The 917135-nt window shown below is 71.5% G+C and carries 789 protein-coding genes and 38 pseudogenes (2 of these 827 only partly in view); 439 read left to right on the top strand and 388 right to left on the bottom strand.

Going from position 1 to position 917135, the window contains the following annotated elements:
• The 5 genes and pseudogenes from ACMXN5_RS47845 to ACMXN5_RS47825 all read right to left on the bottom strand — a co-directional run.
• Positions 1 to 2024 carry the 5' portion of a tyrosine-type recombinase/integrase gene (locus ACMXN5_RS47845; protein ID WP_439681168.1) on the bottom strand. The gene continues 100 nt to the left of window position 1, outside the view, so 2024 of the gene's 2124 nt are visible here — the first part of the coding sequence; its start codon is at positions 2022 to 2024; its stop codon lies beyond the left edge, outside the window.
• 397 nt (positions 2025 to 2421) lie between these two features.
• Positions 2422 to 2676 (bottom strand): hypothetical protein, encoded by a 255-nt coding sequence (locus ACMXN5_RS47840; protein WP_439681167.1) that lies wholly within the window; start codon positions 2674 to 2676, stop codon positions 2422 to 2424.
• A gap of 267 nt (positions 2677 to 2943) precedes the next feature.
• Positions 2944 to 3753 (bottom strand): hypothetical protein, encoded by an 810-nt coding sequence (locus tag ACMXN5_RS47835; RefSeq protein WP_439681166.1) that lies wholly within the window; start codon positions 3751 to 3753, stop codon positions 2944 to 2946.
• Positions 3754 to 3939: 186 nt separating this feature from the next.
• Positions 3940 to 4065 (bottom strand): annotated as a pseudogene (locus ACMXN5_RS47830) (sigma factor-like helix-turn-helix DNA-binding protein); the annotation flags it as partial.
• 386 nt (positions 4066 to 4451) lie between these two features.
• Positions 4452 to 4886, bottom strand: a complete 435-nt coding sequence (locus tag ACMXN5_RS47825) for an SCO4402 family protein (protein ID WP_439681165.1) — start codon at positions 4884 to 4886, stop codon at positions 4452 to 4454.
• 326 nt (positions 4887 to 5212) lie between these two features.
• Between ACMXN5_RS47825 and ACMXN5_RS47820 the strand changes: the two genes are divergently transcribed.
• The gene (locus ACMXN5_RS47820) at positions 5213 to 5347 is read left to right on the top strand and encodes a helicase associated domain-containing protein (protein WP_439681164.1); all 135 of its coding nucleotides are present in this window, start codon (positions 5213 to 5215) and stop codon (positions 5345 to 5347) included.
• A 353-nt stretch (positions 5348 to 5700) separates the two neighbouring features.
• Here ACMXN5_RS47820 and ACMXN5_RS47815 read toward each other — a convergent pair whose 3' ends face one another.
• Entirely contained in the window at positions 5701 to 6369 is a 669-nt protein-coding gene (locus ACMXN5_RS47815) for a TetR/AcrR family transcriptional regulator (RefSeq protein ID WP_439681163.1), read from the bottom strand.
• A gap of 90 nt (positions 6370 to 6459) precedes the next feature.
• Here ACMXN5_RS47815 and ACMXN5_RS47810 point away from each other — a divergent pair, with 90 nt between their 5' ends.
• The 12 genes from ACMXN5_RS47810 to ACMXN5_RS47755 all read left to right on the top strand — a co-directional run bounded on the left by ACMXN5_RS47810 (position 6460) and on the right by ACMXN5_RS47755 (position 28596).
• Entirely contained in the window at positions 6460 to 8742 is a 2283-nt protein-coding gene (locus ACMXN5_RS47810) for a DPP IV N-terminal domain-containing protein (protein ID WP_439681162.1), read from the top strand.
• 19 nt (positions 8743 to 8761) lie between these two features.
• Positions 8762 to 10102 (top strand): serine hydrolase, encoded by a 1341-nt coding sequence (locus ACMXN5_RS47805; protein ID WP_439681161.1) that lies wholly within the window; start codon positions 8762 to 8764, stop codon positions 10100 to 10102.
• 838 nt (positions 10103 to 10940) lie between these two features.
• Complete coding sequence (locus tag ACMXN5_RS47800; RefSeq protein ID WP_439681160.1) at positions 10941 to 11606, top strand: TetR/AcrR family transcriptional regulator; 666 nt, start codon at positions 10941 to 10943, stop codon at positions 11604 to 11606.
• 749 nt (positions 11607 to 12355) lie between these two features.
• Entirely contained in the window at positions 12356 to 13693 is a 1338-nt protein-coding gene (locus ACMXN5_RS47795; protein ID WP_439681159.1) for a GH1 family beta-glucosidase, read from the top strand.
• A 244-nt stretch (positions 13694 to 13937) separates the two neighbouring features.
• Positions 13938 to 14822, top strand: coding sequence for a carbohydrate ABC transporter permease (locus tag ACMXN5_RS47790; protein WP_439681158.1), 885 nt, complete (start codon positions 13938 to 13940; stop codon positions 14820 to 14822).
• Entirely contained in the window at positions 14819 to 15772 is a 954-nt protein-coding gene (locus ACMXN5_RS47785; RefSeq protein WP_439681157.1) for a carbohydrate ABC transporter permease, read from the top strand. The genes ACMXN5_RS47790 and ACMXN5_RS47785 overlap by 4 nt, the downstream gene beginning before the upstream one ends.
• A gap of 82 nt (positions 15773 to 15854) precedes the next feature.
• Entirely contained in the window at positions 15855 to 17210 is a 1356-nt protein-coding gene (locus tag ACMXN5_RS47780) for an ABC transporter substrate-binding protein (protein WP_439681156.1), read from the top strand.
• A 116-nt stretch (positions 17211 to 17326) separates the two neighbouring features.
• The gene (locus ACMXN5_RS47775) at positions 17327 to 18877 is read left to right on the top strand and encodes a glycoside hydrolase family 31 protein (protein ID WP_439681155.1); all 1551 of its coding nucleotides are present in this window, start codon (positions 17327 to 17329) and stop codon (positions 18875 to 18877) included.
• A 107-nt stretch (positions 18878 to 18984) separates the two neighbouring features.
• On the top strand, positions 18985 to 21207 hold the full coding sequence (locus ACMXN5_RS47770) for a GH92 family glycosyl hydrolase (protein WP_439681154.1): 2223 nt from the start codon (positions 18985 to 18987) through the stop codon (positions 21205 to 21207).
• 185 nt (positions 21208 to 21392) lie between these two features.
• Positions 21393 to 22745: a D-arabinono-1,4-lactone oxidase gene (locus ACMXN5_RS47765; protein ID WP_439681153.1), complete on the top strand. Its 1353-nt coding sequence runs from the start codon at positions 21393 to 21395 to the stop codon at positions 22743 to 22745.
• Between the two features lie 1001 nt (positions 22746 to 23746).
• Positions 23747 to 27184, top strand: a complete 3438-nt coding sequence (locus tag ACMXN5_RS47760; protein WP_439681152.1) for an outer membrane protein assembly factor BamB family protein — start codon at positions 23747 to 23749, stop codon at positions 27182 to 27184.
• A gap of 104 nt (positions 27185 to 27288) precedes the next feature.
• On the top strand, positions 27289 to 28596 hold the full coding sequence (locus tag ACMXN5_RS47755; RefSeq protein WP_439681151.1) for a hypothetical protein: 1308 nt from the start codon (positions 27289 to 27291) through the stop codon (positions 28594 to 28596).
• A 398-nt stretch (positions 28597 to 28994) separates the two neighbouring features.
• Here ACMXN5_RS47755 and ACMXN5_RS47750 read toward each other — a convergent pair whose 3' ends face one another.
• From ACMXN5_RS47750 to ACMXN5_RS47730, 5 genes are all read right to left on the bottom strand, one after another.
• The gene (locus tag ACMXN5_RS47750) at positions 28995 to 31385 is read right to left on the bottom strand and encodes an Ig domain-containing protein (RefSeq protein WP_439681150.1); all 2391 of its coding nucleotides are present in this window, start codon (positions 31383 to 31385) and stop codon (positions 28995 to 28997) included.
• 161 nt (positions 31386 to 31546) lie between these two features.
• Positions 31547 to 32719 (bottom strand): Gfo/Idh/MocA family protein, encoded by a 1173-nt coding sequence (locus ACMXN5_RS47745; protein WP_439681149.1) that lies wholly within the window; start codon positions 32717 to 32719, stop codon positions 31547 to 31549.
• A 70-nt stretch (positions 32720 to 32789) separates the two neighbouring features.
• Entirely contained in the window at positions 32790 to 33641 is an 852-nt protein-coding gene (locus ACMXN5_RS47740; RefSeq protein ID WP_439681148.1) for a carbohydrate ABC transporter permease, read from the bottom strand.
• A complete protein-coding gene (locus ACMXN5_RS47735; protein WP_439681147.1) occupies positions 33634 to 34611 on the bottom strand; it encodes a carbohydrate ABC transporter permease in 978 nt (325 codons plus the stop codon). The genes ACMXN5_RS47740 and ACMXN5_RS47735 overlap by 8 nt, the downstream gene beginning before the upstream one ends.
• Positions 34612 to 34615: 4 nt before the next feature.
• Positions 34616 to 35779, bottom strand: coding sequence for an ABC transporter substrate-binding protein (locus tag ACMXN5_RS47730; RefSeq protein WP_439681146.1), 1164 nt, complete (start codon positions 35777 to 35779; stop codon positions 34616 to 34618).
• Positions 35780 to 36245: 466 nt separating this feature from the next.
• Here ACMXN5_RS47730 and ACMXN5_RS47725 point away from each other — a divergent pair, with 466 nt between their 5' ends.
• From ACMXN5_RS47725 to ACMXN5_RS47710, 4 genes are all read left to right on the top strand, one after another.
• A complete protein-coding gene (locus tag ACMXN5_RS47725; protein ID WP_439681145.1) occupies positions 36246 to 36989 on the top strand; it encodes a FadR/GntR family transcriptional regulator in 744 nt (247 codons plus the stop codon).
• Between the two features lie 30 nt (positions 36990 to 37019).
• Complete coding sequence (locus ACMXN5_RS47720) at positions 37020 to 38063, top strand: enolase C-terminal domain-like protein (protein WP_439681144.1); 1044 nt, start codon at positions 37020 to 37022, stop codon at positions 38061 to 38063.
• 75 nt (positions 38064 to 38138) lie between these two features.
• Entirely contained in the window at positions 38139 to 38468 is a 330-nt protein-coding gene (locus tag ACMXN5_RS47715) for an L-rhamnose mutarotase (RefSeq protein ID WP_439681143.1), read from the top strand.
• A 287-nt stretch (positions 38469 to 38755) separates the two neighbouring features.
• Complete coding sequence (locus ACMXN5_RS47710; protein WP_439681142.1) at positions 38756 to 39517, top strand: FadR/GntR family transcriptional regulator; 762 nt, start codon at positions 38756 to 38758, stop codon at positions 39515 to 39517.
• 99 nt (positions 39518 to 39616) lie between these two features.
• Here the strand turns inward: ACMXN5_RS47710 and ACMXN5_RS47705 are convergent, their stop codons facing one another.
• From ACMXN5_RS47705 to ACMXN5_RS47690, 4 genes are all read right to left on the bottom strand, one after another.
• Positions 39617 to 40459, bottom strand: a complete 843-nt coding sequence (locus ACMXN5_RS47705) for an amidohydrolase family protein (protein ID WP_439681141.1) — start codon at positions 40457 to 40459, stop codon at positions 39617 to 39619.
• Between the two features lie 61 nt (positions 40460 to 40520).
• The gene (locus tag ACMXN5_RS47700; RefSeq protein WP_439681140.1) at positions 40521 to 41540 is read right to left on the bottom strand and encodes an aldo/keto reductase; all 1020 of its coding nucleotides are present in this window, start codon (positions 41538 to 41540) and stop codon (positions 40521 to 40523) included.
• A gap of 82 nt (positions 41541 to 41622) precedes the next feature.
• Positions 41623 to 42378: an SDR family NAD(P)-dependent oxidoreductase gene (locus ACMXN5_RS47695; protein ID WP_439681139.1), complete on the bottom strand. Its 756-nt coding sequence runs from the start codon at positions 42376 to 42378 to the stop codon at positions 41623 to 41625.
• A 10-nt stretch (positions 42379 to 42388) separates the two neighbouring features.
• The gene (locus ACMXN5_RS47690; protein ID WP_439681138.1) at positions 42389 to 43240 is read right to left on the bottom strand and encodes a fumarylacetoacetate hydrolase family protein; all 852 of its coding nucleotides are present in this window, start codon (positions 43238 to 43240) and stop codon (positions 42389 to 42391) included.
• A 432-nt stretch (positions 43241 to 43672) separates the two neighbouring features.
• Between ACMXN5_RS47690 and ACMXN5_RS47685 the strand changes: the two genes are divergently transcribed.
• Both ACMXN5_RS47685 and ACMXN5_RS47680 read left to right on the top strand, forming a co-directional pair.
• The gene (locus tag ACMXN5_RS47685) at positions 43673 to 44935 is read left to right on the top strand and encodes an AGE family epimerase/isomerase (RefSeq protein ID WP_439681137.1); all 1263 of its coding nucleotides are present in this window, start codon (positions 43673 to 43675) and stop codon (positions 44933 to 44935) included.
• Entirely contained in the window at positions 44932 to 45864 is a 933-nt protein-coding gene (locus ACMXN5_RS47680) for a carbohydrate kinase family protein (RefSeq protein WP_439681136.1), read from the top strand. The genes ACMXN5_RS47685 and ACMXN5_RS47680 overlap by 4 nt, the downstream gene beginning before the upstream one ends.
• A gap of 807 nt (positions 45865 to 46671) precedes the next feature.
• On the opposite strand, the gene ACMXN5_RS47675 is transcribed toward ACMXN5_RS47680, so the two are convergent.
• The gene (locus tag ACMXN5_RS47675) at positions 46672 to 47280 is read right to left on the bottom strand and encodes a DUF2255 family protein (RefSeq protein ID WP_439681135.1); all 609 of its coding nucleotides are present in this window, start codon (positions 47278 to 47280) and stop codon (positions 46672 to 46674) included.
• A 335-nt stretch (positions 47281 to 47615) separates the two neighbouring features.
• Here ACMXN5_RS47675 and ACMXN5_RS47670 point away from each other — a divergent pair, with 335 nt between their 5' ends.
• The 13 genes from ACMXN5_RS47670 to ACMXN5_RS47610 all read left to right on the top strand — a co-directional run bounded on the left by ACMXN5_RS47670 (position 47616) and on the right by ACMXN5_RS47610 (position 59012).
• On the top strand, positions 47616 to 48263 hold the full coding sequence (locus ACMXN5_RS47670) for a hydrolase (RefSeq protein WP_439681134.1): 648 nt from the start codon (positions 47616 to 47618) through the stop codon (positions 48261 to 48263).
• Positions 48264 to 48580: 317 nt separating this feature from the next.
• Positions 48581 to 51361 carry a helix-turn-helix transcriptional regulator gene (locus ACMXN5_RS47665; protein ID WP_439681133.1) on the top strand — a complete coding sequence of 927 codons (2781 nt, stop codon included), beginning with the start codon at positions 48581 to 48583 and terminating at the stop codon, positions 51359 to 51361.
• A 110-nt stretch (positions 51362 to 51471) separates the two neighbouring features.
• The gene (locus ACMXN5_RS47660) at positions 51472 to 52407 is read left to right on the top strand and encodes an NADP-dependent oxidoreductase (RefSeq protein ID WP_439681132.1); all 936 of its coding nucleotides are present in this window, start codon (positions 51472 to 51474) and stop codon (positions 52405 to 52407) included.
• A gap of 32 nt (positions 52408 to 52439) precedes the next feature.
• Positions 52440 to 53204, top strand: a complete 765-nt coding sequence (locus ACMXN5_RS47655; protein WP_439681131.1) for an SDR family NAD(P)-dependent oxidoreductase — start codon at positions 52440 to 52442, stop codon at positions 53202 to 53204.
• Positions 53205 to 53248: 44 nt separating this feature from the next.
• Positions 53249 to 54325 (top strand): alpha/beta hydrolase, encoded by a 1077-nt coding sequence (locus ACMXN5_RS47650; protein WP_439681130.1) that lies wholly within the window; start codon positions 53249 to 53251, stop codon positions 54323 to 54325.
• Positions 54322 to 54780, top strand: coding sequence for a MarR family winged helix-turn-helix transcriptional regulator (locus ACMXN5_RS47645; RefSeq protein WP_439681129.1), 459 nt, complete (start codon positions 54322 to 54324; stop codon positions 54778 to 54780). Before ACMXN5_RS47650 ends, ACMXN5_RS47645 begins: the two co-directional genes overlap by 4 nt.
• Before the next feature lie 260 nt (positions 54781 to 55040).
• Positions 55041 to 55589 (top strand): dinucleotide-binding protein, encoded by a 549-nt coding sequence (locus tag ACMXN5_RS47640; RefSeq protein ID WP_439681128.1) that lies wholly within the window; start codon positions 55041 to 55043, stop codon positions 55587 to 55589.
• 34 nt (positions 55590 to 55623) lie between these two features.
• On the top strand, positions 55624 to 56187 hold the full coding sequence (locus tag ACMXN5_RS47635; RefSeq protein WP_439681127.1) for an NADPH-dependent FMN reductase: 564 nt from the start codon (positions 55624 to 55626) through the stop codon (positions 56185 to 56187).
• Positions 56184 to 56954, top strand: coding sequence for an SDR family NAD(P)-dependent oxidoreductase (locus ACMXN5_RS47630; RefSeq protein WP_439681126.1), 771 nt, complete (start codon positions 56184 to 56186; stop codon positions 56952 to 56954). The genes ACMXN5_RS47635 and ACMXN5_RS47630 overlap by 4 nt, the downstream gene beginning before the upstream one ends.
• 58 nt (positions 56955 to 57012) lie before the next feature.
• Positions 57013 to 57450, top strand: a complete 438-nt coding sequence (locus tag ACMXN5_RS47625) for an ester cyclase (protein WP_439681125.1) — start codon at positions 57013 to 57015, stop codon at positions 57448 to 57450.
• A 109-nt stretch (positions 57451 to 57559) separates the two neighbouring features.
• Positions 57560 to 58204 (top strand): hypothetical protein, encoded by a 645-nt coding sequence (locus ACMXN5_RS47620; protein ID WP_439681124.1) that lies wholly within the window; start codon positions 57560 to 57562, stop codon positions 58202 to 58204.
• A complete protein-coding gene (locus tag ACMXN5_RS47615) occupies positions 58204 to 58545 on the top strand; it encodes a GNAT family N-acetyltransferase (RefSeq protein ID WP_439681123.1) in 342 nt (113 codons plus the stop codon). Before ACMXN5_RS47620 ends, ACMXN5_RS47615 begins: the two co-directional genes overlap by 1 nt.
• A gap of 29 nt (positions 58546 to 58574) precedes the next feature.
• Entirely contained in the window at positions 58575 to 59012 is a 438-nt protein-coding gene (locus tag ACMXN5_RS47610) for a (4Fe-4S)-binding protein (protein ID WP_439681122.1), read from the top strand.
• A gap of 150 nt (positions 59013 to 59162) precedes the next feature.
• Here ACMXN5_RS47610 and ACMXN5_RS47605 read toward each other — a convergent pair whose 3' ends face one another.
• Positions 59163 to 59846, bottom strand: coding sequence for an alpha/beta hydrolase (locus ACMXN5_RS47605; RefSeq protein WP_439681121.1), 684 nt, complete (start codon positions 59844 to 59846; stop codon positions 59163 to 59165).
• On the opposite strand from ACMXN5_RS47605, the gene ACMXN5_RS47600 reads away from it, so the two are divergent.
• Positions 59839 to 60066: a hypothetical protein gene (locus ACMXN5_RS47600; RefSeq protein WP_439681120.1), complete on the top strand. Its 228-nt coding sequence runs from the start codon at positions 59839 to 59841 to the stop codon at positions 60064 to 60066. The two genes, ACMXN5_RS47605 and ACMXN5_RS47600, sit on opposite strands and share 8 nt — an antisense overlap.
• 29 nt (positions 60067 to 60095) lie before the next feature.
• Here ACMXN5_RS47600 and ACMXN5_RS47595 read toward each other — a convergent pair whose 3' ends face one another.
• Positions 60096 to 60359 (bottom strand): hypothetical protein, encoded by a 264-nt coding sequence (locus ACMXN5_RS47595; protein ID WP_439681119.1) that lies wholly within the window; start codon positions 60357 to 60359, stop codon positions 60096 to 60098.
• A gap of 48 nt (positions 60360 to 60407) precedes the next feature.
• On the opposite strand from ACMXN5_RS47595, the pseudogene ACMXN5_RS47590 reads away from it, so the two are divergent.
• Together ACMXN5_RS47590 and ACMXN5_RS47585 are read left to right on the top strand one after the other, a co-directional pair.
• Positions 60408 to 60983: pseudogene (locus ACMXN5_RS47590) on the top strand (hypothetical protein); the annotation flags it as partial.
• A gap of 22 nt (positions 60984 to 61005) precedes the next feature.
• Positions 61006 to 61350, top strand: coding sequence for a sigma-70 family RNA polymerase sigma factor (locus ACMXN5_RS47585; protein WP_439681118.1), 345 nt, complete (start codon positions 61006 to 61008; stop codon positions 61348 to 61350).
• Positions 61351 to 62767: 1417 nt separating this feature from the next.
• On the opposite strand, the gene ACMXN5_RS47580 is transcribed toward ACMXN5_RS47585, so the two are convergent.
• The gene (locus ACMXN5_RS47580) at positions 62768 to 63502 is read right to left on the bottom strand and encodes a MarR family transcriptional regulator (RefSeq protein WP_439681117.1); all 735 of its coding nucleotides are present in this window, start codon (positions 63500 to 63502) and stop codon (positions 62768 to 62770) included.
• 209 nt (positions 63503 to 63711) lie between these two features.
• Here ACMXN5_RS47580 and ACMXN5_RS47575 point away from each other — a divergent pair, with 209 nt between their 5' ends.
• The 6 genes from ACMXN5_RS47575 to ACMXN5_RS47550 all read left to right on the top strand — a co-directional run bounded on the left by ACMXN5_RS47575 (position 63712) and on the right by ACMXN5_RS47550 (position 68891).
• Positions 63712 to 64674 carry an ATP-binding cassette domain-containing protein gene (locus ACMXN5_RS47575; RefSeq protein ID WP_439681116.1) on the top strand — a complete coding sequence of 321 codons (963 nt, stop codon included), beginning with the start codon at positions 63712 to 63714 and terminating at the stop codon, positions 64672 to 64674.
• The gene (locus ACMXN5_RS47570; protein WP_439681115.1) at positions 64671 to 65462 is read left to right on the top strand and encodes an ABC transporter permease; all 792 of its coding nucleotides are present in this window, start codon (positions 64671 to 64673) and stop codon (positions 65460 to 65462) included. The genes ACMXN5_RS47575 and ACMXN5_RS47570 overlap by 4 nt, the downstream gene beginning before the upstream one ends.
• Positions 65463 to 66923: 1461 nt before the next feature.
• Entirely contained in the window at positions 66924 to 67091 is a 168-nt protein-coding gene (locus ACMXN5_RS47565; protein ID WP_439681114.1) for a hypothetical protein, read from the top strand.
• Between the two features lie 34 nt (positions 67092 to 67125).
• Positions 67126 to 67560: a methyltransferase domain-containing protein gene (locus ACMXN5_RS47560; protein ID WP_439681113.1), complete on the top strand. Its 435-nt coding sequence runs from the start codon at positions 67126 to 67128 to the stop codon at positions 67558 to 67560.
• Positions 67557 to 68045: a hypothetical protein gene (locus ACMXN5_RS47555; protein WP_439681112.1), complete on the top strand. Its 489-nt coding sequence runs from the start codon at positions 67557 to 67559 to the stop codon at positions 68043 to 68045. Before ACMXN5_RS47560 ends, ACMXN5_RS47555 begins: the two co-directional genes overlap by 4 nt.
• A gap of 495 nt (positions 68046 to 68540) precedes the next feature.
• Complete coding sequence (locus ACMXN5_RS47550; protein ID WP_439681111.1) at positions 68541 to 68891, top strand: hypothetical protein; 351 nt, start codon at positions 68541 to 68543, stop codon at positions 68889 to 68891.
• Between the two features lie 559 nt (positions 68892 to 69450).
• Here ACMXN5_RS47550 and ACMXN5_RS47545 read toward each other — a convergent pair.
• A complete protein-coding gene (locus tag ACMXN5_RS47545; RefSeq protein ID WP_439681110.1) occupies positions 69451 to 70074 on the bottom strand; it encodes a class I SAM-dependent methyltransferase in 624 nt (207 codons plus the stop codon).
• Positions 70071 to 70370 carry a LysR family transcriptional regulator gene (locus ACMXN5_RS47540; RefSeq protein WP_439681109.1) on the bottom strand — a complete coding sequence of 100 codons (300 nt, stop codon included), beginning with the start codon at positions 70368 to 70370 and terminating at the stop codon, positions 70071 to 70073. The genes ACMXN5_RS47545 and ACMXN5_RS47540 overlap by 4 nt, the downstream gene beginning before the upstream one ends.
• Positions 70371 to 70534: 164 nt before the next feature.
• Here ACMXN5_RS47540 and ACMXN5_RS47535 point away from each other — a divergent pair, with 164 nt between their 5' ends.
• Positions 70535 to 70978, top strand: coding sequence for a nuclear transport factor 2 family protein (locus tag ACMXN5_RS47535; RefSeq protein ID WP_439681108.1), 444 nt, complete (start codon positions 70535 to 70537; stop codon positions 70976 to 70978).
• Between the two features lie 412 nt (positions 70979 to 71390).
• Here the strand turns inward: ACMXN5_RS47535 and ACMXN5_RS47530 are convergent, their stop codons facing one another.
• Complete coding sequence (locus ACMXN5_RS47530; RefSeq protein WP_439681107.1) at positions 71391 to 72020, bottom strand: TetR/AcrR family transcriptional regulator; 630 nt, start codon at positions 72018 to 72020, stop codon at positions 71391 to 71393.
• Between the two features lie 82 nt (positions 72021 to 72102).
• Between ACMXN5_RS47530 and ACMXN5_RS47525 the strand changes: the two genes are divergently transcribed.
• Entirely contained in the window at positions 72103 to 73074 is a 972-nt protein-coding gene (locus ACMXN5_RS47525; RefSeq protein WP_439681106.1) for a beta-ketoacyl-ACP synthase III, read from the top strand.
• Positions 73075 to 73179: 105 nt separating this feature from the next.
• Here the strand turns inward: ACMXN5_RS47525 and ACMXN5_RS47520 are convergent.
• The 4 genes and pseudogenes from ACMXN5_RS47520 to ACMXN5_RS47505 form a co-directional block, all read right to left on the bottom strand.
• Positions 73180 to 73560 (bottom strand): annotated as a pseudogene (locus ACMXN5_RS47520) (MFS transporter); the annotation flags it as partial.
• Positions 73561 to 73673: 113 nt separating this feature from the next.
• A pseudogene (locus ACMXN5_RS47515) lies at positions 73674 to 73967 on the bottom strand (MFS transporter); the annotation flags it as partial.
• A gap of 846 nt (positions 73968 to 74813) precedes the next feature.
• The gene (locus ACMXN5_RS47510) at positions 74814 to 75479 is read right to left on the bottom strand and encodes a response regulator (protein WP_439681105.1); all 666 of its coding nucleotides are present in this window, start codon (positions 75477 to 75479) and stop codon (positions 74814 to 74816) included.
• Positions 75476 to 76624 carry a sensor histidine kinase gene (locus ACMXN5_RS47505; protein WP_439681104.1) on the bottom strand — a complete coding sequence of 383 codons (1149 nt, stop codon included), beginning with the start codon at positions 76622 to 76624 and terminating at the stop codon, positions 75476 to 75478. The genes ACMXN5_RS47510 and ACMXN5_RS47505 overlap by 4 nt, the downstream gene beginning before the upstream one ends.
• A gap of 132 nt (positions 76625 to 76756) precedes the next feature.
• On the opposite strand from ACMXN5_RS47505, the gene ACMXN5_RS47500 reads away from it, so the two are divergent.
• The 5 genes from ACMXN5_RS47500 (at position 76757) to ACMXN5_RS47480 (ending at position 79858) form a co-directional block, all read left to right on the top strand.
• The gene (locus tag ACMXN5_RS47500) at positions 76757 to 77485 is read left to right on the top strand and encodes a class I SAM-dependent methyltransferase (RefSeq protein WP_439681103.1); all 729 of its coding nucleotides are present in this window, start codon (positions 76757 to 76759) and stop codon (positions 77483 to 77485) included.
• A complete protein-coding gene (locus ACMXN5_RS47495) occupies positions 77482 to 78141 on the top strand; it encodes a DedA family protein (RefSeq protein ID WP_439681102.1) in 660 nt (219 codons plus the stop codon). The genes ACMXN5_RS47500 and ACMXN5_RS47495 overlap by 4 nt, the downstream gene beginning before the upstream one ends.
• 149 nt (positions 78142 to 78290) lie before the next feature.
• Positions 78291 to 78590, top strand: coding sequence for a zinc finger domain-containing protein (locus tag ACMXN5_RS47490; protein WP_439681101.1), 300 nt, complete (start codon positions 78291 to 78293; stop codon positions 78588 to 78590).
• Positions 78591 to 78626: 36 nt separating this feature from the next.
• Complete coding sequence (locus ACMXN5_RS47485; RefSeq protein WP_439681435.1) at positions 78627 to 79235, top strand: hypothetical protein; 609 nt, start codon at positions 78627 to 78629, stop codon at positions 79233 to 79235.
• Positions 79236 to 79519: 284 nt separating this feature from the next.
• The gene (locus ACMXN5_RS47480; protein ID WP_439681100.1) at positions 79520 to 79858 is read left to right on the top strand and encodes a hypothetical protein; all 339 of its coding nucleotides are present in this window, start codon (positions 79520 to 79522) and stop codon (positions 79856 to 79858) included.
• 303 nt (positions 79859 to 80161) lie between these two features.
• Here ACMXN5_RS47480 and ACMXN5_RS47475 read toward each other — a convergent pair whose 3' ends face one another.
• The 3 genes from ACMXN5_RS47475 to ACMXN5_RS47465 form a co-directional block, all read right to left on the bottom strand.
• Positions 80162 to 80464: a chaplin gene (locus ACMXN5_RS47475; protein ID WP_439681099.1), complete on the bottom strand. Its 303-nt coding sequence runs from the start codon at positions 80462 to 80464 to the stop codon at positions 80162 to 80164.
• Between the two features lie 1507 nt (positions 80465 to 81971).
• Positions 81972 to 82724: a hypothetical protein gene (locus tag ACMXN5_RS47470; RefSeq protein WP_439681098.1), complete on the bottom strand. Its 753-nt coding sequence runs from the start codon at positions 82722 to 82724 to the stop codon at positions 81972 to 81974.
• Between the two features lie 308 nt (positions 82725 to 83032).
• Positions 83033 to 83416 carry a LysR substrate-binding domain-containing protein gene (locus ACMXN5_RS47465; RefSeq protein ID WP_439681097.1) on the bottom strand — a complete coding sequence of 128 codons (384 nt, stop codon included), beginning with the start codon at positions 83414 to 83416 and terminating at the stop codon, positions 83033 to 83035.
• Between the two features lie 557 nt (positions 83417 to 83973).
• Here ACMXN5_RS47465 and ACMXN5_RS47460 point away from each other — a divergent pair.
• Positions 83974 to 84348 (top strand): sigma factor, encoded by a 375-nt coding sequence (locus ACMXN5_RS47460; RefSeq protein ID WP_439681096.1) that lies wholly within the window; start codon positions 83974 to 83976, stop codon positions 84346 to 84348.
• Between the two features lie 46 nt (positions 84349 to 84394).
• The gene (locus tag ACMXN5_RS47455) at positions 84395 to 85192 is read left to right on the top strand and encodes a hypothetical protein (protein ID WP_439681095.1); all 798 of its coding nucleotides are present in this window, start codon (positions 84395 to 84397) and stop codon (positions 85190 to 85192) included.
• Positions 85193 to 85814: 622 nt separating this feature from the next.
• Here the strand turns inward: ACMXN5_RS47455 and ACMXN5_RS47450 are convergent.
• Positions 85815 to 86204, bottom strand: coding sequence for a RidA family protein (locus tag ACMXN5_RS47450; RefSeq protein WP_439681094.1), 390 nt, complete (start codon positions 86202 to 86204; stop codon positions 85815 to 85817).
• A 72-nt stretch (positions 86205 to 86276) separates the two neighbouring features.
• Here ACMXN5_RS47450 and ACMXN5_RS47445 point away from each other — a divergent pair, with 72 nt between their 5' ends.
• On the top strand, positions 86277 to 87185 hold the full coding sequence (locus tag ACMXN5_RS47445) for a LysR family transcriptional regulator (RefSeq protein WP_439681093.1): 909 nt from the start codon (positions 86277 to 86279) through the stop codon (positions 87183 to 87185).
• A 106-nt stretch (positions 87186 to 87291) separates the two neighbouring features.
• Here the strand turns inward: ACMXN5_RS47445 and ACMXN5_RS47440 are convergent, their stop codons facing one another.
• Positions 87292 to 88152: a LysR family transcriptional regulator gene (locus ACMXN5_RS47440; protein WP_439681092.1), complete on the bottom strand. Its 861-nt coding sequence runs from the start codon at positions 88150 to 88152 to the stop codon at positions 87292 to 87294.
• Positions 88153 to 88223: 71 nt separating this feature from the next.
• On the opposite strand from ACMXN5_RS47440, the gene ACMXN5_RS47435 reads away from it, so the two are divergent.
• The 4 genes and pseudogenes from ACMXN5_RS47435 (at position 88224) to ACMXN5_RS47420 (ending at position 90120) form a co-directional block, all read left to right on the top strand.
• Entirely contained in the window at positions 88224 to 88568 is a 345-nt protein-coding gene (locus ACMXN5_RS47435) for a YciI family protein (RefSeq protein WP_439681091.1), read from the top strand.
• 22 nt (positions 88569 to 88590) lie between these two features.
• Positions 88591 to 88932: pseudogene (locus ACMXN5_RS47430) on the top strand (GvpL/GvpF family gas vesicle protein); the annotation flags it as partial.
• A gap of 267 nt (positions 88933 to 89199) precedes the next feature.
• Positions 89200 to 89356, top strand: a pseudogene (locus tag ACMXN5_RS47425) (IS256 family transposase); the annotation flags it as partial.
• A 68-nt stretch (positions 89357 to 89424) separates the two neighbouring features.
• Positions 89425 to 90120 carry a hypothetical protein gene (locus tag ACMXN5_RS47420; RefSeq protein ID WP_439681090.1) on the top strand — a complete coding sequence of 232 codons (696 nt, stop codon included), beginning with the start codon at positions 89425 to 89427 and terminating at the stop codon, positions 90118 to 90120.
• 253 nt (positions 90121 to 90373) lie between these two features.
• Here ACMXN5_RS47420 and ACMXN5_RS47415 read toward each other — a convergent pair whose 3' ends face one another.
• From ACMXN5_RS47415 to istA, 5 genes and pseudogenes are all read right to left on the bottom strand, one after another.
• Entirely contained in the window at positions 90374 to 90958 is a 585-nt protein-coding gene (locus tag ACMXN5_RS47415; protein WP_439681089.1) for a dihydrofolate reductase family protein, read from the bottom strand.
• Positions 90928 to 91794: a MauE/DoxX family redox-associated membrane protein gene (locus ACMXN5_RS47410; RefSeq protein WP_439681434.1), complete on the bottom strand. Its 867-nt coding sequence runs from the start codon at positions 91792 to 91794 to the stop codon at positions 90928 to 90930. Before ACMXN5_RS47410 ends, ACMXN5_RS47415 begins: the two co-directional genes overlap by 31 nt.
• A gap of 51 nt (positions 91795 to 91845) precedes the next feature.
• Positions 91846 to 92157: a hypothetical protein gene (locus ACMXN5_RS47405; RefSeq protein WP_439681088.1), complete on the bottom strand. Its 312-nt coding sequence runs from the start codon at positions 92155 to 92157 to the stop codon at positions 91846 to 91848.
• 81 nt (positions 92158 to 92238) lie between these two features.
• A complete protein-coding gene (istB, locus tag ACMXN5_RS47400; RefSeq protein ID WP_439681087.1) occupies positions 92239 to 93009 on the bottom strand; it encodes an IS21-like element helper ATPase IstB in 771 nt (256 codons plus the stop codon).
• Positions 93006 to 94597: pseudogene (gene istA, locus ACMXN5_RS47395) on the bottom strand (IS21 family transposase). Before istA ends, istB begins: the two are co-directional and overlap by 4 nt.
• Positions 94598 to 95263: 666 nt before the next feature.
• Here istA and ACMXN5_RS47390 point away from each other — a divergent pair.
• Both ACMXN5_RS47390 and ACMXN5_RS47385 read left to right on the top strand, forming a co-directional pair.
• Positions 95264 to 95410, top strand: a pseudogene (locus ACMXN5_RS47390) (cytochrome P450); the annotation flags it as partial.
• 418 nt (positions 95411 to 95828) lie between these two features.
• Complete coding sequence (locus ACMXN5_RS47385; RefSeq protein ID WP_439681086.1) at positions 95829 to 97397, top strand: RICIN domain-containing protein; 1569 nt, start codon at positions 95829 to 95831, stop codon at positions 97395 to 97397.
• 387 nt (positions 97398 to 97784) lie between these two features.
• On the opposite strand, the gene ACMXN5_RS47380 is transcribed toward ACMXN5_RS47385, so the two are convergent.
• The gene (locus ACMXN5_RS47380) at positions 97785 to 98264 is read right to left on the bottom strand and encodes a helix-turn-helix transcriptional regulator (RefSeq protein WP_439681085.1); all 480 of its coding nucleotides are present in this window, start codon (positions 98262 to 98264) and stop codon (positions 97785 to 97787) included.
• A 176-nt stretch (positions 98265 to 98440) separates the two neighbouring features.
• Here ACMXN5_RS47380 and ACMXN5_RS47375 point away from each other — a divergent pair, with 176 nt between their 5' ends.
• From ACMXN5_RS47375 to ACMXN5_RS47340, 8 genes are all read left to right on the top strand, one after another.
• Positions 98441 to 98962 carry a hypothetical protein gene (locus ACMXN5_RS47375; protein ID WP_439681084.1) on the top strand — a complete coding sequence of 174 codons (522 nt, stop codon included), beginning with the start codon at positions 98441 to 98443 and terminating at the stop codon, positions 98960 to 98962.
• Positions 98959 to 99300 (top strand): hypothetical protein, encoded by a 342-nt coding sequence (locus ACMXN5_RS47370; protein ID WP_439681083.1) that lies wholly within the window; start codon positions 98959 to 98961, stop codon positions 99298 to 99300. Before ACMXN5_RS47375 ends, ACMXN5_RS47370 begins: the two co-directional genes overlap by 4 nt.
• A gap of 544 nt (positions 99301 to 99844) precedes the next feature.
• On the top strand, positions 99845 to 101119 hold the full coding sequence (locus ACMXN5_RS47365) for an FAD-dependent oxidoreductase (RefSeq protein WP_439681082.1): 1275 nt from the start codon (positions 99845 to 99847) through the stop codon (positions 101117 to 101119).
• A gap of 302 nt (positions 101120 to 101421) precedes the next feature.
• Complete coding sequence (locus tag ACMXN5_RS47360; RefSeq protein ID WP_439681081.1) at positions 101422 to 104514, top strand: amino acid adenylation domain-containing protein; 3093 nt, start codon at positions 101422 to 101424, stop codon at positions 104512 to 104514.
• A gap of 73 nt (positions 104515 to 104587) precedes the next feature.
• A complete protein-coding gene (locus tag ACMXN5_RS47355) occupies positions 104588 to 105235 on the top strand; it encodes a hypothetical protein (protein WP_439681080.1) in 648 nt (215 codons plus the stop codon).
• A gap of 82 nt (positions 105236 to 105317) precedes the next feature.
• A complete protein-coding gene (locus tag ACMXN5_RS47350) occupies positions 105318 to 106604 on the top strand; it encodes an FAD-dependent oxidoreductase (RefSeq protein WP_439681079.1) in 1287 nt (428 codons plus the stop codon).
• Positions 106601 to 107404 carry a HisA/HisF-related TIM barrel protein gene (locus tag ACMXN5_RS47345; protein WP_439681078.1) on the top strand — a complete coding sequence of 268 codons (804 nt, stop codon included), beginning with the start codon at positions 106601 to 106603 and terminating at the stop codon, positions 107402 to 107404. The genes ACMXN5_RS47350 and ACMXN5_RS47345 overlap by 4 nt, the downstream gene beginning before the upstream one ends.
• Positions 107404 to 108402 (top strand): zinc-dependent alcohol dehydrogenase family protein, encoded by a 999-nt coding sequence (locus ACMXN5_RS47340; protein ID WP_439681077.1) that lies wholly within the window; start codon positions 107404 to 107406, stop codon positions 108400 to 108402. Before ACMXN5_RS47345 ends, ACMXN5_RS47340 begins: the two co-directional genes overlap by 1 nt.
• 479 nt (positions 108403 to 108881) lie before the next feature.
• On the opposite strand, the gene ACMXN5_RS47335 is transcribed toward ACMXN5_RS47340, so the two are convergent.
• Entirely contained in the window at positions 108882 to 109463 is a 582-nt protein-coding gene (locus tag ACMXN5_RS47335; protein ID WP_439681076.1) for a TetR/AcrR family transcriptional regulator, read from the bottom strand.
• Positions 109464 to 110368: 905 nt separating this feature from the next.
• Here ACMXN5_RS47335 and ACMXN5_RS47330 point away from each other — a divergent pair.
• The 5 genes and pseudogenes from ACMXN5_RS47330 to ACMXN5_RS47310 all read left to right on the top strand — a co-directional run bounded on the left by ACMXN5_RS47330 (position 110369) and on the right by ACMXN5_RS47310 (position 115058).
• Complete coding sequence (locus ACMXN5_RS47330; RefSeq protein ID WP_439681075.1) at positions 110369 to 111367, top strand: VOC family protein; 999 nt, start codon at positions 110369 to 110371, stop codon at positions 111365 to 111367.
• A complete protein-coding gene (locus ACMXN5_RS47325) occupies positions 111364 to 112275 on the top strand; it encodes a fumarylacetoacetate hydrolase family protein (RefSeq protein ID WP_439681074.1) in 912 nt (303 codons plus the stop codon). Before ACMXN5_RS47330 ends, ACMXN5_RS47325 begins: the two co-directional genes overlap by 4 nt.
• Positions 112272 to 113888 carry a bifunctional 3-(3-hydroxy-phenyl)propionate/3-hydroxycinnamic acid hydroxylase MhpA gene (gene mhpA, locus ACMXN5_RS47320; RefSeq protein WP_439681073.1) on the top strand — a complete coding sequence of 539 codons (1617 nt, stop codon included), beginning with the start codon at positions 112272 to 112274 and terminating at the stop codon, positions 113886 to 113888. Before ACMXN5_RS47325 ends, mhpA begins: the two co-directional genes overlap by 4 nt.
• Positions 113889 to 114036: 148 nt before the next feature.
• Positions 114037 to 114341: pseudogene (locus ACMXN5_RS47315) on the top strand (CoA-transferase); the annotation flags it as partial.
• A gap of 90 nt (positions 114342 to 114431) precedes the next feature.
• Complete coding sequence (locus tag ACMXN5_RS47310) at positions 114432 to 115058, top strand: CoA transferase subunit B (protein ID WP_439681433.1); 627 nt, start codon at positions 114432 to 114434, stop codon at positions 115056 to 115058.
• 24 nt (positions 115059 to 115082) lie between these two features.
• Here ACMXN5_RS47310 and ACMXN5_RS47305 read toward each other — a convergent pair whose 3' ends face one another.
• On the bottom strand, positions 115083 to 115382 hold the full coding sequence (locus ACMXN5_RS47305) for a hypothetical protein (protein WP_439681072.1): 300 nt from the start codon (positions 115380 to 115382) through the stop codon (positions 115083 to 115085).
• Between the two features lie 119 nt (positions 115383 to 115501).
• Between ACMXN5_RS47305 and ACMXN5_RS47300 the strand changes: the two genes are divergently transcribed.
• Together ACMXN5_RS47300 and ACMXN5_RS47295 are read left to right on the top strand one after the other, a co-directional pair.
• Positions 115502 to 116167 (top strand): hypothetical protein, encoded by a 666-nt coding sequence (locus ACMXN5_RS47300; protein ID WP_439681071.1) that lies wholly within the window; start codon positions 115502 to 115504, stop codon positions 116165 to 116167.
• Between the two features lie 98 nt (positions 116168 to 116265).
• On the top strand, positions 116266 to 116727 hold the full coding sequence (locus ACMXN5_RS47295) for an aquaporin (protein ID WP_439681070.1): 462 nt from the start codon (positions 116266 to 116268) through the stop codon (positions 116725 to 116727).
• Here ACMXN5_RS47295 and ACMXN5_RS47290 read toward each other — a convergent pair.
• Both ACMXN5_RS47290 and ACMXN5_RS47285 read right to left on the bottom strand, forming a co-directional pair.
• Entirely contained in the window at positions 116722 to 116982 is a 261-nt protein-coding gene (locus tag ACMXN5_RS47290) for a LysR family transcriptional regulator (RefSeq protein WP_439681069.1), read from the bottom strand. The genes ACMXN5_RS47295 and ACMXN5_RS47290 overlap by 6 nt on opposite strands.
• Before the next feature lie 90 nt (positions 116983 to 117072).
• A pseudogene (locus tag ACMXN5_RS47285) lies at positions 117073 to 117291 on the bottom strand (transposase); the annotation flags it as partial.
• A 73-nt stretch (positions 117292 to 117364) separates the two neighbouring features.
• Here ACMXN5_RS47285 and ACMXN5_RS47280 point away from each other — a divergent pair.
• Positions 117365 to 117670: a hypothetical protein gene (locus tag ACMXN5_RS47280; protein WP_439681068.1), complete on the top strand. Its 306-nt coding sequence runs from the start codon at positions 117365 to 117367 to the stop codon at positions 117668 to 117670.
• Positions 117671 to 117774: 104 nt separating this feature from the next.
• The gene (locus ACMXN5_RS47275; RefSeq protein ID WP_439681067.1) at positions 117775 to 117987 is read left to right on the top strand and encodes a hypothetical protein; all 213 of its coding nucleotides are present in this window, start codon (positions 117775 to 117777) and stop codon (positions 117985 to 117987) included.
• A 378-nt stretch (positions 117988 to 118365) separates the two neighbouring features.
• Here ACMXN5_RS47275 and ACMXN5_RS47270 read toward each other — a convergent pair whose 3' ends face one another.
• Complete coding sequence (locus ACMXN5_RS47270; protein ID WP_439681066.1) at positions 118366 to 119232, bottom strand: hypothetical protein; 867 nt, start codon at positions 119230 to 119232, stop codon at positions 118366 to 118368.
• Between the two features lie 345 nt (positions 119233 to 119577).
• A complete protein-coding gene (locus ACMXN5_RS47265) occupies positions 119578 to 120123 on the bottom strand; it encodes a DUF2716 domain-containing protein (RefSeq protein ID WP_439681065.1) in 546 nt (181 codons plus the stop codon).
• 109 nt (positions 120124 to 120232) lie between these two features.
• Here ACMXN5_RS47265 and ACMXN5_RS47260 point away from each other — a divergent pair, with 109 nt between their 5' ends.
• From ACMXN5_RS47260 to ACMXN5_RS47235, 6 genes are all read left to right on the top strand, one after another.
• Entirely contained in the window at positions 120233 to 120367 is a 135-nt protein-coding gene (locus tag ACMXN5_RS47260; RefSeq protein ID WP_439681064.1) for a hypothetical protein, read from the top strand.
• Between the two features lie 139 nt (positions 120368 to 120506).
• The gene (locus ACMXN5_RS47255; RefSeq protein WP_439681063.1) at positions 120507 to 120866 is read left to right on the top strand and encodes a hypothetical protein; all 360 of its coding nucleotides are present in this window, start codon (positions 120507 to 120509) and stop codon (positions 120864 to 120866) included.
• A 146-nt stretch (positions 120867 to 121012) separates the two neighbouring features.
• Positions 121013 to 121975, top strand: coding sequence for a class I SAM-dependent methyltransferase (locus tag ACMXN5_RS47250; protein ID WP_439681062.1), 963 nt, complete (start codon positions 121013 to 121015; stop codon positions 121973 to 121975).
• Positions 121972 to 122475 (top strand): hypothetical protein, encoded by a 504-nt coding sequence (locus tag ACMXN5_RS47245; RefSeq protein WP_439681061.1) that lies wholly within the window; start codon positions 121972 to 121974, stop codon positions 122473 to 122475. Before ACMXN5_RS47250 ends, ACMXN5_RS47245 begins: the two co-directional genes overlap by 4 nt.
• Positions 122476 to 123625: 1150 nt before the next feature.
• Positions 123626 to 124102 (top strand): DUF5959 family protein, encoded by a 477-nt coding sequence (locus ACMXN5_RS47240; RefSeq protein ID WP_439681060.1) that lies wholly within the window; start codon positions 123626 to 123628, stop codon positions 124100 to 124102.
• Positions 124103 to 124191: 89 nt separating this feature from the next.
• Entirely contained in the window at positions 124192 to 124446 is a 255-nt protein-coding gene (locus ACMXN5_RS47235; RefSeq protein ID WP_439681059.1) for a hypothetical protein, read from the top strand.
• Positions 124447 to 124633: 187 nt separating this feature from the next.
• On the opposite strand, the gene ACMXN5_RS47230 is transcribed toward ACMXN5_RS47235, so the two are convergent.
• The gene (locus ACMXN5_RS47230) at positions 124634 to 125068 is read right to left on the bottom strand and encodes a hypothetical protein (protein WP_439681058.1); all 435 of its coding nucleotides are present in this window, start codon (positions 125066 to 125068) and stop codon (positions 124634 to 124636) included.
• Between the two features lie 238 nt (positions 125069 to 125306).
• On the opposite strand from ACMXN5_RS47230, the gene ACMXN5_RS47225 reads away from it, so the two are divergent.
• Both ACMXN5_RS47225 and ACMXN5_RS47220 read left to right on the top strand, forming a co-directional pair.
• On the top strand, positions 125307 to 126473 hold the full coding sequence (locus tag ACMXN5_RS47225) for a permease-like cell division protein FtsX (RefSeq protein WP_439681057.1): 1167 nt from the start codon (positions 125307 to 125309) through the stop codon (positions 126471 to 126473).
• Between the two features lie 18 nt (positions 126474 to 126491).
• Positions 126492 to 126710 (top strand): annotated as a pseudogene (locus ACMXN5_RS47220) (DUF4383 domain-containing protein); the annotation flags it as partial.
• 4 nt (positions 126711 to 126714) lie between these two features.
• On the opposite strand, the gene ACMXN5_RS47215 reads toward ACMXN5_RS47220, so the two are convergent.
• Entirely contained in the window at positions 126715 to 127656 is a 942-nt protein-coding gene (locus tag ACMXN5_RS47215; protein ID WP_439681056.1) for a hypothetical protein, read from the bottom strand.
• 85 nt (positions 127657 to 127741) lie between these two features.
• Complete coding sequence (locus tag ACMXN5_RS47210) at positions 127742 to 128080, bottom strand: hypothetical protein (RefSeq protein WP_439681055.1); 339 nt, start codon at positions 128078 to 128080, stop codon at positions 127742 to 127744.
• A 344-nt stretch (positions 128081 to 128424) separates the two neighbouring features.
• Between ACMXN5_RS47210 and ACMXN5_RS47205 the strand changes: the two genes are divergently transcribed.
• A complete protein-coding gene (locus tag ACMXN5_RS47205) occupies positions 128425 to 128715 on the top strand; it encodes a hypothetical protein (RefSeq protein ID WP_439681054.1) in 291 nt (96 codons plus the stop codon).
• Between the two features lie 203 nt (positions 128716 to 128918).
• Here the strand turns inward: ACMXN5_RS47205 and ACMXN5_RS47200 are convergent, their stop codons facing one another.
• Both ACMXN5_RS47200 and ACMXN5_RS47195 read right to left on the bottom strand, forming a co-directional pair.
• The gene (locus ACMXN5_RS47200) at positions 128919 to 129320 is read right to left on the bottom strand and encodes a hypothetical protein (protein WP_439681053.1); all 402 of its coding nucleotides are present in this window, start codon (positions 129318 to 129320) and stop codon (positions 128919 to 128921) included.
• Positions 129321 to 129502: 182 nt separating this feature from the next.
• Positions 129503 to 129886, bottom strand: a complete 384-nt coding sequence (locus ACMXN5_RS47195) for a hypothetical protein (RefSeq protein WP_439681052.1) — start codon at positions 129884 to 129886, stop codon at positions 129503 to 129505.
• 84 nt (positions 129887 to 129970) lie between these two features.
• Between ACMXN5_RS47195 and ACMXN5_RS47190 the strand changes: the two genes are divergently transcribed.
• The 7 genes from ACMXN5_RS47190 (at position 129971) to ACMXN5_RS47160 (ending at position 136964) form a co-directional block, all read left to right on the top strand.
• Entirely contained in the window at positions 129971 to 131512 is a 1542-nt protein-coding gene (locus tag ACMXN5_RS47190) for an IS701 family transposase (RefSeq protein WP_439681432.1), read from the top strand.
• Entirely contained in the window at positions 131458 to 131685 is a 228-nt protein-coding gene (locus tag ACMXN5_RS47185) for a transposase (protein WP_439681051.1), read from the top strand. The genes ACMXN5_RS47190 and ACMXN5_RS47185 overlap by 55 nt, the downstream gene beginning before the upstream one ends.
• 127 nt (positions 131686 to 131812) lie before the next feature.
• Positions 131813 to 132421 carry a helix-turn-helix domain-containing protein gene (locus tag ACMXN5_RS47180; protein WP_439681050.1) on the top strand — a complete coding sequence of 203 codons (609 nt, stop codon included), beginning with the start codon at positions 131813 to 131815 and terminating at the stop codon, positions 132419 to 132421.
• Positions 132394 to 132945 (top strand): transposase, encoded by a 552-nt coding sequence (locus tag ACMXN5_RS47175; RefSeq protein WP_439681049.1) that lies wholly within the window; start codon positions 132394 to 132396, stop codon positions 132943 to 132945. The genes ACMXN5_RS47180 and ACMXN5_RS47175 overlap by 28 nt, the downstream gene beginning before the upstream one ends.
• 135 nt (positions 132946 to 133080) lie before the next feature.
• Positions 133081 to 133341 (top strand): hypothetical protein, encoded by a 261-nt coding sequence (locus ACMXN5_RS47170; protein ID WP_439681048.1) that lies wholly within the window; start codon positions 133081 to 133083, stop codon positions 133339 to 133341.
• A gap of 303 nt (positions 133342 to 133644) precedes the next feature.
• Entirely contained in the window at positions 133645 to 135705 is a 2061-nt protein-coding gene (locus tag ACMXN5_RS47165) for an alpha-galactosidase (protein ID WP_439681047.1), read from the top strand.
• Positions 135702 to 136964: an MFS transporter gene (locus tag ACMXN5_RS47160; RefSeq protein ID WP_439681046.1), complete on the top strand. Its 1263-nt coding sequence runs from the start codon at positions 135702 to 135704 to the stop codon at positions 136962 to 136964. The genes ACMXN5_RS47165 and ACMXN5_RS47160 overlap by 4 nt, the downstream gene beginning before the upstream one ends.
• A 78-nt stretch (positions 136965 to 137042) precedes the next feature.
• Here ACMXN5_RS47160 and ACMXN5_RS47155 read toward each other — a convergent pair whose 3' ends face one another.
• Positions 137043 to 137684, bottom strand: a complete 642-nt coding sequence (locus tag ACMXN5_RS47155; RefSeq protein WP_439681045.1) for a TetR family transcriptional regulator — start codon at positions 137682 to 137684, stop codon at positions 137043 to 137045.
• Positions 137685 to 137746: 62 nt separating this feature from the next.
• On the opposite strand from ACMXN5_RS47155, the gene ACMXN5_RS47150 reads away from it, so the two are divergent.
• Positions 137747 to 139081: a GH1 family beta-glucosidase gene (locus tag ACMXN5_RS47150; RefSeq protein WP_439681044.1), complete on the top strand. Its 1335-nt coding sequence runs from the start codon at positions 137747 to 137749 to the stop codon at positions 139079 to 139081.
• A gap of 188 nt (positions 139082 to 139269) precedes the next feature.
• On the opposite strand, the gene ACMXN5_RS47145 is transcribed toward ACMXN5_RS47150, so the two are convergent.
• The 3 genes from ACMXN5_RS47145 to ACMXN5_RS47135 form a co-directional block, all read right to left on the bottom strand.
• The gene (locus ACMXN5_RS47145; protein ID WP_439681043.1) at positions 139270 to 139443 is read right to left on the bottom strand and encodes an alpha/beta fold hydrolase; all 174 of its coding nucleotides are present in this window, start codon (positions 139441 to 139443) and stop codon (positions 139270 to 139272) included.
• A gap of 60 nt (positions 139444 to 139503) precedes the next feature.
• Positions 139504 to 139980, bottom strand: a complete 477-nt coding sequence (locus ACMXN5_RS47140) for a hypothetical protein (RefSeq protein WP_439681042.1) — start codon at positions 139978 to 139980, stop codon at positions 139504 to 139506.
• Positions 139981 to 140208: 228 nt separating this feature from the next.
• The gene (locus ACMXN5_RS47135; protein WP_439681041.1) at positions 140209 to 140394 is read right to left on the bottom strand and encodes a hypothetical protein; all 186 of its coding nucleotides are present in this window, start codon (positions 140392 to 140394) and stop codon (positions 140209 to 140211) included.
• A 412-nt stretch (positions 140395 to 140806) separates the two neighbouring features.
• Between ACMXN5_RS47135 and ACMXN5_RS47130 the strand changes: the two genes are divergently transcribed.
• Entirely contained in the window at positions 140807 to 141511 is a 705-nt protein-coding gene (locus tag ACMXN5_RS47130; RefSeq protein WP_439681040.1) for a hypothetical protein, read from the top strand.
• A gap of 588 nt (positions 141512 to 142099) precedes the next feature.
• Here the strand turns inward: ACMXN5_RS47130 and ACMXN5_RS47125 are convergent.
• From ACMXN5_RS47125 to ACMXN5_RS47115, 3 genes are all read right to left on the bottom strand, one after another.
• On the bottom strand, positions 142100 to 142621 hold the full coding sequence (locus ACMXN5_RS47125; RefSeq protein WP_439681039.1) for a Scr1 family TA system antitoxin-like transcriptional regulator: 522 nt from the start codon (positions 142619 to 142621) through the stop codon (positions 142100 to 142102).
• Positions 142618 to 142800 carry a YegP family protein gene (locus ACMXN5_RS47120; RefSeq protein WP_439681038.1) on the bottom strand — a complete coding sequence of 61 codons (183 nt, stop codon included), beginning with the start codon at positions 142798 to 142800 and terminating at the stop codon, positions 142618 to 142620. The genes ACMXN5_RS47125 and ACMXN5_RS47120 overlap by 4 nt, the downstream gene beginning before the upstream one ends.
• Positions 142801 to 142976: 176 nt before the next feature.
• Positions 142977 to 143348, bottom strand: a complete 372-nt coding sequence (locus ACMXN5_RS47115; RefSeq protein ID WP_439681431.1) for a PRC-barrel domain containing protein — start codon at positions 143346 to 143348, stop codon at positions 142977 to 142979.
• A gap of 520 nt (positions 143349 to 143868) precedes the next feature.
• On the opposite strand from ACMXN5_RS47115, the gene ACMXN5_RS47110 reads away from it, so the two are divergent.
• Positions 143869 to 145056 (top strand): methyltransferase domain-containing protein, encoded by a 1188-nt coding sequence (locus ACMXN5_RS47110; RefSeq protein ID WP_439681037.1) that lies wholly within the window; start codon positions 143869 to 143871, stop codon positions 145054 to 145056.
• A 542-nt stretch (positions 145057 to 145598) separates the two neighbouring features.
• Here the strand turns inward: ACMXN5_RS47110 and ACMXN5_RS47105 are convergent.
• The gene (locus ACMXN5_RS47105; RefSeq protein WP_439681036.1) at positions 145599 to 146540 is read right to left on the bottom strand and encodes a DUF1838 family protein; all 942 of its coding nucleotides are present in this window, start codon (positions 146538 to 146540) and stop codon (positions 145599 to 145601) included.
• Positions 146541 to 147026: 486 nt separating this feature from the next.
• On the bottom strand, positions 147027 to 147200 hold the full coding sequence (locus ACMXN5_RS47100; RefSeq protein ID WP_439681035.1) for a hypothetical protein: 174 nt from the start codon (positions 147198 to 147200) through the stop codon (positions 147027 to 147029).
• A 136-nt stretch (positions 147201 to 147336) separates the two neighbouring features.
• Here ACMXN5_RS47100 and ACMXN5_RS47095 point away from each other — a divergent pair, with 136 nt between their 5' ends.
• Positions 147337 to 147459, top strand: a complete 123-nt coding sequence (locus ACMXN5_RS47095; RefSeq protein ID WP_439681034.1) for a hypothetical protein — start codon at positions 147337 to 147339, stop codon at positions 147457 to 147459.
• Positions 147460 to 148110: 651 nt separating this feature from the next.
• Here the strand turns inward: ACMXN5_RS47095 and ACMXN5_RS47090 are convergent.
• The 5 genes from ACMXN5_RS47090 to ACMXN5_RS47070 all read right to left on the bottom strand — a co-directional run bounded on the left by ACMXN5_RS47090 (position 148111) and on the right by ACMXN5_RS47070 (position 152641).
• Positions 148111 to 148242 carry a hypothetical protein gene (locus ACMXN5_RS47090; protein WP_439681033.1) on the bottom strand — a complete coding sequence of 44 codons (132 nt, stop codon included), beginning with the start codon at positions 148240 to 148242 and terminating at the stop codon, positions 148111 to 148113.
• Positions 148243 to 148607: 365 nt separating this feature from the next.
• Positions 148608 to 149498: a methyltransferase domain-containing protein gene (locus tag ACMXN5_RS47085; protein ID WP_439681032.1), complete on the bottom strand. Its 891-nt coding sequence runs from the start codon at positions 149496 to 149498 to the stop codon at positions 148608 to 148610.
• Between the two features lie 349 nt (positions 149499 to 149847).
• Entirely contained in the window at positions 149848 to 150243 is a 396-nt protein-coding gene (locus ACMXN5_RS47080; RefSeq protein ID WP_395798021.1) for a DUF2267 domain-containing protein, read from the bottom strand.
• Positions 150244 to 150346: 103 nt separating this feature from the next.
• Positions 150347 to 150781 carry an Hsp20/alpha crystallin family protein gene (locus ACMXN5_RS47075; RefSeq protein WP_439681031.1) on the bottom strand — a complete coding sequence of 145 codons (435 nt, stop codon included), beginning with the start codon at positions 150779 to 150781 and terminating at the stop codon, positions 150347 to 150349.
• Between the two features lie 735 nt (positions 150782 to 151516).
• On the bottom strand, positions 151517 to 152641 hold the full coding sequence (locus ACMXN5_RS47070; RefSeq protein WP_439681030.1) for an NHL repeat-containing protein: 1125 nt from the start codon (positions 152639 to 152641) through the stop codon (positions 151517 to 151519).
• Between the two features lie 457 nt (positions 152642 to 153098).
• Between ACMXN5_RS47070 and ACMXN5_RS47065 the strand changes: the two genes are divergently transcribed.
• The 5 genes from ACMXN5_RS47065 (at position 153099) to ACMXN5_RS47045 (ending at position 155879) form a co-directional block, all read left to right on the top strand.
• A complete protein-coding gene (locus tag ACMXN5_RS47065; RefSeq protein ID WP_439681029.1) occupies positions 153099 to 153449 on the top strand; it encodes an FAD-dependent oxidoreductase in 351 nt (116 codons plus the stop codon).
• Positions 153450 to 153477: 28 nt separating this feature from the next.
• Positions 153478 to 153960, top strand: coding sequence for a phosphopantetheine-binding protein (locus ACMXN5_RS47060; protein WP_439681028.1), 483 nt, complete (start codon positions 153478 to 153480; stop codon positions 153958 to 153960).
• A complete protein-coding gene (locus ACMXN5_RS47055; protein WP_439681027.1) occupies positions 153960 to 154313 on the top strand; it encodes a hypothetical protein in 354 nt (117 codons plus the stop codon). The genes ACMXN5_RS47060 and ACMXN5_RS47055 overlap by 1 nt, the downstream gene beginning before the upstream one ends.
• Positions 154314 to 154800: 487 nt before the next feature.
• The gene (locus tag ACMXN5_RS47050) at positions 154801 to 155196 is read left to right on the top strand and encodes a winged helix-turn-helix transcriptional regulator (RefSeq protein ID WP_439681430.1); all 396 of its coding nucleotides are present in this window, start codon (positions 154801 to 154803) and stop codon (positions 155194 to 155196) included.
• A gap of 314 nt (positions 155197 to 155510) precedes the next feature.
• Positions 155511 to 155879: a hypothetical protein gene (locus tag ACMXN5_RS47045; RefSeq protein WP_439681026.1), complete on the top strand. Its 369-nt coding sequence runs from the start codon at positions 155511 to 155513 to the stop codon at positions 155877 to 155879.
• Between the two features lie 87 nt (positions 155880 to 155966).
• Here ACMXN5_RS47045 and ACMXN5_RS47040 read toward each other — a convergent pair whose 3' ends face one another.
• The 3 genes from ACMXN5_RS47040 to ACMXN5_RS47030 form a co-directional block, all read right to left on the bottom strand.
• Entirely contained in the window at positions 155967 to 157682 is a 1716-nt protein-coding gene (locus tag ACMXN5_RS47040) for a hypothetical protein (protein ID WP_439681025.1), read from the bottom strand.
• Positions 157683 to 158520: 838 nt separating this feature from the next.
• Positions 158521 to 159072: a hypothetical protein gene (locus ACMXN5_RS47035; RefSeq protein WP_439681024.1), complete on the bottom strand. Its 552-nt coding sequence runs from the start codon at positions 159070 to 159072 to the stop codon at positions 158521 to 158523.
• 169 nt (positions 159073 to 159241) lie between these two features.
• Positions 159242 to 159721, bottom strand: a complete 480-nt coding sequence (locus ACMXN5_RS47030) for an RNA recognition motif domain-containing protein (RefSeq protein WP_439681023.1) — start codon at positions 159719 to 159721, stop codon at positions 159242 to 159244.
• A gap of 645 nt (positions 159722 to 160366) precedes the next feature.
• On the opposite strand from ACMXN5_RS47030, the gene ACMXN5_RS47025 reads away from it, so the two are divergent.
• Positions 160367 to 161038, top strand: coding sequence for a helix-turn-helix domain-containing protein (locus ACMXN5_RS47025; protein WP_439681022.1), 672 nt, complete (start codon positions 160367 to 160369; stop codon positions 161036 to 161038).
• Positions 161039 to 161138: 100 nt separating this feature from the next.
• Here ACMXN5_RS47025 and ACMXN5_RS47020 read toward each other — a convergent pair whose 3' ends face one another.
• Together ACMXN5_RS47020 and ACMXN5_RS47015 are read right to left on the bottom strand one after the other, a co-directional pair.
• Positions 161139 to 161663, bottom strand: a complete 525-nt coding sequence (locus ACMXN5_RS47020; RefSeq protein ID WP_439681021.1) for a GNAT family N-acetyltransferase — start codon at positions 161661 to 161663, stop codon at positions 161139 to 161141.
• 393 nt (positions 161664 to 162056) lie between these two features.
• Positions 162057 to 163082: a helix-turn-helix domain-containing protein gene (locus ACMXN5_RS47015; RefSeq protein ID WP_439681020.1), complete on the bottom strand. Its 1026-nt coding sequence runs from the start codon at positions 163080 to 163082 to the stop codon at positions 162057 to 162059.
• A gap of 420 nt (positions 163083 to 163502) precedes the next feature.
• On the opposite strand from ACMXN5_RS47015, the pseudogene ACMXN5_RS47010 reads away from it, so the two are divergent.
• The 4 genes and pseudogenes from ACMXN5_RS47010 to ACMXN5_RS46995 form a co-directional block, all read left to right on the top strand.
• Positions 163503 to 163760 (top strand): annotated as a pseudogene (locus ACMXN5_RS47010) (transposase); the annotation flags it as partial.
• A 729-nt stretch (positions 163761 to 164489) separates the two neighbouring features.
• Positions 164490 to 164774, top strand: coding sequence for a hypothetical protein (locus ACMXN5_RS47005; RefSeq protein WP_439681019.1), 285 nt, complete (start codon positions 164490 to 164492; stop codon positions 164772 to 164774).
• A gap of 892 nt (positions 164775 to 165666) precedes the next feature.
• Positions 165667 to 166578 carry a hypothetical protein gene (locus ACMXN5_RS47000; RefSeq protein WP_439681018.1) on the top strand — a complete coding sequence of 304 codons (912 nt, stop codon included), beginning with the start codon at positions 165667 to 165669 and terminating at the stop codon, positions 166576 to 166578.
• 79 nt (positions 166579 to 166657) lie between these two features.
• Positions 166658 to 169447: an aminotransferase class I/II-fold pyridoxal phosphate-dependent enzyme gene (locus ACMXN5_RS46995; RefSeq protein ID WP_439681017.1), complete on the top strand. Its 2790-nt coding sequence runs from the start codon at positions 166658 to 166660 to the stop codon at positions 169445 to 169447.
• A 76-nt stretch (positions 169448 to 169523) separates the two neighbouring features.
• Here the strand turns inward: ACMXN5_RS46995 and ACMXN5_RS46990 are convergent.
• Positions 169524 to 169679 (bottom strand): annotated as a pseudogene (locus ACMXN5_RS46990) (IS701 family transposase); the annotation flags it as partial.
• 187 nt (positions 169680 to 169866) lie between these two features.
• On the opposite strand from ACMXN5_RS46990, the gene ACMXN5_RS46985 reads away from it, so the two are divergent.
• Positions 169867 to 170160, top strand: a complete 294-nt coding sequence (locus ACMXN5_RS46985; RefSeq protein ID WP_439681016.1) for a hypothetical protein — start codon at positions 169867 to 169869, stop codon at positions 170158 to 170160.
• Positions 170161 to 170482: 322 nt separating this feature from the next.
• On the opposite strand, the gene ACMXN5_RS46980 is transcribed toward ACMXN5_RS46985, so the two are convergent.
• Together ACMXN5_RS46980 and ACMXN5_RS46975 are read right to left on the bottom strand one after the other, a co-directional pair.
• A complete protein-coding gene (locus tag ACMXN5_RS46980; protein WP_439681015.1) occupies positions 170483 to 170767 on the bottom strand; it encodes a hypothetical protein in 285 nt (94 codons plus the stop codon).
• A gap of 3 nt (positions 170768 to 170770) precedes the next feature.
• Positions 170771 to 171508, bottom strand: a complete 738-nt coding sequence (locus tag ACMXN5_RS46975) for a TNT domain-containing protein (protein WP_439681014.1) — start codon at positions 171506 to 171508, stop codon at positions 170771 to 170773.
• A 583-nt stretch (positions 171509 to 172091) separates the two neighbouring features.
• On the opposite strand from ACMXN5_RS46975, the gene ACMXN5_RS46970 reads away from it, so the two are divergent.
• Positions 172092 to 172685 carry an isochorismatase family protein gene (locus ACMXN5_RS46970; RefSeq protein WP_439681013.1) on the top strand — a complete coding sequence of 198 codons (594 nt, stop codon included), beginning with the start codon at positions 172092 to 172094 and terminating at the stop codon, positions 172683 to 172685.
• Between the two features lie 92 nt (positions 172686 to 172777).
• Here ACMXN5_RS46970 and ACMXN5_RS46965 read toward each other — a convergent pair whose 3' ends face one another.
• The 4 genes from ACMXN5_RS46965 to ACMXN5_RS46950 all read right to left on the bottom strand — a co-directional run bounded on the left by ACMXN5_RS46965 (position 172778) and on the right by ACMXN5_RS46950 (position 175763).
• Positions 172778 to 173500 carry a DUF2637 domain-containing protein gene (locus ACMXN5_RS46965; protein ID WP_439681012.1) on the bottom strand — a complete coding sequence of 241 codons (723 nt, stop codon included), beginning with the start codon at positions 173498 to 173500 and terminating at the stop codon, positions 172778 to 172780.
• Between the two features lie 99 nt (positions 173501 to 173599).
• Positions 173600 to 173797, bottom strand: coding sequence for a hypothetical protein (locus ACMXN5_RS46960; protein WP_439681011.1), 198 nt, complete (start codon positions 173795 to 173797; stop codon positions 173600 to 173602).
• Positions 173798 to 174493: 696 nt separating this feature from the next.
• Positions 174494 to 174847 carry a VOC family protein gene (locus tag ACMXN5_RS46955; RefSeq protein WP_439681010.1) on the bottom strand — a complete coding sequence of 118 codons (354 nt, stop codon included), beginning with the start codon at positions 174845 to 174847 and terminating at the stop codon, positions 174494 to 174496.
• Between the two features lie 64 nt (positions 174848 to 174911).
• The gene (locus tag ACMXN5_RS46950; RefSeq protein WP_439681009.1) at positions 174912 to 175763 is read right to left on the bottom strand and encodes a TetR/AcrR family transcriptional regulator; all 852 of its coding nucleotides are present in this window, start codon (positions 175761 to 175763) and stop codon (positions 174912 to 174914) included.
• Between the two features lie 209 nt (positions 175764 to 175972).
• Here ACMXN5_RS46950 and ACMXN5_RS46945 point away from each other — a divergent pair, with 209 nt between their 5' ends.
• The gene (locus ACMXN5_RS46945; RefSeq protein ID WP_439681008.1) at positions 175973 to 177526 is read left to right on the top strand and encodes an MFS transporter; all 1554 of its coding nucleotides are present in this window, start codon (positions 175973 to 175975) and stop codon (positions 177524 to 177526) included.
• Between the two features lie 60 nt (positions 177527 to 177586).
• The gene (locus tag ACMXN5_RS46940) at positions 177587 to 177913 is read left to right on the top strand and encodes a hypothetical protein (protein ID WP_439681007.1); all 327 of its coding nucleotides are present in this window, start codon (positions 177587 to 177589) and stop codon (positions 177911 to 177913) included.
• Positions 177914 to 178095: 182 nt separating this feature from the next.
• Here ACMXN5_RS46940 and ACMXN5_RS46935 read toward each other — a convergent pair whose 3' ends face one another.
• A complete protein-coding gene (locus tag ACMXN5_RS46935; RefSeq protein ID WP_439681006.1) occupies positions 178096 to 179583 on the bottom strand; it encodes a carboxylesterase/lipase family protein in 1488 nt (495 codons plus the stop codon).
• 92 nt (positions 179584 to 179675) lie between these two features.
• Between ACMXN5_RS46935 and ACMXN5_RS46930 the strand changes: the two genes are divergently transcribed.
• Complete coding sequence (locus ACMXN5_RS46930; RefSeq protein WP_439681005.1) at positions 179676 to 180278, top strand: TetR/AcrR family transcriptional regulator; 603 nt, start codon at positions 179676 to 179678, stop codon at positions 180276 to 180278.
• A gap of 570 nt (positions 180279 to 180848) precedes the next feature.
• A complete protein-coding gene (locus ACMXN5_RS46925; protein ID WP_439681004.1) occupies positions 180849 to 181436 on the top strand; it encodes a hypothetical protein in 588 nt (195 codons plus the stop codon).
• A gap of 434 nt (positions 181437 to 181870) precedes the next feature.
• Here the strand turns inward: ACMXN5_RS46925 and ACMXN5_RS46920 are convergent, their stop codons facing one another.
• Together ACMXN5_RS46920 and ACMXN5_RS46915 are read right to left on the bottom strand one after the other, a co-directional pair.
• A complete protein-coding gene (locus ACMXN5_RS46920; protein ID WP_439681003.1) occupies positions 181871 to 182503 on the bottom strand; it encodes a TetR/AcrR family transcriptional regulator in 633 nt (210 codons plus the stop codon).
• A 1007-nt stretch (positions 182504 to 183510) separates the two neighbouring features.
• The gene (locus tag ACMXN5_RS46915; protein ID WP_439681002.1) at positions 183511 to 183954 is read right to left on the bottom strand and encodes a hypothetical protein; all 444 of its coding nucleotides are present in this window, start codon (positions 183952 to 183954) and stop codon (positions 183511 to 183513) included.
• 1142 nt (positions 183955 to 185096) lie between these two features.
• On the opposite strand from ACMXN5_RS46915, the gene ACMXN5_RS46910 reads away from it, so the two are divergent.
• A complete protein-coding gene (locus ACMXN5_RS46910) occupies positions 185097 to 185693 on the top strand; it encodes a hypothetical protein (protein WP_439681001.1) in 597 nt (198 codons plus the stop codon).
• A 426-nt stretch (positions 185694 to 186119) separates the two neighbouring features.
• On the opposite strand, the gene ACMXN5_RS46905 is transcribed toward ACMXN5_RS46910, so the two are convergent.
• A complete protein-coding gene (locus tag ACMXN5_RS46905; protein ID WP_439681000.1) occupies positions 186120 to 186863 on the bottom strand; it encodes a hypothetical protein in 744 nt (247 codons plus the stop codon).
• A 251-nt stretch (positions 186864 to 187114) separates the two neighbouring features.
• Here ACMXN5_RS46905 and ACMXN5_RS46900 point away from each other — a divergent pair, with 251 nt between their 5' ends.
• The 3 genes from ACMXN5_RS46900 (at position 187115) to ACMXN5_RS46890 (ending at position 190438) form a co-directional block, all read left to right on the top strand.
• On the top strand, positions 187115 to 187327 hold the full coding sequence (locus ACMXN5_RS46900) for a hypothetical protein (RefSeq protein ID WP_439680999.1): 213 nt from the start codon (positions 187115 to 187117) through the stop codon (positions 187325 to 187327).
• 489 nt (positions 187328 to 187816) lie between these two features.
• The gene (locus ACMXN5_RS46895; protein WP_439680998.1) at positions 187817 to 188554 is read left to right on the top strand and encodes a hypothetical protein; all 738 of its coding nucleotides are present in this window, start codon (positions 187817 to 187819) and stop codon (positions 188552 to 188554) included.
• A 1182-nt stretch (positions 188555 to 189736) separates the two neighbouring features.
• Positions 189737 to 190438 carry a hypothetical protein gene (locus ACMXN5_RS46890; protein ID WP_439680997.1) on the top strand — a complete coding sequence of 234 codons (702 nt, stop codon included), beginning with the start codon at positions 189737 to 189739 and terminating at the stop codon, positions 190436 to 190438.
• 33 nt (positions 190439 to 190471) lie between these two features.
• Here the strand turns inward: ACMXN5_RS46890 and ACMXN5_RS46885 are convergent, their stop codons facing one another.
• Together ACMXN5_RS46885 and ACMXN5_RS46880 are read right to left on the bottom strand one after the other, a co-directional pair.
• A complete protein-coding gene (locus ACMXN5_RS46885; RefSeq protein WP_439680996.1) occupies positions 190472 to 190630 on the bottom strand; it encodes a hypothetical protein in 159 nt (52 codons plus the stop codon).
• A 211-nt stretch (positions 190631 to 190841) separates the two neighbouring features.
• Complete coding sequence (locus ACMXN5_RS46880; RefSeq protein WP_439681429.1) at positions 190842 to 191711, bottom strand: helix-turn-helix transcriptional regulator; 870 nt, start codon at positions 191709 to 191711, stop codon at positions 190842 to 190844.
• A 78-nt stretch (positions 191712 to 191789) separates the two neighbouring features.
• Here ACMXN5_RS46880 and ACMXN5_RS46875 point away from each other — a divergent pair, with 78 nt between their 5' ends.
• The 3 genes and pseudogenes from ACMXN5_RS46875 to ACMXN5_RS46865 all read left to right on the top strand — a co-directional run bounded on the left by ACMXN5_RS46875 (position 191790) and on the right by ACMXN5_RS46865 (position 193223).
• The gene (locus ACMXN5_RS46875; RefSeq protein ID WP_439680995.1) at positions 191790 to 192611 is read left to right on the top strand and encodes an SDR family oxidoreductase; all 822 of its coding nucleotides are present in this window, start codon (positions 191790 to 191792) and stop codon (positions 192609 to 192611) included.
• A gap of 52 nt (positions 192612 to 192663) precedes the next feature.
• A pseudogene (locus ACMXN5_RS46870) lies at positions 192664 to 192900 on the top strand (oxidoreductase); the annotation flags it as partial.
• A 113-nt stretch (positions 192901 to 193013) separates the two neighbouring features.
• On the top strand, positions 193014 to 193223 hold the full coding sequence (locus ACMXN5_RS46865) for a 4-oxalocrotonate tautomerase family protein (RefSeq protein ID WP_439680994.1): 210 nt from the start codon (positions 193014 to 193016) through the stop codon (positions 193221 to 193223).
• Positions 193224 to 193962: 739 nt separating this feature from the next.
• On the opposite strand, the pseudogene ACMXN5_RS46860 reads toward ACMXN5_RS46865, so the two are convergent.
• The 9 genes and pseudogenes from ACMXN5_RS46860 to ACMXN5_RS46820 all read right to left on the bottom strand — a co-directional run.
• Positions 193963 to 194076, bottom strand: a pseudogene (locus ACMXN5_RS46860) (SDR family oxidoreductase); the annotation flags it as partial.
• Positions 194077 to 194324: 248 nt separating this feature from the next.
• Complete coding sequence (locus ACMXN5_RS46855; RefSeq protein ID WP_439680993.1) at positions 194325 to 194669, bottom strand: hypothetical protein; 345 nt, start codon at positions 194667 to 194669, stop codon at positions 194325 to 194327.
• 640 nt (positions 194670 to 195309) lie between these two features.
• Positions 195310 to 196944 (bottom strand): S41 family peptidase, encoded by a 1635-nt coding sequence (locus ACMXN5_RS46850; RefSeq protein ID WP_439680992.1) that lies wholly within the window; start codon positions 196942 to 196944, stop codon positions 195310 to 195312.
• Positions 196945 to 197041: 97 nt separating this feature from the next.
• Entirely contained in the window at positions 197042 to 198313 is a 1272-nt protein-coding gene (locus ACMXN5_RS46845; RefSeq protein WP_439680991.1) for a sensor histidine kinase, read from the bottom strand.
• 77 nt (positions 198314 to 198390) lie between these two features.
• Positions 198391 to 199068 (bottom strand): response regulator transcription factor, encoded by a 678-nt coding sequence (locus tag ACMXN5_RS46840; protein ID WP_439680990.1) that lies wholly within the window; start codon positions 199066 to 199068, stop codon positions 198391 to 198393.
• 245 nt (positions 199069 to 199313) lie between these two features.
• Entirely contained in the window at positions 199314 to 199781 is a 468-nt protein-coding gene (locus tag ACMXN5_RS46835) for a hypothetical protein (RefSeq protein WP_439680989.1), read from the bottom strand.
• A gap of 516 nt (positions 199782 to 200297) precedes the next feature.
• Positions 200298 to 200684: a hypothetical protein gene (locus ACMXN5_RS46830; RefSeq protein WP_439680988.1), complete on the bottom strand. Its 387-nt coding sequence runs from the start codon at positions 200682 to 200684 to the stop codon at positions 200298 to 200300.
• The gene (locus ACMXN5_RS46825) at positions 200681 to 200887 is read right to left on the bottom strand and encodes a hypothetical protein (RefSeq protein WP_439680987.1); all 207 of its coding nucleotides are present in this window, start codon (positions 200885 to 200887) and stop codon (positions 200681 to 200683) included. Before ACMXN5_RS46825 ends, ACMXN5_RS46830 begins: the two co-directional genes overlap by 4 nt.
• Positions 200875 to 202002, bottom strand: coding sequence for a hypothetical protein (locus ACMXN5_RS46820; protein WP_439680986.1), 1128 nt, complete (start codon positions 202000 to 202002; stop codon positions 200875 to 200877). The genes ACMXN5_RS46825 and ACMXN5_RS46820 overlap by 13 nt, the downstream gene beginning before the upstream one ends.
• Positions 202003 to 202141: 139 nt before the next feature.
• Here ACMXN5_RS46820 and ACMXN5_RS46815 point away from each other — a divergent pair, with 139 nt between their 5' ends.
• Positions 202142 to 202414, top strand: a complete 273-nt coding sequence (locus ACMXN5_RS46815) for a hypothetical protein (protein ID WP_439680985.1) — start codon at positions 202142 to 202144, stop codon at positions 202412 to 202414.
• Positions 202415 to 202465: 51 nt separating this feature from the next.
• On the opposite strand, the gene ACMXN5_RS46810 is transcribed toward ACMXN5_RS46815, so the two are convergent.
• A complete protein-coding gene (locus ACMXN5_RS46810; protein ID WP_439680984.1) occupies positions 202466 to 202918 on the bottom strand; it encodes a VOC family protein in 453 nt (150 codons plus the stop codon).
• A gap of 461 nt (positions 202919 to 203379) precedes the next feature.
• Between ACMXN5_RS46810 and ctaD the strand changes: the two genes are divergently transcribed.
• Both ctaD and ACMXN5_RS46800 read left to right on the top strand, forming a co-directional pair.
• On the top strand, positions 203380 to 205092 hold the full coding sequence (ctaD, locus tag ACMXN5_RS46805) for an aa3-type cytochrome oxidase subunit I (protein ID WP_439681428.1): 1713 nt from the start codon (positions 203380 to 203382) through the stop codon (positions 205090 to 205092).
• A gap of 80 nt (positions 205093 to 205172) precedes the next feature.
• A complete protein-coding gene (locus tag ACMXN5_RS46800) occupies positions 205173 to 205373 on the top strand; it encodes a DUF5988 family protein (RefSeq protein ID WP_395797939.1) in 201 nt (66 codons plus the stop codon).
• A 71-nt stretch (positions 205374 to 205444) separates the two neighbouring features.
• Here ACMXN5_RS46800 and ACMXN5_RS46795 read toward each other — a convergent pair whose 3' ends face one another.
• The 3 genes from ACMXN5_RS46795 to ACMXN5_RS46785 all read right to left on the bottom strand — a co-directional run bounded on the left by ACMXN5_RS46795 (position 205445) and on the right by ACMXN5_RS46785 (position 208784).
• The gene (locus ACMXN5_RS46795) at positions 205445 to 206554 is read right to left on the bottom strand and encodes a CapA family protein (RefSeq protein WP_439680983.1); all 1110 of its coding nucleotides are present in this window, start codon (positions 206552 to 206554) and stop codon (positions 205445 to 205447) included.
• A gap of 131 nt (positions 206555 to 206685) precedes the next feature.
• The gene (locus tag ACMXN5_RS46790) at positions 206686 to 207558 is read right to left on the bottom strand and encodes a geranyl diphosphate 2-C-methyltransferase (RefSeq protein ID WP_439680982.1); all 873 of its coding nucleotides are present in this window, start codon (positions 207556 to 207558) and stop codon (positions 206686 to 206688) included.
• A gap of 17 nt (positions 207559 to 207575) precedes the next feature.
• Positions 207576 to 208784: a family 2 encapsulin nanocompartment cargo protein terpene cyclase gene (locus ACMXN5_RS46785; RefSeq protein WP_439680981.1), complete on the bottom strand. Its 1209-nt coding sequence runs from the start codon at positions 208782 to 208784 to the stop codon at positions 207576 to 207578.
• Between the two features lie 570 nt (positions 208785 to 209354).
• Between ACMXN5_RS46785 and ACMXN5_RS46780 the strand changes: the two genes are divergently transcribed.
• Entirely contained in the window at positions 209355 to 210767 is a 1413-nt protein-coding gene (locus tag ACMXN5_RS46780) for a family 2B encapsulin nanocompartment shell protein (RefSeq protein ID WP_439680980.1), read from the top strand.
• 125 nt (positions 210768 to 210892) lie between these two features.
• Here ACMXN5_RS46780 and ACMXN5_RS46775 read toward each other — a convergent pair whose 3' ends face one another.
• Positions 210893 to 211660, bottom strand: a complete 768-nt coding sequence (locus ACMXN5_RS46775) for a DUF4239 domain-containing protein (RefSeq protein WP_439680979.1) — start codon at positions 211658 to 211660, stop codon at positions 210893 to 210895.
• A gap of 568 nt (positions 211661 to 212228) precedes the next feature.
• Between ACMXN5_RS46775 and ACMXN5_RS46770 the strand changes: the two genes are divergently transcribed.
• The 3 genes from ACMXN5_RS46770 (at position 212229) to ACMXN5_RS46760 (ending at position 217073) form a co-directional block, all read left to right on the top strand.
• Positions 212229 to 214655 (top strand): hypothetical protein, encoded by a 2427-nt coding sequence (locus tag ACMXN5_RS46770; RefSeq protein ID WP_439680978.1) that lies wholly within the window; start codon positions 212229 to 212231, stop codon positions 214653 to 214655.
• 1729 nt (positions 214656 to 216384) lie between these two features.
• Positions 216385 to 216894, top strand: coding sequence for a hypothetical protein (locus ACMXN5_RS46765; protein WP_439680977.1), 510 nt, complete (start codon positions 216385 to 216387; stop codon positions 216892 to 216894).
• 20 nt (positions 216895 to 216914) lie between these two features.
• On the top strand, positions 216915 to 217073 hold the full coding sequence (locus tag ACMXN5_RS46760) for a hypothetical protein (protein ID WP_439680976.1): 159 nt from the start codon (positions 216915 to 216917) through the stop codon (positions 217071 to 217073).
• Between the two features lie 71 nt (positions 217074 to 217144).
• On the opposite strand, the gene ACMXN5_RS46755 is transcribed toward ACMXN5_RS46760, so the two are convergent.
• Together ACMXN5_RS46755 and ACMXN5_RS46750 are read right to left on the bottom strand one after the other, a co-directional pair.
• Complete coding sequence (locus ACMXN5_RS46755) at positions 217145 to 218068, bottom strand: hypothetical protein (RefSeq protein ID WP_439680975.1); 924 nt, start codon at positions 218066 to 218068, stop codon at positions 217145 to 217147.
• On the bottom strand, positions 218065 to 219483 hold the full coding sequence (locus ACMXN5_RS46750) for a phenylacetate--CoA ligase family protein (RefSeq protein WP_439680974.1): 1419 nt from the start codon (positions 219481 to 219483) through the stop codon (positions 218065 to 218067). Before ACMXN5_RS46750 ends, ACMXN5_RS46755 begins: the two co-directional genes overlap by 4 nt.
• 898 nt (positions 219484 to 220381) lie before the next feature.
• Here ACMXN5_RS46750 and ACMXN5_RS46745 point away from each other — a divergent pair.
• Entirely contained in the window at positions 220382 to 221875 is a 1494-nt protein-coding gene (locus ACMXN5_RS46745; protein ID WP_439680973.1) for an MFS transporter, read from the top strand.
• Positions 221876 to 222063: 188 nt separating this feature from the next.
• Complete coding sequence (locus tag ACMXN5_RS46740) at positions 222064 to 222807, top strand: SDR family NAD(P)-dependent oxidoreductase (RefSeq protein WP_439680972.1); 744 nt, start codon at positions 222064 to 222066, stop codon at positions 222805 to 222807.
• A 215-nt stretch (positions 222808 to 223022) separates the two neighbouring features.
• On the opposite strand, the gene ACMXN5_RS46735 is transcribed toward ACMXN5_RS46740, so the two are convergent.
• The gene (locus ACMXN5_RS46735; protein WP_439680971.1) at positions 223023 to 223718 is read right to left on the bottom strand and encodes a hypothetical protein; all 696 of its coding nucleotides are present in this window, start codon (positions 223716 to 223718) and stop codon (positions 223023 to 223025) included.
• A 242-nt stretch (positions 223719 to 223960) separates the two neighbouring features.
• Here ACMXN5_RS46735 and ACMXN5_RS46730 point away from each other — a divergent pair.
• Positions 223961 to 224206 (top strand): annotated as a pseudogene (locus ACMXN5_RS46730) (Scr1 family TA system antitoxin-like transcriptional regulator); the annotation flags it as partial.
• 847 nt (positions 224207 to 225053) lie between these two features.
• On the opposite strand, the gene ACMXN5_RS46725 reads toward ACMXN5_RS46730, so the two are convergent.
• Positions 225054 to 225743 carry an MFS transporter gene (locus tag ACMXN5_RS46725; protein WP_439680970.1) on the bottom strand — a complete coding sequence of 230 codons (690 nt, stop codon included), beginning with the start codon at positions 225741 to 225743 and terminating at the stop codon, positions 225054 to 225056.
• Here ACMXN5_RS46725 and ACMXN5_RS46720 point away from each other — a divergent pair.
• A complete protein-coding gene (locus ACMXN5_RS46720) occupies positions 225634 to 226176 on the top strand; it encodes a hypothetical protein (protein ID WP_439681454.1) in 543 nt (180 codons plus the stop codon). The two genes, ACMXN5_RS46725 and ACMXN5_RS46720, sit on opposite strands and share 110 nt — an antisense overlap.
• Here ACMXN5_RS46720 and ACMXN5_RS46715 read toward each other — a convergent pair.
• Positions 226117 to 227106: a helix-turn-helix transcriptional regulator gene (locus ACMXN5_RS46715; protein WP_439680969.1), complete on the bottom strand. Its 990-nt coding sequence runs from the start codon at positions 227104 to 227106 to the stop codon at positions 226117 to 226119. The genes ACMXN5_RS46720 and ACMXN5_RS46715 overlap by 60 nt on opposite strands.
• 4 nt (positions 227107 to 227110) lie before the next feature.
• Positions 227111 to 227854, bottom strand: coding sequence for an epoxide hydrolase family protein (locus ACMXN5_RS46710; protein ID WP_439680968.1), 744 nt, complete (start codon positions 227852 to 227854; stop codon positions 227111 to 227113).
• Positions 227855 to 227883: 29 nt separating this feature from the next.
• On the opposite strand from ACMXN5_RS46710, the gene ACMXN5_RS46705 reads away from it, so the two are divergent.
• Positions 227884 to 228351, top strand: coding sequence for a VOC family protein (locus tag ACMXN5_RS46705; protein ID WP_439680967.1), 468 nt, complete (start codon positions 227884 to 227886; stop codon positions 228349 to 228351).
• A 58-nt stretch (positions 228352 to 228409) separates the two neighbouring features.
• Positions 228410 to 228517: pseudogene (locus ACMXN5_RS46700) on the top strand (aldo/keto reductase); the annotation flags it as partial.
• Between the two features lie 39 nt (positions 228518 to 228556).
• Here ACMXN5_RS46700 and ACMXN5_RS46695 read toward each other — a convergent pair.
• Entirely contained in the window at positions 228557 to 228913 is a 357-nt protein-coding gene (locus ACMXN5_RS46695) for a hypothetical protein (protein WP_439680966.1), read from the bottom strand.
• A gap of 428 nt (positions 228914 to 229341) precedes the next feature.
• Between ACMXN5_RS46695 and ACMXN5_RS46690 the strand changes: the two genes are divergently transcribed.
• The 9 genes and pseudogenes from ACMXN5_RS46690 (at position 229342) to ACMXN5_RS46650 (ending at position 237782) form a co-directional block, all read left to right on the top strand.
• On the top strand, positions 229342 to 230103 hold the full coding sequence (locus tag ACMXN5_RS46690; RefSeq protein WP_439680965.1) for a serine/threonine protein kinase: 762 nt from the start codon (positions 229342 to 229344) through the stop codon (positions 230101 to 230103).
• A gap of 60 nt (positions 230104 to 230163) precedes the next feature.
• Positions 230164 to 231762, top strand: coding sequence for a protein kinase domain-containing protein (locus ACMXN5_RS46685; protein ID WP_439680964.1), 1599 nt, complete (start codon positions 230164 to 230166; stop codon positions 231760 to 231762).
• Between the two features lie 106 nt (positions 231763 to 231868).
• On the top strand, positions 231869 to 232747 hold the full coding sequence (locus ACMXN5_RS46680) for a hypothetical protein (protein WP_439680963.1): 879 nt from the start codon (positions 231869 to 231871) through the stop codon (positions 232745 to 232747).
• Between the two features lie 40 nt (positions 232748 to 232787).
• Positions 232788 to 233261, top strand: coding sequence for a hypothetical protein (locus ACMXN5_RS46675; RefSeq protein WP_439680962.1), 474 nt, complete (start codon positions 232788 to 232790; stop codon positions 233259 to 233261).
• A gap of 106 nt (positions 233262 to 233367) precedes the next feature.
• Entirely contained in the window at positions 233368 to 234519 is a 1152-nt protein-coding gene (locus tag ACMXN5_RS46670; protein WP_439680961.1) for a hypothetical protein, read from the top strand.
• Positions 234520 to 235068: 549 nt separating this feature from the next.
• Positions 235069 to 235248: pseudogene (locus tag ACMXN5_RS46665) on the top strand (aspartate-alanine antiporter); the annotation flags it as partial.
• 46 nt (positions 235249 to 235294) lie between these two features.
• A pseudogene (locus tag ACMXN5_RS46660) lies at positions 235295 to 235867 on the top strand (aspartate-alanine antiporter); the annotation flags it as partial.
• 56 nt (positions 235868 to 235923) lie between these two features.
• Positions 235924 to 236079: a hypothetical protein gene (locus ACMXN5_RS46655; protein WP_439681427.1), complete on the top strand. Its 156-nt coding sequence runs from the start codon at positions 235924 to 235926 to the stop codon at positions 236077 to 236079.
• Positions 236080 to 236099: 20 nt separating this feature from the next.
• A complete protein-coding gene (locus ACMXN5_RS46650; protein ID WP_439680960.1) occupies positions 236100 to 237782 on the top strand; it encodes a bifunctional aspartate transaminase/aspartate 4-decarboxylase in 1683 nt (560 codons plus the stop codon).
• A 27-nt stretch (positions 237783 to 237809) separates the two neighbouring features.
• Here ACMXN5_RS46650 and ACMXN5_RS46645 read toward each other — a convergent pair whose 3' ends face one another.
• Both ACMXN5_RS46645 and ACMXN5_RS46640 read right to left on the bottom strand, forming a co-directional pair.
• Positions 237810 to 238349, bottom strand: a complete 540-nt coding sequence (locus ACMXN5_RS46645; protein ID WP_439680959.1) for a TlpA family protein disulfide reductase — start codon at positions 238347 to 238349, stop codon at positions 237810 to 237812.
• Between the two features lie 4 nt (positions 238350 to 238353).
• On the bottom strand, positions 238354 to 238899 hold the full coding sequence (locus ACMXN5_RS46640) for a MauE/DoxX family redox-associated membrane protein (protein WP_439680958.1): 546 nt from the start codon (positions 238897 to 238899) through the stop codon (positions 238354 to 238356).
• Positions 238900 to 239196: 297 nt separating this feature from the next.
• On the opposite strand from ACMXN5_RS46640, the gene ACMXN5_RS46635 reads away from it, so the two are divergent.
• From ACMXN5_RS46635 to lepB, 4 genes are read left to right on the top strand one after another with little or no spacing between them, the layout of a single operon-like run.
• Positions 239197 to 239385: a hypothetical protein gene (locus tag ACMXN5_RS46635; protein WP_439680957.1), complete on the top strand. Its 189-nt coding sequence runs from the start codon at positions 239197 to 239199 to the stop codon at positions 239383 to 239385.
• Positions 239382 to 239552 carry a hypothetical protein gene (locus ACMXN5_RS46630; protein ID WP_439680956.1) on the top strand — a complete coding sequence of 57 codons (171 nt, stop codon included), beginning with the start codon at positions 239382 to 239384 and terminating at the stop codon, positions 239550 to 239552. The genes ACMXN5_RS46635 and ACMXN5_RS46630 overlap by 4 nt, the downstream gene beginning before the upstream one ends.
• A gap of 29 nt (positions 239553 to 239581) precedes the next feature.
• Positions 239582 to 241456, top strand: a complete 1875-nt coding sequence (locus tag ACMXN5_RS46625; protein WP_439680955.1) for an ABC transporter ATP-binding protein — start codon at positions 239582 to 239584, stop codon at positions 241454 to 241456.
• The gene (gene lepB, locus ACMXN5_RS46620; RefSeq protein ID WP_439680954.1) at positions 241453 to 242004 is read left to right on the top strand and encodes a signal peptidase I; all 552 of its coding nucleotides are present in this window, start codon (positions 241453 to 241455) and stop codon (positions 242002 to 242004) included. The genes ACMXN5_RS46625 and lepB overlap by 4 nt, the downstream gene beginning before the upstream one ends.
• Here lepB and ACMXN5_RS46615 read toward each other — a convergent pair.
• The 8 genes and pseudogenes from ACMXN5_RS46615 to ACMXN5_RS46580 all read right to left on the bottom strand — a co-directional run bounded on the left by ACMXN5_RS46615 (position 241990) and on the right by ACMXN5_RS46580 (position 250611).
• Positions 241990 to 243177: a pyridoxal phosphate-dependent aminotransferase gene (locus ACMXN5_RS46615; protein ID WP_439680953.1), complete on the bottom strand. Its 1188-nt coding sequence runs from the start codon at positions 243175 to 243177 to the stop codon at positions 241990 to 241992. The genes lepB and ACMXN5_RS46615 overlap by 15 nt on opposite strands.
• A gap of 330 nt (positions 243178 to 243507) precedes the next feature.
• Positions 243508 to 243780 (bottom strand): annotated as a pseudogene (locus tag ACMXN5_RS46610) (aldehyde dehydrogenase family protein); the annotation flags it as partial.
• A 165-nt stretch (positions 243781 to 243945) separates the two neighbouring features.
• Positions 243946 to 244740 carry an SDR family NAD(P)-dependent oxidoreductase gene (locus ACMXN5_RS46605; protein WP_439680952.1) on the bottom strand — a complete coding sequence of 265 codons (795 nt, stop codon included), beginning with the start codon at positions 244738 to 244740 and terminating at the stop codon, positions 243946 to 243948.
• A complete protein-coding gene (locus ACMXN5_RS46600) occupies positions 244737 to 245918 on the bottom strand; it encodes a glycine C-acetyltransferase (protein ID WP_439680951.1) in 1182 nt (393 codons plus the stop codon). The genes ACMXN5_RS46605 and ACMXN5_RS46600 overlap by 4 nt, the downstream gene beginning before the upstream one ends.
• The gene (locus ACMXN5_RS46595) at positions 245915 to 246505 is read right to left on the bottom strand and encodes a cysteine hydrolase family protein (RefSeq protein WP_439680950.1); all 591 of its coding nucleotides are present in this window, start codon (positions 246503 to 246505) and stop codon (positions 245915 to 245917) included. Before ACMXN5_RS46595 ends, ACMXN5_RS46600 begins: the two co-directional genes overlap by 4 nt.
• Positions 246502 to 246747: a hypothetical protein gene (locus ACMXN5_RS46590; protein WP_439680949.1), complete on the bottom strand. Its 246-nt coding sequence runs from the start codon at positions 246745 to 246747 to the stop codon at positions 246502 to 246504. Before ACMXN5_RS46590 ends, ACMXN5_RS46595 begins: the two co-directional genes overlap by 4 nt.
• Positions 246748 to 246820: 73 nt before the next feature.
• Positions 246821 to 248536 carry a hydantoinase B/oxoprolinase family protein gene (locus ACMXN5_RS46585; protein WP_439680948.1) on the bottom strand — a complete coding sequence of 572 codons (1716 nt, stop codon included), beginning with the start codon at positions 248534 to 248536 and terminating at the stop codon, positions 246821 to 246823.
• Positions 248533 to 250611, bottom strand: coding sequence for a hydantoinase/oxoprolinase family protein (locus tag ACMXN5_RS46580; RefSeq protein WP_439680947.1), 2079 nt, complete (start codon positions 250609 to 250611; stop codon positions 248533 to 248535). The genes ACMXN5_RS46585 and ACMXN5_RS46580 overlap by 4 nt, the downstream gene beginning before the upstream one ends.
• Positions 250612 to 251198: 587 nt before the next feature.
• Between ACMXN5_RS46580 and ACMXN5_RS46575 the strand changes: the two genes are divergently transcribed.
• Positions 251199 to 252155, top strand: coding sequence for a WD40 repeat domain-containing protein (locus tag ACMXN5_RS46575; RefSeq protein ID WP_439680946.1), 957 nt, complete (start codon positions 251199 to 251201; stop codon positions 252153 to 252155).
• A 560-nt stretch (positions 252156 to 252715) separates the two neighbouring features.
• Here ACMXN5_RS46575 and ACMXN5_RS46570 read toward each other — a convergent pair.
• Positions 252716 to 254326, bottom strand: coding sequence for a hypothetical protein (locus ACMXN5_RS46570; RefSeq protein WP_439680945.1), 1611 nt, complete (start codon positions 254324 to 254326; stop codon positions 252716 to 252718).
• Positions 254327 to 254666: 340 nt separating this feature from the next.
• On the opposite strand from ACMXN5_RS46570, the gene ACMXN5_RS46565 reads away from it, so the two are divergent.
• Entirely contained in the window at positions 254667 to 255170 is a 504-nt protein-coding gene (locus ACMXN5_RS46565; RefSeq protein WP_439680944.1) for a hypothetical protein, read from the top strand.
• Between the two features lie 287 nt (positions 255171 to 255457).
• Here ACMXN5_RS46565 and ACMXN5_RS46560 read toward each other — a convergent pair whose 3' ends face one another.
• Positions 255458 to 255874 carry a tautomerase family protein gene (locus ACMXN5_RS46560; protein ID WP_439680943.1) on the bottom strand — a complete coding sequence of 139 codons (417 nt, stop codon included), beginning with the start codon at positions 255872 to 255874 and terminating at the stop codon, positions 255458 to 255460.
• 79 nt (positions 255875 to 255953) lie between these two features.
• On the opposite strand from ACMXN5_RS46560, the gene ACMXN5_RS46555 reads away from it, so the two are divergent.
• Positions 255954 to 256280: an ArsR/SmtB family transcription factor gene (locus tag ACMXN5_RS46555; RefSeq protein ID WP_439680942.1), complete on the top strand. Its 327-nt coding sequence runs from the start codon at positions 255954 to 255956 to the stop codon at positions 256278 to 256280.
• A gap of 235 nt (positions 256281 to 256515) precedes the next feature.
• Here ACMXN5_RS46555 and ACMXN5_RS46550 read toward each other — a convergent pair whose 3' ends face one another.
• On the bottom strand, positions 256516 to 257808 hold the full coding sequence (locus tag ACMXN5_RS46550; RefSeq protein ID WP_439680941.1) for a glycosyl hydrolase family 28-related protein: 1293 nt from the start codon (positions 257806 to 257808) through the stop codon (positions 256516 to 256518).
• Positions 257809 to 258430: 622 nt separating this feature from the next.
• Between ACMXN5_RS46550 and ACMXN5_RS46545 the strand changes: the two genes are divergently transcribed.
• Entirely contained in the window at positions 258431 to 258811 is a 381-nt protein-coding gene (locus tag ACMXN5_RS46545; RefSeq protein WP_439680940.1) for a hypothetical protein, read from the top strand.
• A 486-nt stretch (positions 258812 to 259297) separates the two neighbouring features.
• Here ACMXN5_RS46545 and ACMXN5_RS46540 read toward each other — a convergent pair whose 3' ends face one another.
• Positions 259298 to 260632 (bottom strand): erythromycin esterase family protein, encoded by a 1335-nt coding sequence (locus ACMXN5_RS46540; protein ID WP_439680939.1) that lies wholly within the window; start codon positions 260630 to 260632, stop codon positions 259298 to 259300.
• 489 nt (positions 260633 to 261121) lie between these two features.
• Positions 261122 to 261616, bottom strand: coding sequence for a peptidylprolyl isomerase (locus ACMXN5_RS46535; RefSeq protein ID WP_439680938.1), 495 nt, complete (start codon positions 261614 to 261616; stop codon positions 261122 to 261124).
• A gap of 757 nt (positions 261617 to 262373) precedes the next feature.
• Between ACMXN5_RS46535 and ACMXN5_RS46530 the strand changes: the two genes are divergently transcribed.
• Positions 262374 to 262823: a hypothetical protein gene (locus ACMXN5_RS46530; RefSeq protein ID WP_439680937.1), complete on the top strand. Its 450-nt coding sequence runs from the start codon at positions 262374 to 262376 to the stop codon at positions 262821 to 262823.
• 155 nt (positions 262824 to 262978) lie between these two features.
• Here ACMXN5_RS46530 and ACMXN5_RS46525 read toward each other — a convergent pair whose 3' ends face one another.
• Positions 262979 to 263182 (bottom strand): hypothetical protein, encoded by a 204-nt coding sequence (locus ACMXN5_RS46525; RefSeq protein WP_439680936.1) that lies wholly within the window; start codon positions 263180 to 263182, stop codon positions 262979 to 262981.
• A 32-nt stretch (positions 263183 to 263214) separates the two neighbouring features.
• Between ACMXN5_RS46525 and ACMXN5_RS46520 the strand changes: the two genes are divergently transcribed.
• A complete protein-coding gene (locus ACMXN5_RS46520) occupies positions 263215 to 263562 on the top strand; it encodes a serine hydrolase (RefSeq protein ID WP_439680935.1) in 348 nt (115 codons plus the stop codon).
• 126 nt (positions 263563 to 263688) lie between these two features.
• Here ACMXN5_RS46520 and ACMXN5_RS46515 read toward each other — a convergent pair whose 3' ends face one another.
• Positions 263689 to 264219, bottom strand: a complete 531-nt coding sequence (locus tag ACMXN5_RS46515) for an SMI1/KNR4 family protein (RefSeq protein ID WP_439680934.1) — start codon at positions 264217 to 264219, stop codon at positions 263689 to 263691.
• A 366-nt stretch (positions 264220 to 264585) separates the two neighbouring features.
• On the opposite strand from ACMXN5_RS46515, the gene ACMXN5_RS46510 reads away from it, so the two are divergent.
• Positions 264586 to 265767: a M48 family metallopeptidase gene (locus ACMXN5_RS46510; protein WP_439680933.1), complete on the top strand. Its 1182-nt coding sequence runs from the start codon at positions 264586 to 264588 to the stop codon at positions 265765 to 265767.
• 106 nt (positions 265768 to 265873) lie between these two features.
• Here the strand turns inward: ACMXN5_RS46510 and ACMXN5_RS46505 are convergent, their stop codons facing one another.
• The gene (locus ACMXN5_RS46505) at positions 265874 to 266026 is read right to left on the bottom strand and encodes a hypothetical protein (protein WP_439680932.1); all 153 of its coding nucleotides are present in this window, start codon (positions 266024 to 266026) and stop codon (positions 265874 to 265876) included.
• Between the two features lie 417 nt (positions 266027 to 266443).
• Between ACMXN5_RS46505 and ACMXN5_RS46500 the strand changes: the two genes are divergently transcribed.
• From ACMXN5_RS46500 to ACMXN5_RS46490, 3 genes are all read left to right on the top strand, one after another.
• The gene (locus tag ACMXN5_RS46500; protein WP_439680931.1) at positions 266444 to 268084 is read left to right on the top strand and encodes a serine/threonine-protein kinase; all 1641 of its coding nucleotides are present in this window, start codon (positions 266444 to 266446) and stop codon (positions 268082 to 268084) included.
• Between the two features lie 85 nt (positions 268085 to 268169).
• Positions 268170 to 269438, top strand: coding sequence for a serine/threonine-protein kinase (locus ACMXN5_RS46495; protein ID WP_439680930.1), 1269 nt, complete (start codon positions 268170 to 268172; stop codon positions 269436 to 269438).
• Between the two features lie 1208 nt (positions 269439 to 270646).
• A complete protein-coding gene (locus ACMXN5_RS46490) occupies positions 270647 to 271018 on the top strand; it encodes a hypothetical protein (RefSeq protein WP_439680929.1) in 372 nt (123 codons plus the stop codon).
• A gap of 120 nt (positions 271019 to 271138) precedes the next feature.
• Here ACMXN5_RS46490 and ACMXN5_RS46485 read toward each other — a convergent pair whose 3' ends face one another.
• The gene (locus tag ACMXN5_RS46485) at positions 271139 to 272257 is read right to left on the bottom strand and encodes an NUDIX hydrolase (protein WP_439680928.1); all 1119 of its coding nucleotides are present in this window, start codon (positions 272255 to 272257) and stop codon (positions 271139 to 271141) included.
• Between the two features lie 320 nt (positions 272258 to 272577).
• Positions 272578 to 273072, bottom strand: coding sequence for an NUDIX hydrolase (locus ACMXN5_RS46480; RefSeq protein ID WP_439680927.1), 495 nt, complete (start codon positions 273070 to 273072; stop codon positions 272578 to 272580).
• Between the two features lie 1938 nt (positions 273073 to 275010).
• Here ACMXN5_RS46480 and ACMXN5_RS46475 point away from each other — a divergent pair.
• Complete coding sequence (locus ACMXN5_RS46475) at positions 275011 to 275769, top strand: DUF2637 domain-containing protein (RefSeq protein WP_439680926.1); 759 nt, start codon at positions 275011 to 275013, stop codon at positions 275767 to 275769.
• A gap of 490 nt (positions 275770 to 276259) precedes the next feature.
• Here the strand turns inward: ACMXN5_RS46475 and ACMXN5_RS46470 are convergent, their stop codons facing one another.
• The 11 genes from ACMXN5_RS46470 to ACMXN5_RS46420 form a co-directional block, all read right to left on the bottom strand.
• Positions 276260 to 276430, bottom strand: coding sequence for a hypothetical protein (locus ACMXN5_RS46470; protein WP_395797848.1), 171 nt, complete (start codon positions 276428 to 276430; stop codon positions 276260 to 276262).
• Between the two features lie 237 nt (positions 276431 to 276667).
• Complete coding sequence (locus ACMXN5_RS46465; RefSeq protein WP_439680925.1) at positions 276668 to 277519, bottom strand: lasso peptide biosynthesis B2 protein; 852 nt, start codon at positions 277517 to 277519, stop codon at positions 276668 to 276670.
• Positions 277516 to 279474, bottom strand: a complete 1959-nt coding sequence (locus ACMXN5_RS46460; RefSeq protein ID WP_439680924.1) for an asparagine synthase-related protein — start codon at positions 279472 to 279474, stop codon at positions 277516 to 277518. Before ACMXN5_RS46460 ends, ACMXN5_RS46465 begins: the two co-directional genes overlap by 4 nt.
• Positions 279471 to 279728, bottom strand: coding sequence for a lasso RiPP family leader peptide-containing protein (locus ACMXN5_RS46455; RefSeq protein WP_439680923.1), 258 nt, complete (start codon positions 279726 to 279728; stop codon positions 279471 to 279473). The genes ACMXN5_RS46460 and ACMXN5_RS46455 overlap by 4 nt, the downstream gene beginning before the upstream one ends.
• A 225-nt stretch (positions 279729 to 279953) precedes the next feature.
• A complete protein-coding gene (locus ACMXN5_RS46450; RefSeq protein ID WP_439680922.1) occupies positions 279954 to 281210 on the bottom strand; it encodes an ROK family transcriptional regulator in 1257 nt (418 codons plus the stop codon).
• Positions 281211 to 281451: 241 nt separating this feature from the next.
• Entirely contained in the window at positions 281452 to 283416 is a 1965-nt protein-coding gene (locus tag ACMXN5_RS46445) for a DUF2357 domain-containing protein (protein ID WP_439680921.1), read from the bottom strand.
• Positions 283413 to 285791: a hypothetical protein gene (locus ACMXN5_RS46440; protein WP_439680920.1), complete on the bottom strand. Its 2379-nt coding sequence runs from the start codon at positions 285789 to 285791 to the stop codon at positions 283413 to 283415. The genes ACMXN5_RS46445 and ACMXN5_RS46440 overlap by 4 nt, the downstream gene beginning before the upstream one ends.
• A gap of 23 nt (positions 285792 to 285814) precedes the next feature.
• A complete protein-coding gene (locus tag ACMXN5_RS46435) occupies positions 285815 to 287236 on the bottom strand; it encodes a hypothetical protein (protein ID WP_439680919.1) in 1422 nt (473 codons plus the stop codon).
• Positions 287220 to 290552: a DEAD/DEAH box helicase gene (locus tag ACMXN5_RS46430; RefSeq protein ID WP_439680918.1), complete on the bottom strand. Its 3333-nt coding sequence runs from the start codon at positions 290550 to 290552 to the stop codon at positions 287220 to 287222. Before ACMXN5_RS46430 ends, ACMXN5_RS46435 begins: the two co-directional genes overlap by 17 nt.
• Positions 290553 to 290587: 35 nt before the next feature.
• Complete coding sequence (locus ACMXN5_RS46425; protein ID WP_439680917.1) at positions 290588 to 292012, bottom strand: protein kinase domain-containing protein; 1425 nt, start codon at positions 292010 to 292012, stop codon at positions 290588 to 290590.
• Between the two features lie 35 nt (positions 292013 to 292047).
• Positions 292048 to 292722 carry a vWA domain-containing protein gene (locus tag ACMXN5_RS46420; RefSeq protein ID WP_439680916.1) on the bottom strand — a complete coding sequence of 225 codons (675 nt, stop codon included), beginning with the start codon at positions 292720 to 292722 and terminating at the stop codon, positions 292048 to 292050.
• Positions 292723 to 293150: 428 nt separating this feature from the next.
• Between ACMXN5_RS46420 and ACMXN5_RS46415 the strand changes: the two genes are divergently transcribed.
• A complete protein-coding gene (locus tag ACMXN5_RS46415) occupies positions 293151 to 294380 on the top strand; it encodes a serine hydrolase domain-containing protein (protein WP_439680915.1) in 1230 nt (409 codons plus the stop codon).
• 115 nt (positions 294381 to 294495) lie between these two features.
• Here the strand turns inward: ACMXN5_RS46415 and ACMXN5_RS46410 are convergent, their stop codons facing one another.
• The 5 genes from ACMXN5_RS46410 to ACMXN5_RS46390 all read right to left on the bottom strand — a co-directional run bounded on the left by ACMXN5_RS46410 (position 294496) and on the right by ACMXN5_RS46390 (position 299172).
• The gene (locus ACMXN5_RS46410) at positions 294496 to 295431 is read right to left on the bottom strand and encodes a PDR/VanB family oxidoreductase (protein ID WP_439680914.1); all 936 of its coding nucleotides are present in this window, start codon (positions 295429 to 295431) and stop codon (positions 294496 to 294498) included.
• 99 nt (positions 295432 to 295530) lie between these two features.
• Positions 295531 to 296397, bottom strand: a complete 867-nt coding sequence (locus tag ACMXN5_RS46405) for an alpha/beta fold hydrolase (RefSeq protein WP_439680913.1) — start codon at positions 296395 to 296397, stop codon at positions 295531 to 295533.
• Positions 296398 to 296450: 53 nt separating this feature from the next.
• A complete protein-coding gene (locus tag ACMXN5_RS46400; protein WP_439680912.1) occupies positions 296451 to 297326 on the bottom strand; it encodes a VOC family protein in 876 nt (291 codons plus the stop codon).
• A gap of 21 nt (positions 297327 to 297347) precedes the next feature.
• Positions 297348 to 297884, bottom strand: coding sequence for an aromatic-ring-hydroxylating dioxygenase subunit beta (locus tag ACMXN5_RS46395; protein WP_439680911.1), 537 nt, complete (start codon positions 297882 to 297884; stop codon positions 297348 to 297350).
• Entirely contained in the window at positions 297877 to 299172 is a 1296-nt protein-coding gene (locus ACMXN5_RS46390) for an aromatic ring-hydroxylating dioxygenase subunit alpha (protein ID WP_395797828.1), read from the bottom strand. The genes ACMXN5_RS46395 and ACMXN5_RS46390 overlap by 8 nt, the downstream gene beginning before the upstream one ends.
• Positions 299173 to 299540: 368 nt before the next feature.
• Between ACMXN5_RS46390 and ACMXN5_RS46385 the strand changes: the two genes are divergently transcribed.
• Together ACMXN5_RS46385 and ACMXN5_RS46380 are read left to right on the top strand one after the other, a co-directional pair.
• A complete protein-coding gene (locus ACMXN5_RS46385; RefSeq protein ID WP_439680910.1) occupies positions 299541 to 300458 on the top strand; it encodes a helix-turn-helix domain-containing protein in 918 nt (305 codons plus the stop codon).
• 180 nt (positions 300459 to 300638) lie between these two features.
• Positions 300639 to 301202 (top strand): hypothetical protein, encoded by a 564-nt coding sequence (locus ACMXN5_RS46380; protein ID WP_439680909.1) that lies wholly within the window; start codon positions 300639 to 300641, stop codon positions 301200 to 301202.
• A gap of 207 nt (positions 301203 to 301409) precedes the next feature.
• Here the strand turns inward: ACMXN5_RS46380 and ACMXN5_RS46375 are convergent, their stop codons facing one another.
• Complete coding sequence (locus ACMXN5_RS46375; RefSeq protein ID WP_439680908.1) at positions 301410 to 302741, bottom strand: M14 family metallopeptidase; 1332 nt, start codon at positions 302739 to 302741, stop codon at positions 301410 to 301412.
• 832 nt (positions 302742 to 303573) lie between these two features.
• Positions 303574 to 303732 (bottom strand): hypothetical protein, encoded by a 159-nt coding sequence (locus ACMXN5_RS46370; protein ID WP_439680907.1) that lies wholly within the window; start codon positions 303730 to 303732, stop codon positions 303574 to 303576.
• Between the two features lie 207 nt (positions 303733 to 303939).
• On the opposite strand from ACMXN5_RS46370, the gene ACMXN5_RS46365 reads away from it, so the two are divergent.
• On the top strand, positions 303940 to 304506 hold the full coding sequence (locus ACMXN5_RS46365) for a dihydrofolate reductase family protein (RefSeq protein WP_439680906.1): 567 nt from the start codon (positions 303940 to 303942) through the stop codon (positions 304504 to 304506).
• Positions 304507 to 304787: 281 nt separating this feature from the next.
• Here ACMXN5_RS46365 and ACMXN5_RS46360 read toward each other — a convergent pair whose 3' ends face one another.
• Positions 304788 to 305828, bottom strand: a complete 1041-nt coding sequence (locus ACMXN5_RS46360; protein ID WP_439680905.1) for a YihY/virulence factor BrkB family protein — start codon at positions 305826 to 305828, stop codon at positions 304788 to 304790.
• Positions 305829 to 305945: 117 nt separating this feature from the next.
• Here ACMXN5_RS46360 and ACMXN5_RS46355 point away from each other — a divergent pair, with 117 nt between their 5' ends.
• The 3 genes from ACMXN5_RS46355 to ACMXN5_RS46345 all read left to right on the top strand — a co-directional run bounded on the left by ACMXN5_RS46355 (position 305946) and on the right by ACMXN5_RS46345 (position 308951).
• Positions 305946 to 306443 carry a hypothetical protein gene (locus ACMXN5_RS46355; RefSeq protein ID WP_439680904.1) on the top strand — a complete coding sequence of 166 codons (498 nt, stop codon included), beginning with the start codon at positions 305946 to 305948 and terminating at the stop codon, positions 306441 to 306443.
• 145 nt (positions 306444 to 306588) lie between these two features.
• Positions 306589 to 307929, top strand: a complete 1341-nt coding sequence (locus ACMXN5_RS46350; protein WP_439680903.1) for a radical SAM protein — start codon at positions 306589 to 306591, stop codon at positions 307927 to 307929.
• On the top strand, positions 307926 to 308951 hold the full coding sequence (locus ACMXN5_RS46345; protein WP_439680902.1) for an aminotransferase class I/II-fold pyridoxal phosphate-dependent enzyme: 1026 nt from the start codon (positions 307926 to 307928) through the stop codon (positions 308949 to 308951). The genes ACMXN5_RS46350 and ACMXN5_RS46345 overlap by 4 nt, the downstream gene beginning before the upstream one ends.
• Before the next feature lie 346 nt (positions 308952 to 309297).
• On the opposite strand, the gene ACMXN5_RS46340 is transcribed toward ACMXN5_RS46345, so the two are convergent.
• On the bottom strand, positions 309298 to 309441 hold the full coding sequence (locus ACMXN5_RS46340) for a hypothetical protein (RefSeq protein ID WP_439680901.1): 144 nt from the start codon (positions 309439 to 309441) through the stop codon (positions 309298 to 309300).
• 168 nt (positions 309442 to 309609) lie between these two features.
• Here ACMXN5_RS46340 and ACMXN5_RS46335 point away from each other — a divergent pair, with 168 nt between their 5' ends.
• A complete protein-coding gene (locus ACMXN5_RS46335) occupies positions 309610 to 310599 on the top strand; it encodes an ArsR/SmtB family transcription factor (protein ID WP_439680900.1) in 990 nt (329 codons plus the stop codon).
• Between the two features lie 33 nt (positions 310600 to 310632).
• Here the strand turns inward: ACMXN5_RS46335 and ACMXN5_RS46330 are convergent, their stop codons facing one another.
• The gene (locus ACMXN5_RS46330) at positions 310633 to 310851 is read right to left on the bottom strand and encodes a hypothetical protein (RefSeq protein WP_439680899.1); all 219 of its coding nucleotides are present in this window, start codon (positions 310849 to 310851) and stop codon (positions 310633 to 310635) included.
• Positions 310852 to 311024: 173 nt separating this feature from the next.
• Here ACMXN5_RS46330 and ACMXN5_RS46325 point away from each other — a divergent pair, with 173 nt between their 5' ends.
• Positions 311025 to 312122: a hypothetical protein gene (locus tag ACMXN5_RS46325; protein ID WP_439680898.1), complete on the top strand. Its 1098-nt coding sequence runs from the start codon at positions 311025 to 311027 to the stop codon at positions 312120 to 312122.
• A gap of 50 nt (positions 312123 to 312172) precedes the next feature.
• Here ACMXN5_RS46325 and ACMXN5_RS46320 read toward each other — a convergent pair whose 3' ends face one another.
• On the bottom strand, positions 312173 to 312838 hold the full coding sequence (locus tag ACMXN5_RS46320; RefSeq protein WP_439680896.1) for a hypothetical protein: 666 nt from the start codon (positions 312836 to 312838) through the stop codon (positions 312173 to 312175).
• 394 nt (positions 312839 to 313232) lie between these two features.
• Here ACMXN5_RS46320 and ACMXN5_RS46315 point away from each other — a divergent pair, with 394 nt between their 5' ends.
• Positions 313233 to 313427 (top strand): hypothetical protein, encoded by a 195-nt coding sequence (locus ACMXN5_RS46315; protein ID WP_439680895.1) that lies wholly within the window; start codon positions 313233 to 313235, stop codon positions 313425 to 313427.
• Positions 313428 to 313823: 396 nt separating this feature from the next.
• On the opposite strand, the gene ACMXN5_RS46310 is transcribed toward ACMXN5_RS46315, so the two are convergent.
• The 3 genes from ACMXN5_RS46310 to ACMXN5_RS46300 form a co-directional block, all read right to left on the bottom strand.
• Positions 313824 to 314819, bottom strand: a complete 996-nt coding sequence (locus ACMXN5_RS46310; RefSeq protein WP_439680893.1) for a hypothetical protein — start codon at positions 314817 to 314819, stop codon at positions 313824 to 313826.
• Between the two features lie 502 nt (positions 314820 to 315321).
• Complete coding sequence (locus ACMXN5_RS46305) at positions 315322 to 315588, bottom strand: hypothetical protein (RefSeq protein ID WP_439680892.1); 267 nt, start codon at positions 315586 to 315588, stop codon at positions 315322 to 315324.
• Positions 315589 to 315726: 138 nt separating this feature from the next.
• Positions 315727 to 316437 carry a TetR/AcrR family transcriptional regulator gene (locus ACMXN5_RS46300; RefSeq protein ID WP_439680891.1) on the bottom strand — a complete coding sequence of 237 codons (711 nt, stop codon included), beginning with the start codon at positions 316435 to 316437 and terminating at the stop codon, positions 315727 to 315729.
• 122 nt (positions 316438 to 316559) lie between these two features.
• Here ACMXN5_RS46300 and ACMXN5_RS46295 point away from each other — a divergent pair, with 122 nt between their 5' ends.
• From ACMXN5_RS46295 to ACMXN5_RS46280, 4 genes and pseudogenes are all read left to right on the top strand, one after another.
• A complete protein-coding gene (locus tag ACMXN5_RS46295) occupies positions 316560 to 317471 on the top strand; it encodes an NmrA/HSCARG family protein (RefSeq protein WP_439680889.1) in 912 nt (303 codons plus the stop codon).
• Positions 317452 to 317745: a hypothetical protein gene (locus ACMXN5_RS46290; RefSeq protein WP_439680888.1), complete on the top strand. Its 294-nt coding sequence runs from the start codon at positions 317452 to 317454 to the stop codon at positions 317743 to 317745. The genes ACMXN5_RS46295 and ACMXN5_RS46290 overlap by 20 nt, the downstream gene beginning before the upstream one ends.
• A gap of 171 nt (positions 317746 to 317916) precedes the next feature.
• Positions 317917 to 318099: pseudogene (locus ACMXN5_RS46285) on the top strand (LysR family transcriptional regulator); the annotation flags it as partial.
• Between the two features lie 37 nt (positions 318100 to 318136).
• Entirely contained in the window at positions 318137 to 318565 is a 429-nt protein-coding gene (locus ACMXN5_RS46280; RefSeq protein ID WP_439680887.1) for a hypothetical protein, read from the top strand.
• 433 nt (positions 318566 to 318998) lie between these two features.
• Here ACMXN5_RS46280 and ACMXN5_RS46275 read toward each other — a convergent pair whose 3' ends face one another.
• The 6 genes from ACMXN5_RS46275 to ACMXN5_RS46250 form a co-directional block, all read right to left on the bottom strand.
• Complete coding sequence (locus ACMXN5_RS46275; protein ID WP_439680885.1) at positions 318999 to 319412, bottom strand: VOC family protein; 414 nt, start codon at positions 319410 to 319412, stop codon at positions 318999 to 319001.
• Positions 319409 to 319993, bottom strand: a complete 585-nt coding sequence (locus tag ACMXN5_RS46270) for a dihydrofolate reductase family protein (protein ID WP_439680884.1) — start codon at positions 319991 to 319993, stop codon at positions 319409 to 319411. The genes ACMXN5_RS46275 and ACMXN5_RS46270 overlap by 4 nt, the downstream gene beginning before the upstream one ends.
• Positions 319994 to 320159: 166 nt before the next feature.
• A complete protein-coding gene (locus ACMXN5_RS46265; RefSeq protein WP_439680883.1) occupies positions 320160 to 320567 on the bottom strand; it encodes a hypothetical protein in 408 nt (135 codons plus the stop codon).
• A gap of 188 nt (positions 320568 to 320755) precedes the next feature.
• A complete protein-coding gene (locus ACMXN5_RS46260) occupies positions 320756 to 322075 on the bottom strand; it encodes an alpha/beta hydrolase (RefSeq protein WP_439680882.1) in 1320 nt (439 codons plus the stop codon).
• Positions 322076 to 322207: 132 nt separating this feature from the next.
• Entirely contained in the window at positions 322208 to 322570 is a 363-nt protein-coding gene (locus ACMXN5_RS46255) for a peptidase inhibitor family I36 protein (protein ID WP_439680881.1), read from the bottom strand.
• 245 nt (positions 322571 to 322815) lie between these two features.
• On the bottom strand, positions 322816 to 323430 hold the full coding sequence (locus ACMXN5_RS46250) for a cysteine hydrolase (protein ID WP_439680880.1): 615 nt from the start codon (positions 323428 to 323430) through the stop codon (positions 322816 to 322818).
• A gap of 274 nt (positions 323431 to 323704) precedes the next feature.
• On the opposite strand from ACMXN5_RS46250, the gene ACMXN5_RS46245 reads away from it, so the two are divergent.
• Positions 323705 to 324145: a VOC family protein gene (locus ACMXN5_RS46245; RefSeq protein ID WP_439680879.1), complete on the top strand. Its 441-nt coding sequence runs from the start codon at positions 323705 to 323707 to the stop codon at positions 324143 to 324145.
• Between the two features lie 205 nt (positions 324146 to 324350).
• Here ACMXN5_RS46245 and ACMXN5_RS46240 read toward each other — a convergent pair whose 3' ends face one another.
• The 3 genes from ACMXN5_RS46240 to ACMXN5_RS46230 form a co-directional block, all read right to left on the bottom strand.
• Positions 324351 to 324791, bottom strand: a complete 441-nt coding sequence (locus ACMXN5_RS46240) for a hypothetical protein (RefSeq protein ID WP_439680878.1) — start codon at positions 324789 to 324791, stop codon at positions 324351 to 324353.
• Between the two features lie 86 nt (positions 324792 to 324877).
• A complete protein-coding gene (locus ACMXN5_RS46235) occupies positions 324878 to 325216 on the bottom strand; it encodes an NIPSNAP family protein (RefSeq protein ID WP_439680877.1) in 339 nt (112 codons plus the stop codon).
• A gap of 48 nt (positions 325217 to 325264) precedes the next feature.
• Positions 325265 to 325852: a TetR/AcrR family transcriptional regulator gene (locus ACMXN5_RS46230; protein ID WP_439680876.1), complete on the bottom strand. Its 588-nt coding sequence runs from the start codon at positions 325850 to 325852 to the stop codon at positions 325265 to 325267.
• An 84-nt stretch (positions 325853 to 325936) separates the two neighbouring features.
• Here ACMXN5_RS46230 and ACMXN5_RS46225 point away from each other — a divergent pair, with 84 nt between their 5' ends.
• A complete protein-coding gene (locus ACMXN5_RS46225) occupies positions 325937 to 326881 on the top strand; it encodes an NADP-dependent oxidoreductase (protein ID WP_439680875.1) in 945 nt (314 codons plus the stop codon).
• Positions 326882 to 326917: 36 nt separating this feature from the next.
• Here the strand turns inward: ACMXN5_RS46225 and ACMXN5_RS46220 are convergent, their stop codons facing one another.
• Both ACMXN5_RS46220 and ACMXN5_RS46215 read right to left on the bottom strand, forming a co-directional pair.
• Positions 326918 to 327286: a hypothetical protein gene (locus ACMXN5_RS46220; protein ID WP_439680874.1), complete on the bottom strand. Its 369-nt coding sequence runs from the start codon at positions 327284 to 327286 to the stop codon at positions 326918 to 326920.
• Positions 327283 to 328263, bottom strand: coding sequence for a S8 family peptidase (locus tag ACMXN5_RS46215; protein WP_439680873.1), 981 nt, complete (start codon positions 328261 to 328263; stop codon positions 327283 to 327285). The genes ACMXN5_RS46220 and ACMXN5_RS46215 overlap by 4 nt, the downstream gene beginning before the upstream one ends.
• Before the next feature lie 151 nt (positions 328264 to 328414).
• On the opposite strand from ACMXN5_RS46215, the gene ACMXN5_RS46210 reads away from it, so the two are divergent.
• Both ACMXN5_RS46210 and ACMXN5_RS46205 read left to right on the top strand, forming a co-directional pair.
• A complete protein-coding gene (locus ACMXN5_RS46210) occupies positions 328415 to 329590 on the top strand; it encodes a GyrI-like domain-containing protein (protein ID WP_439680871.1) in 1176 nt (391 codons plus the stop codon).
• A gap of 212 nt (positions 329591 to 329802) precedes the next feature.
• Positions 329803 to 330744, top strand: coding sequence for an immunity 49 family protein (locus tag ACMXN5_RS46205; protein WP_439680870.1), 942 nt, complete (start codon positions 329803 to 329805; stop codon positions 330742 to 330744).
• A 147-nt stretch (positions 330745 to 330891) separates the two neighbouring features.
• On the opposite strand, the gene ACMXN5_RS46200 is transcribed toward ACMXN5_RS46205, so the two are convergent.
• Both ACMXN5_RS46200 and ACMXN5_RS46195 read right to left on the bottom strand, forming a co-directional pair.
• Complete coding sequence (locus ACMXN5_RS46200) at positions 330892 to 331248, bottom strand: hypothetical protein (RefSeq protein WP_439680869.1); 357 nt, start codon at positions 331246 to 331248, stop codon at positions 330892 to 330894.
• A 353-nt stretch (positions 331249 to 331601) separates the two neighbouring features.
• Complete coding sequence (locus ACMXN5_RS46195; RefSeq protein WP_439680868.1) at positions 331602 to 332753, bottom strand: cytochrome P450; 1152 nt, start codon at positions 332751 to 332753, stop codon at positions 331602 to 331604.
• A 320-nt stretch (positions 332754 to 333073) separates the two neighbouring features.
• Here ACMXN5_RS46195 and ACMXN5_RS46190 point away from each other — a divergent pair, with 320 nt between their 5' ends.
• From ACMXN5_RS46190 to ACMXN5_RS46175, 4 genes are read left to right on the top strand one after another with little or no spacing between them, the layout of a single operon-like run.
• Complete coding sequence (locus ACMXN5_RS46190; RefSeq protein ID WP_439680867.1) at positions 333074 to 333616, top strand: DUF4303 domain-containing protein; 543 nt, start codon at positions 333074 to 333076, stop codon at positions 333614 to 333616.
• Positions 333617 to 333670: 54 nt separating this feature from the next.
• Complete coding sequence (locus ACMXN5_RS46185; protein ID WP_439681426.1) at positions 333671 to 333910, top strand: P-type ATPase; 240 nt, start codon at positions 333671 to 333673, stop codon at positions 333908 to 333910.
• Positions 333880 to 335103, top strand: a complete 1224-nt coding sequence (locus tag ACMXN5_RS46180) for an HAD-IC family P-type ATPase (RefSeq protein ID WP_439680866.1) — start codon at positions 333880 to 333882, stop codon at positions 335101 to 335103. The genes ACMXN5_RS46185 and ACMXN5_RS46180 overlap by 31 nt, the downstream gene beginning before the upstream one ends.
• A 53-nt stretch (positions 335104 to 335156) precedes the next feature.
• Entirely contained in the window at positions 335157 to 337520 is a 2364-nt protein-coding gene (locus ACMXN5_RS46175; protein WP_439680865.1) for a phosphoketolase family protein, read from the top strand.
• 180 nt (positions 337521 to 337700) lie between these two features.
• Here the strand turns inward: ACMXN5_RS46175 and ACMXN5_RS46170 are convergent, their stop codons facing one another.
• Together ACMXN5_RS46170 and ACMXN5_RS46165 are read right to left on the bottom strand one after the other, a co-directional pair.
• The gene (locus tag ACMXN5_RS46170; RefSeq protein WP_439680864.1) at positions 337701 to 338321 is read right to left on the bottom strand and encodes an Rv1733c family protein; all 621 of its coding nucleotides are present in this window, start codon (positions 338319 to 338321) and stop codon (positions 337701 to 337703) included.
• A 50-nt stretch (positions 338322 to 338371) separates the two neighbouring features.
• Positions 338372 to 339256, bottom strand: a complete 885-nt coding sequence (locus ACMXN5_RS46165) for a universal stress protein (protein WP_439680863.1) — start codon at positions 339254 to 339256, stop codon at positions 338372 to 338374.
• A 306-nt stretch (positions 339257 to 339562) separates the two neighbouring features.
• Here ACMXN5_RS46165 and ACMXN5_RS46160 point away from each other — a divergent pair, with 306 nt between their 5' ends.
• Positions 339563 to 340075: a universal stress protein gene (locus ACMXN5_RS46160; RefSeq protein WP_439680862.1), complete on the top strand. Its 513-nt coding sequence runs from the start codon at positions 339563 to 339565 to the stop codon at positions 340073 to 340075.
• Between the two features lie 174 nt (positions 340076 to 340249).
• Here ACMXN5_RS46160 and ACMXN5_RS46155 read toward each other — a convergent pair whose 3' ends face one another.
• A complete protein-coding gene (locus tag ACMXN5_RS46155) occupies positions 340250 to 340453 on the bottom strand; it encodes a response regulator transcription factor (RefSeq protein ID WP_439680861.1) in 204 nt (67 codons plus the stop codon).
• A 384-nt stretch (positions 340454 to 340837) separates the two neighbouring features.
• Between ACMXN5_RS46155 and ACMXN5_RS46150 the strand changes: the two genes are divergently transcribed.
• Both ACMXN5_RS46150 and ACMXN5_RS46145 read left to right on the top strand, forming a co-directional pair.
• Entirely contained in the window at positions 340838 to 341539 is a 702-nt protein-coding gene (locus ACMXN5_RS46150) for a CBS domain-containing protein (protein WP_439680860.1), read from the top strand.
• Between the two features lie 10 nt (positions 341540 to 341549).
• Positions 341550 to 342020, top strand: coding sequence for a Crp/Fnr family transcriptional regulator (locus tag ACMXN5_RS46145; protein ID WP_439680859.1), 471 nt, complete (start codon positions 341550 to 341552; stop codon positions 342018 to 342020).
• Positions 342021 to 342300: 280 nt separating this feature from the next.
• On the opposite strand, the gene ACMXN5_RS46140 is transcribed toward ACMXN5_RS46145, so the two are convergent.
• From ACMXN5_RS46140 to ACMXN5_RS46115, 6 genes are all read right to left on the bottom strand, one after another.
• Positions 342301 to 343413, bottom strand: a complete 1113-nt coding sequence (locus ACMXN5_RS46140) for an acetate/propionate family kinase (protein WP_439680858.1) — start codon at positions 343411 to 343413, stop codon at positions 342301 to 342303.
• Between the two features lie 95 nt (positions 343414 to 343508).
• Positions 343509 to 343814: a pyridoxamine 5'-phosphate oxidase family protein gene (locus ACMXN5_RS46135; protein ID WP_439680857.1), complete on the bottom strand. Its 306-nt coding sequence runs from the start codon at positions 343812 to 343814 to the stop codon at positions 343509 to 343511.
• Positions 343793 to 344053: a helix-turn-helix domain-containing protein gene (locus ACMXN5_RS46130; RefSeq protein ID WP_439680856.1), complete on the bottom strand. Its 261-nt coding sequence runs from the start codon at positions 344051 to 344053 to the stop codon at positions 343793 to 343795. The genes ACMXN5_RS46135 and ACMXN5_RS46130 overlap by 22 nt, the downstream gene beginning before the upstream one ends.
• A 146-nt stretch (positions 344054 to 344199) precedes the next feature.
• Positions 344200 to 344856: a hypothetical protein gene (locus ACMXN5_RS46125; RefSeq protein WP_439680855.1), complete on the bottom strand. Its 657-nt coding sequence runs from the start codon at positions 344854 to 344856 to the stop codon at positions 344200 to 344202.
• A gap of 393 nt (positions 344857 to 345249) precedes the next feature.
• On the bottom strand, positions 345250 to 345912 hold the full coding sequence (locus tag ACMXN5_RS46120) for a response regulator (RefSeq protein ID WP_439680854.1): 663 nt from the start codon (positions 345910 to 345912) through the stop codon (positions 345250 to 345252).
• 68 nt (positions 345913 to 345980) lie between these two features.
• Entirely contained in the window at positions 345981 to 346196 is a 216-nt protein-coding gene (locus ACMXN5_RS46115; protein WP_439681425.1) for a CBS domain-containing protein, read from the bottom strand.
• A 368-nt stretch (positions 346197 to 346564) separates the two neighbouring features.
• Here ACMXN5_RS46115 and ACMXN5_RS46110 point away from each other — a divergent pair, with 368 nt between their 5' ends.
• From ACMXN5_RS46110 to ACMXN5_RS46090, 5 genes are all read left to right on the top strand, one after another.
• Complete coding sequence (locus ACMXN5_RS46110; protein ID WP_439680853.1) at positions 346565 to 348235, top strand: GAF domain-containing protein; 1671 nt, start codon at positions 346565 to 346567, stop codon at positions 348233 to 348235.
• A gap of 136 nt (positions 348236 to 348371) precedes the next feature.
• Positions 348372 to 349262: a universal stress protein gene (locus ACMXN5_RS46105; protein WP_439680852.1), complete on the top strand. Its 891-nt coding sequence runs from the start codon at positions 348372 to 348374 to the stop codon at positions 349260 to 349262.
• Positions 349263 to 349633: 371 nt separating this feature from the next.
• Positions 349634 to 350281 (top strand): hypothetical protein, encoded by a 648-nt coding sequence (locus ACMXN5_RS46100; protein ID WP_439680851.1) that lies wholly within the window; start codon positions 349634 to 349636, stop codon positions 350279 to 350281.
• 113 nt (positions 350282 to 350394) lie between these two features.
• Positions 350395 to 351141: a DUF6544 family protein gene (locus tag ACMXN5_RS46095; protein WP_439680850.1), complete on the top strand. Its 747-nt coding sequence runs from the start codon at positions 350395 to 350397 to the stop codon at positions 351139 to 351141.
• Between the two features lie 96 nt (positions 351142 to 351237).
• Positions 351238 to 351723, top strand: a complete 486-nt coding sequence (locus ACMXN5_RS46090) for a pyridoxamine 5'-phosphate oxidase family protein (RefSeq protein ID WP_439680849.1) — start codon at positions 351238 to 351240, stop codon at positions 351721 to 351723.
• A 26-nt stretch (positions 351724 to 351749) separates the two neighbouring features.
• Here ACMXN5_RS46090 and ACMXN5_RS46085 read toward each other — a convergent pair whose 3' ends face one another.
• Positions 351750 to 353018: an APC family permease gene (locus ACMXN5_RS46085; protein WP_439680848.1), complete on the bottom strand. Its 1269-nt coding sequence runs from the start codon at positions 353016 to 353018 to the stop codon at positions 351750 to 351752.
• Positions 353019 to 353186: 168 nt separating this feature from the next.
• Positions 353187 to 355931: a bifunctional acetate--CoA ligase family protein/GNAT family N-acetyltransferase gene (locus ACMXN5_RS46080; protein ID WP_439680847.1), complete on the bottom strand. Its 2745-nt coding sequence runs from the start codon at positions 355929 to 355931 to the stop codon at positions 353187 to 353189.
• 193 nt (positions 355932 to 356124) lie between these two features.
• Between ACMXN5_RS46080 and ACMXN5_RS46075 the strand changes: the two genes are divergently transcribed.
• From ACMXN5_RS46075 to ACMXN5_RS46055, 5 genes are all read left to right on the top strand, one after another.
• Complete coding sequence (locus tag ACMXN5_RS46075) at positions 356125 to 357033, top strand: universal stress protein (RefSeq protein ID WP_439680846.1); 909 nt, start codon at positions 356125 to 356127, stop codon at positions 357031 to 357033.
• An 83-nt stretch (positions 357034 to 357116) separates the two neighbouring features.
• Positions 357117 to 358064, top strand: a complete 948-nt coding sequence (locus ACMXN5_RS46070; protein WP_439680845.1) for a universal stress protein — start codon at positions 357117 to 357119, stop codon at positions 358062 to 358064.
• A gap of 129 nt (positions 358065 to 358193) precedes the next feature.
• The gene (locus ACMXN5_RS46065; protein ID WP_439680844.1) at positions 358194 to 358700 is read left to right on the top strand and encodes a hypothetical protein; all 507 of its coding nucleotides are present in this window, start codon (positions 358194 to 358196) and stop codon (positions 358698 to 358700) included.
• Between the two features lie 250 nt (positions 358701 to 358950).
• Positions 358951 to 359550, top strand: a complete 600-nt coding sequence (locus ACMXN5_RS46060; RefSeq protein ID WP_439680843.1) for a DUF4352 domain-containing protein — start codon at positions 358951 to 358953, stop codon at positions 359548 to 359550.
• A 184-nt stretch (positions 359551 to 359734) separates the two neighbouring features.
• A complete protein-coding gene (locus tag ACMXN5_RS46055) occupies positions 359735 to 360115 on the top strand; it encodes a VOC family protein (RefSeq protein WP_439680842.1) in 381 nt (126 codons plus the stop codon).
• Positions 360116 to 360213: 98 nt separating this feature from the next.
• Here ACMXN5_RS46055 and ACMXN5_RS46050 read toward each other — a convergent pair whose 3' ends face one another.
• A complete protein-coding gene (locus ACMXN5_RS46050; RefSeq protein WP_439680841.1) occupies positions 360214 to 362436 on the bottom strand; it encodes a catalase in 2223 nt (740 codons plus the stop codon).
• Between the two features lie 105 nt (positions 362437 to 362541).
• Positions 362542 to 363096 carry an isochorismatase family cysteine hydrolase gene (locus ACMXN5_RS46045; RefSeq protein WP_439680840.1) on the bottom strand — a complete coding sequence of 185 codons (555 nt, stop codon included), beginning with the start codon at positions 363094 to 363096 and terminating at the stop codon, positions 362542 to 362544.
• 229 nt (positions 363097 to 363325) lie between these two features.
• Between ACMXN5_RS46045 and ACMXN5_RS46040 the strand changes: the two genes are divergently transcribed.
• Positions 363326 to 363700 (top strand): STAS domain-containing protein, encoded by a 375-nt coding sequence (locus ACMXN5_RS46040; RefSeq protein ID WP_439680839.1) that lies wholly within the window; start codon positions 363326 to 363328, stop codon positions 363698 to 363700.
• A gap of 28 nt (positions 363701 to 363728) precedes the next feature.
• On the opposite strand, the gene ACMXN5_RS46035 is transcribed toward ACMXN5_RS46040, so the two are convergent.
• On the bottom strand, positions 363729 to 364199 hold the full coding sequence (locus ACMXN5_RS46035; protein ID WP_439680838.1) for an ArsI/CadI family heavy metal resistance metalloenzyme: 471 nt from the start codon (positions 364197 to 364199) through the stop codon (positions 363729 to 363731).
• An 82-nt stretch (positions 364200 to 364281) separates the two neighbouring features.
• Here ACMXN5_RS46035 and ACMXN5_RS46030 point away from each other — a divergent pair, with 82 nt between their 5' ends.
• The 4 genes from ACMXN5_RS46030 (at position 364282) to ACMXN5_RS46015 (ending at position 367402) form a co-directional block, all read left to right on the top strand.
• Positions 364282 to 364686 (top strand): ArsR/SmtB family transcription factor, encoded by a 405-nt coding sequence (locus tag ACMXN5_RS46030; protein WP_439680837.1) that lies wholly within the window; start codon positions 364282 to 364284, stop codon positions 364684 to 364686.
• Positions 364683 to 365786, top strand: coding sequence for an ACR3 family arsenite efflux transporter (arsB, locus tag ACMXN5_RS46025; RefSeq protein ID WP_439680836.1), 1104 nt, complete (start codon positions 364683 to 364685; stop codon positions 365784 to 365786). Before ACMXN5_RS46030 ends, arsB begins: the two co-directional genes overlap by 4 nt.
• Positions 365779 to 366195 (top strand): arsenate reductase ArsC, encoded by a 417-nt coding sequence (locus tag ACMXN5_RS46020; protein ID WP_439680835.1) that lies wholly within the window; start codon positions 365779 to 365781, stop codon positions 366193 to 366195. The genes arsB and ACMXN5_RS46020 overlap by 8 nt, the downstream gene beginning before the upstream one ends.
• A gap of 151 nt (positions 366196 to 366346) precedes the next feature.
• Complete coding sequence (locus tag ACMXN5_RS46015; RefSeq protein WP_439680834.1) at positions 366347 to 367402, top strand: hypothetical protein; 1056 nt, start codon at positions 366347 to 366349, stop codon at positions 367400 to 367402.
• A 36-nt stretch (positions 367403 to 367438) separates the two neighbouring features.
• Here ACMXN5_RS46015 and ACMXN5_RS46010 read toward each other — a convergent pair whose 3' ends face one another.
• Positions 367439 to 367660, bottom strand: coding sequence for a hypothetical protein (locus ACMXN5_RS46010; RefSeq protein ID WP_439680833.1), 222 nt, complete (start codon positions 367658 to 367660; stop codon positions 367439 to 367441).
• Between the two features lie 216 nt (positions 367661 to 367876).
• On the opposite strand from ACMXN5_RS46010, the gene ACMXN5_RS46005 reads away from it, so the two are divergent.
• A complete protein-coding gene (locus tag ACMXN5_RS46005; protein ID WP_439680832.1) occupies positions 367877 to 370609 on the top strand; it encodes a M28 family peptidase in 2733 nt (910 codons plus the stop codon).
• Between the two features lie 105 nt (positions 370610 to 370714).
• On the opposite strand, the gene ACMXN5_RS46000 is transcribed toward ACMXN5_RS46005, so the two are convergent.
• Positions 370715 to 370885, bottom strand: coding sequence for a hypothetical protein (locus tag ACMXN5_RS46000; protein ID WP_380036644.1), 171 nt, complete (start codon positions 370883 to 370885; stop codon positions 370715 to 370717).
• Between the two features lie 587 nt (positions 370886 to 371472).
• Here ACMXN5_RS46000 and ACMXN5_RS45995 point away from each other — a divergent pair.
• Both ACMXN5_RS45995 and ACMXN5_RS45990 read left to right on the top strand, forming a co-directional pair.
• Positions 371473 to 371835: an ArsR/SmtB family transcription factor gene (locus ACMXN5_RS45995; protein ID WP_439680831.1), complete on the top strand. Its 363-nt coding sequence runs from the start codon at positions 371473 to 371475 to the stop codon at positions 371833 to 371835.
• 116 nt (positions 371836 to 371951) lie between these two features.
• Positions 371952 to 372188: pseudogene (locus ACMXN5_RS45990) on the top strand (SulP family inorganic anion transporter); the annotation flags it as partial.
• 373 nt (positions 372189 to 372561) lie between these two features.
• On the opposite strand, the gene ACMXN5_RS45985 reads toward ACMXN5_RS45990, so the two are convergent.
• A complete protein-coding gene (locus ACMXN5_RS45985) occupies positions 372562 to 372864 on the bottom strand; it encodes a hypothetical protein (RefSeq protein ID WP_439680830.1) in 303 nt (100 codons plus the stop codon).
• 209 nt (positions 372865 to 373073) lie between these two features.
• On the opposite strand from ACMXN5_RS45985, the gene ACMXN5_RS45980 reads away from it, so the two are divergent.
• Together ACMXN5_RS45980 and ACMXN5_RS45975 are read left to right on the top strand one after the other, a co-directional pair.
• Complete coding sequence (locus tag ACMXN5_RS45980) at positions 373074 to 374120, top strand: LLM class flavin-dependent oxidoreductase (RefSeq protein WP_439680829.1); 1047 nt, start codon at positions 373074 to 373076, stop codon at positions 374118 to 374120.
• A 281-nt stretch (positions 374121 to 374401) separates the two neighbouring features.
• Positions 374402 to 376450, top strand: coding sequence for an ABC transporter ATP-binding protein (locus tag ACMXN5_RS45975; protein WP_439680828.1), 2049 nt, complete (start codon positions 374402 to 374404; stop codon positions 376448 to 376450).
• A 126-nt stretch (positions 376451 to 376576) separates the two neighbouring features.
• On the opposite strand, the pseudogene ACMXN5_RS45970 reads toward ACMXN5_RS45975, so the two are convergent.
• Both ACMXN5_RS45970 and ACMXN5_RS45965 read right to left on the bottom strand, forming a co-directional pair.
• A pseudogene (locus ACMXN5_RS45970) lies at positions 376577 to 376747 on the bottom strand (HEAT repeat domain-containing protein); the annotation flags it as partial.
• Between the two features lie 136 nt (positions 376748 to 376883).
• Complete coding sequence (locus ACMXN5_RS45965; protein WP_439680827.1) at positions 376884 to 378146, bottom strand: MFS transporter; 1263 nt, start codon at positions 378144 to 378146, stop codon at positions 376884 to 376886.
• 373 nt (positions 378147 to 378519) lie between these two features.
• Between ACMXN5_RS45965 and ACMXN5_RS45960 the strand changes: the two genes are divergently transcribed.
• Complete coding sequence (locus tag ACMXN5_RS45960) at positions 378520 to 379863, top strand: glycoside hydrolase family 18 protein (RefSeq protein ID WP_439680826.1); 1344 nt, start codon at positions 378520 to 378522, stop codon at positions 379861 to 379863.
• A gap of 95 nt (positions 379864 to 379958) precedes the next feature.
• Here the strand turns inward: ACMXN5_RS45960 and ACMXN5_RS45955 are convergent, their stop codons facing one another.
• Positions 379959 to 381983, bottom strand: a complete 2025-nt coding sequence (locus ACMXN5_RS45955) for a WD40/YVTN/BNR-like repeat-containing protein (protein ID WP_439680825.1) — start codon at positions 381981 to 381983, stop codon at positions 379959 to 379961.
• Positions 381984 to 382098: 115 nt separating this feature from the next.
• Between ACMXN5_RS45955 and ACMXN5_RS45950 the strand changes: the two genes are divergently transcribed.
• The gene (locus ACMXN5_RS45950; protein WP_439680824.1) at positions 382099 to 383073 is read left to right on the top strand and encodes a helix-turn-helix domain-containing protein; all 975 of its coding nucleotides are present in this window, start codon (positions 382099 to 382101) and stop codon (positions 383071 to 383073) included.
• 75 nt (positions 383074 to 383148) lie between these two features.
• Here the strand turns inward: ACMXN5_RS45950 and ACMXN5_RS45945 are convergent, their stop codons facing one another.
• Together ACMXN5_RS45945 and ACMXN5_RS45940 are read right to left on the bottom strand one after the other, a co-directional pair.
• Positions 383149 to 384693, bottom strand: a complete 1545-nt coding sequence (locus ACMXN5_RS45945; RefSeq protein WP_439680823.1) for an MFS transporter — start codon at positions 384691 to 384693, stop codon at positions 383149 to 383151.
• A gap of 239 nt (positions 384694 to 384932) precedes the next feature.
• Positions 384933 to 386345: an amidase gene (locus tag ACMXN5_RS45940; protein WP_439680822.1), complete on the bottom strand. Its 1413-nt coding sequence runs from the start codon at positions 386343 to 386345 to the stop codon at positions 384933 to 384935.
• 76 nt (positions 386346 to 386421) lie between these two features.
• On the opposite strand from ACMXN5_RS45940, the gene ACMXN5_RS45935 reads away from it, so the two are divergent.
• Positions 386422 to 387138 (top strand): TetR/AcrR family transcriptional regulator, encoded by a 717-nt coding sequence (locus tag ACMXN5_RS45935; protein ID WP_439680821.1) that lies wholly within the window; start codon positions 386422 to 386424, stop codon positions 387136 to 387138.
• Positions 387135 to 387926, top strand: coding sequence for an alpha/beta fold hydrolase (locus tag ACMXN5_RS45930; protein WP_439680820.1), 792 nt, complete (start codon positions 387135 to 387137; stop codon positions 387924 to 387926). Before ACMXN5_RS45935 ends, ACMXN5_RS45930 begins: the two co-directional genes overlap by 4 nt.
• 494 nt (positions 387927 to 388420) lie before the next feature.
• Here the strand turns inward: ACMXN5_RS45930 and ACMXN5_RS45925 are convergent, their stop codons facing one another.
• Positions 388421 to 389152: a response regulator gene (locus ACMXN5_RS45925; protein ID WP_439680819.1), complete on the bottom strand. Its 732-nt coding sequence runs from the start codon at positions 389150 to 389152 to the stop codon at positions 388421 to 388423.
• A complete protein-coding gene (locus ACMXN5_RS45920; protein ID WP_439680818.1) occupies positions 389149 to 390366 on the bottom strand; it encodes a sensor histidine kinase in 1218 nt (405 codons plus the stop codon). The genes ACMXN5_RS45925 and ACMXN5_RS45920 overlap by 4 nt, the downstream gene beginning before the upstream one ends.
• 384 nt (positions 390367 to 390750) lie before the next feature.
• On the opposite strand from ACMXN5_RS45920, the gene ACMXN5_RS45915 reads away from it, so the two are divergent.
• The 3 genes from ACMXN5_RS45915 to ACMXN5_RS45905 all read left to right on the top strand — a co-directional run bounded on the left by ACMXN5_RS45915 (position 390751) and on the right by ACMXN5_RS45905 (position 394604).
• A complete protein-coding gene (locus ACMXN5_RS45915; protein ID WP_439680817.1) occupies positions 390751 to 393315 on the top strand; it encodes an ABC transporter permease in 2565 nt (854 codons plus the stop codon).
• An 88-nt stretch (positions 393316 to 393403) separates the two neighbouring features.
• A complete protein-coding gene (locus ACMXN5_RS45910) occupies positions 393404 to 394093 on the top strand; it encodes a hypothetical protein (RefSeq protein ID WP_439680816.1) in 690 nt (229 codons plus the stop codon).
• 226 nt (positions 394094 to 394319) lie between these two features.
• Positions 394320 to 394604: a hypothetical protein gene (locus tag ACMXN5_RS45905; RefSeq protein ID WP_439680815.1), complete on the top strand. Its 285-nt coding sequence runs from the start codon at positions 394320 to 394322 to the stop codon at positions 394602 to 394604.
• A 140-nt stretch (positions 394605 to 394744) separates the two neighbouring features.
• Here the strand turns inward: ACMXN5_RS45905 and ACMXN5_RS45900 are convergent, their stop codons facing one another.
• From ACMXN5_RS45900 to ACMXN5_RS45890, 3 genes are all read right to left on the bottom strand, one after another.
• Entirely contained in the window at positions 394745 to 396322 is a 1578-nt protein-coding gene (locus ACMXN5_RS45900) for a PucR family transcriptional regulator (protein WP_439680814.1), read from the bottom strand.
• A 294-nt stretch (positions 396323 to 396616) separates the two neighbouring features.
• Positions 396617 to 397636, bottom strand: a complete 1020-nt coding sequence (locus tag ACMXN5_RS45895) for an ornithine cyclodeaminase family protein (RefSeq protein WP_439680813.1) — start codon at positions 397634 to 397636, stop codon at positions 396617 to 396619.
• Entirely contained in the window at positions 397633 to 398535 is a 903-nt protein-coding gene (locus ACMXN5_RS45890) for a PhzF family phenazine biosynthesis protein (RefSeq protein ID WP_439680812.1), read from the bottom strand. Before ACMXN5_RS45890 ends, ACMXN5_RS45895 begins: the two co-directional genes overlap by 4 nt.
• Positions 398536 to 398605: 70 nt before the next feature.
• On the opposite strand from ACMXN5_RS45890, the gene ACMXN5_RS45885 reads away from it, so the two are divergent.
• Complete coding sequence (locus tag ACMXN5_RS45885; protein ID WP_439680811.1) at positions 398606 to 399475, top strand: LysR family transcriptional regulator; 870 nt, start codon at positions 398606 to 398608, stop codon at positions 399473 to 399475.
• A 33-nt stretch (positions 399476 to 399508) separates the two neighbouring features.
• Here ACMXN5_RS45885 and ACMXN5_RS45880 read toward each other — a convergent pair whose 3' ends face one another.
• From ACMXN5_RS45880 to ACMXN5_RS45865, 4 genes are all read right to left on the bottom strand, one after another.
• Positions 399509 to 401038, bottom strand: a complete 1530-nt coding sequence (locus ACMXN5_RS45880; protein WP_439680810.1) for an FAD-dependent monooxygenase — start codon at positions 401036 to 401038, stop codon at positions 399509 to 399511.
• Positions 401039 to 401073: 35 nt separating this feature from the next.
• Entirely contained in the window at positions 401074 to 401790 is a 717-nt protein-coding gene (locus tag ACMXN5_RS45875; protein ID WP_439680809.1) for a class II aldolase/adducin family protein, read from the bottom strand.
• Entirely contained in the window at positions 401787 to 402740 is a 954-nt protein-coding gene (locus tag ACMXN5_RS45870; RefSeq protein WP_439680808.1) for a TAXI family TRAP transporter solute-binding subunit, read from the bottom strand. The genes ACMXN5_RS45875 and ACMXN5_RS45870 overlap by 4 nt, the downstream gene beginning before the upstream one ends.
• A 138-nt stretch (positions 402741 to 402878) precedes the next feature.
• Positions 402879 to 403598 (bottom strand): FCD domain-containing protein, encoded by a 720-nt coding sequence (locus ACMXN5_RS45865; protein WP_439680807.1) that lies wholly within the window; start codon positions 403596 to 403598, stop codon positions 402879 to 402881.
• 319 nt (positions 403599 to 403917) lie between these two features.
• Here ACMXN5_RS45865 and ACMXN5_RS45860 point away from each other — a divergent pair, with 319 nt between their 5' ends.
• The 8 genes from ACMXN5_RS45860 (at position 403918) to ACMXN5_RS45825 (ending at position 412017) form a co-directional block, all read left to right on the top strand.
• Positions 403918 to 404916, top strand: a complete 999-nt coding sequence (locus ACMXN5_RS45860) for a hypothetical protein (protein ID WP_439680806.1) — start codon at positions 403918 to 403920, stop codon at positions 404914 to 404916.
• A 251-nt stretch (positions 404917 to 405167) separates the two neighbouring features.
• Positions 405168 to 406268, top strand: coding sequence for a zinc-dependent alcohol dehydrogenase (locus ACMXN5_RS45855; RefSeq protein ID WP_439680805.1), 1101 nt, complete (start codon positions 405168 to 405170; stop codon positions 406266 to 406268).
• Positions 406269 to 406390: 122 nt separating this feature from the next.
• The gene (locus ACMXN5_RS45850) at positions 406391 to 407104 is read left to right on the top strand and encodes a dienelactone hydrolase family protein (protein ID WP_439680804.1); all 714 of its coding nucleotides are present in this window, start codon (positions 406391 to 406393) and stop codon (positions 407102 to 407104) included.
• 87 nt (positions 407105 to 407191) lie between these two features.
• A complete protein-coding gene (locus tag ACMXN5_RS45845; protein ID WP_439680803.1) occupies positions 407192 to 407911 on the top strand; it encodes a PIG-L deacetylase family protein in 720 nt (239 codons plus the stop codon).
• Positions 407908 to 408609 (top strand): 4-carboxy-4-hydroxy-2-oxoadipate aldolase/oxaloacetate decarboxylase, encoded by a 702-nt coding sequence (locus ACMXN5_RS45840; protein WP_439680802.1) that lies wholly within the window; start codon positions 407908 to 407910, stop codon positions 408607 to 408609. The genes ACMXN5_RS45845 and ACMXN5_RS45840 overlap by 4 nt, the downstream gene beginning before the upstream one ends.
• A complete protein-coding gene (locus ACMXN5_RS45835; RefSeq protein ID WP_439680801.1) occupies positions 408606 to 409598 on the top strand; it encodes a PrpF domain-containing protein in 993 nt (330 codons plus the stop codon). The genes ACMXN5_RS45840 and ACMXN5_RS45835 overlap by 4 nt, the downstream gene beginning before the upstream one ends.
• A 3-nt stretch (positions 409599 to 409601) precedes the next feature.
• A complete protein-coding gene (locus tag ACMXN5_RS45830; protein WP_439680800.1) occupies positions 409602 to 410564 on the top strand; it encodes a VOC family protein in 963 nt (320 codons plus the stop codon).
• A 193-nt stretch (positions 410565 to 410757) separates the two neighbouring features.
• A complete protein-coding gene (locus ACMXN5_RS45825) occupies positions 410758 to 412017 on the top strand; it encodes an MFS transporter (protein ID WP_439680799.1) in 1260 nt (419 codons plus the stop codon).
• Between the two features lie 20 nt (positions 412018 to 412037).
• On the opposite strand, the gene ACMXN5_RS45820 is transcribed toward ACMXN5_RS45825, so the two are convergent.
• Positions 412038 to 412964 carry a VOC family protein gene (locus ACMXN5_RS45820; RefSeq protein WP_439680798.1) on the bottom strand — a complete coding sequence of 309 codons (927 nt, stop codon included), beginning with the start codon at positions 412962 to 412964 and terminating at the stop codon, positions 412038 to 412040.
• Between the two features lie 40 nt (positions 412965 to 413004).
• A complete protein-coding gene (locus tag ACMXN5_RS45815; protein ID WP_439680797.1) occupies positions 413005 to 413844 on the bottom strand; it encodes a fumarylacetoacetate hydrolase family protein in 840 nt (279 codons plus the stop codon).
• Between the two features lie 164 nt (positions 413845 to 414008).
• On the opposite strand from ACMXN5_RS45815, the gene ACMXN5_RS45810 reads away from it, so the two are divergent.
• The 6 genes and pseudogenes from ACMXN5_RS45810 to ACMXN5_RS45785 form a co-directional block, all read left to right on the top strand.
• A complete protein-coding gene (locus ACMXN5_RS45810) occupies positions 414009 to 414869 on the top strand; it encodes a FadR/GntR family transcriptional regulator (RefSeq protein ID WP_439680796.1) in 861 nt (286 codons plus the stop codon).
• A gap of 234 nt (positions 414870 to 415103) precedes the next feature.
• Positions 415104 to 415748 carry an ankyrin repeat domain-containing protein gene (locus ACMXN5_RS45805; RefSeq protein WP_439680795.1) on the top strand — a complete coding sequence of 215 codons (645 nt, stop codon included), beginning with the start codon at positions 415104 to 415106 and terminating at the stop codon, positions 415746 to 415748.
• Positions 415745 to 416893 carry a YncE family protein gene (locus ACMXN5_RS45800; protein ID WP_439680794.1) on the top strand — a complete coding sequence of 383 codons (1149 nt, stop codon included), beginning with the start codon at positions 415745 to 415747 and terminating at the stop codon, positions 416891 to 416893. The genes ACMXN5_RS45805 and ACMXN5_RS45800 overlap by 4 nt, the downstream gene beginning before the upstream one ends.
• 15 nt (positions 416894 to 416908) lie before the next feature.
• A complete protein-coding gene (locus tag ACMXN5_RS45795; protein WP_439680793.1) occupies positions 416909 to 418360 on the top strand; it encodes an alcohol dehydrogenase catalytic domain-containing protein in 1452 nt (483 codons plus the stop codon).
• A 253-nt stretch (positions 418361 to 418613) separates the two neighbouring features.
• On the top strand, positions 418614 to 419441 hold the full coding sequence (locus tag ACMXN5_RS45790) for an SCO6745 family protein (RefSeq protein WP_439680792.1): 828 nt from the start codon (positions 418614 to 418616) through the stop codon (positions 419439 to 419441).
• A gap of 109 nt (positions 419442 to 419550) precedes the next feature.
• A pseudogene (locus ACMXN5_RS45785) lies at positions 419551 to 420170 on the top strand (alpha/beta fold hydrolase); the annotation flags it as partial.
• Between the two features lie 199 nt (positions 420171 to 420369).
• Here ACMXN5_RS45785 and ACMXN5_RS45780 read toward each other — a convergent pair.
• The gene (locus tag ACMXN5_RS45780; RefSeq protein WP_439681424.1) at positions 420370 to 421308 is read right to left on the bottom strand and encodes an NADP-dependent oxidoreductase; all 939 of its coding nucleotides are present in this window, start codon (positions 421306 to 421308) and stop codon (positions 420370 to 420372) included.
• Between the two features lie 117 nt (positions 421309 to 421425).
• On the opposite strand from ACMXN5_RS45780, the gene ACMXN5_RS45775 reads away from it, so the two are divergent.
• From ACMXN5_RS45775 to secD, 7 genes are all read left to right on the top strand, one after another.
• Positions 421426 to 422484, top strand: a complete 1059-nt coding sequence (locus ACMXN5_RS45775; RefSeq protein WP_439680791.1) for a GlxA family transcriptional regulator — start codon at positions 421426 to 421428, stop codon at positions 422482 to 422484.
• 269 nt (positions 422485 to 422753) lie between these two features.
• Complete coding sequence (locus ACMXN5_RS45770; protein ID WP_439680790.1) at positions 422754 to 423431, top strand: NADPH-dependent F420 reductase; 678 nt, start codon at positions 422754 to 422756, stop codon at positions 423429 to 423431.
• A 357-nt stretch (positions 423432 to 423788) separates the two neighbouring features.
• Entirely contained in the window at positions 423789 to 424376 is a 588-nt protein-coding gene (locus ACMXN5_RS45765) for a helix-turn-helix domain-containing protein (RefSeq protein ID WP_439680789.1), read from the top strand.
• Positions 424377 to 424452: 76 nt separating this feature from the next.
• Entirely contained in the window at positions 424453 to 424863 is a 411-nt protein-coding gene (locus ACMXN5_RS45760; protein ID WP_439680788.1) for a VOC family protein, read from the top strand.
• Positions 424864 to 424947: 84 nt separating this feature from the next.
• Positions 424948 to 426135, top strand: a complete 1188-nt coding sequence (locus ACMXN5_RS45755; protein ID WP_439680787.1) for a low temperature requirement protein A — start codon at positions 424948 to 424950, stop codon at positions 426133 to 426135.
• Positions 426136 to 426268: 133 nt separating this feature from the next.
• The gene (locus ACMXN5_RS45750; protein ID WP_439680786.1) at positions 426269 to 426781 is read left to right on the top strand and encodes a hypothetical protein; all 513 of its coding nucleotides are present in this window, start codon (positions 426269 to 426271) and stop codon (positions 426779 to 426781) included.
• Between the two features lie 53 nt (positions 426782 to 426834).
• Positions 426835 to 429162 (top strand): protein translocase subunit SecD, encoded by a 2328-nt coding sequence (secD, locus tag ACMXN5_RS45745; protein ID WP_439680785.1) that lies wholly within the window; start codon positions 426835 to 426837, stop codon positions 429160 to 429162.
• 98 nt (positions 429163 to 429260) lie between these two features.
• Here secD and ACMXN5_RS45740 read toward each other — a convergent pair whose 3' ends face one another.
• Positions 429261 to 429908 (bottom strand): phosphotransferase, encoded by a 648-nt coding sequence (locus ACMXN5_RS45740; RefSeq protein WP_439680784.1) that lies wholly within the window; start codon positions 429906 to 429908, stop codon positions 429261 to 429263.
• Positions 429909 to 429976: 68 nt separating this feature from the next.
• Positions 429977 to 430900, bottom strand: coding sequence for an alpha/beta fold hydrolase (locus ACMXN5_RS45735; RefSeq protein ID WP_439680783.1), 924 nt, complete (start codon positions 430898 to 430900; stop codon positions 429977 to 429979).
• A 90-nt stretch (positions 430901 to 430990) separates the two neighbouring features.
• On the opposite strand from ACMXN5_RS45735, the gene ACMXN5_RS45730 reads away from it, so the two are divergent.
• Positions 430991 to 431752 (top strand): TetR/AcrR family transcriptional regulator, encoded by a 762-nt coding sequence (locus ACMXN5_RS45730; RefSeq protein WP_439680782.1) that lies wholly within the window; start codon positions 430991 to 430993, stop codon positions 431750 to 431752.
• 20 nt (positions 431753 to 431772) lie between these two features.
• Here ACMXN5_RS45730 and ACMXN5_RS45725 read toward each other — a convergent pair whose 3' ends face one another.
• The 3 genes and pseudogenes from ACMXN5_RS45725 to ACMXN5_RS45715 all read right to left on the bottom strand — a co-directional run.
• On the bottom strand, positions 431773 to 432096 hold the full coding sequence (locus ACMXN5_RS45725; protein WP_439680781.1) for an SCO0607 family lipoprotein: 324 nt from the start codon (positions 432094 to 432096) through the stop codon (positions 431773 to 431775).
• Between the two features lie 30 nt (positions 432097 to 432126).
• On the bottom strand, positions 432127 to 432450 hold the full coding sequence (locus tag ACMXN5_RS45720) for a flavin reductase family protein (RefSeq protein ID WP_439680780.1): 324 nt from the start codon (positions 432448 to 432450) through the stop codon (positions 432127 to 432129).
• Positions 432444 to 432647, bottom strand: a pseudogene (locus ACMXN5_RS45715) (styrene monooxygenase/indole monooxygenase family protein); the annotation flags it as partial. The pseudogene ACMXN5_RS45715 and the gene ACMXN5_RS45720, both read right to left, overlap by 7 nt.
• Between ACMXN5_RS45715 and ACMXN5_RS45710 the strand changes: the two are divergent.
• The 5 genes and pseudogenes from ACMXN5_RS45710 to ACMXN5_RS45690 all read left to right on the top strand — a co-directional run.
• Positions 432562 to 433197, top strand: a complete 636-nt coding sequence (locus tag ACMXN5_RS45710) for a helix-turn-helix transcriptional regulator (RefSeq protein WP_439680779.1) — start codon at positions 432562 to 432564, stop codon at positions 433195 to 433197. The pseudogene ACMXN5_RS45715 and the gene ACMXN5_RS45710 overlap by 86 nt on opposite strands.
• Positions 433198 to 433374: 177 nt before the next feature.
• A complete protein-coding gene (locus ACMXN5_RS45705) occupies positions 433375 to 434976 on the top strand; it encodes a phytoene desaturase family protein (protein ID WP_439680778.1) in 1602 nt (533 codons plus the stop codon).
• Between the two features lie 146 nt (positions 434977 to 435122).
• Entirely contained in the window at positions 435123 to 435941 is an 819-nt protein-coding gene (locus ACMXN5_RS45700; RefSeq protein ID WP_439680777.1) for a hypothetical protein, read from the top strand.
• Positions 435941 to 436126 carry a hypothetical protein gene (locus ACMXN5_RS45695; protein WP_439680776.1) on the top strand — a complete coding sequence of 62 codons (186 nt, stop codon included), beginning with the start codon at positions 435941 to 435943 and terminating at the stop codon, positions 436124 to 436126. The genes ACMXN5_RS45700 and ACMXN5_RS45695 overlap by 1 nt, the downstream gene beginning before the upstream one ends.
• Before the next feature lie 42 nt (positions 436127 to 436168).
• Positions 436169 to 437584 (top strand): annotated as a pseudogene (locus ACMXN5_RS45690) (indolepyruvate oxidoreductase subunit beta family protein); the annotation flags it as partial.
• Positions 437585 to 437691: 107 nt separating this feature from the next.
• On the opposite strand, the gene ACMXN5_RS45685 reads toward ACMXN5_RS45690, so the two are convergent.
• The 3 genes and pseudogenes from ACMXN5_RS45685 to ACMXN5_RS45675 form a co-directional block, all read right to left on the bottom strand.
• On the bottom strand, positions 437692 to 438033 hold the full coding sequence (locus ACMXN5_RS45685) for a hypothetical protein (RefSeq protein ID WP_439680775.1): 342 nt from the start codon (positions 438031 to 438033) through the stop codon (positions 437692 to 437694).
• 122 nt (positions 438034 to 438155) lie between these two features.
• A complete protein-coding gene (locus tag ACMXN5_RS45680) occupies positions 438156 to 438461 on the bottom strand; it encodes a hypothetical protein (RefSeq protein WP_439681453.1) in 306 nt (101 codons plus the stop codon).
• 414 nt (positions 438462 to 438875) lie between these two features.
• Positions 438876 to 439283: pseudogene (locus tag ACMXN5_RS45675) on the bottom strand (hypothetical protein); the annotation flags it as partial.
• 398 nt (positions 439284 to 439681) lie between these two features.
• On the opposite strand from ACMXN5_RS45675, the gene ACMXN5_RS45670 reads away from it, so the two are divergent.
• The 6 genes from ACMXN5_RS45670 to ACMXN5_RS45645 all read left to right on the top strand — a co-directional run bounded on the left by ACMXN5_RS45670 (position 439682) and on the right by ACMXN5_RS45645 (position 445731).
• Entirely contained in the window at positions 439682 to 440491 is an 810-nt protein-coding gene (locus ACMXN5_RS45670) for a leucine-rich repeat domain-containing protein (RefSeq protein WP_439680774.1), read from the top strand.
• A 155-nt stretch (positions 440492 to 440646) separates the two neighbouring features.
• Complete coding sequence (locus ACMXN5_RS45665) at positions 440647 to 440793, top strand: hypothetical protein (protein WP_439680773.1); 147 nt, start codon at positions 440647 to 440649, stop codon at positions 440791 to 440793.
• Between the two features lie 127 nt (positions 440794 to 440920).
• Complete coding sequence (locus tag ACMXN5_RS45660; RefSeq protein WP_439680772.1) at positions 440921 to 441487, top strand: hypothetical protein; 567 nt, start codon at positions 440921 to 440923, stop codon at positions 441485 to 441487.
• Positions 441488 to 441606: 119 nt separating this feature from the next.
• Positions 441607 to 442332: a hypothetical protein gene (locus tag ACMXN5_RS45655; protein ID WP_439680771.1), complete on the top strand. Its 726-nt coding sequence runs from the start codon at positions 441607 to 441609 to the stop codon at positions 442330 to 442332.
• 62 nt (positions 442333 to 442394) lie between these two features.
• Positions 442395 to 444632: a CRISPR-associated endonuclease Cas3'' gene (locus ACMXN5_RS45650; RefSeq protein WP_439680770.1), complete on the top strand. Its 2238-nt coding sequence runs from the start codon at positions 442395 to 442397 to the stop codon at positions 444630 to 444632.
• Positions 444633 to 444789: 157 nt separating this feature from the next.
• The gene (locus ACMXN5_RS45645; RefSeq protein ID WP_439680769.1) at positions 444790 to 445731 is read left to right on the top strand and encodes a phytanoyl-CoA dioxygenase family protein; all 942 of its coding nucleotides are present in this window, start codon (positions 444790 to 444792) and stop codon (positions 445729 to 445731) included.
• Positions 445732 to 445756: 25 nt separating this feature from the next.
• On the opposite strand, the gene xylB is transcribed toward ACMXN5_RS45645, so the two are convergent.
• Both xylB and xylA read right to left on the bottom strand, forming a co-directional pair.
• A complete protein-coding gene (gene xylB / locus ACMXN5_RS45640) occupies positions 445757 to 447169 on the bottom strand; it encodes a xylulokinase (protein WP_439680768.1) in 1413 nt (470 codons plus the stop codon).
• Position 447170: 1 nt separating this feature from the next.
• Entirely contained in the window at positions 447171 to 448328 is a 1158-nt protein-coding gene (xylA, locus tag ACMXN5_RS45635) for a xylose isomerase (RefSeq protein ID WP_439680767.1), read from the bottom strand.
• Positions 448329 to 448542: 214 nt separating this feature from the next.
• On the opposite strand from xylA, the gene ACMXN5_RS45630 reads away from it, so the two are divergent.
• On the top strand, positions 448543 to 449763 hold the full coding sequence (locus tag ACMXN5_RS45630) for an ROK family transcriptional regulator (protein WP_439680766.1): 1221 nt from the start codon (positions 448543 to 448545) through the stop codon (positions 449761 to 449763).
• 54 nt (positions 449764 to 449817) lie between these two features.
• Here ACMXN5_RS45630 and ACMXN5_RS45625 read toward each other — a convergent pair whose 3' ends face one another.
• Together ACMXN5_RS45625 and ACMXN5_RS45620 are read right to left on the bottom strand one after the other, a co-directional pair.
• Positions 449818 to 451155, bottom strand: coding sequence for an MFS transporter (locus ACMXN5_RS45625; RefSeq protein ID WP_439680765.1), 1338 nt, complete (start codon positions 451153 to 451155; stop codon positions 449818 to 449820).
• A gap of 276 nt (positions 451156 to 451431) precedes the next feature.
• A complete protein-coding gene (locus ACMXN5_RS45620; RefSeq protein ID WP_439680764.1) occupies positions 451432 to 454011 on the bottom strand; it encodes a hypothetical protein in 2580 nt (859 codons plus the stop codon).
• A 267-nt stretch (positions 454012 to 454278) separates the two neighbouring features.
• Here ACMXN5_RS45620 and rox point away from each other — a divergent pair, with 267 nt between their 5' ends.
• Positions 454279 to 455769 carry a rifampin monooxygenase gene (gene rox, locus ACMXN5_RS45615; RefSeq protein ID WP_439680763.1) on the top strand — a complete coding sequence of 497 codons (1491 nt, stop codon included), beginning with the start codon at positions 454279 to 454281 and terminating at the stop codon, positions 455767 to 455769.
• A gap of 217 nt (positions 455770 to 455986) precedes the next feature.
• Positions 455987 to 456664 (top strand): hypothetical protein, encoded by a 678-nt coding sequence (locus ACMXN5_RS45610; protein WP_439680762.1) that lies wholly within the window; start codon positions 455987 to 455989, stop codon positions 456662 to 456664.
• A 115-nt stretch (positions 456665 to 456779) separates the two neighbouring features.
• Here ACMXN5_RS45610 and ACMXN5_RS45605 read toward each other — a convergent pair.
• Together ACMXN5_RS45605 and ACMXN5_RS45600 are read right to left on the bottom strand one after the other, a co-directional pair.
• Positions 456780 to 456998, bottom strand: a pseudogene (locus ACMXN5_RS45605) (hypothetical protein); the annotation flags it as partial.
• Positions 456920 to 457771 carry an SAM-dependent methyltransferase gene (locus tag ACMXN5_RS45600; protein WP_439680761.1) on the bottom strand — a complete coding sequence of 284 codons (852 nt, stop codon included), beginning with the start codon at positions 457769 to 457771 and terminating at the stop codon, positions 456920 to 456922. The gene ACMXN5_RS45600 and the pseudogene ACMXN5_RS45605, both read right to left, overlap by 79 nt.
• 189 nt (positions 457772 to 457960) lie before the next feature.
• Between ACMXN5_RS45600 and ACMXN5_RS45595 the strand changes: the two genes are divergently transcribed.
• A complete protein-coding gene (locus tag ACMXN5_RS45595; protein WP_439680760.1) occupies positions 457961 to 459700 on the top strand; it encodes a dolichyl-phosphate-mannose--protein mannosyltransferase in 1740 nt (579 codons plus the stop codon).
• 18 nt (positions 459701 to 459718) lie between these two features.
• Here the strand turns inward: ACMXN5_RS45595 and ACMXN5_RS45590 are convergent, their stop codons facing one another.
• From ACMXN5_RS45590 to ACMXN5_RS45565, 6 genes are all read right to left on the bottom strand, one after another.
• Positions 459719 to 459874: an SRPBCC domain-containing protein gene (locus ACMXN5_RS45590; RefSeq protein ID WP_439680759.1), complete on the bottom strand. Its 156-nt coding sequence runs from the start codon at positions 459872 to 459874 to the stop codon at positions 459719 to 459721.
• Positions 459875 to 459990: 116 nt separating this feature from the next.
• On the bottom strand, positions 459991 to 461160 hold the full coding sequence (locus tag ACMXN5_RS45585; RefSeq protein WP_439680758.1) for a phosphatidylglycerol lysyltransferase domain-containing protein: 1170 nt from the start codon (positions 461158 to 461160) through the stop codon (positions 459991 to 459993).
• A gap of 187 nt (positions 461161 to 461347) precedes the next feature.
• Positions 461348 to 465556, bottom strand: coding sequence for a beta-ketoacyl synthase N-terminal-like domain-containing protein (locus tag ACMXN5_RS45580; RefSeq protein WP_439680757.1), 4209 nt, complete (start codon positions 465554 to 465556; stop codon positions 461348 to 461350).
• A gap of 5 nt (positions 465557 to 465561) precedes the next feature.
• Complete coding sequence (locus ACMXN5_RS45575) at positions 465562 to 472317, bottom strand: SDR family NAD(P)-dependent oxidoreductase (RefSeq protein WP_439680756.1); 6756 nt, start codon at positions 472315 to 472317, stop codon at positions 465562 to 465564.
• A gap of 22 nt (positions 472318 to 472339) precedes the next feature.
• Entirely contained in the window at positions 472340 to 473926 is a 1587-nt protein-coding gene (locus ACMXN5_RS45570) for a PfaD family polyunsaturated fatty acid/polyketide biosynthesis protein (protein WP_439680755.1), read from the bottom strand.
• A 57-nt stretch (positions 473927 to 473983) separates the two neighbouring features.
• A complete protein-coding gene (locus ACMXN5_RS45565; protein ID WP_439680754.1) occupies positions 473984 to 475078 on the bottom strand; it encodes an SDR family oxidoreductase in 1095 nt (364 codons plus the stop codon).
• 466 nt (positions 475079 to 475544) lie between these two features.
• Between ACMXN5_RS45565 and ACMXN5_RS45560 the strand changes: the two genes are divergently transcribed.
• The 3 genes from ACMXN5_RS45560 to ACMXN5_RS45550 all read left to right on the top strand — a co-directional run bounded on the left by ACMXN5_RS45560 (position 475545) and on the right by ACMXN5_RS45550 (position 479874).
• Positions 475545 to 477941 carry an MMPL family transporter gene (locus ACMXN5_RS45560; protein WP_439680753.1) on the top strand — a complete coding sequence of 799 codons (2397 nt, stop codon included), beginning with the start codon at positions 475545 to 475547 and terminating at the stop codon, positions 477939 to 477941.
• Positions 477942 to 478160: 219 nt separating this feature from the next.
• Positions 478161 to 478955, top strand: coding sequence for a thioesterase II family protein (locus ACMXN5_RS45555; protein WP_439680752.1), 795 nt, complete (start codon positions 478161 to 478163; stop codon positions 478953 to 478955).
• 55 nt (positions 478956 to 479010) lie between these two features.
• On the top strand, positions 479011 to 479874 hold the full coding sequence (locus tag ACMXN5_RS45550) for an SDR family NAD(P)-dependent oxidoreductase (protein WP_439680751.1): 864 nt from the start codon (positions 479011 to 479013) through the stop codon (positions 479872 to 479874).
• A gap of 85 nt (positions 479875 to 479959) precedes the next feature.
• On the opposite strand, the gene ACMXN5_RS45545 is transcribed toward ACMXN5_RS45550, so the two are convergent.
• From ACMXN5_RS45545 to ACMXN5_RS45535, 3 genes are all read right to left on the bottom strand, one after another.
• Positions 479960 to 480214 (bottom strand): hypothetical protein, encoded by a 255-nt coding sequence (locus ACMXN5_RS45545; RefSeq protein WP_439680750.1) that lies wholly within the window; start codon positions 480212 to 480214, stop codon positions 479960 to 479962.
• Positions 480215 to 480384: 170 nt separating this feature from the next.
• Positions 480385 to 485910 (bottom strand): carboxyl transferase domain-containing protein, encoded by a 5526-nt coding sequence (locus ACMXN5_RS45540; RefSeq protein ID WP_439680749.1) that lies wholly within the window; start codon positions 485908 to 485910, stop codon positions 480385 to 480387.
• Between the two features lie 245 nt (positions 485911 to 486155).
• Entirely contained in the window at positions 486156 to 487034 is an 879-nt protein-coding gene (locus ACMXN5_RS45535; RefSeq protein ID WP_439680748.1) for an SDR family NAD(P)-dependent oxidoreductase, read from the bottom strand.
• Positions 487035 to 487430: 396 nt separating this feature from the next.
• On the opposite strand from ACMXN5_RS45535, the gene ACMXN5_RS45530 reads away from it, so the two are divergent.
• From ACMXN5_RS45530 to ACMXN5_RS45520, 3 genes are read left to right on the top strand one after another with little or no spacing between them, the layout of a single operon-like run.
• Positions 487431 to 487763, top strand: coding sequence for a phosphopantetheine-binding protein (locus ACMXN5_RS45530; protein ID WP_395798673.1), 333 nt, complete (start codon positions 487431 to 487433; stop codon positions 487761 to 487763).
• 1 nt (position 487764) lies between these two features.
• Positions 487765 to 489009 carry a beta-ketoacyl-[acyl-carrier-protein] synthase family protein gene (locus ACMXN5_RS45525; RefSeq protein WP_439680747.1) on the top strand — a complete coding sequence of 415 codons (1245 nt, stop codon included), beginning with the start codon at positions 487765 to 487767 and terminating at the stop codon, positions 489007 to 489009.
• The gene (locus ACMXN5_RS45520) at positions 489006 to 490442 is read left to right on the top strand and encodes a hypothetical protein (RefSeq protein WP_439680746.1); all 1437 of its coding nucleotides are present in this window, start codon (positions 489006 to 489008) and stop codon (positions 490440 to 490442) included. The genes ACMXN5_RS45525 and ACMXN5_RS45520 overlap by 4 nt, the downstream gene beginning before the upstream one ends.
• A 252-nt stretch (positions 490443 to 490694) precedes the next feature.
• Here the strand turns inward: ACMXN5_RS45520 and ACMXN5_RS45515 are convergent, their stop codons facing one another.
• From ACMXN5_RS45515 to ACMXN5_RS45505, 3 genes are all read right to left on the bottom strand, one after another.
• Entirely contained in the window at positions 490695 to 491087 is a 393-nt protein-coding gene (locus tag ACMXN5_RS45515; RefSeq protein ID WP_439680745.1) for a chaplin, read from the bottom strand.
• A 390-nt stretch (positions 491088 to 491477) separates the two neighbouring features.
• The gene (locus ACMXN5_RS45510; RefSeq protein ID WP_439680744.1) at positions 491478 to 493001 is read right to left on the bottom strand and encodes a carotenoid oxygenase family protein; all 1524 of its coding nucleotides are present in this window, start codon (positions 492999 to 493001) and stop codon (positions 491478 to 491480) included.
• Between the two features lie 178 nt (positions 493002 to 493179).
• Complete coding sequence (locus ACMXN5_RS45505; RefSeq protein WP_439680743.1) at positions 493180 to 493719, bottom strand: putative immunity protein; 540 nt, start codon at positions 493717 to 493719, stop codon at positions 493180 to 493182.
• Between the two features lie 290 nt (positions 493720 to 494009).
• Here ACMXN5_RS45505 and ACMXN5_RS45500 point away from each other — a divergent pair, with 290 nt between their 5' ends.
• A complete protein-coding gene (locus tag ACMXN5_RS45500; protein WP_439680742.1) occupies positions 494010 to 496361 on the top strand; it encodes a collagenase in 2352 nt (783 codons plus the stop codon).
• 114 nt (positions 496362 to 496475) lie between these two features.
• On the opposite strand, the gene ACMXN5_RS45495 is transcribed toward ACMXN5_RS45500, so the two are convergent.
• Positions 496476 to 496661: an antitoxin gene (locus ACMXN5_RS45495; RefSeq protein WP_439680741.1), complete on the bottom strand. Its 186-nt coding sequence runs from the start codon at positions 496659 to 496661 to the stop codon at positions 496476 to 496478.
• Positions 496662 to 496700: 39 nt separating this feature from the next.
• Positions 496701 to 497306, bottom strand: coding sequence for a helix-turn-helix domain-containing protein (locus ACMXN5_RS45490; RefSeq protein ID WP_395798631.1), 606 nt, complete (start codon positions 497304 to 497306; stop codon positions 496701 to 496703).
• A 137-nt stretch (positions 497307 to 497443) separates the two neighbouring features.
• Here ACMXN5_RS45490 and ACMXN5_RS45485 point away from each other — a divergent pair, with 137 nt between their 5' ends.
• The 3 genes from ACMXN5_RS45485 to ACMXN5_RS45475 all read left to right on the top strand — a co-directional run bounded on the left by ACMXN5_RS45485 (position 497444) and on the right by ACMXN5_RS45475 (position 500997).
• Positions 497444 to 499036 carry an MFS transporter gene (locus tag ACMXN5_RS45485; RefSeq protein ID WP_439680740.1) on the top strand — a complete coding sequence of 531 codons (1593 nt, stop codon included), beginning with the start codon at positions 497444 to 497446 and terminating at the stop codon, positions 499034 to 499036.
• 176 nt (positions 499037 to 499212) lie between these two features.
• A complete protein-coding gene (locus ACMXN5_RS45480; RefSeq protein WP_439680739.1) occupies positions 499213 to 499878 on the top strand; it encodes a hypothetical protein in 666 nt (221 codons plus the stop codon).
• Between the two features lie 144 nt (positions 499879 to 500022).
• A complete protein-coding gene (locus ACMXN5_RS45475) occupies positions 500023 to 500997 on the top strand; it encodes an alpha/beta hydrolase (RefSeq protein WP_439680738.1) in 975 nt (324 codons plus the stop codon).
• A gap of 48 nt (positions 500998 to 501045) precedes the next feature.
• Here ACMXN5_RS45475 and ACMXN5_RS45470 read toward each other — a convergent pair whose 3' ends face one another.
• From ACMXN5_RS45470 to ACMXN5_RS45460, 3 genes are all read right to left on the bottom strand, one after another.
• Complete coding sequence (locus ACMXN5_RS45470) at positions 501046 to 501768, bottom strand: type 1 glutamine amidotransferase domain-containing protein (protein WP_439680737.1); 723 nt, start codon at positions 501766 to 501768, stop codon at positions 501046 to 501048.
• A 153-nt stretch (positions 501769 to 501921) separates the two neighbouring features.
• Complete coding sequence (gene menC, locus ACMXN5_RS45465) at positions 501922 to 503031, bottom strand: o-succinylbenzoate synthase (protein WP_439680736.1); 1110 nt, start codon at positions 503029 to 503031, stop codon at positions 501922 to 501924.
• A 24-nt stretch (positions 503032 to 503055) separates the two neighbouring features.
• The gene (locus ACMXN5_RS45460; protein WP_439680735.1) at positions 503056 to 503829 is read right to left on the bottom strand and encodes a GNAT family N-acetyltransferase; all 774 of its coding nucleotides are present in this window, start codon (positions 503827 to 503829) and stop codon (positions 503056 to 503058) included.
• A 699-nt stretch (positions 503830 to 504528) separates the two neighbouring features.
• On the opposite strand from ACMXN5_RS45460, the gene ACMXN5_RS45455 reads away from it, so the two are divergent.
• From ACMXN5_RS45455 to ACMXN5_RS45420, 8 genes are all read left to right on the top strand, one after another.
• Positions 504529 to 505560, top strand: coding sequence for an ABC transporter permease (locus tag ACMXN5_RS45455; RefSeq protein ID WP_439680734.1), 1032 nt, complete (start codon positions 504529 to 504531; stop codon positions 505558 to 505560).
• 80 nt (positions 505561 to 505640) lie between these two features.
• The gene (locus ACMXN5_RS45450) at positions 505641 to 507440 is read left to right on the top strand and encodes an ABC transporter substrate-binding protein (protein ID WP_439680733.1); all 1800 of its coding nucleotides are present in this window, start codon (positions 505641 to 505643) and stop codon (positions 507438 to 507440) included.
• Between the two features lie 71 nt (positions 507441 to 507511).
• A complete protein-coding gene (locus ACMXN5_RS45445) occupies positions 507512 to 508510 on the top strand; it encodes an ABC transporter permease (protein ID WP_439680732.1) in 999 nt (332 codons plus the stop codon).
• Positions 508507 to 509604, top strand: coding sequence for an ABC transporter ATP-binding protein (locus ACMXN5_RS45440; RefSeq protein ID WP_439680731.1), 1098 nt, complete (start codon positions 508507 to 508509; stop codon positions 509602 to 509604). The genes ACMXN5_RS45445 and ACMXN5_RS45440 overlap by 4 nt, the downstream gene beginning before the upstream one ends.
• Positions 509605 to 509627: 23 nt before the next feature.
• Positions 509628 to 510731, top strand: a complete 1104-nt coding sequence (locus ACMXN5_RS45435) for an ABC transporter ATP-binding protein (RefSeq protein ID WP_439680730.1) — start codon at positions 509628 to 509630, stop codon at positions 510729 to 510731.
• 44 nt (positions 510732 to 510775) lie between these two features.
• Positions 510776 to 513727, top strand: coding sequence for a LuxR C-terminal-related transcriptional regulator (locus ACMXN5_RS45430; protein WP_439680729.1), 2952 nt, complete (start codon positions 510776 to 510778; stop codon positions 513725 to 513727).
• Positions 513728 to 513894: 167 nt separating this feature from the next.
• Positions 513895 to 514767: an NAD-dependent epimerase/dehydratase family protein gene (locus ACMXN5_RS45425; RefSeq protein ID WP_439680728.1), complete on the top strand. Its 873-nt coding sequence runs from the start codon at positions 513895 to 513897 to the stop codon at positions 514765 to 514767.
• Positions 514760 to 515626 carry an MBL fold metallo-hydrolase gene (locus tag ACMXN5_RS45420; RefSeq protein WP_395798599.1) on the top strand — a complete coding sequence of 289 codons (867 nt, stop codon included), beginning with the start codon at positions 514760 to 514762 and terminating at the stop codon, positions 515624 to 515626. Before ACMXN5_RS45425 ends, ACMXN5_RS45420 begins: the two co-directional genes overlap by 8 nt.
• Before the next feature lie 67 nt (positions 515627 to 515693).
• Here ACMXN5_RS45420 and ACMXN5_RS45415 read toward each other — a convergent pair whose 3' ends face one another.
• The gene (locus tag ACMXN5_RS45415; RefSeq protein ID WP_439680727.1) at positions 515694 to 516809 is read right to left on the bottom strand and encodes a serine hydrolase domain-containing protein; all 1116 of its coding nucleotides are present in this window, start codon (positions 516807 to 516809) and stop codon (positions 515694 to 515696) included.
• A 298-nt stretch (positions 516810 to 517107) separates the two neighbouring features.
• Between ACMXN5_RS45415 and ACMXN5_RS45410 the strand changes: the two genes are divergently transcribed.
• From ACMXN5_RS45410 to ACMXN5_RS45380, 7 genes are all read left to right on the top strand, one after another.
• Positions 517108 to 518721 (top strand): PucR family transcriptional regulator, encoded by a 1614-nt coding sequence (locus ACMXN5_RS45410; protein ID WP_439680726.1) that lies wholly within the window; start codon positions 517108 to 517110, stop codon positions 518719 to 518721.
• A 42-nt stretch (positions 518722 to 518763) separates the two neighbouring features.
• Positions 518764 to 519747, top strand: a complete 984-nt coding sequence (locus ACMXN5_RS45405; RefSeq protein ID WP_439680725.1) for an STM4015 family protein — start codon at positions 518764 to 518766, stop codon at positions 519745 to 519747.
• A 115-nt stretch (positions 519748 to 519862) separates the two neighbouring features.
• Complete coding sequence (locus ACMXN5_RS45400) at positions 519863 to 520840, top strand: STM4015 family protein (RefSeq protein WP_439680724.1); 978 nt, start codon at positions 519863 to 519865, stop codon at positions 520838 to 520840.
• A 22-nt stretch (positions 520841 to 520862) separates the two neighbouring features.
• Positions 520863 to 522026 (top strand): STM4014 family protein, encoded by a 1164-nt coding sequence (locus tag ACMXN5_RS45395; RefSeq protein ID WP_439680723.1) that lies wholly within the window; start codon positions 520863 to 520865, stop codon positions 522024 to 522026.
• 56 nt (positions 522027 to 522082) lie between these two features.
• Entirely contained in the window at positions 522083 to 522892 is an 810-nt protein-coding gene (locus ACMXN5_RS45390; protein WP_439680722.1) for an STM4013/SEN3800 family hydrolase, read from the top strand.
• Positions 522893 to 523025: 133 nt separating this feature from the next.
• A complete protein-coding gene (locus ACMXN5_RS45385) occupies positions 523026 to 524369 on the top strand; it encodes an STM4012 family radical SAM protein (RefSeq protein WP_439680721.1) in 1344 nt (447 codons plus the stop codon).
• Complete coding sequence (locus ACMXN5_RS45380) at positions 524366 to 525322, top strand: STM4011 family radical SAM protein (protein ID WP_439680720.1); 957 nt, start codon at positions 524366 to 524368, stop codon at positions 525320 to 525322. The genes ACMXN5_RS45385 and ACMXN5_RS45380 overlap by 4 nt, the downstream gene beginning before the upstream one ends.
• A gap of 28 nt (positions 525323 to 525350) precedes the next feature.
• On the opposite strand, the gene ACMXN5_RS45375 is transcribed toward ACMXN5_RS45380, so the two are convergent.
• The 4 genes from ACMXN5_RS45375 to ACMXN5_RS45360 form a co-directional block, all read right to left on the bottom strand.
• Positions 525351 to 526568 carry a DUF6745 domain-containing protein gene (locus ACMXN5_RS45375; protein ID WP_439680719.1) on the bottom strand — a complete coding sequence of 406 codons (1218 nt, stop codon included), beginning with the start codon at positions 526566 to 526568 and terminating at the stop codon, positions 525351 to 525353.
• A 44-nt stretch (positions 526569 to 526612) separates the two neighbouring features.
• The gene (locus ACMXN5_RS45370; RefSeq protein WP_126637880.1) at positions 526613 to 526939 is read right to left on the bottom strand and encodes a hypothetical protein; all 327 of its coding nucleotides are present in this window, start codon (positions 526937 to 526939) and stop codon (positions 526613 to 526615) included.
• A gap of 104 nt (positions 526940 to 527043) precedes the next feature.
• Positions 527044 to 527877, bottom strand: a complete 834-nt coding sequence (locus ACMXN5_RS45365) for an arylamine N-acetyltransferase family protein (protein ID WP_439680718.1) — start codon at positions 527875 to 527877, stop codon at positions 527044 to 527046.
• Between the two features lie 102 nt (positions 527878 to 527979).
• Positions 527980 to 529248 (bottom strand): glycosyltransferase, encoded by a 1269-nt coding sequence (locus ACMXN5_RS45360; RefSeq protein WP_439680717.1) that lies wholly within the window; start codon positions 529246 to 529248, stop codon positions 527980 to 527982.
• 243 nt (positions 529249 to 529491) lie between these two features.
• Here ACMXN5_RS45360 and ACMXN5_RS45355 point away from each other — a divergent pair, with 243 nt between their 5' ends.
• Together ACMXN5_RS45355 and ACMXN5_RS45350 are read left to right on the top strand one after the other, a co-directional pair.
• Positions 529492 to 530142 carry a hypothetical protein gene (locus ACMXN5_RS45355; protein ID WP_439680716.1) on the top strand — a complete coding sequence of 217 codons (651 nt, stop codon included), beginning with the start codon at positions 529492 to 529494 and terminating at the stop codon, positions 530140 to 530142.
• Positions 530139 to 530885: a hypothetical protein gene (locus tag ACMXN5_RS45350; RefSeq protein ID WP_439680715.1), complete on the top strand. Its 747-nt coding sequence runs from the start codon at positions 530139 to 530141 to the stop codon at positions 530883 to 530885. The genes ACMXN5_RS45355 and ACMXN5_RS45350 overlap by 4 nt, the downstream gene beginning before the upstream one ends.
• A 53-nt stretch (positions 530886 to 530938) precedes the next feature.
• On the opposite strand, the gene ACMXN5_RS45345 is transcribed toward ACMXN5_RS45350, so the two are convergent.
• Positions 530939 to 531874 (bottom strand): NADP-dependent oxidoreductase, encoded by a 936-nt coding sequence (locus ACMXN5_RS45345; protein ID WP_439680714.1) that lies wholly within the window; start codon positions 531872 to 531874, stop codon positions 530939 to 530941.
• A gap of 81 nt (positions 531875 to 531955) precedes the next feature.
• Positions 531956 to 532834: a DODA-type extradiol aromatic ring-opening family dioxygenase gene (locus ACMXN5_RS45340; protein ID WP_439680713.1), complete on the bottom strand. Its 879-nt coding sequence runs from the start codon at positions 532832 to 532834 to the stop codon at positions 531956 to 531958.
• 123 nt (positions 532835 to 532957) lie between these two features.
• Here ACMXN5_RS45340 and ACMXN5_RS45335 point away from each other — a divergent pair, with 123 nt between their 5' ends.
• Positions 532958 to 533431 carry a MarR family winged helix-turn-helix transcriptional regulator gene (locus ACMXN5_RS45335; RefSeq protein WP_439680712.1) on the top strand — a complete coding sequence of 158 codons (474 nt, stop codon included), beginning with the start codon at positions 532958 to 532960 and terminating at the stop codon, positions 533429 to 533431.
• A 60-nt stretch (positions 533432 to 533491) separates the two neighbouring features.
• Here the strand turns inward: ACMXN5_RS45335 and ACMXN5_RS45330 are convergent, their stop codons facing one another.
• Together ACMXN5_RS45330 and ACMXN5_RS45325 are read right to left on the bottom strand one after the other, a co-directional pair.
• A complete protein-coding gene (locus ACMXN5_RS45330; RefSeq protein WP_439680711.1) occupies positions 533492 to 534730 on the bottom strand; it encodes a CynX/NimT family MFS transporter in 1239 nt (412 codons plus the stop codon).
• Positions 534727 to 535437, bottom strand: coding sequence for a FadR/GntR family transcriptional regulator (locus ACMXN5_RS45325; protein WP_439680710.1), 711 nt, complete (start codon positions 535435 to 535437; stop codon positions 534727 to 534729). Before ACMXN5_RS45325 ends, ACMXN5_RS45330 begins: the two co-directional genes overlap by 4 nt.
• Before the next feature lie 1296 nt (positions 535438 to 536733).
• Here ACMXN5_RS45325 and ACMXN5_RS45320 point away from each other — a divergent pair.
• Positions 536734 to 537366 carry a hypothetical protein gene (locus ACMXN5_RS45320; protein ID WP_439680709.1) on the top strand — a complete coding sequence of 211 codons (633 nt, stop codon included), beginning with the start codon at positions 536734 to 536736 and terminating at the stop codon, positions 537364 to 537366.
• Between the two features lie 23 nt (positions 537367 to 537389).
• Here the strand turns inward: ACMXN5_RS45320 and ACMXN5_RS45315 are convergent, their stop codons facing one another.
• On the bottom strand, positions 537390 to 538181 hold the full coding sequence (locus tag ACMXN5_RS45315) for a DeoR/GlpR family DNA-binding transcription regulator (protein ID WP_395798565.1): 792 nt from the start codon (positions 538179 to 538181) through the stop codon (positions 537390 to 537392).
• Between the two features lie 326 nt (positions 538182 to 538507).
• On the opposite strand from ACMXN5_RS45315, the gene ACMXN5_RS45310 reads away from it, so the two are divergent.
• The 4 genes from ACMXN5_RS45310 to ACMXN5_RS45295 all read left to right on the top strand — a co-directional run bounded on the left by ACMXN5_RS45310 (position 538508) and on the right by ACMXN5_RS45295 (position 544136).
• Positions 538508 to 539569, top strand: coding sequence for a substrate-binding domain-containing protein (locus ACMXN5_RS45310; protein ID WP_439680708.1), 1062 nt, complete (start codon positions 538508 to 538510; stop codon positions 539567 to 539569).
• A 116-nt stretch (positions 539570 to 539685) separates the two neighbouring features.
• A complete protein-coding gene (locus ACMXN5_RS45305; protein ID WP_439680707.1) occupies positions 539686 to 541233 on the top strand; it encodes a sugar ABC transporter ATP-binding protein in 1548 nt (515 codons plus the stop codon).
• Positions 541230 to 542273: an ABC transporter permease gene (locus ACMXN5_RS45300; RefSeq protein ID WP_439680706.1), complete on the top strand. Its 1044-nt coding sequence runs from the start codon at positions 541230 to 541232 to the stop codon at positions 542271 to 542273. Before ACMXN5_RS45305 ends, ACMXN5_RS45300 begins: the two co-directional genes overlap by 4 nt.
• A gap of 246 nt (positions 542274 to 542519) precedes the next feature.
• A complete protein-coding gene (locus tag ACMXN5_RS45295; protein WP_439681423.1) occupies positions 542520 to 544136 on the top strand; it encodes an NPCBM/NEW2 domain-containing protein in 1617 nt (538 codons plus the stop codon).
• Between the two features lie 103 nt (positions 544137 to 544239).
• Here the strand turns inward: ACMXN5_RS45295 and ACMXN5_RS45290 are convergent, their stop codons facing one another.
• Positions 544240 to 544560, bottom strand: a complete 321-nt coding sequence (locus ACMXN5_RS45290) for an ArsR/SmtB family transcription factor (RefSeq protein WP_395798557.1) — start codon at positions 544558 to 544560, stop codon at positions 544240 to 544242.
• Positions 544561 to 544747: 187 nt separating this feature from the next.
• Between ACMXN5_RS45290 and ACMXN5_RS45285 the strand changes: the two genes are divergently transcribed.
• From ACMXN5_RS45285 to ACMXN5_RS45275, 3 genes are all read left to right on the top strand, one after another.
• Positions 544748 to 545941 (top strand): MFS transporter, encoded by a 1194-nt coding sequence (locus ACMXN5_RS45285; RefSeq protein ID WP_439680705.1) that lies wholly within the window; start codon positions 544748 to 544750, stop codon positions 545939 to 545941.
• Between the two features lie 89 nt (positions 545942 to 546030).
• A complete protein-coding gene (locus ACMXN5_RS45280) occupies positions 546031 to 546453 on the top strand; it encodes a GNAT family N-acetyltransferase (protein ID WP_439680704.1) in 423 nt (140 codons plus the stop codon).
• A gap of 105 nt (positions 546454 to 546558) precedes the next feature.
• Complete coding sequence (locus ACMXN5_RS45275; RefSeq protein ID WP_439680703.1) at positions 546559 to 546882, top strand: putative quinol monooxygenase; 324 nt, start codon at positions 546559 to 546561, stop codon at positions 546880 to 546882.
• A 54-nt stretch (positions 546883 to 546936) separates the two neighbouring features.
• On the opposite strand, the gene ACMXN5_RS45270 is transcribed toward ACMXN5_RS45275, so the two are convergent.
• Both ACMXN5_RS45270 and ACMXN5_RS45265 read right to left on the bottom strand, forming a co-directional pair.
• Entirely contained in the window at positions 546937 to 547431 is a 495-nt protein-coding gene (locus tag ACMXN5_RS45270; protein WP_439680702.1) for a PPOX class F420-dependent oxidoreductase, read from the bottom strand.
• Complete coding sequence (locus tag ACMXN5_RS45265; protein ID WP_439680701.1) at positions 547428 to 548021, bottom strand: dihydrofolate reductase family protein; 594 nt, start codon at positions 548019 to 548021, stop codon at positions 547428 to 547430. Before ACMXN5_RS45265 ends, ACMXN5_RS45270 begins: the two co-directional genes overlap by 4 nt.
• A 92-nt stretch (positions 548022 to 548113) precedes the next feature.
• Here ACMXN5_RS45265 and ACMXN5_RS45260 point away from each other — a divergent pair, with 92 nt between their 5' ends.
• The 3 genes and pseudogenes from ACMXN5_RS45260 to ACMXN5_RS45250 all read left to right on the top strand — a co-directional run.
• Positions 548114 to 548566: a winged helix-turn-helix transcriptional regulator gene (locus ACMXN5_RS45260; protein WP_395798545.1), complete on the top strand. Its 453-nt coding sequence runs from the start codon at positions 548114 to 548116 to the stop codon at positions 548564 to 548566.
• A gap of 129 nt (positions 548567 to 548695) precedes the next feature.
• Entirely contained in the window at positions 548696 to 548875 is a 180-nt protein-coding gene (locus ACMXN5_RS45255) for a hypothetical protein (RefSeq protein WP_439680700.1), read from the top strand.
• A 76-nt stretch (positions 548876 to 548951) separates the two neighbouring features.
• Positions 548952 to 549185, top strand: a pseudogene (locus ACMXN5_RS45250) (ABC transporter ATP-binding protein); the annotation flags it as partial.
• A 96-nt stretch (positions 549186 to 549281) separates the two neighbouring features.
• On the opposite strand, the gene ACMXN5_RS45245 reads toward ACMXN5_RS45250, so the two are convergent.
• Positions 549282 to 549485, bottom strand: a complete 204-nt coding sequence (locus ACMXN5_RS45245) for a hypothetical protein (protein WP_380002209.1) — start codon at positions 549483 to 549485, stop codon at positions 549282 to 549284.
• A gap of 304 nt (positions 549486 to 549789) precedes the next feature.
• On the opposite strand from ACMXN5_RS45245, the gene ACMXN5_RS45240 reads away from it, so the two are divergent.
• A complete protein-coding gene (locus ACMXN5_RS45240) occupies positions 549790 to 550749 on the top strand; it encodes a LysR family transcriptional regulator (RefSeq protein ID WP_439680699.1) in 960 nt (319 codons plus the stop codon).
• A 116-nt stretch (positions 550750 to 550865) separates the two neighbouring features.
• Positions 550866 to 552371: a S1 family peptidase gene (locus ACMXN5_RS45235; RefSeq protein ID WP_439680698.1), complete on the top strand. Its 1506-nt coding sequence runs from the start codon at positions 550866 to 550868 to the stop codon at positions 552369 to 552371.
• A 144-nt stretch (positions 552372 to 552515) separates the two neighbouring features.
• Here the strand turns inward: ACMXN5_RS45235 and ACMXN5_RS45230 are convergent, their stop codons facing one another.
• On the bottom strand, positions 552516 to 553151 hold the full coding sequence (locus ACMXN5_RS45230) for a TetR/AcrR family transcriptional regulator (RefSeq protein ID WP_439680697.1): 636 nt from the start codon (positions 553149 to 553151) through the stop codon (positions 552516 to 552518).
• A 211-nt stretch (positions 553152 to 553362) separates the two neighbouring features.
• Between ACMXN5_RS45230 and ACMXN5_RS45225 the strand changes: the two genes are divergently transcribed.
• Positions 553363 to 554814 carry an MFS transporter gene (locus ACMXN5_RS45225; protein ID WP_439680696.1) on the top strand — a complete coding sequence of 484 codons (1452 nt, stop codon included), beginning with the start codon at positions 553363 to 553365 and terminating at the stop codon, positions 554812 to 554814.
• 77 nt (positions 554815 to 554891) lie between these two features.
• Positions 554892 to 555116, top strand: coding sequence for a hypothetical protein (locus ACMXN5_RS45220; protein WP_439680695.1), 225 nt, complete (start codon positions 554892 to 554894; stop codon positions 555114 to 555116).
• Positions 555117 to 555134: 18 nt separating this feature from the next.
• Here ACMXN5_RS45220 and ACMXN5_RS45215 read toward each other — a convergent pair whose 3' ends face one another.
• From ACMXN5_RS45215 to ACMXN5_RS45195, 5 genes are all read right to left on the bottom strand, one after another.
• Positions 555135 to 558251: an LpqB family beta-propeller domain-containing protein gene (locus ACMXN5_RS45215; protein ID WP_439680694.1), complete on the bottom strand. Its 3117-nt coding sequence runs from the start codon at positions 558249 to 558251 to the stop codon at positions 555135 to 555137.
• Positions 558248 to 559831 (bottom strand): outer membrane protein assembly factor BamB family protein, encoded by a 1584-nt coding sequence (locus tag ACMXN5_RS45210; RefSeq protein ID WP_439680693.1) that lies wholly within the window; start codon positions 559829 to 559831, stop codon positions 558248 to 558250. The genes ACMXN5_RS45215 and ACMXN5_RS45210 overlap by 4 nt, the downstream gene beginning before the upstream one ends.
• Before the next feature lie 122 nt (positions 559832 to 559953).
• The gene (locus ACMXN5_RS45205) at positions 559954 to 560751 is read right to left on the bottom strand and encodes a thymidylate synthase (RefSeq protein WP_439680692.1); all 798 of its coding nucleotides are present in this window, start codon (positions 560749 to 560751) and stop codon (positions 559954 to 559956) included.
• A 37-nt stretch (positions 560752 to 560788) separates the two neighbouring features.
• A complete protein-coding gene (locus tag ACMXN5_RS45200; protein WP_439680691.1) occupies positions 560789 to 561649 on the bottom strand; it encodes a class I SAM-dependent methyltransferase in 861 nt (286 codons plus the stop codon).
• A gap of 64 nt (positions 561650 to 561713) precedes the next feature.
• Positions 561714 to 562823 (bottom strand): LLM class flavin-dependent oxidoreductase, encoded by a 1110-nt coding sequence (locus ACMXN5_RS45195; RefSeq protein WP_439680690.1) that lies wholly within the window; start codon positions 562821 to 562823, stop codon positions 561714 to 561716.
• A 95-nt stretch (positions 562824 to 562918) separates the two neighbouring features.
• On the opposite strand from ACMXN5_RS45195, the gene ACMXN5_RS45190 reads away from it, so the two are divergent.
• On the top strand, positions 562919 to 563815 hold the full coding sequence (locus ACMXN5_RS45190) for a LysR family transcriptional regulator (protein WP_395798517.1): 897 nt from the start codon (positions 562919 to 562921) through the stop codon (positions 563813 to 563815).
• A 14-nt stretch (positions 563816 to 563829) separates the two neighbouring features.
• On the opposite strand, the gene ACMXN5_RS45185 is transcribed toward ACMXN5_RS45190, so the two are convergent.
• The 7 genes from ACMXN5_RS45185 to ACMXN5_RS45155 all read right to left on the bottom strand — a co-directional run bounded on the left by ACMXN5_RS45185 (position 563830) and on the right by ACMXN5_RS45155 (position 572690).
• The gene (locus ACMXN5_RS45185) at positions 563830 to 564981 is read right to left on the bottom strand and encodes a glycerate kinase (RefSeq protein WP_439681422.1); all 1152 of its coding nucleotides are present in this window, start codon (positions 564979 to 564981) and stop codon (positions 563830 to 563832) included.
• Positions 564982 to 565079: 98 nt separating this feature from the next.
• The gene (locus ACMXN5_RS45180; RefSeq protein WP_439680689.1) at positions 565080 to 566957 is read right to left on the bottom strand and encodes a S9 family peptidase; all 1878 of its coding nucleotides are present in this window, start codon (positions 566955 to 566957) and stop codon (positions 565080 to 565082) included.
• Positions 566954 to 567982, bottom strand: coding sequence for an ABC transporter ATP-binding protein (locus tag ACMXN5_RS45175; RefSeq protein ID WP_439680688.1), 1029 nt, complete (start codon positions 567980 to 567982; stop codon positions 566954 to 566956). The genes ACMXN5_RS45180 and ACMXN5_RS45175 overlap by 4 nt, the downstream gene beginning before the upstream one ends.
• Positions 567979 to 569025, bottom strand: coding sequence for an ABC transporter ATP-binding protein (locus tag ACMXN5_RS45170; RefSeq protein WP_439680687.1), 1047 nt, complete (start codon positions 569023 to 569025; stop codon positions 567979 to 567981). Before ACMXN5_RS45170 ends, ACMXN5_RS45175 begins: the two co-directional genes overlap by 4 nt.
• Positions 569025 to 569972, bottom strand: coding sequence for an ABC transporter permease (locus ACMXN5_RS45165; protein ID WP_439680686.1), 948 nt, complete (start codon positions 569970 to 569972; stop codon positions 569025 to 569027). The genes ACMXN5_RS45170 and ACMXN5_RS45165 overlap by 1 nt, the downstream gene beginning before the upstream one ends.
• Positions 569969 to 570937, bottom strand: a complete 969-nt coding sequence (locus tag ACMXN5_RS45160; protein WP_439680685.1) for an ABC transporter permease — start codon at positions 570935 to 570937, stop codon at positions 569969 to 569971. The genes ACMXN5_RS45165 and ACMXN5_RS45160 overlap by 4 nt, the downstream gene beginning before the upstream one ends.
• A gap of 31 nt (positions 570938 to 570968) precedes the next feature.
• On the bottom strand, positions 570969 to 572690 hold the full coding sequence (locus tag ACMXN5_RS45155) for a peptide ABC transporter substrate-binding protein (protein ID WP_439680684.1): 1722 nt from the start codon (positions 572688 to 572690) through the stop codon (positions 570969 to 570971).
• Positions 572691 to 572879: 189 nt separating this feature from the next.
• Between ACMXN5_RS45155 and ACMXN5_RS45150 the strand changes: the two genes are divergently transcribed.
• Positions 572880 to 573650, top strand: a complete 771-nt coding sequence (locus tag ACMXN5_RS45150) for a TetR/AcrR family transcriptional regulator (RefSeq protein ID WP_439680683.1) — start codon at positions 572880 to 572882, stop codon at positions 573648 to 573650.
• A gap of 34 nt (positions 573651 to 573684) precedes the next feature.
• Here ACMXN5_RS45150 and ACMXN5_RS45145 read toward each other — a convergent pair whose 3' ends face one another.
• The 6 genes from ACMXN5_RS45145 to ACMXN5_RS45120 form a co-directional block, all read right to left on the bottom strand.
• Positions 573685 to 574815 (bottom strand): M20 family metallopeptidase, encoded by a 1131-nt coding sequence (locus ACMXN5_RS45145; protein WP_439680682.1) that lies wholly within the window; start codon positions 574813 to 574815, stop codon positions 573685 to 573687.
• Complete coding sequence (locus ACMXN5_RS45140) at positions 574812 to 575726, bottom strand: alpha/beta fold hydrolase (RefSeq protein ID WP_439680681.1); 915 nt, start codon at positions 575724 to 575726, stop codon at positions 574812 to 574814. The genes ACMXN5_RS45145 and ACMXN5_RS45140 overlap by 4 nt, the downstream gene beginning before the upstream one ends.
• Positions 575723 to 576790 carry a tartrate dehydrogenase gene (locus ACMXN5_RS45135; RefSeq protein WP_439680680.1) on the bottom strand — a complete coding sequence of 356 codons (1068 nt, stop codon included), beginning with the start codon at positions 576788 to 576790 and terminating at the stop codon, positions 575723 to 575725. The genes ACMXN5_RS45140 and ACMXN5_RS45135 overlap by 4 nt, the downstream gene beginning before the upstream one ends.
• Before the next feature lie 242 nt (positions 576791 to 577032).
• Positions 577033 to 581109, bottom strand: a complete 4077-nt coding sequence (locus ACMXN5_RS45130; RefSeq protein WP_439680679.1) for an SDR family NAD(P)-dependent oxidoreductase — start codon at positions 581107 to 581109, stop codon at positions 577033 to 577035.
• Positions 581064 to 582758 carry a class I adenylate-forming enzyme family protein gene (locus ACMXN5_RS45125; RefSeq protein ID WP_439680678.1) on the bottom strand — a complete coding sequence of 565 codons (1695 nt, stop codon included), beginning with the start codon at positions 582756 to 582758 and terminating at the stop codon, positions 581064 to 581066. The genes ACMXN5_RS45130 and ACMXN5_RS45125 overlap by 46 nt, the downstream gene beginning before the upstream one ends.
• A gap of 190 nt (positions 582759 to 582948) precedes the next feature.
• Positions 582949 to 583383 carry a VOC family protein gene (locus ACMXN5_RS45120; RefSeq protein ID WP_439680677.1) on the bottom strand — a complete coding sequence of 145 codons (435 nt, stop codon included), beginning with the start codon at positions 583381 to 583383 and terminating at the stop codon, positions 582949 to 582951.
• A 130-nt stretch (positions 583384 to 583513) separates the two neighbouring features.
• Between ACMXN5_RS45120 and argG the strand changes: the two genes are divergently transcribed.
• Entirely contained in the window at positions 583514 to 584962 is a 1449-nt protein-coding gene (gene argG, locus ACMXN5_RS45115) for an argininosuccinate synthase (protein ID WP_439680676.1), read from the top strand.
• A 66-nt stretch (positions 584963 to 585028) separates the two neighbouring features.
• Here the strand turns inward: argG and ACMXN5_RS45110 are convergent, their stop codons facing one another.
• Both ACMXN5_RS45110 and ACMXN5_RS45105 read right to left on the bottom strand, forming a co-directional pair.
• The gene (locus ACMXN5_RS45110; protein ID WP_439681421.1) at positions 585029 to 585718 is read right to left on the bottom strand and encodes a 2-phosphosulfolactate phosphatase; all 690 of its coding nucleotides are present in this window, start codon (positions 585716 to 585718) and stop codon (positions 585029 to 585031) included.
• 128 nt (positions 585719 to 585846) lie between these two features.
• Positions 585847 to 586284 (bottom strand): hypothetical protein, encoded by a 438-nt coding sequence (locus tag ACMXN5_RS45105; RefSeq protein ID WP_439680675.1) that lies wholly within the window; start codon positions 586282 to 586284, stop codon positions 585847 to 585849.
• Between the two features lie 263 nt (positions 586285 to 586547).
• On the opposite strand from ACMXN5_RS45105, the gene ACMXN5_RS45100 reads away from it, so the two are divergent.
• The gene (locus ACMXN5_RS45100) at positions 586548 to 587621 is read left to right on the top strand and encodes a hypothetical protein (protein ID WP_439680674.1); all 1074 of its coding nucleotides are present in this window, start codon (positions 586548 to 586550) and stop codon (positions 587619 to 587621) included.
• Between the two features lie 198 nt (positions 587622 to 587819).
• Here ACMXN5_RS45100 and ACMXN5_RS45095 read toward each other — a convergent pair whose 3' ends face one another.
• The 4 genes from ACMXN5_RS45095 to ACMXN5_RS45080 all read right to left on the bottom strand — a co-directional run bounded on the left by ACMXN5_RS45095 (position 587820) and on the right by ACMXN5_RS45080 (position 592036).
• Entirely contained in the window at positions 587820 to 588332 is a 513-nt protein-coding gene (locus ACMXN5_RS45095) for a hypothetical protein (RefSeq protein WP_439680673.1), read from the bottom strand.
• Positions 588333 to 588599: 267 nt separating this feature from the next.
• Positions 588600 to 590756, bottom strand: coding sequence for an outer membrane protein assembly factor BamB family protein (locus ACMXN5_RS45090; RefSeq protein ID WP_439680672.1), 2157 nt, complete (start codon positions 590754 to 590756; stop codon positions 588600 to 588602).
• A gap of 178 nt (positions 590757 to 590934) precedes the next feature.
• Positions 590935 to 591798, bottom strand: a complete 864-nt coding sequence (locus ACMXN5_RS45085; protein ID WP_439680671.1) for a phosphotransferase — start codon at positions 591796 to 591798, stop codon at positions 590935 to 590937.
• 40 nt (positions 591799 to 591838) lie between these two features.
• Positions 591839 to 592036 (bottom strand): hypothetical protein, encoded by a 198-nt coding sequence (locus ACMXN5_RS45080; protein ID WP_380002243.1) that lies wholly within the window; start codon positions 592034 to 592036, stop codon positions 591839 to 591841.
• Positions 592037 to 592478: 442 nt separating this feature from the next.
• Here ACMXN5_RS45080 and ACMXN5_RS45075 point away from each other — a divergent pair, with 442 nt between their 5' ends.
• The 14 genes from ACMXN5_RS45075 (at position 592479) to ACMXN5_RS45010 (ending at position 609057) form a co-directional block, all read left to right on the top strand.
• Positions 592479 to 594485 carry an AMP-binding protein gene (locus tag ACMXN5_RS45075; protein WP_439680670.1) on the top strand — a complete coding sequence of 669 codons (2007 nt, stop codon included), beginning with the start codon at positions 592479 to 592481 and terminating at the stop codon, positions 594483 to 594485.
• Positions 594482 to 595990, top strand: coding sequence for an AMP-binding protein (locus ACMXN5_RS45070; RefSeq protein WP_439680669.1), 1509 nt, complete (start codon positions 594482 to 594484; stop codon positions 595988 to 595990). Before ACMXN5_RS45075 ends, ACMXN5_RS45070 begins: the two co-directional genes overlap by 4 nt.
• Positions 595987 to 597165: a beta-ketoacyl synthase N-terminal-like domain-containing protein gene (locus ACMXN5_RS45065; RefSeq protein WP_439680668.1), complete on the top strand. Its 1179-nt coding sequence runs from the start codon at positions 595987 to 595989 to the stop codon at positions 597163 to 597165. Before ACMXN5_RS45070 ends, ACMXN5_RS45065 begins: the two co-directional genes overlap by 4 nt.
• Positions 597165 to 598163: a beta-ketoacyl synthase N-terminal-like domain-containing protein gene (locus ACMXN5_RS45060; protein ID WP_439680666.1), complete on the top strand. Its 999-nt coding sequence runs from the start codon at positions 597165 to 597167 to the stop codon at positions 598161 to 598163. The genes ACMXN5_RS45065 and ACMXN5_RS45060 overlap by 1 nt, the downstream gene beginning before the upstream one ends.
• Positions 598147 to 599352, top strand: coding sequence for a beta-ketoacyl-[acyl-carrier-protein] synthase family protein (locus ACMXN5_RS45055; protein WP_439680665.1), 1206 nt, complete (start codon positions 598147 to 598149; stop codon positions 599350 to 599352). Before ACMXN5_RS45060 ends, ACMXN5_RS45055 begins: the two co-directional genes overlap by 17 nt.
• Complete coding sequence (locus ACMXN5_RS45050; protein WP_439680664.1) at positions 599349 to 600413, top strand: beta-ketoacyl synthase N-terminal-like domain-containing protein; 1065 nt, start codon at positions 599349 to 599351, stop codon at positions 600411 to 600413. Before ACMXN5_RS45055 ends, ACMXN5_RS45050 begins: the two co-directional genes overlap by 4 nt.
• Positions 600410 to 600661 carry an acyl carrier protein gene (locus tag ACMXN5_RS45045; protein ID WP_439680662.1) on the top strand — a complete coding sequence of 84 codons (252 nt, stop codon included), beginning with the start codon at positions 600410 to 600412 and terminating at the stop codon, positions 600659 to 600661. Before ACMXN5_RS45050 ends, ACMXN5_RS45045 begins: the two co-directional genes overlap by 4 nt.
• Before the next feature lie 31 nt (positions 600662 to 600692).
• Positions 600693 to 601409 carry a 3-oxoacyl-ACP reductase FabG gene (fabG, locus tag ACMXN5_RS45040; protein ID WP_439680661.1) on the top strand — a complete coding sequence of 239 codons (717 nt, stop codon included), beginning with the start codon at positions 600693 to 600695 and terminating at the stop codon, positions 601407 to 601409.
• Between the two features lie 58 nt (positions 601410 to 601467).
• A complete protein-coding gene (locus tag ACMXN5_RS45035; RefSeq protein WP_439680659.1) occupies positions 601468 to 602646 on the top strand; it encodes an NAD(P)/FAD-dependent oxidoreductase in 1179 nt (392 codons plus the stop codon).
• The gene (locus tag ACMXN5_RS45030; protein ID WP_439680658.1) at positions 602643 to 603569 is read left to right on the top strand and encodes an ACP S-malonyltransferase; all 927 of its coding nucleotides are present in this window, start codon (positions 602643 to 602645) and stop codon (positions 603567 to 603569) included. Before ACMXN5_RS45035 ends, ACMXN5_RS45030 begins: the two co-directional genes overlap by 4 nt.
• Entirely contained in the window at positions 603566 to 604795 is a 1230-nt protein-coding gene (locus tag ACMXN5_RS45025; RefSeq protein WP_439680657.1) for a thioester reductase domain-containing protein, read from the top strand. The genes ACMXN5_RS45030 and ACMXN5_RS45025 overlap by 4 nt, the downstream gene beginning before the upstream one ends.
• 191 nt (positions 604796 to 604986) lie before the next feature.
• Positions 604987 to 605988, top strand: coding sequence for a helix-turn-helix domain-containing protein (locus tag ACMXN5_RS45020; protein ID WP_439680656.1), 1002 nt, complete (start codon positions 604987 to 604989; stop codon positions 605986 to 605988).
• Complete coding sequence (locus ACMXN5_RS45015) at positions 605985 to 608027, top strand: aldehyde dehydrogenase family protein (protein WP_439680654.1); 2043 nt, start codon at positions 605985 to 605987, stop codon at positions 608025 to 608027. Before ACMXN5_RS45020 ends, ACMXN5_RS45015 begins: the two co-directional genes overlap by 4 nt.
• Positions 607996 to 609057 (top strand): zinc-dependent alcohol dehydrogenase family protein, encoded by a 1062-nt coding sequence (locus tag ACMXN5_RS45010; RefSeq protein ID WP_439680653.1) that lies wholly within the window; start codon positions 607996 to 607998, stop codon positions 609055 to 609057. Before ACMXN5_RS45015 ends, ACMXN5_RS45010 begins: the two co-directional genes overlap by 32 nt.
• Here ACMXN5_RS45010 and ACMXN5_RS45005 read toward each other — a convergent pair.
• Both ACMXN5_RS45005 and ACMXN5_RS45000 read right to left on the bottom strand, forming a co-directional pair.
• Positions 609029 to 610306, bottom strand: a complete 1278-nt coding sequence (locus tag ACMXN5_RS45005) for an MFS transporter (protein ID WP_439680651.1) — start codon at positions 610304 to 610306, stop codon at positions 609029 to 609031. The two genes, ACMXN5_RS45010 and ACMXN5_RS45005, sit on opposite strands and share 29 nt — an antisense overlap.
• On the bottom strand, positions 610303 to 611232 hold the full coding sequence (locus ACMXN5_RS45000) for an NADP-dependent oxidoreductase (RefSeq protein WP_439680650.1): 930 nt from the start codon (positions 611230 to 611232) through the stop codon (positions 610303 to 610305). Before ACMXN5_RS45000 ends, ACMXN5_RS45005 begins: the two co-directional genes overlap by 4 nt.
• 142 nt (positions 611233 to 611374) lie before the next feature.
• Here ACMXN5_RS45000 and ACMXN5_RS44995 point away from each other — a divergent pair, with 142 nt between their 5' ends.
• Both ACMXN5_RS44995 and ACMXN5_RS44990 read left to right on the top strand, forming a co-directional pair.
• Positions 611375 to 612022, top strand: coding sequence for a TetR/AcrR family transcriptional regulator (locus ACMXN5_RS44995; protein WP_439680649.1), 648 nt, complete (start codon positions 611375 to 611377; stop codon positions 612020 to 612022).
• A gap of 171 nt (positions 612023 to 612193) precedes the next feature.
• On the top strand, positions 612194 to 612853 hold the full coding sequence (locus ACMXN5_RS44990) for an NAD(P)H-binding protein (RefSeq protein ID WP_439680647.1): 660 nt from the start codon (positions 612194 to 612196) through the stop codon (positions 612851 to 612853).
• A 107-nt stretch (positions 612854 to 612960) separates the two neighbouring features.
• Here ACMXN5_RS44990 and ACMXN5_RS44985 read toward each other — a convergent pair whose 3' ends face one another.
• From ACMXN5_RS44985 to ACMXN5_RS44970, 4 genes are all read right to left on the bottom strand, one after another.
• Complete coding sequence (locus tag ACMXN5_RS44985; RefSeq protein ID WP_395800967.1) at positions 612961 to 613404, bottom strand: SRPBCC domain-containing protein; 444 nt, start codon at positions 613402 to 613404, stop codon at positions 612961 to 612963.
• A 14-nt stretch (positions 613405 to 613418) separates the two neighbouring features.
• A complete protein-coding gene (locus ACMXN5_RS44980; protein WP_439680645.1) occupies positions 613419 to 613778 on the bottom strand; it encodes an ArsR/SmtB family transcription factor in 360 nt (119 codons plus the stop codon).
• Positions 613775 to 613981 (bottom strand): SRPBCC family protein, encoded by a 207-nt coding sequence (locus tag ACMXN5_RS44975; protein ID WP_439680644.1) that lies wholly within the window; start codon positions 613979 to 613981, stop codon positions 613775 to 613777. Before ACMXN5_RS44975 ends, ACMXN5_RS44980 begins: the two co-directional genes overlap by 4 nt.
• Before the next feature lie 202 nt (positions 613982 to 614183).
• Positions 614184 to 614435 carry a hypothetical protein gene (locus ACMXN5_RS44970; RefSeq protein WP_395800961.1) on the bottom strand — a complete coding sequence of 84 codons (252 nt, stop codon included), beginning with the start codon at positions 614433 to 614435 and terminating at the stop codon, positions 614184 to 614186.
• Between ACMXN5_RS44970 and ACMXN5_RS44965 the strand changes: the two genes are divergently transcribed.
• Positions 614425 to 614778 (top strand): hypothetical protein, encoded by a 354-nt coding sequence (locus ACMXN5_RS44965; RefSeq protein WP_439680643.1) that lies wholly within the window; start codon positions 614425 to 614427, stop codon positions 614776 to 614778. The genes ACMXN5_RS44970 and ACMXN5_RS44965 overlap by 11 nt on opposite strands.
• 18 nt (positions 614779 to 614796) lie before the next feature.
• On the opposite strand, the gene ACMXN5_RS44960 is transcribed toward ACMXN5_RS44965, so the two are convergent.
• Entirely contained in the window at positions 614797 to 615585 is a 789-nt protein-coding gene (locus ACMXN5_RS44960) for an aminotransferase class IV (protein WP_439680642.1), read from the bottom strand.
• Positions 615586 to 615795: 210 nt separating this feature from the next.
• Between ACMXN5_RS44960 and ACMXN5_RS44955 the strand changes: the two genes are divergently transcribed.
• Together ACMXN5_RS44955 and ACMXN5_RS44950 are read left to right on the top strand one after the other, a co-directional pair.
• Positions 615796 to 616596 (top strand): restriction endonuclease, encoded by an 801-nt coding sequence (locus ACMXN5_RS44955; RefSeq protein ID WP_439680641.1) that lies wholly within the window; start codon positions 615796 to 615798, stop codon positions 616594 to 616596.
• A 63-nt stretch (positions 616597 to 616659) separates the two neighbouring features.
• On the top strand, positions 616660 to 616905 hold the full coding sequence (locus ACMXN5_RS44950; protein WP_380032870.1) for a hypothetical protein: 246 nt from the start codon (positions 616660 to 616662) through the stop codon (positions 616903 to 616905).
• A gap of 66 nt (positions 616906 to 616971) precedes the next feature.
• Here the strand turns inward: ACMXN5_RS44950 and ACMXN5_RS44945 are convergent, their stop codons facing one another.
• The 5 genes from ACMXN5_RS44945 to ACMXN5_RS44925 all read right to left on the bottom strand — a co-directional run bounded on the left by ACMXN5_RS44945 (position 616972) and on the right by ACMXN5_RS44925 (position 620274).
• The gene (locus ACMXN5_RS44945; protein WP_439680640.1) at positions 616972 to 617844 is read right to left on the bottom strand and encodes an RNA polymerase sigma factor SigF; all 873 of its coding nucleotides are present in this window, start codon (positions 617842 to 617844) and stop codon (positions 616972 to 616974) included.
• 107 nt (positions 617845 to 617951) lie between these two features.
• On the bottom strand, positions 617952 to 618881 hold the full coding sequence (locus ACMXN5_RS44940; protein WP_439680638.1) for an anti-sigma factor RsbA family regulatory protein: 930 nt from the start codon (positions 618879 to 618881) through the stop codon (positions 617952 to 617954).
• Positions 618878 to 619213: an STAS domain-containing protein gene (locus tag ACMXN5_RS44935; protein ID WP_439681420.1), complete on the bottom strand. Its 336-nt coding sequence runs from the start codon at positions 619211 to 619213 to the stop codon at positions 618878 to 618880. Before ACMXN5_RS44935 ends, ACMXN5_RS44940 begins: the two co-directional genes overlap by 4 nt.
• Positions 619214 to 619327: 114 nt before the next feature.
• Positions 619328 to 619693 (bottom strand): hypothetical protein, encoded by a 366-nt coding sequence (locus ACMXN5_RS44930; protein ID WP_439680636.1) that lies wholly within the window; start codon positions 619691 to 619693, stop codon positions 619328 to 619330.
• Positions 619694 to 619818: 125 nt separating this feature from the next.
• Positions 619819 to 620274 (bottom strand): MarR family transcriptional regulator, encoded by a 456-nt coding sequence (locus ACMXN5_RS44925; protein WP_439680635.1) that lies wholly within the window; start codon positions 620272 to 620274, stop codon positions 619819 to 619821.
• Between ACMXN5_RS44925 and ACMXN5_RS44920 the strand changes: the two genes are divergently transcribed.
• Positions 620224 to 620865, top strand: a complete 642-nt coding sequence (locus ACMXN5_RS44920) for an STAS domain-containing protein (protein ID WP_439680634.1) — start codon at positions 620224 to 620226, stop codon at positions 620863 to 620865. The genes ACMXN5_RS44925 and ACMXN5_RS44920 overlap by 51 nt on opposite strands.
• A gap of 39 nt (positions 620866 to 620904) precedes the next feature.
• On the opposite strand, the gene ACMXN5_RS44915 is transcribed toward ACMXN5_RS44920, so the two are convergent.
• A complete protein-coding gene (locus ACMXN5_RS44915; RefSeq protein ID WP_439680633.1) occupies positions 620905 to 622023 on the bottom strand; it encodes a carboxylate-amine ligase in 1119 nt (372 codons plus the stop codon).
• A 189-nt stretch (positions 622024 to 622212) separates the two neighbouring features.
• A complete protein-coding gene (locus tag ACMXN5_RS44910; RefSeq protein WP_439680632.1) occupies positions 622213 to 623178 on the bottom strand; it encodes an LLM class F420-dependent oxidoreductase in 966 nt (321 codons plus the stop codon).
• 116 nt (positions 623179 to 623294) lie between these two features.
• Between ACMXN5_RS44910 and ACMXN5_RS44905 the strand changes: the two genes are divergently transcribed.
• The 3 genes from ACMXN5_RS44905 to ACMXN5_RS44895 all read left to right on the top strand — a co-directional run bounded on the left by ACMXN5_RS44905 (position 623295) and on the right by ACMXN5_RS44895 (position 625372).
• On the top strand, positions 623295 to 623924 hold the full coding sequence (locus tag ACMXN5_RS44905; protein ID WP_439680631.1) for a class I SAM-dependent methyltransferase: 630 nt from the start codon (positions 623295 to 623297) through the stop codon (positions 623922 to 623924).
• A gap of 12 nt (positions 623925 to 623936) precedes the next feature.
• Entirely contained in the window at positions 623937 to 624446 is a 510-nt protein-coding gene (locus tag ACMXN5_RS44900; RefSeq protein ID WP_439680630.1) for a flavin reductase family protein, read from the top strand.
• A 107-nt stretch (positions 624447 to 624553) separates the two neighbouring features.
• A complete protein-coding gene (locus ACMXN5_RS44895) occupies positions 624554 to 625372 on the top strand; it encodes an alpha/beta fold hydrolase (protein WP_439680629.1) in 819 nt (272 codons plus the stop codon).
• A gap of 24 nt (positions 625373 to 625396) precedes the next feature.
• Here ACMXN5_RS44895 and ACMXN5_RS44890 read toward each other — a convergent pair whose 3' ends face one another.
• Entirely contained in the window at positions 625397 to 626335 is a 939-nt protein-coding gene (locus ACMXN5_RS44890; protein ID WP_439680628.1) for a LysR family transcriptional regulator, read from the bottom strand.
• A gap of 130 nt (positions 626336 to 626465) precedes the next feature.
• On the opposite strand from ACMXN5_RS44890, the gene ACMXN5_RS44885 reads away from it, so the two are divergent.
• Entirely contained in the window at positions 626466 to 627359 is an 894-nt protein-coding gene (locus ACMXN5_RS44885) for an NAD-dependent epimerase/dehydratase family protein (RefSeq protein WP_439680627.1), read from the top strand.
• Positions 627356 to 628255 carry an aldo/keto reductase gene (locus tag ACMXN5_RS44880; protein WP_439680625.1) on the top strand — a complete coding sequence of 300 codons (900 nt, stop codon included), beginning with the start codon at positions 627356 to 627358 and terminating at the stop codon, positions 628253 to 628255. The genes ACMXN5_RS44885 and ACMXN5_RS44880 overlap by 4 nt, the downstream gene beginning before the upstream one ends.
• A 126-nt stretch (positions 628256 to 628381) precedes the next feature.
• Here the strand turns inward: ACMXN5_RS44880 and ACMXN5_RS44875 are convergent, their stop codons facing one another.
• Positions 628382 to 629074 carry a type III effector protein gene (locus ACMXN5_RS44875; protein WP_439680624.1) on the bottom strand — a complete coding sequence of 231 codons (693 nt, stop codon included), beginning with the start codon at positions 629072 to 629074 and terminating at the stop codon, positions 628382 to 628384.
• A 181-nt stretch (positions 629075 to 629255) separates the two neighbouring features.
• Here ACMXN5_RS44875 and ACMXN5_RS44870 point away from each other — a divergent pair, with 181 nt between their 5' ends.
• The 10 genes and pseudogenes from ACMXN5_RS44870 to ACMXN5_RS44825 all read left to right on the top strand — a co-directional run.
• Positions 629256 to 629705, top strand: coding sequence for an Hsp20/alpha crystallin family protein (locus tag ACMXN5_RS44870; RefSeq protein WP_439680623.1), 450 nt, complete (start codon positions 629256 to 629258; stop codon positions 629703 to 629705).
• A 138-nt stretch (positions 629706 to 629843) separates the two neighbouring features.
• Entirely contained in the window at positions 629844 to 630704 is an 861-nt protein-coding gene (locus ACMXN5_RS44865) for a Rieske 2Fe-2S domain-containing protein (RefSeq protein WP_439680622.1), read from the top strand.
• Positions 630705 to 630812: 108 nt separating this feature from the next.
• Entirely contained in the window at positions 630813 to 634073 is a 3261-nt protein-coding gene (fdh, locus tag ACMXN5_RS44860) for a formate dehydrogenase (RefSeq protein ID WP_439680621.1), read from the top strand.
• Between the two features lies 1 nt (position 634074).
• Positions 634075 to 634983 (top strand): 4Fe-4S dicluster domain-containing protein, encoded by a 909-nt coding sequence (locus tag ACMXN5_RS44855; RefSeq protein ID WP_439680620.1) that lies wholly within the window; start codon positions 634075 to 634077, stop codon positions 634981 to 634983.
• Entirely contained in the window at positions 634980 to 635915 is a 936-nt protein-coding gene (nrfD, locus tag ACMXN5_RS44850; RefSeq protein WP_439680619.1) for an NrfD/PsrC family molybdoenzyme membrane anchor subunit, read from the top strand. The genes ACMXN5_RS44855 and nrfD overlap by 4 nt, the downstream gene beginning before the upstream one ends.
• A 173-nt stretch (positions 635916 to 636088) precedes the next feature.
• A complete protein-coding gene (locus ACMXN5_RS44845) occupies positions 636089 to 636481 on the top strand; it encodes an ArsR/SmtB family transcription factor (protein ID WP_439680618.1) in 393 nt (130 codons plus the stop codon).
• Positions 636482 to 636612: 131 nt separating this feature from the next.
• Positions 636613 to 636783, top strand: coding sequence for a DUF5670 family protein (locus tag ACMXN5_RS44840; protein ID WP_078973839.1), 171 nt, complete (start codon positions 636613 to 636615; stop codon positions 636781 to 636783).
• A gap of 460 nt (positions 636784 to 637243) precedes the next feature.
• Positions 637244 to 637468 (top strand): hypothetical protein, encoded by a 225-nt coding sequence (locus ACMXN5_RS44835; RefSeq protein ID WP_439680616.1) that lies wholly within the window; start codon positions 637244 to 637246, stop codon positions 637466 to 637468.
• Positions 637469 to 637596: 128 nt separating this feature from the next.
• Positions 637597 to 638139 (top strand): GNAT family N-acetyltransferase, encoded by a 543-nt coding sequence (locus tag ACMXN5_RS44830; protein ID WP_439680615.1) that lies wholly within the window; start codon positions 637597 to 637599, stop codon positions 638137 to 638139.
• A gap of 449 nt (positions 638140 to 638588) precedes the next feature.
• Positions 638589 to 646226 (top strand): annotated as a pseudogene (locus ACMXN5_RS44825) (SDR family NAD(P)-dependent oxidoreductase); the annotation flags it as partial.
• A 60-nt stretch (positions 646227 to 646286) separates the two neighbouring features.
• On the opposite strand, the pseudogene ACMXN5_RS44820 reads toward ACMXN5_RS44825, so the two are convergent.
• From ACMXN5_RS44820 to ACMXN5_RS44790, 7 genes and pseudogenes are all read right to left on the bottom strand, one after another.
• Positions 646287 to 647249, bottom strand: a pseudogene (locus tag ACMXN5_RS44820) (polyketide synthase dehydratase domain-containing protein); the annotation flags it as partial.
• Positions 647250 to 647351: 102 nt separating this feature from the next.
• A pseudogene (locus tag ACMXN5_RS44815) lies at positions 647352 to 650441 on the bottom strand (type I polyketide synthase); the annotation flags it as partial.
• 17 nt (positions 650442 to 650458) lie between these two features.
• Positions 650459 to 658213, bottom strand: a complete 7755-nt coding sequence (locus tag ACMXN5_RS44810; RefSeq protein ID WP_439681419.1) for an SDR family NAD(P)-dependent oxidoreductase — start codon at positions 658211 to 658213, stop codon at positions 650459 to 650461.
• Between the two features lie 173 nt (positions 658214 to 658386).
• The gene (locus ACMXN5_RS44805) at positions 658387 to 665055 is read right to left on the bottom strand and encodes an SDR family NAD(P)-dependent oxidoreductase (protein WP_439680614.1); all 6669 of its coding nucleotides are present in this window, start codon (positions 665053 to 665055) and stop codon (positions 658387 to 658389) included.
• Between the two features lie 143 nt (positions 665056 to 665198).
• Positions 665199 to 675695: an SDR family NAD(P)-dependent oxidoreductase gene (locus ACMXN5_RS44800; protein WP_439680613.1), complete on the bottom strand. Its 10497-nt coding sequence runs from the start codon at positions 675693 to 675695 to the stop codon at positions 665199 to 665201.
• Between the two features lie 342 nt (positions 675696 to 676037).
• Positions 676038 to 685184: pseudogene (locus ACMXN5_RS44795) on the bottom strand (type I polyketide synthase); the annotation flags it as partial.
• A 50-nt stretch (positions 685185 to 685234) separates the two neighbouring features.
• A complete protein-coding gene (locus tag ACMXN5_RS44790) occupies positions 685235 to 700066 on the bottom strand; it encodes an SDR family NAD(P)-dependent oxidoreductase (RefSeq protein WP_439680612.1) in 14832 nt (4943 codons plus the stop codon).
• A 549-nt stretch (positions 700067 to 700615) separates the two neighbouring features.
• Here ACMXN5_RS44790 and ACMXN5_RS44785 point away from each other — a divergent pair.
• Complete coding sequence (locus tag ACMXN5_RS44785) at positions 700616 to 703408, top strand: AAA family ATPase (RefSeq protein ID WP_439680611.1); 2793 nt, start codon at positions 700616 to 700618, stop codon at positions 703406 to 703408.
• Between the two features lie 202 nt (positions 703409 to 703610).
• A complete protein-coding gene (locus ACMXN5_RS44780; RefSeq protein ID WP_268812575.1) occupies positions 703611 to 703739 on the top strand; it encodes an LPFR motif small protein in 129 nt (42 codons plus the stop codon).
• Here ACMXN5_RS44780 and ACMXN5_RS44775 read toward each other — a convergent pair.
• A pseudogene (locus ACMXN5_RS44775) lies at positions 703711 to 704847 on the bottom strand (MFS transporter); the annotation flags it as partial. The gene ACMXN5_RS44780 and the pseudogene ACMXN5_RS44775 sit on opposite strands and share 29 nt — an antisense overlap.
• A gap of 172 nt (positions 704848 to 705019) precedes the next feature.
• Positions 705020 to 705571 (bottom strand): winged helix-turn-helix transcriptional regulator, encoded by a 552-nt coding sequence (locus tag ACMXN5_RS44770; protein WP_439680610.1) that lies wholly within the window; start codon positions 705569 to 705571, stop codon positions 705020 to 705022.
• Positions 705572 to 705662: 91 nt separating this feature from the next.
• On the opposite strand from ACMXN5_RS44770, the gene ACMXN5_RS44765 reads away from it, so the two are divergent.
• Together ACMXN5_RS44765 and ACMXN5_RS44760 are read left to right on the top strand one after the other, a co-directional pair.
• A complete protein-coding gene (locus tag ACMXN5_RS44765; RefSeq protein WP_439680609.1) occupies positions 705663 to 706103 on the top strand; it encodes a nuclear transport factor 2 family protein in 441 nt (146 codons plus the stop codon).
• Between the two features lie 101 nt (positions 706104 to 706204).
• The gene (locus ACMXN5_RS44760; RefSeq protein WP_439680608.1) at positions 706205 to 707221 is read left to right on the top strand and encodes a hypothetical protein; all 1017 of its coding nucleotides are present in this window, start codon (positions 706205 to 706207) and stop codon (positions 707219 to 707221) included.
• 7 nt (positions 707222 to 707228) lie between these two features.
• On the opposite strand, the gene ACMXN5_RS44755 is transcribed toward ACMXN5_RS44760, so the two are convergent.
• Both ACMXN5_RS44755 and ACMXN5_RS44750 read right to left on the bottom strand, forming a co-directional pair.
• Positions 707229 to 708257: an alpha/beta fold hydrolase gene (locus ACMXN5_RS44755; protein WP_439680607.1), complete on the bottom strand. Its 1029-nt coding sequence runs from the start codon at positions 708255 to 708257 to the stop codon at positions 707229 to 707231.
• A 249-nt stretch (positions 708258 to 708506) separates the two neighbouring features.
• Entirely contained in the window at positions 708507 to 709031 is a 525-nt protein-coding gene (locus ACMXN5_RS44750) for a peptidylprolyl isomerase (RefSeq protein ID WP_439680606.1), read from the bottom strand.
• 374 nt (positions 709032 to 709405) lie between these two features.
• Between ACMXN5_RS44750 and ACMXN5_RS44745 the strand changes: the two genes are divergently transcribed.
• The gene (locus ACMXN5_RS44745) at positions 709406 to 709894 is read left to right on the top strand and encodes an SRPBCC family protein (protein WP_439680605.1); all 489 of its coding nucleotides are present in this window, start codon (positions 709406 to 709408) and stop codon (positions 709892 to 709894) included.
• Between the two features lie 100 nt (positions 709895 to 709994).
• Here ACMXN5_RS44745 and bla read toward each other — a convergent pair whose 3' ends face one another.
• The 13 genes from bla to ACMXN5_RS44680 form a co-directional block, all read right to left on the bottom strand.
• Complete coding sequence (gene bla, locus ACMXN5_RS44740) at positions 709995 to 710909, bottom strand: class A beta-lactamase (RefSeq protein ID WP_439680604.1); 915 nt, start codon at positions 710907 to 710909, stop codon at positions 709995 to 709997.
• Positions 710910 to 711131: 222 nt separating this feature from the next.
• The gene (locus tag ACMXN5_RS44735) at positions 711132 to 712307 is read right to left on the bottom strand and encodes a serine hydrolase domain-containing protein (RefSeq protein ID WP_439680603.1); all 1176 of its coding nucleotides are present in this window, start codon (positions 712305 to 712307) and stop codon (positions 711132 to 711134) included.
• A gap of 168 nt (positions 712308 to 712475) precedes the next feature.
• Positions 712476 to 713855: a M1 family metallopeptidase gene (locus tag ACMXN5_RS44730; RefSeq protein WP_439680602.1), complete on the bottom strand. Its 1380-nt coding sequence runs from the start codon at positions 713853 to 713855 to the stop codon at positions 712476 to 712478.
• Between the two features lie 99 nt (positions 713856 to 713954).
• Positions 713955 to 714488 carry a nucleoside 2-deoxyribosyltransferase gene (locus tag ACMXN5_RS44725; protein ID WP_439680601.1) on the bottom strand — a complete coding sequence of 178 codons (534 nt, stop codon included), beginning with the start codon at positions 714486 to 714488 and terminating at the stop codon, positions 713955 to 713957.
• A 43-nt stretch (positions 714489 to 714531) separates the two neighbouring features.
• Positions 714532 to 715149 (bottom strand): class I SAM-dependent methyltransferase, encoded by a 618-nt coding sequence (locus ACMXN5_RS44720; RefSeq protein ID WP_395792045.1) that lies wholly within the window; start codon positions 715147 to 715149, stop codon positions 714532 to 714534.
• Between the two features lie 54 nt (positions 715150 to 715203).
• On the bottom strand, positions 715204 to 717096 hold the full coding sequence (locus tag ACMXN5_RS44715) for a hypothetical protein (RefSeq protein WP_439680600.1): 1893 nt from the start codon (positions 717094 to 717096) through the stop codon (positions 715204 to 715206).
• A 123-nt stretch (positions 717097 to 717219) separates the two neighbouring features.
• Positions 717220 to 718560 (bottom strand): MFS transporter, encoded by a 1341-nt coding sequence (locus ACMXN5_RS44710; protein ID WP_439680599.1) that lies wholly within the window; start codon positions 718558 to 718560, stop codon positions 717220 to 717222.
• On the bottom strand, positions 718557 to 719804 hold the full coding sequence (locus ACMXN5_RS44705) for an ATP-grasp domain-containing protein (protein ID WP_439680598.1): 1248 nt from the start codon (positions 719802 to 719804) through the stop codon (positions 718557 to 718559). The genes ACMXN5_RS44710 and ACMXN5_RS44705 overlap by 4 nt, the downstream gene beginning before the upstream one ends.
• Positions 719801 to 720979 (bottom strand): DegT/DnrJ/EryC1/StrS family aminotransferase, encoded by a 1179-nt coding sequence (locus tag ACMXN5_RS44700; RefSeq protein ID WP_439680597.1) that lies wholly within the window; start codon positions 720977 to 720979, stop codon positions 719801 to 719803. Before ACMXN5_RS44700 ends, ACMXN5_RS44705 begins: the two co-directional genes overlap by 4 nt.
• Positions 720976 to 722145 carry an arginine 2,3-aminomutase gene (gene blsG / locus ACMXN5_RS44695; protein ID WP_439680596.1) on the bottom strand — a complete coding sequence of 390 codons (1170 nt, stop codon included), beginning with the start codon at positions 722143 to 722145 and terminating at the stop codon, positions 720976 to 720978. Before blsG ends, ACMXN5_RS44700 begins: the two co-directional genes overlap by 4 nt.
• A gap of 155 nt (positions 722146 to 722300) precedes the next feature.
• Positions 722301 to 723293 carry a CGA synthase-related protein gene (gene blsF, locus ACMXN5_RS44690; RefSeq protein WP_439680595.1) on the bottom strand — a complete coding sequence of 331 codons (993 nt, stop codon included), beginning with the start codon at positions 723291 to 723293 and terminating at the stop codon, positions 722301 to 722303.
• Positions 723281 to 724270 carry a cytosylglucuronate decarboxylase gene (gene blsE, locus ACMXN5_RS44685; protein ID WP_439680594.1) on the bottom strand — a complete coding sequence of 330 codons (990 nt, stop codon included), beginning with the start codon at positions 724268 to 724270 and terminating at the stop codon, positions 723281 to 723283. Before blsE ends, blsF begins: the two co-directional genes overlap by 13 nt.
• Before the next feature lie 80 nt (positions 724271 to 724350).
• A complete protein-coding gene (locus ACMXN5_RS44680) occupies positions 724351 to 725562 on the bottom strand; it encodes a hydroxymethylcytosylglucuronate/cytosylglucuronate synthase (protein WP_439680593.1) in 1212 nt (403 codons plus the stop codon).
• A 326-nt stretch (positions 725563 to 725888) separates the two neighbouring features.
• On the opposite strand from ACMXN5_RS44680, the gene ACMXN5_RS44675 reads away from it, so the two are divergent.
• Together ACMXN5_RS44675 and ACMXN5_RS44670 are read left to right on the top strand one after the other, a co-directional pair.
• Complete coding sequence (locus ACMXN5_RS44675; protein WP_439680592.1) at positions 725889 to 726497, top strand: TetR/AcrR family transcriptional regulator; 609 nt, start codon at positions 725889 to 725891, stop codon at positions 726495 to 726497.
• Between the two features lie 4 nt (positions 726498 to 726501).
• Positions 726502 to 727128 carry a DUF1707 SHOCT-like domain-containing protein gene (locus ACMXN5_RS44670; protein WP_439680591.1) on the top strand — a complete coding sequence of 209 codons (627 nt, stop codon included), beginning with the start codon at positions 726502 to 726504 and terminating at the stop codon, positions 727126 to 727128.
• A gap of 72 nt (positions 727129 to 727200) precedes the next feature.
• Here ACMXN5_RS44670 and ACMXN5_RS44665 read toward each other — a convergent pair whose 3' ends face one another.
• The 3 genes from ACMXN5_RS44665 to ACMXN5_RS44655 all read right to left on the bottom strand — a co-directional run bounded on the left by ACMXN5_RS44665 (position 727201) and on the right by ACMXN5_RS44655 (position 729477).
• Positions 727201 to 727449 carry an SCO4226 family nickel-binding protein gene (locus ACMXN5_RS44665; RefSeq protein WP_439680590.1) on the bottom strand — a complete coding sequence of 83 codons (249 nt, stop codon included), beginning with the start codon at positions 727447 to 727449 and terminating at the stop codon, positions 727201 to 727203.
• Positions 727450 to 727667: 218 nt separating this feature from the next.
• Complete coding sequence (locus ACMXN5_RS44660; RefSeq protein WP_439680589.1) at positions 727668 to 728165, bottom strand: Asp23/Gls24 family envelope stress response protein; 498 nt, start codon at positions 728163 to 728165, stop codon at positions 727668 to 727670.
• A gap of 136 nt (positions 728166 to 728301) precedes the next feature.
• Entirely contained in the window at positions 728302 to 729477 is a 1176-nt protein-coding gene (locus ACMXN5_RS44655; RefSeq protein WP_439680588.1) for an alpha/beta hydrolase, read from the bottom strand.
• A gap of 336 nt (positions 729478 to 729813) precedes the next feature.
• Here ACMXN5_RS44655 and ACMXN5_RS44650 point away from each other — a divergent pair, with 336 nt between their 5' ends.
• From ACMXN5_RS44650 to ACMXN5_RS44635, 4 genes are all read left to right on the top strand, one after another.
• Positions 729814 to 730257 (top strand): NUDIX hydrolase, encoded by a 444-nt coding sequence (locus tag ACMXN5_RS44650; RefSeq protein ID WP_439680587.1) that lies wholly within the window; start codon positions 729814 to 729816, stop codon positions 730255 to 730257.
• A gap of 96 nt (positions 730258 to 730353) precedes the next feature.
• A complete protein-coding gene (locus ACMXN5_RS44645; RefSeq protein WP_439680586.1) occupies positions 730354 to 731751 on the top strand; it encodes an NAD(P)/FAD-dependent oxidoreductase in 1398 nt (465 codons plus the stop codon).
• 64 nt (positions 731752 to 731815) lie between these two features.
• Complete coding sequence (locus ACMXN5_RS44640; protein WP_439680585.1) at positions 731816 to 732373, top strand: TetR/AcrR family transcriptional regulator; 558 nt, start codon at positions 731816 to 731818, stop codon at positions 732371 to 732373.
• A gap of 85 nt (positions 732374 to 732458) precedes the next feature.
• Positions 732459 to 734135 carry an alpha/beta fold hydrolase gene (locus ACMXN5_RS44635; protein ID WP_439680584.1) on the top strand — a complete coding sequence of 559 codons (1677 nt, stop codon included), beginning with the start codon at positions 732459 to 732461 and terminating at the stop codon, positions 734133 to 734135.
• Between the two features lie 42 nt (positions 734136 to 734177).
• Here ACMXN5_RS44635 and ACMXN5_RS44630 read toward each other — a convergent pair whose 3' ends face one another.
• The 5 genes from ACMXN5_RS44630 to ACMXN5_RS44610 all read right to left on the bottom strand — a co-directional run bounded on the left by ACMXN5_RS44630 (position 734178) and on the right by ACMXN5_RS44610 (position 738979).
• Positions 734178 to 735593 (bottom strand): amidase, encoded by a 1416-nt coding sequence (locus tag ACMXN5_RS44630; RefSeq protein ID WP_439680583.1) that lies wholly within the window; start codon positions 735591 to 735593, stop codon positions 734178 to 734180.
• Positions 735594 to 735697: 104 nt separating this feature from the next.
• Positions 735698 to 736462, bottom strand: coding sequence for a glycosyltransferase (locus tag ACMXN5_RS44625; protein ID WP_439680582.1), 765 nt, complete (start codon positions 736460 to 736462; stop codon positions 735698 to 735700).
• Entirely contained in the window at positions 736459 to 737103 is a 645-nt protein-coding gene (locus tag ACMXN5_RS44620) for an SAM-dependent methyltransferase (RefSeq protein ID WP_439680581.1), read from the bottom strand. Before ACMXN5_RS44620 ends, ACMXN5_RS44625 begins: the two co-directional genes overlap by 4 nt.
• Entirely contained in the window at positions 737100 to 737915 is an 816-nt protein-coding gene (locus tag ACMXN5_RS44615; RefSeq protein WP_439680580.1) for a PIG-L deacetylase family protein, read from the bottom strand. Before ACMXN5_RS44615 ends, ACMXN5_RS44620 begins: the two co-directional genes overlap by 4 nt.
• On the bottom strand, positions 737912 to 738979 hold the full coding sequence (locus ACMXN5_RS44610; RefSeq protein ID WP_439680579.1) for an acyl-CoA dehydrogenase: 1068 nt from the start codon (positions 738977 to 738979) through the stop codon (positions 737912 to 737914). Before ACMXN5_RS44610 ends, ACMXN5_RS44615 begins: the two co-directional genes overlap by 4 nt.
• A gap of 459 nt (positions 738980 to 739438) precedes the next feature.
• Here ACMXN5_RS44610 and ACMXN5_RS44605 point away from each other — a divergent pair, with 459 nt between their 5' ends.
• The gene (locus tag ACMXN5_RS44605) at positions 739439 to 739843 is read left to right on the top strand and encodes an ATP-binding protein (protein WP_439680578.1); all 405 of its coding nucleotides are present in this window, start codon (positions 739439 to 739441) and stop codon (positions 739841 to 739843) included.
• 64 nt (positions 739844 to 739907) lie between these two features.
• Positions 739908 to 741392 carry an aminotransferase class I/II-fold pyridoxal phosphate-dependent enzyme gene (locus ACMXN5_RS44600; protein WP_439680577.1) on the top strand — a complete coding sequence of 495 codons (1485 nt, stop codon included), beginning with the start codon at positions 739908 to 739910 and terminating at the stop codon, positions 741390 to 741392.
• 8 nt (positions 741393 to 741400) lie between these two features.
• Here ACMXN5_RS44600 and ACMXN5_RS44595 read toward each other — a convergent pair whose 3' ends face one another.
• Positions 741401 to 742243, bottom strand: coding sequence for a sigma-70 family RNA polymerase sigma factor (locus tag ACMXN5_RS44595; protein ID WP_439680576.1), 843 nt, complete (start codon positions 742241 to 742243; stop codon positions 741401 to 741403).
• A 436-nt stretch (positions 742244 to 742679) separates the two neighbouring features.
• Here ACMXN5_RS44595 and ACMXN5_RS44590 point away from each other — a divergent pair, with 436 nt between their 5' ends.
• The 4 genes from ACMXN5_RS44590 (at position 742680) to ACMXN5_RS44575 (ending at position 744561) form a co-directional block, all read left to right on the top strand.
• Positions 742680 to 742850, top strand: a complete 171-nt coding sequence (locus tag ACMXN5_RS44590) for a hydrophobic protein (protein ID WP_380002322.1) — start codon at positions 742680 to 742682, stop codon at positions 742848 to 742850.
• Between the two features lie 278 nt (positions 742851 to 743128).
• The gene (locus ACMXN5_RS44585; protein ID WP_439680575.1) at positions 743129 to 743413 is read left to right on the top strand and encodes a DUF6479 family protein; all 285 of its coding nucleotides are present in this window, start codon (positions 743129 to 743131) and stop codon (positions 743411 to 743413) included.
• Between the two features lie 59 nt (positions 743414 to 743472).
• The gene (locus ACMXN5_RS44580; protein ID WP_439680574.1) at positions 743473 to 743913 is read left to right on the top strand and encodes a response regulator; all 441 of its coding nucleotides are present in this window, start codon (positions 743473 to 743475) and stop codon (positions 743911 to 743913) included.
• Positions 743914 to 744000: 87 nt separating this feature from the next.
• Complete coding sequence (locus tag ACMXN5_RS44575) at positions 744001 to 744561, top strand: type 1 glutamine amidotransferase domain-containing protein (protein WP_439680573.1); 561 nt, start codon at positions 744001 to 744003, stop codon at positions 744559 to 744561.
• 102 nt (positions 744562 to 744663) lie between these two features.
• On the opposite strand, the gene ACMXN5_RS44570 is transcribed toward ACMXN5_RS44575, so the two are convergent.
• From ACMXN5_RS44570 to ACMXN5_RS44540, 7 genes are all read right to left on the bottom strand, one after another.
• A complete protein-coding gene (locus ACMXN5_RS44570; protein ID WP_380002326.1) occupies positions 744664 to 744987 on the bottom strand; it encodes a plasmid stabilization protein in 324 nt (107 codons plus the stop codon).
• 100 nt (positions 744988 to 745087) lie between these two features.
• On the bottom strand, positions 745088 to 746098 hold the full coding sequence (locus ACMXN5_RS44565; protein WP_439680572.1) for an SDR family oxidoreductase: 1011 nt from the start codon (positions 746096 to 746098) through the stop codon (positions 745088 to 745090).
• The gene (locus ACMXN5_RS44560; protein ID WP_439680571.1) at positions 746095 to 747855 is read right to left on the bottom strand and encodes a glycoside hydrolase family 15 protein; all 1761 of its coding nucleotides are present in this window, start codon (positions 747853 to 747855) and stop codon (positions 746095 to 746097) included. Before ACMXN5_RS44560 ends, ACMXN5_RS44565 begins: the two co-directional genes overlap by 4 nt.
• A 12-nt stretch (positions 747856 to 747867) precedes the next feature.
• Positions 747868 to 748971: an enolase C-terminal domain-like protein gene (locus ACMXN5_RS44555; RefSeq protein ID WP_439680570.1), complete on the bottom strand. Its 1104-nt coding sequence runs from the start codon at positions 748969 to 748971 to the stop codon at positions 747868 to 747870.
• Positions 748968 to 751463, bottom strand: a complete 2496-nt coding sequence (locus ACMXN5_RS44550) for a GMC oxidoreductase (RefSeq protein ID WP_439680569.1) — start codon at positions 751461 to 751463, stop codon at positions 748968 to 748970. Before ACMXN5_RS44550 ends, ACMXN5_RS44555 begins: the two co-directional genes overlap by 4 nt.
• On the bottom strand, positions 751453 to 751917 hold the full coding sequence (locus ACMXN5_RS44545) for a hypothetical protein (RefSeq protein WP_439680568.1): 465 nt from the start codon (positions 751915 to 751917) through the stop codon (positions 751453 to 751455). The genes ACMXN5_RS44550 and ACMXN5_RS44545 overlap by 11 nt, the downstream gene beginning before the upstream one ends.
• 5 nt (positions 751918 to 751922) lie before the next feature.
• Positions 751923 to 753746 (bottom strand): thiamine pyrophosphate-requiring protein, encoded by a 1824-nt coding sequence (locus ACMXN5_RS44540; protein WP_439680567.1) that lies wholly within the window; start codon positions 753744 to 753746, stop codon positions 751923 to 751925.
• A 220-nt stretch (positions 753747 to 753966) separates the two neighbouring features.
• On the opposite strand from ACMXN5_RS44540, the gene ACMXN5_RS44535 reads away from it, so the two are divergent.
• The 7 genes from ACMXN5_RS44535 to ACMXN5_RS44505 are packed head-to-tail and all read left to right on the top strand — an operon-like array spanning position 753967 to position 758279.
• Entirely contained in the window at positions 753967 to 754446 is a 480-nt protein-coding gene (locus tag ACMXN5_RS44535; protein WP_439680566.1) for a hypothetical protein, read from the top strand.
• The gene (locus ACMXN5_RS44530) at positions 754443 to 754733 is read left to right on the top strand and encodes a monovalent cation/H+ antiporter complex subunit F (RefSeq protein ID WP_439680565.1); all 291 of its coding nucleotides are present in this window, start codon (positions 754443 to 754445) and stop codon (positions 754731 to 754733) included. Before ACMXN5_RS44535 ends, ACMXN5_RS44530 begins: the two co-directional genes overlap by 4 nt.
• On the top strand, positions 754730 to 755038 hold the full coding sequence (locus tag ACMXN5_RS44525; protein ID WP_439680564.1) for a monovalent cation/H(+) antiporter subunit G: 309 nt from the start codon (positions 754730 to 754732) through the stop codon (positions 755036 to 755038). The genes ACMXN5_RS44530 and ACMXN5_RS44525 overlap by 4 nt, the downstream gene beginning before the upstream one ends.
• The gene (locus tag ACMXN5_RS44520) at positions 755035 to 755340 is read left to right on the top strand and encodes a Na(+)/H(+) antiporter subunit B (RefSeq protein ID WP_439680563.1); all 306 of its coding nucleotides are present in this window, start codon (positions 755035 to 755037) and stop codon (positions 755338 to 755340) included. Before ACMXN5_RS44525 ends, ACMXN5_RS44520 begins: the two co-directional genes overlap by 4 nt.
• Positions 755337 to 756086, top strand: a complete 750-nt coding sequence (locus ACMXN5_RS44515; RefSeq protein ID WP_439680562.1) for an MnhB domain-containing protein — start codon at positions 755337 to 755339, stop codon at positions 756084 to 756086. The genes ACMXN5_RS44520 and ACMXN5_RS44515 overlap by 4 nt, the downstream gene beginning before the upstream one ends.
• A complete protein-coding gene (locus ACMXN5_RS44510) occupies positions 756083 to 756439 on the top strand; it encodes a sodium:proton antiporter (RefSeq protein WP_439680561.1) in 357 nt (118 codons plus the stop codon). Before ACMXN5_RS44515 ends, ACMXN5_RS44510 begins: the two co-directional genes overlap by 4 nt.
• Before the next feature lie 4 nt (positions 756440 to 756443).
• Positions 756444 to 758279, top strand: coding sequence for a complex I subunit 5 family protein (locus tag ACMXN5_RS44505; protein WP_439680560.1), 1836 nt, complete (start codon positions 756444 to 756446; stop codon positions 758277 to 758279).
• Positions 758280 to 758312: 33 nt separating this feature from the next.
• Here the strand turns inward: ACMXN5_RS44505 and ACMXN5_RS44500 are convergent, their stop codons facing one another.
• The 5 genes and pseudogenes from ACMXN5_RS44500 to ACMXN5_RS44480 form a co-directional block, all read right to left on the bottom strand.
• The gene (locus ACMXN5_RS44500) at positions 758313 to 759509 is read right to left on the bottom strand and encodes an ATP-binding protein (RefSeq protein WP_439680559.1); all 1197 of its coding nucleotides are present in this window, start codon (positions 759507 to 759509) and stop codon (positions 758313 to 758315) included.
• A gap of 464 nt (positions 759510 to 759973) precedes the next feature.
• Positions 759974 to 760372, bottom strand: a complete 399-nt coding sequence (locus ACMXN5_RS44495; RefSeq protein WP_439681418.1) for a MerR family transcriptional regulator — start codon at positions 760370 to 760372, stop codon at positions 759974 to 759976.
• Positions 760373 to 760460: 88 nt separating this feature from the next.
• Positions 760461 to 762356, bottom strand: a complete 1896-nt coding sequence (locus ACMXN5_RS44490; protein WP_439680558.1) for a protein kinase domain-containing protein — start codon at positions 762354 to 762356, stop codon at positions 760461 to 760463.
• Between the two features lie 115 nt (positions 762357 to 762471).
• Positions 762472 to 762783: pseudogene (locus tag ACMXN5_RS44485) on the bottom strand (response regulator transcription factor); the annotation flags it as partial.
• 179 nt (positions 762784 to 762962) lie between these two features.
• A complete protein-coding gene (locus ACMXN5_RS44480) occupies positions 762963 to 763370 on the bottom strand; it encodes a RidA family protein (protein WP_439680557.1) in 408 nt (135 codons plus the stop codon).
• Between the two features lie 431 nt (positions 763371 to 763801).
• Here ACMXN5_RS44480 and ACMXN5_RS44475 point away from each other — a divergent pair, with 431 nt between their 5' ends.
• The 6 genes from ACMXN5_RS44475 (at position 763802) to ACMXN5_RS44450 (ending at position 772226) form a co-directional block, all read left to right on the top strand.
• Positions 763802 to 765319 carry a glycosyl hydrolase family 18 protein gene (locus ACMXN5_RS44475; protein WP_439680556.1) on the top strand — a complete coding sequence of 506 codons (1518 nt, stop codon included), beginning with the start codon at positions 763802 to 763804 and terminating at the stop codon, positions 765317 to 765319.
• Between the two features lie 152 nt (positions 765320 to 765471).
• Positions 765472 to 766428 (top strand): hypothetical protein, encoded by a 957-nt coding sequence (locus tag ACMXN5_RS44470; protein ID WP_439680555.1) that lies wholly within the window; start codon positions 765472 to 765474, stop codon positions 766426 to 766428.
• A 257-nt stretch (positions 766429 to 766685) separates the two neighbouring features.
• Entirely contained in the window at positions 766686 to 768020 is a 1335-nt protein-coding gene (locus ACMXN5_RS44465; protein WP_439680554.1) for a hypothetical protein, read from the top strand.
• Positions 768021 to 768097: 77 nt separating this feature from the next.
• A complete protein-coding gene (locus tag ACMXN5_RS44460) occupies positions 768098 to 769549 on the top strand; it encodes a hypothetical protein (RefSeq protein WP_439680553.1) in 1452 nt (483 codons plus the stop codon).
• Entirely contained in the window at positions 769549 to 770829 is a 1281-nt protein-coding gene (locus tag ACMXN5_RS44455; RefSeq protein WP_439680552.1) for a CHAT domain-containing protein, read from the top strand. The genes ACMXN5_RS44460 and ACMXN5_RS44455 overlap by 1 nt, the downstream gene beginning before the upstream one ends.
• Entirely contained in the window at positions 770826 to 772226 is a 1401-nt protein-coding gene (locus ACMXN5_RS44450; RefSeq protein ID WP_439680551.1) for a hypothetical protein, read from the top strand. The genes ACMXN5_RS44455 and ACMXN5_RS44450 overlap by 4 nt, the downstream gene beginning before the upstream one ends.
• 273 nt (positions 772227 to 772499) lie before the next feature.
• On the opposite strand, the gene ACMXN5_RS44445 is transcribed toward ACMXN5_RS44450, so the two are convergent.
• The gene (locus ACMXN5_RS44445) at positions 772500 to 773099 is read right to left on the bottom strand and encodes a hypothetical protein (RefSeq protein ID WP_439680550.1); all 600 of its coding nucleotides are present in this window, start codon (positions 773097 to 773099) and stop codon (positions 772500 to 772502) included.
• A 232-nt stretch (positions 773100 to 773331) separates the two neighbouring features.
• Between ACMXN5_RS44445 and ACMXN5_RS44440 the strand changes: the two genes are divergently transcribed.
• Positions 773332 to 773961, top strand: coding sequence for an alpha-ketoglutarate-dependent dioxygenase AlkB family protein (locus ACMXN5_RS44440; RefSeq protein ID WP_439680549.1), 630 nt, complete (start codon positions 773332 to 773334; stop codon positions 773959 to 773961).
• Positions 773962 to 774026: 65 nt separating this feature from the next.
• Here ACMXN5_RS44440 and ACMXN5_RS44435 read toward each other — a convergent pair whose 3' ends face one another.
• Positions 774027 to 776360: an Orn/Lys/Arg decarboxylase N-terminal domain-containing protein gene (locus ACMXN5_RS44435; RefSeq protein ID WP_439680548.1), complete on the bottom strand. Its 2334-nt coding sequence runs from the start codon at positions 776358 to 776360 to the stop codon at positions 774027 to 774029.
• Between the two features lie 245 nt (positions 776361 to 776605).
• Here ACMXN5_RS44435 and htpG point away from each other — a divergent pair, with 245 nt between their 5' ends.
• On the top strand, positions 776606 to 778537 hold the full coding sequence (htpG, locus tag ACMXN5_RS44430; RefSeq protein ID WP_439680547.1) for a molecular chaperone HtpG: 1932 nt from the start codon (positions 776606 to 776608) through the stop codon (positions 778535 to 778537).
• A 113-nt stretch (positions 778538 to 778650) separates the two neighbouring features.
• Here the strand turns inward: htpG and ACMXN5_RS44425 are convergent, their stop codons facing one another.
• The gene (locus ACMXN5_RS44425; RefSeq protein WP_439680546.1) at positions 778651 to 779544 is read right to left on the bottom strand and encodes an NADP-dependent oxidoreductase; all 894 of its coding nucleotides are present in this window, start codon (positions 779542 to 779544) and stop codon (positions 778651 to 778653) included.
• Positions 779545 to 779614: 70 nt separating this feature from the next.
• Between ACMXN5_RS44425 and ACMXN5_RS44420 the strand changes: the two genes are divergently transcribed.
• Together ACMXN5_RS44420 and ACMXN5_RS44415 are read left to right on the top strand one after the other, a co-directional pair.
• Positions 779615 to 780211 (top strand): TetR/AcrR family transcriptional regulator, encoded by a 597-nt coding sequence (locus ACMXN5_RS44420; protein WP_439680545.1) that lies wholly within the window; start codon positions 779615 to 779617, stop codon positions 780209 to 780211.
• A gap of 85 nt (positions 780212 to 780296) precedes the next feature.
• Positions 780297 to 781232, top strand: a complete 936-nt coding sequence (locus tag ACMXN5_RS44415) for a LysR family transcriptional regulator (protein WP_439680544.1) — start codon at positions 780297 to 780299, stop codon at positions 781230 to 781232.
• A gap of 22 nt (positions 781233 to 781254) precedes the next feature.
• On the opposite strand, the gene ACMXN5_RS44410 is transcribed toward ACMXN5_RS44415, so the two are convergent.
• A complete protein-coding gene (locus ACMXN5_RS44410; RefSeq protein ID WP_439680543.1) occupies positions 781255 to 782073 on the bottom strand; it encodes a hypothetical protein in 819 nt (272 codons plus the stop codon).
• A 195-nt stretch (positions 782074 to 782268) separates the two neighbouring features.
• On the opposite strand from ACMXN5_RS44410, the gene ACMXN5_RS44405 reads away from it, so the two are divergent.
• The 3 genes from ACMXN5_RS44405 to ACMXN5_RS44395 all read left to right on the top strand — a co-directional run bounded on the left by ACMXN5_RS44405 (position 782269) and on the right by ACMXN5_RS44395 (position 784835).
• Positions 782269 to 782913: an HNH endonuclease family protein gene (locus ACMXN5_RS44405; protein ID WP_439680542.1), complete on the top strand. Its 645-nt coding sequence runs from the start codon at positions 782269 to 782271 to the stop codon at positions 782911 to 782913.
• A 118-nt stretch (positions 782914 to 783031) separates the two neighbouring features.
• A complete protein-coding gene (locus ACMXN5_RS44400) occupies positions 783032 to 784006 on the top strand; it encodes an ABC transporter ATP-binding protein (protein WP_439680541.1) in 975 nt (324 codons plus the stop codon).
• A 7-nt stretch (positions 784007 to 784013) separates the two neighbouring features.
• Positions 784014 to 784835, top strand: coding sequence for an ABC transporter permease (locus tag ACMXN5_RS44395; RefSeq protein WP_439680540.1), 822 nt, complete (start codon positions 784014 to 784016; stop codon positions 784833 to 784835).
• A 45-nt stretch (positions 784836 to 784880) separates the two neighbouring features.
• On the opposite strand, the gene ACMXN5_RS44390 is transcribed toward ACMXN5_RS44395, so the two are convergent.
• Positions 784881 to 785024, bottom strand: a complete 144-nt coding sequence (locus ACMXN5_RS44390; protein WP_439680539.1) for a hypothetical protein — start codon at positions 785022 to 785024, stop codon at positions 784881 to 784883.
• Positions 785025 to 785051: 27 nt separating this feature from the next.
• On the bottom strand, positions 785052 to 786143 hold the full coding sequence (locus ACMXN5_RS44385) for a hypothetical protein (RefSeq protein WP_439680538.1): 1092 nt from the start codon (positions 786141 to 786143) through the stop codon (positions 785052 to 785054).
• A 222-nt stretch (positions 786144 to 786365) separates the two neighbouring features.
• Between ACMXN5_RS44385 and ACMXN5_RS44380 the strand changes: the two genes are divergently transcribed.
• From ACMXN5_RS44380 to ACMXN5_RS44365, 4 genes are all read left to right on the top strand, one after another.
• Positions 786366 to 786866 carry a MarR family winged helix-turn-helix transcriptional regulator gene (locus tag ACMXN5_RS44380; RefSeq protein WP_439680537.1) on the top strand — a complete coding sequence of 167 codons (501 nt, stop codon included), beginning with the start codon at positions 786366 to 786368 and terminating at the stop codon, positions 786864 to 786866.
• Positions 786867 to 787034: 168 nt separating this feature from the next.
• On the top strand, positions 787035 to 787688 hold the full coding sequence (locus ACMXN5_RS44375; RefSeq protein WP_439680536.1) for a DsbA family protein: 654 nt from the start codon (positions 787035 to 787037) through the stop codon (positions 787686 to 787688).
• A 112-nt stretch (positions 787689 to 787800) separates the two neighbouring features.
• Complete coding sequence (locus ACMXN5_RS44370) at positions 787801 to 788301, top strand: nitroreductase family deazaflavin-dependent oxidoreductase (protein WP_439680535.1); 501 nt, start codon at positions 787801 to 787803, stop codon at positions 788299 to 788301.
• A gap of 226 nt (positions 788302 to 788527) precedes the next feature.
• Positions 788528 to 789421, top strand: a complete 894-nt coding sequence (locus ACMXN5_RS44365; RefSeq protein WP_439680534.1) for a hypothetical protein — start codon at positions 788528 to 788530, stop codon at positions 789419 to 789421.
• Position 789422: 1 nt separating this feature from the next.
• Here the strand turns inward: ACMXN5_RS44365 and ACMXN5_RS44360 are convergent, their stop codons facing one another.
• Together ACMXN5_RS44360 and ACMXN5_RS44355 are read right to left on the bottom strand one after the other, a co-directional pair.
• A complete protein-coding gene (locus ACMXN5_RS44360) occupies positions 789423 to 789905 on the bottom strand; it encodes a phosphatase domain-containing protein (protein ID WP_395792175.1) in 483 nt (160 codons plus the stop codon).
• A 129-nt stretch (positions 789906 to 790034) separates the two neighbouring features.
• Positions 790035 to 790583, bottom strand: a complete 549-nt coding sequence (locus ACMXN5_RS44355) for a DinB family protein (protein ID WP_439680533.1) — start codon at positions 790581 to 790583, stop codon at positions 790035 to 790037.
• A 164-nt stretch (positions 790584 to 790747) separates the two neighbouring features.
• Here ACMXN5_RS44355 and ACMXN5_RS44350 point away from each other — a divergent pair, with 164 nt between their 5' ends.
• The 4 genes from ACMXN5_RS44350 (at position 790748) to ACMXN5_RS44335 (ending at position 794361) form a co-directional block, all read left to right on the top strand.
• Complete coding sequence (locus ACMXN5_RS44350; protein ID WP_439680532.1) at positions 790748 to 791593, top strand: NAD(P)H-binding protein; 846 nt, start codon at positions 790748 to 790750, stop codon at positions 791591 to 791593.
• A 437-nt stretch (positions 791594 to 792030) separates the two neighbouring features.
• Positions 792031 to 792117 carry a tryptorubin family RiPP precursor gene (locus tag ACMXN5_RS44345; protein ID WP_439681417.1) on the top strand — a complete coding sequence of 29 codons (87 nt, stop codon included), beginning with the start codon at positions 792031 to 792033 and terminating at the stop codon, positions 792115 to 792117.
• A gap of 120 nt (positions 792118 to 792237) precedes the next feature.
• A complete protein-coding gene (locus tag ACMXN5_RS44340) occupies positions 792238 to 793302 on the top strand; it encodes a cytochrome P450 (RefSeq protein WP_439680531.1) in 1065 nt (354 codons plus the stop codon).
• Between the two features lie 285 nt (positions 793303 to 793587).
• On the top strand, positions 793588 to 794361 hold the full coding sequence (locus ACMXN5_RS44335; RefSeq protein WP_439680530.1) for a hypothetical protein: 774 nt from the start codon (positions 793588 to 793590) through the stop codon (positions 794359 to 794361).
• Between the two features lie 7 nt (positions 794362 to 794368).
• Here the strand turns inward: ACMXN5_RS44335 and ACMXN5_RS44330 are convergent, their stop codons facing one another.
• A complete protein-coding gene (locus tag ACMXN5_RS44330; protein ID WP_439680529.1) occupies positions 794369 to 795112 on the bottom strand; it encodes a GNAT family N-acetyltransferase in 744 nt (247 codons plus the stop codon).
• Positions 795113 to 795327: 215 nt separating this feature from the next.
• On the opposite strand from ACMXN5_RS44330, the gene ACMXN5_RS44325 reads away from it, so the two are divergent.
• The 3 genes and pseudogenes from ACMXN5_RS44325 to ACMXN5_RS44315 all read left to right on the top strand — a co-directional run bounded on the left by ACMXN5_RS44325 (position 795328) and on the right by ACMXN5_RS44315 (position 797116).
• Positions 795328 to 795978 (top strand): helix-turn-helix transcriptional regulator, encoded by a 651-nt coding sequence (locus tag ACMXN5_RS44325; protein WP_439680528.1) that lies wholly within the window; start codon positions 795328 to 795330, stop codon positions 795976 to 795978.
• 5 nt (positions 795979 to 795983) lie between these two features.
• Positions 795984 to 796862: pseudogene (locus ACMXN5_RS44320) on the top strand (aminotransferase class I/II-fold pyridoxal phosphate-dependent enzyme); the annotation flags it as partial.
• Between the two features lie 41 nt (positions 796863 to 796903).
• Positions 796904 to 797116, top strand: a complete 213-nt coding sequence (locus tag ACMXN5_RS44315) for a hypothetical protein (protein WP_439680527.1) — start codon at positions 796904 to 796906, stop codon at positions 797114 to 797116.
• Positions 797117 to 797147: 31 nt separating this feature from the next.
• On the opposite strand, the gene ACMXN5_RS44310 is transcribed toward ACMXN5_RS44315, so the two are convergent.
• The 6 genes from ACMXN5_RS44310 to ACMXN5_RS44285 form a co-directional block, all read right to left on the bottom strand.
• A complete protein-coding gene (locus ACMXN5_RS44310; RefSeq protein WP_439680526.1) occupies positions 797148 to 798647 on the bottom strand; it encodes a purine-cytosine permease family protein in 1500 nt (499 codons plus the stop codon).
• A gap of 26 nt (positions 798648 to 798673) precedes the next feature.
• Positions 798674 to 799954, bottom strand: a complete 1281-nt coding sequence (locus ACMXN5_RS44305) for a M20 family metallopeptidase (RefSeq protein WP_439680525.1) — start codon at positions 799952 to 799954, stop codon at positions 798674 to 798676.
• On the bottom strand, positions 799954 to 800862 hold the full coding sequence (locus ACMXN5_RS44300) for a DUF1028 domain-containing protein (protein WP_439680524.1): 909 nt from the start codon (positions 800860 to 800862) through the stop codon (positions 799954 to 799956). Before ACMXN5_RS44300 ends, ACMXN5_RS44305 begins: the two co-directional genes overlap by 1 nt.
• 88 nt (positions 800863 to 800950) lie before the next feature.
• On the bottom strand, positions 800951 to 801949 hold the full coding sequence (locus tag ACMXN5_RS44295; RefSeq protein ID WP_439680523.1) for an LLM class flavin-dependent oxidoreductase: 999 nt from the start codon (positions 801947 to 801949) through the stop codon (positions 800951 to 800953).
• Positions 801950 to 801953: 4 nt separating this feature from the next.
• Positions 801954 to 802502: a YybH family protein gene (locus ACMXN5_RS44290; RefSeq protein WP_439680522.1), complete on the bottom strand. Its 549-nt coding sequence runs from the start codon at positions 802500 to 802502 to the stop codon at positions 801954 to 801956.
• Positions 802499 to 803371 carry an alpha/beta fold hydrolase gene (locus ACMXN5_RS44285; protein WP_439680521.1) on the bottom strand — a complete coding sequence of 291 codons (873 nt, stop codon included), beginning with the start codon at positions 803369 to 803371 and terminating at the stop codon, positions 802499 to 802501. The genes ACMXN5_RS44290 and ACMXN5_RS44285 overlap by 4 nt, the downstream gene beginning before the upstream one ends.
• A gap of 92 nt (positions 803372 to 803463) precedes the next feature.
• Here ACMXN5_RS44285 and ACMXN5_RS44280 point away from each other — a divergent pair, with 92 nt between their 5' ends.
• Positions 803464 to 804378 carry a MerR family transcriptional regulator gene (locus ACMXN5_RS44280; RefSeq protein ID WP_439680520.1) on the top strand — a complete coding sequence of 305 codons (915 nt, stop codon included), beginning with the start codon at positions 803464 to 803466 and terminating at the stop codon, positions 804376 to 804378.
• Positions 804379 to 804752: 374 nt separating this feature from the next.
• Here ACMXN5_RS44280 and ACMXN5_RS44275 read toward each other — a convergent pair whose 3' ends face one another.
• Entirely contained in the window at positions 804753 to 805091 is a 339-nt protein-coding gene (locus tag ACMXN5_RS44275) for a GNAT family N-acetyltransferase (protein WP_380002389.1), read from the bottom strand.
• Between the two features lie 116 nt (positions 805092 to 805207).
• Between ACMXN5_RS44275 and ACMXN5_RS44270 the strand changes: the two genes are divergently transcribed.
• The 4 genes from ACMXN5_RS44270 (at position 805208) to ACMXN5_RS44255 (ending at position 808330) form a co-directional block, all read left to right on the top strand.
• On the top strand, positions 805208 to 805705 hold the full coding sequence (locus ACMXN5_RS44270) for a carboxymuconolactone decarboxylase family protein (protein ID WP_439680519.1): 498 nt from the start codon (positions 805208 to 805210) through the stop codon (positions 805703 to 805705).
• 89 nt (positions 805706 to 805794) lie between these two features.
• On the top strand, positions 805795 to 806721 hold the full coding sequence (locus ACMXN5_RS44265; protein ID WP_439680518.1) for a PhzF family phenazine biosynthesis protein: 927 nt from the start codon (positions 805795 to 805797) through the stop codon (positions 806719 to 806721).
• Positions 806722 to 806754: 33 nt separating this feature from the next.
• Complete coding sequence (locus ACMXN5_RS44260) at positions 806755 to 807771, top strand: hypothetical protein (protein WP_439680517.1); 1017 nt, start codon at positions 806755 to 806757, stop codon at positions 807769 to 807771.
• A gap of 88 nt (positions 807772 to 807859) precedes the next feature.
• The gene (locus ACMXN5_RS44255) at positions 807860 to 808330 is read left to right on the top strand and encodes a nuclear transport factor 2 family protein (RefSeq protein ID WP_439680516.1); all 471 of its coding nucleotides are present in this window, start codon (positions 807860 to 807862) and stop codon (positions 808328 to 808330) included.
• On the opposite strand, the gene ACMXN5_RS44250 is transcribed toward ACMXN5_RS44255, so the two are convergent.
• Complete coding sequence (locus ACMXN5_RS44250; RefSeq protein WP_439680515.1) at positions 808320 to 809291, bottom strand: alpha/beta hydrolase; 972 nt, start codon at positions 809289 to 809291, stop codon at positions 808320 to 808322. The genes ACMXN5_RS44255 and ACMXN5_RS44250 overlap by 11 nt on opposite strands.
• 111 nt (positions 809292 to 809402) lie before the next feature.
• Between ACMXN5_RS44250 and ACMXN5_RS44245 the strand changes: the two genes are divergently transcribed.
• Complete coding sequence (locus tag ACMXN5_RS44245) at positions 809403 to 809984, top strand: TetR/AcrR family transcriptional regulator (RefSeq protein ID WP_439680514.1); 582 nt, start codon at positions 809403 to 809405, stop codon at positions 809982 to 809984.
• Positions 809985 to 810258: 274 nt separating this feature from the next.
• On the top strand, positions 810259 to 810651 hold the full coding sequence (locus ACMXN5_RS44240) for a hypothetical protein (RefSeq protein ID WP_439680513.1): 393 nt from the start codon (positions 810259 to 810261) through the stop codon (positions 810649 to 810651).
• A 28-nt stretch (positions 810652 to 810679) separates the two neighbouring features.
• Here the strand turns inward: ACMXN5_RS44240 and ACMXN5_RS44235 are convergent, their stop codons facing one another.
• Both ACMXN5_RS44235 and ACMXN5_RS44230 read right to left on the bottom strand, forming a co-directional pair.
• The gene (locus ACMXN5_RS44235) at positions 810680 to 811468 is read right to left on the bottom strand and encodes a dienelactone hydrolase family protein (RefSeq protein WP_439681416.1); all 789 of its coding nucleotides are present in this window, start codon (positions 811466 to 811468) and stop codon (positions 810680 to 810682) included.
• A 68-nt stretch (positions 811469 to 811536) separates the two neighbouring features.
• Entirely contained in the window at positions 811537 to 812418 is an 882-nt protein-coding gene (locus ACMXN5_RS44230; protein ID WP_439680512.1) for an alpha/beta fold hydrolase, read from the bottom strand.
• A gap of 117 nt (positions 812419 to 812535) precedes the next feature.
• Between ACMXN5_RS44230 and ACMXN5_RS44225 the strand changes: the two genes are divergently transcribed.
• From ACMXN5_RS44225 to ACMXN5_RS44210, 4 genes are all read left to right on the top strand, one after another.
• On the top strand, positions 812536 to 813222 hold the full coding sequence (locus ACMXN5_RS44225; protein ID WP_439680511.1) for a winged helix-turn-helix transcriptional regulator: 687 nt from the start codon (positions 812536 to 812538) through the stop codon (positions 813220 to 813222).
• Between the two features lie 68 nt (positions 813223 to 813290).
• The gene (locus ACMXN5_RS44220; RefSeq protein WP_439680510.1) at positions 813291 to 814355 is read left to right on the top strand and encodes a DNA alkylation repair protein; all 1065 of its coding nucleotides are present in this window, start codon (positions 813291 to 813293) and stop codon (positions 814353 to 814355) included.
• Positions 814356 to 814399: 44 nt separating this feature from the next.
• A complete protein-coding gene (locus ACMXN5_RS44215; protein WP_439680509.1) occupies positions 814400 to 815770 on the top strand; it encodes a hypothetical protein in 1371 nt (456 codons plus the stop codon).
• A gap of 185 nt (positions 815771 to 815955) precedes the next feature.
• Complete coding sequence (locus ACMXN5_RS44210) at positions 815956 to 817401, top strand: purine-cytosine permease family protein (protein ID WP_395792227.1); 1446 nt, start codon at positions 815956 to 815958, stop codon at positions 817399 to 817401.
• On the opposite strand, the gene ACMXN5_RS44205 is transcribed toward ACMXN5_RS44210, so the two are convergent.
• Together ACMXN5_RS44205 and ACMXN5_RS44200 are read right to left on the bottom strand one after the other, a co-directional pair.
• Positions 817402 to 817590 (bottom strand): hypothetical protein, encoded by a 189-nt coding sequence (locus ACMXN5_RS44205; protein ID WP_439680508.1) that lies wholly within the window; start codon positions 817588 to 817590, stop codon positions 817402 to 817404.
• Positions 817587 to 818129 (bottom strand): CGNR zinc finger domain-containing protein, encoded by a 543-nt coding sequence (locus ACMXN5_RS44200; protein WP_439680507.1) that lies wholly within the window; start codon positions 818127 to 818129, stop codon positions 817587 to 817589. Before ACMXN5_RS44200 ends, ACMXN5_RS44205 begins: the two co-directional genes overlap by 4 nt.
• A 39-nt stretch (positions 818130 to 818168) precedes the next feature.
• Here ACMXN5_RS44200 and ACMXN5_RS44195 point away from each other — a divergent pair, with 39 nt between their 5' ends.
• Positions 818169 to 819125: an EamA family transporter gene (locus tag ACMXN5_RS44195; protein ID WP_439680506.1), complete on the top strand. Its 957-nt coding sequence runs from the start codon at positions 818169 to 818171 to the stop codon at positions 819123 to 819125.
• Positions 819126 to 819552: 427 nt separating this feature from the next.
• Here ACMXN5_RS44195 and ACMXN5_RS44190 read toward each other — a convergent pair whose 3' ends face one another.
• Together ACMXN5_RS44190 and ACMXN5_RS44185 are read right to left on the bottom strand one after the other, a co-directional pair.
• The gene (locus tag ACMXN5_RS44190; protein ID WP_439680505.1) at positions 819553 to 821112 is read right to left on the bottom strand and encodes an FAD-dependent monooxygenase; all 1560 of its coding nucleotides are present in this window, start codon (positions 821110 to 821112) and stop codon (positions 819553 to 819555) included.
• A gap of 408 nt (positions 821113 to 821520) precedes the next feature.
• Positions 821521 to 822135, bottom strand: coding sequence for a TetR family transcriptional regulator (locus ACMXN5_RS44185; protein WP_439680504.1), 615 nt, complete (start codon positions 822133 to 822135; stop codon positions 821521 to 821523).
• Positions 822136 to 822360: 225 nt separating this feature from the next.
• Here ACMXN5_RS44185 and ACMXN5_RS44180 point away from each other — a divergent pair, with 225 nt between their 5' ends.
• Genes ACMXN5_RS44180 through ACMXN5_RS44155 form a run of 6 tightly spaced genes read left to right on the top strand, consistent with a single transcriptional unit; the run spans position 822361 to position 829627 of the window.
• The gene (locus tag ACMXN5_RS44180; protein WP_439680503.1) at positions 822361 to 823899 is read left to right on the top strand and encodes an ABC transporter substrate-binding protein; all 1539 of its coding nucleotides are present in this window, start codon (positions 822361 to 822363) and stop codon (positions 823897 to 823899) included.
• Positions 823896 to 824846 carry an ABC transporter permease gene (locus ACMXN5_RS44175; RefSeq protein WP_439680502.1) on the top strand — a complete coding sequence of 317 codons (951 nt, stop codon included), beginning with the start codon at positions 823896 to 823898 and terminating at the stop codon, positions 824844 to 824846. The genes ACMXN5_RS44180 and ACMXN5_RS44175 overlap by 4 nt, the downstream gene beginning before the upstream one ends.
• A complete protein-coding gene (locus ACMXN5_RS44170; protein ID WP_439680501.1) occupies positions 824833 to 825717 on the top strand; it encodes an ABC transporter permease in 885 nt (294 codons plus the stop codon). Before ACMXN5_RS44175 ends, ACMXN5_RS44170 begins: the two co-directional genes overlap by 14 nt.
• The gene (locus ACMXN5_RS44165; RefSeq protein WP_439680500.1) at positions 825714 to 826823 is read left to right on the top strand and encodes an ABC transporter ATP-binding protein; all 1110 of its coding nucleotides are present in this window, start codon (positions 825714 to 825716) and stop codon (positions 826821 to 826823) included. Before ACMXN5_RS44170 ends, ACMXN5_RS44165 begins: the two co-directional genes overlap by 4 nt.
• Positions 826820 to 827839 (top strand): ABC transporter ATP-binding protein, encoded by a 1020-nt coding sequence (locus ACMXN5_RS44160; RefSeq protein ID WP_439680499.1) that lies wholly within the window; start codon positions 826820 to 826822, stop codon positions 827837 to 827839. The genes ACMXN5_RS44165 and ACMXN5_RS44160 overlap by 4 nt, the downstream gene beginning before the upstream one ends.
• Before the next feature lie 6 nt (positions 827840 to 827845).
• Positions 827846 to 829627, top strand: a complete 1782-nt coding sequence (locus ACMXN5_RS44155) for a glycoside hydrolase family 3 protein (protein ID WP_439680498.1) — start codon at positions 827846 to 827848, stop codon at positions 829625 to 829627.
• A 19-nt stretch (positions 829628 to 829646) separates the two neighbouring features.
• Here ACMXN5_RS44155 and ACMXN5_RS44150 read toward each other — a convergent pair whose 3' ends face one another.
• On the bottom strand, positions 829647 to 831083 hold the full coding sequence (locus tag ACMXN5_RS44150) for an MFS transporter (RefSeq protein WP_439680497.1): 1437 nt from the start codon (positions 831081 to 831083) through the stop codon (positions 829647 to 829649).
• A 239-nt stretch (positions 831084 to 831322) separates the two neighbouring features.
• Here ACMXN5_RS44150 and ACMXN5_RS44145 point away from each other — a divergent pair, with 239 nt between their 5' ends.
• Entirely contained in the window at positions 831323 to 831862 is a 540-nt protein-coding gene (locus tag ACMXN5_RS44145; protein ID WP_439680496.1) for an ArsR/SmtB family transcription factor, read from the top strand.
• A complete protein-coding gene (locus ACMXN5_RS44140; RefSeq protein ID WP_439680495.1) occupies positions 831859 to 833100 on the top strand; it encodes an MFS transporter in 1242 nt (413 codons plus the stop codon). The genes ACMXN5_RS44145 and ACMXN5_RS44140 overlap by 4 nt, the downstream gene beginning before the upstream one ends.
• A gap of 59 nt (positions 833101 to 833159) precedes the next feature.
• On the opposite strand, the gene ACMXN5_RS44135 is transcribed toward ACMXN5_RS44140, so the two are convergent.
• Complete coding sequence (locus ACMXN5_RS44135) at positions 833160 to 833672, bottom strand: DUF6328 family protein (protein ID WP_439680494.1); 513 nt, start codon at positions 833670 to 833672, stop codon at positions 833160 to 833162.
• A 574-nt stretch (positions 833673 to 834246) separates the two neighbouring features.
• Between ACMXN5_RS44135 and ACMXN5_RS44130 the strand changes: the two genes are divergently transcribed.
• Entirely contained in the window at positions 834247 to 835794 is a 1548-nt protein-coding gene (locus ACMXN5_RS44130) for an ABC transporter substrate-binding protein (protein ID WP_439680493.1), read from the top strand.
• A gap of 189 nt (positions 835795 to 835983) precedes the next feature.
• Positions 835984 to 836487 carry an acyl-CoA thioesterase gene (locus ACMXN5_RS44125; protein WP_439680492.1) on the top strand — a complete coding sequence of 168 codons (504 nt, stop codon included), beginning with the start codon at positions 835984 to 835986 and terminating at the stop codon, positions 836485 to 836487.
• Positions 836488 to 836535: 48 nt separating this feature from the next.
• Here ACMXN5_RS44125 and ACMXN5_RS44120 read toward each other — a convergent pair whose 3' ends face one another.
• Complete coding sequence (locus tag ACMXN5_RS44120) at positions 836536 to 836955, bottom strand: TOBE domain-containing protein (protein ID WP_439680491.1); 420 nt, start codon at positions 836953 to 836955, stop codon at positions 836536 to 836538.
• Between the two features lie 326 nt (positions 836956 to 837281).
• On the opposite strand from ACMXN5_RS44120, the gene ACMXN5_RS44115 reads away from it, so the two are divergent.
• A complete protein-coding gene (locus ACMXN5_RS44115) occupies positions 837282 to 837722 on the top strand; it encodes a PPOX class F420-dependent oxidoreductase (RefSeq protein ID WP_439680490.1) in 441 nt (146 codons plus the stop codon).
• Positions 837723 to 837887: 165 nt separating this feature from the next.
• On the opposite strand, the gene ACMXN5_RS44110 is transcribed toward ACMXN5_RS44115, so the two are convergent.
• Entirely contained in the window at positions 837888 to 838490 is a 603-nt protein-coding gene (locus ACMXN5_RS44110) for a TetR/AcrR family transcriptional regulator (RefSeq protein WP_439680489.1), read from the bottom strand.
• A gap of 148 nt (positions 838491 to 838638) precedes the next feature.
• Here ACMXN5_RS44110 and ACMXN5_RS44105 point away from each other — a divergent pair, with 148 nt between their 5' ends.
• Positions 838639 to 839769 carry an FAD-dependent oxidoreductase gene (locus ACMXN5_RS44105; RefSeq protein ID WP_439680488.1) on the top strand — a complete coding sequence of 377 codons (1131 nt, stop codon included), beginning with the start codon at positions 838639 to 838641 and terminating at the stop codon, positions 839767 to 839769.
• A 58-nt stretch (positions 839770 to 839827) separates the two neighbouring features.
• Here ACMXN5_RS44105 and ACMXN5_RS44100 read toward each other — a convergent pair whose 3' ends face one another.
• A complete protein-coding gene (locus ACMXN5_RS44100; protein WP_395792267.1) occupies positions 839828 to 840175 on the bottom strand; it encodes a hypothetical protein in 348 nt (115 codons plus the stop codon).
• Between the two features lie 207 nt (positions 840176 to 840382).
• Here ACMXN5_RS44100 and ACMXN5_RS44095 point away from each other — a divergent pair, with 207 nt between their 5' ends.
• Positions 840383 to 841051: an O-methyltransferase gene (locus tag ACMXN5_RS44095; protein ID WP_439680487.1), complete on the top strand. Its 669-nt coding sequence runs from the start codon at positions 840383 to 840385 to the stop codon at positions 841049 to 841051.
• A 54-nt stretch (positions 841052 to 841105) separates the two neighbouring features.
• On the opposite strand, the gene ACMXN5_RS44090 is transcribed toward ACMXN5_RS44095, so the two are convergent.
• Both ACMXN5_RS44090 and ACMXN5_RS44085 read right to left on the bottom strand, forming a co-directional pair.
• Entirely contained in the window at positions 841106 to 841618 is a 513-nt protein-coding gene (locus ACMXN5_RS44090) for a DUF3237 domain-containing protein (protein ID WP_439680486.1), read from the bottom strand.
• On the bottom strand, positions 841615 to 842865 hold the full coding sequence (locus ACMXN5_RS44085) for a flavin-dependent oxidoreductase (RefSeq protein ID WP_439680485.1): 1251 nt from the start codon (positions 842863 to 842865) through the stop codon (positions 841615 to 841617). The genes ACMXN5_RS44090 and ACMXN5_RS44085 overlap by 4 nt, the downstream gene beginning before the upstream one ends.
• Before the next feature lie 159 nt (positions 842866 to 843024).
• On the opposite strand from ACMXN5_RS44085, the gene ACMXN5_RS44080 reads away from it, so the two are divergent.
• Positions 843025 to 843567 (top strand): MarR family winged helix-turn-helix transcriptional regulator, encoded by a 543-nt coding sequence (locus ACMXN5_RS44080; RefSeq protein ID WP_439680484.1) that lies wholly within the window; start codon positions 843025 to 843027, stop codon positions 843565 to 843567.
• 81 nt (positions 843568 to 843648) lie between these two features.
• Here ACMXN5_RS44080 and ACMXN5_RS44075 read toward each other — a convergent pair whose 3' ends face one another.
• Positions 843649 to 843948 carry a putative quinol monooxygenase gene (locus ACMXN5_RS44075; RefSeq protein ID WP_439680483.1) on the bottom strand — a complete coding sequence of 100 codons (300 nt, stop codon included), beginning with the start codon at positions 843946 to 843948 and terminating at the stop codon, positions 843649 to 843651.
• Between the two features lie 208 nt (positions 843949 to 844156).
• Between ACMXN5_RS44075 and ACMXN5_RS44070 the strand changes: the two genes are divergently transcribed.
• The 4 genes from ACMXN5_RS44070 (at position 844157) to ACMXN5_RS44055 (ending at position 847360) form a co-directional block, all read left to right on the top strand.
• A complete protein-coding gene (locus tag ACMXN5_RS44070; RefSeq protein WP_439680482.1) occupies positions 844157 to 845092 on the top strand; it encodes a helix-turn-helix domain-containing protein in 936 nt (311 codons plus the stop codon).
• A 41-nt stretch (positions 845093 to 845133) separates the two neighbouring features.
• On the top strand, positions 845134 to 846117 hold the full coding sequence (locus tag ACMXN5_RS44065; protein WP_439680481.1) for a P1 family peptidase: 984 nt from the start codon (positions 845134 to 845136) through the stop codon (positions 846115 to 846117).
• Between the two features lie 119 nt (positions 846118 to 846236).
• Positions 846237 to 846830 carry an RNA polymerase sigma factor gene (locus ACMXN5_RS44060; protein ID WP_439680480.1) on the top strand — a complete coding sequence of 198 codons (594 nt, stop codon included), beginning with the start codon at positions 846237 to 846239 and terminating at the stop codon, positions 846828 to 846830.
• Positions 846827 to 847360 (top strand): transmembrane transport protein, encoded by a 534-nt coding sequence (locus ACMXN5_RS44055; protein WP_439680479.1) that lies wholly within the window; start codon positions 846827 to 846829, stop codon positions 847358 to 847360. Before ACMXN5_RS44060 ends, ACMXN5_RS44055 begins: the two co-directional genes overlap by 4 nt.
• 224 nt (positions 847361 to 847584) lie before the next feature.
• On the opposite strand, the gene ACMXN5_RS44050 is transcribed toward ACMXN5_RS44055, so the two are convergent.
• Together ACMXN5_RS44050 and ACMXN5_RS44045 are read right to left on the bottom strand one after the other, a co-directional pair.
• Positions 847585 to 848379: an SDR family NAD(P)-dependent oxidoreductase gene (locus ACMXN5_RS44050; protein ID WP_439680478.1), complete on the bottom strand. Its 795-nt coding sequence runs from the start codon at positions 848377 to 848379 to the stop codon at positions 847585 to 847587.
• Positions 848380 to 848494: 115 nt separating this feature from the next.
• On the bottom strand, positions 848495 to 849376 hold the full coding sequence (locus tag ACMXN5_RS44045; protein ID WP_439680477.1) for an NAD(P)H-binding protein: 882 nt from the start codon (positions 849374 to 849376) through the stop codon (positions 848495 to 848497).
• Between the two features lie 126 nt (positions 849377 to 849502).
• On the opposite strand from ACMXN5_RS44045, the gene ACMXN5_RS44040 reads away from it, so the two are divergent.
• Both ACMXN5_RS44040 and ACMXN5_RS44035 read left to right on the top strand, forming a co-directional pair.
• The gene (locus ACMXN5_RS44040) at positions 849503 to 850432 is read left to right on the top strand and encodes a helix-turn-helix domain-containing protein (protein WP_439680476.1); all 930 of its coding nucleotides are present in this window, start codon (positions 849503 to 849505) and stop codon (positions 850430 to 850432) included.
• A gap of 9 nt (positions 850433 to 850441) precedes the next feature.
• Positions 850442 to 850900: an SRPBCC family protein gene (locus ACMXN5_RS44035; RefSeq protein ID WP_439680475.1), complete on the top strand. Its 459-nt coding sequence runs from the start codon at positions 850442 to 850444 to the stop codon at positions 850898 to 850900.
• Between the two features lie 94 nt (positions 850901 to 850994).
• Here the strand turns inward: ACMXN5_RS44035 and ACMXN5_RS44030 are convergent, their stop codons facing one another.
• From ACMXN5_RS44030 to ACMXN5_RS44005, 6 genes are all read right to left on the bottom strand, one after another.
• On the bottom strand, positions 850995 to 853844 hold the full coding sequence (locus ACMXN5_RS44030) for a DUF5682 family protein (protein WP_439680474.1): 2850 nt from the start codon (positions 853842 to 853844) through the stop codon (positions 850995 to 850997).
• Positions 853841 to 854953 (bottom strand): ATP-binding protein, encoded by a 1113-nt coding sequence (locus ACMXN5_RS44025; protein WP_126637679.1) that lies wholly within the window; start codon positions 854951 to 854953, stop codon positions 853841 to 853843. Before ACMXN5_RS44025 ends, ACMXN5_RS44030 begins: the two co-directional genes overlap by 4 nt.
• A gap of 11 nt (positions 854954 to 854964) precedes the next feature.
• Complete coding sequence (locus ACMXN5_RS44020) at positions 854965 to 856419, bottom strand: vWA domain-containing protein (RefSeq protein WP_439680473.1); 1455 nt, start codon at positions 856417 to 856419, stop codon at positions 854965 to 854967.
• Positions 856416 to 857837 carry a hypothetical protein gene (locus tag ACMXN5_RS44015; protein ID WP_439680472.1) on the bottom strand — a complete coding sequence of 474 codons (1422 nt, stop codon included), beginning with the start codon at positions 857835 to 857837 and terminating at the stop codon, positions 856416 to 856418. Before ACMXN5_RS44015 ends, ACMXN5_RS44020 begins: the two co-directional genes overlap by 4 nt.
• A complete protein-coding gene (locus ACMXN5_RS44010; RefSeq protein ID WP_439681415.1) occupies positions 857807 to 858310 on the bottom strand; it encodes a hypothetical protein in 504 nt (167 codons plus the stop codon). The genes ACMXN5_RS44015 and ACMXN5_RS44010 overlap by 31 nt, the downstream gene beginning before the upstream one ends.
• A 123-nt stretch (positions 858311 to 858433) precedes the next feature.
• Complete coding sequence (locus ACMXN5_RS44005) at positions 858434 to 859408, bottom strand: Lrp/AsnC family transcriptional regulator (RefSeq protein ID WP_395792297.1); 975 nt, start codon at positions 859406 to 859408, stop codon at positions 858434 to 858436.
• A gap of 162 nt (positions 859409 to 859570) precedes the next feature.
• On the opposite strand from ACMXN5_RS44005, the gene ACMXN5_RS44000 reads away from it, so the two are divergent.
• The 4 genes from ACMXN5_RS44000 to helR all read left to right on the top strand — a co-directional run bounded on the left by ACMXN5_RS44000 (position 859571) and on the right by helR (position 865238).
• Positions 859571 to 861052 (top strand): MFS transporter, encoded by a 1482-nt coding sequence (locus ACMXN5_RS44000; protein WP_439680471.1) that lies wholly within the window; start codon positions 859571 to 859573, stop codon positions 861050 to 861052.
• A gap of 123 nt (positions 861053 to 861175) precedes the next feature.
• Complete coding sequence (locus ACMXN5_RS43995; RefSeq protein ID WP_439680470.1) at positions 861176 to 861607, top strand: cupin domain-containing protein; 432 nt, start codon at positions 861176 to 861178, stop codon at positions 861605 to 861607.
• A gap of 182 nt (positions 861608 to 861789) precedes the next feature.
• Entirely contained in the window at positions 861790 to 863016 is a 1227-nt protein-coding gene (locus ACMXN5_RS43990) for a glycosyltransferase (protein ID WP_439681414.1), read from the top strand.
• Between the two features lie 74 nt (positions 863017 to 863090).
• On the top strand, positions 863091 to 865238 hold the full coding sequence (gene helR, locus ACMXN5_RS43985; protein WP_439680469.1) for an RNA polymerase recycling motor ATPase HelR: 2148 nt from the start codon (positions 863091 to 863093) through the stop codon (positions 865236 to 865238).
• Positions 865239 to 865292: 54 nt separating this feature from the next.
• Here helR and ACMXN5_RS43980 read toward each other — a convergent pair whose 3' ends face one another.
• From ACMXN5_RS43980 to ACMXN5_RS43970, 3 genes are all read right to left on the bottom strand, one after another.
• Positions 865293 to 866006 (bottom strand): hypothetical protein, encoded by a 714-nt coding sequence (locus ACMXN5_RS43980; protein ID WP_439680468.1) that lies wholly within the window; start codon positions 866004 to 866006, stop codon positions 865293 to 865295.
• 67 nt (positions 866007 to 866073) lie between these two features.
• Positions 866074 to 866457: a nuclear transport factor 2 family protein gene (locus ACMXN5_RS43975; RefSeq protein ID WP_439680467.1), complete on the bottom strand. Its 384-nt coding sequence runs from the start codon at positions 866455 to 866457 to the stop codon at positions 866074 to 866076.
• Positions 866454 to 867047: a MarR family winged helix-turn-helix transcriptional regulator gene (locus ACMXN5_RS43970; protein WP_439680466.1), complete on the bottom strand. Its 594-nt coding sequence runs from the start codon at positions 867045 to 867047 to the stop codon at positions 866454 to 866456. The genes ACMXN5_RS43975 and ACMXN5_RS43970 overlap by 4 nt, the downstream gene beginning before the upstream one ends.
• Before the next feature lie 857 nt (positions 867048 to 867904).
• Between ACMXN5_RS43970 and ACMXN5_RS43965 the strand changes: the two genes are divergently transcribed.
• The 6 genes from ACMXN5_RS43965 (at position 867905) to ACMXN5_RS43940 (ending at position 873469) form a co-directional block, all read left to right on the top strand.
• Complete coding sequence (locus ACMXN5_RS43965) at positions 867905 to 869215, top strand: ATP-binding protein (protein WP_439680465.1); 1311 nt, start codon at positions 867905 to 867907, stop codon at positions 869213 to 869215.
• Positions 869212 to 869613: a roadblock/LC7 domain-containing protein gene (locus ACMXN5_RS43960; protein WP_380002450.1), complete on the top strand. Its 402-nt coding sequence runs from the start codon at positions 869212 to 869214 to the stop codon at positions 869611 to 869613. The genes ACMXN5_RS43965 and ACMXN5_RS43960 overlap by 4 nt, the downstream gene beginning before the upstream one ends.
• Positions 869610 to 869978, top strand: coding sequence for a DUF742 domain-containing protein (locus ACMXN5_RS43955; protein ID WP_439680464.1), 369 nt, complete (start codon positions 869610 to 869612; stop codon positions 869976 to 869978). The genes ACMXN5_RS43960 and ACMXN5_RS43955 overlap by 4 nt, the downstream gene beginning before the upstream one ends.
• Positions 869959 to 870567: a GTP-binding protein gene (locus tag ACMXN5_RS43950; protein ID WP_126637668.1), complete on the top strand. Its 609-nt coding sequence runs from the start codon at positions 869959 to 869961 to the stop codon at positions 870565 to 870567. The genes ACMXN5_RS43955 and ACMXN5_RS43950 overlap by 20 nt, the downstream gene beginning before the upstream one ends.
• Positions 870568 to 870731: 164 nt before the next feature.
• The gene (locus tag ACMXN5_RS43945; RefSeq protein ID WP_439681413.1) at positions 870732 to 871961 is read left to right on the top strand and encodes a cytochrome P450; all 1230 of its coding nucleotides are present in this window, start codon (positions 870732 to 870734) and stop codon (positions 871959 to 871961) included.
• 254 nt (positions 871962 to 872215) lie between these two features.
• Entirely contained in the window at positions 872216 to 873469 is a 1254-nt protein-coding gene (locus ACMXN5_RS43940) for a cytochrome P450 (RefSeq protein WP_439680463.1), read from the top strand.
• Positions 873470 to 873529: 60 nt separating this feature from the next.
• On the opposite strand, the gene ACMXN5_RS43935 is transcribed toward ACMXN5_RS43940, so the two are convergent.
• Complete coding sequence (locus ACMXN5_RS43935) at positions 873530 to 874288, bottom strand: enoyl-CoA hydratase/isomerase family protein (RefSeq protein ID WP_439680462.1); 759 nt, start codon at positions 874286 to 874288, stop codon at positions 873530 to 873532.
• Positions 874289 to 874776: 488 nt separating this feature from the next.
• On the opposite strand from ACMXN5_RS43935, the gene ACMXN5_RS43930 reads away from it, so the two are divergent.
• On the top strand, positions 874777 to 875685 hold the full coding sequence (locus ACMXN5_RS43930; protein WP_439680461.1) for a D-hexose-6-phosphate mutarotase: 909 nt from the start codon (positions 874777 to 874779) through the stop codon (positions 875683 to 875685).
• Positions 875686 to 875691: 6 nt separating this feature from the next.
• On the opposite strand, the gene ACMXN5_RS43925 is transcribed toward ACMXN5_RS43930, so the two are convergent.
• Positions 875692 to 878388 carry an RNA polymerase sigma factor gene (locus tag ACMXN5_RS43925; RefSeq protein WP_439680460.1) on the bottom strand — a complete coding sequence of 899 codons (2697 nt, stop codon included), beginning with the start codon at positions 878386 to 878388 and terminating at the stop codon, positions 875692 to 875694.
• Between the two features lie 244 nt (positions 878389 to 878632).
• Between ACMXN5_RS43925 and ACMXN5_RS43920 the strand changes: the two genes are divergently transcribed.
• Entirely contained in the window at positions 878633 to 879127 is a 495-nt protein-coding gene (locus ACMXN5_RS43920) for a hypothetical protein (RefSeq protein WP_439680459.1), read from the top strand.
• Positions 879128 to 879135: 8 nt separating this feature from the next.
• Here the strand turns inward: ACMXN5_RS43920 and ACMXN5_RS43915 are convergent, their stop codons facing one another.
• Positions 879136 to 880362, bottom strand: coding sequence for an adenosylmethionine--8-amino-7-oxononanoate transaminase (locus tag ACMXN5_RS43915; protein ID WP_439681412.1), 1227 nt, complete (start codon positions 880360 to 880362; stop codon positions 879136 to 879138).
• A 128-nt stretch (positions 880363 to 880490) separates the two neighbouring features.
• Positions 880491 to 881552, bottom strand: coding sequence for a biotin synthase BioB (gene bioB / locus ACMXN5_RS43910; protein ID WP_439680458.1), 1062 nt, complete (start codon positions 881550 to 881552; stop codon positions 880491 to 880493).
• Positions 881553 to 881931: 379 nt separating this feature from the next.
• Between bioB and ACMXN5_RS43905 the strand changes: the two genes are divergently transcribed.
• The 3 genes from ACMXN5_RS43905 (at position 881932) to ACMXN5_RS43895 (ending at position 883559) form a co-directional block, all read left to right on the top strand.
• Complete coding sequence (locus ACMXN5_RS43905; RefSeq protein ID WP_439681411.1) at positions 881932 to 882258, top strand: SSI family serine proteinase inhibitor; 327 nt, start codon at positions 881932 to 881934, stop codon at positions 882256 to 882258.
• Positions 882259 to 882327: 69 nt separating this feature from the next.
• Positions 882328 to 883086 carry a hypothetical protein gene (locus tag ACMXN5_RS43900; protein ID WP_439680457.1) on the top strand — a complete coding sequence of 253 codons (759 nt, stop codon included), beginning with the start codon at positions 882328 to 882330 and terminating at the stop codon, positions 883084 to 883086.
• Between the two features lie 20 nt (positions 883087 to 883106).
• Positions 883107 to 883559: an iron chaperone gene (locus ACMXN5_RS43895; RefSeq protein ID WP_439680456.1), complete on the top strand. Its 453-nt coding sequence runs from the start codon at positions 883107 to 883109 to the stop codon at positions 883557 to 883559.
• 172 nt (positions 883560 to 883731) lie between these two features.
• On the opposite strand, the gene ACMXN5_RS43890 is transcribed toward ACMXN5_RS43895, so the two are convergent.
• Positions 883732 to 885420 carry a purple acid phosphatase family protein gene (locus ACMXN5_RS43890; RefSeq protein WP_439680455.1) on the bottom strand — a complete coding sequence of 563 codons (1689 nt, stop codon included), beginning with the start codon at positions 885418 to 885420 and terminating at the stop codon, positions 883732 to 883734.
• Entirely contained in the window at positions 885417 to 887546 is a 2130-nt protein-coding gene (locus ACMXN5_RS43885) for a hypothetical protein (RefSeq protein ID WP_439680454.1), read from the bottom strand. Before ACMXN5_RS43885 ends, ACMXN5_RS43890 begins: the two co-directional genes overlap by 4 nt.
• A 322-nt stretch (positions 887547 to 887868) precedes the next feature.
• On the opposite strand from ACMXN5_RS43885, the gene ACMXN5_RS43880 reads away from it, so the two are divergent.
• Positions 887869 to 888927, top strand: coding sequence for an NAD(P)-dependent oxidoreductase (locus tag ACMXN5_RS43880; protein WP_439680453.1), 1059 nt, complete (start codon positions 887869 to 887871; stop codon positions 888925 to 888927).
• A gap of 456 nt (positions 888928 to 889383) precedes the next feature.
• Here the strand turns inward: ACMXN5_RS43880 and ACMXN5_RS43875 are convergent.
• Positions 889384 to 889512: pseudogene (locus ACMXN5_RS43875) on the bottom strand (TetR family transcriptional regulator); the annotation flags it as partial.
• A gap of 155 nt (positions 889513 to 889667) precedes the next feature.
• Here ACMXN5_RS43875 and ACMXN5_RS43870 point away from each other — a divergent pair.
• Positions 889668 to 890525, top strand: a complete 858-nt coding sequence (locus tag ACMXN5_RS43870; protein WP_439680452.1) for an alpha/beta fold hydrolase — start codon at positions 889668 to 889670, stop codon at positions 890523 to 890525.
• A gap of 8 nt (positions 890526 to 890533) precedes the next feature.
• Here ACMXN5_RS43870 and ACMXN5_RS43865 read toward each other — a convergent pair whose 3' ends face one another.
• The gene (locus ACMXN5_RS43865) at positions 890534 to 891124 is read right to left on the bottom strand and encodes a hypothetical protein (RefSeq protein WP_439680451.1); all 591 of its coding nucleotides are present in this window, start codon (positions 891122 to 891124) and stop codon (positions 890534 to 890536) included.
• Positions 891125 to 891386: 262 nt separating this feature from the next.
• On the opposite strand from ACMXN5_RS43865, the gene ACMXN5_RS43860 reads away from it, so the two are divergent.
• On the top strand, positions 891387 to 892451 hold the full coding sequence (locus tag ACMXN5_RS43860) for a cation diffusion facilitator family transporter (RefSeq protein WP_439680450.1): 1065 nt from the start codon (positions 891387 to 891389) through the stop codon (positions 892449 to 892451).
• A 23-nt stretch (positions 892452 to 892474) separates the two neighbouring features.
• Here ACMXN5_RS43860 and ACMXN5_RS43855 read toward each other — a convergent pair whose 3' ends face one another.
• Positions 892475 to 893971: an MFS transporter gene (locus ACMXN5_RS43855; protein WP_439680449.1), complete on the bottom strand. Its 1497-nt coding sequence runs from the start codon at positions 893969 to 893971 to the stop codon at positions 892475 to 892477.
• Between the two features lie 366 nt (positions 893972 to 894337).
• On the opposite strand from ACMXN5_RS43855, the gene ACMXN5_RS43850 reads away from it, so the two are divergent.
• Positions 894338 to 894715: a hypothetical protein gene (locus tag ACMXN5_RS43850; protein ID WP_439680448.1), complete on the top strand. Its 378-nt coding sequence runs from the start codon at positions 894338 to 894340 to the stop codon at positions 894713 to 894715.
• A gap of 76 nt (positions 894716 to 894791) precedes the next feature.
• Here ACMXN5_RS43850 and ACMXN5_RS43845 read toward each other — a convergent pair whose 3' ends face one another.
• Entirely contained in the window at positions 894792 to 895325 is a 534-nt protein-coding gene (locus ACMXN5_RS43845) for a ferritin-like domain-containing protein (protein ID WP_439680447.1), read from the bottom strand.
• 392 nt (positions 895326 to 895717) lie between these two features.
• Between ACMXN5_RS43845 and ACMXN5_RS43840 the strand changes: the two genes are divergently transcribed.
• The 3 genes from ACMXN5_RS43840 to ACMXN5_RS43830 all read left to right on the top strand — a co-directional run bounded on the left by ACMXN5_RS43840 (position 895718) and on the right by ACMXN5_RS43830 (position 896899).
• Positions 895718 to 896395 carry an endonuclease gene (locus ACMXN5_RS43840; protein WP_439680446.1) on the top strand — a complete coding sequence of 226 codons (678 nt, stop codon included), beginning with the start codon at positions 895718 to 895720 and terminating at the stop codon, positions 896393 to 896395.
• A gap of 118 nt (positions 896396 to 896513) precedes the next feature.
• Entirely contained in the window at positions 896514 to 896723 is a 210-nt protein-coding gene (locus ACMXN5_RS43835) for a hypothetical protein (RefSeq protein WP_439680445.1), read from the top strand.
• 50 nt (positions 896724 to 896773) lie between these two features.
• Complete coding sequence (locus ACMXN5_RS43830) at positions 896774 to 896899, top strand: hypothetical protein (RefSeq protein WP_380041871.1); 126 nt, start codon at positions 896774 to 896776, stop codon at positions 896897 to 896899.
• A 9-nt stretch (positions 896900 to 896908) separates the two neighbouring features.
• Here ACMXN5_RS43830 and ACMXN5_RS43825 read toward each other — a convergent pair whose 3' ends face one another.
• The gene (locus ACMXN5_RS43825; RefSeq protein ID WP_439680444.1) at positions 896909 to 897505 is read right to left on the bottom strand and encodes a helix-turn-helix domain-containing protein; all 597 of its coding nucleotides are present in this window, start codon (positions 897503 to 897505) and stop codon (positions 896909 to 896911) included.
• A gap of 91 nt (positions 897506 to 897596) precedes the next feature.
• Here ACMXN5_RS43825 and ACMXN5_RS43820 point away from each other — a divergent pair, with 91 nt between their 5' ends.
• Together ACMXN5_RS43820 and ACMXN5_RS43815 are read left to right on the top strand one after the other, a co-directional pair.
• Positions 897597 to 898328 (top strand): SAM-dependent methyltransferase, encoded by a 732-nt coding sequence (locus ACMXN5_RS43820; RefSeq protein WP_439680443.1) that lies wholly within the window; start codon positions 897597 to 897599, stop codon positions 898326 to 898328.
• Between the two features lie 67 nt (positions 898329 to 898395).
• Positions 898396 to 898881 (top strand): DinB family protein, encoded by a 486-nt coding sequence (locus ACMXN5_RS43815; RefSeq protein ID WP_439680442.1) that lies wholly within the window; start codon positions 898396 to 898398, stop codon positions 898879 to 898881.
• A gap of 22 nt (positions 898882 to 898903) precedes the next feature.
• Here ACMXN5_RS43815 and ACMXN5_RS43810 read toward each other — a convergent pair whose 3' ends face one another.
• Positions 898904 to 899656, bottom strand: coding sequence for a TetR/AcrR family transcriptional regulator (locus ACMXN5_RS43810; RefSeq protein WP_439680441.1), 753 nt, complete (start codon positions 899654 to 899656; stop codon positions 898904 to 898906).
• A 51-nt stretch (positions 899657 to 899707) separates the two neighbouring features.
• Here ACMXN5_RS43810 and ACMXN5_RS43805 point away from each other — a divergent pair, with 51 nt between their 5' ends.
• Both ACMXN5_RS43805 and ACMXN5_RS43800 read left to right on the top strand, forming a co-directional pair.
• Complete coding sequence (locus ACMXN5_RS43805) at positions 899708 to 901150, top strand: DHA2 family efflux MFS transporter permease subunit (protein WP_439680440.1); 1443 nt, start codon at positions 899708 to 899710, stop codon at positions 901148 to 901150.
• Positions 901151 to 901374: 224 nt separating this feature from the next.
• A complete protein-coding gene (locus ACMXN5_RS43800; protein WP_439680439.1) occupies positions 901375 to 901833 on the top strand; it encodes a hypothetical protein in 459 nt (152 codons plus the stop codon).
• A gap of 121 nt (positions 901834 to 901954) precedes the next feature.
• On the opposite strand, the pseudogene ACMXN5_RS43795 reads toward ACMXN5_RS43800, so the two are convergent.
• The 3 genes and pseudogenes from ACMXN5_RS43795 to ACMXN5_RS43785 all read right to left on the bottom strand — a co-directional run.
• Positions 901955 to 902059 (bottom strand): annotated as a pseudogene (locus ACMXN5_RS43795) (chlorophyllase); the annotation flags it as partial.
• 169 nt (positions 902060 to 902228) lie between these two features.
• Complete coding sequence (locus ACMXN5_RS43790; RefSeq protein WP_439680438.1) at positions 902229 to 903902, bottom strand: PucR family transcriptional regulator; 1674 nt, start codon at positions 903900 to 903902, stop codon at positions 902229 to 902231.
• A 158-nt stretch (positions 903903 to 904060) separates the two neighbouring features.
• Entirely contained in the window at positions 904061 to 904885 is an 825-nt protein-coding gene (locus tag ACMXN5_RS43785; protein WP_439680437.1) for a dienelactone hydrolase family protein, read from the bottom strand.
• An 81-nt stretch (positions 904886 to 904966) separates the two neighbouring features.
• Between ACMXN5_RS43785 and ACMXN5_RS43780 the strand changes: the two genes are divergently transcribed.
• Positions 904967 to 905587, top strand: a complete 621-nt coding sequence (locus ACMXN5_RS43780) for a TetR/AcrR family transcriptional regulator (protein ID WP_439680436.1) — start codon at positions 904967 to 904969, stop codon at positions 905585 to 905587.
• Positions 905588 to 905915: 328 nt separating this feature from the next.
• On the opposite strand, the gene ACMXN5_RS43775 is transcribed toward ACMXN5_RS43780, so the two are convergent.
• Complete coding sequence (locus tag ACMXN5_RS43775) at positions 905916 to 907151, bottom strand: NAD(P)/FAD-dependent oxidoreductase (RefSeq protein ID WP_439680435.1); 1236 nt, start codon at positions 907149 to 907151, stop codon at positions 905916 to 905918.
• 205 nt (positions 907152 to 907356) lie between these two features.
• Here ACMXN5_RS43775 and ACMXN5_RS43770 point away from each other — a divergent pair, with 205 nt between their 5' ends.
• Positions 907357 to 908220: an endo alpha-1,4 polygalactosaminidase gene (locus tag ACMXN5_RS43770; protein ID WP_439680434.1), complete on the top strand. Its 864-nt coding sequence runs from the start codon at positions 907357 to 907359 to the stop codon at positions 908218 to 908220.
• A 109-nt stretch (positions 908221 to 908329) separates the two neighbouring features.
• Positions 908330 to 908650 (top strand): DUF6087 family protein, encoded by a 321-nt coding sequence (locus tag ACMXN5_RS43765; protein WP_439680433.1) that lies wholly within the window; start codon positions 908330 to 908332, stop codon positions 908648 to 908650.
• A 60-nt stretch (positions 908651 to 908710) separates the two neighbouring features.
• On the opposite strand, the gene ACMXN5_RS43760 is transcribed toward ACMXN5_RS43765, so the two are convergent.
• Complete coding sequence (locus ACMXN5_RS43760) at positions 908711 to 909637, bottom strand: SMP-30/gluconolactonase/LRE family protein (RefSeq protein WP_439680432.1); 927 nt, start codon at positions 909635 to 909637, stop codon at positions 908711 to 908713.
• 172 nt (positions 909638 to 909809) lie between these two features.
• On the opposite strand from ACMXN5_RS43760, the gene ACMXN5_RS43755 reads away from it, so the two are divergent.
• Complete coding sequence (locus ACMXN5_RS43755) at positions 909810 to 910286, top strand: Lrp/AsnC family transcriptional regulator (protein WP_439680431.1); 477 nt, start codon at positions 909810 to 909812, stop codon at positions 910284 to 910286.
• A 49-nt stretch (positions 910287 to 910335) separates the two neighbouring features.
• Here the strand turns inward: ACMXN5_RS43755 and ACMXN5_RS43750 are convergent, their stop codons facing one another.
• Positions 910336 to 911064, bottom strand: a complete 729-nt coding sequence (locus tag ACMXN5_RS43750; protein ID WP_439680430.1) for a rhomboid-like protein — start codon at positions 911062 to 911064, stop codon at positions 910336 to 910338.
• A gap of 277 nt (positions 911065 to 911341) precedes the next feature.
• On the opposite strand from ACMXN5_RS43750, the gene ACMXN5_RS43745 reads away from it, so the two are divergent.
• Entirely contained in the window at positions 911342 to 911815 is a 474-nt protein-coding gene (locus ACMXN5_RS43745) for an indole-3-glycerol phosphate synthase (protein WP_439680429.1), read from the top strand.
• Between the two features lie 112 nt (positions 911816 to 911927).
• On the opposite strand, the gene ACMXN5_RS43740 is transcribed toward ACMXN5_RS43745, so the two are convergent.
• Positions 911928 to 913553 (bottom strand): alpha/beta hydrolase, encoded by a 1626-nt coding sequence (locus tag ACMXN5_RS43740; RefSeq protein WP_439680428.1) that lies wholly within the window; start codon positions 913551 to 913553, stop codon positions 911928 to 911930.
• 121 nt (positions 913554 to 913674) lie between these two features.
• Complete coding sequence (locus ACMXN5_RS43735; RefSeq protein ID WP_439680427.1) at positions 913675 to 914658, bottom strand: EamA family transporter; 984 nt, start codon at positions 914656 to 914658, stop codon at positions 913675 to 913677.
• 80 nt (positions 914659 to 914738) lie between these two features.
• Between ACMXN5_RS43735 and ACMXN5_RS43730 the strand changes: the two genes are divergently transcribed.
• Positions 914739 to 915647, top strand: a complete 909-nt coding sequence (locus tag ACMXN5_RS43730) for a LysR family transcriptional regulator (protein WP_439680426.1) — start codon at positions 914739 to 914741, stop codon at positions 915645 to 915647.
• Positions 915648 to 915899: 252 nt separating this feature from the next.
• Here the strand turns inward: ACMXN5_RS43730 and ACMXN5_RS43725 are convergent, their stop codons facing one another.
• Positions 915900 to 916076 carry a hypothetical protein gene (locus ACMXN5_RS43725; protein WP_395792402.1) on the bottom strand — a complete coding sequence of 59 codons (177 nt, stop codon included), beginning with the start codon at positions 916074 to 916076 and terminating at the stop codon, positions 915900 to 915902.
• On the opposite strand from ACMXN5_RS43725, the gene ACMXN5_RS43720 reads away from it, so the two are divergent.
• Positions 916061 to 916993 (top strand): DMT family transporter, encoded by a 933-nt coding sequence (locus tag ACMXN5_RS43720; RefSeq protein ID WP_439680425.1) that lies wholly within the window; start codon positions 916061 to 916063, stop codon positions 916991 to 916993. The genes ACMXN5_RS43725 and ACMXN5_RS43720 overlap by 16 nt on opposite strands.
• A 78-nt stretch (positions 916994 to 917071) precedes the next feature.
• Here the strand turns inward: ACMXN5_RS43720 and ACMXN5_RS43715 are convergent, their stop codons facing one another.
• Positions 917072 to 917135 carry the final stretch of a hypothetical protein gene (locus ACMXN5_RS43715; protein WP_439680424.1) on the bottom strand. It continues 2003 nt past the right edge of the window, so only the last 64 of its 2067 coding nucleotides appear in the window; the start codon falls outside the window, past its right edge; the stop codon is at positions 917072 to 917074.

Below are 917135 nucleotides of genomic sequence, written 5' to 3'. Positions count from 1 at the left end.
TAGCAGCATGGAGTCTGCAGGTATTCCGAGTTGGCGGGGCGTCGGGCCTGCCGGGGTGGGAACATCGCCAGGCGGGCGAGGAGCTTGTCCAAGGCGGTCTGGCCGTCATCGACGGCATGGCGTTCGTCGTCGGTCAGCGGAATGGTGGCGAGCATGCGCTGAAGGTTGCCTTTGGCCTCCAAGATCTGACTCTTGGTGGAACCCTTCGGGGTGTAGAAGTCGCACTTGGCGCAAGCCATGCGATGTTGGCACTGCTCGAAGAAGGTGTAGGTGCAGTAGCCGTGGCCGAGGTCGTAGTGCTGCCAGGGTTCGCCGGTCGCGGCGGCTCCGGAGGCGACCGCGTCGCGGTCGACCAGGACCTCGATGGTGCGGACGTTCCGCTCGAAGTAGCCGGCTTCGGAGTATGCCTTGGACAGGGTGTTCGGTGTGATCTTCGCGTAGTACTGGGTGGATTGCGGTGATCGGTGTCCGAGCCAGGCTTGCAGTTCGAACAGCGTCATCGGTTCCTTGGCGTTGTAGAGCTGGCTGGCGATGGTGGACCGAGCACGGTGGCTGGTGATGTTCCCGCGAACGTCGGCGGCGGGAACACCGGCTTTGCGGCAGAGCATCGGGATGACCGTGTTGTTGATGTAGTGGGTCGAGACACGGCGGGCCCGGATGGCGAACAGCAGGTCAACGCGCTCGCCGGTGCGGCGGTCAGTGAACTTGGGCTGATCCGGGCGGACAGCCTGCCAGGCGTCGACGGCCTGGCCGAGGATCGGGTCGACCGGCTTGCTGAAGGCGGTGCCAGTCTTGTGGGGCGGGACGTCGAGGAGGCAGACGGTGTCGCGGGCCAGGACCTGCGGTGAGTCACCGGTGATCGGGGCGCCGTCGTGCTGCCAGCGGATGCAGCCCACCCTCAACCGGGCGATCTCGTTGCTGCGTTGGCCGGAGAACAACCAGGTCAGCGTGACGGCCCGGACCAGTTCGAAGGGGTAGAACTGCCCGGCCTGGGACTGCGGGAGATCCCCGACTTCGAGGTTCAGGCCCGCCCACAGAAGCTTCGCCCAGATCTCATCGGCGATCACCCGCGGGTCGGGGCCGAGGAGAGCAGTGATGCTGCGGGGAATCGCCAGCGCGCGCAACGGGTCGAAGCTGCGGGGCAGCCACTCCCATTCCTGGCAGTCCTTGAAGAACGTCCGCAGCGCGGTGATATGCCCGGCCTTGGTCGCCGCTTCGAGCGGCTTCCCGAGACGGTCCCCCAAGCTGGCCGTCCGCTGAACGTAGTCACCGACCTTCATCCGGTCCACTGCGGCGATCCAGGTCGCGCAGGTCTGACGCGTCCAGTCGTTCGGGTCCGCGGCGTCGAGCTGTTCCGCGGCGATCCACCGGCCCACCCGGAGAAGGGTCGAGCGCATGGCACCGCGGACACCCGGGCTGAGCGTAGAGGTGGCGTACCAGCGGTCGACCCACTGTTCCCACACCTTCGCGCCGCCGGTCGCCCGTGCCGACCGGCGGCCGGTGATGGGCTGCGGAGGATCACAGAACCCGAGTTCGGCAACCGCCCGCTGGGTGGCGTGCAGGGTGTAAAGCTGTGAGCCGGCCAGCATCTTCTCGCGGCGGACCCGGTCGAACAGCGTGGTGTCGAGATCCTCAAGATGCGGGCTGCGGTTGAGAAGAAGCAGCTGGCAGACGACCATCGGCAGCAGAGTGTCGTCGTCCCGGCCCAACTGGTATCCCCAGGAGACGAGGACCGCGCGGATGCGGGCGATCTCGCTGTTCACCCGGTCACGTCCGAAGATCCGCCAGGACAGGGTGAGTCGTTGGAAGCTGCCGAGTCGGTGGAACTCGTTGAACGAGCCCAGCAGGTAGGCGTGCGCGGCGAGGTAAGGGCGGACCTCGTCGTTGACCCAGCCCGGGCCGTGCTGATGGAACTCGGTCTGGTTGCGGCCGAGCAGATGGACCCACTCCTGCGGGGTCCATCCCCAAAAGGTCCGGCCGGTTTCCGCGCAACGCGTCAGCATCACGGCGATCACGTCGAGCATGGCGCGTCGCCGATGTGGGGTGGGCGGCGAGTCCAGGGCGGCGTTGACCGCCTCCATCGGACCCAGCAGACGCCGGATCACCTGCCACCCGGCAGCGGACGGATCGTGGTCCTTGAGCCGACGCAGATTCCGCACCCCGAGTTCGCTGACGGCTCGGGCCTCGGCGGGCCGAGCAAGCTTCGCGCTCCTACGGCGCCGCATACTGCTCGCGGATTGACGCGCTTCACGGAAATCGCCGAAGACCCAGACGATCTATCCGCCCACGGGGAGCATCACATTTCCGCCGTCAGGCCGGCGAGGCTACCGGGCAGAGCACATCCCGCAGGAGATCCCCGCGGCCCGGCTCGACGTCCTCCTCGGTCGCGACCGCGCCGCCTACGCGCGGACGATCCGTGCACTACGGCGACTGACCGCCTTCCAACTCGTCCAAGCCGCCGAGACGAGCACGCTGTGCGAGGCCGCCCGGTTCCTCGGCATCCCCTCGGCCCGGCTCACCGATCCGACCAAGCGAATCCCGCCCTCCGACCGCCTCCCCCAGCTCCGCGACGGCCAGGACCTCACCCAGGCACTCGAACGCCTCGCACAGCACGTCGGGAACGACCCACACTCGATCGACCACCACGAGCGCCGACAGCGCCTCGCCACCCGGCATCTCGGCGCCGCCGACCGGGAAGCCCTCAAGCGGGAGTCCGACTTCGTCCCCAGGCCCCCGCTCTCCCCCACCGGCCGCCCCGAACGGACCGGAACACCGTGTCGTCAAAGCCCTGACGAACCGCGCACCGTCACAGAGATAACGGCAACTCGTCACAGCGCTGGCGGCGCGCGCCGGCACCCTGGTCGGCGTAGAGGCGCCGGGCTCGGTCCGGGACTCGTGAACGCGCTCGCGTCTCGGTGCCGGGACGGGTGGTGCGGCTCATCCTCAGGTCGCCCAGGGAAGACGTACCGCCTCGACGTCGGTGTCGTTCAGCAGCGCATCGATGAGGGCTGGAGGCCCGGCGATCTTGGTGGCCCACAGGTCGTAGTCGGTGCACAGGACCCATGAGCGGTCTTCGGCCCAGAGGTTGGCGGGGCTGAAGTCGGCCGGGGCGGCCTCGGACATGTCGTAGAGGACGGCAGCGTCACGCAGGCGCCCCGCCCGCACATGGAGGTCGTCGAAGTCGACGGCCCCGAGCGTCAGCGGGTTGTAGTAGGCCAGGCAGCGAGTGTCCGGACCCGCGGGGCTCTGCGCGGCGAGGATGTCGATCAGCCGGATCCAGGTCTCACGGTCCAGGCTCCCCTCGGTGGGAGGAACGATGCCGAGCGGCCAGCTGCCGTTCTTCGTGACCGAGGGAAAGCAACGGTGGGAGGGCAGCAATCCGTCGGGGACGATCGGGTCGCCGCTCCGCCGGGCAAGTTCCGCCCAGCGCAACCGTCGCCAGCCGGGGCCGGGATGCCCGGCGCGGCCCAGGCCACCTCCCGTGGCGTCGCCCACGGCGTCGAGATCGATGCCCGCGACGATGTCGCGCAGCGTACTTCCGTCCGCCAGACGCGCCTGGCGGTACTCGTGGTGCGACACGTCGCCCGGCCCGTCCTCGTGCTCGTACATGGCGTTGAGCACCCAGACCGCATCGGGCATCGATGGCGGCATGAACCCGGTCAAACCGTCGCCGCACAGCGCACGTAGCCAGTCCGTCGCGCCGACCGGCGCGAGCGGCCATACGTCTGACAACAGATTCGATTCCTCGGGCATGCGTTCATGATCTCATTCGCGGCCACGAGCCACGCAAGCGAAAAAGCCCTGTGGCGCGAGGAGTTCCGTTCCTGCGGGGAGCGGGCCGGGCATCCCGCTGCCGTCACGGAACGGTCCGGCCCTGGGCGGCCGAGGGATCGCGGCGGCCCCGGCGCGACAGGGGTCGTTCCCGGGGCGGCCGAGGGGTCAGGTGGTCGCGAGCATGCCGACGCGCAGGATGGTGAAGGCGCGGGTGAGCAGGCGGGAGACGTGCATCTGGGACACGCCGAGGCGTTCGCCGATCTCGATCTGGGTGAGGTCGTCCCAGAAACGCCGCGGCCGGGAAGGGGCAGTCGATCCCGCCCGGCGCGCCGACCCTCCCGGAGCGCCTGCGCGCGGTGGTGATCGGACACCGGCCGACCCGGCATCCGTGACCGGCACTTCGACGCCACGGCGCGCACCGCCGCCGACGGCACCGTCACGCGCCTCCCGAGCGCATGGTCGCCGCACACCGACCATGCTCCCGCCGCCCCGACGAGCAAGGACCCCACGGCGTGATCGAGGCGCGATCGCGGTGCCCACGCCGATGCCGGCCGCCGTCGACCGTCGCCGTCGAACGGATCGGCAAGGCGAAGCCGTCCATCACGGGGGTTGCGGCCGGTGTACCGTCATGTTGCATTCGACCCCACCGACGCACGATGGCGCCCGGTCGACGCTTTTCACGTCTGTCCGGTGTCGGGCTCCGGTCCGGATATCGGCCCGAATGCGTTGCCGTACAGCGCGAGGAGCTCGTTGACGACCATCTCGCGGACCAGGACGCCCGCGACGGTCAGGACCCCGTCCCAGGCGACGGCGTCGAGATGGGCCGGGTCGTCGGCGTCGGCCGGCAACCGTTCGGCCACGGCGTCGTAGGCGGCTGCGAGTTCTCGCATCAGGTCCGCCTCCCGCACGGTGCGCAGGCTCGCGCCCAGCCACGGCAGCGGGTCGTCCGCGTCGCAGGAGTCGTCGAACAGGACGTGGACGATGGCGTCGAGGTTCTCGAACTCGTCGTCGTTCAACCACACGTCACGCTGCCACGAGGCGCTGGACAGGGACAGCACGGCCTGTACGACGGACATGCGGTGATCGGGGTAGACGATCGCGTAATCGGTCACGCCCGACGTTAACGCCCCTCCCGACAGTGGGTCGAACCGATTTCGCCGTGCCCCTCACGCTCGCCAACGCCCCGTCGGCTGCGCTCGACGTCGACTCGGCATGCGCGGCGACTGCTCGATCGGCCGGCACCGAGCGGCATCGATCGCAAGGACGAAAGCGCGCACGGCGTGGCCCTCGGTCACGGCGGCGGCTGTTCCTCGCCCGAACTACCAAAAGGCCACGAGGAGTCCGGGTGCGACTCGGTGGCAGGCCCGGGCGATCGCGGTGGACACGGCGGCGGCGCACCGGCCCGGCCGGGGCACCTGGAGGTGTCGCGCGCGCCCACATGGAGACCGTGACCGCGTTCGACGGCGGGCCGGAAGACGTACGGCTCGGAACCTGGGTGGCCACCACCCGGCGGGCGCAACTCCCGGCCGAGCGCAACGCCGAGTCGGACGCGCTCGGCATGCGCAGGCCGTGACGTTCGTTCCATCCACGGGTCTTTCCAATGGAACCGAACATCCGTCCCGGATCCTGCAAAACCACAGGCCACAGACCAGACGAAGCCGAACAAGACAGCAAAGCCCCGGCCACGCAGCCAAGATCCATAAACCCAGGTTCTGCGAATCCAACGGTCAACACATGATCAATCGACAAGATCTTTCAAAACAGCCGGGACGGAGCAACCCATGCAGACGGCTTCGGAAACTGACAGCCGTCGGAGAACGAAGCCGTCGCCGGGCTGCTCGGCGCGATGCGGAGTACTCGACCTTCCCGGCGCCGGTTGCGGCCCGTTCGGGCCGGCGGCTCATGATCGCCGCCGGCGTCAGGGCGTCAGGGCGATTGTGGGAGCGAGGCGAGGATGGCGTCGAGACCGAACTCGAAGACGTCCCGTTGGGTGAAGGTCGGAAAGTCGACGGTGGTGGCGTGCATTGCCGGGTACACCTCGGCCGGGAGGCGGGCCCACTGTTGGCGGACGCGTTCCCAGTGCTGCGGGTCCTCGTCCCAGGCCCGGCGGACGGGGTAGAGCGTGGCGCAGCCGAGGACGAAGCGGATCAGCGTGGCCAGCAGACCGATCGCCGTCCGGTGGTCGACCCGCAGTCGCGCCATGCGGGCGTAGACCTGCTCGGACATGCGGGCCTCGACCTCGCCGACTTCGTCGGGGCGGGCGTTGATCTGCAGGAGGGCCGGGTGCGTGATGAACAGCTCGAAGTAGGCGCGCATCACCTGCCGGAGCCATGCGACGTCGTCGAGATCGGGGTCGGGCCACTGGAATCGGCCCAGCAGTTCCGCGGTGACCGCGAGGAGGATCGCGTCCTTGTCGCGGAAGTACGTGTAGAGCGACATCGGGCGGACGCCCAGTTGGTCGGCGAGCCGGCGGATGGTCACCGCGTCCAGTCCGTCGCGGTCGATCAGTTCGATCGCCGCGTGGACGATGGCCTCGGGGCTGAGGGTGCCACGGGGTGCGCGAGCGGGCGTTGTCTTGTGTCTGGGCGACGACATTTGGGTTCCTGATTCGTTCGGGACACCAGTTCGAACACTGTACCGTACGCCGTACGTTCCTGGATCGAGACACCGATTCCAGGAGGCCGGATGTCCGTGGACGCACTCCCCACCATTGCCTACGACCGAGCCGAGCGGCTGCTGTTGCACAACCGATCCCGGCTCGCCCTGCGGGCCAAGGCGAAGCCTGTCTGGATCGGTGGCGGCGAGAGGTTCTGGTACCGGGTCGAGACCGAGCGGGGCGGCGAGTTCGTGCTGGTCGACCCCGCCGCCGGGATCCGGGAGCCGGCGTTCGACCCCGAACGGCTCGCCGCCGCGCTGGCGTTTGCCGCCGGCCGACCGGTCCAGCCGTACGCGCTGCCGTTCCGGGCGGTCGAGTTCGCGGACGGGACGGTCGCGTTCGACGCGTTCGACGCGCGCTGGACCTGCCGGCTGGCCGACTACCGGTGCGCGCGGGACGAGCAGCACGCCAAACCCTCACCGCTGGAAGTCGCCTCGCCGGACAAGAAGTGGGCGGCGTTCCGCCGCGACCACGACCTGTGGGTACGTTCGGCCGAGACGGGCGAGGAGTTCGCGCTCACCGCCGACGGCACCGCGGATCGGAGCTACGCGGGCCACCCCGACGCGGCGGTCCCCACGCACCTGCTCGGCAAGCTCGGCCTTCCGGACATGCCACCGGCGCTGCTGTGGTCGCCGGACTCGGCGCGCGTCCTCACCCACCGCACCGACCAGAGCGATGTCGCCCTGATGCACCTGGTCGAAGCCGTGCCGCCGGACGGCGGCCGGCCGCGCCTGCGCAGCTACCACTACCCGATCCCCGGCGAGCCGGTGAGCCGCGGCGAGTGGATCGTCTTCGACGTCACGTCCCGGACCGCAACCCCCGCCGAGACCGACCCGTTCCTGCTGCCCTACATGTCGCCTTTCACGCTGAAGAAGGCGTGGTGGGCCGAGGACAGCGCGACCGTCTACTACCTGGATCAGCCCCGTGACCTCCGGACGCTGCGGCTGCACGCACTCGACCCGGCGACCGGCGAGGTGCGCACCCTGATCGAGGAGCACGGCGACACACGGGTGGAGGCCGCGCAGGAGATCACCCGGAAGCCGATCGTGCACGTGCACGCCGGCGGCCGCGAGACGCTGTGGTATTCCCAGCGCGACGGCTGGGGGCACCTGTACCGCTACAAGGGCGGGGCGCTGGTCGAACAGCTCACCCGAGGGCCGTTCGCGGTGCAGGAGATCGTGCACGTCGACGAGGCGGAACGGGTCGCGTACGCCGTCGTCTCAGGACTGGTCCAGGCGGACCCGTACCGGCGGTCTCTGGTCCGGGTCGGCCTGGACGGCGGCGGAATCGCCAAGCTCACCGACGACGATCTGGACCACGTGATCACCGCGCCGGAACACGGCCGCTGGTTCGTCGACTCCGCGTCGACCGTCGATACCCCGCCGACGATCGCCGTGCGCGACCGGGCCGGAGCCGTGCTGGTCGAGCTGGAACAGGCCGACATCACACCGCTGCTGGCCGCCGGCTGGACGCCCCCGGAGCGGGTCACGACCCTGGCCGCCGACGGCGTCACCGAGATCTACGGCGTCCTCTACAAGCCCCACGGCTTCGACGCCGCGCAGCGCTACCCGGTGATCGACCACCCCTACCCGGGCCCGCAGATCCACCGGGTGGCGGCCTCCTTCGACCCGGGCGCCTACGGCCACGACGCCGAGGCGGTGGCAGCGCTGGGCTTCGCGGTACTGGCCGTCGACGGCCGCGGAACACCCGGCCGGGACAAAGCCTTCCACGACCACGCCCACCGCAACATGGGCAGTGCGGGCGCGCTCGAAGACCATGTCGCGGCGCTGCGCCAACTCGCGGAAACGCGGCCGTGGCTGGATCTGGACCGGGTCGGCGTCTTCGGCATCTCCGGCGGGGGATTCACCACCGCCCGCGCCCTCCTGGCGTTCCCCGACTTCTACAAGGTCGGCGTGGCCGAGGCCGGCAACCACGACAACCGCCACTACCACGCGCTGTGGGCCGAGGCCTACGACGGCCCGTTCGACCCGGACGCCGGGGCCCGGCTGTCCAACACCGAGCTTGCCGGGAACCTGGCCGGGAAACTACTGCTCGTCCACGGCGACATGGACGACAACGTGACACCGCATCTGACCATGCGGCTGGTCGACGCGCTGATCGCTGCGAACAAGGACTTCGACCTGCTGATCGTCCCCGGCGCCGAGCACACCTTCCTCGGCCGCAACGGCTACGTCACCCGCCGCCGCTGGGACTACCTGGTGCGCCACCTCATGCACCGCGAGCCGCCGGCCGGCTACCGGCTACCGGACGTCCCGCTCTCCCCGGAACTGCTCGAAACCCTCTTCGGCTGACACGGAAAGGACCTTCCCCATGCCCACCTTCTCTGCCCGCGCCCTCCAAGACCTCTGCGACCACAGCCGCGAGCAACTCGGCGTCACCGGCGCCCAGGTCGCCGTCTTCGGCGGCGACGGGCTCCTGCAGGCGGTGTCCGGGACCGCGAACGCCGAGCTCGGCACGCCGGTCACCGACGACACCGTCTTCCAGATCGGCTCCACCACCAAGGTGTACACGGCCGCGCTGGTGATGCAGTTGGCCGACGCCGGCCTGGTCGACCTCGACGTGCCCGTCACGCGCCACCTGCCGGGCCTGCCGCTCGCCGCCGGCACGCAGTGGCGCGAGATCACCCCCCGCCGGCTGATGTCGATGACCAGCGGCCTGGACAACGGGCCGTACATCGACACCGGCCGGAACGACGACGCCGTCGCCCGCTACATCGGCCTCCTCGCCGACATCCCGCTCACGTTCGCCCCGGGATCGTCGTACGGCTACAGCAACGCCTCGACGAACGTGTCGGGGCTGCTGATCGAGGCGCTCACCGGTCAGTGCTGGGACGAGGCACTGCGCGACCGGCTGCTCCGCCCGGCCGGGCTCGTCGAGTCGGTCAGCCTGTTCGAGGAGCTGCCCTACCATCGCGTGGCGGTGGGCCACGTCGACGGCGTGGTCCGGCCGTGGTGCTTCGCCAGAGGGTGCGGCCCGGCCGGCTCGTCACTGGCGACCTCGGCCCGAGACCTCGCCCGCTTCGGGAGCATCTTCCTGCGCCGGGGCCTGGCCGAGGACGCCACCGTCCTGCTGTCCGCCGACGCCGTCGCCACCATGGAATCGCCGCAGGTGGACGTGCCGGCACGAGTCTTCGCCGACTCCTGGTGCGTGGGCCCGTACCGCAAGGTCTGGGACGGCGTGGAAGTCTTCGGGCACAGCGGCACCACCCCGAACGGATCGTCCTGCCTGCTCTGGGTGCCGGCCCTCGACGTGGCGGTGGCGACGACCGTGAACACGCCGCACCAGGGCTACCCATTCGCCGACGCGGTCTTCGATGTGGTGTTCCGGGACTGGCTCGGCGTCGCGAAGCCGCGGCGGCCCGTCCCCGACCCCGGCCTGGAACTCGACCTGTCGGCGTACACCGGGATATACGACGCGCACGGCGTCCGCTACGCGGTCACCGCGACCGCCGGCACCCTGCTGCTGGACGCCCACAGCACCGGCGCCGAGAAGGTCCACACCAAGCTGCTGCCGATCGCCGACCACCGCTTCCTGCCCGCCGACGACGCCGTCACCAGCCACCACGCCTGGGACATCGCCTTCACCATCGGCGCCGACGGGCGGGCCACCCTGCTGCACAACGGCGCGTTCGCCGCCCGCCGCACCGCCTGACGAACGGAGTTCCACAGGTCAGTAGGAGTTACGCAGCCCCGAAACGCCTCGCCCGCTACTCCAGGCGACCGAGACCGTCGCCATCCGCCGCGACCTCGCCGAACACGACCCGGCGAGGTATCGCCTCCGCCTCGCCGCCTCGCTCCGCGAACTGGCCCCCGTCCTGCGGTCGCTGGGCCGGCGCAGCGACGCGGTGGCCGCCCGTAGGGAGGCCCTCGCATTGGAAGGGAAGGCGTGAGGCCCCGGGCGCGACGGGGCGAACGGCGTCCTGTTCACCAGGGTCGGTGCGATGTCGGTGGACGATCGGCGCGGCGAACGCCCCGATCGACACCCTGATGGGCTTCCTGGGCCCGGCCGGCCCGCGCTGAGAGGACGTGCCCTGGGTCCTGGACCTGGCGCGGCCCGAGGCGGCCCCGGCCACCGGGCCGGACCTGCGGCCCGAGGTGCTGTTCCCGACCACGGCCCGACACGAGCGCCCCCACCCTTGCGTCACCGGGTCGTGGACACTCACGGACAGGACACGTGTCCACGACCGGGCGGCAGACGTTCACGAAGGCGATGTCAGGTCGGCGGTAGGAGCAGGACGAGTTCTCGGGCCAGGGCATCTCGTGCGCACCACTCTCGACCCGCATTTCGCCGGGCGATGGCGAAAAAGCCACGGCCGCCTCGCCGACCGTGGGCCGGCACCCGGCGTCGTCGGGCAACCAGGTGAAGCGCCTTGCCCACCGGTCGCCGGCGCGGGGGCTCCGTCCCCTGCGACAGCGGCGGCGGCAAGCGGGCGTTCCCGGTCGTACGTGCCACGGCAGCCCGCAGGTGACCTGCTACGGTCGATCGCCCGATGATCCAGGAGACTTTGGTGGACGAAGTACCGAAGGCACAGCCGAGATTGCGGCGACAGCCGCAGCAGGCCCGCAGCCGTGCCCGGGTCGATGCGATTCTCGCTGCTGCCGACCGGATCCTGGCTCAGGAGGGGTACGAGGCGCTCACGATGCGGCGGATCGCCGAGGAGGCGAACGTTCCAGTCGGCAGCATCTACCAGTTCTACCCGGACAAGGGCGCCGTGGTGGACGCGCTGGGTCAGCAGTACCTCGCGAACTTCCGGGTCGTCATCGACGAACTCGTCGAGCGGGCCACCAAGGGCGAGTTGATCGATTTCGTGGACACGGTCGTGGACCTGTACACCGATCTCTTCCGGCGCCAGAGCGGCGGAGTCGCCCTGTGGTCCGGCCGGCACCTCAGCACCGAACTCGCCCGGGCCGACGAGGCCAGCAACGCGCTCGTCGCCGATGGCCTGAGCCGCATCATGGAGCTTCTGACCGACCGCCCGGGCGACCACCGGACGCAGCGGGCAGCGCGGATGGTCGTGTGGGTCGCCGATTCCGTACTCCACCAGGTTTTCCGAGCGGGCAGTCCGGCGGGGCCGGAGACCCTGAACGAGCTCAAGCGGATGCTGCGCCTGTATTGGGAGGACTTGCGTGGCGAATTGCTGGCCGCGGACGTGTGACGCGCGTCATTCCGGACGGAATGTATTGCCCATGACACTCACAACGACCCTGCACCGGTGGTTCGTCGGTTCCGAAGTGCGGGGCGCGGCGGGCTCCGACCGAGATCGTCAAGGGCGGTAACCGCGCGGACGCGGACGAGGGCGCGTTCGACCACGCTCGCCATCGTGTGTCCGTGCCCTGCCACAACGGCGCTTCCCGACACCTACAGCCCGCCCTGAGGGCGAGGAACTGCGGCCGCCGACGACGGCTCCGAGGGTGACAGCCACCACTGTCCCTCATCGAAACGGACCAAGAGCGCCCGCCGCACACGCCCATCGACCTGTTGACGGCGAAGGTGTCCCCCTCGCCCCGCTCCCGGCCGCCGACGTCGCCCATCCGCTCGATCTTCCGGGCATGGCCGCGTACGCACCCGATTCCCGTCTGCCCGGCGCGTCGAACCCGACGTCGGCGTGGTCCCGAGCTTGCGCGCAGCCGGGATCGAAAGCGTGCACCCAGTCGATCGCTGTGAGCCACATCACATAGCGCGGCAGCCGGCGACCCATGTAAACAAGACCCGAACGAGCGTTCATGTTTCCTGAGGGCGCTGTTCACAACATCAGCAGCCGGCGCGAACCGGCCTCGGTAGACGCACGCATGCCGGTTCGCTGTCCTCGATGACCCGCTCGGGACGACCGCCCGGCCAGGCGAGTCCTCCCGAGTCAAGACGGAAGTGATGCGCATGTCGGCCCAGTTCACTCACCCGACCGCTATGCCTCGGTTCCCCGCGTCCTTCGTCTGGGGCGCCTCGACCGCGGCCTATCAGATCGAGGGCGCGGCCGCGGAGGACGGGAAGGGCCCGTCCATCTGGGACACCTTCGTCCGTCGGTCCGGCACCATCCGGGACGCACACTCCGGCGAAGTAGCGTGCGACCACTACCACTTGCTCGACCAGGACGTGGACCTCATGCGCCTGCTCAATCTGGACGCATACCGCTTCTCGCTGTCCTGGCCACGTATCCTGCCGACCGGCGCCGGCAACGTCGAACCGCGCGGCTTGGATTTCTACGACCGTCTGGTCGACACCCTGCTCGATGCGGGCATCACACCCACCCCGACCCTGTTCCACTGGGACCTGCCCCAGGCCCTCGAGGACGAGGGCGGCTGGCTGAACCGCGATACCGCACACCGGTTCGCCGAGTACGCGGCTGTGGCCGGGGCGCGACTCGGCGACCGGGTCAAGACCTGGATCACCCTCAACGAGCCGTTCATCCACATGGCCTTCGGCTACGGCTTCGGTACCCACGCACCCGGCCGCACGCTCGTGATGGGCGCCCTGCCGGTCGCGCACCACCAACTGCTCGCCCACGGCCTCGGGACGGCCGCGCTGCGCGCCGCCGTCCCGAACGCGCAGGTGCTCATCGCCAACAACTGCACCCCCGTCCGGCTGCTCGACGACGCCCGGTCGCCGGCGGACGCGGATGCGGCCCGCGCCTACGACACACTGCACAACCGCCTGTTCAACGACCCCTTGCTGCTCGGGACCTACCCCGACCTGTCGGCCTACGGCATCACGGACGCGAGCTGGGGTGGAGTGGTACAGGACGGGGACCTCGCCACCATCGCGGCTCCCCTGGACGGGCTGGGTATCAACTACTACAACCCGACCTGGATCACCGCCCCGGCGGATCCGGCCGCAGGCCTGCCCTTCGACCTGGCCGAAGCGGACAAGCCGTACCGGCGCACCGCCTTCGACTGGCCGGTGGTCCCCGACGGGCTCACCGAACTCCTCACCGGCCTCCGAGCGCGCTACGGTTCCGCGCTTCCGCCGGTATGGATCACCGAGAACGGCTGCTCGCAACCGGCCGGACTGCACGACCAGGCACGCATCGACTTCCTCGCCGAGCACATCTGCGCCATCGCGCAAGCGATGAACCAAGGCGTGGACGTGCGCGGGTACTTCACCTGGTCACTGATGGACAACTTCGAATGGGCCGAGGGCTACCACCAGCGCTTCGGCCTGGTCGAGGTCGACTTCGAGACCCAGACCCGCACACCTCGCGCCAGCTTCGAATGGTACCGAGACCTGATTGCCTGCCGGCAGCCCTGAAACGGGTTACGGATCGACGGCAACCGACCCCCACACGCGTTCTCGGGGAATGCGGGAACCGCTCGGTGCCCTTGGGCCGCGAAATACCAGTGGGTTGCACCGGCCCAGCCTCGCGGAGGCGAACACTCGGCGGCCCCGACGTCGCTGGACGCTCCGTGGAACGCGAGCGTGTCGGCGCCAACACGACACCGGAGGAGATCTCCGTGAAAGTCCACCAAGTCCTCGGCCCCCGCAGGGGCCGGCGATGAGGCGCCGCGCCGTACGGCGCAGCCTCACCGCCCACGCCTTCTTCCTGCCGTTCCTGCTCGCCTTCGTGATCGCCGTCGTCGCGCCGCTGGTCTACGCCATCGATTTGAGTCTCCATCAGGAGCGCATGATCGGCGGCACCACGTTCACCGGTCTGGACAACTACCGCAAGGCGATCAAGGACAACCTCTTCCACGTCGGTCTCGGCCGGGTCGCGGTGTTCTTCGTCATCCAGGTCCCGTTGATGCTGGCACTCGCCCTCCTGGCGGCCCTTGCCGTCGACAGCGGTCGCCTGCGGGCACCCGGACTGTTTCGGGTCGGCATGTTCATCCCTTACGCGGTGCCGGGAGTCGTGGCCGCGCTGATGTGGGGTTACCTCTACGGTGACCGGTTCGGCCTGGTCGGCGAAGTGCAGGATCTGCTCGGCGTCGACCTGCCCGACTTCCTGTCCAGGGGTTGGATGCCGGCTGCGATCGGCAACGTCGTGACGTGGTCGTACGTCGGCTACAACATGCTGATCCTCTATGCCGCGTTGCGATCGATCCCCGACGAGTTGTACGAGGCAGCCGAGATGGACGGCGCCGGCGCGATCCGCAAGGCGTGGAGCATCAAGCTTCCCGCACTGCGCCCGGCTCTGCTGCTGACCACGGTCTTCTCCGTCATCGGCACGTTCCAGCTGTTCAACGAACCGAGCGTGCTCCAGTCCCTATCCCCTGCGGTCATCACCACGAACTACACGCCCAACATGTACGCCTTCAGCCTCGCCTTCGACGGCGGCCAATTCAATTACTCCGCCGCGATCGCGGTGCTGTTGGGGCTTGTCACGGTGGTCGTCGCGTACGTCGTACAACTCGTGACGGCGCGAAGGGAGCGGATGCTGTGAGTGTCGATGTGAGCGTCCCCGCAGGTGGAAAGCGCACGACGAACGTGGCCGGCGCGCTGCCCCGGCGCAAAGCGCTGCGGCCGCGCGGCGGTCGGTCCCGGCGGCGTGGCAAGAGCACCGCGTTGACCGTGGCGATGGGCCTGATGCTCGCGTACGCGTTGGTTCCGCTGGTGTGGCTGTTCATCAGCGCCACCAAATCCAACCGCACCCTGTTCGATTCGCCCGGTCTGTGGTTCGGCGACGGATTCCATCTGTTCGCCAACATCCACGACGTGCTGACCTACGACGACGGCATCTATCTGCGCTGGTTCGGCAACACGCTGATGTATTCGGTGGTCGGCGCCGGAGGCGCGGCGGTGATCGCCACGATGGGCGGCTACGCCTTGGCGAAGTTCGATTTCGTCGGCCGCCGCTTGCTGTCCGCGCTGGTGCTCGGCGCGATTTCGATCCCGTCGACCGCGATCGCGGTGCCGACGTACCTGCTCTTCACCGAAATGGGCATCGTCAACACCGCGTGGGCGGTACTGCTGCCCAGTCTGGCCAGCCCGTTCGGGCTGTATCTGATGCAGGTGTACGCCCGCGACGCCATCCCCGACGCGCTGTTGGAGGCGGCCCGTATCGACGGCGCCGGCGAAATGCGGATCTTCTTCACCATCGCGCTGCGACCGCTCGTCCCGGGTTTCGTCACGGTGCTGCTGTTCACACTCGTGGCGACGTGGAACAACTACTTCCTGCCCCTGATCGTGCTCAGCGACCCCGACCTGTTCCCGCTGACGGTCGGCCTGCACCGATGGAACTCGATGGCGCAGGGCGGCGGCGGCGCGGGCACGCCGACGCTGCCGCTGGTGCTCACCGGCAGCCTGCTGGCGATCCTGCCGCTGATCGCGGCGTTCCTCTTCCTCCAACGGTTCTGGCAGTCGGGCCTGACCGCGGGCGGCGTCAAGCAGTAGCCGCGCACCGCCGACCGCCGCCGAAGTCCGCCCGCCCCACCCACGTCCTCCGTCCGATCCGCTTGTGCCTGGAGCTTCCGATATGCGTATTTCGCCCGTGAATACCCGCTCGATCCGGCGCGGCTCGGCCGTGGCCACCGCCGCCACCCTCGCACTCACGCTCGCCGCGTGCGGCGGAGGTTCCGGGGGCGGGGGTACGTCCGGCGGCAAGTCCGATCCCGCGGCCGTGCGGGCCGCGCTGGACAAGCCGGCCGAGATCACCTTCTGGACATGGGTGCCGAACATCGAGAAGACCGTCGCCCTGTTCGAGAAGAAGTACCCGAACGTCAAGGTCCACGTCGTCAACGTCGGCCAGTCGAAGGACCAGTACGTCAAGCTCACCGGAGCGCTGAAGGCCGGCACGGGCGCCCCCGACGTCGCGCAGATCGAATACTTCGCGCTGCCGCAGTTCGCGCTGACCAAGTCGCTGGTCGACATGGCCGACTACGGCGTCGGCGGCCTGAAGGACAAGTTCGCGGCGTCCGCGTGGTCCCAGGTGAACGTCGCCGGTGGCATCTACGGCGTGCCGCAGGACACGGGCCCGATGGCGATGTTCTACCGCAAGGACGTTTTCGAGAAGTTCGCAGTGGCGCCGCCCAAGACGTGGGAGGAGTTCGCCGCGGTCGCCAAGCAGGTCCACGCGGCCGACCCGTCCGTGTTCATGACGTTCGCCGATCCGGACGACGCCGGCGCCGCGACCAGCCTGATGTGGGATCTCGGCGGCAAGCCGTTCACCGTCGACGGCACGACCGGGGTCACTGTGAACCTCAAGGGCGACCCGGGCAGCAAGGCGTACGCGGACGTCTTCGGACCGCTGATCAAAAACAAACAGGTCGACGGCAACTCCGGCTTCAACAGCGAGTGGTTCCAGGCGATGGTCGCCGGCAAGTACGCGGTGTGGATGGCCGGCGCGTGGGCACCCGCAGTGCTCGAGAAGTACCTCCCGCAAGGCAGGGGCCAGTGGGGGGTGGCGCCCATGCCGGGCGGCGCCGGCGCGGAGAACGGCGGCTCGGCGGTCGCGGTCACCACACAGTCGAAGAACAAGGAAGCGTCGGTCGCCTTCGCGCAGTGGCTCGACTCCGACCCGGAAGCCGTGAAGTCGCTCAACAGCGACGTCGGCCTGTTCCCGGCCACCAAGGTCCTCCTGGACGACCCGGCGTTCCGCTCCGCCGAACTGCCGTACTTCCCCGGCTCCAAGCCGAACGAGGTCTTCTCCGACATGTCCAAGGCGGTCCGCCCCGGCTGGCAGTACCTGCCCTTCCAGGTGTACGCGAGCAGCATCTTCAAGGACACCGTCGGCCAGGTCCTGCAGAACGGCGGTGACCTGACCGCCGCGTTGGCGACCTGGCAGGACCGGCTCAAGTCGTACGGCAAGGAGCAGGGCTTCACCGTCAAGTAGGCCGCAGGGCCGCTCATCCCAAGGCTGCGGCGAGTGTGACCTCCTCGGCCGTTCCTGCTCCGCCCCCGGTCCGGGCCCGGCTGTCCCGAGGCCGCGCACAAACTGGAAGGTTCCCCATGGCCACCGTTGTCACCGATCCCGGCACCGCTCTGCGCCTTCCCCTTCTTCCCGGTGAGCGCTGGTGGGGAGGAGCCTCGGCAGAGGGCCGCAGCATGCCGTACGCCCCCGGCTACGCCATGGATCTGCGCGACCTGATGGGCAATCAGGGAATGCCGATCCTGCTGTCGAACCACGGACGTTGGGTGCACAGCACCACGACGTTCACGTTCGAGGTAGGTGCCGACATGCTCATCGTCACCCCTCACGAACCCTCCTCGGTCATCGAACACGCTCGCGGCTCGATCGACCTGCGCGGCGCCTATCGCGACGTCATGGCCCGTCACTACCCGCCGGCCGGCGCTCTCCCCGACCCGCTGCTGTTCACCGCGCCGCAGTACAACCTCTGGATCGAGACGGTCTTCGAACCGACCCAGGACAAGGTCCTGGACTACGCCGAACGCCTGCTGGCCGAAGGCTTCCCACCCGGCGTCCTGATGATCGACGACCAGTGGAGCAACAGCTACGGCGACTGGACGTTCCATCGCGGGCGCTTCCCCGAGCCGGCCGCCATGGTGGCGCGTCTGCACGAACTGGGCTTCAAGGTCATGCTCTGGCTGGTGCCGTACGTGACACCGGACTCTCCCGCGGCCCGCACGCTCCACGACGCGGGCCTGCTGCTGCCCGACCTCATGGGGCAATACCCCGCGGCGGTCGGCCTGTGGTGGAACGGCATCAGTGCGGCACTGGACATCGGCAAGCCCGAAGCCGTGGCGTGGATCCAACACGCACTGGACCGGCTGCACAACGAACTCGGTGTCGACGGCTTCAAATTCGACGGCGGCGACTCGGGATGGTGGCGGCAACTCGGTGTCGCCGATCCGGAGGCGTACACCCACACGTGGAACCGGATCGGTCTCGCGTGGCCTCTCAACGAGTACCGCGACGCCTGGCGCACCGCCGGACTGCCGCTCGCGCAACGCCAGCAGGACAAGTACCACCAATGGGAGGGACGGTTCGGGGTCGAGAGCCTCATCCCCAACGCCTTGGCCCAGGCCGTCACCGGCCACGCGTTCACGTGCCCCGACATGATCGGCGGCGGCGAATTCCGGTTCGTGCCGCAGGGGGACACGTTCGATCAGGAACTCTTCGTGCGCTACGCCCAGATCGCGGCGCTGTTCCCCATGATGCAGTTCTCGGCGGCCCCGTGGCGCGTCCTCGACCCCGAGCACCTCGCGATCGTTCGCGCGGCCGCGCTCCTGCACGTCGAGTTCGGCGCGGAGATCCTCGCCGCGGCGGAATGCTCGGCGAAGACCGGCGAGCCCATTCAACGGCCCCTCGAGTGGGCGTACCCGGGGCACGGCTACGCGGGGGTGACCGACCAATTCCTGATCGGCGACACGCTGATGGTCGCACCGGTCACGGTACGGGCCGCCACCTCGCGCGAGGTCCGCGTCCCTCCGGGGCTTTGGCGGGCCGATGACGGCACCACCTACGAGGGCCCCGTCACGGTCGTGGTGTCGGCGCCGCTCGCCCGCCTGCCCTACTTCCGCTTGGTGAGGGAGGCGTGATGCGTATCCGCGTGGGCCCGATCAGGCGTCGACCGGCAACCCGAACTCGGCCCATTCCGAGGCGCGGGCGGGCACTTCTGTGGACGACAGGACTGATCGTCATCGCCTTGCCGGCGATATTCATCCCCCTGACCCACACGATGTCCGGGGATGAGCGGCACGCGTCCAACGTGGACAAGGTGAACCCGCTCATCGGGACGACCGGTGCCGACCCGACCGAGTACGGGGGCATGATCCCGAGCGCGGCGCCGCCCTTCGCGATGACCCGGTGGTCACCGATGACGCGCACGAACAGCGTCGGCGCCCTGCCGTACCACTTCCGGGACACGAAGATGACCGGCTTCATCGGCACACACCAGCCCGCGATCTGGATGGGGGACTCCGGATACGTCGTCGGCATGCCCGGCATCGGCGATGTCAAGACGGCGCAAGCGGATCGCGGCCTGCCGTTCGGCCACGGCGACGAGACGGCGTCGCCCGAGCGGTACACGGTGAACCTGCACCCGACACCGGGACAGACACTGCGCACGGAACTGACCGCCACGTCACGGGTCGGTCTGATGCGGATGACCTATCCGGCCCGCACACCGGCCAACTTCGTCGTGCAGGCGACGCGATCCGGCATCACCGGTCAGGTGCACATCGACCCCGCCGAACGAGAGATCACCGGCTACAACCCCGACCGGCAGGACAGCAATCTCGGCCCGTTCAAGGCACCTGGTTTCAAAGGCTACTTCGTGGCCCGCTTCGACACGGATTTCGCCGGCTACGGCACGGCGACCGGCCGGACGCAGTACGACGGGCAATCCGACCGTACCGACCGGGAGGTCTCCGGCTATGTGCGGTTCCCCACCGATGTGACCGTCACCGTACGGATCGCCACCTCGTTCATCTCGGTGGAGCAGGCGCGCGACACCCTCGAACGGGAGGCTCCCGACGATGTCGGCTTCGACGCCGTCGCGGCCCGAACCAAGACCGCGTGGGCGGACAAACTCGACCGGGTCCGCATCAGCGGCGGCGCCGCCGACAAGCAGGCGAACTTCTACACCGGGATGTACCACGCCCTGCAGTACCCGTCGGAGATGTCCGAGTACGGCCGCTACTACAGCGCCTACGACGACCAGGTCCACGAGGGAGTGAGCTACACCGGATACTCCCTGTGGGACACCTTCCGGGCACAGAACGCGATCCTCATCCTGTTCGCACCCGAACGCGTCGACGACATGATCACCTCCATGCTGCAGGACTATCGGCAGGGCGGCCGGCTCCCGCTGTGGAAGAACATCACCGAGACCAACATCATGGAGGGCACCAGCGCGGACGCGGTGATCGCGGAGGCCCTCGTCAAGGGTTTCCACGGCTTCGACCGCAACCTCGCCTACCAGGCGGTCAAGAAGAACGCGATGATCCCTCCCGAGCAGGACACCACGCTCCGGTACGGAGATCGCGAGGAGGGTACGCCCGTCGAGGCCCGGGCCGGCCTGACCTCGTACATGCAGAACGGCTGGGTCGCGGCCGACCGCACCGCCGAGGCCGGAAGCCGGACCCTGGACTTCGCCTACGAGGACTACGCCGTCGCGAAGGTCGCCGCATCCGTGGGGAACACCGAGGACGCCGCCTACTTCCTCGAACGCAGCGAGAACTACAAGAACCAGTTCAACGCCGCGACCGGCCTGATGCAGGCGCGCAATTCCGACGGGAGCTGGGCCGACGGCGGATGGACCGAGGGTGACGAGTGGGTCTACACCAACGACGTCCTCCACGACGTCCCCGGTCTGATCGATCTCAAGGGGGGCAACGCCGAGTTCGCCCGGTGGCTCGACGAGTACTTCGCCCGCGGCAGCAACAACCACACCAACGAACCCAGTCACCATGTCCCGTACCTGTACGACTACTCGGGCCGGCCCTGGCGCACCCAGGAACTGGTTCGGCAGATCGCGGACGCCAACTACCACAACGCCCCCGACGGACTGTCCGGCAACGAGGACGCCGGTCAGATGTCGGCCTGGTACCTGTTCTCCGCCATGGGCTTCTACCCGGTCGATCCCGTCTCCGGCGAGTACGCCGTCGGCAGCCCCTTCTTCGACAAGGTCACCCTCGACCTCCCGGGGGGCCGCCGCCCACTGACCATCTCGGCCGCCCACGCCGGATCCCGCCCCTACGTGCAGGCGCTCGAACTCGACGGCGGGTCCATCGACAAGCCGTTCCTGAGCCATGAGGCCCTGATGCGCGGCGGCCACCTCGACTTCACCATGAACGAGGCGCCCCAGGCATGGGGGGCTGCCACGGCGCCGCCCCCACGGGCTTCCGCGCAGACCGGACAGCGGTAGATCCCGAACACGCCCTTCGAACCCACACCCGCGCCGTCGAACCGGGTCGGGCCCGCCATCGGGCCCGACCCCGGCATGGCGTGGCCGCCCAGGGACGGAATACCGAAGCGATGTCCCGGCCATCCGTATCCCGTCCGTACCAGGACCGGTCTTACGACCCACCGCTGAGCCGAGAGGACGCCGGCATGACTCACACGTGGCACAACTGGGCGGGTACGGAGCAGGCGCGGCCGACCCGCGTGGTCTCCCCCCGCGATACGGAGGAGGTGGCCGCCACCGTTGCCGGCGCCGTCCGCGACGGTCGGCGCATCAAGGCGATCGGGTCCGGCCATTCGTTCAGCCCGGTCGCCGTCGCCCCCGACGTGCAGATGCGGATGGATCACCTGGATCGGTTCGACGTCGACCGCGCCGGCGAGTTGGTCACCGTCGGCGCGGGCATGCCCCTGTGGCGGCTGAACCCGCTGCTCGCCGAACACGGGTTGGCCATGGAAATTCTCGGTGACATCGATCGGCAGACGGTCTCCGGCGCGATCTCGACCGGCACCCACGGGTCCGGCGTGCGCTTCGGCGGCATCGCCACGCAGGTGCGCGCCCTCGAACTGGTCCTGGCCGAGGGCCCGCCGACGCGGTGTTCGCCCGACGAGCGTCCGGAACTGTTCGCCGCCGCCCGGGTGGGCCTCGGAGCCCTCGGCGTCATCACCGAGGTGACGCTCCAGTGTGTCCCGTCCTTCGCCCTGCATGCCCGCGACACGGCGATGCCCGTCGCGCGGGTCATCGACGAGATGCATCAACTCGCCGATACCAACGACCACTTCGAGTTCTTCTGGTTCCCGCACAGTGATGTCGCGCTGACCCGCCGGTTCACCCGGCTGCCCGCCACCGCGCCGCTTCGGCCGATCGGCACACTCACCCGCCACATCGACAAAACCCTGAACGGGCCCGGTTTCGAGACCATCTGTCGTGTCGGCACTCGCTTCCCCGGCACCGTTCGCCCCCTCGCACGCTTCGCGGCCAAGGCCATGTCGACACGCGAATGGACGGACGTGTCCTACCGCGTGTTCGCCTCACCACGCGATGTCCGTTTCCTCGAAGGCGAATTCGCCATCCCACGCGAACTCGCCGCAGAGGCGTTGCGCGAGATCAAGCGGTGGATCGACCGTAGTGACGAAGGGGTTTCCTTCCCGCTGGAGGTCCGCTTCGCTGCCGCGGACGACATCTGGTTGTCCACCGCGTACGGCCGGGAGACCTGCTACATCGCCTTCCATCAGTACCACCGCATGCCCCACCAGCGATACTTCGGCGCCTGCCGGCAGATCTTGGCAGACTTCGGCGGTCGGCCCCACTGGGGGAAGATGCACGATCTGGACGTCGACAGCCTGCGCCCACGCTACGAGCGCTTCGACGACTTCACCGCCCTGCGGGACACGGTCGACCCCGGCGGCGTCTTCGCCAACGCCTACCTCGACCGCGTCCTCGGACCGACCCCCGACGGGTACCTCCGCCCGCGAGCGTCCAACCTCACACCGCACGCCGAGTGATCACGATCGGGATCAGCGGCACCGGGAACCGACCGCGGGCGAGCCAACACGGTTTCGGGCGGCGAACCGGTACTACACCGCATGCCGAGCACGTCGCGACCGCCTCGGGTCTGCTCCCCGGGCAGGGGCGCCCGGAGGACGCCCCTGCCCCACCCGAGATGGACCCGACACCAAGCCGACCCGGTCCGCACCCGAGCTCAGTGCATCTCGGACGCGCTCACCGTCGGCTCCCGGTTCCCGGTGGTGTGCGGCGACCGCTGTGCCGTCGGCCCCGACCCGCTGCCGGTGATGTTCAGCCGCGACTCCTGCACCTGTCGGGCATCACCCCCGCACTCTCCGACAGCTGCCTGGGCCTGATCCGGGCTCTGCTCACCGCCCCCGCCCCGGCCCCGGCCGCACCGTCAGCTTCGACCTCAACGGGCACCCCGCCCTGTGGCGCGACCGCGACCCGGCCGTCCTGCCTGACCTCTGCAACGCCGCCGACCTGCTCTTCCTCGGAGCAGACGAGGCCGAAGCCGCCTTCGGCCTCAGCGGCGATGCCGCCGTCCGGGCGGCGTTCCCCGCCCCCACAACCGTGGTCGTCAAGAACCCGGCCAGGCGGCACCAGACCACGACCGCACCCCTGCCCCTTGCGACGACCTGCGCCGCACACCGAACGGCCTCGAGTGCCCAACGTCCGAAGGCCGAACCGCCGTTCTGCGGCCCGGGCCTTCATCCTCCTCGGGAGCAACCGAAAACTGGGAGTACCGCCCGACCGAACGCCCGGAGTTCCCGGCCGTTTCCAGCGACTCTGCGACGAACTCATCCCGAATGTGAGACAGGGCCGTTCCCTCACAGACCCCTCGCTGGGGCTTGTCGGGTTACGTGCGTAGGGCGGTTGCATGAACGACATCGATCGCGCTTCGTCGCGACATGACCCACTGGCGAACTCTCGCCGGCCCGCCGGGGAACTCTCTGCGCGCAGGGCGGAAAGTTCGTTCGGCGGAAATAGTCTCCGCCGCATGAAATGGATACGTATCGCAGCCAGAGCGGGTCTTGTGCTGCTCGTCTTCGGTGTGTGCTTCGGGGTGCAGTCCGCGTCGGCGCACGTGTCGCCACAACATGCCGAACTCGTCGTCTCGGTCAAGGACGGGGTCACCAGCGGGCGGCTGATCGTCCACCGCGACCTGGTGTCCCCGGACCAGGCTGGTGCCTGGGCGTCGCGGCTGTTGACCGCCGACTGCCCGGCGAGCGGATCGGGCGTCGCCGGCGACAGCGGCGGAGTGCCCGACGGGGTCGTAATCGAACTGGCGTGGGGCTGCCACGTCGACGAATTGGACCTGGCCGCGCTGCTGAAGCAGGGCCAGCTGACCCAGGTGGTAGTCGAGTTCGACGGGACGACGGCCGACGCGACTGCGGCGACACCAATCGTCGACGCGGCGGGGGTCCATGCGGCGCCCACCGCGCCCTCGTTCCCGTGGCGCCCGCTGCTGGTGGGCGTGGCGCTCGCCGCCGCGATCGTGCTGCTCATCGCGCGTCTGGTGATCCGATACCGCGCGATGGCGCCGCCGCATTCGGTTCGGGTCGCACGCCGACGCCGCGTGCGGATCGCCGTCGGCGGTGCCGCGATCATCGCCGGCTTGGCGCAGCAGGCAACCTCGGGAGCGGCGTTCGCCGCCGACCCGGCGGTGACCACCAACCTGGTGACCGTCCAGGGCACGGTGTACGAGGACGGCAACGCCAACGGAGTGCGGGACGACGGCGAGCGGCCCATGGCGGGCGTCGACGTCACCGACGGCTCGGTCTGGACGACCACCGGCGCCGACGGCTCGTACAGCCTGCCGATGGACCTCTCGCGCCGGGAGACGGACCTCGTCAGCATCGTCTCGCCGAACGGCTACACACCCACGCTGCGCGACGATTCCGTCCCGGGGTTCTTCCGCAAGGTGCCCGATGGCACCGGGCCGCGCACCGGCGTCGACTTCGCCCTCATGCCGGACAGGAACGCCGCGAATCCGACCGAGACCTGGGAGATGGTGTCGGACGTCGAGGTCAGCAACGTACGGGACTCGTCCGCGGCTACCACGTTGCCGCAGTGGACCGGTCAGGTCGAGGCGATGTCCGAGGTCGACGGCGCGACTCTGACCATGACGACGGGCGACCTGACGGTCACCGACTACGCCGACGAACCCCGCCGGCAGGGCGGCTACGACATCCTGCGCAAGGGACTGGTCGACGGGAAGCTGGGGCACCCGTACTACCCGGTGGTGGGCAATCACGATGTCGGCGGCACCGCCACATCCAAGGGATACGGCGGCAGTCTCGAGTACTACCGCAGGAACCTGGGCCCCGAGTGGTACAGCTTCGACCGCAACGGCCGGCACATCGTCGTGCTCGAGGACAACTACGACTCCAGCGGCCTCGCGCCGCAGTTGGCGTGGCTGCGCGAGGACCTCAAGCGCCACGCGGTCGGCAAGCAGGTGTTGGTCTTCGCGCACCGCTCCCTGTTCACCAGGTGGGGTCCCGGCGCCGGAATGCAGCCGACCATCGACGAACTCGCCAAGTACGACGTGCGCCTGTTCGCCGCCGGCCACAACCAGCAGGCCGAGTACCGCCGCGGCGCCTTCGACCGGTCGGTCGAGATCAACAACCAAGGCACGTACGGTATCGACGGCTCACACCCGGACTACAAGATCCTCGACTTCAAGGGGATCACCGACAATCCCCAAACCCCGGAGAACGAGGACACCGGCTATGTGATGGGTGTCCACCGCCAATTCGACATCGACGACGACGCCGCCCTCGTGAGCCCTGCGCAGGGCAGCGTGTACGGCACGGGTACCGCCATCCCCATCGAACTGTATGCCGAGGACGACGGCCGCACTCCGGCCACGGCCCGGGTCACCATCCGCGACGCGCGCGGCAAGGTGCGGCAGGACAGCCGGGTGACGTTCGGCGCCCAGGTCCCCAGGACGGGCATCCGGAACTGCTACACACCGCCCGGGGGCGTACCCGAGTCGTGTCCGGCGGCGCGAACCTCCTGGACCCGGGCAAGCGATGCGACCAAGCCGCTTCCCCCCGGCGCCTACACGGTGGAGATGACCGCGGTCGACACGAAGGGCAAGCCGTGGGCCACGATCACGAACACCTTCGAGGTGGTTCCCGGCGGCCGGCTGGGGAAGCCGACCACCGGCCGGGACTGGGTTCGCCAGGGCGGGGACGAAGCGGGGCGCTCCGCCAGTGCCGATGAACCCGGAACCGCGCTGGACCTGCGCTGGGCAGCCCATACCGGCGAGCAGTTCAACCTCAATGGATCGGTGGTGGTCGACGGCAGGTTGATCGTCTCGTCGCGGGCGTTCGACTCGCCGCACAGCATGATGCTCGCCTACGACATCGCGTCCGGCCGCGAGATCTGGCGCACGTATCTGGACGGCGACGCGGAGTCCGCGCCGACGTTCCATGACGGGAAGGTCTACCTGACGACGGCGGTCGGCCGCATCTACGCACTCGACGCGTCCGACGGACGGGTCGTGTGGCAGGCGATCGAGAAGGAGGAGCAGCACGGGGACACGGTGCGCCGCTACGGCCGTGCCGGAGGCCCGGTCAGCGTCTTCGAGCTGAAGAACGCGCAGCGAACGGTCGCCGTCTACCAGGACTGGGACCGGATCCAGTGCCGCGACGCCAAGAGCGGTGACCTGTTGGGAGGCTTCGGCGGAGCGACCAACTGGGGCCAGTTCCACAGCACGGCGGTCCGGGAGCCGGGCTCCGACACCGCGTACCTGCACACGGACTCCAGCAACACACTGGTCGCCATGGACCTCGCGAGCTGCAGCCAGTTGTGGGTTCGGGACACAGCCGGGGGGATCGACAGCCACTCCTCCCCGGTCCTCACCGATCCGGCGAACGGCAACCCGCAGCTCGTGACGATGACCGCGAGCGGCGCCCGCGGACACGACCCGAAGAACCAGGGCGCGGTCACCTGGCAGTCGAATGTGGGCGGCGCCGGCTCCACCGGCTCCTGCGAGCCCGGTCCCGCTCCGGTGACCAGCCCCGCGGTCCGGGGCGGCATCGCCTACATCGCGGGTCGCGACGGGGTCGTCCGCGCGTACGACACCACGGCCGTCGACCCGGCCAAGCCGCTGTGGGAGACCCGCGTCGGCTACCTGCCCGGCAAGAGCCCCCAGGACGACAAATGGCGGGTCGCGATGGGATGCACCACCCCGGGAGCCGGGTCACCGGCGATGCACGCCCTGGTGACCGAGTCCCTCGTGTACGCCGGCACACGGGACGGTCGGCTCGTCGTGCTGGACCGCGCCACCGGCAAGGTGCTGACCCAGTACAACCTCGGCGCCGGGGTGACTTCGGCGCTGTCCGTCAGCGGCGACTGGCTGTTCGCTCTGACCGACGACGGGACAATCCACGCGCTGGCGGCCCGACAGTTGCGCGGCCACACCGGCTGACGCTCCACCAGTAGGCACATTCACACTCCGCGGGTTGCCTTTCCCGACCGGGGAAGGCAACCCGCGGAGCACCGTCGATCGGAAGGATCATGGTGAAACCCCTCATGCTGCCTCGTTCCCGGGAGTTGCGTCTCCTGGTCCTGGGCGTTTTGGCGGCTGCGGCATCGGTCCTGGGACTCGCGGGCGCGGCCGAGGCGCACCCCTTCGGCACCCCGCCGGTCGCCCGCATCTCTAGCGAGGGAACGACGGTCGACGTCATCTGGTCGGCCGCGGCGGACGATCTGACCGTGCTCGGCGAGGCGGCCAAGGCCGAGGCGATGTCCCCAGCGCAGTACCTGGGCGCACACATCCAGGTGAGGCAAAACGGAGTGGCCTGCCGACTCGACGACGCGAACACCCTGCACCTGGCCGGCGACGGCGCCCGGCTTCGCTACGGCTGTCCCGAGCCGGTGCACACGATCGCCCTGTCCATCACCGCGTTGTCGAATGTCGACTCGAAGTACCGGACGATCTCCGTGACGCCGACCGGTGCCGGTGGGCTGCACACAGCGAGCGAGCCGACTCGCACGCTCGCCCTCGGTCCAACGGGCGCCGACCACCCCGGCGACACCGCAGTTCAGCGGGGGCCCTTCAGCGTTTGGACCACGGATCTGGCCGCGCTACTGGACCACCGTGTCGCGCTGCCGTTGGCACTGCTCGTCGCCGCGCTCGCGGGCGCCTTCCACGCGTGCGCCCCGGGCCACGGGAAAACGCTCGCGGCGGGCTTTCTCATCGGCAGCCGGGGACGGTGGTCACACGCACTGTGGCTGGGCCTGATCGTCGCCGCGATGCACACCGCGTCCGTGGCCGCGCTCGCCGTCGGGTGGTGGCTCGCCGCCGAGAGCGCCCCGGATATCGCGGCGCTGACCGGCTGGCTGCAACTGGTCGCCGCGCTGATCGTGGTCGGTGTGGGTGTGGGATTGCTGCGGCGCCACCGGTCCATCCTCACGCACGGGCACAACCATGACCACGCGCATGGTCATGATCATGATGCGCACGGGCACGGGCACGGGCACAGTCATGTCGTCCCCACCGAATCGCTGCTCACCAGGCGCGGCCTCGTGCTGCTCGGCACATCCGGCGGCCTGCTGCCTTCCCCTTCGGCGTTCCTCGTGTTGCTGACCGGGCTGCTCACCGGTCGGTTCGGCATCGCCATCCTGATGGTGGCGGCCTTCGGGCTGGGAATGGCGCTGACTCTCGCGGGCGTCGGTCTCGCCGTGCTGCGAGGACGCGACGTGTTGCTGGCCCGGGCATCCAAGTCGGCCAAGCTGCGGGCATGGACACTCCGACTGCCGATCGTCGGAGCGTCGGCCGTGGTGGTCGGTGGTGTCTTGGCATCCGCGATGGCCGCAGGGCAGGTCCTGGCTCCGTGATCCACACCCGTCGGCGCACCGACCGGCCCACCGGCCGCCGTGCGGGCAGCCTCGCCGCCGAGGTACGCGTGTTCCGGGACGCAGACCTGCCTCCGCAGGCTCAAAGGATCGCTGTTGCGACCCGAGCCACTCGACCGGGAGCGGAAGCCCGAGGACCCGATCGAGTGACTCCGCGCCGTGTGAACGGTTCCCGACGCCCACGACGGGGGCGCACGTCGAGGTGGTGACGACGGCCGCGTCGACGAGCGTGGGACCCGCGACAGTGCCGAACGCCGACTCGGTGGGCCGTCGACGATCGGTCGCGCACGCTCTCGGGCGTGGTAGGCGACGACCGCCGGAAACCGCCGTGAGACGGCGTCCTTTCGCGCCTCCGGTGGATCACCGACGGCGAAGCACCATCAAGGCTTCTTCGGCGGCATGGTCTTCAGCCGGTAGGTGATCCTGGCGTCGGCGACGTCGCCACCGTTTCGGGCGGTGATCGTGAACTTGCTGGTGCCCGGGGTGGCGGGCACACCGGTGAGGCCGCCGGTGTCCTTGTTGAGGGTGAGTCCGCGCGGAAGGCTGCCGGATGTGACTTCGTAGCGGATCGTCCGCGGCGTGCTCGAGGTCACCTTGAACGCGTACAGGACACCGACCCGGGCATCGGGCGGCTCGGGTGTGACGAAGCCCGGTGTCGGCGCCTTGACCTGCTGCGACTCGCCGATCGGCCGACCGGACGAATCCATCTGCTGCAGCGACCATTCCTGATACGGCGTCACCTCGCTCAGGCGCCAGTACGTGTTCGGGTCTCCCAACTGCTCCTTCTGTACGGCCGTGAACGCGCCGACGCTGCGCGCGGACTCCCACGTCTTGACCGCTTGAAGCAACGCCGCGGTGTTCGCTCCGGATGCGAGACTCTTCACGCTGGTCTCGAAATTGATACCCGCGTTCAGGGACGCCGCGCGCGCCATGGTGACTTCGATCTTCTGCAGGCTGTCGCTGCCGGAGAACCCCTGCTGCCCCATCATCCCCGGCAGACAATTGGCGCGGTAGAACGCGTTGCTCCGGAGGATCTGGGCATAGTCCGTCCTGCCGATCTCGCCCCAACTGGCCCGGGACTGTGCATCCCAGGTGTTGGACGCGAGGTTGCTGCATTCGGTGACGAACTCGTCGGAGGCGAGCTGCCGATAGACGCCGTTGACCAGGTGCGCGAAGCCGTAGCCGCCCCAGCCGGTGTAGCCCGCCGATTCCAAACCGTCGTAGGACGTGGCCCGGATGCCGGTGTCGTTGTACGCGGTGGCCAGCCGGGTCGCTATCTCGTCGATGATCGGCAGACCGCCCATCGCGCCGCCGTAGCCGTTCTGGATGAGCCGGGTGGCACGGGTGCCGGCCGGCCATGACTGCGCGGTCGATCCCCACTGGGCCCGCGCCAGGTTGCTCACCTGCCACTCGGTGCCGCCGACCTTGGTGACGGTTCCGTAGGTGATGAACTCGTCGCCGATCCGCAGTCGCTCACCGTCGACGCCCGGTCCCAGCGGGCGGTCGGCGTCCACGTACATCTCGGTGTCCGAGGAGCCGAGTGGACGGGTCAGTCTGACGCTTCCGCCCACCGCCAGCCGCGCGTCGGCCGGGGCCTTCACATAGGGGTCGTGGGGGTCGATGAAATCGGACAGGGTGTGCACGCCGACCTCGATCTTCTCCTTCGCCGCCGCAGCCACCAACTGGGCCGCTGCCGCATCGGATCCCCCGAACGAGCCGTTGAACTGGTAATGCCCGTGCGACTGCCAGGGCCCGTCGCCGGCGATGGCGTAGATATTCCTGACCCCTGCCTGCCGGGCGTATCGGGCGGCAGCGATGACGTTGCTCGTGTCGAGGTCGTGGACCCAGAAGTGGGACTGCGAAGTGCGCTGGGCCACCTTCTGCCACTGGCCGTCGAGGGTCGGGTATGCCTGGCCGTGGTCCTGGGCGATCTGGCTCAGCACGGTGAGCGAAAGATCCGGCGCACTGCCGAACAGCGCGATCTTCGAGCCGACGATCCGACCTTCCGGCCCGGGCAGCGGTCCGAGCGGGATCTCGTACCCATTGGTGCGCTGCCGGACCCGTTCCCGGCTGTAGTCATAGGTGGAGGCGCGCAGCACGCTGCCCCACTTCGTCTTCGCCGCGACGTTGCTCGCCAGCCACTCGTCCTTCTCGCCCGTCTGCAGGCCGTACGGATTCCAGACGAGATCCGGGCCGAACCCGTAGGCGAGATGCTCGTTCGGCCACCCGCCCACGGTCTTGTCGTTGAGCGGGCGAACCCCCACCACGACATCGTTGTCGCCGACCAGACCGACGGTCTCACCGATCGTCCGGGTGATCCTCGTCGGCAGCGGACCCCAGAGCAACGTCTGCACATCCACGCCCGGGGCCGCAGTGAGTCCGGTGACCTCGAGTGTGGAATAGGTCGGAAAGCTGACGACCTTCACTTCGATCGTCACCTTCCTGCCGGTGAACACCAGCACTCGCCGGTCACGCGGCGAGACCTTCAGCGTGGTGGGAACCTCGTGTCCGCCATCGGCCACCACGCTGACCAGCGGCACCGAAATGCCCGCTGCCAGGTAGTCGGTGCCGCTGCGCAGATCCATCAGGCTGGTCACCCGACCACAACGGTCGACGCCCACCGACAGGAAGCCCGCGGTGATCCGATGCGAGGGGGACGTCCCATTGCTGCTTTCCTGCACCGCCTGAGCAGGGAAGGTCGAAAGCCCCATCGTCCCCACCGTTGCGATCGAACTCAGGCCACTGACAAGCAAAAAGCGGCGTCTGTCCATATTTCCTCCTTGTGTGAAGCGAATCTCGACGAAGCGTGTGGACGCCGATTGTTCGCGCTGCGGCTGCCGGGAGTCCGGGTTCCGCGCCGGGGAACGAACGGTGCCCGCTGGGATGGAGGGCCGGCCGCCCCGAGTGAACGGCCGTCGACACTTCGGTGGTCCTACTCCTCGCCGTGCTCGAAGTACGCGACCACCTTCGGGTCCACGGGGGTGACGTCGACGGGCCTTCCCCCGTCCCGCAGCGACATGGTCGCCGCGTAGCCGGCCGCCACCGCCTCGCGGGCCGCCACCGGCGAGGTGACGGTGGCCCCGCCCTCCCGGACGAACCGCAGGAACTCCGCGACCAGCACCGGATCGGCGCCGGCGTGCGTGCCGGGCGGGGTGTGCACGCGCACCACCACATCCGCCTCGGCGCGGTATTCGGCGCGGCGGTTCCACACCCGGACCTCCGCCCCCTCGGTGTCGCCGAAGTTCTCCAGCCGTCCCTCGGTGCCGATCACGGTGTAGTTGCGCCACGTGTCCGGTGTGTAGTGGCACTGCTGGTAGCTCGCGAGAACGCCGTTGTCCAACTGCATCAGCATCATGCTCAGGTCTTCCACGTCCACCACCGGGTTGAGCCCGGTCTGCCCGAGCGGCGGCCAGTTCTCCTGCGACAACCACTCGATCATCCGCTCGCCGCCGCGGTCGCGGCGCGAGGTGATGTCGCCGTAGAGCGTCAGCGCACCCATGGCGTTGACTCGCCTGGTGTACCCGCCGGCCAGCCAGTGGATGACGTCGAGATCGTGAGCGCCCTTTTGCAGCAGCAGGCCGGTGGTATTGCGTCGGTCGGCGTGCCAGTCCTTGAAGTACCAGTCCCCGCCGTTGCCGACGAAGTGCCGGCACCAGACGGCCTTGACCTCGCCGATGGCCCCGCTGGTGATCAGCTCACGCATGGCGAGCACGACCGGCGCGTGCCGCATGTTGTGGCCGACGTACAACGGTGTCCGGTGCTCCCGGGCCGCATCGAGCAACCGGTCGCATTCGTCGGTGGTGATCGCCAACGGCTTGTCCAGGAAGACCGCAATTCCGGCCGTGAGGAAATCCAGGCCGATCTGCGCGTGTGTGTGGTCCGGGGTCAGCACGAACACGCCGTCGAGTCCGGCGTCGAGCAGTTCGTGGTGGTCCGCGGTGGTCCTCACCCCGGTACCGAGGCGCTCCTCGGCGCGCGCCCGCGTCCGCGGGTCGCGGTCGCAGACCCCGGCCACCAGCGAGCCCGAACCGGGCCGGTGGACCAGCTCGACCAGTTCGTCACCGCGGTTGCCCAGGCCGATCACGCCGAGCCTGATGTCGTTCAATGCGCTTGTCCTTTCGGGGGGTTCCGCCGGCAGCGCTCGGGGCGTGTCTTCGATCCCACGCGGGACAGGGCTAGCCCTTGCTGCCGGTGGAGGCGATGCCCTGGATGAAGTGGCGCTGCAGCAGGATGAACGCCACGACCATCGGTGCGGTGGCCATCAGCGACCCGGCCATCAGCACCGAGTAGTCGGTGAAGTGCTCACCCTGGAGCGTGGCCAGGCCGGCGGAGAGAGTCATCTTCTCCGGATCGGTGTTGATCACCAGCGGGAACATCAGGTCGTTCCACGACCACATCGCGGTCAGGATCCCGAGCGCCAACAGACCGGGCTTGGCCAGCGGGAGCGCGACATGCCAGAACACCTGCCACGGGTTGGCCCCGTCCAGCCGCGCGGCCTCCTCGACGTCGTACGGAAGCGCCATGAAGAACTGGCGCATCAGGAAGGTGCCGAACGCGCTGAACATTCCCGGGACGATCAGGCCCTGCAGGGAGTTCAGCCAGCCGAGATCCTGGATGATCATGTACTGCGGGATGAGGAAGAGCAGAGCCGGGACCATCAGCACCGACAGGAAGAGTCCGAACAGCAATCCGCTGCCGCGAAACCGCATCCGGGCGAAGGCGTAGCCGGCCATCGAGGAGAAGATCAGCTGGCCGGCGGTCCGTCCGATGGTCATCAACACGGTGTTGAAGAACATCTGCCCGAAGGGCAGAGCATCGAACACCGCGGTGAAGTTCGACCACTGCCATGCCTGCGGCAGGAGGGTCGGCGGCAGTCGGGTGGTCTCGGCGTACGACTTGAGCGCCGTGACCAACTCCCAAAGGAACGGGCCGAGCATCAGCACCGACATGAAGATGAGCACCGTGTGGGTGGCCACCGACCGGGCCCTGTGGCGCGCGGGGCCGGAGCGGGACGAGAGCTCAGGCATAGTGCACCCACCTCTTCTGCAGACGGAACTGGATGAGCGTCATCAGGACGATGAAGCCGACCAGGACGAAGGCCACCGCGGCCCCGAACCCGATGTCGTGCTCGACGAAGGACTTCTGGAAGAAGAGATACGAGATCGACCGGACTTCGGGCAGCGCCGGATTGGCGGTGCCGGCCGCGGAGCCCGGGGTGCTCATCATCATGTAGGCGAGATCGAACATCTGCAGAGAGTTGATCATCGTCAGCACGGTGATGAAGAAGATGTTCGGGCTGAGCAGGGGCACGGTGATGCGCAGGAACGTTCGCACCGGTCCGGCACCGTCCATCCGCGCGGCCTCGTAGAACTCGGCGGGGATCGCCTGAAGGCCGGCCAGGAGGATCACCATGTTGTAGCCCAGGGACATCCAGATGCCGATCGCGGCCAGTGCGTACAGCGCGATGTCCGGGTCGGAGGCCCAGTGCTGCCCCGAGATCCCCACCGTGGACAGCAGGTAGTTCACCAAGCCGTAGTTTCCGTCGTACATCCACCGCCACAACATCGCCATGGCGACCGGCATGGTGACCGCGGGCAGGAAGAAGATCACCCGGTAGACCGTGCGGCCGCGCAGGTTCTTCTGGTTCAGCAGTGCGGCCAGCATGATCGCAAGCGGGATTCCGGCCAGCTGGATCACGGTGTACGTCACCGTGTTGAGCACCGCCTTGAACACCGTCGGATCGTCGGCCAGTGTCTTGTAGTTGTCCGTCCCGGTCCAGGTGTGCCCGCCGAACGGGCCGGAGGCGGTGAAGCTGTAGTAGAAGGTCTGGGCGATGGGCCACAGGTAGAAGACCCCCAGGCCGATGGCCATCGGCGCGACCATGAAGTAGGCCCAGACCCACTGGCGGCGGCGGCCGGGGCGCCGCCCGCGCCGGTTGGTGGCGCGGGCGGCACGGGCGCCGCGGCCCATGGAGTGGAGAGCCGCAGTGCGTGTCATCGGGTCACTTTTCCTTGCTCAGCGCCGTATTCATCAGACCGGCCATCTCCTTCGCGGCCGCCTCCACATCGGTCTTGCCTTCCCATGCGGGCGCGAACGTGGTGGCCTCCTGGTTGTTCCAGACGGAGGTGTTCTTGGAGGTGGGGTACTGCACCGCGTAGGGCACCTCGTCCATGAACGCCTTCAGGTGGAACTCCGGGGTGGCGTCCACCCAGGCCTGCTGGGTGTTGTTGAAGGCCGGGATGACCCCGCTCTCCTTCGCCCCGATCTCCGCCGCTTGCTTGGACCCGAGGAAGCCGAGGAAGGCGGTCGCCTCCTTGGGGTGCTTGGTCTTGGCGTAGGCGACGTTGGCCAGGCCGTGGATCACCACCGCCCGCTTGGTCCCCTGCGGCAGGACGGCGACGTCGATGTCGTTCTTCAGCGCGTTGTTCTTGGCGAACGCCGAGCTGTTCCAGCTACCGCCGTAGTACATGGCGACCTTGCCGGACTCGAAGAACTGACTGGGGAAGGTGTCGGTCATGGACTTCAGTGACGGCGAGGACCCGTCCTTGATCAGGTCGGTCCAGAACTTCAGGCCCGCGGTGGCGGCGGGCTGGTCGTAGCCCGAGGACTTCCCGTCGGCCGAGATGATCGAGCCGCCGGCCTGGAAGATGGTGTTGTAGTAGTTCTCCTGGCCGAATGCCGGTGCCAGGATGCCGTACTGCTTCTTGGAGGCGTCGGTCAGCTTGCGGGCGGCGTTCCGGAGGGTCTCCCAGGTCCAGGTATCGTCCGGGTACTTCACACCCGCCGCGTCGAACAGCTTCTTGTTGTACCAGAGCCCGACGGTGTCGAAGTCCTTCGGGATGCCGTACTGCTTGCCGTTGTACTCGTAGAGCTTGACCAGGCCCGACGGGTAGTCGGCGAGGTTCACTCCGTTGGCGGCGAGCTTGTCCGACAGCGGCAGCAGCATGCCGTTCGACTCGTACAGCTGGGCATTGGGGCCGTTCATCCAGAACACGTCCGGCGCACTGCCACTGGTGGCATCGGCCTGAAGCTTCGTCCAATACTCCTTGTTCGCCGTGAGCTGGACCTTCACCTTGATCGACGGGTGGGTCGCCTCGAACGCGTCGACGATGTGCTGCATGGCCGGCTGCTGGGTCGCGTCCCAGATCCCATACGTGAGCTCCACCTTGCCGCCCGAACCGCCATCCGAACCGCCCGAACAAGCAGCGGCGCCGAGAACCAGAGCGGCAGCCGCGGTGACTGCCGCCCAGCGTCTGCCGGGCCGGCCGGTGTGTCCACTTATGCGCCGAGTGTGCATGGGAACGTCCCATCTGTAGTGGGTGCGATGCGGGCGATATAGATCTGATACATACCAGGGCCGCAAGGCCGGTCCGGGCTGGCTCTCCGGAGGATCGCCGCACATTGTGCGGCCCGAGCGGGCCATCCGGAACGGATGTCGCGACGACAAGCGGGCGAATCAGCCCAGCTGAGATAGGGAGAGTCTGAAGTCATCGGACCTAGGCGTCAAGGGTTTGGTTATGGTTCACTGAACATCTACCGCCCGATGTATCTGAAACATATAGTGCCGACAGACGCTGCGTAGCGGCAGGAGCGAAGGGGGAGAGTCGTTGGCCCGATCAGAGAGGATCCCCGTGCCCGCGAGCGCGGAGGATGCCTACCGCCCCGGGTACGAGGTCGCGGCCGAACGCATCCTCGAGTACCTGGTCGGGGCGGGGCTCCGACCCGGCGCGCGGCTGCCCACCGAGAAGGATCTCGCGGACGAGGTGCAGATGAGTCGGACGGTGGTCCGCGAGGCGGTGAAGATCCTCTCCGCCCTGGGCCGACTCTCCGTCCAGAAGGGGCGCGGGATCTATGTGGCCGAGCCCGAGCAGCCGTCCTGGCAGACGTCCTTGAACAAGTTTCTCCCCGCGGATCTCAAGCAGGTGGACGAACTGTTCGAGTTCCGTCGGCACCTGGAGACCACCACCGCCGGCATGGCCGCCCGGCGAGCCACCCCGACTCAGGTGAAAGTGGTGCGCGAGGCCGCACGGCAGTCCGTCCTGGCGGCGGAGCAGGACGACCTCGAGGGCTTCACCGCCGCCGACGACGCGTTCCACGTCGGCGTCGCGGACGCGGCAGCCAACATGTTCTTCGCCTCCACCGTCGACGCCGTACGACGTCTGCAACTCCAGGTCATGACCATCGGACTGGCCGGGGTCGCGGGCGGGTCTCTGCTGGTCGCCGCGCGGCAACACGAGGCGATCGCCACGGCCATCGCCTCCGGCGAACCGAACAACGCCGAGGCCCTGATGACCGAACACATCTGCATGACCGCCCAACAGTTCCACAGGGAGATCTGGCGTCGCGTCGTCCCCGGCAACGACACCGACTCCTGAACTCCGCACTTCCAGCCGTGAAGGACACCCATGCGAATTACCGATGTGACGATGGAACTGGTCGACCTGCCCGCTCAGCCGCCCTTCCGGTGGCGTGCCGGGCTGCCGGGTTCGGAACCGGCAACGGTGGGCGGCATCCTCCGCGTCCACACGGACGAGGGCCTGGTGGGCGAGGCGCACACCCGGCGTGGCGTGATCGTCGCCGACCTGGTCGACCGTCGCATCCGTGCGGACCTCGTCGGTCGTGATCCACTGATGCGCGAACTGCTGTGGGAGCGACTGTGGGAACTGGACCGGATCGAGGAGCTTCCGATCTATGCCCTCGGTCTGGTCGACGTGGCCTTGTGGGACTTGGCGGGCAAGGCCGTCCAGCAACCGGTCCACCGGCTGCTGGGCACCTACCGTGAAGCCATCCCCGCCTACGCGAGCACGGTCACCTTCGGCAGCGTCGAGGAGTACCTCGACGTCGCGACCCAGTGCCTGGAGCTGGGCTACGTCGGCATCAAGCTGCATGCCTGGGGTGACCCGAAGGCGGACGCCGAGCTGTGCCAAAAGTTGCGGGCGCACGTCGGTGACGAGGTCCCGCTGATGTACGACGGTTCGGCCGGCTTCGACCTCGCCGACTCCATCCGACTCGGTCACGCGCTGTCCGAGGCCGGCTACCTGTGGTACGAGGAGCCGATGCGCGAGTTCAGCGTGACCGCCTACCGCCGGCTGGCCGAGCAGGTCACGGTCCCGTTGCTGGTCGCGGAGACCTCCGACGGCGCGCACATGAACGTGGGTGACTTCATCGCGGCCGGCGCGGCGGGCCGGGTCAGGACGAGTGCGCAGTACAAGGGCGGGATCACCGGGGCTCTGCGCATCGCCCATCTGGCCGACAGCTACCTGTTGCGGGCCGAGGTGCACGGCAGCGGAGTGGTCAACGCCCATCTGTGCATGGCGATCCCGAACACCACCTACTACGAGTCCCTGGTGTACACCAACCCCGTCCGACGCGAGCCGTCGGTGGGTGCCGACGGGCTCGTGCGGGCGCCGAACGCCCCCGGCATCGGCTTCGACCAGCCGGGCTGGTGACGAACTCCCGCCGGCCCCCCGATGGTGGGGCCGGCGGGATCCCCCGACCACTCTTCCGCGGAAGGAATCGGCACCGTGCCCGTCCAACGCCACGCGGCGGTCATCCGCCTGCGCCCGGAACTGAAAGCCGAATACCGCGCGCTGCACGCGGCGGCCTGGCCCGAGGTGCTGGCCACGCTCAAGCGCGCCAACATCGGCAACTACTCGATCTTCCTGCGCGACGGCCTGCTCTTCAGCTATCTGGAGTACACCGGCGAGGACTATGCGGCGGACGCCGCGCTGATCGCCGAGTGCCCGGTCACCCGCGAGTGGTGGGCCCGCACCGACCCTTGCCAGGAGCCACTGGACAGCGTCGGCGACGGCCGGCGTTGGGCGCCGGCCGAAGAGATCTTCCACCTCGAGTGATCCGCGTCATCGGGTCACTTTTCCTCGTTCGGCGCCGTATTCGTCGGATTGGCCATCTTCTGCGCGGCCGCCCCTACCGTGGTGGATGCGATGCGCGCGAATGGATCTCACACATACCCCGAAGCCCGGCCCAGCCGAGAAGGGGAGGGGGCTGAGGCCATCGGACCTGGGCGTCAAGGTTTGGCTATGCTTCACTGAACATTATCTACCGCTTGATGTATGTGAAATATGTAGGTATCGGAGCGAGTGTGCGTCGCGTGGCGGCGGGAGCGAAGGGGGAGAGTCGTTTGGCTCGCTCGGAGAAGGACCTCGCGAGCGCGGAGGGTGCCTATCGTCCCGGGTACGAGGTCGCGGCCGAACGCATCCTCGAGTACGTGGTCGGGGCGGGGCTCCGACCCGGCGCGCGGCTGCCCACCGAGAAGGATCTCGCGGACGAGGTGCAGATGAGTCGGACGGTGGTCCGCGAGGCGGTGAAGATCCTCTCCGCCCTGGGCCGACTCTCCGTCCAGAAGGGGCGCGGGATCTATGTGGCCGAGCCCGAGCAGCCGTCCTGGCAGACGTCGTTGAACAAGTTTCTCCCCGCGGATCTCAAGCAGGTGGACGAACTGTTCGAGTTCCGTCGGCACCTGGAGACCACCACCGCCGGCATGGCCGCCCGGCGAGCCACCCCGACTCAGGTGAAAGTGGTGCGCGAGGCCGCACGGCAGTCCGTCCTGGCGGCGGAACAGGACGACCTCGAGGGCTTCACCGCCGCCGACGACGCGTTCCACGTCGGCGTCGCGGACGCGGCAGCCAACATGTTCTTCGCCTCCACCGTCGACGCCGTGCGGCGCCTGCAGCGCCAGGTCAGCGTCATCGGACTGGCCGGGGTCGCGGGCGGGTCGCTGCTGGTCGCCGCGCGGCAACACGAGGCGATCGCCACGGCCATCGCCTCCGGCGAACCGAACAACGCCGAGGCCCTGATGACCGAACACATCTGCATGACCGCCGAGCAGTTCCAACGGGAGATCTGGCGTCGCGTCCTGCCCGACAACGACGCTCACTCCTGAACTCCGGACCCCTGGAGCTTTCCGCCCCGAAGGACACGGGGCGATACGTGAGCCGGGCGGACGGCAGCGGCGCTCCGCCCCCCTTGTGTCTGCCGGGCGTCACAGGCCGTAGACCCGCGTGGCCGTACCCCCGAAGACCTCGTCCCGCTCGTGCGCCGACAGGTCCGCCAGAAGCTCGCGGGTGGTGCCGACCACCTGCTCGTACCCGGCCGCCAAGGTGCACACCGGCCAGTCCGAGCCGAACATCAGCCGCTGCGGGCCGAAGGCGTCCAGGGCCACCGATACCGCCGGCCGCAGGTCCGTGAGGGTCCAGGCGTGCCGGTCGGCCTCGGTGACCAGCCCGGACAGCTTGGCCACGGTGTTGGGAAGCCGGGCCAGGGCGCGCAGCTCGGCGGCCCAGGTGCCCGGTCGGCGCGAGCGAATGGGGGGCTTGCCCAGGTGGTCCAGAACGAAGGTGAGTTCGGGCCGGGCGCGGGCCGCCTCGATCGCGGCCGGCAGCTGCTCCGGGCGCAATACCAGGTCGTACGCCAGGCCGGCGGCCCCGACTGCGGCGAGGCCGCGGTCCACCTCGGGCCGCAGCAGCCAGTTCGGGTCGGCCTCGCCCTGCACCTGGTGGCGGATGCCGACCAGGTGTTCGCCGCCGGGCAGCGCGCGCAGTTCGGCCAAGACTTCGGAAACCGCGGGCGAGGTCAGGTCCGTCCAGCCGACGACGCCGGCCGGCAGCGGGTCGCCGGCCGCCAGGGCCAGGAACTCGGGAGTCTCCTCGGGTACGCAGATCGTCTGCACCAGGATCGTGGCGTCGACGCCGGCCGCCGCAGCCTGCGGGCGTAGGTCGTCGAGAGTGAAGTCGCGGTGCAATGGCGCGAGTGCGGGACCGGTGATCCAGTCCTGGGCGCGCGCCGACAGGTCCCAGACGTGCTGGTGGGAGTCGATGGTGGTCATGGGCTTTCTCTCCCGCCGGTGAGCGGATCGTTGCCGCGAGGGCGAGCCGACGGTATCGGCATCAGCGACATCCTCGGTCGGGGCGCGAGGCGGGCAGCGGCGCGTCCCGGGGCAGCAGGCCCCGGGAACGCAGCGCGAGCCACAAGTCGTGGGGGATGGAACGGTTCATCATCGCGGCGGCGTCCTCCACCTCGGCGGCGCGGCGTGCCCCGAGCAGGACGCCGGCGACGGCGGGATGACCGAGTGGGAATTGCAGTGCGGCGGCCCGGAGCGGGACGTCGAAGCTCTCGCACACGGCCTTCAGCGCCAGGGCCCGCTCCAACAACCGCGGCGCGGCCGGGGCGTAGTCGAAGGTCGCGCCGGGCCTGGGATCGGCCAGCAGGCCGGAGTTGAACACCCCACCGACCAGCACGGACACCCCGCGTTGTGCGGCCTGGGGCAGGAGCGCGTCCAGCCCGCTCCGGTCGAGCAGGGAGTAGCGGCCGGCCAGCAGGACCACGTCGATGTCGGTGTCGCGGACGAACCGAGCCGGTATCGCGGCCTGGTTCATGCCGACACCGATCGCGCCGACCGTGCCCTCCGCACGCATCCGCTCCAGTTCCGGGTAGGCGTGGTCGAGGGCTTCCCGCTCGTGGTCGTCCGGGTCGTGCAGGTAGACGATGTCCACCCGGTCCAGTCCGAGCCGGGCGAGGCTCTCCTCGACACTGGTACGCACGCCGCGGGCGCTGAAGTCCCACACTCGCTCGTGGGTGGCCGGGACGGCGAAGCCGTTCGCCAGGTCGTCTTCGGGAGGTCCGGAACGCGGGCGCAGCAGGCGGCCGACCTTGGTCGCGAGCGTGTACCGCTCACGCGGTCGGGTGCGCAGCGCCTCCCCCAACCGGCGTTCGGACAGACCCAGTCCGTAGTGCGGGGCGGTGTCGAAGCTGCGGATGCCGCAGGCCCAGGCGGCCTCGACGGTGGCGGTCGCGTCCTCGTCGGTGATCGGGTGGAACATGTTCCCGAGTGGTGCGGCGCCCAGTGACAGTTCGCCGACGATCGTGGCGGAGCGTCCGAGGGGTGTGCCGGGCGATGTGCTGCGCATGGGGTTCGGGCCTCTCACTGGGGAACCCGGCCGGACCGCCTGGGGAGGGGCGACCCCGAAAGTCCGGCCGGGTGTTTCGGGGTCAGCCCGGGGCGGGTCGCGTTCGAAGGGCGGCCATGCCGCCGTCGACGGCCAGCGCGGTGCCGGTCGTCGAGCCCGCCATGGGGCCGGCGAGGTAGACGATCGCAGCGGCGACCTCGTGGGCGGCGACCATCCTGCGGTGCGGTTGACGGGCGTTGAGCGCGGCGAATTCGGCCGCGGCGTCGCGGGAACGATCGAGCAGCCGGGTCACCCACGGCGTGTTCACGGTGCCGGGGTTGACGCAGGTGACCCGGATGCCCTCTCCGACGTGGTCGGCGGCCATCGCCAGGGTCAACGCGTAGACCGCGCCCTTGCTCGCCGAGTACAGGGCCCGTTGGGGTATCCCGGTCGTCGCGGCGACCGAGCAGGTGTTCACGATCGCGGGGTGTGCCGACCGGCGCAGGTGCGGCAGTGCCGCGCGGGTGGTGCGGACGATGCCGAGCACGTTGACGTCGAGCACCTGCCGCCACTGTTCGTCCGGGTTGTCCTCGACGGTGCCCACCGCGCCGATTCCGGCGTTGTTCACCAGGATGTCCAGGCCGCCCAGCGACTCCGCGGCCGCCGCGACCGCGGCGCGCACGCTGCTGTCGTTGCCGACGTCCGCGGTGAAGCCGAATAGGGGTGCCGGCAACCCGCCGGGGGCGAGGTCGAGCACGGCCACCTTGGCACCGCGCTCGACCAGCAGGTCGACGGTGGCCAGGCCGATGCCCGAGGCGCCACCGGTCACGATGGCCCGCAGGCCCGCGAGCTCTTTCATGGTCGTCCTCTCAGGCCGCTGCGAAGGTCTGCTGCTGGCTGCCGAGCCCGTCGATGCCGAGCACGACCGTGTCACCGGGACGCAGGTACGGATGGTCGGGCAGGCCCAGTGCGACGCCTGCGGGCGTCCCGGTGTTGACCACGTCACCGGGTTCCAGGACCAGGTATCGGCTGAGGTACCAGACCAGGTGGGCCACGTCGAAGATCATGTCCCCGGTGGTGCCGTGCTGGCGCGGGACGCCGTTGACCGTGGTGGTCATCCGCATGTTCCGCAGGTCGGCGACCTCGTCCGGGGTGACCAACCAGGGGCCCAGGGGGTTGAAGGTCTCACAGGACTTGCCCAGGTCCCACTGACCGGAGTACTCGAGTTGGAACTCCCGCTCGGACACGTCGTTGCTGATCGTGTAACCCGCCACGCAGGCCAGGGCCTCCTTCGGGGTGTCCAGGTAGCGGGCGCGGCGCCCGATGACCACCGCGAGTTCCACCTCCCAGTCGGTCTTCACCGACCCGCGCGGGATCAGCACCCGGTCGTACGGGCCGACCACGGTGCCGGGGTCCTTCATGAACACCACCGGCCGGGTCGGGATGTCCGCGTTGGTCTCCCGCGCGTGGTCGCGATAGTTCAGGCCTATGCAGACCACCTTGCCCGGGCGGGCCACGGGTGCCCCGATGCGCTCGTAGGTACCGTCCAATTCCGGGAGCAGGTTCCGCGCCAGAGCGGTCCGCACCCGGTCCACACCATCGCCCGCCAGGAAGCGGCCGTCGATCTCGGCCGTGACCGAGGACAGGTTCAGAAGGCGTCCGTCCTCTGCCGGCACCGCCGGTACCTCGTGGCCGACAGGTCCGACCCGGAGCAGTTTCATCGGAGAGTGTCCCTTCAGACCTCGCATCGCAATGTGTCGGGACTCTAGGAGGGATGAACCGGCAAGTGCAAGGAGTACATCAGATGTATTTGCTGCGCGAGATGGCCTCCGATAGGGCATTTGCCCAGGTTGCAGGCCCGTGCGGTCCGCACTCTTTCTCAGATGAATCAGAAACATCTGGATGAAATCTTGTTCCGAATGCACGTCGCTGTCTAGAGTCTGACCCGTCCGGGTTCCAGGGCCGCGCTCTACAGCCGCGAGTCACGCACTGCCTCGGCCGAACCGCACACATCCCACGGGCCGCCCCGTGGCGATGCCCGGTCCACGGCCCCGCCCGGCCGATCACCCCGAAACCCATGGCCGACCGCCTGGGCACCACCACCCTTCGACAACGACGTCCGTGTGTCGACGGGAATGAGGAGACGGAGCGACATGGAGGCTGCATCACCGGAGACACCCGGCCAACCGCAGTGGCTGGACGCGGAGTTCGAGCGACTGGTGACGTTCGCACGGGGCGCGCGTCTGGCCGGCGGCGGGTTCGGCCGACTGGACGACGACGGTGTTCCCGCGACCGACGGCGCCGTGCACACCTGGATCACCGCCCGGATGACCCACGTGTTCGCCCTCGCCCACCTGCGCGGGATCCCCGACACCGCGCCGCTGCTGGATCACGGGATCGCCGCGCTGTCGGGCCTGCTGCGCGACGGCGAACACGGCGGCTGGTACCCGTGCGTCGACCCCGGCGGCCGACCCCTCACGACCGGGAAACGCGCGTACGACCACGCCTTCGTCGTCCTGGCCGCCGCGAGCGCCGCCACCGCCGCGCGTCCCGGCGCCGACGTACTCCTCGCCGAGGCACTGGAGATCCTCGAACACCACTTCTGGAACGAGACCGAGGGCGCCTGCGTCGAGTCCTGGGACGACACGTGGACCACGTGCGAGGCCTACCGGGGCGCCAACAGCAACATGCACGCCGTGGAGGCCTTCCTCGCCGCCGCCGACGCGACCGGCGACACGGTGTGGCGCACACGCGCACTGCGCATCGCCGAACGCGTCGTCCACGAACACGCGCGCGGCAACGACTGGCGGCTGATCGAACACTTCGACACCTCGTGGCGACCGCTGTACGCATACAACCGCGCGCTCCCCGACGACCCGTTCCGTCCCTACGCCGCCACCGTCGGCCACTGGTTCGAATGGGCCCGGCTCCTGGTCTGTCTCGCCGCGTGCCTGCCCGACCCGCCCGGATGGCTCCTCGACGACGCCGCCGCGCTGTTCGCCGCCGGAGTACGCGAGGGCTGGCACGCCGACGGCCGCCCGGGTTTCCTCTACACCGTGGACTGGGACGGGAAACCGATCGTCCGCGCCCGCATGCACTGGGTCCTCGCCGAGGCCCTGATGGCCGCTGCGGCCCTGCACCGGGCGACCGGCGACCCCGACTACGACCACTGGCACCGCAGGTGGTGGACCCACGCCGACACCCACTTCCTCGACCGGGCCCGCGGAAGTTGGCACCACGAACTGGACCCGGAAAACCGGCCCTCGGCCACCGTCTGGGCCGGCAAACCCGACGCCTACCACGCGGCACAGGCCACCCTGCTGCCCCGACTGCCGGCCGCACCCTCCCCCGCCGAGGCGCTGCGCCGCATCGGGGTCGGGCTCGTCCCGCACGACTCCGGGGCGGTCGGCCCGTGATCACCGTGGCGGGCGAAGCGCTCGTCGACATCGTCCGGTCGGACGGCGGCGAAGCGGTGGCGCACCCGGGCGGAAGTCCGGCCAACGTCGCGGTCGGGCTCGGGCGGCTCGGCGCGCCGGTCCGGCTGGTGACGGCGTTCGGGCGGGATGCGTACGGTGCCCTGCTCGCCGAGCACCTGGCGGCGAGCTCGGTCGCGGTCTCTCCCGGGTCCGTGCACGACGGTCCGACCAATGTCGCGCGGGCCCGGGTGGACGAATCCGGGGTGGCGTCCTACGACTTCGACATCACCTGGGATCCGGGCGGGGCCTTCCTTTCGGCCGACTCCACCTGCCTGCACACCGGTTCGATCGCGGCGATGCTCGAGCCGGGCGCGTCCGTCGTGCGTTCGCTCGTCGAGCGGGCGCGCAAGCGGGAGTGGGGTCGAGGACGAGGCCGGACGACCGTGTCGTACGACCCGAACTGCCGTCCGTCGCTGATGGGCGATCCCGAGTCGGCCCGGACCCGGATCGAGTCGCTCGTCGCCCTCGCCGACATCGTCAAGGTCGGCGACGAGGACCTCCGCTGGCTGTACCCCTCCCGCGACTTCGCCGACGTCGCCGCGGACTGGCTCGCACGCGGACCCGCCGCGGTCGTGGTCACCCTCGGCGCGAAAGGCTCCCACGGCACCTGCCGAACGGGCACCGTCCACATCCCCACACCCCCCGTGACGGTCGCGGACACCGTCGGCGCCGGCGATGCCTACACCGCCGGCATGCTCCACGCGCTCCATCGCCGTGCCCTCCTGGGCGCCGAAGACCTGACCACCCGTCTCGACCACGACCTGCTCGCACACGTCCTGACCGAAGCGTCCCTGGCCGCGGCCCTGACCTGCACACGTCCTGGCGCGGACCCTCCGACGGCCGCCGAAATGGCGGCGTACGACCACTGAGCTTGCTCCGCTTCGACGGACACTTTCGTTGTGGTGGTCAGGCCGCAAGTGCGGAGCCGTCGCAGCACCCGGCGCGGCACCGGGTGCACCAGCGCGGCGAGCCGGGCCCGGCCGGCCCGGTGAACCGCGGCCGCCGGTCCCCGAACTGCCGTTCCAAGACAGTGAGCCGGTGGCGCAACACCGCAACCTCGGCGTAATCGCGCAGACGACGCCGGGCGGCCTGATCGTCACCCGTGGGCCACCGCGTGGGCCGCGTACGGCAACGTCGTCCTGACGCCGGATCACCACGGCGGCGTGCGCGGACGGTTCGCGCACGGTGGGGCGTTCATGGCGATGCGCAGCCACCGCTCGCGCGTGCGCGACGTCGCCGCGACCGTGGTGCGAGCGGGCGACGTCCCCGACACGGGCAGCACCACGCTGTCGCGGTGGGACGTCGCGGGCGGCGACCGACGCGCCGAGGCGGTCATGGCCCTGGTGCTGCCCGGCCTGCGCACCCACTGGAACGACGATCCGGAGCCGGGCGACGACTTCCGCTCCCGGCTGTGGATCCGGGACGACGCGCTGACCTCCTGGGCCACGGTGGACTACGACGGCCCCCGACTCGACGCCTTCTGCGTGCGTCGACACGGGCCCCGACGCCTGGGGGAAGAAACCGCGGCGGCCTGGTCCCGGTGGACGACCGCCGACAGGCCGGCCTTCGACACGTTCGGCCTCGACATCGGTGCCGACGGCACCCGGACCGTGTGGTGCGGCGCCCGACGGCCCACCCGGCCGATCCACCCCGGACAACCGAACCCGGACGTGTACCTACCCCGTTCGTCGACGCCGGGGTCGGTACGCACCGGCGCCCGGGAGCAGGCCTTCGAGAACGCGCTCAGCGCGGCGGCGGAACAGCGTGCGGAGACCGTGATGACGTTCGACGAACGGAGGAAGGACGTGCGCCTGGGGGAATGGAAGCGAGACGTGGCGGACAGCACGGACAGTGGGAAGATCCCGAGGCTTGCGGTGGTGGCCATCTTCCAGCGCGGTGGCGCGGTCCGCAGGTCGTCGGTCGGGGTGGTGAACCAGGTTTCCATGCCGGTCAGGCGGCGGCGGTCGGTCTCGGTGTGGTGGCCGTCGGCGCGGTGGAACCAGGGCCAACGTGGTCCGTACTCGGTGCGATACGCCTGGGAGACCATCGTCGAGATCGGGGTCGTGGACCGGTTCGAGGCGTACCGGGGCGATCCCGTCGCGGGTCTCGACCCGGACCGCGGCGTCCTCGCACACGCGGCGGAACCATCGGCCGCGGGTGCCGAACGCGGAGCGTACGTACGCCTGGCCCCCCACGACGACTACCCGGAGCGGTCGAACCGCCCACGAGCCGTCGTCCCGGGTTTGGATCACGATCTCGTCGAGCAGGTGCGGGTCGTCGCGCATGGGAACGAATCCTCCGTCCGGGAGAGCCGGTACACCCGGCCACCCTGTCCCCGCTGCCGGTCGGGTCGGGTCGGTCGTCGTCGCCTACATCCGGTGCGAGCGGGGACCGCCGAACGTGGGTGTTGGAGGCGCGGAGGCGCGCGGCGGTCCCGGGCCGGGGTGCGCGGGGCTGCGTCGGGATCGTGCGACCGGATGCGTGCCACGTTCGGGCGGCTACGTACCGCGCCTACGCAACGGTCGCCGACGCGACCACCCGGGCCCGAGTGGCAGGTTCGGTGATCGACGGCCTCATCGTCGGGGCCGCGCATGCCCACCGATCCTCGGGAGACTCGCACATGGCGGCGAACGACATCACCTACACCGGCCTCGACGCACTGCTCACGCCCGAGAGGTCGGTGCTGTTGCTCATCGACCATCAGGGCGCGCAGTTCGCGGGCATGCACAGCATGGATCCCAATCTGGTGGTCAACAACGTCACGGCGTTGGCCAAGGGCGCGAAGCTGTTCGGGGTTCCCACGGTGTTGTCCACTGTGGTCCAGGACCGCGGCGGGCGGCTCATCCGGCAACTCCGGGAGGTGTTCCCCGACCAGAGCCCGATCGACCGCACCACGATCAACACGTGGGAGGACCCGCGGGTCGTGGAGGCCGTGGCCGCCACCGGGCGCCGGGACCTGCTCATCGCGGGGTTGTGGACCGACATATGCCTGGCCTTTCCGGCGATCCACGCGATGGGCGACGGCTACCGGGTCTTCGCGGTGACGGACGCGTCCGGCGCGACCACGGTGGAGGCGCACGAGCGCGGCGTCCAGCGGATGGTGCAGGCGGGCGTGATCCCGACCACCGCCGGGACGGTCATCTCCGAGTGGCAGCGGGACTGGGCCCGGGAAGAGACCGTTCCGGGGATGTCCGAGATCCTGTTCGCGCACGGCGGCAGCTTCGGTACGAGCCTGGCCTGGGAACTCCAGCTCCTGGGCAAGGAGTAGCGCCTGGGGTGACAGAACCGCGGACCGCGGCCCCTCGGCCGACCATGTCGGCGTCGGGGGTCTGCGGTCTTTGCCTGTCCGACCCTCGGCGCTCGGCCCGCGATCCTTGCTTCTCGCCCCGCTCCGGCCGCCCCTGTTCCGGGATTCCCGATCCCAAGCCCCCGACGCGCCGCAGATATTGACGTGTCACCAACTTCCCCTATTGTTGTCACGTCACCAAAAGGTCGGGTCCTCCCGCCCGGGCGAACTCCGCGAAGGTCGCCTTCGGGTCGGTACGCGCGCGACCGCACCCGGGGACGACGGCTCGGCGGGGTGCCATGGAACCCGCCCGGAACAGGGCGGAGTTCACGGTGGAACAGCCACGCCGGGATAGGGCCGATCGAACACGACTGATCGGCCGAGAGCGCGAATTCCGGATGCTGGATCGGTTGCTTGCGCGACTCGACGGCGGGCACGGGGAGTCCCTGGTCGTGCGGGGCGAGCCGGGCATCGGCAAGACGGCGCTGCTGGAAGCCGTCCGGTCGGCGCCGGGGCCGCGCGTCCTGGAGGCGTCCGGCGTGGAGTTCGAGACCGACTTCGCCTTCGCCGCTCTGCATCAACTGTGTGTGCCGATGCTGTCCGGCATCGATCGACTGCCGCAGCCACAGTCCGCCGCGCTGGGCGCCGCGTTCGGCCTGAGCGTCGGCGGCGTGCCGGATCCCTTCCGGGTCGGGTTGGCAGTTCTGAGCCTGTTGTCGGAGACCGCCACGAAGCGGCCACTGCTGTGCGTCGTCGACGACGCACAGTGGCTGGACCGCGCGTCCGCGCAGGCTCTGGCCTTCGCCGCCCGCCGACTGCGGGAGGAACCGGTCGCCTTCGTGTTCGCGATGCGCGAGGAGAGCGACCGCCGCGAACTGTCGGGGCTGCGCGAGCTGCCGTTGTCGGGGCTGACCGAAGAGGATGCCCGCAGGCTGCTGGCCACCCGGGTCCGTGCGCCGTTGGACGGCCCCGTGCGCGATCGCATCATCGCCGAGGCGCGCGGGAATCCGCTCGCTCTGCTCGAACTCCCGCGCACCGCCGACCTCGCGGGTGGGTTCGCGCCCCCCGACACGACGACCACGTCGGACCGGATCGAGGCCGGCTTCCGGGCACGCCTGTGCGAGCTGTCCGCGGACACCCGAATGCTGGTGCTCGCGGCGGCCGCCGAGCCGACCGGGAATCCGCTGCTGCTGTGGCGCGCGGCTCAGGCCCTGGGGATCGACATACGGGCGACGGCACCCGCGGAGGACGCGGAACTGCTGTCCGTCGGCACCTGGGTACGCTTCCGCCATCCGCTGGTGCGCTCCGGCGTCTACCGCTCCGCTTCCGCGGAGGACCGTCGTACGGTGCACGGTGCGTTGGCCCGAGCCACCGACGATCGCACCGATCCCGACCGCCGGGCGTGGCACCGCGCGCTGGCGGCGACCGGACCGGACGAGGACCTCGCCGAGGCGTTGGAGCGGACCGCGGAACGCGCCCGAGCACGCGGGGGAATCGCGGCCGCGGCCGCCTTCCTCGCAGAGGCGGCGCGGCTCACCCCCGATCCCGGACGCCGGGCCGACCGCGCCCTCGCGGCGGCGAACGCCAAACGCGACGTCGGCGCCGTCGACGTGGCGTCGGACCTGGTGGCCGCGGCCGAGGCGGGCCCGCCCGACGCCGCCCGACAGGTGGCCGCCGAGACCCTGCGCGCGCGGATCGCCTTCGACACCCGGCGCAATCGGGCTGCGGTCGCCAAGTTGCTGCGCGCCGCGCGGCACACGGTCGGGCTCGACCCGGCCGCGGCCCGCGAGATGTTCCTGGAGACGCTCGCGGCGGCGGTCTTCGTCGGGCGCTTCGCCGACCGGCCGAGCGCCCTCGACGTGGCCGAGGCCGCCCGCGCACTGCCGCCCGCCCCGGAGCCGGCTCGCGCCCTGGACGTGCTGGTCGACGGGCTGGGCGTCCAGGTCGAGAAGGGATTCCCCGCCGCTGCCACACAGTTGCGCCGGGCCGTGGACGCCTACGTCCGCAGCGAGACGGACGAGCACGGCACCGGCGAGTTGTGGATCGCGTGCAGCGCCGCGATGGACCTGTGGGACGGCCCGTCCTGGCAGGTCCTGGCCGAGCGCCAGGTCCGACTGTCCCGCTCGGGCGGCGCGTTGCCCGTGCTGCCGGTGGCACTGAGCTACCGAGCACTCGCGCACATCCACACCGGCGAGTTCGACGACGCCTGGGCGCTCGTCGACGAGGCGTACGCGATCGCCGCCGAGGTCGGGGTGCCCGGACTGGTGTACGTGGACGTCACCCTCGCCGCCTGGCGCGGCGACGAGCAACGCACCCTGCACCTCGTCGAACTCGCGCTGCCCGACGCGATCGAGCACGGCGAGGGCAGACTCGTCACCGCGCTGGAGTTCGCCCGAGCGGTGCTCTACAACGGACTCGGCCGCTACGAGGCGGCACTGGAGGCGATCCGGGTACCCGCCGACCTCGACGAAATGGGTTTCCTCACCTGCATACCCACCGAGTTCGTGGAGGCCGCCGTGCGGGCCGGCCGCGCCGACCTCGCCGCCCCGGTACTGGAGCGGCTCGCGGAGGTCACCCGAGCCGCAGGAACGGACTGGGCGCTGGGCGCCGAGCGTTGCGCCCGTGCCCTGCTCGCCGACGGCCCGGCCGCCGACGACCTCTACCGCGAGGCGATCACCCGGCTCGACCGCACCGACGCCGGCGTACATGCCGCCCGTGCCCGCCTGCTCTACGGCGAGTGGCTGCGCCGCCAAGGGCACCGCGTCGAGGCGCGAACCCACCTTCAGGCCGCGCACGAGGCACTCGCCTCCATCGGCGCGCGCGCCTTCGCCGCCCGGGCCGCCGGCGAACTGGCCGCCACCGGCGAGCACGCCCGCAAACGCACCGGCGACACGCCCACCCGCCTGACCGCCCAGGAGTTCCAGATCGCCAAACTCGTCGCCACCGGGGCCACCTCCAAGGAGATCGGCGCCCAACTGTTCCTGAGCCCGCGCACCATCGACGCCCACCTGCGCAACATCTTCCGCAAGCTCGGCATCACCTCGCGCCGACAACTGCGCGATCGACGGTTCGCCGTGTGAGGCCGCGCACCCGCGCCCCGGCCCCGTTAGGTGGATATCGCCGACGCGAGGAGCCGGTTCGTCCTGCGAGGTTGGTGGACACACCACCGATACCTCTTGGGGAGGGCATCGTGAAGGCACTCGCCGCGCGGTCCTACGGACCGATCGAAGACCTGGCCGTCCTGGAGTTTCCGATTCCCACTGCGGGACCGGGCCAGGTCCTGGTCCGCACCGAGGCGGCCGCGGTCAACGCGGCGGACGTCGTGCTGACCACGGGAGCCCTCAGGCAGGTCATGCCCGTCGACCACCCGTTCGTCCCGGGTGTGGACGTCAGCGGCGTGGTGGAGGCGGTGGGGCAGGGCGTCGTCCGGTTCTCGGTGGGTGATCCGGTGTTTGCCTGGCTGGGCCTGGGTTCCGGCGCGCTGGCCGAGTACGTCGTGATCGACGACACTCCCGGGCTCGCGCTGCGCCCCGCGGGGCTCGACGCGGCCCGGGCGGCGGCGTTGGCCACCGGCGGGCTGACCGCGTCGAGCCTGGTCGGGGCGGCCCGGCTCGGGCCCGGGTCGACCCTGCTCGTCGTGGGTGCCACCGGCGGCGTCGGGTCGTTCGTCGTCCAGCTCGCAAAGCGGGCGGGCGCCACCGTCCTGGCCACCGGCCTGCCCGAGGACGAGGGCTACCTGCGGGACCTGGGCGCCGACGTGGTCGTCGACTACGGCTCGGTGGACACCACCGACGAGACCCTGCGTCGGGTGCCCGGCGGCGTGGACGCGGTGATCGACGTGGTCCACGTCGGCGCCGCGCTGGTGCGGTCGGCGGACGCGGTCAGGGCGGGCGGGGTCGTGGTGTTCGTGCTCGGGGCGCCGCCGCCGACCTTCGAGCGCGGGGTCACCGCGGTGTACGCAGGCGCTTCGGCGCCCGAGGGCCGGCTCGACGAGCTCGCGGCCCAGGTCGCGGACGGTCGACTGCGCGTGCCGGTGAGCGCCGACTACCCCTTCGCCGACGCGCGGCAGGCGATCGCCGCCTTCGCCCGGGAACACGTGCGCGGCAAGGTGACCGTCACCTTTTGAACCGGGCTGCGGCCCACGAGGAGCGAACCGACATGGCAGAGCAACTTCTCGACTTCACCGACCAGGTGATCCTGGTCACCGGCGGAGCGACCGGCATCGGCCGGGCCGTGTCGCTGGGCTTCGCCCGACAGGGCGCGACGGTGGTGATCGGCGACGTCGACGACCGCAGCGCCGAGACCGTCCTGCTGATCGAAAAGGAGGGTGGCACGGCCCTGTTCGTGCCCACCGACGTTTCGGTCGCCCGCGATGTCGAGCACCTGGTCGCCACGACTGTCGCCACCTTCGGCGGCCTGCACGTGGCGTTCAACAACGCGGGCGTCTTCGTCCCGCCGGCCCCGCTGGCCGAACAGTCCGAGGCGGACTGGGACCGCGCCATCGCGGTCGACCTCAAGGGCGTCTTCCTGTGCCTGAAGTACGAACTCGCGCACATGGCCGCCGCCGGCGGCGGCGCCATCGTCAACACCGCGTCGGTCGCGGGCCTGATCGGCGACCCCGACATGGCTCCGTACGTCGCGGCCAAGCACGGCGTCGTCGGCCTGACCAAGGCCGCGGCCGTGGACTACGCGCACGCCGGGATCCGGGTCAACGCGCTCGCTCCCGGACTGACCGAGACGGCGATGACCCGGGCCTGGCTCGACGACCCGGCGAAACGCGAACTCGTGTTGGCGGGGCCGCAGTTGCATCGCGTCGCCCAGCCTGAGGAGCTGATCGGCATGGTGCTGTATCTCGCCTCGCCACTGGCCTCGTTCGTCACCGGCGGGGTCTACGTGGTCGACGGCGGCCAGACCACCCGCTGAATCCCGCGTCCGACTCTTTCTCCACGCCCTTCCCGGGAGCACCGATGACCACCGATTCCCCGCCTTTCGGCGCGCCGACCGGGCAGGTCGGTCCGCCGCCATTCGATCCCGAGCTGGCCCCGGCGTTGGCGCCGTTGGCCGAGCTGATGCCGGCGACCGTCCGCCCGGAGATGATCCCCGCGCTGCGCGCCCGACTGGCGGCGCTGCGCACCTCGGACGAGGAACTGCGGCGCGGCGGCGCCGTCGAGTTCGTGGAGCGCCGCATACCCGGCCCACCGGGCGCGCCGGAGGTGTCCTTGTTGGTGTGCCGGCCGGCCGGGGTCTCGTGGCCGAGGCCCGCGGTGTACTTCTGTCACGGTGGCGGGACGATCCTGGGCGACAACCGCAACCTGATCGGCGAGATGCTCGACTGGGTACGGGATCTGCGCATTGTGCTGGTGTCGGTGGAGTACCGACTCGCCCCGGAACACCCTTACCCGGCGGCGGCGGACGACGTCTACGCGGGGTTGTCGTGGACGGCGGAGCACGCGGCCGAACTCGGCGTCGACCCCGAGCGGCTGATCGTGGCGGGCGCCAGCGCGGGTGGGGGGCTGGCGGCCGGCGCGGTGCTGCGTGCGCGGGATCGGGGTGGTCCGCGGATCGCCGGGCAGGTGCTCGCGTGCCCGATGCTCGACGACCGCAACGACACCGCCTCCGGCCGGCAGATGGCCGGTTTGGGGGTGTGGGACCGCACCTCGAACGACACCGGCTGGACCGCGCTGCTCGGCCGGCGCCGCAGCGACCCGGACGTGCCGGCCTACGCGGCTCCTGCCCGCGCGGCGGATCTGTCGGGACTGCCTCCCACCCTCCTCGACGTCGGCTCGGCGGAGACGTTCCGGGACGAGGTGGTCGCCTTCGCCGCGCGTCTGTGGCAGGCCGGCGGACGGGCGGAACTGCACGTGTGGCCGGGTGGGTTCCACGGTTTCGACGCGCTGGTGCCCGAGGCGGAACTGTCCCGGGCGGCGCGCACGGCCCGGGCACGGTGGGTGCGGCGGCTGATCGGCGAGCGGTCGCCGGAGGCGGACGCGCCGGTGACGGCGCCATTGGTGACGCATCAACCTCCTGATAACTTCGGATCATGAGTGAACCGCGCTGGCTCGACGAGCGAGAGGCCGAGATCTGGAAGACGTATCGGGACCTGCGGCGTGAGCTGCAGAGCGCGATGGAGCGTCAACTCGATCGCGACTCCGGGCTGTCCGGTGCCGACTACGCGGTGCTCGCGCCGCTGACCGAGTCGGTGGAGGGCGTGCTGCGGTCCCGCGAATTGGGCGCGGTGCTCGGCTGGGAACGCAGTCGGGTCTCGCACCAGATCAGCCGGATGGAGAAGCGCGGCCTGGTCGCCCGGGAGCCGTGCGTGGACGACGCCCGCGGCTCGATGGTCCGCGTCACGGCCGAGGGCCGGGCCGCCATCGAGGCCGCCGCGCCCGAGCACGTCGAGACCGTGCGCCGATACTTCTTCGATCCGCTGACCCGCGACGAGGTCGAGACCCTGGGTGCGCTCCTCGCCCGCATGCTCGATGCCCTCGCCCGGCACTGACCCGCCGCTCGTACACGGGCACTTCACACCCGTACGCGACGAAGCCGCCGCCTCTCCCGAGGTGGCGGCTTCGTCGCGTACGCGGCCGTGCCGCGCGCCGCGCCGCGGCAGGTTGTTGACGTGACAGCAATTCCCGCCTAGTTTGTTGACGTATCACCGATCGGTCTAGGTGATCTGTCCGGGCGGGATTCGCCGACGCGAGCGAACCCGTCCCGCCGGCAACGTGGTCGGCGCAACACCGCACACACGAAGGGGTCAGGATGAAGATCACGGTGATCGGACGAGGCAGGGTGGGCGGCGGCCTCGCCGCGTTGTGGACGGGCGCGGGGCACGAGGTGACCGGAATCGGCCGCGAGGGAGGCGACGCCACCGGCGCCGATGTCGTCGTGGTCGCGGTTCCCGGACCCTCGATCGAGGACGCGCTCGCCCGCGTGTCCGGTCTCGACGGCCAGGTCACCGTCGACACATGCAACATCTACCAGGAGCGCGACGACGAATTCCCGTCGCTGTCCCACCGGATCCGATCGATCATCGGCGGCCCGACCGCGAAGTCGTTCTCCACGAACTTCGCCGCCGCCTATCCGGAGATCGCACGGCAGCGGGTGCGACCGGGCAACCTGTTCGCCGCCGAACCGGGCGCCCACGACGTCACCGAGCGGCTGATCCTCGACGCCGGCTACGAACCTGTGTTCATCGGCGACCTCGACCCGGGCGCCCGACTGTTGGAGGACAGTTCGGGCCTGACCAGGGCGCTGGCCGGTCGACTCGGCCTCTTCTTCTACCGCTACGCCCGCCCCGGCGAGCTGTGAACCTCCCCCACCGCCGTCCGCGAGGAGCACGAGCATGACCAGGATCGCGATCATCATCGGCAGCACCCGCCCCGGCCGCAACGGCCAGGCCGTCGCCGAATGGGTGTACGACATCGCCAGGCAACGCTCCGACGCCGACTACGAACTCGTCGACATCGCCGAGTACCACCTGCCGCACCTGGACGAGGCGGCGCCGCCGTCACTGGGGCAATACACCCAACCCCACACCCTGGCCTGGGCCCGGACGATCGACTCGTTCGACGGATACGTCTTCGTCACCCCCGAGTACAACCACTCCACCTCGGGCGCGCTCAAGAACGCCATCGACTTCCTGTACGCCGAGTGGAACAACAAGGCCGCGGGCTTCGTCAGCTACGGCAGCGCCGGCGGCACCCGCGCGGTCGAGCACCTGCGCCTGGTGATGGCCGAACTCCAGGTGGCCGACGTCCGCGCACAGGCGGCGCTGTCGCTGTTCACGGATTTCACCGACTTCACCACGTTCACCCCCGCGCCGCATCAGATCGACGCGGTCACCGCCGTGCTGGACCAGGTCGTCGCGTGGAGCGGGGCGCTCGCCGGCCTGCGCACGGCGTCATGAGCGACATCCTGGCCGGCAAGGTCGTCGTGGTGACCGGCGCGTCGAGCGGCATCGGCCGGGCGATCGCCGTCGGCGCGGCCGGCCACGGCGCGAAAGCGGTGATCGTCGCCGACCTCGACGAGACCCCACGCGAGGGAGGCGGCCCCACCGTCGCCGAGATCGAGGCGCTGGGCGTGCCCGCCCGTTTCGCCACCACCGACGTCACCCGGCGCGACCAGGTCGACGCCCTGCTCGACGCAGCCGACGAGTTCGGCGGCGTCGACGTCATGGTCTGCAACGCCGGCATCACGTTGCACTCGGACGGCGCGGACGTGAGCGAGGACGACTTCCACCGACTCCTGGCGGTCAACCTCGACGGCGTGCTCTTCGGCGCGCAGGCCGCCGCGCGACAACTACGCGCCGCCGGCAAACCGGGCAGCATCGTACTGATGGGCAGCATGGGCGGGATCGTCGGCGCGGGGTTCACCGTCGCGTACTCCACCAGCAAGGGCGGCGTCGTACTGATGGCCAAGGCCCTCGCCGACGCCCTCGGCCCGGACGGCATCCGGGTCAACGCCGTCTGCCCCGGCACGATCGACACCTTCCTGCTGCGCAACACCCCCGACGTCGGCGCCGCCGCCGAGGGCTACACCCGACGCACCCCGCTGCGCCGACTCGGCCGACCCGAGGAGATAGCCGACGCGGTCGCCTACCTCGGATCAGACCTGTCCACCTACGTCACCGGCACCGCCTTGGTCGTCGACGGCGGTCTGACCTCGGTGATCTGAGCCTATCCGCGCCGACCCACCGCAGCCGGACCGCGACGACCGAACCACGGAGGTTCCCATGAACGACGACAACGACGTGAGCGAGACGGCCAAGGCCGTGGTCCGGCGCAACACGCAGGAGGTGCAAGGGGGCGGGGACTGGGCGGTGTTCGACGAACTCTTCGCCGACGACTTCCTGGACCACACCCCGCAGCCCGGCCGCACCCCGGACAAGGCCGGCGCGTTGGAGCTGTACCGGGTGCTGCGCCGCGCGTTCCCCGACTTCCGCGCCGAGATCCACTGGCAGGCCGCCGACGGGAACCTGGTCACGACGTACAAGGTCTACCACGGCACGCACAGGGGCGAGTTCCTCGGCATCGCTCCGACGGGTCGGGAGATCCACTTCGAAACGGTGGACGCGATGCGCGTGGTCGACGGCCGGATCACCGAGCACTGGGGAGTGGCGAACCTCTTCTCGCTCATGCGGCAGTTGGGCAACCCGTCCGGCACCGACTGACGGCGCGACACCGGACGGGCCCGAGCCGGGGGCACGCCTTCCCAGGCCCCGGGCCCGGACATGAAGCGGACATCGACGATGCGGTACCCGACCGCACGGACGGAGCGCGATGACGACGGGCGACCCGACGATCCCCACCCACGACGCGATGACGCGCCTGGACATCCCTGCCCGGTTCGACGTGACGCACTGGCCGTCGAACGTGGAGAAGCACCTCCAACGCACCGAGAACCCCCACCACCGAGCGATCCTGAAGAACTACCTCCGGCACCTGCTGCTCGAACTCTCCGGCCACTGGGACCGGATCGTCGTGCCCGAACTCACCGTCGCCGAACCGGTGTATCGGGTCGGCGACCGCGGCACGGTCCAAGTCCTGACCGGAAAGGCCGAGGTCGAGGCGTTCTACCGACAGACGTACGAGGACCGTGTCAACGTGATGGGCGCTCGGACGATGAACATGTGCGTCGAGGACTTCGGCGTCACGACCGAGGCGGCCTGGGCGCACGTGGTACCGGGCGACTACCTGCGCGAACACGGGCACCTACCCGACGCCGACCCGGACGCGCACTACCTGATGAACCACCACATCTGTCAGGTCTTCGCCTACACGAGCGACGCGAAGCTGATCGGCGAGCGGATCTACGTCGACGCGGCGAGCTACACGTACGACAAGCTCGCGGCGCGGGACGTGGTCACCCCGGAACAGGCCACCCGGGAACTCGCACCGCTCCTGGCACGCGCAGACCTCGACTGATGCCACCACCCCGGAACACAAGGGAGACGAGCGTGCAGCAGGCCCCCGAGGTGACCGACGCCGTCGACGCGAAGCGGTACGAAGCCCGATTCGGCGACGAGTTGGCCGGCTTCGCCCAGTACCTCCGCAGGCCCGGACTGATCGCCTTCGTGCACACCGAGGTGGACCCGCGCCACGAGGGCCGCGGTGTGGGCTCGGCGCTGGTGCGCACGTCACTCGACGAGGCCCGCGCGGCCGGACTGAAGGTACTACCGGCCTGCCCCTTCTACGCCCGCTGGATATCCGACCACCCCGAATACCGGGACCTGGTTCGCGTCCCGAGGAGCCGGGTCACCGACTGAACCGCCACCACCGACACCAGGGGGAACCTGTGACGACGAGCGACCGCACTCGACGCGACGGTGCCAAACGCTATACCGGCGCGGGAATCACCGTCGGCTACGAGGCCCGGCGCTGCCTGCACGCCGCCGAGTGCGTGCGCGGCCTACCCGACGTGTTCGACGTCGAGCGCAGACCCTGGATCGTCCTCGGCGAGACGGACCCCGCCCGGATCGCCGAGGCGATCGCCCGCTGCCCCAGCGGCGCCCTGCAGTACCACCGCACAGACGGCGGACCGAACGAGGAGGCGCCGAACCCCACCGAGGTGACCGTGCACGAGAACGGCGTCGTCCACGTGCGCGGCGACCTCAGGATCCAAACCCCGGCAGGCGTACGCTCCGAGACCCGCGCCATGCTCTGCGGCTGCGGCCGTACCGACCACACCCCCTTCTGCGACCACACCGGCAACGCCTGCGCCGGCCTCACCTGACTCGAACCGCAACCACGGCCACGCCGCAGAGTGGAGTCCGACAATCGTGTCGACGACGTCGCCGGGTGGGAAGCAACGCAAGCGATCCGTGCGGCCGTTGTGACGGGGCCCTGTGGAGGCCGATGTCAACCGGGATGCGGGCCGGGCGGCTCAGCCGGCGGCGGCCTGCTTGATCAGGTCGGCGACGGCGGCCGGTCGGGAGACGTGGACGGCGTGGCTGCCGGGGACCTCGACGGTGTGGGCGCCGATGCGTTCGGCCATGGCGTGCTGGGCGGGCGGGGGGATCATGTGGTCGTCGGTGGCGACGAGATACCACGACGGCTTGGTGCGCCACGCGGGCCGGGACACCGCGCCGCCGGCCGCGTCCACTCCCCAGGGCGCCTGCGAGTCGGCCATGAACTCCGTCTGCGCGAGCGGCAGATCCCCGGCGAAGGCCGCGGCGAACCGGTCCCGGTCCAGGAGCAGGAAGCCGTCGACGGGCGGCAGGATCGGCGGGACAAAGGCGCCGGGCGGCGGGTCGGCGATCAGGGTGTTCACCGACTCGCTCTTGTCCGGGGCGAAGGCGGCGATGTAGACGAGCGTCGTCACCTTCTCGTGGTTGCCGGCCTCAGTGATCACCACGCCGCCGTAGGAGTGGCCGACCAGGAGACGGATGCCCGTAGAGGATCGGGGCGCGGGGCGGTTCACTCGAACGGGCTCACCCCCGGTGGTCTGGGGTCCGGGGATCGCGACGGGCGCGTCGTCACCTTCCGCCGTCTCGGATAACCTGCGCGTTCGAAGCAATCGGGATCGCGGGCCGTGTCCGCCGGACGGGAAAGGGCGGCCTGTGCCCACCACGCAGCACGAGGAGTTGCGCGCGGCGATCGTGCGCGCCCGCGAGGTGCTCGCCGCCCACCCGAACGACCCGCCCGCCCCGGAGTTGGCCACGCTGATCGGGGCGGCGGAGCCGTTCGCCAACTTCACCCAGGCGGTGCCGCCGCCGCAACCCCGCCCGATGGCGACGGAGGTGACGGAGGTGACGGGCACTGTGGTCCCCGACGGGACCGGGCCGTAGGACGCCCCCGACGCCGCATCCCGGGCCGGCTACGTGAAGGGAGCGTGTCCGGCGCCGCCGATGGCGGCGCGCATGTCGTGCACGGCGTCGAGGGTGAACGAGGACGCGCAGTCGCCGATCCACAGCATGCGCGTCGAGGCGCGCTCCAGGTCCCGGAGGTCCGCCTGCCGGGGCGTGCGGATCTCGCCGTGCCAGGCCCCGTCGGGCTCGCGGGTCAGGCGGGCGGTGACATCGAAGCGGACGGCCTCGGTCATCACCGTCGCCGGGCCCTCGTAGCGCATTCGCCCGCTCATAATGCGAGCACCGCCTTCCCTGAACCCTGTGGTTCGGTCGGCGAGGACATGACGCGGCGCCCCCGTGAACGGCGCTGTCGCACGAGGGCGTGCCCCTGCCGGCCGTTCGTATCTCGACTCCACCCGTCCCGATGGGGTGTGGGAGGGCTGTGGGGTGGCAGGGATCAGGATCGGCCCCACCCCGGGTCGCATCACTTCCCTTCCCGTTCCCGGTCCCCCGGCGTCCGACGCGCACCCGTCCGGAGGCCCCATCGCATGACCGACACCCGCCGCTCCCCCGACGCCCACGCGCGCCTGCGCGCCTCCACCGACCGCAACCTCACCCACCTGGCCGCCCTGGAACCGGGCACCCCGGCGCACGCGGCGCTGCGCAACGCCATCGTCGAGGACAACCTCAACCTCGTCGCCCACGCCTGCAACCGCTACACCCACCGCCCCGGCCACGGCGCCGGGTTCCTCGCCTACGCGATGCCCACCATCTCCGGCGAGTTGAAACGCTACTTCCGCGACCACACCTGGGCCGTCCACGCCCGCCGCGGCGAACGGGAGTCGTACCTGCGCCTGGTCCGCGCCCGCGACGACCTCTCCACCCGGTTGGGCCGCGAGCCCGACCACGGCGAACTCGCCACCCACACCGGCCTGGACATTGACGAGGTCCGCGTCGGCCTGGAAATCGGCACCGCCCTGCGCACCGACTCCCTCGACGCCCCCGCCACGATCGGCCCCCCGACGCCCCGACACCGCCGCCACCGGCCACGACCGACACGGAGAAGCCGACGCGGCCCTGGAACTCGTCGTCGACCGCGAATCCCTGCGCCCGCTGATCGCCGACCTCGACGACCGCGACCGACACATCCTCAAACTCCGCTTCCGGGACGACCTCACCCAGACCGAGATCGGCGAACGCCTCGGCCTGTCCCAGATGCACATCTCCCGCCTGCTCACCCGAACCTTCACCACCCTGCGCACCGCAATGCTCGCCGGCACCTGACCACCCGGCCACGAACGACGCTCGTGCCGAAGACACCGCGACCGCTCGACCGTCCACGGCCGGACCGTTCCGTGACGGCCGCGAGATGCCCGGCCCGCTCCCCGGACGGACCGAGCCGAGGTTCGGCCGGCTTCGGTGCCCAGGGTCGCGACGGCAACGTCGGCCGCGTACTCCCGGTCGGGATGGAACCGTCGGAAAGGCGCGGTGACAGCGGGCGCGCCCCGCGCAGAATGCCTTGTGTGCTCGGCGAGTTCCGCCCCCCGGGGGCGGGCCGGGCGTCACGCCCCGGACGCGGATCAACCCGACCGTGTACCGCCGAGCGTCGCGACGCCCCGGCACGAACACCGCCCACCCGGCCGCCCCGGGACGGCCGGGTGGGCGGGTGGGTTGTTCTACGGCCCAGTGTCGTCCGGGATCGTGACCGTGGGGTCCGTCGGCATCGGGCGGCGTTGCGGTGACGGCATCGCCTGGGTGAAGTTGGCGAACGGCTCCGCCGCCTCAATACCCGGTGGGCGGGTCGGAGCCCCCTCGTGTGTCGGGCGAGCGGCGCCGATCGGCCCGTTCCCGGATCGGCCCGGCGCGGTCGCGGGCGGCGCGCGGGACGGCGCGGCACCCGCGCCGCCCGCGGCCGGTGGGCACCCCCGGGGGCGGGCATGGCCCGTCGCGGCCGGGCGGGCCCCCGGGGCCGGCCGTTCCCGCCCCGCGAGGGGCGACCACGCACCGGCGGGACGGAGGTCGGCGCCTTCACCGTCGGTCGGGTATCACCCCGGGGCGGCCGGCTCGTTGGGCCCGGCGTGGTGGCCGGGCGTCCCCCGTCGCCGGTGGCCGCCGCACCGGCCGGCCCATCCCCCGAGGCCGACCGGGGTTCGGTCGCGGGCGGGCGCCGGTCGGCACAACACGTCACCCGCTCGCGACCGGCGCCGCCCGGGCCGGGACGGGTGCGCGGACCCGGGCGCGCAGGCAGGGGCGCCACAGGGGGGAAGCCAGAGGGGCGAACGGGGCCTGTGGCCAGGGAAACGCCGGGTTGGCGGCCGGTGCGTAGGCAATGGGAATCGCAACGGGGTAAGCAACCTGGGTCGGGAGCCGCGGCGTCGGTGGGCGGCTACTCGGGCTGGTCGGGCGAGCGTGGTCGTACGGGCCGGCGTACACCAGGCGTGCTCACGCCTGCGGACCCGTGTCGCGGTCGACGGGCACGTACGCGTGCCCGTCCCGCCAATCCCACATGCGCTCCGGCGCGAACACACGGCGTGGGTGCGCCTCGACGGCGTCGCGCACCCACGGCGCGTGCTTCGCGCCACGCCCGGGGGCTTCCATCGCCTCCAGAGCGCGACGACGTTGCCTGAGGACAGGGCCGTCAGGCGTGATGGTGGGCATCGTGACGGAAGCGATGTGCGCGAGGCCTGCGGCCGTGACCCGCTCAGTCGGTTGCGGGTGTCTGTCGAGGGCGGGTGGAGTAGATCCTGTGCCAGTGCTCGGCCGAGCGGACCAGGTCGTCGATGACGTGGTGGAGGAACCGGCTCGTGTTCTCCAGTCGGGCGCCGGCAGGGGTGGTGGGGCCAAGCTTGCGGGCTCCGGCCGCGCAGGCTTCGGCGATCCGGGTCTGGTTGCGCGCGCCGGCGATGATGGAGGTGAACACCGCGTCGTCTTCGATGGCATAGCGCTCGGCGCGGCTGCGGGGGTCGCGCTCGCGCTTGACGAGTGCCTGGTTCTCCAAGTAGCCGACGGCCTTGGAGACGGAGGCGGGACTGACCCGCAGGCGTCGCACGAGGTCCGCAGAGGTGAGGCTGCCGCTGTCGGTGGTGAACAGTGCGGCGAGCACCTTGGCCATCATCGGTGGGAGCCCCGCCTGAATCATCAACTCCATGCTTTGCGCGCCGACTTCGTCCGCGATCCGCGGATCGCGCCCGTCGAGGTCGGCCCTTTCGGGTGGGGCCGACGGCGTGGGGGTCCTGCGCTGACGCACGTGCCTTGCGCCCGCTTGGTGGGCCGTCTCGGCGTGGTAGCCGCGCGGGCCGCCATTGCGCATCACCTCGCGGGTGACGGTCGACGTGGGCCGCCCGATGCGGCGGCCGATGGCGGCGTAGGTCAGTTCCCCGCGCAGCCCCGCGGCGATCTGCTGCCTGTCCTGGAGTGTGAGTCGGTCGCCGGGCATCGAGGCGTCCTCCACTGTTCGACGTCCGAACCAGTTTAATGCAACACCCTATCGTTGCATTACCTGCCATCCCCCATGCAACGATTTGCCGCTCCTACCTGCACTTATGTCATTGCTTCACAAGAACGTGATTGACGATTCAGTGGATGCAACGCAACTATTACCGATACGTGAAGGCCAGTGGAAGCTCGTCGACGGAAGCGGAACCCATGACCACTCACCTCGTTCCCCCAGCCCTCTTCGCGGCCGCGGTACGCAAGGCGTACGGCGACCACGTGGTGCTGAGCGGCATCGACCTCGACATCCCCGCAGGATCGGTCTTCGCGCTCCTCGGGCCGAACGGCGCAGGCAAGACCACCATGGTGCAAATCCTGTCCACGCTCATCCGAGCCGACGCCGGCGACATCCGGGTCGCCGGCCACGATGTGGTTCGTGATCCCGACGCGGTCCGTGCCGCGATCGGCGTCACGGGCCAGTTCTCCGCGGTTGACGGCTTTCTCACCGGCGAGGAGAACCTGCTGCTGATGGCCGACCTGCACCACCTGCCCCGCGGGGAACGGCGGCAGTGCGTCACCGACCTGCTGGCACGGTTCGACCTGGTGGACGCGGCCCGCAAACCCGCGGTGACGTACTCCGGCGGGATGCGCCGCCGCCTCGACCTCGCGATGACACTCGTCGGCCGCCCCCGGGTGATCTTCCTCGACGAGCCCACCACGGGCCTCGACCCGCGCAGCAGGCGCACCATGTGGGACATCATCCGCCGTCTGGTGACCGACGAAGGCGTCACGATCCTCCTCACCACCCAGTACCTCGACGAGGCCGACCGGCTCGCCGACCGGATCGCGGTGCTGCACCGGGGAAGGATCGTTGCCCAGGGCACGGCGGAGGAGCTCAAGCGGCAGGTCGGCGGAGGCCACATCACCCTGCGGTTCGCCGACGCACGCGAGCACGCCCTCGCGGCCCGGACCCTGGACGTGGTGTCACGGAACGACGAGGCACTCACTCTGCAGATCGCCGGCCAGGGCGACGTCCCGTCGTTGCGCGCCCTCCTCGACCGGCTAGACCGCGCCTCGCTCACCGGGGAGGAACTTCGAATCCACACCCCGGACCTCGACGATGTCTTCTTCGCGCTGACGGGTAACCCCGTCGCGGAACAGGAGCCCGTCCGATGAGCACCGCCGCCCACGCCTTCACCGATTCGATGACCATGCTGCGCCGCCGGTTGCGGCACATGCTGCGCTACCCGACGCTCACCCTCACCGCCGCCGGGGTCCCGGTGGTGTTCCTGCTGCTGTTCGTCTACGTCCTCGGCGGCATCCTCGGCAGCGGCCTCGGCGGTCCGTCGGGCGGCAGGGACACCTACGTGAACTACGTCGTCCCCGGCGTCATCTTGATGACCGCGGCCACCGCCGCGCAGGGCACCGCGATCTCGGTGGCCCTCGACATGACCGAGGGCATCGTCGCCCGGTTCCGCACCATGGCCATCGCCCGGGTCTCGGTGCTCACCGGCCATGTGCTGGGCAGCCTGGCCCAGACCCTGTTGAGCATGGCCGCCGTCACCGGCGTCGCACTGCTGGTGGGCTTCGAGCCCACCGCAGACTTCGGTGAATGGCTCGGCGTGATCGGCGTGCTCGTGTCGATCATTTTCGCGCTCACCTGGCTGTCGGTAGCGCTGGCCCTCATGGCCAAGAGCGTCGCGGCCGCGAGCAACATGCTGACGCCACTGATGATCCTGCCGATGATGGGCAGCGGATTCGTCCCCACCGACTCGATGCCCGCCGGGCTTCGATGGTTCGCCGATTACCAGCCGTTCACCCCGTTCATCGAGACCCTGCGCGGGCTGCTGATGGGAACCCCGATCGGCGACAACGCGATTCTCGCCCTCGGATGGTGCGCCCTGATCGCCCTGGGCAGCTACCTGTGCGCCAAGAAGCTCTACAACCGTGAGCCCACGCAGTGAGCGGCTCGGTTGTCGGTTCTTGAGGTTTCCAAGTCCGATTGACAGAGTGCCGAACAGGGGCATACCCGTTGTATGGGGAGTTCAGGGACGTCCCCGGCGAAGCGGGAGTGCCGGGAGAAGTCGCGGTTGCGAGCGGCTGGTTGGTTCGCGGAGGGTGTGTCGCAGGCGGATGAGGCGCGTCGGTCGGGCGTCTCGCCGCAGGCGGCGTCGGTGTGGCATCGCGCGTGGCTGGACGGCCGGGCGGACGCGTTGCGCTCGGCCGGTCCGCCCGGTGCCCGCCGCGCACATTCCCGCCCGTGTCGACCACCTGCGCGATACCGCCGCCGATCGGGCCGTCGATCACCGACCGCCCACCCGACACAGGGCGTTCACGACGCGCCCAGGCCACCGACACCACAACCCGGCCGACGCCACGAACAACCCGACCACGCTCGCCCACTTGTCCGCCTCGTCCGACCCCACCACCGCGAGATACACCGCCAATCCCACCGGCGCCGCACCCGCCACCCCGAAGGTCCCCAGCCTTACGGCCGCCCATGAGCGCGGTACACGCGAGCGCGTCGATGATGACGAACGCGACGTATGTGCGGTTCCCCCAGCGGGACTTCGCCCCGAAGGTCCCCAGCGTCGTGACCGCTATCGATGCCTTGCCCACGGACACGGCGACGCGGTACACCGCGTACTCGCGGCCTTGCCTGCCGGACCTCGCTCCGAAGGTTCCGAGTGTGATGATCGCTTTCGACGCCATCCTCAAGGACGCACGGCGACGGAACGCGATGTTCGCGAGGGCCGCCTCCGCCGGCTTCAAGCCGTTGGTCCCGGATCTCAAGCCGCTGATCGGCGTGGTCTCGGGGTTTCCGAACTCGGTCGCGAACGCGATCGCGTCGCTGTGCGCTCATGCCTCCTCGACCTTCGTGATGCCCGACCTCGGGTGGGATCCGCTCGGCTCGCTCCGCAAGTGGGTCGAGCGTCTGGGGGCGCCAATCGTCCGGGAGATGCGCGCCGCGCTGGGCGCGTATCAACGCGGCGACAGCGAGCCCATGCGCGAGTTCATCCGTGTCCGGCCGCACCTTCAAGCCTCGCCCGATCATGCCCAAACCTTGGCGTTGGTCCCGCTCGAAGCAACCTGGGAACACCAGGTCGACCTCACCGACGAGAAGTCGGTGCACAGTCCCCTGCGCAGGGTCACCAAAGCCGGAGACGACAAGGACAGCCTCCACGTGGTGCGCGGGGAGTACATCGGCTACTACGAGGACATCCCTCGCGAGGTCCGCAGCCACCTGGCGGGTCCTGAGGACCAGGCGATGGCCGCGGTGACACCTTGGACGGATCGGTTCGAGGATCAGCGCGTGTGTGCGGCGCTGAAGCAGCGTGGGACAACACGAGAAACCGCCGCCGGATCCGTCGAAGGACGCTCCCCCGCCGTCGAACGGCCGACACAAGAAGGACGAGTAACCCGCCGTGGATCCGATCGAGGCCCGGTCGCGACTGGCGGCCGAGATGCGACGACGCGGGGACCGGCCTGTGCGCGCGCCGTGGATCCGGGCTGCGGTGGAGGCCACTCCCCGGGACGCGTTCGCGCCCGATCGGCTGTGGCGCTGGGACGGCGCGGCGTGGGTGCCGGTGTGATCGCGCGGTCGACGAGGACGCGTGGCTGTCGTCGGTGTACGCCGGGCCGGACGACGCCGCCGTCACGCAGGTCGTCGACGGAGTACCCACGTCGAGCCTGTCGTGCCAGGCGCTGGTGGTGGACATGCTCGACTCACTGCTCCTGCAACCCGGACACCGGGTCCTGGAGTTGGGCACCGAGACCGGCTGGAACGCGGCCCTGCTCGCCCGGCGCGCCGGGGCGGGCAACGTCGTCAGCGTCGAGGTCGACCCCGACCTGGCCCAGAAGGCCCGCAAGGCACTCGCCTCGGCGGGGGCCAATGTGCGCGTCGAGGTCGGGGACGGCGCGCACGGCCTCCCGGCGCAGCCAGCGTGGGATCGGGTGGTCTCGACCTACGCGGTGGAGCGGGTGCCGTGGGCGTGGATCGCCCAAACCCGCCCGGGGGCCGCCTGGTCGCACCCTGGGGGCGGCTGGGGCATGTCGCGTTGACCGTCGCCGACGACGGACGCTCGGCGAGCGGCTGGGTCCAGGGGCTCGCCACGTTCATGCCCGCCCGCGGCACCCCGCCCGAACCGCGGTTCACCGACGTCCGCGGCGACGCACCGGCCGAGGACGAACACGGTGTCACGCGGGACCTGGCACCGTTGTGCGACGACGCGCACCTGATGTTCGCGCTGCGCGTCGCACTACCCGAACTGCGCGTACACGCCGCACGCGACGCCGACGGCGTCAACGCCTGGATCCACGACGGCGACACCTCCTGGGCCACCTACTCCGCCTCGGCCGGCGTCGGAACCACGCTGCACCAGGGCGGAGCGCGGCGCCTGGGCGACGAGCTGGAGGCGGCCTGGGACCGGTGGATCGCCGAGGGCGGCCCGGGGCTGTACGACCACGGCATGACCGTCACACCCGACACCCAATACGTATGGGCCCACCGCCCCGACACCGGACCCCGATGGCCCACGAACATCTGACCGCGCGGCCACCCGACCGCGGCCGTATCGGCCCCACGTGACGACACCGTTCAACACCGGCCGACGCAGGACACCACGCCCGGCTCCGGCTCGAAGCAACCCGCGGCAACGGCTCGGATCCCTGTTCACCAACCGGCCCCGACCGCTCCCCAACATCGACGGGCACAGGCACGGGCATGGGTCGACGGCACCGAGGGACGACCGCAGCGCAACGTCGGACCCGGCGCGGCGGCGGTTCGCCGTCACGCGGTGTTCCGTCTGGGAGCAATGCGGCTCTGACCCCCCGGCTTCTCACGGCGGGCGTCCCGGGCCGGGGGGGTCAGAGGCTGAGGTCGAGAACGCGTACTGTTTGTCCGGCCCATCGGTCGGCGGTGGTGGTCGCGACGAACGCGCCGTCCGGGCGTTCGGGGGTGGGTCGGGCGGCGTGGCGGGCATGTGCCGCCCCCCGGGTGTCGTCGGGGCGATCGCGAGTGCGGCGGCCAACGCCCCCGTCTGATGTACCGACCCCGCCTCCACATCCGCCGCAAGGGGAAACGGAGAAGCTTCGCCTGGAAGGACCACCGCGACCTGGCGGTGCGGGCGCATCTGCAGTTGGGAGGACCGATCGCAGGCGACTTGGGCTTCTTCGAGTTCCTCGACTCGGTCGACGCCGTGATCATGGGCCGCAACACCTACGACAAGGTCGTCGGCTTCGGCCCGGAGAACTGGCACTACGGCGACCGCCACGTCGGCGTCCTGAGCACCCCCCTTCCCGACGACGCCGACCCGCGCGTCACCGTCTACCGAGACTCCGCCGGTCAAGCCCTGAACGGACCCGACATCACCCTCGAGGCCAACCTCTCGTGACCGGGCCGCCCCGAGGCTCCCTGTGCCACGCAGCATTCGCCGCCCGGACTTTGCCGCGAGTACGCGAACCGCGACGACACCCTCACGGCCCGACCCTGACCGTGATCGTTCCCGGCGGGCGGCGCCGACGCCCCCGAGACCGTCTCCGCCGCTCGGCGGTCGTCCAGGGGGCGGTGCCCGATTCGGCACCGTCGAGTATCGAACGCCGCCGGATCCGACATCGACGCGAGGCGCGGTCGAAGACGGCCGCGCTCGGCGCACCGACCTGCAAGAATCACGTCCACCAAGGGTGTTCGTCGAAATGGATCAAACCCACACAGCTCGGTACGCGGGTTGGCCGTAGGTGTTGCGGATGCCGACAGCAGTGGTGGTCGGTTGACCGGCGCCGTTCGCGGGCCCGCGCTCGGCGGCCTCGCGGAATGGGCGAGCATCGCCGGGGGCGGCGGGCAATACGGCTGCGACACTGCGGACCGACCCATGGGCGGGTACTGTCCACATTCCGTCCCCAAGGAACGCGATTCGCGCGGGAGGCACGGTGGGCTCGCAACGCTGCAGCCCGTCAGGCGACGACGGCTTCTCGACGCAGCCCCACATAGCTCCACCGCACACCCGACCGGCCGTGGGGATCCTCGCGCTCGCTGAGATGCACGAGGCCCAGACCGCAGTGACGGGCAAGTCGCACCGTCTCGTCCGACCCCACGGCGAACATCCGCCGCCCCGCCGGAACCGGGCCGTGCCGCAAGGACAAAACCACCTGTCCTCCGACGGCGAGCAGACCGGCGAGGCCCTCCATCGCCGACTCCCGCTGCGGTTCGTCCAGATGCATCCACACGGCTGTCAGCAGGATCAGGTCGAACCGCTGGTCCCGGGCGCGAAGCACTCGCAGCTCGGGCAACGAGTCGTCGATCCACTCGATCGACTCGGCGGCGTGGATCCGCCGGCCCAGGGAGCGCAACTCCGCGGTCGGCTCGACGGCGACGACCCGATGCCCCAGGCGGGCCAGGGCGGCGGCATCGCGGCCGCTGCCGGCGCCGATGTCCAGGACCACACTGGGCTGCGAGGGGAACAGATGCAACACATCACGGTGGACCTCGGCGAAGGACACGCTCTCGTACTGCTCGACGAGCACATCGGCGGCTTCGGCGTAACCCGCAGTACTGGCCAGGCTCTTCGGATCGATCATCCGCGCAGCCTAGCGAGCGGGCACCAACAGCCCGATCCGGCAGGCTCTGTCGGATCGGAGCAGCGGTCAGTCGTGGCGGCCCGAGTGACGCGCAGCGCATTGTCCCGGCCGGTCAGCACGGCGCCGGCGTGGGCAGCCGGAGCCTCACCGGCCTCGGTGGGGTCGTCCCCGACGCGGGAACGGACGAACGGGCTCACTCCCAGCTGGGCTTCCAGCTGCCGTATCTGTTTCGTCAGCGCGGGCCGCGAGATGTAGAGCCGTGCAGCGGCCCGCGTGAGGTTGCCTTCCTCGACCACGTGGCGAAGTACCGCAGCAAGCGGGTGTCGACATCCATGCCGCCAGGTTATGGAAGCAGGTATTGGACGACTACGGCGGGCTGACGGGAGCGTTGACCACGCGACCGGGACGGCCCGGTACCGAACACGCCGGAGAGTATCCAGATGACGACGAGTGAAGCCGTGTGCCCGACCCCAGGATCGAGGCCATCAACCAGTTCTTCTCCGCCTATGCCGCCAACGACGTCTCAGCGATGAGCTCGGTCCTGGTTCCCGACATCGAGTGGACCATCCCGGGCCACCACCCGCTGTCGGGCACCAGGCACGGCCTCGACGAAGTGGTCGGCTTCTTCGACCAACTCGGGAGGGCGGGCTTCCAGGCCGAACCTGTATTTCTCGGCAGCAACGGCGAGTATGTCGTCGACATCCACCGAGGCTGGACAACCCAGGGTGTGGGCCAAGTCGACACGGCGTGGGCGCTGGTGTGGCACTTCGACGCCGCCGGCCAGGTCGATCGAGTGGACAACCTCAGCGGTGACCGGCACCAGATGGACACCTACGTTTGGGCCAACTTCCCGTTGGCTCCCCTTCCGGCCCGCCTCGCCCGGGGACAGAAGGAATCGGCATGACGATCATCGTGATCGCGTCTGCGACCGCACGGCCGAGGGTGCCGGTCGCCCCGACGGACGCGGTTATCTGCCGCGCGGCCGGCGGTCAGCTGACCCCCACTCGCGTCACCTTCGGACGACGAGTTCACTCTCGGCCTGAAAGGCAAACCACTGGGACAGGTGGCCTTCTCACCAGCGGGACTTTCAGGAGCCCACGCCGGGCAGCTCGTTCGGCGCTCTTGTCAACGCCGGGCTGGAGGCGTCCGTCCGGGCTGCGGCCATCGAGATGCCCCTCGGGCTGAGGGTGAACGTCGTCAGCCCAGGATGGGTGAGGGAGACGCGCGAAGCCTTTGAGCCACTCCGCCCTCGAATCCCGGATCCCAACGGGTAGCGATGCGGTCCCGAGTGCCGCAGCCCCCGGCGACCGGGTCGCTCACGGGGCAGCCGGGCCGAGGTGGGCGTCCAGGCACGCTTCGACGAGACGGCCGGGGCCGTCGACGGAGCCTTGGCCCAGGACGAGTTGCAGGCTGTTCCGGGACCACAGTTGGGCGATGCCGTGGAGGTTGGACCACAGCGCGGCCGTGGTGGCGGCGGCGGTGGTGACGGCTGTGGCCGCGGGCTCCGGCCGCTCGTCCCGGCACCGGGCGACGAGGTCGACTACGTGCTCGAACATCGGGAGCGTCACCTCCCGCAGTCGGGGTTCCTTCGGGGTTTGCCCCTGCTGTCCGCTGTCCAGCAGATCGTGACGGAACATCAACTCGAACATGCCGCGTCGCTCCAATGCGTAGGCGACGTACGTGTGTGCCAGCGCGGCCAGTTGGTCCCGTGGCGCGCCGGCTTCGGCGACGGCCGCGGCACAGCGCGCGCCCAATTCCTCGAAGCCCCGGCGGGCGACGGCCGACAGCAGGTCGCGGTGTGTCGGGAAGTAGCGGCGCGGTGCACCGTGCGAGACCCCCGCTCGACGGGCGATCTCCCGCAGGCCGACTGCATCGGCGCCCTCGGTGAGCACCAACTCCACTCCGACGTCGACCAGTCGCTGCCGCAACGCTCGTTCATCGTCCATGGACAGTGTCTACCAGACGGTGGTAGACACTGTCTACGTCATGTCGCGCGTTCACCACTCCTCCCGAAGAAGGGGTCCCACCATGCCCGCATCCCGCATCACCGCACTGGGCCACTACCAGCCCTCTCGCATACTGACCAACACCGAACTGGAAGGCATGGTCGACACGAACGACGCCTGGATCCGCCGGCGCACCGGCATCGCCACCCGGCACATCGCCGAACCGGACGAATCCGTCACCGACCTGGCCACCATCGCCGCCGGCAAGGCGCTGGCCGCAGCCGGCCTGGAACCGGAGCGGATCGGGCTCGTCACCGTGGCCACCTGCTCCGCCATCGACCACTGCCCCTCCATCGCCGCACAGGTCGCCGCCCGCCTCGGCATCCCGTCCGCGGTCTGCTTCGACCTCAACAACGGCTGCGCCGGCTTCTGCACGGCACTGGCTTGCGCGGACCACTCGGTCCGCGCCGGCGCCGCCGAACACGCCCTGGTCATCGGCGCGGAGAAGATGTCCGACCTGACCGACTGGACCGACCGCAGCACCTGCGTCCTCCTCGGTGACGGCGCCGGGGCGGCCGTCATCGGCACGATCGGCCCGGGCCGGGACAGCGGTATCGGCATCGGCATCGGCATCGGCCCGGTCGTATGGGGATCCGATCCGACTCGCGCGGACGCGGTGCGGCTCGTGGACGCCTGGCACCCGCGCTTCGCCCAAGAGGGACAGAGCGTCTTCCGCTGGGCCACCCGGGAGCTGTCCGCCCTGGCCGAACGGGCCTGCCACCGCGCCGGGATCGCCCCCACGGACCTGGCCGGCGTCGTCACCCACCAAGCCAACCTCCGCATCATCGAAGCCCTCGTCGCCCGCCTCGGCCTGCGCCCGGACGCGGTGATCGCCCGGGACGTCACCGAGTCCGGCAACACCTCGGCCGCCTCCGTGCCCCTCGCCTTGTCGAAGCTCCGCGAGCGCGGCGAATTGCCCAGCGGCGCACCGGTGCTGCTGTTCGCCTTCGGCGGCGGCCTGTCCTGGGCCGGCCAGGTCGTCACCTGCCCGTGACCGGGACCCGGGAGCCCGGCCACCGAGGGCGGGATCCCGGCCGGCGCAGGCGATGGCAGGCACACCGAGGCCCGCGCCGGTGAGGCAGAGTGTGCGGGCGCTCGCGTCGTGGTCGATCAGGAGACCGCCGAGGGCGGCGCCGAGCGCCTGACCGAGGTAGATCCGGGAAGAGTTGAAGGAGATGACGACGCTGGGCAGCGTCGGCACCAACGCCGTCAAGCGGTGGTTGTTCGGCGTGGAAATCGCCCATCCGGCGGCGCCGTTCAGGACCATGACGACGATCACGGGCACGATCGACGTGCTGATGGTCAACAGCAGGAGGGTGAGCGTCAACGGGCATACGGCCCACGTGAGCGTACGCGACGCGCCCAGCCGGTCGGTGAGGTGTCCGCTGCCGAACGAACCGACGCTGCCACCGAGTCTCCACGCGAGCAACGCGACCGCGAGTGCGGTGCCGTGGATGCCGGCGGCGCTCGTAAGGAGCATGAACACGACCATGGCCACCATGCGCCGGTCGGCGAGTACAGCGAAACGCTTGACGAGGACGATGGTGGGGGAATCGGCAGAGTCGGCAGGACGAGGAGGACGCCGAGCAAGGCCGCCGTGCCCACGGCCGCGACGAAAACGAGACCGGCCTTCCAGGACACGTGTTGCCCGATGGCGGTGCCGACCGGGACACCAAGGACGGTTCCGACGGTCAGTCCGCCGAGGATCACCGACAACGACCGTCCGCACGCGGCGGGACCGGCGAGCGCGGCGGCCGCCACGGAGGCGTTGGGTGTGTACAGCGCCGCACCCAGCTCTGCGGCGACCCGCGCGACCAGAAGGAGCGCCAGGTTCGGCGCCACGGCCGACGCGAGGTCGGCGAGGACGAACAGGACGAGCGAGGCCACCAACACTTGATCGCGGACAACACGATCGCGCGCGCGGGGTCGGCCTGCTTGTGGTGCTCCATGGCGGTCAGGCACGCGGCGTCGGTCAGGTCGGGGGTGACGCCGAGGTCGGCCATGGTGGCCAGGTAGGCGTCGCGCGCAGGCGGGTGTACCAGGGGTCCAGGTAGGGGCCGTGGTCGGGGCGGATCCACGCCTCGAACGGGTCGACGGCGGCTCCGAGTTCGGTCGCGTAGGCGACGGTGGGGGTGGCGCACCAGCCTGGCCCGGTGGGGGCAATGCCGGTGGAGGTGAACGGGGACGGCAGCCGCCGGTCCAGGTCGATGCCGGAGAGGTCGACGTACCGGCACCCGGGGAGTTCGGGTCGAACGTCGGGGCCTGGACGTGGACCGGGGCGCCCAGTCCCACGGGCAGGCGGGACGCGGCGGCGAGGAACGCGGCGTTGACGTCCAGACCCACCGCGAACTCGACCTCGGCCTCGGTGTCGCCGATCAGATGGATCGGGCGGTGCCAGTCGTACGCCTCCTCGACCAGGACGTCCGCGCCGTGCCGGTTCTGCGCGACGGGGTGCTCGTCCGGGGCCTCGGGCGGCGCGGGGTCCACCGGCTCGGTCAGCGACCCTACGACCGGGCCGGAACGCCAACCACCGGTGGCCGGGTCCTTGACCACCCGAGCGGCGTAGGCGCCGAGCAGATCGGCGAGTTCGGCCGGGGGCAGGGAGGCGGCGTCGGCCCAGGAACGGGAATCGAGGGCGTCCCAGCCGAGGAACCGCGAACTGCACACGCTCGCGCCGGCCCCCGTCGGCGGGCGGGCGGTAGACCTTGGTCCACGGAGCGAACCCACGCCGGGTCAGGCGCCACCCGTCCGCCGTGTGAGGCCCGCGTCGCGGGCCACGATCGCGGCCTGGACACGATTGGTAACGCCCAGAGTGGTCAGGATGCGGCTGACGTGGGATTTGACGGTGCTCTCCTGCATGCCCAGATTTTTCGCGATGTCGGCATTGGTATTTCCTTGGGCAAGCAGGCTCAGCACGTCCTTTTCGCGTGGGGTGAGGGTGTCGATGCGTGTCCGGGCCTGGGTGGCCTGGGGGCGGCTTGTGTGGTGGTATCGGTCGATGAGGCGGCGGGCGGCGGTGGGGTGGAGCATGGCGGAGCCTGCGGCGACGAGGTGGACGGCGCGCAGGATTTCGGCCGGGTCGGTGTCTTTGAGGAGGAAGCCGTCGGCTCCGGCGGCCAGCGCGTCGTAGACGTACTCGTCGAGGTCGAAGGTGGTCAGGGTGATGACCTTCGGGGGGTGGGGCAGGGCGCGCAGGTGTTTGGTGGCGGTGATGCCGTCCATGCGGGGCATGCGGACGTCGACCAGGGCGACGTCGACGCGGTGGGCGGTGGCCTGTTCGACGGCGTGGAGTCCGTCGGTGGCCTGGGCGACGACTTCGATGGTGGCGTCGCTGTCGAGGAGGTCGGTCAGGCCGAGGCGGACGAGGGCGTCGTCGTCGACGACCATGGCGCGGATCACGAATCGGGGCCGTTCTGTTCGGTGACGGGGTGGGGGATGCGGGCGGCCAGACGCCAGGTGCCGGCGCCGCCGAGCCCGGCGGTCAGGTGTCCGCCGAGTGCTTCGACGCGCTCGCGCAGGCCGATCAGGCCGAAGCCGGAAGGAAGCGACGGGACGCCGGTCAGGCCGTTGCCGGGCGGGTTGGTGACCTCCACCAGGGTGACGGGTGGCGCGTAGGCGATGCGGAGGCGAACGGGTGCGTCGGGGGCGTGCTTGCGGGCGTTGGTCAGTGCCTCCTGGACCAGCCGGTAGACGGCCAGTCGGTGCGCGGCGGGCGCCTGCGCGGGGCTGCCGTCCACCGTCACGTCGATGCGCTGTCCGGCCGACCGTGCCTGCTCGATCATCTCTTCGACGTCGCGCAGGACCGGAGCGGGCGGGACGGTGGCGGACAGGGGCTCGGGGGCGCGCAGGGCGCCCAGTACGTCGCGCAGGTCGGTCAGGGCGTCGGTGGAAGCGGTGCGCAGCAGGCTGAGGCGCTCGACGACGGGATCGGGCAGTGTGTCCTTCTTCGTGGCGAGGACACCGGTGTGCAGGGCGATCAGGCTGAGGCGGTGGGCGAGCACATCGTGCATCTCCGCCGCGATCGCGGAACGCTCCGCCATCCGCGCGGTCTGTTCACGCAGTTCCCGCTCGGTCCGCAGATGCTCCACCTCGGCGTCCAGCGCCTGGACGAGGCGGCGCCGGTTGCCCATCCACAGCCCACCGATCACGGCCAGCATTATGAAGAGCATCGAGCCGTACTGCTGCGGGATCCACAAAGACGCAGCCGGGCTCAGAACGGCGTTGCCCGCGAGCGCGACAGCTGAGCAGAACACGGCCGCGCGGACGCGCCGCCGGTCGGCAAGGTCGAACAAGGCGATCACGAACAGCGGCATGACGGGCCATCCCCACACCCCCGCGGCCACCGTGGTCAGAGCGGGAGCGAGCCACCACAACCGTCGGCCCCACAGCAGAGCCGGCCCGCAGGCGAGTACGACCGCGCTGCGGACGGTGACGTACTGGCCGCCACCGAGCGAGGATCCGTTCTGCACAGCGCCCAGGGTCAGCAGCGCCACCAGCGCGTAGCGCCCGTACGCGGCCCACTGGCGGCTTCGTTCTCGTTCCACCCGTGCAGCGTAGGCAGTCGGCCGCGATTTCCACCGCCGACGTTCTGCCCGTACGACCCCCTACTTTCGTAGGGGACAGCGGCCGCACAAGGGGCGATCCGCAGGGATGGCGGCGTCCTTAGCGTCGAAGCCATGGACGAATGGACCACCTCACACGAGCATGTCCTCGCGCAGCGCAACGCCGAGGGCTGGATGTTCCTCCTCGAAGCCGCCCGCGACCTGCGCACCACCGGAGCCATCGCCCCCAGCGGCAAGGCGCTGGCCCGCCTGTTGACCGACCCGGTCCAAGACCACGCGAGGCGGCCGCTGAACGTCCTGGAGGCGGGCGCGGGCACCGGCTCGGTAACCCGCGCCCTCATCCCTCGGCTCTCCCCGGGCAGCCGACTGGACATCGTCGAGGCCAACGCGCGCTTCGCCTCCCAGCTGCGCCACCTCGTGCGCACCCACCCGCGGCTGGCCGGGGAGAGCGAACGGGTCCGCGTCCACCACACCCTGGTCGAAGAGCTCGACACCGGCCGCCCCTACGACGTGATCGTCTCCGGCCTGCCGTTCACCAACTTCACCCCCACCCAGGTCGACACGATCATGAGCCGTTACCTGGAACTGCTCCACCCCGGCGGCACCCTCACCTACTTCGCCTACCGCGGCACCCGCTACGCCCGCGCCCTGACCGCCTCCCGCACCGAGACACGCCGCCACCGAGCCGTCGAAGAGGTCCTCGCCGGCTACCGGCGCCGGTACGCCACCGGCTGCTGGACCGTATGGGGCAACCTGCCCCCGGCCAACGTCTCGCAGCTGCGCCGCCCTCTTCACGCGTCCGTACCGACAGCGCTGGACATCACGGCCGGAGTCGCCCGGTGAACACGCTGACCGGACTGATCGGTCACGTCCCCGCTCCAGCCGCCTACACGATCCTGGCCGCCACGGTACTGGCCGAATCCGTGCTGCTGATCGGCGCGTTCATCCCGACCCTGACCCTTCTGCTGGCCGCCGGGGCCCTGGCCCGCACCGGGGACTTGAATCTCATCCTGGTCATCACCACCGCCGCGAGCGCCGTCGTGGCCGGTGACGCGCTCGGCCACCGCACCGGGCACCTGCTCGGCAGCCGCCTGCGCACCGGCCGCCTCGGCCGCCGCATCCCCACCGCCGCCTGGCAACGGGCACAGGCCCTCATGGCCCGACGCGGCGGGCAGGCCGTTTTCCTTTCCCGATTCGTCCCCGTGGTACGAACCCTCACCCCGCACCTGGCGGGGGCGACCGCCTTGCCCTACCGCCGCATCGCCCCCTACAGCCTGCTCGCCGCCCCTTTGTGGGCCGGCGCCGAGGCCACAGCCGGATACGCCGCGGCCACTTCCTTTCAGCACGCCATCACCTATGGTGGCCCGGCCCTCGCCGCCGCAGCAGCGGTGATCGCGGCCATCGCACTGGCCGCACGCAAGATCCGCCGCAGCCGATCCCGCGCAGCCGACAGCGAGAGCCCGGCCGTAGCCCCCGCCCCGGCCGCCCTGCACACCTGAGGGACCTATCACAAACGATCCATTCCCGGAGCAGGATCCACAACAGGGCCAACACATCGCACGGACCCGCGATTCGCCCTCAGAACCCGTTCTCACGCAATTCCGTCGATCGGGCACTTCCGAGAGATGTTTGTGACACGTTCGCGGACATGACGGAATCCGCGTCCGACGCCGACGAGATCGAGCGTCATCCCTGTCCGCGTTGTCTGGTCGGGCAGCCCGGCTCGCCGTGCCGCTCACGAGGCGGGGCGGTGGCCGGTGCGTTCCACACCGGACGGTTCACCAAGGTGCCCCGGTTGGCGAAGCTGTTGCGGGTGCCCACTCCCGCCGATCGCGGACCTGGGCAGCCGTGGCGGCCGGGCCTCGCGCCGCCCGAGCCGATCGAGGCGGGCTCCCGGGGCGCGGACATCCGCGTCGGGTACGCGAGATGCAGCACCGTGGCGCAGTAACTCCAGTCCCAGCTCGACGCGCTCGCCACGCACGGCATCGGGCGCGAGAAGGTATTCGCCGAGAAGGTCAGTACCCGTGTGCGGGTGCGTCCGCGGTTCGAGGCCGCGCTGAAGTGCGCACGCGAGATCAAGGCGTACGCCCCGCACTGCCGGGCGATCCTGACCGTGTACGGGATGAAGCGACTGGGGCGCGACGCAGCCGAGCTGACAGCGCTCGCCGACCATCTGACCGCACACGGCCTGGTGCTGGAGATGCCGGCCGGCCCGTTGACCGGGATCCATGACCCCACCGGTCCGGACCGACGACATGCTGCACACCGTGCTGCGACGCCGGGCGGCCGGCGAACCGGTCGAGGCGATCCGACTCGACCTGATCATCCCCACCGGCGGACGCAAGGGGCACCACCCGAGCCTGGCCAGCCTCCACCGGGCCTTGGCCGGGCACGCCAAACGCGAGGCGTACCCCGGTGCCGTGGACACGTCCCGGACCGCACGGACGATCAAGGTGTGGAGACGTCTGCGAGCCGCAGGGGTGGGGTGGTGTCGGTCATGTGTCGTCTCCCAAGTCCGGTCCGGCGCCCTCGATATCGTGCCGCTCGGCACCAGGAGCCCACGAGGCCCGGACAGCAGGGTGTTCGGCGATGACGCTGGGGGTCGTGGTCATCGTCGCCTGATTGGTGCACATAGCTCCGTACGGGGTGGAGCACTCAGACGGCTCTGGCAAGATTTTCGTAGCCGGAGATCCCCGCCGCGGGGTCCTTCCTGCGGGCGCCGGCGGCTGTGGTGGGGCAATACGCGCGACCGACCGCGGATGACATCTCTGAACCGGTGTGAGCGCCTCCGGGTCCCATCCGCGCTCGACCGTCGCCGTTGCCGTTGCCGTCTGCCGGCTGTGCAACGAGCGGATCCCGGGCGGCGGCGGGGCGCCCGTGATCCTGCGATCCGAAGTCGGATCGTCCCGGCCGGTGGCGTTGTGCGCGCGCTGCCGCCGAGCCCGACCCGGCCACGTTCGCGGCGAACTCGTCGTCGAGGACCGCATCCGGGCGGTTGTCGAACGCGAAGTCGCCATGCTGCGACGGGACTACGAGGCCGGGCTGTGGCTGCCCTACCGTGACGAACTCCATGGGGCACAACATCCGGGCGCCACGACCTGGACTCAGAACATCGTCGAACACGTGCCGCAACTGCTCGCGCTCGTCGACGACCGCGACCCCGCCCTGGGCTCGTCGCGTCTGCTCCTGGACGTCCTCGCAGCGGGCCCCGCGTAGCCGGGCGGGATTCGGATCGGGAGCAGTGCCGGGCGCGGTCCGAGCCGCGTCGAGGACAGCGCGAATGAGGCGGAGGCTCGCAGACGTTGCTCGGGGCCGGTCCTTGAGGCCGGCCCGTGCGCGGTGCGCGCCGTGTCGACGGGGTGCCGGTGAGGATCGCGAGTGAGCGCGAGGGTGTGGTAGCACGGACACGGCTGGCTCGATCGTGGGCGTGCTCCGGCCCTCGCGGGATGCTGACGCGAGGGCCGGAAGGGGTGCTGCGGCGTGGACTCGGACGTGGAGGACGGTCGAGTCGCGGGCGGGTCAGCCCCGGTGGCCGCCGTGGTGCGGCGCCTTGTGGTCGCCGTCGTGCTCGTCGTGGTCGTCGTCGATGTTCAGGCAGGTGTTGCCGAACGCCGGGTTGAGCACGCCGATCACGTCGATGGTGTTCCCGCACAGGTTGACCGGGACGTGGACCGGGATCTGGATGTTGTTGCCCGACACCACACCCGGGGAGCCGACCGCCGCCCCGTCCGCGTCGGCCGCGGCGTGCGCGGCACCCGCGCCGCCCATCACCACGGCCGCCGCACCGGCAGCCAGCACGGCGCCCTTCTTGAACCCGCTCACACACACTCCCATTTCTTCGGGGCTCCGCCTCGCGCGGCACCCTGTACCGGTCTCAACGACACCGACGGCACGTGGTTGCGGCCCCCTCGCGACGTCACCCGTTTGCGCAGGCGCACGCGCCTGTCCGGTCCCCCGGTGCCCCCACACTCAGCGGGTCCCACACACCGAAAGACGACAGCTCCCGGCGTGGGACGCACCGGAGGGCTCGGCTGATCGTGGCTCACAACACCCCACCGGCCGAGACGACTTCCGATCCTGTCGTTTGACCGATACGGAGGGGGATGTTCGAGGCGCGTTCCATGTCGCTGCCGGCGGGGCTTCGGGTCTCCATGATCGGAGAAGTCATGGCGGGTGTGGATCGCCGGGTTTGACGTGGCGGGCCGCGTTGGTGCCCTGGGCGAGCATTTCGAGGACGCCGAGCATGGGCGGGTGCCCTCGTGCTTGACCGTGCCGGAGCCGCCGCCGAGCCGGAAGGCGCCCGGGAGGGGCTTGCCTCCGGGAGTGCGCGGGAGCACGTCCAGCGGGAACGCGATCGAGGGGTAGACGACGCAGTCCGAGAGCACCGCCGGGCAATAGATCGGAGATCTCGGCGAGTTTGCGCATCTCGCGGTGCATGCCGATCCTGCGTTCGCGATGACGACGGCGCGGATGTCCGGGCGCCACGAGGGCCATTCCAACGCCGACCCACGAGGCGCCGTGGAGGTGGTCACCCACCGCCGCGCCAGTGATGGTGCACGAGAGTGCGCAAGACGGCGCCGTCCCCCGGTCGACCTGCGCATCTTTCGTTCGCGGGGGGCCGAGCACGGGGGTGGGATCTCGGGCACCGCGCACCGGCGTCCGGGGTACGGGGTGGCGGAGCGCGGCGAACACGGCGTTGGACACGCTGGTCGAATTCCTGGGCGCACCCGGCCCGCACGAACCCCCGGCCCGACGATCCCGTCTGTCCCCAGCGCGCGGCCCGATCGCCGGAGGGGGTGGCCGGCGTCGGGCCGCGCGGGCGCCGACCACGGGGAAGCCGGCACGCCCGTACCCCTACCCACGTCACACACGGCGATACTCCAACAGCCGCGTGTACTCGACGAGTTCCACCCCCGGGGGCGGACCGGACGACCCACCGCCGTCGGGGACCGACCCGACCACAATCCGGATACGCGAACGGAACCATCGGGGACTCTGCCGCAGAACTCCCGACGCCCCGCGCCCTGGGCTGAAGGACGAGAGCCGCGACGGGCAAGCCGCCGATATCGGCACCGGCATCGGCACGGTGGCCGCATCGTCGCGAAGATGGTCACCAACCGAGGACATCGGCTCGGCGGGCCCGGGGGTTCTTCCCCGACACGCAGCGGGCGGGCGACACCCACGAGACCCCGGCCTGCCCGACGGAACCCAGCTCGACACGGAATCATCGAAACCGGCACTGCCTGCTGTCACTGTCACCCACCCGCTGACACCGCACCACACACTCACACGGTCTTCCGCCACCCGGTTCCGGGCCTCGCGCAGTCCCTCACTGGACCAGGTCGACGTGTGGGTGGCCTCCGCTCGCCGGGCAGGCGTACAGCTGGAGGTGATTGGCGTCCAGCACCGTGATCTCGGGCGGATTGGACCAACTGTCCCCGGACGCGCCGGGGACCCGGTCCTCGTACGGGATCCAACTCGTGCCGTTGGAGCGCCATTCGGACGAGGCGATGGTCAGCAGCGGCGTCATGGCGGTACCCCAGGCCACACAGAACCGCGGCACGGGGTCGGTGAGTCCCCAGGGGGCCCAGCCGCCGACCTTCCAGCCGGGAGCGTGGGACAGCGCGTTGTCATAGAGCTCCTGCGGGTAGGCATCGTCGACCACGATGCCCGCAGCCCGCCACGGCGCGGGATCCGTGATCTGCCGCTTCAGCTCCTCGGGGAGTTCCAGGAAATCGGGGTACTCGGTGACCTGCTCCGGGGCGAGCGCGCACGGTCGGGGTACGTAGAGATCCTCGTCCGCGTCGAACGGCTCGGGCGGCGCGGCCAACACGTCGGTGACATCCGCGGCGGTCCGCCAGGACAACTCGATCGGAATGCTCGAGTCCGGCGCGTGCTCCGAAGGGCACCACAGGATCTGCAGCAGATCGGTCCGCCCGGGCGGTCGCAGCAGGGGTATGTCCCGCGCGTACAACTGGGCAACGGGCACCAGGGGGTGCAGGCCGTCATGCTCGATGCGGCAGTAGCGCCAGGGTTCCCGGGCGGGCCGCAGCAGGGGCCCGCCGATCGAGCTGTCGTGCACCGTGGGAGACCCGGGACGCGGGTGCAACCGGACCGCTGGCGGGCCGGCGGGGCCAGCGCGGGGAAGACCGCGGCGATGTCGACGGGCCGCAGCGGGGTGGTACGTGTGCCGATCATGGCGATGATCTTGTCATCCCTCCCCGACAACGGGCCGGCGTGTCGGGTTCCGGGCGCCAGTGGCCGACGGGTCGCCGGATCACGTGCCGTGCCACCGGGTGGCGAATCCCGAACGCCGGGGCCGCACCCGAAATCGCACGGGGTGGTTGCACCCTCGGCCGACTCGCGACGCGCGCCGGCTACCGATACCGATCACCACTGTCGGGCGAAGGCCGACCATGCGAACATCGCGACGCGAAGATGCGCGAGGACCGCGGCCGCGATGTGGGCCGCACGCTCGGTCGGGAACCAGAGCAGGCGCCGGCCGGACAGGTCCGACCACGTCGGCTCCGGGCACTCCGCGAGGGGGTGCCGTCGGTGCAGCACGACGCCGAGCGGCTCGTCGTCGACGGGATGCAGTACGAGACCCGACGGGTCGACGGGGGTACGGAGGATCCCGAACGCCGGCGTCCCCCCGCAAGCAGCAGGTCGCCCTGCGACTGCGAATCGACCTGCCGGTAGTCGAGAACCAGCGGTCGTCTCCGCGTCGTCGCCGCCTCGAACCGGGTCAGAACGGATCGGGGCACCCCGCGGCACACCCCGGCGGTCGCCGTCGGCCGGACATCACGTGCCGCCGCGATCGAGGTGCTGGACCACCGGACCCGTGACGGCAAGGGTCGGCCTCCGCCGCGCAGACACTCGTGAAGTCGATCAAGGGGTCGTCGTGGTCTGTGGTCGCCGGCCGGCGGCGATCGGGAGCAGTCGTTTGCGCAGGAGCGGTCGTTTCGCCCGGCCGCACGTGCTGCGCTCGAGTGCTTCCACGTCGTTGACTCGGCCTTCGACCCGACCGGCCCGGATGACCAGTCGGTGCTCATGCCGTGGACGACGGCGTCGAGGTCGGGGACACGTCCGGCGGCGAAGCCGGCCGGGCCGCACCGCTCGTCCGCGTCCCGAGCGGCCCGGACTCGATCGAGATCATCGACATGCCCGGCGCCGAGCCCGGCCCCGGCCAGGTCCGGGTCGCCCCTTCCGCCTGGCCGAGGCTGATCGCGCGACGAAGGCGTCGTGCCCGGGCCCCTCGTTTCCCGGGTGCCGACTCGTGTATCGGGGAAGGACGCGAACGCGTCGGAGCCGGTACGAGAGGTTGTCCACGAATGTCGTCGGAACCGGACTCGGACACGCTGTTCGAGGAGTTCGTCGGCGCGCGACACGGCGCCCTGCGCCGTACCGCCTATCTGCTGTGTGGAGACTGGCACTTCGCCGAGGATCTGACGCAGAGCGCGTTGATCAAGCTGTATCCCAAATGGGCCCGGTTGAGAGATCCCGAGACGGCGTACGGCTACGCCCGCACCACTGTCGTACGCACCTTCATCGCTCCCGTCGCAAACGCTCCTCGGGGGAGGTGGTGCGCGACGCCCTGCCGGAGACCGTCGCCCGGTCCCACGACCCCGATCGGCGGATCGCCCTGCAGAGCGGCCCGTCTCAGGGACATCCTCGGTGCGTCGCTGGACGAGATCGCGTCCACGTGAACAGCGCGACCGGACGCCGCACGAACCTTCGGACGAGGAGCCGGACATGATCCATAGGGATGCCGAACAGCACGGACTGAACCACCTGTTCCGAGAAGTGATCGACGGCACGGAGCCGCCCCTGACGCCCATCGCCTCGACCGTGCCGGCCGCCGGGACCCGGTTGCGGCGCAGACGTCGACTGCGCAACGGGGGGCTGACAGCCCTGCTCGGTGCGGGGACGGCGGTGGTCGTGTTCATCGCCGCTCCGTGGCAGTCGAACGGTACGCCGGCGAGCGAACGGGCGGCCGCGGCACCGCCCGTAGGGGTGACGGCGTCGCCGTCGGGCAGAGTCGAATCGACTCCTTTGCCGAGAGCGGGCGGCGCGTCGATCCCGGAGCTCCATGCGCGGCTGCGGGCGGCCATCGCCGGTCACCTGCCGCCCGGAATCGTCTCCGTCGCCGACGGCCACGACCCGATGCACTTCGCCATGGTCGACTCGGACGGTCGTCGGCGCACGTTGTATACGATCTCCGGGGTTGCCCGCACGCCCGGTTCCACCGACCTGTCGCCGTGTGAAGCCAAACCCGACGCAACGACGGGCGAGATGAACGTCTACGGGAAGGACTGTCGGTTCGAGCGGCTCGCCGACGGATCGACCGGGTGGCTGTCGAACACCCGGATCCCCGGTGCGAGTCAGTTCACCCTCGTCACCCCGCAGGGCAGCGTGGTGGGCCTGGGAAGCGACAACAGCACGGGACCGGTGCTGTCGCTCGACGACCTGTTCGCGCCGGCCTCCGCGCCGGAGGTGTTCGCGGCGCTGACCACCGTGCCGAATCCGCCCACGGCGCCGACCGGTTCCTGACGAAAGCCGCCCTGCATCATCCACCGGTGCCCTGCCGCGACGGGGCCGACGAGCATCTTCGTCGAACCGCCGCGGCCGGGTCACGGCGCCGATCACCACGGCGACGGAGACGGCGAACGGCACGAGCGTGGACGAGGAAGGAGTACGCACCGACGCTACTCCCGAGACAACGGACCAGGGCACTTGGGGGATCGGGGGGCGGCGGACACGCCCCTCGATGAACCCGCCCCGCCCGACATCCCGACGACACCGCATCGTCGCCGGCCCCGACAGGTGATGGTCGGAGGCTGCGCGGCGGCGCGGACGCCGGGGTGACCGGGACGGTGCGGCGGGGTGTGTCGGCGAGCACGCGTCGGGGAACTCGCCCCAACTTACGCACGACTCGCCGCCCCCAAGGCGGCCGACGAACACGACGCTCGCCGTGCGAACCTGACGCAGGAGGGCCATCGGTCGGGACGGGGGAAATCGCTCGCCCCGGCCTCGCGTCCTCGGTCGCCGCCGTCGCCGCCGCCGCCGTGAAGAACGTCCGTCTTCACGCTGCCTCGTTGCCCACTCGGCAGGTGTCGGATCGCCCGCCCCTGCCGCGGGCACAGTGCCTCCGTTTGCCGAGACACGCGAGCGGTCACGCGGTGGCCCGCCGGGCGTACACCTCGATCTCGATCTTCATGCGGGGATCGGCGAGGCCGCACACGAGCATGGTCGCCGCCGGCCGGACCTCACCGAAGGCGCGACGCAGGACGGGCTGACAGGGCTCGAAGTCGGCCCGGTCCGGCAGTAGGTAGCGCACCCGCACCACGTCGGCCAAGGTGCACTTCGCTTCCGTCAGCGTCGCCTCGATGGTGCGCAGGCATTGCTCGGCCTGCGCCACCACATCGTCCGGGATCGTCATGGTCGAGTAGTCGAATCCGGTCGTCCCGGACACATGAACCCAGTCACCGTCGACCACGGCGCGGGCATATCCGATCTGTTCCTCGAACGTCGAACCGCTGAGGATGGAACGTCGCTCTGTCATGCGCCGAACGCTAGGTGACCAGCACCGATACGTCCAATACGCGACGGAGCACGAAGTGATATCTCTAAGCATATGAAGCGCCCCGAACTTCCCCTGCCGCAGCTGCACGCGTTCGTCGTGCTCGCCGAGGAACTGCACTTCGGCCGCGCCGCCACCCGCCTGGGCATCGCCCAGCCGCCGCTGAGTCAGCAGATCCGCCGCTTGGAGGACAAGGTCGGATACGCGCTGTTCAGCCGCGAACCCGGGCGCGTCGGCCTCACCCCTGCGGGACGGGAACTCCTCCCCGCCGCCCGGCACGCCCTCGCCGACCTCGCGGAGGGCCTGGCCGCTGCCCGAGAGGTCGGCGGCGGCAGAGCCGGCCGCCTGCGGATCGGCTTCGCCGGCTCCCTCGCCCTCACCGTCCTTCCCGGCCTGCTGCGAACCTTCCGGGAACGGTTTCCCGCCGTGGACCTCGACATCCGGGAGATGACCACCACGCCACAGCTGGCCGCTCTGCGCGAACGGGTGATCGACATCGGCCTGTTGCGTGAGCCGCCCGCGCATGACGCGGAACTCGGGTTCGAGACCGTGCTGACCGAACGGTTCGTCGCCGTCCTGCCGGCCGCGCACCCACTGGCGGCGCAACGAGTCGTCCGGGTCGAGCAGTTGGCGGACTGCCCCTTCGTGCTTTTGCCTCGCGCCGTCGGTCCGTCGCTGTACGACCGGATCACCGACCTGTGCGTCGCCGCGGGCTTCACCCCCCGAGTGACGCAGCATGCGGTGGAGTGGCAGACCGTCTGCGCCTTGGTGGAGGCCGGTTTGGGCGTGTCACTGGCCCCGGCGAGCATCCGCCGTATCCGCCTCGAACGCGTCGCCTTCCGTACGATCGAACCCGAGGCAACGCGCACACGAGTTGCCGTGGCCTGGCGCAGGAACGACCCGAACCCCCTGATCCCACGTCTCCTGGCAGCTCTGGATCAGGATCCACCGGACAGGCCCTGACCAGGTCGGCACCGTGGCCGGCAAGGGGCAGTCGATCCCGCCGGGCGCACATACCTTGCCGGGACTCCTGCGCGTGGTGGCGAGGCGGTGATCGGTTGCGTGCGCCTCAGCCGAGGAGTCGGCTCCACGGGGCGGCGGCGGCCGCGAGGACGAGCCGTTCCCGGGGCGAGTCGGGGCCGACCGGGAGCCGGCGCAATGCGATGTCCTCGGCCACGGCGGCCCGCGGTCGCAGGGCGACGAGGTGGTCGTCGCCGAGCAGTGCGTGGCGAAAGAGCGTGTGGTTGTGCTCGGTGGGGACGGTGGTCGGCCGCCACCCGTTGGCCACCAGCGCGGCAAGCACGGCGGCGGCGTAGTCCGGGGCGCGGGTGTGGGGAAACCACAGCAGGCGCTGCCCCGCCAGGTCGGACCAGGCGAGTTCGGTGCGTTCGGCAAGCGGGTGGGCGCGGCCGACGACCACGCCGAGCGGTTCGTCGCTCAGGACGCGCGTGACCAGGTGTCGGTCGTCGATCGGCGGGCGCAGGATGCCGAAGTCCAGTCGGCCGGCCGGCAGCAGTTCCGCCTGCCGACGGGACTCGAGGGCGTGGTAGGCGAGGCGCAGCGGACGTTCCCGGGTGACGAGTTGCTCGGCGGCGGCAAGGACGGACTGCGGAGTGCCGGCGCAGACGCCGATGCGGACGGTCGGCACGGCATCGCGGATGGCCGCGAGGGAGGTCCGCAGTTCGTCTTCGGCCCGGCGGGCGGCGGCCAACAGGGTACGGCCGGCCTCGGTCAACGCCATCCCCTTCGGGCCGCGGTCGAACAGCGGTGCACCGACGCGGCGTTCGAGGGAGCGGATCTGCTGGCTCAGGCTCGGTTGGGCGATCCGCAGGCGGCGGGCCGCCTCGGTGACGGTCCCCGCGTCCGCCACTGCGGCGAGGCAGCGCAGATGCCTCAACTCGATTCCGGACAGTTCCTCCCTCATGGCCATAGGCTCGATCCTATGACTCGGCGTGGAACCGGTCTTGGCGCCGGTGCCGGGCGCTCTGCCAACGTGGAGGCATGTTCCTGATTCTGTTTCACTACCAGGTGCCGCCGGAGCGGATCGACGAGCTCAAGCAGGCGCACTATGCCAACCCCCGGGGCGTATTCGCCCAAGGGCTGGTGCGGCTGGCCGGCCGCCGGGTACCGCGGACCGGCGGCCTGGTCGTCGCCGAGGGCGACCGCGCCACGATCGAGGCCGCCGTGGCCTCGGACCCGTTCGTGACCGGCGGCGCGGCAACCGTCGAGATCATCGAGTTCGAACCGACCATCTTCAGCAGCCATCGCGACGTGATGTCCTGCATCTGCGGGACGGTCCCGCTTTCCCGGTCACGCGTTCCCCTCTCCCGACCCAGTCCCGGATGACGAGGGGACGGCGTGCTACGTATACGGCATCGTGCCGCACAGCGCCGAGTTGCCGACGGACACCGCGGGGGTGGCCGGCCCCTCGAGTTCCCGGGTGTCGTTGATCGTGCACGACGCGATCGCCGCCGTGGTCGGCGAGGTGTCCGTGGATCGGGCACTCGGCACGCCGGAAGACCTACGGGCACACGCGAGGGTCCCGGACGAACTGGCCGCGTCCACAACGGTACTTCCCTTCAGGTTCGGCGCCGTCCTGCGGGACGGGCAGGCGGTGAGCGACGAACTCCTCGTCGGCCACGCGAAGGATTCCCCCGAGGACCTCAACATCGACCTCGGTCCGTTGGGGCCGCTCCTGCCTCGCGACTGAGCATCGTTGGACGGTCTTCGGGATCCGGGGACACCCGGGCGATGTTCGAAGGCCGCACAGCGGAACCCGTTCATGTCGAGGTCGCCGCAATCTTCGTCCGTCACGCCGGGCAGGGGCCTGTGGTGCTGCCGGTCCACGACCATCCGCGAACATCGGCGACGCGGTACCGCATTGCGCCTCGATGGATCGCTCGCGGTTTCACGGTCGTGTGTCCCGACCTTTGCAGCCGTGAGAGCTCTTTGCCACGTGCCTGGAAGCCAGACAGTACGGCCGGCGGCCCGGACGAACGCGACCGAGTCGGTAGACGCCCCGATCCGGCGAGCGGTCACGGCCCGCCGGCATCTCCCCAGCGAGCAGCCCGCACTTCAAGTGCGTCAACAGGTCGATCATGTCCCTCGATCCCACCGGTAAGGGCCGCAAGCGCCGGAACAGGACTCGACGTCGAGACCGACCGACTCGGCGCCCCGACGGTCGCGCCGGCAGGATCGACCCATGACGACGGCAACGCTCGGTCCGCTGACACCGTGGGCGCACCTGCGGCCGACCACCGTCCAGATCGCGTTCGGCGGCGACTGGCGGGCCGCCATCGACCTCACCGACGAACGTATGCCCCGCCGCCGGCTCCGGCAGGCCTTGGACACGGGCGGACGGCACGAGGTCGCCGCCGAAGTGTTCTTCGCCGACCCCGGCGCCCGGTACGGCACCGGCCCGGCCCCGCACGGCGAACTCTTCCTCGGCGTACGCCTCGACGGACCCGCCTACGCCCAGGCTCCCGCCTTCTTGCACGCCCTCGCCCACGCCGTCCGCACCAGGGCCTGGGGCACCCTCGCCGACGCTGTCGCCCATTGGCGGCTCCCCGACGGCACCGCGTTGCTGCCGGAGCCCGACGACCGAGCCACCACTCTCGAAGTCGGCGTCGTCAACGCCTGGCACGACATCGGCGCCGCCGTCGTCTGGCGCGACGGAGAACCGACCCCGCAGCCCGACACACTCACCCCTGCGCTGCGGGCACCCCAACCCGCCCCCGTCGCGGTCGAGATCGCCTACGCCACACGGCCCCCGACCTGGCTGGGCTTCGACGTCTCGACGCGCGATGCCCGGGGCCGCCACGTTCTCGTCGAGGCATTGCTCGCGGGCGTCTGTGCCACGTTCATCCCACCCGACGACCGTCACGAACGGCAGCCGTGACTGCGGAAGAGGATGTGGTGCATTTTCTCGGCGACCGGGTCGACCAGTTCCTGCGTGTTTGCGTGGGGTCTCGCACACCCGACGACCCGGCCCGTCGGTGATCACTGCTCGATCACCGGATCACGGTGGGAACACCGGCCCTTCGCCGCCCGGCCGGTCGCCGGACGCGCCGGGTGCACGAGGAAGGCCGACGCCGGGCACCGGACCGTCGGTGCCATGGACGCCGTGTTGTTGCGAGGGGAGCGCTCCGGGCCTACGCGCGGGCGTAATGCGCGATGATCACTCCCTTGGGGGTGACGACGCTGCCAGTGAGTTCGAAATCGGTCGGTGGTGCAGTGTCCTCGAACAACCGTGCTCCGCAGCCGAGGGTCAGCGGATGGATCAGCAGTGTGTAGCGGTCGATCAGGGCGGCGGCGTGCAGACTGCGCACCAGTGACGCGCTGCCGTTGATCGCCAGGTCGCTCCCCGGCCGGGACTTCAACTCGCGCACCGCGTCGACCGCGTCCCCGCGCAACAGCACCGAGTTCGGCCAGGCACTCGCGTCCTCGAGGGTTCGCGAGACGACGTACTTCGTGGCCGCGTTCATGTGCGCGGTGAACGGATTGTCGTCAGCCCTTTCACCCCACGCCCGCAGGAAGTCCTGCCAGGTGCGGCGGCCGAACAACATGTCGCCCGGCGCGGCCATGCCCTCGGCCAAAGCGCGACCCATCACCTCGTCGTTGTAGCGCGGACCCCAGCCACCATGCGTAAAACCGCCACGCGTGTCCTCGTCCGGTCGCCCCAACCCCTGGACGACGCCGTCCAGGGTCACGAACATCCTCGCCGTGATCGAACGCATCTCGCTCCACCTCCATCCGTCGGACGCCGGCACCGTCTCTCATGTACACGTACATATGGTGGACCGGAAGAAGCCGCACAACTCATCGTCGCGCACCCGGCACCCCAGTGAGGCAAGGCGAGGTGGGCACGGAGAAGACGCCGCCGGACCTCCTTCGACATCGTTGCGCAGCGACTCCCACGCCGACCGCACCCGGGCGACCGGCATCCGCGCGGCTGCTCCTTCGGACAGCCCAAGACACGCCGCGCACGAGTGCGTCTTACCCAGTGGGACGCCGGCCGTCGACCTCCCGGGTGGCGACGACCCGGCTCGCTAGGACGAATACGCCCCCGGCGTATGCGGGCCGGAATCATCGCCACCACGACGGGTGCACATGCCGGCGTGCCCCGGACGGGTTCCATGGGCATGGACGAGGCGGAGGCGGCGTAGAGCGTGGCGAGAGCCGGGAAGCCGAGGCCGACGACGATGCGGACGCCCGGGGTGTCCTCGTGCGGGACACCGGAGCATCCGCAATCCTTCTCTCGTCGAAGCACCGAGCGGATTCGATGGCCGACGAACCCCGTGAACATCAGAACCGCGCATATGGCCGTGACCGTGGGCAGGATGTTGAACCCGATCGCCCCGCCGATGATCGTCTCGACGAGACCCAACGCGACATGCGCAATTCCCGGGAGGTTCCAGTCTCGAAGCAACGGCAAGCCGGCCACCAGTCGACCGCGGATGAGGGTGGACGCCTTTGCCACACCCGTCGCAAGCAGGGTGCCGGCAAGGAAGAGTGCGACGGCGTAAGCCGCGAACGGCGGAACTGTCGACGGTGACGTATCTCCCCAGGGGATCTGGTCACGAAATTCCCCAGGTGCTCACATTGGTCGGCGTTGGTGTCTAGATCAGGTGCGTGAGTCCCTTTCGCTCAGCTCCTCCCTCAACCGCTTCACCTCGGCGATCAAGAGGGGGACATCCTGGCGGGCGGCTGCGATGAAGTCGATGTCCGCGTCAAGCTCGGTGCTTGGGCTGTTGACTTCCCGTCCTGCGATGTAGCGCCTCACGTAGATTTCGTCGTCCTCGTCGGCGTCGGGGCGGAGCTGAATGAAGCTCTCTCCTCCGATCCCGCCCCGAGTTTCCAGCCAAGCCAGCCAGGGTCCGGGGGCGGCTGCGGCAGCACGCCGCTCGATAGCGGCAAGTTCGTCATCGGACAGCATGCTCGGATCTTCGCCCGCGCCCGACCGCATGTCCAGAGCCGCGGGTTCCGGGGGGCGAGGAGCCCGCAGGCAGCGCGTTGGTCAGCCCGAGCCTGTGAGCGGCCTGTCGGCGGGGTTCTTCGGCCGCTTGTTCGGGCGGTAGCTGGGGCCGTTCATGATGACCTGGTGGCTGGTGTTGATGAGTCGGTCGAGCAGGGACTCGGCGACGACGGGGTTGGGGAAGAGCGAATACCAGTCGCTGGGAGCCCGGTTGCTGGTGATGATCAGCGAGCGTCCCTGCCTCTCGGAGACCAGTTCGTAGAGGTCGTCTGCCTGGGCGGCACTCAGCTGCCGCATGGCGAAGTCGTCCAGGATGAGGACGTCGGGTCGGATCAGCTCGCGCATGCGCTTGTCCCAGGTACGGTCCGCGTGGCCGCCGGCGAGCTCGGCCAGGACCCGGCTGGTCTTCGCGAAGCGGACGTTTGCGCCCTGTCGGACGGCGAGGTGGCCGAGGGCCTGGGCGACGTGTGTCTTGCCGACGCCCACGGGCCCGAACAAGATCACCGACTCGCTGGCATGGAGCCAGCGCAGGGCGGCCAGGTCGCGGATTTGAGCGGCGGGCAGCTTCGGGGAGGCGGCGAAGTCGAATTCCTCCAGAGTGACCTGCTGCTCGAACTTCGCCTTCTGCAAGCGCCGTTGGAAGGCGACGGTCTCGCGGCGGGTGATCTCGTCCTGGCAGAGGACCTGCAGGAAGTCCAGGTGGCCGAGTTCACCGCCGTGGGCCTGGATCAGCCGCGCGTCCAGGGTCTCCAGCATCCCGGACAGCCGAAGCGCCTTGAGCGACTCGCGCAGGGCGGTGTCCATCACGCTCATCGAGCGGCCTCCTCGGCGTCATCGCGGCCCGGGGCGCCCACGGGCTCACCGGAGATCTGGGAGGGGATGCTCGCGGCGAACAGGCCCTCGGGGCCGTGGAGGAAGGCCGCGGCTCCGGCGTCGCCGATCTCCGGCTCGGGGTCGGTCTCGGTGCCGGCGATCAGGATGCCCTTGATGGTGCGGTAGGAGGTCGCCGACCGCGATGGCCTTGGTGCAGGCGGCCTCCAACCGCTGGTCGCCGTATTTCTTCCGCAGCCCGAGGATCCCCTGGGCGGCGCGGAGCCGGTAGAGCGCGTTGACCTCCAGCAGCTGGTCGATCACCTCGCGGCAGGCGTCGCCGACCTCGGAGGACTGGCCGCGGCACCAGATCGGCGTCTTCATCTGGAAGACGATCTTCTCCGGCGGGTAGTCGCCTCTGTCGGTGCGCTTGCCCTGTTCGAGCGCGGCGTGGGTCTTGACCAGCTCGCCCTCGTGGAAGACCTGGACCATGGTGGCGGTGGAGCGGACGTCGACCTTGCGGCCGATCAGCTTCCAGGGCACTGAGTAGAGGGTGCGGCCGACCTTGATGTGGATGTCCGGTCCGACTGCGGCGGTGGACCAGCGAGCCAGCACGAACGGCTTGTCCGGCAACGGCAGCAGGGCCTTGGCCTCCACCGCCTCGAACCGACAGCGGGCTCGCGCCGCCCAGCGGGCGGCACTGCCTGCGGCCGGCGGTGCCGGTCGACCACGTCAGGGCCTCAGCCTGCATCCGCTCGACCGAGGTGAACTCCCGCCCGCTCCAGAACGAGTCGCGGACATACGGCATCGGCCGCTCGACCCGCGGCTTGTCCTTCGGCTTCGCCGCCCAGGCCGGGTCGACCAGGGCGCCGTAGTAGGTCGCGAGCTCGGCATACGACTTGTTGATCTTCGGGTCGTAGAGGTCCGGCCGGTCCACCGCCGTGCGCAGATTGTCCGGCACCAACCGCCGCGGGACACCGCCGAAGAACCGGAACGCTTCGACGTGGGCCTGGGTCCAGGCGTGCTGGTCCATGTGAACCACCGGGCGGACGAACATGTGCCGCGAGCAGGGCAGCACCATCACGAACGCCCAAATCCGGTGCCGCTTGCCGGTCGACGGGTTGATCCACTGCCCCAGGAAGCCGTAGTCGATCTGGGCCTCCGAGCCCGGCTCGACATCGTCCCGCAGCACCGTCACCTTCGACCGGGCCGACTCGTCCGGAAGGTTCTCCGTCACCCACCGGCGAAACGTCGACAACGACACCGCCAACTTCCCCTCATCTCTCAGGCGTTGATGGATCGTGGTCACCGTCGTCGTCTCCAGCAGCCCCTTGACCAGGTCGCGGTGCGGCTCGATCTCCGCCCACGTGACCTGATTCAGCCGGCGCCGCGCCAGCTCCGGGAACCAGCTCTTGATCAGCTTCCCCCAGTCCGCCTCGCTCATCGGCGGCCCACCCGGGGCCATCCCGGACGCCTCCGCCGGCGCCAGATACTTCCTGATGGTCTTGCGGTCCACCCCCAACGAGGCCGCGAGCTGGTTCTTCGACCGGCCCGCGTACCAGTGGACGTAGATCTCGACGATGTCAACCACGGTGAACGTTCTCCTTGCCATCCAGAGTGTCCATCGACCTCTCGGCCTGTCGGTCGAGGGACGGCGACGACTCCGAGACGGTCAGGACCCTCAACCCGGCTCGGGGATGCCCAAGGGGAATCTGAACGATTCGGATGGAACGATCACTCGCAGGTCAAACCACCTGATCTGGGGTATTCGAGGCTTCCACCATGGTCAAGTTCCCCTTGAGGACTCGTGACCACGACCCTGGCCAATTCCGTGACCACGAAGCCTCAGAAGTGGGGGAAATCGCTGACCGTTCACACTGAAGAACGGTCCTCTGTACGCAACCTTGCTGGAGTCGCGCGGCTACGTTCCGACCCCGCCCAGCGGCGACGACAACGTCGAGTTGCTGCCGGAACGCCGGCAGGCGTGCGATGCGCAGGCGGCTCTGCCGGTGGCCGGACGCCGGCACGCGGCTGGTCCACCGCTGCCTGGCGGACGTACTGCTGCACCGCGACACACCGCGCGGCAGTCGTGAGTTGACGGGGCGGGCCGCCGACGAGGGCGTGGCGGTGCGCTCGCCGCATGTGGGGCAGCGGGCCCGGGCGGAACCGGTGCGCGCCGAACCGGTAACCGCCGTGCGGGCGCGCAGTCCCACACGCCGCGGACCTCGGCGGCACCGGCTTCCCACCCGGCGAACCGCTTTCGGTCTGCCCGCATCTGCCGCACCACGACGAACGCCACTGGGATTCCCCCGATGCCTTCCGCCCCGAACGCTGGACCGACGACAGCCGGCACGGCCCGTATATCGCGAAGCCGCGACCGAGTCGGTTGATCTCGGCGAAATGATCGCCTCGCTCGGGCTTCCGGGCGAAAGCCCGTTGCCGGCAGGGCTGTTGAGGAAGCGGCGAACGATCTTGCGTTCCGGCCCGCTCGCTCGCCGATCGCGGTGATCGTCAGGGCGGTCGTGCGGAGTGCCTCGTGGTCCGAGGCAACGATGTGGCTCACGCGTTCGAGCCGGTCGACGTCGACCGGTACCGCCAACGTTCCGCCGATGAAAATATCACCTCTTCTTCCTAAACAGGGCAACTCACAAGATGGATGGTGACAGACTGATTCGGCATCGTAACGCCAGGTATTTCAGGGCGACTTGCATGCTGCTCGTGCGCCCGGTGTTCCGTTGCGTTCGTGACGGGCCGTCCCGGTCTCCTCGTACGGCGACGGCCCGCACGGACAGGACCTCGAAATGTCCCAGGGGAGGAACACCTTGCCCATCCGAATTCGGCTGCCCCGCGGCTTCGCCGCCATAGGCACCGCCCTGCTCGCCACCCTGCTCGCCGCCGTCGCCGTTCCGCTGACGGCGTCCGACGCCGTGGCGGCGTCCCCCATCTGCCTGAGCGGCAAACTCCAGTACGACTACCGGTCGGCCGAAGCCGGCACGAACAAGCCCACGATGACCAAGCCGGTCCGCAACGCGAACGCCCAACTGTGGGGCAAGGAGAAGTCCACCGACGCCCCGCGCCAACTCACCCCCGACTACCAGTACACCGGCGTCGACGACGGCGGCTTCAACCTCTGCTACACCCCCACCTCCACCTCCTCGATGAGCAGCATGTGGGTACGGTTCCGCACCGAGAGCACCAAGCTGTGGAAGGTCGGCGACACCAACGGCACCCCCTACACCCTGGACTCACCCACCCAGGCCGACATCTCCGCCGGCGTCAACCTCGGCACCCTCAAACCGACCGCCGGCACCGCGCGGGCCTGGCACGCCTTCGACACCGTCAACCTCCTGTGGTGGAAGCGCAACAACTCCGTCAGCGACTGCTGGTCCACCCACGAAGCGAACAACAACGCCTGCACCGAACTCAATATCCGATGGACCGCCGACTCGGTCGACGGCCCGTTCTACGACCTGGCCAACACCGTTCATCTCTCCGCGGCCGACCCCGACTCCGAGCACACCGTGCTCCACGAGGGCGGCCACTTCCTCCTGCATCGTCTGTACGACGGATGGTGGCCGAACGTCACCGGCTGCAACCCGCACTACATCGACAAGGCCAGCTCCGGCACCTGCGCCTGGGCGGAGGGCTTCGCCGACTCCGCCGCCGCCTACCTCCTCGGGGACTACCGCTACGTGTGGCCCAACGGCGACAGCCGGAGCTTCACCTACTCCACCGGCTGGGACACCGGTGACCGGGTCCAGGGCAACGTGGACGGCTCGCTGCTCGACCTGTGGAACAACCTCGACGGCGGCTGGAACGGCACGATCAGTGTGCTGACCACGCACACTCCCTCGACATTCGCCGACTACTTCAAGGGCGTTCGGCCCGCCGCCAACCCCCCGCTCGCCACCACCGGAAGCGCGCTGACCCGCCTGGCCGCCCACGCCATCGACTACGGTCCCACGATCGTGGGCGACGGCCGAACCCACGCCCTCACCAACGGCGGCGGCCTGGCCATGGAACGCGTCGGCCAGTGCGGTGCGTCCGGCAGCGCCCCCGCCAACCTCTACACCTACGATCCCACCAGCACCAGACAGCAGTGGACGCTGAGGGCGAACGCGAACGGCACGGCGAAACTCATCGACGGCTGCCCGGACGCACTCGTGCTGACCGCGCCCTACAACGCCGGTGAACAGGCCACCCTGCGGGCGGTCAACTCCTCCAACGCCTGGCAGGAATGGCAGGTCACCCAAAACAGCAGCGGGACCTTCACGATCACCAACCCGGCCAGCGGATTCACCCTCGACAGCGCCGGCGTCACCGTCGGCGCCGCCGTCATCACCAAGCCGACCGCCGACACCACCACCCAGAACTGGGCCGCGCTCAACTGACAGCCGACAACACCCATGGCGCTCCTGCGGCCTCCGGCCGTCGGAGCGCCCCTCTTCGGTACGGCCCGACCCCGAAGGACGACTCCCTCGAGGAGCACGGCATTCCGGAACTGCGCCATCGCGAACCGAACCCACCGGTAGCAGCCTCCTCTTCTCCGAATTCCTGCCGATCGGCGGCCGGCTCCCACTGCCCTACCAACTCGCCTCGGTTGCGTCGATCACCTTCATCGAGCAGGGCCTGGAGGATCGGTACGGTACCGCCGTCCAGGTGCCGCTCGCACGCGAAACCCCCAGGTCACACCTCTCGCGGCTCTGGCCCGGACGGCCATGAACCGTACCCGTCCTCCGTCCACGTCCGCCCGCGCCACGACCCGTCGCGTCGCCGGGTCAGTGTTCGTCGTCGCACCCCGCGCGGACGGCGCGTGGCGAAGCGCCGAGTTCGCGTCTGCATGCCTTGTTGAAGGCCTGCAGATCAGGAATTCCCACCTGCGATGCGACGGCCGGGATCGCCAGAGTCGAGTGTCGCAACAAGTGCGCGGCGACCTGGAGGCGACGCCGCCGCAGATAGGCGACCACGGTCTCGGCGAAGGCCGCCCGAAACAGGCGGGTGAGTTGGTTGTGCGAGACCCCCGCGGCCCTGGCGATGACCGGAACCGTCAGCGGACTCGCCATGTTCACCTCGATGTGGGCCACCGCCGCGGCCAGCGCCGGGTGGCGCTCCTCCGTCTGTGGCACCTCGCTCGCCGCCAGCGACCACAGCACCGTCCACACCTCCGCGGCGGCCCGCAACAGGGTCGTCGACTGCCACGCCACGGCCCTCAGCAGTGCGTCCCACAGATGTGGGGCCTCCGCACCGCAATCCAGCACGGTTGGTACTCGGTGAGGCGTACCGGCGGCCCCGAGTTGGAAGTGCGCGTACAGATGCTCCGAGCGGCCCCGGTACCGGAACTCCACCACAGCGCCGGGCGGCGCTCGACGATGTCGAGGTCCGGTCGGTCGGCGAGGCCGTCGCGCGCACCGGACGCTTCGAACCCGCCGAGGAGTTGCTCGCACGGATCGGCACGGACTGGGGGCGCCGGTCGGTCGCGGTCGACGGACTCGGCGAGTTCGCCGCCGTGTCTCCGCAGTGGCTGCTCGCCTGGCAGAGCGCGCGGCCCAGTTCCGCGGACCGCGCCGTGGTCGCAGCCGCGGCGGGCGTGCGCGCGGCGTGGAACGTGCGCGGCGCGGCCCCGGCGAAGGCGACGAGCGCGCAGCGGTTCGCCGGGTTCCACGAGTTGCTGCGCCAGGCCCGGGACACGTGTCGTCTGGCCACCGAACTCGCGCCCGAGGATCCGACCCCGTGGGCGTCGTGGTTGCGTGTGGATCGCGGGCTGGGCGCCGAGCGTGGGGTGTTCGACGAACACGTACGGGAACTGCGCGAGCGTTGTCCCCACCACGGGAACGGTCTGGCGGCGGCGTTGCAGTACCTGTGCGGGAAGTGGCACGGTTCGAACGAGGAGATGTACGCGTTCGCGCGGGACGCGGCCGAGCAGCACCGCCGGGATCGCCGTCGTGTCTCCTCGTGATCCACGCGCACGTCGAGTACGTCGCGCTGAAGTCGTGGGACCAGGACTGGCCCGACCGCGAGTTCTGGACCGCGGACGGTCCGGCTGCGGACCTGAACACGGCGTTGGAGCGATATCCCGCACGGGCGCGGTCGCGGCCCGCGAGCTGGGTGTCGGACCAGAGCTACCTGATGTTCGCCCTCGCCCGGGCCGGCCGATGGGCCGAACTCGCCGAACGGTTCGAGGCCACCGGACACCTCGTCCACGAGATCCCCTGGGACTACGGCATCGGAGGGCCGGACTTCCTCACCTGCGTCCACCGCCGCGCAATGCGCGCCCGCCCACGCCCCACCCGTTGATCGCACGACGATCGGACCCCACACCTCGGAACCGACCGGTGTCGAGGACGTGGGACCCACCGGGCGGTGCGGCGGCGCCGCCTGTCGATCCACCCGGACGCGGGGGTCGAGCGGCACAGGAATGTACATCCCCACGACAGCCACGTCTTCCGTGCCGGCGCGCACGTCGCCGGTCGGCCGCGGTCGTGGCCGTGGCCGTGGCCGGATAACCGCACGCGCTGATCGGGCTGTTTTCCGGGGATCACCCATTCTCGTGGACTCGCCGGCTCGATTCGAATGATCGAATCCCCGGAATTCGATACGCATGGGAAATGAGAGGAGCCGCGCCACTCCAGATGCTCAGGGGAATTCGAGTCGATGATTTCCGGTCATTGTGGGCAGGCAATGCATCAGGCCGGGGAAATTGGTGAGGAGCGTCACTGTCAACTGTCAACGAATAATCGGGTGGGCGTAGGTCCCCGGGCTTCCTCCGAGTGTCGCGACGCATACTTTCGGACCTCGGCGAAACTCCGGGTGCCACTCCCCCACCCTTGGGGAGACAACGATGCGGATCGCCGTCATCGGAGCGGGCATCGCCGGGCTGACCGCCGCCTGGTTGCTGGACGAGGAGCATCAGGTCACCGTGTACGAGGCCGCCGATCGCATCGGTGGCAACATTCGCACCGCCACGTTCGGCGGCGCCGGGGACGGCCCGGTCACGGTGGATCTCGGTGCCCAATTGCTGTCCCCGACGGCGTACCCGTGCCACACGGCGCTGCGTCGGGCCCTGGGGCTGAGCGTTGACCACACCTTGGACGTCCCGTTGTCCACGACGCTTTCGCGGGCGGGTCGGGCGATGCCGACGCTGGTCACCCCCGACTCCTCGGCCGCGGCGACCGACGGCCGTACACCGGTGTCGGGTCCGGCGGCACGCACGTTCACGGAACTGCTCACCGCTACGGCACGACTGGAGGCCGAGAACGGGCCGGTCACCACCACGGTGGGCGACCTCGCCGCCGCGCGGGAACTGCCGGTGGACGAGGTGCGGAACACCTTTCTGTCCTGGTGCGCGTCCCTCGTCGGCTGCACCGTGGACCAGGCCGCCGAGATACCCGCACGAGCGGTGGCCGGCTGGATCACGGGCGCGTCGCCCAAGCACCCGGACGCCGCCCCGATCTGGCACCTTCTGGCGAACGGTCTGGGGGAACTCGTCTCCCGCATCGCCGACTCCCTGGGCAGCGACGTCCGAGTCGGCGCACCCGTGCGTGCCATCGACGTCGGGGACGGGCACCCATGCCTGCTCGACGCGGCCACCACGAGCGCATACGACGCGGTCGTCGTCGCGACCTCGGCTCCCCGAGCCCTGGACCTCATCGCGGGTTGTTTCGAACTGAAGCCCTCGGCGGAGCCGCTGGCGGCGTTCGACTACGTCCCCACCACGGTGGCCCTGCACCGCGATCCGGCACACATGCCCGCCGACCGGGCGTACTGGTCCACCACCTGCGTCACCACGGACGACCGATGGGCCGAGAGCACCGTTCGGCTGGGACCCGTCCTGGGCACCGAGGTGTTCAAGAGTTGGATCACCCACCGCGCCGAGCCCGAGGACGTCATCGCCCGCGCGGACTTTCGCCAACTTCGCCCCACCGTTGCCGGGGTCCTTGCCGCCCGGGTGCTCGCGACCCATCAGGGCCGTCACGGCGTGTACTTCGCGGGCAGCCATCTCGGGGATGCCGACAGCCAGGAGAGCGCGGTGCGCTCGGCGATCCGGGCGGTGCGTCCGCTGGTCACCCGCGGCGACCGATTGGCCGTGGTCGCCGCCGATCCCTCCCGGCACTGACCGGCCGCCCCGGTTCGCCGGGAGGAGGTTTCGCGATTTCCGATTTGCGATTCGGCATCTTCGGCGATTCGCAGCGTCCGATTGTCGATCAATTGCTCGGGTCGCGGCGGATCGAAGGACGTCAGGCGTACCAACGGCATCCATCCGGGAATTCATGATCGAAATTCAGTCGCCTTCCGGGTTACGCCGACCTGCACATGCGAAACCGCGCGCCGTGATCCGGATCCGGCTGCCGACGCTTTCCTCCGGACGCGTCGAGACCTGCATTTTCCATGAGCTTTTTCATTTTCGCAGGAGATTCCATGGTCACCTCACATCAGCCCCCGTGTCCCGAGCACGCCCGTATCCGAAACCGTCCGCGCACGGACTACCCGCGCGATGCCGGCATCCCGGCGCTCTTCGCGGAGCAGGTCTCCGCGCGCCCCGACTCGCCCGCCGTCGAATGGGTCGACGGAGGCTGGAGCTACCGCGAGCTGGGAGAGCGGGTTCGCCGCGGCGCCACGGGCCTGCGGGCGCGCGGCGTGACGAACGCGGACCACGTCGCCGTGCTGATCGGTCGCTCCGCGGACGCGGTGGCCGCGACCCTCGCGATCCTGTACGCGGGTGCCGTGTACCTGCCCGTCGATCCCTCCTATCCCGCCGACCGCATCGCGCAGATCCTCACCGACGCCGACGTCCGCACGGCGGTGTGCGCGCCCGGCGCGCGCATCGAAGTACCCGACGGCGTCGCCGTCGTAGGCATCGACGAGTTGTTCGCCGCGTCCGACCGAGCCGACGAGCAATGGTGGCGTGGACGCGGCGCGGGCGAGGCGGCCTACATCATCTACACCTCCGGTTCCACCGGCGCGCCCAAGGGTGTGGTGTGTCCCCATCGCGGCCAGACGAGGCTGGCCCGCGACACCGGTGACCTTCGTGTCCTGCCCGGGGACCGGTGGCTCGCGACCACGAATCCGACCTTCGACGTCTCCTGTCTCGAAATGTTCGCCACTCTGCTCAACGGCGCCTGTCTGGTCGTCGCCCGCGACGAGGATCTGTTGGATTCCAAGGCGCTGGAGAGCGTGCTGCGCGACGCGCGGATCAGCGTGACGTGGCTGAGCGCCGGGCTGTTCCACCAACACGCGCACGTCGCGCCGGAGATGTTCGCCGGCCTGCGCTGCCTGATCGTGGGCGGCGACACGGTCGGGCCGCGTGCCGTGCGGGCCGTGCTGCGCCACGGCCGACCGGGAATGCTCCTCAACGGCTACGGGCCCACCGAGAATTCCTCGCTGTCCACGACCCACCGGGTCGACGAGTTGTCCGCGCGGGCGGAGAACGTACCCATCGGGGTCAACGTCGCGGGCTCGACGTCCTACGTGGTCCGAGACGACGGGACGATCGCCGACCCCGGCCGGACAGGCGAGTTGTGGGTGGGCGGCGACGGCGTCGCGCTGGGCTATCTCAACGACCCGGAGAAGACGGCGGAACGCTTCGTCGAGGACCCGTGGACGCCCCGCGAGGTGCGCTCGCGCCTCTACCGCACCGGCGACATGGCGCGGTGGCGCGAGGACGGGGCGCTCGAGTACCTGGGGCGCCGCGACCGCCAGGTCAAGCTGCGCGGCTACCGAGTGGAACTGGACGAGGTCGAGGCGGTGTTGTCGGCCCACGCACGCGTGCGACAGGCCGCCGTGGGCATCGTGGGCGAGGGCGCCGGCGAGGTGTTGGTGGCCGCAGTCGTGGCACATTCCGACCGGGAACGGCGGCGGCTCGCGCAACGCCTGCACGAGCACGTGCGCGACCGGCTCCCCACCTACATGGTCCCCAACCGCATCACCGTGGTCGATCGTCTGCCCTTGACCACCAGCGGCAAGATCGACCGAGGCGAACTCGCCGAGTTGTCGGCGCCGGCATCGACGCCGGGCACCGGCGACGAGGAACCGCGCGGCGAATGGGAACAGGTCGTAGCCCAAGTGTGGCGCGACGTCCTGGACGCCGACGTGGTGACCCGCGACGACACGTTCGTCGCGTTGGGCGGCACATCCCTGCGTGCCACGCGGATCACCGCCGCTCTTCGCGAACGGCTCCACATAGCCGCCGGATACGGCCGCACGATGATCCGTGACCTGGTCGGCGACCCGTCCCTGGCCGACTTCGCCGCCGCGGTGCACGCGTTGCACGAGGGACGAGCGCACGACGACACGCCCGTCGACTTCGCCGCGGAGGCCCGACTCGCTCCCGAACTGCGCTTCGACGCGCCCGCGTCCACGCGTGCACGAAACCCTCGGCAGGTGTTCCTCACCGGAGCGACCGGTTTCCTGGGCGTACACCTCGTCGAGCAACTCCTGGGCGCGGGAGTGGAACGGGTGCACTGCCTGATCCGCGCGGACGACGCGCACGAGGCCCTCGACCGCCTGGCCGCCCGGATGCGGCGGCACGGCGTGGACCCCGAACCGCTGACGGACCGTGTCGTCCCCGTGCCCGGCGAACTCGCCGAACCCCACTTCGGCCTTCCCGACGACGCCTGGAGCGACCTGGCCCGCGGGATCGACCTGATCGTGCACTGCGGTTCGCGCGTCAACTTCGCCTACCCGTATGCGGCGTTGGCGCCGATCAACGTCGGGGGAACCCGTACCGTCCTGGAATTGGCGGGCGAGCACATCCTCAAGCCGGTCCACTACATCTCCAGCATCGCGGTGATCGCGGGCTTCGGCACCGCCGGCATCGAACACGTCGAGGAGGACACCCCGCTCGACCACGCCGACCGCATCTCCCTGGGCTACCCCGAGACCAAGTGGGTCGCCGAGAAACTGATCGTCGAGGCCGGCCGGCGTGGTCTACCGGTGGCCATCCACCGGCCCTACGAGATCACCGGCACTCGCGATCGCGGCGTGTGGAACACCGACACGATGATGTGCGCGCTCTTCCGCACCATCGCCGAGACCGGGCTCGCGCCGGACATGGGCCTGCCCCTGGATTTCGTGCCCGTGGACTACACCGCCGAGGCGATCGTGCACATCGTCACCCACCAGGAACCCGACGGTCGCGTCTACCACATCACCAACCCGCACGACGCCCGACTGCCGCTGCTGGTCGAGCGTTTGGTCGCCATGGGCTACCCGGTACGCACCATGCCCTACGACGCCTGGAGCGGGATGCTCGCCGATCTCACCGCGCAACTGCCCGACCATCCCATGGCCCCGTACGTGGCCATGTTCGTCGAGCCCGCCCACGACAGCGACGTCACGATCAAGCAGATGTACACCGACGGCACCTTCCCCACCTTCGGTCGCCACAACGCCACAGCGGCGCTCGCCGACAGCGGCCTGGCCTGCCCGCCCGTGGACGCGGAGTTGCTGGACACCTACCTGCGCGAGTTCCGCCGCACCGGATACCTCGCACCGCCACCCGAAAAGCACTGACCGCAACCGTCCGGGCCCGACGCGCGAGAGCGCGCGGTTCGTCCACCACACGCAACGAATCAGGAGATCCCCGATGACCCACATCGACGCCGCACGACTCGTCGAGGAAGTCGAGAACCGGCGCCTCGCCCACCCCATCCCCAACGCCCTGCTGGCCGCCGACACGAAGTTGACCCTGGAGCACCTGCGGCGCCTGACCGGCACCGAAGCCCAGTGCCACCGCACGGAACTGGCGGCCTACGGCACGATGCTCTCCCGCTTCCCGCGCCGCCCCGCCGCCGACCTGTACCTGCAACTGGCCCGCCTGGTCTACGACGCGTCCCCCAAGCTGGACGAGTGCGCACGGGCCCTGGGCCTGGACCCGACGGAGATGAAGTTCTGGCCGCCCGAGAGCGCGACGTACACCTTCGACGGTGTCGTCTCCTGGGTGGCGGTCCAGGGATCACAGGCGGCCACGGGAATGTCCTCGTACGCCGACCTGACCTGCTACTTCTCCGGGTGTGCCGAACTGGTCGCACGGGTGCGGGCCGAGGGCCCGAAGGTGCCGGACGAGTTCCTGTCCTACTACGAGGACGACAGCCCCGAGGAATTGTGTCGCCTCGCGCTGGAGGTCGTCCAGGACGGTCTCGACCGAGGCGACGACCCCGACGAAGCCCTCCTGTGTGCCCGCCTGTTGGACGACAGCGTCGCCGACTTCTGGCGCGCCGCGGCCGCCGTGTGAACACCACCGAGTGGTTCGGAGGCAAGGCGCCGCCTCGGCGCCCGGTCGCCGACCGACGATTCGACGGACACGAGGAGGCGCGGTGAGAATCGGTATCGCGGGGGCGGGTATCGCCGGGCTGACCCTGGCCTGGCTGATCGACGGAACCCACGACAGCGTCGTACTCGAAGCCCGGGACGACATCGGTGGGAACCTGTGTTCGCGGCGGTTCGTCGACGCGGGTGGCGCCACGCGGGTGATCGACCTGGGCGTGCACGGCGTGCCGTTGGAGGCGTTCACGCTCTTCCAGAGCCTGACTCGCAACCTCGGACTGGCCGAGGACGATTGGATCACTACCCCGGCGACCTACACCATCGCGCAGGCCGGGCGGGAACTCCCGCTGTTCCGAGGCCCCCTGACCGCACCGGGCGGCGACAAGACGGCGCAGAGCGACCCTTCGACCGCGGACGCGCGGCAAGCGATCGCCATGCTCGTGCGCGAGGCCGCCGACTGGATCGCCCGGGACCTGGACTGGGCGGTTCCGCTGCGCGACGTCGTGGAGCCGTGGTCGCTACCCGCGACGGTGAAGGAAAACGTGGTCTACGCCCTGCCCTCATCGCTCTGGGCTTGTGATCTGCCCCGGGCGTCGACGCTGTCCGCGCGGGCGACGGCGGCCGTGTTCGCAAGTGACGCGCCGGCGGGCACGACACCGACCACGCAGACCCTGCGCGAGGGCATGCAGGACGTGGCCCGCCGACTGGCGGCCCGACTCGACACCGCGGACCTGCGCCCTGGCGCCGCGCTGCGGCACATCCGCCGCGTGGGCGATCGACTGGCGATGATCGACAGTCGGGGCGACACCCATACCGTGGACACGATCGTCCTGGCCGTTCCGGCCGATGCCGCCGCCGAGGCGCTGCGGGACCTGCCGGAAGCGGACATGGCACGCCGCGCGCTCTCCGCATACCGCTACGCGGACATCGCTCACGGCGTGCACCTGGATCCGTGTTACCTCTGTCCCGACCCCCTGCACCGATCCACGACGAACATCACCGTCGACGGTGCCTGGGCACCGAGTACCGTCCGACGTCGATTCGACGACGGCGGCGAAGCCTTCGTCAGCCGACTCGACCACCGCGAAAGCCTGCCGCGTCGCCTCCTCGCCCGGGCCGGGTTTCGCACCCTGTTGCCGCTCCCGGCGATGTTCGCCGCGCAACGTCGACTCCGCGAACTCCAGGGCCACGGCGACCTGTACTTCGCCGGTCACGTCATGACGCAGGTCCCAACCCAGGAATCGGCCATGGTCACGGCCGTGGACGTGGCACGGGTGCTGGCCCCCGACAACCCCCGCCTGGCAATACTCACCCCACCCCGGAAGGCGACACCATGACCACCCCCACTCCCGCGTTCCACAACCGCGAGGCCCACATCGGCGACCTCGTCATCCCCTGTATCGACGTCTCCCGCGGCGCCACCACCGAGCCGTCCGCGATACCCGGCCTGCGCAACCCGTCGGACGTCGTCGAGATCACCCGGGCATACGCCGCCGGCGACGCCCGGAAGGTTTTCCTCGACGTCTTCGACACGTGGGAGGACATCGACTACCTCCCCGACTTGCTGCGCGGGATCAAAGAGGTCGGAGTCGATCTGCTGGTCTCCGTCGAGCACGGTCGCCTCCCGTCCGTGCAGCACCTGGGAGACCTGCTCGCGGCCGGCGCGGACGTCGTGTCCCTCAGCACCGCGATGGTGGACGACCCGCAGACCGTGGAAGCGGCCGTGGGCGAATACGGTGGGGAACGCGTCATGGGCGTCATCAACGGCAGGCGGACGGGCCCCGACCAGTGGGAGGCGTACGTCCGCGACGGCGAGCAGCCCTCCGGAGCCACGGCCACGTCCATGGCGGGCCGATTCGCCGGCCTGCGGGTCGGCGCGATCCTGGCGAACAGCATCGACCGCGAGGGAACCGGGCAGGGCTTCGATCTCGCCCTGACCCGTGCCGTGGCCGAGGCCTCCGGACTGCCGGTCATCGCCTCCGGAGGATGCGGCACGCTCCAGCATCTGCGCGACGCTCTCCGCGCCGGCCACGCCACCTACGTACTGGTCAACAAGATGGTCCATGACGGCAAACACTCCGTGGCCGAGATCAGGGACTTCCTTCTCGCCGACAGCCTGTACCGGCCGGGCCACTGATGCGTACCGTCGTCTTCCGAGAGCACGGGGAACCCGCCGACGTGCTGTCCGTGATCGAAGCCGAGCCGACCGACCCTCTCCCGGGTGAGGTCCGCGTACGCCTGACGGCGCGCCCCATCAATCCCTCGGACCTGCTGTGGATTCGCGGACGCTACGGCCGGGCGGCCCGTTTCGGGCCGCTCGCGCCGGGCGCCCCACCGGTCGCCCCGGTGGGTTTCGAGGGAGCGGGGGTCGTGGACAAGGCGGGTGCCGACGTGGACCTGCGGCCGGGGAGCCGCGTGGCGGTGTCCGCCGACGGAACCTGGCGGAAGTACCTCAACGTGTCCGTCGCCGACGTGATCGAGATCCCCGACTGTCTGTCGGACGACCTCGCCTGCCAGATGACCGTCAACCCGATGACCGCGAACCTGCTCTTGGACGACCTGGGCTTGGCCGCGGGTGACGTGCTCCTCCAGACCGCCGCCACCTCCACGGTGGGTCGGATGATCACGGCGTTGGCGCGACGACGAGACATCCGGTGCGTCGGTCTGGTCCGCCGACGTCACGACCGCCCGGCCCCGTCGGACGACGATTCGGTGGAAGTCCTCGCCGACCCCCCGGAGCGGGCCCGTGAGCAGATCGCGGTCTTCGCCGGAGTCGGGGGCGTCACAGCCGCGCTCGACGCGGTCGGGGGCGCCACCGGCCGACTCGCGCTGGACTGCGTGCGCGACGGCGGACGGATGATCGTCTACGGCATGCTCTCGGGATCCGACATCGCGGTCCCACCCGACTCGCTGGTCTTCCACGGCATCAACCTCGAGGGTTTCTGGCTGCCCGAACGCATGAAAACCATGACCTCCGAGGAAATCGGCGAACTCGTTCGCACGGTGACCGACCAATTGACACACCACCACCTGGACGCGCCCGTCGCGGGTCGCCACGACCTCGCGGACGTCGGCAACGCCGTCCGACACGCCGAATCGCGCGCGGGCACGGGCAAGATCCTGCTCGTGGGCTGACTGTCGCAGGCGTGTAAGGGAGTCGGAACTCGCGCCCCACCGGGCGCCTTCCCCGAAGTGGGACGGCTCGCCGCCGTGTCCCTGCCCATGGCCGACTCTCGCTTCGCACAGCCGGGTTCTGTCGGCTCACCCACTTGAATGAGGCCATCGATGTCGCATGAGGTGTCGCGCACGCTGTACGCGTGCCAACGGCAATTCGCGGCAGCCGAGAGGGAGAAGGGGGCACACGACAAAGGTGTCGACCTTCGACGGCCATGCGGGAGACCTCGTTCCATCACCCGTGAGGCCGTCCCCGAGCCGGCCGGCGGCCCCGCCCGACTGCCGAGCTCGAGCACCGCGATACGAAGCGGGCGGGACTTCGCACCGCCGGAATCCGCGGCTCGGGGCGGATCCGTCGCTGTGGCCGACCGGAGGCGGGCCCCGCTCCGGGTCGACCCGGCCCGGGCGGGCGGGACCCTTCGCCTCGGCGGCGCGCCGGGTCAGAGAATCGGAAGGATGAAGCCCAGGCAGTCGTCGACGTACCTCGCCGGCTGTGTCTCGTCCGAGCCGCTCCATTCGATGAGTGCCGTGTCGACGGCTGTGGCGACGAGTGCGGCCAGGCAGGACAGCTCACCCTCGGTGTAGGCCGTTCTCGAGTTGGCGGCGATGAACGCGCCGACGACTCGAGCGAGGGGGTCTCGTCCGTAGGCTCGTTTCACCTGAAGGGCAGGGTTGTCCCGTACGAGTCGAAGCCGTGTTCGGAGAATGCCCAGTTCGCTCGCGGGAAGGGTCAGGGCCGCCTCGATGGCTGCCTTGAGCCTTGCCGAGACCGAACCCTGCCGCGGAAACTGTTCGAGCTGAGCGGAGAGCCGCCATGAAAGGTCGTCCAGTCCCTCCCAGACGATGTCTTGTTTCGTGGGGTAGAAGCGGGCCAGGCTGGACCTGCTGATCCCTACCGCGGCTGCGATCTGCGCCGTACTGACCTCTTCGAACCCGAGTTCCTCGAGAAGGGCCAGTGCAGCGTCCCTCACACGGGAGCGGTCGATGTGAGCCGGCCGCCCCCTGGTGGCGCTCTCGGTCAAAGTTCCCTCCAGATTATAGAACAGCGTCTCATTAATCTTATCCTCTCACGGCGGTGACTTGGCGGGCGGCGCCGCCGGGTCACCCACCCAACGCGTGCTGCGGCCCGGCGATCCGAATGCGTTCACGCGCGAACCCCCGCCCAGCCGGTGCCCATGCCGACCGGCCGACCCTCGGGGCAGCCGACTCCGCCGTCCGGCTCGCCGGACCCTGGCCGGACCTCGGATCCTGCCGACAGGCTCGCCCATGCGCCCCGAGACGCGGAGGTCGCCACCTCTTCCCCATTATCGGACAGCGTGCTAAAAATGCTTTCGCAAGGTCGCGGCGAACACCACCCCGCGTCCGAGACCCGCGTCGCCGGAGCTTCGCCGAACGGTGTGAGCCCGCACAGGGTGGTTCGCGTCAAGCTCGGGAGGCATTCAATGGAGAAGTCGGGTGACCCTGCGGCATCGGGCGTGGACAGGCCTGCTGCGACGGCGGACAGGCCCGCGATATTCGGATCCGGGACGAGGACCGGCCCGACATCGGTGCGTCGTTCCGCCGGCCGGAAGAGACATCTCGATGCCGCCGCACGCTCGCTCGGCGGCCTCGCGTCACAGCGCACCCCGTTCCTTGTCCACGAGGACGCCGTGGTCCGGGCAGGCGCGACGCTCGTCTGCCGCCCGCCGGTCTTCCCGTCGCCCGCCCGTGGGCGGAGGACCTTGTGCCGCCGAAGCATGGAGAACCGGCATCGAGATCCGGAGGCCCCATCCACGGTGTCGTCGGACGAGTCGTGCGCCGGAGCGCTCGCGGCCATGTGATCGCCGAACGCGACGTCGTGCGCGCCCCCGGCGACCCCGACCCCAGGAAAACATCGGCGTGCGACGTCTCGCCGAAGCACGCCCACAACCAGCAGAAAGGGATGGAGATGGACCACCTCGTCGCGCACCTCGCACACGTCGAAATCCGCACACCCAGGCTCGAGGAGAGCGTCGCGTTCTTCCACGACCTCCTCGGCATGGAGGTTGTCCTCGAACACGGCGATTCGGTCTTCCTCAGGACATGGGGCAACTACCTCCCCTACGACCTGATCCTCACGCGGAGCCCGACGACGGGCCTCGGCCACATCGGATGGCGGGCCAGGAGCGCCGAAGCCCTCGATCTCGCGGCACGGCGGCTCGGCGCGGACAACGCAGGCATGGGCTGGCAGGAACCGGCGCCCCGGCAGGGAGGGGCGTATCTCTTCGTCGGTCCCAACGGGCAGAAGCAGAAGCTCTTCTGGGAGGCCGAGCACTACCGGGCGCCTCGGCACCTGGCCTCGCCGCTGCCCACCCGCCCGCAGCGCAACCCCGCCCGCGGAATCGCGGCCCGCCATCTCGACCACGTGAACTTCCCCTCCGCAGACGTGCTCGGGGACGCGCGGTGGTACGAGAGGAACCTCGGCGTCTTCCTCACCGAATGGACGGAGGTGCCCGACGGAGGGCCGGCCATCTTCGCGACCCTGTCCACCGGTTCGGCATTCCAACTGGCCTTCCTGCGCGACGACTCCGGGTATCGGGGCCGGTTCCACCACTTCGCCCTGCAGGTCGACGAGCGCGCCGACGTCTTTCGTGCCGCCGAGATCTTTCGCGAATCCGGGACTTCGATCGAATGGGGCCCGGGACGCCACGGGCACGGGGAGTCCGTCTCGGTCTACGTGCGCGAACCCGGAGGTATGCGTCTGGAGGTCGTCTCCCCCGGCCTCCAGCGCATCGCCCCGGACCACGAGCCGGTCAAGTGGACTCCGGCCCAGGGATCCTCCGACTTCTACCTCAGCAACCCGTTGCCGGAGGCGTTCCTCGAAGTCCTGCCGGCCGTCCCGACCATCGACCGACCAGCGTCCGCCATCGACGTGGCCGGACTCGGAAACCCCTGGGGCAACCCGTGAGATTCGCAAACGTCAACGGCCGCTCGACCCTCGTCACGGGCAGAGCCACCGGCATCGACCTGGCCCGTGCCGCCGGGGACGAGAGCCTCGCCGACCCGGGCACCGCGCTGTCCCGGTGGGAGGAGGTCACCGCGCGGACGGCCGGGCTCGACCACGGCTCGCCTCCCCCCGGGGCGAGCGTCACCTGGAGCGAGAACGACCTCCTGTGCCCCTCGCCGGCTCCCGGACAGATCATCTGCATCGGCCTCAACTACGTGAGCCACGCGCTCGAGTCCCGCCTCGCCATTCCCGAGCACCCGTTCGTGTTCGCGAAGTTCGCGTCATCCCTCGCGGCCCCGTTCGGACCGGTCACGATCGCCGACGACACGGTCGACTGGGAGGCCGAGGTGGTCGTGGTGATCGGACGGACCGCCCACCGGGTCCTCGAGTCCGAGGCGTGGAGCCATGTGGCGGGCATCACCGCCGGTCAGGACATCTCCGACCGGTCGGTGCAAAACCGGCTGGGCGTGAACAGCCAACCCACCTTGGGCAAGTCCCGCCCCGGCTACGGACCGGTCGGGCCGTTCATCGTCACACCGGACGAGTTCGACGATCGGGACGACATCGGCATCACCTGTACTGTCAACGGCGAGCGCGTCCAGAGCGGATCCACCGGGGACCTCATCTTCGGCATCCCGAAGGTGATCGCCTACCTCTCCGACATCGTCGTGCTGCGGCCGGGAGACCTGATCTTCACCGGAACCCCTTCGGGGGTCGGCATCGGTCGCACACCTGCGCGTTTCCTGCGCGACGGCGACGTCCTCGAAACCACCGTCGAGGGGGTCGGGACCATGCGCCACGAGGCGCGTACCCGGCCGCTCGGTCCGGCCGGAAACGGGACGGCCACCCGGTCGGGGACCAAACGATGAGCGCGGCATCGATCGACCTGGACGTCTGCATCGTCGGATACGGCCCGGTGGGCCAGACGCTGGCGGCCCTTCTCGGGCGGAAGGGCTGGAAGGTCGGCGTGTACGAGCGCTGGGAACTGCCGTATCCGCTTCCCAGGGCCGGGCACGTCGACGACGAGATCGTACGCATCCTCCAGTCGATCGGGGTCGCCGACCGGTTCGAGGTGCGGGCCGTCCCGGCGAGCGAGTACGACTGGATCGACGGCAACGGAGACCTCCTCTTCCGCATCGACTGGGGCAGGCCCACCACGTCGTCCTGGAGGTCGGACTACATCTTCTACCAGCCCGACCTCGAGGCCCTGCTCTCGCAGGCGGCCGAGGCCCACGAGAACGTCTGCGTCCACCGCGGCTGGGAAGCGGTCGGCCTCGAACAGCACGGGGACCGGGTGGAGGTGGCCTTCCGCGGCGGGACGCAGGATGGACAGGGATGGGAACCGAACGGCGCCACCACGACGGTCCACGCTCGCTACGTCATCGGTGCCGACGGGGCCAACTCGTTCGTGCGGAAGGCGACCGGGATCACGTGGGACGACTTCGGATTCTCCGAGACGCTCTCCATCGTGGACGTCAGACTCCACGAACCGGACCGGAAGATCGCGATGCCCGCTTCCGGTCAAATGTGCGACCCCGAGCGTCCCGTAACCCTCTTCCGCTGGCTGGCCCGCGAGCACGCCCGGTGGGAGTTCATGCTGATGCCGGGGGAAGACCCCGCCGAACTCGTCGGCGAGGCGAGCTGCTGGAGCAAGCTCGAACGCTGGGGTGTGACCCCCGAGAACGCGACGCTGATCCGACGGACCCTCTACACCTTCCACTCCCTCGTCGCCCACGATTTCGTCAGCGGCCGCGCGATCCTGGCCGGCGACGCCGCGCACCTGATGCCACCGTTCCTGGGACAGGGAATGTGCTCGGGAATCCGCGACGCCGCCAACCTCGCCTGGAAACTGGACCTGGTCCTGAACGGCACCGCCGCGGAGGACATCCTGGAGACCTACACGCGGGAACGAGGCGATCACGTCCGCGAGATCACCCGGATCGCGATCTCGCTCGGCGCCATCCTGTGCGAAACCGACCCGCGGAAGGCTGCCGCGCGGGACGCCGGGATTCGCCGCGACGGACTGCCGCCCATGCCCCCGCTGCCGGCCCTGACGACGGGCTTCCTCGGCAACGCCGACGGCGGCTCCGGTACTCGTGGCCGGCTCGGAGTACAAGGCCTGATCGTCCACGAGGACAAGGTCAAGCGCTTCGACGACGTGGCGGGATCGGGGTGGACGCTGTTCTGCGCCGACCGTCGCCTTGCCGAGGACGCTCGCCGGATCTGTGACGCGGTGTCCGACTCCATCGGGATCAGCGTGGTCTACGTCTCCAAAGCCCCCGTGGAGTTCCCGGGCTCCTACGTCGACTTCGACGGTACGTACGACCGGTGGTTCGCCTCGTCGAACGCGCAGGCGATCCTCGTCCGCCCGGACTTCTACACCTACGGACAGGCGAAAACCTCGGCAGAGGTTGTCGATCTCCTCTGCGCCATGATCAGCCGCTTGCGACTCCCCCTGGGTGCCGCACCCGGTCTGTGCTGACGGGCGTCCCGCGCCCGGCCGCGTACCGGAACAGCGGCGGGACGCCACGGGGCATCGCTGCTCCGACGCGGACATTCCGAGCCGCTTGCGCATTCGGACGACAATCTCGGCAATGGCGCGGGGCACCATGAAGGAAGTGGGCGGGCAGATGGACAAGGTGCTCGCGTCGGCCGCGGAGGCCGTGGCGGACGTCCCGAACGGGGCGTCGCTCGCGGTCGGCGGGTTCGGACTCGGCGGAGTGCCGGAAGTCCTCATCAAGGCCCTCTTCGACGAGGCGTCACAACCCTGGACGTGGTCTCCAACAACTGCGGGGCGATGGAATCGGGCCTCGCGATCCTGCTCGCCGCGGGCCGGATCGCCCGGGTCACCGGCAGCTACATCGGCGGCAACAAGGAGTTCGCCCGCCAGTACCTCGACGGAGAGATAGAGCTCGAACTGCCTGCCGGGCATCTTCGTGCAGCGCATGGTCGCGCTCACCCCCGAGCAGGCCACCGACAAGAAGATCGAGAAGGTCACCGCCACACCCAGGGGGGTGCGGACGTGATGGCCTGGACACGCGACGAGATGGCCGCACGCGCGGCCCGCGAGCTGCGCGACGGCGAGTACGTCAACCTCGGAATCGGCCTGCCGACGCTGATCCCCAACCACCTGCCCGACGGCGTCCACGTCGTGCTGGAGTCGGAGAACGGCATCCTCGGCACCGGCCGGTTCCCGTACGAGGACGAGGTGGACCCCGACCTGATCAACGCGGGCAAGGAGACGGTCACCGTGCTGCCCGGCGCCTCCTTCTTCGACTCCGCCCTGTCCTTCCGCATGATTCGCGGTGGCCACATCGACACCGCCGTGCTCGGCGCCATGCAGGTCTCCCGGAACGGCGACCTCGTCAACTGGGCCATCCCCGGCAGGATGGTGACCGGTATCGGCGGTGCCATGGACCTGGTACACGGCGCCCGACGGGTCATCGTCACCATGTCCCACACCGCCAAGGACGGCAGCCCGAAAATCGTCGAGCGGTGCGACCTGCCGCTCACCGGCAAGGCCTGCGTGGACCGGATCATCACCGATCTCGGGGTCCTGGACGTCACCGAAGACGGCTTGGTCCTCGTCGAGATGGCACCCGGCGTCACCACCGACGAGATCACCGGCAGAACGAACGCGAAGATCCACTGACACCGCGCCCCGCCTCGGCATCGACTACCCACCCGCGAGCCCGCGGTCGGTGGTGGCCGGGCGGTCGGCGGCGGCAACGAGATCGGCGAAGCCCAGGGGGCGCCCTGCGCCCGGGCAGCCGCGGATCCGGTCGCCGCCGCGTCGAGGCCGAGCGGCGTACGGCCTCGAAGGCGTTCCCGACCGCCGCGGCGTCCGCTTCGGGACGCTCTCCAGGCGGGCGAGCAGGTCGCCGGTCAGGTCCCGGACGAGCGCCTCCCGGTCGGGGAAGACGTCCCGAGCCGCGTCGAGAATCCGCCGCCTGCTGCGTGCCGCGTCCGCCCGCACGATGTACCGCCTTCCCCGACCCGACCAAACCGGAGACTTTCTCTCCGTCTATGCTATCGTTCCAGAGGCGGAGACAAACTCTCCGCTTAAGCGGCTCATCTCGACGAAAGGAACACGCCATGAACGGCGCGCTGACCGTCCGGACCCTGATCGACGGCACGGAGTACACGCAGGACGACATCCGCCGGTGGGAGCTGGACCGCGCCCGGAACGCGCTCGCCCTGCTCAAGAACCGGATCGGCGACCGGGCGATGCGGGAACTGCTCGCCGAGGACCTCCGCGCGGCGGACGAGATCATGGCTCCGCTGCCGGACGCCTCAGGTGGCGTCTGGCAGTCCGCCGTGACCGAGTTGGAGATCGGCGGGATCACCGCCGACGAGTTCCTGACCTGGTGGCAGGGCCGGCTCGCGAGCGCCGACCGGACGGCATTGCTCTCGGCCAATCCCGAGCACTACCTCGCCGACTCCGCGCACGGGGTGGTCGAGATCATCGAGACCATCGGCTCCGGACCGCTGCGCTTCTTCCTCACCTTCCACGACGGCGTCGCGATCGAGGACGAGGGCCACGAGACCTACCCCGTGCGGATCGGCGGCACCGGACGGCTCACGGACGGCACCGAGATCTGCCGCGTCATGCACGAGTTCGGCGACGGCCCCCGCGGCCTGCGCATCCGCCTGACGATCCAGTTCCCCGCCGGCGCCCCCGAGCACGTCTTCACCGGCCACCAGTGGCACTTCGCCTGCGAATTCCTCAACTGGCTGGAGGCCGCGCACACGGCCCGCTGACGACGGCCGAACGGCGGTGGGGAACCCCTCGCGCTGCCGGGTTCCCCACCCCCGCAGTCCTGTCGGCACGCACCACACACCATCGAGGTCACCCCCTCATGCGGCTCGGACCCCCGCCCCCGAATCTAGACCCGCCCTCCTGCACGTCGCCTCTCCCGAGGCCCTCCCCGGCCTCTCCCCCGCAACGGCCCGACCTCACCGACCGAGTACCCACGGTCGACCCGCCCCGACACACCCTGCGCCACGCCGCACACGAGTTCGGCCTCACCGCGCTGCTGCTCTTCCTCGTCGTCACCGCGATGCGATGGCTGCTCGCGCCCGACTCGCCCACGGCGATCGGGAACCCGGACCTTGCACCGGTCGTACTCGGCGCACTCGTCGGCGTGTTGCTGACCGCGCTCATCCTGTCGCCTTCCGGGCGATACTCCGGCGGACACTTGAACCCCGCCGTCACCGTGGCCCTGTGGCGTCTCGGAGCCTTTCCCGGGCGGGCCGTCCTCCCATACATCGCCGCCCAGGCGATCGGATCTTGGTGTAGGACCTCGTGCTCTGCGTCATGAGGCGCCGCTCTGAGCAGTGGGTCCGTCAGCTGTCTCAGGATCTTTCCGGCGCTTTCGTCTCACGAGCCGTGTCACTTCTTCAGCGGAGACTGCGCGAACGGCCGAGACAAGCCGTTCTCCAGCAGGAGTCAGCCTTTGAGGGGCGCCGGATGTCGCCTGGATGAGGAGCTTGTAGCCAACTTCCTGTTCGAGTCGTCGGACGTGTTCGGAGAGTTGCCGGGCTGGCGCCCCGATCTCGCCAGCGGCTTGTGTCATCGAGGGATATGCAGTGGCGGCGGCAACCGTTCAAGACGTAGCCATGCATAGCGGCTGGTCATGGCCGGAGCGAGAACCTCGGCCGGTGACCTCCTCCGGGCGCTCGCCCCGGGAATGGATGTCAGGGCCCTTGTAGCCAGGCAACATCTGCAGCAGCCCCTCGCGCAGGGTCCGGAAATAGCGCTCAACAGGCCCTTTGTCCCGGCCCGTTCGCAGCCGGGCGGGCTGAATCGAGATGCCCATCCGGCGGCAGACGCTGGTCAAATGCTCCGAAACGGAGACCTTGCCGTGATCGACGACGATGCTCTGGCCGGACGAGCTCCGCGCGCCCGAGGGCATCGCCCCGCGGGGCGAGGTGACCATCCGCCCCCAGGAATTGAAGATGGCCGCCTCGCTCATGGACACCCCCAGCGAGGATTTCGAACTCTCCGACGTCCACGACGACTACCAACGCGCCCTCGACGCCCTGGTCGAGGCCAAGGCCGCAGGCGCCCACCCCGACGAGGCCGCCGAGCGCACCGCGACCGCGAACAACGTCGTCGACCTGATGTCCGCACTCACCGCCAGCGTGGAGGCCGCCATCAAGAAACGACCCGGCACGAAACGAAAAACGCCGAAGACCACCACCGGGAGCGGCACGAGGAAGGGCGGCGCGGCGGCGGCCCGGTCACGCAGGAAGACCGGCTGAAACGCCCCGCTCCGCACCCGCGGGACGACGGGATTCGAGGCATTCCCCTCGGTCTGCGGCCGAACGCCCCGTGGGTCCCGGCCCCGCACGAGGGGGGTGGGCGCGTGTCGGTGCCTGCGGCGATGATCGTCCGCCCGGGTCCTCCTCCCCACGACGGCGCCCGCGATGTGGAAGTCGGCGGCCCCATTTTCGTTCTCGGTCTCGACGCACTTGACGCGATCGAGGGTAATTTTCAGGTTCATGGCACTGTTCCGATTCCGTTTCCGTCGTGGGTGGTGATCGCCGTGGAAGGCCGATCGTCGGTCTCGTCCCCATGATGGGCGGGCGACTACCGGGCGCGGGTGACGGTGGTGACCGGGTCGTCGCAGCGGGCCTGGATGCGGTTGAGGGCGGACCGCGGCCGAACGCCATGCCTACGCCAACGACTTGGACGACGAACGGTCCCTGGCCGCCGTCCACGACAGCACCAACCAGAGCAAGGCCGACCGCGACCCCGCCGAATGGATGCCGGGCCGATGGTCTCCCGGGCGCGGTCGGGGCGTTCATGTGCCGGGAGCTTGGGTCGGCCACCGCGGTTCGGGCACGGGACGTCGGAAGGAGGGCTCCGGGCGCTGGCGCGCCGTGGCGAGTGCGGTGCGAAACCGGCCCCCGAACGGTCGGCCGGCGAGTCGAGACGGTCTTCCGCCTGGCGGGTATCAGCCGCCGAGGTCGAACACTCCCCACGCGGTGAACGGCTCGGCCTGGACGTGGATCCTGCTTCCCCGGCCGACGACGCGTCGGGGGCCCGGGGCGGAGCCGTCGGGCAGGGTGAGCAAGCCGACGTCCGTCGGCTCGACGGACGTTTCGGTGAGCCTTCCGTGGGCGAGTCGGTCCCCCTCCTCGCGGTAGCCGCCGTAGAAGGCAACCCGGTCGCCGTGGACGGCCAACGCCTTGGCGCCCCGTACGCCGTTCGACCACACCCTCACGGGCCGGTCGGTGCGGTCGGGGCGTATCTCGACGAGCGGGAAGTCCGTGTACGGGCACGCCCAGGCCGTGGTGCCCGACACGTTCAGGGCGTAGCAGTCGAACAGGCCTGGGATGCGGGCGCCGTCCGACGTCCAGGCGAGCCGGCCCGTGGCGCTCCAGCGGCGGATTCCGTCCGGGTTCTCGTCGAAGTGTGCGACCCAGAGGTGGCCGCTCTCGTCCACGAGCAGGTGTTCGATGGCGTCTCCGACAAAGAAGGATGTGCTCTCGCGGCCGAACGCGTCGAAGATTTGGATCTGGTTGGCGTCGTCGTTGCGGCGGGCGCGGGACGCGGCGACGACGAACCGGCCGTCGGGCAGGCGGTCCAGGTGCGGCCAGCGGGCGCGCACGGCGCTCAGTTCGGTGAGTTCGACGGTGTCGTCCGGGTGGACGGAGACGACCAGGGCGTCGAACGGCGGGAGATCGTCGCCGGGCTGCGGGGCGGATTCGGTGAGCAGCCAGTGGGCGACGCCGTGGACGTCGACGGTGCTGGTCAGGACGTGGTGGTCGTGGTGCGCTCGGGGCAGGTGGGCGTAGGGGACGAGGGCGGTCTCGTGCATGGGCGGGCTCTCCCGGGTGGGTGTTCACGGCCGTCGGACGCTGCGGTGGGCGGCGGTCGGAGGGGCGCGAGCGGTGGAGAGCGGAGCGGGGCGCCTAGACGGCATGGCCCTTTCTGGTGGTCACGAGGTGATCATCCTCGACGCCCCGACCCCGTGACAAACCCTTTCCGGGCATCCCGATGCGAGACTGCTGCCGGCACCACCCCGTCCGGTCGGTGAACGGCACCTGCGGAGCCGGTCGTTCGAGTGCCGGCGCCGGGTCTTGCGTGTCGCGCCGGCGCCCGATCGGTTCCCTGGGCCGAACCACGACTCGGGCGTCGACTGTGCCCCGGACCCTCGTCCGAGTCACGGCACACGACGCTTCGCAATCCCGAGACCGCGCCGGAGACCTTCAGCGGGCGGGCGTCCCGTCCGGCGCAGGGGTGGTCCCAGGTTGTGGTGCACGTTCTGGTCGATCGTGTCGAGGAGTTCGGTGCCGAACACGCAGGGCGTGTGTTCCCAGAGGTGGCCGAAGGTGTCGAATCGGAGGTCTTGCGCGAGGAGGACGTGGTAGTCGCCGTCGGGGTACGGGTCGAAGGGTCGGCCCTCGCGGGAGCGTTGCTCGAGAACGCGCGCCCGCCGGTGTGCAGGATGCCGGCGTCGAACCGTCGCGCACCGCTCGCGGAAGCCCCGACACGGGACGCACGGAGCGGGCCGGAACGTCGACTGGGCGTCGGTGCGGGAACATGCACCCGTCGTATCGGTTCTCGCGCGCCTGCCGTAGGTTCCCCGGCAAGGACGCGAACACAGGGCCGGACCCGATCGCCCCGCAGGTGTCGGACGTAGTCGGTAGCCTCCCCGCTCGTCGGGTGCCGCCACGACTGCTGCGTCCGATCGCTCACGGGCGGACATGACACCGGGTTGTCATGGCAGCGGCGGGTGTTCACGGGCCAGGGGCTGTTGATCCGACCGGGCCCACGGACGGTTCGCGCCCAAGCGTGGCGTGGGGAAGGAGAGTTCGGTGGGTGTGGATTTCCATTGGCGCAGGGTTCCCGAGCAGGTGTTGTCGACGATGTCGCCGCGCGGGCTGAGCGCGTTGATCCCCTCTCGCTACGACGAGGAGTACGAGCGGTTGGTACAGCGGGGGTGCTCGTGAGCGTGCGGAACGTGGACGCGCTCATGAGCTTCACGCTCACCCGCGGGGCCCCGGGGCGCACGGACGAGGACGATCTCGCGGTCTACGGCGGGCACCCCGGGTCGAGGGCGAGGAGGACCCGCATTACGGATTCGTCGGCGTGGAGGTGTTCGTGCGCACGGCCGACGAGGTACGTGCGGCGGCGGAGTCGTTGCGGGATCTGCCCTACCGGGCGTGGGTTCGGGGCTGGGACGCGGAACTCGCTGCGGAGGCGGCCTTCGTCGGCAAGGCGAGCTGCACTTGGGATCCGCGCGACGCCGATCGCATCGTCGACGGCCTGGACCGGCTGAGGGACTTCTACGACGGGGCGGCACGCGTCGGCGACGCCGTCGTTCCAGGGTCGACGCCTGACGGCGCCCCGTGGCCTCCGTGCCCTGCGAGCAACCGGCTGACGCTGCACCGCCCTCGCGTCCGCACGGGCCCTCGTCCCACTCGGCGGCGGGAAGCCCGGCCCGGATGATGTCGGCGACACCATCCTCGCTTCCGCGAAGCGCCGGCGGACGATGAGCCCGACGAGCAGGCAGGCGCCGAGGAGTCCGACGAAACGCCCCATTCCCGAGGCGACCTCCCCGCCCGGTGCGGGACCGATCGGCGTATCGTGCTCCGGTGTCGCGTCTCGAAGTGTCCGACCTGATCGTCGCCCACGCGCCCGGCTCGCTCCAGCGGGTGCCGGTCGCGCGCGCCGACGTGGTCGCGACCCTGCGCGCCGCGGGTCAGTCCCGAGGGGCCCGGATCGCCGCCCGGTTGCCGGTGCTCGACGGGGGCCTGCTCGATGCGGCGTACGTCGACCGCCGCCTGGTCACGGTGCACACCGAACTCCAGCGCCTGAGCGAGGAACTGCGCATCCCCGAACGCCTCGCCCACCTGCTGGGGCCACTGCTCACCGCGATCCGCTCCACCCGGGACGCGCCCGATCGCATCCGCGTCGTCGACGTCGGCTGCGGACTGGGCCATGTCGTGCGTTGGCTCGCCGCCCACGACGTACTCGGCGCCGACGTCGAGTTGGTGGGCGCCGACCTGCACGCCGCACTGATCACCGAGGCGACCCGCCTCGCCCACGACGAAGGGCTCCCCTGTCGGTTCGTGCGTGCGAACGCCTTCCGGCTCGACGACACCACCCCCGAGGCGACCACCGCTCAGGGTGCCGCCACGCATGCGGCGACGGTCTACATCTCCACCGGCCTTCTGCACCACTTCCGCGGCCCCGACCTCCACGCCTTCTTCGCCGCCCAGGCGAGCCCCGGCACCGTCGCCTTCTGCCACTACGACATCGCCACCACCCGCATCGCCCCCTTCGGCGCCTGGCTCTTCCACCGCGCCCGCATGCGCGACCCCCTCGGACGCCACGACGGCACCGCCTCCGCCCGCCGCGCCCACGACGACACCACCCTCCTGCGCGCCGCCCACGCCGCGCACCCACTCGTACCACTCATCCACGAACCCACGGGACGCAGCAACCCCCTGTGCACGACACTTCGCCCGATACTCGGCGTACGCCCCGACCTCCTCGCCCCGCTGCGCGCCGCCCTCGGCAAGGACGCCCGCAGGCTCCAGGGGGCGACCGGATGAGCGTGGCGCTGCTGGTTGCCCTCGGCATGATCGACGCGGCACTGGCCGGCTACCGGGCCTCCAATGGCCGCAACGGCCGGATCCGTCGCCGTGCCGCCGACCTGCGAGCCGCCCGACGCGGCCTGCCGGCGGGTGCGCTGGTACTCGCGGCGAGCGCCGCAGTGGCCCTGGTCGTGCTCGGCGCGGCCGACGACCGCGCAGCCCGGTACGCCGAACTCGACGCGGCCGCATGGCGGATGCTCGCCGTCCTGCTGCCCTACGCCGGAATCGTCGCGGCCTCGATGCTCTGCTACCTCGCCGGCTCGTTCCGCTTGGCCACGTTCGCCATCCTCGCCGGACTCGGCCCGCTGACCATGGCGCGACCGCTGCTGGTCGCGGGCGGCGTCGTCGCGGCCGGGTGGGGAACACCCGCCGGCGCCGCCGTCGCGGCGACCGCGGGCAGCGGAATCCTCCTCGTGGAGCCGTACGTGCACCGACGCTGGTACCGGACACCGATATAGGCACATCGCCGGTGATCGCCCATATCGACGCTCCTTCGTCCGAACCCGATTCCTCCGGCGCGGGAACACCCGCGCGGATGAGTCGACGAGGGCCGGGACGCGGTCGATGTGGTCGCGGGAGTTGATGCCGGCGCCGACGCGGAAGCGCTTGTCGGTGTCGACGCTCTCGTGGCGGAAGCGGGTGTGGCTCGCGTAGTCGGCGCGCAGGACGACCGACGCCAGGCGAGCGTGGGGGGTCCGGACAGGCAGCACGTCCAGGCGGTGGTGCCAGATGGTCTCGTTCGCGTCCGAGAGGGACACGGCGGCGGGAGCGGTGACCAGGTCACACCGTCACCGCGTTGAGAGAGGCGTTGAAGACGACGATGAAACGCCGCACCCTCGTCGGCTACACCGGCACGGCCCTGGCCGGGCTCGCCGCACAGTGGGCCGTCCTGGAGCCGCCGGCCGTCGCCGGATCACGCCACGGCGCCGCCGTGGACGCCGAGTTCGTCGAATGGTTGGAAGCCACCGGGGCGCAGCCGAGCAGGTTGGCCACCGTACGACCCCGACACACCGCCGCCCTGCTCGAGGCGCACCTGGACACCGTCACGACGTTGATCACCGGCACCCACCGCACCCTGCGGGTCGGCCGGCGTCTGCACCTTTCGGCCGCGAGCCTGTCCCAGACCATCGCGTGGGTCCGGTTCGACCAGGGCGAACACGCGGTGGCCGGCAGGTTCTGGCACGCCGGGCTCCACAGCGCCCACGCCGGCGCCGACCACGACCTCGGCGCCGGGATCCTGTCCGACCTCGCTTACCACCCTCACCCTCGCCCGCCGCATCGGCGCGCCCCGATGCGTGGCCCTCGTCCGCGAACTCGCCCCCGCCTTCGCCCTTCACCACACCGTCGAAGGCGTTCCCGAACTCCTCGACCTCGTCCGCGCCGCCTGAACCGACGGGACGTCGGCTCCCGCGTCGGCGGGATACCGCGCCGGCGGCACCTGCTCGCGTGCACCGGTGTACAGCGCCCCGGTGCCGGACCGTCGCGCACGGCTCGGGTGAGAACCAGCGCTGAACTCACGGGGCGAGCAGAAACTTCGACCTCGACGTCGGGAACCGGGAAGAGCACCCATCGCATCGGTTCTCGCGCGCGTGCCGTAGGTTCCCGAGCATGGACGCGAACACAGGGCAGGATGCGATCGTCGTGATCCGGTTGGCCGACCTCGGCCAGAGCGTCGCGGTTCGACTGCGCCCGAGCGAACACACCCCGTCGGGCCCCGGTGTGCGGTTCCTTGAGGCGGACGTCGTCGTCACCAGCGACTTCATGGGCGGCGCGGTCCACTTGGGGTTCGACACCGCGGATCTGGCAGACCGGGAGGTGATCCTGGATACCCTGAAGGAAGCCGAGCACGCGGACTCCTACGAGCCGTTCGCCGCCGACTGGCCCCGGTCGGGCCGCACCGCGTACCTGCGCTTGATCGCCGACGACCCCTACGTGGTCGAGATCCACGACGGCCCCGACACCGGGATCGTCGTGTCCGTACCGCTCGACATGGGCCCGGGATGGATCACCGAGTCCCGGCGACGGCTGACCGCCACCCGAGCCGCCCTCGGCATCGGCATCGGCATCGACACGGCCCGCACGTGAGGCGCCGGGACCTCGCCGGGATGCTCGCCGGGCAAACACCTGCTTGCAGCCCCGCACGCCAAGCCCTTTTGTCCGGGGGCACGTTCGAGGTGTGGGCTGGCACAATCCCAGCCCATCGACTCCTGCGCACCTACCGCCTCCGGCTCCGACACACCCGCGGGCGCCACCTCGCGACACGCGGCCTCGCCGAAACGGTCACCATCCTCGAACACGAGGGACGTCGGGCGCTGCGCCTGGGCACGATCGTGACCGCGGATCGGGCCTGGGCGTTCACACTCTTCCTCGACGCCGAGGCCACGACCGTGAAGGCCTGCGCACGCGGGGTCCGGCGCACCGAGCCCTGACGCCCGGCTGTCGTGAGCCCCTCCGGCTGGTCCGGGCGGGGTCCCCATCGCCCACGTCGCAGCGCTCGACTCCGCCGCCGGGGTCCGGGGTCGTCGCCCCGGCCGAGGCACGTCGGTTCGCGAGTCGTCGCCGACCGGGCCCGGGTTCGTGTCCGCACAAGGTGTGCCCGCCTCGCAAGTGGGGGCGTCAGGACCATTCCAGCGCCGCGACCGCCGGCATCCCGTGCGACGCGAGCCAGCGCGCCACCCGTATCTCCCGGACGGCCGAGGCCTGTTGACCGGCACGCGCGATACGCACGACCACACCACCGGGACATCGATACAGGGCGTTCTCCCCCATGCGGATCACCTCCGCCGCGTCCGAATCGAAGCCGTACCGCCGACAGGCCACCGCGAGAATCGACGCAACACTGATGCCTGGAGCGTCGCACACCCCACTGCGCGCACCCGCAGACCACCAGCAACAATCGCCCCCGGCGAATACGCTGACGAGTTCCCAACCGAGCCTCGCGCCTGGCGACTTCGAGTACCGTGCCGTCCGTCGCAGGGTCGAAAGGGTCGTTCCGAGAAACGCGGCGAAGACCCGGACGGGCGGCACGGCGTGATCCAAGGCGGGGGTCATCCAGGCGGTGAGGTTGCCACCGCAGCGTTCGCGGGTGATGGCACCCGACTCGTGCGCGAGGGCGGAGGACGTGGCCAGGCCGGGGGCATGCCTCCCGGGGGGATCGTCTTCACCCCCGCGAACACCTGGCGCCTGCCACCCCGCGTCGACGGCGCCGGCTTCGGCGAATCGGTCGTATCCGATGAGAGAGACGCCAACTACGCTCGGTACCAGGCACGTTCACGACCGGGGGATGAACATGACGAAACTTCGCGCATCACACGCGGGCAGGATCAGCATCGGGTGCGCGGCCACGCTCATGGCGATCACGGCGGTCGCGGGGTGTTCCGGCGGGGACGACAAACCGTCCCCGAAACGCGCCGCCGTCAAATCCTCCGCACCGGCCGGCTCCGCCGAACCGGACGACGACGACGCCACCGAGACCGGCGGGACCAAGTTGCCGCCGCCGGGCGTCGACTACTGGGCCGACAAAGCGGACCTGGCGGTGTTCCTGTGCCAGGCCGCAGTACCCAAGGGAGGCTGTTACGGCGGTCCGGTCACCAGCGCACAGCGCCAGGAGATCGTCGACGCGCTCAAGGCCATGCCGCAGGTCGAGCGCGTCTACTACGAGAGCCGGCAGCAGGCGTGGGAGCTGTTCCGCGCGCAGAACGCGAACAACCCCGCACTCGTCGCCGCCATGACCGCCGAGCAACTCCCCGAGTCCTTCCGCGTCAAACTCCGCAGCCCCGACGGTCGCTTCGCCGTCGTCGCCGCGATGGAGGGACGGCCCGGCGTCGACTCCACCATGGACCACAACCGCGCCGCTCCCCCATCCCCCGGCGCGGCGGGCCCGCTGACACAGGAGCGGGCGCGGCGTGCGGTGTTGACCGCGGACGACGTCGGACCCGGATGGAGCGTTGGCTCCCTCACCGACACCGGGTCCAAGCCCGCGTCCGAATCGTACTCGGGCGGCAGCGGCGACGCGGGATGCGACCGCGCCCTGGCGGGCGCACCGGCCGGTGCGATCACCGTCGCCCTGGGCGCGCGACGGGAATTCGAGAGCGTCAACGGGCTGCGGCTGGCCGCCTCCGTCCAGGTGTACGACGGCGACAGCGCCGCACTCCAGTTGGCCAAGTCCCGCGCCCTGCTCGCCGGTTGCACCGGGATCCCCCTGCCCTACGAGGGCACCACCGTCCGTTTCGCCACACTCCCCACACCCGCCCTCGGGGACGAAACGCTCGGCGTGCGCATGATCGTCGAACACGACGGACCCAAAACCGCGGACACGATCCTCGTCCGTGTCGGACCCAACCTCGCCGGCATCGTCGTCACACCCCTCGCCGACGACGCCACCCTGCCCCCCGCGACCCTGGACCGCCTCGCCCGCCACGCCGCCGACCTCCTGCGCGCCGCCACCCGCAACTGATCGGTACCCCCGGACATCAACTACCTGTCCTTCAAGATGCCGAACATCATCTTCAGCTTCGTGGTCGGCCTGCTGGTGATGACGTTCGGCCTGTACGGACGGGTCAGCGGCCATCTGCCGCACGACAACCCGTACTGGCGCTCCCGCCACCCGGAACAGGCGGCCCGCGAGGACGCCTTCCGTCGCCGCGCCTCGGCCCTCACCCGCGACGGCGTCTCCGCCCTGGGCAGTCGCTGAGCCGTCAGGCGCCTGCCGCCTCGGCGATGATGCGGCGGGCGTCGGCGAGCCGGGCCGTGAGCCGATCGTGGTAGTCCCGCAGCGCGTCGCGGTGGCCCTCGATGTAGAGGTCGTCGTAGGCGGACTGCACGGCGACGGCGATCCCGACCAGGTTGGTCGACGTCTTGCACCGGACATCGGCCGTCGCGTGCGCCACCTCGACCGCCGAGTGCCGCCCGGCGTCCGGCCCGCCCGTCGGGGGGACCAGGTTCGGATCGGTGAGCGCGTCGTCCGGCGTGGCGTAGTGGTAGCCCGCGGCCTTCATGCACGAACTCCACGCCCGGTACGCCGCCACCACCCTCGGATCGTCCACGGCCGAGTGCGGCCCGCGATCCGGCAACGTCGGCGGATCGGGCATCGGCAGCGTGCCACCCGTCCGACGCACACTCTCCCCCTTGCACCCGCCGGGGGGCACGGTCCGGCCGGCGTAGCTCGTCACCGGCGCCCCGGCGGCATCCGTCCCATGCTCCACCGCCAGCACCTCCGCCGCCGGCGCGGCCCGGCGCGGGCCCGGGTCGGCCTCGCCGAGTACCCGGTCGTATCCGTTCACCGCCGCGCCGGCCGGATCGAAGAACCCGTACAGCGGACTGTGCGTCTTCTCGAACCGCATGGCCTTCGCGTCGAATCCGGACAGCCCGGTGGGTATGCCTGGCAATCCGAATTCCTTCATGCATTTCTCGTTGACGATATTCGCCGCGTTCTGTATCGACCCGACCTCCTCCGGCGTGACCAGATATCGATCGATCGGCCGGGTGATCTCGTCCACCGAGGTGATGGTCGGTACCGCCCCGACGGGCGGCAATGCCCGCCGAGCCGGGTCCGACCCGGCGTCGGACCCACCCGATCCGCATCCCGCCAGCGCCGCCGACAACACCAGGGCCGGTATTCCGACCACCATTCGTCTCATGTCAGAACCATCTCGAGAGTGCCGGTACGGACAGCCGCGGGCGCCGAGCGGCGAGGCCGCCTCGGCGCCCGCGACGACTGACGGATCAGCTCCAGATGACGACGCCGTAGGTGGTCGAGTCGCGATCGATGTAGGGCGCGATCGCGTGCGGAATCATCCGAACCTGCCGGTCCTCGTAGTTGCTCGTCCAGTAGTTGACGTAGCCGGTGTTCCCACCCGATCCCACCGCCGAGGTGTGGGCGAGCCGGACGGAGAGCGCGTTGGGCGCGCTCCCCGTGTAGCCGTAGCACGCCACCGCTCGGTAACTGTTCGGGTTCCCGCTGTAGATGGTCACGCCCCTGCCGTCGGCTATCACACAGTCGATGGGCTTGACCTGAGCACTGGCCGGCCCCGCCGCGACGATGCCGCCGCCGACGAGAACCACGCCACCGACCACAAGGGCGGCAGCGCGACGAGTGCGATTTCGCGCCATAATGTGCTGCTCCTTCGTGAATGCCACGGAATCAACAGTGAATACGGGCGGAAGCTCCCTGTTCGCCGCACCAAGCACCGACGCTTTCCGGCCACCCGGCGAGTGCTTCCGACCCGTTCCAGAAAACCGCCGCGACCGGTCCGCTGTCGAACGATTCGACGACGTTCGAATCTGAGCCGTTCCGGAGCCGATTGGGAGCCGGCGGCGAACGGGCGCACCCCTCGGGGACACACGGAAGTCCCGACCCGCGATGATCCGCAGGCCGAGGTTTCGCCGACGGTGAGGTGAAGCTGTGTATGTGCGCGGAGTTCGGCCTCGGCGGCGACTGGACCAACCTGTGCCGGCTCCCGGACGGCGTCGTCGACACCTGCCTCGACCACTTCCCGCCGACCCCGGCCGCGACCTGCACCCTCCTCCGCCTGGATCGTCGAGGCCCCGGTCCGGCCCTGGACGCCGGTTTCGCCGCGATCGCCGCCGTCCTCGACCGACGGCCCGACGGGGCGATCGAGGATCTCGACTCTCCCGCCGACCGGTCCGAACGCTGCCCGCCCCGGGACTTCGTCGTCACCGGCGGCGAACGCAGCTGACGCGGCGCGGCGAGTTCTCGATGTCGGGTGGGCCGGACGGGCTGAATTCGAATGCTTCGTCGAGCGGTATACCGGGTGATCGGATGTGTCCGGGCTGTGTAAGTGTTCTGGCTGCAGCCCGGCGGCGCCCGCGCGTGGGTTCATTTCGTTCGCGCGGGGCCGCCCAGCGCAGCAACCGGACGGCGCGCCGGGCCGAGTCGTGGTCAGAGGTACATGCCCGTGAAGGTCCGTCGAAGCCGAGGGAGACGACGGCCTCCTCGTACGTTCCCCAGAAGCGTCCGGGGGCCTGCTGCGAAGTTGTCGAAGTCGTCGGGGACGAGGTCGGGTTCGAGCCATTGGTGCGCGCAGCGGCAGCGGACCCAGCCGGTGGTGCCCTGGCGCACGACGAGCCAGTCGCGGCGGGCGCCACAGGAGAGGCAGCGCACCGGTATGCCGGTGACACGCAGCTCGTCGGGGTGTTCGGTGCAGTGGACCACGTCTGCGGCGTCGTAGTCGCCGGCATGCGGCAGGGGGTGCAGGTTGGGGATCTGGTCGCCGAAGGCGAAGTCTGGTGCGGCGTCCGCGCTCCACCGGTCGGGGTCGGGCTCGGGCTCGGGTCGTTGCAAGGTGCTCCTCGTGTCGGGGACTTCACCATGGACCACCCCGTGGAGGAAGTCCGGAGTGTCGAGGAGCACGCGGCAATGGACGTTTATGCAGATCAGCGGTGTTTTGAGGTTCGGCTCAAGCAGTCGCCGTCGTCGTCGCGGGCTTTCGGCGCCGGAGGCCCTGCCCGCGGATCTCCCGTACTTCAGCGCCGGGTGGGGTGCCGCCTCATCTCGAGTCTTTCGTTCTCGGTCGCGGGGGTCTGCGCCGTGTTGGCGGTGGTGGTGCGACTTGGTGTCGGGCAGCGTCGGTGCGGAATTGTGGTGGGCAGGTTTCCCACACGTCGTAGGCGCCAGATCAGGACGCCGGCGACGTCGTCGACGGTCGAGAGTTCGCGTTCGTCGACGGCTTTCCGTAGGAGAGCGTGCGGATCGTGGCCGGCGTGCAGCGCCTGGTCGAGGGTTACGGATAGGCCGGCGCGTGCCGCGTCGTCCAGGAGACGCGCGACCGCTTCCGGGAGGACTGCCTCCAGGGCGACGGTGTGGTGTTGACGTGCCCGTGCGGGCAGGGCGGGGCCTGCGGTGCGCATGGCGCGCATGGGACGGGCCGCTGCGGCAACGTATGCGGCTCGTAGGTGTTCGGCGCTGACGCGGGCTGCTGCGGCTTGTTGGGCATGCCCGCGGGTAGAGTGCCAGCGTGCGGCGGCCATGGCGACGGCGACCAGGGTGCACAGCACCATCGCGGTTGCCCCACCCTCCTCGCCGCGTCCGGTGGTCGTGCCGGCGTGGATCACATCGTGAGCGATACGCCGCAGGGCCTGGTGGTCGGCCCGGGCGGCACGGATGTGGCTGCGACTCACGCGTTCGAAGTGGGCTTCCGGCGAACGCAGTTGGGCGTACGTGTCCGCCACGGACGTTGTGGACAGGGCGTCGAGGAGGGCACCGACGTCTTCCAGGTGGGCGGCGGCGACGTTGTCGTCGCCCTCGGTCAGGACGAGGAGGGTGTCCTCCACGACGAGCGTCGCCTCACGACGTATTCGGGCCGGGCGGGGGCGTGCGGGCAGTGGTCCGGCGGGCGGGTCGTCGGTTCCGCCGTTGGCGAGGCGCGCCCGGATGCGGGGCAGCGAGAGGTCGGGGGCGAGCCTTCCGCCGCCGAACCGGATGGCCTTGCCTGCCGCGTTGCGATCGCCGGGCAGGGAGACGGTGTAGCCGGTGACGTCTCCGGAGGGAGCGGTCCGTTCGACGCGATGGCGTCGCGGTTGCCGGACGGGAACACGCAGAATCTGCAGCAGTTCGTGAGCGCGTCGACGTGGGATCCGGTGCCGGTGCGGCGGCGGATCGCCGAGCGGTTGCTCCCGTTGGTGCGTGCGGACGCGTGGGCGGTCGACGACGTGTCCTTTCCCAAGGACGGGCGCATGTCCGTGGGGGTCGCGCCGCAGTATTGCGGCGCGTTGGGCAAGCAGGCGAACTGCCGGGTCGCGGTGAGTGTGCACGCGGTCTCCGACAGCGCGTCGTGTCCGATCCAGTGGCGGCTGTTCCTGCCCCCGGAGTGGGATGCGGACGCGGACCGGCGTCGGCGGACGGGGGTTCCGGACGTGGTGCGACACCGGGAGAAGTGGCAGCTCGCCCTGGACGCCCTGGACGAGGCCGCGGCGTGGGGGATGCGTCCGCCGGTGGTGGTGGCGGACGCCGCCTACGGGCAGAACGCGCTGTTCCGGGCCGGACTGACGGAACGCGGGCTCGACCACGTGGTCGCGATCCGCGCCGACGCCGTCGTCCATCCCGTCTGCGCGGTCCCCACGACGCTCGCGGGGGCGGGGGCGGGGCGTGGTCGGGGACGGTCCGCCCGTCGGCGGCGCGGTATCGCGAGGCGGCCGTGGGCGTGGCCGCGCTCGCGGCGGCGCACGGCCGTGACGCCTTCGCCGACGTCACCTGGCGGCACGGCTCGCGCGGCCCGATGCGCTCGCGGTTCCTGCGGCTGCGGGTGCGACCGGCCGGCAGGACGGTGGGCCGCCTGGCCCGCGAGGCGGCCGGGGCCGACGGCCGGGCGTGGGACGGTGTCCTGCCCGAGGCGGGCCTGTTGGTCCAATGGCCCGACGGGGCCGAACACCCCACCGATTACTGGTTGTTCGACCTGCCGGAGGAGACGTCGACGGCGGAGGTGGTGCGGTTGGCGAAGATCCGGTGGCGGATCGAGCACGACTACCGCGAGATGAAACACGGCCTGGGACTGGACCACTTCGAGGGCCGATCCTGGACCGGATGGCACCACCACGTCACCCTGGTCACCGCCGCCCACGCCTTCCTGACGGAACAACGACTCTCCCCAAAAGCACCCACGAGGGCCTCACCCTCTACCAGGTCGTCGACGCGATCCAATCCCTCCTGAACTGCTGGACCGGAACCTGCACCACCTGCCACCGACCACTTCCAACCAACACCCGAAGACACCAAAAACCCATCCAGACCTAACGAAGTCCTAATAGTGGTGTTTCGGCTGCTCGGGGGCGAGTGTGATGCCGAAGTTTCTGATGGCCCGTCAACCCGTGGACGAGGACGAGAAGAAGAGGATCCTGAGGCTGGCCGGGGCTCGTCACGCGCCTGCCGACTGGATTCTCCGCGCCCGGATCGTCGCGCTGAGCTGGGAAGGTCGGCGTGTGCCGCGGGCGGCCGCTCGGGCGGGGTGCGACGCGAAGACGGTGCGGCGGTGGCTGCACCGGTTCAACGAACACGGCCTGGAAGGTCTCGGCGACCGGCCCGGGTGCGGTCGCAAACGGCGGATCACCGAGGCGGAGCGCTCCCGGGTCGTGGCCATGGTGAAGGCGGCCCCGCCCGGCCGCTTGGAAACCCGGCCGGGCGGTGACCTGTGGGCGGCGGACGAGTCCGGGCCGCCCGAGTGGACGTTGGACGCCCTGGCCGCCGAGGCCGAGCGGCTGGGCATCCGTGTGAGCCGTTCGCAGGTCCGCAGGATCCTGCTCGCCGAGGGGGTCCGGTGGCGCCGCACCCGTTCGTGGGTCCGGTTGCGGGACCCGGACTTCGCGGGCAAAGGACGAGGATCGTCGAGCTCTACACCAGCCCACCCGAAGGCGTCACGGTCGTGTGCGCCGACGAACTCGGCCCGGTGATCCCACGCGCGTTCCCGCCGGCGCCGGGTTGGTCGCCGGACGGACACCGCATCAAGAACGACCTCGACTACGGCCGCGGACCGGAGAAGACCTGGATCTACGGAGGCCTGCGGGTCCGCGACGGAGTCGAGGTCACGATGACCGCGTCGTCGCGCAACAGCGACTTCTACCAGCGGTTCCTCCAACTCGTCGAGAACGCCAACCCCACCGGCGACATCGTGGTCGTCACCGACAACCTCTCTACCCACAACAGCCTTTCCACCCGGGAATGGCTCGTCGACCACCCCAGGATCCAACATGTCTTCATCCCGGTCGGAGCCTGCTGGTTGAACCTCCAGGAAGGTTGGTGGCGCATCTTCCGCAAGGCGGCACCGGCAGGCCACTCGTTTTCCAACCCCGACGAGATTGCCCAGGCCACGACCCTCGCGACCAACCAACTCAACACACGCGCCAAACCCTGGAAATGGGGAAGACCCGCCCCACCGACCCGCACATTACGGCGACGGTTCTTGTACACCCTTTGAGGAACGCACCTCCGCGTGGGGGCCACTGTTCGGTTCGTAGGGCTGGGCGATCTGAAGAATGACGAGTGGGCGCGACTTTCGCCCCATCTGCCGAAGTCCGGAGGCCGGGGCGGGCGTTGGAACGACCGCCGAACAGTGATCAATGGGACCCTGGCCACGGTCTGGGGCGTCCTCGACTGGGCCGAACTCGCCGACCGCGCCGACCGCGCCGCCGCACAGATCGGCACCCGCATCGGCCCCGGCGACGTCGAGGCGGTGCGCCGCAGGACCGAACTCCTGCGCGAGGTCGGCGGCCGCAGTGGCTCCGGCCAGGTGCAGAACACCGCCCGCGCTCGTCTCACCCGCGAGGTCGCCGCCTACCTCGACGCCGAAGGGCCCGAACCGTGCTCGTGGTGACCGAGTGGACAGGCTCCCGTTATGGATGCGCGAACTCACCAACGTCAATGCCCCTGAGTGTCGATCAAGCAGGAATCGCCCCGCATAGTTGTGTATTCGCTCGTGAATCCGGCTCATTTCTGCTCTCAGGTGTTTCTGTGCCTCTTCCGACAGGAGTGGTCGCGGCGTACCGCCGACGGGGCTTTCGCTGCGGATACGAGTGAGCGCGCACTCCCCGACTCCCGGCAGTGGGTTGGCTTGGTGGGCACGCGTGCCTACCATGTGGAGCGAAACATGAGTGCCACTCATATTTAAGGGTTCCGTATGATCACTCACCACCCTGCGGCCCGCCTCTGGCTGCTGAGCACGCCCGGCACCTCCTACGCCTTCGTCCTGGACGCCGACGACGTCCCCCGGCACGTGTACTGGGGCCGGCCGCTGTCCCTGGAGCAGGCCGTCGTGATCGCGGCCGACCTGCCCACCGAGGACCCCGGCGGCGACGACCCCGGCGGCGAGGAGTACGCGGTCGAGGGTGGCCTGCGGTTCGGGGTGCCGTCGCTGACGGTCCGCTTCGACGACGGCGTCCGCGGCTTCCAGTGGCGCTTCGTCTCGCACACGGCCGAGGACGGCCTGCTCACGCTCTCCTTCACCGACCGCGTCCGTTCCCTCGGCCTCGATCTGCACTACCGGATCCGGGACGGCCATGACCAGATCGAACGCTGGGCCGTCCTCACCGCGCACGAGCCCGTTCACGTCCTGCGCTTCGACTCCGCCGCCTGGACGCTGCCCGCCCGCGACGACTATCGGGTCAGCCATGTGGTGGGAGAGTGGGGGCGGGAGTTCCAACTCCGGCGCGACCGGGTGCCGGTCGGCGAGATCGTGTTCACCAGCCGCCTCGGCATCACGGGACAGCACGCCGGCCCCTGGCTGATGCTCGACGCGCACGACGCGGCGGAGGAGCACGGCGAGGTCTGGAGCGCGGCGTTGGCCTGGAGCGGCAGCCGCCGGATCACCCTGCGCCGCAACCCCTACGGCCGCACCTCCTGGACCGGTGGTTTCGGCCACGAGGGTTTGCTCTGGAAACTGCTCCCCGGCGAGAGCCTGGAGACCCCCGTCTTCACCGGCCTCTACGCCCCTGACGGCTTCGGCGGCACCAGCCGCCGCTGGCACGCCTATACGGAAAGGCAGGTGCTGCCCGCCCGTCCGGCCGAACGCCCGCTGATCTACAACTCGTGGGAGGCCACCGAGTTCGACATCACCGAGAAGCAGCAGAGCGAACTGGCCGATCTCGCCGCCGGTATCGGCGTCGAGATTTTCGTGGTGGACGACGCCTGGTTCGGCGCCCGTACCAGCGACATGGCCGGGCTCGGCGACTGGTGGCCCAACCCGGACCGCTTCCCCGACGGTCTGGGTCCGCTCGCCGACCACGTCCGCGCGCTGGGCATGGGCTTCGGCCTGTGGGTCGAGCCCGAGGCGGTCAACCCCGACAGCGACCTGTTCCGTGCGCACCCCGACTGGATCCTGTGCCAGGACGGCCGACCCCGCACTCGGAGCCGTAACCAGCACGTGCTGAACTTCGCCCGCCATGACGTCCGTGAATGGGCGGTCGAATGGCTGGTGCGGACCGTCACCGAGTTGGACGTCGTCTTCCTCAAATGGGACATGAACCGGCCGTTCAGTGAGGCCGGGCAGCCCGGGGCCGCGGATCCCGACCGGGTCTGGGTCGAACACACGCGCGGCGTCTACGAGGTGATGGACCGGCTGCGCGCCGCCCGTCCCGGTCTGTACCTGGAGTCGTGCGCGGGCGGCGGCGGGCGGGCCGACCTGGGTGTGCTGGCCCGCGCCGACCAGGTCTGGACGTCCGACAACACCGACGCCGCCGACCGGATCGAGATCCAGCACGGACACTGTCAGATGCTGCCCGCCCGGACCATGGGCGCCTGGGTCACCGACAGCCCGAACAGCTTCACCGCCCGCTCGACCTCGATCCGGTACCGCTTCCACGTCTCGATGGCCGGGGCGATGGGCATCGGTGGCGACCTGCGGAAGTGGAGCGAGGAGGATCTGGCCTGGTCCCGAATGCTGGTCGAACAGTACAAGCGGATCCGTCCCGTCGTGCACGGCGGCGTCCAGTACCGCCTGGGGCGCCATGCCGTGCAGTTCCTCACCGAGGACGAGGTCGTCGTATTCCAATTCCAGCCGTCCGCGCTGAACCGCTCGGCCTCCCGTACCAGGCTCAAGGGCCTCGATCCGAACGCCCGCTACCGGGACGAGAGCACCGGCGCCGTGCACGAAGGCGCCGTTCTGCTCGGCCACGGCCTCCCGCCGCTGCTGTCCTTCGACTGTACGAGCGAACTCGTCCACCTGCGGAGAGTGTCCCGATGACCCTCGCCCCCGGGCGGCCCGAGGCCCTCGCCGAACCGACCCGCAAGGTCGGCCCCGGCTGGGTCGTCATGTTCGTCCTGGCCAACGTCGGGATGTACGTCCCGATGCTGGTGCCGACCACATTCCTGATGCCCGACCAGATCGCCCGGATCGACCCGGCCGGAAAGGTCGACAGCTACGCCTGGGTCAGCATGATGGGCGCGATCTCGGGCATCGCCGTCGCGCCGCTGGCCGGAGCCCTGTGCGACCGCACCACCGGCCGGTTCGGCCGCCGCCGACCGTGGATGGTCGCGGGCTCGCTGACCTGCATGGCGGCGCTGGTCTTCACCGGCCTGCAAACGACGGTCGCCGGGGTCGCGTTCGGCGCTTTCATGCTGTCCTTCGGCTTCATGATCATCGGCGCCGGGCTCGCCCCCGTGGTCCCCGACCGAGTCCCGGTCGCGCAACGCGGCGTGGTGCTGGGTTGGGCCACGGTCCCGCAGGCGGGCGGCATGATCGCGGGCGGGCTGATGCTCGGTCTCGTCGCCGGGTTTCCCGCGCAATACACGCTGATGGCCGCGTTCCCGCTGCTGATCATGCTGTTCGCGGTCGTCATGAGGGACCCACCGCTGCCCGGTGACCACCGCGAGCCCTTCTCGCTGCGCACCTTCCTGGACGGCTACCGGATCAGCCCGCGTGAGCATCCCGACTTCGTCTGGGCGATGGGCTCCCGGTTCATCATGGGCCTGGGCTACGGCCTGGGCACGCTCTACATGCCGTATTTCCTGGACGACGTCCTGCACTACGAGCGACTCTTCCCCGGCCGATCCACCGACGACGGCCTGCTCATCGTGATCGGCGTCAATTGCCTGGCCACGATTTCGACGGTCGTCGTCAGTGGCTGGCTTTCCGACAAGCTGGGCAAGCGCCGGATACTGGTCTTCCTCGGCGGCCTCACGATGGCCGTCGCCGCCGTCCCGCTCGCCCTGTCGCCCACCTGGGCCATGACGTTGGTCGCGGCCGTAATCCTGGGTCTGGGCTACGGCGTGTACCTGGCCGTCGACACCGCCCTGGTCACCGAAGTGCTCCCGGCCTCGGCGGATCGGGGCAAGGACATGGCCCTGGCCAACCTGATGACCTCCCTGCCGTACGTGCTGGTTCCCCCGATCGCTTCGGTCGTTCTCGGCCAACTGGGGGGCTATCGTTCGTTGTTCCTCTGTTCGGCGGCGATGTCCGCGCTGGGCGGGGCACTGGTCTGGAAGGTTCGAAGTGTCCGCTAGCCACACGCTGCGAAGGAAGGCCGGTTTCGTGCGGTCGAGGCAACCGCGTTCGTGTCCTGTGGCAGCGGAGCCCGTTGGTCACCCACCCGTTGTCAGCGACCGCATGTGGTCGTTCAGATAGCTGTCGAGGACTCGTTTGCACTCGGCGATCAGCCGGGGGTCGCCCTGCGGATCGGCGCGGAAGGCCAGTTTCAACACGCTGTCCGCACACTCCAGGGCCACTCGGACGACGATCTCCAGTTCGGTGTCGTCCCGGGCTCCGGTCAGGGCCGCGGTCAGTCCCCGCAGCCGCCCGGCGACCGCGGTGTTGTTGTCCAGGGCCGGATCGAGGGTGTGGTCCCGACCCTCCGCGCCGAAGTCGACCACGCCGAAACCGGTGATCGTCCGGCGCATGGTGACGAATTCGTCGACGGTCACCTCCACGATGCCCGAGACGTCTTCGGGCCTCTCGTGCTCCAGTCGAGCCGAGACCCGTTCGAGGAAGGTGTCCAGGTTGCGGGCGGCGAGCGCGCCGATCAACCCCTCCTTGTCGGAGAAGAACTGGTACAGGGTGCCGATGGGCACCTCGGCTCTGCGGGCCACCTCCTTGGTGGTCAGCGCGATGTAGCCGACCTCGTCCAGGAGTTCGGCGCAGGCGTCCAACAGCCGTTTGAATCGTTCGGCGCTGCGCCTTTGGACGGGGCGGCGGCGCATCGTGCCCGCGGTGCGATCTTGGTTCACGCTTCCATCATCCCACTGGCGAGGATTAACATGAGTACGACTCATGTTTTAGGAGGTCGGACATGGCACTGGACCATCTGCCCGCGGACTTCGTCTGGGGCGCCTCGACGGCGTCGTACCAGATCGAGGGTGCCACCAAGGAAGACGGCCGCGGTCCCTCGGTGTGGGACACCTTCACCGCCCGCCCCGGCACGATCCGCGATGGGCACACCGGTGACGTGGCCTGCGACCACTACCACCGGTACGAGGAGGACCTCGCGCTGATGGCCGAGGTGGGCCTCACCGGTTACCGCTTCTCGATCGCCTGGCCCCGGATCCAGCCGACCGGCAGGGGGGAAGTCAACCTCCGAGGCCTGGACTTCTACGACCGCTTGGTCGACGGCCTGCTCGCGCGCGGCGTGGAGCCCGTCCCGACCCTGTTCCACTGGGACCTCCCGCAGGCCCTGGAGGACGACGGCGGCTGGCTCAACCGCGACACCGCGCACCGCTTCGCCGAGTATTCCGCCACCGTGGCCGACAGGCTGGGCGACCGCGTGCGGAAGTGGATCACACTCAACGAGCCGTTCATCCACATGGTCTGGGGCTACGGCCTCGGCACCCACGCGCCGGGCCGTACCCTGTTTCTCGAGTGCCTGCCGGTCGCCCACCACCAGTTGCTCGGCCACGGTTTGGCGCTGAGGGAACTGCGCGCACGCGGCCTCCAGGTGATGATCGCCAACAACTGCACCCCGGTCTGGCCCGCCTCGGACGCCCCCGCCGATCGCGCCGCCGCCCAGGCGTACGACAACCTGCACAACCGCCTGTTCAACGACCCGATCCTCACCGGCGCCTACCCCGACCTGTCGGCCTACGGCGCCGACGCCACCCTCGGCGGCTCCGTCCGGGACGGTGATCTCGAACTCGTCTCGGCTCCTTTGGACGCGCTCGGCATCAACTACTACAACCCGACCCGGATCCAGGCTCCGACGTCCGAGGGTCTGCCGTTCGAAGAGGCCCCCATCGAGAGCTACCGCCGCACCGCCTTCGACTGGCCCGTGGTCCCCGACGGCCTGCGCGAACTGCTCGTCGGTCTCAAGGAGCGCTACCCCACGCTCCCGCCGGTCTACATCACCGAGAACGGCTGTTCGGTCGAGGACGTAGTCACCGCGGACGGCAGCGTGCCCGACCCAGACCGCATCGACTACCTGGACAGCCATCTCCGGGCAGTCGACGCCGCTGTGGCCCAAGGCGTGGACGTCCGCGGCTACTTCACCTGGACCCTGCTGGACAACTTCGAATGGGCCGAAGGTTTCCACCAGCGCTTCGGCCTCGTCCACGTCGACCACGACACCCAGGTCCGCACCCCGAAGGCGTCCTTCGCCTGGTATCGCGACCTCATCCGCGCCCATCGCGGCTGAGCCGCCTGCCTGGCTCACACGGACACCGTGCGAGTTCCGGCGGATGCCGGACGTCGGGACGCCCGCACGCGTGCGGGCGGGCGGGCGCGTTTGGTGGGCGGTCGACGATTGCACTCACGTGCCCTCAGGCGGGACGGTCGACGACCGTCGGCAACCGCCGCGCGGCGTCCTCGCGCGCTTGCGGCGGGTCACCGACAACGGGGCACCCCTCCATGGACGGGAAACCGGTCGTCCGGGGACGCGATGTCCGGCAGCGCAATGCGGCGGGTCGCGTCGGGATGGTTGGCGGCGAAGGCGCACGCAACCATGCCGCCGATGTCGTGGCCGACGAGGTGGACGGCGTCGCAGCCGAGATGGCGCACGAGCCTCCTGCCGGCCCACACCGGCCCCGGGCCGCCTGCTCGCCTCCTACCTCGCGCAACTCATCCGATTCCCCAGAGCGAGAAGCGGTCCGTGCCCACCGAGACCCGATGCCGTGCCGTGTCCACGTGTTCCGGCGTCAGGGCCTGCCATTCGTTGCCCTCGTAGCGCAACACCCGCAGGTTCTCGACCTGTTGCGGCGTCGCCTCGGCCGGATAGTCCAGGGTCACCACGGCCCGTCCCTTGGCGAGTTCGCCGCCCCGTACCTCGATCCTGGTGGGCTTGCCGAAGAGCTTGTACGCGCCCCTCGGCGGCGGCGCGTCGTCGACGGTACTCAGGCGCAGGACCGGCGAAGCCCCCTTGAACGCCTTGGCGGGTGCCGAAACGGACACGCCCCCTTGGGGGTTGGCCTCCTCGACGGAGCCCTTGCCGTCGCCATCGCCTCCGCCGCCCGACGTGCATCCGGCGACCACGGCCACGATCACCGCGAGCACCACCGCCGTCCGAACGCGCGCCGCGGCCCACGACCACGCCGTCATGTCCCCCATCATCCCCACTTCACGCCCGTCACGGCTCCACCGGACGCATCCGCCGCGCCCCCCACGAGCGCGCATCCGTCGATCATGCGCGGAACAGCCCCATCCCGAGGGCATGTTCGACGAACCGACGCCGCGGATCACACAACGAATCGGCAACACACAACCGGTATCACCCCATTCATGTCACCGCCCGGAACCCACCCCCGCTGCCCGTCCCCGGGCCCGACATCACAGCGCGCCGTATCCACCGTCGAGCACGGCGCGTCGGCCACTGCGGCCGATACCGTGGTCGACGGCCACCCGCTGGGGAACCGGCTCGCGAACAGGCACGCCCGGGACCGCGGCGAACTCGTCGCCGGATGCAACGCGGCACCGGTTGTCCTCGTCGTGGGTGAGGCGTGGCATCCGGCTCATGGCCGGTGACGTGGCACAACGGCACCTGATCCACGCGGCCGAGGACCACGGGCCGAGCGGGGCGGGGCGGTGGCGAATGGGTCTCGGCCGAAGCACGCGCGCGGGCAGGCGTCGGCGATCGCGGTGAGCGCGGTCCGGCGCACCGGGTCCGGGTCGGGCGCCTGGAAGTCCCGCGCGCCCACGTGAAGTCGGTGACCGCGTTCTACGGGTGGCCGGAGGACGTGCGGCTGGGGGTGCCGGATCCGCCCCGGCGAGACGCCCGGCGTCGGTGTCGTGAGCACCTCGGCCTGTGGGGTGTTGGTTCCGGTCGGGGTGCGATTGAGTACGCGTACTCGGGTGGTGGACCGGCGAACGCGCCTACGTTGAGGGGCAGTCGCAGTTCCGGTGGTGCTCGGTCTCGGAGGTTGGTTTCGTGCGTGTGTCCCGTTCGGCAGGTCTCGCCCTCGTGGCTCCGGCCGTTCTCGTGCTCGGTCTGTCGTTGGTCGCTTGTGGAGGGGATTCCGGGGGGAACGGTGTACGACCCGACGGGTCGGCCGGGGTCGGATCCGGCTCCGGTGCGCTCGCCGACCTCCCGCCCGTTCTCGCGGGCGCCACCCGGATCGCGGCGGAGGGGCGGGGCGCCGACCCGCAGCGGCGCCTGGACGGCGCGGGCGACCAGGAGGCCGTGACGATCCTTCGGGAGGAGATGGAATTCCTCGGCTACACGGATCTGCGGGACCCACAGGGCGGCTACTACACCTACGCCGCCCCGAGCGGCAAGGACGCGACCGAGTCCGACCGCATCGTGGTGATCACCGCCGAACGAGGGCACACCTCACCGCTGGACTGGTTCGCGAGGATCGCCGACGGCGCCGAGAAGGACCGGGCCGACAACCCGGCGGAACCCGGCGATCGACACGTCCTCGAATCCGCGAACGGCGGCAGGATCGGCTGCGATTCGTCACCCGCCCGACCCGCCTCCGGCGCCGGGACCACACCACAACGCCCCCACGCGTCGTGCATATGGGCCGACGGGAAACACCTCGTGAGCGTCAGTGCCCGTGGCGCGGACATCCCCGCCGTCCGCGCGATGATCGACACCATCCGCACCGGAGGCGCCGGCACCGCGCACCCCTGACCACCGCCCGGAGGAAGCGCTGATCGGGCACCAGAACACCATCTACGAAGCCACCGCGCCCGTCGCGCGGTTCGCCGCGATCCTCGATCATCCGGCCGCCGCGGCGGGCGAGAACGACACCGCAACAGCCGTGGGCGCGGCGCGCCCACCGACTCGCGCGGTATTTCTGAAACGGCTCGACGACACGGCATTCGACGCCGACGACGAAACCGTGGCCTGCGGCAACCGAGCCTTCGAAGGCCGTTACCTCGACAACGATCCGGACATGCGCGCCTTCCGGGACCTTCGCTCACGGTTGTCGGCGGCTTCGGCGCGGCGTCGTTCGACGAGGACAGGGGTGCGATGTCGGTCGGGGGCACGGGAGTTCTCCGGGTTCCCACGACGTTCTCCCTCGGCTCGAGTGACGACATCGACATGGTGGAACGCGGATCCGACGAACGCGGGCGATGCTCGTCCGGCAGGCGGGATAGGTGTCATCGGGAACCTGCGGGCCATTCTGCGATACCGGTTCGACGTACGGCAGGACCTGCGGGGAGACGTTCGGTTGTGTGGCGCCGGCGTCCAACAGGTGTCGGATCCGGGCCCGGGTCACGTCGGGTCGCCGACCTGTTGGCGCAGGACTCCCTCGATGGCCACCGCCCATAGGCTCGGGCCGCCTTCGCGGAGGATGTGTTGGCGTCGCATGCGGACGTCGACGAAGGTGTCGACCTGTTCTTCGGTCTCCCGGGTACGGCCGGCCCTGAAGACGGCGCCGGCGTACTCGCGGATCTGCAGGAGCCGGGGATCAGCAGGGCTCCCCAAGACGCCGACGTGGTTCGCGTCCTGTTCCAGGCTGAGACAGTCGACGAGAGGATCGCCGACGGCGCCCGCGTGTTCCTGCCACCAGCCTCGCTGTCGCCCGCGATGCGCGAGAGCGAGGAGTTCGTCCCTCTCGGCTCCCAGGGCGCCGGGGCTGCGTCGGGCTCCAACCCCGGACGGTTTCGGTGAGTCGTCACCGCTCCGTCCCCGGGGGCCGGATCGTAGGGAACGGGCAGGCGACCGCGCGCCGGGGCCTACCGCCGACGGGCCCGGGCCCGTCGCCCTCGTCGGCGACGGGCCCGGCAGGATCACGCGTCGAATGACTCGATCCTGGCGTCGGGCGCGTTGGTCTTGACCGATTCGACGCCCTTGAGGCAGGCGTCCTTGGTCTCGTATGCCTCGCCGGTGGCTATGATCTCGCCGTTGCCCGCCTTGAGTCGGAACCTGAACTTGTCGTTCTTGTCGGTGTACACCTCGAACTTGGCTGCCACGGGATTCACCTCTCGCATCGTGCGGGTGCCGGACCGGTGGATGCCTCGGCGCCCGCGGACGTGGATCGTTGGGACGGTACGGTCGCGCCGCCCGCGATCGCGGGCGGAATACCGGTCTGTGCCACCGGCACGCTCAGCCTCGCCGGTCGGCGTGGGAACCGGATCCGCTCGATCGGTTACGGCGTGCCGAGGGGGTTCGCCCCCGGAGGGGCGGGCGTGATGTTGCCGTAGTAGTCGCCGGTGCGGGTGCGGTGTTCGTGATCGTCGAGGTGCTTGTCCTTGTCGAACTCGGGGGAATTCTTGATTTCTTCCTTGGTGCGTGAGACGTGGACGACCTTGTTCTCGGTGTCGATGCTCTCGATGGTGCCTGCGGGAAGCAGGACGTGCTTGCCGAAGATCCACACGCCGGTGTCCACCACCAGGTACGAGGCGTCGACCTCGTCGTTGTGCTTGTCCACCTTGCCGATGTGACCGTCGGAGGCGTCGACCTTGTAGCCGGTCAGACTTGTCCCGGCGGTGTAACCGGACTCGGGACGATGACCCCACATGTTGGCGCCGGTGCTCACAGAAGCCCTCCTCGGATATCGATCGACCCCGTGCCGGGCGGCGAACAGCCGCTCGGCGGCCGGGATTCGTCGAGTGCAATGGTTCGGCGCACGCCTGCCCCATTGCTCCCTCTCCACACCCGCCGCCAGGAAGTGACGGCAGCCAAGGATTCGCACCCGGTGTCGGACGGTGTTCCAACTCGCAGCCGGGCGCGGGAATCGCTCCGGCCACGGGCGTCGCCCAAAGGCGGCCGGCGTGGTCGCCGCCCCCTCGGTCGACGGCGAGTGGGTGACGTGGCACGCCGACTGTGCCTCGACGGTGACCGGAGGCCGTGTGGAACCCGGCACTGGCGATCACGCGGTCGGTCACGGGATGATGACGCGACGTCACCGCGAGAAGGGACTTCGACATGGGTACGCACAACAAGCCCACGCCGCCCCCGCAACCGGCTCCGGAGCCCTCCCCCGACGGCGACGACCCGACGCTGCGCAACCCCGGCCCGGGCACGCACAAGAAGCCGAAATGAGCGTCGCGGACGACCATCTGGCCCAAGCGGTCGAAGCCCTGGATGCCTTGGGCGAGTTCGAGCATCCCTGGATGCGCGAGGCGTTCGCGGGGATTCCGCGGCACCGCTTCGTCTCGGACACCGTGTGGGTTCCCGACGCCGGCGGCGGGTACCGCGCGCTGGAGCGGTCCGTGGAGCCGGAACGGTGGGCCGAGGCGGTGTACGCGCCGCACGCCCCGCTGGTCGTCCAGGTCGACGACGGCCGACCCGCCCGTCCCGGGATCGGTCGCGAGGCGTCGAGTTCGATCAGCGCGCCCTCAGCGGTGTTGTTCATGCTCCGCGCGCTGGACGTGCAACCGGGCGACCGGGTCCTGGAGATCGGCGCCGGGACCGGTTGGAATGCCGCGCTGTTGTGCGAACGTGCCGGGCCCGACCGGGTGTGCACGGTGGAGATCGATCCCGCGCTCGCCGCGCGGGCCCGCGAGGCGCTGGAGGCGGCCGGACGGCGGGTGGACGTGGTGTGCGGGGACGGCGAACTCGGCCACCGCGAACACGCCCCGTTCGAACGGGTGATCGCCACCGCCGCCGTGGGCCGTGTCCCCCACGCGTGGATCGAACAGAGCGCGCCCGGAGGCGTGATCGTCGCCCCCCGCATCGTCCCCTTCCATCAGGGCGGCCTGCTCCGACTCGTCGTCGCCGACGACGGCACGGCGTCCGGCGGCTTCGACGGCGGGGTGATGTTCATGCCCACCCGCGGCCAACGCCGGCCCCGCTTCGACCCCGCCACGCTGATCACCGACGACGCGTGGGAACACTCCGCCGAGGACACCACCGCACTCGACGTCGCCGCCTTGGACGACGTCCACGCCCGATTCGCGATCTCGCTGCGCGTTCCCGACGTCCACCACCTCCTCGAACCCGACCGAGGCACCGGCCGCACCCTGTGGCTCGCCGACGCCGCCGGCACCTCCTGGGCCGTCGTCCGCCACGCCACCGACGGCTCAGGCGGCGCAGGCGGAGAGGTCAACCGGTTCGGGCCCCGCGACCTGGCGGAGGAGATCCACGATGCCTTGGTCACCTGGGAGAAGGCCCTACGGCCCAGGCTCTGGGACTTTTGCGCCACGGTCACTCCACACGGAACCACCTACCGGATCGGCGGCACGGACCAACCCTTCGCGCAGGACCCCGGCCCGTCCGACCGATAGAACCACCGAGCCGGCGTCCGGGACGGACCACACCCGCCGGAACACGGCGTAGCTGCGTTGTCGGGTAGGTCGGGTGTGCCGGACCGGGAACGACCGTCCGTCGTGCGGTCGTCGCGGGCACGACTCCGTCGATGCCGCAGCCGAATCTCGGCACCACCCGCCCGGGAGCGTGCGCCGTTGCTGCGAACCCTCGCCGAGGCGGTCTCGAGGTGACCTGCCGGTCGCTCCCGGCGACGCCACGCCCCGAGGTCGCCGACCGAGGGGGACGATCCGGCCCGTGCCCCATGTGCTCGACACCGGGCGGTTCGGAACGGCCGCGTCACGGCTCGGGGCACGGGAGACGTCCGGCCGCGTGTCGAGGACCTGTCGCGCCCCCGGATCACACGCCACGAACGGTCATACCCGACGAGATTCCGACGACGCCGGGCTCGGCGCGCGCGGGGCGCGGCGAAGGCGGCTGCGGACCGATCCGGTCACCGGCGACCCTCGTCCGACGCTTCAACGGCCGCCACCTCGATCCGAGCCGACCCCGTCTCGGTCGATCAGTCGGACATGTCGCGCCATTGCCGCCAGGTGAGGCCGCGGGGGGCCAGTACGTCGGTGTGGAACGCGGTCCAGGTGGTGGTGTTGGGTCCCGTGCCAAGGGTGTCGGGGGCACTCGTGTAGAGCGGGTGGCGGGTGCGCACGAGGTCGGCCAGCCACGGGTCGAGCGCGTCGAAGTCGTCCAGTGTCCAGGCGCGCGCGTGGTAGACGAGGTTGCCCGGCGTCTCGCTCTCGGCGATGCCCATCGCCGGCACGTAGGGGCAGATCCGGGTCCAGCAGTTGGTGACCGGCAGTGCCGGCGTCGGGGGGCGGGTCCCGGTGTCGGAGTGGGCGCGGGCGTCGTCCTCGTGCACCAGGAAGTCGAACAACTCCCAGGAGGTGTAGGTCGAGTTCGCGAGGCCGAAGTCGTCGTCGATGCCGTATCGGTCGGCAAGGCCGTACACGGGCGGCACGTCCAGGGTCCACACCAGGTTGCGGTGCACGCGCTGCGGAGTGACCGAGCCGTCCAGCGGCACCTCGGCGGGCCCGAAGACCGCGTACAGGGCGCCGTCCCGGACGCGGTACGACAACTGCACGCGGTCGTTGGCGATCGGCGGGAGGGGGCGGGTGCGCCCGTCCAGCGGGTTCGTCCATTCGGTGAGGACGGTGCCGTGCTTCGGGTCGGTGTAGAAGACGATTTCGCGCGAGACCAGGTGCAGATCCCGGGTGCCCGGCGGGTTGATCAGCCGGCGGATGTTGTAGCCCTCGACACCGAACACCGCCTGCCCGTGCGGGAACACCTTGCCGTGCACGTCACCGGGCACGTGGTTGTAGACCGTTCCGCTGATGCGGTACAGCATGTCCCGGCCGTCGGGACGGCCGAGCAACCGTACGAAGAGCCGGGCGTTCACGTCGTCGAGCGATGCGATCAGGGCCTCGGGCGATGCCTTGCCGGATTCCATGCGCGGTGTCCGTTCGTCGGTTCGGTGCGTAGCGGTCGTGTCCATCGGGGCGCGGTCTCCCGCCCGTGTGGGTGCGTCGGACGAACTCCGGGCCTCGCCCCCGTCGTCCGTCCTCCACCCGGCAGCCTACGCATCGCCGCCGCGCCGCACCGGTCGAGGCGCGACCGACCAACGACGGCGGCCCGTACCACCCCGAGTAGGTCGTACGCGCCGCCGTCACACCCGCATCGGCGGCGATCTGTCGCGTGCGGCGCGACGCGGTCTCGCACACACAGGCGATCTTCGGACCGGCTCACCTCACTCGCGTTGCCGGGCGTGGCGCACCTCCCGACCCACCCGAAGCGGCCGCAGCCGGAGCTGGGGTGTTGACCTCGCGACCCGGCACGCAACCGGCGTCGGCCCGCAGGTGTCGAAACGACACCCAGGTCGGATCGAGCGCGGGTCGGATCGAGCGCGGGTGCGAGGTTCGCGCGCTCGAATCCGGAGTCAGTGATGGGTAATCCACCACACCAGCCGGGCGCCGATCGCGCTGCCCGCGCCGCCGGCGATGCCTCGAACGGCGGTCGCCGCGAGGAGGCGCGGGACTCGAGCCGGGTGACCGTGCGCTGCGGGACGCAGGGCGGCGGCAGTCGTGGTGGTGTGGTCGTCGTTGCTGTTCACGGGTCCCCCAGGGGTGTGGTGTCGCCCGGCCGGGATCGGCGGCCTCGGGGAAAGGTTGCGGTGAGGATCGGCGGACGTCCGAAACAGCGGGCGCTGCGGGCTGATTCGGCCTGAGGTGCAGGTCGCAGGTGTGCTCGTGTCGCCCGCTTCGGGCAGGGCGGGCATCGTGGGGCAGTGGTCGACGGGGGCCGCGATGGCGAACGCGCCGCAGACCTTGCGGGAGTTGCTGCGCTCGACACCCCACGAGGCCCACGGATGATCCTCGTGGGAGGAAGGGCGGCGGCAGCAAGGCCGCGAGGGCGGTGGCGCGATGCCGGGCTCCGCAGACGCCCTCCCGCCATGCCGGCCCCAGAGGCCGGGAGCCCCGTGGCGGGGCCACGAACGCCCAGCGCAGAGCCGGCCGCCGCAGACTCGTCATCCTGATGCGCCCCAGGGCGCCCCGTATGGCCGAACGCCTGGTGAACGACGTCTTCGGCTGTCGGCGCGCGGCTTCGACTCGCCATCCGCGCACACATGAACGCCCCCAGGTGCCAGGCCACTTTCGTCTCTCGGGCCTGGGGCGTGAGCAAGGGGTCCAGTGTGGACGGTCGGCGGTGTGGTCGGCGCACGACTTCCTGCCGGGTGCGCGAGCGACCCGTCGCGGCAGGCGACCTCGACTTCGGGGTGCCCACGTCGCCATCGGCCGAGTTGTTCGGCGTCGCGGCCTTCCCGGAGTGTGAGGGGCAGGCGGGTGACGGCGTCCACCAGGAGGGTGCCGTGGGTGTCGCCGTACAGCGCGAAGTCTTCGACGCCCGGTACTCGGGGTGTGACGAGCGGGGGCAGCGCCATGCGCGTCAGCTGGGAGAGGACGGTGGTCCGGGAGAGCGCGATGTCGACGACCCGCAGCATCCGGCCCCGCCGCGGCCTGTCATCAGTCGGTCAGGGCCTCGATCCAGCCGAACTCGCCGGCGCAGTCGGTCTCCCAACACATCCAGCCGTCGGCGGTGATGACAACGAGGTCCAGGGCCGCGTGGATCAGCCCGAGGTCGCGCACGTGCTCCACGCGGGCCCGTTCGACGTCGGCGGGTCGCGGTGGGGGGCGTGGCGGCACTCGGCTGCGGGGAGGGTGCGCCAGTCCAGGGCGCCGTCGGTGGTATCGACGCGGCGGAGACACGATCGGCGACCGCCGTCATCCGGGCGTCGAACAGCTGGTCCTCGGCCACGTGTCGGGTCGGGGCGGGTTCGTCGGGGCCGATCGGGAATCAGGGCCGGGTCGGGTCCGGGATCGACCATCGACGTCCGGTGTGGGGATCGCCCGCCCACACGTACTGCTCGGTGGGCGTGACGGTCATGCCGTAGTCGTACAACCGGATCCGCCCGTCGTCGATCCATCGGTCCCAGGCGGCCAGGAGTTCGTCGGCGAGGCACCTAGGCCCGCCTTCGCGGACGAGGACGTGGTCGTCGTCGCGTGTGGTGGTCAGGGTCGTCCACGAGGCGGCGCCGCCGCGCGCGCGGACCGTCGTGCCGTCCCGCCCGGGCGCGGTGATGGTGTAGCGGACGTCGGGCAGGGCCACGCGCAGCGCCCACATCACGGCTGGGGGTGGTGTCGCGGACGCTCATGAATTGGGCGAGGCCCTGGCACCGGCCAGTGGCGGTGGCGCCGCCGGCGTCAAGGGTGACGGCGAAGTGGCCGAGTCGGCCCCAGGGGAAGACGAGGTCGCCGCCGGGTTCGAGGTGTTCGATCCAGGCGTCGGGGACGCGGTCGACGGCGTAGGTGGCGATGATCCGTTGGTAGGGGGCGTTGTCGGGGCATCCTTTGGCGCCCTCACCGACGCGTGTGTCGATGTCGACTCCCGCGCGGGTCAGGGTGGTTCGTGCGCGGGCGGCAAGGGCGGGGGCGAGTTCGACGCTGGTGACCTTGCCGGTGGGGCCGACGTGGTGGGCGATCAGGGCGGCGTTCCAGCCGGTACCTGTACCGAGTTCCAGGACGTGGTGTCCGGGTTCGAGGTCGAGGAAGTCGATCATGTCGGCCACCACCCAGGAGCAGGACAGGCTCGAGGTGGGGCGGCCGTCGGTGACCTCGGTGATCGCCGCGTCGTAGGGTCCGGCGTACACCAGACGCGCCCACCGGTCCGGATCGGCGGCGCGGTCGACGGGGAGGTACGCGTGACCGTCCCAGTCCCACAGGCGATCCGGCGCGAAGGCGTGCCGGGGCAGGTGTTCGCAGGCATTCCGGAGCCATGGGGTGTCGGCGGGCCACGCGTGGTGGGCGTCCATGGCCTCTGCGGACGCCCGCCTGTGGGCGGCGAGTTCGGCCACGGCTTCGGTTTCTTGTGCTTGCCGTCCGGGTCCGGACTCGGCCTACCCTGATCACCTATACCAGCCTCCGCCATCACGCCCGGTCACTTCCGGGGTCCATCATGACCCGCCCCGGCCGAAGCCGGGAAACCCCGACGCCGGCGAATGGTGAACCGCACGCGCGGGGTCTCGACGGTGGTCGCCCGAATCAATCGGCAGCACCGTGCACGCCCTCGACGCCGCGAAGGTCGTCGACGACGCCTGCCTCGCCCGAACCGACCACATCGCCGCATCGCCGCGCACCTGGACGACGGCAACCTCGCTGCGGACCCTTTCGTGAGCGGTGCGGGTGGGTGGTCCCGGGTTGGGGTCAGGTGGGTTGGTGGCGGCCGAAGAGGAGGTCGTAGCCGGCGGGGAGCTGGAGCAGGATCTGCCCCATCAGGTCGTCGCCGGCGGCGTCGGCGACCGTGGACAGCACGGCGCTCACGTCCCAGGTCGCGGTCTGCTCGGTGGCGCCCTCGATCCAGGCCGCGGTGGCCCTGACGAACCGCTCCGTCGGCAGTGGTTCGGCGCTCTGCAGCGGGTTGAGGAGGATCAGGGCGAATTCGTCCGGCAGGCGTGCGGCGAGTTGGGCGCGGACCTCGCCGACCAGGTGCGCGCCGAGCAGGGCGAGCACCACACGAGCCGCGCGCTCGGCTTCCCGAACGGTGTCGTACTTGCCGCGCTCCTTGACGTGGTCGAGGAACTTTGCGTGTCGCATGGCCATCGCGGCCGCCACCCCTTCCTGTCCTTCGGGCTGCCCACGGGGATGCGGAGGGCGGGGCGAGGGGGAAATCGGGTGCCCGCCCTCCGCATCGGTTCGGCCGGTGTCAGCCGGAGATCTCCTTGCGGTCGCCGGTGACGACGCCGATGGAAATCCTGCGGGGCTTGGCCCGCTCGGCGATCGGGATGCGCAGAGTGAGCACGCCCGCGTCATAGCCGGCCTTGATGTGCTCGGAGTCCAGGGTGTCGGCGAGCACGATCTGGCGGGAGAAGACGCCCAGCGGCCGCTCGGACAGCTCCATCTGCACGTCGTCGGCCTTCGCCACCGGTCGGCGCTCGGCACTGACCGTCAGCATGTTCCGCTCGACGTCGATGTCGATCGCGTCCGGGTCGACGCCGGGAAGGTCGAAGGCCACCACGTACTCGTCGCCCTCGCGGTAGGCGTCCATCGGCATCGCCGACGGCTTCGACCAAGTACCCGGGCCCATCAGCTGCTGCGCCAGTCGGTCCAGCTCACGGAAGGGGTCGGTGCGCATCAACATCGTCAAAACACCTCCAGCACGTTCGGGCAGTTGCTGCCAATGCGCCTCGCTGACACCTTTGTAGCATGTCATCTATTGGATGACAAGTATCGACGTCATCGTTGGGATGACAATCCGGAGGGAGGGGCTCACGACACCCGACAACCAGCCCCCGCCCCGCACCGGCACGGCGGCCCTCGATGCCACGCCGCCGGACCGCAGCCGGACTCAACCCGGCCCTCATCCTGGACTGCGATCCGGACGCCTTCGCCCCGGAACCTGCAGGAGGCGTTGAACCGTGCGGTCGAACGCGCGAACCTGGCGCGTTTCACGCTCGTCGGCCCCGCCCGGACGGTCGCCGCGGACGTCCTTCGTACCGCTGTCACAGCCCTCGCCGACGACGACTCCGCCCGGACCGGGGGATCCTCGACATGGTCGGCCCGAACCCCGGGACGGCTCACCCGCCACGGTCGCCGGGGGCATCGGTGCACCGCACCGAGCACGCCGAGAACGACTGCCCCGCGCTGCCGGTCCGCGCTGGGAAAGACGTCCGGGTCTGGTTCGGCCCGGCGGCGCCCGTACCAGGACCGGCTCGACGTCTACGGCCGGAATCCGTGACCATCCGGTCTCGGGCCCGCACGAACGGCCGATCCGACATGTGAGCGAACTCGTCGCAGGGGTGCCGACCCCCGGTACCTCGCAGTCATTCCTCATGGCCTCCCGCTGCATACCCGGCCACGCCGGCGCTCTCCGCCGTCAAAGGTTCGCGGAACTCGGTACCTGCGAGTGTGCGCCCGGGGGTGCGGGTGAGCGCCGCCGTTGTGGTGAGCGGCCTGGCGGCACCAGGGCGATGGCTCGCACGCCGTGGTTGCCGCTGCAGGTGACGAACAGTGTCTGCTCCTCGGACAGAGCCGCCGCCAGTGGGTTGCGGAGCTGTGCCGAGGTGGCGGGGCCGCCGTCGCCGGAGTAGCCGCCCGTGCCGGTGCCCGCCACGGTGGAGATCGTGCCGTCGTCGGCGACCTTTCGGATGCGGTGGCTCCAGCACTCCACGATGTAGAGGTTGCCCGCGCGGTCCAGCGCCAGGCCGGTCGGACCGCTCAGTTGTGCGGAGGTGGCGGGTCCTCCGTCACCGGAGTGCCCGTCCTGCCCGGTGCCGGCCACCGTGGAGATCCTGTGGTCGGTGGAGACCTTGCGTACCCGGTGGTTGCGTAGTTCGGCGATGTACAGGTTGCCGGCGTCGTCGAGCGCCACCCCGTGTGGGTCGCTCAGCCGGGCGGACGTGGCGGGACCGCCGTCGCTGGAGTACCCGCCCCTGCCGGTGCCCGCCACGGTGGAGATCCTGTGGTCGGTGGAGACCTTGCGCACCTTGTGGCCACCGCGGCAGGCGATGTACAACTCGCCCGCCCCGAGCGCCAGACCCACGGGACTGTTGAGTCGAGCAGAAGTGGCGGAGCCCTCGTCTCCGCTGTGACCGGCCTGCCCGATACCGGCCACCGTGGAGATCCTCCCGTCGCTGGAGACCTTGCGCACCCGGTGACCTCTGTACTCGGCGATGTAGAGGTTGCCCGCGTCATCCGATTCGAGCCCGGAGGGGCTGTTCAGTCGAGCCGACGTGGCATGGCCGCCGTCGCCGGTCGATCCGGCCATACCGGTACCGGCGACCGTGAGAATCGTTCCGTCGGTCGCGATCTTCCGCACCCGGTGGTTCTCGGAGTCACAGAGGTACAGGCATCCTTTCTCGCCCCGCACCATGTAGCTCGGGCGGTACAACTTCGCGGAGGTCGCGGGTCCTTGATCACCGGAGAAACCCGATGCTCCCGTGCCCGCGAACGTGGAGATGGTCTGCGGAACAACGTCTGCGGAGCGTTCGAGGACAGTCATCGTCTTCAGCCTTCCGTCTTCCGTGCCGTGGCTTCAGTGCCGTGGCGTGGCGGTGAGCCGCCGGCCGAAAGCCGGGATCGATCCGCGGATGCCCTGTGGCAAGCGGGCGACGGCGGGGCCGACGACGGGTTCGGACTTGGGCGCTCGGCGGCGGGGCCCACCCGAGGTGGCCGGGCGCCGGGCGAATGGGGAGGACGGCGCGGGCCTGCGGGCTGAGGTCCTCCGCCACGCCCCATACTTCCGGGGAGCGCGCGGGCGCACCCTCCCGACTACTCCATACGGGTGAACCCAGGGTCGACCGGGTTTTGTGTTCGTCGGGCTGTCGTGGACCGCTGTCCGCGTCGGTTGACATTCGTCACCACGACGAGCCGATCCGCGCGCCGATCCGCTCCGAAGATCCCGTAAAGGAGGCCGAGGCGACCGCGCCGCAGTCCCGACGCGAGGGGTGACCGCATCGATGTTCGACACCGTTTCCACCTCCGTGGGCCATCCACCCGCACGCCGTGGCGCACGCATGGGCCGGGTGGCGGTGGTGGGTTCGGGGGTGGCCGCCCTCGCCGCCGCGTACGAGTTGTCCCGAGCGGGCATCGACGTCGAACTGTTCGAGGCCGCCGGGCACCTGGGGGCCACGCGCACACCCGGACGGTCGTGGAACCTGCGGGTCGGGCCCGAACCGCCAGGGAGATTCCCGTCCGGCCGTTCCGGGTCCACGTCTTTGGCGCGTACGCGCGCGACGGTCTCGTTGCCCTCGATGCAGCGTTCGACATCAGGTCGCATCGTTTCGTCAGCCGCTCGACACTCACCATGAGGCGCACCCGACCGAGCACGACGACGACGTGCGCGAGGCGCGGGAGCGGACCGAGGCCGACGGCACCGAGGGCCCGGATCCGCGCACTCCCGCGGAGAAGGCGACGGCCGAGGTGTGGTCGGAAGTCGTCGGGGTCGAGACCGTCGACCGCGACACGGACTTCTTCGCCCTGGGCGGGAACTCGCTCCAGGCGACCCGCGTCGCGGCGGCCTGTCGTGCCCGTTTCGACCTCGATCCCGGGCACAGCCGGTTCCTGATCCGCGTCCTGCTCGACAACCCGACACTGGGCGCGTTCGCCGCACGTGTCGCGTCACTGATCGAGGACCCGGGCCAGGACACCGCCGAGGACGCGGTGGGCTTCGAGCACGAGGCGCGGTTGGACCCCGACCGGCGTTTTCCCTCCGCGCAGGAACCCCCCACCACCGGCCGGCTGGTGTTCCTCACCGGCTCCATCGGGTTCCTGGGCACCCACCTGCTCGACGCCGAGTCGCCGAGAAGCTCGCGTGTCTGATGCGGGCACCGACCGAACACCGGGGCCGCCGCCGACCGGCGGCACGCATGCGTCGCTACGGACTCGACCCCACACGCCTGGACGAACGTGTCGCCATCGTGCTCGGCGACCCCGAGCGCCCGCGGTTCGGCCTCGACGAAGCAACATCAAGCCGAGGAAGTACCGGACCAGGTTCCTCGAATTCTGCCGCTGTCTGCGCGGTCTCTACTCGCCCGAGTGCCATCGCGTTCGTGTTCGATGACTTCTCCCCGCACCGACCACGAAGAGGGACAGCCGCGTCGGCGACTGGGCGCGGGTCCTTCACCTCGACGGCGCCGAGCACGCGCCGCCCACAAAGAGCAAGGGCAGCATGATCCGCTGTTACATCATCCGCCGCTCGTCAGGGCAGGCGGGCGTGTTCGGCTCGGGTGGCAACGATCCGCTCACGCGCGAGCGCACGGGCCCGCTTGGCGTCGTCGCCGGTGAGTCGGGCGAGGATCGTTGCGAGCGGCCTGATCCGGCCCTAGCCGCCCCAGTGACCTCGGGGATCTCGGTGGGAAACACCCAGATCCGGCCGGCGTCACGCGGCCAGGCGCCGTTCTCCGCATCGAGGATTGCCTCGGTAACCTCGGCGATGACGCTCGCACGCTTGTGCTCGTCGAGCTGGCCCTCGGGGACGGACGGGACGACCTTGTAGCGAGGTGCGTCCGCGGGTTCTCCGCCGACGTGGATGCCGGCCGGTCGGTGCAGCCAGAGCCAGGAGACGGAACGGGTCACCGGGTCGGCGGGGTCGAATCCCTCGTTGCGGACGAGGATCTCGGTGGTGGGCGAGCGCTGGTCCCTGCTGATCGTTCGTGAGCGCTGGACGGCGCGCGCCGGTTCGGCGAGTTCCACTCCCGCCTCGGGATCGCCAGAAATCTCCTGGCGACTCGGCTCGAGACCTTGGTGACCGCGGGAGTGATGCGCCGCGTGCCCTATCAGGAGCCCGGGGATCGACAGCGCTTCGCCTACGAACTCACCGAGCAGGGCCGGGCGTTGCGGACCACGCTCGTGGCGCTCCTGGAATGGGGCGACACGTACCTCGCCGACCCGCAGGGCCCGTCCGTCATCGTCCGGCACCGGCCCGTCGGCGATGCAAACTCCTGCGACGAGCCAGTCGAGGCCGTCCTGCAGTGCGCTGCGGGACACAGCCGGCTCGCCCCGGAAGACGTCTGCCGCACGCCCGGGCCGGGCGCGCGCTTCGTGAAAAGCTCCTGAGATCCGAACGATCACCCTGAACTGGCCCGGCACGCCCACTGTCCCGGTCGTCGACGGCGCCGGCTCCCCGATCGACGTCGGTCTCATCGGCAGCGCCGGCCAGGGCGGCTGACCCAGACGCAGACCCTCGAAGACCTCGGACGTCGATGTCCTGTCCGGCTCGACGCCCGGGGTCTTCCTCGGTCCGCCCGCTCCCCCATGGAGCCCGGACGCGCGCAGGACAGCGGGATGCCCCTCCGAGGAGCTCATCGTGGCGGGTGGCCTGCGCGTTGTGGAAAGCTCCACGGGAGTCGCGTTGCTGCCCGGTTGCTGCTGTGGCCAAAGGGCCGCAGCGTGAGTGGCACGAGGCCGTCGACGGCAACGACCGGCCCTGGCTCGGCCACGATCCGCAGCCAGCCGCCGAGCGGTTCGGCTACACCCTTCGGCTGACCGTCAGGTTCGGGCAGAGCGACAGTCCGGTGATCGAGCTGTCCGCCTCCGCGCTCGGGCAGCTGCTGGTGAGCGTCGAGCGGGACTTGACCGGCTTCGTTGCGCGGCGGCCAACCGGGCATCCCACCACCTGCCCGACCACGCCACCCCTGTGCTGGCCGCCCTCCCCCGCCTGCCCGATCTGCCGTCGCCGACCGGGAGTACGCCGACCGCAGACGACCCAGCTGATCGTCGTCGGCGGCGTCCTGATGTGACCGTGAAGTCCCGCGGCGGGTCCGCTCCACGTCGGCGCGCCTCGACGATTCCCGGCTCACGGCCACGGACGCGCCCGCCGGGTTCGGTCACGGGGCCGGATCCACGGCGTGCAGGACCGCTCGGTCCCCGTCGCCGGTGAGCAGGATCGCGCGGCCGGCGCTGATGCCCCAGGGAACGGCGGCCCGATCCGGCATCGTGACGACGCCGGCCGACGTCACCGCGACGGGGCGGAGGTCGCGCGTGCCGTATACCCGGTCGCCGGCGACGGAGCGGGCGACGACGCCCGGGGTGACCGATGCACGCCCCTGGGCGAGATCGACGACGACCGGTCCCAACGCGACGAGGGAACTGCCGTCCGCGTGGATCCAGGCGCCCGACAGGGACCCGGCGGGGGCGTCGGCGCCGACGAGTACCCGGCCGGAGGAGGAGTCGTGCACGGCGAGTGTCTCGCTGCCGTCCACGGGGCCGGACCACACGGCGGCGACCACTCCGTGCCCGGCGCCGGCCACGCGCAGCATGCGCGCGCCGGGGCGCGGTGGCAGCGGAGCCACCACGTGTGTCCGTCCGTCGAAGCCGACCAACTCCCAGGGTCCGACGGCGCGTCCCGCGAGCACGTGCGCCGTATCGGCGGCCATCGCCACGGTTCCGGGAGACAACCCGACCGGAACAAGGGCATCCCCGCGCAGCACGGCGGCCGATCCATCGGCCCCCGTCACCAGGGGGAGGGCACCGGCGTAACTGACGCGGGCGCCGGGCGCGAACTCGACGGTGGTGGGCGGACGCGACGCTTGGGGAGCGCGCAGTGGGGACCACACCAGGAGCCGGCCCTCGGTCTCGGCGACGAGGACCGGCGCGGTCGGGTCGCCGGTCGCGTGCAGCGCGACGTTGCCCGCCGGCAGCGGCTCGCCGACCTGAACGACCGCGCCGTCGTGCGGATCGAGCAGCGCGACTCGACGGTCCGGTGTCAGGATGGCGAGCACACCCCCGAGCGTCGCCACGCTCGGCCGACCGGCTCCCGGCGGTGCGATCGGCCGCGACCACGCGGACGTCTGTCGCCAGCCGGCCGGAGCGGCGACCGCGGCGGGTTCGGCACGCGAGGTCGTGCTCGTCCGGGATTCGGTGGACTCGTCGTCCGGCCAGACGAGAAACGCGACGACCGTGACCGCTGCGGCGACCGCGAGGCCGATCGCGGCCGGCGCTACGCGGCGGCCGGAACGCGGGGCCCGCCGCCGAGCTCGTTCCGGTCGCGCGGGCACGGTCGCGGGTGGCCCCTCGGTCGGCTGCGGGGCGGATCCGGGCAGGTCCGCCATCCCGTGTGGGTCGCGCTCGTGGCCGCCGTGCTCGTCGCCCGTGTGCTCTTCGGGCGCCTGCCCGTGTGCGTCGTCCTCGTCGACACCGACCCACCACTCGCGGGCGGCGCCGTCGTGGTCGTCGGTCGGTGCCGTGTCCTCCTCGCTCGACGGGATGTGTGCCTCCTCGTCGGGGACGTCCGGGTCGGGATCGGGATGGGGCTCGGCCAAGAACGTGAGCGTCCCGTCCGGGTCGATGAGCAGGGGATAGCGGGTGCCGTCCGGATCGATGTCGATCGCGCGGACGGGCCGGTCGAGGAGGGACGCCGTGAAGCGGACCTCGTCGATGGCGGCGTGACGGGCTTCCGCCCCCTCGGGGACGTAGACCGGCGTGCCGTCCACGGTCGCGACCCCGTCCTCGGGGTACTCGATGACGAACAGGGGGGTGGCCGGGACGGCGGAGGTGTGGTTGGTCAACGGTTCTCCCGAGGTCTCGGACGGTTCGGGTGCCACGCTCGGACGGTTCGGGTGGGCGCGGACGTGGTCGGCGACAGGCCCATGAGGCGCGGCGATGCGGACCGATCCGCGGCCTCGTGGCGGTGCGTGGAACGCGACCCGGCAACAGGATGACCCTCTCGGCCGCGGCCGGTTCCTCGCTGTCGTTCGATCGGGTGATTCCGGCACCCGGCTTCCGCACCGGCACGTGGCACGCGCCGGTCGCGATATCGGTTCAACGAGCGACCCACGCCCCGGCAACGGATCAGTCGGCGAATTGCGGCGGTCAGGCCACCGGGGAGTTGGGCGACCTGCCCGGGGCGGGGTCGCCGAATCCGACATGCCCGGTACCGAAGGACGCCCCGACCCGGGCATCCCGATCTCGTGAACCACGCGCCGTGAGGCGTGACTCGCGCCGCGAGGCCGGCACAACACCCGAGTAACCCCCCGGGCGCGCGGGCGTTAGCCCCGGCAGGACAGCCCTCGTATTCTCGGAGGAACGTGTGCACATCACTTGCCCGGCCGCCGCGGCGGCCCTCGTGCTCCTGCTCGTGACCGCCTGCGACAGCACACCGGCCACCGCCCCCACCCGGGCCCTCGATCCCGCCCTGGCCGCCAACGGCGCGCCACTTCCCGGCGCCGGCTCGTCGGGCGCCTGGCCGCTCTCGAGGACTCCTCTCGGCGCAGCCGACCCGGCAACGCCCGCGACCCCGGCGGGTACCGAACCGCCCGACGCGCAGCGGGCGAACCCGCCCGCCGACACCCGATCGGCCGCTTCCTCCCCGTCGTCGCGTGGATCCGGGGCATCGGATCGGGCCGACCATTCCTCCGCTCCCGATACATCGGCCCGACGCGGTCAACCCGAGCGCGAGCCGTCCAAGACGGGCGCCGTCAATCCCTGGGCGGCCTGTGACTTCGGGTTTCGGTTCAGCGGCCGGAGCGACGACACCCCCGAAGCCCGCGCCTGCCGCTCCGCCCACGGCTGAACAGCCGATCTCGCGCTGCGCCAGGCCGCCGGCGACCTGCCCGGCCCGGACGCGGGGCGTTCTACGACGTGCTCGACGGCGCCGAATCGGCCAACGAGGGATCGGTCCGCGCGGACCCGCGCGAACTTCTCAGGGTCGGCGTCCGGGCGCAGCACTGTGTTGCCCAGCGTCATCGTGGTGGTGATGTGTCCGGTGAGCAGATCCTCGCGGGGTCGGACCCGGCGATCGGCGAGGCGCCCGGCCTTGCGGTCCCGCAGCGGATAAGCGAAGGCGGAGGCAAGTTCGATCTCCGACGTGTCGTCGAGTCGGTCGAGCAGCCCGTGGGTGATCTCGACGACCTGCGACTCCATCACCTCGGTGAGCTGCGGGGTGAAGGCCCCGCTGAGGAGGCTGCGGTACTTGCGGAGCGTGGGTGGGCCCATCCGGAAGATGTCCCCTTGGTGAGCGATCGGTCGACGCCGATGAGGAACAGCCGTGTCAGGTCGGAGGAGAACCTCGTGTAGCCATCGAGAATTTCGAGGCACTCGGCGTGCCCGGATCCGGGCCCACCGGATGCGAGACCCCTCGGGTCCGTCCGGGCAGGCGGACGCGTCAGTGTTTGCGGTCGGGCCGAACTGTCGCCTGCTGTCGGTCCGTACCGGTTTCGGTGACCCTCAGCCGACGACCGTCCAAGTGCCGTCCGTCCAGTGCCGTGATTGCTGCGCCCGTTTCCGTAGGGTTGCTCATCTCCACGAAGGCAAAGCCCCTGCTGCGGCCAGTCTCGGCGTCGCGCCGGATCGTCGAGCCGGTGACCGTGCCGTGTTCCTCGAACATCCGCCGAAGCGTTTCGTCCGTCGTGTCGAACGACAGGTTGCCGACATAGATCCTTCCCACCTCGATCCTCTCTCTTGCAGGTAGTCGGTGGCGCTGACACCGATGTAGTGGATCGGGGGTCGGCCCGTGTATCGCAGCCACCCATTCACGCGCTCCCGCGGCCACGCGTGCCGTGAGAATCGTGTGGGATGCCCTCATCATGCCGGCGCGCGGCGGGTTCGGTGTTGCGGCCCGAACCAGGAAGCCGGCCACGGTCACGGTGGCGTCGAATGCCGGGCGCGCGTGGCAGGCAAGTACGGCAAGGACTTCTGGGCCCGGTCGACGACACCCCCGACGCCGGATGCGGTGGAGCGGGCCGTACTCTCGCGCCAACATTCGCACTCCCGTGTTCATTCGTACGCGTCTACGTCAACGTGCGGCCGCGACGCACGAGGTCTTGCTCAAAGTCCGGACCGCGACCGGGCGGAACCGAACCGTTGCCAGTCGTCGGTGATCACGGCATGATCGATTCATCGCTCTACCAACGGAGTTGCGGTTGTTGCCCGTCGAGCGGCTGGGATCAACGCAGGCGATATCAAGACTGCTGCGGAGCTTGGGCGGTCGTCTTGTACGAAGGCGCACTCTCGGGCCGGAGTCGTCGACCGACGCGCGCAGCGGCACGCGTCGCGGGCCGAGTCGATGTTCGTCACGGAGGTTGGAATGGCCACTGATTCGAGGAATGGGGGCGAATACGCGGAGCGGTGCCCCTCCGGGCGATTACGCGACCATGTGGTGATGTTCAGGGGTCATCGCACCACGGGACGGGGACCGCTCAGGCTCACTCTTCCCTCGGCCACCGTGACGTTGATCCTTGGGTGGGGAAATCCGCTCCACTTGGTCCATGAGGCCCGGAGCACGCCGGCGGTGCGAACCACGTGGCATGCGATGCTCGCCGGTCTGCGGCTGTCGTCGATCAGGGGCGGATACGAAGGCGTCGCGGAGGCGATCGAGGTGGAGTTCACTCCGCTCGGCGCGTATATGTGCCTGGGTTTGCCGCTGCACCACCTGGCCCACCACCACGTGCACCCGGACGCGGTGCTGGGTGCCGGCTGGTCGGCCAGACTCACCGAGAAACTCGTCGCGGTGCCGGATTGGAAAGGACGCTGGGCGGTCCTCGGCGAGGACGCCTTGGCTCGGCGGATGGTGGACGCGCTGCCCCCGTCGCCGATCGTTGCGGAAGCGTGGAGTCGGCTGCGCGCATCGCACGGGCGGTTGTCCGTCCAGGAACTGGCCGCGGTGACAGGCCGGAGTCCACGGCGGCTCCAGGTGCTTTTTCGCGAGCAGATCGGGCTCCCACCGCAATCCGTCAGCCGGATCCTGCGATTCCAACGCGCGCTGACCCTGCCCTCGGACGCGTGCCGGTCGCTGGCCGACCGGGCGGCCGCGTGCGGCTATCACGACCAGGCACACATGAACCGCGACTTCCGTGACCTGGCCGGACTCACCCCCGCACGGCTGTGCCTTCTTGCCGACCGTGCCGTCCCTCGAGGCAAAGCCCCCCTCGAGGGACGGCTGGCAAACGTCTTCGATCACTGAAACTGCCACCCACCGGGCCCGAATGTCCGCTCGGCGGTGCTGCGACTCCTCGGCGGTGATGCCGGCCGAGTGAGGACACCGCTCGCCCGGTGGCGGCCACTCACCGAACCCTCCCCACTCGCCGGAGGAGTGACGGTCGGCCGCCCGTCGATTGTCGCGCGACAGGCTTGATGTACTGGTGGCAAGGGACGAGGACCGGACCCGTCACGGCGTCGGCCGGATAGTCGAACAGGCCTTCGTCCACCCAGCCGTTGCGTACGTAGAACCTGCGCGCCCGGGCGTTGCCGCTCACGACTGCCAACCACGCCCGACGATGGCCGCCGGCGCCGACGAGGCGCTCGGCTTGCGCGAGCAGTAGGTCCCCCACCCCCGTGCCGCGGTGCTCCTTCGACACGTAGACCTGTTCCACCTCGTCGTCGATCACCGTCACGAATCCCGCAACCGCTTCATCGATCTCGACGACCGTCGTGGCGTCTATACGTTCGAGCGCCCGCGTCCTGAACGACGACGCGCCGCGGACGGCGACGAGAGCCTCGGGAACGTGCCCCAAGTGGCCATCGCACCACCCTCGTTGCCAGATCTCCGCGATCCTTTCCACATCGTTGGGGCTTGCGGGCCGAAGCATCGAGAACTCCTTTGTCGGGCCTGATCGTTGAGGATCTGTTCCGCGTGACCAGGTGTCGGTTCGGGCCGGGACGGTTCCCGGTGAACCGGCGGTTCGGGGTACGGCACCGGCGGAGGCGGCCGTGCGAATCCGGGCCGCCGAAGCGATCGCGCCGACGACGAGTGCCCGGTGGGTGTGGGCCGCGGACGAGAACCGGATGCGAACTCTGCTGACACAGGTCACCTCGCTCGACTGGGCTGTCGATCGCCGGCGGTCATCCGCCGGACTCGATGGTCGTGCTGTCAGGGGCGCGCACCAGGCCCGGCCGTTTGCGCTTCCGGACATTTTTCGCAGCTTTTCAGCCGCGAGATCGGAACGCTGATGCCTGTCGGGAATCAGCTTGCCGAGAAGTGGTCACGGAGTCCTTGTCGTGGCCTGCACGGTTCTTGTCCGTTCGCGCACGGCGTCGCTGTGATGATGGCTTCGGTACTCTCCGGGGGGCATGCCGTACGCGGATCGAAAGACGCGGCTGAAGTGGGCTCCGTCCTTGAAACCCCACTGGGTCGCGATGGCCAGGACCGGACGGGAACGCAGGGCGGGGTCGGCCAGATCGCGCCTGCAGCGCTCGAGCCGACTCCTGCGGATCCAATCGGCCACCGTGAGGCCCTGATCCTGAAAGAGCTTGTAGAGGTAGCGCGTGGAGATTTGGTGAGCTGCGGCAATGGTGTTCGGCGAGAGGTCGGGGTCGCCGAGGTGTACCCGGATGAACGCGTGAACCTGTGCTTGTATCGCCCTTCGATGTGTCTCCGGCGGCAAGGCGTTGTTGGATTCCAGCTCGTGTGCGCACAGGGCGGCGGACAGGTCGATGGTGATGGCCGCCAGGCGGGCGGCGTCCGCCGGGGTATAGCCGGCAGCGTTCGCGACCAGTTGGTCGAGATGACCGGCGAGTAGCGCGCCAAGCCCGTCCCGACTCGCCACGGGAGCTGCGAGGAGCGGGCCGAGCGTCTCCGCTCGGACGGGGAACAGCTTTCTGGGTACCTGCAGGATCAGGCAGCCGGCGACCGTCTCGTCTCCGGCGGTCGCCCAGGCGGTGAAGGGTCGCGAGGTGTCGTAGTAGACCAACGTCTTCGAGGTCAGCACTGTCTCACGACCCGCCTGGGCGACTCCTATCCGTCCGAGCCGATGGAACACGAAGTAATAGATGCCCGGGTCCGAACGTCGGATCAGTTTCGAGGTCCGCGTCACGTGCAGCGGACTGTACGTCAATGTTGATATCTGCACGGAGCCGAGATCGAGGCGGCGTATCGAGCCCCGGAAGTCGTCCTGATGGTCGGTGTGAATCAACGTCGGCAGATGAGACTTGGTTCCGGCGTCGTACCAGCTTGCCCAGCGGTCCTGCCTCGGTAAAACGTCGGTAGTGAACGTTTCTTCGATCATCATCTCTCCATTCGGTCCGCCGTTTTTCTCGGCTCGCTCACACTTCGAGTGAACGCCGCTGTTCGTCCTTCCGTCGGCGGGTACGGCACGCCCCGGTCGCCACCCCCCGAACCGCGCTCGGGAACGGGCCGTCGGCGCCGACTTCCAACATCCGTACTTCCCATCGTCGGTCGTACGCCCCTGGGCCGACACGCCGCCACGACCCAACCGCCCTCACCCTCTGAGCGGCAACCAGGCGGAACTTGACCGCTGCCGCTGGTCGTCGACGGTCATGCCATGGCGCAACGTCCCCTTCAGGGGGATACGTTGCTCTTCCGGAGCAGCTTGTGCCGGGCGCCGCGCGGCGCGTGTCCATATTGGTGTGACCGCTGAGCGGTCGCCTTGTACGAAGGCGCACTCTGCGACCAGGGCGTGGACACTACGCTGACGGCCGCGGTGGCCGAGCTCGCGGAGCAGGCGGCCGAGCAGGCCGGTGCGCGCGGGGTGCGACTGCTGGGCGAGGGCGGCCTGTTGCAAACGCTCGCGAAGCACCTGATGGAGGACGCACTCCACGGGGAGTTGGACGAACACATCGCGGACGAACGGGCCCGGTCGGGCGGGAACGCCCGCAACGGCACCCGCCGCAGGAGGGTGAACACCGAGGTCGGGCCGATCACCGTGGGTCGGGCTCGTCGACCCGGGCCCGGATCCCGTCGACTGCGGCATCTCGGCGACCACCCCTACCGACGGCGTCGTCGACATCATCCGTCAGCTCGGTGGATACGTTCGTCCTGTTTGCCGAAGAGGCCGAGGAGTTCGACGTTGCCGCGACCTGCGGTGCGGACGCCGCGCGCCGAACTGGCCGCCGGACTGACGCCGCGTCGCGCCGCCGCACCGGTGGCCGGGGGACGGGAGCCCGTCGTCGCCGCGGTGGAGGCGGACGGGTGACTGAGCGCCAAAGCGGGAGTTGTTCGCCTCACTGCGGGAATCGACCGGCACCGGTGGGCATTTGCCGCGTAGTAGTGGAGGTGCTCCTCCGGGCGGGGTGACGGTCGTGGACGAGCCGGCGGACTCGTCAGCACGGCGTTCGCTCCGACTACACGGTGCCTTTCGGGCCTGCGATCGGCGCCGTGTCGGAGGACCCGCATACCCTCCACGTGAACGACGGATCCGGGCCCGGACAGGGGACGGTCGATTTCCGGCGATCGTACCCGGCCGCGTGCGACCTCTGCCGTACCCGTGCGCGCGGTTCTCGCATCGCGCAGGACTGTGCGCTCCATGACACGCTGCCGAGGAGCAACAATGTCACGTGTGAGGAAGACCGTACCTGCGGCGATGCTGGCGGCTTTCGTGCTGTCGGGCGTGGGAGCCACACCCGCAGCAGCGGTTGGAGGCTTGCTCCCCCACCCCGGGCCGGAGGGTCTGGTGTGGGTGGACGAGAGCATCGGAGACGGTGGTGTCGTATCGGGGGGCGCCTCGGAACAACTGCCGACCGTGCTCACCGTCGCCTGTGAGGGAGGCGGCAGCGTGGGGGTGACGATGCACTCCCGGGACGCGGAGGTGGCCGCGTTCACAGTGGACTGCCCCGCCGGCGGCATCGGCGTGAACTCGGCGACCATGGATCCGGGCGTCGTGCGGTCGGGGTCCTTCACCGTGGGGGTCGAAGCCTCGGCGCAGACGCTGCGATGGGCACTGACGGTCACCCAACCGGAGTAGCGCACGGCGGCCGTCGGCAGGCATTGCCCGGCCCCGGCACCGAAGAACGGTCCGGTTGAGCGCTGCCCGCCGACCCGCCACGCCGGCGGAAGACGGGTGGTCGTCTCACCGACTCGCGCGACGCGATCGGTTCGCCGGCGCGGTCCTGACCGAGGCGCTCGAAAAACGCGGAGGCGGTGGCCTCCAACGCCGCCTCGGCGGTCACCTGTACGGCCTTGCGGACAACCAGCGCGCAACCGCCGACGGCCATACCCAGCGTCAACGCCGACGCGGCGACCACGGAGACCACGGCCACCCCCGCGCGACGCGGGGCTCGCGGCGGGGTGTGCAACGGGGTGTGCGAGGTCGATGGCGGGGTCGAGGTCGACCCGTCCGCCGGGCGCGGGTGGGAATGCATGTTCATGGGGCGTCCCTTCGCCTGGGGTCGCACGTGACGACCCGTTCGCCAGGGACGTGCGTCCGGGCGCGGACTTCTCTCCGACTTTCCGAAGATATTTTTCGTGGGGGTTCATCCGCACGAAGGGCCGCCCCGACAGCTCGGTCGAACCGCCGGACCGCCGGGCGGTGTGGTCGGCTGGGAACAGCACCGGGGATGAGGGGTGTCCGGTGAGCGCGTGTCCGCGCTCGGGAACGCCTTGCGGGCGTGCGGCGGAGGAATATCGCTCGTGGGTGAAAGATCCGCGAGACGTGCGGGACATGCCCGACCTCGAACACCGGGCCACGCTCGTGCCCGGCGAAGAGACGCCGGGACTACCCGGGACACCGACGACCGTTGGGTACGGCCGCGCGGCGGCGAGGAAGCGGCCCGGATCGAGTGCTACCACGAGACGGCAGGCGTTCGCCGCCTTGTACACGGCAGGCCCGGCCCCTGCCGCCTGTGCAACGCCGGGCGATGGACGCCTACTTGGATCGCAGCCTCGCGGAAATGGAGGAGGTCGAGGGAGCCCGGCTCGCCGAGTACCTGGGCCGGCCCCGGGCGAAGGTCGACCTCCAGCCGCATCGGGCCCTGCGGCAGACGCTGCCCCGGGTCGGCCTGCTCGCCGCCGCCCGCGCCGCGCAGTCGTGTCCGGTCGCCGCCGCCCTGCCCGAACTCGCCGGGCTCGCCGAACCCGACCGGGCGGGACCGGAACTGAGCCCGGCCGGAACCGAGTACAAGGCGCTGCGGCGGCACGCCGAAGACTGCCTCCAGTGCACCGGCGTCGCGAACGACGCGGTCGACGAACAGCGCTGGGCGCTCGGTCCGGGACTGGTCGTGCTCGCCGCGCGGGAACAGCCGGACGAGCAGAAGCGACGCCGTGCGGCGATCGTGTGGTGCTCCGCCGGGCAGGCCGAACGTGTGGTCGACGGACCACGGCCCGCCTGGGAGAGCCCTGCGGAGGCGGGCCGTTCGGCCGCCGCGGCGAGCACCACACCGCCCGCCTTACCGGGCGGCGTGCCGGCGACCGTGATCGGTGGCTCCCCCGGCGGGCCGACGGGCGGCCTGGTGCGCCTCGCTCGGCCCGTCGCCGTAGGCGAGCGAGCGGTGAAGGACGCGGCCTTGCGGCAGGTCCTGCGGATCCCCGGCGTCGGGAAGGCGGCGACCACGGCGGTCCGGACCGTCTACGACAACCCGATGGCGGTACGGCTCGGCGGCGCCGGCGCCGGGCTCGTCGTCGGGCCCGCCCCCGGCACGGCGCCGATACCGCGTACGGTCCCGGTTCCATCGCAGCCAGGCCACCGTCGCCGCGCGAGCTCTGATTCGCCGGCGCGGGAAATCGGCCCCGTGGGACTCCTTTCGGGTGGGTTCCGCGTCGGTCGGGCGTAGCCGGCCGGTTCCCGAATGCGGGCAAATCACCGCACTCCTAGCATCGGAGTGTATGCCCGGAAACAGGGAGTCGATGCACATGGAACGGCCCACGGCACCCGTCCGACCTTCGGCGCGGGGCACCGCACGCGCCGCGCCGTCCGAACGCGAGGTCTCCGCCTACAACAGCGTCGCCCAGTTGCAGACCGACCTGTGGTGGTCCATCGCGGACATCGCCCGCGGCCTGGCCGAGCCGGGCCTGGATACCGGCCGGCAAGTCGAGGGCAAGGCCCGGCTCGACCGGATCCTCGCGGATGTCGCGGTGCTCGCGTACTACTTCGGCCACCCCGGGCGGCGGATCGTGGAGACGCTGCGCGAACTGATGGCGTCCGGGTCGTACGTCGAACTGAGCCGGGCGGCGCAGCGGATCGGCCGCGGGCTGATCGGCGAGGCGGCGATCTCGTGGGCCGCGGTGACGGGCAAGGAGGAGCCGGCCGCCACCGGGCCGGCGATCGACAACCGTGACCGGCGTCCCCGGTTCGACGTTCTGGTCGTGGCCGATCTCTCCGAGGCCGAAGAGGCCCGGTTGCGTGGCATCGTGGATGCGGTGCGCCGGCGCGAGGACCCCTTCGTGTACGACGTGGTCACGGTGCGGAGCTTCGTCGATGCGGCAATCGCGACGATGATCAACCCGGGTATCCAGGCGGTTGTGGTCAGGCCCGATTTCGGCACCCGGTCCGCGCACGATCTCGGTGTGCTGGAAGACCTGGTACCGCGGAGCGGGGTCCCGGATCTCGACCATGTCACGGCAGCGGAGCGGGCCCGCGCGCTTGCCCGCGAAGTGCGCGCGGTACGCCCCGAGTTGGACCTGTACCTGATCGAACAGGCGTCGATCGAACGGCTCACGACGGAACTCGGGCGGGAGTACGACGCGTTCTTCCTGGAACAGGAGGACGTCCTGGACCTGCACCTGATGATCCTGGGCGGGGTCGCCAGGCGGTATCGGACACCGTTCTACTCGGCGTTGCGCGAGTACGCCCGCAAGCCCGCCGGCGTCTTCCACGCGATGCCGGTCTCGCGGGGCAACTCCGTGGTCCATTCGCCGTGGATCTCCGACATGTGCGACTTCTACGGGCTGAACATCTTCCTCGCCGAGACCTCGGCGACCGCCGGCGGTCTCGACTCGCTCCTGGAGCCGCACGGGACGATCAAGGAGGCGCAGGATCTGGCCGCCCGCGCCTTCGGTTCGCGGCGGACCTACTTCGTGACCAACGGCACCTCCACCGCGAACAAGATCGTCACCCAGTCGCTGGTGGCACCGGACGATGTCGTGCTGATCGACCGCAACTGCCACAAGTCCCACCACTACGCGGCGGTGTTGGCCGGATCCCGGGTCGCCTACCTCGACAGCTACTCGATCGACGAGTTCTCCATGTACGGGGCGATCCCACTGGTCGACATCAAGCGCACGCTACTGACGTACCGACGCGAGGGCAGGCTCGATCAGGTCACCCTGATCTCCCTCACCAACTGCACGTTCGACGGCGTGGTGTACGACGTCGAGCGGGTGATGACCGAGTGCCTCGCGATCAAGCCCGATCTGGCGTTCCTGTGGGACGAGGCGTGGTTCGCCTTCGCCCGCTTCCACCCGGTATATCGGCGGCGGACCGCGATGGCCGCAGCGGCACGTCTGTCCGAGCGCTTCGGCACGGCCGAGTATCGGGAGGGGTACGTGCGGCACCTCGAGCGGATCCGCGGCCTGACCGACGACGAACTGGCCCACGAGCCGCTGCTGCCGGACCCGGATCGGGTGCGGATCCGCGCGTACGCCACGCAGTCGACGCACAAGACCCTGACCTCGTTGCGTCAGGGATCGATGATCCACGTCCACGACGAGGACTTCGGCACGCGCAGCGCTGACGCGTTCCGTGAGGCGTACATGACCCACACTTCGACCTCACCGAACTACCAGGTGCTGGCCTCGCTCGACGTCGGTCGGCGGCAGGTGGAGCTGGAGGGGTTCGAACTGGTGTCGCGTCAGGTCGAGTTGGCCATGACGCTGCGCGATCGGATCGCCGAACACCCCCTACTGTCCACGTACTTCCGGGTCCTGGCCAGTGCCGATCTGATCCCGGACGAGTTCCGGACGTGGGGTCGCGAGTGTCCGGTGCGGGTGGGGCCGGTGGCGATGGACGAGGCATGGGGCGTGGACGAGTTCGTGCTCGATCCGTGCCGGCTGACCATCGAGATCTCGGCGACGGGCATCGACGGGGACACGTTCCGGCACGAACAGCTGATGGATCGTTGGGGAATCCAGGTCAACAAGACCACGCGCAACACCGTGCTCGCGATGACCAACATCGGTACGACGCGCAGCGCCCTCGCACATCTGCTGCGGGCGCTGATCGGCATCGCGGAGGAACTGGAATCGGCAGCCGCGCAGATGTCGCCGGAGCAAAAACGCGCGTTCGATCTCCGGGTCGACCTGCTCGGCCACGACCACCCGCCCCTGCCGGACTTCTCGCGGTTCCACGCCGCCTTCCGCACCGACCCCGAAGGCGCGGCGGCCGACGGGGACATGCGCAGGGCGTACTACATGGCGTACCGCGAGGAACTGTGCGAATACGTGTCGGCCGCCGAGGCCCGACGCCGACTCGCGGCCGGCCGGCCCGTGGTGTCGGCGGTGTTCGTCACCCCGTACCCACCCGGCTTCCCGATCCTGGTCCCGGGCCAGGAGTTCGGCAAGGACATCCTCGATTTCATGGACGCCCTGGATACCAAGGAAATCCACGGCTTCGACCCGACCCGAGGCTACCGAGTATTCGTAGAGGAGGCTCTGACGGAGGACGCCGGTAACGCGCCGCCGCAGGGTGAACCTCCCCGGGATTGATCGAGGCTCTCGTTCTCGAGAGATTCGAACGAATCACGCCGAAGCATCATGGGGACTTCGTTGGTTGGAAGTCCTTCGGCAGGTCGAACAGCCGGTAATCGGTGGGGGGTTCGGTCTGCTCGGGCCACTGGAGCAACAGGGCCGCCTCGGGCAGGACACCGTCCCACGACCGGTCGTCGGCCCTGGCGGCCCCGAGGGCGAGGCGCCGGACCGCCACCCCGGCCGGTCGCACTCAGGGAGACGACGCGTTGGGCCGAGACCGTGTCGGGGATCGCACCGAACGCGCGCATGATCGCGCTGACATCGGCGGAGGCCGTGGTCCCCGGGCATGCATGCGCGCGATGCGGCGGGCCGCTGATGTTGTCCTCACGCGCGGCGTTCGAGCGGGTGCACCGGCTCGGGCAGCGGGGGCACGAGAGGTGACGTTGGCGCTGCTGCGGTACGCGCCCGATGCCGGACTGATCGCCCCTCTGTCGACGTGGGCCGTGTCCCCGTCCGCCGCCGCGGAGGAGCAGGTCCTGATCGCCTCGTCCATGCATGCATGCCTGCCGGGGATCCACGCGACGTCGAGCGCCGACGCGTTCGTGTGGGAACCGGCCTCGTTCGACAAGGCGTTGCCTGCCGCCGAGGGCGTCTACGAGGAGGTGCAACCGGCTGAGCTGACGGGGAGTTACTACCCTGCCGGGGCCACGCACTACAGGACGCGCACCTGACGAAACGGCTCGACCCCACCGGCATGGACGGCCGGGCGCCGGGACGGGTTGATCACCCTGGTCGTGGAGGTGATCGCCGACGAGGTGCTGCGCTGCCTCGGCGAGCGGTTGACCCGACGGACCCCGCCCCCGGTACCCGAGAACCATCGGGTGTGACTGCGGGATGCGGCCCGGCGCGGGGCGTCGGTGCGGCGGATGGCCGACCTGGTGATGCGCGTCTGGCGGGCGGTCCAGGAGGATACCGTTGCGGCCCGGTCGCACCCCCGCGTCCTGCGGCGGCCCGAGGTTCCGAACGACATCCGATGGTCGAGGGCCGCCGCCGTCAGGGATCGGGTGAGCGATGTGTCCGGAGATCGTCGGGTCGGGGACTTCTCGGTAGCGCCAGGGTGTGGAGCGCGTGATCGCAGGCCGCCGGCTCGTCGGGGAAATCGGCGACCACGTGCCATCTGCCGCGCTCGAAGACGCCGGTTTGCCAGGTCTCGGCGCCTCGGCGCAGGAATACGAACTCGGGTGGGAGCGGTACGGGTTCGTGCGCGTCCTGGATCCATATCTCGCCCTGCGCCACGCCGCCGCGGCGCAGGGCGAGGAAAAGCTCGTACCGATCCATCGCTCAGTGTGTCGGGGCGGCGGCGAGGGACGTGGATCCGGCCCGGCCTTCGTCCTCGTCGGGCTTGAGGTAGTCGTGCTCCAAGAGCCACTTGACGTTGAGCCGTTGGCCCTCGCCCGGGTTCACGAGCGCCGGGTCCAGGAGGATCTGCCGCCCGCCACCGGGCTGTTCGAACCACGGGGCGATGTGTCCCTGCCAGACCTTGAACGGCCGGGTGACCTCGTAGCGGTGGTATCCGCAGGGAAAGGCGGGATCGCGTGTCATCAGGTTCTGCGGTGGCAGGGCTCGCTTGGCATACCGGTCCCCGGCAGGGGCGAGGAAGCTGCCGTACTCCGATCCGAAGCGATCCACGTCCTGTCCGGCCCGCAGGGTCGTCTCGTGTTTGTCGAGTTTCCCGTTGATCCGGGCGAAGCCGTCGTCGGGCGGGTACTTCCAGGCGTTCGCCTCGTTGTTCCAGTACTTGTCCAGGAACGCCGTCGAGGTCAGGTTGCCGGTACGTCGGTAGCCGGACAACAGCGGGCCCACGGGCGGCTCCGCACGGGTGGGAAGATCCTGCGGACCCAGCCGCTCGTCCCCGTCCAGCGGATCCACGCACACGACCCGCGTCGAACCCGCCCCGACGACGGCGAACTTCGACTCCGCCGGCGCCGCCTGAACGATTCCGGCACCGGCCAGCACCACAGCGGCCAACGCCGCCCCGCCCGCCGCGGCGACCCATCGCCCTCGTGTGAACAACCGCATGTGTCGCCTCCCGAGATCATCAGCCAGGTACAAACCACTCATATCGCCTGGGAGGTATTCGATGGTGGTTCACCACTGCGAAGTCACCTGAACGGACCCACATCGGCATGGGAGTTGCGGGGTGATGGTGGTAAGCGCGGTCGGGACGAGAGGGCGGGCGGCGGCAGGGCAGTGGTCGTTTATGGGAGCGGATGCCGCGCTGCCGGCTCGACATCACGGCCCCGGCTGGGTCGCCGGTCGTCCGCCGCGATGGGCCGGGCGCCGGACACTGAGGCGGTTCCTCTCGCGGTCCCCTTCCGCTCTGGACCGGATCGTCCGGGACGACGACGTGGTCCTCCCGTCATGGCACAGAGGTGAGGCCCGTCCTTCGACCGGTACAACAGGGATGAGGCGGGCGGGGTGATCGACCGTGCTTTCGGCGGTCGCCGGCCGGGTATGGGGCGGTGAGGCCGGCGAGGGCGGTGTCCTCTCCGGCGTCCCAGCCCGATGGCGACCGATCCGTCTCGGGACGCTCGCACCTCGAGACGGATCGGTCGCGCCGTAGTCCCTCCCGTTTTTTCCGCAGCGCTGAAGGGTGTTCGTCATGAGCCGAGGCTTGATTGTCGTGGATGTGCAGAACGACTTTTGCGAGGGAGGCAGTGTGCCCGTCGCCGGCGGGGAGCGAATCGCAGCCGCGATCGCCGATCTGGTCGAGGAGAGCGCCGGATCCGACTACCACTACGTCGTCGCGACCCGGGACCACCACATCGACCCGGGATCCCACTTCTCCGAGAACCCGGACTTCAAGGACAGCTTCCCCGTCCACTGCGTGGCGGGCCACGAAGGAGGGGAGTTCCACCCGAATTTCGCCCCCGCCGTCATGGGCGGCAAGGTGGACGCCGTCTTCTTCAAGGGTGCCCACAGTGCCTCCAAGAGCGGCTTCGAGGGAGCCGACGAGGAGGGCACGCCCCTGGCGGACTGGCTGCGCTCACGCGGGGTGGAGGACGTCGACATCGTGGGCATCGCCACGGACCACTGTGTACGCGCGACCGCGCTGGACGCCGTCAAGGCCGGCCTCCGGGCCCGGGTACGCCTCGACTACTCGGTCGGGGTCGCCCCGGACACCACGGCCGCGACGCTGGAGGACTTCCGCCGAGCAGGCGTCGCGGTAACCGGCGAGGCACCCGCCCCCCGATAGCACCCGTTCACCCGGCGCCCGCGGGCGCGACGGGCACCAGGTCCGCTACAACGGCGCGTTCAGGAATGCTGCGGCGCCGGCGCGGGTGTGGTTCAGCCCGGTGGGTCGCGGCGTCGGCCGGGGATGTGTCGTCGGGGTGGGCGGGTGAGGGTGATCTGGCGGACGAGCTGGTGCAGGCAGGCCGTGGTCGCCGCCGCGGGCAGGACGGCGACGACGACGCCCTGAACGGTCATCGGGGCATGGCTGAGGGACAGCGCCATCGACAGGCCCGCGAAGGCGGCGACCACGATCCACGAGTGCAGTGCCCGACGGCGGTGCAGACTCGAGCGCAGGATCGACAACGAGGCCACCACCCACGGCCCCTGGACCAGGACGGGCCACCACCGGGCCGGGCCGGAGGTCGCGCCGGCGGTGTGCCTCAGCGGCGCGAGCGTGATCAAGGCACCGAGCACACCGATCGCGGCGACCAACACGACGCTGACCACCACCAGGGACCGGCTGATCCGGTCCACCCGCTGTTCGCCGGTAGCCGGCCGAGCGGGCGGAGCGGGCCGCCGGCGATGACCGGCCGGCTCCCGGACCGGAGCGGGGAGTTCGACGGTGACGGGAACCTCCTCGGCGGGGTTCCCCAGGAGCCGGGCGAGATCGGCCTCGAACCGCGGGTCCCCCACCACCGCGAACGACGGGGAGAGCCCGTCGGGTGACACGGCCGCGGTCGGTACCGGCCACTCCACCACGCCGGGCGACGACACGACGCCCGGCGGAACCTGTGTGCCGGATGGGGGATACGGGTCGTATCCATAACCTTCATACATGGGCCTGGCTCATTCGAGGGATCGGGCGGCGCGCGGCACAGTCACGAACTTCGATGCCGGACACGCATTTCGATCGGTCGGCGGATGGTCGGTCCCGGTTCACGATCGCGGATCGTCCAGGACGTCGTCGAGACGGCGCGAGTACTCCGCGGCGATCAACACCATCGCCAGGGCGAACTGCTCCATGTCGGCGGAACAATGCCGAAGCGCGACGCGACGACCCCCACGTTCGATGTACGCGTGCGGAGACCGTTTGCGGAACGTCGCCGCACGAGGGGTGAGCACCCAATCCCCCATGGGAAAGGCACGTTGGGCAAGAGCGGGAGACGCGGAGGAGGAGACGGAGGCTCTGGGATTCACGCCCGGCTAACGACACGCCCTCCCCGACGGCGCTGGTCCGAAACGGTGAACCACGCACCCGGATTCGCGACTTTACCGACCACACTTCGCACATCTTCGAACACCGGACCCGCAAAACCCGCACCACCGGAAACTCGAACTCCGTGGCATTACAGGGAAGCGTGACCCTCCACGCGAGAGCCCTTTTACCTACCCCACGGGAAACTCACGGGCTGGCAAAGGTTTCCGGGCAGCGCGAACACCCGCCCCTGCGCAAACCCTCCTCCTGGCACCACTTGCCAACGGCGGGACCATCTTCCGCTGCGCAACAAATTCGGGCAAGAATCTTGCGCTCGCAGAATTCCCTCCGCGAATACGGTGCCGGCCAGGCCGCAGCGAGGGTGGCCCCTCACCGGCACCGCGTGCTCGGCCGCCGCCGCATCCGCGCTCTGGACCTCGTACCTCCGCGCGGATGACGCGTCGCCGTGTGTCGGCGGCGGCGCGGCCACCCCGGCGGGGCAACACCGGCCCCGCCGTCGCGCGGCCCCGGCACAGCCTCCGTCCCGGCGAGGACGCGGGCTCCACGACTGCGGCAACTCCATCAAGGCACCGCGCGACGATCGACGTCCTGCAAGCGTCACTGGTCCGGGGGGATCAGGCGGGCTGCCACAGTTCGACGCGGTTGCCCTCGGGGTCGATGACCCAGCCGAATCGACCGATCCCGGCCATGTCCTGGATCTCCTCGGCCACGTCCGCGCCCTTGGCGCGCAGCTGCGCGAGCATCGCGTCGAGGTCGCCGACCCGGAAGTTGAGCATGGTCCGCTGGGCGCGCGAGCCGAGATAGTCGGTCTCGGACTCGAATGTAGCGAACACGGTCGGCCCGGCCTGCTGCCGCCACACACCGTTGTCGTCGGCGTCCAGGCCCAGGCAGTCGCGGTACCACGCGCTCAGCGTCGCCGGGTCGGCGGCCCGCATGAAGTATCCACCGATTCCAAGCACACGTTCCATGCGGCCATCCTGTCAGGACGACGACCCCGCGAGCCGGAACAACACCGGAATCGCCGGGCCGTCGCTACGTCTCGCGCCGGGCCAGGGACGCCGCGATGCCGTCCAGGACGTCGGTCAGGCCCGACCGGAACAGGGCGTCCAGGTCCCAGGGTTCGCCCGCGGCGCGCATCGCGCGGGTCAGCCGCGGATACGCGCCGGTCGCGTACAAGGCATCCCAGGAGGGATCGGCGGAGGTGCGCCGCCGCCGTGAAGCCGGGCCGGACCGACGCTCGTTCCGGATCTCGTCGACCAGCGTCACGGCCACGCCCTGCGTGTACGCGGTGACCGTGAAGACGTAGCGAAACGCCTCACCGGGTTCGAGGTCGAGCCCGTCGAGGGACGTGAACGTGTACTCGTTGTCCGCCGCCATCCCGGGGCTGGGGCGCAATCGGGTGCTCATCATCACGTTCGACAGGATCCACGGATGCCGGCGGTACAGCTCCCAGTCGCGGTGCGCGGCCCGCTCCAGTCCCTCGCGCCAATCGCGTGGGGGCGGCTGCGCCGGCGGCGCCTCGGTCAGCGCGGCCTCCACCATCAGGGCCACCAACTCGTCCCTGGACGTCACGTGGCGGTACAGGGACATGGTGCCCGCGTCGAGGCGGGAGGCCACGGCGCGCATCGAGAGCGCGTCCAGCCCCTCGGCGTCGGCGATCGCGATGCCGGCGCGCACGATGCGCTCGACGGTCAGGTGGGGCGGGTCGTTCTCGCCGGCCGTGGCGGGGGTGGCTTCGGCGCCGGGGGCCGTCGGGTCGATCGCGGGCTCCCCCGCCGTCCGGGCCCGATACGCCTTCGCCTGGCAGGCCCGGGAGCAGTAGCGCCTGGGCCTGCCGCGCACGGCCGGCTCCAGCGCATTGCCGCAGCGCGCGCAGGTCGTCATCGCACGGATCTCCTTTTCGTCACGCAAGCAACTTCGTGACGAAATTCTAGTCGAGGATTGGCTGTGTGCGGAAATCAGCTGGGTGTACGGCGACTTGGATAACGAGTGGAGACCTTCGGGAGTCATGGGTATCGTGTACGCACCTGACGCGTACTGCGTACGCGACGGGTGGAAAATCGACGATGGAAACGGCTTCGGGAACGGTGGACATGACGGAAACACGCAACAGGGCCGAGACGCGGGAGTGGGTCGGGCTCGCGGTCCTCGTGCTCTCCTGTGTGCTGGTATCGATGGACATGTCCGTCCTGTTCATCGCGCTCCCGTTCCTGACCACCGATCTCGATCCGAGCGGTTCGGAACTGCTCTGGATCATGGACGCCTACGGGTTCCTCCTGGCCGGACTGCTCATCACGATGGGCACGCTCGGCGACCGGATCGGCCGGCGCCGGTTGTTGCTCGCGGGTGCGCTCGGCTTCGGCGTCGCCTCGGTCCTGGCGGCCCTGGCCACCGGTCCGATCATGCTGATCGCGGCCCGCGCGCTGCTCGGCGTCGCGGGGGCCACCCTCGCGCCGTCCACGCTCTCCCTGATCCGGAACATGTTCCACGACGAACGCGAGCGGGCCACCGCGGTGGGCGTGTGGACGGCCGGTTTCGCGGGCGGCGCCGCGCTCGGCCCGATCATCGGCGGCGTACTGCTCGAACACTTTTGGTGGGGTTCGGTCTTCCTGATCAACGTGCCCGTGATGGTCCTGCTGCTCGTGCTCGGACCTCTGCTGCTCCCCGAGTCCCGGAACCCCGTCCCCGGCCGCTTCGACGTCCTGGGTGCGGTCCTGTCGCTCGTCGCCGTGGTCGCCGTCGTGTACGGGATCAAGCGGAGCGCGGAGCACGGTCTGGGCCCGGAACCGGTCGGCTGGGTCGCCGCCGGGCTCGTGGTCGGCGGCGGATTCCTGTACCGGCAACGGGTGGTCGCAGACCCGATGATCGACCTGTCGTTGTTCCGCTCGCGCCGGTTCGGCGTGTCGTTGGGCACCGCCGGGCTCGGCTCGTTCGTCCTGGTCGGCTTCAGCCTGTTCACCTCTCAGTTCCTGCAACTCGTGCACGGGATGGGGCCGTTGGAGTCGGCGGTGTGGTCCTTGCCGACGTTCCTGGTGATGCCCGCGGGCATCGCTGCGGCCACCGTGCTCGCCCCGCGCATCGGCAAGCCGAACGTGATCGTCATCGGGTTGGCCGTGTCCGTGCTCGGCTTCGTCGTACTCGCGCCGATCGGCACCGACTCCGGGAGCGGCCACCTCGTAGCCGCGTTGACCGTCGTCGCCCTCGGTATCGGCGCGATGGTCGCGGTGGTCACCGACGTGGTGTTGTCCTGCGCGCCGCCCGAACGGGCCGGATCGGCGTCGGCCATGACCGAGACCGCCGCCGAGTTCGGCGGTGCCCTCGGCATCGCGATCCTCGGCAGCATCGGCACCACGATCTATCGAACGACGCTGACCGACAAGGCACCGGACGGCCTGTCGCCCGGCGACCTCGACACCGCCCGGGACACCTTGGGCGCGGCCGTCGACACCGCCGCGAACCTGCCGAAGGGCACCGGCGACGCGTTGCGGCGGGCGGCGTTCCACGCCTTCACCCGGGAGATGCGGATCACCGCCGTGGTCTGCGCGGTGTTGCTGACCGGCGCGGCGCTCGTCGTCGGGGTCCTGCTGCGCGACGGCGCCGCCGAGGAAGCCCCGCAACCGGAGGCGCCGGCGACCGAGGCCCGGTAGCGGCCGGCATCGACCGCGGCCTGCCCGAGGCCGGTCGCGCCAAGGTGGACGAGGTCATGGATGAGTCGATCATCGATGTTGGTCATGCCCGAGCCCACGCCGCGCCGGCTGCGGGCCGTCGCCACCTCCATGGGGGAACGGCCCGTGTGGGAGGCGGACATCCCGCTGGAGGCGATCCGGCGCGCCGCGCTGCCGGTCCTGGTGATCTGCGGAACCTGGGAGCACGCACCGGCGGCGTACCGCGAGCACGTGGGACTGCCCCTGACGGCCGTGGCCGAGTCCCTCACCGACTCCCTCGGGGGCCGCCTGCTGCACGTCCCCGGGTACTACCCGCACACCCAGGAGCCCGCCCTCGTCAACGCAGCGCTGCGGGAGTTTCGGGGCTGACCGCGTTTGCGCGTCGGCCGCCGATCCGCGCGGCCGACGCATGTCCGGTGTTGGTCCCGCCGGTTGCGGGCCGCGGGTGCGGCGGGGTGTGACGGATACCCGACCGGGTCGTCCCGGTGGGGGGCCGGGGCGACCCGGGTTCGGGTTGGTGGGGATGTTCCGTCGGTTGCGGATGTTGGTGTCTAGGTGAGGTCCATGGGGGTCGGGTGGTGGTCTTCCCAGATCCGTTGGGAGGTCGCTTCCGGGTAGGGGGCGGTGGTGGATTCGACGTCCATGAGGCGGGTCAGCCGTCGGTCGGGCTCGTGGGCGGGCCATCCGGGATCCCCGGTCGTGGCGAAACGTACCCAGGCCTGCTGGAGTTCCCGTGACACCGCCCGGATCCGGGGTGCCGGGCGGTCGCCGAAGAAGTATCTGCCGGTGGGGCTGTCCAACGTGCCGAAGGCCAGGGGGACGTCGAGGCTGTGGCAGGCGCCCAGGAGTGCATCGCCCGCCGGAGCGCGCAGTCGCAGTTCGAACAGGAAGGACGTGCCGCCGGCCGCCCGGTTCGCCTGGGCCAGGTGCAGGGAGGGCATCCGGAAGAGGGCGTCGGAGTATACGAGTTCGAGGAGTTCCTCGGGCGTGGCCGTGGGGTGGGCGGCGCGATAGGCGTCGGGGCCGTGCGGTGTGGGGGCGAACAGGTCCAGGATGGTGCGGGTTTCGTCTTCGGTGTAGGTGCCCGATCGTCTCGCCATGACGCTGAAGAGTCGGAATTCGTCGCGGGTGTGGCCGACGAGTAGGTCGATGCCGTTCGCGCGGGCGTCGGACAGGGCCTGCCAGGGGGTCGCGGTGAGCACTTCGCCGTCGAGGACCGGGCATACGGCGACGCCGATCCGCGCGAGGCGACCCCACCGTTCGCGGTGGTCTGCGGGATCGGCGCCGAGGGCGGTGAGTTCGGCGGCCAGGCGCGCGGGGGTGATACGGGACATGCCTTCGACGTCGGGGGTGGCGCCGGCGCGGGCGGCGAGCGCGGCGGTGACGTCTCGGGCGAGGTCGCGGGTGGACACAAGGCCGGGCACCGAGTGGGCGATGGCTTTGTGGAAGAGTCCGCGCGCCTGTTCCATCGTCAGCAGTGCCGCGATCGACCCGGCTCCGGCGGATTGTCCCGCCACCGTGACCCGGTCGGGGTCCCCGCCGAAGGCGGCGATGTTGCGCCGTACCCATTGCAGGGCCGCGATCTGGTCGAGGAGACCGCGATTGGCCGGGGCGCCCTCGACGAGGGCGAAACCCTCGACCGCGACCCGGTAGTTGACGCTCACCACGACCAGCCCGGCGCGGGTCAGGGCCGCGGGGTCGTACATCGGGTCGCCCGAGGCCCCGGCGATGTAGGCGCCGCCGTGGATCCACACCAACACGGGCAGCCCGGCCGCTCCCACGCTCGGGGTGGCGACGTTGAGGGTGAGCCAGTCGTCGCCGAGCGACACCTCCGCCGTCGGCCCCGCCTGGGGGGCCACGGGGCCGAACTCGCCGGCCTGCCTCGTCCCCTCCCACCCCTCGACCGGCGAGGGCGCGCGGAAACGCAACGGCCCCACCGGCGGCCGGGCGTAGGGGATCCCGCGGAACACCGCGTACCCCGTCCGCCGGCGCCCCTCGACGACTCCCTCCGCCGTGCGTGCCCTCGGTTGCTCGGACATGCCCCATCCCTTCGTTCGCGAACAGGCTCCGGCTTCACTTTTGACCGGTCGACTGTATTATGTCAACCGTATTGGAAAGGGAGGAGTGGGCGATGCCCAGGCAGGTGGACCACCGCGAACGCCGCGAGACGATCGCCCGGGCGCTGTGGCGCGTGGTCGAACAACGCGGCATCGCCCACGCGAGCGTTCGCGAAGTGGCCCACGAGGCGGGCCTGTCCCACGGGGCGGTGCAGCACTACTTCGCCACCCGCGAGGAAATGCTGGTCTTCGCCATGAACCTCGCGTCCGAGCAAACCGCGCAACGCGTCGCCGAACGCGTCGCGGAACTCGGCGACCCGCCACACCCACGCGACGTGCTCCGGGTGATGCTCACGGAGATGCTTCCGCTGCACCCCGACGCGCGCGCGACCAGCCGGATGAGCGCCGCCTACGTCCTGGAGGCCCTGCACGACGCGAACATCCACACACGCGTACGCCGGGACCTGATCCACGGCCGCGACCTCGTCGAACGCATCGTCCGCCAAGCCATCACCGACGGCCACATCACCCCCGACCACGACCCCGCCACCGAAACCGACCTCCTCCTGGCCCTCACCGGCCTCACACCCCTCCTCGAACTCGGCGTGATCGAACCCCGACAAGCCATCACCGCCATCACCCACCACCTCGACCACCTGTTCGCCCACCCGACCTGACCGGCCTCGACCGGCACCGACCGCCCCCGACAACGACGGGGACCGAACGAGAACACGGACAGGGCGGACGAGGACACACGGACGACGACATCGACGGCGCACCGCGACGACGAGGCCCCACCGACAGGCCGACAGGCCGACAGGCCGACAGGCCGACAACACCCGGAACGGCGAGGCGAACCCGACCGCCGTCGCAGGGGCGGGCGCCCGGTCGGGAGCCACGAGGTGAAGAAGTCGCGCCACAGGTGTACTCGTGGCGCCGTCCGCATCGCGCCCCCGCAACCGCGGCAGCCCCGCCCACTCCATCGCGCTCATGCGATCACAGCACACGCGGAGCTGCTGCGGCGGGCATCGGCCGTGCCGGGCCCGGCACGGGGCCGACGGGCGCGATCCGGCTGCTCTGCCCGGTTGGGTCCACGACCGGGTGGCGTTGCCGGGTTGGCGCGGGCGTGAACCGCTCCGTATCCCACCCGCGCCGCGCGCAACGAACAACTCGGCGCTCCGACCGGTGGGGTGGTAGCTTCGGGCGCGGCCGGCGAGGTGGTCGGGGCAGCGGACGGGGGAAGCGGCATGCCTGGATCGGCCGTCTACTTTTTCGGGCTCGGTGGCTTGTCACTCCTGCTGAGCGTGGTCGATCTCCCTTGGTTGTACCGGAAGTTCGCGGGTCCGGGTGACGGCTCGCAGGCCGCGCCGCGCTGGGGGGAGTCGTTCGGGAAGGGCCAGGTCGGTGGGATCCTGACCGCGCTGTGCGGTTTCGGGTTGGGTCTGCTGATGGTGAACCTGCACGATCGGTCGACGTGGGACCGGGACTCCGTCCGGTCGGCGGCGGACGGGCTCGCGGCGCAGTTGTCGAGTGGGTCGGTGCTGGAAGGGTTCGCCGGGTCCATCGACTACACCACACTCGTGGGGACCAGGCTCGATGCGCCGAACGGTTCGCGGTCGGCGTTGCGGATCGAAGGCGTCTCGGGGACGACGGCGGGCGCGCGGTTCACGATCGCGACGGACAGCGGGCGCTATCCGGTGTGTCTGACCGTGGAGAACGCAGGGCGCGATCCGGCGGATGTCCCAATGCGGATACCCAACGCGCCGGAAGGTTGGACCTCGCACCACGACCTCATACACGCGTGGGTCGACAACGGGGCGTGCCGGGCGACCTGACCGCCGCCGCCCCGCTCCCCCGGCTCGAGCCCTCGGGGTGCCGGACCGCGCCGCGGTGGTGGGCCGGGGCCGGCGCGAGGGCATCGGGTTCGGTCACCGGTGGCCCGGGGGCGCGGGTGCATCGACAAGATCTTTCGAAGCAGCCGAACGGAGCACCCGTATGAATCACGAGTGAGCACGGCCATCCCGCACTCCGACGCACGCGGCCGATCGGGCCCGAACCGGTCGTATTCAACGCCGAGCCCTCACTGCGGCTTGTTCAGGGCGTCCAGGTGTACGCGCTCGGGGCGGTAGAGATCGCTTCGCGTGGATCGTGTGATCGCTTCCCGGCTGGTGAGCAAATGCGAGGTCCATGGAGACGGCGGCGGTGACGATGTTGATGAGGAGTTGCCGGATTGAGCTGGTGGCCGCCCGGCTCTGCCACCGGGGCTCGGTCACTGGGTCCGGGGGCTTTGCCTTCTGGGTGATGTGGCTCTGCCCGGCGGCTTCAGGCTCTCGGGAAGGGCGATTTCGGTGAAGAGATGTTCCAGAGCGGCGACGGCCTGGGCGCCGGTGGCGGCGACTTCCGGAACGGTGTCGCCGGAGGCGCGGCGGAGTTCGAGCCATCCGAGGTAGGTGGCATAGAGAGCGACTGCCTGGCGTCGTGCAGGAACGGGTTCGAGCCCCACGTCGGTGTAGAGCTCGGTGAGGTAGGCGATTCGCCGCCGGGTGACCCGCTGCAGGATCGGGGCGACGGCGGGGTGATCGGCGTGGGCGACGATCGCGGGCCCGAGGCCGGAGATCTCCTCCGGTCCCAGCGCGATGGTGAACAAGGCCCGAAGCCGTTGCAGGGGATCGGTGATGTTCCGGATCTGCGAGATCAACGTGGTGGTGCCATCGCGCTCCCACATCTCCAGCGCGGCGGTCAGCAATGCGTTGCGATCTTTGAAGTGCCAGTAGAAGCTTCCCCGGGTGGCTTGCAGTTCGCCGGCGAGTGCGTTGACCGATACGGCCGCGACTCCGCCGCGTGCCAGCGCACGGAGTGCCGCGGTGGACCAATCGAGGGGTGTGAGCTGTTGCCTTGCCATGTCCGTACAGTACTGTATGGTCAGCTTCCATACAGGGTTGTATGGAAGCGCTACGGAACTGCTGCGACGCGGTGCGAGCCGGATGCTCGCCGGCCCGGCTCATGTCGCCGTTTCCGTCATGGAGGATTGACATGCGAAGCATCGAGTCGGGGAACAACGCTGCCCGCGCGGAAAACGGATCATGCCGAAGCAGGTCGGCAAGTGGCCGGGATTCGCGGCGGCCGTCTGGGGACTCCTCTGCGCGCTCCCTGGCTTCTACCGGGTCCTGGGTGGTGCGGCACGGACCGGGTCGACGATCGCTCCCTCGCTGTTGAAACTGCTCGAGGACAGGGACACCGGATTCATCGTGATCCTCTGGGCGTCCGGTGCCCTCAAGGTCGTCGGCGCCCTGCTCGGCTTGGCGCCGGGGCGCCCGTGGAGCCACAGGACCGGCTGGGTCGGAGAACTCGCGACAATCGATGACGCGACGTCGCCGGTCTCGACCCCCGTCCCGTCGCTCCACCGTCCGTCGGGCATCTTGAGTCGATCACCGCGACCCGCGAGGATGGTCGCGTCACGCTCGGTCGTCGAACCCCCCCACCCCGGAGGCGGATGTGCGCACACGTGTGAAGCGTCGAATCGTGTTGGGCGTCGCGTCGATCGCGTTGGGCGGTGGCGTCGTGATCGGCGCTGCGGCCCAAATGGCGAAGATGATCATTCCCGGCGCGGCGTGACGAAGGGCGCCGGGCGCGGGCGTCACCCGCCCGCGCTCGGCGCGGCCGCACGGCCCGACACGGCCGGAGCCCCGTCCTCAAGCACAGACCGCAGCCCCAGGTCACCAAGCACAGGACGACCTTCTCGATCGATGCCGCACCCCAGGTCGGAACACCGCGCCCCGAACCCGCCACTGCGAAAACGCACCCCTACATGACGATGCCGACCAACACACCGCCACCACACCACCCACGCACACGAGGCAGTCCGTGAACTCGCCCCGGTCTCCGGCAACAAGGGCCCGGAGGCCGACGTCAGTCCCGATCGAACTGCTCGGCGGTGACCGCGTACCGAAGCAGCCGCAGAAACCCCGCCGGGGCGTGGAGCAGCAACGGCCGCCCCTCAGCGGCGCATTCGGCGATCCGCCACCCCCGCACGCCCCAACCGGGATCCGCCTTGGTCCGGTCCCGCAGCACGTCGACCGAGAACCCGTCGAGCACCAGTGTCCGGCGCAGCAGCATCGGTGACGCCTCGAAAGGGAATACGGCCAGTTGCCCCTTGGACAGTCCGAGGCCGGCAACGGCCGTCGGGAAGGGTCGTCCCGAGCCCGGATCCCCGAATATCTGGGCGGAGGTCTCAACCACCCGGCCGTCGTCGAAGACGATCTGCTGTTCGGCCCAGTGCTTGTCCTCGTTGGCGTGGATCGGGAGGAGGCTCCCCGACAACGCTGCGATCAGTTGGCCGACCAACTCCCCCATCGGCGTACCCCTCCTCGGTCGCATCCCCCCGAATATCCAGCGCGAAGTCGACCGGTCGGGAAGGGCGTTCGGGGAACGACACGCGCGACATCCGGACCGGACTCCGACCAACCGACACCGGCCACTCGACGACCCCGGTCCCTGCCCGAATGCCACCTACACTGCCGCTTGGCGCCCCATCCCGGGCAGGCAATGCGGGGCGACGCGTGCGAGGGCGACGCGCAGGGGGTCGGAATGCACCCCGGGCACGGCAGAGGTCACCACCCGCACTCGAGGGGCGGACATCCTGCAGGCGCATGGCTTCGGCGGACGGCGATGATCGCGGACGGCCCGGTTCGCACGGTCGACGAGTGGGGTCTGCTCTGCCCGGACGCCCAGGACTGCGGCATCGCCAATCGGTTCGTGGTCGTCATGAGCACCCACCGCATCACCCGGATCGAACGAGGGATCGCTGTACACCGCCCACCACGACGGCGGGAACGGCTGGGCCACCCGCGATCACCTTGATCGTCTCGTAGGCCCATCCGTCGGCCCAGGGGCGGCGGACCAGGCAGCGTCACCCACACGGCGGTGGAGCCGTCACGGTCGACCTGGACGTACCCGCGCTCGCCGACCTGGCGCTGCGCCGCGGTGCGCCGGTCCGTCCAGGAGGGGTTCGCAAGTCGGTCTCCGGTCTCCAGGTCCACCACGGCCTCCTCCCCCGCCGCCGTGCCGACGTACAGGCGAAAGGGGGCCTGTCCGAAGACGGCGATCCACGCCGGGGCCGGTGAAGCCCGCGAGCAGATAATTGCCTCCCAGTTCGGCCGCGGTTGTGCGGGGCGCGTCGGTACGGCGGGTGTTGCGGGCCTGCGCGGCACGGGTACGCGCCTGCCGCCAAAGCCTGGCCCGCTCCGGCGGGACCCGGCACGAGGAGAGCAGTTCGTCCAGCGGGCCGCGCGATGTTCCCCTCCGACCCGCCGCAGGTTTTCCGGCAGCGGAGCCGGACCAAGTCCTTCACCGCCCCCAGGATTTGTGCGGCCATCGTCGACCACCTCGCCTACGGCGGCTGGCAATGACGATCCCTGTTCTACGGCCATTCGTTGGGGCGCTCGGGGTGACGTAATGGGATGTCGGTCCAGCTGCTGATCCGTCATGATCGCGCCATGAGTACTCCATACGCGTTCCGCGCGGCCGACAACTGGACGGGCGGTTTCTACGAGCTGGCAATCGAGGTGGGGCCGCGGAGCGATGCCCGGCTGCAGCGCGTCCTGACCGCGGTGTGGTCCGCAGCGGAAGTCCAGGGGTGTTTCGGTGACCGGTCCCGTGAACCCCACGAGCAAGAGCCCGTCGAGTGCACGGTGGAGTCCCTGACGAGGTTCGGGCACCTGCGAGGCCAGGTTCGCCTGCCGACCGGCGAACTCGTGGTCTGTGGTTGCGTGGCGATACTGGAAGACGGAGCCGACACCGTCGACTGGTTGGACTTCTACATTCCTGTCGGCGCCCTCGAGCGCACCGGCATCGCCCACCGCGAGAGCGGCCAACCGTCCTTCAGGTCCCGGGTTCTCGACGACTGGCTCGCCGCTGTGGGAACCGAGACGTTCCGCACCGCCGACTTCCACGCGGGCTACATCGGCTGGGAGACCTCCGGCTGCACCGATGCCGCCACCTTGAACGGCCGGATGCCGGAGTCACGGGGCATCGGCTACCTCCTTGCGCAAGACGGAGTACTGCGCTATAGAGCCGCCGACACCCACCCCTGAGGGATGTCAAAACTCGGTTCTGGCACAGACCTTGGGGAGCCGTCGCAGGGGGTCACGGAGCTGTTCGAGTGCGAAGGGCGGGATCGTGTGAGACCGCGCACGCCCCGCCGCTCACCGGACGAAACTGACGCTTCATCAAGTCTCGTCGAGCCGTCCTTGCCGGACTCTGCTGTGACCGGTGACGGTACCGCTCATGCAGAGCTGCGCATCGTCTTGGGAATCGCTGGTGTTCGACGGCATCACGACATGAATGTCTAAGCGGTGACCGCCGCGTCCGGCACGGAGGAGTGGCGGGCGGAGGGGCCGCACCTCCGGGGCGGTGTGCCGGACTGTGGCGGGTTCTCGAACCGGGTGCATGACCGGAGGTTGGGAGGCATCGGGGTCCTTGCCAGGGCAGCATCCACAGCTCCTGGTGAAAGGTGCTGGTCATGCTGCGGATGTCGAAGGTCGAGTTGTACGCGGCGATCCGGCGTGAAACCGCTGGAACGATATGACCGCAGCACTCGGCAACCCCAGCGCTCGCAACAGAGACACCGGCAGCCGGGACGGAGCACCCGCATCGAGACAGCGCAGGCGCCGGTGTCGGGTGTGGTTCAGGGGAGGTTCGACCGGACCAGGTGGAGGTGGGCAAAGTGGTCCCAATTGCCGTCCCAGTGAGGCGAGTTCCTGACATCTCGTACCATGTCCAGTGCCACACCGCTGACCACCCAGCAACCAGCCCGCTTGCGGTACGACCAGCGCTCCACCCGCCGCGGCGGTAACGGCCACGGTGGTCAGGATCGACCGGTGCAGCCAGACGATACGGGCCGAGCGGCGGGCGGCACCGTATGCCTGCGCCGCGTCCGTCAACTCCCTGCGCAGCCCGGCGAGGACGTCCGCGGGATGCCGGTAGTCGCGCCGCAGGTCCCCGAGCAGTCGATACACGGCCCGCATCAGCCTCTCCCGCTCGTCCGCATACCTCTCGCGGAACCGCAGCACGTCGTCCAACGCGGTGTTCGGCGCCGGCACGGGCAGCAGGCGTCCGATCTCCACCTCCCAGGCGGGAATGGCGTGGCGGGGCTCGAACGCGAGCTTCGCGAGCCGGTGGACATGCGGGTTCTCGGTGTAGGCGAAGACCGGTTCGTTGTGAACGCCCCAGTAAACGGCCATTTCGTGGGCGAGTACGGCCACGCGGCGTCGTGGACCTCGCGGGGAACGACGAGTTGCCAGAACCCTGATTGGAAGTCGACGCCCGCCACCCCTGGCGCCCCCGGCCCGACAACGCCGATCGGGCATGGGCGAGCGACCGGGCGGGCGTGCTCGGAGGCGGCACCACTTGTTGTACTTCACCCACACCGTCGCGTCGAGAATCCCCCGACGTGCGGCTTCGAACGCTCGGTGGCGGGACGATGCGACAGCTGTGGGGCCGAGGACGTCCCCGGATGACGGTCCACGACCGACCCGGGATCGGCAAGGCCGTCCAGGGCGGGCCGCGCCGACTGTGGGACGAGGTCGACGCCGCCCTACGATGGCAGGACGAACACCGCATTCACGGCCACGACTTCGGCATCACCGTCGAGGCCGGCCGGCAAGGGGCCTGGGCAAAACGGCCATACCGACGCCGGGAAATGCAGCCGGCGCCCCCGAACGCGTGAACCACCACGGGGCAGGGTCGGGTACCGCGTAGCAGCTGGTGTGTCCAATCCTGCGGCCCTTGCGGTCGTCTCCCGTCTGGGTACGTTGAGCAGGGGAAGCGCCGGCGCTCACCCGACTGCGGCGCGCGGGCGATCCGGTGCGAGGGCAGCCGGCGGCTCGAGCAACCCCGGCCCAACGAGGCGATGATGCGGACGGCGACCGAAATCGGCCCGGACCAATGAACACGACGCCCATTACAGGGAATTCCCAATCACGCTGCGCGGCCTTCTCAAACCCTGCGACACCGCAGGCCAACCCACCCATCGCCGAAAGACACACCCACCGCGACAACGGAAACCCCAAGCCGCCATGCACAGACGAACATTCTCAATCCGTGCCGCACCCCGCCGGGCCAGGGCACCACTCCCCGAACCCACCACCGAGAAGACGTACCCGCAGGCCGCGGTAATTCGGGTGACAGCGGCGGTCCGGTCGACCATCATCGGTCGGTGGCCGACACCGTGGACGTTCTGGAACTGCGCATCATCTGCCCGCCGGCTGCCGAGGTCGGGCTGGAGGTCCGCCCGATCATCGGCGGACTGGACCTGTTCGCCGACTCCCCCTACCGGAGCGTCAGCCCAAGGCACCTACTGGGATCGACGGGGCTACTGCGGGCCACCACCACCCCTCGCGAGGTCCGCATCGCCGAGACCGGATGCGTGGAGGAGTGCTGCGGCGCCCTCCACGTGACGATCAGGCGCGAAATGGAGCACGTGCTCTGGACAGGCTGGCGCAATCCGATGAACAAGGATGTCAGCCTGGCCGACTGCCGGTTCTCCGCCGACCAGTACGACGCCGAGGTCGCCCGGGCCGAGGCGGACCGCAGGTGGCAATGGCCCGGCACCGTGGTCGCCGATCTACTCGAAGCAAAGCTGACAGGGGACGACAGTGCGCTGGTCGCCTGGGACTGCGAACTCGAAGCGATCTGGGACCATCGGAACGAACCCGACTGGATCGACGTCGTGCTGCGCTCCCCTCGCGGCTGTGGCGAGCGTGGGGATGTCTGGCTCCAGTTCGGGATCAGGCTACCGATCTCCGCGGACGACCCAGCCGGCCAAGCGGAGCAACTCGAAGCCCGGCTGACCGCCGAAGATCCCCGTGCCACGGCACAGGTCTGGGGCGGTTCGCAGACGGCCGCCGAGAAGCTCGGCTATCGCTGGCCTCCGGAGTACCCCTGGGAATCGTGAGCGGGTGACCCTTGGAATCACCCCAGTGAGCGAACCGAAGGAACGCCGGCCGCGCCGGCCGCTGCGGCGGCGGTGAGGTCGCAGTTCATCGAGGCGTGGACGTGCTCGGTCACACGATCGTGGGCATGACTCTCCGGTCCGTTCCACCGCCCGGAACACTTGGAGTCCACTTCCTGGGATGTGCGTGTGCAGGTTGCCGTACCGAACGCGGGCCGTGCCCTGTTCGCTGCACGACGGTTCGGGATCGGCGACGGCGTGCGCGGGACCGCTCCATGCCCCGTGGGGGGCTTCCGTGCAAAAGCGCACCGAGGCAAATCGGTACACCCCCAGGAGTGACGGCGAGCAGAAAAAGGTCTCCCGTCCTGCCCGACCTCCCTCCGCTCCCGCCCGGTCTGCCTTCACCGCCACGGCCGCCCCGCGGCCCGCGCGTCACCGCGCCGGAGCCGGGTCTTGATTCACGCACGGCACTCCGGGACGCCCGCATCCCGAGCCCGGCGTGGCGGGGGGCGGGCGCGAGAGGTCGGCTTGGCCCTGCCCGTGTGCCGACGCGGTCTGGGGCCGTTGCCGACGAACGGGCGCAATCGAGCAACACGTCGGGCGGGACGGCGCCGACGCCGTCGCCCGCCGCGGGGCATGTCGGTGCGGGTGGGGGCAATCGAGCGGAGTACCGGGCCGGTCGGTCATGTCGAGGAGTTGATCGCGGGTTCGCAGCGCGGGGAAGTCCTGGGGGCGCTTCTTGTGCCACGCCGTCGCGTCGAGGGGACGCAGCAGGTCGTCGAACGCGTCCCGGGCCGCGATCGCGGTGGTGTCGGGTTCGTCCGCCCGCTCCCGCAGCGGGTGGCCGGCGGGCGCGCCTCGCATGCACTCCCCCAGCGTCGGCCACCGTTCGTCGAGCGGGCGCTCCGTAGCGCGGTCCAGGTGTGCCGGTCGGTGTCCCGAAACGCTCGGTGAGACAACACCGATCCGCGCCGATCTGCGATTTTCCCGCCCGATCAGCAACCGGACCCGAAAGTCGTAAGGAACACCAGAGCGCCGACCGGGCGTTCCAGGCCGCACCCGCCGAGGCGGCCGTCGGAAAGGGCGCAGGGGCGGAAACGATGCGAACGAAGTGTCGGAAGTCTGGGCTAGGTTCGGGCCGTGAACCACAGCAGTTCCAAGGCCGGGGTACCCCGCGAGCCCGACTTGCCGCCCTACCAGGCAGTCCTGGCGGAGACTGAGTGGGGTTCGCTCCAGACGGCTTTCGGGAACGGTGAATGCCTTCCCGAAGTCCTGGCACGGTTGCTGGAGCCCGATCCCAGGGTGCAGGTCACCGCTCTATCGGAACTGACGGAGCTGGTCTGCCATCAGAACTGCATCTACGAAGCCACCGCCCCCGTCGCCATGTATGTCGCCGGTGTCCTCGCCCACCCGGCCGCCATGACCCTGCGGCCGTATCGCAACGTCCCTATCCGCGCGACATTGCTGAACTGGTTGGCTTCCACGGCCTACGACGCCTCCGACGAGATCGTCGACCGAGTCGAGCGGTACTGCCCCGGCTTCCTCGCCCCCGGCACCACGGTGGCGGCCCTCCGGGACCTGCGCCCGATGCTCCATCGAGCCGTCGTGCCCTTCCTGCACGACAATCACGAGGACGTGCGCGAAGCCGCCGGCCTCGCCGCGCTCGTCCTCGTCGAACACCCCTCGCTTGCCCGACACCGCGATCAGCTCGCCGTGCACGCGCGCCGCATCCTGGACACCGGCAGTGACGACTTCAACCGGCGCATCGCCCGGAGGGCCCTCGAAACACGGGGCCACGACGTCACCGACATCGAACCTCTCCAGGAGGATCCCTGGGACTGCGGGCCACACAGCGACGGCCGCGGCGATCTCGAACCACCCTTCTGACCGGTTACGTGCGCCGCCCCGGACGGTGCGCGGCTACCCGGCGGTAGGCGTCGGGGACTTGCGCATGCGGATGAACTCATCCGACTCCTCGATTCGGCGCAGGTGATGGTCGACCAGCTCGGTCGGCGAGACAACGCGCGCACGAACCGCTGCGGCCTGCTCGACCAGCGTCAGGCCGTGAGGGTCTGTCATGATCCGTTCTCCCTTTTCCAGTCCTCAGGTACTCAGGTGCTCAGATTGTCTGAGGACTTTCCCCATAGAGTCGGACTCGGCCGAAAGGCACGGCAAGCCTTACTCCGCCGTGAGCGTGAACGCCGGCCCGGAGTGCTGTTCCAACGCCCTGGCTCGGCGACCTCACCGAAGGGCGCCGACCGGGCGCACGACGGGTCGAGACGGGCAGTCGTCAGCGTTTTGGTCCGGTGACCTCCTGGGTGCCGAGGACGGCGAGCAGGTCGAGGAGGTCGGCGCTGTCGGTGCCGACCGCGGGGGTGAACCACAGCAGTCGTTGTCGGCCGTCCTCGCTGAACAGGTTGAGGCAGTTGACCTCGATCGGGCCGAGCATGGGGTGGTCGAGGCGTTTGCGGTCGTCGCGCCGGAACGCCACGTCGTGGTCGGCCCACAGGGCGGCGAATTCGGGCGAGGTGTCGAGGAGCGATTCGATCATCGAACGGGCCTCGGGGTCCTTGGCATCGCGTCGGGCGGCGGCGGCCCGCAGGTCGGCGACGAAGGCCCGGGACTGGCCCGCGTGTTCGGCTTCGGGATACAGCCGGCGGGCGTCGGGTTCGGTGAACCATCGGAGCACGAAGCTCGCCCGCGCGCCCCGGAAGCCGGACTGGTCCCCGAGCAGCGCCACCGCGAGCGGGTTCTGGATGAGCGTGACGTGCAGGTCGGTGATGACCTGTGCGGGGGTCGAGGTCAGCCGGGTGAGCAGGTCGAGCATGCCGGGATGGACGTGCGAGGCCGCTCCGCCGGGCCCGGGCACCGGGCGATCGGCCAGGTGGTAGAGGTGGTCGCGCTCGTCGGCGGTCAGGCGCAGGGCCCTCGCCAGTGCGGCGATCATCTGCTCGGAGGGCTGGGATCCGGCGCCGCGTTCGAGTTCGTTGTAGTAGTCCACCGACACGCCGGCGAGGTGGGCGACCTCGTCGCGGCGCAGCCCGGGCACCCGGCGGCGGGGTCCGTGGGGAAGACCCACGTCGGCGGGGCGGATGCGGGCGCGCCGGGAGCGCAGGAACGCTCCCAGCTCGGTGTACTTCACGGATCCCATGCCCGCCATTGTGCGTCGGGCCGGGCCGGCGACCCAGGGGATGACATCCCCTGGTTCCGCCTGCCGGCGCAGCGCATCGTGGAGGGCATGACTACGAACCACTCCACAACCACTCCCGCCGAGGCGACCAGTACTCCCGAGGCGACCAGTACCTCCGAGGCGACCAGTCCTCCCGAAGCGGCCGGGCGAGTCGCCATCGTCACCGGCGGCTCGCGCGGCATCGGCCGGGCGGTTTCCCTCGAACTCGCTCGGGGCGGTCTCGCGGTCGTGGTGAACTACACCCGCGACGCGGTCGCCGCCGAGGAGACGGTGGCGGCGGTCACCGCCGGCGGCGGGCGGGCGGTCTCCGTCCGCGCGGACATCGCGGACGAGCACGCGGTCGCGGCGTTGTTCGAGCGGGCGGAGCGGGAGTACGGCGGCGTGGACGTCGTGGTGAACTGCGCCGGCCGACTGGCCCTGTCCCCCGTCGCCGAGCTCGACCTGGCGGTGCTCGACGCGGTACATCGCACCAACATCCGCGGCGCCTTCGTCGTGGCGCAGCAGGCCGCCCGGCGACTGCGGGCGGGCGGCTCGTTCGTGGGGTTCTCCACCTCCGTGGTGGGCACCCGGTTTCCCGCGTACGGCGCGTATGCGGCGAGCAAGGCGGCGGTCGAGTCGCTCACGCTGATCCTCGCGCGCGAGTTGCGCGGACGCGACGTCACGGTCAACACCGTCGCGCCCGGCCCCACCGCCACGGACCTGTTCCTCGACGGAAAGACGCCCGAGGAGATCGACCGGCTCGCCAAGACCCCGCCCCTGGAGCGGCTGGGCACCCCCGACGACATCGCCCGGGTGGTCGCCTTCCTCGCGAGCCCGGCGGGGCACTGGATCAACGGCCAGGTCCTGCGCGCCAATGGGGGCATGGTGTGATGCCGCAGCCGAACGTCGTGGTGGTCACGGGCGCGTCGAGCGGTTTCGGGACGACGTCGACGTCCTGTCCACGCAGCGGGTGAACCGCGCGGTGCTGCCATTCATGCGCGACCGGGGACGGGGCCTGCCGGTGTGGGTCGGCTTCTCCTCGACCCGCGGCGGACATCCGCCCTTCCTGGGGCCGTACGTCGCCGCCAGGGCCGCGATGAACGCCCTCGCCGAGAGCTACGCCGCCGAGCCGATCAAGTTCGGCTTCGGCATCGAGACCACCCTCATGGTCCACGGCGCCGGCCACTGACCACGCCGGCACCGGTCGGGATCGGTCGGGATCAATCCCGAGGCCGCGCCTTCGCGGCCCCGGGCTTCCGCGTCACGGAAGAAAACACTCAAGGAGAAACACCCATGCCTTTCGCCAACTTCAAGGTCCCCGCGGGCACCGTCACCGCCGAGGACAAGAAGAAGATCGTCCAGCGCACCACAGACCTGTACGCCGAGATCTACGGTGAGCGGGCCCGCTCCACCACCGTCGTGCTGATCGACGAGGTCGTCGACGGCGGCTGGGGTGTCGCCGGCAGCGTCCTGACCGCCGCCATGCTCAACGGCGACGCCTGACCCCCACCCCGCCAGCGGGGCCGCGGCCGCGACGGCGCGCAAAATTCGGCCGGGGAGGGGTCGTTGGGCAGGAAGTAGCCTGGCGGCGGGGAGACTCCGGGTCGGTGGTGGGTCTCGGCGGCCACACGCGCGCCGAGGAGACCGCACCCGCCGAGCGCCACGAAGCGGGCCCGCAGGTCGTCGATCTCCGCGGCCTGGGGCAGGACCTTGTACCGGAACGACGCCAGGGTGTCTTGGGCCGTCTTCCTCGGCGGACGGGGCCAACCCGCCGGCGCGTTCGCGCAACAGGCTTCGCAGCAGCGGCCGTTCACCGTCGGGCCGGTCGCGCGGCGACGGGTGGGGCCGGGTGCACGACCGGGCGTTCAGCCGTTCCTCCGCGCGTTGGCGCAGCGCCGGCGGGGGCACCGACGCGTCGGCGTGCGCGGGTATGAACGACCGATGGGTGGGCTCCGGCCGGTTGAGGTGACCCAGGGCCAACGGCAGGCCTCCGATGCGCAGTTCGCTCTCCGCCCCCGCGCGGCGACCGGGCGGCCGTCGTGGTCGAAGACGCCGAGGACGCAGTTGTCGACGGGCAGTCCGATCGGGATCCGGTCGATGTCGGCGGCCTCCCGGGGGCAGGGCCGGTGCGTGACGTCGACGGCGGCCTCGATGGAGCCGGCGACCCGACCGGCGGGCGAGGGTCCGTCGACCGGATTCCGGGGAGGGACCGCCGCGTGGTGCCGTCGTGTGACCGCTCGGGCTACAGTCCGCCGGCCACGCGGAGGTTCGCTCCGGTGGTGTAGGAGGCGTCGGCGGACAACAACCAGGAGACGGCGGCGGCGATCTCGTCCGGTTGTCCGGCACGGCCCAGGGGACGGACGACCCACACATCACGCCACGGCCCGCCCCGGCCGTTTCGGCGCCGGGGCGGGCACGGGTCGCCCACGCGAACAGGGGCGGAACCCGCAGGGGGTCAGCGAGCCGTACTCGGTGCCGACATCGAGAGTTGCCGCACCGTTCGACCCACGACCACGCGCGACATGGGCGTGGCCTGGCCGAGAGGCGGCCCGTGCGGCCCCGCGTGGGTCGTACGGGCCGCCGTCGTGCCCGCGTTCGCGGGGGTCAGATCTTCAGGAGGGTGTACAGGTTGCTGAACCGTCCGTGGGGGTCGCACCAGGTGACCTTGGTGGACCCCGTATAGGTGAAGCCGGGTGGCACGAGGCATGCCTGCAGGCCCGTGAAGGGCAGCTCGATGGTGTAGTACGGGCTGAAGCCGGTGCCCCCGCAGAACGTGACGAGGGTGGCGGCGGTGTAGGTGTAGCCGGGCGGGACCGTGCAGGAATACGAACTGTACGTCGGGGCCGGCGCCGGAGCCTCGGTCGCCACGGCGGATGCCTGGGTGGTGGCGAACATGGCCGCCGCGGTGCCCAGAGCGAGCAGCGCGGACCGAACTTTCGATCGTGACATGGGATTTGCACTCCTGGATGTTCGTCCATGGGACAGAACCGATGGCCGAAAGCCGAGACCGGAGCCTGTCCCGCACCCCGGTCACCGCAGAGCGTGCATGGGAAGTCTCATCGCGCACCCGCACGCCGGCAAGGGCTCGCGCCCGGCACCGTTGGAAATCGGCCGCGCCGCCAACCCTCGCCCACCAGCCGCGACACCCACGCGACCCGGACGCCATCCGGCCACACGCCGTCCACGGGCGCGAACGACCCCTCTTCGGTCGGGCACAATCCAAGGCCTTGACGGGCACATTGGCCGGCTACCGGGGGTGGGCACGGGTTCGCGGTGGACCGAAACGGCCGTAGGGCGGGCCGGAGGAGGGCGCCGGCAGACGCCGCACCATCAGCGGTCGCACCACTGCCGTATCCGAGGAACCCGGCAGCGGAAGTACCGAGACCGAAGAATGACGCCTCGCCGCCACGTGGCCCGCCCCGCCCGCATCCGGCCACATATCCGCGATCACACCGCGACGACCGGTTCCCGAACCGCCCAGAAGGCCGCCCTCGGGATGCGAGAGAACGGCCACTGGCCCTGCGTCATGCCGATTGTGGGTGCTGCGGGGCTTCTGCGGCTGTGCGGCCCAGGGGACTGTTTTTTCTGGCTAGTGTTCGAGGAGCGATGTCGCCTGGGCGAGGGCCGGGTCCTGGCCGGTGGAGCGGTCCGCGGCGGTCAGCGGCGCGTAGATGTCGGGGGGTACGCCGATGCCGTCGACGATCTCGCCGTTGGCGCCGATGGCGCGCTGCGACGGGAAGCGGATCGCGCTCGTGTTGTCGGCGAGCGCGTACAACCGGGCGGGACCGGAGTTCACGCCCGCGGTGCGGGTGCCGATCAGGGTGCCCAGGTGCAGGTCCTTGACGCCGGTCGCGAACGCCTCGCAGGCGGAGGCGCAGCCGTCGTCGGTGAGGGTGACCATCGGCAGGTGCAGCAGCGGGGTGTTGTCGTCGACGCGCTGGGGGTCGCAGCGGCCGTTGGCGTCGCAGAAGGAGAGGACCGTCGCGTCGTGGATGAAGGCACCCAGCAGTATGTTGCCTTCGTCGGCGACGCCGCCGCGGTTGCCGCGTACGTCGAAGATCACGCCGGTGAGCGTCGTCGTCGCCCGGAGATCGGCGATGGCCTTGAGGATCTCCCGGGCGACGCCCGGGTAGAAGGCATCAAAGCGGATCCGGGCCATGCCGCCGTCCAACACCGCGGCGTCCACGTGCGGTTGGGCCGGTGGGGGCAACTCGCCGGGGGTGACCGCCAGTTGCCGTGTCTCACCGGTCGCGGGACGGCGTATCGTCAGCGTCACCGGCGTGCGTTGCGGAGCGGGCGGACGCAGCAGGTCCAGGACTCCCGGGTTGAGTTTGCCGCTGGTGAAGGCCGGGACACCGTTCACCGACTCGATGATGTCGCCGGGCGTGAGTCCGGCGACGGCAGCGGGGCTGCCCGCGGCGACCTCGGTGGCGAACAGCGGTCCGGTGAAGTCGGGCGCGGTCTCGGCGCGTGGCAGTGCGTGGTTCAGGCTGACGCCGAGGCCCCACCGGGGAGCGCCCGGGCCCGGGGCGATGCCGGACGCCTGGTAGCCCGCGTGGTTGTCGTGGAGGGCGGCGAGCATGCCCTGGATCGCGACGACGGCGAGGGACGAGCGCAGCGCCTGGTCGTTCGGCGCCGCGTCCAGTACCTCTTGGAGGCGCTTGCCGAAGCGCGCCCAGTCCTTGTCGCGGTGGCCGGTCAGGGCGGGCAGCACGGCGTTCGGCTGGTCCGAACCGCGCTTGCGTAGTTCGCGGACGACGGCCTGGAAGGCGTACTGGAGCAGTATGCGGTCGTCGAGCCGCGAGCCGCCGTAGTAGTTGTCGAACAGGCAGTAGTACGCCTGCCGCACGGTAGCGACGGACGTCGGGATCGGTGTCTGCGCGGGCGGTTGGGGCCGGGTCGGATCCTGAGCGACGCAGGCGGCGGGCCGGCCCGCAGAGTCGGCCGAGGCGGCGAGGTCCGGAACGAGAATGCTCCCGGCGACCAGGACGCCGGCCAGTACGGTCACGCCCAAAGCTGCCGGCACGCGCCGCTTGCGGGTCAGTGCCCGGCGCCGGTCCCCGCGCCCTCGGCTGACCGGCCCGGCTTCGGGCGCCGGGTCCCGGCGGTGCCCGCCCTCGGCTTCCGCGGGTGCACATTCGTCGGCCCCGGTTGGCGCTGCCGGGGCGGATTCGGCCGGAACGGCTTGGGCAGTTGCGTCGGTGGTGGGTACGTCGTTGCTCATCTGGGCTGCTCCCGAACTCGCGTCAGTCCTGCGGACGCGGCGGCACCTCTGTCGGTGCGTCGGCCGCGCTGACGGAAGTTCTACCGAGCGGCCGGTTTCACGGCGGTTTCGTCGCCGCAGCGGGGAAGGCGACGGTGACCGCCAATCCGCCGCCGGGGCGCGCGGCGGCGGTGAACGCGGCGTCGTGGGCGGACGCGATTGCCGCGACGATGGACAAGCCCAGGCCGAGGCCCGCGGCGTCGGCGGTGCGCACGTTGCGGGCCGGGCGGGTCGCGTCGAGGCGTTGGAACGGCCGGCTGATCCGTTCGACGGCGTCCGCGGGTACGACGGGCCCGGTGTTGGCGACGGTGATCACGGCGCGGCCGCTCTCCGTGGCGGTGACGATGTCGACGTGTCCGCCGGGCGTGTTGTAACGGATCGCGTTGTCGAGCAGGTTGGCGACCAGCCGTTCGATGAGCGCCCGATGGCCTGCGGTGACGGCCTCGTCGAGCGACGGGCGCAGCGTGACGAGCCGCGCCGCCGCGTCCGTGCCGCACCCGACCACGCTCTCCGCGACGAGCCGGGCCAGGTCGACCGGGCGGCGCACGTCGACGCCGGCTTGGCCGCGGGCGAGGGTGAGCAGCGCTTCGATGAGCCGCTCCTGCTGCTCCCCTGCGGCGAGTATGCGCTCGTGGGCGGTACGCAGCGACGCGATGCTCGGTTCGGGGTCGGCCAGCGCGACCTGGCCCAGCACACGCTGTCGGGCCAGCGGCGTACGCAGCTCGTGGGAGGCGTTGGCGACGAACTGCCGCTGCGCCTGGAACGATCCCTCGAGCCGGGCCAGCAGCGCGTCGAACGTGTCGCCCAGCTCCCGGAGTTCGTCCCGGGGTCCGTCCAGGGCAAGGCGCCGTTGCAGGCTGGTGGCCGAGATGTCCCGCGCGGTGGAGGTGATGGTCCGCAGCGGGCGCAGAATGCGACCGGCCACCACCCATCCGAGCAGCACGGATGTCAGCACCATCAGCCCCAGTGCGAATCCGGACTGGACGATCAGGGTGTGCAGCATGGCCGACTTCTGGTGGTCGACGGTCCGCTGGACCTCCTGCTGAAGGGAGTCCGCGGCGGCCGGGTCACCGGGCCCTGCGTTCGGCCGCGCCCCGTCGCCGGGCGCCGCGATGTCCGCGCCGGGGGCCGGAGCGCCGCCGGTCGGAGCGGCGACGCTCGGAGCGCCGACGCTCACCTCACGCTTGACCACCGCGGGCGGACGATCCAGGGCGCCGGCCACCAGCGCGTAGGTGATCGCCAACAGCGCCGCCCCGCAAACCAGGAACAGCCCGCCGTACAGGGCGGTCAGCCGCAACCGCACGGTACCGCGGGGCCGACCGAACCGCACGATCCCGGCGGTGAGGCGACCGGACCCCCGGAGAAACGTGCGCGGGGTCGGCCGGCCGGCCCGCCCCGCCGGCCCGCTCAGGCGACCTCTCCAAGCATCCGATAACCCCGGCCGGCCACCGTTTCGATGACCGGCGGCGCCCCGAGCTTGGCCCGCAGCCGGCTCACGGTGATCTTCACCGCGCTGGTGAAGGGGTCGGCCGTCTCATCCCAGACACGCTCCAGCAGTTCCTCGGCGGAGACCGCGCGACCCCTGGCGGCCAGGAGCAGTTCGAGCACGCCGAACTCCTTCGGCGTGAGCACCAGCGGCCGACCGCCCCGGACGGCGGTGCGCCGGCCGGTGTCGACCACCAGATCGCCGCACCGGACCACAGGCGGCACGGCCGGATGGGAGCGGCGCGCCAACGCGGCGATCCGGGCGACGAGCACCGGAAAGTCGAAGGGCTTCGTCAGGTAGTCGTCGGCCCCCAGCCCCAGCCCGTCCACAATATCGTCCGCCGTGGCCGCGGCCGTCAGCATCAGCACGCGACTGCGGCCTCCGGCGGCGATCAGCGCCGCACAGACGTCGTCGCCGTGCGTGCCGGGGAGGTCCCGGTCCAAAACCACCACATCGTACGCGTCGCGATCGGGCCCCAACGCCCGCTCCAGCGCCGCCTCGCCGTCGTACGCGAGATCGACGGCCATCTGCGCACGCCGCAGACCCACCGCCACGACCTGCGCCATCTCCTCGTCATCCTCGACCACAAGCACCCGCAACGCCCCGCCTCCACCCCACACTCAGCGACCCGGCGTCCCGCAGCCTAACCGGGCCATCGGGTCGACCGACCCGCAACATGTAGGGCGAGGCAAGGCACTTGCGGACCAGGCCCTCCAGGAGCGTACGGCGATCGGTGCAGGGCGTGCGGTCGGCAACCAGGTCCCGGTCGTCCGAGAGCACGACGTCGAACAGCATCAGGTCAGTACGTGCCGAACGGTCGAACTCCCTTTTCCGACGGTTTGGTTCAGTCCTGTCGGGCGAACTCGGCGAGTACCTGCGGGGTGGCGATTCGACGCGATGCGAAGTGGTCCACCGGGCCGACGTTCAAGTCCCGTACGGACGCGCCGTGTTCGGTCAGGCGGCGGGCACAGCTCTCGGTGTTCGCGAACGGGACCGTGCGATCGGCGGCGCCGCCGGGCAGCACGACGGGTACCGAAGGCGTCCACGAGCAGGTCGCGTCGTCGGGCCGGCGCAGGCGGGCCACGAACTCGGCCCTGAACAGCCCTTCCAGGGTGTCGGGAAGCTTGTCGAGCACGTCCTTGTCGGGCAGTTTGCCGGCGAACAGGTTCGTCACGTTGCCGACCTGATCCGCGCGGAAGACCTCCGCCGGGTTCCGATACAGACCGTAAATGGGACCCCAGGCGAGCATGAGGTAGTCCGGCGAGAGGTTGGTCTCCCTGCCCTGGTACGCGAGCGCGCCCGGCCGCATCACCCGTCCAGGTCGTAGGGGCCGGCAACCGGGGCGAGCGCGCCGAGCCGCAGGTGCGGATCCGCGCCGCCGTCCAACGACCGCGCCATCGCCCGAGCCGCGACCGACCTGTGGGGCTCCACATGGGGCGGCAACCAGATCTACGGCACGAAGCTGTGCATCACCGCAGCCGAAATGCTGGGAGAAGACCCCCACACGGAACCGTGGAACTGACACCCGCCAAGCCCCCCGGACCGAACCGGCCGAACCGGCCGAACCGCGTTCACGACGTCTGCCGGGACCGGTGGGAGATGCTTGAAGTTCATGCGTTGACGCTACGGCTCCGTACCCACGGCACCCGGCGATTTCCGAGGTATCGGCGGCGAGGACATCGGAGCCCGGCTGGAACGGCAACGGCGCAGTGCGGTGGGCCTGTTCCCGGCGGGAGGTGGCGGCGCGCCGGGTCGTGTCCCGCGCCTGCGGTGCCTGGATCGTCTGATGCCGGCAGGCCAAGTCGCCGCCGAGGGATGGGGCCGATGTTCAATCGGTGTGCGGCCGGCTCCAGGCGCGCAGGGTTCGGGCGACGTCGGTGAGGGTGTGTTTGCGTTCGCGGATGTCGCGGGTCAACTGGACCCAGCCGCCGGGAGGGACGGTGAGGGGTTCGTCGGAGCCGGCCATGTAGCGGTCGGCGCAGGCGCAGCCCACGACGGCGTTGAAGTCGGCGAAGGGCTCCAGGACGATCATGGAGTGGACGAACGTCGCGGCGCGTGCGGCGGTCTCCTCGTAGTACAGCTCGCCGCGGAAGCGTTCGTAGCGGTGGCGCTCGACGCAGAACGCGAACGATCCCCAGTCGGTGAGCGGCAGGTTCACCGGGTTGTTCGCGGTCTGGATGTCCAGGACCCATCCGGCGTCGACGCGCAGGATCAACGCTGCCCCTCGGGGAAGGCGTCCTCGAACTCGGCCAGGTGCTCGGTGACGAACGTGGCGGCACCGGTGACAAAGTTGCGGCGGGCGGCCTCGGACACGCTCAGGTCGTGCACATGGGCCTTCACGGACTTGCCCCCGAGCTGTGCGGCCTTGCGCACGGCGGCGAGTTCCTCGTCCGTGTACTCGATGTTCAAAGCTGGCATGGCGACAAGGTACCAGGCAGGTACCACCAACGGTACCGACCCGGTACCAAAACCGCGGGCACCCCCGGGAGCCGTCGTCGGCGACCGCCGAGCCGGGGCGAATGGTGTTGCGGACGGCGTCCGGCGCGGTCGTGTGAGGCTTCCGCTTCGGCGGGCCCGGGCACTCCATGTCGTGCCGTGGTGGGTGCGGGCGTCGCCAGGAACGCGGCCGTGGCGGCGGCGAGGAGGGAGATCGCAGCGCAACTCCACCACACCGTCTCGTAGGCGGTTTCGGCGGGGAATCGGCCGCCTTTGAAGGTCATGCCGGCGAGGATGGCGGCGAAGACGGCACCGGAGACGCTGCCGCCGAGGGTTTTGGCGGTGCTGTAGATGCCGGTGTCGACGCCGGTGCGGTCGGCGGCGCTCGCGTCGAGGACGAGGACGGGGAGCATGCCGAGGCCCAGTCTGAGTCCGAGGCCGAGGCCGACGTCGGAGGCGAAGAAGTGCCATGCCCTGCTGTGGGCGACGGCAAGCAGGACGAATCCGGCGGCCATCGAGGTGCCGCTGATCACGAGCGTTGCCCGGGGTCCGGTGACGCGAGCCAGGAGCGGGGCCAGTGCCGAACCCACGAAGGCGCACACCGCCGCGGGCAGGAGCATCCAGCCGACGGTGCGGGTGTCGTAGCCCAGCCCGTAGCCGAGCATGTCCGGCGGCGATCCGAGGAAGAGCGCGGCGGCGCTCTTCGAGGCGTACAGGGTCACGCCGACGAACAAGGAGGCGGTGTACACGGGCCACAGAGTGCGGCGTGCGGCGGCGCGGACGTCGACGATGGGGTGCTCGACGCGGAGTTCGGCCGTCGTCCATGCGGCGAGCAGGGCGGCGGAGGCGGCGAACAGCGCGAGCGTGTCGGGCCGGTCCCAGCCGTGGCCGCTGCCGCGCGAAAAGCCGAGCATCAGCGTCGCGAGCCCGGGGCTGAGCAGTGCCGCGCCGGTCCAGTCGATGCCGCCGCGGGCGCGGGTGGCGGTGTCGGGGACCAGGAAGAAGGACAGCGCGGCGATTCGCCGCCACCGGAAACCCCAACGGCAGCGGACAACCCCGCTGGATGCCCTTCCGGGGCGACGGTTGGGTGCAATCATTCGCAACCACCACGATCGGCCGGACCGACCGCAACGCGGAACACCAGTGCGCCTTCTGGAAGACCATCGATTCGCGACCCGAGGGTCCGTGAACCGAAGGTCGGGTTCACCGTTGCCTGTTCGCGGCTGGGGGATTTCCGTGGTCACGCTGAGGGTGGTCGACAGGAAGGCGCTGACCGAGGCCGTGGACCACCTGGGCGCCTGGGGCGTCGAAGGTGTCGTGGTGATCACCCCGCAGCGACAGGCCGTCGCCGCGTTGGCCGAACTCCGCTCTCCCTTCCCGGTGGTCTCCCCGGAAGGGGCACATGGTCCGGCCATTCCCGGCGTATCCCTCGATCAGCATCTGCCGACCATCGGGCATCGGACGGTGTGGCATGTCGCGCGCCCGTGCCGCCCCGCGCCATGGGTGTGACCGCACTCGTGGCCGGAACGTGCGGGCGCGGCGGGCCGCCTGCCTCGCTGTTCAGCCACCGCTCTGCATGGCTTCCTCGGCTCGCTTCGCCATCTCTTGTTCGGAGACGTCCTCGACGTGCGAAGCGACGCTCCAGCGGTGACCGAAGGGGTCCTCGAACTGGCCCGTCCGGTCGCCGTAGAACTCGTCCTTCACCGCCCGCAGTTCCCGGGCGCCCTTGGCGAGCGCATCGGCGAAGACCGCATCGACGTCCTCGACGTACACATGAAGCGTCACCGGCGTACCACCCACGGCCTTCGGGCTCCGGAAGCCCATGTCCGGGAACTCGTCCGCGAGCATGACGATCGAGGTGCCCAGCTGTAGCTCGGCATGGCCGATCCTGCCGCCGGGCGCGGCCATTCTCATGCGCTCGGTCGCGCCGAGGACGGAGACGTAGAAGTCGATCGCGGCCGCCGCTCCGTCGACGCAGAGGTAGGGCGTGACGCGCGGGTAATCCTCGGGCACGGGTTTGACGCTCACGGTCGCCGGCCTCTCCGGTCGGTGGCGATACGGCCGACGGTCGGGCACGACTGTCGACTCGGGCAAAGCGGTATGCCGGGCCTACCGGACACGCAGGATCAGCGTGGCATGCGGCACAGCGCCACGCGCCAGGCACGCCGTATCCCGAGTTGCCGGTCACCCGCCTGGGCCCGAAGGCCACCCCCCATTCGGTCTGCCGCGCGAACCCATGGGCGGGGTCCGGGAGGCGCGGACCGACGGGCGGGGGCTCCGGTAGCGCCGAATGGGGCACTGTGCTCGCGATGCCCGCGCGTCTCGGCGGGCGGGCGCACCATGCGGGATACGTTGCGCGGCGAGGCTTTGGGGCGAGTATCCGCCGCACCGGCGAGGGCCCGGTACGGACCCGCTCCGGGCCCTCGCCGGTCGGGAGGACTGACGTGAGTGTGAGTCGGGAAGCCGAACGCGACGTGGCACCGCTCCTGCCCCCGGGTGGTGAGCGGGCGGGCGCCGGGGCCCGAGTGGTCGGCTGGCTGACCACCACGGACCACAAGGTGATCGGCTACATGTACATCACCACGTCGTTCGGGTTCTTCCTCATCGGCGGAATCCTGGCGCTGTTCATCCGCGCCGAACTCGCCCGACCGGGCAGCCAGATCCTGTCCAACGAACAATTCAACCAGGCGTTCACGCTGCACGGCACGATCATGCTGCTGCTGTTCGCGACGCCGCTGTTCGCCGGATTCGCGAATGCCGTCATGCCGCTGCAGATCGGTGCGCCCGATGTGGCGTTCCCGCGCCTGAACATGCTCTCGTACTGGCTGTACCTCTTCGGCGCCCTCATGGTCCTGGGAGGTTTCCTCACCCCGCAGGGCGCGGCGGCCTTCGGGTGGACGGGCTACGCGCCGCTGTCCGGCGTGATCCGATCGCCGGGTGTCGGCGCCGATCTGTGGATCATGGGTCTGGTCCTGTCCGGATTCGGCACGATCCTCGGCTCGGTCAACTTCATCACCACGATCATCTGCATGCGGGCGCCGGGCATGACCATGTTCCGCCTGCCGATCTTCTGCTGGAACGTGCTGCTGACCGGCTTCCTGGTGCTGATGGCGTTTCCGATCCTGGCCGCCGCGCTCCTCGTCCTGGAGGCCGACCGCAAGTTCGGCGCGCACGTCTTCGATCCGGTCAACGGCGGGCCGCTGTTGTGGCAGCACCTGTTCTGGTTCTTCGGGCACCCCGAGGTGTACATCATCGCGCTGCCGTTCTTCGGCATCATCAGCGAGGTTCTGCCGGTGTTCTCGCGCAAGCCGATCTTCGGCTACCTGGGCCTGGTCGGCGCCACGATCGCGATCGCCGCACTGTCCTCGGTGGTGTGGGCGCACCACATGTTCGTCACGGGCGCGGTGCTGCTGCCGTTCTTCTCGCTCCTGTCGTTCCTCATCGCGGTGCCCACCGGGGTGAAGTTCTTCAACTGGATCGGCACGATGTGGAACGGCTCGCTGTCGTTCGAGACTCCGATGTTGTGGTCCCTCGGCTTCCTCGTCACGTTCTTGTTCGGCGGGCTGACCGGGGTGATCCTCGCGTCGCCGGCGCTGGACTTCCACGTCTCCGACACGTACTTCGTGGTGGCGCACTTCCACTACACGGTCTTCGGCACCGTGGTATTCGCGATGTTCGCCGGCTTCTACTTCTGGTGGCCGAAGTGGACCGGGAGAATGCTCGACGAACGCCTGGGCCGGGTGCACTTCTGGTGCCTGTTCGTCGGCTTCCACACCACGTTCCTGGTACAGCACTGGCTCGGCGTCCGGGGCATGCCCCGTCGGTACGCCGACTATCTGTCCGGCGACGGCCTCACGGCCCTGAACTCGCTGTCCTCCATCGGGGCGTTCCTGTTGGGGGCGTCGACCCTGCCGTTCCTGTACAACGTGTGGCTGACCTACAAGACCGGCAAGAAGGTCGCCGTCGACGACCCTTGGGGGTACGGGCGTTCGTTGGAATGGGCGACCTCGTGTCCGCCACCCCGGCACAACTTCACCGCGCTGCCGCGCATCCGCTCCGAGTGCCCGGCCTTCGACGCGCGGTATCCGGAGATCGCCATGCTCGGCGTGCGCCAAACCCGGCCGGTAGGGGACGGGATCGACGGCTCGAATCCGAGTCCCGGGTCGGACTCGGGCCGGGGCCTGTGAGGGTCCGGCGCCCGGAGCGCGCTTGGGCCCGAAGACCGACGCCGGGGATTGGAACCCGGAGTACGTGGGATAGGCCGAACATGAGCCAACGCGCGTACCTCGAGGGTGGACCGGACGACATGCCGGAGCGGATCGTCCCGATCACTCCGCCCGGAGTCGAGCTGAAGATCCCGTTCCGCAATGGATACGAGCACTTCAAGAGCACCTCGCGACACCGGGAGACCCCGGAGGGCAGGTTGCCCGTCTACGAGTGGTGGGAAAGGACCGAGGTCGCCGACTGACCACGGCGAACGGAAGCGAGTGGCAACCGACGGCGGCCCGCTTCGATGGCCACGGCGGCGTACGCATGCGGTCAGTGGTGGAGCGTGAGGCGGTTGTCGAACTCCGGGGTCACCTCGGTCCCGAAGGGGCGGCCGGCTCGGGTGAGCGTGTCCGCCAGCCACTCGACATCGACGCGTGACGCGCGGCCAAGACGCATCTTGACGGCCCGCAGGGGCACCATGCGCAGACCGGACAGTTCTCCCGTATCGCGCGCCACGGTGGCGAAGTACAGGAGTCGCAGGTCGTCGCGGTAGTACTCGTAGCCGCGGATGCCTTCGTAGTCGTCGACGCAGTCGCCACAGCCGTACAGGATCAGTTTGTTCCGGTACACGTCGATCGCGCGCGGATGGTGCGAGGAGTGACCGTGCACGACGTCGACGCCGCCGTCGATCAGGCGGTGTGCGTACCGAATCCGCGATGCCGGGACGTCGTAGCCCCAATTCGAACCCCAGTGCACGGACGCGACCACGATGTCCCCCGGGAGTTTCGCCCGACCCACCCGTGCGACGAGTTCCTCGGCACCTCGCTCCGACGCGTCGTGGGTGAAGTCGACGCCTGCGCGGTTCTCGGTCGCGGCCCAATCGGGCGGCACCCCACTGGAGGGCATCCCCTGAGCAAAGACCAGCACCCGCCCACCTTCCCCGACGGGCACCACCGCAGGACGTCGGGCCTCCTCGATGTCACCCCCCGCGCCGGCGGTGCGCAGCCCGGCCCGGCGCAGCGCGTCGAGGGTATCCGCAAGACCCGCACGGCCGAAGTCGAGGACGTGATTGTTCGCCAGGACGCAGACATCGGGCCGGACCGCCTCGAGGCACGGGATGTTGTCGGGGTGCATCCGGTAGTGCACGGCCTTGAACGGTTCGAAGTCGTCGCTGGTGGTGATGCCGGTCTCCAGGTTCACGACCCGGACGTCGGGCGCCTCGGCATGGAGGATGTCCAGGGCATCGCCCCAGGGGCGGCGGAATCCCACGGGTCGGGGAATCGGTCCGTTGGCCTCCTCCGCCAATCGCACGTATTCGCCGGCGTCGCCGACGAATGCCTCACGCAGCGCCGGATCACCCGGGTGCGGGAGAATCCGGTCGATGCCGCGGCCCAGCATCACGTCTCCGCACAGGCACAGCGTCACGTGGCGGTTCTTCATGGTTCCAGGGTTCCACCACCCGGGCGCCCGGCCCGGCGCGCGGGTGGCGGGGGCGCCCGGGGTCGGGCGGTTCGATGGGGGGCCGGCCGCGACCTCTGCGTCCGGGAGTGGGCGGTGGGGTCGGCCCGGGGTCAGATGCGGTCGGCGGCGATCAGGAGGTATTGGAACGAGCCGTTGCGGTAGGAGTTGAGGAAGGCATCCTCGATGCCGGTGGTGAGCGTGGACGTGGCGCGCAGTTCCCAGTAGGGCAGGGTGGCGGGGGTGAGGTCGATGATGGCCTGGGGCACGAAGCGGTTGTCGGCCATGGCCCGCAGGTATTCGCGGCGCGAGTGGATGTTGCATTCGAAGTGGGCGTTGATCTGGGACACCCACTTGGAGGGTTGCCCGTAGACGGGGTTCCAGCAGCCGGTGATGGTCACGTACCGGCCGCCGGGGGCGAGGATGCGGGCGTGTTCGGCGAACAGGTCGTGCAGGTCGACGTACATGCTCGACTCGTTGTTCCACGAGGCCCGCGCCTGCCCGCTCGCGAAGGGCATGTCGAGCATGTTGCACACGTGCGCGCGCACCGACGCGTCGATGCCCAGCTCGCGGGCGCGCCGGTTGGCGAACTCGGCCTGCTTGGCGGACAGGGTCACCCCGTCGACCGAGCATCCGAAGCGGTGGTGGGCCATCACCATGGAGCCGCCGCGACCACACCCCGCGTCCACCAGCCGGTCCTCGCGCCCGATCGACCCCAGGTGATCCAGAAGCAGGTCGGCCTGCGCGGACTCCAGTCGGTGCAGCTCGGCGACGACCCTTGCCTCGCGATCGCCGCCGTGGGAGCCGGCGAGTGCGGAGTCGTCGACGGCCCCGATGCCATAGTGATGGTGGTAGAGGCCGTCCACGTCGCCCAGGCGCAGGTTCACCGGCCGTGCCTCGTGGTCCCAATAGGCGGCGATGTCGCCCTGGTAGGGCGTCGCCGGCGCGGGGGCGGCGGAGACGGCGGATTCGGCTGTCGTGGTCACGATGGATCTCCTCTTGGTTACCAGAAGTCGGGCAGGCCGTAGCGGTAGGTATTGGTCTGGTGCCAGTGGTGGTTGCCGTCGACCCACGCGGCGACGCCGCGCAGGAAGCGGGCCACGAGGGGTGTGGGGCAGGCGAGGGCCAGGGCTGCGGCCTCCGTCTCGAAGGCGCGCATCAGGTCGTTGTGTACCTCGATGGCCTTGAGGTACGCGGCACGTTCGTCCAGGCCCTCGCGTTCGGCGAGCACCACGGGCAGGTTCATGTGCCGCCCCGGGGCGGCGAGTTCCTTGGTGTACGAGTACAGGTCGTTGACGATCGTGGTGGCGTTGGACGCCAGCGCGATGACACGCTGCATGTCCGGCCGGGCGTGCAGATCGGCGGGCAGTTCGTACCCGCCGACGGTGTCGGTGATGGTGGGACAGGGGCGGAAGTTGTTGAACTGCCGCATCGCCAGGTACTCCCACACCTCGGGCACGTACTCCGTCTGCGCCCACGCCGCCTCGGCGAGATATCCCAGGTGCAGGCGCGCCATGTCGTGCCGGAACCGGTCGGCCCGCGAGGGGCCGGCGAGCCGCAGGAAGTAGTCCATCGCCGAGCGGTACGCCCGCCGCGGGGCGTCACCGTGCAGCGACTGCGCCCAGGGGCCCTGGTATTCCGGCGTGGTGTGCACCGGATCGAGGGCGGTGTGCGCCATGAGCAGACGCCCGCCGAGGCCGACCGGTGAGCCGCCGTGGTCCTCGCAGTAGCAGTCGTCGAGCACGTTCTCCGCGGCCATCAACCGGGTGGCGACCATCAGATGCTCGATCGTGGGCGCATCGGGATGGCAGGCGACCATGTACCTGCCCAGCGAGAAACCGTCGAACTGGTCCTCCCACTCCGGCGGGAACAACGCGACCTCGTCCACCGCCCAGTCCTTGATCCGACGACCGACCTCCGCCACCCGCACCTCGTCCGGCTCGGCCACCGGGTGGTAATACAAACCCGGAACCTCCCGACAGGGCCTCGACGGTTGCGCGCGCTGCGCCAGGTACAGACCCGCCGTGCCCAGACCACTCGGACCGCGCAACACCCGCCCCCACACGTTGTGCCCGATGCCCCCGGCCCCGTCGGCCGGCGCCGCTTCGTCCTCGCGGCAACCATCGGCTTCGGGAGTGGCGGAGCGCGTGGTGGGCACTGCCACGGCCTTGGGGTCCGGTGTCGGCACCGGGTGGAGAGAGCGTTCGAGCATCCATGTCTCCTTGGGTGGGTGTGGGTGTGGGTGTATGGGTGTGGGTGGCTCGTGGTGCAGGATTCCTGAAATACGTTCGACCGAGGCAACAATGGGGTCGGCTTCTATATGGTGATGTCGGAGTCGCCACGGTCGTCGGCAGGCTTCTTGTATTGTTTTCGACGACGACAGGCCACATGCACGTCGCGGTATGAAGAAAATCAAGGATGATTGGCGGGCTTCCTTTCGCGTACGAGAATAGGTTAGGACGACTCGCCGATTCGACGCGGGCGAGAGATTGCCATTCGATATAGTGATTCTTCCTGTCACCCATTTGCCGCAGGCCTGCCGTCGCCGACCTGCACGGCGTGGCGCGGTGCTGCCCCGCCGACGGGGCCTTGACGAACCCTGATTCGGGCCGAAGCGAAAATCACGGCTTTACCAGGATCGCGCCGCCCTGTCCCGGCGATCCGAAATTGCCTTGCTCCTTCGAGTTGCGCGCATCATTCACCCTTTCGTGTAGTAGCCGATTCGCCTTGGTTGTTGTCAGGCTATTCCTGTTTGCTCCGAGCCCGCGAGGAAGGTTCCTTCATGTCGGTCGACGCAAGTCCGCAGCCACCGGTGGATCTGGAACGGGAACGACAAAGCCTTGATACCGCAGCCGCGCGGAATCTGGCCACGACCACCAAATCCGTCCCGCAGATGCAGGAGATCAGCTCCCGCTGGCTGCTGCGGATGTTGCCGTGGGTGCAGGTACACAGCGGTACGTACCGAGTGAACCGGAGGCTGAGCTACGCGGTGGGCGACGGGCGGGTCACCTTCGTGCAGACCGCGGGCCGGGTCGAGGTGATCCCGGCCGAGTTGGGAGAACTGCCGGCGCTGCGCGACTATCACGACCAGGCCGTGTTGACGGAGCTTGCCCGTCGGTGCGAGCAGCACGAATACCCGGTGGGCGCGGTGCTGGCCGAGTTCGGTTCGGCCGTCGATCGGGTGTTCCTGATCGCGCACGGGCGCGTCGAGAAGGTGGGTACGGGGCCGTACGGTGACGAACGGATTGTGGAAGTACTGGCCGATGGCGGGTACTTCGGCGACTCCTGTCTGACTGCGGCGGAGCCGATCTGGGAGACCACGTTCCGGGCGAGCACGGCCTGCACGGTGCTGGAGCTGACCCGTTCCGACGTGGACAACCTCGCGGAACGCGCCGAGTCGCTGCGCGCCCACCTCGACGACGTGGCGCAGGTCCCGGAACAGCGGACCAACAAGTACGGCGAGGCGGCGATCGACATGGTCGCCGGCCACGTCGGCGAGGCGGTCATCCCGCACACGTTCGTGGACTACGAGTTGGCGCCGCGCGAGTACGAACTCTCCGTGGCCCAGACCGTGCTCAAGGTCCACACCCGGGTCGCGGACCTCTACAACGAGCCGATGAACCAGACGGAACAGCAGTTGCGCCTGACGGTGGAGGCGCTGCGCGAGCGCCAGGAGTACGAGCTGGTCAACAACAGCGAGTTCGGCCTGCTCGCCAACTGCGACCACAGCCAGCGCATCCAACCCCACGACGGCGTCCCCAGTCCCGACGACATGGACGAACTGCTCTCCCGTCGCCGCGGCAACAAGTTCTTCCTCGCCCACCCCAAGGCGATCGCCGCCTTCGGACGCGAGTGCAACCGGCGCGGCCTGGTCCCGGACACGGTGGACTTCAACGGACACCGGCTTCCGGCCTGGCGCGGTGTTCCCATCTTCCCGTGCGGAAAGATCCCGGTCACGGAGCAGCGCACGACGTCGATCATGTGCATGCGTACGGGCGAGGACAACCAGGGCGTCATCGGCCTGCGGCAGGACGGCATCCCCGACGAGATCGAACCGAGCCTGTCGGTGCGCTTCATGGGCATCAACGAGCAGGCGATCATCTCGTATCTGGTCAGCGCCTACTACTCGGCCGCGATCCTGGTCCCGGACGCGCTCGGCATCCTGGAGAACGTCGAAGTCAGTCGCCGATACTGACCCGGCGCACCAATCACGCCGGGTGTCCGTCCCGGCGGGGCGGTCCCATCGGTTCTGCCGGTGCGTGTGTCGATGCGCACCGGCGGAGCCCGCCGGCCGGAAGCGGCTCCGGCCATGCGGCCGACTCAGTCGCCGAGATGGAGCCAGGGGAAGAGGTCCTCGAACGGCTGGGTGGACACCGACACGCGCCGGGCGAACGGACTGTCGAAGTCCCAGATCATGAACAGCAGGAACGCGATCAGCGCGCTGAAGCAGAGCGCCAGGATCAACTCCCTCCATGTGCGCCGGATCTGGAGCGCGAACAACATGCCGACGGTCACCACCGCACCGCCGAGCAGGCCGAGCCAGACCACCCCGGGCATCGTCGACCCGGTGTTTTGTCCGCGCGAGTTGCGGGCCTCGGAAACCTGGTCGATCCGGTCCAGGATCGGCTGGTAGGCCTGCGACTCCAGGTCGGAGTCGGCCGGTCGGGTGGCGACATCGTTCCGGAGCTTTTCGAGGAGCCGGTCGCCGTTGACGCTGAGCGCACCGTTGTTCTTCATGTACTCCCACTCGGTGTTCACCACGTACGAGACGTAGGCGTCCACGTCGGCCCGGACCTGGTTTCGGAACTCCGCCGGGTATGCCACCGCCCGATCGCTCACCTCGCGCAACGACTGCGCCTCGTGGAACAGATCGTCCTGCGCGGCACCGCGCGCCTCCCAGACACCCGCGATGGCCAAGCCGAGGACGATCGCGTAGACCACCCCGATCATCATCGTGATGTACTCGATGACGTCCGGGGTCTCGTCGGTGCTTTCCTTGATCGGCCGGACCTGCCTCAGCACCACCACCGCCACCACGACGGCACAGGCCGACGCCGCGGCGACAATCAACGCCACCCGCTCGGACATCGGAACTCCCTTCTCTGGCTTGGCTTGGCTTGGCTTGTGACGGGATGGAAAGGTCGGGGGCGAACCCCGGCCCGGTTCGGGTCGAGGTACCCGGTTGCTCCGCCCGGGTAGGGGCCCGCCGCCCCGCCGGGAATCGGTCGGCGGACCGTCGGAAGTCGATCAGGACGAACCCGGGCGACGGCCGCGTCGTCGGTCACGACGGCCCGGTCGCATAACCGCCGCCGCGATCACGGCGGGGACCATGATCAGCAGCATCGTGGTGGTCAACGAGAAGCCCAGGTGGTGCCGGAGCATGGGTACGGGCTTCGCCGCCCGGGGCGGAAACGTCGGTCGCGCCGACGGGGTCGGAGGCGCGGGGCTGGGCGAGGCTGCGGGGCTGAGTGGGGCGGCGGGGCGGGTGGTCGCGGGGGTGGGTGGGGCGGCGGGTGTGGAGGACGGCCGGGGCGGCGGGACGGCGCGGTTGGGGGCGGCCGGGTTGGGGGCGGCCGGGCGCTGGGCCGTGGGCGCGGGGGCCGGCGGGGCTGGGGGTGCCTGTGCGGGCGCTGGCTGTGCGGGTGCGGGTGGCGTGGTGGGTGTGGGGGACGACCGGGGTGTGGGTGGCGTCGTGGGGGTGGGTGACGCGCGCGTTGGGGTGGGAGCCGTTGCCGGGCCAGGGGACGGCGTGGTCGGTGACGGGGCCGGAGTGGGAGCCGGGCTGGGAGACAGTGTGGGCGTGGGGGTGGGCAACGGTGGGGGCGTCGGAAGCGGCGTCGGCCCCGGGGACGGCACGGCCTGGGAGGGCGTCGGCGCGGCTGTGGGGGCGGGCGTCGGCGTAGACCCCGGAGACGCGGTGGTCGATGACGGCGTCGGGGTGGAAATCGAAGTCGGGCCGGGCGTCGGCCCCGGGGACGGCACACTCGGCGACGGCGGCAACGTGAGACCCGGGCTCGGGGACGGGATGGGTGTGGCGGTCGCCGTCGGGCTCGGTGTCGGCACGCTCGCGGTGGAACTCGGCACCGGCGTGGGAGTCGCCGTCGGTACGGGAGTGGGCGACGACGAAGGCGCGGCCGTCGGAACCGGCGTCGGCCCCGGAGAGGGCACGGTCGGTGACACCGTCGACGTGGGACCCGGGCTCGGGGACGGGGTGGGGGTGGGCGCCGGCGTCGAAACCGGCGTAGCACCGGGGGCAGGGATGGTTGGTGACGGCGTCGAGGTGGGAGTCGACGTGGAGCTCGAAATCGGTGTGGGGCTCGGGGTCGCGGTCGCGCTCGGCATCGGCGTGGAAGTCGCCGTCGGTACGGGAGTGGGCGACGACGAAGGCGCAGCCGTCGGAACAGGCGTCGGCCCCGGAGAGGGCACGGTCGGTGACACCGTCGACGTGGGACCCGGGCTCGGGGACGGGGTGGGGGTGGGCGCCGGCGTCGAAACCGGCGTAGCACCGGGGGCAGGGATGGTTGGTGACGGCGTCGAGGTGGGAGTCGACGTGGAGCTCGAAATCGGTGTGGGGTTCGCCGTCGGGCTCGGGGTCGCGGTCGCGCTCGGCACCGGCGTGGAAGTCGCCGTCGGTACGGGAGTGGGCGACGACGAAGGCGCAGCCGTCGGAACCGACGTCGGCCCCGGAGACGCGGCGGTCGATGACGGCGTCGGAGCGGAAATCGAAGTCGGGCCGGGCGTCGGGCTCGGGGTCGGCACACTCGGCGGCGGCGACGACGTAGGACCCGGGCTCGAAGTCGCGGTGGGACTCGGCGCCGGTGTGAAAGTCGCCGTCGGTGCGGAAGTGGGCGACGACGAGGACGCAGGCGTCGGCGCGGTCGGCGACGGCGGCGACGTAGGACCCGGGCTCGGGGTCGCGGTCGCACTCGGCGCCGAAGTGCGGGTCGCCGTCGGCTTCGGCGATGGCACGCTCGACGTCGCGGACGCACTGGGGACCGACGTACGCGTCGCCGACGGACTCGGCGACGGCACACCCGACGTCGCAGACGCACTCGGCACCGACGTACGCGTCGCCGACGGACTCGGCGACGGCACACCCGACGTCGCAGACGCACTCGGCACCGACGTACGCGTCGCCGACGGACTCGGCGACGGCACACCCGACGTCGCAGACGCACTCGGCACCGACGTACGCGTCGCCGACGGACTCGGCGACGGCACACCCGACGTCGCAGACGCACTCGGCACCGACGTACGCGTCGCCGACGGACTCGGCGACGGCACACCCGACGTCGCAGACGCACTCGGCACCGACGTACGCGTCGCCGACGGACTCGGCGACGGCACACCCGACGTCGCAGACGCACTCGGCACCGACGTACGCGTCGCCGACGGACTCGGCGACGGCACACCCGACGTCGCGGTGGGAGTCGGCATCTGGGTAGGCGTGGGGGCCGCCGTGGGACTTGGCTTCGCGCTGGGGCTGGGGCAGGGGTACGCGTGGTGGTGTTGGCCGTGGCCGGGCCCGACTGCCTCGGCCGTTCGACCGGACTCGTTCCGCGGCCCCGTCGGGCGCACGGGTGCGGGAAAGGTCGGCCAGGGGATCGGGTGTGCGGTGGGCTCCGCGGCGGGCTTGGGAGTGTGGCAGTTGTGGTGCCCGTGCGAGGGCCTGGGCCCGGGGCGCTCCGGGCCGGCGCGCGGCCTGATGCCGGCCTCGACCTGGACGTCCACGTCCACGTCCACGTCCACGCCGACGGTCACGTTGCCGCCCGGCCACCCGGACACCCACACGCCGGTCTCGACGCACACGCAGATGTCCACCACCGGTCCGTGCGCGAATCCGCCGGCGTACCCGTCGGCGTTCCCGGCGCCGGACGCGGTCGCACGGCCGACCAGCGCACAGATCGCCACCACACCGATCCCCGCACCGATCAGCCGTGCCCGCTGCCCAAGGGTCGCTCCCCTACCGCCGCCGCGCGGCACAAGGCGGGTCTGCCGACGCTGGAGCATGGGCTTCACACACCTCTCGGGTCGACCAGCCAGGAGGAAAGGGGTTGAAGGCGCATGGAGCGCAGAAGCTTGAAGAAGGTTTAAATCGGCAGAAGTTATGACGGAGGTTCCATCCGTACGACCGGAAACCGAGACGGTCGGCGGAGGGCCCGCCCTCGGGCCCGTCTCGCTTCAAGGACCTTCGAGCCGACGGGCTACGGCCCGCGCTCACGGCTCTGCGTGCTCGGTGGCGGCAACGCGCGATCTTCACGATTTCCGGCGCCGACCGGATACAAGTTGATCGCCTTCTCGTCGACGCCTATGAAGCAGACCGGGAACGACGTCCGACACACGTCCGGCTCACCGGCCCGATGCCGACCGATCACGCCCTGGTTGGGCATGCACGGGCCGGATGGCGAGGAACCGCCGATTGGGAAGGCCGATCGGGCGTCGGCGAGGGACTTCGGCTGCCGGATGGGGTTGGCCGGTCCCGCAATGCCGTGGTCGGCCCGGAACGCTGCGGACAGGGCGTACGCCGTGGATGTGCCCAGTCCCCGGGGTTTCCCCGACGAGCCGTGCAGCCTCGGGCCATGCGGCCACCGAGGCCCCGGCCGGAGTGCCGACCCCGCGTGTCGGCGGATCGTCGACACGGGCAGGGGCACAGCGCCGATTCGGCGCCAGGGCTTGGCGGGCGACCTCGACGTCGCTGTTGCTCACTGCGCCCTCGTCAAGCTCCCTGTCCAGGACACGATGATGTTGTGCCGGCACCCAGCACCGAAGCACATTCCGACGGAGCTGCCCCATCGTGTGCTCCGTTGGGCACGGCAGTGCACCGGAGACCGCCGAAGTCGCGGCGGGCTCCCGGGTATTCGAACACCTCGGTCACCGCATGGGCGACGTGATCGAACTCGCCGGTCCCGCTCCTTGGCATGTGCGCGGGCCCGGTCGACATGACGGTCGAGGCGCGGCTCGAACGGCATGTGGAACCGAGACTGTGGCGGGGATCCCATGATCGGGCCGCTTCCCTTTCCGGGCAGTCGTGACGCCACATGCCACCCTTCAGGCCCAATGCCGCGACCCTCCGATCACGGGCCTGATCACCAGGACGGACCGGGGGGTGAGGTATCGGATCGGCGCGTCGATTGCCTGTGACGGGCGACGTGCGGGTTCAGGCTCGGGCGTGGGGCGCGACGGTGGGTGGTGGGGTTCGCGGCTGGTGTGGCGGCTCCGTCCTTCGGGGTTGTGGCGTTGGACGAGTGGGAGGGCGCCTGTTCCGACGCCTGGCGGCGCCTCCTCGACTTCACCGCCCGCGACGCGACGGGGGTGGTGGCATGACCGAGTGGCTTGCCCAGGTCCGGCGAGGCAGGCGGTCCCCAGTGGCGCGCAGGAGCAACGGCGGGACGTCTACGAACGGATCGCCCGCCTCGCCCCCGATCTGCCGCACCCGACCGCCGAGTTCGCCTGGGGCGACCTCCCCGCGCGGCCCGGTCCCGGGGCTCCCTGTGACCGGATCCACGTAACCGCCGGAATCCGGCACATCCCTGCGAAGCTCGACGTCGGGGATGGGTTCGGGGCGGACTCGTCGGCGGTCCCAGGACCGGCGTGGGAGCCACTGTGCTGACCGACCATCACGTCAACTCCCCTACGCAACATGCCCCGCGTCGGGACGTCGGAGCAGCTTGACGACGATGCGCTCGGGGGTTCCACCGGCAGGTGTCGTGGCTCGGACTGCCGTGCGGGATGGTGTGGGCGGCGGCGTGCCCATGGATCGAGCCGCCGTTGACGCCGGCGACGCAACCGGGTCCGGAAGGATGCCGGCGGGCGTGCTAGCGACCGGCGCGCCGTACCTGCTCGGGCCGCACGTACGGACGTGGCTGAGCGGGATCGGTTGGCAGCCGGAGGCGAACCTGCGTATCGGGCCGACGCACTTCGTCGCCGTCGGTGTGTGCCTGCCGCTGCTGAGCGCGCTGTTCATCGCCCGCGCGGTCCGGGCGCTGCACCACGAGATGCGGCGCGGACAGGTGTTGCTCGCCCGACTGAACGCCACCAAGGCGCAACTGGCCGACGCCGCCCACCTGGCCGGACGCACCGATGAACACCAGTGCCTCGCCCACGAGTTGCACGATACGACACCGGCGCCGGACCGGACGACGCCCGACTCGCCGGCCTGGTGGCACGCGCTCGCGAGACCGCCGCAGCTCGCTCGTCGACACGCGCCGAACCGTCGAGGCGCTACGGCCGCGCAATGCGGCCACCGCGACGCTCCCCAACGCCGTGACGCGGTGGGCGTCGGCACCATGGTGACCGCGACCCTGCCGGCCCCCACGCCGTGATCCGCGACGGGATCACCGCGATGCTCGCTCCGCACGCCGACCTGAGGGTGGTCGGCGAGGCTGCCGACGGCCCGACGGCGGTCCGGCTTGCGGCCGAACTACGGCCCGATGGCGTCCTGATGGGCCTGCACGTGCCCGGCGGGGACGGTACCGAGGCGACCGCACGCATCACCCGGTGATCCGCACCCGATCGACCGCCGAGGCCGAACGGCGGTTCGGGCAAAGCCCGTTCCCGGCTGTCCGCGACAACTCATGGGCGGATGCCGGAGGTCGTGGTCTGCGGCTGCTCGCGGTCCGGCGCCGGCCGCGCGGGCGGGCGGACGTCGACCATGCGCCGCTCCGGGCCGCTTCGGCGCAGCACGAGGTATCCCACGAACGCGGCCGGGCCGAAGAAGATCTGCGCGGGCACGATCTCGGGAAGGTGTCCGGTGACGGCCTCGATCGTGATCGGGGTCAGTGTCGGTGCCAGTGCGCCGAAGGTGGCGACCAGGCACAGGGACAGGGTCAGCCCCCGACGTCCGTACGCCTTGTAGGCCACGGTGGTGAAGAGGGCGTAGACCAGGAGATCGCCCATGCCCACGACGGCTCCGAACTCGCCGATGCGGACCCCGGCGGAGGGGGCGAAGGCGTAGCCCTGTACCGCGCCGAACAGTTTCTGGGTGAGTGGTACGACGGTGGCGAAGAACAGGTCGTACGCGGCGAGTGCCAGGGCGAACCGGGAGACGTGTCGCAGCTTCAACCCGCCCTGGGTGTTGAGGTTGGCCGCGCCGACCGCCATGAGGAGGATGACGACGCTGTTGATCAGCCAGTACGGCAGGGCGTGGGTGGGGTCGTCCTCGGCGCCGCGGGCGGCGAGCCAGTCGGCGGCCATCAGGCAGGCGATGAGCGCCCAGCGCAGCGATCCCCGCCGTACGACGGTGCCGTAGGCGACGCTCAGCCCGCCCGCCAGGGTCAGGCCCAGCACGAACGGCAACAGCCAGTCGGGAAGGGCGAGATAGAAGAACGGCAGGGCGATCACGAAGCCCATCATGATGATCATGTCGTTGCCGTTGAAGACGCCGACGGCGGGGCGAGGCAGTGTGACCTTGCGGAAGAAGCCGACCGACGCGACGGAGACGCCCAGGGCGATCGCGACGGTCACGGCGACGAAGAACACGTCCTGTGCGGCGCTCATACGGCGCTCCCGAGGGAGGAGAAGCTGTTTTCGAGCAGGTCGCAGCGCAGGCGACGCAGTCGGGTGCCGTCCACCGGGGTGATCTCGACGGTGGCGTCCAGGCCCGCGTCGGCGAAGTACCGTGCGGCGTCGGACGTCTCCGGCAACGAGGACGCGGCCACCGTCACGTGCAGCCGACCGTTCACCACGTCCGCGCGATAGCGCATCGGCCAGCGCGCGCCGGGCAGCGCGTCGAGGACCTCGACGATGTCCCGCGAGGTCACCGGGCCGTCGCCGGTACGCAGCACGTGGTCCGCCTTGCCCAGGACGTGCGAGGTCGCCGGCACGTTCCGCATCTCGCAGTCCAGTGGCGTGTCGGGCAGTTGCCGCACCAGGTCGCGGGTGTCGTATCGGAAGACCGGCATGCACTCCCGGTAGGGGTGGAACGGGGTGGCCACGATCGTGCCGAGTTCCCCGGGCGCGGCCCGCCGCCCGGTGTCGAGATCACACACCTCCACCAGCCCGACTCCCCCGTCGATGTGCAGATGCCGTTCCCGGCACAACGCCCCCGCCAGCGGCGAGATCTCGGTCATGCCGTACAGGTCCTCGACGGCGGCGCCGAAGGTGGCCTCGGCGGCGGTGGCGAGCGCGGGCGAGAGTACTTCGCTGCCCACGGTGATGCCGCGCAGCCGGAAGTCCCCGGGCCCGAGCCCGCGTTCACGGGCCAGGGTGACCAGTTGGCCCAGGTAGCTGGGGTAGGTGACCATCAGGGTCGGCGCCGCCTCGTCGGTGCCCGCGGTGGCGTCCAGCGTCTCGCCGGGAGGGATCAGGCCCACCATGCGGATCGTCGCCCCGGCCATGCGCGCGACCTGCATCTCCGCGTACGCCGTGCCGGTCGCGCGGGAGCTGACGTTGAACTGGATCATGTCGGTGGTACGGATGTTGCCGCGCAGCACCTGGGACAGGGCCACGAGCGCGGGCCACAGGCGCTCCTCGTAGCGGGAGTACCACACCTCCGTCGGCCGGCCGGTGGTCCCGGTGGTGCGGGACGCGAGGAACGGCTCGCCGCACAGGAAGTCCCGGGACTGCTTGACCAGGTCGGCCTTGGTGGTGACGGGCACCGTCTCGATGTTGTCCAGGCTCAGCGCGGCCGGGTCGACGCCCGCCGCGGCGAAGTGGTCCGCGTAGAAGCGCGACTTCGCCGCGAGGCGTTTGGCGGTACGCCGCAGGGCCCGGTTCGTGAGATCGGCGCGCATCTGCGCCTCGCCGGCGTCGGCACCGCGCAGCAACTGTTCGACGTCCTCGCCGGGCGAGCCGAACTCCGCGAGCGTCGCGAGGGCATCCTCGACGAGCCGCTCGGCGGAACGCACACTGATCGGCCGGCCCCGCACCATCGCCAGCGCCATCCGGAACTGTCGTATCCCCGCGTCGAACATGGTCCCTTTCCAGCGCTCACGCCGCCCCCGAATACCGCCCGAGCACGATGGGGCGGGCGGGTCACGGCCGCCCGCCCCATCCACGGGTCAGCTGATGCAGAAACCGAACAGCACCGCCGTCATCGAACCCATGACGTACTTCGTGTGCTTGAGCGTGGAAATCATCGCGGACATATCAACACCCCGTTTCTCGAATTCTCAACCAGAGCCCCTCCGGCCGGTGGAGCCACGACAATGTTCAGCGGTGTTTCATCCTCTGTCAAGATCGATCGAATGATTGGCGCTATTCATGTGGTGCGATGGCAGACACGCCGACGACACCCGATTCCCGGGTCGCGGGTAATGGGTGTTTCCCGGCGAGAAACGCCAGGTCGTGCCGCGGATTCGGCTGCCGCGCAGGCGGGGGCACACGCCCTGCGCAGCGATCGCGATCAGGCCGGATCCGAAGCCGGAGAATTATTGTTCGGAGGAATTGTTGTCCGGGGGAATTCTGTCGGGCTGCACTCGGGTGATCGACCGATGGCCGGGCGGCGGCGAATCACCCCTTTGCCCGGGAGTGGGAAAGGCCGCTCGATCGACGGCGAGTTCGTTGTCCGGGGGAATTCTGCGGCGGGAAGTTCGGATGGCGTCGATCAACGGCCGGGCACCGGCCACCACCCCCGCCCGAAATGGGGAACCCGCCCCAGGGAACGACCACGTTGCCGAGTCCACCAGGGCCAGCGTGACGACCAGTTCGCCGGACTCCTTCAGGGCCTCGATGAACCTGCCGTGGCCGTCCTCGCGGGGGTGTGGAGCGAGGGTTCGCGGGAGCGAGAAGGCGTTCGCCGGGGTGTCGAGAAAGGTTCGACGGCTCCGACCCCCCGGCGACACGTCGAAAGCGAACAGGGAGTTTGTGCATATGCGAGCCAACCGGGCCTGGTGGGGACTGCTGGTCCTCACGCTGCCGACGCTGCTGGTCGCGATGGATATGACCGCGCTGCTCCTCGCGCTCCCACAGCTGAGCGCCGACCTCGGTGCGAGCAACGTCGAGCAGTTGTGGATCAGTGACAGCTACGGGCTCATGGTGGCCGGCATGGTCATCACGATGGGTACGCTCGGTGACCGGATCGGGCGTCGCCGGTTGCTGATGTGCGGTGGTGCGGCCTTCGGGGTGTTGTCGCTCGTGGCCGCCTTCTCGGTGAACCCGCTGATGCTGATCGTCACGCGGGCCCTCCTCGGGGTCGCCGGCGCCACTCTGGCGCCGTCCATCCTCGCCCTGATCATCAACATGTTCCACGACCGGCGACAACGTGGGCAGGCCATCGCGATCTGGGCGACGTGCCAGTTCACCGGCGGCGCGCTCGGACCCGTACTCGCCGGATTCCTCCTCGAACACTTCTGGTGGGGATCGGTGTTCCTGGTCGCGGTGCCGGCCATGGCGGTGCTGCTGATCGCCGGGCCGCTCCTGCTGCCGGAGTTCCGCGACGACCGGGCGGGCCGGTTGGATCCGGTCAGCGTCGGGCTCTCACTCGTGTCCGTGCTCGCGATGGTGTACGGCGTCAAGCAGTTGAGCATGGACGGCGAGCCGGTCCTGCCGGCCGTGGCGCTCGTCGTGGGCGCGGCCGTCGCGGTGGTCTTCGTGCGCCGGCAGCTTCGATTGGAGACACCGTTGTTGGACCTGCGGCTGCTGCGCAGTCGCCCCTTCACCGCGATCCTCGTCGGGCTGATCTTCGCCGGCGTCGCGATGGCCGGCACAGGTCTTCTGATCACGCAGTACCTGCAGAGCGTGCTGGACTATTCGCCGGCCACCGCGGCGCTGTTGTTCGCGCCGATGGGACTGGGCGTGGCGGCCGGCACGATGACCGCGCCGGTGCTGGCCCGGCGGATGAAGCAGACGACCGCGATCGCCGGCGGTCTGGTGGTGTCGGCCCTGGGGAGCCTGTTGCTCGTGTGCGTCGACGCCTCGGGTCCCCTCCCGGTGGTGATGATCGGCATCACCGTTTTGGCTCTGGGTACCGGGCCGCTGTTCGCGCTGGGCACCGGGCTGGTCGTCGGGTCCGTACCACCGGAGCGGGCCGGTTCGGCGGCGTCGATGTCGGAGACGGGCAACTACTTCGGCGGCTCGCTCGGATTCGCGCTTATCGGCGTGCTGGCCGCGGTGATCTACCGGCACCGCATGGACGGCACGTCCGACTCGTTGGCCCAAGCGGTCGCCACGAGCCGGCGGTTGCCCGGCGATCAGGGTGCACACCTGCTGGACACCGCCCGCCACGCGTTCACCGCCGCCGTCCGTGTCACCGGAGTGGTGGCCGCGATCCTGTTCGCCGGGCTGGCCGTACTGATCCTGACCATGCGGCCGGCGGCGCGACCCGCACCGGCGGCGCCCGTGGAGTACGAGACGACGCGCTCGTAGCGCGCTGCCGCCCGAGGCCCGTGGGGTGGAGACGACGAGATCCCGGATGCGGCCGGCCACGTTACCGCGATGCGCGCCGAACCGTTTTTCCGGAATTCGTTCGGCGGGGATGTCGAGATCGACACCGTGGTTACGACCCTCCCGCGAGGCACTCCCAACAGGGGAGCAGCCGATGGCAAGGAGTTGCAGTGGGAACGTTGGAGAAGAAGACGGCATTGGTGACCGGCGGGTCGCGGGGGATCGGGCGAGCGATCGTGGTGAGGCTGGCTCGTGAGGGCGCGGTGGTGCTGTTCAGCTTCAAGCACGACCAAGCGGCGGCCGAGGACGTGGTGGCCGAGGTGGCGGCCTTCGGCGGACGGGCGATCGCGGTACGAGCGGACCAGGGGCGCTTGGCGGACCTGAAGCACCTCTTCGACGAGGTCGACCGAAACCTGGCCGGTTTGGATGTGGTGGTCGTCAACGCGGCGATCAGTCCGATGGGCAACATCTGCGACGCCACCGAGGGCGACTTCGACGAGGTGATGGCCGTCAACACCAAGGGACCGTTCTTCATTCTCCAAGCCGCTGCGGAAAGGCTCGGCCAGGGTGGGCGGATCGTCAACATCTCCTCGTCCGGTGCGGTGCCGGGCATGGCCCTGTACTTCGCCGCCAAGGCGGCGCTGGAAACGATCACCGTGGTCGCCGCTCGCGAGTTCGGCCCCCGGGGCATCACGGTCAACAGCGTGTCCCCCGGTGCCACCGACACGGACGGGATGCGAGCCGCGGCCGGGGAGAATCCGGAGCAGGCCATCCAGCACGTTGTCGCCATGACGCCCTTGCGACGGCTGGGACACCCGGACGACATCGCCAATGTCGTCGCTTTCCTGGCCGGACCCGAGTCGCAGTGGATCACGGGCCAGAATCTGCGTGTCTCCGGCGGCCTGACGATCTGACCGGCGCTCGTCGGCGAGCCGGCCGAACCACGGAGCCGCTACGCCGGGTTCGGCCGGCGTCGGCCCCGGGCAGACCGTGCCCATTGGCGCCGTCGCCGGCATCCTCGCGGGCTGACCGGCACACCCGGTCGAACTGCGGACAACCCGGCAGCGCCCGGGCGGAGTTCGAGATCCCCACAACACGGGGTCGGGAACCGTGCGAGTGGTTGTGGTGATCAGGCCTCGTGGTGTGGGCGCGGGAGGTAGGGGCCGAAGTGCTCGGCCACGGTTTGTGCGATCGCGGCGGCATCGCGTGAACCGTCGACTTCGATCACGCGGATCCCCAGCCGATGGGCGGTGCGCACGGACTCCTCCGCGACGAGGCGGTCGCGGGTGAGTCGGTTGGCCTGGGCGCGGCCCGGATCGCTGACACGGTGCGCGAGCGAGGCGGCTCGGGGTAGTTCGCGGAGCTGGTGTCGGCGGAACTCCGGCGTGGGCACCATCACGACCATCCGGCGCGGCGAGTCGATGATGGGTGCCACGAGTTCGGGACGCAGTCCCCAGCCCTCGGCGATGATCGGGTGGCCGGAGACGAGCGCGCGCAAGTCGTCCAGCGCCCACTCGAACCGGCAGGGGAAGCCGGCCAGGGTTCGGGCGGCCATCTCTTCCGGGGTGGGGCGCACCCATACCGTGTCCGGATCGGGCTCGGTGGCGGACTCGCCGAGGCCGACGCGACGGGCGATCCGGCGATCGTTGTGACCTCGAGCGTCGTGGTAGTCGTAGTGATAGGCGGTGACGCGGTATCGGACGGCAAGGAGCCTGGCAACGGTCGATTTTCCGGCCCATTGGCCGCCGCCGATCCACAACGCTCGGCGCAACGTGCCGAAGGGGTCCGGTACTTCGCTGTCCGCATGGGTGCTTTGGCTGGTCATCTGCGATTCTCCCGAGTTGAGGTGCGGCGGTTGACTTCGACGGCTCGGCCGGCCCGGTCACCTGCGGAGACGTCGCCGGGCCGACAGCGACGTCGGTGTGGGTGTCCGGCGTGCGGGCGAGGGTGCTTACGCCGCGGGCCGTGCGTGAGCGACGGCATCGCGCACCTGCGCGGCCGGGCGGGGGGTGATTCGATGCTGCGGGACGGGCCGAGTATGGGGGTGTTCCGTGGCCGCGCGTCGCGCTGCGCCAGGGACGGCAGGAAGTCCTCGGCAACGGGCAGCGCACCGAGATGCTGATCGCGTTGCCGGACGAGAGCGTGTTGAAACGTCCGGTGGGCGGGGCGGCGGTGACGGCCGAGCAGATGGGGTTCCTGCTCGAGGCGATCGAACGCCGCTGGGTCCAGGTGCGGATCGTGCGGTTCGCCGGCGCCACGGATCGGACACCGCCGTCGTCGATGACGCTGCTGCGGTTACCCCCGGCGGATGTGCCTGCCGTCGTGGCGGTCCTGCGGGTGAGGTACGTCGGCCTGTGGTGGATCATTGTCGCCGGCGGGTGGGAACGGTGTACGGCTCCCGGGGGTGCGGCGATGGTCGAGGTGGGCGGCGACGGGACCGTCGGGATCGACGGTGCGACGCCGAACGGTGGCGTGTTCCCGCTGACGTTCGGCGTTCGTGAGGGCGGCGGTTCGTGGATGGTTTACGCGACGGCGGCCGAGGCGGGCGAGGTGGTGGATCTGCTGGTGCGGTCGGCGGGCGAGACCGTGGTCGTTCTCGGTCTCGAGACGACGAGCTTCCTGGACGCGGACTACTCGTTGTGGTCACCGTCGCGGATCGCCGCCGAGCGGAAAGTCGAGTGCGCCGTGCACAGGCTCGGTCCGTGGGCCGCGGGCACCCCGGGGCTCGGCGAGGAACTCCTGGTGATGCGCCGCGACGATCTGCCCCGTCTCCTGGACGGCGCGTGGTCGCCGAACCAGCTGTCGATCGTGGATGTTCCGGCGCGACCGACCTCCGCGCAGCTCGACGACATGGCCCTCGCGGTGGGAACCGCCGAGCACGGCACGCCGATCCTGCCCCGACTGGCCAGCTCGCGGCTGTGGTACTCGGGACACGACGACTGCTATGCGGCGATCGAGTCCACCGATGCGTCCATGCCCGCCCGGGTGCTGGGTCGACTGCTGGCCTTGTCGGCCGGCTCCTCATCGGCCGGGGACGCCGCCCGGTCGCCGAAGGCGATCGCGGAACCGGATGCCGCGGCGATGCGGGACCTGCTTCGCGAAAGCGCGTACTGGATCGGTGTCCCCGCGGATCCCGACCACACGGACGACGGCACCGCGGTCATCCATCTGTCCGTGTTGCCGCGGGCTTGGCGTCTGGGCCACAAACCCCCCGAGAAGGTCGACCGCACGGCGACCCTCGACCTACGGCGAGGCACATGGGAGTTGACGGCGCAGACCTGACACCCTCCCACGGCGGAGCCGCCCGACACGTCGCAACGGCCGACCAGCCCGCCTTGTCGCTCCCACCCAGGGCGTCGCCGAGTACCCCGTGGAGCGCGAGCGGGGTGATCGCGCCGACGAGTGCGCCTAGTTGCGAAAAGGCGGTGCGGACGCTCGGCAGGGCGGTGCGCTCGGTCGGGTCGGTGCTCAACTCGGCGCCGAGGGCTCCGTACGGCACGTAGAAGACGGTCAGACTGGTGAATCGAGCCAGTGCGACCGCGGTGTAGTAGGTGGCACGGCGACGCCCGTAAGGCCGAGGTCGGTGAACAGCAGCCAGGACGGCGCGGCGTACGGGATCGCCGCGGACGTGGTCGGCCGCGCGAAGTCGTTCGTCGGGTCCCCGGGGAAGGCATCCGCTGGACCGTCGTCCCGCGGACTCGCCACGGACGACCGCCGCGATCCTCGACGGCGCGCACCGGGTGCTGCTCCGCGCTGGGACGGCCGGGCTGACTCTGGTCGCCGTCGCTCGCGAAGCCCACGTCGACGTGACCACGGTCTCGTACCACTTGGGCACCCGGCACGGTCTCATCGAAGCCCTGATGGACCGGCTCTACCAGGAACAGGCGGCCGACTTCGCCGCCAAGGCCCGCGAACTGCGATCCGGGCGCGAGCGCCGGCGGGCGTACCTCGACGGCGTCGTACGCATGTGTCAGGACGGCGACGCAACCCGCGCGTACTTCGCCATCGCCGTACTCGGCTTCCACGACGACGCGTTGCGCGCCCGGCTCGCCAAACTGAACGCCTGGACGGTCCGCGCGTTCGCCGACACCGTCCACGGCGACGCCGCTTCGGGCGAACGTCCGATGCCGGATCCCGAACGCCTGCGCGTCATCGGCGAGTTCGTCCACGCGGCCGTCGACGGCATCGAACTCCACCACGCACTCGGCGACGGCACGTACCCCCTATCCGGTCCTCGCGGCGCGGCCGGCGCGGTGGGACAACTGCGCGAATGCCGCGCGTAGTTCCGGCGGGGCAACCACCTCGATCTCGGTGTCGAAGCGGGCCAACGCCGCCGCGAGGGCGGCCCAGGACCAGGATCCCGTCGTCAACCTGGTCCGGTCGGCGCCGAGTTCCTCGACGACACCGTCGCCGGCGAACGGGGCCACCTCCGCCACCGGCAGGCCGAGGATCACCTCGCCCCGGCACGGCCAGGCGTCCGCGCTCTCGGAACCCTTGAACCGGGCCGCCAGGAACGCGGCCACGTCGCCGCCCGGCACTTCACGGGGAACGAACCGCGGCCCATTCGGGACCCGCGGTGTCATCCGGTCGACCCGGAAGATCCGCCAGTCGCCGCGGTCGGGGTCCCAGCCGACGACGTACCAGCGCCCGGCCCGCGCCACCAGGTGATGCGGCTGCACCCGGCGAGGCGGTCGCGGCTCGGCATCCTCGGTGCGCCCCGGTGAGCGGTAGTCGAACCGCAGTTCCTCCCCCGCGCGGACCGCGGCACTCAGCGTCAGCAGGATCCCGGTATCGACCTGCGCATCGACACCGTGCCCGGCCGCGCTGATCTCGAGGGCGTCCACCCGCTGCCGCAACCGCGACGGCAACACCTGTCGCACGCCGGCCAGCGCCCGCGCGGCCGCCTCCTCGATGCCCGCGCCGGTCCCGACGGCGATCCGCAGCGCCACGGCCAGCGCGACCGCCTGCTCCTCGTCGAACAGCAGCGGCGGCACCCGGCTGCCCGCTTCGAGCCGGTAGCCGCCGTCGGGGCCCTTGATCGCCTGCACGCGGTACCCCAGCTCGCGCAGCCGGTCGACGTCGCGGCGCACGGTTCGCTCGCTGACACCCAGCCGCTCGGCGAGCACGCCGCCCGGCCAGTCTCGGCGGGCCTGCAGCATGGACAGCAGCGCCAGCAGCCGGCTGGAGGTCGTCGTCGAGGAGGCGATCGGCATCTTTTCACGATGCCACAGGTAGCGGACGTTCTCGGACCTGTACTGCCGACCTCTTCGGTCCCGTCGCCGCAAACCCCCGGCATACGACAGGCGGTGCGGTACGGCCCGGGTTCCAGTCGGGTTCCCGGGGGCGCTCGCTGAAACCGAAACCGGGCAGGGCCGGTACGACCACGTCGAAGGCGTCCGAGGCGGAACCGCCGTGCGCGACCGGGTCGGTCAACGGCCCGATGACGCTCTCGAACTTCAGCATCGAGCCGGGCCGGCCGTGCGTCAGCACCAGCGGAAAGGCGTCGGGCTCGGGCGAACGCACGTGCCGGAAGGCGATGTCGAGGCCGTCGAGCCGGGTGCGGAAGTGCGGTATCGCGTTCCAGCGCTTTTCCACGGCTCGCCAGTCGTGCTGTCGCCAGGCGTCCGGCAAGGTCCGTAGGCGTTCCAGGCCGATGCCCTGCGTACCGTCCCGAACCGTCTCCCGTTCCGGAAGTCGCACGCGGTCGAGACGCTCTCGCAGGTCCTCCAGATCGTGCTCGGGAGCATGCACCGGAAAGGGTTCGATCTCAGACATGGCCCCGACGCCAAGCCAAGGCGGCCCCACGCACAACGTCACTGCGGTGGCTGGGACTTCGCCGCGATTCGACGTGGTCGGTGTGCGGGTCGGCGACGAAGGGGCCGAGGGCGTCGAGCAGGTAGCGGACGTTCTCTGACCTGTACTGCTGCCATCGTCGGTCCTGTCGCCGGAAACCTCCGGCATCGAAAATCGCTCGTGAAGGACCGAACACCATGTCGCTCAACGCTGTCGCGCACCTGAACTTCCACGGCCAGGCCCGCGAGGCCCTGGAGTTCTACCAGTCGGTCTTCGGCGGCCGGCTCACCGTCGCCACCTACGCCGACTTCGGGATGCCCGCCGAACTGCCCGGCGCGACGAACGTCGTGTTCGGCCAGGTCGTCGCCGACAACGGCTTCCGGGTCATGGCCTACGACGTGCCCGGCGAGCACACGCCAGCCGACCCCGGCGCGCCCACCACGCGTCGGGAGAACGGCACCACGATCACCCGGGAACCGTTCTTCCTGTCCGTCCGCGGCGACAGCGTCGACGAGGTCACCCCCGTGTGGGAGGGCCTCGCCAAGGGCGCGACCGTGATCGAGGCGTTCGGACCCGCCCAGTGGGCGCCTGCGTTCGGGATGCTGGCCGACCGCTTCGGCGTCACCTGGATCGTCGATGTCGCGGCCGAGTACACCCAGGCCTGACCGTTCGGCGAGGTGTGCGGCCGGACCGGCCGCACACCTCCGCCCCGAGGGGAAGCCCATGCGGACCCGTCCGCTCGGCCGGACCGGCATCCAGGTCAGCGCCTACACCCTGGGCACGATGATGTTCGGGCCGTACGGCAACCCCGACCCCGACGACTGCGTCCGGGGCGTGGTCGCGGCCGGTGTGACGGGTCGGCGCCCCCGCTCACGGTCGGAGGCGGTTCTGCTGGACAGCGAAGCAGACCAGCCCCATGGACTCCGCCACCGCCGCCGCGTACGCCGACGCCTCCTCGGCCATGCTCCACCGCATGGCGAAGTAGATCAGCGGACCGCCGGCTTCGTCGATCAACGGACCGGCCGACCAAGGCGAGGTGTCCTCCTCGTCCTCGGTGACGTCGACCCACCGCTCCAGCAGCGCGGCCACGTAGGCCGCTATGCGTTCGGACGCAGGCTCTTGCTCCTCGCCGTCGATGTAGCGCTCGTACAGGTCGTCGAAGACCCGGCCGGCGGCCTTGTCGTTCGCCGGTCTCTCGCCCTCCCAGACGGCAAGGTCGTAGCTCATGTCCGCACGGTCGCACACCGCGGTGACACCCACCTCGTCGCTCGGTGGCTTCCGTCTGTCCGGCGTCGGCTTGCGGCCACACTCGGCGTCGGCGAGTTCCACAACCTCACACTCAGCGGACGAGTTGATCCCACCCACCGCACCGCAATCGGACCACTGCGCCGCCACTCGGTGACCCACGCCGCGCACGAACCCGATCGCTCTGCTTCGTGCGCGGTCGAACTTGCCTTTGTGCAACGGGACATGCACGGCGACCGCAGTCCGTCTCGACCCCCGTGCGGACTCGGGTGACGTGATCGGGGGGGTGCCTTCCGACCGCGTATCCGCGCATCCACGGCCGGGGGCCGAGTGGCGATGCTCCGTCTCCCGTCACCGAGCGTCGACCGGCGTTATCATGCTCGCATGTTGCGGGGGTACGGGGGTACGTGGTGGATACGGTCATCGTGCAGTTGCCGGACCCGGATCCGGGGATCGAAGGGCATGTGTCGGACAGGCCCGCGGTGTTGCGCCTGGGGCCGGGGCAAAGTGCCGACTTCGGGCGTGGGGCGCCCGATGCGCCGGTATCGATCGTGTTGCCCGATCCCGGGGTCTCGCGGCGGGCCGGGGAACTGGTCGCCGCCGAGGACTATTGGCGATTGTCCAACTTCAGCCGCACCGTGACCTATGTCGTGGAGAACCTGGAAGGCGCCGGGGAATACCTCAAGATCGCGCCCGGTCGGCTCGGCGCTCCGGTGCCGTTCGAATTCTCCCGCCTGGTGCTCCCGGTTGCCGACGGCGACGTGTCGTTCAAGGTCTTCGCCCCCCAACACGCCTATCTGGACCGGGATTCGCAACCTCGCGGCGGCGAACTGACGACCAGTCCGTTCGCGCTCGATCCCACGTCCAAGTACTTCCTGGTCCTGCTCGCGCTGTGCGAACCACGCCTGCGCGGCGCGCTCGACGCAGCGACACCCGGCGCCGGCGAGGTGTTGGCACGCCTGCGCCCGCTCGCCGGACACGCGGATCTGACCCGTTCGGCGATCAACTACCACATCGACTACCTCGCCTCCACCAAACTGCGCCTGCGGGAGGCCACCGGGGACGAGGCCGGGCGCACCGGACACAAGCGCGAGCGCCTGGTGACCCTGGCGCTGCGCTTCGACCTCGTGCGGGAGGAACACCTGACGCTGTTGCCGCCGCGCGGCAGGTGATCCGCCGCGAAGTCGGTCCGGCCACAGCGGGGCCGGAGTTCGTCGAGGAAACGAAGAGTGATGCCGAGGATGGACCAGCCCGCACCGCCCCCGCTCGACGTACCCACCGGCCTGGTGGTCGCCGACTGGCGGGTGATCGAACCGATCGGGTCCGGCAGTTGGGGCAGCGTGTACGCCGCGGAACGGACGAGCGACGGGACACCCGTCGCGATCAAGTTCCTGCGTACCGACCTGCTCACCCCGGGCCAGCGCAGCTCCATGGACGAACTCGTGCACCGCGAAGTGCACTTCAGCCGGACCGCGAACCACCCGAACCTGGTACGCACGCACGCCGTGGTCACCGTCGACGATCCCGACCACCCCGAACTGCGCTCCGTGGTCGGCCTGGTCATGGACCGGGCCGCGCGCAGCCTGCGCGACGTGTTGGACAGCGCCGAATCCGGGCTCGAAGTACCGGGCGCCGGCCGGATCCTGCGCGGCGTGGCCGCCGGATTGGCGCACATGCACGAACACGGCCGCGTACACGGCGACCTGAAGCCGGCCAACACCCTGCTCTCCGCGACCGGCGACGTCTGGCTCGCCGACTTCGGACTCACCGCCGAACTCGACGGCACGCACGCCTACATCCCACCCCTCGGCTCGCTCGACCACGTGCCGCCCGAGTGGTGGTCGGAACGCACCGGCGAGCGCGGCACGGTGATCCGCCCCACGGCCGACGTCTGGGCGTTCGGCGTACTCGCCCACCAAGTCCTGACCGGCGGACTGCACCCGTTCGTCGGCAGCAACGCCCGGGCCCGCGCACTCGCCGCCCAGGCCTACGCCCGCGGGGTCAATCCGCTGCGCCTGGACGACCGGGTGCCCCAGGAGTGGCGGCGGCTGATCACCGAATGCCTCGCCCCCGACCACGAATCCCGCTCCCGACTCGACGCGGCGGAGATCGACGAGCGGGTGCGGGCACTGTCCGGCGCCACCAGGCCCCGGCGCCGACGCCTGGTGGCCGCCCTGGTGGTGGCCGGCGTGGCCCTCGCCGGGGTGGGCGTGGGCCTCGGACTGCGCGGCGACGGCGACCCGCGGGCCGAGGCGGCCCCGTCCGCCGCCGCGAGCCGGCCGGCCGCCGCCACCGGTACTCCCGCCCCCACGGCCGTGCCGCGCCGGATCGCCGGGGACGTCCCCGCCGGATCCGACGTGCCCGCGGAATTGCGGCCGATGATCGCCGACGCGGCCCAGCGCTGCACCGAGGCCGAGGTCACCCCGGCGCTGCTCGCCGCGATGCTCAAGGCGGAGAGCGGCTTCGACGCCCGCGCGGCGCGACCCGAGAGCGACGAGTACGGGATCGCCATGTGGACGCCGCGGGTGTTCAACGCGTGGGCGGTGGACGGCGATCGGGACGGTCGCAAGGACTACATGTCGCCGCCCGACGCGATCGCGACCATGGGCGTCTACGTCTGCTGGCTGGCCCAACACATCAAGCAGGAAGGGATGCGCGAGGACGTACCCGCCCTGACCGTGGCCGCCTATCGGACCAGCGACCGCACGGTCCGGGAGGCCAGGAGCGTGCCCCCGCGCACGCGCGCACACGTGGACCTCGTGCTGCGCTACCTCGCGGAGTACACCGGCACGCCGCCGGCTCCCTCCGCACCGGCTGCCCCGTCCGGCTGAAACCGCCGGCCATCCGGCGACCCTGACATCCGTCAGGGACCGTTCGCCCCGCGCCCCGCCTACCGTTTCGACCAGTGAAGGGATCGGCGGGAACGGGGGGACGGACATGGCGGATCGCAGGCGACACGTGGCCGCGCTGATCTGCGCGGTCGCGGTGGCGACGACCGCCGGCTGCGGGTCGGACGGGACGTCGACCCCCGGGTCCGCACCCGCACCCCGTAACCTCACCGAGGCGGAGCGGGGAACGCTCGCCCGGGCCGAGAAGATCCTGACCCGCGACTGCATGCGTGCGGCCGGGTTCGACTTCCGGGTGACCGACGAGCCGCCCGAATCGGTGGACACCCGCTTCCCGTACGTCATCGACGACCCGGCATGGGCCACGTCGAACGGCTACGGCCGGGCGATCCGCATCCGACGCGACGCGATCGCGGACGACGACCCCAACCAGCGCTACTTCCGCGCGTTGGCGGAGCCGCGCCGGTCGGCGGCCCTGCGGGCGTTCCACGGCGACGGCAATCAGCGCCTGGAGGCCCGTGTCCCGGGATCGGGGACGATCCGGCACAGCGACAAGGGCTGCGAGGCAAACGCCCAGCGCGGGCTCTACGGCGATCTGCCGAGCTGGTATCGGGCCCGAAAGGTCACCGAGGCGCTGCCCCGTCTCGTGCGCTCGGCGGTGGTGCGGGACGCGCGCTACACGCAAGTCGTCCAGGGTTGGGCAGCGTGCATGCGCGATCGGGGACTGGTCTACGACACTCCGCTGCGGGCCCGCGAGCAGTTCCTGCGGGCCGACCGCGCGGACGAGGTCACCACCGCGCGGGCCGAGGCCGAATGCGCGCTGTCCACCGAACTCGGCACCACCGCCCGCGACATCGACCGCGCCTATCGCGCGGACATCGACTCCCGGTACTCCACGGACGTCCGCGACCGGAAGGTACTGGAGAACAAGGCACTCACCCGCGCGCAGGGCATCGTCGCCCGCGGCTGAGTCGGCATCGGCATGGTTCGAATCGAAGGGAATTCAGCTCATGAAGAAGCGAGTCGGCATGGTCCTCGCGAGTGCGGCGGCGTTGATCTCCGTCGCGACGTCCGTTCCCGTCGCCCAGGCGGCGCGGAACGGACCTGCGGCGTCGGGTGCACGGGCCTTCGCCGACGGCAGGATCCACGCCTGGTCCGATCCGAACCAGCGCGGCGACCACTGCGCCTGGGTGGGGTTCTCCAGGGACTGGGACAACCCCGGCAGCGCCGACCCGGGCTGCCTGGGAATGAAGAACCGCGCGTCCTCGGTGGCCAATTACGGCTTCCCGGGCGGGCGCGACAAGGTCAACCTGTACTACAACGAGGATCAGGGCGGTGTCTACGCGTGCATCGGCCAGGGCGACACGTGGTCGGATCTCTCCGGCGGTCGCTACATCTTTGACCACGGCTGGTGGTGGTGGGAGGCCAAGAACACGTCGATCGACAACAACATCGCCTCGCACGGTTGGACGGACAGTTGCTGACCGGGCGACCCCCGTCCGGGGCCTCCTCCCCCGCGCGCCGGGAGTCGCGCTGACCCCGGCACGCGGTGACCTCGCCGCCTCGGCGGCGGGGTTGCCGCCCCGGAGGGTGGGCCGACTGCTCGCGGTGCTGGTGTCGGTGCTGTGTGCCGCGATCGTGGCCGGGGTCTGGAACGGGAGCCCGGCCACCGGCCGACCGGCCGCTTCGTCCGGCACGGCGGCGGGGCCGAGCGCGATCCGGGTGCCCGCCGGCGTGACCGCCGGAGTCGCCGTGTTCGATCGGCAGACCGGTACGTTCTCCGAACAACTCGACGCGAACCGGCGCTTCCGCTCGGCATCGGTGGTCAAACTGCTCATCGCCCTGGACTACCTGTGGAATCGCGGGCCCACATATGCGATTCCGGCCGTCGATCGACCGGCCTTCGACCGCATGTTGCGCGGCAGCGACGACGCCGCGGCCGGGGACTTGTGGACGCGGGCCGGATACGGGGCGGTCGTCGAGCGTATGGTGACCCGACTGCATCTGGTCGACACCGCGCCGCCGGACGACCCGAACTTCTGGGGCTACACCGCGCTGTCGGCCGCCGACGTGGTCCGGATCTACCGCTACCTGCTCGACACCGCGCCGGCTCCGGTGCGCGACGCGGTGATGGGGGATCTGCGCCAGTCCACCCGGTGTGCGGTCGACAGCTTCGACCAGCACTTCGGGATCCCGTCCGCCTTCGACCGTCCGTGGGCGGTCAAACAGGGCTGGTCGGGCTTCGACTCGGGCGGTTGCGGGCCGACCGCCACCGCGCCCTCGGCCGCTCCCGCCGGTGTGGCGACCACGGCCGGCGGGATCGACCTGACCAGTCCGGCACTGCACACCACCGGCACGGTCGGGGCCGGGGACCGGTCGATCGTGGCGGTCCTGACGCTCCATCCGGCGGGCACGTCGTACGGGAAGGCCTACACCGACGTGGGCCGACTGACGCGCTCGCTGAACGTACCCGGCGCGGTGCGACCGACGGGATCCCGATTCGGCACGTGGAGCACGGGGGTGCACGTGCGGAATGGGTCGAACACCGGATCGTCGGTGGTGACGACCCTCCCCGCCGGGGTGGAGGTCCTGGTCGACTGCCAGGTCGAAGGGGAGGAGATCACGGTTCCGCCGTACACCAACCAGTGGTGGGCTCATCTGCCGCAGTACGGGGGTTACATGACCAACATATACGTCGGGTCACCCGACAAGCGACTACCCGACGTGCCGCTGTGTCCGTAATGCAGGCGCGGACGCCGAGCACGCACAGAGGGTGGAAGTCCGGCGGTGTGTAACGGGGTTCGCACTACGATCCACCCATCGTGGTGACGGACGAGGAACAACCGGGACGGATCGCCGGACGGCGAGTGGCGGTGCCGCGGGTCAACCACGGCACCGCCTTTCGCGTCGGGAGGCCGTGGCGGCTGGGCAGGTCCCTGGTCGGCGTCGGCCCACCACGACACGGCGCACGGTGGCGAACCGCCCACCCCGAGGCCCCGGATCGGCCGGCAGCTCCCGCCGGAGGCGCGCTCGACGGCGGTCCGTGGGCGGAGGCGTTCCGGCCGTGGGACCGGACCATCGGGGGCCGGGGCGTCCGGCCCGGGTGAACGGATGGGTGGCCCGGCACCCGGTCGGCGCCGGACCGGACGCGGCCGGGCCCTCGCCGACCGACACCGATGGCGGCGTCATCCTCCGGCGACGTCCGCGGGACACGGTTCGGCGGCTTCGGGGCCGATCTTCACACGGAGTCGATGACGGGCCCTCCCGGCTTCACCCGTTCGGCGCGGGTTCGTGGCCAATCTGAACGCCAAGGGTCTGCGGTTCGGCGCCTTGTCGATCATGGAAGCCGTGTTGGTGGTCGTCCTCGCGGTGTCGATCACCTCGATCGGCGGACTGGACGTGGGCACCGGGGCCGGGATCCTCGCCGGCGCGGCGACCGAATCCGCCGCGGTCGGCACCGCGCAGGAGGCCATCGCCCATCTGAGCGGAATCACCCCTGCCCGGTCCAAGGAGTTGCAGGCGCACGTTGGTGGGCGCGGTGACCGGCTGCCTGATCGGCGGGCTGCTGCTCGGCGCGCTGATCGAGGTCGGCATCAACGGCACGGTGAAATCGCTGTTCTTCATCATGTTCCTGTTCGCCCTGGGCTACAAAGTCGGCCCCCAGTTCTTCCGCGGGCTGAAGAAGGACGGCCTCCCGCAGGTCGTCAACGCCGTCACCGTCTGCGTCACCGGCCTCCTGGTGTGCTGGGGGTTCGCGGAACTCCTCGACTACGGCCCGGGGTTGAGTGCCGGCCTGCTGGGCGGCGCGCTGACCCAGTCCGCGGTGATCGGCGTCGCCCAGGACGCCATCTCCCAACTCCCCGGCAACGGCGGCGCCAAAGGCCAGGCCGAGGGCAACCTGGTCGCCGTCGGCTACGCCGTCACCTACCCGCTCGGCACCATCCTGTGCGCGGTCCTGCTCGCCAACATCTATCCCGCGCTGCTGCGCCGGAATCTCGCCGACGAGAGCGCGAAGCTCGCCCGCGAACGGCACGTTCCCAGCGACGATCCGGACCTCGGCGAGGGGTACTACGAGACGGTCCTGCGCGCGTCGGATTCCTCGTCGGCCACTTCGTCCAGAAAATCCGACTCCCCATCCTCCTGGGAGTGCTCGCCGGCGGACAGACCACCGCCGCGGCGATCGGCGCGCTCAACGAGAACGCCAAGAGCCAAGTCCCCACCCTGGGCTACACGGTGCCGTACGCCGTCGGGAACGTACTGCTGACCATTTGGGGCTCGGTCATCGTCCTGCTGACCCACTGACAAGCCGAAGGATTCCGACCATGCCGAAAGCCACCTACAGCCGCGAGAAGATGCGCGCGCTCTCCGAGCCGAGCCCGTTCGAATTCAAGAGCGAGTTCATTCGACTGGCCGAGCACCACGCCGCGTCCGCGCCCCCGGCCGACCGACAAAAGCACGTCGCCGCCCTCGCCATGCTCAACGCCGGCCGGGGAAATCCGAACTGGAACGCCGCAGAGCCGCGCGAAGCGTTCCTCGCGCTCGGCCACTTCGCCGTCGAGGAGAGCCGGCGGGTATGGAGCTCGGACGACCTGGCCGGAATGCCCGCCCCCGACGGCGGCGCCGCGCGCTTCGACGTGTTCCGCGCCGCTCACCCCGGCCTCCCCGGGGTCGAACTGCTGCACAAGTGCGTGCGATACGGCGTCGAAACGCTCGGCTTCGCACCCGACCCGTGGGTGCACGAACTCGTCGACGCCTGGATCGGCGACAACTACCCCGGCCCGGACCGCATCCTGGTCCACACCGAGCAGGCCGTCCGCGCCTATCTTCATCACGAGATCTTCGACGGCGCGGTCCCCCAGGGGGGTCGGATGAGCCTGTTCGCGACCGAGGGTGGCACCGCCGCCATGTGCTACATCTTCGACTCGTTGACGAAGAACGGCATCCTGCGCCGCGGCGACCGCATCGCCTTGATGGTGCCGGTCTTCACGCCGTACATCGAGATCCCGGAACTGGACACATACGGCTTCGACGTCGTCGATATCGAGGCCGACCTGTTCGCCGAGGCCGGGGTCCGCGAATGGCGCTATCCGGAAGCCGAGATCGCCAAGCTCGCCGACCCCTCGATCAAGATGGTGTGCCTGGTCAACCCCAGCAACCCGCCCTCGTTGGCGTTGTCGAGCCGTGTCACCGCGCAGATCAAGGACATCGTCGCGAACCGGAACCCCGACCTGGTCGTCGTCACCGACGACGTGTACGGGACGTTCGTCGACGACTTCCGGACCCTGGCCGCGGATCTCCCACGCAACACCCTGCTCGTGTACTCCTACTCCAAGCACTTCGGCGCCACCGGCTGGCGGCTCGGCGTCATCGGACTGCACGACGACAACGTCATCGACGCGCGAATCGCCGCCCTCCCCGATGCCGAGAAACAGCGCCTCCACCGACGATACGAGACACTTTCCCTCAATCCCGGCTCCATGCGGTTCATCGACCGGCTCGTCGCCGATTCCCGTCAGGTCGCGCTCAACCACACCGCCGGGCTCGGCTGCCCGCAGCAGGCCCAGATGGCACTGTTCTCCCTGTTCGGCCTGCTGGACGAAGGACAGGCCTACAAGGAGCTCCTCAAGCAGACCGTGCACCGGCGCCTCGGGCTGCTCCTCGAAGGCAGTGGCATGAAAGTGTCCGACGACCCCAAACGTGCCTGCTACTACGTCGAACTCGACCTGCTCGCCGAGGCCGGTCGCGTGTACGGTTCGGGCTTCGCGAAGTTCCTGGAGAACAACTACGAGCCGGTCGACCCGCTGTTCCGACTCGCCGAACAGACCTCGGTGGTTCTTCTCAACGGCGGCGGATTCGACGGCCCTCAGTGGTCGATCCGGGTATCTCTCGCCAACCTGAACGACCTCGATTACCTGCGCATCGGCCACGCGATCCGCGACATCTTCCGCCAGTACCACGACGAATGGGCGGACGCGGGCAGGCCCGGCGACAACGGTGACCGGTAGGGGCGGGCTCCGGAAGGTCGTGTGCGGTCAGGTCGTCGAGTGGGCGGACGCGGTGAGTCGTTCGGGGTCGAGGCCCGTCGCGGTCACCGTTCCGTGGGCGTCGATCAGCCCGAACGCCGGATAGCCCGTGATCGCGAAGGCGGTGCCCAGCGGTCCGTGGGGTGACGCCTCGACCACGACGCGGGCGACGTCGCGCAGGGCCGCCGCCTGTGCGCGGGTCGCCGCGTCGTCTCCGTGGAGCACGGCGAGCACGGCGAGCGCCCTGCGACCGCTCTCGCGTCGGGCCGCCTCGACGAACCGCGGCAACCGCTCGGTACACGCGGGACAGTTCGGCGAGAAGAACCCGAACAACGTTTCGCCCAAGCCCTCTCGCGTGATGCTCTCACCGGTCGTCGTCACGGCGGAGAAGTTCGGCGCGGTCGAGCCGACGGGCAACGCGAGAGCGGCGGGCCCGGGACGCGAATGATCGCGCTGTGCGCGGAGTTTGCGGATGATCCCGAACGTCAGCAGCAGATTCAGCAGGCACAACACGGTGAGTACCACGACGGTGGCGATCAGGAACGGCATGGCGTTACCTCCCGAGAGGGCCGGGCGCGGAGCCGAGATCGAACAGCTCGGCCAACTCGTCGGTGGAGATCACCACGAGTGCTCCGATCACCGCGCACGACACCGCCGCCAGGGCGCCGGCGAGGTGTGTCGGCGTCGCCGCTCCGGCCGCGCCGAGGGCCAGTCCGGTTGCGGCGACCGTGATCAGCACGGCGTTGCGTACCACGTGCCGGCGGCCGATCGGTGTCGCGGACGCGCCGAAGCACGCGCACGACGCGTTCGTTCCCCGGCGCAGCGCGCCGAGGATGGCGATCGTGAAGGCCGCCAACAGAGGCAGGGCGACGGCGAATCCCGCGAGCCCGCGCGGTGCCGCCGCGAGCGAGAGCGCCGCGGCGATCTCGCCCACGACCACGGCGATCGCGATCGAGCGCGCCCACCGGGCCGGCGCGCCCAGCTCCCTCGCGGCGGCGACGAACACACGAAATGCCTTGCGGCCGCGTAGTTTTCCGCCTGCGGAGGCCACCAGGACGAGGCCCAGGAGCACGCGGCACGCAAGTAACGCGTATCCCATCGATCGCCCTCGCTTCCCTCCACCGGACCGACCGATCGAGGCAATGTAACGCGTTGCCCGGCGTTCCCGACAGGGCCGGCGCACGCCCGGTCCGCGCCTGGCCGAACTGCCCGGCGATATATCAACTCGCTTGTGTGGCAGGTGTGTTCGCGGCATGGAGCATGCCACTCCACGGGCCGCCGGCCGGGCGGCGACGTTGCGGGCCCCCTGCCGGCCGGGCCCGCCGGGGCGCCCGCGAGCACATGTTCGACGGCCCTATTGCGGTCCGCCGACCGCACGCCCTAACGTCTCGTTTCGGTGAAGTCGCTTGCCGGCTTTCCCGATTCCACCCGTGCCGGAACATCCGCGATGAACCGTGTGATCGAAACCCCGGGTGATGAAACCGGCGTGATCGCTTTTCGGAACGACCGTTCGGGCACGTCCCCGATCACGATCGGCGTGGTCACGTCGATCGACTGGACGACGGACTTCGGAGGTTCACGATGAAGGGCACCATCGCAAGACTCGGCGACCGGCTCCTGGAACTCGCCCTCGGCCGGGAACACGCCGGCGCCTGCTACGACGACATGGGCCAGACGTGCGCGTGTGTCGACGGCTACGAGTATCGCTACGACTGCTGGGACCGCTGCCTCCCGACCCGCTTCCCCTGCTGAGGGCGGGCAACGGTGGGGATTCCCCGCTGATGTCGGCCTCGGCCGAGGTCGGCGAGGGTGACGCGTCCCCGGCGGCCCGGCTGCGGCCCCGGGCGGTGAAAGTCGCCCTGACCCTCCAGTTTCGGGCGGCGCCGGTCGGGGCGACGCTCCTGTTCGCCGCGACGGTGGCGGTCGGCATGCTGCCGGCCACCGCCGCGTGGCTCACCAAGCTCCTGTTCGACGAACTCACGCACGGCGATCGCATCGACAAAAGTCGTGTCGTCGCGCTCGCGGTCGCGCTGGCCGGAATCGGCGCGGTCACTGCCACGCTCGTGCAACTCACCGGCTATCTCAACGAGTTGGTGCGACGCAGACTGGTCGCGGCGGTCGAGCGCGACCTGTTCGCCAAGGTCGACGAATTCCGGGGCCTGCGCCGGTTCGAGGATCCCGCCTTCCACGATCGCCTGCGGCTCGCGCAGCAGGCGTCGGAGGACGCGCCCCACAACATCACCATGTTCACGCAGGAGGTGCTGCGCTCGATCGTGTCCCTGGGCGCGTTCGTCGGCGTGCTCTTCGCGGTGTGGCCCCCGATGGTCGGGCTGCTCCTGCTCTGCGGCGTCGCCGCGCTCCTGGCCCGACTGTCGATGGCACGGCGTCAGGTCACGGTCTGGGAGATGACGTCCGGGCGCCAACGCCGGCGGTTGTTCTACCGCTCGTTGCTGATCGACCCGCGCGCGGCCAAGGAGATCCGGCTGTTCGGGCTCGGCGGATTCCTGCACGCGCGGCTGGTGCGCGCGCTCGCCGACGCCACCGATGCCGAGCTCGCGGTCGCGCGCCGCACCGCACTCGTGCAATCGGGATTCGCCGCGCTGAACGCGCTCGTCGCGGGTCTCGGCCTGGTCGTCGTCGTGGTCGGCGCCGCCGACGGCCGATTCGGCGTCGGGGACGTGACGCTCTTCGTCGCCGCGTCGGCCGGCGTGCAGGGCGCGTTCACCGGGGTCGTCATGCAGGCCGGCCTGGCCGCATCGGGAGTCCGCCTCCTCGGCCACTACCTCGCGCTCATGGACACGCCCGACGACCTGCCCGGCGGCACCGATCCGGTACCCGCCCTGCACGACCGCATCGAGTTCCGCGACGTGTGGTTCCGCTACGACGCCGACGGGCCGTGGGTGCTGCGCGGCGTCGACCTCGTCGTCCCGGCCGGCCGCGCGATCGGCCTCGTCGGGCGCAACGGCGCCGGCAAGAGCACGCTGGTCAAACTGCTGTGCCGGTTCTACGACCCCGAACGCGGCACGATCCGATGGGACGGTGTCGACATCCGCACGATGAGCGTGGTCGAACTGCGCCGCCGCGTCGGCGCGACCTTCCAGGACTACATGGCGTACGACCTGACCGCGGCCGAGAACATCGGCGTCGGCGACATCGCGCACCGCGAGAACCGCGAACGGGTGCGCGAGAGCGCGAACCTGGCCGGGATCGACGCCGACCTCGCGCGTCTTCCCGAGGGATACGACACCCAGCTCAGCCGCGTCCACCGCGACCGGGACGACGCCGGGGGCGGCGTCACGCTCTCGGGCGGGCAGTGGCAGCGGGTCGCGCTGGCCCGCTCGCTGATGCGCCGAAACGCCGACCTGCTGATCCTGGACGAGCCGAGCGCGGGTCTGGACCCGGAGGCCGAACATCGGGTGCACCGCACGCTGCGCCGGCATCGTCGGGGCCGGACGAGCCTGCTCGTGTCGCACCGCCTCGGCGCCCTGCGCGACGCGGACACGATCGCGGTGCTCGACGACGGCCGTATCGTCGAACTGGGCTGCCACGAAGAGCTGATGGCGTTGCCCGATGGTCACTACGCCCGGCTGTTCGCGCTCCAGGCCGCCGGGTACGCGAACCCCACGGGGTCGACGGTCGTCGAGGAGACGCGGTGATCGAGAGGGGACGCGAGACGACGAGCCTGCGGGCGGTGCCGGGTGGCGTGGGGGTGTCGGTCGTTCTCGCGGCCGTGATCCTGCTACTCGCCGGAGTGCGGGCTGTGCGCTCGCGCCTCGCACTCGTCCGGGTAACCGGCACGAGCATGGCGCCGACCTTCGCCGACGGCGAACGACTCCTGGTCGACCGCGCCGGGGCGGTGCGTCGGGGGGACGTCGTCGTGTTCCGCAACCCCACGGCGGCCCTCGGCGCCGGTCGGGATCCGCGCTGGCTAGTCAAGCGGGTCGCGGCGCTGCCCGGCGATCCGGTGCCGGCCGAGGTGCGCGATGCCGTACGCGCCGCGAACGACGCCGTCGTGCCCGCGGGTTCGCTGGTGGTACGCGGGGATGCGCCGCGTTCCCACGACTCACGCCACTTCGGATACGTGCCGGCGTCCACCGTCCTGGGCGTGGTCGGGACCGGCACTCGAATCCGTCGCGCGCCGATCGAGCCGGCTTGCCCCCGCGACAACCGAAGGGGCGGGCCGGGGTCGTCACGAGCGGGGTGACACCGACTCCCGGTACGCCCGGGCCAGGGACCGGATCAGCGTCTCCAGGACCTCGTCGTTCGAGCCGAACGTGAGGCGGACGTGCGTGTCGGGGGCGTGCATATCGGCGCCGCGGATTGTCGGGATGCCGTTTCGGAGCAGCGTCTCGTCGATGTCGGCGGGCGTTTCCCCCAGGTGCGCGCAGTTCACGAGCATGAATGCGCCGGCCTGGGGCCGCGCCTGTTCGGTGAGGCCCGTTTCGGTGATGCCGTCGCAGATCAGGTCGCGCTTTGCCTGATATGTGGATCGTGGTCCGTCGAGCCAGTCGCGTGGGCCGTTCAAGGTGGCGGTCGCGGCGCGCTGGGGGACGATCCCGCAGCACACCGCCTCCCATTGGAAGCGGCGTTCGAGTGCGTCGACGATCGTCGGCGGTGCCAGCACGTAGCCGACGCGCCAGCTCGCGAGGGCGTAGTACTTGCTCAGGCTCGTGACGGTGACGATGTACGGCCAGCGGTCGGCGAAGGCCTCGATCGGCTGGAACCGGTGTCCGTCGTAGGTGAAGTGCTGCCACGACTCGTCGGAGACGACGAGCAGGCCGTGTCGTGCCGCGATGTCGACCACCGCCGCGAGCGTGGCGGCGTCGGGCAGATAGCCCGTCGGGTTGTTCGGGTTGCACAGGAGTATCGCCCGGCTGCGCGGTGTCACGGCGGCCTCCAGGGCGCTCGGGTCGAGCGCCCATCCGTCGCCTTCCCGTGCCGGAACGAATGCCGGTCTCGCGCCGGCCTCGCGGATGAGCCCGTCGAAGAAGAACGTCGGCGTCGGCACGATCACCTCGTCCCCCGGCGCGAGTACGGTGCGCAGCACGATCGACAGGCCCTGCATCGCGCCGTGGGTGATCAGCAGTCGGCGTTCGGGGTCGACGCGCAGCCCGAGGTCGCGGGCCAGTTCGGCGGCGATCGCCGCACGCAGGTCGGGTAGGCCACGGCTGTCGCGCGGGTCCGGTTCGTCCATCGCCCGTACCACCGCCTCGCGCACGTGCGCGGGCATGGGCAGGATCGGCGCGCCCACGAGCGCGAGGACCCGGACGCCGGCGTAGGCCGCCCGCGCCGCGCGGTCGCGGGTGCTCATCGCGCCCATCGGGTCCAGGCCGCGTTCGGCGGGGAGAGCCCAGGAATTCGCTGCGAATTGCTGCATTTCGGAACCTCGTTCGATCTTGAGATACCAGATTGGCGGCCTGATCGCCCCCGACGTGGCGAGCCCGCCGGGCGAACTGGCGTCCGTTTTCGAGCGGTTGCGGGTGCGGGACGTGCAGGGCACGCACGATGCGATGCGCGGGCGGTGCGAGCGCGTCCATCGCGACGTGCTCCGGGTCCTGGCGAGGAGCGCTTCGGTCGGCAAGGCCCCATCGAGATGCCGGACAGGCCGTAGGCCCTGCCCGGGCGCGCTGCGGGGAGGTACCCGGCGGCACGGCGCGGCCGTGATCCGCCGCGTCCGGTCCGGCCGGCCCTCGATGGGCCGCATCGGTCACTGCGCCGTCGGGAAGTGCAGGTCGGTGGGCGGGAGTTCGTCGTGGTTCGGCTCGGGCCAGCGGCTCGTGACGGCCTTGGCCCGGGTGTAGAACGAAACGCCCTCGGCGCCGTGCACGTGGTGGGCGCCGAACAGCGACTGCTTCCAGCCGCCGAACGAGTGGAACGCCATCGACACCGGGATCGGGACATTCACACCGATCATCCCGACCTGGGCCGAGCGCTGGTACAGGCGGGCCGCGTGGCCGCTCGCGGTGAAGATCGCCGTGCCGGCCGTCTCCCGGCCGCCGATGAGATGCCGGACGGTCCTGACTCGTCCTGTACTCACGGACTGCTCGCCTTCCTGTGGCCGTGCCGGATTCGGTCCGGCGGTGTATCGCGTGCTCGATGTGGCCGGGTGCGCCGTCGTGGTGCCGTCGGTCGGGCCGATCCGGGGTCAGCCGATCAAGTCGCCCCCGTTGATGTCGATCGCGGCCCCCGTGATGTAGGCGGCCCGGTCCGACGCGAGGAAGGCCACCAACTCGGCCACCTCCCACGGCTGTCCGATCCGGGGCACCGGGAACGACCCGACGATGTCGGCCAACGACTCCTCGGGCAGCAGGCCGCGTGCCATCGGTGTGTCGATCAGCCCCGGACAGACCGCGTTCACCGTCACGCCGGCCGGCCCGTACGCCTTGGCCAGGTGCCGGGTGAGCCCGAGGACGCCGTGTTTCGCGGTCGTGTAATGCGCTCCCCCGGCGGTGCTGATGGTCTTGCCCGCGGTGGAGGAGAAGTTGACGATCCGCCCCCACCGGGCGTCGCGCATCGCGGGCAACGCGCTTTGGCAGCACAGGAAGGTGCCGTGCACGTTGACGGCGAGGACACGATTCCACTCCGCCTCGGCGATGTCCTCGAACGCGGTCGGCGGTGCGGTGCCGGCCGCGTTCACCAGGATGTCGAGCCGGGAGAACTCCGCCGACAGCGCGGCGAACGCGGCACGGACCTGCTCGCCGTCGGTCACGCCCACCCCGACCGACCGCACCCGGGCGACCGGGGCGGCCGGCGTCGCCGCCCAACCCTCGCGGCCCGGGGCGACAAGGTCGAACACCGCCACCGTCGCCGCGCGCCGGGCCAGTGCGTGGGCGGTCGCCAACCCCATGCCGCTCGCGCCGCCGGTCACCACCGCGACCCGGCCCGCCAGTTCGCGGCCGTCGGCACTGGTGGGCGCGGCAAGCCCCTCGGCGGCGCTCACGCGTCCACCAACGCGCGTGCGCGGGCGAACGCGGCCGCCGCCCGCTCGAGTTGCTCGGGCGTGTGTGCCGCCGACACCTGCACCCGGATCCGTTCCTGCCCGGCCGGGACGACCGGATGGGACAGTGCGAACACCAGCACGCTGTCGCGGCGCAGCGCCGCGGCCACGTCACGCGCCCGCGAACCACCCGGCAGCATCACGGGGATGATCGGGTGCTCCCCCGGCAGCACGTCGTAGCCGAGATCGCCGAGCGCGCCGCGGAGCCGGATGGTATTGGCCGTCAGGCGCTCGCGCAGCTCCGGCCGTCCACGCGCGACGCGAATCGCCGTCAGCGCCGCGGCGGCCAGCGGAGGCGCCATCGCGTTGGTGAACACGTACGGCCGCGAGACCTGGCGCAGCGTCTCCACGACCGCCCGGGGACCGGCGACGAAGCCCCCGGCAGCCCCGCCGAGCGCCTTGCCCAGGGTCCCGGTCAGTACGTCGACACCGCCCGTGAGCCCGAAGTGCTCGGCCGTGCCCGCTCCGGTCCCGCCCAGTACGCCGGTGGCGTGCGAGTCGTCCACCAACAGGGCAGCGTCGTAGCGTTCGGCGAGTTCGCACAGGCGCGGCAGCGGGGTGATGTCGCCGTCCATGCTGAAGACGCCGTCGGTGACGATGAGGCGGTGGCGCGCGTCGGTGCACTCGGCGAGTCGGTGTTCGAGCTCGTCCATGTCGGCGTGCCCGAAGACGTACCGCTCCGCTCGCGTCAGGCGGATGCCGTCGATCAGGCTCGCGTGGTTGAGCGTGTCGCTGAGGACGACGTCCTGCGGGCCGAGCAGCGCGGCGAACACACCGAGGTTGGCGTCGAAGCACGAGGTGTACAGCACCGCGTCCTCCGCACCGACCAACTCGGCGATGGCGGTTTCCAGTTCCCCGTGGACCTCCCGGGTGCCGCAGAGCACGCGTCCGGCGGCGACCCCCAATCCGGTGGTGTGCAGCGCCCGTTGGGACGCTTCGACCACCTCGGGGTCGTGGGCGAGCCCGAGGTGGTCGTTGGAGGCGAAGTTCACGAGCGTTTCGCCGGCCACGCCGAGCGTCGCCTGCTGGGGGCCGGAAACCACCAGGTCGCGGCGCAGGCCGGGGCCGGCCGAGCGCTCGTCCAGCTCGGCCCGGAGCCGGTCGAGGAAGGTGACGTTCACGCGTCGCCCTCCGGGGTCGAAGCCGTGGGCACCGGGTCCGACTCGGGCGGCCAGGTGGAGCAGTCGAGGACCTCGAAGCCGCGGCCGGGGAAGACCACGTCCATGAAGAAGTCGTGGACGGCCTCGTCGCCGTCGGCGCAGCCGTCGCGCAACACGCCGACGTGGTAGCCGCGGTCGGCCGCGTCGTAGGCGGTGGCGGCGACCATGGCGCTGGTCGCCACGCCGGCGATCACGACCGTGTCGACGCGGCGGGCGCGCAGTACGAGATCGAGATCGGTGCCGGCGAAGGCGCTTGCCCGGCGCTTGAGCACCACGACGTCCTCGTCGGCGACGGGCAGGGCGAGTTCGGTGCCGGGCGCGCCCTGGTGGAAGGTGTCACCGGCCTCGTGGAACGACCGGTACAGCGCGTTGTCGGGCGGCAGGTCGGCGCCGTTGGCGCGGAACGCGAAGTGCACGAACACGGGGAGAATCCCGGCGGATCGGGCCCGCGGCAACAGCTCGGTAAGCTGTGGCAGTACGCGTGCGGCGAACGGATACCCGGCCGTGATGCCTTGTTGGAGGTCACCGATGAGCAGTGCGGTGGTCACGACAAACTCCTGTCGAGCCGCTCCATCCGGCGTCCCGCGGTGAGCAGGAACACCAGTCCGGCGGACATGATGATGGCGATGGTGAGAAGTGCGTAGGTGAAATTGCCCGTCCAGGACGAGATGTACCCGGTGATATGGCTCGCCACGTACGCGAGGCCGACCAGTGGGATGATCCGTATGCCGACCTTGCGCCAGGTGCGGGGCGCAACGGTTTCCGGGCCGGCTGCGACGAACGAGCTCATCGGCATTCCAATCGGTTCAGGGGGCGAAGATCTCCGTGCTGTCGGGAGCAGGTGCTGGTGGTATCGGGCCGGTTCAGGCCGCCGAGCCGCGCAATTCGGCGGTGGCGTCGGCGTCGATCTCCCCGTCTTCGGTGAGCACGACGCCGTAGTCGTCGCGGGCGCCTTCGGGGGTGACCTTGCCGTCGCGGACGTCTTCGAGGACCCGCTCCGGGACCCGTTCGAAGGGGCTGCCGTGTCCGCCGCCGCCTGCGGTGACGTGGCGGTGCCGGGCTCCGGCGGTCATGGTGAAGTACGGCTTGGATTCGAGGACTTGCTCGTCGGGTCCGCCGAGGTTGAGCACATTGAGCGAGGGCGACCCCGACGCGCCGTCGGCGAGGCCGTAGGGCAGGAACCTGCGTCGGTCCGATCGGATCTGCACGGTGGCCTCGGGCGCCAGGAGCGTCATGTCCCGGAAGGTGGCCAGGCCGCCGCGCCAGCGTCCGGCGCCGCCGCTGTCGGGGAGGTAGCCGTAGCCGTCGATGCGCAGGTGGCCGGAGCGTTCCAGTTCCTCGACGGGGGTGTTGGTCAGGTTGGCGCCGAGCGAGCTGATCCCGTCCACGCCGTCGCGATCGGGGCGCGCGCCCCAGGCTCCGGCCAGCGGGTCCCACAGGACCATGGATTCGCCGTCCGTGCCGACCACGCCGATCGCGATCCCGTCGGGTCCGCCCTCGCCGGCGGCGGGCACGCGACCTGGGAACACCGGGGCGAGCGCGCCGAGTACCGCGTCGATGATCCGAAAGCCCACGAGGCCGCGGGCGCCGCGGGCGGAGGGCCGCTGCCCGTCGAGGATCGACGCTTCGGGGATGACGAACGAGAACGGCCGGTAGAAGCCGCTGTTGGCGGGGATGTCGGCGGCGAGGACGCCTTGGAGCGCGGCGTAGGCGGCGGACCGGGTGAAGGATGCCGTCGCGTTGAGCGCGGAGTCGACCTGCGGCGAGGAGCCGGTGAAGTCGAGTTCGATCCCGGACTCGGACAGGGTGACCCTGACCCGGATGGGGATCGGCCCGGAGCCCAGGCCGTCGTCGTCGATGTGGTCGGTGAACTCGTAGGTCCCGGGCACCGCTTCCGCCAGCGCGGTGCGCAGCAGGGTCTCCGAGTAGTCGATCAACTCGTCGTTGAGCGCGGCGAGTCCGTCGGCGCCGTGTCGGGCGGCGAGTGCGCGCAGGCCTTCGGCCCCGGTGTGGCAGGCGGCCAGCTGGGATTCCAGGTCGCCGCGCAGCAGTTCGGGCTCGCGGACGTTGCGCAGGATCAGCTCCAGGAACGTCTCGTTGACCACGCCGGCATCGGTCAGGCGCGACGGCGGGATCTGCACACCCTCGGCGAAGATGCTTCGCGACTGCACGGCCATGGAGCCGGCCGCCCAGCCGCCGACGTCGGTGTGGTTGACGACGGTGACCGCGAAGCCGAGGAGGACGTCGTCGGTGAACACCGGCGCGATCGCGAAGATGTCGGGCAGGTGCATGCCGCCCCGAGAGGGGTCGTTGAGCAGGTAGACGTCACCCGGTCGGATCCGACCCGCGAACTCGGCCAGCACCTCCTCCATCGCGGCCGGGATCGAACCCAGGTGCACCGGTAGGGTGTTGGCCTGGGCGATGACCCTGCCGTGCGCGTCGCACAGGGCCGCGGAGAAGTCCATGCTGTTGGCGACGAGTTGCGAGTGCGCGGTGCGCAGGATCGTGATCGCCATCTCGTCGGCGAGGCCGGTCACCGCGTTGCGGAAGACCTCGAAGGTCACGGCGTCGCCGATCATGCGGCACTCCAGGTGATCACGATGTTGTCGAACCGGTCGCGGTGTACGCGCGCGCCGGGCGGGACGAGGGTGGTGGCGTCCATGTCCTCGATGACCATCGGTCCGTCGACGGGCTCGGTGCCGACGTCGGAGCGCGCCACGACGGGGGTGCACACGGTTTCGGTGAACCGGCACTCGCGGGTGGTGGGCGGGCGGCCTTCGGTGGTGGGGAAGCTCAGCACGTCCGCGATGGACACGGGGGCGGGGATGCGGCCGCGTACCCGCAGGTTGACCAGTTCCACCAGGTCGTCGGTGCCGGCTCGGCCGTAGGTGCGCTTGTGCTCGGCATGGAAGCGGGCCCGGACCTCGGCGAGCAGGTCGTCGGTGAGTTCGCCGTCGGGCACCCGAATCCGAAGTTCGAAGCGCTGTCCGCGGTAGCGCACATCGACAAGCCGGTCCACGACCGCGTCGGCGCCCAGTTCCGCGCGTACCGTGTCGGCGAGCCGGACGAACTCCGCCTCCAGCGCGCCTACTTCGACGAACTCTGCGCGATAGGGGGCGAGTTCCTGGCGTTCGGTGTCGGCGACGAGCAGGCCCAGGCTGCTGAACAGGCCCGGGTAGACCGGCACGATGACGGTGGAGATGCCGAGTTCGCGGGCCAGTGCGGCGGCGTAGAGCGGACCGGCGCCGCCGAACGCGACCATGGTGGCCTCGCGCGGGTCGCGGCCGCGTTCGCTGGTCACGGCCTTGACCGCGGTGGTCATGCTCGCGACCGCCACCTGGTACGCGCCGCGCGCGGTGCTCGGCACATCGCCGCCGAGCCGTTCGGACACCGACGACAGGGCCTTGACGGCGAGTTCGGGGTGGATCGGCACGCTGCCGCCGGCGAGAGCGTCCGGGCTGAGATACCCCAGCGTCACGTTGGCGTCGGTCAGGGTCGGCAGTTCGCCGCCCTGCCCGTAGCAGGCGGGGCCGGGGCGGGATCCGGCGCTGGCGGGACCGACGTGCAGCGCGCCCGCCGTGTCGACGGAGATGATGCTGCCGCCGCCCGAGCCGACCTCGGCGATGTCGATCGATGGCGCCCGGACCGGATATCCGGCGCCCGAACCCAGGCCGCGGGCCACGTTCATACCGCCGCCGACCTCGTAGTCGGCCGACACGAACGGCTCACCGTGCTCGATCAGGGAGGCCTTCGCGGTGGTCCCGCCCATGTCGAACGCCACCACGTTGGACAGGCCGATCAGTTGCGCGAGCTTTTGCACGGCGGTGACACCGGCGGCCGGGCCGGACTCGATGATCTGCACCGGCCGTTCCACTACGGAGGCCGCGTCGAGCAACCCCCCGCTCGACTGCATGACCAGGAGCGGGGCGCGCACGCCCTCGGCCCGCAGATCCGCTTCGAGGCGGGTGAGGTATCCGTGCACGGTGGGGCCGACGTAGGCGTTGACCGTCGCGGTGCTGGTGCGCTCGTACTCGTGCGGCAGGGGCGAGACGTCGACGGACGCCGTCACGTACACCCCGGGCAGCTCGGCGCGCAGCAGTTCGGCGACGCGCCGCTCCTCGTCGGGGCGGACGTAGGAGTTGATCAGGCACACGGCCACCGCGCGGATGTCGTCCGCGCGCAGCTTCGCGGCCAGTGCACGGATCTCGTCGTCGTCGGCCGGCGGGTCGAGCCGTCCGTCGGCCGTGATCCGCTGGTCGAGCTCATGGCGGTGCCGACGCCGGGCCAGGGGCTCGGGCTTGGACCACGACAGGTCGTACAGGACCGGCCGGCGCAGCCGCCCGAGTTCCAACACGTCGCGGAACCCGCGCGTGGTGACCACCGCGGTGCGCACACCGCTCATCGAGAGAATGGCGTTGGTGGCCACGGTCGTGCCGTGCAGCATCGCCGCGACGGCCTCCGGCTCCGCGTCGACCGAGGACAACAGGTCGGTGGTCGCCGTCACCACGCCCGCGCCGTAGTCGGGCGGGGTGGACAACACCTTCATCGGGACGACTTCGCCGGCCGGGCCCAGAGCGATGACGTCGGTGAACGTACCGCCGATGTCGGCGCCGACGCGCCAGCCGACCGGTCGAGGATCGTGACGGGGGGCCACTGGGATCTCCTTCGGTGAACCGGGGAACTGAGATCACAGTAATTGGCAGTTGAGATATCAACAAGAGATTGTGGAGTTTTCCGCCGAGGCCGATGGTGTGGGAGGAAGACGCACCGCCCGGTGGTGGTGATGGTGACCGGGGATGTCGTGCGGTCGAAGGCGAGGCCGGCGATCCGTCGCACGCATGACTCGCCTGGCGCCCGCCATCCGTCCCACAACTACCGGTTCCTGCGCCCGTCTTCGGCATGGACCGGGCCGTCGACGGCGTGGCGGCACGAGCGGTCCTCGATGATTCCGGATTCCTGAGCGCCGCCCGGTGTGCTGCCGTACGGTTCTCGTGTCGTGCTGTGCAGCCGCGTCCGTCGGGGGGATCCGTGCGCCGTCTCCGTGTGCCGTTCGTCGCGGCCGGCCTTGCCTTGATCGTCTGCGGTTGTTCGGGCGGCGGGGGCGGCTCCGCCGCTCGTACGCCGACCGATCGGGCGCCCGCGTCGGCCGGTCGGGCCTCCGGGAGTGCCGGCACGGACGGTGGGGATCCGGGCCCCGCATCGACTCCCGCCCTGCCGAGTACCGGTCGGCTCGTCCGCACCTTGACCGACGAGTCGGGCGCGCGGCTGGACGGGCCGCTGGCTTTCAGCCCGGACGGTAAGCACATTGCCGGCCCCGGTCAGGGCGCCGACGCCTTCGTCTGGGACAGCGCGTCCGGTGCCGCGGTGAAGCTGACGGACCCGATCTTCCCCGGGCGTCCCGTGTCTTCGCTGTCATATACGCGCGACGGCAGGGAGTTGGTGACGACGGGATATCAGGACCGCGCCTGGGATCCGGCCACCGGCGCACTGATCCCGAACGGTTTCCCGCCGCTGACAGCTGCCCAGAACGTCGGTGGGAACCCCGACCAGGGCCTCGGGTTCGGCCGCGACGGCACGACGTTCTACGTGTACACGGGGGTGTCCGCGCCTACCGTGGCCGTGGGCACGTACACGCTGTCCGGCACCGCGCTGGCCCCGGGCGCGTCGCATCACCTGCCGTCGGCGCTCGACACGGCGGCCTACCCGCCCGTGGTCAGCCCGGACGGCCGCTCGGTCATCGGCGCCGCCGCCACGGCCACCGCGCACGCCCCTTCCCTGATCGACCTCGCCTCGGGCACCGCCACCCCGGTCGCACTCCAACCCATCGACACGAGTCCGGGTACCGATACGACGGCGGTCGGTTACAGCCCGGACGGCAAGCTCCTCGCCGTGGCCCGGTTGCAGTCCGGCGGGGAGGCGGTGACCCTGTACGACACGACGACCTGGACGAAGACCGTAGCCTTCCGCGGAAACACGTTCGCTTTCAGTCCCGACGGCAAAACGCTCGCCGTCGGAAGCAACGACACGGGCCCTGGGGTGCAGCTGTACACCGTCGCCGACGGCAAGGGCATCGGAACCCTTACGACGGCGGGCGAACTCGCCCATTCCCCGGGAGCCTTGGCCTTCAGCCCGGACGGCGGCGAACTGGCCGCGGCTGAGGGCTTGGCGGGGATCGAACTGTGGAGCGTGCGCCCTTAGGGCTCCGGTTGCGGTTCACTATTCCTGCCGGTCACAGGCACTTTGTCGAGCCTGTCCGGCCGTCGTGACGTCAGCCGGCGAAACCGCGTAACCTCCACCGTCTCCTGCGTGCGCTGTTCGGTGCGCCGCGCTCCCCCGGCGTCGACACGGCCGCCCGCGCGCTCGGCGGTTCCGTACCCCGGTTGTGCGCCCAGGGCGGTAGGCATCGGGAATGCGGCGTAATGGCGTGCTGGTAAAAGCCCGCCCGCCGAATCTTTCGCCCCAGAGGATGTCGATGCATTCCTCGCCATCCCCCGAGCGGTTGCGATACCGGGCGGTGGCGAATAGGACGCGACCGCCCCACGCTGTCCCTCCGCGCCGCCGATCACGATCGCGTGCCGCATGCGAAAACGCCCGGTGGCGCGGCCTCCGCGGCCGGTAAGTGGCCGAGTCGTCCCGCGCCACCGGGCGGGTAAAGCGGCACCGTTTCGAAGCGTCGACATCCGCACCTCCCGACGCGTCGACTCGGTGGCGACCATCTCGAGTTCGGTTGATTCGAACTCGGTCGACTCCCGCTCGGGCTAACTCAGGCTCAGCGTGAGTGCCCCCGAATAGGTGCCCGGGCGTACGAACGCCGGGGTCGTCAACGTCAGGGCGGCGTCCGCCGAAACGCTGCCGCCCGTGGCTCGGCCCCCGACCGGCGTCTGTGTGCACAACTGGGCCTGGTCCGCCCCGAGCGGCCCCGGAGTGCCGGGGGTGACCGTTCCGGGCGCGCCGTCGGCCGCCACGCACGCGGGGGTCCAGGACACGGCTCCGGCCGGGAGCTTGTCGGTGCCGTTCTCGGCCGTCAGCTCCGACATCGTGCCGGTGAGCGACCACCCGAGGTCGGTCCCTCGGGCATCGACCACGGTGACCCGGTTGAGCGCGGCGTTCAGGCGCAGCGGTTTGCCGTCGATCGTCGCGCTGCCGAAGTCGATCCGGCCGCCGGCCTGGGACATCGTCAGGCCGCCGGGCTTGATCTGCCCACTGACCGACTGGGTCAGCTGGGCCGGGCCCTCGCCCACCGTGTACGGCGTCCGCTTGCCGATCGCGGGGTTGCCGAACTCGTACGCCGCGACCGCGGCGGTGGTCGCCGCGGTCACCGTGAACGTCGCGGTGAACGAGCCGTTCGCGTCCGCGGTGGTGGTCACGGCGTCCTCCGTCGGCGCCCCGGGCTCGTCCTGGGGTTGGACGGTGATCTGGGCGTTCGGTGAGAACGCGGTACCGGTGACGGTCACGCGGGTGCCGACCGGACCGGTGTTCGGGCTCAGCACGAGCCCCCGCCCGCCGACCGGTACGGACACCACGGTCAACGGCGCCTCCAGGGCCACCGATCCCGATGTGACCTTCAGGATCGCCGCCGTACTGGGAACCGCGCCGGCGACGTGCACCCACCCCGACAGCACGCCGTCGACGACCTTGACGTCGCTCGCGGCGATGGTCGAGTAGCCGTTGTCGCAGAATCCGCCGAACTCGGGGAAGCACATGGTCAACCCCACCGGACCGGCCGGCCAGTGCGCGCCGGACAGCGTGACCCGGGAGTTCGAGTCGACGGTGCTCGGCGTCGCGGTCAGCGTGGGCGCCTGACTGCCCTGCTCGACCGTGTACGACGCGACCACGCCGTTGCCGGAGATCGGCACGCACGTCGCCGTCGCGAGCAGGTTTCCGTTGACGATGGTCTGCACCACGATCGACTTCAGGGTGAGGTCCACCGTGGATCCGGCCGCCGCGCCGACGATCGTCGCGGGCACGGTGAACGGAGGCGGCACGATGGGTGTGTTCACCTCGATCGGTGTTTCGAACGACGGCGGCGCCACCGAGAGGTCCTCGGTCGTGCCGCCGGACGTGGCGAACGTGTACACGGACTTGATCGTCGCGAGCGGAATCGGGATCGGGCTGGTCGCCGGACTCCCACCCGCCACGACGTGCATCGAGGTGGCGCCGTCACCGTGCGTCGGGTCCAGGGTCACCTCGAACCGCTGCTGCCCCTCGGGGGCGCCGACCGGGGTCGTACACCGCATGACCGGGGTCACGGTGCCCGCGCCCGCCGACGGCGCGAGGGCGACCAGGCCGCCGCCGAGGGCCAGGGCGGCGGCGGCCACCGAGGCGGCCCGGCGATGGTGGGTCAATCTTCGGGATAGCCGTTTTGACACGTTGCTCCTTCGTGTGGACGGCCGGTGCGGACGACCTGTTCGGAGCCCGTCGGAAACGAAAGGCGTAGCGAACCATTCGCACATTTGGATCATCCATAGTCAAGAGCGAGATGCGACCCGATTCATTCGACACGTGTCACCATGATCGAGAAATACCCGGGAAACCGAATATTCTTTGCCGATATGAGTGGTCGTGAATTGCGATCATGAATTATCGATCTTGACTTTTGCCGTCGGATAATTGCGTGCCGATCCCGCTTGACGGAATCCGAAACTTCGGATTCACTCCAAATGCGCCGACAGGAACTTTCCGCAGTATCTGTCGAAAGGGGCACCTTCCATGTCACGATCCAAGGCCCTCGCGGCCGGCGCCGCCGTCTTCGCCGGCGCCATGGCCGCGACCGTCGGGCTCAGCGGCACAGCCACGGCCGGCGGCCCGTCCACCGCGAAGTACGACTGCCTGACCTCGATCGGGGTCAGCTACACCGGCAAGAGCGCGACGTTCACCACCAACGCGTCGCACCAGATCTCGGCCACCATCGCACTCGCACCGCTGATCACCATCAACAACGGCGACCTCACGATCACCGCCAATCTCGGGGGCCCGAGCGGCACGGTCACGTTCAGCGGCACCGCCGGCACGTCCGGCCCCTTCGGTCCGGTCAACCTGGGTCCGCTGAACAAGACGGCGGGCACGATCTCCGCCGGTCAGGCCCTGACCGTGATCCAGTCGGCCAGTGCGCCCAGCGCCACGAACTGGTCGGTCAAGCTGCACCACAACCCCAACAACGTCGACATCTGGTGTGTCGGCAAGAGCGCGTTCAGCCCGGCTTTGACCTACTGATCCACCATCCCGCCCTCGGCGCGGCGGGGGATCGACGGCAGGGGTTCGACGCCGCTTCGATCGTCACGTATGGGCCGGCCAGGCCCGAAGTGCCGTCGAACCCCGGTGCGCGCGACGTCGCCACGTCACGACCTCGCGACCTCGCGACCGCGCGACGGCCCGACTCCCGACCGTCGGCCGGGCGACGAGCCGCCGTCCGCGTCCTCGTTACCGAGTGCTCGCCGGTTTTCCGACGTCCCCTCCCCCGCGGGCTCGGACAACTCCCCCGCCGCGCCACCGATATCGGCTCACGTGGCCTGTTGGTCTTCCGTCCCGGCGACGGACTGCAATGCGATCAGTTGTGCCTGACCGTTGCCCGCCGACCAACCGTCGAGAGCGTTCTCGGTCAGTGTGACGAACACGTCGCCGGCACGTACGCCGACTTCGGTCAGGTTCGCTGCGATGCGTCGATACAGATCCAGCTTGAGTTCCCGACGTCGTCCGGTCACCAGGGTGATCTGTACGTAGACGATGTCCTCGCGAGCCACGTCGAGGTAGTCCGGGTCAAAGATCAACTCGTCCGGGGCGTGCGGGGTGACGATCTGGAAACGGTCCTTGGCCGGGATGCCGACGGCGTCGACAAGAGCCCGGTGGACGCCGTCGGCAATGGCGCGGCGCATGGCGGGCGGGCGGGTGGAGGCGAGGTCGATACGCACCAGGGGCATGAGTCGCTCATTTCCGTCAGTAGTCGTACGGTAGGGTGAAGTGTACGACGCTGATCGAACACTTTGGCAAGGAAGTCGATTGTCCCTACGCTCCAGTCGCCTCACGCACACCGATCCGGCCTCGGTATCCCTCCAAGACGCGCTCGACGCGTTGAGCGATCCGGTACGCCGCGCGATCCTGCGGGAACTCGCGGCCGCACCGGATTGGGAACGCGCATGTGGCACATTCGACTTGCCCGTCACCAAGGCGACGCGCAGCCATCACTTCGCGGTCCTGCGCGCAGCGGGCCTGGTGGAGCAGCGGGACGAGGGATCGCGGCGTCTCAATCGGCTGCGTCGTCCCGAATTCGAGCTCCGATTTCCGGGTCTCCTGGATCTGGTCCTCCGCGAACCGCCGCCCTCGTGAGCCGCCGCCCTCGTGAACTGTTGCAAGGGCCGCATCCGGTCGACTCTGTCGCGGGGTCGGTGCGGCACGCCGGGACGCCGTCGAGGCCGGCGATACCCGGGGAGAGCGCGGCGCGTTGCGCGGCGACGCCGCGAGCCACGCCCGCGCCCGCGCAGCGGGCCCGCGAACGCGGCGGTTCGACGGGTTGCGGCGCGGGCGCGTGATCGGCGGCCGGGTGTCGGGGCCGCCGGGGGGTTCATGCCCGCAGTTCGGTCCACGTCCAGGTGCCGCCGACGCGTACGTACAGGCGCTTGTCGGCGGTGTCGACGGCCATCGTGCCGTCGAGCGGGGGGTATTGGAACGACGCGTCGGTGACCGGGCCCGCGACCAGGCGCAGCGGTGGGTTGGGCTGGTTGCGGGTGGGGATGGCGCCACTGGCCTGTCCGCCGGTGTTGCCGTAGGAGTTCTCGACGCGGAAGTCGCCGGTGGAGCTCTGTTCGTAGTAGATGTGTGTACCGGCGGGTTTGGCGCCGTACAGGCCGTTGACGTTGCGCAGGACGCCGGTCTGACCCTTCGCCGAGTACAGGATCACGCCGGAGTTGACGGTCATCGTCGTGCCGCACGCGATGAGGGTGTCCTCCAGCGCGCTCACGGAGGGGGCCCAGTCGATGATGTTCTGCGGAGTGTCGTATTCGGTGGCGAAGCCGCCCGCGTACGCGTAGATGTTGCGGGCGAACACGTGTCGGCAGGACGCGTCGACCCTGAAGTGTGGTCCGCCCTTCATCGCCGATGTCTCGAACTTGCAGTCGGTGATGTGGATTCCGTTGGGGTTGTTGGTTCCCGCGGTGCCCTGGGTGACCCACAGCGCGCCGGTACCGAAGTTCTCCAGGCGGCAGCCGGTCAGGTGGACCTGGTTGACGTTGTCGGTGCTGTAGCCCCATTCCCAGGTGTTCGCGGTGGAGGAGTTTCGCAGCCAGACGTTGGGGTGTCGACTGCTGTCCGCAGGGCCCGTGCAGGATTCGACGACCATGTCGTGGAATCGCGAGTCCCACAGTTCGACGGCGTCGACGGCGATGTCCGCGTTGCTCGTCAGGTATACGTCGCGAATGTGAGCGTTGTTGGTGTAGTAGAGCTCGAGCAGCAGGCCCGTCCTGCCCTTGCCGTCGAGGCCGAGGTTCTCGATCGCGCAGTAGCGCCGGTGCGTGGTGCCCTTCGCGTCGAGTGAGGGGCCGGTGCCGGAGATCCGCAGGAGGATGCCGTCGCTCTTCTTGACCAGCATGGCGGCCTTGCTGCCGGCGCCGATCAGGCGTACGCCGTCGCCGTTCACGGACAGCGCGGCGGCGGGTTTGCCGGCGACGGGCACCGGGGCCACCAGGTATCGGCCGGCGGGGAAGTAGACCGTGCCGCCCGCCTGCGACGCGGCGTTGATCGCGGACTGGACGGCCGCGGTGTCGTCCGCGACGCCGTCGCCGATCGCGCCGTGCGCCTTGACGTCGTACCAGTCCGGCGCGTTGCCCGCCGCGGTCGCCGGGGCCGATGTCGTCGCCACGAGCCCGACCCCGACCGCGGTCGCCGTCACCGCGCCGGTCAGGAACGCCCGACGGCCGCCGGCTCCCCGCCGCCTTGTTCCGTCCTCCCCATCCCGCTGTCGTGCTCTTTCGTCGGACGAGTGTTCGCCGTTCATTGCCATACCCCCGTGGAAGCGCCGGACGGATCATCCGGCTTCGGTGGATGATGCCACGGCGCGTCCGCTGCCGTTGCCTTCGCGTGAAGCGGCCACGCGAAACCCGCGCTTACCGGACACGTCGACGCGCGGGCATTCGCCGGAGGACTGCCAACCCCGTCCAAAGCGGCGAGAGTTGTATCGGTTCCGCCGCGGCGTACCCCACGCTTCGAGGTCCGGACCGCCCCGGGTACACGCCGTCGCCGAGCAATCGGCGAGCCGCAACGGCCGGGTGGGAAGAGCCTCTTGCCTTCGTCGGCGACCGGCGGGAGGATCCGGCGTCCACATCGCGTGGGCCGGCTCGGAAAGGGACGGACAATCCATGGCAACCGAAGCGCATCACCCGCCCGTTGGGACCACGAGCGATCCGGGGACGGTCCTCACTCCGATTTTCGTGGCGGACGCGTGCTCGACATCCAAGATACTGGCGCAAGGCGGACGCCTGTGGATGTTCACCGACCGACTCGTGTACGTGGACGTCCCCTTCGCCTCCAAACGCGGCTTCAGGACCGTCGTCGCCAGCCGCAACCATCCGCTGTTCTACTCGGCGAACAAACGTCAGGCGCGCGACGGGGACAACTTTCGGGTGGGCCGCGCCTACGACTTCACTCCCGACGAATGGGCCCGATACCTCGCCGGACAGGACGCGGACCGGATCGTGGAGATCCCCTGGGAATCCATCCAACACTCCCGAATCAAGGTCCACTGGTCCGGTGAGACCAAACTGCGCCTCGAACTCCGAGACGGCAACACGCTCGCCGTCAAGTGGCGCACCGGGTGCGGAGCCGACAGCATGCTCCAAAAGACACTGCCGTTCCAGACCCGCTGATCACGCGGTGTTCGACCCGGGCTTCCCGTCGGCGGCGTGGCGGCGGCGCCCGACGCGCGCGGCCGAGTACGCGACCGATCAGGCCGGGTGGTGCGAGGGTGCGCGGCCGGCCGACGTGGGCCTGGACGTCGTCGGCTGTGGGACGGGAGTCGGGCGGCGGGTCGCCCGGCGGCGGGCCGAGGGTGGATTGCGGGCACCGCGGGTTGGTGGTTCTTCGTGGGGTTCACGCCTTCGCCTCGTGGCCTGCTGTGCGGGCTGTGCCCCCGTGGAATCCGGCGCATGGGGAAGGGCGTCGAAGGGCGTCGACCGGTTTGTGGTCGACGCCCTTCCTTCCGTTCCGCCTGGGCCGCCACCCGGGCTCCGCGCGACACCGGCGCCGCGCGTCGGCGATCCGGCGGGCGATCGGCCGATCCGCGCGGCCGACCGGCCGACTTCGTGCCGACGTCCTGCGAATCCGATGCCGGACCTCGCGCCGTGATCCGACGGTCAGCGCATGTGGGTCTCGGTGACGCGGTGCAGGTGGACGACGACGTCATACGTCTGCGCGAGACGGATGTTGTTCATGATGTAGGGATCGGGCCAGGAGGCACCGATGCTGCGGGTGGAACGACGCGTGCCGAGCCAGTCGCGGGCGGCGCGTGGGGCGGTGCGCGTGTCCAGGTAGTAGTCGCGCGTCGAGACCTTCTCCAGCGTCTCCTCGTTGCCGCCGGCCGCTGTCGGCCCGACCTCGCGGGGGCGGAACGGCGACGTGGGGTCCTGTGCGTCAACGGCGTTGAACCGGCCCTGCCCGAAGGTGAATCCGACGGCGACGTAGCGCGAGCCCAACGCGTCGCGGAGGAACTGGCCCTGGACCTTGGGGTACAGGTCGGTGTTGTCGGGTTCGGTGCCCACGTGGGTGTTGTGGGCGGAGAGCAGCACGCGTTCCCCGGTGTACCGCTGCCACCACGCGGTGTTGGCGGCCATGCTCTCGTCCCGGTGCAGTTGTGCCTTGGCGCCCTCGGACCCCATGAAGTCGAAGCCCTGGGACGTGCCGACCTGGGCGATGGACCTCGCGTGTTGCAATACCAGTTGGTACTCCTTGGGATTGCCGCCCGGTCGCTGCCGTTCCAGCAGGTCGTAGGCGCGGCGGACGTCGTCGCGCATCCGCCGGCGGGTGTCGAGGGGAAGCGTGCGGCGTTGCATCATGGTGTCGCTGACGCCGGCGGTGGGGCGAGACTCCCGGTACAACCGCTGGAACTCGGGCAGCAGGGCGGGGTAATGGCGGGCGACGTAGTCGGTGACGGCGTCGAACTGCACCGTTCCGGCATAGTTGACGTCGTTGCCGACCACACGCAGGGGGCGGCGGTCGGGGTGGCGTTGGTTCCACTCGCGCATCCAGCGGAACTGGGCGGCCATCTCATGGGTGTTCCACAGCGCTCCGCCGTTTTGGAGTTCGTCGGCCATGAGGGTGTCCAGGTTGCCGGCACCGCCGCGAACCCAGGCATCCAGGCGCAGGCCCGCGCTCCAGTGCATCTCGAACGCGAAGGTGGTGAAGCCGCGGCGTTCCACGAGGTGGCGCAGCAGTCGGTGCTTGATGTTCTGGAACTCGGCGGAGCCGTGAGTTGCTTCGCCCACCCCGAGTACCTTGGCGTCGCCGACCATGCGGTCGAAGGCACGCAGATCGGCGTCCGGGGCGGCGGGGTCCGTGGAGCCCAGTGTGTGCGCGGCTGCGGCGAGAGCCCGTACGGGGTTGGTGTCGGTTGCCGATCCCGCGTGCGCGGTGCCGATCCCGCCCACGGTCGCACCCAGGCACAGCACGAGCGGCACGAAGGGACGCAGCACCTGCCGCACTGCGCGCGAATGCGGGTAACTCCCTTGGCTCGACGGGTGGTTCACGATTGTGCGCGGTACACGCGGAGTTTCGTTTCGCATGCGCCCAGGCTAGGAACCCGGCCCCTCGGCACGCATCGTCCGCCGGCCCGAGGACCGGAGTCCCCCTGCGACTCAGCCGGTTGGTACTCGGGTCCGGTATCCGATGGCCCGACCGAACTCACGTACCGGGTGACCGAGTTCGTGTGCGGTGGGTGGTGTTCGGCGCGCCGTTCCAAGTGGCATCGAGGCAGAACGCGTTCGAGGATCTCCTCGAACCGCCGGCGACGGCGCGTCGGAACCGGCGGTGAGATCGCCGAGGTCGTCGCCCACGTCGCCCTCAACGTCCTCAACAAGCTCGACCGCACCAACGTGGCCCGCGGTCGCGGGTGATCGCGGCCTCCTTCGCGACGGCGCTGCCGCCCCGGCGCGCGACGAAGGCGGGCTGCGGCAGGGCCTCTCCTATACGGTGCCGCAACGCGTGACTCTGACCATCTTGTCGGTCTCGCCACCCGCGGTACCGACCGCTTCGATCGCCCTCACCACGTCCATCCCGTCGACGACCTCGCCGAAAACGACATGCCTCCCGTCCAGCCAGGACGTCGCGGCAGCGGTGATGAAGAACTGGGAACCGTTGGTGTTCCTGCCGCTGTTCGCCATCGACAGCAGGCCGGGCCTCGTGTGCTTCACGGTGAAATTCTCGTCGTCGAACGTCTCGCCGTGGATGCACCTGCCGCCGATGCCGTCGCCAAGGGTGAAGTCGCCGCCCTGGAGCATGAATCGCGGGATGACCCGGTGAAAGACGCTGTCCTTGTAGCCGAAGCCGTGTTGCCCCGTGGCGAGCTCGCGGAAGTTCCGGGCGGTCTTGGGTACGACATCGTCGTACAACTTGAACTCGATCCGCTGCGGAGCCTGCCCGCCGATGGAGACGTCGAAGAAGACGTCAGGGTTTTCCATGCCCCGATCCTTGCATGCTCTCTTTTCGCTGAATCCAGGCTCGAAGTGACGGAGGGAGTGGCGCGTTCCCCAGACACCCCGGATACTCCGGATGCCGCGTCTCGGCCTCCCGGAACCGCCGGGCGCAAGGGCGAGGCAGCCACGATGGCTTCTGCCGGACCGGATACGCATTGCATGCGGCTCCGAGCGGGCGTACCCCGGCGCGTGAGTGCGCGATCGGGGTCTTGTCGCGCTGCCCGTTGCGCAACGCGTCGGTGGCCGTCGAGGGCTGGTGACGAGGGTCGAGGTTCGTATCACGGCCGTCGTGGGCCGCTGCCGGGGCAGCGCTCCCGGGACCGGCGGGCAAACCCGTGTCGGCGATCCGCTCGACAGCGGCGCGTTGCCCGTGGACCGCTCACGGTTCGGACGAGGCGCGGGGCGGTCGCGCGTTCGGCGGACCCGGGAGGTCAGGCCGTCTGCCGTCACCCCCTTCGCAGTCCCCCAGTGCCGGATCGGGCCGCCGACCGGAACAGGAGCGACGTGGCCGCTTGCCGGAAGCGTGTGTGCCAGGGCGAGGCCGACGTCGACCAGCGACAACCGGCGCAGTCCGGGGACATGGGGACGAACCTCCCCCTGCGCAACCGTATCCCGCGTCCGCCGACTCCCGGTGCCCGCGCGCCCTGACACCGGCTGGTACAAGTTCGGTGCCGGCATCCGAGTTCGCGTCCGGCAACAACCCCGGCTGCGGCGCGAAGGCCGGGCCGGCACGATGGCGCGCATGAACATCATCCCCGGGCGCGGCGTAGCCCTGGTCGAGATCGGTGACGCGCGGTCCGAGGTCGAGGCCAGGACCGGCGACCCGGTTCACGGGCCGGGTCGATCGAAGGCCGTCTACCGCACCGATCCGGCCCTGGTCGTCAGCTACCTGCCGGACGACACGGTCGAGTTGGTCGAACTCGGTCACTCGGCCGGCGCCGGTACCGAGGTGTACCTCGACGACGTCCGGTTGACCTGGCGGTTCCTGGACGACGTGGTCGCCGAGCTGACCGCCCTCGGCCACACCGGCACAGAGACCGACATCGGCTATGCGTTCCGGGCCGGATTCGCGATCTGGTCGATGGGTTCCCGCCATGCCTCCGAGCTCGACCCCGACGCGGCCGAGGACGACGAACGCGAGGTCGTCGAGGGCGTGTCGGTCGCCCCGTACGCCTACTTCACCGATAGCTGAGCACAGCCGATTCGAACGCGTGGGAAACGCGTGTGTCGCCGTGGGCTTCCCGTTCTCCGGGGGCCGGGATGCTCCCCGGCCCGCCCGGTGGTTCGCGAAGCCGCGCGATCGGGGCGCGACGGCGGCGTCCCCGTCACGGCGTCGCACCCGATGGGCTACCGGGAGCGGCCGTCGACCTGTTCGGCCGGTTCCGTCGTCCACGTGGCGGCGACGTATCCGCCCGCGAGCGCGAGGTCCTTCTGCGCGCGCTCCAGAATCGGCACACCGGGCAGCCCCAGCCCGTCGACGGCCTGCCGGATCAGGAGCCTGGCACTGATCACGGCGTGCAGCGCGGCCTCGACGCGCGCACCGCCGGGCATGGCGCCCTCCACCGCCGAGGGCGTCCGACGATGTGACGGTCGTGCTCCTCGACGCGGCCGGACATGACGGAGTCGGCCGGGACCTCGGCGGCACCGATTGGCGGGACGCGCTCGCCCGCGCGGCGGGCGCGTCGGCACAGGAGTCGGCGCGAGCCGACGAACGCCTGGTCGCCTCCGATGCCCTCAGTCCCGCGCGAGGAACGCGGACGACCGCGCGCGATATGGTCGACCTGCTGGAGCTGATCTGGGCCGACCGCGCCGCGCGGGTACACGCCGTCATGGCACGGCAGTTGACCCGGCACAGGATCGCGAGCGCCTTCCGATCGCCGGTGCGGGTCGCGGCCAGGGCCGTCGCCGCTCTGCGGGACGAACGCCCGTAACGGCCGCGCGCACGTGGCGGACGTTGCTCGCCGCAGCAGTCGTGCATCCTCGCAGTGACGGATCCTCGCGGTGGCAGCGCTACTTCCTCAGCAAACGGTCGAGAGGCGCTCGCAGGGCGGGCGAAGTCAGTTCCAAGTCACGGTTGTCGCGGCCGTCGAGCATGTGGTCCAGCCACCGTTCGTACCAGGCCAGGAAATCGGTGGCCGACGAGACATCGGGGCCCAGAGACCGTCGGCGTTGCCGGTGACGACGCGGCCTGCCAAGGGTCCGGTAATGCCGACAAGCACCAGATCGCTGCACCCCGCCTCGATGACGTGCAGGAAAAGGTCGCCTTGGTGAGATGGGCCGCCAGCGGACGTGAACCCCCGAGGGCGACCGGGTTCGCCTCGAGGGTCCATCGTGAACAGCCGACACGACCACAGCGGCATCAGACCGTAGAAGGGCGACGCTCCGCCTCCGCCCAGCGTGGTCAGGAAGCTGCGGTAGGAATCGGGCAGTTCGATGTGGTGGTCGGCCTCGAACTCGGCAACTCTCGTATCGTGCAAGGGGCGTTCGAGGCGGAACCCGTGCTTCTCTTCACCGAAGGAGTGGCTTCGCAGCGCGGCGTAGGGCACGTTGGTCAGCTTGCGTCGGATGCGGGCGATCCGGGAGTCCATACGAACTCTTCTCTCTGTCCTCCCGGAAGCTACCCGCTCACCGGCACGGATGTCACCCGTGTGATCAGCTGCACATGAGCCGGCTATGCCCGGTATCGCGCACCCGACCCGACGAGGCGGGGGTGGGGGCGGCGGCTGTCCTTGGTGGGTCCGGGGGCGGGTTCGCGGTGTGGTGGCCGGGGACTACGCTGCCTGGTCGGGATGGGTGGCAGGAAGTGGGGCGGTTCCGGGGAGGGGCTGTCGGGGGGAGGCGTGGTGGGTGTTCGGGTGGAGGGTTCCGGTCTGGTTCGGGCATGTCCCGACTGTGGGGCGGATGTTCCGGCGGAGGAACGATTCGTCGCCTGGTGTGCGGAGTGCGGGTGGAACGTGGATCCCGCCGGTGCCGAGGAGCCCGCGCCGGGGCGGATCGAGGCGGCTCGGCGACGGCTCGCGCACCGCGACGGGGAGCGGCTGCTCGCCGAGGTCGAACGCGGCGGGGACGCTCGGCCGGCTCGCGACGCGAAGCGGGTGCTCACCTACGCGGTGGCCGTGCTGGTGCATGCCACGACGCTGGTGCTGCTCGTGCTCGGCGTGGTGCTTCCGATCGTGGCCTGGGGCACCGTGTTCGGGCCGGTCCTGGGGGTGTTGTTCCTGGCGATGGCCTGGGTGCTGCGACCGCGGCTCGGCGCGCTGCCGAAGAACGCTCCCGTGCTCGAACGGGCTTCCGCACCGGCGCTGTTCGCGCTGATCGACGAGATCGCGGCGGTCGCCGGCACGACCGGGGTGGACGCGGTGGTGATCGATGGGCAGTCCAACGCGGGCGTGACCACGTACGGTCTGCGCCAGCGGCGGGTGCTCCATCTCGGGCTGGGCCTGTGGGAGGTGCTGACGCCGCGACAACGCGTCGCGGTCCTCGGCCACGAGCTCGGGCACTACGCCCACGGCGACACGCGGCACGGCGTCGTGGTCGGGTGCGCGTTGCGCTCGTTGCGGGTCTGGTACTACCTGCTGGCTCCGGCGCGGCGGCCGGGGCCGGGCAGCGTGGTGGTCAACTCGCTGATGTTCCTGCCCCGATGGGGCGTCTACGGGGTGCTGGCCCTGCTCGACCATCTGTCCGTGGGCGCGGCGCAGCGTGCCGAATACCTCGCGGACCGCACCGCCGCCCGGGCCGGATCCAGTGCGGCGGCCGTGGAACTCATGGATCGGCTCCTGATCGGCGACTCGGTCGACGCCGAGGTGCGGCGACAGGCCGTGGTGGCGAACACCCGCGTCGGGCGGCCGGTGCCGCGCGCTGAGCTCGAGGCGGGCCTGTGGGCGAACCTCGCGGCGCATGTCCGAGGCATCCCGGAGCGGGAGTACGAACGGCTGCGGCGGGTCTCCGCGTTGCGCGGGCACAGCGTCGACGCCACCCACCCGCCGACCCATCTGCGTCGGCAACGGGTGCGCAACGACGAGCAGTACCCGGGCCTGGTCCACCTCGACCACGACCGCGACGCCACGATCGGCGACGAACTCGCGGACGCACGGGCGCGGTTGGCCAGGGAAGTACTCCGCGAGCCGACCTGCTGAGCGGAAGTCGCGAAATCGGAAGCCGGCACCCCCGGACACCGATGGCCGGCCCGCCGTCCTTGCCGGCCCGGCCCGGCATCCTGTCGGCCGACAGTAGAGGTCTCGGTCACATCAGGATGCCGAGTACGAGGATCAGCACAGTGGTGACCATCACCAGGAGCATCCCGCCGCACCCGTCGTTGGCCTGGCGCTTCCTCGGCCGCGATCCGCTGGGGCGTTTCCCGCCCATGTGGGCGGCGCAGTAACGCTTGCCCGGCACGGTCGGCTTCCCGCAGGTCGTCCCGCCCCGCCCGCGCACCGTCGATCGCTGACACCTGCCCACGTGAGCCTCCCGGGTCCGACGGATGGTCACCCCATGCTGTCGAACTCTCGCCGCCCGTACCGGCAGTTCGCCGAAACCGGCCCGGCCGGCCCCTGGCCGAGCACGCGCGGGACTTCGGCGGCCGACTCACGGCCGAGGTCGGCCGGGGCGACGGATGCCACGTTCGGCACCGGGGCGTTGCGCGCCGTGCGGTTTTGGACATGACGATCCCAGGTGCGTCCGGACATTGTCCGTGCAGCCCGGTCGGTCGTCGACCTGGCTTTTCGACGCGCGACGCGTCGAACTCGCCGCCGCCGCGCGGTGGTTGGGGGTCGGATACACTGCCGGCTGTTCATCCGGGGGGAAGGGGCGGGCATGTCCGGACCGGGCATCGAGCCGTTGCACGACGACGATCCGACGTGGATCGGGCCGTATCGACTGCTCGGCCGGATCGCCTCGGGCGGGATGGGCCGGATCCATCTCGGTCGCGGCACCGACGGTGGTCTCGTCGCGGTCAAGACGCTGCTCGCCGACGGCGCGGTGGGCGCGGTGAATCGGCGTCGGTTCGCCCGCGAGGTCAAGATCGCCCGGCAGGTGCGCGCCGAGCACACGGCGCGTGTCCTGGCCGCCGACCCGGACGCCGAGCGCCCGTGGATGGCCACCGAGTACGTCCCCGCCCCGTCGCTCGCCGAACTGGTGCGGCATGCCGGGACGTTGTCCGGTTCGGCGGTGCGCTGGGTGGCCCGCGGCACCGTGGAGGCTCTGGTCGGCCTGCACCGCCAGGGCATCGTGCATCGGGACGTCAAGCCGCAGAACCTGCTGCTGCCCGCCGAGGGGCCGTGTCTGATCGACTTCGGGATCTCACACGCCCAGGACCTGACCCGGACGTCGCTCTCGCTCGGGACCGTCGCGTTCACCTCCCCCGAACAGGCCCGCGGCGAGGAGTCGACCGCCGCGTCCGACGTCTACTCGCTGGGGGCCACGCTCTTCCACCTCGCGGTGGGCCGGGCGCCCTACCCCGTGGGCGAGGACATGATGCGGCTGCTTGCCCGGGTGGCCGAAGCGGATGTGGATCTCACCGGTCTGCCGCCCGAGTTGGCGCCGGTGATCGAACCGTGCCTGGCCCTGGACCCGGGCGATCGGCCCACATCGGCGGAGGTGCTGTCGAGGGTGTCAGGGGACCTCGCGGAGGCACCCACGGCCGAGCGGATCGTGGGGTGGTTGCCGCCGCGATGGTCGGCGTTGGTGGCGGAATACGCCCGGTACGGGGAGGACTTGTCGGCGTGGTCGTGGGACGGGGACGTCACCCGGGCCGATACCGACAACGAAGCCGACGACACCACGGACGATGCCACCGAGGACGCCATCGACGACGCCACCACCGCTGCCGATCCACCGGAGCCTCCGCCCGGAAGGCGGGCCCGGGTGCTCGTTCGAGCGGTCCGGCTGCTCATGGTGTCCATCCTCGTCGCCATCGCCGGCTTCCTCGGGATCGCGTACTGGTACAGCGAGCAGGCCAAGAAGCTCAGTGCCACCGATCGGGCCTTCCAAGCGCTGGCCCCGGGTGACTGTCTGGGTTCGACGCCGGTCGCCGGCGAGTGGGCGAAGCGGGCTCCGAGCGTGGTCGACTGCGGTCTGCCGAACGCCTACGCACGGGTCACCTCGGTTCCCGGCGTGAACGGTGGATCGTGCCCGATCCGCCCCGAAGTCATCGTCTGGTTGCGCGCGTTCCCGCAGGCGGAAACCTTCGTGCTGTGCGCGGAACGGCTGTACCGGGTCGGTCAGTGCACCGTGGGCAAACGCGAAGGGCGGTACATCACGAATGTGCAGATACACGAGGCCTGGGACTGCCGGACGACGCAACTTCCCGCCGGATATACCGAGTTGCTCACAATCACCGAATACCCGGCAACCGGGCAGAAGTGCCGCCGAGACGACCGGGATACGGCGGATTCGGGCGAGTACTTCCGCTACGTCGTCCGGACCGGTGAGATCGCGTGTCTGGTCCGGGTGTGAGCGGCGGTCGGCAACCAAGCGACCCGCGCCCGCCGACCACCCTTGGTACGGCCTTCGATGAACGGCACCCGATGAACGGCCTGCGATGAACACCCCGACCACCCCGGATACCCCGGACGCCCCACCCCTCACCGCGATCCGCCTCGACCCGCTGAGCCGCGACGACCCGGACCACCTCGGCGCCTACCGCCTGATCGGCCGACTCGCCTCCGGTGGCATGGGTCGCCTGTACCTGGCTCGCTCGACCGCGGACGGCAGTCTGGTCGCCGTCAAGACTCTGCTCGCCCGGGGCGGGATCGGCGAGGTCGAGCGTCGCCGGTTCGCGCGCGAGGTCGGGCTCGCGCGGCGTGTTCGCGGCGAGCACACGGCGCAGGTCCTGGCCGCCGACCCCGAGGCGGCCCGTCCGTGGATGGCGATCCGGTACATCCCGGCCCCCTCGCTGGCCGAACTCGTCGCCTCCCGGGGCACCGCCGACGAGGCGTGCGTGCGTCGACTCGGCGCGAGTTGTGCGGCGGTATTGCTGGATCTGCACGAGGGGGGCATCGTGCATCGTGACCTCAAGCCGCAGAACATGCTGCTGCCGAACGCGGGGCTGCGGTTGATCGACTTCGGCATCTCGCACGCCGTGGACGTCACCCGGACCCACCTGACCCTGGGCACCATCGCGTTCACCTCCCCCGAACAGGCTCGGGGCGAGCCGTCCACCGCGGCGTCGGACGTCTACTCGCTGGGGGCTACGCTCTTCCATCTCGCCGTCGGGCGTCCGCCGTACCCGGAAACGGGAAACGACCTGCGGCTGCTGGCCCTGGTCGCCCGCGCCCAGGTCGATCCGGCCGATCTGCCCGCCGGACTCCGCGAGTTGATCCTGCCCTGCCTGGCCCTCGAACCGGACGACCGGCCACGGACCGCGGATCTGCTCGGCGCGTTCACCGAGTCGGGACGGGCGCCGGGCCTGCCGAACGCCGCCGAGTTGCGGATCCCCGACGGCTGGCGCGTACTGATCGACGAGTACGAACGCGAGGGCCGCCAACTCGCGGCGGCCGAGCCGCACTTCGCCCGCCCCGCAATCGTCACGGCACCGCCGCGGCCGACCTCGCCGGCGCAACCCGCCGCCACCCGAGTCGATCACACCGTGCCCGAACCGGCATCCCCAGGACGTCCCGGCGACGGGCACGACCGTCGGCCCGGCGAACCCGTCGACGTCCCACGCAGGTTCGCGGGCCTGTCCGCGACCGGTTGGCGGGCCGCGGCCAAGGCCGGTACCGCGCTGACCGTACTCGTGGTCTACGCCCTGCTGCTGCTCGCGGTCCTGGCCGTGGTGGTCGCCATCGTCGTCGCGGTCGCCCGCGAATGATGGGCGGTGATGACGCGCGTCCTCGATCCGCGCCACCCGGTCGGGGCGGCGCTCGGGGCTTTCAACGTGGAGGGAGCCGGCGACGTGGCGGCCCGCGAGGGCGACTCGCCGTGTCCGCTCGCCGCGAACTGCCGCCTGCACGGGGCGCTTCGGCGTGCGCAGGAGGGGAGCGCTCGCTCGCGCGAGACCGCCGACGTCGCCACGTTTCGGCTGCCGCCGGTCGACGGCGCGGACACACCGCGCTTCCGGCCGGTGCAGCGCTGCTGGAGGGCAAGGGCGTGTTGCCGGAGGGGTGGCGGCCGGTGTTCGAGCGGGTCGCGCGGGGGGGAGTTCGTCCCCGATCGGGTCTGGCCGGAAGACACCGACACCCTTGTGGACCGCCGTCGTGATCCGGGGGCGTGGCGGGCGGCGGTGTATTCGGATCGGGCGTTGGTCACCCAGTGGGACGACGGCGTGCACGCGGGCAACGGCGTGGGGCGGTTGGCGACGTCGTCCGATCCGGTCGGCTTCGTGCTGGGGTTGTGCGTTCGCGTCTGCCTCGCCCGGCCCGTCCCGGACGGACCCGGCGGCGGGACCCTGTGGTTGCACGCCGCCGACACCGGCACGGGGCACTCCGTCGCCGCGGTCGGGTTCGCCCCGGGGCACAGTCCGAGTGTCCTGCAGAGCGGGCCGCGGCGCCTGTGGGGCGAGGTCGAGACGGCATGGCGCTGGTGGGACGGGCAAGGGCGTTCCACCGTCCACGACTTCGGCCTCACCGTCACGATCGCCTCGACCGGTGAGACGGCCGCCGCCGAGCAACAGGCGTGGTACCGCGACCGGAAGCATCCACTCGCCATGCGGACCACCACCGCGATGCGGGACATCCGACCGCACATCACAGTCGTACGGCTTGGACTGCCGGCCGTTCCTCTCCGGAATCGGCCTCCCGGGAACAGGCGTCGCGTTCGCGGGCAACGGGCCGATTCGGCCGCGGTGTCCGGGCCTTGGCGTGCGGGCGACGCACGCTCCGGCGAGCAGCCACGCCGGCTCCCCCGCCGGCCGCGATCGACGGCTTCGGGTCGTTCGTTCTGTGCATACGACAGGGCGCCCGGTGCGAACGACACGCACGCGCACAGACCCCACGATGGCAGTGTCGACACAGGACGTCGACGCACCGAAGGCGTTCGACACGCGGACGCCGGCAAGGTACCGCAACAGGGGGAAAGACAATGCAGTTCACCGGAAGCGCACTTCGCCGTACGGCAACCATGGGGGTGCTGTCGGTCATCTTCGCCGGCGCGGGCCTCGCGGCCTCCGTCGGACCGGCGAGCGCGGGGACCAACGGTCAGCAGATCAAGTTCCACGACCGGCTCCACCGCGCCAACTCGGTCTGGGTCGGCGGGTACAACCAGCACGGCAACTACGCCGAACACTGCTGGAAGACGCCGACCGCGGACACCAACTTCAGCAACTGGTGGTGGAAGGGCAATGTGTCGGTGATCGAGTACGCCAACACGAATTGCACGGGCACCGTCCGAGGCAGCCAGACCGCCTACATCCCGGTCCGGCAGAGCAGTAACTGGGTGACGGTCAGCAACTGACGCACGCGACGGGTCGGGGGTCGAGCGCTCGTCCCCCGACCCGTCCCGGCCCATCGCGCCGGGGACTTCACCCTGAGGCCCGTGCTCGACGGGACCGGTTCGGCCGGGCGTCCGTCCCGGTCACGTCGATACCCCGTCGCGTGGGACCTCGACGACGGACCTGTCCCCCGCGACGGGTACGCCGAGGATCTCGTGTGCCCGGCGTTGTGCCGTGTGCGCCTCGCGTAGTCCGTCGCGGCCCCAGCCCAGGAGGTCGACGGCGGTTGCCGGGTCGACCAGGAGGCGACGCCATTCCCGCCCGGTCGCCGGGTCCGGCCGCGCCGGGCCCAGGCGGGCGAGGCGGGCCGCGTAACGGACGCGGGCGACGGGGGCGCCGCCATAGATCAGGGCGTCATGGTCGTGGAGGTAGCCGAGGTAGGTGTGTGCTCCCGGTACGGCGCCGGCCTCCTCGTACGCCTCGCGGGTGAGCGTTGCCCACGCGTCGGCGTCCCCGTCCTCGGTGGCGCCGCCGGGCAGCGCGAGCATGCCCCGGTCCGCGACCAGGAGTACGCGCCCGTCGTCGGCGAACAGCCACCCCGACGACTGAGCGACGGGCAGCGCATGGGGCACGGGCTCGCCGGGGTGCCAGACCCAGGGCCGGCCCATGCGCGGGGCGGCTTCCAGGCCGAGTTCGCGGCGCAGCGGCTCGTTGCCGTGGTCGGCGGCGCGGATTCGGGTCAGGCGTTGGTCGGTGTGTCGGTCGTCGTGGACGGTGTCGTGGGGTTGTTGGAGGTGGAGGGCGTAGGGGGTGCCGGCGCGGATGGCGTGCAGGGCGGCTCGGGTGTAGGCGACGAGGTCGTGGGGTGGGTTGTCGGGGTCGGCCCAGACGAGTTCGTCGTGTTTGTGGGGTTCGGCGTTGTACACGGTGTCGGGGGTGGTGGGGCGGCGTGCGCCGGGCCATCCCTCAGCGGTGAAGAACCAGCCGATGCGCAACGGCCCCTGGGGTGGCCGGTGTTGCAGGACGAGGTCGCACCGGAGCATGGTCGGGTGCAGGACGACGCCCGTCTCCTCACGGGTTTCGCGTACGGCGGCGGTGACGACGTCCTCGCCGGGTTCGACCTTGCCGGAGGGCAGGCACAGCAACCCGGGGGCGTAGGGGGAGGTTTCGCTGCGGCGCAGGAACAGCAGCCGCGTTCCGCGATACAGCAGCACGTGCACGTCGACCGGGTTGCCGGTTCCGGGGTGTGCGACCGGTTCCATGTGTATGTCCTTATTGCTTCGTCGTACGGCGTGCCGAGCGATGCGGGCCGGCGGGTGGATCGGTTGCCTGTTCGCGGAGTGCCGTGTGGGAACCGGTGACTTGGGGCGGGGCGTGGGTCGATCGGCGGCTCGTGTTCGGCGGTGTCGGCGGCCGGGTGTTGCGGGTCTCCGGTCGTGCGGAGCCGGGCTCGCGCTCGATGCCCTGAGGCCGCGCGGGCGCGCGCCGGTCTCCTTCGACGTCGTCCACCGGGTGAGCGTGTCCACGATCTCCTCGTGTGGCCGTGTGGCCGTGTGGCCGTGCGGCTGGTCGGCGCCCGGTGTCACGCCCACCCGAACTCCGTGTAGAGGTGACCGTTTTGGATCGCTCTGATCGCGGCGCGCGTGTAGTCGACGGTCGGGTCCGGAAGGTCGTGGGGGTGCCACCATCCCCAGCCGAGACACTTGTCGGGTTCGAGAACCTCCGGCGTACCCGTCCACCGCCGGGCCCGAAAGACCATCTGCATGCGCGGGCACGTTCCCGGCGCGTCCAGGAAGTGGACGGCGTGGGCGAACTCGACGTCGTCGGGGTCGATCACCAGCCCGGCCTCCTCCCGGGCCTCGCGCACCAGACAGGCGACGGCGGACTCCTGCTCGCAGTGTCCGGCCAGGAAATGGTGCGTCGACGGCGCGTAGAGGGAATCGGGGTGCCGCAGCCCGAGCAGGACCCGCCCGTGGGAGTCCCCCGCGTACAGGTGGACGCCGACGTCATTCAGGACACCCCGCGTACCGCGCTCCGCACGCCGGTCAGGTCCCGAGACCCCCTCGTCCCCACTCATCGGGACATTCCCGACCACCGGCGGACTCCGGTTTCGCCCCGGGGTCTCGTGATCACGCCGTCGCGGCCGGGAAGAGCGACGCGGAGCACAGGGAAGAACAGCTTCAATGTCATCACGCGGAGTGTAGATACACCTACCGACAGACATGAGGTGACGTCGTCCGGGGGCGGGCACCATCGTATGATGAGCCGCTCCCGGCCCAACTTGCCGCAACTGCCCGAAAGTCGGGGATCCGTCGTTCCTTCCTCCACCTACCTCGGTGGACCACAGCCATCCTCACCCGGCGGTGCACCGTCCCGCCGGTCGATGGGGTGAAGACGGAGAGTCGTTCCTCCTGCGGCAAGAACCGACGCCTTCCAGCGCGGCGGCCCGAGTCGGCCCAGCGGTGGCGATCACCCGAATACCCCGGTGCAGAGCCAAGCGCACCGCCGCCTCCCCCCACGGTGGAACCCGCGCCGTGGACGAGCGACAACTCACGCCGAGGTCGTCGAGCGCGCGCCACGCCGTCTCGGCCGCCATCGGCAACGCCACGGCCTGCTCGTCGGTGACGCCGTCGGGGATGCGTGTCCAGGCCGGCATCAGCGCGTACTCGGCGGCGCCGGCCGTCGGGCCGGGGGCAGTCACCACCGCGCTCTGCGGACCACGCCGCCGATGGCCGGCGGGGCGTTCACGAGAGCGGAGCCTTCTTCGCTTCTCGCCTGCGCACCGTGCGCGTTGGGCAAGTTCGTGCATTCTTGCCAACCGGGCGGTCGCCGGCTATCCCCCTGCACGGCCTTGTGGGTGACCGGATTGGTGAGTCCCTACAAGACGAACAGTCGATACCGGAGCCGCTCCCGCCGGGTGCAATGCGCCAGAAGCGTGAAACATAACGCGCATTATGCTGTCGAGGGAAAATTCCCAGTAGCATGCTCGCGGCGGCGGTCACCACCGTGTACCAGCGTCGCCGACCGACCCTGCTCTCGGGCAGGCATCAAACCACCGGGTCGAAATCCCGCAGAATTATATGCGCGGGACACCGACCAACCCTCACGAACGATCACCGACGTCCGAAGGATTCGCGATCGAGGAAATCCGAAAAGGAGACAGGACCACCCGGAATTCACCGGGCACGGGCCGGGGACATGGAACCGCGAGCGGAAGTCGACTCGCGACGTCGCCATGCGCCGCCTCCCATACGCGTGCTGTCGGGCCGATATCCACCGGGTGGATGTACGGCGATTCACCTTTGCGCGGCGAACACACCGTCGGGACGGAACGGGTGCGGTTTCTGTGCCGTTTCGTACGAGAGCGACCATCATCCGTGACACCGATCGCGCGCCGGGCGTGCCTGTGGCCTGTGGCCTGTGTAACGCCGTGACGGCCGCGATTCGTGAGCCGACGGAATGTCGGATCCGGCGGAAACGGATTCGGCGCAGCAGCACGCCCTCCTCGCGATTCACGGCATCGTGGCCGGCGCTCCGCCCCGACAACACCGTTCGAACGGAACGCCGTTCCTTGATGGGAGACACCTCTCGTGGCCGTACGCACCGAAAGAAAGACACCCGAAAACGTAGAGGCACCGGAGATAATTCACTCCGACGGCGCACATCCACTCCGAGGGTAAGCGTCGTTTCATCGAATGTGACTCTTCATGAAGCCGCCGCGTTCACACCCCCCTTCACAATCGCCAGGCGCTGCTATCAATTGGGGGACTGGGTACTGGTCCCCCGCGCGACCACATTCCTCAGCTGGTCGCCGCATGCCCACCTCAAGCGTGGCGGAGAATGCGTTCGACTTCGGCACTGCTCCGCCGACATGGAGCAATTCGCCCTGTCCATGGCTTTGACCGCAGCCGCGTTCGCGCGCCGCCTCGACGACATCGTGGTCCACCTTCGGTCGTGACGCCCCGAAGTCCTCGGGGCACGGGCCCCTCATCCCACACAGCAACGAACGAGGCACATGTACGACGGCATCGGACACGACCTGAGCTCCTCGCCCATCCTCCCGACCCCGCCCGACAGCGCCATCCCGCCCCTTCGTCCCGACGCGTGGTCGGCCTTCGACACGGGCGTGCCGCCCGACCCACCCTTCGCGTCCGAGACGACGCAGGAGTGGCGATTCGAGAAGGAACTCGCCCGGCTTCTGCAACAGCCCGCTCCAGGGACCCCCACAACCACCACCGACGGGCTTCCCGACCGACCTTCCACACACCGGGACAACGCTCCCGCCGCCCACCGACGCCGCACCCCGACAAACCCCAAGCCCGCCCGGCAAACGGTCACCGGCGCACCGGTACTCGATCGGCTGAGCTACACCATGGTCGCGGCCATCGTCGTCCTGGTCGCGACGATCAGCCTCCTCGGCGCGGCCGTCACCTTGGAACCACTGCGCCACGCCGCCGCCACCGAGCACGGCCTGGCGGCCCGCTGGTGGCCGGTCCTCGTCCACGGCCCCTGGATCGTGGCCTGCCTGTCCATCCTGCGCTCCAGCCTCCACCACCACAGAGCGGCGCACTCCTGGATCGTGTCCGTCACCTTCGCCGGACTGTCCATGGCACTCGCCATCGCCGACGCACCCAAGAACGTCCACGGCATCGTCGTCGCCGCCCTCCCCGCCATCGCGATAACCGCGTGCCTGCATCAACTCGTACGCCAGATCACCCTCACCCGACCACCTCGGCGAACCAACCGAAGCCCGCGGCGCCACATCCCCCTGTGACCCACCGCATCGCGACCACCACTCGACGCCCCACCGGATTCGACCCGGGAAACCGACCACCACCCGGCAATCGACGGACCGGCGCCGGGAGTTCGGCGCGTTGCCCGGTCGGGACACCCCGACCGGGCAACGCGCGCACGCACCGGGATCCCCGAAGCCCCGGCCCGCGCTTGTGTCGACGGTGTCGCCTCCAAAGATCATGACCGTAGCCCGTCGGCTCATCGACCGGCACGCCCGGCGGAAACCGAACATGCGCCCCGCGCGGGGTGTCACATCGTGTTGCCCGGCCGGCGGCCAGGTGAGGGTCATGTGCAGACCGGTCGTGATCAGGACGAACGCCAGGGCCCCGAAGGCAAGTGCCCACGCCTCCGGGACGATCCGGCGCCCGGGTGAGAGGAGTTGCCAACCCGGCGCGACCACGAACAGCAGGCCGGCTCCGGCCGCCACGGACATGATGGGTGGCGGCGCCCGGGCGGGTGGGGGGCGTGGTTCAGGGCAGTAGGCCCAGGCCGCGCAGCAGGATGGGCAGGGCGGCGACCAGCAGGCCGCCGGCAATCTTCGCGGCGCGGATGATCTGGCGCCTGCCGATGGTGAAATCGGCCTCGACGGCGATCGTGATCCAGGGCTTGCGTCGCGCTCGCCCACGCTTGTTCTCGCTCATGTGTCCTCGCTCCTCCGAGTACGCGAACCGGTGTGTACCGACCTGTGTGGGGAGCGTAGGGACGGCGTTCGGGTGCGAGATAGGCATGATCGGGCACGAGAAATCGTGCGGAGCGACTTCGGATTCCACACGGTCGGACGCGGTGGGTGGAATGCGGCGGGACTGCGGATTCGATGGTCGACGGCGTCACCGAGCCGCGGAACGGCCAATCCGAACCGTGCGGCGATCAAAGGACGTTCAGACGGTCAGGACCGCGCGGTAGGGCGGGGGCTCGCCGTCGTCCTCCGGCGCGGAGAGCGAGGCGGCGACCGCGGCGCCGTCGCACGCGACCCATGCGTGGAATCGGAACGGATCGGGGACCGCTCCCAGGCACCAGTCCAGACGCCGTCGGTGTGCGGCGGACAGCAGGACGGCGGCCAGCGAGATCTCCAGGCACGCGGCGCGCCCCGGGAACCAGCGCGCGGTACGGCGCAGGGCCGCGAGGCATTCCTCGGCCCGACGCGGGTCCTCCGGGGCCGAGGCCCATCGGCCCCGGGTCGCGCGCACCGCGCGGTGTACGACGGCGAAGGGCAGCCGCACGGCGAGCGCGGCGCCGAGCAGGGCGACCGGTGGGCCGAGGGTCGGGCGTCGTGGGCCTGTCGGGTGTCGACGGGATACCGCGCGTCGTCGGGCCATCGGCCGGGCGCGGGTCGCGGCGCCCGAAACGGCGCCCGGAACGGCGCCCGCACCATCGCTCCGCAAGGGGTTCGCCGCCCGCGAGGGGGCTTCGGCCAACCCGAAGCGGGCGGCCCACCCCCGGGTGGTCGACCGCGACCCGCCCCGTCCCTCGCCTTCCGCCTCCACCAGGCCCAGCGAGGTCAACTGGCCCAGCAGCGCGGCGCCGTCCGCGGCGATCCGCTCGCGTGGCAGGTCCGGGTGCCGGTCCGCGACGGCCGCGACGCTCTGCGCGAGGCTTCGTCCGGACGACCAGCACTGCCAGAAGTCCCGCGCACCGGAGTTGAACACGTACCACTGCCCGTCGGCGCAGTCGAGCACGACCACGCCGCCGTCGGGCATCGTCTCGTGGCGCACGTGCGCGGGAATCCTCACGATCGTTCCTCCCGCCGGGCACGCAACCACAGTTCCGTGGCCACGAGTTGCCGGAAAGCGCCGAGCGGTACCGCGACGCCCGCGGTGAATCGCGCCAGGCTCCGCAGCACCGCCGCCGGTTCGAGGACGTCGGCGTCCGCCAGGGCCGAGTCCGCCCACAAGGCCCGCAGCCACGGCTCGGCCCGCCGCGCGCCCAGGTATTCCTCGCGGGTGTAGTCGCCCTTCGTCCGGCGGCCGAGTACGGCGGGCGGAACCGTGCCGCGCAACGCCGCCGCGAGCAATGGCTTGCCGCCCGCGGGGTCAACGCGCTCCCCCGGCGCGACCGCGAGACACGCCCGCACCACCCGGTCGTCCAGGAACGGCGCGTGCACGTCGACGCCGTGCCGGTGGCCGAGTTCCCGCAGGTGCCGTTGCGCGTCGGCGGAATGCCGCAATTCGGCGGCGGCGGCGATGTGCACGGCGGCCGAGGTGCCGTCGAGGTGGTGTGTACCATCGCACGCCGCCCGTTCCGCGCGGTCCGCGAGTGCGCGACGCGTCGCCGGCGTCAGCCACGACACCGCCTCGCCGACCGGCGGCCACCACGTGACGCCGTCGATCCACGAGGTGGGGCCTTCGGCGATCGTCCCCGAGCGCAGCGTCGCGGCGAGGTGTACGAGGGCTTCCGCGCCCGATGTCCTGGCCGTACGCAGCGCCTGCGCCGCCAACGCCGCCGCGGAGGTGTCGTGGCGTCGAGCCTGCGCCAGGCAGTGCCGGGCGAACGTACGCGCATGCCCGCGGCTCGCGACATGGGCCAGATACGCGGGGGGCGCGCCCAGAACCGCGTCTCCGCCCTCACCGGTCAGATGGCAGGCCGGCGGGCCCACGGCGGCCAGGCGCAGCAGCGACCGGCCGCGGGCGAGCATCCCCGGCACGGGTTCGTCGTCGTCGGCCCGCCCGATGGGCGCCGCGTGCGGCTGTTGCTTCCGGGCGGTGTCCAGGTCGAACGGCAGTGTGTCGTGGCGGCCTTCGACCACGATGTGCCGCAGCCGGTCGTCGAGACGGGCCAACCGCCGGGCGTGGGCCAGGTCGCCCGCCGGGGCATCGGGGTGGTGGTATGTCACCGCCGCCACCGGCCTCTGCCCGGAGCGTGCCGCCAGGAACGCCAGCGTCGTCGAGTCGAGTCCGCCGCTGAAGTCGCTTGCCACGGCGCCGGCGGCACTGCGGGCGGCCACGGCCTCGGTCAGCGCGTCGTGGAGCGTGTGCGCGCCGCGCGCGAGGGGGTCGATTCCGAAGAGCGTCCCGGTGCGGCCCACCACGGGCGGCGCGCCGGGCCGTAGTCGAACAACCGCGCCGCCCGCCACGCGCGCGATGTCGTGGAACGGTGATCGATCCGCCCACAGCGGCGGCACGTGCGCGCAGGCGATCCGCGCGGCGGCGGTGACGGCGTCGGGCTCGCGGCGATGCAGCCGGGCGAGCAGGCGTGCGTGTGACGCGGCGACGGCCCATCCGTCGGCGCACGAGACGAACACCGGGTACTGTCCGGCCAGATCGGATCGGATGCGCACGCCGTCGCGGGCGGCCACGATGCACACGTAGGCGCCCGGCAGATCGAGCCCGCGACCCACACGGCCCTCGCGACCTTCGATCCCTTCGGCCCGGATCCCCTCGCGTTCGATCATGTCGCGAAGCTCGCGCGCCAGCCGTTCGTCGGACGCCAGGCAGTGACCCAATACCACCATGCGCACGTCCCGGTACACCGCCGAGCGCACCTGCCCAGGCCGCCATGCCCCGTACACGCGCAGCCCCGGCAACACCGACCACACGGGGGTACCGGGCAGGCCCAACGATGCGGGGTCGGCGGCTGGTTCGGCCGGCGACCGTGCGGGTTGCTCCCGGACCGCGACGACGAACCCGGGTGCCACGGCGACCTCGGCGAGCCGCGCGCGGCCGGGCGCCGTGGCGGAGGAGGGGTTCACCAGTAGAACTGCGAATTCGCGTCCGCCTTGCCGCTGGCGGCACTGCCCTTGGTGGCCCGACGCACCGATCCGACGGCGACGACCATCGGGGGCCGGTAGTCATCGGCTTGGCGGTCGCCGAGGGACGGTGTTTCGGCGGACTCCACGGGGTCGGCGGACAACGCGTCCTCGGGTGCTTCCGATGCGTCCGGTGCTTCGAGTACCTCCGGCGCCTCGGGTGCCTCGGGTACGGAAGCCTCCGGCGATTCCGGCATGCGAGCGTCGCCAACCCTGCGCATACTCCCCTGCCTTCGACTCGTCACCGCGGCGGCCACGAAACGTTTTCTCCACCATACAAGCGGTGGTCGACTTTCGACCCCACCTCGACAGGACCCGGAAATCAGGGGTGTCGGACCCCGACGGGAACCTTCCGGAATGAATGAATCGAACACCTCGGACGGGCGGACAATGCCCACCCTGAAACCTGATCCGCCGCGAAATCAACGGTTTTCGGCGAATCCCGCGCCCTGAATGCCCAGGATGAGCGCGCCGCGGGCGATGGCGTCGGGGAGCCGGCTCGGCTCCAGACGGAAGCGCGGGTGTTTCGCCTCCGGATCGCCGGGGCCCACCAGTTCGGGACGAGAGGCGTCGAGGCGGACCGCGGCGAGCGCGGTGCGGTCGATCGCGGACCGGCAATCCGCCAGGATCAGGTCGTGTGCGGACCCCAGCGCCCCACCGAGCAGAACGAGACTCGGGTTGAGCACGTTGCAGACGTTGCCGAGGACGAGGCCGAGGTGGAAGGCTGCCTCGCGCAGGACCCGCAGGCACACCTGGTTGCCGGCGCGGGCCTTGTCGGCGATCTGGTAGAGGTCGGTCGGCTGCGCGGCGACGGGCAACTGCCCGAGGCCCGAACGCACGTTGCGGATCAGGGTGTTCGCCCCGATCAGGGTCTCCAGGCAGCCGCGTCCACCGCACTGGCAGTAGTCGCCGTCCGGATCGACGACGATGTGCCCGATCTCCGCCGCCGAGCCACTGCCGCCGCGGATCACCTGACCGCCGACGACCAACCCGCCGCCCACGCCGGTGGATCCCTTGATCCACAGCAGAATCTCCGCGTCGGGGTGACAGTGCACGCTCTCCGCGAGCGCGCCCAGTGCGCCGTCGTTGTCCATGACCACGCGCAACTCCCCGCGCAGCGTGCCGGGACGCGCCTTGTCGCGCAGCAGCCGCTCCAACTCGGCGCGCGGCTCCGGCTGATCGCGCCACAGCGGGAACACCGGAGGGGTCAGCAGCCCGGAGCGCGGATCGACCGCGCCCGGGACGGCCAGCCCGACCGTCGCCATGTCGTCGAGTGATTCGCCCAGTTCCTCCGTGAGTCCGGTCACCGCCGCGAACACCGCGTTCGACCATGCCTGGACACCGTGCCTGGCGCCCACGTCGTCCTGCCTGCCGACCGGCGCCAGGTGCGGACTGTCGACGCGCCGGGCCACCACCGACGTGCGCTGGAAGCCGAGTTCGATGCCCACCGCGACGCCGGTCAGCGGTTGCAGGCTCACCTGCTGCTCGCGTCCGGACGCCTGGCGCCGCACCACCCGCTCACCCTCGAGGGTGTTGAGGATGTTGCCCGCCGTCGCCGCCGCGATGCCGGCGTACTTCGCCACGTCGGTCTGGTTCCCGCCGCGGATCATCAGGGCCTGCAGGACGCGGCGGCGATTGCCGGCATCGCCCGCCCTGAGCAGGCTACGGAGATCGGCCACGAATTCCCCCGGTGGGTCGGCGAACGAGCGAGCGCGTCGGCGATCGTTCACAGTAAAGGCGTCTGCACCCGAAACTCAGGCTAATACTTCATTTCGTATCCGGCGGGACTTCGGACCGAATCGTCGAACCCCCCGAAATGAACGCCGCCACCCGGCAGCCGATGTGTCACGAGTCATACCCGACGAACCACACCTCGTCCGCACCTTCGGCAGCGCCCGGTCCCGGTCGTATTCGGGTCGGTCACAATGAATCGGCCGCCGGTGCGATGCCGGATTCGTGGCACGCGCGGGGGCAGGACGTGTCGCGGGTCGCCCGGCCACAGTTGCCGCACGCGGGGCACAACGCGGCGCCCGAGCGCCCTCGCGCCCAGCAGGGCATGGCCAGGAACGCGCCGCCCAGGTGGCGATCGAGATCGGATTCCGAGCCGCCGGTGACGATGTGCCCGTCGGGGGACAACACCGGAAAGGTCTCGGCGCAGGCGGGACACCGGCGCAGTTCCCACCGTGTGCCGCAGGAGGAGCACGAGGCGGCGAACATGCCGGGCTCGCGAGGGACGAACGTGGTCGGGCGGCGGGTGGCGGTCTTGGGGCAGATCGGACACACCTGGAGAAGCGTCGTCGCTCGGACCGCCGATTCGAGCGAGGCGTACAACTCCGTCGCTCGGCCCGGTTCACGCCCGGCCGGCTTGCCCCCGGCGCGGTACGGGCGAACCTGCCTAAGCAGTGTGGACACCCGTTCCCATTCCTTCGGCGAGGGGACGCGCAGCACCGCGACGGCGTCGGCGCGGGGTTCGAGCCATTCGCACGCGGCGAGCATCGAGCGTTCGCCGGCCGTCGTGGAAACGAGGTGGGGGTAGCGGCGTGCGTCGGCACCGAGGGTCGCCCAGTACAGGGCCCGTACGAGCCGGCTGACGCTGAAGATCTCCAGGGGCGACAGGGGCGCCACGTCGATGCCCGGCGCCGCGGCCGGTCCGCTGTCGTGTCCGATCCGGTACGCGGCGTCCACGACGTCGGCGACCGCGTCTCGACGCGTGTCGAGTGCACCGGGGTAGACCACCAGGACCCTCCCGCTCTCCTCCGGTGCGGACACACGCTCCCGGCGCAGGTCGACGAGCGCCGCGCCGACCGAAGCCGCGTCGGGAGCCGAGCAGAGGTCGGTCATCGTCGGTATGACGCGCAGTACCCGCTGCTCCCGCCAGTGCACGAGGAAGTCGCCCGCAGGCGACCAGGTGACCGTCAGCGGGACTCCACACCATTGGAACCGAGTGGTCCGGCCGGGTGCGGGAGCGGGCTGGTCGCGGTCGGGAGTCGCCCGGAAGATCGTGCACGCCGACAACAACAGCAGGCCGGTGAAGCGTTCGAAGGCCGTCCTGGTCTCGCGCTGCCGGCGTTCGTTCTCCCCGGCATCGATCCTGGGTGTCTCGGCCTTGGTGCACACTCGCCAGAGTTCCGCGACCCTGCGATAGGAGGCGTCGCTCACGAGAAGGTTGGTGGGATGCAGTTCACGGGCCGGGGCGTGGCGATGCCCGACGGCTTTGGCCAAGGGGGCCTCCAGCATGATCTGCACGGACGTGAGGGCGGCCTCGATCTTTCGCAGGCGCTCGTGCGTGGCCGTTGCGTGCCCGGCGAGTTCCCCGACGTTCCCGAGCAGTTGCGTCAGATCTCTACGGGTCCGCCAGGTGGTCTCCTCCGAGCCGTTGAGGAGGCCGTGCACATCGCCCTCCATCCGGCTCAACGCCCGCAGGCCGGCGATCCGCCGCCGCAGATGCGTCCGCAACAGGAGCAGGACGGCCACCGCGACGCGGTTTTCGTAGATGTCGGCGTCCTCCTCGTTCCGTCGGGCCGACAGGCGCCTCGGTCGAACCCCGGCGATCGTGTGCGCGGCCCAGTCCTGCGGGTGCGCGGCCAGATACGCGACCGCGCCGGCGGCGACCGAGCGCACGCGCGACACCGGCAGGACCTCCTCGACCGAACGCAGTCGTGTGTACGGGCGATGGCACACGGTGCGCAGTGCGCCCGAAGCCCACTCGAATGCCTCCTCCAGTGGCAGGGGGTCGGTCTCGGCGGAGACACCGAGGACGATCGGCGGCATCGCGAGCCAGTCGTCGAGACCGCCGTCCGTGTCCGCGGCAAGGCGCGTCGACAACGCCGACAGATGACGAGCGAGGAGCGAGTCGAGATCGGGTTCGGCCGCGTCCCATCTCACCGGCGGCCCTGGGATCGCATCTCGTCGTCCAACAGTCGTGCCGTCGCGACGGGTTCGTGATTCGGGTCGAACCGCAGCAGGCTGTCCACGAGTTCGCCGCGAACGGCATCGAGTCTGTCGGCGTCGATGTCGTAACGTCCGCGCAGGGGACGCAGGATGCGCGTGGCGAGCAGATGGTCCAAGGCGGCGCCGTGGGTCCCGCCGGCGGCGATCAGTGCCGGCGCGAAGTCCCGGATCTGCAGTTCGAGTCGGTTGCCCCAGCCGATACCGAGTTCCTCGGCGAATCGCTGCCGCCAGGCGTTGTCCAGGAACGCGATGATGCCCTCGGCCTCGGCCGCGTGGGCGGACCGCGCCTGGGCGAAGGCTCGCGCAAGTCCTCGGTGCGCCAGGGGCTCCGCCGGGTCGGGCATGGTCTCCGGCAGTTCCGGATGTTGCCAGGGCAGTTCCAGGACGAAGGATCGGTCGTAGGTCTTCGCGGCGAAACCGACGGTGGTCTCGTCGTGGTTCGCGGTCCCGATGAACCACACGTTGTCGGGTATCGCGATATGTGTCCCGCCCAGAAGGAGTTCCGGCGCGTTGGCGACCGGCATCGTGGTCAGCGCCAACCTGCGTTTGCCCTCGATGGCGAGGGCCGAGAGCACACCGCTGAAGTACTGCTCGGGATGCGAGAGGTTCATCTCGTCGAGCACGATGAAGAACGGCCGGTCGCGGTATGCCGGGCACCCGGCGAGGTAGAGGGCCTTCGTGAATTCCGACTCGTAGAACATGCGGTCGAAGCTGTTGTAATAGCCCATGAGGTCCTGCGGATCCCGCCAGCCGGACTGCACGGGCACGACGGCCACGCTGTCGGGGCTGCCGAAGCCGGTGGCCAGGGCGCACCCGAGCCCCGTCTTGCCGATGCCGCTGATCCCCTGGAATACATGCAGGCGACTCATCGCCAGCCCCGCGAGAACCAGGCGTAGATCCGGGAGGCCGTAGGAGAGGCCCGTGCCTGCGCGAATCACCGTCTGCAAACGTTCCGCCAGTTCGGACAGACGTGGCGGATGCGGATCCACCGGCCGGGGGCGGGCAAAATCCCGGTCCATGAGCGAGCAGGCCGGGAAGGCGTGCCCCTCTCTGCCGACCTCGGCGGTGGCCTTGAGTTTCGCCGCCTCCTCCTCGAGGATTTGGCGTAATTGACTGTTGGCCGCCCGGAGCCAGTTGTTGACTTCCAGGTAGTTCTCACGTTCGTTGACCGCGATCCGATCGCGTTGTAGCGCGGACTCCAATTCACCTCGGAGACTGACGAGTTCCTCCTTCTCCTCGTTGAGCACTCGGATCCGTTCGCGAAGCTGCCCGACCAGACGGGATTCCGTGTTCGGGGCGAAGGCACGATCCTCCGTCAGCAGGGCGACTTCCGCCCGTAGTTCCCTGATACGTGCCGCCGCCTGTTCCGGGCTCAGGTCACCGAGGGCGGCCGACGAGGTCTCGTATTCGCGCAGACGCTCGCGGAGTTGCTCCGTCTCCTTCGTGAGCCGTTCGATGCGGCCCTGCGGGTCGCCCATCTCCTGCACGAACCCGCTGACGCGTTCCGCCACCTCCCGCTCGAAGCGGGCCGCGCGGGTACGCCGCTGTTCCGCGAGCGCTGCCGCCAGGCCGGCCACGTCGTCCCGTTCCTCGTCGAGCCGGGACCGCTCCGTCGTGAGTTCCCGTTCGCGTTGCGCCAGTTCGCCCTCCCGGTGATCCAGGGCGGTCTGGGCCTGGGACAGCCGGCGTTGCGTCTCGGTCCAGCGTTCCTGCCACGCGGCGCGGTCCGCCTCCCATGTCTCGACCGCCTCGCGCCGCCGCTCGGCCAGCCATACGTTCAGTTTCCGCCCCTCTTCCAAGCGGAGTTCGTCGAAGCGCCGTTCGGCGGCCCGTTCCCGATCGGCCAGTTCCTCCTCCCGCCGACCCAACGCTCGCACCCGGTCGTCGAACATCTCGCGATCCTCGCGCAGTGCCGTGGTCGCCGCCTGCAACGCCGCGTGCTCGGCGCTCACCCGCTCGCCCTCGGCCGTCAACGCGTCCAGGGTCTCGCGTTGGCGTGCGACGAGCGCCCGGTACAGCCGCCAAGCCTGCTCCAGTTCGCCCGGCCCGCCGGGATCCGGCTCGTCGTCGGCGACCGGGGCCATCCGGGCGTCGTCCGCCATGCGGCGAATCTCCGCGAGCAGCGTGCTCGCCGTCGGGGGTTCCACGCGCGTCACCTCGTCGTCTCGGCCGGCGTCGTCGACCTCGTCGACGTCGTTCGGTGGCGTGACCGCACGACGTCGAGCCGCGTCCTGCTGCCCCGGCCACACCTGTGCCTTGCCCGGGGCCCGCCCGGACCGGTCCCGCCTGGTATTCGGTTTCTTCGCCATGACCTCGCCTCACGCCCTTGCTGTCACCGATCCGTCAGACCCAGTAGATGGCGCGCGGCCGCGTATACGAGAGTGCGGATGACTTCCAACTCCTCGGGAGCCGGCGCATCCATGGACGCGTGCGCCGCCCTGTTGCGCAGGATCCGCGACCGATCGAGGTCCTCCAGCAAGGTGGGTCGGTGCCGGATGAACGCGGCCATGGGGTGTCCTGCGTTGCCGCCGGCCGCCCAGACGGCCCTGATGATCTCCCCTGCCAGGTTCGACTTCGGCGAGCCGCAGTTCCTGCGCATCTCCGGGGGTACGGAAACGGCCCCCAGCCGATGCGCGATCAGCACGAACTCCCGCTCTCGTACCCCCGGAACCCCCGAAGGGGGAAGTGCCGGAGGGAACTTCTCGTTGAGTCCGGGCAGCAGGCACTCGAAGACCCGGATCGCGCTGAGGGCCGCGTTCCCTCGCTCTCTGGCCGTGTCCATGACGATCGCCACCTCGATGTTCGCGAGATGATCGAAGACATCGGCATGCTCACGTATGCCTTCGCCCAGAACGCGCACCACGTCCGCACGCGCGTCCGCGGCCAACTCCCGGTCGATGCGGCGGGCCGTCTCCGCCCGATCGCGACGCCGTCGGCCCGTCAGGGCTTCCACCACACCGGCCAGTTGCTCGTCCTGTTCAAGTCGACCCGCCAACAGGTCGGCGAAGACCCGCCCGTCGCCCACCGCGAACGGATCGTCCGCGCTCCACATGCGCCCGGAACCGTCGTCGTTCTCGACGCAGTAACACACCAGGTAGGCGGGATGGGGCGGGCCGTGGAACACGACGCGCCGGGCCGCCAGAGCGGTACGGCGCGCGTCGCGGGGATCGCCACGAATGCTCCGAGCCGCCATGTCGTGCCCGCGACATGCCTCCAGCACATCGCGCTCCGTCGGGGATGTCGGTGGGCCGCCGCCGCGCAGCGCGAGCGCGCTGCCCTCTCGGGAGGCGCCCGCGGTGCCGAACTGGATCGTGACCCATCGGCCGCGGCGCTCACGCACGTCCGCGCGTACCGGGTCGGCGATGAGGATCCGCGGCAGCAGGGCTCCCGTTTTGGCGTCCTGGAACACCCGCAACAGCCGTGGATCGCTCTCCGCGACCTCGCCCGTCGCGACGGTCGCCCGCCCCGTCTCGGTGGGGCTCAGATCCGCTCGTACCAGATCACCCTCCACCAGTCGGGCGACGACCGCCCGGCACAGCTTCGCGTCCAGGCCGATCCGGCGGGACAATTCGCCGAGGTCGCGCGTCCCCGCCGCGCACAGGCGCAGCACCACCGTCTGAAAGACGTCCAGCGTCCGGGAGTAGCCCGTCGGCGCCGTCACCTGGTGGACCCAGACCGGCAACAGCACCGATTTGTGGCGCGTCCGAGGCGGGTGGGCCAATTGGAACAGCGGCGTCCTACGGTCGAACGACACGGCCGTTCACCCCCGCACGACACAGGGCCAGGAAGCTCTTGAGCGGCTTCAACTCCGGGGGCGCGTCGGGCCCGAACATGTCGTCGTCGCCGACCGCGACCAGCAATCGCTGTTGGCGACTCATCGCCACACACAACCGATTCGAGACGGCCAGGTGTCCGTAGGCACGCCTGACGTCGCCGCGGGCCGCGGGCGACGCGCTGCGCACGATAGACAGGTAGGTGACGGAGAACTCCGCTCCCTGGAAGGCGTCGACGGTGCCCACCCGCAGCCGATCCAGAGGTGCCCCGTCGTGACCACGGCACAGATCCGGAATCGGCCGCCAGCCGTCGTTGTCGGTGTACTCGGCAAGTTCCGCCCCCTTCAACTGTGTCCAGATCTCGGCAACCTGGGCGGCGTAGAAGGCGATCACCCCGAACGTCAATTCCGGGTGCTTCCTGATCAACGCGGCGATCTCCGAGGCGATCGTCTTCGCCTCGGCCCTGCGCGCCACACTCGTGCCCTGCCGGATCTCCGCGCCCGCGGCCGACGGTACCGGGAGCCACACCGCGGGTACCTCCCCGTACCGGGCGATACCGTGCGCGAAGTCGGACGCGTCCCGCCCGCTGCGCAACTTTCCGTCGTAGAACATGTCGCCGACGAACGCGCCGAGGACGGGATGCATCCGGAACTGGGTGTCCAGACGCGCGAAGCGCGTGTGCCCGTCCGGTGAGTGGCGCTCCCACTGTCGGGCCAGGCGTTGAAAGAGGCTTTCCTGGAGGCGCTCTCGTACATCGTCGCCGAGCGAGCCGAGTTCCTGCTCCACGTCCGGTTCGAGCATGTGCGGAAGCTGATGGTGGTCGCCCACCAGGATGATGCGCCGGCGCGCCTGGGCGAGGGGGATCAGCAGGTCCAGCGGATTCGCCCGAGCGGCCTCGTCGACGATGACCGCGTCGAACGACCCGTCCGGGCGGCCGACGTCGGCCATTGCCTTGGACACCGCCTGCTGGCACGTGGAGGCCAACGAAACGGTATAGGCGCGCAGGGTGGCGTCCACTCCCTCCGGGTCGCTGCGGAGGTCGTCGCGGTAGTCGAGCAGCGCCGCCGCGACGGCGTCCGGCGACCGCGTCACCGCCTCGGCGAGCTGCGCGGCGAGGCGGTCGAGGAGATCGGCCACGGCGGGATCGGCGACGGCGACCTCCGGCAGTCGCACCTTCGCGGTGATGCGGTCGAGCAGCGTGTCGCGCAACTCGCCCAACGGAGCCAGTACTTCGGCGGTCGGACCGGTTGCCCGCACGGCGGCCCGCAGGGGCTCGGCGTAGGAGACCCCTTTCAACAGGGCGCTGTCGGCGATGTCGAGTCGAAGCAGCAACGCGCGTGCCGTACGCGGCCCGTCGTCCGCGAATCCCGTCGACGTGCAGCGGAGCGCCCGTACATACGGCAGCAGATCCGCCCTGGTCTCCGGGTCCGCGACCACGCCGGCCCGGTCGAGGTGATTTTGTGCCGTCTCCCGCCTCGCCCGCATCTCTCGGATCAGCGACGGGTCCGCGTCCTCGCCGAGTTCGGCGATGACCTGGTCGAGGAAGCGGGGCAGATACTCGGGAGGTGCCGGTGCGACACGGTACGCGGCCGCCAGGTCGGCGGCGAGCCGACAGGCGGCCAGGTGCCGGCCCGCCGGCCGTTCCCGCAGCCGCGCCTCGACGGAGCGGGCCGCCTCGATCCGCCAGGTGTCCATCGCGACCGTGCTCCCTCGGCCGCGCGAGTCCACCTTCAACGGTGGAAGACCGAACACCCGGCCCCGGGTGACGAGATGGTCCACCGCGGCGTGCTGGAAGCTGGTCAGCAGGACACTTCCCGCGACGTCCCCGCCCTGGGCCAGATCGCCGAGTTGATTGACGACGGCGGCGATCACCTGCGTCTTGCCGGTTCCGGGCGGCCCCAGAATGATCGCCAGGTCGGGCGTGTTGAGCGCGATCAACACGGCCTCGCGTTGGGCGGGTGTCGGGCCGTGTGGCGCGAAGCAGTCCGACGCGGCGTCGGAAAGTCGGGTGATCCGTGGGGCGGGCGGCTGCGGCCAGGCGCCGCCTTCCAGCAGCGTGGGCAGGGCGGGGATGTGCGCGCCGTCCGTGCGCAGCTTCTGCATCGCCTTCTCGCGCCGGTCCAACCTGCGCTGATCGCCGCGGTGTGCGACGTAGAGCCACCCCTTGGCGGGCGGATCCTGCTGGTCGTTGAGCGTTCCCGCGAGCCGGAGGGTCCCGGTCGCGCCGTCGTACCCGAGCGGCTCGCCGACCCAGGCCCGGCCGCGAAGAGTCCGAGACTCGACCAGCCACTCCCGATCGGTCATGGCGGTGTCGGTCGCCGAAAGCGGAACCTCCGCCGCCGCCTCGAGTTCGACCCGTTCGACCGTCGCCGCGTTCTCGAGGGCCGCCCGGGTTCGCGGCAGTGCCCTGCTCAGCTGCACGGTGAACGCGATGCGGCCGTCCGACTCGACCTTGATCCCGTCGTAGCGGATCGCCCCGAAAGCGCCGATCCGCCGGCGGATGTGCCGAGCCTCCAGTTCCTGGTACCGGTCCCACATGGCCAGGTAGCTGTTCTGCCCGGCTACCAGGTCCAATCCACGCTGGATCAGTTCGCGGTCGCGCTGCCTGGCCGTCATGTCCCGAAACCCGACGGCCCCGACCGCCAGCGCCTTGTGATCCGCGCCCCGATCGTGCACCGCGCCCAGCAGACGCACGATCCGGTGCCCCGCGTCGTGCTTCTCGACGTCGGCCATCAGCCCCGGCCCATGCACTCTGAACCCCTTGGCGAGGTTTCCGCCGGGTCCTGCCGACACCACCATCCGCCAGGCGTCCGCGGCGGCTCCCGCGCGCGGCGACAGGAGCAGTTCCCGAGTGAGGAACGCCATGACGGAGGCGACATCGACGGTGTCCCCTCGGTCCGCGTATTTCGCGACATCCTCCACCACGGTGTCGTCCACGTCCAGGCGCAGTCCCGCGCCGAGCAGCGCCGCGAGGCCGACGGCGGGCGCGTAGGTGTGGACTCGAACGGTGAACGGCTCGGCGGCGCCTTGCGGCCCGGCCCCGGGTGGGCGCGGCGTGACCGGATGGGCGATCACCACCACACAACTGGGGCCGACGGCCCGGATCTCGTCGAGCTTGCGTCGATCCTCGGCACCGGCCGCCCGGACCCCGTAGGTGCCGGTGTCGGTGGTCAGGTCGAGGTGACCGGTGGGCCGGTGGTGCAGGCGAATCTCGGTACCGTCGGAGAGTTTTCGACCCACGAGGGCCTGCGGAACGCGCTGCCACAGCAGCGATACCAGGATCGCCGGTCCCGGCATGCGGTCCGGCATCCTCGGCCGCCCGGACCCGGCGCTCATCTCGGCGCCTCGAGGACCATCAGGCGTACCCACCGGTGGATGGCGTCCTTCGGACCGAAGTGCAGGGTCCAGCTCCGGCCGCGATCACCGACGGGTGCCGTGACCTGGCTCCCGAGACCGATCTCGCGCCATCGTCGACCGTCGTGGTGATCGAGCCAGAGGCTGTTGTCTCGCAGGTTGACCAGCGTGGCGGTGCGGCCGTCGAATCGTATCCGCGCGATCGCCGCGTCCGGTTGTTCCGGCGCCGGGGAGGTGTGTCGGGCGGTGAGCACGGTATCCGCGCCGGGGCGCAGCACGGTGAAGTCGGGCAGGGATACCTCGGACAACCCGGTTCCGGGGGTGTCGTCGCCCGCCGCCGGGTTGGTCGGCTCCAGGCCGACCGGGCCGAACAGCCCGTGCCGCAGCATCCAAACGGCGTCCCGAGGCCGTCGGCAATTGATACAGGAAGGTGCGACGGCCCTGTGGGTCCAGTCGCACCCGGGGCATCGCACGGTCTGCGCCGCGGCCGAGTGCAGTGCCGTGGCCCATCTGTCCGCGGTCGGCCGAGCCGTCGGGTCCGCCACCCCCTCCACGAAACACCGGGACGACAATTCCCACAGCCGGGTGGAGAGCAGTTCCTCGCGCGGGGCGATGCCGGTGCTGCACTCGTTGGTCCGGTCCGTGGGGTGGTCGATCCACGGCAGTCGGAACCGGTCGGCGTACTCCCGTTGATATTCGGGGTCGGCGTCCGACACGTGGTCGCCGCGGAACGGATGACCGGCCGTCAGGACCTCGAAGATCAAAACGCCGAGAGCGTGGGCGTCCGCGAGCGTCGTCGCCCCGCTTCGGCCGGAAACGATCTCGGGGGCGCCGTAGCCCGGGGTATGGAGCGGGGCGGATTCGACGGTGGAGACCAGGCCGAGGTTGTCCACGTCGATCAGCCGGATCTCCTCCTGCCGGGGATCCGCGGAGACCAGGACGTTCGACGGGGACAGATCCTGGTAGACGATGGCGCGAGCGTGGAGTCGGCTGAGGGCATCCGCGAGTCGGGCCAACAGGCGCAGTCGTCGGTCCAAACCGCCGGTGCGCAGGTACCAGACCGCCACGTCGTCCCCGTCCGGGATGCACAGGGCGTCGAGCGGGACCATCTCGTCGACGAGTTCCATGACGTACCCGAGCTTGGGTGGCGCGAGCAGCGCGAGCACGCCGGCCAGCGGGATGTCGTCCAGCGGGAGGCGCTGGATCCGCCGCAACCGGGCATGCACGGCTGCGGCTTCGGCCTGGGTCGAGGCCGTGAGCATCTTGATGACGGTGCGTTCGCCACGAGCCAGCCACACCTCTCCCTGACCACCGGACCCGATGACGTGGGAAAGCGACCACAGTTGGTGGTACTCGTCCTCCACGGGACGCAGCACGCCGACGAGATCCCAGCGCGTCGACACCGATCGTCTCCCTCCCGCAGCGCCGGCTTTCGGGCTCAGGCGCCGAAGTCGGACAGGTCGTCGGGGCTCAGCACCGGTGTCCGGTCCGGGCGGGTGCTCTGGGCCTGTTGGGTGACGGTGATGGTGACCCAGCGGAAGTACTGCTGAAGGCGCGTCACGTCGTGTGCCTCGAACACGCCGCCGGCCTCGTCGTCGACGAACCGGCGCAGCACGGCCTTCGCCTCCTCGGTCATGTCGGGACCGATGGCGACCGCGAGCCGATGGGCACGGGATCCCTTGCGGGAGGTGAGCAGTCGATCGAGTGCCTCCTCCCACTCGTCGGTGGGCTTCCCGTCGGAGACCAGGACCAGGGTGGGCGCGAAGGCTCGGGCCGGGACGACCGATTCGTCTTCGAGCAGGTCGTGGGCGAGCGACAGGGCGGCCCCGAGCGGCGTACCACCCTGGGCATCCATGTCCGTCCAGGCCGCCTGGGTCGCCGGCACAAGTTCCTGGTGCAGGTACGCGCCGGCCCCGCTGAAGGCGATCACTCCGACGTGGATGGCACCGCGCCCGATGTCGGCTTTCCCGAAGTCGTCGAGCATGCGCCGAACACAATCGTTGAGTACGTCGATCTTGTCCGCGGGTTCCTTCATGCTGCCGCTGACGTCCGCCAGGACGAGCACGGGTAACGGGCGGGCCTTCGCTGCCGTGAAACGCGACGTCGTCGCCATGTGTCCCCCAACACGCCCGACCGAGGCTACCGTTCAAGCCGACGGGCCCCGCCGACGGCCGCCGTGGTGAGTACTCGGCGACCGAGCGTGGCCCTCGCTGGGAACGCTACTACGAATCCCTTCGGTCCGAGGGCTGCTCTGCCGACTTCGCTCCGGCCGGCCGGCCGGGCGCGGTCGTCGGGCGGGTTGCGTCGCCCCGGGCCCGGCCTGCGGCCGGTGGGACCGCGCCGGGCCGGAGCGAACCACCGGGCGCAGTGGCCGTGTTCGGTCTCCGGGTGTTCCCCTGGGGGAAGTCCCGGAGGTGATCGCGGCGTTCGGGCGCATCGTCTCGGGGAGTCTCCCTCCCTCGCGAGGACGATGACGCGGCCTACGGTCGAACGGAAGGTTTGGGTCCGTCAACCCACCCTCTGATCTCGGGAGGCACCAGCGTGCCCGCCTCTTCGCGTGCCCGCCCGCGCGCCCTCGGCGCACGGCTCGTTCGAGTCGCGGTCGGCCTGTCCGCCGCCGTGTCGCTCACCCTCGCCACCGCGACCGCCGCCGCGGCGGACGCCGTGGCCCCGGCGCCACCACCACCGCCGGGCGTCGACACCGTGGGCCTGGCCGCCGACCTCCGGGCCCTGGTCGCCGGCGACATCTCCACCGCCGCCACCATCGAGGTCCGCCGGGACGGGAACGTCGTCTGGCGCGGCTCCGCCGGCGTCCGCGACCGCGACACGAAGGCGCCCGTACGCCCCGACGGCCGCTTCCGGGTCGGCAGCACCACCAAGTCGCCGGTCGCCGCCGTCGTCCTGCAACTGGTCGGCGAGGGCAGGCTCCGTCTCGACGACCCGATCGACGCGTACCTGCCGGGTCTGCGCATTCCGCATGGGCCGGCGGGCGAACCCGTGCGCCTGCGCCATCTCCTCAACCACACCTCCGGCATTCCCGACTACGCCGACGACCCGGCCCTGTTCCCGGACTTCACGAACGAAGCCGCCGTGCGAACGTGGCTGCGCACGGGTCGATGGCAGACCCGAACCGCGCGCGAACTCTCGATCGTGTCCCTGCGCAGGCCGATGACCACCACACCGGGAAAGGACGACTTCCACTACTCCAACACCAATTACCTCCTCGCCGGGATGATCATCGAACGGGTCACCGGAAGGACCTACGCCGAAGAGGTCGAACGCCGCATCCTGCGTCCTTTGGGCATGCACGACACCGGATTCCCCGGTGACTCGCCGGAACTCGAGCGCCCCTACGCGAAGGCATACCTGCGCAACGGGGGCCGGGTCTTCGACGTCACCCGGCTGAACATGTCCGGGGCGGGCGCCTCGGGGCAGATGATCTCGACGACCCGGGACCTGGCCCGCTTCGACGCGGCCCTGCTCTCCGGCAAGCTGCTGCGCCCGGCCGAACTCGCCGAGATGAAGAAGACCGTCCGCGGCGGCGAGGACGGATACGGACTCGGCCTGGGCAACTGGCCGCTGACCTGCGCCCCCGATCCGTGGGGCCTCGGCGGTACGGCGATCGGCACCCGCACCGGCATGTACGCGAGCCCGGACGGGCGTACCACGGTCGTGGTCGCGTTCAACCCGTACGGGCTGAACGTGACGCCGGCCCACGGCAGGGCCGTCGACAACATCATGAAGCACACGTTCTGCGGCAGGTCCGGCTGACCGGAGCCCGCGCATGGCAGCGCGGGGCCCTCGTCACGCCCGTGACGAGGGCCCCGCCGCGATCCGTCCGCCACGGACACGGGCCTGATCAACAGCGCCGGTGCCGCACGCGAACTCAGATGTCGAGGACGATGCGTTCGGTGCGGGCGCGCGAGACGCAAATCATGATGTACTCGCCACCTTCCTTCTCCTCTTCCGTGAGAACGTGATCGCGGTGATCGGGCCTGCCCTCCACCACGAGCGTCTCGCAAGCCCCGCATATCCCTTCGGAGCAGGAGCTCTGCGTGCTCACGCCGGCGTCTTCGAGTGTCTTGAGGATGGTCCCGTCGGCGGGCACGGTCACCGTGATGCCGCTGCGCTTGGCCACGACTTCGAACGGTCCGTCGCCGGCTGCGGGCACGGCGGCGGGCGGAGCCGAGAAGCGCTCCAGGTGGAGTGCGCCCCGCGGCCAGGAGGAGGCCCGCCCTTCGATGGCGTCGAGGAGCCGGCTCGGGCCACAGGTGTAGACCGCGGTGTCCCGGCAGGGGTCACCGAGTGCCGTGTCGAGGTCGATCGGCCCGGCCTCGTCGGCGGGATGCACATGGACCCGCACGGAGTCCAGCTCGTCGAGGAACGCCATCGAGGCCCGACTGCGGCCGCCGTAGGTGAGTTTCCAGTCCAGTCCCCGGGACTCCGCGTCCCGAATCATCGGTATCAGCGGGGTGATGCCGATGCCGCCGGCCACGAAGCGGATGCGGGTGTGGGAAGGCGGGTCGAACGGGAAGTGGTTGCGAGGACCCGCCACCTCGATCATTGCGCCGACGCGCAACCGGTCGTGGATGAACCGGGAACCGCCTCGGCCGTCGGCCTCCCGCAGGACGCCGATGCGATAGGACTTCCGATCCTCCGGGTCACCGCACAGGGAGTACTGCCGGACCGAGCCGTCGCCGACCGTCAGGTCGATGTGGGCCCCGGGTTGCCATCCGGGCAGGTCCTGCCCGATCGGATCCACCAGGATGAGGGAGACGACCCCCGCAGCCTCCCATCGGATCTGTCTCACCAACAACTGCATGATTCTTCCTTCGCTTCCCTGCCCGCGCGCGAACTCGCCGGAAAGGCAACCGCCGAGGGGAGCCGGTCGGTGGTCGGATGCGGTGGTCGGATGCCGTGGTCAGGCGCGGAGGAACTCGGTGACGACCGAGTCGTGCTCCTCGGGCTTCTCCCACTGCGGCCAGTGGCCCGCGTCCGCGATGCAGGAGTACTGCGCATCGGGGATGAGCGAGGCGAGCTTGCGGCCGAACTCCGGGCCGGTACCGGGGTTGTGGTCGCTCCAGAGCACCAGGGTCGGCTGTCGGATCCGGCCGAGCATCTGCGGGGTGACGCGATGCGGAGAGTCGGACCGGAAGCTGTTCCGCATGACGTTGACAAGGCCCTCGCGGGTCTCGGGGCGCTGGTAGAAGAACTGCCGCAGCGTGACGAGTTCCTCGGTGACGCGGTCCGGCTCGGCCATCAGCCACTCGAGCCGTTTGCGGACCGTCTCGCGGGTCGGGTCGCCGATCGCGGCGAGCGAGCGCTCCCTGAGCGCGTGGCCGGCCGCGAGCCGCTCCGGCGTGACGGGCCCTTCCTCGACCTCGGCGCCGGCGGTCGTATTGAGGATGATCCTTCCGACGCGGTCGGGGTGGTGCAGTGCCATCCACATGCTCACCCAGCCGCCCAGGGACTCGCCTTCGAGGTGGGCGGTGTCGGCGCCGATCGAGTCCATCAGGTCGACGACCTGCTCGGCGTAGGTCGGCACCATCTCGGTGGTGAAGGGTCGGCCCGAGGAGAAGCCGTGCCACAGCAGGTCGATGGCGATGACGTGGAAATGCCTGCTCAGCCGCATGATGTTGCGGCTGTACGCCTCCGCGTGGCCGCCGTTCCCGTGCATGAGGATGAGCGGCTCCCCCTCGCCGGCTTCGATGACACGGGTCTTGAACTCCTTGCCCCGGTACCCGATCGAGGCACCGACCAGGTCGTTCCACATGCTGTTCACGGACATCGGTCCGCCTCCCTTACTGCGAGAATTCGACGATCGACCCGCCGCCGAGTCGGTCAGCAACTCTGGTGTCCCCACACCTTGTCGCCGGTGTGGTGGGTGGAGATGTGCGTCGCGGGGTCGATCAGCAGACCGCCGGCGCCGTATTCGAGCCTGAAGCCGGACGGCGTCTGGAGATAGCAGGAGATCATCCGGTCGTTGACGTGCCGACCGAGTCCGACCAGCGGCTTGGCACCCGAGGCGTGGACGCGATCCATCGCGCGGCCGACCATGTCGACGTGCGTCGGCTCCAGCATCAGGTGGCTGACCGAGGGCGCCGCGGGGTCACCCTCGATCAGGGCGAGACTGTGGTGGCGCTCGTTGACGTGCAGGAAGTTGATCAGCCGCGGCGGCATGATCACGTAATCGCTGAGCCCGAATCCGAGCACGTTGCGGTAGAACTCGTTGCAGGCATCGAACTCGACGGTGCGGAGCACGATATGACCCACCCCGAGCGCGCCGGCGACGAACTCCACTCCCGCGGGTGAGTGGAACGGATCCGGATCGGCGCTCGGACCCCAGTAGAACTCCAGCCGGTTGCCGTCCGGATCGTGGCTGCTGTAAAGCTCCGTGACCCCACGATGCCGGGCCGACTGCGGCGTCTCCTCGACCACGTCGAAGCCGTGCGTCGCGAGATGGTCGACCAGCGCCGCGAGCGCGTCGGGTGACGCGGTCTCCCAGCCGAGGTACGCGAGCCCCTCCCCGGCGCCCGCCTCGACGGCGATCCGCCACGAGCGCTCGTCCATGCGCAGGCGCAGTTCCGTCTCCGCCGCGTCGGGCGTCGATACGTCCTGGAGTCCGAGAATGCCGGTGCCGAAGGTTCGCCAGTCCTCGACTCGGGCGCTGGTGAATCCGACGTAACCGAGCGCGCGAATATAGCCGTCCTGTTTCATGACGGGTCCCCTATCCAATGATCAGACGATGTCGGTCATGTCATAGGGCTGCACGTCGGCGTCGAGCACCACCGCATGGCGGAGAATCTCGAAGCCCTCGCCCTTCGCGGCCAGGAGGTCGTCGTACGTGCCGGCGGCGTGGACCCGGGAGTGCCCGTCGAGACCGGTGCGCACCAACACCACGCTCGCCTTCACGTTGAGAGTGCCGTCGCTCTCGACGAAGACGCGCAGGTTGCCGATCAGATGGACCCGGGGCTTGCGCTGCATGCGCCAGTAGCCGGAGAGGTAGGCCGCACGGACCTGGAGCGCGACGATCCCACGCTCCTTCGTCAGGTACAGACCCGTGTCGGCATTGTCCCGATCCGTCACGGAGTACTCGGCGTTCGGGTGGAAAAGCCCCAGCCAGTCGCGGTAACGGTCCTCGTCCAGGCATGCCGCCCAGTCGGCGTAGAAGGCACGCACCCGCTCGATCAGGGCCGGGTCGTATGTGCGGGTGCCACTGGTCGGCGCCGTCCGCGGCTGCACGACCTCGTGCTCGAATACCTGCTGCTCACTCATGAACGAACCCCTTCTCCAACACGATGGGCTCTTCGTTGATGTAGGAATTCCAGAGCTTGTGGAAGCACCGCAGCGAGTACTCGTCGAACTTGTCGCCGACCTTGCCCGGCTTGAGACCGCGGCCCATGTGGGAGGTCGCCAGGCTGGTGCCCCGCAGTCCGCTCTGCGCGCGTACCGCCGCCTCGAGGTCGTCGGCGCTGATCTTGCCCCAGGAGCCCTGGGAATCGGCGCCGGTCTCCAGGCGACGCTTGCGCTCCGCCGCCGACTCACCGACCTTGCCCAGGATGATGAGCTCCACGATCGTGCTGTCCAGACCGAGGGGAGTCGCCACCTCCAGGAAGATGCTGCTGCCGTCCGCGTCGTACTGGAGGTCGAAGTTCGGGAAGACCGCGAAGATCGTGTTGCCGTGCCGGACGTCCCGCTCCCACGCCGCGAGTCGGGCTTCCTGTTCCTGGGCGGTATGGCCGCGACTGGCGGAGTCCTCGACCGTCAGCGTGAGGTTCTCGCCCAGCTCGGCGGAGAGGCCGGCGGCGTACTTCTCGATGTTGAAACCGCCGTACGCCGGGAACGTCAGCATCGAGTGGCCGCTGGCCAGCTCGTAATTCTTGCCGGGCTGCATACCGCCGCGGCCGTCGGCGATCATGCGGTGCAGGAACTGCGGGTGATAGTTGTCCCGGAAGTTGTCGGTCCAGAGCTTCCAATTGCCCGGGTAGTCCCATCGGGCGCGGCCGATGACCTCGGTATCGGCCATGAATTCCCGCAGGTATCGCGCCGCCTCGCCCAGGTAGTCCTCGAAGTTCTCGACGGCCGGGTCGATGGCGGCGAATACGAGTCCGGCGAACTCCGCGACCTTGACCGGTGTCAGGCCGTACTGGGATTTGTCGAGGCCCTCGCCGTAGGCGCGCGGGAACGGAACCCCGATGAGGTCGCCTTTGTCGCTGAATGCCCAGGCGTGATACATGCACTTCACCGAACCCGGGCACGTGCCCTTGGCGCCGAGGAGTACCTCGACTCCGCGGTGGGTGCATGCGTTGTGGAAACCGCGAATGACCCCGTCGGTGCCGCGCCACACCGCGACCGGTTCTCCGGCGATCCTGGCCGTCCGGTAGCTACCCGGCTCGGGAAGCTCCGAGGTGTGGCAGATGAGCTGCCAGGTACGCCGGAAGATCTTGACCCGCTCCTCTTCGTAGAGGCCGGGGTCGGTGTAGTTCCTCCGGGGCACCAGCATGGGCGAGGTACGCGTGTGCTCGTCGAGGGGCGGCGTCGGACGTTCTGCCTGCGCGGTCATGGGTTTGTCTCCCTTCGAGACGCTCGCATCGGACTGTCGTTCACGCGGTCCGCCCGGAGCGGGTCGACGTGTCCGAACCGCCGCGCACGAAGTGCGACGAACAATCCACGCTGTGCCCGAGAATTTCTGCGGTCGATGTCATGTGTGCTCACTTCGAGATCTCGCTCGGCGAATACGGTGCCGATTTCCTGCGCCGAGGATCCGGGATGGATTCGATCGGTTTGGTTGCCGCATCGGAATCACCGGGAACCGGGTGGCTTCAGTGTGGAGGGAATTGCCGGTCGCGCGGCAGAGCCGGTCGATACGCGGTCCAAGTAACGCGTACCGGCAGTACGTGTCAGGCCGTCTCGGGCGTACAGTTTCGGACCATGGCACCTGAAGACAGTGACCTGGGAGGTTTCCTCCGCTCCCGCCGTGCGCGCGTGAACCCGACAAGCTTCGGCGGGGCGCCCGGCATCGGGCGGCGAGTACCCGGCCTCCGGCGGGAAGAGGTGGCCGCGCTCGCCGGCATCAGCGTCGAGTACTACGCCCGCCTCGAACGCGGTCAGAAAGTGCGTGTCTCCGAGGCCGTACTGGGCGCCATCGCACGCGCCCTCGACCTCAACGATCTCGAGGCCACGCACCTCCGCGACCTCGCGCACTCCGTGGAGAAGAGCCCGACGGCCGCCAGGGCACAGGACCATGACGGCGATGCCGTACGCCCGGCGCTACAGGTGATCACCGACGCGCTCAGTCCGCTGCCGGCGTGGATCAGCAACTACCGCATGGACTTCCTTGCCGGGAACCGCGAAGCGCGCGCGATCTACGCGCCCCTGCTCACCAACCCCGAAGACAAGGGCAACCGGGCGCGCTTCATCTTCCTCAACCCGGCCGGTCGAGCCTTCGAGTGCCGATGGGAGCGTGTCGCCGACGAAACCGTGGGAGCGCTCCGGTGGTACGCCACACGTCATCCCGACGATCGCGAACTCGCCGAGCTCATCCTCGACCTCAACGTGCGCAGCACGGAGTTCCGGTCCCGCTGGGACGATCACAACATCAGCCACCATCGCTCGGGCGACGTGCATGTGAACCCTCCGGCCATCGGCGACCTGAGGCTCCCCTACGAGCGGCTCGACGTCACGCACGACCCGGGCTTGAGCCTGTTCATCCACGTGGTGGAAGCCGGTTCGCCCCTCGCGCAAAGGCTCGCCGCCGTGGTGGCCGACGGCCTCTCGGCACCCCCGCGGCCGGCCGGCGACGCAGGGGCCGACAGTGTCCCGTCGGCCGCGTACCGGGACCGCACATGAGCCTCGCACTCGTACGCAACCCCGGTGATGGCGACGTCTTTCGCTACTACGACACCACGATCGAACAGGTCGTATCGAACACGGAGACGAACGGAGCGGTCAGTTGGAGCGATGCGACCGCGGCTCGGCCACACCCGTCCGGCCTTGTGGGCGGACGACGGGGCCTGGCAGGTTGGGCGCATGATCCTGTCGTTCGTGCGCGAGGGGCGAGCCGGTTCGGTGGAGGCGATCGTCGAGCGGGTCGACGATCCCGCCGCGATCGGACAGACCGCCGAGGCCAGGGACTTCCCGTGCCTGACCGCCCGCGTCGCCTACCCCGCGCGGGGCTACGACGGCATGTTCGGCTGGGTCCAGCTCGTGCGCTCCACCGACGGCGCGGCGGGCGGCGCGGCGTTCGGGATGGACCCGTTCGTACTCTTCCCCGATTCCCGTTCGCCCTACTGCTATTTCGGCCTGGCCCCGACCCTGTTCGACTCCCCCGCCAGGCTCGACCGCGCGCCGATGTCCTGGCTCGCGCACACCTTCCTGGCCTGGACCCCGATCACCGAGACCATCGAACGCCACGTCGTCCCGCTCGTCGGCTTCGCCTGGGGATTCGACATCGACACCGGCGGCGGCATCGCGATCCACGGCCCTTCGCCGCTGCCCGACACCGCCTGGACCGGCCACCTACCCTTCCTCCGTGCACGACACGCCGCGTGGACCTTCGCCCCACAACCCACCGCACAGACCCGGAACGTCTAACGACTCGGCGTCTGTACAGGCGCCTTCCCGGTTCCGCGCACGGTGCACGCGCATTCCGTGACCGACGGCGCAGGCGTTCGACGACCACCGGGCGAATCCGGCGGCGGTGGGGAAGTCGCCCGGGGTCCGGGTCCGTTGGGGCGTTCGGTGGGGTCCGGACTCCGGGCGACGTGCCGCGTTATCGAGGCGACGACGTATCCGACCGCGCTAGCTGCACGGTTTGCCGATGGCGCGTGGCGGACAGTCGGCGTAGTCGAGCAGGTGCAGCACCGCGTTCTTGTTCCGCGTGGTCTCGCGCGGGATCACCTCGTCGGGCGGATAGAAACCGCCCCCGCCGGAACGGGGGTACATCTCGAACGTGTAGGCGTATATTCGCTGGTCACCCCAGAGCCAGTCGTCGATCGTGCCGTCCGTGATGTAGAGGTCGGACGACTGCTCGGGCGTGTAGCCGTTGGTCGCGGCCATCGCCTGACCGATCGTGGCGAACGTGTTGTACTCGTCGAGCGACATGCCCGGTACGACGTTCGTGTACGTCCACCCGAACGGCCACAGCACCAGTTCGCTGTAGGTGTGGAAGTCGATCGCGGCCGTGATCTGCTGCTTGCCGCCGATCCTGCGTCCGCGCACCCAGTCGGCCATCGCCTTGACCTCGGGCGACGACTCGGCTCGCGGACCCCGATACGTCTCACTTGACGGGACGGGCGAGGAACCGTTGCAGCAGCCGAACTTGTAGTTCCAGTTCCGGTTCAGGTCGGTGCCGACGTTGCTCGAACCGGCGTTGGGCTGACGGTTCTTGCGCCAACTGCGGTACGCGCCGGTGGCGATGTCGAACTCGCCGCCGTCGGGGTTGACGTCGGGCATGATCCAGATCTCGCGACTGTCCACGAGCGACTTGATCCGGGCGTCGTTCGCGTAGCCGTCGCCGAGCATCTTGACCAGGTAGAGCGCCATCTCGACGGTCAGGTGCTCGCGGGCGTGCTGGTGGGCGGTGAACAGCACTTCCGGCTCGTTCTCGTCCACGGTGGGGTTGTCGGAGATCTTCAGGACGTACAGGTTGCGCCCCTGATAGCTGCGGCCGATCACCTGTTTGGTGATGATGTCCGGATGATTCGCGACGGCCTTGTCCAGCTCGGTGACCATCTCGGCGTAGTTGTGGTAATTCGAATCGGACGGCGGGAAGTCGAACGCGTGCGCGTCCTGCTCCGGCGCGCGCGTCGACGGCGAGTCGACGCGGAATCCGAGTGCCCTGATCCGGCGGACCTCGGACGGCGTCGCGGTGATCACGAGTCGACTGTCGTCGACACCGTCGATCGAGGCGCCGGTGCCGGCGATGGCGGTGCGCTGCTCTGCCGTGCGCACTCCGACGACCTGGTATTCGGCCCCGGACTCGACCTTGTCCGCGCTCGAACTGCCTTGCCCTACGGCCGTGTTCGAGGTGGCGCTCAACAGCACGACCGCGCCGGCGAGCGCGCCGGCCAGTGCCGACAGACGCCTTCTCCTGCCGATCGATGTCCGTGTCAGTGTTCGTGTTCTCTTCACGCATGCCTCCTGAGGGCGGCGTCGGCATTCCCCGACGCCGGAGGGGGTTTCCTCGCGTGCGGACGACCGCCGCTTCGATGGGGGACCGGGCGGCAGCCGAGAATGCGTCTCCGAACACCGGTGGGGCGTCACGGCCCGAGGGCACAGCCGAATCGACGTGGGGACGAGGACCCGGTGACATCGGCTGCCGGCACCACGGCCGGAAGCCGAACACGAACGCGCGACCGAAGGTCGGAGGGGACGAACGCGCGCTGTACGGGAAACCGCTTCCCGGGCCCGGCCCCGGCCCCTCACGAACGCGTTTCGGAAGTCGAGGACCCGATCGACGCGGGAAGCCGTCGTTGCTGTGGTGGAGTTCCGGACTCGCCGCCCGACGCGGGCAGCGGAAGCCGGACAGGGTGTGCTGCGAGACCGACCGTCAGGCGGTCACGTCGCATTGTGTCCGATACGCGACACATGGACAGCCATAAATCGAGCCGAACCCGCGACCGAGATCACCGGTGCCCGGGCCGACGGCCCCGCTTACTCAGCGGTGGCAAAACGGATGCGGACCGGCCACCCGAATCCACCCCCGCGTGCCGTGCCCTGCGGCGATGTCGAGGTCGACACCGACCGACGTCACGCACCGCCATCCCCACACCGCACGCGCACCCTCACGGCACACCCGCCACACGGCGAAACCACGTGTCCGTTTCCCACCGCCGAACGCGTATCCGGCACGCAGTGTGGACTCCGCTCGGGGTGCCCGGTACCGATCATCGGGGGATCGCGGTGGTCCTCACGATGCGGCGGGTACTCCGGACGTCGACCCGGCCCCGCCGCCCTCGTGGGTTCAGTCGGTGGTTTCCCAGGTTTCGAGGACCGCCGCGACACCGGCGGCGGTGGAGGAGGCGCGGGTCAACTCGTCGGCGAGCGCGGTGACACCGGCCTGGGTGAGCTTGACCGGCACGCCGCACGCCAAGAGGTAGCCGTGGGCCACCGCGACGGCCACGCTGCCGGGATCCGCCGGGACCGCCTTCGTCGCCCATCAAACCGGAGAGTCCCTCTCTGGTTGAGGCAGGCGACGTCGTGTACGCACCCACGGGTACGCCACGGGAGCGCGGACCCCGCCCCCACCGCGAGCCGGGATCGCGCACCGATGAGTTTTCCGCGCCGCGCCGGTCCATACCCCGGACACCCACGCACGGAAGGCTGCGCCATGCGGAAACTGATCTACGGCATGAACCTGACCCTGGACGGCTACATCGCCGCGGCCGGCGACGACATCGGCTGGAGCGGACCGCCGAGCGACGAGCTGTTCCAGTGGTGGCTCGATCATGAGCAGGCGAGTGATCTGTCGCTGTACGGGCGCAAGCTGTGGGAAGCGATGAGCTCCTACTGGCCGACCGGCGACCAGCAGGCCGGCGCCACCCCGGCGGAGATCGAGTTCGCGCGGAACTGGCGGGACACGCCGAAGGTGGTGTTCTCCTCGACGATCAAAGAGGTCGACTGGAACACCCGCCTGGTCACCGGCGACGCGATCGCCGAGATCACCCGGCTCAAGGCCGAGGACGGCGGCCCGATGACCATCGGCGGCGCAACGCTCGCCGGAGCGGCCATGCGGGCCGGGCTGATCGACGAGTACATGATCGCCGCCCATCCGGTCCTGGTGGGCGGCGGCACGCCCTTCTTCGCCGCGCTGGACAGCTGGGTGAACCTGAAGCTGGTGGAGACGCGGACGATGCCCGGCGACGTGATTCTGACCAGGTACGAGACGAAGCGCTGAGCAGCACCACCCACGCGCTTGTCTTGTCGCCATGCAGATGGCGAGCGAGACGGGCGCGAGCCGGCCGATTGCCATGTCGTTTGAGAACACGGGGTTCCGCCGTTCTCTAACGACATGGCTCGCACGGAAAAGGGCCGTTGAGATATCCGAGCGCGAGAAATCGGACCGGATTGTGTCCACCACCGGTATATGGTCGGGCCGGCACGGACCGGTTCGCGGCCTCGGGTGCGGTCGACGACACACGATGATTGCCCGGCGACGCCGCCCGATACCCGCCGGCCTCAGGACGTCCCCTCCAGGCGGCGGCGGTCCTCGGCGGTCCACTTGCGGGTGTCCCTCGGACGGACGTAAGGCTCCCGACCCTCGGGCATCCCGCCGGCGATCGCGCGTCGCCGGGCGAGTTCGGCGTCGAACTCGAGGCCGAGCAGGACCGCGAGATTGGTGATCCACAACCACACCAGGAAGATGATCACGCCCGCGAGCGTTCCGTACGTCTTGTTGTACGAGGCGAAGTTCGCGACGTAGAAGGCGAAACCGGCGGAGGCGACCATCCAGATCGCCAGGGCCACGAGGCTGCCAGGGGTTACCCACACGAAGCCGCGACCGGCGGCGTTGGGCGCGGCCCAGTACAGGATCGCGATCATCATCATCACGACCACCACCAGGATCGGCCACTTCACGATCGACCACACCGCCAGCGTGCCGTCGCCGACACCAAGCGCGGTACCCACGTGCCGAGCCAGGGCACCGGTGAAGACCACGATCAACGCACTCGCACACGCCAACAGCATCAGTGCGACGGTCAGACCGACCCGCAGCGGAAGGATCTTCCACACCGGCCGGCCCTCGGGCATGTCGTAGACGGCGTTGGAGGCCCGGATGAACGCGGCGACATAGCCGGACGCGGACCACACGGCGACCACCAGGCCCACCACCGCCAGCAGCGAACCCAGGCCGCCGTCGTTGCGCAACTGCCGCACCGCGTCGCTGATCACGTCACGTACCGAACTCGGCGCCCAGGTGTGCAGATTGTCCAGCACCTGCTCGGTGGCGGACTCACCGGCGACACCCAGGAGGGAGACCATCACCAGCAGGCCGGGGAACAGCGCCATGACGCTGTAGTAGGTCAAGGCCGCGGCCCGGTCCGAGAGTTCGTCGTCCTTGAACTCCTTGACCGTACCGCGCAGCACCGCCCACCAGGCGCGTTTGGACAACTCGGTGGGCTCGGCGGGCTCTCGTTCCTCGACCTGCTCGGAGGGACCCACCTCGATCGCACGATCGGCGTCGTCCCCTTGGCGTCCGTGTCGCGATGCGCGTGTCATATCCGACGGATTTCCGCCCCGGCCCACCTCATGCCCGGTTCGACGCCCCATCCTGTCGGAAGGGTAGCGGCGACCCACGGCGGCGGATGGATGCCCGGCGGCGGCAGGATGAGGGGCATGGTGAACGATGATGCCGATGTGATCGCGCTCCTGCGTCGGCTCGACGACGGCGAACACCCGTGTGTGCCGCAGGAGTATGACGAACATGGGATCGCGGTGATGCTCGACCGGCTGGTCTCGCGGTTGGAGGCGGATTTCGCGACCCGCTGCCCGGTGGAGTGCTATCACGGCAACACGGTCGAGTACGCGCGTGTCGTCGTCCCGAGCGAGGTGACGGTGTGCGGAACGCGGATCGTGGTGTCGGTCAGCAACTTCGGCTCGCTCGCGATGGTCGCGGCGGACAACCCCGGCGCGTACCTCGGCACGGACGAAGCGCGCCACGAAGGCGCGCTGGACGCCGGAGACCTCACGACCGCGGAACGCGCCCTGCTCGACACCGGGTACGTGGTGGTGTCGGAGGAACTGCTCCACACCCCGTACGACGGACCGGCGACCCTGCGCAAGGACAAGCGATGGCCGCCCACGTGGTGGGACCGCTACTTCGGCTACCCGTAGACCCGGCGGACCGAGCACGCGGATCGTCGACGCGGCGGTTCGCACACCGCCGTGCCGCCGCCACGATCGGTCAGGAGATGTCCGCCGGTGCGGCGGTAAAAAAATCCACCCGGGTCACTCTGCCCCGTTCATGCATGATGACCGGATGAACCATAGCGACCAGCGCTTCCACGTCATCGTCTTGTCGAACTTCGCGAAGGGCTTCGACAAGTACGCGTTCGCCTACGGCAAGGCGGGAATTCCGGAGAGCACTTATCCCGACCGATTCCACCTGTTGACCCGTACGGAGTTGGGCATCGGCATCGGCAAGGCGCGAGGTCTGCTGGACCGTCTGGCCATTCCGGGCGATCGGCTGCTGGTGCTGGAAACCACGGTGGACCCCGACACATTGGTACCCAACGTGTCGACCGGCCTCGGCACGGAACTGCACGAGGCTCGCATCCGGTTGTCGGCGGTCCACGAACTCGACCAGGCGGGCGACGAGTTCACCCTGCGTGCGACGACCGTCGAGGATGCGATGGCGGCATCCCTACACCTGCACGGTTCGGCACTGCGTCGCTACGCCGACATACGACCGCGCTCGGTTTCGGTTCTGCCGGTCGCCTCCGCCTGCCAAGCCCGGTGTTCGTTCTGCTTCTCCTCGGCGTCGATCTCCAGCGATCAGGCGCCGGCACGGGTCCCGTGGGACGCGGTCGAGCACTGGCTGGAGCGCGCCCGTACGGCGGGTGCCGAACGTGCGGTGATCACCGGCGGCGGCGAACCCACGCTCATACCGTTCGAACAGCAGCTGCGACTGATATCCGCCTGCTCGGCGGCCTTCCCGAAGGTGGTCCTGATCACCAACGCACACACCCTGGCGAAGGGCCCGCACGCCGACCGGGCCGACCGTCTCGCGGCCCTGCGCGCGGCGGGCCTGAGCGTGTTGGCGGTCTCCCGACACCATCAGGACGACACCGTCAACGAGCGGCTGATGATGCTGCGTACGCCGGTGAGTTCCGTGATCGACACCTGGCGCGGGGGGCGCGACCGTTGGCCGGGGCTGCGGATGAGACTGATCTGCGTGCTCCAACACGGCGGCGTCGCCGACGAGGCCGACGTCGCCGACTACCTTTCATGGGCCGCGGCTCTCGGTGTCGACGAGGTCTGCTTCAAGGAGCTCTACGTATCCACCAGCACCGAGTCGCTCTACTTCGACCGCGCCGCCAACATCTGGAGCCGAGAGCACCAGGTTTCGCTGTCCGTCGTCACCCGGTTCGCCGAGCGGCACGGCCTCGAACCGGCGAGCGGCCTGCCCTGGGGCGCGCCGGTCTACCACGGCAGCTGGGACGGACGGCCGATGCGGATCGCCGCGTACACCGAACCCAGCCTGCTCTGGGAACGCACCAACGGGATCGCACGCAGTTGGAACGTCATGGCCGACGGACGCTGCTACGCCTCCCTGGAAGACCGGGCCAGTGAGATCGTGGCGGAAGGTGCGACGGCATGAGGTTCGACGTGTTCCAGGACTTCCGGCAGCGGCAACTCCGCGCTTCCTCACCGCTGTTGGACGCCGCCGAGACCAACGTGTACCGGGCGCTCGCTCCGCTGCGACCGGACCCGCCGACCGACACGGGCAAGGTGCATCGGTGCGATCTCGCCCGTGCCTGGCTGCGGCGCTTCGAGCTGCCGGAGGAGTGGTCCCGCCACGCCATGGTCTGTCGAGGGGTCCGGCACGGGCTCGGTGTGGTGTTCCACCGGCTGCGCGCCGTGCGGGCGCGGTTGTGGCTGCCCGGCGACGTGTATCCGGTCTACTTCGAGCTGGCCCGCGCCGCGGGGCTGGCGCCCGAGTCCTACCCGACGCTACCGGCGCCGGTTCTGCCGGAGTCACCGGCGGACGACCGGCCCGAATACCTGCTGCTCGCCAACCCCAGCAAGCCGCTGGGTCGATACCTGTCCGATGCCGAGTGCGCGGCGGTGATCTCGTGGTTGCAGGTGTCACCGCGCCGCCGGCTGCTGATCGACAGCGTCTACGACCTGGGCGTCCCGTTCGCCGCCGGTACACGGCGGTTGTTGGACACCGGCCGTGCGGTCCTGCTGCATTCGGTCACCAAGGGATGGTTGTGGCCGCGGACGTTCGGCGTGGTCCTCCTGGGTTCGGCGCACGCCGAGTCGGCCGAAGCGGCCGAGGCGTTCCGGGCGGATCCGCCGACGCCGGCACAGTTGAGGCTCGCCGACCGTTTGCTGACCGAGCACAGCGACGTACCCCGGCTCGTCGTCGACGAACTGGCCGCACGCGCCGAGCGGTTGTTCGAACGGCTGCCGGACGAGGTACTCGGGGCGATTCCTCCGGCGAGCCGGACCTGTCCCGGCAACTACTTCTTCCCCGTCGACATGCCGGCGGAGACGCTTCGGCGCGAGTACGGCGTGCTCGCCGTGCCGGTCGGCGTGTTCGGGGAGAGCGCTTGGTCCGGCTCCATCCTGACCAGCCTTGCGGACACCTTCGGCCCGACGCCGGCGGGGACACGTTGAAACCATAGGCGGACCCGGCCGTAGACGAGGATGCGGACTTCGACCCCGACGCCCCGGTGCGGGTCCGCGCGGGACATGCACCGGGCGTCCGCTGATGTGCTCACGTGCTGGACCTGGTGCGGTGTGCACCCCCGCGCCTTGTGGGGCAAAGGATTTGCGATGTCGGTCCGAAGGATCGGCGTCGTCCCGAGCGCGCCGGTACCGTGGCATCGAACGCGGGCGGGGACCGTGCGGGGGCGGGGGCGGGCGTGGAAGTAAACGCGTGCGGGGCGGAGTTGCGTGGCCGACCGTGCCGCCCGTCGGGGCGACTGCCCGCCGAGGCACAGCGGCCGAACCGCGGTGGCGCCTACAGGCCGTACTCGATGGCGGTGGCGGCGATCGTGTGGGCGGACCCGTGCTCGATCGTCGCCGCTCTCGGGGAGGCGGTGGCGCAGGCCCCGGCCACGACGACGGCGAGGATGGCGCACCCGATCCATCGACGAGGATTCATGACTGTCCTTCCGTTGCCGGCGGCACGATCACGTCGACACCGGGTGGGTATCGGCCGTGCCGCCTTCGAGAGAGCCCGTTCGAGGAGATGGTGCGCCGCCGGCGTCGGCGGTGGCCAACGATTCGACAGCTATCGACACTTGCCCCTCGACGACCCGGAAGAGGTGTCATGATTCGCATCGACCTGTCGGCGGACGCCCTGGCGCGCAGCCGCTTCGCCATCTCGCCCGTCACCGTCACCGCCGACCTGCTCATGGCCCTGCACGAGTACCCGGCCGGTGTGCCGCGCGGGATCCGGGAGCGGGCCGTGGCGGCGCTGACCGGGGGCGGGTTCGGTACGCTCGCCACGCTCGGGGCCCCGGGTGCGCACGGCTACTGTCCGGACTTCCTGCGTCCGCTGCCGGCGGCGCACATCGGTGACCTGGACGAGGAGTTGCACGCGATCACCGCCACCGGAACCGATCGGATCCGGCATGAGATCGCCATCATCTCCGGTGGGGGGAAGTTACCGGGCAGGCTCGCCCGCGCGACGGAACAGGGTGAAGCGGACCTGATGCAGACCGCCGCGGATCAGCTCGCCCGGCTGTTCCGGATCGTCCTCGCGCCCGATTGGCCGCGCATCCGCGACCGTCTGGAGGCCGACATCGCCTCCCGGGCACGTGCGGCGGCAGGCGCGGGGCTCGTGGCCGCGATCGACAATCTCGACGCGTGTGTGGTCTGGAACGGGGGTGGGATCGACATCGGGTTGCGGTATCCGCATCCGCGTGGGGCCCGTCTCGCCGAGCCGCGCCTGATCTTCCAACCCTCACCGTGGTTCCATCGCACACGGTTCGCCATCGATCCGCCGGGATCTCCCGATCGGCGCAGCCCGATCATTCACTATCCGGCCAGGCCCGATCGGCGCACGGGGCGCGATCAGCGGGGCCGCAAGCCGGCCGCGACGGGACTCGGTGAGGTGATGGGGGAAACGCGTGCGCTGATCCTGGCCGAGACGACGGGTGGTGCCACGACCGCCGAGGTCGCCGCCCGGCTGGGCGTGGCGCGCTCGACCGCGTCGCATCACCTGCAACTGCTGTATCGCGCGGGGTTGGTCGATCGACGGCGCGACGGCAAGCACGTGGTGTACCGGCGGGAGAGGCTGACGGCGATCGACGAGTGACGGCCGAGGAGAGTGGGCCGGTGGACGGCCGGCCTATCCGCCGAGTCCGTCACCGGTGATCACGGTGGGGTACAGGCCGTGGGCGTGCAATGCCTTCTCCGCGGCGTCCGCGACCGCCGGGTCGACCTCGATCGTGGTGCGATCCACCGCCTCGAACGGCGGTGACCAGGCCGCGGGCATGACGCCGGAGTCGAGGAGCGCGCGGTGCAGGCGGGCCCGGCCGGGCCGCGAATGCCGTCCGGTGAGCGTCACTCCGACATCGGTGCCGGCCGCGCGCGCCACAGGCCCATAGGCTGCGCGGACTCGGGTCCTCGGGCGTCCTCGTCGACCCCGGCCGGAGCAGGAGCGTGTGAGTTCGATGTGAGTTTTCGCGCCGGGCGCGTTCTCGGACGCGCCCGGCGGCGCGTGGACGATGGGACGGGCTCATGAACGACGACGAGAATGTGCCGGTGCTCGATGTTCCGCACGAGACGTGGTGGTTGGCACCGATGCTCTCGTCGGTGATCGGTGTGCCGCTCGTGGTCTGCGAGTTCGTCGCGCTCGTGCTCCGGGACGTCGGGGGCTTCATGGAGTTCGTGATCTGGGCGGCCGCGGTCCTGTTCGTGATCGCCTGGACCCTGCCCCACACCCGCGCGAACCGGGGCATCCGCATGACCACGGCCGGCTCGATCCGGGTCTTCGGCACCTCGGGGCGGCGGTGCGGGTGCGGCTACCCTGCGGGAATGCCGTACGAACTCAGCGCCGTCGTCGGGAGTTTCGACCTGCCCAGGAACCGGACCGCCGGGATCGGGGAAGCGGTTGTCGCCCCGCTCCGACGGTGGTTGGGGCTGATGCCCGTCACCGAACGACTCTTCGAGGAGCCGGCCGATCCCACCGGTCGGGACGGCGCCGGGCCCGGTCGACCACGCACGGTGATGTCCGCGGCTCTTGAGCGGACCCTGGGCCACTGGTCGCGCAGCGGGCCGATCGCCTGCGTGGAGGCGGACTTCCACGGAGGAGACGGATACCAGATTGCCGCGGTGTGGCGAAACGGCGCGAGGGTGTGGGGTCCGGTCCATACCCGGGACTTCACCGGTCCACGGGAGGACTGGCCGATCAACGCCGCACTCGCCCTGCTCGATGTCGTTCCGGCCGGCATCGAGGGCGCGGACCACCATGATCTGTTCCTGGAGGTGGGGCTCGGTCGCGAGCAGGACACACACGGCTGGCGATCGGCCGGACGCGCCGCCCAATGGGCGGCGACATACGACGAGTGGCAGCGGGCGCGGTCGGCGGAGGATGAGAGAACCGCGCGCGCCGCAGCGGAGTTCGAGAAATCCAGGAGACTCCCGAACGTCCCGGTGGCTCTGGACGGCAAGGCGATCATGGCGCTGCTCGGTATACCTCCGGGCCCACTGATCGGTGCCGCCACTCGCCATCTACAGGATCTGCATCTCGAACACGGCCCCCTGTCACGGGAAGAGGCCGCAACCCGGCTGCGAACCTGGGCCGCGAACCAGGACACCCAGCGGCGCCGCCGGTGATCCGCCTCGGTTGATGTTCTCGGTCGGCTTCCCAACACTACGACGAGTTCTCACGCCTGATTCGCCATGGTCGGCTCCCGGTGCCGCAGCCATGCGAGCGCTTCGTCCCGCTCCGTGCGGGGTGCCCCCATGAACCACTCCTCGCGGGGGTCCCACACCCTGGTCGCCGCCCAGTCGAGCCCTCGGTGTACGGGCTCGGTATCGCCCGGGTTGGGCACCGTGAGGGAGCCGATGCCCGTCTCCGAGGTCGTCCCGAACACGGCGACGGTGCCGTCCAAGGAGAGCATCGCGAACTCCGGGCGTCCGGCGCCCGAGCCGAGCAGGTGCTCGGGGTGGCCGCGCTCGCTCATGCCCGGGCGGATCGCGCAAGCGGCGCCCATGATGTCCCACACGTCGAGCAGACGGACCCGACGCCAGACGGAACGCCGGTGTCGGCAGGCCGTCTTCGCGCTGTGGAGGTTGGCGGGCAGGGCGAGCAGGAACTCGCGGTCGGTGTCGAAGAGACCGGAGGACATGGCCAGTTCGTACCAGGCCTGGTTGGCGTGCTCGATGAGGTTCGGGGTGTCGTGGTCGAAGTAGGCGTCCCGCCGGCCCGTCCCGGGGCCGCAGCTGATCGCCATGCCCACCACGAACGCCGGCAGTGCGGTCTCCGGAGCCCCGCCCTCAAGCACCTTCAGGCCCGCCCTCCGCAGCGGCGCGTATACCTTGCGTCGCATCTCCTGCTTCCCCAACTACTGCTCCCGCTCTGCCACTCGACCGTTGGTCGAGTGTATGGCCGGTCCGGCGGCAGTGCTCGGCCTGCTCGCAGCGCCCCGAGTGGAAGCGGGCATCGGACCGGCGCTCCGGTCCCGCCGGTCAGGTGACCTCTGGCCCGGGTGCGGGACGACGGACGCTCCCGGGACGTGGGCGCGTCCAGGAGCCGGTTCGGGGTGCAGCCGGTGTACTCGTCCGTCTCAACCGTGGTCATGGCGTCGACGTAGGTGCGGCACGGCCCGCGCCGGCACTTCGCGGCGCGCGACATCGCCCCCGATTGGGTCAATGTCATAGTTCGGAGGGATTTGTCTGATGTGATCGTGCCTCGAGATTCGAGCACGAACCTTGGGAGAGATCATGCGTATTCGTACTGTCGTCGCGGCCGTCGTCCTGACCGGGATCACCGCGATCGTCGGGGCCGGCACCGCCCAGGCCGACGCCTTCGGCGGCCAGGAGTCCGCGACCGTCGTCGCGTTCGGCGAAGGTCACCACGGTCAAGGCGAATTCTTCTTCGTCGGCGACGCCGACCGCGCCTTCGGCTTCGCGGGCTAGCCGAGCAACACCCTCGGGGCGGACCTCGGTCCGCCCGAACGTCGCCCCGGGGCACCTCGGCCGTGCGGCGGTACGGCGCACCCCCATCGGCGGGGGTGCGCCGTACCGCATCGGCCCATCCCCCGAGGCCGACGGGAACCGGCGAACATCGGTGCACCGCCGTAGGGCCGGCGTCTGTTTCGGGTGAACCTCGGACACCGGGCCCGGATCGGTGCCAGGGTGGCCGGGTGCCCGGTTGTGGGGTCCACACATTCGCCGCTCGGCGTGTCGTGCGGGCTGTGCCCCGCAGCCGGGCCGTAAGCGGGTCGTGGACGGGCGCCGGTCGGCACGACACCGGCGCCCGTCCGCGACCGACCGGCGGTGCGCTTCGCCGGCCGTCGACAGGCACGGTGGCTCTCAACGCCATTCGATCAGGTAGCGGTTGCGTGATCCGGGCGGCAGGTCGATGACCTTGCGTGGGGTCGCTCCCGGGGCGAGGTCTTGTGTGTACAACGATTGCCGGTCGCCCTGGGTCGCGAGGAACGCGATGGAGGCGCCGTCGCGCGAGACCACCGGGTGAACGGGTCGGCGGTCGTTCGCCGGAAGCAGGTCACGTGTGGACGCGACGGCGGAGTAGTCGTCGGCGAAGGTCACCAGGGCCAGGTTGTCGGCAGTACGACAGATCAACCGGTGGTCGTCGAGCCACAGTTGCGGCCCGCACATCGGGGCGGGCTTGTCGCCGGGCAGATACGTCGTCCCCGGAACGTTGCTCCGGTCGAAGGCGCGCGCGGCCGACTCGGGTGCCTGCCCGGGTTGCAGAAGGGTCTCGTTGAACGTCGTGAACGCCGCGTACGTGCCCGAGGGGTTGGCCGCGAAGCCGGACGAGCCGACGAAGGACGGCATCCAGTGGGTGTTCCCGGTCAGGACCAGACCGGAGCCCTGGCCCGGCCCGTGATCGGTGGTGGGCGCTGCGGCCGTCAGCGGCCGCGACATCACCTTGTGAGCGACCGCGTCGACGTACCAGAGGTCCCCGGTCCGGGGATGGATGAGCGCATCGCCCTCCCTGGGCGTGCGGCCGAAGCCTTCATCGGCGGGTGTCGGGCCGACCACCGCCCCGGTGGTCAGGTTCACTGCGCCGGCACGCGCGCCGGTTCCATTGCCCACGGGCAGCGCGACGGCGACGGTGGTCAGATCCCGATCGAACATCTGCCGCACCGACGAGGCGTTTCCGCCCGACCCGCACCCCCATGCCAATTCCGCCTTGTCGGGCAGAGGCACCTGGACTGCGGCCAATCGGCGACCGTCTCGCGCGGACCACGCCGACAGTTTGAATCCGGTTTCCGAACCCAACTCGCCGAGACCGCACTCGAACACGATCAACGCATCGGCGGTGGCCAGGTTCGCACCGTCCACGCCGCTGTCCTTGGCCGTTCCGCCGGGTGATGGGCCGGTCCGCTCCCCGGGGATCGCCGGCTTCCCGCGCGAATCCGAGTCGCCGCTGCAGCCTCCGACCGACACTGCCGCACCCAACACGGCGACGACCAACGACATCCTCGCGTGCGATAACCACGTCTGCATGCCGGAGAGCGTAGGGAAACGAACACCTCCCCGGCACCCAAACCCGAACGTTGCCGAGCACCGATCGACCGCAGAGCCGGGCAGGCGGGAGTCGGCAAACACGAGACGGCGGCCGGGTCCTCACCGGCTACCGCGCACGGGCACACTCGGCATCACGCAGTTCACCGTCCCGCCGACATTCCCAACACACGACGGCTTCCATGACGGCGCCGTGCCCAGGCGATTGCCGAAATGCCTCCACTCGATACACGCGGCGCTCTCCCGGCCTGCGCAAGGTCCGGCTCATCGAGGATGCGGGCCGGTTCGCGTTGTGCGCGCAGGTGGCCGAGGTCGAGGACTACCTGGGTGCCGTCGGCACGGAGGTCGAGGCCGAACAGGTCGAAGGTCGGCCAGCCGTGTTCGTCCACCAGGACCAGGCCGCGACGACCTCGTCCCACAGGCGTCGCAGCCCGTGTTGACGGAGACGGAAGGTGTCGAGCCGGCGGCCGTCGTAATCGACCGTGGCCCAGGAGGTCAGTGCGTCGTCCCCGATCCACAACCGGGAGCGGAAGGCGTCGCCCGGCTCCGGGTCGTCGTTCCAGTGTGTGCGCAGGCCGGGCAGCATCAGGCCGATGACCGCCTCGGCCTGTCGGTCACGTGATCCGGCAATCCGTCGGCAAGTTGCACCCAGACGACATCCGGCACGAACGCGGCGCGGGGAAACGTGCAGGCCGCTGGGAGCACTCCCTCCAATCGGGTGTGTTCAGGTCTCGGGTAGGTCGAAAGCGGTGCGGTCTGCGGTGATCAGGTCGCCGAGCAGTGCGTTGGTGGTGGCGGCGAGATCTTGGAACGGGAGGTCCGGGGGCGGCTCGTTCTCGAAGGCGTGTCGGATGGTCCGCGCCAGCAGTTCGGCGCGCTGCTCCGGGCCGCCCGTCGGGGTCGAGCCCTCGGCACGCAGGAAGCCTTCGAAGGTCGCCTGGTAGGCGTAGCCGATCTCGTCCACGCTCAGATCGTCGCGGAGCAGGCCGTGCTCGGCGAGCAGCGTGAGGTAGCCGCGCGCCGTCGCGGCATGCCGGTCGTCGCGGGCCGTGTCGGGCGAGCCGGCCAGCTTGCCGAGCAGGTGGGGGTCGCCCAGGAGCAGTCCGCGCAGCAGCGGACGGTCCATGATCGCCAGGAAGTACACGCGGGCGAAGTTGTGCAGCAGGCAGGTGTGCGGGTCCCGCTGGAGCGCTTCCCGCAGGTTCTCCACCGCGCGGAGTACCTCTCGCGCGAAGACCGCGCCGAACAGCTGCTCGCGGGTCTTCCAGTGCAGGTAGACGGTGCCCTTGCCGATGCCGGCGTCGGCGGCCACGTCGTCCATGGTCACCCGCCGGTAGCCGTGGCGCGCCAGCAGATCCGCCGCGACGTCGAGGATCCGCGCGGCCCGTTCGGTGCGCTGATGCGGGTCGCGGAGTCGTTCGGGATGGGCACTCACCCCCCGAGTTTATGACTGGATTCGAGAAATCGTCAAACGACACTTGTGATGATTGACTAACTTTCGATTTTCGTCATACCGTCACAACCAAGCGGCATCACCAACACGGCAGGAGCCGAGACATGAACACCCCCTCCAAGCCCTCGCGCGGCAAGACGGTCCTGGTCACCGGCGCAACCGGGAATCAGGGCGGCGCCACTTCCCGCCACCTGCTCGCGGGCGGCTGGCATGTCCGCGCCCTCGTCCGGGACGACACCACGCCGGCGGCTCGCGCACTGGCCGCCGCCGGGGCCGAGCTGGTCCGCGGCGACCTGGACGACCGCGCCTCCATCGAGGAGGCGGCGCGCGGTGCGTACGGGCTCTACAGCGTCCAGGCCGCGAACGACAACGAACTCGACCAGGGCATCAACGTCGCGGACGCCGCGAAGGCCGCAGGCGTGCGGCACCTGGTGTTCTCGTCGGTCGGCGGCGCGGAGAGCCAGAACCGCTTCTATCTGGAGCGGGGTTGGGGGCAGATCGAGAAGTGGCGGATCGAGGAGCACATCCGCGCACTGGGCATACCCGCGACGATCCTCCGCCCCGCCGGGTTCATGGAGGACTTCACCAGCCCCGCGCGGTTCTTCCAGAACGGCTCACTGAACGTCCCGTGGCACGACGACCTGGTCATGCAGCTCATCGCCATCGACGACATCGGCGCCTTCGCCGCCTTGGCCTTCGCCGACCCGGACACCTACCTGGGCCGGGCCGTCGACCTCACCGGCGACCGGCTCACCGCCCCGCAGATCGCCGCGGAGCTCGGCGCGGCGGTCGGCCGTCCCGTCCCGCACACCCGGATCCCGGTCGATGTCCTGTGGGCGCACGCCCCCGAGGCCGCGAAGGTCTTCACCTGGGCGAACGCCACCTTCTACGACACCGACCTCGCCCCGCTGCGTCAAGCCCATCCAGGCATCATGGACTTCCGCACCTGGCTCGACCGCTTCGGCAGGGCCCGCCTGCTGACACAGCCAGACGCCGGTGCAGGCCGACGCGACTGAGCAAACGGGCGAGGGGGGACGGGCGACGCCCGGCCGCCGCCCGAAGCCTCAGGCCTCGACCGCGCTGCTGTACGCGGCCACCTCGCCCGATGTCCGCGGCGGCGACTTCATCGGCCCCGACGGCTTCGCCGAACTCCGCGGCGCACCGACCCGCGTATCCCTGGCCCGCGCGGCGTCGGACGCCGACACCGGACGCCGCCTGTGGCAGCTGTCGGAAGACCTGACCGGCGTCCACTTCCCGATCCCGGAACCGTCCGATCACCCGGCCGCCTGAGCAGGGTCGGGCATCGGCGATGCCCCCCACACCGGTTGAACCGGCGGGGACCGACCGTCGTGGGGGCGGGCGATTCCCACGACGGCCGTCCTCGCTGCATGGGCCGGCATCCGCCGGCAGGTCGCGCACGACCGACCGGCGCCGCCCGGCCCGCAGGGCCGCCCCGGGGACAAACCCGGCGGTGACGCGAACCTCCTGTCCGGTATCCCGGCCGCCTACGCCGGCCGGCCCGACGCCCGGCAGGTGGACATCCTCTTCGGCGGAGCCCCCGACCGCGCCGATCACGTCCCCGACGGCGGCGCCGACGTCGCCCTGCGGTACGCACCGTTCGACGACCTGACCGGCCTGGACCACGTGTCCGACCGTTGGCCCGGCTTGGGTGAGCCGGCACTTGGAGGTCGGTGAGCACATTGTCGGAACCGAGGTGCTGTACGGCGGCCTGACCGCCGAGATGCGGAAGCTGACCGTCGGCACGCGAAGCGGAACCACCCGCCACCTGGTGCTGCGGACCTTCGTCGATGTGGAACACGCCGAGGACTGGTTGGACCGGGAGGCCGGTGCGCTATCCCTGTTCCCGGGGACCGGCGTGCCGGCTCCCGGGCTGGTCGCGGTCGATCCGACCGCCGCGCGACGGTTTCCCCCCGGCCACTCCCCATCGAGGTCGGCTCCGGCGCGCCGGGCCTCGGCCTCGTACTGGTCTGCGGATAAACGGAGTTCCGGCAGATCGACGCTTTCCTTGACGGGCCGGGAGGTCCCGGCCGCTCACATCGGCCGTACCTGCGGGCACCCCTTGCCGTTCAACCTCACTGCGGATATCTGATCCGATCCGCAGTTCGGGACGAGACTCCCAGGAGGTACCCATGGCCGAGGAGGCAGGCTCGAAGTTCGTCATGATCTCGACCTTCCGCAGAAGGACTGCGGACGGATTCATGCTCGCGGCTTTCGTCATCGACGAGCGGGAGTGCGAATCTCCTGCGGAAATGAGGTCGATCGGGAACGAAGCACTCCGTGAGATCCAGGCTCGACGCATCGTCGGAGAGCCTCTCGCACGTGTGGCCAAGCCACGCGGCGCGGTACACGTTCCGGACTGGCCCGGCACGATCTTTCCCGCTGTGGGGACCGGAGCCGTTGACCTCCTGGATCCCAACGGCCTTACCGCCGCTCGCCGCGCAGCACGTAGGGGTGTCGTTGCCCACTCCGTGCAGGCCCGATCGCGCCGAGGGGGAGCTGCTCGATTCTGTTCGGGCGTCGGCTCAGGAGAAGTCCGCGGCGGTGATGCCGGCGGGGTGGTCGGGGGGCCACTCCACCAGTTCGATGCGGTAGCCGTCCGGGTCGGTGAGCCACGATGTCTTCGGGCCGCGGGGACCTCCCGGGTACTGGACCGGTCCCGGCTCCAGGCCGGCGTCGGTCAGCCGCTCCAGGGTGGCGGCCAGTGTGTCGACCTGGATCGCGAGGTGGTCGAAACCGGTGCCCACGTCGACGGGTCCGCCGTCGGGGCGGTGGACCAGTTCGAGCGAGGCCGCCGGTTCGCCGGGGAAGGCGAGAATCGCGAGGTGACCCGCGTCGCCGGCCTGGACCCTGCCCAGTTCGACGTAGCCCAGCGCGGTGTAGAAGCCGAGCGAGTGGTCCAGGTCGGTGACACGGTACGAAACGAAGAGCGTCTTCACGCGGCCTCCTCGGATCGGCGCACCCGGTAGCGCAGGTGCGTGACGTCTCGATCGTCCAGTCGTCGGACGAGGTCGAGTTCGATGCGATCACCACCCAGGTGTTCGAACAGTCGTCGGCCGTCCCCGAGGAGGACCTGGACCAGGTGGATCTCCATCTCGTCGATGTGCCCGGCTCGCAGGAGCGCCTGGGCCGCGCCCGCCCCATGGACCATGACCGGCCGGTCCCCGGCGGCCTCGCGAGCCCGACGCGCGCAGTCGTCGACGTCGGTGACGAATCGTGCGTGGCCCGGTGGCACGTCCCCTTCGTCCGCATGGTGGGTGAGGACGAAGATCGGCACGCCGTCGTGATGGTCGCCCTGCCAACGCCCGGCGAGTTCGAAGGTCCGGCGGCCGGAGATCACCGCGCCGGTCGCGAGCGCCTCGCGGTAGACCTGTCCGCTGGGACCGTCGGATTCCCGGTCGTCGAGCCAGTCGAACAGGCGTCCACCGCCGCGTCCGAGTTCCTGGCCCGGTCGATCGTCCGGACCGGCGATGTAGCCGTCGAGCGACATCGACATGTACAGCCGAATCGGGTTGCTCATTCCGGCCTCATCTCTCCTCCACGAACAGGATGGGAATGTCACAGGGGAAGACTTCGGGCGGCGGGCAAACTCATCGCCCCGCCGCCAAGGCGATTCCGGAGCGGCAGTCGAAGACGATCCCGGGACGGCGTTGCACGCCCGCCGTCCCGGGTTTCGTCGTGCTGTGTCACGCGGGGTCGTAGGACGGTTCCGGGTTGTGTCGGGTATCCGGTGTCGTGGCGGGTTCGCCGCGGGTGTTGGAGGCGCGTAGCGCGATGGCTTCGGCTGCCACGAGGCAGAGGGCGCCGATGAGCAGGGCCCGCTGGAATCCGGCGGTGAGTGCCTCCGCGGGCGAGGCGTGGGCGGCGAGGAGCTGGTTGGTGCGGCTGGTCGCGATCGCGCTGAACGCGGCCAGGCCAAGCGCCGAACCGAGTTGGAAGGAGGCGGTGATCAGGGCTGCGGCCAGTCCGGCCTGGTCCTCCGGCACTCCCGCGTTCACGGCGGTTTGCACACCCGCGTACAGCAGCCCCAGCCCGGCCCCCATCATCACCAGCGGAACCAGCCCGCCGAAAAGCAACCCGACCGCCGACGCCATCCCGCTGATCCCGGCCCACACCGACGCCCTGGAACGCGCCGATCTGGACGGACTTACGGCGCCGCGCTGTTGCCGGCGTTCCCCTCCTCGACCGGGATCGGCTCGGATCGGCCCGGATCGGCCCGGATCGACCGGGATCGGCCGGGACCTGACGGGCCGATGCGGCGCGGCCCGTCAGGCGCGTGTGCTCAGCCGGTCGGGAGCGGGTGGTCGACCCGGGTATCGACGACGTCGGCCGGTACGCCCGGCGGGCGCCGCGTGCCGGACAGGATCGGGTCGAACCCGGTCTCGCCGTGGAGGTAGCGGCGGAAGAACGCCGAGGCGTACGCGGTCGTGAGAGTCCGTTGCGTGGGCTCGGTCAGCGACACCTCGTCCAGGTTGCGGTCGTCCTGGGAGAGGCACGTACCGGGCTTGCCGCCCGGTACCGCATCGTCCTGCGCACTGACCTGGCCGCTGCTCGGCGACCACTGGGTGTTGAAGAAGGCGTGATTGGCCCCGTGTACGGTGAATTTGTGGATCGGGACGGTGTTCCGTCCGGCGTTCCACTCGAAGTAGTTGCCGCCCCGCACCGCGTCGCACGTCCCCCACATCACCGCGAACGGGACGTGGGTGACCGGCTCGTTGTCCCAGTTGCTGGTCGGCGCCAAGGCGAACACGCCCTTCACCGTCACCCCCGCCGGCCAGTCGCCCCGGCGGAGGTCGGCGGCCTGCTGCATGACCCCGCCGCCGCCCATGGAGTGGCCCACCGTACCGACGTTCGCCATGTCCACGCGTCCGCGAAAGTCGACCCGGCGGGGCCTGCCGTCGCGCGGATCGGTGAAGCGGTGCGCGAGTTCGCCGCCGCCGGTCGCGGACAGCTGCTGCCACATGGCCAGATGCCGGTTGAGCAGGGCGGCTCGGGCGTGGTACACCGTGGGCGCCTGCCCGAACGACGTCGCGTTGATGCCGTTGGTACCGATCGACACCACCACGAAGCCTTGCGCGGCCAAGTCCCGGGCGAGGTAGTCGTATCCGTTCTTGCTGGAGATTTGTTCGATGCCGGGCGCACACGGCCAACCGCGCAACCTGTCGCCGGCGGTGTCGGCCAACTTCTGCTGCCGCTCGGCCTCGACGGTGTCGCCGGCCGCCATGGCCGCGTCCCTGGCCTTGAGCGCCGCCGCGAGGTCGACGGAGGCCGGGCGGTCGGCGCAGGTGTCCCACAGGCCGTGCTGGATCACCACGAGCGGGAAGCGCCCGCGTGCCAGGTCGGTCGGGTAATGGACCACTCCGGCAAGCTCGTTCGCCCCCTCGTACTGGCCCGCCTCGACCGGCGGCGGCACGAAGGCCCGGTCGCCGAGGTTGTACCGCACCGACGCGACCCGGTGCGAGCCGGCTTGGACCCCGCCCGACGCCGCCGCCGCCTCGGCCGGCGCCGGCACCACGAGCAGCGCCGCAACGGCCGCTGCGGCCAGGCACGTTCGGGCCCAACCACTTCCGATCGTTGCTCGCCGGAAGTCCCGAATCCCCATGTATTCCTCCATGTCTTCGCACACCGGGCGTCTCGACGACTCCGGTGATCTCAAAGGCATACGTGAATGGGAAGCGAAGGGTTGCAGCGCAGATCCGGGACGCCCTCGGCGTGCCGCTTCCGGGTGGTGGGGTCAGCAGCGGCGGGTGGAGCTCACCTGGTCCCGCTGCGGCGACTGCAGGTTGATGGTCTGGCCGTCGAGGATGTTGAGGATCTTGTTCCTGTGCCCGGCGTCGCGGAACAGGCACCAGTCGTCCTTGGTGTTGTTCCGGACCGACCAAACGTGGTCGTTGAGCCCGCCTGACAGGACACTCAGGTCGGAGGCGCCGTCCTCGAGTTCGTAGTGCGCGCCGGTCCCGTTCGCTCCGTAGTAGATGCAGAACTTCCCGTCACCACACGGCCAAGCCGTGCTCGCCGTCGCCGGGGAGGCGGCGATCGCGACGGCTCCGACCAGCAATGCGGCGGCCGTTGCGGCGGCGCGCGTCCTGGAGGTCATGGTGGCACTTCCTTTCACGCGGACGGGAATCCCCGAAGGCGCCGACGAAATCCCCTTTGGTCCCGACCGCCTACCCGCGACGTCGGTGGCCCGGGGCGGCCGACGTGAGGATCGTATGCATCCGCGTTCGATTCCGAGCGAGGCCGAGCCCACGATCACCCGAAAGGATGCTCGTCGACCGCCGGGAGCGTCGCACGAGTGGTGGATCGGGGCCCGCCGCGCTCTGTCGCGGGTGCGGTGTCTCGTCAGAGGCGGGCGATGACCTCGGCCGACGTCATGGGCAGCGAGAACATGGGGTAGTCGTAGGTGATCGCGTTCTCGTGCTCCTCCTGGGATGTGGCGGCGACGCAGTCCGACAGGGTGATGACGCGGAAGCCGTTCTCGTACCCGGTGCGCATCGTCGACTCGACACAGCAGTTGGTGAGGAAGCCACCGAGAATGATCGTCTCGATCCCCTTGCTCCGCAGGATGAAGTCGAGGTTCGTGCTCGCGAAGGTGTCCAGGCCGCGTTTGCCCTCGATTACGATGTCCCCTTCGGACGGCGCGAGTTCATCGACGATCGCGGCCCCCCAGGTGTTCTTGACGAAGGCCGAGCCGTCCACGACTCCCTTGAGGATGCCGTACGGGTGACGGGACAGTTCGCCGTAGCCGGCGGCGAAGGTGATGGGCGCGTGCATGATGGTGACGCCTGCGGCGCGGGCGGCCTCGACCAGGGCCACGGTGTTCGCGAGCATGCCGGTCTTCGCCATCACCGCGGCGACGGCGCCGTTGAGGGCCCCGCCCTCGCTGGTGAAGTCGTTCTGGTACTCGATCAGGACGAGCGCGGTCTTCGCCGGATCGAGGCGGAGGGTCTCGGACATGGCGGCTCCTTCGTGGCCTGGACCGTCAACGGCACCGGCCAGTCTGCCGGACACGGACGCGGAACACCGGCACAACGACAACCTCGGCGATGGGCCGGTCGGGTGGCGTTCGAACGACTCACCGATCCGGTCCGCCGTGACCGTGCCGAGGCGCGATCCGAATCCCATGGGGTTCGGCGGCCCACGGATGTCGAGAACGTGTCATCGGCTCCGTCCCGGGAACATCAGCAGCCCGGCCGGCACCGGCCGCGCGAGAGACAAAGGAGAAATCGGCATGGCGATTCAGCGGATGGACAACGTCGGCATCGTCGTCGAGGACATGGACGCCGCCATCGCGTTCTTCGTGGAACTCGGTATGGAACTGGAGGGCAGGGGCGAGGTCGAGGGCGGGTTCGCCGACCGCTGTACCGGACTCGACGGCGTCCACTGCGACATCGCGATGCTCCGGACCCCGGACGGGCACAGCCGGCTCGAACTGGCGAAGTACCACAGCCCCGCGCCGATCAGCGCCGGGCCGCGCAACCGACCGCACAACATCCTGGGCACGCACCGCGTCATGTACGCCGTCGACGACCTCGAGGACACCGTTGCCCGCCTGCGCCCCCACGGCGCCGAACTCGTCGGCGAGATCGCCCGATTCGAGAACAGCTACCTGCTCTGCTACGTCCGCGGCCCAGAGGGCATCATCGTCGGCTTGGCCGAACAACTGCACTGAACACCCGGACCCGAACCACGCAGCCGATCTTCGAGCGTCGGGACTCACGATGCCGAGTTCGCCTCCGACGTCTGGAATTCCGCAAGTGGCCGTGCCACCGATGGATGCGGCGGATGGGGATGCGATTGAGCGGGTCGGGCCGCCCGTGTCGTGGCGAGGACCGCCGAGGCGGTCGGTGGCGCGGCCGATGCGAGCCCGTACCCGGTCAGCGGCGGCCGGTGGTCAGGACGACCAGGAACTGGCCGCCTCCCGCCTCGACGTCGGCGGTCACCGGCAGGCCCGGTACCAGGCGGGAGAACCGGTCCACCAGCCAGTCCGCCGCCTCCCGGGCGTCGCGCTCGGTCGGACAGCGGCCCACGATCTCGCGGCCCCCCTTGCGCTCCAGCCTCGCCGCGACGGCGATCAACGGCGCGGGTTCGACCACGTACAGGCGCTCCGGCCAGGCGATGGCCACCTTGACCGCACCCTTGCGGCTGTTGCACCCGCGGTGCGCGAGTCGCTCGGTGACCTTGGCCTTCCGGTCGGCGGTCCGACTGTCGACGCTGGGCCCCTGCGCATCGTTCACCGATTTGTCGGGATCGACCGGTTCGTCGCACACCCAGCAGCGCCAACCGTCGCGCTCGGCCACGTCATCAAGAAGACTCATTCGAGCAAACTAGCCTGCCCAGCGGCCATCCCGGCACACCAGGACCTCGGCAGAGCCTCGGAGGCAGGCCCCGACGTCCGATTCGGTCAATCCCGCGACGCGGTTTCGGGAGCGACGTCCTCCGGCAGCAGTGGCCGCATGAACGTGCGCTCGTAGCGCACGACGCAACCGCTCTCGTCGCGAATGCGGTCCGCCGCCACGAAGTCGGGGTCCACGCCGAACAGTTCGCGATAGCGCTCGTAGGCGGCCAGGCCGGGGAAGCTGAACAGGGCCAGGGCCCGGTCGCTCGCCCCCTCGGCGGGCAGGAAGTAGCCGTGATGGGTCCCGCCGTGACGACCCACCAGTTCCATCCAACAACGCCCGAAGCGTTCGAACGCCTCGATCTTGCCGGGATCGATCGTGTAGTGGACGACGCAAGTGATCATCTGCGTACTGTTCCCCGCCTCGGGGATTCCATCACGGCTCGTGCCGGATCATTCCGGAGCCGATCCACCGCAGGCGACGAGCGACGCCCGCACCTCGGCGAGTGTTCGTCGTGCGAGTTCGCCGAAGGTGTCGTCGTCGGCCGGGTCCGCCCAGCGCTCGTAGGCGATCTTCCAGGCGAGTGCGCCCAGTTCCGCGGCCACGCGGGCGGTCAGGTCGGGCACGCCGCGGCGCCCGAGTGCGTCGATCATCGACGCGGTGAGGCCGAGCCCCTTCAACGCTTCGCGTTCGCGCAGTTCCGGGTTGGCGGCGATCACCGCCGACCTCCGGGCGCCGAACTCGCGACGATCGGGCGTGAAGACCTGCGCCCCGATCATGTCCAGAGCATGCGCCACCGCTTCGAGCGGTCCGACGCCGGCCGGCGCCGCGTCGATCCCGTCGACGAGCAATGCGGTCATGGCGCCCCCGCCGAAGAGCACCTCCCGCTTGTCCGGGAAGTGCCGGAAGAAGGTGCTCTTCGTGAGCCCGGCGCGCTCCGCGATCTCGATCACCGTGGTGTTCTCGTAGCCCCGCTCCTCGAACAGTTCCAGGGCGGCGACGACGAGTCGCTCGGATGCATTGGGTTGCCATCGGGCCATGGAGGACATCGTACGGGACTTGGTCCCGTCACTGGTGCTACGGTGATGAGACCAAGTCCCGTCACGTTTCCCCTGGAGATACGCGTGAGCCGAGCCGTTGTCTACGAGACGTTCGGAGGCCCCGAGGTGCTGGAGGTGCGAGAGGTGGCCGAACCGCATGCCGGGCCGGGCGCGATCCGCGTTCGCGTCACGGCGGCCGGTCTGAATCCGATGGACTGGGGTATCGCCGCGCAGCCCGAGGTGGCGGCCCGCTTCGGCATCACCACGCCATCCGGCTTCGGTTTCGACTTCGCCGGGGTCGTCGACGAGGTCGGCGCCCGCGCCACGGGTTTTGCCGTGGGCGACCGTGTCTTCGGCGGCGCGCCGGGCAGGGCCGTCGCCGATTTTGTGGTGATCACGACGCCCACCGAGGCGACCGGGCCGCTCTGGCACACGCCGGAGGGCATCGGCGACGAGGTCGCGGCCACGCTTCCGGTCGCCGGCATGACCGCCGCCGCCGCGCTGGCGGTGATGGAACCGCGTTCGGGCGACACCGTCCTGGTCGGCGGCGCCGCGGGCGGTGTGGGCGTGTTCGCCATCCAGCTCGCCAAGCTCACCGGCTCCAGGGTGATCGGGACCGCCGCGGAGAGCACGTTCGAGTTCCTGCGCGGATTCGGCGTCGAGCCCGTGGCCTACGGCCCCGGATTGGCGGAGCGGGTACGGAACCTGGCCCCGGAGGGCGTGACCGCGGCGACCGATCTGTTCGGCGTCGAAACCGCCGAGGCGGCGCTCGCGCTCGGTGTGCCGCCCGAGCGGATCGCCACGATCGCCGCAGGGCCCAATCCTCCCGGCGGCGTCCGCGCGACCGGCGGTTTCGACGCGGATCCGAACGCCATGAAGCACATCACCGACGCGATCCTCGGCGGCGCCGTCACCGTGCCGATCGCCGCGACCTTCCCGATCGAGCGGATCCGCGACGCGGTGACCCTACAGGCCGGACGCCACGTCCACGGCAAGATCGTGATCACCCTGGGACCTCGTCCCCGCTGAACGACGCGCCCACGCTCCGCTCGTCGCGTCGCCGGCTCAGATCCAGTCGCTCCGGGCGGCGTACAGGGCCAGTTGGAAGCGGGTGGTGGAACCCGCGACGGTGTGGAGCCGTTCCAGGTTGCGCGACAGGGTGCGGCGGCTGATGCCGAGCAGTTCGGCGCTGGTCTCGTCGGTGACGCCGCTGCCGAGCAATTCGAGGATGCGGCGCCGCAGGGGCCGCAGCGTCGGCGGGACTCGGCCGCCCAGGTGCAGGGGGAACGCCGAACGCCACGAGGACTCGAAGAGGCCGGCGAGCGCCGACAGGAGGCTCGACGGGCGGACGATGAGGATGGAGTCGTTGATGTCCGCTTCCACGAAGGACATCGACACCAGGGCCAGGCGCCGATCGAAGATGGTCAACTTCACCGGGACGGTGGGCAGTACGCGGGCCTGCTCGCCCGCGGCGATACAGGGCTTGATGTCGCACGCGTGGTAACGGCTGTTCTGCACGGCCGACTTCGAATAGACGATGCGGTATTCGACGCCCTGGCAAGGTTGCGCTCCTCGGCCTCGTTGGGGTTCCCGATCCGGCCCGGCGTGGCCGCGTCGATCAGCGCCTTCTGTACCTGGGCCGGCGTAGCGGCGGGATGGGCGGCCAGGTAGATCGCCGCCGCGCCGCTGACGTGCGGGGTCGCCATGGAGGTTCCACTGGCCGTCCGCGTGGCGGTGTCGCCGTCCTTCCACGCGGAGACGATGCTCGTCCCGGGCGCGAACAGGTCCGTGCACGTGCCGTAGTTCGAGGTGGACGCGCGCCGATCCGAGGAGTCGGAGTTCTGTACCGTGATCGCCTCGGGGAGCCGGCCGGGCGAGTAGTCACAGGCGTTCCCGCTGTCGTTGCCCGCGCCCGCGACATAGGTGACCCCCGCGGCGATCGACTTGCGGAACGCCTCCTCCTTGGCCACGCTCACACTGCCGCGAATGCTCACGTTGGCCACGGCCGGTTTCGTCGCGTGTGCGGTCACCCAGTCGACACCCTGGATCAACTGCGAGGTGCTGCCCGAATGGGCACAGCCGATCACCCGCACCGAGACCGGCTTGACCTGTTTGGCGATGCCGTAGTCACGGCCACCGAGCGTGCCCGCCACGTGGGTTCCGTGGCCGTTGCAGTCGAGGCCGTTGTTGCCGTCGCCGACCGCGTCGAATCCGACACTCGCCCGGCCTTCGAACTGCTGATGCGTCACGCGGATGCCGGTGTCGATCACGTAGGCGGTGACGTTGGCCGCGGTGTTGAGGCAGGCGTACCGGTGATCGAGCGGCAGCTGCGCCTGGTCCACCCGATCCAGGCCCCAGGACGGCGGATCGCTCTGCGTGTAGGTGATCTCCTCCACACCGTCCTGCTCCACGCGGATCGGTTCTACTCCCCCACACGCCCCGTCGGTGGCCGGCTCCCGCCACTGGCGACACCGGGCCACGGCCGGCGGCGATCCGTCCGGAGCGGTGGCCGCCGGCACGGAACGCTATTCCAGTACTAGGATAGCGGCCATGGACCGAGGCATGACCGCTGCCGAGCTCACGTTGCTCGGCCTGCTGGTGGAGCAACCCAGGCACGGCTACGAGCTGGAGGAGGTGATCTCCGAGCGCGGCATGCGCGAATGGACGGAGATCGGCTTCAGCTCCATCTACTACGTGCTGACCAAACTTCGAGAGCGGGGCCTGATCACCCAGACCGACCCGACCCGATCCGCGGGCGGCAAGACGCGCAAGGTCTACACCGCGACGCCCGAAGGGCACCGGGCGTGCGCCGCCGCGGCCGAGGAGGCGATCGCGGAGCTGCATCCGGTGTTCCCGCGCATCCTGGTGGGCCTGGCCAACACCCCGGCCATCGACCGGGAGCGCCTGCTCGCCGCCCTCGATCGGCGTTCCCGCGCACTCGCCGAACGCATCGAACACGTCGGCCGCGCCGCCACCGCGGACCGGCATGCCCCGGACTTCGTCCGCGCGATCTTCGGCCACGCCCTCGGTCAGCTGTCGGCCGAGGCCGAGTGGCTGTCCGACTACCGAGCCTCGCTCGACACACCACCCCACAACCAGGAAGGTGCGGCACGGATGACCCCGTACGACGTGAAGCGCGAGCACAAGGCGCTGTACGCGCCCAAGAACACCACGTGGGCCATCGTCGACGTCCCCGAGCAGCAGTTCATCGCCGTCGACGGCGCCGGGGATCCGAACACCTCATCCGCGTACGCGGACGCGGTCGCGGCCCTGTACTCGGTCGCCTACACCCTGAAGTTCGCCGCCAAGCGCACGGACGCCGGCGACTTCGTCGTCGCTCCACTGGAGGGCCTGTGGTGGGCGGACCGGCCGGAAGTGTTCACCACCCGCGCCAAGGACAGCTGGAACTGGACGATGCTCATCGCCATGCCCCCCTGGATCACGAAGAAGATGATCGAGCAGGCCAAGGAGACGGCCCTCGCCAAGAAGAAGCTGCCCACGATCTCCGAGGTACGACACCTGACGCTGCACGAAGGACCCAGCGCCCAGGCGCTGCACATCGGCCCCTACGACGACGAGGGGCCCATCCTGCACGAACTCCACCACACCTACTTCGAAGCCAACGGCCTACGGCACGGAGGTCTGCACCACGAGATCTATCTCAGCGACCCACGCAAGACCGCCCCGGAGAAGATGAAGACCGTCCTGCGCCAGCCGGTCCGACCCATCGACCGATAACCGTTGCCGTCGCCGTCGCCGTCGCCGTTGCCGGTACTTCGGCAAGGCGCGGCGACCACGCTCGCGTGATCGGGATCTTCGTTGACTCGCGAGCGGCTGTCGTGATCTTGTCGAGTGTCCGTACACAGAGCAGGGCAGCCGCTCTCGACACCGCCTCACCCGACGGGCCGACGGTGTCGCGTGCCGCCGGAACCATCCGAGAGTGAGCAGCAGTGCAGGAAGTGACCCCCCACGACGTCAACGTCAAGCGCATGACCGAGGCCCTCGACGACATCAGGCGGCGCACCTTCGGCCGTTGGCACTGGATGGAGTACGGCGGCATGTCCATGGGCGACTTGGCGCTGATGCGTGACGAACTTCTCGACCACGCCGCCGCCCGACTGGCCGGCGACTCCTCGATCGACGAGACGCTGCGCGATGTGCTGCGGACCGCGGCGGAGTGCTCGCTCGGTCTGCTCAGCGTGGGCTGCTTCCCCAATGGCGACCAGGAGATCCTCCTCCCGCTCATCGACGAGCGGTTCAGCACCGAGAACAAGGCTTTCGAAGGCATCGTCGAGAACGCGCCCACGGCTTCCCTGTGGGTCGAGACCTTCGAGTTGTGCCTGATCAGCGGACTACTGTGGGAGTGGCGGCGGGTGATCGGCCTCCTGCTGCGCGAGGATCACGCGCCCGCGATCCGCGACGGCGTGCCGTACTCGAAGTTCGACTCGGTGTCGCATCCGGCAGACCGCGCGCAGATGGACGCACTGGCCTGCTACCTGGCCACGTCGCCGGATCACCGCCCCCACGACTGGCCGACCGTAACGCTGCGCAAGCCCGACGCCGCCGAGCGCGCGACGGCGGCCCGCCGACTGGACGCGGCCGGCACGCTCACGCCCGACCAGCACCTGCTCCGCCGTCTCCTCGACGACGACCGGCAAGCCTTCGAGCAGGCACTGGTGGCCCGCCTGCACAGGCACCGCGAAGACGCTCCGGACGACCCTGCCCCCAGGACCCTGCTCCCCCACGGCACTCTCGCCGTCGCCGCACTCGCGGTTCAGGTACACGGCTGGCAACTCGACGTCCACTCCGGATACTTGCCACAGATACTCCTGGGCTCCACCGACGCTCTGTCACAGGCAGCCACCGGCGAGAACACCCTCGGCGCCTCGTAGGCTGCGCCGAACGCGTTCCGACCCCGGTCTCGACGCCGGGGTCGGAACGCGCATGTCCGGAGCGGACGGGCAGTCCCCCCGCGTTCAGGGCCGCGACGACCAGTGACTCCGGTACGGATCACGGCCGGACGCACGGCCGGCTGCGGATCAGATCAGACGCAGGTACAGGGAGACGCTGTTGCCGGACGCGTTCCAGGCGAACGTCTTCTTGTTGCCCTTGGGGCAGGCGTTGGCGCTGTTGACCGCCACCGAGCCGACGCTGCCGTAGACCTCGGCGCACTTTCCGTCGGCCTTGGTGTCCTTCACGTAGCCGTCGACGTAGACCCGGCTACCCGAACACCAAACGGTCCAGTGGGCCTCGGCGCCGTTGATGTAGACGTCCTTCGTCTCCGGGCAACGGCCCAGCACGCTCACCTCTCCGGACGGCGCGGCGGGCGCGGCCGAGGCGACGGCCGTCCCGGAGCATGCCGCGAACGCCGCCACCGCGACGAGCCCTGTGATCATGCGTCGTTTCATGGTGTTGTCTCCCGTCTGTCATTGGTTGTGCAATGGCAGGACGACGCTATCCAGGGGGTCGGCCGAGCGCGTCAAACGTGGGGTGTATCCGTCCCCACCACGGTCGTTCTACATCCGCACGTCGACATACCGCCGTCGTGCCGGCCGACGCGGATCGGAACTCGATCGCCGGGTCCGGCCGGCGGGGCCACGGGTACGGGCGGTGTCCGGGCGTAGACGAGAGGGAAGGCCCGGACGCCCCCGAAGGCGTCCGGGCCGGTGTGCCCTGGTCGTCAGTACCAGTACCAGCGTCGGGCCGGCTTGTTGGTGAAGATGCGTCGCATCGTCGCAGCCATGGCTGATCACCTCCTTCCCATGTCGTGTACGGACGGGTGGCGCGGGGTGCGGTTCAGGAGGAACAGTCGCGGGACATTGCCCTCCGACATGGTGGCGCGCGTGTCACCGTCGGTGACGGCCAGGCAGGCGTGGTCGGTGAGGGCGGTGAGCGACTCGATCAGCAGCGTGTGTGCAACCGCCGCGCCGGCGCAGCTGAATGGCCCGGTTCCGAAGGGGATGTAGGGGCCGTGCCCGCTGTTGGCGGCCCAGCGTTCGGGCCGGAAGGTGTCGGGGGAATCCCAGTGGCGTTCGTCGTGGTGCAGCAGGTATGGGCAGACCGAGACCAGCTCACCGGACGGAAAGCTGGTACCGCCGATGTCCACGGCGCGTGGAAGTGTGCGCCCGAGCATCCAGGGCACCGGGCGGTGTCTCAGCGCCTCGCGCACGACGTGATCGATCGGCCAGGGCCACGGCGCGGCGCTGCCGTGGTGCAGGCAGGCCAGCAGTACCGACCATGCCAGCGACGCGCTGACGGGAGCCATGATCGCCCGGAACATCATCAGGTGCAGGTCGGCCACCGTCCGGTCGGACACCTCCGCTTCCGGGCACACCGCGAGCACCGCGTCCAGCATGTCCCGCGGTTCGTCGGCGGGGTGCCGGCGGCGCCGGTGTGCCTCCTCGGTCACGGCGGTCACCAGCCCGGCCCGCACCAGCTCCGCCCGGGCCCGCCTCCACACATGCGACGAACGCACCGCCACACCCTCGTGGGCGGCCCGTCGCATCAACTCCCGGCTGCCGCCCGGTGTGTCGGGATGCAGCAGCACGTCCGCCAGGCAACGGTAGACCAGTCGCGAGCCGGCGTCCGGCCACCGGCTGGTGGTCGGCAAATCGGCCACCGCCCCAGGCAACGCGGCGCGGTAGCGCGGTACGCCGGCTCGCAGCAAACCCCGTACCGCGCGGCCCAGTTCCGCCTGCGCCTCGCGAGCGGGCAGCAGTTCACCGAAGAAGACCGATCCACCGGCGTGGTACTCCGGATCCCGCAGCAGTGTCTGCGCCAGATCGGTATCGCGGACGCACCAGCCGCCCCAGGGAAGCCGCATCACCCCCGCCGTACTGCCGCGGCTCAGCTCCTCGATGTAGGCAAGGGGGTCTCGCCGCAAGCGGATCCTGTACCCCATTCTCATCCCCCACCTTCGGTGACCCTTCGCGCCCAACCGCCGAGCCGAAATCCGGCCCGCCAACCGATCGGACTAACCAGACGGTTCCGCACTTTCGTCCGAATGTACCCATATTCACCCGATCGAGTGAGGGTGCAGGGCGGAGACGTGAGGCGAACGGCGTTGGTGAACGCGCCGGTTCCGGCGCGGCGTCGCCGGTGCGGTGATGTCGTCTTCCGCCGTGTGGGTGTCCGTCTGCGAGAGTTGACCCCTTGCGGCGGTGTCGGCCGGGACGCCGCAGGCATGCGCACACGCACACGCACACGCACAAGGGAGTCGACGTGATACCGACCGAGGCGGACCTCACCGAAGCCGTGTACCGGGCCGCCGGTGCCGCCGTCTCGGACCTGTTCCGGGAATACCCGGAACACGACTTCTACTACTGCGCGTTGGTCACGCCGGGCGAGGCCTTCGGGCCGTCGCTGTCGGCCTGGTCGACCCAGGCCCTGGCCGCCGCGTCGGGCGGATCCGCGACCGAGGCCGACATGTTGCGGTGGTCCTACGCGGACTCGCCCTTCTGCACCTACGGGGAGCACCACCTCGCCCCGATCCGAAGCCTGTTCGACGCCCGACCGCAGGTCTTCGAACTCCCCGACGACGAAGCGGAGGCCGAGTTCGAACTACGGCTGCGCGCGATGGTCGCGGCCATGGCCCGCCTCGACGCGGAAGGACTCTTCGGCCACGGCGAGCAACGCCTGTCCATCGTCGCCGTCGTCGAGGTCCCCGGCGACGAGGGCGAAAACGCCGCCCGCGCCTCCGCCCTGAACCCTCCGGCGGCCGCCGCCGCATACGTGGCCGAGAACTCGCCCGCATCACCGCTCTGAAGCTCCCGGCCCTTCTCCTGCCGAAGCGAAACGACGGCCCGCGAAGTCGTCGGCCTGTGCCTGCTCGTCTTCGTCCTGGGCCTGATCCGGGGAGAGCCGACCGAGTCGATGGCGGTCACCGCGATCAGCCCGGCGGTCGCCGCGGTCCCCGAATCACTGCCCGCGGTGGTCACCCTGGGACTGGCCCTGGGCGCCCGGCGGATGGCGACGCAGGACGCCGTCGTGCGCAACCTGCCCGCCGTCGAGACGCTCGGGTCCGTACGGTGCTTGCCACGGACAAGACCGGCACGCTGACCGAGGGCCGCATGGTCGCCGAACGAGTGTGGACCGCCCGGACGACGGCCGAACTCACCGGTAGGGGCTACGCGCCCGATGGCCGGGTGCTCGTCGACGGGCGACCACTCGACGACGGTTCCGCCCCGGACATCCGCGAGTTGCTCACCGTGGCGTCGCTGTGCAACGACGCCACCCTCGTACCCCCGGGAACCGACCCCGAGTGGTCGGCGCTCGGGGATCCGACCGAGGCGGCCCTGCTCGCCGCCGCCGGCAAGGTCGGGATCGACCGCGCGGAGGACGCGGAGCAGGGCATGTCCCTGCTCGGTCTGATCGCCATCAGCCATCCGCCCCGGGAGGCCGCACGAGCCGTCGCCACTCGGCCGGGCATCCTGCGCGACGGCGACACCACCGTCCTGACCGGCGTCGACCTGAGCAACGACCCCGAACGGGACCCGACCACCGCACGAGTGTTCGCCCGAACGACTCCTGAGCAGAAGCTGACGATCATCCAGGCCTGGCAGTCCCGGGGCGACGTCACGGCGATGACCGGAGACGGTGTCGACGACGGGCCCGCCCTGCGCCGAGCCGACATCGGGGTCGCCACGGGCGGACGCGGCACCGAGGTGGCCCGTCAGGCGGCGGATCCGGTCCTGGCCGACGACGAGATCGGGACCGTCGTCGTCGCGGTGGAGGAGGGCAGGCGCGTCTACGACAACATCCGCCGCTTCCTCGTCTACGGCCTGTCCGGGGGCGCCGCCGAGATCGCCGTGATGATGCTCGGACCGCTCCTGGGACTGCCCCTGCCGCTGCTCGCCGCCCAGATCCTGTGGATCAACCTGCTCACCCACGGGCTGACCGGCGTCGCCCTCGGCGCCGAACCCGCCGGTCCCGGCACGATGCGGCGCGCAACCCGGTGTCGTCACGGGCCTGCGAACCCGGCTGCTCATCCGCGCAAACCCGTTCCTGCCGATCACGGTCCTCGCCTCCGCCGCTCTGGGCCTGGCCGGGGCGTACGTGCCCATGCCGCGGGACCTGCTGAGCACGCACGCCCTCCCGGCCACAGACCTCCTGATCCCGCTCGCGGGCGCCGCAGTCGGCTTCCTCGCCGCCCGCGCCGACCGATGGATCGCGGCGCGCGGCCCTGCCTGCGGCCTCGACCCGTGTGGCCCCTGCCCGTAGGGCCGTTCGGCCCTTCACCCGACATGGGATGAAGCGCGAGCGTGTGGGCAGAGCGGAACCACGGCGACAGACGAGAGGACAAACGATGACGATGGCCACGACTCCCGAGGCACCGGATCTGACGATGGTCGACGCGTGGTGGCGGGCGGCGAACTACCTCGCCGTGGGGCAGATCTATCTGCGGGACAACCCCCTGCTCACCGAGCCGTTGCGGCCCGGGCACATCAAGCCGCGCCTCCTCGGACACTGGGGCACCTCGCCCGGTCTGAACCTGATCTACGCGCACCTGAACCGGGTGATCCGTGAACGCGGCACCCACGCCATCCACGTCACCGGCCCCGGACACGGCGGCCCCTCCGCGCTCGCCGCGTCGTGGCTGGACGGCACCTACAGCGAGCGCCACCCGAACGTCCCCCGGGACGCGGCCGGCATGGCCACCCTGTTCCGGCAGTTCTCCCAGCCCGGCGGCGTGCCCAGCCACATCGCGCCGGGCGTACCCGGCTCGATCCACGAGGGCGGCGAACTCGGGTACAGCCTCTCGCACGCGTTCGGCGCCGCCTTCGACAACCCCGACCTGGTCGTCGCGTGCGTGATCGGCGACGGCGAGGCCGAGACCGGGCCGCTGGCCGCGTCGTGGCACGGGAACAAGTTCCTCAGCCCCCGCACCGACGGCGCGGTCCTGCCGATCCTGCACCTCAACGGCTGGAAGATCGCCAACCCGACGCTGCTCGCCCGCATGCCGCGCGCCGAACTGGACGCGCTGCTCACCGGGTACGGCTGGCGCCCCATCCACGTCGAGGGCGACGAACCCGCCCGCGTACACGCCGAGTTCGCCGCCGCACTGGAGCAGGCCCTCGACGAGATCACGCACCTGAAGGCGACCGCGCACACCCGCCCCCGATGGCCGATGCTCGTGCTGCGCACCCCCAAGGGCTGGACCGGCCCGCACACCGTCGACGACACCCCCGTCGAGGGCACCTGGCGCTCGCACCAGGTCCCGTTGGCGGGCGTGCGCGAGAACCCGGAGCACCTGGCCCTGCTCGACGCGTGGATGCGGTCCTACCGACCGGACGAACTCTTCGACGCCGACGGGCACCCCGCCCCGATCGTGCTCGCCAACGTCCCCGCCGGCGACACCCGACTCGGCGCGGTGCCCGAGACCAACGGCGGCACTCTGGTACGCGAGTTGCCGCTGCCGGACCTGCACGACTTCGCGGTCAAGGTCTCCCAACCCGGCGCGTCCTCCTCCGAACCCACCCGCGCGCTGGGCGAGTTCCTGCGCGAGGTCTTCGCCCGCACCGCAACCCGCCGCGATTTCCGCCTGTTCGGCCCGGACGAGACCGAGTCCAACCGCCTCGGCGCCGTCTACCGCGCCACCGCCAAGGCCTGGCAGGAGCCGATCACCGACCTCGACACCCACCTGGCCCCGGACGGGCGCGTGGTGGAGATCCTGTCCGAACACACCTGCCAGGGCATGCTGGAGGGCTACCTCCTCACCGGGCGGCACGGCGTGTTCTCCTGCTACGAGGCGTTCACCCACATCGTGTCCTCGATGTTCAACCAACACGCCAAGTGGCTGCACGCCTGCCGCGAGATCGACTGGCGCCCACCCATCGCCTCGCTCAACTACCTCCTCACCTCCCACGTCTGGCGTCAGGACCAGAACGGCTTCTCCCACCAGGACCCCGGCTTCGTCGACAACGTCATCAACAAGCGCCCCGAGGTCGTCCGCGTCTACCTGCCCCCGGACACCAACACCCTTCTGTCGGTGGGCGATCACACCCTCCGCAGCCGCGGCCTGGTCAACGTCATCGTCGCGGGCAAGACCCCGACCCCCGACTGGCTCACCATGGACGAGGCAATCCTGCACTGCACGCGCGGCGCCGGGATCTGGGAGTGGGCCTCCAACGACGACGGCGACCCCGAGGTCGTCCTGGCCTGCGCCGGCGACGTACCCACCCTGGAAACCCTCGCCGCCGTCGACCTGATCCGCCGCCTGCTCCCGGACCTGCGCGTGCGCGTGGTCAACGTGGTCGACCTGATGCGGCTGGTTCCCGAGACGGAGCATCCCCACGGCATGCCCGATCGTGAGTACGACGCGTTGTTCGGCACGGATGTCCCGGTGATCTTCGCCTACCACGGCTACCCGTGGCTGATCCACCGCCTCGCCTACCGCCGGCACAACCACGCCCACCTGCACGTGCGTGGCTACAAGGAGTACGGCACCACGACGACCCCGTTCGACATGGTCGTCCTCAACGACATGGACCGCTATCAGCGGGTGATCGACGTCATCGACCGCGTCCCCGGCCTGGGCACCCGCGCCGCGACGGTACGCCAGAGCATGGTCGACGCCCGCACCCGACACCGCGCCTGGATCCTCGAACACGGCGAGGACATGCCCGAGGTACGCGACTGGACCTGGCCGACGAACATCCGCAAGCCGTAGCACCGAACCGGGCCCGCGAAGTGACCGCCCCCACCCGAACCGGGTCGTACAACCGGACGCTTCGCGGGCCCTCGGACCGCGCGCACACGCCGCGTGGAGGCAAGGTCGTGGCCGTGAATCGGATACGCCGGGCGGCTGATGGTTCGCGCGGGTGGGGTTCGATCGTCGGTGGTTGTGCGCTTAGTGCTCGATGCGGCCGGTCCAGTTCGGCTCCACGACCGCCCACTCGCGCTCCCAGGCGCGGGCTCGGCGGCGGGAGGTCAGCAGGTGCTCCGCGCCGAACGCCCCGGCCGTGACCATGAACGCCAGGGCGAACACGAGCATCCCGGCGGTGATCCCGTCGACGACGATCGCGCCGTGGCTCGGTGGGGGCGTGGTGGGCCGGCCCTCGGCGTCGAGCCAGATGCCGGCCGTGTCGCCCGCCGCTCCGCCGGGCGGCACCTGCGCGACGCCGGTGTGGGTCGTACCATCGGCCGCGACCCATCGCACGCCCGCCGCCACCGTCGCGACGCCGGTGTGGGTCGTACCATCGGCCGCGACCCATCGCACGCCCGCCGCCACCGTCTCGGCGCCGGGCCTGGCCACGGTGGGTGGCTTGATCGACAACACGGCGGAAACCCGGTGCTTGTGCGCGAGTTCGCGGCTACGAGCCGTCTCGCCGGAGCGAATCTGGACGTGAACGGCCGCCAGGACGAGCAGCGGCACCAGGATCAGGGCCAGGATCGTCAGCGCGAGCGTGGACCGCAGGTGCGTGACGTCGCAGCGCCGATACAGCGGCTCGCGGCCGAGGAGGGCGCGCATCCGGCGTCGCCCTCGTGCGGGCGTTCCGAAAGCTCGCGGCCTCGGGCCGATCATGACGCGGTGGCGGGTATCGGCACGACTGCCACCGGGCAGGACGCGTGGTGCAGTACCGCGTGGGTGGTGGGGCCGAGGCGCATCGGGAAGGGGCCGTGGGCGCGGTGGGCGGCGACCACCAGCAGATCCGCGTGCGCGGCGACGCCGATCAACGCGTAGGCGGGCGCCCCGGTGGTGACCATGGCCTCGATCGTGACGTCCGGCGCCTCGGCCCGGATCGGCGCCAGGATCTCGGTCAGGAGCTGGTCGTGGCCGGCCGCCATGTCCAGCGGGTCGCCCAGCAGTGGCGCCACCACGCCCGGGAAGTAGCCCGCCATCGTCAGGGTCCACACGTGTACGGGGATCACCCTGCCGCCGATGCCACGGGCCCGTTCCACGGCGAACTCGACCGCCGGCGTGTCGCTGTCATCGGCGACGCCCACGACGACGCTCGGGGTGTCCACCTCGTCGGCCTCCTCGGGCACGACCACCACGGGACAGGTCGTGTGTGCGCACACCCGCAGGGACACCGATCCGAGCAGCAGGCCCGCGAACCCTCCGTGGCCGCGCGTGCCCACCACGATCGTCTCCGCCCGTCGGCTCGCCTCCAGGATCACGTCCGCCGCCGGTCCCTCGAGCAGGGAGGTTTCGACGGTCAGGTGGGGGTATGCCGCGTGGCTCCGGGCCGCCGCCTCTTCCAGGAGGGCCCGGGCGCCCCTGCGGACCTCGGCCGCTCGGGCGTGGCCGCCGAGGGCGGCTGCCGGGACGGCCATCGTCAGGTGGAGCGGCGTCTTCGCGTCGGCGGCGGCGCGGGCACCCCACACGAGCGCGCGTTCACCCCCGGGCGAGCCGTCGTAGCCGACCAGGACCCCGAGTTCGGGGAGATGGGTTCCGGTGCTCATGACATGTCCAATCGTCGACGCACGACGCCTCGGGCGGCGGAGTCGGGTTCGCGACATCCGGTCGGCCCCTCACCCTCAGCGTGCGCCCGCTCGACCGGCGGACACAGGGCTGCCCGGTACCACGGGGCGGGGACTTTCGGCCCGGGGTCGACCATCCCCACCGGCCCTGTGCCGGGGGTCGCGAAGGCTCGATGGTGGAGACAGGGCTCTTCCGGTCGGAACCGGTACCTCCCCCGCCTGCCCGCACCCGGACATTCGCTACTTGCTCGCAACCGAGACCACCGACACCACCCGAAGGAGCTCGACATGGAATCGCTTGGCACCCGGTCCGACCGGGAAACGACGGACGTGGCCTCCCGGCGTGGCGTCGTGCCGGCCGGCGGCGCCGCCGGGGACCGCTCGAAGGGCCGGATCGTGGTCGGCCTGGACGGCTCGTACGGGTCCGCGGTCGCCCTGCGGTGGGCCGCGCGGGAGGCGGCCGAGCTCGGCGTCGTCCTGGACGTGGTCGCGGCATGGACGGACGCCGACCCCGAACGTCCGACCCTGGACCACCCGGACGCCCCGCTGTCGGTGGCCCGCGAGCGGCTGGAGCGCGCGCTGGCGGACCTCGTACGGGTGCCGATCCCGCCGGAGCGCATCGTGGCCACCCCGCTGCACGGCAGCGCCGGCGAGGTCCTGGTCGCCCGCGCCCGGGACGCCCGGTTGCTCGTACTGGGCACCAGCGGCATCGAATGCCCCACGATCCCCGGCCCCACGGGGTTGTACTGCCTGCGCCACAGCGCCACCCCGGTGCTCTTCGTCCCCACACCGGACGCCTGATCCCGCACATCACCCGGCACCCGCCCGACCGCCCGAGCCTGACGTCCAGGCTCGGGCGGTCGATCGTTCACGGCACTCCCGAGATCCGATTCCGGGCGACACGGTCCGTCCGGCGTTCGGTGATGTGCACGGAGGTGCGCTCCGCAGGGAGTGCCCGACCTGCGCCGGCGTCGGTCAGGCCGATGTGCGGTGCGGCAGGGTGCCGGCGAAGATCGCGGCCTGGACGCGGCGTTCGAAGCCGAGTTTGTGCAGCATCGTGGAGACGTAGTTCTTGACGGTCTTCTCCGCCAAGTGCAGGCGCTCGGCGATCCGGCGGTTGGTCAGGCCCTCGGCGACCAGGCCGAAGATCCGGTGTTCCTGGTCGGAGAGGGACGCCACGCGCGGGTCCTCGCGTGTTCCGGTGCGGACGCGCGGTCGAGGACCTTCGGCATGGCGCGTCCTCGTCGTCGCGATGGGGTTCGACCGGGCGAGGCGGGATGCCGTGGACGTTCTGCTCCGGCCGAACGTCTGAAGCGTGGCCGCCGCCGCGTCGGCGCGCCGGTGCCGAAGGTCCCGACCCGAACGCCGATGGTCACCCCGCCCGCCCCGGCCGTACGGCACCTCGACGCCGGCGGCGCGGACCGGACGGGGCCGAACGGCCCGGTGCACCGGGCAACGCGGCCCTGTCACGGCACCCGAATCGGCGACAGGCTCGTGGTGTCAGGCCGAAGACGTCGCCACCGATGCCTCGGCGACTCGCCGCATATCGACCAGGGGGTTCGCATGTTGCAACGCAAGATCGAGGACGTCATGACCCGGGACGTGGTCACCGTCGGCCCCGACGCCGAGTTCCGCGACATCGTCGCCGCGTTGCACGACCGGCGGATCAGCGCCCTGCCGGTCGTCGACGACGAGCGGCGGATCCTGGGCATCGTCTCGGAGGCCGACCTCCTGCGCGCCCAGGTGGAGCAGGCCGAGGACACCCACCTCCTGCCGGGCCTGCGCCGACTGGCGAACCGACACACCAAGGGCGAGGGCCACACGGCACACGAGCTGATGACCACCCCCGTGGTGAGCGTGGAACCCGTCGCCGGCACCCTGCGCGCCGCGCGTCTGATGGACCGCCATCACGTCAAGCGCCTCCCGGTGGTCGACGCGGACGGTCGGCTGATCGGCATCCTCAGCCGCTGCGACCTGCTGCGCACCTTCCTGCGCCCGGACGAGGACATCCGGACCGAGATCGAGCACGACGTCCTGCGCAGCGCGCTGTGGCTGGAGCCCGGCACGATCGCGGTGGACGTGCGCAACGCGGTGGTGTGCCTGTCCGGGGCGGTCGACAACCGCAGTCTCATCGACATCGTGCTGCGGCTGTGTCGCGCCGTCGACGGCGTCGAGAGCGTGACCCACACCCTGACCTTCGACTTCGACGACAGCCACATCAGGCCCGGCCCGGCGCACTTCAGCCGCCGCGTGCCCGGCCGTTGAGGAGGACACCGTGTTCCACGTCTCCGGCCGCATCGGCCTCATTCCCAAGCAACACCTGGATCGGCTCCTGGCGTTCGGCCGACCGGTCACGTTCGAGCCGGGCACCCGCCTGTTCGAGGAGAACCGACCGGCCCGCACCTTCTGGCTCGTCGAGGGCGGCTCCGTCTGCCTGGACCTGCACGTCCCCGGCGGGCCCGCGGCGACCGTCGAGACCCTGGGATCGGGTGAACTCGTCGGCTGGAGCTGGCTGTTCCCACCCTACCGGTGGCACCTGGGCGGTCGCGCCGTCGGCACCGTCCGGGCCGTGGAGTTCGACGCGGGCGCGGTGCGGGCCGAATGCGAGCGCGATCCGGCCTTCGGCCGAGCGATCGCCCTCGCGTGCGCGCAGGTGATCGCCGGCCGCCTCCAGGCGAGTCGACTGCGACTGCTGGACCTGTACGGGCCCCACCGTTCGACGGACGACGGCCCCGCCGAGGGCTGAGACCACGCAGGCTCCGGCATCGCCGCGGTATCCGGGGCCTGCGACGCGCCCGGGGTGAGACCACGGCCCGCCGGCAACGCGTACCACCGCCTACTCGCTCGATCCCACGAGTTCGACGTGAACGACAACATCTCGGCCCACGCAACCGCGGATGCCGACGACGCGACCGTGCCCGCCCGCGTCGTCGTGGGCGTGGACGACCCCCCGATCTCGGACCTCGCAACCGATCGGGCCGCCGAACGACCCGGCCCCGGGGGGCGAGCCGGTTCGCCGGGTGACGTCACGTGCCCTTTCCGGAGGCGACGAGTGAACGTGTCTGGTGGGCGATCTCGATGTCCTCGCGGGCGGTGACGACGAGCGTGCGGACCGGGCCGCCGGCGGCGCCCACGTCGGCGTCGCCGCGCGCCTCGGCGTTGGCGCGCGGGTCGAGGAGCACGCCCAGGAAGGCGAGTTCGCGAACGGCGTCGGCCCGGATGGCGTCGTCGTGTTCGCCGACTCCCCCGGTGAAGGCGAGCACGTCCAGGCCGCCCATCGCGGCGGCCATGGCGGCGATCCTCGTCCGGAGCCGGTAGGCGTAGATCCGGCGGGCGATCGTGGCGCGCCGATCGCCGGCCCCGGCCGCGGCGCGGATGGCCCGCATGTCCCCGCCGTGTCCGGCCAGCGCCGCCATGCCTCCGCCGTGCTCCAGCGCCTGTTCGAGGTCCTCCACGGTGACGCCCTGGCGCTGGAGCCACAGGATCAGGCCCGGGTCGACGTCGCCCGCCCGGGTCGCCATGACCAACCCTTCGGCCGGGGTGAATCCCATGGTCGTGTCGACCGATTCGCCGCCGCGTACGGCCGCCAACGACGCCCCCGCACCCAGGTGGCAGCTCACCACCCGCGCCGACTCCGGCTCCACGCCCGCGAGTTCGCAGGCCCGCCGGGTGGCGTACGCGTGGGACAGGCCGTGGAAGCCGTACCGGCGCAGCCCCCATTTCGTGCGCCAGCCCTCCGGCAGGGCGTACGTGCTCGCCTCCGCCGGCAGCGTGCGGTGGAACGCGGTGTCGAAGCAGGCGACCGCCGGCACGTCCGGCAGCGCCCGACGAACCGCGTCGATCCCCGCGAGCGCCCGCCCCTGATGCAACGGCGCCAACGGCGCGAGGCCGGCAATCCGCGCCAACACCGACGGATCGAGCCGCGTCGCACCCGTGAACTCCGCACCACCGTGCACCACCCGATGACCGACCGCGTCGACGGACCCGGCATCACGCAGGAATCCCGAAACCGCCCCATCCGGAATCACATCGGAGCACTCGACGGTTGACGCACACACCACGGCGTCGCGCGCGTCGAGCACCGACAGCTTCACCGTCGACGACCCCGCGTTGACGACAAGGACTCGTTCCGTGCTCATGATGTTGGTACTCCCTCGTGATCGATCCGGATTCGATAAGCGGACACCGGGATCGCATCCGCGGCGCGGCCTCGGATACCGAGGCCCGCACGGGTTCAGTCGTCGCCCACGTGGGGACGCAGCCTGCGACCGGTGACGTCGCTCGGACGGACCCGGGTCCAGACCTCCGCGACGCCTTCGGAGCAGGTACGGGCCTCCGCCTTCGCCAACCGGGCCGTCTCGGCCGGATCGGTCACGGGCTCGGCGTCGCGGATCACCAGCACGCTCCACCCCAACCGGGCGATCCGAATCGGATCGTCCACCTCGAAAGCCACCCGCCCGACCAGATCGGCCGGCCGCGAGCCCACCGCGCTGCGATGGATCACATCCGTGCCGTCCATCAGGTAGTCGACCGGCAGCACGAACGGTTCCCGGGTCTCGGGCGCGGGGCGCTGGTACCCAGTGCCGCCGCCAAACCCGTGAGCGCCGCGAACGACACCGGCGCGGACCCCTCCTCCAAGTGCTCGAGCCAGTCCACCGACAGGTCGGTACGGCGCGCGGGTTGCCGCACGGTGAGCCCGAGGCCACGTCGCCGCCGCCGTACGCCGACCGCCAGGACAAGGTGGTCGGGGCGGTGTGTACCCGCCGTTTCGTCGTCCATGTCCGCGCCTCCGTAGTCGGGGGTGTTGCCTCCACCGACGGTTCCGCCTCGGGAGCGGGTCCGGCAGGGCCGTTGGACCCGTGCGCCCGGAAAATCACCGGCCCGAAGGGACTTGCGGGACGTTCGACCGGCTTACCCGCGCCGGATCACCCGCGCCGGGATCTCGGCGTGCGGTGGTACAGCGTCACCGGGATGTACGGCCAAGCCGGTGTGAAGGGGGCGAGGGCCATCCGAACGGCACCGCGTACACGACGGAACGCGGTGGCCGTCGGGGAGGCGCCGACGGTGATGTCGGCGAGCACGACGCTCTCGCGCGCCGTCAGATCGACGTGCACGTCGTCGGGCGCGGCCACCCCGGCGAGCGCGCGGGACACCGCACGCGCCACCACCCGGTGCGCGGTGGGCCCGACCGGGGAGAACGCGCGGTGACAGGCGGTCTCGACATCCGCCCGCCCACACACCACGTCCGCACGCGACAGCGTCCCGGACCCGTCGAGGGCGTCGACGGGCCCGCAGACCACCAGCGGGACACCGGCCACGAGCGCGCACATCGCGCCCTGTTCGCGCGCCGTCCGCGGTCCCGCCCCGGTGCGCACATCCACGACGACGTCGACGTCCGGAGCGAGCAGCGGACATTCACCGCCCGCCGCCCACGCCACACACGGCGCTTCTTCGGTTCCGGTCGCCGGTCCGTCATGGCAGCGCAACACTGTGTGCCCGGCCGCCGTCAACTCGCTCGCGACCTGTCCGCAGCCGCCCGTGTGCGACTCGGTCATCACGATCTTCAGCCCCCGTCGACGCATGATCCCTCCCCTGGGTCGCAGCACAGCCTGCCCGTCGGCAGGCGGCCAGCGGCAGGGCCGAACGTCGCTTCGCGGACGGCTCGTTCGAGCCCGAGCGCATCCCCCATCCGAGCCACCGCACGCCGGCCCACTCCGGGTGGCGTGCGCTGGGTGGCGAACCGAAACGGGGCGTACATCCAGGCGGAACGGGCCCTGGTCACCGGGCAGCGCGGCCCTGTCCCGCTCGCGCCGGCGATCGCAGGCTGAGGGCGTCCCCGGGAGGTGGCACCGTGAACGTCCTCGTCGCGTACGCGAGCACGCACGGAAGCACACAGGCAATCGCCCGCTTCCACGACGTCGCGGGGGGTTCGGAGATCGGGCGCGAGGTTCGCGACGCCGTCGCGACCGCCGGGCTCAGGTTCGGTGTCGCTCGTTGCCCTGGTGCAACTCGGTCATGTACACGGCGGCCTGGACGCGGCGTTCGAGGCCGAGTTTGTTCAGGACCGCCGAGACGTAGTTCTTGACCGTCTTCTCCGCCAGGCCGAGGCTTTCGGCGATCTCGCGGTTGGTCTGCCCCTGGGCGATGTGCTCCAGAACCTGTTGTTCCCGTTCGCTGAGCCCGGTCGGCCCCGGCTCCGCGGCCGGTCCCTGACGCACACGTTCCAGGACGCGCGTGGTCACCGCCGGGTCGAGCAGCGACTGTCCGGCGGCGACCGCACGCACGGCGGCGATCAGGTCCCGGCCGCGGATCTGCTTGAGCACGTATCCCGCCGCGCCGGCCATGATCGCCGCGAACAGCGCGTCCTCGTCGTCGTACGAGGTCAGGATCAACGCGTTGATCTCGGGGAAGCGCGAACGCACCTCGCGGCACACGTCGATGCCGCTGCCGTCCGGCAGGCGCCCGTCGAGAATGGCGACGTCCGGCCGCAACGCCGGAATGCGCCGGGCCGCTTCGACTGCCGAACCCGACTCGCCGACGATCTCGATGTCGGGTTCACCACCGAGCAGGTCGGCCAGCCCCCTGCGAACCACCTCGTGGTCGTCCAGCAGGAACACACGGATGGGCGATGTCGACACGGCCCTCCTCCCGAGATCGCACGTAACTCCATTGTCGGACGTCGTGGACGCCCGTGCCTGTCACACCGTCACCGTATCGGGCGGTGCAGCCCCAGGAGAACGGTCAGCAGGTCACGGTCGGTGAGAATCCCGAGCGCCGCGCCGCCGGCGTCGACGACGGGCAGCGCGTCGCGGCGGTGCCTGAGCAACCGCTCGCCCGCCGTCACCACGTCGGTGTCGGGGGAGACGAAGGTCGTCTCGGTGTCGGCGACGACGCGGCCGGCGGTGTGCTGCTTGAGGCCCAGCGGGTCCAGGGTCCAGACGGCGGGCGAGGTCGCGGTCGCTGATCAGGCCCAGGGCCCGACCGCCGTCGAGGACGCCGACGTGGTGCAGTCGAGTGGTGATCATGTTGTCCATCACCACCCACAACGTGTCCTCGGCAGCTGCGCCGCCCCCGCCGGTGCGCACAGGGTCTCCCGGCCCTGTCACGAGGTCTTCTCCAGGGCCGGTCGGCCCTGTTCGGGATGTCGTCGACCGAAATCGCGGATCTTCCATGCGGCGAACAGGAGACGCGTGCGGCGTGGTTTGACACGATGGACGCGAGAGCCGTTTCGACGGTCTTCGATCCTCTGGAGGGGTTGTGGCGTCGGAGCAGCGGCCGGCTTTGCCGCGGATGCGTCTGGATGAGTTGTTGGATGAGTTGCAGGCGCATGTGGAGGTGGTGCGTTCGGCTCGGGATCGGGTGAACGGGCTGCTGGAGGCTGTGCTGTCCGTGGGCAGCGATCTGGACCTGGAGACCGTACTTCGCCGCATCGTCGAATCGGCGGTGTCGCTGGTGGACGCCGAGTACGGTGCCCTCGGTGTGATCGGTGACGAGGAGCGTCTGGCGCGGTTCCTGCCGGTGGGTATGGATCCCGCCACGATCCTGCGCATCGGTCCGTTCCCGACCGGGCGCGGGATCCTCGGCCTGATCATCCGCGACCCCCACCCGCTGCGGTTGCACGATCTCTCCGAGCATCCCGATTCGTTCGGTTTTCCCGCCGGTCACCCGCCGATGAACACGTTCGTCGGTGTGCCGATCCGTATCCGTGACACCGTCTTCGGGAACCTCTATCTCACGGAGAAGCGCGGTGGCGCGGACTTCGACGAGGACGACGAGGCCGTTCTGCGCACCCTGGCCGCCGCCGCGGGCGTGGCGATCGACAATGCCCGTCTGTACGACGACGTGCGCCGCCGGGAGCGATGGCTCACCGCCAGTTCCGACCTCACCCGCAGCCTCCTGTCCGGTCGGCCCCCCGCAGACGTGCTGCGCTCGTTCACCGCCACCATCCGCGAGATGGCCGACGCCGACCTGGTCACCCTCGCCGTCCCCGTGCCCGGCAGCGACGACCTCGTCGTCGAGGCCGCCTCCGGACCCCTCGCCGACGGCATCCACGGACTCGTCCTGTCCGGGGAGAGCACCCTGATGGGCAAGGTGTTCGGCTCCGGCGAGACGATCGTCACCAACAACCTCAGCCACGACCCCGGCGCGGTCGTGGCTCAAGCCGTCGAACTCGATCTGGGTTCGGCGTTCCTGCTGCCGCTCGGCACCCCCGACAGCATCCGCGGCGTACTCCAGGTCGCCAACCGCACCGAACGCCCCCCACTGTCGGACGCGGTGCTGCGCATGGTCACCGGCTTCGCCGACCACGCCGCACTCGCCCTGGAGATCGCCGAACGACGCCGCGACGCCGAGTTGTTGACCGTGCTCCAGGACCGCGACCGCATCGCCCGCGACCTGCACGACCTCGCCATCCAACGACTCTTCGCCACCGGCATGACCCTCCAGAGCGCCACCCGCTTCATCGACCACCCCCAAGCCCTCGAGCGCGTCGAAACCGCCGTCGACGCCCTCGACGACACCATCAAGGTCATCCGCTCCACGATCTTCTCCCTCAAGGCCCGCAACCGCGACACCACCACCGCACTACGCTCCCGCTGCCTCCGCGAAGTCGACACCGCCACCCAAACCCTCGGCTTCGCCCCCACCCTGCGCGTCGACGGCCTCCTCGACACCACCGTCCCCGAACCCGTCACCGTCCACATCATCGCCGTCCTGCGCGAAGCACTCGCCAACACCACCCGCCACGCACACGCCACCCGCGTCGAAGTACACGTCGAAACCGACGGAACCGAAGTATGGATACGCGTCCGCGACAACGGCATCGGCCCACCTACATCCCCAACCCGCAACAGCGGCCTGGCCAACATGCGCGAACGCGCCGAAACCCTCGGCGGAACCTGCACATTCGGCCCCGCACCCGACGGCGGCGCACTGCTCGAATGGCGCGTACCGCTGAGTTGACCGCGTTCGCCTTCGGGTCACTCGGCCCCGGTCGCCGGGCCGATCGGCCCCTGTGTGGCGGGGGCGGTATGCGTTCACATGGACTCGAAAAGGCAACGCCTCTCGCGCGGTTGCCCCTTCGAGAAGGGACGAGTCCATGTCTGCCATTCCGCCCCCTCCCACCGGACACGTGGTCGTCGGCGTGGACGGATCGCCCGCCGCGCTCTCCGCCGTCACACAGGCCGCCCTGGAAGCGGCGAACCGGCATCTGCCGTTGGAGATCGTCAGCGCCTGGACCCTGCCCGGCGACGGGCAACTCGACGCCTACGTACGGCAGATGCGTCGGGAGGCCGAGGAGGCGACGAAGGCGGCCGTCGCCCACGTACGGGCCCTGCACCCGCAGATCTGGACCATCGCCCGGGTCCGCCGTGGCCCCGCGCACGAGGTCCTGCTCGCCTCCGCCGAACACGCCTCCCTCGTGGTGCTCGGCAGCCGCGGACACGGCCGGATGGCCGGTCTGTTGCTGGGCTCGGTCAGCCTTTCGGTGGCCGCGTACACCCCGTGCCCGCTGCTGGTGGTGCGCGACCGGCACGAGGCCCCGTCCCGGCCGGACGGTCCCGGTGAGGGCCTGGTAGTGGTGGGTGTCGCGGGCTCGGATTGCGGTCTCGCGGTGGAAGCCGCTTACGAGGAGGCCGAGTTGCGCCACCTGCGGGTGTGTGCGCTGAACGCGATCCCGCCGATCGTCCCGACCCCTCTCGGGCTGCCCGCAGCGGCCATCGAATCCCTGGCCGCGGAAGGTGCCGTGCGGCGGAGCGCCGTGGATGCCGCACTCGCCGCCTCGCGGGCCAAGCACCCCGAGATCGAATCGCAGGTGCGGGTCATACGCGAGGGCGCGAGTCGGGCGCTGGTGGAGGCATCGCGCGAGGCGGACATGGTGGTCCTCGCCGCGCACCGTCGCAACGCCCGTTTCGGCACGCGTCTGGGACGGGTCGGTCACACGGTTCTGCACCACGCACACGCCCCCGTCCTGATCGTGCCGGTTGGCTGAGGCAACGGGCCGGGCCCGGCCGAAGTCCCGGATGCGGTCGGACGGTTCGTCATAGGAGCACAGTTCGTCACGCGAGCGCGGTTCGTCACTGGAGCGCGGTTCGTCACGCGAGCGAGGAAGGCGTACGAAGAGGACTGCCACCCGAGGCGGTCGTCCCCGATCCTTCGGGGACGACCGCCTTGTGCCGTGTCGGCCCGTCCGCTCCATCGGCAACGTCCCGCCGGCAACCGGCTGTTGGACCCGGCCGTTCGGGCCTGTCGGCCCTGGGGTGGCCGCCGGGATCACGGGAGATTGATGTCAACGGCCCGGCAGCGCACGTTGGCGGCCGAGCGCCGGGCACCGGGCCCGGCGCCACAGGGAGGGAATCCGACATGGCAACCACACACGACCACCGACTGTCCTCGCGCCTGCACCTGCCCCACCGCCCCACCTCGGCGCCCCGAACCCGGACGGACGCAACCGGGCCCGACGTCGTGGCCGGTGCCCCGGCGATCGCCGCGACCCGCACCGTCGATGTCGCCGTGGCGGGCCTGCGCGTCCTGCTGGGCTTCGTGTTCCTGTGGGCGTTCCTCGACAAGACGTTCGGCTTCGGCTACGCCACCGCGAACGGCAAGGGCTGGGTCGACGGCGGTTCCCCCACCAAGGGGTTCCTGTCCCACGTGCACGTCGGCCCGATGGCCGGCACGCTGCGCGGCTGGGCCGGGGAGACCTGGGCCGACTGGCTGTTCATGCTCGGCCTGCTCGGTGTCGGCCTCGCCCTGATCATGGGCATCGGCCTGCGCCTGGCGGCCCTGTCCGGCACCGCCATGATGGCGCTGATGTGGATCGCCGAGTGGCCGCCGGCAAAGCACCTCGACAACGGCAAGCCCACCGCCTCCACCAACCCTTTCACCGACTACCACGTCATCTACGCGATCTCGCTGATCGCCCTCGCCGCCGTCGCCGTCGGCAGCCGACTCGGCCTCGGTGCCCTGTGGGCCCGCCTGCCGATCGTCCGCGACCACCGCTGGCTGCTCTGATCGCCACCGCGATCACCACGGGCTTCGGCCGGGTACCGTCCGCGTGACGGGCCCGGCCGAGCCACGTGCGGTCCCGATCCCGAAGCCCTGCGTACCGACAGGAGCCGGACACCATGCGCACCCCACACTCCCCGGCCGAGCCACGTGCCTCCGAGCCACCCGCCGGCGACCGCCCCGTGCGAGACGTACCGACGAGTACGCCGCCCGAGCCGATCCGGCGATGGCTCGCCCACGCGGTGCCGCCCGGCGTGCCGCACCCGACCTCGGTGGAGCTGCGCGCGCACGGCCGGATCCGGGTACGCCGCCGGTGGTGCCCCTTCGAGTCCCGGCAGACCCTGACCCCGACCACCGCGTTCCGCTGGGACGCGGAGGTGCGCGGGCCGGCGGGGATCCGGATCCGCGGCTTCGATCGCCTGGACGCGGCGGGCGGCGCGATGCGGTGGCGGCTGTTCGGCGTGCTGCCGTTCATCGGCGCGTCCGGTGCCGACGTGACCCGCAGCGCGGCCGGTCGCCTGGCCGGCGAATTCGTCTTCGTACCCACCTTCGCGCTGCACCGCGACGTGCGTTGGCAGGGGGTGGACGACACGCGCGCCGTCGCCCGCTTCGTCGTCGCCGGCCATCCCCAGGAGGTGACGGTGACCGTGGCGCCCTCCGGTGCCCTGGCGTCGGTCTCGCTGCCCCGCTGGGGCAACCCCGACGGCGGTCGCCATCGCGAACACCGCTTCACCGCCACCTTCGACGGCGAGACCGCGCACGGCGGATTCCTCCTGCCGACCGGAATCCACGCCGGTTGGGACGACGGCGGCGCGTTCATCCACTACGACATCGACGCGGCGGGCTTCCGCCGCCCCGAGCCGTGAAGTACACCCTGTCACGCACGGTGAGCGCGACCCGTTCCTTCGGCACAGGGCCGTTCGGCCCTGGTCGAGGGCCCGATGGGGTTCGAGAGTGGAGGGATGAGCGAAGACCTCGTGACGCATCGTCCCCTCGACCGCCGGGAGACGCTGGAGTTGATGGCCGGCGCACGCGTGGGACGTGTCGTCGTCAGCGAGGGCGCTCTTCCGGCCGTGCACTTGGTGACGTTCGCCTTCGACGGGGATTCCGTGGTCTTCCGCGCCCCCGCCGACTCCACCCTTGCGAAGGCCGTGGTGGACACGGTGGTCGCGTTCCAGGCCGATCACATCGACCCGACGACGCTCACCGGCTGGACGGGCACCATCACCGGCCACGCCTCCCGCGTCCGGGGCCCCGCGGCCGTCGCGCCCGTCGCGCGTCCCGAACACCCGCTGTCGGATGCCGAAGCCGGGGAGAACCGGGCGTGGTTCTCGATCACTTCCGAGTTCGTCACCGGCCTGCTGGTGCGGCACACCACGGGCGCCGGCTCGCCGTCGGGACAGGCGACGGCGACCGGCCCGACGCCGCCCCCTCCTTCGGGCACATGAGTCCGTCCACCCGACACCACGATCCGTCAGGCCCTACGGCCGACCGCTCTGCGGACGCCGTAGGCCGCGGCGCCGGCCGCGATCACGCCGGCCCCGGCGAATACCGAGGCAAGCGGCAGGGCGAAGGCCAGGACCAGGCAGCCCGACGTGCCGACGATCGGCACGATCCGGGCCGGGCGGCCCTCCTCGGGGGCGAGGGTCCAGGCGGCGGCGTTGGCGATCGCGTAGTAGGCCAACACGCCGAACGACGAGAAGCCGATCGCGCCGCGCACGTCCGTCGTGGCGGCCAGGACCGCGACCACGCAGCCGACGGCCGACTCGGCCCGGTGCGGGACGTGGAAGCGCGGATGCACGGCGGCCAGGGCGTGCGGCAGATGCCGGTCGCGGGCCATCGCCAGGGTGGTCCGGGAGACGCCCAGGATCAGCGCGAGCAGCGAGCCGAGGGCGGCGACGGCGGCGCCGACCCGGACCACGGGCACAAGGCCCGGGACACCCGCCGCGCGAACCGCCTCGACCAGCGGCGCGGCGGCGTCGGCGAGCCGGTCCGGGCCCAGTACCAGCAGGACGGCGACGGCGACCGCCGCGTACACCACGAGGGTGATGGCCAGCACCGTCGGGATCGCGCGGGGGATGGTCCGCTTCGGGTCCCGGACCTCTTCGCCCAGCGTGGCGATGCGCGCGTACCCGGCGAACGCGAAGAACAACAGTCCGGCGGCCTGCAACACCCCGCCCGCTGAGGCGTCCGCCCCGACGTCCAGCCGCGCCGCGACCACCGACCCCGACGTCAGGCACACCACGACCACGGTGGCGAGCACCGCCAGGACGACCGCGACCACCGCCCGGGTCAGCAGCGCGGACTTCTGCACACCCGCGTAGTTCACCGCCGTCAGCACCACCACCGCGGCGACGGCGACCGCGTGCGCCTGGTCGGGCCACACGTACGAGCCGACCGTCAGCGCCATCGCCGCGCACGAGGCGGTCTTGCCGACCACGAAGCCCCACCCGGCCAGGTATCCCCAGAAGTCGCCGAGCCGCTCGCGCCCGTACACGTACGTGCCGCCCGACTGCGGGTAGCGGGCCGCCAGCCGCGCCGAGGATGTCGCGTTGCAGTACGCCACCACCGCCGCCAGCGCCAGGCCGAGCAACAGGCCGGAGCCGGCCGCCGACGCAGCCGGGGCCAGGGACGCGAAGATCCCGGCCCCGATCATCGAGCCCAACCCGATCACCACGGCGTCGAACACGCCCAGATGCCGCTTCAGCTCACCCCCGCCCACGGGCGCCGCAGACGTACTCATCGCTCACTCCTCCACGACGACGGCCGCAGGGAGCCGATGGGACGGGCACTTCGACAGCGGTGCACGATATCGGAAGGGGATGTCGCACGGATGACGACGAGGGGAACCGCCGGGGCGGGACGGGCGGGCGCCGGCGGTGCCTTCACTGTTCCCGGGCAATGCTCCGATTCAGCGCAGGCGTCGCAGGTACGGGTCGTGTCCGGGTCGCGGCGCGAGGCGGATGCGGGCGTCGAGGACGGTGACGCCGTCGGGGCGGGCGACCAGCGGGTTCAGGTCGGCCTCCACGAGTTGCGGCACGTCGTCCGCGAGCCTGGACAGGCGGTGCAGGACGTCCTCGACCCCGGCCGTGTCGACGGGCGCCGCCCCCCGGTGGCCGTAGAGCAGCGGTGCCCCGCGTGAGCCCGCGAGCAGCGTGTGCGCGTCCAGGTCGGTCAGCGGGGTGAGCCGGGCGCCGTGGTCGGCCAGTACGTCGGTGGCCACGCCGCCGAGGCCGAACAGCACCAGCGGGCCGAGCACTTCGTCCTGGGTCACCCCGGCGATCAGTTCGACGCCGGAGGCGGCCATGGGCTGCACGACCACGCTCTCCATCAGGGCGCCGATGCGATCGGCGAGGTCGGTGAAGGCCGCGCGCACCGCGTCGTCGCCGACCAGGCGCAGCCGGACCCCGCCGACATCGCTCTTGTGCACGATGTGCGGGCCGTACGCCTTGAGCACGACCGCGCCGTCGGCGCCGAACGGGGCGAGTTCGCGGGCGAGCGCCACCGCCTCGTCGGCGTCGAACGCCTGCCGCCACGGGCTGACCTCGATGCCGTAGGCGCCCAGCAGGCGGGCGCAGGCGCGAGGCGGCAGCCATCCCCCGTCGGGCTCGCGCATCAGATGATCGGCGACGAGCGCGCGGGCCGCGCCGCGGTCGACGTCGGGCAGCGGCGGTACCGTGCCGCGCGGACGGGTCAGCCACATCGAGCGCCTGTAGGCGTGGGCGAGCGCGACGGCGGCGGTGCGCGCGTCGTTGTACACCGGCACCGTCCCGCCCACGGCGGGCAACAGCTCGACGGCCGCCCCGCGTTCCGGGGCGATCACCACGACGGGCCGCGCACGCACCGCGGGGCCCTCCAGGAGATCGCCCAGCGGGTCGCCGAGGGCGGTCGGCGCGAGGGCCAGGACGACCGCGTCCACGTGGCCGGCCGCCAGGACTCGGTCCACGCAGCGGCGCAGCGTCTCGCCGTCGACGGTGGCGGTGGTGTCGACGGGGTTGGCGCACGCGGCGCCGGCGGGCAGGAGGGCGCGCAGGTCGGCTTCGAGGTCGGGGCCGAAGCGCGGTACGGCCAGGCCCGCGTCCACGCAGGCGTCGGCCGCCAGCACCCCCGCGCCGCCCGCGTTGCCGATCACCGCGACCGAGGCGCCGTCGGGCAGGGGTTGCGCGTGCAGCAGGGCCGCGACGGCGACCAGGTCGCCGAGGGTCTGTACGGCGGTCACGCCGGCCTGGCGGAACAGCGCGCCGCGCGCCATGGTCGGGGTGACCGCGGCGGCGGTGTGCGACCCGGCGGCGCGGCGACCGGCGGCGGAGCGTCCCGCGTCCACGGTGAGCACCGGCTTGACGCGGCCGACGGTGCGCGCGATCCGGGAGAACTTGCGCGGGTTGCCGAAGGATTCCAGGTGCAGGATCGCCATCGTGGTGCGCGGGTCGGCCTGCCACCACTGGAGCATGTCGTTGCCGCTGACGTCGTACTTGTCACCGAGTGACGCGAACGTGGACACGCCGATCCCCAGGCGGTTCAACTGCTCGATCAAGGCGATCCCCACACCGCCGGACTGCACCGCCACCCCGGCGCCGCCGCGCGTGGGGACGGTCCAGCCGAAGGTCGCGTTCAGGGCGGTCGCCGGGTCGGTCTGTGCGATGCCCAGGCAGTTCGGGCCGACCATGCGCATCCCGTGCCGCCGGATGGAGGCGTGCACGCGCGCGGCCTGCTCCGGCGTACCGCCCGAGGTCACCACGACGACGGCCCGCACGCCGACCCGTCCACAGTCCTCGACCAGGTCGGGGACGCGGTCGGCGGGGACGGCCACCACGACCAGGTCGGGCACCTCGGGGAGCAGATCCGGCGTCGGGAACGCCGGCACTCCGTCCACCTGCGTCGCCGTGGGATGCAGTACGGCCAACGATCCGGCGTAACCGGCCGCCATCACGTTGTGCAGCAGCGCCCGGCCGACCGAGTCGGCCCGCCGCCCCGCGCCGGCGATCGCCACCGAGCGGGGCGCGAACAGCGGTACCAGGCCGGCCACATCGGCCAACGCCTCGCGCCGCGCCACGGCGGTCAGGTAGCGCTCGATCGTCGGGATGTCGCCGTCCAACGGGATCTCGCAGCTCAGCACGCCGGACACGAGCCGATTCCGCACCGGCATGCCCATGTCCTCCAGGACCCGCAACATCGGCCGGTTCCACGGCAGCAGGTCCGCCACCAGCGTGCGCACGCCGTCCGCGCGGGCCATCGTCACCACGTGCTCGATCAGCAGCGTGCCGATCCCCCGGCCGTGCCACGCGTCGGCCACGGCCAGCGCGAGTTCCGCCTCTCCGGAGCCGTCGGCGCCGGGGCCGGGGTCGGAGCCGTCGGCGCCGGGGCCGGGGCCGTCGGCGCCGTTGTACTCGACGACCCCGACCACCTCGTCCCCGTCGGACGTGAGCGCGATCAGCGCGCCGCAACCGTCCCGGTCGGGTGTGGTCACCCGCTCCGCGGTCTCGCGCGCCGCCGACTCCGACACCCCGAAGAACCGCAGGTACAGACTCTCCGCCGACATCGCGCGGTGCATCGCCGACACCCGGTCCCGGTCCTCGGGTCCCGGGCGCCGCAGCAGCACCGTCTCGCCGTCGGCGGCCAGCGCCCAGATCGCGTGCGGTGTACCGACCTCGTGCATGGTCCCGTTCCCTTCGGCCCGGGCGCGTTTCGCGCCGCTCGCCGCCAGCCTCGCGCCGATCCCACATGCCGGGCAGGGCCGACCGGTCCGGGGACTCGGGCCCAATGGCCCTGCCCGGGTCCGGGCAGGACGGGCAGTGTTCGAGGCACGGGCCGACAGGCGATCGTTCGGCCCCGGGGAGAAGGAGTCGACCGTGACCACGCACGTGGGAGCAACACCGATCGTCGTCGGCGTCGAACGCACCGACGCCGGCCGCCTCGCCGTCGTCTGGGCCGCCGACGAAGCCGCCCGACGCGGCCTGCCGCTGCGCCTGGTGCACGCGCTCGACTGGCCGATCGGCGTCGAGCGCCACCCCGAGCCGAACCCACACCGCCTGACCTGGGGCGAACGTTTCCGCGCGACCGGCACCCGGGCCCTGGACGAAGCCCGCGAAACGGCCGCGACCCGCCACCCTCGACTGAACACCGAGTCGGTCCTGGCCGACGGATCGCCCGTGGCCGTGCTGCGCGAGCACTCCCGGGACGCGGCGATGGTCGTGCTCGGCTCGCGCCGGCTGTCCGCGGCCACGGAGCTGTTGACCACTGGCGGAATCGCGGTACCGGTCATCGCGCACGCGACCTGCCCGGTGGTCGTGGTCCGAGAGCCCGAGCACACGAGCGGCGAGCCGCCGACCATCGTGGTCGCGGTGGACGGGGCGCCGCACTCCGAACCGGCCGTGGCGTACGCCTTCGACGAGGCCGCCCGGCGCGGCGCCACGATCGTGGCCGTCAATGTCCGCCAGTTTTCCGGCGGGTTGTTGGCCGGGATGCGGATGCGCGAGGAGATGCAGGAGGGCCGCCTGCGGCTCGCCGAGACGCTCGCGGGGTGGACGGAGAAGTACCCGAGCGTGCCGGTACACCGCGAGGTCGCCGTCGGTCACCCGGTCGCGGTCCTGCGCGAGGCCGCCGAGCACGCCCTGTGCCTGGTCGTCGGCACGCGCGGACGCGGCGGCTTCGCGGGCCTGCTGCTCGGCTCGGTCGGTCAGGGCCTGATCCACCACGCCCGCTGCCCGCTGGTGATCGTCCCCACCTCGGCGGACGAGACATCCACCGACCACGACTGAGCCCTCGCCGAACCGGGCATCGGCGCACGGTCGGCCCCGACGCCCCACCCCGATTTCCCACCCCCTCGAAGGGATTCCCCACCATGACCCAGGAATCGACCTCCCGTCCGGCTCCGCTCCAGGGGCACGTCATTGTCGGCTTCGACGGCTCCCCCGGCGCCGAACGAGCCGTGGACCTGGCCGCCGAGGAGGCCGCCCGCCGAGACACCACCCTCGAAGTGCTGCACGCCCTGGAATGGGTCGAAGTCGCCGGCGGCGACGACCGCTTCGGGCAGCAGCTGCGCGAGAACGCCCGCGCCATCGTCGACCGGGGCGCCGACCGCGCACGCGCCGGACACGGCGACCTGCGGGTGCTCGCCACGGTCGAACTCGCCAACGCCATCGATGCGTTGGAGGCCGCGAGCGACCGCGCCGCCCTGCTCGTCGTCGGCAGCCGGGGCATGGGCGGCTTCGCCGGCCTCCTGATGGGCTCGGTCAGCCTGCCCGTCTCGGCGGCGGCCCGCTGCCCGATCCTGGTCGTCCACCCCGACCACGACACCGCCGTCGACCGTCCCGCGAAGCCGATCGTGGTCGGCGTCTCCGCCGACGACTGCGGCCCCGCCCTGGAAGCCGCCTTCGCCCTGGCGGCGGCCCGGAACCTGCCCGTACACGCCATCCACGCGTGGCGCTACCCGGCCTCGATGGCCGGCGGCCTGGCGTTCGCCCCGGCCGTGTCGATCATCGACGACTGGCGCACGATGGCGGAGACCACCCTGACCACCGCCGTCAAGCCCTTCCGCGACAAGCACCCGGACGTCCCCGTCACCGAGGACGCCGTCCTGGACACCACCGCCCACGCCCTGATCACCGCAAGCGCCGACGCCGAACTCCTGGTCCTCGCCGCCCACCGCAACACCGGCCGCTTCGGCCCGAACCTGGGCCGAGCCATCCACACAGCCCTACACCACGCCCACTCCCCAATCCTCCTCGTGCCCACCCAGCCCAACCCCACCAAGCCCCCACACCCCGACGCCCCTCGCCGGCACGCGTAGCTCTCGGGGCTTATCCGGTGGCGATGCCGCGCCAGGCCTCGACCGCGGTACCCGACCGCGCCGCGCCGGACACCCGACAACGTCAGCCAAGGCGATTCGACCCTCATCGTCAACCGGTCTCCGCGGGAGGTGGCGAAGAGGATCGACGCCCGGCGCGCGGATACCTCCAAGCCGCCGATCCCGGCGCCGGGCGCGAACCCCATCGACCACGTGCCGTATGCGGTGAAGCACAAAATCGACCTCGCGGACACCGTGGTCCAAGCGCTGCTCATCGACGGCGGGAACGACGAGTTCGCCGGGGATGTGGTCGACTACCTCGTCAGGTACGGCGTGATCGATCAGACGCGTGAGTACCAGCGGCACCTGTCCGTGATGCTGAGCCATTACCACGCCGACCACTTCAACGGCGTGCGAGGCGTCTTGCGGCAGGCAAATCCGGCGAAAACCGGAACCGGTCACCGTCGCCCGCCAGGGTCTGCGGCGCATCCAACGCCACCCCGAAGTTCTCGACGGCTTCCTCACGGCAGCCGACCCGACACGACGAACCACAACCGGGACAGCGCGGAGCCGGGCCCGAGAGGACTGCTCGGCGCCGCGGCCTGCCCCGTGACGCTCCGGGTGGCCGGCCCGTCCTGATCGGGCTGGGGACGACTACCGGTCGACCACGCCTCGGGCGCGAAGAGGTCGACGAAGTCCAGGGTTTCCGCGCCACCGAGGCTTCGAGGTCGGCGACGGTGAGCGCGAGTTGCACATGGGACATGACAGCGGTCTCCCCGAACCCACACGGGAACGGTACTTCGAGAGTGCGAGCCCTGAAGGCGAAGCGGACAATGGAACTACTCCACTCCGATGCACACCTCTCGTGCACTCGACCCGGGAGATGGTCATGCGACGGCTCATCGCGCTGACCGCCGGTTCGCTGCTGTTGATCGCCTCCGCGGCATGCGGACCGTCAGACGAGAAAGTCACCAACAAACCGGCCCAGTCGGGCGTGGCGACATCCGGCACCGCCTCCGGAACCGGTTCCGCATCACCAGGAGGAAGCGCCACGAATTCATCGAACAACACGGTGGCCTCGGTCGGCAGCACGCTCGACTTGAAAGGCATCACCGGTGGGGAAAAGCTCAGCGTCACGGTGCTGAAGGTCACCGACAACGCCGTCCCCAAGAATCAGTTCTCCGAGCCCGAGACCGGCTCTCGGCTGGTATCCGTGCAGTTCAAACTGGAGAACACCGGCTCGAAGCCGTACAACGACGCGCCGAGCAACAGCGCCAAGCTGATCGACAGCGACGGCCAGTCGTTCAACGCCGCCATCGTCAACGAGACCACCGCCGGCCCCGCACTGAACAGCGTGACCATCAATACGGGGGCCGTGGGCTCCGGGTGGATCACCTTCGAGGTGCCCAAGTCGGCGCAACTCGCCAAGGTGCAGTTCACCATGGACAGCGGCTTCTCCAACAACACCGGAGAATGGCTGGTCCGCTGACACGTCCGCCGACGACGCGGGCGCCGTCTCGTACCGCATGCGGCGACATGTCGAACGCCCATGCATTTTATGGCAGATCGGGAACGCCACCTGTCACCCTCGGCACACTGCACCGCTGCGTGCCGAGGGCTTTGGGCTGGATGTGCGACGAATCGAACGGCCGTCGGTGGGCAGGGGCGTGGCCATGACGCTTCGCATGGGATGTACGGTCGTCACCACCTCCGATCTGCCTCGGGCCGTCGAGTTCTGGGTGTCCGCGCTTGGGCTTCGGCCGCGTGATCCGGTTACCGGGGACACCGAATTCCTCGTCATGCTCGACCCGAAGAGCGGCCGGCACAGGCTTTCGCTGCAACTCGGTGAGGTGCGCGAGCGGGTCGAACCGGTGCGCGTTCATCTGGATCTGTACACCGACGACCAGGCCGGCGAGGTCGAACGGCTGATCCGGCTGGGCGCGGGCCGGCCCGAGTGGGACTACCCGGACGACCCGGACTTCGTCGTGCTGACCGACCCCGACGGCCACCCGTTCTGCGTGGTGGCGCACAACCCGGAGGATGCCGGCGGCTGACGGGCCGGCGACGGGATGTACCGAGGGTGGGAGGGGTCGCGGATCGTATGCCCTGCCGCACACGATCCGCGACCCCGGATGGTGACCGGGACCGGTGCTCAGAGTTGTCCGGTGCTCGGGAAGCGTTCCCAGACCCGGTGCGTGGCCAGCAGCCGAGCCGTCGCGTCGACCACGGCCGCCGGATCGTTCTCGACGAGGACACCCGGGGTGTCGACGGGGATGCCCGCCGCGGCGAGCGCTTCGGCGCCCGTGGACCAGCCGCCGACGACCTTGGCGTGCCGGTACGCCTCGGCGAGGATGAGCGCTACGCGCGGGTCCAGCACGCCTGTTCCGGAGCCCGCCTTGGCGTCGCGGGCGCCGTACGCGTCGGCCGCCGGTGCGGGTGCGCTCGCGAGCAGCACCGCGTCGAACTCCACCGAGCGGGCGGCGGCGAACGTACGCTGCACCGGGACCGCTTCGTCCGAGGAGCCGCCGAGCGCGCCACCGGTCGGCGCGATGATCAGCGGGACCATGTCCGCCTCGGCGATCGCGTCGCGCGCCGTGCGCAGAGCGCCGAGGTCGCTGCCCTCGTCCGCGACGATGCCGACGACGCGCCCGGCCACCGGCCAGGTTCCGCCGACCTGGGACAGCGCAGGGCTGGGCCGTACGGACGCCGGCGGCTTCGTCGGCGCGGGCGCGGGCAGTCCCAGCCCGGCGGCGACCGCTTCGCACAGTTGCTCGTCCACATTGGCCAGCACGCCCAGCACCCGCTCGCGCACGGCCTTCTCGTAACACTTGGCGAGCTCGAACGTGTAGGCGCCGACCACATGTTCGCGCTCGACGTCGCTCAGGCTCAGCCAGAAGAGCCGCGCCTGGCCGAAGTGGTCGTCGAAGGACGCCGGTGCCTCGCGTACCTTCGTGGCGGCCGGTACCGCCACCGGGGTCTCCACGTACGCTCCCGCGTCGGCGCCGGCCAGGAACGGGCAGCCCCCGTCGAGCGAGTTCGGGCGATACGGCGCGACGCCCGTGTGTACCGCGTCCTGATGGAACCCGTCGCGCTGCATGTCGTTGATCGGCGCGTGCGTGCGGTTGATCGGGATCTGCGCGAAGTTGGGGCCGCCCAGACGGGTGATCTGGGTGTCCAGGTAGGAGAACAGCCGACCGGCCAGCAACGGATCGTCGGTCAGGTCGATCCCGGGGACGAGATGACCCGGATGGAAGGCGACCTGCTCGGTCTCGGCGAAGAAGTTCTTCGGGTTGGCGTTCAGCGTGAGCAGCCCGATCGGCTGTACCGGCGCCAGTTCCTCCGGCACGATCTTGGTGGGATCCAGCAGATCGATGCCCTCGAACGTCTGCTCCGGCGTGTCGGGAAAGGTCTGGATGCCGAATTCCCACTGCGGAAACGCGCCCGCCTCGATCGCGTCCGCCAGATCGCGCCGATGGAAGTCCGGGTCCATACCGTTGATCAGCTGCGCCTCCTCCCACACCAGTGAGTGCACGCCCGCCTTGGGCTTCCAGTGGAATTTCACCAGGGTGGTCGACCCGTCGGCGGCGACCAGTCGGAAGGTGTGGACGCCGAAGCCCTCCATGGTCCGGAAGGAGCGGGGGATGCCCCGATCGGACATGTTCCAGATGGTGTGGTGGGTGGCCTCGGTGTGCAGCGAGACGAAGTCCCAGAACGTGTCGTGCGCGCTCTGCGCCTGGGGGATCTCCCGATCCGGATGCGGCTTCCCCGCGTGGATGACGTCGGGGAACTTGATGGCGTCCTGGATGAAGAACACCGGGATGTTGTTGCCGACCAGGTCGAAGACACCCTCGGAGGTGTAGAACTTGGTCGCGAACCCCCGGGTGTCGCGCACGGTGTCCGCCGAGCCGCGCGAGCCGAGCACGGTGGAGAAGCGCACGAACACCGGCGTCTCCACCCCTTCGGCGAGGAACGCCGCCTTGGTGACCGATGTCGCCGTGCCGTAGCCGCGAAAGACGCCGTGCGCCGCCGCGCCGCGCGCGTGCACCACCCGCTCGGGAATGCGCTCGTGATCGAAATGGGTGATCTTCTCGCGCAGATGGTGGTCCTGGAGCAGTACCGGGCCGCGCGGCCCCGCCTTGAGCGAGTGGTCCGAGTCGGGTACGCGCAATCCCTGGGCGGTGGTCAGGAACGCGCCCGCCTGGGCCCGAGTGGACTGCTCGGCGCCGGTGGCCTGCCCCGTGGGGCTCTGGGTGGCCGGCCCGTCCTGATCGGGCTTGGGGGGAAGCGGGTCGTGCGGGTCGGTCGGTTCCGCCACCGATGGCGCGCGGCTGCCGGGACGTCCGGGAATCTGCGGGGCGGGGTCGGACTTGCTCATCATTCCTCCGGGCACAGCGATTGCTGGGACCGTTGCCGCTTGCCCGTCCACGCGCGGGTGATACATCCGACGGGGCGCGGGTTCCCCGGATTCCCTCATTCGTCGTCACCCGGGGCCCGGAAGCCGGAAGTCGATGTCCTCGGCCGGGAGGATGCGGGCGCCCATGTTGCGCTCCATCATGCGCAGCGCCGCGTCGGCGAGGTCCTCGTGGATGTGGGCGACGGCGTCCCGTGCCACGGTCACCTCGAAATGCCGGATGTGGGCGTCCAGCGCCGAGTAGAGCACGCACTGCTCGGTGACCTGCCCCGTGAGCACGATGTGCCGTACGCCCTTTTGCGTGAGCAGGTATTCGAGCGGGGTCTGGTAGAAGATCGAATGGCGGGCCTTGACCACGAACATCGACAGGTCGTCGGGACGGATCGACTCGACGAGGTCGGCACGCGGACCGTTCAAGGCCGCCCGGACGATCTCCCCGTGATCCGAGCGCCAGCGGCCGAAGTTCTCGTTCACGTAGATGACGTCCGCCCCGTCCCGTCGCGCCCGGTCCAGCAGCAGGCGCAGCACGGGCAACACGCGGCGTACGGAGGGTGCCAGAACGTCGGCGTCCTCGTGCTCGTACGTATTGATCATGTCGATGACGACGAGGGCGACGTGGTTCACGGTGACTCGATCGTGGATTCGGGGAGCGGTGCCGCACGACTCCCTGGCGGCCGTATTCGCCTGCGCGTACCCCGAAGTGTCGCCGCACAAGCGCCGGCACGGGTGAGGCGGCGAAAAGCGGGCAGCGGGCGTGGGGGGGCGCCGTCGCCCGACCCGACCCCACCCGACCCGCCCGGAACGCGGCGACCCCGTACATCACCGGATCAGCGACGAACAGGAGCGTTCGCCCATGAACCGCGAACCATGTCTCGACATCCACCGAACCCGCGGGCGACTCGCGGTGGCAGCCGTGTCCGGCGAACTCGACGCGGACACGGCGCCCGGCCTCGATCGGCAAGTGCGCGAAGTGCTCGCCCGGCACCCGGATCTCGTCCTGGACCTGGCCGGAGTCGACGGGTGCGACTCCTCGGGGTTCGACGCGTTGTTACGGCTGCGTCGGCGCGCGTCGGCGGCCGGCGGGCGATTGTTCCTGGCATCCCCGCCACCTCGGATAGTCCGGCTCCTGGCGACGAGCCACTCGGACATCGTCTTCGCCGTGCACAGCGACGTCGACGACGCTCGGGCCGCGTACACCTGCGGGGAACACGAACAGACCTCGCACTGAGCCGGAAGGCCCTCTCTCCGCTTCGCCGTCAGCCGCCGCAGACGCAGGCCGCGGCGGGTGCCGGATCGGCCTCGGACCCACCGGCACAACAGGCGTCGGTGCCCGAGAGGATGGGATTCTTGCCCATCCGGTCGGCGTCGGCCTTGACCACGTAGACCTCCCACGGCTCCTTGCCGGGGCCGTGGACCCACACCTTGTCCTGGAGGGCGTAGCAGCAGGAGGTGTCGTTCTCCTCGAACGTGGCGAGTCCGGCGTCCTTGAGGCGGGTGGTGGCGGCGGTGACGTCGTCGGTGGATTCGACCTCGACGCCGAGGTGGTCCAAACGGGTGTCCTGGCCGGCCTCGCCCTCGATCAGGACGAGCTTCAACGGCGGGTCGGTAACGGCGAAGTTCGCGTAGCCGGGTCGGCGCTTGGCGGGCTCCACGCCGAACAGCTCGGAGTAGAAGGCCACCGACGCTTCGAGGTCGGCGACGTTGAGCGCGAGTTGCACACGGGACATGACAGCGGTCTCCCCATCGGCTTGTATCGATGTCGATCGATACAAGCTTGCGCGTTGCATCGAAGAACGTCAACATAGAGGAATGTCGAAACAGAAACTCGTGGTGCTCGGCCGGGACGCCGACGGATGTTGCCCGGCCCTGCTGACCGCCCCGCTGGACGAGGAGCAGGCCGTCGATCTGGCGCGGGTGTTCAAGGCGATGGGCGACCCGGTGCGACTGCGCTTGCTGTCGATGATCGCCTCCCGCGCGGGCGGGGAGATCTGCGTCTGCGATCTCACCCCGGCGTTCGACCTGTCCCAGCCGACGATCTCCCACCACCTCAAGCTGCTGAAGCAGGCCGGGCTGATCGCCTCCGAACGGCGCGGGACCTGGGTGTACTACCGGCTCCTGCCCGCCACGACCGACCGCCTCGCCGCGATCCTCACCCGCCCCGCCGGCGACCCCCTCCCCAAACCCGCCCCCGCCCCCGCTCCGGTCGACGCGTGAGCGCCCCGGCCGCGACCCCGGCGGGACCGGTCGCCGGGCGACTGTCGTTCCTCGACCGCTTCCTCGCGGTGTGGATCCTGATCGCGATGGCCGCCGGGCTCGGCCTGGGCCGACTCGTCCCCGGCCTGGGTGACGCGCTCGCGAAGGTGACGGTCACCGGGGTCTCGCTGCCGATCGCGCTCGGCCTGCTCGTGATGATGTACCCGGTGCTCGCGAAGGTCCGCTGGGACCGGCTCGACACCGTCACCGGCGACCGGCGGCTGCTGCTGCCGTCCCTGGCCCTGAACTGGATCGTGGGCCCGGCGCTGATGTTCGCCCTCGCGTGGCTGATGCTGCCCGATCTGCCCGAGTACCGCACCGGCCTGATCGTCGTCGGCCTGGCCCGCTGCATCGCCATGGTGATCATCTGGAACGACCTCGCCTGCGGCGACCGCGAGGCCGCCGCCGTCCTGGTCGCGCTCAACTCGGTGTTCCAGGTGATCGCGTTCGCCGCACTCGGCTGGTTCTACCTCGACGTGCTGCCCGGATGGCTCGGCCTGGAACGCACCGACCTGGACGTGTCCGTATGGGAAATCGCCCGCAGCGTACTGATCTTCCTCGGCATCCCGCTCCTGGCCGGGTTCCTCACCCGCCGCCTCGGCGAGAAGACCCGGGGCCGGACCTGGTACGAGACGACGCTGATCCCCAGGATCGGCCCGTTCGCCCTGTACGGACTCCTGTTCACCATCGTCGTGCTCTTCGCCCTCCAGGGCGACGCCGTCACCTCCAAGCCGCTCGACGTCGCCCGGATCGCGCTGCCCCTGCTCGCCTACTTCGCGCTGATGTGGGGCGGATCCATGGCCGTCGCACGCGCCGTCGGCCTGGACCACGCGCGGGCCACGACACTGGCGTTCACCGCCGCGGGCAACAACTTCGAACTCGCCATCGCGGTCGCCATCGCCACCTTCGGCGCCGGCTCCGGACAGGCCCTCGCCGGAGTCGTCGGCCCCCTCATCGAAGTGCCGGTGCTGATCGGCCTCGTGTACGTCGCCCTCGCCGCCCGCCGCCACTTCCCCCAACCCACCGCGACCGTAGCCCCGGAAGGTCCCGCCCGTGTCTGAACCCGCCACGCCCTCCGTACTGTTCGTGTGCGTCCACAACGCCGGACGGTCCCAGATGGCCGCCGCATGGCTCACCCACCTCGCCGACGGCCGGGTCGAGGTACGCTCCGCCGGATCCGCGCCCGCCGGCGCCGTGAACCCGGCCGCCGTCGCGGCGATGACGGAGGTCGGCATCGACATGTCCGCCGAGACGCCGAAGATCCTGACGACGGAGGCAGTACGCGCGTCCGACGTGGTGATCACGATGGGCTGCGGCGACACCTGCCCGATCCTCCCCGGCAGGCGATACCTCGACTGGAAGCTCGACGACCCGGCCGGACAGGGCGTCGAGGCCGTACGGCCGATCCGCGACGAGATCGAACGACGCGTCCGCGCCCTGCTCGCCGAACTCGGCATCGAGGCGGCCTGACCGGCGCCGCCGCCGTGTACCGCACTCCGACGATCGCCCTCCCTGCGTTCGGACGTTCGCCAGGCGACATCAACCGGGGACTGCCCGAGCCGGTCCCGGCCGTGTACCCGGTTCGCCGATCTTCCGCGTCGGGCTCGGGCAGGCTTGTCACGTGACCTACTTCGTACACGTCGACGTCGTCCCCCCGAGCGGGCACCCGCCTCTGGACAACCTGCAGCGGGCGGGCATATCAAGCCTGCTCGCCGAACCCCTGGAACGCCTGGAGGGCGTCGACGGCCCCGACGACATGCGCATCGACCTCGACGATTACCGCGTCGGCTCGCATCCCGAAGGCGCCCTGGTGCTCATGGAACTGAACGCCCCCGCACTGGAGTTCGCCGAGACGGCGGCCCGTGCGGTGGTCGAGGAGATCCTGGAGAACACCGAAGGCCTGGAGGAGTGGGCGGTTGCCTCGTGCGAGGTCAAATTGCACGACGCGCTCGCGCGCAAGAGCCTCGCCGCCGCCGACGGCCCCGACGCGCCGCCCGCGGACCCGGCAGAGCGCGCCCTACTCCACCGCCGCCCCGTGCCGGACCCGAACGTGGGAGCGCCGACCGACGAGGAAGTCGAGAGATATTGCGGGCGACTTCGGAGCCTGGCCCCACGTCTGACCTGTTTCACCGCAGCCCGATTCGCTTACACCGCCTCGGCCCCGCTCCCCCACGCCACCGTCGAACTGGCGGCAGGCGCCCTCGTCTACGCCATCGATCTGCTCACCGACGAACTCTTCGGCGACCTGGTGAGCCTGGCCGAGGACGAAGTGGCCGACCACGTCGGGGACTCCGACGCGGACTTCTTCATTCTGGACGAACTTCCGCCCGCCTTCGCCGAGCAGTACACCGAGCTGTTCGTCCGCCGATTCATCATCGCCGCCGCCGGTGTGACCCAACGCCTCACCTCGACCACGTGGCACCCGCCGGCCACCACGGCCGAGGCATTGGCCCTGCACCTCCTCCTCCAGGAAGCCATCCCCGTCCTCGACATCCACGGCCTGTACGACCACGACATCAAGAGCGCATACGCCGCGTTCAGAGAGGCGGTTCTGGGCGACCTCGACCCGGAATGGCTCTACGAGGAAGACCCGTTCGACGAACAGGGCTCGGTCACCGACTGGTTCAAAACCTTCGGATCCGACACACGGGTCCACTTCTACACCCTCGGCAACTGACGAACGCGGCACGAAGAGGCCGTCCGCCACCCCACATCACGCACCCGCCGCCGTCGCCCGCGAAACGATGTGGCGTAGGTATGCCTGCGGGTCATGCATGAACCGGCGCCAGTGGTCGACGAGTTGGAGATCCTCCCAGGTGGCGTGGCGAATACCGTGATCGCCGACTTCGACGATGTCGGCATCGGGGGTGGCGGCGAGGATGGGCGAGTGGGCGGCGCAGATGATCTGCGAGCCCGTACGCGTGAGGTCGTGCATGAGGTCGACGAGGGTCGAACACCGCGTCGCGAAGAGGGCCCGTTTCCCGGAATTTGCCGGTTCGGCGGGACCCCTTCGCCCGGCATGGCCGCCTGTGTGAGTGTTTCGCTTGCTCGGGCACGAACCCCGTCCTGCCCGGTCGTTCGCGGCTCACGAGATGCCCGCGACAGCAGGTCGGTGTCGTGGTCGAGGTCTGCCTTCCACCAAGGAGCCTCGATGAATCGAAGAGTGACCACCACCACCGGGACCGTCCTCGCCTTACTCGCCGGCCTCACCGTCGGCGCGGCGGCCCAGTCGGCCGCGGCCGAACCGCCCGCGCCGCCCGGCTCTCAGGCGCTCGCCGTCTCCGCCGCCGACCGGGCCGCCGCAAGCGGTCTGGACGTCCTGGCCAAGGGACCCGACGAGCAGTACGAACGGCAGTCGGTGACGCCGTGGGTCGACGATCTGTACTCCGTCGCCTACGAGCGCACCTACCGCGGCCTGCCGGTCGTCGGCGGCGACGCCGTCGTCCTCGCCGACGGCAGGGGCCGCGTCCGCGCGACCCAGTCCGCGAGCGACGTACAGATATCCACCCCTGTTCACCCGATCGTGACGGCCGACGCTGCGGAGACCACCTCCAGGGCCGAACTCGCGTCGGTGGACCGGGTCGAGTCGCACCGCCTGGTCGTCCGCGTCAGGGACGATCGGAGCAATCTCGCCTGGGAGACCGTGCTCGTCGGCCGCACCGCGACCGCGCCCAGCAGGCTGCACGTCTTCGTCGACGCGAGCACGGGCACGGTGCTCGACAAGGTCGACGACGTCAAGGCCGGCACCGGCAACAGCCAGTGGAACGGCCCGAACATCCCGATCGACACCACCAAGTCCGGTGCCAGGTATTCGCTGCGCGACCCGGGCCGACCCGGCCTGTCCTGCGCGGACTACTCCACCGGGACGGTGTTCTCCAAGTCCACCGACTCCTGGGGCAACGGCCAGGCGTCGAGCAAGGAAACCGGCTGCGCCGACGTCATGTTCGCGGCCCAAAAAGAGTGGAACATGCTCCGCGACTGGCTCGGTCGCAACGGCCACAACGGCAGCGGCGGCAGTTGGCCGGTCAAGGTCGGCCTGAACGACGTCAACGCCTACTGGGACGGCTCGTCCGTCTCGATCGGACACAACCAGGCGAACAAGTGGATCGCCTCGATGGACGTCGTGGGCCACGAATTCGGCCACGGCATCGATCAGTTCACCCCCGGCGGCGCCAACGGTGAGGCCGGACTCGGCGAGGGCACCGGCGACATCATGGGCGCGCTGACCGAGGCGTACACGAACGAATCCTCGCCCTACGACACCCCCGACTACACCGTCGGCGAAACGGTCGACCTGGTCGGCCAGGGTCCCATCCGCTACATGTACAAGCCGTCCACCAACGGCGACCCGAACTGCTACAGCTCGTCGATCCCCAACACCGAGGAACACGCGGCGGCGGGGCCGCTGAACCACTGGTTCTACCTGCTCGCCGAGGGCACCAACCCGGGCGGCGGCAAGCCGACCAGCCCGACCTGCAACAACACCACCCTCACCGGCGTGGGCATCCAGAAGGCCGGCAAGATCTTCTACGGCGGCATGCTGCTCAAGACCGGCGGCATGACCTACAAGAAGTACCGCACCGCGACCCTGAAATCGGCGAAGACCCTCGACCCCACGTGCGGTCTGTTCAACAAGACCAAGGCCGCGTGGAACGCCATCAGCGTGCCCGCCCAGTCCGGTGACCCCACCTGCACCGCGGGTACCGGCCTGGACGACTTCTCGGTCGCCTTCACCTCGCCCTCGGGCATCGTGACACCGGGCGATTCGGTCACGACCGCGGTGAGCACGGCCGTGACCGGGGGCGCGGCGCAGAACGTCACGCTGTCCACGAGCGATCTGCCCACCGGTGTGACCGCGACCATCACGCCGGCGTCCGCCGAGGCGGGCGGCTCGACGCTGACCCTGTCGGCGAGTTCGACCGCGCCGGCGGGCACCTACCCCGTGACCGTCACCGGTAGCGGCCCCACCGCCACCCACACCGCCCGGTACACCCTCACCGTCACGGGTCCCGGCAACCGGAGCCTGGCGCCGCCCGACATCGACGTGGCGAACGTCCAGGCGCATCTGGCGCAGCTCAACCAGATCGCGAACCAGAACGGCGGCAACCGCCGTGCGGGCAGCGCCGGTTACACCGCGTCCGTGGCCTACGTGAAGGGCAAGCTCCAGGCCGCCGGCTTCACCGTGTCCGAGCAGGTGTGCACCTCCTGCCGATACCGTTCCAACAACCTGATCGCCGACTGGCCCGGCGGCCCCGCCAACCAGGTCGTCATGTTCGGCGCCCACCTGGACGGCGTCAGTGCCGGTCCCGGCATCAACGACAACGGCTCCGGCTCGGCCACCCTCCTGGAGAACGCCCTCGCGCTCGCCCGGGCCAACCCCACCCTCACCAAGCACGTGCGCTTCGGCTGGTGGGCCGGGGAGGAACAGGGCCTCCAGGGCTCGCAGTTCTACGTCAGCCAACTCACCTCGACCCAGCGCTCCGCGATCCGGGGCTACTACAACTTCGACATGGTCGCCTCACGCAACGCGGGCTACTTCGTCAACAACATCAACTCGGCCACCGCCGCGCCCCTGAAGGCGTACTGGGACACGCTGAACCTGCGTCCCGAGGAGAACGTCGAGGGCCAGGGCCGCTCCGACGACTACTCCTTCCAGCGGGCCGGCATCCCCACCTCCGGCTACGCGGCCGGCGCCAGTGCCACCAAGACCTCGGCGCAGGCGGCCAAGTGGGGCGGCCGGGCCGGCGCGTCCTACGACGCGTGCTACCACTCCGCGTGTGACACCACGAGCAACATCGACGCCACGGTCCTCAACCGCAGCGCCGACGGCGTGGCCTACACGATCTGGAAGACCGCGGTCGCCGTCACCACGCCCACCACGTAACCCTCGACGATCCCCGGTACCGGCCGCCCTGAAGCAGGCCGGTACCGGGGATCGCCACGTCTGGCGATTCGGGCCGGGTTCAGCGGCCGGGTTCAGGGCCCGGGTTCAGGGGTGGTCGGGCAGGTCGATGCCGTGTTGTTCGGCGAGTCGTTCCAGGGCGTCCAGGCGTGCCTGCCAGACCTCCGTGCCGTATGCGTCCTCGTCCCGACGGGCCTGATCGAGCTTGTCGCGGGCCTCTTCGATGCCGCCGGTCAGTTCGTGGATGAATTCCCCCACGGGGTGCCTCCTCGAGTGGTGGGCGGGGCAAGTGCGGCGGCGGTGTTGTCGACGTTCGCGAACGCGTTCGTTGTACGCCCCTCCATCTCCTGACGCTTGCCGCAGTTGCCAATCTTATCAATTGCTAAGCTATCGTCTTCGTCGGGCATCAGGTCTCGTTGTGCCGAGCCGGCACGGAAGCGACCCGAGAGGGAGGTGGACGCGGATGCCAGGAAGCTGGGGGGATCTGTTCAGGTGCGCCGTGTGGACGCGGGCTCGCGAAACGGCCGCACGATCGAGATCGGCGCGACGTTCGGACCGGTGTGCGGCGCGGAGCGGCGGTACGGGCCGCGGATCGTCGCGCCGCAGCGCCGCGCGTACGTGCTGCCGGCCACGGGGCCGGTGACCGCCCCCGCCCTGCGCGAACTCGACGCGCCGGGATCCTTCCCACGACCAAGTACACGAGTACACGCGCACACGCGCACAAAAGCACAGACGCGAGGACCATCCGTGCCCACCCCACACCCACCCGAGCAGCCCGGCCGCCACGCGGCGACCGCCGCGGCCGCACCCCCTCGCACCGTGACCCCCGGGAAGGACGTGGAACGGTGAGCACCCCCCTGTACGAACTGAAGGCCGAGTTCTTCAAGACGCTCGGGCACCCGGCCCGCATCCGCGTCCTGGAACTGCTCAGCGAACGCGAGCACTCCGTCGCCGAGATGCTCCCCGAAGTCGGCATCGAGGCGTCGCGGCTGTCCCAGCAGCTGGCCGTGCTGCGCCGCGCCAACCTGGTGGTGGTCAGCCGTCGGGAGGGGTCGACGGTCTACTACACCCTCACCAGCCCCCAGGTGAGCGAACTGCTCGCGGTCGCGCGCGGCATCCTGACCGGGCTGCTCACCGAACAGATGGAACTCCTCCAGGACCTGCGCGCGACCACGCGCGAGGTCTCCCCCGGGCCGCCCCGGGGCTGAGTCGGACCGCATCCGGAGCCGCCCACCCGCACGACGGCCGCCGGGAACGAACGCCCGGCCACGGGCGGCCCGCGGGCATCGGCACGGCGCACCTTCCAGGAACGAGGTTCCGCACCATGAACGACCGGCGGCAGGCACCCCACACCACGCGGGACACCCCTCCTCCCCCGGTCGGGACACGGGCCGCCGGCCGGCTCGCCCTCCTGCCCCGACGCGGCGACCTGCGCAGCATGCGCCGCTCCCCCGGACGCGACCTGATCGCGGGCCTGACCGTCGCGGTGGTCGCGCTGCCGCCGGCGCCGGCGTTCGGCGTGGCCTCGGGACTGGGCGCCCAGGCCGGGCTGGTCACCGCCTGGGACCGCACCTGAACGGCCCCGGTTCGACCACCACCGCCGACGCCCCCCATCCCGAGCGATCGGATCGGAGAAACGCCATGCCTCCCGACGACACGAACACGGAGCGCCCCACCCCGCCACGCCCCGTCGGGAGACGGCAGACCCAGAAGGAGATGGAGCGAGGCATCATCGTCTGGCTCCTCGTATTCACCTTCGGAACGCACTTGATCGGCGGCGGAATCTGGCTCTACATCCACTTCAGCGGTCGCGGCTGACCGCCCCCGCGTGAACAAGGCCGACTGCAGGATCGACGGATTCGGACCCATGCGACTCAAGTCCGCCGTCGTCAAGAAGGCCTGAACCCGACCCCGCGCCAAGGTCGCGGCCCCGCTCAGCTCTCGAATTCGCGGACGCGCAGCACGTCGAGGTTGCGGAACGTGGGCGGCCCGTCGCACAGCTCGGCCAACCGGGCCGCGAACTCGGCCGTCTCGGGGCGGTTGGAGTTCTCCATCGCCAGTTCGTGGGAGGGGAATTCCACGATGTTCAGATACACGTTCTCCTGGTCGAGGTCGCGGGTCTGCGCAGCACGCGTCGCGATGCGGTGACCCTCGTTCTTGGCGACCCAGGCGTCCAGGGCGGCGTCGAACTCGTCGATGCGGGTCGTCCGGTATTCGATGATCTGGATGAATGTCATTGCTCCGGCCCTCGGCGTTCGTAGTGACGGACGGGCCGCCGGCCGCGGGACAGCGGCCCCTGCCACCTTCCAGGGTCCCGCCGGCGCTCCGGACTCGCAAAGCCGCGCCCCGAGGTCGCCCGAGGCTCCGGTCCGCCAGGGTCGGCGTGTAGCCGCAGGCCGACAGGGAACGATCCCAGCCGGTGGCACCCGAAGGCGAGAGGGATCGTATGCGGATCGGCATCATCACGACCGCACGCCCGGGTCTGGAGCACCTGGCCACCCGCGCGGAGGAACTCGGTTTCAGTAGTTTCTGGGTATACGACACACCGTTGGTCCACGGTGATCCGTTCATCGGCCTCGCGCTCTGCGCCACGTCGACCGACCGAATCAAACTCGGTATCGGCGTCACCTCACCGGCGCTGCGCTCCGCGCCCGCCGCGGCGGCGGCGCTCGGCAGTCTCAACGCCCTCGCTCCCGGCCGCATCGTCTGCGGCGTCGGCACCGGCAACACCGCGCGCCGCACGCTGGGCATGCGGCCGGCGAAGACGGTCGAACTGGAGTCGTTCACCGCTGCCTTGCAGGATCTCACCGCGGGCCGCGAGTCGGACCATCACGAGGGAAGCCGGTCGAGCAGGGTGCGCTTTCTGCACGTCGACGGCTACGTCGACACCGAGGATCCGGTGGAGTTCGTCGTGGCCGCGTTCGGCCCGAAGGTTGCCGCCGTCGCCGGCCGCCTGGGTACGGGAATGATCTCCTTCGCGCTGCACGCCCCCGAGGCCTGGTCCGCGCTCGGCCGGGCCCGCCTGGCAGCGGCACGGGCCGCGGGCAACAGCGAGCAGGCGCATGCGTACCTCGTCTCCTCCCTGTACATCCTCGCCGACGGCGAGGACCGGTACGGCGATGCCGTCAAGGACGCGATGGGGCACATCGCGGTGAGCGCACTGCTCCTCGCCGTGGAGGACCCGGCCTTCCGCGCGGCCCTGCCGCAGGAGGAGTCCGCGGCTGTCGACCGCCTGCTCCACCTGCGCGGTACCACCGCCACCGACCCCAACCGCCACCACACGCTCTACCACAACTATCTCGGCCGACTGTCCCCCGAGGAACGCGACCTCGTCGTGCCGTCACTGGTGGACAGGTTCGGTCTGATCGGTACCAGGGACGAACTCGGAGAGCGGATCGACGCGCTGGAGAAGTCGGGCGTCGACGAACTCGTGATCCAGCCCGTGGTGAACCCCGAGGCGGAAATGGCCGAACTCGCCCGGCTCCTGCCCTGACGCCGCACGGCCCGATCACGGCGGCGCTGTCCCGAACATCGTCCGGGCAAGACCCAACCAGGCCCGAGGGTGTTCCGCTTGTCCGACCGCCGTCAAACGTGCCTCGAAAGAGTGAACTCCGGGGTCACGATGCCACGGCGACGGCGCCGACGGCCGGCCCGAAATCCCGGCGCCCTGGCCGCTGTCCGCTCTCCGACGGCTCGCCGCCAGTCGTCCTCGAAGGCGTCTCCGCCCGAAAACCCCATTGCCGTCGACGCCTCGCACCGCCCACGGTGGACGCCGTGAACCGATCCTCCCGACGTCGTCGTGACCCGGCCGCCGAGACCATCGCCCGCGGCGTGGCCAGTGGCGAGGAACTCTTCGGTGGCAAACTCGCCCACAACCACGGCGCGTTCGCCCATCAGGACGCGCACCTGCACCTGTCGCTGCTCGGCACGTTCCGGCAACTTCCCCGGCTGGTCGCGGCGTCGGTCCGGCTGGCCTGGCGCACCGACCCCCGGGCGTTGTCGGCGGTCGGTCTCGCCGAACTCGGGCGGGGTGTGGCCGGAGCGTTCAGTCTGCTGGCCACCAATCAGGTCCTGGTGCGGTTGTTCGCCCAGGGCGCCACTCCGGACCGGGTACGGGCCGCGTTGCCGGCCCTGTTGGCGCTGGCCGCGTCCGGGGTGGTCGTGTCATTGCTACAGGCGCTCTCCACCGGCGCGGCCGGACGTCTGGAGCCCAAACTCGAACGTGTTGCCGAGACGTCGCTGCTGAGCAAGACGGCCAGGGTGGAGATGGCCACCCTGGAGGACGGCGACTTCAAACGCCTGCTGCAATCGGCGAGTTGGGGCACCGACGCCTCCCGGCGGATGATCTCCTACACGATCGGCATCGCCAACGCGTTGATCTCCCTCGCCGCCGCCGCAACCGTGCTCGCCGTGCTGCATCCGGTGCTGCTGCCGCTCCTCGCGTTGATCACCGTTCCCCAGGCTTGGGGGGCGGTCCGCGATGCGCGCCGGCGCTACGCCTCCGTGCAGCAGTGGATCGACCACAACCGGCAGCAGGGCGAAGTCGCCTGGCATCTGCGGCACATCGGGGCCGGTCCCGAGATCCGCGTACACGGAGTCGGCGACTACCTGGTGGAACACTTCGAGCGGATGGCCGCGGCCGGCGAGGCCGAGGAGAGCCGACTCGCGCGCGCCGAAGCCGTCACCGGCCTGCTGTCCGCCGCCCTGGCGGGGCTGGCCACGGGCGTGACATACGTCGTGCTGGGATGGCTGACCTGGACCGGGCGCACCGGGCTGGCCGCCTCCGGCACCGCGGTCCTGGCGATCCGCACCGGCACCGGAGCACTGACCCGGCTCGTCGAACAGGTCCAACAAACGTACAAACAATCGCTGTTCGTCCAGGACCTCGAACGCGCCTGCGCACTCGCCGACGAACACGCCATCCCGCGCGGCGGCCTGCCCGTGGAGCGGTTCCCCGACCGCATCCGGCTCGACGATGTCACCTACACCTATCCCGGCCGCGACACCCCCGCCGTCGACGCCGTCTCCCTGACCATCGAACGCGGCCAGGTCATCGCGCTCGTCGGCGAGAACGGCTCCGGCAAGTCCACCCTGGCCAAGATCATCGCCGGGCTGTACCGGCCGCAGTCCGGGCACATCCGCTGGGACGGCATCGACGACACCACCTTGGACCGCGACCAACTCTTCGGCCGCGTCGCCCTGATCTCCCAGTCCTTCACCGAATGGCCGTTCACCGCCGCCGCCAACATCCGCATCGGCCGCCCCACGACGCGAGGGCACACCACCGACGGCGTCGCCACGACCGTGCCCGGCCCACGGGCACACCCCGACACCGCCCCGGAGCGCCCGGATCCCGCGCTCGAAGCCGCCGCCCGATACGCCGAGGCCGACCGCGTCATCGACGAACTCCCGAAGAAATGGCACACCCTCCTCGACCGCTCCTACGTCGGCGGAGTGGCCCTGTCCGGCGGACAATGGCAACGCATCCTCCTGGGCCGCGGCGTCTACCGCGACGCCGACCTGATCATCGCCGACGAACCCACCTCCGCCCTCGACGCCAGGGCCGAAATCGCCGCGTTCGAACGCATCCGCGCCCTCGCCGACTCCGGACGCACCGTCATCCTCATCACCCACCGCCTCGCCGGCACCCGCCTCGCCGACCACATCTACGTCCTCGACCACGGCGCCCTCACCGAACACGGCACCCACTACGAACTCCTCGCCCACGAAGGCCGCTACGCCACCATGTACCGCATGCAAGCCAACCAATACGAAGCCGGGCACAACGGCAGCGGACACAACACGGCTCAGCCACCGGGATAACCGCGTGAGGCGGCTGGTGACGGTGCGACGCTCAGGAGACCGTCCGGCGCGGCGGTCCGCAGGCACCGCGAGCAGGATCATCCGGGGCTGCGGCGTCGTGTTCAGTGGGGCGAGGGCAAGGGACCAGCAGGCCGCTCGGCGAGCCCCCGCGTTCGTGTCCCCGAGGCACTCCGTCGCGGCGGCGAGCGCGTCCGGGTCTGCCCTCTCGATCGCGGGACCAAGTCCCTCGACCGCCCACTTCCTGACCTCGGCATCGAGATGGCGGGTAAGCCCGGGAAGGGCTTCGCCGGCCCGCACCCCATAAATTCGAAACCGCAACGAGGGTAGCCGGGTCGGGTCGACCGTTGGCGGGCGGTGCACGGCATCGCGTCTCGTGGTCCGGGTGGACGTGGCATGGCCCGGATGGCGGACGAACCCGGCACGAGTCGCGTAGTCAGGCCGCGTCCCGGCCCCCGTCCCGCGCGGATCGTGGGCACGGGGCCGGGTGGGGGGTAGGCGGCGGCGTCAGGGTGTCGCGGCGGGCGAGGGCCGTGATGTGGGCCGCCGCCGCACACAGTGCGGTGACGACGAACGCCCTTCGCACGCCGACGTGTTGCACCAGGGGGCCGGCCAGGGCCGAGCCCGACGCGACCCCCGCGGCGCCGGCGCTGACGAGCCAGGTGTACGCCTCGGTCGGGGAATCGCGGGGCGCGAGGTGGTCGAGCATGAGGTACGCCGAGATCATCCGGGGCGCGTACGCGGCGCCCACGAACAACAGAAGTACGCCGAGGTGCAGAGCAGTTCTCGCCAACGCCAGCGGAACCACGCTCGCGGCAAAGGCACCCGAGAGCCATACATAGCGGCGGTCGACGCCGGATGCCCACGTGCGCGCGCCGTACCAGAGACCGCCGACCACGCTGCCGCCGGCCATGACGGCCAGGAGCAGTCCGGCCGTCGCGCTCCCGGCACCGGCCACGAACGCGGGCACCTCGATGTACAACATCCCGATCACCGCCCCGGCTGCGGCGAGGGTCAGCACCAGAGTGCGCATCCCCGGCACGCTCAACGCGCCGAGGGCTCCGGGGGCGTGAGCGGCACGCCCCCCGACCGAGCGCGACGGCCCGGCGATGGCGAAGGCGATCGTGCCGATCAGCGCCGCGATTTCGGCGAGGATCAAAACGGCCACCGGCGGGGCGAACGTCAGCACGAGTGACGCGATCAGTGGACCGGTCACCGAGATGAGGTCTTCGAGCAGCGCCTGGACCGCGTACGCGCCGGGCAGATCCTCGTCCGAATCCACCAGCACCGGCCACAGCCGGCGCATCGAACCGCCGAGCGTCGAACTCGCGGCGCCCACAACGGCGATCGGCGCAATCACGACCCATGCACCCTGTCCGGTGGACACGGCCGCGAGAAAGCCGGCCATCGCCACGGTCTGCGCGAGGACGAAGGGGATCAGGGTGCGGGTCTGTCCCCAGCGGTCCACCACACGTCCCCGGAACGGGGCGCTACAGGTGGTCCCCAGCATGAGCGCGGCCAGCGCCGCGCCGGACACCGAGTAGGAGCCCGACGAGCGGTGCAGCACAAACACCACGCCCAGGGGAAACATGCCGTTGGGCAGACGGCCGATGAACATCGGCACCACCAGGCGCAGCACCTGGGGAGTTCGAAGAACACGCAGATGGACACGGAAGGGATTCCAACCGGCGGACGGCACCGAAGTCTCCTCGGATCACTCGACACACGAAGTGACCTCAGGGCTTTTGTCCCGTCAGTTGCGGCGCCGGACTCCACCGACGCTGGCATCGCTCGGTCACGGACCTCTCGCCGATCCGTGCGCCACGACGACGCACGAGCGAAAGCGGAACCCTAGATGCAACGACACCGACCGTACCCGGGACGGACCTCGGACACCAGGGGCCCAGGCGGCCTGCGCGGCCACCACGCGCGGTGTCCGGACGGATGGATCGCCGTTTTGCATCGTGCGTCGATCCGAACGAATCCCTTGTCCGGGTGCACCGAATGGACTAGACCTCTGCTACGCCTGCCCCCTGGCGTATGGACGCACCACCGGAACCAGGAGATCGTGTATGCCCGTTCGTCCCTCCGGTCTGCTCGCGGCCGTCACCGCCGCCGTGCTGCTGGCCACCGCCACCACCACCGCGCACGCCGCGAACGCCGCCGGCCACGAGTCCCAGGGCCCGAAGCCGAAGGGCCAGCGGATCGGCTACTTCACCCAGTGGGGCGCCGACAGCTCCGCCAAACGGGTTCAGGAGACCGGCCAGGCCGCGAAGCTGACCGTCATCAACTACGCCTTCGGCAACGTCTCCGCCGAGGGTACCTGTTTCGAGGCCAACATCGAGGGCCAGGGTTACGCCTACGACGACTACCAACGTCCGTTCACCGCAGCCCAGTCGGTGGACGGCGTGGCCGACGCGCCCCGTCAGGCGCTCAAGGGCCACTTCAACCAACTGCGCAAACTCAAGGGCGAGAACCGGCAGCTCAGGACCGTCATCTCGCTCGGCGGCTGGGCCTGGTCCAAGTACTTCTCCGACGCGGCCGCCACCGACGAGTCCCGCAAGAAGTTCGTCTCCTCCTGCGTCGACCTCTACATCAAGGGCAACGTACCGAGGCTCGACGGCGCCCCGGAAGGCGGTCCCGGCGCCGCCGAGGGTGTCTTCGACGGCATCGACGTCGACTGGGAGTATCCGGGTGGCGGCGGCGCGGAGGGCAACGTCTCCCGTCCCGAGGACGGCCGCAACTTCACCCTGCTGATGGCCGAGTTCCGCAAGCAGCTCGACGAGTACGCCGCGCAGCGCGCCAAGGCGCAGGCCCACGGCAAGCCCCGGCACTACCTGCTGACCGCCGCCCTGCCGGCCAGTTCCGTGGTCGCCGACCGCCTGGAGATCCCCGCGGTCTCCGCCTCGGTCGACTACATCAACCTCATGACCTACGACCTCCACGGCAGTTGGGAGGCCAGGGGCCCCGCCAACCACCACGCCAACCTGTACTCCGACCCCACCGACCCCGACGTCCGCCAACGCAGCGCCGACAAGGCCGTCGACCACTACGCCCAACTCGGCCTGCCGTCCGGGAAGACGGTCCTGGGCGTCCCGTTCTACGGCCACGGATGGACCGGCGTTCCGGCGGGCGACCGCAACGGCCTCTACCAGAAGGCCGGCGGCACCGCACCGGACCTCACCTACAAGGAACTCGGTACCCGCCCCGGCAGGACCTACGTCGACCGCGTCCACGGCGCCTCGTGGAAGTACGACGGCGACACCTTCTACAGCTTCGACAACTCCGAAGTCCTCACCGCCAAGGCCCGCTACACGCGCCGCAACGACCTGGCCGGCGTGATGATCTGGGCCCTGGACGGCGACGATGCGCGCGGCAGCGCCGTGGCCGCACTGGACCGCGGCCTGCGCCGCTAGGGCGTCGGAAACCGCAGTGATCGGTGCCCCTGGATGACACCAAAGCGCCGCCCCTGCCCGGGAGTTCGGGCAGGGGCGGCGCGTTCGGAGGGTGGTTACACCGCCAGTCGGTGCACGCTTCCGTAGGTCGTGCCCGCGAACAGCCACCGGCCGTCGGGCGATACGGTCAGCGACGATACCGACGGTTCCGGCAGGTTCTTCGTGATCGAGCCCCAACTGCGGCCGCCGTCGTTGCTGCGGAGGACTCCGAGCGCCGGGGAATGGTATTCGTGCGAGCCCGCGAACACCGTCGAGCCGTCCGGGGTGAACGCCAGCGAACTCAGGTAACCGCTGAGGTCGCCGGCCGCCTTCGTCAGGTTCTTCCCGTCGTCGGTGGTCACGTACAGCGCGTCCCTGGCGGCGATGACCGCGTGGCCCGGGGTGCGCGGGTTCAGCGCGATCGCGCTCACCCAGCCGTCGAGGAGCTTGGTCAGGGTGACGCCGCCGTCGGTGGTGCGGAACAGCCCGTTCGGGCCGCCGAACCAGGCGCTGTCGGGGTCCACCGGGTCGACCGCGACGCTGGTGAAGCCGTTCAGGTCGTCGTGCCCGTTCTGGACCAGGGACTCGCCGCCGTCGTTGCTGGTGTACACGGCCGACGGCGAGTGGGTGGCGATGTACAGCCGCTTCGGGTCACCCGGGCTGACCGCGATGCCGAGTGCCTTGCCCGGTACGGCCGTCTGCGTGATCGTCCACCGCACGCCCGCGTCGGTCGACTTCTCCAGGTAGAAGCAGGGTTGATCGAAGGTGCAGGTGTTGCGTACCCGGTACACCGTCGAGGGGTTCGACGGATCGGTGGCCAGGCCGTCGATCCGATTGCCGATGGTGTGCGGCGCCGAGCCGGAGAAGCCCCATTCCTGGTACCCGCGCGGCAATCGGCTCTTCAGGGGCGCGGACGACTGGTAGGTGCCGGTCATGGTGCCCGCGACGATCGTCGGGCCCGACTTGCCCCGGGCGACGGTCAGCGACAACACCTCGGAGCCGGGCACCCCGATCCGGCGGAAGGACTGGTGGTCGTCGGTGGTGTAGATGCCCGCGCCGGCCGAGATGACATCGGTGCCGGGCCGTCCGGGGAACGTGCCGATGCTCTCGTACAGGTCGATGCGGGCCAGGCCCGCCTCGGGACGCCAGGTGCGGCCGTTGTCGCGGCTGCCCCACTGCTGCATCTCGCCGGTGGACTGGTTGACCTGGATGTGCAGCCGGCCCGAGCCGTCCACGACCGCGGCCAGGACCACCACGTCGGTGCCCCACGGCCCGCGCAGCGCCCGCCAGTGCGCACCCCGGTCGGTGGAGACCTGCGCGACCGCCAGGTCGCCCCGGGCGACCAGGGTGCCACCGGTACCGCTGAACTGATCGACGCCCGCGCCGGTCGAGCCGGGGCGGGGCAGCTTCACCGGGGTCCGCGCGCCTCGGCGCAGCACCCAGACGTCGGCGCCGGCGGTGAAGTACAGGTCGCCGTCGGTGAACTTCGGGTTCCGCGCGTCGGCGGGGGCACCGGCCAGCAGTTGCCAAGTGTTGCCATTGTCGGTGGTGACGCGCACACCGTCGGCGCCCGTTACGTACAGCCGCGCGCCGGTCGGGTCGAACACGACGCCGCTGACCCCGCCCGGGGCGTCCAATACTTGAGTGAACGTTTTGCCGGCGTCGGTGCTGCGCAGCACGTACCCGCGCCAGTGCTCCTTCTCCACGCCGCCCGCGAACACCACGTCGGGCCGGAGCGGGCTGGCCGCGATGCCGCCGGCGTCCGTGGCGTCCACGGGCAGTTCGTTGCTCTGCTGCCAGGTGGTGCCCCGGTCGTCGGATCGGAAGACGACGTTGCCGATCGGGGTCTGCACGTAGGCCCGTTCGGGCCGGGCGGGGGTGAACGCCAGTTTGCCCCCGCTGCCGTTCGGGCCGACCTGCCGCCATTCGTTGCCCCGGGTGGCCAGGGTCGTCGGCGGGTCGGCGGAGTCCGCGGGTTCCGCTCCGGCGGGCACCGCGCCGAACGCGCCGAACACGGTGCCGAAGGCCACCGTGGCGATCAGGAGTAGTCGGCGCCGGGACACCTTCGGTGAACTCGACCGTGAATGTTGTGCGTTGAACATGCCGTCTCCCATGGGGCCGGTGGTGTGCTCTTTGTAGTCGCGGCTCCCGACGGTCGGCCAGGTGTGGCCGCCGGCCGGTTGCGGCCGGCGCCGGAATCGGCCATGCTCGCTCGCCATGGAAAATGACGAGTTGGTGTTCGGCGCCGTCGGGGTCGCGCCGTTCGACGAGCGGGTCTATCGCACCGTTTTGGCCGGACCGCCGGTCACTGTGCGCGACTTGGCGGAGCGCACCGGCTCGGGCGCCGAGCGGCTGCAGTCGGCCCTCGCCCGGCTGCGCGGCCACGGTCTGGTCAGCCGGCTCTCGGGCCGCCCCACCCGGTGGGCGGCCGTCAGCCCCACCGCCGCTCTCGCCGCCCTGGTCCGCAACGCGCACGCCGACCTCGGCCGGGTCACCGAGACGGCCGCCGAACTCGAGGCCGTCTACCGCGCGCTCGGCGAGACCGCCCGCCCCGGCGACGGCGTCGAACTGCTGACCAGCGCCGACGAACTCGGCCGGTGGTTCGCCCGGCTCCAGCAGGAGGCCACCGAGGAGATCATGAGCCTGGACCGGCCGCCGTACGTCCTGGCCCACGGCAACCCGCTCCAACACACCCTGCTGGGCCGCGGGGTTCGGTACCGCACGATCTACGCCCCCGAGTCGTTCGAGATACCCGGGAACCTGGACGTCGTGTCCGGCCTGTCGCAGGCCGGCGAAGAGGCCCGGGTCCTCGCCGACGTCCCGCTGAAGATGTCCGTCGCCGATCGCCGGATCGCCCTGCTGCCCCTGCACCTCGACCCGCCCATCACCCGCAGCGTGGTCATCCGGGGCACCACCCTCGTCGACGCCCTGGTCACCCTGTTCGAAGGGCTCTGGACCCAGGCCGTCCCCCTCACCGCCGCCGGCTCCGAGTCGGCGGACGACCCGCTCGACGCGGAGGACCGACGGATCCTGAACCTGCTGCTGTCCGGACTCAAGGACGAGACGATCGCCCGGCAACTGGGCATCAGCACCCGGAGCCTGCGCCGGCGAATGCGGGTGCTCCTCGACGAGTTGGGCGCGGAGAACCGTTTCCAGGCCGGCGTTCAGGCGGTGCGGCGCGGCTGGGTGTAGGGGCGCTCACACCGGCGGTTGGGGCGGCTCCCGGCTCCCGGCACCCGGCACCCCGACCGCGCCGGGACGGGCGCGCTACGCCGGTGGGCCGTCCGGGAGCGAGGACGGGGCCGCGGCGGCCACTCGTACCCGCGATCGGGCCGGGCGCGCCGGGGCGTCGCGGGGGAAGGCGAACACGAGGCCGACGGCGGCCACCGCGATGGCCATGGCGGTCAGATATGCGATCCGGAAGCCGTCGTCGGAGGGTGGTCCGCCCGGAACGAGTATCGGGTTGTGGGTCATGATCAGTGCGGCCACCTGGGTCCCGACCGCCCCGCCGAGCGCCCGGGCGACGGTGGTCAAGGCGGTGGCGACACCGACCTGTTCGGGCGCCACGGCCGAGGCCGCGACGACGAAGATCGCCGTCGAGCCGGCCGCCGCGCCGATCCCGGTCAGCACCAGTCCGCACACGATCTGCCATGGCTCGTGGTGATACGCCAGAGTCAGCGCGCCGGCGGCGAGCGACGCCATGCCCACGCCGGCGACGACCCGGCTGCCCACATGTCGGGCCGCGAGGCCGGCGAGCGGTGAACTCAGCACCGCCGCGGCCAGAGCCGCACAGAGGTGGTAGCCGATCTCGGAGGCATTCGCACCGAGCCCCAGGCCCGTGGCCTTCGGCAGGGCCAGCAGTTGCGGGACGAGGTAGACGACCATGCTGTAGATCCAGCCCTGTGCCACGCCGACGCTCACCGGGCCCCAAATACCCCGTCGGCGGAGCAGCGCCGGAGCCACCATCGCATGCTCGACCCGGTTCTCCACGTACACCCACCCGACGAGGACCACGACCGAGGAGGCCACCAGGGCCAGGCTCGTCGCGGCGCCCCAGCCGTCCTTGGGTGCCCGGTCGAGCCAGATGAACAGCAGGGCCAGGCCGACGGCGAGGGTGGCCGCACCGGGCCAGTCGACCCGGGAGGGGCCCGCCTTACCGCCCGGGCACGCCTTACCGCCCGGCCGCGCCACCTCGGACGCCGGCGTCCGCAGCCCGGCGGCGGTCAGGTGGAACAGCACGCCCCCGGCCGCCGCGCACAGTGTCGGGAGGGCGTACATCCAGGCCCGGGACAGTGAATTCGCGATCGGTCCGGCGAACAGCACGCCCGCGCAGTTGCCCGCCGTGATCGCCGCCATGAACGTGCCCATCGGCGCCTTCAGCCGATCGGGCGCGTACAGCGAACGCAACACCACGAAGCCGATCGGGATGACTCCCGTGCCGGTGCCCATCAGGATCTGGCCGACCAGGAACATCGTGTAGGAGCGCGCCGCGGCCGATACGAGGCCACCGCAGGTGACCAGGAACAGCACGCCCGCCATGGTCCGGCGCGGACCGTGCAGATCGGCGAGGCTGCCGGCCAAGGGGGTCGAGACGGCGGCGCTGACGGTCAGCGCGACCGCCCACGTCGCGGCCTTGGCGGGCCTGATGTCCAGATCGCTCTGCAGCATCGGCAACGCCGGGAGGATCAGGCTCTCCAGCGCCGCGACGGCCATCGCCGTGACGGCCAGCGCGAGGAACAGGAGGGTGGCGCGTCTACCGGATGGGGTGTCACCCGTTTCGGCGGAGTCGGAGGTGATGGCGGAGCGTTTCATTGCGTGGGACTCATTTCTCTGGGCACGATTCACCCGGGATCCGCGCAGAATCCGCATGGGAATCCGAGCGAAATCCGAGCGAAATCCACGCGAGTATTCGAATACGCCGAATCGACCCGCGTGGCTGCGTGGCTGTGCGGGCGCGTGGGCGCGCGGGCGCATGGGACCAGAACGTGGGGTCGTTCTCGGATTATCGGGAGTCTTGCGCCCTGTTCGATATTCGACGGTCGATAGTCGATTCAGATGTTCGGGTAGCGCTCCACCCACGGGGCGGCCTCTTCGACCTCCGCCGCCAGTCGCAACAGAAGGTCGTCCCGCCCCCACCCCGCGGTGAACATCACGCCGATCGGCATGCCTCGCGCGCTCCACTCCACGGGCAGGCTCAGGGCGGGAAAGCCGGTCGCGTTGGCGAGGACGGTATTGCCGGTGAAGGCCGTCATCGCGGCGAGTTCGCCCGCCGGGTCGGCGTCGTCGCGCAGTTCGCCGAGGGTCTGTGTCGGGCGGGTGATCGTCGGGGTGATCACGATGTCCACGTCGGCGTGGTCGAGCGTCCACGCGCGGGCCCGCGCCTGCAACGTGCCGAGTGCCGCGGCCAGTTCGGCCGCCGTGGTCCGGGTCGCGATCGCGCGCAGATGCCGGACGATCGGGCGCAGCAGGGGCTCCGCGCCCGGCGGTAGCGGCAGGCCGCCGGCGAGGGACGCGAAGGCCAGGGTGAACGACTCGGTGAACAGCGGGTCCTCGGCCTGGTCGCGACGCACCACGGTGTGCCCGAGGGATTCGAGCAGCAGCCCGGTACGGGTGGTCGCCTCCGCCGACTCGGCGGCCACCGGGCCACCGGAGATCGACCCGTGTGCGACCGCGATCCGCAGACGTGGCAGCGGCCCGTCGCAGGCCGCCCGGTAGCCGCCCGCCGAAGGCGCCGGGGGATGCACGGTGTTCGCGCCGGGCCTCGAGGCCAGGACGTCCAGGAGCGCGGCCGTGTCGCGTACGGTCCTGGCCAGTGGTCCGCGCGCCGACAGGCCCATGTTGTCACCGCGGTCGGGGCCGGTGGTGATCAGGCCCCGGCTCGGCTTGAGGCCGATCACGCCGCAGACGCTCGCCGGGGACCGCAACGACCCGGCGGTGTCGCTGCCCTGCGCGAACGGCAACAATCGTGCGCCCACCGACGCCGCCGCGCCGCCGCTGCTGCCGGCGGCGCCGCACGCGGGGTCGAACGGGCTGCGCGCGGGCGGGGCGATGTCGGGTTCGGTGTAGCAGGCGGCGCCGAACTCGGGCACCGTGGTCTTGCCGATGTCGATGAGGCCGCCGGCCCGCAGGATGGTGACTATTTCGCCGTCCGCGTCCGGGATCCAGTTTTGGAACACCCTGCTGCCCAAGGTCGTGCGAATTCCGCGCGTCTCTTCGAGATCCTTGATGCCGATGGGCACTCCGAAGAGCGCGGGCGGCGGCTCGTCGCGCCTGTCGCGCAGGGTTCGTTCGGCTCGGCGTGCCGATTCCCTGGCGTGTGTGTCGGCGATCGTGGTGAATGCCCCGACCGTGTCCGCCTCGGCGGCGCGCCGAAGGAAATGGTCCACGACGTCCACCGGGGAGGTTTCTCCGGAGGCGATGACGGAACCGAGGTCCAGGGCCGATAGTTCGTGCAATTCAGGCATGCGCAGCGCACCTCGCTTGGTGTTTCGTTACGCGTATTGTTAGGGTGTTCTCATGGAATCGTCAATGCCGAGTTCGATGAGTGCAGCAGGTGCGTCGGGTCCACCGGATGGGCCACCGGAAGGTTCGGCGGGTGGCGCGCCGGAGGCGGCGAAGCCGGGTCGGCCCAAGGCCGTATCGCTGGAGGCGATCCTGAGCGCCGCGACCGAGATCGCCGACGACCGTGGACTGGACGCCGTGTCGTTTCGCGTGTTGGGTGACCGGCTGGGCGTGTCGCCCATGGCGATCCATCGCACGACCGGCGGCATCGAGGCCCTGCGCCACACGATGGTCTCGGAGGTGGTCGGCCGGGTGACCCGATCGATCGTGTGGCCCGACGACTGGCAGGGCGTCGTGCGGGTCTTCGCCGAGGAACTGCGCGCGTTGCTGATGCGCCACCCGCTGGTGCTGGAGGCACACCGCAGGGCCGCCCTCGACGCACCGGGCGCGGACGCGGTCGCACACCGCGTCGCGGGCGTGTTGCGTACGGCGGGGCTGGACGAGGAGCGCGCCGCGTACGCGTACGCGGCCGTCCACGACTTCGTCACGGGGCATGTCGCGATCCGGCTCGGTCGAGGCGAACTCGAACACTACGACGCGTCGCCCGAGCGGCAGGCGGCGTCGGTCTTCGCTCGGTACCACGACTACGCCGAACGTTTCCGGCAGGGCCTCGAACTCCTGATCACCGGAATCGAGTCCACGATCGCCGAGGGACGACCGGCGGGCCCGGCGGGACGCCCGCGGGGACGAGCGTGAGCATATCCGCGCCGCCGACCCGATTCGCCCCGGCGCCCGGCGGGCGACGCATCGCCTACTGCGTGTACGGCGACCCCACCGGCGTCCCCACGATCGTCGCGCACGGCACACCGGGCAGCCGCTTCCAGGCCCACACACTCGACGCCTCGGCGGCCGGGGCCGGAGTCCGGTTGATCTGCCCCGACCGGCCGGGCTTCGGGGAGACCGACCCCGTCGACATCGACGATTTCCACGCGTGGGACGGCGACTTCACCGCCCTGCTCGACGCGCTCGAACTCGACCGGGCCTCGCTGATCGGCATCTCGGGCGGCGCCGGCTACGCGCTCGCCGTCGCGCAGCACGTGCCCGATCGCGTCGAACGCCTGGTCGTGGCCTGCGGAATGGTCCCGGGCGCCCCCGCCGCCGCCACCCGGGGCCGGCTCCCCGTGGTGACCCTCGCCTACTGGCTGGCCCGGCGCGTGCCGGGCGTGTTGGGCGTACTCCTCACCCGGCGGGCCTCGGCCCCGACGGATCCGGCGAAACCACCGGCCGGGCTGCCGGAGTCCGACCGGCTCGCCCTGAACGACCCCGCGACCCGCGCGTCGACGGCACGCGACGCCGAGGCGGCACTGTGCCAGGGGCCCGGAGCGGCCGTCGCCGACATGCGCCGCTACCACCGGGCGCTGCCCGACCCGCTCGGTACGATCACCGCACCGACCACGATCGTGCACGGCGACCTCGACGCGAACGTACCGGTGGGCGTGGCCCGTTGGCTCCACGCACGGCTCCCGTCGGTGACGAGTGCGTAGACCCGGCCCATGATCAGCAGGTCGCCGAGGCTGCCCGCCGCCGCCGCGACGAGCAGCGGCGGCAGGGTGTGGGCGAGGGCGTAGCCGGTCAGCCCCGCCGCCAGGAGGACATGGGCGAGGGCGAGCGCGGCGGGCGTGGTGAGCCGGGCCGTCCAGGGCAGCCGGATCAGCGGTTGGGCGAGCACGGTGGTGGCCGCCGTGGCGGTGAACACCAGGCCGGCGTCGGCGGGGGGAAGGCCCTGTCGCGGGAGGGCGAGCGGGAGGATGGTCACCGTCTGCTGGTGGATCAGGGCGTACGCGGTGCCGGTGACCAGGACCCTCAGCAGGGCTCGGTCCCGCAGCGGTCGTACGGCGGTGTCGTCCCGAACCGAGTCAAAGCAGCAACCTTCCGCGCCCGCCACGCCACCAATCACACCTGAACCCGGAACCGCGGCGGCAAGGCGGCTCGATCCCAGGGCGGTCGCGATCAATGGGCACGGGCTGCATAAGTGCCGTCAACGCCCCGGGCCTGCATCCGGCGTGGGTCCGGCGCAGTCCGCCGGGACCGGCTTCGGACGTGCCGTCGGCCTCTGGTTCATCAGGCCCGATTCGTAAGCCGCGATGACCAGTTGGGCTCGGTCTCGGGCGTCGAGTTTGGTGAGCAGGCGGCTGACGTGGGTCTTGGCGGTGGACAGGGAAAGGTGTAGGTAGGCGGCGATCTCGGCGTTCGACAGGCCGCGGGCGACCTGGCGCAGGACCTCGCGTTCGCGGTCGGTGACGGCGGCCAGGCGGGTCGGGGCGAGGACGGCCGCCATCGGGCGTTGGGCGAACTCCTGGATCAGGCGCCGGGTCACCCCCGGCGAGAGCAGGCCCTCCCCCGCCGCGACCACCCGGATCGCGGCGAGCAGATCGGCCGGCGGGGTGTCCTTGACCAGGAAGCCGCTCGCCCCCGCCCGCAGCGCCGCGAACACGTATTCGTCGAGGTCGAACGTGGTCAGCACGAGTACCCGCGTGTCCACCGGTTCGGGACCCGACAACGCCAGGCGGGTGGCCTCGATGCCGTCGACCTCCGGCATCTGGATGTCCATCAGGACCACGTCGGGGCGCTCCCGGCGGATCAGTTCCAGGGCCTGCGCGCCGTTGGCGGCCTCGCCCACCACGGTGAGGCCGGGGTCGGAGTCGACGAGTACCCGGAAGCCGGCGCGCACGAGCGCCTGATCGTCGGCGACCACCACGCGAATGCTCATGCGCCGACCCCCAGCGGCAGCCGGGCCGCGACCCGATAGCCGCCGCGCGGACCCGGTCCCGCCTGGAAGTCGCCGTCGTACAGGCCGACCCGTTCGCGCATGCCGATCAGTCCGTGACCCTGCGCCCGGTCGAGGCCCTGGAGGTCGCCGGCGCCCCGACCTGCCGGCCCCGAGCCGTCGTCGGTGATCTCGATCCTGATGTCGGTGTCGCCGTAGTGGATGAACACGTTGCCCCGATCGGTGTCGGCGTGCTTGACCACGTTGGTCAACGCCTCCTGAATGATGCGATACGCCGCGCGATCCATGCCCGACGGCAACTCGCGCGGGGTGCCGTCGATGCGGACGTCGACCCGCAGCCCGGCCCGACCGGTCTTCTCCACCAGCCCGGGTACGTCCGCCAGACCGGGCGCCGAGTGGAAGCCGTCCCGTCCCCCGACCGGCGGCGCCTCCTCGCGCAACACCCCCAGCAGCGCGCGCAATTCGCGCAGCGCCGCCCGGCTGGTCGTCTCGATCGCGGCGAGCGCCTTGGCGGCCTCGTCGGGCCGGGCCGCGATCACATGGTGGCCGACCCCCGCCTGTACCGCTATCACGCTCATGCTGTGCGCCACCACGTCGTGCATCTCCCGGGCGATCCGCAGCCGTTCCTCGACCAGCGTGCGCCGGGCCCGGTCCGTCTCGTCCCGGGCCCGGCGTTCCGCCTGTTCGCGCAGGCCCGCGTTGTAGGCGCGTTGCCTGCCCATCGTCCGGCCGACGGTCCAGAAGGCGAGCAGTGCGCCCACCTGGCCGAGGATCCAACTGCTCCACGACGACCAACCGCGGTCGGCGGAGCTCCCGACCAACGGCGCGAGCGCGACCAGGACGCTGCCGGCGCCGAGCAAGGCGACGGAACGCCACAGGGGTTCGACCAGGCCGACCACGTAGACGACCAGCACCAGCGCGATCAACGGCGACTTCGGGAACCCGTACGCCGCCAGTACCGCATAGCCGACGCACGCGAGTACGAAGGCCGACGCGGCGTGTCGCCGGCGCAGCGCCACCGCGGCGGCGAGCGCGATGGCCAGGACGGCGAAGAGCGGCACCGGCACGTGACGCTCGTGCAATCGTCCGAGGCTCGGGCAGATCAACGCGGCCGAGACCACCGCCGCCGCCACGTCGAGCCAGGCGAGGTGACGCGGTGTCAGGCGTTGGGTCAAGGGCGGGCGGGACTGTTCCACGCCCCGACGCTAGCCCTCCGGGAACGGGTCGGGCGTCAGCCCTGGGACGGATCACCCGGCGTCCGTCGCGCGACCGACGCAGCCGGCACCCGGCGTCCGTCGGAACGTGTGCGGACCGACGTTCCCGGGCCCGACGCGCGACACCCCCTCGGCGCGACAGCGTTGCGGCCACCGCGGTGCACGGCGATCCGGCCCGATCCGAGGCCGCTCCCCCACCCACTCCCCCCTCACGCCGCCCACACCCGATCCCCCACACCCCGTCCCGTCCGATCCCGTCGGACGGCATTGGAGCGAGGACACCCATGACCCACCGAACGCTCGACCCGCCACCCGTCCGGCCGCCGGCCGGATCGCCCTCGGTCCGCACCGGACGGGGCTGAGACGATGCTGAAGGCAACCCTGCGCGGGTTCCTCGCGCAGCGCGGGCGCATGGTGCTGTCCGGCCTTGCCGTGCTGCTGTCGGTCGCGTTCGTCGCCGGCACGCTCGTCCTCGCCGACACGGTGACCCGGGCCGCGGCCGAGTTTTCGGCGGCCGGCGCGGCCGACGTGACGGTGCAGGCGCCGACCCCGGACAGCGCGGCCGGCCTGCGCAGCGCGGCCCCGGGCGGGCCGCCGACCCTGCCGGCCGACGTGGTCGCGCTGGTGCGCCGCGTGCCGGGCGTGCGCGATGCACGCGCCGCGATCACGGTGGACAACGTCGCGCTGGTGGCCGCCGGCAACCGCCGGGTCGAGGGCGCGGCGGGCGGACCGACGACCGCCGCCAACTGGTCGCCCGACGCGCGCTCACCGGTACGCCTGGCCCAGGGTCGGGAACCGCACGGCCCGAGCGAGCTCGTCATGGACGCCGACTCGGCCCGGCGCGCGCACGTGCGCCTCGGCGATCGGATACGGGTCGTCGCCGTCCCGGGGAGCTTCGAGGCGGCGGTGGTCGGCATCGTCGCGTACCGCACCGTCGACCCCGGGCACACGTCGGTTTTCCTGGACACGGCCGTCGCGAGCACGCGCCTGCTGGGCATCCCCGGCGTCGTGACGTCGGTACGGGTGGAGGCGGGGGCGGGCGTCACCGACGACGAGTTGGCCGGGCGGATCGAGCGGGCGCCGGGGCTCGGTACGGATGCCGTGGTGCGTACTCGGGCCCGGGTCGCGGACGCGGAGACGGCGGAGACCGCCTCCGGCGTCGAGTTCGTGCGGTCCGCGATGCTCGGCTTCGCCGGGGTCTCGCTGCTCGTGGCCGGCTTCCTGATCGTCAACACGTTCTCGATGCTGGTGGCCCGCCGAACCCGCGAGTCCGGTTTGCTGCGGGCGTTGGGCGCGAGCCGTGCCCAGGTGCGCCGCTCGGTGTACGTCGAGGCGCTGCTGTTGGCGTCGATCGCGTCGCTCCTGGGGCTGGCCGCGGGCATCGGCCTGGCCGCCGGGCTCCGGGGCGCGATCGGCGGCGTGGGGGTGGGTCCGGCGGACGCACCGCTCGTGATCACGGTGCGGACGCCGGTTGCCGCCCTGCTGGTCGGCGTGCTCGGCACGCTGCTCGCCGCGGCGGTGCCCGCGGCACGGGCGAGCCGGGTCCCGCCGATGGCGGCGCTGCGCGACGCCGCCGTCGGAGCGGGGTCGGGGTCGGGTCGGCCCGCCCGGCGGCGCGCCGTCGTCGGTGCGGTCCTGGTCATCCTCGGGGTGGCGGCGGCGGTGGCCGGCGGGCCGTTGGCGATCGTGGGCATCGTGCTCGGCCTGGTTGCCTTCGTGGTGCTGGGGCCGACCCTGGTCCGTACCGTGCTCCCGCCGATCGCGCGGGTCCTGGTGCGCTCCGGGGCGGTCGGGCGGCTCGGGCGCGGCAACCTGATGCGCGACCCGCGGCGGACCGGGGCCACCGCCGCCGCGCTGACCATCGGCGTCGCGGTGGTCGCGGCGACGGCGGTGGTCGCCGCGTCCGCAAGCGGTTCGACGGACGCGCGGATCGATCGCACACTGGGTGGCGACATCACCGTCCGGAGCGACAAGGGCGGTGCGCCGTTGACCGCCGAAGTATCCGACGCGGTCCGGCGCGCGCCGGGCGTGGGTCGGGTGGTTCGGCTGCGCGAGGCCCGGGTGGAGGTGCTCGCCGACGGGCGCGCCGACCACGGGTGGGTGCAGGGCGCGGACCCCGGACTCCCGTCGGTACTGCGCCGGCGCTCGGTGTCGGGAGCGCCGGCACCCGCGCCGGCGCCGGGCACGATCAGCCTGGGCGCCGGATACGCCCGCGACTTCCACCTGTCGATCGGCAGCGCCGTGCTCCTGCGCGGCCCGACGGGGACGGAACTGACGGTGACCGTGGCCGCGTTGCGCGAACCCGATCCCGCCGGGCAGTCCATCGGCCGCCGGGACGCGCCGCTGGTGGCCCTGGAGACGCTCACCGCGCTTGCTCCGGGTGCGCAGGACACGATGATCTTCGTCGACGGCGCGCCGGGCACCGACCGAGCGAAGCTCAAGGCCGCGCTGAAGACCGCGCTCGCGCCGTTCCCGCAGGCGTCGGCACGGGACCGCGACGAATACAAGCGGCTCGTGCGCGGCGGGATCGACGGCGTGCTCGACCTGGTCTACGCACTGCTCGGCCTGGCCGTGTTGATCGCCGCGCTGGGCGTGGTCAATACGCTCACCCTCTCGGTTGTCGAACGCACCCGGGAAATCGGGCTGTTGCGCGCGCTCGGCACCTCACGCGGGCAGATCCGGCGGATGGTCCGCGCCGAGTCGTTGGCGCTGTCGGTGTACGGCACGCTGCTCGGCCTGCTGCTCGGGGTCGGCTGGGGCGTCGTGGCGCAGCGCGGACTCGCGGACCGGGGCCTGGAGGTACTGGCGGTGCCGTGGGCAACCCTGGCCGCCCTGGTCGCGGGGGCCGGCGTGGTGGGCGTGCTCGCCGCGGTGCTGCCGGCTCGTCGGGCGGCCGGTACGGCGGTGCTGACCGCGATCGCGACGGAGTAGGCGACCCGGTCCGGGGGTCGGGCCCGATCGAAGGTAATCCGAAGAGATCGATTCGCCGGGAAGAGATTCTCGATAGGGAGGAACCACCGTGCTGCACCGACGACTTCGCCTCGCCTGCCCGGTCTGCGCGGGCCTCGTGCTGGTGGCGGCGGCCTGCGGTACGTCCGGCTCGCCGAACCACACCACCACCCGCACCGCCCACTACGAGATCGGCGGCCCCGTCCGCAGCGTGGTCGTCGCCGGCGCGGCGGGCGACGTCCGGGTCGGCCGGACCGAGTCCGCGAGCGTCGTGGTCACCGAGACCAAGCGCTTCGGTTCGGCCGAACCCCTCACCGAACACACCCTGACGGACGCGACGTTGACCCTGCGGCAGACCGTCCGCGACGGGGCCCGAGTGTCGTACGAGGTGGTCGTTCCCCCGGGGGTCGCGGTCGAGGCGGTGACGTCGTCGGGCCGCATCACCCTCGTCGGGTTGTCCGGCGATGTGTCCGCGCACACCACCGGTGGTTCGATCGAGGGCAAGGAGCTGACCGCGGGCACCGTCACCGCGAAGGCCGACGAGGACGCGATCGACCTGTCCTTCGCGAGCCCGCCGGCCCGCGTCGACGCCGACGGCGACACCGCCCGCGTCCGGCTGCCGGCCGGCGTCGGATACGTGGTCGACGCGACCAGCGACCGCGGCGCGGTCCAGGTCGAGGTCCCGCGGGACGCCGCCGCGCCGTATCACGTGAAGGTGCGCACGCGGTCCGGCGACGCGAGCGTCCTGCGGGCATCGTGAGCCCGGCCTCGGACGGCGCATCGGTCGGACGTCCGGCGCTCCGGCAACCACCCGGCCGTACCGAGGGCGAGCACGAGGTGGACGCCGCAAAAATCCCCGGCCACCACGAGCCGGGGGCGGCCGATAAGGCTTCGCGCTCATGTGACGCAGGTCACATCTTTTGGGTCATACCGATAGCCGTCACCGACCGTGTACGGGATGTCCACACATCGTGCTTCGAAGGGACATGATCATGCGTCTCCGCAACTTCGTACTCGGTCTCGCCACCGGTGGCGCCATCCTCATCGGCACCGTGCTGGGGGCGGTTCCCGCCCAGGCCGCCCCCGCGACGGTCGCCTGCACCCATCCGTGCCACCCGCCGACCAGCCCCGGCTACACCTACATCACCGACTACTACTGGGCCAGTGCGTGCAACGACACCGGCAACCAGGGGATCAACGCCCATCGCTGGTCGAGCTACCAGTGCACCGGCGGGGGCCAGTTCGAGAACTACGAACTGTGGGTGAAGTAGCCCACGATCCCGGAACGGGCCGGCCGGTCCGTGCCACCGGCACTCCTGCGCCGTCCCCACCGCCACCACACGCGGCGGGGACGGCGCAGGAGCGTCCAGAGGGCATGTGGTCGGTCCGGGCGGTGGGCGAATCGGCCGGGTCACCGTGGGGGCGGCGCCTGGCGGAGGTCGCGCCCGGCGGTGATGCCGGCGGTCCGTCCCTCCGTGATCCGTAGCGCGAGCCACAGGTCGCGGCGCAGCGTGCGGTGGGTGACCACGTCCCCGCCGAGCGTCGGTACGAGCCGGGCGAGGCGTTTGCGCAGCGCGGATACGGAGACGCCGGTCGCGGCGGCGGCCCTGTTCGCGTGTGCGTCGGAGGCGAGCCACGCGCGCAGGGCCACGGCGCCCGGCGCGTCGGGGGGCGTGTGGGCGCCGCGCAGGACGTCTGCGGCCCATTCGCGCGCGACCGTCGAGTGCAACACGACGTCGAGTGGCCCAGGTCGATCACGCGCCGGCGGGTCGTCGAAGGCGTCGGGCCGGCCCGGGTCCGGGGTAGGGGGTGCCTCCTGCGGCAGCGCGTCCAGGTCGAGGGCGAGCGCGACGAGGGCCTGGCCCTCCAGCGTTCGGAAGTCGACGCCGAGGAGTTCGCCGACCAGGCCCAGTCGGGCGGCGAGGGTGTTGCGGTGCACGTACAGCCGGCGTGGCGCCTCTGCGCCGTGCGCGAGCCAGGTGCGCGCGGTGGCCTTGAGTTCGTCGCGGGTGGGGTCCTGGGTACGGGTCGGCACGTGGTCGAGCAGCGGCGCCAGGAACGTGCGGGCCCATGCGCGGCCCGCCGGGCCGACGACGTGCGCGAGGCCGCGTTCGGCAGGCAGCACCGCCCAGCGCCGTGGCCGGCGGTGGGCGGCCGGCAGCGCGGCGGCGAGTACTCGGTGGTAGCCGAAGGTCGCGTGCCGGAGCGGCAGTGGGGTGCTCGCGCCGACCCGGCATCCGGCGTCCAGGGCGGCGAGTTCGGCCGAGACGACGTCGGCGGCACACGTGGCGTCGGCGATGACGAGGACCTGCCGGGGGTTGTGCGGACAACGCGCCACCCACACCTCGCGCGTGTGGCCGCCGGCGCAGGCCGCCGCGATTCGGTCGCGGTGGACGGGTTCGGTGTCGACGACGAACACCCTTGCGGGCTCGGGCAGTCGGTCGCCCAGCAGGTCGGCGACGCGGTGCGCGGCGGTGATCCGGCCGGACAGCACGAGGGTGACGACGCCTTCGCGCAGCCCGAACCGCGATTCGGCGAGCCGGGTCTTCTCGGCGGCGTGTTCCTCGCGCCCGTGGCTGATGGCGACGAGCGGGGCGGCGTCCCGCAGGAATCGCATGGGCTCCGGCAGCGACGGGCAACCTCCGAACCCGGCCAGGACCGGATGTTCGCGCCCGAGCGGAACGAGCATCCACGTGCCCGCTGCGGTCGGCACGGTCACGGGCCGCTTCGTGGCGAACACCTCCCACGCCGGCAGTCGCGGGAGGGGTGCGCCGTCCCCCTCCGCGATCCGCACGACCCGTCCGACCCGGTCGAACAGCGCCACACGACACCCGGCGCGCTCCGCCAGCCACGCCAACACCCGTGCGGTGGAGGCTCGTTCGCTTCCGACCAGTCGGTGCAGTTCGAGCAGTCGCGCGAGCCGCCGCGCCGCGTCCCCGCCCCCTACGGCCTCCCCGTTCGCGCTGCGATCCCATCGAACGCGCGGCATCGGCCCGCGAGAGGCGACGTCTGTTCCGTGGCGACGGGGGCCGGCCGGCCGGGATGTGTCCCCTGCCGTGACCGCGTCGTCGGGTGAACGGCCGCCGGCCTCGCGCACGGTGGACTCCTTCCGGGTCGTGGCCCGCGCGGAGGCGGCGCTGCGGCGGGCGCGGGCAGGGGGCGTGGGGCGTGGCGTGTCGCGGCCCGTCGCGAGGTTCGGTGCCGACGGGGCGGTACACCGGCGGTGGCCGTGCCGGGTTCGATGCTGCGTTCCGGCCGTCCTGCTGTCGCCGGCCGGGTCCGATCAGACGGCCGCGTCGGGGATGGGCGGAAGGGCGGCCGATCGGGATGGGTTGCGCAGCAGGTCGAGGGTGGTCTCCGCCGCCATGAGGTCTTGGGCCCCGAGTCCGATGAGTTTGGCGATGGTGATCTGCTCGCGGTTTTCTCGACCGACGTGCCCGGCCGACAGGAGTTCGCCGATCTCCGCGTGAATGTCGGCCTCGGAGATCGCGCCTTCGGCGATGGCGGCGGCCAGGTCGCCCGCGAATCGTGGCGCGTGCGCGCGGCTGTCGACGGCGATCAGGTCGGCGCGCAGAAAGCAGGTCGGGTCGAGTTCGGCCTTGGTGAGGTCGTCCGAGCCGATCGCGGTGATGTGTTGGCCCGGCCTGAGCCACGATCCCTCGACGATGGCCCGTCTGCTGCCGGTCGCGGTCACGATCACGTCGGCGGCGCGTACGGCCCGTTCGGGGTCCTCCGCCACCGTCACCGCGAGTCCGGGGGCGTCGTCTTCCAGCGCGGCACGCAGTGCCTGTGCCGCGTCGCGGTCACGGCCCCACACGATGACCGTGTCGAGGGGCCTGACCATGCGCGTGGCGAGAACCTGGAGGCGGGCCTGCGTTCCGGTGCCCAGGACGGTGAGCACTGTCGCGTCCGGCTCGGCCAACGTCCGGGTCGCCACGGCACCGGCCGCGGCGGTGCGGATATCGGTGAGATAGTGCTCGTCGAGCAGCAACGCGACCAGGTCACCGGTGGCCGCGTCGTGGACGGCGAGGTATCCGCTGTTCCCCGATCGATCGCCTGTCGCCCGGGCGGCGAACCAGGCGGCGACCTTCACGGTGAAGACCGAACGCCCGGGCAGCCAGGCCGACTTGACGTGTACATCGCCCTCCTCCCCCGCAGGCGCGAATACCGAGATCGGTGCCTCGCCCAGTCCCCGGCTGACGTCGATGAAGGCCCTGGCCATCGGTTGGAGCAGGTCCGCGATCCCGACGGCGTTCCGGATGCCCGCGGCGGTGAACACCTCGGGGCTCGGCGCCCCGGTCACCGCCGCCCCTCCGCCGGCAGGGTGCGCAGCGTGCCCGTGCCCACCGGGGTCACCGTGCCGCCGACGGTGACCCGCGCGACGTCGTCCGGCCGACCGTACGCGGTGATCGTGATGGCGCTGGGCCGTCCCACGAACCGTCCCTGCTCCAGGGTCAGTCGACGACCGTGAACGGCGTGACCGTGGCGCAGCAGATACGCCGCCACGCAGCCTGCGGCGCTTCCGGTCGCGACATCCTCCTGGACGCCGTCGTTGTTCCAGTGCCTGCCCTGGAGGGAGTCGACGTCGAGCACATAGACGAACTCGGCCCCGAACACGGCGATGAACGCGTCGAAGTCCGGAATGCCGATCCGCGCCCTGCCCAGCACCTCGGCGTCGCGCACCGGCACGATCAGGTAGCGCAGGCCGGTGGAGTGCACCTCCGTCGGCAGGTCCGCCCGGAGGTCGTCCTCGCTCAGACCCAGCGAGGCGGCGACCTCCGCCCGGTCGATGGCGTGCCGATCGGTGACCAGTTCGGGACGGCCCTGGTCGAGCAGGGCGAACACCCGGCCCGTGTCGTCGCGCCGGGTGTTGACCTGTACGGTCCGCGCGGGCAGTACGAACGTCCACTGCAGCTCTGTGCCCGGGCCGACCGGGGTGTCCAGGTGGAGCACCGCCGCGGCACCGATGACCGGGTGCCCGGCGAAACCGAGTTCCTCCACCAGGTCGAATACGCGCGCGTGGTGCACGTCGCCCACTCGGGTCACGAAGATCGACTCGAAGTGTCGAAGCTCCTGGGTGATCCGGAGCATCCGGTCCGCCGACAGCGGGGGCGGATCGACGAAGACGGCGAGGCTGTTGCCCGTGTAGGGCTGTTCGGCAAATACATCCACATGGTGGTATTCGACGGAAGAGGATGCCATGTGGTCAGCCTAGATACGCATCCGATCATGGGGAACGGCAATATTCATGTGTTCGACATAATCGATCGTTATGGGTAACGATCTTCAGATCTCCGACCTGCGGGCCTTCGCCGCGGCGGTGCGGGCGGGCAGTCTCACCCGGGCCGCCGTCGCCCTGGAGTCGAGTCAGCCGGCGATCAGTCAGCGGATCCAGCGCCTGGAGCGAGCCGCCGGCAAACACCTCATGATCCGAGACACGCGCGGCGTGCGACTCACCGAAGCCGGTGAGTCGCTCCTGGCCTACGCCGAACGTATCCTCGCGCTCCACGAGGAGGCTCGCGCATCGATCGGGCATCGCGGCGCGATACCCACCGGTCGACGCACCATCGGCTTCCTGGAAGACCTCGCGATCACCACGCTGCCCACCGCGCTCGCCGACTTCGCCGTGCTCTACCCGCGCATCGACCTCGAAGTGCTCATCGGCCCGGCGCGGGAACTGCGCCGGCATGCCGAACGCGGCGGGCTGGACCTCGTGTTCGGCGACCCGAGCGTCATGGGCGAGGCCGAACTGCGTTGGCAGCGTCGGGTGCCGCTGATCTGGACCTGCGCTCCCGGCTTCGATCCACGGACCGATCCGCTGCCGCTGGCGCTGTTCTCCCAGCCGTGCCAATGGCGGCAGCCGGCACTGGACACGCTGAGCAGGCACGGCCGCCGCTGGCGGATCGCCTTCCAGAGCACCGGCCTGCACGCCGTACAGGCGGCGATCTCCGCCGGGATCGGAGTCGGCGCGCTGATGGCGGAGAACCTGCCCGCGGGCGCCGTGCGGCTCGGCGAACAGCACAACCTTCCGCCCGCGCCGACGGTCGAGATCGCCATTTCCCGGCGGGCCGACACGGACACCGATCAGTGCCTCGTCGCCCTGGAACGCATCCTGCGCCGCCTGGTGGCCGCCGCCGAGTAACCGCTTCCGGCGATGTCGAACCCGTCCCGGCCGTCAGGGACGGCCGACGGCGCGGCGCAGGACCTCGCGGGGGTTCACCGGCTCGTCGCGCGTCGCGGTCCAGGCGAGATGCTGGTCGGGGCGCACCAGGGCGAGGGTGGTGGGCGGGTGGTGGAGCAGGTGCAGCGGGATGCCCTCGGTGTCGGCGGCTTTCGCGAACTCCTCGGTTTCGGGGCGGTCCAGGTCCCCCACCAGGGTGAAGTCGCGGCCGAGGTGGTCGTACAGGGAGTCGCCGGGGGCGAGCCAGTGGTGGGCGAGGCGTTCGCCGGCCCGACCGGTGACGAGAGGCGTGCCGCGGTAGGTGTAGCCCAGGACGAGGTCGAGGCTGTGGAACTCGCCGGCCTTGGTCTCCTGGACGGCCCGGGCCACGGCCGGGCGGACGGCGGCGAACTCGGCGTCGGTACCGGCCAGTCGCGGGTCGGCGAGTTCGGGGGCCAGGGTCGCCATGTTCCGGGCCGCCTCCTCGATCGTCTGCGCCGCGATCGGCCTGCGCTCCGCCTCGTAGCTGTCCAGGAGGGCGGCGGGGGCCCAGCCGGTCAGCACGGCGGCAAGCTTCCAGCCGAGGTTGACCGCGTCGCCGATGCCGGTGTTGAAGCCGTGTCCGCCCCACGGCGGATTCAGGTGCGCGGCGTCGCCGGCGAGGAAGACCCGGCGTGTGCCGTACCGGTCGGCCAGCGACATCCTGGCCCGCCACGGGTCGGTCGCGACGATCTCGGCGTCGATGTCGGCGCCGACCAGGGCGCGTACCAGACGTAGCGGGTCGGCCTCGCCCTCCTCCCGGGTGACGCCCTGGGCGATGCACCACCACAGATCGTCCAGGTCCAACCGGCCGACCAGACCGGGCCGGCCCGGGTGGAGCACCCAGTAGTGGACCGCCGGCCCGTGGGGGACGCGGTCGGCCAGGCCGGGGGCGCGGAAGACCACGTTGAAGTTGGGACGCTCGTCGGCACCGCCCTCGTAGACCACGCCGATGGCCTCGCGGACCGTACTCCACGCGCCGTCGGCGCCCACCAGGTAGTCCGCGCGCACCTCGCGGTCGGCCCCGTCGGGGCCGGACAACGTCGCGGTGACACCGTCGGCGTCCTCGGCCAGGGCCGTGACCGTCCATCCGGCGCGCAACTCGGCGTGCGCCGACGCGGTGACGACCTCACGCAGGATCTGCTCGATCGCGGGCTGGCCGATCTGCTGCCCCGCTTCCGCGACCAGGTCGTCGTCGGCCAGGTCGAGGCCGAAGCAGCCGGTGAATCGGGTGATCTCGCGGCCGAGCAGCCCGGTGGTGAAGACGGCCTCGTGCGCCCAGGAGAGGGGCAGCGCCGCCCGCTCGCGGACGCGGCTCGCGATGCCCCAGCGGCGGAGGAGTTCCATGGTGCGGGCCGAGGTCGTCTTGGCGCGCGGGCGCAGCCAGGAGACCTCCGTGCGCGGTTCGACGACCAGTGAAGGCACGCCGTGGTGGGCAAGTTCCAACGCGGTGGCGAGTCCGACCGGGCCGCCGCCGGCGATCAGGACCGGAACGTGTGTGGTCATACCGTCTGCCTTGTCTGCACGGGCGCGGGAGGGGTTCATGGGGTAGGCGGCAGGGGATCCGCAGGCATGGCCGCGTGCTGTCGCGTCCTGCGGACGAGGTGGTCCCAGCCGGCTTTCAGCTGGCCGTCCGACCAGCACTGTCGGCGTTTGACCCGGGCCTCGTCGGGGTCGGAGAAGTCGCGGATCGGGCCGGCGGCCATCGCGGTCAACTGGGTACGGCAGGCGCGTTCGAGCAGGATCGCGTGCATGACGGCAGCGTGCACGCTGTCGCCCGCGGCGGCCAGGCCGTGCCGGGGCATCAGCGCCGCCGGTGCGTCGCCGAGCGTGTCCGCCAGCGCCCGGCCCAGGGTGGCGGTGGAGACCAGTGCGCCGGTGGCGGTGAAGCGGGGTACGTCGTCGCCCGCGAACAGCGCGCCGTCGTGCGAGATGGGCAGCAGCGGGGTGGCGAGCGCCGCGAACGCGACGGCCGCCTGGGCGTGGGAGTGCACCGTGCAGGTCACCGAGGGGTTGCGGCGCATGATCTCCAGATGGATGTGGACCTCGACATGGGGTGCGCCGGAACCCTCCAGCACCTCGCCGTCGAAGGACACCAACTGCAGATGTCGGTCCTCGACTTCCTCCAGCCCCCACCCCGGTGCCTTGATCCGGATACCTCGGCCGCGGGGGTCGCGGACGGCGACATGGCCCCAGACCATGTCGCCGTGTCCGGCCATGGCCAGGACGCGGCCGGCTTGGCGCACGGTCTCGTTCATGCGGCGTCCAGGGATCGGTAGTAGCGGGCGGCTCCGGGGTGCAGCGGAATGGGGGTCCTGCCCATCGCCGGCGGATCGAGCGGGTAGGTCAACGGACTGCGGTCGGAAGGGATGTGCCGGTACTGGGCCTCGATGGTCGCGCGGGTCTCGCCGAGGATCCAGGCGATCAGGTGGGCGAGGTCGTCGGGCAGGTCGGACCGGGTCAGCACCAGGAAGTCGGAGAAATCGAGGGTCTCGAAACGCGGGCAGCCGGGGAAGTGCCCCTCCGCCACGGTCGCCGACGGCCAGCCGTAGTCGGCCTCCAGCCCGTCCAGCACGTGGCGTTCGATCGGCAGGAAGTTCAGCCGGGAGCCGAACTGTTGCCAGGGAGGCAGCATGTACGCCTCGTGCACGATGGCGTCGGCCTCCCCGCCGATGATCCGTTCGAAGGTCTGTCGGGGTCGCTCGTCGGTGAGCACTCGACCGCCCCAACCGGTCACGTCCACGTGTGCGCGGCGCAGGACCTCGTGGGCGGCCCAGCCGATGAGGTTGGTGCCGTCGTGGGGTCCGGTGGCCAGCCGCAACGCGGGTTCAGCTGCGCGCAGTTCGGCGAAGGAGGTGATGCCCAGGGACTTGTCCAGGCCCACGACCAGGCGGTCGCGCTGGGGAAGCACGCCCAGGGCGCACAGGTCTGGGACGGGTTCGGCGGCGAACGGGCCCTGCCCCTTCAGTGCCGCGGCGGCGAAGGCGGCGGGAGTGGTCAGGGCGATGTGGACCCGGCCGCGGCCGACCGCGCGGGCGGCGTCGGCACCTCCGCGTCCGTTCCAGATGCCGATCCGGGTGTGCGGTCCGCAACGATCGGTGAGTTCTTGCGCGATCCATCCGCAGACGCGATGGAGGTTCGCGGTGCCCCAGTCTCCTTGGAGATGCAAGGAGATCGAACGGTCGAGGGATGGTGCGGGCGGAGGCATGGTCGCTCCCAGCGAGGGTGGAGTGGTCGGCGGTGCCGGCTGCGGGCCGTGCCGGCGGACGGACGGACCGCCGTCGCCTGCGTTGTCCGTTCCCGACGGTGACTCCATCACGCAAATCAATAATAATCAATACCGAAATCAAGTCGCGTTGTGCTCGCGCAGGAGGTGCATGACCGCGTCGCGGTCCCGGCGATCCAGGGCGTCGACGAGGGCCGCGTGCAGTTCGGCGCGCCGGCGCAGAAAGCCCTCCTCCGGCTCTCCCCCGGGCATGATCGACGCGGTGCGCCGCTCGATCACCTCCTGGGCGCGCAGGTAGCAGTCCCGCAGCAAATCACCCGGGGCGATGGCGGCCAGTCGTGCGTGGAACCGCCAGGCGGCGGGGACGAAGGCCGGGCCGTCCCCGCGGTCGGCGGCCTCGCCCATCACCCGCGCGAACGCGCGCAGTTCGGCGAAGTCCGCCGGCGAGCCGTGCCACAGCACGTCCTCGATGATCAGCGGTTCGAGTGCCTCGCGGACCCGGAAGGCGTCCGCCAGCACGGCGCGCGCATCCGCCTGCCGGTCGTATCCCGCGCCGTCTCGAACGGCCTCCGCCCCGGGCGGCGCCTCCGGGGCGAACAACCCGCCGCCGGGACCCGGTCGAACCACGACCAGGCCGCGTTCCTGGAGCAGTCGCAGCGTCACGTTGAACGTGCCGACCGACACCCCGCACATCGCGCGGACCTGCTCCTTGGTACCCAACCGGGCCTTGGGCTCCAGACCCGCCAGCAACCGGGCGGTGTGCGCCGCCGCCTCCTCCGCGCGATCGGGCCGCTCCCCTCGCCCGTCCCCCCGGTCCCGCACGGTCGCCTTCGGGGCCACGTTTTCCTCCATCACGATTGATTGCCCGCATGCCTTGACGGCCCGGGTCGAGTGCATTCATCATACCGGGACGTATTCATTATTATTAATTCCGCTCAGGCTGCGCGGCGTAGCTCGCCCCCGGCGGCGAAGGACACGCCCGCACCGCCGCCGCCACCCGAGGCGGTTACGCCCCGCCCGCCCACGCCGGGCCCTCGCACCATCACACCGTGACCGCCGATCCGCCGATCCGCCGGTCCGTCGGCCGCCGACACCCTTGCCCGCCCCGAGCCCAGCCTCGTCGGCGCACGGCCGCATCCCGAGAATGAGGAGTTGTCCCGTGGGACTCGTACACGAGATCGTCGACGCCTTCGACGCCGCGGAGCCCGTCAGGCGCATCGCGCGGCGGGAGGAACTGCTGCTGGGCGCGCCCCTGCCCTCGCCCGCACGACCCCCGCGCTCCTACCGGCCCATCGAGGCCACACACTTCCCCGCGCATTTCGTACCCCAGGGATTCGCGCCGCCCAAGGGCATCTACGAAAGCGACCACCTGCGCATCGAGCGGCAGACGATGGCCGGCTTCCGGCAGCCCTTCTACCACCGCAACTGCGACGTCGACGAGTTGTCCTACCAGGTGTACGGCACCCGCACACTCATGACGGAGTTGGGCAGCCTCGACCTCGTCGCCGGCGACTTCTCCCGGATCCCGGTCACGGTCGCGCACGACAACCACGCCCACGACGACATCCACATCCTGTTCTACGTGCCCGCGCATGTGGCCGAGTTGCGGCCCCCGGTCCGTACCTCCGAACCGGTGATCCCGCCGTTTCCCGGGTGGGAGCCCGGCGTGCGCAACCTCATGACCACCGAGTGCCTGGGCGGCCCCGAGCACGACATCGTCATGACGCCCGTCGACGAGCGGTTGCTCCTGGGCCAGGCCGAGACCGAAGCGGAACGCGTCAACGTGCTGCGCCCGTCCGTCGGGACCGCCGGCGCAGACGGGACGGACTGGCTGTACCGCTCCGCGCGAATCAGGATCGGCCACACGACGATCGACCGGTCGGACGGTCGGCTGTACCACACCCACCGCGACGCCGAGGACATCCAGTACCAGATCGGCGGGCGGCGCCTGCTCGTCACGCAACTCGGCGTGCTGGAGCTGGAACCCGGCGACTTCGTACGCATCCCCGTCGGTGTCGCCTTCACCGACATCGTTTCCGAGCCGAGCACGCATCTCACCGTGTTGTCCGCGCTGACCGTGCCGCAGGTCGCCGAGACCACCAAGGTCGGGCGCGTGCTCGGCGTCCCGGAGCTGGATCGGCTGCGCTCCGCCGCATGACGGGCCGCCGACCCGAGATCGCCACCACCCCGCGTCGAAAGGACTTCCCCATCAAGCCGGCCAGGCGGTCGGCACTGCCGAAGGCGTCCGTGTCTTCGCGAGGCGGACCGCCATGGCGGCGGCCGGGTTCTCGCCGGGCAGCGCTGTCAGTCGCGCCCGGGCGGCCTCCACGGCCGTCTTCGCGAGTGCGACTGGGCCCTCCGACCTTACGAATGACCAGAGCAACCACCCTTGAAAGGTAGGACACCGCCATGTCTGAGATGAAAGCCGCTCGCGCCCACAGGGGGTCCGATGTCCTGCGTCTGGAGAAGGTGCCCGTCCCGCAGGTGGGCGAGCACGATGTGCTGGTCCGCGTCGCCGCCGCGGGACTGGCGCCCAGCACGATGAAACTGCTGGCCGCCGGCATGTTCCGGCATCTGCCCACCATCCCGGGACACGAGGCGGCGGGAACCGTGGAACGGGTGGGCGCGGGCGTGGACCCGGCCCTGCTGGGCAAGCGCGTGCGCGTCCACCCCATGTTGTCGTGCGGCTTCTGCGAGTACTGCGCGAGCGACCGTCAGCAGATGTGCGCCGAGGCCGCCATGATCGGCCAGGGCGCCTTCGGCACCGGAGCCCTGGAGCTGTACGCCCGCTATCACGACGGCGGACTGGCCGAGTTCGTCCGGGCACCGCACTGGCTGATCGACGAGATCCCCGACAATGTCGGCTTCGATCTGGCCGCCAAGGTGCACGACTTGGGCAACGCCGTCCGAGCGCTCAAGTGCGCGGGCACCCCCACCGGGGCCACGGTGGTGATCACGGCGGCCACCGGCACCATGGGCACCGCCTCCATCGTGCTCGCCGAACACTTCGGCATCGACCGCCTGATCCTGGTCGGCCGATCCGCCGAGCGGCTCCGGGCCGCTCGCGGGCTCGTCCCCCACCTGCGCGCGGACACGATCGCGCTGGAGGACCTCGGCCCCGACTGGCCGACGACCGCGGGGCTCACCGCGCGTATCCGCGAACTGGTTCCCGGCGGGCCCCAAGCGGTGCTCGACTACCTGCCCGCGGGACCCGGCGGCGAGCAGGCCCTGCGGTCGCTGGCCAACGGAGGCGTGTTCGTGCACATGGGCGGCAACCCCGCCCCCATCGCCATCCCCATGCGGGAGACGATGCTGGGCTGCTGGCGCTTCGTCGGCACCCGGGCCTGTACCCGCGGCGACACCGACACCGTGCTCCGCCTGTTGGCGTCCGCCGAGCTGCGGGCCGAACAACTGATCACCCATCGGTTCGCGCTCGACGACATCGACATCGCGCTGACGGCCCTCTCCGAACGCCACGAACCCATGTGGATGGGCGTCATCCGCCCTTGACCGGGCCTTGCCCGAACGACCAAGACGGCCACCCGAGGCGGCATTTCGTCCGCCGCCCGCCGGCCGCCGACCCACTCCGCATCGCATCGCATCGCATCGCATCGCATCAGGAGCCCTGCCCCATGACCGAATGGATCACCGTACAAACCGCCGACGGGCCGATGCGCGTGTACGTCGCGCGCCCGAACGTGCCCGCGACGCGCGCCGTCGTCGTCCTGCAAGAGGCGTTCGGCGTCAACGACCACATCCGGGACATCGCCCGCCGGTTCGCCGAGCGTGGGTTCCTCGCCGTCGCCCCGGACCTGTTCCACCGCAACGGGGTGGGGACGCTGGACTACGACCGGCACGCCGAGGCGATGCCGCTGATCGGCGCGATCGGCGCCGACCGCATCGTCATGGACGTGCGCGCCGCCGTGGAGCACCTGACGGGGGAAGGCGTGACGAGCGACCGCACCGCCGTCGTGGGCTTCTGCTTCGGCGGGCGCGCCGCCTTCACCGCCGCCACCGCGATCGCGAACCTCGCCGCGACCGTCGTGTTCTACGGCCCCGGCATCGCGGTCGGGCCGCACGCGGTGCTCGACCGCGCCGCGCACATCGACGCGCCGCTGCTGCTGCACGTGGGCGCCGACGACCCCACCATCCCGGCCGAGCAGGTCACGGCGATCCGGGACGCGCTCGTCGCGGCGGGCGCCGACTTCGTCCAGCACGTCTACCCCGACGCCGGCCACGCCTTCGCCTGCGACGCCCGCCCCCACATGTACCGGGAGAAGCCCGCCGCGCTCGCCTGGGCGCGCACCCACACCTTCCTCGACCGGCACCTGCCCGCAACGAAGTGACGTGGCCCCGCGCGCACTTGTGCGACACCCGAGCCCGGGGGCGAACCCCCGGCCGCATATCCCTTCGTCCGTATGAGGAGCTTGGTCATGTCCGATGAACCCGTATTGATCGTCGGCGCGCACGCCGCCGACTTCGTCTGGCGGGCGGGCGGCTATGCCGCGCTCGCCGCCCGGCGCGGTGCCGGCGCTCATGTGGTCTGCCTGTCCTACGGCGAACGTGGCGAGTCCGCCGCGCTATGGAAGTCGGGCGCTTCGTTGGAGCGGGTCAAGGCCGTCCGACGAGCCGAGGCCGAGGCCGCTGCCGCCGTCCTCGGCGCGGAGATCACCTTCCTGGACGCCGGGGACTACCCGCTGCCGCGCGCCGGCGACGACCTGCTGGACGCGCTGGTGCAGCGCATCAGGGCGGTACGACCGGGCGCGGTCCTCGTGCACAGCGCCACCGACCCCTACAACGCCGACCACCCGCGCGCCGCCGAGTTGACCATGGAGGCCCGCGTCCTCGCGCAGGCCGAGGGCTACCCGAGCGAGTATCCGATCATCGGAGCGCCCCCGGTCTTCCGCTTCGAACCGCACCAGCCGGAGATGTGCGGCTTCCGGCCGGACGTGCTGGTCGACATCACCGAGGTCTTCGACCTCAAGCGCGAGGCCATGGAGTGCATGAACGCCCAGGAGCACCTCTGGGACTACTACACCGATCTGGCCCGCCGCCGGGGCGTGCAGGCCGTCCGCAACGGCGGGGACCGGGCCATCCGCTACGCCGAGGCATACCAGCGCGTCTACCCCCAGGTCGCGGGGGTGCTGGCATGACGCCGATCGTGGTGACGGGGACGCCGCGCGCCGCCGCCGAGGACGTTCGGGAACTCGGCGGGTTCGGCGTCGCGACGGTGCACGAGGCCATGGGCCGCGAGGGGTTGCTCGACCCGTCGTTCCGGCCGATCTACCCCGGGGCGACGCTCGCGGGCACCGCGGTCACCGCGCTGTGCCATCCCGGCGACAACCTGATGCTCCACGTGGCCGTGGAGCAGTGCCGGGACGGCGACGTGCTCGTGGCCGCCACGACATCGCCGTGCTCCGACGGCCTGTTCGGCGAGTTGCTGGCCACCTCGCTGCGCGCCCGCGGTGTACGCGGCCTGATCATCGGCACCGGAGTGCGCGACGTCGGCCCGTTGACCGCGATGGGCTTTCCCGTCTGGTCCACGGCCGTCAGCGCGCAGGGCACGGTCAAGGCGACGGCCGGCAGTGTGAACGTGCCGCTCGTGATCGGGGGCCGGCTGGTGTGCCCCGGGGACGTGGTGGTGGCCGACGACGACGGCGTGGTGGCCGTACCCCGGCGGCGCGCCGCCGCGATCGCGACCGCCGCGCGGGCCCGGGCCGCGCGCGAGGAGCAGACCCGGACGGCGCTGGCCGGCGGGCAACTCGGCCTCGACCGCTACGAACTGCGCCCGCTGCTGGACCGGCTCGGCGTCCGGTATGTGCCGTACTCGGCGGAGGGGCGGGACGGATGATCCGGGCGGCCCTGTGGCGCGGCGGCACGTCCAAGGGCGTCTACCTCGACGCCGGTGATCTACCCGCCGAGCCGGCCGAACGGGACGACCTGTTGGTGCGGCTGCTCGGCTCCCCGGACGAGCGGCAGATCGACGGCCTCGGCGGCGGCCATCCCCTGACCAGCAAGGTCGCCGTGGTCTCTCGCGCCGCCGATCCGGCGGGCGCGGACGTGGACTACCTGTTCCTGCAGGTGCACGTCGACCGGCCGCTGGTGTCGGCGCGGCAGCCGTGCGGCAACATCCTGGCCGGGATCGGTCCGTACGCCCGGCTGCGCAGTCTGGTCGCGCCGGACGCCGACACGGTGCGCATCCGCATGGTCAACACCGGCGGGCTGGTCACCGCGGTGCTCGGCCCCGGCGACCCGGGCGCGGGGATCGAGGTCGCGCTGGAGTTCCGGGACACCGCCGGGTCCGTCTGCGGCAGCCTGCTGCCGACCGGGAACGTTCGGGACGAGATCGACGGTGTCCCGGTGACCTGCGTCGACAACGGAATGCCGGTCGTGGTGGCCGCCGCCGCCGACTTCGGCCTCACCGGCCACGAGAGGCCCGCCGACCTGGAGCGCGATCGCGCTCTGGCCGACCGTCGGGAGCGGGTGCGGCTGCGGGCGGGCGAGTTGATGGGGCTGGGCGACGTCTCGGAGACGACCGTACCCAAGGTCACCCTGATCGCACCGCCGCGCGAGGGCGGCACGCTGACCACCCGCACCTTCATCCCGCACCGCTGCCACCCGGCGATCGGCGTGCTCGGCGCGGTCGGCGTCGCCGCCGCCGTGGCCCTGCCCGGCTCGGTGGCCGCGCGCTACGCCACCGGAGACGACTTGGTCCGACTGGAGCATCCCACCGGCCGGCTCGATACCCGCCGTACCTCCTCCGGGAGCGCCGCCGTCCTGCGTACCGCCCGCCTGCTGTTCGACGGGACCGCCTTTCCCCGTCCTCTTCACCGGAGTTGATCCATGCCACAGATCCCGGCCGCGGAGTTCACCGAGCGTTGCCGCGACATCGCCCACGTCGGATCGGTCGAGCTGTTCACCCCGGACGCCGACGCCACCACCGCCTTCTTCACCGACCTCATGGGCATGGAGGAGGTGGGCCGCGCCGGCGGCTCGGTCTACGTCCACGCCTGGGACGACTACGAGCGGTTCACCGTCAAGATCACCGAACGCGACCGGGCCGGGATCGGCCGCACCTATCTGCGGGCCGCCGGCCCCGACGCGTTGCGCCGCCGGGCGGCCGAACTGCCCGGCGGCCGGTGGGTCACCGACGAACTCGGCCTCGGTGACACCTACGTATGCCGCGATCCCGACGGCCACGAGTTCGGCCTGTACTGGGACACCGAGTGGTATCGGCCGACGCCGCCGCAGCGCCCGGCGCTGAAGAACCAGGCCGCCCGCTTCCCCGGTCGGGGCGCCAACATCCGCCGCCTGGACCACGTCAACTACCTGGCCGCCGACATGCCGGGTGCCCGGGCCTTCCTGACCGAGCGGATCCGGGCCAGGCCGACCGAGCAGATCGTGCTCGACACCGGCGAGGTCTCGGGATTCTGGACCACGCTCTCGGACAAAACGTACGACCTGGTGTACACCGTCGACCGGTCGGGCACGCCGGGGCGCCTGCACCACGTCGCGTTCGCCGCGGACACGCGCGAGGACATCCTGCGTGCCGCCGACGTCTTCCTGGAAGCCGGCATCCACATCGAGACCGGCCCCCACAAGCACGCCATCCAGCAGACGTTCTTCCTCTACGTCTACGAGCCGGGCGGCAACCGCATCGAACTGTGCAACGCCGGCGCCCGGGTGATGCTGGCGCCCGACTGGCAGCCGATCACCTGGACCGAGGCCGAACGGGCCAAGGGCCAGGCGTGGGGCCTGAAGACCATCGAGTCGTTCCATCGCCACGGCACACCGCCGGTGAACTGACGGCACGACGGGCGCCGCCCGGCCCGAACGGGGTGTTCCGGTCCGCGCGTTGCCGGCATAGCGGACCCCGTGCCCGGCTCCCGTCCGCCGTCGACCCGCTCCCGGCCGCTCCACCCACCCACTCCGGCCCCGCCTCGCCCGACCGTGCCGGGACGACCCGGCACGGCGGCGAGACCTTCGCGAAGGAGAACCCGTGACCCCGACCCTCGCCGCGCCTCCGGCGACACGAACACGATCGGGCATGCTCGTCCTGGCGTGCCTCATCCTCTTCATCGACGGCTACGACCTGTTCACCCTCGGCACCATCGGCCCGAGTCTCCTGCACGACCGGTCCTGGGGCGCCACGCCGTCCACCCTGGGCACCCTCGGCAGCGTCACCGCCCTGGGCATGCCGCTCGGCTCCGTCCTGGCGGGCTGGTCGGCCGATCGGTGGGGCCACCGCACCCCGTTGGTCGTGTCCGTGACGTGGATCTCGGTGGCGATGCTCGGGGCCGCGCTCGCCGACGACCTCACCCGGTTGGGCGCCGCCCGGTTCTGTACCGGCATCGGCATCGGCGCGCTGGCACCGCTGGTCTCGGCGCTGGTCTCGCGCGGCGCCCCGCCCGGACGCAGAACCCTGCACCTGGCGATCGCACTCGGCTCCATAGGCGTCGGGGGCACCGTCTCCGCCCTGCTCGGCCGCTTCCTGCTTCCGGAGCACCACTTCCGGATCCTGTTCTGGATCGGCGTCCTGGCGGTGCTGCTCGTCCCGTTCATCCGGATCATGGTCCCGGCGGATCGGCCCGAATCGGCGCCGGCCGCCCGACGCCCCGTCGCGGAGCTGTTCACCCCGGCCGCCCGGCGCGGGACGGTCCTGCTGTGGGCGGCGACGTTCATGAGCATGGCGCTGGTCTACAGCACGACCGCGTGGTTGCCGACGGTGATGATGAAGAACGGCTACAACCTCGGCTCGTCCCTGGAGTTCATGATCGCCTTCACCGTCGGGGCGAGCGCCGGCGGGCTGCTGGTCTCCCTGCTCGCCGACCGCGGTCACCTGAAGCTCGTCACCATGGGCACCTTCGCCCTGGCCGCACTGGCCCTGCTCACCCTCAGTTCCAACCAGCCGCGCCCACTGCTGCTGGTGGTGTCGGCACTGGCCGGGCTCGGCTCGCTGGGCTGCCAAAACATGATCATCGCGTACATGTCGGCCTTCTATCCGCCACACCTGCGCGGTACGGGCCTCGGCATCGGCCTGGGTGTCGGCCGACTGGGCGCGATCGTCGGACCGTCCTACCTGTCGGCGGTGACCGCCCTGGCGGTCTCACCACGCACCGGATTCATCGCCTTCATGATCCCCGCCGTGCTCGGCACGGCCGTCGCGGCACTGCTGCCCGACGTCTCCACTCCGACCGAAGGTGCCCGCCCGCCGTCGAGCGCAGGTCCTGCGCGCCGCCGACGACGCGCAGGACGATAACCTCCTCCCGGTCGCGGGGGCTACCTCGATTCGCTGTGGATGCCGGTCATCAATGCGGCCAGGTCCTCGGGGGCCAGGAAGGAAGGCGGGGGTGGCGGGCCCCAGTTGAACAGGCCCTTGGCTCCCTCCAGGACCTCCGGTGTCCACAGCTGGTCGTCGACCACGCAGTCCATGTCGGAGTAGTACTCGCTGAAGTTGCCCGCCGGGTCCTTGAGATACCAGAAGAAGTTCGACCCGGCGTGGTGGCGGCCCAGGCCCCAGACGTGGCGCTCGGGGTGGTCCTCCAGCATGGCGGCGGCGCCGCGGCCGACCTCGTCGACGTCGTCGACCTGCCACGAGGAATGGTGCAGGAACGCGACCGGCGCGGCCAGGACCAGGATGTTGTGGTGGTCGGTGGAACAGCGCAGGAACGCCCCGTGGTCCTTGATGTAGTCCGATGCCTTGAAGCCGAGCCCGTCACGGAAGAAGGCGGTGGTGGCGTCGAGGTCGGTGGTGCCGACGACGGCGTGTCCGAGCTTGCGGGGGCGAACCGGTTCGGTACGCAGGACGCCGGGTGCGCGGGAGTCCGTGCGCTCGATGCGGCCGGGACCGTTGTAGGCGGTGGCCGCGACCGGTTCCTGCGTCGGGCGCGGGGCGATTTCCAGGACGGCGCGCACGGCCGTGGGCGTGTCGTAGGCGGTCAGTGCTCCGTCGGCGATGTGGCAGTCGACGCCGAGCCGCTTCAGGCGGGACGCGCTCGCCGCCAGGTCGTCGGGGGTGTCGACGCCGACCCTGACCTCCACCAGACGGCGGGTCGGCGCGTGCACGATCCTGAGCTGACGCCCGGCGTCCCGGGTGGTGAACCAGCCGTCTCCGTCCGGGGTGAGGCCGAAGTCCGTGTAGTAGGCGGCGGTCTCGGCGACGTTGGGGACCCCCATGGTGATGGAGGTCAGTCGGTGCAGTGCCACGAGAGGACTCCCTTGTCCGTCTGTCCGTCGACGCCCGGTCTCAGGCCACGAAGGTCTGGCGCAGTTCACCGATGCCTTCGATGGTGCTGACGAGTTCGTCGCCCGCGGCCAGCCAGCGCTGCGGGTTCCGGCCGAGGCCGACGCCTGCGGGGGTGCCGGTGAAGATCACGTCGCCCGGCAGGAGCGGCAGCACGGCGGAGAGACGGGCGACAAGTGTGGGCACGGAGAAGATCAGGTCACGGGTGCGGCCTTTTTGGACCTGTTCCCCGTTGATCGCGCAACGCAGTTCGAGGTCGTCGGGGTTGTCGAACTCGTCCGGTGTCACCAGCCACGGTCCCATGGGCGCGAACCCGGGATACGACTTGCCGAGGCTGAACTGCGGTGCCGGGCCCGCCAGTTGGATCACCCGCTCGGAGATGTCCTGGCCGACCGTCAGCCCGGCGACGTGGCTCCAGGCATCCTCCTCGCGGACACCGTGAGCGCGACGTCCGATGACCGCGACCAGTTCGACCTCCCAGTCGGTGTGGCCGTCCGCCGGCAACTTCACCTCGGTGACGGGTCCGCTGATGCTGGTGGCGAACTTGGTGAAGACCGGCGGGAGTTGCTCGGGCACGGCGAACCCCGACTCGGCGGCGTGGTCCCGGTAGTTCAGGCCGATCGCCAATGTCTGCCGCGGCGCCGGGGCCGGCGCGCCCAGTTCGCCGTGCTCGAACGCCACGCCGGCGGGGAGGTCGCCGGCGGCCCAGGTACGAAATTCCTCCCACCGCTCGTAGACGGCCTGGGGGTCGGCGGAGAAGCGGCCGTTGCTGCTCCGTTCGACGTCGACGGCCTTGCCGTCGACGATCAGGGCCAGTCGGCCGGAGAGGTTGGCGATGCGCATGACGGATCTCCCGGAGGAATGGGGTGGGGCGGCTCACTCGCGCACCCCACCCAATAATTAAGCATGATGATTATCCAGATTTTGCGGCGGCTGGAGCCACACCGTCAAGAGCTGAGGCAGAATGAACATGGTGAATACAGTGGTCCGATACAGAGGGAGTGGACGTGCCAGTCGATCCGGACAGACTCGCGCCGACCAGGAAGCCGGGAGCCACCTCTCGTGACAGCCCCACCGCGCTCGGCCCGCACCCGGGCGGCGGCTCGGCGGGCGCTCGAAGCACCGGGAGAGCTCCCCGACAGGCGGGCTCGGGGCGCGCCGAACGGGCGGCGCAGCAGGTCACGGAGTTGATCGAGACCGCGCCCCCCGGTTCCCGGCTCGGTACGAAGGAGGAACTGCGCACTCTCTGCGAGGTGTCCGTCGGCACCTTCAACGAGGCCCTGCGACTCCTCCAGGCCCGGGGTCTGGTCAATGTGAGACCCGGCCCGGGCGGGGGGCTCTTCAGCGCCGAGCAGTCTCCCATGGTCCGTCTCGGCAACTCCGTCCTGGCACTCGACGCGCAGCAGAACGACGTCGCCGAGGCGGTGCGCATCCGTGACGCACTGGACCCGCTGCTCATCGAGGACGCGCTCTGGTACGCCTCCCCGGCCGAGATCGCCGCGCTGCGCCCCCACATCACCGCCATGGAAAGCGCCGTGGGCGACGCCGACCCGGTGGCGTTCGTACACGCCAACTGGCGCCTGCACGCCGCGATCGCCGCGATCAGCCCGAACGCCTTGCTCGGTTCGCTGTACACGCACCTACTGGAACTGATCGAGACACACACCCTGTCGGTACTGCCGACCGGCGATCAACCCCTGGGCGAGTACATCGCCGACCGCCACGCACTGCATCGCGACCTGGTGGACGCCCTGGACCGACGCGACCGCGACGAGGCCCTTCGACTCATCCACGAACACAACACCACCCACGACGCCGCTCCCGCGTATGCGGCGCCCCCGGGTTCGACCTCGCGCCGGCAGCCCTGAGCCTGTGCCCCGCCACGGATTCGGGCCTGCTCACCGTCCTTGGCTCCGATGACGGGACGGACCCGCGCGTCATCGGGCTCCGCCGCCGTCGAGGAGGTCGTGGCGGGGGTCGGCCGATCGGATGATGTCGGTGTCGACCGGTCGTCGTCGTGGGATCGGCCGAGTCGGCGGCGGCGGGCCGGGGGTCCGGGCGCAGGATGGGAGGTGCCGTGCTGCCCCGTGGAGGAGTCCGTCATGACCGAACGTCCCCTGTCCCCGGCCGACCGGGCCCTGTCGGATGCCGCCGGCCGCGGTGATCTCGACGGTGTGCGTGCCGCGCTCGCCGCGGGCGCCGATCCGGCGGCGCGGGACGACGTCGGCCGCACGGCGCTGTTGTGCGCCGCGCTCGCCGATCACGTCGCCGTTGCCGAGTTGTTGGTCGAGGCCGGGGCGGACGTCAATGCTCGGGACGAGCGACTGGACAGTCCGTGGCTGGTCACGGGGGTCACCGGCAGCGTGGCGATGATGCGCACGCTGCTGGTCGGCGGGCCGGACGTCACGCTGCGGAACCGGTTCGGCGGGGTGTCGGTGATTCCGGCCGCCGAACGTGGGCACGTCGGGTACGTCCGCGCCGTGCTCGCCGAGACCGCCATCGACGTCGACCATGTCAACGACCTCGGCTGGACCGCCCTGCTGGAGGCCGTCATCCTCGGCGACGGCGGGCCGGCGCATCGTGAGGTGGTGGACGTCCTGCTCGCCCACGGCGCCGATCCGCTGCTGCCGGACGGCGACGGCGTCACCGCTCGGGCCCATGCCGAGCGTCGCGGCTTCCGGGAGATCGCCGCCTCCCTGCGGGCCGCGGAACGACGCGCCGACGACGCGCGCCGGGACGGGGCGTGACCGCCCGGGACGGCGCCGCGCGGGCCGGCGTACTCGCCGTGTTGGCCGCCGCCGTGCTCGCCGGCTGCGGTGGGCCGGCCGCCGGCCCCGGCCAGGCTCCGGCGCCTGCCGCGGCCTCTGCCGCCTCGGCCGCCTCGGCCCCGGCCGCTCCGGGTTCGCCCGCCACGACCCTGCTCGTCACCGACTTCGGCGCCGACACCGTCACCTTCGTCGACCCGTCCCGCACCGGCCGCGCCGCCGACCTCGGCTCGGTCCGGGTCGGCACCGCGCCGTACGGGCTCGTGGTGGCCCCCGACGGCACCGCGTGGGTAGCCGCCGCCGAGGGCGTCGCCGTGGTCGACACCCGCACCCGCGCACTGGTCGCGCGGATCCCGTACACGACCCGGACCGGCCGCGTCACCACCGGCGAGTATCGGGGCGGCGGCATGGGCATCGCCCTCTCCCCCGACGGCACCCGGATCTACGTCGGCGTCAACGTGCCCGGCGGCGACGGCGCGCTGGAAGTCGTCGACACCGCAACCCGCACCGTCACCCGGGTCGTTCCGGTCGGCCGCCGTCCCTTCGACGTGGACGTCTCCGCCGACGGCCGCCACGTCTACGTCACCGACCACGACTCCTTCGACGTGCGCACGGTCGACACCGACACCTGGGCCACGCGCCGGATCGAGGTGGCCCCGTACGGCACCCGGGGCGGCCTCGGCTCCTGGCTCAAGCCGCACTACACCGCCGTCCGCCCGTCCGACGGCGCCCTGCTGCTCCCCTTCGAGGGCGAGCGGCTCGCCGTCGTCGACCCGGCGACCGGCCGGGTCGCCGTCGAGCCGATGACGGCCAATGCGCACCAGCACGGCGTCACCGTCGCCCCCGACGGCACGCTGTACGTCGTCGCCACCGGCCCGATCGACTCCGACGTCGACGCCGGGCCGTCGCTCACCGTCCGCGCCCCCGACGGAGCCGAACGCGTCGTCCCGCTCGACGGGCCTCACGAGAGCGTCACCCTCTCGCCCGACGGCCGCACCGCCTACGTCTCCGGCGGCTTCACCCGCGACGGCGGCTGGAACGGCCTCACCCTGGTCGACACCACCACCGGCACGACCACGCGCCTACCCGTGGGCCGGCTCCCGCTCGCCGTCGCGGTCCTCCCGTGATGCCCGAGCCTCTCGGTGGGCCAGAACTTCGCCCATGTGCGCCGGCCCGGTCCCGGCCACATCCGCGTCGCCATCGCCGCAGCGACGGTCAACCCCACCGACCTCGGCGTCGCGGCCGGCTGCTTCCACCCGATCGGACTGGTCAAGCAGCCCGAACACACCGGACCGGGCTGGGACTTCGCCGGCGTCGTGGATGCGGTCGGGCCGGGGGTGGACCTGGCCGTCGGCACCCGGGTGGCCGGTTCGTCTGCGGCCTCGGCGCCGACCTCCTCACCCGCGCCGCCGGCGGCGAACTCCCGACCCGCGTCCACGCCGTCGTCCCGCTGGACAAGGCCGCCGAGGCCCCGAGGGCGGCCAGCCGTGTCGGCGTCGGTCCGTATATTGCGTCGCATGATGGACGGTGGGTACAGGTATTTGTCCTCGAGGGAGAGATTCCAGAGCCTGGTCGAGGAGTTGGCCTCTCTGGACATGGGCGGTTGGTACGTAGCGGAGGTCGAGGCCGCACTGGCCACGCTCGGGTGGGAAGTGCTCCCGGTAGAGCCCGACGAGATCGTCGACCTGGCGCGGGGACCGTTGCCCGGGGTGCGCTGGAAACTGGGTTACCCCCCGCGCGGGCCCCGGCAGGGGGTCGGGCTCGTGGCCGACGACGGCCTTGCGTTGCGGGCGGTTCGTTTGGAGGTGAACCTCGGCACCGGCATCGCCTACCGCGACGACCACCGGGACGAGGTGGACTTCATCCGGACGACCTGGGATCTGATGGAAGAGGTCCTCGGCACGCCGCCGACCCTGTGGGCCGGAGCCGGGAATCGATGGGAGAGCAGGGGCCCGCGAATGTTGTGGCGCCGTCCCGGAGAAACCACCCTGGCGGTGGGGATCGACGTGCACTCGGCGCCGGTCATGTACATGCTGCACACCGCCGAGGACAGCGACGCCTCGAGAAGGCCGAACATGTCGCCCGGGACGTGGCGCGCCGGCGATCCGGCCGATCTGCCCCCAGTACCCGACCCCGATGTGCCGCGCTCGCCCGTCACCTGGGAACGGGTGCAGACCCGTCTGGCCGACGCGCTGCGGGCACTGTGCGCCGACACACCCTGCCTGCCCGCCAGGTTCATCCTGCACCTGCAATCCGCCCACGACCCGCTCCGCTTCGTGAGCATGTGGAACGAGGGCCTCGACCTGCGCATCGAGTCCTTCGTCCATCACGCCGACCTGATCGACCACGAACTGCTCGCCGGCCGGGGGTGGTTCGACGCGGGCGGCCTGTGGCAACGACGTTTCCACAAAGCCGCCCGCAACAAGGAGCACACCGAGACCGCGGCGGCCATGCTGGTGGAAGCGATCAGAGCCATGGGCGTACACGACCCGGACGAACTGAGGTACCACGGAACCGTTTCCGGACGAGGCCACCTGTTCCGACTCGACCTGCCCCATCTCCACCTGCTCCGGATGGACGAACCGGACGAGTAACGCCACCCCGAACCGACAACCGGCAACCGAACGCAGCCCGCCCGAGGCGAGTGGTTCCGCGTGCGTGGGCAGGCACGACCGTCGGCCGAACAGGGCTGCCATGCGGAGGTGTTGCGGGTCCTCGACGACGACGCGATCGAGCTGTACGGGATTCGCGTCGACGCACCGACCGGGGCGACCCACGCCGCTCCCGGGAGCCGATTCGGTGGCGCGTTCCGCTTCATGCGGGGCGATCGCGGGCATGATGTGGGCCATGACTCACGTCGCCCGTCGCATGTTCGAGCTCCTGGAACCGATCTGCCTGGTCACCTTCTTCGCCGACGAGTGCAACGAGGAGTTCGCCGCGCTCGGCCACCGCACCTACTGGGACGGCTACTTCGCGAGCCGCGCCGCGCCGTTGGGGCGGGTGCCGGCGGAGGTCGTACACGCGGCCTTCTACAGCTTCGCCGAGGGGGAGGCCGCGCGGCACATCCCGAGCGCGTGGGAGACGATCCCACCCGAGGCGTCCCTGGCCGCGCGCGAGCGGGGCAGCGCGGCATCCGTGAGGCGGATCCTCGGCGACGAAATGGCCGACTCCGCGGGCCTGGTGCGCGCCGCCGACCTGACCACCAAGGCCGCGACGAGCGCGCCCATGGACGGTCGCGTGATGTACGCCGGAATGCGCGCCCTGGCGGTGCCGGGCGACCCGGTCGCCCGGCTGTGGCATTCCGCGACCATGCTGCGCGAGCACCGCTGCGACGGGCACATCGCCGCGCTCGTCGGCGCGCGCATCGGCGGTACGGAAGCCCACCTGCTGGACGCGGCGGCGCAGGGCATCCATCCGCCGGAGTCGTTCGGGCGCGTCCACCACCTGCCGAAGGAACGACTGGCCACGGTCATGGGCGGTTTACGCAAGCGCGGACTCCTCGACGCCGACGGCCGATTCACCGACACCGGCCGCGAAACCAAACAACGCGTCGAGGCCCTCACCGACGAACTCGCCACACCGCCATACGACGCCCTGTCCCCCGCCGAACTCGAGGAGTTAATCGCCGAGTTGGAACCCATCACCGCGAAGCTGGTGGCCGCAGGCTCGCGGTGACAGGCCCGCAACGGACGGGATCGGGAGTCGGCCGACCCGCACGGGCATGGTGAACTCGGCGGCGGCACCCGGCGCGTGGGCCCTGATCTCGCGGGCGAGGGCAGGCGATGACTCCGCCTACCTCGGCGGCCTGTCCGGACACCGCCGGCTGATCGTCCTGGATCTTCGCGGCACCGGCCGCTCCGCGATTCCCCAAGACCCCTCCTCCTACCGCTGCGATCGCCTGGTCGACGATGTCGAGGCACTGCGCGAGCACCTCGGCCTACCGCGGATGGACCTGCTCGGCCACTCCGCCGGCACGAACATCGCGACGCAATACGCGGCCCGGCACCCGGAGAAGGTCGGCAAGCTCGCCCTCATCGGCCCCAGCCCCCGAGCCGTCGGCGTCGCGATCACGGGTGAGACGCGGCGCGAGATCGCGCAACTCCGGAAGCACGAGCCGTGGTTCCCGGCAGCGTTCGCCGCCCTGCAGGCGATCACCGAGGGTACGGGCAGCGACTGGGAAGCCGTCGCCCGCTTCTTCTGGGGCCGGTGGGACGCCACGACCCGGAAGCACCAAGCAGCCGGCCGGCCGAGCAACCAGGAAGCTGCCCGCCTGTGGCCGCGGCCGAGTTCGCGGAAGTGTTCCCCGACGCCACGCTCGTGGTGCAGCCGGGAGCAGGCCACTACCCGTGGCTCGACCACGCCGACCGATTCGTGGCAACCACGGCGGCATTCCTCCGCGGATGACCCGGGCCCACGCCCCCGAAGCCCGACGCGGACGCGAACCGTTCAACGGCTCGGCTTCCTTCTTGAGGCTCGGGTGCAAGGGTGAGTGCTGCCCCGGCGCCCCGGTGCCCCGCGGAGGCGCGGAGGCGCGGTGCCCCGGTTGCGGGGCGGCCCGGATCGCTCGCCGGTGGTCGGGGCGGGCGATCCGGCCGGATCGGCGCTACGGCACGGTCAGGACGACCTTGCCGGTCACCCGGCCCGTGTCGCCCAGCATGTGGCCCTTGGCGGCCTCGGCGAGGGGGAATACGGCCTCCACGACGGGGCGCAGCGATCCGGCGTCGATCATGGCGGCGATCGCACGCATGCCTTCCTGGTCGGCTTCGACGAGCATCGGCCGTACCCGGACGCCCGCCGCGGCGCGCGCCGCCCGGTCGGCCAGGTCGTCGGGCAGTTGGGTCAGGGCGATCGACACGAGTTGCCCGCCCGGCGCGAGTACGCTCAGCGACCGCGCGGCGGTGTCGCCGCCGAGGGCGTCCAGCACGATGTCGACGGGTTCGATCGTGGTGAAGTCCCGGGTCCGGTAGTCGATCATCTCGTCGGCGCCGAGCGAGCGGACCACGTCGTGCTTGGCGGCGCTCGCCGTCCCGATGACGTGGGCGCCGCGCGCCTTGGCGATCTGTACCGCGAAATGGCCCACCCCGCCGGCGGCCGCGTGCACCAGCACCCGCTGACCGGGCCGTACACCGGCGGTGTCCACGAGGGCCTGCCACGCGGTGAGCGCCGCCAGCGGCACGGCCGCGGCCTGCGTGTGGTCGAGGCTTGTCGGCTTGGCGGTCATCGCCCGCGCGGGGGCCACGACGTACTCGGCGAAGGCCCCAACCCCGGACGGGTACGGCAGCATGCCGAACACCTCGTCGCCCGGCTCGTGCAGCGTCACCCCGATGCCGACCGCCTCGACCGTGCCCGAGACGTCCCAGCCCAGCACCAGCGGAAGCCGGCCCAGGAAGCCGGCGAATTGGCGGTGCTTCCAGTCCGTCGGGTTCATACCGGCCGCGTGTACCCGCACCAGGATCTCGGAGGGGCCCGGCACCGGCCGGGGGGATTCGATCTCGTGTACGACGTCGGGCCCGCCGTACACGTCCTGGCTCATCGCCTTCATGGTGCTCTTCGCTTCCTGTGCGGTGGTGGCATCCGTGCTTGTCATGGGACCCAGCATGTCCGCGATGCGACCAGGCAAAACAGTGGCCCGAAGGTCATCATGTGCAATGATCGGGCCATGGCCATCGTCGGTACATCGCCCACTTCCGTTGCGTTCGGGTCGGACTCCGAGCCGTTCCCGTGCATCCCCGCGCCGGTCTCGGACGAGCCCGCGCCGGTTCCGCACCGCGTCGTGGTGCTGGCCGTCGACGGCGTGATCCCGTTCGAACTGAGCCTCGCCGCACGCCTGTTCGGCGCCGCGACGGACGCCGCGAACCGGCCGCTGTACGACGTCGTGACCTGTTCGATCGACGGACGCCCCGTGCGCACCGCGGCGGACTTCGCGATCACCGTCGAACACGACGCCGCGGTGCTCGCGAGCGCGGGCACGGTCGTCATCCCGGCGTCCGAACGATTCGCGGAGATCGTCGACGGCGCCGCGATGCCCGCGCCGCTGGCCCGTGCGCTGCGCCTGATCCCGCCCGACGCCCGCATCGTCTCGATCTGCATCGCGACCTACGTACTGGCCGCCGCGGGCCTGCTCGACGGCCACCCGGCAACCACGCACTGGCGGCACGCGGAGCGCCTGGGCCACCTGTATCCGCAGGTCAGTGTGACCTCCGACGTGCTCTACGTGGACGCCGGCCGGGTCCTGACCTCGGCGGGCGCGGCCTCCGGGATCGACCTGCTCATGCATCTGATCCGGGTCGACCACGGCAGCGCGGTCGCCAACCTGGTCGCGCGCCGCTGCGTGGTGCCACCACAGCGCGAGGGCGGTCAGGCGCAGTACGTCGAACGTCCTGTACCCCCGACCGCCGACACCGGCACATCCGCCACCCGGGCCTGGGCCCTGGAACGGCTGCACGAACCGCTGTCGCTGGAAGACCTCGCCCGACACGCGGGCATGAGCCGCCGCACCTTCACCCGCCGCTTCCGAGCCGAGGTGGGGCAAAGCCCCGGCCAATGGCTCACCCGGCAACGCGTGGACTTGGCCCGGGAGTTGCTGGAAACCAGCGACCTACCGGTATCCCGAATCGCCGAACGCGCCGGCTTCGGCACCGACGTCTCCCTACGCCAACACCTACACACCGCAATCGGCGTCTCCCCGGGCACATACCGCCGAACCTTCCGAACCTGACCCCTCCGCAGCAGCGGCGGCGTCCGGCCCGCCGGGATCTGGACCCCGGAGGCCTCGTGAGGTGGCTGCGGGTCGCCACCCTCGTGGCGGCCACCGTCACCTCCGGGCTGAACGCCGGCCCCGGTAAAGGTACCGAATAGTGCGTACTTCCGCCCCGGGCGGTCGCGATCTACGGTCGCATGGATCAAACCGGTCGAACGAAACCGGCCGACCACCGCTCCGTCTGCTGCCGTGGTCGCTCGGCGTTTTTGTACGAGAGGGAACAGCACATGAGGATCGGCGTACTGGGCACGGGCGAGGTCGGACGACGGCTCGCCGGCAAGCTCGCGTCACTGGGGCATCACGTCACGCTCGGCTCCAGGACGGCGGACAACGCCGAGGCCAGGCAGTGGGCGGCGGACAACGGCGGCGCACACGGCACCTTCGCCGACGCGGCCGGCGCCGGCGAACTCGTGGTGAACGCGACCGGCGGCCTGGTTTCGGAGGCCGTGCTGGAGGCGGCGGGGGCCGACAATCTGCGCGGCAAGATCCTCGTCGACGTGTCCAACGCACTGGACTTCTCCGAGGGCTTCCCGCCCAAGGTCTTCACCCCGGACGGCGGCAGCCTCGCCGAGCACCTGCAGAAGGCGTTCCCGGAAACCCGGGTCGTCAAGACCCTCAACACGATGAACAACACGGTCATGGTCGAGCCGGGCCTCGTCCCGGGCCACCACAACGTGTTCCTCAGCGGCGACGACGAGGCCGCCAAGGCCGAAGTGGCAACCCTGCTGGGCTCCTTCGGCTGGACCCCCGCCCAGATCATCGACCTCGGCGACCTGTCCAGTGCCCGCGCGACGGAACTCCTGATGCCTCTGTGGCTACGCCTGTACGGGGTCCTGGGCCCGGTCGACTTCAACATCGCGGTCGCCGTCGCCCCCACCGCCGAGCGGGCCTCGACCCCCGCATGACCCGGATCGGGCGCAACGGGTAACCGACCACCACCGTCGCCGGGGGCGCCACTCGGCTCCGTCGCCCCCGGCGGCGGGTTCTGGGTCGGATGGTGGTGGGAGACTGGGTTGGTGATCGGGCAAGGGGCCTCCGCGGGGGCGTTCGTGGCGACGTTGGATGCGTACGATCTCGGGGCGGGCTCGGGGGGCGTTCATCGTGGGCTGCCTTCGTCCACCGTGTCGATCACCATTCCCGAGGACGACTTTCTCGAGGTCGGGTGGGTCGCGCGTTCGGGCTCGCCCAGTCGCCACCGCGCTGTGGTGGCCGGCCTGCACTTGGATGCGGCCGAGCTGCGGCAGCAAGGGTGCACGCGTGGTGTGTACGTCACACTCGACCCGCTGGGTGCCGGGGCCTTGCTGGGGCTGCCTGCGTCTGCCCTGGCCGGACACGTGGTCGACCTTGCCGACGTCGTTCCCGCGCTCGCGGATCTCCCGGAGCGGTTGGCGGGCTGCCGGACCTGGCCGCAACGTCGCGCGCTGGTCCAACGGTGCCTGCTGGCCGGCCTGGCACGGCACGGTGAGCGCGACAACGCCAACGAACTGCGTGCCATGCTCGCGGCCCTGGCCCGCACCGCCCGGGTGGACGAGGCCGCTCGGCGGCTCGGCTGTTCCAGGCGGCACCTGAGCGCCAGGGTTCGTGCCGAATGCGGGGTGACGCCGAAGGAGTACCAGCGTCTGGTCCGCTTCGAAGCCGTCCGACGCCGGCTCGCGGCCGTCGGCACCGCAGGAGCCGGCCTGGCGGACGTGGCCGCCGCGTCGGGGTTTGCCGATCAGGCGCATCTCTCCCGGGAGTGGCGGGCCATGGCCGGGTACACACCCACCGAGTGGCTGCGCACCGAAGGCCCGTCCGCGAGCAAGCCGTCCGCCCACGACCGGTCCTCCACCGGGGCGACCGCGTCCGGGTGACCCTCGGCCGGGCCGGAGACTGCGGCCGATCCCAAATGTTCAAGACTCGGCCGCCTCCCCGCCTCATGATCGGTACATGACAGAAACCCGGATCCTCCCTCGCCTGATCGTGTCCGACCCCGACCGTGCGTCGGCCTTCTACCGGGAAGTCCTCGGCGCCGAGGAAGTGTTTCGTGCGCCGGGCGACGACGGCCGCCCCACCGTGGTGGATCTGCGCCTCGGCGGGTTCTCGTTCCGGGTCTCCCCCGCCGTCGCGGCATGGGGGTGGGTATCACCACGTGATCTGGGCGGCTCGCCGGTCCTGCTGGAGGTCGAGGTCGACAACCCGGACGAGGTCGGCGAACGCATGACCGCCCACGGGGCCGAGGTGGTCGTGGCCATCGAGAACCGGCCGTACGGGAAGCGCTCGGGCCGCATCCGCGACCCGTTCGACCATCTGTGGATCATCACCGGAGAGCCCGCCTTCGACGACATCCACGCGGACTGACCACACCTCGTCCGATTCAACCCCAACCGCGGCGTTCCCGGCCCCGAGGGCACGCGCATGCGCCCGCGTCCCCATAATGTCGCCGTGACCCTCCCCCTCCCCGAGTCCGCGATGCCCGCACCGCCCGCGACACCGGCCGACCCGGTGGAGTCCACCGTGCGGGTGTCCACCCTGGAGCTGTTCTTCGACCTGGTCTTCGTGTTCACGGTGACCCAGCTGACCGCCGCGATCGCGCACGAGTTGAACCCGACCGGGATCACCCGGGTGGTGCTCATGCTCGCGCTCATCTGGTGGATGTACAGCGGCTACGTGTGGCTGACCAACACCGTGCCGCCGACCACGCCCCTGCGCCAGGCGCTCCTGATGGTCGGGATGGCGGGCTTCCTCGTGGTCGCGTTGGCCATTCCGCACGCCTTCGACGGGACCGGGGAGGCGTTCGGATTCGGGTACCTGATGTTGTCGGGTGTGCACTTCGCGATGTTCCTGGCCTCCGGCGGCACCCGGCAGGCGTTCGTCCGGATCGCCCCGTTCAACATGTCCAGTACCGCGTTGATCGTGGTCGGCGGGTTCCTCGACACCAACGCGCAACTCGCGGCATGGGCCGCCGCGGTGGTCGTGCAGGTCATCACGCCCTACGTCGCCGGCAACGACGGCTTCCGGTTGAGCGTCCCGCACTTCGTGGAGCGGCACGGTCTGGTGGTGATCGTCGCGCTGGGCGAGTCGGTGATCGCGATCGGCGTCGGCGCGCAGGGCCTCGCGCTGAACCCGACCCTCATCGCGACGGCGGCATCGACCCTGACGGTGTGCTTCGCCATCTGGTGGGCGTACTTCGGCGCCGACGACGACGAGCGGGCCGTCGCGGTCCTGGAGCGGCTGGAGCCCAAGGCCCGCAATCTGCGCGCGCTCAACATCTACGGGTACGTGCACTACGGACTGCTCCTTGGCATGCTGCTGTTCGCGGCCGGCGTCAAGGGAGCGATGGCGCATCCCTCGGACCGCCTCGACACCGTCCACGCCGGCACCCTGGTGGGCGGACTCGCGCTCTTCCTCGCCTCGGTCGTGGCCACCCGTCGTGCCTTCCACATCACCCCGAACGGCCACCGGATCGGCGCCGTGCTGACCCTGCTCGCCACCATCCCGATCGGCCGCTTCGGCTCGGCGCTGGCCCAGATCGCCGCCATCGCCGCGATCCTGATCGCGTACGGCACGCTGGAAACCCGCCATCGCCGGCGGCACCCGGCGGCTCCGCTCGACGTACACACCGTTCCGTAACGTCGGTTCGGCCCCGGTGACCACGTCCCGGTAACCGCGTCCCGGGAACTCGAAACAGCGGGCCGGGCGTTGCGACCATGAACCGGATCGTGCCCACGTCGGCGTGGGAACGGCGCAGACCGAGGAGGGCGCGATGACCCGGCGACGCGTCGCCGTACGTCCTCCCCGCGTCGGCTCTCCCGGTATCCACCGCCGCCGCAGCGCACCTGCCTCCGCCCGCACCACGCGCTCCCGGCGCAATGGGTGGCTCGGGGCGCTGCTCGCCGTCGCCCTCGCGCTGCTCGGCGCGCCGGCCGCCCCCGCATCCGCCCACGCCGCCGGCGCACCCGATCCCGACCGCGCCTCCGCCTCCGCCTCCGCGCACGCCACCGCCGACCCGGGGCACGTACGCGACGTCGCCGACGAGGCGACCCGCGACGTGCGACGCGGCCCGCCGACACCGCTCGCGGCCCGCGACCTCCACGACGAGCGGCACCACCTCCACCACCCCCACGACGCGGCGCTCACCGGCCGCGCCGTCGCGCTCCCGCCACCCGCGGGGCATCGAACCTCCGCGCTCGGCGCCGACGCCGATCCTTCGCCGCGCCGTTTCGCGCTCCCGCCGGGCCGCGCTCCACCGTCTCCCCGGGCTCCAGACGTTCCCTGAGTCCGATCGCCGCGCGCCGACCACCGGCCGCGGTGTATCCGTGGAGACCATCCTTGCCACGTGCCACCAAGGTGCGGGCGTTGTTCGCCCTCGCCATCCTCGCCATGTCCACCTACATCGCCGCCACCATGCCACCGCGCCTGGGCCTCGACCTGCGCGGCGGTACCCAGATCGTGCTGGAGACCCGGGACTCGCCCACCGCGAAAGCCGACCGCGACGCCACCGACCGAACCCTGGAGGTGCTACGTCGTCGGGTCGACGCGCTCGGCGTCTCCGAACCCACTCTCGTCCGCTCGGGCGAGCGACGAATCATCGTCGAACTCCCCGGCGTACAGGACCCGCGCCGCGCCGCCGAGGTGCTCGGCCGTACCGCACAACTCACCTTCCATCCCGTTCTCGACGTCGTCGACCCGACCGGCGCCCCGACCACACCCGAGGCCGAGGGACGCCAGGTGTTGCCCGACGAGTCGGGCCGAATGTTGAAGCTGGACGCATCACGGATGAGCGGAGCCGACGTCGACCGCGCCCGGGCGCTCCTGGATCCGGCCGGCGGCGGCTGGCACGTCACGCTCGACCTGCGCGGTCGGGGCGAACGGGCCTGGGCCGAACTCACCGCGGACGCCGCGTGCGCACCGTCGGGAAGCCCCGCGCGGCGCGTGGCGATCGCCCTGGACGGCAGGGTCGTCTCCTCGCCCCAGGTCGAGCAGTCGGTGCGCTGCGGCACCGGCATCCTCGGCGGATCCACCCGCATCACCGGCGACTTCGACAAACGTGACGCGCGCGAACTGGCGCTGCTGATCAACGGCGGCGCGCTGCCGGTACCGGTCGAGACCGTCGAACACCGCACCGTGGGGCCCACGCTGGGCGAACGGGCCATCGAGGCCGCGATGTGGGCCGCGATCGTCGGCGCCGCGCTGACCGCGCTGTTCATCGTGTGCGTGTACCGCCTGCTCGGCGTCCTCGCCGCGCTGGCCCTGGTCGGCTACGGGCTGATCGCGTACGCCGCCCTGGTCGGCGTCGGCGCCACCCTCACCCTGCCGGGACTCGCCGGGTTCGTACTGGCCGTCGGGATGGCGGTCGACGCCAATGTGCTGGTGTTCGAACGGGCCCGGGAGGAATACCTCGCGCGAACCGCACCGGCCCTGCGTCCGTCCCTGACCCGAGGTTTTCGCAACGCGTTCGGCGCCGTCGCCGACTCCAACGTCACCACGCTGATCGCCGCGGGCCTGCTGTTCTTCCTGGCCACCGGCCCGGTGCGCGGATTCGGGGTGACGCTCGGCATCGGCGTGCTCGCGTCGATGGTCAGCGCGCTGGTGGTCACCCGGGTCCTGGCCGAGTTCGCCGTGACGCGCGCGGCGGTCCGGCGCCGGCCCCGGATCAGCGGCATCGCGCACGCGGGTCGGGTACGCGAGTGGCTGGGCAGGCGCGATCCGAACCTCATGCGGCATCGCCGACGCATGATGGCCGTATCCGGCGTACTCGCGCTGGGCCTGGCGGTGTCCGGCGTAGCGGTACGCGGCGTCGACTTCGGCGTGGAGTTCACCGGTGGCCGGCTCGTCGAGTACGCGACCACGCAGGCGGTCGATCCGGACCGGGCCCGGGCGGCGCTCGCCGACGCCGGATTCCCCAAGGCCGTCGTACAGGCCTCGGGCGATCACGAACTCACGGTACGCACGGGCAAGCCGACCGAGGCCGAGGAGGTGCGGATCACCGCGACGGTCGTCGAACTCGGCCACGGCGCGGAGAAGGTGCGCGACGAGTTCATCGGGCCGAGCCTGGGGAAGGAGCTGCGACTCAAGGCCACGATCGCCCTCGGGGTGGCGCTCGCCGCCCAGATGGCATACCTCGCGGTGCGGTTCCGCTGGACCTTCGGGGTGGCCGCGGTCGTCGCGATGGCGCACGACGTGCTGATCGTGGTGGGCGCCTTCGCGTGGCTGGGACGCACGGTCGACGCGGTGTTCCTGGCCGCGCTGCTCACCGTGATCGGCTACTCGGTCAACGACTCCGTCGTCGTCTTCGACCGGATCCGCGAACTGCGCCGCACACCCGGTGAGCGCTCGCTCGCCCGGATCGCCGACACCGCGGTGTTCCAGACCCTGCCGCGCACCGTCAACACCGGTTCGGGCGCGTTGTTCGTCCTGATCGCACTGGCCGTGCTGGGCGGCGACTCACTGGCCGACTTCGCACTGGCCCTGCTGATCGGGGTGGTCGCCGGCACCGTCTCCACGGTCACCGTCGCCACACCCGCGGCAGTCGCACTGGAGTCACGCACGACACCTGCGCCACCACGCACGCCCCGCCCCCAACCCTCCCCCGACCACCACAGCGGGCGCGCTTCCCGCCCCGGCCACACCCCACACGACAACGGCGCCCGCATCTGACCCTTCCGAACCGCCCCGCGGCGGTAGCCCTGCCCCATCCACCGGGCCCACCGCGGCGGGGCAGGGCGAGACGGCCCTCCCCGGCCGTGCTCGCGACGCTAGCCGAGCAACGCGACCGCCTCACCCAGCAGGCCGATCTCGCGGGTGGTCAGGTTGGGGTCGGCGCGGCGGAAGCGTACGGCATGGTCCAACGCGTCGGGAGGCACGGCGCCGACGGTGGCCAGGAACGCGGTGAGGAACTCGGCGGCGAGCGCGGCCTCCGCCCAGGCGGGGTCGACCGCGACCTGGGCAAGGATCAGCGCGGATACGGCGACGTCGAACTCGGGCCGCCCCTCTCGGGAGTTGCGCCAGTCGATCACCACCGGCCCGCGCGCTTCGAGCATGATGTTCGCCGGGTGCAGATCCAGGTGCACCGGATGCTCCCCGGGCCCGCCCGGGATCCGTGGCGGCAGCGCGTGGAGGCGGGAGAGCAGGCCGGCCAGCTGTTCCGCCGCCGCCGACGTGGTGATCTCCCCGCTGCCCAGCGCCTGCAGCATGGTCGGACCGGTGAGTCGTTCGAGGACCAGATCGCAGCCCTCGGCCGAGTAGACCCGGGGCACCGGGAACCCCAACGCGCCCACGTGCGCCATCATCGAGGCCTCGGCGGCCACGTCGCCTCCGTCCCGATACCGGCGCAGGACGCGCTGCGCGTCGAGAGCGAAGACATCGGCATCTCGGCCGGACGCCACCATCACGAGGTCGGTCACAACGTGACGGTACTGTCATACACCGAGCCCCGCGCAAGGCTTCGGCGCCAGGACGACCGTCATCACCTTCACCTCCGGGTAGCTGGGGCTGTGGCAGCCAAGTCACCGACCTGGCGGGCGATTTCGGGCCACAGGGCGGCGGGGAGATCGTGGCCGACTCCCGGGTAGGTCACCAGGCGGGCGCCGTCGACGGCCTTGGCGGTGGCACGGCCCGCTGCAACGCGCAGGATCGGGTCCTGCTCCCCGTGCAGGACCAGTGTGGGTCGGCGCAGTTCCGCGAGCTTGGCTCCGTGCCACTGGGCGCCGATCTGGCGGCTCTGCGCCTTGGTGTCGCGCGGACCGCTGTCCACCTCGGCCTCGACCCACGCACGCGCCGCGGCTTCGTCGAACGGGTAGGCCGGTGAGGCGATTTCGCGCCAGACGGTGAGGGCGGCCTCGATGTCTCCCTCGCGACCCTCGGGGAACTTCGCGCGGGCGAGCCTGGCGAGCAGCCCGAAACGCAGGTAGCGCAGGACGCGCAGCCCCGAGACGTCGCTGGGGAGGGCGGCCGACGAGGTGACACTGAGCACCCGATCGGGGTGGCGCAGCGCGATGCGCTGCGCGATCACTCCGCCCAGGGAGTGACCGAAGACATGGGCGCGTTCCCAGCCGAGTTCGTCCATCACGGCGATGGCGTCGTCGGTCATGTCCTCCGAGGTATAGGCGTCGCCGCGCTTGCCGAACAGGGCCTTGAACGGGTTGGTGGTGGCGGTGTCGGGCATCCGGGTCGACTGGCCGGCGTCGCGCTGGTCATAGCGGGCCACCGCGAACCCGGCGTCGGCCAACGCCCGGCATAGTCCGAGCGGCCACCAGAAACGGGCGGTGGCCAGGCCCATGACGAGCAGCAGCGGTTCGCCCTCGGAGCCCTCCAGCCGATCGAAGGCCACTTGCACGTCGCCGTTGTGCGCATACCGGGTCGGGGTCCAGTCCTGTTGCGGCCGGCTCGGGGGCATGTCGACTCCCTTTCATCTACTGCGATCGGTGTTCGCAGTCCAGGTGTGCCCTAAGGTACTGCATACGTCGTTCGCAGAACAGGAGGGGTCATGCCCGAGCCGCCCGCCCACAGCATCTGGCTGCGTCCCGAGCGCGCCGGCCGCGGCCCCGTACCGACGTTCGACCGCGATCGCATCGCCGCCGCCGGCGTGGCCCTCGCCGATACGAACGGCCTGCCTGCCGTCACCATGCGCGCGGTGGCGGACGCCCTCGGGGCCGGACCGGCGTCCCTCTACCGCTATGTGGCCACCCGCGACGAACTGCTCGAGCTGATGATCGACCGGGTCAACGGCGAGATCTCATACGCCGAACTCGGCTCCGGAGTCTGGCTCGAGGACCTGCTCGCCCTCGCCCGGCAAAGCAGGAGCGTCCACCTCGCGCACCCGTGGCTGCTCGACGCCACCGCCACCAGAACGCCGGTCGGACCGCACGCGGTCACCTACCTGGAACACGCCCTCACCGTGCTCGCCGACCTCGACGTGGCCTCTCGTACCAAGCTGGAAGCCATCGCGATCCTCAATGCCGTCATCGCCGCCCTGACCCGCGCCGAGGTGACCGGTCATCTCGCCGGGCAGACCATCCCCCAGTGGCAACAGGCCCAGGCGGAATACCTCACCCGGGTCGCCATGGCGGGCCGACACCCGCACCTCGCCGCCGCCCTGGCCGGACAACCCCCGGCGGCCGAGGACTCGACGGAAGCGCTCTTCGACCGCGTCATCACCCGCCTACTGATCGGGCTCCTGAGCCCCGACGACATCGCGACGACCCCGGCACCCGACCACACGGAGCCGAAGCCGCCCGCCGCCGACTGATGCGCCGCGGTCGGGGTGCGTCAGGGTGGGGGCACGGTCGGGTCCTCGGCGACCGGGTTGCCGTTGGCGTCGAAGATGGTTCTGCTCCAGTGTTCGTCCCACTTGTCGCCTACGGTTCGCGGCACCTTGCCGGCCGGATAGCGCACGGTGCCCGGCGGTGGATCCCGGTCGTCGGGCACACATTGTCTGCCCGTGGCGCTGCCGATCTGCTTGACCGGGTACTCCCCGCCACCGCAGATGTGCTCGGGGAAAGCATCGCAGCCGGCGGTCGACGAGCCGGCGAGGATCGCGGCGAGCGCGACCGCGAGAAGTCGACCCGGGTGTCCGGCCGGGAGCCTGCGCACGATCGGAACCTCTCCTCCCCGTCGGTCGAATCATCGTGTCGCGAAGGTCTGCCCCGGGCGTGGGTACGCATACTCGAATCGCGGTAAAAATTGGGCAGTCGCGCTTCGAACCACAGGGACGGCGTGGTCGCCGGCGTCGACGAACTGCACCGTCCGGCACTGGAATCGGGCAACCACCCCTTCCAGCAACGGAGTTCCGGCGATGCCGTCGGTGGTGGGGGTGTCCGCGAACTTGTCCTCGGCCGGGGTGGCGAACCGGCTGGAGAGCTGGTGCTGGTCGGCGGCCGGCACATGGACCGCGAAGTGCGTGGCCGACCTGAAGTGGGGCAGACTCGGCGCGTTCGCACCGCGCACTTGCTCGCGTTGTTGGAACCCTGCCCGGTGATCGGGTCGTTGAGCACCACGACGTCGGCCATCCCCAAGACGAGGGCGCCGGAGGGGAGTTGACCGACGGGCTTGCGCGCCGTGGGCGGGAAGCGGCCGGCGAGCACGCCGTTGGCGTCGGTCGGCGCGACGTCGGCGCAGCGCTCGGCCTCCCAGGGCAGGTGGGTGCGCAGGATCCGCAGGGAGCGCTCGACGTGCTCCTCGGTCGAGGCGACGTCCGCCCACTCCTGGCTCGGCGTGGTCGACCTGCTGCGGCGCGAGGCGGACAACCCCGGCGGCATGCTCGACCAGCCGTTGGTCCTCGGCCGGCTCGCCGATCTGCTGATCACCCAGTTCCTGCTCACCCAGCCGCACAACTTCAGCGCCGCGCTGCACGGCCGGCAGCCCCGGGTCGCGCCGCCCGCGGTCCGCCGGGCGATGGAGCTGATCGTGTGCCACGCCGCCGAACCGCTGACCGTGGAGGACGTGGCGGAGGCGGTGGGGATGAGCGTACGGGCCCTGCAGGACGGCTTCCGCCTGCACCTGGAGACCACGCCCGTGTCATATCTGCGCACGGTGCGACTCGACCGGGTCCGCGCCGATCCGACCGCCGCCGAGCCGGGCACGACGACGGTCACCGATGTCGCCTACCGCTGGGGCTTCTTCCATCCTGGGTGCCTCGCGATCGCCTACCGGGAGCAGTTCGGCGAACACCCCTCGCAGACGCTGCGCGCCTGAGCCGGGCACCTGAGCCGCGCACCGACCCCCGCACCCGAGCCCCTGCGCGTGTCCCGCCCCGGGTACCGGGCATGTACGGGTACACGAGTACACGGAGATCCGAATGAGCGAGCCGAATGATCGATTCCATTCATTCCTCCGATCAACCGCCGCGCGCCCCGACCCCGAGGAGTACCCATGGCACATACCGTCGACGCGGTGGTCGTCGGATCCGGTGTGAACGGTCTGGTCGCGGCGGCCGAGTTGGCGGGTGCGGGCTGGTCGGTGGTGCTGGTCGAGGGCAACCGGCGCCTGGGCGGGTTCATCGCCACCGAGCAACGGACCCTGCCCGGCTACCTGCACGACACCTACTCCTCGTGGCACCCGCTCTTCGTGTCCGGCGGGGCCTACGCCACGCTCGGCGCGGACCTGCACCGCCACGGTCTGGAGTACCGCAACACCGAGGACTACGTCACCGGCACCGTCACCGACGACGGCCGCGTGGTCCTGGGTCACCGCGACGCCGACATCACCGCGCGGGCGTTCGCCCACTCCGAGGACCGCGCCGCGTACCTCGCCATGGTGCGGCGATTCCTCGACAGCGCCGAGGACATCGGCGCCCTCATGGGCGGCGAGCCACGCTCGCCCCGCGCCCTGCGGCCCGCCCTGCGCATGCTGCGCCGGGAGCGGTTGACCGGCACCGAGGCGTGGCTGCGCGCCACCGTCACCAGCGGACGCGCGTACTGCCGGGGCGAGTTCCGCGGCGACGAGGCCGATCTGCTTTGGGTTCCCTGGCTGTTGCACGCCGGGCTGTCGCCGGACCACGCCCAGGGCGGGCTGATGGTGCCGATCCTGGCCGCCACGATGCACGGCTTCGGCCTGCCCGTGGTCGCGGGCGGGGCGGGGAACTTCGTCCACGCCTTCGAGGCGCTGCTCGCCGAACGCGGCGTGGACGTCCGCACCGGCACGCCGGTGGAGCAACTGCTCGTGACCGACGGCAGGATCGGCGGGGTGGTCTGCGGCGGCGAGACCATCACGGCCCGCCACGCGGTCCTCGCCTCGGTCACCCCGACGGCGCTGTACGGGGACCTGCTGCCCCCGTCGGCCCCGGTGCCGGCGGCGGTCCGCGAGCAGGCCCGGCGTTACCGGTACGGACGCGCGGCGATGCAGATCCACGTCGCGTTGTCGGCCCCGCTCGACTGGCGGGACGAGCGGCTGGCGAGCGTACCGCTGCTGCACCTGAGCGACGGCTCGGCGAGTACCGCGATCGCCTGCGCCGAGGCCGAGGCCGGTCTGCTGCCCCGCCGACCCACCGTGGTCGTCGGCCAACAACACGTGCTCGACCCCTCACGCGTGCCCGAGGGCGCCGCCGCGCTGTGGCTGCAACTCCAGGAACTGCCGTACGCCCCAAGGGGTGACGCGGCGGGAGAGCTGGACACCGGCGGCGGCTGGACCAAGGAGTTGACCCACGGGTACGTACGCCGGGTCCTGGCCCGGATCGCCCGCCACGCTCCCGGCCTGTCGAAGCGCGTGCTCGCGTGGGACGCCGTCACCCCGACCGACCTGGTCGCGGCCAACCCGAACGCCGTCGCCGGCGACCCGTACGGCGGCTCCGCCGAACTCGACCAGAACTTCCTGTGGCGCCCGCTGCCCTCCGCCGCCCGGCATGCCACGTCGGTGCCCGGGCTCTGGCACATCGGCGCCTCCACCCACCCCGGTCCCGGGCTCGGCGCCGGATCGGGACACCTGGTGGCGCAACGACTCATCCGCACCGGGCGGCGGCGCGCCGGCACCCGCTGAGCCGCAACCACTCGCGCCCCCGGGCGACTTCGCGGGCCGGCACCGCGCCCCCGCGTACCCGCATCCCGCCCCACTTGCGCCGACGATCACGGCCGCACCACGCCGCGCATCACGGCCCACCACGGACGAACGAACAGGAACCGGCCGTGGCCGAGCGGTCATTTGCCACCGAAGTCCGACAGTTGCGCCACAGCGCGGGCACCACGCCGCACGTCGAGGGCATCCTGGCGGTCACCAAGGCCCTGCTCCAGTCCGGCGTGGCCTATGTCGGCGGCTACCAGGGCGCGCCGATCTCGCACCTGATGGACGTACTCGGCGACGCCCACGACATCCTCGACGAACTCGACGTGTACTTCGAGAACAGCGCCTCCGAGGCCACCGCCGCCGCGATGTTGGGCGCGTCGGTGCACTATCCGCTGCGCGGCGCGGTCACGTTCAAGTCGACAGTCGGCCTCAACGTCGCCTCCGACGCGCTGGCCAACCTGGCCGGCGGCGGCGTCACCGGCGGCGCGTTGGTCATCCTCGGCGAGGACTACGGCGAGGGCAAGGTCATCGTCGCGCAGAGCGAATGCCGGTTGAACCGGCAGCGTCGGGAGCGGCCTCGGACGAACAAGGCGATCAGGGAGGGCAAACGGGTCGTCCGCGAGCGGTTCGGCGTCGACGCGGAGACCTGTACCGGCGACCACGCGTGCATCCGGATCTCCGGCTGCCCGTCGCTGACCCTGGCCGCCAACCCGAACCCCATGCGCACCGACCCGGTCGCCACGGTGACCGACACCTGCATCGGCTGCGGGGTATGCGGCGCGAACGCGCACGCGGCGTCGTTGTGCCCGTCGTTCCACCGCACCGACGTGGTGGTCAACCCGACCCGGCGGGACCGCGTCCTGGCGAGGATCCGCACGGCCTGGATCGCCGCGCTGTCCGCGCCCGTCGAGCGTCGCGCCGCGAAGTACGAGGTGGCCTGATGTCGAACCGGCAGCTCGCGGCGCGCCCGATCACCATCGCGATCCTGGCCATGGGTGGCGAGGGCGGCGGGGTCCTGGCGGACTGGATCGTCGCCGTGGCGGGGACGGCTGGATACACCGCGCAAAGCACCTCCGTCGCCGGCGTCGCCCAGCGCACCGGCGCGACCGTCTACTACGTCGAGTAGTTCCCGGCGCCGGACGCCGAACCACCCGAGGGGGGCCGCGCCGAGCCGATCCTCGCGCTGTTCCCGACGCCCGGCGAGGTCGACATCGTCATCGCGTCGGAACTCATGGAGGCGGGACGCGCGATCCAGCGCGGCTTCTGTACGCCGGACCGCACAGCCCTGATCGCCTCCACCCACCGGGTCTACGCGATCACCGAGCGCATCGCCATGGGCGACGGGCGCGTCGACGGCGACCTGCTGCTCGACGCGGCGCACCGGGGCGCGCGGCGCTTCGTGGGGGCCGACTTCCTGGACTTGGCCGGGCAGGCGGGCAGCGTGATCAGCGCGTCGCTGTTCGGCGCGTTGGCCGGGACGGGTGAACTGCCCTTCGAGCGTGGGCGGTTCGAGGACGCGGTGCAAATGTCGGGCAAGGGGGTGGAGTCCTCGTTGGCCGCGTTCGCGCTGGGTTACGACGCGGCCCGGCAACCGCCGCCGCGGCCTGCCCACTCGCGCGCGGCGGGGGGCGGACCGGTGGCGGTGACCATCGGCAGCCGGCCCCCGGCGGATCCGGCGGTCGAGGCCGCGAACGCCAAGGAGCGGCGGCGGCGCGCGCTCGCCGACACCGATCCCGCACGGCTGGTCGGCCCCGCGCTGCGCGATCGGGTTGCGCGGGTCGCCGAGTTCCCGGAGGCGGCCCGTTCGATGCTGCTCCACGGTTGCGAGCGCACGGCGGTGTATCAGAACCCGTCGTACACCGACCGCTATCTCGATCGGGTGGCCCCGGTGGGCGCGCTGGAGCACGACCCGCGAGGTGAAGCGAGGCTGACCACGGAGACGGCCCGACACGCCGCGCTGTGGATGTGTTACCAGGACACCATCCAGGTCGGGTCGCAGAAGATCCGTCGACGGCGGATCGAGGACATCCGCGAGCGGGCGCGGACCGAGCCGGGACAACCGATGCAGGTGCGCGAGTATCTGCATCCGCAACTGGAGGAGATCACCGACACGTTGCCCGCGCGCTTGGGCGATCCGCTGTCCCGGTCGGCGCTCTTCGGCAGGCTCGTCGCGAAGCTCACCCGCAAGGGCATGGTCGTCAACACCACGGGCGTCGTGGGCTACACGATGTTGTGGACCATGGCCGGGATGCGCCCGCTGCGACCGCGCTCGGGCCGGTTCGGTCGGGAACAGGCCGCCATCGACGCCTGGTTGGACCTGGTCGTGGAGACCGCGTCGAGCGACCATGCGCTGGCCTGCGAGATCGTCGAGTGCCGGCGGGTGGTCAAGGGCTACGGCGACACCTACCGGCACGGCAGGAGTTTCGCCGTTCTCCTCGACGCCGCCCGGGGGTTGCGCGGACGCGACGATGCCGCGACCGTACTGGCCCATCTGACATCGGCCGCACTCGCCGACGAGACCGGCACGGCACTGCGCGAGGCCGTGGCGGCTGTGGAAGCGAAGTCGCGGGCCCGGGGCGCCTGAGCCCGCGAATCACCCACGCGCGCAAATCCCACAGGCGCGTACGAGCACCCCATACCGGGGCCGTCCAGGACGACTCCGACGCCGTGATCACGCCGGCCACACCAGGATCATTCCACCGCTTCAGGATCCTCCAGCGCGTAGGCGACCCGGCAGCGCTCGACCTGCTCGGCGACCTGCTCCATGAACCAGCGCATGATCTCGTACGGGATGACGTGCTCGTCATGGCTGTGGATGTGAATGGTCGGTTCCAGGGTCGGATCCTCGTCAGGGACAAACGCCGCCAAAAAGCCGGCCCCGTGTGTATGAGTCGGCCTATCGGGGACCTCGGGCCACCCTGGCGGCTCCGGCACGGCCTCACTCAGTTCCAGCGTCCAGGCATCGTCCGGTCCCACATAGAAGGACAGCACAGCGTAGTGACGGCCCGCGTATTCCCTCAGCTCTGCCGGCATGCCCGCAGACTGGCACAGCCGTCGCTCCGAAGTCCTGAGGATATCGCCGAACTACGCGGGCGGGTCGGGGACATGCAGAACGCCCCGGCCGACCACGCGCCGCCTGTCGGGCTCGACGACGATCACGCGACTACCGGGACGAGTCCCGTCGAGGACCTGCGACTGTCGCCGCTGCGGTCGACGTGTGCCATCCGATCGACGCCGGGGGGCAACGGCAGATAGGACACCATGAGGACGACATGGCCGACGGCGTTCGCGACCCGCGCGAACTCGGGGTCGACGGCGCATTCGAGGTTCACGGCGCCGTCACCTGTTGCGAGCCGGATCCGGCCGTCCGACGTCATCGACACGCGGGCGCCGGCTCCGGGCTGCTCGGTCGTCGTGTCGGGAGTGGAGTCCAGGCCGAAGGCTTCGGCGACGAGGGGCATGGTCCGGTGAGCCCTGCGACCGGGGCCACCGGGGGTCGAGAGATACAAGAACGCCGGCGTCCCATCGCCGGACACATCCCATCGCGCACTGCGGCCTGTGACGCGGCTCCGCCAGGCTTGCGCCGTGCCTGGGGCGAGGGCGGGGGCGGGGGCGGGTCGGGGGCGGAGGGAGCGGGTGCCCGACGAATGCCTGGGGCGGGCGGCATCGCCGCGGCGTCCGATCTCTCGAAAGGGCGGCCCCTTCCGCCCGCTGCCTACTTCTTGATCTCGTAGCGCAGGATTGCCACGCCGTTTTCGAAGCCGGTGGCTTCGATCAGCTTCAGGTTGCGGCGGTCGTCGAAGAGGCGGGTTCGTCTCGACGTCGGGGTGAGCGGCGATCAGGGCCAGGGCCCAGGTGAGGAGCCAGGCGGTGCTCTCGACGCCGGCACCGTAGAAGGTGACGACCTGGTCGATGAGTTCCTCGTCGCTCAGTCCCGGCTGCGCGTCCGACGGGTCGACGTGTGGTGCGGGTGATCCGCTGTCGAGCAGGGCGTCCAGCAGGTCGTACCGCTCTTCGCCCCCTGTGTTCGCGGTCCCGCTCCCGTCGCCCTTGTGGGCGCGGCGGGTGCGGATGACGTCGGCCAGGACAGCGCGAAGGCGGCCGGCGGCGTCCTCGTGTCGGCGGTGGCGGGTAGGGGGAGGGCGGTGATCCAGTCGGGTGCGAACGCCCGGGGCAGGAAACCCTTGATGAGCGTGTTCAGGTCGGCGGCGACGGCCGCGCGGACCGCTTCGGGCATGGCCGTGCCGAACAGGTTGGCGACGGTGGCACGGGGAGCGGGTCACGGGCGAGGGGCAGGAGATGCCCGATCACCGGAAGGGCACCGGGCTCCGGCGGCGGTGCCGCGACTCTGTCGATCCTCACACGTTCGTCCTTGCCTCGGGGGCGTGCACTATCTGTACACGAGTACTGGAGCCACCACGACGCCCCGGCCCTGGACGCGCGGAGGCATCACACCACCGTGGACGCGGTTCACGCGTACGACCCACTGTCGGGGCGCCGGCGTCGGCTGCCTTCGCTTCGAGTTCTGCGGCGAGCGCTACGGCGAGGTCGTTCTCGCCCTCGTTGGGAAGCGGAGGAACGGGCGAGGGCCGGCCGGCGTCCGTGGGCAGCCGGGACGCCGCAACAGTCTTTCTGCGCAAGGAAGTTGGGTGCCCACGATCGGCACGTCTAGTGTGACCTGATGAGTGAAGAGTCGATTCCGCAGGTGTTCTCGAATCGTTGGGGCGACGCGGCCGGGTCCGGTGGGCACGGTTCGTTTCGTGATCTCTGCCGGTGCATCGAGCCCGTTCATACCCGGCCCCAGGCGCCGACGCGCTTCCATCCGGAGCGCCAGGACACTGCCGCGTCGGGTTGGATCCGCCTGCTGGAACTGGTCGAAGAGGCGGCGGCCGACAGGCGTGAGGAGTTCAAGCCGCTGGTGGAGCTCACCGCCGAACAACGACGCCAGGTCGTCACGCTCCCGGCGACCATCACAAAGCTCACCTCGGTGAAGCACCTGGTCCTGTACGGAAGCAACCTCGTGCGTATCCCGCCCGAGATCGGCGCGATGAAGAGCCTCGAGGAGTTCACTCCGTACACCTCCTACCGCCTGCACTGGTTTCCGTACGAGATCACCCGGTGTCCGAACCTGCGGTACAGCACGGTGAGTACCCGGGCCCTGTACGGCAACTACAAGACACGGCCGCCGTTTCCGCCGCTGTCCGCGTCGGCGACACTCGACGCTCGCGACGTCGACCGGGACAACCTCGATCCCGGCGTCTGGGGTGCCGAGGCGATCCGCACGTGCAGTGTCTGCGATCGGCGCGTCGAGATCGTGAACCTTCGCCAGGTGTGGATCTCGCTGCGGACGTCGGGCGCCGACATCCTGCCGCTGCTGGTCAACGCCTGCTCGACCGCCTGCCTCGAAGCGCTGCCCAGCCCGGCCGAAGGCTACGTCGCGACGCCGCACGCCGGCGGGCCGGGTGTCGACCAACCGACGACGCGGCGCTGACGGCCCGGATCGCCAAGTGGCGGCAGCCGTCGGATCGTTGGGCTTGTCCGACGCCGGGATTGCACGATGTGCCCGAGCGGGCTCACCCTGGGGATGGCACGACCGGGAGGAACCGGTCGCGACACGAATGTGCCACTGGGAACGAAAGGACGGTCATGAATCTTCGTCGATGGGCCGCGTGTGCCATCCTCGCCTTCGTCGCGGGCGTGGCCTTCGCCGCCGCCGCCGCCCCGGGGGCGACGACGGTCGAGTACGGATCGACCCATGCGGTCGCCGCCACCGCCATCGAGTACGGCCTGTAGACGGGTCGAACCCGCATAGCCGCCGGGCCCGTTCCGCATCGGGGCGGGCCCGGCGACAGACCGGACAACGGAGGTCTTCGGGCGTCGCCGAGCCCGCCGGGGCACGGCCGGCCGGCAAGCTGACCTCATGACAGGCGAAACCGCTGGGATTCGAGGTCGTTGGGTCGACCCGGGCAAGTACGCGCGCATCGAACGCGAGCGCCGGTTCCTCCTGGCCGCGCCACCGGCACCATCGGACGTCACGGCCACCTGGACCATCGCCGACCGGTATCTCGTGGGAACCCGCCTGCGGCTGCGACGCGTCGAGCGCCCGGACGGCAGCCGCGAGTTCAAGCTCACCCAGAAGGTACCGGTCGTCCGGCCGGGCGCGGTCCAGGGCCTGATCACGAACACATACCTGTCGCCGGCCGAGTACGACGTGCTCGCCTCGCTGCCGGCCAGGGTGCTGTCCAAGACGCGGTACGGCGTCCCGCCCGTGGGCGTCGACGTCTTCGACGGCCCGCTGCGGGGCCTGTTCCTCGCGGAAGCCGAATTCACCGACGACGAGGAGGCCAGGTCGTTCGTGCCTCCTCCGGAATGCGTGGCGGAGGTGACCGACGACCCCCGCTTCACCGGAGGCAGCCTGGTCGAGGCCTCACGCCGGGAACTGCTCCGGTGGTTGGCCGGGTACGGGCTCCACCCGGCGACTTCCTAGCGGAGTCGCGCGAGCAAGTCGTGGACCGGGGGCGGCCCATGCCGAGGAAACGATCTTCGAATCGTAGACTCCGGCCGCCGGATCGCGACGTTTCGGCGACTGCGGAGGTGAGGGAAATCATGCGGATCCAGAGCTATCCGAAACGTTTCGTCGATATCGAGGCAGGTGACCAACTCCCCACGTTTCCCGAGATGAGCTGGGATGAGATCGACCTGGAGTTCTGCCTGGGGCTGCTCCAGGTCCTGGAGTTGGACGACGAGGACATGCTCGAAGAGGCGTTCGGCTTCTACCGGTCGGCGGCCGAGGTTCGGGCGCCGGGGCTGGACAATCCGGCCTACGACGAGTGGCCGGTGTTGCGGATGCCGTGCGCGCGGGGCGAGTTGTGCATCGTCTTCCGCAACCTCGAATACGACTTCGGGATCGACTACTTCGTCCGGGAGAACGCCGACAGCGAGGTGATCCAGCTCGGCTTCCACGCGACCGAGCCGACGTTCGCCGGGTTGAGCTGGGGAGAGATGTCCGCCCTCTTGGACGCGGCCGGCGACGCCCACGAACGTGCGGCGCGCACCGTCATGCTCATGCCGATGTGTCTGGACGTCGAGGAGATCGGCCGATCCCGGCCGGCCTACGAATCCGCGCTTCGCCACTTCGGCGCACCGGGGCCCCTGGACACGATCCTGGAGGCCCTGACCGCCTCCGCCGATGACGACGGCCCGACGTACCTGCCGACTTGGCGCGCACACGACGGCATGCGCGTTTGCGACCGTCCGGACAGTTACCGCAGCCTCGACACGAAGCACCTGACACCCGAGCAACACCGGCGCATCCACCACATCCTCGGCTGAATCGGCCGGCCCGTCGCACGACTCGTCTAAAGTCGGGGGTCCGGCGGACGAGGGAGTCGTGAATGACGCGCGGATTCGGGGAGTTCTTTCACACGGCGACCGGCCATCGGCCCTATGCCTATCAGGCCGGGTTCGCGGAGAGTGGGCTGCCGCCCCTCGTTCGGGTTCCGTCGGGGGGCGGGAAGAGCGCGGGCGCCGTATTGGCGTGGCTGTACCGGCGGTTGGTGTCCGCGGTCGCGGTGACGCCGAGGCGGCTGGTGTACGTATTGCCGCAGGGCAGCCTCGCCGAGCCGACCCACGCGCGCATCGCCGAGTGGCTGCACCGCCTCGGGTGCGCGGACAACGTGGACCTGCATCTGCTCGCCGGTCCGGAGTCGCAGAACGGCACCTGGCGGCGGTTTCCCGAGCGGAACGCGATCCTGGTGGGTACGCACGACGGGCTGCTGAGCCGGGCGTTGATGCGTGGGTTCGCCGATGCGCGGGCGATGGCGCCCGTGTCGTTCGGGCTGCTCAACACCGACACCCACTGGGTGTTCGACGAAATGCACTTGCTGGGGCCGGGGTTGCCGACGAGTACGAGGCTGCAGTCGCTGCGCGAATCGTTCGGCACGACGGCGCCGACCGGCAGCACGTGGATGTCGTCGACGTCGGACGGGAACACGACCGACGGCGGCGACGTGGCGGCCGGCACCCGGCTCGCGGCGGTTCGACGCATCAGGCGGTTGGATCCGGACCCGACACGGTACGTCGACGACCTCGTCGATGCGCTGGGGGCCGCGCACCTGCCCGGCACGCAGTCCATCGCCGTGCTCGGCTCCGCGCAGCGGGCGCGCGAGGTCTACGGTGTGCTGCGCGCGGCGCATCCGGGCCGGGAGATCGTGCTGGTGCATCCGTACGCGCGTTCCGCCGACCGCCGTGATCGCGCGGCGATTTCGGAGGAGACCGGCCGGGACCGAATCCTGGTCACGACGCGGGCGCTGGACGTCGGATCCGACGTGTCCGGCCGTACGCTCCTGACCGAACTCCCCCCGTGGAGCGCGCTCGTGCAACGCGCCGGTCGCTGCAACCGTCACGGCGAACACCCCGATGGCGGCGACCTGTTGTGGTGTGTACCCCCGGACGGACCGGGGCCGAACGCGGGTGTCGCGGCCTGGCTGAACGCGCGCGAGGGCGAGGCCGTCACGACCGTCGACCTGTTCCGGGCCCGTGTCGACCACAGTGCGGCGCCTTCCCACGTCCTGGGCGAGCACGATGTGTTGGCGATGTTCGACAACGCGTACGGCGCGGAGCCGGCCGACGCGAGTCCGTGGATCTGTGCCGACGACGAGCGCACGGTCCTCGTCGCGTGGCGGGTCTGGGAGTCGGGGGAACCCGCCGAGGACGAGCCGGGCCCCGCGCGCGCCGAGCAGTGTGAGGCGCCGCTCGCCGACGTCCGGAAGATGCCGGCCGACCGCGGAGTGTGGCTGCGGGATCCCGTCGACGGCCGGTGGCGGCACGCCGTGGCCGACGATCTCCGTGCCGGAACGTCCGTGGTGCTCGACGCGGCGCGCGGCGGCTACCTCCCCCAGGTGGGGTGGGCACCCGAGAGCGGCGCGCCGGTGACGTCGCTGTTCACCGGACGCACGCCGCCCGCGATCGCGTGTGTCGCGTGGGTGAGTCTCGACCGGCACCTGCTGGAGACCGAGGAGGAGGCACGTGCGGTCACGGCCGCCCTCCCCGGGCTGACCGAGGAGCAGCGCGAAGCCGTGGCCCGCGCCGCCAGGTTCCACGATCTCGGCAAGTGCCACGACGTGTTCCAGGCCATGCTGCGCGGCGGCGGTGGCGGCGAGCCGCCGGAGCACCTGCTGGCCAAGTCCAAGGCGCCGTGGAGCACCGGGGTTTCCACCCGGGCGTACTTCCGGCACGAACTGGTCAGCGCGCTCATCCTGTTGAACGGGGAGCACTGGCATTGCCCCCGGGTCGACCCGGAGTTGGTGACCTACCTGGTCGCGGCGCACCACGGTCGGGTGCGTGTGTCGGTGCGCCCGGAGGCCGACGAGGACGCGCGGACGCTGCTCGGCGTCCGCGACGGTGATCGCACGCCGCCGGTCGCCGTGTCCACGGGCGACCACTTCCCCGGGCAGTCGCTCGACACCGAGGCGTTCCGCCCGGGCGGTTCGTGGACGCCGCGAGCCTTGGCGCTGCGCGACCGCGACGACCTGGGACCGTTCCGGCTCGCGTACCTCGAGTCCCTGGTCCGCGTCGCCGACTGGCGCTCCAGCGCCCGCCACGACGGCCCCACGGCGGGCCTCATCCCCTGAGCCCGACCACCGTGGCCCGGCGGGCTCAGGGGCGGTCCGGCAACGCGTCGGCGAGCTGTGCGAGGCGACGCCGTTCACGTCGCGCGGCCACCGGCGGCATCCGGTGGCGCGCTCGAATTCGGTTGTGGGGGCCCGGAGTTCGGCGCACCCTGGAGCGATGGACACCAGTGAGGTCTGTGCGCGATGGTCGCGGGACGGGTTCGTCGTGTTGCCGGGGTTTTTATCGGCCGAGGATCTGGCATCCGCGCAGGCCGGTCTCGAAGCGCTCCACCCGACGGCCGCGGCCTTCCACGGCGGGATCGACCCCCGACGCCGGCGATACGTCGACGACGAGTTCGCGGGGATCGACACGTTCCCCTTCGCCTCCCCCGAGCTGAGCCTGTTGGCGGTACACCCCCGCCTGAGCGACCTGGCCGCCGCGCTCGCGGGCGACGACGACCTGCGGATGTACCAGGCCGAGGTGTGGGCGAAGTACACCGGTGGCGCCGACTACGACCAGGACCTGCACCGGGACTACCTCAACCACACCGTCCTGGTCCCCACCGACGCCGCCGGGTGCCGCCAGGTGGAGATGTTCGTCTACCTGTGCGACGTGCCGGAGGACCTGGGGCCCCCGCACCTGGTCCCCCGCGAGCACACCCGGCACTTCCCCGCCCGCCCCAACTGGTACCTGCGCCCCGGCGCCGATCCCGGGGCCGCCCCCGACGACGACCTGCGCGCGTTCGTCACCGCCGGCGACACCCGTGCGCTCTACGACGCCGAGGTCTCCGCCGCCGGCCCGGCCGGCACCGTCGTCGCCTTCGGACTCGATACCTTCCATCGCGGCACCGGACTGACCCGCCCCTGCGGGGCGCGCTTCACCATGCACGTCAACTACCGCCCGGCATCCGCCGATTGGGCCCTGCGCGGACCGTGGGCGGACCGCAGCCACGACACCGCCTGGTACCGGTTCGTCGAACGCGCGACAGCCGGCCAACTCGCCCTGTTCGGGTTCCCGCCCGCCGGGCACCCGTTCTGGAACCCCGACACGCTGCGCGCCATGGCACAGCGCTACCCGACCCTCGACCTCTCGCCCTGGGAAAAGCCCCCACCACCGTGATCCGCGGCCCGTCGCCCCCCAGCCGTCAGAGGCGGTCCAGGTGGAGTGGGCGAGCGGCGGCATACCGTGCGCGAACGGCCGCCGCGCCGTCGCGCACCGGCAGGTATGTCGTGCCGGGGACCGCCCACACCGGAGGGTGCGGGTCCTCCGTCAGAGCCCACGCGGCCTGCCGGGCCGCGCCCCACGCGGCGAGTTCGCCGGTCGCGGGGACCGTGACGGGGCGGTCGAACAGCTCCGCGGCGATGGTCGCGACCGCCGGCGAGCGGGCCGCGCCGCCGACGAGCCGGATGCGCGCGACGTCGGTGGCCGTGGTGTCGAGCACGGCGTCGAGGGCGTCGGCCAAGCCGCACACCATGCCCTCGACGTACGCGCGGGCCAGATGGCCGGGGGTGGCGTTGGCCGTGGTCAGGCCGTGCAGGGCGCCGGCGGCGTTCGGGAGGTTGGGGGTACGTTCGCCGTCCAGGTACGGGACGAGGACCAGGCCGTCGGCGCCGGGCGGTGCGGCCGTGGCCAGTTCGGCGAGCCGCTCGTGTGACACGCCGAGCACGCCCGCCGCCGCGTCCAGGACGCGGGCGGCGTTGAGCGTACAGGCCAGCGGCAGGAACGCGCCGGTGGCGTCGGCGAATCCCGCCACGGCCCCGGACGGGTCCGCCGTCGGGGACGCCGACGGCACGAACACCGTCCCGGAGGTCCCGAGCGACACGACCGCCTCCCCCGGCGCGACGTGCACGCCGAGCGCCGCCGCCATGTTGTCGCCCGTGCCCGCCGCGACCAGCACGCCCGACGCCGTACGCCCCGCCGCATCCCGCGGACCGAGCACCCGCGGCAACACCGGCCGCGCGCCGAACGCCGCGCCGAGCAGGTCCGGTCGGTACGCCTCCTCGCGGGGCGACCAATAGCCGGTCCCGGACGCATCGCCGCGATCGGTGGTCAGCCCGCCGATGTCACCGCCGCCGGTCAGCCGCCACGTGAGGTAGTCGTGCGGCAGACACACCGCCGCCGTCCGCGCCGCCGACCGCGGGTCGTGCTCGGCGATCCAGCGCAGCTTGCTCACGGTGAACGACGCGACCGGCACACTCCCGACCGCGCGCGCCCACGCCCCGGGCCCGCCGTACTCGGCGCACAACGCCGCCGCCGCGCCGGCCGACCGGGTGTCGTTCCACAACAGCGCGTCGCGGACGACCGCGCCGCCCTCGTCGAGGCACACCGCGCCGTGCTGCTGCGCGGATACCGCCACCGCCGCGACGTCGTCCAGTCCCCCGGCCTCGGCCGAGGCCGTCCGCAGCGCCTGCCACCAAGCCTCCGGGGGGACTTCGCCGCCGTCGGGGTGCGGTGCCCGTCCCTGCCGCAGCACGGCGCCGCTCGCCGCGTCGCAGACGACCACCTTGCACGACTGGGTCCCGGAGTCGATGCCCGCGACCAGGGTCCGCCCCGGCATGTCAGCGCGCGCCCAGGAGGTGTTCCACGGCCAGCTGGTCGAGCCGCTCGTAGCCGGAACCGCGGACCGCGGCCGCGTCGGGGTCGAACGTGTCGCCCGCGAGGTCGGCATACGTCTCGCCCGGCGCGAGGGTCGGTACGGCCAGCTCGTCCAGCCCGGCGGCGGCCCTGGCCTCGCGCACCTCGGGGTCGGCGCGAAACGCGCGCGCACGTTCGCGGAGCAGCAGGTAGGTGCGCATGTTGGCGGCCGCGCCCGCCCACACCCCTGCGGTGTCCTCGGTGCGCATCGGCTTGAAGTCGAAGTGCCGGGGCCCGTCGTAGCCGCCGTGCTCCAGCAGGTCGACGAGGAAGAACGCGCTCTTGATGTCGCCGTGGCCGAACACCAGGTCCTGGTCGTACTTGGGCCCGTGCTGGCCGTTCAGGTCGATGTGGAAGAGCTTGCCCTCCCACAGGGCCTGAGCCGCCGCGTGCACCATGTTCATCCCGGCCATCTGCTCGTGGCCGACCTCGGGGTTGAGCCCGACCATGTCGGGGTGTTCGAGGCGGGCGATGAAGGCGAGCATGTGGCCGACGGTGGGCAGGAAGATGTCGCCGCGCGGCTCGTTCGGTTTGGGCTCCAGCGCGAACCGGAGGTCGTGACCCCGGTCCCGGACGTACGCGCACAGGATGTCGATCGCCTCCTTGTAGCGGTCGAGCGCGACCCGCACGTCCTTGCCCGCGTCCGTCTCCGAACCCTCCCGGCCGCCCCAGAACACGTAGGTCCGCGCCCCGAGTTCGGCGGAGAGGTCGAGGTTGCGCATGACCTTGCGCAGCGCGAACCGGCGGATGCCGCGGTCGTTGGCGGTGAACGCGCCGTCCTTGAAGACGGGGTGGGCCGTGAGGTTCGTCGTGACCATCGGGACGATCATGCCGGTCGCGTCGAGCGCGGCCCGGAAGGCGGCGATCCGCTTCGCCCGCTCCGCCTCCTCGGCGCCGAACGGGATCAGGTCGTCGTCGTGGAACGTGACGCCGTACGCGCCGAGTTCGGCCAGCCGATACACCGCCTCGGCCGGCTCCAGCGGGGCGCGAGTGGCGTCCCCGAACGGGTCGCGCGCCTGCCATCCGACCGTCCACAGCCCGAAGCTGAAGCGGTCTTCCGGGGTCGGGACGAGGTCGATCATCGCGCCTCCCTGAGCGAACCGATCGAATCGCATCGCGTCGAATCGTTGCGAATCGGTGCGAATCTCTGCGAATCACTTCGAATCGTCACTCAATTAGTTAGGACTCTGGACTAAACTCCACAACGAGCCAACCGCGCACCCGGGCAACTGTCAATGGCCTGTCAACAGCCGCCCGCGGGAAGACCGTCCGTCCGCAGGTGAGAGGATCCGCGCCATGAGCACGCCGGACGGCCCCACCGATCTGGTCGGGATGCGCGAACGCAACCTGGCGCTGGTGCTGGCCGAGATCGACCGCAGCCAGCCGGTCACCCGCGCGCGGCTGGCCGAACTCACCGGGCTCACGAAGACCACCGTGTCCGCGCGCGTCGCCGCGCTGACCGCGCTCGGGCTGGTGAGTGCCGAGGACCCGGTCCGCGCCGGACGCGGGCGGCCCGGCGCTCCGGTGTCCGTGGCCTCGGGGCCGATCGCCGGGCTCGGCCTGGAGATCAACGTCGGGTACCTGTCCGCGTGCGTCCTCGACCTCACCCGGCGGGTACGCATCCGCCGCAGCGTCCCCCGCGCCGGCGCCGGCGCCGACCCGCACCGGGACATCGCGGCCCTCGGCCGGCTGGCCCACGCGGTCACCGGGCAGGCGCGCCGTGCCGGGCTCACCCTCGTCGGGACGACGGTGGCGGTCCCCGGCGTGCTGCACGGCGGGGCGGTGAACGCGCCGAACCTGGGCTGGGACGCGCTGCCCGCCGCCGAACTCATCGCCGAGGCGCTGCCGCCCCAACCGCTGCCGGTGACGGTGGACAACGAGGCCAATCTCGCCGCCCTCGGCGAGTTGTGGTTCGGCGCGGGCGCCGGGCTCGGCGACTACGTGTACGTGTCCGGCGAAACCGGCATCGGCGCGGGAATCGTCGTCGCCGGCGCGCTGTTCCGCGGCACGCACGGCGCGGCCGGCGAACTCGGCCACGTCGTCGTCGCCCCCCGCGGACCCGCGTGCCGCTGCGGCGGACGCGGCTGCCTGGAGCAGGTCGCCGGGTTGGACGCGGTCCTGCGGGCCGCCGACGTACCGGACACCGCCCCCACCGGACCCGACGCCCGGGACTGCGCCGACCTGCTCGGCGCCGGCGCCGCCGAACTCGTGCGCCGCCTGGAGGCGAAGGACCGCCGCGCCCTCGCGGCGGCGAAGCGGGCCGGCGAAGGACTGGGCATCGCCCTGGTCGCCGTCACGAACCTCTTCGACCCCGCGGCCCTCGTCCTCGGCGGCATCCCCGCCCGCATGGCCCCCTGGCTCACCCCGCACATCACCGCCGCCCTCGAGGCCGGCGGCGGCAGACTCCGCGGCCGCACCCCGACGATATGGCGCTCGGAACTCACGGACGGCGCGGTACTGGGCGCCGCCGGCGAAGTCGTCGCCCGAGTACTCGCCGCCCCCGGCGCCGTGGCGTAGAACCCGCCGGAGGCGGCGCCCGGCCACGTTCCGAGCGGCGGTGATCGGCCGGTCTCACCGAGCCGGTTCCGCCGGGGACTGGGGGCGCGGGGTCGGCGGGTCGGACATCGGCGGGGGGACTTCGCAGTGCTCCCGGTGGGCGTCGTAGCGCCAGAACGGGCGTACGGCCAAGGCGCCGACCACGACCAGGACGATGCACAGCATGGCGCTGCCCGACCAGGCGATGCCGAGGGTGGTGGTCGCCGCCATGGCTCCCGCCCGCAGGTCGCCGAGTCGGGGTCCGCCGGTGACGACGACGGTGAAGACGCCCTGCATACGTCCGCGCATCTCGTCCGGGGCCCACGTCTGCAGGATCGTCTGCCGGTAGACGGCGCTGACCAGGTCGGCGGCGCCGGCGAGGACGAGGAGGGCGACGGCGAGCCACAGGGCGCGGGTGAGGCCGGCCAGCGTGATGGCGCTCGCCCACGCGACCACCGCGAGGGTGAGCGCGACGCCTTGGCGGCGTATGCGCGCGATCCATCCGCTGCACAGGCCGGCCAGCAGGGATCCGATGGCGACCGCCGAGTACAGGACGCCGATCCCGCCGTGGAAGCGGGTGGCGGCGGCCTCGGGGAACAGGGCGTTCGGCATGGCCAGCACCATGGCGGCGATGTCCACGGCGAACGACATCAGCAGAATCGGACTGCCGCCGATGAAGCGCAGGCCCTCGAACACGGCGCCGATCCCGGTGCCCGTCGCGGCTCCCGCCGGCGGGATCGGCGGAAGTCTCCACGTCGAGTAGAGGGACAGGGTGAACAGGACGGCGTCGGCGGCGTAGGCGTAGGCGAACCCGTGCGGAAGGGTGAGCAGGACGCCCGCGACCAGAGGTCCCGCGATCTGGCCGATGTTGCCCACCGTGAAGCTCAGGGTGTTGGCGGCGGGGATCAACTCGTGCGGCACGATGCGGGGAATGATCGCGCCGCGCGCCGAGGACGCCGTGGCGAAGCCGGCCCCCTGGACGGCGACGAGGCCGAGCAGGAGGAACTCCGAGCCGGCGTGCAGGAGGGTCTGGGCGAGCAGCGCGATGGTCACCACCCAGGTCACCAGCGACGACCACAGGCACAGCCGGCGCCGATCGATCCGGTCGGCGACGGCGCCGCCGTACAGGCCGAACACCACGATGGGCACGAAGCCGAAGAGTCCGGCCAGGCCCACGTAGAACGACGAGTGCGTGAGGGAGTAGATCTGCACCGGGACCGTGACCTCGGTGACCATCGTGCCCACCAGCGAGGCCCCCTGGCCGACCAGCACCCGCCGATAGGCCGGTACGGCGAACGGACGCGTGTCCACCGCCGCGCGACGTATCCGGGCCCCGATGCCCCGGGATGCCTTCGGGGTGGGCGTCGGCGTCATCGGCTCCCCGTCCCCGACGTCGTGGTGCGGTGGGTGTGTGGCCCCGTCGTGGTTGCCTGTTCGACGGGCGGCTCCGCCCCCGGACGGGGCCGATGCCGCCGGCGACGCGAATCCCACGGTGTCGTGCTCATGGCGTCACGTTGTCACGAGGCCGCAATGGCTTCCTTCCATTAATCTGCCAACTTGTGTCGTAAAACCGCCAAAACCCGTCGGCGCGACCTCGGCGAGAGCAGGACCGGATGCGCATTGTGCGTGTTGTCCGCGATATCAGCGTTGTCAGCGGGACGAAGTGTCGTCCGCGGTCATCGCGGCCGCCGTGTCGAGGAGTTCGAGGAGGGTGCCGGGGAACCCGTGGAGCAGGCGCACCGCGACCACCCACGCGTCGGGCCGGTCGAGTCGGCCGCGAACGTGCCGGATCAGCTCGCGGAATGCGGGGTCGCGGAGGAAACCCGGTGTCCACGCGGCGTGTTCGGTGATGATGCGAACGGCCTGCGGGGCCTGCACGCACGCGGTCGCCGCCACGTCCAGTACGGTCAACGCGCCGGAGTCCAGGCCCATCTCGATCCATTGGCCCAACGTCCGGTACGGGACGGGGCCGTACAGCACCCCGTCCCGGAATTCGGGCGGGCAGTCGGGGTGGTCCAGGAGGCTTCGGATCGGGTTGTCCCCGAACGGCTCCTCGGCTTGGGCGCGCAGGACTTCCGGCCAGGGCAGGGACTCGTCCCGGAACGGGCGCACCACGCGGACGGCCCCGCGCAGATCCGCGATCACCGCCTCGGGACGCGCCGCCTCGGCGGCGAACGCGCGCAGCAGCTCCAGTCCCGCGTCGGGTCCGGCGGCCAGTGCCTGCCGGGCCGCCTCGCACACGTGGGGCGGCCACGTCCACTTGTCGATCGGTCGGCCTCTCGCGGCCTTGCTCGTCGGGTCCAGCAACTCCTGTACATCCTGTGGCCCACCGTGCTCCCACAGCCGCACCAGCATCGCCAGGCGCGGCGCCGTGGTCAGCCCGGCCGCGTCTGCGGGGAGATGTCGCAACATCAGCGGATGCCCCGAACGCCGCACGGCCGCGACCCGGTCGGGGACCTGTTCCGGTGGCGGCTTGCGCGCCCAGGAGGCGACGCTTTCGGCGACCGGGACCGCGCGCGGACGCCCGTGCCGGTCGGTGCCGGAGGCCACGCGTACACGTTGGTCGCGGGTGAGCCGGGCGTGGGCATACAACGCGGCGTTGATCTCGGGGTCGTCGCGGTCCAGCAACTCCGCGGTCTCCTCGGCCGACAACTTTGCCGCGTATGTCGCCAAGGCCAGGGCCGCGAGCCGGCCGTGTGCGGCGAGGAGCGCGGCCCGCGTCGTCGCGTCCGTACCGCCGACCATGCACAGCAACCGCACCGCCCGGGACGGCAACGTCGGGATCAGCGCGGCTTGTACATCCGGCCCGGCGCACGTGAACAGGGTCCGGAAGGCCGCTTCGACGGAGTTCGCGGAGGCGGGCGAGCCCGCGAACGTGATGTGGTGGTCTTCGGGCACGTGTCCGGTGACCGCCGACTCGACGAACTGCCGTACGGTACCCGAGAACCGGGCCTTGCCGGTGCGGATCGCGGTCCACGCGGCGGTGTCCGTGCCCAGGCGCGCGGCCAGGCGGGACACGGCGTCGCGCACGCCGGGCACGGCCAAGGGGAGGGCGGCGAACACGCCGGTGGCCGGGGCGATCGTGTTCAGCACCTCGTCCGGGTCGTACCGGCCTTCCACCAGCCCGCGCGACAACAGCGGCTCCCACACGACGCCGCTCGACGTGCCGGCCTCGAAGGCGGCGATCCACTCCAGGGGGACGATGTCCGGCGCGGCGGTCAGGACCCGGTACGGCTCCGCGCGGTACGCCTCGTCGGCCAGGTCGTCCGGGCATCCGGGACGCGTGGTCAGCGCCGCCAGGCCCGCACCCGTGAACGGGCGGCGGGCGTGTTCGGCCAGGATCAGGTCCCACGGCAGCAGTTCGTCGGCGACCGACGCGAACTCGGTCCACGCGTAGACCGCGAAATCGGTGTTCCAGCCCTCGTCGTCGTCGTTCGTGTACCGGTCCTCCCTCGGCGGGTTCCGGCCCAGGTGGCGCAGCCCGAGCAGCAGCAGGTGCGCGTCGAACACGGCGTCGTCGAGCGGCGGCGCGTCCACAGCCGCATCGCACGCTCCGCCCAGTGCGAAGGCATCCTCGCCACCGGCCTCCCGCAGCCGGCGCCTCGCGTCGACCCGTACGGCCGGGGTCGGGTCGTCGCCGAACACCCGCAGCGCGTGCGCGATCGACTCGGGGAACGGGCCACGCAGCACCGGGACGAGCCGGGCGTCCGCCCGGGTGTGCGACAGTCGCTCGACCAGGCCGCCGGGCTCGCGCCACCGCGGATCGGCCGGATCCGCCGACGCCAGTACCGCGGACCTGACGCACAACGCGGCGGCCGTCCGCTTCCGGGTCGCCGCCCGCCGGTCTTCGGCGCGGGCGCGGTCGTCGGCCGGCCCGGGGTCGGTGACGAAGGGGTCGGTGACGAATCGATTGGGCGAGTCGAAACCCAACGGGAATTCGGCCAGGTACAGCCGCACCGCCAAGTCCGGCCCGCCCAGCGCCGCGAGCACGATCGCCACGTCCGCCGGCGGCACGGTTCCGCGCGCGAGAACGTCGCGGGCGAGAGCCGCGCGGGTGCCGGGGCCGGCGCTCGCCAGCAGACACCGGACCAGCTCCCGCGGCAGATGCGCCGCCCGGACGAGGGCGTCCAGGACGGGCTCGCACATTCGCGCCGCGAGGTCCGGCACCCAGTCCGGGTCACACAGCGTCAGGGCGGCACTCGCCCCGGCACTCTCATCGGATATGTTCACGCACCCCATCCTGCGACACACCCCGGGCCCAGGCTGCCCGGGACCCGGCGCCCGGCTCGTTCGCGGTCGTGATCGCGGGGCCGGAAAAGCATTGGACGGGTGGGCCCCACGCCTATACCTTGCACTCGACCGTGACACCGCCCGAGGAGGTGAGACCCATGAACGTTGTAGCGATATGGGTGCTCCCCCTTGCGGTCACGGCCGGCGATTGACGTAGGTATCGCCGGGAGCGCCACGCCGACAAGGCACTCCCGAAAGGCCATACCCATGCAATCTCCACAGGTCGCCCCCGAACTCCGCTCCTCCGCCGCCGGCGCCGATCGTGCGCCCCTCGTGTTCGACGTGATCATCGCCGGCTGCGGACCGACCGGCGCCATGCTGGCCGCCGAACTGCGGCTGCACGACGTGCGGGTGCTCGTCCTGGAGAAGGAAACCGAGCCCGTATCGTTCGTCCGCATCGTCGGCCTGCACATTCGCAGTCTCGAACTGATGGCCATGCGCGGACTGCTGGATCGCCTGCTCGAACGCGGCCGGCGCCGTCCGGCCGGCGGCTTCTTCGCCGGCATCGACAAACCCGCGCCCCAGGGCCTGGATTCCGCGCACGCCTATCTGCTGGGCATCCCGCAGCCGGTCATCGAGCGGCTGCTCGAAGAACACGCGACCCGACTGGGCGCGCAGGTTCGGCGCGACTGCGCGGTGGCCGATTTCGAGCAGGACGAGGAGGGTGTGACCGTCGAACTGGCCGACGGCGAACGGCTGCGTTCGCGCTATCTCGTCGGCTGTGACGGCGCGCGCAGCACGGTGCGCAAACGGCTCGGCGTCGGCTTCCCCGGCGAGCCCTCGCGAAACGACACGCTGATGGGCGAGATGCACGTGAGCGTGCCGCAGGAGGAGATCGCCGCCAAGGTGAGCGAAATCAGCCGCACCAACAGGCGATTCTGGCTCCGGCCCTTCGGCGAAGGGGTGTACAGCGTCCTGGTCCCGGCCGCGGGCGTCGCCGATCGCACGGAACCGCCCACCCTCGAGGATTTCAGACAACAGCTGCGCGCCATCGCCGGAACCGACTTCGGCGTGCACTCCCCGCGCTGGTTGTCCCGCTTCGGCGATGCCACCCGGCTGGCCGAACGTTACCGCGTCGGGCGGGTGTTGCTGGCCGGCGATGCGGCGCACATCCACCCGCCGACCGGCGGCCAGGGCCTCAACCTGGGCGTTCAGGACGCCGTCAACCTCGGCTGGAAACTGGCCGCGAACATCCGCGGCTGGGCGCCGGACCCGCTGCTGGACACCTACCACAGCGAACGCCATCCGGTCGCCGCGGCCGTCCTGGACAACACCCGCGCCCAGACGGAACTGCACTCCCCCGACCCGGGCCCGCAGGCCGTGCGCAGGCTCCTCACCGAGCTGATGGACATCGACGAGGTGAACCGCCGCCTCATCGAGAAGATCACCGCGATCGACATCCGCTACGACTTCGGCGACGGCCCCGACCTCCTCGGCCGCCGCATGCGCGACATCGACGCAAAGGACGGCCGGCTCTACGCCCTGCTGCGCCACGGCCGCGGCCTACTCCTGGACCGCACCGAACACCTGACCACCGGCGCCTGGTCGGACCGGGTCGACCACGTCGCGGACCCCACCGCGGCCCTGGACGCCCCATGCGTCCTCCTCCGCCCCGACGGCCACATCGCCTGGATCGGCGACAACCAACAGGAGCTGAACACCCACCTCTCCCGCTGGTTCGGCCACCCCGCCCCCTGACCTCGCCCCGACAGCCGAGGCACCCTCACCCGTGGTACTCCGACGCCGAACTCGACCGGTCGGCGGCATCGCCCGCCGACCGGTCGGGTGCGCCGAGTCGTCGGTCGGGGGGCGTGGGTGGGGAAGTTGTGGGGGTGTGTTCAAGCTCTGGTATATCAGACACGCTTAGACTCGGAATCGCGGCGCAGCACGGGGCTCGCCGGGCGAGGGGACGAGCGTGAGCAACCGGATGGGCTCCCAGCCGGCCAACGGGTGGACGCAGACCGACGAATTCCTCTGGTACACCTGCGACATCGTGGCCGATGTCGTCACCGGCCAGGCGGACCGCCGCCCGCTCGTGGCGAGTACGGCCCGAATCGCGCCGGGGGAGCGCGTACTCGCGACCGGGGTCGGAGAGCAGTTCCGGCTGCGCGCCGTGGGCAACGGCAGTTACCGCAGCACCGGGGTGGCCGCGATCGGCAGGCCGGGGTTCGTGGTGGGCGCGCTTGCCGTGAACGCCCTGGGCAACGCGGCGCGGCGCAAGCGTGCGCAGCAGGACACCGTGCCGCGCTGGGTCAACGACGGCGGCGGCGAACTGACCATCACGCACCTGACCGCGTACCTCGCGCATCCCCGCAACCCGCTGAGTCTCGGCTTCACCGGGCTCGACCAGATCGACCTGCCCGAGCCCGGCGTCTTCGAGGCCCGCTACCACGACATGTACGGCAAGGGGTACATGCGCGTGCGCCTCGCCACCCCGTGGGCGTCCCTGGTGTTCGCGCTGGCGGCCCTCGCGGCGTTTCCGTCCCACCCGCGGCTGCTCGGCGGCACGTGGCTCCCGCCGGGGTTCGAGGAGCGCTGCGCCCACTTCGGCCGACCGGTGCGCCCCGCGCAGCGGTTGGTGCTGGAGCGCTAGACGGAACCACACGACGCGACCGCGAGTGCCACCGTGCGCTCGGGTCAACGGAGCCCGCCACCTTCGTCAGCCACGCCGCCGGGACCTCGATCTCGTCGCGTTGCGCGTCGGTCGTCGCGTACCAGCGGGCGTAGGTCTCCTGGACCACGTCCTCGGCGTCGGCGAGCGACCCGAGCAGCGCTCTCCCACGAGCCGGTCCCGGCGCGGCGGCCTCGGCTCGGGTCGAGGCCGCCGCACCGGCGGCACGCCGTGTTTTCAGGGTTTGCGTGCCAGCAGGCCGTAGCAGCCGACGTCCGCCGGGTCCGGGAATTCGGCGTCGGGTTCGGGGTGCCATCGGGAGACGAGTTCGACGCCCGGTTCGAGCAGTTCCCAGCCCGCCGGCACCAGTGCCTCGACCTCGGCGCGGCTGCGCAGCTGCATCGGGATACCCGATTTGCGGTACACGTTGGCGCCGCCGCCGGTGCCGACCGGGTCGAAGTCGCCGGTCAGGTGCGAGAGCACCAGGTGGCTGCCGGAGGGGAGCCGGTCGGTCAACCGGTGTACGAGGTCGACCGGTTTCTCGTCGTCCGGGACGAAGTGCAGTATCGCGAGCAGCATGACCGCGAGCGGCCGGTCGAGGTCCAGGGACCGCACGAGTGCGGGGTGTTCGAGGATGGCGTCCGGGTCGCGGACGTCGGCGTCGATGTATGCGGTCTCGCCCTCGGGGTGGCTGCTCAGCAGCGCACGGGCGTGTACGAGGACGATGGGGTCGTTGTCGACGTACACCACTCGGGAGTCCGGCGCGATCCCCTGGGCGGCGTCGTGCGTGTTGCGGCCCTCGACGGGGATACCGGTGCCGAGATCGAGGAACTGCCGTATCCCGAGCCGGGCGAGGTGCGCGACCGCCCGCAACAGGAACGCCCGGTTCGCCCGCGCGGCGGTACGCGCGTACGGAACCGCGAGCAACGTCTGCTCCGCGGCTTCCCGATCGGGGGCGAAGTTCGTCTTGCCGCCGAGGAAGTAGTCGTACATGCGCGCCGAGTGCGGCTTGGTGGTGTCGATCTCCGGCGGCGTCCAGTCTGCGATGAGAGCCTCCTGCTCGGCTGAGCGCTCGAACCCGGAGTCCATCGAGTCGTCGCCTCCGTTTCGAACCGACCGCACGGGGGCGGCCCCTCGTGCGCGTCCCTTGATCGCATCATGCAATGGGCATGCTACCCGGCCGTCGCACGCTCGTTCCCCTCGGCGTCGCTTCTCTCCGCAGTTCGGGAGGTTGCGGAACGGGCGATCGGGCGATTCGTACGTCAGTACGATGCTGGGGTGACGAGTGACGTGGCGATCGGCCGGCCGACCCGTGCGCAACCGCCGGAGAGGGATGGGGAGTTCCCCGGCACCCGCGGTACCGCGCATGGCGGGATCGGGGCCACCGGGGCCAGGGGTTGGGCCTGGTCACTGGCTCGGTTCGGGTTTCGGGATCGGCCGCCGACGTCGCTGCGTGAGCGGTTGGTGCCGTCGTACACCGACAACAGCGCCTACACCGGCGGCGGCTGGCTGCCGTGCATCCTGGTGACGCTCCTGGCCGGATTCATCCGGTTCTGGAACCTCGGCAAGCCCAAGTCGGTGATATTCGACGAGACGTACTACGCCAAGGACGCCTGGTCGCTCCTGAAACTCGGCTACGAGGGCACCTGGCCCAAGGAGGCCAACGACCAGATCCTGGCCGGCAACGCCGACAGCCTCCAGACCCAGGGCTCCTACATCGTCCACCCGCCCATCGGGAAATGGACGATCGCCCTCGGCGAGCAACTCTTCGGGCTGACCCCGTTCGGGTGGCGCTTCGCCCTCGCCGTCCTGGGCACCCTGTCCGTCCTCATGCTCTGCCGCATCGGCCGCCGCCTGTTCCGCTCCACCCTCCTGGGCTGCATCGCCGGACTCCTCATGGCCCTCGACGGCCTGCACTTCGTGATGAGCCGCACCTCCCTGCTCGACCTCGTCCTGATGTTCTGGATCCTCGCCGCCTTCGGCGCCCTGCTCATCGACCGCGACGACACCCGAGCCCTCGCCGCCCGCATGTTCCCCGACGGACCCGACGCCGCCCGCGCCGCCCGCATGAAACTCGGCCTGCGCCCCTGGCGCATCGTCGCCGGCATCTGCCTCGGCCTGGCCTGCGGCACCAAATGGAGCGGCGTCTACGTCCTCGCCGCCCTCGGCATCCTCACCGTCCTGTGGGACGCCGGCACCCGCCGCGCCTGCGGCGCACGCCGCCCCTACCGCGCCACCCTGCGCCACGACGTCCTCTTCGCGTTCCTGTCCACCGTCGCCATCGCCCTCGGCATCTACATCTGGTCCTGGACCGGCTGGTTCCTCACCGACAACGGCTACTTCCGCCACTGGGCCGACGACCGCGCCGGACTGTCCCCCGACCACGTCCTCGGCATCCCACTCCCCCAGTTCGGCATGACCTGGGTACCCGCACCCCTACGCAGCCTGTGGCACTACCACGCCGAAATGTGGTCGTTCCACACGCATCTGGAGGCTCCGCACGACTACCAGTCGAACCCCTGGAGTTGGCTCGTCCTCGGCCGACCGGTGCTCTACTACAACGAGACCCTGCGGCAAGGCACGGGCGGGTGCGGCGAGCAGGAGTGTTACCGAACCATCATCGCCATCGGCACGCCGATGTTGTGGTGGACCGGGGTGGTCGCGGTCGGCTACCTGCTGTTCCGCTGGGCCGGTCGGCGCGACTGGCGTGCGGGCGCGATCCTGTGCGGCCTGGCCGCCGCCTACCTCCCCTGGATGGCCTACCAGCAACGCACGATCTTCCTCTTCTACGCCGTCGCGTTCGTCCCGTTCCTGTGCCTGGCCGTCACCATGATGCTCGGCGCACTCCTCGGCCCACCCGGAGCCACCGAACGCCGACGCGCCTGGGGCACCGCCGGAGTCGTCGCGATCATCGCCCTGATCGCCTGGAACTTCCTCTACTTCTACCCGATCCTCGCCGGCGAGACGATCGGTCGAAGCGCGTGGCTGGACCGCCTGTGGTTCAGCACCTGGATCTGAGCCGGCGAAGTATCGCCGTCAGCGGGCCCCTTCGACATGCGCCGCCAGATTGGCCAGTGAGGAGGCGATCCCGGCCTCGTGTACCGCCTGATCGATCCCGGCCGGCACGCCCGTGGCAGTGACGGTCACCTCGGTCCCCACACCGGCGGCACCAAGGTGCCAGGTCATCGTCATCGTTCCCGCGGGCACGGTAGACGGCCGCCGGTGACGCCGCGATCACCCGACCAACCCGATCGATCCTGTCCATGCCCCGAGTCCAGGGTTGCCGACCCGGCAGAACATCCGGACGATCACAACAGGCGGGTGGCGCGTAGGAGGTTCCATACCGCCGTCACCCGGAAGCGGTCCTGGAAGGCCACGTATTCGGGTTCGCGCACATGTGGGGCCCACTTGAGTTTGAAGGCTTCCTGGGTCCGCGCCGGGTACAGTTCGCGCCCACGCTTGGTCCCCTGTCGGAGCATCCAACCGAACAGGGCGGAGGCGCTGGGGGGTTCGTGCTCGTCCGCGAGTCCGACGAACGGCGCGAGCCCGAGGTGGAGCCAGCCCGCACCCTCCTCGGTGAAGGTGTTCAACGCGGTGAGGGTAATCAGTTCGTGGGTGCCGACGGGGGCCTGGGGGCGGCGGCGCGACAGGTCGCACAACCACCCGGGGCGGCTTCCCCACACGGGCGCGTACGTGATGTAGGCGACGACTTCCCCTCGGTGCCGGGCCAGGAACGTACGGCGCAATGTCCGGCCGATTCCGCCGTGTTCGCCGACCATGAAGGACAGTTGCCGCACGAGGCGGCCCTTCTCGCGCAGCCACTCGCGGTCGATCCGCTCCAGGGTGCGTCGGTCGGGCACGTCGTCTGATGCCACCTCCGTGACGACGACCCCCTCCCGTCGGGCCCGCGAGACGTTCTGCCGGACCTTGGCGAGGGGTTTGCCGCTCAGCGTGAAGCGGGACAGGTCGATGCCGTAGGCGACGCCGAGTTGGTTCACCGCGAAGCCGCGATCGGCGTAGAGCGCGATGTCGTGCGAGCGCAGCTGAACCGCGGTCAGCACCCTGCGCCTGCCCGGACCGCGTTCGAGCGTGTCCAGGTATTCGTCGAGCAGCGCCCCTCGGTGCGCGGGCGCCGCGAACGGTCCGGTGAACTGGATGTGGTGGCGCCGCCCCGGCAAAAACGCGACGAGCCCCGGGACGCCGCTCCCGTAGTGGTGGCGCGTGCCGGCATTGACCGCCAGGAAGGCACTCGGATGGTCGGCGTGGGCACGCAACATCCCGATCGGGTCCTGCCCGCCCGCCATCGGTACCGCGACCCTGGTCGCCGCCCCGATGCCGCCGCCGGGCGCGGGCTCCCGGCTTCCGCCGGCCACTCCCCGCTGTACCGGCACCACGCCGCTGTTGCCGTCGTCGCCCTTCCCGCTCCCGCGATGCCGGTCGTTCCGGACGGAAGGCGGCTCTTCTGTGCCGAAGGTCATGGCTTCCCCAAGCTGAGGCGGTCGTGTCGTCGTGTCACAGGGACAAACGAGTCGTCCGGAGGTGCTGATACGCCTTCACCGCGAAAAGGCCGGGAGGTTCACTCGTTCCACGTCGCCTACGGGACGGTGGGCGGGCCCCGAAGGGAACCCGCCCACCGCTACGACGTCGACCGTGTACCCGTGTCGGCTACGGCCGGTTCTCGACGGTGACCGACTCGGCGTCCGCGTGCACCACGAGATGGTGCCGCGTGTCGGGTTGGTCGGACAACCAGGCGATCCGGTTCTCCACGTCCACGACGACCCGGGCGGGGTGTTCGCCGTGGGCCCGGGCCACGTGTTCGCGCATCGCCACCTCCTCCGCGTGCAGTCGGGCCGGGGCGCCGGCGGGCAGACCGTAGACGTAGGCCAGCCCGCCGGTGGGCCAGTCGGCCGTCTCCAGGACCGCCCGATCCAGCCGGCTCGCGCCGCCCACGACCTGGGACAGGCTCATCTTCGGCGCGGGTCGGCGTTCCAGGAGGAACGCCCGCCGATCGGCGCCGGATTGCAGTTCCAGCACACTCGGCGGGGACACCATGCTGACGTTGCGGAACGCGGCGCACAGCCGATCCCCCGCCAGCACCTGGAAGTCGACGAACAGCAGATCGCCCTCGGATCCGCCCGGTCGGGCCTCCACGCGCAGTTGCCCCTCGGTGGGGAACGGGGCGAAGAGGTCCATGCGGACCAGGCCGTGCGGATACGGCACCACATTGGGTCCGACCTGCGGGTACGGCAGCCAGAACACCCGATCGGCGATGATGTGCGTCGCCGCGTCGAGCAGCCCGGGATGGGTGAACGTGCCGGGGACGGAACCCCGTTGCGCGTCCAGGATCCCGAAGGCGCCGCCGCTGCCGTAGCCGACCTCGGTGAGGTACCGGAACGCCGGGCCGTGTGGCAACCGATGGGTGAGGTAAGGCAGTTCGGCCCGCTGGGCATCGGTGAGCGGCGGCAACGGAGCCGGCGTGTCGGGTCGGTCGAACGTGATCCTCGCCTCGGCGACGAGTTCGAACCTGGACAGCGCCTCGTTCCGGGCCGGCCGCCACATCAGCAGGCTGGCGTGCACGTCCCGACCCCCATCGGCCATCGGCTCGACCCGGGTGAGCAGCCGGGTGGGGCTCACCACCGGGATCCAGCGTTGAAGGCGCAACTCCCGCAGACCGGTGGCCCGCAGGCCGGTGTACGTACTCGCCGCCTGGAAAAGGTGATCCACCGTGCACATCATCGGCAACACCGGCAATGTCCAGGTGGGACAGTGGTCGAGCACCCACGGATCGGCATCGGGACTGACCACGAACTCGTTTTCGGCCGGGCCGGGTTGCGGCTCCGGAACGAGCGCCGCGACCTCGGCGACCGGCTGAACCGGCTCGATCGGCGGGGCCGGCGGGGCCGGCGGGATCGGCGGGGCCGACGGCGTCGGCAGAGTCGGAGCAACCGAGGCGACCGGTCCCGCCGAGTCCGCCACGAATGTATCCGCCTCCGGTCCATACGACTGTTGGAACATGCCGGCGACTTCCAACAACGCCCGGGTCGCCTGCCGCTGAACCTCCAGGAACAGCAGGTGATTCTCATGCCGGGTGTTCATGAAATGCACATGTGACCTGCCGACGGCCCGCTGGTGCGCACTGAGCGCGGTCGGCACCAGCGTCTCCTCGACCGAACCCACAACCGGCACGGACACCGGAATCGGAGCGGGAGCGGGGGCCGGAGCCGGAGCCGGAGCAGCAGCCACAACCGAACCGGGAGCGGGTCCCGGAGCCACCACCGGCACGGCCACCGCAGCCGGAGCCACCACCGGGCCCGCCGCTCCGCCGATCTCCGCCGCCGGCACCGCCCGAGCCGCAGGCAGCGTCACCAGTTCCCGCGCCGGCCGCGCGTCCTGGAGCCGAAGCACGGTCCTGAGGTCGAAGAACGCGATGCTGGACAACCGCCTGGCAGGCGTCGGCCCCTCCGCCCTTCGCCCCAGGGTCGCCACACCCGTCGCCGCCGGAGCCGTATCCCCGGCGCTCAGCAGGAGTTCGGTCACAGGCGCACCCAGCGGGGCCACGGTCACCTTCGCCCTCGCCAACTCCGCCCGCGGAAACGCCGGTGCCCCCACGGCCGGCACGGTGCGGTGATACAGCGCCACCGCGGCGCACGCCACGCTCAACAGCCCGGCCGCGCAGTGCGGACGACCGAACAGGCCGGAAGGATCCAGCCGATCCGGCCGATCCGCCGGCGCCGACGAAGGATCGAGGTCGCCGACCACCAGGTCGACGGCGCCCGCTCCCGCATCGGCGCCGGCCCCGTCGTCGGCCTGCGGATCGATCACGGCGAGGACGGGGTCGCCGTCCCGACGCGCGTGGTCGAGCCGCTTGAGGGCCAGCACCACGGCCGCGTTTCCCTCGGCTCCGGGCAGCCCGAGGTCGCGGACGACCGACCTGTGCACCACCGTCGAGGCGAGGTCGACGGCGCCCACGAGCGCCGCGTCGCTCGCTCCGCTGCCGATCGCGTCGACCGCGAGGTCGAGCGCCCGGATCCCGGATGCCTCCTCCGCGCAGACCGCGACGCTGGCGTCGGTCAGCCGAAGTTGCGCGCTGATCCGGTTGGCGGCGATGTTGCCCAGGCCCCCGAGGGACCACGGCGGACAGTTCAACGGGTCGGCGACCCGGTCCTCGGAGGATGCCGCGGCCGCCGCCGAGCGGCGCGCGTCCACGGTCGTGCGGTTGTGCCAGACGGAGAACTCGGCGTGCACGGTCGCGCTGCCGACACCCACGAGCACCATGGTGCGCTCGTCGGGCAGGGTCAGCGCGCGGGCCGCGTCGCGCGCGGCCTCCAGGACCAACAGGTGTTCCCCGGAGGTCTGCAGCATGTCGTTGGGCGGCATGCGCAGGCCGTCCACGCGCAGTTCCACCGTGCGCGGCGGCCGCAACCTCGGCTCACCGGTCAGCAGCGCCTCGACGAAGTCGCCGGTGGTGTCGCCGTCTCCGACGCGGGCGCCGAGGCCGACGATCGCCACTTGGTGCCTGCGGCGCCCGGCGGGGCCGGGCACGGCCACGCCGGGGAAGGCGGTCGACGCCCGGTCGGCGGTGTCCCAGGCATCCACGACCAGGTGCGCGTTGACCCCGCCGAATCCGAAACCGCTGACCGCGGCCCGCCGCAGCCCCCGCCATTCCTCCGGCCGGGCCAGTGGCCGCAGCGGTGTGCCGCGCAGGGCCTCGTTGGCGTCGTCGGCACCGACGGTCGGCGGCAGTGTGCCGTGTTCCATCGCGCCCAGCACCTTGAGCAGCGCGGCCCCGGACGCGGCGGTGAGCGGATGGCCGAGGTTTCCCTTGACCGACCCGATCGGCAGATCCGTACGCTCCGCGAAGATCCGGGCCGCGCAGCCCAGTTCCACGGTGTCGCCGACCGCCGTGCCGGTGGCGTGGCACTCCAGCAGCGACACCGTCTTGGGGTCGATCCCGGCGGCCCGATAGGCCAGACTCATCGCGCGTTGTTGCTGACCGCCGTCCGGGACGAGCATGCCGCCCCGGCCGCCGTCGTTGGTCGCCCCGATCCCGCGGATCACACCCAACACGGGTACGTCCGCGGCCAGCGCGTCGTCGAGCCGCATCAGGGCGACCATCGCGGTGCCCTCGGCGGGCACGAGGCCGTCGGCCTCCCGGTGGAAGGGCCGCGACCGCGCAGTGGGGCTCAGCGCCCCGAGCCGGCCCATGCCGTGGCTGATGATCTCGGGTGCGCCGCCGTTCAGCGCCCCGGCGACCATCAGGTCCGCCTGCCGGAAGTGCAGCTTCCGGCAGGCGAGTTCGATCGCGTACAGCGCGGAGGCGCAGGCCGCCTCCAGGACCACCGCGCCGGCCCGCAGCCCGAAGGCCCGGGCCACGAGCTGCGCCGGCAGGCCGAAGCAGAATCGGCTCATCGGGATCGGCGAATGCCGGTCGTGCCGGGGCCACTCGGCCCGGACCTCGGCCGGCTGCGACCGCAGCCAGACGTCCTCGGCGTACGCGACCATCGTCGTCGTCGGGCACGAGATGTTGCCCAGAACCAGGCCTGTGCGTCGGTGCAGCCCGAGCCGATCGACCTCGGCGAGCGCCTGCCGGGTCGCGTGCACGACCCAGCGCACGGTCGGGTCCAGGCCCTTGATCTGCTCGGCGTCGATGGCCAGGCCGTACGGGTCGAAGCGCTCCTCGAACCCGGTGACGTGGCCGAACACCGTGCTCGCCGGGTCGGCCCCGCTCCACTCGGGCCCCGCCGTCGGGCGCCCGATGGAGAACGGGGTCAGCCGTACCGCGCCGGAGACCACGGTCTCCCACAGTTCGGCGGGGGTGTGTGCTCCGGGCAGGACGCAGCCGCGTCCCACGATGGCGATTGCGGGGAAGTCCATGCCCCTCACGCGTCCGTCGAGATCAGGGCGGGCCGGGTCGCGTTCGACAGGTCCGGACGGTAGATCATCTCCACGCCGCCGAGCACGGCCAGGACCTGTTCCGCGCCGTCCTGTTCGATGGTGAGCCAGATGTCGCAGACCGCGTCGTCGGTGCCTTGCTTGACGCTGCGCACGGTGCACTTCACCGGTGTCGTCACGGCGCCGGTCGACACCACGCGCACCTCACGGATGCCCATCGGCAACGACTGCACGCTGGCCGAGGACAGCACCCACAGGCAGGCCGACTGGAGTGCGCCGTCCATCACGAGCGGGTCGGTCTGCCAGGTGTCCTGCGCCCAGCCGAGTTGCCGCGCCCCGATCAGGTCGCACGTCGCCCCGGTGGAGTTCAGCCCGTTGATCGTGTGGATGGCGTGGAAGCTCGGGCCGTGGAAGAGCATCGCTCCGTCGTAGACGGCGCTGCCCGGGTGTACCTCGAAGTTCTCGTCGGCGGGCTCCGGGGCCGGGGCGGTCAGCTTCGCCGCCTCGCCCGGACCCGCGAGGGCCGAGTAGTGCAGCGCGCCGTCGAGGCTCTTGAGTTCCAGGCGCAGCGTGGTGTCGGGGTGGGTGCCGTCGGGACGCACGTGCACCCGCAGTCGGGTCTCCTCGGTCCCGAACTTCTCCAGCGCGATGGTGCGCAGCACGCGCAGGTCGCGGACCAGGAGGGAACCGTTGTCCGGCAGCGCGTCGCGCGCGGCGGCGGCGAACCATTCCAGGACCAGCGCCACGGGCACCACGGGGCGTCCCGCGATGCTGTGGTCGATCAGATACGGGTGGGTGTCGGCGCCGACGACGATCTCGGTGACGTCCGGTTGGTCGGTCGGGTCACCGGTGGGGGCGGCGGTGCCGGCGGCGATCGAGACGCAGACCGGGCCGGGTTGTTCGAGTTCGGTCATGAACGCCTTGACGCCGGCGGCCTCTTCGAGGAGCGGGACGCCGAGTCGGCGGAAGTGCTCGGCGTGTGCCGGGGACACCATGCCGGCCGCCCACGGGCCCCAGGCGACGGCCTTGACCGTGGTCCCCGGGCGGTGCGCCGCCTCGGTCGCGGTGATCTGCTCCATGGCCTGGTTGGCCGCCGCGTAGTCGCACTGCCCCGCGGTGCCCAGTCGTGCGCTGACCGAGGAGAAGGCGCACACCAGGCGCACCGGGTCGTCGGCGGTCAGGTCGAGGAGGGTGCGGAATCCGCGCACCTTCGTGTCGTAGACGGTGGTGAACTGGGCCTCGGTCTTGGCCGAGATGTTGCTGTCGGCGATCACGCCTGCGGCGTGGATGACCCCGGTGATCGGGCCCCAGTCGCGGCGTACCTCGGCCAGAGCCTCGGCGACGCGCTCGCGGTCGGTGGCGTCGGCGGTGACGTAGCGGGTCTCCGCGCCGGCGACGGCCAGCTCGTCCAGGGTGCTGCGGATCTCGCGGGAGGCGAGCACGCGCCCGGAGGCGACGGCGAGTTCGGCCAGGGTCGGGGTCGCGCCGGTGTGCTCGTCGCGGCGGCTGCCCAGGATCTGGCGGATGGCGGTCTCGTCCGCGGCGCCGCGCAGTTCGTCGTCCTCGTCGACGGGGCGGGTCCTGCCCAGGAGCAGGAACTTCGGCCGGTGTGCGCGGGCCAGGGCGAACAGGCACGACGCGGTGATGCCGCGGGCCCCGCCGGTGACCACGACCACGGGGTCCGGCCCGAGGTCGAGCGGCCGGGGCGCGCCCATCGGCTCGGTGGTGCCGCGCAGCAGCGCGCGCGAACCGTCGGCGGCCAGCGCGACGTCGGTGACGTCGTCGCCGTGCAGGAGTTCGGTGGCGATGGCCTGGGCGATGTCCTGCGGGGCGCGTCCGGCCCGGTCGATGTCGATCGTCTTGATCGAGGCGTGGGCCCATTCGTTCGCGGCGGTACGGGCGAGCGCGGCGATGCCCGCGCAGCCCTCGCGACCGCGCACGCCGGAGGTGCCGAACGCGCCGCCGGTGTCCTGGACGACGACCAGTACGCCGCCTCGGCGGTCCATCGCCGAGGCAATGGTGCGCAGGGTCGTGAAGACCTCGCGGGTGGGCGCGTCCGGGTCCTGCTCGGGGTCGATCCCACGCAGGCCGGCGAGGGAGATCACGGCCGTGGAGTCTTCGGTCACGTGGTCGGTGACGGAGGCTTTGATGCCTTCGCGGCGCAGGGTCTCGGCCAGGCATTCGGCGACGCCGGTGCCGTCGTCGGTGATCAGCAGCGGTTGTTCGCGCAGGCCCTTGAGCGCGGCGCCGGCGGCGGCGTCGACGGGTACGAGGCCGGCACCGGTGCGCAGCACCGTGAACTGCGGCGCCTCGTGCTTGCTCTGCGCGGGAATCTGCTCCTGCGGACGCGCGGCCGGCGCGGCGGGGGCGACGACGGGCGCCTGGGGCGGCGCGGGGGTGGCGTCGGGGGTGCGCAGCGAGGTGATCTTCTCGGCGATCGCGGCGATCGTACGCAGCCGGGCCAGGTCGGCCGGGTCCACGTCGGCCTCACCCGGGAAGTGGTCCCGCAACCGGGTCAGGATCTGCACCCGCTTGATCGAGTCCACACCCAGGTCCACCTCCAGATCCATGTCCGGCGTGAGCATCTCGACCGGATAGCCGGTCAATTCCGCCACGATCGCCAACGCCACATCCGCGCCGCTCTCCTGAACCGGAGCCGGAGCCGGAGCCGGAGCGGCGGCCGGAGCGGGAGCCGGCACCAGGGCCTGCGTCCCGGGCTGAGCCTGCGCCCCGGCACCGCCGGGGGCGCGCATCGACGTGATCTTCTCGGCAATCGCGGCGATCGTACGCAGCCGGGCCAGGTCGGCCGGGTCCACGTCGGCCTCACCCGGGAAGTGGTCCCGCAACCGGGTCAGGATCTGCACCCGCTTGATCGAGTCCACACCCAGGTCCACCTCCAGATCCATCTCGGGCGTGAGCATCTCGACCGGATAGCCGGTCAGTTCGGCCACGATCGCCAACGCCACATCCGCGCCGCTCTCCTGAACCGGAGCCGGAGCCGGAGCCGGAACGGCGGCCGGAGCAGGCACGGGAGCGGCGGCCGGAGCCGGGGCGGGCGCGGCCGAGAGGGCCGGTGCCTGGGTCGGGGCCGGAATCTGCGCCATCGCGGGCGGCGCCTGGACCACACTCTGGTGCGCGACGGGCGCGACGGGCGCGACGGGCGGGACCGGAGCCGGAGCGACCGGCGCCGCCGGCGCGGGCGGCCGGGCCTGGGTGACCGGAGCCGGCGCCTGGTACGCCGTCGGCATCGGCGGCGCGGGGCTGATCTCCAGAGCCGGCGGCCGGGCCTCCAGCGCACGCGGGCCCTGGGCGATCGGCGCCGGCATCTCGACCGGGGTGTGCGTCGGCGCGGCCGCGGCTCGCGGCTCGGCTCCGGGCCGCCAGGCCATCAGCGCGTCGAGCGAGGTCCTGGCCAGGTCCAGGTAGGAGGCGTGACTGGCCGAGGTCGTGCTCTGGTAGGCGCTGTGCGCGTCGCCCGCCTGGCGCTGGACCTCCAGGAACGCGTGCAGCCAGGCGCCGGAGGCGGTCACCGGCGACCAGGTGGACCCGGACGAGGTGACGTCGTGCGCCGTCGGCGTCTCGGCCGGCGGGTCGTAACGCACCGGCACGGCAGGGGCCGGCTGTACCGGAACGGGCGCCGGCACATAGGCGGGCGCCGGTGCCGGCGCCGGTGCGGCAGCCGCGAACTGCGCAGGAGCCGCAGCGACAACCGGAGCCGCAGTCGGAGGCGCGGCCACAGCCGGAGCCGCGACCGGCGGCGCCGCCTGCACCCGAGCCGGCGGCGGCGCCTGTGTGACGGCGAGCGGCGCCGGCGGCATCGGCCGCGCGGCGGCGACCGGCGGCGCCGGGCTCGTCGTCGCGGCGGCCGGCGGGAACCCGGTGCCCGACTGGTGGACCACGGGCACGGCGGGGGTGCTCTCGCGGTGGCCCACATCGGGGTTGGGACCGGAGATGGGGATGGTCATACCCGTCCTTGTCAGCGATGGCGAAGGAGTGCTCGAGGTGAACGAGGCCCACAGTGGGGCGAAGTCCAGGGGGCGACCGGCGACGGCCAGCGCACCCAGGACGCGGTGCAGTGCGGTGAGTCCGGATCCGCGGGTCTGGTCCGCGCTCAGCGCGAGGTGGGGCCGATCCGCGAGGATCCTGCCGACCAGCCCGGTGAGTACGGTGCCGGGGCCGGCCTCGACGAACGTACGGACGCCGTCGTCGTGCATGGCCAGGATCATGTCGGCGAACCGCACGGAGGAGGTCACGTGGTCGTGCAGCACGGTGCGGATCGCGGACGCCTCGCCGGGATACGGCCGGGCATCGGCGTTGCCGTAGACGGCCATGCGCGGCGTCGCGAACTCGTACCGCTCCAGGGTGGGTCGCCACCCGGTGGTCGCGGACTGGAGCAGCGGGCTGTGGAAGGCGCAGGAGACGGCGAGCCGTTGGGTCCTGATCCCCTGCTCCTGCGCGCGCTTCTCCACCTTGGCGATCGCGGATTCCGCTCCCGAGACGACGTGCTGCGTCGGGGAGTTGTAGTTCGCGACCCAGGCTCGGCGGATGCCGCGGACCAGGTCGTCCGCCTCCTTCGCGGAGGCGGTGACGGCGAGCATCGCGCCCGATACCTTGCCCGCGTCGCGCAGGAGTTCGCCGCGGGCCCGGGCCAGGGCCATCAGGGTGTCGTCGTCGTAGACGCCGGCCGCGTGCAGCGCGGAGAGTTCGCCGAAGCTGTGCCCCGCCACGCAGTCGGGCTCGAAGCCGACCGCGCGCAGGATCTCCCGCATCGTCAACGCATGGGCGGCGAGCGCCGGTTGTGCGCATTCGGTGGCCTTGAGCCGTTCGGACTGCGTACGTTCGCCGGCCTTGTCCACGGCCGGCGGCGGGAAGACGAGGCGGTGCAGCGGGTGTCCGTCGATCTCGAAGCCGGCCAACCGGTCCCACGCGGCGAGCGCGAGCGGCTGGTGCAGCACGACGTCCATGCCCATCTCGGGGTACTGGCTGCCCTGCCCCGGGAACAACAACGCGATCTTGTCGGTCGAGGCGGGGCCGCACGCGTAGCGCACGCCGCCGGGCGTGTTGAAGGCCGCCCGGGCGTCGGCCGCGATCCGTGCTCGCGCGTCCGCCGCCTGGGCCCGGAGGTCGTCCTCGTCGCGAACGACCAGACACAGCCGGTGGGTTGCCGCAACGTCGAAGGCGAGTTGGGTACGGCGCGCCAGGTCGGCCGGCGGCGCGGTGTCCGCGGCCAGCGCGTCGAGCGCCGTGACCAGCGCGGGGCCGGAGTCGGCGCTCAGCAGCAGCAGTTCGCTGGGCGCGCTGCGGGTGTACCGCTCGCCCGCCGGGGCGGTTTCCGCCGTCCGGTGCTCTTCGAGGGTGACGTGGAAGTTGGTTCCGCCGAAGCCGAAGCTGGAGACCGAGGCCCGCCGCGGGTGGTCGGTGCCGCGGATCCAGGGCCGGGTCCGGGTGCTCAGGTAGAAGGGGCCCTTCTCCAACTCCAGGGCGGGATCGGTGCGGTCGGCCTTGATCGTGGGCGGCAGGATCCGGTGGTGCAGGGCCAGGGCGGCCTTGGCCAGTCCGACGGCGCCGGCGGCGGTCCGAGTGTGGCCGATCTGCGACTTCACCGATCCGAGGGCGCAGCGCGCGATGTCGGTCGGGTCGCCCGTGCCGAACACCTCCTGGAGGGCCGTGACTTCGGCGGTGTCGCCGGCCTTGGTTCCGGTGCCGTGCGCCTCGATCAGCTCCACCGTCGCGGGGCTGTAGCCCGCGCTGGCGTAGGCCCGGCGCAGCGCGCGGACCTGCCCGGCGACGGCGGGGGCGTAGATCGAGGATCCGCGTCCGTCGGAGGAGGTGCCCACGCCGCGGATCACCGCGTAGATCCGGTCGCCGTCGCGTTCGGCGTCGGCCAGGCGCTTGAGCATGACCATGGCCACGGCCTCGCCCAGGAGGGTGCCGTCGGCGTCGGCGGAGAAGGGCCGGCACTCGCCCGACGGGGACAGCGCCGGGGTCTTGCTGAAGCAGGTGAACCCGAAGGCGTCGCAGAGCGGGTCCACGCCACCGGTGATCATCATGTCGGCGCGGCCGAGGGTGAGTTCGTCGATGGCGGCGCTCATCGCGGACAGCGAGCTGGCACAGGCCGCGTCGGTGGTGTAGTTGCTGCCGTGCAGGTCGAAGTGGCGGGCGACGCGACCGGCGATGACGTTGGTGAGCATGCCGGGGAAGGAACTCTCCTTCCACACCGGATACGAGGCGGCGATGGCCTCGCACAGCTCGTCGGCCTGGGCCTCCGGCACGCCGCGCGCGAGCATGACCCGGCGCCAGGTGGGCCGCTGGGACCGGAAGGACATGCGAAAGGCCAGCTCGGTGGGGCTGGCTCCCAGGATGATGCCGGTGCGTTCTCGCAGCGTCTCGGACGGGCCGTCGTCGCCGCAGGCGTCGCGCAGTACCCGTTCGGCCGCGACCAGGCTCAGCAGTTGTGCGGTGTCGGTGGCGTCGATCGTGGACGGTGGGGTACCGAAGGCCAGCGGGTCGAACTCCACCGGCGACATGAACGCGCCACGCTTGCCGTAGGTCTTGTCGGGGGCGGTGGGGTCGCTCGAATAGTGATCGCTGACGAGCCAGTGGGTGTCCGGCACGTCTCGGATGAGGTCACGGGCGTGGACCACGTCGCGCCAGAACCCGCCGACGTCCGAGGAACCGGGCAGCAGGGTGCTCAGGCCGACAACGGCGATGGGTGGTTGGGAGGGACGGGAACTCTCGGGCACGGGACTCCTTGCGATATGCGAGTCAGAGGAGTTCATGGGCGTGGACGGTGAACGCCTGAGGGGGCAGGTCGACACCGTGGCTGCGCAACTGCTGCGCGCGGGTGAGCACCGTCGCGCCTTCCATGAGATTGCGGGCGATCTGCACCACGGACAGGTTCGCGGGATCGGCGAGGAATCCGTCCTTGCGCCAGTCGTTGAACGCGCCGACCGCGGGGCCGCACCAGATCTGATAGTCCACGCTGCGGTCGGCGACCCCGGTGGTCGCCCAGGTGCTGGACATGCCCAGGTACCAGCGGAACACCAGCGCCATGCGGTGTTTGCCGTCCACGGCCGCGCGGTCGGCCTGCGCGGGCTCCCTGCTGCGCCAGAACTCCTCGGTTTGGGACCACACTTGCGCCACCGGCTGCCGGAACATCTCGCGTTCGAGTCGGGCGATCTGCGCCGGCGGGATGTCCTCCAGCGACTCGTGGTCGCGGTACAGCTGGAAGAGTCTGGAGGCCCGGGCGGCGAACATCGTGCCGCGGCTGAGGACCTGTACCTTCGAGCCCATCTCGAACATGTCCGCGGACGGCGCCATGGCCACGTCCATCGTGTCCGCGGCCTGGAGCATCGTGCGGGCCCGGTCGGAGGTGTCGGCCTCCAGGCTGAGCTGGTTGACCGATCCGGTCACCACGTACGCGGCGCCCAACGCGAACGCGGCGGCGACGGCGTGCGGGGTGCCCAGGCCGCCGGCCGCGCCGATCCTGGTGCGCGGCACGATGCCGTGCCGGTGGGCGACGGTGTCGCGCAGGGCCAGGATCTGCGGGAGCGCGGTGGACAGCGGCCTGCCGTCGGTGTGCCCGCCGCTGTCGGACTCCACGGTCAGGTCGTCGACCATCGGCACGCGGGCGGCGAGGGCCACCTCGTCGGCGGTCAACAGGCCCTGGGCGAGCAGTTCGTGCAGCAGCTCGGGGGGTGCCGGTGCGAGGAACTGTTCGGCGACCTCGGGCCGGGAGACCTTGGCCATCATCATCCGGGGACGCACGATCCGGCCGTCGGCGCGCATCTGCAGGCCCGCCGCGCAGCAGTGCACGAGGGCGCGGGTGACCTTGCTGAACGCCGACACGGACACGCACCGCACGCCGTGTCGGATGGCGAGGGCGGCGACCTCGTCCTCCCACGCGGGCGAGTGCGGGTTGTGGATGATGTTCACCCCCCACGGGGCGTGTTCGGGCAGCCTGTGGCGCAGTTCCTCGATCGCCCGGCGCACCGCGTCGATCGGTAGTCCGGCCGCTCCGAAGATGCCGAGCAGGTCGGCGCGCGCCATCGCCTCGACCATGGCGATGCCCGCGATGCCCTGGGCCATCTCACCGGCCACGTAGGGGAATCGCACGCCGTGGTCGGTGGTGAACGAACGATCCCCGAGCCATTCGGGATACAGCGGGGAGAGTGTGCCGACGACTTCGCAGCCGTCGACGGGCGCGTCACCCAGGACGGCGCCGGTCACGGAGTCGGACAGGCGCCGAACGATCGTGGCCATGCTCCGCGGTTGGCGAAGCACGGCCAGGAGACCGTCGGCGGTGGGATCCGACACGTCACGACGAGGTGATGCCTGCAGTCCGATGGTCATGAGCGGTTTCTCCTGTGGCCTTTCGGAAAGGGTGTCGGAGTCGGGTTTCGTCGACCGTCAGAGAATCCCGTGCGTGCCGGCCAGGAGATAGGCCATGTCGACGGTCGTCCGGGAACAGGGTCCGCCCAGGACGCGGCGCGCGTTGCGGTCGTCGAAGACCCGCGTGTGCCGAAAGTACGCGGCGAACCCGGCGTAGCTGTGAAAACGCTGCTCGGCCGGGGAGAGCCTTTCGGGAAGCTCGGGCCGGAGGACGATGCGGATCGGGGCAAATTTCTCGAAGAGTTCGATGAGCGTCGTGGCGGAGACGTCGTCCGGGTGGACGATGTGGTATGTCTCCGCGTCCGTGGACCGGTGTTCCGCGGCGATGCTCACGATGGCCTTCGCGGCGTCCTCGACGGGGAGGCAGTTCAGCCGCGCGTCGACCTGTCCCTGCATGTGGATGACCGGCCGCAGACCTCGTGGAATGGAGAGTCCGGCGATGCCCCTTTCGATCGTCGAGGCACGCAGCAGCGCGCTGATGGTCTGAAAGGGGTGCGCCGGGAGTCCCGGGGTCGGGGGCCGGTCGGTGAGGAGAATGCTGGGTCGCATGACCAGTGCCGGCATTCCGCTTTCCCGGGCCCATCGGCCGACCAGGGATTCGGCGTCGCACTTGGACCGCTCGTATTCGTTCTCGAAGCCGTAGGTGTCGATCAGGTCGGCTTCGGCGACGGTGCCCGAGCGTCGGGCGCCGGCCACGAACGCGGTGCTGACATGGCAGAACGGCGCGCCGTGCGGGCTCCTTGCGGCGATGTCGAGGAAGTTTTGCGTTCCGTTGACATTCACCGGCCGGATCGCGCGGGCACCGGTGTTGAGATCGATGTTTCCGGCACTGTGGAGGAACATGTCGGCGCGCCGGACGAGTTTTTCCACCCGGTCGTCGGGGAGGCCGAACAGGGGACGCTCGATTTCGATGTCCAGTTCGTCGGCGCGGCGCCTAAATTTCCGAATGAAATCCGGTGTCTCCCCCAGTCGGCCGAGGGCGTGCGAGATTCGGTCGATGGCGCTCGTACTGCTGCGACGTGAGAGCAGCGTGACGGAGCAATTCCGATTCACGAGTTCACGAACGAGCCGCAGACCCAGGAAACCGGTGCCTCCGGTCAATACAACCTGCACGGTCTCATTCCTCTTCTCGTGGAACCGATGGCCGGCTATTGAGACGTCGATACTATCCATGCGCGGGTGCTGGAAAAGTCCACGCCCCGGCGCGGGAAGTCAGATTCACCGGTATGGGCTAGTTCCGAGCCGGGGTGTCGATGGGCATATTTGTCCACTCGCTCGCCGGTCGAACACATCCGATTCTTATACATACGATTTATTGCGGTGCGGCGGCCGCGGCCGGCAATAGCGAGTTGCGGTCCGTATGCGCGGTACCCTCGCTTGCGGTGCGAACAATTCCTCCGAATATCCGTGGACGCGGCGGACCGTCGCGACAGGATTCGCCCCTGCCCGGCCGCCCGACGCGATGGCGGCCCGGAGTCCGCCGTGCCCGCGCCCGAGCCCGTGTTCCCCGCACCCGAGCCCGGTTCACGGGCGTCCTCGCCCATCGCACAGACGACGTCGTCCTGGGAGGACACACACAATGCTCGACACCATCCCGGTCCCACCTCCCGAACACGAGACGCCGGACCCGCCCGGCGACCCGCTGGGCCGCCTCGCCGGGCTGTGCGTACGGCACCGCCGCCCGCTCCTGGCCGGCGCGCTGATCGTCCTGCTCCTGGCCGCCGTCGTGGTCGCCGGCGCCAAGGACCGCTGGTCCAACGGCGGTTTCACCGCGACGGGGACCCGGGCCGCGGAGGCCGAGCGGGTCGCCGCCCGATACGGGGCCGACGCCGCGGACCTGGTGTTCTACATCCGCGCCGACAAGCCGGTGGACGACGCCGAGGTCGCCGAGGCGGGCCGGCGGATCACCGCGCTGGTCGCGGGCCGACCGGGCGTGGACGCGGCGCAGTCCTACTGGACCACCAACTCCCCCCTGTTGCGCTCGCGCGACGGCAAGGGCGCGCTGATCCGCGTCGACCTGGCCGGGAGCGAACGCGACGGCGCGGTCGCCTCGCGCGCCCTGGTACCGGCCGTACGCAAGGCGGCGGCCGGTCTGCGGGTCGACGCCACCGGGCCCGCGTGGTTGAACGCGCAGGCCACCGACGAGTCCGAACGCGACCTCGAACGCGGGGAGTTGCTGGCGGCGCCGCTGACCATGATCATCCTGTTGCTCGCGTTCGGGTCGTTGACCGCGGCGGCGATCCCGCTCGCCATCGGCGCGGTCTCCGTGGCCGGGGCCCTGGCCGTCCTGGCCACCCTGACGCTCACGATGCCGATCACCGTGTTCGCGATCAACATCTGCGCGGCGCTGGGCTTCGCCCTGTCCGTCGACTACGCCCTGTTCATCGTGACCCGCTATCGCGAGGAACTCTCCCGGGGCGTCGAGTCGCGCCGGGCCATCGTGCTGAGCATGGCCACCGCCGGGCGGGCCGTGCTGTTCTCCGCGGCGACGGTGGCGCTGTGTCTGTCCGCGCTGTTCGTCTTCCCGCTGGAACTGCTGCGCTCGTTGGCGTGGGCATCGATCCTGGTGGTGGGCATCTCGTCGCTGACGTCCCTGCTCGTACTGCCCGCGCTGCTCGCCGTGTTGGGACCGCGCCTGGATCGACTGGACCCGTTCCGGCGTTTGCGGCGCGGGCCCGGACGGGTGGGCGGCGGCAGCCCCGCCTGGCGCCGCATCGCCACGCTCGCCACCGCCCGGCCGATCCTGTGCGGAGGCACCGCCGCGCTCCTCCTTCTGGTCCTGGCGCTGCCCTTTCTGCACGCGCGGTTCACCACCATCGACGAGAAGATCCTGCCGACGAGTTCCGAACCGCACCGCGCCGCGCAGCTGTTGCGCGGCGACTTCGTCGACCCGCCCGAGCGAATCATCCCGGTGATCCTGCCCCGGGCGAACGCGGCGACCGACGCCCCGGCGATCGACGCCTACGCCCGACGGTTGTCCGCACTGCCCCACGTCACGCACGTGATCGCCGACACCGGCGACTACCGCGCGGGACTGCCCGTCCGGACACCGGAGTTGCCCGCTTCACAGCCGGCGGAGGCCGCCGCCGACGGTACGACGAGCGTGGTCGTGCGCCCGGCCGCGCCCCCGGAGCCGGCCCACCCCGCCGTCGTGGGCAGCGTGCTGCGTGTGGTCGGCACGGACGACAGCCAGTCGCCCGACACGGTCGCGCTCGTCCACCGGTTGCGCACCCTGCCCGCCCCGCAGCCCCACCTGGTCGCGGGCAAGGCGGCCGAGTTGACCGACACCAAGCACACCCTGCGCGAGGCACTCCCCTACGGCGCCGCGATCATGCTGGTCGGCACCCTGGTCATGCTCTTCCTGTTCACCCGCAGCGTGCTGGTACCGATCAAGGCGGTCGTGATGGGCCTGCTCAGCATGACCGCGAGTCTGGGCGCCATCGTCTACGTCTTCCAGGACGGTCATCTGCGGTGGCTGGTCGGCGACTTCACCACCGGCGGCACGCTGGAGACCACGATGCCGCTGCTGACCCTGGCCATCGCGTTCGGCATCTCCGTGGACTACGAGGTCTTCCTCCTGGCCCGCATCAAGGAGGAGTTCGTGCGCACCGGCGACAACACCCGGTCGATCGTCTTCGGGATCGAGCACACGGGTCGACTGTTCACCGCCGCGGCGCTGATCGTCGCCGCCACCATGGTCGCGCTCACCATGTCCCACGTCACCCTGCTCAAGACGGTCGGCGTCGGCCTCGCGGTCGCGGTCGTGGTGGACGCCACCGTCGTCCGCGGCGTCCTGGTCCCGGCCCTGATGCGACTCACCGGCCGGGCCAACTGGTGGGCGCCCTCGTGGTCGTTGCCCCGACGCCCCCGTGACACCGGCGCGAAGTTGCCCGACGCCCGTACGGAGGCCCACCCCGAACTCGTCGGCCAGGCCGCCGACTCCGCCGCCGACGGGGCCGACCGACCCGCCGGCTGACCGCCCTCGCGGGTGCTGGGTCGAAACGGCAAATCGTCCGACCCACAAGGCTGTTCGGATATCACGTGCCGAAAGTCGCGCCATTACCCGTTCGGCCGATCGTGTTTCCGGCCGGGCTCCCCCGAGGGCATAGAGTCTCCGCGATCGGCCGGCATTCGCCGAACGCAACCGACCCCCGCCTTTTCGCGTAGTTCGCGTAGGACGAATCGAGAATCGCCTGTGGAATCCATCTGCCGCCCGCTCGGCACTCGCTCTCCGCGTCCGGACCTGGTCACCTATACACCCCGACCGCACGCACCGGTGCGGATGTTCACCATCCCCTATGCGGGCGCGGACGCGACCATGTTCGCGTCGTGGGTGGATTACCTGCCGGATTCGGTGGAGGTGACGGCCGTACGACTTCCCGGTCGCGGCGCACGTACGGGCGAGGTATCACTCACCGACCCCGCCCAATTGAGCGCGATGGTCGCGGAACTCGTGCTGGAATCCGACGACGGCCGGCCGTACGTCTTCTTCGGCCACAGCATCGGCGCGATGATCGCCTTCGACACCGTGCGCGAGCTGCGCCGATGCGGTCACCGGATGCCGTCGTTGCTGGCCCTGTCGGCCGTGCCGCCGCCTCAGGGCGGCGCGTTCGCGCGCGCGTGCCAGCCGATCCTGATCTCGGACCAGCCCTGGCGGCAACTGGGACTGACCGACCTGCTGCCGCCCGAGGTGTTTCGCGACCAGGGCTCGATGGCGGCCTTCGGGCCGCCCATGATGGCCGACCTCCTGTTGGCCCTCCAGCACCGCTACGTCCACGAGGCGCCGTTGGATTGTGTGTTGAGTGTCTTCGGTGCCCGCGACGACACCCTGGTCGCGGTGGAATCGTTGTCGAATTGGCAGGAACAAACGACGCGGCCCCTGCGACTGCGCACCTATCCCGGCGGCCATCTGTACGTGCACGAGGCATTGCCGAGTCTGCTGACCGACCTCTCCACCGATCTGCGCTCCACCGTCGGCGCCTTCTCCTGAATTTCGGCGCCGATGTCCCCTCATCCACGTGCGGTCGAGTTTTTGGAGTGAACCCGTGATTCGAGACTACGCAGGACGCGTGTGCACGGTGACGGGAGCCGCCTCCGGAATCGGACAGGCACTCGCGTTCGCCCTCGCCGAACACGGCGCGCGGCTGGCCCTCGCCGACGTCGACGCGGAGGGCCTGGACGCAACCGCGCGGCGGGCTCGGGAGTTGGGCGCGGAGCAGGTGCACGTCGACGTGGTCGACGTCGCGCGGCGCGAGCAGGTGCAGGACTGGGCGGACACCACCGCGGAGCGCTTCGGTCAGGTCAACCTGGTGATCAACAACGCCGGGGTGGCGTTGACCGCGAGCGTCGACGAGATGGAGTGGGCCGACTTCGAATGGATCATGGGCGTCAACTTCTGGGGCGTGGCCCACGGCACGAAGTCCTTCCTCCCGCACCTGCGCCGCGCCGATCCGGCGCGCGGCGCCCATCTGGTCAACGTGTCCTCCTCGTTCGGGCTGTTCGGGATGCCCGAGCGCAGCGCCTACTCCGCGACCAAGTACGCCGTGCGGGGCTTCTCCGAGTCCGTACGCAACGAACTGCGCCGTGAGGGCAGCGCGGTCGGGGTGACCACCGCGTACCCCGGCGGGATCAGGACCTCCATCGTGCGCAACTCGCGGGCGGCGCGGGGCACCGACCGGGCCGAGGTCGTGGCGGTGCACGACTCGTTGTCCAAGACCTCGCCGGAGCACGCGGCGCGCGTGATCCTCGGCAGCGTCCGCAAACGCCGCACCCGCGTGTGCATCGGTCTCGACGCGAAGGTCATGGACCTGGGCACCCGGCTGCTGGGCTCCGCGTTCGAACCGGTCGTACACGCCTCGATCGAACGGGCGCGGGCGAAGGTCGTGCGCCAGGCGGCCCCGCGGTCCTGACCCGGCGAAGCCGCACAAGCCTCCGAAAAACACGTCGGCCTGCTCGATCCGATCGGATCGAGCAGGCCGACGTCCATGTGCGGCGTCAGCTGGGGGCGTTCCAGCCGCCGCCACCGCCGAACGGGCCCCAGCCGCCGCCACCGCCGCCGCCGTGCTCGTCACCGCCGCCGTAGCCCCAGCCGCCCAGGCCGCCGCCGCCACCCCAACCGCCGTCCTGCGGAACCGACGCCGGTGCCACGTGGTCGGCGTGCGCCGTCAGGGCGAACGCCGGGCCGGCGGCCGCACCCGCCATGAGCAGCGCGGCGGCAACGGTGCCGGAAGCGCGCGTGATCCTACGCATGAGATCCCCTTCTCCTCGAAGAGACCGCCTCGCCCGAGGCGGTCGGGTTCATCCTGAACGCGGATCCGCGGGCGGCGGGCATCCGAATCGCCTCGAATAACCCGACGAATGCCGAGACTTCCGGCATCGTCGCTGCTCACGACGCATGTCGGCGATTTTCGAAACCACCCCTACGGACGCGCTCCGCACTGCTGCATTCGGGCGACCGGTGACGGGGACCGGTCGTCGTCGGTCGGGCGACGCAACCCGCGTTCGATGGCCTCGATGATCCGTGGGCGCAGTTCCTCGGCGCGGATGACGGCGTCGACGGAGCCGACCTCGACCGCGCGCCGAATGTCGTGCACACGGTCGAACTCCGCCGCCACCTCGCCGAGTTTTTCCGCCCGCACCGACGCGCGGAGCTCGTCGAGCGCCGCCTTGGCCGCGGCGCGCTCCGCGCCGAAGACGGTCGCGACGTGCGCCTCCTGCGCCCGCACCCGCGAGTCGGCGATCGTCCGGGCACGCACGTCGCCCGCGAACACCACCGCGGCGGCGGGCGCGCCGCCCAGGACCGAGGCGAAGGAACCCTCCAGCGCAAGCACGGTCATGTTCGGGTTGAGCGCCTTGGAGAAGACCACGAACGCGCCGCCGTGGTAGCGCGAGATCACGCAGAACACGATCGGGCCGCGGAAGTTCACGACCGCCCGGCCGATCTCCGCGCCGTACTCCAGTTGCAGCTTCCGCATCGACTCGGGCGAGCCGTCGAACCCGGACAGGTTGGCCAGCACCACCAGCGGCCGGTTGCCGGACGCCGCGTTGATCGCCCGCGCGACCTTCTTCGACGCCTGCGGGAACAACGTACCGGCGGTGTAGGTGTCGGGGCCGTCCGTGGGCGGGAAACCCAGGCGCGGCACCGCTCGCGACTCGATCCCGATCAGGCACACCGGCACTCCGCCCAGGCGCACGTCCTGCACGGCGGCGGTGTCCGCGTCGGCCATGCCCGCCCAGCGCTCCGACACGGGGTGGTCCTGGTCGGACAGTGCGCGCATCACGGTGCGGATGTCGAACGGCTTCTTGCGGTCCGGGTTGTGCTCCGCGGAGAAGATCTCACCGACGGTGGTGAAGTCGCTGCCCGCCCACGTGTGCGGGAAGTCGCGGACGTCCCGGTCGACGGGGTCGCTCGTCGGCGCCCGCCGCGGCATCGCCTCGCCGGGCACCACGTGGGTCCGGTCGTAGTGCTCCATCAACACATCCCGCGCGGCGCCCAGGTTCGGCGCCCAGTACTGCGCCTGCCCGTTCGGGCCCATCACCCGGTCGTAGCCGCCGATGCCGAAGTTGTCCTCGGCCGACACGCCCCCGGAGAAGTCCAACGACTGCTTGCCGGTGAGCACCATCGCGGAGTCGGGGGTCATCACGAGGATGCCCTTGGTGTGCATGAGCATGGTGGCCTCGGCGTTCCAGTACGGCTGTGCGCCGACGTTGATGCCCGCGACCACGATGTTGATCTCGCCGCCGTCCTGGGTGAACGTGACGATGCGCTTGAGCGCGGCGGCCACCCAGTCCATGTTCTCCGTGCCCGACTCCATCGAGATCCGCGCACCGGAGGACAGCGCGTACCACTCCACCGGCACCCGCATACGCTCCGCCAGATCCAGCGCCGCGATCACCCGACGGCACTCCGGCTCGGACAGCGCGCCGAGCGACTTCGTCGGGTCGCCGAGCAGGACGACCCGGTCGATGCCCTGCGGGTGCAGCTCGGTCGGTGTGCTGACCACGCCCGCCACGATCGCCGCCGTGTTGGTGCCCCTCGGTCGATCGACCGGCGCCAGGACGTGCTCATCGTCGAGGTCGTACTCGACGAAGTCGCCGAGCAGACGCACCAGTTCATACGGGTAGACGGTGTTGCGCGCGGCCGCGCGGAGCACCTTGCGCCGGTATTCGTCGATCGGCTCGATGGGCTCGAACGAACGTTCGCCGACAGTGAGTTCGGTGCCGCCGGAGGCGTCCACGGAGATCCGTACGGCGATCTTGTCCAGTTCACCGGTGTGCCGGCTGCGCATCCGAGCGATGACCAGGATCTCCTCCAGGCCGGCGCCCTCGGTGGTCGGCAATACGCGGTCGACGAGCGTTTCCAACTCGGCGCGGGTGATCTCGGTCGGCGGCCAGACGTAGATCACGATCCGGTTCGTGTCGGGGTACTTGCGCCCGGGTCGCCGCGACTGGGCGCGGCGGATCGAGTCGAGGCACGTGGCGACGACATTCTCGGCGGTCGGCAGGGCGACCAACCGGCCCTCGTGGTCGCGCAGTTCGGTCAGGTCGCGGACCTGGGCGAAGGCGACCAGGCGGTCGTCGGCGGGATTCTCCCGGGCCACGCACTGGAAGAGGTAGACCTCCTCGTCCGAGGACGGCAACCGGGTGAGGTCGAACTTGCTCAGCCGCTCCAACTGCATACGCTGCGCGATGTACGGGTGCAGGCCCCGGATCAACCGCTCCTCGACCATCCCGGTGTCGGACGGGCGGAACGTGAAGTGGTGGTGCATCACCGCGCCGCCGCGGCCCGCGACGGTGGTGGTGAGTCGGCGCACCCGAGGCGGCAGCGAGTGGGTGTCCACGACCTCGTGCAGCGCGGCGGCCATCGCGTCCGGGTCGGCCGGCTGCTTCTCCCACGCGAGATAGATGTCCGCCTCGACCGCGCCCTCGCCGTCCGAGAGTTCCGTGAGCCCGCGCAGCGCGCCGCCGAGTTCGTCGAAGCGCACCGCCGCGGAGACCAGGCGCGTGCCCGCCCGCTCGGCGACCACGAACGTGCAGCCGGCGACCTCGCTCGAACGCACGCCGGTGAGGCCCTTGTTGCCGTAGTACCGGCGGGTCAGCACCTCCAGCATGATCGTATGGTCCAGGCCGTCGCGGACGAGCCGCCGGCCGAGCAGGCACACCAGCGGTTCGGTGCTGCGCACCATCGACGCGATGCGCTCGGCACGGTCCGGGGTGTCCGGGTGCGCGTCCAGATGCCGCAGGTGCCGGCGCACGTCGGTGTAGACCCGGGCCCGGTTGCGGCGCAACAACGGCTGGGCCAGCCACGCGAACACCAGGCCGCGCGCGAGGTCGGCGACCACCGGGAAGCGCACCTGGGTCGCCGCGACCAGGCGCTCCAGGGCGAGGCCGACGGGCTCGCGCAACGTCGCGTCCGGCGGCGCCTCGCGCAACCACACGCGCAGCAGCGCCGAGACGACCGCGGCATCGGCGGACGCGCGTTGCCGGCCGAGGAAGATCCGGAACACCGCGGCTTCGAGCTCGGCCGAGGGCTCCGCTTCGGTGACGCCGTAGTGGGCGAGTGCCTTGGCCAGCTTGGCCCGGAACGCCTCGGGCAAGCCGGCCCGTTCGACGTCGAGGCTCTGCAGGTAGGTGTGGAAGTGTTCACGGGCGCTGTGCACGTGCCCCTCGCCCCCCACGTCCTCGCCCGCCGGGCGGTTGCGGCCCAGTTCGGCGAGGTCGGTGAACATCTCGACGAGTTCGAGTTCGCCGGCCAACGGCCGTTCGTCGCCATCCGCCAGGGCCGCCCGGCGTGCGGCGAGGTAGTCGTCGAGCACCCGGCGCTCGTCGTGCGGATCCACGTCGAAGCCCAGCAGCAGACCGCGCAGGTCCTCCCGGCCGCGAGCGGCGCGCTCCCGGGTCGGGATCGCCTCGGGGGCGGTCGGCAGCTCCAGCTCGACGGACGCGGTGTCCTCGGCTTCGGCTTCGGCGGCGGCGAGCGGTTCCAGGCGCAACAGCGCCGCACCGACGTCGACCTGACTGCCCACCGACACGGCGCATTCCTTCAACCGCGCCCGGAACGGTGCGCGCAGCACCGTTTCCATCTTCATGCTCTCCAGCACCAGGACCGGTGCGCCGGCCTCGACCTCGTCGCCGACGGCCAGGGGGGTGGCGACGACCAGGGCGGGGGCGGGGGAGCGTACGACGCCGCCCTCGTCGCGGCCGACGCGGTGGGTGACGCCGTCGACCTCGACCAGGTGGGTCGGCCCGTGGGTGGCGGTGAGCAGGCGGTAGCGGGTGCCGTTGACCACGATCTGGCCGGTGTGCCGGTCGAACCGGTCGAGTTCGACATCGGCGGTACGCACCACCTCGCCCGCCTCGATGCCGACCCGGAAGCGGTGCGGGCTCACCCGCGCCACCCGCACGCGGTAGCCCACGCCGCGCAGCTTCAGGTCCAGGGGGCGACCGCTCTCGTGCCGCACCTGTGGTCGCCCGCCCGCGGCCGTGGACAACAGCCGCTGGCGTTCGGCGTGTTCCTCCTCCTCGTACGCCTCGATCGCGGCGGCGGCGAGTGCGACGGCGGAGTGGCGGTGCGAGACGAGGCGGCCCTCGCCGCGCACGCGGTCGATCCAGCCGGTGTCGGCGCTGCCGTCGATCAGCTCCGGCTGATCCAGCAGGTCGAGGACGAAGCTCTTGTTGGTGGCACCACCCTCGATGATCACCGTGGTCTGCGCCATCGCCCGCCGCAACCGGCCCAACGCCTCGTCGCGGTCATGCCCATAGGCGATGATCTTGGCGATCATCGAGTCGAAGTCGGCGGGAATGGTGTCGCCCTCGCTCACCCCCGTGTCCACGCGGATGCCCGGCCCTGCGGGCAGGTCCAGGCGGGCGATCCGGCCCGGGGAGGGCGCGAAGTCGCGGTCCGGGTCCTCCGCGTTCAGCCGGGCCTCGATCGCGTGCCCGCGCTCCACGGGCGGCGTACCGTCCAGCAGCTCCCCCGCCGCCACCCGCAACTGGGCCTTGACCAGATCGAATCCGGTGGTGGACTCGGTGATCGGGTGCTCGACCTGGAGGCGGGTGTTGACCTCCAGGAACGCGAACTGCCGCTCCCCCGGGTGGTAGAGGAACTCGACGGTGGCGGCGCCGCGGTAGCCGACGGCCAGCGCCAAACGCTCGGCGGACGCCTTGAGTTCGGCCACCTGGTCCGGTGCCAGGACCGGCGAAGCCGACTCCTCGACGACCTTCTGGTTGCGCCGCTGGATCGAGCAGTCGCGCACACCCAGCGCCCACGCGGTGCCCTGGCCGTCGGCGATCACCTGGACCTCGACGTGCCGGGCACCGGTGACCAGGCGCTCCAGGAACACGACGCCGCTGCCGAACGCGCGCGCCGCCTCCTGGCTGGTGCGCTCGTACGCGTCGACCAACTCCGCGTCGTCCCTGATCACCCGGATACCACGGCCGCCGCCGCCGGCGGTCGCCTTGAGCATCAGCGGATAGCCGATCTCGGCCGCGGCCGTCAGGGCCGCGTCCAGGGTCTCCACCGCGCCGCGGCTCCACGGTGCGACGGGGACACCGACCTCCTCCGCGATCAGCTTCGAGCCGATCTTGTCGCCGAGTTTGCGCATCGCCTCCGCGCTCGGGCCGACGAACGCCACGCCCAACTCCCGGCACAGCTCGGCGAACGCCGGATCCTCCGCGACGAAGCCCCACCCGACCCACGCCGCGTCGGCGCCGGTGGCCACCAACGCCCGCTCCAGGGCCTTCAGATCCAGATACGGGCGCGCCGACGCGGGCCCCAGGTCATACGACAGATCCGCCTCGCGCACGAACGTGGCCGTACGGTCGACGTCGGTGTACAGAGCGATCGTCTCGATCCGGATCCCCGTTTCCTCAGCCAGCTCCCGGACGGCGTGGATGAGCCGCATCGCGGCCTCCCCACGGTTGACGATGGCAACACGACTGAACACCGGACCGAACCTCCTGTGAGTCAACGATGTGCGCGCCGCGACGGGGCGGTTCCGGCGGTGACGGCATTTCCGTCCCCCCGGCTGCGGCCACGTCGCAGACCGGGCAGGCTACCGGGCGCGGCGCACGGGAAATGCCCACGAGTCATCGTGCGCACGCGCCTGACCAGGGCATATCGACGAGAGCCGAGTTCCGGGGCGTGATGATCGCCTGATTGGCGGTCGCTCGTTCGGCGCAGTATCACTCCTCAGGATCGCGCCCGGCCGTCTTGGCGACCCTCGACGGCGGATACCTCGTCGGCGCCTTCGTCGCGGGGCGACACCACCCGACCGGCGTCGGGGCCGCCGAGTTCGGACGGGCCGGCGGTGAAGTCCTTGGCGACGCCGGGGACGGTCAGCGACCGGTACGGGGCATGACGCAGGAGCCCGGCCAGCACCCGGTAGCGCAGGCTCGGGACACATACGACCGGCGGGCGCCGCCGATGGATGGCCCGTACCGCCTGCTTCGCGACGTAGGCCGAGACCAGCGTGAGCGACGGGGGCGGGGCGGCGATGCCGGCCCGCACGTGGAACTGCGATGCGGTGTAGCCGAGTACGAGTGCGGTGAGCGCGACGGGCGAGGTGCGGATGCGACGGGAGTAGGCCAGCGACTGGGTCATGGCCAACTCGTACGACTTGGTCGCGCCGTACGCGGTGCCCTGCCAGGCCGGCCCGAGCGCGGCCACCGAGGAGACGACCAGGATCCGGCCGGAGCCGCGCCGGAGCATGTGCGGCAGCGCGGCGTGGACGAGCCGCGACGGGGCGACGACGTTGAGCGCGAGCATGCGCTGCTCGTCCGCCCAGGCCGTGCGGTCGAAGGGGGTGCCCAGGGCGGCGCCGGCGTTGTTGATCAGGATGTCGCTGTCGCACGCCGCCTCGGCCACCCGTTCGAGGTCGCCTTCGACCGTCAGGTCGGCGGGCAACGCACGGGCCTCGATGTGGTGTTCGGCGGCCAGTTCGCTCGCGAGGCGGTCGAGGGGTTCGGCGCTGCGGGCGACCAGGATCAGATCGTGGCCGCGAGCGGCGAGGGAGCGGGCGAGGTCGGCGCCGAGACCACAACTGGCGCCGGTGACCAGGGCCGTGGACATTACTGCCTCCTTCTCGAAGCGGGCGGAAGCGAACCGCCCGGCACCCCGGGGGCGTCCTCGGGGCGGAGGGACGAGCGAGCGCACCTCGTACGGGCCGGTTAACCGCACAGGCTCGGCAAAGGTCACGCCACGTCCGCGGTCGTGCGTTCGCGGCCCCTGATGGTTGCGTACTTGCGGGTGAACATCCGGGCGGGCTCCCGGTGCCGTTCCCGACGCATCGCCCCAGGTGAAGGGCCGGTTCGGGGGTGCGGGGGCGGTCGCGCGGGAGTTTTGCCCCGGACCTCGTCACCGATACACAAGACGCTCGATCGCATACCCGATCGGGGTTGCTGTACGGCGACGCGCCGCCGGGTGTGCCCGGTCCGACCGAGCAGGAAGGCATTCCCCGTGTACGCGATGCTGTGTGAGTTGTTGGTCGAGGAGTTCGGCATCGACGCCGCAGATATCGTTCCCGAAGCGACGTTCGCCACGCTGGAGTTGGACTCGCTGTCACTGGCGGAGCTGGCGGTCATCGTCGCGGACCGGACCGACAAGGACTTCCGCGGGCTCGGCAACCTGGACAAGGACACCACGTTGGGCGAGGCCGCCGCGGCGTTCGAGGCGGCCCCGCGCTGCGAGGCGCTCGTCCCGGGGGCTCGCGGCGCCGCGGCCCCGTCCGACGCATCCGGCGGCGCCGGTGTTCCCTCCGGCTCGGCCTCCGTTGCGGGTGCCCCGTCCTCGGAGGGCTGAGGTGGCCTCGGCCGAGGTCGCGGTCACCGGTCTGGGCCTGGTCACCGCGGGCGGGATCGGCGTCGAAGCCACCTGGCGGACCCTGTGTGCGGGCGTTTCCACGGCCCGCCGCGACCCGGTCCTCGCCGGCCTGGTCGTCGACGTCTCCTGTACCGTGCCGGACTTCGACGGGGACGCCCTCCTGGGTCGGCGGTTGTCCCGTCGCATGGATCGGACGGCTCGCATGACCGTCGCCGCCGCGCGCGAGGCCCTGGCCGATGCCGCCCTGGACCCGGGTGCCTGGGACCCCACCCGCGTCGGCGTGATCATCGGCTCGGGCGGTCCGGGCATGGAGTCCCTGACGGAGGCCATCGCGAGACTGACCGCGGATCGGGCCACCACCATCTCCCCCGCCGCACTGCCCCGTTCCCTGCCGAACAACCCGGCCACCGAGGTCGCCCTCGACCTGGGCGCCCAGGGCACCAACTTCGCGCCCGCCGCCGGCTGCGCGTCGGGCGCGACCGCGCTGGGCATCGCTCGCGACCTGGTGCGCGCGGGCACCCTGGACGTCGTCTTCGCCGGCGGCGCCGACACGATGTGCAACCGCATCACCGCGGCCTCCTTCGCCCAACTGGGCGCGCTGTCCACCCGGTCCGGCGACCCGGAGCAGGCGTGTCGGCCGTTCGACGCCGACCGCGACGGCTTCGTGCTGGGCGAGGGCATCGGCGTCCTGGTCCTGGAGCGGCTGGAGCACGCGCGGGCCCGCCGGGCCCGGGTGCGGGCCTTGCTGTCCGGGTACGGCTCGGCCAACGACGCCCACCACGTGACCGCGCCGCACCCCGACGGCCGCGGCGCCCGGCTCGCCACCCGCGCGGCGCTGGCCGACGCCGACTGGAGTCCGGGCGACGTCGACCACGTCAACACGCACGGCACCGGCACGGTCCTCAACGACGCCGCCGAGGCCCGCTTCCTCGCGGCCACCTTCGACCGCTGCCCGCCGGTCACCGCCGTGAAGAGCGTCCTGGGCCACTCCGGGGGCGCGGGCGGCGCGATCGAGGCGGCCGTCACCGTCCTGACCCTCGAACACGGGAGCATCCCACCCACGGCCAATCACCATCGCACCGATCCCGACATCGATCTGGACGTGGTTGCCAAGGTCCCGCGCCGCCCCGCCCGCCTGAACACCGCGATCTCCACCTCGGTCGCGTTCGGCGGCCAAAACGCCGTCCTCGCCTTCCGCGCAGCAACCTCAGGAGCCCCCGCATGACCGTGACCCGAGCGGAAACAACGTCGGCGCACTGCGCCGCCCCGGCCTCCGGGCGGCGGTTGGAAGAGTTGGACTGGTGGCGTTCGTGCAGTGTCCGGGTCGTCGACTCGGCTCCCGAACTCTCCGGCGTGGTGCGGTCGTTCCTGGACGACCTGACGGCGGCGTTCGTCCGTGGCGGGCACCGGCTCATCCCGTCGGCGGATCACGAGACCCGGCTCGACGTGGTCCTGGTGGGTGTATCCGTACCCGACGGCCCCGCCCCGCTGGCCGACCGGATCGTGGAGGAGCCGACTCCGCTGCTCCTCAAACTCCGCAAGGACCAGGGTCGGCAGGGCATGGTGGGGCGACTGGTCGCGGTCGCGGAAGTGCCCGAGCGGATGAGCGAGATGGCGCACCCGGAGGTGGTGCGCGTCGCCCGGATCCTGATGGCCAGGGTCGGCGTGTTCACCGTCGTGTTCGTCACCCCGGGCACGCTGCCCGGGGAGGTCGCCGAGGCGACGCTGTGCACGATGGAGGGCGGCCACCCCACCGAGACCGAGCACGTCGCCCAGGGCATCTGCGATCGGCTGGTCGCCGCGGCGTGTGCGCACGAGGTGGCGGGCCGGCACGACGTGGTGCGCGACGCGATCACCGCCGAGGCGTGGGCCGCGGCCCGCGCGCCGCGAAGCCTGGTGGCGGCCGGGACCCGGATGGGGGACCTCGGGCTGTTGCCCGCGCCGCACGCGATGCGCGACTTCGTCTCGCCCCGGCTGAGCCGCACGTACGCGATGTACCTCAACCTCCAGGGCTTCAGCGAGGGCATGCTCTTCGCGTTCGATCCCGACCTCGACGCGCTCGTGGTCACCGCGTCCGGACGCTGGGGGGTGGACAAACGCGACCTGTCCACCCGCGACCTCGTGGCCGTCGACCATCACATGGACCGGGGCCGGGTGCGCGTCCTGGCGCCCGAGGGCATGCAGCCGATGGCGCCGTCGGTGGAGGCGTGGGAGGTCTGCGCGCTGTTCGAGGCGGCGCCCACCGTACGGGTCGGCAAAAACGCGGCGGGGCACTGGCAGTGGGATCCGAACGGTACCCACGAGGTGCCGGCCATTCGGGCGGGCCTGCACGCGCACGTCGGTGTCTCGTACGCCGACCCGGCGCTGATCGAAAGCATCCCGCCGGACCGGGACCGCTATCCGTACGGGTTCGGCTGTGGCACCGACCTGATGATCGACGTGGCCCGCTCCACGCTGGCCGACTCGCGCGCGCTGCACGATCCCGCGGACACCCGCCACTACGTGCGCTGGCCCATGCTCTACCACGGCGAGATGGCCCTGGAACTCTGGGGCCCGGACCAGCCCGACGAGCCGCTGCGCGGTCTCCTGGACGTGTTCGACCCGCAGGTGCTGGGAGCCGTGCACTTCCACGCGGACCACATCGACCAACCCTGCTGAGCGGTACCCCGTACCCCGCACGCATACGTGACGACGTCGGCCTCCGAGACCACGATTCGGGTCTCGGAGGCCGACGTCGTCACGTGGACCGGATGACGAACGCCACGCACCGTCGTCCACCAACCGATTCGCCCCGCCGGATCCGGGTGGGATCCGACGGGGCGAGGCAACGGGAACCGATTTCAACCAACGGCGTCCGTTTCGATGGTCGGGGCCGACCGCGCGAGCGCAGGCTCCCGGTTCGGCGGGTCGTCAGACCCCCACACGCTCCAGGAGCGAGCGGTGGCCGTCGTCGTGCTGGTAGCCACCGCCGCCGTGGGGGCGGTGGCCGTGGGGACGGTGGTGGTCAGCCTCGTGGTCGGACTCCTCGTAACCCTCGTCGTCGTCGTAGTCGTTGTTCTCGATCTCGGCAATGACGCATTCGCTCCCGAACGCCGGGTTGAGCGCGGCCACCGCGTTCGCGGTATTGGCGCACCCCTCGGCCGGCGTGTGGAACGGAGACTGGCCGATGTTGCCGGAAAAGACACCCGAGGACTTCACCGCGGCGGCGTCGGCCTCGGAGCTCGCGCTCGCGGCACCCGTGCCCGCCATCACGAGAGCGGCGGTACCGACGGCCAGGACTCCGGCCTTTTTGAACGAGTTCACGACAATCTCCCGTATAGCGCAACATCCGCGCCGCCGGACCGCGACGCGCACCCGGTTCAACGAGACGACGCGTCTCCGGCAACCACCATCCACCCGGTTCACCCGAATGACTCACACCCCCAACGACCCGGCGCCTTCCTGGAGCACGGTCGCCACGAGGTATGAACGCCCGGGTCATCCCTGACGCAAAAGCCGTGGCCCGACGGGTTCGTGGCGGACGCGGCCCGACGGTCGGACGGGGGTCAACCGACGTCGGGCCGCGCGGGTGCCGGCCACGGGGGGAGCCGGCACACTCGTACAACTACCCCAGTCACGCACGGCGATACACCAACAACCTTAAGTATTCGCGATGTTCGTGATCGCACACCCGGCGGGCGGCGCATCGCGGCCTCAGTCCGTCGGGACCCAGCTGCCGTGGAAGCCGAGCGGGACCCGGACGGGGAGGTGGACGCGCGCCACCGGCTTGCCGGTGAAGTCCTGCGCGGACAGGACGACCAGGTCGGTGGCGTCGCGCTCGGGGTTGTTCACGTAGGCGAGGATGTAGCCGTCGTCCTCGGCACGTCCCGCGGACCCGCCCCGCTCGGCCGGAACGAACACCGGCTCGCTCGCGTCCGCACCGCGCGGAAGGCGGTGCACCGCGGTCGTACCGCGCACCAGGTCGTGCTTGACCAGCCCGTTGCCCGCCCGGATGCCACTCTCGCTCACCGCCGGCCCGTAGGCGCGGTACAGCTCGACGGACGCCGCGGTGTAGCCGTATCGGTGACGCCTGCCCAGGTACGCCTCGTTGATCCGGGGGAACTCCTGCGGGCGGTCGTCGACACGTTCGGTGCGCACGACGCCGAGCACGGGGTCGATCGTCCAGCGGTGCAGCGAGGGCGGCCCGGCCGCCGCCGGACCGCCGAGTCCGCGTCCGGCGGGCTCGAAGGGCGCGGGCATGCGCGTGAAGTCGACGACGACACGTCCGGCGCCGTCGTCGTAGGCGTTGAGCGTGTGCGAGAAGTAGAACGGCGGGATGTCGAACCATGCCGCCGGGCCGCCCGCTCGTGGCAACAGGCCGACGCGCGCCGGGTGTCGTGGGTTCCAGACGTAGGGCACCAGGGCCCCGGCAGCGGCGGCCTCGGCGTCGAAGGTGATGGGGTTGTCGAAGAGGACGACGTACTTCTCGGTGAGGCCGAAGTCGTGCATCATCGGCGAGTCCGCCACCGGCACGCGCGTGGTTCGGGCGACGTGTCCGGCCCGGTCCAGCACGATGTGGCGCACATGGTCCCAGTCGATGGCATACGTCACCGCGTGCAGTTCGCCGGTGTGCGGGTCGAACTTGGTGTGCGCCGCGAAGGATCCGTCGAGGGTGCGGTCGAAGTCGCACGGCCCGACGGTGTTCAGGTCGCCGTCGAGCGCGTAGGGCAGCGGTCCGCCCTCCTGGCACGCCAGAATTCGCCCGCGGTACCCGATCACGTGCGTGTTGGCCGCGAAGTCGTCGACGGGGGGCGGCTGGGGGCCCCGGTACGGTTCCCCGAGCCGCGCGGCGACGTCGGCGGAACGCACCCAGCGGCTGCGGTACCACTCGGCCCGGCCGTCGCGCAGCCGTACGCCGTGGACCATTCCCGCGCCGATCATCCAGTGGTGCGCCCGGGGGTCTTCGAGGCCCAGGACGTTGGGTCCGTTGCGCAGGTAACGACCGTCGAGCGCGCGCGGCAGACGACCGGTGACAGGCAGGTCGAAGGCGGTGACCTCCTCCCGCTGCGGGGCGAACGCGCCTTCCAGGAACGGGAATCGGCGACGGTCGGCGGCGTCGGGATCGGGCTGCGGCGCGGCGGCGAACGCCGGGCCGGTCGCGCCGAGGACGCCTGCGGCGATGCCGCCCGCCGCGAGTGCGCCACCGCGCAGGACGGTCCGTCGTGTGGGGCTGTTCATGACGACACTCCGTTTCGTGGGCTGTGTGTCCAGCGTGCCGCCGCCCCGGCACCACGACGATGGCACTGCCTCCATGACCGCGGTGGGCCTGTACCCACCCCCGGCCATCGGGCGAGCCGACCCGGTCGGGTGAACAACTCGACGGTGCCTGGGGGGGTTCGGGCGCTCGCCCCGTGGTTCAGGCGCCCGCCCGCAGAGCGGCGTCGAGGGCGCTCATGAGCTGTCCGACGCGGTTTCCCGAGGTCGGCGCGAGGGGGTATCGCCGCAGTACGGAGACCAGTTCCGGCGTGGCACGTCGTCGAGCCAGTTCGATCAGCGTGTCCCCGACCGCGGGGTCGCCGCCCGCGCCCAGTTCGCCGATGCGGGCGGCACTCGCGGCGGCGCGCAGGATGTGTCCGACCTGGGTGGCCCGCGATATCGGGTGCAGGTAGGCGGCGGCTGCCGCGTCGCCGGCGGAGCGCGCGGCGAGGCGGGCCGCTTCGGTGCCGGCGTCCTTGGCGGCCCGGTGTGCGTCCAACGAGGCGACGCGCTGCAGCCTGGTCCGCCTCGCACCGTCGACGAACTCCCAGGCGGCGTCGAGCGCCGCGCGCGGGCGAGGGTCGCCGGGAGCACCCTCCTCGAACACGGGCAGAACGTCGCGCGCGCTCTCCGCCGCATAGCGCGTCACGACGCGCAACTCGTCCATGGTCAGCTCGAAGTCGCCGAAAACACTCGCCACGGCGTCGATCCTGCCACCGCCTGCGCGCGGGCGGGTCCCCCGAACACTCCCGCGACCTTGCCACATGGGTCGACGACCGGGAAACCCCGGCCGGGGCGCTGCGCCGGCTCGGCCTCGCCGACCACGCCAACGCCCTTTCGGGGCCCGCGATGTGACGGCGTTTCAGGCGTCGCGGGTGGCATTCCGGTCGAGACTCTTCCGGCGCGGTGCGACATGTGCCATGTTACATGTCGCACATCGGAAGGCTGCGTCCCGGTACGCGGCCACAACAGCTCCGGAGGCCCCCGCACATGCGTCTCTCCCGGATATCGACGGCCCGCGCGCGAAGTCTCCCCGCGCTCGGCGTAGCCCTGTTCCTGGCCCTCGGCCTGTTCGCTCCGCAGGCCCAGGCCCAGGCCCAAGCTCAGACCCAAGCCCAGGCCCAAGCCACCACCGCCCCGGCCGCGGCCCGCGCAGGTGCCGGCAAGACCCCGCCCACCGCGCCCCGGTCGATCCCGGTCCCCAAGTCACCCGACGCCCGGGCCGACGCCTCCGGCTTCGACATCTCCTCGCAGGAAGGCACCGAGGAGCGCGCCCAGTCGGCCGCCCCGACCGCCGAACCCGGCGCGGACGGCAGGCAGTTCTCGGCCGCCGCCAACGGATGCGGCGACCTGTCCGCAGTGATCGACGCGAGCGGCCCCGAGCTGATCCGACAGCTGACGGCGCTCCCCGACGTCACGTGCACGTACCCGCTGTTCAACCTCACCGGCACGACCGCGGGAACGGCCTTCCGCGAAGCCAAGATGGTCACCGTCGCCGACGCGCTCCGGGACGCCTCCGCGGCGTACCCCGGCACCAACACCACCTCCATCGGGCAGCTGGTGCTGTTCCTGCGCGCCGGCTACTACGTGCAGGACAACAACACGAACGCCGTCGGGGCCTACGGCCCGGCGCTGGACACCGCGGCCCGCGCCGCACTGGACGCCTTCTTCGCCTCCCCGCACAGCAAGGACGTCACCGACGCCAACGGCGCGACCCTCAACGAGGTCGTCACGCTGATCGACAGCACCGGCACCGCCGGTCGGTACGCCGGTGTCGTCAAGTGGCTCCTCGCGAGCTACGACGCCACGTGGCCCGACGGGATGACGCTCGCCGTGGCGCACGTCGAGTGGGTCGCCGAGAACGGCTTCAAGGCCAAGAACGACGCCCGCGGCTGGCGGGCCGCCCTCAAGGCCGATCCCACCATCACCAACACCTGGGCCGACTTCATCATCCGCAACAACGCCCAGCTCAACCGCCTGGACGTGGTCAGCAACGTCGGCCGCTTCCTCGGCTACGCCCTCGACATCCCCGAGTTGAAGGATCGGGTCCGGCCGCTGCTGAAGGACCTGATCAACCGCTACCCGAACATCGGCCCCACCGGACCGATCACCATGAACCTGGCCTGGTACACCCGCGCGTTCGACCGGAACAACTGTGCGGCGTACGCCATATGCGACCTGGGTGCCCGAGTGCTCCCGGTGGTCCTGCCGACCCAGCACGTCTGTAGCCCGAACCTGAAGATCCGCGCCCAGGACATGTCCCCCGCGCAACTGACCGGCACCTGTAGCAGTCTGATCAACCAGGACGCCTACTTCCACCGGGTGATCGGCGACAAGGGCGCGATCCCGGGCGATGTGAACACCAACCTCGAGGTCGTCGTCTTCGACGACTACACCCAGTACTCGCTGTACGCCTGGGCCATCTACGACATCGACGTCGACAACGGCGGCACGTACGAGGAGGGCAACCCGAACCTGGCCGGCAACCAGGCCCGCTTCATCGCCCACGAGGCCGACTGGCTGCGTCCGTCCTTCCAGATCTGGAACCTCAACCACGAGTACACCCACTACCTCGACGGCCGATACAACATGTACGGCGACTTCGAGGCGGGCATGACCACACCGACCATCTGGTGGGTCGAGGGCATCGCCGAGAACATCTCGTACGGCTACCGCAACCAGCGCAACGCCGACGCGATCGCCGCGGCCGGACAGAAGACCTACACGCTCAGCCAACTCTTCGACACCGTCTACGACCAGGACGACAACCCCGACGTCAACTCGGCCCGGGTCTACCGGTGGGGCTGGCTGGCCGTGCGCTACATGCTCCAGGCGCACCCCGCCGACGTCGAGACCGTGCTCGCCAAGTACCGCACCGGCGACTGGGCCGGCGCCCGCACCTTCCTGAAGCAGACCATCGGCACCGGCTACGACGCCGACTTCGCCAACTGGCTGACGACCACCTGCGCCTCCGCCGACTGCGGCCCGCTGCCGGAGGCCGCGGCCATTGCGCTGTGCACCAACGCCGACCCCCGGCAGTTCGACAAGAACTGCCGCCGGGACAATCTCACGGCCACCACCGGCAACGCCGCCTACCACTTCCTGTACCTGCCGGCCGGCGTCAAGGAATTGACCATCACCACCACCGGCGGCACCGGCAACGCCGACCTGTACTACGGCGGCGGCACCTGGGCCACCACCACCGACTACCGGGCGAAGTCCACCAACGCCGGCAACGCGGAAACCCTGACGATCGCCGATCCGCCATCCGGCTGGGTCTACTTCACCCTCGCCGCCGCACAGAGCTTCACCGGCGTGACCGCGAGCACGCAGTACAAGTGAGCCGGTCCGCCGGCAATCCTTGAACCGGGGTGAGCCACCGGAACACCCCGAGCACGACGGCGGTCCCCGCCATCCGATGTCGGATGGCGGGGACCGCCGCCGTGGCCTCCGCCGTTACTGCGGCGGAGTGTCCTGATCCCGGCCGAGTTGGTCCTTGAGCCTGTCCTGGGCAGTGTCGACCTGACCGGTGTACTTGCCCTGGGTCTTGTCGTCGACGAAGTCGCCCGCCTTGTCGACGCCCTGCCCGGCCTTGTCCTCGTGGCCCTTCAGCATCTGCTTGAGCTTGTCCATGACGGACATCGTGGCCCTCCTCGAACGTGGTGATCCTGCACTCCAGCGTCACACTCGTTCCAGCGGGGTGCATCCGGAGTCGCCGCCCTCGCGCTGGTGGCCACGCCGGGCGTCGCGGTCGAAAATGCCCAGGATCTCGCAGGGCCCGCCGGCCGTACCGATCGCGTGCGGCAACATCGTGGGGAACTCGGCGGCCTGATTCGTCTCGATGCGGAGGCGGCGATGGCCGAGCATCAGGATCGCCGTGCCGGACAGCACGACGAGCCATTCCCGGCCCGGGTGGGCGCGCATCCGCGCGGGATTGTCCGGCGGCGGCTCGGTCATGCGCTGACGCACCACGCTCATGCCCGGGTCGCCCTTGATGGGCCAGCGCATCAGGCCGTGCGCGCCGTCGATCATCGGACTGACGACCACGTCGTCGGCGGCGGTCTCCACGAGTTGGTCCAGCGTGGTGTCCAGCGCGCGGGCGAGGGTGACCAGCTGATCCAGGGCGAGCCGGCGCCGCCCGTTCTCGATCCGGCTCAGTGAGGACTGACTGAGGTTGGCGCGCCCGGCCAGCTCCTCCAGGGACCAGCCCTGCGCCACCCGCAGGGCACGGATGCGTTTGCGCACGAGGCTGTCCAGCTCCCCATCTTCTTGCGTCATAGGCAACATCGTATGCCTTTACTGCAAAGCGGGCCTAGCGTCGAGAGTGCTTGATCCGCTTGATCCGCAGCCTTCGGTCCCCCGTTCAGCGCCCCGCGACCGGTCACACCGGCGTCTGTTCGGCATGCCGTTTTGGAGAGGACCCCATGAGTACGCACCAGCCCGCACCGACCGCCGCGACCGGCGGGAACGGTGTACCCGACGCGCGCCGGCTGCGCGCCATCCTGATCGCCGTATCCGTCGCGCTCATGGCCGTCATCGCGTCGGTGTCCGGGCTGAATGTCGCCCAGACCCACATGGCGGTCGAGTTCGACGCCTCGCAGGGCACGGTCCTGTGGATCATCAACATCTACACCCTCGCCCTGGCCGCGCTCCTGCTGCCGCTCGGCGCGATCGGCGACCGCGTGGGCCGCAAACCGATGCTGATCGCCGGGTTGGGCATCTTCGGCGCGGCGAGTGTCGCGGCGGGCCTGGCCCCGACGGCGGAGGTCATGCTGGCCGCGCGCGTGGCCGCCGGTGTCGGGGCCGCGATGATCATGCCGATCACCCTGGCCGTCATCACCGCCACCTTCCCCGAGGCGCGGCGCGGCAGGGCGATCGGCGTGTGGACCGGCGTCGCGGGAGGCGGCGGCATCCTGGGCATGTTCCTGTCCGCGTTCCTCGTCGATGTCGCGGACTGGCGTTCGTTGTTCGTACTGCCCGTCGTGCTGAGCGCGGTGGCGCTGGCGATGACGCTGAAGTCGGTCCCCGACTCCCGGGAAAAGTCGGCCCATCGTTTCGACACGGTCGGCGCGCTGGTCTCCGTCGTCGCCGTCGTCGGTCTCATCTTCGTCCTGCAGGAGGGTCCCGAGCACGGTTGGACGGCTCCGGCGACGGTGATCGGCCTCGCCGTCGGCGGGATCGCCGCCTTCGGTTTCGTGGCCTGGGAACTGCGCCGGCGGGACGCCTCGCTGCTGGACGTACGGCTGTTCCGCGAGCGTGGCCTCGCGGGCGGGTCGCTGACGCTGCTGGTGGTCTTCGGGGTCCAGGCGGGTATCGCCGTGGTCCTGTTCCCGTTCTTCCAGGCCGTGCTCGGGTGGTCGGGTCTGCTGTCCACGCTCGCACTGATGCCGATGGCCGTGATGATGATGGCGGCCTCGGGCCTGGCCCCCGGGCTCGCGGCACGGATCGGCTCCCGCGCGACGATGGCCGTGGGCATCGCGCTGGCCGGGATCGGCCTGGCCCTGATGGCCCTGTTCGTCTCCGCCGCCGGCGGCTATCCGACCGTCCTGCCCGGCATGCTCGCCATGGGGATCGGCATGGGCCTGTCCATGACGCCTTCCACCGAGGCGATCACCGGATCCCTGCCGCGCGAGAAGCAGGGTGTCGCCTCCGCGCTCAACGACGTCACCCGCGAGTTCGGCACCGCCCTCGGCGTGGCCCTGCTCGGCGCGCTGCTGTCCGCCGGATACCGCAACGCCATCGCGGACCGGCTGAACGGCATCCCCCGGGGGCCCGCGGACACCGCCCGGGAAGGCGTCGCCAACGCCGTCGAGGTGGCGGACGGCACCGGCCCGCACGCGCCGGCCCTGCTCCACGCCGCCCGGCAGTCCTTCGTCGACGCCTGGCAACAGGCCATGTGGGCGGGTGCGGCCGTGCTGGGCGCGCTCTTCCTCTACATCGCCTTCCGCGGCCCGGAAAACAGCACCCCCGCGGCCGTGGACGAGCCGCAGACCCCCGACACCGTCGCCACCCGCTGAACCCGAAACGCGGGGCCCGCACCGGCTGCGGCAGGCGTTGTCGGGCGCCCGCGGAGCGGCGCGCGGGACGATCGCCCCGCGCGCCGCTCGGGGCGGTACCGACCATGAACGGGCGGGGCGGCACGGTACGTTCGGGTGGTCCCGATCCGTTCGCCCGCAGCGCCCCGAGGAGGGAAATGCCGAACAGCCGGCCGGAGTCGCGTGACTCGGGCGACCTGCGCTGGGTCCGTACGGCGCACGCCGATTCGCTGGAGATCGTCGACCCGGAGTCCGGGCGCTCGGCCGTCGTGGTCAGACCGGACGAGGACGTACTGGTCATGGACGACCTGGTGCGGCTGGACCGGTTGGCCTCGGCCGCGACCAACCTGGCGGCCTCGCCGGACGCGCATCGCGAACTGATCGATCTCGTGGAGGCCGAACCCCTGCCGGTCCTCACCGGGCTGAGCTGGATCATCGCGCTGTGGTGCGTCGCGTGCGAGGTCCGTACCGGTATGTCGGCGATCGAGGGTGCTCGCGGGCTCGACTACCACGGCGCGTGGCGCCGAACGCCGACCTCGGACGACGAGCACATGTGGAACGCCCTCACCCAACGGGTGCGGATCGGCGTCCTGGCCGCGCTCAGCGAGGACGAACAGGCCAGGCGCGCATTCGCGCAGGCGATCGCGAACCCACCGGGGGTGGCCCGGGCCTTGGCCCACCACACGGTGGTGCTCATGGACGGATTCCGCCAGGACATGACCTCGAACGGACTGCGCCCCCAACACCTGCTCACCACCTTCGCCGAGCACACCCACCCCACGACCCACCCCCGCCGCTGCTTCACCCCGAGCCGGCAACCGTAGCGACTGCCTCGAAGGCGAACCCGGCCGATATGTACCAGGATGGGCCGGGGGGCTCGTCCCGTGAGCGGCCGTCCGCACCCGAGCGGGTCGGCCGTCGGCGCGGGACGCACATTCCAGGCCACGCAGCTCGTGATCGGAGTCGACATGACCGCGCTTCTCCCGCCGATCAAGCCTTACCTCGAACCCGCCGCGCAGGAGTTGTGCGACGCCACCGCCCCGCATCCGCGAATCTACGAAGTGCCGCCCGAGAAGGGCCGCGAGATCCTGCTGGGGCTGCAGAGCGACCCGACGGTGCCCCGCCCGGACGTCGACGAGGAGTGGGTCGACGTGGACGCCGGCGAGTGGGGCAGCGTCCGCACCCGCATCATCCGGCCCAAGGAGGCCGTCGGCCCGCTGCCGGTGGTCTTCTACATCCATGGCGCCGGCTGGGTCTTCGGCGACGACCGGACCCACGACCGCCTCTTCCGTGAACTCGCCGTCGGCGCGGGCGCCGCGGGCGTCTTCCCCGTGTACGACCGCGCGCCCGAGGCGAAGTACCCCACCCAGGTCGAGCAGAACTACGCCGTGGGGCAGTGGGTGCTGGAGCACGGCGCCGACCATGGCCTGGACACCTCACGGATCGCGGTCACCGGCGATTCGGTCGGCGGCTGCATGTCGACGGTGTTCGCGCTGATGAACAAGGAGCGCGGCGGCGTCGACCTCAAGGCCCAGGTCCTGCTCTACCCGGTGACCGACGCCGACTTCGACACCCCCTCGTACCTGCAGTTCGCGGAGGGCTACTACCTCACCCGCGACGGCATGAAGTGGTTCTGGGACGCCTACACCACCGACCCCGCCCAACGCGCCGAACACCACGCCTCTCCCCTGCGGGCGAGCCTCGACGAGCTCAAGGGCCTCCCGACCACCCTGGTCGTCACCGACGAGGCCGACGTGCTGCGCGACGAGGGCGAGCAATACGCCAACAGGCTGCGCGAGGCCGGCGTCGACGTCACCTGCGTCCGGGTGGCGGGCATGGTCCACGACTTCCTCCTGCTGGACAGCCTGCGCGACACCCGCGCCGCGAACGTCGCCCGCACACTCGCGGTCAACGCCCTGCACACGGCCCTGCACGGCAATTGACCCGTCGCGGCGCCACCCCACCACACGACGAGACCGGGCCCCGTCGCCCTATCGGGCAGACCGGGCCCGGTCTCGCCCGACGTCGGCCACGAGTTGCTTGGCGAGTGGTTCGGACGAGGCCGGATTCCGGCCGGTGTAGAGGTTGCGGTCGACGATGACGAAGGGGCGCAGCGGGATCCGGGACTTGGTGTAGTGGGCGCCGCTGTCGCGCAGGCGGTCCTCCAGCAGCCATTGGGCCTTGCGCCCGAAGCTGTTGAACTTCTCCTCGACGTTGGACAGGGCGGTCATCCGGTATCCGGTGAACGGCCATGATCCGTCCGCGTCGGTCGCCGCGAATGCCGCGGCGGGGCCGTGGCACAGCAGCGCGAGGGGCTTGCCGGAGGCCAGGACGCGGGTGAGCAGCGCCCCGGAGACCGGGTCGACCGCGAGGTCTTCCATCGGCCCGTGGCCACCGGGGTAGAACACCACGTCGAAGGCGTCCGGGTCGACACCGTCCAGCGCCCGGGGGTGGTCCAGCTCGGCCTTGATCGTGTCCAGGTGGCGGCCGACCTCGCGCAGCCTGGCCGGCCGGCCCGCGGTCCACGACATGCTGAGCCGGTCCAGCGTCGGCGCCTTCCCGCCCGGGGTGGCGATCGTGCTCTCCCACCCGGCCTCGGTGAAGATCTTGTGCGGCATCGCCAGTTCCTCGCCCCAGAAGCCCGAGGGGTGTACCACTCCGTTGCGCAGCGTCCAACGGTCCGCCGCGGACACCACGAAGAGGACCTTGGTCATGTCGTTCTCCCTTGCTTCGGGGACAGGTTCGGTACCGCCGTCCGCACAGACCCGGCACGAGCGCCCTTGCCCATCATCAGCCGCACGACGGCCCGGGGCGATCGGTCAACGCCCGGTGTTCTTCACCACGGCCCCCGGCACGCCCCGAGGCGCCTACATCTTGATCCACTCGGTCGAGGTGGTGACCGCGTCGAGGACGTCCGGCAGGGGCTCGACGCCGAGGCCGGGGGCGGTGGGGACGTCGAGGTGGCCGTCGGAGAGTACGAATGGCTTTGTGATGTCGGTGGCGAAGTATCGGGCGGACGCGGAGGTGTCGCCCGGGAGGGTGAAGCCGGGCAGTGCGGCCAGGGCCACGTTGGCGGCGCGGCCGAGGCCGGTCTCCAGCATCCCGCCGCACCAGACGGCGACGCCGTGGGCCCGGGCGAGGTCGTGGATGCGGCGGGCTTCGAGATAGCCGCCGACGCGCCCCGGCTTGATGTTGACGACGGAGCAGGCGCCGAGGGAGATGGCCGCCGCCGCGTCGGCCGCGGACGTGATGGATTCGTCCAGGCAGATCGGGGTGCGCAGCCGCTTGGCCAGTGCGGCGTGCCGGATCAGGTCGTCGTTGGCCAGGGGCTGTTCGATCAACTGGAGGCCGAAGTCGTCCAGCCCGGCGAGGTGTTGCGCGTCCGAGAGGGTATAGGCCGCGTTGGCGTCGACCTGTAGCGGGAGATCGTCGCCGAAGCGCTCGCGCACCGCGCGTACCGGAGCGAGGTCCCACCCGGGCTCGATCTTCAGCTTGATCCGCACGTAACCCTCGGCGATGTACCGCTCCACGGCGTCGAGGAGTTCGGGCACGGAGTCCATGATCCCGACCGAGACACCGCAGGGGACCCGGTCCCGCTCGGCGCCCAGGTAGGAGCCGAAGGACTCGTCGGCGGCGCGCAGATGCGCGTCCAACACCGCCGTCTCCAGCGCGGACTTCGCCATGCGGTGGCCGGTGAAGGGCGCCATGACCCGGCCCGGGTCGTGCACGTCCAGGCCGTCCTTCGGTAGGGCGGGGATCAGGAACCGGCGCAGCACGTGTTGGACGCTGTCCACGTACTCGGAGGAATAGCGCGGCTCGGACATGGCCCCGCACTCGCCCCACCCCTCGTGGTCGGCGGTGACGACGCGGACCAGCAGCACGTCGCGGGTGGTCTCCACGCCGAAGGAGGTGCGGAACGGGGTGACGAGCGGCATCGCGATCCGACGCAGTTCGATGCCGGTGATCTTCGTCTTCATGACTGGTGGCTCCTGTACCGGGGATCAGACACGGGTGGTGGCGGCGGTGCGTTGCACCACGTAGCGGCGGCGTTCGTGGAAGCCGACGACGCGGGCGCCTTCGGCGAGCAGACCGCCCAGGGTGGCCCGTACGGCCAGCCGCCAGGCCCGGGCGGTGTCGGGGTCGGTGAGGCGCAGCGCCTCGATGTCGTCGGGGAGGTCGACGAGTACGGTCTCGGCGTCGGTCGAGGCGGTCTCCGGGCGGCCCCGGTGATTGCGGACGCCGTGGGCGGCGCCGAGCGGCGGTTCGACCGCCTCGGGTGGGGTGGGCGCGGTGAGGTCCCAGGCGACCAGGACCCGGTCGGACTCGTCGCCGCCGTTGATGGTGTCGTGCATCGCGCCGTAGAAGGACGGCACGTAGTCCTGCGGCAGTGCGCCGAGTTTGGTCAGATTGAAGTGGGCGTTGCGGCGGATGAGGGGGTCGTAGGTCCAGGTGATGCGGCGTAGTCGATGGGCGAGCGCCCACTGCCGCTGGTGCATCTTGAGGGCGAGGCCCACGCCGCGCCCCACGACGGAGCCGGTGATGTGCGAGTGCAGGCTGGTGCCGACGGGTTCGCCGAAGAAGGCGACCGACGCTCCCACCAGGCGGCCGTCCTCGTACGCTCCCGCCACGTAGTTCCCGGTGTACGCGAGTGCCCGCAGGACCTCGGCGGAGATGGGTGAGTTGCCGGGTCGGGACCCCCAGATGCCGGCATAGAGGAGGCTGACGGCATCGAGGTCCTCCATCATGCGCAGTTCTCGGATTGTGGATCCGTTCATCGCAGTGCTCCGAGTGGGTGGGCCGGCGGCCGGGCAGGGGCCGGCACGGTGGCGGTGAGGGCATGTGGGTGATCGGTGTGCGCGGCACGGCCGGTCGCGCATGCGGCCACCGGGCACGGAACTCCCCACCCCGGCGGGGTGGTTGCCGTATCGGGCCGCACGGAAGCCGTCCGCCGCGGTGGGCCGTGGCCGAACGCGTTCACGTCACTTCCGCAGGTTAAAACCGGCGGGGTTCCGGCGCCTTTGTTGCCGGCTACCGGGATACGCCCGCCGTTTTGTACGCCGGTACAACCGGGGCGGGTCCGCCCCGCAGCGGAATTCCTGCATGCCGGGAATTTGGTATTCCCGTGCCCGCGCGCGGTTCGGGCGCGCGCGTATCCAGGAATTCCGGGAGTTTTCCGGGATCCGGGCCCCGGTATCGCGCCGGCGCGCCTCTTTGGCCGGACATACAAAGCATTCGAGGAATCTCTGGACGGGCATCACATGCCTCCGGCGGATCCAGGGGCCACGCTTTCGGCAGGCACAATCCGGCAAACGCACGGCGGGCCGGTCCCGCCTCGTGGGAAGTGCCGGTGTGAGCGGTGGCGAATCCGCGCTCCGGTCCCGATGGCCGAGCTCCGCGGCGCGGTGTGGTCGTCCCGCGCCCGGTGCGCATCCATTACGGTCCGGCCGGCGCCGGTCGAGAGGGGTCCCTGTCAGATGACGGCACCATTGCACGAGCCGACCGCGAAGGCGGCCCCGAGCCCGGTCGCGGCAGCGGCCCCCGGAGCGGTCGACGAAGCGGCGGCGGTCGGGGGCAACACCGGGCCCGTACAGGGCCGTTCGCCGGCGCGGATCGCCTGGGATCGGCTCAGGCGGGACAGGTTGGCCCTGGCGGGCGGCGCCGTCATCCTCGCGCTCGTCGTGATCGCGGTGTTCGCGCCGGTGATCTCGAACCTGATCGGACAGGATCCGGACGTCTTCCACGAGGACACGATCGACCCGCTGTTCGGCACCCCCAAGGGATCCCTCGGCGGCATCAGCGGCGAACACCTGCTGGGCGTGGAGCCGGTCAACGGCCGGGACATCCTCGCCCGCATCCTCCACGGCGCCCGAATCTCGCTGCTCGTCGGCTTCCTGTCCGCCCTGGTGGCGGTCGTCCTGGGCACGGTCCTGGGGATTGTGGCCGGTTTCTTCGGCGGTTGGGTGGACGCCGCCATCAGCCGCGTCATGGACGGTCTGCTCGCCTTCCCACAACTGCTGTTCATCATCGCGCTGGTCTCGGTCATGCCGAACGACATGTTGGGCATGACCGGCTCGAGCGTCCGCGTCTTCGTGATGATCCTGGTCATCGGTTTCTTCGGATGGCCCTACATCGGGCGCGTGGTGCGCGGCCAGACGCTGTCGATGCGCGAACGCGAGTACGTCGAGGCCGCCCGAGCGCTGGGCGCCGGGCGTTTCCACATCCTGGCCAAGGAGTTGTTGCCCAATCTCGTGGCCCCGATCGTCGTCTACACGACGATGATGATCCCCACGAACATCCTGACCGAGGCCGCGCTCAGCTTCCTGGGTGTGGGCGTCAAGCCGCCCACCGCCTCGTGGGGACAGATGCTCTCGAACGCGATCGACTACTACGACTCGGATCCGCTGTACATGATCGTTCCGGGCGTGGCCATCTTCACCACCGTTCTTGCCTTCAACCTCTTCGGCGACGGCGTACGCGACGCGCTCGACCCCAAGGGCTCGCGCTGAACCGCCCTACCCGAGGCCACCCGAGGCGACCCGCGGCACTTGTCCCGGGGGCCCGCACGCAATCCGGAGGATCCGAGATCGTGACTACCCGACACGCCCCAGGGCGACGCAAGCAGGCACTGGCCGCCGCGGCCGTGGTCGCAGGACTGCTGACCACGGCGGCGTGCGGCGGAGGTGGCGGCGACAAGGCGGGCGCGGCCGGCTACGACGCCGCGACCACCAAGGTCGTGAACGCCGCCACGACGAAGGGCGCCCTGAGATTCGCCGGCACCCAGGACGGCGACTCGTGGGACACCACCCGCAGTTACTACGGCTTCGCCTGGAACTTCATGCGCTTCTACAGCCGCCAACTGGTCACCTACAAGACCGAACCCGGCAAGGCGGGTGCCGCGCTGACCCCCGACCTCGCCACCGACGGGGGCAGGGTCTCGGACGACGGCAAGACGTACACGTTCACCCTGCGCGACGAGGTCACGTGGGAGGACGGCAAGCCGATCACCTCCAAGGACGTCAAGTACGGCATCGAACGCCAATGGGCGCAGGACGTGTTGTCGGGCGGTCCGGTCTACCTCAAGGACGTCCTCGACCCCGACGGCGAGTACCACGGCCCCTACCGGGACGAGTCCGCCGACAAACTCGGCCTGAAGGCGATCGACACACCCGATGACAGGACCATCGTCTTCCGACTGCCGCAACCCAACAGCGACTTCCCGCAGATGCTCGCGATCCCGTCGGCCTCCCCGGTGCGCCAGGACAAGGACACCAAGTCCAAGTACGGCCTGCGCCCCTTCTCCAGCGGCCCGTACCGGTTCGAGTCGTACGAGCCGGGCAAGGGCTTGGAACTGGTCCGCAATCCGCAGTGGAAGGAGGCTTCGGACCCGGTCCGCAAGGCCTACCCGGACGCCGTGAGTGTCAAGTTCTTCTCCAACGCCAACGACATGGACCAGCGGCTGATCGCCGGCGACTACGACCTCGACCTCGGCCAGTCCGGCCTGTCGCCGCAGGGCCGCCAGACCGCACTCAAGCAGCACAAGGGCAACCTGGACAACCCGCTCTCCGGCTACGTCCGCTACGCGACCTTCCCGCAGAACGTGAAGCCGTTCGACAACGAGCACTGCCGCAAGGCGGTCATCCACGGGGCCGACCACCTGTCCCTGCAGACCGCGCGCGGCGGCCCCGTGGCCGGCGGCGACATCGGGACCAACATGTTGCCGCCGACGGTCCCCGGTTCCGAGGGACACAAGTACGACCCGTTCGACCTGGCCGGCGCCGACAGGAACGGCAACGTCGCCAAGGCCAAGCAGGAGTTGGCGGCCTGCGGCAAGCCGGACGGCTTCACCACCACGATCGCCGTCCGCAACAACAAGCCGGTCGAGGTGGCCACGGCCCAGTCCCTGCAGGCGTCGTTGAAGAAGATCGGCATCGACGCGCAGATCGACCAGTACGACGGCTCGCAGACCTCCGGCATCGTCGGCAGCCCCGACAACGTGGCGAAGAAGGGCTACGGCATCGTCATCGACGGCTGGGCCGCCGACTTCCCGTCCGTCCAGGGCTTCGGCCGGCCGCTGTGGGACGGCAAGTACGTCCTGGAGAGCGGCAACGTCAACTACGCCCTGATCAAGGACCAGGCGATCGACGACCTCTTCGACGCCTACGCCAAGGAGCCCGACGAGGGCAACAAGGGCCGCATCGCCGCGCAGATCAACCACCGGGTCATGGAGGGCGGGTACTACCTGCCCTTCACCTACGAGAAGTATCTGAACTGGCGCGGCGGCCGACTCACCAACGTCTACATGACGGACGCCTACAACGGCTACGACTTCGTCAGCCTCGGTCTGAACCCGACGAAGTCCGCGAAGTCGTCGGCGACTTCGCAGTGAACCCCGGCCACCCGTCGAACGGCACGAAAGGCAGGTGAAGGCCGGCGCGGCGTGACCGCGGGCCGTCAGTTGTGCTCACTTACCTCATCAGGCGGCTGTTCGCCGCCGCAGTGATGCTGGTGGTCATCATCATGGTGGTCTTCGGCATCTTCTTCCTCGTCCCCAAGTGGACGGGCGTCGACATCGCCGCGAGCTTCGTGGGCAAGCAGGCCGACCCCGCCGCCGTCGAGGCCGTGCGGGAGAAGCTCGGTCTGAGCGAACCCATCCACATCCAGGCATGGGAGTTCTTCAAGGGCATCTTCGCGGGCCGCACCTACTCGACCGGCGGCGACGTGGTGAACTGCTCCGCGCCGTGCTTCGGCTACTCGTTCAAGAGCGAACAGGCCGTCTGGCCGGTGTTGACCGACCGCTTCCCGGTGACCCTGGGGCTCGCGCTCGGCGCCGCCGTGTTGTGGCTGGTCTTCGGTGTCGCGGCGGGCGTACTCTCCGCGCTCAAGCGCGGCAGCCTGTGGGACCGCGGCGCGATGGTCGCCGCCCTCGCGGGAGTGTCCCTGCCCATCTACTTCACCGGCATGCTCTCCCTGGCGACCTTCGCGTTCGGACTCAAGTGGCTCGACGCGCAGTACGTGCCGTTCGGCCGGGATCCCGGCGGCTGGTTCGGCGGCATGATCCTGCCGTGGATCACCCTCGCCTTCCTGTACGCGGCGATGTACGCGCGGATCACCCGCGCCACGATGATGGAGGTCCTGGGCGAGGACTACATCCGTACCGCGCGCGCCAAGGGCCTGCCGGAGCGGACCGTCATCGGCAAGCACGCGATGCGCTCCACGATGACGCCGATCCTGACCATGCTGGGCATGGACCTCGGCGCGCTCATCGGCGGCGCGATCCTCACCGAGTCGACGTTCAACCTGCCCGGCCTCGGCCAAGCCGTGCTGAACGCCATCCGGAACCAGGACCTGCCGATCATCCTGGGCGTCGTCCTGATCACCTCCCTCTCGGTGCTGCTGGCCAACCTCCTGGTGGACGTGCTCTACGCCGTGATCGACCCCCGAGTGAGGCTCGCATGACCACCCCCGACACGAGCACCGCCGCATCCGACCGGCCCGCCGGCGCCTCGACCGCGCCGCGCCCCTTCCTGGACGTGCGCGACCTGCGGGTGCACTTCCCGACCGACGACGGCCTGGTCAAGTCCGTCGACGGGCTCAGCTTCCACCTGGAGAAGGGCCGGACGCTGGGCATCGTCGGCGAGTCGGGCTCCGGCAAGTCGGTGACCTCGCTCGGCATCATGGGCCTGCACACGACCGGGCAGTACGGCAGGCGCAAGGCGCGGATCTCGGGCGAGATCTGGCTGGGCGGCACCGAGTTGTTGTCGGCCGGACCCGAACACGTACGCAGGCTGCGGGGCCACCGGATGGCGATGATCTTCCAGGATCCGCTGTCCGCGCTGCACCCGTACTACACGATCGGCCGGCAGATCGTCGAGGCGTACCGGATCCACCACGACGTCGACCGCAAGACCGCCCGCAGACGGGCGGTGGAGATGCTCGACCGGGTCGGCATCCCGCAGCCGGACAAGCGGTTCGACGCCTACCCGCACGAGTTCTCCGGCGGCATGCGCCAGCGCGCGATGATCGCGATGTCCCTGGTGAACAACCCCGAACTGCTCATCGCGGACGAGCCCACCACCGCCCTCGACGTCACCGTCCAGGCGCAGATCCTCGACCTCGTCCTGGACCTGCAGAAGGAGTTCGGCTCCGCGGTCATCGTGATCACCCACGACCTGGGCGTCGTCGCCGAGCTCGCCGACGACATCCTGGTGATGTACGCCGGCCGCTGCGTCGAACGCGGCCCGGCGGAGCGGGTGTTCCATGAGCCCCAGCACCCCTATACGTGGGGCCTGCTCGGCTCGATGCCGCGCCTGGACCGCGAGCAGCAGGACCGGCTCGTCCCGGTCGAGGGCTCCCCGCCGTCCCTGATCAATCCGCCGTCCGGCTGCGCCTTCCACCCGCGTTGCCCGTACGCGGACGTGCCGAAGGACGACGTCACCCGCACGGTCCGCCCCGAACCCACCGAGGTCGGCGAGCGGCACTGGGCCGCCTGCCATCTGACCCGGGAGCAGCGGGAGCGGATCCGGGCCGAAGAGATTGCGCCGAGGTCGTGAGCGAGAACGCGGAGGACGACGCAGTGAACAACCCTGTGCAGGGCTACGGCGAACGGGCCGGTGGGGTCGGCTCGTCCGACACCGGCGAGGTCCTGTTGAAGGTGACCGGGCTGCAGAAGCACTTCCCGATCCGCAAGGGCCTCTTCCGGCGCCGGGCCGGCGCGGTGCGTGCCGTCGACGGCATCGACTTCGAGGTGCGCTCGGGCGAAACGCTGGGTGTGGTGGGCGAATCGGGCTGCGGCAAGTCGACGATGGGCCGGTTGATCACCCGCCTGCTCGAACCGACCTCGGGCACGATCGAGTTCGAGGGCGAGGACATCACGCGCCTCGGCGTGCGGGGCATGCGCCCGCTGCGCCGGGACGTGCAGATGATCTTCCAGGACCCGTACTCGTCGTTGAACCCGCGCCACACCACGGGCACGATCATCGGCGCCCCCTTCCGGCTCCAGGGGGTCGAGCCCGAGGGCGGGATCAAGAAGGAGGTACAGCGACTGTTGTCGGTGGTCGGCCTCAGTCCCGAGCACTACAACCGCTACCCGAACGAGTTCTCCGGCGGTCAGCGCCAGCGCATCGGCATCGCCCGCGCGCTGGCCCTCAGGCCGAAGCTGGTGGTGGCGGACGAGCCGGTGTCCGCGCTCGACGTGTCGATCCAGGCCCAGGTCGTCAACCTCATGGACGACCTGCAGCGCGAACTGGGCCTGACCTACGTGATCATCGCGCACGACCTGTCCGTGGTCCGGCACGTCTCGGACCGGATCGCGGTGATGTACCTCGGCAGGATCGTCGAACTCGCCGACCGGGAGCTGCTCTACCGGGCGCCGATGCACCCGTATACGAAGGCGCTGATGTCGGCCGTCCCGATCCCGGATCCGCGGCGCAGAAAGGACCGGAGCGAGCGCGTGCGGCTCGAAGGCGACGTGCCCTCGCCGATCGACCCGCCGAGCGGCTGCCGCTTCCATACCCGGTGCTGGAAGGCGACGTGGGTCTGTACGACGGCCGAGCCGCCGTTGGAGGAGCTGCGGCCGGGGCAACAGGTGGCCTGCCATCACCCGGAGAACACCGCCGAGCAGGCCCCGCAGGACACCGGCGCGGCCACGCCGGCACGGGCGGCGCCGACTCGTCGGTAACACCCGTGCGGGCGGGGCCGAGGGCCCCGGATAAGTTGACCTTCGTGCTCCACGGACGAACATCCCACACCGCCGCCCTCGAAGCCCTGATCCGCGCCGCCGCCCGGGGCCACGGGGGCGCGATCGTGCTGGTCGGCGACATCGGTACCGGAAAAAGCGCCCTGCTGGACGCCGCCGCCGAAACCGCGAGGGACCTGCGGACGCTGCGCGACGCGAGGGCGGAGTCCGGGACGGGGGCACCGCGCGGCGCCGATGCGGACGCCGCGACGGGGCTGCGCGTGCCGCACGGCGCCGGGGCGGAGGCCGGGACCGGGCTGCGAGTGGCGCGCGGCGCTGACGCGGACGCCGATGCCGCGACGGGGCCGCCCGTGCCGCGTGGTGCCGATGGGGTGGCCGGGGTGCGGGTGTTGCGGGGGGTTGGGGTCGAGTCGGAGGCTCGGTTGGCGTATGCGGGGCTGCATGTCGTGCTTCGGGAGGCGTTGCATCTGGCCGACCGGCTTCCCCGGCATCAGGGCGAGGCGCTGCGCCACGCCGTGCACGGGACCGCGGCGGATCCGGCCGTGCCGGGCGACTACGACCGGTTCCTCGTCGGCGCCGCCGCGCTCAGTCTGCTCGGCGAACTCGCCGACGAGCAGCCGCTGCTCGTGCTCGTCGACGACGCGCACTGGCTCGACCAGGAGAGCGCCGACGCGCTGCTGTTCGCCGCACGCCGGCTCGCGGCCGAACCCGTGGCGATCGTTTTCGCCGCGCGCGACGGGTCGGCCGACTTCGACGCGCCGGGGCTGCCCGTGCACCGCCTGGAGCCGCTCGACGACGACGCCGGCACCGCGCTGCTCGACCGGCACGCCCCCGGCCTCACCCCGGCCGTACGCCGCAGGCTGCTGCGCCGGGCGGCCGGCAATCCGCTCGCCCTGGTCGAACTCGCCGCCGCGCTCACGCCCGGCCTGCGCACCGAGGCGGACCTGCTCGACGACCACGAGATCGCCGTGCTGCCCGCGTCCTGGCGGGTGCGACGCCTGTACGACGAACGTATCGCGACCCTGCCCGCCGCCACCCGCACCCTCCTGACCCTCGCCGCGGCCGACGACACCGGCGACCCCGCCCTCGTACTGCGCGCGGGACGCGAACTCGGCGCCGCGCCCGACGATCTCGAACCCGCCGAACAGGCGGGGCTGATCCACCTCACCCCCACGCACCTCGCCTTCCACCATCCGCTCGCCCGCGCGGCGGCCTATCACGGCGCCACGCTCGGCCGGCGCAACGCCGCCCACCACGCGCTCGCCGCGGCGCTGCCCGAGAGCGACCGCGACCGGCAGACCTGGCACCTGGCCGCCGCCACGGTCGGCCACGACGCCGCCGTGGCCGACCGGCTCGAGGAGACGGCCGAACACTTCCGCGCCCGGGGTGGGCGGGCGACGGTCGCCACCGCGTACCGACGAGCGGCCCAACTCACCGAGGACCCGCGACTGCGCGCCCACCGGCTCACCCAGGCCGCGCTCGCCGCCGCCGAGGCGGGTCGCCCCGAGACCGCCGCCGCGCTCGCCGAGGCCGCCGCGCCGTACGCCGACGGTCCGGCGGTTACCGCCAGGCTCGCGTCGATCCGCGCCACCGTCGAACACACCGCCGGACGCCCCGACGCCGCCCGCCTCATCCTCGTCGAGGCCGCTCGCACCACCGCACCCCACGATCCGGACACCGCCGCCGGAATCCTCTTCGAGGCCGTCGCCGCCGCCTGGGACACCCCGGATCCGGCCGGCGCCACCACCGGCATCCTCGATACGCTCGCGGGCCTCGACTTCGGCGCCGGCCCCGCGCACGCCGGAGCCCTCGCCCTCCACCACCTCGCCGCCGGAAACCCCGAGGCCGGCCACCCCCTCCTGCGCCGCTTCACCGACGGCACGCGGGCCACGGGCGGCACCCGCCCGCTCGCGGACGAAACCCGCCTCCAGGGCTGGGACATGCTCCTCGGCGACTACCGGGGCGTACACGACCGAGCCGAGATCCTCGAACGGCAGGCCCGCGAGCAGGGCGCGATCGGCATCCTGCCCACGCTGCTGCTCCGGCTCGCCCGCTGCCGCCTGTTCCTCGGCCGCCACGAGCACGCGCACAGCACCGCCGTCGAGGGCCTCGACATCGCCCGAAGCACCGCCAACCACCACCACGAGGCCATGCTCCACGGCGTACTCGCCGTCCTCGCCGCGATCGACGGCGACGAGGACGGGTATCACGCCGCCGCCCGCCACGCCGGCGCCGGCGGCGGGCCCGCCGTCTGGACGGCCTGCGCGGAAGCCCTCCTCGACCTCGGCCGGGGCCGCCACGAAACCGCGCTGACCCGGCTCACCGACATCGCCGACGGCCCCCGCGCCCACGTCGCCGTCGCCATCCACGGCCTGGCCGACCACGTCGAGGCCGCCGCCCGCCTCGGCCGTCCCGACCAAGCCCGGCGCACCGCCGAGCGGTTCACCACGTGGGCGCACGGCACCGGCACCCCGTGGGCGCACGCCGTCGCGCTGCGCTGCCGGGCCCTCCTCGCCGCCGACGACACCGCCGGCGACCTGTACCGGTCCGCCCTCGAAGCCCACCGCGGCGACGGCCGGCCCTTCGAAGCCGCCCGCACCGAACTCCTCTACGGCGAATGGCTGCGCCGCAACCGCCAGCGCGCCGCCGCCCGCACCCGCCTCACGGCCGCCCTCACCGTCTTCGAAACGCTCCGGGCCGGCCCGTGGCAACACCGCGCCGCCGCCGAACTCCGCGCCGCCGGCGCCCCCGCGGCCGGCCCGGTCGACACCGGCGGCCACGCCGACGCCACCGCGCGGCTCACCCCGCAGGAGCTGCACGTCGCCCGCCTGGCCGCCACCGGGCTCAGCAACCGCGACATCGGCGCCCGCCTGTTCCTCAGCCCCCGCACCGTCGGCTACCACCTCTCCAACGCCTACCCCAAACTCGGCATCACCTCCCGCGCCGCCCTGGGCACCCTCGACTGGCCGACCACCTGACCCACCGCCCGGGAGATCGCAAGGGCATCCGCGAAGATCGACGCCACCCCGGTACACACCCCGGTCATTCGACGGATCCGCCGCACCCCGCGCCCCCCTACTGTCGTGCCCGCAACGCCGATCACCACCGGATCGGCCCACGAACCCACACGCACCAGGGGCACACCATGAAGGTCCTCGTCCTCGGCTCCACCGGCTACATCGGCACCGCCGTCACCCGCCGCCTCATCGAGGACGGCCACACCGTCGTCCCGTTCCTCAAGACCGGCACCCCGTCCGAGCCCGGCGTCGACGCCCGCTTCGGCGACCTCACCGACCCGGACAGCCTCGTCGACGCCATCACCGACGACATCGAGGCCGTCGTCAACCTCGCCACTCCCACCGGCGACGAACAGGCCGACGCCGCCGCCGTCGACGCCCTCACCGCACCGCTGCACGGCACCGGCCGCGCCTTCGTCTACACCAGCGGCATCTGGGTGCTCGGCGCCACCGGCGACCACGCCGTCGACGAGGACGCCCCCACCAACGCGATCGACATCGTCGGCTACCGCCCCCGCATCGAGCAGCAGGTCCTGGCCGCCGCCCGGAACGACGTCCGCAGCGCCGTCATCCGCCCCGGCATCGCGTACGGCCACGGCGGCGGCATACCCGCGCTCATGCTCGGCTGGGCCAAGGAGCACGGCACCGGCCGCTACGTCGGAACGCCGGGCACCCGCTGGCCGATGGTCCACATCGACGACCTCGCCACCCTGTACTCCCTCGTCCTCGCCAAGGCCGACGCCGGCACCCTCTGGCACGGCGTCGCCGTCCAGGCCGTCGCCACCCCAGCACTCGCCGCAGCCGTCGACGTCGCCGCCGGCGGTGTCGGCCGCGCCGAGCCCTGGCCGCTCGAACAGGCCGCCGAAGCCCTCGGGTTCCCGTTCGCCGAGGCGCTCGCGCTCGACCAGACCATCTCCGGCGAGCGCGCCATGCGCCTGCTCGGCTGGCGGCCCACCCAGGCCCACCCGACCACCGACCTCACCGCCGACACCCGTGCCTGACACCGACAACGCGCCGGCCGCCACCGCCGCCCGGCGCACCTATCCCGGCGCCCATCTCCCCATCTGCACCGCCTGCGGCACCCAGTACGCCGACCCCCGCCCCGACTGCCCCGTCTGTCGGGACGACCGCCAGTACGTCCCCGTCGCCGGCCAGCGGTGGACCACCCTCGCCGAACTGCACGCCGCGGGCCACACCGCGAAGTTCGCCGAGCAGGGCCCCGACGTCCTCGGTATCGGCACCACGGAGTCCATCGCCATCGGCCAACGCGCACTGCTCCTGCGCACCACCGAGGGCAACATCCTCTGGGACTGCCCGCCCTACCTGGACGACTCCATCGTCGAGGCCGTCGCCGACCTCGGCGGCATCACCGCCATCGCGATCAGCCACCCGCACTTCTACTCCGTGATGGTCGAGTGGGCGCACGCCTTCGACGCACCCGTGCACCTGCACGAAGCGGACCGCTCCTGGGTCGGGCGCCCCGACCCCGCGCTGCGTTTCTGGTCCGGCGAGACCCATCGGCTGACCGACGAACTCACGCTGATCAACCCGAGGATCCACTTCCCGGGCAGCGCCGTCCTGCACTGGAGCGCGGGCGGCGGGGCGCTGTTCTCGGGCGACGTCCTCAACGTCTGCCCGGACTGCCGCTGGATCACCGTGATGCACAGCTACGCCAACCACATCCCCGAACACCCCGACGCCGTCCGCCACGCCGCCGAACTGCTCGGCCGCCACCGCTTCGAACGCATCTACGGCGCCTGGTGGGACCGCGTGGTCACCGCCGACGGCAACGCGGTCCTGCGCCGCTCCGTCGACCGCTACCTCGCCTGGGAGGGCGCCACGACGGACCGTACCGCCTGACCGCACCGCCCGATCACGCGTCGTCGCGGCGGAGCCGAACCCGGCTCCGCCGCGGCGATGTCGCGCGTCAGCGCAGGTCGCGCAGGAGCCTGCTCATGATGGCGTCCACCCGGTCCGAGTCGAACGACTCCGAGCCGATCAGCAGCGTCACCGCCCGTCGGCCGTCGTCGGTGACGGCGTTCCGGAACTTGTGGCCACTCGACATGCTGCCGCTGTGTCCCCACAACACGAAGCCCGGGTAGGGCTCGTGGCGCTCGACACCCAGCCCGTAGCGCTCGTTCGCGACGTCCTCCGCGACCGTGCGCTTCAGCTCCGCGAGTTGCGCCGGGGCCAGCAGCTTCCCGGTCAACAGCGCGGTCCAGAAGGCGGTGGTGTCCGTGCCGTCGGAGATCAGCGCGCCCGACGCGTCGGCCTCCGAGGTGTTCCACTCGGTCCGGTCCACCAGGGTCTTGCCCCGCTGCGCGTAGCCGCGCAACTCCGGCTTGGGCAGCGTGGTGCGATCGCCGGCCCATGAGGTCTCGCACAGTCCGAGCGGTTCGATGATCCGCTCCTCGATCTCGGTGGCGATGGTGCGGCCCGTGACCTCCTTGACGATCAGACCGACCAGGTTGTAATTCGTGTTGGAGTAGGCGAAGCCCGACGGCGCGCGCTCGGGCCTGGGCAGGGCGAGCGCCTGCCGGACCGTCCGCAGGGGCTCGATGTGATCCCAGCGGTGCGCGTCCTCGTCCTCCCAGAACGGCGCGTCCAGGTAGTCGGGCAGGCCGCTGGTGTGCTGCAGAAGCTGTCGGATCGTGATGGTGCGCCCGTCGTAGAGCCTGGTGCGGATCAGACCCGGCAGGTAGTCGTCCACGGTGTCGTCGAGGGCGATCCGGCCCTCCCCGACGAGTTGCAGCACGACCGTGGCCGTCCAGGTCTTGGTGTCGCTGCCGATGCGGCTGTGCTCGTCGCCGACGACCTTGCGGCCCGTTCCGCGATCGGCGACACCGACACCGCCCGTTCGGACCCCGCAGTTCGGGCTCTTCACCGTCACGCTCATCCCCGTGGCGCCGACACCTTCCAATGCCTTCATCGCCGTCCGGATGGGCGTGGTGTCACACTGCGGCGCCGCGCCCGCCTTCACCGGCACCGTCAACAAAGACGCCGCACACGCCAGGGCCACGACCGCACTCGTCCTGTATCGCACAATGTCTCCTTCTGCAGCACTTATACGTGTGCCGTAATCGATAACGCCCGACGGATACGGATTTCGATATCGGCGAGCGGGCAAACGGTCGACGGTCACCTGTGGCATTCGGCTCGTCACGGCCGGCTGCGGTCGGTTGCGCTCCATGGGGTCACAGCGGGTACGGTCACCGGAAGTGCCCGCCGCACGCCTGCCGAATTGTGCATGCGGAAAGCGTGGCGCCCGGATCGGCCGGGGGCATGTGACGCCGGTCCAGAGATTCCCCGAATGCTTTGTGTGTCCGGCCAAAGAGGTGAGAATGCTCGGTACCGGGGTTCCCGATCTCGGACAGGTCCTGGAGGTATTGGGCTCGTCACTGTTGCGGCCGTTGACCGAACCGCCGGAAAAGCCGGTCCCGGTCTCGGGCGTACTCATCCTCGAACGACGCGCCCCGCTCCCCCTCCCCGCCGTCACCGACGCGATCCTGCTCGCCGTCGGCGTGGGGATGGACGAGGCGCGGACGATGGACCTGATCGGCTCGGCGGCCCAGGCCGGGTACACGTGCGTGGTGGTGAAGAGCTTCGGCGAGCCGGTCACCGCGTTGGTGGAGGCCGCCCGGCAGGCCGGCATCGTGCTCCTGGCCGCCAACGAGGCGGTGGCCTGGCACCACCTGGACGCCATGATCTCCTCGGCCCTGACCCCCGCCGTGCGCTTCGGGCAGGCCGCCGGCGCCGCCGCCTTCGGCGACCTGTTCGCGCTGGCCAACGCGATCGCCGGGATGGTCGGCGGAGCCACCGTGATCGAGGATCCGCATCGGCGCATCCTCGCCTACTCGACCCTGCCCGGCCAGGCCGTCGACGAGGGCCGCCGGCAGGGCATCCTCGGCCTCCAGGTGCCCGACGGCCCGGACTACGACGAGCAGTACCGGGTGCTCACCCGGCTCGGGCGCACCTGCCGATTCCCCGCCGTGCCCGGCGGACTTCCCCGGCTCGGCGTGGCCGTGCGCGTGGGCAGCGAGGTGCTGGGGTCGATCTGGGTCGTCGACGCCGGCGAACACCTGGACTCCGTCGCCGAACAAGCCCTGTCCGATGTGGCGGACAACGTCGCGCTGCACCTGCTCGCGGCCCGCACCACCGAATCCGCCGTCCGGCGCAGGTACGCCGACCTGCTGCGGCGACTGCTGGCCGACCCGAGCAGTGTCACGGCGGTGGCCCCACAGCTCGGTCTGGACCCGAACCTGCCCGTCGCCATGGCCGCGTTCGCCGTCGCCTCGGTCGACACCGAGGACGCGCTCACCGCACACGCGGCCACCCGGCTGGCGGACCTGGTCAGCCTGCACTGCGAGGCGCGCTACGGCAGGCACGGCTGCGCGTTGATCGACGGAACGGTCTACGCGCTGCTCCCGAGCGAACCGTCGCCGAACGCGCACCGCGAACTCGTCTCCTACATCGCACGGCGGGCGCACAGCGCGCTGCGGGTGCCCGTGCGGGCCGGACTCGGCGCGCTCGTCCAGGAATTGCGCTCGATCGAGAGTTCGCGCGCCGACGCGGATCTGGTGCTGCGGGCGCTGTCCGAGCGGCCGGGTGAGCCGGAGCCGTGCCAGGTGGCCTCGATCGACGAGATGTGGGCCGGCGCGACACTGTCCGCGCTGGCCGCGATGCTGGCCACGCACGAGGTGGTCCCCCGCAGGCTCGGACCGGCGATCCGCGCCCACGACCTCGAACACGGCACCACCTACGCGTCGACCATCCTCGCCTACCTGGACGCCGACGGCGATGTCGCCGCCGCCTCGCAGCTGCTGTCCGTACACCCGAACACGATCCGCTACCGGCTGTCCCGGGCCACGGAGATCTTCGGATTCGATCTCGCCGACCCGGACGAACGCCTGGTGTTGTGGCTGCGATTGCGCCTCGGCGGCCGGCTCGACTGGTAGACCCCTCGCCCCGTGGTCACCGGGCTCTGGTAGGCATGGCCCATGTCGAACTACGACGGCGACGAGCGGTTCGCCGGACTGCCCATGGCCGAGCTCAACCCGTCGGCGAATCCCAAGGCCACGCGGGCCGAGAACGCGGCGGCGAGGAACGCGAGGCCGCTGCCCGCGGCGGCCGACGCGGCGTGGCGGCTGCGGATCGAGGGGTATCGGAGCACGGAGACGTTCACCGAGCACGTCGCGCGTTTCCTCGACACCGTCGACACCACGCGGGTCACCGCCCTGCTGGTCGGCATGTGGGAGCCGGGCGAGAGCTCGAAGGAGGCGGTGCGCTCGCTCGTCGACGCCGCCGACCGGCTGCCCGCGCTGCGCCACCTCTACTTCGGCGACATCGCGCAGGAGGAGAACGAGATCTCGTGGATCCTCCAGTCCGACATCACGCCGCTGTTCGAGGCGTTTCCCCGGCTGGAGACGTTGATCGTCCAGGGCGGCCAGGACCTCGTGCTGGAGCCCGTGCGGCACGAGAGCCTGCGGCACCTGGAGTTCCGCACCGGCGGACTCCCCGCCCGCGTGGTGCGCGCGGTCGGCGCGAGCACCTTCCCGGCGCTGCGCACGCTGGAGTTGTGGTTGGGCACCGACGAGTACGGCGGCGACGCGACCGTCCGCGACATCGAGGGCATCCTGCGCGCCGGCGGCCTGCCCGCGCTCACCCGGCTGGGCCTGATGAACAGCGAGATCCAGGACGAGGTCGCGGCGGCGGTCTCGGCGTCCCCCGTCCTCGGGCGGCTGACCGAACTCGACCTGTCCATGGGCGCGTTGGGCAACGAGGGCGCCGAGGCGCTGCTCCTCGGCCAGCCCCTCGGACACCTGCGGGTGCTGGACCTCAGCCACCACTTCATCACCCCCGCCATGCAGGAGCGACTCACCGCGGCCCTCGCGACACCCGGCCTCAGGCTCGACCTCGGCGACCCGCAGCAGCCCGACGAAGACGGCGAGGAGACCTGGCGCTACATCGCCGTCGCCGAGTAAGCGACCCGCAGCGCCGTTGCCGAGTAAGCGACCCGCTCGCCCCGCACACCGCCCTCCGGCCGAACGCACTCCGCCGCCCGGCCGTCCGAACCCGCCCGGAAACCAGGAACAGCACATGTCACTCTACGAGTTCACCTCACACTTCGGCGGCCTCCCCGTCGCCGACCTCCGGCCCCGCGGCTCCACCGCCACGTCGATCACGCCGGGCGACGCGCCGGACGCCGTCGCCTGGCGAATCCGGGTGGACCCGTGGGAACACGAGGAGGCCGAATTCGAGAAGCACTTCCGGTACTTCCTCGACACCGTGGACACCACCCGGGTCACCGCGCTGCTGTGTGGGTGCTGGACCGACGACCTGTCCGCCGAGAGTCCCGCGCTCGGGCTCCTGGTGGAGCACGCGGACCGGTTCCCGAACCTGCGTCACCTGTTCCTCGGCGACGTCGTCCAGGAGGAGTCCGAGATCTCGTGGATGAACATCGGCACCCTCACCCCGGTGCTGCACGCATACCCGCGGCTCGAAGAACTCGTCGTGCGGGGCGGCGCCTTCGACGGCAACCCGGATGTCGCGCCGGCGCTGGAGCCGCTGCGGCACGACGCGCTGCGTGCCCTGCGGTTCGAGAGCGGCGGCCTGTCCGCACGCCTCGTCGGCGCCATCGGCCTCTGCGACCTCCCGGCGCTGGAGAACCTGGAGCTCTGGCTGGGCATCAACCAGTACGACGGCACCGCGACCGTCGACGACCTCGCGGAGTTGTTGTCCGGCGTACGCGTCCCGGCGCTGCGCCGGCTCGGCCTGATGAACAGTGAAATCCAGGACGCCGTGGCCGCGGCCGTGGCCGCCGCGCCGCTGACCGCCCGTCTGGAATCCCTCGACCTGTCGATGGGGACCCTGGGCGACGAGGGCGTCGAGGCGCTGCTCGCGGGTCAGCCGCTCACCCACCTGAAGACGCTGCGCATCAACCACCACTTCGTGTCCGACACGATGGCCGCGCGCCTGCGCGAGGCGCTCCGCCCGCACGGGGTCACCGTCGACATCGGTCGCGCCGAGGAGCTGCGGGACTGGGGCTCGGGCCGCTACGTCGAGGTCTCCGAATGACCCGCCGCGCGGGAGTGGCGGCGTGAGCGAACGTCCTGCCGTCACCGTCGTGGGCAATCCCGGCCACCGCCGCGTGGCCGGGTTCGCCGCGGCGGCCGAGGCCGCGGAGCTGCCCGAACCGCGACTGGTCGCCTGGCGCGACGTCCTCACCCGGGAGCCGCTCGCCTTCGCCGCCGGGCCGGTGCGGATCGACTCGCCGGGCGAGGACGCGGACGTGCACACGCTGCTGAGCGGCGCGCCCGCCGACCCGTTCCGGGTCGAGGGCGGCAGCGCCCGGCATGCCGCGTTCGTCGCCGCCCTCGCGCGGATCGAGGCCGCCGTGGCGGCTTCCCCCGGGGCATGGCCGGTGAACGACGCCGGGGAGATCGCGGTGATGTTCGACAAGCGCCGGGCGCACGCGGTGTTGGCGGCGCGTGGCGTTGCGCTGCCGCCCGCGCTGACCGGGCCCGGGACGGCGCCGGTGCGCTCGTACGCCGATCTGCGGCGGCGGATGGCCGACGCGCGCTGCCCTCGGGTGTTCGTCAAGCCGCCGCACGGGTCGTCGGCGTCCGGTGTGGTGGCCCTGGAGACGCACGGGACGACGCGTGTCCAGGCGACGACGTCCGTCGAACTCGTGCGCGAGGCGGGCGGCGTCGCCCTGTACAACTCGCTGCGGATCAGCAGATATCGGGACGAGGCCGATATCGCGCCGCTCGTGGACGCGCTCGGCGCGGACTGCGACGCGGGCGGCCTGCACGTCGAGGCGTGGTTGCCGAAGCTGACCCTGGACGGGCGCGCGACCGACCTGCGCGTCCTGGTCGTCGCGGGGCGGGCCACGCACGTCGTGGCCCGGTCGAGCAGGTCGCCGATGACGAACCTGCACCTGGGCAACGCGCGCGGCGACGTCGCGGCGGTGCGCGGCGCGGTCGGGGAGGACGCGTGGGCGCGGGCGATGGCGACCTGCGTCCGGGCGGCCGGGTGTTTCCCCCGTACGCTGCACGTCGGCGTCGACCTGTTGTTCGCGGTGGACCGGCGCCGGCACGCCGTGGGTGAGGTCAACGCGTTCGGGGATCTGCTGCCGGGTGTGCTGCATCAGGGGCGGGACACCTGGGGGGAGCAGGTCCACGCGCTGGTGGCAGGTTGGCGGCCGGCCGGATCCACCGGCGCGGCGCCACGAGACGAGGATCGAGTTCCGTGCCCGAGATGACGACACCACCATCGCCCGAACCCGGGGATCGGGGCGGCCGGTCCGCGCCTGTGGACATGAACGCCGTCGTCGGCCGGCACGACCTGCTGATGGTGACCCTGGACACGCTGCGCTACGACGTCGCCGCCGAACTCGTCGCCGCGGGGCGCCTGCCCAACCTGGCGCGGGTGCTCCCGGACGGCCGGTGGGAGCGCCGGCACACGCCGGGGAGCTTCACGTTCGCCGCGCACACCGCCTTCCTCGCCGGCTTCCTGCCGACGCCGGTGGGTCAGGGTCCGCATCCGCGGTTGTTCGCCGCCCGGTTCGGCGGGAGCGAGTCGACCGCGTCACACACGTGGGTCTTCGACGACGCGGACCTGCCCACCGCGCTGGCCGCGGCGGGCTACCACACGGCCTGTATCGGCGGCGTCGGGTTCTTCAACAAGCGGGGCGCGCTCGGCTCGGTGTTGCCCGGCATGTTCGCGGAGAGCCACTGGGATCCGGAACTCGGCGTCGCCTCGCCCACCTCGTTCGAGGCCCAGGTCGCGTGCGCCGAGCGGGTGGTCGGCGCGCTGGACCCCGACCGGAGGTTGTTCCTGATGCTCAACGTCTCGGCGCTGCACCAGCCGAACTGGTTCCACCTGGCGGGCGCCGACCCGGCCGACGGGGACACCCGGGAGACGCACGCCGCAGCGCTGGAGTACGTGGACCGGCACATCGGCCGGCTGTTCCGGGCGATGAGCAGCCGCCGTCCGTGTTTCGCGATCGTCACGTCCGACCACGGCACGGCCTACGGCGAGGACGGCTACACCGGCCATCGGCTCGGCCACGAGGTGGTGTGGACGGTCCCGTACGCCCACTTCACCCTCGCCTCCGGCGAGTGGTGAGCACGATCCCGGGCGGACCGGAACGGGCCCGGCCGGCGACGGTGTCGGGCCCGGGTGCCCACCGTGTCGGGTCCGCCGCCTAGGCTCGCGGAGTTCGCCGCACCACCCGTCGTACGTCCGGAGGTACCCGTCCATGGCCCCGACCGCCGCCGAGGCCCCGTCCGTGTCCATCGGGTCCCCGTACACCGGATACGTCTACTCGTACCCGCACAAGACCGCCTATCGGCCGCTCGAACCCGCGCCCGCGCTGCGCGGGGTGTGGGCGGGACAGGACCTGTCCGCGCTGTTCCTGTACCTGCACATACCGTTCTGCGAGATGCGCTGCGGGTTTTGCAACCTGTTCACCCGCACCGGCGCGCCGCAGGAGTTGGTGGCGCGCTACCTGGACGCCCTGGAGCGGCAGGCGCACGCGGTACGCGAGGCCGTGCCCGACGCGCGCTTCGCGGTCGGGGCGATCGGCGGCGGCACGCCGACCTACCTGGAAGCCGCCGAGCTGACCCGGATGTTCCGCATCGCCGCCGAGGTGATGGGCGCCGAGTTCGGATCCATGCCGCTGTCCGTGGAGACGTCGCCGGCGACCGCGACGCCCGACCGGCTCGCGGTCCTGGCCGCGCACGGCACGACCCGGGTGAGCATCGGCGTGCAGTCGTTCCTCGACGCGGAGGCACGGGCCGCCGGGCGGCCGCAGAAGCGTGCCGAGGTCGAGGCGGCGCTCACCGCGATCCGCGAGGCGGCCGTCCCGACGCTGAACATCGACCTGATCTACGGCATCGACGGCCAGACGCACGCCAGTTGGCTCGGCTCCCTCGACGCGGCGCTCGCCTGGCGGCCCGAGGAGATCTACCTGTACCCGCTGTACGTGCGCCCGCTCACCGGCCTGGGCCGACGCGCCGTCTCGCGCGCCGACTGGGACGACGACCGGCTCGCGCTCTATCGCGCGGGCCGCGACCACCTGCGCGCGGCCGGATACGAGCAGGTTTCGATGCGGATGTTCCGCCGTGCCGGTGCTCCGGCCGACGTGGACACCGGATACCGGTGCCAGCGCGACGGGATGGTGGGGCTCGGCTGCGGGGCCCGATCGTACACGAGCGAGCTGCACTATTCGTTCGACTACGCGGTGAACGTGGGCGAGGTCCGCGGCATCATCGACGAGTACGTGGCCCTGGACCGGGACGCCTTCTCCCGGGCCCGGTTCGGCTACCGCCTCGACGCGGCCGAGCAACGACGCAGGTACCTGCTGACCTCGCTGCTCCAGGTCGACGGCCTGGACGTCGCCGAGTACCGCGCCCGGTTCGCCTCCGACGCGGTCGCGGACTTCGCCCGAGAGCTGGAACCCCTCGCCGATGGCGGCCTGTTGAGCGTCGACGCGGATCGCGTCGTGCTCACCGAGGACGGCCTCGCCTGGTCCGACGCCATCGGCCCGGCGCTGTTCTCCTCGGCCACGGCGGCGCTCATGGACGGGTATCGGGCGCGGTGAGCGTGCCGCTGTCGCTCTCCCTCGCCTCGGCCCGGGAAACCGCGCGGCCGTTGACGATCCTGTATCGCGGGCCGCTCGCCTCCTGCGACTACGACTGCGGCTACTGCCCGTTCGCCAAACGCCGCGACTCGCGTGCGGAACTCCTGGCCGACCGCGAGGCGTTGGCGCGCTTCGCGGGCTGGATCGCGGCGGCCCCGGAGCGGATCTCGGTGTTGTTCACGCCGTGGGGCGAGGCACTGGTCCGGCCCTGGTACCGGCGTACCCTGGCCGAGTTGTCCCACCTGCCGAACGTCGACCGCGTCGCCGTGCAGACCAACCTGGGCGCCCGACCGTCGTGGACCGAGGCGGCGGACCTGCGGCGGTTGGCGCTGTGGGGGACGTACCACCCGGACCAGGTCCCGTACGAGCGCTTCCTCGGTCGTTGCCGCGAACTCCGCGCGCGCGGCGTGCGCTTCGCCGTCGGGATCGTCGGGCTGCCCGAACACCTGGCCGCCGCCCGGAGGTTGCGCGGCGACCTGCCGGCCGAGGTGTACCTGTGGGTGAACGCCGCCGAGGGCCGCACGTACACCGACGCCGAGGCCGAGGCGTGGACCGACCTCGACCCGCACTTCGGCTTCAGCCGGCACGCCCACGTCTCGGCGGGCGCGGCGTGCCGGACCGGGGACACGGTGGTCAGCGTCGACGGCGACGGCGTGGTGCGTCGTTGCCACTTCGTCCCCGAGGTGCTGGGCAACCTCTACGACGGCTCGTTCCGCGCGGCCCTGGGGCGCCGCCCGTGCCCGCGCGCGCTGTGCGACTGCCACATCGGCTACGTCCACATGGACGCGCTGCCGCTGTACGACGTCTTCGCGGGCGGGATCCTGGAGCGCATTCCGGCGGGGTACGGCACCGGGACGCGCCCCCACGGCGACGCGGCCCGACTCCCGACCGGTGCCGGAGCGGAACCCGCTTGATTCCGCTGCCTGTCGTCTCGTCGGCGGCTCAGGTCTCCCGGGCCGGGCGGTATTGCTGTTCGGTCAGGCCGAAGGTCCAGGCGACGCCGGCGCGGGCGGTGCGCGTGGTCGGCGGCACGCGCAGCCAGTAGACGCGGACCGAACCGTCGGGCTCGGGCGTGGAGTTGAGCACCTCGACCATCACGATCGGCTCGTCGCCGGGCAGTTCGATGCGCCACAACACGCCGGTCTCGTCGCGGTGCAGCGGGCGGGCGCCCACCTCGGCGAGGTAGCGGTCGTAGCCGTAGATCTCCAGCATCACGCGGCGGAGTTCGGCGTTGTCCTCGTCGCGGATCCGCTGGGCGTTCAGCGCGCCGCCGGCCGGGCCGAGGGTGCTCACGAAGTCGGCCGGCACGGGCATGCCGCGCCACGCGTGCAGCGCGAAGCCGTCGGGGAAGGCCAGCGCGGCGCCCTCGCCGTTGTGCAGGCGCGCGGACTCGTCGCGGTGCAGCACGGTGGGGCGTTCGGCGACCAGGACTACGTTCTCGTACGGCCACCACCAGCCCGCGGACCGCGCGACCTCGGCGACCGCGTCCAGCGCGGCCGCCGACGGGGAGTCGTCCAGTCGCGGGAAGCACCGCCGCAGGCCGTCGAACGCGGCGAGCCAGGCGGCGTCGTGCTGGCCGCCGAGCGCGTCGAGGGTCGCGGCGCGGGCCTCCCGGGCCACGGGCGCCGTCGGGGTGACCGTGCCCCGCCGGGCCGGGCCGCGGTCGGTGCCGGTCGCGGACAGCACGGCCTCCTCGATGCCGTCGCGGATGCGCGCGGACAGGCTCGTGGTCGGGTCCCACAGGCGTTCGGCGATCTCCCCCCACGCCTGCGCCCAGCCGGTGTGGCCGAGCAGCGCGACCGCGTCGGCCCGGGCGCGCTCCCAACTCGCCGACCGAATCCGGTCGCGCACGCTCGCCCCGGCGCGCGATGCCATGGGGGCGCGCACGGGCAGCCGCAGCGCGGCCAACTCCTGCGGCTTGAACGCGCCGGACACCACGGTCGCGGCCACGGCGGCGGCGAGCGGAGAGTCGTACCACAGGATCTTGCCGGGTTCGGCCAGCCCGGCGGCCCGGTAGGCGGCCCGGATGCCGCGCTCGGCGGCGTCCCGATCGGCGGGCCGCGCGGCCGCGGCGACCTCGGCCCACCCGTCGGCGGACTCGGCGAGGGTCGCCCGGTGCGCGAGCGTGAGCTGCGGGAAGACGGTCGGGGCGGCGATCACGAAAGGCTCCCGGGGAAGTGGCGGTCGGCGGTCGGGGCGGCGGGTCAGTCCGCGATGATGCGGACGGCGCCCGGGATGTATTCGCGCTGGCGGACCACCTTGTACCAGCCCTTGGGCAGCGAGATCGTCGCGTGCTCCTCGTGCACGAGCCGGGTGGGCGCGTCGAGCTTGAGGTGGCCGATGGTGGTCGGCTCCGGGTCGAGGAACAACGTGCCGGCCCCCACCACGGCGTGTGCGTGTCCGGTGACCTCACCCAGCGCGAGCACGATCCGACCGCGCCCGTCGCGCGGCTTGGCCGGCAACCCGGTCACCCCGACGGGCACCGCGCCCTCGTCGACGGGAAGCAGCAGAATGTCACCCTGGCGATACATGAATTCCCCTCACGACTCCGCGAATTCGAGGCCCACCCCCGACACCCCGAACGCTACGCGCCCCAACCGACAAGCCACGCGACGCCGAACGCCGCCCGGGCGGCTCACGCCTGCGCAGCGGCCTCCTCGGCGGCGCGGGTGAGCAGGCGTTGCTCCTCGTCCGATGTGAGCGGGACCTCCAGGACGCGCAGCCAGTCCGCGAGTTCGCCGTCGCGGAGCGGGCGGTGCTCGGTGGGCGCGTCGGTTCGGCGCACCGTCAGCGCGGCGTGGGTGACGGTGACGTGCCGGTCGGGCAGGTGGCGGGTGATCATCAGAGTGCGCTTGAAGTGCGACGTCGGATGGGTGCTCGTGTAGTAGTGGGCGATCTCGACATCGACCGGCAGCACGAGCAGTTCGTCGACGGAGTGCATCATCTGCCAGCCGCCGTCGCGCCAACGGCGCATCCGCCACACCTCGTCCTCGCGGTCGACGCGGTAGCGCCAACCGAGGTGGTCGTCGTGCGCGCCGTGCGCCACCGGTATCGGGCGCAGCACGCTCATCCCGAACCCCGGGTCGCACAGCAGCCGTTGTCCGTCCAGGGTGACCTCGACGGCCATGTGGGTCCGGCCCTGCAGACTGCCGTCGGCCGGATCGCCGACCCGCCCGAGCCGGCGGATCACGTGGTAGCCCAGCCGCTCCAGCGCGGCCGCGAAGAGCGTCGAGTGCTCGAAGCAGTAGCCGCCCCGCCCCCGGCCGACGAACTTCTCCTGCACGGCCGCCAGATCCACCCCGCCGGGCTGCCCGAGAAACACGTCGATGTCGTCGAACGTGAACGTGCGGACATGCGCCTCGTGCAACTCGTCCAACGCCTCCCGCCCCGGCGCCCTCGCCGGAAGCCCGAGCCGCCCGAGATAGCCGCCGAGGTCGAGATCGTCCACCTGCCAAATGTCGGTACTCACGGGTCCAAGTCAACCAGTGCCGGCCGGCGGCGCCCCGGCGGGCCCGCGGGTACGCCTGGTGGCGTCGGTCGGGAGGGGGTCCGGGACGACGACCGGTCGCCGTCAACCGCGACGGCTCTCCCCGCCCCTGCCACCCGCGAGCCGGCACACCAGCGCGTCGACGGGTGCGATGGAGTCCTCCACGGCGAGCCGCGCGGCGATCGCGCCGGCGCGGTCGCGGTAGCGCGGCCGGCCCGTGGCCTCGACGAGGGCCGCCCGCAGGCCGTCCGCGGAGAGCCGGCGCAGCGGCACCGCGCCCGGTGCGACACCGAGTCGCACGAGCCGATCGCTCCAGAAGGCGCCGTCGAGCTGGATCGGCACGGGTACGCTCGGCACGCCCGCACGCAGCCCGGCGGCGGCGGTGCCGGCCCCGGCGTGGTGGACGACCGCGGCCACGCGGGGGAACAGCAGGTGGTGGGGGACGTCGTCGATGGTGAGCATGTCGTCGCCCGTGGCGCCGAGATCGGCCCACCCCCGCTGCACGATCCCGCGCAGACCCGCGGCGCGCAGCGCGCATACCACCTGCTCACCGACCCGTCCGGGATCGGGAACGGTGGCGCTGCCCAGGCCGACGAACACCGGCGGCGGACCGGCCCGGAGGAAATCCTCGACGGTCGAAGGCAGTTCGCGCGCGTCGTACGGCCACCAGTACCCGACCGGATCCAACCCCGGACGCCAGTCCGCGGGCCGCGGCACGACGATCGGGCTGTACCCGTACACCACCGACCAGCCTCGACGCTCCCGCGCCCGGCGCGCCGTGGTCGGTCCGGCAGCCGGCAGTCCCAGGCGTTTGCGGAGGTCGCGGGTCACATCGGTGTAGACCCGGTCGAGAGCAACGTCGACGGCATGCGCGGCCAGCCGATTGCCCACCCCGCCCAAGGAGCGTTCCGACACCATCGCCGGCGCGAACTCCCGTGTGGGGTGCAGCGGTTGCAGATAGGCCCCCGCGCACGGCACCCCCAACCCCAGGGCGATCGTGCACGCCGCCGGCGCCAGCGACGCCGACGCCACGATCACGTCGTGCCCCTGCGCGGCCTCGACCAGGCCATCGGCCATCTCGCACGCCAACGAACGGGCCAGCGCGAGCACCCGAACCAGCTTCCCCGCACCGGTGTTGCTGCGATGCAGCGCCCGGCCCCGCTCCGAGTGCATCTGCTCCTGCGGATCGATCGGCAACGCACGGAACCGCATCCCCGTATCCGCCACCAACGGCTCGAACCGCCCGTGCGTCACAAGGGTCACCTTGTGCCCGGCGGCAAGAAGTCCGGCCCCCAGCCCGGTGAACGGAGCGACATCACCCTGGGAACCCGACGTCATGAGAGCAACACGCATAGCGACACTATCCTCCGCCCCCTCCACCCACCCAAACCCCGACCCACCCCTCACCCACAAGGCAAGTCCCCTAAAAGCAGCCCCGTTTCGCCCCTGCGGAGGGTCGTGACGGCGATGCGGTCGGCCGGTTTCGGGCGAGGTGGGCCGTAGGTAGGGGGCGGGGCTTCGCGGCATGTCACTCGAAAGTGGGGTTTCGATGGGGTTTGTCGTAGTGAGTCGGGGCGGCGTCGTCACTCTGATGCCATGGGCAACCCTCGATGTGCGGCTCGCTATCTGCTGGTGGTGTGCGTCTGTGTGCCGGTCCTGGTCGCGAGTGGTGCGGCGTTCGAGGCGTCGGCCGATGACGCGGTCGCGGTGACCGTGTCGGCCGCCGACCGGCCACCCGACGGGACTGGGCCCGGCACGACGCGCACGGAGGTACACGCCGGCCGGGTGCACGTCGTGCACCAGCCGGGGGTGGTGACCTCGGTCCGGATCGGCGACGACATCGCGGTGACCGTACGACCCGGATGCCCGAGCCGGCCGGCCACACCCCCGCCCACGTCCCGGCCGTCCCGGCCACCGAGCGCCCACCCGCCGTCGACCGAGCGGGCCCCGGCCGCACCGATCCGGACCGGAGCGCCGCCTCCCGCCGCGCCCGCCGGCGCCAACGCCCCCGCCCGTGCCCCCGTCGAGGCGGCCCCCACCCCGGAGCCGCCGAACACCCGGGCGCCCTCCGCCGAACCACCACCCGCGTCCCGGCCCGCGCGACTCGCCGCCGCGCCGCCCGACGATGACGACGCCGCACCCTCGGGCTTCGCCGACGGGTTCGCCCAGGCTCTTGTCGTATCGATCCTCCCCGCCGCCCTCGCCGCGCTGCTGCCGGGCCCGAGCCGACGCGGAGCGCGCCCGTGATCCTGTGGATCCTCGCCGCCCTGCTCGGCGCCGGCGTCGCGGCGGGAGCCCTCGTGCTCCTGAGCCGCGGCGAGAAGACGAGGGTGAGCGGAACCGACGGTCAACTGTTGTCCTTCTGCGGCGGCGCCGTGTTGTCCTCCTTCGTGCTCCTGACGAGCTTTCAGATCGTCGGCGCGTGGGACCTCCAGGCCACGGTCCGCCAACACGCGAGCGACGAAGCCCGGGTGCTGACCAAGACCTACGCGGCGGCCGGCGCGCTCCCGCCCTCCGATCGCGAGGCCGTGCGCGCCGGACTGCGCGACTACACCCACACGGTGATCGACCAGGAGTGGCCGGCACTGGCCGACGGGCACGACACCGCGCGCGCATGGCGCCAACTCGACCTGATCGCCTCCCGCGTCGCCGCCCTCGCCGCCACGGCGCACGACCGGACCGCCGACACCGAGGCGGCGGTGGCCGACCTGTACGTCAAACGCCACGCCCGCCTCGCCGACCCGTCCTCGATCACCCCGATCGTGCTCCCGGTCGCGATGATCGTCACCGGCGTCTTCGCGATCGTCTTCCCGGCCCTGGTCGGCCCGACCGCGGATCGCCGCCACACGACCGCGCTGGCCTTCGTCGGCGCGATCATCGCCTTCGCCGTCCTGTTCGTCCTACAACTGCGCAACCCCTATACCGACCCGCTGGCCGTACACCCGACCTCCTTCCGCACGGCCCTGACCCGCTACACCCAACTGGGCTGACACCCCGCTCCACACAGGCCGGGTCAGGGCACGTCGGGCCACCTCGACCCGGATCAGGGAACGATCACAACCGTCTTCCCCGGCAGCCGCCCGGCACCGGCGTCCTCATGCACCGCGGCCAACTCCGCCACCACGCGGCGGGACGCGATGTGGAGCCGCAGGCTGCCCGCATCCACCTTCGCCACCAGCTCGGCCAGCTGGGCGGCGTCACTGCGGACCCACAGGCTCGCGCTGCGCACCGACCGGGCGGGATCCTCGGGAATCGGCCCGGCCGTACTGGCCGCGACCCCACCATCGGCGACGTAGTCCGACAACCGCGCAAGCTCCTCCGGCGAGACCCGCACGTGGTTGACCACGACGTGGAACGGACCACCCACTGCGGCAGGGCCCTCGGCAAGATCGAGGGGACCGACGACCCGTTCCGCGCCGTAGCCCCGAAGCCGCTCCGCATTCCGCGGCGCGTCCACCGCCGTGACGGTCGCTCCCGCATCGACCGCGAGCTGCACCACGAGGCTGCCCACCGCGCCGCCCGCCCCGTTGACCAGTACGCTTTGCCCCGGCTTCACCTCGGCGAGTTCGAACACCGTCTGCCAGGCCGCCAGACCGCTCAGCGGCAGCGCCGCGCCGTCGACCAGATCCACCGTGCGCGGCGCGGGAGCCAGGGACTCGGCCGGGACGACCACATACTCGGCCGCACCACCGGCGGAGTCGAGCGGCAACATCGCCACGACCCGGTCGCCGACCGCGAACCCCCGTACGTCCGCGCCGAGTTCGGCGACGGTGCCCGCCAGGTCGATCCCGGGCACATACGGAAGGCTGACCGGGATCATCTGGGCCAACACACCCGCGCGGATGTGGTCGTCGACCGGGTTGAACGACGTGGCCGCGACCCGCACCCGCACCTGCCCGGGGCCGGGGATCGGGTGCTCGACATCCTCGTAGCGCAGGACTTCGCTGCCGCCGAACTCGTGGAAACGTATTGCCTTCATGACACTTTCCTCCGATGTGTATCGATAAGGGAGAGCAAGGGGAAGCAAGAGGAGCAGCCGCAACGCATCGTGCCGTCGCCGTCAGTTCAGCTGCACGGACCGGGTCGAATTGCCCATCACCACCCGATCGATCGCACTCACGGCACTCCCCGGATCGGCCGCGGCGCCGACCGTGAGCAGCAACGGCACGAAGTGCTCGGCCGTCGGGTGGGCGACCGCGGCGCCGGGGGCCTTGTTGCGGTAGTCGGCGAGCGCGTCGACATCGCCCCCGGCGAGTGCGTCGACCGCCCAGGCGTCGAAAGCCGAGGTTTCGGCGGCGAGTTCCGGGCGGTGGAAGACGGCGAAGCTGTGCGTCATGAATCCCGAGCCGAGAATCAGCACGCCCTCCGCACGCAACGGCCGCAGGAGCGCCCCGAGTTCGGACAGGGCGCCCGGATCGAGGCCGGGCATCGAGAGCTGCACGACCGGTACGTCGGCCGCGGGGTACATGGCCATGAGCGGAATGAAGGCCCCGTGGTCGAGCCCGCGGTCGCGGAACTCGTGCACCGTCGTGCGCCCCAGCAGGCCCCTGAGCCGCCGGGCCAGGTCGGTGGCGTCCGGGGTCGCGTAGGGCAGGGTCTTGTACCGGGGGTGGAAACCGCTGAAGTCGTAGTGGAGCGGAGTACCGGCCGCGGCCCCCGATATCGCGGGCGGCGCGTGCTCCCAGTGCGCCGAGACGACGACGATGGCCCTGGGCTTGGGCATCGTCCGGGTCCAGTCGAACAGGTCGCCGAGCCACTGCGGATCGTCGAGGGTGAACGGGGCTCCATGGCTGACGAACAGGCTCGGCAGCGGCCCGTCGGAGGGACTCCACATCCGCTGCCCGCGCGCCTCCGGCAGCACCCGGGCCAGGAGTTCGTCATACGCCGCCGCCGGGGTGCGCAACGGATAGGGCGAGGTCAGGCCATTCGCGGTGACCATCGAAATCAGCTCCTTCACTTGCCTCGGCAAGTGTTTTCACTTGCTTGGGCAAGTCACAAGCTAGTCGACAACAACTTGCCCAGGCAAGTCATGCGAGTTTCCCGGGCAAGTATGATGAGTGCCATGAACACCCAGTCACCATGGCTCGACGAGGACCAGCAGGACGTGTGGCAGGCCCTGCTCACGGTCGTGATCGCACTCCCGGCGGCCCTCGATCGGCAGCTGCAACGAGACGCGGGCATCTCCAACTTCGAGTACGGCGTGCTCGCCCGGCTGTCCATGGCCGACGAGGTCACGATGCGGCTCAGCGACCTGGCCCGGGACTGCGACAGCACGCAACCCCGCCTGTCGAAGGCGATGGACCGCTTCGAGGCCCGCGACTGGGTCGTCCGCCGGCCCGACCCCGGCGACGGCCGGTACACCCTCGCCACCCTGACCGACACCGGCAGGCAAAAGCTCGTCGCGAGCGCGCCGGAACACGTCGCACAGGTGAAGCGCCTCGTGTTCGATCCCCTCAGCACCGCTCAACGCCGCCACCTCGGCGCCGCACTCACCCGCATCGCCGCCACCGTGCGCGCGGAACTCGAAGGAGGGTGATCACGCCCCCGGCCGGGGGCGTGCGCGCCGCGTCCGACGCGCACGCGCACGCGCACTCCGTCAAGGAGCGGAATACCGCACTTGGCGATCCCGGCCGGCGCCGTACCCGGCACCCGCCATCGCGACGCACAGCACGACCAGGACCACGAGCGGCAGGGTCCAACTGTTCGTGGCGTCGTGCAGGATGCCCAAAAGGAGCGGCCCCGACGCGGCCACCAGGTAGCCGATCGACTGCGCCATGCCCGCCAGCGCGGCGACCTCGCCGGCGCTGCCGGCACGTTGGCTCTGAAAGGTCAGCGCGAGGACGAGGCACACGCCGCCGCCCAGGCCGAGCAGGGTGCACGCGACGACGGACAGCGCGGGGGCGGACAGCAGCACCACGAAGCCGGCGGCCACCATGATCGACCCCCCGGCCGCGGTCCGGCGTTGGTCGCGCCGGCCTCGGGTGAACAGGGGCAGGAGACTGCCGGAGGCCAGCGACATCAGCTGGTAGTAGAAGAGCATCCATCCGGCCGTGGTGCTGCTGGTGCCGTGGTGGATCAAGATGCTGGGCAGCCAGGCGACGGCGGTGTAGAAGGCCAGGGACTGCAGGCCCATGAACATGCTGACCTGCCAGGCGAGTCGCGACCGCCATGGCACCGGACTGCGGGTCACGCCGCCGCCGGTCTGCGGCTTGTCGCCCCGCACCCGGGGCAGCCAGACGAAGAACGCCGCGACGCTGAACGCGAGGCCCCAGGCCAGAGCGGTGTGCCAGGAACCCGGCAGAGTGTGCGAAAGCGGCGCGGAGATCCCGGAGGAGACCGCGGCCGTGACGCCCATGACCGTGATGTAGAGGGCACTGACGCCCTGAATGCGGTGCGGGGGCACGCTGCGCCTGATCAGCGCGGGCAGCAGCACATTGCCGAACGCGATGGCCGCGGACAGGATCACGGTGCCGGCGAACAGGCAGATCACCGAGGGCAGCGAGCGGACCACGGTGCCGACGGTCAGCGCGGCGAGGGCGGCCACCAGTAGGCGCGCGCTGCCGAACCGGTGCGAGGCCCGGGCCACCAGCGGCGATGTCGCGGCGAAGGTCAGCAGCGGGAGGGTGCTCAGCAGGCCGCCCCAGCTCGCGGTCAGGCCGCTGCCGTGTTCGATCGCGGGCAGCAGGGTGCCGACGCCGGTGAGACTCGTGCGCAGGTTCGCCGCCACGAGGCAGATCGCGACGACGAGCCCGATCGACACGGCGGGCAGGGTCCGGTCGGGGGCCGGCGACGTGGAGGGGGTGAGCGGGCGGGCCGTGGACGACTGCGGGTTCACTCCGCCTCCGCCGTCCGGGACACCTCGGCCTCGTGGTCGCGGGTGAGCCCGACGATCGCCGTCGCCGCGTCGCGCGCGCCGCTCTCGTCCCGGGCCTCGATCGCGTCGACGAGCCGCCGGTGCAGTCCCGCGTGCTTCTCGGCGCGGGCGGCGTCCCAGGACAGACCGCCGAGGTGGGCGGTGAGGGCCGTACCGAGATGGTCGTACACCTCGATCAGCAGGTCGTTTCCGCTCGCCCGGACGACGGCCCGATGGAACAGCGCGTCGACGTTCCCGGCCGCGGTCACGTCCGCCCCGGCGCAGGCCGCGTCGGCGTCGGCCAACAGCTCCCTGAGTTGGCGCAGTTGCTCCTCGGTGCGGCGCAGCGCGGCGGCTCCCGAGGCGTACTCCTCCAGGACGGTGCGCAGTTCGAGCACGTTGTCCCGCTGCGCGGAACCGGCCCGCCGCACCATGACCGACTGGAGCTCACTCGACGCACGGACGTAGGTGCCGTCCCCGACCCGGGCTTCCAGCAGGCCCAGGTGCACGAGTGCGCCGAGCGCCTCCCGCAGCGTGCTGCGGCCGACCCCCAGCTCCTCCATGAGGGCCTGCTCCGGCGGGATTCGGGTGCCCACGGGCCATCCCCCCGCCTCGATGTGCGAACGAAGGCTGTCCACGAGCTGCGAGGCCAGGCTCGCGGACCGCCGCGGTGTGCTGATGCGCTTCATGGAAAGAGCATACATACAAACGTCAGACATTTGAACATCGCATATATCCAGGCCCGGGCGCCCGCCCCAGGCGGTGGAGGCCGGTCGCTCTTCGAGTTCGTCGGCCTCGGGGGATGGGCGAAGTGCTCCCGGGTGTCGCAACGGGCCGCGTGCCGGTGGGCGAATATGCCGCCGCGCCGGCGTTCCGCCATACCGGCGTATCCGGATGCGATGCGTGCGGGCCCATGTTTGGCTGAACGGGAGTCGCGCCGGTGCGTCGCGTACCGGAACGCGCTTTCGTACGGCTCCTGATCGAGTCGCGAGCCTGCTCTCGCGTCGCGGACACGCGGAAGGATCGGCATCGGCGGTGAAGGAGTCCGAGGATCCCACCCGACGCCCGGGGACCGGGCGAAGCAGGCGACTCGCCGTGGTCTCGGGGTTGTTGGGGGCCCTGCTCTGCGTCGGGGCCGGGGTCGTGGCGCCGCCGGGTTTCGCGCACGCCCACGTCGCACCGAACCCGCCACCGGCACCACCCCCTCCGCCGCCTCCACCTCCACCACCGCCACCCCCTCCGCCGCCACCTCCACCGGTCACCTATCCGCCGTACAGCCCCTCCCCCGTGGTGCCGCGTCCTCAAGGGACGACGCCGCCGCCTTCGAGGAGCGCGCCGCCGTCCGGCCGGACCACGCCCCCCACCACCGCCGATCCCCGATCGCACCCGGCTCTGGTCCTGGCCCCCGCGACGGGTGGCGCCGGTACGACGGTGACGGCCACCGGGTCGGGCTACCCGGCGTGTGGTCCCGGGTCCCGGGTCGACGTCCTGTGGGACGGTGCCGCGCTCGCCGCCCGTGACGTGCCGGCGGCTCCGAAAGGGGGCGGCTTCAGCGTCCGGCTTGTGGTTCCGAAGACCGCGTCGAAGGGGGCCCACAAGGTTTCGGCGCGATGTGGCGGCGGCGACGCCTCCGCCTCCTTCGGGGTCGGCACGGGTGTCGGGCCCGGCTCGTCCCAGCCGACGGCGACCGGTACTTCGTCGTCGGCGACCGCGGTGCCGGGCACCGGTGCCGGCGCGAGTTCGGGCTGGATGATCGGAACGGTGGCGGCCGGCGTGTTCCTGGTGGTGGCCCTCGTGAGCTACGTGGGTATCTTCCGCCGGGGACGCGGACCACGCTGGACGCGTCGACACGTTCGCACCGTCATGCGATCGGGACTCGTGTCCGACGGGGTGCAGGAGGTCGCGGACACGGGCGGAACGAGCCGGACGGTGCGACTGGAGCCGCGCTCGGACCCCGGGGAACAGACCATCAAGGAAGTGGATCCATGACCGACACCGTGCCGCTGCCCGCATCCGTACGCGAACTGCTGTTCGGTGGCGACGGTGAGGCCGCCGCGGAGACGCTCGTCGGCGCGGCTCACGAACACGAGGTCGCCGCGATGCTCGGCCGCGGCGCCCGGGGCCTCACGGACGACGCCGGCCGGACCGTCGAGCGTGAGGTCGCCTCGATGGTCGACGGCTTCCTGAGCATGGATCTCGTCGACCTGCTGGCGGCCGGATGGGTCAAGCACGGCGCGCTCGTCGCGGCGGCGCGGCGTACCCGGGCCGCACCGGACACCGAGGAGGTCGTCGCGCTGGCCACCCACCGGGTCACATCCACCCATCGTCCATGCGTGGACCTGAAGGTCGACGGTGTCCGGGTCGGCACCCTGGAGCTCCGCCTCACCGTCGCGTTCGACGTCGAGGGCATGCTGGCGGTCGTCCGCCGGGCCCGCCTCGAATCGCTGCGCTGCGGCACCTGTACGACCACCGGCACGCTGGCGATGCAGGAGGCGGTCGTCGCCAGTCGCCGCTGCGGCCTGGATCTGCCGGGCGCCGTGCGGCTCAGGTCGGGCATCGCCCTGCTCCCGGCGCAGCACCCGGCCGCGCCACCGGCGCCGCACACCGACCCCGCCTAGGGCAGCGCTCGCGTGATGGCCCGTCAGGAGGAGGCGGGCTGGACCGGGTCGACCACGACGAGGTCCTCGATGTGCTCGCCCAGTTGCTCGCGCGCCTCCTGGGGCACGCCCGTGTCCGTGATCAGCGTGTCGGCGTCGCCGAGTTGGGCGATCGTACTGATCCCGATCAGGCCCCACTTGGTGTGGTCGGCGACCACGACCAGGCGGCGGGCCGCGCGGACGAGGGCGTGATTCGTCTCCGCCTCCAGGAGGTTGGGCGTGGTGAATCCGACGCGCGGGCTGATGCCGTGTACACCCAGCATGAGCATGTCGACGTTGAGGCTGCGCAGGGCCGCGACCGCGACGGGGCCCACCAGCGCGTCCGAGGGGGTACGCACGCCACCGACGATCACCACGGTCTGGTCGGAGCGGCCCGATTGGTGGAAGACGTCCGCGACCGGAATCGAGTTGGTGACCACGGTCAGTCCGGGGACGTCGACGAGTTGCCGGGCCAGGGTCCAGGTCGTCGTCCCCGCGGACAGCGCGATGGCGCTGTTGGGCGCGACCATCGCGGCGGCGCGGCGGGCGATCGCCTCCTTCTCCGCGGCCTGGAGTCCGGATTTGCGGACGAACCCCGGTTCCTCGGTCGAGCTGCCGTCCCGCGAGGTGGCGCCGCCGTGCACCTTGGCGATCAGTCCCTGCCCGGCCAGCACTTCGAGGTCGCGTCGAATCGTCATGTCCGAGACGCCGAATTTCCGCACCAGCGTGGCGACCCGGACGGAACCCTGATCGGCGATCATCTCCAAGATCGTGTTTTGTCGCTGCCGTGCCAGCATCCCCGATCCTCCCGCCCCTGGATATCCAACAATTTCCAACATAGCAGTGTTCGTTTATCGCACCCGACTTCGGCATCGGGAAATACTCGCGTGCGCACGACCATTCCCGCACGTGAGGAGGGCGCGCGGCGGGAGTTTTACCAAATCGGGGCTTGTTGGTTAATGTTTGAACTGCTAGATATATGAGTCGCGTTACGAGTGAATACGGCGCATACCGTGTTCGATTTCAAGATCGACGTTTCCATTACCAGCACATCCCGCTCTTCCGCAGGTCACCGCACTCCCCCGCGGTCCTCGCAGGCCGCCGACCTTCACAGGGGCTGATCATGACGCACCGCAGACGCACCCGGCGGGCGGCCGCGACGGTGGCGGCGTTCGTATTCGCCGCGGCGCTCACCGCATGTTCGTCCGGCAAGGACGACAACGCCGGCTCCGGCTCGCCTTCGGGCCCGCCGGCTTCGTTATCCGGCACGATCAAGATCGCTTATCTGCAAAAGCAAGGCGACCAGCAGTACTTCGTCGACGAAGCGGACGGCGCCCGCGCCAAGGCCAAGGAACTCGGCGTCGATCTCAAGGTCGTCAACCTCGGCAACGACACCAACAAGGCCGTCAGCGAGGTCCAGGCGGCAATTGCCCAGAAATACAACGGCGTCGTGATCGTCGTGCCCGACCCCGCCGTGGGACCGCAGGTCGTCGACATCGCCGGCAAGGGCGGCGCGCCCCTGCTCGCGTCCGACGACCAGATCTGCCTCACCGGCCCCGACCCGACCAAGTGCGCCAAGGACAAACTCGTCCCGCGCGTGGGCTTCAGCGGCCCCCAGATGGGCACCCAGGTGGGCGGGCGCGCCGCCGACGAATTCAAGAAGTCGGGCTGGAATCCCGCCGACACCGCGATCATCGCCGCCTGGAAACAGGACGTGACCGTGTGCACCGACCGGGTCGACGCCGCCCGTGAGGCCTTCAAGCAGGCCACCGGCGCGGACGTCAAGGTGCTCAAGGTCGGCACCGACAACACCCCGCCCGACGCGCAGAACAAGACGGCCGCCACGATGAGCGGCAACCGCTCGGTGAAGCACTGGATCGTGTGGGGCTGCAACGACGAAAACGTCGCCGGCGCGGTCACCGCGCTGCAGAACGGCGGCTACGGCGCCGCCGACGTGATCGGCGTGGGACTGGGCGGCTATCTGGCGTGCAAGGACTGGGGTTCCGGCAAGCCGAGCGGGATGAAGGCCGCGCTGTTCATCAACGGTTACGAGGTCGGCGGCCTCGCCGTACAGACCATGGTCGATCGGCTCAAAAACGGAAAACCCTTCCCCGCCGAGGCGTTCGCGACGACGAAGATGGTCGACCCCGCCGACTGGCAACAATCCGGCCTCAAGTGCACGTGAGCGGGCCCGACGTGCGACCGCGCCGACCCGCCCGCCGTCGCCCCTGACCGGGTCGCGGCGACCCGGCGCCCACCACGGGCCGCCGCGACCTCCCGAGACGCCCTCGAGGTCCAGCCATGACGAAGAACCCATCCCCCGACCTCCCGGGCCCAGCGCTCGCCGTCGAGGACATCCACAAGGACTTCGCCGGAGTCCACGCCCTGCGCGGCATCACGCTGGACTTCCCCCGCGGCACCGTCACCGCGCTCATGGGGGAGAACGGCGCCGGCAAGTCCACCCTCATCAAAATCATCAACGGCGACCATCGACCGGGCCGCGGCCGGGTCCTCGTCGCCGGCACCCCCCGCGTACTGCACAGCCCCGCCGACGCCCGCCGGCACGGCATCCGCGTCATCCCCCAGGAACCCGAGATCGTCCCGCACGTAAGCGTCGCGGAGAACGTCTACATCGGCGCGCTGCCCCGCAAACCGGGCCGCCTCCTCGACCGCGCCACCCTGTACCGGCGTATGCGCTCCGACCTCGAACGCCTGGGATTCGCGCACGCCATCGCCCCCGAGACCCTCGGCTCGAGGCTGTCCCCCGCGCAGCGCCAACTCGTCGAGATCCTGCGCGCCCTCACCACCGAGGCCGCCGTGCTGGCCTTCGACGAGCCGACCTCGTCGCTGTCCGAACACGAGGTGGAAACGCTCTTCGGCCTCATTCGGCGCCTGCGCGACCGGGGGCTGGCCATCGTCTACGTCTCGCACCGCATGCAGGAGATCTTTCGCCTCGCCGACCGCGTCGCGGTCCTGCGCGACGGCGAGCTGGCCGGCATCCGCGACGCCGGACGCACCGACGAGGGCGAGGTGGTACGCCTGATGGTCGGACGCGACCTGTCGGCGCTGTTCGCGCGCAACCGCAGCGCGCGCGACCGGGTCGTCCTGGAGGTGCGCGATGTCAGTACCGACGACGTCTCGCACGTACACCTCGACGTCCGCGAGGGCGAAGTCGTCGCGCTGGCCGGGCTGGTCGGCGCCGGTCGATCCGAACTCGCCGCCGCGCTGGTCGGCGACGTGCCGATCCGCTCCGGCGAGGTACGCGTCGACGGCCGGCCGCTGCGCCTGCGCATGCCCCGCGACGCCGTGCGCGCGGGCATCGGCTACGCGCCCGAGGAGCGCAAGGCGCAGGCACTGTTCCTGACCGGCTCGGTCCGCTACAACATCGGCGTCGCGGTCCTCGACCGGCTGCGCCGCTTCCGCTTCGTCGGCGCGCGCCGCGAACGACGCCTCGCCCGGGAGTTCGTCGACCGCCTCGACATACGCACCCCGTCCCTCGACCACGAGGTGCGCAAACTATCCGGCGGCAATCAGCAGAAGGTCGTACTCGCCCGCTGGCTCGCCCGCCGGCCCGAGATCCTGATCCTGGACGAGCCCACACGCGGCATCGACATCGGCGCCAAGGCCGAAATCTACCGCCTGATCGACGAGTTGGCCGCGGCCGGCGTCGCCATCCTCGTCATCTCCTCCGAACTGCCCGAGGTACTCGGCCTCGCCGACCGCATCGTCGTGATGCAAAACGGCAGGATCACCGGCGAACTCGACCGCGCCGACGCCGACGAGGAGGCCGTCCTCGCCCTCGCCATGGCATTCGACCTCGCCGAACCGAACCAGGGGAACCCGACATGACCACCACGACCGACGCGCCACCGCCGATGCCCGCCACGTCCGCCGGCGGCGCCCACGCCCGCGCGCTGCCCCGCCGGGTCGCCGGCGCCGTCGGCGCGCAGAACACCAGCCTCATCGGCGCGCTCATCGTCGTCGTCGGCACGTTCGCCTGGCTCGACGACGGCTACCTCACCCGGGCCAACATGACCGTCATCGGCGACACGGTCGCGGTCACCGGTCTGCTCGCCGTGGTCCAGACCGTGGTCATCATCTGCGGCGCGCTCGACATCTCCGTCGGCTCGCAGGCCGGCATCGCCTCCGTCGTCAGCGCGATGGCCTTCACCTCCACCGACGGCAACGCCACCCTCGGCATCCTCGCCGCGATCGGGGTCGGCATCGCGGCGGGCGTGGTCAACGGGCTCGTCATCGTGTACGGCCGGGTCAACCCCGTCATCGCCACCCTCGCCACCCTCGCCGCGTACAAGGGTGTCGCCCAACTCCTCGCGGGCGGCCGGGCCCAGGGCTACGTGCTCGGCGACGACTTCTTCATCTTCGTCGCGCGCGGCAAGATCCTCGGACTGTCCGTCCAGATCTGGACGTTGGCGGTGGTCGCCGTCGCCGTGCACGTCCTGCTCAAGTACACCGACATCGGCCGCAACATCTACGCGATCGGCGGCAACGACACCGCCGCGCGCCTCGCGGGCATCAACATCAACAAGTATCTGGTGTCCGTGTACGCCCTCGTCGGCGTCGTCGCGGCGATCGCCGGTGTCATCCTGACCGCGCGCACCGGATCCGGCCAGCCCACCGCCGGCAGTGAGGGCCTGGAGCTCAAGGCCATCACGGCGGCCGCGCTGGGCGGTTGCGCCCTCAAGGGTGGCAAGGGCGGCGTCGGCGGCACACTCCTGGCCGTCTTCCTCCTCGGCGCGCTCGAGAACGGCCTCAACGTCGTCGGCGTCAACTCGTTCTGGCAGAACGTCGCGCAGGGCGCCCTCCTGGTCGTCGCCGTCGTCATTCAACAACGCCGCAACGGGGAACGGGCGGTGGGGCTGCCGACGTAGGAACTCCCGCACGGTGTCGGGCGGTTGCGTCGCTCACTCGGCGCCCCCGGCCCGGCCACTCGACCGCACGACCTCACGACCGAAGGAATCCGCACGAATCCGCATGAATCCGCACGTACCAACGCACCATTCCGCACCTGCGCTCTCTCGAATCCCCGAGCACTGGAGCCGTCCGTGCACAAGGTACGAACCACCCTCATCCGCCGCCTCGCGGCCACCCTCACCGCACTGCCACTGCTGGCCCCGATGGTGGGCACGGCCGCACTGGCCAGCGTATCCGTCGTCGCCGCCCCGTCGGCCGCCGCCGCGCCCGACGGCCGGGCCGTCGTCCCCCCGATGGGATTCAACAACTGGAACTCGACCCACTGCCGGGCCGAGTTCGACGAGGCGATGGTCAAGGGCATCGCCGACCTGTTCGTCTCCAAGGGACTCAAGGCCGCGGGCTACCAATACGTCAACCTCGACGACTGCTGGGCCCTGCCCGCCCGGGACGCGGCGGGCAACCTGGTCGCCGATCCGGTGCGCTTCCCGCACGGCATCAAGGCCGTCGCCGACTACGTACACGGCAAGGGCCTCAAGTTCGGCATCTACAGCAGCGCCGGCACCAAGACCTGCAACACCGCCGGATTCCCCGGCGGTCTCGACCACGAGCGCCAGGACGCGAACCTGTTCGCCTCCTTCGGCGTCGACTACCTCAAGTACGACAACTGCAACAACCAGGGCGTGGACGCGAGAAAACGCTACACCGACATGGCCGACGCCCTGCGCGCCACCGGCCGGCCGATCGTCTACTCCATCTGCGACTGGGGTCAGAACAAGGTCTGGGAGTGGGCCGCTCCGATCGCCCACCTGTGGCGCACCACGGGCGATATCTCGGACAATTGGTCCTCGATGATCGGCATCGCCCACCGCAACCAGCCGCTCGCCCCGTACGCCGGCCCCGGTCACTGGAACGACCCGGACATGCTGGAAGTCGGCAACGGCGGCATGACCGCGACCGAGTACCGCACCCACTTCACCCTCTGGTCGATGATGTCCGCGCCCCTGCTGATCGGAACCGATCTGCGCAAGGCGAGCGCGGAAACCCTCTCGATCCTCTCCAATGCCGACGTGATCGCCGTCGACCAGGACCCCCTGGGCAGGCAGGGCACCGTGGTCGCGAACAACTCCGGCCTGGTGGTCATGGTCAAGGAGTTGGCCGACGGCGACCGGGCCGTCTCGCTGACCAACGAGACGGGGAGTACCGCCACGATCTCCACCACCGCGGACGCGCTGGGCATCGCCAACCGCGGGCCGTACCGGCTGAAGGACCTGTGGACCAAGGTCGCTTCCACGAACACCACCGGCACGTTCGGCGCCTCCGTACCCGCCCACGGCACGGTCGCCTACCGAATCACCCCCGGCCCGGCCCCACTTCCGCCCGCCGGCACCTCCCACCTGTCCGACCTCCCCTGGACGGGCATGCTCAACGGCTGGGGGCCGGTGGAGAAGGACCGCAGCAACGGTGAACGGGCGGCCGGCGACGGCCGGGCGCTGACCATCAACGGCACCGTCTACACCAAGGGCCTCGGCGCACACGCCGTCGGCACCCTCACCTACCACCTCGGTGCCCGCTGCACCGGCCTGACCGTGGACGTCGGCGTCGACGACGAAAGCACCTCGACCGGGGCGGTGGCCTTCCTGATCTACCGGGACGAGACGAAGGTCGCGGACAGCGGTGTGATGACCACGTCGGACGGGGCCAAAACACTCACCGCCGACCTGACCGGAGGCCGAACACTGACCCTCGCCGTCACCGACGGCGGCAACGGCATCGACCACGACCACGCCGACTGGGCGGCACCGAGGCTCACCTGCGTCTGACCCCTTCCGACAGGGCCGGCCCGGGCACCACACCAGGCTCACGGTCGCAACGGCGACCGGCGAGCCGCCCCGGGCCGGCTCTCGACGACCTCCCCCCGGCCGCTCAGGCGCCGGTGTTGGCCAGGATCGCGTCGAGCAGACCCGGGAAGCGGGCGTCCAACTCGTCTCGGCGCAGCGTCAGATAGCGGTTGCGGCCGGCGATCCGTACCCGGACCACGCCCATCTCGCGCAGCGTCTTCTGGTGATGCGACACGGTCGACTTGTGCAGGCCGCGCAGTTCCTCGGGCCATTCCGCGCACGAGTGTTCGACGTCGTCGGCGTACAACTCGACCAGGCGCAGTCGGACCGGATCCGCCAGGGCCCCCAGTACGTCGCCGAGCCGTAGTTGCTCGATCGAGGGATGGAACGGTTCGCGTTCCGTCATGCCGCCTCACCTCCCGCGTCGATCCTACGGCGCTCCGCGACGCCTGCCGGCGCCCCGTCCGGCGCTCCCACCCGAGACCGCCACGGCTCCGTCGCCCGGGAACGTTTGATTGTTTGACAACCATCATCGCATCTGCTTCGGTTTGATTCTCGTCAAACAATCAAAGCGGTCTCCCGAAGGTGGTTCCATGCGGCTCCTCGTACTGGCCCTGGGCTCGTTCGCCATCGGCATGGACGGGTTCGTCTTCGCCGGCATCCTCGGTGACATCGGCGACGACCTCGACGTCTCCACCGGCGCCGCCGGTCAGCTCGTGACCGTGTTCGCGCTCGGCTACGCGATCCTGGCCCCGGTACTCGCGGCGGCGACCGGACGTTGGCCCCGCCGCCGGGTGTTGCTGACCGCGATGGCGCTGTTCACGGCGGGCAACGTGGTCACCGCGCTGGCCCCGAACTACGGTGTCGCGCTGGGCAGTCGGCTCCTGGCCGCGGCCGGCGCGGCGATGTTCCTGCCGAACGCGGCCGCCGGCGCGGCGGCGCTGGTGGCGCCGGAGCGGCGGGCCCGCGCGCTGGCGGTGCTCTCCGGCGGCAACAGCGCGTCCCTGGTGCTGGGCGCGCCGTTCGGTACATGGCTGGGCGGGGCGCAGGGCTGGCACAGCACCATGTGGGTGATCGTCGGGCTCGGCGCGGTGGCGATGCTCGGCATGGCGATCAGCCTGGGCCCGATCCCGGCCGGACCCGTGCCCGGACTGCGCGACCGGCTGCGTCCGTTGGCCGACGGCCGGGTGTTGCTGATCCAGTCCGTCACCTTCGTCGCCTTTCTCGCCGCCTTCACGGCCTACCCCTACCTGGGCGACGTGCTCGCCCCGGCCGGCGCCGACCACGGCGGCCCGCTGGCCTGGGCGTTGCTCGTATTCGGCTTCGGCGCGGTGCTCGGCACCACGCTCGCCGGCCACACGGTGGACCGCTTCGGCGCCGACCGCACCGCCGTGCTGGCCGTGACCGGAATCACCGCGGCGCTGGCGCTGACCATCGCCGCCCGGCACGCGTACCCCGCGGCGCTGGCCGTACTGGTGTTGTGGGGCATGACCGGCTGGCAGATCGTGGTGTCCCAGCAGCACCGGCTGATCTCACTCGACCCGACGAACGCACCGGTGGTCATCTCGCTGAACGGCTCCGCGCAGTACCTGGGCGTATCACTCGGAGGCGCCCTCGGCGGGGCGAGCGTGGGCCCGCTGGGCGGCGGCGGCCTGACCGCGCTCGCGGCCGGCATCGGCCTGGTGGCCTGCGTCCTGGTGGTGCTCTCGGTGCGCGTGGCCACCGACCCCCGCCGCGTAACGGCCACACCGAAGGCACCGGCCCCGGTGGACGCCGTCGAGCGCTGAGCCGGCCCAACGACCGCATCGTGCCGACCGTCGCCGTGCCGTGGATCGAAAACGGTTGCGCGAAAGCTCGGGATGGCGATGCTGTCGGGATGAGCGAACCGATCAGCGAAACGATCTCCTACGCCTGGCGCGATCCCATCACCGACGACGAGATGGTCGACCTCGTCCGATCACACGGCGGCAACGCCGTTGCCGGCTGGTGGAGCCGGATCGCGCCGCACAGCCTCGGCTGGGTGAGCGCCCGTGACGGCGCGGGACTCCTGGTCGGCTTCGTGAACGTGGCCTGGGACGGCGAGGACCACGCGTTCCTGATCGACACCAAGACCCGGGGCTCATACCAGCATCGCGGCATCGGAACAGCCGTCGTCCGCCTGGCGGCGGAGCAGGCACGCGCGGCGGGCTGCGAGTGGCTGCACGTCGACTTCGAACCGGAGTTGCGCCACTTCTACTTCGACGCCTGCGGCTTCCGCGGCACCGACGCCGGACTGATCCACCTGCCCACGGGGCCGTAGCGCGGGCGCCCGCACCCTTCACGAAGGTATGGCTTGCATCGTACCTTCATGATCGCTAACGTCTTCAAGGTACGAGATACGTCTTACCTTCGAGAAGGGGACCCCATGGGGCAGCCATTCACCCTGGTCGGTACCGCCAGGCCCAAGCCGGAGCGCGCGGAGGAGTTGCGCCGACTGTTGCTGTCGTTCGTCGAGCCGACCCGGCGTGAGCCCGGTTGCCTGGAGTACCACTTTCACGAAGACCTCGACGCGCCGGGCGTGTTCGTCTTCTACGAGGCCTGGCGCAGCCGCGAGGATCTGGACGCCCACCTGGCCCTGCCCCATCTTCAGGATTTCTGGGAGCACCGGATGGACTACCTGGAGCAGGACTTGGAGATCCGCTACCTCACGATGCACAGCCCGTACGAGGAGCGCGGCGGCCGGGGCTGAGACGACGACGGGCCGCCGGCACCGAACGGCCCTCCCCGTCGCCGCCGTCGCCGGTCACGACATCCCTACCGCCTGCCGCTCCGGCTCGATGATCGCGACGACGCGCTGCCGGTCTCGCGAGTACGGCCGGCCGATGTACTTGGCGGCCACGCGGTCGACCACCGCCCAGCCCGCGTCGCCGTCGAGCCATTCGACGACCCGTCCGCGGATGGCAATCGGGCGGAACGGGTCGTCCTCCGGCGTCAGGGACAGCGCGACTCGGGGGTCGCGGCGCAGGTTGCGGGCCTTGCGGCTGTCCGGGCCGGTCAGAATCACGATGTGGTCGCCGTGCGTACCGATCCACACGGGGACGGAGTGCGGCGCGCCGTCCGGGAGGACGGTGGCGAGGTGGGCGATCGGGGTTCCGTCGAGTACGCGGCGCACTTCGGGGTCGAGCATGGCGGTGGTCTCCTCGGGTCGGTTCCGGTTGGGCTTCTTGGGCTCGTGCTCGTGGTTGTGTTCGCGCTCGTGGTCCGCGAGCGGTGCGGTCGGGGCGGCGGCGGGGGTCATCGCTCCACCGCGTAGTGGAGGTGGGTGACGCCGGGCGCCGGGACGGCGTCGACCAGGCGCAGGCGCACGTGTTCGGGCAACTCCCGGAAGAACGGGCGGCCTTGGCCGAGCAGGACCGGCACCTGATGGAGGATCACCTCGTCGACGAGCCCCGCCGCCAACCCCTCGGCCAGGACCCCGCCGCCCATGAGCGCGACGTCCTTGTCGCCGGCGGCCTCGCGGGCCGCGGCGATCGCGTCCGCGATGCCGGTGCCGATCAGGGTCTGCCGCTCGGTGATCTCCGGCGCCGGGCGGTGGCTGAGGACGAACAGCCGGGCCGTCGGGTGGGGGCTGCCGCCACCGAAGTGGTCGGAGTCCTCGTAGGTGTTGCGCCCGGCCACGACCGCGCCGATCCGCCCGGCGAGGGCGTCGAAGACCCGCGCGCTCGGCTCGCTCTGCCGGAAGCCGTCGAACACCCGGCTGGGCGTGTCGCCGTCGAAGTACCAGTCGAAGAGCATCGTCCCGGCACCGAGCCCGCGCCCCGGGCCGGGCTCGCGACCGGTGATGTAGCCGTCGACCGACACCGCGTGGCTGCTGATGACCTTGCTCATCTTCGGCATCCTTGTCTGGAGTTCCTTGAGGAGACGTTGAAACCGTAGCAGATCAAGTTCCTTCAGGGAACCCCGATTGCTAGACTGCTCTCATGCAGCGGACGGACTTCAGCAAAATGGCGTGCTCGATCGCCCGAACCCTCGATGTCATCGGCGAGCCCTGGTCGCCGCTGGTGCTGCGCGACGTATGGGTCGGGCTCACCCGCTTCGAGCAGCTTCAGGCCGACCTCGGGATCTCCCGCAAGGTCCTGACGGAACGGCTGAACCACCTGGTCGAACACGGTGTGCTGGAGCGGCGCCCCTACGACCGGCGACCGCGCTACGAGTACGTTCTGACCGAGAAGGGCACCGAGTTGGTCGACCTGCTCATGGTCATGACCGGCTGGGGCGACAAGTGGCTCGCGGGCGAAGCGGGCCCACCGGTGCTGTACCGCCACCGCACGTGCGGCGAAATCAGCACCGCCGAACTACGCTGCGCCCACTGCGGCAACCCCATGCACGCAACCGACATCGACCCCCTACCGGGCCCGGGCGCAGCCGGGTAGGGACCCGCACCCTTCGGATCACCATCACCAACTTTCGCGGGTTACGCCGCCATGGCGGAGGCCGGCACTGTTGATGCATCGGAATCGCGACCACGCGCCCGGTCCGTCATCTCGAAGGGTCGATCACTCGTGAAGTCACCCCGCATCGCCTGCGCGCTCGCCCTGGCCGCCACTCCCCTGCTCGTCCTCATCGGCGCGACGTCGGCGAGCGCGACGCAGGTGTACCCGGCCACGGAGTACGACCGATCCGCGCCGATCACGACACCGATAGCCCCGACGGCGGCGCATCCCTCGGTGCAGGCGGGTTGAGACGAACGTCCACGACGGTGAGGTGCCTGCCCGAGCCTTCGGGTTGATGGCTGGGGCAGTCCCGCGGCGTCGGGGCCTACCCGAACGGGTATTGGGCGAGCCGATCGGCGCGCTCTCCGGCGCACAGCGCCGCCGCGTCGAACTGGCCCGCATCCTGTTCGCGATCGGCACCTACCCGGGCGCGATCGTGATGGTCACCCACGACCCGTCCGCCATCGACGCCCTGCGCCCCGACCGCGTCCTGCCGCTCCCCGACGCGGACGAGGACCTGTGGAGCGACACCTACCTCGACCTGATCACCCTCACCTGACCGCGCACGGACACACCACCGCACAGTGAAACGCCCCGCCGCCCCGCCCGGAACTCGGTCCGGCGCGCGGGTATGGCGGGGCGTGGGGTGCTCGGCTCAGTCGTCCTGCTTGAGGCCGGAGGGCTCCTGGGTTCGGGTGTACTCGGCGATCAGGCGGGGAGCCGCAGCGTCGATGAGGAGTCTGCCGTCGGCGACGACGTTGACGCATGCGATCGGGTCGTAGTGGTGTTCGGGCAACCGCGACCGATGCTGCTCGGTGGGAAGTTCCGCGCGGCGCCCGAGAATCAAGGGAGTCGACATGGGTGTCCTGTCTTCGCGTAACCGGAAGCGCGGGTCTGCGTTCCTTGGCTACCCGGTAACTCCGCTCCCATGCATGGAAGTTCCGGCCCAACGCCGGCGGAGGAGAATCGACGGGATGCCCGGAGGACGCATCATTGGAAAGTACCTCGCATGCACCTGGATCCGGCCATCCGTCATCGGACCGGGCCTATCGGCGCGACCCTGCGCATGAACATCGAAGGCCGCAGACGCGGTTGGTGACCAGGGCGCGGCCGACCGGGCGGCATCTTGTTCGCCGTCGCCGGTCGGCCGTACCTTGCCGGGCATGGACATGGAACTACGCCATCTGCGCACCATTCGGGCCATCGCGGATGCGGGCAGTCTGACCCGCGCGTCCGCCGTGCTGGGTCTGGCTCAGCCGGCACTGAGTACGCAACTCAAACGGATCGAAAAGGCTTTGGGCGGCGCGCTGTTCGAGCGCGGCCGCGAGGGGGTCACGTTGACTCCGCTCGGCGAACTGGTGCTGGACCGGGCCCGAATGTTGTTACCCGCTGCCCGGGAACTCCAGGAGGAGGCCGTACGGTTCGCCAATCGGGTGGGGGTGACACCCAGATTTCGCCTCGGCGGCACGCACGGACCGCTGTTCGGCGGTCTGGTCGACCGGCTCGCCGAGGAACATCGCGCCGACACGGTGACCACACACATGTCGTGGTCCAACCGGGAGTTGACCGCCATGGTGGCAACCGGGCGACTGGACTACGTGCTGCTCGGCGCGTGCGGCGAGAGCCGCCCGGCGTACGGCGGTGGGCTGGCGTGGCGCGAGGTGGGCACGGATCCGGTCTTCCTGATGCTCGCCCACGACCACCGGCTCGCCGGCGAGCGGGAGGTGGATCTCGCCGCGTTCGCCGACGACAGCTGGGCCGCCGTTCCCGGCGAAGGGTGCTTCGAGGACTGCTTCTTCACCGCGTGCGCGCGGGCGGGCTTCACCCCGCGGGCGGTCTACGAGACGGACGTGGCCGCCTGCGTGTACCTCAGCCAGGTCGGCCGCGCCGTCGGCCTGTGTCGGGCGACGATGCCACCGACGCCCGGTATCGCCCGGGTCGCGCTGGCCGGCACACCGCTCTCGTGGCGACACCTGATCGGCTGGCATCCGCACGCCCCCGCCGCGCACACCGCGTCCCTGGTGACCGAACAGGCCCGCGCCGCACACGCGGCGGCGGTCCGCGAGGCCCCGGACTATGCCGACTGGCTCGCCGATCACGAAGGCTACGGAACGGCGAACTGACCCCGGACCATCAGCGCAACAGCCCGTCCATATCACCGTGTTAGGGGTCGACTGACAGGTACCTCGGCGCACATCTCGCAGATACGTTTCTGTCGTCCCCCTCGACAGGAGTCCCCATGCGTCTCAAGCATGTCGCGGCCGCGTCCTGTGCCGCCCTGCTCACTGTCCTGTCCCTCGGCGGCACCGCAACCGCCACCTCCGATCCCACTCCCCCCTCCTCCGGCGACGACGCCCTCGTCGTCCCCGTCGGGCCCGCCCCCGCCGCCCCCGAAGGCATCGTCGAGGCCCTCCAACGCGACCTCGGTCTCACCCCGGATGTCGCCACATCCCGCCTGGCGAGCGAATATCGGGCCGCCGTCCAGGAGCCGCTCCTGCGCCAACGCCTCGGCGCGCACTGGGCCGGAGCCTGGCTGAGCGGCGACACCGCGCAGTTCGTGATCGCCACCACCGACCGACGCGACGTGCGGGCCATCGAGGCCAACGGCGCCACCGCACGGGTGGTCCCGCACTCGCTCGCCGACCTCGATCGGGTTCGTGAGGCACTCGACCGCTCCGCACAGCGTCGGGCCCCTGCCGACACACCGCTGTGGTACGTCGACGTCGCGACCAACAAGGTCGTGCTCCAGTCCCACGACCCCGCCCGCACCCGCGCGTTCGTCGCGGACAGCGGAGTCGAGGCCGCCGCGGTCGAGATCCTGCCCTCCGCCGTACAACCACGCGTGCTGGCCGATCTGCGCGGCGGCGACGCGTACAACATCAACGGCAACACCCGCTGCTCCATCGGATTCCCGATCACCCGCGGCACCCAGGGCGGCTTCGTCACCGCCGGACACTGCGGCCGACCCGGTTCCACGACCACCGGCAACGGCGCGGCGCAGGGTACGTTCCAGGGATCGTCCTTCCCCGGCAACGACTACGCGTGGGTGGCCACGAACGCCAACTGGACCCCGCGCGCGCTGGTCAACCGCTATCCCGGCACGGTGCCGGTGGCCGGATCCACCGAGTCGCCGGCCGGATCCTCCATCTGCCGCTCCGGCTCCACGACCGGTTGGCACTGCGGCACGATCCAGCAGCACAACACGTCCGTGACCTACCCGCAGGGCACCGTCACCGGCCTCACCCGCACCAACGTATGCGCCGAACCGGGCGACTCCGGTGGGTCGTTCATCTCCGGCAGCCAGGCCCAGGGGGTCACCTCGGGCGGGTCCGGCAACTGCTCGTCCGGCGGCGAGACCTACCACCAGCCGGTCAACGAGATCCTCCAGACCTATGGTCTGACCCTGGCCACGGGCGGCGGCAACCCGCCGACGGGCTGCGCCGGGGCGCAGAACACCTACACCGGCACCCTCGCCTCGGGCGCCCAGGCCATCCAGCCCGACAACTCGTACTACGAGACCACCACGTCCGGCACGCACACCGGTTGCCTGACCGGACCGGCCGGCGCGGACTTCGACCTCACCCTCCAGAAGTGGAACGGCTCCACCTGGAACGCGGTGGCCGAAGGCACCACTCCGGAAGCGGACGAGACGATCTCCTACAACGGAACCGCCGGCCGCTACCGCTACATCGTGCTCGCCTACAGCGGCTCGGGCAGCTACACCCTGGGGGTGAGCAAGCCCTGACCCCGACCTGACACCGCCGAACGAACCACAACGATTCGGCACCGCACGGGTACGGACGTCCCTCGGACGTCCGTACCCGTTGCCGCACCCGGGCGGCGACCGGCCCACATCGCAAGGCGCCCACTCCCGGCGGCCCCGCCCGTCCTACCCCGGCGCCGGGCCGTCGGGGTCGCGGACCAGCGGGAGAAGAACCTCGTCGACGACCTGTTCGATGAACGCGTCGTCGAGGCCGTCCCGGCCCGTGAGGTTCTGGTACACGACGACCGCGATGCCGACCCGGGCGATCAGCGGGGTCGCCGCGCCCGGCCGCACCTCGCCGCGGGCCTCGCCGGCCCGGAGCACGTCGAGCATCATTTGTCGGGCCGGCGCGGATACCCGAGTGCGGACCACGTCGTGGGTGGCGTCGGCCTCCGCCTTGGCCAGTTGCAGCGCCGGATCGCCGGTCACCGTACAGGCGCTGAACATGAACCGCAGCACCGCCAGCAGGTCGCGGCGCAGGTCCCCGACGAGCTCGACGTCGCCGGCGTCCGGGAGCCGGTCGCGGAGGGCGTCGGACAGCAGCGCCTGCTTGTCCGACCACCGGCGGTACAGCGGCGCCTTGCCGGTCCCGGCCGCCGCCGCCACGCCGTCCATGGTCAGGCCCGCGTAGCCGACCTCTAGCAACTGGTCGAACACCGCCTGGTAGATGGCCTGTTCGAGCGCCCGGCCACGCCGCCGCACGGGCGTGGCGTCGTGGCCGGGCGGCTCGTGCGTACCCGGGCGGTCGGGAGCGGAGGCCAAGGCGGATCACCTCTCTCAAGTCGTGCACCGATTATCGCCGAAGACTTGTAAGAGACCAAAGAGTCTCCTAATCTCGTCGTGTCACTAGAGACGCCAACGTCTCTAATACGGCGCTGCGCGCTCGTGCGCGCCGTCACCCCACACCCGCGCATCGGCATGCCCGTTGCCATGCCCGCATCCGCGACCACGACCACACTTCGGGGGATTCACCATGTCCACATCCGCCACCGCGCCCGCCACCGGGCAACCGCCCCACGCATCCGCGCCGCCCGCGCCACGACCCGGACTCGTACTGGCCGTCATCACCGGATTCATGCTGCTGATCGGCATCGACGTCACGGTGGTCAACCTCGCGCTCCCGCGCATGGGCGACGCCCTCGACATGTCGCGCACGTCCGTGTCGTGGGTGCTCAACGCCTACACCCTGGCCTTCGGCGGCTCCCTGCTGCTCGCCGGACGGCTCGGCGACGTGTTCGGTCGCAAACGCGTCTTCCTCGCCGGCGCGACCGTGTTCACCGGCGCCTCCCTGCTCGCCGGCTGCGCCCCGTGGGCCTGGTGGCTGATCACCGCGCGCGTCCTCCAGGGCCTCGGCGGCGCGCTCGCGGCTCCGAGCACCATGGCCCTGATCGTCAGCACGTTCGACGGCCATGCCCGCGCCCGGGCCATCTCCTGGTATTCCGCCGTCCTGGGCGGCGGCGCCTCCGTCGGGCTCGTCCTGGGCGGGGTGGTCACCGATCTCGCCTCGTGGCGCTGGGTGTTCCTGATCAATGTGCCCCTGGGCGCCCTGATGATCGGGCTCGCGGCGCGGTTGATCACCGAGCCCGCGCGGGCCCGGACCGATCGGCCACGACGGTTCGACGTCGCGGGCGCGCTGACCGCGACGGCCGGAATGGGCGCCCTGGTCTACGCGTTCATCCGCGCCGCCGCGCACGGGTGGCGCGACGCCCGCACGATCGGGTCGTTGATCGCCGCCGCCGTGTTGTTGATCGTGTTCGTGTGCGTCGAAAAGCGTGCCGCCGAACCGCTCACCCCGCTGCGCCTGGCCACCCGTGGCACGCTGGCGCGCGTACTGCCCGCGATCACGGCGGCGGGGGCCGCGATGTTCAGCGTGTTGTTCCTGCTGGCGCAGTACTTCCAGGACGTGCGCGGCTTCGGCCCGGTCCGGGCGGGCCTGGCCTTCCTGCCGCTGATGGTCGCCCAGTTCACCGTGGCGCGCCTGTCCCCGGCACTGGTGCGCCGAGTCGGCACGGCATGGCCGGCGGTGCTCGGCTTGGCGCTGGTGGCCACGGGGTTGGCGTGGCTCGGGCGACTCGACGAGCACGACACCTATGTCGGCGGCGTCCTGGGGCCGCTGTTGGCGATCGGCATCGGGATCGGCGCGGCGATGCCGACGATGAGCACCTACGGGATGTCCGGCATCGACCCGCGCGAGTCCGGGGCCGCGTCGGGTCTGCTCCAGACCATGCAGTGGATCGGCGGCACACTCGGCCTCGCCGTGTGGGTGACGGTGTTCGGTGCCGCGACGCGCGACGCGTCCTCGGACGGCGGCCCCGAACACGTCCTGACGCACGGCATCGCGACGGCGTTCGCGGCGGCGGCCCTGTGCGCCGCCGCCGCGTTCGCCGCAGCGCTCCCCCTGTTCCGCCGCCGGCTTCGGGGCTGACACACATCCGATCCAGGCCGAAAATCCGAAAACGCTTTCCGTGACGGCAGGTTCGTACTCCGTGCCATGATCGGGCGATGGAGGACATGCGCTGTACATACTGCGGACACGTCGGGTTGGAGCCGGGGTTCATCGAGGACAGCGGTGAGCACTCGTCCGGATGTGCCCGGTGGATCTCGGGATTCATCGAGCGGGGGGCATTCGGGGGAGTGAAGCGGATGGGCAAGCAGCGCTGGCAGATCGACGCGTTCCGCTGCCCGCACTGCGGGCACCTTGCCCTGTTCGCCATCCAGCCGGTCTGAGCGGCACGCGGCGGCGGGTCACGGGCGGGCCGGTTCCGCGAAGGGGCGGATCAGGTCCTCGGGGGTGTGCACTTCGCCGTTCTTCACCACCATGCGGACGTCCGCCAAGGCAGCGATGTCGTGGGAGGGGTCACCTCCGGTGATCACGAGATCGGCGAGCTTGCCCGGTTCGACGCTGCCCAGATCGTCGGCCACGCCGAGCTGTTGCGCGGGCAGCAGGGTCGCGCTCTGGAGGGCCTGGAACGGGGTCATGCCGTACGTGACCATGGCCCGCAGGTTCAGATGCAGCGCGACGGCGGTGGAGTCGAGCGGCGCGTCGGTGCCGGCAAGTACCGTGCCACCGGCGGCGATCAGCCGCTTGGCCACACCGACGTCGCGGCGCGCCTGCTCCGGTGTCCCGTCCAGGAAACCGCACGGGCCCTGCCCCAGCGCGCACAACACCTTGGCGTGCAACGCCCGGCGCTCCTGCGCGGGGTACAGCGCCCGCACGCGCGGATCCTGCTCGATGCCCGGGTCGTCGGCGAGCAGCGAACCGGAGCTGAACAGCGTGGAGCTGACCGGCATCCCACCGGCCGCCTCCAGCTTGAAGACGTCCTCGTAGGCGTTGCCGAGGGAGGATTCGCGGGCGAACGCGAACCCCCACTTGGAGGGTGCGGCCAGGTGCTCCTTCATGTCCACACCGATGCCGACGGCGGGATAGAGGTAGTGCGAGGTGGTCGGGATGCCCAGGCGGTGTGCCTGCTCGGTGACCCGGGCCTGCCAGTCCACCCGGAACCGTTCGTAGGTCTTGACCAGGTCGTAGTCGAGCGCCCGCACCCGGGACAGTTCCAGGTCCAGTTGCCGTTCGTCGCGCACCGGGCGCGCGAACTCCCAGTTGAATCGGGTGCCTTCGAGCATCTCGCCGGTCGCGAAGAACCTCGGTCCGAGCCGGGCGCCGGAGTCCAGCGACTCGCGGTCCTCCAGCGCGCGGTAGGCCGGGTCGCCGGTCGAGCGGGTGGTGGTGATGCCGTAGGACAGCAGCAGCCGGCCCTGGCGGTCGCCGAAGGACTTCGAGCGCATCTCCTGATGGTTGTGCATGTCGGTGAGGCCGGGGGTGACGGTGAGCGTGCTCGCGTCGACGAACCGCCAGTCCTTGCCGGGGCGATGCGCACGATGGGGTTCGACGGCGCGGATCCGGTTGCCCACCACCACGATGTCGACGTCGGTGCGCACGTCCGGGCTGCGGCCGTCCCAGAGCCGGCCGGCATGGATCACCATGCGGGTGTCGGGTCGGTCGCGGGTGTAGGTGAGTTGCACGGGGATGTTACGGGTACGCCCCTCGGCCTCGGCGGCATCCGCCGGGGCGGCGGTGCCGGCATCCAGGGTCGTGGTGCGCAGTGTGCCGTTGTGCAGGTACAGCAGCGTTTGCGAGTCGCCGCTCCAGCTCGGCGCGTCGCCGCCGTCCCGGGTGACGCGACGGGCCGGACCCGTGGGATTGCCCGCCGGGTCGACCGGCAGCACGTGGATCGCGCCGTCCATGGTGAAGGCGAGTCGGCGCCCGTCCGGGGACCAGACCGGGCCGTCGTCGCCTCGGGTGGTGATCGAGCCGAGCGGGGCGGGGTCGACGATGCGGGTGGCGCCCGATGCGACGTCGGCGAGCATGATCCGGTTGCGTTCGGCGTCGTTGACGGTCAGCGCCAGGGTCCTGCCGTCCGCCGACCAGCTCGGGCGACCGGGCACGTTCGGCAGGGCCGGGCCGAGCACGGGGGTGACCGCGCCGGTGGTCGTGTCCACGGTCAGGGTGCGGTAGACCTCGTCCTGGAAGGCCAGGGTGTGGCCGTCGGGGGACCAGGCGGGGGCGAACTCGGTGCCGGGCAGGCTGGTGACCCGGCTTTCCCGACCGTCGGCGAGGTCGAGGACGTACAGGTCCTCGGTGCCGGCCTTGTCGGACGCGTAGGCGATGCGGGTCCCGTCCCGCGACCAGGCCGGGTCGACCTCGTAGAACGCGTCCCGGGTCAGCCGTCGGGGCCGGCCGCCGATCGGCAGCAGCCACAGGTCGTTGAGCGCCTTGAACACCACCGAGCGGCCGTCGGGGGACAACGCCGGGCCGACGATGCCGCGCACGGTGCGCGGCGCGCGGGAGTCGAAGTCGTGCTTCTTGGGCGGGTAGTGGGGCCTCTTCAGCCGGAAGGTCGCGGAGAACGGCACGGTGCGGTCGGCCCCGGCGCTGCGGTCGGCCCCGGCGCCGGCGGTCGTGGTCCCGTCCCTCCCGGTGCCGAGGCGCGAGACCGCGAGCCGGCCGTTGGCGCCGTACGCGAGTTCGTCGGCGGACAACCACTGCGCCGGGAAGGGGAACACGTCGTCGTACCCGCCCACTCGGCGGATCGCTCCCGTCTCGATCTCGGCGACCGACAATGTGCCGCCGGAGCGGTCGCCCCGCACGAACGCGATCCGGCGCCCGTCCGGGGACCAGGACGGCGCGGTGACGAACGACGCGCCGGCGGTCGGGATCACGGTGCGTACGGTCCCGGTCTCCAGGTCGACGCTCTCCACCGTGTTGCCCTGGACGTAGGCGATGGCGCGACCGTCCGGCGACCACGTGGGCTGGGTCTCCTGGGTCGGCGTGGTGGTGACCCGGCGCGGTTCGCCGCCGCGCATATCCACGGTCCAGATGTCCTGCCCGCCGGCGCGGTCGGACACGAACGCGATCCGGGTGCCGTCCGGGGACCACGCGGGATGCACGTCGTCGTGGTCGCCGAAGGTGAGCTGCCGCGAGTCGTGGCCGTCGACCCCGACGATCCGGATGTGGAACATGCCGTCGACGAAGGACTGCACCGCCACGCGCCTGCCGTCCGGCGACATCACGGGCCGGAACGGGTCGAGCGGCTTGTCGGCGATCGGCGTCGCGGTGCCGCCCTCGCGGGGCAGCGAGAACAGTTGCCCCTGGAGATCGAGGACGAACGGACTGTTTCCGGGGGCGGCCGCCACGGCGAGGTTGGTGCCCTCGGTGACCGTGACCTCGGTCGTATCCGCCTCCGGATCGGTCCCCTGCGACCTCCCGGCCGCCGCGGTGGTGGTGGCGGCGATCAACACGACGGCCAGGGCGCACACCGGCGCCGCGCCGGGGAGGCGTCGACGCCGCATGGCGCGGCTCACAGCCCGAAGGCGAGCAACACGGTACCGTGCTCGCTCGGATAACCGGGGTAGTAACCGGACTGGACGTACAACATGCCGTCGGCGATCACCGCGCCGCCATTGCCCGAGATCGCGCTGCCGAATCCGGTGAGGCCGTTGACCCCGGCGAAGTCGCGAATGGTGTCGAAGGTCCACAGGACCTTGCCGTCACGAGCGTCGTAGATCCGCATCTTGCCGTCGTTGCTACCCTCGTACACCAGTCCGTGGGTGCTGCTGACGGCCGGGGTATGCGCGAGCCGGCACACGTTGGGGAACTTCGCGGCACCGCCCGTGGTGCAGCCGTCGGCCGGATTGGGCGTCTGCCACCGCACGTCGCCATTGGCCGGGTTCAACGCGAACAGTGTGCCGGGATTGGCCTGATAGGTGGCCATGTACAGGGACTTGCCGTCGTAGCTGCTCCCCCACTGGAGCCCGGAGAGCCCGCCCCCGGGCATCGGCACGGACAGTTGCCGGCGCCACTTGACCTCGCCGGTGCGCGCGTCGAACGTGTGGTAGACGCCGCTCTTCTGGCCGACGCCGACCATGGTGCGCCCGTTGACCCTGAACAGATTCGGGGTCGCGCCGATGTCGAAGTCCAGTGCGGTGCCGTCGCGTTGCCCCGGGCAGTACCCGTCGTTGTCCGGGAAACCGCACAACAGTCGCCAGGTGTCGGCCTTGGTCACCTGCTGCTTCCAACGCACCGCGCCCGAGCGCGCGTCGAGCGCGAGCAGCGAGTCGAAGTCGCCGGTGGTGCCGGAGTAGAGCTGGCCGGTGCCCACGTACAGGGTGTCGGTACGCGGGTCGATGATCGGCGAACTCCACACACCCGCGCCGGACGGCTCGAAGCGGGTCGCCCCGCTGGGCCAGGTGCCCACCGCCTGGGGTTCGGGCACCGTGTAGTGGCGCCAGGCGAGTTCGCCGGTGTCCGCGTCGAAGGCGTCGATGTGGCCCCGGAAGGTGCAGCACGGATAGGTGCGATCCGGGTTGATGTTCTCGCCACTGGACGCACCGACGTAGATGCGGCCGTTGTGGTAGACGGGCGAACTGGTGTGCATTCCGGCCGCGTGCGGTTCGGTGTTCTCAGCCCAGGCGACCCGCCCGGTCCTGCGGTCCAGTGCGTACAGGAAGCCCCGGTTGTCGCCGAAGAAGACCTTGCCCCGCGCGACCGTCGGGCCGTCGATGACCACGCCGTTCGGGTCGACCGTATTGAGGTCGAAACTCCACTCCGTGGCACCGGACTTGGCGTTCAGGGCATGGAACTTCCCATCGGGACTGCCGAAGTAGATCGAATGGTCGACCACGGCGGGCTGGCTCTTCGCCGGGAAACCGGTCTTGGAATAGGCGAACGCCCACTTCGGGTTCAGCTTGCCCGCGGTGTGCGCATTGATCCGCCACTCCGCCGCGTTGTGCCGGGAACCGGTGCGATCCCCCTGCCAGGTCGGCCAGTCGCCCGGACGACCGTACGATTCCTCGGCGCCGTCGGCGGCCCCGGTGCCCGACAACAACAGCGCCACGACGGCGACCATCGCTGCGATGCGCCCTCTCCCCTTGAACACAGGCACGTCCACTCCCGTCCTGAGGCACTGGCGAGTCACCAGTCACGAGTCGCCTCAGGTTTCCGTCATCCGACATCGTGTGAACCATGCCGAAAGGGAGATGGGGTCCGCGCTATGTCGCGGCGCGGTCAGATCGCGACCGGGGCCTTGATGGCCGGGTGATGGCGGTAGTCGACCACCTCCACGTCGGCGTAGGTGTAGTCGAACAGGGAGTCGGCTCGACGCAGGCGCAGTGTGGGGAACTCGAACGGGGTGCGGGAGAGCTGCTCGGTCACCTGCTCGACGTGGTTGTCGTAGATGTGGCAGTCGCCGCCGGTCCAGATGAAGTCGCCCGGTTCGAGGTCGACCTGCTGCGCCACCATGTGGGTGAGCAGGGCGTAGCTCGCGATGTTGAACGGGACGCCGAGGAACAGGTCCGCGCTGCGCTGGTACAGCTGGCAGGAGAGCCGGCCGTCGGCGACGTGGAACTGGAAGAAGGCGTGGCACGGCGCGAGGGCCATGTTCGCCAGCTCGCCGACGTTCCAGGCGGAGACGATCATCCGGCGGGAGTCGGGGTCCCGGCGCAGGGTGTCGAGCACCTCGGCGATCTGGTCGATGTGCCGGCCGTCCGGCGTGGGCCAGGTGCGCCACTGGACGCCGTAGACGGGTCCGAGGTCGCCGTTCGCGTCGGCCCATTCGTCCCAGATGGTGACGCCGTGCTCCCGGAGCCAGCCGACGTTCGAGTCGCCGCGCAGGAACCACAGGAGTTCGTACACGATCGACTTGAGGTGCACCTTCTTGGTCGTGACCAGCGGGAATCCCCGCGAGAGGTCATAGCGCAGTTGGTGCCCGAACACACTTCGGGTGCCGGTGCCCGTCCGGTCGGCTTTGGCCGTCCCGGAGTCGAGTACCAGGCGCAACAGGTCTTCGTACTGGGTGTCTGACACAGCCGTCGAGTCTATGGGTCGTCCGCGCGGCGCGATGTCAGGGGCGGTGGGCCGTGACGAGCCAGGCGTGGGAGTCGAAGTACACGCCGGTGCCGGTGTCGTGGGCGGCCAGGGTGGCGCGCAGGCGGGTGCGGGCCTGCTCCGCGGTGGTGGGATCGAGGCCGGCGAGTCGGTCGTCGAATTCCTTCAGACGGCGGACGGCCTCGAAGGCGGTGGCGCTGTCGGGGCCGTAGTAGACGGGTTCGTGTACGTCTGTGAAGGTGACGTCGGTGAAGCCCGCGGCCGTCAGGATACGTTCGGTGACGGCCGGGTCGGCGAGGGAGAAGGCGTCCGGGCCGCCGGTGGGCGGGGTGGGTGCGGTGGGTGCGGGCGTCGTGTCGGGGAGGGTTCGGCGGATGGCGGTGGCCCATTCGTTGTGGTCGCGGTCCTGCCAGACGAGCAGTACCAGCCGTGCGGCCGGGCGCAGGGCGCGGCCGATGTTGGTGAAGGCGGCGACCGGGTCGGCGAAGAACATGGTGCCGAATCTGCTGATGCAGGTGTCGAAGTGTGCCGGGGGGAAGCGATGGGTCTGGGCGTCGGCCTGTTCGTAGGTGATGTTGGTCAGTCCCTGGTCGTGGCTGAGCCGACGGGCCCGGTCGAGCATGCGGGCGGAGACGTCGACGCCCAGCGCGCTGCCAGCGACGGCGGCGCGGGCGGCCTCGCGCGTGGTCTGGCCCGTGCCGCAGCCGATGTCGAGGACGTGGTCGCGGGGGCCGATGCGGGCGGCGGCGCGGAGGTGGTCGTTGTGCGGGCGCAGCTCGGCGTCGTAGTCGAAGAGGTTGGTGTCGCCGGTCGGGTGCGCACCGGTGGGCGGCCGGGTGTCGGGCGCTGCCCGGGTGGGGCGGTTCCGGTCGGGCATGGTTGTCACCGGCTTCTTTCGTTACGGGGTTCGATGTATTCGTCGGCACGTGGGAGGCGGTGCCTCAGGGCCGTATCGGGCCGTCGTGGAGTACGCCTCGCACCTGGTCCACCGACACGGTGTCCGGTGCGAACTCCGCCAGCCACCACGTGGCGCCCGCGTCGGCGTAGGGGGTCGGGTCGGTGCCGGGCGGGAGGGCTACGGCGATGTCGTACGGGGTCGTGCTCGGCGGGCGCAAGTCGGTGAGGGTGGCGACGATGTCGGCGAGTCGGTCCGGGTGGTCGAGATTGATCGGGAAGAAGCCGTCGTACCGGGCGGCGCGGCGCAGCGGTTTGGCGTTGCCGGGGAATCCGGCCGCCCACACCGGCACGCCGGGCCGCTGCACCGGTCGGGGCAGGAAGGTCATGTCGTCGACGGTGTAGTGCCGGCCGTGGTGCCGCACCGGGTCGCCGGACCACGCGGCGGTGAGGATCTCCAGCGACTCGTCGAGCATCTGCCCGCGCCGCGCGGGGTCGGTTTCGTCGCCGGTGGCGCGCAGTTCGTCGGCGAAGCGGTCGCTGCCGAGACCGACGCCGAGGGTGAGGCGGCCGCCGCCGAGCCGGTCGAGCGTCGCGGTTTCCCTGGCCACCTTGGTCGGCCGGCGGCGGGCGAGCGGGGTGACCATGGGGCCGAACCGAAGGGTGTGGGTGGCGGCGGCGATCGCGGTCAGTGTGATCCACGGGTCGGCCACGTCGCGGATCGGCGACCGCCAGCTCAGGTGGTCCCAGACGAACAGGCCGTGCCAACCGGCCGCCTCCGCGTCGGCGGCGAGGCCGGCGACCACCGCCGGTTCGGCCAACTCGTCGAACAGCGGCAACCACAGCGCCGAGCGCAGCCCGGGCACGGCCGGTCGCCCGGGGTCCGCGGGGGCGGAGTCGGGGTGGTCGCCGGACACACATCCTGCGGCGGACCGGGCAGCTCGCGGCCGGAAGGTCGCGGGCCGAGCGACGGCACACCGGGAGTCGTACGGCCCGGTGCCCATCCGCGCGGCAGCGGGAGAGGCGGCACGGGGCCGGCGCGCGGCGATCGGGGTCGGCGGGTCGATGGGGGTGGCGCGGTCCGCGCCGGTCTCGGCGTCAGGGGCCCCGATCGGCTTGTCGTCGTGGGTGATCCGAGGGGTGTCGTGATCGCTCATGCGGCCACGCTAGACCGGTGATTCCATCGCGAAAAGCGATGGTTTTCGATCGACTCGATCGTCTTCGGCGATGTTCACCGGCTAGGGTGAGGCCCATGCGTGACATGGAGTTGCGGCATCTCGCCGCGATGGCCGCCGTCGCCGACGAGGGCTCGTTCGGGCGGGCGGCCGTGCGGCTCGGATACACCCAGTCGACGGTGAGTCAGCAGATCGCGGCCCTGGAGAAGGTCGTCGGGGGCGCCGTGTTCGACCGGCCCGGCGGGCCGAAGGCGGTGCGGCTCACCCCGCTCGGCGCGGTGGTCCTGGAACACGCCCGCGCACTGCTCGCGCAGGCTCGGGCGATGACGGCCGCCGTGGACCGCTTCAAGGCCGGCGACGGACGGGTCGACATCGGCACGTTCCAGAGCGTGTCCAACGTGATCCTGCCCCCGATCGTCCGCACGCTGCGGGACGAGCACCCCGGCTGCGACATCAGGCTGTTCGAGGAGGAGGCCGACACGCCGCAACTGCGCGACCTCGACCTGATGTTCTTCGACGGCCGCGGCGACCGCGACGTCGAACACCTCAAACTGCTCGACGATCCCTACGTGCTCGTGGCCCGCCGCGGCACCTTCCCCGACGGCCCGGTACGCCCGGCCCACCTCGACGGCGCGCCGATGGTGGCGCACCCGCCGATCTGCGACCAGGCCCGGATGGAGCGGGAACTCGCCCGTCGCGGCGTCCGGCCGCAGATCGTCTTCCGTACCGCGGGCAACGAAAGTGTGCTGTCGATGGTGCGCGCCGGCATGGGCTCGGCAATCCTCCCCCGACTCGTCGTGCACGGCGGCGACGTCCGCGCCGACGACACGCTGTGCCTGCACGAACTGCGACCCGCGCTCCCGGCCCGCGAGATCTTCCTGCTCTGGCAGGCCGGTCGCACCCACTCCCCCCTCGCGACACGGGCCATCGAGATCGCCGTGCGGGTTGCCGCCACGATCACCCGATCCGGATAATCGCATCGGACCGCCTACCCCGCGCCCGTCGCCGCCGCCCGCGGGTCGGGCAGGTGTTCGCGGGCGATCACCTGCCCCATCGCGCGCAGCAGCGAGGCGGCCGCGGCGATCGAGCGGGCCGGGTCGGGTTCGAGGCTGCCCAGACTGTAGCCGGCCAGGAACCCCGCCGCGACGACCTGTTCGCGGGTCAGGCTCAGCCGCCCGCACACGGCGACGACCGGGACGCGGGCGAGGCCGGCACGGCGGGCGACGCCGAGTGGGGTCTTGCCCTGGAGGGTTTGTGCGTCCATCGCGCCCTCGCCGGTGACGACCAGGGTCGCCGCGCGCAGTTCCCGGTCGATCCCCACCGCGTCCAGGACCAGGTCGACGCCCGGGCGGCGCCGCGCGCCCAGGCCGACCAGCGCCCCGAAGCCCGCGCCGCCGGCGGCTCCCGAGCCGGGCAGCGCCGCCATCCGCGCGGCACGCGCACCCACGGTCGCCGTCAGGACGTCGAGCAGTCGGCCGAGACCGGCCTCCAGCACGGCGACGTCCTCGGGGCCGGCACCCTTCTGCGGGCCGTACAGGGCGGCGGCCCCGCCGGGCCCGAGCAGGGGCGCGTCCACGTCGCCGGCCACCACGAACTCGGTGGCCGCCAACCGCGCGTCCAGGCCCGACAGGTCGGCACCGGCCAGGCCGATCAGGCCCGCGCCGCCGTCGGGTATCGCCCGCCCGTCGGCGGCGGTGAACCGGGCCCCCAAGGCGCCGAGCAGGCCCGCTCCCCCATCGGTACAGGCGCTGCCGCCCAGCCCCAGCACGACGGTGCGCGCGCCGGCGTCCAGCGCGGCCCGCACCACCTCGCCCGCTCCCCGACTGCTCGCGGTGAGCGGCGCCGGGACGTGGTCGGGCAGCAGCGACAGGCCGCAGCTCTGGGCGAGTTCCACCACGGCCGTGGAGCCGCGTTGGGCGAAGGCGGCGCGGACGGGCCGGCCGGTGGGCCCGCCGACAGTGACGACCCGGCGCCGGAATCCGCGCCGGACCAGCGCGTCCACGGTGCCCTCGCCACCGTCCGCGACGGGCAGTTCGGCCACCGACAGGCCGGGGCGAGCCCGGCGCAGCCCGGCCGCGAGGTGCCGGGCCACCTCGGCCGCGCCGAGCGAGCCCTTGAACTTGTCCGGCGCGAGCACCACATGGGGCACCCGCGCCCCGAGCGCCCGCGCGCCCGGCGCGGCGTCGGTGTCGGTGTCGCCGTCCGAGTCACGCGTTCGCGGCACGAAGCGGGTCCCGGTCATCCGAGGCGGCGCCCCGTCGGCGGCTCGACGGGGCCCCGCGACCAGGGCTCGCCGCGCAGGGCGGCCTGTACCAGGTCCATCAGCTGTTGCTGGTCGTCCACCTCCTGCCGACGGCTGCTGCTCTCGTGGCCGCCGCTGAACCAGTCCAGCCGTACGTCGCCGCCCGCGTCCTGGAGGGCCTTCGCGTACCCGTACGCCTGCCTGGGCGGGGTTCGGGTGTCGTGGGTGGCCTGCACGATGCACACGGGTGCGCGCACCGACGCGACATAGGTGATCGGCGACGAGTGCCGGAAGCGGTCCGGGTCGAGGCCGGGGTCGGCGCCGAAGAACGCCTTCCAGGCCGCGCGCAGCGCCGGGTTCATGTCCTCGTACGCGCCCACCCAGTCGGCCATCGGCACGAAGGCCATCGCCCCCGCGAACAGCTTCGGCGACCGGCCGACGGACAGCAGCGACAGGAAACCGCCGTAGGAGGCGCCGGTGACGAAGACCCGGTCGGCGTCGGCGACGCGGTCGGCCACCAGTCGGCGCACCGCGGACTCGATGTCCTCCAGTTCGCGGTCGCCGATGGAGCCGATGAAGCCTTCGCGGAACCGGCGGCCGAAGGTGACGGATCCCCGGTAGTTCAACGACGCGTACGCCACCCCCGAGGCGACCCACGCCTGTGCCTGCGGGTTGTAGGAGTCGACGGATACGAGGTTCGGACCGCCGTGCAGATTCAGCACCAGCGGCAGCGGCCCCTCGGCGTTCGGGGGCCGGCACACCCACAGTTGCAGGGGGGTGCCGTCGGTGGAGTACACGATGACCGAGTCGGCCCGCACACCCGGCACCGGGGGCGTGGCCGGATCGACCGCGGCGACCTCGCCCGTCGCACGGTCCACGTACCGGACCGTCAGGGGCTGGTCGAAGCGCTGGTGCAGCAGCCGGATGCGCCCGTCGGCGGCGTAGTGCGAGGCCCACTGGTTCAGGTGGGCCGCGGCGACGTCGGGCTCGAAGTACGCCCCGTCCGGGTGGTCGATCGCGGTCAACTCCCTTCGGGACAGGTCGAATTCCAGGATCCGGTGCAGGCCGCGGTCGACATGCGCGAGCAGGATCCGGGAGCCGTCGTCGGACCAGTCCAGCGCGACCAGATCGCCGTGCAGGTCCGGAGCGTCCACGTCTGTCCGGCCGCCGTCGGCGGGGTCCCAGACACACGGGCGGGCGAAGCCGGTGCGCTCGGTCGACACGAGCAGGCGGCCGTCGCCCGCGACCGGGGAGAACCGTACCGCCCGCACGGGTGCCTCGGGCCCGTCGGTGAGCCGGCCGAGCACCGCTCCCGTGTCGGTCGCCACGACGGTGACGGCGAAACGGCGCACGCCGGGGTTGTGGTCGGTGGTGTCGATGCTCGCGATCCTCCCATCGGCGGAGATCAGGCCGTTCCACGCCTCGTGCGGGGAGGTGAACAGCCGCCGGGGCGCGGGGGTACCGCGGTCGTGCAGGTGCCAGAGGCTGAAGCCGTCGGGGGCCGCGGCGGTGATCACGACGTCGTCGCCGTGCCGGGCGGTGTCGATGCCGCGCAGGGCGTAGGGCGCGAGGTCGGGGGTCAGGTCGCGGCGGTCGGTCCCGTCCAGGGAGGTGGCCCACACGTGTCCGACCTCGGAGCCGTTGTCGTCGTGCAGGCTGAGCACCCGTTCGCCGTCCGCGCCGAGCACCGCCTCGCCCGGGTCGCCGAAGTCGCCCGGGAGCGGCAGGCCGATGCCTCGCTCGGCGTCCCAGCGGGCGAGCGTCTGGCCCTGCTCGGTGTCCTCGACCACCAGGCACAGGTCGCGCTCGCCCCGGCCCCGGCGCATGGACAGGACGCGGTCGGTGGTGAAGAAACGATGCCAGGACGCGGTCATGGGGCGGGCCTTTCGGGGGTGTCGGCGTGCGAGTGCGGCGCGGCGGGGTCCATGCCCGGGAGGACTTCGGGGAAGTGGCAGGCCGTACGGTGTCCGTCGCCCGACTCGGCGAGCGGCGGGGTCACCTCCGCACATATCCCCTGTGCCTTCCAACAGCGGGTGCGGAACCGGCAACCGGAAGGCGGGGCCAGCGGACTGGGTATGTCGCCCTCCAGCACGATGCGCTTGCGGGCGCGCTGGATCCGTGGGTCCGGGATCGGCACGGCGGACAGCAGCGCCTGCGTGTAGGGGTGTCGCGCGGCCTCGAACAGGGCGTCCACCGGCGCGTGTTCGACGATTCGGCCGAGGTACATCACCGCGACCTCGTCGCTGATCTGACGGACCACGGACAGGTCGTGGGCGATGAACAGGTAGGTCAGCCCGAGCTGTTCCTGGAGGTCTTCCAACAGGTTCACCACTCCGGCCTGGACGCTGACGTCCAGTGCGCTCACCGGTTCGTCCAGGACCAGTACGTCGGGTTCCACGGCCAGGGCCCGGGCGATCCCGATGCGCTGGCGCTGCCCGCCGGAGAACTGGTGCGGGAAGCGGTGGGCGTGCGCGGGGTCGAGGCCGACCAGGTCGAGGAGTTCGTGCACCCGTTCGCGTTCGTGCCCGGGGTGCAGGCCGTGGATCCGCAGCGGTTCGGCGAGGATGGCCTGCACGCTCATCTGCGGGTTGAGCGAGGAGTAGGGGTCCTGGAAGACGAGTTGCACGCGGCGGCGCAGGTCCGACAGGGCCCGCCGGTTCGCGGTGGCGATGTCGGTGCCGTCGAGCAGGACCCGGCCGCCGGCGGGGGTGACCAGGCGCACCAGGCAGCGACCGAGGGTGCTCTTGCCGCAGCCGGTCTCGCCGACCAGGCCCAGGGTGCGCCCGCGCGGGATGGCGAAGTCCACGCCGGAGACGGCCTGTACGACGGCGGCGTTGCGGCCGCGGCCGGTGCGATACTCGGCCACCAGTCCGGTGACGTCCACCGCGGTCGTGGTCATCGCTTCACGCTCCCGATCTCGTGGTGGCGCACGCAGGCCGTGGTGTGCGTCGCGTCGACGGCCAGGAGTGGCGCGTCGGGCTCGCCGCAGACCGAGGGCACCGCGTGCGCGCAGCGGGGCTGGAACGGGCATCCGGTGGGCCGTTCGCTCGGCAGCGGGGGCCGTCCGGGGATCTGCGAGAGTCGTTCGGCACGCCGGTCGATGCGCGGCAGCGACCCGAGCAGGCCGATCGTGTACGGGTGGGCGGGGTGGTGGAACAGCGGGTCGACCGGGCTTTCCTCGAGTTTGCGGCCGCAGTACATGACCATCACCCGGTCGGCGATGCCGGCGACCACCCCCAGGTCGTGGGTGATCAGCAGGACGGAGGTGTGGGTGCGGTCCTGGACACGTTCGATCACGTCGAGGACCTGGGCCTGCACGGTCACGTCCAGGGCCGTGGTCGGCTCGTCGGCGATCAGCAGCGCGGGCTCGTTGGCGATGGCCATCGCGATCATGACGCGTTGGCGCATGCCGCCGGAGAGTTCGTGCGGGTAGCGATCCACTCGCTCGCGCGGGGAGGCGATGCCGACCAGGTCGAGGAGCTCGACGGTGCGTTCGCGCAGGGCCCGGCGATCCCGGCTCGCGTCGTGTACGCCGACGGCCTCGGCGACCTGTGCGCCGATGGTCATCATCGGGTTGAGCGCGGCGAGCGCGTCCTGGAAGACCACGGCGATCTGCTTGCCACGGATCGGGCGCAGTTCCCGGTCGGAGAGGTCGAGCAGTTCCCGGCCGTGCAGGCGTACCGATCCCTCGGCGCGGGCGTTGCGCGGGAGCAGGCCCATGATCGCCATGGTGGCGGCGCTCTTGCCCGAGCCGGACTCGCCGACGATGCCCAGGGTCTCCCCGGAGGCCACGTCGAAGGACAGGCGTTCGACCGCGACCACCGGCCCGGAGTCGGTCCGGTAGGTGACGGTCAGGTCGCGCACGGACAGCACGGGGGGCGTGTCGCCGGCCGCCGGCACGGCCGGGTCGCCGCTCGTCGCGGGAGGCGCTTGGGTGTTCATCACTGCCTTCCTTGGGGGTCGAAGGCGTCGCGCAGGCCGTCGCCGACGAAGTTGACGGCGAGCACGGTGATCAGGATCGCCAGGCCCGGTACGTACAGCAGGTAGGCCTGCGAGGTGCCGATCAGTCCGGCGGCCTGGCTGAGCATGTTGCCCCAGCTGGACTGGGGCGGTTGGATGCCGAACCCGAGGAAGCTGGTGGTGGATTCGAGGATGATGGCCGAGGCGACGGCCAGGGACACGTTGACGGCGATCACGCCGGTGAGGTTGGGCAGCAGGTGGCGCACCACGATCCGCGCGTTCGAGGCGCCGATCACCCGGGCGGCCTGGATGAACTCCTTGTTGCGCAGGGTGAGTACCTGCGCGCGCACCACCCGGGCGATCATGGTCCAGCCGAGGGCGGACAGGACCAGGACGATGGTCGTCGGGGATGGTCCCACCGCCTGGAGTGCCAGGGCCAGCACGGCGATGGCGGGCACGATCAGGAACAGGTCGGTCACCCGCATGATCACCTCGTCGGCCCACCCGCCGGCGAATCCGGCGATCGCGCCGACGGCGGTGCCGACGACGGTGGACAGCAGCGCGACGCAGATGCCGATCGCCAGCGAGACCTGCCCGGCGAACAGCAGTTCGCTGAGGTAGTCGCGACCGAGCGAGTCGGTGCCCAGCCAGTGGCCTGAGGACGGCTGTCGGGCGCCCAGCAGGAGGTCCTGGTGGTTGTGCCCGTAGGGGGCGATCCAGTCGGCGCCGAAACATGCGATCGCCAGTGCGATCAGGATGAACAGGCCGACGACGGCCAGGCGGTGGCGCAGGAATCGGGCCAGGACGATCCGGTATCGGGGCTTGTCCGCGGTGCGCGCGGGTACGGTCGGCGCGGAGTCGCCCGCTGCCGGCGTCGGGGCGGTCGGTGTCCGGGAGGCGGCGATCCGGGCCGCGGCGGAGTCGGTCATCGCAGGGCTACCCTCGGGTCCAGGAGCGCGTAGGCCACGTCCGCCAGCAGGTTGAAGGCGATCACGGCGACGGCCACCACGAGCATCCACGGGATCAGTACGAACACGTCGCCGGCCAGGATCGAGCTGAGGAAGAGTCGGCCCATGCCGGGGATCGCGTAGATCTGTTCGGTGACGACCAGGCCGCCGACCAGGACGGCGGCGTCCAGGGCCACGACGGTGACGAAGGGCGCGAGCGCGTTGCGCAGCGCGTGCCGGAACAGGATGCGCCGGCGCGGAACGCCCTTGGCCCGGGCGGTGCGCACGTAGTCGCTGCCGAGGGCTTCGAGCATCGAGGCGCGGCTGAACCGCGACCAACTGGCGACCAGTCCGATGGTCAGGGTGACGACGGGAAGCGCCAGGTGACGGAAGTAGTCGAGGTTGACCCCGCTCTCCCCGACCGAGTGCAGTCCGACGAAGTACAGCGGGGGTTCGCTCAGGCCGAACTGCTGCCTGGGCCACACCGCCAGGACCTGGATGAGCACCAGGCCGAGCCAGAAGGCGGGCATCGCAATGCCGACGTAGGACAGCCCGGTGAGCACGTAGTCCCCGGCCGAATACTGGCGCGCCGCGGAGTAGATCCCGATGGCGAGGGCGATCACGGCGGCGAACAGCACGCCCCAGAACATCAGTTGCAGGGTGACTTCGAGCGCGGAGCCGATCATCGGCTTGACGGATCCGCTGGTCCGGGTGCTGGTGCCCCAGTCGCCGGTGACGAAGGCCTTCATCCACAGCAGGTACTGCTCGGGCACGGAGCGGTCCAGTCCGAGCAGTTCGGTCTGGCGACGCACGGCGCCCGGGTCGGTGGACTGGCGCAGTTTGGCGAGCGGGTCGAAGGTCGCCCGCACGGCCCAGAACAGGATGTACGAGGCGACCACCAGCACGGGCAGCGAGTAGGCCAGGCGGCGCAGGGTGTATCTCAGCATGGGATGTCCTCGGCGAGGGGTCGGACGCCGGTCATTTCGCCAGTCCCCATTCGGCGAGGTTCCAGAACGGGCCCTGGACGGGGTTGATGCTGATCGGGCCGCCGACCTTCTTGCCGGTCAGCAGGATGTTGGGCACGGCCCCGAGCGGCAGCGACGGCACGGATTCGGCGAGCAGCTTCTCGCTCCGGCGGGACGCCTCCAGCCGGGACGCCTCGTCGACGTCGCTGCCGACCCGGCCGAGCAGCGCGTCCAGGCCGGGGATGTTCGCGCGGACGAAGTTGATGCCCGAGTTGCCGTTGGCGTCGCCGGGGATGGATGCCGAGCCGAAGCTGGCGTCCAGGGTGGGTTCGGGGAAGGTGTCGGTCAGGTTCCACAGTCCGAGTTGGAAGTCCCCGGCCGGAGCGACCTTGCCGAACAGGTTCGCGGCGCTGGTGTTCTTGATGGTCATCTTGAATCCGGCCTGACGCAGTTGCGATTGCAGGATCTGCTCGGTGAGTTCGCGGCTCTGGTTGCCGGCGAGGGAGACGATCGTGAACTGTGCGGCGCGGCCGTCCTTGGCCCAGATGCCGTCGCCGTTCTTCGCCCACCCGGCGGCGGTCATGATCTGTCCGACCCGGGTGAGGTCGCGCCGATAGACGGCGAAGTCCTCGGCGGCGAACGCGGACACCAGCGGGGACAGGAAGCTCTGCGCGGGCGCGGTCACGCCCAGCGAGCCGAAGAGTTTGCGCACGATCGCGGCGCGGTCGATGGAGTAGGCGAACGCCTCGCGCACCGCCTTGGAGTCGAACGGGAACGCGGCGTTGTTCATCCACAGCGCCTGGAGGTTGCCGGTACGGGTCTCCACCTGCATGTCGGCGCTGCCGCCGAGCGAGTTGATCTGGGAGAGCACGTCGAGTTGCGGCGTCGGGTACAGGGCGTCGAGCTGGCCGCTGGCGAATGCCTGGAACTCCGCGGCGGTGTCGGTGGTGAACTGGAACGTCACCTTGTTCAGGTGGGGTTTGGGGCCCCAGTAGCGCTCGTTGGGGACCAGGGTGACGGAGGTGCCCCTGATCCAGGAGGCGATCTTCCACGGCCCGCCGCTGAAGCCGTAGCCGTTCTTCATCACCTCGTTGCGGTCCTTGCCCTCCAGGAGGTGGGCGGGCAGTACGCCGTACTCGGCGCCGAACAGCTGTCGCCAGTTGGCGTAGGGGGACTTGAGGGTGACGATCGTGGTGCGCGCGTCCGGGGTGGCGATCGTGTCGATGAGGTCGTAGCCGGTCTGGGTGAAGACGTCCTTGCCGTCGCGGATCTGCAGCGCGGTGTACTTCAGGTCGGCCGAGGTGATGGGTTGCCCGTCGGACCAGACCGCGGCGGGGTTGAGCGTGTAGGTGATCGTCTGGCGCCCGTCCGCCACCTCGGTGGTGGGCGTGCCGGCCATCAGCGGGGAGGCGACGGGCACCCAGTCCCTGCCCCGCTGTACGACGGTGAAGACCTGCGGGATGGTCTGCGCCTGCATGAGGTAGGTGCCCCAGATGGAGCCGGCGCAGGTGGAGATCCAGTCGGCGCAGTCCGGCTCCTGTTCGGCGCCGATGACCAGGCTTCCGCCGTCCTTGACGGGGACGTCGCGGATGGAGTTGGTCCCCGGCGCCAGCGCCGGCGCACCGGAGGTGCACGCGGTCGCCACGAGCACGGTCAAGGCGGCGAGGGCACCGGCCACGGGGTTGCGCAGCCTTCGGGCTCTGGGCGGCCGATGGCCGGTTCGTTCAGGAATCATGGTGTTCGACCTTCCCTGTACGGGATGTCCCCGGGACTCGAGGATCAAGGGTAAGGAGACGTGAACGGCATAGCAATACACATAGGCTAGGAGTTAGCCGATGAGATTGACTTGAAATGTGGCCATGGCTCCGCCAGGCTCGGAACAAGGGCGCCCACCGGCGCCGACTACCGGGAAGGAACCCCGCACATGAGTGCCCCGAACGCCGAGGAACCCTCCGGTGCGCCGGCGAAAACCACCGGCCCCAGGCGCCGTCGACTGCCCCGGGACACCCTCAGCCGCCAGGTGATCCTGGAGGCCGCCGAGCGGGTCGCCGCCCGGGACGGGCTGGACGCCTTCACCTTCCAGTCGCTCGCCAAGGAGGTGAACGCCCACCCGACGTCGCTGTATCGGCACTTCCGCGACAAGGACCAGTTGGTCCTGGAGCTGATCGACGACCTCCGGGCGCGCTCCTACGGCGGCCGTCTGGAGGCGACCGACTCCTGGCGCGAGGATCTGCGCACACTGGCCCGCTATGTACACGAACACCTGATGCGCTACCCCCAGTTCGCCGTGCAGATGGCCGCGCGCACGACCCGCAGGCCCACCGAGTTCGCCAACGTCGAGTTCGCCTTGGACGCGCTGTTGCGCGCCGGCCTCGACGAGGAGGACGCGGCCATGTACCTGCGCGTGTTCGGCAACGTGGTGCGCTCGCTGGCGAGCATGGAGGCGGGCATGCTCGTCCTGGACCCGGAGACCCGCGACGGCGACACGCTGGCCTGGCAGTTGGAATACCGCAGGCTGCCGGCCGAGAAGTATCCGCGCATCGCCGCGATGAGCGGGGAGCTTCGGGACATCGGCGACCCCCGGGTCTTCGACACCGCCGTGGACCTGTTCCTCGACGCGATCGAGGCGCGTGCGGCACAGGCCCGGGAGGCGAGGGCCGCGAAGGAGGGGGCCGCGCCCGACGCGGAGGAATGAGCCGACCCGGGCGGGGCGACCGGTGTGCCCTGTGTCAGCCGGCGGTCGCGGTGACCGCCGGCGCCCGGATCAGTCCGGCCACCAGCCTCGCGCGCTCCGGGAGGGAATCCAGGTCCACCCACTCGTGTCGGGCGTGCGCGCCGGCGCCGGCGGGTCCGAGGCCGTCCAGGGTGGGAATGCCCAGTCCGGCGGTGAAGTTACCGTCGGAGGCGCCGCCGACCCGGGCCTCCCCGAGTGCGGCGAGCCCCTGCTCGCGGGCCAGGCTGCGGGCGGCCGACAACAGGTCTACGGACATGCCGCGTTCCAGCGGGGGGCGGTTGATGCCTCCCGCCAGTTCGACCCGGGCCTCGGGCAACCGCGCGCACAGTGCGCTCAGCGCCCGCTCGACGCGTTCCAACTCCCGCCGCTCCCAGGCCCGTACGTCGATCTCGACATGGGCCGACTCGGGCACGGTGTTGGTCGTGGTCCCGGCCGAGCCGACGGTGGGGGTGACGGTCGTACCGCGCCCGGTGTCGCCGAGGGCGTCGATCGCCAGCACCTGGTGCGCCAACTCCACCAGGGCGTTGACCCCCGACTCCGGTTCCAGTCCGGCATGGGCCGCGCGCCCGCGTACGGCCAGGCGATACAGCGCCACACCCTTGCGGGCGGTCTTCAGGGCCCCGTCCTGACCGGGTTCGAGGACCAGTACCGCCCGGCAGTCGGCCGCCGCCGCCTCGACCAGCGCGCGCGAGGTGGGCGAGCCGCGCTCCTCGTCGCCGGTGACCAGCATCCGCACGTCGTCGGCGCCTCCCGTCAGCTCCAGCGCGTCCAGCGCCGTGACCAGACCCGCCTTCATGTCGAACACCCCGGGCCCGGTCGCCCGCCCGTCCACCGCGGTGAACGGACGCTCGGCGAGGGTGCCCAGCGGCCACACCGTGTCGGCGTGGCCGAGCAGCAGCACCGGGGCCCGCGCCGGGTCGCGGACCCGCTCGTGCACGTACAGGTGCGGCACCCCGTCGCTGACCACTCGTTCGGCCCGGCCCAGCAGGCCGCTCGACCACGAGGCCAGCAATTCGTACAGCGGGTCCAACCCCGGGGCGTGGCCGGACGGCGTCTCCAGTTCGACCAGTTGGCGCAGTCGGTCCAGGGAGCGCGCGGCGTCGACGTCGTGGGAGGTGGTGCTCAACGGGTGCCTCCCGATTCGGTGGGCCGGCAGAACGACGTCAGGGCCCGCGCCACCTCGTGGGACGCTTCCTCGCACAGGTAGTGGTCGGCCTCGATCGGCGCCGCGTCGACGTGGCGCGCATACGACCGCCAGACGCCCGGCACGTCGAAGGAGCGCCCCACGTAGCTCTTCGTCCCCCACAGCGCGAGCAGCGGAGCCTCGATCACCCGGCCGCGTTCGCGGTCCCGGCGGTCGTGCACCAGGTCGACGCCGGCCGCGGCCCGGTAGTCGGCACACGACGCGCGCACCGTGTCCGGGTCGAAGCAGCGCGCGTATTCGGCCATCGCCGCCTCGTCGAACGGCGCACCGCCCGCGTGCCGACCGGCGAAGCGGCTGCGCAGCCAGGCGTCGGTGTCCGCGAGGATCAGCCGCTCGGGCAGGTCGGACTCCAGCGCGAGGAAGAACCAGTGGAAGTAGGTGGAAGCCATCGCCCGATCGACGTTGTCGAACATGTGCAGCGTCGGCACCACGTCCAGCACGGCGACGCACCGCACCCGCTCGGGCGAATCGAGCGCCATCCGGTGGGCGACGCGGGCGCCCCGGTCGTGGCCGGCGACCGCGAAGCGCGCGAAGCCCAGGCACTGCATCAGCGCGACCTGGTCGGCGGCCATGACCCGCTTGCTGTAGGGCGTATGGGAGGGCGTGTCGGCGGGTTTGTCGCTGTCCCCGTAGCCGCGCAGGTCCGCCAGCACGACGGTGTGGCCGGCCGCGATCAGCTCCGGGGCGACCCGGTGCCACATGGCCGAGGTCTGCGGGTAGCCGTGGAGCAGCAGGATCGGAGGGCCGTCGCCGCCGACGAGGGCGTTGATCCGCACGCCGTCGCGGGAGGACCGCACGCGACGCAGGCCGGGCGGCGGGTGGTACGTGGTCATGCGGCCGTCCCGGAGCGGCGCAGTTCCTCGATGAAGGCGTCGCACACCTCGTCCGTCGACAGTGTGCCGCCGAGGTCGGGGGTGACGGTGCCGGCGGCGACGACCCGATCCAGGGCCCGGACGAGGCGGTCGGCCGCCTCCTTCTCGCCGAGGTGCTCCAGCATCAGCGCGCCGGACCGGATCTGGCCGATCGGGTCGGCCGATCCGGTGCCGACGATGTCCGGCGCGGAGCCGTGGATGGGCTCGAACATCGAGGGGTGGCGGCCGGTGGGGTCGATGTTGCCGCAGGGGGCGACGCCGATGCTCCCGGCGAGGGCGGCGGTCAGGTCGCTGAGGATGTCGCCGAACAGGTTGGAGGCGACGATCACGTCGAAGCGGGTGGGGTCCAGGACGAGCAGCGCGGCGAGGGCGTCGACGTGGTACGAGGTCAGCTCGACGTCGGGGAAGTCGGCGGCGACCTCGGCCACCACCTCGTCCCAGAACGGCATGGTGTGCACGATGCCGTTCGACTTGGTCGCGGAGGCCACCCGGCCCGAGCGGGTACGGGCGAGCCCGAACGCGTAGCGGGCGATGCGCTCGACGCCCATACGGGTGAACACGGCTTCCTGCACGGCGAGTTCGTGGGGGCGGCCCCGGTACAGCCGGCCACCGACCTCGCCGTACTCGCCCTCGGTGTTCTCCCGCACCACGACCAGGTCGAACGGTCGTTCGTCGCGCAGCGGCCCACGGATCCCGGGCAGCGAGCGCACCGGGCGCAGCGAGACGAACTGGTCGAACTCGCGCCTGATGGGGATCAGCAGCCCCCACAGGGACACGTGATCGGGAACCTCCGGCGTGCCGACCGCCCCGAGCAGGATCGCGTCGGCGGCGCTCAGCTGCTCGATCCCGTCGCTCGGCATCATCGCACCGGTCTCGGCATGGAACGCGCAGCCCCAGGGGTACTCCGTCCACAACAGTTCGAACCCGTGCGTCGCGGACAACACGTCGAGAACGCGCCGAGCAGCCGCCACGGTCTCCCGACCGATGCCGTCACCGGGTATCGCCGCGATCCGATATGTACGCATACGAACTCCCATCACCCTCACTAGCAATGCACCTAGCCTATGAGATAGCCACGATGAATTGCTAGAGGTTCGCACGGCACGCCCGCCGGCGCCACCGACCCCGCCTCTGCCTCGCACCTGCCTCGGCTTTCGCCCTGTGCCCGCGCCGCGCGCCGCGCCGCGCCTGCCCCACCCCGCCCCCGTGCCGGCGCGTTGCGCCCCCACCCCGGCCCCGCCGCTCGGACGGGCCACCGCCCGCCGCGCTACGGGCCGCCTTGCTCGTGTGCTGCTGTCGGGCTTCTCAGGCTTGGCCGGTGAGGCGGGTGTGAATGGCTTGGGCGGTGGTGTGGGCGTGTTGGTCCACGAGCGTGAAGTGGTCGCCGGGGACGGTGACTTCGGTGTGCGGCAGGCTCCACTGCGGGGGCGGGTCGGTGTGGGGCAGTGGGTGTTCGGCGCGTACGTACAGGGTGGGGCAGGCGAGAGGGGTGGGGGTCCAGTCGGCGAAGAGTTCGAAGTACCGGGCCATGGCGGTGAGCCGGGCGGGGTCGGAGGCGGCGAACTCCGCCGCTTGGCGCAACATGTCCGATTGCCATCGCGGGGAACGCCCGAGCCCGGTCGCCGTGCACGGGGGGATAGGTGTCCACCAGGACGACGGCCGTCGGGGCGGCCCCCTCGGACTCCAGGCGCTCGGCCACGGCATGGGCCACCCAGCCGCCGGCCGACCGTCCCAGCAGTACCGCCGGGCCGCCAGCCGCGGCGGCGGCCGCGCGGACGGCGGCGGCCTGGGCGGTGACGAGGGCGTCCAGCGTGGCGGGTAGGGCCTCCCGGGCCTCGAACCCCGGGTGCCGCACCGCGGAAACCGGCCGCAACCCGCGCAGCGCGACGCCGAGGCGCGCGTACTCCTGCGGTCCGGACAGCGCGCTGAGCGCGGGGACGCAGACGAGCGGGGCGCCCGCGCCGCCCGTCGCGAGCGGGATGGGATGGTGCGTCGCGCCGCGCGTCCCGGCCCGGTCGAAGACCGGACGCAGGCGCGCGGCGATGGTCAGCAGCGCCATGCCGTCCCAGTCCTGTCCCTGGGCGCAGGCGGTACGCAGGAGCGCGCCCAGGGAGTCCGGCGCTCCCCCTGCGGGCGGTGGTACGTCGGGGGAGCGCGGGCCGGCGACCGGCGGCGGACCCGTGCCCTTGTCGGCGAGGCGACCCGGGGAACCTGCGGCGGCGGCACCCTCCGGAGGTGCCTCGGCGGCGTACCGCCGGGTCAATTCGGCCGCGAGCGCGCGGGGCGTCGGGAAGTCGAACAGCAGCGTGGAGGGCAGGACCAGCTCGGTCCCGGCCGCGAGTTCGTTGCGCAACTCGACCGCGGCGAGCGAGTCCAGCCCGAGGTCCGCCAGCCGGGTGTCCTCGTCGACCTCGTCCACGGCGTCCCGGTGGCCCAGGACGCGCGCCGCCAGGGTGCGGACCCGCGCGAGCAGCGTCCCGGCCCGCTCGGCGGCGGGGGCGGCGGGGAGCCGGGTCGCCGCCGAGTCGTCGCGACCGGCGGACGGGGCGAAGCGGGCCGCCACCACGACGGGTTCATCCCCGGCCACGGCGGCGTCGAAGAGGGCCAGGCCCTCCGCCGGCCCGAGCGGGGCGAAACCGGAGCGGAACATCCGCAGTCGATCCGCGTCGCCGAGGTGCGCCATCATGCCGTCGTGCTGCCGCCACGGACCCCAGGCGATCGACGTACCAGGCAGTCCGAGCCGTGCGCGGTCTCGTGCCAGCGCATCCGACACGCAGTTGGCCGCGGCGTAGTTGGCCTGGCCGGCGGAGCCGAAGGTGCCCGCCACGGAGGAGAACAGCACGAACACGGCCGGGTCGTGTCCCCGGGTGAGGTCGTGCAGGGCCAGCGCGGCGTCCGCCTTGGGCCGCAACACCCGCCGCAGCCGGTCGGTGGTGAGCGCCGTGACGACGCCGTCGTCCAGCACGCCGGCGGTGTGCACGACGCCGGTCAGCGGGTGGGCCTCCGGTACCGCGTCGAGCAGCGCGGCCGGCGCGGTCCGGTCCGCGACGTCACAGGCGTGGACGGCCACCCGGGCGCCCGCCTCGCGCAGTTCCGCGACGAGTTCCCGGGCCCCGGGAGCGTCCGGCCCGCGTCGGCCGGCGAGCAGCAGATGCCGGACGCCGTGCGCGGTGACCAGGTGCCGCGCCACCAGCATGCCCAGCGAGCCGGTGCCGCCGGTGACCAGGACCGTGCCGTCCGGGTCGAGGGGCCGCCGTTTCGGCGCCGCCTCGACCAGTGGCACCAGCTTCGGCACGTAGACCGTGCCTCGGCGGACGGCCGCCTCCGGCTCCGAGCCGGCCAGGAGCGCGGGCAGCGCGGCGTGGGAGTCGGAGTGGTCGCCCACGTCGATCAGGGCGAAGCGCCCCGGGTGTTCCCGCAGCGCGGACCGGACCAGGCCCCACACCGGGGCGTGCGACGCCACGGCCGCCGCCGCGCCGGGACGGGCGTCGTCGCGGTCCGCGTGGACACCCTCGTCGGCCGGGTCGACGGCGTCGCACGTCACGAGCACCAGACGGGTGCGGGCCAGGTGCGGTTGTGCGAGCCACTCCCGCACGAGCGTCAGCGCCCAGTCCGCCGTACGCAACATCTCGTGCGCGGCCCGGGTCATGCCGGACGGCGGGCACACCGCCACGACGACGGCCGACGACGCGTCGCACGCCCCCGGGTCGGCGAACACCGGGACGCCGGAACCCGGCGGCGCGAGGGCGTCCACCGGCGGTGTACCGGCCGCGCCCAGGACCCCCCAACGCAGCGTCCCCGCACATGTGGGCGGCTCGACCGACGGCACCCAGTCCATCCGATGCAGGGCGACGGTGACCGGCGTCGTCGCCCCGGTGCGCGGAAGGGGGCGCAGCGTCAGCGACCGCACCGTCGCCACCGGCGCGCCGCGCTCGTCGCTCAGCTCCACGGTGGTCCGCCCGTCGGCCCCGGGAGCCATCCGTACCCGCAACCGCCGTACGCGGGTGGCGTGTACGCGCACTCCGCCGAAGGCGAACGGCAGCGACAGGCCGCCGGCCGAGGAACCACCCGATCCGGCATCGTCGGTGACGAGACCGTCCAGCGCCAGGGCATGCAGCGCCGCGTCGAGCAGTGCGGGATGCAGGACGAACCCCGGCCCGTCCGACGCGGAGGCGCGGGCCGCTTCGGGCAGGGCGACGTCGACGTACAGCTCGTCGCCGCGCTTCCACGCGGCGCGCATGCCCCGGAAGGCGGGGCCGTAGTGCAGCCCGCCGGTGGCCAACCGCTCGTACGGTCCGGCCTGCGGGCCGTCGTCATACAGCGGCGTGGCCCCCTCCGGTGGCCAGGACGCGTGCGGCGTGGGCGCGCCGTCGGCCGCAGCCCGCTCCACCGACGAAAGCGTGCCGGCGGCGTTCCGCAGCCACGGCCGATCGCCCGCCGGCGTGTCCGGCCGGAAGTGGAACAACACCGACCGCCGCCCCGCGTCGTCGACCCCCGCCACCCGCACCTGTACCGCGACGCCGCCGTCCGACGGCAGCGCCGGCGGCGTAGTCAGGACCAGCTCGTCCAGGACATCCGCGCCCACCAACCCACCGGCGTGGAGGGCCATTTCGACGAAGGCGGCGGCCGGGAGCAGCACCTCCCCGCCCACGACGTGGTCGGCGAGCCACGGCTGCTCGCGCACCGACAACACCCCACTCAGCAACACCCCGTCGTCGTCGGCCGTGCGGGTGCCCGACCGCAGGAACACATGGCCGCCCCCGGGCGCCGGCACCGGCTCGGGCTCGGGCTCCAGCCAATACCGGCGACGCTGGAAGGCGTACGTCGGCAACCCGACGCGTCGCCCACCGCGCCCGGCGAACACGGCCGCCCAGTCGACGGGCGCGCCATGGGCGTACAGCGCACCCAACGTGTCGAGCAGCGCGTCCGCCTCAAGCCGCGCCCCGCGCAGTGTCGCCAGGACCTGCGGCGCCGAGTCCGCCGAAGCCGTTCCGGACGCGGCGAGGCAATCGTGTACCAGGCCCGTGAGCACCGCGTCCGGCCCGAGTTCGACGTAGTGCGCCGCGCCCCGCTCACCCAGATACGCCACCGAATCGGCGAAGCGGACCGGGCGGCGGACATGGTCGACCCAGAACTCCGGCGTGCACAGTTCCTCATCGGTGGCCGCCCGACCCGCCACGGCGCTGATCAGCGGCAACCGCGGTGCGGCGAAGGACAGTTGCCGAACCACGTCGGCGAACTCGGTCAACATCGGCTCCATCCGCGCGGAATGGAAGGCGTGGCCGACCCGCAGCGGCGTCACCGGGCGACCCCGCTCGCGGAAGTACGCGGCGACCTCCCCCACCGCGGCCTCGTCGCCGGAAACCACCACCGAGGTGGGCCCGGCTCGACCGTTCGTGGCGTACGGCCGAGCAGGGCCGCCACCTCGCCGCGCACCAGTGCGGTCAGGTCTCGCGCCGGCGTCCCGGCGGCCGGCGTGTCCAGTGCGCGGGCCGGCAGGCCGGCGAGGTCGCGCCGCAGGGTCTTGCCTGACGCGGTTCGGGGCAGGCCCGCCACCTCGAACAGGTCGACGGGCACTTTGCCAGCGGACAGTTCCGCGCGGCCGGCCACGGCGGCGTCCGCCACGCCGGGCAACCGCCGTAGTACGGCCTCCACTTCCGAGGGATGGATGTTCACTCCGCCTCGGACGATCAGGTCGCTCGCCCGGCCGGTGACGGCCAGTCCGCCGAGGGCGTCGATCCTGGCCAGGTCGCCGGTGCGGTACCAGCCGTCGCGCAATACCTCGGCGGTGGCGTCCGGCCTGCCGTGGTAGCCGACCATCACGCCGGGCCCGTTGACCCACAACTCCCCTTCGCCCACCTCCCGGCCGTCGGGCCCGCCGCCGACCCGGACCCGGATGTCGGGCAGCACCCGGACACTCGCCCCGGGGCCCGTCGCCTCGCCCGGCGCGGGCATCGTGACCGGACCGGCCTCCGTGCTGCCGTAGTGCTCCAGATACGGAACACCGCAGACCGCCTCGAACGACTCGCGGAAGCCGGGCACTGCCGCGGCTCCACCGCTGACACAGCCCCGCAGCGTCGGGGCGCCGAGCCCGCCGCCGGCCTCGCCCCGGACCGCGTCGAGCAGGGCCGAATGGGTGGTCGACACCCCGCCGAGCAGGGTGAACGCGGCGTGCTCGCGGCGCAGTTCGCCGAGTACTCCCGCCACCGAGAACCGGGGCAGCACCGTCGCGCTCGCCCCTACCGCGGTCACCCCGAGGAAGCACACCACCTGGCTCATCGCGTGGTGGAGCGGCAACGGCCAGAGCACGTGGTCGTGTTCGGACAGCCCCAGGACGCCGACCAGGCCCGCCGCGATCGGCGCGAGGCGGTTGCGCTGGGTCAGCAGGACGCCCTTGGGTACACCGGAGGAGCCCGACGTGTAGAGCAACCAGGCCACTTCGTCCAGCGCGAGATCGTCCCGAGCCGGCGTGGGCGGCTCGGTGCCCACCAACTCCTCGTACCGCAGGGCCGCATCCGCCGGCCAGGCCGAGCCGTCACCCGAGCCACCCAAGTCACCCGAGTCCTCGGCGCCACCGTCGGCCACCACGAACGTCAGCCCGGAGCACACCGGCTCCGCTCGCCGCCGCGTCAGGCAGGCGACATCGGTGACGAGCACCACCCGCGCCCCGCTGTCCGCCAGCGAACGGGCCAGTTCCCGGTCCGAGTTCCCGGGATCCAGGGGCACACCCACACCACTCGCCCGGGTGACGGCAAGCAGGCTCTCGACCGCCTCGACCCGATTCCCGAGCAGCACCGCCACCCGGTCGCCACGCTCCACGCCGAGCCCCGCAAGATGACCGGCCAGCCGCGCGGTCCGGCGTTCCGACTCCCGGTAGGTGACCCGTGTGCGGCGGTCCCGAAACCAGACCTTGTCCCCCGAGCGCCGGGCATGTCGCCCCAGCAACTCGGGCAGCGGCCGGACGATGTCGGCGTGCGCAACCACCACCCGCATGACCTCCCGGAGACGATCCGCCGCCGAAAACGACGACACGCTCCACGGAGTTCCCTCCCGACACCGAACAAACCCACATCGGGCCCGCCGGCAGGCCCTCCCCCGCACCCCGGCGCATCGAGGCGGGCGGGTCCCCCGTTCCGACCCAGAGGGACGGAACAAGGAACCCTGCGCACCACCTCGATCAGGCTCAGTCGATACAGAACTCGTTGCCCTCGATGTCCTGCATCCCGATGCACGACTCGTTGAACTCGTCGGCGAGCAGGACCCGCTCGCATACCGCGCCGAGCGCCTCCAGTCGCACCCGCTCGGCCTGGAGCGCGGCAAGGCGCTCCTCACCGACGAGCCCGGTGCCGACCCGCACGTCGAGATGCACCCGGTTCTTGACGACCTTGCCTTCGGGAACCCGCTGGAAGTACAGGCGCGGGCCCTCGCCCGTGGGATCCAGGCAGGCGAACCCCGCACCCTGGCGCTCGGGCGGCAACGAGCGCGTGTAGTCGTCCCAGGTGTCGAACCCCTCCGGCGGCGGCGGTACGACGTACCCCAACACCTCGCACCAGAAACGGGCAACGCGCTCGGGGTCCGCGCAGTCGAAGGTGACTTGGAACTTCTTGATCGATGACATCGCTCCACCGTAGCGACGGCCCCCGAATACCGGCCCTGCGGGTGCCGCCGGCGCACCCGGGCGACCCGGCCGCGCGTACGCATCACGAGACCGAATTGCATAGTCATGCGGGATCCTGTATATCTTTCCCATGTCCAAGGTTCTCACCTCCCTGCCCACCGGCGAACGCGTCGGTATCGCCTTCTCCGGCGGCCTCGACACGTCCGTCGCCGTCGCGTGGATGCGCGACAAGGGTGCCGTCCCGTGCACCTACACCGCCGATATCGGCCAGTACGACGAGCCCGACATCGCCTCGGTGCCCGGCCGCGCGCGGACCTACGGCGCGGAGATCGCCCGCCTGGTCGACTGCCGGGCGGCGCTGGTCGAGGAGGGCCTGGCCGCACTCGCCTGCGGCGCGTTCCACATCCGCTCCGGCGGGCGCGCCTACTTCAACACCACCCCGCTCGGCCGCGCCGTGACCGGCACCCTGCTGGTGCGGGCGATGCTGGAGGACGACGTCCAGATCTGGGGCGACGGGTCGACGTTCAAGGGCAACGACATCGAGCGGTTCTACCGCTACGGTCTGCTCGCGAACCCGCACCTGCGCATCTACAAGCCGTGGCTCGACGCCGACTTCGTCACCGAGCTGGGCGGCCGCAAGGAGATGTCGGAGTGGCTGGTGGCCCACGGGCTGCCCTACCGCGACAGCGCCGAGAAGGCCTACTCGACGGATGCCAACATCTGGGGCGCCACCCACGAGGCCAAGACGCTCGAACACCTGGACACCGGCGTCGAGACCGTCGAGCCGATCATGGGCGTGCGGTTCTGGGACCCGACCGTGGAGATCGCCCCCGAAGACGTCACGATCGGGTTCGACCAGGGCCGCCCCGTCAGCATCAACGGCAAGCGGTTCGCCTCCGCCGTTGACCTGGTCATGGAGGCCAACGCCACCGGCGGCCGGCACGGCCTGGGCATGTCGGACCAGATCGAGAACCGGATCATCGAGGCGAAGAGCCGCGGCATCTACGAGGCGCCCGGCATGGCGCTGCTGCACATCGCGTACGAGCGCCTCGTCAACGCCATCCACAACGAGGACACCCTCGCGCACTACCAGTTCGAGGGCCGTCGGCTGGGCCGGCTGATGTACGAGGGCCGGTGGCTGGACCCGCAGGCGCTGATGATCCGCGAGGCGCTGCAGCGCTGGGTCGGCTCCGCGGTGACGGGCGAGGTGACCCTGCGGCTTCGGCGCGGCGAGGACTACTCGATCCTGAACACCACCGGGCCCGCCTTCAGCTACCACCCGGACAAGTTGTCGATGGAGCGCACCGAAGACTCGGCGTTCGGCCCGGTGGACCGGATCGGCCAGCTGACCATGCGCAACCTCGACATCGCCGACTCGCGCGCCAAGCTGGAGCAGTACGCCGGCCTCGGCATCGTCGGCACCACCCACCCCGCCCTCATCGGCGCCCTCCAGGCCCCGCCGACCGCCCTGATCGAAGACATGCCGGAAGGCGGCGCGGAAGCCATCGCCTCCCGCGGCGAGGTATCCGACGACGACCAACTCCTCGACCGAGCAGCCATGGAACTCGGCACCGACTGACCCACCCCGCCCAAGGGCCCGCCCCCGAACGACGAATTCCAGGGGCGGGCCCACTCGGCGCGCAACCTACGACGCCCGGTCTCCCATCGCACGGGGACGCAGAACCATGAGCGAGTCCTCCAGGGCCGCCACCATGGCGAAGGGGAACCGGTCGAGTTCGAGACACAGTGCGACGTCATCGGGATGAACTCCTCGACGCACGCCCTCCGTGAGCTCGGCGGCGGCGCGCGACGCACCGGCACGGCGGAGAAACCCGCCGGCATCCGTATCGGCCCCGACGGCTCTGCGAGCTATGTACTGGGCACACGCCAAGTCCTCATCGGCCCGCCCATCCTCACCGGTGACCACGAACGTGACACCGTCGCTCCCGCGCACCCGCAGGAGCCGAGCAGTCGCCTCCGCCACCACGAACCCGGCGCACAACACCAACGACGCGTCCTTGACCGCGAGAGCACCGACCGTCCCCGCCGTGGTCTTTTGCACAACGGTCCGCCCACCGAGGTCGACCGATCGCAGCAACCCCGGCGAATTGACGAAGTCGAAGCCGGGTGCGGGCGGACCATCCTTGATCGCCACCCAATCCGGATGCCGCGCCTTCAGCGCCAGAGCCTCGGCCGGCGACTCCGCGAGAACGATCCGATCCGCCCCCCGGGCAAAGACCCAGCCGGCCACGGTAAAGGCACGCATCACGTCGACCACGACCGCCACGGACGGGACTTCACCCAGATCACCAATGCCGAGAAACCGAACATCCATCCGAACATGATCGTGCACTCCCACCCGACACCACCATGCCCGGGGCGGTGGTGGGGGTCAGTTCAGGCCGGTGAGGAATTCGATGCGGCATGCGGGCTCGAAAGCCTCCGCTCGCCCGCCGACGCGCTCTACCCCGCCTCGACCAGCACGATCGTCACGACGGACAGTACGAAGGCCGTGATGAAACCCGCCAGTTGGTGCTGCGCCGAACCCGTGGACAAATCGGCCTGGGCCACCATGCTGCCGATCGCGATACCGGACAGGGTCGTGGGCACCATGAGCAGCCGGGTCAACCGGGAATCCGCGTCGAGGCCACCCGCGAGCAGCTTCCATCCGTTGCGCGCCAGACCCACGCCCAGCGCCAGGACGAACGGGCCGAACAGGGCCACCCACCCCCAGTCGGCGAAGGCGCTGATCCCCCAGACCAACCCGGCCGCGCCGGCGCCGCCCACGATCAGTCCGTACAGGATGCAGAGCGTACCCGCGACCGTGGTGACGCCCGAGCGGTGCCGCGGGGGACGCCGGGACAGGCTGCCGCGACGCGGGTCGACGGGCGGGTACGACATGGCACAACCTCCGGAACGGGACGGGCACTTGACGAGCCTCGGCAAGCTATCCGCCCCGTATCGGGAAAAGAGAGGGACTTCCCGGCGCTTCCGCCTGCGGGTGCGCTGGGGTCGGTCCCGTCGAGGGTGCGCCGATCGCACGGGGGTTCGAGGCGGCGGGCCGTGCGTCTGAACGGGCGCCGGTGCGGGTACACGCCGTTGCCCGGCACCGGGACGTGTCCGGTACGGGCGTGCTCCGCCGGTTCCATGTTCAGGGAGAGTTCGTGATGTTTCCATTCGATCCCGAATCGCCGACGCCGACACCGACCCATCACGAACCTGCCGCGCCCACCGGGCGTTTCGGGACGTGGGCCACCCCGCCCGGCACCCCGGCCACACCGCCGCGACCCACCGAACCTCCGTCCCGCCCGGAGGCTCGTCCGGAGAATCGCCCGCAGGTCGACCCGGAGGATCCGGCACCCACGTGGCCCGCCTCCGCGCCGGCGCCGGCTCCGGCCCCGGTCGCGGTCGCGGAACCCGCCGCGCCGCTCGTCGCGCACCCCGCACCGAGCGCCCCGATCGAGGAACCGTCCGGCCACCCGCAAAGGGTCTACAACGAGCCGGCGGACAAGCTGCTCCGCATCGCGGCCACGCATCGGTCGGTCCCGGATCTCGCCCGGATGATCACGATCCTGGACGACGGTTCGGGAACGGCCGCCGACGACGCGTTGCGGGAAGCGGCAATGACGCGGCCGGTAAGCGATCTGGTACTGCTGACGGATCTGTTGCGGAACCCCACCTACGCCGCGCAGGACGGAGGGCCCACCACGGAGTCCGACCCGCACGCACCGGGCGGCACCGCCACGTTCGCGCCCGAATCCGCGCCGCGGCGCTCGGCCGCGGCCGGAGGGGCGGGCCTGCGGTGGGTCACGGCGGCGGGTCTGGCGGTCTCCGGGGTGGCGTTGGGCAGCGCGATTCCCGCGACCTTCCGCACGCCTCCGTACACCGCCGCGTGGTTGGCCGCAGTGGCGCTGACCTGCCTGTTCCTGGCCGGACTGACCTCCGTACGCGCCGGCCGGAACGCGCGTCTGGCGGCCCTGGCGGCGGGATGCGCCACCATCGCCACCGCCGTCGTACCGCAGCTGACCGCCGGACGGCACACCGCCGCATGGCTCGACACATCGGGCCTGATCGCCCTGGGCGCGGGCTCGATCACCACCCTGTGCGCGGCGGCGTTCCTCGCCCGACAGATCGACCTGCCGAACTCCCGACAGCCCAAGCAGCCGGTCGCCTTCGAGCCGTGGGAGGCCACGATGCTGGAGAACCGCCCACCGAGCACCACCCGCATGCTCGGCTGACCCCGCAGACCATCCGGGCCGCCCGGTCGCCCGGGCCGCCCGGGTCACCGGGTCACCGGGTCACCCGCACCCCCCCGACGCCCCGATGCCCGTCACGGCCGGTTCGAGTCCGGTCGTGGCGGGCATCCGCGTTCACTCCGCCGGCGCCGGCCGCAACGACGCCCCGTCGCGATTTCCGGCCGGCAACCCACCGACGGGTCAGCGACGTTCGGGATCCGTGCCGGGGCGCTGGGTCTGCACGGTGCGGTCGGGGTCCCTCAGCAGATCGGCCAGCAGTACCAGATCGCGCACCGGCCGCGTCATCGCCGCTTCGCGCAACGCGTCGTCGGCGGCGGCCTCCGAGTAGTCCCTCAGGATCGCCACCATCCGGGCGACGTCGGGAACCGACCGATGGGTCGCCACCAGCCGCAACAGCCGCTCCGCCGCGTCCGCCGGCGGCCCCTGCACGGGTTCGGGAAACGCATCCTCGACCGCCACGCCGGGTGCCCCCACCGCCGACCCCCGGGTGTCCTGCATGGGGTGCCCGGGCGTCGGGACGGGCTGTCGCGGAGTCGGATCCCGCCTCGGCCGGTTGGTCCGCGAGGTGTTTCGCGGCGGCAGTGCGGGCGGCGCGGGCGGCGGCGCCCATGTCTCGAAGTGCGCCGTGGGCGCGACGGGTTCGTGGCGGGCCGGTGTCGGGGTCGGCGATTCGGGGTCGGATGCGAACGTCACGACTGTCTCCCTTCAGGTGAAAAATCGGCCGGACCTCGCCCGTACCGGACCGGACTCGCCCCCGGCGGCCGGTCGACGGCGTGTACCCGCAACGACAATCACTCAGTCGTACCGGAGTCACCCCGCCGACCACGAAGCCCGCACCCGGAACCGAAACCCGGCCACCCGACGCCGACTTCACCACCGACCTCGACGGGCCCGAGTCGCACTCGCGATTCGGCCCGGTGTTCGAACGCGGTGCCCGTCCCGGCAGGCGCGGTAGTCGTGTCAGGCCGGGCCCGCTCCGGTGGCGGCGTCGATGGCGTACACGTTTCCGTCGCCGCTGCCGATGTACACCACTCCGCCGACCACCGCCGGCGAGGACCTGACCTCGCCGCCGGTCGAATACGCCCATTTCCGGCTCGCGGTGGCCGCGTCCAGGGCGTATACCTTCTTGTCCCGGCTGCCGAAGTAGACCACCCCGCCGACCACCTCGGGAGACGAGTCGATCTTGTCGTCGGTGGCGTAGGACCACTTCTTCGTGCCGGTCGCCGCGTCGATGGCGTGCACGTTCTTGTCGTCGCTGCCGACGTAGACCACCCCGCCGGCCACCGCGGGGGACGAGTCCACCTTGCCGCCGGTGAGGTACGACCACTTCTTGGCACCGGTCGCCGCGTCGATGGCGTATACGTTCGCGTCCTCACTGCCGACGTACACCACCCCACCGGCCACCGTGGGCGGCGCGTTGACGCCGCCGGCGGCCGGGAAGGCCCATTTCTTGGCGCCGGTGGCGGCGTCGATGGCATACAGGTTCTGGTCGTTGCTGCCGACGTACACCACGCCGTCGGCCACCGCGGGCCAGGTGTAGACGTGGCCCATGGGGTACGACCACTTCATCTTCCCGGTGACCGCGTTCAGGGCGTAGACGTGCTGGTCCTCGCTGCCGACGTACACGAAGCCGTCGGCCACCACGGGCGACGAGGCGACCTTGCCGCCGGTGGGGAACCGCCACTTCTTCAGGCCGGTCGCCGCGTCCACGGCGTAGACGCTGTCGTCCGAGCTGCCGACGTACACCACCCCGCCCGCCACCGCGGGCGACGAGGTGATCCCGCCGATGGTGGGGAAGACCCACTTCTTCGCCCCGGTGGCCGCCTCCAAGGCGTACAGCCGGTTGTCCCAGCTCCCGACGTACACCACCCCGTCGGCGACGGCGGGCGACGAGTGGACCCAGCCGCCGGTGGTGAGGCGCCAGGTACGAGCAGCCCCGGGCGTACCGCCGCCGGTGGAGGTGGAGGCGGGCGGCTTCGAGGTGTCGTCGCCGTCGTCGTCGAGCAGGACGGCGGTGGTGATGCCGCCGGCGGTCACCACCGCACCCGCGGCCAACCAGAGGAACCGACGGCGCCCGACGGCCGGCGCAGGCGACGCGACCCCGACGGCATCGGGCATCCCGTGTCCCACCGCGGGCCGGCCCGGGTCGGCGACGGGCGCGGCGCGGGTGGGCTCGTCGGCCACGCCGTCCCGGATCGGGGGCCGCGCCGCCGGGCCGGGTGCGACGGGCGCCGCGCTCCCACCACCGTGCGCATGCCACGGTCCCGGCACCGGCGGCGCCGCCGGCATCGCAGGCACCTGCACAGGAGCGATGGCGGTCCGCAGGCGCTCCCCGACCTCCTCGGCGGAGGCCGGCCGCTCGGCGGGATTCTTGGCGAGCAGATCCAGCACGAGCCGATCGAGCGCGGGTGGGATCCCGGGGCGCTGTTCGCCGGGGCGGACGGGGGTCGTGAGCAGGTGCGCGTTCATCATGCCGACCGGACCCGTGGCCTCGAACGGCACGTTGCCGGTCAGCAGTTCGTACAGTACGCAGCCGAGGGAGTACAGGTCGGAGCGGGCGTCGCCGGGGTGTTCGTCGAACCGCTCGGGAGGCATGTAGGCGAGGGTGCCCATGACGTTGCTGGAGTGGTTCGTGGACTCCATGAACCGGGCGATCCCGAAGTCCAGGACCTTGATCCGCCCCTCCTCCGTGCGCATGAGGTTCGCCGGCTTCAGGTCGCGATGCACGATCCCCGCCGCATGCGCGCGGCCCAGTGCCGCCGTGGTCTGTCCCGTCCAGTCGACCGTGTCGGCGACCGTCGGTACACCGTCCTCGCGCAACACCGCGGCCAGGTCCCGGCCCTGGACGAACTCCATCACCATGAACAGCGAATCGTCCGCCGTGTCGTGCCCCACGTCGAACACCGTGACCACGCCCGGGTGGTCGAGCGCTCCCGCTGTGCGGACCTCACGCAGGAACAGCGCCGTCGCGGACGCGTCGCCGCTGCCGTGCGGGAGCAGCTTGACGGCCACCCGCCGGCCGATTCTGCGGTCCTGCCCCTCCCACACCTCCCCCATCCCGCCCCGGCCCACGAACCGCACCAGCTCGTAACGCTCGTCCAGAACCCGCACCACCACCCGGCCCCACCTCCCCCGTCGCCGCGAACCGGCCGCACCCCGATCACCCGGCCGGCCGCCGACGCGACCGTAAGAGGGCTTGACGGAAAGACGCAAGTACGGAGCGGGCCGGGTGGGATCGGCCGCCCGATTTACGTCGACATGGCGGACGAGGGCCGGGCGATTCGGCACACGGCCTTCACCGCCGCGAGGGGCCGGCCCCGCCGGGTTCCGCGATCCGGTGCGACGCGGTGCGCGAGCGGGTGCACGGGTCGAGGGCCATGGTGTCCTCGATGAGCGCTTCGAGCCGGCGGTCGGCCCACGGTCGCGTCTCGGTCAGCGGCACCCGGCGCCGGCCGCCGACGATGTCCTCCAGGACGTCGGTGGGCGTGACGCCCGGCCCGACGAAGCGCGGGGTCGCGGGGCCGGCTCCGGTCCACGCCCAGCGCAGCGTGGCGCCGAGGCTGTAGACCTCGGCGGCGTCCGTGAGTTCGAGATCGACGTCCGCCGCGGTGGTCAGCAGCAGGCGGGCGATCTCGGGGGCGGTGGCCTGGTCGCCACCGCCCCGGTAGGGGCCCGGCAGCGGCAGCAGTTCGCGGTGGTGGGTCAGCTCGAAGTCGATGAACTCGACGTCGTCGTCGGGGCCGCCGATCAGCACGTTGCCCGGGTGCAGGTCTCCGTGGCGCCAGCCGGCCGCGTGCCAGCGGCGCAGGAGGGCGAACGCGCGGTCCGCGATCCGGCGCAGCCGGGGGGCCGCGTGCGCCGGATCGTCGCGGTGGGCGGCGCACCACTCCCACAACGTGGTACCCGGGCTCCAGGCGAGGGCGGTCCACGCACCGGTGCCGACTCGGGCGTACGCGCCTGTGTGGGCGGTGAGTTCCGCCTCCGACAGCAGGCGTACGGCCCGCGCCTCGTGGAGCAGCGCCGCCGCGGCGGTCGGGTCGTCGGCGGTGCGGATCTTCCAGTCGGCGGTGCGCCAGGCGTGTGTGTGGTGGGGGCTCAGTGGCGCGGGGGGTTCGGTGACGCCCAGGGCCTCGACGGCGGCGGCCAACAGCGGGTCCACGGTGACGTCCTCGTTCTCGCGGCCGGTGACCCGGGGCGGGTCAGTCGTCCTTCTTCCACCCGAGGGGTTCCTGGGTCTGGGTGTAGGCGGCGATCGTGCGCGCGTCGACCACGTGGATCAGGAGTCGGCCGTCGGGCACGACGTTCGCGCAGACGGCGTCGTCGTAGTGGTGCTCGGGCAGCGGACCCGCCGCGCGGGCCGGGGGTGCGGCGCGGCGGCCGAGGATCAGCGGTGTCATCGGGGGTTGCGTTCCTTCCGGTATCGGGTTCCGGCTTCTTCGTCTTCCCCGTGTCGCCGGGCGGGCGAACGGGCGACGCCTTGCATTCTGTAACAGGTCTTCACGCTACGGAACCGGAAATCGAGGATTCTTCCGCCGATCGTGATGCGGACCGCGTCTCGTGGCCGGGTCGTGTCGTGGTCCGTCCGGGCCGGTCCCCACCGGCGTGCGCCGACCCGTCCATCACACGCGCCGGTGAACCGCCGTGGCAATCGGCTGGATTGCGCGAACAAAATGCCGCTCCCCCACATGCGGTGAATGTTGCTCAACCCCCCGCTCCACCGGCGCAACCCGTTGCCCCCGGCCGCACACCGTGCGTGCATGGGACCCGTTCCCGCACCGCCGCCCCGTCGGCGTGCGTGCGGGCTTCCCGTCCTCCCACCGCGAATCGGGGATCCCCTTGTTGTCCGCCCGACACACCCTGCTCCCACGACCGGCCCGTATCGCCCTGGCCCGGGACCCCCGCCTCGGGGGTGGCAACCTCTGGCGCATCGCGCTGGAGCACAGCCGGGCCCCCGACGCACCCCTGCTCGTCTCGGATCCGCCGCTCGTGGTCGGCGACGGAACACCCCGGCGGGAGTTCGGCATCGCCGCACTCGACGCCCTCGCCGAGGCATGGGCGTGCCACTACCTCGACCGGGGTGTACGACCGCGCGATCGGGTCGCCGTCTACCTCGACGACTCCTTCGAGGACCACGTACACCTTGCCGCCCTGGCCCGGATCGGCGCGATCGCGGTCGTCGTCAACGGCCGGATGCCGCCCGAACTCGCGCTCGGTCTGCTGGATCGCGCCGACCCGGTCGGCCTGTACACCGACCCCGCGCACCTGGAACTCCTCGCCGGTCGGCACCGGGAACTGCCCGGACTGCGCTGGACGTTCACTCGCGCGGACGTACCCGGGCCCGGCGACTCCGACCTGCCGGACGGGGCGAGGTTCCGGCACGGCGACAACGACCCGGTGTTCCTGTGCCATTCGTCGGGTACCACCGGCCGGCCCAAGCTGGTCACCTGGACCCACCGACAGAGCGTCGCGGGCACCCGGTTCCGGCTCGCCAACCAGCCCGAACCCGACGATTCGCTGCTGCTGTGCGCGGCCCCGCTCAGCCACGGGGCCGCGATCGCGATCACCTCCTTCGCGCTGGCGGCCGGTCTGCCGATGGTCGCCTCCGCCGATCGCAGCGCGGCCGGTCTGGCCCGCGCCGCCGCCGCACACCGCCCGACGACGATCTTCGCCTTCAACCACACGCTGGCCGAACTCGCCGTCTCGGAGCCGGATCCGGCGGACTTCGCCTCCGTGAGGGACTGGGTGAACGTGGGCGACTCCGCGCACGAGGCGCACGTGCGGCGCCTGGTCCGGATGGGCGGGCGCACGGTCGCCGGCAACGCGGTAGCGGGCTCGGTCTTCAACGACATCCTCGGCTCGTCCGAACTGGGCTGGGCGGCGCTGCGTCGCTCCACGACACCCGACACGCCGTCGTCCCCGCGCCACCTCGGCAGGCCCGGCTCGGCGATGAAGGTGGCCGTCCTGCGAGCGGACGGCAGCCATGCGGACGTGGGCGAGGTGGGCCTGCTCGGTGTCCGCGGCGAATCGGTGACCACCGGCTATTGGAACGACTCGGACACCTACCATCGCAGCTTCCTCGGCGGCTGGTTCCTCTCCGGGGACCTGGTGCGCCGCACCGCGGAGAACCACTACTTCCACGTCGATCGGGTCGTCGACACCATCCACACCTCCGAACTGCCGGGCCACTCGGTCCTGATGGAGGAGGTGATCCTGCTCGCCCTGCCCGAGGCGGCCGACTGCGCCGTGGTGGCGGGCGGCGAGCGCGGCGCGAGCGTACCGGTGGCGGTGGTCCGGCTGCGCGAGGACGGCGCGGACCCCGCGGTGCTGCTCGCCCGCGCCAACACCGCGCTTGCCGCCGCCGGCCAACCCGACCTGGCCGTCCTGGACATCGCGACCGACGACACGGACCTGCCCGTCGGCGTGACCGGGAAAGTGCTCAAACGTCAACTACGCGCGAAATACCGTGACTTGGCCGACCATCCGACCCGCGCGCCGCAGCCGCCGGCTGCCGACCGGCCACCGCACGGTCCCCCGCAGGAGGAATCCATGCCCCATCCCACCACCGCCGAGGCGACCGTGCGCGCGATCGCCGCCGCCGTCCTGGAGGCGGAGCCCGAACTCATCGCTCCCGATGCGGCGTTCCACGCGCACCTGGAGATGGACTCGCTCCGCAAGACCGAGTTCGTCGCGCGCGTCGAACGCGCCTTCCGGGTGCGGTTCCCCGTCGAGGAAGCGGCCGAACTGGACTGCCTGACCGACGTGCTCGCCGCCCTGCGACGACACGGCGTCGAGCACTGCACCGTCGCCGACGCCGACCCGCGCACCGACCGGGGAGCCTCGCGATGAACCCCGTCGACCTGCTCCTGCTGCGCCACATCGCCGCCGGCCGGGGCGACCGCCCAAGCCTCGTCGACCGCACCGGCACCATGACCTATACCGAACTGGCCGAGGCGGCGAACGAATACGCCGGCGCACTGGCCACCGCCGGGATCCGCCCGGGAGCCCGTGCGCTGGTGGTCTCCGACGACACTGCGGATGCGGTCGTGGCCGTCCTGGGCCTGTGGTGGCACGGATGTGTGCCGGTCGTGCTCAGCCCGATGCTCCGCGACGCCGAACTCGCGTTCATCGCCCGGGACTGCGCCGCCGAATACGCGGACCTCGACCTCCCGCGCGAACGGCGCGACGCACTGTCGGCGGCCCTGGGCTCCGTCGCCTTCCGGCACGAAGGCCGCGAACTCCGCAGCCGGGCACACGAGTTCGTCGACCCCGGCTCCCCTGCGGCATTCGCGGAGGGCTCCGAGGTACTGGTGCAGTACACCTCGGGCAGCACCGGTCGCCCGCGTGGCGTGCGGCACTCCATGGGCGGGATTCGCGCCGTGCTGACCGGCTTCGGCGGCGTGCTCGGGCTGACCGGGGCGGACACCGTGCTGTCCACCGCGAAGCTCTCCTTCGGCTACGGCTTCGGCAACTCGCTGCTGTTCCCGCTCGCGGCGGGCGCCTGCTCGGCGCTGCTCGCCGGTCCGGTGGACGCGTTCACCGTGATCACGGCGATCCACCGGCACCGGCCGACCGTGTTGTGCGCCGTGCCGAGGGTGTACGAATCCCTGCTGAGCGCGGTCGCCACGCGGGGGGCGGCGCCGGACACCTCCTCCGTCCGCCTCGCGGTCGCCGCCGGCGAGCACCTGCCCGCCGACCTCGCCCGCCGCGCGACCGAGGGCTTCGGATTCCCGCTGGTCAACGGCTTCGGCGCGACCGAGGTCCTGCACATCGTGCTGGCCACCCCGCCCGACGCCCCGCCGTGCGGCTCCACCGGCGACCCGGTGTCGGGCGTGACGGCGACCGTCCGAGACGAACACGGGCGACCGGTGCCGACCGGGACCCACGGCCGGCTGCACATCGTGTCCGCGTCCGCCGCGCTCGGCTACATCGATCGACCCGAGGCCCAAGCGGGCACGTTCACCGACGGCGGCGTCTACCCGGGGGACATCGTGTACCGCACGCCCGACGGGGACTTCCGGCACGTGTGCCGTACGGACGACCTGCTCAACATCGGCGGCCACAAGGTCGCGCCGGCGGAGATCGAGGCGCTGCTGAAGGCGATCGACGGCATCGTCGACTGCGCGGTCGTCGCCGACCGGGACGTGGCCGGCCTGCAACAAGCCATCGCCTACGTCGTGTTGCGACGCGGCGCGCAGCCGGAGGTGGTGCGCCGGAGTGCCCTGCGCGCCATCCGCGACGGGTTGCCGCCGCACCGGCGCCCCTCGCGCATCGAAGCGGTCGACGCGCTCCCGACCACCTCCACCGGGAAACTCGCCCGCTTTCGGCTGCGCACCCCCGAGGAGGCGCGATGACCTGGGACATCGTCGGCATGGGCGCGGTGTCCTGCCTGGGGGACGAACCGCGGGCAATCCACGGGGCACTGTGTCGTGGCGAGAGCGGGGTCGCTCCGTTGCGCGCCTTCGACCGCTCCGCGTTCCGGGTGCGGAACGCGTACGAGATCGACGATCGTGCCGTGCCGGGCCGCGACGAGCCCGGCCGGGCGAGCCGCTGGTTGCGCGCGGCGGTCGCCGCGGCGCTCGCGGACGCGGGACTGGCCGATGCGGCCCACGCGGACGGGGATGCGGACGGCACCCGAGCCGGCGGGATCGCGGACATCCCGGTGCTCGTCGGCACGACCCTGCGCGAGTTGCGCTCGGCGGAGCTGTGGTGGCGCGACGGCAGCGAACTCCAGCCGGCCGACCTGCACTTCGCCCGGGTGTTGCGGGACGCGTTCGGCACCGTCCGGACCCACACCGTGGCGAGCGCGTGCGCCGCGTCCCTGTACGCCCTGGGCATGGCCACCGACCTGATCGCGCTCGGCGCGGCCGAGACCGTCGTGGTGGCCGGCACCGACTCCCTCACCGAGAGCGCCTTCGACGGCCTCGACCGCGTGCAGCACCCGGCGCCGCAGTCGGTGCGCCCGTTCGATCGTGATCGCCGGGGCATGGTCATGGGCGAGGGCGCGGTGGCCGTCGTCGTACGCCGCGCCGGTACCCACCACCGACCGGCGCACGCCCGGGTCCGCGCCGTCGCGATGAACTGCGACGCCACCCATCCGACGGTGCCCGACCCGGCGAGCGTGACCTCGGCCGTGCGCGAGGCCCACCGGCGGGCCGCGATCCGGCCCGAGGACGTCGACCTGGTCGTCGTGCACGGCAGCGGTACCCATCACAACGACGTGGTCGAATCCCGGGTCCTGAGCGAGGTGTTCGGCCGGGTCCGGCCCGGCCCGGCGGTCACCTCGATCAAGTCCGGCCTCGGCCACACCTGCGGCGGCTCCGGCCTGATGAGCCTGGTCGTCGCGGTACTGGCGATGCAATCGGGGGTGATCCCACCGATCACCGACCTGCACCGGCCGATCCCCGAGGCCCGGGACCTGCGCCTGGTCGCGGGCGAGCCGGCGCTCGGCGATTTCACCACCGCCCAGATCCACGCGATCGGCCTCGGCGGGATCAACGCGGTCGCCGTCGTGGGGAAGGCGTCGTGATGTCCGGCGGCGCGCCACGAGGGCAAGCGGCCGTGGTGCCCGGCGACCCGCTCCCCGTGATCACCGGCTGCGGACTCGCGGTCTCCGGTCTGCGTGACGAATACGACCTGCTGGAGCCGATCGCAACCGGCGCCGAGCGCGATCCGGACGCCGGGCGCGCCGGTCCGGGAATGCGGCACAAGGACCGCGCCTCCCGCCTGGCCCTGCACGCGGTCCGCAGAGCCCTCGCCGGCGCGGCGCTCCCCGACCCGGCGGCCACCGCCGTCGTCGTCAGCAGCAACTTCGGCAACCTCGACACCGTCTGCGACTTCACCGACACCATCGCCGCGGAGACCGTGATCGGCCTGAGCCCGATCCGGGTCCCGCACATGTCGAGCAACGTCACCGCCGGCTGGGTGGCCCTCGAACACGGCCTGCGCGGACCCGACATCACCCTGTGCAGCGGCACCACCGGCGGCCTGGACGCGGTGTTCTGGGCCGCGGCGCTGCTCGCCGCCGGCCGCGCCGAGGCCGCCGTCGTGGTCGGCGTCGAACCCGACACCGCCCCGGTGGCCCGACTGCACCGCGAACACGGCGCCCGATCATGGCTGGACGGCGCGGCCTGTCTGATCGTCGAGAAGCCCGAACACGCCCGCGCCCGGGGTGTACGACCGCGTGCGGCGATCACCGGGTACGGCCGGGCAGCCGATCGTGCCGACGCGGTCCGGGAGGCGACGAAGGCGTACGACGGCCCGCTCGGACTGTGGGTGGCGTCCGGACCCGGGGGGCTCGACCTGACCGCCCGGCTCGGCCGCTGCTCCGGCGCGCTGGGTGTGCTGCAATGCGCGGCCGCGCTGGCCCGGTTCGACCGGTCGGCGGACGACGCGGTGCCGGCCGTCGCGGGCGACGACCACGCCGGTACGCCGGGCGAGGGCGATCCCGGCGGGGTGGCGGCCGTACTGCTCACCCGCCCGGAATCGGGTCGCGCGGGAGGTGATCGGCATGGCTCCGAGGTCTGACGAGCGCCGGCCCGTGCTGACCGGCCTCGGCGCCGTCTCGTGCCTGGGCGCCGGCGTCGGCCGGTATTGGGACGCGCTGCTCGCCGGCGGCGCCGTGCCCCGCGAGGTCGACCTGCCGCACCTGAACATGCGGGCGACCCGGATGTACCGGGTACCGGGCGCGGCCGTCCCCGAGCACCCGCGCCGGCATGCCGGTGTCCCGCTCGGCGCGGTGCCTCGGATGGCGGTGGCGGCCGCGCTCGAAGCGCTCGACGACGCCGGGATCGCCGGGCCCGACCGGGCCGACGTGGCCGTGGTGACGGGCTCCGAGATGGGCAACGCGAGCGTGCAGGAGGAGCGGCGCGGCGCCGACGGGGCCGGCCGGCCGCGCTGGACGCCGCTCGCGGTCGCCGGCGCCGCCGTGGGTACGGCCATCGGCTCGCAGCGGGGCAACATCTCGGTGGGCAACGCCTGTTCGGCGGGCGGCTACGCGCTCGGCATCGCCTCGGACCTGATCCGCTCGGGGGAGGCGTCGGTGGTCCTGGTCGGCGCCGCGGACGGGGTCACCCGGGTCGGCATGGGCGGCTTCGACCGGCTCGGCGCCGCCGACCCGCACCGCTGCCGTCCCTTCGCCCGGGACCGGGCCGGCACCATGTTCGGCGACGGCGCCGCGATGGTCGTGCTCGAATCGGCGGCCCACGCACACCGACGCGGGGCCCGCGCGTACGCCGAACTCGCCGGGGTGGCGTGGAGTTGCGACGCCCGGCACCCGACCGCGCCCGACCCGGACGCGGCGCAACTCGTGCGCGCGATGCGCGAGGCCCTGGCCGACGCGGGTCTGCGTCCGGACCGGGTGGGCTGTGTCCTGCCGCACGCCACCGGCACCCCGCTCAACGACGCGGTGGAAAGCCGCGCGCTGCGGCGGGTATTCGGCCGGCACACGGACCGCCTCCCGCTGTTCGCGCTCAAGGCGATGATCGGGCACACCTCCTCCGCGGCCGGGATCTTCGCGTGCCTGACCGCCGCGTTGCTGGTGTCCCGGGCGCGGATTCCCGCGAACGCCCCACTGGAGCAGGACCCGGACTGCGACGTGTGGCTTCCCCGGGAGGGCCCGCTGCGGCTCGACCGGCCGGCCGTATTGGTGAACACGTGTGCCTTCGGCGGCAACAACTCCTCCTTCGCGCTCACCGGACCGGGCGGGCCGACATGACCGGCCCGGCGCGGATGCGCGTCACCGGACTGGGGATGATCGCGCCCGGTGTGGACCGGCCCGATCGGGCGCTCGGGCCACGACCCGTCCCGGAGTCGGGGTGGTTCCGGGTCGCGGACGCCCTGCCCGGACGCGGCTATCGCCGGTTGCCCGCCGGTTGCCTCCATCTGCTCGCCGCCGCCCGGGCTGCGGTGATCGACACCGGGCCGTGGTTCACCGAGGTGCCCGCGGACCGCAGGGCGGCGATGGTGGGAACCAACAACGCCGGGGCGGCGCTGATCGAGGAGTTCGACCGCACGATCATCGACCTCGGCGCCGCCGAACTGTCCCCCGCCCGCGTCCCGTACATGGCGATGAGCATGTTCGCCGCCCGTCTGGCGCCCGAGCACCGACTGCGCGGCTTCGACCTGACCACCAACTCACCGGCCGTGGCGGGACTGGACGCACTCCAGAGCGCCGCACGCGCACTCGCCGCCGGCCGCGCGTCGGTCGTCCTGGCCGGCGCGGTGGAGGAACCACCCGCGCCCGCACAACAATCCGGCACCCGAACCGCCCACGCCCCGACCGACATCGGCGCCGCGATCCTCGTCTGCGAACCCGAGGACGCACCGGTCGGCGGCACGACCGTGCACGGATACTGCGCGACGCACAGCGCGTTCGTGCCCGGCCCCGACCGCGTGCGGACCGTACTGGCCGCGCTGTGGGAGCAACTCGCCCACGACGGCCCGCCGCCGTGCCGCATCGACGCCGTGCTCGACGACTCGGCGATCGGCGCGGCCGTCGCCGCCGGGTTGCCCGAACACGCCCCGGACAGCGAGATCACCGCCATACCCGCGGCGAACGGCGGCGGTTGCCTCACGCCGGTACGCCGCGTCGTCGGCCGACTCGCCGCACCCGGCGACCGTACCGAACGCACCGCGATCGTCGCCGCCTCCGCCCACGGCCACCTGTCCATCACCGTGATCACCCCCGCCGGCGACCCCGGGCGCCACCCGTCACCACTCGACACTCCCACGACATCGACCACCACATCGACCACCACGAAGGGACACCGACCATGACCAAGCCCGCACCCACCCGCGAGGAACTGCGCGACTTCTTCGTCGAGGAACTCGAACTCGGCGACGAAATGCTGGCCTATGACAGCGAGTTCGCCGTCGACCTGGGCATCGACTCGCTCACCACCATGGAACTCGTGGTGCAGTTGGAAAAGCGCTACGGGGTCCGGCTCGCCGAGGCCGAATTCGCCGAACTCACCTCCGTGAACGCCGTACACACGGTCCTGTCGGCCCGGCTCGGGGCGGCCTGACGTGGCGCACACCTCCCGACCGGTCGCGGTCGTGACCGGCGGATCCCGCGGCATCGGCCGGGCCGTGGTGCACCGGCTGGCCGAGGACGGCTTCGACGTCGCCTTCTGCTACCGATCCCGGCCGGACGCGGCGGCGAAGGTCGTCGCCGAGGCCGGCGCGACCGGCGCCACCGTCGTGGCCCACCGGGCCGACGTCGCCGACCCGCACGAGGCGCGCGCGCTCGTCGCCGTCGCCGAGGCGCGCCTGGGACCGCTGTCGACCCTGGTCACGTGTGCCGGTGTGGTGCGCGACGGGCCGCTGGTACGGATGTCCGACGACGACTGGGGCGAGGTGATCCGCACCAACCTGGACGGCACCTACCACGTCTGCCGCGCCGCCGCCCTCGCGCTGATGCGGCACGGCGGCGGCTGCATCCTCACCCTGTCCTCGGTCGCCGCCGCGCACGGCAGCGCCGGACAGAGCAACTACGCCGCGTCCAAGGCGGGCATCGTCGGCTTCACCACCTCGCTGGCCCGGGAACTCGGCCGCTTCGGCGTGCGCTCCAACGTGGTCGCCCCCGGCCTGATCGACACCGACCTGACCGCCGAACTGCCGCACGCGGCACGGGCATCCATCGTCGACCGCATCCCGCTGCGCCGCCCGGGCACCCCCGAGGAGGTCGCCGACCTGGTCTCGTTCCTGGCCTCGGACCGGGCCCGCTACATCAACGGCCAAGTGATCGGGGTGGACGGCGGGTTGATCCTGTGACCGCCCACCCGACCCCCGGACAACCCGGCAAGTGGCGGCCGGGAGCAAGGAGTTCGCGATGTACGACGTGATCGTCGTCGGTGCCCGCTGCGCGGGCGCGCCGACGGCCATGCTGTTCGCCCGCGCCGGATACCGCGTCCTGATGCTGGAACGGGCCCGGTTTCCGCGCGACACGCTGTCCACCCTGTACATCCATCAGCCGGGCGTGGCCCTGCTCGACGCGTGGGGCGTACTCGATCGGGTCACGGCCACCGGCTGCCCGCCGATCACCGCCGCGACGCACCGCATGGGAGAGGTGACCCTGGCGGGCACACCGACCCCGATCCGGGGCATCGACGCGGCCTACGCGCCGCGCCGGTATCTGCTCGACACCGTGCTCGCCGAGGCCGCGACCGCCGCGGGCGTGGAGTTTCGCGAGCACTGCGCGGTGACGGACGTGGTCTTCGACGGCGAACGGGCCGTCGGGGTGCACTGGCGTGCCGGGGCGAACACCGGCATCGACACCGCCCCGCTGGTCGTCGGCGCGGACGGCATGCGGTCCGTCGTGGCGAACGCCGTCCGGGCGCCGGTGACCCGGGAGAACCCCGTGCTCAGCTGTGTCTACTACGGCTACTGGGAGGGGGTCCCCGCGGACCGGTTCGAGGCGTACGCCGTGCGCGGACACTGGGTGGGCTGCGTGCCGACCAACGACGGCCGCACGCTGATCGGCGTCTACCGCCCGCAGGCCGCCTACGCCTCCCTGCGGACCCGCCCCGAGGCCGGCTACCTCGACGGTCTCGCCGCGGCGGCACCCGAGTTGTCCGAGCGGGCCAGGGCCGGTACCCGGGTGGAGCGGCTCTTCGGCTGCGGCAGCCAACTCAACTTCTTCCGTCGCGCGTCCGGTCCGGGCTGGGCACTGGTCGGCGACGCCGGCCACCACAAGGACTCGATCACCGCCGACGGCATCACCTCGGCGTTTCGGCAGGCCGCCCTGCTCGCCGCCTGTGTGGGCGCCGACCTGCACGACGAGCCGCTCCTTCGGGCGGCGTTGCGGCGCTTCGCCCGGCACCGGGACCGGTGGCTCGCCGACCGTTACACCGATGCCCTCGCGCTCGCCCGGCTGCGCCCCGACCGTGGGCGCGAACGGCTGGCCGCGATCGCCGACGATCCGGCGCTGACCCGGCTGTTCCTCGACCGGGCGGCCGGACCGGCGCCGGACCTGACGGACGTACTCCAGGAGGGGCGGGTACCCGCATGACCACCACGTTCGGCCTCGCCTTCCCCGGCCAGGGCACCAGGGCCGCCACGCTCGCGGCGGCCCTGCACACGCACCGCCGGCACCCGCTCGTGGTCCGGCTGCTCGACACCTTCGACGCGGTCGACCCGGATGCCCTGGACCTGGCCGACACGGCCGTCAATCAGCCGGCCGTGTACGCGGCGGGCATCGCCGCCGTCGAGGCCGCCTTCGGACCGGGCGTCCGGCCGGCGGTGGCGGTCGGACACAGCCTCGGCGAACTCACCGCCGCCGCGTGCGCCGGATTCCTGGACACCCGCGACGCGTTCGACCTGGCGCTCGCGCGAGGCGCGCTGTGTCGGACGCAAAACCTCCGCCGGCCGGGCGCGATGGTCGCCGTGGTGGGCGCGGGGCCCACCGACATCGAGTGGCTGCGCCGTCGTGTACTGGCCGAGCGCGGCGGCATCCTGGAGGTCGCGGGCCTGAACAGCGCACGCCAGGTCGTGTTGTCCGGCGACCCGGCGGCCGTCGACGAGGCGGTGCGGATGGCCGCCGAACTGTGCCTGCGTGCGGAGCCGTTGCCCATCGCCGGGGGTTTCCACAGTCCGCTCATGATGGACGCGGTCCCGCACTGGCGCGCCCGGCTGGCGGCCGTGCACTTTTGCCCGGGCGCCGCACGGTTCGTCTCGGCGATCGACGCACGGGCGCACACCGATCCCGACGACGTGCGCGAACGGCTGGCGCAGGGGCTCGTGTTGCCGGTCCGCTGGCACGAGGCGCTGCGCGCGGTACGCGAGTCGGGCGTGCCCGGACTGATCGACGCGGGGCCCGGGGACACGCTGCTCCGACTCGGCCGCCGGGATCGCACGATGCCCTTCGTCGGCATCGGCGACGCGGCCTCCGCGCCGGAGCCGGCCGGCCGTGCACACGCGGGAGGCCGCGCATGATCCGCGCCGTTCCCGACCTCGCCCGCACCGGACCGGCGGCACGCGGCGCGGATCCGCGCGCCGACGCGCTGCTCGCCCCGGACATCGTCCCGACCGCCCCGTTCGCCCCGCGCCGGCCCACGTGCGACCGCCGGGTCCTGCTCACCGGCGGGACCGGCTTCCTCGGCGCCTTCCTCCTGCGCGAACTCCTGGACCGCACCGACGACGACGTGTGGTGCCTGGTCCGCGCCGACGGCCCGCAACACGCGCGCCGGCGCCTCCAGGAGACGATGCGGCGCTACCTGCTGTGGGACACCGACACAGCCGCCCGGATCGTCCCGATCGTGGGCGACCTGACCCGGCCGCGCCTGGGCCTGGCCCCACGATCGTGGTCCAGGCTCGCCGAACGTGTCGACGTCGTGCAGCACTGCGGGGCGCGGGTCGGGCACGTCGCGGGATATGCGCCACTGCGGGACGCCAATGTACGCGGTACCGCCGAGGTGTTGCGGCTGGCCTGTGCGGATCACGTCAAGCCGGTGCACTTCGTCTCCACCGCCGCGCTGTCCACCGACCCGGCCGATCCCGCCGGGCAACCCCCGCCGTCCGGGCCGGCGGCGACCGGCTACGTGACGAGCAAATGGGTCGCGGAGCGGCTGGTGCACCAGGCCGGCGAGCGGGGTGTGCCGGTCGCCGTGTACCGCCCCGGGCGGATCGGCGGCCACTCGGTCACCGGCGCGTGCCAACTCGACGATGCCATCTGGAATCTCGTCCGCGCCGTGGTGCTCTTGGGGGCGGCGCCCGACGTCGCCGCCTCCCGGGTGTCGTTCACGCCCGTGGACCATGTGGCGCGCGCCATCGTGCGCGGAAATCCCGGCAACTCGTCCGGCACGCCGGTGCGTTACCTGCTCAACTCGTCCGCGCTGTCGCTGCGCACGCTGCTCGAACACGTGGCGCGGCGGTTTCCCGTCGCCGTGGTGCCGCCCGACGAGTGGTGCGCCCGCCTGTGGGACGCGCGGCACGGGCACGACGGCGCGCTCACCCGGGCGAGCCTGCTGCTGACGTCCTACCGGGCGCTGCTCGCCGGAACCGCTCGACCGCCCGTCGCCGACCCGCAGGGCGATCCGGCCGGGGCGGACGACGCCGACATCGGGGGCCCGGCGCTCGACGGCAGGCTGATCGACGCCCATCTCGACTACTTCGAGTCGGTGGGTTTCCTGCCGGCCGCCACACCACGATTCCCGGCATGACGGTCCCCCGAATTTTCGGCAACGATCGGGATTTCGACCGCTTTTCGTCCCGCCCCCTCGACCGGTGCGGCGGCCGGTTGATTCGTATTGTCGGCGTAAGGAACAACCGACTGGGCCATGGAGAACGCTCACACGGCCTTGACGCACGCCTCCCTAGTGTTATCGAGACACGATCCACGGGGAGCTCGATCATGGTTCAGCCGTTCGCATTAACGATTCCTCCTGTCGTTCTCATCGTCAGTGACACTCCCGAGTATTCCTTCGACGGAACACGGCTCCTTCCGGGCCTGGACACCATGATCGGCACGGTCGCCGGCCGTCGACCCGAGTGGCTTCGGGTCGGGCCGGCCGGCCGTGACGCCGTGCCCCGCGAGCGACTTCGCGCCTCGGCTGCCGGCGCCCACGCGCTGGTGCTGCTGACCGCCGTCCGCAACAACTCCTGCTCCGGCGAGATCAAACTCGCCCTCGACCACCTCGCCGGCGGTCCGGTGCGGCGTAAACCGGTGGGCCTGGTCTCGGTGGGCGCGGCGCACGGGAGCCATGCGGTGGACCATCTCCGGGTCGTGCTGGCCGCGTTGGACGCGGTGGTCATCCCCAGCGCGCTGACCGTACCCGGCCCGCCGGCCGCCATCCCCCGGCAGCGCGCGACACCAGCCGAGCCAACGCACGGCACGCTGAGCGGCTTCGTCGAGGAACTCCTGTGGTTCACCGGCCGGTTGCGCGCGGACGCGCCGGACACGCCCGCGGCCCCCGAACTCCCGGAGGCCGACCCGGTGGCGGAACAGGTCGACTCGGCCCTGTCCTTCATCCGGGAGAAATTCGCCGACAACGAACTGACCCTCGGACTGGCAGCCCGGGCCGCGCACATGAGCAAATACCACTTCTCGCGGACCTTCAAGAAACGAACCGGTCACAGATTCATCGATTTCGTCACGGAACTCCGGATGGAACTGGCGCGCTCACTTCTGCTGGAAAGCGAACTGCCGGTGGCCGACATCTGCCTGCGGGTCGGATATCGGGACCTCAGTCATTTCCAACGCACGTTCAAGGCAACCTACTCGCTGTCGCCTTCGGTGTTCCGGTCGGCGGCACGGGCCGGATTCACGCCGAACGACATCTCGGCACCCGAGACGGCGGATCCCACGGCACGGCAACCCGCCCTGTGCGCGCCGGGCGAAGGGGGCCGACCGTGACCGGCCCGGTGCCGCACTATCTGTGCGGCCGATGGCAACCGCCCACCGACGCCGGAATCGCACGCCGACACGCGGTGCACGGACACGAGGTCTTCCGGGTGACCACGACCGGGATCGACGCCGCCCCGGCGTTCGGGTACGCCCGCGCCGTGGGCATCCCCGCGCTGCGCGGCACCGACTTCGCCGCGCGGGCCCGGTCCATGCACCGGCTGGGCCGCCATCTCGCGGGCCGGCGGGAGGAGTTCGTGCGCCTCCTCGCCCACCTGGGCACCTCGCCGGCCGACGCCGGACGGGACATCGACGGCGGGTTGGAGGTCATGCGGCGGCGCGCCGCGGCGATCACCCGGCGGCTGGCCGACGGCGGGGCCACGACCGACGGACGGCTCCTGGTGGACGACGGCCCCGGGGTACGGGGTTCGGCGAGCCGGTCGGTGCTCGACGCGCCGCCCGGTGTCGCGGTACGGATCGGCGGCTTCAGCCTGCCCGCGACCGGCCTGCTCGGCGCTTTCGCCGACACGTTCGTCGCGGGCATGCCGGTCATCGTCCGGCCGTCGCACCGCACCGCGCAGGTGGTGGCACACCTGGTCCGGGGGATCGTCGAGAGTGGCGAAGTCCCGGACGGGGCAATTCAGTTCGTATCCGGCCCGACCCCCCTGACCGACCATCTCGGCGCACACGACCTGCTCGGCTTCACCGGGACGTCGGCCACCTCCCGGCGGGTGCGCGGTCGGCTCGCGACACTCCGGGCCGCGCCGCACACGCACTTCGCCACCGATGCCCTGGACTGCGCGGTGCTGGCAGTCGACGGCGTACCGGGCACGGCGGCCTTCACGGTGTTCGTGGATCGGCTGGTGGCCGTGATGACGGCGCACACCGGGCAGACGAGGGCGGCGGTGCGGCGGGCCTTCGTACCCGCGCCGCTGGTGGACGTGGTGGCCGAGGCGATGGCCACCGCCCTGGACGCGGTCCGACCGGGTGATCCGGACCCGTCCGGGGTGGGCATGGGGCCGCTGATCGACGCGTCGCATCGACGGCGCGTCCTGGCCGCTGTCGCCCGGCTGCGCGGGGCGACCCGGACGATTCGCGGCACGCCCGCGCGGATCGCCGCGGTCGCCGAGGAGGGGCGGTTCGGCGCCTACCTGCCGCCGGTGTTGCTGGTCGCCGACGACTCCGGGCGCCGCGAGCTGCACGAGGTGGAGGCGTTCGGGCCGGTCGGCACGCTGCTGCCGTACCGCTCCCCGGCCGACATCCGCGACGTGCTCACCCTCGGCGGTCGCGGCCTGCACGGGTGGGTGGTCACCGAGGACCCGGCGACGGCCCGCGACCTGGTACGCGCACTGACCCCGACGCACAGCCGCGTCGAGGTCGTCGACCCGCGTGCTCCGTCCGCCGAGCCGAGCGCCCCGGACGACCCGGACTGCCTCGGTCCGTTCCTCGACCGACCGCGCGGGACGAGCATCCGGGCCTCGCCAGGGCACCTGGCCGCCGTCACCGACCGATGGGAGCCGGGTGCCGCGCGCGCGTACGGCCCCACACACCCCCTGCGGCGCTACCTCGGCGAGGTGCGCCCCGGCGACGCCGTGACGGTCGGCCCGCGCACGGTCACCCGGGATGACATCGACCGTTTCGCCGAACTCACCGGCGACCGTTACTACTTGCACACCGACGAGGCCGGCGCGGCCGGGCATCCGCTCTTTCGCGGGATCGTCGCCCACGGCTACCTGGTGTTGTCCCTCGCGGCCGGCATGTTCGTCCCACCCGAACCCGGACCCGTCCTGGCCAACCGCGCCTTGGAAAACCTGCGCTTCCTGGCCCCGGTACGACCGGGCGACGCGCTGACCGTCACCCTGACCGCCCGGCGGATCACCACCCGCCCCGGTGCCCGGCACGGCGAAGTGCGTTGGCATGTCGAGATCGTCAACCAGGACGCCCGACCGGTCGCCGACTTCGACCTCGTCACCCTCACCGCCGACCGGCCCGCCGGCGCCGGAGACAAGGACACGACGCATGCGCGCCACCACCATTCACGCCCCCTATGACATCCGGGTCGAGGACGTACCCGACCCGCGCGTGGAGCAGCCCGACGACGCGGTGGTCCGGGTCCTGCGCTCGTGTGTGTGCGGCAGCGACCTGTGGGCCTACCGAGGGCAGTCCCCCCGGGTGCCCGGACAGCGCATCGGGCACGAATTCGTCGGCACCGTCGTGGCCACCGGCTCCCGGGTGCGCTCGGTGCGCCCCGGCGACCTGGTGCTCGCCCCGTTCACCTGGTCCGACGGGACCTGTGTCTTTTGTTCGGAACGCCTGCCCACCTCCTGTACGAACGGCGGGATGTGGGGCGCGGTCGGGTCCGACGGCGGCCAGGGCGAGGGCGTCCGGGTGCCCTTCGCCGACGGGACCCTGGTCGAGGTGCCCGGCGAGGCCGCCTCGGACGAGCGGCTGCTGCGTGGGCTGCTCGCGCTGACCGACGTCATGGGCACCGGCTACCACGCGGCGGTGAGCGCCGGCGCGCGGCCCGGGGCGACGGTGGCCGTGGTGGGCGACGGCGCGGTGGGGCTGTGCGCCGTACTGGCCGCGCGTCTGCTGGGCGCGGAGCACGTCATCGCGCTCGGCCGACACCCGGAACGCCTGCGCCTGGCCCGCGAGTTCGGCGCCGCCGACACGATCACCGGACACGGTGAGGCGGCCGTGGCGGCGGTCCGCGAGGCGACGGGCGGACACGGTGTGCACGCCGCGATCGAGGCCGTGGGCAGTGCGGAGGCGATGCGTACCGCGGTCGGCGTCACCCGTCCGGGCGGCGCGATCGGATGGGTGGGCGCCCCGCACGGCAGCGGCGACGGTCTGGACGTCGGCACGCTGTTCATGCACAACCTCACCCTGCGCGGCGGCATCGCCCCCGTCCGGTCCTATATCCCCGAGTTGTTGCCGCGCGTGCTCGACGGCACCCTCGACCCCTCACCGGTGTTCGACAGCGTGGTCACCCTCGAATCGATCGCCGACGGATACCGCGCGATGGACGAGCGCAGCGCCCTGAAGGTCCTGGTCACCCCGACGCGACGACCCGATCGTTGACCACCCGGGTCGCGCCGCGCAGGTTTCGCACCTCGGGGACGGCCAGCGCCCCCACCGTCACCAGCACGATCAGCGCCGCGCACAGCAGCAGCGCGTGGTGCGCGCCGACGGCGTCCGCGAGGGGGGCGGCGGCGACGAGGCCGAGCGGGCCGAACATGAAGGAGCCGAGCCCGTCGTACGCCGCCACGCGCGACAGCGCCTCGCGCGGTATCTCCCGCTGCATCGTGGTCTCCCACATCACACCGAAGACGTCGAAGGCCGCCCCGGTGACGAACGCGCCGAGGGCGACGACATACACCGGGGCGCCGATGCCCAGCAGGGCGATCGGCAGGGCCGCCGCGAAGACCATCGACGTGGCCACCAGCAGGGGCCGTCGGGGACGGAGGCGGATGGCCACGAACACGCCCGCCAGCGTGCCGAGTCCCTGTCCGGCCAGGATCGTCGACCAGGCCGGCGCTCCGCCGAGATCGGCCTTCGCCACCACGGGACCGAGGACACCGAAGGCGGCCTGCATCGCGGCGATCACGAAGGCGAACTGGAGGACGATCACCCACAACCACCGGCGGGACGCGAACTCCCGCCAGCCTTCCCGGAGATCGCTCACCATGGAGGTCCGGCCCCGATCCGTCCCGGGGGTCGGGCGCAGGGCCGCGAGCAGCGCCGCGGACACCACGAGCCCGACACCGTTGACCGCCAGCGCCCATCCGGCGCCGACCAGTGCCACCGCGCCGCCCGCCGCCGCCATGCCCAGCAGGCGCGCGCTGTTGACGCCGAGGCGCAGCACGCCGTTGGCGGTCTGGAGGTGCTCGTCCCGGACGATCTCGGGTACCACGCCCGTGAGCGCCGGGTAGTAGAGGGCGAGTGCGATGCCGGTGGCGGCGGCGAGGAGCACGATCCCCCACACCGGCGCGTGTCCGGTGACGAACATCGCCGCGAGGCCGAAGAACGCCGCGGCGGAGGACAGTTCCGCCGTCAGCATCAGCCGGGTGCGGGAGATCCGGTCGGCGACGACTCCGCCGAACAACATGAGGGCGATCTGCGGCACCGTCTGCGCGGTGAGCACGATCGTCAGCGTGGTGGCACTGGCGCCCGGCAGGTCCAGGACACCGAAGGCCAGCGCGACGGGGCCGAAGGCGGCGGCCAGTACGGAGATCGTGCGTGCCAGGAAGAGGAGCCGGAACCGCCGGTCGTCGAAGAGGTCCCGGCCCCGCACACCGCCCACCGGCGCCACATCGTGTACCGCCGTCATGACGGATCGACCACGAGAACGACCTTGCCGCGGCCGTGGCCGGTCTCGACGGCGCGATGCGCCCGCGCCGCGTCGGCCAGCGCGTACGTCTCACGAAGGTGCACGGCGAACCCGCCCCGGCTCCACAACTGGGCCAGCTCCCCCAGCAGTTCGCCGCTGCGTACGCCGCTCCACGCGCGCAGGCCGAGTTCGCGGGCGGCCTCGTCGGAGATCATGGTGAGCACGCGGTCGCGGTCCCCGGTGAGTTCGACAAAGTCGCGGAGCGCTTCGGGGCCCGCCGCGTCGAGTGCGGCGTCGACGCCGTCCGGGGCGATCGCCCGTACCCGCTCGACCAGGCCCGGGCCGTAGGTCACCGGGACCGCGCCCAGCGAGCGCAGGTAGTCGTGGTTGCGCTCGCTCGCCGTGCCGATGACGGTCGCGGCTCCCCATGCCTTGGCGAGCTGTACGGCGATGGTGCCGAGACCGCCCGCGGCGCCGTTGATCAGCACGATGTCCCCCGGGCCGACCGCGAGTTGCCGCAGGGCCATGTGCGCGCCCTGCCCGTTGCCGGACAGCCCCGCGGCGATCTCCCAGGGCATGGCCGGCGGCTTGCGGGCGACCTGGTCGGCGGGGACGACGATGAACTCGGCGTACGCCCCCGTGGTCGCGTAACCGAGTACCTCCGTTCCGGGTGGTAGCCCCGTGACCCCCTCGCCGACCTCGTCGACCACGCCCGCGAACTCGTTGCCGGGCACGAGAGGTTCGGCCGGGAAGCGGGGCGTCATCGCGGGCGGGAACCGCCCGGCGCGCAGAGCCGTGTCGAAGGGCATGACACCGGCCGCGCGCACCCGGACGCGCACCCGGCCCGGACCCGCGTGCGGGGTGGGGATCTCGGCGATGTGCAGGACCTCGGGTCCGCCGAACTCCCTGACGATTGCGGCCTTCATGGCTCCGCCTCCTCGGCGACCGAAGCGGCGGGTCGGACCGCGCACGTGGCGTGGACCGGCGCCGCCGCGAAAAATAACGGAGTGAAATGCTCCGTTAAACTATAACGGAGTGATTCACTCCGCAACGGATATCCTGGTGACCATGACCACGAGCGAACAGCCGCGCAAACGCGGCCGCCAGGCCGAGGCGGCGCGCAACGACCGGCGAGTGCTCGCCGCGGCGCGCGAGGTCTTCACGAGCCAGGGCGCCGACGCGCCGGTGTCCGCGGTCGCCGAGCGCGCGGGCGTGGGCATCGCCACGCTGTACCGGCGGTACGGCACCAAGGAGGAACTGCTCCAGAAGCTCACGGTGTCGGCGGCCGAGCAGTATTCGGAGGCCGCGCGGACCGCGCTCGCCGCCGAGGACCCCTGGGAGGGGTTGGCCGGTTATGTACGTGAATGTGTCGACTTCGGGCCGGGCTCCCTCGCGCCGATCGCCGGGACGGTCCGCTTCACGGCGGAGATGGCCGAGGCGGGGCGCGTCTCGGACCGCTTGGCCGAGGAGGTCGTGGCCCGCGCCCACGCCGCGGGTGTCCTGCGCGCCGACGCCACCACCGTCGACATCTTCCGGGTGATCGAGCAGTTCTCCCGACGCCCACCCGTGCCGACGACGGCGGACGCCAACGCCCGGGAGCGCCTGGTCGCCCTGGTCCTCGACGGCCTGCGCGCCCGCCCGGACAACACCGACTACCCGCTCCCCGGCCGGCCGCCCTCGGCAGAGCGCTACGACGAACTGTGGCGCAAGGACTGACCCCGCGGGCCGGCGCCGTCGAGCGCAGGGGCCTCGTGCGCGTCGGCAGGCGTGGTCGGAGCTCTCGTTCGGCGCGGCCTTGCGGTGGGTATCGCCGCTCGCGCCAAGGGTCGCCGAGCGGAAGCGCGTGGGGTCGCGTGATGATCGCCGTCGGGGCGTATGGTCGTGCGCATGCGCATTGTCATCGCGGGTGGTCACGGTCGAATCGCGCTGCGGCTCGCACGGCTGCTGCATAGGCGTGGAGACGAGGTCGCGGGGATCATTCGCCGGCCGGAGCAGGCGGGCGACGTGTTGGCGGCGGGCGCCGAACCCGTCGTGTGCGACCTGGAGTCGGCGACGGTCGCGGAGGTCGCCGGGCATCTGGAGGGCGCGGACGCGGCCGTATTCGCCGCCGGCGCGGGGCCGGGCAGCGGCGCGACCCGCAAGGACACGGTCGATCGCGCGGCCTGCGCCCTGTTCGCGGACGCGGCCGAGGCGGCCGGCGTACGGCGCTTCGTCGTCGTGTCCGCGATGGGCACGGACGGGGAACCCCCGGAGGGCACCGACCCGGTCTTCGCCGCCTACCTGCGCGCCAAGGGCGCGGCGGACGCCGATGTCCGGTCACGGGCCGGACTCGACTGGACCATCCTGCGACCGGGGCGCCTGACCGACGAACCGGGCACCGGCACGGTGGAACTGGCCGCGTCCACCGGGCGCGGGCCCGTCACCCGCGACGATGTGGCGGCCGTGCTCGCCGCCCTGCTCGACGCCCCCGGAACGGCCGGCCTGACGCTGGAACTGATCGGCGGGAGCGTGCCGGTGGACGAGGCGGTCACGACGGTCGCCGGCTGACCCCTCGGGCCGGCACCGCGAAAGACACCGGGGCGGGGGACGACGCCGACCGTCCGGTCGGCGCCGTCGTCATCCTCCGCGCACGCGGCCCCGTCGGCGCCGGCCGGTCAGTGCCAGTCGCCGATCCGCACGTCGCGGGGCTCGGGGGCACCCTCGCCGGTCTCCAGGAGTTGCTTGAGGCTCATCAGGAAGACGGCCCATTTCGTGCTGCAGTGGTGCATGAACTCGACCGGCTCACGCCAGCCCTCGTGCCTGAACAGCACGATGGTGAAGTCGCCTTCCTGGCGGAGGTTCCACTCCACACGGGTGCCGACCCACTCCTCCGGCCCGTCGACGACCTCCCAGCGCACGACGCGTCCCGGGTCGAGTTCGACGACCTTCATGTCGAACCCGCCCGGCCCGAACCGGAATTCGAGCACGCCGCCGAGGTCGGTCTCCCCCGATGTCTTCTCCGTCCACCAGCCGGCCAGGCCGGCCACGGTGGTGAGTGCTTCGTATACCCGCTCCGGCGAGGCGTGCTCGACGCCGATGCGGTGAAGGATGTCTGCCATGTCGCTGTTCCTCTCTACTGCTTTCCGGTCTCGTCGGTCGATTCCCTGGCGCGCCGGATCGTCTCGGCGATGCGCTTGACGCGCCGCAGGCGGGCGTCCCAGGTGGCGCCGACATCGGCGAGTTGGGCGACGGCGCGGGCGAGTTGGGCCTGATCGACGCGAAACAGCCGCTCGCGGCCGGCGGTGGTGGCGTGTACCAGACCGACCCGATCGAGCACGACGAGGTGCTTGGCCACCGCCTGGCGGGTCACCGGAAGGTGCTCGCTCAGGCTGGTCGCCGTCCCGCTGCCGTCGTTCAGCAGCAGGTCGAGCATGCGGCGCCGGATCGGGTCGCCGACCGCCGACCAGAGGTCGTCGTCCACCACCACGCTCATGCACCCGCTCCGACTTTCGCGGCATACGTCGGCAGCCGAGGCAGGTAGTGGTCCCAGCCGGTGGTGTGTTCGGCGTACACGGCGGCGACCTTCGCCTCGTCCGGCCACCACTCGCGCAGGTGTTCGGGGCTGCTCACCACGTCGAAGACGACCTCGGGTGAGGCGTCGATGTGGATCTCCCGCTCGATCGTTCCGAATGCCATGCGGGCCACCTTCTGCAACGTTTGGTTGCACATCACCTTAGCCGACACCCTTGCAGACATGCAACCATTGGTTGCATGAGAAGGCGAGCCGCGTGTCGCGCCGGTCGTTTCGTACCCCGCGTGTTCGAGCCGGCTCCCGGCCGAAAGCCGGTGGTAGGCTCGCCGCGCTCGGACGACGTATATACGGGGGTATTGTGAGCGATCAACCGAAGTGGGCCTGGTGGGTGGTCGGGATCGTGATCCCCGTCGTCGGGATCATCGTGACGATCCAGGTGGCCACGAAGTCGGATTCCGACGACAACAAGTCACAGTCGACGAACAACAGCGCCCCGATCAGCACCCCCGCGTCGAGCGGCGGGAACGGGTCGCCCGGGGCCAAACCCGGGACCGACCCGGCGACCTCGTCCGCGCCGAAGGCACCCGCGAAGACGCTCGCCGGACCGGTGAAGATCACCCTCAAACCCGACGCCCACTACGTCGACCTGGACACCTCGTCGCCATTCGCCCAACCCGGATCCAAGGGTGCCGACGCATTCGTCGGGTTCAACCTCCCGGACCTGGCAATCGGCCCGATCAAGTCGGCCGACGTCGTGGCCATCGCCCCGCCCGACGGCCCCGAACCGACCCGGGACGACTGCGCCCAGGCGATCGCCAAGCGCGGCACCTACACGAGTGGCGAACTGTCCCAGGGCATGCGCGTGTGCCTGCAGACCGACGAAGGCCACACCGCCTACCTGCGCATCACCGGTGTGCCCACGCGCAGCGCGGTCATGTTCGAAGCCACGGTTTGGGAGTAGCCGCCCGCCGACTGGTCGTCAGATCCGGTCCCACACGACCGACGCGTACAGTTCGCCGAGCGTCGCCGCCAGCGCGGTGTCGACGGGGATCGACACGTCGTCGATCAGCCGGACCGGCGCGATGCCGCGCGAGTTCGTCACGAACGCGGCCCGGAACGAACCCACCTCGGACAGCCGGACCGGGCCGCGCCGCGAGGGCAACGGCCCTGCGGAAAGCGCCCGTTCGAGCAACTGCATGGTGATGCCCTCGAGGACCGGCGCGTCCGGCCAGATCAGCGAAGTGCCGTCGTGGAAGACGATGTTGGTGATCGCGCCCTCCGCGACGACCCCGTCCGGACCGGTCAGGAGCGCCTCGTCGAAGCCCTCGCGGGCGACCAGTCGCCGATAGTGGGCCTGCCCGAAGTCCCCGACCCGCTTGATGTGCGGCACGGTCCGCAGGTACGGAACGGACCGCAACGCCTGCGGGGCGCCCGACATGTCCCCCGGTGGCCGCACGGAGACCAGCACCGTGAACGCCCCGCCCTCGTCGGCCGCGAACACATGCACCCGCACCGACGCGTCGAGGACATCGTCGGCCAGCGCATGCCGGATATGCCGCCGAACCAGTTCCCCGTCCAGGGCGCTGCCGAACAACTCCCGACTGGCCGCGTCGAGCCGCCGAAGATGATCCGCCAGCCCTCGCACCCGCCCACCACGCACCTGCATCGCGGTGAAGTGCCCATAGCCTCCCACGGCAACGGCATGCAGCCGCTCCACCGTCGTGGCCCGCCCGTCGACCTCGACCCGCACCCCCACCAGATCACCCATGCCCCCGACAATAGCCACCCCACCCGGCCGATTCGGGGCGGCCCGGTGCGGGCGTGTCTTCGAAAACGCGAGGGTTGGCGTCGATGATCGCGGGCAGCCGCAGAAACGTCCGAACTTCGGTGGCATGTCGGCGAGTTGCCCGGCACGGTCGGCGGTTTCGGCAGGAAGTCGGCGGGGAGTCGGCGGGGAGCGGGAAGCAAGGAGCGGACTGTGAGCGCGATACGTCCCACGATCGACGATCCCGAATCCGCGTCGGGCAAAGGACTGCCCGGGTCCCACACCGGGACGGCGGCGGCACCAACCGGTGGATTCGTCGCCTACGACCGGGCGTTCTGGTGGCTCGCCCCGATCGTGTGTGTCGTCGCGGCGTATTGCGGTGTGCGGCGGCAGTGGGATCTGCTCGCGGCGATGGCGGGCGTCGGCGTGGTGGCGACGGGCGTGTTGTACGTATGCGGCCTGTTCCGGGCCGCGACCCGCTCCGAGGCACGGCGGTGGGCACCGCGCAGGCGGGTGAATCCTCGGGCACGCGCGGTCTCGTTCGCCACCGTCGACGCCATGACGGGACCCCGATTCGAGGAGCACGTCGCGGACTTGTGCCGCCGTGACGGGTGCCGCGACGTGGTGGTCAGCGGTGGCGCCGGCGACCTGGGGGCCGACGTCGTCGCCCGGCTGCCCGACGGTCGCAGTCTCGTCGTGCAATGCAAGCGGCTCGGCCGCACCCGCGCCGTGGGCAGTCCCGACATGCAGCGCTTCGTCGGTACCGCCCGCCCCGTGCACGCCGCCGACGTCGCGATACTCGTCACGAACTCCCGCTTCACCGCACCCGCTCGCCGCCTCGCCCGAGCCCAGGACATCGTGACCGTCGACCGCAGGTCCCTCGGCCGCTGGATGGCCGGCACCGACCTTCCGACCCTGCTCGGCGCGGCGGCGAACCCGCCGACGGAACCCCTCGCGGCGACCCTCCCATACCCCGAGGCCCGGCTGGACGGGGCCGCGCCCCTACCCGACTGACCCGTCCCGGATTCGTCGACCACCGCGCTCGTGGGTCGGGCCGTTCCGGGGTACACGCGCGGGATGGAGACCTTCGAGGTGCTGATCTATCCGTACAACACGCAGGACATGCCGCCGGCGGCACGCGGGCCGGCCGTGCGGTCCGCGACGGTCCGGCCCACCGGCGAGGAGGGCGCCACCGGCCATCCGCGCTACGCGGGCGACGGCGTGCAGGCCGACATCGATCCGGCCGGCAGGACGGTCGAGGCCATCACCGTGGACGGCGCCGAGTTGGAGGACGGCTGGAGCGCCCGGATCGCCGACGCGTAGCCCACGCCGGGCAGCGCCGCCGGGTGGGCGGCGAAAGCACCCGCCCCCCGGCGACCGCCCCGCGGTTCAGTCGGCCAGGAGCTGGGTGCGCAGGGTCGCGACTGTCCGGCTGATCAGCCGGGAGACGTGCATCTGGGAGATGCCGAGGCGCTCGCCGATCTCGGACTGGGTCAACTCCTCGCCGAAGCGCAGGGTCAGGATCTCCCGATCGCGCGGGCCGAGTGCGGCGATCAGCGGCTTGAGGGCGACCAGGTTCTCCGTCATCGCATAACCGGGCTCGACGAACGCCGCCCGGCCGGCCAGTGCCGGCGTGGACCCCTCGTCGTCGGGGGCGGGGGCGTCGAGGGACACGGTGGAGTAGGCGGCGGAGGCGATCAGGCCCTCGTCGACCTCCTCCACGCTCACACCCAACCGCTCCGCGAGTTCGGCGGAGGTGGGCTCCCGGTCGTGTTCGGTCGTGAACGCCTCGCGGGCCCGAGCCAGTTCCAGGCGCAGTTCCTGGAGACGGCGCGGCACGTGGACCGACCACGACGTGTCGCGGAAGAAGCGCTTGATCTCGCCGGAGATGGTCGGGATCGCGAACGTGGGGAACTCGACCCCGCGCGCGGGATCGAACCGGTCGATGGCCTTGATCAGCCCGATCGTCCCGGTCTGGACCATCTCCTCGGTGGTCTCGGGACGCGAGCGGAACCGGCCGGCGACGTACCGCACCAGCGGCAGGTTCAGCTCGACCAGGGTGTTGCGCACGTATTGGTACTCGTGCGTGCCCTCCTCCAGCGCCTTCAGCCGCGCGAACAACACCTTCGACATCGCGCGCGCGTCGACCGCCCCCACCGCCGTGGGGTCCTCGATCCGCGGGAGTCCGCCGACCGTCCCACCCTCCGGCGCGGCGCTCGCGGAGTCGGCGGAGGTCGACACGCTCACCGTGGACAAGGTCATCTCGGCTCCTTGGGGTCGTCGAATCGGCACGAGCCCCCTACCCGAATCGTTGACCAGTACACCCATTCGAGTGAGTCGGTGGTCACACCCACGCCGCGGCGCACCCGCTACCGGTCGTGGTTCAGGCGCAGCCGCACGGTCGTGCCGGAGTCGGTGGAGCGGATCTGGACCAGGTCGCAGAGCTGGTTGGCGATCCACAGGCCGCGTCCGCCCTCGACGTCCGGGTGCGGGATGTGCCGTCCGGCCAGCGGGTCGTCGACCCTGCCCGCGTCGCGGATCTCGCACACCAGTGTCGTGCCCTCGTCCCACAGGCTGACCTCGCCGTGGCCGCCGCCGTGGATGATGCTGTTGCCGGCGATCTCGGTGACGACCAACAGGGCGTGTCCGACATACGCCCGAGGAGCCTCGCCGAGCCGACCGCGGACGAAGGCGCGCACGCGCGCGAGTTCCCCCGCGGCGAAGACGAGGTGTTCGGCGTGCTCGGGGGCGTCCGGAAGCGGCGGTCCGGTCAGTGTCGCGGCGTAGTGGGCCGGACCGGGGTGGGCGTGCCGGTGTTCGGCGCCGGCGTCGAGGACCCGGGGGTGGGAGTGCCGAACGGCGTCGATGACCGAGGGGGCGAGGGTGGTGACGTCGTACGGACACAGGAGTTGCCACGGCACGCCGTCGAACGCGAGGTTGAGCAGGGATTCGTGGTGGCGGCATTCGACGAGTTCGTCCTCGGAGCGGCCCGCCCAGATGGGTTCGCCGATCCCGCGGAACGCCCGGGCGCCCTGGTCATGGGTCCATTGGCGCCAGGCGGGGATGATCCGCGCGGGGTTGCGGCCCACACGTTCCATGTCGATCCAGGTGACGTGCTCGGCGTCGGCGGCCAATTCCTTGCGCAGCGCACCGGCGCGGGGCTCGATCACCGCGACGGCGACGGCCTCGTCCGCTTCGAGGCCCGCGCGGACGAACGTGGCCGTGCGGTCGACGAAGTCGTCGAGACCGGCATAGAGAAGGGCATCGTGACGGAACACGTCCGGTACGCGAACGGTCATCGCCGCACCGCCTTCTCCAGCACCAGCCCGGGCGCCCCGTCCCAGCCCGCGAGGGTCACCAGGTCGCACAATTCCGCCGAGGCCGAGCGTACGACCACCGACAGGCCCGAAGGCATGCGCCCCGCCGTCTCCACCAGGGTCCGCACCCCCGCCACGTCGATGAACTCCAGGAACGCCGCGTCCACACACACATCCCCCGCGTAACCGGCCCGCTGGGCGTCCAACGCGGAACGTACGTGCACACAGTTGTCCGCGTCGACCTCCCCCGCCAACCGCACCACCGAGGGCGGCCCGAGCCGCTCGACTCGGAGCACCCCGTCCGCATAGACCATCGCCACGAAAGTCCCACCGCCCTTCCCGGCGGATCCTAGCGCGTGTCTCCAAACCCCCGCCGGGCTCCACCCGGCGGGGGCGAGCCCCGCCGAACCAGGCCGAAATCGTGAGCATCAAGCGGTGGGGAACAGCCGTTCCCGGAGGTCGACCCGCAGGACCACGACGTCGGAGGTGCGCCGAGGTGCGGAGGCGGCGCCGTCGACGTCGTAGCTCAACCGAATCCGGGAGCCGATGTGCGGCAGCAGCTCGCAGGCGGGGATCCGGAAGACCACCGGATGTCCGACGCCGTTGCCCGGGACGGGGGCGGACTCCTCGAACACGGCCCCGTCGGAACTCTCCCAGCGCACCGTGACGACATCGCCGGCGGCCATCCCGGCGTACGCCGGTACTCGTACCGTCGCGCCCAAGGGCGCCTGGTTGGGATCGAGTTCGCCGTCCTCGGCCTCGTCGACGAACGGCAGGGCAAGCGGATCGCTCATCTCACGCAGTCCCTTCGGCAGCACATGTTCGGGGATCCGAATCGTTCGAACCATGCGCATGCCCGCTGCCGCGCGTTTCAGGCGTACGGCGACGGCGGACGCCGAGTCGCGTCCGCCGGCGATCGTCAATGCGCCTCGTGCTCGAAGGGCCCCTCGTCCGCGCGCCCCGGCGCTTCACGGTCGCCGTGCCCGCCGTGGTCGCCGGGCGAATCACGATCCCCGGGCACCCCGGAGCCGGGCGCGCCGGAGCCGCCGGAAGGGGCCGACGTGCCGGACCCGCCGGGGAATGACTCCACCGGCAGGTCGAGCGCGTCGGCGACGGCCCGGCCCCGGTCCGCCGGATGCCGCACCTCTGTTCCGGGCACGACCCGGTACGTATTACGCCGTCCGTTGCGCTGCCGGGTCAGATATCCGCCGGCCTCCAGGTCCGCCAGGATGCCCTGGACGGCGCGCTCGGTCAGCAGGCACACGGCCGCGATGTCGCGCACCCTCGCCTCGGGATCCCGGGCGATCACCGAGAGCACACGGGCATGGCTGGTGAAAAACGTCCACGACGGTCGGGACGCGTCCGCATCACTCATGAGGCCCATCGTAAGGTCGTTTGTTCCGGCAACACGATACCTGAAATGAAGTTCCTGAATAACTTGACGCATGTTGGCTCGCGTCGGATCCTTGACGAGAAGGATCGACCCGGCTCGGTCCCCACTGCCCCCGTTTCGCGCTTGCGACCGGTCCCCACCTGCCAGACGTGTGAGGGAACATCCATGTCTTCACGCCGACCCCGCAGCCGTCGCCCGGCCCCCGCCGCGACGGCACGTCGCCCCGGCCGTCGCCATCGGGAAACGGCCACACACCTGCGCGTACGGGTCATGCCGTACGGCGATCGCGTGCTCCTGCGCGTCAGCGGGGAAATCGACATCGACACCGCGCCGCTGCTGCGCTCCGCCCTCGACACCGCGCTGGATCACGGGGCATGCCGCGTCGACGTGGACATGCGAGGGGTGACCTTCTGCGACAGCACCGCGCTTCACGTCCTGTTGCACGCGCGGACCAAGGCCGCCGACGTGAGGGTCGAACTCGCCCTCGCGCCCGGCGACCGGCTGCGGCGCATCCTGGCCATCACGAACATGGCACACCTGTTCGCCCCGCTCGCCCTGCCCGTCCGACCGTGACCGGTCACGACCCGATGCCGCGGCAGCGGGCCGGGGGCCTCACGCGTGCGGCTCGTCCAGGGACCAGCCGGCCGTATGTGCGGTGATCATGCGCGTCAGGCCCGAACGCCCCGCCGCCGCAAGCGCTCGACGCTGCAGTTCGGCGCCGGTGCCCTCGCGCAGGAGCCGCCCGGCCAGGGAGTTCACCCGCCGGGTGTCGCCCGCCCGATCCAATTCCGGTCCGACGTGCGCGAGCAGCGCGGCGACGACCTCGGTGGCCGGTCGCGGGCGGCCGTCGTCGGGGGCGATCAGGGTGCCGGACAGGCCGTGGCGGGCCGCCTGCCAGACGGCCGCGTCCAGGAGTTCGGGCGCGAGGGCGAGTTCCGGGCGGCCGTCCGCGTGCTCGCGCAGCGCCGTGGCCACCAGCGCGCGCACGAGCCCCGCGAGCATCACCGCGTCGTCGGCGCGCAGCTGCACGTCCATGGCCCGCACCTCGACGGTCGGGAACCGCTCCGACAGCCGCGCCGACCAGTACACCCGGCCCCGATCGACCAGTGCTCCGGCACGGGTGAGCCCGTCCAGCCGCCGATCGTAGTCGTTCGCGTCCCGAAACCGGGGCGGCGTACCGGTGACCGGCCAGCGCCCGAAAACCAGCGTGCGCCAACTGGCGAATCCGGTGTCGTCCCCGTGCCACAGCGGCGAGTTCGCCGACATCGCGAGCAGCACCGACAACCAGGGGCGGATCCGGTTGAGCACGGCGACGCCCGCCCCACGATCGGGTATGGCCACATGTACGTGCATCCCGTTCATCAACGCCTCGTCCACCAGGCGCGCCGCGTCGACGTGCAGGGACCGGTAGCGCTCCTTGTCGGTGACGGGTATCGGCCCGTCCGGCGCGAAGGGCGCGGTGCCGACCGCGGCGAGCCGGCATCCGCACTGCTCCGCGGCCTCGGCCACCGCGTGGCGCAGGCGCAGCAGGTGGCCGCCGATCTCGTCGAGCGTCTCGCACACGGGCGTGGCGGTCTCGACCTGTACCTGGAGCAGCTCCGGCTGCACCTCGTCGTCGTCCAGCGCGGCCTGCAATCCCGCCGCCGCGCGCACCGCCGGCGAACGCGGGACGGGCAGACCGCTGTCGTGGTCGACGAGGAGGTATTCCTCCTCGACGCCGAGAGTGATCACCGGACAGCTCCTCGCCCTCTGGGTTCGCGACCCCGCCCGAACGAGTCGCCCGGGGGACGCGGGGGGCGCGTTCCCCGGGCGTCTCGAGTCACCGGGCGGATGGTCACGCGACTCCGGACGTCGGCGTCGCGATCGACTGCTTCCCCCCGATGGCGATTCCACTCCGGGCCGAAACCACCGAAGCGCGGTTCACAGTTCGCGCAGCGCCGGGAGCAGCCTGTCGCGGGCCCAGTCCAGGAACTCGTGCTGCGTATCGCCGCCGACCTGGATGAGGGCGACCTCGGTGAACCCGGCCTCGACGAAGGGGCGTACCGCCTCGACGAACGTGTCCACGTCGTCCCCGCACGGGATCGCCTCGGCCACGTCCTCCGGCCGCACGAACCGCGTCGCGCCCGCGAAGCCCGCCGTACCCGGCAGTTCCGAGTTGACCTTCCAACCCCCGCCGAACCAGCGGAACTGCTCGTGCGCGCGCCGGATCGCCGCGTCCCGATCGGGGTCCCAGCACACCGGAACCTGCCCCACCCGCGGCTTGCCCGCACCGCCGTGCCGGTCGAACCCGGCCAGCAGCTCCGCGTCCGGCTCGGTCGCGATGACCAGGTCGGCCGACCGGCCGGCGAGCGCACAACTCTGCTCGCCGGACACCGCGATCCCGATCGGCGGCGGCCACTCGGGCAGGTCCCACAACTTCGCGGACTCCACGTCGTAGTGTGTGCCGTGGTGATCGACGTAGCCGCCCGCGAACAACGCGCGGATGATCTCCACGGCCTCGGCCAACATCTCCTGCCGTACGTCCACGGCGGGCCAACCGCCGCCCACCACATGCTCGTTGAGGTTCTCGCCGGAACCCAGCCCGAGCCGGAACCGCCCGTCCGACAACAGCTGGAGCGTGGCGGCCTGCTGCGCCACGATCGCCGGGTGGTAGCGCATGGTCGGACAGGTCACGTACGTCATCAACGGAATCGTCGAGGTGGCCCGCGCCGCGGCGCCCAGCACGGTCCACGCGTGCGGCGCGTGCCCCTGGACGTCGAGCCACGGAAAGTAGTGGTCCGACGTCACCGAGAAGTCGAATCCGACCCGCTCGGCATGCACCACGTGCTCGACCAGATCCTTGGGACCGGCCTGCTCGGTCATCATCGTGTAGCCGATTTTCACCATGGGAGGGCCGGTGCCCGGCGAGAGCGACGGAAAACCGGTCGATACCGTCGGGCAGCCATCCGCCTCGCCGTGTCCTCTCGCCCGGAGCGGCGCGCGCGATGCTAGCTTGCCTTTCCGTGACGGAGCACCGGGACGAGACCAGGGTGGCCTACGACGGCGTCGTCGAGTTGTACGCGTCGCTGTTCGCCGATCGGTTGGAGACACATCCGTTCTCGCGGAACATGATCGGCACCTTCGCCGAGCTGGTACGCGGGACGGGCAACCCACGGGTGGCCGACGTCGGGTGCGGGCCGGGACATCTGACGGCCATGCTGCACGAACTGGGGCTGGACGCCTTTGGGCTCGACCTCTCCCCGGCCATGGTCGAACACGCCCGGCGGGCACATCCGACGCTGCGCTTCGACGAGGCGCGGATGGAGGCGCTGCCGGTCCAGGACGCCGCGCTCGGCGGGATACTGGCCCACTACTCGATGATCCACACCCCGCCCGACGAACTGCCCGCGCTGCTCGCCGAGCAGGTGCGGGTCCTGGCACCGGGCGGCCTGCTCCTGGTCTCGTGCTTCGGGACCGACGGGCCGGAGCCGATCCGCTTCGACCACAAGGTGGCACCCGCCTACAGCTGGCCGGCGGACCGCCTCGCCGAGCTGCTGACCGAGGCCGGGCTCGTCCCGTTCGCCCAGCTCCTCCACGACCCCGCCACCGAACGAGGCTTCCTCGACACCCACCTGCTGGCCCGCCGTCGCTAGGGAGAACGCCCGGTGTTGTTCGAACGGTTCGCGGACACGCTGGACTACCCCATGTTCGTCGTGACGGCGGTCCATCCCGACACCGGCGAACGCTCCGGATGCCTGGTGGGGTTCGCGTCGCAGTGCGGCATGGAGCCGGTGCGATTCCTGGTGTGCGTGTCCGCCGTCAACCACACGCATCGGATCGCGCTCGCCTCGCCGGTACTGGCCGTCCACGCGCTGGGAGAGCGCCAGCACGCGCTGGCCGCGCTGTTCGGGGAGCGCACCGGGGACCACGTCGACAAGTTCGCCCACTGCGCCTGGGAACCCGGTCCGGCCGGGGTGCCGCTGTTGACCGACTGCCCGGTACGCATCGTCGGCACGGTCCTGCACCGTCTGGATCGGCTCGGCGACCACACCGGATTCGTGCTCGCCCCCATCGAACCCGACGCCGGCACCGACGACGCCGGCCCCCCGCGCGAGCACCACACCCCGCTGATGTTCTCCGCCGTGCGCGACCTGCACCCGGGCCACCCCGCCTGAAGACCGCGCGGCACAGGAATTCTCGACGCCCGTGTCGATCGGGCCGGTTCCCGTTCGTCGTCATGGTGAGGAGGCGGAACGACCGCCTCGCCGTCCGAGGAGGACCCATGACCACGAACGTTTCCGTCACCACCGGCACCCTCGACGTCCCCGGCGCGCGCCTGCACTACGAGGTACGCGGCAGCGGCCCGCTGATCGCGCTCGTCGGCGCCCCGATGGACGCCGCCGCCTTCGCGCCACTGGCCGATCTGCTCGCCGCCGACCACACCGTGCTCACCACCGACCCCAGGGGCATCAACCGCAGCCCCCTGGACGATCCCGACCAGGACTCCACCCCGGAACTGCGCGCCGCCGACCTGGCCCGGCTCATCGGCCGGCTCGACCTCGGCCCGGCCGCCGTCCTGGGCTCCAGCGGCGGAGCCGTCACCGCCCTGGCCCTGGCCGGCACCCGCCCCGACCGTGTACACACCGTCGTCGCCCACGAACCCCCACTCGTCGAGCTCCTCGACGACCGCGAGCACCTCCACGCCGGCACCGACGACATCATCGCCACCCGCCTGCGCGGCGACGTCACCGGCGCCTGGACCGGGTTCCTGGCCCAGGCCGGCATCTTGCTGCCCGACGGCGTGGTCGAGACGATGTTCGGCGCGGAACGCGCCCCGCGCGAGGAGGCCGACGAACTCCGCTGGTTCGCCCACGAGTTGCGGTCCACCACGCACTGGCGCCCGGACCTCGCGGCACTGCGTACGGTGGCCACGCGCATCATCGTCGGCATCGGCGAGGCCTCCACCGGACAACTCTGCGACCGCGCCTCCCGAGCCCTCGCCGGCGCCCTCGGCAGCGAACCCGTGCTCTTCCCCGGCGACCACACCGGCTTCGTCGACGACCCCGCCGGGTTCACCGCGCGCCTGCGGGAGGTCCTCTGATGCGGCGTCGGCGCGTGCCGCCGGCTACGAGGCTTCGCTGATGCGCGGCTCCTCCGCCTCGGCTTCGAGGCGGGCGGCCAGCTCCTCGGCCAGACGCGCGACCCGGCCGCGTCGGCGGCGGGAGAGGGCCAGGCCCAGCCGGCGGCGCGGGCTCGGTTCGGCGAGCGGGAGCGCGACCAGTTCCGGATGCCGGGTCAGGCCGATCTCGGGGATCAGCGCGATGCCGACCCCGGCGCGAACCAGCGCCTGGGCGAAGTCGTAGTCCGTCGCGGTACACGAGATCCGCAGCTCGACGCCGACCAGCTCGGCATACCGGGCGAGCTGCCCGGCGGACTTGCGGCAGCCCAGGATCCATCGTTCGTCGGCGAGTTCGACCAGGTGCGGAGCCTCGGGCCGGGCCCGGAAACGCACCGCGGCCGGATGCCGGCGCGGCAGCACGACCCGCAGCGGGTCCTCACCCAGCGGCGTCCAGTCCAGCCCCGACCGGTCGCCGGGCCGCGCGGGCGGCGGGCCGTCGAGGTGGTAGGCGAGGGCGAGGTCGGCGTGTCCCTCCCGGACGGCGGGCAGGGCGTCCTCCGGCTCCGCCTCCAGGATGGTCAGCTCCACCTCGGGGTGGTCGGCGACGAATCCGGCCAGGGCGGGCGGCAGCAGTCGGCGGCCCGCGCTGGCGAAGGTGGCCACGGTGAGCGCCGTGCGCTCGGCGGTCAGCCGCTCGATGCGCTGCCGGGTGTCGGCCAGTTCGGCGGCGATCGTGTCGGCGGCCTCGACCAGGAGTCGGCCCGCGTCCGTCAGCGTGACGCCGCGCGTGGAGCGTTCGACGGCGGGCGTGCCGAGCGCACGTTCCAGCGCGGCGATCTGCTGCGAGACGGCCGACGGGGTGCAGTGCAGCGCCAGGGCCGCCTGGTTGAAACTGCCGCGGCGGGCGACCTCCCGCAACACGGCGAGACGCCGGACGTCGATCAACAGTTCTCCTAATGACGAGATATCGAAATCGACACTACCGCTGTGGACCGGAGCAAGACAGCCTGATCACCACAACCGAACGACAACGAACGACGACGGACATCAGCGGGCCGAGAGAGGGATCGAGAACGTGGACGTGTGCGTGATCGGCGGAAGCCGCTACTTCGGGAGACGGCTCATCCGGGAGCTACGGGACGGCGGCGCGGCGGTGACCGTCGTCAACCGCGGCTCGACGCCCGCGCCGCAGGGCGTGACCCACGTGCGCGCCGACCGCGACGACGAGGCCGCGCTGCGCGCCGCGCTCGGCGACCGGCACTTCGACGTCGTGGTCGACCAGGTCTGCTACACGCCCGTCCAGGCCGCCGTCGCCACCCGGGTGTTCGCCGACCGCACCCCGCGCTACGTGCTGACCTCCACGGTCGAGGTGTACGCCGAACTCGGTCGCCCCGGCGGGCCGGCCCTCGCCGAGCCGGCGATCGATCCGACCGCGTGGCCGGTGGACCCGGAACTCCCCTGGGCGGATCCGGCGTTCCTGGCCGACCACTACGGCGAGGGCAAACGCCAGGCGGAGGCGCTGTTCACCCGGGAGGCACCCTTCGACGTCGCGGCCGTACGAACGGCACACGTGCTCGGCCGCGCCGACTTCACCGGCCGACTGGCGCACTACGTCGAACGCATCGCGCACGGCCTGCCGGTCGCCGTACACGCCGCGCCACAGCCCGCGTCCTTCATCCACGAGGCGGAGATCGCCCGCTTCCTGGCCTGGACCGCGACCGCCCTGTTCACCGGCCCGGTCAACGCCGCCTCCCACGGAACCCTGGACGCACGGGAGTTGTGCGCGGCGATCGGCCGTGCCGCCGACACCGAGCCGACGCTGCTCGTCGGAACGGACGCACCCCCCTCGCCGCTCTCCTTCGCCCGCTCCTACCCGATGGACACCAGCCGGGCGACCCGCCTGGGCTTCCGGTTCTCGTCGATCACCGACTGGCTGACGCCGCTCCTCGAGGAGGCCCGCACCGCATGACACCGACTCCGACCGCACCCGTCACCCGCGCCATCGGCGACATCACCGTCGGCGCCGTCGGCCTCGGCGCGATGCCGCTGTCCGTCGAGGGCCGCCCCGACGAGGACCGGGCGATCGCCACGATCCACGCCGCGCTGGACGCCGGGGTACGCCTGATCGACACCGCCGACTCCTACCACTGGCATGCCGGCGAACGCGGCCACAACGAACGGCTGATCGCCCGGGCGCTGGCCGCCCATGGCAGCGGCTCGGACGAGGTGCTGGTGGCGACCAAGGGCGGCCGGGGCCGGCCCGGCGACGGCTCGTGGACGGTCGACGGCGACCCGCGCCGGTTGCGCGCCGCGGCCGAGGCGTCGGCCGTCCGGCTCGGCGTGGAGGCCATCGGTCTCTACCAGTTGCACAAGCCGGACCCGGCCGTCCCCTTCGCCGACTCGGTCGGCGCGCTGCGGGATCTGGCCGACGCCGGGACGATCCGCATGGTCGGGCTGTCCAACGTGGACCGCGCGCAGATCCACGAGGCGCGCGAAATCCTCGGTCCACGACTGGTATCGGTACAGAACCGCTTCTCCCCCGCGCACACCTCCACCCGGGACACCCTCGACCTGTGCACCGAACTGGGCCTGGCGTTCCTGCCGTGGAGCCCACTGGGCGGAATCTCGCTCAGCGCCGTCGACGATCCGGGCACCGACGCGCCGACGCCGGACACACCGTTCCACACCCTCGCCCGCGCCCACGGCGTCAGCCCGCAACGGATCTGCCTGGCCTGGCACTTGGCACAGTCCCCCGTCGTCCTCCCGATCCCGGGCGCCCGCCGCCCCGCCTCCATCCGCGACTCGGCCGCGGCCGCCGCCCTCACCCTCTCGCCACGGCAGCTGGCGGATCTGCACCTCGACTGAGACCCCGCCGAGCCGGCTCACACCGCTCCGCGTGATCCCGGGGCACCGCGGATACCCCGGGACCACGGGCGCGTGGGTTCCCGTCGCCCGTCGGTGAGCACCCACAACTGCCCCCGGGCCCGCGCCTCATCCCCGAGGCCCGGCCGGACCCTCGCTCGCCGGGTCCACGCCCGCCGGGTCCACGAGGGCGTCGATCCGGGTGGCCAGATCCGGGTGGGCGGCGGCCAGGTGCGGGCGGGCCGCGCCGAGGGGGTCGAGGAGCGCGGCGGGGTCGTCCGCCCCGAGCGCCCGATCGAGCCTGGCCACCAGGGCGCGGGAGCCGGGCGGGAGGTCGGTGAGCGCGGTGATCTGCCCCGCGAGGCGACGCAGGTCGGCGGCATTGTCGCGGGCGCGGGCGGTGGCGGCGCGGTCGGCGGCCCGGCGTTCGCGGGTGGCGGTGACCCGTTGCTCGCCCGTGCTGCCGACCGGCCCCGGACGCAGGCGCAGATAGCGGCGCTCGGCCGCCTGTCTGCTGGCCACGCCCAGCGGCCCGGCCAGGTCGGCCCAGCTGGCCCCGGCGTCCCGGGCCGTTTCGATCAGTCCGGTCTCCCACCCGGCGAGTCGTTCGCGAATCTCGCGCAGCAGCAGGAGCGAGGCCAGTGCCCGACGGGGATCCGCGTCCGCCCCGGACTGCTTGCCCCGGTGCTCCTGCGCGCCGCGGACGGCCTCGTCGATGACCTCCAGAGCCGCCGCGGCCGCGAAAAAGGAGGCCGGCCCCACCCGGTGGGCAACGTCGGCGGGGGGAGCGGTCGGTTCGTGCCGAGGGTCGGTCGTATCCATCGGACTCCTCTCGGTTCGTCATCACTTGGATGACCTCGACATGGTCATCTATTCGACGACCCGATCATCCGTCACTCTTTGGATGACGTCCTCATTTGTCATCGCTTCGACGACATGCTACAACAGTTTCAGGCAGCCCGTCAGGGCGCTTCCGACCGAAACTTTCGGAGGTGTTTTCGCGATGTTGATGCGTACCGACCCCTTCCGCGAGCTCGACCGGCTCGCGCAGCAGCTTCTCGTGCCCGGGACCCCTTCCCGGCCGACGGCAATGGCCATGGACGCCTACCGTGACGGCGAGGAGTACGTGGTCGTCTTCGATCTGCCCGGTGTCACCCCCGAGGCGATCGACATCGACGTCGAACGCAACATGCTCACCGTCAAGGCCCGGCGTGAGCCGATCGCCAGGGGCAACGACGGCGACAAGGGCAGGGACGTACAGATGGAGCTCTCGGAGCGACCCGTCGGCGTCTTCTCCCGGCAGATCGTCCTCGCCGACACGCTCGACACCGAGCGCATCCGCGCCGACTACGAAAGCGGCGTGCTGACCCTGAGGATCCCGATCGCCGAGCGCGCCAAGCCGCGCAAGATCTCGATCGGCGGCGGCGCCGACCACAAGGTCATCACGGCCTGAGCCGGGCGGCGCACGCACGACGACGGCAGTGCGGCGGGCGCGAGGATCGGGTTGTCGATGGGCGTACCCGTCCTCGCCCCGCCCGCCGTTCATCCGCCTGCCGGACATGGTGTGGCGATCCGGGGGCAGCGGCCGGACATGAGAATGACAACGGCGATCACCACCCGACTGGAGCAGGCCCGGGGCCTCGATCGGCCCGCCTCCCTGCTGCGCGGCCTCGTCGGGCGGGTGCCCGAGGGCAGGGTTCGGGACATCGCACACGGGGTCCCCATCGGACACCCCGTGCACCCGCTGCTGGTACAGGTGCCCATCGGCGCCTGGCTCTCCGCCTCGGTGCTGGACTTCGTACCGCGCACCGGCCCCGCGTCGGGCGTCCTGATCACCGTCGGTCTGGGCGCCGCGCTGCCCGCCGCCGCGGCCGGGGCGATCGACTGGGCCCAGACCCACGAGCAGCAGCAGCGCGTCGGCCTGGTCCACGCCGCCGCCAACTCGGCCGCCGTCGGGCTCTACGCCGCGTCCCTGTGGGCCCGCCTGCGCAACCGGCCGATCCGCGGCCGCCTGTTGGCCGTGGCCGGGCTGACCGCCGTGGGCGCCGGCGGCCTGCTCGGCGGGCATCTGGCGTACCGGCAGGCCACCGGCGTCAATCACGCGGAACAGGTGCCCCATGTGGTGGGCGACGGGTCGCGGTGGCATCCGATCGGCCTGTTGTCCGCGTTGCCGCTCGGCACGCCGGTGCGCCGGTTCGTCGGCGAGACGCCGGTGTTGGTGGTGCGAGGCAGGGACCGGGTCGACGTTCTGGCCGATCGTTGCGCGCATCTGTCCGGTCCCCTGTCCGAGGGCGAGGTCCGTGACGGTCGGGTGACCTGCCCCTGGCACGACAGCGTGTTCGAGTTGTGCACCGGGGAGGTCGTGCACGGCCCGGCGACGGCCCCGCAGCCGGTCTTCGAGACGCATGTGGACGGGGACGAACTCCGCGTACGCCTCCCCGGCGCCGGCTGACGCCGCGCTCCCCCGCCCCGGTCCCATTCGGCCCAGCCGCAGCGCATGCCTGCCGTCACCCCGGGTAGTCGCCTCGCGTCGATGGCCCGGACCCGGCGAGGAGCTGACGTGGACCCACGTGCGTGGTGGCGCGACTGGCCGGTGCGGCGCCAAGTCGTCGGAGCCGATCGGCTCGGCCGCGGCGCGGCGGCGCGTTCGGCCGCGACCGCCGAGCTGCGGCCGCGGATCGCCGACGCCGATCGGGTGGTGCGTTCGGTGTGCCCGTACTGCGCGGTGGGCTGCGGGCAGCAGGTCTACGTCAAGGACGAACGGGTGGTCCAGGTCGAGGGCGACCCGGACTCGCCGATCAGCCGTGGCCGGTTGTGTCCCAAGGGTTCGGCCACGCTTCAGCTGACCACGGGTTCGGCCCGCCGCGACCGGGTCCTGTACCGGGCGCCGTACGCGAGCGAGTGGGGCGAACTCGACCTGGATACCGCGATGCGCATGGTCGCCGAACGGGTCGTGCGCACCCGGCGCGAGACCTGGCAGTGGGAGCACGACGACATGCGCGTCGCCCGCACGCTCGGCATCGCCAGTCTGGGCGGGGCGACCCTGGACAACGAGGAGAACTACCTGATCAAGAAGCTGTTCACGGGTCTGGGCGTGGTGCAGGTGGAGAACCAGGCCCGGGTCTGTCACAGCTCGACGGTCGCGGGTCTGGGGACCACGTTCGGTCGCGGCGGCGCGACGATGTTCATGCAGGACCTCCAGCACTCCGACTGCATCGTGATCCAGGGCTCGAACTACGCCGAGGCGCATCCGGTGGGTTTCCAGTGGGTGATGGAGGCCAAGAAGCGCGGCGCGACGGTGATCCACATCGATCCCCGGTTCACCCGCACGAGTGCGCTCGCCGACCTGCACGTACCGATCCGCGCGGGCTCCGACATCGCGTTCCTGGGCGGCGTGATCAATCATGTGCTCGCCGAGGGCAAGGACTTCCGGGAGTTCGTGCTCGCGTACACCAACGCCGCGACGCTGGTGAGCGAGGACTTCCGGGACACCGAGGACCTGGGCGGCGTGTTCTCCGGCCTGGACACCGAGCATCGGCACTACGACCAGAAGTCGTGGGCCTACGAGGGCGGTTCGGTCGAGCCTGCCGTGGGCGACCGCGACGCGCGCCACGACGAACGGGTGGGCGGGGAACGGGAGTCGGTCGCGGAGGCCGGTCGCGGCGAGTCGCACGGTTCCGGCGGCGCGCAGATGCACGCGGACGCGCCGCGCGACGAGACGCTGACCCATCCGCGCTGCGTGTACCAGATCTTGAAGCGCCATTTCGCCCGCTACACGCCGGAGTTCGTCGAACGCACCTGCGGCGTGTCGCGGGAGGCGTTCGCGACGGTGTGTCGTGCGCTGACCGAGAACTCGGGTCGGGAGCGCACGTCGGCCTTCGTCTACGCGGTGGGGTGGACGCAGCACTCGGTGGGCGCGCAGTACATCCGCACCGCGTCGATCCTGCAGCTCCTGCTGGGCAATGTGGGTCGGCCCGGCGGCGGCATCCAGGCCCTGCGCGGGCATGCGAGCATCCAGGGATCCAGTGACATCCCGACCCTGTTCGATCTGCTGCCCGGCTACCTGCCGATGCCGCACGCGCACGCCGACGAGGACCTGGACGCCTACATCGCGACCATGGTGGCCGACAAGGGTTACTGGGCCGACATGCGCAAGTACACGGTGAGCCTGCTCAAGGCGTATTACGGCGACGCGGCGACCGCCGACAACGACTTCTGCTTCGGGCATCTGCCGCGCCTGACCGGATCGCACAGCACCTACGACACGGTGATGGCGCAACTGGACGGGATCTGCAAGGGCTTCTTCCTGATGGGCGAGAACCCGGCGGTCGGTTCGGCGAACGCGCGCATGCAGCGGTTGGGCATGGCCGAGCTGGACTGGCTCGTGGTGCGCGACTTCTCGCTGATCGAGTCGGCCACGTGGTGGAAGGACGGCCCGGAGATCGAGACGGGCGAGTTGCGCACCGAGGAGATCGGCACCGAGGTGTTCTTCTTCCCGGCCGCGGCACACACGGAGAAGTCCGGCTCGTTCACCAACACCAACCGCTGGTTGCAGTGGCACCACCAGGCGGTCGAGCCGCGCGGCGACGCGCGCAGCGACCTGTGGTTCACGTATCACCTGGGCCGGCTGATCCGGGCCGAACTCGCGGGCTCCACCGACCCGATGGACCGCGCGGTGCTGGATCTGACCTGGGACTACCCGACCGAGGGACGCTACGACGACCCGAGCGCGGAGGCCGTGCTCGCGGAGATCAACGGTTTCGGACCGAACGGCGAACACCTGTCCGCCTACACCGAGTTGGCCGACGACGGGTCCACGTCGTGCGGATGTTGGATCTACTGCGGCGTCTACGCCGACGGCGTCAACCAGGCCGCGCGGCGCCGGCCGCACACCGAGCAGGACTGGCTCGCGGCCGAGTGGGCCTGGGCGTGGCCGGCGAATCGGCGCATCCTGTACAACCGCGCCTCCGCCGATCCGGAGGGCCGACCGTGGAGCGAGCGCAAGGCGCTGCTGCGGTGGGACGCGGACGCGGGGAGGTGGACCGGGCCCGACGTCCCGGACTTCCCGCCGGACAGGGCCCCCGACTATCGCCCGCCCGAAGGGGCGCACGGCGTCGAGGCGTTGGCGGGAAACGATCCGTTCATCATGCAGTCGGACGGCAAGGGCTGGCTCTACGCGCCGGGCGGGTTGGTGGACGGCCCGCTGCCCACGCACTACGAGCCGCAGGACTCGCCGTTCACCAATCCGCTGCACCCGGAGCACTCGCGCAACCCGGTCCGCCAGGTATTCAGCCGGCGGCACAACCGCTCGCATCCCAGCGGAGACGAGCCGGGCAGCGAGGTGTTCCCGTACGTGGTGACCACCTACCGGCTCACCGAGCACTTCACCGCCGGCGGGATGAGCCGCTGGGTCCCATATCTGGCCGAACTGCAACCGGAGTTCTTCTGCGAGATCTCCCCCGAACTGGCGGCCGAACGCGGACTCGACCACATGGGGTGGGCGACGATCGTGACCGCGCGCACCGCCATCGAGGCCCGGGTGATGGTCACGCGCCGCATGCGTCCGCTGACCGTGGACGGGCGCACGCTGCACCAGATCGGGCTGCCGTTCCACTGGGGTCCCAACGGGATGAGTCGCGGCGACGCGGCCAACGAACTGGCGTCGATCACGCTCGATCCCAACGTGCACATCCAGGAGGTCAAGGCGATGAGCGCGGACATCCGACCGGGTCGACGCCCGCGCGGGCCGGAATTGTTGCGGTTCGTCGCCGACTACCGGCGCCGGGCCGGGATCACCGAGCAGACCGGGACGGAGGTCTGACATGGCCCAGTTCATCGGCGGGATCGGACGCGGACCGGGCGACCCGGCGGGCGAGGCCGGGTGGGGGGACGAACACCCGCCGCGGATGGGCTTCTTCACCGACACGTCGGTGTGCATCGGGTGCAAGGCGTGCGAGGTGGCGTGCAAGGAGTGGAACGCCGTGCCGCAGGACGGTCTCGCGCTCACCGGGATGTCCTACGACAACAGCGAGGGGCTGGGCGCGAACAGGTGGCGCCACGTCGCGTTCATCGAGCAGGAACGACCGGTGGCGGTGGGGGCGATCGGGGCGGACGGGGGTGTGGGCGCGGACTCGGGCTCGGGCTCGGGCTCGGGTGATTCGATGCGCTGGTTGATGTCCTCCGACGTGTGCAAGCACTGTACGCACGCCGCGTGCCTGGACGTCTGCCCGACCGGCGCGCTGTTCCGCACCGAGTTCGGCACGGTCGTGGTGCAGCAGGACATCTGCAACGGTTGCGGCTACTGCGTGCCCGCCTGCCCGTACGGGGTGATCGACCAACGGCCCGAGGACGGGCGGGTGTTCAAGTGCACGATGTGCTACGACCGGCTGGGCGTGGGGGCGGAGCCGGCGTGTGCGAAGGCGTGTCCGACGGAGTCGATCCGCTTCGGCCCGCTGGACGAGTTGCGCGCGGCGGCCGAGACGCGGGTACGGGATCTGCATGCCGACGGAGTTCCGGAGGCCCGGTTGTACGGGCACGATCCCGAGGACGGTGTGGGCGGCGACGGGGCGTTCTTCCTGCTGCTTGACGAGCCCGAGGTCTACGGCCTGCCGCCGGATCCGGTGGTCACCACGCGTGATCTGCCGTCGATGTGGCGGCACGCGGGTGCGGCGGCGCTCACGCTGGTGGCCGGGGTCGCGCTCGCCTTCGGGTCGCGGGGAGGACGGCGATGACGCGCGGCGAGGCGCGGATGGTGCCGAAGGTCGAGACCACGTCGTATTACGGGCGGCCGATCATCAAGGCTCCGGTGTGGGCGGCGACCGACATCGCCGGCTACGTGTTCCTGGGCGGCCTGGCGGGCGCGTCCTCGCTGCTCGCGGCGGGTGCGGAGGCGACCGGGCGGCCGGCACTGGCACGGACCGGCAAGGTGGCCGCGCTGGGCGGGATTTCGCTGTCCGTCGTCGCGCTCGTACACGACCTGGGTCGGCCGGAACGCTTCGTCAACATGCTGCGCGTGTTCAAGCCGACCTCGCCGATGAACATGGGCTCGTGGTTGCTGGCGGCGTACGGACCGGCCGCGGGCGTCGCGGCGGCCACCGACGTGAGCGGCCGACTGCCCGGAATCGGGCGAGCCGCGACGGCGTGCGCCGCCCTGCTCGGCCCGGCCGTGGCCACCTACACCGCGGTCCTGTTCGCCGACACGGCCGTACCGGCCTGGCACGAGGGCCATCGCGAACTTCCCTTCCTCTTCGCCGGATCGGCCGCCGGCGCGGCATCCGGCCTGGCCCTGCTCACGGTCTCGCCCCACGAGGCCGGTCCCGCCCGCCGCACCGCGATCGGCGGCGCGCTCCTCGACCTGCTCGCCGCCCGCCGCATGCGCGCCCGCATGGGCATCGTCGCCGAGACCTACCGCACCGGCAGGGCCGGCCGGCTGACCCGCGCCGCCGAAGCCCTCACCGTCACCGGCGCCGTGGGCGCGGCCCTGTCCGGGGTGGTCCGCGGCGCGCCCGCCACCCGCCGCGTCACCGCCGCCATTGCCGGCACCGCCCTGCTCGCGGGTTCGGTCTGCACCCGCTTCGGCGTGTTCGCCGCCGGCATGGCCTCGGCGGAGGACCCGAAGTACACGGTGGTCCCCCAACGCGAACGCCGCGCCGCCCGGCGGTAGAGGCGCGGCGTCCTCGGGGCCGGCGTCTGGTGCGGGCGAGTGGGCGATCAGTGCTGCCCGAGGCGGCCGCGGCCGCCCAGGGAGCGCACGAGCCCGATACCGGTCGGCGTCCCGGACGGCGGCTCCGCCCTCACCGCGACGGGACGGCAGAGAGGTACGATCCAGCCCTTACCATGAGCACATGCGCCGCGGCGCCGCACAACGAACAGCACGAGGAGACGAGGGCCATGCCGGGAGAGTTGTTCCACCCCGAGACCGACAACGTCACCCTCGCCCAGGTGCTGGCCGCTCTCGACGACCCCATGCGGCTGCGGATCGTCAAGGTCCTCGTGCACGACCCGGACGCCACCGAACGCACCTGCACGTCCTTCCAGCTGCCCGTCGGCAAATCCACCCTCACCCACCACTTCCGGATCCTGCGCGAGGCCGGCCTGATCCGACAGGTCGACCGCGGCAACAGCCGCAAGGCACAACTACGCCGCGAGGACGTCGACCGACGTTTCCCCGGCCTTCTGTCCCTGATCCTCGCCGAAGGCACCGCCCCGGAATCCGGCCCGGCCAACTGACCGACCCGGGGCCGGCCGCCCGGCGCACGTGGGTATCGGCGGAGTCTTTCCGGGAATCGGCGGGCGAAACAAGGGAATTCCCGGGAATGTGCTTCGAGGGGCGGGGCATACGTGGGTCGGAGGTAAAAACAATGATTCCCCTTTTGGTAGTCCTGCTTCTCGCGCTGATCCTTTTCGGCGCAGGTTTCGCACTGAAGGCCCTGTGGTGGATAGCCGTGATCGTCCTGGTCGTCTGGGCTCTCGGCTTCGTCTTCCGCTCGGCGGGCACCGGCGGTAGGCGGGGGCGCTGGTATCGCTGGTAGACCGTAACCGTAGACCGTGGACCGCCGCCGAAACGCGGGGGCGGGGCGGGGCTCGACTCGATTTATCGAGTTCGGCCACGCCCCGCCCCTTTTCGCTTGTCTCGCGGCGCCGGAATTCCCGAGAAGATCGTTCCGCCCCGACGGTTGAATTCCCACGGCCGGGCGGCAGCGTAAACAAGCCGGGGCCGCCGGGAAAACCGTCGGGAATCGACCGCGTCGCCACGCGACCGCCCCGGCGCAATGCGGAGCGGCACGGAAGCACCGGGCACGCCGACGGCGGCCCGCATATCCGGCCTCGCCGCACTCGTTCGGCCGACACCGGTGGATGTGCGCCGGTTCCGGGCGCTGTCCCGCCTGGCCCGGCTCTGCGACCGGGCTCGCCGCCACCGTGCGGGTGCGGCCGGCGGGCGGCGGTAGTTGCATGGACGACGGCCGATGATCCGACACCCAGGAGGTTGTCATGCACATCCTGCGAGCAGTGGAAAGCAAGGACACCCGTTGGTGGCACGCCGTCGCACACTTCCGCACCGCCGCGTGCGGGGTCGGCCTGCCGGACCACACCACCGCGGCGGTCGACGACGCCCTGTCCGACCTCCTGTGCCCCGCGTGCATGTCGGCCATCGGCGGCAAGTCCGCCGTAACGACAGGCGACCGCCCCACCCCCGACATCGCCCCAACCGACTGACGCCCCCGACACCGTCGAAACGGCCCCGACCGGCGCCCGACCAACCACGCCCGGCCGGCCGGCAGAATCCGTGACGCCGTACATTTCCCCGTACATTTCCACGTCCGGATCGCGAGAAGGGCCGAGCAGTGCCGGAGTTCGCGGACTTCGAGACCTCCGTGGGCGGGTCCCGGCAACCACGCGCCATGCCGATATCGGTGCGCCACGCGACGGTGGCCGACGTCGAACGATGTGCCGTCCTGGCCCGGCAGTACGCGGGAGACAGCGCCGGCGTGGTCGACTTCGAGGCCCTCGTTCGCGGGTGGTTGCGGCAGCCCACCGGGTGCTTTCTGGTCGCGATCGGCGCCGATCACGACGTGGTCGGATACGGGCGCGTGGTCCGACTGGACGTCGCGACCGCGCCGATCGGCTACTACCTGGCCGGCGTCGTGGTCGATCCTGAAGCCCGCCGGATCGGGGTGGGAATGAGTCTGACCCGAGCCCGTCTGGACTGGATCGAAGCCCACGCCCCCGAGGCCCGGTACTTCTGCAACGCACGGAACCGCGTCTCCATCGCACTGCACGCCCGCATGGGATTCCACGAGGAGACCCGTGACTTCGAGATCCCCGGCGTCACCTTCGAGGGCGGTGCGGGCATCCTGTTCCGCAAGGTGTTCCGAGACTGCGCGTAGCCGGCCGAGGCCATGCCTCGCGACCGCCGTCGGTGGTCAGGCCCGCCGGTGGTGGTGGAGCTTTCGGGTGAGGGCCGTTGCCGCGAGGATCGCGACGAGACGTCTTCATCCGGGGCCTGGCCGGCATTCCCCGACCGTGACGGACCCGTCCGCGACCCGGCGAGCGCGTGGGTGGATGACGGTCACGCGCGGTGTGCGGCAGGCCGGGGCAAGGGTGGGGTCGGGGAGGGCGTGAGGGGTTGGGGTCGGGTGGGCAGGGGTCGGGGGGCCGGAAGGTGGGGTCGGGATTCGGGGGACGGGGCTTTAGGTTGAGGGCGGTTCTGTTGTGATCCTCCGCCGGGGCCGGTGCCGGTGCCGGCTTGTCGCTGCGACGAGCGGAGTTCGGCGTGAGTGCCACATCCCCGCGTGCCAATGCCCCTTCCGATCGGCTCGTCGAGGCGCTTCGGGCGGCTCTGACGCAGAACGAACGGCTGCGTGCGCACAACGCGGAACTGACCGCCTCCACCGGCGAGCCGATCGCGATCGTCGGGATGGGCTGCCGCCTGCCCGGGTCGGTGTCCTCCCCCCGGGACCTGTGGCGGGTGCTCGTCGACGGCGTCGACACCATCGGCGATCCGCCCGACGATCGCGGCTGGGAACGGCAGTTGCTCGACTTCGCCGCAGCCGGGCTCGACATCGGCCCGCACCTCCAGGGCGGATTCCTCGACCGCGCCGACCTCTTCGACGCCTCCGTCTTCGGCATCTCGCCCCGCGAGGCGCTGGCGATGGACCCCCAGCAGCGGCTGCTCCTGGAGACCTCCTGGGAGGTCCTGGAGAACGCCGGCATCGTGCCCGCCTCGCTCAAGCACAGCTCCACCGGCGTCTTCGTCGGCGCCACGGTCAGCAACTACGGCGACGGCGTCGCCGAGGTGCCCGAGGGGGTGGCCACCTACCTGCTCAGCGGCGCGTCCAGCAGCGTGCTCTCGGGCCGGCTCTCCTACGTCTACGGCCTCGAGGGCCCGGCGGTCACGGTGGACACCGCCTGTTCCTCCTCACTCGTCGCGCTGCACCTGGCGGTTCGGGCGCTGCGCTCCGGCGAATGTTCGCTGGCCCTGGCCGGCGGGGTCACCGTGATGGCCTCCCCCGCCATCTTCCACGGCTTCGGCGACCAGGCCCTGCTCGCCCCGGACAACCGCTGCAAACCCTTCGCCGCCGCGGCCGACGGGACCACGTGGGCCGAGGGCGCGGGCCTGTTGCTCGTGGAGCGGCTGTCGGACGCCCGCCGCAACGGCCGCCGGGTGCTGGCCGTGCTGCGCGGTTCGGCAGTCAACCAGGACGGCGCGTCGAACGGACTGACCGCGCCCAACGGCCCGTCCCAGCAGCGGGTGATCCGGGCCGCCCTCGCCGACGCCGGACTGACGCCCGATCAGGTCGACCTCGTCGAGGCGCACGGCACCGGCACCGCACTCGGCGACCCGATCGAGGCACAGGCCCTGCTGGCCACCTACGGGCAGGGACGCGATCCGCAACGGCCGTTGTGGCTCGGGTCGGTCAAGTCCAACATCGGCCACGCCCAGGGCGCGGCGGGGGTCGCCGGGGTGATCAAGGCCGTCCTGGCGCTGCGCCACGGGCAGGTACCGCGCACCCTGCACATCGACGCGCCCTCGCCGCACATCGACTGGTCGGCCGGCGACGTCCGGCTCGCCGACGAGGCCCACCCGTGGCCGCACACCGACCGGCCGCGCCGCGCCGCGGTTTCCTCATTCGGGGTCAGCGGCACCAACGCGCACGTCGTGCTCGAACAGGCCGACCCCGCCGACGATCCGCCGCCGGCCGGATCTCGGGAGCGGCGGCCCGACGGTCCGCTGAACAGTGGACCGGTGCCGTGGTTGTTGTCGGCGGCCACCCCGCAGGCGCTGCGGGCCCGTGCGGGGCAACTGGCCGAGTGGTGCGCGCGTGATCCCCGGCCGGACCCCGTCGCGGTCGGCGCCGCACTGGCCCGTCGCCGGGCCGCGTTCGAGCATCGGGCGGTGGTCCTGGTCGACGATCTCGACGGGGCTTTCGAGCCGCTGCGCGCGCTCGAATCCGGCGCCGTGTCACCGCTGTTGGTCGAGGGGGCGGCCACCGTCCGCGGCAAGGTGGTCTTCGTCTTCCCCGGACAGGGCTCCCAGTGGGCCGGGATGGCGACCCGACTGCGCGACGAATGCCCGGCGTTCGCCGCCCACTTGGGCGCGTGCGAGGAAGCCCTGGCACCGTGGCTGGACCGGCCGCTCGGTCGGATCCTGGACGACGGGGCCGCGCTCGCCCGGGTCGACCTCGTGCAGCCGGCGCTGTGGGCGGTCATGGTCTCCCTCGCCCGGTTGTGGCAGGACCACGGTGTGCGGCCGGCCGCCGTACTCGGCCACTCCCAGGGCGAGATCGCCGCGGCCTGCGTCGCCGGCGCGTTGTCCCTGGCCGACGGCGCCAAGGTCGTCGCGCTGCGCAGCCGGGCCGTGGCCGCGTTGGCCGGTCGCGGCGCGATGGCCTCGGTCGCCCTGTCCGCCGACGAGGTCTCGGCCCGCATCGCCGACACCGGTACCGAACTGTCCGTCGCCGCCCACAACGGCCCTCGCTCCACCGTGGTTTCCGGCCTGCCGGACCGGCTCGACACCTTCGTCCGGGCCTGCGAGGCCGACGGCGTGCGGGTGCGCCGCATCCCGGCCGACTACGCCTCGCACTCGCCGCAGGTCGAGGCGGTTCGCGAGCAACTGGCCGCCGAACTCGCGGACATCGCGCCCGGCGACGGCGAGGTGCCCATGTGGTCCACCGTCACCGGCGACTGGATCGACACCACACGTCTGAACGCCGACTACTGGTACCGCAATCTGCGCCGGCCCGTGTTGCTGGAGCAGGGTGTGCGGGCACTGCTCCAGCGGCACGGACACGGTGTGTTCGTCGAGATGGGGCCGCATCCGGTGCTCACGGCGGCCGTCGAGGAGTGCATCGAGAGCACCGAGGCGGATGCCGTCGCCGTCGCGACGCTGCGCCGCGACGACGATTCCCTGCTGCGGTTTCGTACTTCGTTGGCCGAGGCGGCGGTGCGTGGCACCCGGGTCGCCCTCGGTCCGCTGTTCGCCGAAGTCGACACGGGCGACGTGGAGTTGCCCACCTACCCGTTCCAGGGCACCCGCTACTGGCTGCTGCCGGGCGGCCCGGCCGGCGAGCCGGCCGCACTCGGACTGGATGCCGCCGAGCACCCGATCCTCGGTGCCGTGCTGGAGTCGGCCGAACGCGACGAGGTCGTCCTGACCGGCGCCGTCGGCGCCCTCGACCCGTGTGTGCGACCCGATCCGCGCGGCGTACCCACGCTCGGCGCCGGGACGTTGGCGGAGTTGGCGGTGCGCGCCGCCGACGAAGTGCGCGGCGCGGTGGCGGCGTTGACCCTGGACCGGCCGTTGGTGGTGTCCCCGACGGGGGCCACCCGGATCCAGGTGACCGTGGCCGCCCGTACGCTCACCGTGCACGCCCGCCACCCCGACGTCGGGAACGGCCGCTGGGTCCGCTACGCCGACGCCGCCCTCGCCGAACCGGCGCCGCCTCCGGTCGCGGCGGAGCACGAGTGGCCGCCGCGCGACGCCGACACGCTCGTACCGCCCGACCGGGAGGGCGCGTCCGACGCGGCGGTGATCCGCAGGTTGTGGCGGCGCGACGACGAGGTGTTCGCCGATGTGGCGCTCGACGCCGACGCCCGCGAGGTACGGGGCTACCGCATCCATCCCGCCCTGCTCGACGCCGCGCTCCGGGCCTGGCGGCTCGCCCGACCGACCCCGGACGACGGCAGCGGCCACGACCTGCTGCCCACCTCGCTCGGGCGGGTCGCCGTACACGCCGTCGGTGCCGACGCCGCCCGCGTCCACCTTCGCCCCGGCGCCGACGGCACGGTCACCGCGACGCTCGCCGACGCCGCCGGGCAACCCCTCGCCGACCTCGGCCCGGTGGCCTTCGAGCGGGTCGCCGCGGCCGACCCGGCGACGTCGCTCCCGCCCGACCTGCTGTTCGGCGTCGAGTGGGCCCCGGTGACCGCGACGCCCGACGACGCACCGACGGAGTGGGCGCTGCTCACCGAAGTCCCCGACCACGTCGGCCTGTCCGCCGCCCTGCGCACCGCCGGCGCCGAGGTTCGGGTATACCGCGACCAGGGCGAGCTGAGCGCCGCCGTCGCCACGGGAGCCCCCCTCCCGGACGTCGTCGTCGTCCCGATCCCGACCGGCGACGGCGGCCCCGAGGCCACCACCCGCGCCGTCCTGGCGACCGTACAGGCGTTCCTGCGCGACGACCGACTCGCCGACGGCCGGCTGGTGTTGCTCACCCGAACCGCGGTCGCCGTGCACGCGGGCGAGATCCCGGACCCGGACCTCGCGCCCCTGTGGGGACTCGTCGGTTCGGCCGCCGCGGAGCACCCCGGGCGCCTGCTGCTGCTCGACGGCGACGCGAACACCGACACCGACCCCGCCACCCCGATCCCCGCCGATCTGCTCCGTACCGCCCTGGCCGTCGACGAACCCCGGCTGGTCGTCCGCGACGGCAGGCTTCGCGCGCCCAGGCTCGTTAGGGCCACCACGGCACCCGCGCCCGAACACACCCCGCTCGACCCGAACGGCACCGTGCTGATCACCGGGGGCACCGGCACCCTCGGCGCACTCGTGGCCCGCCATCTGGTGTCCCGTCACGGCATCCGGCACCTGGCCCTGCTCAGCCGACGCGGCCCCACCGCCCCCGGCGCCGACGAACTGGCCGCCGCGCTGCGCGAGTCCGGCGCCCACGTCACCATCGCCGCGTGCGACGCCGCCGACCGGGACGCGCTCGCCGCCGTCCTGGCCGCCATCCCGGCGGAGCACCCCCTCACCGCCGTCGTGCACACCGCGGCGGCCGTCGACGACACCGTCGTGGACGCGCTGACCCCCGAGCGCCTCGCCGCCGTCTTCCGCCCCAAGGTGGACGCCGCCGCGCACCTCGACGAACTCACTCGCGACGCGCCCCTGGCCGCGTTCGTGCTCTACTCCTCGGCCGCCGGCGTACTCGGCACCCCCGGGCAGGCCAACTACGCCGCCGCCAACACCTTCCTGGACGCCCTGGCCGCCCGCCGCCGCGCGCACGGCCTGCCCGCCACCTCGCTGGCCTGGGGCCCGTGGGCGGAGCTGAGCGAGTTGACCCGCCGCATGTCGAGCGCCGACCGGGAGCGCATGGCCGATGCCGGGGTCCTGGCCCTGTCGACCGCGGAGGGCATGGCCGTCGTCGACGCCGCGCTGCGCACCGACACCGCGCTGTTCGTACCGCTGCGCATCCACCTCGACACCTTCGCCCGCCGACTCGCCGGCAGCGCCCCGCCGCCGCTGTACCGCGGCCTGATCCGCGCCCCGCTGCGCCGCGCCGCCGGCGCGGGCACGGGCGTGGGCGACGGCGCGGACCTCGCGGCCCGACTGGCCGCCGAGCCGCCCGCCGAGCGCACCCGGATCCTGCTCGACCTCGTCCGCGCCCAGGCCGCCGCCGTCCTCGGCCACGCCGACGGCGACGCGGTCGGCCCGGGGCGGCCCTTCCGCGAACTGGGCTTCGACTCGCTCAACGCCGTCGACCTGCGCAACCGGCTGGCCGCCGGCACCGGACTGCGCCTGCCGGTCGGCCTGATCTACGACCACCCCACCCCCGGCGCCGTCGCCCGACACCTGCGCACCCGACTCACCGGGGATACGGACGAACCCGCCCCGGTCGGCGCCGCACGCCGTCGCGCCGAGCCGGTCGGCGAGGACGATCCGGTGGTCGTCGTCGGGATGAGCTGCCGCCTCCCCGGCGGCATCGAATCACCGGAAGCGCTCTGGGAGTTGCTGGCGGCCGGCGGCGACGCGATCGGACCCGCGCCGGACGACCGCGGCTGGAATCGGGACCGGTTCGCCACCCTGATCGACGCCATGCCCGGCATCGGCCTGCTGCCCGAGGGCGGGTTCATCTCCGGCGCCTCCGGCTTCGACCCGGCGTTCTTCGACATCGGGCCGGACGAGGCGCTGGTGATCGACCCCCAACAGCGGTTGTTGTTGGAACTGGCGTGGGAGGCGTGGGAGCGCGCGGGGCAGGACCCCCGGCGGGTGGACGCCGGCCGCGTCGGCGCCTACCTGGGCACCTTCCACCAGAACTATGTCTCCGACCCGGGGGCGGTTCCGCCGGCGAGCCGGCCCTACGTGTCCTCCGGCTCCGGCCCGACGTTCGCCTGCGCCCGGGTGGCCTACACGTTCGGTCTGGAGGGCCCCACGCTCGCCGTCGACACCGGTTGTTCGTCCTCCGGTGTCGCCCTGCACCTGGCCTGCCAGGCGCTGCGGCGCGGCGAGTGCGACTCCGCGGTGGTCGGCGGGGTGACCGTACTGGCCTTCCCGGCCGCCTTCGACAACCTCGGCGGCATCGCGCCCGACGGCCGGTGCAAGTCGTTCTCGGCCGCCGCCGACGGTACCGGGTGGGGCGAGGGCGCCGGCGTACTGATCGTCGAACGCCGCTCCGAGGCCCGCCGCCGCGGGCACCCGGAACTCGCGGTGATCCGCGGCTCGGCGCTGAACCACAACGGCGCCGGCAACGGGCTGACCGCACCGCACGGCCCGTCGCAGAGCCGGGTGATGCGACTGGCGCTCGCCGAGGCCGGGCTCGGCCCGGCCGACATCGACGTGGTCGAGGCGCACGGCACCGGAACGCCGCTCGGCGACGCCGTCGAGGCCGAGGCGATCATCGACGCGTACGGCCGGCACCGTCCCGCCGACCGGCCCCTGTGGGTGGGCAGCGTCAAGGCCAACATCGGCCACCCCCACGCCGCGTCGGGGGTGGTCGGCGTGATCAAGACGATCCTGGCGATGCGACACGGCGTCGTACCCGAGGCGTTGCACGCCGCCGAGCCGCTGCCCGACGTCGATTGGGAGCACAGCGGCATCGCGCTGCCCCACCGGGCAATGCCCTGGCCGGAGACCGGACGGCCGCGCCGCGCCGGGGTGTCCTCGTTCGGCGGCAACGGCACCAAGGTGCACTTCATCCTGGAGCAGCCGCCCGAGGAGCCCACGACGCCGGTACCCGACGCCGGATCGTCCTCACCGCCCTGCCTGCTGTCGGCCCGCACCGCACCCGCGCTGGCCGCACAGGCCCGCCGGCTGCGCGAGCACCTGGCGGCCGGCCCGGACACCGTCACCGCGGCCGAAGTGGCCCGGGCGCTGGCCACCACCCGCACCGTGTTCGAGCAACGCGCCGCGATCCCGGTGACGGAGCGGGCCGAACTCCTGGACGCCCTGGCCGCGTTGGCCGCCGGCACCGCGCATCCCGCCGTGCTCACCGGCCGGGCCGCCGGCGACGACGCCCGCCTGGTGGCGCTGCTGCCCGGCGCCGAGGAGCGCTCGCCCGCCGCCGAGGCCGAGTTCTACGCGGCGTTCCCGGCCTACGCGCATGCCTGGGACGAGGCCGCCCACGCCCTCGCCCCCCACCTGGGTCGACCGCTGCCCACGCCGGGCAAGGACGCCGAACCGCACGCCGGCGCCGCCGCGTTCGCGGCACACGTCGCCGCGTACCGGCTTCTGGAGGGCCTGGGGCTGCGCCCGGACGCCGTCGCCGGGCGCGGCGCGGGCCGGGTCGCCGCCGCCCATCTCGGCGGCGGCCTGACCCTGCGTCAGGCCGCCGCCGTCGCCGCCCGGGGCATCGCCGACCCGAACGACCGCGCGGTCGCGTCACCGCGCATTCCGGTCCTGGCGGCGGACGGCGGCACGCGCATCGACGCGGCCGCGCTGCTCGCCGGTGCGGTGGGGGGCGCGGGCGTGGGGAACAGCGCCGGGGCCTCGGGCGAGGGGTCCGACGCCGCGACCGGGACACTCGGCACCGACCTCGTCGTGGTGCTCGGCGCCCCCGGCCGGGACCGGCCGGGCACGGTGTACCTGTTGTCGGACACACTGCCCGCCTCTCGGGCGGTGGCGCTGGCGGTGGCCAGGTTGTACGCGGCCGGTGCCGCCCCGGACCCCGCCGCGCTGTTCCGGGACGTACCCGCCCGGCGGATCGACCTGCCGACCTACCCGTTCCAACGCGAGCCGTACTGGCTGGGCGCATCCGGGTGACGTCGCGCCGTACTCCGCCCGCGCTCGCGGGATGACGACCCGGCGGGGTCGGCCCCGCCGTCAGACCTCCTCGAGCCCGTCGAGCGCGAGGCGCACGAGTTCGTCGGCGTCCATCCGCGCGATCGACGCCACCGCCTCCTCGGTGCGGTCGTGGGCGGGCGTGCCGCCGACGCCGGATGTGTCCGACCCCGCCGGGCCGGAAGGCGGCTCCTCGGCCGGTTCCGGAGCCAGATCCGCAAGCAGCCGACGCGCCAGGTCGACGGACGTGGGGTAGTCGAAGACCAACGTCGCGGGCAGCCGCAGTCCGGTGTCGGCGGTGAGGCGGTTGCGCAGTTCCACGGCGGTGACCGACTCGAAGCCGAGGTCGCGGAAGGCCCGATCCGGATCCACCGCGCCCGCCGACCCGTGGCCCAGAACCGCGGCCACGTGCGCGCGGACCAGGTCGACGAGGACGTCCTCGCGGTCCGCCTCGGACAGTCCGGACAACCGCCGCCCGAGCGAGAGCCCCGAGCCCGTCGCGTCGTCCACCGCCACCCGCCGAGCCGGTCCCCGGGCAGGGCCGCGCGGAACATCGGCGCCGATCGCCCGCTCGACCCGGACCCGGCGCACCTCGACGGACTCGGCGCGCAACACCGGAACACCCGTGGCGTCGGCCACCAGCACGGTGACCGCGCCCGCGCCCCGCGGGACGAGCCGTACACGCAGCCGCCGCGCTCCCGAGGCGTGCAGCGAGACGCCGTGCCAGGCCCACGGCAGCAAAACCCCGTCGTGCGCATCATCCGAGCCGGCCCGGTCGTACGCCTGGAGCGCGAGGTCGAGCAGCACCGGATGCAGGCCGTAGCGCCCGGCCTCGGCGCGCTCCCGCTCCCCCAGCGCGACCTCCGCGTACACCTCCTCGCCCACCCGCCAGACCTGCTCCAGGCCCTGGAAGGCGGGCCCGTACGCCCAGCCGACAGCCCGAGCCCGGTCCCGGACGGCATCGGTGTCGGCCGCGACGGCATCGGCCGGCGGCCAGGTGGCGAGGTCGAAGTCCGCGGCGGGGCCACGCGGATGGACCACGGCGGTGGCATTGCGCTGCCAACCCTCCTCATCCGCAGCCCCGTTGCCCACCGGGCGGGTGTGCACGGTGAGTTCGCGACGGCCTGTCTCGTCCGGCGGGCCCACCACGACCTGTAGCCGTACTCCACGCGTCGGCGGCAGGATCAGCGGTGCGTCGAGGTCGAGTTCGTCGACGCGGCCACAGCCCACCTCGTCGGCCGCCCGGATCGCCAGCTCCACCAGGGCCGTTGCGGGCAGCACGGCGGTGTCGCCGACGGCGTGTTCCGCGACCCAGGGGTGCGTACGCGCCGAGATCGACCCGGTCAGCACCGACCGGCCGAGGTCGGACAACGTGGTGCCGGCGCGCAGCAGCGGATGGTCGACGGGGGCGAGCCCGGCCTCGTCCGCACCGGCCCGGCCGCCGCCGGACTCCAGCCAGTAGTGCCGGTGTCGGAACGCATAGGTCGGCAGCGGCACCCGCCGGCCGAAGTCGGCACCCAGGACCGCGTCCCACGCGACCGGCAGCCCGTGCACGTGGGCTTCGGCGAGCGAGCCGAGGAATCGGGCCATGTCCGACCGGCCGTAGCGCAGTGTGCCGAGCACGACCGCGGTGCGGTCCGTTTCGTCCAGCATCTGCTCGATGACCGGGACCAGCAGGGGATTCGGGCTGATCTCGACGAAGGCGGTGTGTCCGGCGTCGACCAGGTTGCGTACGGTCTCCTCGAAGCGCACGGTGTGCCGCAGGTTGCGGTACCAGTAGTCGGCGTCGAGGTCGGTGGTGTCGTGCCGGCCGGCGGTGACCGTCGAGTGGAACGGGATGCGGGCCGGGCGGGGTTCGATCCCGGCGAGGACATCGACCAGCCGGTCGCGGATCTCCTCCACCTGGGGGCTGTGCGAGGCGTAGGTGGTGGGAATGCGCCAGTGGCGGATGCCCTCGGCCGTGTATTCCGCCGAGAGTTCGTCGAGGGCGGCGGTGTCGCCGGAGACCCCGGTGGAGACGGGGCCGTTGAGCACGGCGATCGACAACCGGCCGGGCCACCGTGCCAACCGTGTGGCGACCCGGGCGGCGGGTTCACCGACGGAGAGCACTCCGCCGCGGCCGGCCAGTGCCGCGACGGTTCGGCTGCGCAGGGCGACGATCTTCGCGGAGTCGGCCAGGGTCAGGGCGCCCGCGATGTAGGCGGCGGCGATCTCCCCTTGCGAGTGGCCGACCACGGCGGCGGGTTCGACACCGCAGGCGCGCCACAGTTCGGCCAGGGCGATCATCACCGCCCACAACACCACCGGCAGTACGTCGATGCGGGTCAACCATGCCTGTGCGGTGTCGGCGTCGGCGCGCAACCACTCTTCGAGGCGACAGTCCACGTACGGGGCGAGGGCCTGCTGACACGCCGCGATCTGCGCGGCGAACACCGGTGCGTGGTCGAGCAGTTCGACCGCCATGCGGACCCATTCGGAGCCCTGGCCGGGGAAGACGAACACGACGCGTTCGCCGTATCGGGCCTGGCCCTTGGTCACCGCGGCGGTCGGGGTGCCGGCGGCGAGGCCCGCCAGCACCTTCCGGAGTCGGTCGCGGTCCTCGACCCGGATCACCGCGCGGTGGTCCAGGGCGGATCGGGTGGCGTGCAGGGAGTGGGCCAGGTCGGCCGGCGTGGCGTCCCGGCCCGCGTCGGTGTCCAGGTGGGCGGCCAGGCGCGCGGCCTGGGCCCGCAGGCCCTCGGGGCTGTCCGCGGACAGGACGAACGGCAGCACGGCGGGGTCGATCAACACCGGTGCGCCGGGCTTTCCTTCCCCGTCGGCGGCCGGAGCCGCCTCGGGGGCCTGTTCGAGGATCAGATGCGCATTGGTACCGCTGATCCCGAAGGACGACACGCCGGCGCGGCGCGGGGTTCCGTCGCCGGGCCAACTCCTGGCCTCGGTGAGTACTTCGACGGTGCCCGCGGTCCAGTCGACGTGCGGTGTCGGCGCATCCACGTGCAACGTCCCGGGCAGCACGCCGTGGCGCATCGCCATCACCATCTTGATGACCCCGGCGGCGCCCGCGGCGGCGGCGGTGTGTCCGATGTTGGATTTCACCGAGCCGATCCACAGCGGCCGTTCGGGGTCCCGGCCGCCGCCGTACGCGGCGATCAGCGCCCGGGCCTCGATCGGGTCGCCCAGCCGGGTGCCGGTACCGTGCGCCTCCACCGCGTCGATGTCGGAGGGGGCCAGGCCCGCGTTCGCCAACGCGCCCTCGATCACCCGTCGTTGCGCGGGTCCGTTGGGGGCGGTGAGGCCGTTGCTCGCGCCGTCCTGGTTGACCGCGCTGCCGCGCACCACGGCCAGTACCGGGTGCCCCCTGCGGCGCGCGTCGCCCAACCGTTCGACCAGGAGCATCCCGACCCCCTCGGCCCACCCGGTGCCGTCGGCCGCGGCGGCGAACGACTTGCACCGGCCGTCGGCGGACAATACACCCTGCCGGCTGAACTCGACGAAGACGGCTGGGTTCACGATCACGCTCGCCCCGCCCGCGAGCGCCATCGTGCACTCGCCGCCGCGCAGCGCCTGCACGGCGAGGTGCAGCGCCACCAGCGCGGACGAACACGCGGTGTCCACGGTCACCGACGGGCCTTCGAGGCCGAGCACGTAGGACACCCGGCCCGACATCGCGCTGCCGGCCCCGCCGGTGAGGGCGTATCCCTCGACCCCGTCGGGCAGGCGCTCGACCCCGAAGCCGTAGCCGCTGGGGGTGCCGCCGACGAAGACTCCGGTCGAACTGCCCTTCAGGGCACGCCGATCGATTCCGGCCCGTTCGAACGCCTCCCACGAGGTCTCCAGGAGCAGCCGCTGCTGCGGGTCCATGACCAGCGCCTCGTGCGGCGAGATCCCGAAGAAGCCGGGGTCGAACTCGCCCGCGCCGGCCACGAATCCGCCCTCACGCGCATAACTGGTGCCCCGGTGTTCGGGATCGGGGTGGTAAAGCTCGTCCACCGCCCAGCCCCGATCGTTCGGGAAGCCGCCCACCGCGTCCGCCCCGTCGGCGACCAGCCGCCACAGGTCCTCGGGCGAGCGCACGCCGCCGGGGTAGCGGCAGGCCATGCCGATCACGGCGATCGGCTCGGGGGGTCGCTCCAACTCGGCGATGCGGGCGCGGGCCCGCCGGAGGTCGACCGTCGCGCGCTTGAGGTAGTCCCGAAGTCGGTCCTCGCCGCCGCTCATGAGTGGTCACCTTTCGGGGTCTGCCCGGGGGTTTCGAGATGGTGGTCGAGCAACGCGAACAGTTCGTCGTCGGAGGCGGCCTCCACTCCGGCTTCGTCGGGGGTCGCGATGTCGTCCCGGTCGAGGGCGCCGAGCCGTTCGACGAAACGTCGCATGCGCAGCGCGACCCGGGCCCGGATCTGCGGGTCCTCGTCGGCGACCCGGCCGAACGCGGCCTCCAGGTCGTCGAGTTCGGCCAGCACCGGGGTGAGCACCGATTCGTCGCCGGCGGTCAGCGCGGCCCGCAGTCGGGCGGCCAGGTCGACGGGTGTCGGGTGGTCGAACACCAGCGTGCTCGGCAGTTCGACGCCGGTCGCCCGACCGAGCCGGTCGCGCAGGTCGACGGCGGTCAGCGAGTCGAAGCCCAGGTCGTCGAACGCCTGGTCGGCCCGGATCCGCCCCGCCGAGGTGTGGCCCAGTACGGCCGCGACCTGGCCGCGTACGAGGTCGAGCAGGATCGCCTCGCGTTCCGCCGGTCCCGCAACGGCCAGCCGCCCGATCAGGCCCGGGTCCGCCGCGCCGGCGCCGGCCGCCGGTGCCGCGAGCGCGGCGTCGACCTCGGGCAGGCCGCGGAGCAGCGGACTCGGGCGCGACGACGTGAAACTCGCGGCGAAGGCACGCCAGTCGACGTCGGCGACGACCACATCGGCGTCGCCGCGGCCCACCGCACGGGCCATCGCGGCCACCGCGGCCTGCGGGTCCATCGCGCGCAGGCCGAGCCGGGCGAGCCGGTCCCCGTCGGCCTGCTCGACCATGCCGCCCCCGGCCCACGGGCCCCAGGCGATCGACGTGGCGACCAGGCCGCGGGCGCGCCGGTCCCGAGCGAGGGCGTCGAGGTGTGCGTTGGCGGCCGCGTAGACGCCCTGGCCGCCGCTGCCCCAGATGCCGGCGATCGACGAGAAGAGCACGAACGCCGCCAGTGGGCGCTCGCCCAGCACGGCGTCCAGGTGGGCGGCGCCGGCGGCCTTGCCCGCGATGACGCGCGCCGCCTCGACCGGATCGGTGTCCGCGATCAGGGCCGCCTGGGCCACCCCGGCGGCGTGTACCACCGCGCTCAACGGCGGCCCGTCGGCGTCGATCCGCTCGACCAGTCGCTCCACGGCGGGCCGGTCGGCCGCGTCGCAACTCTCGATCAGTACGGCGACGCCGAGGCCGGACAGTTCGGCCGCGAGGTCTTCCGCCCCCGGGGTCCGCGCACCCCGACGCGCGGCCAGGACCACCCGCTCCGCGCCCGCGCCCGCCGCCCAGCGCGCCACGTGTGCGCCGAGGCCGCCGGTGCCGCCGGTGATCAGCACCGTGCCGGTGGGCTGCCAGGGCCGGTCGGCGGTGCGGGCGGTGGCGGGCGCGCGGACGAGGCGACGGACGTGCACGCCGTCGGCACGGATCGCCACCTGGTCCTCGGCGCCCTGTGCGAGCACGTCGGCGAGCCGGGACCGGACGTCGACGGCGTCGGCCTCCTCCGTGACGGTGTCGACCGTGGGCCGCGTGCCGTCGGGGAGATCCACGAGACCGCCCCACAGGTCGGGCAGTTCGAGCGCGGCGGTGCGGCCGAGTCCCCAGATTTCGGCCTGGTCGGCGGAGCCGAGCGGGTCGCGCTCCGCGACGGATACCGCGCCGGAGGTCAGGCACCACAATCTGCCTCCGGGTCGGGTGTCGGCGAACGCCCGGACGAGGGCGAGGGTGGCCGCCAGGCCGTGGGTGAGTCCCGGCAGGTCGTCGGGTTCGCCGGGCAGGTCGGACAGCAGCGAGAGCACGCCGTCGAGCGGGCCGAGGCGGCGCAGGTGCTCGGCGAGCACGCCGCGGTCGCACTCCGTCGCGTCGACCCGAAGCCGGGTCACGGCGGCACCGCGCCGTTCGAGCGCTTGCACGCAGGCGTCCGTGTACGGGGCGGCCGGATGGCTCACCACGAGCCAGGTGCCGGTCGGTTCGGCGTCGGATCGTTCGGTCCACGGGATCCATTCGGCGCGATACCGCCACCTGTCCGGGTCGCCGGTCGTGCGCGCGTCGGGCAGCGGGTCGAGCCAGTAGCGCTGTCGCTGGAACGGGTAGGTGGGCAGGTCGACCGCCGCGCCGCGCCCGGTGAGCAGGGCGGACCAGTCGACGGGTGTCCCGTGTGCGTGCAGCGCACCCAGGGCTTCGGTGAACGTGGCCCGTTCCGACCTGTCCCGGCGCAGCAGCGCGACGGCGGGCGTCTCGTCGGTCGGCGTCTCGGCGGTCGGCGTCTCGGCGGGCGGCGTCCGGACGGCCGGGCCGAGGCATTCGCGGGCCATCGCAGTGGACGTCCCGTCGGGCCCGACGTCGACCAGTACAAGATCGCCCGAAGCCCGCACCGACGCGACGCAGTCGGCGAAGCGGACCGGCTCGCGTACCTGACGCAGCCAATAGTCCGGGCTCGCCAACTCGCCGTTGTCGGCGACGGTGCCGGTGAGGTTGGACAACACCGGGATCCGCGGGTCGGCGTAGGAGACGCCCGCCAGCACGGCACGGAAATCGGCCTGCATCGGCTCCATCCGCGCCGAGTGGAAGGCGTGACCGACCCGGAGCCGCCTGGTCCGCCGACCCTGCTCCGCGAAGCGTGCGGCGACCGCCAGTACGGCGTCCTCGTCCCCGGAAACCACCACGGACGTGGGCCCGTTGACGGCGGCCACACTCACCGCGCCCCGCCCGTCCAAGGCGCTGCGAACCTCGTCCTCGGTGGCCTGCACCGCGACCATCGCCCCACCCGCCGGCAGCGCCTGCATCAACCGCCCACGCGCCGCCACGACGGTCGCCGCGTCCGCGAGCGACCACACCCCGGCGGCGTGTGCGGCGGTCAACTCCCCGATCGAGTGCCCGATCAGGAACTCCGGCCGCACGCCGAACGATTCGACCAGTCGAAACAGCGCGCACTCCACCGCGAACAACCCGGCCTGGGCGAACACCGTCTCGTCCAGGAGCCCTTCGGTGCCCTTCGTCCCGAAGACCACGTCCCGCACCGAATACGCCACGTGCCCGGACAGCCGGTCGTCCAATGCGGACACGATCTCGTCGAAGGCCGCCGCGAACACCGGTTGTGCGGCGTGCAGTTCGCGCCCCATCCCGACTCGCTGACTGCCCTGTCCGCCGAAGAGGAACACCGGTCGGCGGTCCGCTCGTGCACAGCCGACGGTCACGGTGCCGATCGGGTCTCCCGCCGCGAGTGCGGCAAGGCCGGCCAGCAACTCGGCCCGGTCCGCGGCCGTCACCACCGCCCGATGCTCCAGTGCGGCGCGGCCGGCGGCCAGCGCGGCGGCGAGGTCGGCCGGGGCGATCCCGGCGCCTTCGGCGGTGAGGTGCGCGTGCAGTCGTTCGGCCTGGGCGGCGAGCGCCTGCGGTGTCTTGGCCGAGAGCAGGTACGGCAGTACGCCCGGATCGACCCGCGCGTCGGCGCCCGGCGGGTCGGTCGGCTCGGGCGGGCGGTATTCGAGCACGGCGTGCGCGTTCGTCCCGCTGATCCCGAACGACGACACGGCGGCCCGACGCGGCCGGCCCGTCTCCGGCCACGGACGGGCCTCGGTCGACAACTCCACCGTGCCGGCCGACCAGTCCACATGCGGCGTCGGCGCATCGACGTGCAGCGTCTTGGGCACCACGCCGTGCCGCATCGCCAACACCATCTTGATCACCCCGGCCACGCCCGCGGCGGCGGTGGTGTGCCCGATGTTGGACTTGAGCGCGCCCAGCCGGACCGGCTCGTCCGCGTGGTGTTCCCGGCCGTAGGTGGCGATCAGGGCCTGGGCCTCGATCGGGTCGCCGAGGGCGGTGCCGGTGCCGTGTGCCTCGACGGCGTCCACGTCCCGCGCGGTCAGCCGGGCGTTGGCCAACGCCTGCCGGATCACCCGTTGTTGCGCGGGTCCGTGGGGGGCGGTGAGGCCGTTGCTCGCGCCGTCCTGGTTGACGGCCGAGCCGAGGATGGTCGCCAGGACGCGGTGGCCGTTGCGGCGCGCGTCGGACAGTCGTTCGACGAGCAGCATGCCGATGCCCTCGGACCAGCCGGTACCGTCGGCGGCGGCCGCGAACGGCTTGCACCGGCCGTCGGCGGCGAGCACCCGCTGCCGGCTGAACTCCACGAACGCCGCGGGGTTGGCGTACACCGTGACACCGCCGGCCAGCGCCATGGAGCATTCGCCGCCACGCAGCGCCCGACCGGCCAGGTGCAGTGCGACCAGCGAGGACGAGCAGGCCGTGTCTACCGTGATCGCCGGCCCCTCCAGGCCGAAGGTGTAGGCGAGGCGGCCGGAGGCGACGCTCGCGGCGTTCCCGGTGCCGAGGTAGCCGCCGAGTTCGTCGGGTACGTGCATTCCGGTGGGGTAGCCGATGTCGACGGCGCCGACGAACACGCCGGTGTCCGAACCGCGCAGGGTGGCGGGGTCGATCCCGGCCCGTTCGAACACCTCCCAGGATGTCTCCAGGAGGAGGCGCTGTTGCGGGTCCATCGCCAACGCCTCGCGCGGCGAGATGCCGAAGAAGCCCGCGTCGAAGTCGGTCGCGTGCTCGACGAAGCCGCCCGAGCGCACGTAGCTGGTGCCGGGGTGGTCGGGATCGGGGTGGTAGAGCCCGTCGAGCGGCCATCCTCGGTCGGTGGGGAAGTCGGTCAGTCCGTCGCGGCCGTCGGCCAGCATGCGCCACAGGTCCTCGGGCGAGCCGACGCCGCCCGGGAAGCGGCAGGCCATGCCGACGATGGCGAGCGGTTCGTGGTCGACGCCGGTCGGGGCCGGTACCGGACGTGTCGGGAACCGGCCTCCGGGGGCGGACAGTTCGGTGCCCAGGTGTCGGGCGAGCGCGACGACCGTCGGGTGGTCGAAGACGAGGGTGGCGGGCAGGTGCCGGCCTATGTGTGCGGCCAGGCGGTTGCGCAGGTCGAGGGCGATGACGGAGTCGACGCCGAGGCTCCTGAACGGGCTGTCCGGGTCGACGGCTTCGGCGGCGTCGTAGCCGAGGGCCGCCGCGGCCTGGGCCCGGACCAGTCGGGTGAGCGCACGTTCGCGCGCCGGCGCGTCGAGGGCGAGCAGCTCGTGAACGAGGCGGTCGGCGTCCGGATCACCGTCCTGCGTCGAGGAGTTGCCGCGAACCGGTGCGCCGCCGTGGGTGCCGGCCGGCCCGGCGGCGAGTCGCGCGGGTCGGGCGCCGAGCAGCGGATGTCCGCCGCCGGCCTCCCCGTCACCGACGGTCGCCGGCCAAAAGCGCCGACGCCGGAACGCGTAGGTCGGCAGATCCACTCGGCGCGGCGGCACCGCCGACCCGTCGAACAGATGCCGCCAGTCGACGTCGAGCCCGTGCACGTGCGCGGCGGCCAGGGCCTCGGCGAAGCCGCCGCAACCGTCCGCCCCGCGCGGGAAGGTCGCCGGCACGACCGCCGGCACGTCGGCGGCGGCGATCGTGCCGGCCCACGCGGTGGTGCGGACCGGGTGGGCGCCGATCTCGATGAAGACGTTGTGCCCCTCGCTCGACAGGCCGCCGACGGCGTCGTCGAAACGCATCTGCCGTCGCAGATTCCCGTACCAGTGGTCGGCGTCGAGCACGGCGGTGTCCGCCGGTGTGCCGGTCGTCGAGGAGTGGAACGGCACGGTGGCCGGCATCGGCGCGAGGTCGGCCAGGTCCCGCGTCAGCCGGGCACGGATCGCCTCCACGTGGGGCGTGTTCGGAGCGTGGTTCGACACCGCGACTGCGTTCATGCCGCCGGTGCCGGCCAGTTCGTGCAGGGCCCGTCCGCGCAGCGCGGCCACCTTGGCGCCGTCCGCCAGACTCAGGCCGCCCGCGACGCAGGCCGCGGCGATCTCGCCGTGGCCGTGGCCCACCACGGCGGCGGGTCGCACGCCGTACGCCTGCCAGAGCCGGGCGAGCGCGACCGCCACGGCCCACGACAGGGGTTCGGCGACGTCGACCCGGGTCGGCGCCCGCTCGTCCGCCGCGCGCAACAACTCGGCGATCGACCAGTCGACCCAGGGGTCGAGCGCGCTCTGACACTCCGCGATGGTCGCGGCGAACTCCGGCCTGGTGTCGAGCAGTTCCCGGAACGGGTCGGTCCGGTACGACGGACCGTAACCCGGGAAGACGAAGACCGGACGCGGGTCCCGTGCGGCCATGGCGACCGTCCCCTCGCCGGCGGACAGGGCCCGTAGCCGCGCGGTGAAGCCGTCGAGGTCGGCGGCGGTGAGCGCGGCGCGGCAGGCCAGTGCCGTCCTGGTGGTGGCCAGCGAGTAGGCGACGTCGTCGGGCACAAGATCGGGCTCGGCCGCGACCCGGGCCGCCAGTCGTTCCGCCTGTGCGCGCAGCCCCTCCTCGTCGCGCGCCGACAACACCCATGGCGCCGGCGGCCGGTTCACGACCGCGATCCGCTCCGGTTCGAACTCGAGCTCGTCCGGCGCCTGTTCCACGATGACGTGCGCGTTGGTGCCGCTGATCCCGAAGGACGAGACCCCGGCCCGACGCGGCCGTTCGCCGGTGTCGGGCCACGGCCGCGCCTCGGTCAGCAGGCGTACGGTGCCGGCCGACCAGTCCACGTGCGGCGTCGGCTCGTCCGCGTGCAGTGTTTTGGGCAGCACGCCGTGGCGCAGCGCCATGACCGTCTTGATCACGCCCGCGACGCCGGCGGCGGCCTGGGTGTGGCCCACGTTGGACTTGAGGGAGCCGAGCCACAGGGGTTTCCGGGGGTCGCGGCCCGACCCGTAGCCGGCCAGCAGGGCCCCGGCCTCGATCGGGTCGCCGAGGGGGGTGCCGGTGGCGCTCGCCTCGACCGCGTCGATGTCGTCCGGGGTGAGCCGGGCGTCGGCCAACGCCTGCCGGATCACCCGGCGTTGCGCGGAGCCGTTGGGCGTGGTCAGGCCGCTGCCGGCGCCGTCCTGGTTGACCGCACTGCCGCGCACCACGGCGAGTACCCGCCGGCCGGCGCGGCGCGCGTCGGAGAGCCGTTGCAGCAGGAGCAGTCCGGCGCCCTCGGACCAGCCGGTGCCGTCCGCGCCGGCGCCGAAGGCCTTGCATCGGCCGTCCGGCGCCATGCCGTGCTGCCGGCCGGACGCGCCGAACACGCCGATGTGCGGCATCACCGTGACCCCGCCGGCCAGCGCCATCGTGCATTCGCCGCCGCGCAGCGCCCGGACGGCGAGGTGCAGCGCGACCAGCGAGGACGAGCACGCGGTGTCGACGGTGACGGCGGGGCCTTCGAGCCCGTACACGAAGGCGAGGCGGCCGGACAGGACGCTGATGATCGTGCCCGTGGCCAGGTGGTCGCCGACGCCGTCGGGCACCTCGCCCAGGTCGCTGCCGTAGCCGGTCCAGCCGCCGCCGACGAAGACGCCGGTACGGCTGCCGCGCACGGCGGCGCGGTCCAGGCCGGCGCGTTCGAACAACTCCCAGCCCACTTCGAGCAGCACGCGCTGCTGGGGGTCCATCGCCAGCGCCTCGCGCGGCGAGACGCCGAAGAACTCGGGGTCGAAGTCGGCCACATGGTCGAGGAATCCGCCCTGCCGCACCCGGCTCTCGGCGACGGCGTCGAGCCCGTCCACGTCCCAGCCGCGATCGGTGGGCAGCGGTCCGATCGCGTCGCGCCCCTCGGCCACCAGGCGCCACAGGTCCTCGGGCGAGGCCACCCCGCCCGGGAAGCGACAGGCCATCGCGACGATCGCGACGGGCTCCGTGTCCCGCTCCTCGATGCGGCGCAACTCCGCGCGCGCGTCGTGCAGTTCCGCGGCCACGCGCTTGAGGTAGCCGACCAGCTTGTGGTTGTCCGGCGGGTCGCGGTCCGGCATGGTCGTGTCGGTCCTTCCTGGGCTGTACGGGGCTGACGGAAGCTGAGCGAGGCTGAAACGGGGCCGACCCGAGCTGTGCCGGGGACTCGACGGAGCTGTACCGGCAGGGTGAACCCCGCTCAGGGCGACCCGAGTTCGCGATCGATGAAGTCGAGCACCTCGTCCGCGCTCGCCGCTTCGAGCCGCGCGGCGGCGGATGCCGAGGCGCCGGCCGCGGCGGCATACTCCTCCCGGCCGCGCCACGCGGTGCGCAGCCGGTCGATCCGGCCCGCGATCTCGGCGCGGTCGTCGTCCTCGTCGGCACGCACCTCGGCGAGCCGGACGGCCAGGCGGTCGAGTTCGGCGAGCAGCGCGGGCACCGCGGCGGAGGTGTCGGTGTCCGGGACGAGTTCGGCGTACAGGTGCTCCGCGAGGTCGGCCGGGGTCGGGTGGTCGAAGACCAGGGTGGCGGGCAGCCGCAGGTCGGTGGCGGCGTCGAGGCGGTTGCGCAGTTCCACGGCGGTCAGCGAGTCGAAGCCCATGTCGGTGAAGCCACGGTACGAGTCCACCGCGTCCGCGCCGCCGAGGCCCAGCACGGTGCCCGCGTGGCCGCGGACCAAGTCGACCAGCAGCCTACGCCGGTCCGCCTCGGCGGATGCGGCCAGGCGCCGTCCCAGGTCGGCGGGCGGCTCCGTCCGGGCGGTGGTGCGAGCACTGCGCCGTCTCCGGCCGCGCACCAGGCCGCGCAACACGGCGGGTACCGGGCCGGCGCCGCGTTCCAGGGCCGCGCCGTCGAAGCGCAGCGGCAGCAGCAGCGGATCCGGCAGTTTCGTGGCGGCGTCGAACAGGGCCAGGCCCTGCGCGGCGGACAGCGGCACCATCCCCGAGCGCGCCGCCCGGGCCCGGTCGGCCGGACCGAGGCCGGCGGTGATCTCGCTCGCCTGGTCCCACAACCCCCAGGCCAGCGAGCCGCCGGGCAGCCCGGCCGCCCGGCGGTGGTGGGCCAGTGCGTCCAGGAAGGTATTGGCCGCCGCGTAGCCGCCCTGTCCCGCGCCGCCGAACACCCCGGCCACCGACGAGTACAGCACGAACATCGCGAGGTCGGCGTCGGCGGTCAACCGGTGCAGGTTCATCGCGCCGGCGATCTTCGGGCGCAACACCCGGCGCAGCCCGTCGCCGGTCATGGACGTGACCACGCCGTCCTCGACCACGCCGGCGGCGTGCACGACGGCGGTCAGGGGGTGCGCGGCGGGCACCCGGGCCAGTACGTCGGCCAGTTGCTCCCGGTCGGCGACGTCGCAGGCGACGATCTCGACGTGCCGGGCGCCCAGTCGGCGCAGTTCCTCGCGCAGTGCCGGGGCGCCCGGGGCCCGCTCGCCGGCCCGACCGGTGAGCAGCAAGTGTCCGGCACCGTGCTCGGTCACCAGGTGCCGGGCCAGCAGGCCGCCGAGGGCGCCGGTACCCCCGGTGATCAGTACGGTGCCTTCGGGGTCGAGTGCGGCGGGCACGGTCAGCACGATCTTGCCGATGTGCCTGGCCTGGCTCATGTAACGGTACGCGTGTGCGGCCTCCCGGATATCCCAGGTGCGCAGCGGGAGCAGGTGCAGGGCGCCGCCTTCGACGAGGTCGAGGATCTCGGTGAGGATGCGGCCGATGCGCTCGGGGCCTGGGTCGACGAAGGGGTGGTAGGTCACCCCCGGGTACCGCGCGGCGACGGCTTCGGGGTCGCGCCGGTCGGTCTTGCCGAGTTCGACCAGCCGGCCGCCGGGTGCCAGCAGGCGCAGCGAGGCGTCCACGTACTCCCGGGCCAGCGCGTTGAGCACGACGTCGACGCCGCGGCCGTCGCCCGCGCTTGCGAAGGCGTGCTCGAAGTCAAGCGAGCGGGAGGAGGCGATGTGCCGGTCGTCCAGGCCGAGTTCGCGCAGGGCGTCCCACTTGCCGGGGCTCGCCGTGGCGTAGACCTCGGCGCCGAGGTGCCGGGCCAGTTGTACGGCGGCCATGCCCACGCCGCCGGCCGCCGCGTGGATCAGGACGGATTCGCCCGGCTTGAGGCCGGCGACGTCGAACAGGGCGTGGTGGGCGGTCTGGAAGGCGACCGGCATGCCGGCGGCCTCGGCGAACGTCCATCCCGCCGGGATGCGCACGACGGCCCGGTGGTCGACGACGGCGACCGGGCCGAGCGCTGCGGGCACCCGGCCCGTCACGCGGTCGCCGGGTCGCCAGGAGCCGGCGGCCGAGCCGACCTCGGTGACGATCCCGGCGGCCTCGGTGCCCATGCCGACGTGCGCGGGTACCACGCCGAGACCGACCAGCACGTCGCGGAAGTTGAGGCCGGCCGCGCGGACGGCAAGCCGGATCTCGTGGGGGGCGAGCGGGCGGGCGGCGGCCGGGAAGGGCAGCGGCGCGAGGCGGTCCAGGTCGCCCGCGCCGGTGGTGTCCAGCACCCAGGGGCCGTCGGGCGTGGCGGGCAGGGGCTTGGTGTCGTCGCCCCGGGCGATCCTCGGGACCACCGCCGCACCCGCGCGCAGGGCGGTCTGCGATTCGCCGGCGGCGAACGCCGCCCGTACGACGTCGGGCAGCGTGGTCGGCGCGGCGGCGTCCGGGTCGATGTCGACGAGCAGGAACCGCCCCGGATGTTCGGCCTGTACCGAGCGCAGCAGGCCCCAGACGGGCGCGTGGGCCGGGTCGGTGATGCCCTCGCCGGGGCGGGCCGCGACCGCGCCGCGCGTGAGGACGACCAACCGGGTCGCCGCCCACGCGGGGTACGCCAACCACTGTCGGACCGTGTGCAGCATGCGCTCCACGGCCCGCTCTGCCGAGTCGGGCAGCGCCGCCACGGGCTCCGGGGCGAGCGGGAGCAGGACCACCGCCGGCGCGGCGGACTCCCGGGCGAGTGTGGCGAGTTCGCGATGCTCGCGCACCGCGATCCCGGCCTGCTCCAGCGCATCGCCCAGGCCGAAGGTGTCGGGGGCGAGGACGGCCCACGGGCCCTCGTCACCCGTGTCCTGCGGCTGCTCGGGTGCGACGAGCGGGACCCAGGCGAGCCGGTACAGCTCGCCACCGCCCGCTTCGGCGGGGCCCGCCGGGCGCGTCACCAGTTCGCGGACCGAGACCACGGGGTTGCCGGAGCCGTCGGCGGCGACCAGTTCGACCGCATCGGCGCCGATGACCGACAACCGTACCCGCAGTGCCCCGGCGCCGACGGCGTGCACGCTCACCCCGCTCCAGGAGAAGACCAGTCGCGGCTGCCCGGGTTCGTGCCCGTGCTCGATCAGGCCGCCGGCGTGCAGGGCCGCGTCGAAGAGCGCCGGGTGCAGGAGGAAGTCGGCGGCGGTGGCGAGGTGTTCGTCGGGCAGGGCGACCTCGGCGTACACGTGATCGGCGAGCCGCCAGGCCGCGCGCAGGCCGCGGAAGGACGGGCCGTACCCGAAGCCGCCGGCCGCGAGGTCGGCGTAGAAGTCGCCGAGGTCGACCGGTTCGGCTCCGGGCGGCGGCCACGGCGCCGAGGTGACGGGATCCGCGTCGGGCGCGGTCTCGGCGACGGCTTCGGGGGCGAGTACGCCGACCGCGTGCCGGGTCCACGCGCCGTCCGTACCCGATGCGTGGTCGCCCGTGTCCTCGCGCCGGGAGTGCACCTCCACCCGGCGCCGGCCGGCCTCCTCGACCGGTCCGACCGTGACCTGGATCCACACCGCGTCGTCCTCGGGAACGACGAGCGGCGCCTCCACCATGAGTTCGGCCACGTGCGGGCAACCCGCCCGGTCGCCGGCCCGGATCGCGACCTCCACGAACGCGGTTCCGGGGAAGAGCACGCTGCCGCCGACCGCATGGTCCGCCAGCCACGGGTGGGTGCGTCGGGACAACCTTCCGGTGAGGACGGGTCCGTCGCCGGCCGCCAGGCTCAGTTCGGCGCCGAGCAGCGGGTGGCCGGTGGCGGTCGACCCCGGGCCGGCCGGTATCGGCGCGCCCGCGTCGACATCGAGCCAGTATCGCCTGCGGCGGAACGCGTAGGTGGGCAGGTCGATCCGGCGGGCGCCGGTGCCGGCGAAGAACCGCTCGCCGTCGATCCGGCTGCCGGACGCATGCAGGGCGCCGAGAGCGTGTATCGCGGTGACCGCCTCCGGGCGGCCCCGGCGCAGGGCCGGTACGCAGACCGAGATCACGGCCGATCCGGACCGGCGGGCGGGCGGGAAGTCCCGGGCGAGCGCGGTCAACACCCCGTCGGGACCCAGTTCGACCAGCGCGGTCGCGCCCGCGTCGGCGAGCGCGGCGAGGCCGTCGGCGAACCTTACCGTCTCGCGCACGTGCCGAACCCAGTAGTCCGCGCTGCCCGCCTCCTCCGCCGTGAGGGGGCGGCCGGTCCGGTTGGAGATCACCGGGATGCGCGGGGCCGACGCCGAAACGCTCGCCGCCACTTCGCGAAACCGGTCGGACAGGCCGTCCATGTGCGCACTGTGGAACGCGTGGCTCGTCTCCAACCGCCGAGTCCGGCGGCGCTGTTCGGCGAACCGCCGGGCCAGCGCGAGCACCGGCTCGGTGTCTCCGGAGAGCACCACGGCGGCCGGGCCGTTGACCGCCGCCACATCCACGGCGCCGCCGTGCGCGGCGACGGTGTCGGCGATCGCGGCGCGTACCTCCTCCTCGCTTGCGGCGACCGCGACCATCGCGCCGCCGGAGGGCAGTTCCTGCATCGCGAGCGCACGGGCCGCGACCAGCGCCGCCGCGTCGGGCAGCGACCACACCCCGGCCAGGTGGGCGGCGGACAACTCGCCGATCGAGTGGCCCAGCAGCAACTCGGGGCACACGCCCCACGATTCGTAGAGTCGGAACAGGGCGACCTGGAGCGCGAACAGGCCGGTCTGCGCGTAGACGGTCCGCCCGAGCAGTTCCGCGGTGCCCGGATCGTCGACGCTCAACACGACCTCGGCCACCGGCCGTTCGACGCGGCCGGCCAGTCGGGCGTCCAGCTCCCGGGCCACCGCGTCGAAGGCGTCGGCGAACACCGGCCAGGCCGCGTACAGTTCCCGGCCCATGCCGGCACGCTGACCGCCCTGACCGGTGAACAGGTAGGCCACGCGGGTGTCCTGGCCGACCCGACCGCGCACGACATGGGTGGTTTCCTCGCCTCGGGCCAGCGCGTCGAGCCCGGCGAGCAGGTCGTCGGGACCGGTGCCCACGACGACGGCACGGGAGTCGAGGGCGGCCCGCGACACGGCCAGCGAATAGCCCACGTCGGCGGGCCGAAACCCCGGCCGCGCCCGCAGATGCGCGGCGAGCCGAGCGGCCTGGTCCCGCAACGCCTCGTCGCCCCGGGCACCGAGGACCCAGGGCAACGCGGGGATATCGGCGCCGGTCGGCACGTCGGGTTCACCCGGCACGGGTCCACCCGGCTCGGGTTCCGCCGGCGACCGCGGCGCCTCCTCCACGATCACGTGTGCGTTGGTGCCGCTCACGCCGAAGGAGGAGATCCCGGCCCGGCGCGGACCGCCGTCGCTCGGCCAGGGTTGGGCCCGGGTGAGGAGTTCGACGCCGCCGGACGACCAGTCGACGTGCGGGGTCGGCTCGTCCACGTGCAGGGTTCGCGGCAGCAGTTCGTGCCGCATGGCCTCGATCATCTTGATCACGCCGGCCACGCCCGCCGCCGCGCCGGTGTGGCCGATGTTCGACTTGACCGCGCCGAGGCGCAGCGGTCGTCCGGCGGGCCGGTCGCGGCCGTAGGTGGCCAGCAGGGCCCGCGCCTCGATCGGGTCGCCCAGGACCGTACCGGTGCCGTGGGCCTCGACCGCGTCGACGTCGCGGGCGTTCAGCCGTGCGGCGTCGAGGGCTTGGCGGATGACCCGTTCCTGGGCGAGGTCGTTGGGGGCGGTCAGACCGTTGCCGGCGCCGTCCTGGTTCACGGCGCTGCCCCGGATGACGGCCAGTACGCGGTGTCCGGCCCGGACGGCGTCGCCGAGCCGTTCGAGCAGCAGCACGCCCGCGCCCTCGGCCCAGCCGGTGCCGTCCGCCGCCGCGGCGAACGCCTTGCAGCGCCCGTCGGGGGCGAGGCCGCGCTGCCGGCTGAACTCGACGAAGATGCCGGGCGTGGACAGCACGGTCACCCCGCCGGCCAGTGCCATCGTGCACTCGCCGCGACGCAGCGCGTGCACGGCGAGGTGGACGGCCACGAGCGAGGACGAGCACGCGGTGTCGACCGTGACGGCCGGGCCCTGGAGGCCGAGGGTGTAGGCGACGCGCCCGGAGACGACGCTGACCATGCCGCCGGTGCCGAGGTATCCCTCGACCTCTTCCGGCACGTCCACGATCCGCTCGGCGTAGCCCGAGGAGATGGCGCCGGCGAACACCCCGACCCGACTGCCGCCGAGCGAGGTCGGGTCGATGCCGGCGCGCTCGAACACCTCCCAGGAGGTCTCCAGGAACAACCGCTGTTGCGGGTCCATGGCCAGTGCCTCGCGCGGGTTGACGCCGAACAGTTCGGCGTCGAAGTCGGCCGCGCCGGCCAGGAATCCGCCGCGCCGGGTGTACGTGTGCCCGGCCCTGGCGGGGTCCGGGTCGTAGATGCCGTCCACGTCCCAGCCGCGGTCGCGCGGGAAGTCGCCGACGGCGTCGACCTCTTCGGCGACGAGCCGCCACAACTCCTCGGGCGTGTCCACCCCGCCGGGGTAGCGGCAGGCGGTGGCGACCACGGCGATCGGCTCGTGTGCCGCCGCCTCGACCTCGCGCAACCTGCGGCGGGTCCGGCCGAGATCGGCGGTGGCGCGCTTGAGGTAGTCGAGGAGCTTTTCCTCGTTGGTCGACGCGTTGGTCGACACGTTGGTCGCTGCGTTGGTCGAAGAGTCCGTCGAAGCGTTGGTCGAAGCGTCCGCCGATGCGTCGCTCGATGCGTTGGTCGACACGCGAGCCCACTTTCGCCAGGTGGCCGGAGGGAAGCCGGAGGGGGTCCTCTTACGTCGGGTCAGGCGCTGTCGGGCCCCAGTTCCCGGTCGAGCAGGTCGAACATGTCTTCGGCGGAGGAGGCGGCCAGTGCCTCCCCGTCCAGGGCCTCTCCGTCCAGGCCGGTGTAGTCCGGCGCCTCGACGTCGGACGGGTCGCGCCAGGTCCACAGCAGGGTTTCCAGCCGCCGGGCGACCGCCGCCCGCGTCGCCGGGTCGGCGGGCAGCCGGGACAGCGCGTGCTCCAGTCGGCCGAACGCCATCGGCGCCGGACCGACCTCGGTCGCGGTCTCGGGTCCGAGGGTGGTCTCCAGGTGGGCGGCGAGGGCGGTTGCGGTGGGGTGGCTGAACACGAGGGTGACCGGCAGGTGCAGGCCGAGGGCGGTACTCAGCCGACCGCGCAGTTCGACCGCGGCCATCGAGTCGAGGCCGAGGTCGCGCAGCGGCTTGTCCATGGGCACGCCCGCTTCGGCCTGACCCAGGACCGCCGCGATATGGGCCACCACCAGGTCGCGCAGCGCCCGCCGCCGCTCCATCGCGCCCAGCGCGGCCAGTCGGCGCGACAGGGCGCCGCCCGCGGCCTCGTCCCCCGTCCCGACCTCGTCCACCGTCCGGACCGTGACGGGCTGCGGCGGCAGGACCGAATCGCCGTCCCTCGCCGAGGATTTCGCCTCGGCGAGCGCGGCCCGAAAGCGCTCCGGCGAGACCGCGCGCAGTACGAGCGAGCGCACCGTGAAGGCCGCCGCGCCGGTCGTGGTCGCCGCGACCAGCGACAGAGTGTCCGAGGTGTCGCCCGCCGCCTCCAGCCGGATCCGCAGCGAGGTCGCGCCGGGCGCGTGCAGCGTGACGCCGGACCATATGAACGGCATCCGGATCGCCGCGTCGCTCTCCCCCGCCGCCGCTCCCGCGCCGAGCGCTCGCAGCGCGGCCGTCACGAGCACGGGATGCAGCCCGTAGCCGGCGGCGTCCTGCCGACGATCGGCGGGGAGCGCGACCTCCGCGTACCGGGTCGTGCCCGACTGCCACACGCCGCACAGGACTTGATCGGCCGGGTCCGCCACATCGTCACCGGTCGGCACGGGCACCGGGATCGCAACCGGTACCGCACCGACCGGCGGCCACACGAGCAGGTCGTCCTCCGGCCCGGCCGCGTCCTCCGTCGCCTCGGCCACGGGAGCGAGCAGGCCCTCGGCGTGCCGGGTCCAGGTTCCGGCTGCCGCCGGGTCGTCGGACCGGGAGTGCACGGCCACCGTCCGGCGGCCGTCGGGGCGGGCGGCGCCGACCACCACCCGCAGATGTACGCCGTCGCACTCCGGCAGTTGCAGCGGCGCCGTCAGGGTCAGTTCCTCCACCGTGCCGAGACCGGTCGATCGGCCCGCATGCAGGGCGAGTTCGACGAAGGCCGCGCCGGGCAGCACCGCCGTGCCCGGGAACGGCGACTCGACCGGCCACGGGCGGGTGTGCCGGCCGACGCGTCCGGTGAAGACGATCCCGGCCGCGTCGGGCAGGTCGATCGCCGCGCCGAGTACGGGGTGTCCGGTCGCGGTCAGCCCCAGTCCCCGAGCGTCGGTCGCGGTGCCCGAGTCGCCCCGGAGCCAGTACCGCTCCCGCTGGAACGCGTACGTGGGCAGGGCCGTCACCCTCGGCTCGGTGTCGGCGAAGGCGACCCGCCAGTCGACGTCCACGCCGTGCACGTACGCCCGGGCCAGGGCGCCGGTGAACCGGTCGGGGCCGCCCTCGCCGCGCCGCAGGGTGTCCAGGACCGCGGCTCGCGAGCCGGCCGCCTCGACCGTCTCCAGGATGCCGGTGGTCAGCACCGGGTGGGCGCTGACCTCGACGAAGGCGTCGTGGCCCTGGTCGAGCAGGGCCCGGACGCTCTCGTCGAAGCGTACGGTTCGGCGCAGGTTGGTGTACCAGTAGTCGGCGTCCAGGGTGGTGCCCTCGACCATCGCGCCGGTGACGGCGGAGAGGAACGGCACGTCCGCGGCGCGTGGTTCGAGGCCGGCGAGGGCGTTGAGCAGTGTTTCGCGGATCGACTCGACCTGCGGGGAGTGCGAGGCGTAGTCGACCGGGACGCGCCGCGCCCAGACGTCGCGCTCCTCGCACCGCGCCAACACCTCGGTCAGCGCCGCCGGGTCGCCGGAAAGGGTCACCGAATGCGGGGCGTTGACCGCCGCGAGCGCGACGCGGTCACCGAACGGCGCGGTCAGTTCGGCCGCTTCGTCGGCGGACAGCGCCACCGAGGCCATCCCGCCCTTGCCGGACAGGTCGAGCAGCGCCCTGCTGCGCAGCGCGACGATCCGGGCGCCGTCCTCCAGGGAGAGGGCGCCCGCGACACAGGCGGCGGCGATCTCGCCCTGGGAGTGGCCCACCACGGCGGCGGGGTGCACACCGTACGCCCGCCACAACCGGGCCAGCGAGACCATCACCGCCCACAACACCGGCTGCACCACGTCGACCCGCTCCAGCCACCCGTCCGAATCCGAACCCAGGATCGTGGTCAACGACCAGTCGACGAACGGCGCGAGCGCCGCCTCGCACGCCCGGATCCGCGCGGCGAACTCGGGTGACGCGTCGAGCAGCCCGCCGGCCATCCCGACCCACTGGGAACCCTGTCCGGGAAAGACGAACACCGGACGATGCCCAGCCTGGGCGACACCGAGCACCGCGTCGACCCCAGAGCCCCCGGCCGCCAACCCCGCAAGGGCGGTCGCCAACCCCTTCCGGTCGGCCGCGGTGACCACGGCCCGGTGTTCGAGCCCCGCCCGCGAAACGACGGACGAGTAGGCAAGATCGACCAACTCGCGGTAATCGTTGCCGGGTTCGTTCGACACAGGGCCATTCGCGGATCGCTCCGGTGCCGACGGCTCGATGTGTTCGGCGAGCCGCGCGGCCTGCGCGCGCAGTGCCTTGGCGGAGTGGGCGGACAGGACAACAGGCGGGCGGGGCAGGGCCGTTCCCGGACCGTCGGCCGGGCGAGGTGCCCGCTCCCGTGCCGGCTCGGCGGGCGGTTGTTCGAGGATCACGTGCGCGTTCGTACCGCTGACCCCGAACGCCGAGACGGCCGCCCGACGCGGCCGGCCGAGGGCGGGCCACGGGCACGGCGCCGTCGACAACTCCACCGTGCCGGCCGACCAGTCGACGTGCGGGGTCGGCTCGTCGACGTGCAGCGTCGCGGGTAGGACGCCCGCGCGCATCGCCAACACCATCTTGATCACGCCCGCGACACCCGCCGCCGCCTGCGTGTGCCCGATGTTGGATTTCACCGAGCCGACGTGCACCGGTCGGTGCGCCGGCCGATCCCGGCCATAGGTCGCGATCAGCGCCTGCGCCTCGATCGGGTCGCCGAGCGTGGTGCCCGTCCCGTGCGCCTCGACCGCGTCGATGTCCCGCGTCGCCAGCCCCGCGTTGGCCAGGGCCTGCCGGATCACCCGCTGCTGCGCCGGCCCGTTGGGCGCGGTCAGCCCGTTGCTCGCGCCGTCCTGGTTCACCGCGGACCCGCGGACGACGGCGAGTACGCGGTGCCCGTCGCGGACGGCGTCCGACAGGCGCTCGACCACCAGGACGCCGACCCCCTCGGCCGGCCCGAACCCGTCGGCGGACGCCGCGAACGCCTTGCAGCGGCCGTCCGCCGCGAGACCGCGTTGCCGACTGAACTCGACGAACAACCCCGGCTCCGACATCACGGTCACCCCACCCGCCAGGGCCATCGTGCACTCCCCGCCGCGCAGCGCCTGGACCGCCAGGTGCAGCGCGACGAGCGAGGACGAACAGGCCGTGTCGACGGTGACCGCGGGCCCTTCGAACCCGAAGGTGTACGCGACCCGCCCGGAGCCCACGCTCGGCGTGTTCCCGGTGCCCAGGTAGCCCTCCAGTTCGTGCGGGGCCCGGTCGAGCCTGCCCGCGTACCCTTGCGCGGCGAGTCCGGTGTACACGCCGATCCGACTGCCACCGAGGGCGTCCGGCGCGATGCCGGCGTGTTCGAGCGCCTCCCAGGACGTCTCCAGGAGCAACCGCTGCTGCGGATCCATCGCCAGTGCCTCGCGGTGACTGATCCCGAACAGGTCGGCGTCGAACCGGTCGGCGTCGTACAGGAATCCACCGGATCGGGTGTAGCTGGTGCCCGGATGGTCGGGGTCCGGGTGGAACAGTCCGGCGAGGTCCCAGCCGCGATTCGTCGGGAACTCGGAGATCGCGTCCGCGCCCGCCGCGATCAGCCGCCACAGGTCGTCGGCGGAGCGCACGTCCCCGGGGAATCGGCAGGCCATGCCGACGATCGCGATCGGCTCGTGGGCGTCGGCGACCGGCTCCTCGGCGACCGACTCCGGCTCCGCCCCGTACAGTTCGGCGCCGAGCCGGCCGGCCAACGCGGCCGGGGTCGGATGGTCGAAGATCAGCGTGGCGGGCAGCCGCAGCCCGGTGCCGGCGGCAAGCCGATTGCGCAGTTCGACCGCGGTCAGCGAATCGAAGCCGAGTGCCTTGAAGGCGCGGTCGGCGGGGACCGCCGTCTCGTCGCCGTGGCCGAGTACGGCGGCGGCGTGCGTCCGGACCAGTGCCAGCAACACGCGCGAACGCTCGGCGGGCCCGAGAGCGGCGGTGCGCCGCTGCCAGATCGACCCGCCCACGTCCCCGTCGGTCGCCGCGACCCGCCGGGCCGGACCGCGTACCAGGCCGCCGAACACCTCCGGCAGTGTGCCCGTCCCGGCCGACGTGCGCAGCGCCGCCGGGTCCACCCGCATCGGCAGGACGAGCGTCCACGGTCCGGATCGGGCGGCGTCGAAGAGCCGGAGTCCGAGCGTGTTGGACATGGGCAGGACGCCGCCGCGCGCCATCCGGTTCAGGTCGTCGCGGCCGAGCCGCCCGGTCATGCCGCTGGTCTCCGCCCACAGTCCCCAGGCCAACGACGTACCCGGCGCGCCGGCGGCCTGCCGGTGCGCGGCCAGTGCGTCCACGAAGGTGTTGGCGGCGGCATAGTTGGCCTGCGCCGGGCTGCCCAGGACGCCGGCGATCGAGGAGAAGAGCACGAAGGCGGCGAGGTCGTGGCCGGCGGTCAACTCGTGCAGGTTGATCGCACCGTCGACCTTGGCCCGCAACACCGATTCCAGATCTTCCGGCGTCATGGACTCGACCAGGCCGTCGGCCAGGACTCCGGTGGCGTGTAGGACCCCGGTGAGCGGCGCGGATTCCGGGATGTGCGCGAGCACTTCGGCGAGGGCTTCGCGGTCGGCCGCGTCGCACTCCTCGACGACCACCCGCGCCCCGAGACCGGAGAGTTCGGACACCAGCTCCGCCGCGCCCGGGGCGGCCATGCCGCTGCGACTGAGCAACACCAGAGCGCGCACACCGTGTTCGGCGACGAGATGCCGAGCCACCAGAGCGCCCAGCGTGCCGGTGCCGCCTGTGATCAACACCGTCCCGTCCGGATCGAGCGGCACCGGCATCCGGAGCACCAACTTCCCCGTATGCCGCGCCTGCGCCATGAACCGAAACGCCTCGGGTGCCCGCCGCACGTCGAAACACCGCACCGGGACCGGCGCCAACACACCCGATTGGAACAGGGGCATCAGCACGGCGAACAACTCCGCGATCCCGTCCGCGCCCGCCGCCTCGACCAGATCGAAGGCCCGATACGACGCGACGCCGGGCCGAGCCGCGCGAACCGCCGCCTCGTCCCGGACATCGGCCTTGCCCATCTCCACGAACCTGCCGCCGTCGGCCAGCAGTTGCAGCGAGGCGTCCACGAACTCGCCCGCCAGCGAGTTCAACACCACGTCCACACCCCGGCCGCCCGTCGCGGCCCGGAAACGCGTCGCGAAATCGAGCGTGCGCGAATCACCGATATGCGCGTCGTCCAACCCCAACGACCGCAGCACATCCCACTTGCCACGACTCGCCGTCGCGAACACCTCGGCACCCAGGTGCCGGGCGACCCGCACCGCCGCCATCCCCACCCCGCCGGTCCCCGCGTGGATCAACACCGACTCGCCCGCACCCAGCCGACCGAGCGCGGACAACCCGTGATAGGCCGTCAGGAAGGCCACCGGCACCGACGCCGCCTGCTCCCACGACCATCCGTCGGGCACCTGTACGAGGGTCCGCACGTCGGCCACCGCGGTCTGCCCGAAAGCCGGGAACAGCCCCAACACCCGATCTCCGACGGCAAATTCGGATACGCCGGGACCTGCCTCGGTCACCACGCCCGCGCCTTCGCCGCCCATCGTCGCGGCATCCGGATACATGCCCAACACGATCAGCACATCGCGGAAGTTGAGCCCCGCCGCCCGCGCCGCGATGCGCACCTGCCCTGATCGCAGGGGCTCCAGGGCCTCCGGCGCGGGCACCGGTGCCAGGTCCGCCGGCGTGCCGGCCCCGGGCATGTGCAACCGCCAGGCCCCCGGCGGCAGGATCAGCGCGTCGGCGGCGCCGGCCCGGGCCAGCCGGGGCACGAGCATGTCGCCATGGCGCAGCGCGAGTTGCGACTCCCCGCTGCGCACGGCGGCGTCGAGGAGCGCCGCCGACGCCGCGCTGTCATCCGTGTCCACCAGCACGAACCTGCCCGGGTGTTCGGTCTGCGCGGACCTGACCAGGCCCCACACCGGCGCGTGTACGAGGTCCGTGACCACATCGGCCGGTCCTGCCGCCACCGCGCCGTGGGTCACCAGGACCAGCCGCGACTGTGCCTGCCCCTCGGCCGCGAGCCAACCCTGGATGCGTGCCAACACCTCGGCCGTCGCCGCCACAATGGCGTCCGCCGGCCCGTCGCCGAAAGCCGATGGGGCGCAGTCGAGCAGGGTGATCTCGTCCGCCCCCGGCTGTTCGACCACCGGGATCGGGATCCAGTCCAGGTGAAAGAGGCTGTCGGCCGTCTCGTCGGCGGCGTGGGCGAGTCGGTCGGCGGTGATCGTCCGGAGGGTGAGGCTTTGTGCGGAGAAGACCGGTTCGCCGGTGCCGTCGGTCGCCTCGATGCTCACGAAGTCGTCGTCGTCCACAGACAGTCGCACCCGCAGCGACGACGCGCCGGAGGCCGACAGGCGTACGCCGCTCCACACGAACGGCAGGCGGATCGCGGCGCGGGCGTCGCCGATGCCGGTCAACGCCGCCACCTGTACCGCCGCGTCCAGGAGCGCCGGGTGAATCCCGAAGCGGTGGGCATGCTCGCGTTGTTCGGCGGGGAGGGCCACTTCGGCGTACACGTCCTCGCCGACCCGCCAGGCCGCGCACAGCCCTCGGAAGGACGGGCCGTAGGCATAACCCGCCTCGGCCAGGTCCGGATAGAAACGATCCAGCTCGATCGGCCGCGCACCGACCGGCGGCCACGCGGTCGGCGCGGTGCCGGTGTCGGTCGGCGGGGCGGCGTCGGGCAGGAGGAGGCCGGCGGCGTGCCGGGTCCACTCCCGATCGGCGTCGTCGTCGACGCGCGAGAACACGGAGACCGCCCGGCCACCGTCGACCCCCGGTGCCGCGACCACGACCTGGATCCGCACGCCGCCCTGCTCGGACAGCATCAGCGGTGCCTCCAGGGCCAGTTCGGCCAGCAGGCCGCATCCCACGGAATCACCGGCCCGCACGGCCAGTTCGACGAAGGCCGTACCGGGCAGCAACACCCTCCCGGCGACCGCGTGGTCCCCGAGCCAGGAGTGCGAGGACAGCGACAGCCGCCCGGTGAGCAGGAATCCCTGCCCGTCCGCCAGGGACACCGAGGCTCCGAGGAGGGGGTGGCCCTCACCGGTGAGCCCGAGCCCGGCCGCATCGTCGGCGCCGCCGGTCACGACGTCGCGCAGCCAGTACCGCCGCCGGCGGAACGCGTAGGTCGGCAACTCGACGTCCCCGGCCGTGTGTTCGCCCACGAGGGGCGACCAGTCCACGGCGAGGCCGTCGACGTACGCCTGCGCCAGCGCGGCGGTGAAGTCGTCGAGGCCGCCCGCGTCCCGGCGCAGCGTCCCGAGCACCACCGCTTCGGCGTCGGCGGCTTCGACGGTGCTCTCGATGGGCGTGGTCAGCACCGGGTGGGCGCTCGCCTCGACAAAGGCGTCGAACCCATGAGCCAGCAGGAGCCGCACGGTCTCCTCGAAACGCACCGTGCGCCGCAGGTTCGCGTACCAGTAATCGGCATCAAGGGCCGCGGACTCCAGCCGTTCGGCGGTCACCGTCGAATAGAACGGCACCGTGGACGGCACGGGTTCGACGTCCGCCAACTCGGCAAGCAGCCGGTCCCGGACCGACTCCACCCGCACCGAATGCGACGCGTAATCCACCGGCACCCGACGCGCCCACACCCCCCGCGCCTCACACACCACGACCAGCTCATCCACCGCACCCGGATCACCGGACACCGTCACCGACCCCGGCCCGTTCACCGCCGCAACCGACAACCGCCCCTCGAACAGGCCCAACAACTCGACCACATCGGCATGCGCCAACGACACCGACACCATCGCCCCGGAACCCGCCAACACCGACAGCGCCCGACTCCGCAACGCCACCACCTTCGCGCCATCCGCCAAAGACAACGCCCCCGCCACACACGCAGCCGCGATCTCCCCCTGCGAATGACCCACCACCGCATCCGGCACCACACCGAACGAACGCCACAACTCCGCGAGCGAGACCATCACCGCCCACAACACCGGCTGCACCACATCCACCCGCCCCTGCCACACCCCCGACCCCGACCGCAGCACCGACACCAACGACCAACCCACAAACGGCCCCAACGCCACCTCACACTCCGCGACCCGCGCGGCAAACACAGGAAACTCGTCGAGCAACTCCGCACCCATCCCCACCCACTGCGACCCCTGCCCCGGAAACACCAACACCGTCCGCCCCGAGGACCGCACCACCCCGGACACCACACCCGCCGTCGGCTCCCCGGCAGCCAGCGCCGCCAGACGCGCGGTCAACTCCCCGTGGTCCGAGGCCGATACGACAGCCCGGTGCTCGAACGCCGACCGGGTGGCGACCAGCGCCGCTGCGACCGCCGCCGGGTCCGACTCGGGGTGCTCGGCCACGAATGCGGCGAGTCGGCCCGCCTGCGCCCGCAGCGCGGCCTCCGACTTGCCCGACACCACGAACGGCAGCGCCCCGCACGCGACGGGGCGCGGCTCCCCCGCCTCCGGAGCCTCCGGCTCCGCCGCCTGCTCGACGATCACGTGCGCGTTCGTCCCGCTGATCCCGAACGACGAGACCGCGGCGCGGCGCGGACGATCGACCTCAGGCCACGCCCGCGCGTCCGTGAGCGGTTCCACCGCGCCCGCCGACCAGTCGATCCGGGTCGAACGCTCCTCCGCATGCAGGGTTTTGGGCAGGGTCCCGGCCCGGATCGCCAGCACGGTCTTGATCAGACCCGCGACGCCCGCCGCCGCGCCGGTGTGGCCGATGTTCGACTTCACCGAGCCCAGCCACAGCGGGCGATCGGCCGGGCGGCCCCGGCCGTAGGTGGCGAGGAGCGCCTGCGCCTCGATCGGGTCGCCGAGCGTGGTACCGGTGCCGTGTGCCTCGACTGCGTCGACATCGCCCGCCGACAGACCGGCGTTCGCCAGCGCGAGCCGGATGACCCGCTGCTGTGAGGGGCCGTTGGGGGCGGTCAGGCCGTTGCCCGCGCCGTCCTGATTGACCGCGCTCCCCCGGACCACCGCGAGCACCCGGTGGCCGGCGCGCCGTGCGTCGGCCAGCCGCTCGACCAGGAGCACGCCCGCGCCGTCGGCGAGGCCCATACCGTCGGCGGCCTCCGCGAACGCCTTGCACCGGCCGTCCGCGGCCAACCCGCGCTGGGCGCTGAAGCCGAGGAACTGGATCGGGGACGACAACACCGTGACACCGCCGACCAGGGCCAGCGAACATTCGTCGTTGCGCAGCGCCTGTACGGCCAGGTGCAGGGCCACCAACGACGAGGAGCACGCGGTGTCCACGGTCACGGCGGGACCTTCGAGCCCGTACAGGTAGGACAGCCGGCCGGCGAGTACGGCGGCGGCCGTACCGGTGGTCAGGTGTCCGAGGTGCTCGTCGGGTACCCGCCCGCTCGTCCAGGCGTAGTCCACGCTGTTCGTACCCATGAATACACCCGCCCGGCTGCCGCGCAGACCGGCCGGCGGGATGCCGGCGTGTTCGAAGGCCTCCCAGGAGGTCTCCAGGAGCAGCCGTTGTTGCGGATCCATCGCCAGGGCCTCGCGCGGCGAGATGCCGAAGAAGTCGGCGTCGAAGTCCGCGACGTCGCGGATGAAGCCGCCGGCCGCGGCGTAGGTGGTGCCGGGGTGCTCCGGGTCGGGGTGGTACAGCCGGTCCACGTCCCAGCCGCGATCGCGGGGCAGCGGGCCGATCGTGTCCTCGCCGCGTTCGAGCAGGTCCCACAGGTCGTGCGGTGAGGCGACGCCGCCGGGGAGGCGACAGGCCATGCCGACGATCGCCACGGGTTCGGTGGTGGCGGCGGCCGCCTCGAAGGCGGCGATCCGCTGCTGTGCGTCGTGCAGTTCGGTCGTGGCCCACTTCAGGTATTCGCGAAGGGTTTCCTCAGTGGCCACGGCAGTCCTCCGGTGCTGGGGTCGCGGTGTGCGTGGGGCCGGGGCGGGTCATGGCGTGCCCCCGGCCGGGGTGCCTCGGCCGAGGCGGCGGTCGATGAACGCCAACATCTCGTCGTCCGAGGCCGCTTCGAGTTCGGCTGCGACGCTCGGCGGGTCGGTCGAGGGTTCGGTGCCTGCCGTGCCGTTCCAGTCGGCGAGCAGTGCCCGCAGTCGCCGGGTGATGCCGGCCCGGTCCGTTTCGCCGACCGAGGCCGAGGCCAGATCGGCCGTGAGGCGGTCGAGTTCGGCGTGGACGTGGGCGGCGTTCACGGGTGCATCCGGCAGGAGTTCGGCCGTCAGCAGGTCGACCAGGGCGAGCGGGGTCGGGTGGTCGAACAGCAGGGTGGCCGGCAGGTCGAGGCCGGTGCGCCGGTTCAGCCGGTTGCGCAGGTCGACGGCGGTGACGGACTCGAAGCCGAGGTCGGCGAAGGCGCGTTCGGGCCGGACCTCCTCGACCGACTCGTGGCCGAGGGCTGCGGCAGCATGGGTGCGGACCAGCTCCAGGAGGCGGTGCGAACGGTCGGCGGCGGACAACTCCACGATTTCACGGCGGAAGTCGTCGGCCGCGTGCACGTGCTCCTCGGTCGCGGCCGGGGTGGTGCGGGCCTCGGGGACGGTGTCGATCAGGCGACTGGGTCGGCGGGCGGTGAAGGCGCGGATGAAAACCGGCCAGTCGACGTCGGCGACGGTCACACAGGTGTCGTCGTGGTCGAGGGCCCGTTGCAGTGCCGCCAGGGCCGCTTCGGGGTCGAGCGTACGCAGGCCGGCGAGCCTGATGCGGCGTAGTGCACGAACGAACTCCGGCTCTGCCGCGCTCTGTTCCGTTGCGGGGCGGCCCGCCGGGGCCGGCTCCGTCGTCGGGTCCCAGACCGACCAGGCCACGGACAGGGCGTGCCGGCCTCGCGCGCGGTGTTGTCGGGCGAGGGCGTCCAGGTGTGCGTTGGCGGCGGCGTAGGCGCCGTGTTCGCCGCTGCCCCAGAAGGCGGCCACGGAGGAGAAGTACACGATGGTGCGCAGCGCGTCCGGATCGAGGAGTTCGTCGAGGATGCGGGCGCCGTCCACCTTGGTGGCCAGTACGACGGCGACGGCGGCGGGGTCGGTGTCGAGCAGGGCGGCCAGGCCGGGATCGCCGGCGGTGTGCATCAGGTCGGTGATCGTTCGGCCCGCCGCGGTGACGCGCTCGATCAGGTCGGCGACCTCACGCCGGTCGCTCAGATCGCACGCGGCGGTGGTGAGCCCGGTGCCGGTTGCGGCGAGGTCGACTTCGAGGCGGGCGGCGGCGTCGGGGTCGATCCGCCCGGCCAGCACGACGTGTTCCGCGCCGCGCTCGGCCAGTCGGCGGGCGAGCCGGGCGGCAGGCGCACCGGTGTCGCCGGTGCCGCCCGTGCCGCCGATGTCGCCGATGTCGCCGGTGATCAGTACGGTGCCGGACGGCCGCCAGTCCCGTACCGCTTCGGCGCCGGCCACCGGCGCGTGCACCATGCGGCGGACGAAGGTCCCGGTCGGTCGGACGGCGAGCTGGTCCTCGTGGGCCGCGTTGCCCAGCGCCCGCCACACCCGTTCGACGGCATCCGGATCCGGGTGCTCCGGCAGATCGATCAGGCCGCCCCAGCGGTCCGGCAGTTCGAGGGCGGCGACCCGGCCCAGGCCCCAGATCCGGGCCTGCTCCGGATCCGGGGGCGCCGGGTCGCCGTCGACCTCGACGCCGCCGCGCGTCAGGCACCACAGCCGGGTGTCGGCGGTGCGGGCGGCGGCGGCCTGGACGAGGAGCAGCGTGCCGGCGAGACCGGCCGGGTCGCGGCCGAGGAGGGACAGGATCCCGAGTGGTCCCGCGCCGTCGGGCATCGCCGTTTCGAGGCTGCGCGCCGGTTCGGCCCCGGTGGTGGGCCGGGTGGGGTCGACGACGAGGATGGCGACGTTCGTGCCCCGCTCGGCGAGCGCCGCCGCCCATGCGCCGCTTTCCTCGTCGTCGGCCGGTACGACCGCCAGCCACGTAGTGGGCGTGGCGGGATCGGTGGGCAGGTCGTCGGCGGGCCGCCAAACGGCGCGGTAGCGCCACGCGTCGGCGATGCGCCGCTCGCGGGCCCGGCGGCGCCAGGTCCGCAACGCGGGCAACGCCGCGTGCCACGGTCGCGCGTCGGGGGTGTCGAGCAGGTCGGCGAGGGCCCGGGAATCGTCGGCCTCGATCAGCTCCCAGAAGCGCGCCTCGACCGGGTCACGGGTCGCTTCGGCCGCGACGTGCGCCCGATCGAGCCAGTAGCGCCGCCGGTGGAAGGGATACGTCGGCAGGTCGACGGCCTCGGCCCGGCGGCCGGCGAACACCGCCTCCCAGTCGGGTGTGACGCCCAGGACCGTCGCCTCGCCGACGGAGAGCAGGAACCGTTCGAGGTCGCCCTGCTCGCGACGCAGGGTCCCGACGGTCGCCGGCTCGATGCCGACGGCCGCCGCCGTCTCCCGGATCGGGGTGAGCAGCGTGGGGTGCGGACCCACGTCGACGAACGTGTCGTAGCCCTGCGCCAGCAGCCCGCGTACGGTCTGTTCGAACCGCACGGTGTGCCGCAGGTTGTCGTACCAGTAGTCGGCGGCCAACCGCGTGGTGTCCAGCGGCCCGCCCGTCACCGTGGAGTGGAACGGCACCGTCGCGGCCGGCGATTCGATCCCGGCGAGGTCGCCGCGCAGCCGATCGCGGATCTCCTCGACGCGGGCCGAGTGCGAGGCGTAGTTCACCGGCAGGATCCGCCCGCGCTCCGCCGCCTCGACCAGTTCCCGCACCGCCGCCGGCTCGCCCGAGACGACCACCTGGCCGGGGCTGTTGACCGCTGCGAGGGACAACCGGCCGTCGAACTCCGTGATACGCGCGACCACTTCGGCCTCCGACATGGCGACCGACGCCATCAGGCCGCGCTCGGCCAGGTCGAGCAGCGCCCTGCCACGCAGCGCGACGATCCGCGCGCCGTCCGCCAGGGTCAGCGCGCCGGCGACGCAGGCCGCCGCGATCTCGCCCTGGGAGTGCCCGACCACGGCGGAGGGTCGGACCCCGTGGGCGCGCCAGAGTTCGGCGAGCGAGACCATCACCGCCCACAACGCGGGCTGCACCACGTCCACGCGCTCCAGGCCGGCGCCCTCCGGATCGCGCAGCACCTCGGTGAGCGACCAGTCGACGTACGGGGCCAGCGCCGCCGCGCAGCGCTCGATGTGCTCGGCGAACACCGGTGCCTGGTCGAGTAGTTCGGCAGCCATGCCGGGCCACTGCGAGCCCTGGCCGGGGAAGACGAATACGACCCTGTCGCGGACCGGCCCGCTGCCCTCGACGACGCCCGCCGTCGCTTCGCCCGAGGCGAGGCCGTCCAGCGCGTGCCGGAGGCCGTCCCGGTTCCGGGCCACCACGACCGCGCGATGGGCGAGCCGGGTGCGGGTGCGGGCCAGTGAGAACGCGAGGTCGGCCGGGGCGAGGTCGGGGTGTCGCGCGAGATGGGCGCGCAGTCGGTCGGCGACCGTGCGCAGTTCGCGTTCGGTGGCGGCGGAGAGCAGGTACGGCAGCGGCGCGGCGTGGTCGTCTGCTTCGGGTTCGGCTCCGGCTTCGGGTTCGGCCGGCTCCACGGCGGAGGCGGGGGCGGGCGTGGGCGGCGCCTGTTCCACGATCACGTGCGCGTTGGTGCCGCTGATCCCGAACGAGGAGACACCGGCCCGGCGCGGCCGGTCGTACTCCGGCCAGGGCACACTGTCGGTGAGCGGCGCGACCGCGCCGGCCGACCAGTCGACGTGCGGCGTCGGCGCGTCCACGTGCAGCGTCCTGGGCAGTACGCCGTGCCGCAGCGCCATCACCGTCTTGAGCAGGCCCGCCATGCCGGCGGCCGCCGCCGCATGGCCGAGGTTGGACTTCACCGAGCCGAGCCACAGCGGTCGGTCGGCGGGCCGGTCGTGGCCGTAGGTGGCCAGCAGCGCCTGCGCCTCGATCGGGTCGCCCAGCGTGGTACCGGTCCCGTGTGCCTCCACCGCGTCCACCTGATCGCCCGTCAACTCGGCGTCGGCCAGCGCGAGTCGGATCACCCGCTGCTGCGCCGGACCGTTCGGCGCACTCAGCCCGTTGCTGGCGCCGTCCTGGTTTACGGCACTGCCGCGCACGAGCGCCCATACCCGCCGGCCGTGCCGCCGGGCGTCGGAGAGCCGTTCGAGCAGGACCACGCCGACCCCCTCGGACCAGCCGGTGCCGTCGGCCGCCGCCGCGAACGACTTGCAGCGGCCGTCCCGGGCCAAGCCGCGTTGCCTGCTGAACTCGATGAAGCCCGTGGGATCGGCCAGCACCGTGACACCGCCGGCCAGCGCCGTCGCGCATTCGCCGCGCCGCAACGCCTGCACGGCCAGGTGCAGCGCCACCAGCGAGGACGAACACGCGGTGTCCACGGTCATCGCCGGGCCCTCGAGGCCGAAGGTGTAGGCCAGTCGACCGGACAGCACGCTGCCCGCGCCGCCGGTGAGCGCGTAGCCCTCCGCGTCACGCGCGCCGAAACCGTACCCGGACGGCGTGCCGCCGACGAACACCCCGGTGGGCGTGCCTCGAAGCGCCGACGCATCGAGTCCGGCCCGTTCGAACGCCTCCCACGTGGTCTCCAGGAGCAGCCGCTGCTGCGGGTCCATCGCCAGCGCCTCGCGGGGCGAGATCCCGAAGAAGCCGGGGTCGAACTCGGCGACGCCGGGCAGGAATCCGCCGTGCCGCGCGTAGGAGGTTCCGGGATGGTCGGGGTCCGGATGGTACAGGCCTTCCAGGTCCCAGCCGCGATCGCCCGGGAAGGGTCCGATGGCGTCGCCGCCGTCGGCGACGAGCCGCCACAGGTCCTCGGGCGAGCCGATTCCGCCGGGGAAGCGGCAGGCCATGCCGACGATCGCGATCGGTTCGTCCGCCGAGGCCCGCGCGACGGCCGGGATCGACAGGCTCGTCTGCCGCCGCCCACCGTCGAGTTCGGCGCACAGGAATGTGGCCAACGCGGTCGCCGAGGGGTGGTCGAAGACGGCGGAGACGGGCAGGGGAAGCCCGGTCCGGGTGGCGAGCCGGTCACGCAGTTCGACGGCGGTGAGCGAGTCGAAGCCGAGGTCGCGGAAGGCCCGGTCGGGATCGATCGCCTGCGGTGAGGCGTGGCCGAGTACGCGCGCGACCTCGACGCGGATCGCGTCGAGTGCAAGCGCCGGTCGGTCGGCGGGTGGGGAGGCGGCGAGGCGGCGGCCGAGTTCGGCGGTCGCGGCGTCTTCCGGCTCCGCCGATTCCTCGGCGTCCGTCGCGAGTTCGCTCCACAGCGGGCTGGGGCGCAGTGCGGTGAAGGTGGCGGTGAAGCGTTGCCTGTCGACGTCCGCGACGGTCACCGTGGGCTCGGGGCCGCCGACCGCGTGGGCAAGCGCGGCCAGGGCGGTGTCCGGGTCGAGCAGGCGCAGGCCGCGCCGGGCCACCCACTCCACGTCGCGTTCCGTGGCGACCATGCCGTCGCCGGCCCACGGTCCCCACGCGATGGAGGTCGCGGCGAGTCCGCGCGCGCGGCGCCGCTCGGCCAGCGCGTCGAGGGCGGCGTTCGCGGCGGCATACGCGCCCTGCGCGCCGCTGCCCCACACACCGGCGATCGAGGAGAACAATACGAAGGCCCGCAGGGGGCGTTCGCCGAACACCGCGTCGAGATTCGCGGCCCCGACCGCCTTGCCGGCGAGCACGTCCGAACAGGTTTGGGGGTCGGTGTCGAGCAGTGCCCGGTCCCGGACGATGCCGGCGGCGTGTACGACGGCCTCGATCGGGCCGCCGTCCGCTTCCAGTTCGGCGACGAGGTGGGCGACGCCGGCCCGATCGGCGAGGTCACAGGAGACGACGGTCGTGCGCGCGCCGAACTCCGCGAGTTCGGCCACGAGTTCGGGCACGCCCGGCGCGTCCCTGCCACGACGGTTGACCAACACCACGTCGTGCGCTCCGCGTTCCGCCGCCCAGCGGGCCACCCGGGCACCCAGGCCGCCGGTGCCGCCGGTGATCAGGATCCGGCCCGTCGGCCGCCAGTCGGCGGAGTGCTCCGACGGCGCCCCGGCGGACAACCGTCGTGCCCACACCCCGGTCGTACGCACGGCGACCTGATCCTCGGCGCCGTCGGCGATCACCGCGGCAACCCGGGACCAGGCCGGCTCGTCGGGCGTGGCGGGCAGGTCGATCAGGCCGCCCCACAGCGTGGGATGCTCCAGCGCGACGGTGCGGCCCAGGCCCCAGACCTGGGCCTGCTCGACGTGCCGGAGAACATCCGAGGCGCCCGTACGCACCGCACCCTGGGTCAGACCCCACACCCGCACCCGATCGTCGAGTCCGAGATCGCACAGCGCCTGAACGAGGGCGAGCGTGCCGGAGAGGCCGGCGGTGAGCCCGGGCGCGACGGGGTCGGGTGTCGTGTCACGCCCCAGGAGCGAGACGACGCCGATGATGTCGGGGTACGCCCGCAGCCGTTCGGCCAGCGCCGCCCGGTTCGCCGCGCCGGGCTCGACCACGAGGTGTGCGACGTGCGCGCCACGCGCTTCGAGCGCCCGCCCACCCGCCGCGCCGAGATCGGTGTCGGACGAGATCACCAGCCAGGTGCCGGACAACCGGGCATCGCACGGTTCGGCGACCGACCGCCAGCGAATCGTGTATCGCGGACTCGCTCCCGGATCGACGCCGTCCGCGTCCCGGCCGGCGCCAACCGGAACGGCACCGGCGTCACGACGTCGGGTGGCGAGCCAGTAGCGCCGCCGCTGGAAGGCGTACGTCGGCAACTCCACGCGCCTGCCGCCACGCGCGGCCGGGACACCGGACCAGTCCACCCGGATTCCGGCGCCGTGCAGGCCGGCCAGTGCGGTGCTCGTGGTCCGTGTCTCGGAGTGGTCCCGACGCAGGAACGGCACGACGGTGGGCCCGGTCCGCGAATCGATGTTCTCCCGCGCCATCGCGGCGGCCACCGCATCCGGACCGATCTCCGCGAACGCCGTGGTGCCTTCCGCGACGAGTGTGCCGATGCCGTCGGCGAAGCGGACCGGTTCACGCACCTGGCGCACCCAGTAGCCGGGGTCGGCCAGTTCGGCGTCCTCGGCGATCCGGCCCGTGACATTGGAGACCACCGGAAACCGTGCGCTCCCGTACGACACTCCCTCCAGCACCGTCCGGAAGTCGGCCTGCATCGACTCCATCCGCACCGAGTGGAACGCGTGCCCGACCCGGAGCCGCCGGGTCCGCCGCCCCTGCTCCGCGAAGCGCGCGGCAATCGCCAGTACGGCGTCCTCATCCCCCGAAACCACCACGGACGTCGGCCCGTTGACCGCCGCCAGACCCGCCGTATCCAGGCCCTTGAGGGCGATACGTACCTCCGCTTCGCCCGCCTGCACCGCGACCATCGCGCCACCCGGCGGCAGCGCCTGCATCAACCGGCCCCGCGCCGCCACGACCGCCGCCGCATCGGCCGGTGACCACACACCGGCGACGTGCGCGGCGGCCAACTCCCCGATCGAATGGCCCAGCAGGAAGTCGGGTCGCACGCCGAACGATTCGACCAGTCGGAACAGCGCCACCTCGACGGCGAACAACCCCGCCTGCGTGAACACCGTCTCGTCGAGAAGCCCCTCGGTGCCCTGCGCTCCGAAGACGACGTCCCGCACCGAATGCGTCACGTGTCCGGCCAACCGGTCATCCAACGCGGCCACGATCTCGTCGAAGGCCGCCGCGAACACCGGCTGGGTGGCGTGCAGTTCACGCCCCATCCCGACCCGCTGACTGCCCTGTCCACTGAAGAGGAACGCCGCTCGACCATCCGTACGAGCCGTCCCCGTCACCACGCCGGACCCCGGCGCCCCGTCCGCCAAGGAGCCCAATCCCGCGAGGAGTTCCGCACGATCGACACCGAGGACCACAGCGCGCACATCCAGCGCCGAACGAGTCGCGGCCAGCGAATGGGCGAGGTCGAGCGGGGTGAGGTCGGGGTGCGCCTCGATGTGGTCCAGTAAACGCCGCGCCTGCGCGCGCAGTCCGGCTTCGGAGCGGGCGGAGACGAGCCAGGGGATGTGGTCGTGCCCGGGTCCTTCCGTCGTCACCGGCCCGCCGCCGTCCTCGGCGGCGGGCACCGCCTCGCCCTCCTCGATGACCACGTGCGCGTTCGTCCCGCTGATCCCGAACGACGACACGCCGGCCCGACGCGGCCGACCCGTCTGTGGCCACGGTCGCGCCTCGGTCAACAGCTCCACCGCGCCCGCCGACCAATCCACGTGCGGGGTCGGCGCATCCACGTGCAGTGTCTTCGGCAACACGCCCCGGCGCATCGCCTGCACCATCTTGATCACCCCCGCCACCCCCGAGGCGGCGACCGAGTGACCGAGATTGGACTTCAGCGCGCCCAGCCACAGCGGCCGTTCCGGGTCGCGGTCGCGTCCGTACGTGGCCAGGAGCGCGCGCGCCTCGATCGGGTCGCCGAGTGCCGTGCCGGTGCCGTGCGCCTCCACCGCGTCGACCTGATCCGCCGTGAGTCGGGCGTTCTCCAGCGCCTGTCGGATCACCCGTTGCTGCGCGGGACCGCTGGGCGCGGTCAGTCCGCTGCCGCCGCCGTCCTGGTTGACCGCGCTGCCGCGCAGTACGGCGAGCACCTGGTGGCCGTTGCGCCGCGCGTCGATCAACCGTTCCAGCAACAGCAGGCCCACGCCCTCCGACCAGCCGGTGCCGTCGGCGGCCGCGGCGAACGCCTTGCAGCGGCCGTCCGGCGCGAGGCCGCGTTGGCGGCTGAACTCGACGAACAGGGACGGATCCGAGAGCACCGACACCCCGCCGGCCAGGGCGAGGGAGCACTCGTCCTGCCGGAGGGCCTGCGCGGCCAGGTGCAAGGCGACCAGCGAGGACGAACAGGCCGTGTCCACGGTCACCGCCGGGCCCTCGAACCCGTACGTGTACGACAACCGGCCGGACAGCACACTGGCCACGTTTCCGGTCAGGAGGTAGCCCTCGACACTCTGCGGCACGTCGTCCGGATGCTCGATATAGCGGAGCGCGCCGGCCCCGACGAAGACACCGGTGCGGCTGCCCTTCAGCCCGATTGGGTCGATCCCGGCCCGCTCGAACGCCTCCCACGACGTCTCCAGCAACAACCGCTGCTGGGGATCCATCGCCAGCGCCTCGCGCGGCGAGATGCCGAAGAACTCCGCGTCGAAGTCGCCCACATCGGACACGAAGCCGCCCCGGCGCACATAGGTCTTGCCGGGCGCGGCCGGGTCCGGGTCATGGATGCCATCGACGTCCCAGCCCCGGTCGGTCGGGAAGTCGGAGAGCACGTCCGCGCCGGCCGCGACCAGCCGCCACAGGTCCTCGGGCGAGCGGATCCCGCCGGCGAAACGGCACGACATGGCGACGATGGCGATCGGTTCCCGGCCGCGCGCCTCCACTGCGGCCAACCGCCGCTTGGTCTGCCGAAGTTCCTCGGCCACCCGCTTGAGGTAGTCGCGAAGTTTGTGCTCGGTGTCGCCGGCGCTCATCGGCCACGCTCTCCAGGGGTCGGGGGTCCGGATCGTTCGGCGGCCGACGGGTCCGGCGCGTTGGGCGCGGACCGGTCCGGCGGGTCGGCGGCCCACGGCTCCGGCCGTTCGCCGGAGCGGTCGAGGCCCAACTCCTCGTCGAGCAGGGTGAACATCTCGTCGTCGGTCACATCGTCGAAGCCGTCCGGTCGTTCGTCGCGGGCCGCGTCGGGTGCCCTGCCGTTCGGCGCCTCCTCGAATCGCCACACCAGTGCGCGGAGTCGGCGCAGCACCGCCTCCCGCTCGTCGGGCGCGCCCGGAGCCGAGTCGGCGAACGCCGCTTCGAGCCGGTCCAGTTCCCCGAGCAGCGGCGCCGGCATGGGCTCCTGTGCGGGGTGCAGCCCTTCGTCCAGGAATCGGGCGAGTGCCTGCGGGGTCGGACAGTCGAAGGTCACCGTCGTGGGCAGACGCAGTCCGGTGGCGACGCCGAGCCGGTTGCGCAGTTCGACCACGGTCAGCGAGTCGAAGCCGGACTCCAGGAAGCCGCGTTCGGAGGAGATCGCGTCCATCGAGGCGTGCCCCAGGACGAGGGCGCTGTGCCGACGGACGAGGTCGACCAGGATGCGCTCCCGCTCCGCCCGGGACCGTCCCCCCAACTGCCCTGCCAGCGCCGGTTCCGCGTGGGTCTCGACGGCGACGGCCCGCCGCAGCGGGGCCCGCACCAGGCCGCGCAGGGGTGCGGCCAGGACGCCCTGCTCGGCCGCCGTACGCAGCGCACCGAGGTCGAACCGGACGGCGGCCGGGTTCGCCTGCACCGTCCTCAAGGCCGCGTCCAGCAGCGCGAGGCCCTGTTCGGCCGTCATGGCGACGATGCCGGAGCGACGCATCCGGGCGAGATCCGGCCGGCCGAGGTGTCCGGTCATGCCGCTCGCCGCGCCCCACAGTCCCCACGCCACGGAGGTGGCGGGAAGGCCGGCGGCCTGCCTACGGGCGGCGAGCGCGTCCAGAAAGGTGTTCGCCGCCGCGTAGTTGGCCTGCCCCGGGCCGCCCAGCACGCCGGCGATCGAGGAGAAGAGCACGAAGGCGGCGAGGTCGCGACCGGCGGTCAGCTCGTGCAGGTTGATCGCGCCGTCGACCTTCGCCCGCAAGACCCGCTCCACATGTTCGGGGGTCATCGACTCGACCGGTGCGTCGGCCAGGACACCGGTCGCGTGCACAACCCCGGTCAGCGGCGCGGAACCCGGGACGCGCGCCAGAACCCGCGCGAGGGCTTCGCGGTCGGCCGCGTCGCACTCCTCGACGACCACCCGCGCCCCGAGACCGGAGAGTTCGGACACCAGCTCCGCCGCGCCCGGGGCGGCCATGCCGCTGCGACTGAGCAACACCAGAGCGCGCACACCGTGTTCGGCGACGAGATGCCGAGCCACCAGAGCGCCCAGCGTGCCGGTACCCCCGGTGATCAACACCGTCCCGTCCGGATCGAGCGGCACCGGCATCCGGAGCACCAACTTCCCCGTATGCCGCGCCCGCGCCATGAACCGAAACACCTCAGGTGCCCGCCGCACGTCGAAACACCGCACCGGCACCGGCGTCAACACACCCGACGCGAACAGCGCCAACAGTTCGCCGAGCAACACCCCGATCCGCTCCGGCCCAGCGTCCAACAGGTCGAACGCCCGATACACGACTCCCGGAAACGCGGACTCCACAGCGCCCCCGTCCCGGATGTCGGTCTTCCCCATCTCGATGAACCGGCCGCCATCGGCGGTCAGTTGCAGCGAGGCGTCCACGAACTCGCCCGCCAGCGAGTTCAACACCACGTCCACACCCCGGCCGCCCGTCGCGGCCCGGAAACGCGCCGCGAAATCGAGCGTGCGCGAATCACCGATATGCGCGTCGTCCAACCCCAACGACCGCAGCACATCCCACTTGCCACGACTCGCCGTCGCGAACACCTCGGCACCCAGGTGCCGGGCGACCCGCACCGCCGCCATCCCCACCCCGCCGGTCCCCGCGTGGATCAACACCGACTCGCCGGCCCGCAGACCGGCCAACTCCACCAGCCCGTAATACGCCGTCAGGAACACCACCGGTACCGACGCCGCCTGCTCCCAGGACCACTGCGCCGGAATCCGGGCAACCGTCCGGCGATCGGCAACGGCGTGCGACCCGAACGCTTCCGGGAACATCCCGAATACCCGGTCCCCGACCACGAAGTCGGACACACCCGGACCCACCTCGGTCACCACGCCCGAGCCCTCGCCGCCCATCGACGCACCGGCCCCCGGGTAGACGCCCAGGGCGATCAGCACATCACGGAAGTTCAGCCCCGCCGCCCGCACCGCGATCCGCAACTGCCCTGAGCCCAACGGCTCCAGGGCCTCCGGCGCCGGCACCGGCGTCAGGTCTGCCAGAGTCCTGCGCGAGATCGCATCCAGCCGCCACGCATCCACCGGCGGTGTCAGCGTCCCGTCCCGATGCGCCCGAATCAGCCTCGGCGCGAGCACGACGCCCGACCGCACGGCGACCTGCGTCTCCCGCGCCGCCAGTGCCGTGCGCGCCACCTCGACGGGGTCCGCCGCATCGGCGTCGGCGTCCGGGTCGAGGTCGATCACCAGGAACCGGTCCGGGTGTTCGTGCTGCGCCGACCGCACCAGCCCCCACGCGGGAGCGTGTACGAGGTCCGACACCGGGTCACCGGATGCCGCCGCCACCGCCCCGCGCGTGACCACCACGAAGCGCGACGCGTCCGATGCGGCGGTCAGCCAATCCCGCATCTCCGCGAGCACGCGGACGGTCGCCGCCTCGACCGCCGAGGCGAGATCCGCGAACTCCGCCGGAATCGGAGTGCAGGCGTGGATGGCCAAGTCCGGCTCCGGATCCGGCTGATCGCCGTCCGGAGCGCGCCGCTCGACGGGACTCCAGACCACCGAGTACAGCGAATCCGCGGCCGCCGAACCGGTGCCCGGCCCGGCCCGGTCGACGGCGCGCAGTTCGAGCGCCTCGGCCGAGAGCACCGGTCTCCCGGTGCCGTCGGCGGCCTGCACCGCGATCCGGTCGGAATCACCATCGACCGGCGCCAGCCGGATCCGCAGCGCCGTCGCCCCGACCGCGTGCACCGTAAGCCCCTGCCAGACGAACGGCAACCGCATCGTGCCCGTCGGGGCGGCATCCGCCTCGGCACCGACGAGGCCGTGCAGGGCGGCGTCGAGCAGCGCCGGGTGCACCGCGAACCGACCTGCCTCCCCCGCGAGTTCGTCCGGCAACCGCACGTCGGCGAACAACGCGCCGTCCCGGCCCCGGTACAGCGCCCGCAACCCCCGGAAGGCGGGCCCGTAGCCGTATCCGGCGTCGGCGGCACGAGCGTAGAAGCCGTCGAGGTCGACCGGTCGCACACCGGTCGGGGGCCACGCCACCAGATCGAACGCCGCGTCGGTGGCCTCCTCGGCCAGGAATCCGGCGGCGTGACGCGTCCATGCGCCGTCCTCGCCCACCGCCTCGTCCCGGGAGTACACCGCGATGGCCCGGCGCCCGTCGGCAGCCGGCGGCTCCACCCGTACCTGAAGGGCGCACGCGCCCTGCTCGGGCACCACAAGCGGCGTGTGCAGCGTCAGTTCGTCGACGCGTTCGCAGCCGACCCGATCGCCCGCCTGAACGGCCAGTTCCGCGAACGCGGTTCCGGGCAACAACACCGTCCCCGCGACGGCGTGGTCACGCAACCACGGCTGGGCCCGGAGGGAGATCCGGCCGGTCAGTACGACCGCGTCGCCCCCGGCCAGACGTATCGCCGCCGCGAGCAACGGGTGCCCGGCCGCGACCGGTCCGAGCCCGGCGGCGTCGACCGGTGCGTCCGCGACGTCGTCGAGCCAATAGAGCCGGCGCCGGAAGGCATAGGTCGGCAGGTCGAGGTGCCCGCGCCCGGTCGGCGCGAGCACCGCCGACCAGTCGATCCGGCAACCGCGGACATGGGCCAGTGCGAGTGCCGTCAACACCCCTTCGTGCTCCGGGCGGTCCCGGCGCAGCACGGAGCCGGCGGCAACATCGGGCGTGCCCGCCTCGGCGCCGGTCCGCCCGGCAAGACAATCCTGCACCAGGGCGGTCAACACCCCGTCCGGACCCAGTTCGAGGAAGGTTCCCACGCCCGCCGCGCGCAGTTCCCGCACGCCGTCCGCGAAACGCACGGCGCCGCGCACCTGCCGTACCCAGTAGTCCGGTTCGATCAGTTCCTCGGCGCTCGCGAGCCGTCCGGTCAGTGTGGAGACGATCGGCAGTGTGGGTCGGCCGAAGGTGACCCCTTCCAGCACACCCCGGAATTCGGCCGTCATCGCGTCCATCCGCAGCGAGTGGGACGCGCGGCTGATGGTCAGTCGTTTGGTCTTGCGTCCGCGTGCCGCGAACTCGGCGGCCACCCGAAGCACCGGCTCCTCGTCGCCGGAGAGCACCACCGACATCGGACCGTTCAGCGCGGCGATGCCCGCCGTGTCACCGACACCCGCCGCCGCCAGCGCCGCCGCCACCTCGTCCTCGCGGGCCTGTACCGCGACCATCGCGCCACCCGCCGGAAGCGCCTGCATCAATCGCCCACGTGCCGCCACCACCTCGGCCGCGTCCGCGAGCGACCAGACGCCCGCGACATGTGCGGCGGCCAACTCCCCGATCGAATGACCCAACAGGAACTGCGGCCGCAGGCCGAATGATTCGAGCAACCGGAACAGCGCCACCTCGATCGCGAAGAGCGCCGCCTGGGTGAACACCGTCTCGTCCAGCAGCCCTGCGGTGCCCTCCGCCCCGAACACCACGTCCCGCACCGAATACGCCACATGCCCGGCCAGTCGGCGATCCAACTCCGACGCGGCAACGTCGAAGGCTTCCGCGAATACCGGGAAGTCGGCGTACAGTTCCCGCCCCATCCCGACCCGCTGACTGCCCTGCCCACTGAACAGGAACGCCAGGCACCCCGCCCCGAGCACCGATCCCCGGACGACACCGGCCCCGAATTCACCCGCCGCCAGCGCGTCCAGCCCGCACGACAGCACGGCACGCGTGGAACCGACCACCACGGCGCGCTCTTCGAGCGCGGCACGCGAACCGACCAGTGCCGAGGCGACCGCGGCGGGGTCGAGTTCGGGGTTCTCCTTCAGGTAGGCGGACAACATCGCGGCCTGGGCGCGCAGCGCGTCATCGGACCGCGCCGAAAGGTGCCAGGCCAGGACCCGTTCGCCGGTCGTGACTTCCGCGACGTCCTCGACGTGTGCCGGTTCGGGTTCCTGCGCCAGGAGCACATGGGCGTTGGTACCGCTCGCACCGAACGACGAGACGCCGGCCCGGCGGGGACGACCGTTCTCGGGCCACTCACGCGCCTCGGTGAGCAGTTCGACCGTGCCCGCCGACCAGTCGACGTGCGGGGACGGCTCATCGCAGTGCAGCGTCCGAGGCAACACGCCCGCGCGCATCGCCATCACCATCTTGATCACACCGCCCACGCCGGCGGCGGCTTGGGCGTGACCGATGTTCGACTTCAACGACCCCAGGTACAGCGGCCGTTCGGCGCTCCGCCCCCGGCCGTAGGTGGCGATCAGCGCTTGCGCCTCGATCGGGTCGCCGAGCGTCGTACCCGTACCGTGGGCCTCGACCACGTCGACGTCGGCGGCCGACAGTCCCGCGTTCGCCAGCGCCTGCCGGATGACCCGCTGCTGCGACGAACCGTTCGGCGCCGTGAGCCCGTTGCTCGCGCCGTCCTGATTGATCGCCGTACCGCACACCGTCGCCAACACCCGATGCCCGTGCCGCCGCGCGTCGGACAACCGCTCCACGAGCAGCACGCCGACACCCTCCGACCAGCCGGCGCCGTCCGCGGCCGCCGAGAACGGCTTGCACCGGCCGTCCGGCGCCAACCCCCGCTGCCGACTGAACTCGACGAAGACCTGCGGCGTGGCCATCACCGTCACGCCACCGGCCAGGGCCATCGAACACTCGCCGCTGCGCAGGGCCTGAGCGGCCAGATGCAGCGCCACCAACGACGACGAGCACGCGGTGTCCACGGTCACCGCCGGGCCCTCGAACCCGAAGGTGTAGGCGATCCGCCCCGACGCGACGCTGCCGGAGTTGCCGAGCAGCAGATAGCCGTCCACACCCTCGGGCACCTTCCGCATGCCCGACGCGTAGTCGTGGTACATCACCCCGACGAACACGCCGGTTCGGCTGCCGCGCAGTGTGCCGGGATCGATCCCGGCCCGTTCCAGCACCTGCCACGAGGTCTCCAGCAACAACCGCTGCTGCGGATCCATCGCCAATGCCTCGCGTGGCGATACGTCGAAGAAGCCGGCGTCGAACTGCCCGGCGTTGTGCAGGAATCCGCCCTCACGGGCATAGCTCTTCCCGGATGCCGCCGGGTCGGGGTCGTACAGCCCGTCCAGGTCCCAGCCGCGGTTCGACGGGAATGGCGAGACGACGTCCCGGCCGTCGTCGACCAGGCGCCACAGGTCCTCGGGCGACTCGACCCCGCCGGGGTAGCGGCAGGCCATCCCGACGATGGCGATCGGGTCGTCGTCCACCGGCGTGGTGGCCGGCGTGATGGGCGACGCGCCCCGGGTGCCCAGGAGTTCCCGGCGGACCTCGCGTAGCAGTGCCGCCGGTGTCGGGTGGTCGAAGACGAGGGTGGCGGGCAGGCGCAGGCCGGTGGCCGTGTTGAGCCGGTTGCGCAGGTCGAGGGCGGTCAGCGAGTCGAAGCCGAGCGACTTGAAGGTCGCGGTGAAGACGATGTCGCCGCCCGTGGGGAAGCCGAGTACGGCCGCCACGTGTTCGCGGATCACCGCCGCCAGGGCCCGCTCCCGCTCGGCTTCCGACAGCGCGCCGAGCCGCCGGGCCAAGGCGGGCCCCGACGGGAGGGCGCCCGAGCCGGCGGCGGCGGGGCGGGCCGGTGTGCGCACGAGGCCGCGCAACATGCCTGCCGGCAGGCCACTCCCGGCGCGGCCACGGAGCGCGGGAAGGTCCCACGCGGCCGGGACCAACAGGGCCTCCGTCGAGCCGAGCGCGGCGTCGAAGAGGCGCAGCCCCTGCTCCGCGTCGAGCGCTCCGATGCCGAGCCGGCGCATACGCTGCCGGTCGGCGTCGCTCATCGCACCGGTCATGCCGCCGGCCTCGCCCCACAACCCCCAGGCGAGCGAGGTGGCCGGGAGTCCGGCGGCGCGGCGGGCGTGGGCGAGTGCGTCGAGGTAGGTGTTCGCCGCCGCGTAGTTCGCCTGTCCCGGACCGCCCAGGATGCCGGAGACCGAGGAGAAGAGCACGAAGGCGGCGAGGTGGCGATCGGCGGTCAGTTCGTGCAGGTTGACCGCGCCGTCGATCTTGGCGCGCAGCACGGCGTGCAGCCGGTCTTCGGTCATGGCCGCGACCAGACCGTCGTCCAGCAGTCCGGCGGCATGCACAACACCCGTCAGCGGGACCCGCAGGCGATGCAATACTCCGCGCAACACCTCCCGATCGGCCACATCACCGGCCTCGACCACCACCGACGCACCCAGCTTCGCCAGGTCCTCGGTCAACTCACGGGCCCCGGGGGCCTGTTCGCCCCTTCGCCCGAGCAGCACCAGATTGCGCACCCCGTGCCGCGCGACAAGGCGGCGGGCCACCAGCCCACCCAACAGGCCGGTGCCGCCGGTGATCAGCACCGCCCCGTCACCGAAGCGAGCCGCTGCTTCTACAGGGGAAGCGGCGTGCCGGACCAGTCGCGGCACCGAAACCGCGCCTCCGCGTACCACCAACTCTCTTTCCCTGGAAGCCAATACGCGCGGCAGGACGGCCGTCCACTCCGCGTCGTCGACGTCCACCACGACGAATCGATCGGGGTGTTCGGTCGCCGCCGACCGCACCAGACCCCACACCGCCGATGCCGCGAGTCCCGGCAGCGCCGAGGCTTCCGAACCCATCGAGACACCCACCGCACCCCGCGTCACCACGACCAACCGCGCCCCGGCGAACCGCTCGTCGGCAAGCCACTCGCGCACCACCGACAACACCCGAACCGCCACCCGGTGGGCTGCGGCGGCTTGATCGCCGGCCGTTGCCGAGTCGGCGAAACAGGGCAGAACGACCACCTCGGGCACGCCGTCCGCAGCCACCGCCCGCAGATCGGGCGCGTCCGCGCCCAGCACCCGGATCGCACCGGCGAAGGCGGCATCGACCCCACCGGTCGGAGTCCACTCGACGCGGTACAGATCCTGCTCCGCGACGGGCCGCGCCGCGACAAGCACGTCGTGGGCGATGGGGCGAAACGTCAGCGCCTCGATCACGGCCACCGGGGCCCCGGTCGCATCGGCCAGCGACACCCGGATGCCGTCCGACCCGGCGGGGGACAGCCGTACCCGCAGGTGGGAGGCGCCACTCGTGTGCAGCGTCAGCCCCTTGACGACGAACGGCAACAACACCCGCTCGCCGCCCGGGGACAGGGCGGCGTGCAACGCGGCATCGAGCAGCGCCGGGTGCAGTCCGAAACGACCCGCATCCGCCGCTTCGTCGGGCAGCGCCACCTCGGCGTACGTGTCGTCGCCCGCCCGCCATGCGGCCCGCAGGCCCCGGAAGGCGGGCCCGTACGCATAGCCGGCGTGCTCCAGGTCGGCGTAGAAACCTTCGAGATCCATCGGCTCCGCGTCGGTCGGCGGCCAGGTCTCCGACGCGAAGGACGCGTCCTGTGCCGATGCGCCCGCCGAGAGCGTCCCGACGGCGTGCCGGGTCCAGTCCGGCTCCGCCGACTCGTCCGCGCCGCGAGCGTACACGGCGACGGAACGCGACCCGTCGGCCTCGGCCGCGTCGACCACGACCTGGATCTCCAGCGAGCCGTGCTCGGGGATCACCAGCGGTGCCTCCAGGGCGAGTTCGGCGAGCAGGCCGCAGCCGACCTCGTCCCCGGCCCGAATCGCCAGTTCCACGAACGCCGTACCCGGCAGCAGCACCGTCCCGGCGACCACGTGATCCCCGAGCCAGGCGTGTGTGGACAGCGACACTCGTCCCGTCGACAGGACTCCCCGCCCGTCGCCGAGCCGCACGACCGCCCCGAGCAGCGCATGGTGCGCCGGGACCTGGCCGAGGCCGCGCGCGTCACCTTGGGACGCGTAACGGACCGACCAATACCGCCGACGCCGGAAGGCATAGGTCGGCAACTCAACGTCCCGAGAAGTGTGTTCGCCCACGAGCGGCGTCCAGTCGATGGTGAGCCCGTTGACGTGCGCCTCGGCGAGCGCCGTGGTGAAGCGCTCCGGGCCGCCTTCAGCCCTCCGCAACGTCGCCAGCACCACGGCTTCGGCGTCGGCGGCTTCGACGGTGCTCTCGATGGGCGTGGTCAGCACCGGGTGGGCGCTCGCCTCCACGAAAGCGTCGAACCCATGAGCCAGCAGGAGCCGCACGGTCTCCTCGAAACGCACCGTGCGCCGCAGGTTCGCGTACCAGTAATCGGCATCAAGGGCCGCGGACTCCAGCCGTTCGGCGGTCACCGTCGAATAGAACGGCACCGACGGCGCCACCGGCTCGATGCCCGCCAACTCGGCAAGCACCCGGTCCCGGATCGACTCCACCCGCACCGAATGCGACGCATAATCCACCGGCACCCGACGCGCCCACACCCCCCGCGCCTCACACACCACGACCAGCTCATCCACCGCACCCGGATCACCGGACACCGTCACCGACCCCGGCCCGTTCACCGCCGCAACCGACAACCGCCCCCCGAACAGGCCCAACAACTCGACCACATCGGCATGCGCCAATGACACCGACACCATCGCCCCGGAACCCGCCAACACCCCAAGCGCCCGACTCCGCAACGCCACCACCTTCGCGCCATCCGCCAAAGACAACGCCCCCGCCACACACGCAGCCGCGATCTCCCCCTGCGAATGACCCACCACCGCATCCGGCACCACACCGAACGAACGCCACAACTCCGCGAGCGAGACCATCACCGCCCACAACACCGGCTGCACCACATCCACCCGCCCCTGCCACACCCCCGACCCCGACCGCAGAACCGACACCAACGACCAACCCACAAACGGCCCCAACGCCACCTCACACTCCGCGACCCGCGCGGCAAACACCGGGAACTCGTCGAGCAGCTCCGCACCCATCCCCACCCACTGCGACCCCTGCCCCGGAAACACCAACACCGTCCGCCCCGAAGAGCGGGCCACGCCCGAGACCACGCCTGGAAGGGACTTCTCCGCGCTCAACGCCGTCAACTCGGCGACGAGTTCGGCCCGGTCCGAGGCCAGTACGACGCCCCGGCGCGCCAGCAGCGATCGCGACGTGATCAGCGCCGACGCCAAGTCGGCCAATCCGAGCTCGGGTTCGTCCCCGACGAACCGCACCAGTCGGGCCGCCTGCGCCCGCAGACCGTCGCGGCCGTGCCCGGACACCACGAAGGGGAGCAGCGCGCCCGTACGCGAATCGGGCGGTGGCACCGCCTGCACGCTCTCGGCCGCCGCCTGTTCGACGATCACGTGCGCGTTGGTCCCGCTGATCCCGAACGACGAGATCCCGGCCCTGCGCGGACGGCCCGCCTCGGGCCACTCCCGGGCCCGGGTCAGCAACTCCACCGCACCCGCCGACCAGTCGATGTGCGGGGACGGCTCGTCGGCGTGCAGGGTCTGCGGCAGTACGCCCGCACGCATCGCCATGACCATCTTGATCACCCCGGCCACACCCGCGGCGGCCTGGGCGTGGCCGATGTTCGACTTCAACGACCCGAGGTACAGCGGCCGTTCGCCGTCCCGGTCGCGGCCGTAGGTGGCGATCAGCGCGTGCGCCTCGATCGGGTCGCCGAGCGTGGTGCCGGTGCCGTGTGCCTCGACCGCGTCGACGTCGGCGGCCGAGAGTCCCGCGTTCGCCAGCGCCTGCCGGATGACCCGTTGTTGCGCCGAACCGTTGGGCGCCGTCAGGCCGTTGCTCGCGCCGTCCTGGTTGATCGCCGTCCCGCGCACCGTCGCCAACACCCGATGCCCGTGCCGCCGGGCGTCGGACAACCGCTCCACGAGCAGTACGCCGACGCCCTCGGACCAGCCGGTACCGTCCGCGGCCGCCGAGAACGCCTTGCACCGGCCGTCCGGCGCCAGCCCCCGCTGTCGACCGAACTCGACGAACATGCCCGGGGTCGACATCACCGTCACCCCGGCCGCCAACGCCATCGAGCACTCGCCGGCACGCAGGGCCTGCGCCGCGAGATGCAGGCCGACCAGCGACGACGAGCATGCCGTATCGACCGTGACGGCCGGGCCCTCGAAGCCGAACGTGTAGGCGAGCCGTCCGGACAGGACGCCGGCGGCGCTGCCGGTGAGTCGGTAGCCCTCGGAACCGTCGGCGGCGGCGTCGAGCCCGGCGCCGTAGTCCTGGCCCATCGCGCCGACGAACACCCCGGTCCGGCTGCCCTTCAAGCCGGCCGGGTCGATGCCGGCCCGCTCGAAGACCTCCCACGAGGTCTCCAGCAACAACCGCTGCTGCGGATCCATCGCGGACGCCTCGCGCGGCGAGATCCCGAAGAAGTCCGCGTCGAAGTCGGCGGCGCCGGCCAGGAAGCCGCCGTGCCGGACGTGGCCGGTGCTCCCGACGCCGGAATCCGGGTCGTGGAGCGCCGCCGGGTCCCATCCCCTGTCGTCGGGGAAGGGCGTGACGGCGTCGCCGCCCGCGGCCACGAGTCGCCACAGGTCCTCGGGAGAGGCGATGCCGCCGGGCAGGCGGCAGGCCATGCCGACGATGGCGATCGGGTCGGTGTCGGTCGGCTGTTCCGCCGCCGGGTCGAACCCGGGCCGCCGGTCGTCGGAGGTCGTGTCGAGGAGCAGGCCGGCCAGATGCCGTGCGACCGCGACCGGTGTGGGGTGGTCGTAGGCGAGTGTCGTGGGCAGCCGGAGCCCGGTGCCGGTGTTGATCCGGTTGCGCAGTTCGACGGCGCCCGGGGAGTCCAGGCCCAGGGCCCGGAAGGTCTGCTCGCCGTCGGCCGCGTTCAGCGCGGGCCGGTCCAGCACCGTCGCAGCGTGCGCGAACACCAGTTCGTATACGGCCTGTTCCCGCTCCGCACGGGAGAGCCCGGCCGCCCCATCGGCCCATGCGGACCGCGCCTGCCGACGGGTCCCGGCGGATGCGTCGGCCGTACCGCCGACCCTGAAGCGCTCGCGCTGGAACGCGTACGTGGGCAGATCGACCCGCCGCGCTCCGGGCGCCCGGAGCGGGTCCCAGTCGACCGTGACGCCGCAGGTGTACGCCTCCGCGAGCGCAGTACGGAAGCGCTCGGGGCCGCCCTGACCGCGGCGCAGCGTGCCGAGCGCCGCGGCGTCCGCGCCGGCGTCCTCGATCGTCTCCAGGACGCTCGTCGTGAGCACGGGGTGTGCGCTGGATTCGATGAAGACGTCATGCCCTCGGCCCAGGAGGGTCCGGACGGCCTGCTCGAAGCGCACGGTCCGGCGCAGGTTGGCGTACCAGTACTCGGCGTCGAGGGTGGTGGTGTCCACCGGCGCACCGGTCACCGACGAGCAGAACGGGATGCGGGACGGGCGCGGCCGGATGTCCGTCAGGTCGCGGAGCAGCGCGGCGCGGATCCCGGTGACCTGGGTGGAGTGCGAGGCGTAGTCGATCGGGACCCGCCGGGCCCGAATCCCCCCGGCCGCGCAGGCGACGAGGAGTTCGTCGAGTACGTCCGGCTCGCCCGAGACGACGACGGACGCCGGGCCGTTGACCGCCGCCACCGACAAACGTCCGTCGAAGGGGGCGATCAGCGCGGTGATCCGCTCGGCCGAGACACCCACCGAGACCATGCCGCCGCGGCCGGACAGGTCGAGGAGGATACGGCCGCGCAGCGCCACGACCTTCGCGCCGTCGGCGAGGGTGAGCGCGCCGGAGACGCACGCGGCGGCGATCTCGCCCTGGGAGTGGCCGAGCACGGCGGCGGGTCGTACGCCGAAGGAGGCCCACAACTTCGCGAGCGAGACCATGACCGCCCAGAGCACGGGTTGTACGACGTCGGCCCGCTCCAGCCAGTCGGCGGACGCCGAGCGCAGCGTCGAGACCACCGAGCGGTCGACGTACGGCGCGAGCGCCGCGTCGCAGTCCGCGATCCGTGCCGCGAACACCGGTGCGGAGTCGAGGAGTCCGGCGGCCATGCCGAGCCATTGCGACCCCTGGCCGGGGAAGACCAGCACCGTGCGCCCGGCGGTTCGGGCCCGCCCGGACACCACACCCGGCACCGGCTCGCCGGCGGCGAGCGCCCGCAGACCCGCGACCGCGTCGGTCCGACCGGCGGCGATCACCACACCCCGGTGCTCGAACGCCGACCGCGTCGACAGGAGCGAGTGCGCGATGTCGGGCAGGCCGAGTTCCGGCCGGTCGCCGACGAAGCGGGCGAGCCGGGCCGCCTGGGCGCGCAGCGCCTGGTCGGTACGGCCGGAGACGACGAGGGGCGACACGTCGGGGGCGACCGAAGCCGGGCCGCCGGCGGCGCGGGGCTCGGTCTCCGACCTGCTCTCGGGCGCGAACTCCGCCTCCGAGAGCACCACATGGCAATTGGTCCCACCCATGCCGAACGAACTCACCCCGGCGATCCGCGGCCCCGCCGACTCCACCGAATCCACGGCGTGCACCGGCCTCGGCCACGCCGTCGACTGCGTCGCCACCGCCAACCGCAGCTCGGCGAACGGGATCTCCGGATTCGGCTCCGCGTGGTTCAGACTCGCCGGAATCTCCCCATGGGAGATCACCAACGCCGCCTTCACCAACCCGATCACCCCGGCCGCGGCCTCCAAGTGACCGACATTGGTCTTGACCGACCCCACCGGCAGCGCCCGGTCGGCATCGCGTCCGGCGCCGAGCACCGCGCCCAGCGCGGCGGCCTCGACCGGGTCGCCGAGCCTGGTTCCCGTTCCGTGCAACTCGACGTAGCCGACCCGGGCCGGGTCCACGTCCGCGTGCTCGTACGCCCGGCGCAGCACGTCCTGTTGCCCGCTCGCGTCGGGTGCGGTCAGTGTCCGGCCGCCCCCGTCGTTGTTGACGGCGCTGCCGAGCACGAGGCAGTGGATCCGGTCGCCGTCCGCGAGGGCGCGCCGCAGCGGCTTGAGCACCACGACGGCGCCGCCCTCGCCGCGGACGTAGCCGTTGGCTCCGGCGGCGAAGGTGTGGCAGCGGCCGTCCGGGGACAGTGCGCCGAAACGCTCCAGGCGATCGGTGGATCGTGCGGTCAGGATCAGGTTGACCCCGCCGGCCAGGGCCGTCTCGGATTCGCCGGAGCGCAGGCTTTCGCAGGCCGTGTGCACGGCGACCAGGGACGAGGACTGGCCGGTGTCCACGGTCAGACTGGGGCCGCCGACGCGCAGGAAGTAGGAGACCCGGTTGGCGACCATGCTGCGGTGCTGACCCGTGACGGCATGCGCGGTGGCGGGGTTCGCATCCTCGGCCCCGAGCAGCAGCGCGTAGTCGTCGGAACCGGCGGCGACGAACACGCCGGTGCGGGTGCCGGCCAGGGTGTCGGCGACGATGCCCGCGTCCTCCAGTGCCTCCCAGCCCAGTTCGAGCATCAGCCGCTGATGGGGGTCCATCGTGGCGGCCTCGCGCTCGGAGATGCCGAAGAAGGCCGGGTCGAAGCCGTCGATCGAGGCGAGGAAGGATCCGCGACCCGACACCCCGCCGAGGCCCGGACGGTCCGCGGGCGGCGGTCCGATGGTGTCCTCGCCCGCGCGCAGCAGCCGCCACAGGTCCGCCGGACCGTGCACGCCGGGCAGCCGGCACGCCATGCCGACGACGGCGATCGGCTCGTGCCGGCGCGGACCGGAGTCCCGCTTCGCGGACGGGTCGTTGCCCGGGCGGTCCGCACGTACCATGTCAAGCCTTTCGGTTCTCGGCCGAGGTGGTCCGCGATCGCGGTCCGGCGACCGACCCGGTCGGGCACGCCGGCTCCGGCCGGAAAGGCGGTCTCACGGTCGACCAAGTCTTCGATCGCTCCCGTGGCCGGCAACACCCCTGTTTCCAACCCCTGCACACCCCGACGCCCGCCCCGCCGGGCAACGAAGGTGCGTTGGAACGGTTTTCGGGCCGCCGTCAGGCTTGCGTCGGGGATTCTCCAACGGCCCCGAGTTCCCTGTTAACGTGACCGATGCCAACCGTTTTGCGAGCCGGCGGATCCCGATGCGGGAGTCCCCGGACGGTCGCACGGTCGGCGACCGGGACGTCGGTGCCGCCGCGTGGCACCCGTCGACGTTTTCGTGTCCCCATCACTGGTGTGAAGGAAGGTACATGGAGACCATCGAGCGCCATCACCGTCAGCCGAGCACGTCCACCGAGTGCACGCCGCCCCCGTTCGCGGGAGTACCACCCCGGCGACTACCCCATCGCCCGGCATCGGCCGGCGCCCGGTACGACGCGAGCGGCACATGAGCGCGCGGGATCGTTCGCACGCGAGCGCCGCACTGGCCGAACTCCTCGACGACGCGCTCGCGGGAAAGAGCGCAATCGCCGTCGTCGGCGGCTCCGTGGCCATGGGCAAGACCACACTGCTGGCCACGTTCACCCATCGGGTACGAGCGGCCGGCGGCCTGGTCCGGTCGGCCGTGGGGTCCGAGGCGGAGGCCGGCGTCGTGCTCGGCGTGGTGGCCCAACTGCTGTACGAGGCAACGCCGTCCGGCCCGGACGGCACGGGCGTGGACCGACTGCTCGCGATCGCCCGGGCGCATCTGGCGGCCTCGCCGCACGGGGCGTCGGGCAGGTTGTCCGCGGTGGACGCCGAGATCGTGGAGTCGTTGTGTGCGGTCCTGCTCGGTCCGGCCGGGCCACATCCCCTGGCGGTCGTGGTCGACGACATCCATCATGCCGATCCGGCCTCGCTCGCGTGTCTGGCCTATCTGGCCCGCCGTATGCACACCGCCCCGTTGGTGGCGGTGTTCGGTCATGCCGACGAGACGAACGAGCAAAGTGCCGACTTCGTCGAGCAGTTGTTGCGACTGCCGCACGTGCGCAGTGTGCGCCTGGCACCGCTCGACTCGGATCAGGTGCGGGTCGCGGCGACGGCGGCCGGGCTCGGCGCGGACCGGGCGGAGCAGGTCGCGGTTCGAGCGCAGCGGTTGAGCGGAGGCAACCCGCTGCTGCTCGACGGGATCCTCGACGATTTCCGGCGCGGCGAACACGCGTCGTCGCCGGGATACTCGCGAGCGATGCTCTCGTGCCTGCACCGGAGCCCGACGCCCACGGCGGCGGTGGCACAGGCGCTGGCCGTCCTGGCCGGTCCGGAGTCGATCGGCCGGCTCCTGGGTCTGGAGGCGGATGCGGTGGCGCGGTGTCTGAGCGTGCTCGACGCCTCGGGTGTGCTGGAACGGGGCCGGTTCCGGCATCCGGTGGCGGCAGCGGCGGTCCTGGCGGATCTGGGCCCCGAAGGCACGGCCGCGCTGCACCGGGACGCGGCGGAACTGACGTACGCGGACGGCGCGGACGCGACCGTGGTGGCCGAGCATCTGCTCGCGGGCCGTGGAGTGCGGGCGTCCTGGGCGGTGCGCGTACTGGACGACGCCGCGTCGTTCGCGCTGGCCGAGGGCCAAAGTGCCCGGGCCGTCGACTGTCTGCGTCTGGCCTGTGCGTTGAGCGAGGACGGGGGCGAACTGGCCCGGACCACGGTGGCGCTGCTCCGGGCGGAGCGGCGGATGGAACCCGGGATTCCGGATCGACGGATTCCGGGTCTGCTTCGGGCGGTAGGTGCCGGTGGCCCGACGGGCGGCCCGGACAACGGCCCGGACAGTGGTGAAATCCTGGCCGTGGTCCGGGCGTTGGCGTGGGCTGGGCGCTTCGAGGCAGCCGGCGAGGTGGTACGGCATCTGGCCGCATCGGGTCGGGCGTCAACCCCCGAAGCGGCGCCGGAACTGCGCGCCGCCCGGATGTGGATCCGTTGCTCGTATCCCCCGCTGCTCGAACTGCTGCCCGAGGTCGCGGAGTTCGGCACGGCGCCGGTCGGCCTGCCCGGCACGACCGAAAGTCGGCGTCACCACGACGCCGCAGCGGTGCTCGACTCGGTGCTGACCAGGGGTTTCAGCGACGGCGCGGTGCATACCGCCGAAAGGATTTTGCACGGTGTCCGGCTGCACGGCACCGATCTGGACACCGTCGAGTGCGCGCTGCTCGCGCTGACCTACGCCGAGCGTCCCGCGTCGGCGCTGCCGTACTGCGACGAACTGATCGCCGCCGCGCTGCAGCGGGGCGAATCGGGCAGCCAGGCCCGGCTGCACGCGGTGCGCGCGGAGATCTGCGTCCGTCTCGGCGACCTTCCCGGGGCCGCGCTGCATGCGACCACGGCGTTCGACCTGGTCCCGATCGGCGCGTGGGGCGCGGCTGTCGGCGCGCCGCTGTCCTGCCTGTTGAACGCGCTCACCTCGATGGGTCGTCGGGACGAGGCGGCCGAACTGCTGTACCTGCCGGTCCCGGAGCGTATGCTCCACAGCCGCCCCGGCCTGCACTACCTGCACGCGCGGGGTCGATACGGCATGGCCGTCGGGGACTGGGAGGGTGCGCTGGCGGATTTCCGGGGCTGTGGCGAGTTGATGGTCCGCTGGGGCATGGACGTGCCGGGGCTGATCGCGTGGCGCAACGACGCCGGCGAGGCGTGGTTGCGAATGGGCGAGCGGGACCGGGCCCGGGCCGTCCTGGAGGAGGAGGCGAGCCGCAGCGAGCACGGTGGTTCGCCGCGCACTCGCGGCGCGACGTTGCGCCTGTTGGCGGCGACCCACGAACCGCACCGGCGGCCGGCCCTGTTGCGCCAGGCCGTCGACGCGTTGCAGGAGAGCGGAGACCGCTACGAGTTGGCCCGCGCGCTGGCCGACCTCACGGACATGTACAACGCGGTCGGCGAGACCCGGCGGGCCCGGGTGATCGGCTCCCAGGCCAGGATCATCGCGGACACGTGCCGGGCGGAGCCACTGAGCAGGCTGCTCCCCGCCGACCGGGACCGTCCCGACGCCGAGTCCAAGTCCCCATCGGCGCTGCTCACCGACGCGGAGCAGCGCGTCGCCGACCTGGTGGCGCTTGGCCACACGAACAGCGAGATCGCCAAACTCCTCTACATCACGGTCAGTACGGTCGAACAACATCTGACGCGTATGTATCGCAAGGTCGGCGTCAACGACCGCGCGCAACTGGCCTCGGCCCTGTTCACCGGACCACATACGCAGGCAATCGGCGCCTGAGCCCGGCGAAACAGGCCACCGACGCGGCGCTGTCGCCGGGTGCCCGACCACTTCCGCACGGTGACCGAATCGGGCGGGCGCCGGTGCCGTTTCCCCTCGGCCTCACGGGGCAGCCATGGACCATACGGCAAACATCGTTTTATGGCATTCGCACGATATGACCGCTGCTGTGTCGTCGTGCGAGCGTCGACGGGAGGCAGGCATGTTCAGAGCCATCGGTGACGTCCTGGGCAAGATCGGGAGCGCCATCGCGACCGTTGTCACGTTGCCGTTCCGCGCCTTGGCCCGCCTGTTCGGCGGGGCCTCGGACTCCGCCCACGGGCGGCACTGAGCCGCCGCCGGCACGCCCATCCGCCGCCGAGCACCGCGCACGCCCCGATCGTCACCAGCCCACCCGCGAGGAACGTGCCGCGCACGCCGGCGAACGGCAGGATCAGGCCGCCGAGCGCGGCGCCGGCCGCGATACCGGCGTTGTAGGCACCGGAGTTCGCCGCGAGTGCGATGTCGGTGCGCCCCGGGGCGCACAACAACATCGCGTTCTGCGCCGCCATGAACACCGGTCCGAGGGCACCACCCATCAGCACCAGGGACACCACCGCCGCCACCGGATGGGCACCGAAGGCGTACAGCCCGAGCAGGCCCACCGCCTGCGTGCCCATCGCCGAGGCGAGCGCGGCATACGGAAAACGGTCGAGCAGTGCCCCGGTGATGCCCACCCCGACCAGACACGCGACCCCGAACACCACCAGGAGCAAGCCGACCGTGCTCGGGGCGAACCCGCTCACATCGCCCAGGAACTTCACGATGTAGGTGAATCCCGCGAACGCCCCGCAAGCGGACAGGGTCCCGGCCGCGAGCACGATCGCGAACCGGCGGGCGTCGGGAGCGGTTCCGTAGGCGGCCTGCTCCTCCTCCGGCCGCGAGGTCGGCAGCAGTACGGCGATCGTCACCAGGGAGGCGAACCCCAGACCCGCCGGCACGGCCACCGGCACCTGCCAGCCGCTGTGCCGACCCAGCCAGGTTCCGGCGGGAACACCGAGTACGAGGGCGAGCGACCCGGCGACGGACAACGCCCCGAGCACCCGCCCGCGCACCTCGACCGCGAACAGACCAACCGCGACCGGCGCCATCACCGCCCAGAACAGCGCCTGGGCGAGCGCGGTCGACAATCGCGCCCCGAGCAGCAGTCCGTACGAGGCCGCCGACGCCGCGACCAGACTGGACACGACGAGCGCGGCCAGCACACCCGTGAGCACGTGCCGCCGGGGCACCGCCCGGACGACGTGCGCGAGCGGCACCGAGGCGACGGCCACGGTCAGGCCGTAGCCGGTGACCAGGAGGCCGACCGCCGGCACCGACACGTGCAGCCCGTCGGCGATCAGCTCCAGGAGGCCCACCGGCAGGTTCTCCGCCGTGTTGAAGGTGAAGGCGGCGAGCATCAGCGCCGCGAGTATCGCCGTCCTGTGCCACGGAGCCGGTCGTACCGCGCCGCCACGGGTTGCTCCCGACCCTGCTCGCGTGCGCGCCGTGACACCGTCCATGGCGCCACTCCACCCGGCGCGCCGACCCCGCCGCAACCGAAATTCGCTCGGACGGGCCGACGCGTGCGCGTCAGGGCCTCGTGGCGGCTTCGGGTACGTCGGTTTCGCCCGCGTCGGCGGCATGCTCCCGCGCCCCGAAGAGCTTCCGCGCGATGACCGTGGTGCCGGGTGCGTCGCGCCCGCCCGGGCCGGGGAGCACCTCGACCGCCTCGTCGACGAGCCTTTCGCCGCAGTGATCGCACGTGACCGTGGGTGTGCACGGCCGTCCGCAGGTCTTGTGCACCAGCCGCATCGGGACCCCGTCCACGGCCAGGTGCCGGTCGCCCCAGGCCAGGAGGCTCAGGACGACGCCGTAGAGGTCGCGGCCCGCGTCCGTGAGGTGGTACTCGTGGCGCACGGGGCGCTGTTGGTAGGGCTCCCGGACCACGAGTCCGGCGGCCTGTAGGCGGTCCAGGCGATCGGCCAGGACATTCGTGGCGATGTCGAGATCGCGGCGCAGTTCGTCGAAACGCGCCAACCCCAGGAACAGGTCACGCAGGACCAGCAGCGCCCACGGGTCCGCGATCAGGGCGGCGGTACGGGCCACCGAGCAGGACATGTCCGCGAATCGGTCTTTGTTCACCCAGGTCAGGCTAGTGCCTTGTATTCGGCAAGTCACTGCGCCTACGGTGACTTGCAGAAGACAAGTCACTGGTTCGAGGCCGGAGGCCGGCATGTACCACACGATCGTGCGCGCGAAGACGCGAAGGATCTGGGCCCGCATGGCCCGGGGCGACTACCGGGCGGCGGTGGACATGGCCGCGCCGACGGTGCGTTTTCGCTTCGTCGGCGACGCCGCGCCCGCCGCGGAACTGGTCGGCCGGGACGCGTTCGAACAGTGGTTCGCCGACCTGTACACGCTCCTGCCCGGTCTGCGGCTTCGGCTGACCGACGTGGTGGCCAAGGGGTGGCCGTGGAAGACGACGGTCGTGGTCCGGCTGGCCGTCAGCGCGACCCTGGCCGACGGCAGTCGCTACGAGAACGAGGGCATCCAGTGGGTCACCCTGCGGTGGGGCCGCATGGTCGACGACTACGTCCTGGAGGACACGGCCCGCCTCGCCGCCGCGATCGAGCGCCAACACCGCGCCGTCGCCCAGGGGGCGGGCAGCCGCTGACCGGAGCGGGCGCGGGGAACCCGACCGCCCGCGCATCGTCGACACGCCGGCCGCGCCCGGACTACCGGGGCGCGGCGGCGTCGAGACGCCACCATGGGGTCATGGCCACACGCGGGAAGCCGACTCCCCAGGACGCCGGCGTCGACGAGGACACGATCGTCGACGAGCTGTACGGCCTCACCCCCGACGAGTTCGTCGCCGCCCGCGACGCACACGCCCACACCGCCCGGGTCGCCGGGGATCGGGCCCTGGCCGGCCGGATCGGCGACCTGCGGCGCCCCGTGCTTGCGGCCTGGCTCGCGAACCTCCTGGCCCGCGAACACCGCGACGAAATCGACGCCTTCCTGCGACTGGGCGCCGCGATGCGCGACGCGCAGGAGCAGCTGCAAGGCCCCGAACTGCGCGAACTCTCCCGTCAACGCCACCGCGTGATCGACGCGCTCCAACAGCAGGCCCTCGCCCTCGCCGCCGCCCACGGCCACCCCACCGTCGGCGACACCGCCCTCCGCGACCTCCAGGACACCCTGAACACGGCCCTGGCCGACCCCGAAGCCGCACAACGCCTCGCCGCCGGCCGACTCACCACCCCACTGCACCCCGAGGACACCTTCGCCTCCGCGCCGGCGGGCCGAACGACCGAGCAGGGCAGCGCCACTCCGCCCGCCGGGGCCGGGAAGGCAGGGAAGCCCACCAGGACCACCAAGGGCGCCAAGGCCCCGAAGGCTGCCAAGTCCGCGAAGGCCGCGGAGGGCATCCACGCCGCCGAAGAGCGCGCCGCCCGCGAACGCGCCCGCAAACAATACGAATCCGAACTCGCCCACGCCCGCTCCACCGTCGAGGCCGCGGAGAAATCCGCCCGAGAGGCGACCCGCGCGGCCCGGGAACGCCGTACCGCCGCCGACAAAGCCCGAGCCCGCCACACCGAAGCCCTCGCCGACGCCGAGGCTCTGGCCGCCCGCCTCGAAGAGGCCCGCACCACGGCCACCCGCCTCGGCACCGCGGCCGACAAGGCCGAAGCCGAACGGGAACGCGCGGACCAGGCAGCCCAAGACGCCTCGGCCGCGGCCCGATCAGCCCGCGACAACCTCGACCACGTCACCGCCACGCGCCCCGACTGAGCGCCGATCACCCATCAAGGAATCGCGACAACTCCTCGGCCACGAAGCGCGGGTTCTCCTCGACCAGCCAATGCCCCGCGTTCGGCACATCCACCGCCCGCACGATGTCCGTCATCCGCGGCGCCACCGTGCCCCGGATCGCGTCCAGTTGCCCCTGCGCGGTCATCAGCAGCGTCGGAACCCGCACCGGTGCCGCCGCCACGGTGTCGCGAACGTCCTTCTCCAAAGCGCGATACAGCTCGAAGCCCCCCGACAGGACACCGGGCCGGCTATAGGTACGCGCATACTCCTCGACCTCGGCGTCGCTGAACGGGGATCGATCCGAGTTGCCTCCGAACGCCGAGCCTCCGAAGGCGACTTGGGGATAGAACAGCGCCAGGTACGCCCGGATGTCATTGCCCACCACCGCCTCGGGAACCCGCCGCTGGGAGTGAAACGCGATGTGCCAACTCAGCGTTCGATACGTGGGCGCGTCGATCGCGGGCCCGGGCAGCGGTAGATCGAGGTAGCCGAGCCGCGCGGTGTCGCCGGGGAACTGCCCGGCGTATTGGAACGCCACCGCGGCCCCGAAGTCGTGCCCGACGACGCGGGCGTCACGCACGCCGAGCCGATCGGCGATCAGCGTGTGGATGTACCGCGCCAGGGTGGCCTTGTCGTATCCGGTCGGCGATCCGGTGCTGTCGCCCAGTCCGGGCAGGTCCACCGCATACACGGTGTGGCGTTTGGCGAGTTCCGGCATGATCGGCCACCAGCCGTACCAGGTCTGCGGCCACCCGTGGATCAACACCACCGGGGTACCGCTCCCACCGGTCACATAGTGCATACGGACGCCGTCGACATCGGCGAACTCATGCCGGAACGTGCCCTCGAAGCCGCGATCACCCCGAGTCGCGGCGGCATAGGAGGGCACATCGTCCCCGCTCGACGCCGAACAGCCCGCGAGGCCGACCGTGAGCAGGAGCGCAAGCACGAAGGCCACCACCACCCGCCCGGATCGAAGAAGGCGGCGCGGCAACAACCCTGGTCCGAAATTCATGTCTTCCTGCCCTCGGGACGGGGAATCACCGGCCGTCCGCGAAACCCGCCCGACGGCACCCGGTGACTACGGGAACCGAACGGGCCCGGCAACCACCGGCCCGTTCGACGCCCCCCAGCCTCGCCGGCCCACACCACGGCGGCACGAAATCTTGCGGTTATGGCAAGTCCGGCCGATACGAGGGCGGCACCCCGGTGCACGATCGTGGTGCCTCCGATCTCGCAAGCGGGGCACCACGATCGGCGTGGGTCAGGACTGGCGACGCTCGATGTCGACGGACTGGATGACGATGTCCGTGAGCGGGCGGTCGTTCCGGCCCGTCGGGGCCTTCGCGATGGCGTCGACGACCTCCCGGCCCCCGACCACCTCGCCGAAGATCGTGTGCCGGTTCGTGAGGTGCGACGTCGGGGCGACGGTGATGAAGAACTGGGAGCCATTGGTTCCCGGTCCGGCATTGGCCATCGCCAACAGGTAGGGCCGGTCGAACTTCAGGGCAGGGTGGAACTCGTCCTTGAACTCGTATCCCGGCCCGCCCATACCCGTCCCCTGGGGGTCGCCGCCCTGGATCATGAAGCCGCCGATCACCCTATGGAAGATCGTTCCGTTGTACAGCGCTCCCTTACCGGGCGCACCGGTCGACGGATCACGCCACTGGCGAGTGCCGTCGGCCAGTCCGACGAAGTTGGCGACGGTTTCCGGCGCCTGCTCGGGGAACAGTCGCACGACGACCTGCCCGAGCGTCGTGTTCAACGTGGCAATCAGTTCTTCGGCCATCGGTATTCCGTCCTTTCGTGCGTACCCCGTGCGGGCCGCCCGCCACATCGAAGCACGCAAACACCCACCGGAGACCCCGGCGACGCCGGAACGACAACGGTTTCCGACAAAAACCCCGGCCCCCCGCCCGACCCACACACGAACAACTCACCCACACAAGGCAAATCCCCCTTCCCGGCGATTGCCTGGGCGTGATCGAACTCGACTGCCACCGCCTCTTCAGCGAAGACGGGCCCCCACCCCCCGGACGGCTCCGGAGCGCCACGACCCTGACCACTCGCCGGCCCGACTCGCCGCCTCCCGGACCGAGCGTCCGGCGCGCGATACTGGAACCACATCCCACTTCTCCGATGCTCGGGGACGGGAGGCGCGTCATGACCGCGCACGACAGCGGTGGGCCGGTCTTCTCCGGCTCGGCCACCGCTTCGTTCACCGCGACCCCGCGCGCGGTCTTCGACCTGGTCACCGACGTGCGTCGGCTGCCGGAATGGAACGCCGCCATCACGAAGGTGCTGGAGCGTCCGGCAATCCTGGAACCGGGCGCGGAGTGGCTGGTCGTGGTCAAGCCGGCCGGCATGCCGTCGTGGCGAAGCCGCTCGCGCCTGACGGCGATCGACGCCGTCCACGGCGTGTTCCGACACCGCTCGGCGACCGACGACGGCAATCCCGGTTACGTCGAGTGGAACTGGCAGGTGGTCGAGGAGCCCAGCGCCACCCGGCTGACCGTCGAGTGGACGCTGCATCCGCGGACCTTCTGGCGCAAACGCCTGTTCGCCCCCCTGCGTGCCCGAGCCCTGCACACCCGCGAGGTCCCCGACTCGCTGACCGCCCTACGTCGAGCCCTCAGCACCACCCACGCCTGAATCCACCCGTCGCACGGCCCGTAGCCGAACGGAACCGATCGGTCACACGAGGCGGTGGCCGGGGGCGCCCGCCGCCCCCGGCCACCCGCTCCCGCACGCGTCAGCCCAATGCCTCTGCCAGCACCGTCGCGGTCTCGGCGAGCAGCGGTTCATCGGCCGGCGCCGCCGCGTCGTCCTTTGTGGACAGCACCGCCATCACGATCGGCCCCCGCCCCGGCGGCCGGACGATACCCACGTCGTTGGTGGTGCCGTAGCCACCGGTGCCGGTCTTGTCCGCGACGACCCAGTCCCCCGGAAGCCCCGCCCGCAGTCGTTTGCCGCCGGTCGTGTTGGCCAGCAGCCATCCGGTCAACCGCTCGCGGTCCCGCGCGTCGAGCGCACCGCCCAGCGCGAGCCGGGCGTAGGTCCGGCCGAGCGCACGCGGACTCGACGTATCCGTCACCCGCCCCGGTTCCGCCGAATTCAGCGCGGGCTCCCACCGGTCGAGCCGGGTCACCGCGTCCCCGACGGACCGACAGAATTCGGTGACCGCGCCCGGCCCGCCGAGCCGGCGCAGCAGCAGATTCGCCGCCCCGTTGTCGCTGTAGGCGATGGCGGCGGCGCACAGGTCCGCGACGATCATGCCGTCGGCCACGTTCTCGGGCCGCCCCGTGATCGGCGCATACCCGGCCTCGGTGACGTCCTTCTCGGTGTACCGGATGCGCCGGCCCAGGAACTCGCCGTCCCGATCGAGGTCGCGCAGCACGGCGGCCACCGCGATGGTCTTGAACGACGAACACATCGGGAACAGTTCATCCGCGCGATGGACGACGGCCCGCCCCGAAACCACATCACACGCGAACACCCCGAGCCGTGCCGCATGCGCCCGCTCCAGCGCCCGCAGCCGCCCGACGACCCCTTGATCGTCCACACCCCGCGCGACGGCGCTCCCGGCACCCGGAACAACAACGGCAAGGACCCCCGCGGCAACCCCACCGAGAACCCCACGCCGACTCGGACCGAACTCCACGAGCATCTCCCTCGCCTCGAACACCAACCGGCGGACAGACCACCGACCTTCCCGCCTGCCCTCCCCCAAGATCCCGCACACCCGAAACCCGCTCGCCACCCGGCATCGCCGAGGAACGCCCGCCGGCATCGGGCCCGGCCGGAACCGTCCAACGGGCCTCCCGAGTACCGGGTCCCGCCCCCGCCCCGGGGACTTCGGAGCCGGGACGGGCGGGGCCTCCGGTGGTCCTCAGCGCGCCTTCAGGGCCGCCAGGCTGATGCGCTGAACCACGGGATTCATCGATTTGCCCTTCGCGTCCGTGGAGCCGACCGACACAACCAGCGTGCGACTCAGGTTCTCGGGCGCGGCGATGAGCGTGCTGTAGCCGTAACGGGCGCCCGACTTGATCCAGTAGACCTTGCCGTCGTACTCGAAGCGCTCGAATCCGGCACTCAGCTTCGCGCCCGGGATGTTCGCCGGGACCGTGAACATCTCCCGCAGTTGCGGCCTCGGGACGATGCGGCCTCGGAACAGCGTGGTGATCAGCCGCTCCAAGTCGGCCGTCGTCGAGATCATGTCGCCCGCCGCCCAGCGGTCCGCCTGGTTCCAGTCGGTGACGTCGACGAATTCGGTCGTGCCGTCGGCCCGCACGACCGCCTGGTAGCCCCGGTTGTGCGGGCCGCGGATCCGCGGATCCGTGCCGGGGAAGTACGTGCTCGTCATCCCGGCGGGGCGCAACACGCGCAGGCCGGCCTGCGACGCGTACGAGTCTCCCGTGACCTTCTCGATCAGCATGCCGAGGATCGTGTAGTTGATGTTGAGGTAGTGCTGTCGCGTGCCCGGGTCGAACTCCGGGCCTTTCGCCACCGCCGATGCCAACACCTCTCGGGGCGTCAGGGTGTCGAAGCGGTGCGCGTAGGCCTCCTCGAAGGAGTCCCCGAAGCCGTCGCCGGCCTGGATGCCACTGGTGTGGTTCAGCAACTGGCGTACGGTGATGGGCTTGAAGGGCACATTCGATCGCCCCGACTCCAGCAGCCCCGGAAGATAGTGCTGTACGGATTCCCCCAGGTCGATCTGGCTCTCGGCGGCAAGTTGCAGCACCACGGCGGCCGTTACCACCTTGGTCGTCGACCCCGCCCGGAACCGCGCACAGGCGTCCGCGTCCCGACGACTGGTCACATCATGCACACCCGAACTGCCGCGCCACACCCCCTCGGTACCGCCGACCCGAACGAGTGCCGCGGTCGCGGTCGCATCCGGTAATCCGGCCAACGCGGCGGCCAGTGCCTCGGCGTCCGGCCCTTTCGGCATGGTGTGTACGGTCGCCGACGCCGGCGCGTCCGCGGCGAATGCGGGCGCGGCCAAGGGGCCGGCGGCCAGGGTCAGCACGAGAGCTGAGGCAAGGATCGGGGTACGGGTACGCATCGGCTCTTCCCAGGATCGGAGGGACATCGCCGATTCAGTCTGCGGGGCCCGCCGTCCGCGCGAATCGTCGGCGCGGAGGACATCGACCCTGGTCCATCCGGGCCGCAACTCTCGTGCCCCAGACCGTCGTTGCCGGGGTTTCCCCCTACGGGTCCGCGCGCCGCGTGCTCACCGTCGACCGTCGATGCGGTACCGCGCCCAGAACGGCGTCAGGTCCCGCGAAGTGGCCGCCATGGCCGCCTTCTTGAACGCCGCGGTGGTGGAGATCCCGTACCGGTGGGCGGTGACATAGTCGCGCAGCAGGGTCTCCATCGCGGGTTCGCCGATCAGCCGTCGCAGTTCGTGCAGCGCGCACTTCCCGTAGTCGTAGACCACCGTCTCGTAGCGCTTCGGGTGCGCGTCCCAGTACCGCATCGAGTTGGTGATCCGCTCCGTCGGCGCGGCCCAGGAGAGTTCGCTCCCACACTCCTCCCCCGTCTTCCCGAGCGCGAGATCCGTCGCGTATTCGGCGAACGACTCGTCGAGCCACGGTTCGCCGTACTCGTCGTTGCCGACGATCCCGTACCACCACTGGTGGGCCAGTTCGTGCACGAGCGCCGTGGGCCGCACGCGGTCCAGGACGAAGCCCGGATACTCCATGCCGCTGAACCACAGATCGTCGTCCAGGACCACGTCCAGTTCGGTGTACGGGTACGCGCCGAAGCGCCCGGCATGGGCATCGACGGCCGTCCGCGCGACGTCCAACATGGCCCGGGCGTCGGCCGGTTCGACGCCGGCGTCCGCATACACGTTGATCTCGACGCCGGTCGCGGACGTCCCGGAGATCCCGGTGAACGGCCCCGCCGCCCAGGCGAAGTCCCGCACGTCGCGGGCCGTCGCGGTGGTGACGGTACGCCCGGGTGCGCCCGGACGGTCGACCGAGGTGCCGGTGGCCGGTACCCGCAGGTTCGACGGGTGCTCGAGCGTGACGTCGAAGTCGGCGGCGAGCGAGTAGAAGGACTCGCCCGTGTTCGTGTACGGGTCCAGGTGCCGGCCCCTCCCGTCCCGAACCGCCAGCACCGGCAGCGCGTTGCCGAGGAAGGCGTGGTCGCCGTCGTGGCCGAACCGGTCGATACCGGCCGGGACCCGGATTCGCAGCCGGAAGCCGATCGTGGCGCCCTCCCCGCGGCGCAGGGGCTTTCCCAACACGATCCGCAGGGCCGTGCAGCCGACCGACAGGCCCGCCGGGACCCCACCGGTGACCTCGGAGACCTCGATCGGCGGCGCGGAACACGTACCGTGCGCGTTGCCCCACAACCGCAGGTACACCTCACCGAGCGGAGCGGCCGACACGTTGGTGAACCCCACCCGCTCGTGACCGGTCCACCCGCTCCCCGAGGCGTCACCGGCCAACTCGACCGTGTACCGGGGCGCCGCCGGCGTGCGCACGGACTCCGCCCGCGTCGCCGCCAACGCTCGTGCCCCATCCGGTTGCACCGACCCGGAGCCGGCCACGCCCCCCGCGACGAACGTGGCCAAGGCGACAAGCGCGGCCACGTCAATCCTCATCGAACCCCCGTCCCATCCGTGTCCCGTTCGGAGCGGCCACGTGCGGCGGCGGGTGGCCGAGCCTGCGCCCGACCACCCGCCGATGCGGCAACGCCCCGGTCAGCTTTCGCCCTTGCCGGTGCGCTCGCGGTGCCGGGACACCGCCCGGTGCAGCGCCGCGTCGACTTCGGGCAGGTATTCCGCGATGTCCCGGCCCTGCGCGTACTCCACGTACTCCACCGTGGCCACGGTGTGCAGCCCCTGGACGAGGAACGTGTACTCCCGTCCCTCCTCCAACATCAGCACGATGGGCTTGTCGAAGGCGCTGGCCCAGCCCATCTCGATGTGGGTGCCCGGCGAGGCGGGGAAGCCCGGGAGCGCGACGAAGACGTCGGCCTTGCGGATCTCGTCCTGGTCGAGGCCGGTGCACTGGTCCGGGCGCATCAGCTCGGCGCCCCACGCCTCGCGGCGATGCGCGTTGTGCACGGCGAGTCCGCGTGCCTCGAAGTGTCGGATCAGGACGTCGAAGGGCGCCCGTGCGTGCTCCGGCATCTCGCCGGTGGCCGGGTCCAGGAGTTGGATGAACGGCCCGGCCAGGAACAGCGAACCCACGTCGAGGCCGCACAGTCGGTCGGTCGAGGGGGCGATGGTCATGCGGCTGCCTCCGGAATGAGATCGTGGGAACGGAACGGCGCGGTCAGGTCTTGCGAAAACACTGGATGTACGCCTGGCCGCTGGTGCCGTACGTGTACTCGGTGCCCTCGTACGCCTGGTACGGATGCGACTCGACCCGGATGCTGCGGAAGTGCGGCAGGTATTGCCACCGCAGTTCCGGCCGGGTGCTGAAGAAGGGGATGAACACCCCGCCGGGGCGCAGCGCTCGAACGACCTCGGGCATGGTCCTCGCCCACAGCGCCTCGTCCTTCCACACCTCCATGTCCAGGGCCGGGTCGAAGAACATGCCGTCGATGCTCTCCGACGGCAGTTCGAAGACGCGTTGGAAGAAGTCGCCGCGCTCGATGGCGAGGTTGTCGGGCAGCGTCGGGTGCTTGCGCCGGAACAACTCCTCGACCTCGTCGAAGAGTTCGAGCACGGTGTGGCTGCGGGTGGCCGGGTTCCCGGCGATCCGCAGCGCGGACAGCCCAAGACCGAGGCCGACTTCGTAGAAGTCCCGACCGTATTCGCACAACATGTCGGCACTGGCCCACATCAGGTCGCGCTCCCAGGCCTGCATGGCCTGTTCGCCGCCGATGCTCAAGGTCACCTCGCCGTTCTGCTCGACGAGTTCGATCTCGGGCTTGTCTCGGGTTTCCATGGCATCCGTCCTTTGTGATGACGAGGGAAAGGGGGTTCGGGGGCGGGCGGATCCTCAGGTCCGGCGCGGTACGACCCCGAAGTGGCGGCGTGCCGTCGAGACGGCGAGGTCCTGCACGGCGAAGACCGTGAAGTAGTAGGCCTGCGGCGCGGTTTCGGCGGCGAACCGGACCCGGAAGGCCACGTCCTGGGGGCGGTCGTCCACGGCCCGGATCCGGACGGTGGGCGGTACCACGGTCGTGTCCTCACGCAGGTACGTGGGCACGAACAAGCCCAGTCGTACCGGTCCCGGCCGGGCGGCCGTGAGCACCGCACGCACCTCCAACTCCGCGCCTTGCTCCACCTCGTCGGCCGCATGGGCCAGCAGGGACGGGGCGTCGGGCACCCGGAAGGTGACGTCGCCGCACCGCATGCAGACCGCGCAGATCGTGTCCGAGACGTGCGGGAGCAGTCCGCGCCGGGTGAACTCCTGGGCGGGGCGTCCGCAGTGGCAGGTCACCTCGCGCACCTGCGGGTCGAGCGAGCTGCGGTCGCCGAAGTGCGCGGGGTAGCTCATGATCTCGTTCTCGGGGTTCGCCACGACCTGTTCGGTGATCACGTGGTCCAGCGACTGGAGATCGGCCGTGAGCGAGGAGCGGATCTCCTCGGGCGACTGGTCGGCCAGATGCGTCGGCCGGGCGAGCCACAGGTCCACCTTGCGCGCGAGTTTGACCAGCCTCGGGCGCAACGCGTGGTTGTGCGGGAGCAGTTCCGAGGTGAGCAGGGTGGTCAGGCGTCGTCCGACGGTGAGCACGAGCGGGTCGGGGCGGTGCTCGGAAGGGGTCGGCGCGGGCACGTCTCGGGGGGTGCGGGGCAGCCCGAAGCGCATGAACGCCGGATAGGGGTGTGAGCCGGCGAGGCCGGCGTTCAGGGTGTCCACGGAGTCCGCGCCGGCCAGGGCCGCGCGCATCCACGCGACGTTCTCCGGCCGGTCGGAGTCGTGCACGGAGACGGCGGAGACGACCGTGCGGGCCGGTCCGTCGAGGGCGTTGAGCAGCAGCTGATACCGGGGGTCGTACAGCGCGAGGTCGGCCAGCGGGCCGCTGTTGCAGGCGCTGAGCACCACCTCGGCCGCCTCCACGCGGTTGAGCGGTACCAGCTTGTCCTCGGGCTTGTAGCAGGGCAGCCCGTACGCGCAGCGCGGCCCGAGCAGGCCGGCCCGGGCCGGGACGGCCGCGTTCAGGCCGCAGATCGTGAACTCGCCGAGGTTGACGCTGTCGTCCTTGCCGTGTCCCTGGAAGGCCACTCGCTGCCAGCGTGTGCCCAGGATCTCGGCCTGGATGTCGACACGTTCGAAGTCGCGGTCGTCGAACACCCGGACCCCGGACGGGTGCGGCGGGCGGTCGGTGTCGGTGAACAGGCCGATCGCGTCGACCCCGGCGGCCGGTGTCGAGGTGTACTGCTTGGCCACGTTCCAGGCCACCGAGGCCGCGTCGCGTCCGCTCAGCAGGGTGAGGCCGGGCTCGCGGCCGCGATAGGTGGTCAGCAGCAGGCCGCGGATCGGGTCCAGGTTGAGCCGGTCATAGCAGCCGACGAGCAGCAGTGTCCCGGGGTGTCGACGCCGGAACGCCTCGGCCGTGCCGCAGAGTTCGTGCTCGGTCACCCAGGTGCGGGCGAGCGGGCGGGCGAGCGCGAACAGGCCGTCGGGCAGGTCCTCCGCCCCGAGCAGGATGCCCACGTCGAGGGGTTCGGGGAGGGCGATCCCGGCGTACAGGCGCGAGGCCAGCTCGACGGCGTGCCCCAGGTCCGGGCGTTCCGCGCACGCCACGGGTACGGGGGTGTGCGCGGGCGCGGCCAGGAACTCGGCCACCGCCTGCGGCAGTCGGTCGACGTCGACCACGGCGAACAGCGCGCCGGCGGGCGTCGGATCCGGGCGGTCGGGTGCTGCGGCGACAGTGGGAGCGTTCATGACGGGTGACCTCGTGTGTGATGGGGATTGGCCCGGTCGGGCACGGGACGAACCGGGGTGGGCGAGCGGGGCTTCGCGGGCGGTCGACGGCCGTCGCGGGTCCGGAGCGGTCGAAGCGGGCGGTCACGTCGCGCACTGCGCCCGGGCCTCGGCCTCGGGGACGAGCAACCTGCGCCCCGCGAAGGCCAGTCCCGCTCCCGCCAGAGCCACGCCGAACGCGACCGTGAACACGCCGCGCGGGCCGATCGGGTCCATCAGCAGACCACCGACCTGTTGACCCACCGCGTCCCCCAGGACCGTTGCCAGCGACGCCCACGTGAACGCCTGCGCCAGCAGCCGCCGGTCCGCGAGGGCGCCGACGAGGGTCATCTCGCCGGCCGACACCAGTGCCATCGGCATGCTCCCGACGACCAGGGCGATGCCCAGGGTCACCGGGGAGGTGGTGGGCACGGTCAGCCCGGTACCGATCGCGTACGCGAGTACCAGTCGGGGAAAGCGCACGTGCATCGCGACCCGCGACCGGGCGCGTCCCAGCCACAGCGCGCCCAGTGCGCTGCCGACCCCCCAGCAGGCGTACACGACTCCCGTGCCGTCGCTCGATCCGTGCGCGGACACCGAGGCCGGAATGGCCAGCGTCATCAGGCCGATCGGGACGGCACTCGCCGCCATCACGCCCATCAGCACGAGCATCGACGGATCGCGCAGGGGGTGGCGCGGCGCGGCCCGGGCGTCGGGCCCCTCCGAGCCGGGATCGGTCGCCGCGTCCGGGTGCGTGGGCACGCGCACGCAGGCCAGGCCGAGGGCGCCCGCGCCGCCGACGACGGCGACCACGGTCAGCGCGGTTCCGGCGGATCCGCACACCATCAGGGCCGCGAGCATCAGCGGTGCGCCGATGACCAGGATCTCGGTGAGCAGGGCCTCCCACAGGTAGGCGGTCTCCCGTTGCGCGTCGTCGAGCGGCATGCGCGCCCACAGCGCGCGCATGCACGCGTTCGTCGGCGGCAGCGCGATGCCCGAGGCGACGGCCAGGACGGGTTGCGCCCAGGAGCCGGGTCGGGTGGCCCACACCAGCGCGGCGAGTGTGGCCGGATAGGCGAGGCCGGTCACGATCAGCACGCCTCGGCGGCCGTCGCGGTCGAGCAGGCGGGCGATCAGCGGGCTGCCGAGGGCCATGCCGACCGTGTACAGCGCGGCGATCAGCCCGGCCTGCGGGTAACTCCCGCCCTGCTCGCGGATCGTCAGCACCATGGCCAGTGACATCAGGTAGACGGGCAGCCGGGCGACGACGCTCCACCAGGCCACGCCGGCGACGCCCGGGCGGGTGAGCAGGGCACGGAGGCCGGCGAACAGCCCGCCGCCGGGCCCGGAGGCCGCCGCCGGCGCCGAGTCCGCGGCGACCGGGCCCGGGTCGACGATCGAGCCGGTGTCGGTGTCGGCGTCCTCCCGACGCGGAGCGGCGGTCATCCGGACACCGGATCGGGTTCGCGGACCGGGGCCACCTCGATCGTGAAGGCGTCCAGGACCGCCCGCATACGCTGTTCGACCTGCCCGATCGACTCGCCCACGACGTGGACGTGTCCCGAGGCGTTGTGCGACGCGCGGCGGGCCGTCACCGTGTCGCCGACCCCGGCCCGCACGACCGCGTCGACCACACCCGGCAGGCGCAGGAGTTCGTCCGCCGAGGTGACCCGGCGCACCGTTCCCGATCCGGGCAGCGGCAGCAACAGATCGCCGGCGCACCGGCGTTCGCGGTAGTCCAGGCGGGGGCGACGCCCCAGGTACACGTCCAGCGTGGCCGCGAAGACGTCGAATCCGTAGGCGTGTCCGTGGTTGGCGGGGATCTCGCAGCCGGCCAACCGGATCCCGATCTCGCCGGCGTGTACCTGCCCGTCGACCACGAAGAACTCCATGTGGGCGTATCCGTGGTCGATGCCCATGCCGGTGACGATGCGCTGGAGCAGTGCGGGCAGGTCCACGGCCGGGCCCTCGTCCGTGCCGACGCTGATGTTGGCGTTCATCGCGCCGTCGACGATGGCCAGCGGGCGGTAGGGCATCGCGCTGGGCCAGGCGCTCAGCACCTCGCCGTCGTGGATGAGCGCGCACACCTCCCATTCCGTGCCGCCGAGGTACTGCTCGACCATGAAGTCGCGGGTGGTGAGGTCGATGTCCCGTGCCGCGTCCCGGTCGCGCAGCAGGTGGGTGTCGACGCACGCGAACGAATCCACCGGCTTGAGGACGAGTGGCCATCCGTGTTCCGCGGCGAACCGCTCCACGTCCGCCGCCGACCGCACGCGGCCGAAGGCGGCGGTACGCAGGCCGAGTTCGCGGAACCGCCGCTTCATCGCGGCCTTGTCGCGCACCCAGGCCACCTGGTGTTCGTTGAGGTGGGGCAGCCCGGCCAGGGCGGCGAAGCGCTGTGCGACGTGCTGGCGCGGCTCGGAGGGGTTGCAGAATCGGGTGGGCGTTGTGGGCAGTTCGGCGGCCCACTCCTGGTAGCGCCGGGCCTCCTCCGCCAGGGGCACACCTTCGCGAACCCAGAACGCCGGCAGGTGCGCGGTCTCGCGCAGGTAGTCCTCCCGCAGATCGCCGCGCAACTCGGCGAACCGCAGCAGGACCAGGCTCTCGGGCAACGCCCGCGCCGCGTAGCGGGTGAACGACGAGGCACGATCGTCCACCATCAGCAGCGCGGGCGCCCGCCCCGCGCTCACACCGCCTCCAGGACGCGCCGGATCGCCTTGACCGCGGCGACCTGTTCCGCCTCCGGCAGTTCCGGTGCCAGCGGTACGCACAGCGTGCGGTCCAACCGGTCGCGGGTGCGCGCGAATCCGTCGTGGCTGAGCATGAGCGGGCCTTCGGGGGCGTGGTTCCACGGGAAGCCGTCGGCGTAGAGCGAGCGGCGGCCGGTGAGTACCGGGTGCTCCGGCAACAGGTACTTGTTCAGCGTCCAGTTGGCGATTCCCTCGGCGGTCAGCGCGGCCACGGCGGCGTCGCGCAGCGCGCGGTCGCGGCAGCGAAAGCGCAGGCTGACCTTCGCGTCGCCCGCCGCGCGCGGCCGTACCTCCAGGTCCGCACGGTCCGGCAGGTCCCGCATCGCGATGGCGTACATGCGCTCCAGCCCCTCGAGGAGTTCGTCGAGGTGGCGGAACTGCTGGCACTGGACTGCGGCGACCTGCTCGCCCGTGACGAAGTTCTCCCCGTAGTAGGCGTCTTCGTTCCAGGTGGGATAGCGCCCGGGTACCCGCGCCGAGCCGTGGTCGTGGTAGCAGCGCATCGCCGCCCACGCCTGCTCGTCGTTGCTGATCACCAACCCGCCCTCGCCCGAGGTGAGCACCTTGTTGTGGTGGAAGCTGAAGGTCCCCGCGTAGCCCGCGGTCCCCACCGAACGGCCGTCCGGGAAACGGGCGCCGAGGGATTGGGCGCAGTCCTCGATGAGGTACGGCACCCCCTCGGGCAGCGTGGCCACCGCGCCCTCCATGTGCGCCACGATCACCCGTTCGGCGTCGGACGGCAGCAGCGTGGGGTCCAGCGACAACGAGTCGTCGGCGTCGACCAGGACCGGGATCAGTCCGCAGGACAACACGGCCCCGGCCACCGCCACGAACGTGACGGCGGGCATGTATACCCGGTCGCCGATGCGCGGTCGGGTGGCGATCAGCGCGAGCCGCAGTGCCTCGGTGCAGTTGTGTACGGCCAACGTGTGCGCCACGCCCAGGCGTTCGCAGGTGACCCGCTCCAACCGCGAGGCCATGCTCTCGGTTTCGGTCTGGTAGCGGAACAACACCTGGTGGTCGATCACCTCGCGCAGTTCCGTCATGTCGGACCAGTCGAGCCAGTTCGCGCCATAGGGCAGGAAACGTTGTCCCAGTCGTTTGTCCAGGGTCATCGCGCGTCCGCCTCCGTGATCGGGTACACCGCGTTGTCGACGAGCATTTCCTCGCCCTTGTGGTTGCGCAGGCGCAGGCCGTCGGGGGTGACGCTGAAGTAGGGCCGCGCGATGGGGATCTTGCCGAGGCGGGTGGTCAGCACGTACTGCGGCACCCCGAAGCCGGTGATGTGGCCCTGGAGGCCCTCCATGATCTCCCAGCCCTTGGCCACGGAGGTCATGAAGTGCGAGACGCCGGTGACGTTGTCGCAGTGGTACAGGTAGTACGGGCGGACCCGGATGCGCAGCAGTTGTGTCATCAGCGTGCGCATGGTCGCGACGTCGTCGTTGATCCCGCGCAGCAGCACGGTCTGGTTCCCGACCGGGATCCCGTGGCGCAGCATGCGGTCCACCGCCGCACTCGCCTCCGGGGTGATCTCCTTGGGGTGGTTGAAGTGGGTGTTCACCCATACCGGGTGATACCGGGCCAGCATCTCGCACAGTTCGTCGGTGATGCGCTGCGGCAACAACACGGGGAATCGGCTGCCGATCCGGATGATCTCTACGCTCGGGATCGCCCGCAGTCCCGCGATGATCTCCTCGAGTCTGCCGTCCCGATAGGACAGCGGGTCCCCGCCGGTCAGCAACACGTCCCGGATCTCGGGGTGTTCGGCGATGTAGCGCAGATCCTCGTCGAAGGACTCGCCCTCGTCGTCGCGGAAGTAGGTGCCGTTGACGTCGGTGGTGTGGAACTTGCGCGTGCAGTGCCGGCAGTACACCGGGCATGCCTCGGTGACCAGCAGGATGACCCGGTCCGGATACTTGTGCACGACACGATTGGTCTTGCGGTAGAACGTGTCGCCGACGGGGTCGACCTCCGCGCCGGAGAACTCGACCAGTTCGCCGCCGGCGGGCACGGCCTGTTGCCGTACGGGACAGAGCGGGTCGTCGGGATCCATCAGCGAGGCGTAGTAGGGCGTCACGCTCCAGCGATAGCGCCCCGCCACCCCGGCGATCGCCTGCTCCTCCTCGGGAGTGAGGTTGATCCACTGCCGGGCCTTGTCGACGTTGGTGATGCGTCGACGCATGTGCCAGTGCCAGTCGTTCCAGTCCGAGTCGGGGACATCGGGGCGCACGATCGTGGGTGCGGCGGCCTGGGTGTCGGTGTCGAGGGGGATGGCGGACATGGCGGCTCCAGGGTTGACGGACCTTCGGCGACGCGAGGCGTTCGGTCGGGGTGCGCGGGGCGGGGCCCGGCCGGGTGGTGGTGACGCGGGCGCTCAGCGGGGGCGGTGCGGCCGGATGGAGACCCGACGGAAAGCCTGGTCGGGTGCCGGGCTGCTCACAGTGGTGCGAGCGCGAGTTGGCGGAGTGTGCGGGCGACGCGTTGCGCGCCGCGCAGATCGTCCGGTTCGGGGTCGAGGACGTCCCACGGCACGGTGCCGTCGGACGATTCCCATACGGAGTCGTGCTCGAGATCGTCGACGAGCGGAATCGGGACCAACTGCCGGACCCGCGTGACCAGATCGCGCTGGGCCTCGCCCAGGGCGGGCAGGAAAGCGAGCGGCGCCCGCCGGGCCCGGGCCAGGCCGATGGCGCCCAACGTCGGTGCGGCCAGGAAGACTTCGGCCTCGGCGTGCAGCGCGTCCACGTCCACGTCGACCGCGCGGCTCACCCGTACCCGGCGGTCGTCGCCGAGCCCTGCCAGCGCGGCGCGGATCGGCTTCAGCCGCGTATCGCAGACCACGTCGCATCGACCGGTCCGGCGCAGCGCCGCGCGGACCAGCGCGGGCACCATCTCGGCGGTGAGGGTGTCCGCCTCGGCGGCCGGCACCCCCCACACCGACATCAGCAGCAGGGTTCCGCCACGTCGCCGGCCGCGCGCCGACCGGGCGGGCGCGAGCAGGCCGGTGGGTCGAGCCTCGCCGCCGGGCGCGGGGGCGGGGGCGGGGGCGGGGGCGGGCAACCATCCGGGCCGATGGACCCGATGCAGCACACCGTCGACGCGTGCGGGTGGGTCGCCCGGGGGCCGGTGACCCGACGTCAGGTGTACGACGGGCACGCCGGACGCGCGGAGTCGGCCCGTGGCGTCCTCGTCGTCGCAGACCAACACCACGTCCGGCGGCGGCTCGTCGGGCGCCTCCCGTACCGGCCGCAGGTCGCCGAGATGGGCGGCGATCCGGCGCCGGGCCAGGAGCGAGTCCAGGTGCTCGTCGCGGGAGACCAGGAGGATCCGCCGCGCGGACTCGGCGGACGCCGGTGCGAAGCCCGGTCCGGGATCCGCACCGGCCGTCCGGTGCGCGTCGGCCTCTTCCCGGGGAGTCAGTACTGCCATGCCGTCACCGTCCCCAGTCGGGCGACGTCGTCGCTGTAGCCGGCCGCCGTGGTGGAGCAGCCGTTGCACACCAGGGGCCCGCGTTCGCGGTAGAAGTCGGCGTGCGCACGGAACGCCGGGGTGTCCAGGTCGATCACACCCGCCTCACGCAGCGGCGCGCCGCCCGGCCCGTCGTCCCCTTCGCGATGCGGGATGCAACTGCACGCGTACATCCGCCCGTACTTGCCGTCGATGTAGATGACGTCGTCGGCGACGTGACACTGCGGCAGCGACGCGCGCGGCGTCACGGATTCGGCGAAGTAGCGTTCCTGTTCCGCCGGTTCGTCACCGTAGAAACGTTTTCCCATCGGCACGAGCAGCACGTTCGGGTCCGCGTCGTAGACGGGGTCGCAGACGCGGCGCACGTCGTCGGGGTCGGGATAGGTGATGCTGCGGTCCAGTTTCAGCGCGGACAACTCCCACTGCCGCACTCCGGCGCGCGTCAACACCTGCTGGAGCAGCGGCATTTCCTGGTAGTTGTGCGGTCCGACCACGGTGTTGACCCGGGGCAGGACGCCGAGGTCCGCGGCGGCGCGCAGTCCGGCCAGCCCGTTGTCGAACATGCCGGGCGAGCGGCGGTAGACGTCGTGGGTCGCGGCGGACGCCCCGTCGAGGCTGACGATCACCTGGGCCAGGCCCGCCTCGGCCAGCCGCTCGGCCATTCTGGGCAACATCGAGCCGTTGGTGATCAGGGACATCTTCATACCGGCCGCCGCGCCGGAGCGCACCAGGTCCACCACATCCGGGTGCATGAGGGGTTCGCCGCCGGTGAAACGTACATAGGCCACGCCGGCCGCGCGGGCTTTCGGCAACAGGTCGGCGAAGTCCTCCCGCGAAAAGCGGAATGTGTCGCGCGACAATGCGAAGTCGCACATGAAGCAGTCGGCGTTGCAGGCTTCCAGGATCCGGACGAACAGATAACGATGACGCTCACGCACAGGGGACCCCTTCGGGCCGGTCGGAGGCGGGGCGGGCATGGGTGTGGCGGGATGGGACGACGGATGAGGGTGTGTGGCGGTCAGGCGGCGCGGGGTACGCCCGGCAGGAGCGCGAGCAGGGCGTCGGCCACGTCCGCGGCCCCGTCGACACCGACGGTCGCGGTCAGCGCGCCCCAGTCGCCGGCCCCGGCGGCGGCGCCGCACAGCGCGGTCAGGATGGCGTCGCGCAGCACGACGGCCGTGCCGCGGCCCGCCGTGTCCCCGGCCGCCGCGGCGATTCCGGCGTAGATTCGCTCCAGGGCGTGGTCCTCGCCGCGAGTGCGCAGCGACAGCGCCTCCTCTTCGGCGAACACCGCCTTGGGCCAGGTGATTCGGGTCTGCGTACCGATCGCGCGGCTGTGGAAACGCCCGTTGAAGATCTGGCTGAGGTTCTGCGGCGGCAGGCACAGGGTGGGGACGCGCTGCCGGCCGGCTTCGAGGAGGGTGGTCAGGCCCGGGGAGGTCAGCAGCACGTCGCAGCCGGCGAGCCGATCCAGGAACTCGCCGTGTGCGAGCGCGCCCGTGGTCACGTGTGGCGGGGTGATCGACGCGTCCACGAGGCGTCCGGCGAGGTCGGCCGGCAGGTTGCCGGCGAGGTGTACCTCGTGTACTCCGTGGGCGGCGAGCGCTTCCAGGACGGCGGGAACGACGATGCGCGGATAGGCGGTCCAGTCGGCGAGCCGAGGTGCGCGCAGGCCGCCGAGACTGACCAGGGCGGTGCGGTGGGGACCGGCGGCGGAGGCTGCCCGCTCGGCGCGGGGCGGGGTGCCGACGACGGCGCCCACCCAGCGCAGCGCTCGCACGGAGGCCAGCACGTCCCGGCATTCGGCGGGCAGTTCGACGCATCTCTGGGCGCAGTAGACCGTCGCCTCCAGGGGCAGCGCCGCCCGGTCCCCCTCGCCCCACATGAACGGCAGGCTGTCCACGAACACGGTCGGTACGCCGGCCGCCTCCGTCGCCTTCGCGACGGCGCCGTCCAGGACGACGACCGCGGCCACCGCCGCTTCCGCGCCGGTGACGGCGGCGACGGCGTCGCGTACGTCCTCGGCGTCGTCCGGCAGGTCGTACCAGCGCTCGATGCCGTGTTCGGACAACACGGGCCGGCCGAGCCCGGAGGCCAGGCCGACGAACCGCAGCGGCACCGCCGAGCGTTCGCGCAAGGCCGTGAGGATCGCACCGAGTTTCCCCGAGCTTCCCCAGCCGAATTCCGCTCCGGAGACGATTACGGTTCGTGTACTGGAATCAGTGCGCAATTGAATCCGTCTCGACTTCCCGGTCGGCGGTTGGCGACATCAATCTAGGTCGCCATCCCGGAGCCATGCAACCAGTTAGTCGAGATTCGCCCGTATGCAGGAATGATATTTCCATCGGGAATTCAACGATCCGAGAATAAGGATCGCTTATATGAGAATCGGAATCGCTCGATGCGACACGGCTCGCCCACGGGCCGACTCCTGCGACCCCCCGCCGGTCCGCCCGTCGCGACCCGGCCACCCGTCGCCTGCCGCCCGGTCTTGTCGGCCGGTCTTGTTGGCAAGGTGGTCAACAGCTTATTATCCATCTTGCCAATAGGAGGGTCATGACCGGACGACGCAGGCGCACGCCCGAGCAGGCGCGGGAAGAGATCCTGGAAGCCGCCACCGAACTCATCGCGCAACACGGCCCGGACGGTGTGGGGTTGCGCCGGGTCGCGGAGGCGGTCGGCGTGACGCACGGACTGGTGACGCACTACTTCGGCACCTACCGGGCCCTGGTACGGGCCGTCCTGCAACGCGAGAACGAGCGCAAACGCGAACTCGTCCGCGAACGGATGCGCACCGACGGGGGCGTGCCCTTCGCGGGCGGCATGACGCGGGTCCTGTTCGACATCGTCGCGGACGAGCGCTACGTCCGGCTGTGGGCCTGGTCCCAACTGCACGACTGGGACGTCGAGACCCCCGGGGCGAACCTCTCCAAACTGGTCGACGCCGTGGAGGAGGGGGTGCGCAGCGTGCTCCCCCCGCCCCGGGGACCGGATCGGGCCCGGATCGAGATGGTCGTCCTCCTGGCCCTGTCCGGCTCGTACGGCTACGCGATGGGCCGACGGTACTGGCTCACCGACCTCGGCCGCGATCCCGACGACCCGGGCCACGACGAGGCCTTCCGCACCGCCCTGTCCGCAGTCCTCGCCACCCACCTCGAAGGATGACGCCATGACCGCCGACCCCGGACACGACAACCCCGAACACCTTGCGACCGACCCGAAGCAGGTGATCCTCGCCGACGACGACGATCGACACCGGGCCGAGGAACGCCTGCGCACCGCCGTCGAGAACGGCCGGCTCGCCGTGGACCGACTGGGACCCCGGCTCGACGAGGTACACGCGGCGCGCACCCGCGCCGAACTGGAGGCCGCCTGCCGCGGCCTCCCCGAACCGGGCCCCCGGGACGCACTCGTGGTGGACCGGGCGCCGACCTCCGGCCGCTTCATATCCGGGATCTTCAGCGGCTTCGAACGTAAGGGCGAGTGGGTCGTCCCATCCCGCCTGACCGTCTGGTCGATGTGGGGCGGCGGCCGACTGGACCTGTCCGAGGCCCGCTTCGGCAGCCGGGACACCGAGATCCGGGCCGTCTCGCTCTGGGGCGGCACCCGGATCCTGGTGCCGGACGACATCGAGGTCGAGGTCCGGGGGTTCGGCCTGTTCGGCGTCGTGGACAAACGGGTCGCCCGCAAGCTCGACAAACCCGGCACACCACGCGTCGTGATCAGGGGTTTCGCCCTCTTCGGCGCCGTCGTCACCCGGAACAAGCAGGCCCCCGGATCGTCCCCGAAGAGCTGAACCGGCGAAGCCGTCGTCACCTACGCTCGGGCGCAACCACCGCTCCCTACCCGGAAGTTCACCCTTCCGTGGCTACACCGAGAGCGGGACCGGGTGGATCTTGTCCGCCGGGTGGCCCGCGCGTTCGTGGATGCGTTGTACCGCGTCGGCCGTGGGGGCCTCGGACAGGCAGTACACCGTGCCGGACTCCGGATCGGCCCACGCCTGCTTGAAGTGCACGCCCTCCTCCCCCTCGATCGCCAGGTCGGCCTGGTGGGCCGCCGCCAGTTGTTCGTCGGTGATGCCGGTCATCCCGGTGTGGACGTCCATGAAAGTCGCCATCGCCGCACGCCTCCTCGCGTCTCGGTGCGGCCCCCGAGTGCTCCAAGTACTTCCTCCATGGTCCACCCGCGCGTGGAACACCGCCCTCCGGCGGGGACCTTCGGTCACGAGAATCGACGTGTGAGGCAGGTGGGTTACCCGAGGTGGGCGCGTTGTGGAGAGAGGCATGAAGCGCGTGTGCCTTGCGGGGTCCGTGCGGCGAAAGGCGAGGTGACTGGCTAGGCGACCCGGGTGGATGGGTGGTCGTCGTCGGGCAGGTGGATGTCGTCGACGGCCACGTTCACCTCGACCACTTCCAGGCCGGTCATGCGCTCGACCGTGGCGATGACGTTCCCGCGTACCGCCTGACCCAGTTCGGCGATCGGGACGCCGTACTCCACCACCAGGTTCAGGTCGAGGGCGCACTGGCGCTCGCCGACTTCCACGCTCACCCCGTGCGCCACGTTCGGCCGACCGCCCGGTACCCGCTGCCGCACCGCGTCCAGCGCTCGCGCCACCGATCCCCCCAGGGCGTACACGCCCTCGATCTCCCGGGCGGCCACACCGGTGATCTTCGCGATCACGCCGTCGGCGATCGCGGTGCGACCGCGCGTGCCCGCGGCCGTCGGCTCCACCGTCTGCGGCGAGCGGTCCGGCCCGCCCGGCGCGAGTCGCGCGCCGCCGGCGACCTCCGGCGCCACCGCCACCACGTCCGTCACGTTCTTCGACTCAGGCATCACACGCGACCCTTCTTCGGCTACGGCCAGGGCTACGGCTGTGGTTCCGGGCCCCGGTTCGGGCCCGCCGCCCACAGACTCCGTGACCGGCCGTCTGCCCGCGCCGGGCACACTCATTCCTGCCGGCGCGCCCGACCTACCTGGCGACCCACGGAACGCTGCCCGTGTTCCCCGTACGGCCGTTCTCGGTGCAGTGCGCGGGCGGCGTGGCGCCGTACACGTACTGGATGAAGTCGCGCAGGTCGTTGCGCCAGTAATCCCAACCGTGTTCACCGGGACCGGTGCAGTAGCGCGGCGTGAACGACGTGCCGATGACCGCGCGCAGTTGGTCGTTCCACGTCTTGATGTCCGACTCCCCCTGCCCGCTGGGCATCCCCTGGCCGTTCGCGCCACCGGAGTACATCGCGAACTTGCCCGAACCGCCCGCGTAGTCCGCGTACTTGCCCGCCGCGGCCATACCCACCGGGGTGATCGCCGGCCAGTTCGCCTGGGGCCCGTAGACGGCTTCGGTGCGCTCCAACGGGGTACCGAACACACGGTAGTTCGGGTCGATCAGCCCATTCCAGGAGGTCGCCGCGCCATAGCCGAGCATCGAGTCGGCCACCCGGTTCAACGCCCGGTCGTCGGCGAGCGTGGTACCGCCCGAGAAGGCCCCTACCGCCGAGAAGCGGTCCCGCAGATCGGCGGCGTAGCGCAGCGCGCCGAGTCCGCCCATCGACACACCCGCGATCGCGCGTCCCGAACGGTCGTCGATCGTGTTGAAGTTCGCGTCGATCCAGGGCACCAACTGCCGCATGTGGAAGGTCTCCCACATCGGCGCGAAGTTGCCCTGGGTGTGTCCGGCCCAGTCGGTGTACCAACCGGCCTTGCCGCCCTCGGGCATGACCACGATGCCCTTGAAAGTGCGCCGGTCGATCGTGTTCAGCACGTCGCCCGCGTTCGCCTCGGACCACTGCTCGAAGTCGCCGAACCCGCCGTGCAGCAGGTACAACACCGGGTACGCCTTGGCGGGATCGGCCGTGTAGTCGTCCGGCAGCCAGATCCGCACCTTGACCGGCACGGTGACCGGGTCGATCGACGGCGTACCGCCGCGCGCCTGCATGATCGCCGAGGTGGTCATCGTGGCGTCGTACATTCTGCGGTCGCTGAGCAGGTTCGAGTTCGTCCACTGGGTGAGCGTGATGCCGTGCGAGTTCGCCGCCGGCAGCGGCGGTGCGGGCGGCGGCGGGAACGCCTGCGCCTGGGTCGGCACGCCCACCACGGCCGCGATCAACGCCGCCGCGACCGCGCACACCATCGCCGCGCGGCGCACGCGACGGCGGGTACGCCCCAGTGCGCGGGGCGCACCCCGGGCGCCGCCCCGCCCCGGTGCGTGCGTCCCGTTCGTTCCGCCTTTGCCGCCTCGGCCGCCTTTGCCGTCTGTACCGTCTGTGCCGTCCACGAACACCCCCGATGGCTCTTCGCCGTCTCGATGTGCCCCCACGCGGGCCCGACCTGGCGCAACCCTGGCCGACCCGGGACCGCCTGTCCTCCCGCACACGGTGGACATCGCGGGTAAACCTGCGCGGTAGCGCTCGGCTCGACCTGCACCGACCGCGGTATGACCTCACCACCCACGGCGCCCGACCCGGATGACAGAATCCGGTACATGACGCACCAGGATCGGACGAATTCCATACCCAATCTCGACCCGACCGGTCCGCTGATCGTCGTCGCGGCGGCCATCGTGCACGCGCGGCGGCTCATGGTGGTCAGCAAGAAGGCGGCGCCGGACCTGTTCTACCTGCCCGGCGGCAAGCCCGACCCCGGCGAGAACCCGCTGCAGACGCTGCGCCGCGAACTGGACGAGGAACTGGGCGCGCAACTCGTGGCACCGCGCTTCCTCGCCGACTTCGACTCCGTCGCCGCCCTGGAGGGGGTACCCATGCGACTCACCGTCTTCGAGACCCGCCTGGACCGCGACCCCGTACCGGCCGCCGAACTGGCCGACCTGCGCTGGACGTCCGGCCGGGACGACCACCTGCGCCTCGCCCCCGCGGTCACCGATCACATCCTCCCGCTGCTCCGCCGCACCGGCGCCCTCGCGGCCTGAGGCAATCGCCCACCCGTCGCGGCACTCGTCCCCAAATTCGGTCGCGTCGCCCCCGTACCGCGTGCCACCGTGGCGAATCGACACGAGGGAGGTCCGATGGCATCGGTCATCATCTGCGGCGCCGGCGTGGTGGGTCTGACCACGGCCCTGTTGCTCGCCCGCGACGGGCACGAGGTGACCGTGTACGAGGGCGACCCATCCCTCCCGCCCGAGGACCCCGCGCAGGCGTGGACCGCGTGGCAGCGTCCCGGCGTGGCCCAGTTTCGCCAGCCGCACAACCTGCTGCCCAGGTTTCGGGGCGTACTCGCCGAGGAACTGCCCGATGTGATCGAGCGGCTCGTGGCGGCCGGCTGCTTCGAGGGCAGCGCACTGCATCCGCTGCCGCCGAGCATCACCGATTACGTCCCCCGGCCCGAGGACGACCGTTTCCGCTTCCTCACCGGCCGACGCCCGGTGGTCGAAGCGGTGTTCGCGGCGGCCGCGGTCGCCGCCGGCATCCGCGTGCATCGCGGCATCAGGATCGCCGGCCTGCTCACCGGCGCACCGGTGCTCGCGGACACCACCCATGTGACCGGCGTCCGCACCGCCGACGGTGCCGAGGCGAACGCCGACCTGGTGGTCGATGCCACGGGCCGCCGCACCCGCTCGGCGCGTTGGCTCGCCGACGTCGGCGCACCGGAGCCGGCCGCCGACGCCGAGGACGGCGGATTCGCCTACTACACCCGCTACTTCACCGGCCCGCGGCAGCCGATGCGACGCGGCGCTCCCTACACCGAGTACGACACGTTCGCCCTGCTGACCATTCCGGGCGACAACGACACCTGGTCCGTCACCGTCGTCACCACGTCGGGCGACGCGCCGCTCAAGGCGCTCCGCGATCCCGAGATCTTCACCCGGGTGGTCGCGGCCTGTCCGGCCCAGGCCCACTGGCTGGCCGGTACGCCCGTCACGGACATTGTGGTGATGGCCGGAATCCTCGACTGCCGCCGCCGGTTCGTGGTGGACGGGCGCCCGGTCGCCACCGGCTTCGCGGCCGTCGGCGACGCGTGGGCGTGCACCAACCCCACCGCCGCCCGCGGCCTCAGCGTCGGCCTGGTCCAGGCCCAACTGCTGCGCGACGTACTCCGCGAACACGCCGACACCCCGGCCGAGTTCCCCCTGGCGTGGGACGAAGCCACCGAACGTGTCGTCACCCCGTACCACCAGGACCAGCTCGTCGCCGACCGCGCCCGCGCCGCCGCGATGAACCCGGACCGCACCACCGAACCACCCCCCACTCCAAGCCCGTTCGGCGCGGCCGCGTTCCACGACGCCGACCTCTTCCGCGCCCTCCTGGAAACCGCCACGTGCCTGGCTCTTCCCCAGGACGTCCTCACCCGCCCGACCATCCAAGCCAAACTCCGAACCCCTCACCCCACCTCCACCCCCGCCCCACCCAGTCCCACCCCCCAGCCCCTCACCCGTGTGCACCTGCTCCGACTACTCGCCGACTGACACCGACCGGCCCGGACGGAACGCCGGTTGAAGAAATATGTAGACCAGTCTAGTCTCATGCTCCATGGGACAGAAGGGCACCGACACGCGCAACCGACTGCTGGACGCGACTCGCGATCTGATCGAGGCCGGGGGCTACTTCGGTGCGGGCCTCAATCAGGTGATCGCGGCCAGTGGGGCGCCGCGCGGGTCGCTCTACTTCCACTTCCCGGGCGGCAAGGACCAGATGGTCGGCGAGTCCGTCCGCCGAGCCGGTCGGTCGATCGGCGACGCGATGGGAGGGTTGGCCGAATCCGGCGCGTCCGCCGCCGAGGTCGTCGAGACCGTACTGCGCCTGCTGGGCGACCGCCTGGAGGCGTCGGACTGGCTCAAGGGATGCCCCGTGGCCACCGTGGCACTGGAGACGGCCGCCACCAACGACAGGCTCCAGCAAGCCTGTTCGGAGGTCTACACCTCCTGGGAGGCGATCCTGCGCGCCCGACTGGCCGACCACCCGGACGCCGACGACCTCGCCGTCACGATCCTGGCCCTCGTCGAGGGCGCCCTCCTCCTGGCGAGGGCGCACCGCAGCCGAGACCCGCTCGACCGAGTCGCCCGCCGCATCACGACCCTCCTGAGCTGAACGCAGGCCGGATCCACTCCGGCCCACGCCTGTCCGCAAAATAAGTAGATCGGTCTACCGATCTCCATGTCACCCAAGGAGCCCCATGGACGCCATCGTCTTCGGTGCGACCGGCTTCATCGGCCGTGCCCTCGTCGCCGAGTTGTTGGGCCGAGGCCAACACGTGGCCGCCGCCGTCCGCAGCGACACCCTCACCCCCTGGCTCGCCTCCCGAGGCGTCGACACCGGCGGCCTCAGCGTCGTCCGGGCCGACATCACCCGTCCGCTCACCGCGCTGCCCGAGGTGTCCGACGTCTACAACACCGCCGGGCGCTACGCCTTCGGCCTGGACGAGGCCGAGGCGCGCGCCGTCAACGTCACCGGTGCGCTCAACGTGCTCGAATGGGCCGCCTCCCTACCCGGGCTGCGCCGCCTGGTCCACGTCAGCGGATACCGGGTCAGCGCCCCCGACGGCACACCCGACTACGCCGGATCCGGCGCGTACGAGGCGTCGAAGCTGGAGGCCGATCTCGCGATACGCGCCCGCGCCCGCGAGTCCGGCATCCCGCTGAGCATCGCCAATCCCGGCGTCGTCATCGGACCGGGCCAGTACATCGGCCTCGCGACCCTGGTCCGCGACCTGTGGCACGGCCGACTGCCCGCGCTGCCCGGCGGCCCCGACACCTTCGTGCCGATCGTCGCCCTCGACCACCTCGTCCGCTTCCTGGCCGAGATCCCGGCAGCGCCGGCGGGCGAACACCACTGGATCCTCGACGACACCACGCCCCCGCTACCCGAACTCGTCCGCACCATCGCCGACCACGCGGGCGTACCGGCCCCTCGGCACAACATCCCCGTCGGCCTCCTGCGCCGACTGCCGCGCCGGCTCACCAACGCCGACCCCGAGACGTTGTCCTTCCTGTCCACCGACCGCTACCCCACCACCTCCGCCCACACGTTCGCGGCCCGCGTCGGCCTGGCGATGCCCCCGGTCGACGATGCCCTGCGCACGTGGACCGACGACCTGGTGGCCGGCCGGTTCGGCACCGCGACGCCCTGGGCGAGCCCGTACGGCTTCCGCACCGTCGCCGGCAGCCCCACGTGGGTGGTCGGCGAACGACACCGCCCCGCCCACGTCCTCCTGCACGGCCTGCCGCTGAACGCCGACCTGTGGGCACCCGTCGCCGCCCACCTCACCGAACCGTTCCTGGCAGCCGACCTCCCCGGCCTGGGCCGCTCGGCCGCCGCACACTCCGTGGACGCCTGGCTGGCCGACCTGCTGCGCCCGGTCCGCACCCGCCCCGTCCTGGTCGCGCACTCGTCGGCCTGCGACCCGGCGCTGCGCTTCGCCGCCGCGCACCCGGAGCGCGTCGGCGCACTCGTTCTCGTCTCCCCGGCGTTCCTGCAACCTCCCGCCGCCCGCGTCACCCGCTCCGGCGCGGCCGTCCCGAGGTTGCGCCGGATGTCTCCCGCCCGCCTGGCCGAGGCACTCGGCGTCCCGGAGGGCCCGGCGGTGACCGGTGCGGCGGCCGACCTGCGCCGCCCCGGCGCGGCGGGGCGCGTGGTCCGCGCCCTGCGCACCACCGTCGCCGAACGCGAGCGCTCCCGGGCCCTGTTGACCCGCGTCCGCGTCCCGGTCCGTATCCTCGTCGGCTCGACGGATCCACTCGTCGTCCCGGTCGACCACCCCGTGACCGAGATCGCCGGCGCCGGCCACTATCCGCAACTCGTCGCCCCGGCCGAGGTCGCCCGCCACCTCGCCGGCACGGCCGTGGAAGCGTGAAGCGGTGCCCGCCCCACCCGCTCGCAGACGCCGTGGACGGGTTCAACCAAGGTGCGGACGCCGACGTCCGTAGCGGGTCGCGGCCTCGAAGGCGGCGCCGATCCGCAGGGCCGCCAGGTCCGAGCGCGGCGCGGTGACGATCTGGAGGCCCACGGGCAGGCCGTCGGGCGTGAACCCGGCCGGCACGGACAGGGCCGGCGCGCCCAGCAGGGTGACGAAGTACGCCGAGCGCATCCAGTCGAGGTAGGTGTGCTGGGCGACGCCCGCGACCGAGCGCGGGTATTCCAGCTCGGCGTCGAACGGCACGACCTGGCTGACCGGGGCCAGCAGGACGTCGTAGCGTTCGAAGAAGTCGATGCCGTCCGCGTACAGCCGGCTGTGCGCGATCGTCGCGCGCGCGAGGTCGGCCACACCGAGTCGGCGGCCCTCCTCGATGTTCCACACCAGGCTCGGCTTGAGCGCGGCACGCGAGGATTCGAGCACCTCGCCCAGCCCCACGTTGAACTCGTGGGCGCGCAGCGTGCGGAAGATCTCGTCGGCGTCGCGGAAGTCGGGGCTGTCCCGCTCGACCCGACAGCCGAGGTCGGCGAACACCGCGACGGCGGGCTCCAGAACGGCGAGCACCTCCGGATCCACCGGTACGCTGCCGCCGAGGTCGGGCGCCCAGGCCACCCGCAGGCCGCGCGGGTCGAGGTCGAGGGGCGCCGCGAACGCCGAGCCGGGCGTCTCCAATGCGATCGGGTCGTGCCGATCGGGCCCGGCCATCGCCGAGAGCAACAGCGCGGTGTCGGCGACGGTGCGACCCATCGGACCGGCCACGGACAGCCGCTCCCAACTGTTGCCCGAGGGCGCCTTCGGCACCCGGCCCGGCGTGGGGCGCAGCCCGACGACGTTGCAGAACGACGCGGGGTTGCGCAACGAGCCGCCCATGTCGCTGCCGTCGGCGATCGGCTGCATGCCCGCCGCCAGGGCCGCCGCCGCGCCGCCGCTGCTGCCGCCCGCCGAGCGGGTGGGCGCCCAGGGGTTGCGGGTGGTGCCGAAGACGGGGTTGAACGTGTGCGAGCCGGCGGCGAATTCGGGCACGTTGGTCTTCCCGATCCGGATCGCGCCGACCGCCAGGACGCGGGCCACCAGGGGGTCGTCGAAGTCCGGAACGTAGTCGGCGTGCAGCGGGGAGCCGTACGTGGTGCGCATGCCCCTGGTGTGGTGGGTGTCCTTGAACGCGATCGGCAGTCCGTGCAGCGGGCCGACGGCCTCGCCCCGCGCGAGCGCCGCGTCGGCCGCGCCCGCGGCGGCGAGGGCGCCTTCCGGGTCGAGGGTGACGATGGCGTTGATCGCGGGATCGACCGCCGCGACGCGGTCCAGGTGCGCCTGCACGACCTCGCGGCTGGACACCTCGCGCCGCCGGATGCGGCCGGCGAGGTCGGTGGCGTCGAGGTCGGGGATGTCGTCGGTCATGGGTGTCCTCACGCGGGCGTGTGGCGACGGCGGGCAACGAGGACGGTATCCACGAACCGGCCGGGAGCACCACGATGCGGCCGACCCGGCCTGCGACGCGGCGCTCACCGGCCCGGGCCCGGCAGCGAGTGGGGGCGGGTTGCCGGGCCCGCTTCGAGGGTGAGTGCCTGTTCGCGCAGGTCGTGGCCGAAGCCGCCCGGTGCTCGGCAGTCCAGGCGGGCCGAGGTGAGCACGCGGAGGGCGGACGTGCGCAGCACTCGGCGACCGGCCGCCTCCAACGCGTCGACCAGGGCGCGATCCTCGCCGACCACCAGCGGCGGGAATCCGCCGACCTCCAGGTACGCGTCGGCGGAGCAGCCGAGGTTGGCGCCGTGCACATGCGGCGAACGACCGGTCCAGGAGTCGTACCGGGCGGTGAACGCCGCCGCGCTGCCCGGCGGGTGTGCGCTCCAGTCGGCCACCCGCACGGTCCCGGCCACCGCGTCCCAACCCCGGGCGGCCCAGGACAACTGCCGGGTGAGCCAGTTCGGGGGCACCCGGCTGTCCGCGTCGGTGGTCACCAACCACACGTCCGCCGGGTCGAGTCGGCTCCGGCCCAGTGCCTCGGCGAAGCCGGCCGCGCGGGCCGCGCCCGCAGCACCCGCATCGCACTCGACCACCTCGGCCCCCAGCGTCCGGGCGATCGCGGCGGTGCGGTCCAGGCATCGGTCGGCGGTCACCACGATGTTCGTCGCCACCCCGCGCATCGCCAGGCGACCGCGGGCGGCGTGCAACGCGGCCAGGCAGCCGGGGAGTTCGCCCTCCTCGTCCCGGGCCGGCACCACCACGATCACGCCGCGCACCCGCCGGCCCGTACCCCCGGCGCTCACCGCAGCCCCTCGCGGGCCGCCGGGGACAGCGTGTCGGCGGGGGCGTCGGCACGGATCAGCACATCCAACAGGAAGTCGGGCTCACGGTGCTCCACCACCCGGACCAGGCCGGGCAACGCACGCACGGCGGCATGTACCCGCTCGGCGGAGAGCACGTGCTCCTCGGCCGCCGGCCGCCAGTGCACCGCGACGAGCGTGCCGCCGGGGGCCAGATCGGCGCGGGCCCGGGCCAACACATCGGCCAAGCGCGCCGGTTCGAAGTAGTAGAGGAACTCGGAGAGCACCACGAGATCGAAGGGGACCGCGCCCGGAGCGTCGGCCGGCGTCGGCCACTGCTCGGGCAGACGCCGGCACTCGACGGTGACGCCGGGCAGTTCGCGGGTACGCGCCCGCGCCTCGCGCACCGCGACCGACGCCAGGTCGCAGGCCAGCAGCCGTTCGCAGCGCCGGGCCAGCTCGGCCGTCAACACCCCGACCGAGCACGCCGGTTCGAACGCGCTGCGGTAGCGCTCCCGAGGCAGCGCGGCCAGGGTGAGTGCGTATTTGCGCCGGTCGTAGGCACGTTCGCCCAACTGCCAGGGGTCCGCGGAGTCCGCGTACATCTCCTCGAACCGGCGCGACGTGGGAGGAATCCGGCTCACCGGAACAGCACCTCGAAGTCCCTTTCGAAATGCGCGAGTTCCTCCGGAGGCAGAATCACCCGGTCGTCCGTGCCCGGCGCCGGCGGCGCGATCTGGCTCACGAAGCAGGCGATCGCACGCCGCTTGCGCCGCGCACCGTCGTCGGTGAGGTCGATCCGCACGGCCCGCGCCCACGGCACACGCGGATCCTCGGGACCGGCCCAGTGCCACATCCAGACCGGATACTCGACCAGCGGTGTCCCGGCCGCCGCACACGCCGCCGCGGCGATCCGGCCGGCCGCCTCGTGGTCGGCGTGCAGATCACCGGACCACGGCGCGGCGCACAGCGCGTACCCGGCCAGCAGCTCGACCAGCGCCGCGCGGGCCGCGGCCTCGTGTGCGGCGACCCCGGTGTCGGGCAGACCCAGCCGCACGATCTCGAACGCCGGCCCACCCGCCGAGAGCACCGCGAGCGCGCGCGTACTCTCCCCGACCCGACGCGCCGCCAACTCGGCCGGGGGAATCGGGCCGTCCGGGTGCGAGGCCTCGCCATCGGTGAGCACGACCACCCGAACCCGCTCGCCGGCCGCCGATGTGCTCGCCACCAGGCCGCCCACGCCCAGGACCTCGTCGTCGGGATGTGCCGCGACCACCACGAGTCCGCCGGTCGCGGGCGGCGCGATCCGGGGCAAGCCGTCCAGCCCGCGCCACCGGATCCAATCCCGCTCGGGCGTGCCCGGCGCCTGGATCGCGTTCACGGGTTCACACGTCGCGTCGACGAGGCGTCCGGGCCGCGCACCGAGATCGCGGTCGACCGTCGGCTCCGAACTCATCGGACGGTCGCCTTCGCTCGCTCGCCCCCGGTGCGCCCGGTCCGCTCGGCCCGCCCACCCGGCGCCGACGCCTCCGACGCCTCCGACGCCTCCGACACGAGCGTGCCGAGCCGCGCCAGGTCCCGTTCCGCGTGGTGTTGGCGGATGTAGACGGTGAGATCGGCGACCGCCCGGGCGTGCTCCCCGTCGTGACACAGCGGGCCGGCGCCCAGCGCCCGCCCCACCCGCTCCAACACCTCCGTACAGGTGCGTTCGACCAGGGCCCGCAGCCGCAACGCACGCACCTCGGCGGTGCCGGACCGGTCGGCCGGATCCGCGTCGATCTCCGCCGCGACGGCGTACAGCGCCCGCTCCGCCGTATGCAGGGCAAGGTCGACCGCACCCAGATGCGCCAGGCCGTGTGCGTCCAACCGCCCGGCCCGCGCGGCGGCCGTCAACGGGCGGGCCACCGCACGGGCACCACCGAACCAGCAGGCCGCGACGCCGGCGCCGCCGTGGTGGAACCCGGGCCGATCCAGGTAGGCGCCCACCGCGCCGAGCGGCCGGGCCGGCACCGCCGCCAATTCGACGTCCAGCGTCTGGCTGGCCGCCATGCCCACCGCCGGCCACGAGTCCGGCCTGGGCCGGTAGCCGACGTGGTCGAGGTCGATCCGGAACAGCCTCGACCCCTCCCCCGTGTCCGCGGTGACCAGAGCGTGTGTACACATCAGCGCGCCCGAGCAGTAGCGCCGGACCCCGTCCAGCACCCACCCCCCGTCCCGAGCCGTCGCGACCAGCCTGCTCCCCGGCGGCTCCGCGGCCCACACGCCCCAGCGTGACCCCTCCGGCACGGGCTCGGCGTCCGGTGCCACCTCGGCGATGATCGCGAGAGCGTCCGTATGCCCCTCCGCCAGCCGCCCCAGCGCCAGGTCCCGCTCGGCCGTCGCGACCAACACCCGCCACCGCGCGTCGGTCGCGCCGGCCCCGGGCAGGGCGAGGTTCGCTCCCGGGCCTGCCGCGAACTCGGCGAACCATCGACCCACCCGATCCGTGTGCCCGCCCGGCGACCCGTCGCTCACGCCCATGCCGCCGCCCCGCGCGCCTCGCACGTCCCTTGGATTCGCATTCACCCCGGCTACCCCCGGGGCGGACCCCTCATGCCACCGGTCCCCGGTCCCGTCGACACGGCGAGCCCACCCCACCCCGGCCGGGATACCGCACGGTAACCAACTCGTCGACGCGGCCCGCCCGTTGGGTGGAGTGCGGGGTGTGGCTCGTGAGGTGCCCGATGCCGGGTGTGCGGTCGGGGTGGCCGGGCAGAGGTGGGTGGAACCATCGGATCCGAGGACGTCGGACGCAGGTCGACAAGCGTGCCGCGACGCCGTCGCCGCACGTCCGACCCGGAGGTGCACGACGGAGGTGCACATCGGTTGCGGCTGTCGTGGTTCGGGCCCGCACCCCCGCGACAGATGTACGCACGCCGGCAACGGCACTCGCCGCCGGCGACGCACCGAGATCCGTCAGGATCGGCTGGAGTCCCGCACATGAACACCCTTCCCCGCACACCCTCTTCCACCCCGGTCCGGATCCGCTTCCGGGTCCTGCCGAACACTCCCGGCACGCCGGCGCGGGTCCGCGCCGAGGTGCGCGGCAGACTCCGCACATGGGGTTGGCCGGAGGAACGCGCGGACGACGTCGTCCAGGTCGTCTCCGAACTCGTGGGCAACGCCCTGCGCCACACCGACGACGAGGCCCACCTGCGGCTGACCCGCACCTCGGACGGCGTCGACGTCGAAGTGGCGGATCACCACCGCGAACTCCTCGTGCTCCGACGTCCCGCGGACGGCGACGGCGGCCACGGCCTCCACCTGCTCGATCTGCTCACCACGCACTGGACCGTCGAGCAACACACCACGGGCAAGCTCGTGCGCGCGCACATCCGTCGCTGATCCGACCATGGGCGGCGCCCACCCGCCGCGTGTCAGGCGCGGCGGAACGGGCATTCGGAGGTGCATGGATCAGTCGGAAACCCCCGTCCTGGACGCCCTGACCGCCTATCACGAACGGGCCTACACACCCTTCACCCCACCGGGCCACAAGCAGGGCAGAGGCATCGACGCCCACACGATGGCCGTCCTGGGGCGGGCCGTGTTCGGCTCCGACGTGCTCGCGACCTCCGGACTGGACGACCGCATGTCCACCGGTCGGGTCCTGGAACGGGCCCAGGAGTTGATGGCCGAGGCGGTCCACGCCGAGCACACCTTCTTCTCCACCTGCGGCAGTTCCCTCTCGGTCAAGAGCGCGATGCTCGCGGTCGCGGGACCGCACGAGAAGCTCGTGGTCTCGCGCGACGCGCACAAGTCCGTGGTCTCCGGGCTGATCCTCTCCGGCGTGCGCCCGATCTGGGTGGACCCGGCGTGGGACCCCGAACTGCACCTCGCGCATCCGCCCCGGGCCGAGGCGTACGAGGCCGCCTTCGCCGCCCACCCCGACGCCCGGGGCGCGCTGGTGACCAGCCCGACGCCCTACGGCACCTGCGCCGACCTGGTCGGGATCGCCGAGGTGTGCCATCGGCACGGCCGCCCCCTCATCGTCGACGAGGCGTGGGGCGCGCACCTGCCCTTCCATCCCGATCTGCCCACGTGGGCGATGGACGCCGGCGCCGACGTCTGCGTGACCAGCGTGCACAAGATGGGCGGTGGGCTCGAACAGAGTTCGGTCTTCCACCACCAGGGCGACCTGGTCGATCCGCACGTCCTGCGCGCCCGCGCGGACCTGCTCGGTACGACCAGCCCCAACGTCCTGATCCACGCCGCGCTCGACGGATGGCGCGCGCACATGGTCGCCAAGGGCCACGAACTCCTGGACGCGGCGCTGGGTCGGGCGCACGACGTGCGCGCGACCATCGAGGACATCGACGGCCTGCATGTGAACCGCGCCGAATTCCTCGGCCCCGACCGCGCCCACGACCTCGATCCGCTGCAGATCATCATCGACATCTCCGCGCTGGGCCCGACCGGCTACGCCGCCGCCGACTGGCTGCGCGAGCAGCACCGGATCAACCTCCACGTATCCGACCACCGCCGGATCAGCGCGCAGCTGACCTACGCCGACGACGACCGCACCACCGCGACGCTCACCCACGCCCTGCGCGCCCTGGCCGCGACACCGCCGATGTCGGCCTCCGCACCGGCACCGATCCACGTCCCCGGTCCGCGTGAACTACGCCTGGAACAGGAGCAGTTGCCCAGGGACGCGTTCTTCGCCGAGACCGAGCAGGTGTCCGCCCGCGCGGCGATCGGTCGGGTCTGCGCCGAAATGCTCACCCCGTACCCGCCGGGCATCCCCGCCGTCCTGCCGGGCGAACGCCTCACCCGTCCCGTCGTCGACTACCTGACCTCGGGAGTACACGCCGGCATGGTCGTCCCGGACGCCGTGGACCCCGGGCTGGACACCATCCGTGTCGTGGCCGACCGTACGAACAGCCGGCGCGCGTAGCGGCTCGCTCAGCCCTTCGCCCCGACGGCGCACGCCGCCGCCGAGCCCGCGCCCGTCGGCCCGAGCATGCCCGCCCGCAGGGTGGTGAAGGCGCGGCTGAGCAGGCGCGAGACGTGCATCTGGGACAGTCCCAGCCGGTCGCCGATCTCGGCCTGGGTGAGGTCGTCCCAAAAGCGCAGCTTGAGGATGCGGCGGTCGCGTTCGCCGAGTTCGGCGATCAGCGGGCGCAACGATTCGCGGTCGACGACCAGATCCAGCGCCGGGTCGGGGGCACCGTGCCGGTCGTGCCCGGTGCCGCCGCCGTCGCCGCGCTCGGTCTCGGGGGCCGAGGTGTCCAGGGATTCGGTGCGCAGCGCCGCGCCCAGTTCCAGGCCCATGCGCACGGTGTCCCGGTCCAGGTCGAGGTGGCGGGCGAGTTCGGCGTGGTCGCAGTCGCGGCCCAGGCGGGCGCCGAGTTCGTCCCGGGCGCGGACCAGCTTCAGGTACAGCTCCTGCTCACCGCGGCACGCGTGCACGGCCCAGGTGTGGTCGCGGAAGTAGCGCTTGAGTTCGCCCGCGATGGTCGGGACGGCGTAGGCGAGGAATCCGGAGCCGCGACCGGGGCGGTAGCCGTCGACCGCCTTGATCAGGCCGATCGCGGCGACCTGGCGCAGGTCCTCGCGCAGGTCGGTCCGGCGGGTGTAGCGGGCGCAGGCGTAGGCGACCAGGTTGAGGTTGTCCTCGACGATGTCGTTGCGCAGTCGGGCGTACGCGTGGGTGCCGGGTTCCAGGGTCGCGAGACGGGTGAGGTTGCGGTCGGTCTCGGCACGCAGGTGCGCGCGGGCTTCGGCGTTGTTGCGGCGATCGGTCATCGCGAAACGGGCCTCCGAACGAGGATGCGACGGACGCCGGGGGCCCTGGGTGGGTGAACGTCGAGCACGGCCCGGGGCGGGGCCGCCCTTTGATCCCTTCCACCTCATGGCCCGCCCACACCCCGTGAAGGGGAGCGGGCGGGCGACGCCCAGCGGCACGGAACCGGCGGGAACGAGGCCCAGTACACGGGGCGCCATCCGGGGCGTCGCCGTATCACGCTGTCCGCCGGCCCGATGACACAGGGACATTTCCAGGGGAACACACGGCCGCCCGAACTTCGCGCCGACCCGCCGCGCGGAAATCCGCGAGGATCGCCGCGGAACGTCGGGGAACACCGGGCTTCACCGAGGCCCGCCGAAAATCGTCGGTAAAACCTGGCCGCCCTCAGGAATGGGCACCGAGGACCGGGGCACGCACGGAGCGGAGGTGCAAACCATGATTCCCCTTCTTCTCGTCCTGCTTCTGGCCCTGATCCTCTTCGGCGCCGGATTCGCGCTCAAGGTGCTGTGGTGGGTCGCCGTAGCCGTCCTGGTCATCTGGCTGCTGGGCTTCCTGTTCCGCTCGACCGGCACCGGCGGAAGCCGAGGCCGCTGGTATCGCTGGTAATCCGAAATACGCGCCCCGACGGCGCGGCCTCCGGAAGGCGGGGCGAGGGTGCGTTGCGTTCGGATTCCGAACATCCGCACCAGCGCACCCGCCTTTCCCATACATATCGGTATTCCCACGAGCCCCGTGGACCACGGCACGGATTCGCGCCGGCGGGTATTTCCGTCGGTCGGGGCGAATTCCCGTCGATTCGGGTCCGCCGTCCGCGCCGTGGCGCAGGCCACGAAAAAATCACCGCCGCACCCGGTGCCGACACGAAGTCGGGGTAGCCGTGCGGCATGACAAACGTGACGCCCCTTGCCGCGGTGGGCATCGCCGCCGTGCTCCTGCTCGCCGTACTGCTCATCATCCCGGTGGTGGCCGGTGTCCGCCGCAAGCGCCGCCCGCCGCCCCCGCCGCCGCACGGCGGGGTTGCGAGCGGCCCGGCGACACGCGACGACATCGGCAGGCGGGAACCCTCCGAGGTTCCTCGGGACGGCCACCGGCGCGGCCCGCACGAGCAGCCCGGCTTCGGCAATCTCGGCTCCCGCCCCGCCGACCCGGGCCAGGACGGCCGGGGCTGATGGTCGGGTACCGGCCGGGACCCGGTTTGACGGGACCGGTCTCGGGCCAGACTTCGGGGGTGAACGAGCGTGGGGTGGCGATCGAGGTCCTGCTGGTCGAGGACGATCCCGGGGACGTGCTGCTGACGCGGGAGGCATTCGCGGACAGCGTCCCCAGTTCCCTGCGCGTGGTGGGCGACGGTGTCGCGGCCCTGGACTTCCTGTACCGACGCGCGGGCTACGAGGACGCGCCCCGGCCGGACCTGATCCTGCTGGATCTCCAGTTGCCCCGGATGGGCGGCCGCGAGGTGCTCGAACACCTGAAGGCCGATACCGACCTGCGGCGGATACCCGTGGTGGTACTCGCCTCCTCGTCCGCCGAGGAGGACATCCTGCGCAGCTACGACCTGCACGCCAACGCGTACGTGACCAAGCCCGTGAACCTGGACGACTTCGTGGCGACCGTCCGCGGGGTCGACGACTTCTTCCGCTCGATCGTGCGCCTGCCCGACCAGATGTGAACACGGGGCAGCGCACCACACGGCCGCGGCCGACGAATCGGCGCCGTGACCGTGCACCGTGAACCGTGAATCGAAAGGCCCGGCACCATGACCGAAAACGACCTGACCGACCGGCGCGTCCTGGCGATCGTCACCAACTACGGGGTCGAGCAGGACGAACTGGTCGTCCCCGTTCGGGAACTGCGCGAGTCCGGCGCGGAGGTGGCCATCGCGGCGCCCTCGGCGGAGCCGATCCGCACGCTCGTGAGTGACAAGGACCCGGGCGTGGCCGTGGAACCCACGCTCGTCCTCACCGACGTGGACCCCGCCGGCTACGATCTGCTGCTCGTACCCGGCGGCACGCTCAACGCCGACTCGCTGCGGCTGAACGACACGGCGCTCGCGATCGTGCGCTCGTTCACCACGTCCGGCCGCCCCGTGGCCGCCATCTGCCACGGCCCGTGGTTGCTGGTCGAGGCCGACGTCGTCCGCGACCGCACGCTGACCTCGTATCCCTCGGTCGCGACGGACATCCGCAACGCCGGCGGCCGCTGGCTCGACGAGTCGGTGGTCCGCGACGACACGGGCGACTTCGTCATGATCACCTCACGCAACCCGGGCGACATCAAGGACTTCCTCGGCCAGATCGAAACGATCCTCGGCCGCTGAACGGCTGCCGGTAGCCGACCACCGCTACGCGAAACCGCCCCCGCCGACACTCGTCGATCGGGGGCGGTTTCGCGTTGGTGCGAAGGTGCGGCCGGGCGGCGCTCAGTTGCCGAGCGCCTGCTGGAGCTGCTTCTTGTTCATCGAGGAACGGCCTTTGATATTGCGGCGTTTGGCGTCCGCGTAGAGCTGGTCGTAGGTGGGCCCGGTGGATCCGGAGTGCGAATGTTTGCCGCCTCGACGACTGGCCGGCATGTCTTTCAGCGACGTGCGGCTCGCGGTCTTGGACTCGCCCGCCTGGGCACGTTCCTTGTTCACCGTGCGGGCCGCGATCTCCTCGGCGCGCTTGGTGGATTCACCACGCTTCTTCGCACTGTCCTTGATGTGCTCGTACTGTCGTTCCCGCTTGGGACTCGATCCCCTGGGCATGGCGCCCCTCCTGTCTCACCGAGTGAAAATCGGACAACACGGCCCGTACCCGGCCTGTCCACGAGCATGCGGCCCGGCGCCGTGGCCGCGGGTCCTCGGGTCAGCCGGTGCGGCGACGCACGATCACCGCCGCGGCCAGGGCGAGGGCCGCCGTGCCGCACAGCGGGCCCGCGTGGTGGGCCGACCACTGTTGGAGGCTGCGGGCGTGGGCCCGATCGTCGAAGTCGCCATGGGCGCCCCGGTCGGTTCCGGGCGCGTCGTCCAGCGGTCGGTCCAGGTTGTCGGGCCGGTCCTCGTCGCTCGGGTGGTCGGTTTGTTGGGAGGCGTACCCGGTGCGGGCCAGGTAGCGGTCGAGGAGCGCGGGGAAGGCGCGGTTGGCCGCCACGGTCGCGACGGTGGAGGCGCCGACCCGGTATTCGCGGCGGCGGGGGTGGTCGGCGGCGTACACCACCGCGCGTGCGGCGACCTCGGGCTGGTAGATCGGCGGCACCGGTTGCGGCATGCGGGACAGGCGGTTGCGTACCCAGGAGAACTGGGGTGTGTTGACCGCGGGCATCTGCACCACGGTGATCCGCACCCGGCTGCGGTCGTGCAGCAGTTCGGTACGCACCGAGGAGGTGAAGCCGTTGATGGCGTGCTTGGCGCCGCAGTAGGCCGATTGCAGGGGGATGGCCCGCTCCCCCAGCGCCGAGCCGACCTGGACGACGGTGCCGCTGTTGCGCGGGCGCATTCGGCGCAGCGCGGCGCGGGTTCCGTTGACGTAGCCCAGGTAGCTGACCCGGGTGACCCGTTCGTACTCGTCGGGCTCGATCTCGGTGAACGGGGCGAACACGGAGGCGAAGGCGACGTTGACCCACACGTCGATCGGGCCGAGTTCGGCCTCGACCCGGGCGGCGGCGGCCTCGACTTGGCCGTGGTCGGCGACGTCGGTGGGAATCACGAGCGCGCTGCCCCCGGCGGCCCGGATTTCGGCCGCGGCCGCCTCCAGTCCGGCGCGGCCCCGGGCGAGCAGCGCGACCCGGTCGGTGCGGGCGCCGAACAGTCGGGCGGTGGCGCGGCCGATGCCGGCGCCGGCGCCGGTGATCACCACGGTGCGGGGCGTGTACGTCATGCCGGTTCCGCCTTTGCGTCGGGCCAGGGCGCGGCCAGGCGCGCCGCGCACTCCAGCAACATCGCGTGCACGAACGCCTGGGGCAGGTTCCCGCGCATCTGTCGCTGTTCGATGTCGTATTCCTCGGAGTACAGACCGGGCGATCCGCACGCGGCGCGGTTGCGTTCGAACCAGCGCAGCGCCTCGATGTCGTGGCCCTGCTGGTGCTCCGCCAGGGCCACCACGAACCCGCAGAGCAGGAACGCGCCTTCGGCCTGCGCGAGGGGGCGTTCGTCGTGTCGGAAGCGGTAGGCGTAGTGGTCGTCGGCGAGTTCGGCGAGGTAGGCGTGCAGCGTGGCTCGGGTGCGCGGGTCGTCGGCGGGCAGCGCGCCGCGCAGTGGCGGCAGCAGCAGTGCGGCGTCGGTGCCGCGATCGTGCGGGGAGCGCTGCCAGTGGCCGCGCGGGTGCAGGTGGCTGCGGGCGGTGTCGGCGGTGATGGCGTCGGCGGCCTCGATCCAGTCGGTTCGGCCTCCGGCGTGTCGGGCCATGGCGCGCAGGCCGGCCGCACAGATGAGCCGGCTGTGCGTCCAGGGTCGCGGCTCCAGTTCCCAGATGCCGGCGTCGGGCCGGTGCCGGCGGTCGAGGACGGTCGCGGCGGCGATTTCGGCCGCCCGCCGGCCGTCGTCGTCGAGGCGGTCGAGTTCGGCCGCGGCGGCGAACAGCAGCAACGCCTCGCCGAAGACGTCGAGTTGGTACTGTCGGTTGACCCGGTTGCCGATCCGGTCGTGGCCGCCGGGGTAGCCGGGCAGGTCGAGTCTGCGCTGGTCGGGCACCGGGCCGCCGGCGGCGGTGTACGCGGGCCTGAGGTCCGGGCCGTGGTCGAGCAGCCGGGCGGCGACGAAGCGTACGGCATCGTCGAGCGGGGCGGACACGCCGGACACGGCGCCGGCTCGACCCGCGTAGCACTGGTCGCGGATCCAGACGTAGCGGTAGTCGTAGTCGCGCTCGCGTTCGGCGCGTTCGGGCAGGCTGGTGGTGGCCGCCGCGACCATGCCGCCGGTCGAGGCGGTCAGGCCGCGCAGCACGGCGCAGGCGTGCCGGGCGTCGCGCGGCGCGATGGTGGTGTCCAGGTCGGGGACGGCGCGGGCCCAGGCACGTTCGCTCTCATGCCAGGCGTGGTCGGCGTCGACCGGTGCGGGCAGCGGCCCGTCGCCGACCTCCAGGACCAGATCGTGGCGTGCGCCCGCGGCCAGGGTGACCTCGAAGCCCAGGCGCCCGTCGTGCGCTCGCGCCGCCGCCGCGCCGGTCCAGCGCAGCCGCAGGTCGCCGGCCCGCGTGTGCCAGACGCCGTGCTCGTCCCGGGTCGACGGCGGCGCCGGGTGCGGCCGGCCGGGGCCGGCGCCGGGTTCGAGCACGACACGCACGTGCGCCGGGCCGTGCACGGCGATGATCCGGCGCAGCAGCACCGCCCGCCGGCGGTCGCCGGGGAAGGCCAGGGCCTCCCGGCATTCCACGATGCCGGTGTCGGTGATCCATCGGCTGCGCCAGATCAGGGTGCCGGGCTCGTAGTGGCCGCCCCACACGAAGCGGTCGACGGGAGTGATCGCGTAGCCGCCGGTGCCGCCGATCAGCCGGGCCAGGATCGGGTCGGAGTCCCAGTGCGGCGCGCACATCCACACGATGTCGCCGCGCGGGCCGATCAGCGCGCCGCGTTCGCCGTCGGCGATCAGGGCGTAGTCGCGCAGGGCGTGCGGCGGAAAGTCGGGGGGTGTACTCATGGCGGTCCCGTCTCAGCCGACTCGGTGTCGCTCGACCCGGTCCGGGCGCGGGGTCAGGCCGTGGCCGGGGGCGGTGGGGTCGGGGGTGAGGGAGCCGCCGGCGGGGTCGAGAGTGCCGTCGAAGAGCAGGTTCTCGATCCGCACGTGGTCGTGGAACCATTCCAGGTGGCGCAGGTTGGGCACCGTCGCGGCGGCGTGCGCGTGGGCGTGTGGGGCGCAGTGGCCGGAGATGTCGAGTCCGTGGGCCTGGGCGAGCGCCGCCACGCGCAGCCAGACGGTGATGCCCCCGCAGCGGGTGGCGTCGGCCTGGAGGCAGTCGACGGCGTGTGCGGTGGTCATCGCGGCGAAGTAGGGCAGCGTGTAGCCGTATTCGCCGGCGGCGACGTCGGCGAGGACCGCGTCGCGCACGGCGGCGAGTCCGGTGAGGTCGTCGGAGGAGACCGGTTCCTCGTACCAGCGCACGTCGTGGTCGGCGAGCGCGCGCCCGACGCGCACGGCCTGTTTGGCGCGGTAGGCGCCGTTGGCGTCGACGTACAGGTGGGCGGTGTCGCCGATGGAGGCGCGGGCGCGGGCAACCCGGTCGAGGTCGCGGGCTTCGCGGGTGCCCCACGACTCGCCGATCTTGATCTTGACCCGGGGGATGCCGAAGTCCTCGGTCCAGGTGCGCAGTTGCCGGTCCTGCCGGCCGTCGTCGTAGGTGGTGAAGCCCCCGCTTCCGTAGACGGGCACCTCGGTTCGGGCCCGGCCGAGCAGGTCGGCCAGGGGCAGGTCGAGGAGTCGGGCCTTGAGGTCCCACAGGGCGATGTCGACGGCCGAGATGGCGCAGGCGATCAGTCCGGGCCGGCCCATGTTGCGGACGGCGCGGTGCATGGCCTCGTTGGCCGCGGGCACGTCCGACGCCGGGCGGCCGGTGACGATGCGGGCGAGTTCGTCGCGCACGAACGTGCCGGTGGCGGGTGCCGCGTAGGTCCAGCCGATGCCGGTGGTCGTCGCGGCGTGTGCCCGCACGAGGATCACGGTGGTGGCATCCCAGGCGAGTGTGCCGTCGGCCTCGGGGGCGTCGGTGGGCACGGTGTAGACCTCGACCGTGATCCGCTCCACGATGGGGCCGGTCATCGCCGCTCCGCCGGGCGTTCGGGGGCGCGCAGGCCGGCGCGGGCTCCGGCGGCGAGGCGCTGCGCGGCCCGGTCGACCAGCGCCATGATGGTCAGCGCGGGGTTGGCGCTGCCCTGGGTGGGCAGCACGCTGCCGTCGGTGACGAGCAGGTTGGCGACGGCGAAGCTGCGCAGGTCGCGGTCGACGACGCCGGATTCCTCGTCGGCGGCCATCCGGCAACCACCCACCAGGTGGGCGTAGCGGTCGATGGTGATCGTCTCGCGGGCTCCGGCGGCGCGCAGGATGTCCTCCATGACGTGGGTGGCGGCCTTGATCAGCTGCCGGTCGTTGTCGCATTGGGTGTAGTCGAACGCGGCGACGGGCAGCCCGTGCCGGTCCTTCTCCCGGGCGAGGGTGACCCGGTTCTCGGCCCGGGGCAGCAGTTCGCACAGCGCGCCGAGCGTGGCCCAGTGCACGTAGTCGCGCATGTAGGTGCGCAGGTCCTCGCCCCAGTGGCCCTGGGCGGCCACGTGCTCGGCCCAGGTGATCGGCAGCGGGGACACGGTCTGGATGGCGAAGCCGCGCCGGTAGGGTTTGGTGGGATCGCTCTCGTAGAACTCCTCGCTGGAGACCTCGGGCGGCGGGGCCTTGTAGGCGCGGATCTCCTGCGGGAAACGACCCGCCGTCTGCGGTGCGCCCTGCACCATGAGGTAGCGGCCGACCTGGTCGTGCCGGTTGCACAGCCCGTCGAGGAAGTGCCGGTTCGCCGAGTTGAGCAGCAGGCGCGGGGTCTCGATCGAGTAGCCGGCGACCGCGACGTGTCGGGCGCGCTGGCGGTATTCGCGTCCGCCGTGCCGGTAGCGCACGCCGGTGGCGTACCGTCCCTGCGCGTCGGTGTCGATCCCGACGGCCATGCAGTCCGCGCGGATCTCGGCACCGTGCGCGAGGGCGTCGGGCACGTGGGTGATCAGCGGCGACGCCTTGGCGTTGACCTTGCAGCCCTGGAGGCAAAAGCCCCGGTAGATGCAGTGCGGACGGTTCCCGAAACGTCCGTTGGTGATCGCGACCGGGCCCACCCGGGCCTCGATGCCCAGGGCCGCCGCGCCGCGCAGGAAGATCTCGCCGTTGCCGCCGACGGGGTGGGGCGCGTACGGGTAGGGGTGCGGGTCGCCCCACGGCCAGTACTGGCCGGCGACGGGCAGTTCTTGTTCGATGCGCGTGTAGTGCGGTTGCAGGTCCGCGTAGGTCAGCGGCCAGTCGGCGCCCACGCCGTCCAGGGTGTGGGTGGCGAAGTCCGAGGGGTGCAGGCGCGGTACGAAGCCGGCGAAGTGCACCATCGAACCGCCAACGCCGCGCCCGGAGTTGTTGGAGCCCATCGGCACCGGGTCGGCGCCGCCGATCACGCGCGGCTCGGTCCAGTACAGCCGGTGCGAGCCGGCCTCGTCGCTGATCCAGTCGGCGTCCGGGTCCCAGAAGGGTCCGGCCTCCAGGCACACCACGCTCCAGTTCGCCCGGGCCATGCGCTGGGCCAGGGTCGCGCCGCCCGCTCCGCAGCCGATGATCACGAGGTCGACCTCGTCGTCCGGGTCGTGCCGGCGCATGTCGCTGATCGCCCGCCTGTCGAAGCGGGTGCCGTCGTTGGGCAACAACCATGCGGAGGCGTTGCGTTCGCGTACCGCGCGGTCCGAGCGCAGGTTCTCCCGCAACGTCTCGCGGGCGGCCCGGCGGCGGCCGGTCCGTACGGCCGGCAGGCGCGGACGGGTCACCGGACGCACGGCGGCGCGGGGTTCGGCGGCCGGGCGGTCCCGCGCGACGGGGTCGGCGGGGTCGGCGTCGGCGACCTCCCAGGGCTCGCGGCGATCCACCCCGGTACGGGCGTAACCGCGCGGGTAGGCGGGGCCGCCGAAGCCGATCTCGTTCCAGGCCAGGGGGTGCGAGTAGAACGCGGTGCAGGCGTAGCGCGTCCACAGGCCCCAGACCCGACCGCCGGGCATGCCGTGCCAGTCGTCGGTACCTCGCTCGGCCACGGATCGGATCAGCCGGGCCTGCCGGGTGTGGTCGAGCGCGGCGAACGCGGCGGCGTGCGCGTCCCGGGCGTCCGCGTCCAACCCGGCGAGCGAGGCCCGCCAGGCCGGCCCGTCCTCGGGCATGTCCGCGTAGCGCCAGCCGTCGGTGCTGCCCTCGGCCAGCCGCTCGTCGATCATCTCCGGTACGGGGACGCGGGGTTCGTCCCACTGGGCGAGCAGGTGGTCGAGCAGTGCCGCCGCGCAGGCCGCCTCGGCGCGGGTGAAGAACCTCGGCGCGTCGTCGTCACGCGGGCGGGTACGGGCAAGCACCGCCTCGGCGGTGGCCCGGTCCCACGCGTCGGCCTGCGCACGCACGTCGTAGCCGGGAAAACGCCGGTTGCGCCCGCCCGGCGCGTCCCCCGGCGCGTCCTCCCCCGGCGCGTCCACTGGGGACCCGGTCCGGGTGCGCGCGTCCTCCCCCGCCGGTCGGCGGCGCTCACCGCCCATCGGCGTCCTCCCGGCGCAGGATGGCCGCCAGCAGCCCCATCCCGCCGACCATGGTCACCAGGAGCGGCGCGAACACGGGCGGTCCCATCTCCACGTTGTAGCGGGCCATCGACCACCCACCCGGCTTCTGGGCGACACCGCGCAGGTGCAGGTAGGTGCCCTGGAGGCCGTTGGCCACAATCGCCGCCGAGGCGATCGGCAGCGCGGTCTTGGCCATGCGCCGGTCGGCGAATCCGGCGACGCCCGCGAGGGCGCCGATCGGGCCGAGTACGACGGGCCACCACATCACGCGGTTGCCGAAGCCCGCGCGATCGTGTTCGAGATAGATCTCCGCCGCCGTCACGAGGGAGCCCGCCGCGGTGAGCAGCGCGAGGGTGCGCTCGAACCGTCCGTGCCGCACGTTGCGCACCAGGCGGTCGAGCGCCGGCACGGGGGTTGTGGCGTGGGTCGGCATCGACCTCACTGCCCCTCGTCCGCGCCCGGCCGATCCGAACGGTCGCGCCCGCCGGGCAACATCTCCTGGAGCTTGGCCTTCAGGCCTTGGCGGATCATCCCGCCCCGGTCGCTGTCGCCCTGCACGACGGCGGCCACCGCCGCCTCGATCTGGTCGAGCGTGGCGTGCGGCGGGATCGGCGGCACGGCGGGGTCGGTACGGAAGTCGAGGACGAACGGCCGATCCGCGGCCAGCGCCTCGCGCCAGGCCGGCTCCACGTCCTCGGGTCGGTCCACCCGCAGGCCGCCCAGCCCGATCGAGCGGGCGAAGTCGGCGTAGGGCACGTCGGGCAGGTGTTGCGACTCCTCGAACTGCGGCGCGCCCTCCATCGCCCGCATCTCCCACGTGACCTGGTTCAGGTCCTGGTTGTTCAGGACGGCGACGACCAGGCGCGGGTCGCTCCATTCGCGGCGATACTTGCCCGCGGTGATCAGTTCGGCCATGCCGTTCATCTGCATCGCGCCGTCGCCGACCAGGGCGATCGCCGGTCGCTCCGGGTGGGCGAACTTGGCGCCGATCGCGTACGGCACGCCCGGGCCCATGGTGGCCAGGGTGCCGGAGAGCGAGCCGCGCATGTCGCCGCGCATCCGCAGGTGCCGGGCGTACCAGTTGGCCGCCGAGCCGGAGTCGGCGGTGACGATCGCGTCGTGCGGGAGCAGCGCGTCGAGCGCGTGCACGACGTATTCCGGGTTGATCGGGTCCGCGTCCACCGCCGCCCGCCGCTGCATCACCTGCCACCACCGCGCCACGTTCGCCTCGATGCCCGAACGCCACGCGCCGTGCTTCTTGGCCCGTACCAGCGGCAGCAGTCGGCGCAGCGTCTCGCGCGCGTCGCCGATCAGGTTGATCTCGAACGGGTAGCGCAGCCCGATCATCGAGGGGTCGATGTCGATCTGCACCGCCCGGGCCCGGTCGTACTCCGGCAGGAACTGCGAATAGGGGAAGTTCGACCCGATCGAGATCAACGTGTCGCACTCGCGCATCAGTTCGTACGAGGGCCGGGTGCCGAGCAGGCCGATGGAGCCGGTGACGTAGGGCAGTTCGTCGGAGAGCACGTCCTTGCCGAGCAGCGCCTTGGCCACGCCGGCGCCGAGCAGTTCGGCCAGTTCCTCGACCTCCGCCCGGGCGCCGCGCGCACCCTGGCCGACCAGGATGGCGACCTTCTCCCCGTCGTTGAGCAGATCCGCGGTGCGGCGCAGGTCCTCGTCGCCGGGTACCGGCGCGGACCAGGTCGTCCCGAGACTGGACGGCACCATCTTGAAGGCATGCCCGGGAGCGGTGTAGTCAAGGTCCTGGACGTCGGAGGGCACGATCACGGCGGTGACGGTGCGCCGCGCGGCGGCGATCCGGATCGCCCGGTCCAGCACGTTGGGCAGCTGTTCGGGCACGGTCACCGTCTCGCAGTACTCGGATGCGACGTCCTTGTACAGGCTCGCCAGGTCCACCTCCTGCTGGTACGAGCCGCCCATCGCGCTGCGCGCGGTCTGGCCCACGAGCGCCACGACCGGGACGTGGTCGAGCTTGGCGTCGTAGAGGCCGTTGAGCAGGTGGATCGCGCCCGGCCCGGAGGTGGCGGCGCACACCCCGACCCGGCCGGAGAACTTGGCGTAGCCCACCGCCTGGAACGCGGCCATCTCCTCGTGTCGCGCCTGGATGAATCGTGGTCGGTCGTCCGCCCGTCCCCACGCGGCCAGCAGGCCGTTGATGCCGTCGCCCGGGTAGGCGAAGACGTATTCGACGTCCCATTCGCGCAGCCTGGCCAGGATCCGGTCCGCGACCTTCTCCGACATGACGTTCCCTCTTCCCTTCATCGGCGCCACCGCGTGGGTGCCCGGCGCACCACCACGTTCCGGGAAACGCGATCGTGGCCTTGCTGCTAACCGCGCGTCGGCTCGGGAAACGACCCATCGAGGCAAAGAGTCGGTAGGCGCCCGCTCGGCGGATCCTCCCGGCGGGGCAGGCATCACCGGCACGATCACGGGTAGCGGCGCAGTCCGGAGGTGGTCTCCCGTGTCCCGTGCCGTCCGCTACGGCGGGTCGTTGTTCGTGGCCTGCCTGGCGCTGTACCTCGCGCTGATCTCGACCGTGGAACCGCTCGAATGGGCGATCGGCGCCGGCGCGGCGCTGCTCGGGGCGGGGTTCGGGCTCGGCGCCCACCGGGTGGCGGACCCCGCCGTCGACGCGCCGCGCACCGCCTCCGCTCGGGCACTTCGGCTGCCGGTGGCGTGGTCCCTGGACGCGGTTCGCGAGTGTGGACTGCTGCTGCGGGTGGTCGCGGTCGGCGCGGCGCGGCGTGAGGTGGGCGGCCGGTTCGAGCGGGTACGTCCGGCGCGGGCGGTCCGGTCGGCCACCGCCGCGTTCGTCCTGTCCGCCACGCCGGGTGCGTACGCGGTCGACCTCGACGACGCGGGCGTGCTCACCGTGCACACGCTGCCCCTGGGCCGTTCGCGCACCCGGCGGGTGATCACCGCCGGCGGGCGGGCGCGATGAACGCGTGGCTGATCGCGGTCGCGGTGCTGCTCGTGGGCGGACTGGCGCCGTGTCTGGTGGTCACCTCGTTCGGGAGCGTGCCGCGTCGCCTGGTCGGGCTGACCGTCGCCAATACCCTGACGGTGGTGATCCTGCTGCTGCTCGCCGAGGGCCTGCACCGCACCTCGTATGTGGATCTCGCACTGGTCCTGGTCCTGTTGGGTCCGGTGGGCACGCTGGTGTTCACCCGCATCCTGGGCCCGGACGAGCGGGCGGACGACGGTGCGGTCAATGCTGAGGGCCGATGAGCGCTCGGCATACGGTGGCGCTGGTGTTGTTGGTGGTCGGCGTCGGCCTGTTGCTCCTGGCGGCGGTCGCCGTGCTCGCGCTGCCCGGGGTACATCCGCGCCTGCACGCGGGCGCTCCCGCAGCCGTGCTCGGCGCCCCGCTGGTGACGTTGGCCCTCGCGGTGGAGACGGGGCCCGGGCGGGCCGTGCTGAAGCTGCTGCTGATCGGCGCCGCGGCGGCCGTCGGCGGCACGGTCACCACCATGGCGCTGGGCCGCGCCGCCGCCGGGGACGAGGGCGGCGCGGGCCCGGAGGAGGCGCGGTGAACGACACGATCGTCGTCGCGTCCCTGGCCCTGGTGGCGGTGGGCGGCACCGCGGCGGTCCTGGCCCGCGATCCGGCCCGGCAGGCCGTCGCCCTCGGCATGCAGGGGTTGTTGCTCTCGGTGTTGTTCACCGTGCTCCAGGCGCCGGATGTGGCCCTGTCGCAACTGGTCGTGGGCACCGCGCTGACCCCGCTGATGATCCTGCTGACGGTGCGCAAGATCCGTACCCGACGCGCCCTTCCCGACACGGCCGATCGGGCGCGGGACAAGCACGATTCGGCCGACGAGGACGGGCACCCGTGAGTGCCCGGGGCAGGCTGATCCTGCTGCTGAGCGCGGGCGGGGTGGGTCTGGTCGGCCTGGTCATGGCGGTGTTGCGGCTGCCGGATTTCGGGCGGGCCGCGCACCCGTACGGCGACGCGGCGGTCGCGGGGGCGTTGCGCCGGCACACGGCGAACGTGGTCTCCTCCGTCAACTTCGATCAGCGTGCGTTCGACACGCTCGGCGAGGAGATGATCCTGTTCGCCGCGGCCTCCGCGGCCGTGGTGCTGCTGCGGCGCGCGCCCGACGAGCGCACGGTGGCGCCGCACCCGGCGCGGGTCCTGCCGGTCGTGCGCCGCTTCGGGCTGCTGCTGTTGCCACCGGTGCTGATGGTGGGGGTGTACGTGGTCGCGCACGGCAACACCACACCGGGCGGTGGGTTCCAGGGTGGTGTGGTGTTGGCCACCGGGCTGCATCTGCTGTATCTGGCCGCCGACTACCGGGCGTTGGAGCGACTGCGTCCGCTCGCCGTGTTCGAGGTCGGCGAGGCGACCGGGGCGGCGGCCTTCGCGATCCTGGGCACGGTCGGCGTGTGGACCGGGGCCGGCTTCCTGGCCAACGAGGTGCCACTCGGCCGGTTCGGCGCGCTCGCCTCGGGCGGGACGGTTCCGCTGCTGAACGCGGCGGTCGGCGTCGAGGTGGGCTGCGCGCTGGTGGTCGTGCTCGGCCGTTTCCTGGATCAGGCGTTGCGGGTGCGGCCCGCCGACGGCGGAGCGGAGGGCCGATGACGTCCGGTTCGGTGTTTCCCTACCTGGTCGCCGTGTGGTTGTTCGCGATCGGCGTCTACGGCATGGTGACCAGCCGCGATCTGGTGCACGCGGTGGGGAGCCTCGCGGTGGCCCAGTCCTCGACCTACGTCCTGCTGCTGACCATCGGCTATCGCGCCGGCGGCACCGCGCCGGTGTTCGCCGACGCCCCCACCGACTCTCGGGTGGTCGATCCGGTGGTGCAGGCGCTGGTGCTCACCGACATCGTGGTCGGCGCCACCGTCACCGCGCTGCTCCTGGCCCTGGTCGTGCAGTTGCACAAGCGGATGGGCACCGTGGACCCGGCCGCCGTGGCCGACGAGTTGCGCGGCTGAGCGCGTGGTCGGGGCGATCGCGCCACTGGCGGTGGCGGTCCCGCTGATCGGCGCCGCGTTGTTGTCGGCCGCCGGGCGGGTGCTGCCACGTCGGGTCGTGGACACGTTCACCGCGACGGTGGTGGCGGCCGTGGCGGGCGGATGTGTCGTCCTCGCGGTGCGCGCCGGCGACGGCCGGATCGTGTCCCGACTCGGCGGGTGGGACGCCGTGCACGGCACCGGCATCGTGCTGGTCGCGCATCGTATGGGTGCCGCCGCCGCGGCGTTGGCGGCGATCGTGGTGGGCGCGGCGTTGGTCTTCTCCTGGCGCTACTTCAAGGAGGTGGAGGCGCATTTCCACGCGCTGATGTTGCTGTTCACGGCGGGCATGTGCGGATTCGCGCTGACCGGCGACCTGTTCGACGCCTTCGTCTTCTTCGAACTGATGAGCGTGGTGGCCTACGCGCTGACCGGCTATCGGGTGGAGGAGTCGCGGGCGGTGCACGGCGCGCTGAATTTCGGCCTGCTCAACTCGCTGGGCGCGTACTGCACGCTGCTCGGCGTCGGTCTGTTGTACGCGCGCACCGACCGGCTCGGATTCGCCCAGATCGGCGCCGAACTGGCCGGGCATCGGCCGGATCCGTTGGTCGTCGCGGCGTTCGTGCTGGTGTCGACCGGGCTGCTGGTCAAGGCCGCGGCGGTGCCGTTCCACTTCTGGCTCCCCGACGCACACGCGGTCGCGCCCGCGCCGGTGTGCATGGTCTTCTCCGGCGTGATGGTCGAACTCGGGCTGTACGGCCTGGCCCGGGTGTACTGGATCGTCTTCTCCGACACCGTGTCGGCCGCGACGACGCATCGGGCGCTGTTCACGCTCGGGGCGCTGACCGCGCTGGTCGGCGCGCTGATGTGTTGGCGACAGCGGCACCTGAAGCGGCTGTTGGCGTTCTCGACCGTCGCGCACATGGGCCTGTTCCTGATCGCGATCGGCGCCGCGAGCGGGCCGGGGGTCGCCGGCGCGGCGGTGTACGTGGCGGCGCACGCCGGCGCCAAGGCCGCGTTGTTCGCGTGCGTGGGCATCCTGCTCGACCGTCTGGGCTCGGTCGACGAACTCGATCTCTACGCGCGAGGCCGGCAACTGCCGCTCACCGGGCTGCTGTTCGCGGTGGGCGGTCTGGCCTTGGCGGGGCTGCCGCCGTTCGGGGTGGGGCTGGGCAAGGCCCTCGCCGAGACCGCGGCCGGCGAGTCGGGCGCACTCTGGGCACCGGCGCTGTTCGTCCTGGTGTCGGCGGTGACCGGCGCGGCCGTGCTCCGCGCCGGGCTGCGCGTCTTCGCGGGGGCGGGCCCACGCCCGAGCGACCGGAAGGAGGCGGACCGCACCGCCGGCGACGACAGCGACCCCGACACGGGCCGGCCGCTGCCGCGCACTCCCGCGACGATGCTCGCCGCGCCGCTGATCCTGCTCCTGGGCACCCTGGCCGTAGGGACATGGCCCGGTTTCCCCGACGTGGTCGGCCGCGCGGCCGAGGTGTTCACCGATCGGCCCGGCTACCTCGCCTCGGTACAGGGCGCGCCGCACGCTCCCCCGGCGGCGGCGACGGCGCCCGGCTGGACCGGCGAGGGCCTGCTCCTGGGCGCGGTGTCCACGGTGCTCGCGGTGGGCGGGGCCTCGGCGGCGGTATGGGGGCCGCGCCTCCACGGCAGGAGCGCCGACCGGGCCCGCACCGGCCTGCGCCGACTCGATCGCGCCGCGGCCCCACTCCACCGCCTGCACTCGGGCCACGTGGGTGACTACGTGGCCTATCTGGTCACCGGGATGGGGGTGTTGGGCCTGCTCGTCCACCCCTGGACGACCGGCGGATAGCCGAGTTCGCGCCGGCGGCGGCCACGCGTCGCCTCAGCCCCGGGAGGAGCGCCGGGCGATGCGCTCGACGAGCCCGACGGCGGCCTCGGGGTGCTCGTCCAGCCACCTGCCGAGCCGGTCCCGAACGGCGTCGCGGACACAGGCGCGCACCAAGGAATTGCCCAACGTTTGACGGGTGGAGCCTTCGAACTCGGGGCCGTCCAGCTTCACCGACACGACCGCGGTCAGGCCCACGCCGATCCGGTCCATGTCGAGATCGGGGTCCGTCGCCGTCAGCAGCCCTTGCTCGCGCGCGTACGCGGTGAGCGCGGCCGTCAGTCCATCGCGGAAGCCCACCAGGTGTGTGCCGCCGATGGTGGGCCGACTGTTGGCGAAACCGCGAACGCACTCCTCGGTGGAGCCGCCCCAGCGCAGGGCCACCTCCAGCGTCCCCGCCATCCGCGCGTCCTCGCACTCGACATGGACGATGTCCGTGGAGGTGGCCGCCGACGCCGAATCGTCGAGAAACGCGACGAAGTCCCTTGCCCCGCCCGGGAATCGATATCGCGTCGACCGGGGCTCGCCGGGGCCCCGACGGTCGGTCAGCGAGATGTGCAACTCCCGGTACAGGAAAGCCAGTTCTCGGCAGCGTTCGGCCAGGTCGTCGAACGCTTGCTCCGTGGTGGTGAAGATCTCGGGATCGGGCCGGAAGGTGAGGATGGTCCCGCTCCCGGTCGCCGCCCCCGACTCGGTGACCGGGGTGACGGCCTCGCCACGCGCGTACTCCTGTACCCAACGGACCCCGTCCCGCCGCACCTCGGCCGTCAGCCGGCTCGAAAGGGCGTTGACGATGGACAGTTCCGCACCGTGCAGGAGCGTCACGTCGCGACGGCCGAAGGGCCGCGCCCCGACCGACATCCGGGTCAACAGGCTTTCCAGGTCGGGCACTCCCGGCCCGTCGTCGGCGACGCACACGACGCCGTCGGGCAGGAGCGTGATGTCGACGGAGCCGCCGGCGCCGGCGCCGGCCAGTATCTCGTTCACCGCCCGGTCGACGACCTCGCACACCATGTGGTTCAGGCCGCGTTCACCGGTCGAGCCGATGTACATCCCGGGCCGCGCCCGAATCACCTCCGCCCCGTGGAGCAGCCGGATTTGGCTCGCGTCGTACGTGCCGGCGTCGTTGCTCACGATGTCCCCTTCGACAACTTGCGACAGGACCCCCAGCCTAGGCAAATTTCGGGAAAACACCAGGTCAGAGCCAGTATGCCGGCCACGCGAGGGGCCGACTGAGCGCCTCCCCGGAGGGGGGCTGCCCCGACCCTCGCGAACCCCCGCCCGAGCACGCGTGCGGGTCCGCTCAGCCCCCGTACGAGGCCATTCTCGATGCCCTCCAGGTCACCGATTCCTTTTTCTACCGGGCCCGTTCCGCATGGGCGATCGATGGCTCCCGCGAACTGCCCGGACGACCGGGCCCGTTGGTCGTCCGGGCGACGCGGGCGCTATGAGTGGTCGGCTGGTTCGGCCGCGTCGGCTGCTCGTCGCGTCGGTGGGAGGCCGGTACGGCGGGCGAGGGCGGTGGTCAGGACGGCCGCGGCGTACGAGCAGCCCGCCGAGCGGCCATCGCGGCGTGCCCGGCACGGTGTTCGCGGCCGGGAGGGAATCCGTTGTCGAAGTCATGCCCGGACGGTAAAACCCTCACGTTTGCGTGAGGGTCAAGCGCGCACGGCGTCCGTGTGCTCCCGGTCCGCGTGAGCCGCCGTGCGAGCGGCGCTCAGGTAGGCGTCGATGGCGTTGCGGTTGCGGGCGAGGCACCGGATACGGCGGTCGAGTTGTTCCCGCTCCGCCGCGACCTGATCGAGCACCCGCGCACACGGGATCTGCGGCAGCAGGTCGGCGGGGCCGTCGAGGTAGGGCAGGATGTCGCGGATGATCCGGGTGGGCAGCCCACAGTCGATCAGCCCGCGAATCTGCCGAACCACCTCGTCCGCTCCGGCGCAGTATTCGCGGTAGCCGTTGCCGCCGCGTGCGGGCCGGATCAGCCCCTCTTCCTCGTAGTAGCGCAACGCCCGCACACTGACCCCGGTCAACCGGGACAACTCCCCGATCTTCATTCGATCCACCCCACAACGACTCCGTCGACCCTCACATCGACGTAAGGGTTTCACCCTCACGCTACCGCCGGCACGTGGAGCGGCGGCGTCAGCGTGCCGCGATGAGGTCGATCACGAAGACGAGGGTGGCGTTCGGGCGCATCGTGCCGGGTGGGGTCGCGCCGTACGCCTTGTCGGGTGGGATCACCAACTGCACCCGGCTGCCGACACGTTGGCCGACCAGGCCCTCGTCCCAGCCCGGAATCAGCTGTCCCGTGCCGATGCCGAAGACGGCGTGCTCGCCGCGGGCCCACGAGGAGTCGAACACCGTGCGGTCGCTCTGGTACACGCCCACGTAGTCGACCGTGAGCTCTTGCCCGGCTCGGACCTCGGGGCCCGAACCGGGTTCGAGTACGCGCGTCACCAGCCCGCCGGCGCCCTTGCTGACGTCGAGGGCGCGGATGTCGGGTTCGGTGCGCGGTGGGGTGGTCGTGCCGGGCGAGGACGTGGACGACGGTTGCCCCCCGCCCGGCGGGACGGAGGCGGGCGGGACGGAGGCGGGTGGGCGCGTGGACGGCCCCGTCGTGGCGGTGCTCGTCGCGCTCGCCGTCGACGTGGGGGTACCCGCGGACCGGTTGCCGGCGTCGTCGTCACGCGTGGCCAGGACGACCGCGACGGTGATCGCCGACACCGCGACCACCGAGCCGGCGGCCAGGAACACCCGACGCCGCGCCCGGGCCGGCTTCGCCGGCGGCGGTGGCAGGAACCCCGGAAACCCATCGGGGCGAGGCGGCCGAGCAGGCACGGGAGGCACGGGATGCGCACGAGGCGGCGGCGGCACCGGCGGCACCGGCGGCACCCCGCCCTCCTCGCCCACACCCGCCGGCACGGGCACGGTAACGACCGACGCCTGCGGCACACCGTCGTCCATGGGCACGGTAACAGCCGACGCGCCCGGCGCGCCCTCCTCCACGGGCACCGTGACAGCCAAGGCCCCCGGCGCGCCCTCGTCCACGGGCTCGGTGACAGCCAACGTCCCTGCGGCACCCTCCTCCACGGGCACCGTGACGGCCGGCGCGCCCCGCGCACCCCCGTCCACGGGCACAGCGACGGCCGGCGTCGCCGCCTCCTCCCGGCCCCCGCCCGTGATCGCCTCGGCCACCGCCGGCGGCAACCACCATCCCGCACCCGCCCCGGCCACGCCCGCGTCGATCGCCAGCTCGGCCAGCACCTCGGCGGCCGTCGGGCGCGCCGTCGGCGACTTGTCCAGGCACGCCGACACCAGCGGCGACAACACGGCGGGCACGCCGTCGAGATCGGGGGCGTCGTGCACGACGCGATAGAGCAGCGCCGGCACCGACCCGTGCCCGAACGGCCCGCTCCCGCGCGCCGCGAACGCCAGTACCGCGCCGAGCGAGAACACGTCCGAAGGCTCGCCCACCTCACGGTCGGCGCACTGCTCGGGCGACATGAACCCCGGTGAGCCGACCGTGCTGCCCGTGTGGGTGAGCACGCTCGCCTCGACCGCCCGCGAGATGCCGAAGTCGATCACCTTGGGCCCGTCGGCGGCCAGCATGACGTTGGACGGCTTCAGGTCGCGGTGGATCACGCCCACCGCGTGGATCGCCGCCAGCGCCTCGGCCAACCCGGCCCCCAGCGCTCGCAACGGCCCCTCCGGCCACGGCCCGTACCTCGCCACCGCGTCGGACAGCGCCATGCCGTCGACGTACACCGTGGCCAGCCACGGGCTCGGCGCGTCCGGCGCCGCGTCGACCACCGCCGCCGTGAACGCCCCGCTCACCGCGCGGGCCGCCGCCACCTCGCGGGCGAACCGCCGCCGGAAGTCCGCGTGCTCGGCCAGGTCCGGCCGCACCACCTTGACCGCCACGGCCCGCCCCGACGCCGACCGCCCGAGATACACCCGGCCCATGCCGCCCTGGCCGAGCCGCCGCTCGATCCGGTACGGCCCGATCCACGCCGGATCGTCGCCCGTCGGCCCGCTCACGCCGTCCCCCACTCGCGTCCCCTCGCCACGTGCCGCCCCGACGACACCCGCCGCCCGCGCCGCGCCTCACCCGACCGGCCCGGCCCGGGTGTCCGCGATCATCCCACTCGCGGCCTCACCCGCGCGCCGTGTTCCCGTCGGCGCTCTCACCTCGAGGCAGCAACCCCGTCTCGATCGCGGTGACCACCGCGTGGGTGCGGTCGCCGACGTCGAGTTTGGCGAAGATGCGGAGCAGGTGGGTCTTGACCGTGGCCTCCGCGATCACCAGTCGGGCGCCGATGTCCGCGTTGGACAGTCCGTCCGCCACCGCGTTCAGGACCTGGATCTCGCGGGAGGTGAGCACCACCGGGGCGGGTCGGCACATCCGGGCGACCAGGCGCTCCGCGACCCTGGGCGCCAGTACGGTCTGGCCCCGGGCCGCCGCATGCGGTCCGCGATCTCGCCGGCCGCGGCGTCCGCCTCCGGGCCCACCCGCTCCGCGCCGGCCTTCGCGGTAATCAGTGCCCGCTCCATCGGATCCTGTTCGTCGGGCCGGTCGCCTCGACAGCCTCGACCGACGGAACCCGTTGTCCACCGATCGGTGGACAACGGGTCCGGGGAGGCGGTTCAGTCCAGGATCGCGACGGCCTCGACCTCGACCAGATGGGCGGGAATGTCCAGGGCGGCGACGCCCAGAAGGGTGGCCGGAGCCGCCGGCGTGACACCGAGCGCGGCGGCGGCGCGGGCGATGCCGTCGAGGAGTTGCGGCATCTTCTCGGGCGTCCAGTCGACCACGTGCACGGTCAACTTCGCGACGTCGTCGAAGGTCGCCCCGACACCGGCCAGGGCGGTGGCGACGTTGCGGTAGCACTGTTCGACCTGGGCGGCGAGATCACCCTCGCCGACCGTGACCCCGTCGGCGTCCCAGGCCACCTGCCCGGCGAGGAAGACCAGCTTCGACCCGGTGCCGACCGACACCTGCCGGTACACGTCGATCTCCGGCAGACCGGCGGGGTCGGTGAGGGTGATGGCCATGGCGCTGCCTCCGTAGTGGTCTCTGATGGTTACTCGGAAACCATAGGAGAGCGATCCCTGACCTGGAAGAACGCACTTTTCGGTGCCCGAGGAACCCAAAGGTGACCACGGGAGGGCCGGGAATCGCCATGGTCGCCCGAGCCCGGTCCGTCGGGCCCGGCGAGGCGTGCCCCGCGAGGTGCCGGCGAGGCGTCGGCGGAGGCGCCGGCGCCGCCGACGGGAGGGTTGGCGGACATTGCCCGCGCGAGTGGTCGGCAGCCCCGAAACGGGTCCGGCCAGGGGCGGAGCGTCGCGGCTCGCAAAAATGGTCTAGTCCATTTTTGGTCCAGACCATTGACTTCGATACCGCGTGAGCTATCTCATACCGATGCCGCCGAGAGCCACGCGAAGCGACGGCGGTCCGTCCCCTCTCACAGTCTGGACGCACGCACATGCGACTCCTCCGTACGTTACGAGCGGCCGTCGCCGCCACCGTCACCGCCGCCGCGGCGGTGAGCCTCACCGCATTCGGAGCCGGCCCCGCCCAGGCCGCGACTCCCCTGCCCGCACACGTCTTTGCCCCCTACTTCGAGGCGTGGACCGGGGACAGTCCGGCCGCGCTGTCCGCCCAATCGGGCGCGAAGCACCTGACCATGGCGTTCCTGCAGACCGCCACCTCGGGCTCGTGCACGGCGTACTGGAACGGCGACAGCGGCATGCCGATCGCCCAGTCCACGTTCGGCGCCGACATCAAGACGATCCAGGGCCGGGGCGGGGACGTGATCCCCTCCTTCGGCGGCTACACCGCGGACACCACGAACACCGAGATCGCGGACAGCTGCACCGACGTCAATCAGATCGCCGAGGTGTACAAGAAGGTCATCACGACCTACGACATCTCTCGCCTCGACATGGACATCGAGGTCGACGCGCTCGACAAGACGGCCGGCATCGACCGCCGCAACAAGGCGATCAAGCTGGTCCAGGACTGGGCCGCGGCCAACGGGCGCAAGGTCGAGATCTCCTACACGCTGCCCACCACCACCCACGGCCTCGCCGAGAACAGCGTGGCGCTGCTGCGCAACGCGGTGAGCAACGGCACGCGGGTCGACGTGGTCAACCTGATGACGTTCGACTACTACGACAACGCCACGCACAACATGGCCAACGACACCGAGACGGCCGCGCAGGGCCTGTACAACACCCTCGCGCAGCTCTACCCGGGCAAGACCCCCACGCAGCTCTGGGGCATGATCGGCGTCACCGAGATGCCCGGCATCGACGACTTCGGCGCGGCCGAGACATTCACCCTGGCCAACGCCAACCAGGTATACAACTGGGCGGTGTCGAAGGGCATCAACACGCTCTCCTTCTGGGCGCTCCAGCGGGATCGCGGCAACTGCGGCGCCTCCTCCGACAGTTGCTCCGGAATCCCGGGCAACCAGTGGGACTTCAGCCACGTCTTCGCGCCGTTCACCAGCGGCACGACGACCCCGACCAACGACTTCGCGGTACAGACGGCGCCCGCCTCCGGAACGGTCGCCGCGGGCAACTCCACCACCAGCACGGTGAACACCTCGGTCACGGCGGGTTCGGCGCAGACGGTGAACCTCACCGTCAGCGGCGCCCCCGCCGGCGTCTCGGCCTCGCTCAGCCCGACATCGGTGACGGCGGGAGGCAGTTCGACGCTGGCCATCACCACGACGTCGGCGGCCGTCTCGGGTACGTACACCCTGACGGTGACCGGCGTCGGCACGTCCGTCAGCCACTCGGCGACCTACACGCTGACCATCACCGGCGGCAACGGCCACCAGTGCACGGCCCCGCCGTGGGCGTCCGGCACGGTCTACACCGGCGGGCAGCAGGTCTCGTACCAGGGCCACACCTGGAAGGCCAAGTGGTGGACGACCGGCGAGACGCCCGGCACCACCGGCCAGTGGGGCGTCTGGCAGGACCTCGGCGCCTGCTGAGACCGGCCCGAAGCGCCTGAATGAACGGTGTCGCCCGGCGGATTTCCCGCCGGGCGACGCCCGCGTGTCCCCATCGAGACGGTTTCCCCGTGTTCGGCCTAATTCGGGCGCATACTCGACTCCACGGCGGGTGTTCTCGGGGGAGGAACGCGATGCGGGTGCGCCGGGTCGGGACACGGGCGGGACTGGTCACGGTGTGCACGGTGATGGCGTTGTTCGGCGCCACCTCGTGCGGCTACCTGGGATTCGACGAAGACGGCGAGCGGAAGGCGGGTCTCGACGATCCGGTGCTCGGCTACGCCATCGGGCCGATCAAGTTCTCCATCTCGACGCGCGGGAAGATCTCGGTGTCGCTCGGGGCGCGCTGGGTCACCCCGGCGGGCACGTTCGGCGTCGACGGTGGCGTCGACTACTCGAGGAAGGCGGCGACCGCCGGGAGCGAACTCGTCGTGATGATCCGGCATCGCGAGGAGGGTCGGGTCAAGGAGGACGTCTACCGCGTCACCGCCGCGAAGGGGCTCCGGGTGACGCTGGAGGGCAGGGTGGTCCAGGAGTTCTCGCCGGGGCGAGTGCTGCTGGAGGCCGACCCGGGAACCACCATCACGATCGATCCCCCGGACGGCGGCGCGAGCGCGAGCGCGCGTGCGAGCGCCGGGGCGACCACGAGGCCGCCAGACGCTCCGCTGCCCACCGGCTCCGGGCCGAGCAGGAGCACGAGCCCACACCCGACCACGCAGCCGACCGCCCGCCAACTGCCAGCCGACTTCGCCGCGAGTTGGCGCGGCAGCGCCGTCGGTACCGCCACGTTCACCGTCGGCCTGCGACTCCACGTGGGCAGGGCCGGAACCGTCGTCGGCGAGTCGGACTACCCCGGCAACTGCTCCGGAACCCTGACCCTGGAGATCGAGGACCGCGCCGCCATCCGCGCCGACCGGATCGTCCTGCGCGAGGACATCGTCCGCAACCCGAAGCAACGCTGCGCGCGCGGCGGCTGGGTCGTACTGAGCAAGATCCCGGGCAACAAACTCAAGTACGACTACTACACAACCTTCCCAACCGGCAACCCACCGCCACAAGCCACAGGCCTCCTGACCCACAACACCGGCTGACCCCACCCAAACCGCCCTCGCAGCCCGGCCGAACCGCACAACCCCGCTCCCCCGGAACAACCGACCCGGCCCGCCCCCACGCCCCATCCCGACCCCGCCTGCCCCGGCTCGGGCAGCCCCACCCCGCGCCCCCGGGCGACCGGTCCCGACCCGGTCCGTCCCCGCTTGCCGGGGCTCGGGGGGAGGGGAAGCATGGAAGCAAGAGCGCTTCGCACTCGTATGGATGCGCCGTTGTCGCACGGACATGGAGCCGGACGATGTCTGGTCCTTTTCAACAGTTTCCGCTCGAAGGGGGCTCGACGGCGGATCTCTACCTCCTTCGCTACGACCGCGACGGCGCGCTGCGCAGCCCCGTCGCCGAGCAGGAGATCAAGGACCGGCTCGCCGGGGTGAGCGACGTCTTCCTGTTCTCGCACGGTTGGAACAACGTGTTCGCGCAGGCCCTCGACCGTTATCGCAGCTTCGTCAACGGGTTCATCGAGCAGCGGCGGCAGTTCGCCCTCCCGCTCCCACCGGACTACAAACCGCTGCTGATCGGCGTCATCTGGCCCTCCACGAGCTTCGTCATGCCGTGGGAGGCGGGCCCCGACATCGCCGCCGAACCGGATCCCGACGGTCCCGAGGCCCGGCAGGTCGAGGAGATGTTCGGCCTGGTCACCGGCGCCCTGAAGACCGAATCCGACCCGGAGTTCGTCGAGTTGACGGACGGCCGCACCACGATCGACGTCGACGACGCGCGCCGGGCCGCCGAGATCGTGCTCGGCTCGCTGCGCGCCGGGCGCGATCCGGACGACGGCTCACCGCCACCCACCGCCGAGGAATTCCTCGACGTCTGGGCGGCATTGGACGGCGGCGGCGCCTCGGCCCCACCCGCCGCCCCGGACGATTTCGGCGTCGCGCACCCGGCCGCGCCGGGCCTGCAGGTCGCGGGCGCCGGCTTCGATCCGCGCAGCCTGTTGCGTGCCGCGACGGTATGGACGATGAAGGCCCGTGCGGGTGATGTGGGCGCCAAGGGGGTGGGGCCGCTCGTCGCGCACATCCTGCGCGAGAGCGGCGTGCGACTGCACCTGGTCGGCCACTCGTTCGGCGCGAAGGTGGTGTTGTCGGCGCTCGTGGCCGCCGCGCCGACCCGTCCCGCCCGGTCGATGTTGCTGCTCCAGGCGGCCGTCAACCGCTGGTGCCTCGCGGCCGACGTCGCCGGCACCGGCCGCTCCGGCGGCTACCACGCGGCCCTCGATCTGGTGGACCGGCCGCTGCTCACCACGTTCTCCGCGTTCGACGATCCGCTGACCAAGTTCTTTCACCTCGCGATGCGCGGCAGTCAGCTGGGCGAACCGGGCGTCGCCGCGATCGGCGATCCCGAACTGTACGGCGCGCTGGGCGGGTTCGGCCCGGCCGGTGTCGACGCCATCTCCACCCGGCGATCCGCCGCCGTACCCGGCTCGGAGCACTACGACCTCGGCGGCGGCTTCCGGGTGATCGCCGTCGACGGCGGGGTCCGGATCGACGGGCATCCCGCCATCTCCGGCCACGGCGACGTCAGCAATCCGGCGACGTGGTGGGCCATGCACGCCCTGGCCGGACCGGACTGAGGAACCGGATCCGCCGACCCGCCCGCGGCCCAGCCGCCAGGAGGCCGCGGTTCGCCGCCCGCATCGAAGGAGTCGTGATGTCCGAGGTCACCATCGAGAAGTGGCACCTGGCGATGCTTCGGGTGCGGCTCGATCTCGGGCGCGCGTCGCCGATCGTGACGGTCGAGCTGCTCGGCTTTCCTCCGGGGGGCGCGACGCCGAACGCGAAGACATACTGGCGCGGCGATTTCGACTACGGCGGGTTCGGGCTCTCGGAAGGTGTCGAACCCCCGCACGACCCGACCGTGCCGGACGATCTGGTCGAGGGCCTCGTGCGCTGCCTGGGCAACGAGTTCCCGGCGGATACCGCACTCTGGTTGCGGCTGGTCCCGCCCTACGGCCACCTGGGCGGCGTGCCGTGGGAGAGCGCCCTCGTCGCCGCCACCGGCCGGCCGCTGGTCCGAGTGCCGGACCGCCTGCCGCCCGGATCCGATCCGGGGCGGGTATGGACCGTGGCGGTCGCGCTGTCCACCGCGCCGGACGCGCCGTGGGTGGCCGGATACCTCTCGGCGTTCGTCTCCTCACTGCGCGCCTGCGTCGCCGGCCGGGTGGACGTGCACGTGTTCACCGAGCGGGGTGGCGAACAGGCGTTGCGGGCGCTGTTGTCGACCGGGCGCAACGGCAACCTGATCCACGTCCACGACCCCGACGGCGCACAGCGCTACGCCCGGGCCGGTCCGCCGCGCCCCGAGGGCCCGGGCCCGGCCACCGGCCCGCCGCTGTGGGGCAATTGGATCGCCGGCGGACTCGACGGCAAGGCGGTGCGGGCCCTGCACATCGTCACCGACGGCACGTTCGACGGCATCCGACCGGTGCTTTCGGTCAACCCCGATCCCGCGACGGGCACCGACCGGTCCACCCGCGCGTTCGTCACCGCCGACCGGGTACGGCGCCTCGCGGACCGCGTCGGGGCGACCGTACTGTCCCTCGGTTCACCGCCGGACAATCCGTGCGACTCGGCGATCCGCATGATGGCCGACCACATCGGCCTGCGCCGGGCCGGGCCGACGATCTACAGCTCGCTGGCGCAGGATCCCGCCGGATACGCGTTGGCCCAGGCGCACGCGTTCGTCGCCGGCGACCCGGGCGCGGTCCCGATCCCGCGTGATCCGTCGCTGTTCGTATACCTCCAGCCCGAGTTCGTCGACGCCGCGCTCCGGGACCCGTGGCCGGATCCGGAGTCGCCCGGGATGTCCTGGCTCAGCGGGCGCGCAGCGATCACGGATTCGACGAGCAGCACCGAGGTCCTGCCCGATGCCCTCGGCATGGCCGGCGGCGACGAGATCACCGCGCACTACGCGAACGCCGACTCGGTGCCGATGTGGGTCGCCTCGTCCACGCGCTACATCGAGAACCAGGTGGCCTCCCTGGTCCGCACCGCCGGCGTCCCCGGCGAGACCCCGGCCGCCAAACAGGCGTACGACCTGGGAGTCGGCCAGGCCATCGCCGAGTTGCGCGCGCTCGTCGACGCACATATCCGGGAGACGTGATGCGCACCGTGCTCGGCTTCGAACCGCTGGGGAACGAGCGCACCGTGCTCAAACTGCGCGAGGCGCCCGCCAACATCCCGGGGCTCGGTGCCAATCGGGTCACCGACGTCTCCGATCCCGGCGGTACCGTCTCCAGCCGGGGCGAGGCGCTGCTGAAACGGCTGTGCCGGCATCCGGCGGTCAGTCAGGGCCTGAGCGCCGCCCTCGCCCAACCGCCCGCCGCCGGACCGACGCCGCTGTACCTGCACATGGTCTCGAACCTGGCCGACCAGCTGCCGTGGGAGCAACTGCGGTCCACCGCCCAGGGGTTCATCGCGCTCGACGCGCGTTGGCCGATCGTGCGCATCGCCGCCATCCGCAGCCCCGTCGATCGCCGCACGTTCACCCCGCCGCTGCGCATCGTCGCCGTGCTGTCCGCGGCGGGGCGCACCGGCGTGTCCCAGCTGGAGGCGCTGCTCGCGGCCTGCGCGCTGCCCGACGCGCGGGCGCTGGACACCCGGCTGCACGTGATCAGCGCCGAGCGGGCCGTGCTCGACCGCGTCGCGGCGGCCGGGCGCCCCGACGTCACCGCCGACGTACTCCCCGGCACCGCGCCGGAGTTGGCCAAGCGGATCACCGCGGCCAAGCCGCACCTCGTGCACCTGCTGTGTCACGGTGGCGCGGCCGGTGGTGTACGAACGCTGGCCTTCGCCCACACCGCCGACTTCGACGCGGGGGAGCCCGTCGGCTCGGTGCAGTTGAAACTGCCGGACCTGGTGGTCGCGTTGATCCCGTGCGCGCCGTGGCTGGTGGTCCTGGGCGCGTGTCAGACGGCGCAGACCTCCGACACGCTCTCGCTCGCCCACGACCTCGTCTCGCAGGGGCTGCCGGCGGTCGCGGGCATGCGCCGGCTGATCGACCTGAACGACACGGACCGGTTCTGCGCGGCGCTGTATCCGGAGGTGCTCGCCACCGTGCACGGCACGCTGGAGGACCCGGGCGAGCACGAGATCGACTGGGCGGCCACCTTCACCGCCCCGCGCCAGGCGCTGGCCCGGGACGATCCGGCCGAGACCGACGCGTGGTCGGACCCGGTGCTCTACCTCCAGGACGACCCGCTGCGGATCGCGGCGAGTTCGGCCGCGGACTCGTCCGAGTTGGCGAACCTCCAGGGGCGGCTGGACACGCACGAACGTTTCCGGGCGACCCTGGATCCGGCCACCACCGATCCGGCGCTGTTGGCGCAGGTGGACGCGCTGATCGCGGCCCTGCGGGCGCGTTTGGCGGAGGCGGGCCGATGACGCTGCCGGCGGACATCCAACTCGACGCCTGGACCGGGGACGAGGTCGCGCAGGCCACGATCGACGCCGGCGCCGCGTCGTGGGGTGCCGGAAGGGGCGGCATGCCGCACTCCCAGGCGGTGCTCCCGTTCGCGGCCCCGGCCGATCCGCGGGACTGGCGTTCGGCCGACGTCGGCTATGGAATCCTGCTGCCGGACAGTACCGATCCGCAGGTGTCCGACGCGGCGAAGGCGGCCGGCGAGGACGCGGCCGATCCGGTCCGCGAGTTGTTGGCGGCGCGGCCGGGCACCGTGGTGCTGCGCTGGAGCCCGGATCTGCCCGACCACCTGCTGCGCCGGTACTTCGCCGCCGACCCGCCCCAGGAACCGGCCATCGGGCTGTCGGAGTTCGGGACCGGGCGGGGTCGACTCCCGAAGTACGTGGCGATCATCGGCGGCCCCGACGTGATCCCGTGGTCCGTGCAGTACACGCTGGGCACCAGGCATCTGGTCGGGCGCATCCCCCTGGCCGGGGACGCGCTCGCCCACTACGTCCGGGCGCTGCTCGCGGATTGGGCCGGCGCCGAGGCGCGGACCGACCGGGCGGTGACCTGGACGGTGGACCACGGCCCGCTGGACATCACGGCGCTGATGCGCGCGGTGATCGCCGCGCCGCTGGCGGCCCGGCTCACCCCGCCCCCGCTGGCCGGGTTCCGCGACGTCAGCGCGGCGGAGGCGACCGGCGACGCGCTGGTGGGCGCCCTCGCCGAGCTGCGCCCGGGGTTGCTCGCCACCTCCAGCCACGGCCGCACCGGTCCGCTCGGCGATCCCACCGCGATGCGCGCGACGCTCGGGTTGCCGGTGGACGGCACGCACACCACCGTGCCGCTGCGCACGGTGTGCGACGGCATTCCGGGCGGGTGTGTGTGGTACGCCCAGGCGTGCTGCTCGGCCGGTGCGGCCGGTGAGAGCTTCTACGCCGGGCTGCTTCCGGTCGGCAGCTCCGCGCTCGGTACGGTCGAGGCGGTCGCGGGGTTGGGCACGATGGTGGCCCCGGCACCGCTGGAACTGCTGGGCCGCGAACAGCCGGTGCGGGCCGTACTCGGCCACGTCGAGCCGACGTTCAGCTGGACCCTGCGCGTCGACGACACCGGCCAGGGCCTCGGCGGCCGCCTGGTCTCCGCGCTGTCCAGCCGGCTGTACGCGGGCGAGCCGCTGGGTCTGGCCCTGGCCGAATACCGCGCCGACGTCGGCGAGTTGCACACCCGCTGGGCCCGCCTGCGCGACACCTTGGCCAACGGCGACACCTCGGTCCGCGAAACCCTCACCAGACTCCGCGTGGCAGCCCTCGACCGCCAAAGCCTGGTCCTCCTCGGCGACCCCACGATCGCCCTACCACCCCTGCCCCTCACCGGGTGACACCCGGTTTGTCACGGCCCCCCGGCGCGGCGGACTCAAACCGCGATTCGGCCGCGGCGGCCTCGCGCTCCGCGGCGCGGAACTCCGACGTGGGGTCGGCATCCCCGGCCGCAGCGGCGAACCCATCACCGCTGCGAGCCATCGACGCGCGGAATGCGTCGATGAAGCGGTTTTCGATCGGTCGAGGTCGGCGGCGACGGTGCTCCGCACGGCCGCCGGGTGCGGTCGTGCGGGGCGCGGTGGGTCAGGGTGTGGGGTGTGGTCGCCTCGGCGCTACAGCGACGTGCACTGGCCGGACTTCGGGCCCTTGGCCGTATTCGGCATGCCGGCGTTGGTCGGCTCGGGGGTGTTGCCCGTGCAGTTCAGCGGGCCGCCGACGGTGTTGGCGAGTATGTAGGTCGGGCCTTTGTTCGCGGCCAGGTGCGCGGGGCCGCCGATGCGGGACCACAGGAGTGCGGTGACGCCGATCGCGTCGGTGCCCGTGACGGGGCCGCCGACCGTGGTGTCGGCCAGGACGAGGGCGGTCGCGCCGCGCGCCGAGACCGGGCCGGTGACGGTCGACTTGGTGGCGATCAGGCCCGCGCCCGGCCCGATCCGGACCGGGCCCTGCACCGTGGCGCCGTCCAGGCAGGTGATGCCCGACGTGATCGTGAGCGGCTTGCTCCGCACACCGCGCACCGTGGTGGTGCAGGCGCCGAAGTCGCCGGCGGCGGCCCGGTCGAGGTCGATGGCGGGAACACCGGTCTGTACGGCGGTGGCGGCGGTCGGCTCGGCCGGGGCGGCCCACACGACGGGTGCGGCCGTGGTGAGTCCGGCCGCGAGCAGCGCGGTCAGGGCGAGCGCGGTCGCGGGGCGGCGACGGATGGGTGACACGGGCTCTCAGCTCCTCAACGGGTGCGGGCGCCCATCGTTCGGGGGATGGGACGCACCCTGCTCGATACGGGCCCGGTCCACGCGGATCGGGCCGCTGCCACCCAATCGCGGGCAGGAATCCGCCGACCCGTGTTCCGGTTGATCATCCGCCACGTCCGCGCGAACAACGCGTCCCGATGGGTTGACTCGCATGTTCGAACGTACGTTCGGGTCGATGGGGTATCGTGGTGGAATGTCCGGCTCACTCCAGGGTTCGCTCTTCGACCAGGGCGACGTCGTCCACGTCGGCCCGCCACACGGGCTGCGCCGCACCGTGTTGGGGCACGGGGCGTGGATCGACGAGTTGCCCGGGTGGGTGAACGGCGCCGACACGCTATTCGCCGCGCTCGCCGAGACGGTTCCCTGGCGGGCGGAGCGACGGCTGATGTACGAACGGGTCGTCGACGTCCCCCGGCTGCTCGCCTACTACCGCGCCGCCGACCCGCTGCCGCACCCCGCCCTCGCCGAGGCGCGCGACCGGCTCTCCGACCACTACGCGGCGGAGCTGGGCGAGCCCTTCGTCAGCGTCGGCCTGTGCCTGTACCGCGACGGCCGGGACAGCGTCGCCTGGCACGGCGACCGCGACGGCCGCGGCGCGCACGCCGACACGATGGTCGCGATCGCGTCCGTCGGCGCGCCGCGCGATCTGCTGCTCCGGCCGCGCGGCGGTGGCGAGCCGGTACTGCGCCGCCCGCTCGGACACGGCGACCTGATCGTGATGGGTGGCTCCTGCCAACGCGCCTGGGAGCACGCCATCCCCAAGACGACCAGGGCGACGGGACCGCGGATCAGCATCCAGTTCCGCCCGCACGGCGTCGGCTGAGCGGGTCGCGGCCAATCCCGCCTACACGTGCCGCCCCCTACAATCCCCGGTCGCCGACCGGCGGTTCAGCCGCCCAGGGCGTTTTCCCGGTCCGGGTGCACACACTCGATGCGGTAGTCGCCGCTCTCCGGGTCGACGACGACGCCGTGGGTTTCGCTGTGGAAGCCGGGGAAGTGCCGGTCGAACGCCTCCAGGGCGCCGAGGTAGCGCAGGAGCGGGCCGTCGGCGGCGCCGATGTTCTCCCCGGGCATCAGGACGGGGATGCCCGGCGGCGTCACGGTGACCATGGCCGCCGCCACCCGCCCGGCCGCCTCGGCCAACGCCACCCGCTCGGTGCCGCCCCGGACCAGCTCGCGATAACACCGCTGCGGCGGCGCCACCGGCACCGGCAGGTCCCGGAACGCGGTGTCCAACAGCTCGACCAGGTTCGCCCCGCGCAGGTGGTCGTGCATGTCCCGGCACAACTCCCGCAGCCCCTGCTCGGCGTAGCGGCCCGGGAACTGCGCGACGACATCGGGCAGTACGGCGGTCAGCGGCGCGTTGTCGTCGTACAGCGCCTTGAAGTCCGTCAGCGCGTCGAGCAGCGTGCCCCACTTGCCCTTGGTGATACCCATCGAGAAGAGCACAAGCGTCGTGTAGGAATCGGTCTTCTCCACCACGATGTTGCGGGTGGCGAGGTAGGCGGTGAGCACCCGGGCGGGGATGCCCCACTCGGCCATCGTCCCGCCGGCGTCGATCCCCGGGCAGGTGAGCGTCACCTTGATCGGGTCCAACAGGCAGTATCCCTCGGTCAGTTCCGGGAATCCGTGCCAGGCGGCGCCCGGCTCCAGTTCCCAGCACGAGGGTTCGGCACGCAACAACTCCCGTGGGGCACGGGCGAAGTCGAAGGTTTCACCGGTCGCGGGGTCGGTCACCGTGTCGGGTTGCCAGACGCCGAAGAACCACGGCGGCCGATCGCCCGCGGCGGCGATGCGCTCACCGAGGCGCACCATCGACTGCCGGAAGCGGATCGCCTCGACCACGGCCTCGTCGACCAGCCAGTGCCCCTGCGGGCCGTCCATCATGCCCGCCGCCACGTCCAGGGACGCGATGACCGGGTACAGCGCGGAGGTGGTGCCGTGCATCATGAACGCCTCGTTGAACCGGGCGTGTTCCACCGGAGCGCGCGGCGCGGGGCGCACGTGCACCATCGCGCTCTGCGAGAGCGCGGCGAGCAGCTTGTGCGTGGACTGGGTCGAGAACACGGTGGGCCGTTCCTCGTTCGGGAAGCCGTCCGGGCCCACCGACATGCCGTAGCGGCCGGCGTAGAGCGGGTGGAAGCGGGCGTACGCGAACCACGCCTCGTCGAAGTGCAGGCGCGGAGTGTTGGCGGCGAGGGCCCGGGCGAGCGCCGTGGCGTCGTAACACAGGCCGTCGTATGTCGAGTTGGTCACCACCGCGTACTGGGCATCGGGACGCACCGCGTCGCGCGCGAGCGGATTGGCGGCGATCCGGGCCGCCACGGCCGCGGCGTGCACCTCGGTCGGAGGCAGCGGGCCGGCCAGGCCGAATCCGTTGCGGGTCGGGGTCAGGTATACCGGACGGGCGCCGGAGACGACCAGGCCGTGCAGTACGGATTTGTGGCAGTTGCGGTCCACGAGCGCGATCTCGTCGTGGGTGACGCAGTAGTGCCCGACCATGCGGTTCGCGGTGGAGTCGCCGTGCAGCACGAAGTAGGTGCGGTCGGCACCGAAGATCCGGGCGGCGTTGCGTTCGGCGGCGCCGATCGGGCCCGAATGCTCGTACAGCGACCCCAGTTCGCCGACCGAGATGGACAGGTCGCTGCGAAACAGCTGCTCGCCGAAGTAGTCGAAGAACGCCCGCCCGACCGGGGACTTCAGGAACGCCACGCCGCCGGAGTGGGCGGGGGTGTGCCAGGAGTATTCGTGGGTGTCGCCGAAATGCCGCAACGCCTTGAAGAAGGGCGGGAGTACGGCTTCGAGGTGGGCACGGGCCGCGTGCACGATGCGCCCGGCGACGAAGGACGGGGTGTCCTCCAGCGGCCAGACGTAGCCGACCACGGTCTCGGCCACCCACAGCGGCAGTGCTTCGAGATCGTCGTCGGCCATCACCAGGAAGACCGGAAGTCCGGTGAAGCGCCGCCCCACACAACGCAACACCGCCGCGCCGGCCGTCTCCTTCGTGGTCTGCTCGGCGCCGGGCAGGTCCCACGACACCAGGGCGGCGGCCAGCCCCGCCTCGGTCCGCAACACCGCCTCGGCCTCGACCCCGTCCCGGGCCCACCGCACCTCGAAGCCCTGGTTCCGGATCTCGGCGGCGATCCGCCGAAACTGCTCCGCTCCGGCATCGGCCCCGTCCGAAGCCTCGGAAACCACGAAGACCACCGTACCGATCGCCATGCCGGCCTCCTTGCGCGCCACGAACCCGCCATCACCGCTTCGAGGGTCACCGACACGGTGCGGCGAAAGCCCCCGAAAGCTCGCCAAACCCTCCTTTCGAGGGAAAACGCGGTCGGGCAAGCCCGGCGGTGACGTGGATCCGCCCGGGGGACGCGCGTCGTGTGGACGGGTCCGCGCGCTCCGCCATATCGTGTCGTGGCTGAGACCACGCTGATCTGACGACAGCGAGACAAGGAGACCTCAGAGTGGGCACGGGTGGCAGTGTCGAGACGTTGGAATTCCAGGCCGAGACCCGGCAGTTGCTCCAGTTGGTGATCCATTCGATCTATTCCAACAAGGACATTTTCCTGCGTGAGCTGATCTCCAACGCCTCCGACGCTCTGGACAAGCTGCGACTGGAGTCGCTGATCGACTCCGACCTCGAGGTGGATACGTCCGACCTGCACATCGCCTTGGCCGTCGACAAGGACGTCCGCACGCTGACCGTGCGCGACAACGGCATCGGCATGAGCCGGGACGACCTCGTGGAACTGATCGGCACGATCGCCAAGTCCGGCACCGCCGGTCTGCTGGAGAAGCTCAAGGAAGCCAAGGAGACCCAGGACGGCGCCGCGGCGCAGAACCTGATCGGACAGTTCGGCGTCGGCTTCTACTCGGCGTTCATGGTCGCCGACAAGGTCACTCTGCGCACCCGGCGCGCGGGCACCGACTCGGGCACCGCGTGGGAGTCCGACGGCGAGGGCACCTACGAGATCCGGGCCGTCGACGACCTGCCCGTGGGCACCTCGGTCACCCTGCACCTGAAGGCCGCCGACAACGAGGACGGGCTGGCCGACTACCTGTCCGAGTGGAAGATCCGGCAGATCGTCAAGCAGTACTCGGACTTCATCCGCTGGCCGATCCGGATGGCGACGGAGCGGACCGACGCCGACGGCGTCACCACCCACGGCGTCGACACGCTCAACTCGATGAAGGCGCTGTGGGCCCGGCCGCGCAGCGAGGTGACCGAGGCCGAATACGCGGAGTTCTACAAGCAGATCAGCCACGACGGGCTCGACCCGGCCGAGACGATCCACATGCGCGCCGAGGGCAACTTCGAGTACGAGGCGCTGCTGTTCATCCCGTCGCAGGCCCCGTTCGACCTGTTCTCGCGCGAGACGAAGCGCGGCGTACAGCTGTACGTCAAGCGGGTGTTCATCATGGACGACTGCGAAGCGCTGATGCCGAACTATCTGCGCTTCGTCAAGGGTGTCGTGGACGCGCACGACCTGTCGCTGAACATCTCCCGCGAGATCCTGCAGCACGACCGGCAGATCCGCGGGGTGCGCCGGCGCCTGGTGAAGAAGGTCCTCGGCGCGATCAAGGACATGCAGGCCAAGGACGGCGAGCGCTACACGAAGTTGTGGGCGCAGTTCGGCCGGGCGCTGAAGGAGGGCCTGCTCGAGGACACCGACAACACCGAGGCGCTGTTGGAGCTGGTGTCGGCCGCCTCCACGCACGACCCGGAGAAGACCACCACGCTGCGCGAGTACGTGGAGCGTATGAAGGACGGTCAGGACGCGATCTACTACCTGACCGGCGAGACCCGGGCAATGGTGGAGAACTCCCCGCACATGGAGGCGTTCGCCGCCAAGGGGTACGAGGTGCTGATCCTCACCGACCCGGTCGACGAGGTCTGGGTCGACCAGGTCCCGGCGTTCGCCGGCCACGCGCTGCAGTCCATCGCCAAGGGGCAGGTCGACCTCGACGAGCCCGCCGACGGCGACGACGGGGCCGAGTCGGACAAGGCCAAGCGCGAGGAGGACTTCGCGGCCCTGCTCCCGTGGCTGACCACGACGCTGTCCGAGCAGGTGAAGCAGGTGCGCCTGTCGTCCCGGCTGACCACGTCGGCGGCCTGCATCGTCGGCGACGCCCACGACATGACGCCGACGCTGGAGAAGATGTACCGGGCGATGGGCCAGGAGATGCCCCCGGTCAAGCGCATCCTGGAGCTCAACCCGACGCACCCGTTGATCACGGCCCTGCGCTCGGCCCACGCGACGAACGCGGAGGATCCGGCACTCGCCGAAATCGTCGAACTCGTCTACGGCGGCGCCCTGTTGGCCGAAGGCGGCGACCTCCCCGACCCGGCCCGCTTCACCCGCCTGCTGACCAACCACCTGGCCAGGGGCCTGTAACCCACCCTGGGGCGCGACCGGCCGGACCCACCCGGGCCCGGCCGGTCGCATCCCCGCCCACCCGGTCGCCCGCCGGGCGCGAGGTCGCGCCGTGGGGCGGCCGGGGCGGGGCCTCAGATGAGGATGACTCGGCGCCCGCGAGTGTGGCCTGCCTGGCTGTCGACGTGTGCCGCCGCGGCCTCGGCGAGGGTGTACGACTTCTCGATCGGGATGTGCAACCTTCCCCGGGCGATGAGGTCGGCGGCCTCGGCGAGCGCGTCGGGCACGCTGCCGGCCGTGCCGGAGAAGCGCACTCCGAGGTCCGGCGCGCCGAGGTCGGCGATGGAGATCACCTTGCGCGGATCGCCGGTCAGCTCGACCAGTTCGCGGATCACTCCCGAGCCGGCCAGATCGAGCGCCGCGTCGACCCGGCCGAGCCCGCGCACCCGCTCGACCCAGCCCTCGCCGTACGTCGTGGCGACCGCGCCCAGGCCGCGCAGATAGTCCTGGTTCGCGGCACTGCCCGTACCGATCACCGCGATGCCGCGATCGCGGGCGATCTGCAACACCGCCGAGCCCACTCCCCCCGAGGCACCGCTGACCAACAGCGTCTGCCCGGGTTCCACACCGACCTCGCGGATGATGCGCAGCGCGGTCTCCACCACGGACGGGTATCCGGCCGCCTCCTCGAAGCTCAGCCCCTCCGGCATCCGGACCCAGGCCGACATCACGGCGAACTCGGCGTAGGTGTCCGACCCTTCGCCGAACACGTGGTCGCCGACCTCGACCCCCTCGACGCCTTCGCCGACCTCATCCACCACCCCGGCGGCGTCCAGCCCCACGCCGGCGGGCAGCTCGATCGGATGGGCCGACAGTTTCTGGCCTTCGCGGATCCTCCAGTCGACGGGGTTCACCCCCGCCGCCCGTACGGCGATGCGTATCCGGCCGGGGCCCGCGTGGGGCTCCTCGGCGTCCAGCAGGTGCAGAACATCGGGACCGCCGAACTCGGCGAAGCTCACTTTCCTCATGCCGTGGACCGTAGCACTAACGGTTAGTGTTTTGAAACTGTTGCAGTCTCATACCTGATAGCATCGGGCCATGACCGAGCCCGTCGGCCGCCGCGAACGCAAGAAGGCCGCGACCCGCCAGAACATCGCCGACACCGCCCTGCGGCTCTTCCTGGAGCGCGGATACGACGCGGTGGGCATCCGTGACGTGGCCGCCGAAGCCGACGTGGCCGTCACCACGCTCTTCTCGCACTTCGCCTCGAAGGAGGCCCTGGTGTTCGAGCGGGACGAGGACTTCGAACAACGCCTCGCCCGGGCGGTGACCGACCGGGAACCGCACGAGCCGATCGTCCCCGCGTTGCGGCGCGAGATGCGGGCCATGGTGCGCCATTGCGCGTCGGAGGGCGCCGCCCCGACCTGGCAGATGATCGACGCGACGCCCGCGCTGCGCGAATACGAGGAGTCGATGCGACTGCGTCACGCCGAATCGCTGGCCGCCGCCATCGCCACCGACCTCGACCTGCCGCCGGGCACCACGGCCTGCCGGACGATCGCCAGGTTCGTGACCGACGCCCATTCGCTGGCCCGCGAGGCGGCCGATCCGGACGCCGCGGTGGATGAGATCTTCCGAATGATCGAGGCGGCCTGGAAAGTCACCTTTCCGTACAACCGATCAGCGATCGGTTAGCACCACCGCAGTCGGCACACCCGGGGATTGAACAACCGTCGGACCACCGCGCCACAACCAATGGTTGTACCCATAGGGTGTCCGCATGGACCTCGACGCCGTCCGGACCTTCGTCACCGCCGCCGAGGCGGGGCCGTTCCAGGAGGCCGCCGCCGAGCTGGCGGTCAGCCAGCAGGCCGTCTCCAAGCGCATCGCCGCGCTGGAGCGCACCCTCGGCGTACGACTGTTCACCCGCACCCCGCGCGGCGCCGAACTCACCATCGACGGACAGGCGTTCCTGCCCCACGCCCGGGAGCTGCTGCGCGTCGCCGAACGGGCCGTCGAGTCCGTACGCATCGGCCGCCGCCCGCTGCGCGTGGACGTACTCACCTCACGCGGCGCGGCGTCGGGCCTGCTTCGCGGCTTCCATCGGGCACATCCCGAGGTCGAGCTCGACGTGGTGATGCTGTTCGGCATCGACACGGCCATCGCCGCCATCCGGTCCGGTGCGATCGACGCGTCCTTCCGCGCCGTCACCATGCCGGGCCGGCCGCTCCCCGACGACATCGAGTCCGCCCGGGTGCTCGACGAGCCGCTCCAACTCCTCACCGGCCCCGCACACGTGCTGGCCGGCGCCCGCTCGGTGCCGCTCGCCGAGCTCGCCGGGCATCGGATCTGGATGCCCGGCATCGTCCCCGGCACCGAGTGGGCGGCCTACTACGACGACCTCGTCGCCGAGTTCGGGCTCACCATCGAGGCGACCGGCCCCAACTTCGGCGCCGACGCACTCCTCGACACCGTCGCGGACACCCCAGCCCTGGCCACCTTCATGGGCGGGGACACCCGCCTGGTCTGGCCCACCGACCACGGCCTGCGCCGCATCCCGGTGATTGACCCGATGCCCGTCTACCCCCACTCACTCCTGTGGCAACGCGGCAACCCCCACCCCGCACTGGCAACCCTCCGCACCCACCTCGCCGACACGGCCACCACGCCCGACGCCCCCGGAACCTGGACCCCCGACTGGGCCCGCCCCCACTGAACCCACCGGCCGGCACACACCCTCAAACACGCTGCCCGGGCGCGAGTTCGACGATGCGGTCCGGATCGGGGCGGCGGGCGACGACCGGCTGATCGAAGTCGAGCCAGTCGAGCGTGATGCCCTTATCCGCCCCCTCCCCCACGGTCATCCGGGCCGGGAGCGCGGTCCCCTCGGCGGGGATGTACAGCAGCACGTCGCCCAAGGTGTCGTCGTGCCCCCCGAGCACGATCATCCGCCGGCCGTCCACCTCGGCGTCGCGATGCCGCTCACCGTCGCGGACGGCCTCGGCCAACTCGCGCATGTCGGCGAGGTCCTTGATCCGGTCCGGTTCGGTGACGAACGGGCTGTCCGAGGGCAGCCGTACGTACTTGTCCGTCAGCCGCTCGGCCAGTTCCCGGTTTGTCCGGCTCCAGGTCCCGGCATCCCCCTTGAGGTACACCTCGGAGCCGGTCCCGACCACATCGAACACCCCGACGCCGACCTCCTCGACGGTCGCGGTGAAGGCCTTCGAGCCGAGGTCGATCCGCATGTCCATACGCACCGTGCGTGCCTTCACCCGGATCACACCCCGCAGGTGCACGGTCCGCACCCGCATCGCGGCGAGCGAAACGCGCGTGTACAACACCCGATCGCTGAGCGTCGAGTTGTCGCCGGCGACATCGCTCGCCGTCTCGTCCTGCGAACTCCCCGCGGGATCCGGGGTTTCCGCACATCCCGCGACCAGCATCAACACGATCCCCGCAGCTCCCGCCGCGTTCCGCGCCGACCGCATCCGCACACGCTTGAACAACTGACTCCCCATCACCCACGGCCCCCACCGGCGCCAACTGCCGTACATCATCGCGGGATCCGAATTCGGGCTGCCCGCCGGGGGGCCGACGGTTCGTGGTGGGTACCGGCACCCGCCGTCGTGGTCGCGGTTACCGAATGTTCACACCACATAGGGTCCCGGCGGCCCCTCGGGGTCCGGCACGCTGGTCGCGATCCGCGCCCGGGTCCGGGCCGGACGCCACCGCGTCACTCGGGAGGCCACGCCTTGTCCACCTCGACCGTGTTCCGCCGCGCCGCAACGACCGGCTGTGTCGCCGTACTTGCCCTCGCCGCGACCTCGACCCTGACCACTCCCGCGCAGGCCGCGTTGCCGACACCCGTCTCCGCCGCGACCGCCCGCTCGTATCTGGCCGGCATGTCCGCCACCGCCGAGACCCACGGCGACAGCTACGACCGCAGCCTGTTCCCGACCTGGATCACCATCTCCGGGACCTGCGACACCCGCGAGTGGATACTCAAGCGCGACGGTGTGGGCGTGACCACGAACTCGGCCTGTACCGCCACGTCCGGCACCTGGACCAGCGCCTACGACAACGTCGTCACGACCGACCCGTCGACGTTCGACATAGACCACCTGATACCGCTGTCCGAGGCCTGGGCCTCCGGCGCCTGGGCCTGGACCACCACGCGTCGCCGCACGTTCGCCAACGACGTGAACGACCCGCAACTCATCGCCGTCTCCGCCTCGTCCAACCGCTCGAAGGGCGACCGGGACCCCGCCGAATGGCTGCCCCAGGCCTCCTACCGCTGCACGTACGCCCGCGCCTGGGTCCAGGTCAAGCACGACTACGCGCTCACCGTCGACAGCAGCGAGAAGAGCGCCCTCACCTCCATCCTCAACGCCTGCTGATCACGCGCCGCGAACCGGCGCCCCGGCCGCCCGTTCACCCGTTTCCCACACTGCGGATGCGGATTTCCGCGACAGAAGCGATCATGTAGACCGCCCGAGGAGAAAGCGGCACATATCGATGATTGTTGCGGAAAGCCTCACCAAGAGGTACGGCGCGAAGACGGCTGTCGACGACGTCAGCTTCGAGGTCCACCCCGGACGGGTCACCGGGTTCCTCGGACCCAACGGCGCCGGGAAGTCCACCACGATGCGGATGATCCTGGGCCTGGACCGACCCAGTGCCGGTCGGGTCACGGTGGACGGGCGGGCCTACCGCGACCTGAGCGCGCCGATGGTGGAGGTCGGTGCGCTCATCGACGCCAAGGCGCTGCACGGCGGCCGGACCGCCCGGGACCACCTGGTCGTCCTGGCCAAATCCAACGGCATCCCGCTCACCCGCGTGGACGAGGTCCTGGACACCGTCGGCCTCACCTCGGTCGCCAAGAAGCGCTCCGGCGGTTTCTCGCTGGGCATGGGCCAGCGGCTGGGGATCGCCGGGGCGCTGCTCGGCGATCCCCGGGTACTGCTGTTCGACGAGCCCGTGAACGGGCTCGACCCCGAGGGGATCCTGTGGATCCGCAACCTGATGAAGCGCCTCGCCGGCGAGGGCCGCACGGTCTTCGTCTCCTCGCATCTGATGAGCGAGATGGCGCTGACCGCCGACCACCTCCTGGTCATCGGGCGTGGGCGGATCCTCGCCGACACGGGCGTCGCCCAGTTCATCGCGGAGAACTCGGTCAGCCACGTGAAGGTGCGCTCGCCGCAGGCGGATCGGCTCGCCGAACTCGCCGCGGCGGCGGGCTGGCAGGTGAACCGGGACCCGGCGGGGGCGCTGTTGGTCCAGGACGTGACCACCGATCAGGTCGGTGATCTCGCCGGGCACAACGGGGTGTTCCTGCACGAACTGGCGAAGGTCGAGGCCTCGCTCGAAGAGGCGTTCATGCGGCTCACCGCCGACAGCGTCGAATACCACACCGGCGGCACACCCCCGAAGGTCGCCGCCGAGGCGGTCCCGGGATGGGGTCCGCCGTCCGTCGCAGACCGGATCGGATGAGGCCACGATGACGACGACCGCACCCGCCGCGCCGACGGCGGTCGCGCCCGGCGCGCGACTGACCTTCGGCCGGATCCTGGACTCCGAGTGGGCCAAGATCAAGACCGTACGCTCGACCATGTGGACCCTGCTCGCCCTGTTCGTGGTGAGCGTACTGATCAGCTGGGGCATCGCGAGCCTGGCCGCGAGCGATGTGGCCAAACACGTGGCCGAGGGCAAGAAGAACGACGCCCCGGATCTGCTCACCGTGGGCGTCGCGTTCGGCCAGATCGCCGCGCTGGTGCTCGGCGTGATGTCGATGACGGCCGAATACTCGACCGGCATGATCCGTACCAGCCTGACCGCGGTGCCGTGGCGCGCCTCGATGCTCACCGCCAAGGCCGTGGTGCTGGCCCTGGTCCTGTTCGTGGTGGGCGCGGTCACCGGGTTCTGCTGCTACTTCCTGGCCAACCTGATGCTCGACGCCAAGGACGTCGGCGTCGCCCTCGGCGATCCCGGCGTGATCCGGGCCCTGGTCGGCACGGGCCTGTACCTGGCCGTCCTCGGCCTGTTCGGCATGGCCCTGGGCGTACTGCTGCGGCACACCGCCGGCGCCATCACCCTGGGCATCGCGCTGATCTTCGTGGTCGGCGGCGTGGTCGGCCTGATCCCCGGCAGGACCGGCGACTGGATCGCCAAACTGATGCCCGCCAACGCCGGCAGCCAGGTGATGTCGGTCAAGGCCGCGGACAAGATGCTCCAACCCTGGCCGGGCTTCGCGGTCTTCGCGGCCGAAACCCTGATCCTCCTGCTCCTCGGCGCCCTCCTCCTCGAAAAACGCGACGCCTGACCCCACCCGCGCCGGCCCCGTCCCGGCACCGGCGCGAAACCCGGGTCAGTCGTCCTTCTCCTCGTCGTCGATGTCCTCGTAGACGTCCACGAGGTGGCTGCGGAGGTCGTCTGCGCGGGGTTCGCTCCAGCGACGCAACGCCCATGCCGGGCAACAGTAGGGGCTGCCTCCGATACCCCCGGCCGGCACGATCCGGCACCCCGGCACGACCGGCGGTTACCGCGCCGTGCCCATCGGCCGCCTCGAATCCCGGTAGGGGCAGGCCAGTTGGCGCAGGATCTCCTGGGCGAGCAGGTCCTCGCGGCCCTTCAACGCGTCCGCCGAGCGCCGGTCGTGCGGGAACACCAGCTCCGCCGCGACGTTGTCCTGCACGATCCGGGCCAGGTTGTCGAGCGCGACGAGGACCGGGTCGGTGGGCGGCTGGGCGGTCGCGACGTCGATCAGGTGCGAGTCGGCCGTCGCGGGGTCCATGAACCGTTTGACGATGATCGAGTTCTGGTTCAGGGCGGACGTGGTCCAGATCGACAGGACGACGACGTACAGGCCGGGCCAACCGCCGGGGCCGACCTCGTCCCGCCACCGGTTCATCAGCTCGGTCACGCCGTCGATCTGCGCCCGCGCCGCGTACTCGATGTTGGTGGCGATGGCCTCGCCCAGGTCGCCGGTGAAGTCCTCGAACGACCGCATGTCGAAGGCGGCCCGGGCACTCGCTTGGGCGATGAACTCCAGCGCCGCGTCCAGGATTTGCCCGCTCGCCCCGGCGAGCCGACCGGGCAGGCGCGCGTCGTCGAGCTGCCGTCGGGCATCGGCCAGGGTGGCGCCGAAGGCCCGAAGCGGACCGATCCACTCGTTCGTCCAGGGGCTCTTGAACGCCACCATGTCCACGTCGTGCCGGTCCAGGCGCGCGGTGTCGGGCAGATTCGGGATTCGCCGGTCCAGGTATGGCGCGAGGATCGAGAAAATGCCCAACGGCACGTGGGCGATCGACTTGGCCAGTTCGAAGATGTCGGAGACGGGCCACAGGGACTCCCGTCGGCCGTCGTGCACGAGGGTGAACAGGCCGCCGCGGGAGTCGTTCTCCACGACGACGACCGGACCGAGGTGCGGGATCAGCCCGGCCCGCAGCGTGTCGTAGTGGCGCCGCGTGTCGCCGTCGATCGCGACGATCGTGTTGCGGGCCCGCAGTTCGGCGCCGGCCGGATCCGGCCCCGGATCGCCCGCGTCCGGGGCCGCGACGCCGATCCCGCCGAGGAATGTCGAGGCGCCGACGGCCGTCACGGATCCGAGGAAGTCCCTACGCGCGGTCATGCTGCACACGCCCGCCTCTCCGCCGCCGCGTCCCGGGCCCGGCACCGTTGTCGACCTCCAGCGTGAGGGCGCGGGACGGCGCGATGCCATCCCTCGTTCGGCTGAACGCGCGGGGCCGCCCCGCGCCGGACCACGGCGCGAGCCGGGAGTGACAGGGGCGATGATCTCGGAGGCACGATGATCGTCGTGGGAGTCGGGTCGGGCGAGCGAAGGGTGCGGGGCGTGGGCGAGGACGACGGCGCCGGGATCGAGTCGGCGCAGGATGCCGCGAACGACGAGCTGGTTCTCGCGTTCGGGCGGTTGCAGGGCGCGGCGGGGCGGCTGGAGTACCTGCTCGGCGGCGCGATCGAGGAGGAGTTCGGGATCAGTCACCTGATGTACGAGGTGCTGCTGATCGTGGGCCGGGCGGGGGGCGCCGGCATGTCGATGCGCGCGATCGCGCAGGAGCGGGTCCTGACCACGGGCGGGATGACCCGCCTGGTGGACCGCATGGAGGCGGCCGGCCTGGTGGCGCGCACCGACGACCCCACGGACCGTCGCGGCAAGCTGGTTCGGCTCACCGCGCACGGCCGGGACGTCGTGGTGCGGGCCAGTCGACTCCACGTGCAGAACATCCGCCGCCACTTCCTGGCCCCGCTGCCCGAGGAGGCCCGGGAACAGTTCATGGAGTGCCTGCGCATCCTGTCCCACTCGGCCCGCGACGCGCTGCCGCGTCTGCGCTAGCCGACGGCCGCCGGCGCTTGCCGGGTCGACCGATCGAGTAACCGCCCCGCGGGAATACCTGACGAGGCAGATACTGTTGGAGCAGATACATCGTCTCGGGCAGCGGTCGTGCCCGGAGCGGTGCGGTGCGTGCACCCGAGCCATTCCCTCCCGAAAAGGTCCCTTCCCGTGAAACTCATCTACGTCTTCGACGCATACTGCGGCTGGTCCTACGGCTTCGCCCCCACCCTCGCCGAGGTCACCGCGCGCCGGCCCGAGCTGCCCGTCGAGGTGGTATCCGGGGGACTGTTCACCGGGCCGCGCGCCGTGCCGATTCGCGAGTTCGGCTATGTGCAGGGGGCGAACGCCCGGATCAGCGAGCTGACCGGGGTCGTGTTCGGGCCGGCGTACGAGCGGCTGATCGCGGACGGATCGTTCGTGATGGACTCCGCGGCGGCGGCGCACGGCATGGCGGCGCTTCGGCAGGCGGCGCCGGATCGGGCCACCGCACTGGCCGGTGATGTGCAGGCCGCGTTCTACCGCGACGGGCTGAGCCTGTCGGAGCCCGGTACATTCCTCCGCGTCGCCGCCGCGGCCGGCCTCGACACGACGGAGATCGCCACCGCGCTCGACGCGCCGGCCGGCCGTCACGCGGCCGAGGCCGACTTCCGACGGGCGGCCGAACTGGGCGTGACGGCGTACCCGACCCTCCTGGCCCAGGACGGCGAGCGCATCGCGGTCCTGGCCGTCGGCCGCGCCGATCCCGACACGATCGACACCGCGCTGGAGCGATTCGGCGCGGGCCGCTCCGACACCACCACCGCCGGGTCCGCGAGGCCATGACGCCCTGAGGCCCCGGTCGGCCGAGCCCTCGACACAGGATTGGTTATGCGCATAATCTTATGCGCATAACCAATCTGCCGTCAGGCACACTCACAGCCCGTCGAGGAGAGCCATGACCACCGACATCGACCAGAGCACGAGCGCGATACCCACCGGCGACTACGAACCGAGCGCGTCGCCGTGGGTCCGCGAGCACGTCGAGCAGATCATGCGCACCGGGACCACCGAGGGCATCACGATCAAGGGCCTGCCCACCGTGCTGCTCACCTATCGGGGCGCCAAGTCCGGCAAGATCCGCAAGACTCCGGTGATGCGCGTCGAGCACGAGGGGCATTACGCGGCCGTCGCGTCCAAGGGCGGCGAGCCGACCAACCCTCAGTGGTACGCCTCCCTCGTCGCCGAACCCGTCGTCGGTCTCCAGGACGGCACGACCGCCGGCGCGTATCGAGCGCGCGAGGTGTTCGACGACGAGAAGGCCGTGTGGTGGCGCCGAGCCGTGGCGGCATACCCGGACTTCGCCGACTACCAACTCCGGACCGACCGCCTGATCCCGGTCTTCGTCCTCGAACCCGTCGACGTGAACACACCGGCGCAGCACGACGCCGAGCACTGAGCCGACCGACCCTCGCGCCCGGCGAAGGCGGCCTCCATCCCAGGGCGCCGCTTTCGCCGGCACCCCTGCCATCTCGACGAAACCCCCGCCGGCGCAAGGGAGTCCGCCTACCCTGATCGGGGAGGGTCGCACGCGGTGGTCCGCGGCGACCGTGGGGGAGCGCGTCCGTATCCGCGTCCACCGGGCGCCGGTCACCGGACGCGGTGAGACGGTGGGGGTATTCGGCATGTCCTTCGGTGTGTCCCCGAACCAGGCGCCGGGCGTACGCGCGCTCGGCCGGACGGTGTGTGCGGCGACCGTGGCGGGATCGCTGGTCGCCTGTGGAGTGGTGGTCAAGCAGGGCCTTCCGGCACTGACCGTCGAGGTGGCCCGGCTGATGATGAGCCAGGGCGGCGACATCACGATCGAGCAGGCCGCCAAGCTCACGGTGACCGTACTGGGACCGATAGCCCTGGAAGCACTGCTCGCCGCAAGCACATCCGACCCGGGCCCCGGCACCGGCCCATCCGGCGGCATCGTCCCCGTGGCGCATCGGATCGCCCCCGCCACGACGCAACCGGTCGACAACGACTGGACGATCGTGGTGCGCCGCAAGGTCGGCGGCACCGTGCGGAACACCGGATACCGAGTCGCCTACGCGGGCAAGGTGTACGTGCTCACCAACGGCCGTACCGCGCAGTCGTTCGAGCCCAGCCGGAAACTGATCACGATCGACGCCACCTCGGACACCGCGACCGCCGTCGCCGTCGTGGACAGCCTGGAGCAACCGGTGCGCAGCTCGGGCAAGTTCCGGCTCCTGGTGGCCGGCAAGTACACCGACTACGACTTCGACTCCGACAAACGCTCCGCCTCGCACGCCGGCACCGACCTGCACGCCGGCCTCGGCGGCCCCTCGGCCGCACACGGCGCGCGGTACGCGAAGTTCTCCGGCGACAAGACACCGTCCCTACAGGACTGCGTCACGGAGCCGCCGGACGCCTGGGGCAGCGACTTCAACAAGCTCAACCCCTACGGCCACTACTGCCTACAAACCACCGAAGGCCACTTCGGCACCCTGGCCCTCGGCAGCACAAGCGAATACTCCTACACCATGTGGCAAACAGCGGCCACCACCAAGTGAATCAGGTGCGGCCCGCGTCGTGCTGGGCTTGGCGCAGTGTTTGTGAGGGGGGCATCCAGTCGGCGCGGATCACCCGGAAGCCTGCGGCTCGGTAGGCGTCGCAGACCAGGGCGTCGTCGTCGACGACCATCGCGACGGTCCGGCCGCGGGCGAGCTTGCGCAGCAGTGCGGGTTTGGCGACCCGGGCCGGGCGGCGGTCCCGCTCGGCGCGCATCAGCAGGCGGCCGGCGGGCAGTCCGTGGCGATCCAACCACTCGACCGTGTCGCGCCTGCAGCGCTCCGGGCGGCCGGTCAGGTACACCACCTCGTGCGACTCCGCACTGGTCCGCGCGAGTTCGACACCCTCGGCGAGCGGGGCGTCCTGCGCCGCGGCCGCGAAGAACGCGTTCCAGTCCCGGGGCGGCGCCTCGACGAAGTGCAACCGGTGCCGGGTATCGGCCACCGTGCCATCCAGGTCGAACACCGCCAGCGGACGGGATATCACAAACGCCTCCACGACAATCCGGACTCGGTCGCGCAGTCTACGCCGACCCCGCGGGGTTCCCGGGCGTCGGCTCGGCTCCGCCGCCTCACGCCCCGCCGTGGGTCGACCCGATCCACGCGGTCGCGATGTTCACATGCCCGTGGTGCCGTCGAGGCGTTCGCGGAGGAGGTCGGCGTGGCCGTTGTGGCGGGCGTATTCGGCGATCATGTCGACCAGGATGCTGCGTAGCGAGATCGGCTCCCCCGTACGCTTGCGCGTTCCCGTTTCGTCCAACGAGGGTGCGGCGGCGGTGATTCGGCGGGAGTGTTCGCACTCGGCCCGCCAGACGGCGAAGGCTTCGTCGGTGTCCCCGTCCAGGCTGTCGAAGTCCTGGTCGGGATCCTCGTCGGAGTAGTAGAGCAGCGGTAGTTCCTCGCCGGCGAACTGGATGCGGAACCACCAGCGCTCGACACCGGCCAGGTGCCGCACCAGGCCGTGCAGGGACATCGTGGACGGCGGCACCGCCCGTTCGGACAGCTGATCCGAGGACAGCCCCGCGCACTTGAGCTCGAACGTGTCCCGGTGCCAGTCCAGCACCGCGCTCAGGGTTTCGCGTTCACCTCCCACGGAGGGCGGAGCGGGCCGATCGTCCCCGTCCCATCGGGGTGCGTAGTGCTGGGGCGGGGGCGTGCTGTCCATGATCCACCTTCCGGGTCGGAGTCCGACCGAGTATCACCGGCCCCACCGACATCCGCCCGAGCGGCACCCGGCCCCCGACATGCGGTGACAGGCGCGCGAAACGCGTGCTACGGTCACTCTCGTCGAACTGAGTCAGTCAACTAACTAACAAGCAGGAGACGACAATGATCGTGATCACGGGTGCGACCGGCAACATCGGCCGGACGCTTGTGGGGCAGTTGGCGGCAGCGGGCGAGGACGTCGTGGCCGTGTCGCGGCGCCCGCAGCTCACGGACCTTCCGAACGGCGTACGGCACGCCCGCGCCGACGTCGGGGACTCGGCGAGCATGCGGCCGGTCCTCGACGGCGCCGACGCGTTGTTCGTCCTCCTGGCGGGTGAACTCAACGCCCACGGAGAGAGCCCGGACAACCTGGTCGGCGCCGCCGCGGACGCCGGCGTCGGGCGCATCGTCCTGGTCTCGTCCCAGCTCAACACCACCCGCCCCCAGGCCCCTTCGCATGCCCGGTTGCGGGCCTTCGAGGCGGCGGTGCGCACGTCGGGGACGGACTTCACGATCCTGCGCCCGGGCGCCTTCGCGTCCAACGCCTTCGCGTGGGCCGAGTCGGTTCGCGGCAAGCGCACGGTCTTCGCCCCGTTCGGCGACTCGGCGCTGCCCGTCGTCGACCCGACCGACATCGCCGACATGGCCGCGGTCGTACTGCGCGAGGACGGTCACGCCGGGCGTACCTACGAGCTGACCGGACCCGAGGCGATCAGCCCGCGTCGGCAGACCGAGGTCATCTCGGCGGCGCTGGGCGAACCGGTCGCGTTCGTGGAGCTGTCCCGCGAGGAAGCCCACGCGCACATGGCGCAGTTCATGCCGGAGGAGGCGATCGGCGGCACCCTGGATGCCCTCGGCCTCCCGCTGCCGGCCGAGGTGGAGGTCGGTCCGGACGTGGCGAACGTCCTGGGCCGTCCGGCCCGACCGTTCGCCGAGTGGGTGGCGCGCAACCTGCCGGCGTTCCGGTAGCGGCCCTCCCGGGCGCGCGAACGGCGGCGCGCCCGGGGGGAGCTTCGGCCGACGAACGGATTCCGACGCCTCACCCGGGCGCACCGGCCCCGCCGAACTCCCCTGGGCCACCGGTCACTTCGCGCCGCCCGGACGGCCGGACGGCCGCCACATCGGCCCGGGCATCCGGCTCTGCCGGCCCGCTCTCCCCGTGGCCGAAAGAAATCCGTTTATCAGGATCGACGAACAGCCGATTACATCGTTTGTGTGAGGAGTATGTGAGTAGCGTGTGAGTCTTTTTGATCTGTGATCTACATCACATTGACGCACCTTTCGTATCAAGGCTTCACTTTCGAGGCGACGAGAATCGAAAGACGGATTCTCTAGCGGTGGATATCGCTCCACTGGTCCGGGTCTCATAGGAGGCCCGGCCGGTCCACAGTCACCTGGAGGTTGTCGTGGTGAAGATCGTCAACTCTTTCTCCAAGAGGTTCAGGTTCGAGAAGAGCCTCAAGTCCGCCACCTGGTTCATCTGGTACAGCTGATCGTTTCGATCGACTCCGCGCGAGGTTCGGCCGAGTCGGATCGCCGCCCGGGCTCGCGTCCGGTGGAGCCGCGTCCCGGCTCCACCGGGCGGGAGACTCTACGTCCTGTGGAGAGCGCCGATGAATCGTTCCGACACGGTCGGAAGTGCCCGGGTCACCATCTTTGCCCCGAAGATCGAGGAACTCCTGCGCGAGCATCGTGGTGCGGGGTTTTTCCGCATCGACGGCGACACCGTCGGAATCGCCGATCCGGAATTGATCAACAAACTCCTGGAGAGCAGGTCGGCTCACGAATTCGAGCGGCCGACTTTCAAGCCGCTCCAGGGAAGGTCGATTGCCCGAGGGGAGGCCAACGACGTCCTGCGAGCCGTCTCGCACGACGTGCGCGCCGCATTGGGCGGGCCGGCTCCCGATTCCGTCGATTTTTCCGGAATCTGGCCGCGTACGGGTCACGCCTATCTTCGCGGTCTTCTTTTCGGGCCCGACCCGTCGCGGTTCCGCATACTCACCGATCGCCGCCTCGAAAAGGCTCCGGTACTCACCCGCGCCATGGTCCGCACGAGTGCCGTCCTGCCGGGAAAGCCCGCCCTCGATCCGCCGGTGTCCCGCCTCGCGGCCGTCACCGCCACGGCCGCCGCCGAGCACGGCGACCGGCGCTACGCCATGGGCCTGTACCGCCGGGTCGCCGCGCCGGTGTGCCTGGGGGTCGCGGCACTGGTCGCCAACGCGCTCTGGCTCGGCTCGCCGTTCCACCCCGACGCGAGCAACCGGCATATCGTGCTGGAGTCGCTGCGGTTGTTGCCGCCGTCGTGGAACATCCTGCGGGTGGCGTCCCCCGAGTTCGCCGCCGTGGACTCCCGGATCGGTCCGCACGACGACGTGCTGCTGCTACCGCTGCTGACCCATCGCGATCCCGAACTGTGGCCCGATCCCGACGTGTTCAGCCCCGAGCGCTGGCACGAGAGGGACGAGGACGACCACCCGGGCTACATCCCCTTCGGCCACGCGAGCGATCGTTGCCGAGGCCGCCATCTGATCGTCCCGCTCGCCGAACACCTCCTCGAACGCCTGCGCGCCGACGGCCTCGCGGTGAGCCCCGAACAGACCACCGCCAGGGTGCCGCTCGCCGGCCTGCTCGGGGTCACGCGGGTACGGGTGTCCCGAACTCGCCTCCCCGGCAACTGAGTTCGTACCTCCGCCCGTTCCGGGTGCGGAGGATTGCGCGTGGCACGAAATGTTCCTCCGTGCCAGTGCAGTTCGTGCCCTGTCACCGCTCCCGCCCACCACGCAGACTGGCGGCGGCCCATGATCCGCCCGCGCGGCTCCCTCCCTTCCCCGTGGGTGAGTTCGCAGCCGCGCGGGCCCGGCCGACCCCGGACGGCCCCCGCGTCGTGCCGTCGACGAGCGCCCGCGATCATGTACCGCAGCCACGATCGGTGGGGTCGGGGCGGGAGCGGATCGGAATCATCGATGGCGCGTGTGGGTTCGGCTGCGTCGGGACGCCTGGCGGCGGCCGCGGCGGCGGGGATGGTCCTGGTGACGGGATGTTCGGCGGCTGCGGATCTGGCCGACACGGCCTCGGCCGATCTGTCGACGTTGAGCGCCGAGGCGGCCTCCGAGCGGGTCGCCAGGGCCGTGGACCGCGTGCATTCGGTCCGCGTCACCGTGGAGTTGCGGCGCAACGGCGCGACCCAACGCACCGATCTCCGGTTGGACATACGCACCGGCAACTACTCGGCGACCGGCAAGACGTCGAGTTACACGATCGAGACGGTGCGGATCGGTGAGGACGTCTACGTCAAGGCTTCGCGCGCCTACTGGCAGTCGCGGCTCGGGCGCGACAAGGCCGCCCTCCTGAACTCGCTCGACGGTAAGTACGGCCACGTGGCCACCGACGACCCGGCCCGATCCACCATGAAGAACCTCAGCCGAAAGGCGGACCCGCACACCGTCCTCCCCACCCTGGCGAAGGCTGATCGCCGCCCCGACTCCACCGCCGACGGCCGGCGCATGGTCGTGTTCGCCGAACCCGGCGAGAAGAACCCCGACCTCCTGTACATCCCGGCCGAGGGCCCGGCCCTGCCCGTCAAGATGACCGACTCCCCGTCCAAGGGCGGCTCCGACACGGCCACCCTGACCTGGTCCGAGTACGACCAGCCCGTCGACATCCAGGCCCCGGCAGCCGACCGAATCGTCGAACTTCCCAGCCTCGGCACCGCCCCACCCGGCGCCGGCCTGCTCTGAGCACCCGTCACCCCCCTCCGCCGGAAGGCACCTCACCGAGCCGAATGCTCACCTGGGCACCCAGTTCGCGATAGCCGAGCCCAACCGCGACCCGCCGCGAGGACAGCGGTCTCGCCCGCCACTGCGGCACCAGGCCGGCCTCGAGGGCGTGCGCCGTGGCCGCGGAGGCCACCGTCCGACCCAGCCGCCGCCCCCGGCGGGACGGCGCGACCAGCACGCTCAGATGGGCCGTCGCCCGCGGCCAGGTCCGGTATCCGGCGGCGGCCACGACCTCGTCACCACGACGGAGCACGAACGCGGCCGAGGAGATCTCGGCGAGCCCGCTCTCGTCCGCGTCCTCCTCCCCCGCGGCGGTCAGCAGCGCCGCCACGTCCCGGTCGCCCACCGGCACCCGCTCGACCCCGACGCCTCGATGCGCGGCGAGGAACCCGTCGCGGTCGACATAGGAGAGCGAGGCCGGGCCGAGGACGTCGACGACGGGCAACTCGTCCCGCAGTCGAGCGGCGTCCACGAGCCCTCGATACGACAACCTTCGCGCGGCGGACTCCAGCAGCGCCGCGGCCCGCGCATCGGGGGCGGTGACAACGGCGGCATCCCCGATCCGCACGATACCGACCCACCCCGGCGGACACAGCAACGATCCGGGCGCGACCACCGTGGTCACCGCGTGCGACGCACCGAACTCGACTGGGGTGCAGGCAAGTTCGGCCCAAAGGTGGCGGACGGGGGTAAGCAGGGGGTCATCGGCCATCCCCGCATCCTGCCGACTCCGCGACAGCGACGCGAGCGCATTCCCGCCCCGGAATACCGTCGCCTCCCTCGGCAGGGGCGCACCGCCGGACGCGGTCGCCCCGCCCGCCGCGTGGCCGACCTCGCACCGCACCGACACCCGCCGCGCGGCACCGGCGGCGCGCGCCCCGAGACAGCTGCTGGACGTTCCGTCCGATCCGGACGTACAGTCCAGGCGTGAGCACGGTGACGAAGGAAGACGACGCGGATCCCCGGGTGCGGATGTGGGAGCCCGTGGGGCGGGCCGTCGCGTTGTTGCTCGGGCCCTACGCCGAGGTCGTTTTGCACGATCCCGGGACCGACCGGGTCCTGGCGGTGTGGAACCCGTTCACCTCGCGCGGTCCGGGCGACCCCTCGGCCCTGGGCGAGTTGGCCGCGTTGGATCCGGCGGCGCGCGACGTGTACGGGCCGTACGAGAAGGTGCTCGCGGACGGCCGCCGGCTGTCGTCGGTCAGCGCGGTGTTGCGCGACGCGCACGGGCAGCCGGCCGCGGTCTTGTGCGTCAACCTCGACCGCACGCCGCTGGAGCGGGCCGCCGCCGTCCTGTCCGCGTTCGGCGCGCCGACCGTGCGGCGTCCCGAGCCGCTGTTCGAACAGGACCTGTCGGCGCGCGTCGCCGAGGTGGTCGGTGGCCATGTCCGCGCCACCGGGCGCCCCGCCGAGCGCATGACCCGCCCGGACCGGTTGACCGTCGTCGCCCGCCTGGACGAGGCCGGCGTGTTCGCGGTGCGCCGCGTCGTCCCGGTCGTCGCCGAGGCCCTGCGGGTGTCCCGGTCCACCGTGTACGACCTGTTGGCCGATGTACGAGCGACGAGCGAGAGAAGCTGACCACCATGACCCGGCTGCCCGATTTCCGGCTGGAAACGTATTTCTCCCGCTGGGAGTTCACCGCCCGCCACCACCTGACCGCGTCCGACGCGCAGACCATGACGCTGAGCGAGCTGCTCGAACTGGCGGACGACAGCGACCGGGACGCCTTCGAGCACCTGTCCCTGGGCTACACCGAGACCTTCGGCGACCCGGGCCTGCGGGCGGCGATCGCCGGCACCTACGACCACATCGAGCCGGACGACGTCATCTGCTTCGCGGGCGCCGAGGAGGCCCTGTACGTGGCGATGAACGTCCTGCTCGACGCCGGCGACCACGCCATCGTGGTGACCCCGAACTACCAGTCCGCCGAGACCGTTCCGCTGGCCCTGTGCGAGGTCACCGGCGTGGCGCTCGACCCGGCGCGGGACTGGGCCCTGGACCTGGACGCGGTGGTCGCCGCGATCCGCCCGAACACCCGGGTCGTCTCGGTGAACTTCCCGCACAACCCCACCGGCAAGGTCGTCGACCGCGCCGAATTCGCCGCCCTGGTCCGGCTGTGCGACGAGCGTGGCATCCGTCTGTTCAGCGACGAGGTGTATCGCGGCCTCGAACGTGATCCGGCCCGCACCCTGCCGCAGGCCGCCGACCTGTCGCCGCGCGCCCTGTCGCTGAACGTGACGTCGAAGTCCCTCGGCCTGCCCGGCCTGCGCATCGGCTGGATCGCGTGCCGCGACCGGGCCCTGCGCTCGCGCCTGGAGCGGGCCAAGCACTACACCACGATCTGCAACTCCGCGCCGAGCGAGGTGCTGGCCAGGATCGCCCTGAAGGCCCGCGAGACGATCCTGGCCCGCAACCGCGCCCTGATCACCGCCAACCTGACGGCGTTCGACGCGTTCTTCGCCGAGTACCCCGACGACTTCGAGTGGCGGGCCCCCGACGGGGGATGTGTCGCCTACCCGCGCTACCTCGGCGCCGACGGGTCGAGGCGTTCTGCACCCGCCTGGTGGAGGAGGCGGGCGTGCTCCTGCTGCCCGCGAGCATCTACCGCTCCGACCTCACCCCGACCCCCACCGACCGTTTCCGCATCGGCGTCGGCCGCGACCACGCCGAAGCCGCGCTGTCCGCCTTCTCCACCTGGCTGCGCACCGGCCGCTGACGCCGACGCCGAGCCTTCCGGCGGAGCGGCGTCATCCCGTGGCGCGCGGCGCGGAGCGCACGACGGCGCTCGGACCGTCGAGCCGGTTGCGGCTGTCCCGGATCGCCTCCCGCTCCCGGGCCGGATCGAAGCCCCGGGTGGCCAGGAAGTAGGCGGCGCCGGAGACGACCAGGCCGACCACGAACGCGATGTCGGCGCCATCGAGCGTGTCGACCATGGGCCCGGTGTAGAAGCCGGTGGTCATGAACGGGATCGACGCGGTCACACCGAGGGCGTAGGACAGCAGACCCGCGAGGCCCCAGCGGCCGTAGATGCTGTCGGGGCTGAAGATCTCGGTGATGGCGTAGTGGCCCCGGCGCACGAAGTAGTAGTCGATGAGATTGACCGCGGTCCAGGGCGCCAGGGCGTAGAGGATGAGCGTGATGAAGTCGTTGAAGCTGTCCAGGTACTTCCCCGGCAGGCCCTCGGCCACGGCGAAGACGACCGCGGCGCCGGTCGCGACGCCGACGACGCGGGTGCGGGCGGTCAGCGCGATCGGCCGGAAGGCGTGCACGATGCTCAGGCCCGAGAGCATCGCGCCGTAGAGGTTGACGCCCATGATGGCGATCGCGCTGGGGACCAGGACCGCGATCACGGCGGTCTTGCCGAAGCCGGAGAAGAGCGTGTCGCCGATGTCCTGGAGGTTGACCAGCGCGTCGGGGACCGGAACGGAGCCGGCGATGAAGTTCCCGAGCACCATCAGCCAGATCGCCGACAGGGCGGCCCCGGCGTAGGTCCAGCCGATCACCCCGCGCGCGGGGATGTCCGCGGGCAGGTATCTGGAGTAGTCGGAGACGTAGACGGCGTAGCCGAGTTGGTAGCCGGCGGCGGCGACGAACTGGGCGAGGGCGGCGGCCCAGGTGAAGGAGGCGGTGTGCGGGTCGTGATGCGGGCTCAGATGCATCAGGGCGAGCACGGTGAGGATCCCGAACACGGGTACGACCAGGTACGGCAGCAGGCGCAGCACGGTGTGCAGCAGGTCGTAGCCGACGATCGCGAGCACGGCCGCGAGCAGTACGATCACCACCGCCCACAGCGTGGTCGAGCCGGGGAGGACCGTCTCCAGCACCTGGGAGGCCAGCAGTACACCGAAGGCGCTGAAGCCGATGTAGACGCAGATGACGGCGAGCATCGGTACGAGTGCGCCGCGGGTGCCGAACTGGGCGCGTGACTGGATCATCTGCGGCAGGCCCATGGTGGGCCCCTGGTTCGCGTGGAACGCCATGAAGCAGGTGCCGAACAGGATGCCCAGGACGGTGGCCGTGATCGACCAGCCGAGGGACAGTCCCATGACCGGTCCCGCGAAGCCGACGACCATGGTGGTCGGCACGAACTGTCCGGTGAACCAGAACGGCGCCTGGTGCCAGGCGCGGCCGTGTCGCTCGGACTGCGGGATGTAGTCGATCGAACGTGTTTCCAGGACCGGGCCGCTGCGCGAGTTCTCGCCGGGTGCCGGCTGCCGGCTCCTCGTCGCGCCTGTGTGGTCAGCCATGTGCCCTCCTTCACGTGGGGCAGAATCTACAGTTGTCTGCCGGTTTGTCTGCTCGGGGAGACGCGGCCGATGTCGGCCTGTGCCACGAAGTCGGCGAATCCCGCGATGGCGCGGGCGAAGGTGCGCGCGGCGAGGGTGAGGTCGCCGATCCCGACCCACTCGTCGGCGCCGTGGGCCTGCTCGATCGAGCCGGGACCGTAGACGACGGTGGGGATGCCGAGACGATTGCGCAGGAAACGGGCGTCGGAGCCGAGCGAGAGGCCGATGAAGCCCTCGTCCGGCGCGACGCGCGAGCGGGGTCGGGAATGGGAGCGGGTGCGCGGGCGCGGTCGGCACGTGTCGACGAAGTCCGCGAAGGGGTGCGGCAGGGGCAGTTCCGAGGCCTCGCAGAAGAACGTCGGCAGTACGCGATAGTGGACGTCGGGGCACCTCGCGTCGATGGTGCGCACGATCGAGGCGTACACGTCGTCGGCGCGCTCCCCGGGCAGCGTGCGCCGGTCGATGGTCAACTCGCAGGCGGGGGCGATCACGTTGGCCGCGACGCCGCCGCGCACCATCGCCACGTTGCACGTCGGACTGCCGAGCAGGGGGTGTGGCCGGTCGTGGAAGCGGGCCAGGTGCAGGGCGGTGGTGATCCGCGCCGCGTCGGCCACCGCGGAGCGGCCGAGCGCCGGTTCGCCGCCGTGTCCGGCCGTACCGAAGACCTCGATCCTGGCCTGCCAGGAGCCGCGTTCGGCCACCGCGACGCGCAGCCCGGTCGGCTCGGGGACGATGCACGCGTCGGCCCGGACCAGTCCGGCGTCGACGAGTGCCGCCGTACCGTGGGCGCCGCCGGTCTCCTCGTCGGCGACGAGGTGGAAGACGATGTCGGCGTCCGGTGCGAGCCCGGCGTCCAGGCACGCGCGCAGCCCCTCGACGGCGGCGGCGATCCCGCCCTTCATGTCCGCCGCGCCGCGACCGATCAGCCGGCCGCCGCGGACGACCGGGTCGAACGGCGGCGTGGTCCAGTCCGCCTCGACCACCGGCACCACGTCCACGTGGCCGTTGATCAGCAGGGTCGGCCGCCCGGGCGCGCCGGTGCCGTACCGGGCGAGCACCGACGGCCGGCCGGCGCTCGACGTGAACACCTCGGTGACGCAGCCGATCGCCCCCATCAGGTCGAGCAGCGCGGGTACGGCCGCGGCCTCCCGGCCGGGCGGGTTGCGGGTGTCGACGCGCACCAGGTCGGCCGCGGTGCGGGTGACCCGATCCACCCGGACGAAGGCGTCGACGGCGGACTCGGGTGTGTGCGGCGAGGCGCTCGCCATCAGCGGGTCACCTCGCTCCGCGGCAGGATCCCGACCTGCGCCAGACCGCGCGCGAAATCGGCCAACTGCGGTCGCCCGGCGCTCAGTTCGTCGATCAGAGCGCGTCCCGCCTCGACCCGGCCGCTGCGCAGCAGCACCACCGCCCGCCACAGGTCCGCCTCACGGTTGGCGCCGAGGCCGATCGCGGCGGACGCGAGCGCGGCGATCGTCTCCCGGGCCCGGTCCGCGACGATCCCCGAGGCGTCGCCGATGACCAGGGGCGGGGCGAACAGGGCCGCCCCGATCGCCCGGAAACCGTCGTGGATGGGCAGCAGCCGGCGCAACTCGCCCACCGGGTCGGCGTGGTCGTCGACCCGGATGTCCGCGAGCACGTGCCGCCAGGGCCGCTCGTCCCGGACCGGGCCGACCACCTTGAGCACCGCCGACTGCGACCCCCGCGCGTCTCCCCCGGCCCGTTCGCCCGCGAGCAGCGCCGCGACGAGCCGGTCGGCGTGGGTCGAGGTCGAGGCGCGGTGGGTGGCGAGCATGGCCGTGCACACCGTGTCCGAGGCGAGCATGTTGCCCGCCGCCGCCATGCCCTCGCCGCGCGCGACGCCGGTGTGCGGCGCGCAGCCGGTGCCGGTGAAGCAGGCGTGGCGGCCGCCGGCGTCCATCACGATCGCCTGGCGATACTCCGCCTGCGGATCCGCCGACGTGAGCGCATCCAGTACGTCGTCGGGCGTCGCGCCCGCCCGCAGCAGCGCCAGGCCCTCGTGCGGCCAATCGGTGTTGGCGAACGCCTGGCTGACCACCACGCCGACGCCGGCCTCGGCGTCGCCCACGACGGAGCCCACGGCGAAGAAGTGCGACTGCGCGGCGAACCCCAGGGAGCCGTCGGCGGGATTGAAGCTCACCATCGAATAGGTCATCGGAATCTCCGATCGCTGTCGTGTGCCGTGTCGTGTGCCGTTGGGGGGCGGCCGACCCGGGGGTGCCGGGTCCGGGCCGCCCGCCGTCTCAGCCGCCGGCGCGTCCCGGAAGCAGGGGAAGCAGTTCGCGCGCGAGCAGGTCGACCTGTGCCTCGGCGTCCCGGTCGGGGTCCAGGCAGAGCGCGACGCGGTCCGCCCCGGCCTCGGCAAGGAGCGTGATCCGCTCGGCGCAGTCGGCGGGGGTGCCGACGACCGCCAACTCCTCGATCCAGGCGTCGGGGATGGCCCGTACCGCGTCGTCGAAGTCCAGTGCGGCCAGCGCCTCGGCCTCGTCGGCGATCCCGTGCGCCTCGGTCATCGGGTTGCGCGGTCCGGCGAGCAGGTACAGCCCGAACAACTCGCGCAGCCGCTCGCGGGCGACGGCGGCGTCCGGGTCGACCGAGCACAGCGCGTACGCCACCAGGTCGTGCCCGGCCCCGGCGCCGCCGGCGGCCACCCGCTCGGCGGCCCAGCGCACGTAGCGCGTGCCCGCGAGCACGGACAGCACCGTCCCGTCGGCCGAACCGCCGGACATGGCAAGCGCCTTGGGGCCTCCGACGCCCGCGAGGATGGGCGGCATCACCGCCGGCGGATGCGCCAGTCGCACCTCGCGGGCCTGATACGACGACGCCTCGACGGTCAACGTCTCCCCGGCGAGGAGGGTGCGCAGCCCGGCGATGACGTCGCGGACCGAGGCCAGCGGCGTCCGGGACCGGATGGCCATCTGGTCCAGCCAGTCCGGGACCCCGGCGCCGACCCCGGCGCTCAGCCGGCCCGGGTACAGGCCGGCGAGCGTGGCCAACTCCATGGCCAGCAGCGCGGGATGGCGCGAGGTGGTGGGCACGATGCCGATGCCGACCGGGAGTTCGGTCGCCGCCAGGACGGCGCCGGCGGCGGCGATCGCGCCGGTGTAGAAGTAGTCCTCGCCGACCCACAGTTCGTCGAAGCCGCCGCGCTCGGCGGCCCGGGCCGCCGCGACGATCTCGGCCGGTCGTTGCGAACTGCCCAGCACGAGGGCGATCCGTGGGGCGCGTCCGGTGGTGGTCATCCGCTCAGACGCCTTTCGGGAGCGGGTTCCAGGGTGTCCACCCCAGGCCGCGGCTGTCGGTGGAGTCGTCGAACCCGGGCCGCTTCTCGTCCGGGTCGGGCAGCGCGGTGATGTGGGTGTGCCACATGCGCCACTCGGGCGCGCCGGAGCCGCCGTCGCGGTGGTAGATCTCGGTGGCCCGGCCGAGCGTCGCGTCGACCGCGTCGACCGTCCACTCGCCGCCGTCCAGCATCTCCGCGTCGATGGTGAACTCGCAGGCCAGCCAGGCGGTGTCGCCACGGACCTCCAAGCGCATGATCCGGGTCCGCAAACCGCCGGTCTGCGCGATGAGTTCGCGGTACCACTTCCACAACGCGACCTTCTCGGTCATGCCGAAGTACGGGTGCCCGTTGAAGTTGAACATCAGGTACTCGTCGCCGGGCGACGGGAACACCTCGACCATGCGGTCGATGTCCCAGCCGATGTTGGACTCCCACCACTGCCGGTGCAGGCGCAGGATCTCGGCGATGTCCGCCTCGGGCGCGGTGCGTTCCGCGAACGGGGTGTCGGTCATGCTCGGCTTTCCTTTCGGGTGATCGGGCCTCGGTCGGGTCGGGGTCGACCCGACCGGGTGCCGTCGACGAGGGAGGCGATGTACGCCGCGACCCGGGCGGGTGCGGTGTACATGGGCAGGTGTCCGTGTCCGACCAGGACGGCGAGCCGGCCGGCGGTCAGGTCCGCGAAGGCGCGGGAGTCCGCGACGGGGCAACCCCGGTCGCCGTCCCCGACGATGGCAAGGGTCGGACAGCGCAGACGGGGCGCCGCCTCCAGGCCGGCGGCCGCGGCGGCGGCCGTCCAGATCGCCGCCGCCGTGTCGTCGGGGTTGACGCTGACGTCGGCCACGACGGCGGCGAACAGGGCGTCGTCCAGGCCGGGTTCGTCCGCGAGCACGTCCAACACCGCCTGCCGTACGCCTATCGCGGCGATGGCCGCCAGGAACTCCCGTGTATCGCCCGGTTCGGCGGCACGGAAGGCGCCACCCACCGTGGTCACGCTCGCGACCCGGTCCGGGTGCGCCGCCGCCAGTGCGACCGCCACGGCGGCGCCGACGGACGCGCCGACCACGTGCACCCGCGCCGCGTCCAGCGCGTCCAGGAGGGCCACACACTCCGCCACCCACCCGTCCACGCCGTAGGCGGCGCGGCGGGGCGACGCGCCGTGCCCGGACAGGTCGATGGCCACACACCGCCAGTCGGCGGGCAGCGCCGCGAGCACGGCGCGCCAGCACCGCGCCCGGAGGTTGGCCGGGTGGACGAGGAGCACCGTGGGGGAACCGGGCCGGCCACCCTGCCTGAGCAGTGCGGATGTCGAGTGCCCGGCCGCGTCCGCATCCGCGTTCGTGTCCGCCGTCGTGCCGAAGACGATTCGTTCCAGGGATGACACCGAGGCTCCCCTCTTCGTTGGGGCGCCATAGTTACAGTAACGATGTAAGTTTGTCGAGAGCAGAGATCGCGAACCGCCCTAGACTCCGGGGCATGAGTTGGCGAACGATCGGCGATGTCGCGGCCGAGGTCGGGGTCAGTCCCCAGACCCTGCGCGCGTGGGAGAAGCAGGACCTGCTCGTACCGGACCGCACGCCCGGTGGGCAACGCCGCTACGGCCCCGAGCACGTCGGCCGGGCCCGCCGGATCGCCGACCTGCGCCGCAGACACGGCTGGAATCCCGCCGCGATCCGCACCTCACTCGGCGAACCGGACCCCGCCGACGCCACTCCCCCGGCCGCCGACGCACCGGCCGCCGAGGCACCGGCCGACGGCGGTCGGCTACGTCGCGCCCGGCTGGCGAGCGGCCTGTCCCTGAAGGAACTCGCCGCGCTGACCGGCACGTCCGTATCCCACCTGTCCTCGATCGAGCGCGGGGTGGAACGTGCCTCGACCCAGCTGATCGCCCGGATCACCGACGCCCTCGGTGTCCCGATGAGCAGCCTCGCGTCCTTCACCCGAACCAACGCCAGCGTGGTCCGCGCCGACGAGCGCGCGAGCGTCGTCCTGGAGGGTGGCGTGCAGTGGGAGGAACTGCTCCTGCCCGGCCACGACCTCGAACCGGCCCTGCTGACCATTCCGCCGCACGGATCCAGCGGCGGCCCCTACTCCCGGCCGGGCGAGTCCTTCGCGTTCCTGATGTCCGGATCGCTCCGCGTCCGGGTCGGCGGCGGACTCGGCGACCACGACCGGGTCGCCGAACCGATAGACATCGCCGAGGGCGACTCGGTCGCCCTCCCGTCCCGCACCCTGATCTCCTGGGAGAACGTCGGCCGCAAGACCGCCCGGGCGATCTGGATCGAAGTCCTCTCCCCCAATGCCTGGTCCGACCCGATGACCCGACGCATCATCAAGGCCGCGTCCGGCTTCACCCCACCCGACGACGCCCCCGCGCCGGACCGGACCTGACCGGGCCGCTCTCCGAGGGCGCACGCGCGCCGCGAGCAGCGCGATGTCGTCCTCTCCGGGCCGACCCGCAGCGTGGCCGCGTCGAGCACGGCGAGGCGGTGTCGTCCCGCGTCGGCCTCGGTCACGGCGGCGACGATACCCACAGTCCGGCCCCGGATGTGCAAGCGCCGATGGCACGGCCGGGCGAAGAGGCGCACACCGGACGATTCACCACGCACGATCTCGCCCGGACGGTCGCTCGGTCGCGAAGCTCCCGGAGCGTGTCGCGGCGCGACCGGCGTGCGCCGCGAAGGGCGGCGCGAGGGGCCTCGCGTCATCGACCAAGCGTCGGCCCCGTGGCGGGCCGGCGCCGGTCGACGCGGGGCTCGGGCGGGTCAGCCCTGAACCTCCTGCAGCCACTGCAGGATCTCGGGGGTCACCGGGTCGACAAGGTCGGCGAACTCCTCGTGCTTGCCCAGGAATTGCTTGACATAGGGGCAGACCGGGACCACCCGCATCCCGGCGGCACGCACGTCGTTCAGCGCCTCCCGTACCAGCACGGAGGCCAGACCTCGGCCGGCGAACGCGTCGTCGATCTTGGTGTGGTAGAAAACGCGCTGCTCGCCCCGGTCGTGGTACGCCGTGAGACCGGCGAACGCGTCGTCGACGCGGATCTCGTAGCGGTGCCGGTCGGCAACGTTGTGGACGGTGGGTACAACGGCCTGCTCCGTCATCGCGAATCCTTCGTGGGGTGGGGCGGGTTGAGCCGGATTGCGAAAGTTCCACTTTCAACAATCACGATGTTGATGATAGGACGTGCGACGGGGGATCGCGCGATCAAGGAGTGCAGATGACCGAAGCGGTAGTGCCGGCCCAGGACCGACGTGTCTACATCGACAAGCAGAGCCCCGCCGCGTACAAGGCGTTGCTCGCGACCGCCGAGGCCGTGCACGAGGTCGCCGCCGAGGCCGGTCTGGAACGGCCGCTCGTCGAACTGCTGAACATCCGGGTGTCCCAGCTCAATACCTGCGCGTTCTGCCTCGACCTGCACACCCGGACCGCGTTGCGCGCGGGCGAGACGCCGCAGCGGATCGCCGTGCTGCCCGCCTGGCGCGACACCCTGCTGTTCGGCGCCCGGGAGCGGGCGGCGCTCGCGCTGGCCGAGGCCACCACACATCCCGCCGACGCGGGTGCGCAGCACACGGCGTACGAGGCGGCGCGGGCGGTGTTGTCCGACGCCGAGATATCGGCGGTGATCTGGGTGGCGATCACGATGAACGCGTTCAACCGGGTGTCCGTGTTGAGCAAGCACCCCGTACGCCCGCCGGCCACGAACCGTTCGGTCTGATCCGCGAGGCGGGGGCGCGAGTTCGGCCCGACCCGGGGGGTGGTTACCGTGCTGCGTGTGATTGTCGTCGACCGACTCGCCCTCGGCTGATGCGTGGGCACGGGCTGCCCGTCGCGATCGTGCACGCGTGTCTGCGCGGAGGCGGCGCGGACGGTCGAGGCCACGGCGGCAGTCCCACCGCCGTGCTCGACGACGTGGCGCTGAGCGATGCCGAGCGGCGGCGGATACCGACCCTGTCGGGCACGTCGCACGCCGTGTTCGTCTCGGTGCGCGAGGGCCGCACCCACGAGCCGGTGGTCTCCCTGCGCTTCTTCACCGCCGAGGGGGAACTGCCCGCGTGCGGCCACGGGACGGTCGCGGCGCTGGCCTTCCTCGCCGAACGGGCCGAACGGGCCGAGCGGGCCGCGGGGGACGAGCGGGCGGTACGGGCCGAGGGCCGCGAGTATCGGGCCACGCTCCACACGGCCGGGCGCGTCTTCGCGGGCCGGGCCACGCGACGGGCCACGCACGTCGACGCCACGTTCGACGCCGGCCGCATCGGGCTGCGCGCGGCCACGACGGGCGAGTGCGACCTCGTCCTGCCCGCGCTCGGCATCGCCCCCGACGCGGTCGTCGCCGACATCCGTGTCGGCTCGCCGGGGCGGTCGCGGTTGCTGGTCCCCGTCGCCGGCCGGTCCGCCCTCGCCGCCCTCGATCCGGACCCGGAACGACTCCGTGCCGCGTGTGATCGGCTCGACTTCCTGGGCTGCTGCGTCTACTCCGTACCGACGCCCACCGGCCGGCTGGCGGCCCGCGTGTTCGCCCCGTCGATCGGCGTGCCGGAGGACATCGCGAACGCCAACAGCACCGCGTGCCTCGCCGCGCACCTGGCCGATCGGGGGTTCACCGAGATCGCCGTCGAGATGGGCGACTCGCTGGGCAGCCCCGCCACGATCACCGCCGGCACCTCGGGCACGTCGATCCACCTGGGCGGCGCCGCGCGGGTCACCCGAACGGTGCGTCTCCCGCCGGGTTGACCCTCTCCCCGTGTCAGGCGGTCGACTGTCCGCATGTTCGCCTACGTGGGCTCCGGCCCCTACTGCTACTCGTCCTCCCTCGCGATGGTGCTCGGCGCCGAGGCACCCTCGCTCGCCGTCGTCGAGACCCTGACCGGCTCGCCCTTCGGCTGCCAACTCATCGGCGGCGTCGTGCCGTTGTTCGATCCGTACGGGTGGGATCCGGACCGGGGCCTCGACGACGCGATCGCGCTCCTCGGCTGGTCCCGCACGCGCGACGCGGGCGGCACGCCTGCGGAGGCCGTCGCCCGGCTGCGGGCGGCCTGCGCCCGCGGACCCGTCCTGGTCGGCCCGGTGGACATGGGCCTGCTGCACTACCTACCCGAGACGCGAGGGGCGTTCGTCCAGGGCTCGGGGATCGCCGACCCGGGCATCGGGGACGACATCGGCGGTGACCTCGGGGTCGCCGACCACTACGTGGTGGTCCTCGAAGTCACCGACGACACCGTGCTGTTGCACGACCCGCACGGCCATCCGTACGCCACCCTCCCGACCGACCGGTTCGTGGCCTCGTGGCAGGCGGAGAAGGTCACCTACACCGACGAACCGTTCGTCATGCGGACCGACTTCGTGCGCCGCGAACAGCTCGCCCCCGCCGAGGCGTTGCGCCGCTCGCTGGCCGCGGCGGTCGGCTGGTCGGGCGGGCGCGAGGACCTGCCGATGCCGGCGGGATCCCTGGCCGGCGGCGCCGCGCTGGAACGCCTCGCCGCCCAGGTGGACGGCGGACTCGCGGCGGAGGTCCGGGCCCTCCTCGAAGTGTTCGCGATCCGCGTCGGCGTCCGCCGGCTCGTCGACGCCGCGACCTGTCTCGCCGGGATCGGCCGGACCGAGGCCGCCTCGATCGTGACCGACCAGGCCCGGATCCTCGGCGGCCTGCAATACCCCCTGGTGATCGGCGACGACCGGGCCCTGGCGGCCGGGTTCCGCCGGCTGGCCCCGACCTACGAGCGCCTGCACGGGGCACTCGCCGCGGCGCTCCCGCAGAGGGCGCCGGCGGTTACCTATGCGTGACGGATTCGCCCGGCGCGGGCCGTGCGTACGTTCGTCGGGCGGGGACGACCGGGGCGGCCGGTCGCACGCGAACGGAAGGGCGATTCGAATGAACGCGGACCCGACTTCGGACCCCACCCGCGACGTGGTGGGCGAACTCCTGCGCCGGATCGGGGCCGGCGACGCCGAGGCGATCGCCGACCTGTACGCCGAATCCGTCGACTGGAAACTGGACTGGCCGCTCGCCGAGCACGGGCGGGCGGCCACGCCGTGGATCCGGCGGCGCACCACGGGTGCCGAGGCCGCCGAGCACTACCGGCTGATCGCCGAACACCACGTGCCGGAACGGGTGGGCACCACGGTCGAGCGGATCCTGGTCGACGGTGCCGACGCCGTCGTGCTGGGCGAGATCCGGCAGACGGCGCGCAGCACCGGGCGGGCGTACACGGCCCGCTTCGCCCTGCACCTGACCGTCGAGGACGGCCTGATCACCCGTCATCACGTGTACGAGGACAGCCTCGCCGTCGCCGTCGCGTTCGACGGCGACGGCGACGGCCTGGCGGGCGACGTCACGCGCTGAGCGAGGCGCCGAGGAAGCCGAGGATCTCCGCCCGCGCGGGCTCGGCCTGTGGCACCAGGCCCGGCAGGCTGAGGAACGCGTGCCCCGCTTCCGGGTATTCGGTCAGCCGCGCGGGCGTCCCGGTCGTGTGCAGTCGTTCGGCATAGCGACGGCCGTGATCGGCCAGCGGGTCCCGGGTCGGCACCACCACGAGCGCCGGGGCCAGGCCGCCCGGTGTGTCGGCGTGCAGCGGCGAGAGCGGACGCGGGTCCGTGCCCGCCGGCACCCCGAGCCGCCGGATCAGGTGCAGCACCGGCAGGGCGAGCGTCGGGGTCTGCGCGTACTCCCGCATCGAGTCGTGCTCGAACATCGTGTCCGTGACGTCGACGGCGGGGTTGACCAGCACCTGCGCCCGAAGCGGCAGCCCGGCCTCGGCGGCCCGGATCGCGACCAGGGCGCAGATCAACCCGCCGCAACTCTCGCCGAGCACGGCGGTCCGGGCCGGGTCCATGCCCCACTCGGCGGCGTGTCGCACGACGTGGCGGTACACGTCCCAGCCGTCGTCGACGGCCGCCGCCAGCGGATTCGCCTCGTCCACGAGGCGGTGCTCGACCGAGACGACGACCGCGGGCAGCCGGCCGGCGAGCCCGCTGTTGACCCAGTCGCTCTGTACCGCCGTGCCCACGAATCCGCCACCGTGCACGTGGAGCACGAGCGGCAGCCCGGCTCCGGCGTCCTGCCCGCGTTGCCCGTCGTGTTCGGGCGGCGCCGGCCGGTATACCCGCACCGGCAGATCGCGACCGGGCAGGGCCAGAGTCCGCCACTCGATCGTGACGCCGGCCTCCGGCTCTCCGGTGATCGCCCGCGCGGCGTCGGACGCCCGGAAGCGGTTCTCCGCCTCGCGATAGGCGACCAGTTCCTCGGCCGTCAACTCCGACCAGTTCGGCTCCGCCGGCCGCTCGATGGTGGTGACCTCGCTCATGGTTTCTCCTTGCGCTCCGGGTTGTGCTCGACCTGCCCAGGTTTCGCTACCCGAGGTATCGCTACCTCAGGTATCGATACCTAAGGTAGCGCAAAGAGATATCGTGTGGCCATGACATCGACTGCTGCCGCCAGGCCGCCCGGTCGTCCGCGCGCGGGCGTCAACGACGTGGTCTTCGCCGCCACGCTGAACACGGTCCGCGAACTCGGTTACGCGCGCGCCACCGTCGAGCGCATCGCGGTCGCGGCGGGTGTCGCGAAGTCGACCGTCTATCGGCGCTGGCCGTCGAAGGGCGCGCTGATCGTGGACTGCCTGCTGGACGCGTTCGGTCCGGCGCCGCTGGAGGGCGCCGATCGCGCCGAGGCGCTGACCTCGACCATCCGCTGGATCGCGGCGAAGATCGGCGAGCCCGGGGTGGGCGACGCGTTCGCGGGCGTTTTCAGCGACGCGGTCAGCGATCCCACCCTGCGCGAGATCCTGTCCACACGGTTCCAGGACCCGTACCGCATCGCGTTTCAGAACGCACTCGGCGAGCCGGAGAACCGGGTCCTGTTCTTCATCGACGTCGTCGTGGGAACCCTGCTGCACCGCATGGGCATGACCGGCGAACCGATGGTCGAGGTCGACGTCACCGCACTGATCGAGATGATCGTGCCCCTCTTCGCCACCGACAGGCCCGCCGATCCGGCCTGAACGATCCCGCCGAAACGGGCCGATCCCTGCTTCGCGGCGGCCCGATCCCTGTTTCGGGATGAGCTGGTTCCGGCGCCCGGGGCGTGGTCTCCTGGGCGCGGGGCACCGGTTGCCCCGATTCGTCGTCCCGACCATGCGGTGTCGGAACGAACGTCCGACACCCGTGAAGGAGTTAGCAATGTCCGCACCCTCGTTATCGAGGCCATGTACGTCGAAACCTCGGGGCGCCAGGCTCGGCCGTCGGCTCTGCGCCGCCGCGTGTGCCATCGTGGCCGTGGGCCTGGCCGCACCCACGGCCGTCGCCGCGCCGCACGCCGCGCACAGCGCCGCCACACCGCACCACGCCGCCGTACAGAACACCAAGTCGCTCGTGGTGCTCTGGGCCGAGGCCCGGCCGAGTTCGTTCCCGCCGAACAACGGCACGCTGACCATCGGCGGCACCTACACCTGTACCGTCGGCAGCACCGTGCAGGTCGGGTTCAGCTCCCTCCAGATCATGCCGACGGCGATGCCGTCCGGCGCCGGATTCCTGCCGTGCGGCCCGGGCGTCGTCGACGCGGCCTGGGAGTTGACCAGCCTCGGCACCCCTGACGTGCATCACGGACACGTGTCCGTCTTTCCCACCTTCGACGGAGCCGGCCAACTCCCGGTGCAGTTGACCGCTTAGCGGCGAACGACCGGCGCCTCGGCGGTGCTCAGACGCCGGGGCGCCGACCCGGGGCGGAACCCGGGCCGAAGTCGGCCGGGCCGCCGCCGAGATGGCGGGCGAGGAAGCGTCCGGAGTCTTCCACCTCGAAGGCGGGTACGCCCGTGTGGCCGCCGGTATTGGCATGCAGTGTCTTGTCCTTCGCACCGAACGCATCGAAGAGGGCCAACGCCCGGTCGCGCGGGATCAGTTCGTCGTCCCACTGGACGAGGAACCCGATCGGGACGGTGATCCGCATCGCCGCCTCCATCAGACTCGTGTGCCCGGCGAGGCCGAACACAGCCGCGCCGATCCGCGGTTCGGCGGCGACGAGCGGGATGCCGATCGCGCTGCCCATGGACAGGCCCCAGTACCCGACCGGGCCGGCCGCGCCGACATGCTCCGAGTCCCGGAGGGCATCCAGGACGGCGCGCCACTCGGGCACCGCCCGGGCGGCCAACCCACCGCTGTACTCGGCCAGTTCGGAACCCAACGGGCGGCCGGTCGCGAGCCGCTCGCGCACGCCGGCAGCGAACTCCTCGTCCCGACGCGTCCTGGGCCGCTCGCCGTGCCCGGGGGCGTCGACGGCCGCCACCGCGAATCCGTGAGCGGTCACGAACCGGCGGGCCCGCGCGGCCAGGCCCGGGGTCCGCGCGTGCATGCCGCCGCCGTGACCGAGCAGTACCAGTGGACATGTGTCGGGAGCCTCGGCGGGCGTCCACAGCACACCCGGGATGTCGCCGAGGTCGAAGGCTCGTTCCGAGACGCCGGCCGAGGTCGTCTCCGACGTGAAACGCATGCGCATGGGGTTCCGCCTTTCGCGGCGGGCACCGCGTCGCGGGCCCGCCCTCGCGCGTCCGCCGCCGGTCAGGAGGACGCGGTCTGTCGAACGATCGCCGGAACGATGGTGTCCCACGTCGCCTCGGGCGGCATTTGGTGGCCCATGCCCGGTACCGGGATCAGCGTGCTGCCGGGGATCTCGCGGGCCAGGGCCTCCGCGTGGCCGTACGGGAAGAGCGGATCGGCGGTGCCGTGGAGGACGAGCGTGGGCGCGGTGATCTCGCCGAGACGGGCGCGGATCGGCTCGCCGCCGTCGATCGTCCAGTGGTTGGCCGCGGCGGCGGGGACCGGGCTGCGGTCGAACGCACGCCCTGCGGTCAGCCGCACGCGCTCCTCGTCGACGGGGATGGTTCCGGCGAAGGCGTGTTCGGCGGCCAGGAAGTACGCGATGACCGCGTCGCGGTCCGCCCAGTCGGGGGCGGGCGCGGGTTCGGCGAACACCTTTTGCAGGGACTCGCTCATCGGCGGCAGCTCCGGGCCGTCGTTGTCGCCGGGGCCGCCCGGGCTGGTGGAGAGCAGGGTGAGCGTCAGGACCCGTTCGGGGGCCCGGAGGGCCAGGCGCTGGGCGAGTCCGCCGCCCATGGAGATGGCGACGATGTGCGCGGCGGCCAGTTCGTACGCGTCCAGCACGGCCAGGGCGTCGGTCAACAGGTCTTCCTGCGTGTACGTCGGCGCGCCGAGCGGGAAGGTGGTCGACTGCCCCGTGTCGCGGGTGTCGTAGCGGATGACGTACCGGCCGGATTCGGCGAGCCGGGCGACGAAGTCGTCGTCCCACCAGTCCCGGGACGCCTCCGCGCCGCCGATGAGCAGGATCGCGGGCGCCGCGGGGTCGCCGAATGCCTGCGCCGCGAGGTCGGCACCGCCGGCGTGGACGACGCGCTCGGTCGAGGTGGGCTGGGCGGCGCACATGGATGCCTCCGGTGGAGTGGATGGGGCGATGGGAGAACCGTACTACGACTTTCGAAGCTTGCGCTACGATATTCGTAGCGAGATGCTCTCGTGGTGACACTTTCGAAGGAGGCGGGGATGCCGGCAGCAACTCCCGGCGGCGGGCACGACGGTCGACGCACCTACGGCCAGGCGTGCCCGATCGCGCACGCGCTCGACCTGATCGGCGAGCGCTGGGCCCTGCTCGTGGTGCGCGAACTGCGGCTCGGGCCGCGGCGATACGCCGACATCCAGGCGGCCCTGCCGGGTCTCGGCCCGAGCGTGCTGGCCCAACGGCTGCGCGAACTGGAGGCCGTGGGCGTGTTGCGGCGGCGCGTGTTGCCGCCGCCGGCCTCCGCCAAGGTGTACGAACTGACCGAGTGGGGCGCCGAGTTGGAGCCGGTCTTCGCGGCGCTGCGGGTGTGGGGCATGCGCTCGCCGGTGGTGCCGCTCCGGGGGGATGTCGGCAGCGACACGGTGTTCCTCGGCCTGCGGGCGTACTTCGTGGCCCGACCGCAGGCCCCGTGGACGGCGGCGTACCGGATCGACCTGGGCCGCGAGACCTACCGCGTCGTGGTCGTCGACGGCGAACTCGTCACGGTCGCCCGCGGCGAGGATCCGGCCGCGCCCGCGCCGGACGTACACGTCGTCGCCGAGGCCGCGACCCTGCAGTCGGTCCTGACCGGGAAGGTCCCCCTGGCATCCGCCCTCGCCGACGCCGGCCTGACCGTCACGGGCGACATGGCGGCCCTCGAACGCCTGGTCGAGGCACTGCCGACGCGCTGAGCCCGTACGGGTGTGGATGCGGGGCGCGCCACCGCCCGGTGTCGGCCCCCTCTGGGAGCCTGGCGCGCATGGCCCAACCGCTCAAGGACATGATCAACGCGACCTCCGTCGCCACCCTGGCCGACGCCGTGGCCGCCGCCCGCGACGGCTTCCCGCGCGACCGCTTCGTCGCCGCCGCGCTGACCGGGCTGGACGACCTGGAACTCAAGGCCCGCGTCGGCCACGTCGCCCGGGCCCTGCACACGACCCTCGACCTGCCCTTCCCGGCGGCCGCCGAGGTCCTGCGCGCGGCGACCGGGCACACCGTCCTGGACATGTGGAGCGGCTGGCCGGCCACCGACTACGTCGCGGTGCACGGCGTCGACCACCTCGACGAGGCCATGGCCACGCTCGCCGTGATCACCCCCTTCGCCACGGCCGAGTTCGCGGTGCGGCCCTACCTCGACCGCCACGAGGACACCGCGATGAAGGTCATGCGCGGCTGGGCCGAGTCCGCCGACGAGCATTTGCGCCGGCTCGCGTCCGAGGGCACCCGGCCCCGGCTGCCCTGGGGCACGCGGGTGCGCCGGCTGATGTCCCCCGGTCCGACGCTGCCCATCCTGGAGCGGCTGCGCGACGACCCCAGCGAGTACGTCCGGCGCTCGGTCGCCAACCACGTCAACGACATCGCCAAGGACCACCCCGACACGGCACTGGCCCTCCTCGGCCGCTGGCACGCCGAGGGCGGCGTACACACCGACCGCGTGGTCCGGCACGCCGCCCGGGGCCTGTTGCGGGCCGGTCATCCCGAAGCGCTCGCCCTGATCGGCGCGGCACACGGCAGCGGCACGGTGGAATCGCTCGTCGTCGCGGACACCGTCACGACCGGCGAGCGCATCCCGTTCACCCTCACCGTGCGCGCCGACGCCCCCGGGCCCCTCGTCCTCAAGTACGCGATCGCCCGCGACGGTTCCCACCGCGTCTTCCACCTGGCCGAGCGGGTGGCCAAGGCCGCCGGCGACACCTTCACCCTCGCCAGATCCCACTCGTTCCGCCCGGTAACGACCCGCACCGAACCCCCGGGCCCCCGCACCCTCCACATCATCGTCAACGGCAAAGCCCAAGCCACCGCCCCCTTCACCCTGCTCCCCTGACCCCCGCCCCCACCAGCGCCCCGAACGGCCGGCACGATCCCGGTGTGACCGATCTTGATGCTTCCTTCCCGGGGCGGCGGTATTCGGCGGTGGACGTATTGGGAGTACTGCTGGACCGCTCGTTGGTGCGGATCGGGGAGGCCGCCGAGGATGCCCGGCGCTTCGATCGGGAGACGATCCGCACGGTGGCGGATGTATGGGACAACAACACGTATCCCCTGTTCCGCGCCGCGACGGCCGGCACGCGTGGAGCGCGGGAGCGGCGCGCGGGGGCGGCTCTGCGGTGGATGGCGGGGTTCGGTGCGGAGCGGCGGGCCTGGATGCGGGCGCAGGCCGCGGTCGCCGGGTGCTCCGTGGATGTGTGGCTCGCGTCCGCGACGCCGTGTGTGGTGGAGGGGGATCACCGGGGACGGGTGACGGCGGCGATCGTGGCGGGCCTGGTCGCGGATTACGACTTGGCGGCGTCCGAGGTACGCGGGTTGGAGGTCGAGCGGGTCGGCGGGCGCCTCGTCGCATCCCTCGACCTGGCCGTCACGCGTGCCTGTCGCGTCGGCGACGACTCCCGCCCCGGGATCGTGACGCTCGATCTTCGGCTGCGGGACGTCACGGAGGTCCGGTTCGATTCCGGCGACGCCCTGGGCGTGGTGCTTCGGGCGAAGGCGGGTGGAGTGTCGGTCGGCATCGGCGAGTGTGGGCTGCTCCGGGCGGCGGCGGCCGAGGTTCGCGTGGACGACCGTCACCGGGATCCGTCCCCCGCCGCTGAAGGCCGGGCAGTTCGGTTCGACGAAGCTCCGCGGCAGGGCCGGCTGGGCGTGCGTGCGCGGGTCGCCGCGGACCTGCTGCGCCGGGCCTTGGTGGAGATGCGGCTGGTTGCCTCCGCCGAGTACGCGTCCCGGGTCCCCATATGGGATTTCCACCGGGCGTTCGCCGGTGCGGGCGCGGCCGTCGTCGACGCGGGCGCGCATCGTCTGCCGTATCGCCGCGAAGCCGCCTTTCGTCGGCTGGTCGGGACCTGGATCCGCCGAGGTGGTCCGGCGCTCGCCGAGTGGTTCGCGACGACGCTGCGGGACACCGGCCACCGGGCCGCCGTCTCCCCTTCCCCGGTCCCCGAGTCCCGACCGTGGAGCACGCCGACCCGGGCCGATCTCCGCTTGGCCCGGTATACCCCGGCCCGGGCATCCCGCGAAGCCTCCGCGCTCGTGCATCTGGCCGTGCCGCCCGACCCCGAAACCGCCGAGCACGCCCCCTGGCGCCTGCTCGCCGTACAACGCACCGATCCCGCCGGCTTTCGGCTCCGCGCCGAGGCGTTTCACGGCACCGGCACGGTCGGCACCGACGCGGCCGGGTCCTTCGCCCTCCACGGCGGGGCGCTCGCTGTTTCGGCTCGGGGAGAGTGCGGCCGGACCGCGTCGTGAGGGCCGTGCGCTCGGCCCGGTCATGATCGAATCGCAGGTCGGCGCCCCCGGTCGCCTTGCATTTCGGGTGTGCGCATCGCCTACATGAATCAATTCATTCAGACCGTTGACGTTGGTTTAAATGCATGCAAGATTCTGCGCACCACAAACGCCACGCACGTACGCAGATCGACGGGGAGACGCCCATGACCCTCGAGCAACCGTCCGAATCCCGGCTCGCGGTGGAGCACCGCACCATCGAGGTGATCCCCGACGCGGAGCGGCACGGCACGCCGCGGAGTCAGTTCACCCTGTGGTTCGGGGCGAACATGCAGATCACCGCGATCGTCGACGGCGCCCTCGCGGTGGTCTTCGGCGCCGACGCGTTGTGGGCGATCCCGGCCCTGCTGATCGGCAACATCCTCGGCGGCATCGTCATGGCGTTGCACTCGGCCCAGGGGCCCCGGTTGGGTGTGCCGCAGATGATCTCCAGCCGCGCGCAGTTCGGCGTCTTCGGCGCGGTGCTGCCGCTGGTCATGGTGATCCTGATGTATCTCGGCTTCGCCGCGACCGGCAGTGTGCTGGCCGGGCAGGCGGTCTGCGAGATCCTGCACATCGACAACACCAAGGTCGGCATCCTGATCTTCGGCGCGCTGACCGCCGTGGTCGCGGTGACCGGATACCGCCTCATCCACCTCGCGGGCCGGATCGCGACGGTCGCCGGCATCGTGGGTCTGGGCTACCTGGTGATCGCCCTGTTCGCCAAGTACGACGTCGGCGCGCACGTCGGCAACAAGTCGTTCGACCTCACGACCTTCCTGCTCGCGATCTCCCTGGGCGCGGGCTGGCAGTTGACCTTCGGTCCCTACGTGGCCGACTACTCCCGGTACCTGCCGCGCGAGACCAGCGAACGCGCCACGTTCTGGTCGACCTTCGCCGGCAGCGTCATCGGTTCGCAGTGGTCGATGACGCTGGGCGCGCTGATCGCCGCCGTCGCGGGTGACGCCTTCCTGCCCGACCAGGTGGGATTCGTCGGCGATCTGGCCGGACCGGCGTTCGTCGCGTTCCTGATCTACCTGGTCATCCTGGTGGGCAAGCTGACGGTCAACTGTCTCAACGCGTACGGCGGCTTCATGTCGATCCTGACCACCGTGACCGCCTTCGACGGCCGGTCCCGGATCTCGCCCGTCGTGCGCGCGGCGTACATCGTCGCCTTCACCGCGACATCGGTCGTGATCGCGATCGCGGCCAGTGCGGACTTCCTCGGCAACTTCAAGAACTTCGTCCTGCTCCTGCTGATGGTCTTCACCCCGTGGAGCGCCATCAACCTGACGGACTACTACCTGATCTCGCGCGAACGCGTCGACATCCCCGCCCTGTACGACCCGAACGGCCGCTACGGGCGCTGGAACATCCCGGCGCTGACCTGCTACGTAGTCGGCGTCGTCGCGCAGATCCCGTTCCTGGCCCAGAAGTTGTACACCGGACCGCTGACCGAACGCCTCGGCGGCGCGGACATCTCCTGGATCGTCGGCCTCGCGTTCACCGCGGTGATCTACTACGCATGGGCCCGCAAGACCAACAACCCGCCCGCCGAGACCATTTACCCGGCGGCGGACCGCGGCGACGACGCCGCGAGGGTGCTCGTGTAGCTACTCGCCCCCGGCCATCGCCGCCCGCATCTTCGCGACGGTGACGGCCGGGTCGTAGTTCTCGGTCGTGTCTCCCTGGCGAACACCAACCTGGGCAGCCGCCGACGACGGGGAATCGGTCGCGCATGGGTACTTTCCGCGCGCGGCTTCGGTGCCGGTCGCCGCCGCTGTCCTGTTGATCGCGATCACGCCCCGCGCGCACCCCGGCGGGCGCGGTAGGCGGCCACCGCGTTGCGGTTGCCGCAGGCGGTGCTGCAATAGCGGCGCGAGCGGTTGCGGGTGAGGTCCAGGACGATGCCGCCGCACCCCTCGTCCGCACACAGGAACAGCCGGGACATCTCGTCCATGCGGACCACGTCGGTCATCGCCATCGCGGTCTCCACGACCACCCGGCTCGCCAGTGGCGCGTCGCCGGACACCGCGTGCAGGTGCCAGTCCTGGTCGTCGTGCCGCACGAGCTGCGGAAGCGCGCCGGCGTCGGCCAGCATCGTGTTCGCCAAGCTCGCGGCGCGGTCGCGGTCGGCGGTCAGCAGATCGCGCAGCACCGGGCGCAGCGCGCGCAGGCTCGCGAGTTCGGCGGCGTCGCCGTCCCGGCGGCCGGTGTAGCGGTGCTCGGCGTACCACGCGTCCACGTCCCGCACCGTGGTGAGGGTGTCCGGCGCCTCCGCGCTGTTGATCAGCGCCACGACGGCCTGCAGCGACGACTCGGTGTCATGACCAAAAATCATTTTGACAGCTTACCGACCACGCCCCTACCGTCATGACCCATGACCGATGTAGCCCATGACATCCCGCGCGTGCGCAGCTTCTCCGGCCCCTCCACCCATGCGGGTCTCGGCGGCGGTCTCCTCCTCGCCCTCGTCTCGGCGACCTCCTTCGGCATGTCGGGGTCGTTGGCGCGGGGGCTGCTCTCGTCCGGCTGGAGTCCGGGGGCGATCGTGCTGGCCCGGATCGGCCTCGCCGCGCTGGTCGTGGCGCCGTTCGCGGTCGTGGCGCTGCGCGGGCGGTGGCGTCGACTGCGCACGCAGGCCCGCACCGTGCTGGTGTACGGCGTACTGGGCCTGGCCGGCGCGCAGTTCTGCTTCTTCTCCGCCGTCACCACGATGGACGTCGCACCCGCACTGCTCATCGAGTACACCGCCCCGGCGGCGGTCGTGGTCTGGCTCTGGGCGCGCCGCGGTCGGCGCCCGCGACCGTTGACCCTGGCCGGCACCGGGCTGGCGGCCGTGGGCCTGGTCCTCGCCGTCGACCTGTTCTCCGGCGCCGATCTGGCCTGGTCGGGCGTGGCCTGGGCACTCGCGGCGATGGTGGGCCTGACCGCCTACTTCCTGATCGCGGCGGACACCGACACCGGTCTGCCGCCGGTGGCGCTGACTGGTGCCGGTCTGGTGGTCGGCACGGCCGCCCTCGCCATGCTCGCGGCGGTCGGCCTGCTGCCGATGCACGCCGGCCTCGACCCGGCCGACTACCGCACCGGCAGCACACCCTGGTGGGTGCCGGTGCTGCTGCTCGGCCTGGTCACCGCCGCCCTGGCCTACACCACGGGCACCGCGGCGGGCCGCCTGCTCGGCTCCCGCACCGCCTCGTTCGTCGCCCTCCTGGAGGTGGTCGCCAGTGTCGGCTTCGCGTGGTTGCTGATCGACGAGGCGCCGAACGCCGCCCAGACGGTCGGCGGCCTGCTGATCATCGGCGGCGTCGTCCTGGCCGGGCTCGACAACCGCTGACGCCCCGCCCCGCTCACGCCCGCCGAACCCGCCCGTCACCGGCGCCGACCGCGAGGTCGAGCAGGCCGGCGGCGTCCCGACGCGGCGCTCCAGCTTTTGGATCGTCTGGCTGACCCTGGCCGGTGGTCAGGTGCAGGCGCTCGACCGTACGGCCGAAGTGCGGTTCCTCCGCCGGCGAGCATCGACAGGCCCCGTCGTTGAGTCCGACCAAACGGTCGGGTCACTATCGCATCCTGTTGCCGGTCTCGAGCGCCCGAGAGGGTGGGCGCATGACGAATCCCATTCCCGAGAAGTACAAGGGTGGCGTGCCCTACCTCAACGTCCACGACGGCTCGGCGGAACGGCGGCGGCGGTCGACCTCTGACCCGCGACGGGCGCTTCGCCTCGCCGCCGGTGCCGGGACGCAAGCCGACGGCGGAGCGGCGGGTCAGCCTCGGCCGGTGATCGCGGCGAGGGTGTCGCCCACGGTCGTTGCGCTCGCCGGTCCGTCGCGCAGGCGTGCCGCGACGTGGCCGTCGGGGCGGACCAGCACGGCGCCATCGGCGCCGAGGCCGCAGAGTTCGCGGTGTTCGTCGGGCAGCGTCTCGATCCGCAACGGGCATGCCGGCGCGGCGCGTTGCTCCCAGCGGATGGGATCGGGGGTGAACAGGGTGAAGCACTCGCCGACCGCGTCGAGCGTGGAGCGGCCGTCCGCGAGCCACACGTGCGGCATGCGCCGGCCCGGCTCCGCGCTCGGCACGTAGTTCGTGTCCGCGTCGGAGGGTTCGGGTGGGGCGTCACCGTCGGAGCACACGGCGCCGGAGCGGTAGCCGGCCCCGAGCACCAGGCCGAGTTGCGCGAAGTACTGTTCCGTCCAAGGCAGTTCGACGCCGTCCGTGGGCGCGGCGCCGGCGTCGAGCCGCTCCCGGCGGCGGTTTTGCACCTCGACCAACAGCCGGGTGTTGGCCACCGCCTGACCCAGGGTCCGGTGCGCGACGGGCAGGCGTTCGCTCTCGTAGGACTCCACCAGGACCGGGTCGGCCCATCCGTGCAGCACCCCGGCCAGTTTCCAACACAGGTTGTGCACGTCGGCGAGGCCCGTGTTCATCCCCAGACCGCCGAAGATGGGCAGCGCGTGCGCGGCGTCGCCCGCAAGCAGAATGCGGCCGTGCCGGAACCGTTCGGCGACGAACGCGTTCATCACCCACGGCTGCACCCGCAACACCTCGGCCCGGACGTCGGCGGCGGGGCCGAGGGCCCGTGCGACGACCTCGGCCCAGTCGGCGGGCTCGGCGGTCGCCGGTGTCGAGCCGAACCAGGCCCAGCCGCCTTCCGGATAGAGCGGGGCGAGGGTGCCGTGCGGGGTCAGGTACACGCCGGCCGGTTGCTCGGCGCACCAGCGGAGGTCGGCGTCGAACACGACGGTGGTGAAGGGTCCCAGCGCGCCGGGACCGGTGGTACCGATACCCGACGCCCGCCGGACGGTGGAGTTCGCGCCGTCGGCGCCGAGCAGGTAGCGGGCCCGCACCCGCAGTTCGGCGTCACGTCCGTGGTCGACGAGCGTGGCCACCACGCCGTCGGGTTCCTCGGCCACGTCGACGACCTCGACGCCGAAGCGCACCGGGGCGCCCGGCGCGGAGAGCAGGATGGGTTCCAAGCGGTCCTGTGAGGTGAGCACGCCGAATTCGGGGCTCTCGGGCACCGGCGCGGCGACGCCGACCATCGCCGCACTGGCGAAGTCGCGGTCGTACAGGGTGTCGCGGAAGCGCACGCGGCCGTATTCGGGGGCGAACCCCGTGGCCCTGATCCGGGCGGCCAGGCCGAGTCGGCGAAAGATCTCCATGGAGCGCACGTTGACCAGCCGGGACCGGGGGAAGGGTGACAACTCGCGGTGTCGCTCCACGAGCAGTACCTGCGCACCCCAGCGTTCGAGCAGTGCCCGGGCGGTGAGGCCGACGGGCCCGCCGCCCACGATCAGGACCTCCACCTCGGCGTCCACCACGCGCATGGCGATCTCCTCCTGCCCACCTCGGGTCGGTCGGCGCACTCGGTGACGGTGCCGGGCGCACGATCGGCGGCTCGGCCGGCACACGCCGTTCGAACACGGTGGTGCCGGTGGGACGCGGCGGCGGAGGGGTCGAGTCGGCGACCTGCCCGGGTACGCTACCAACGGTAGCTCTGTCGCCACCCTCGCGAGCGGACCCCGCCCGTACCCGAGATCGGCGCGTCGTGGGTCCGACGCGCACACCCCACCGGACTCACCCCACCACCGTGCCCGCCCTCACCGGCCGGGTGGGGGCAGCGCGGCCAAGGCCAACGTCCGTGAGCGTGGCGCGAGTTCGGATGCGCACCTCGCGGATCGGCCGGCGGCGCGTGCCGGAGCGGCGCTGCGCAGGGGCCCGGGCGCCCCCCTCGCTCACGGTCCGTCGTCGCTCGTTCCCACCACCTCGCGCAGCGCCGCCACCCACGCCTGTGGTCCGTCGGTCACGCCGTCGACGACCACGCGGCGCGCCAGGCCGGCGAGGAGCGCGCCGATCGCGCCGGGGCGCAGGTCCCGGTCGGGGTCGACGCCCATGCGCGCGGCGGCGATGGCGACCGCGTCCTGGGCGAGCTCGTCGATCCGCAGGATCGCGAATTCGTGCACCGAGCGGATGTCGGCGCAGCGGCGGCGCAGTTCGCGGCGTCGCGCGGTCGTCCCGGCCGGCTCCTCCGGCGCTCCGCCGCCGTAGCGGTCGAAGGCGTGCATCAGGGCCGCCCACGGGTCCAGTTCGGCGGGCGCCGCGGCGAACTCCTCGACGAGGAGGCGGCCGAAGCCCCAGCCGAAGAGCAGGGCCTCCTTGCACTCGTAGTAGCGGAAGAACGTGCGGTGCGCGACGTCCGCCCGGGCGCAGATCCGGTCGACCGTGGTCGCCTCGAAGCCCTGCTCCTCGAACAGGTCGAGCGCCGCGGTGCGGATGGCGTCGCGTGTCCGCGCCTTCTTGCGTTCGCGCAGCCCCGGTCGGGGTGCCGCCTCGTCCGCCTGCTCGGTCATGCCACTCGTCCTCCCAGCCGGGTCGTCGCGTGCGCCCGGAGTTCGGGTCCTGCGACGGTGCGTAGTCGGGTCGGGGTCTCGGGGGTTCGGGCCCGGGTCGGGATCCCGGATTGCAATCTTCCCCACCATAAAAGTTTGCACTACTGTCACCTGGCAGTTGTGCCACTTTCCTAGGTTAGTGCAGGTCCACCCCTGTGGGCTTGTATTCCGGATGGAGCGAGGCAGATGAACAATCGCAAACGGCCGGCGGCCGTCGCACTGGCGACGGCCGCGGTGCTCTGGGCGGCCGGCTGTTCGACCTCCGACGACGCGGTGGCGAACAAACAGCCCGCCTCCGCGGGTGCCGCCGTCGACGGCGGCACGCTGCGCGTGGGCCTGGACCGCCCGTTCGGCAGGCTCGACCCCGCCGATTCCGCGCTCACCTCGCAGCCCATGCTCCTGCTCGCCAACTCCCTGTTCGACCCGTTGATGGTCAACGACAAGGACGGGCAGGTACGGCCCTACCTGGCCAAGTCCTTCACCCCGAACGCGGACGCGAGCAGTTGGACGCTCGACCTGCGCGAGGGGGTGAAGTTCGCCAACGGACGTCCCCTGGACGCCCAGGCCGTGATCGATCACGTACAGCGCCTGGCCAAACCGGAGAGCAAGTGCCCGTGCGCGGTCGACGCCGCCACGATCGCCGGCATGACCGCGTCGAGCCCCACCTCGGTGCGGATCGACCTGAGGAACCCGGACGCGGCACTGCCCAACCTCTTCACCCGGGCCCTCGGCTACATCGCCACGGCGCCCACCGACTCCTCGCCCCCGGTCGGCTCCGGCCCGTTCACCGTCGAGCAGTCCCAGCCCGGCGTCTCGGTCACCGTCACCCGCAACCCCGGCTACTGGGGCGACAAACCGCACGTCGACAAGGTCGTCTACCGCGTCCTGCCCGATGCCGACAGCCGCTACCAGAGCGTACGTTCGGGCGACGTCGACCTGATCTGGGCCGAGACGCCCAACCATCTGCGGCAGAGCGGTACCGACGGACTGCGCACCGCCACCGCCCTGGGCGCCACCTCCACGACGATCTTCAACACCAAGGTCGCCCCGTTCGACGATCCCAGGGTGCGCCGGGCGATGCAGTACACGATCGACCGCGCCACCCTCGCCAAGGTCGTCACCCTCGACCAGGGCAAACCCGCCGACGGGCCGCTGGTCTCCACCGCGCCCTACCGCTCCGCAACGCCCTACCCGGCCCCCGACCCGGCCAAGGCGCGCCAACTGCTGGCCGAGGTCGGCGCCCCGGTGAAATTCGACTACCTCGTCCCCACCCAGCCCGAGGCGCAGCAACGAGCCACGGTCCTGCAGCAGATGCTCGGCGACGTCGGCATCCACATGACCATCAAGCCGCTGGACGTCCCCACCTATCTGAGCACCCTGTACCAACGCCAGTTCCAAGTGGCGGACTTCACCACCAGCGCGTTCGGCGACCCGTCCACGGGGCTGAACATGTTCTTCGGCGCCGGCTCGCCCACCAACTTCGCCGGCTTCGCCGACCCGGCCCTGGACACCGCGCTTGCCACCGGGCGCGGCGCGCTGGACCCCGCCCGCCGCGGCGCCGCCTACGCCGACGCCGGGCGCGTACTCGTCGAGCAGGCGCCCGCGTTGTTCCTCACCGAGAACCGGGTCGGCTTCATCGCCGCCGCCAAGGTCGGCGGGCTGCCCGACCTCGCCGGCCGCAGCGTCGTCAACGTCTCCCCGGCCGCGCTGTGGGTCACCCGATGACCCGGCACATCGTGCTCCGGCTGCTGCGCGCGGCGGCGGCGGTCGTCCTGGTCACCACCGCCGCCGCGGCGCTGCCGCACCTGATGCGCGGCTCACCCGCGCTCGCCGCCCTGGGCCCCAACGCGACCCCCGAGCAGATCGCCGCCTTCGATGCCGACCTCGGCCTGGACGACAACGTCCTGGTCGCCGCCTGGCACTGGATCGCCGACGCCCTGCACGGCGACCTGGGCAGCTCGCTCGCCAACGGGGTGCCGGTGACCACCGAGCTGGGCGACCGGGTACCGGTCACCCTCGAACTGTTCGCCGCCTCCCAACTCGTCGCGCTCGCCATCGCCGTGCCGGTCGCGTTGTGGTCCGCGTGGCGCCCGGGCGGGGTGTTCGACCGCCTCGCCACCGCGCTGGCGTTCGTCTGGCTCGCCATCCCCGCGTTCGTGCTCGGCCTGCTGCTGATCTACGTCGCCGCCGTGCAGTGGCGCGTCCTGCCCGCCACCGGCTGGACGCCGTTCACCGACGATCCGGCCGACAACCTGCGCCACCTGGTCCTGCCCGCGCTGACCATGGGCCTGACCGAGGCCGCCGTGTTCACCCGTACCCTGCGCGCCCAGCTCATGGACACCCTCGACCAGACCTACATCGACGCCGCCCGCGGGCGGGGCCTGGGCACCGCACGCCTGCTGCTGCGTCGTGCGCTGCGCCCTTCCGCGCTGCCCCTGGTCACCCTGATCGGCATCGGCTTCGGCATGGCGCTGGGCGGATCGGTGCTGGTGGAAACCCTGTTCGCGGTCCCCGGCATGGGCGGTTTGGCGGCGACCGCCATCAACGGCCGCGACTTCCCGGTCATCCAGGCGATCGTCGTGGTCACCGCCGTCGGCGTCGTGGCGGCCACCCTCGCGGTCGACCTGCTCTACCGCCGGATCGACCCCAGGATCGCCCATGACCACCGCTGACCCCACCACCCTCGCCGCCCCGACCTCCCGCACGCGGTACCGCGATCCGCTGCGCGGCATCCGCCTCGCCTCCCCGGGGGCGGTGCTGGCCGCAGGGTGGCTCGCCATCGTGGTGCTCGCGGCGATCGTGGTGCCGATGTTGCCCGGCTGCGATCCGCTGCGCGCCGACTTCGCCCACCCCTCCGCGCCGCCCGGGCCGGGCCACTGGTTCGGCACCGACGACACCGGCCGCGACGTCCTGGTCCGTACCGCCGCCGGCGCCCGCGCGTCCTTCGGCGTCGCCGCGCTGACCGTCACCGTCGGCCTGGTCGTCGGCGGGGCGTTGGGCATCGCGTCCGGCTGGTTCGGCGGGTGGACCGACCGCGTCATCGGCTTCGCCACCGACCTGCTGATGTCGGTACCCGCGCTCATCCTCGTGATGATCGTGGTCACCCTGCGCGGTCCGAGCCTGCCGGTGATCGGCGGCCTGATCGGACTGTTCACCGTGCCGTCGTTCACCCGCGTCACCCGCGCCGGCGCACTGTCGCTGAAGGAACGCGGATTCGTCCAGGCCGCCCGGATGATCGGCACCGCCTCCGGGCGCATCCTGCGGCGCGAGATCCTGCCGAACATCGCCCCGGCCGCGCTGTCGTTCGCGTTCACCGCGACGACCGCGGCCATCGTCGCCGAGGGCGCGCTCAGCTTCCTCGGCTTCGGCCTGCGTCCGCCGGCGCCCTCGTGGGGCGGCATCATCGCGCAGGGGCGCATCACCCTGGGCAGCGCGCCGTGGATCTCGCTGATCCCCGCCGGCGTGTTGTGCCTGACCGTACTGGCACTGAACCACCTGGGCGAGAACGTGCGTTCCGGCTCCCCGAAGGGGTCCTCCCGATGACCACCGAGACGGCCGAGACGGCCGAGACCACCGCCGCCGCCGCGCCGGGCGCCGGGTCGCACGACCCGACCCCCGTGTTGCGCGTCGAAGCGCTCGACGTCGTCATCCACCCCGCCCACGGCCGCCCGCTGCACGTGCTGCACGACGTACACCTGCACATCGACGCGGGGGAATGCCTGGGCGTGGTCGGCGAGAGCGGATCGGGCAAGTCGGTGCTGAGCCGCACCATCCTCGGCGTGCCCGGACGCGGCACCCGCGTCACCCGCACCGGCCGCGTGCTCCTGCACGACGAGGACATCCTCGACATGGACGCGCGCCGCCGCGCCGGGCTCCTGGGCACCGAGATCGCCATGGTCCACCAGGACCCGATGACCTCGCTCAACCCCGTCGTGCGGATCGCCGACCAGGTCACCGAGGCGCTCACCGGGCGCCGCCGACTGCGCCGGCGCGAGCGCCGGAGCGCCGCGGCCGAACTGCTCGCCGCCGTCGACGTACCCGACCCGGATCGCCGGGCCCGCGCCTACCCGCACGAACTCTCCGGCGGCCTGCGCCAACGGGTGGGCATCGCCGCCGCGCTCGCCGGCGAACCCGCGCTGCTGCTCGCCGACGAACCCACCACCGCCCTCGACGTCACCGTCCAGCGCACCGTGCTCGACCTCCTGGACCGCCATCGGGCCGAACGCGGCCTGGCCACCCTGCTGATCACCCACGACATCGGGCTGCTGTACGGCCGCGCCCGCCGGATCGCGGTGATGTACGCCGGGCACATCGTCGAGACCGGCCGCACCGAGGACGTCACCGACCGGCCGGCGCACCCGTACACCGCCGCCCTCCTGCGCAGCGTCCCGCGCGTCACGGGCCCGCTGCGGCGCACCCTGCCGACCATCCCCGGCGCCCCGCCCGACCCGACCCGGCCGCGCACCGGCTGCCCCTTCGCGCCCCGCTGCGACCGCGCGACCGAGCAGTGCACGCGGGCGACGCCGCCCGTGCACCACGCCGGGGCCGGCCACACCGCGTCGTGCTTCCACCCGCTGTCGCACCCCGACGCCGACCCGCAGGGCGCCTCCGCGGCCCCGAACCCCGCCCCGCGAAAGGCCACTTCGTGACCGCCGTCCTCCGGGCGAGCGACCTGAGCGTGGTGCACCGCACCCGTTCGGGGCCGCTGCACGCCGTCAGCGACGTCAGCCTGACCCTGCATCGGAGCCGCACCCTCGCCCTGGTCGGCGAGTCCGGCTCCGGAAAGAGCAGCATCGCCAAGGCGATCCTGCACCTGCCCGCGCCCACCCGGGGAACCGTCACCGTCGACGGCGTCGACCTCGCCGGGCTGACCCCGCGCGCGCTGCGGGCGTTCCGTCGGCGCATGCAGATGGTCTTCCAGGACCCGCTGTCCTCGCTCAACCCGCGCCGCCGGGTGCGCGACATCGTCGCCGAACCTCTGGACGCACACCCCGACACCGCCCGCACCGTCGACCGCGAGGTCCGGGTCCGCGAACTCCTCGACGCCGTCGGCCTGTCCCCCGACACCTTCGCCGACCGCCTCCCCGCGCAGTTGTCCGGCGGGCAGGCGCAGCGGGTGGCCATCGCCCGGGCCCTGGCCGCCGAACCGCACGTGCTGATCGCCGACGAGGCCGTCTCCGCGCTCGACGTGTCCGCCCAGGCCACCGTGCTCAACCTGCTGCGCGGGCTCACCGAAACCCTCGGCCTCGCCGGGTTGTTCATCTCACACGACCTGGGCGTGGTGCGCGCGGTGAGCGACGATGTCGCGGTGCTCTATCTCGGGCGGGTGTGCGAACAGGGCCCGACGGAGGACCTGTTGTCCGCACCGGCGCATCCGTACACCGCCGCGCTGCTCGCCGCCGTGCCCGAGCCCGGGCGGGCGCTCGGCGACGGGCACCTGCTCCCGGTCGATCCGCCGTCCCCGTTGGACCCGCCGTCCGGCTGCCGGTTCCGCACCCGCTGCCCGTACGCAAGCGCCGTGTGCGCGGACCGGGAACCCGCGATGCGCCCCGTCGCCGAGCGGCGCACCGTCGCCTGCCACCACCCGCTGCCGCCCTTCGCTGCCCCGCCCACCGACGACCCCACCCGGCACCGCCCCGACCACTCCACCCGGCACGAGGACTGATCCGCCATGCTCCGAACCCTTCGCCACCACGACGGCACCCCCTTCCGCGACCTCAACCACAACGGGACCATGGAGCCCTACGAGGACCCCCGGCTCCCGATCGACGAGCGGGTCGCCGACCTGCTGGGCCGGATGACGCTGGAGGAGAAGGCCGGGCTGATGTGCTGCGGCCGGATGATCCCCGGCAACGGCGCCCGGGTCCCCACCGGGGCCGAACTGATCGGCGAACGCGGCATCAACACCTTCGGGTTGACCACCATGCCCTCGCCGGTCGAGACGGCCCGGTGGAACAATCACGTGCAGGACCTGGCCGCCGCGACCCGCCTCGGCATCCCCGTCACGCTCGCCTCCGACCCGCGCCACGGCTTCACCGAGAACCCGGCCACCGCGTTCACCGGCGGCGCGTTCAGCCGAGGGCCCGAACCGATCGGCCTCGCGGCCACCGACGACCCCGCGCTCGTCGAGGAGTACGCCGCCGCAATCTCGGCCGAACTGCGCGCGGTGGGTGTGCGGGTCGCGATCCACCCGATGGCCGACCTCGCCACCGAGCCCCGCAAGCCGCGCACCAGCGGCACCTTCGGCGAGGACGCCGACCGGGCCGGACGCATCCTGGCCGGCTACATCCGGGGCATGCAGGGCGAGCGGTTGGGCCCGGCCAGCGTGGCCTGCATGACCAAACACTTCCCCGGCGGCGGACCCCAGGAGGGCGGCGAGGACCCGCACTTCGCCTACGGCACCCGCGCCGTCTATCCGGGCGGCAACCTCGACTACCACCTGAAGCCCTTCGAGGCCGCCTTCGAGGTCGGCACCGCACAGGTCATGACGTGCTACTCGATCCCGGTCGGCACCGCGCTCGCCGAGGTCGGCTCCTCGTTCAACCGCGACGTGCTGACCGGGCTGCTGCGCGAACGGTACGGCTTCGACGGCGTGGTGTGCAGCGACTTCAACGTGCTCACCGGCATGGAGATCCCCGGCATCGTCGCGCTGCCGCCGCGCAGCTGGGGCGTCGAACACCTCACCCTCGCCGAGCAGGCGGTGCTGATGCTGCACGCGGGCGTGGACCAGTTCGGCGGGGAGACCCGATCCGACCTGATCGTCGACGCGGTACGCTCCGGCGCCGTCGACGAGGCGCGGATCGACGCGTCGGCCCGGCGCATCCTGCGCGACAAGTTCCGCCTCGGCCTGTTCGACGACCCGTACGTCGACCCCGAGGCCGCCGAGCGGGTGGTCGGCCACCCCGCGCGCGTCGAACTCGGCCGCCGGGTGCAGCGACGTTCCCTGGTCCGGCTCACCGGAGAGCCGTTCGCGGACACGCCGGGGCGCCGGCTGTACGTGGAGAACATCGACCCGGAAGTCGCCGCCCGCTACGGCACGGTGGTCGAGCGCGTCGAGGACGCGGACCTGGCCGTGGTCCGGATCGACGCCCCGTACGAGGTCCGCGAGGGCCTGCTGGAACGCCACTTCCACGCCGGATCCCTCGACTTCCCCGCCGCCGAGGTCGACCGCCTGCGCACCCTGTGCGCGACCGTGCCGACCACCGTCGACGTCTTCCTGGACCGCGCCGCGATCCTCACGCCGCTCGCCGACTGCGCCGCCGCGCTGCTCGCCGACTTCGGCGCCGACGACGACCTGGTCCTTGACGCGGCCTTCGGCCGCGCCCCGACGCCCGGCACGCTGCCGTTCGACCTGCCGTCGTCGATGGAGGCCGTGCTGGACTCCCGCGAGGACGTGCCCTTCGACACCCGCGACCCGCTGTTCCGCTGCGGCCACCCGCATACGACCCGGTGACGGGCCGGGACACCGGCGGTCAGGAGGGGGTTCGGGACGCGCGACGGGGGACCTCGCGCGTCCCGGGCCCGGCACAGGGCGGCGTGGCGGTGTGGGGGATGGCCGCCGCGGTGAGTGCCGCCGCGAGGGCCGCGGCGGCGGCGAGGGCGAAGACGATGCGGTACGCGTCGAGCGAGGCGTAGGTGCCGCCCGCCGCGTCCCCCGGGCCCGCCGGCACCGTCGTGGTGACGGTGGTCAGCACGACGGCGACCACGGTGCTGCACAGGGCCTGGCCGATGGTGCGCATCAGCACGTTCAGGCCGGTCGCCGCCGCCGTCTGCGCGGCCGGTACCGCCTGGATCACCAGGGTCGGCAGGGCCGAGTACACCAGCCCGGTCCCGACCGAACACATCGTCGCCCCGGCCGTGATCGTCCACATCTGCTCACTGGTGAAGACCCGCACCACATAGGCCGCCGCGATCACCAGGGCCCCCGCCACCAGCGTCAGGCGCGCCCCGCGCGCGGCGGACAACCGGGCCGACACCGGCGACATCACCACCATCGTCACCCCGCCGGGCAGCAGGCACAGGCTCGCCACCAGCGCGGACGCCCCCAGGCCGTACCCGGTGCCCTCGGGCGCCTGGACCAGTTGCACGGTGGCGAGCCAGTTGGCGTAGAAGGCGAATCCGGTCACCAGCGCCGCCAGATGCGGCAGCAGCACGGTCCGGCGGGCCGCCAGGCGCAGATCCACGAGCGGTTCGCGCACCCGCAGCTGATGCCGGCCCCACAGCGGCAGGACGAGTACGCCGGTCGCGCCGACGCCGAGCACCGCCGGGCTCGTCCACCCCCAGTCGCCGCCCTTGGACACCGCGAGCAGTACGCCCACCAGGCCGGTGGTCAGCAGCAGCGCGCCGACCACGTCGAACCGACCCGGCGTGCGGACCGACGAGCGCGGCAGCACCCACCACGAAAGCGCCGCGCCGAGCGCGCCCAGGCCGGTGGTCACCCAGAACAACACGTGCCAGTCCGCGTGCTGCACCACGATCGACGCCAGCGGCAGCCCGGCCGCCGCCCCGATGCCCACGGTCGAACTCATCAGCGCGACCGCCGAGCCCACACGGTGCGGCGGCAGTTCGTCGCGCAGGATGCCGGTCGCCAGCGGCACCACGGCGGCGGCGGTGCCCTGGAGCGCCCGCGCGGTGATCAGTACGCCGATGTCGGTGGTCAGCGCGCACAGCGCCGAGCCCACCGTCATCACCACGAGCGCGCCGACCAGGATGCGGCGTCTGCCGTACATGTCGCCGGCCCGCCCGAGGACCGGGTTGAGCACCGCGCCGGAGAGCAGCGTCGCGGTCAGCATCCAACTCACCGTGCCCGGCGAGGACCCGGTGTCGCCGGGAAGTGCGGGCAGCAGCGGCACGATCACCGTCTGCATGAGCGCCATCAGGACTCCGCCGAAGGCCAGGGTCGGCACCATCAGACGGGAACGAAGGCCGGATGAGGGTACTGCGGTCGGCACGCGGCGACTCCGGGATCCGGGGGCCGCCAGCTGACCTGACGACCCGTCAGATCAGTTCTGTCACGAACTCCTCCGGAACGCCGGCACACGTGACGGACGTCGCACCACGTGGCACCACGTCGCACGCGGGAGTCGAGTTCGAAATCGCGGACGAAAACCTCTTGCCCAATGGTCAAGAAACGTTGACCATTACTCACATGCCTACGGATGATCTTCCCGAGACGTTTCACGTCACCACCGACGAGCAGTTGCGCGCCGTCTCCAATCTCACGCGTCACCGAATCATGGCCGTGCTCCGCTTCGAGCCGGCGACGATCACCCAGATCGCCGAGCGGATCGGCCTCGCGAAAGGCAGTTCCAGCTATCACGTGCGGCTGCTGGAGCGGGCCGGCCTGGTGAAGGTGGTCCGGACCCGGAAGGTGCGGGGGGTGACCGAGCGCTACTACGCGATGGCCGCGCGGTCGATCGTGCTGCCGGACCCGGGCGAGGGCGGGCCGGATGTGCTGATGCGGCACGCGGTGGCGGACCTGGAGGAGTCGCCGGCGGCCGGCGAGCGGCATGTGCGGATGGCGCATCTGCGGCTCACCGAGGAGCGGTTCGCGGAGCTGGGGGCGCGACTGAACGCCCTGGCGGACGAATACCGGGAGTTGTCCGATCCGTCGCTGCCCGACGTGTCGCTCGTCTTCGCGCTGTTTCGCCCCGCGTCGCGCGAGCGGGCCGAGGGGGACGCCAAGTGACCTCGGACAGGGGGAAGTTGCCGACCGGGTTCGGCCGGTTGTGGACCGCGCAGACGGTGTCCTCGCTCGGTGACGGGGTGTCACATGCCGCCCTGCCGCTGCTCGCGTTGACATTGACCCGGGATCCGATGGCGCTGGCCGTCGTCACGGCCGCGGGCACGCTGCCGTGGCTGCTCTTCGGGGTGCTCGGCGGTGCGCTGGTGGACCGCTGGGACCGCCGGCGCACGATGTGGGTCGCGGACACGGCGCGCGCGGTGTTGCTCGCGATACCCGCGGCGGCGGCCGTGCTCGGCGTGCTGAGCATTCCGCTGCTCGCGGTCGTCGCCTTCCTGCTCGGCCTCGGCGGACTCTTCTTCGACACGGCCGCCACGGCCTATCTGCCGGAGCTGCTCCGCCGCGACCCCGCGCTCCTGGAGCGCGCCAACTCCCGCCTGCGCGGCACCCAGACCGCCGCGTCCGGCTTCGCGGGGCCGCCCGCGGGCAGTGCGCTGCTCGCGCTCGGGCGAGCGGTGCCGCTGCTCACCGACGCGGTGTCGTTCCTGCTCTCCGCGCTGCTCGTACGGACGCTGCCCGCCATGCCCCGACCCGAGCCGGAGGTCCGCGAGTCGCTGCTGCGGCAGGCGCGCGCCGGGGCCTCGTACGTCTTCCGGGACCGACTGCTGCTCGGGCTCGCGCTCCGCCCGGCGATCGGGAACATCGCCTTCGTCGCGGTGGAGACCGTGCTCGCCCTGTTCGCGCACGACCGCCTCGGCATGGACACCTACGGCTTCGGCCTGCTCCTGACGGCGGAGGCCACCGGCGGCCTGCTCGGCGCGGGCATCGCCTCGTCCCTCGGCCGACGACTCGGCACCGGCACCGCGCTGACCTGCACGGCCGCCGTCGAGGGGTTCGCCGTCCTGGGCCTGGCCGCCGCGCCGAATCCGTACCTCGCCGGCCTGGCGCTCGCCGTCTGCGGCGCGGGCATGGGCGCCACGATGGTGCTCGGCCCCTCCCTCCGGCAGGCGATCGTGCCCGCCCACCTCATGGGCCGGGTGGCCTCGACCTCCCGCATGCTGGGCATGTGTGCCGCCCCGTTCGGCGCCTTCCTCGGCGGGTGGCTGGCCACCGGCTACGACGTCCGCACCCCGCTGTACGCCGCCGCCGGTCTCCTCCTGACGATGACGGCCGTCACCGCGTCCATGACCGACAACCGCCGGGTCGAGGCGGCACTGCGCGCCGCCGTCCCCGTCGAGGTGTGATCCCGTCATCGAGTCGCGGCCGGGTGTGCCGTGGGGCCGCGCGCGGCGGGGCCGGCCGGTCAGGCCCCGCGCCCGCCGGCCGTGTCGTCCGCTTCCCGGGATCCGGCTTCGCTCAGGCGCAGCGCCAACGGGAGGACGAGCCACCAGCCGAGGAACCAGATCGCCGCCCCCGACGTGAGCACGGCCGCGGTGACGGGGCCGGTGGCCACCCGCAACAGCAGCAGCAACGAGCAGCCGATGGTGCAGGCCAACAAGCCCACCCCGAGAGGGACAAGGCGGTTGGCCACGTGGACCAGTCCGGGCTTGCGGCCCAATCCCGCGACGGCGCGATGCACCGAGACCACGGACACCAGGACCCCCATCGAGGCCGCGCCCAGCACCACGGCGGCCACGTACAGGCCGTTGTCGAAGTCGCTCAGGGTGGCGAACTTGGGGGTGAACACGACGCTCAACAGGAAGCCGAACAACACCTGCGCCCCGGTCTGGACGACCCGAACCTCCTGGAGCAGTTCGTTCCACCGTCGGTCGGCCCGCTCGTCCGCGCTCTCGTTCCGGCCGTCCTGTTCGCGCATGCTGTCCCCTCGTCGGTCTCGCGTTTGCGTGGGGGACGACTTCCCCGACCATCGCGAAGGCACACGGGTTCGACCGCCGGATCGTGCCGCGCGACCACGAGTTCGATCCCGCCCGGCGGGCAACTGCCGTGTCGGGGCCGCGAATTCGTCGCCGGGATCGATCGCGCGCCGGCTCGGAGGGCCGGCCGGGCCGGGGCGCGGCACGGCGCACGCGTCGAGTGCGACCGGCGGCGGAACGGGCCGTTCCGGCTTCGTGTCGAGAATCCCGGAGGCGGCCGGCCGGGGCGTCGGTGGTTCGCACAGGATCGGGGGGTGTTCTTCGTGCACGGCGACGATCCCCCGGTTTCCGGCCACTGCCTACCGTGATCGTCCGCAGCGGCGCAGGCCGCACTCCGAGGAGGTTTCCCGTGACGGGACGATCCGAACTGCCGGGTACACCGCCCGCAGACAGCCGATGGACGCCGGCCGCCGAGTCGGGTGCGATGCGCGGCACCGGGCACGCCGGCGCCGAGTTTTTCCCGATGACCGAGTGTTTCCCGGAAGGCGCGAGATGAGACGCGTCTCGCGAGGGGTCGTGGGGACCCTCGTCCTGGGTCTGCTCGCCGCCGGTTGCGGCGGCAGCGGCGACGGGGGCGACGCCGGTGCCGGCGACACGATGACCGTCGGGGTCACTGCCGACCCCGGTGGCCTGAATCCGCTCACCGCGCTGAACGCGAGCGCGTTCATGCTGAACCGCTTCTCCTACGACGGGCTGGTCAACATCCAGCCCGACGGGCGCGTCGTCTCCGGTATCGCCGAGACGTGGACGACCGACGCGACCACCGCGAGCTTCACCCTCAAGCGCGGCGTGACGTGCGACGACGGTACGCCGTTGACCCCGTCGGCGATCGCGGCGCAGTACGCGTACGTCGCCGAGCCGACCAACGCCTCGCCCATGCTCGGCATGATCGTGCCCACCGGCCTCACCGTCTCCGCCGACGACGCCGCCGGCACCCTGACCCTGAAGACCCCCGAGCCCACCCCGTTCCTGCTGCGCAACGCCGCGACGCTGCAACTGGTGTGCCCCTCCGGCCTGCGCGCGCAGGGCAAGCTCGACCATGCCTCGGACGGCACCGGTCCCTACCGGCTGACCGAGGCCGTACCGGGCGACCACTTCACCTTCACCAAACGACCGGGTTACACCTGGGGGCCGGACGGCGTGGACAACGCCCGCACCCCGGACCGGGTGGTCTTCAAGGTGATCGGCAACGAGTCCACCCGGACCAATCTGCTCCTGGGCGGCCAGTTGGACGTCACCACGGTGGTCGGCCCCGACCGGTCCCGACTGACGGCGGCCGGAATCAAGTCCACGGCCATGCAGGACCCGCTCGGCCAGTTGTTGTTCAACGAGGATCCGAACCGGGTCACCGCCGATCCGCGGGTGCGCCGGGCGCTGGTCACGGCGATCGACCTGCGGCAGCTGGGCGCGGTCGCCACCGGCGGCAAGGGGGTGCGGCCGACCCGGCTGGGCACCGCGATGTCCCCGCCCTGTCCGACCGACTCGGTCACCGCCAACCTCCCGACCCACGATGTGGACGGCGCCGCCGAGCTGTTGCGCACGGCGGGGTGGCGCAAGTCCGATGGGTACTGGACCAAGGACGGCCGGCAACTGTCCATCGAGGTGCCCTATCCGGGTCTGTCGGGCACCCAGGTCGTCGCGGCGGCCGAGTTGGCGGTCAAGCAGTGGAAGTCGTTCGGCGTGAAGGTCACCCCCCGACCGACCACGCCCGCGACGAAGGTGTCCACGCTGATGGCCGGCCAGTGGGACGTGGCGTGGGCGCCGCTGTCGCTGAGCACGCCCGACCAGATGCTCCCGTTCTTCTCCGGGACCAAGCCGCCCGAGGGCCTCAACTTCGGGTCCGTACAGAACCCGGAGTACCAGCGCCTGACGGCGCTCGCGATGGCCAAGCCGGACACCTCGGGCTGCGCCGAATGGACCGCGGCGGAGGAGGAGTTGATGAAGCGGATCGACGTGATCACCTTCATGGACAGCAACGTCCCCTACTTCACCCGGGGTTACGCGTTCGAGGTCGACGGCGGCGGTTTCCTGCCCACGACGCTGCGGCGCGCCGACGCGCGCTGACCGCTCGCGCGGGCGCGGCCGATTCGCGGTCTCTCCTTCGTGACCTCGTGCAGACCGCGTCGTTGGGATGTCGTACGCCACGTCTCCCGGGACGGTTCGCAGGTCGCAGCGTCGTTGTGGCGGCGGCCGGCACGTTCCGGGAGGCACGGCCGACGTACTCGGCACGGAACACGAAGGACGAACACGACCATGACCACCCTGGCAACGCATCCACCCACCCGGGCGACCCCGGCGGCGTCGGTACCCGAGTTTCGCACCCAACGGCGCACGCGGGTCTCGGATCTCGACCGTTTCGGCCGCGTGCACAACCTCTCGCTGATCCGGTACATCGAGGACGCGCAGGTGGAACTCGCCGCCGCCGGGCAGCCGGACGAGCGGGTATTGGATGTCGGGTGGTCGGTCGTCCAGCGCGACACCACGTTCCTGGTTCCGGTGCCGATGCTCGCCGAGCCGGTGGGTATCGCCACCACGGTCGCCCGGTTGGGCCGGTCCGAGATGACACTGGCCACCCGGATCGAGCACCGGGGCGTGGTGCACGTGCGCTCCCTCGACCGGTTCCTGGCGTGCGACCACCACGGCATGCGCCGCCGGTTGGACGATGGCGAACTGCGGTGGTTGCGGCGGTGGATGGTGGGCATGCGGGGGATCGCGCTCGGCGTCGGCGGGCCGTGGCGGCAGGGCCGACCCGCGTGAGCGGCGCGGCGGTCGGGCCGGGTGTGTCGACCGCCGCGCCGATTCGGGTCAGGCGGTGGCGAGGGCGACCTCGGTCGACTTGAGCAGGGCGCTCACCGGCGTACCCGCCGTCAGGCCCAAGTCCCTCGCGGCCTCGACGGTGACGACGGCGGTCAGTTCGCCGTCCGCGACGGCGACCTTGACGCCGGCCATCGCACCGCCGAAGGCGACCTCGACGACCGTGCCGGGGATACGGTTGCGGATGCTCAGCCCGTCGACGCCGCCGGTGGCGAGCGAGACCTCGGTGGACTTGATCAGGGCCAGGACGGCGCTGCCTTCGGCCAGGCCGAGGTCGCGCACCGCGTCGACCGTGACGGCGGCGGTGAGTTCGCGACCGGAGCCGAGCCGGACCTTGACGGCGGCCATCACCTCACCGGTGGTCACCGAGACCGTGGTGCCCGGGAACTGGTTGCGGATGCTGAGCGACATGCGGACACACCTGGATCCCTGATCGCCGGAAGCCGATCTCCCGAACACGCGACCCTCACCCTAAACGGGACAAATCACCATCCCGGGACAGACACGAGGGGCGCACCCCGGATACCACCCCCAGGGCGGCGGTCCGGCCGGGCCTACGCCCGACGCCCGCCTCGCGGCCACGCGTTACCGCGACTGGCTCCGTGCGGGCGCGTAGGCGACGCGGCGCCGGCGCGGCCGGGCGGGAACACGGGTCGGAGGTAGTGTTTCGGTGCGGTCCGGTGCGGCGACGTCGCCGCGATTCCCACCGCGGGCCGGACCCGCGACGAGGAGGACTCATGTCGAAGCCGCCGCTGCCCGAACAGGCCATCACGATGCTGCAAAAGCCCAACCCGGCCGTGATGACCACGCTCCGGCCCGACGGCCAACCCGTCTCCACCGCGACCTGGTACCTGTGGGACGACGGCCGCATCCTGATCAACCTGGACGAGGGCCGAAAGCGGCTCGATCATCTCCGCAACGACCCCCGCGTCTCGCTCACCGTGCTCGACGAGGGCAACTGGTACACGCACCTGAGCATCGTCGGCACCGTCGAGGACATCCGCGACGACAAGGACCTGGCCGACATCGACCGGTTGTCCCGCCACTATGGCGGGCAGCCCTACCCGCAGCGGGAACGGGCCCGGGTCAGCGCCTGGATCCGGATCGACCGCTGGCACGGCTGGGGCACGCTCAAGGACAACGACCAGGCGGGCGGCAGCCGGAACGTGTCGGAGTAGCCGACCCGTTCCCGGGCCGGCACGCCCGGCGGCGGCCCCTGTCTCCCCCATTCGGGACAGGGACCGCCGAGGTGCGGATGGACGGGACCGGCCGAGCCCGAACAGCGGCATCCCGCCTTCCCGCACAAGCCACGCGCTCTGCCGACCGTGCGCGCTCCGGGAGAGCTAACTCCCTTGGGGAGCAGGCGGGTTGCCCGGCGGCGGCCAGCCGTGGGCGAGGATGTCGAAGACCGCATCGACGGTGGCCGCGGGATCCTGCCGGCCGTGCGCCAGGGTCGGGATCTCCAGCACGAATCGGGCCAGCGCCAGACACCCGATGTCGTCGTGGTCCACGCCGAGTTCGTCGGCGATGGCCGCGCCGAGGGCGTCGGTGTGCCGGGTCCACATACGTTCAGCGTACGCGCGCAGCGCCGGCGTCGAGTCCACCAGGTGACTGAACCCGGCGGCCTGCGGATGGGTCACGACGGCGAGGAAGTTCTCCCGGACGTGCCCCCGGAGGGCATCGAGGATGCCCCGACCGGCAGGCCGCTCCCGCACCGCGGCGACCAGGTGCGCCTCCCGGTCCTCCTCCTGGTCGAACACCAGCGCCTCCTTGCCGCTGAAGTGCTTGAACACCGTGGTCGTGGACACATCGGCCGCGTCGGCGATGTCCCGGATGCTCACCCGGTCGTAGCCGTGCTCCAGGAACAGTTCCAATGCGGCATCGGCGATCGTTTGCCGAGTGGCCGCCTTCTTGCGTTCGCGGCGGCCGGCAGGGGGGACGGTCATGGGTTGAGTGTATCCGATGGTTGCATCGATCCCTAAGTTGACTCATTGCACTTTTGAACTTAGTTTGCTTTCGTGAGGGCGGCGGGTGAGTCCCCCCGCCTCCGTGCCCGTTCGGCCGACAGCCCTCTCCTCGGCGAAAGGAACCCCCATGAACTCCCCCGCACCCGCCCACGCCCGGATCAGCGTCATCGGCGCCGGACCCGGCGGGCTGACCTGCGCGCGCATCCTTCAGCGGCACGGCATCGCGGTCACCGTCCACGACCGCGACCCGGGCCCCGACGCGCGCAACCAGGGCGGCAGCCTGGATCTGCACGCCGACAACGGCCAGATCGCGCTGCGCGAGGCCGGCCTGCTCGACGAGTTCTTCGCCCTGGCCCGTCCGGAGGGCCAGGAGATGCGCAAGCTGGACCCGAGCGGGCGGATCATCTCCCATCACATCCCGGCCGCCGACGAACTCTTCAAGCCGGAGATCGACCGCGGCCACCTGCGCGCACTGCTCCTGGAGTCCCTGCACCCGGGCACCGTGCGCTGGGGCCACGCGCTCGACACGATCGACGGACCCGCCGACGGGCCCCGGCTGTTGCGCTTCGCGGACGGGACGACCGTCGAGGCCGATCTGGTCATCGGCGCCGACGGCGCCTTCTCCCGGGTGCGCCCGGCGATCTCCCCCGCCGTGCCCGCCTACATCGGGATGGGTTTCCTGGAGGCCCACTTCTCCGACGTCGAGCGGCGGCACCCCGAGATCGCCGCACTGGTCGGCCGGGGCAGCGCCGCCGCGGCCGACGGCGAACGCGCCATGTTCGCCCAACGCAACAGCGGCGACCACATCCGCGTCTACCTCATCCGCCAGGTCCCGGTCGACTGGATCGCCGCGAGTGGGCGCACCGTCGAGGACACCGAGGGCATCCGCGCGCTGCTCCTCGACGAGTACGCCGACTGGTCGCCCGGCCTGCGGCGCATGCTCACCGACAACGACGGACGCTACGTGGACCGGCCGCTGTTCGCGCTCCCGGTCCCGCACACCTGGGCGCACCACCCGACGGTGACCCTGCTCGGCGACGCCGCCCACCTGATGCCCCCGCTGGGCGTCGGCGTCAACCTCGCCATGCTCGACGCCGCCGAACTCGCCCTCGCGCTCGCGAGTGCCGCCTGCGTCGCCGACGCGATCCGGGCGTACGAGAAGACCATGCTCCCCCGGTCCACCGCGATGGCCGAGGCCCTCGACGGCGCCGCAGCGGGCCTGCTGTCCGCCGAGGACTCCGACGACGACCGGCCCTGAGCGGGCGACCCGATCTCCCGGGTAGCCGAACCGGACCTGCGCGGAGCCGTGCGGCGCCTCAGCGCCGGCGGGGGCGGTGGATGGCGGCGACGAGGGCCGCGGAGGCGACGACGAGCAGGGCCACGAATACGGGATGGATGTCCTTGGACAGGCTCTGGGCGCCGTCGGGGCGCACCAGCCAGACCGTGAGCGGGACGGCGAAGGCCACCGCCACGAGCGCGGCCGCCGCGCGCACCGACCGGTCGGCGACCCGGGTGAGCGCGCCGATCAGGGCGATGGCGACCGGAACGACGGCGATCAGGGCGAATTGGGCCAGGACCATGACGGGGACCAGCCAGGCGGAGATGGTGACCGCCCGCGGGATGCGCCGGTCGGTGGTGGCGGGCGAGACGGAGGTGGCTGACATGACGTTCCCCTCGTTGACTTAGCAGGCTTGCCTTTCGTTATAAGTTATAACGCTCGTAAGAGTATAGAGTCAAGAATGTTCGTGACACCCTCTAACTTCGGAGACCACCCATCAGGCGCGGGGCTCGGGCTGTGCCGGGCGGGATCCGGCCGGCATCGTCGGAGGGCCACGGATGTTCCGTGCTTGGTCGAGGAGAGGAATTGCTTCGTGTCACAGCAGCAATGGAGCGCCGTGGACGGATACTTCACCGATCTGCTCGGCGCCGACGACGAGGTGTTGCGGGCCGCGCAGCGGGAGAGCGACGCGGCGGGTCTGCCGCCGATCGCGGTCACCGCGCACCAGGGCAGGCTCCTGCATCTCCTGGCCCGGATCCGGGGGGCTCGGCGCATCCTGGAGATCGGCACGCTCGGCGGGTACAGCACCATCCATCTCGCGCGGGCACTGCCCGAGGACGGCCGGCTGGTCACGCTCGAATACTCGCCGCACCACGCCGAGGTGGCCCGGGCGAACATCGCGCGGGCGGGCCTGGCCGATCGGGTGGAGGTCCGGGTCGGGCCGGCCCTGGAGACGCTGCCGATCCTGGATGCCGAGGGCGGCGAGCCGTTCGACCTGGTGTTCATCGACGCGGACAAGGACAACTACCCGCACTACCTGGAGTGGTCCCTGCGGCTGGCCCGGGTCGGCGCGGTGATCATCCTGGACAACGTCGTACTGGGCGGCGCCGTCCTCGACCCGGCGGCGGGCGGCGTGCGCGCCCAGGGTGTGCGTACGACCCTCGAACTGCTCGCCAAGGATCCCCGGCTCGACGCCACCGCCGTGCAGACGGTCGGCGACAAGGGGTGGGACGGGTTCGCGCTCGCCGTGGTCACGGGCTGAGCACGGCTTCGGCGCGGTGGGCCCGGTCGTGGCCGCCCACCGCGCCGACGCGCGTTACACCAGCGCGTGTGCCTCGTACCGGACGGTGTTCGCGCTGCGCATCGCCGCCGCGACGGCGATGGTGCGATTGAGCCCGGCGTACCGGGCGTCGCCCGTCTCGAAGCGGCAGACGAGCCGGAAGTAGTAGCTGCGCGGATCCACGTCCTCGCCCCGCCGCAGTCGGGCCATGATCTCGGGCGGGCCGTACCGGAGTCCGGTGGTGGTCAGGTGGATCAGCGCCTCGTCGTCGGTGCGCAGGGTGTAGCGGGTGTCGATCTCGGCGGCGCCGTCGGGGTGCACGATCTGCCAGTCGCCGCCGCCCGGGAGGATGTCCCCGCGCAGCCGTGGGCCCTCGAAGGAGCCGCCGATGATCGGGATGATCCGGCGCTCGCCCCAGGGGGTGGCGCCGAGGTCGAGCATGGCGTCCAGGTCCACCCGGAAGCGGGCGAGGAAGCTGAGCTTCGGCGAGGGCGAGGGGTAGGGCGCCGCGTTCGGGTCCGGCTCGACCCCGGAGGGGTCCGCGTTCACGGCCGGCTCCCCGTGTCGACGGTGTACGACGCGCGTTCGTTGAGGAGCGTCGGGTCGAAGCCGGCGACGCGTTTGTAGCCGGCCGCCGCGTCCTCGCGTTCGGCCGGGGTGAGCACGTCGTCGATGTCCGTGAAGCCCTGCGGCGCCCGTTCGTGGACCAGGCGCATCACGATCTCCGGCCCCAGGTCCCGGTTGGCCAGCTGGATGGCGGTCGTCGCCGGTCGGCGGTCGGCCTCGTAGCCGGCCAGCGCGTCGTCGATCGGGTGCGTGGCGAGCCGCCACGCCAGCACCCGCGCGTCGAGGACCGCCTGCGAGGCGCCGTTGGACCCGATGGGATACATCGCGTGCGCGGCGTCGCCGAGCAGCGTGACCCGGCCATGGGTCCAGCGCGGCAGCGGATCGCGGTCCACCATCGGATACTCGTAGACCGCGTCGGCGGCTGCGATCACCGAGGGTATGTCCAGCCATGGGAACCGCCACTCGCCGAAGTGCCGCAATACGTCGGCGGGTTCGGCCCTGCGGTTCCAGTCGCCGGGGGCGGGCGGCGGGGTGTCGAGCGGGCGTTCGGCGATCCAGTTCAGCAGGAGATCGCCGTCGGCGTCCGGCTCGGGCGTGAGCGGGTAGGCGACGAACTTCTCCGTCCCGTCGCCGGCCATGATCATGGACCGCCCGGAACGGAACGCGGGCGCGCGGGTGGTGCCGCGCCACAACACGAGGCCGTTCCACGGCGGCGCGCCCTCCCCGGGGAAGAGCTGCCGGCGGATCGCCGAGCGGATCCCGTCGGCGGCGATCAGCACATCGGCGTCGAGCGACCCGGCGGCGGTGTGCACGCGCACCCCCTGCGGCAGGTCCTCGTACGAGGTGACCGGCCGTCCCGTGCGCACCGCGTCGGCGCCCAGGCGTTCGCGCACCGCGTCCAGGAGCATCATCTGGAGGCCGCCGCGATGCACCGAGTACTGCGGCCAGCGATACCCGGCGCCGAGCCCGCGCGGCTCGGACCAGATGGCCTGGCCGAATCGGTTGAAGTAGGCCAGCTCGCCGGTCGGCACGCCCAGTGCGGCCAGTCGGTCGGCCAGGCCGAGTTCGGTCAACTCGCGTACGGCGTGCGGCAATACGTTGATGCCCACGCCCAGCGGGCGGATCTCGGCCGCCGCCTCCAGGACGGTGACGTCCGTGATTCCCGCCGCGTGCAGCGACAGCGCGGCGGTCAGACCGCCGATTCCTCCCCCGGCGACGATGACGCGCACGAAGGCCTCCCGGAGCAATAGATTGTTTCAGCCATAACAACTTTGCTCATCCTGGGGGCAAGGACCGGATTGCGCAAGGAGCCTTGGCAGGATGTGCGCCATGTGCAGGATGGGCACGACACACCCGCACCACCCCACCCACCGAGCGAGACGGAACGTATGACGCCGCGCGCGACACCCCCCGCCGAGCCGACCCGACTGCCGGACGTCCGGTACGCCGACCAGGCGCGCGAACGCATCGTCGAACTGGCGCCGGACACCGACCCCGGCGCGTTCGACCTGGGCTACCACCTGCTGCACGTGGCGTATCTGCTGGTCGCCGACCTCGAGGCCACCGTGCATCGGCCGCGCGGGTGGACCCTGCCGGGCTTTCGCATCATGTTCAAGCTGTGGATACTCGGCCCCACCCAGCCGGCTCGGCTCGCCGAATTGTCGGTGTTGTCGCGCTCGGCGCTCACCAACGCGATCAACACCCTGGAACGCGACGGCCTGGTCGAGCGCCGGCGCGTCGCCGAGGACAAGCGTGCGGTCCTGGTCGCCCTGACCGAGCAGGGCCGCGCGTCGATCGCCGAGGCGTTCGCCGCCCACTCCCGCCGCGAACTGGACTGGTTCGCCACCCTGTCCGAGCCGGACCGCGACCTGCTCGCCACCCTGCTGCGCCGCCTGGTCACGGGCCGCCCCACCGCCCCCGCACTCGACTGAACGGCTCCGCGCGGCGGCGCGAGAGCGTCCCCGCCCGTCCCTCGTCCCGCGAGGGTGCGAAGGACGGGCCCGCGCGCACCCTCAGGCGGGGACGTCGGTGAGGCGGCGCAGCGTGAACGGCTCGGCCAGGATCTCGTCGAGGACGGCCGCGACGTGCGCGAAGTGGGGCAGCGTGAAGTGGTGTTCCAGGGCTGCCGCGTCGACCCACTCCTCGACGATGACCATACGGTCGGCGCGGGTGGGGTGGGTGTACGGCTGGTAGGCGATGCAGCCCTCCTCGGCCAGGGACGGGGCGATCATCGCCTGGAGTTCGTCGCGCAACCGCTGCTCGTGGCCGGGCTTGGCGGTGAACGTGGCGATGAGGGTGAGGGTGTTCGACATGGGGTGACTCCTGCTTTCGTGGTCTCGATGCCTGGTGGTGCCTCGTTGCGGCGTGGTCTCCGCCGGTGGACGATGTCCATCCTGCGGGTTCCGCGAGGGGGCACCCAGAGCCCTGTTCGACCCGGGTCGGCCCTGCCTGGGTCTGCCGGAACCAGGCTGCGGCGGGGCGCCCGACGGCGCCCGACGGCCGTATCGGAGACTGGTGATCATGGATCGTGCACGGCAGCTCAGCGAGTTCCTCAAAACCCGGCGGGCCCGGCTGGATCCGGACGACACGGGGGCGGGCCGGTTCGGCGGCCGGCGCCGCGTCCCGGGGCTGCGCCGCGAGGAGTTGGCCCAACTGGCCGGGGTGAGCGTCGACTACTACACCCGTCTGGAACAGGGTCGGGCCCGCAACGTCTCTCCCGAGATTCTGGACGCGGTGGCCGACGCGCTCCGGCTCGACGTCGACGAGCGGGCGCACCTGCACAATCTGGCCAGGCCCGCCGACGCCCGCACGTCGTCGGATCGGCCGCAACAGGTGGGGCCCGAGCTGCGCCAGGCCCTGGAGGCGCTCACGCTCGCCCCCGCCTACCTGATCGGGCACCGGCTGGACGTCCTGGCCTGGAACGAACCGGCCCGTGCCCTGATCGCCGACTTCCCCGCGATCCCGGTCGCCCAGCGGAACATGGCCCGCCTGGTATTCCTCGACCACGCGGCCAGGACGCTGTACCCCGACTGGCAGACCAAGGCCCGGGACACCGTCGCCAATCTGCGCCTCGACGCCGGTCGCCGGCCCGACGACCCGCGACTTGCCGCCCTGGTCGACGAACTCACCGACGCCAGTGAGGACTTCCGCCGGTTGTGGGCGGACCACCACGTCCGGGCCAAGACCCGGGGGCGCAAACGGTTCGTGCATCCGCGACTGGGCGAACTCGCGCTCGACTACGTGGCCATGCGCGCTCCGGACGACCCCGACCTGACCCTGATGATCTACAGCGCTCCCGCCGGCTCCGAGACCGCGCTCGCGCTCCGCCTGTTGACCGAGCCCGCCGTCGTCACGCACCGTCCGCGCCCGGGCGCCGAGCGTCTTTTGGCGGAAGACCCCAAACGGCGTGGTGAAATTCGGACCCCACGACGGAGATCGACGACCGGGGGCCGGTGAGAATCGGGGTTGTTGTTCCCCCGAGAAAGGCCGGGTCGACCGTGAACGAGGCAGAGCGAGACCCGGTGCGCGCGCTGCGGTTCCGGGACGCGGGGCACCGGGTGGGGCGGTTCGCGACGGGTCCGCACAACACGATCACCGACGTGTCGGGCGTGCTGGTGGGGCATACGACGCTCGTGGACGAGGCCGAGGGGGTGCGCTCGGGGGTGACCGCGATCGTACCGACGGCGATGCGGGAGGCCCGGTCGTTGGCGGCGGGGATGTACCTCGGCAGCGGCCACGGGAGGTCGGTCGGGGTCACCCAGATGGTGGAGCGGGCCGAGTTGGCGACGCCGATCCTGCTCACCTCTACGCCGAGCCGGGTTTCGGATCGCCCGGACGGGCCGGTGGTCGGCGGGATCGACGACGCGTGGCCGGCGCCGGTGGTTCGGCGGCCGCTCACCCGGGAGCACGTCTCGGCCGCGTTGACGGGCGCGCACGCCGGTCCGGTCGAGCTGGGCAGCGTCGGCGGCGGCGCGGGGGCGTGTGCCCTCGGCTTCAAGGCCGGCATCGGGTCGGCGTCGCGCCGGGTCTCGCTCGGTACCCGGTCGGCGACCGTGGGCGCACTCGTCCAGGCCGACATGGACGGGGAGTTGCGCCTCCTCGGGCGATCGGTGACGCCGGTCGGCCTGGGCCTGGCGAGTGCCGGACCGGCCGCCCCGGACAGCTCCTGCGTGGTCGTACTGGCCGTCGATGTCCCGTGCACGGCACGGCAGTTGTCCCGCATCGCGGCCCGCGGCGTATTCGCCCTCCGCCGCGTCGGCGCCGCGCTCGGCCGCGGCAACGGCGACTACGGCCTGGCCTTCTCCACCGCCTCCCAGGGCTCCCCGGCGGACCTCGAACAGGCCCACCTGGAAACCCTGTTCACCGCCGCCATGGACTGCGTCGAGGAAGCCGTGATCGACGCCCTGCTCGCCGCCCGCACCATCACCACCCCCACGGGCCGCAAGGCCCACGCCCTCCCCCGCCACCTCATCCGGACCTGATCCCACCGGATCTCACCGGATCGACCTCACGAGCCGCGTGAACCTTTTCGGGGCAGGGCCCGACTTACCCGGCGAGAGCGGTGGGAGCCGCTCGGTGTGTGCTGGGGTGAGGAGGGTGGATGGACGTGGAGTCGGATGCGGATACGGCGGACGCGGCGGACGCGGATACGGATGTGGGTTCCGGCGACGAGTTGTTGGTGATTCGGTGTCAACTGGGTGAGCGGGAGGCGTTCACCGAGTTGGCGGAGCGCTGGCACGGGCCGCTGTGGCGGTACCTGCGGGGCATGGTCGAATCCGCCGGTGTCGCCGACGACCTTGCCCAGGAGACCTGGGTCGGGGTGCTCCGGGGGCTGCCTCGGCTGCGGCAGCCGGAACGGTTCGTGCCGTGGTTGTTCACCATCGGCCGACGGACCGTCATGAACCACCTGCGGCAGACGTATTCCGCCCGGGAGGTGGCCGCCGAGGAGGCCGGGGAACGGGCCGACGACGAGATTTTCCCCGACGGCGTGCTGGATCGTATGGCGATCCGCAGCGGCCTGGACGGACTGCCGCCGAAGGAACGTGAGGTGCTGATCCTGTTCCACCTGGAAGACCTCCCGCTCGCCACCTGCGCCGCCGTGCTCGACGTGCCGGCGGGCACGGTCAAGAGCCGACTGTCGCGCGCACGCGGCATGCTGCGGGAGATTCTGATCGAAAGGGGCGATCACCCGTGAACCACGACGGCCACACCGACCACCACGACCGGGACGCCCGGGACGACGACCGGAAATCCGTTCCGCTGCCGCCCGATCTGCGCCGGGTGATCGCCCGCGAGACCTCGCTGCGTTCGCGCCTGCGCGACCTCGCGGTGGGGCTGGCCGGCGGATGCGGCGCGGCGTTCGTCGCGCTGCTGTGGGCGACCGAGCCGCACGCCCTGCCGGCCCGCACCCGCGTCGCGTTCGCCGCGCTGATCGTGGTGGGCCTGGCCTGGGCCGCGTTCGGCACATGGGCGCTGACCGCCCGCCGACCGCTGTACGGCCACGACGAGGTGGTGGGCGGCCGGATCGCCCTCGCCGCGACCACGGCGACCACCGTCGGCGGCACCGCCCTCGCCGCCGCGCGCGGCGGCCCCGGAGCGGCCCTGGCCACCGGCCTCGCCGGCGCCGCCCTGGTCGTGTTGGCGGCGGGCCTCCTGTACCGCGCCCACACCCGCCGCCGCATCCTGCTGCGCCGCCGTCACGAACTCCGGGAGGGAACGGGGTAGACGTCGATCCATGCCGACGGAAGCCGAACGGAGTCTTTTTCGGCGGACCCGTCACACTCCCGGGCCGCGAAACGTCATACCCTCCGAGAGCCGGATCCGGATCGTATTCCGGTTCTCGCGGTCGCCGAAGGTCGATGTCGGGTAGGGCCCGACCTTTGGCTCCCGGGGAGCGGGCAGTTGGGGCCCGCTCCCCGGATCTCCGGGATCCGGCCAGCCGATCGGGCTCAGGGGGTGATCGCGTCGACGTAGCCGCCGTCGACGCGGAGGGCGCCGCCCGTGGTCGCCGAGGCGAAGGGGGAGCTCAAGTAGACCACCATGTTGGCGATTTCCTCGGGTTCGATCAGCCGCTGGATCAGCGACTGCGGGCGGTGCAGGCGCATGAACTCGCGTTGCGCCCGGTCCCACGGCAGGGCGGGATCCACCAACTCGTAGACGAAGTCCTCGACTCCGCCGGTGTGCGTGGGGCCGGCGATCACCGAGTTGACCGTGACACCGCTCCCCGCCGCCTCCTTGGCGAAGCCGCGCGAGACCGCCAACAACGCCGTCTTGGACATGCCGTACTGGATCATCTCCACCGGCGTGGCGATCGCCGAGTCGCTCGCGATGTTCTGGATCCGCCCCCAGCCGCGAGTCTGCATCCCGGGCAGATACGCGCGGGTCATCCGGACGGCGGTGAGCACGTTGACCTCGAAGTAGCGCCGCCATTCGGCGTCGTCGATCTCCAACGCCGGCCGGGTCCCGAAGATGCCGAGGTTGTTGATCAGGATGTCCACCGACGGGACGGCGGAGAACACCCTCGCCGCTCCCTCGTCCTCGGCGATGTCCCCGGGCGCAGCCCGGAATCGGCCCTCCGGTACGTCCTTGCGCAGCCGCTCCAGGGCCGCCGCGACCGATTCCGGCGTACGTCCGTTGACGGCGACCTCCGCTCCCGCTCCGGCAAGGCCCTTCGCGATCGCGGCCCCGATGCCCTGCGTGGAACCGGTGACCAGAGCGGTCTTCCCGGTGAGATCGATCAACACGACGCGAACCCTTCGTCCGAACAACCCGTCTGCCGGGCCCAGTAGATCATCCCGTCGGGCATGTGGACACGCGCCGCGTCCGGTCCGACCGGGGTGTCGAGAGCGACCTTCTCGCCTACGCCGCGTCGGTGATCCGGTGCCGGAGGTGGTCGTAGGCCCAGGCGGCGAGGGTGGTCGTGGTGGTGGTCTCGACCGTGCGGGGCTGTTCCGGCACAAAGTCCTCCCGAAGCCCGGTCGACATCCCGAGCACCGCCTCCACCAGTCCGTCCGTCATCCCGGCCCCGAGGAGCCGCTCGCGCATGGCGTCGTCGGTGATGCGCTCGACGCCGATCCGCCGACCCGTGGCGGCGGTGAGGATGTCGCCGACCTGCCGCCAGGTGAGGTCGGCCGGCCCGTGCACGGCGCGTACGCGGTGCCCGGACCAGTCGGGGGACAGCAGCCGGGTGACCGCGACCTCCGCGATGTCGCGGGGCGCCACCCAGGCCATGGGTTGGTCGAGCGGCAGGATCACCTCGAGGGTGCCCGCACGCAGGGCGTCCAGTTGTAGTTCGAGGTTGGTGAAGAAGTAGCCGCAGCGCAGATGGGTGACGTCGACGTCGAGCTTGTCCAGGGCGGTTTCGGTGTGCGCGAGGCCGTCGATCTCACCGGCGCCGTGCCGTTTCTCGGCGCCCACGCTGCTCTGGAAGACGACCCGGCCGATCCGGTTGTCGGTGACGGCGTGGACCACACTGTCCGTGGCACGGGCGTAGTCGGCGAGGGGGTCCTCGCCGCCGGTGGTCGGATCCACCCAGAACAGCGCGTCGACGCCCTCGGTGGCGGCCACCACCGTGTCGGCCTCGAATTGGTCGACCTGTACCGCATCGACGTGGTCGCGCAGCCCGGGCTCCAGTCGGCCGGGATCGCGCAGCAGCACGCGCGGCCGGAGTCCGGCGCGGACCAGCATGGCGACGACGTGCCGGCCGACGTTCCCGGTCGGGGTGGTGACAGCGATCCGCATGATGCCCTCTCAGCCGGTGATATGCCATGAATCCGGCGGGCCCGGAAACGGCCCGAACCTCTCCTCTGCCCGGCCCGACGGGTCGGACACCTCCGGCGACACGGCGGGGAGTGCGAGAATCGTGGAGTGTTCGACTCGTCCGACTTCGACCTTGCGCCGTATACCGACGTCGACATGGACGGCGTCGTGCGGCGCACCTTCTGTAGCTGGCAGGACGCCGGCTGGCGCTCCCTGCTGGTCCAGAGCTTCACGCACGCGCGGGAGGCGGAGGATTTTCCGCTGCCGGGAGTCACCGACCTGCATCTCGTGCTCTACACGAGCGGTGAAGCGGACATGCGGATCCGCGCCGGCGGAAAACCCACCCGTCGTCGCTGGGTGCCAGGCCGCCTGGAGCTGATGCTCCCGGGTCAGACGACCGTGCGCAGCTACCGCGCGACGCCGCCGCTGCGGACCGTCCAGGTACACGTCCCGCGCGCGACCGTGCTTCGGGTGGCCGCCGAACTGGGCGGACCCGAGCCGGACTTCGAGGCCATGGCCGGCGGCCTGGCCGCAGGTGACACCCTCGTCGAACAGGTCGTACGCGCCCTGCCGACCGTCGCGGGCGCGACCGACGTCTACGCGGAATCGGCCGCGACGGTCCTGGTGACCCACCTGCTGGCCCGGGGCCGGGATCAGCGGGTCCCCGGTCCCGAACCCTCGGCCGTCCGGCGAGCCGTCGCGATCATGCGCGAACGCCTGGCCCATCCCCTCACGGTGGCCGATCTCGCCGCCGAAGTGCACCTGAGCGTCTACCACTTCATCCGCGTCTTCCGCCGAACCACGGGCGAGACCCCGCACGCGTTCCTCACCCGGCTGCGGATCGAACACGCCCGGCGACTGCTCGACGGCACCGACCTCACCATCACGCGGATCGCCGAGCGCTGCGGCTTCGCCGGGCCCGGCAGCCTGTCCTCGGCCTTCCTGGCGCATGTCGGGGTGCGCCCGTCGGAGTACCGCAAGATTTCCGCGACGGGTGGGCAATCCGGCGCATGGCCCGAGCCGCCGGCGCCGTCCTAGCGTGACGACGTGCCTTACTCCTACATCGTGACCTCCCATTCCCCCGCGAGCCCCGACGCGGTCTTCGCGGTCCTCCTCCGGGCCTCCACCTGGCCGGAGTGGTCTCCGATCGATTCCGCCGCTGTCGAGGGCGACGGCGATCCCGAGGCCCCGCAGCAGGTCGGCGACGTCCGGGTCTTCCGGACCGGCCGGGGGGCCGCCCGGGAACGCATCGTCGAGCTGGTCGCCGACCGGCACTTCCGCTACACGAACGAGGGCGGCCCGTTCCGGTCCTTTCGCGGCACCGTCGACCTCACCCCGACGCCCTCGGGCGGCACCGACATCACCTGGTCGGCGATCTTCGAACCGAAGTTGCCGCTCTCGGGCCCGTTCTGGCGGTGGTATCTGACCCGCTTCATGCAACGGATGTCCGACGGCCTGGCCGGCTACGCCGCCGGCGCCAAGGACCGGCCCGGCAGCGGTTCCTGAAACCGCACACGGCCGGGTGCGGACGGCGTCGAACCGTCCCCACCCGGCCGTGGTCGAGGCGTGCCACGCCCTCAGGCCCTGTCCGACCGTGCGCTCAGCCGGCCAACAGTGCCTCGACCGCCTCCGCCGTCGCCGGATACCGGCCGAGCAGGGCCGCGCCCGCCGGCCGGTCGCCCGCGCCCGCTTCCCACGTATCGTCGCACCCCAGCAACCGCGCCACCGCGTCACACGTGTGCGGATGCGCGATGAGGAGGGCCAGGCCACGTGCCCCGCCCGAGGCCCGGGACACCGACAACGCCGGCGGGGCCGGTTGGGCCCGCCACGGCGGCACCCACTCGTCCAGCGCGGCGAGTCGACCCGGGAAGATCCGCCCGGCCTCACGAATCAGCAGCGGCGCGAACTCGGCGCCGCCGGCGCGCAACGTACCGATCAGGGTCGGCAACCACGGCAACAACACCGAGTCCGGCAGGCGGGCGAAGGCGTTGGACACCGCCTCCACGACGAAGTCGGTCAGCGCCGGCACCGGCTCCAACGCGTACACCAACCCGCTCAGGTAGCGCGGGTAGGCCGGCAGCACCAGCGGATTGCCGAGCAACTCGTCGCAGCGCGACCGCAGTTCCGCCCGAGACAGCCCGCCGAGGTGCACCTGCCCCGCCCACAGCAGCGCCACCTTCGACGGCTCCTCCGGGTGGGACTGGGCGACCGCCAGCTCCAGCTGGGTCCGGTCGCAGCCCAGGGACAGCGCCAGGCTCTCCATGCCGAACAGGAAGCCCAGCGTCGCGGCGACCTGCCGCACCGTCGCGTCCTCGTCGGCGAACGCCGTCGGCAACAGCGTGCAGTAGTGCGCGTATCCGGTCTTGACGAACGACTCGATCCACGACGGCAGCACCGATTCGCTGGTCCGGTAGTACGCCAGCAACCGGCGCACCCGACGCAGCACCTCCGGCGCGCCGTCGACGCTGCGCTCGGTGGTCAGCACCTCCAGTGCCCGCGTGCCCAGTTCGTCGGCGAGTCGGCGGCTGCGCAGGTACAGCATGGAGTCCTCGACCGCCGCCAATACGTTCGCGGTCGTCGCGTTCGGTCCGTACGCCGCGCGCCGCAGCCGTTGCTCCAGGACCTGTTCGATGCTGACGCCCTCGTAGCCGAGTTCGATCAGCGCCCGCTGGTGGGTGCCCAGGGCCAGGTCCCACGACTCCTGGATGGAGCGTTCGCCGAGCCGCCGCTCGCCCATGATCGGACGGGCCGCGCCCGCCGGCATCAGGTAGCGCAACATCCACAACACATCGGAGCAGCGCTCCAGTTCGGGTTGCCCGGCGATGTCGAGCAACGCCCGCCGCACCCCGCGCTGTTCCAGTCTCAGGCCCAGGGGTGCGAGCCGGTCGTGCACGTCGCGGGCCAACGGCGGCAGCGCGTCGTAACCGACCCGGCCGATCCGGTCGCCGCCCATCATGATCTCGACGAGCCGGCGCACGTCGCGACGGCCGGGCACCCGGTCCTTCTCGATGCAGGTGACCGCCGCGTCCTGGAAGTCGTACGGCGTGGGCTTGGCCCGGTCGCGCAGCCCGGCCAGCAGGATCGACGTCTCGAACACGGCGATCGCGTCGGCGGTCGAGGCCAGGTAGCCGTTGCGGCGCGCGGCGCGCACGATGTCCACGGACCAGCCGAGCAGTTCCTCCTCGTCCAGCCGGTCCAGGACCGGCGCACGACGCAGGAACCCGGACAGCTTGTCGGCCGACAGGGCGCACGAGTCGGGCGACGCGGACGAGCCCCGCGCGCCGCCGACCACGGCGACCGCCGCTGCGCGTTTCGCGGGCTTCGTGCTCTTCCTCTTCGCCCCCGCCTGCCCGGTGAGCCGGAAGGGTTTCACCCCGCTGCGGGTGAGGTTCTTCGCCCACACCGAGGCGGCGATCGTCACCGAGCCGGCCGCCAGGCCGAACTGCGCCTCGATCGCGGCGTGACTGGAGGGGATCAGGCCGTGCTGCCAGGTGGTGGCGGTACGCGGGGTGATCTCGAAGGTGTCGGCGCCGTGCACGCCGAACTCCTCCACCCGGGAGGCCGCGTGGAACGCGCCGCAGACATAGAGGCAGTCGGCGGGGTCGGTGCCGCTCGCGGCCAGGTGCTCGCGCATCCGGGTCCACATGTAGCGCTCGCGGTCCTCGTCCACCCGTACCCGGCGCTCGTCGCCCGGGGCCAGCCGGCGGAACAGGCTGCCGATCAGCAGCATGACCTGCCGGTAGGTGTCGTGGTCGCAGTCGCCGAGCGGCAGTTCGACGTACTGGTGCCACCATTCCGACCAGTGCCGGACCCGGCCCTGGTGCAGCAGGTGTTCCTCCAGTTCGGCGAAGCGCGGGCGCAGGTCGCCGATCTCCAGGCCGACGGAGTCGCCGTGCAGCGCACTCTCCTCCTCGGCCGGCGGCGCGTCCGGGTCGGCGGGCACGGCGGGCGCGGTCCCTTCGCCGCCGCGCGGCTCCCACTGGAACACGTGGTCCGAGGAGCGGTCGACCAGGACCAGTTCGGTACCGGGGGTGTCCAACGTGTAGGCGATCGCCTGGTATTCGGCCGACGCCTCGGTGATCGGCGCGACCACGGACAGTGGCGCCCAGTCGAGCGGGAACCCGTCGATCTCGCTGGCGAAGGACTGGACGGCCACCGGCAGCGTGCAGTTGCGCAGTTCGGTGAGCAACGGCGCCATGTCCTCGCACAGTTCCAGGTAGACCACCTTCGGCTGCTTCTCCCGCAGCCGACGGGCCATGGCGGTGGCGGAGGCGGGCGAGTGGTGGCAGACGGGGAAGATCTCCAGGGGTTCGCGCACGGCCCGGTCGACGTCGTCGACGATGCCGAGCAGGATCTCGCCGAGCGCGTCGGGTCCGTCGGCAAACGTGGCGGCGGCTTCCCGGAGTTGGCTGCGCAGGGCATCGAAGGCGCCCTCGGGCGGGCCGCTCACGACAGGCCCGCGATCGCCGAGCGACCGCCCTCCAGGAACTCCGGCCACGCGCCGCCCTCCTCCTTGCCGCGCGGCTCGACCACGCCGTGCAGGTACTTGTTGATAATGGCCAGGTCCTCCGGCTCGCGGCGGGCCAGCGAGCCGACCAGCGACGCGGCGAGAGTGTGTGCGGTGAGCGCCCGTTCGCCGAAGAAGTTGCTGTGCAGGATGGCGTCTTCGAGCACGCCGATCTGCTCGGCGGTGGACAGCGACGACTCCAGTTTCTCGTCGTCGCTGCGGGCCGCGGCAGCGGCGGCGCGCAGGTCGGCGAAGCTTTGCAGGAGCACGTCCAGCAGGTTCGGCGGCACCTCCAGTTCGATCTCGTGCCGGCGCAGCAGTTCCTCGGTGCGGAAGCGTACGATCTCCGCTTCGCTCTTCTTGTTCGTCACCACCGGTATGCGGACGAAGTTGAAGCGGCGCTTGAGCGCGGAGGACAGGTCGTTGACGCCCCGGTCGCGGCTGTTGGCGGTGGCGATGATCGAAAAGCCCGGCTTGGCGAAGACGATGGCGTCGTCGTCGAGTTCGGGCACCGAGACGTACTTCTCGGACAGGATGGAGATGAGCGCGTCCTGGACGTCGCTGGTGGAGCGGGTCAGTTCCTCGAAGCGGCCGATGGCGCCGGCCTCCATCGCGGTCATGATCGGCGAGGGGATCATCGATTCGCGGGACTGGCCTTTGGCGATCACCATGGACACGTTCCACGAATACTTGATGTGATCCTCGGTGGTGCCGGCGGTGCCCTGGACGACCAGGGTGGAGTCGCGGCAGATCGCGGCGGCGAGGAGTTCGGCCAGCCAGCTCTTGCCGGTGCCGGGGTCGCCGATCAGCAGCAGGCCGCGGTCCGAGGCGAGGGTGACGATGGCGCGCTCGACGATGCTGCGGTCGCCGAACCACTTCTGTGCGATCTCGCGGTCGAGGCCGTCGGAGCGCTCGGAGCCGAGCACGAACAGGCGGATCATCTTCGGGGACAGCCGCCAGGTGAAGGGCTTGGGGCCGGTGTCGATCGACTCCAGCCAGTCCAGTTCCTCGGCGTACTTGAGTTCGGCGGGGGCGCGCAACAGGTCGGACATGAGAGGCCTTTCTAACCGAGGAACGTCTTGAGTTCGTGCACGAGCCCCCGGATGTGGCCGGAGAGCACCGGCGTGCCGAGGTCCTTGAACCGCTCCCGGAACCAGGGGTTGACACTGGCCCGGCCGGAGCTGGTCACCGAGCCCACGGGAATGAACTTGGCCCCCGAGCGATGAATGGCGGCCATGCTCTCGAAGAGGGGGTCGGTGTGCCATTCGTAGAAGTCGGAGATCCACACCACGACGGTGTTGCGCGGTTCGGCGATCTTGGGTTGGGCCAGCGCCATCGCGACCGTGCCGTCGGTGCCGCCGCCGAGGTTGGTGCGCAGCAGCGTCTCGAAGGGGTCGTGCACCCACGGGGTGAGGTCGAGCGCCTGGGTGTCGTAGGCGATCAGGTGCACGTCCACCTTCGGCAGTCCGGCGAAGATGGAGGCCAGGATGGTGCAGTTCACCATCGAGTCGACCATCGAGCCGGATTGGTCGACGACCACGATCAGCCGCGAGGGTGTGGTCTTGCGGACGGTGTGGCGGTAGAAGAGGCGGTCGACGTAGAGCCGCTCCTCCTCCGGGCTCCAGTTGGTGAGGTTCTTCCAGATGGTGCGGTCGAGGTCCAGGTTGCGGTACACCCGCTTGGGCGGGATCGACCGGTCCAGGGTGCCGACGGATGCCTTGGCCACCTGGGTGCGCAGGACTTCGGCGACCTCGTCGACGAAGCGGCGGATCAACGCCTTGGCGTTGGCCAGGGCGACGCCGGAGAGGTTGTCCTTGTCCCGGAGCAGCTGCTCGATCAGCGACATGCTGGGGGTCAGCCGGGCGGCGAGCGCCGGGTCGGCGAGCACTTCACGCAACTGCATACGCTTGACCAGATCGGCCTCGATGGCGGCGAGGTCGGGGCCGATCTCGGGGATCAGGGTGCCGAGGTCGGGCGTGCCGGCGCCGCCGGTGCCGGTCGGGGAGACGCCCGTGCCCGCGCCTCCGCCGCCGCGTCCGCCCCGCAACTGGCCCGGCTTGCAGCCCAGGGCCCGCTCCAGCCAGCCGGCGTCGGACTGCCAGCCGGCCAACTGCCCGGCGCTGACCGTGCCGGAGCCGGTGGCGAGTACGTTGAGCAGCACCTTGGACACCATCGCCGCGCGGCGCACCTCGGCGGCCCGATCGCGGCCGTCCTCGTCCGCCTCGGGCACCATCAGGCCGTCGAACTCGGCGGCCAGGTCCGGGTGTCGCTGCACGATGGAGTCGACCGAGGCGCGCGGGTCGAGCAGTTCGGCGGGCAGGCCGATGTCCTCGACGACGGCCACGGAGGCCGATTCCAGCGCGGTCTGCTCCTCGGGGTCGAAGAGTCGGGCGAGCAGTCGCCAATACAGCACTTGGCGGCGGTTCTCGTTCGGGTCGTCGGCCGACGACCCGGTGATCTCGGCCGGTTCGGTGCCCTCGGTGGTGGGTTCGGTGTCGTCGGCTGTGGGATCGGTCATTTCCGCAGCAGCTTTCCGGCCCGCTCGCGCAGTGCGGCGACGGCTTCGGTGGCGGCCTTCTCGGCCTTGACGCCGAGCTTGTCGGTGGTGCCGCCGGCCCAGGCGCCGGCGTGCAGCGCGACGGTCTTCTTCTTGACGGTGGTCTCGACGGCGAGCGGCTGGATCCGGAACGCCCCGGCGTCCCAGCGCAGCAGGCCGATGCACGCGGTGGAGGTCGCGACCGCCTCGGGCGTGAGCGGGCCGGCGGCCGGTATCCGGTCCACGTCGAGGGGGATGGGGTGTCCGGCGAGGACCAACGCCGGTGCTCCCTCCTCGGCGACGGCGTACCCCTCCAGGAACACCGGGATCGAGATCCGCGTCGGGTGCCGGTCGAGCGGCGCGGTCGGTGCCGCGACGGCGGTGGGCAGCGCGACCCGGGCGGTGGCGAAGGCGTCGGCCGGTTCGCCGGTGCGCGCGTGTGCGTCGTCCCAGATCAGGTCGCCCTCGGCGGTGATCGGCATGTCGGTCAGGTCCATCGCCCGGCCCTCGCCGGCGGCGGTGAGCAACGACAGGTGGGGGCGCAGGAGTTGCCAGACGCCGACGCCGACGACCGTGTCCGGCTTGGGCACCGACACGCTCGCCCGGACCAGGCGCGACGGGCCCCCGTCGGCGGGCTCGAAGACGGCGTGCACCTGGGCCTGTGCGGCGGTCGTGTGCTCCTGGACGTCGACGCCCAGTGGCAACAGGCGCCCGGTGGCCGTGCCGATCGCCGGTCCGGCATCGACCGGCGCCTGGGTCGACAGCAGGGCGCGCGACCACAGGTCGGCCCAGCGGCGCAGCGGAATGCGCTCCAGGGTCGCCCCCGGGCAGGACGCGGCCAGTTCGGCGGAGAACCCGTCGAGCAGCGTGGCCAGGCGACGCAGCGACGGGTCGGGCAACATCGCGAAGACGACCGGCGCGCAGTCGGCGATCAGGTCGTGGTCGATGCCCTGCCAGCCGGCGCGGGCCAGGTCGGCGAGCCAGGTGCGGGCGGCGACGAGCAGGTTCGGCACCGGCTCCCCCTCCCCCGCCGGAACCGCTTGCGCTTCCTCGCCGAGGCCGCGCCCGATCGCCTCGTCGGCACGGGCCACGAGCGCGTCGTGGGCGGCGCCCAGGAGTGCGGTGCGGGCGGCGGCGAGCGCGACGAGGTGGTCCTCGCTCGCGGTGCCGGCCGCCGCCTTCTCGGCCGCCTCCGCGACGCGGCCGGCCAGGGGTGTGCCGGCGACGGCGGCGGCCAGTTCGGAAAGGGCACCGGCCTGGGTGGGGTGGGGGCGCAGCAGGCCGCCGACGAGGGTGCGGTCGAAGGCGTCCACCACGGCCAGGACTTCGTCGAGCCCGGCGACGGGTTCGACGAGCAGGTCGGCGCGCATCAGGCCACCGCCCTCGTCGGCGGGAACCACTGCATCTCCGGCAGCGGCGTGGTGGTCGGGACGAGTTCGAGGTAGGCCAAGTGGCGCAGGAACCTGCTGAACACGGGTGCGGCGGCCGTCTTGTCCCCCTGCGGCGGGCGGGTCGCGGCCATGGTCCGGGTGATGTGCCACGCGTCGGATTGCCCGTTCGCGAGTTCGACCCGCAGGTAGCGGGCGACACGCTCGGCGCCGTATTGCAGCACGGCCTCACCGACCAGGGCTTCGATGTGCTTGCAGAACGACCCGTGCGCGCCGCCGCAGGGGCGGTTGTTGTTGGTACTGCACGTGAACGCGAAGTCCCCGGCGGCGACCGAGGACACATAGACCCGCCCGATGTCCGAACCGCTGGACACCACACCCTGCAGGCGCCCGTCGGCCAGTTCGACGAACGGCACCTTGGCGAGTTTGCGCGGCCGAGCGGGTGGCAACACCCGCGCCACGCTCGACTCCTCCCATGCCGACAACACACCATCTCCTTTGCACCGAGGGGGATTCCACGCCGAGTCGGAAACGATCGGCGGCTACGGATACGAACCTACTGACGGTCACCGACACGCACGCGGGCGGTCCGGACCCGGATCGTCGGGTCAGGCGCGCAGTGTGGCGGCGGCCTTGTAGGTGCGCAGGACGGGTGCGGTCTCGATCCGGGTGATGGCGTCCAGGGCGAGCCGGTGGATCAGGTATCGGTGCAGGTCCTCCGCGTCGTGACACAGGGCGTGCGCGACCAGGTTGGTGGGGCCGGTGGTGGCGGCCACGACGGCGAGTTCGTGGTGGCCCGCCAACGTGTGGGCGACCTCGTCGAGGCGGCTGGGGGCGACCTGCATCCACAACAGCGCGGACACGGTGGCGCCGAGTACGGCCGGTTCGAGGTCGATGTCGAAGAACACCGCGCCGCGGGCCCGTAGTTCGGTCAGCCGACGGGTGACGGTGGCGGGTGTGGAGCCGGTCGCGGCGGCCAGTTCCGCGTAGCCGGCCCGGCCGTCCTCGCGCAATGCGGCCAGCAGGCGCAGGTCGGCGTCGGTGAGCGGGTACGGCTCGCCGTGCGTCGGGTCGGCCGGGATGTCGCGGCCGCGCAGCCGGGCCTCCTGCTCGGGGGTGAGCGCGCCGAGCCGGCCGCGCCATGGGGTGGGCCCGCCCAGGTAGGTGTGCAGCAGGTAGTGCGCCGAGACGGCGGTGATGCCGGCGGTGCGCGGGATGTCGCGCAGCAGGAGGGAATGGGCGTCGGGACCGCCGGGCGGGGTGTGGATGATCGCGACGATCTCGGTACCGCCGGAGGTCAGCCGCACCCACGAGGTGTCGGCACGGCGGGCCAGCGCGACCGCGATGTCGTGGGCGGTGCGGGTGGCGGCGGTCAACCGTACGAACCACTGGTGCGCGCGGGTGCTGCGGGGGCTCGGCAGGGCGACCACGCGCAGGCCGGCCTCGGCGTGCAGGCGACGGTAGCGGCGGGCCACGGTCTGCGTCGACGTGCCCAGGACGTCGGCGATGAGGGTGAACGGCGCGCGTGCGTCCGTGTGGAGGGCGTGGATCAGACCACGATCGAGGTCGTCCGGTTCGAGCATAATCCTCAAAATAGCCGATCGACATGGATGAAATCATCGATTCATTGCCCAGTAATGGAACCCCAGGCCGGAGCCGAGCAAGGGTGGTGTTCGCACCGAGCACCGGACGACGACGATCCGGCGGCCCGCGCATCCCGACACCACACCACCCACGGGGATCCCATGTCCGAGCACCCGACCGCCCCCGGCGGCGACCCCACCATCGCGACCGCCCCGGCCGCGCCCGACCGGCCGACCCCCGGCGCCTATCCGTGGCGTTGGACCGCCCTGATCGCGCTGCTCGTCGCCGAGGCGATGAACCTCCTCGACGCCACGATCGTCCAGGTCGCCGGCCCCGTCATCCACGCCGACCTCGGCGGGCCCGCCGCCGCGATCCCCTGGTACAGCGCGGCCTATACGCTCACCTTCGCCCTGGGCCTGCTCACCGCCGCCCGCCTCGGCGACATCGCCGGCCGGCGCCGCGTCTTCCGCATCGGCGTCGCCGCGTTCGCCGCCACCTCCCTCGCCTGCGCGCTCGCCCCGAACGTGGGCGTGCTCATCGGCATGCGCGCGGCGCAGGGCGTGGCCGCCGCGCTGATCGTGCCGCAGACGTTCGGGCTGATCCGCGCCATGTTCGAGGGCGACGAACTCCCCCGGGCGCTGGCCACGATCGGCCCGGTGATGGGTCTGTCCGCGGTGCTCGGTCCGGTGGCGGGCGGCCTGCTCACCCACGCCGACCTGTTCGGCACCTCGTGGCGTGCGGTGTTCGTGGTCAACCTGCCGCTCGCGGCGGCCGTACTGCTGATCGCCCCGCGCCTGCGCGAGGACCGCGCGCCCGTGCGCCCCCGCCTCGACCCGATCGGCACCGCACTGGCCACGGTCGGCACCGCGCTGCTGGTCTGCCCACTCGCCGGCGGCACCGGTGCGCCGAGTGCCGGCGCCTGGGCCGCCGCCGCGCTCGGGGCCCTCGTCCTGGCCGGGTTCGTCGTCCACCAGCGCCGCACGGCCGCCGCCGGTCGTACCCCGCTCGTCGAACCGTCGCTGCTGCGCGGTCGTGCGTTCCCCGCCGCACTGGCCACGTCCACGCTGTTCTTCGCGGTCATGAACGGGGTGATGATCACCGTGGTGCTGCACCTGGAACTGGGCCTGGACCGCGGTCCGCTCACCGCCGGCCTCACCCTCCTGCCGTGGTCCGCCGGCCTGGCCGTCGCCTCCTGGGCGGCCGGCGGCATCCTGGTCCCCCGCTACGGCGTCCGCGTCCTGCACGCCGGCATCGCCACCCTCGCCGTCGGCCTGGTCGCCGCGGTCCTCGCCTATCGGGCCGCGCCCGCCGGCGACTATCCGCGCGGCCTGCCGTTCGCCCTGGCCGTGGCCGGGCTCGGCGTGGGCCTGTTCACCCCGCCGTTCTTCACCGCCGCCCTGCGCCGGCTCTCCCCGCAGGAGACCGGCTCGGCGGCCGGCCTCCTCAACGCCGTGCAACAACTCGGCGGCACCCTCGGCGTGGCGATCGTCGGCGGCGTGTACCTGACCGGCGACGCGTCCGGACAGTCCGCGTCCGTCGGCGCCCGACACGCGCTGACCGCGGCCGGCGTCCTGCTCGTCGCGGCGGTGCCGGCCGCGTGGGCGATGACGGCGCGCGGCCGGCGGGACCGAGCCGGCCACTGAAGCGCCGCGCCCGCCCCGAGGCGCGTCCCCCGCCCCGAACCGCCCCGCTCGCCGCAACCGGTCCACCGAACCATCCGCCAACCGGTCCAGTACACCGGACCGGTCCGCTCCTAGCCTGACGCCATGACGGAAACCAACCGGCCCGAAGCCCGGCAGCCCAGCCGCTCGTCCCTGACCATGCTCCTGCCGCACATCACCCCGACCCTGCCGGATGCGGTCGAGGTGATGACCGCCCTGATCGAACTCCCGCCCGGCGATCCGGGCACCCCCGCCCACCGCCACTCGGGCCCGGTGTTCGGATACATGATCGAAGGCGAGATGCTCTTCGAGCTCGAAGGCGAACCGGAGCGAATCATCCGCGCGGGTGAGGCCTTCTGGGAACCCGGCGGCGACGTGATCCACTACCAGGCAGGCAACAACCTCTCCGACGCCTGGAGTCGCTTCGTCGTCGTGATGACCGGCGCGGCGGGCACCCCGATGCTCACGCTGGTCGACGAGGCGGAACTGGCGGCCCGCCGACACCTGCGCGTTGGCGGGGCCGGCGCAAAGGACTGACGCGGCACGGGAAAACGACGGACAACGCCGCGGACATGAAAACGACGAGGAGAAACCCTCTCCTCGCCATAACCAACATATAGCGCATCGGGGGCCTTGCGGCAAGGCCCCCGTCGTGCCGCAGAATCATCGACCTGAGCCGAAGCCCCGGCCGGGATCTGCGGAAATGGGTGAGTCGAGAAGTGCGTGTGTTGTTGTCGACGTTCGGGTCGCGCGGGGACGTCGAGCCGATGTTGGGACTCGCCGTCCGGTTGCGGGAACTCGGCGCTGAGGTATTGCTGTGCGCGCCACCGGACTTCGCGGAACTGCCGGCCCGGGTCGGCGTGCCGATGGTGCCGCTGGGTTGGCCGGTGCGGGCGATGGTCACGGGTGACGAGCCGCCGTCGGCGGACGATCTGCCCCGACGCGCGGCGGCTTGGGTCGACGCCCAGTTCGAGGTGCTGCCGAAGGTGGCCGAGGGCTTCGACGTGGTGGTGGGCGGCGGCATGATGCCGGTCGCCGAGCGGTCGGTGGCCGAGAAGCTGGGCATCCGCTACGTCTACGCGACCTACCAGCCGATCACGCTGCCGTCGCCGGACCGGCCGCCGCTGTCCCGGCCGGGTCGGCCGTTCCCGCCGAACGTGACCGACAATCGGGCGCTGTGGGACATCGACGCCCGGGAGATCGCCGAGTTGTTCGGCCCGGCGCTCGCCGCCAACCGGCAAGCGTTGGGCCTGCCTCCGGTGCAGCACGTCCGGGACCACATCTACACCGACACGCCGTGGCTGGCCGCGGACCCGATCCTGAGCCCGTGGGATACGACCGACCTCGACGTCGTACAGACCGGCGCGTGGGTCATGCCGGACGAGCGTGCGTTGCCGGCCGACCTGGAGGCGTTCCTGGCCGCCGGCGCGCCGCCGGTCTACGTGGGCTTCGGCAGCATGCCGATGCGTACCGCCCGGGATGTCGCGCGGGTGGCCATCGAGTCGGTGCGCGCGCACGGCCGGCGTGTGCTGCTGGGACACGGTTGGGCCGAACTGGCCCGGGTCGACGACCGGGACGACTGCTTCGGCATCGGCGAGGTCAACCAGCAGGCGCTGTTCGGCCGGGTCGCCGCGGTCGTGCATCACGGCGGCGCGGGCACCACGACCACCGCCGCCCGGGCGGGCGCGCCGCAGGTGATCGTGCCGCAGGGGGTGGATCAGCCGTACTGGGCGGGCCGGATCGCCGACCTGGGCATCGGCGCGGCGCACGACGGCCCCATCCCGACCGTCGAGTCCCTGACCGCCGCGCTCGCGACCGCGCTCGCCCCCGAGACCGGCGGGCGGGCCGGCGCCGTGGCCGCCGCGATCCGCGCCGACGGCACGACCGTGGCCGCGAATCTCCTGCTCGACGCACCCGGCCGGGATCGCTCGTCGGTATCCGCGTGAACCTCGCGCAACCGTCGAGCCACAACCCGCCACGCACCACGGTCGCCCCGCGACCCCGGATCGGAGCCGATGCCGTGAACCCCGTCACCACCAGCGCGTTCGACCTCCCCGACCGCCTCGCCGCCAAGGCCGACCCGGCGCTGATCGCCGACGACGAGCGGCACTTCGCGGCCATCGCGACCTGCCTGGACGAGCAGATCGCCGAGTTGTCCGACCGCCTGGACACCGAGCGCAGGTCGCCGGGCGGCCAGGGGCGGGCGGCGATGGACCGCGACATCGAGATCCACCGACTGACCACGCGCCTGCGCGCGCTGCGCCGCTTCGGCCTGGACCTGTGCCTGGGACACATGGTCGACGCGGCCGGCGAGACCGTGTACGTCGGACGTCTGGGCCTGACCGACAGCGCGGGCCGCCGACTGCTGATCGACTGGCGCACCCCCGCCGCCGAACCCTTCTTCGGCGCCACCCACGCCAACCCGATGGGGCTGGCCAGCCGCCGCCGCTACCGCTGGACCCGGGGTCGGATCGGCGACTACTGGGACGAGGTGTTCACCACCGACGGCATCGTCGGCCACGCCGCGTTGGACGACCAGTCCGCCTTCATCGCAAGCCTGGGCGGCAATCGTTCGCCCCGGATGCGCGACGTCCTGGGCACCATCCAGGCCGACCAGGACGCGATCATCCGCGCGGGCTCCGCCGGCGCCCTCGTCGTGGACGGCGGCCCGGGGACCGGCAAGACCGTCGTCGCCCTGCACCGCTCCGCCTACCTGCTCTACGCCGACCCGCGCCTGGGCCACCGCCGAGGCAACGTGCTGTTCGTCGGCCCGCACCAGCCCTACCTGAACTACGTCGCCGACGTCCTGCCCAGTCTCGGCGAGGAGGGCGTACAGACCTGCACCCTGCGGGACCTGCTCCCCGAGGGCGCCGGCGCGGCCGTCGAGGCGGATCCCGAGGTGGCCGCGCTCAAGGCGTCGGCGCGGCTCGTGCAGGCGATCGAGAAGGCGGTGGCGTTCTACGAGGAGCCGCCCACCAAGGGCATGACGGTCACTACGCACTGGTCCGACATCCGGCTGACCGTCGCCGACTGGGCCGAGGCGTTCGAGGCCGCCGAACCCGGGATCTCGCACAACGACGCCCGGGACCGGATCTGGGAGGAACTGCTCACGATCCTGGTCGACAAGCACGACGACGACGAGGCCTCGCCGGAGTTGCTGCGCCGGTCCCTGCAACGGAACCGGGAACTGCTCGCCGTCTTCAACCGCGCCTGGCCGCTGCTCGAGGCGACCGACGTGGTCGGCGACCTGTGGACGGTACCGGCGTACCTGCGCATGTGCGCCCCGTGGCTCGACGCGGACGAGGTACGGAGGTTGCGGCGCAAGGAGGCCGACGCCTGGACGGTGTCCGACCTGCCGCTCCTGGACGCGGCGCGGCTGCGGCTCGGCGACCCCGAGGCGTCCCGGCGCATGCGTCGGCAGCGGGCCGCCCTCGCGGCCCAGCGCGAGAACATGTCCCAGGTCGTCGACGCCCTGGTGGCGGCCGACGACGACGGTGAGGGCGTGGTGACGATGTTGCGCGGCGAGGACCTGCGCACCTCCCTGGTCGACGAGTCCGGTGGGCCCCGCATCGAACCCGACCTGCTCGCCGGTCCGTTCGCGCACATCGTCGTGGACGAGGCGCAGGAGTTGACCGATGCGGAGTGGCAGATGTTGCTGCTGCGCTGCCCGTCCCGCAGCTTCACCATCGTCGGCGACCGTGCCCAGGCCAGGCACGGCTTCACCGAGTCGTGGCGGGAGCGGCTGGAGCGGGTCGGTCTGGACCGGATCACCATGGCGTCGCTGAGCATCAACTACCGCACGCCGCAGGAGATCATGACGGAGGCCGAGCCGGTCATCCGGACCGTGCTCCCGGACGCCAACGTGCCCACGTCCATCCGTGGCAGCGGGATCCCGGTCGGGTACGGCTCCACGTCGGAGTTGACCACGATCCTCGACGACTGGCTCGCCGCGCACGACGAGGGAATCGCCTGCGTGATCGGCGATCCCACGTTCCGCTCGACGCCTCGGGTGCACTCGCTGACCCCGGAGTTGTCGAAGGGCCTCGAATTCGACCTGGTCGTCCTGATCGACCCGGACACCTTCGGCAGCGGCATCGAGGGCGCGGTCGACCGCTACGTCGCCATGACGAGGGCGACCCGCCGCCTCGTCATCCTCACCGGCGACTGAGGCCCATCGTGGGCGGGCCCGGCCGGGCCCGCCCACGCCCGCCCGGGCGCCGAACTACAGCCGCCACCACCAGGCTTCGAGATCCTCGTCGTCGGCGTATTCGACGGGCGCCGCGTACGGGGATCGTCGGGCGATCGGCAGAGCGTCGGTGCGGCGGACCAAGGCGCGCAGGTCTTGGACGGCGGGCATCTCGGCGAGTTCGGCGACGTCGAACGGGCAACCCGCGGGACCGCCGACGAGGGTGGCGCAGCCGAACGCGTACCACATGCCGACGAGTTCGGCATCCTGCTCCCGCTCGGCGGCCACGGCGACCTCGCGGACCACGTCGATCAATCGAACGCGGCGCGGCGGCACGGCGTCGGGGCCGCGCAGCTCGCCGGCGTCGACCATGCGCCGCCACAGCGCGGTGCCGATGTCGCAGTAGAGGAACGGCGGTTCGACGTAGCCGTCTTCGAGCCACGACTCGTAGCCGTCGAAGTCGGGGGCGTCCTCGTCGAAGGTACGCAGTGCGGTGAACTCGGTGAGCGCGTCGAGGCGTTCCGGTCGCGCGGCGTAACCCGGATGCCGGTCGAGCGGGAACCGGTACGTGTGTCCGCGTCGCAGCAGGGTGTCCAGCACGCGGAAGTGCGTGAACGAGCAGTCGTATCCGTTCTGGAATCCGTACAGCGCCGCGATCCACTCCCGAACGCGCGGGTCGTCGGGCGCGGCGTGTGTGTCCAGAACCCGAATCGAGTCCGCGACCAGGTCCTCGATCTCGTGCTCGGACACCCGCGTCTCCGTCCCAAGTCGTCTCGTGTCGATCGCGACGCCCGACTGTATCGACCCGGGGTGTCGGTCAGGATTGTGGGATGGCGCGCATGACGGCGTGCCAGGGGCCGGCGTCGAAGATCAGGTGGATGTCGGTGATGCGGCCGTCGGACAGGCGGAAGTGTTCGGCGGTGTGTTGGACGCCGACCGTCGGGATGGTGGTGTGCACGTCGTAGACCAGGGTGGCCCGGTCCTCCGCGTACAACTCGCTGATCAGGTCCACCCGTTCGACAATGGATACGAACATGTCCAGTCCCGCGAGGTGTCCGTCGGCGTCGTCGGAGGCCGTGAGCGGGCTGCGGAATCGGAAGGTCTCCGCGAGGGTACGGGCGGCGGCGGGCGCGTCGCCTCGGAAGCGGGCGTGGTGGTAGGCGCGCACGGTGTCGCGGGTCGCATCGGTGGGCGTGGTCATCCCGAGGTTTCCTTCCCGGCGCCGGCCTCGAGGTGGGCGGCGATGCGTTGTTGGTTTTCCACGACGCGAAGGCACAGGTGGCGCAGTTGGCTCAGTTCGGTGTCGGTGAAGCCGTGGAACACGGCGGACATGGCGCGTTGGGTCGGCACGCGGAAGTCGTCCAGCCAGGCGCGGCCGGCCGGGGTGATGCGGCCCACCACCGCGCGTCGATCGTGCGGGTCCGGTACCCGTTCGGCGAGCCCGTCGCGTTCGAGCGTGTCGAGCAGGCCGGTGACGTTGCGCGGGGTGACCCCGGCGGCGCGCGCGAGTTCGCCGGGCTTGACGCCGGCCTCTCCCGCGCCGCCCAACCTCGCGAGCACGTCCAGCGCTCCCGCACTGAGCCCGCGCCCTTCCGAGCCATGCGCCCGCAACCGCTCGACCGCGTTGTGCGCGGACCGCGCGGCGGCCGCCGCCTCCAACCGCATGGTGTCCCCGTCCACGGCGAACTCGGCCATCGCGGACCGTACTTGCGGATCGAAGAGCAGTCCGTCGACGTCCGTCGACAACCGCCCGATTTTATTTACGTCCTTCATAATGAAGTTATATTCCATCTGCCCGACCCGCGTCAACGACGCTCGGGCCGAGGGTCGTGGCATCCTCCGGGATGGCCGCGGCCGGGGTGTCGAGGCGGCCGGACGCGAAGATCTCGGTCATCAGGTCCGGGCTGATCGTGGACGGGACGCCATCGTGATCGGCGCCCCCGCCGTGGCCCACCGTCACCGCACCGTGGAGGACGTACCGGCGACCTACCGCCAACACCACCCCCGCCTGAACACCACCCAAAACCCACCCCCTCGAACCGCCCGGCCGTCGGCACCGATCGCCCGAGTCCCGGGCCGGGCGCACCTCCCGGCCGACAGGTGTTGTGGAGGGCAGGCTGACGATGCGTGAACATCCTCACAACAGATTGTCGGCCTCGGTTCGGGGCGTGGCCCTCCGTGTGCGTCGCGCGAGCGGATCGTGACGGATCGCCGGCGGCGGCGCGTCCGGGATTCGGGGGGCGCAATGGCCGGCATGCCCCGAATGACCCATGCATTCCGGCCAATTTCTGCGCCCCTCCGGCCGGATCCGGGAATTCGTGTCCCGAACCTTCGACGCGTCGTATTCGGCTGCCATTCGTCGACATGACGGACATATGACTCCATCCCGGGAATGGTCGCCCGCATGCAGTCGCGGTGAAAGAAGAAGTGTCGTCGGCGCCCGGAACGGGGAAGTCTGCGCCACTACACTCGCTACGCCCCATCGACGAGAGAGCAACGGCGACAGTGAAATGTGCAGCGGGCGGGTCGCACTTATCGCGATGCGCGGGACGCAGACCCGGTGACGTGCCTCGGGCACCCGGTCGACCCCGGATTCCACTCGCTGCGTGCGCCGTTGCCCGCCTGATAGCGCGACGAGGACCGTGGGAATGAATTTTGTACAGGACCCCGCACTCTGGTACGGGGTGGCCGGCACCTGTGCCGCGGCCGTTTACGTGGCCCGCAGCCGAATAACCGTCAGGGACCTGAGGGAGAGGAATCGCCTGCTGGCCGAGGACGTGCGCATGCGTGACGAGGAGATCGACAACGTCGTCCGCGTGCTGCTGCCGGCCCTGGTCGAGACCGGGGACCGGATCCAGGGATCGCTCCTCCGCCACGAGCAGTTGCGCGGAACCCCCTACGCGCAGGGGATCGAGACGGTCGTGGGGATGTTCACCACCGCCGTCGAGGACGCCCGCGACCGCGCCGACCACTCGGCCAAGAACGCGCTCAAGGCCGCCATGCGCACCCTCCAGGCGCTGGCCGGCGAGCAGCAGGTCGCGATCTCCGACATGCAGAACAACTACGTCGACGCGCAACTGCTCCAGGATCTCCTGGCGATCGACCACATGAACTCGCAATTCGGCCGCCGCGCCCAGGTCATCGCCGCGCTCTGCGGCGGCTGGACCGGACGCCAGCGCGCCGCCGCCCCGCTGTACGACGTCATGCGCGGCGCCAAGGGCCGCATCCGTGACTACCTGCGGGTGGAGATCCGGATGCAGTCCAACGTCGCGGTGATCGGCCGCGCGGTCGAGCCGGTCGCCCTCGCGGTGGCCGAACTCCTGGACAACGCCGCCAGTTACTCCCCGCCGCACACCACCGTCGAGATCAACTTCCAGACCGTGCCCAACGGGGTCTGTGTGATGGTCGACGACGCGGGTGTGGGTATGCACGAGGAGGCCCGGCAGAGCGCCGCGCGCTTCCTCGGCGCGACCGAACCCGTCGGCATCACGCGGCTGGGACACCCGCCCCAGTTCGGCTTCCCCGTCATCGGCATGCTCGCCGCCCAGTACGGCTTCACCGTCTCGGTGGACACCCGATCGCCCTACGGCGGCATGCGCGCGGTGGTGATGTTGCCCTCCGAACTGCTCACCACCGCCGTCGACGCCGACCCCTCCCCGGCCGCCGCGCCCCGGCGCGTGGCCCGCGGGTCACGTGCCCAGGTCGCCGCGGCCGAGCCGGCCGCGGCCCTGCCCGCCACCGCGTCCGCCCCCACCGCAGGAGCCGCCGCCTTGGACGGGGAACTGCCCCAGCGCCGCCGCCGGGCCCCACGACCGGTCGAGCACACCCAGGCGGTGGCGCCGACCGAGACCCCCGACCGTTCGGACGCGGAGACCGCGGGGCTGATGGGCGCGTTCCTGCGCGGAACCCGCTCCGGCCGCGTCCCCGAGACAGACGACAAAGGGCAAGAAAGCCGATGACCAACGACCTGGCCTGGATTCTCAACGACGCCCTCAAGGTCCCGGAGGCCCGGCACGCCATCCTGTTGTCCGCGGACGGAATATTGCGCGCACATTCCGACGGGATTTCCCGGGACGAGGCGGACCGCCAGGCCGCGGCGCTGTCCGGGCTGCAATCGATCAGCCGGAGCACGGCGGAGTTCATCGGCGATTCCGAGTCGCCCTGGCGGCAGACGCTCGTGGAGTTCGGCAACGGATTCATTTTCCTGGTGGCGGCGGGTCCCGGTGCCTATCTGGCGGTATCTGCCACGCAGAACGTGGACATGGAGATCATCACGTTCCGCATGCAGCAGCTCGTGCGCCAACTAGGAAAGGAAATGACCAGCCCGCCCCGACGGAATGCGGACCATTCGGTATGACCAACGACCCCGCGGCGAAATCCGACGCCGCCGACTTAGTACGCCCCTACGTCATCACCCGCGGCCGCGGCCACCCGACCCGCGATGGTCTGGACCTGGTCAGCCTGGTGATCGCGCTGCCCGGCGACGAGTCGCCGCACATCCTCGACCCCGAGAGCACCCGCCTGCTCGCCCTGTGCCGCGGCGGGATCCTGTCGGTCGCCGAGGTCGCCGGACACCTGGCCCTGCCCATCGGCGTGGTCAAGGTGCTGCTGTCCGACCTCATGGACACCGGCCTGGTCGCCACCCGTCGGCCCATCCCCACCGCCGAACTCCCCAAGACCCAACTCCTGCAGGAGGTGCTGGATGGCCTTGCCCGTCTCTGACGGCGCCGCCGCGGACGTGTACCTCGCCGACTCCGTCAAGATCGCGGCGAAGATCCTGATCGTGGGGCACTTCGCCGTCGGCAAGACCACCTTCGTCGGCACCATGTCCGAGATCCGTCCCCTCAGCACCGAGGAGACGATGACGCAGGCCGGCGCGCACGTCGACGATCTGACGGGCGCGGGACGCAAGACCACCACCACGGTCGCCCTCGACTTCGGCCGCCTCACCCTCAGCGACCGACTCGTGCTCTACCTGTTCGGCACCCCCGGGCAACAGCGCTTCGCCCAGGTGTGGAAGGACATGACCGTCGGCGCACTGGGCGCGCTCGTCCTGATCGACCCCCAGCGCTTCGACCAATCCTTCGACGTCATCGGCCTGTTGGAGGAGTACGACGTGCCCTACGCCGTCGCCGTCAACCGGTTCGACGGCTCCGTCGAACATCCCCTGGAGAAGCTGCGCGCGGCGCTCGACCTGCTGCCGGACACGCCGCTGGTCACCTGCGACGCCCGCGACCGCGCCTCCTCGACCGAGGCCCTGATGGCCCTCGTCCGCTACCTCCAGCTTCGGGCATCCAAGGAACTCGCGTGAACACTGGGAACACCGGCCCCTTCGATCGATCGGCCTCCTCCCCCGGCGACCACGCCGGCCCGCCCCCCGGCTGCCCCGCGCACGCCGGTGGGGCCCTTCCCCTGTACGACAAGACCTTCTCCGCCGACCCGCGCGCCGCGTACGAACACCTGCGCCGCCAGGGCGTGGCCGCGCCGGTGGAACTGGCGCCCGGGGTGGACGCGATGCTGGTCACCGACCACGCCGCCGCGCTGCGCGTACTGCACTCCCCCGAACTGTTCGCCAAGGACCCCCGCCGCTGGCTCGCGCTGGCCGACGGCACCGTCCCCGCCGACAGTCCGGTCGTGCCGATGATGATGTATCGGCCCAACGCCCTGTTCTCCGACGGCGCCGAACACCTGCGGCTGCGCCAGGCGGTCACCGACAGCCTGGACCGGATCGACCCCTATCAGCTGCGCCGCTTCGTCGAACGCAGCTCCGACTACCTCGTCGACCAGTGGGCGGGCACCGGCCGCGTCGATCTGCTGAACCAGTACGCCAAGACGCTGCCACTGCTGGTGTTCAGCGAACTTTTCGGCAGTCCGCCCGAGTTGGGCGACCGCCTGGTCGCGGGCATCGCCGGCATCTTCGACGCCGTGGGCGACGCGGAGGCGGCCAACACGATGTTGACCGGCGCCCTCGTCGAACTGGTCGCGCTCAAGCGCGAACAGCCCGGCTCCGATGTCACCTCGTGGCTGATGGCCCACCCGAGCCGGCTCACCGACGAGGAAATGATCCATCAACTCGTCATGCTGATGAGCGCGGGCACCGAACCGCAACGCAACCTCATCGCCAACGGGTTGCGGCTGATCCTGTCCGACGAGCGATTCTCGGCGAGCCTGTTCGGCGGCGGCGCCTCCGTCGAGGACGCGCTCGACGAGGTGTTGTGGACCGACCCTCCGATGGCGAACTACGCCGTGCACTATCCGGTGCGGGACGTGGACCTGTCGGGCGTGGTCCTGCCGCGCGGCACCCCGGTGGTGATCAGCTTCGCCGCCACCAACAGCGACCCCGCGCTGATCGCGAACGGCCGCCGGCCGAGCAACCGCTCGCACCTGGCCTGGAGCGCGGGACCGCACGCCTGCCCGGCCAAGGACTCCGCCTGGCTGATCGCCATCGCCGCGATCGAAAAGCTGCTCAACCGCCTGCCCGACCTGGAACTCGCGGTTCCGGTGAGTGAGTTGGACTGGCGACCCGGCCCGTTCAACCGGGCGCTGACCGCACTGCCCGCCCGCTTCACCCCGATCGTGCCGCGCCCGGCACCCCCCGCCGATCCGGCGCCCGCCCGCGCCGCCACCGCGCCCGAACGCCCGGAATCCGGGGCACGCAAGGGCGGCGTGTGGAGCTCGTTCCTGAACTGGTGGCGAGGCCAGTAGTCCCACTCCTGCCGCACCGGGCGGACGGCACCACCCTCCGCCGGTGCCGGCGTCGCGGCCCGGGACGCGTCGACCCGCTCCCGGGCCCGACCTCGGCACGCCACGAACGAGGCAGCGGCACACACCCGTGCCGAACGCCCCAACCGACAACCGCAGACACCCTTCATCGTCGGCCGCCCCCCTTCCGGGCGCCCGATCGATCAACGCTGTACCGAGTCGCCTGTTGACATCGTGTCGAGTTCGAAGGAGCCGTCGTGCAGCCCTCCGCGTCACCCACCGTCATCGACAGCAGAAGTGTCGTCGCCCTGTTGTCCCGCCTGCGCTCGGTGGCCGGGCAGGCGGACCCCCTGCCGCTCTACGCCGGTCTACGGGAGATGGGTGACGTCGTGCCCGCGCCCTGGGGCGGGTACCTCGTGACCGGCCACCGCGCCTGCGACGAGGTGTTGCGCAGCCCCGATTGGCTCGCCCTGGATCACGCGTGGCGCGCCCGTCAGCCCGACGACTCCCGCTGGTCGACCCCGTCCTCGCGCGAACTCGAACAGACGCTGGTGGCGCTGAATCCGCCCGAGCACACCCGGGTTCGCAGATCGGTCAACACCATCTTCGACCGAGGCACCCTGGAGGCGCTGCGTCCGAAGGTGCGCCGGGTGGCGAACACCCTGCTCGACACCCTGATCGAGCAGGCCGGGGACGGGGACGCGGACTTCGCCGAACTCGTCGGCGAGCAAATGCCGGTGGCCACCGTCGGACACTGGCTCGGCGTGCCTCCCGAGGACTTCGACCTGCTCCGCTCCCTCACCCACGCACAGGCGTACGCCCAGGAGTTGCTGCCCGTCAAACGCCAGCTCCGGGCCGCCGACGAGGCCATCCGCGGCCTGCGCGCATACTTCACCGCCCTGGTCGCACGCCGCCGTGCCGAGCCCGGCGACGACGTGATCTCGAGCTGGCTGCGCGCCTGGGACGCACTGGAGCCGGATCGCGAAATCGCCGACGAACAGGTGTACGCGCTGGCCATGTTCACCGTCATCGCGTCCCTGGAGACCACGTCCACACTGCTGTCCACGATGGTCTGGACCCTGGACCGGCATCCGCGACAGCGGGCCTGGCTGCGCGCCCACCCGATGGCCCTCGCCGACGCCGTGGAGGAGGTGTTCCGCTACGACCCGCCGATCGCCGTGACCACGCGCTACGCGAGTAGGGACCTGGTGCTGGCCGGGGTTCCGATCGCGCGGGGCGAGGTCGTGCACACGATGCTGGCCTCGGCAAACCACGACCCGTCCCTGACCCCGGACGCACACGCCTTCGACGTCACCCGCCGAGCCCGGCACATCTCCTTCGGGGGCGGCATCCACTACTGCATCGGCGCCGGCCTGGCCCGCCTGGAGGCCAGTCTCCTGCTGGAGGCGATGCTGCGCCGGTTGCCCGCACTTCGGGTCACCGAGCCGCCGACGTGGGAGCCCCGCCTGGCGTTTCGCCGGATCACCGCGATGCGGGTGAGCGTGCGCTGACCCGCCCCGACGGAGGCCGGTCGCGCCGCGCCGATGCGACCGGCCTCCGGGTGGAGGGGATCAGCGGGCCGCCCCGGCGCCCAGGAACGCGGACAGGAAGTGCCCGTCCAGCAGGGACAGATCCCCGTACCGGTCGCTTCGGCTGTACGCGTTCATCAACGTCTTCGTCGCGTGCAGCGCCGCGACCGGGCGGCGCACCACGGGCTTGACCCAGCGGCTTACCGCGTCGTCGAGATCGACTGCCGGCACCACCCGATGCAGGATCGACAACCGATGCGCGGTGGGGGCGTCGAACATGTCGGCGGTCAGCACGAGTTCGCGGATCCGGGCGGCGCCGACCTCACCGATCAACCGGGCCATCGCACCGCCCCACGCGGTCGGCATCCCGAGGGCCAGCTCCGGCATGCGGAAGCGGGTCTCGATGTCGCCCACCCGCAGGTCGCAGAAGATCGCCAGGGCCAATCCGGCCCCGACCACCCGACCGTGCACGCGGGCGATGGTGACCGGATCGGCGGCGGCCAACCCCTCGCACACCGCCCGCGCCTTCTCGCCGAGCCGACGCAGCGCCGGACCCCCGGGGTCGTCGGCCGCCAGCCGCAACATCTCGCCGCGATCACCACCCGCGCAGAACGAATCGCCCTCGCCCGACAACACCACGACCCGCACGTCGGAGCGCGAGCGCAACTCGGCCAGCACCGCGAGGAGATCGTCCAGCATCTGCTCGTCCAGCGCGTTTCCCGCCTCCGGCCGGGCCAACCGCACCCGCAACACCGCCCCGTCGAGGCTGGTGCGCACCGTCTTCAGATCCAGCGAGTCCACGAACGTGACCCCTTCCGGTGGTGGGAAAAACGCCGCCGCGCCGGCGGAAGCCCCGTCGATCACCAGATCGTCGCATTGATGATCACGACTTGAGGAGCCCAATCCACGCCATTCGAACACCCCTCCGAGGTACCCCCGGCACACCCCGTCGGCGCCGGCGCCACACACCGGCGCGACATCATCCGTGAGCGGCCGTATACGTTGCGTGGCCTACCTCATCGCCGTTCCACACCCGCCCGGGCGGCCGTGCCGAGACGCCGGCGCACCCCCGCCGCGGCGATCCCCACGACCTCGGAGACCAGCGAATCCGCGCCCGCGTGCCGGCCGAAACCATCCGGTACCCGGCCCGAACACGACCGGGCCGATCCGAGCCGGCGCAGGGCGCGTCGCGGGCGGCCCCGGGTGTACGCGATGACGGCGGGGCGGGTTGTGGCATTGTGGCGGGTTGTGTGGGCGACGGCCGTCCGCCGAGTGTGAGGGGTCCCGACGTGCCCGAAGACGTATTCGTCCTTCCCGTCGAGCGGCGACTGGGTGCGCACACCACGCTGCGTCGGGTCGGTGCGCTGCCGGTGGTCGTGGTGACCCATCCGCGCGTGCGTGCCGCGATCACCCTCCAGGGCGCGCAGTTGGTGCACTGGCAACCGGTGGGCGAGGAGCCGGTGTTGTGGTTGAGCGAGACCACGGCGTTCGAGGAGGGGCGGGCGGTTCGCGGCGGAGTGCCGATCTGCTGGCCCTGGTTCGGCGCGGCGGGTCGGCCGAGTCACGGCTTCGCGCGCGTTCTGCCATGGGAACTGCTCGACATCGACGAGAGCGCGGTCGGGGACGAGGCCGCTCCGGGCGACGAGGCGGTGCGCGTGACGCTGGTGTTGCGGGCGAGCGAGGAGTCGCGGGCGTACTGGCCACACGAGTTCGAGGTGTTCGCCCGGTTCGTACTGGGGCGCGAGTGCCGGATCGAACTGGAGGCTCGCGGTGACTTCGAGAGCACCGCGGCGCTGCACACCTATCTGCGGGTCGGTGACCTGGACGAGGTGCGGGTCACCGGTCTGGGCGGGCCGTATGTCGACAAGGTCCTCGACGCGCCCGTGCACGCCGACCCGGCCGCGGCCGGGATCGCCTTCCGGGGGCAGACCGACCGGGTGTACACCCGCCCCGGCGACGTGAGCCGGGTGGAGGATCCCGCCGGCAAGCGGGTCGTCGAGGTGCGCCACGAGGGCCACACCGATGTGGTCGTGTGGAACCCGGGCGCCGACCTCGCGCGCACGATGGCGGACGTACCCGACGACGGCTACCGGGAGTTCGTCTGCGTGGAGACCGCCCACGTCTCGCGGCCCCTGGTGAGCACGCCGGGAACACCCGCTCGCCTGGGTACCACGCTCCGGATCGCGCCCGACGCGTAGGCGGGGCTACGGGTAGTACGGCGACGCGGTCAGGTAGGAGAGTCGGAAGCCGTTGTCGGCCGGCGCGCCGGTCGGGGTGTAGCAGGCCAGGTACATCAGGACGTCGTCCTTGGCGCCGTAGTCGTTGCGCAGCACGGTGGTGCAGTAGCCGCCGCCGACGGCCGTCAGGTGGGCGTAGCTGGTCAGGTAACCGACCGTCAGGTGCAGCGTGTAGCGGCCGGTCGCGGTGCGCGTCACGTCGGCCGAACCCGGTCGGGACATCCACGATCCGGTGATCGTCGGCGCGCCGGCGCCGGGTGCGTCGGCGACGGTCAGGTGCACCGCGTGCGGGACCCGGGTGTCGTCGAGCGGACTCTGCCGGCCGGTGTGGCTCAGGGTGAACGCGGTGTCGGCCGGTGCGCCGGTATGCGTGGTGCAGGCCACGGACGCGGTGCCGCCGGAGAGCGCGGTGAGCGCGCAGTGCCGAGGCGTCGTCCCGACCGGTGAGACCTGGACGGATTCGGTGTCCGCCGCGACCGCCACCGCGTAGCGTCCGGTGCCGGTACGGGTCACCGCGCCGGTGTTCTGCCGGGACGCGGCGGCGGGGATTTGGCGGGCGGCGGTCGGCTCGTCCGCGTATACGTATCCGCGTGAACCGGCCTGGCCGTAGGGGCCGTTGCGGTCGCCGGCGAGGAAGAGTCCGGTGAACGGGATGTCGGCGGACGTGCCGGTGCGGTCGAAGCAGGCCACCTCGACGCGCTCGTCGGTGCCCTGCGGCCACCACCGTACGGGTTGGCAGGACACACCGTTCGCGGCGTAGTCGGAGACCGAGACGTGCGCGATGCCGCCGGGGGCGGCGCTGTCCGGGAGGATCACCACGTGCCGGCCGACGGCGGTGTGGGTGACGCGTACGGCCTTGACGACGGGTGGATTGCCGAGCCGCCAGATGCCGTAGGTCCAGTTCGGTTCGTGGCTGTCCGGGCGTTGCGGGGTGGGGGTGAGTTCGCGGGTGGCGCCGACGGGGTCGTCGGCGTAGCGGACCATCCAGAAGCCCCAGACGGCCGGAACGGGGGTGGAGGCGGGGGCATTGGCTCCACCGCTGCCGCCGCTGTTGCCACTGCCACCACTGCTGCCGCTGCCGCCTCCGGCTCCGCCGCCGTTCGGTGCGGTGCCGGTCTCGCTTCGGCCGCCGGTGCCGGGTGGGCCGGTCGGGCCGTCCGGATCGGGGTCGGTCCCACCGGTCGTTGCCGCCGCCCCGCCCGGGGCCGTCGGGCCGCCGGGCGACGGGGCCGACGGGACGTCCGTCGGGGCGGGGCTCGGGGGCGGGGTTTCGTCCACCACCGACTGCGCCGCCCCGCCCGGACCCGGCGGACCGCCGGGGACCGCCGAGGGGCCGGCGGACGGCCGGGCAGACGGGGTGTGCGCGGCGTCGGGCGCGACGGCCAACAGGGTGAGGGCCGCCGCGGTGGCGAGCGCGACGACCGTGCCTCCCACGCGTACCGCCAACGGATTGTCCGCGGCGATTCGCGTCGCGGTGTTCACCGCCGGCGCGACGCCGGGGACACGGAGCAACCGGTGCAGGACGGCATCACCTGCGGCGCGGGTGGCGCTGAGCGCGGGCCGGACGACGGCGTCGAAGGCGGGGCGTAGGACCCGGACGACACTGCCCAACACGCCCGGGTCGGGGGCCGCGGCAGCGACTTCCGGGGCCGGGACGGGTGACGCCACCGGGGCAACCTCGGCCGTGGCCGCCGGCCGCCCCGTCCACCAGGCCACCGCCGCGCGGCGCCGCTCGTCGTCGTCCTCACCCTGCCGGGCCGCCGCCAGCGCGAGTCCCGGTCCGAGCACCCAGGTGCGCTGCACGATGGCGTCCTTGGCCACGGCGGAGCAGGTGGGACAGCCCGCCGCGTGGGCGCGAAGGACGCGATACTCCGCCCGGGTCGGCACCAGGCCCGACGCCATCTCGTCGGCGGCGAACAGCCGTGCGAGCCCCTTGACTTCGGCCGCCGTCGCGCAGGAGAAGCGCATCGAGCGCGCCGCCGCCAGGAGTCCGACCCGTTCGCGCACCTTCTTCAGGCCCCGGCTCAGTTCGCGGTCGACGCGAACCCGGGACCAGCCCAGACGGGCGGCGAGTTCGGCCCCCTTCACGGGACGCATTTCGGCGAGCGTGTGGTCCAAGTGCGCGCTCACCACCATGCGTTGGGTCTGCGACAGCGCGTCGGTGGCGGTGTAGAGCGCGGCGAACGCCTGGGTCTTGCCATAGGCGTGGCCGAGGTCGCCGCCGGACGCGGTCATCTCCGAAAGGGTCGTCTTCTTCGCGTCGTCGGGCGAGATGTCCTCGTCGACCGGGCGACCCGCGGCACGTTCCCGCGCCCTCAGTTCCGCCATCCGGACGTGCTTGGCGATGCCCCACAACCATCGGTCGACACCCCGGTCCGGCCTCAGGTCGCGGGCGATCCCGTCGAGCGCGCGTACGAACACCTCGCTGACGCAGTCGTCGGCCTCCGCCGCCGACGGCAACTTCGCCCGGAACCAACGCACCAGCGCATCGTGATGCCGCTCGTACAACGCGATCCGCGCGCCCTCGTCGCCGTCGCGCAGCAGCTGCCACGTGTCGTTGGCGGCGCCGTCGGGATCGGCGTCCGGATCCGCGGCCCACAGGCTTTCCGGCAGCCCCCCATCCGACGGCAAGTCCCCGGACAGTTCCGGTCCGATCCGTGTCATGGCACCCTCCGCAACGGCAATGCGACGTCGTCACCGGGGACGTGTCTCGAGGGATGCGAATCTCTCCACTTTCGCGCGACCGATTATCCGCCGGCGCGCGGCCGTCGGTCCGGGAAAGCGCACATCACGACGAAACCCACACAATCGGCGCCCCAAAGATTCCCGCCCGAAAAGTGGAGAGATCCCGCCGCCCCCGACCACGTACCGGACAAGTCGACACCGGTACACCCGAAGGGCAGCCATCATGCGCGACCACCCGCATTCCTTCCTCGTGGCACGGCAACTCGTCCTGATCCTCGGCCCGTTCGTCATCCTCGTGATCGCCCTGCGGGTCCACTACCTGCGCCGATGGGGCGTGCGCACGACCGGCACCGCCGTATCCACCTTCCGCGAGCGCCGCATCCGGCGCGGCAGCGGCCCCGACCGCATCCGCGACGACGTCTACTTCGTGGAGATGACCGTCGTCGAATACACCGCCCACAACGGCATTCCGTACCGCTGCACGGTCGAGGGCCGCCTCCGCCCGGGCTCACCGGTCGCCCTGGTCCACCCGCCGCGCAGCCCGCACCGCGCCAAGGCCGCGTCGGCGGCTTCCTACGGCCGCGTGGTCGTCGCGATCCTGACGTACACGATCCTGGTGGTCGGCCTTTCCTACATGGCGCACGGGGTCGACAACCAGGTCCACGACTTCTGCGCACCCCTCACCCCGGAAGACCGCACCTTCCACGACTGCCCGTAGACCGGCGATCAGGTTCCGATCGCCGCCGCGGCCGCTCGGACCGCGGCGGCGATCGTGGCCAGGTCCTCGTCGGTGGTGATGTACGGCGGCATCGTGTAGATCAGGTTGCGGAACGGGCGTAGCCAGACGCCGTGTTCCGTGGCCGCCCTGGTGGCCGTCGGCAGGTCGATCTCGTGGTCGAGTTCGACCACGCCGATCGCGCCGAGGACACGAACGTCGCGAACGCCGGGGATGGTTCGGGCCGGGGCCAGGCCGGCGGTGAGGGCGGTCTCGATCCGGGCGATGTCGGTACGCAGGTCCTGGCCGAGGATCAGGTCCAGGGACGCGTTCGCGACCGCCGCGGCCAAGGGGTTGGCCATGAAGGTGGGGCCGTGGGCGAGTACGGGCGATTCGCCGGTGCCGATCCCGGCCGCCACCTCCTCCGTGCACAACGTCGCGGCCATGCTCAGGTATCCGCCGGTCAGGGCCTTGCCGAGGCACATGACATCGGGGCCGACGCCCGCGTGGTCGGCGGCGAACAGTTCGCCGGTGCGGCCGAAGCCGGTGGCGATCTCGTCGAATACCAGCAACACGTCGTGGGTAGTGCACAGTTCGCGCAGCGCCCGCAGGTAGCGCGGGGAGTGGAAACGCATCCCGCCGGCGTTCTGCACGATCGGCTCGACGATCACGGCCGCCACCTCGTCCCGATGGCGGCTCAGCAGCGCGTCCAGGTGGTCCACATAGGCGGGGTCGAAGTCGCACGGCGGGGCGTCGGCGAAGACCTGTTCGGCCAGGGCGCCCTGCCACATGTGGTGCATCCCGCCCTCGGGGTCGCACACCGACATCGGATGCCACGTGTCACCGTGATAACCGCCCCGCCAGGTCAGCAGGCGCCGCTTGCCGCCGCGACCCCGGGCCCGCCAGTACTGGAGGCACATCTTCATCGCGACCTCGACGGAGATGGAGCCGGAGTCGGCGAGGAAGACGTGCCGCAACGGTTCCGGGGTGATCTCCACCAGGGTGTGCGCGAGGCGGATCGCCGGTTCGTGGGTGAGGCCGCCGAACATCACGTGGCTCATCTGCCCCACCTGGTCGTGGATCGCCGCGTCGAGCACGGGATGGCGATAGCCGTGCACGGCCGCCCACCACGAGGACATACCGTCGATCAACTCCTCGACGTCCCCGATCGGTTCGGCCAGGCGCAGCCGTACTCCCTCGGCCGACCCGATCAGGAGCGGCCGCGTCGTGCCGGGCATCGCGGCGTACGGGTGCCACACGTGTTCCCGGTCCAGGTCGAGCAGTTCGCCGGGGGTGCGGTCCCGGCGCCCGGTACGCACTCGGCCCGGCCGGTCGTCGAGCGGCGCCGGGGTGCGCCACCCGGCCCTCACGTGTTGGCCGGCAGGTCGCTGCCCGCGCCGCGCCGCCGGATCGCGACCAGGTCGTGCCGGGCGTCGGGCAGGGTCTGCTCGTCGACGCCCTCGATCACGAAGCCCGCGTCGGCGAGCATCTGCCGGTCGTCCGCGCCCGGTTGACCCTCGCTGGTCAGGTAGTCGCCCAGGAACATCGAGTTGGCCAGGTGCAGCGCGAGCGGCTGGAGGCCGCGCAGGTGGATCTCCCGGCCGCCCGCGAGGCGGACCTCGACGTCGGGGAAGAAGAACCGGAACAGCGCCAGGATGCGCAGGCAACGCTCCGGCGTCAGCTCCCAGTTGTCCGCGAGCGGGGTGCCCTCGAACGGGATGAGGAAGTTGACCGGCACCGAGTCGGGATCCGACTCCCGCAACGCGAAGGCCAGATCGACGATGTCCTCGTCCGACTCGCCCATCCCGAAGATCGCCCCGGAGCACGGAGACAGGCCCGCGGCGCCGGCGCGACGGAGGGTGTCGGTGCGGTCGGTGAAGGTGTGCGTCGAGCAGATGTCGGCGTAGCGCGCCTCGCTCGTGTTGAGGTTGTGGCTGTACGCGTGCGCCCCGGCGGCGGCCAGTCGTTCGGCCTGACCGTCGGAGAGCAACCCGAGGCAGACACAGATCTCCACCTCGGGGCTGCCCTCCTTGACCGCGGCGATCGTGTCCTCGATCCGGGTGATGTCCCGTGCGCCCGGGCCGCGTCCGCTGGCCACCAGGCAGATCCGCTTGGCGCCGGCCCGCACGGCCCGATCGGCGGTCCGCGCGGCCTCCTCGGGCGAGATCCACGAATACTTCAGGATCTCCGCCGACGACCCGAGCCGCTGCGAGCAGTAGGAGCAATCCTCCGGGCACAGCCCGCTCTTCATATTGATGATCGTATTGAGCTTCACGCGCCGACCGAAGAAGTGCCGCCGCACGCGCCCGGCCGCCGCGACGATGTCCAGCGTCTCCTCCGCCCCCGCCAACACGGCCAACGCCTCGTCACGAGAGGGCGTTTCGCGCCGCAGCGCCTTGCCTACGAGCCCATCGAGCAATGTCGTCATGCCTCGCAGTCTCACCGAGTGTGATCACCCGCAACAATGAAGCGACCCCACAACATCAACCCCCCGAACTCTGTCCCCGTCCACCCCGTCACCCCCCATCCGACCTGGAAACATGAATAGATCGGGCGAGCCGTCGAAAGCCGATGACCGGGCCGGGGGTGGCGCGTAACCCGCGTGAGGGTGCGGGCGTTAGGGGTGACGGGGCCCTGCGCGCGGGTGCGTGGGGGCGTCCCCGGCCTGTACGCATGTGCACACGCATCGGGAGTCTTCAGTGGTGCTTCGTCGTCTCGTCGTGTCCGCCCTGGTTCTTGTCTCAGCGCCGTACCTGGCTCCCGCCGCCGTGGCCGACTCGGCACCCGTCGCGACCGGCGCCTCGGGGATGGGGGATCGGTTGACCATCACCGTGACGGACGCTCCCGGCGGGGCGGGGGTGTACACGCTGGAGTGCCACCCCGCCGGGGGCGATCACCCCGCGCCCCGGCAGGCTTGCGAAAGGTTGGACTCCGTGACGATGTGGGGCAGGGACCCGTTCGCGCCCGTGCCGCACGGGGCGATGTGCACGATGATCTACGGCGGACCCGCCGCCGCGCACATCACCGGCGTGTGGGCCGGCCGCCCCGTGGACGCCGCGTTCGACCGGACCGACGGGTGTGAGATCGCCCGCTGGGACGACCTCGTCCCGGTCCTGCCGACGGTGGGCGGCTGAGGCGCACACCGCTTTTCCCCATCGGCGGCCCCCGGCGGGGCGCCTCCGCGTGGTCGTTACGCTGCGCTCATGTCGCCGGAACGACGCATGCCACCCTCGATCGACGACGAGGTGTGCGGATATTGCCCCTCCCGCCTGTTCGCCCCGGGAGCGTTCGACGTGGCGCTGCGCCCGGACCGGGCCTGGCCGTGGATCCGGGGCGAGGGACGCCGGGTGGACGCGCGCACCGGGGTGGGCGTGTGCGTGCACCCGCACAAGGTCCGCCTGCCCGTGGGCCGTTGGGGCAGCGAGGGGCGTATGCCCGACCTGTCCGCGTGGGACCTGGCGGCGGAGGCGGAGGTGGCCGGGGACCTCGCGGTGGCGGAAGCGGACCCGGCGGCAGGCGCACCCGACGGCCCGGTTCTCGATGTGACGCCGACCCCGCTCCGGGCCGCCCCTCCCGAGTCCGCCCCGCCTGAGCCCGCCGCGCCTCGGGAGCGTCGTCGCTGGTGGCAGCGTGCCCTGGGTCGGCCGGTGGGCCGTTCCGGGCGTCGGGCCCCGAGCGGTCCGGGCGCGCCGGCGGCGGCCGGCCCGAGCCTGCCGGACGTACCGGAGGGTGCCGGGCAGTTGGCGGAATGGATGTGCGAGGTCGTGTCCGGCGCCACGCCCGACACCCTGGCCGACGTCCTCGACACGGCCGAACGCGCGGCGGCCGCCGTCCACGAGCCGTCCGTGGTCGTGGCGGCGCTGCGCCGCGCGATGGGGTCGGCGACGAGCGATTCGCGCGTCACCGTTGACCCGGTATCGGCGCGCCGGGATAAGGTCCCGTCCAAGATCACGAAATCATGATCAACACGGGGAGATCCGCCATGGGCAACACCGAAGACGGCAGGCACGAGGGCTTCTCGGCCGACGAACGCGCCGCGATGAAGGACCACGCCAACGAGCTGAAGGCGGCGTCGCGGCGTACGTCGAAGGCCGAGAAGGCGGCCGAGGCGGAGCGGGATCTGCTCGCGAAGATCGCCGAGATGCAGGACGCCGACCGCGTCTTGGCCGAGCATGTGCATGCCATTGTCACCGCCAACGCGCCGACCCTGGAGCCGAAGCTCTGGTACGGCATGCCGTCGTACGCGATCGACGGCAAGGTCGTCTGCTTCTTCCAGAGCGCGGAGAAGTTCAAGGCCCGCTACGCGACGCTCGGGTTCAGCGACCTGGCCAAGCTCGACGACGGCCCGATGTGGGCGGCCGGTTTCGCCCTGACCGAGGTGACCCCCGAGGTCGAGGCACGAATCGCGGAACTCGTCAGGCGGGCGGTGGGCTGAGACCGGGCCCGGGGGGACGCACCGGACCCGACTCACGCACGTACATCGGCGGCCGTCCCGCACTCGACCGGAGCCATCGGGGCGACGCCCCGGCGGACCTCCGGCGAACGCGGCCGACCGGCGCGGTGCCGGGCGGCGCGGACCCGCCAAGATCCGCCGGACAGGGCCTGGCTCAGCCCCCGGTCCCACGACCGCCCGTGCCCGCGACCGGGATCGGCGTACCCGCCTCCCGGACCAGCGTGACCGTGTCGATCTGCGCGCCCGTCACACTGAGCGTGCGGATGGTCATCGTGGTCTCCCGTCCGGCGGCGGCCGGCCGCACGTCGACGGCGATGAAGGCATTGCCGCGAAACCGCACCCGCGACCACTCGACGGTCTCGTCGAGCTTGCCGGCCTTCGTGTAGTAGCCGCCCTTGACCGCGTCGGTGACATCGGCCGGGCCGCCCGCGTACGTCTCCGGCGCGGAGAACTCGTAGCCGCTCTTCCCGCCGCTGCCCACGGTCAGGTAGGTGGTGCCGTCGGTGGCCGGCCGGATCCGGTCGCCGATGTCGGCCCGCCGGGTGCGTACGCCGCCGCGCATCGGATCGGCCCGCTCGTAGACGTGGTTGTGCCCGTTGATCACGAGGTCGACCTGGTAGCGGTCGAACAGCGGGATCCACTCCTCCCGGATCGCGCCGTCCGAGACGTGGTCGGTCGCCGTGCAGTAGGCGCAGTGGTGGAAGAAGGCCACCACGAAGTCGATCCCGGGCGTACGCCGCACCTGGGCCAGATGGCCGGCCAGCCACGCCGTCTGCGCACCGGAGGTGTAGCCCCGGTTGTGCGGGATCTCGTGCGAGACGTCATTGGCGTCGAGGCTGACCACCGCCACGTTGCCGTAGCGGAAGCCGTACGTGGCATGGGAGTTGCGCGGCCCGTTGCCCGGCAGGTGCCAGCGGGCCAGGTGGCCGCCGTAGCCGTCCGGCGAGTACAGCGCCTCCATGTCGTGGTTCCCCATCGCCACCATCCACGGCACGGACGCGGCGACGGGGTCGATCATCCGCAGGTATTCGTCCCACATCTCGGGTTGGAGCTTGTCCGCGCCGTCGGCGCTGTGGTGACTGGACGGCAGCCCCGCGCCCGAGGCGGCGTACGCGATGTCGCCCGCGAGCAGGTGGAACGCCGGGTTCTGACGGAGCATCAGGGTCTGGTTGGCCGCGCCGCCGAACTCCACGCCCTCGTCGCCGAACGCGGTGAAGGTGAAGGGTTCCGGTACGCCGTCGACCGCCGGCGCGGTGCGGAACGAGCCGACGGTGGCGGCGACGGACGCGGCGTCCAACCCTTCGTGGCCGAGCGCGTAGTAGTAGCGCGTGCCCGGGTCGAGGCCGTCCAGGGCCGCGTGCAGGTGGTACTGGTCGTAGTCGAAGTAGGCCGAGGCGGGGTTGTCGGCGTATTCGATCAGGTGCGAGTGCAGGTGCCGGATCTCGGCGGGCACCACCTGGTCCAGTTGCTTCGGGGACGTGCCCAGGCGCAGGTACGGCCGGCGCACCGGTTGCGGCACCTGCCAGCTCATCGCCGCCTGAGCGCGCGGGTCGGCGCCGAACGCGAGGTGTCGCGCGGCGGGCTTGAGCGCGTTCCCGTCGACGTAGTCCGTGCCCGAGAGCAGCGACGGCGCGCGGCGCGGGCCGGCCGACGAGGAGGCGCCGAAGAGCGGAACGGCCGCGCCGCCGAGGCCGATCGCGGTGAGGACGCCGCGACGCGAGACGGTGCGGCGGCGCCGGGCGCGCAGGTACTCGTGCTGCTCGGCGATGCTCATCGTCGCGGCGAGCCGGTCGGGCACGCCGGAACGGGGCAGGTGGGGGTTGCGGTCGGGGGCGGTGCTCATCGGGCGCTCCTGGAACGTGCGGCGAACAGCAGGACGAGGCCGGCGCCGAGCGCGGCGGTGCCGAGGAGGACGGGGAGGACGATGTCGGCGCCGGTACGGGAGAGGCTGCCGCCGGTGCCGGTCGCGGTCTCGGGGACGGTGTGGGAGCCGCCGGGGCCGCCGCCGTTCGAGCCCGGGGCGGTGCCGCCGGACCCGGCGGGCGTCGAGGCGCCGGTCGGCCCGCCGGAGGGCTCACCGGTAGGCGGCACACTCGTCGGCGGCGCCGTGGTCGGCGGCACACTCGTCGGCGGCGGCGTCGTAGGCGGGACGCTCGTCGGCGGTGCACTCGTGGGTGGCGCCGTCGTAGGCGGCACGCTCGTAGGCGGCGTAGTAGGCCGCTCCCGACCCAGCGCCCAGCACCCGCCGACCGGCCTGAGCGCGACCTGCCTCGCGCTCTCCCCACCGCGGTGGTCGGCGCCCAGCGCCACCAGGCTCCACCCGTTCGGCACGATCGCGGCGACCTGCCCGGGCCGGGTGCCCACCACGTGCGCGGCGGGCCCCGTCGGCCACGGCTGCCCCCAGATCGGCCCGGCGCCGGTGGCCACCTCGTGCCGCGCACCGCTCTCGTCGGCGAAGGTGAACACCGCCGAGGCGATCACCGGTGCCCGTACCCCGCCGTCGCCCAGCGCCGCCGTGAACACCGCCCGGTCCGCCGGGACCCGCCACTGCGCCGCCGTCACGCACGACTCGGGCAGGTCGCCCGCCTTGACCGCGGGACCCGCCCACGAGGCGTGCCGGACCGGCCCCTCGTCGGTGGGACTCGGCGGCGCACCCGTCGCGGTCGTGGTGGGACCGGAACTGCCACCGCCCGGACGCGGGAAGCTCCCGGCGCTGCCCTCCCCGTGGTCGCCGACCACGAGCACCCCCTTGACGGGCGTCGCCCCCGCCGGCACGGCGAAGGCGAGCGAGGCACCGTCGGCCGCCACCCGCAGCGCGTCGCCGGTGATCCGCTCGGGCGAACCGTCCACGTACACGCCGATCCCGCCCGCGTCCAAGCCGCTCCCGGTCACCGTGACCGTGTCCCCCGGCCCGGCTCCGGGCGGGCCGAACCCGCTCACGGTGGTCGTCGGCACCGCCGGGCGCCGGAACACCGCGGCCGGGTCGCCCGCGGTCACCTCGGCGATCCGGGTGTCCACGTACCGCTCGTTGCCGTCGATGCGCAGTTGCAGCGTGTCCCGCGCATCGATGCCGACCCGCCACCGCATGTCGATGGTGACACCCAGTCCGGCCCGCGCGGAGTCGGCCGTGGTGGAGGCGAGATCGGCGACCATCACGGTCCAGGTGGCGTCCAGGAAGCCGGTGCCGTCGCCGAGCATGGCCCGGTACATCGCCGGATCGCCCTTGTACAGGCTCTTCATGGCCAGGCCGTCGTCGTCCGTGCGGAAGTGCAGCGTACGGCTGAGCAACCCGCCGGGAATACGCCCACCGGGCAGGTCCACCCGCTCCTCACGCGCCGACCCGGGGAAGAACGTGAGGCCGGTGACCTCGGTCACCGCACGCGGAGCGTCGCCGGGGCCGGCGTCGACCCGGCCGGCTTCGACCGCGGCGCTCGGCGCACCCACCTCCGAGTGCACCTTGTCGATGCGCACCAGCGACGTCACGCCGACCACCTGGTCCAGTTCGCGGAACTGGTTGAGCGGGTGGTCGAATCCGGTCACGTCCGACGTGGCCTTCAGGCTCTGCGCGGTGCGCGAGACGTTCAGCGCCGCCGACGTGATGGCGGCCGTACGCTTGCCCAACGGCGTACCGGCGGGCACCGATCGATCCGCCGTGGCGGTACCGTCCGCGCCGGCCGCGGGCACGGTCAGCCAGTCGGCCGCCCGCGAACGGGTGTCGCCGAAACTCTCGTCGGGCCCGGAGGCCAGTTCGGCGTAGCTGCCGGACCGGGTGACCAACCCCGGTGTCATGGCGCGTTGTTCGCCGGTCAGGTAGTCGGCCCGTGCACCGCGCACCGGCGGTGACTCCGCGGCCGAGGACATCATGGGAAAGAGCAGAACCAGCAGACCCAGCACGATCAGACCGACCGCGACCCGTCGCGGCCGAAGGGCGCCGATCATGAGCGGGGGACGACTACGCGTTGTACCCATGGGGAGGTGATGACCCGTCACTCACCCCGACACCGGCGGCCACCCGCGGTGAGACCATGGGGAGCGTGCATGGGATCGGGAAGCCGAAAGGACCGAAGTCGACGCCTTCCGACCACGGCGCGTCGACAACGATCGTGAGTATGCAGGGCGGCCCGGTCACAAACCCGATGAAACCAAAACCTTCGACGGGAATTACCCCACGGTTCCGCCGAGATGGCTCCGAGATTCACCAACCTCCCCGAGTCTTCGCCCTCCACCGCCCGCACCACTACGCGGCGTAGCCACGGCCGGCGGTAGGGTCCCGTCGGGGAAGGGTGATCACGTGGAACCACCGCGAGTCCTGGTGTTGGACGCCGCTCCCGGCGAGCTGCTCGCACGGGAACTGGAACGCCTGCTCGACCACGGGCTGAGCATCACGCTGAACCTGCGCCGAGTGGCCGACCCGGCGCGGACGCGGGCCACCTGGACCGACCGCATGCGGTTCACCGATTTCGACGCCTTCGACGAGTCGGCGCTGATCGCCGAGACCGTCCGGGACGGGATCGGCCATCACGCGATCAAGTCCCGCGCGGGTGTCCCGCTGCGCGCCACGTTCCTCGCGGCGGCGACCGACGCGGCCCTGACCCACCGCCTGCGGGTGATCGGCCGCGCCGGAGCCGGCACCGACCACGTCGACCTCACCGCCGCCGCCCGTCACGGCGTCACCGTCACCCACACCCCGGGCTCCAACGCGAACGCCGTCGCCGAATTCGCCCTCGCCCAACTGCTCACCCTCACCCGAAACCTCCCGGCCCACAACGAGGCCGCCCACCAGGGCCGCTGGAGCACACCACCGACCCCCGCAGCGGAACTGTCGGACCTGACCCTGGGAATCGTCGGCCTGGGCCGCATCGGCCAGGCACTGGCGACACGAGCCACCGCGCTGGGCATGCGAGTCCAGTGCTACACCCGACGCCCGACCGAATCCCCCATACCGACCACGAATTCGCTGCACGCCCTCTTGGCAACCAGCGACGTGGTCTCCCTGCACCTCCCGCTCACCCACCGGACCCGGGGACTGATCGGCCGAACCGAACTCGCTTCCATGCGACCGGGATCGATTCTCCTCAACACCGCCAGAGGCGGCATCGTCGACGAACAGGCCCTGGCCGACGCGCTCACCACCCCGACACACCCCCTCGCGGCAGCGGCCGTCGACACCTTCGAACACGAACACGCCCGTTTCGCCTCACCCCTCTCCGGCCTCCCCAACGCCCTGCTCACCCCCCACATCGCGGGCATGACCCGATCCGCCATGGCCACGGCGGCGCTCCGGTGCGCGGACCACGTCGCCGCTCTGCTCACCGACCGCCGCGACGCCGTCCCCGTGGCCACCGCGTGAACCCGTGACCGATCGGCCGGGTCCCCGGCCGGACAGGGTCATCCGCAGGACCTCGATCCACCAGTCGAGGGTGTGCTCCCGGGCGCTCGCGTCGAGGCCGACGCTGCGCCGGAAGTCGTCGCCGAACAGGGGCTCCATCGCAACGGCCTGGTGCAGGCCGGCCATCGTCAGCCGGATCGCCTCGCGGGTCGGCGGCGTGCGACCGTCGGCCACGCACTGCTCCCGCGCCTGGGCGTACAGGCGGTCCACCACCTCGTCGAGCAGCCCGCTACCGGTGTCCCGCCGGCCGGAACGATGCAGCGCGAGCGCCAGTTCGGCGTAGCCGTCGGCGTACAGCGCGGCCAGCGCGCGCACCAAATCGGCAGGATCGGTCGGGCCGTCGCGCCACGCGTCCAGCACGGCGCGCAACTCGGTCTTGAGCTTGGCCCCGCCGAAGCGCAACAGCGACTCCAGGAGTCGATCGCGCGTGCCGAAGTGGTGGTTGACCGCGGCATCCGTCATGCCGATCTCGGCGGCGACCGCCCGCACCTGCACGGCGGCCGGGCCACCGGCGGTCAGCAGCCTGCTCGCCGCCTCCAGGATCATCCGCCGGGCGTCATCGGGATTGCGTCGCACTCGGGTCGCCATGGCCGCACCCTACCTTGACTCGTCAAGGTAATCCGCTTACCTTGAATACTCAAGGCAATAAGAAAGCATGGAAGGACGGAGGCGCCGTGCCCGGACGATCCACGATTCCGGCGATGACCGAGTTGGCGACGGCCCTGGGCGTGCCGATCCACGATCCGACGCCGCCCCGCGAGTTCCACCATTCCCGCGCGGGCTGCCGGCTGCACGGATTCGACTGGGGTGGCACCGGAACTCCCGTGATCCTGCTGCACGGTGGCGGATTGACCGCCCGCACCTGGGATTTCGTCTGCCTCGGCCTGCGCGGCGCCGTTCGGCCGATCGCACCGGATCTGCGTGGCCACGGCGACAGCGACTGGTCCGACGACTACCGCATCGACACCATGGCCGCCGACGTCGTCGCCGCGGCCGACCATTTCGGCCTCGATCGCTTCGCACTGGTCGGCATGTCACTCGGCGGCGTGGTCGCGGCCCACGTCACCGACGCGAGGCCGGATCGGGTGGAACGCCTGGCACTCGTCGACGTCGCCCCGGGCGTGAACTTCGAAAGCACCCGACGGGTACGGGCGTTCGTGGCCGGACTGGGCCCCGTACCGGACCTGGACACCGTGGTCGAAGCCGCGATGCGGGTCAACCCGCGCGCCGACCGCCCGAGCGTCGCCTACCGCATGAACACACTGTTCCGCCGTGCACCCGACGGGAATTGGGTCCCGAGGGGCGATCCGCGCCCGCCGGACTTCCCCGCCATCCTCGCCGCCATGGATCGAATGGCCTCTCGGCTGACCGGAGTTCCGGTCCTGCTCGTGCGCGGTGGACGCAGCAGGGTGCTCCCCCAGAGCACCGCCGAACACCTGGTCGAGCGCATCCCGGACGGGCGACTGACGGTCGTCCCGAACGCCGGACACAACGTCCAGGAGGACAACCCGGCCGCATTGGTCACCGCCCTGCGCACGTTCCTGACCCACCCCTCGTAAGGTCCGCCCTACTTGGACGAATTGCGCGAACGAGCACTCCTCGCCCGAGCCGCGGCACCGCTCGCGGAAGCGGAACCCGAACGCGAGGCCGAACCGGACCCGGAACCCGACCCGGAACCCGACCCTGAACCGGCCTTGCCCTTCGAAGTAGAGCCCCCGGTCCCGCCTTTCAGCTCCTCGGCATCCCGGGCAGCCTCGCCCTTGATTTCCTTGGCATCCTGAACGGCCCGGCCCTTCAACTCCTTCGCATCCTCGGCAACCTCACCCGTGAGCCCCTTGGCATCCCGCGCGGCCTTGTCAGCGAGCCCCTTCGCGTCCCGAACGGCCTTGCCCGTGAGCTCCTTCGCGTCCCGAGCGACCTCGCCCGCGAACTCCTTCGCGTCCTGCCCCGCCTCGTCGGCCCGGCCGCGAACACGGTCGACCACCTCGTGCCCCCGCGCCGCCAGCCCCTGGTAGGTCTCGCGCGCGTCCTTGGCCACCGCGTCGAACTTCTCGCCGAGCCGGTCCCGGACGTCGGCGGCGGAGTCGGCGACGCGTTCCCGGACGGGCTTGCGGTGCGCCGGCTTCTCGCTCCGCAACTCGGCGATCCGCGCGGGCACTTCGCGGATCTTCGCGACCGCGAGGTCACCCGCTCCGACGAACGCGTACAACGGGGTGGTATCGGTCAGAGTCTTCCGGATGTCCGTGTCGTTCGCCATGACCTTCTCGCCTCCCGGATCGAGGGGAACTCATCCTCGATCCACTGCCCTTCCCTGCCCTGCCGTTGCCATGCGCGCCCGGGACACATCCGGGACATCTTTCTCGGCCGCCCACCCGACTCCCGGCTCGCATGCCGCCCCGGCAAGGGGGTAGCAGCCCGGCGTGGCAGACGAGCATACGAACCCACCACCGCCCCCGCCCGCAGGTGACACCGCCGACGACGACGACGCCGGAACCCGGTTGACCGTATGGGTCGCACTCGCCGCCAACGTCGTCATCGCGATCGCCAAGGCCGCCGTCGGCGTACTCGCGGCAGCGCCCGCGCTGCTGTCCGAGGCCGCACACTCGGTCGCCGACACCCTCAACGAGGCGTTCCTACTCGCCTCCCTGTCCCACAGTCGCCGCGCGCCGGACGCCGAGCACCCCTTCGGCTACGGCAAGGACCGCTACTTCTGGTCCCTCCTCGCCGCCGTCGGGATCTTCGTGACCGGCGGCTGCTTCTCCGTCTTCCAGGGCTTCGAGGCGCTGCGCGAACACGGCGAGCCGAAGACCGGCGCCTACGTCGCGGGTCTGGCCGTACTGGGCCTGGCCCTGCTCGCCGAGGGCGGGTCGCTCCTGCGCGCCGTCGTACAACTGCGCGGCCAAGCCCGCGCGGCCGGCGTGTCCGTACTGCGCCACGCCCGCGAGACGCCCGACCCGACCCTGCGCACGGTCCTGGCCGAGGACGGCAGCGCGGTACTCGGCGTCCTGCTCGCGGCGGCCGGCCTCGGGCTGCACATGGCCACCGGCAACGCCGTGTGGGAGGCGGCGGCGTCCTGGGCGATCGGCCTTCTGCTGGTGTTCGTCGCATACCGCCTCGGCCGGGCCGCCCGGGACCAACTGATCGGCGAGGCGGTCGACGTCGAGTTGCAGCAGCGGATCCTGGCCCGACTCGCCGAACAGCCCGAGATCGACGTGGTCACCCAGGTCCTGACCATGCGCATGGGCCGTCACTCCACCCTCCTCGCCGCCCGCATCGACCTCGTCGACGGCCTCGACAGCACCGAGGTCGAGGACATGTCCGAACGCCTCAAGCACACGATCCGCGAGTCCTGGCCGACGGTCGACCAGATCTTCCTCGACATCACCCGCGCCGGAACCGCCGACCGCCAAGCCGCCCACCGCCACCACCAGTCCCTACACCGAGCCGCCCCCGACACCGCCGATCCCCCGACCGCGAACGACTAGGCCCTCGCGCCCGAGTCCAGCCCCTACCCGCGCTCGTCCGCCGACGTCAGCGGCGGGGCGATGTCCTCCAGCGAGCGGCGTTCCGCGTTCACCGCGAGGAATCCGGCCACCACGCCCGCCGCGACCATCAGGCCCGCGCCGATGCAGAACGCCAGTACGGTGTCGCCCACATCGCCGGACTTGGTGAGGTCGGAGAAGACCAGCGGACCGGCGATCCCGCCCGCCGCCGTGCCGACCGCGTAGAACAGCGCGATGGCGGAGGCACGCGCCTCCATCGGGAAGATCTCCGAGACGGTCAGATACGCACTGCTCGCACCGGTCGAGGCCAGGAACAACACCACACACCAACAGGCGGTGAGCGTCGACGCGTTCAGGTGTCCGGCACCGAACAGCCAAGCCGTGCCGAAGAGCGCGAGGCCACTGCCGACGTACGTCGACGTGATCATCACCCGCCGACCGAGCGAGTCGAACAGGGGCCCGAGCAGCAGCGGCCCGAGCAGGTTGCCGACCGCGATGACCGCGAAGTAGTACCCGGTTCGACCACTCGGCACGTCGTAGAACGTCTCCAGAATGGACGCGAAGCCGAAGGTGATGGCGTTGTAGAGGAACGCCTGCCCGATGAACAGCGACAACCCCAGCACCGAACGCCGCGGGTAGTCCCGCACCACCGCCCGGGCGATCGTGCCGAGCCCGGCGGACTTGCTTTCGTCGATGGTCACTTCGCCCTCCGGCGCGGGCAACTCGCGCCGCCCCCCGGTGCCGTGCGTACCCTCCGCGACCAACTTCTCCTCGACCCCCGCGACCAGCCGCTCGGCCTCCTCACCGCGACCGTGCAGGTACAACCACCGCGGAGATTCGGGGACATGCCGGCGCACCAGCAGAATCACCAACCCCAGCACCACACCCAACGCGAAGGTCAACCGCCAGCCGATATCGGCCGGGAAAAGGCCGGTGTTCAACATCGGCACGGACAACAACGCCCCACCGGCCGCCCCGGCCCAGTAGGTACCGTTCACCGCGAGGTCCACGCGACCCCGGTAGCGGGCCGGCATCAACTCGTCGATCGCGGAGTTGATCGCCGCGTACTCCCCGCCGATGCCCAGTCCGGTGACGAACCGGAACAGGAAGAACATCCACGCCTCGACCGACAGCGCGGTCAGCGCGGTGCCGGCCAGGTAGACGGCGAGGGTGACCATGAACAACTTCCGGCGCCCGAACCGGTCGGTGAGCCACGCGAAGAACAGGGCCCCGATACAGGCTCCCGCGACGTACAACGCCGCGCCCGGGCCGGTCACCTGCGCCGCGGTGATGTCGAGGCCGCTGTCGGGTTCGGACAACCTGCCCGCGACGTTGCCGACCACGGTGACCTCGAGGCCGTCGAGGATCCACACCGTGCCGAGACCGATCAGGATGCGCCAGTGCCACGTCGACCACGGCAATCGATCCAGACGTGCCGGCACATCCGTGGTGAACGTCGTGGACTTCCTCGCTCGGGTACTCGGTCTCGATGCGTCGGACACGGTGCATCCCCTCCTGATCGGGCTGGGTTCGGGGTGGGTTCGGGCAGCGTCGAACGACTCCGACAGGGCCATGGGGCCCGGGAGTTCGCATGTCGTCGGAATCCGTCTTCGCCGGCGAACCGGTGGCTACCCCGAATTCCCTTCCCGACACGATCGATTCGATCGGGAGAGTGACCCGGATGGCAGCGGGTAGACGCGCCATGGAGCTGCCCTCCCCCGGCCGCGGGCCGACAAGTCGGCCGGGGTAGGGCAGTCGGACCCGGGATCACGCGCCGGAGACCGTCACCTCACCGATCCACGAAGTCGCCCCGCCGTCCCGGCGAACACCCGTACGAGCACGGGAAGAACAACGGGAAGGTACCCCATATGATCGCCATCGGATTCCTCCTCGCGGCGGCGACCGCCGCGTTCGTGGGCCTGCTGATCGGCTACAACACGTCCGGCGGCCCCGAATACACGGTCCGCCTCCTCCACCGCGACCTCGTCACCCTCGACACCCTGGACGCGTTCCTCGCCGGCCTCGCCCTCGCCCTGATCTTCTGCGCCGGGCTCGCGCTGATGGGGGACGGCGCCCGGACGCGTCGGCTCGCCCACGACGTGCGCAGCCTGGACCGGAGCCTGCACGCCCGAGCCGCCCGTCCCGCCACGACCGAGGAGTGGCAGGCCGACGGGGCCGCCCACCCGCACCGCGCCGACACCTCGCAACCCCCCGGGCCACCGCCGCGCAATCCCTACTACGGCTGACCCGGCACCACGGCCGACCGACGCGCGGGACCGGGGCGCAACCGCCGCCCCGGTCCCGCGCGTTCCCGGCGTACGCTCAGGAACTCTTCTCCAGGAACCCCAGCATGTCGTCGGCGTGCTCCTCCTCGACCGAGAGAATGTCCTCGATCACCCGCCGCGTGGTCGGATCCCCGTCGCCGAGCCAGCCGATGATCTCCGTGTACGCCTGGATCGCGATACGCTCCGCGACCAGGTTCTCCCGAATCATCTCGGTCAGATCCGACGACGTCGCGTACTGCGAATGGGCGCGCCCGGCGGCCGTGGACGGGTCGAAGTCCGGTACACCACCGAGCTGGGTGATCCGCGCGGCGAGCTTGTCCGCGTGCTCCTGCTCCTCGTTCGAGTGGACCAGGAACTCCTCCGCGACCGTCTCCCCGTGCACACCCTTCGCCGCGAAGTGGTGTTGGCGATAGCGCAGCACGCACACGATCTCGGTGGCCAAGGCGGTATTGAGCACCTCCACCACCCGCTCCAGGTCCGCCCCGTACGCGGCGGTCACCGGGCCCTTGTCCATCTGCTGCCGAGCCCTGGCCCGCAGGGTCTCCACGTCACTCAGGAATTCCGACATCATTCCTCATCTCGCTCGCTCGATTCCACGCCGTTACCCCGGGCCCTTCCGCGCAATCGCACGAAGTCCACGCCCCGATCCGTGGGGGCGACCCCCGGACATCGAACGGTGCCCGTCCGGCTGCCCCGGTTCGGCCGATCAATGCACGGGTCGCCGGCAGATCCGACCGACAGATCATTGGAAGCGATGAACTCCCGCACCGGCAGCGCCTGTTCGTACAGCGCTCGCCGCCTCGCATCCCACCCCGCACCGGTTCCGACACCGCCCTCACCCATGCGGCCGACCGCACCCGGCGGCACCGCTCGCCGCCCCCGCCGCACAAGGTTGTGATCGGACCATCCGGGTACCCGCTCCCGCCAGGAGAGACCGACCGCATCCTCGCCCGGAGGGCACCCGTGACCGACAAGCCGCAGTCCCGTGCGCGACACCGTGCCACCGTCCGGAGCCTGCTCGCCGAAGCCGGCACGACCTACGCCGAGGAAGCCGACGTGCGGCTCGCGGACAAGCCCGCGCCGCTGTGGCGACTGCTGGTCCTGAGCAATCTCGGCGCAACCCGGATCAAGGCCTCGATCGCCGTCGCCGCCGCCCGCGAACTCTTCGCGGCCGGCGGCGGCACACCCACCGGCCTGGCCGAACTCACCTGGCAACAACGCGTCGACGCGCTCGGCCGCGCCCACTACGTCCGCTACGACGAGGGCACCGCGACCCGGCTGGGCGACTGCGCCGACCTGATCCACCGCCGCTACGCCGGAGACCTGCGCCGGCTCGCCCGCGACGCCGACGAACGGCCCGAACGGGTCCGAGAACTGCTCTGCGAATTCCCCGGCATCGGGCCGACCGGCGCGGGCATGTTCTGCCGGGAGGCCCAGGCCGTCTGGCCGTTCCTGCGCCCGACCCTGGACGATCGGGCCCTGCACGGCGCCGCCCGGCTCGACCTGCCCACCACCACGAAGGCCCTCGCCGCCCTGGTGGCCGCCGACGACCTGGCCCGACTCGCCGCCGCACTGGTCCGCGTCGACCTGGACAAGCACCTGGCCGACCGCATCACCACCGCGACTCCACCACCCGAGTGAACGCGCACACCCACACGGACGTGTCATCGACCACGCCCCGGGTAGCCGCCCGACAGGAAGACGCACAGGAGTACACACAGGAAGTCACGCCCGAACCGCAGGAAGCGAGACGACAACCATGGCCACCCGCCACGAACCCCGCTCCGGCACCAAGGCCCGCATCGTGACCCCGACCCCCGACGCCGTCAAGGACCGCGCGGCCGATCACGGCGCCGCCCCCGGGCGTCGCGCCAAGCGAGGCGCACCCGCCCTCGGCGCAGCGGCGGCCGGAGTCGCCCTCCTGCTCTGGAAGCGCACCAGGACCAGGTCCCGGCGACCCGGCAAGTAGCCCGGGCCCGCACGTAACCGCCGTACGCACGCACACCGAAGGAGGCCGGAATGTCGACGGAATCGGTGCTGCGCCTGCGCATCGCGGCGATCGTGCTGATCGCCGTCGTCATCCTGCTGGTCGTGCTGACCACCCGATGGCTGGCCAGACGCCACAACGGCCACCGCAGGCACTGACGCTCCGACCTACGTCCGCACCCGAGGCGCGCCCCGGCCGCCGTGTACGTGCGCCCGCGTGCCCTGCAGGTCGAACAGGACCAGAAGCTCCACCGCCCCGCCGTCCGCGCTGCCCAGCCAGTGCGGCAGCGAGGTGTCGAACTCGACGGCGTTGTCGGCCTGCACCGTGACGTCCCGCTCGCCGACCACCAGGCGCAACGTGCCGCCGAGCACGTACAGCCACTCGAACCCCTCGTGGGTCTGCAACGTCGGTTCGAGCGGTTCCGGCCGCGCGGGAATGATCATCTTGAACGCCTGTGTGCCACCCGGCCGTCGGGACAGCGGCACGAAGGTCATCCCGAACCGCCGGATCGGCTTCAGGTGGATGCGCGGATCGCCGGCGCGCGGGGCGCCCACCAGATCGTCCAGCGGGACGTCGTAGGCATCCGACAGGAGCAGCAGCAGTTCGAGGGTCGCCCGACGCCGACCGCTCTCCAGCCGGGACAGGGTGCTTTCGGACACCCCGGTGGTCGCGGAGAGATCGGCGAGGGTGATGCCACGCGCCTGCCGCAGCGCCCGCAGCCGCGGTCCGACCGCGTCGAGCACGTCTTCCAGTGCAGAGTCCATGGGACCAGCTTGCCGAAACGGCAAGGAAGCGCGCCACCCGGTGGTACGTCGGCCGAGACTGGCCGCACCGACACCGAGGGGAAGGACCCCCATGGACCACTCCGACGCCGCACCGCACCGCAACGACGCGACACCGCACCCCACCGAAGCGGCGCCGCATCCCACCGATTCGGCGCCGCACCCCACCGACGCGCACCCGTCCGGGGACGACGCCGCCCGCTACTGGGACTCGGTCTACGCCGGGCGCCCCGCGCCCACCGACCCTCGGCCGAACGCCCGCCTCGTCGAGACGGTCACCGCACTGCCCCCGGGCGACGCGCTGGATCTCGGATGTGGTGGCGGCGGCGACGCGCTGTGGCTCGCGGACCGCGGCTGGCAGGTCACCGCCCTCGACGTCTCGGCCGTGGCCACCTCCCGGCTCGCCCGGTTGGCCCGCGCCCGCGGCCTGGGCAATCGCATCACCGCCACGCCGCAGGACATCCGCGCCGCGCTGCCCGACCTGCGCTTCGACCTGGTCAACGCGCACTACTTCCACACCCCGTACGCCCAGGACCGCACCGCCGTCCTGCGCTCCGCCGCCGACCTGCTGCGCCCGGGCGGACGACTGCTGGTCGTCGACCACGGTTCGACGGCGCCGTGGTCGTGGAACCAGAACCCGGACGTGCGGTATCCGACGCCCCGAGAGGTCGTGGCGCCGCTGCGCCTGTCCCCCACGCGGTGGCGGGTGGAACGCGCGGACATGCCGCACCGGATCGCGGTCGGCCCCGACGGCCGCACCGCCGAGGTGATCGACCACATCCTGCTCGTCCGCCGCACCGCGTGACACCGCTCCCGCCGAAACCAGCCCTCCGCACCACTGGCCGGCCCCCACCACGCACCAGGAGAATCCCGTGCCCACCCGCCGCCGTGACACCCCGCCGCCCCGCACCGCGAACACCGAAGTCGACGTCCTGCGCGGATTCCTCGACTACCTGCGCGCCTCGATCGCCGCGAAGGTCGACGGAGCCCCGGAACCCGCGGTGCGCACCGCGGCGGTGCCCTCGGGTACGAACCTGCTCGGCCTGCTCACCCACCTGACCGCCGTCGAGGGCGCGATGTTCCTCGGCGAGAAGGTCACCGACTGGCAGGCGACGTTCCGACCCGCCGCCGAGGACGGTGTCACCGACGTCGTCGCCCGCTACCGGGAGACCGTCGACCGCGCGAACACGATCCTCGACACCTGCACCGACCTCGGCGCCCCGCTCCCCCGGCCGGGCCGCCCCGGCTCGGCACCGAGCATGCGCTGGGCGCTCACCCACATGATCGAGGAAACCGGTCGCCACGCCGGCCACGCGGACATCCTCCGCGAACTCGTCGACGGCGCCACCGGTCGCTGAACCCGCCGCCGGCCGGGCCCGACTACGAGGCCGTCGGGGCCGCCGGTCCGGGACCGTCCGCAACGAGGTTGTCGATGATCAAGCCGAGGGCGAAGTCGAACCGGTCGTGTCCCTCCCCCGAGGTCAGTTCGGCCGCATGCCGCCTGATCCGCGGAAACCGGTCGGCCGGAAGTGCCTCGAACCGGCCGACCAGTTCGTCCCGACTGAGCACCCACGCGTAGTCCGGGTGCTTCTGCCGCTGCCCGAGCAGCGAGCGCTCCAGCGCGTAGGCGGCGACGTAGAGGGAGAGGCTGTCGATCGCCCACGCGGCCGTCCGCGGTGCGACGCCCCCCGCGAGCAGGATCGCGAGCAGCCCCTCGTTCACCCGCAACGTCTCCAGATTGGTCGGGACCATGGCGAGCGCGGCGCGCGAGATGCCCGGGTACATCAGGAACTGGTCGCGCAGTTGCCCGCACACGTCGCGGGTCTGGGCCCGCCAGGTCGCCGGGTCGGGCTCCGGCAGCACGATCCGCGAGCACAGGCGGCCGATGATCAGGTCGTCGATGTCGTCCTTGTTGACGATGTGCGCGTACAGCGAGGACGGCCCGGTGCCGAGCACGTGGGTGATCCTGCGCACGGTGAGCGAGTCGTATCCCTCGGTGGCGACCACGTGCAACGCGGCATCGGTGATGCGTTCGAGGGTGATCGGCTCCCGGCGCGGGGGCGTCGGCGCGGGCTCGGCGGGCTGCGGTGCGTGGCGGGCGGCTCGGTCCCGCCTCGGCTGGTCGGAGGGCATGGGCACATCCTAGCTTGACGCGAACTAAGTTCGTTGCGTAGAACTTAGTTCATGACTACTGAACTAAGTTCGTCGACGGTTCCGCGGGCCGACCCGCTGCCGCTGCGCCGGGCGTGGCTGGTCCTGGCCGTCGTCTTCATGGCCGAGATCATGGATCTCCTCGACTCCGGCATCGCCAACCTCGCCGGCCCGTCGATCCGCGCCGACCTCGGCGGCGGTCCGATGACGCTGCAGTGGGTGCTGACCGCCTATACCGCGGCGTTCGCCCTCGGCCTGGTCACCTCCGGCCGGCTCGGCGACATCCTCGGCCGGCGCCGGCTGTTCCTGCTCGGCATGTCCGGATTCACCCTGGCATCACTGGCCTGCGGTCTCGCGCCCAACCCCGGCTTCCTGATCGCCGCCCGCCTGCTTCAGGGACTGTTCGGGTCCGTGACCATCCCCCAGGGCATGGCCCTGGTCAAGGTCGTCTTCCCCCCACAACACCTGCGCAAGGCGCTGATGCCGTTCGGCCCGATCATGGGCCTGGCCACCGTGGCCGGACCCATCCTGGCCGGCTGGCTGCTCGACCTGAACCCGTTCGGCACCGAGTGGCGCTCGATCTTCCTGATCAACATCCCCTTCGGCATCGCCGCCCTGGCCCTCGGCCGACGGGTCCTGCCGCACGACAGCGGCGAGGACCCGAGTGCCCGCCTGGACGTGACCGGCGTCGGACTGCTCACCGCGGGGTCCGCGCTGCTGATCGTCCCGCTCATCCAGGGACAGGAGCTGGGCTGGCCCGCCTGGACCTACCTCACGATGGCCGCCTCGATCGTGGTGTTCGCCCTCTTCGTCCGCTCCGAACAGCGCAGCCCGCACCCCGTCATCACCCCGTCCCTGTTCCGCCGGCGCAGCTTCGTCGTCGGACTGCTGATCGTCGGCGGCTTCTACGCCTCGCTCAGTGCGTTCGTGCTGGTCATCAACCTGCTGCTGCAACTCGGTCTGCACTGGACGCCGCTGCGCACCGGCCTGACCCTGATCCCCTGGGCGCTCGGCACCGCCGTCGCGGTCCTGCTCGCGGGCGCCGTACTGGCCGAGAAACTCGGCCGCGCCACCCTGCGCATCGGTCTGTCCGTCGCGATCGTCGGCCTCCTCGGCCTGTGGTGGTCCACCGCGCACTGGTACACCGACGTCACCGTCTGGCGACTGGTCCCGTCGCTCTTCCTGACCGGCTTCGGCGCGGGCCTGATGTTCGTCCCGCTCTTCGACTTCGTCCTCGGCGACGCCACGACCGAGGAGGTCGGCTCCGGCGCGGGCATGCTCAACGCCGTCCAGCAGTTCGCCGGAGCCATCGGCGTCGCAGCCCTGGGCACCGTCTTCTTCAGCCGCGTCGCACACGGCGGCACCCGCGCCTACTTCCACGCCGCGGAACTGGTCTTCGCCATCTGCGCCGCGCTGTACCTCCTCACCCTCCTGCTCGTCGGCCTGCTGCCGAAGCACTCCCAGCAGGCCCACTGAGCGCCTTCACGGGGATCGAGGGTCGATTTTCGGCCATGCGGCCCACCGCATGACGGAAAGTCATCGCTGATCAACTCGATGTAACGCACATCACGTCCACGATCACCGCTCGACGTCACTCGGTGGCTCACGGTTGTGCGAGTATGTGTCATGTGAGATGTGAAATGTCACACCTCATCAGCGATCAACGTCCGTTCCGGGCGTCACAACACGGAGGTATCCCCATGAAGAAGGTCGTCATCACCGCGGCGGCGATAGGCGTGGCCGGTCTGAGCGTCCTCGCGACGGCGCCGGTCGCGTCCGCCGACGACACGCAGCCGACCACGCCGACGTCGGTCACCTGCGGCACCTACGGCCTGCAGTCGGGCCTGTCGACCAAGGTGTGCGCGGAGGTCACCGGTGAAAATGTCCAGCTCTTCGGCCAGGTCGGGCTCGCCGGCCCCCCGTCCCCGGGCGGCCCGTACCCCCAGCCGCTCCCGGTGACGCTGCGCCTGACCGGCAACGTGTCCGGCGTGTCCCTCGGCGCGGTCAGCCGCAACGACGTCTTCAACTTCACCACGATCAAGGTGTACGGCGTCGGCGGCGCGATCAAGTGTGGCTCGACCATCCACGGCAGCTTCGAGGTGGAGTCCTACCAGTGGCCCGCCCGCCCGGTGACCCTCGACCTGCCCGTGCCCTGCTGACCCCGGATCACACAACGACGGCCCCCGGGAGGCGAGTTCCCGGGGGCCGTCGTCACACGTCTACTTGGATTCGACGCGACCCATGGGCTTCGGCGCGGACGTCGGCGCGTCGCACGCCGTGCCCCTGCCCGTGCGAGAGCAGGAGGATCGGCAACCCGCTCCCGGTCACGGGCGCGGTGACGCGCACCTGAAGATCCACGGCGCGACCGGGCGCGGGGATCACCACCGGCCGAACGGCCGGTCTCGACGCTGGACGGCTACGACGCGGAGCGCTGCCCGGTCGCCCGCCACGTCATCGAGGTATCCGACGGCAACGCCCGCTCCCGGACCTGCTATCGCATCGACGACGAGCTCCTCCCCACCGCCGTCGCCCGCGACCCCGACCCGCCGACTCGTTACCGCGCCCCCGTGGAGCGCGCCGCGTCGGCCCCGACCGATCCACCCGACTGGGGCCCCATCAAGCGCAGTTGCAGCGTCATCGCGAACCGTGCCGCCGGGTCCTGGAGGTCGACTCGGCCCACCTTGGCCAGGCGACGCATGCGATAGCGGAACGTGTTCGGGTGCACGAACATGCTCGCCGACGCGGAGGCCACGTCGCCGAAGGCGTCCAGCCACGCCCGCAGCGTCTCGACCAGGTTCGACTGGTGCTTGGCGTCGTAGGCGACCAATCGTGCCAGCGGGCCCACCAGTTCGTCACCGTTGACGGCGGCGAGGTCGCGCATCTCCAGGAGCAGCGCGTCGATGTGCACGTCGGCGATCGAGGCGACCCGCAGCTTCACCTCACCGCTCGACAACACCCGCAGCGCACGGTCGGCGTTTCGACGCGAGCGGCGCAGCGCGGTGGGCTCCTCCGCGATCGATCCGACGCCGATCAGCGCCTTGACCCGATCGCCGGTGCGTTCCAGGAAGTTGTCGGCGATCTGTACGGCCCGCTCGCGCGCGGCGCTCGGATCGCCCGGCGCGGGCAGCACGGCGTAGGCGACGTCGCCCAGGAGCGCGACGGCCGAGCGGGGTTGCACGGCGTGGAGGTGTACCGCGAAGGCCGAGGTCAGTCGTTGCCGTTCGGCGGTGAGTCGGGTGTCGTCCTCGGCCCCGTCCGGGACCACGCCCAGCGCGAGCACCACCGTCGGCTCGTGCACAAGACCCAGGCGGGCCAGCGCGTCGGTAGCGCCGGCGCCGCCCTCCAGGACCGTGGTGACCAGGTCGGCGCGCAGCCGGTGCTCGGCGTCGGTGCCGGCCCGGTGGCGCAGCAGGTGCAGGGCCACGAGCTGGGCGGCGTCCCGGAACGCGGCGGTGCGCTCCGGGCTGAGCGGTTCGCGGACCGCTGCCCACACCGAGCCGAGGATCTCGTCGCCCGCCCGGACCACGACCGCCGTGCGCCAGAGCGCGGGCTCGTCCGGGTCGTCGACCGCCGGGGCGATGAGCAGCGGCTCCCCGGTGCGGTACAGCTCCTTGAACACGCCCCGGCTCTCGAAGACACGCAGGTACTTCTCCGGGACGCGGCGGGCGAGGATGGTCTCCACGCGTGACGGGTCGGCCTCGTCCTGTCGGCCGGAGAAGGCGAGGATGTGCGAGCGGCGGTCCTCGATGGTGATGGGGGCGTCCAGCAGCGTGGCCACGGCGTTGGCCAGCGCGAACAGGTCTCCCGAGGGCACGCCCCCCAGGGTCTGCCCACCGGCGTCGCCGAAGTCGCCTTCGGTGAGCAAGGTGCGGAGCATGGCCGCGAGTTGGGCCCAGGACGCGCCCCGGGTCAGCGCCAGCACGGCGATGCCCGTCTCGGCGGCGACGCGCGCGACCTCCTCGTCGGGCTCGACGGGTCCGCGCACGATCAGGGCGGTGACGCCGTGCACGCGGAGCGTGCCCAGGAGCCGGGCGATCTCGGCGGGTCCGTGCACGGCCGGTCCCAGCACCACGGCGTGCCGGGGGTAGGCCGGTTCGTCGTACGGGTCGTGAATGACCACCCCGCCGATCTCCTCCACGGTGTCCGCGTCGCCGTGGACAAGATCGAGGAACGTGCGGCCGAAATCCTCGACCACGCGGGCAAGGCTTCGGCGGTGGTGGTTCGTCACGTGGGTGTCACCTCGGTGCGGCAAAACGATACGGTCCCCGATGTCGTACCCGACGATCACTGTCGAAGGGAAGATCACCGGGGGATCGAACCACGCCGAGCACCCGGGCGAAGCCGGGACAAACCGTCGGCCCGATCCTGTCGGCGACGCGGGTGCCGTCAGGCCGTGGCGTGGTCGGGAAGCAGGCGGGCGCGGAGGAATGCGAGGACTTCGTCACGGGCTCGCACGGTGGGGTGGCCTTCCTCGTCGACGAGGTGCGCGGTGACCACGCTGTGCGGGGTCCGGACCACGTCGCGGAAGAACGGCGGTGGTGCGGGGTTGGCGTACTCACCGGGGAGGACGCGGCCGTCGAAGCGGTCGCCGAGGAGTTGTGCGTAGGCGGCGAAGCGTTGGCCGGTACACCACGTGTCGTTGTCGAAGCGCAGGCCGAGTGCGGTGAGTTCGTCACGCTCGAAGCGCTCGCGGATGGCGGCCGCGTCCTCGGGCGACAGTTCCAGGGCGGCGGGATCGTCCAGTGGAAGTGAGGGTTGGCCGAGGACCGGGGCGATGACGGCCGGCTCCAGCGTCATGCTCAGCGCGAAGTTGCCGGTGAAGCACATCCCCACCGCGCCGACGCCGGGTCCGCCGCACTCGTCGTGCGCGGCCTTGGCCAGCGCGCGCAGCCACACCGCCACCGGACTCGTGCCGCCGCCCGCGAACGCCCTGAACTCCTTGCTGACGCAAGCCCGTTTGAGGATCGGCTCGGCGAGCTCGACGGTGGGATACGCCCCGTCGACACCGAAGAGCGACGGCATGTAGACGGTGAACCCCGCATCGCGTACCCACCCGGCGAAGCGCACCACGTCGGGGCTGATGCCCGGCATCTCGGGCAGCACGATCACCGCGGGCCCGTTCCCGGCCACGTGGACGGTCTTCTCGTCCCCGGACAGCGAGAGTACGCGTTTCGCGAAGCCGTCCAGCCCGGCGCCGTCGTCGACACCCATGTTCCGCGCCTCCACTATGCGATCGATCGGTCGTAATTATCGCCGACGCTACACGACCGATCGATCGCATACAATCGGCGCATGGCCCCGGACACCCGTGACCCCGCCGCGAATTCCCCCGCGCCGCGCGCCGACGGCCGCCGCGCCCGCGGCGACCGGACCCGGCACGAAGTCGCCCGGCAGGCCGCCATGTCCGCGACCGTGCACGGACTGGACGCCATCACCGTCGGCGCGCTCGCCGCCCGGACCGGGCACAGCAAGAGCGGGATCCTCACGGTGTTCGCCAACCGGGAAGCCATCCAGATCGCCGCCGTCGCCGAGGCCCGCGCCCTGTACCTGCGGCACGTCGTCGAGCCCTCGTGGCCCGCCGCCCCGGGACGGCCCCGACTCCGGGCCCTGCTCGACAACTGGGTCGCCTACCTGCGCGACGGCGTCTTCCCCGGCGGGTGCTTCATCACCACGACCTCGGTCGAATACGGCCGCCGCGAAGGCCCCGTCGCCGACGCGGTCCGCGACCTCGCCCGCGAGTGGCTGCATCTGCTGGAGTCGGAACTGTCCGCCGCCGGCAGCCACTTCCCGACCGACGACGCCTTCCGCATCGACGCCTACCTGCGCGCCGCCAACACCCGCTACCAACTCTTCGGCGACGACACCGAGTTGGACCGCGCCAAACGCCTGTCCCTGGAGGTGCTCGGCGCCTGACGCCGACCCTCCAAGGCATTGTCGCCGAGCTGGTCCCGTTCGGTGCGTCGGGGGGTGCCCGGCCGAGCCCCCACGCGCCGCATCGTATCCGCGCGTCACACCGTCACCAATACGTTGATCGCGACCGCCACCGCCACGAGGGCCGGGACCACCCACGGCCAGAGCGGGCGTTCCTTCGAGGCTGCCATTCGGGTCGATCGTGCATCGGGATGCGCGTCCTTTTGACCGCCGTGCACCGCTCCGCACCCCATCCCGCGCACGGGCATATCCGGGGAGGTCGCCAGGGGTGTGCCGATGGTGGTGCGGGCACCACCATCGGGCCGCGCGACTACACCCGATCGAGCGGGATGCCCGGGTCGGCCAGCCTTTCCGGGTCCACGGCGCGGCCGGAGCGCACGAGTTGCCCGATGGCTTCGGTGACATCCCAGACGTTGACGTTCATCCCGGCCAGCACGCGGCCCTCGGCCAGCCAGAAGGCGATGAACTCCCCGCCGGCCGGGTCGCCCCGGAACAGCACCCGGTCGTACTCGCCCGGTTCGGCGTAGCCGGTGTACTCCATGCCGAGTTCGTATTGGTCGGTGAAGAAATAGGGGATGCGGTCGTACGACACGTCCCGATCGAGCATCGAGCGCGCCGCGGCGGGCGCCTGGTTGAGCGCGTTGGCCCAGTGCTCGACCCGGATGCCCCGGCCCAGGACGGGATGCAGCGCGTTGGCGACGTCGCCGGCCGCGTACACGTCGGCGGCCGAGGTGCGCAGCGCGGCGTCGGTACGGATTCCGTTGTCCACGGTGAGCCCGGCGGCTTCGGCGAGCGCGGTGTTCGGGGTGACGCCGATCCCGACGACGACCACGTCCGCGGCCACCTCCGTGCCGTCGCCGAGCCGGACCCCGGTGACCTTGCCGCCGTCGCCGGTGATCTCCGCGACGTCGGCGCGCAACCGGAACTCGACGCCGTGCGCGGTGTGGAGGTCGAGGAAGATCCGGGCGACCTCGTCGCCGAGCACCCGCAGCAGCGGCAGCGGGGCCGCCTCGACCACGGTCACCGGGCACCCGTGCCCGCGCGCCGCGGCGGCGGTCTCCAGGCCGATCCAGCCACCGCCGATCACCACGACCCGACGGCCGGCGCGGAAGTCCGCCAACAGCCGGTCGCTGTCGGCCAGGCGACGCAGATAGCGCACGCCGTCCAGGTCGGCGCCGGGTACGGGCAGTCGGCGCGGCGTGGCACCAGTGGTCAACAACAGCTTGGCGTAGTCGATGCGCTCGCCGTCGTCCAGCACGACGGCGGACGCCGCGAGGTCGATCGCGGTGACCGTACGCCCCAGGCGCAGTTCCACGTCGTGGTCGGCGTACCAGGTCTCCTCGTGTACGTAGGCGTCGTCGCGGGGGTTCTTGCCGAGCAGGTATCCCTTGGACAGGGGCGGGCGTTCGTAGGGATACTCCCCTTCGTCGCCGATCAGCACGATCCGGCCCGCGTATCCCTCGGCACGCAGGGTCTCCGCCGCCTTGGCGCCGGCGAGGGACGCGCCGACGATCACGTACGGGGAGCCTGTCGAAGTCGTACTCATGGCCGACCCTTTCGTCACACTGCACGGCAACCTCCCGGCAGCGTAGCGATCACACAGTGCCCATGGCTCGTCACGCCACGTGCCGACCGCGAACGAAACCCGGCACCGCGCTCACGATTTCCTCACGGTCGGCGGCGCACGATGGGCCCGTTCCGCGCACCCCGCGCGGTCGTACCCCTTCGCCGATCCCTCCGGAGTCTCGACCATGCGCCCACCGGCCCGCCGTCGCCGCACCCTTCTCCTCGCGCTCGCCGGGGTGGTGACGGCGACCCTGCTCACGGGGTGCGCGTCGGAGGGCATCGAGATCGCGGCGGATCCGCCGACGCCCGCGTCTATCGCCCCACCCGCTCCGGGCGTGGTGCGCCCCGAGCCGCATGCCCGGTTCGACTACCAGATCGGCGGCGCCTACGCCCCGCCGCCCGGCGTACGCGTGGTGTCCCGCGACCGCACCGCCCGCCCCGAACCGGGCCGGTACAACATCTGCTACATCAACGCCTTCCAGGTCCAACCCGACGCCCTCGACCGATGGCAGCGCGAACACCCGGACCTGCTGCTGCGCGACGGCGGCACCATCGTGATGGACACCGAGTGGCACGAGGCCCTGCTCGACATCTCCACCGACGCCAAACGCACCGCCCTCGCCGCGATCGTCGGCGACTGGATCGACGGGTGCGCCCGGTCGGGTTTCCAGGCCGTCGAGCCGGACAACCTCGATTCCTACACCCGCTCCCACCGCCTCCTCACCCCGGCCGACGACATCGCGTTCGCCCGCCTCCTCGCCGCCCGGGCGCACGCCGCCCACCTGGCCATCGCCCAGAAGAACGGCGCCGAACTGCTCGACCGCGGCACCGATGTCGGCTTCGACTTCGCGGTGGCGGAGGAGTGCGGCCGGAACAACGAATGCGGCGCGTACGCCTCGGCCTACGCGAACCGCGTCTTCGTCGTCGAGTACGCCAAGCCCCACTTCACCGCGACCTGCCGGGTCTGGGGCGAGAAGTTGTCGGTGGTCCTGCGCGACCGGGACGTGACGCAGGCGGGCAACCGGGAGTACCGCTACGAAACCTGCTGAGCGCCGGCGGCTTCCCCCACCCGGATCAACCCTCGCCGATCCTTGCACCCGTGCCCGATCAAGCCGCTACGGTTCCGGTCAAAGCCCACCCATCCGGACCGGAGAGCACGTGAGCAACGACGAACCCCTGGAAGACTGGGCGGCCCGACGCGAGCAGCGGCTGCGTCCCGTCGGCGAACGCAAGGCCGTACACCTCACCGGCCCGCCCCGCGCGTCCCACGTCGATCGTGAGGCACCGCGCGTCGTCCTGGAATGGGACGGCTACCAGTGGGTCGCCCTGGCCGTCGCCGCGAACTACCTCGAAGCGGCACGGCTGTTGTATCCGTGGTCACGGGAGGGAGCCGCCGAGGACGGTACGACGGCCGCCCACCGCACGCAACCGGGCCCGTACCTGGGCGAGGGCACCGGCCGCCACCGTGGGACGACGTAGCACGAGTGCGACAACTCGCGGGGGCCATGGGCGAGTTCGGCCACCGTCCCCTCGCCTCCGTCATCGCCCTGGCAGTCGCGGCAGGCCCGTGACGGCGGTGACCAGGGAGTACAGGGCGTTGTTGGCGGCGATGAACATGCGGTTGCGCTTGGCGCCGCCGAAGGTGATGTTGGCGACGGGTTCGGGGGTGCGGATGCGGCCGATGAGGGTGCCGTCGGGGGCGTAGCAGTGCACCCCGTCGGCCATCGCCGCCACCCACAACCGACCCCCGTCGTCGAAGCGGATGTTGTCGAACCGCCCGTCGCCGGCCCGGCATTCGACGAACACCTCGCCCTCCGAAAGGGTCCCGTCCGCGCGGACGTCGAACACGCGCACATGGTTGGCGCGGGTGTCGGAGACGTACAGCCGGCGCTCGTCGACGGACAACACCAGACCATTGGGCCCGGCGAACCCGTCGGCGACCAACCGCACATCCGCGGTGACCGGGTCGATCCGGTACACGTTCGTCGCGCCGATCTCGCTCTCGCCGCGGTGCCCCTCGTAGTCGGTGGTGATGCCGAAGTCGGGGTCGGAGAAGTAGATCGAGCCATCCGAGTGAACGACCGCGTCATTGGGGCTGTTCAGCCGCTTGCCTCCGAAACGATCGGCCAACACGGTGACGGAGCCGTCGTGTTCGGTGCGGGTGACCCGACGATTGCCCTGTTCGCAGGTGATCAGTCGACCCTGCGCGTCGAGGGTGTTGCCGTTGGGATGCCCGGCCGGTGAGCGGAAGACGCTCACCACCCCATTGGTCTCGTCCCAGCGCATCAGGCGGTCGTTGGGAATGTCGCTCCAGATCAGGTAGCGCCCGGCCGGGAAGTACAGCGGTCCCTCCGACCAACGACCCCCGTCGTACAGCGTCTCCAGTCGGTCGTCGCCGTAGATGCACCGCTCGGTGCGGAACCGTTCGTCGATCACGTCGTAGATCGGAGTTCGTGCGTCGGACATCGTCTCGCAACTCCTCGTTGTCACAGAACATCATCTCGTGCTTTGCAATGATTACAGAATAGGATTCGACCACGTCAATACCGAGCCGAACGCGCCGCACCTCTCTCCGGCGCCGCCGACCTCACCCGTTAGCATCGAGCCCCCGCGATCGACACCACCCCACGGAGGACCCATGGACGACGTCGATCGGGGCCTGCTCGCGCTGCTCCAAGCCGACGCGACGCGCACCTACGCCGACCTCGGCCGGGAGATCGGCCTGTCGGCCGGCGCCACCCACGAGCGGGTCCGCAAGCTCCGCGCCGCCGGCGTCATCCGCCGCACCACCGTCGACGTCGACCCCGCCGCCGTCGACCTCGACGTGCTCGCCTTCGTCACCGTCGACTCGGTCGCCTGGATCGGCGACTCCGGACCGGCCTTCGCCGCGATCAGCGAGATCCAGGAGGCGCACGTCGTCGCCGGCACGGCCTCCGTCCTGCTCAAGGTCCGCACCACGTCGACCGGCGCCCTTCAGGACGTACTGCGCCGCATCCACGCCATCGCCGGGGTGAGCAGCACCCAGGCCACGATCGCCCTGGACACCTTCTTCGAACGCCCCGCCCCCACCGGCGGCACGCCGACACCGGTCGGGACCGAGCCCGACAAACGTTGACCCGAGGCGGCCCACGCGCGCGTCGGGTCGCACGCCACCCCGCCGCGCCCTACGAACCGCCGGACGTCGCCCCGACCGCGTCGCCGGCCGACCGGGTCGCGCGCCTGCCGCGCCACCACGCGTCCGGATCCCATCTCGGCCGCCCACGCGCGAAGCGGTGGCAGCACAGTCCGATCAACGCCGCGCACAGATGCCCGGTCGCGGTGACGTCCCGCTGCGAAAGCAACGGCAGGCCCACGTACAGGGCCAGGCCCACCGCGTAGGCCCAACGCCAACGGCCGGCGATGCCGTGGAACAGCAGCCCGGCGACCGCCATGTAGCCGTAACTGGGCCCGACATCCACCTGAAGGCGCGCACTCTCCGCCAGCGTGCCCTCGTGGATCCGGACCAGGACCAGCGCCTGGCTGATGCACGTGGCACCCACATGGCCGAACGCGGCGACCGTGAGCATGCGCCGAGTGCCCACCCACCGTTCGGCGACCGCGCACAGCGCGGTGAGTATCACGACGAACCTGATCACGTGCCAGCCCTCGGCCCACACCGCGCTGGCCGGCATCACCCACAGCGGCCTGGTATCGAGATTGTGCAGGTTCGTACTCTGCCGACGCAGAAAGGCCACCCGCTCGTCGGCGGTCAGCCGCACATACATGTCGAGCGTCGTGACGTGAATGATCAACAGCCAGAGGTACGTGGCCGGCGCCGACACGACCCAGGCGCACATCGCGCCGACGGCACGCCGCGTCGAGTCGAGGGTTGACGCGAGCAATGGTTCCCCCATCGGGATGCGGACGTCCGTACCGATCCAACCGCGCGGATCCCCGACCGAACTCCCGGCCCGACGCGCACAGACGCACACGGCCGCACGACGCGAGGCCGCACGACGCGTACGGACAACAGGGTATGCCGGCGACCCGCGCGTCCCGCCCCTCGCACCGGCCACCGGCAGGCGACGGCCTCGGGGCCGCCCGGCGGAAAACCGGCGTCGCGGCGGATCCGTGTCGCTATCGTTACTCACCGTCCGCGCCCGTTCGGGGTGCGCCACGGAAAGGCCCACGGTGTTCACGAGCGTCCTGATGGTCGAGCAGCCGCTGTCCGCGGCGGACGTCGACCTCGTCACCACTCTCCACGACGACACGATGTCCTTCGTCGTACTGCTGCAGCCGCGCGGCGCCGAGGACCGTCTGCTGCGCGCCATCGACGACGTCGCCCTGGGCGAACTCCAGGAGGCGGTCCACGAATCCGACGAGCCCGAGGGCGAGGAGGCGCTTCGGCCCGCCGCCCTCGCCCTGGAGCACTCGCTCCGCAGCCTGCGGGACACGGGCAGCGAGGCCGTCGGACAACTGGTCGAGGGCCATCCGCTCGATCTGCTCCGGGCCGTGGTCGAGGAGACGCACGCAGACGAGGTGATCGTCCTGACCGCCCCGCACCTGGTCGAGGAGTTCTTCCACCGGGACTGGGCGAGCCGCGCCCGACACAAGGTGGGTGTGCCGGTGCTGAAGCTGTACGCCCACAACGACGACGAGGAGTGACGCGCGTCGCCGCCACGCGTCGCCCGGGTCGACGCGGGTCGGCGGCCGTCGGCGGGGAGCCGACGGCCGCCTGATCACACCGGGTCGAGGGGTCGACGGGTTATCGGAGGGGTTATCGGAGGACGCCCCGAACGGCCTCGGGGTCAATGGGCGCGAGGGGCGCGGCCCCGCCCGCGCTCTCGGCCGTGAGCCCCGGCGGCGGGGTCACGTACACGGGGGTGGGATCGGCCTCGGGGGCGCAGGTCTTGGCGATCCGGCCGCCGCCCCTGGGGAGGCTGCCGTCGCGCAGGTAGGCGGTGAAGGTGTCGTCCAGGCAGGCGTTGCCGTGGAACAGGATCTCGTGGAAGCTGCCGCCGGTCTGGACGACCAGCTTGGAATTCGGCAGCGCGTCGCGCATCGCGAGGCCGCCCTCGTACGGCGTGGCGGCGTCCTCGGTGGCCTGGAAGAGCAGGACGGGCGGCAGGCCCTTGCCGGTGATCTTCAGCCGGCCCGCCTGGTTGCCCTGGTAGGGCCAGAACATGCAGGCCGCGTTGTACCACATGTTGTTATAGGTGTAGAAGGGCGCGGTCGCGTTGACCCGGGCCTGGTCCTTCTTCCAGAACTCCCAGTCGCGCGGCCAGGCGTTCTCCGTGCACTGCGCCGCGTTGTACGCCGGGAAGGTGGCGTCGTCGGTGCCCGGCGCGGCGTAGCGGTTGTAGGCGATGTTCAGCGGCCTGGTGTCGTGTTGGGTGACATACGCGGAGAGCACGGTGGCCATTCGGGGCCAGCGCAGGAAGTTGTAGCCGCCGCCGTAGAAGGTGTCCTCGAACTCGGCGGGGCCGATCTTGCCGGGCGCGGGCGCGGCGTCGACGGGGTCGGTCCGCAGCGCGGCCTCGACCTGGTCGTACGCCCGCCGGACGGCGGCGGCGTCGGTGCCGAGGTGGTAGACCGGGTCGGCCTTGGCGGTCCACTCGGCGAACGCGTCGAAGCGGCGCTGGTGTTCCCTGTCCTGGAGGATGTTGTGGTCGTACCAGCTGATGGTCGGGCCGACGATGCTGTCCAGCACCATGCGGCGCACGCGTGACGGGAAGAGTTGGCCGTAGGTGGAGCCCAGCGAGGTGCCCCAGGATCCGCCGTAGAAGTTGATCTTCGACGCGCCCAGTGCGCGTCGGATGCTGTCCATGTCGCGCGCGTTGTCGACGGTGGTCATGTGCGGCATCAACCAGGACCAGTCGGCCGTACAGTCGGCGGCGTATCCGGCGGCCTTCGCCAGCCACGCCTTCGAAGTGCCCTGGCTGATCTGGTAGTCGGGCCGTTCGCCGTGGAAGTAGGTCGCGTCGCACACGACATGCGGTTCACTGCCGTTGGTGCCGCGCGGGTCGAAGCCGATCCAGTCGTAGGTCGAGGCGACGTCCTGGGGGATCTGCCCGGAGATGAACGCGGGCATCCACAACCCCGAGTCCCCGGGGCCGCCCGGGTTGAGCAGGATCGGCCCCTGCCGCTTGTCACTGGGCGCCGTGGCGGGCAGTCGGTTCACCTTGATCTTGATCTTGCGGCCGCGCGGGTCCGCGTAGTCCACCGGCACGTCGAGCATCGCGCATTCGAGCGCGGGTGTGGTGGCGTCGTTACAGGAACTCCAGACGAGTTTTCCCTGCCCGGTGTCCTCGGCGGCGGGATCGTCGGGCGCGGCACTGACCGACGCTCCCCCGAGGGCCACGATCGCGGCGACCGCCGAGCACAGGGCGATGACTTTTTTCATGCTGAGCATGATGTGATATGTGAAATTGCATAACCAGCCCACCGTCCACACGTTGCCAAGCTTTTACTCACGGCGGTCGGCGTTTTCGACCCGACCGGCGGTCGGCGGCGGTCACCGTTGGTCACCGGCCGCCCGCATCGGCCGCTCGTTTCCGCTGCGGGGCGCCGGCCGGAGCGGGGGCGGTGGGGATGGCGGACTTCGGGGCGGGGGCGGGGAGTTGGCCCGCGACGATGGCGGCCAGGGCGAGAGCGAAGCCGGCGAGTTGGATCGGGCCCAGCGTCTGGTCGAGGACGACGGCACCCAGCGTCGCGGCGACCAGCGGGGAGAGCAGGCCGAGGACCGCGACGGAGGTGACGGGCAGCAGGCCGATGCCCTGGAACCACAGGACGTAGGTGATCAGGCCGCCGACCACGCCCAGCCAGAGGTAACCGGCGGCGGCGTTCGTGTCGATCGCCGGTGGCGCTCCCTCCGCCAGGAAGGTGACCGGTACCAGGAACAGGCCCCCGGCGGTCATCTGCCACCCGGCGAAGGCCAGTGGGCCGACCCCGTCCGGGCGTCCCCAACGTTTGGTGAGCGTCAGGCCGGACGCCATCATGGCCGCGCTCCCAAGGCCCGCCACGATACCCATGGTGTCGAGCGCCGCGTTCGGCCCGATCACCACCAGGCCGACGCCGACCGCGCCTGTCACGCCCCAGAACAGCCGCCGCAGGGACAGGCGTTCGTGCAGCACGCCGACGGCCAGGACGGCGACGATCAGCGGCTGGGCCGCGGACAGCGTGGCGGCGACGCCGCCGGGCAGGCGTTCGGCCGCGATGAACAGCAGCGGCAGGAACAGTCCGATGTTCAGGACGCCGAGCGCCGCGGCCTTGGCCCACCAGGCGCCGCGCGGCAGCGTCCGGGTGAACGCCAGCGCGATCAGGCCGGCGGGCAACGCGCGCATCAGGCCCGCGAAGAGCGGGTGGCCGGACGGGAGCAGTTCGGTGGTGACGATGTAGGTCGTGCCCCAGACCAGGGGCGCCAGGGCGGTCAGGGCGGTACGTGGCAGGTTCCCGTGGCGAGCGCCGCCCGCGCCGCCGGACGGCCCTCGGCCGGTTCGGTTTGTCATGGCTCGGAGTCTGACCCGACACCGATCGATGAGTCCAAGACATGTTTGTCACCGCATCGATCTCGATTCAAGATTGATCCATGGAACTCCAGCAGCTGCGCTACGTCGTCGCCGTGGCCGAGACCAACAGCTTCACCCGCGCGGCGGAGCGGTGTCTGGTCGTACAGTCCGCCCTCAGCCACCAGATCGCCCGGCTCGAACGCGAACTCGGCGCGCGGCTGTTCGCCCGAACCAGCCGGCGAGTGCGACTCACCCCCGCCGGCGAGGCGTTCCTGCCCGCCGCCCGGCAGTGCCTGGACGCGGCCGAACGGGCCGCGGCCGAGGTCGCCGCCGCCGTCGGCGAAGTACGCGGACGCCTGGCCGTCGGCCTGATCCCCACCGTCTCCGCCGCCGACATCCCCGACGCGCTCGGCGACTTCCGCCGGCGCTACCCGCGGGTACGGATCAGCCTGCGGGTCGGTGCCAGCGACGACCTGATCGAGCAGGTCCGGGACGGGACGCTCGACGTCGCCTTCCTCGGCCTGCCCACCACCGCCCACCCCCAGGGTGTGGCCGCCCACGAACTCGGCCGCGACCACCTCGTCGCGATGGTCGCCCCCGACCACCCGCTCGCCGGCGCGTCGACCGTCGACCTGCACCGGCTCTCCGCCGAGGTGTTCGTGGACCTCCCGGCCGGGACCGCCGGACGCGTCCAGTCCGACCAGGCCTTCGCGGCGGCCGGGCTCACCCGCGATGTCGCCTTCGAGATCACCACCACCGACTTCATCCCCCGCCTGGTCGGCCGCGGCCTGTGCGTGGCGATGTTGCCGGCCGCCTACGCGCCGCGCTTCGCCGGCGTCGTCACGCTGGAGATCGCCGACGCGCCGGTGCGGGTCGAATACGTCATCTGGAGCCGCTTCGCCCGCACTCCGGCGGCAAGCGCGTTCCTCGGCATTCTCGGTGTTCCCGGTCTTCCCGACACAACGACCCCGGACCGAGACGACGCGTGAGCCGACGGGCCGGAAAACCCGGACGCGCCCCCGATCCCCGGGCACGGCGTCCGGGGCAGCCGGGTAGCGAGGAGGCCGCCACCCTCCTCGGCCGTCGCCGACAGCGGCCCACGCGGGCGCGGGAAGGGCACGGCACGGCACAAACCGCGGCGCCCGCACGGCACTTCGCCCGCACGCGGATGCCCGGAACCGTGCCGTGTACCGAAGCGTGCGTGCACGATACGGTGATCCTCGTGCATCGCCATCGCGTCATCACCCCGCCGCCCCGCCACTGAGCGGGGCGTCTTTCGGGTCCGGCAGGCCGTTGCCGCCGAGGCCCCATTCGGTGCTGCCCGATGTGCAGCGATCCGCATTGAAGCGCTGACACCCCGCTCCGACGTTGTCCTCGTCCACGTCGAAGTCGGAGCTTTCCCATGTCCGCACGTTCATCGTCGTTCCTTCCGGCATCCTCCTCGGCCGCCGCCCGCAACCCGCGTGGCGGCACCAGCCTGCTGATCCTCGCCGGCCTGCTCTGGGGCACCGGCGGCCTCGCCGGCTCCCTCCTCGCCTCCCGCACGGGGCTGAGTCCGCTGGCCGTCGCCGCCTACCGCCTGCTGCTCGGCGGCATCCTGATCACCGCCTACGCCGCGGTCGGCGGTCGCCTCGGAGCCCTTCCGCGCGGACGGGCCGCATGGTCCCGGATCGCGACCGCCGGCCTGTTGCTCGCGGTCTTCCAGGCCGCGTACTTCGGTGCGGTGGCGGCCACTTCCGTCGGTCTGGCCACGCTGACCACCATGGTCGGCGTCACCGTCATGGTGACCGTCGGGTCCGCGCTGCTCGACCGGCGGCGGCCCTCGCGCCGTGCCGTCGGCACCCTCGTCGCCGCCGCGAGCGGCCTGGTCCTCCTGCTCGGCTCACCCACCGCCGGGGGCCATCGGGTGGCGGGCGCCGCACTGGCCCTGCTCGCCGCGGCGGGCTTCGCCATACTGTCCCTGGATCGCCGCGAACAACCCGCCGGCCTGGACCGCATCGCCTCCACCGGCCTGAGCTTCCTCGCCGGAGCGGCCCTGCTCCTGCCCGCCGGCCTCGTGTACGGGATGACCTTCCAGGTCCGCCTTGACACCTTCGGCGCCCTGCTCTTCCTCGGCCTGTTCCCGACCGCCGCCGCCTACACCGGCTACTTCGCCGGACTCCACCGAGCCGGCCCCGGCGCCGGCACGATCGCCGTGCTCCTGGAACCGCTCACCGCCACCGTCCTCGCCGTGCTGCTCCGCGGCGAACACGTCGACGGCCGCCGGATCCTCGGCGCTCTCCTCGTCCTGATCGCCATCTCCATCCAACAGACGGTCTCCCGCAGCACCTCCTGAACACCCGCCGGTCGCCCGGGAGTTGCCACATGTCGCAGGCCCCGGGCGATCGGCCGGCCGGGCGGGTGCGTCAGCCCGTCACGACGTCATCGCCACCGCCGTGGCCAGGAGTTCCGCCGGTGTCCCGGTGAAGTCGCGGAGC

The organism is Embleya australiensis (genome assembly GCF_051903075.1).
Lineage (GTDB): Bacteria > Actinomycetota > Actinomycetes > Streptomycetales > Streptomycetaceae > Embleya.
The sequence above is the reverse complement of the archived record's forward strand: the minus strand, read 5'-3'. Positions and strand labels throughout refer to the sequence as shown.

Bases quoted from the DNA above. Each gene is read 5' to 3' on its own strand.
- ACMXN5_RS44585 (WP_439680575.1), top strand. From the start codon at position 743,129: ATGACAAACGTGACGCCCCTTGCCGCGGTGGGCATCGCCGCCGTGCTC.
- ACMXN5_RS44265 (WP_439680518.1), top strand. From the start codon at position 805,795: ATGCGTGGGCACGGGCTGCCCGTCGCGATCGTGCACGCGTGTCTGCGC.
- ACMXN5_RS47035 (WP_439681024.1), bottom strand. From the start codon at position 159,072: ATGGGCCCACCCACGCTCCGCAAGTACCGCAGCCTCCTCAGCGGGGCC.
- ACMXN5_RS45875 (WP_439680809.1), bottom strand. From the start codon at position 401,790: ATGAACGAGACCGTGCGCCAAGCCGGCCGCGTCCTGGCCATGGCCGGA.
- ACMXN5_RS45750 (WP_439680786.1), top strand. From the start codon at position 426,269: ATGACCCGGCGACGCGTCGCCGTACGTCCTCCCCGCGTCGGCTCTCCC.
- ACMXN5_RS47440 (WP_439681092.1), bottom strand. From the start codon at position 88,152: ATGGCCATGAGGGAGGAACTGTCCGGAATCGAGTTGAGGCATCTGCGC.
- ACMXN5_RS44780 (WP_268812575.1), top strand. From the start codon at position 703,611: ATGTTCAGAGCCATCGGTGACGTCCTGGGCAAGATCGGGAGCGCCATC.
- ACMXN5_RS47810 (WP_439681162.1), top strand. From the start codon at position 6,460: ATGTCCGTGGACGCACTCCCCACCATTGCCTACGACCGAGCCGAGCGG.
- ACMXN5_RS44725 (WP_439680601.1), bottom strand. From the start codon at position 714,488: ATGACCATCGCCCCCTCGACCGACCGACTGTGCGGCCTCGACGTGGGT.
- ACMXN5_RS46875 (WP_439680995.1), top strand. From the start codon at position 191,790: ATGACTACGAACCACTCCACAACCACTCCCGCCGAGGCGACCAGTACT.
- ACMXN5_RS45870 (WP_439680808.1), bottom strand. From the start codon at position 402,740: ATGCCTCCGCCCGCACCATCCCTCGACCGTTCGATCTCCTTGCATCTC.
- ACMXN5_RS45460 (WP_439680735.1), bottom strand. From the start codon at position 503,829: ATGAACGGATCCACAATCCGAGAACTGCGCATGATGGAGGACCTCGAT.
- ACMXN5_RS44395 (WP_439680540.1), top strand. From the start codon at position 784,014: ATGACGACGACCGCACCCGCCGCGCCGACGGCGGTCGCGCCCGGCGCG.
- ACMXN5_RS47640 (WP_439681128.1), top strand. From the start codon at position 55,041: ATGAAGATCACGGTGATCGGACGAGGCAGGGTGGGCGGCGGCCTCGCC.
- ACMXN5_RS47700 (WP_439681140.1), bottom strand. From the start codon at position 41,540: ATGCGCAGCACATCGCCCGGCACACCCCTCGGACGCTCCGCCACGATC.
- ACMXN5_RS47420 (WP_439681090.1), top strand. From the start codon at position 89,425: ATGACGACGGCAACGCTCGGTCCGCTGACACCGTGGGCGCACCTGCGG.
- ACMXN5_RS44125 (WP_439680492.1), top strand. From the start codon at position 835,984: ATGACCACCCTGGCAACGCATCCACCCACCCGGGCGACCCCGGCGGCG.
- ACMXN5_RS44945 (WP_439680640.1), bottom strand. From the start codon at position 617,844: ATGACCTTGTCCACGGTGAGCGTGTCGACCTCCGCCGACTCCGCGAGC.
- ACMXN5_RS47310 (WP_439681433.1), top strand. From the start codon at position 114,432: ATGGCCTGGACACGCGACGAGATGGCCGCACGCGCGGCCCGCGAGCTG.
- ACMXN5_RS43785 (WP_439680437.1), bottom strand. From the start codon at position 904,885: ATGGGTGTCGACGACGGCGCCGGGCTGGACGGCTTCGCGAAACGCGTA.
- ACMXN5_RS45815 (WP_439680797.1), bottom strand. From the start codon at position 413,844: ATGCGCATCGCCAACCTCTCCGGCCGACTGGCCCTGATCGTCGACGGC.
- ACMXN5_RS47615 (WP_439681123.1), top strand. From the start codon at position 58,204: ATGCCACCACCCCGGAACACAAGGGAGACGAGCGTGCAGCAGGCCCCC.
- ACMXN5_RS47365 (WP_439681082.1), top strand. From the start codon at position 99,845: ATGCGGATCGCCGTCATCGGAGCGGGCATCGCCGGGCTGACCGCCGCC.
- ACMXN5_RS45890 (WP_439680812.1), bottom strand. From the start codon at position 398,535: ATGGCATCCTCTTCCGTCGAATACCACCATGTGGATGTATTTGCCGAA.
- ACMXN5_RS43845 (WP_439680447.1), bottom strand. From the start codon at position 895,325: ATGATGTCGGAATTCCTGAGTGACGTGGAGACCCTGCGGGCCAGGGCT.
- ACMXN5_RS45025 (WP_439680657.1), top strand. From the start codon at position 603,566: ATGATCCGCGCCGTTCCCGACCTCGCCCGCACCGGACCGGCGGCACGC.
- ACMXN5_RS46365 (WP_439680906.1), top strand. From the start codon at position 303,940: ATGCGGAAACTGATCTACGGCATGAACCTGACCCTGGACGGCTACATC.
- ACMXN5_RS47580 (WP_439681117.1), bottom strand. From the start codon at position 63,502: ATGCCCGGCGACCGACTCACACTCCAGGACAGGCAGCAGATCGCCGCG.
- ACMXN5_RS43735 (WP_439680427.1), bottom strand. From the start codon at position 914,658: ATGACAAACCGAACCGGCCGAGGGCCGTCCGGCGGCGCGGGCGGCGCT.
- ACMXN5_RS46900 (WP_439680999.1), top strand. From the start codon at position 187,115: ATGACGGTCCACGACCGACCCGGGATCGGCAAGGCCGTCCAGGGCGGG.
- ACMXN5_RS45030 (WP_439680658.1), top strand. From the start codon at position 602,643: ATGACCACCACGTTCGGCCTCGCCTTCCCCGGCCAGGGCACCAGGGCC.
- ACMXN5_RS43760 (WP_439680432.1), bottom strand. From the start codon at position 909,637: ATGTCCGACGCACGAACTCCGATCTACGACGTGATCGACGAACGGTTC.
- ACMXN5_RS46785 (WP_439680981.1), bottom strand. From the start codon at position 208,784: ATGCTCGAACGCTCTCTCCACCCGGTGCCGACACCGGACCCCAAGGCC.
- ACMXN5_RS44165 (WP_439680500.1), top strand. From the start codon at position 825,714: ATGACCACCGAGACGGCCGAGACGGCCGAGACCACCGCCGCCGCCGCG.
- ACMXN5_RS47665 (WP_439681133.1), top strand. From the start codon at position 48,581: ATGGAACCCGCCCGGAACAGGGCGGAGTTCACGGTGGAACAGCCACGC.
- ACMXN5_RS46350 (WP_439680903.1), top strand. From the start codon at position 306,589: ATGAACCATAGCGACCAGCGCTTCCACGTCATCGTCTTGTCGAACTTC.
- ACMXN5_RS44570 (WP_380002326.1), bottom strand. From the start codon at position 744,987: ATGCCCAGGGGATCGAGTCCCAAGCGGGAACGACAGTACGAGCACATC.
- ACMXN5_RS45310 (WP_439680708.1), top strand. From the start codon at position 538,508: ATGACGCACCGCAGACGCACCCGGCGGGCGGCCGCGACGGTGGCGGCG.
- ACMXN5_RS47800 (WP_439681160.1), top strand. From the start codon at position 10,941: ATGATCCAGGAGACTTTGGTGGACGAAGTACCGAAGGCACAGCCGAGA.
- ACMXN5_RS43885 (WP_439680454.1), bottom strand. From the start codon at position 887,546: ATGGGTACAACGCGTAGTCGTCCCCCGCTCATGATCGGCGCCCTTCGG.
- ACMXN5_RS46170 (WP_439680864.1), bottom strand. From the start codon at position 338,321: ATGCGCGCCCTCCTCGGCCGCGAGCCGCTGTATCGGCGCTGCGACGTC.
- ACMXN5_RS44910 (WP_439680632.1), bottom strand. From the start codon at position 623,178: ATGGTGAAAATCGGCTACACGATGATGACCGAGCAGGCCGGTCCCAAG.
- ACMXN5_RS45880 (WP_439680810.1), bottom strand. From the start codon at position 401,038: ATGACCACACACGTTCCGGTCCTGATCGCCGGCGGCGGCCCGGTCGGA.
- ACMXN5_RS46245 (WP_439680879.1), top strand. From the start codon at position 323,705: ATGGCGATTCAGCGGATGGACAACGTCGGCATCGTCGTCGAGGACATG.
- ACMXN5_RS45905 (WP_439680815.1), top strand. From the start codon at position 394,320: ATGATCATGCGTCTCCGCAACTTCGTACTCGGTCTCGCCACCGGTGGC.
- ACMXN5_RS44605 (WP_439680578.1), top strand. From the start codon at position 739,439: ATGAACACCCTTCCCCGCACACCCTCTTCCACCCCGGTCCGGATCCGC.
- ACMXN5_RS44935 (WP_439681420.1), bottom strand. From the start codon at position 619,213: ATGGTCTATGCGGACGGGGTGCTCCGAGTCGAGCGGCTCGGGCCGCCC.
- ACMXN5_RS44425 (WP_439680546.1), bottom strand. From the start codon at position 779,544: ATGAGGAAAGTGAGCTTCGCCGAGTTCGGCGGTCCCGATGTTCTGCAC.
- ACMXN5_RS45385 (WP_439680721.1), top strand. From the start codon at position 523,026: ATGGCCCCGACCGCCGCCGAGGCCCCGTCCGTGTCCATCGGGTCCCCG.
- ACMXN5_RS46125 (WP_439680855.1), bottom strand. From the start codon at position 344,856: ATGCGTCGACGGGGGCTGAAGATCGTGATGACCGAGTCGCACACGGGC.
- ACMXN5_RS44530 (WP_439680565.1), top strand. From the start codon at position 754,443: ATGAACGCGTGGCTGATCGCGGTCGCGGTGCTGCTCGTGGGCGGACTG.
- ACMXN5_RS46150 (WP_439680860.1), top strand. From the start codon at position 340,838: ATGTTGCAACGCAAGATCGAGGACGTCATGACCCGGGACGTGGTCACC.
- ACMXN5_RS44255 (WP_439680516.1), top strand. From the start codon at position 807,860: ATGAACGCGGACCCGACTTCGGACCCCACCCGCGACGTGGTGGGCGAA.
- ACMXN5_RS43965 (WP_439680465.1), top strand. From the start codon at position 867,905: ATGAATTTTGTACAGGACCCCGCACTCTGGTACGGGGTGGCCGGCACC.
- ACMXN5_RS43750 (WP_439680430.1), bottom strand. From the start codon at position 911,064: ATGGGGGAACCATTGCTCGCGTCAACCCTCGACTCGACGCGGCGTGCC.
- ACMXN5_RS47020 (WP_439681021.1), bottom strand. From the start codon at position 161,663: ATGCTTCGGCCCGCAAGCCCCAACGATGTGGAAAGGATCGCGGAGATC.
- ACMXN5_RS47645 (WP_439681129.1), top strand. From the start codon at position 54,322: ATGAGTGAACCGCGCTGGCTCGACGAGCGAGAGGCCGAGATCTGGAAG.
- ACMXN5_RS45580 (WP_439680757.1), bottom strand. From the start codon at position 465,556: ATGGACTTCCCCGCAATCGCCATCGTGGGACGCGGCTGCGTCCTGCCC.
- ACMXN5_RS46395 (WP_439680911.1), bottom strand. From the start codon at position 297,884: ATGAGTGAGCAGCAGGTATTCGAGCACGAGGTCGTGCAGCCGCGGACG.
- ACMXN5_RS44595 (WP_439680576.1), bottom strand. From the start codon at position 742,243: ATGACCGATCGCCGCAACAACGCCGAAGCCCGCGCGCACCTGCGTGCC.
- ACMXN5_RS44260 (WP_439680517.1), top strand. From the start codon at position 806,755: ATGTTCGCCTACGTGGGCTCCGGCCCCTACTGCTACTCGTCCTCCCTC.
- ACMXN5_RS47080 (WP_395798021.1), bottom strand. From the start codon at position 150,243: ATGGCCATGCGACACGCAAAGTTCCTCGACCACGTCAAGGAGCGCGGC.
- ACMXN5_RS45170 (WP_439680687.1), bottom strand. From the start codon at position 569,025: ATGAACACCCAAGCGCCTCCCGCGACGAGCGGCGACCCGGCCGTGCCG.
- ACMXN5_RS47270 (WP_439681066.1), bottom strand. From the start codon at position 119,232: ATGCACGAGACCGCCCTCGTCCCCTACGCCCACCTGCCCCGAGCGCAC.
- ACMXN5_RS47820 (WP_439681164.1), top strand. From the start codon at position 5,213: ATGGAGACCGTGACCGCGTTCGACGGCGGGCCGGAAGACGTACGGCTC.
- ACMXN5_RS45770 (WP_439680790.1), top strand. From the start codon at position 422,754: ATGAGGATCGGCGTACTGGGCACGGGCGAGGTCGGACGACGGCTCGCC.
- ACMXN5_RS46910 (WP_439681001.1), top strand. From the start codon at position 185,097: ATGAGTACTCCATACGCGTTCCGCGCGGCCGACAACTGGACGGGCGGT.
- ACMXN5_RS43955 (WP_439680464.1), top strand. From the start codon at position 869,610: ATGACCAACGACCCCGCGGCGAAATCCGACGCCGCCGACTTAGTACGC.
- ACMXN5_RS45295 (WP_439681423.1), top strand. From the start codon at position 542,520: ATGGTGGGCACGGCCGCACTGGCCAGCGTATCCGTCGTCGCCGCCCCG.
- ACMXN5_RS45645 (WP_439680769.1), top strand. From the start codon at position 444,790: ATGGACACCAGTGAGGTCTGTGCGCGATGGTCGCGGGACGGGTTCGTC.
- ACMXN5_RS47765 (WP_439681153.1), top strand. From the start codon at position 21,393: ATGACTCACACGTGGCACAACTGGGCGGGTACGGAGCAGGCGCGGCCG.
- ACMXN5_RS46975 (WP_439681014.1), bottom strand. From the start codon at position 171,508: ATGCGGTTGTTCACACGAGGGCGATGGGTCGCCGCGGCGGGCGGGGCG.
- ACMXN5_RS43830 (WP_380041871.1), top strand. From the start codon at position 896,774: ATGTCGACGGAATCGGTGCTGCGCCTGCGCATCGCGGCGATCGTGCTG.
- ACMXN5_RS45165 (WP_439680686.1), bottom strand. From the start codon at position 569,972: ATGACCGACTCCGCCGCGGCCCGGATCGCCGCCTCCCGGACACCGACC.
- ACMXN5_RS47455 (WP_439681095.1), top strand. From the start codon at position 84,395: ATGATCCATAGGGATGCCGAACAGCACGGACTGAACCACCTGTTCCGA.
- ACMXN5_RS44650 (WP_439680587.1), top strand. From the start codon at position 729,814: ATGACGCACCAGGATCGGACGAATTCCATACCCAATCTCGACCCGACC.
- bla (WP_439680604.1), bottom strand. From the start codon at position 710,909: ATGCTCGTGGAGTTCGGTCCGAGTCGGCGTGGGGTTCTCGGTGGGGTT.
- ACMXN5_RS46235 (WP_439680877.1), bottom strand. From the start codon at position 325,216: ATGATCACTTGCGTCGTCCACTACACGATCGATCCCGGCAAGATCGAG.
- ACMXN5_RS47705 (WP_439681141.1), bottom strand. From the start codon at position 40,459: ATGACCACCATCGACTCCCACCAGCACGTCTGGGACCTGTCGGCGCGC.
- ACMXN5_RS46050 (WP_439680841.1), bottom strand. From the start codon at position 362,436: ATGAGCAAGTCCGACCCCGCCCCGCAGATTCCCGGACGTCCCGGCAGC.
- ACMXN5_RS47340 (WP_439681077.1), top strand. From the start codon at position 107,404: ATGCGTACCGTCGTCTTCCGAGAGCACGGGGAACCCGCCGACGTGCTG.
- ACMXN5_RS44470 (WP_439680555.1), top strand. From the start codon at position 765,472: ATGCGGGTGCGCCGGGTCGGGACACGGGCGGGACTGGTCACGGTGTGC.
- ACMXN5_RS47650 (WP_439681130.1), top strand. From the start codon at position 53,249: ATGACCACCGATTCCCCGCCTTTCGGCGCGCCGACCGGGCAGGTCGGT.
- ACMXN5_RS43850 (WP_439680448.1), top strand. From the start codon at position 894,338: ATGATCGCCATCGGATTCCTCCTCGCGGCGGCGACCGCCGCGTTCGTG.
- ACMXN5_RS45495 (WP_439680741.1), bottom strand. From the start codon at position 496,661: ATGTCCGTCATGGACAAGCTCAAGCAGATGCTGAAGGGCCACGAGGAC.
- ACMXN5_RS43800 (WP_439680439.1), top strand. From the start codon at position 901,375: ATGAAGAAGGTCGTCATCACCGCGGCGGCGATAGGCGTGGCCGGTCTG.
- ACMXN5_RS46795 (WP_439680983.1), bottom strand. From the start codon at position 206,554: ATGAAGAACCGCCACGTGACGCTGTGCCTGTGCGGAGACGTGATGCTG.
- ACMXN5_RS47225 (WP_439681057.1), top strand. From the start codon at position 125,307: ATGACGAAACTTCGCGCATCACACGCGGGCAGGATCAGCATCGGGTGC.
- ACMXN5_RS45390 (WP_439680722.1), top strand. From the start codon at position 522,083: ATGAACGCCGTCGTCGGCCGGCACGACCTGCTGATGGTGACCCTGGAC.
- ACMXN5_RS46295 (WP_439680889.1), top strand. From the start codon at position 316,560: ATGAACACCCCCTCCAAGCCCTCGCGCGGCAAGACGGTCCTGGTCACC.
- ACMXN5_RS44155 (WP_439680498.1), top strand. From the start codon at position 827,846: ATGCTCCGAACCCTTCGCCACCACGACGGCACCCCCTTCCGCGACCTC.
- ACMXN5_RS47720 (WP_439681144.1), top strand. From the start codon at position 37,020: ATGCGAATTACCGATGTGACGATGGAACTGGTCGACCTGCCCGCTCAG.
- ACMXN5_RS46320 (WP_439680896.1), bottom strand. From the start codon at position 312,838: ATGCGACGCAAGGTATACGCGCCGCTGCGGAGGGCGGGCCTGAAGGTG.
- ACMXN5_RS44710 (WP_439680599.1), bottom strand. From the start codon at position 718,560: ATGACCGCCGCTCCGCGTCGGGAGGACGCCGACACCGACACCGGCTCG.
- ACMXN5_RS46270 (WP_439680884.1), bottom strand. From the start codon at position 319,993: ATGAGCAACCCGATTCGGCTGTACATGTCGATGTCGCTCGACGGCTAC.
- ACMXN5_RS44270 (WP_439680519.1), top strand. From the start codon at position 805,208: ATGACCGAAGCGGTAGTGCCGGCCCAGGACCGACGTGTCTACATCGAC.
- ACMXN5_RS47790 (WP_439681158.1), top strand. From the start codon at position 13,938: ATGAGGCGCCGCGCCGTACGGCGCAGCCTCACCGCCCACGCCTTCTTC.
- ACMXN5_RS45955 (WP_439680825.1), bottom strand. From the start codon at position 381,983: ATGTTCAACGCACAACATTCACGGTCGAGTTCACCGAAGGTGTCCCGG.
- bioB (WP_439680458.1), bottom strand. From the start codon at position 881,552: ATGACGACATTGCTCGATGGGCTCGTAGGCAAGGCGCTGCGGCGCGAA.
- ACMXN5_RS44305 (WP_439680525.1), bottom strand. From the start codon at position 799,954: ATGGCGAGCGCCTCGCCGCACACACCCGAGTCCGCCGTCGACGCCTTC.
- ACMXN5_RS43960 (WP_380002450.1), top strand. From the start codon at position 869,212: ATGACCAACGACCTGGCCTGGATTCTCAACGACGCCCTCAAGGTCCCG.
- ACMXN5_RS44070 (WP_439680482.1), top strand. From the start codon at position 844,157: ATGGATCGTGCACGGCAGCTCAGCGAGTTCCTCAAAACCCGGCGGGCC.
- ACMXN5_RS46915 (WP_439681002.1), bottom strand. From the start codon at position 183,954: ATGGGGGAGTTGGTCGGCCAACTGATCGCAGCGTTGTCGGGGAGCCTC.
- ACMXN5_RS45665 (WP_439680773.1), top strand. From the start codon at position 440,647: ATGAATCTTCGTCGATGGGCCGCGTGTGCCATCCTCGCCTTCGTCGCG.
- ACMXN5_RS47690 (WP_439681138.1), bottom strand. From the start codon at position 43,240: ATGAAACTGCTCCGGGTCGGACCTGTCGGCCACGAGGTACCGGCGGTG.
- ACMXN5_RS47670 (WP_439681134.1), top strand. From the start codon at position 47,616: ATGGCGGCGAACGACATCACCTACACCGGCCTCGACGCACTGCTCACG.
- ACMXN5_RS45935 (WP_439680821.1), top strand. From the start codon at position 386,422: ATGAGTGCAGCAGGTGCGTCGGGTCCACCGGATGGGCCACCGGAAGGT.
- ACMXN5_RS45440 (WP_439680731.1), top strand. From the start codon at position 508,507: ATGACCACCCCCGACACGAGCACCGCCGCATCCGACCGGCCCGCCGGC.
- ACMXN5_RS46565 (WP_439680944.1), top strand. From the start codon at position 254,667: ATGTCACGATCCAAGGCCCTCGCGGCCGGCGCCGCCGTCTTCGCCGGC.
- ACMXN5_RS43970 (WP_439680466.1), bottom strand. From the start codon at position 867,047: ATGGAATATAACTTCATTATGAAGGACGTAAATAAAATCGGGCGGTTG.
- ACMXN5_RS46380 (WP_439680909.1), top strand. From the start codon at position 300,639: ATGATCCTGTCGTTCGTGCGCGAGGGGCGAGCCGGTTCGGTGGAGGCG.
- ACMXN5_RS46240 (WP_439680878.1), bottom strand. From the start codon at position 324,791: ATGAGTCTTCTTGATGACGTGGCCGAGCGCGACGGTTGGCGCTGCTGG.
- ACMXN5_RS45175 (WP_439680688.1), bottom strand. From the start codon at position 567,982: ATGACCACGACCGCGGTGGACGTCACCGGACTGGTGGCCGAGTATCGC.
- ACMXN5_RS46430 (WP_439680918.1), bottom strand. From the start codon at position 290,552: ATGCCGGGACCGGCGATCCTGGTATCGCTGCTGTGGCAGCGCGTTCCG.
- ACMXN5_RS44000 (WP_439680471.1), top strand. From the start codon at position 859,571: ATGTCCGAGCACCCGACCGCCCCCGGCGGCGACCCCACCATCGCGACC.
- ACMXN5_RS46535 (WP_439680938.1), bottom strand. From the start codon at position 261,616: ATGGAAAACCCTGACGTCTTCTTCGACGTCTCCATCGGCGGGCAGGCT.
- ACMXN5_RS45840 (WP_439680802.1), top strand. From the start codon at position 407,908: ATGACGCCGATCGTGGTGACGGGGACGCCGCGCGCCGCCGCCGAGGAC.
- ACMXN5_RS47525 (WP_439681106.1), top strand. From the start codon at position 72,103: ATGCCCGCATCCCGCATCACCGCACTGGGCCACTACCAGCCCTCTCGC.
- ACMXN5_RS45485 (WP_439680740.1), top strand. From the start codon at position 497,444: ATGAGTACGCACCAGCCCGCACCGACCGCCGCGACCGGCGGGAACGGT.
- ACMXN5_RS47300 (WP_439681071.1), top strand. From the start codon at position 115,502: ATGAACGGCGCGCTGACCGTCCGGACCCTGATCGACGGCACGGAGTAC.
- ACMXN5_RS44150 (WP_439680497.1), bottom strand. From the start codon at position 831,083: ATGGTGCCGACCCTGGCCTTCGGCGGAGTCCTGATGGCGCTCATGCAG.
- ACMXN5_RS47000 (WP_439681018.1), top strand. From the start codon at position 165,667: ATGGACGCCTACTTGGATCGCAGCCTCGCGGAAATGGAGGAGGTCGAG.
- ACMXN5_RS46695 (WP_439680966.1), bottom strand. From the start codon at position 228,913: ATGAGCTACGACCTTGCCGTCTGGGAGGGCGAGAGACCGGCGAACGAC.
- ACMXN5_RS44990 (WP_439680647.1), top strand. From the start codon at position 612,194: ATGCGCATTGTCATCGCGGGTGGTCACGGTCGAATCGCGCTGCGGCTC.
- ACMXN5_RS45570 (WP_439680755.1), bottom strand. From the start codon at position 473,926: ATGACCATCGGACTGCAGGCATCACCTCGTCGTGACGTGTCGGATCCC.
- ACMXN5_RS45670 (WP_439680774.1), top strand. From the start codon at position 439,682: ATGAGTGAAGAGTCGATTCCGCAGGTGTTCTCGAATCGTTGGGGCGAC.
- ACMXN5_RS44145 (WP_439680496.1), top strand. From the start codon at position 831,323: ATGCCTACGGATGATCTTCCCGAGACGTTTCACGTCACCACCGACGAG.
- ACMXN5_RS46970 (WP_439681013.1), top strand. From the start codon at position 172,092: ATGAGCCGAGGCTTGATTGTCGTGGATGTGCAGAACGACTTTTGCGAG.
- ACMXN5_RS44940 (WP_439680638.1), bottom strand. From the start codon at position 618,881: ATGACCGTTCGCGTACCGGACGTGTTCCGTCACGATGCCCTTCTCTAT.
- menC (WP_439680736.1), bottom strand. From the start codon at position 503,031: ATGAAGACGAAGATCACCGGCATCGAACTGCGTCGGATCGCGATGCCG.
- ACMXN5_RS44400 (WP_439680541.1), top strand. From the start codon at position 783,032: ATGATTGTTGCGGAAAGCCTCACCAAGAGGTACGGCGCGAAGACGGCT.
- ACMXN5_RS45915 (WP_439680817.1), top strand. From the start codon at position 390,751: ATGCTGAAGGCAACCCTGCGCGGGTTCCTCGCGCAGCGCGGGCGCATG.
- ACMXN5_RS46030 (WP_439680837.1), top strand. From the start codon at position 364,282: ATGTCGAAACAGAAACTCGTGGTGCTCGGCCGGGACGCCGACGGATGT.
- ACMXN5_RS46440 (WP_439680920.1), bottom strand. From the start codon at position 285,791: ATGGCGAAGAAACCGAATACCAGGCGGGACCGGTCCGGGCGGGCCCCG.
- nrfD (WP_439680619.1), top strand. From the start codon at position 634,980: ATGACGCGCGGCGAGGCGCGGATGGTGCCGAAGGTCGAGACCACGTCG.
- ACMXN5_RS44995 (WP_439680649.1), top strand. From the start codon at position 611,375: ATGACCACGAGCGAACAGCCGCGCAAACGCGGCCGCCAGGCCGAGGCG.
- blsF (WP_439680595.1), bottom strand. From the start codon at position 723,293: ATGGCAGTACTGACTCCCCGGGAAGAGGCCGACGCGCACCGGACGGCC.
- ACMXN5_RS46930 (WP_439681005.1), top strand. From the start codon at position 179,676: ATGCCCAGGCAGGTGGACCACCGCGAACGCCGCGAGACGATCGCCCGG.
- ACMXN5_RS46160 (WP_439680862.1), top strand. From the start codon at position 339,563: ATGGAATCGCTTGGCACCCGGTCCGACCGGGAAACGACGGACGTGGCC.
- ACMXN5_RS47740 (WP_439681148.1), bottom strand. From the start codon at position 33,641: ATGCCTGAGCTCTCGTCCCGCTCCGGCCCCGCGCGCCACAGGGCCCGG.
- ACMXN5_RS47160 (WP_439681046.1), top strand. From the start codon at position 135,702: ATGACCCTCGCCCCCGGGCGGCCCGAGGCCCTCGCCGAACCGACCCGC.
- ACMXN5_RS45355 (WP_439680716.1), top strand. From the start codon at position 529,492: ATGGGCAACCCTCGATGTGCGGCTCGCTATCTGCTGGTGGTGTGCGTC.
- ACMXN5_RS45730 (WP_439680782.1), top strand. From the start codon at position 430,991: ATGCCCGAGCCGCCCGCCCACAGCATCTGGCTGCGTCCCGAGCGCGCC.
- ACMXN5_RS44985 (WP_395800967.1), bottom strand. From the start codon at position 613,404: ATGGCAGACATCCTTCACCGCATCGGCGTCGAGCACGCCTCGCCGGAG.
- ACMXN5_RS44980 (WP_439680645.1), bottom strand. From the start codon at position 613,778: ATGAGCGTGGTGGTGGACGACGACCTCTGGTCGGCGGTCGGCGACCCG.
- ACMXN5_RS46010 (WP_439680833.1), bottom strand. From the start codon at position 367,660: ATGCACGACCTCACGCGTACGGGCTCGCAGATCATCTGCGCCGCCCAC.
- ACMXN5_RS44330 (WP_439680529.1), bottom strand. From the start codon at position 795,112: ATGGCCGATGACCCCCTGCTTACCCCCGTCCGCCACCTTTGGGCCGAA.
- ACMXN5_RS47755 (WP_439681151.1), top strand. From the start codon at position 27,289: ATGCTGCCTCGTTCCCGGGAGTTGCGTCTCCTGGTCCTGGGCGTTTTG.
- ACMXN5_RS46230 (WP_439680876.1), bottom strand. From the start codon at position 325,852: ATGGCCCGATGGCAACCCAATGCATCCGAGCGACTCGTCGTCGCCGCC.
- ACMXN5_RS44280 (WP_439680520.1), top strand. From the start codon at position 803,464: ATGAGTTGGCGAACGATCGGCGATGTCGCGGCCGAGGTCGGGGTCAGT.
- ACMXN5_RS47530 (WP_439681107.1), bottom strand. From the start codon at position 72,020: ATGGACGATGAACGAGCGTTGCGGCAGCGACTGGTCGACGTCGGAGTG.
- ACMXN5_RS44105 (WP_439680488.1), top strand. From the start codon at position 838,639: ATGAACTCCCCCGCACCCGCCCACGCCCGGATCAGCGTCATCGGCGCC.
- ACMXN5_RS45900 (WP_439680814.1), bottom strand. From the start codon at position 396,322: ATGCCGCGCGTTCGATGGGATCGCAGCGCGAACGGGGAGGCCGTAGGG.
- ACMXN5_RS45680 (WP_439681453.1), bottom strand. From the start codon at position 438,461: ATGCCCCTCGTCGCCGAAGCCTTCGGCCTGGACTCCACTCCCGACACG.
- ACMXN5_RS45425 (WP_439680728.1), top strand. From the start codon at position 513,895: ATGAAGGTCCTCGTCCTCGGCTCCACCGGCTACATCGGCACCGCCGTC.
- ACMXN5_RS45940 (WP_439680822.1), bottom strand. From the start codon at position 386,345: ATGCCTGAATTGCACGAACTATCGGCCCTGGACCTCGGTTCCGTCATC.
- ACMXN5_RS46490 (WP_439680929.1), top strand. From the start codon at position 270,647: ATGCAGTTCACCGGAAGCGCACTTCGCCGTACGGCAACCATGGGGGTG.
- ACMXN5_RS43720 (WP_439680425.1), top strand. From the start codon at position 916,061: ATGTCCGCACGTTCATCGTCGTTCCTTCCGGCATCCTCCTCGGCCGCC.
- ACMXN5_RS47550 (WP_439681111.1), top strand. From the start codon at position 68,541: ATGTACCGACCCCGCCTCCACATCCGCCGCAAGGGGAAACGGAGAAGC.
- ACMXN5_RS43890 (WP_439680455.1), bottom strand. From the start codon at position 885,420: ATGAGCACCGCCCCCGACCGCAACCCCCACCTGCCCCGTTCCGGCGTG.
- ACMXN5_RS47110 (WP_439681037.1), top strand. From the start codon at position 143,869: ATGAGCGTCGCGGACGACCATCTGGCCCAAGCGGTCGAAGCCCTGGAT.
- ACMXN5_RS44300 (WP_439680524.1), bottom strand. From the start codon at position 800,862: ATGACCTATTCGATGGTGAGCTTCAATCCCGCCGACGGCTCCCTGGGG.
- ACMXN5_RS46210 (WP_439680871.1), top strand. From the start codon at position 328,415: ATGACCGCTGCCGAGCTCACGTTGCTCGGCCTGCTGGTGGAGCAACCC.
- ACMXN5_RS46070 (WP_439680845.1), top strand. From the start codon at position 357,117: ATGACCCAGGAATCGACCTCCCGTCCGGCTCCGCTCCAGGGGCACGTC.
- ACMXN5_RS44960 (WP_439680642.1), bottom strand. From the start codon at position 615,585: ATGGGTGATCTGGTGGGGGTGCGGGTCGAGGTCGACGGGCGGGCCACG.
- ACMXN5_RS47360 (WP_439681081.1), top strand. From the start codon at position 101,422: ATGGTCACCTCACATCAGCCCCCGTGTCCCGAGCACGCCCGTATCCGA.
- ACMXN5_RS45735 (WP_439680783.1), bottom strand. From the start codon at position 430,900: ATGCCCCCGAGCCGGCCGCAACAGGACTGGACCCCGACCCGGTATGCG.
- ACMXN5_RS47575 (WP_439681116.1), top strand. From the start codon at position 63,712: ATGACCACTCACCTCGTTCCCCCAGCCCTCTTCGCGGCCGCGGTACGC.
- ACMXN5_RS45475 (WP_439680738.1), top strand. From the start codon at position 500,023: ATGACCGCGCTTCTCCCGCCGATCAAGCCTTACCTCGAACCCGCCGCG.
- ACMXN5_RS46250 (WP_439680880.1), bottom strand. From the start codon at position 323,430: ATGTCCGAGACCCTCCGCCTCGATCCGGCGAAGACCGCGCTCGTCCTG.
- ACMXN5_RS43895 (WP_439680456.1), top strand. From the start codon at position 883,107: ATGGGCAACACCGAAGACGGCAGGCACGAGGGCTTCTCGGCCGACGAA.
- ACMXN5_RS43975 (WP_439680467.1), bottom strand. From the start codon at position 866,457: ATGACCACGCCCACCGATGCGACCCGCGACACCGTGCGCGCCTACCAC.
- ACMXN5_RS45245 (WP_380002209.1), bottom strand. From the start codon at position 549,485: ATGTCGACTCCCTTGATTCTCGGGCGCCGCGCGGAACTTCCCACCGAG.
- ACMXN5_RS45535 (WP_439680748.1), bottom strand. From the start codon at position 487,034: ATGTCCACGGCCCTGGTCACCGGCGCCAGTTGTGGTCTCGGCGCCGAC.
- ACMXN5_RS46475 (WP_439680926.1), top strand. From the start codon at position 275,011: ATGTACGACGGCATCGGACACGACCTGAGCTCCTCGCCCATCCTCCCG.
- ACMXN5_RS45410 (WP_439680726.1), top strand. From the start codon at position 517,108: ATGCTCGGTACCGGGGTTCCCGATCTCGGACAGGTCCTGGAGGTATTG.
- ACMXN5_RS45110 (WP_439681421.1), bottom strand. From the start codon at position 585,718: ATGGATGTTCGGTTTCTCGGCATTGGTGATCTGGGTGAAGTCCCGTCC.
- ACMXN5_RS47635 (WP_439681127.1), top strand. From the start codon at position 55,624: ATGACCAGGATCGCGATCATCATCGGCAGCACCCGCCCCGGCCGCAAC.
- ACMXN5_RS44235 (WP_439681416.1), bottom strand. From the start codon at position 811,468: ATGCGTTTCACGTCGGAGACGACCTCGGCCGGCGTCTCGGAACGAGCC.
- ACMXN5_RS46920 (WP_439681003.1), bottom strand. From the start codon at position 182,503: ATGGCAAGGCAACAGCTCACACCCCTCGATTGGTCCACCGCGGCACTC.
- ACMXN5_RS47685 (WP_439681137.1), top strand. From the start codon at position 43,673: ATGGAGGCTGCATCACCGGAGACACCCGGCCAACCGCAGTGGCTGGAC.
- ACMXN5_RS44540 (WP_439680567.1), bottom strand. From the start codon at position 753,746: ATGTCGGAGAAGGTCGCGGACCGGATCCTGGCCAGGCTGCGCGAATGG.
- ACMXN5_RS44495 (WP_439681418.1), bottom strand. From the start codon at position 760,372: ATGAAGATCGGGGAGTTGTCCCGGTTGACCGGGGTCAGTGTGCGGGCG.
- ACMXN5_RS45590 (WP_439680759.1), bottom strand. From the start codon at position 459,874: ATGACGATGACCTGGCACCTTGGTGCCGCCGGTGTGGGGACCGAGGTG.
- ACMXN5_RS46265 (WP_439680883.1), bottom strand. From the start codon at position 320,567: ATGGCGTCGGCGGTCGGGTTGCTTTTCGGCGGGCTGGTTCCGCTGGTG.
- ACMXN5_RS44060 (WP_439680480.1), top strand. From the start codon at position 846,237: ATGGACGTGGAGTCGGATGCGGATACGGCGGACGCGGCGGACGCGGAT.
- ACMXN5_RS47295 (WP_439681070.1), top strand. From the start codon at position 116,266: ATGCGGCTCGGACCCCCGCCCCCGAATCTAGACCCGCCCTCCTGCACG.
- ACMXN5_RS47115 (WP_439681431.1), bottom strand. From the start codon at position 143,348: ATGTGGGGTCATCGTCCCGAGTCCGGTTACACCGCCGGGACAAGTCTG.
- ACMXN5_RS43825 (WP_439680444.1), bottom strand. From the start codon at position 897,505: ATGGACTCTGCACTGGAAGACGTGCTCGACGCGGTCGGACCGCGGCTG.
- ACMXN5_RS45780 (WP_439681424.1), bottom strand. From the start codon at position 421,308: ATGAAGGCGATGAGCCAGGACGTGTACGGCGGGCCCGACGTCGTACAC.
- ACMXN5_RS44310 (WP_439680526.1), bottom strand. From the start codon at position 798,647: ATGGCTGACCACACAGGCGCGACGAGGAGCCGGCAGCCGGCACCCGGC.
- ACMXN5_RS47435 (WP_439681091.1), top strand. From the start codon at position 88,224: ATGTTCCTGATTCTGTTTCACTACCAGGTGCCGCCGGAGCGGATCGAC.
- ACMXN5_RS46955 (WP_439681010.1), bottom strand. From the start codon at position 174,847: ATGGAACGTGTGCTTGGAATCGGTGGATACTTCATGCGGGCCGCCGAC.
- ACMXN5_RS43925 (WP_439680460.1), bottom strand. From the start codon at position 878,388: ATGACACGGATCGGACCGGAACTGTCCGGGGACTTGCCGTCGGATGGG.
- ACMXN5_RS45035 (WP_439680659.1), top strand. From the start codon at position 601,468: ATGTACGACGTGATCGTCGTCGGTGCCCGCTGCGCGGGCGCGCCGACG.
- ACMXN5_RS47460 (WP_439681096.1), top strand. From the start codon at position 83,974: ATGTCGTCGGAACCGGACTCGGACACGCTGTTCGAGGAGTTCGTCGGC.
- ACMXN5_RS45300 (WP_439680706.1), top strand. From the start codon at position 541,230: ATGACCACCACGACCGACGCGCCACCGCCGATGCCCGCCACGTCCGCC.
- ACMXN5_RS45260 (WP_395798545.1), top strand. From the start codon at position 548,114: ATGCAGCGGACGGACTTCAGCAAAATGGCGTGCTCGATCGCCCGAACC.
- ACMXN5_RS44735 (WP_439680603.1), bottom strand. From the start codon at position 712,307: ATGCGTACCCGTACCCCGATCCTTGCCTCAGCTCTCGTGCTGACCCTG.
- ACMXN5_RS47055 (WP_439681027.1), top strand. From the start codon at position 153,960: ATGCGGGCACCGACCGAACACCGGGGCCGCCGCCGACCGGCGGCACGC.
- ACMXN5_RS44475 (WP_439680556.1), top strand. From the start codon at position 763,802: ATGCGACTCCTCCGTACGTTACGAGCGGCCGTCGCCGCCACCGTCACC.
- ACMXN5_RS45520 (WP_439680746.1), top strand. From the start codon at position 489,006: ATGACCGTGACCCGAGCGGAAACAACGTCGGCGCACTGCGCCGCCCCG.
- ACMXN5_RS46485 (WP_439680928.1), bottom strand. From the start codon at position 272,257: ATGGAACCGGTCGCACACCCCGGAACCGGCAACCCGGTCGACGTGCAC.
- ACMXN5_RS44225 (WP_439680511.1), top strand. From the start codon at position 812,536: ATGCCGGCAGCAACTCCCGGCGGCGGGCACGACGGTCGACGCACCTAC.
- ACMXN5_RS44335 (WP_439680530.1), top strand. From the start codon at position 793,588: ATGGCGCGTGTGGGTTCGGCTGCGTCGGGACGCCTGGCGGCGGCCGCG.
- ACMXN5_RS44555 (WP_439680570.1), bottom strand. From the start codon at position 748,971: ATGACCGGCCCCATCGTGGAGCGGATCACGGTCGAGGTCTACACCGTG.
- ACMXN5_RS46060 (WP_439680843.1), top strand. From the start codon at position 358,951: ATGCGACGGCTCATCGCGCTGACCGCCGGTTCGCTGCTGTTGATCGCC.
- ACMXN5_RS44865 (WP_439680622.1), top strand. From the start codon at position 629,844: ATGAGAATGACAACGGCGATCACCACCCGACTGGAGCAGGCCCGGGGC.
- ACMXN5_RS47695 (WP_439681139.1), bottom strand. From the start codon at position 42,378: ATGAAAGAGCTCGCGGGCCTGCGGGCCATCGTGACCGGTGGCGCCTCG.
- ACMXN5_RS46545 (WP_439680940.1), top strand. From the start codon at position 258,431: ATGTTCACCGACCGACTCGTGTACGTGGACGTCCCCTTCGCCTCCAAA.
- ACMXN5_RS46305 (WP_439680892.1), bottom strand. From the start codon at position 315,588: ATGCTGCCCGGCCTGCGCACACACTGGAACGACGACCCGGAGCCGGGC.
- ACMXN5_RS45135 (WP_439680680.1), bottom strand. From the start codon at position 576,790: ATGCGTACATATCGGATCGCGGCGATACCCGGTGACGGCATCGGTCGG.
- ACMXN5_RS46675 (WP_439680962.1), top strand. From the start codon at position 232,788: ATGAAGAAGCGAGTCGGCATGGTCCTCGCGAGTGCGGCGGCGTTGATC.
- ACMXN5_RS44115 (WP_439680490.1), top strand. From the start codon at position 837,282: ATGTCGAAGCCGCCGCTGCCCGAACAGGCCATCACGATGCTGCAAAAG.
- ACMXN5_RS44135 (WP_439680494.1), bottom strand. From the start codon at position 833,672: ATGCGCGAACAGGACGGCCGGAACGAGAGCGCGGACGAGCGGGCCGAC.
- ACMXN5_RS47795 (WP_439681159.1), top strand. From the start codon at position 12,356: ATGCCTCGGTTCCCCGCGTCCTTCGTCTGGGGCGCCTCGACCGCGGCC.
- ACMXN5_RS45120 (WP_439680677.1), bottom strand. From the start codon at position 583,383: ATGTCATCGATCAAGAAGTTCCAAGTCACCTTCGACTGCGCGGACCCC.
- ACMXN5_RS47240 (WP_439681060.1), top strand. From the start codon at position 123,626: ATGGACGCGAACACAGGGCAGGATGCGATCGTCGTGATCCGGTTGGCC.
- ACMXN5_RS47075 (WP_439681031.1), bottom strand. From the start codon at position 150,781: ATGTTGATGCGCACCGACCCCTTCCGTGAGCTGGACCGACTGGCGCAG.
- ACMXN5_RS43835 (WP_439680445.1), top strand. From the start codon at position 896,514: ATGGCCACCCGCCACGAACCCCGCTCCGGCACCAAGGCCCGCATCGTG.
- ACMXN5_RS46110 (WP_439680853.1), top strand. From the start codon at position 346,565: ATGCGTCTGGATGAGTTGTTGGATGAGTTGCAGGCGCATGTGGAGGTG.
- ACMXN5_RS46035 (WP_439680838.1), bottom strand. From the start codon at position 364,199: ATGTCCCGTGTGCAACTCGCGCTCAACGTCGCCGACCTCGAAGCGTCG.
- ACMXN5_RS47180 (WP_439681050.1), top strand. From the start codon at position 131,813: ATGCCGAAGTTTCTGATGGCCCGTCAACCCGTGGACGAGGACGAGAAG.
- ACMXN5_RS47500 (WP_439681103.1), top strand. From the start codon at position 76,757: ATGGACGAATGGACCACCTCACACGAGCATGTCCTCGCGCAGCGCAAC.
- ACMXN5_RS47195 (WP_439681052.1), bottom strand. From the start codon at position 129,886: ATGCGCACCGCAGGCCCCGCCCTGCCCGCACGGGCACGTCAACACCAC.
- ACMXN5_RS45360 (WP_439680717.1), bottom strand. From the start codon at position 529,248: ATGCGTGTTGCTCTCATGACGTCGGGTTCCCAGGGTGATGTCGCTCCG.
- ACMXN5_RS45510 (WP_439680744.1), bottom strand. From the start codon at position 493,001: ATGAACAGCCCCACACGACGGACCGTCCTGCGCGGTGGCGCACTCGCG.
- ACMXN5_RS45470 (WP_439680737.1), bottom strand. From the start codon at position 501,768: ATGACCAAGGTCCTCTTCGTGGTGTCCGCGGCGGACCGTTGGACGCTG.
- ACMXN5_RS44465 (WP_439680554.1), top strand. From the start codon at position 766,686: ATGTCTGGTCCTTTTCAACAGTTTCCGCTCGAAGGGGGCTCGACGGCG.
- ACMXN5_RS45775 (WP_439680791.1), top strand. From the start codon at position 421,426: ATGGCCATCGTCGGTACATCGCCCACTTCCGTTGCGTTCGGGTCGGAC.
- ACMXN5_RS44480 (WP_439680557.1), bottom strand. From the start codon at position 763,370: ATGGCCATCACCCTCACCGACCCCGCCGGTCTGCCGGAGATCGACGTG.
- ACMXN5_RS47190 (WP_439681432.1), top strand. From the start codon at position 129,971: ATGCCCGCGGGTAGAGTGCCAGCGTGCGGCGGCCATGGCGACGGCGAC.
- ACMXN5_RS46455 (WP_439680923.1), bottom strand. From the start codon at position 279,728: ATGCCGGAATCGCCGGAGGCTTCCGTACCCGAGGCACCCGAGGCGCCG.
- ACMXN5_RS45325 (WP_439680710.1), bottom strand. From the start codon at position 535,437: ATGAAGCGCATCAGCACACCGCGGCGGTCCGCGAGCCTGGCCTCGCAG.
- ACMXN5_RS47105 (WP_439681036.1), bottom strand. From the start codon at position 146,540: ATGGAATCCGGCAAGGCATCGCCCGAGGCCCTGATCGCATCGCTCGAC.
- ACMXN5_RS44290 (WP_439680522.1), bottom strand. From the start codon at position 802,502: ATGACCGACACCCCGTTCGCGGAACGCACCGCGCCCGAGGCGGACATC.
- ACMXN5_RS44640 (WP_439680585.1), top strand. From the start codon at position 731,816: ATGGGACAGAAGGGCACCGACACGCGCAACCGACTGCTGGACGCGACT.
- ACMXN5_RS46315 (WP_439680895.1), top strand. From the start codon at position 313,233: ATGCGTATTCGTACTGTCGTCGCGGCCGTCGTCCTGACCGGGATCACC.
- ACMXN5_RS46940 (WP_439681007.1), top strand. From the start codon at position 177,587: ATGAGTCGATCATCGATGTTGGTCATGCCCGAGCCCACGCCGCGCCGG.
- ACMXN5_RS46685 (WP_439680964.1), top strand. From the start codon at position 230,164: ATGCCGAGGATGGACCAGCCCGCACCGCCCCCGCTCGACGTACCCACC.
- ACMXN5_RS44575 (WP_439680573.1), top strand. From the start codon at position 744,001: ATGACCGAAAACGACCTGACCGACCGGCGCGTCCTGGCGATCGTCACC.
- ACMXN5_RS46005 (WP_439680832.1), top strand. From the start codon at position 367,877: ATGAATCGAAGAGTGACCACCACCACCGGGACCGTCCTCGCCTTACTC.
- ACMXN5_RS45600 (WP_439680761.1), bottom strand. From the start codon at position 457,771: ATGGACTCCGGGTTCGAGCGCTCAGCCGAGCAGGAGGCTCTCATCGCA.
- ACMXN5_RS47215 (WP_439681056.1), bottom strand. From the start codon at position 127,656: ATGAGACGAATGGTGGTCGGAATACCGGCCCTGGTGTTGTCGGCGGCG.
- ACMXN5_RS44925 (WP_439680635.1), bottom strand. From the start codon at position 620,274: ATGAGTGATGCGGACGCGTCCCGACCGTCGTGGACGTTTTTCACCAGC.
- ACMXN5_RS46195 (WP_439680868.1), bottom strand. From the start codon at position 332,753: ATGGGGTACAGGATCCGCTTGCGGCGAGACCCCCTTGCCTACATCGAG.
- ACMXN5_RS47815 (WP_439681163.1), bottom strand. From the start codon at position 6,369: ATGTCGTCGCCCAGACACAAGACAACGCCCGCTCGCGCACCCCGTGGC.
- ACMXN5_RS44560 (WP_439680571.1), bottom strand. From the start codon at position 747,855: ATGAGTACACCCCCCGACTTTCCGCCGCACGCCCTGCGCGACTACGCC.
- ACMXN5_RS44730 (WP_439680602.1), bottom strand. From the start codon at position 713,855: ATGAGGATTGACGTGGCCGCGCTTGTCGCCTTGGCCACGTTCGTCGCG.
- ACMXN5_RS44895 (WP_439680629.1), top strand. From the start codon at position 624,554: ATGACCACGAACGTTTCCGTCACCACCGGCACCCTCGACGTCCCCGGC.
- ACMXN5_RS45105 (WP_439680675.1), bottom strand. From the start codon at position 586,284: ATGTCGTACCCGCCCGTCGACCCGCGTCGCGGCAGCCTGTCCCGGCGT.
- ACMXN5_RS46055 (WP_439680842.1), top strand. From the start codon at position 359,735: ATGACGCTTCGCATGGGATGTACGGTCGTCACCACCTCCGATCTGCCT.
- ACMXN5_RS46355 (WP_439680904.1), top strand. From the start codon at position 305,946: ATGGTGAACGATGATGCCGATGTGATCGCGCTCCTGCGTCGGCTCGAC.
- ACMXN5_RS46615 (WP_439680953.1), bottom strand. From the start codon at position 243,177: ATGCAGCAATTCGCAGCGAATTCCTGGGCTCTCCCCGCCGAACGCGGC.
- ACMXN5_RS46650 (WP_439680960.1), top strand. From the start codon at position 236,100: ATGCCGAAAGCCACCTACAGCCGCGAGAAGATGCGCGCGCTCTCCGAG.
- ACMXN5_RS46625 (WP_439680955.1), top strand. From the start codon at position 239,582: ATGTCGGCCTCGGCCGAGGTCGGCGAGGGTGACGCGTCCCCGGCGGCC.
- ACMXN5_RS45150 (WP_439680683.1), top strand. From the start codon at position 572,880: ATGAGTGCCCCGAACGCCGAGGAACCCTCCGGTGCGCCGGCGAAAACC.
- ACMXN5_RS46750 (WP_439680974.1), bottom strand. From the start codon at position 219,483: ATGTTCGACGCGGGGATACGACAGTTCCGGATGGCGCTGGCGATGGTG.
- ACMXN5_RS43725 (WP_395792402.1), bottom strand. From the start codon at position 916,076: ATGAACGTGCGGACATGGGAAAGCTCCGACTTCGACGTGGACGAGGAC.
- ACMXN5_RS45055 (WP_439680665.1), top strand. From the start codon at position 598,147: ATGGCTCCGAGGTCTGACGAGCGCCGGCCCGTGCTGACCGGCCTCGGC.
- ACMXN5_RS44385 (WP_439680538.1), bottom strand. From the start codon at position 786,143: ATGACCGCGCGTAGGGACTTCCTCGGATCCGTGACGGCCGTCGGCGCC.
- ACMXN5_RS46850 (WP_439680992.1), bottom strand. From the start codon at position 196,944: ATGAGCAACGACGTACCCACCACCGACGCAACTGCCCAAGCCGTTCCG.
- ACMXN5_RS47015 (WP_439681020.1), bottom strand. From the start codon at position 163,082: ATGATGATCGAAGAAACGTTCACTACCGACGTTTTACCGAGGCAGGAC.
- ACMXN5_RS47655 (WP_439681131.1), top strand. From the start codon at position 52,440: ATGGCAGAGCAACTTCTCGACTTCACCGACCAGGTGATCCTGGTCACC.
- ACMXN5_RS46405 (WP_439680913.1), bottom strand. From the start codon at position 296,397: ATGTCCGTGAACAGCATGTGGAACGACCTGGTCGGTGCCTCGATCGGG.
- ACMXN5_RS45960 (WP_439680826.1), top strand. From the start codon at position 378,520: ATGCCCGTTCGTCCCTCCGGTCTGCTCGCGGCCGTCACCGCCGCCGTG.
- ACMXN5_RS43950 (WP_126637668.1), top strand. From the start codon at position 869,959: ATGGCCTTGCCCGTCTCTGACGGCGCCGCCGCGGACGTGTACCTCGCC.
- ACMXN5_RS45140 (WP_439680681.1), bottom strand. From the start codon at position 575,726: ATGACCACGTACCACCCGCCGCCCGGCCTGCGTCGCGTGCGGTCCTCC.
- ACMXN5_RS45190 (WP_395798517.1), top strand. From the start codon at position 562,919: ATGCGTGACATGGAGTTGCGGCATCTCGCCGCGATGGCCGCCGTCGCC.
- ACMXN5_RS44670 (WP_439680591.1), top strand. From the start codon at position 726,502: ATGACCGCCGACCCCGGACACGACAACCCCGAACACCTTGCGACCGAC.
- ACMXN5_RS45220 (WP_439680695.1), top strand. From the start codon at position 554,892: ATGGAGGACATGCGCTGTACATACTGCGGACACGTCGGGTTGGAGCCG.
- ACMXN5_RS45345 (WP_439680714.1), bottom strand. From the start codon at position 531,874: ATGAAGGCAATACGTTTCCACGAGTTCGGCGGCAGCGAAGTCCTGCGC.
- ACMXN5_RS45305 (WP_439680707.1), top strand. From the start codon at position 539,686: ATGACGAAGAACCCATCCCCCGACCTCCCGGGCCCAGCGCTCGCCGTC.
- ACMXN5_RS47625 (WP_439681125.1), top strand. From the start codon at position 57,013: ATGAACGACGACAACGACGTGAGCGAGACGGCCAAGGCCGTGGTCCGG.
- ACMXN5_RS45000 (WP_439680650.1), bottom strand. From the start codon at position 611,232: ATGAAGGCCGCAATCGTCAGGGAGTTCGGCGGACCCGAGGTCCTGCAC.
- ACMXN5_RS45280 (WP_439680704.1), top strand. From the start codon at position 546,031: ATGAGCGAACCGATCAGCGAAACGATCTCCTACGCCTGGCGCGATCCC.
- ACMXN5_RS46980 (WP_439681015.1), bottom strand. From the start codon at position 170,767: ATGGATCGGTACGAGCTTTTCCTCGCCCTGCGCCGCGGCGGCGTGGCG.
- ACMXN5_RS46820 (WP_439680986.1), bottom strand. From the start codon at position 202,002: ATGATTGCACCCAACCGTCGCCCCGGAAGGGCATCCAGCGGGGTTGTC.
- ACMXN5_RS46495 (WP_439680930.1), top strand. From the start codon at position 268,170: ATGAACACCCCGACCACCCCGGATACCCCGGACGCCCCACCCCTCACC.
- ACMXN5_RS46960 (WP_439681011.1), bottom strand. From the start codon at position 173,797: ATGGGGGATTGGGTGCTCACCCCTCGTGCGGCGACGTTCCGCAAACGG.
- ACMXN5_RS47165 (WP_439681047.1), top strand. From the start codon at position 133,645: ATGATCACTCACCACCCTGCGGCCCGCCTCTGGCTGCTGAGCACGCCC.
- ACMXN5_RS43900 (WP_439680457.1), top strand. From the start codon at position 882,328: ATGTCGCCGGAACGACGCATGCCACCCTCGATCGACGACGAGGTGTGC.
- ACMXN5_RS45195 (WP_439680690.1), bottom strand. From the start codon at position 562,823: ATGAGCGATCACGACACCCCTCGGATCACCCACGACGACAAGCCGATC.
- ACMXN5_RS44645 (WP_439680586.1), top strand. From the start codon at position 730,354: ATGGCATCGGTCATCATCTGCGGCGCCGGCGTGGTGGGTCTGACCACG.
- ACMXN5_RS46105 (WP_439680852.1), top strand. From the start codon at position 348,372: ATGTCTGCCATTCCGCCCCCTCCCACCGGACACGTGGTCGTCGGCGTG.
- ACMXN5_RS44005 (WP_395792297.1), bottom strand. From the start codon at position 859,408: ATGCTCGAACCGGACGACCTCGATCGTGGTCTGATCCACGCCCTCCAC.
- ACMXN5_RS46645 (WP_439680959.1), bottom strand. From the start codon at position 238,349: ATGCCGTTCCTGATCGCCACCGTCGTGGTACTCACCGTGTTGTGCCTG.
- ACMXN5_RS46855 (WP_439680993.1), bottom strand. From the start codon at position 194,669: ATGTCACGATCGAAAGTTCGGTCCGCGCTGCTCGCTCTGGGCACCGCG.
- ACMXN5_RS45270 (WP_439680702.1), bottom strand. From the start codon at position 547,431: ATGACCCCCGCCGCCGCCCCGACCGCACCGCTCGCGGACCACGAGCGC.
- ACMXN5_RS45160 (WP_439680685.1), bottom strand. From the start codon at position 570,937: ATGCTGAGATACACCCTGCGCCGCCTGGCCTACTCGCTGCCCGTGCTG.
- ACMXN5_RS44630 (WP_439680583.1), bottom strand. From the start codon at position 735,593: ATGACCGACGACATCCCCGACCTCGACGCCACCGACCTCGCCGGCCGC.
- ACMXN5_RS47630 (WP_439681126.1), top strand. From the start codon at position 56,184: ATGAGCGACATCCTGGCCGGCAAGGTCGTCGTGGTGACCGGCGCGTCG.
- ACMXN5_RS46345 (WP_439680902.1), top strand. From the start codon at position 307,926: ATGAGGTTCGACGTGTTCCAGGACTTCCGGCAGCGGCAACTCCGCGCT.
- ACMXN5_RS44930 (WP_439680636.1), bottom strand. From the start codon at position 619,693: ATGAGCGATCCGCTTGCCCTGCCGTTCGTCGACGAGGCCGAGGACGGC.
- ACMXN5_RS45155 (WP_439680684.1), bottom strand. From the start codon at position 572,690: ATGATTCCTGAACGAACCGGCCATCGGCCGCCCAGAGCCCGAAGGCTG.
- ACMXN5_RS45530 (WP_395798673.1), top strand. From the start codon at position 487,431: ATGCTGTGTGAGTTGTTGGTCGAGGAGTTCGGCATCGACGCCGCAGAT.
- ACMXN5_RS45060 (WP_439680666.1), top strand. From the start codon at position 597,165: ATGTCCGGCGGCGCGCCACGAGGGCAAGCGGCCGTGGTGCCCGGCGAC.
- rox (WP_439680763.1), top strand. From the start codon at position 454,279: ATGCAATCTCCACAGGTCGCCCCCGAACTCCGCTCCTCCGCCGCCGGC.
- ACMXN5_RS44510 (WP_439680561.1), top strand. From the start codon at position 756,083: ATGACGTCCGGTTCGGTGTTTCCCTACCTGGTCGCCGTGTGGTTGTTC.
- ACMXN5_RS45370 (WP_126637880.1), bottom strand. From the start codon at position 526,939: ATGTATCGCCAGGGTGACATTCTGCTGCTTCCCGTCGACGAGGGCGCG.
- ACMXN5_RS46885 (WP_439680996.1), bottom strand. From the start codon at position 190,630: ATGACAGACCCTCACGGCCTGACGCTGGTCGAGCAGGCCGCAGCGGTT.
- ACMXN5_RS45855 (WP_439680805.1), top strand. From the start codon at position 405,168: ATGTCTGAGATGAAAGCCGCTCGCGCCCACAGGGGGTCCGATGTCCTG.
- ACMXN5_RS46200 (WP_439680869.1), bottom strand. From the start codon at position 331,248: ATGATCACAGGGCTCGTCGCGGTGGCGGCGTTCGCGGCATGCTCCGGG.
- ACMXN5_RS44665 (WP_439680590.1), bottom strand. From the start codon at position 727,449: ATGGCGACTTTCATGGACGTCCACACCGGGATGACCGGCATCACCGAC.
- ACMXN5_RS44230 (WP_439680512.1), bottom strand. From the start codon at position 812,418: ATGTGCGCCGCCCAGCCCACCTCGACCGAGCGCGTCGTCCACGCCGGC.
- ACMXN5_RS46945 (WP_439681008.1), top strand. From the start codon at position 175,973: ATGACGGAAACACGCAACAGGGCCGAGACGCGGGAGTGGGTCGGGCTC.
- ACMXN5_RS44120 (WP_439680491.1), bottom strand. From the start codon at position 836,955: ATGTCGCTCAGCATCCGCAACCAGTTCCCGGGCACCACGGTCTCGGTG.
- ACMXN5_RS46800 (WP_395797939.1), top strand. From the start codon at position 205,173: ATGAGCCAACGCGCGTACCTCGAGGGTGGACCGGACGACATGCCGGAG.
- ACMXN5_RS45180 (WP_439680689.1), bottom strand. From the start codon at position 566,957: ATGACCGCGTCCTGGCATCGTTTCTTCACCACCGACCGCGTCCTGTCC.
- ACMXN5_RS44600 (WP_439680577.1), top strand. From the start codon at position 739,908: ATGGATCAGTCGGAAACCCCCGTCCTGGACGCCCTGACCGCCTATCAC.
- ACMXN5_RS44845 (WP_439680618.1), top strand. From the start codon at position 636,089: ATGAGCACATGCGCCGCGGCGCCGCACAACGAACAGCACGAGGAGACG.
- ACMXN5_RS47780 (WP_439681156.1), top strand. From the start codon at position 15,855: ATGCGTATTTCGCCCGTGAATACCCGCTCGATCCGGCGCGGCTCGGCC.
- ACMXN5_RS44355 (WP_439680533.1), bottom strand. From the start codon at position 790,583: ATGGACAGCACGCCCCCGCCCCAGCACTACGCACCCCGATGGGACGGG.
- argG (WP_439680676.1), top strand. From the start codon at position 583,514: ATGTCCAAGGTTCTCACCTCCCTGCCCACCGGCGAACGCGTCGGTATC.
- ACMXN5_RS44025 (WP_126637679.1), bottom strand. From the start codon at position 854,953: ATGTCCGACCTGTTGCGCGCCCCCGCCGAACTCAAGTACGCCGAGGAA.
- ACMXN5_RS44080 (WP_439680484.1), top strand. From the start codon at position 843,025: ATGACGCCGCGCGCGACACCCCCCGCCGAGCCGACCCGACTGCCGGAC.
- ACMXN5_RS44840 (WP_078973839.1), top strand. From the start codon at position 636,613: ATGATTCCCCTTTTGGTAGTCCTGCTTCTCGCGCTGATCCTTTTCGGC.
- ACMXN5_RS44415 (WP_439680544.1), top strand. From the start codon at position 780,297: ATGGACCTCGACGCCGTCCGGACCTTCGTCACCGCCGCCGAGGCGGGG.
- ACMXN5_RS46080 (WP_439680847.1), bottom strand. From the start codon at position 355,931: ATGCACGAGGTCGGTACACCGCACGCGATCTGGGCGCTGGCCGCCGAC.
- ACMXN5_RS47230 (WP_439681058.1), bottom strand. From the start codon at position 125,068: ATGACCCCCGCCTTGGATCACGCCGTGCCGCCCGTCCGGGTCTTCGCC.
- ACMXN5_RS43905 (WP_439681411.1), top strand. From the start codon at position 881,932: ATGGGGGATCGGTTGACCATCACCGTGACGGACGCTCCCGGCGGGGCG.
- ACMXN5_RS46630 (WP_439680956.1), top strand. From the start codon at position 239,382: ATGAAGGGCACCATCGCAAGACTCGGCGACCGGCTCCTGGAACTCGCC.
- ACMXN5_RS46480 (WP_439680927.1), bottom strand. From the start codon at position 273,072: ATGAGTGGGGACGAGGGGGTCTCGGGACCTGACCGGCGTGCGGAGCGC.
- ACMXN5_RS45070 (WP_439680669.1), top strand. From the start codon at position 594,482: ATGAACCCCGTCGACCTGCTCCTGCTGCGCCACATCGCCGCCGGCCGG.
- ACMXN5_RS44420 (WP_439680545.1), top strand. From the start codon at position 779,615: ATGACCGAGCCCGTCGGCCGCCGCGAACGCAAGAAGGCCGCGACCCGC.
- ACMXN5_RS44210 (WP_395792227.1), top strand. From the start codon at position 815,956: ATGACCCTCGAGCAACCGTCCGAATCCCGGCTCGCGGTGGAGCACCGC.
- ACMXN5_RS45265 (WP_439680701.1), bottom strand. From the start codon at position 548,021: ATGAGCAAGGTCATCAGCAGCCACGCGGTGTCGGTCGACGGCTACATC.
- ACMXN5_RS45405 (WP_439680725.1), top strand. From the start codon at position 518,764: ATGTCGAACTACGACGGCGACGAGCGGTTCGCCGGACTGCCCATGGCC.
- ACMXN5_RS45225 (WP_439680696.1), top strand. From the start codon at position 553,363: ATGTCCACATCCGCCACCGCGCCCGCCACCGGGCAACCGCCCCACGCA.
- ACMXN5_RS45335 (WP_439680712.1), top strand. From the start codon at position 532,958: ATGAACACCCAGTCACCATGGCTCGACGAGGACCAGCAGGACGTGTGG.
- ACMXN5_RS44700 (WP_439680597.1), bottom strand. From the start codon at position 720,979: ATGACCCTGGACAAACGACTGGGACAACGTTTCCTGCCCTATGGCGCG.
- ACMXN5_RS46780 (WP_439680980.1), top strand. From the start codon at position 209,355: ATGTCGGTCGACGCAAGTCCGCAGCCACCGGTGGATCTGGAACGGGAA.
- ACMXN5_RS46745 (WP_439680973.1), top strand. From the start codon at position 220,382: ATGCGAGCCAACCGGGCCTGGTGGGGACTGCTGGTCCTCACGCTGCCG.
- ACMXN5_RS45080 (WP_380002243.1), bottom strand. From the start codon at position 592,036: ATGACACCGCTGATCCTCGGCCGCCGCGCCGCACCCCCGGCCCGCGCG.
- ACMXN5_RS46680 (WP_439680963.1), top strand. From the start codon at position 231,869: ATGGCGGATCGCAGGCGACACGTGGCCGCGCTGATCTGCGCGGTCGCG.
- ACMXN5_RS47205 (WP_439681054.1), top strand. From the start codon at position 128,425: ATGTGCGCGGAGTTCGGCCTCGGCGGCGACTGGACCAACCTGTGCCGG.
- ACMXN5_RS44765 (WP_439680609.1), top strand. From the start codon at position 705,663: ATGTACCACACGATCGTGCGCGCGAAGACGCGAAGGATCTGGGCCCGC.
- ACMXN5_RS44245 (WP_439680514.1), top strand. From the start codon at position 809,403: ATGACATCGACTGCTGCCGCCAGGCCGCCCGGTCGTCCGCGCGCGGGC.
- ACMXN5_RS45585 (WP_439680758.1), bottom strand. From the start codon at position 461,160: ATGACCTTCGGCACAGAAGAGCCGCCTTCCGTCCGGAACGACCGGCAT.
- blsG (WP_439680596.1), bottom strand. From the start codon at position 722,145: ATGTCCGCCATCCCCCTCGACACCGACACCCAGGCCGCCGCACCCACG.
- ACMXN5_RS44250 (WP_439680515.1), bottom strand. From the start codon at position 809,291: ATGAGCGAGGTCACCACCATCGAGCGGCCGGCGGAGCCGAACTGGTCG.
- ACMXN5_RS47355 (WP_439681080.1), top strand. From the start codon at position 104,588: ATGACCCACATCGACGCCGCACGACTCGTCGAGGAAGTCGAGAACCGG.
- ACMXN5_RS45065 (WP_439680668.1), top strand. From the start codon at position 595,987: ATGACCTGGGACATCGTCGGCATGGGCGCGGTGTCCTGCCTGGGGGAC.
- ACMXN5_RS43740 (WP_439680428.1), bottom strand. From the start codon at position 913,553: ATGAAAAAAGTCATCGCCCTGTGCTCGGCGGTCGCCGCGATCGTGGCC.
- ACMXN5_RS47545 (WP_439681110.1), bottom strand. From the start codon at position 70,074: ATGATCGATCCGAAGAGCCTGGCCAGTACTGCGGGTTACGCCGAAGCC.
- ACMXN5_RS47265 (WP_439681065.1), bottom strand. From the start codon at position 120,123: ATGTCCGCCCGTGAGCGATCGGACGCAGCAGTCGTGGCGGCACCCGAC.
- ACMXN5_RS44350 (WP_439680532.1), top strand. From the start codon at position 790,748: ATGATCGTGATCACGGGTGCGACCGGCAACATCGGCCGGACGCTTGTG.
- ACMXN5_RS45050 (WP_439680664.1), top strand. From the start codon at position 599,349: ATGACCGGCCCGGCGCGGATGCGCGTCACCGGACTGGGGATGATCGCG.
- ACMXN5_RS46950 (WP_439681009.1), bottom strand. From the start codon at position 175,763: ATGACGACCTGCGCGCGCTGCGGCAATGCGCTGGAGCCGGCCGTGCGC.
- ACMXN5_RS46085 (WP_439680848.1), bottom strand. From the start codon at position 353,018: ATGAGTACGTCTGCGGCGCCCGTGGGCGGGGGTGAGCTGAAGCGGCAT.
- ACMXN5_RS45830 (WP_439680800.1), top strand. From the start codon at position 409,602: ATGCCACAGATCCCGGCCGCGGAGTTCACCGAGCGTTGCCGCGACATC.
- ACMXN5_RS44635 (WP_439680584.1), top strand. From the start codon at position 732,459: ATGGACGCCATCGTCTTCGGTGCGACCGGCTTCATCGGCCGTGCCCTC.
- ACMXN5_RS45980 (WP_439680829.1), top strand. From the start codon at position 373,074: ATGCGGATCGGCATCATCACGACCGCACGCCCGGGTCTGGAGCACCTG.
- ACMXN5_RS46410 (WP_439680914.1), bottom strand. From the start codon at position 295,431: ATGCAGTTGTTGGTGAGACAGATCCGATGGGAGGCTGCGGGGGTCGTC.
- ACMXN5_RS47280 (WP_439681068.1), top strand. From the start codon at position 117,365: ATGGCCGCCTCGCTCATGGACACCCCCAGCGAGGATTTCGAACTCTCC.
- ACMXN5_RS44435 (WP_439680548.1), bottom strand. From the start codon at position 776,360: ATGGCGATCGGTACGGTGGTCTTCGTGGTTTCCGAGGCTTCGGACGGG.
- ACMXN5_RS45695 (WP_439680776.1), top strand. From the start codon at position 435,941: ATGTCGAACCGGCAGCTCGCGGCGCGCCCGATCACCATCGCGATCCTG.
- ACMXN5_RS44100 (WP_395792267.1), bottom strand. From the start codon at position 840,175: ATGTCAGCCACCTCCGTCTCGCCCGCCACCACCGACCGGCGCATCCCG.
- ACMXN5_RS47150 (WP_439681044.1), top strand. From the start codon at position 137,747: ATGGCACTGGACCATCTGCCCGCGGACTTCGTCTGGGGCGCCTCGACG.
- ACMXN5_RS44920 (WP_439680634.1), top strand. From the start codon at position 620,224: ATGGCTGGTGAAAAACGTCCACGACGGTCGGGACGCGTCCGCATCACT.
- ACMXN5_RS46965 (WP_439681012.1), bottom strand. From the start codon at position 173,500: ATGTATGAAGGTTATGGATACGACCCGTATCCCCCATCCGGCACACAG.
- ACMXN5_RS44785 (WP_439680611.1), top strand. From the start codon at position 700,616: ATGAGCGCGCGGGATCGTTCGCACGCGAGCGCCGCACTGGCCGAACTC.
- ACMXN5_RS45455 (WP_439680734.1), top strand. From the start codon at position 504,529: ATGACGGCACCATTGCACGAGCCGACCGCGAAGGCGGCCCCGAGCCCG.
- ACMXN5_RS44870 (WP_439680623.1), top strand. From the start codon at position 629,256: ATGTTGATGCGTACCGACCCCTTCCGCGAGCTCGACCGGCTCGCGCAG.
- ACMXN5_RS44760 (WP_439680608.1), top strand. From the start codon at position 706,205: ATGGCCACACGCGGGAAGCCGACTCCCCAGGACGCCGGCGTCGACGAG.
- xylB (WP_439680768.1), bottom strand. From the start codon at position 447,169: ATGCCGGGGCGGACCCTGGTCGCGGGCATCGACTCCGGGACCCAGTCG.
- ACMXN5_RS45290 (WP_395798557.1), bottom strand. From the start codon at position 544,560: ATGACGGAACGCGAACCGTTCCATCCCTCGATCGAGCAACTACGGCTC.
- ACMXN5_RS47450 (WP_439681094.1), bottom strand. From the start codon at position 86,204: ATGACAGAGCGACGTTCCATCCTCAGCGGTTCGACGTTCGAGGAACAG.
- ACMXN5_RS45480 (WP_439680739.1), top strand. From the start codon at position 499,213: ATGCCGAACAGCCGGCCGGAGTCGCGTGACTCGGGCGACCTGCGCTGG.
- ACMXN5_RS45200 (WP_439680691.1), bottom strand. From the start codon at position 561,649: ATGCCCGACCGGAACCGCCCCACCCGGGCAGCGCCCGACACCCGGCCG.
- ACMXN5_RS43805 (WP_439680440.1), top strand. From the start codon at position 899,708: ATGACTACTGAACTAAGTTCGTCGACGGTTCCGCGGGCCGACCCGCTG.
- ACMXN5_RS47065 (WP_439681029.1), top strand. From the start codon at position 153,099: ATGTTCGACACCGTTTCCACCTCCGTGGGCCATCCACCCGCACGCCGT.
- ACMXN5_RS45950 (WP_439680824.1), top strand. From the start codon at position 382,099: ATGGAAAATGACGAGTTGGTGTTCGGCGCCGTCGGGGTCGCGCCGTTC.
- ACMXN5_RS46340 (WP_439680901.1), bottom strand. From the start codon at position 309,441: ATGAATCCTCGTCGATGGATCGGGTGCGCCATCCTCGCCGTCGTCGTG.
- ACMXN5_RS44615 (WP_439680580.1), bottom strand. From the start codon at position 737,915: ATGAGTTCGGAGCCGACGGTCGACCGCGATCTCGGTGCGCGGCCCGGA.
- ACMXN5_RS44410 (WP_439680543.1), bottom strand. From the start codon at position 782,073: ATGATGTACGGCAGTTGGCGCCGGTGGGGGCCGTGGGTGATGGGGAGT.
- ACMXN5_RS47750 (WP_439681150.1), bottom strand. From the start codon at position 31,385: ATGGACAGACGCCGCTTTTTGCTTGTCAGTGGCCTGAGTTCGATCGCA.
- ACMXN5_RS44660 (WP_439680589.1), bottom strand. From the start codon at position 728,165: ATGCCTGAGTCGAAGAACGTGACGGACGTGGTGGCGGTGGCGCCGGAG.
- ACMXN5_RS45790 (WP_439680792.1), top strand. From the start codon at position 418,614: ATGACTCACGTCGCCCGTCGCATGTTCGAGCTCCTGGAACCGATCTGC.
- ACMXN5_RS46325 (WP_439680898.1), top strand. From the start codon at position 311,025: ATGAACGACGACGAGAATGTGCCGGTGCTCGATGTTCCGCACGAGACG.
- ACMXN5_RS44715 (WP_439680600.1), bottom strand. From the start codon at position 717,096: ATGAACGCTCCCACTGTCGCCGCAGCACCCGACCGCCCGGATCCGACG.
- ACMXN5_RS47840 (WP_439681167.1), bottom strand. From the start codon at position 2,676: ATGCCGGGTGGCGAGGCGCTGTCGGCGCTCGTGGTGGTCGATCGAGTG.
- ACMXN5_RS46585 (WP_439680948.1), bottom strand. From the start codon at position 248,536: ATGATCGGCGACGCCGTGACCTTCGAGGTCTTCCGCAACGCGGTGACC.
- ACMXN5_RS45805 (WP_439680795.1), top strand. From the start codon at position 415,104: ATGACCGAACGTCCCCTGTCCCCGGCCGACCGGGCCCTGTCGGATGCC.
- ACMXN5_RS47445 (WP_439681093.1), top strand. From the start codon at position 86,277: ATGAAGCGCCCCGAACTTCCCCTGCCGCAGCTGCACGCGTTCGTCGTG.
- ACMXN5_RS45125 (WP_439680678.1), bottom strand. From the start codon at position 582,758: ATGCGGGTGGTGGTTGCGCACGCCGACATCGTCCGGCCGCTGCCCGAG.
- ACMXN5_RS43780 (WP_439680436.1), top strand. From the start codon at position 904,967: ATGGCCCCGGACACCCGTGACCCCGCCGCGAATTCCCCCGCGCCGCGC.
- ACMXN5_RS44370 (WP_439680535.1), top strand. From the start codon at position 787,801: ATGACCACCGACATCGACCAGAGCACGAGCGCGATACCCACCGGCGAC.
- ACMXN5_RS44045 (WP_439680477.1), bottom strand. From the start codon at position 849,376: ATGCGGATCGCTGTCACCACCCCGACCGGGAACGTCGGCCGGCACGTC.
- ACMXN5_RS46935 (WP_439681006.1), bottom strand. From the start codon at position 179,583: ATGTCCGAGCAACCGAGGGCACGCACGGCGGAGGGAGTCGTCGAGGGG.
- ACMXN5_RS46775 (WP_439680979.1), bottom strand. From the start codon at position 211,660: ATGTCCGAGCGGGTGGCGTTGATTGTCGCCGCGGCGTCGGCCTGTGCC.
- ACMXN5_RS47760 (WP_439681152.1), top strand. From the start codon at position 23,747: ATGAAATGGATACGTATCGCAGCCAGAGCGGGTCTTGTGCTGCTCGTC.
- ACMXN5_RS46995 (WP_439681017.1), top strand. From the start codon at position 166,658: ATGGAACGGCCCACGGCACCCGTCCGACCTTCGGCGCGGGGCACCGCA.
- ACMXN5_RS45655 (WP_439680771.1), top strand. From the start codon at position 441,607: ATGCGGATCCAGAGCTATCCGAAACGTTTCGTCGATATCGAGGCAGGT.
- ACMXN5_RS45275 (WP_439680703.1), top strand. From the start codon at position 546,559: ATGGGGCAGCCATTCACCCTGGTCGGTACCGCCAGGCCCAAGCCGGAG.
- ACMXN5_RS47805 (WP_439681161.1), top strand. From the start codon at position 8,762: ATGCCCACCTTCTCTGCCCGCGCCCTCCAAGACCTCTGCGACCACAGC.
- ACMXN5_RS47140 (WP_439681042.1), bottom strand. From the start codon at position 139,980: ATGACGGCGTGGTCGTGGGCCGCGGCGCGCGTTCGGACGGCGGTGGTG.
- ACMXN5_RS43870 (WP_439680452.1), top strand. From the start codon at position 889,668: ATGACCGAGTTGGCGACGGCCCTGGGCGTGCCGATCCACGATCCGACG.
- ACMXN5_RS43730 (WP_439680426.1), top strand. From the start codon at position 914,739: ATGGAACTCCAGCAGCTGCGCTACGTCGTCGCCGTGGCCGAGACCAAC.
- ACMXN5_RS47570 (WP_439681115.1), top strand. From the start codon at position 64,671: ATGAGCACCGCCGCCCACGCCTTCACCGATTCGATGACCATGCTGCGC.
- ACMXN5_RS44975 (WP_439680644.1), bottom strand. From the start codon at position 613,981: ATGGCATTCGGAACGATCGAGCGGGAGATCCACATCGACGCCTCACCC.
- ACMXN5_RS45625 (WP_439680765.1), bottom strand. From the start codon at position 451,155: ATGACGCCGACGCCCACCCCGAAGGCATCCCGGGGCATCGGGGCCCGG.
- ACMXN5_RS45630 (WP_439680766.1), top strand. From the start codon at position 448,543: ATGAGCACGCCGGACGGCCCCACCGATCTGGTCGGGATGCGCGAACGC.
- ACMXN5_RS45400 (WP_439680724.1), top strand. From the start codon at position 519,863: ATGTCACTCTACGAGTTCACCTCACACTTCGGCGGCCTCCCCGTCGCC.
- ACMXN5_RS44525 (WP_439680564.1), top strand. From the start codon at position 754,730: ATGAGCGCTCGGCATACGGTGGCGCTGGTGTTGTTGGTGGTCGGCGTC.
- ACMXN5_RS45885 (WP_439680811.1), top strand. From the start codon at position 398,606: ATGGGTAACGATCTTCAGATCTCCGACCTGCGGGCCTTCGCCGCGGCG.
- ACMXN5_RS44440 (WP_439680549.1), top strand. From the start codon at position 773,332: ATGTCCGGCTCACTCCAGGGTTCGCTCTTCGACCAGGGCGACGTCGTC.
- ACMXN5_RS44835 (WP_439680616.1), top strand. From the start codon at position 637,244: ATGCACATCCTGCGAGCAGTGGAAAGCAAGGACACCCGTTGGTGGCAC.
- ACMXN5_RS44195 (WP_439680506.1), top strand. From the start codon at position 818,169: ATGACCGATGTAGCCCATGACATCCCGCGCGTGCGCAGCTTCTCCGGC.
- ACMXN5_RS43775 (WP_439680435.1), bottom strand. From the start codon at position 907,151: ATGAGTACGACTTCGACAGGCTCCCCGTACGTGATCGTCGGCGCGTCC.
- ACMXN5_RS44745 (WP_439680605.1), top strand. From the start codon at position 709,406: ATGACCGCGCACGACAGCGGTGGGCCGGTCTTCTCCGGCTCGGCCACC.
- ACMXN5_RS43995 (WP_439680470.1), top strand. From the start codon at position 861,176: ATGACGGAAACCAACCGGCCCGAAGCCCGGCAGCCCAGCCGCTCGTCC.
- ACMXN5_RS45985 (WP_439680830.1), bottom strand. From the start codon at position 372,864: ATGACATTCATCCAGATCATCGAATACCGGACGACCCGCATCGACGAG.
- ACMXN5_RS44340 (WP_439680531.1), top strand. From the start codon at position 792,238: ATGAATCGTTCCGACACGGTCGGAAGTGCCCGGGTCACCATCTTTGCC.
- ACMXN5_RS45020 (WP_439680656.1), top strand. From the start codon at position 604,987: ATGGTTCAGCCGTTCGCATTAACGATTCCTCCTGTCGTTCTCATCGTC.
- mhpA (WP_439681073.1), top strand. From the start codon at position 112,272: ATGAGCGCGGCATCGATCGACCTGGACGTCTGCATCGTCGGATACGGC.
- ACMXN5_RS46360 (WP_439680905.1), bottom strand. From the start codon at position 305,828: ATGACACGCGCATCGCGACACGGACGCCAAGGGGACGACGCCGATCGT.
- ACMXN5_RS44875 (WP_439680624.1), bottom strand. From the start codon at position 629,074: ATGGATACGACCGACCCTCGGCACGAACCGACCGCTCCCCCCGCCGAC.
- ACMXN5_RS43810 (WP_439680441.1), bottom strand. From the start codon at position 899,656: ATGCCCTCCGACCAGCCGAGGCGGGACCGAGCCGCCCGCCACGCACCG.
- ACMXN5_RS46880 (WP_439681429.1), bottom strand. From the start codon at position 191,711: ATGGCGGGCATGGGATCCGTGAAGTACACCGAGCTGGGAGCGTTCCTG.
- ACMXN5_RS47735 (WP_439681147.1), bottom strand. From the start codon at position 34,611: ATGACACGCACTGCGGCTCTCCACTCCATGGGCCGCGGCGCCCGTGCC.
- ACMXN5_RS44855 (WP_439680620.1), top strand. From the start codon at position 634,075: ATGGCCCAGTTCATCGGCGGGATCGGACGCGGACCGGGCGACCCGGCG.
- ACMXN5_RS47245 (WP_439681061.1), top strand. From the start codon at position 121,972: ATGAGCGTGGCGCTGCTGGTTGCCCTCGGCATGATCGACGCGGCACTG.
- ACMXN5_RS47405 (WP_439681088.1), bottom strand. From the start codon at position 92,157: ATGCTGTCCGATGACGAACTTGCCGCTATCGAGCGGCGTGCTGCCGCA.
- ACMXN5_RS46400 (WP_439680912.1), bottom strand. From the start codon at position 297,326: ATGAAACAGGACGGCTATATTCGCGCGCTCGGTTACGTCGGATTCACC.
- ACMXN5_RS46175 (WP_439680865.1), top strand. From the start codon at position 335,157: ATGACGATGGCCACGACTCCCGAGGCACCGGATCTGACGATGGTCGAC.
- ACMXN5_RS44720 (WP_395792045.1), bottom strand. From the start codon at position 715,149: ATGGAAACCCGAGACAAGCCCGAGATCGAACTCGTCGAGCAGAACGGC.
- ACMXN5_RS47415 (WP_439681089.1), bottom strand. From the start codon at position 90,958: ATGCGTTCGATCACGGCGAGGATGTTCGTGACCCTGGACGGCGTCGTC.
- ACMXN5_RS45835 (WP_439680801.1), top strand. From the start codon at position 408,606: ATGATCCGGGCGGCCCTGTGGCGCGGCGGCACGTCCAAGGGCGTCTAC.
- ACMXN5_RS46590 (WP_439680949.1), bottom strand. From the start codon at position 246,747: ATGAGCTCGTTCGTCGCAGCCGGCCCGGAAACCGTTGCGCCCCGCACC.
- ACMXN5_RS46040 (WP_439680839.1), top strand. From the start codon at position 363,326: ATGAACCGCGAACCATGTCTCGACATCCACCGAACCCGCGGGCGACTC.
- ACMXN5_RS45685 (WP_439680775.1), bottom strand. From the start codon at position 438,033: ATGCCGGCAGAGCTGAGGGAATACGCGGGCCGTCACTACGCTGTGCTG.
- ACMXN5_RS46715 (WP_439680969.1), bottom strand. From the start codon at position 227,106: ATGCCGATCGCCTCCTCGACGACGACCTCCAGCCGGCTGCTGGCGCTG.
- ACMXN5_RS47330 (WP_439681075.1), top strand. From the start codon at position 110,369: ATGGACCACCTCGTCGCGCACCTCGCACACGTCGAAATCCGCACACCC.
- ACMXN5_RS46130 (WP_439680856.1), bottom strand. From the start codon at position 344,053: ATGGACGACGAAACGGCGGGTACACACCGCCCCGACCACCTTGTCCTG.
- ACMXN5_RS46390 (WP_395797828.1), bottom strand. From the start codon at position 299,172: ATGACCGCGCAGGCAGAACGTCCGACGCCGCCCCTCGACGAGCACACG.
- ACMXN5_RS46385 (WP_439680910.1), top strand. From the start codon at position 299,541: ATGGCACCTGAAGACAGTGACCTGGGAGGTTTCCTCCGCTCCCGCCGT.
- ACMXN5_RS44790 (WP_439680612.1), bottom strand. From the start codon at position 700,066: ATGGTACGTGCGGACCGCCCGGGCAACGACCCGTCCGCGAAGCGGGAC.
- ACMXN5_RS47595 (WP_439681119.1), bottom strand. From the start codon at position 60,359: ATGAGCGGGCGAATGCGCTACGAGGGCCCGGCGACGGTGATGACCGAG.
- ACMXN5_RS44180 (WP_439680503.1), top strand. From the start codon at position 822,361: ATGAACAATCGCAAACGGCCGGCGGCCGTCGCACTGGCGACGGCCGCG.
- ACMXN5_RS43755 (WP_439680431.1), top strand. From the start codon at position 909,810: ATGGACGACGTCGATCGGGGCCTGCTCGCGCTGCTCCAAGCCGACGCG.
- ACMXN5_RS44275 (WP_380002389.1), bottom strand. From the start codon at position 805,091: ATGACGGAGCAGGCCGTTGTACCCACCGTCCACAACGTTGCCGACCGG.
- ACMXN5_RS44175 (WP_439680502.1), top strand. From the start codon at position 823,896: ATGACCCGGCACATCGTGCTCCGGCTGCTGCGCGCGGCGGCGGCGGTC.
- ACMXN5_RS47620 (WP_439681124.1), top strand. From the start codon at position 57,560: ATGACGACGGGCGACCCGACGATCCCCACCCACGACGCGATGACGCGC.
- ACMXN5_RS46500 (WP_439680931.1), top strand. From the start codon at position 266,444: ATGTCCGGACCGGGCATCGAGCCGTTGCACGACGACGATCCGACGTGG.
- ACMXN5_RS45560 (WP_439680753.1), top strand. From the start codon at position 475,545: ATGCTCGACACCATCCCGGTCCCACCTCCCGAACACGAGACGCCGGAC.
- ACMXN5_RS47135 (WP_439681041.1), bottom strand. From the start codon at position 140,394: ATGAGCCGGATGCCACGCCTCACCCACGACGAGGACAACCGGTGCCGC.
- ACMXN5_RS45500 (WP_439680742.1), top strand. From the start codon at position 494,010: ATGCGTCTCTCCCGGATATCGACGGCCCGCGCGCGAAGTCTCCCCGCG.
- ACMXN5_RS45315 (WP_395798565.1), bottom strand. From the start codon at position 538,181: ATGCTGGCACGGCAGCGACAAAACACGATCTTGGAGATGATCGCCGAT.
- ACMXN5_RS46560 (WP_439680943.1), bottom strand. From the start codon at position 255,874: ATGCCCCTGGTGCGTATCGACCTCGCCTCCACCCGCCCGCCCGCCATG.
- ACMXN5_RS47775 (WP_439681155.1), top strand. From the start codon at position 17,327: ATGGCCACCGTTGTCACCGATCCCGGCACCGCTCTGCGCCTTCCCCTT.
- ACMXN5_RS46260 (WP_439680882.1), bottom strand. From the start codon at position 322,075: ATGGGGATTCGGGACTTCCGGCGAGCAACGATCGGAAGTGGTTGGGCC.
- ACMXN5_RS47490 (WP_439681101.1), top strand. From the start codon at position 78,291: ATGACGGAATCCGCGTCCGACGCCGACGAGATCGAGCGTCATCCCTGT.
- ACMXN5_RS47345 (WP_439681078.1), top strand. From the start codon at position 106,601: ATGACCACCCCCACTCCCGCGTTCCACAACCGCGAGGCCCACATCGGC.
- ACMXN5_RS45240 (WP_439680699.1), top strand. From the start codon at position 549,790: ATGGACATGGAACTACGCCATCTGCGCACCATTCGGGCCATCGCGGAT.
- ACMXN5_RS45850 (WP_439680804.1), top strand. From the start codon at position 406,391: ATGACCGAATGGATCACCGTACAAACCGCCGACGGGCCGATGCGCGTG.
- ACMXN5_RS46865 (WP_439680994.1), top strand. From the start codon at position 193,014: ATGCCTTTCGCCAACTTCAAGGTCCCCGCGGGCACCGTCACCGCCGAG.
- ACMXN5_RS44750 (WP_439680606.1), bottom strand. From the start codon at position 709,031: ATGGCCGAAGAACTGATTGCCACGTTGAACACGACGCTCGGGCAGGTC.
- ACMXN5_RS45705 (WP_439680778.1), top strand. From the start codon at position 433,375: ATGGCACATACCGTCGACGCGGTGGTCGTCGGATCCGGTGTGAACGGT.
- ACMXN5_RS46165 (WP_439680863.1), bottom strand. From the start codon at position 339,256: ATGAGCACCGGAACCCATCTCCCCGAACTCGGGGTCCTGGTCGGCTAC.
- ACMXN5_RS44075 (WP_439680483.1), bottom strand. From the start codon at position 843,948: ATGTCGAACACCCTCACCCTCATCGCCACGTTCACCGCCAAGCCCGGC.
- ACMXN5_RS45660 (WP_439680772.1), top strand. From the start codon at position 440,921: ATGACAGGCGAAACCGCTGGGATTCGAGGTCGTTGGGTCGACCCGGGC.
- ACMXN5_RS45650 (WP_439680770.1), top strand. From the start codon at position 442,395: ATGACGCGCGGATTCGGGGAGTTCTTTCACACGGCGACCGGCCATCGG.
- ACMXN5_RS45945 (WP_439680823.1), bottom strand. From the start codon at position 384,693: ATGAAACGCTCCGCCATCACCTCCGACTCCGCCGAAACGGGTGACACC.
- ACMXN5_RS47070 (WP_439681030.1), bottom strand. From the start codon at position 152,641: ATGACTGTCCTCGAACGCTCCGCAGACGTTGTTCCGCAGACCATCTCC.
- ACMXN5_RS45010 (WP_439680653.1), top strand. From the start codon at position 607,996: ATGCGCGCCACCACCATTCACGCCCCCTATGACATCCGGGTCGAGGAC.
- ACMXN5_RS44110 (WP_439680489.1), bottom strand. From the start codon at position 838,490: ATGACCGTCCCCCCTGCCGGCCGCCGCGAACGCAAGAAGGCGGCCACT.
- xylA (WP_439680767.1), bottom strand. From the start codon at position 448,328: ATGATCGACCTCGTCCCGACCCCGGAAGACCGCTTCAGCTTCGGGCTG.
- ACMXN5_RS46100 (WP_439680851.1), top strand. From the start codon at position 349,634: ATGGCAACCACACACGACCACCGACTGTCCTCGCGCCTGCACCTGCCC.
- ACMXN5_RS46530 (WP_439680937.1), top strand. From the start codon at position 262,374: ATGAACATCATCCCCGGGCGCGGCGTAGCCCTGGTCGAGATCGGTGAC.
- ACMXN5_RS45845 (WP_439680803.1), top strand. From the start codon at position 407,192: ATGTCCGATGAACCCGTATTGATCGTCGGCGCGCACGCCGCCGACTTC.
- ACMXN5_RS47675 (WP_439681135.1), bottom strand. From the start codon at position 47,280: ATGCGCGACGACCCGCACCTGCTCGACGAGATCGTGATCCAAACCCGG.
- ACMXN5_RS46095 (WP_439680850.1), top strand. From the start codon at position 350,395: ATGCGCACCCCACACTCCCCGGCCGAGCCACGTGCCTCCGAGCCACCC.
- ACMXN5_RS46470 (WP_395797848.1), bottom strand. From the start codon at position 276,430: ATGAGCGAGAACAAGCGTGGGCGAGCGCGACGCAAGCCCTGGATCACG.
- ACMXN5_RS47290 (WP_439681069.1), bottom strand. From the start codon at position 116,982: ATGACACAAGCCGCTGGCGAGATCGGGGCGCCAGCCCGGCAACTCTCC.
- ACMXN5_RS46515 (WP_439680934.1), bottom strand. From the start codon at position 264,219: ATGGACTCCCGGATCGCCCGCATCCGACGCAAGCTGACCAACGTGCCC.
- ACMXN5_RS45045 (WP_439680662.1), top strand. From the start codon at position 600,410: ATGACCAAGCCCGCACCCACCCGCGAGGAACTGCGCGACTTCTTCGTC.
- ACMXN5_RS46420 (WP_439680916.1), bottom strand. From the start codon at position 292,722: ATGGCGACGACGTCGCGTTTCACGGCAGCGAAGGCCCGCCCGTTACCC.
- ACMXN5_RS46710 (WP_439680968.1), bottom strand. From the start codon at position 227,854: ATGCCGGAGGTTTCCGGCGACAGGACCGACGATGGCAGCAGTACAGGT.
- ACMXN5_RS43920 (WP_439680459.1), top strand. From the start codon at position 878,633: ATGCGCGACCACCCGCATTCCTTCCTCGTGGCACGGCAACTCGTCCTG.
- ACMXN5_RS44295 (WP_439680523.1), bottom strand. From the start codon at position 801,949: ATGACCACCACCGGACGCGCCCCACGGATCGCCCTCGTGCTGGGCAGT.
- ACMXN5_RS44460 (WP_439680553.1), top strand. From the start codon at position 768,098: ATGTCCGAGGTCACCATCGAGAAGTGGCACCTGGCGATGCTTCGGGTG.
- ACMXN5_RS46925 (WP_439681004.1), top strand. From the start codon at position 180,849: ATGCCTGGATCGGCCGTCTACTTTTTCGGGCTCGGTGGCTTGTCACTC.
- ACMXN5_RS44565 (WP_439680572.1), bottom strand. From the start codon at position 746,098: ATGACGTACACGCCCCGCACCGTGGTGATCACCGGCGCCGGCGCCGGC.
- ACMXN5_RS46760 (WP_439680976.1), top strand. From the start codon at position 216,915: ATGCTCGCTCCGCACGCCGACCTGAGGGTGGTCGGCGAGGCTGCCGAC.
- ACMXN5_RS44020 (WP_439680473.1), bottom strand. From the start codon at position 856,419: ATGACCGATCCCACAGCCGACGACACCGAACCCACCACCGAGGGCACC.
- ACMXN5_RS45490 (WP_395798631.1), bottom strand. From the start codon at position 497,306: ATGTTGCCTATGACGCAAGAAGATGGGGAGCTGGACAGCCTCGTGCGC.
- ACMXN5_RS44170 (WP_439680501.1), top strand. From the start codon at position 824,833: ATGACCACCGCTGACCCCACCACCCTCGCCGCCCCGACCTCCCGCACG.
- ACMXN5_RS44950 (WP_380032870.1), top strand. From the start codon at position 616,660: ATGGAGACCTTCGAGGTGCTGATCTATCCGTACAACACGCAGGACATG.
- ACMXN5_RS45545 (WP_439680750.1), bottom strand. From the start codon at position 480,214: ATGCGTAGGATCACGCGCGCTTCCGGCACCGTTGCCGCCGCGCTGCTC.
- ACMXN5_RS44365 (WP_439680534.1), top strand. From the start codon at position 788,528: ATGTCCTTCGGTGTGTCCCCGAACCAGGCGCCGGGCGTACGCGCGCTC.
- ACMXN5_RS44190 (WP_439680505.1), bottom strand. From the start codon at position 821,112: ATGCGCGTGGTGGACGCCGAGGTGGAGGTCCTGATCGTGGGCGGCGGG.
- ACMXN5_RS46335 (WP_439680900.1), top strand. From the start codon at position 309,610: ATGATTCGCATCGACCTGTCGGCGGACGCCCTGGCGCGCAGCCGCTTC.
- ACMXN5_RS44200 (WP_439680507.1), bottom strand. From the start codon at position 818,129: ATGATTTTTGGTCATGACACCGAGTCGTCGCTGCAGGCCGTCGTGGCG.
- ACMXN5_RS44450 (WP_439680551.1), top strand. From the start codon at position 770,826: ATGACGCTGCCGGCGGACATCCAACTCGACGCCTGGACCGGGGACGAG.
- ACMXN5_RS46640 (WP_439680958.1), bottom strand. From the start codon at position 238,899: ATGGGATACGCGTTACTTGCGTGCCGCGTGCTCCTGGGCCTCGTCCTG.
- ACMXN5_RS45320 (WP_439680709.1), top strand. From the start codon at position 536,734: ATGACCGACACCGTGCCGCTGCCCGCATCCGTACGCGAACTGCTGTTC.
- ACMXN5_RS45925 (WP_439680819.1), bottom strand. From the start codon at position 389,152: ATGAGCATTCGCGTGGTGGTCGCCGACGATCAGGCGCTCGTGCGCGCC.
- ACMXN5_RS46090 (WP_439680849.1), top strand. From the start codon at position 351,238: ATGAGCGAAGACCTCGTGACGCATCGTCCCCTCGACCGCCGGGAGACG.
- ACMXN5_RS46735 (WP_439680971.1), bottom strand. From the start codon at position 223,718: ATGACCAGCCAAAGCACCCATGCGGACAGCGAAGTACCGGACCCCTTC.
- ACMXN5_RS45005 (WP_439680651.1), bottom strand. From the start codon at position 610,306: ATGACGGCGGTACACGATGTGGCGCCGGTGGGCGGTGTGCGGGGCCGG.
- ACMXN5_RS44590 (WP_380002322.1), top strand. From the start codon at position 742,680: ATGATTCCCCTTCTTCTCGTCCTGCTTCTGGCCCTGATCCTCTTCGGC.
- ACMXN5_RS44880 (WP_439680625.1), top strand. From the start codon at position 627,356: ATGACACCGACTCCGACCGCACCCGTCACCCGCGCCATCGGCGACATC.
- ACMXN5_RS46755 (WP_439680975.1), bottom strand. From the start codon at position 218,068: ATGAGCGCCGCACAGGACGTGTTCTTCGTCGCCGTGACCGTCGCGATC.
- ACMXN5_RS45340 (WP_439680713.1), bottom strand. From the start codon at position 532,834: ATGGTCACCGCGAATGGCCTGACCTCGCCCTATCCGTTGCGCACCCCG.
- ACMXN5_RS44315 (WP_439680527.1), top strand. From the start codon at position 796,904: ATGTGTCGCCTACCCGCGCTACCTCGGCGCCGACGGGTCGAGGCGTTC.
- ACMXN5_RS47835 (WP_439681166.1), bottom strand. From the start codon at position 3,753: ATGCCCGAGGAATCGAATCTGTTGTCAGACGTATGGCCGCTCGCGCCG.
- ACMXN5_RS44220 (WP_439680510.1), top strand. From the start codon at position 813,291: ATGGCCCAACCGCTCAAGGACATGATCAACGCGACCTCCGTCGCCACC.
- ACMXN5_RS43915 (WP_439681412.1), bottom strand. From the start codon at position 880,362: ATGCCCGGCACGACGCGGCCGCTCCTGATCGGGTCGGCCGAGGGAGTA.
- ACMXN5_RS44550 (WP_439680569.1), bottom strand. From the start codon at position 751,463: ATGGGCGGTGAGCGCCGCCGACCGGCGGGGGAGGACGCGCGCACCCGG.
- ACMXN5_RS44545 (WP_439680568.1), bottom strand. From the start codon at position 751,917: ATGCCGACCCACGCCACAACCCCCGTGCCGGCGCTCGACCGCCTGGTG.
- ACMXN5_RS43770 (WP_439680434.1), top strand. From the start codon at position 907,357: ATGCGCCCACCGGCCCGCCGTCGCCGCACCCTTCTCCTCGCGCTCGCC.
- istB (WP_439681087.1), bottom strand. From the start codon at position 93,009: ATGAGCGTGATGGACACCGCCCTGCGCGAGTCGCTCAAGGCGCTTCGG.
- ACMXN5_RS44675 (WP_439680592.1), top strand. From the start codon at position 725,889: ATGACCGGACGACGCAGGCGCACGCCCGAGCAGGCGCGGGAAGAGATC.
- ACMXN5_RS44755 (WP_439680607.1), bottom strand. From the start codon at position 708,257: ATGAATTTCGGACCAGGGTTGTTGCCGCGCCGCCTTCTTCGATCCGGG.
- ACMXN5_RS44455 (WP_439680552.1), top strand. From the start codon at position 769,549: ATGCGCACCGTGCTCGGCTTCGAACCGCTGGGGAACGAGCGCACCGTG.
- ACMXN5_RS45760 (WP_439680788.1), top strand. From the start codon at position 424,453: ATGACAGAAACCCGGATCCTCCCTCGCCTGATCGTGTCCGACCCCGAC.
- ACMXN5_RS45235 (WP_439680698.1), top strand. From the start codon at position 550,866: ATGCGTCTCAAGCATGTCGCGGCCGCGTCCTGTGCCGCCCTGCTCACT.
- ACMXN5_RS44610 (WP_439680579.1), bottom strand. From the start codon at position 738,979: ATGGGCGTGAGCGACGGGTCGCCGGGCGGGCACACGGATCGGGTGGGT.
- ACMXN5_RS46525 (WP_439680936.1), bottom strand. From the start codon at position 263,182: ATGCCCGGCGGTGCGCGCGTCGAGGCCGCGCTGCACGCCGTGATCAGT.
- ACMXN5_RS46725 (WP_439680970.1), bottom strand. From the start codon at position 225,743: ATGAGACCGTGCCGGGTGCCCAAGTGGTACGAGACCGTGGTCACGTCG.
- ACMXN5_RS43820 (WP_439680443.1), top strand. From the start codon at position 897,597: ATGGACCACTCCGACGCCGCACCGCACCGCAACGACGCGACACCGCAC.
- ACMXN5_RS45285 (WP_439680705.1), top strand. From the start codon at position 544,748: ATGCGGCTCCTCGTACTGGCCCTGGGCTCGTTCGCCATCGGCATGGAC.
- ACMXN5_RS46255 (WP_439680881.1), bottom strand. From the start codon at position 322,570: ATGACCTCCAGGACGCGCGCCGCCGCAACGGCCGCCGCATTGCTGGTC.
- ACMXN5_RS46140 (WP_439680858.1), bottom strand. From the start codon at position 343,413: ATGAGCACGGAACGAGTCCTTGTCGTCAACGCGGGGTCGTCGACGGTG.
- ACMXN5_RS44185 (WP_439680504.1), bottom strand. From the start codon at position 822,135: ATGACCGAGCAGGCGGACGAGGCGGCACCCCGACCGGGGCTGCGCGAA.
- ACMXN5_RS46705 (WP_439680967.1), top strand. From the start codon at position 227,884: ATGTCGCTCAACGCTGTCGCGCACCTGAACTTCCACGGCCAGGCCCGC.
- ACMXN5_RS46825 (WP_439680987.1), bottom strand. From the start codon at position 200,887: ATGCCAGCTTTGAACATCGAGTACACGGACGAGGAACTCGCCGCCGTG.